872 protein-coding genes, 7 tRNA genes, 1 other RNA gene and 3 pseudogenes (2 of these 883 cut by a window edge) are annotated in these 922,746 nt (G+C 38.0%); 452 read left to right on the top strand and 431 right to left on the bottom strand.

Translation table 11 applies throughout. The features are described from left to right. The 5 genes in view from CLV96_RS11085 to CLV96_RS11065 are tightly spaced (at most 42 nt apart) and all read right to left on the bottom strand, a layout consistent with a single transcriptional unit that may run on beyond the window. On the bottom strand, positions 1-1,211 hold the 5' portion of the coding sequence (locus CLV96_RS11085; RefSeq protein WP_134151964.1) for a hypothetical protein. The gene continues 340 nt to the left of window position 1, outside the view; the window shows 1,211 of its 1,551 coding nt (coding positions 1-1,211); its start codon is at positions 1,209-1,211; the stop codon falls past the left edge of the window. Between the two features lie 6 nt (positions 1,212-1,217). Beyond that, on the bottom strand, positions 1,218-2,075 hold the full coding sequence (locus tag CLV96_RS11080) for a substrate-binding periplasmic protein (RefSeq protein ID WP_134151962.1): 858 nt from the start codon (positions 2,073-2,075) through the stop codon (positions 1,218-1,220). Positions 2,076-2,117: 42 nt separating this feature from the next. Beyond that, complete coding sequence (locus CLV96_RS11075) at positions 2,118-3,698, bottom strand: OmpA family protein (RefSeq protein ID WP_004786482.1); 1,581 nt, start codon at positions 3,696-3,698, stop codon at positions 2,118-2,120. Positions 3,699-3,727: 29 nt separating this feature from the next. Then, positions 3,728-4,984: a serine--tRNA ligase gene (serS, locus tag CLV96_RS11070; protein ID WP_004784916.1), complete on the bottom strand. Its 1,257-nt coding sequence runs from the start codon at positions 4,982-4,984 to the stop codon at positions 3,728-3,730. Next, positions 4,977-5,786 (bottom strand): TatD family hydrolase, encoded by an 810-nt coding sequence (locus tag CLV96_RS11065; RefSeq protein ID WP_040917207.1) that lies wholly within the window; start codon positions 5,784-5,786, stop codon positions 4,977-4,979. The genes serS and CLV96_RS11065 overlap by 8 nt, the downstream gene beginning before the upstream one ends. A 105-nt stretch (positions 5,787-5,891) precedes the next feature. Here CLV96_RS11065 and CLV96_RS11060 point away from each other — a divergent pair, with 105 nt between their 5' ends. The 4 genes from CLV96_RS11060 to CLV96_RS11045 are packed head-to-tail and all read left to right on the top strand — an operon-like array spanning position 5,892 to position 9,541. Further along, the gene (locus CLV96_RS11060; protein ID WP_035983074.1) at positions 5,892-6,881 is read left to right on the top strand and encodes a M23 family metallopeptidase; all 990 of its coding nucleotides are present in this window, start codon (positions 5,892-5,894) and stop codon (positions 6,879-6,881) included. Further along, positions 6,881-7,234, top strand: a complete 354-nt coding sequence (locus tag CLV96_RS11055; protein ID WP_004786672.1) for a bactofilin family protein — start codon at positions 6,881-6,883, stop codon at positions 7,232-7,234. Before CLV96_RS11060 ends, CLV96_RS11055 begins: the two co-directional genes overlap by 1 nt. A gap of 8 nt (positions 7,235-7,242) precedes the next feature. Beyond that, positions 7,243-7,713 carry a YaaR family protein gene (locus CLV96_RS11050; protein ID WP_004787222.1) on the top strand — a complete coding sequence of 157 codons (471 nt, stop codon included), beginning with the start codon at positions 7,243-7,245 and terminating at the stop codon, positions 7,711-7,713. A gap of 4 nt (positions 7,714-7,717) precedes the next feature. Then, positions 7,718-9,541: an ABC transporter transmembrane domain-containing protein gene (locus tag CLV96_RS11045; protein ID WP_004784467.1), complete on the top strand. Its 1,824-nt coding sequence runs from the start codon at positions 7,718-7,720 to the stop codon at positions 9,539-9,541. Here the strand turns inward: CLV96_RS11045 and CLV96_RS11040 are convergent. From CLV96_RS11040 to CLV96_RS11030, 3 genes are read right to left on the bottom strand one after another with little or no spacing between them, the layout of a single operon-like run. Then, on the bottom strand, positions 9,515-10,411 hold the full coding sequence (locus CLV96_RS11040; RefSeq protein ID WP_004784141.1) for a ParB/RepB/Spo0J family partition protein: 897 nt from the start codon (positions 10,409-10,411) through the stop codon (positions 9,515-9,517). The genes CLV96_RS11045 and CLV96_RS11040 overlap by 27 nt on opposite strands. 4 nt (positions 10,412-10,415) lie before the next feature. Beyond that, positions 10,416-11,177, bottom strand: coding sequence for a ParA family protein (locus tag CLV96_RS11035; protein ID WP_004786472.1), 762 nt, complete (start codon positions 11,175-11,177; stop codon positions 10,416-10,418). Further along, on the bottom strand, positions 11,170-11,913 hold the full coding sequence (locus tag CLV96_RS11030; protein ID WP_004785843.1) for an RsmG family class I SAM-dependent methyltransferase: 744 nt from the start codon (positions 11,911-11,913) through the stop codon (positions 11,170-11,172). Before CLV96_RS11030 ends, CLV96_RS11035 begins: the two co-directional genes overlap by 8 nt. Before the next feature lie 58 nt (positions 11,914-11,971). Here CLV96_RS11030 and CLV96_RS11025 point away from each other — a divergent pair, with 58 nt between their 5' ends. Further along, on the top strand, positions 11,972-12,697 hold the full coding sequence (locus tag CLV96_RS11025) for a hypothetical protein (protein WP_004784759.1): 726 nt from the start codon (positions 11,972-11,974) through the stop codon (positions 12,695-12,697). A gap of 410 nt (positions 12,698-13,107) precedes the next feature. Here CLV96_RS11025 and mnmG read toward each other — a convergent pair whose 3' ends face one another. Further along, complete coding sequence (gene mnmG, locus CLV96_RS11020) at positions 13,108-14,982, bottom strand: tRNA uridine-5-carboxymethylaminomethyl(34) synthesis enzyme MnmG (RefSeq protein WP_004787364.1); 1,875 nt, start codon at positions 14,980-14,982, stop codon at positions 13,108-13,110. A 170-nt stretch (positions 14,983-15,152) separates the two neighbouring features. Here mnmG and CLV96_RS11015 point away from each other — a divergent pair, with 170 nt between their 5' ends. The 10 genes from CLV96_RS11015 to CLV96_RS10970 all read left to right on the top strand — a co-directional run bounded on the left by CLV96_RS11015 (position 15,153) and on the right by CLV96_RS10970 (position 27,308). After that, positions 15,153-16,076, top strand: coding sequence for a branched-chain amino acid transaminase (locus CLV96_RS11015; protein WP_004786088.1), 924 nt, complete (start codon positions 15,153-15,155; stop codon positions 16,074-16,076). Between the two features lie 6 nt (positions 16,077-16,082). Next, on the top strand, positions 16,083-17,015 hold the full coding sequence (locus CLV96_RS11010; RefSeq protein WP_004785273.1) for a hypothetical protein: 933 nt from the start codon (positions 16,083-16,085) through the stop codon (positions 17,013-17,015). A 218-nt stretch (positions 17,016-17,233) separates the two neighbouring features. Further along, positions 17,234-18,559 carry a chromosomal replication initiator protein DnaA gene (dnaA, locus tag CLV96_RS11005; protein WP_004784585.1) on the top strand — a complete coding sequence of 442 codons (1,326 nt, stop codon included), beginning with the start codon at positions 17,234-17,236 and terminating at the stop codon, positions 18,557-18,559. A 246-nt stretch (positions 18,560-18,805) separates the two neighbouring features. Further along, on the top strand, positions 18,806-19,924 hold the full coding sequence (gene dnaN / locus CLV96_RS11000; RefSeq protein WP_004786738.1) for a DNA polymerase III subunit beta: 1,119 nt from the start codon (positions 18,806-18,808) through the stop codon (positions 19,922-19,924). Further along, positions 19,924-21,027: a DNA replication/repair protein RecF gene (gene recF, locus CLV96_RS10995; protein WP_004786485.1), complete on the top strand. Its 1,104-nt coding sequence runs from the start codon at positions 19,924-19,926 to the stop codon at positions 21,025-21,027. The genes dnaN and recF overlap by 1 nt, the downstream gene beginning before the upstream one ends. Continuing rightward, positions 21,024-21,347, top strand: coding sequence for a DciA family protein (locus CLV96_RS10990; RefSeq protein WP_004786487.1), 324 nt, complete (start codon positions 21,024-21,026; stop codon positions 21,345-21,347). Before recF ends, CLV96_RS10990 begins: the two co-directional genes overlap by 4 nt. Before the next feature lie 78 nt (positions 21,348-21,425). After that, positions 21,426-23,345 carry a DNA topoisomerase (ATP-hydrolyzing) subunit B gene (gene gyrB / locus CLV96_RS10985; RefSeq protein ID WP_040917209.1) on the top strand — a complete coding sequence of 640 codons (1,920 nt, stop codon included), beginning with the start codon at positions 21,426-21,428 and terminating at the stop codon, positions 23,343-23,345. Positions 23,346-23,364: 19 nt separating this feature from the next. Continuing rightward, on the top strand, positions 23,365-25,890 hold the full coding sequence (gene gyrA, locus CLV96_RS10980) for a DNA gyrase subunit A (RefSeq protein WP_004786982.1): 2,526 nt from the start codon (positions 23,365-23,367) through the stop codon (positions 25,888-25,890). A gap of 9 nt (positions 25,891-25,899) precedes the next feature. Then, a complete protein-coding gene (locus CLV96_RS10975; RefSeq protein WP_004784648.1) occupies positions 25,900-26,913 on the top strand; it encodes a tRNA dihydrouridine synthase in 1,014 nt (337 codons plus the stop codon). Between the two features lie 11 nt (positions 26,914-26,924). Continuing rightward, a complete protein-coding gene (locus tag CLV96_RS10970; RefSeq protein WP_004785463.1) occupies positions 26,925-27,308 on the top strand; it encodes a PilZ domain-containing protein in 384 nt (127 codons plus the stop codon). 70 nt (positions 27,309-27,378) lie between these two features. Here the strand turns inward: CLV96_RS10970 and CLV96_RS10965 are convergent, their stop codons facing one another. Next, positions 27,379-27,960 (bottom strand): lipoprotein LipL21, encoded by a 582-nt coding sequence (locus CLV96_RS10965; protein WP_004787429.1) that lies wholly within the window; start codon positions 27,958-27,960, stop codon positions 27,379-27,381. A 129-nt stretch (positions 27,961-28,089) separates the two neighbouring features. Here CLV96_RS10965 and CLV96_RS10960 point away from each other — a divergent pair, with 129 nt between their 5' ends. Beyond that, positions 28,090-29,667, top strand: coding sequence for an LIC10012 family protein (locus CLV96_RS10960; RefSeq protein ID WP_004784711.1), 1,578 nt, complete (start codon positions 28,090-28,092; stop codon positions 29,665-29,667). Then, positions 29,648-30,535 carry a helix-turn-helix domain-containing protein gene (locus CLV96_RS10955; protein WP_004786794.1) on the top strand — a complete coding sequence of 296 codons (888 nt, stop codon included), beginning with the start codon at positions 29,648-29,650 and terminating at the stop codon, positions 30,533-30,535. The genes CLV96_RS10960 and CLV96_RS10955 overlap by 20 nt, the downstream gene beginning before the upstream one ends. Here CLV96_RS10955 and holA read toward each other — a convergent pair. Next, positions 30,514-31,623, bottom strand: a complete 1,110-nt coding sequence (gene holA, locus CLV96_RS10950) for a DNA polymerase III subunit delta (protein WP_004785908.1) — start codon at positions 31,621-31,623, stop codon at positions 30,514-30,516. The genes CLV96_RS10955 and holA overlap by 22 nt on opposite strands. 51 nt (positions 31,624-31,674) lie before the next feature. On the opposite strand from holA, the gene CLV96_RS10945 reads away from it, so the two are divergent. Beyond that, positions 31,675-31,905 (top strand): hypothetical protein, encoded by a 231-nt coding sequence (locus CLV96_RS10945; protein WP_004787600.1) that lies wholly within the window; start codon positions 31,675-31,677, stop codon positions 31,903-31,905. On the opposite strand, the gene CLV96_RS10940 is transcribed toward CLV96_RS10945, so the two are convergent. Then, positions 31,889-32,464 (bottom strand): Maf family protein, encoded by a 576-nt coding sequence (locus CLV96_RS10940; RefSeq protein ID WP_004786649.1) that lies wholly within the window; start codon positions 32,462-32,464, stop codon positions 31,889-31,891. The genes CLV96_RS10945 and CLV96_RS10940 overlap by 17 nt on opposite strands. 39 nt (positions 32,465-32,503) lie before the next feature. On the opposite strand from CLV96_RS10940, the gene CLV96_RS10935 reads away from it, so the two are divergent. From CLV96_RS10935 to CLV96_RS10925, 3 genes are read left to right on the top strand one after another with little or no spacing between them, the layout of a single operon-like run. Further along, positions 32,504-32,746: a hypothetical protein gene (locus tag CLV96_RS10935; protein ID WP_004784730.1), complete on the top strand. Its 243-nt coding sequence runs from the start codon at positions 32,504-32,506 to the stop codon at positions 32,744-32,746. Then, a complete protein-coding gene (locus tag CLV96_RS10930; protein WP_004785575.1) occupies positions 32,743-33,480 on the top strand; it encodes an SDR family NAD(P)-dependent oxidoreductase in 738 nt (245 codons plus the stop codon). Before CLV96_RS10935 ends, CLV96_RS10930 begins: the two co-directional genes overlap by 4 nt. An 18-nt stretch (positions 33,481-33,498) precedes the next feature. Continuing rightward, entirely contained in the window at positions 33,499-34,125 is a 627-nt protein-coding gene (locus CLV96_RS10925) for an L-threonylcarbamoyladenylate synthase (RefSeq protein ID WP_004786502.1), read from the top strand. A gap of 116 nt (positions 34,126-34,241) precedes the next feature. Here CLV96_RS10925 and CLV96_RS10920 read toward each other — a convergent pair whose 3' ends face one another. Next, positions 34,242-35,330: a CapA family protein gene (locus CLV96_RS10920; RefSeq protein WP_243836465.1), complete on the bottom strand. Its 1,089-nt coding sequence runs from the start codon at positions 35,328-35,330 to the stop codon at positions 34,242-34,244. A gap of 7 nt (positions 35,331-35,337) precedes the next feature. Between CLV96_RS10920 and CLV96_RS10915 the strand changes: the two genes are divergently transcribed. After that, complete coding sequence (locus CLV96_RS10915) at positions 35,338-36,996, top strand: alkaline phosphatase family protein (protein ID WP_051012798.1); 1,659 nt, start codon at positions 35,338-35,340, stop codon at positions 36,994-36,996. A gap of 20 nt (positions 36,997-37,016) precedes the next feature. Here the strand turns inward: CLV96_RS10915 and CLV96_RS10910 are convergent, their stop codons facing one another. The 4 genes from CLV96_RS10910 to hslO are packed head-to-tail and all read right to left on the bottom strand — an operon-like array spanning position 37,017 to position 41,191. Continuing rightward, a complete protein-coding gene (locus CLV96_RS10910; protein WP_004786813.1) occupies positions 37,017-39,209 on the bottom strand; it encodes a ribonuclease R family protein in 2,193 nt (730 codons plus the stop codon). 4 nt (positions 39,210-39,213) lie between these two features. Continuing rightward, positions 39,214-39,885 carry a tRNA (adenosine(37)-N6)-threonylcarbamoyltransferase complex dimerization subunit type 1 TsaB gene (gene tsaB / locus CLV96_RS10905; RefSeq protein ID WP_004785093.1) on the bottom strand — a complete coding sequence of 224 codons (672 nt, stop codon included), beginning with the start codon at positions 39,883-39,885 and terminating at the stop codon, positions 39,214-39,216. Beyond that, the gene (gene tsaE, locus CLV96_RS10900; RefSeq protein WP_004787501.1) at positions 39,882-40,340 is read right to left on the bottom strand and encodes a tRNA (adenosine(37)-N6)-threonylcarbamoyltransferase complex ATPase subunit type 1 TsaE; all 459 of its coding nucleotides are present in this window, start codon (positions 40,338-40,340) and stop codon (positions 39,882-39,884) included. The genes tsaB and tsaE overlap by 4 nt, the downstream gene beginning before the upstream one ends. After that, a complete protein-coding gene (gene hslO, locus CLV96_RS10895) occupies positions 40,337-41,191 on the bottom strand; it encodes an Hsp33 family molecular chaperone HslO (protein ID WP_004786660.1) in 855 nt (284 codons plus the stop codon). The genes tsaE and hslO overlap by 4 nt, the downstream gene beginning before the upstream one ends. 75 nt (positions 41,192-41,266) lie before the next feature. Here hslO and CLV96_RS10890 point away from each other — a divergent pair, with 75 nt between their 5' ends. The 6 genes from CLV96_RS10890 to CLV96_RS10865 all read left to right on the top strand — a co-directional run bounded on the left by CLV96_RS10890 (position 41,267) and on the right by CLV96_RS10865 (position 47,867). After that, positions 41,267-43,249 (top strand): beta-galactosidase, encoded by a 1,983-nt coding sequence (locus tag CLV96_RS10890; RefSeq protein WP_004784873.1) that lies wholly within the window; start codon positions 41,267-41,269, stop codon positions 43,247-43,249. A gap of 24 nt (positions 43,250-43,273) precedes the next feature. Continuing rightward, complete coding sequence (locus CLV96_RS10885; protein WP_004785653.1) at positions 43,274-44,164, top strand: LIC_10030 family protein; 891 nt, start codon at positions 43,274-43,276, stop codon at positions 44,162-44,164. A gap of 12 nt (positions 44,165-44,176) precedes the next feature. Next, the gene (locus tag CLV96_RS10880; RefSeq protein ID WP_134151960.1) at positions 44,177-45,019 is read left to right on the top strand and encodes an inositol monophosphatase family protein; all 843 of its coding nucleotides are present in this window, start codon (positions 44,177-44,179) and stop codon (positions 45,017-45,019) included. Between the two features lie 108 nt (positions 45,020-45,127). Beyond that, positions 45,128-45,703 carry a superoxide dismutase gene (locus CLV96_RS10875; protein WP_004787680.1) on the top strand — a complete coding sequence of 192 codons (576 nt, stop codon included), beginning with the start codon at positions 45,128-45,130 and terminating at the stop codon, positions 45,701-45,703. A 111-nt stretch (positions 45,704-45,814) separates the two neighbouring features. Then, complete coding sequence (locus tag CLV96_RS10870) at positions 45,815-47,197, top strand: anthranilate synthase component I family protein (RefSeq protein WP_004786906.1); 1,383 nt, start codon at positions 45,815-45,817, stop codon at positions 47,195-47,197. 64 nt (positions 47,198-47,261) lie between these two features. Next, the gene (locus tag CLV96_RS10865) at positions 47,262-47,867 is read left to right on the top strand and encodes an anthranilate synthase component II (protein WP_004785290.1); all 606 of its coding nucleotides are present in this window, start codon (positions 47,262-47,264) and stop codon (positions 47,865-47,867) included. 62 nt (positions 47,868-47,929) lie between these two features. Here the strand turns inward: CLV96_RS10865 and CLV96_RS10860 are convergent, their stop codons facing one another. Both CLV96_RS10860 and CLV96_RS10855 read right to left on the bottom strand, forming a co-directional pair. Then, positions 47,930-49,153: an LIC10025 family lipoprotein gene (locus CLV96_RS10860; protein WP_004784294.1), complete on the bottom strand. Its 1,224-nt coding sequence runs from the start codon at positions 49,151-49,153 to the stop codon at positions 47,930-47,932. Continuing rightward, on the bottom strand, positions 49,128-49,643 hold the full coding sequence (locus tag CLV96_RS10855) for a hypothetical protein (RefSeq protein ID WP_243836464.1): 516 nt from the start codon (positions 49,641-49,643) through the stop codon (positions 49,128-49,130). The genes CLV96_RS10860 and CLV96_RS10855 overlap by 26 nt, the downstream gene beginning before the upstream one ends. On the opposite strand from CLV96_RS10855, the gene CLV96_RS10850 reads away from it, so the two are divergent. Next, complete coding sequence (locus tag CLV96_RS10850; RefSeq protein WP_004785111.1) at positions 49,642-50,469, top strand: LA_1326/LA_4305 family lipoprotein; 828 nt, start codon at positions 49,642-49,644, stop codon at positions 50,467-50,469. The genes CLV96_RS10855 and CLV96_RS10850 overlap by 2 nt on opposite strands. Here CLV96_RS10850 and cysE read toward each other — a convergent pair. Beyond that, a complete protein-coding gene (cysE, locus tag CLV96_RS10845) occupies positions 50,466-51,182 on the bottom strand; it encodes a serine O-acetyltransferase (RefSeq protein ID WP_004786575.1) in 717 nt (238 codons plus the stop codon). The genes CLV96_RS10850 and cysE overlap by 4 nt on opposite strands. Before the next feature lie 358 nt (positions 51,183-51,540). On the opposite strand from cysE, the gene CLV96_RS10840 reads away from it, so the two are divergent. From CLV96_RS10840 to CLV96_RS10830, 3 genes are read left to right on the top strand one after another with little or no spacing between them, the layout of a single operon-like run. Further along, a complete protein-coding gene (locus CLV96_RS10840) occupies positions 51,541-52,470 on the top strand; it encodes a site-2 protease family protein (protein ID WP_208325391.1) in 930 nt (309 codons plus the stop codon). After that, positions 52,467-53,864: an NHL repeat-containing protein gene (locus CLV96_RS10835; protein WP_004784087.1), complete on the top strand. Its 1,398-nt coding sequence runs from the start codon at positions 52,467-52,469 to the stop codon at positions 53,862-53,864. Before CLV96_RS10840 ends, CLV96_RS10835 begins: the two co-directional genes overlap by 4 nt. A gap of 55 nt (positions 53,865-53,919) precedes the next feature. Beyond that, positions 53,920-54,639: a hypothetical protein gene (locus CLV96_RS10830; RefSeq protein ID WP_004784632.1), complete on the top strand. Its 720-nt coding sequence runs from the start codon at positions 53,920-53,922 to the stop codon at positions 54,637-54,639. A gap of 6 nt (positions 54,640-54,645) precedes the next feature. On the opposite strand, the gene CLV96_RS10825 is transcribed toward CLV96_RS10830, so the two are convergent. After that, a complete protein-coding gene (locus CLV96_RS10825; RefSeq protein WP_004785484.1) occupies positions 54,646-55,839 on the bottom strand; it encodes a DegT/DnrJ/EryC1/StrS family aminotransferase in 1,194 nt (397 codons plus the stop codon). Positions 55,840-55,995: 156 nt separating this feature from the next. Between CLV96_RS10825 and add the strand changes: the two genes are divergently transcribed. After that, positions 55,996-57,348 carry an adenosine deaminase gene (add, locus tag CLV96_RS10820; protein WP_004786665.1) on the top strand — a complete coding sequence of 451 codons (1,353 nt, stop codon included), beginning with the start codon at positions 55,996-55,998 and terminating at the stop codon, positions 57,346-57,348. A 28-nt stretch (positions 57,349-57,376) separates the two neighbouring features. Further along, positions 57,377-58,426 (top strand): hypothetical protein, encoded by a 1,050-nt coding sequence (locus CLV96_RS10815; protein WP_004787469.1) that lies wholly within the window; start codon positions 57,377-57,379, stop codon positions 58,424-58,426. A 36-nt stretch (positions 58,427-58,462) separates the two neighbouring features. Here the strand turns inward: CLV96_RS10815 and CLV96_RS10810 are convergent, their stop codons facing one another. The 4 genes from CLV96_RS10810 to CLV96_RS10795 all read right to left on the bottom strand — a co-directional run bounded on the left by CLV96_RS10810 (position 58,463) and on the right by CLV96_RS10795 (position 60,635). Beyond that, positions 58,463-58,978 (bottom strand): VOC family protein, encoded by a 516-nt coding sequence (locus tag CLV96_RS10810; protein WP_004786388.1) that lies wholly within the window; start codon positions 58,976-58,978, stop codon positions 58,463-58,465. A 199-nt stretch (positions 58,979-59,177) separates the two neighbouring features. After that, positions 59,178-59,537, bottom strand: a complete 360-nt coding sequence (locus CLV96_RS10805; protein WP_004787447.1) for a nuclear transport factor 2 family protein — start codon at positions 59,535-59,537, stop codon at positions 59,178-59,180. Between the two features lie 61 nt (positions 59,538-59,598). Then, positions 59,599-60,195, bottom strand: a complete 597-nt coding sequence (locus CLV96_RS10800) for a YdcF family protein (protein WP_004784082.1) — start codon at positions 60,193-60,195, stop codon at positions 59,599-59,601. 29 nt (positions 60,196-60,224) lie between these two features. Next, entirely contained in the window at positions 60,225-60,635 is a 411-nt protein-coding gene (locus tag CLV96_RS10795) for a hypothetical protein (protein WP_004785851.1), read from the bottom strand. A gap of 162 nt (positions 60,636-60,797) precedes the next feature. On the opposite strand from CLV96_RS10795, the gene ygiD reads away from it, so the two are divergent. Next, a complete protein-coding gene (ygiD, locus tag CLV96_RS10790) occupies positions 60,798-61,631 on the top strand; it encodes a 4,5-DOPA-extradiol-dioxygenase (RefSeq protein WP_004785468.1) in 834 nt (277 codons plus the stop codon). Between the two features lie 13 nt (positions 61,632-61,644). Continuing rightward, a complete protein-coding gene (locus CLV96_RS10785; RefSeq protein ID WP_004787478.1) occupies positions 61,645-62,304 on the top strand; it encodes an alpha/beta hydrolase in 660 nt (219 codons plus the stop codon). A 458-nt stretch (positions 62,305-62,762) separates the two neighbouring features. On the opposite strand, the gene purB is transcribed toward CLV96_RS10785, so the two are convergent. Beyond that, the gene (gene purB / locus CLV96_RS10780; RefSeq protein WP_004787068.1) at positions 62,763-64,067 is read right to left on the bottom strand and encodes an adenylosuccinate lyase; all 1,305 of its coding nucleotides are present in this window, start codon (positions 64,065-64,067) and stop codon (positions 62,763-62,765) included. Positions 64,068-64,175: 108 nt separating this feature from the next. On the opposite strand from purB, the gene CLV96_RS10775 reads away from it, so the two are divergent. After that, the gene (locus CLV96_RS10775) at positions 64,176-64,943 is read left to right on the top strand and encodes a glucose 1-dehydrogenase (RefSeq protein WP_004786786.1); all 768 of its coding nucleotides are present in this window, start codon (positions 64,176-64,178) and stop codon (positions 64,941-64,943) included. On the opposite strand, the gene CLV96_RS10770 is transcribed toward CLV96_RS10775, so the two are convergent. The 4 genes from CLV96_RS10770 to CLV96_RS10755 all read right to left on the bottom strand — a co-directional run bounded on the left by CLV96_RS10770 (position 64,930) and on the right by CLV96_RS10755 (position 70,087). Next, on the bottom strand, positions 64,930-66,894 hold the full coding sequence (locus tag CLV96_RS10770; RefSeq protein ID WP_004784325.1) for a M23 family metallopeptidase: 1,965 nt from the start codon (positions 66,892-66,894) through the stop codon (positions 64,930-64,932). The genes CLV96_RS10775 and CLV96_RS10770 overlap by 14 nt on opposite strands. A gap of 89 nt (positions 66,895-66,983) precedes the next feature. Further along, the gene (locus CLV96_RS10765; protein ID WP_004787725.1) at positions 66,984-67,766 is read right to left on the bottom strand and encodes an enoyl-CoA hydratase/isomerase family protein; all 783 of its coding nucleotides are present in this window, start codon (positions 67,764-67,766) and stop codon (positions 66,984-66,986) included. 32 nt (positions 67,767-67,798) lie between these two features. After that, positions 67,799-68,767, bottom strand: coding sequence for a response regulator (locus tag CLV96_RS10760; protein ID WP_243836463.1), 969 nt, complete (start codon positions 68,765-68,767; stop codon positions 67,799-67,801). Positions 68,768-68,776: 9 nt separating this feature from the next. Beyond that, complete coding sequence (locus tag CLV96_RS10755) at positions 68,777-70,087, bottom strand: EAL domain-containing protein (RefSeq protein ID WP_196795739.1); 1,311 nt, start codon at positions 70,085-70,087, stop codon at positions 68,777-68,779. Between the two features lie 127 nt (positions 70,088-70,214). On the opposite strand from CLV96_RS10755, the gene CLV96_RS10750 reads away from it, so the two are divergent. Further along, positions 70,215-70,460 (top strand): GlsB/YeaQ/YmgE family stress response membrane protein, encoded by a 246-nt coding sequence (locus tag CLV96_RS10750; protein ID WP_004785413.1) that lies wholly within the window; start codon positions 70,215-70,217, stop codon positions 70,458-70,460. 126 nt (positions 70,461-70,586) lie between these two features. Here CLV96_RS10750 and CLV96_RS10745 read toward each other — a convergent pair whose 3' ends face one another. Continuing rightward, on the bottom strand, positions 70,587-71,330 hold the full coding sequence (locus CLV96_RS10745) for a YebC/PmpR family DNA-binding transcriptional regulator (protein WP_004785378.1): 744 nt from the start codon (positions 71,328-71,330) through the stop codon (positions 70,587-70,589). A 123-nt stretch (positions 71,331-71,453) separates the two neighbouring features. On the opposite strand from CLV96_RS10745, the gene CLV96_RS10740 reads away from it, so the two are divergent. Genes CLV96_RS10740 through CLV96_RS10725 form a run of 4 tightly spaced genes read left to right on the top strand, consistent with a single transcriptional unit; the run spans position 71,454 to position 75,536 of the window. Next, positions 71,454-72,620: an acyl-CoA dehydrogenase family protein gene (locus tag CLV96_RS10740; RefSeq protein WP_020776438.1), complete on the top strand. Its 1,167-nt coding sequence runs from the start codon at positions 71,454-71,456 to the stop codon at positions 72,618-72,620. A 56-nt stretch (positions 72,621-72,676) separates the two neighbouring features. Further along, on the top strand, positions 72,677-73,246 hold the full coding sequence (locus tag CLV96_RS10735; RefSeq protein ID WP_004785013.1) for an anthranilate synthase component II: 570 nt from the start codon (positions 72,677-72,679) through the stop codon (positions 73,244-73,246). After that, positions 73,243-75,138, top strand: coding sequence for an ABC transporter ATP-binding protein (locus CLV96_RS10730; RefSeq protein ID WP_004786686.1), 1,896 nt, complete (start codon positions 73,243-73,245; stop codon positions 75,136-75,138). The genes CLV96_RS10735 and CLV96_RS10730 overlap by 4 nt, the downstream gene beginning before the upstream one ends. After that, positions 75,135-75,536 carry a response regulator gene (locus CLV96_RS10725; RefSeq protein ID WP_004784576.1) on the top strand — a complete coding sequence of 134 codons (402 nt, stop codon included), beginning with the start codon at positions 75,135-75,137 and terminating at the stop codon, positions 75,534-75,536. The genes CLV96_RS10730 and CLV96_RS10725 overlap by 4 nt, the downstream gene beginning before the upstream one ends. On the opposite strand, the gene CLV96_RS10720 is transcribed toward CLV96_RS10725, so the two are convergent. Then, a complete protein-coding gene (locus CLV96_RS10720) occupies positions 75,523-77,400 on the bottom strand; it encodes a HEAT repeat domain-containing protein (RefSeq protein ID WP_208325390.1) in 1,878 nt (625 codons plus the stop codon). The genes CLV96_RS10725 and CLV96_RS10720 overlap by 14 nt on opposite strands. Before the next feature lie 143 nt (positions 77,401-77,543). On the opposite strand from CLV96_RS10720, the gene hflX reads away from it, so the two are divergent. Then, positions 77,544-79,103: a GTPase HflX gene (gene hflX, locus CLV96_RS10715; protein WP_004785442.1), complete on the top strand. Its 1,560-nt coding sequence runs from the start codon at positions 77,544-77,546 to the stop codon at positions 79,101-79,103. On the opposite strand, the gene CLV96_RS10710 is transcribed toward hflX, so the two are convergent. After that, on the bottom strand, positions 79,084-79,458 hold the full coding sequence (locus CLV96_RS10710) for an STAS domain-containing protein (protein WP_004787295.1): 375 nt from the start codon (positions 79,456-79,458) through the stop codon (positions 79,084-79,086). The genes hflX and CLV96_RS10710 overlap by 20 nt on opposite strands. 6 nt (positions 79,459-79,464) lie before the next feature. Continuing rightward, positions 79,465-80,748, bottom strand: a complete 1,284-nt coding sequence (locus CLV96_RS10705; RefSeq protein ID WP_134151958.1) for a homoserine dehydrogenase — start codon at positions 80,746-80,748, stop codon at positions 79,465-79,467. A gap of 144 nt (positions 80,749-80,892) precedes the next feature. Here CLV96_RS10705 and CLV96_RS10700 point away from each other — a divergent pair, with 144 nt between their 5' ends. Further along, positions 80,893-81,540 (top strand): hypothetical protein, encoded by a 648-nt coding sequence (locus tag CLV96_RS10700; RefSeq protein ID WP_004787087.1) that lies wholly within the window; start codon positions 80,893-80,895, stop codon positions 81,538-81,540. A 3-nt stretch (positions 81,541-81,543) separates the two neighbouring features. Here the strand turns inward: CLV96_RS10700 and CLV96_RS10695 are convergent, their stop codons facing one another. Continuing rightward, positions 81,544-82,155 (bottom strand): hypothetical protein, encoded by a 612-nt coding sequence (locus CLV96_RS10695; RefSeq protein WP_004785990.1) that lies wholly within the window; start codon positions 82,153-82,155, stop codon positions 81,544-81,546. 94 nt (positions 82,156-82,249) lie between these two features. Between CLV96_RS10695 and CLV96_RS10690 the strand changes: the two genes are divergently transcribed. Further along, positions 82,250-83,518 (top strand): formylglycine-generating enzyme family protein, encoded by a 1,269-nt coding sequence (locus CLV96_RS10690; protein WP_051012779.1) that lies wholly within the window; start codon positions 82,250-82,252, stop codon positions 83,516-83,518. Position 83,519: 1 nt separating this feature from the next. On the opposite strand, the gene CLV96_RS10685 is transcribed toward CLV96_RS10690, so the two are convergent. From CLV96_RS10685 to CLV96_RS10675, 3 genes are read right to left on the bottom strand one after another with little or no spacing between them, the layout of a single operon-like run. Beyond that, positions 83,520-83,981, bottom strand: coding sequence for a MarR family winged helix-turn-helix transcriptional regulator (locus CLV96_RS10685; RefSeq protein ID WP_004785918.1), 462 nt, complete (start codon positions 83,979-83,981; stop codon positions 83,520-83,522). A 37-nt stretch (positions 83,982-84,018) separates the two neighbouring features. Next, complete coding sequence (locus CLV96_RS10680) at positions 84,019-85,605, bottom strand: phytoene desaturase family protein (protein WP_004785109.1); 1,587 nt, start codon at positions 85,603-85,605, stop codon at positions 84,019-84,021. Next, complete coding sequence (locus CLV96_RS10675) at positions 85,605-87,038, bottom strand: DUF4139 domain-containing protein (protein ID WP_004787533.1); 1,434 nt, start codon at positions 87,036-87,038, stop codon at positions 85,605-85,607. Before CLV96_RS10675 ends, CLV96_RS10680 begins: the two co-directional genes overlap by 1 nt. 92 nt (positions 87,039-87,130) lie before the next feature. On the opposite strand from CLV96_RS10675, the gene mtnP reads away from it, so the two are divergent. Next, complete coding sequence (gene mtnP / locus CLV96_RS10670; protein WP_004786461.1) at positions 87,131-87,994, top strand: S-methyl-5'-thioadenosine phosphorylase; 864 nt, start codon at positions 87,131-87,133, stop codon at positions 87,992-87,994. Here mtnP and CLV96_RS10665 read toward each other — a convergent pair. Both CLV96_RS10665 and galK read right to left on the bottom strand, forming a co-directional pair. Beyond that, complete coding sequence (locus CLV96_RS10665; RefSeq protein WP_004786670.1) at positions 87,991-88,383, bottom strand: STAS domain-containing protein; 393 nt, start codon at positions 88,381-88,383, stop codon at positions 87,991-87,993. The two genes, mtnP and CLV96_RS10665, sit on opposite strands and share 4 nt — an antisense overlap. After that, positions 88,380-89,549, bottom strand: coding sequence for a galactokinase (galK, locus tag CLV96_RS10660; protein WP_004785503.1), 1,170 nt, complete (start codon positions 89,547-89,549; stop codon positions 88,380-88,382). Before galK ends, CLV96_RS10665 begins: the two co-directional genes overlap by 4 nt. Positions 89,550-89,593: 44 nt before the next feature. On the opposite strand from galK, the gene CLV96_RS10655 reads away from it, so the two are divergent. Next, positions 89,594-90,940, top strand: coding sequence for a glucose-6-phosphate isomerase (locus CLV96_RS10655; protein WP_004787212.1), 1,347 nt, complete (start codon positions 89,594-89,596; stop codon positions 90,938-90,940). Here the strand turns inward: CLV96_RS10655 and CLV96_RS10650 are convergent. Genes CLV96_RS10650 through CLV96_RS10635 form a run of 4 tightly spaced genes read right to left on the bottom strand, consistent with a single transcriptional unit; the run spans position 90,923 to position 95,928 of the window. Continuing rightward, positions 90,923-91,645 (bottom strand): NTP transferase domain-containing protein, encoded by a 723-nt coding sequence (locus tag CLV96_RS10650; RefSeq protein WP_004784495.1) that lies wholly within the window; start codon positions 91,643-91,645, stop codon positions 90,923-90,925. The two genes, CLV96_RS10655 and CLV96_RS10650, sit on opposite strands and share 18 nt — an antisense overlap. Further along, positions 91,642-92,634 carry an aminoglycoside phosphotransferase family protein gene (locus CLV96_RS10645; protein ID WP_004786751.1) on the bottom strand — a complete coding sequence of 331 codons (993 nt, stop codon included), beginning with the start codon at positions 92,632-92,634 and terminating at the stop codon, positions 91,642-91,644. The genes CLV96_RS10650 and CLV96_RS10645 overlap by 4 nt, the downstream gene beginning before the upstream one ends. Beyond that, positions 92,634-94,145, bottom strand: a complete 1,512-nt coding sequence (locus tag CLV96_RS10640; protein WP_004786044.1) for a hybrid sensor histidine kinase/response regulator — start codon at positions 94,143-94,145, stop codon at positions 92,634-92,636. The genes CLV96_RS10645 and CLV96_RS10640 overlap by 1 nt, the downstream gene beginning before the upstream one ends. Next, positions 94,138-95,928: an ATP-binding protein gene (locus CLV96_RS10635; RefSeq protein WP_004784355.1), complete on the bottom strand. Its 1,791-nt coding sequence runs from the start codon at positions 95,926-95,928 to the stop codon at positions 94,138-94,140. Before CLV96_RS10635 ends, CLV96_RS10640 begins: the two co-directional genes overlap by 8 nt. Position 95,929: 1 nt before the next feature. On the opposite strand from CLV96_RS10635, the gene CLV96_RS10630 reads away from it, so the two are divergent. Beyond that, positions 95,930-96,799 (top strand): alpha/beta fold hydrolase, encoded by an 870-nt coding sequence (locus tag CLV96_RS10630; RefSeq protein WP_243836462.1) that lies wholly within the window; start codon positions 95,930-95,932, stop codon positions 96,797-96,799. Here CLV96_RS10630 and CLV96_RS10625 read toward each other — a convergent pair whose 3' ends face one another. Next, on the bottom strand, positions 96,800-97,033 hold the full coding sequence (locus CLV96_RS10625) for a ferredoxin (RefSeq protein ID WP_035983065.1): 234 nt from the start codon (positions 97,031-97,033) through the stop codon (positions 96,800-96,802). It lies immediately after the preceding gene. 49 nt (positions 97,034-97,082) lie between these two features. Here CLV96_RS10625 and CLV96_RS10620 point away from each other — a divergent pair, with 49 nt between their 5' ends. Further along, positions 97,083-97,448: a response regulator gene (locus CLV96_RS10620; protein WP_004784834.1), complete on the top strand. Its 366-nt coding sequence runs from the start codon at positions 97,083-97,085 to the stop codon at positions 97,446-97,448. Here the strand turns inward: CLV96_RS10620 and CLV96_RS10615 are convergent. Genes CLV96_RS10615 through CLV96_RS10590 form a run of 6 tightly spaced genes read right to left on the bottom strand, consistent with a single transcriptional unit; the run spans position 97,445 to position 103,458 of the window. Then, complete coding sequence (locus tag CLV96_RS10615; protein WP_004786443.1) at positions 97,445-98,227, bottom strand: TlyA family RNA methyltransferase; 783 nt, start codon at positions 98,225-98,227, stop codon at positions 97,445-97,447. The two genes, CLV96_RS10620 and CLV96_RS10615, sit on opposite strands and share 4 nt — an antisense overlap. After that, positions 98,208-99,131, bottom strand: coding sequence for a polyprenyl synthetase family protein (locus CLV96_RS10610; protein ID WP_004787523.1), 924 nt, complete (start codon positions 99,129-99,131; stop codon positions 98,208-98,210). The genes CLV96_RS10615 and CLV96_RS10610 overlap by 20 nt, the downstream gene beginning before the upstream one ends. Before the next feature lie 51 nt (positions 99,132-99,182). Continuing rightward, the gene (locus tag CLV96_RS10605; protein WP_012387121.1) at positions 99,183-99,596 is read right to left on the bottom strand and encodes a nucleoside-diphosphate kinase; all 414 of its coding nucleotides are present in this window, start codon (positions 99,594-99,596) and stop codon (positions 99,183-99,185) included. A gap of 42 nt (positions 99,597-99,638) precedes the next feature. Then, positions 99,639-101,747: a cation:proton antiporter domain-containing protein gene (locus CLV96_RS10600; protein WP_004784156.1), complete on the bottom strand. Its 2,109-nt coding sequence runs from the start codon at positions 101,745-101,747 to the stop codon at positions 99,639-99,641. A gap of 18 nt (positions 101,748-101,765) precedes the next feature. Then, a complete protein-coding gene (gene coaD, locus CLV96_RS10595; RefSeq protein WP_004787712.1) occupies positions 101,766-102,248 on the bottom strand; it encodes a pantetheine-phosphate adenylyltransferase in 483 nt (160 codons plus the stop codon). 1 nt (position 102,249) lies between these two features. After that, positions 102,250-103,458, bottom strand: a complete 1,209-nt coding sequence (locus CLV96_RS10590; protein WP_004786723.1) for an argininosuccinate synthase — start codon at positions 103,456-103,458, stop codon at positions 102,250-102,252. Between the two features lie 81 nt (positions 103,459-103,539). Here CLV96_RS10590 and CLV96_RS10585 point away from each other — a divergent pair, with 81 nt between their 5' ends. The 3 genes from CLV96_RS10585 to CLV96_RS10575 are packed head-to-tail and all read left to right on the top strand — an operon-like array spanning position 103,540 to position 106,754. After that, positions 103,540-104,688: a nitrilase-related carbon-nitrogen hydrolase gene (locus tag CLV96_RS10585; RefSeq protein ID WP_040917213.1), complete on the top strand. Its 1,149-nt coding sequence runs from the start codon at positions 103,540-103,542 to the stop codon at positions 104,686-104,688. Beyond that, complete coding sequence (locus CLV96_RS10580; RefSeq protein ID WP_004787706.1) at positions 104,672-105,199, top strand: hypothetical protein; 528 nt, start codon at positions 104,672-104,674, stop codon at positions 105,197-105,199. Before CLV96_RS10585 ends, CLV96_RS10580 begins: the two co-directional genes overlap by 17 nt. Before the next feature lies 1 nt (position 105,200). Then, complete coding sequence (locus CLV96_RS10575) at positions 105,201-106,754, top strand: FAD-dependent oxidoreductase (protein WP_004785336.1); 1,554 nt, start codon at positions 105,201-105,203, stop codon at positions 106,752-106,754. Here the strand turns inward: CLV96_RS10575 and rlmD are convergent. Both rlmD and CLV96_RS10565 read right to left on the bottom strand, forming a co-directional pair. Continuing rightward, a complete protein-coding gene (rlmD, locus tag CLV96_RS10570) occupies positions 106,747-107,943 on the bottom strand; it encodes a 23S rRNA (uracil(1939)-C(5))-methyltransferase RlmD (RefSeq protein ID WP_004786798.1) in 1,197 nt (398 codons plus the stop codon). The two genes, CLV96_RS10575 and rlmD, sit on opposite strands and share 8 nt — an antisense overlap. Continuing rightward, complete coding sequence (locus CLV96_RS10565; protein ID WP_004784105.1) at positions 107,943-109,013, bottom strand: quinone-dependent dihydroorotate dehydrogenase; 1,071 nt, start codon at positions 109,011-109,013, stop codon at positions 107,943-107,945. Before CLV96_RS10565 ends, rlmD begins: the two co-directional genes overlap by 1 nt. A 100-nt stretch (positions 109,014-109,113) precedes the next feature. Here CLV96_RS10565 and CLV96_RS10560 point away from each other — a divergent pair, with 100 nt between their 5' ends. Beyond that, on the top strand, positions 109,114-110,730 hold the full coding sequence (locus CLV96_RS10560; RefSeq protein WP_004787405.1) for a sensor histidine kinase: 1,617 nt from the start codon (positions 109,114-109,116) through the stop codon (positions 110,728-110,730). Beyond that, the gene (locus CLV96_RS10555) at positions 110,727-111,656 is read left to right on the top strand and encodes a response regulator (RefSeq protein WP_004786480.1); all 930 of its coding nucleotides are present in this window, start codon (positions 110,727-110,729) and stop codon (positions 111,654-111,656) included. The genes CLV96_RS10560 and CLV96_RS10555 overlap by 4 nt, the downstream gene beginning before the upstream one ends. A gap of 7 nt (positions 111,657-111,663) precedes the next feature. Here CLV96_RS10555 and CLV96_RS10550 read toward each other — a convergent pair whose 3' ends face one another. Both CLV96_RS10550 and CLV96_RS10545 read right to left on the bottom strand, forming a co-directional pair. Next, on the bottom strand, positions 111,664-112,305 hold the full coding sequence (locus tag CLV96_RS10550; protein WP_004787622.1) for an HAD family hydrolase: 642 nt from the start codon (positions 112,303-112,305) through the stop codon (positions 111,664-111,666). After that, positions 112,295-113,008: an RluA family pseudouridine synthase gene (locus CLV96_RS10545; RefSeq protein WP_004784924.1), complete on the bottom strand. Its 714-nt coding sequence runs from the start codon at positions 113,006-113,008 to the stop codon at positions 112,295-112,297. Before CLV96_RS10545 ends, CLV96_RS10550 begins: the two co-directional genes overlap by 11 nt. A 173-nt stretch (positions 113,009-113,181) precedes the next feature. On the opposite strand from CLV96_RS10545, the gene CLV96_RS10540 reads away from it, so the two are divergent. Then, a complete protein-coding gene (locus CLV96_RS10540) occupies positions 113,182-114,375 on the top strand; it encodes an EAL domain-containing protein (RefSeq protein ID WP_004785298.1) in 1,194 nt (397 codons plus the stop codon). On the opposite strand, the gene CLV96_RS10535 is transcribed toward CLV96_RS10540, so the two are convergent. Next, a complete protein-coding gene (locus CLV96_RS10535) occupies positions 114,367-114,960 on the bottom strand; it encodes a TetR/AcrR family transcriptional regulator (protein WP_004784049.1) in 594 nt (197 codons plus the stop codon). The genes CLV96_RS10540 and CLV96_RS10535 overlap by 9 nt on opposite strands. A gap of 122 nt (positions 114,961-115,082) precedes the next feature. Here CLV96_RS10535 and CLV96_RS10530 point away from each other — a divergent pair, with 122 nt between their 5' ends. From CLV96_RS10530 to CLV96_RS10485, 10 genes are read left to right on the top strand one after another with little or no spacing between them, the layout of a single operon-like run. After that, positions 115,083-115,694 (top strand): hypothetical protein, encoded by a 612-nt coding sequence (locus tag CLV96_RS10530; protein ID WP_004786587.1) that lies wholly within the window; start codon positions 115,083-115,085, stop codon positions 115,692-115,694. After that, positions 115,687-117,228 carry a GMC family oxidoreductase gene (locus tag CLV96_RS10525; RefSeq protein ID WP_004787339.1) on the top strand — a complete coding sequence of 514 codons (1,542 nt, stop codon included), beginning with the start codon at positions 115,687-115,689 and terminating at the stop codon, positions 117,226-117,228. Before CLV96_RS10530 ends, CLV96_RS10525 begins: the two co-directional genes overlap by 8 nt. A gap of 4 nt (positions 117,229-117,232) precedes the next feature. Next, complete coding sequence (locus CLV96_RS10520) at positions 117,233-118,111, top strand: bile acid:sodium symporter (RefSeq protein ID WP_004784805.1); 879 nt, start codon at positions 117,233-117,235, stop codon at positions 118,109-118,111. Next, positions 118,111-119,238 carry an acyl-CoA dehydrogenase family protein gene (locus CLV96_RS10515; protein ID WP_004785670.1) on the top strand — a complete coding sequence of 376 codons (1,128 nt, stop codon included), beginning with the start codon at positions 118,111-118,113 and terminating at the stop codon, positions 119,236-119,238. The genes CLV96_RS10520 and CLV96_RS10515 overlap by 1 nt, the downstream gene beginning before the upstream one ends. 1 nt (position 119,239) lies before the next feature. Continuing rightward, complete coding sequence (locus CLV96_RS10510; protein WP_004785041.1) at positions 119,240-120,211, top strand: NAD-dependent epimerase/dehydratase family protein; 972 nt, start codon at positions 119,240-119,242, stop codon at positions 120,209-120,211. 14 nt (positions 120,212-120,225) lie between these two features. After that, positions 120,226-121,056, top strand: a complete 831-nt coding sequence (locus tag CLV96_RS10505) for an SDR family NAD(P)-dependent oxidoreductase (RefSeq protein ID WP_004785648.1) — start codon at positions 120,226-120,228, stop codon at positions 121,054-121,056. An 8-nt stretch (positions 121,057-121,064) separates the two neighbouring features. Then, positions 121,065-122,990: an AMP-dependent synthetase/ligase gene (locus CLV96_RS10500; RefSeq protein ID WP_004787291.1), complete on the top strand. Its 1,926-nt coding sequence runs from the start codon at positions 121,065-121,067 to the stop codon at positions 122,988-122,990. 9 nt (positions 122,991-122,999) lie between these two features. Next, on the top strand, positions 123,000-123,779 hold the full coding sequence (locus tag CLV96_RS10495; RefSeq protein ID WP_004786318.1) for an enoyl-CoA hydratase/isomerase family protein: 780 nt from the start codon (positions 123,000-123,002) through the stop codon (positions 123,777-123,779). Then, a complete protein-coding gene (locus CLV96_RS10490; protein ID WP_040917215.1) occupies positions 123,779-125,344 on the top strand; it encodes a methyl-accepting chemotaxis protein in 1,566 nt (521 codons plus the stop codon). The genes CLV96_RS10495 and CLV96_RS10490 overlap by 1 nt, the downstream gene beginning before the upstream one ends. 29 nt (positions 125,345-125,373) lie before the next feature. Continuing rightward, positions 125,374-126,603, top strand: a complete 1,230-nt coding sequence (locus CLV96_RS10485; protein ID WP_004787402.1) for a DUF2804 domain-containing protein — start codon at positions 125,374-125,376, stop codon at positions 126,601-126,603. Between the two features lies 1 nt (position 126,604). Here the strand turns inward: CLV96_RS10485 and CLV96_RS10480 are convergent, their stop codons facing one another. The 8 genes from CLV96_RS10480 to CLV96_RS10445 form a co-directional block, all read right to left on the bottom strand. Next, positions 126,605-127,804, bottom strand: a complete 1,200-nt coding sequence (locus CLV96_RS10480) for an MFS transporter (RefSeq protein WP_004786753.1) — start codon at positions 127,802-127,804, stop codon at positions 126,605-126,607. Next, positions 127,801-129,582, bottom strand: a complete 1,782-nt coding sequence (locus CLV96_RS10475) for a Vgb family protein (RefSeq protein WP_004785340.1) — start codon at positions 129,580-129,582, stop codon at positions 127,801-127,803. The genes CLV96_RS10480 and CLV96_RS10475 overlap by 4 nt, the downstream gene beginning before the upstream one ends. Further along, entirely contained in the window at positions 129,572-130,537 is a 966-nt protein-coding gene (locus CLV96_RS10470; RefSeq protein WP_004786178.1) for an SDR family oxidoreductase, read from the bottom strand. The genes CLV96_RS10475 and CLV96_RS10470 overlap by 11 nt, the downstream gene beginning before the upstream one ends. A gap of 2 nt (positions 130,538-130,539) precedes the next feature. Continuing rightward, the gene (locus CLV96_RS10465) at positions 130,540-131,433 is read right to left on the bottom strand and encodes a bile acid:sodium symporter family protein (protein ID WP_004784972.1); all 894 of its coding nucleotides are present in this window, start codon (positions 131,431-131,433) and stop codon (positions 130,540-130,542) included. A 274-nt stretch (positions 131,434-131,707) separates the two neighbouring features. Next, positions 131,708-132,187: an LA_3150 family lipoprotein gene (locus tag CLV96_RS10460; RefSeq protein ID WP_004787559.1), complete on the bottom strand. Its 480-nt coding sequence runs from the start codon at positions 132,185-132,187 to the stop codon at positions 131,708-131,710. An 11-nt stretch (positions 132,188-132,198) separates the two neighbouring features. After that, complete coding sequence (locus CLV96_RS10455; protein WP_004786593.1) at positions 132,199-133,902, bottom strand: porin; 1,704 nt, start codon at positions 133,900-133,902, stop codon at positions 132,199-132,201. Positions 133,903-134,252: 350 nt separating this feature from the next. Continuing rightward, positions 134,253-136,244, bottom strand: coding sequence for a methyl-accepting chemotaxis protein (locus CLV96_RS10450; RefSeq protein WP_004787094.1), 1,992 nt, complete (start codon positions 136,242-136,244; stop codon positions 134,253-134,255). 245 nt (positions 136,245-136,489) lie between these two features. Further along, a complete protein-coding gene (locus CLV96_RS10445) occupies positions 136,490-136,900 on the bottom strand; it encodes a DUF3052 family protein (protein WP_004785322.1) in 411 nt (136 codons plus the stop codon). 274 nt (positions 136,901-137,174) lie between these two features. Between CLV96_RS10445 and CLV96_RS10440 the strand changes: the two genes are divergently transcribed. Continuing rightward, entirely contained in the window at positions 137,175-138,740 is a 1,566-nt protein-coding gene (locus CLV96_RS10440) for a methyl-accepting chemotaxis protein (protein WP_004786588.1), read from the top strand. Positions 138,741-138,854: 114 nt separating this feature from the next. Here the strand turns inward: CLV96_RS10440 and CLV96_RS10435 are convergent, their stop codons facing one another. Continuing rightward, the gene (locus CLV96_RS10435) at positions 138,855-139,715 is read right to left on the bottom strand and encodes an alpha/beta hydrolase (RefSeq protein ID WP_004784748.1); all 861 of its coding nucleotides are present in this window, start codon (positions 139,713-139,715) and stop codon (positions 138,855-138,857) included. Between the two features lie 42 nt (positions 139,716-139,757). After that, on the bottom strand, positions 139,758-140,354 hold the full coding sequence (locus tag CLV96_RS10430) for a TetR/AcrR family transcriptional regulator (protein WP_020776978.1): 597 nt from the start codon (positions 140,352-140,354) through the stop codon (positions 139,758-139,760). A gap of 125 nt (positions 140,355-140,479) precedes the next feature. Here CLV96_RS10430 and CLV96_RS10425 point away from each other — a divergent pair, with 125 nt between their 5' ends. Beyond that, positions 140,480-141,058, top strand: coding sequence for an LURP-one-related family protein (locus CLV96_RS10425; RefSeq protein ID WP_004786834.1), 579 nt, complete (start codon positions 140,480-140,482; stop codon positions 141,056-141,058). Positions 141,059-141,181: 123 nt separating this feature from the next. On the opposite strand, the gene CLV96_RS10420 is transcribed toward CLV96_RS10425, so the two are convergent. Beyond that, positions 141,182-141,682 (bottom strand): DUF1579 domain-containing protein, encoded by a 501-nt coding sequence (locus CLV96_RS10420; protein WP_004787638.1) that lies wholly within the window; start codon positions 141,680-141,682, stop codon positions 141,182-141,184. 34 nt (positions 141,683-141,716) lie between these two features. Next, the gene (gene yiaA / locus CLV96_RS10415) at positions 141,717-142,154 is read right to left on the bottom strand and encodes an inner membrane protein YiaA (protein WP_051012799.1); all 438 of its coding nucleotides are present in this window, start codon (positions 142,152-142,154) and stop codon (positions 141,717-141,719) included. Positions 142,155-142,312: 158 nt separating this feature from the next. Here yiaA and CLV96_RS10410 point away from each other — a divergent pair, with 158 nt between their 5' ends. Both CLV96_RS10410 and CLV96_RS10405 read left to right on the top strand, forming a co-directional pair. After that, positions 142,313-142,792, top strand: coding sequence for a GyrI-like domain-containing protein (locus CLV96_RS10410; RefSeq protein WP_004785861.1), 480 nt, complete (start codon positions 142,313-142,315; stop codon positions 142,790-142,792). A 380-nt stretch (positions 142,793-143,172) separates the two neighbouring features. Next, a complete protein-coding gene (locus CLV96_RS10405; protein WP_243836461.1) occupies positions 143,173-143,868 on the top strand; it encodes a DUF1554 domain-containing protein in 696 nt (231 codons plus the stop codon). Positions 143,869-144,002: 134 nt separating this feature from the next. Here CLV96_RS10405 and CLV96_RS10400 read toward each other — a convergent pair whose 3' ends face one another. Beyond that, on the bottom strand, positions 144,003-144,758 hold the full coding sequence (locus tag CLV96_RS10400) for an SDR family NAD(P)-dependent oxidoreductase (protein ID WP_004786174.1): 756 nt from the start codon (positions 144,756-144,758) through the stop codon (positions 144,003-144,005). A gap of 269 nt (positions 144,759-145,027) precedes the next feature. Here CLV96_RS10400 and CLV96_RS10395 point away from each other — a divergent pair, with 269 nt between their 5' ends. Further along, positions 145,028-145,912, top strand: coding sequence for an AraC family transcriptional regulator (locus CLV96_RS10395; protein ID WP_004787145.1), 885 nt, complete (start codon positions 145,028-145,030; stop codon positions 145,910-145,912). 67 nt (positions 145,913-145,979) lie between these two features. Here the strand turns inward: CLV96_RS10395 and CLV96_RS10390 are convergent, their stop codons facing one another. Beyond that, on the bottom strand, positions 145,980-147,137 hold the full coding sequence (locus tag CLV96_RS10390; protein ID WP_243836460.1) for a hypothetical protein: 1,158 nt from the start codon (positions 147,135-147,137) through the stop codon (positions 145,980-145,982). A gap of 200 nt (positions 147,138-147,337) precedes the next feature. Here CLV96_RS10390 and CLV96_RS10385 point away from each other — a divergent pair, with 200 nt between their 5' ends. Then, positions 147,338-147,727, top strand: coding sequence for a hypothetical protein (locus CLV96_RS10385; RefSeq protein ID WP_004785416.1), 390 nt, complete (start codon positions 147,338-147,340; stop codon positions 147,725-147,727). 90 nt (positions 147,728-147,817) lie between these two features. Here CLV96_RS10385 and CLV96_RS10380 read toward each other — a convergent pair whose 3' ends face one another. From CLV96_RS10380 to bufA2, 3 genes are read right to left on the bottom strand one after another with little or no spacing between them, the layout of a single operon-like run. Beyond that, positions 147,818-148,603 (bottom strand): HvfC/BufC family peptide modification chaperone, encoded by a 786-nt coding sequence (locus tag CLV96_RS10380; RefSeq protein ID WP_004785774.1) that lies wholly within the window; start codon positions 148,601-148,603, stop codon positions 147,818-147,820. Beyond that, positions 148,566-149,429, bottom strand: a complete 864-nt coding sequence (gene bufB, locus CLV96_RS10375; RefSeq protein WP_243836459.1) for an MNIO family bufferin maturase — start codon at positions 149,427-149,429, stop codon at positions 148,566-148,568. The genes CLV96_RS10380 and bufB overlap by 38 nt, the downstream gene beginning before the upstream one ends. Positions 149,430-149,434: 5 nt before the next feature. After that, positions 149,435-149,689 carry a BufA2 family periplasmic bufferin-type metallophore gene (gene bufA2 / locus CLV96_RS10370; protein ID WP_004785540.1) on the bottom strand — a complete coding sequence of 85 codons (255 nt, stop codon included), beginning with the start codon at positions 149,687-149,689 and terminating at the stop codon, positions 149,435-149,437. Between the two features lie 126 nt (positions 149,690-149,815). Here bufA2 and CLV96_RS10365 point away from each other — a divergent pair, with 126 nt between their 5' ends. Genes CLV96_RS10365 through CLV96_RS10355 form a run of 3 tightly spaced genes read left to right on the top strand, consistent with a single transcriptional unit; the run spans position 149,816 to position 151,892 of the window. Further along, a complete protein-coding gene (locus CLV96_RS10365; RefSeq protein ID WP_243836458.1) occupies positions 149,816-150,373 on the top strand; it encodes a sigma-70 family RNA polymerase sigma factor in 558 nt (185 codons plus the stop codon). Beyond that, on the top strand, positions 150,370-151,014 hold the full coding sequence (locus tag CLV96_RS10360; protein WP_004786428.1) for an NrsF family protein: 645 nt from the start codon (positions 150,370-150,372) through the stop codon (positions 151,012-151,014). The genes CLV96_RS10365 and CLV96_RS10360 overlap by 4 nt, the downstream gene beginning before the upstream one ends. Positions 151,015-151,052: 38 nt before the next feature. Beyond that, positions 151,053-151,892 (top strand): SH3 domain-containing protein, encoded by an 840-nt coding sequence (locus CLV96_RS10355; protein ID WP_040917218.1) that lies wholly within the window; start codon positions 151,053-151,055, stop codon positions 151,890-151,892. Positions 151,893-152,193: 301 nt separating this feature from the next. Here the strand turns inward: CLV96_RS10355 and ssrA are convergent. Continuing rightward, positions 152,194-152,543: a transfer-messenger RNA gene (ssrA, locus tag CLV96_RS10350) on the bottom strand. Between the two features lie 97 nt (positions 152,544-152,640). Between ssrA and CLV96_RS10345 the strand changes: the two genes are divergently transcribed. Genes CLV96_RS10345 through CLV96_RS10330 form a run of 4 tightly spaced genes read left to right on the top strand, consistent with a single transcriptional unit; the run spans position 152,641 to position 155,898 of the window. Further along, the gene (locus tag CLV96_RS10345) at positions 152,641-153,783 is read left to right on the top strand and encodes an LIC13341 family surface-exposed protein (RefSeq protein WP_004785067.1); all 1,143 of its coding nucleotides are present in this window, start codon (positions 152,641-152,643) and stop codon (positions 153,781-153,783) included. A gap of 6 nt (positions 153,784-153,789) precedes the next feature. Then, positions 153,790-154,443: an FFLEELY motif protein gene (locus CLV96_RS10340; protein WP_004787602.1), complete on the top strand. Its 654-nt coding sequence runs from the start codon at positions 153,790-153,792 to the stop codon at positions 154,441-154,443. Further along, complete coding sequence (locus tag CLV96_RS10335; RefSeq protein WP_004786689.1) at positions 154,440-155,177, top strand: flagellar motor protein MotB; 738 nt, start codon at positions 154,440-154,442, stop codon at positions 155,175-155,177. Before CLV96_RS10340 ends, CLV96_RS10335 begins: the two co-directional genes overlap by 4 nt. A 22-nt stretch (positions 155,178-155,199) precedes the next feature. Beyond that, complete coding sequence (locus CLV96_RS10330; RefSeq protein ID WP_004786151.1) at positions 155,200-155,898, top strand: LA_2478/LA_2722/LA_4182 family protein; 699 nt, start codon at positions 155,200-155,202, stop codon at positions 155,896-155,898. Between the two features lie 41 nt (positions 155,899-155,939). Here CLV96_RS10330 and CLV96_RS10325 read toward each other — a convergent pair whose 3' ends face one another. The 6 genes from CLV96_RS10325 to CLV96_RS10300 form a co-directional block, all read right to left on the bottom strand. Further along, positions 155,940-157,223: an SH3 domain-containing protein gene (locus CLV96_RS10325; protein WP_004785034.1), complete on the bottom strand. Its 1,284-nt coding sequence runs from the start codon at positions 157,221-157,223 to the stop codon at positions 155,940-155,942. Positions 157,224-157,363: 140 nt separating this feature from the next. Next, positions 157,364-157,867, bottom strand: coding sequence for a DJ-1/PfpI family protein (locus CLV96_RS10320; RefSeq protein WP_004787476.1), 504 nt, complete (start codon positions 157,865-157,867; stop codon positions 157,364-157,366). A 26-nt stretch (positions 157,868-157,893) separates the two neighbouring features. After that, the gene (locus tag CLV96_RS10315) at positions 157,894-158,367 is read right to left on the bottom strand and encodes a hypothetical protein (RefSeq protein ID WP_004787407.1); all 474 of its coding nucleotides are present in this window, start codon (positions 158,365-158,367) and stop codon (positions 157,894-157,896) included. A 20-nt stretch (positions 158,368-158,387) separates the two neighbouring features. After that, the gene (locus tag CLV96_RS10310; protein WP_004786083.1) at positions 158,388-158,858 is read right to left on the bottom strand and encodes a hypothetical protein; all 471 of its coding nucleotides are present in this window, start codon (positions 158,856-158,858) and stop codon (positions 158,388-158,390) included. A gap of 29 nt (positions 158,859-158,887) precedes the next feature. Then, positions 158,888-159,475 (bottom strand): hypothetical protein, encoded by a 588-nt coding sequence (locus CLV96_RS10305; protein WP_040917220.1) that lies wholly within the window; start codon positions 159,473-159,475, stop codon positions 158,888-158,890. 675 nt (positions 159,476-160,150) lie between these two features. Then, positions 160,151-160,864, bottom strand: a complete 714-nt coding sequence (locus tag CLV96_RS10300) for an MIP/aquaporin family protein (RefSeq protein ID WP_004785171.1) — start codon at positions 160,862-160,864, stop codon at positions 160,151-160,153. 134 nt (positions 160,865-160,998) lie between these two features. On the opposite strand from CLV96_RS10300, the gene CLV96_RS10295 reads away from it, so the two are divergent. Continuing rightward, the gene (locus tag CLV96_RS10295) at positions 160,999-162,300 is read left to right on the top strand and encodes a malic enzyme-like NAD(P)-binding protein (protein ID WP_004785487.1); all 1,302 of its coding nucleotides are present in this window, start codon (positions 160,999-161,001) and stop codon (positions 162,298-162,300) included. A 143-nt stretch (positions 162,301-162,443) separates the two neighbouring features. Here the strand turns inward: CLV96_RS10295 and CLV96_RS10290 are convergent, their stop codons facing one another. Continuing rightward, positions 162,444-162,893, bottom strand: a complete 450-nt coding sequence (locus CLV96_RS10290) for a DoxX family protein (protein ID WP_004786447.1) — start codon at positions 162,891-162,893, stop codon at positions 162,444-162,446. A 75-nt stretch (positions 162,894-162,968) separates the two neighbouring features. Continuing rightward, entirely contained in the window at positions 162,969-163,847 is an 879-nt protein-coding gene (locus CLV96_RS10285) for an AraC family transcriptional regulator (RefSeq protein ID WP_040917332.1), read from the bottom strand. Positions 163,848-164,117: 270 nt separating this feature from the next. On the opposite strand from CLV96_RS10285, the gene CLV96_RS10280 reads away from it, so the two are divergent. Both CLV96_RS10280 and CLV96_RS10275 read left to right on the top strand, forming a co-directional pair. Continuing rightward, positions 164,118-164,489 (top strand): phasin-related domain-containing protein, encoded by a 372-nt coding sequence (locus CLV96_RS10280; protein ID WP_004785689.1) that lies wholly within the window; start codon positions 164,118-164,120, stop codon positions 164,487-164,489. A 200-nt stretch (positions 164,490-164,689) separates the two neighbouring features. Beyond that, a complete protein-coding gene (locus tag CLV96_RS10275) occupies positions 164,690-165,526 on the top strand; it encodes an LBF_0142 family lipoprotein (protein ID WP_004784215.1) in 837 nt (278 codons plus the stop codon). A gap of 95 nt (positions 165,527-165,621) precedes the next feature. On the opposite strand, the gene CLV96_RS10270 is transcribed toward CLV96_RS10275, so the two are convergent. From CLV96_RS10270 to CLV96_RS10230, 9 genes are all read right to left on the bottom strand, one after another. Continuing rightward, a complete protein-coding gene (locus CLV96_RS10270) occupies positions 165,622-166,218 on the bottom strand; it encodes an energy transducer TonB (protein WP_004785370.1) in 597 nt (198 codons plus the stop codon). Between the two features lies 1 nt (position 166,219). After that, positions 166,220-166,642, bottom strand: coding sequence for an ExbD/TolR family protein (locus tag CLV96_RS10265; RefSeq protein ID WP_015677138.1), 423 nt, complete (start codon positions 166,640-166,642; stop codon positions 166,220-166,222). Position 166,643: 1 nt separating this feature from the next. Beyond that, positions 166,644-167,063, bottom strand: a complete 420-nt coding sequence (locus tag CLV96_RS10260; protein WP_004787714.1) for an ExbD/TolR family protein — start codon at positions 167,061-167,063, stop codon at positions 166,644-166,646. Positions 167,064-167,083: 20 nt separating this feature from the next. Then, entirely contained in the window at positions 167,084-167,923 is an 840-nt protein-coding gene (locus tag CLV96_RS10255) for a MotA/TolQ/ExbB proton channel family protein (protein WP_004787462.1), read from the bottom strand. Positions 167,924-168,008: 85 nt separating this feature from the next. After that, the gene (locus tag CLV96_RS10250) at positions 168,009-168,785 is read right to left on the bottom strand and encodes a cobalamin-binding protein (protein WP_004785796.1); all 777 of its coding nucleotides are present in this window, start codon (positions 168,783-168,785) and stop codon (positions 168,009-168,011) included. Positions 168,786-168,787: 2 nt separating this feature from the next. Then, entirely contained in the window at positions 168,788-169,483 is a 696-nt protein-coding gene (locus CLV96_RS10245) for a potassium channel family protein (protein ID WP_004785383.1), read from the bottom strand. 7 nt (positions 169,484-169,490) lie between these two features. After that, on the bottom strand, positions 169,491-171,308 hold the full coding sequence (locus tag CLV96_RS10240) for a TrkH family potassium uptake protein (RefSeq protein WP_004786526.1): 1,818 nt from the start codon (positions 171,306-171,308) through the stop codon (positions 169,491-169,493). Then, entirely contained in the window at positions 171,305-171,997 is a 693-nt protein-coding gene (locus CLV96_RS10235; protein ID WP_004787007.1) for a hypothetical protein, read from the bottom strand. Before CLV96_RS10235 ends, CLV96_RS10240 begins: the two co-directional genes overlap by 4 nt. A gap of 30 nt (positions 171,998-172,027) precedes the next feature. Then, the gene (locus CLV96_RS10230) at positions 172,028-173,338 is read right to left on the bottom strand and encodes an amidohydrolase family protein (RefSeq protein WP_004785166.1); all 1,311 of its coding nucleotides are present in this window, start codon (positions 173,336-173,338) and stop codon (positions 172,028-172,030) included. A gap of 41 nt (positions 173,339-173,379) precedes the next feature. Here CLV96_RS10230 and CLV96_RS10225 point away from each other — a divergent pair, with 41 nt between their 5' ends. Further along, positions 173,380-174,711: an MATE family efflux transporter gene (locus CLV96_RS10225; protein ID WP_243836456.1), complete on the top strand. Its 1,332-nt coding sequence runs from the start codon at positions 173,380-173,382 to the stop codon at positions 174,709-174,711. Positions 174,712-174,726: 15 nt separating this feature from the next. Beyond that, entirely contained in the window at positions 174,727-176,478 is a 1,752-nt protein-coding gene (locus CLV96_RS10220; RefSeq protein ID WP_004785586.1) for a patatin-like phospholipase family protein, read from the top strand. A 17-nt stretch (positions 176,479-176,495) separates the two neighbouring features. Here the strand turns inward: CLV96_RS10220 and CLV96_RS10215 are convergent, their stop codons facing one another. From CLV96_RS10215 to CLV96_RS10195, 5 genes are all read right to left on the bottom strand, one after another. Continuing rightward, positions 176,496-176,951 (bottom strand): PIN domain-containing protein, encoded by a 456-nt coding sequence (locus tag CLV96_RS10215; protein ID WP_004784845.1) that lies wholly within the window; start codon positions 176,949-176,951, stop codon positions 176,496-176,498. Continuing rightward, positions 176,941-177,159 carry a hypothetical protein gene (locus CLV96_RS10210; protein WP_004787168.1) on the bottom strand — a complete coding sequence of 73 codons (219 nt, stop codon included), beginning with the start codon at positions 177,157-177,159 and terminating at the stop codon, positions 176,941-176,943. The genes CLV96_RS10215 and CLV96_RS10210 overlap by 11 nt, the downstream gene beginning before the upstream one ends. Positions 177,160-177,349: 190 nt before the next feature. Then, complete coding sequence (locus CLV96_RS10205) at positions 177,350-178,345, bottom strand: SPFH domain-containing protein (RefSeq protein WP_004785476.1); 996 nt, start codon at positions 178,343-178,345, stop codon at positions 177,350-177,352. A gap of 19 nt (positions 178,346-178,364) precedes the next feature. Further along, complete coding sequence (locus tag CLV96_RS10200) at positions 178,365-178,892, bottom strand: LIMLP_15305 family protein (RefSeq protein ID WP_004784578.1); 528 nt, start codon at positions 178,890-178,892, stop codon at positions 178,365-178,367. Position 178,893: 1 nt separating this feature from the next. Then, a complete protein-coding gene (locus tag CLV96_RS10195; RefSeq protein ID WP_004786988.1) occupies positions 178,894-179,964 on the bottom strand; it encodes a zinc ribbon domain-containing protein in 1,071 nt (356 codons plus the stop codon). A 76-nt stretch (positions 179,965-180,040) separates the two neighbouring features. On the opposite strand from CLV96_RS10195, the gene CLV96_RS10190 reads away from it, so the two are divergent. From CLV96_RS10190 to gmd, 3 genes are all read left to right on the top strand, one after another. Further along, complete coding sequence (locus CLV96_RS10190; protein WP_004786389.1) at positions 180,041-181,888, top strand: DUF1553 domain-containing protein; 1,848 nt, start codon at positions 180,041-180,043, stop codon at positions 181,886-181,888. A 9-nt stretch (positions 181,889-181,897) separates the two neighbouring features. Next, positions 181,898-183,187, top strand: a complete 1,290-nt coding sequence (locus CLV96_RS10185) for a DUF1501 domain-containing protein (RefSeq protein ID WP_004786763.1) — start codon at positions 181,898-181,900, stop codon at positions 183,185-183,187. Positions 183,188-183,335: 148 nt separating this feature from the next. Continuing rightward, positions 183,336-184,352 (top strand): GDP-mannose 4,6-dehydratase, encoded by a 1,017-nt coding sequence (gene gmd, locus CLV96_RS10180; protein ID WP_004787140.1) that lies wholly within the window; start codon positions 183,336-183,338, stop codon positions 184,350-184,352. 19 nt (positions 184,353-184,371) lie between these two features. Here gmd and CLV96_RS10175 read toward each other — a convergent pair whose 3' ends face one another. From CLV96_RS10175 to CLV96_RS10145, 7 genes are all read right to left on the bottom strand, one after another. Continuing rightward, a complete protein-coding gene (locus CLV96_RS10175; protein ID WP_004785932.1) occupies positions 184,372-185,712 on the bottom strand; it encodes an adenylate/guanylate cyclase domain-containing protein in 1,341 nt (446 codons plus the stop codon). Positions 185,713-185,864: 152 nt separating this feature from the next. Beyond that, the gene (locus CLV96_RS10170; RefSeq protein WP_004785107.1) at positions 185,865-186,170 is read right to left on the bottom strand and encodes an STAS domain-containing protein; all 306 of its coding nucleotides are present in this window, start codon (positions 186,168-186,170) and stop codon (positions 185,865-185,867) included. A 48-nt stretch (positions 186,171-186,218) separates the two neighbouring features. Next, positions 186,219-187,430, bottom strand: coding sequence for a Crp/Fnr family transcriptional regulator (locus CLV96_RS10165; RefSeq protein ID WP_020776694.1), 1,212 nt, complete (start codon positions 187,428-187,430; stop codon positions 186,219-186,221). A 78-nt stretch (positions 187,431-187,508) separates the two neighbouring features. Then, positions 187,509-188,039: a tetratricopeptide repeat protein gene (locus CLV96_RS10160; protein WP_040917225.1), complete on the bottom strand. Its 531-nt coding sequence runs from the start codon at positions 188,037-188,039 to the stop codon at positions 187,509-187,511. A gap of 5 nt (positions 188,040-188,044) precedes the next feature. Continuing rightward, the gene (locus CLV96_RS10155) at positions 188,045-189,103 is read right to left on the bottom strand and encodes a vWA domain-containing protein (protein ID WP_420813679.1); all 1,059 of its coding nucleotides are present in this window, start codon (positions 189,101-189,103) and stop codon (positions 188,045-188,047) included. A 65-nt stretch (positions 189,104-189,168) separates the two neighbouring features. Further along, positions 189,169-189,792 (bottom strand): NUDIX hydrolase, encoded by a 624-nt coding sequence (locus CLV96_RS10150; protein ID WP_409037395.1) that lies wholly within the window; start codon positions 189,790-189,792, stop codon positions 189,169-189,171. Next, positions 189,789-191,009: a ribonuclease D gene (locus tag CLV96_RS10145; protein ID WP_004785343.1), complete on the bottom strand. Its 1,221-nt coding sequence runs from the start codon at positions 191,007-191,009 to the stop codon at positions 189,789-189,791. The genes CLV96_RS10150 and CLV96_RS10145 overlap by 4 nt, the downstream gene beginning before the upstream one ends. A 41-nt stretch (positions 191,010-191,050) precedes the next feature. Here CLV96_RS10145 and purF point away from each other — a divergent pair, with 41 nt between their 5' ends. From purF to CLV96_RS10105, 8 genes are all read left to right on the top strand, one after another. After that, positions 191,051-192,478 carry an amidophosphoribosyltransferase gene (gene purF / locus CLV96_RS10140; RefSeq protein ID WP_040917231.1) on the top strand — a complete coding sequence of 476 codons (1,428 nt, stop codon included), beginning with the start codon at positions 191,051-191,053 and terminating at the stop codon, positions 192,476-192,478. Beyond that, the gene (gene queD / locus CLV96_RS10135; RefSeq protein ID WP_004785800.1) at positions 192,478-192,852 is read left to right on the top strand and encodes a 6-carboxytetrahydropterin synthase QueD; all 375 of its coding nucleotides are present in this window, start codon (positions 192,478-192,480) and stop codon (positions 192,850-192,852) included. The genes purF and queD overlap by 1 nt, the downstream gene beginning before the upstream one ends. Further along, entirely contained in the window at positions 192,853-193,608 is a 756-nt protein-coding gene (queC, locus tag CLV96_RS10130) for a 7-cyano-7-deazaguanine synthase QueC (protein ID WP_004786631.1), read from the top strand. Positions 193,609-193,624: 16 nt separating this feature from the next. Next, positions 193,625-195,046 carry an SBBP repeat-containing protein gene (locus tag CLV96_RS10125; RefSeq protein WP_243836454.1) on the top strand — a complete coding sequence of 474 codons (1,422 nt, stop codon included), beginning with the start codon at positions 193,625-193,627 and terminating at the stop codon, positions 195,044-195,046. Positions 195,047-195,361: 315 nt separating this feature from the next. Then, positions 195,362-196,660: an SBBP repeat-containing protein gene (locus tag CLV96_RS10120; RefSeq protein WP_243836453.1), complete on the top strand. Its 1,299-nt coding sequence runs from the start codon at positions 195,362-195,364 to the stop codon at positions 196,658-196,660. A 4-nt stretch (positions 196,661-196,664) separates the two neighbouring features. Then, positions 196,665-197,297: a hypothetical protein gene (locus CLV96_RS10115; RefSeq protein ID WP_004786493.1), complete on the top strand. Its 633-nt coding sequence runs from the start codon at positions 196,665-196,667 to the stop codon at positions 197,295-197,297. Between the two features lie 62 nt (positions 197,298-197,359). After that, on the top strand, positions 197,360-198,742 hold the full coding sequence (locus CLV96_RS10110) for an MBOAT family O-acyltransferase (RefSeq protein WP_004787031.1): 1,383 nt from the start codon (positions 197,360-197,362) through the stop codon (positions 198,740-198,742). A 10-nt stretch (positions 198,743-198,752) separates the two neighbouring features. Beyond that, positions 198,753-199,880 (top strand): DUF1574 family protein, encoded by a 1,128-nt coding sequence (locus tag CLV96_RS10105; RefSeq protein ID WP_004784228.1) that lies wholly within the window; start codon positions 198,753-198,755, stop codon positions 199,878-199,880. Between the two features lie 20 nt (positions 199,881-199,900). Here the strand turns inward: CLV96_RS10105 and CLV96_RS10100 are convergent, their stop codons facing one another. The 3 genes from CLV96_RS10100 to CLV96_RS10090 form a co-directional block, all read right to left on the bottom strand. Beyond that, positions 199,901-201,628, bottom strand: coding sequence for a hypothetical protein (locus CLV96_RS10100; RefSeq protein ID WP_040917333.1), 1,728 nt, complete (start codon positions 201,626-201,628; stop codon positions 199,901-199,903). A gap of 151 nt (positions 201,629-201,779) precedes the next feature. Continuing rightward, positions 201,780-202,229, bottom strand: a complete 450-nt coding sequence (locus CLV96_RS10095; protein ID WP_004786076.1) for a DUF1554 domain-containing protein — start codon at positions 202,227-202,229, stop codon at positions 201,780-201,782. A 208-nt stretch (positions 202,230-202,437) separates the two neighbouring features. Then, positions 202,438-203,139, bottom strand: a complete 702-nt coding sequence (locus CLV96_RS10090) for a DUF1554 domain-containing protein (RefSeq protein ID WP_081581546.1) — start codon at positions 203,137-203,139, stop codon at positions 202,438-202,440. A gap of 615 nt (positions 203,140-203,754) precedes the next feature. On the opposite strand from CLV96_RS10090, the gene CLV96_RS10085 reads away from it, so the two are divergent. Genes CLV96_RS10085 through CLV96_RS10075 form a run of 3 tightly spaced genes read left to right on the top strand, consistent with a single transcriptional unit; the run spans position 203,755 to position 206,125 of the window. Beyond that, on the top strand, positions 203,755-204,045 hold the full coding sequence (locus CLV96_RS10085) for an NAD(P) transhydrogenase subunit alpha part 2 (RefSeq protein WP_035983036.1): 291 nt from the start codon (positions 203,755-203,757) through the stop codon (positions 204,043-204,045). Continuing rightward, a complete protein-coding gene (locus tag CLV96_RS10080) occupies positions 204,045-205,442 on the top strand; it encodes an NAD(P)(+) transhydrogenase (Re/Si-specific) subunit beta (protein ID WP_004786029.1) in 1,398 nt (465 codons plus the stop codon). The genes CLV96_RS10085 and CLV96_RS10080 overlap by 1 nt, the downstream gene beginning before the upstream one ends. 11 nt (positions 205,443-205,453) lie before the next feature. Next, on the top strand, positions 205,454-206,125 hold the full coding sequence (locus CLV96_RS10075) for a response regulator transcription factor (protein WP_002977218.1): 672 nt from the start codon (positions 205,454-205,456) through the stop codon (positions 206,123-206,125). Between the two features lie 70 nt (positions 206,126-206,195). On the opposite strand, the gene CLV96_RS10070 is transcribed toward CLV96_RS10075, so the two are convergent. From CLV96_RS10070 to CLV96_RS10050, 5 genes are read right to left on the bottom strand one after another with little or no spacing between them, the layout of a single operon-like run. After that, positions 206,196-207,209, bottom strand: a complete 1,014-nt coding sequence (locus tag CLV96_RS10070) for a tetratricopeptide repeat protein (RefSeq protein ID WP_004787538.1) — start codon at positions 207,207-207,209, stop codon at positions 206,196-206,198. Beyond that, the gene (locus tag CLV96_RS10065; RefSeq protein WP_004784604.1) at positions 207,199-208,809 is read right to left on the bottom strand and encodes a cytidylyltransferase domain-containing protein; all 1,611 of its coding nucleotides are present in this window, start codon (positions 208,807-208,809) and stop codon (positions 207,199-207,201) included. Before CLV96_RS10065 ends, CLV96_RS10070 begins: the two co-directional genes overlap by 11 nt. Continuing rightward, positions 208,784-210,334 carry a spiro-SPASM protein gene (locus CLV96_RS10060; protein ID WP_040917234.1) on the bottom strand — a complete coding sequence of 517 codons (1,551 nt, stop codon included), beginning with the start codon at positions 210,332-210,334 and terminating at the stop codon, positions 208,784-208,786. Before CLV96_RS10060 ends, CLV96_RS10065 begins: the two co-directional genes overlap by 26 nt. Then, positions 210,334-211,386, bottom strand: a complete 1,053-nt coding sequence (locus CLV96_RS10055) for a putative peptidyl-prolyl cis-trans isomerase (protein WP_004786385.1) — start codon at positions 211,384-211,386, stop codon at positions 210,334-210,336. Before CLV96_RS10055 ends, CLV96_RS10060 begins: the two co-directional genes overlap by 1 nt. A 12-nt stretch (positions 211,387-211,398) precedes the next feature. Next, positions 211,399-212,613: an aspartate kinase gene (locus CLV96_RS10050; protein WP_004786328.1), complete on the bottom strand. Its 1,215-nt coding sequence runs from the start codon at positions 212,611-212,613 to the stop codon at positions 211,399-211,401. 104 nt (positions 212,614-212,717) lie between these two features. Here CLV96_RS10050 and CLV96_RS10045 point away from each other — a divergent pair, with 104 nt between their 5' ends. Then, on the top strand, positions 212,718-213,650 hold the full coding sequence (locus tag CLV96_RS10045) for an acyl-CoA desaturase (RefSeq protein WP_004787269.1): 933 nt from the start codon (positions 212,718-212,720) through the stop codon (positions 213,648-213,650). Positions 213,651-213,660: 10 nt separating this feature from the next. Here the strand turns inward: CLV96_RS10045 and CLV96_RS10040 are convergent, their stop codons facing one another. Genes CLV96_RS10040 through CLV96_RS10025 form a run of 4 tightly spaced genes read right to left on the bottom strand, consistent with a single transcriptional unit; the run spans position 213,661 to position 215,978 of the window. Beyond that, positions 213,661-214,170: a hypothetical protein gene (locus CLV96_RS10040; protein WP_004784840.1), complete on the bottom strand. Its 510-nt coding sequence runs from the start codon at positions 214,168-214,170 to the stop codon at positions 213,661-213,663. Between the two features lie 2 nt (positions 214,171-214,172). Continuing rightward, positions 214,173-214,481 (bottom strand): LIC13255 family lipoprotein, encoded by a 309-nt coding sequence (locus CLV96_RS10035; RefSeq protein ID WP_004785692.1) that lies wholly within the window; start codon positions 214,479-214,481, stop codon positions 214,173-214,175. Next, the gene (locus tag CLV96_RS10030) at positions 214,478-215,008 is read right to left on the bottom strand and encodes a hypothetical protein (RefSeq protein ID WP_004784728.1); all 531 of its coding nucleotides are present in this window, start codon (positions 215,006-215,008) and stop codon (positions 214,478-214,480) included. Before CLV96_RS10030 ends, CLV96_RS10035 begins: the two co-directional genes overlap by 4 nt. After that, positions 214,998-215,978, bottom strand: coding sequence for a zinc-binding dehydrogenase (locus tag CLV96_RS10025; protein ID WP_243836452.1), 981 nt, complete (start codon positions 215,976-215,978; stop codon positions 214,998-215,000). Before CLV96_RS10025 ends, CLV96_RS10030 begins: the two co-directional genes overlap by 11 nt. 70 nt (positions 215,979-216,048) lie before the next feature. Between CLV96_RS10025 and CLV96_RS10020 the strand changes: the two genes are divergently transcribed. The 7 genes from CLV96_RS10020 to kdsB are packed head-to-tail and all read left to right on the top strand — an operon-like array spanning position 216,049 to position 221,066. Beyond that, positions 216,049-216,843: an MlaD family protein gene (locus CLV96_RS10020; RefSeq protein WP_004785301.1), complete on the top strand. Its 795-nt coding sequence runs from the start codon at positions 216,049-216,051 to the stop codon at positions 216,841-216,843. Continuing rightward, positions 216,843-217,922 (top strand): glycosyltransferase, encoded by a 1,080-nt coding sequence (locus CLV96_RS10015; protein ID WP_020776274.1) that lies wholly within the window; start codon positions 216,843-216,845, stop codon positions 217,920-217,922. The genes CLV96_RS10020 and CLV96_RS10015 overlap by 1 nt, the downstream gene beginning before the upstream one ends. 21 nt (positions 217,923-217,943) lie before the next feature. After that, positions 217,944-218,162, top strand: coding sequence for a flagellar FlbD family protein (locus CLV96_RS10010; RefSeq protein ID WP_004787348.1), 219 nt, complete (start codon positions 217,944-217,946; stop codon positions 218,160-218,162). Positions 218,163-218,165: 3 nt separating this feature from the next. Beyond that, entirely contained in the window at positions 218,166-218,948 is a 783-nt protein-coding gene (locus CLV96_RS10005; protein WP_004784282.1) for a motility protein A, read from the top strand. A gap of 10 nt (positions 218,949-218,958) precedes the next feature. Next, positions 218,959-219,792: a flagellar motor protein MotB gene (motB, locus tag CLV96_RS10000; protein ID WP_040917235.1), complete on the top strand. Its 834-nt coding sequence runs from the start codon at positions 218,959-218,961 to the stop codon at positions 219,790-219,792. 1 nt (position 219,793) lies between these two features. Continuing rightward, positions 219,794-220,321, top strand: a complete 528-nt coding sequence (locus tag CLV96_RS09995; protein ID WP_004786009.1) for a flagellar basal body-associated FliL family protein — start codon at positions 219,794-219,796, stop codon at positions 220,319-220,321. Positions 220,322-220,325: 4 nt separating this feature from the next. Continuing rightward, complete coding sequence (kdsB, locus tag CLV96_RS09990) at positions 220,326-221,066, top strand: 3-deoxy-manno-octulosonate cytidylyltransferase (RefSeq protein WP_004786441.1); 741 nt, start codon at positions 220,326-220,328, stop codon at positions 221,064-221,066. A gap of 133 nt (positions 221,067-221,199) precedes the next feature. Here the strand turns inward: kdsB and CLV96_RS09985 are convergent, their stop codons facing one another. The 4 genes from CLV96_RS09985 to CLV96_RS09970 all read right to left on the bottom strand — a co-directional run bounded on the left by CLV96_RS09985 (position 221,200) and on the right by CLV96_RS09970 (position 228,070). Next, positions 221,200-222,912, bottom strand: a complete 1,713-nt coding sequence (locus tag CLV96_RS09985) for a cation:proton antiporter (protein WP_004787427.1) — start codon at positions 222,910-222,912, stop codon at positions 221,200-221,202. 77 nt (positions 222,913-222,989) lie between these two features. After that, positions 222,990-224,486 (bottom strand): TolC family protein, encoded by a 1,497-nt coding sequence (locus CLV96_RS09980; RefSeq protein ID WP_004786556.1) that lies wholly within the window; start codon positions 224,484-224,486, stop codon positions 222,990-222,992. Then, on the bottom strand, positions 224,483-225,820 hold the full coding sequence (locus CLV96_RS09975) for an HlyD family secretion protein (protein WP_207763503.1): 1,338 nt from the start codon (positions 225,818-225,820) through the stop codon (positions 224,483-224,485). The genes CLV96_RS09980 and CLV96_RS09975 overlap by 4 nt, the downstream gene beginning before the upstream one ends. 21 nt (positions 225,821-225,841) lie before the next feature. Next, the gene (locus CLV96_RS09970; RefSeq protein ID WP_004784395.1) at positions 225,842-228,070 is read right to left on the bottom strand and encodes an ABC transporter transmembrane domain-containing protein; all 2,229 of its coding nucleotides are present in this window, start codon (positions 228,068-228,070) and stop codon (positions 225,842-225,844) included. 77 nt (positions 228,071-228,147) lie between these two features. Between CLV96_RS09970 and CLV96_RS09965 the strand changes: the two genes are divergently transcribed. From CLV96_RS09965 to CLV96_RS09955, 3 genes are all read left to right on the top strand, one after another. Next, the gene (locus CLV96_RS09965; RefSeq protein ID WP_040917236.1) at positions 228,148-228,753 is read left to right on the top strand and encodes a YceI family protein; all 606 of its coding nucleotides are present in this window, start codon (positions 228,148-228,150) and stop codon (positions 228,751-228,753) included. Positions 228,754-228,947: 194 nt separating this feature from the next. Further along, on the top strand, positions 228,948-229,337 hold the full coding sequence (locus CLV96_RS09960; protein ID WP_004785373.1) for a DUF1801 domain-containing protein: 390 nt from the start codon (positions 228,948-228,950) through the stop codon (positions 229,335-229,337). A 239-nt stretch (positions 229,338-229,576) separates the two neighbouring features. Beyond that, entirely contained in the window at positions 229,577-230,026 is a 450-nt protein-coding gene (locus CLV96_RS09955) for a GNAT family N-acetyltransferase (protein ID WP_004786475.1), read from the top strand. Positions 230,027-230,112: 86 nt separating this feature from the next. Here the strand turns inward: CLV96_RS09955 and CLV96_RS09950 are convergent, their stop codons facing one another. The 4 genes from CLV96_RS09950 to CLV96_RS09935 form a co-directional block, all read right to left on the bottom strand. Further along, the gene (locus tag CLV96_RS09950) at positions 230,113-230,784 is read right to left on the bottom strand and encodes a hypothetical protein (RefSeq protein ID WP_004785032.1); all 672 of its coding nucleotides are present in this window, start codon (positions 230,782-230,784) and stop codon (positions 230,113-230,115) included. Between the two features lie 526 nt (positions 230,785-231,310). After that, positions 231,311-231,727: a GFA family protein gene (locus CLV96_RS09945; protein ID WP_040917335.1), complete on the bottom strand. Its 417-nt coding sequence runs from the start codon at positions 231,725-231,727 to the stop codon at positions 231,311-231,313. A 52-nt stretch (positions 231,728-231,779) separates the two neighbouring features. Further along, a complete protein-coding gene (locus CLV96_RS09940) occupies positions 231,780-232,256 on the bottom strand; it encodes an SRPBCC family protein (protein WP_040917237.1) in 477 nt (158 codons plus the stop codon). Continuing rightward, complete coding sequence (locus CLV96_RS09935) at positions 232,243-232,587, bottom strand: ArsR/SmtB family transcription factor (RefSeq protein ID WP_004785949.1); 345 nt, start codon at positions 232,585-232,587, stop codon at positions 232,243-232,245. Before CLV96_RS09935 ends, CLV96_RS09940 begins: the two co-directional genes overlap by 14 nt. A 218-nt stretch (positions 232,588-232,805) precedes the next feature. Between CLV96_RS09935 and CLV96_RS09930 the strand changes: the two genes are divergently transcribed. Both CLV96_RS09930 and CLV96_RS09925 read left to right on the top strand, forming a co-directional pair. Then, on the top strand, positions 232,806-233,432 hold the full coding sequence (locus tag CLV96_RS09930; RefSeq protein ID WP_004787297.1) for an SH3 domain-containing protein: 627 nt from the start codon (positions 232,806-232,808) through the stop codon (positions 233,430-233,432). A 219-nt stretch (positions 233,433-233,651) separates the two neighbouring features. Beyond that, positions 233,652-234,482, top strand: a complete 831-nt coding sequence (locus CLV96_RS09925) for an arylamine N-acetyltransferase family protein (protein WP_004785283.1) — start codon at positions 233,652-233,654, stop codon at positions 234,480-234,482. A 357-nt stretch (positions 234,483-234,839) separates the two neighbouring features. Here the strand turns inward: CLV96_RS09925 and ligA are convergent, their stop codons facing one another. Next, the gene (ligA, locus tag CLV96_RS09920; protein ID WP_004784097.1) at positions 234,840-236,843 is read right to left on the bottom strand and encodes an NAD-dependent DNA ligase LigA; all 2,004 of its coding nucleotides are present in this window, start codon (positions 236,841-236,843) and stop codon (positions 234,840-234,842) included. Continuing rightward, entirely contained in the window at positions 236,844-237,857 is a 1,014-nt protein-coding gene (locus CLV96_RS09915) for a M23 family metallopeptidase (RefSeq protein WP_004784076.1), read from the bottom strand. Positions 237,858-237,933: 76 nt separating this feature from the next. Between CLV96_RS09915 and CLV96_RS09910 the strand changes: the two genes are divergently transcribed. Genes CLV96_RS09910 through CLV96_RS09895 form a run of 4 tightly spaced genes read left to right on the top strand, consistent with a single transcriptional unit; the run spans position 237,934 to position 240,958 of the window. Beyond that, positions 237,934-238,593 (top strand): SanA/YdcF family protein, encoded by a 660-nt coding sequence (locus CLV96_RS09910; RefSeq protein WP_004786922.1) that lies wholly within the window; start codon positions 237,934-237,936, stop codon positions 238,591-238,593. Continuing rightward, positions 238,590-239,636, top strand: coding sequence for a hypothetical protein (locus tag CLV96_RS09905; RefSeq protein WP_004786792.1), 1,047 nt, complete (start codon positions 238,590-238,592; stop codon positions 239,634-239,636). The genes CLV96_RS09910 and CLV96_RS09905 overlap by 4 nt, the downstream gene beginning before the upstream one ends. Positions 239,637-239,661: 25 nt before the next feature. Further along, positions 239,662-240,390: a hypothetical protein gene (locus CLV96_RS09900; protein WP_040917239.1), complete on the top strand. Its 729-nt coding sequence runs from the start codon at positions 239,662-239,664 to the stop codon at positions 240,388-240,390. A 22-nt stretch (positions 240,391-240,412) separates the two neighbouring features. After that, positions 240,413-240,958, top strand: a complete 546-nt coding sequence (locus tag CLV96_RS09895; RefSeq protein WP_004787049.1) for a YceI family protein — start codon at positions 240,413-240,415, stop codon at positions 240,956-240,958. A gap of 41 nt (positions 240,959-240,999) precedes the next feature. Here CLV96_RS09895 and CLV96_RS09890 read toward each other — a convergent pair whose 3' ends face one another. Further along, entirely contained in the window at positions 241,000-241,872 is an 873-nt protein-coding gene (locus tag CLV96_RS09890; RefSeq protein ID WP_004786435.1) for a J domain-containing protein, read from the bottom strand. 81 nt (positions 241,873-241,953) lie between these two features. Here CLV96_RS09890 and CLV96_RS09885 point away from each other — a divergent pair, with 81 nt between their 5' ends. Genes CLV96_RS09885 through CLV96_RS09870 form a run of 4 tightly spaced genes read left to right on the top strand, consistent with a single transcriptional unit; the run spans position 241,954 to position 245,952 of the window. Further along, positions 241,954-243,669: an acyl-CoA dehydrogenase family protein gene (locus tag CLV96_RS09885; RefSeq protein WP_004786399.1), complete on the top strand. Its 1,716-nt coding sequence runs from the start codon at positions 241,954-241,956 to the stop codon at positions 243,667-243,669. Between the two features lie 5 nt (positions 243,670-243,674). After that, positions 243,675-244,583 carry an AEC family transporter gene (locus tag CLV96_RS09880; protein WP_004785424.1) on the top strand — a complete coding sequence of 303 codons (909 nt, stop codon included), beginning with the start codon at positions 243,675-243,677 and terminating at the stop codon, positions 244,581-244,583. Continuing rightward, a complete protein-coding gene (locus CLV96_RS09875; RefSeq protein ID WP_004784544.1) occupies positions 244,580-245,473 on the top strand; it encodes a DMT family transporter in 894 nt (297 codons plus the stop codon). Before CLV96_RS09880 ends, CLV96_RS09875 begins: the two co-directional genes overlap by 4 nt. Next, the gene (locus tag CLV96_RS09870; protein ID WP_004787528.1) at positions 245,470-245,952 is read left to right on the top strand and encodes a DUF4442 domain-containing protein; all 483 of its coding nucleotides are present in this window, start codon (positions 245,470-245,472) and stop codon (positions 245,950-245,952) included. The genes CLV96_RS09875 and CLV96_RS09870 overlap by 4 nt, the downstream gene beginning before the upstream one ends. 43 nt (positions 245,953-245,995) lie before the next feature. Here CLV96_RS09870 and CLV96_RS09865 read toward each other — a convergent pair whose 3' ends face one another. Continuing rightward, the gene (locus tag CLV96_RS09865) at positions 245,996-248,416 is read right to left on the bottom strand and encodes a 1-acyl-sn-glycerol-3-phosphate acyltransferase (RefSeq protein WP_040917240.1); all 2,421 of its coding nucleotides are present in this window, start codon (positions 248,414-248,416) and stop codon (positions 245,996-245,998) included. Between the two features lie 107 nt (positions 248,417-248,523). Between CLV96_RS09865 and CLV96_RS09860 the strand changes: the two genes are divergently transcribed. The 5 genes from CLV96_RS09860 (at position 248,524) to CLV96_RS09840 (ending at position 253,919) form a co-directional block, all read left to right on the top strand. Beyond that, positions 248,524-249,909 (top strand): SLC13 family permease, encoded by a 1,386-nt coding sequence (locus tag CLV96_RS09860; protein WP_004785518.1) that lies wholly within the window; start codon positions 248,524-248,526, stop codon positions 249,907-249,909. A 48-nt stretch (positions 249,910-249,957) separates the two neighbouring features. Then, positions 249,958-250,530, top strand: coding sequence for a hypothetical protein (locus CLV96_RS09855; protein ID WP_196795718.1), 573 nt, complete (start codon positions 249,958-249,960; stop codon positions 250,528-250,530). A gap of 8 nt (positions 250,531-250,538) precedes the next feature. Next, complete coding sequence (locus tag CLV96_RS09850) at positions 250,539-251,381, top strand: CAP domain-containing protein (RefSeq protein ID WP_004785802.1); 843 nt, start codon at positions 250,539-250,541, stop codon at positions 251,379-251,381. Positions 251,382-251,494: 113 nt separating this feature from the next. Further along, positions 251,495-253,531, top strand: a complete 2,037-nt coding sequence (locus tag CLV96_RS09845) for a PAS domain-containing sensor histidine kinase (RefSeq protein WP_004786977.1) — start codon at positions 251,495-251,497, stop codon at positions 253,529-253,531. After that, positions 253,524-253,919, top strand: a complete 396-nt coding sequence (locus CLV96_RS09840; protein ID WP_004786371.1) for a response regulator — start codon at positions 253,524-253,526, stop codon at positions 253,917-253,919. Before CLV96_RS09845 ends, CLV96_RS09840 begins: the two co-directional genes overlap by 8 nt. Positions 253,920-254,002: 83 nt before the next feature. Here CLV96_RS09840 and CLV96_RS09835 read toward each other — a convergent pair whose 3' ends face one another. The 11 genes from CLV96_RS09835 to CLV96_RS09785 all read right to left on the bottom strand — a co-directional run bounded on the left by CLV96_RS09835 (position 254,003) and on the right by CLV96_RS09785 (position 263,176). Beyond that, a complete protein-coding gene (locus tag CLV96_RS09835; protein ID WP_004784897.1) occupies positions 254,003-254,461 on the bottom strand; it encodes an EVE domain-containing protein in 459 nt (152 codons plus the stop codon). Between the two features lie 8 nt (positions 254,462-254,469). Next, on the bottom strand, positions 254,470-256,422 hold the full coding sequence (gene ftsH, locus CLV96_RS09830; RefSeq protein WP_004787365.1) for an ATP-dependent zinc metalloprotease FtsH: 1,953 nt from the start codon (positions 256,420-256,422) through the stop codon (positions 254,470-254,472). 29 nt (positions 256,423-256,451) lie between these two features. Next, the gene (pth, locus tag CLV96_RS09825; protein ID WP_004786830.1) at positions 256,452-257,015 is read right to left on the bottom strand and encodes an aminoacyl-tRNA hydrolase; all 564 of its coding nucleotides are present in this window, start codon (positions 257,013-257,015) and stop codon (positions 256,452-256,454) included. A 19-nt stretch (positions 257,016-257,034) separates the two neighbouring features. Beyond that, complete coding sequence (locus CLV96_RS09820; RefSeq protein WP_004785697.1) at positions 257,035-257,667, bottom strand: 50S ribosomal protein L25/general stress protein Ctc; 633 nt, start codon at positions 257,665-257,667, stop codon at positions 257,035-257,037. 17 nt (positions 257,668-257,684) lie between these two features. Continuing rightward, positions 257,685-258,626, bottom strand: coding sequence for a ribose-phosphate pyrophosphokinase (locus tag CLV96_RS09815; protein WP_004784340.1), 942 nt, complete (start codon positions 258,624-258,626; stop codon positions 257,685-257,687). Next, a complete protein-coding gene (locus tag CLV96_RS09810) occupies positions 258,623-259,384 on the bottom strand; it encodes a sugar phosphate nucleotidyltransferase (RefSeq protein WP_081581548.1) in 762 nt (253 codons plus the stop codon). Before CLV96_RS09810 ends, CLV96_RS09815 begins: the two co-directional genes overlap by 4 nt. A 27-nt stretch (positions 259,385-259,411) precedes the next feature. After that, a tRNA-Gln gene (locus CLV96_RS09805) sits at positions 259,412-259,487 on the bottom strand. A 4-nt stretch (positions 259,488-259,491) separates the two neighbouring features. Beyond that, positions 259,492-260,403, bottom strand: coding sequence for a 4-(cytidine 5'-diphospho)-2-C-methyl-D-erythritol kinase (locus CLV96_RS09800; RefSeq protein WP_004787498.1), 912 nt, complete (start codon positions 260,401-260,403; stop codon positions 259,492-259,494). Positions 260,404-260,413: 10 nt separating this feature from the next. After that, on the bottom strand, positions 260,414-261,370 hold the full coding sequence (locus CLV96_RS09795; RefSeq protein ID WP_004787439.1) for a WYL domain-containing protein: 957 nt from the start codon (positions 261,368-261,370) through the stop codon (positions 260,414-260,416). Beyond that, entirely contained in the window at positions 261,370-262,542 is a 1,173-nt protein-coding gene (locus CLV96_RS09790; RefSeq protein WP_004786536.1) for an ACP S-malonyltransferase, read from the bottom strand. The genes CLV96_RS09795 and CLV96_RS09790 overlap by 1 nt, the downstream gene beginning before the upstream one ends. 361 nt (positions 262,543-262,903) lie before the next feature. Continuing rightward, positions 262,904-263,176 (bottom strand): hypothetical protein, encoded by a 273-nt coding sequence (locus CLV96_RS09785; RefSeq protein ID WP_004787136.1) that lies wholly within the window; start codon positions 263,174-263,176, stop codon positions 262,904-262,906. Between the two features lie 49 nt (positions 263,177-263,225). Between CLV96_RS09785 and CLV96_RS09780 the strand changes: the two genes are divergently transcribed. Next, complete coding sequence (locus CLV96_RS09780; RefSeq protein ID WP_004785966.1) at positions 263,226-264,818, top strand: sodium:solute symporter family protein; 1,593 nt, start codon at positions 263,226-263,228, stop codon at positions 264,816-264,818. Between the two features lie 80 nt (positions 264,819-264,898). After that, positions 264,899-265,210, top strand: a complete 312-nt coding sequence (locus CLV96_RS09775; protein WP_020776078.1) for a hypothetical protein — start codon at positions 264,899-264,901, stop codon at positions 265,208-265,210. Between the two features lie 22 nt (positions 265,211-265,232). Here CLV96_RS09775 and CLV96_RS09770 read toward each other — a convergent pair whose 3' ends face one another. The 5 genes from CLV96_RS09770 to CLV96_RS19815 all read right to left on the bottom strand — a co-directional run bounded on the left by CLV96_RS09770 (position 265,233) and on the right by CLV96_RS19815 (position 268,741). Then, positions 265,233-266,012 carry a M23 family metallopeptidase gene (locus tag CLV96_RS09770; RefSeq protein ID WP_040917242.1) on the bottom strand — a complete coding sequence of 260 codons (780 nt, stop codon included), beginning with the start codon at positions 266,010-266,012 and terminating at the stop codon, positions 265,233-265,235. Then, positions 265,957-267,387 carry a flavin-containing monooxygenase gene (locus CLV96_RS09765; RefSeq protein ID WP_004787580.1) on the bottom strand — a complete coding sequence of 477 codons (1,431 nt, stop codon included), beginning with the start codon at positions 267,385-267,387 and terminating at the stop codon, positions 265,957-265,959. The genes CLV96_RS09770 and CLV96_RS09765 overlap by 56 nt, the downstream gene beginning before the upstream one ends. A 121-nt stretch (positions 267,388-267,508) precedes the next feature. Continuing rightward, the gene (locus CLV96_RS09760) at positions 267,509-268,081 is read right to left on the bottom strand and encodes a hypothetical protein (protein WP_004786496.1); all 573 of its coding nucleotides are present in this window, start codon (positions 268,079-268,081) and stop codon (positions 267,509-267,511) included. A 33-nt stretch (positions 268,082-268,114) separates the two neighbouring features. Further along, positions 268,115-268,588 carry a thioredoxin family protein gene (locus CLV96_RS09755; RefSeq protein WP_004787089.1) on the bottom strand — a complete coding sequence of 158 codons (474 nt, stop codon included), beginning with the start codon at positions 268,586-268,588 and terminating at the stop codon, positions 268,115-268,117. A gap of 3 nt (positions 268,589-268,591) precedes the next feature. Beyond that, complete coding sequence (locus CLV96_RS19815) at positions 268,592-268,741, bottom strand: hypothetical protein (RefSeq protein WP_002972862.1); 150 nt, start codon at positions 268,739-268,741, stop codon at positions 268,592-268,594. A 116-nt stretch (positions 268,742-268,857) separates the two neighbouring features. On the opposite strand from CLV96_RS19815, the gene CLV96_RS09750 reads away from it, so the two are divergent. The 6 genes from CLV96_RS09750 (at position 268,858) to CLV96_RS09725 (ending at position 277,414) form a co-directional block, all read left to right on the top strand. Beyond that, entirely contained in the window at positions 268,858-271,542 is a 2,685-nt protein-coding gene (locus tag CLV96_RS09750) for a valine--tRNA ligase (protein ID WP_004784315.1), read from the top strand. Then, complete coding sequence (purD, locus tag CLV96_RS09745; protein ID WP_004787331.1) at positions 271,532-272,809, top strand: phosphoribosylamine--glycine ligase; 1,278 nt, start codon at positions 271,532-271,534, stop codon at positions 272,807-272,809. The genes CLV96_RS09750 and purD overlap by 11 nt, the downstream gene beginning before the upstream one ends. Further along, positions 272,809-273,648 (top strand): hypothetical protein, encoded by an 840-nt coding sequence (locus tag CLV96_RS09740; RefSeq protein ID WP_004786548.1) that lies wholly within the window; start codon positions 272,809-272,811, stop codon positions 273,646-273,648. The genes purD and CLV96_RS09740 overlap by 1 nt, the downstream gene beginning before the upstream one ends. A 25-nt stretch (positions 273,649-273,673) precedes the next feature. Next, complete coding sequence (prfB, locus tag CLV96_RS09735; RefSeq protein WP_004786669.1) at positions 273,674-274,801, top strand: peptide chain release factor 2; 1,128 nt, start codon at positions 273,674-273,676, stop codon at positions 274,799-274,801. Between the two features lie 4 nt (positions 274,802-274,805). After that, positions 274,806-276,302, top strand: a complete 1,497-nt coding sequence (locus CLV96_RS09730; protein ID WP_004787237.1) for a sigma 54-interacting transcriptional regulator — start codon at positions 274,806-274,808, stop codon at positions 276,300-276,302. A gap of 62 nt (positions 276,303-276,364) precedes the next feature. Further along, positions 276,365-277,414 (top strand): OmpA family protein, encoded by a 1,050-nt coding sequence (locus tag CLV96_RS09725; protein ID WP_004784526.1) that lies wholly within the window; start codon positions 276,365-276,367, stop codon positions 277,412-277,414. A gap of 9 nt (positions 277,415-277,423) precedes the next feature. On the opposite strand, the gene CLV96_RS09720 is transcribed toward CLV96_RS09725, so the two are convergent. Genes CLV96_RS09720 through lepB (CLV96_RS09710) form a run of 3 tightly spaced genes read right to left on the bottom strand, consistent with a single transcriptional unit; the run spans position 277,424 to position 281,742 of the window. Beyond that, positions 277,424-279,328 (bottom strand): motility associated factor glycosyltransferase family protein, encoded by a 1,905-nt coding sequence (locus CLV96_RS09720; protein WP_004785267.1) that lies wholly within the window; start codon positions 279,326-279,328, stop codon positions 277,424-277,426. Next, positions 279,329-281,140: a penicillin-binding protein gene (locus CLV96_RS09715; RefSeq protein WP_004785376.1), complete on the bottom strand. Its 1,812-nt coding sequence runs from the start codon at positions 281,138-281,140 to the stop codon at positions 279,329-279,331. It lies immediately after the preceding gene. 2 nt (positions 281,141-281,142) lie between these two features. Then, positions 281,143-281,742 (bottom strand): signal peptidase I, encoded by a 600-nt coding sequence (gene lepB / locus CLV96_RS09710; protein WP_231292478.1) that lies wholly within the window; start codon positions 281,740-281,742, stop codon positions 281,143-281,145. A 95-nt stretch (positions 281,743-281,837) separates the two neighbouring features. On the opposite strand from lepB (CLV96_RS09710), the gene thrC reads away from it, so the two are divergent. From thrC to CLV96_RS09690, 4 genes are all read left to right on the top strand, one after another. Next, on the top strand, positions 281,838-283,184 hold the full coding sequence (gene thrC, locus CLV96_RS09705) for a threonine synthase (protein ID WP_004785792.1): 1,347 nt from the start codon (positions 281,838-281,840) through the stop codon (positions 283,182-283,184). Between the two features lie 53 nt (positions 283,185-283,237). Further along, on the top strand, positions 283,238-283,948 hold the full coding sequence (locus tag CLV96_RS09700; protein ID WP_004784857.1) for a hypothetical protein: 711 nt from the start codon (positions 283,238-283,240) through the stop codon (positions 283,946-283,948). Beyond that, the gene (locus CLV96_RS09695; RefSeq protein WP_004786527.1) at positions 283,948-285,108 is read left to right on the top strand and encodes an LIC10486 family protein; all 1,161 of its coding nucleotides are present in this window, start codon (positions 283,948-283,950) and stop codon (positions 285,106-285,108) included. The genes CLV96_RS09700 and CLV96_RS09695 overlap by 1 nt, the downstream gene beginning before the upstream one ends. A 217-nt stretch (positions 285,109-285,325) precedes the next feature. Further along, positions 285,326-285,685 (top strand): hypothetical protein, encoded by a 360-nt coding sequence (locus CLV96_RS09690; RefSeq protein ID WP_208325389.1) that lies wholly within the window; start codon positions 285,326-285,328, stop codon positions 285,683-285,685. 71 nt (positions 285,686-285,756) lie between these two features. On the opposite strand, the gene CLV96_RS09685 is transcribed toward CLV96_RS09690, so the two are convergent. Next, positions 285,757-286,791 carry a DUF6242 domain-containing protein gene (locus tag CLV96_RS09685; protein ID WP_004785325.1) on the bottom strand — a complete coding sequence of 345 codons (1,035 nt, stop codon included), beginning with the start codon at positions 286,789-286,791 and terminating at the stop codon, positions 285,757-285,759. Between the two features lie 227 nt (positions 286,792-287,018). After that, the gene (gene leuS, locus CLV96_RS09680; protein ID WP_004784385.1) at positions 287,019-289,622 is read right to left on the bottom strand and encodes a leucine--tRNA ligase; all 2,604 of its coding nucleotides are present in this window, start codon (positions 289,620-289,622) and stop codon (positions 287,019-287,021) included. 419 nt (positions 289,623-290,041) lie between these two features. On the opposite strand from leuS, the gene CLV96_RS20095 reads away from it, so the two are divergent. From CLV96_RS20095 to CLV96_RS09665, 3 genes are read left to right on the top strand one after another with little or no spacing between them, the layout of a single operon-like run. Further along, the gene (locus CLV96_RS20095) at positions 290,042-290,176 is read left to right on the top strand and encodes a hypothetical protein (protein ID WP_004787687.1); all 135 of its coding nucleotides are present in this window, start codon (positions 290,042-290,044) and stop codon (positions 290,174-290,176) included. After that, positions 290,176-290,952 carry an ABC transporter ATP-binding protein gene (locus tag CLV96_RS09670; RefSeq protein ID WP_004786219.1) on the top strand — a complete coding sequence of 259 codons (777 nt, stop codon included), beginning with the start codon at positions 290,176-290,178 and terminating at the stop codon, positions 290,950-290,952. The genes CLV96_RS20095 and CLV96_RS09670 overlap by 1 nt, the downstream gene beginning before the upstream one ends. After that, a complete protein-coding gene (locus CLV96_RS09665) occupies positions 290,949-293,492 on the top strand; it encodes an ABC transporter permease (protein ID WP_004786739.1) in 2,544 nt (847 codons plus the stop codon). Before CLV96_RS09670 ends, CLV96_RS09665 begins: the two co-directional genes overlap by 4 nt. 167 nt (positions 293,493-293,659) lie before the next feature. Here CLV96_RS09665 and fcpA read toward each other — a convergent pair whose 3' ends face one another. Then, complete coding sequence (gene fcpA, locus CLV96_RS09660; protein WP_035983010.1) at positions 293,660-294,562, bottom strand: flagellar coiling protein FcpA; 903 nt, start codon at positions 294,560-294,562, stop codon at positions 293,660-293,662. A 233-nt stretch (positions 294,563-294,795) separates the two neighbouring features. Here fcpA and CLV96_RS09655 point away from each other — a divergent pair, with 233 nt between their 5' ends. From CLV96_RS09655 to panB, 3 genes are read left to right on the top strand one after another with little or no spacing between them, the layout of a single operon-like run. Further along, positions 294,796-295,659, top strand: coding sequence for an ATP-binding protein (locus CLV96_RS09655; protein ID WP_035983009.1), 864 nt, complete (start codon positions 294,796-294,798; stop codon positions 295,657-295,659). 4 nt (positions 295,660-295,663) lie between these two features. Then, positions 295,664-296,137, top strand: a complete 474-nt coding sequence (gene folK / locus CLV96_RS09650) for a 2-amino-4-hydroxy-6-hydroxymethyldihydropteridine diphosphokinase (RefSeq protein ID WP_004786064.1) — start codon at positions 295,664-295,666, stop codon at positions 296,135-296,137. Continuing rightward, complete coding sequence (gene panB / locus CLV96_RS09645; RefSeq protein ID WP_004785436.1) at positions 296,112-296,918, top strand: 3-methyl-2-oxobutanoate hydroxymethyltransferase; 807 nt, start codon at positions 296,112-296,114, stop codon at positions 296,916-296,918. The genes folK and panB overlap by 26 nt, the downstream gene beginning before the upstream one ends. A 69-nt stretch (positions 296,919-296,987) precedes the next feature. Here the strand turns inward: panB and CLV96_RS09640 are convergent, their stop codons facing one another. The 4 genes from CLV96_RS09640 to CLV96_RS19810 are packed head-to-tail and all read right to left on the bottom strand — an operon-like array spanning position 296,988 to position 300,531. Beyond that, positions 296,988-298,037, bottom strand: a complete 1,050-nt coding sequence (locus tag CLV96_RS09640; RefSeq protein WP_004784581.1) for a 3-deoxy-7-phosphoheptulonate synthase — start codon at positions 298,035-298,037, stop codon at positions 296,988-296,990. A gap of 2 nt (positions 298,038-298,039) precedes the next feature. Further along, positions 298,040-298,381, bottom strand: coding sequence for a rhodanese-like domain-containing protein (locus CLV96_RS09635; RefSeq protein ID WP_004787544.1), 342 nt, complete (start codon positions 298,379-298,381; stop codon positions 298,040-298,042). Beyond that, positions 298,381-300,321: an ABC-F family ATP-binding cassette domain-containing protein gene (locus tag CLV96_RS09630; protein WP_004786734.1), complete on the bottom strand. Its 1,941-nt coding sequence runs from the start codon at positions 300,319-300,321 to the stop codon at positions 298,381-298,383. Before CLV96_RS09630 ends, CLV96_RS09635 begins: the two co-directional genes overlap by 1 nt. A gap of 48 nt (positions 300,322-300,369) precedes the next feature. After that, positions 300,370-300,531 carry a hypothetical protein gene (locus CLV96_RS19810; protein WP_004786402.1) on the bottom strand — a complete coding sequence of 54 codons (162 nt, stop codon included), beginning with the start codon at positions 300,529-300,531 and terminating at the stop codon, positions 300,370-300,372. A 110-nt stretch (positions 300,532-300,641) separates the two neighbouring features. Between CLV96_RS19810 and CLV96_RS09625 the strand changes: the two genes are divergently transcribed. Next, a complete protein-coding gene (locus tag CLV96_RS09625) occupies positions 300,642-301,478 on the top strand; it encodes a YihY/virulence factor BrkB family protein (protein ID WP_004784625.1) in 837 nt (278 codons plus the stop codon). On the opposite strand, the gene CLV96_RS09620 is transcribed toward CLV96_RS09625, so the two are convergent. Next, the gene (locus CLV96_RS09620; RefSeq protein WP_004784965.1) at positions 301,463-301,876 is read right to left on the bottom strand and encodes a hypothetical protein; all 414 of its coding nucleotides are present in this window, start codon (positions 301,874-301,876) and stop codon (positions 301,463-301,465) included. The genes CLV96_RS09625 and CLV96_RS09620 overlap by 16 nt on opposite strands. Positions 301,877-302,026: 150 nt before the next feature. Between CLV96_RS09620 and CLV96_RS09615 the strand changes: the two genes are divergently transcribed. From CLV96_RS09615 to CLV96_RS09600, 4 genes are read left to right on the top strand one after another with little or no spacing between them, the layout of a single operon-like run. Further along, a complete protein-coding gene (locus CLV96_RS09615; protein WP_004784197.1) occupies positions 302,027-302,467 on the top strand; it encodes a hypothetical protein in 441 nt (146 codons plus the stop codon). Continuing rightward, positions 302,448-303,020, top strand: coding sequence for an LIC12231 family lipoprotein (locus tag CLV96_RS09610; RefSeq protein WP_004787199.1), 573 nt, complete (start codon positions 302,448-302,450; stop codon positions 303,018-303,020). The genes CLV96_RS09615 and CLV96_RS09610 overlap by 20 nt, the downstream gene beginning before the upstream one ends. A gap of 5 nt (positions 303,021-303,025) precedes the next feature. After that, positions 303,026-304,012 (top strand): sulfite exporter TauE/SafE family protein, encoded by a 987-nt coding sequence (locus CLV96_RS09605; RefSeq protein ID WP_004786796.1) that lies wholly within the window; start codon positions 303,026-303,028, stop codon positions 304,010-304,012. Positions 304,013-304,064: 52 nt separating this feature from the next. Continuing rightward, positions 304,065-304,865, top strand: coding sequence for an EAL domain-containing protein (locus tag CLV96_RS09600; RefSeq protein WP_208325388.1), 801 nt, complete (start codon positions 304,065-304,067; stop codon positions 304,863-304,865). Here the strand turns inward: CLV96_RS09600 and CLV96_RS09595 are convergent. Beyond that, the gene (locus CLV96_RS09595) at positions 304,862-306,046 is read right to left on the bottom strand and encodes an Acg family FMN-binding oxidoreductase (RefSeq protein ID WP_004786205.1); all 1,185 of its coding nucleotides are present in this window, start codon (positions 306,044-306,046) and stop codon (positions 304,862-304,864) included. The two genes, CLV96_RS09600 and CLV96_RS09595, sit on opposite strands and share 4 nt — an antisense overlap. Positions 306,047-306,098: 52 nt before the next feature. Between CLV96_RS09595 and CLV96_RS09590 the strand changes: the two genes are divergently transcribed. Continuing rightward, the gene (locus CLV96_RS09590; protein WP_004786431.1) at positions 306,099-306,773 is read left to right on the top strand and encodes a DsbA family oxidoreductase; all 675 of its coding nucleotides are present in this window, start codon (positions 306,099-306,101) and stop codon (positions 306,771-306,773) included. Positions 306,774-306,835: 62 nt separating this feature from the next. Beyond that, on the top strand, positions 306,836-309,922 hold the full coding sequence (locus tag CLV96_RS09585) for an efflux RND transporter permease subunit (protein ID WP_004785063.1): 3,087 nt from the start codon (positions 306,836-306,838) through the stop codon (positions 309,920-309,922). A 9-nt stretch (positions 309,923-309,931) separates the two neighbouring features. Here the strand turns inward: CLV96_RS09585 and CLV96_RS09580 are convergent, their stop codons facing one another. Next, positions 309,932-310,963 (bottom strand): DUF2804 domain-containing protein, encoded by a 1,032-nt coding sequence (locus tag CLV96_RS09580; RefSeq protein ID WP_004784073.1) that lies wholly within the window; start codon positions 310,961-310,963, stop codon positions 309,932-309,934. Positions 310,964-311,095: 132 nt separating this feature from the next. Between CLV96_RS09580 and CLV96_RS09575 the strand changes: the two genes are divergently transcribed. Together CLV96_RS09575 and CLV96_RS09570 are read left to right on the top strand one after the other, a co-directional pair. Continuing rightward, complete coding sequence (locus CLV96_RS09575) at positions 311,096-312,844, top strand: GMC oxidoreductase (protein WP_004787092.1); 1,749 nt, start codon at positions 311,096-311,098, stop codon at positions 312,842-312,844. Between the two features lie 5 nt (positions 312,845-312,849). Continuing rightward, the gene (locus tag CLV96_RS09570) at positions 312,850-313,761 is read left to right on the top strand and encodes an ankyrin repeat domain-containing protein (RefSeq protein ID WP_004786703.1); all 912 of its coding nucleotides are present in this window, start codon (positions 312,850-312,852) and stop codon (positions 313,759-313,761) included. A gap of 40 nt (positions 313,762-313,801) precedes the next feature. On the opposite strand, the gene CLV96_RS09565 is transcribed toward CLV96_RS09570, so the two are convergent. From CLV96_RS09565 to rpmH, 8 genes and pseudogenes are all read right to left on the bottom strand, one after another. Beyond that, positions 313,802-315,436: a hypothetical protein gene (locus CLV96_RS09565; protein WP_004785385.1), complete on the bottom strand. Its 1,635-nt coding sequence runs from the start codon at positions 315,434-315,436 to the stop codon at positions 313,802-313,804. Between the two features lie 63 nt (positions 315,437-315,499). Next, positions 315,500-315,751, bottom strand: coding sequence for a hypothetical protein (locus tag CLV96_RS09560; RefSeq protein ID WP_004786845.1), 252 nt, complete (start codon positions 315,749-315,751; stop codon positions 315,500-315,502). An 80-nt stretch (positions 315,752-315,831) separates the two neighbouring features. Continuing rightward, complete coding sequence (gene mnmE, locus CLV96_RS09555; protein ID WP_004787656.1) at positions 315,832-317,217, bottom strand: tRNA uridine-5-carboxymethylaminomethyl(34) synthesis GTPase MnmE; 1,386 nt, start codon at positions 317,215-317,217, stop codon at positions 315,832-315,834. Beyond that, positions 317,210-317,941: an RNA-binding cell elongation regulator Jag/EloR gene (gene jag, locus CLV96_RS09550; protein ID WP_004784914.1), complete on the bottom strand. Its 732-nt coding sequence runs from the start codon at positions 317,939-317,941 to the stop codon at positions 317,210-317,212. Before jag ends, mnmE begins: the two co-directional genes overlap by 8 nt. A gap of 28 nt (positions 317,942-317,969) precedes the next feature. Then, positions 317,970-319,925 carry a membrane protein insertase YidC gene (yidC, locus tag CLV96_RS09545; protein ID WP_040917243.1) on the bottom strand — a complete coding sequence of 652 codons (1,956 nt, stop codon included), beginning with the start codon at positions 319,923-319,925 and terminating at the stop codon, positions 317,970-317,972. A gap of 3 nt (positions 319,926-319,928) precedes the next feature. Continuing rightward, complete coding sequence (gene yidD / locus CLV96_RS09540) at positions 319,929-320,156, bottom strand: membrane protein insertion efficiency factor YidD (protein WP_020776531.1); 228 nt, start codon at positions 320,154-320,156, stop codon at positions 319,929-319,931. Next, a pseudogene (rnpA, locus tag CLV96_RS09535) lies at positions 320,153-320,458 on the bottom strand (ribonuclease P protein component); the annotation flags it as partial. The pseudogene rnpA and the gene yidD, both read right to left, overlap by 4 nt. 26 nt (positions 320,459-320,484) lie before the next feature. Beyond that, positions 320,485-320,646, bottom strand: coding sequence for a 50S ribosomal protein L34 (rpmH, locus tag CLV96_RS09530; RefSeq protein ID WP_004785725.1), 162 nt, complete (start codon positions 320,644-320,646; stop codon positions 320,485-320,487). A gap of 429 nt (positions 320,647-321,075) precedes the next feature. On the opposite strand from rpmH, the gene CLV96_RS09525 reads away from it, so the two are divergent. Then, on the top strand, positions 321,076-322,227 hold the full coding sequence (locus CLV96_RS09525) for an MltA domain-containing protein (protein WP_243836451.1): 1,152 nt from the start codon (positions 321,076-321,078) through the stop codon (positions 322,225-322,227). Positions 322,228-322,286: 59 nt separating this feature from the next. Here the strand turns inward: CLV96_RS09525 and CLV96_RS09520 are convergent, their stop codons facing one another. Next, positions 322,287-322,943 (bottom strand): TetR/AcrR family transcriptional regulator, encoded by a 657-nt coding sequence (locus tag CLV96_RS09520; protein WP_004785160.1) that lies wholly within the window; start codon positions 322,941-322,943, stop codon positions 322,287-322,289. A gap of 128 nt (positions 322,944-323,071) precedes the next feature. On the opposite strand from CLV96_RS09520, the gene CLV96_RS09515 reads away from it, so the two are divergent. From CLV96_RS09515 to CLV96_RS20005, 3 genes are read left to right on the top strand one after another with little or no spacing between them, the layout of a single operon-like run. Further along, entirely contained in the window at positions 323,072-323,728 is a 657-nt protein-coding gene (locus tag CLV96_RS09515) for a DAPG hydrolase family protein (RefSeq protein ID WP_004785315.1), read from the top strand. Further along, the gene (locus CLV96_RS09510) at positions 323,712-324,140 is read left to right on the top strand and encodes a glutathione S-transferase family protein (protein WP_004786425.1); all 429 of its coding nucleotides are present in this window, start codon (positions 323,712-323,714) and stop codon (positions 324,138-324,140) included. The genes CLV96_RS09515 and CLV96_RS09510 overlap by 17 nt, the downstream gene beginning before the upstream one ends. Further along, positions 324,038-324,313, top strand: a complete 276-nt coding sequence (locus tag CLV96_RS20005; RefSeq protein WP_243836503.1) for a glutathione binding-like protein — start codon at positions 324,038-324,040, stop codon at positions 324,311-324,313. Before CLV96_RS09510 ends, CLV96_RS20005 begins: the two co-directional genes overlap by 103 nt. Here CLV96_RS20005 and CLV96_RS09505 read toward each other — a convergent pair. Next, positions 324,305-325,231, bottom strand: coding sequence for a cation diffusion facilitator family transporter (locus CLV96_RS09505; protein ID WP_004786807.1), 927 nt, complete (start codon positions 325,229-325,231; stop codon positions 324,305-324,307). The two genes, CLV96_RS20005 and CLV96_RS09505, sit on opposite strands and share 9 nt — an antisense overlap. A gap of 85 nt (positions 325,232-325,316) precedes the next feature. Then, positions 325,317-327,209, bottom strand: a complete 1,893-nt coding sequence (locus tag CLV96_RS09500) for a putative bifunctional diguanylate cyclase/phosphodiesterase (protein ID WP_004787134.1) — start codon at positions 327,207-327,209, stop codon at positions 325,317-325,319. A gap of 89 nt (positions 327,210-327,298) precedes the next feature. On the opposite strand from CLV96_RS09500, the gene CLV96_RS09495 reads away from it, so the two are divergent. Continuing rightward, on the top strand, positions 327,299-327,808 hold the full coding sequence (locus CLV96_RS09495; RefSeq protein ID WP_004785839.1) for an acyl-CoA thioesterase: 510 nt from the start codon (positions 327,299-327,301) through the stop codon (positions 327,806-327,808). A gap of 20 nt (positions 327,809-327,828) precedes the next feature. Here the strand turns inward: CLV96_RS09495 and CLV96_RS09490 are convergent, their stop codons facing one another. From CLV96_RS09490 to CLV96_RS09450, 9 genes are all read right to left on the bottom strand, one after another. Next, positions 327,829-328,212, bottom strand: a complete 384-nt coding sequence (locus CLV96_RS09490; protein WP_243836449.1) for a hypothetical protein — start codon at positions 328,210-328,212, stop codon at positions 327,829-327,831. Positions 328,213-328,256: 44 nt separating this feature from the next. Further along, complete coding sequence (locus CLV96_RS09485) at positions 328,257-328,580, bottom strand: DUF1330 domain-containing protein (protein WP_004784879.1); 324 nt, start codon at positions 328,578-328,580, stop codon at positions 328,257-328,259. A 4-nt stretch (positions 328,581-328,584) separates the two neighbouring features. After that, the gene (locus CLV96_RS09480; RefSeq protein ID WP_004785706.1) at positions 328,585-329,796 is read right to left on the bottom strand and encodes an MFS transporter; all 1,212 of its coding nucleotides are present in this window, start codon (positions 329,794-329,796) and stop codon (positions 328,585-328,587) included. Between the two features lie 44 nt (positions 329,797-329,840). Next, the gene (locus CLV96_RS09475) at positions 329,841-330,398 is read right to left on the bottom strand and encodes a gamma carbonic anhydrase family protein (protein WP_409037419.1); all 558 of its coding nucleotides are present in this window, start codon (positions 330,396-330,398) and stop codon (positions 329,841-329,843) included. Between the two features lie 26 nt (positions 330,399-330,424). After that, a complete protein-coding gene (locus CLV96_RS09470) occupies positions 330,425-332,386 on the bottom strand; it encodes a 7TM diverse intracellular signaling domain-containing protein (RefSeq protein ID WP_040917244.1) in 1,962 nt (653 codons plus the stop codon). 47 nt (positions 332,387-332,433) lie between these two features. Next, positions 332,434-334,833, bottom strand: coding sequence for a phenylalanine--tRNA ligase subunit beta (gene pheT, locus CLV96_RS09465; protein ID WP_004784168.1), 2,400 nt, complete (start codon positions 334,831-334,833; stop codon positions 332,434-332,436). 42 nt (positions 334,834-334,875) lie between these two features. Then, positions 334,876-336,960, bottom strand: coding sequence for a sensor domain-containing protein (locus CLV96_RS09460; protein ID WP_134151953.1), 2,085 nt, complete (start codon positions 336,958-336,960; stop codon positions 334,876-334,878). Further along, positions 336,950-338,194 (bottom strand): amidohydrolase family protein, encoded by a 1,245-nt coding sequence (locus CLV96_RS09455; protein ID WP_004786049.1) that lies wholly within the window; start codon positions 338,192-338,194, stop codon positions 336,950-336,952. The genes CLV96_RS09460 and CLV96_RS09455 overlap by 11 nt, the downstream gene beginning before the upstream one ends. Positions 338,195-338,325: 131 nt before the next feature. Beyond that, positions 338,326-340,233, bottom strand: coding sequence for a RecQ family ATP-dependent DNA helicase (locus CLV96_RS09450; RefSeq protein ID WP_004786477.1), 1,908 nt, complete (start codon positions 340,231-340,233; stop codon positions 338,326-338,328). 60 nt (positions 340,234-340,293) lie between these two features. On the opposite strand from CLV96_RS09450, the gene CLV96_RS09445 reads away from it, so the two are divergent. The 7 genes from CLV96_RS09445 to ftsZ all read left to right on the top strand — a co-directional run bounded on the left by CLV96_RS09445 (position 340,294) and on the right by ftsZ (position 348,837). Then, positions 340,294-341,850 carry an MBOAT family O-acyltransferase gene (locus tag CLV96_RS09445; RefSeq protein ID WP_004787514.1) on the top strand — a complete coding sequence of 519 codons (1,557 nt, stop codon included), beginning with the start codon at positions 340,294-340,296 and terminating at the stop codon, positions 341,848-341,850. Next, positions 341,840-343,117, top strand: coding sequence for a DUF1574 family protein (locus CLV96_RS09440; protein ID WP_004786465.1), 1,278 nt, complete (start codon positions 341,840-341,842; stop codon positions 343,115-343,117). The genes CLV96_RS09445 and CLV96_RS09440 overlap by 11 nt, the downstream gene beginning before the upstream one ends. Positions 343,118-343,176: 59 nt before the next feature. Continuing rightward, entirely contained in the window at positions 343,177-344,889 is a 1,713-nt protein-coding gene (locus tag CLV96_RS09435) for a caspase family protein (RefSeq protein WP_004787400.1), read from the top strand. A 296-nt stretch (positions 344,890-345,185) separates the two neighbouring features. Further along, positions 345,186-345,551, top strand: coding sequence for an LIC_10421 family protein (locus tag CLV96_RS09430; protein ID WP_004785321.1), 366 nt, complete (start codon positions 345,186-345,188; stop codon positions 345,549-345,551). Positions 345,552-345,664: 113 nt separating this feature from the next. Continuing rightward, the gene (locus tag CLV96_RS09425) at positions 345,665-346,396 is read left to right on the top strand and encodes a cell division protein FtsQ/DivIB (protein ID WP_004785777.1); all 732 of its coding nucleotides are present in this window, start codon (positions 345,665-345,667) and stop codon (positions 346,394-346,396) included. 1 nt (position 346,397) lies between these two features. Next, positions 346,398-347,636, top strand: a complete 1,239-nt coding sequence (ftsA, locus tag CLV96_RS09420) for a cell division protein FtsA (RefSeq protein ID WP_004787547.1) — start codon at positions 346,398-346,400, stop codon at positions 347,634-347,636. A 10-nt stretch (positions 347,637-347,646) separates the two neighbouring features. After that, complete coding sequence (gene ftsZ / locus CLV96_RS09415) at positions 347,647-348,837, top strand: cell division protein FtsZ (RefSeq protein ID WP_004784160.1); 1,191 nt, start codon at positions 347,647-347,649, stop codon at positions 348,835-348,837. A gap of 14 nt (positions 348,838-348,851) precedes the next feature. On the opposite strand, the gene CLV96_RS09410 is transcribed toward ftsZ, so the two are convergent. Genes CLV96_RS09410 through CLV96_RS09400 form a run of 3 tightly spaced genes read right to left on the bottom strand, consistent with a single transcriptional unit; the run spans position 348,852 to position 351,647 of the window. Next, on the bottom strand, positions 348,852-350,258 hold the full coding sequence (locus tag CLV96_RS09410) for a COG3014 family protein (RefSeq protein WP_004784942.1): 1,407 nt from the start codon (positions 350,256-350,258) through the stop codon (positions 348,852-348,854). A 17-nt stretch (positions 350,259-350,275) separates the two neighbouring features. Continuing rightward, on the bottom strand, positions 350,276-350,854 hold the full coding sequence (locus tag CLV96_RS09405) for a penicillin-binding protein activator LpoB (protein ID WP_004786495.1): 579 nt from the start codon (positions 350,852-350,854) through the stop codon (positions 350,276-350,278). A gap of 34 nt (positions 350,855-350,888) precedes the next feature. Beyond that, positions 350,889-351,647: a hypothetical protein gene (locus CLV96_RS09400; RefSeq protein WP_004787456.1), complete on the bottom strand. Its 759-nt coding sequence runs from the start codon at positions 351,645-351,647 to the stop codon at positions 350,889-350,891. Between CLV96_RS09400 and CLV96_RS09395 the strand changes: the two genes are divergently transcribed. From CLV96_RS09395 to ispF, 3 genes are read left to right on the top strand one after another with little or no spacing between them, the layout of a single operon-like run. Next, positions 351,607-352,119, top strand: coding sequence for a hypothetical protein (locus CLV96_RS09395; RefSeq protein WP_004785285.1), 513 nt, complete (start codon positions 351,607-351,609; stop codon positions 352,117-352,119). The genes CLV96_RS09400 and CLV96_RS09395 overlap by 41 nt on opposite strands. Before the next feature lie 21 nt (positions 352,120-352,140). Beyond that, positions 352,141-353,127, top strand: coding sequence for a quinolinate synthase NadA (gene nadA, locus CLV96_RS09390; RefSeq protein WP_004786572.1), 987 nt, complete (start codon positions 352,141-352,143; stop codon positions 353,125-353,127). 5 nt (positions 353,128-353,132) lie between these two features. Further along, positions 353,133-353,627 (top strand): 2-C-methyl-D-erythritol 2,4-cyclodiphosphate synthase, encoded by a 495-nt coding sequence (gene ispF, locus CLV96_RS09385; protein ID WP_004784293.1) that lies wholly within the window; start codon positions 353,133-353,135, stop codon positions 353,625-353,627. Here ispF and CLV96_RS09380 read toward each other — a convergent pair. Next, on the bottom strand, positions 353,624-354,079 hold the full coding sequence (locus tag CLV96_RS09380) for a hypothetical protein (protein WP_004787644.1): 456 nt from the start codon (positions 354,077-354,079) through the stop codon (positions 353,624-353,626). The two genes, ispF and CLV96_RS09380, sit on opposite strands and share 4 nt — an antisense overlap. A gap of 138 nt (positions 354,080-354,217) precedes the next feature. On the opposite strand from CLV96_RS09380, the gene CLV96_RS09375 reads away from it, so the two are divergent. The 7 genes from CLV96_RS09375 to CLV96_RS09345 are packed head-to-tail and all read left to right on the top strand — an operon-like array spanning position 354,218 to position 363,322. Beyond that, positions 354,218-356,197, top strand: coding sequence for a SpoIIE family protein phosphatase (locus tag CLV96_RS09375; protein ID WP_004785214.1), 1,980 nt, complete (start codon positions 354,218-354,220; stop codon positions 356,195-356,197). After that, positions 356,190-357,236: a carotenoid 1,2-hydratase gene (locus CLV96_RS09370; protein WP_004787614.1), complete on the top strand. Its 1,047-nt coding sequence runs from the start codon at positions 356,190-356,192 to the stop codon at positions 357,234-357,236. Before CLV96_RS09375 ends, CLV96_RS09370 begins: the two co-directional genes overlap by 8 nt. Positions 357,237-357,239: 3 nt before the next feature. Continuing rightward, a complete protein-coding gene (locus CLV96_RS09365; RefSeq protein WP_004787645.1) occupies positions 357,240-358,250 on the top strand; it encodes an ABC transporter permease subunit in 1,011 nt (336 codons plus the stop codon). After that, positions 358,247-359,296, top strand: coding sequence for an ABC transporter permease subunit (locus CLV96_RS09360; protein ID WP_004785678.1), 1,050 nt, complete (start codon positions 358,247-358,249; stop codon positions 359,294-359,296). Before CLV96_RS09365 ends, CLV96_RS09360 begins: the two co-directional genes overlap by 4 nt. Further along, positions 359,293-360,282: an ABC transporter ATP-binding protein gene (locus CLV96_RS09355; RefSeq protein WP_004784562.1), complete on the top strand. Its 990-nt coding sequence runs from the start codon at positions 359,293-359,295 to the stop codon at positions 360,280-360,282. The genes CLV96_RS09360 and CLV96_RS09355 overlap by 4 nt, the downstream gene beginning before the upstream one ends. Continuing rightward, a complete protein-coding gene (locus CLV96_RS09350) occupies positions 360,275-361,231 on the top strand; it encodes an ABC transporter ATP-binding protein (protein ID WP_004787254.1) in 957 nt (318 codons plus the stop codon). Before CLV96_RS09355 ends, CLV96_RS09350 begins: the two co-directional genes overlap by 8 nt. Before the next feature lie 6 nt (positions 361,232-361,237). Then, the gene (locus CLV96_RS09345) at positions 361,238-363,322 is read left to right on the top strand and encodes an AsmA family protein (RefSeq protein ID WP_004787595.1); all 2,085 of its coding nucleotides are present in this window, start codon (positions 361,238-361,240) and stop codon (positions 363,320-363,322) included. 2 nt (positions 363,323-363,324) lie between these two features. On the opposite strand, the gene CLV96_RS09340 is transcribed toward CLV96_RS09345, so the two are convergent. Beyond that, positions 363,325-364,848, bottom strand: coding sequence for a MutS-related protein (locus tag CLV96_RS09340; protein ID WP_004784427.1), 1,524 nt, complete (start codon positions 364,846-364,848; stop codon positions 363,325-363,327). Positions 364,849-365,077: 229 nt separating this feature from the next. Further along, positions 365,078-365,308 carry a hypothetical protein gene (locus CLV96_RS09335; RefSeq protein ID WP_004785568.1) on the bottom strand — a complete coding sequence of 77 codons (231 nt, stop codon included), beginning with the start codon at positions 365,306-365,308 and terminating at the stop codon, positions 365,078-365,080. A gap of 165 nt (positions 365,309-365,473) precedes the next feature. Between CLV96_RS09335 and CLV96_RS09330 the strand changes: the two genes are divergently transcribed. The 8 genes from CLV96_RS09330 to CLV96_RS09295 all read left to right on the top strand — a co-directional run bounded on the left by CLV96_RS09330 (position 365,474) and on the right by CLV96_RS09295 (position 372,147). Further along, positions 365,474-365,686 (top strand): hypothetical protein, encoded by a 213-nt coding sequence (locus CLV96_RS09330; RefSeq protein ID WP_231292475.1) that lies wholly within the window; start codon positions 365,474-365,476, stop codon positions 365,684-365,686. Positions 365,687-365,753: 67 nt separating this feature from the next. Next, entirely contained in the window at positions 365,754-367,802 is a 2,049-nt protein-coding gene (locus CLV96_RS09325) for an AMP-dependent synthetase/ligase (protein WP_004786238.1), read from the top strand. Position 367,803: 1 nt separating this feature from the next. Then, complete coding sequence (locus CLV96_RS09320; RefSeq protein WP_040917245.1) at positions 367,804-368,580, top strand: enoyl-CoA hydratase/isomerase family protein; 777 nt, start codon at positions 367,804-367,806, stop codon at positions 368,578-368,580. 126 nt (positions 368,581-368,706) lie between these two features. Next, complete coding sequence (locus CLV96_RS09315) at positions 368,707-369,045, top strand: arsenosugar biosynthesis-associated peroxidase-like protein (protein ID WP_004786634.1); 339 nt, start codon at positions 368,707-368,709, stop codon at positions 369,043-369,045. 3 nt (positions 369,046-369,048) lie between these two features. Then, a complete protein-coding gene (gene arsS, locus CLV96_RS09310; RefSeq protein WP_004786108.1) occupies positions 369,049-370,023 on the top strand; it encodes an arsenosugar biosynthesis radical SAM (seleno)protein ArsS in 975 nt (324 codons plus the stop codon). Further along, positions 370,024-370,779 (top strand): type I methionyl aminopeptidase, encoded by a 756-nt coding sequence (map, locus tag CLV96_RS09305; protein ID WP_004784765.1) that lies wholly within the window; start codon positions 370,024-370,026, stop codon positions 370,777-370,779. It abuts the gene before it with no gap. An 8-nt stretch (positions 370,780-370,787) separates the two neighbouring features. Further along, positions 370,788-371,573, top strand: a complete 786-nt coding sequence (locus CLV96_RS09300; RefSeq protein ID WP_004787235.1) for an alpha/beta fold hydrolase — start codon at positions 370,788-370,790, stop codon at positions 371,571-371,573. A 169-nt stretch (positions 371,574-371,742) separates the two neighbouring features. Beyond that, positions 371,743-372,147 (top strand): MAPEG family protein, encoded by a 405-nt coding sequence (locus CLV96_RS09295; protein WP_004784846.1) that lies wholly within the window; start codon positions 371,743-371,745, stop codon positions 372,145-372,147. On the opposite strand, the gene CLV96_RS09290 is transcribed toward CLV96_RS09295, so the two are convergent. Then, the gene (locus CLV96_RS09290; RefSeq protein ID WP_004784393.1) at positions 372,144-373,145 is read right to left on the bottom strand and encodes an NAD(P)H-dependent glycerol-3-phosphate dehydrogenase; all 1,002 of its coding nucleotides are present in this window, start codon (positions 373,143-373,145) and stop codon (positions 372,144-372,146) included. The two genes, CLV96_RS09295 and CLV96_RS09290, sit on opposite strands and share 4 nt — an antisense overlap. A gap of 57 nt (positions 373,146-373,202) precedes the next feature. Between CLV96_RS09290 and CLV96_RS09285 the strand changes: the two genes are divergently transcribed. The 5 genes from CLV96_RS09285 to CLV96_RS09265 are packed head-to-tail and all read left to right on the top strand — an operon-like array spanning position 373,203 to position 378,171. Continuing rightward, on the top strand, positions 373,203-373,883 hold the full coding sequence (locus CLV96_RS09285; protein ID WP_004787506.1) for a hypothetical protein: 681 nt from the start codon (positions 373,203-373,205) through the stop codon (positions 373,881-373,883). Further along, positions 373,884-374,888: a metallophosphoesterase family protein gene (locus CLV96_RS09280; protein ID WP_004786931.1), complete on the top strand. Its 1,005-nt coding sequence runs from the start codon at positions 373,884-373,886 to the stop codon at positions 374,886-374,888. Continuing rightward, the gene (locus tag CLV96_RS09275; protein WP_004786023.1) at positions 374,889-375,290 is read left to right on the top strand and encodes a hypothetical protein; all 402 of its coding nucleotides are present in this window, start codon (positions 374,889-374,891) and stop codon (positions 375,288-375,290) included. It abuts the gene before it with no gap. Next, positions 375,287-377,356, top strand: a complete 2,070-nt coding sequence (gene recG, locus CLV96_RS09270; protein WP_004787060.1) for an ATP-dependent DNA helicase RecG — start codon at positions 375,287-375,289, stop codon at positions 377,354-377,356. The genes CLV96_RS09275 and recG overlap by 4 nt, the downstream gene beginning before the upstream one ends. 26 nt (positions 377,357-377,382) lie before the next feature. Next, positions 377,383-378,171 (top strand): M15 family metallopeptidase, encoded by a 789-nt coding sequence (locus tag CLV96_RS09265; protein ID WP_081581550.1) that lies wholly within the window; start codon positions 377,383-377,385, stop codon positions 378,169-378,171. Here the strand turns inward: CLV96_RS09265 and galE are convergent. Together galE and lpxA are read right to left on the bottom strand one after the other, a co-directional pair. Next, on the bottom strand, positions 378,166-379,134 hold the full coding sequence (galE, locus tag CLV96_RS09260; RefSeq protein WP_020776625.1) for a UDP-glucose 4-epimerase GalE: 969 nt from the start codon (positions 379,132-379,134) through the stop codon (positions 378,166-378,168). The two genes, CLV96_RS09265 and galE, sit on opposite strands and share 6 nt — an antisense overlap. Continuing rightward, positions 379,131-379,937: an acyl-ACP--UDP-N-acetylglucosamine O-acyltransferase gene (gene lpxA / locus CLV96_RS09255; RefSeq protein WP_004784607.1), complete on the bottom strand. Its 807-nt coding sequence runs from the start codon at positions 379,935-379,937 to the stop codon at positions 379,131-379,133. Before lpxA ends, galE begins: the two co-directional genes overlap by 4 nt. 143 nt (positions 379,938-380,080) lie before the next feature. Here lpxA and CLV96_RS09250 point away from each other — a divergent pair, with 143 nt between their 5' ends. Further along, positions 380,081-380,389, top strand: coding sequence for an Hpt domain-containing protein (locus tag CLV96_RS09250; protein WP_020776123.1), 309 nt, complete (start codon positions 380,081-380,083; stop codon positions 380,387-380,389). Between the two features lie 6 nt (positions 380,390-380,395). Here CLV96_RS09250 and CLV96_RS09245 read toward each other — a convergent pair whose 3' ends face one another. Next, positions 380,396-381,811, bottom strand: coding sequence for a DUF6938 domain-containing protein (locus CLV96_RS09245; RefSeq protein ID WP_004786718.1), 1,416 nt, complete (start codon positions 381,809-381,811; stop codon positions 380,396-380,398). Positions 381,812-381,883: 72 nt separating this feature from the next. Between CLV96_RS09245 and CLV96_RS09240 the strand changes: the two genes are divergently transcribed. The 5 genes from CLV96_RS09240 (at position 381,884) to CLV96_RS09220 (ending at position 391,877) form a co-directional block, all read left to right on the top strand. Beyond that, a complete protein-coding gene (locus CLV96_RS09240) occupies positions 381,884-383,065 on the top strand; it encodes an acetyl-CoA C-acetyltransferase (RefSeq protein WP_004787551.1) in 1,182 nt (393 codons plus the stop codon). A 215-nt stretch (positions 383,066-383,280) separates the two neighbouring features. Next, positions 383,281-386,346 (top strand): peptidase domain-containing ABC transporter, encoded by a 3,066-nt coding sequence (locus CLV96_RS09235; protein ID WP_004785196.1) that lies wholly within the window; start codon positions 383,281-383,283, stop codon positions 386,344-386,346. Between the two features lie 178 nt (positions 386,347-386,524). Continuing rightward, entirely contained in the window at positions 386,525-387,442 is a 918-nt protein-coding gene (locus CLV96_RS09230; RefSeq protein ID WP_231292474.1) for a beta-barrel domain-containing protein, read from the top strand. Positions 387,443-387,444: 2 nt separating this feature from the next. Beyond that, complete coding sequence (locus CLV96_RS09225) at positions 387,445-390,510, top strand: ATP-binding cassette domain-containing protein (RefSeq protein WP_004786972.1); 3,066 nt, start codon at positions 387,445-387,447, stop codon at positions 390,508-390,510. 8 nt (positions 390,511-390,518) lie between these two features. Continuing rightward, on the top strand, positions 390,519-391,877 hold the full coding sequence (locus CLV96_RS09220) for a TolC family protein (RefSeq protein ID WP_020776588.1): 1,359 nt from the start codon (positions 390,519-390,521) through the stop codon (positions 391,875-391,877). On the opposite strand, the gene CLV96_RS09215 is transcribed toward CLV96_RS09220, so the two are convergent. The 23 genes from CLV96_RS09215 to CLV96_RS09105 all read right to left on the bottom strand — a co-directional run bounded on the left by CLV96_RS09215 (position 391,874) and on the right by CLV96_RS09105 (position 411,120). Then, on the bottom strand, positions 391,874-392,236 hold the full coding sequence (locus tag CLV96_RS09215) for a hypothetical protein (RefSeq protein ID WP_134151951.1): 363 nt from the start codon (positions 392,234-392,236) through the stop codon (positions 391,874-391,876). The two genes, CLV96_RS09220 and CLV96_RS09215, sit on opposite strands and share 4 nt — an antisense overlap. Further along, a complete protein-coding gene (locus tag CLV96_RS09210) occupies positions 392,206-392,781 on the bottom strand; it encodes an LBF_2127 family putative lipoprotein (RefSeq protein WP_134151949.1) in 576 nt (191 codons plus the stop codon). The genes CLV96_RS09215 and CLV96_RS09210 overlap by 31 nt, the downstream gene beginning before the upstream one ends. Positions 392,782-392,822: 41 nt before the next feature. Then, on the bottom strand, positions 392,823-394,121 hold the full coding sequence (locus tag CLV96_RS09205; protein WP_134151947.1) for a DUF2079 domain-containing protein: 1,299 nt from the start codon (positions 394,119-394,121) through the stop codon (positions 392,823-392,825). 1 nt (position 394,122) lies between these two features. Next, positions 394,123-395,685, bottom strand: a complete 1,563-nt coding sequence (locus CLV96_RS09200) for an NAD(P)/FAD-dependent oxidoreductase (protein ID WP_134151945.1) — start codon at positions 395,683-395,685, stop codon at positions 394,123-394,125. Between the two features lie 81 nt (positions 395,686-395,766). Next, on the bottom strand, positions 395,767-396,372 hold the full coding sequence (locus CLV96_RS09195) for an FMN-binding negative transcriptional regulator (RefSeq protein ID WP_134151943.1): 606 nt from the start codon (positions 396,370-396,372) through the stop codon (positions 395,767-395,769). Positions 396,373-396,393: 21 nt separating this feature from the next. Beyond that, positions 396,394-396,843, bottom strand: a complete 450-nt coding sequence (locus CLV96_RS09190) for a GNAT family N-acetyltransferase (protein ID WP_134151941.1) — start codon at positions 396,841-396,843, stop codon at positions 396,394-396,396. Then, positions 396,818-397,240, bottom strand: a complete 423-nt coding sequence (locus CLV96_RS09185; protein ID WP_134151938.1) for a hypothetical protein — start codon at positions 397,238-397,240, stop codon at positions 396,818-396,820. Before CLV96_RS09185 ends, CLV96_RS09190 begins: the two co-directional genes overlap by 26 nt. A 1-nt stretch (position 397,241) precedes the next feature. After that, positions 397,242-397,739 carry a DinB family protein gene (locus CLV96_RS09180; RefSeq protein ID WP_134151936.1) on the bottom strand — a complete coding sequence of 166 codons (498 nt, stop codon included), beginning with the start codon at positions 397,737-397,739 and terminating at the stop codon, positions 397,242-397,244. A gap of 82 nt (positions 397,740-397,821) precedes the next feature. Then, entirely contained in the window at positions 397,822-398,994 is a 1,173-nt protein-coding gene (gene chrA, locus CLV96_RS09175; RefSeq protein ID WP_134151934.1) for a chromate efflux transporter, read from the bottom strand. Between the two features lie 45 nt (positions 398,995-399,039). Continuing rightward, complete coding sequence (locus CLV96_RS09170) at positions 399,040-399,342, bottom strand: PadR family transcriptional regulator (RefSeq protein ID WP_020776649.1); 303 nt, start codon at positions 399,340-399,342, stop codon at positions 399,040-399,042. Between the two features lie 317 nt (positions 399,343-399,659). Further along, entirely contained in the window at positions 399,660-400,418 is a 759-nt protein-coding gene (locus CLV96_RS09165; RefSeq protein ID WP_134151932.1) for a phytanoyl-CoA dioxygenase family protein, read from the bottom strand. A 12-nt stretch (positions 400,419-400,430) separates the two neighbouring features. Further along, complete coding sequence (locus CLV96_RS09160) at positions 400,431-401,042, bottom strand: GNAT family N-acetyltransferase (RefSeq protein ID WP_134151930.1); 612 nt, start codon at positions 401,040-401,042, stop codon at positions 400,431-400,433. A gap of 186 nt (positions 401,043-401,228) precedes the next feature. Continuing rightward, complete coding sequence (locus tag CLV96_RS09155; RefSeq protein WP_134151928.1) at positions 401,229-402,839, bottom strand: copper chaperone PCu(A)C domain-containing protein; 1,611 nt, start codon at positions 402,837-402,839, stop codon at positions 401,229-401,231. 77 nt (positions 402,840-402,916) lie between these two features. Next, the gene (locus CLV96_RS09150; protein ID WP_134151926.1) at positions 402,917-403,702 is read right to left on the bottom strand and encodes a hypothetical protein; all 786 of its coding nucleotides are present in this window, start codon (positions 403,700-403,702) and stop codon (positions 402,917-402,919) included. Between the two features lie 104 nt (positions 403,703-403,806). Then, entirely contained in the window at positions 403,807-404,220 is a 414-nt protein-coding gene (locus tag CLV96_RS09145; protein ID WP_134151924.1) for an LIC_11090 family protein, read from the bottom strand. Between the two features lie 92 nt (positions 404,221-404,312). After that, positions 404,313-405,098: an ABC transporter permease subunit gene (locus tag CLV96_RS09140; RefSeq protein WP_134151922.1), complete on the bottom strand. Its 786-nt coding sequence runs from the start codon at positions 405,096-405,098 to the stop codon at positions 404,313-404,315. After that, positions 405,095-405,802, bottom strand: a complete 708-nt coding sequence (locus CLV96_RS09135; protein ID WP_134151920.1) for an ABC transporter ATP-binding protein — start codon at positions 405,800-405,802, stop codon at positions 405,095-405,097. Before CLV96_RS09135 ends, CLV96_RS09140 begins: the two co-directional genes overlap by 4 nt. Then, entirely contained in the window at positions 405,799-407,139 is a 1,341-nt protein-coding gene (locus CLV96_RS09130; protein ID WP_420813669.1) for a nitrous oxide reductase family maturation protein NosD, read from the bottom strand. Before CLV96_RS09130 ends, CLV96_RS09135 begins: the two co-directional genes overlap by 4 nt. Continuing rightward, entirely contained in the window at positions 407,111-407,497 is a 387-nt protein-coding gene (locus tag CLV96_RS09125) for a nitrous oxide reductase accessory protein NosL (protein ID WP_134151916.1), read from the bottom strand. The genes CLV96_RS09130 and CLV96_RS09125 overlap by 29 nt, the downstream gene beginning before the upstream one ends. Beyond that, a complete protein-coding gene (locus CLV96_RS09120; protein WP_020776609.1) occupies positions 407,487-408,098 on the bottom strand; it encodes a hypothetical protein in 612 nt (203 codons plus the stop codon). Before CLV96_RS09120 ends, CLV96_RS09125 begins: the two co-directional genes overlap by 11 nt. A gap of 5 nt (positions 408,099-408,103) precedes the next feature. Next, on the bottom strand, positions 408,104-410,023 hold the full coding sequence (gene nosZ, locus CLV96_RS09115; RefSeq protein WP_134151914.1) for a Sec-dependent nitrous-oxide reductase: 1,920 nt from the start codon (positions 410,021-410,023) through the stop codon (positions 408,104-408,106). A gap of 8 nt (positions 410,024-410,031) precedes the next feature. Next, positions 410,032-410,493, bottom strand: coding sequence for a c-type cytochrome (locus CLV96_RS09110; protein ID WP_134151912.1), 462 nt, complete (start codon positions 410,491-410,493; stop codon positions 410,032-410,034). Between the two features lie 30 nt (positions 410,494-410,523). Further along, complete coding sequence (locus CLV96_RS09105; protein ID WP_134151910.1) at positions 410,524-411,120, bottom strand: fasciclin domain-containing protein; 597 nt, start codon at positions 411,118-411,120, stop codon at positions 410,524-410,526. A 289-nt stretch (positions 411,121-411,409) separates the two neighbouring features. On the opposite strand from CLV96_RS09105, the gene CLV96_RS09100 reads away from it, so the two are divergent. After that, positions 411,410-411,847, top strand: a complete 438-nt coding sequence (locus CLV96_RS09100) for a bacteriohemerythrin (protein ID WP_134151908.1) — start codon at positions 411,410-411,412, stop codon at positions 411,845-411,847. Positions 411,848-411,867: 20 nt separating this feature from the next. Here CLV96_RS09100 and CLV96_RS09095 read toward each other — a convergent pair whose 3' ends face one another. The 6 genes from CLV96_RS09095 to CLV96_RS09070 form a co-directional block, all read right to left on the bottom strand. Further along, complete coding sequence (locus CLV96_RS09095) at positions 411,868-412,281, bottom strand: hypothetical protein (protein ID WP_134151906.1); 414 nt, start codon at positions 412,279-412,281, stop codon at positions 411,868-411,870. A gap of 86 nt (positions 412,282-412,367) precedes the next feature. Continuing rightward, positions 412,368-412,778: a heme-copper oxidase family protein gene (locus tag CLV96_RS09090; protein ID WP_020776796.1), complete on the bottom strand. Its 411-nt coding sequence runs from the start codon at positions 412,776-412,778 to the stop codon at positions 412,368-412,370. A gap of 3 nt (positions 412,779-412,781) precedes the next feature. Then, positions 412,782-413,195, bottom strand: a complete 414-nt coding sequence (locus tag CLV96_RS09085; RefSeq protein WP_134151903.1) for an NnrS family protein — start codon at positions 413,193-413,195, stop codon at positions 412,782-412,784. A gap of 20 nt (positions 413,196-413,215) precedes the next feature. Next, entirely contained in the window at positions 413,216-413,698 is a 483-nt protein-coding gene (locus CLV96_RS09080; protein ID WP_020776048.1) for a hypothetical protein, read from the bottom strand. A gap of 11 nt (positions 413,699-413,709) precedes the next feature. Continuing rightward, a complete protein-coding gene (locus CLV96_RS09075; RefSeq protein WP_134151901.1) occupies positions 413,710-415,107 on the bottom strand; it encodes an OmpP1/FadL family transporter in 1,398 nt (465 codons plus the stop codon). A gap of 48 nt (positions 415,108-415,155) precedes the next feature. Then, positions 415,156-415,656, bottom strand: coding sequence for a hypothetical protein (locus CLV96_RS09070; RefSeq protein WP_134151899.1), 501 nt, complete (start codon positions 415,654-415,656; stop codon positions 415,156-415,158). Between the two features lie 136 nt (positions 415,657-415,792). Between CLV96_RS09070 and CLV96_RS09065 the strand changes: the two genes are divergently transcribed. Both CLV96_RS09065 and CLV96_RS09060 read left to right on the top strand, forming a co-directional pair. Continuing rightward, a complete protein-coding gene (locus CLV96_RS09065; protein ID WP_134151897.1) occupies positions 415,793-417,037 on the top strand; it encodes a U32 family peptidase C-terminal domain-containing protein in 1,245 nt (414 codons plus the stop codon). A gap of 109 nt (positions 417,038-417,146) precedes the next feature. Further along, positions 417,147-417,989, top strand: coding sequence for a DUF4349 domain-containing protein (locus tag CLV96_RS09060; protein WP_134152007.1), 843 nt, complete (start codon positions 417,147-417,149; stop codon positions 417,987-417,989). Positions 417,990-418,033: 44 nt separating this feature from the next. On the opposite strand, the gene CLV96_RS09055 is transcribed toward CLV96_RS09060, so the two are convergent. Then, positions 418,034-418,462 carry a hypothetical protein gene (locus tag CLV96_RS09055; protein ID WP_134151895.1) on the bottom strand — a complete coding sequence of 143 codons (429 nt, stop codon included), beginning with the start codon at positions 418,460-418,462 and terminating at the stop codon, positions 418,034-418,036. Between the two features lie 136 nt (positions 418,463-418,598). Further along, positions 418,599-419,057, bottom strand: a complete 459-nt coding sequence (locus CLV96_RS09050) for a hypothetical protein (protein ID WP_020776254.1) — start codon at positions 419,055-419,057, stop codon at positions 418,599-418,601. 181 nt (positions 419,058-419,238) lie between these two features. On the opposite strand from CLV96_RS09050, the gene CLV96_RS09045 reads away from it, so the two are divergent. The 5 genes from CLV96_RS09045 (at position 419,239) to creD (ending at position 426,692) form a co-directional block, all read left to right on the top strand. Further along, positions 419,239-421,233: a methyl-accepting chemotaxis protein gene (locus tag CLV96_RS09045; protein WP_020776614.1), complete on the top strand. Its 1,995-nt coding sequence runs from the start codon at positions 419,239-419,241 to the stop codon at positions 421,231-421,233. Positions 421,234-421,297: 64 nt separating this feature from the next. Then, a complete protein-coding gene (locus CLV96_RS09040; protein WP_020777056.1) occupies positions 421,298-423,160 on the top strand; it encodes a gamma-glutamyltransferase family protein in 1,863 nt (620 codons plus the stop codon). Between the two features lie 10 nt (positions 423,161-423,170). Then, a complete protein-coding gene (locus tag CLV96_RS09035; RefSeq protein WP_134151893.1) occupies positions 423,171-423,845 on the top strand; it encodes a response regulator in 675 nt (224 codons plus the stop codon). 34 nt (positions 423,846-423,879) lie between these two features. Beyond that, positions 423,880-425,289 (top strand): two-component system sensor histidine kinase CreC, encoded by a 1,410-nt coding sequence (gene creC, locus CLV96_RS09030; protein ID WP_338092317.1) that lies wholly within the window; start codon positions 423,880-423,882, stop codon positions 425,287-425,289. A 74-nt stretch (positions 425,290-425,363) separates the two neighbouring features. Then, a complete protein-coding gene (gene creD / locus CLV96_RS09025) occupies positions 425,364-426,692 on the top strand; it encodes a cell envelope integrity protein CreD (RefSeq protein ID WP_134151890.1) in 1,329 nt (442 codons plus the stop codon). A 110-nt stretch (positions 426,693-426,802) separates the two neighbouring features. Here creD and CLV96_RS09020 read toward each other — a convergent pair whose 3' ends face one another. Genes CLV96_RS09020 through lsa14 form a run of 4 tightly spaced genes read right to left on the bottom strand, consistent with a single transcriptional unit; the run spans position 426,803 to position 428,848 of the window. After that, positions 426,803-427,789 carry a hypothetical protein gene (locus CLV96_RS09020; protein WP_020776137.1) on the bottom strand — a complete coding sequence of 329 codons (987 nt, stop codon included), beginning with the start codon at positions 427,787-427,789 and terminating at the stop codon, positions 426,803-426,805. Between the two features lie 3 nt (positions 427,790-427,792). Next, positions 427,793-428,128 carry a TRL domain-containing protein gene (locus CLV96_RS09015; RefSeq protein WP_020776333.1) on the bottom strand — a complete coding sequence of 112 codons (336 nt, stop codon included), beginning with the start codon at positions 428,126-428,128 and terminating at the stop codon, positions 427,793-427,795. A 2-nt stretch (positions 428,129-428,130) separates the two neighbouring features. Next, on the bottom strand, positions 428,131-428,448 hold the full coding sequence (locus CLV96_RS09010) for a TRL-like family protein (RefSeq protein ID WP_020776014.1): 318 nt from the start codon (positions 428,446-428,448) through the stop codon (positions 428,131-428,133). Between the two features lie 13 nt (positions 428,449-428,461). Next, positions 428,462-428,848 carry an adhesin Lsa14 gene (gene lsa14, locus CLV96_RS09005; RefSeq protein ID WP_020776779.1) on the bottom strand — a complete coding sequence of 129 codons (387 nt, stop codon included), beginning with the start codon at positions 428,846-428,848 and terminating at the stop codon, positions 428,462-428,464. Between the two features lie 625 nt (positions 428,849-429,473). Between lsa14 and CLV96_RS09000 the strand changes: the two genes are divergently transcribed. After that, on the top strand, positions 429,474-431,027 hold the full coding sequence (locus CLV96_RS09000; protein WP_134151888.1) for a methyl-accepting chemotaxis protein: 1,554 nt from the start codon (positions 429,474-429,476) through the stop codon (positions 431,025-431,027). Between the two features lie 145 nt (positions 431,028-431,172). Next, positions 431,173-432,696, top strand: a complete 1,524-nt coding sequence (omp85, locus tag CLV96_RS08995) for an Omp85 family outer membrane protein (protein WP_100735140.1) — start codon at positions 431,173-431,175, stop codon at positions 432,694-432,696. Positions 432,697-432,821: 125 nt separating this feature from the next. On the opposite strand, the gene CLV96_RS08990 is transcribed toward omp85 (CLV96_RS08995), so the two are convergent. Beyond that, complete coding sequence (locus tag CLV96_RS08990) at positions 432,822-433,637, bottom strand: HEAT repeat domain-containing protein (RefSeq protein ID WP_166669660.1); 816 nt, start codon at positions 433,635-433,637, stop codon at positions 432,822-432,824. Positions 433,638-433,747: 110 nt separating this feature from the next. Beyond that, positions 433,748-434,551, bottom strand: coding sequence for a helix-turn-helix domain-containing protein (locus tag CLV96_RS08985; RefSeq protein WP_134151884.1), 804 nt, complete (start codon positions 434,549-434,551; stop codon positions 433,748-433,750). A 78-nt stretch (positions 434,552-434,629) separates the two neighbouring features. Here CLV96_RS08985 and CLV96_RS08980 point away from each other — a divergent pair, with 78 nt between their 5' ends. The 6 genes from CLV96_RS08980 to CLV96_RS08950 all read left to right on the top strand — a co-directional run bounded on the left by CLV96_RS08980 (position 434,630) and on the right by CLV96_RS08950 (position 442,903). Beyond that, complete coding sequence (locus tag CLV96_RS08980) at positions 434,630-435,079, top strand: SRPBCC family protein (RefSeq protein WP_134151882.1); 450 nt, start codon at positions 434,630-434,632, stop codon at positions 435,077-435,079. 45 nt (positions 435,080-435,124) lie between these two features. After that, entirely contained in the window at positions 435,125-435,541 is a 417-nt protein-coding gene (locus tag CLV96_RS08975; RefSeq protein WP_134151880.1) for an SRPBCC family protein, read from the top strand. Between the two features lie 118 nt (positions 435,542-435,659). Then, positions 435,660-436,259 carry a hypothetical protein gene (locus CLV96_RS20000; protein ID WP_243836447.1) on the top strand — a complete coding sequence of 200 codons (600 nt, stop codon included), beginning with the start codon at positions 435,660-435,662 and terminating at the stop codon, positions 436,257-436,259. Between the two features lie 95 nt (positions 436,260-436,354). Next, complete coding sequence (locus tag CLV96_RS08960) at positions 436,355-439,093, top strand: ATP-binding protein (protein WP_134151878.1); 2,739 nt, start codon at positions 436,355-436,357, stop codon at positions 439,091-439,093. Positions 439,094-439,528: 435 nt separating this feature from the next. After that, on the top strand, positions 439,529-440,500 hold the full coding sequence (locus tag CLV96_RS08955) for a ribonucleotide-diphosphate reductase subunit beta (RefSeq protein WP_134151876.1): 972 nt from the start codon (positions 439,529-439,531) through the stop codon (positions 440,498-440,500). A 21-nt stretch (positions 440,501-440,521) separates the two neighbouring features. Continuing rightward, positions 440,522-442,903: a ribonucleoside-diphosphate reductase subunit alpha gene (locus CLV96_RS08950; RefSeq protein WP_134151874.1), complete on the top strand. Its 2,382-nt coding sequence runs from the start codon at positions 440,522-440,524 to the stop codon at positions 442,901-442,903. 11 nt (positions 442,904-442,914) lie between these two features. Here CLV96_RS08950 and CLV96_RS08945 read toward each other — a convergent pair whose 3' ends face one another. Beyond that, the gene (locus CLV96_RS08945) at positions 442,915-444,003 is read right to left on the bottom strand and encodes a calcium:cation antiporter (protein ID WP_004784447.1); all 1,089 of its coding nucleotides are present in this window, start codon (positions 444,001-444,003) and stop codon (positions 442,915-442,917) included. Between the two features lie 300 nt (positions 444,004-444,303). On the opposite strand from CLV96_RS08945, the gene CLV96_RS08940 reads away from it, so the two are divergent. Next, positions 444,304-445,716: a beta-propeller fold lactonase family protein gene (locus CLV96_RS08940; RefSeq protein WP_004786705.1), complete on the top strand. Its 1,413-nt coding sequence runs from the start codon at positions 444,304-444,306 to the stop codon at positions 445,714-445,716. Between the two features lie 49 nt (positions 445,717-445,765). Here the strand turns inward: CLV96_RS08940 and CLV96_RS08935 are convergent, their stop codons facing one another. Next, the gene (locus CLV96_RS08935; protein WP_004786315.1) at positions 445,766-446,521 is read right to left on the bottom strand and encodes an oxygen-binding di-iron domain-containing protein; all 756 of its coding nucleotides are present in this window, start codon (positions 446,519-446,521) and stop codon (positions 445,766-445,768) included. A 3-nt stretch (positions 446,522-446,524) separates the two neighbouring features. Further along, positions 446,525-447,130: a hypothetical protein gene (locus CLV96_RS08930; RefSeq protein WP_004785627.1), complete on the bottom strand. Its 606-nt coding sequence runs from the start codon at positions 447,128-447,130 to the stop codon at positions 446,525-446,527. Between the two features lie 363 nt (positions 447,131-447,493). Between CLV96_RS08930 and CLV96_RS08925 the strand changes: the two genes are divergently transcribed. Beyond that, the gene (locus tag CLV96_RS08925) at positions 447,494-448,540 is read left to right on the top strand and encodes an alpha/beta hydrolase family protein (protein ID WP_004786354.1); all 1,047 of its coding nucleotides are present in this window, start codon (positions 447,494-447,496) and stop codon (positions 448,538-448,540) included. A 10-nt stretch (positions 448,541-448,550) separates the two neighbouring features. Here the strand turns inward: CLV96_RS08925 and rocD are convergent, their stop codons facing one another. Further along, positions 448,551-449,792 (bottom strand): ornithine--oxo-acid transaminase, encoded by a 1,242-nt coding sequence (rocD, locus tag CLV96_RS08920; RefSeq protein ID WP_004786101.1) that lies wholly within the window; start codon positions 449,790-449,792, stop codon positions 448,551-448,553. A 106-nt stretch (positions 449,793-449,898) separates the two neighbouring features. Between rocD and CLV96_RS08915 the strand changes: the two genes are divergently transcribed. Together CLV96_RS08915 and CLV96_RS08910 are read left to right on the top strand one after the other, a co-directional pair. Then, positions 449,899-451,218, top strand: a complete 1,320-nt coding sequence (locus CLV96_RS08915) for a proline dehydrogenase family protein (protein WP_004785069.1) — start codon at positions 449,899-449,901, stop codon at positions 451,216-451,218. Then, a complete protein-coding gene (locus CLV96_RS08910) occupies positions 451,208-452,770 on the top strand; it encodes an aldehyde dehydrogenase family protein (RefSeq protein ID WP_004787308.1) in 1,563 nt (520 codons plus the stop codon). The genes CLV96_RS08915 and CLV96_RS08910 overlap by 11 nt, the downstream gene beginning before the upstream one ends. Before the next feature lie 167 nt (positions 452,771-452,937). On the opposite strand, the gene CLV96_RS08905 is transcribed toward CLV96_RS08910, so the two are convergent. The 4 genes from CLV96_RS08905 to CLV96_RS08890 form a co-directional block, all read right to left on the bottom strand. Beyond that, complete coding sequence (locus CLV96_RS08905; protein WP_004786525.1) at positions 452,938-453,153, bottom strand: hypothetical protein; 216 nt, start codon at positions 453,151-453,153, stop codon at positions 452,938-452,940. A 154-nt stretch (positions 453,154-453,307) separates the two neighbouring features. Further along, complete coding sequence (locus CLV96_RS08900) at positions 453,308-453,673, bottom strand: DUF2200 domain-containing protein (RefSeq protein ID WP_004787243.1); 366 nt, start codon at positions 453,671-453,673, stop codon at positions 453,308-453,310. 5 nt (positions 453,674-453,678) lie between these two features. Continuing rightward, on the bottom strand, positions 453,679-454,236 hold the full coding sequence (locus CLV96_RS08895; RefSeq protein ID WP_004786507.1) for a dihydrofolate reductase family protein: 558 nt from the start codon (positions 454,234-454,236) through the stop codon (positions 453,679-453,681). A gap of 163 nt (positions 454,237-454,399) precedes the next feature. Continuing rightward, on the bottom strand, positions 454,400-454,825 hold the full coding sequence (locus tag CLV96_RS08890; RefSeq protein ID WP_004785250.1) for a DUF3995 domain-containing protein: 426 nt from the start codon (positions 454,823-454,825) through the stop codon (positions 454,400-454,402). An 88-nt stretch (positions 454,826-454,913) separates the two neighbouring features. Between CLV96_RS08890 and CLV96_RS08885 the strand changes: the two genes are divergently transcribed. After that, the gene (locus tag CLV96_RS08885; protein ID WP_004784267.1) at positions 454,914-455,795 is read left to right on the top strand and encodes an LEPBI_I2678 family protein; all 882 of its coding nucleotides are present in this window, start codon (positions 454,914-454,916) and stop codon (positions 455,793-455,795) included. A gap of 5 nt (positions 455,796-455,800) precedes the next feature. On the opposite strand, the gene CLV96_RS08880 is transcribed toward CLV96_RS08885, so the two are convergent. The 5 genes from CLV96_RS08880 to CLV96_RS08860 all read right to left on the bottom strand — a co-directional run bounded on the left by CLV96_RS08880 (position 455,801) and on the right by CLV96_RS08860 (position 459,091). Continuing rightward, complete coding sequence (locus CLV96_RS08880) at positions 455,801-456,322, bottom strand: hypothetical protein (RefSeq protein ID WP_004787681.1); 522 nt, start codon at positions 456,320-456,322, stop codon at positions 455,801-455,803. Between the two features lie 471 nt (positions 456,323-456,793). Continuing rightward, positions 456,794-457,585: a helix-turn-helix domain-containing protein gene (locus CLV96_RS08875; RefSeq protein ID WP_231292472.1), complete on the bottom strand. Its 792-nt coding sequence runs from the start codon at positions 457,583-457,585 to the stop codon at positions 456,794-456,796. Between the two features lie 73 nt (positions 457,586-457,658). Continuing rightward, complete coding sequence (locus CLV96_RS08870; RefSeq protein ID WP_243836446.1) at positions 457,659-458,144, bottom strand: PaaI family thioesterase; 486 nt, start codon at positions 458,142-458,144, stop codon at positions 457,659-457,661. A 243-nt stretch (positions 458,145-458,387) separates the two neighbouring features. Then, complete coding sequence (locus CLV96_RS08865; protein ID WP_134152003.1) at positions 458,388-458,696, bottom strand: DUF4215 domain-containing protein; 309 nt, start codon at positions 458,694-458,696, stop codon at positions 458,388-458,390. 86 nt (positions 458,697-458,782) lie between these two features. Beyond that, entirely contained in the window at positions 458,783-459,091 is a 309-nt protein-coding gene (locus CLV96_RS08860; RefSeq protein ID WP_040917247.1) for a hypothetical protein, read from the bottom strand. A gap of 280 nt (positions 459,092-459,371) precedes the next feature. Here CLV96_RS08860 and CLV96_RS08855 point away from each other — a divergent pair, with 280 nt between their 5' ends. From CLV96_RS08855 to CLV96_RS08845, 3 genes are all read left to right on the top strand, one after another. Continuing rightward, positions 459,372-460,079, top strand: a complete 708-nt coding sequence (locus CLV96_RS08855; protein ID WP_004785388.1) for a hypothetical protein — start codon at positions 459,372-459,374, stop codon at positions 460,077-460,079. Positions 460,080-460,164: 85 nt separating this feature from the next. After that, a complete protein-coding gene (locus CLV96_RS08850; RefSeq protein WP_004784053.1) occupies positions 460,165-460,416 on the top strand; it encodes a hypothetical protein in 252 nt (83 codons plus the stop codon). A gap of 30 nt (positions 460,417-460,446) precedes the next feature. After that, a complete protein-coding gene (locus CLV96_RS08845) occupies positions 460,447-461,487 on the top strand; it encodes a hypothetical protein (protein WP_004787431.1) in 1,041 nt (346 codons plus the stop codon). 61 nt (positions 461,488-461,548) lie between these two features. On the opposite strand, the gene CLV96_RS08840 is transcribed toward CLV96_RS08845, so the two are convergent. Next, on the bottom strand, positions 461,549-462,115 hold the full coding sequence (locus CLV96_RS08840; RefSeq protein WP_004786511.1) for a group II truncated hemoglobin: 567 nt from the start codon (positions 462,113-462,115) through the stop codon (positions 461,549-461,551). Positions 462,116-462,547: 432 nt separating this feature from the next. On the opposite strand from CLV96_RS08840, the gene CLV96_RS08835 reads away from it, so the two are divergent. Continuing rightward, the gene (locus CLV96_RS08835; protein WP_004784798.1) at positions 462,548-464,113 is read left to right on the top strand and encodes a methyl-accepting chemotaxis protein; all 1,566 of its coding nucleotides are present in this window, start codon (positions 462,548-462,550) and stop codon (positions 464,111-464,113) included. A gap of 55 nt (positions 464,114-464,168) precedes the next feature. On the opposite strand, the gene CLV96_RS08830 is transcribed toward CLV96_RS08835, so the two are convergent. Continuing rightward, a complete protein-coding gene (locus tag CLV96_RS08830) occupies positions 464,169-464,822 on the bottom strand; it encodes a lysoplasmalogenase (RefSeq protein ID WP_004787617.1) in 654 nt (217 codons plus the stop codon). A gap of 212 nt (positions 464,823-465,034) precedes the next feature. Next, positions 465,035-465,373, bottom strand: a complete 339-nt coding sequence (locus tag CLV96_RS19995) for a hypothetical protein (protein WP_243836445.1) — start codon at positions 465,371-465,373, stop codon at positions 465,035-465,037. 287 nt (positions 465,374-465,660) lie between these two features. Between CLV96_RS19995 and CLV96_RS08820 the strand changes: the two genes are divergently transcribed. After that, positions 465,661-466,071 (top strand): hypothetical protein, encoded by a 411-nt coding sequence (locus CLV96_RS08820; protein ID WP_040917248.1) that lies wholly within the window; start codon positions 465,661-465,663, stop codon positions 466,069-466,071. A gap of 288 nt (positions 466,072-466,359) precedes the next feature. On the opposite strand, the gene CLV96_RS08815 is transcribed toward CLV96_RS08820, so the two are convergent. Both CLV96_RS08815 and CLV96_RS08810 read right to left on the bottom strand, forming a co-directional pair. Then, positions 466,360-466,782, bottom strand: coding sequence for an LIC_13387 family protein (locus CLV96_RS08815; RefSeq protein ID WP_040917249.1), 423 nt, complete (start codon positions 466,780-466,782; stop codon positions 466,360-466,362). 177 nt (positions 466,783-466,959) lie between these two features. Further along, positions 466,960-467,181 (bottom strand): annotated as a pseudogene (locus CLV96_RS08810) (rod shape-determining protein); the annotation flags it as partial. A gap of 480 nt (positions 467,182-467,661) precedes the next feature. Between CLV96_RS08810 and CLV96_RS08805 the strand changes: the two are divergent. Further along, complete coding sequence (locus CLV96_RS08805; protein ID WP_243836444.1) at positions 467,662-468,168, top strand: hypothetical protein; 507 nt, start codon at positions 467,662-467,664, stop codon at positions 468,166-468,168. Positions 468,169-468,178: 10 nt separating this feature from the next. Then, positions 468,179-468,718 (top strand): hypothetical protein, encoded by a 540-nt coding sequence (locus CLV96_RS08800; RefSeq protein WP_243836443.1) that lies wholly within the window; start codon positions 468,179-468,181, stop codon positions 468,716-468,718. 470 nt (positions 468,719-469,188) lie between these two features. On the opposite strand, the gene CLV96_RS08795 is transcribed toward CLV96_RS08800, so the two are convergent. Continuing rightward, positions 469,189-470,211 (bottom strand): rod shape-determining protein, encoded by a 1,023-nt coding sequence (locus CLV96_RS08795; protein WP_002972591.1) that lies wholly within the window; start codon positions 470,209-470,211, stop codon positions 469,189-469,191. A 144-nt stretch (positions 470,212-470,355) separates the two neighbouring features. On the opposite strand from CLV96_RS08795, the gene CLV96_RS08790 reads away from it, so the two are divergent. From CLV96_RS08790 to CLV96_RS08780, 3 genes are all read left to right on the top strand, one after another. Next, complete coding sequence (locus CLV96_RS08790; protein WP_004786614.1) at positions 470,356-471,957, top strand: Ppx/GppA phosphatase family protein; 1,602 nt, start codon at positions 470,356-470,358, stop codon at positions 471,955-471,957. Next, positions 471,954-474,515, top strand: coding sequence for a SpoIIE family protein phosphatase (locus CLV96_RS08785; protein ID WP_004784536.1), 2,562 nt, complete (start codon positions 471,954-471,956; stop codon positions 474,513-474,515). Before CLV96_RS08790 ends, CLV96_RS08785 begins: the two co-directional genes overlap by 4 nt. A gap of 130 nt (positions 474,516-474,645) precedes the next feature. Continuing rightward, positions 474,646-475,863 (top strand): MFS transporter, encoded by a 1,218-nt coding sequence (locus CLV96_RS08780; RefSeq protein WP_004785451.1) that lies wholly within the window; start codon positions 474,646-474,648, stop codon positions 475,861-475,863. Between the two features lie 96 nt (positions 475,864-475,959). Here the strand turns inward: CLV96_RS08780 and CLV96_RS08775 are convergent, their stop codons facing one another. Next, the gene (locus tag CLV96_RS08775; RefSeq protein ID WP_004786422.1) at positions 475,960-477,438 is read right to left on the bottom strand and encodes a leucyl aminopeptidase; all 1,479 of its coding nucleotides are present in this window, start codon (positions 477,436-477,438) and stop codon (positions 475,960-475,962) included. Further along, the gene (gene bcp, locus CLV96_RS08770; protein ID WP_004784981.1) at positions 477,435-477,908 is read right to left on the bottom strand and encodes a thioredoxin-dependent thiol peroxidase; all 474 of its coding nucleotides are present in this window, start codon (positions 477,906-477,908) and stop codon (positions 477,435-477,437) included. The genes CLV96_RS08775 and bcp overlap by 4 nt, the downstream gene beginning before the upstream one ends. A gap of 78 nt (positions 477,909-477,986) precedes the next feature. On the opposite strand from bcp, the gene CLV96_RS08765 reads away from it, so the two are divergent. Continuing rightward, positions 477,987-478,382, top strand: a complete 396-nt coding sequence (locus CLV96_RS08765) for a hypothetical protein (protein WP_004787183.1) — start codon at positions 477,987-477,989, stop codon at positions 478,380-478,382. 27 nt (positions 478,383-478,409) lie between these two features. Continuing rightward, positions 478,410-479,882, top strand: coding sequence for a potassium/proton antiporter (locus tag CLV96_RS08760; RefSeq protein WP_004785365.1), 1,473 nt, complete (start codon positions 478,410-478,412; stop codon positions 479,880-479,882). Positions 479,883-479,898: 16 nt separating this feature from the next. Here the strand turns inward: CLV96_RS08760 and CLV96_RS08755 are convergent, their stop codons facing one another. Both CLV96_RS08755 and CLV96_RS08750 read right to left on the bottom strand, forming a co-directional pair. Then, positions 479,899-481,269 carry an APC family permease gene (locus CLV96_RS08755; protein ID WP_004784143.1) on the bottom strand — a complete coding sequence of 457 codons (1,371 nt, stop codon included), beginning with the start codon at positions 481,267-481,269 and terminating at the stop codon, positions 479,899-479,901. Then, positions 481,270-481,785 carry an LIC10415 family protein gene (locus tag CLV96_RS08750; protein ID WP_004787281.1) on the bottom strand — a complete coding sequence of 172 codons (516 nt, stop codon included), beginning with the start codon at positions 481,783-481,785 and terminating at the stop codon, positions 481,270-481,272. 222 nt (positions 481,786-482,007) lie between these two features. Here CLV96_RS08750 and sppA point away from each other — a divergent pair. The 9 genes and pseudogenes from sppA to CLV96_RS08705 form a co-directional block, all read left to right on the top strand. Next, positions 482,008-482,806: pseudogene (gene sppA / locus CLV96_RS08745) on the top strand (signal peptide peptidase SppA); the annotation flags it as partial. A 115-nt stretch (positions 482,807-482,921) separates the two neighbouring features. Then, on the top strand, positions 482,922-483,530 hold the full coding sequence (locus tag CLV96_RS08740) for a hypothetical protein (protein ID WP_004785808.1): 609 nt from the start codon (positions 482,922-482,924) through the stop codon (positions 483,528-483,530). 1 nt (position 483,531) lies between these two features. Further along, positions 483,532-484,272: a 5'/3'-nucleotidase SurE gene (gene surE, locus CLV96_RS08735; RefSeq protein WP_004784709.1), complete on the top strand. Its 741-nt coding sequence runs from the start codon at positions 483,532-483,534 to the stop codon at positions 484,270-484,272. A gap of 5 nt (positions 484,273-484,277) precedes the next feature. Then, positions 484,278-484,949 carry a tetratricopeptide repeat protein gene (locus CLV96_RS08730; RefSeq protein ID WP_004787437.1) on the top strand — a complete coding sequence of 224 codons (672 nt, stop codon included), beginning with the start codon at positions 484,278-484,280 and terminating at the stop codon, positions 484,947-484,949. 59 nt (positions 484,950-485,008) lie between these two features. Beyond that, positions 485,009-485,080: transfer RNA gene (locus CLV96_RS08725), tRNA-Pro, on the top strand. 17 nt (positions 485,081-485,097) lie between these two features. Next, positions 485,098-485,171: transfer RNA gene (locus tag CLV96_RS08720), tRNA-Arg, on the top strand. Positions 485,172-485,189: 18 nt separating this feature from the next. Beyond that, a tRNA-His gene (locus CLV96_RS08715) sits at positions 485,190-485,261 on the top strand. A gap of 523 nt (positions 485,262-485,784) precedes the next feature. Next, positions 485,785-486,372, top strand: coding sequence for a transposase (locus tag CLV96_RS08710; RefSeq protein ID WP_231292468.1), 588 nt, complete (start codon positions 485,785-485,787; stop codon positions 486,370-486,372). Next, the gene (locus tag CLV96_RS08705; protein WP_004784099.1) at positions 486,372-486,950 is read left to right on the top strand and encodes a hypothetical protein; all 579 of its coding nucleotides are present in this window, start codon (positions 486,372-486,374) and stop codon (positions 486,948-486,950) included. The genes CLV96_RS08710 and CLV96_RS08705 overlap by 1 nt, the downstream gene beginning before the upstream one ends. A gap of 117 nt (positions 486,951-487,067) precedes the next feature. Here CLV96_RS08705 and CLV96_RS08700 read toward each other — a convergent pair whose 3' ends face one another. After that, positions 487,068-488,252 (bottom strand): acyltransferase family protein, encoded by a 1,185-nt coding sequence (locus CLV96_RS08700; protein WP_081581551.1) that lies wholly within the window; start codon positions 488,250-488,252, stop codon positions 487,068-487,070. 242 nt (positions 488,253-488,494) lie between these two features. On the opposite strand from CLV96_RS08700, the gene CLV96_RS08695 reads away from it, so the two are divergent. Continuing rightward, positions 488,495-488,794, top strand: coding sequence for a DUF805 domain-containing protein (locus CLV96_RS08695; protein WP_004785899.1), 300 nt, complete (start codon positions 488,495-488,497; stop codon positions 488,792-488,794). Positions 488,795-488,950: 156 nt separating this feature from the next. Here the strand turns inward: CLV96_RS08695 and CLV96_RS08690 are convergent, their stop codons facing one another. Together CLV96_RS08690 and CLV96_RS08685 are read right to left on the bottom strand one after the other, a co-directional pair. Then, entirely contained in the window at positions 488,951-489,331 is a 381-nt protein-coding gene (locus CLV96_RS08690; protein WP_004785354.1) for a DUF1801 domain-containing protein, read from the bottom strand. Positions 489,332-489,483: 152 nt separating this feature from the next. Continuing rightward, positions 489,484-490,620 (bottom strand): tyrosine-type recombinase/integrase, encoded by a 1,137-nt coding sequence (locus CLV96_RS08685; RefSeq protein WP_004786484.1) that lies wholly within the window; start codon positions 490,618-490,620, stop codon positions 489,484-489,486. 284 nt (positions 490,621-490,904) lie between these two features. On the opposite strand from CLV96_RS08685, the gene CLV96_RS08680 reads away from it, so the two are divergent. Continuing rightward, positions 490,905-491,120 carry a hypothetical protein gene (locus tag CLV96_RS08680; protein ID WP_004785324.1) on the top strand — a complete coding sequence of 72 codons (216 nt, stop codon included), beginning with the start codon at positions 490,905-490,907 and terminating at the stop codon, positions 491,118-491,120. A gap of 185 nt (positions 491,121-491,305) precedes the next feature. On the opposite strand, the gene nadB is transcribed toward CLV96_RS08680, so the two are convergent. Together nadB and CLV96_RS08670 are read right to left on the bottom strand one after the other, a co-directional pair. Beyond that, positions 491,306-492,907: an L-aspartate oxidase gene (gene nadB / locus CLV96_RS08675; protein WP_040917251.1), complete on the bottom strand. Its 1,602-nt coding sequence runs from the start codon at positions 492,905-492,907 to the stop codon at positions 491,306-491,308. A 51-nt stretch (positions 492,908-492,958) separates the two neighbouring features. Continuing rightward, entirely contained in the window at positions 492,959-494,800 is a 1,842-nt protein-coding gene (locus CLV96_RS08670) for a S41 family peptidase (RefSeq protein ID WP_004787718.1), read from the bottom strand. A gap of 112 nt (positions 494,801-494,912) precedes the next feature. Here CLV96_RS08670 and CLV96_RS08665 point away from each other — a divergent pair, with 112 nt between their 5' ends. Beyond that, positions 494,913-495,920 (top strand): tetratricopeptide repeat protein, encoded by a 1,008-nt coding sequence (locus CLV96_RS08665; protein ID WP_004787728.1) that lies wholly within the window; start codon positions 494,913-494,915, stop codon positions 495,918-495,920. Here CLV96_RS08665 and CLV96_RS08660 read toward each other — a convergent pair. Continuing rightward, positions 495,889-496,668, bottom strand: a complete 780-nt coding sequence (locus tag CLV96_RS08660) for a pyridoxine 5'-phosphate synthase (RefSeq protein WP_040917339.1) — start codon at positions 496,666-496,668, stop codon at positions 495,889-495,891. The genes CLV96_RS08665 and CLV96_RS08660 overlap by 32 nt on opposite strands. A 104-nt stretch (positions 496,669-496,772) precedes the next feature. Here CLV96_RS08660 and CLV96_RS08655 point away from each other — a divergent pair, with 104 nt between their 5' ends. From CLV96_RS08655 to CLV96_RS08615, 9 genes are all read left to right on the top strand, one after another. Continuing rightward, entirely contained in the window at positions 496,773-497,276 is a 504-nt protein-coding gene (locus CLV96_RS08655) for an FYDLN acid domain-containing protein (RefSeq protein WP_004785352.1), read from the top strand. Continuing rightward, complete coding sequence (gene miaA / locus CLV96_RS08650; RefSeq protein ID WP_004785893.1) at positions 497,273-498,163, top strand: tRNA (adenosine(37)-N6)-dimethylallyltransferase MiaA; 891 nt, start codon at positions 497,273-497,275, stop codon at positions 498,161-498,163. Before CLV96_RS08655 ends, miaA begins: the two co-directional genes overlap by 4 nt. Before the next feature lie 21 nt (positions 498,164-498,184). Further along, positions 498,185-498,436, top strand: coding sequence for an RNA chaperone Hfq (gene hfq / locus CLV96_RS08645; protein ID WP_004784721.1), 252 nt, complete (start codon positions 498,185-498,187; stop codon positions 498,434-498,436). Positions 498,437-498,488: 52 nt separating this feature from the next. Continuing rightward, a complete protein-coding gene (locus CLV96_RS08640) occupies positions 498,489-499,559 on the top strand; it encodes a mannose-1-phosphate guanylyltransferase (protein ID WP_004786448.1) in 1,071 nt (356 codons plus the stop codon). Between the two features lie 171 nt (positions 499,560-499,730). Continuing rightward, on the top strand, positions 499,731-500,468 hold the full coding sequence (locus CLV96_RS08635) for a hypothetical protein (protein WP_004785794.1): 738 nt from the start codon (positions 499,731-499,733) through the stop codon (positions 500,466-500,468). A gap of 29 nt (positions 500,469-500,497) precedes the next feature. Next, the gene (locus tag CLV96_RS08630) at positions 500,498-500,977 is read left to right on the top strand and encodes a chemotaxis protein CheW (RefSeq protein ID WP_004784189.1); all 480 of its coding nucleotides are present in this window, start codon (positions 500,498-500,500) and stop codon (positions 500,975-500,977) included. Between the two features lie 53 nt (positions 500,978-501,030). Next, positions 501,031-501,747 (top strand): phosphate signaling complex PhoU family protein, encoded by a 717-nt coding sequence (locus CLV96_RS08625; RefSeq protein WP_040917252.1) that lies wholly within the window; start codon positions 501,031-501,033, stop codon positions 501,745-501,747. Between the two features lie 44 nt (positions 501,748-501,791). After that, positions 501,792-503,567 carry a methyl-accepting chemotaxis protein gene (locus CLV96_RS08620; protein ID WP_004787470.1) on the top strand — a complete coding sequence of 592 codons (1,776 nt, stop codon included), beginning with the start codon at positions 501,792-501,794 and terminating at the stop codon, positions 503,565-503,567. Between the two features lie 2 nt (positions 503,568-503,569). Continuing rightward, positions 503,570-503,890 (top strand): hypothetical protein, encoded by a 321-nt coding sequence (locus CLV96_RS08615; protein WP_004786808.1) that lies wholly within the window; start codon positions 503,570-503,572, stop codon positions 503,888-503,890. A gap of 274 nt (positions 503,891-504,164) precedes the next feature. On the opposite strand, the gene CLV96_RS08610 is transcribed toward CLV96_RS08615, so the two are convergent. Then, positions 504,165-504,833, bottom strand: a complete 669-nt coding sequence (locus CLV96_RS08610) for a hypothetical protein (protein WP_004785030.1) — start codon at positions 504,831-504,833, stop codon at positions 504,165-504,167. A gap of 125 nt (positions 504,834-504,958) precedes the next feature. On the opposite strand from CLV96_RS08610, the gene CLV96_RS08605 reads away from it, so the two are divergent. Further along, complete coding sequence (locus CLV96_RS08605) at positions 504,959-507,109, top strand: tetratricopeptide repeat protein (protein WP_004787149.1); 2,151 nt, start codon at positions 504,959-504,961, stop codon at positions 507,107-507,109. Here the strand turns inward: CLV96_RS08605 and CLV96_RS08600 are convergent. From CLV96_RS08600 to pgsB, 5 genes are read right to left on the bottom strand one after another with little or no spacing between them, the layout of a single operon-like run. Further along, positions 507,093-507,635, bottom strand: coding sequence for an LIC_12238 family plasminogen-binding lipoprotein (locus CLV96_RS08600; protein ID WP_243836440.1), 543 nt, complete (start codon positions 507,633-507,635; stop codon positions 507,093-507,095). The genes CLV96_RS08605 and CLV96_RS08600 overlap by 17 nt on opposite strands. A 52-nt stretch (positions 507,636-507,687) precedes the next feature. Beyond that, positions 507,688-507,876, bottom strand: coding sequence for a hypothetical protein (locus tag CLV96_RS08595; protein ID WP_004786240.1), 189 nt, complete (start codon positions 507,874-507,876; stop codon positions 507,688-507,690). A gap of 7 nt (positions 507,877-507,883) precedes the next feature. Beyond that, positions 507,884-509,014 carry a poly-gamma-glutamate system protein gene (gene pgsW, locus CLV96_RS08590; protein ID WP_004784042.1) on the bottom strand — a complete coding sequence of 377 codons (1,131 nt, stop codon included), beginning with the start codon at positions 509,012-509,014 and terminating at the stop codon, positions 507,884-507,886. After that, positions 509,014-509,478, bottom strand: coding sequence for a poly-gamma-glutamate biosynthesis protein PgsC (gene pgsC, locus CLV96_RS08585; protein ID WP_004787416.1), 465 nt, complete (start codon positions 509,476-509,478; stop codon positions 509,014-509,016). Before pgsC ends, pgsW begins: the two co-directional genes overlap by 1 nt. After that, a complete protein-coding gene (pgsB, locus tag CLV96_RS08580; protein WP_004786464.1) occupies positions 509,471-510,667 on the bottom strand; it encodes a poly-gamma-glutamate synthase PgsB in 1,197 nt (398 codons plus the stop codon). Before pgsB ends, pgsC begins: the two co-directional genes overlap by 8 nt. 84 nt (positions 510,668-510,751) lie before the next feature. On the opposite strand from pgsB, the gene CLV96_RS08575 reads away from it, so the two are divergent. Beyond that, the gene (locus CLV96_RS08575; RefSeq protein ID WP_004785874.1) at positions 510,752-513,148 is read left to right on the top strand and encodes a SpoIIE family protein phosphatase; all 2,397 of its coding nucleotides are present in this window, start codon (positions 510,752-510,754) and stop codon (positions 513,146-513,148) included. Between the two features lies 1 nt (position 513,149). Here CLV96_RS08575 and CLV96_RS08570 read toward each other — a convergent pair whose 3' ends face one another. The 5 genes from CLV96_RS08570 to CLV96_RS08550 form a co-directional block, all read right to left on the bottom strand. Continuing rightward, positions 513,150-513,485: an STAS domain-containing protein gene (locus tag CLV96_RS08570; RefSeq protein WP_004786533.1), complete on the bottom strand. Its 336-nt coding sequence runs from the start codon at positions 513,483-513,485 to the stop codon at positions 513,150-513,152. Positions 513,486-513,529: 44 nt separating this feature from the next. Then, positions 513,530-515,578 (bottom strand): serine hydrolase domain-containing protein, encoded by a 2,049-nt coding sequence (locus tag CLV96_RS08565; RefSeq protein WP_004787248.1) that lies wholly within the window; start codon positions 515,576-515,578, stop codon positions 513,530-513,532. Positions 515,579-515,594: 16 nt separating this feature from the next. Further along, positions 515,595-517,247: a 2,3-bisphosphoglycerate-independent phosphoglycerate mutase gene (gpmI, locus tag CLV96_RS08560; protein WP_004784862.1), complete on the bottom strand. Its 1,653-nt coding sequence runs from the start codon at positions 517,245-517,247 to the stop codon at positions 515,595-515,597. A 35-nt stretch (positions 517,248-517,282) separates the two neighbouring features. Further along, on the bottom strand, positions 517,283-518,443 hold the full coding sequence (locus CLV96_RS08555) for a hypothetical protein (protein ID WP_004785681.1): 1,161 nt from the start codon (positions 518,441-518,443) through the stop codon (positions 517,283-517,285). 134 nt (positions 518,444-518,577) lie between these two features. Then, the gene (locus CLV96_RS08550) at positions 518,578-520,647 is read right to left on the bottom strand and encodes a TonB-dependent receptor plug domain-containing protein (protein WP_004786521.1); all 2,070 of its coding nucleotides are present in this window, start codon (positions 520,645-520,647) and stop codon (positions 518,578-518,580) included. 82 nt (positions 520,648-520,729) lie between these two features. Between CLV96_RS08550 and CLV96_RS08545 the strand changes: the two genes are divergently transcribed. After that, positions 520,730-521,731, top strand: coding sequence for an adenosine kinase (locus CLV96_RS08545; RefSeq protein WP_035982988.1), 1,002 nt, complete (start codon positions 520,730-520,732; stop codon positions 521,729-521,731). A gap of 2 nt (positions 521,732-521,733) precedes the next feature. On the opposite strand, the gene CLV96_RS08540 is transcribed toward CLV96_RS08545, so the two are convergent. Further along, complete coding sequence (locus tag CLV96_RS08540) at positions 521,734-522,132, bottom strand: response regulator (protein ID WP_004784763.1); 399 nt, start codon at positions 522,130-522,132, stop codon at positions 521,734-521,736. Beyond that, a complete protein-coding gene (locus CLV96_RS08535) occupies positions 522,129-523,640 on the bottom strand; it encodes a PAS domain-containing sensor histidine kinase (RefSeq protein WP_004786145.1) in 1,512 nt (503 codons plus the stop codon). The genes CLV96_RS08540 and CLV96_RS08535 overlap by 4 nt, the downstream gene beginning before the upstream one ends. Positions 523,641-523,672: 32 nt before the next feature. Between CLV96_RS08535 and CLV96_RS08530 the strand changes: the two genes are divergently transcribed. From CLV96_RS08530 to CLV96_RS08500, 7 genes are read left to right on the top strand one after another with little or no spacing between them, the layout of a single operon-like run. After that, positions 523,673-524,602 (top strand): ABC transporter ATP-binding protein, encoded by a 930-nt coding sequence (locus CLV96_RS08530; RefSeq protein ID WP_004786760.1) that lies wholly within the window; start codon positions 523,673-523,675, stop codon positions 524,600-524,602. After that, positions 524,599-525,330 carry an ABC transporter permease gene (locus tag CLV96_RS08525; RefSeq protein WP_004786382.1) on the top strand — a complete coding sequence of 244 codons (732 nt, stop codon included), beginning with the start codon at positions 524,599-524,601 and terminating at the stop codon, positions 525,328-525,330. Before CLV96_RS08530 ends, CLV96_RS08525 begins: the two co-directional genes overlap by 4 nt. A gap of 3 nt (positions 525,331-525,333) precedes the next feature. Beyond that, complete coding sequence (locus CLV96_RS08520; RefSeq protein ID WP_004785074.1) at positions 525,334-527,205, top strand: motility-associated ABC transporter substrate-binding family protein; 1,872 nt, start codon at positions 525,334-525,336, stop codon at positions 527,203-527,205. Continuing rightward, positions 527,202-528,275: a hypothetical protein gene (locus CLV96_RS08515; RefSeq protein WP_004784401.1), complete on the top strand. Its 1,074-nt coding sequence runs from the start codon at positions 527,202-527,204 to the stop codon at positions 528,273-528,275. Before CLV96_RS08520 ends, CLV96_RS08515 begins: the two co-directional genes overlap by 4 nt. Position 528,276: 1 nt before the next feature. Continuing rightward, complete coding sequence (locus tag CLV96_RS08510; RefSeq protein WP_004785547.1) at positions 528,277-528,891, top strand: hypothetical protein; 615 nt, start codon at positions 528,277-528,279, stop codon at positions 528,889-528,891. Continuing rightward, on the top strand, positions 528,888-530,282 hold the full coding sequence (locus tag CLV96_RS08505) for a UDP-N-acetylmuramate--L-alanine ligase (RefSeq protein WP_004786841.1): 1,395 nt from the start codon (positions 528,888-528,890) through the stop codon (positions 530,280-530,282). Before CLV96_RS08510 ends, CLV96_RS08505 begins: the two co-directional genes overlap by 4 nt. Then, entirely contained in the window at positions 530,279-531,304 is a 1,026-nt protein-coding gene (locus CLV96_RS08500) for a phenylalanine--tRNA ligase subunit alpha (protein WP_004787549.1), read from the top strand. The genes CLV96_RS08505 and CLV96_RS08500 overlap by 4 nt, the downstream gene beginning before the upstream one ends. A 63-nt stretch (positions 531,305-531,367) precedes the next feature. Here the strand turns inward: CLV96_RS08500 and CLV96_RS08495 are convergent, their stop codons facing one another. Genes CLV96_RS08495 through CLV96_RS08480 form a run of 4 tightly spaced genes read right to left on the bottom strand, consistent with a single transcriptional unit; the run spans position 531,368 to position 535,109 of the window. Continuing rightward, positions 531,368-532,894, bottom strand: a complete 1,527-nt coding sequence (locus CLV96_RS08495) for a thiolase C-terminal domain-containing protein (protein WP_004784970.1) — start codon at positions 532,892-532,894, stop codon at positions 531,368-531,370. 15 nt (positions 532,895-532,909) lie between these two features. Next, the gene (locus CLV96_RS08490) at positions 532,910-533,704 is read right to left on the bottom strand and encodes a hypothetical protein (RefSeq protein WP_004786019.1); all 795 of its coding nucleotides are present in this window, start codon (positions 533,702-533,704) and stop codon (positions 532,910-532,912) included. After that, positions 533,701-534,828 (bottom strand): LIC_10450 family protein, encoded by a 1,128-nt coding sequence (locus tag CLV96_RS08485; RefSeq protein ID WP_004786290.1) that lies wholly within the window; start codon positions 534,826-534,828, stop codon positions 533,701-533,703. Before CLV96_RS08485 ends, CLV96_RS08490 begins: the two co-directional genes overlap by 4 nt. Continuing rightward, on the bottom strand, positions 534,825-535,109 hold the full coding sequence (locus CLV96_RS08480) for a hypothetical protein (protein ID WP_004787190.1): 285 nt from the start codon (positions 535,107-535,109) through the stop codon (positions 534,825-534,827). The genes CLV96_RS08485 and CLV96_RS08480 overlap by 4 nt, the downstream gene beginning before the upstream one ends. 120 nt (positions 535,110-535,229) lie before the next feature. Between CLV96_RS08480 and rpsT the strand changes: the two genes are divergently transcribed. The 8 genes from rpsT (at position 535,230) to CLV96_RS08440 (ending at position 542,885) form a co-directional block, all read left to right on the top strand. Beyond that, positions 535,230-535,505, top strand: coding sequence for a 30S ribosomal protein S20 (gene rpsT / locus CLV96_RS08475; protein WP_004785420.1), 276 nt, complete (start codon positions 535,230-535,232; stop codon positions 535,503-535,505). A gap of 103 nt (positions 535,506-535,608) precedes the next feature. Continuing rightward, positions 535,609-535,681, top strand: a tRNA-Val gene (locus tag CLV96_RS08470). Positions 535,682-535,742: 61 nt separating this feature from the next. After that, positions 535,743-537,119: a phosphoglucosamine mutase gene (gene glmM / locus CLV96_RS08465; RefSeq protein WP_004786420.1), complete on the top strand. Its 1,377-nt coding sequence runs from the start codon at positions 535,743-535,745 to the stop codon at positions 537,117-537,119. Beyond that, a complete protein-coding gene (gene glmS, locus CLV96_RS08460; protein ID WP_134151872.1) occupies positions 537,104-538,939 on the top strand; it encodes a glutamine--fructose-6-phosphate transaminase (isomerizing) in 1,836 nt (611 codons plus the stop codon). The genes glmM and glmS overlap by 16 nt, the downstream gene beginning before the upstream one ends. Positions 538,940-538,942: 3 nt before the next feature. Then, positions 538,943-539,974, top strand: a complete 1,032-nt coding sequence (locus tag CLV96_RS08455) for a GlmU family protein (protein ID WP_004786797.1) — start codon at positions 538,943-538,945, stop codon at positions 539,972-539,974. A gap of 2 nt (positions 539,975-539,976) precedes the next feature. After that, positions 539,977-540,882, top strand: a complete 906-nt coding sequence (locus CLV96_RS08450; RefSeq protein ID WP_004787727.1) for an alpha/beta fold hydrolase — start codon at positions 539,977-539,979, stop codon at positions 540,880-540,882. A 1-nt stretch (position 540,883) separates the two neighbouring features. Next, positions 540,884-542,485 carry a carboxyl transferase domain-containing protein gene (locus tag CLV96_RS08445; RefSeq protein ID WP_004784344.1) on the top strand — a complete coding sequence of 534 codons (1,602 nt, stop codon included), beginning with the start codon at positions 540,884-540,886 and terminating at the stop codon, positions 542,483-542,485. Between the two features lie 43 nt (positions 542,486-542,528). Next, a complete protein-coding gene (locus tag CLV96_RS08440) occupies positions 542,529-542,885 on the top strand; it encodes an STAS domain-containing protein (protein ID WP_004785286.1) in 357 nt (118 codons plus the stop codon). A gap of 13 nt (positions 542,886-542,898) precedes the next feature. On the opposite strand, the gene CLV96_RS08435 is transcribed toward CLV96_RS08440, so the two are convergent. Continuing rightward, positions 542,899-543,456 carry a DJ-1 family glyoxalase III gene (locus CLV96_RS08435; protein ID WP_004786584.1) on the bottom strand — a complete coding sequence of 186 codons (558 nt, stop codon included), beginning with the start codon at positions 543,454-543,456 and terminating at the stop codon, positions 542,899-542,901. Positions 543,457-543,579: 123 nt separating this feature from the next. Here CLV96_RS08435 and CLV96_RS08430 point away from each other — a divergent pair, with 123 nt between their 5' ends. Genes CLV96_RS08430 through CLV96_RS08420 form a run of 3 tightly spaced genes read left to right on the top strand, consistent with a single transcriptional unit; the run spans position 543,580 to position 546,668 of the window. Further along, positions 543,580-544,743 (top strand): trypsin-like peptidase domain-containing protein, encoded by a 1,164-nt coding sequence (locus tag CLV96_RS08430; RefSeq protein ID WP_040917253.1) that lies wholly within the window; start codon positions 543,580-543,582, stop codon positions 544,741-544,743. A 1-nt stretch (position 544,744) separates the two neighbouring features. Next, on the top strand, positions 544,745-545,770 hold the full coding sequence (gene ruvB, locus CLV96_RS08425) for a Holliday junction branch migration DNA helicase RuvB (protein WP_004785931.1): 1,026 nt from the start codon (positions 544,745-544,747) through the stop codon (positions 545,768-545,770). Further along, positions 545,751-546,668, top strand: a complete 918-nt coding sequence (locus CLV96_RS08420; RefSeq protein WP_004785812.1) for an energy transducer TonB — start codon at positions 545,751-545,753, stop codon at positions 546,666-546,668. The genes ruvB and CLV96_RS08420 overlap by 20 nt, the downstream gene beginning before the upstream one ends. Before the next feature lie 8 nt (positions 546,669-546,676). Here CLV96_RS08420 and CLV96_RS08415 read toward each other — a convergent pair whose 3' ends face one another. The 5 genes from CLV96_RS08415 to CLV96_RS08395 all read right to left on the bottom strand — a co-directional run bounded on the left by CLV96_RS08415 (position 546,677) and on the right by CLV96_RS08395 (position 549,997). Then, a complete protein-coding gene (locus CLV96_RS08415) occupies positions 546,677-546,988 on the bottom strand; it encodes a hypothetical protein (protein WP_004786598.1) in 312 nt (103 codons plus the stop codon). 4 nt (positions 546,989-546,992) lie between these two features. After that, on the bottom strand, positions 546,993-548,174 hold the full coding sequence (locus CLV96_RS08410; protein WP_004787652.1) for a serine hydrolase domain-containing protein: 1,182 nt from the start codon (positions 548,172-548,174) through the stop codon (positions 546,993-546,995). A gap of 74 nt (positions 548,175-548,248) precedes the next feature. Then, positions 548,249-548,662: a SufE family protein gene (locus CLV96_RS08405; RefSeq protein ID WP_004786959.1), complete on the bottom strand. Its 414-nt coding sequence runs from the start codon at positions 548,660-548,662 to the stop codon at positions 548,249-548,251. Further along, positions 548,655-549,071: a hypothetical protein gene (locus CLV96_RS08400; protein WP_004787620.1), complete on the bottom strand. Its 417-nt coding sequence runs from the start codon at positions 549,069-549,071 to the stop codon at positions 548,655-548,657. The genes CLV96_RS08405 and CLV96_RS08400 overlap by 8 nt, the downstream gene beginning before the upstream one ends. After that, on the bottom strand, positions 549,068-549,997 hold the full coding sequence (locus CLV96_RS08395) for a hypothetical protein (protein WP_004784358.1): 930 nt from the start codon (positions 549,995-549,997) through the stop codon (positions 549,068-549,070). Before CLV96_RS08395 ends, CLV96_RS08400 begins: the two co-directional genes overlap by 4 nt. A gap of 157 nt (positions 549,998-550,154) precedes the next feature. Here CLV96_RS08395 and CLV96_RS08390 point away from each other — a divergent pair, with 157 nt between their 5' ends. Genes CLV96_RS08390 through CLV96_RS08360 form a run of 7 tightly spaced genes read left to right on the top strand, consistent with a single transcriptional unit; the run spans position 550,155 to position 556,442 of the window. Next, positions 550,155-550,334 carry a hypothetical protein gene (locus CLV96_RS08390; protein WP_004787310.1) on the top strand — a complete coding sequence of 60 codons (180 nt, stop codon included), beginning with the start codon at positions 550,155-550,157 and terminating at the stop codon, positions 550,332-550,334. Position 550,335: 1 nt separating this feature from the next. Further along, positions 550,336-550,863, top strand: a complete 528-nt coding sequence (locus tag CLV96_RS08385; RefSeq protein WP_004784590.1) for a hypothetical protein — start codon at positions 550,336-550,338, stop codon at positions 550,861-550,863. Next, entirely contained in the window at positions 550,864-551,478 is a 615-nt protein-coding gene (locus tag CLV96_RS08380) for an RsmD family RNA methyltransferase (RefSeq protein ID WP_004785368.1), read from the top strand. Next, the gene (gene pbpC / locus CLV96_RS08375) at positions 551,456-553,597 is read left to right on the top strand and encodes a penicillin-binding protein 1C (protein WP_004786094.1); all 2,142 of its coding nucleotides are present in this window, start codon (positions 551,456-551,458) and stop codon (positions 553,595-553,597) included. The genes CLV96_RS08380 and pbpC overlap by 23 nt, the downstream gene beginning before the upstream one ends. Positions 553,598-553,603: 6 nt before the next feature. Then, entirely contained in the window at positions 553,604-554,029 is a 426-nt protein-coding gene (locus CLV96_RS08370; protein WP_004787258.1) for an acyl-CoA thioesterase, read from the top strand. Next, on the top strand, positions 554,026-555,309 hold the full coding sequence (locus CLV96_RS08365; protein ID WP_004787548.1) for a PP2C family protein-serine/threonine phosphatase: 1,284 nt from the start codon (positions 554,026-554,028) through the stop codon (positions 555,307-555,309). Before CLV96_RS08370 ends, CLV96_RS08365 begins: the two co-directional genes overlap by 4 nt. Next, the gene (locus CLV96_RS08360; protein WP_004786442.1) at positions 555,306-556,442 is read left to right on the top strand and encodes an LptF/LptG family permease; all 1,137 of its coding nucleotides are present in this window, start codon (positions 555,306-555,308) and stop codon (positions 556,440-556,442) included. Before CLV96_RS08365 ends, CLV96_RS08360 begins: the two co-directional genes overlap by 4 nt. On the opposite strand, the gene CLV96_RS08355 is transcribed toward CLV96_RS08360, so the two are convergent. Beyond that, a complete protein-coding gene (locus tag CLV96_RS08355; RefSeq protein ID WP_004787408.1) occupies positions 556,439-557,884 on the bottom strand; it encodes an FAD-binding oxidoreductase in 1,446 nt (481 codons plus the stop codon). The two genes, CLV96_RS08360 and CLV96_RS08355, sit on opposite strands and share 4 nt — an antisense overlap. A 2-nt stretch (positions 557,885-557,886) precedes the next feature. Then, the gene (locus CLV96_RS08350; RefSeq protein WP_004785382.1) at positions 557,887-558,639 is read right to left on the bottom strand and encodes an SDR family NAD(P)-dependent oxidoreductase; all 753 of its coding nucleotides are present in this window, start codon (positions 558,637-558,639) and stop codon (positions 557,887-557,889) included. A 51-nt stretch (positions 558,640-558,690) separates the two neighbouring features. Between CLV96_RS08350 and CLV96_RS08345 the strand changes: the two genes are divergently transcribed. Genes CLV96_RS08345 through CLV96_RS08335 form a run of 3 tightly spaced genes read left to right on the top strand, consistent with a single transcriptional unit; the run spans position 558,691 to position 561,777 of the window. Further along, complete coding sequence (locus CLV96_RS08345; RefSeq protein ID WP_265369609.1) at positions 558,691-559,191, top strand: NYN domain-containing protein; 501 nt, start codon at positions 558,691-558,693, stop codon at positions 559,189-559,191. Between the two features lies 1 nt (position 559,192). After that, entirely contained in the window at positions 559,193-560,671 is a 1,479-nt protein-coding gene (locus tag CLV96_RS08340) for an MBOAT family O-acyltransferase (protein ID WP_004787743.1), read from the top strand. Positions 560,672-560,679: 8 nt separating this feature from the next. Beyond that, positions 560,680-561,777: a DUF1574 domain-containing protein gene (locus CLV96_RS08335; protein ID WP_004785913.1), complete on the top strand. Its 1,098-nt coding sequence runs from the start codon at positions 560,680-560,682 to the stop codon at positions 561,775-561,777. Here the strand turns inward: CLV96_RS08335 and CLV96_RS08330 are convergent. The 8 genes from CLV96_RS08330 to CLV96_RS08295 all read right to left on the bottom strand — a co-directional run bounded on the left by CLV96_RS08330 (position 561,750) and on the right by CLV96_RS08295 (position 570,875). Further along, positions 561,750-562,346, bottom strand: a complete 597-nt coding sequence (locus CLV96_RS08330) for a hypothetical protein (RefSeq protein ID WP_239671248.1) — start codon at positions 562,344-562,346, stop codon at positions 561,750-561,752. The two genes, CLV96_RS08335 and CLV96_RS08330, sit on opposite strands and share 28 nt — an antisense overlap. A gap of 52 nt (positions 562,347-562,398) precedes the next feature. After that, on the bottom strand, positions 562,399-563,463 hold the full coding sequence (locus tag CLV96_RS08325; RefSeq protein WP_004786501.1) for a hypothetical protein: 1,065 nt from the start codon (positions 563,461-563,463) through the stop codon (positions 562,399-562,401). Beyond that, positions 563,460-565,364: a FecR domain-containing protein gene (locus CLV96_RS08320; RefSeq protein ID WP_004785916.1), complete on the bottom strand. Its 1,905-nt coding sequence runs from the start codon at positions 565,362-565,364 to the stop codon at positions 563,460-563,462. The genes CLV96_RS08325 and CLV96_RS08320 overlap by 4 nt, the downstream gene beginning before the upstream one ends. Beyond that, the gene (locus CLV96_RS08315; RefSeq protein WP_004784274.1) at positions 565,361-567,211 is read right to left on the bottom strand and encodes an adenylate/guanylate cyclase domain-containing protein; all 1,851 of its coding nucleotides are present in this window, start codon (positions 567,209-567,211) and stop codon (positions 565,361-565,363) included. The genes CLV96_RS08320 and CLV96_RS08315 overlap by 4 nt, the downstream gene beginning before the upstream one ends. A 78-nt stretch (positions 567,212-567,289) precedes the next feature. After that, positions 567,290-568,588, bottom strand: a complete 1,299-nt coding sequence (locus CLV96_RS08310) for an LIC11270 family surface protein (RefSeq protein WP_004784789.1) — start codon at positions 568,586-568,588, stop codon at positions 567,290-567,292. Continuing rightward, positions 568,588-569,226 carry a hypothetical protein gene (locus CLV96_RS08305; protein WP_004787518.1) on the bottom strand — a complete coding sequence of 213 codons (639 nt, stop codon included), beginning with the start codon at positions 569,224-569,226 and terminating at the stop codon, positions 568,588-568,590. The genes CLV96_RS08310 and CLV96_RS08305 overlap by 1 nt, the downstream gene beginning before the upstream one ends. Continuing rightward, positions 569,198-569,992 (bottom strand): tRNA pseudouridine(38-40) synthase TruA, encoded by a 795-nt coding sequence (gene truA, locus CLV96_RS08300; RefSeq protein WP_004787454.1) that lies wholly within the window; start codon positions 569,990-569,992, stop codon positions 569,198-569,200. The genes CLV96_RS08305 and truA overlap by 29 nt, the downstream gene beginning before the upstream one ends. A 4-nt stretch (positions 569,993-569,996) precedes the next feature. Next, a complete protein-coding gene (locus CLV96_RS08295; RefSeq protein WP_004786454.1) occupies positions 569,997-570,875 on the bottom strand; it encodes a DUF2225 domain-containing protein in 879 nt (292 codons plus the stop codon). 136 nt (positions 570,876-571,011) lie between these two features. On the opposite strand from CLV96_RS08295, the gene CLV96_RS08290 reads away from it, so the two are divergent. The 3 genes from CLV96_RS08290 (at position 571,012) to CLV96_RS08280 (ending at position 573,454) form a co-directional block, all read left to right on the top strand. After that, positions 571,012-572,130 carry an LIC11274 family protein gene (locus CLV96_RS08290; RefSeq protein ID WP_081581553.1) on the top strand — a complete coding sequence of 373 codons (1,119 nt, stop codon included), beginning with the start codon at positions 571,012-571,014 and terminating at the stop codon, positions 572,128-572,130. 175 nt (positions 572,131-572,305) lie between these two features. Next, positions 572,306-573,025 (top strand): lysophospholipid acyltransferase family protein, encoded by a 720-nt coding sequence (locus CLV96_RS08285; protein WP_231292544.1) that lies wholly within the window; start codon positions 572,306-572,308, stop codon positions 573,023-573,025. Positions 573,026-573,139: 114 nt separating this feature from the next. Beyond that, positions 573,140-573,454 (top strand): 7(1) septoil knot domain-containing protein, encoded by a 315-nt coding sequence (locus CLV96_RS08280; protein ID WP_004787098.1) that lies wholly within the window; start codon positions 573,140-573,142, stop codon positions 573,452-573,454. Here the strand turns inward: CLV96_RS08280 and CLV96_RS08275 are convergent. After that, entirely contained in the window at positions 573,434-575,329 is a 1,896-nt protein-coding gene (locus CLV96_RS08275) for an LTA synthase family protein (RefSeq protein WP_004786568.1), read from the bottom strand. The two genes, CLV96_RS08280 and CLV96_RS08275, sit on opposite strands and share 21 nt — an antisense overlap. 199 nt (positions 575,330-575,528) lie before the next feature. On the opposite strand from CLV96_RS08275, the gene CLV96_RS08270 reads away from it, so the two are divergent. The 5 genes from CLV96_RS08270 to CLV96_RS08250 all read left to right on the top strand — a co-directional run bounded on the left by CLV96_RS08270 (position 575,529) and on the right by CLV96_RS08250 (position 580,585). Then, a complete protein-coding gene (locus CLV96_RS08270; protein ID WP_004785369.1) occupies positions 575,529-576,974 on the top strand; it encodes an acetyl-CoA carboxylase biotin carboxylase subunit in 1,446 nt (481 codons plus the stop codon). 1 nt (position 576,975) lies between these two features. After that, on the top strand, positions 576,976-577,491 hold the full coding sequence (locus CLV96_RS08265) for an acyl-CoA carboxylase biotin carboxyl carrier protein subunit (protein ID WP_004785431.1): 516 nt from the start codon (positions 576,976-576,978) through the stop codon (positions 577,489-577,491). 72 nt (positions 577,492-577,563) lie between these two features. Then, the gene (omp85, locus tag CLV96_RS08260) at positions 577,564-579,051 is read left to right on the top strand and encodes an Omp85 family outer membrane protein (RefSeq protein WP_004784136.1); all 1,488 of its coding nucleotides are present in this window, start codon (positions 577,564-577,566) and stop codon (positions 579,049-579,051) included. A gap of 13 nt (positions 579,052-579,064) precedes the next feature. Beyond that, on the top strand, positions 579,065-579,748 hold the full coding sequence (lsa25, locus tag CLV96_RS08255; RefSeq protein ID WP_004787428.1) for a surface adhesin Lsa25: 684 nt from the start codon (positions 579,065-579,067) through the stop codon (positions 579,746-579,748). A gap of 126 nt (positions 579,749-579,874) precedes the next feature. Continuing rightward, positions 579,875-580,585 (top strand): hypothetical protein, encoded by a 711-nt coding sequence (locus CLV96_RS08250; RefSeq protein ID WP_004785770.1) that lies wholly within the window; start codon positions 579,875-579,877, stop codon positions 580,583-580,585. On the opposite strand, the gene yihA is transcribed toward CLV96_RS08250, so the two are convergent. From yihA to CLV96_RS08230, 4 genes are read right to left on the bottom strand one after another with little or no spacing between them, the layout of a single operon-like run. Then, positions 580,564-581,196, bottom strand: a complete 633-nt coding sequence (gene yihA, locus CLV96_RS08245; protein ID WP_004786466.1) for a ribosome biogenesis GTP-binding protein YihA/YsxC — start codon at positions 581,194-581,196, stop codon at positions 580,564-580,566. The two genes, CLV96_RS08250 and yihA, sit on opposite strands and share 22 nt — an antisense overlap. Before the next feature lie 5 nt (positions 581,197-581,201). Next, complete coding sequence (locus CLV96_RS08240; protein WP_004784713.1) at positions 581,202-582,152, bottom strand: tRNA lysidine(34) synthetase; 951 nt, start codon at positions 582,150-582,152, stop codon at positions 581,202-581,204. Positions 582,153-582,178: 26 nt separating this feature from the next. Then, complete coding sequence (locus CLV96_RS20090; protein WP_004786993.1) at positions 582,179-582,502, bottom strand: tRNA lysidine(34) synthetase; 324 nt, start codon at positions 582,500-582,502, stop codon at positions 582,179-582,181. Next, positions 582,499-584,427 carry a GAF domain-containing SpoIIE family protein phosphatase gene (locus tag CLV96_RS08230; RefSeq protein WP_004784421.1) on the bottom strand — a complete coding sequence of 643 codons (1,929 nt, stop codon included), beginning with the start codon at positions 584,425-584,427 and terminating at the stop codon, positions 582,499-582,501. The genes CLV96_RS20090 and CLV96_RS08230 overlap by 4 nt, the downstream gene beginning before the upstream one ends. A gap of 247 nt (positions 584,428-584,674) precedes the next feature. Here CLV96_RS08230 and CLV96_RS08225 point away from each other — a divergent pair, with 247 nt between their 5' ends. Further along, on the top strand, positions 584,675-586,792 hold the full coding sequence (locus CLV96_RS08225) for a sigma-54-dependent Fis family transcriptional regulator (protein ID WP_414534279.1): 2,118 nt from the start codon (positions 584,675-584,677) through the stop codon (positions 586,790-586,792). Between the two features lie 6 nt (positions 586,793-586,798). On the opposite strand, the gene thiD is transcribed toward CLV96_RS08225, so the two are convergent. Both thiD and CLV96_RS08215 read right to left on the bottom strand, forming a co-directional pair. Then, complete coding sequence (gene thiD, locus CLV96_RS08220; RefSeq protein ID WP_004786919.1) at positions 586,799-587,599, bottom strand: bifunctional hydroxymethylpyrimidine kinase/phosphomethylpyrimidine kinase; 801 nt, start codon at positions 587,597-587,599, stop codon at positions 586,799-586,801. Position 587,600: 1 nt separating this feature from the next. After that, positions 587,601-587,939 carry an MGMT family protein gene (locus CLV96_RS08215; protein ID WP_004787661.1) on the bottom strand — a complete coding sequence of 113 codons (339 nt, stop codon included), beginning with the start codon at positions 587,937-587,939 and terminating at the stop codon, positions 587,601-587,603. Positions 587,940-588,015: 76 nt separating this feature from the next. Between CLV96_RS08215 and CLV96_RS08210 the strand changes: the two genes are divergently transcribed. The 3 genes from CLV96_RS08210 to CLV96_RS08200 are packed head-to-tail and all read left to right on the top strand — an operon-like array spanning position 588,016 to position 590,565. Then, on the top strand, positions 588,016-588,894 hold the full coding sequence (locus CLV96_RS08210; protein WP_004787032.1) for a DUF455 family protein: 879 nt from the start codon (positions 588,016-588,018) through the stop codon (positions 588,892-588,894). Positions 588,895-588,915: 21 nt separating this feature from the next. Then, complete coding sequence (locus CLV96_RS08205; RefSeq protein WP_004786424.1) at positions 588,916-589,317, top strand: hypothetical protein; 402 nt, start codon at positions 588,916-588,918, stop codon at positions 589,315-589,317. A gap of 36 nt (positions 589,318-589,353) precedes the next feature. Then, positions 589,354-590,565 carry a porin gene (locus tag CLV96_RS08200; RefSeq protein WP_004785361.1) on the top strand — a complete coding sequence of 404 codons (1,212 nt, stop codon included), beginning with the start codon at positions 589,354-589,356 and terminating at the stop codon, positions 590,563-590,565. An 84-nt stretch (positions 590,566-590,649) separates the two neighbouring features. Here CLV96_RS08200 and CLV96_RS08195 read toward each other — a convergent pair whose 3' ends face one another. The 8 genes from CLV96_RS08195 to ppk1 form a co-directional block, all read right to left on the bottom strand. Next, complete coding sequence (locus CLV96_RS08195) at positions 590,650-593,958, bottom strand: efflux RND transporter permease subunit (protein WP_004787283.1); 3,309 nt, start codon at positions 593,956-593,958, stop codon at positions 590,650-590,652. Then, on the bottom strand, positions 593,951-594,703 hold the full coding sequence (locus tag CLV96_RS08190; RefSeq protein WP_004786516.1) for a hypothetical protein: 753 nt from the start codon (positions 594,701-594,703) through the stop codon (positions 593,951-593,953). The genes CLV96_RS08195 and CLV96_RS08190 overlap by 8 nt, the downstream gene beginning before the upstream one ends. 1 nt (position 594,704) lies before the next feature. Next, the gene (locus CLV96_RS08185) at positions 594,705-595,712 is read right to left on the bottom strand and encodes an efflux RND transporter periplasmic adaptor subunit (RefSeq protein ID WP_004785634.1); all 1,008 of its coding nucleotides are present in this window, start codon (positions 595,710-595,712) and stop codon (positions 594,705-594,707) included. 1 nt (position 595,713) lies between these two features. Then, positions 595,714-597,132, bottom strand: coding sequence for a TolC family protein (locus CLV96_RS08180; RefSeq protein WP_004785778.1), 1,419 nt, complete (start codon positions 597,130-597,132; stop codon positions 595,714-595,716). 105 nt (positions 597,133-597,237) lie between these two features. After that, the gene (locus tag CLV96_RS08175; protein ID WP_004787232.1) at positions 597,238-597,609 is read right to left on the bottom strand and encodes a hypothetical protein; all 372 of its coding nucleotides are present in this window, start codon (positions 597,607-597,609) and stop codon (positions 597,238-597,240) included. 263 nt (positions 597,610-597,872) lie between these two features. Continuing rightward, the gene (locus CLV96_RS08170; protein ID WP_004784065.1) at positions 597,873-598,202 is read right to left on the bottom strand and encodes a hypothetical protein; all 330 of its coding nucleotides are present in this window, start codon (positions 598,200-598,202) and stop codon (positions 597,873-597,875) included. A gap of 120 nt (positions 598,203-598,322) precedes the next feature. Beyond that, positions 598,323-599,735, bottom strand: coding sequence for an FAD-binding oxidoreductase (locus CLV96_RS08165; RefSeq protein ID WP_004785360.1), 1,413 nt, complete (start codon positions 599,733-599,735; stop codon positions 598,323-598,325). Positions 599,736-599,745: 10 nt separating this feature from the next. Beyond that, complete coding sequence (ppk1, locus tag CLV96_RS08160) at positions 599,746-601,890, bottom strand: polyphosphate kinase 1 (protein ID WP_040917255.1); 2,145 nt, start codon at positions 601,888-601,890, stop codon at positions 599,746-599,748. Positions 601,891-601,915: 25 nt separating this feature from the next. Between ppk1 and fliD the strand changes: the two genes are divergently transcribed. Together fliD and CLV96_RS08150 are read left to right on the top strand one after the other, a co-directional pair. Then, a complete protein-coding gene (gene fliD / locus CLV96_RS08155) occupies positions 601,916-603,838 on the top strand; it encodes a flagellar filament capping protein FliD (RefSeq protein ID WP_004787346.1) in 1,923 nt (640 codons plus the stop codon). Then, positions 603,835-604,797, top strand: coding sequence for a hypothetical protein (locus CLV96_RS08150; RefSeq protein ID WP_004785890.1), 963 nt, complete (start codon positions 603,835-603,837; stop codon positions 604,795-604,797). The genes fliD and CLV96_RS08150 overlap by 4 nt, the downstream gene beginning before the upstream one ends. Here CLV96_RS08150 and CLV96_RS08145 read toward each other — a convergent pair. Then, positions 604,794-605,009 carry a hypothetical protein gene (locus CLV96_RS08145; RefSeq protein ID WP_004785445.1) on the bottom strand — a complete coding sequence of 72 codons (216 nt, stop codon included), beginning with the start codon at positions 605,007-605,009 and terminating at the stop codon, positions 604,794-604,796. The genes CLV96_RS08150 and CLV96_RS08145 overlap by 4 nt on opposite strands. 75 nt (positions 605,010-605,084) lie before the next feature. On the opposite strand from CLV96_RS08145, the gene CLV96_RS08140 reads away from it, so the two are divergent. Continuing rightward, positions 605,085-605,906: an HAD family hydrolase gene (locus tag CLV96_RS08140; protein ID WP_134151870.1), complete on the top strand. Its 822-nt coding sequence runs from the start codon at positions 605,085-605,087 to the stop codon at positions 605,904-605,906. On the opposite strand, the gene CLV96_RS08135 is transcribed toward CLV96_RS08140, so the two are convergent. Further along, positions 605,880-606,731, bottom strand: coding sequence for a class I SAM-dependent methyltransferase (locus tag CLV96_RS08135; RefSeq protein ID WP_004786607.1), 852 nt, complete (start codon positions 606,729-606,731; stop codon positions 605,880-605,882). The two genes, CLV96_RS08140 and CLV96_RS08135, sit on opposite strands and share 27 nt — an antisense overlap. A 112-nt stretch (positions 606,732-606,843) precedes the next feature. Between CLV96_RS08135 and dapF the strand changes: the two genes are divergently transcribed. Next, positions 606,844-607,686 (top strand): diaminopimelate epimerase, encoded by an 843-nt coding sequence (gene dapF, locus CLV96_RS08130; RefSeq protein ID WP_004786685.1) that lies wholly within the window; start codon positions 606,844-606,846, stop codon positions 607,684-607,686. Between the two features lie 116 nt (positions 607,687-607,802). On the opposite strand, the gene CLV96_RS08125 is transcribed toward dapF, so the two are convergent. The 3 genes from CLV96_RS08125 to CLV96_RS20085 all read right to left on the bottom strand — a co-directional run bounded on the left by CLV96_RS08125 (position 607,803) and on the right by CLV96_RS20085 (position 609,074). Then, entirely contained in the window at positions 607,803-608,525 is a 723-nt protein-coding gene (locus tag CLV96_RS08125) for a lysophospholipid acyltransferase family protein (protein WP_004787641.1), read from the bottom strand. A gap of 1 nt (position 608,526) precedes the next feature. Continuing rightward, on the bottom strand, positions 608,527-608,817 hold the full coding sequence (locus CLV96_RS08120) for a hypothetical protein (protein ID WP_004784480.1): 291 nt from the start codon (positions 608,815-608,817) through the stop codon (positions 608,527-608,529). A 125-nt stretch (positions 608,818-608,942) separates the two neighbouring features. Then, positions 608,943-609,074 carry a hypothetical protein gene (locus CLV96_RS20085; protein WP_004785646.1) on the bottom strand — a complete coding sequence of 44 codons (132 nt, stop codon included), beginning with the start codon at positions 609,072-609,074 and terminating at the stop codon, positions 608,943-608,945. A 4-nt stretch (positions 609,075-609,078) separates the two neighbouring features. Between CLV96_RS20085 and CLV96_RS08115 the strand changes: the two genes are divergently transcribed. Next, the gene (locus CLV96_RS08115) at positions 609,079-609,564 is read left to right on the top strand and encodes a DUF4468 domain-containing protein (protein WP_004786529.1); all 486 of its coding nucleotides are present in this window, start codon (positions 609,079-609,081) and stop codon (positions 609,562-609,564) included. Positions 609,565-609,573: 9 nt separating this feature from the next. On the opposite strand, the gene CLV96_RS08110 is transcribed toward CLV96_RS08115, so the two are convergent. The 4 genes from CLV96_RS08110 to CLV96_RS08095 all read right to left on the bottom strand — a co-directional run bounded on the left by CLV96_RS08110 (position 609,574) and on the right by CLV96_RS08095 (position 614,743). Further along, positions 609,574-609,849 carry a hypothetical protein gene (locus CLV96_RS08110; protein ID WP_231292460.1) on the bottom strand — a complete coding sequence of 92 codons (276 nt, stop codon included), beginning with the start codon at positions 609,847-609,849 and terminating at the stop codon, positions 609,574-609,576. 43 nt (positions 609,850-609,892) lie between these two features. Further along, positions 609,893-611,461 (bottom strand): adenylate/guanylate cyclase domain-containing protein, encoded by a 1,569-nt coding sequence (locus CLV96_RS08105; protein WP_196795734.1) that lies wholly within the window; start codon positions 611,459-611,461, stop codon positions 609,893-609,895. Further along, positions 611,461-612,861, bottom strand: coding sequence for an MFS transporter (locus tag CLV96_RS08100; RefSeq protein ID WP_004785439.1), 1,401 nt, complete (start codon positions 612,859-612,861; stop codon positions 611,461-611,463). The genes CLV96_RS08105 and CLV96_RS08100 overlap by 1 nt, the downstream gene beginning before the upstream one ends. Before the next feature lie 79 nt (positions 612,862-612,940). Then, positions 612,941-614,743, bottom strand: coding sequence for a SpoIIE family protein phosphatase (locus CLV96_RS08095; RefSeq protein ID WP_004787740.1), 1,803 nt, complete (start codon positions 614,741-614,743; stop codon positions 612,941-612,943). 324 nt (positions 614,744-615,067) lie between these two features. Between CLV96_RS08095 and CLV96_RS08090 the strand changes: the two genes are divergently transcribed. Next, positions 615,068-616,759 (top strand): methyl-accepting chemotaxis protein, encoded by a 1,692-nt coding sequence (locus CLV96_RS08090; protein WP_004786300.1) that lies wholly within the window; start codon positions 615,068-615,070, stop codon positions 616,757-616,759. Between the two features lie 9 nt (positions 616,760-616,768). After that, positions 616,769-617,200 (top strand): OsmC family protein, encoded by a 432-nt coding sequence (locus CLV96_RS08085; protein WP_004785528.1) that lies wholly within the window; start codon positions 616,769-616,771, stop codon positions 617,198-617,200. 493 nt (positions 617,201-617,693) lie between these two features. Here CLV96_RS08085 and CLV96_RS08080 read toward each other — a convergent pair whose 3' ends face one another. Continuing rightward, positions 617,694-618,959 (bottom strand): acetyl-CoA acetyltransferase, encoded by a 1,266-nt coding sequence (locus tag CLV96_RS08080; RefSeq protein WP_004784552.1) that lies wholly within the window; start codon positions 618,957-618,959, stop codon positions 617,694-617,696. 13 nt (positions 618,960-618,972) lie between these two features. Continuing rightward, positions 618,973-620,283 (bottom strand): 3-hydroxyacyl-CoA dehydrogenase NAD-binding domain-containing protein, encoded by a 1,311-nt coding sequence (locus CLV96_RS08075; protein ID WP_004786042.1) that lies wholly within the window; start codon positions 620,281-620,283, stop codon positions 618,973-618,975. Positions 620,284-620,764: 481 nt separating this feature from the next. On the opposite strand from CLV96_RS08075, the gene CLV96_RS08070 reads away from it, so the two are divergent. After that, a complete protein-coding gene (locus CLV96_RS08070; protein ID WP_243836438.1) occupies positions 620,765-621,493 on the top strand; it encodes a DUF1554 domain-containing protein in 729 nt (242 codons plus the stop codon). A gap of 515 nt (positions 621,494-622,008) precedes the next feature. On the opposite strand, the gene CLV96_RS08065 is transcribed toward CLV96_RS08070, so the two are convergent. The 4 genes from CLV96_RS08065 to CLV96_RS08050 form a co-directional block, all read right to left on the bottom strand. Continuing rightward, positions 622,009-622,497: a DUF2721 domain-containing protein gene (locus CLV96_RS08065; RefSeq protein ID WP_004786228.1), complete on the bottom strand. Its 489-nt coding sequence runs from the start codon at positions 622,495-622,497 to the stop codon at positions 622,009-622,011. A gap of 98 nt (positions 622,498-622,595) precedes the next feature. Beyond that, on the bottom strand, positions 622,596-623,537 hold the full coding sequence (locus CLV96_RS08060; RefSeq protein WP_040917257.1) for a tRNA dihydrouridine synthase: 942 nt from the start codon (positions 623,535-623,537) through the stop codon (positions 622,596-622,598). Positions 623,538-623,549: 12 nt separating this feature from the next. Beyond that, entirely contained in the window at positions 623,550-625,313 is a 1,764-nt protein-coding gene (locus CLV96_RS08055; RefSeq protein WP_004785456.1) for a thiamine pyrophosphate-binding protein, read from the bottom strand. Further along, a complete protein-coding gene (locus CLV96_RS08050; protein WP_004785164.1) occupies positions 625,310-626,959 on the bottom strand; it encodes an FAD-binding dehydrogenase in 1,650 nt (549 codons plus the stop codon). Before CLV96_RS08050 ends, CLV96_RS08055 begins: the two co-directional genes overlap by 4 nt. A gap of 702 nt (positions 626,960-627,661) precedes the next feature. On the opposite strand from CLV96_RS08050, the gene CLV96_RS08045 reads away from it, so the two are divergent. From CLV96_RS08045 to CLV96_RS07980, 14 genes are all read left to right on the top strand, one after another. Continuing rightward, a complete protein-coding gene (locus CLV96_RS08045) occupies positions 627,662-630,166 on the top strand; it encodes a methyl-accepting chemotaxis protein (RefSeq protein ID WP_004786118.1) in 2,505 nt (834 codons plus the stop codon). Positions 630,167-630,225: 59 nt separating this feature from the next. Further along, positions 630,226-631,104 carry a hypothetical protein gene (locus CLV96_RS08040; RefSeq protein WP_004785282.1) on the top strand — a complete coding sequence of 293 codons (879 nt, stop codon included), beginning with the start codon at positions 630,226-630,228 and terminating at the stop codon, positions 631,102-631,104. Positions 631,105-631,165: 61 nt separating this feature from the next. Then, entirely contained in the window at positions 631,166-633,586 is a 2,421-nt protein-coding gene (locus CLV96_RS08035; RefSeq protein WP_040917342.1) for an LA_1737 family protein, read from the top strand. A gap of 6 nt (positions 633,587-633,592) precedes the next feature. After that, complete coding sequence (locus CLV96_RS08030) at positions 633,593-634,132, top strand: NADPH-dependent FMN reductase (protein WP_004787288.1); 540 nt, start codon at positions 633,593-633,595, stop codon at positions 634,130-634,132. Positions 634,133-634,274: 142 nt separating this feature from the next. Beyond that, positions 634,275-635,273: a DUF1554 domain-containing protein gene (locus tag CLV96_RS08025; RefSeq protein ID WP_004786537.1), complete on the top strand. Its 999-nt coding sequence runs from the start codon at positions 634,275-634,277 to the stop codon at positions 635,271-635,273. 81 nt (positions 635,274-635,354) lie between these two features. Beyond that, on the top strand, positions 635,355-635,951 hold the full coding sequence (locus tag CLV96_RS08020) for an NAD(P)H-dependent oxidoreductase (RefSeq protein WP_004785387.1): 597 nt from the start codon (positions 635,355-635,357) through the stop codon (positions 635,949-635,951). A 1-nt stretch (position 635,952) separates the two neighbouring features. After that, positions 635,953-636,837 carry an alpha/beta fold hydrolase gene (locus CLV96_RS08015; RefSeq protein ID WP_004786625.1) on the top strand — a complete coding sequence of 295 codons (885 nt, stop codon included), beginning with the start codon at positions 635,953-635,955 and terminating at the stop codon, positions 636,835-636,837. Further along, on the top strand, positions 636,837-637,379 hold the full coding sequence (locus CLV96_RS08010; protein ID WP_004787596.1) for a PadR family transcriptional regulator: 543 nt from the start codon (positions 636,837-636,839) through the stop codon (positions 637,377-637,379). The genes CLV96_RS08015 and CLV96_RS08010 overlap by 1 nt, the downstream gene beginning before the upstream one ends. A 48-nt stretch (positions 637,380-637,427) precedes the next feature. Then, positions 637,428-639,593 carry an ABC transporter substrate-binding protein gene (locus CLV96_RS08005; protein ID WP_208325405.1) on the top strand — a complete coding sequence of 722 codons (2,166 nt, stop codon included), beginning with the start codon at positions 637,428-637,430 and terminating at the stop codon, positions 639,591-639,593. Between the two features lie 176 nt (positions 639,594-639,769). Continuing rightward, a complete protein-coding gene (locus CLV96_RS08000; protein WP_004786740.1) occupies positions 639,770-640,876 on the top strand; it encodes a DNA alkylation repair protein in 1,107 nt (368 codons plus the stop codon). A gap of 9 nt (positions 640,877-640,885) precedes the next feature. Next, positions 640,886-641,500, top strand: coding sequence for a hypothetical protein (locus CLV96_RS07995; RefSeq protein ID WP_004787117.1), 615 nt, complete (start codon positions 640,886-640,888; stop codon positions 641,498-641,500). After that, positions 641,490-642,023 carry a hypothetical protein gene (locus CLV96_RS07990; RefSeq protein ID WP_004784047.1) on the top strand — a complete coding sequence of 178 codons (534 nt, stop codon included), beginning with the start codon at positions 641,490-641,492 and terminating at the stop codon, positions 642,021-642,023. The genes CLV96_RS07995 and CLV96_RS07990 overlap by 11 nt, the downstream gene beginning before the upstream one ends. Further along, complete coding sequence (locus CLV96_RS07985; RefSeq protein WP_004785295.1) at positions 642,020-642,937, top strand: CE1 family esterase; 918 nt, start codon at positions 642,020-642,022, stop codon at positions 642,935-642,937. Before CLV96_RS07990 ends, CLV96_RS07985 begins: the two co-directional genes overlap by 4 nt. Further along, the gene (locus CLV96_RS07980; RefSeq protein ID WP_004786418.1) at positions 642,934-643,647 is read left to right on the top strand and encodes an SDR family oxidoreductase; all 714 of its coding nucleotides are present in this window, start codon (positions 642,934-642,936) and stop codon (positions 643,645-643,647) included. The genes CLV96_RS07985 and CLV96_RS07980 overlap by 4 nt, the downstream gene beginning before the upstream one ends. On the opposite strand, the gene CLV96_RS07975 is transcribed toward CLV96_RS07980, so the two are convergent. The 9 genes from CLV96_RS07975 to CLV96_RS07930 form a co-directional block, all read right to left on the bottom strand. Then, entirely contained in the window at positions 643,648-644,160 is a 513-nt protein-coding gene (locus CLV96_RS07975) for a Crp/Fnr family transcriptional regulator (protein WP_004787359.1), read from the bottom strand. Beyond that, positions 644,150-644,584, bottom strand: coding sequence for a Crp/Fnr family transcriptional regulator (locus CLV96_RS07970; protein ID WP_004787483.1), 435 nt, complete (start codon positions 644,582-644,584; stop codon positions 644,150-644,152). Before CLV96_RS07970 ends, CLV96_RS07975 begins: the two co-directional genes overlap by 11 nt. Further along, entirely contained in the window at positions 644,584-646,521 is a 1,938-nt protein-coding gene (locus CLV96_RS07965; RefSeq protein ID WP_004786600.1) for an ankyrin repeat domain-containing protein, read from the bottom strand. Before CLV96_RS07965 ends, CLV96_RS07970 begins: the two co-directional genes overlap by 1 nt. Then, the gene (locus CLV96_RS07960; RefSeq protein ID WP_040917343.1) at positions 646,518-648,080 is read right to left on the bottom strand and encodes a peptidoglycan DD-metalloendopeptidase family protein; all 1,563 of its coding nucleotides are present in this window, start codon (positions 648,078-648,080) and stop codon (positions 646,518-646,520) included. Before CLV96_RS07960 ends, CLV96_RS07965 begins: the two co-directional genes overlap by 4 nt. 51 nt (positions 648,081-648,131) lie before the next feature. Then, positions 648,132-648,650 carry a helix-turn-helix transcriptional regulator gene (locus CLV96_RS07955; RefSeq protein ID WP_004785499.1) on the bottom strand — a complete coding sequence of 173 codons (519 nt, stop codon included), beginning with the start codon at positions 648,648-648,650 and terminating at the stop codon, positions 648,132-648,134. Positions 648,651-649,142: 492 nt separating this feature from the next. Further along, on the bottom strand, positions 649,143-651,230 hold the full coding sequence (locus CLV96_RS07945) for an adenylate/guanylate cyclase domain-containing protein (RefSeq protein ID WP_004786221.1): 2,088 nt from the start codon (positions 651,228-651,230) through the stop codon (positions 649,143-649,145). Beyond that, positions 651,227-654,964 carry an adenylate/guanylate cyclase domain-containing protein gene (locus CLV96_RS07940; RefSeq protein ID WP_040917259.1) on the bottom strand — a complete coding sequence of 1,246 codons (3,738 nt, stop codon included), beginning with the start codon at positions 654,962-654,964 and terminating at the stop codon, positions 651,227-651,229. Before CLV96_RS07940 ends, CLV96_RS07945 begins: the two co-directional genes overlap by 4 nt. A gap of 49 nt (positions 654,965-655,013) precedes the next feature. Continuing rightward, complete coding sequence (locus CLV96_RS07935; protein WP_004787340.1) at positions 655,014-656,012, bottom strand: SPL family radical SAM protein; 999 nt, start codon at positions 656,010-656,012, stop codon at positions 655,014-655,016. After that, entirely contained in the window at positions 656,005-656,871 is an 867-nt protein-coding gene (locus CLV96_RS07930; RefSeq protein WP_004785868.1) for a hypothetical protein, read from the bottom strand. Before CLV96_RS07930 ends, CLV96_RS07935 begins: the two co-directional genes overlap by 8 nt. Positions 656,872-656,880: 9 nt before the next feature. Here CLV96_RS07930 and CLV96_RS07925 point away from each other — a divergent pair, with 9 nt between their 5' ends. From CLV96_RS07925 to rsgA, 6 genes are all read left to right on the top strand, one after another. Beyond that, positions 656,881-657,441 (top strand): glutathione peroxidase, encoded by a 561-nt coding sequence (locus tag CLV96_RS07925; RefSeq protein WP_004786960.1) that lies wholly within the window; start codon positions 656,881-656,883, stop codon positions 657,439-657,441. After that, the gene (locus CLV96_RS07920; protein ID WP_004787648.1) at positions 657,425-658,297 is read left to right on the top strand and encodes a ChaN family lipoprotein; all 873 of its coding nucleotides are present in this window, start codon (positions 657,425-657,427) and stop codon (positions 658,295-658,297) included. The genes CLV96_RS07925 and CLV96_RS07920 overlap by 17 nt, the downstream gene beginning before the upstream one ends. A 15-nt stretch (positions 658,298-658,312) precedes the next feature. Continuing rightward, the gene (locus tag CLV96_RS07915; RefSeq protein ID WP_004786187.1) at positions 658,313-660,901 is read left to right on the top strand and encodes a transglycosylase domain-containing protein; all 2,589 of its coding nucleotides are present in this window, start codon (positions 658,313-658,315) and stop codon (positions 660,899-660,901) included. Then, a complete protein-coding gene (locus CLV96_RS07910; RefSeq protein ID WP_004785284.1) occupies positions 660,902-661,870 on the top strand; it encodes a hypothetical protein in 969 nt (322 codons plus the stop codon). After that, the gene (locus CLV96_RS07905; RefSeq protein ID WP_004787499.1) at positions 661,870-662,343 is read left to right on the top strand and encodes a hypothetical protein; all 474 of its coding nucleotides are present in this window, start codon (positions 661,870-661,872) and stop codon (positions 662,341-662,343) included. The genes CLV96_RS07910 and CLV96_RS07905 overlap by 1 nt, the downstream gene beginning before the upstream one ends. An 83-nt stretch (positions 662,344-662,426) precedes the next feature. Continuing rightward, entirely contained in the window at positions 662,427-663,560 is a 1,134-nt protein-coding gene (rsgA, locus tag CLV96_RS07900) for a ribosome small subunit-dependent GTPase A (protein WP_243836437.1), read from the top strand. Positions 663,561-663,785: 225 nt separating this feature from the next. Here the strand turns inward: rsgA and CLV96_RS07895 are convergent. After that, positions 663,786-663,867 (bottom strand) — tRNA-Tyr (locus CLV96_RS07895). A gap of 12 nt (positions 663,868-663,879) precedes the next feature. Beyond that, positions 663,880-663,954: transfer RNA gene (locus tag CLV96_RS07890), tRNA-Thr, on the bottom strand. 84 nt (positions 663,955-664,038) lie between these two features. Between CLV96_RS07890 and CLV96_RS07885 the strand changes: the two genes are divergently transcribed. The 4 genes from CLV96_RS07885 to CLV96_RS07870 are packed head-to-tail and all read left to right on the top strand — an operon-like array spanning position 664,039 to position 667,149. Then, entirely contained in the window at positions 664,039-664,428 is a 390-nt protein-coding gene (locus CLV96_RS07885) for a hypothetical protein (protein WP_004786914.1), read from the top strand. Between the two features lie 9 nt (positions 664,429-664,437). After that, on the top strand, positions 664,438-665,250 hold the full coding sequence (locus CLV96_RS07880; protein WP_004785686.1) for a transketolase: 813 nt from the start codon (positions 664,438-664,440) through the stop codon (positions 665,248-665,250). A gap of 48 nt (positions 665,251-665,298) precedes the next feature. Continuing rightward, positions 665,299-666,192: a transglutaminase-like domain-containing protein gene (locus CLV96_RS07875; protein WP_004784236.1), complete on the top strand. Its 894-nt coding sequence runs from the start codon at positions 665,299-665,301 to the stop codon at positions 666,190-666,192. 3 nt (positions 666,193-666,195) lie between these two features. Continuing rightward, positions 666,196-667,149 carry a polyprenyl synthetase family protein gene (locus CLV96_RS07870; RefSeq protein ID WP_004785116.1) on the top strand — a complete coding sequence of 318 codons (954 nt, stop codon included), beginning with the start codon at positions 666,196-666,198 and terminating at the stop codon, positions 667,147-667,149. Here the strand turns inward: CLV96_RS07870 and CLV96_RS07865 are convergent. Further along, positions 667,146-669,350: an ATP-binding protein gene (locus CLV96_RS07865; RefSeq protein WP_004787660.1), complete on the bottom strand. Its 2,205-nt coding sequence runs from the start codon at positions 669,348-669,350 to the stop codon at positions 667,146-667,148. The two genes, CLV96_RS07870 and CLV96_RS07865, sit on opposite strands and share 4 nt — an antisense overlap. Positions 669,351-669,375: 25 nt before the next feature. After that, complete coding sequence (locus CLV96_RS07860) at positions 669,376-670,083, bottom strand: LIC10920 family plasminogen-binding lipoprotein (protein ID WP_004787746.1); 708 nt, start codon at positions 670,081-670,083, stop codon at positions 669,376-669,378. 88 nt (positions 670,084-670,171) lie between these two features. Between CLV96_RS07860 and CLV96_RS07855 the strand changes: the two genes are divergently transcribed. The 4 genes from CLV96_RS07855 to CLV96_RS07840 are packed head-to-tail and all read left to right on the top strand — an operon-like array spanning position 670,172 to position 675,102. Next, positions 670,172-671,980 carry a chloride channel protein gene (locus CLV96_RS07855; protein ID WP_035982933.1) on the top strand — a complete coding sequence of 603 codons (1,809 nt, stop codon included), beginning with the start codon at positions 670,172-670,174 and terminating at the stop codon, positions 671,978-671,980. Next, entirely contained in the window at positions 671,977-672,567 is a 591-nt protein-coding gene (locus CLV96_RS07850) for an ATP-dependent zinc protease family protein (RefSeq protein ID WP_004785363.1), read from the top strand. The genes CLV96_RS07855 and CLV96_RS07850 overlap by 4 nt, the downstream gene beginning before the upstream one ends. Position 672,568: 1 nt before the next feature. Further along, positions 672,569-674,155, top strand: coding sequence for a 7TM domain-containing protein (locus CLV96_RS07845; RefSeq protein ID WP_004787231.1), 1,587 nt, complete (start codon positions 672,569-672,571; stop codon positions 674,153-674,155). Then, positions 674,152-675,102 carry an alpha-L-glutamate ligase-like protein gene (locus tag CLV96_RS07840; RefSeq protein WP_004785997.1) on the top strand — a complete coding sequence of 317 codons (951 nt, stop codon included), beginning with the start codon at positions 674,152-674,154 and terminating at the stop codon, positions 675,100-675,102. Before CLV96_RS07845 ends, CLV96_RS07840 begins: the two co-directional genes overlap by 4 nt. Before the next feature lie 16 nt (positions 675,103-675,118). Here CLV96_RS07840 and CLV96_RS07835 read toward each other — a convergent pair whose 3' ends face one another. Then, entirely contained in the window at positions 675,119-675,631 is a 513-nt protein-coding gene (locus CLV96_RS07835; RefSeq protein WP_004785591.1) for a DUF6580 family putative transport protein, read from the bottom strand. A gap of 83 nt (positions 675,632-675,714) precedes the next feature. Between CLV96_RS07835 and mazG the strand changes: the two genes are divergently transcribed. The 3 genes from mazG to CLV96_RS07820 are packed head-to-tail and all read left to right on the top strand — an operon-like array spanning position 675,715 to position 677,562. Further along, positions 675,715-676,620 carry a nucleoside triphosphate pyrophosphohydrolase gene (gene mazG, locus CLV96_RS07830; RefSeq protein ID WP_004784122.1) on the top strand — a complete coding sequence of 302 codons (906 nt, stop codon included), beginning with the start codon at positions 675,715-675,717 and terminating at the stop codon, positions 676,618-676,620. Positions 676,621-676,630: 10 nt separating this feature from the next. Continuing rightward, entirely contained in the window at positions 676,631-677,086 is a 456-nt protein-coding gene (locus CLV96_RS07825; RefSeq protein ID WP_004787529.1) for an LIC_13241 domain-containing protein, read from the top strand. A gap of 14 nt (positions 677,087-677,100) precedes the next feature. After that, entirely contained in the window at positions 677,101-677,562 is a 462-nt protein-coding gene (locus tag CLV96_RS07820) for a hypothetical protein (protein WP_243836436.1), read from the top strand. A 125-nt stretch (positions 677,563-677,687) separates the two neighbouring features. Here the strand turns inward: CLV96_RS07820 and lpxD are convergent, their stop codons facing one another. The 4 genes from lpxD to CLV96_RS07800 form a co-directional block, all read right to left on the bottom strand. Continuing rightward, on the bottom strand, positions 677,688-678,746 hold the full coding sequence (gene lpxD, locus CLV96_RS07815; protein ID WP_004786031.1) for a UDP-3-O-(3-hydroxymyristoyl)glucosamine N-acyltransferase: 1,059 nt from the start codon (positions 678,744-678,746) through the stop codon (positions 677,688-677,690). 91 nt (positions 678,747-678,837) lie between these two features. Further along, positions 678,838-679,272: a DoxX family protein gene (locus CLV96_RS07810; protein WP_004785233.1), complete on the bottom strand. Its 435-nt coding sequence runs from the start codon at positions 679,270-679,272 to the stop codon at positions 678,838-678,840. Between the two features lie 81 nt (positions 679,273-679,353). Then, entirely contained in the window at positions 679,354-679,995 is a 642-nt protein-coding gene (locus CLV96_RS07805) for a RibD family protein (protein WP_004786406.1), read from the bottom strand. Then, entirely contained in the window at positions 679,992-680,189 is a 198-nt protein-coding gene (locus CLV96_RS07800) for a (2Fe-2S)-binding protein (protein WP_265370187.1), read from the bottom strand. The genes CLV96_RS07805 and CLV96_RS07800 overlap by 4 nt, the downstream gene beginning before the upstream one ends. 108 nt (positions 680,190-680,297) lie before the next feature. Here CLV96_RS07800 and CLV96_RS07795 point away from each other — a divergent pair, with 108 nt between their 5' ends. Together CLV96_RS07795 and CLV96_RS07790 are read left to right on the top strand one after the other, a co-directional pair. Further along, positions 680,298-681,653: an MFS transporter gene (locus CLV96_RS07795; RefSeq protein ID WP_208325387.1), complete on the top strand. Its 1,356-nt coding sequence runs from the start codon at positions 680,298-680,300 to the stop codon at positions 681,651-681,653. Beyond that, positions 681,650-681,877, top strand: a complete 228-nt coding sequence (locus CLV96_RS07790) for a hypothetical protein (RefSeq protein ID WP_004787397.1) — start codon at positions 681,650-681,652, stop codon at positions 681,875-681,877. Before CLV96_RS07795 ends, CLV96_RS07790 begins: the two co-directional genes overlap by 4 nt. A 26-nt stretch (positions 681,878-681,903) precedes the next feature. On the opposite strand, the gene CLV96_RS07785 is transcribed toward CLV96_RS07790, so the two are convergent. The 4 genes from CLV96_RS07785 to CLV96_RS07770 all read right to left on the bottom strand — a co-directional run bounded on the left by CLV96_RS07785 (position 681,904) and on the right by CLV96_RS07770 (position 686,319). Beyond that, positions 681,904-682,713 (bottom strand): LIC13212 family protein, encoded by an 810-nt coding sequence (locus CLV96_RS07785; protein WP_004784382.1) that lies wholly within the window; start codon positions 682,711-682,713, stop codon positions 681,904-681,906. 69 nt (positions 682,714-682,782) lie between these two features. Next, a complete protein-coding gene (locus CLV96_RS07780; protein WP_004785341.1) occupies positions 682,783-683,829 on the bottom strand; it encodes an alpha/beta hydrolase in 1,047 nt (348 codons plus the stop codon). Beyond that, complete coding sequence (locus CLV96_RS07775) at positions 683,829-685,334, bottom strand: DUF2779 domain-containing protein (protein WP_004786285.1); 1,506 nt, start codon at positions 685,332-685,334, stop codon at positions 683,829-683,831. Before CLV96_RS07775 ends, CLV96_RS07780 begins: the two co-directional genes overlap by 1 nt. Continuing rightward, the gene (locus CLV96_RS07770; RefSeq protein WP_004787682.1) at positions 685,327-686,319 is read right to left on the bottom strand and encodes a helix-turn-helix transcriptional regulator; all 993 of its coding nucleotides are present in this window, start codon (positions 686,317-686,319) and stop codon (positions 685,327-685,329) included. The genes CLV96_RS07775 and CLV96_RS07770 overlap by 8 nt, the downstream gene beginning before the upstream one ends. Positions 686,320-686,382: 63 nt before the next feature. Between CLV96_RS07770 and CLV96_RS07765 the strand changes: the two genes are divergently transcribed. Beyond that, complete coding sequence (locus CLV96_RS07765; protein WP_004786865.1) at positions 686,383-687,147, top strand: LIC13411 family adhesin; 765 nt, start codon at positions 686,383-686,385, stop codon at positions 687,145-687,147. Positions 687,148-687,149: 2 nt separating this feature from the next. On the opposite strand, the gene CLV96_RS07760 is transcribed toward CLV96_RS07765, so the two are convergent. The 14 genes from CLV96_RS07760 to CLV96_RS07695 all read right to left on the bottom strand — a co-directional run bounded on the left by CLV96_RS07760 (position 687,150) and on the right by CLV96_RS07695 (position 701,866). Continuing rightward, complete coding sequence (locus tag CLV96_RS07760) at positions 687,150-687,512, bottom strand: LIC13410 family lipoprotein (protein ID WP_004787631.1); 363 nt, start codon at positions 687,510-687,512, stop codon at positions 687,150-687,152. Between the two features lie 34 nt (positions 687,513-687,546). Beyond that, a complete protein-coding gene (locus CLV96_RS07755; RefSeq protein WP_004784871.1) occupies positions 687,547-688,800 on the bottom strand; it encodes an MFS transporter in 1,254 nt (417 codons plus the stop codon). A 3-nt stretch (positions 688,801-688,803) separates the two neighbouring features. Continuing rightward, positions 688,804-689,484: a biliverdin-producing heme oxygenase gene (locus tag CLV96_RS07750; protein ID WP_004787460.1), complete on the bottom strand. Its 681-nt coding sequence runs from the start codon at positions 689,482-689,484 to the stop codon at positions 688,804-688,806. Positions 689,485-689,563: 79 nt separating this feature from the next. Further along, positions 689,564-690,694, bottom strand: a complete 1,131-nt coding sequence (locus CLV96_RS07745) for a hypothetical protein (protein ID WP_004784550.1) — start codon at positions 690,692-690,694, stop codon at positions 689,564-689,566. Next, the gene (locus CLV96_RS07740; protein WP_004786974.1) at positions 690,691-691,467 is read right to left on the bottom strand and encodes a GNAT family N-acetyltransferase; all 777 of its coding nucleotides are present in this window, start codon (positions 691,465-691,467) and stop codon (positions 690,691-690,693) included. Before CLV96_RS07740 ends, CLV96_RS07745 begins: the two co-directional genes overlap by 4 nt. A gap of 162 nt (positions 691,468-691,629) precedes the next feature. Beyond that, positions 691,630-692,277 carry an SOS response-associated peptidase family protein gene (locus tag CLV96_RS07735; protein ID WP_004787618.1) on the bottom strand — a complete coding sequence of 216 codons (648 nt, stop codon included), beginning with the start codon at positions 692,275-692,277 and terminating at the stop codon, positions 691,630-691,632. 220 nt (positions 692,278-692,497) lie between these two features. Continuing rightward, positions 692,498-692,902, bottom strand: coding sequence for a DUF4143 domain-containing protein (locus CLV96_RS07730; protein WP_040917260.1), 405 nt, complete (start codon positions 692,900-692,902; stop codon positions 692,498-692,500). 69 nt (positions 692,903-692,971) lie between these two features. Beyond that, positions 692,972-693,202 carry an AAA family ATPase gene (locus CLV96_RS07725; RefSeq protein WP_004787332.1) on the bottom strand — a complete coding sequence of 77 codons (231 nt, stop codon included), beginning with the start codon at positions 693,200-693,202 and terminating at the stop codon, positions 692,972-692,974. 91 nt (positions 693,203-693,293) lie between these two features. Then, on the bottom strand, positions 693,294-694,994 hold the full coding sequence (locus CLV96_RS07720) for a hypothetical protein (RefSeq protein ID WP_004786553.1): 1,701 nt from the start codon (positions 694,992-694,994) through the stop codon (positions 693,294-693,296). Beyond that, the gene (gene polA / locus CLV96_RS07715) at positions 694,981-697,800 is read right to left on the bottom strand and encodes a DNA polymerase I (protein ID WP_004787265.1); all 2,820 of its coding nucleotides are present in this window, start codon (positions 697,798-697,800) and stop codon (positions 694,981-694,983) included. The genes CLV96_RS07720 and polA overlap by 14 nt, the downstream gene beginning before the upstream one ends. Next, positions 697,797-698,903 carry a glycosyltransferase gene (locus CLV96_RS07710; RefSeq protein ID WP_004786856.1) on the bottom strand — a complete coding sequence of 369 codons (1,107 nt, stop codon included), beginning with the start codon at positions 698,901-698,903 and terminating at the stop codon, positions 697,797-697,799. The genes polA and CLV96_RS07710 overlap by 4 nt, the downstream gene beginning before the upstream one ends. Before the next feature lies 1 nt (position 698,904). Further along, positions 698,905-699,447, bottom strand: a complete 543-nt coding sequence (locus tag CLV96_RS07705; protein WP_004786490.1) for an ATP-binding protein — start codon at positions 699,445-699,447, stop codon at positions 698,905-698,907. 158 nt (positions 699,448-699,605) lie between these two features. Further along, the gene (gltX, locus tag CLV96_RS07700; protein WP_004786785.1) at positions 699,606-701,156 is read right to left on the bottom strand and encodes a glutamate--tRNA ligase; all 1,551 of its coding nucleotides are present in this window, start codon (positions 701,154-701,156) and stop codon (positions 699,606-699,608) included. Further along, positions 701,153-701,866, bottom strand: a complete 714-nt coding sequence (locus CLV96_RS07695) for a hypothetical protein (RefSeq protein ID WP_004785520.1) — start codon at positions 701,864-701,866, stop codon at positions 701,153-701,155. The genes gltX and CLV96_RS07695 overlap by 4 nt, the downstream gene beginning before the upstream one ends. Before the next feature lie 239 nt (positions 701,867-702,105). On the opposite strand from CLV96_RS07695, the gene CLV96_RS07690 reads away from it, so the two are divergent. The 7 genes from CLV96_RS07690 to CLV96_RS07660 all read left to right on the top strand — a co-directional run bounded on the left by CLV96_RS07690 (position 702,106) and on the right by CLV96_RS07660 (position 711,739). Then, on the top strand, positions 702,106-703,476 hold the full coding sequence (locus CLV96_RS07690; RefSeq protein ID WP_004786991.1) for a DNA gyrase subunit A: 1,371 nt from the start codon (positions 702,106-702,108) through the stop codon (positions 703,474-703,476). A gap of 6 nt (positions 703,477-703,482) precedes the next feature. After that, the gene (locus tag CLV96_RS07685; protein WP_004786401.1) at positions 703,483-705,609 is read left to right on the top strand and encodes a toprim domain-containing protein; all 2,127 of its coding nucleotides are present in this window, start codon (positions 703,483-703,485) and stop codon (positions 705,607-705,609) included. Positions 705,610-705,776: 167 nt separating this feature from the next. Beyond that, complete coding sequence (locus CLV96_RS07680; protein WP_004785269.1) at positions 705,777-707,678, top strand: serine hydrolase; 1,902 nt, start codon at positions 705,777-705,779, stop codon at positions 707,676-707,678. 222 nt (positions 707,679-707,900) lie between these two features. After that, positions 707,901-708,404: a DUF3015 domain-containing protein gene (locus tag CLV96_RS07675; protein WP_004787300.1), complete on the top strand. Its 504-nt coding sequence runs from the start codon at positions 707,901-707,903 to the stop codon at positions 708,402-708,404. Positions 708,405-708,420: 16 nt separating this feature from the next. Beyond that, entirely contained in the window at positions 708,421-708,906 is a 486-nt protein-coding gene (locus tag CLV96_RS07670; RefSeq protein ID WP_004786909.1) for a DUF3015 family protein, read from the top strand. Positions 708,907-708,948: 42 nt separating this feature from the next. Then, positions 708,949-710,934, top strand: a complete 1,986-nt coding sequence (locus CLV96_RS07665; protein WP_004787153.1) for an Lnb N-terminal periplasmic domain-containing protein — start codon at positions 708,949-708,951, stop codon at positions 710,932-710,934. Continuing rightward, positions 710,897-711,739, top strand: coding sequence for an alpha/beta hydrolase (locus CLV96_RS07660; RefSeq protein WP_243836435.1), 843 nt, complete (start codon positions 710,897-710,899; stop codon positions 711,737-711,739). Before CLV96_RS07665 ends, CLV96_RS07660 begins: the two co-directional genes overlap by 38 nt. Here the strand turns inward: CLV96_RS07660 and CLV96_RS07655 are convergent. Genes CLV96_RS07655 through CLV96_RS07640 form a run of 4 tightly spaced genes read right to left on the bottom strand, consistent with a single transcriptional unit; the run spans position 711,716 to position 714,780 of the window. Next, entirely contained in the window at positions 711,716-712,240 is a 525-nt protein-coding gene (locus CLV96_RS07655) for a hypothetical protein (protein ID WP_004784045.1), read from the bottom strand. The genes CLV96_RS07660 and CLV96_RS07655 overlap by 24 nt on opposite strands. Beyond that, entirely contained in the window at positions 712,237-713,580 is a 1,344-nt protein-coding gene (locus tag CLV96_RS07650; protein WP_004786340.1) for a DUF445 family protein, read from the bottom strand. The genes CLV96_RS07655 and CLV96_RS07650 overlap by 4 nt, the downstream gene beginning before the upstream one ends. A 1-nt stretch (position 713,581) precedes the next feature. Next, complete coding sequence (locus CLV96_RS07645) at positions 713,582-714,355, bottom strand: SDR family NAD(P)-dependent oxidoreductase (protein ID WP_004786728.1); 774 nt, start codon at positions 714,353-714,355, stop codon at positions 713,582-713,584. After that, complete coding sequence (locus CLV96_RS07640) at positions 714,352-714,780, bottom strand: GNAT family N-acetyltransferase (protein WP_004784470.1); 429 nt, start codon at positions 714,778-714,780, stop codon at positions 714,352-714,354. Before CLV96_RS07640 ends, CLV96_RS07645 begins: the two co-directional genes overlap by 4 nt. Positions 714,781-714,830: 50 nt before the next feature. Here CLV96_RS07640 and CLV96_RS07635 point away from each other — a divergent pair, with 50 nt between their 5' ends. After that, complete coding sequence (locus tag CLV96_RS07635) at positions 714,831-715,748, top strand: tetratricopeptide repeat protein (RefSeq protein WP_004785002.1); 918 nt, start codon at positions 714,831-714,833, stop codon at positions 715,746-715,748. Between the two features lie 11 nt (positions 715,749-715,759). Beyond that, on the top strand, positions 715,760-716,686 hold the full coding sequence (gene dprA, locus CLV96_RS07630) for a DNA-processing protein DprA (protein WP_004786332.1): 927 nt from the start codon (positions 715,760-715,762) through the stop codon (positions 716,684-716,686). Here the strand turns inward: dprA and CLV96_RS07625 are convergent. Then, positions 716,676-717,710: a calcium/sodium antiporter gene (locus CLV96_RS07625; protein WP_004786121.1), complete on the bottom strand. Its 1,035-nt coding sequence runs from the start codon at positions 717,708-717,710 to the stop codon at positions 716,676-716,678. The genes dprA and CLV96_RS07625 overlap by 11 nt on opposite strands. Between CLV96_RS07625 and CLV96_RS07620 the strand changes: the two genes are divergently transcribed. Then, a complete protein-coding gene (locus tag CLV96_RS07620; RefSeq protein WP_004785132.1) occupies positions 717,709-718,350 on the top strand; it encodes a hypothetical protein in 642 nt (213 codons plus the stop codon). The two genes, CLV96_RS07625 and CLV96_RS07620, sit on opposite strands and share 2 nt — an antisense overlap. Positions 718,351-718,413: 63 nt before the next feature. On the opposite strand, the gene CLV96_RS07615 is transcribed toward CLV96_RS07620, so the two are convergent. From CLV96_RS07615 to CLV96_RS07605, 3 genes are read right to left on the bottom strand one after another with little or no spacing between them, the layout of a single operon-like run. Continuing rightward, a complete protein-coding gene (locus tag CLV96_RS07615; protein ID WP_004787557.1) occupies positions 718,414-720,678 on the bottom strand; it encodes an arginine/lysine/ornithine decarboxylase in 2,265 nt (754 codons plus the stop codon). A 48-nt stretch (positions 720,679-720,726) separates the two neighbouring features. Further along, positions 720,727-723,045 carry a hypothetical protein gene (locus CLV96_RS07610; RefSeq protein ID WP_020775900.1) on the bottom strand — a complete coding sequence of 773 codons (2,319 nt, stop codon included), beginning with the start codon at positions 723,043-723,045 and terminating at the stop codon, positions 720,727-720,729. After that, on the bottom strand, positions 723,042-724,316 hold the full coding sequence (locus CLV96_RS07605; protein WP_040917345.1) for a valine--pyruvate transaminase: 1,275 nt from the start codon (positions 724,314-724,316) through the stop codon (positions 723,042-723,044). The genes CLV96_RS07610 and CLV96_RS07605 overlap by 4 nt, the downstream gene beginning before the upstream one ends. Before the next feature lie 133 nt (positions 724,317-724,449). Here CLV96_RS07605 and CLV96_RS07600 point away from each other — a divergent pair, with 133 nt between their 5' ends. Next, positions 724,450-725,544, top strand: a complete 1,095-nt coding sequence (locus CLV96_RS07600; protein ID WP_004784449.1) for a DegT/DnrJ/EryC1/StrS family aminotransferase — start codon at positions 724,450-724,452, stop codon at positions 725,542-725,544. Between the two features lie 108 nt (positions 725,545-725,652). Then, on the top strand, positions 725,653-726,696 hold the full coding sequence (locus tag CLV96_RS07595) for a hypothetical protein (protein WP_040917262.1): 1,044 nt from the start codon (positions 725,653-725,655) through the stop codon (positions 726,694-726,696). A 21-nt stretch (positions 726,697-726,717) separates the two neighbouring features. On the opposite strand, the gene CLV96_RS07590 is transcribed toward CLV96_RS07595, so the two are convergent. After that, complete coding sequence (locus CLV96_RS07590) at positions 726,718-727,506, bottom strand: NADase-type glycan-binding domain-containing protein (RefSeq protein WP_004786364.1); 789 nt, start codon at positions 727,504-727,506, stop codon at positions 726,718-726,720. 50 nt (positions 727,507-727,556) lie between these two features. Between CLV96_RS07590 and cutA the strand changes: the two genes are divergently transcribed. Continuing rightward, entirely contained in the window at positions 727,557-727,880 is a 324-nt protein-coding gene (gene cutA, locus CLV96_RS07585; RefSeq protein ID WP_004785372.1) for a divalent-cation tolerance protein CutA, read from the top strand. On the opposite strand, the gene CLV96_RS07580 is transcribed toward cutA, so the two are convergent. Beyond that, a complete protein-coding gene (locus tag CLV96_RS07580; RefSeq protein ID WP_004786782.1) occupies positions 727,850-728,587 on the bottom strand; it encodes a glutathione S-transferase N-terminal domain-containing protein in 738 nt (245 codons plus the stop codon). The two genes, cutA and CLV96_RS07580, sit on opposite strands and share 31 nt — an antisense overlap. A gap of 101 nt (positions 728,588-728,688) precedes the next feature. Between CLV96_RS07580 and CLV96_RS20080 the strand changes: the two genes are divergently transcribed. From CLV96_RS20080 to CLV96_RS07565, 3 genes are all read left to right on the top strand, one after another. Further along, positions 728,689-729,894, top strand: a complete 1,206-nt coding sequence (locus tag CLV96_RS20080) for a M23 family metallopeptidase (protein ID WP_040917263.1) — start codon at positions 728,689-728,691, stop codon at positions 729,892-729,894. Then, entirely contained in the window at positions 729,891-731,099 is a 1,209-nt protein-coding gene (locus CLV96_RS07570) for a M23 family metallopeptidase (RefSeq protein ID WP_004787732.1), read from the top strand. Before CLV96_RS20080 ends, CLV96_RS07570 begins: the two co-directional genes overlap by 4 nt. Before the next feature lie 155 nt (positions 731,100-731,254). After that, on the top strand, positions 731,255-731,635 hold the full coding sequence (locus CLV96_RS07565; RefSeq protein ID WP_004785841.1) for a DUF2237 family protein: 381 nt from the start codon (positions 731,255-731,257) through the stop codon (positions 731,633-731,635). Here CLV96_RS07565 and CLV96_RS07560 read toward each other — a convergent pair. Further along, positions 731,632-732,885 carry a phospholipase C/P1 nuclease family protein gene (locus tag CLV96_RS07560; protein WP_004785052.1) on the bottom strand — a complete coding sequence of 418 codons (1,254 nt, stop codon included), beginning with the start codon at positions 732,883-732,885 and terminating at the stop codon, positions 731,632-731,634. The two genes, CLV96_RS07565 and CLV96_RS07560, sit on opposite strands and share 4 nt — an antisense overlap. After that, the gene (locus tag CLV96_RS07555) at positions 732,882-733,724 is read right to left on the bottom strand and encodes an SH3 domain-containing protein (RefSeq protein ID WP_004786694.1); all 843 of its coding nucleotides are present in this window, start codon (positions 733,722-733,724) and stop codon (positions 732,882-732,884) included. The genes CLV96_RS07560 and CLV96_RS07555 overlap by 4 nt, the downstream gene beginning before the upstream one ends. 120 nt (positions 733,725-733,844) lie before the next feature. Between CLV96_RS07555 and CLV96_RS07550 the strand changes: the two genes are divergently transcribed. Beyond that, entirely contained in the window at positions 733,845-734,714 is an 870-nt protein-coding gene (locus CLV96_RS07550; RefSeq protein WP_004787471.1) for a hypothetical protein, read from the top strand. A gap of 255 nt (positions 734,715-734,969) precedes the next feature. Here the strand turns inward: CLV96_RS07550 and CLV96_RS07545 are convergent, their stop codons facing one another. After that, positions 734,970-736,289 (bottom strand): thiolase family protein, encoded by a 1,320-nt coding sequence (locus CLV96_RS07545; protein ID WP_004785515.1) that lies wholly within the window; start codon positions 736,287-736,289, stop codon positions 734,970-734,972. Between the two features lie 51 nt (positions 736,290-736,340). Further along, a complete protein-coding gene (gene ilvC / locus CLV96_RS07540; protein ID WP_004786436.1) occupies positions 736,341-737,342 on the bottom strand; it encodes a ketol-acid reductoisomerase in 1,002 nt (333 codons plus the stop codon). 240 nt (positions 737,343-737,582) lie between these two features. Between ilvC and CLV96_RS07535 the strand changes: the two genes are divergently transcribed. From CLV96_RS07535 to CLV96_RS07525, 3 genes are all read left to right on the top strand, one after another. Further along, complete coding sequence (locus tag CLV96_RS07535) at positions 737,583-737,990, top strand: hypothetical protein (RefSeq protein ID WP_004785402.1); 408 nt, start codon at positions 737,583-737,585, stop codon at positions 737,988-737,990. 177 nt (positions 737,991-738,167) lie between these two features. Further along, positions 738,168-738,533: a hypothetical protein gene (locus tag CLV96_RS07530; RefSeq protein ID WP_231292448.1), complete on the top strand. Its 366-nt coding sequence runs from the start codon at positions 738,168-738,170 to the stop codon at positions 738,531-738,533. Between the two features lie 7 nt (positions 738,534-738,540). Beyond that, positions 738,541-739,233 (top strand): hypothetical protein, encoded by a 693-nt coding sequence (locus CLV96_RS07525; protein WP_004787420.1) that lies wholly within the window; start codon positions 738,541-738,543, stop codon positions 739,231-739,233. A 77-nt stretch (positions 739,234-739,310) separates the two neighbouring features. On the opposite strand, the gene CLV96_RS07520 is transcribed toward CLV96_RS07525, so the two are convergent. Together CLV96_RS07520 and CLV96_RS07515 are read right to left on the bottom strand one after the other, a co-directional pair. Beyond that, positions 739,311-741,065 carry a PP2C family protein-serine/threonine phosphatase gene (locus CLV96_RS07520; protein ID WP_004786820.1) on the bottom strand — a complete coding sequence of 585 codons (1,755 nt, stop codon included), beginning with the start codon at positions 741,063-741,065 and terminating at the stop codon, positions 739,311-739,313. Continuing rightward, the gene (locus tag CLV96_RS07515) at positions 741,062-742,939 is read right to left on the bottom strand and encodes an ABC-F family ATP-binding cassette domain-containing protein (RefSeq protein WP_040917266.1); all 1,878 of its coding nucleotides are present in this window, start codon (positions 742,937-742,939) and stop codon (positions 741,062-741,064) included. Before CLV96_RS07515 ends, CLV96_RS07520 begins: the two co-directional genes overlap by 4 nt. A 143-nt stretch (positions 742,940-743,082) precedes the next feature. On the opposite strand from CLV96_RS07515, the gene epsC reads away from it, so the two are divergent. Further along, positions 743,083-743,949: a serine O-acetyltransferase EpsC gene (gene epsC, locus CLV96_RS07510; protein WP_004786013.1), complete on the top strand. Its 867-nt coding sequence runs from the start codon at positions 743,083-743,085 to the stop codon at positions 743,947-743,949. A 1-nt stretch (position 743,950) separates the two neighbouring features. On the opposite strand, the gene CLV96_RS07505 is transcribed toward epsC, so the two are convergent. The 3 genes from CLV96_RS07505 to CLV96_RS07495 form a co-directional block, all read right to left on the bottom strand. Continuing rightward, a complete protein-coding gene (locus CLV96_RS07505) occupies positions 743,951-745,474 on the bottom strand; it encodes a family 2A encapsulin nanocompartment cargo protein cysteine desulfurase (protein WP_004785594.1) in 1,524 nt (507 codons plus the stop codon). Then, a complete protein-coding gene (locus CLV96_RS07500) occupies positions 745,461-746,396 on the bottom strand; it encodes a family 2A encapsulin nanocompartment shell protein (RefSeq protein WP_004784103.1) in 936 nt (311 codons plus the stop codon). The genes CLV96_RS07505 and CLV96_RS07500 overlap by 14 nt, the downstream gene beginning before the upstream one ends. A gap of 138 nt (positions 746,397-746,534) precedes the next feature. Beyond that, the gene (locus CLV96_RS07495) at positions 746,535-750,029 is read right to left on the bottom strand and encodes a PAS domain-containing protein (RefSeq protein ID WP_004787525.1); all 3,495 of its coding nucleotides are present in this window, start codon (positions 750,027-750,029) and stop codon (positions 746,535-746,537) included. Between the two features lie 56 nt (positions 750,030-750,085). Between CLV96_RS07495 and CLV96_RS07490 the strand changes: the two genes are divergently transcribed. From CLV96_RS07490 to CLV96_RS07475, 4 genes are all read left to right on the top strand, one after another. After that, complete coding sequence (locus tag CLV96_RS07490) at positions 750,086-752,695, top strand: hypothetical protein (protein ID WP_004786451.1); 2,610 nt, start codon at positions 750,086-750,088, stop codon at positions 752,693-752,695. A gap of 171 nt (positions 752,696-752,866) precedes the next feature. Then, the gene (locus CLV96_RS07485; protein ID WP_004786037.1) at positions 752,867-754,237 is read left to right on the top strand and encodes a hemolysin family protein; all 1,371 of its coding nucleotides are present in this window, start codon (positions 752,867-752,869) and stop codon (positions 754,235-754,237) included. After that, the gene (locus CLV96_RS07480) at positions 754,238-754,768 is read left to right on the top strand and encodes a phosphopantothenoylcysteine decarboxylase (RefSeq protein ID WP_004786346.1); all 531 of its coding nucleotides are present in this window, start codon (positions 754,238-754,240) and stop codon (positions 754,766-754,768) included. After that, on the top strand, positions 754,765-755,442 hold the full coding sequence (locus tag CLV96_RS07475) for a phosphopantothenoylcysteine decarboxylase domain-containing protein (RefSeq protein ID WP_040917267.1): 678 nt from the start codon (positions 754,765-754,767) through the stop codon (positions 755,440-755,442). The genes CLV96_RS07480 and CLV96_RS07475 overlap by 4 nt, the downstream gene beginning before the upstream one ends. On the opposite strand, the gene CLV96_RS07470 is transcribed toward CLV96_RS07475, so the two are convergent. Then, the gene (locus tag CLV96_RS07470) at positions 755,428-755,784 is read right to left on the bottom strand and encodes a DMT family protein (RefSeq protein ID WP_004787508.1); all 357 of its coding nucleotides are present in this window, start codon (positions 755,782-755,784) and stop codon (positions 755,428-755,430) included. The genes CLV96_RS07475 and CLV96_RS07470 overlap by 15 nt on opposite strands. An 84-nt stretch (positions 755,785-755,868) precedes the next feature. Then, on the bottom strand, positions 755,869-756,624 hold the full coding sequence (locus CLV96_RS07465) for an SIR2 family NAD-dependent protein deacylase (RefSeq protein ID WP_004787741.1): 756 nt from the start codon (positions 756,622-756,624) through the stop codon (positions 755,869-755,871). A gap of 74 nt (positions 756,625-756,698) precedes the next feature. Between CLV96_RS07465 and CLV96_RS07460 the strand changes: the two genes are divergently transcribed. After that, complete coding sequence (locus CLV96_RS07460; RefSeq protein ID WP_004784192.1) at positions 756,699-757,856, top strand: aminotransferase class I/II-fold pyridoxal phosphate-dependent enzyme; 1,158 nt, start codon at positions 756,699-756,701, stop codon at positions 757,854-757,856. A gap of 33 nt (positions 757,857-757,889) precedes the next feature. Here CLV96_RS07460 and CLV96_RS07455 read toward each other — a convergent pair whose 3' ends face one another. From CLV96_RS07455 to CLV96_RS07435, 5 genes are all read right to left on the bottom strand, one after another. Next, positions 757,890-758,543, bottom strand: coding sequence for a cytochrome c-type biogenesis protein CcmH (locus tag CLV96_RS07455; protein WP_004785878.1), 654 nt, complete (start codon positions 758,541-758,543; stop codon positions 757,890-757,892). Between the two features lies 1 nt (position 758,544). Continuing rightward, on the bottom strand, positions 758,545-760,743 hold the full coding sequence (locus CLV96_RS07450; RefSeq protein ID WP_004786741.1) for a heme lyase CcmF/NrfE family subunit: 2,199 nt from the start codon (positions 760,741-760,743) through the stop codon (positions 758,545-758,547). Then, the gene (locus CLV96_RS07445; RefSeq protein WP_004786637.1) at positions 760,740-761,132 is read right to left on the bottom strand and encodes a cytochrome c maturation protein CcmE domain-containing protein; all 393 of its coding nucleotides are present in this window, start codon (positions 761,130-761,132) and stop codon (positions 760,740-760,742) included. The genes CLV96_RS07450 and CLV96_RS07445 overlap by 4 nt, the downstream gene beginning before the upstream one ends. Before the next feature lie 100 nt (positions 761,133-761,232). Then, positions 761,233-762,009: a YdcF family protein gene (locus CLV96_RS07440; RefSeq protein WP_004787582.1), complete on the bottom strand. Its 777-nt coding sequence runs from the start codon at positions 762,007-762,009 to the stop codon at positions 761,233-761,235. A gap of 30 nt (positions 762,010-762,039) precedes the next feature. Then, entirely contained in the window at positions 762,040-762,441 is a 402-nt protein-coding gene (locus CLV96_RS07435) for a hypothetical protein (RefSeq protein WP_035982951.1), read from the bottom strand. 82 nt (positions 762,442-762,523) lie between these two features. Between CLV96_RS07435 and CLV96_RS07430 the strand changes: the two genes are divergently transcribed. From CLV96_RS07430 to CLV96_RS07420, 3 genes are read left to right on the top strand one after another with little or no spacing between them, the layout of a single operon-like run. Continuing rightward, on the top strand, positions 762,524-763,555 hold the full coding sequence (locus CLV96_RS07430) for an MBL fold metallo-hydrolase (RefSeq protein WP_004786682.1): 1,032 nt from the start codon (positions 762,524-762,526) through the stop codon (positions 763,553-763,555). 54 nt (positions 763,556-763,609) lie between these two features. Further along, positions 763,610-765,079 carry a sodium:proton antiporter gene (locus CLV96_RS07425; RefSeq protein WP_020775822.1) on the top strand — a complete coding sequence of 490 codons (1,470 nt, stop codon included), beginning with the start codon at positions 763,610-763,612 and terminating at the stop codon, positions 765,077-765,079. Positions 765,080-765,121: 42 nt separating this feature from the next. Further along, positions 765,122-766,630 (top strand): aromatic amino acid ammonia-lyase, encoded by a 1,509-nt coding sequence (locus CLV96_RS07420; RefSeq protein WP_004785120.1) that lies wholly within the window; start codon positions 765,122-765,124, stop codon positions 766,628-766,630. Here the strand turns inward: CLV96_RS07420 and CLV96_RS07415 are convergent. After that, positions 766,596-767,579 (bottom strand): DUF368 domain-containing protein, encoded by a 984-nt coding sequence (locus CLV96_RS07415; RefSeq protein WP_004785114.1) that lies wholly within the window; start codon positions 767,577-767,579, stop codon positions 766,596-766,598. The genes CLV96_RS07420 and CLV96_RS07415 overlap by 35 nt on opposite strands. Before the next feature lie 27 nt (positions 767,580-767,606). Further along, the gene (locus CLV96_RS07410; protein ID WP_040917268.1) at positions 767,607-768,674 is read right to left on the bottom strand and encodes an MraY family glycosyltransferase; all 1,068 of its coding nucleotides are present in this window, start codon (positions 768,672-768,674) and stop codon (positions 767,607-767,609) included. 77 nt (positions 768,675-768,751) lie between these two features. On the opposite strand from CLV96_RS07410, the gene dapA reads away from it, so the two are divergent. Genes dapA through CLV96_RS07390 form a run of 4 tightly spaced genes read left to right on the top strand, consistent with a single transcriptional unit; the run spans position 768,752 to position 772,310 of the window. Further along, positions 768,752-769,636 (top strand): 4-hydroxy-tetrahydrodipicolinate synthase, encoded by an 885-nt coding sequence (gene dapA, locus CLV96_RS07405; protein WP_020775756.1) that lies wholly within the window; start codon positions 768,752-768,754, stop codon positions 769,634-769,636. Continuing rightward, entirely contained in the window at positions 769,629-770,432 is an 804-nt protein-coding gene (gene dapB / locus CLV96_RS07400) for a 4-hydroxy-tetrahydrodipicolinate reductase (RefSeq protein ID WP_020775902.1), read from the top strand. Before dapA ends, dapB begins: the two co-directional genes overlap by 8 nt. Position 770,433: 1 nt before the next feature. Continuing rightward, a complete protein-coding gene (cdaA, locus tag CLV96_RS07395; protein ID WP_004786247.1) occupies positions 770,434-771,264 on the top strand; it encodes a diadenylate cyclase CdaA in 831 nt (276 codons plus the stop codon). Next, positions 771,261-772,310 (top strand): CdaR family protein, encoded by a 1,050-nt coding sequence (locus CLV96_RS07390; protein ID WP_004785400.1) that lies wholly within the window; start codon positions 771,261-771,263, stop codon positions 772,308-772,310. Before cdaA ends, CLV96_RS07390 begins: the two co-directional genes overlap by 4 nt. Before the next feature lie 102 nt (positions 772,311-772,412). On the opposite strand, the gene CLV96_RS07385 is transcribed toward CLV96_RS07390, so the two are convergent. Continuing rightward, positions 772,413-773,300: an alpha/beta fold hydrolase gene (locus CLV96_RS07385; protein ID WP_231292446.1), complete on the bottom strand. Its 888-nt coding sequence runs from the start codon at positions 773,298-773,300 to the stop codon at positions 772,413-772,415. Between the two features lie 86 nt (positions 773,301-773,386). On the opposite strand from CLV96_RS07385, the gene CLV96_RS07380 reads away from it, so the two are divergent. Next, entirely contained in the window at positions 773,387-775,948 is a 2,562-nt protein-coding gene (locus tag CLV96_RS07380; RefSeq protein WP_004784445.1) for an adenylate/guanylate cyclase domain-containing protein, read from the top strand. On the opposite strand, the gene fliF is transcribed toward CLV96_RS07380, so the two are convergent. Beyond that, positions 775,945-777,645 carry a flagellar basal-body MS-ring/collar protein FliF gene (fliF, locus tag CLV96_RS07375; RefSeq protein WP_004785622.1) on the bottom strand — a complete coding sequence of 567 codons (1,701 nt, stop codon included), beginning with the start codon at positions 777,643-777,645 and terminating at the stop codon, positions 775,945-775,947. The genes CLV96_RS07380 and fliF overlap by 4 nt on opposite strands. Before the next feature lie 145 nt (positions 777,646-777,790). Between fliF and CLV96_RS07370 the strand changes: the two genes are divergently transcribed. Together CLV96_RS07370 and CLV96_RS07365 are read left to right on the top strand one after the other, a co-directional pair. Beyond that, positions 777,791-778,039 (top strand): AbrB/MazE/SpoVT family DNA-binding domain-containing protein, encoded by a 249-nt coding sequence (locus CLV96_RS07370; protein ID WP_004787195.1) that lies wholly within the window; start codon positions 777,791-777,793, stop codon positions 778,037-778,039. Continuing rightward, positions 778,033-778,356 (top strand): type II toxin-antitoxin system PemK/MazF family toxin, encoded by a 324-nt coding sequence (locus tag CLV96_RS07365; protein WP_004785308.1) that lies wholly within the window; start codon positions 778,033-778,035, stop codon positions 778,354-778,356. Before CLV96_RS07370 ends, CLV96_RS07365 begins: the two co-directional genes overlap by 7 nt. Positions 778,357-778,413: 57 nt before the next feature. Here CLV96_RS07365 and CLV96_RS07360 read toward each other — a convergent pair whose 3' ends face one another. Next, positions 778,414-779,883, bottom strand: a complete 1,470-nt coding sequence (locus CLV96_RS07360) for an aspartate aminotransferase family protein (protein ID WP_004785188.1) — start codon at positions 779,881-779,883, stop codon at positions 778,414-778,416. Positions 779,884-780,046: 163 nt separating this feature from the next. On the opposite strand from CLV96_RS07360, the gene CLV96_RS07355 reads away from it, so the two are divergent. The 3 genes from CLV96_RS07355 to CLV96_RS07345 all read left to right on the top strand — a co-directional run bounded on the left by CLV96_RS07355 (position 780,047) and on the right by CLV96_RS07345 (position 781,983). Continuing rightward, on the top strand, positions 780,047-780,697 hold the full coding sequence (locus CLV96_RS07355) for a TetR/AcrR family transcriptional regulator (RefSeq protein WP_004787672.1): 651 nt from the start codon (positions 780,047-780,049) through the stop codon (positions 780,695-780,697). 60 nt (positions 780,698-780,757) lie between these two features. Beyond that, positions 780,758-781,414 (top strand): HAD-IA family hydrolase, encoded by a 657-nt coding sequence (locus CLV96_RS07350; protein ID WP_004786729.1) that lies wholly within the window; start codon positions 780,758-780,760, stop codon positions 781,412-781,414. A gap of 71 nt (positions 781,415-781,485) precedes the next feature. Next, positions 781,486-781,983 (top strand): DUF7000 family protein, encoded by a 498-nt coding sequence (locus tag CLV96_RS07345; protein ID WP_004787053.1) that lies wholly within the window; start codon positions 781,486-781,488, stop codon positions 781,981-781,983. Between the two features lie 92 nt (positions 781,984-782,075). On the opposite strand, the gene CLV96_RS07340 is transcribed toward CLV96_RS07345, so the two are convergent. Then, positions 782,076-783,281, bottom strand: a complete 1,206-nt coding sequence (locus CLV96_RS07340) for an MFS transporter (RefSeq protein ID WP_004786581.1) — start codon at positions 783,279-783,281, stop codon at positions 782,076-782,078. Between the two features lie 237 nt (positions 783,282-783,518). On the opposite strand from CLV96_RS07340, the gene CLV96_RS07330 reads away from it, so the two are divergent. From CLV96_RS07330 to CLV96_RS07310, 5 genes are read left to right on the top strand one after another with little or no spacing between them, the layout of a single operon-like run. Beyond that, positions 783,519-785,117 (top strand): xylulokinase, encoded by a 1,599-nt coding sequence (locus tag CLV96_RS07330; RefSeq protein ID WP_004787241.1) that lies wholly within the window; start codon positions 783,519-783,521, stop codon positions 785,115-785,117. A gap of 15 nt (positions 785,118-785,132) precedes the next feature. Beyond that, the gene (locus tag CLV96_RS07325) at positions 785,133-785,984 is read left to right on the top strand and encodes an aminoglycoside phosphotransferase family protein (protein ID WP_004784257.1); all 852 of its coding nucleotides are present in this window, start codon (positions 785,133-785,135) and stop codon (positions 785,982-785,984) included. Then, entirely contained in the window at positions 785,981-787,585 is a 1,605-nt protein-coding gene (locus tag CLV96_RS07320; RefSeq protein ID WP_004785394.1) for a glycerol-3-phosphate dehydrogenase/oxidase, read from the top strand. Before CLV96_RS07325 ends, CLV96_RS07320 begins: the two co-directional genes overlap by 4 nt. Before the next feature lie 60 nt (positions 787,586-787,645). Then, on the top strand, positions 787,646-788,578 hold the full coding sequence (locus tag CLV96_RS07315; RefSeq protein ID WP_004786573.1) for an MBL fold metallo-hydrolase: 933 nt from the start codon (positions 787,646-787,648) through the stop codon (positions 788,576-788,578). Positions 788,579-788,591: 13 nt separating this feature from the next. Next, positions 788,592-789,029, top strand: coding sequence for a hypothetical protein (locus tag CLV96_RS07310; RefSeq protein WP_004787249.1), 438 nt, complete (start codon positions 788,592-788,594; stop codon positions 789,027-789,029). A 70-nt stretch (positions 789,030-789,099) separates the two neighbouring features. On the opposite strand, the gene fliE is transcribed toward CLV96_RS07310, so the two are convergent. The 8 genes from fliE to CLV96_RS07270 form a co-directional block, all read right to left on the bottom strand. Continuing rightward, a complete protein-coding gene (fliE, locus tag CLV96_RS07305; protein WP_004784281.1) occupies positions 789,100-789,465 on the bottom strand; it encodes a flagellar hook-basal body complex protein FliE in 366 nt (121 codons plus the stop codon). A gap of 99 nt (positions 789,466-789,564) precedes the next feature. After that, on the bottom strand, positions 789,565-790,026 hold the full coding sequence (gene flgC, locus CLV96_RS07300) for a flagellar basal body rod protein FlgC (protein WP_004785607.1): 462 nt from the start codon (positions 790,024-790,026) through the stop codon (positions 789,565-789,567). Between the two features lie 10 nt (positions 790,027-790,036). Next, entirely contained in the window at positions 790,037-790,468 is a 432-nt protein-coding gene (gene flgB / locus CLV96_RS07295) for a flagellar basal body rod protein FlgB (protein WP_002975016.1), read from the bottom strand. Between the two features lie 613 nt (positions 790,469-791,081). Further along, positions 791,082-791,933 carry an SDR family NAD(P)-dependent oxidoreductase gene (locus CLV96_RS07290; RefSeq protein WP_004784685.1) on the bottom strand — a complete coding sequence of 284 codons (852 nt, stop codon included), beginning with the start codon at positions 791,931-791,933 and terminating at the stop codon, positions 791,082-791,084. An 86-nt stretch (positions 791,934-792,019) separates the two neighbouring features. Then, positions 792,020-793,267: an RNA polymerase sigma factor gene (locus tag CLV96_RS07285; RefSeq protein ID WP_004786530.1), complete on the bottom strand. Its 1,248-nt coding sequence runs from the start codon at positions 793,265-793,267 to the stop codon at positions 792,020-792,022. Then, positions 793,254-793,610 (bottom strand): YciI family protein, encoded by a 357-nt coding sequence (locus CLV96_RS07280; protein ID WP_004786709.1) that lies wholly within the window; start codon positions 793,608-793,610, stop codon positions 793,254-793,256. Before CLV96_RS07280 ends, CLV96_RS07285 begins: the two co-directional genes overlap by 14 nt. A gap of 160 nt (positions 793,611-793,770) precedes the next feature. Next, positions 793,771-794,634, bottom strand: a complete 864-nt coding sequence (locus CLV96_RS07275; protein WP_004784308.1) for a sterol desaturase family protein — start codon at positions 794,632-794,634, stop codon at positions 793,771-793,773. 116 nt (positions 794,635-794,750) lie between these two features. Then, positions 794,751-795,839 (bottom strand): AraC family transcriptional regulator, encoded by a 1,089-nt coding sequence (locus CLV96_RS07270; protein ID WP_004785294.1) that lies wholly within the window; start codon positions 795,837-795,839, stop codon positions 794,751-794,753. An 87-nt stretch (positions 795,840-795,926) separates the two neighbouring features. Here CLV96_RS07270 and CLV96_RS07265 point away from each other — a divergent pair, with 87 nt between their 5' ends. The 7 genes from CLV96_RS07265 (at position 795,927) to CLV96_RS07235 (ending at position 802,386) form a co-directional block, all read left to right on the top strand. After that, a complete protein-coding gene (locus tag CLV96_RS07265) occupies positions 795,927-797,051 on the top strand; it encodes an MlaE family ABC transporter permease (RefSeq protein ID WP_004785727.1) in 1,125 nt (374 codons plus the stop codon). Beyond that, positions 797,048-797,815 (top strand): ABC transporter ATP-binding protein, encoded by a 768-nt coding sequence (locus CLV96_RS07260; protein WP_004786946.1) that lies wholly within the window; start codon positions 797,048-797,050, stop codon positions 797,813-797,815. Before CLV96_RS07265 ends, CLV96_RS07260 begins: the two co-directional genes overlap by 4 nt. Continuing rightward, a complete protein-coding gene (locus tag CLV96_RS07255) occupies positions 797,812-798,759 on the top strand; it encodes an MlaD family protein (RefSeq protein ID WP_004787290.1) in 948 nt (315 codons plus the stop codon). Before CLV96_RS07260 ends, CLV96_RS07255 begins: the two co-directional genes overlap by 4 nt. 4 nt (positions 798,760-798,763) lie before the next feature. Further along, complete coding sequence (locus CLV96_RS07250) at positions 798,764-799,375, top strand: ABC-type transport auxiliary lipoprotein, LBF_0736 family (RefSeq protein WP_004784795.1); 612 nt, start codon at positions 798,764-798,766, stop codon at positions 799,373-799,375. A gap of 141 nt (positions 799,376-799,516) precedes the next feature. Continuing rightward, a complete protein-coding gene (locus CLV96_RS07245; RefSeq protein ID WP_004785272.1) occupies positions 799,517-800,701 on the top strand; it encodes a sterol desaturase family protein in 1,185 nt (394 codons plus the stop codon). 9 nt (positions 800,702-800,710) lie between these two features. Beyond that, entirely contained in the window at positions 800,711-801,133 is a 423-nt protein-coding gene (locus tag CLV96_RS07240) for a VOC family protein (protein WP_004787079.1), read from the top strand. Between the two features lie 2 nt (positions 801,134-801,135). Then, on the top strand, positions 801,136-802,386 hold the full coding sequence (locus CLV96_RS07235) for a BaiN/RdsA family NAD(P)/FAD-dependent oxidoreductase (RefSeq protein ID WP_004785426.1): 1,251 nt from the start codon (positions 801,136-801,138) through the stop codon (positions 802,384-802,386). On the opposite strand, the gene pyk is transcribed toward CLV96_RS07235, so the two are convergent. After that, entirely contained in the window at positions 802,379-803,815 is a 1,437-nt protein-coding gene (gene pyk / locus CLV96_RS07230; RefSeq protein WP_004784302.1) for a pyruvate kinase, read from the bottom strand. The genes CLV96_RS07235 and pyk overlap by 8 nt on opposite strands. 91 nt (positions 803,816-803,906) lie before the next feature. Here pyk and CLV96_RS07225 point away from each other — a divergent pair, with 91 nt between their 5' ends. Genes CLV96_RS07225 through CLV96_RS07215 form a run of 3 tightly spaced genes read left to right on the top strand, consistent with a single transcriptional unit; the run spans position 803,907 to position 806,762 of the window. Next, positions 803,907-804,806 (top strand): histone deacetylase family protein, encoded by a 900-nt coding sequence (locus CLV96_RS07225; protein ID WP_035982948.1) that lies wholly within the window; start codon positions 803,907-803,909, stop codon positions 804,804-804,806. Beyond that, positions 804,806-805,621, top strand: a complete 816-nt coding sequence (locus CLV96_RS07220; protein WP_004787566.1) for a hypothetical protein — start codon at positions 804,806-804,808, stop codon at positions 805,619-805,621. Before CLV96_RS07225 ends, CLV96_RS07220 begins: the two co-directional genes overlap by 1 nt. Before the next feature lie 28 nt (positions 805,622-805,649). After that, positions 805,650-806,762 carry a SpoIIE family protein phosphatase gene (locus CLV96_RS07215; RefSeq protein WP_004785951.1) on the top strand — a complete coding sequence of 371 codons (1,113 nt, stop codon included), beginning with the start codon at positions 805,650-805,652 and terminating at the stop codon, positions 806,760-806,762. Here CLV96_RS07215 and CLV96_RS07210 read toward each other — a convergent pair. The 4 genes from CLV96_RS07210 to CLV96_RS07195 form a co-directional block, all read right to left on the bottom strand. Beyond that, the gene (locus tag CLV96_RS07210) at positions 806,719-808,341 is read right to left on the bottom strand and encodes a hypothetical protein (protein ID WP_004785047.1); all 1,623 of its coding nucleotides are present in this window, start codon (positions 808,339-808,341) and stop codon (positions 806,719-806,721) included. The two genes, CLV96_RS07215 and CLV96_RS07210, sit on opposite strands and share 44 nt — an antisense overlap. Next, positions 808,338-810,068 carry a hypothetical protein gene (locus CLV96_RS07205; protein WP_004786778.1) on the bottom strand — a complete coding sequence of 577 codons (1,731 nt, stop codon included), beginning with the start codon at positions 810,066-810,068 and terminating at the stop codon, positions 808,338-808,340. Before CLV96_RS07205 ends, CLV96_RS07210 begins: the two co-directional genes overlap by 4 nt. 113 nt (positions 810,069-810,181) lie before the next feature. Continuing rightward, complete coding sequence (locus CLV96_RS07200) at positions 810,182-810,640, bottom strand: putative lipoprotein (RefSeq protein ID WP_004787474.1); 459 nt, start codon at positions 810,638-810,640, stop codon at positions 810,182-810,184. Positions 810,641-810,715: 75 nt separating this feature from the next. Continuing rightward, positions 810,716-812,602: a glycoside hydrolase family 36 protein gene (locus tag CLV96_RS07195; protein ID WP_004787051.1), complete on the bottom strand. Its 1,887-nt coding sequence runs from the start codon at positions 812,600-812,602 to the stop codon at positions 810,716-810,718. A 54-nt stretch (positions 812,603-812,656) separates the two neighbouring features. On the opposite strand from CLV96_RS07195, the gene CLV96_RS07190 reads away from it, so the two are divergent. Together CLV96_RS07190 and radA are read left to right on the top strand one after the other, a co-directional pair. Then, complete coding sequence (locus tag CLV96_RS07190) at positions 812,657-813,295, top strand: ribonuclease D (protein ID WP_004786512.1); 639 nt, start codon at positions 812,657-812,659, stop codon at positions 813,293-813,295. Then, positions 813,295-814,662, top strand: a complete 1,368-nt coding sequence (gene radA, locus CLV96_RS07185) for a DNA repair protein RadA (protein ID WP_004786615.1) — start codon at positions 813,295-813,297, stop codon at positions 814,660-814,662. The genes CLV96_RS07190 and radA overlap by 1 nt, the downstream gene beginning before the upstream one ends. Before the next feature lie 22 nt (positions 814,663-814,684). Here the strand turns inward: radA and CLV96_RS07180 are convergent, their stop codons facing one another. Further along, positions 814,685-815,554, bottom strand: a complete 870-nt coding sequence (locus CLV96_RS07180; protein ID WP_004787570.1) for a heparin lyase I family protein — start codon at positions 815,552-815,554, stop codon at positions 814,685-814,687. Between the two features lie 219 nt (positions 815,555-815,773). Between CLV96_RS07180 and CLV96_RS07175 the strand changes: the two genes are divergently transcribed. From CLV96_RS07175 to CLV96_RS07160, 4 genes are all read left to right on the top strand, one after another. Further along, positions 815,774-816,886, top strand: a complete 1,113-nt coding sequence (locus tag CLV96_RS07175) for a lipase family alpha/beta hydrolase (RefSeq protein WP_004787597.1) — start codon at positions 815,774-815,776, stop codon at positions 816,884-816,886. Positions 816,887-816,961: 75 nt separating this feature from the next. Further along, a complete protein-coding gene (locus tag CLV96_RS07170; RefSeq protein ID WP_004784717.1) occupies positions 816,962-817,999 on the top strand; it encodes a hypothetical protein in 1,038 nt (345 codons plus the stop codon). Between the two features lie 103 nt (positions 818,000-818,102). Beyond that, positions 818,103-819,014 carry an esterase/lipase family protein gene (locus tag CLV96_RS07165; RefSeq protein ID WP_004786540.1) on the top strand — a complete coding sequence of 304 codons (912 nt, stop codon included), beginning with the start codon at positions 818,103-818,105 and terminating at the stop codon, positions 819,012-819,014. 95 nt (positions 819,015-819,109) lie between these two features. Further along, complete coding sequence (locus CLV96_RS07160) at positions 819,110-820,132, top strand: lipase secretion chaperone (protein WP_004787259.1); 1,023 nt, start codon at positions 819,110-819,112, stop codon at positions 820,130-820,132. Positions 820,133-820,169: 37 nt separating this feature from the next. Here CLV96_RS07160 and CLV96_RS07155 read toward each other — a convergent pair whose 3' ends face one another. Continuing rightward, complete coding sequence (locus CLV96_RS07155) at positions 820,170-821,132, bottom strand: putative glycoside hydrolase (protein ID WP_004785411.1); 963 nt, start codon at positions 821,130-821,132, stop codon at positions 820,170-820,172. 86 nt (positions 821,133-821,218) lie between these two features. On the opposite strand from CLV96_RS07155, the gene CLV96_RS07150 reads away from it, so the two are divergent. Beyond that, the gene (locus CLV96_RS07150) at positions 821,219-821,782 is read left to right on the top strand and encodes a hypothetical protein (protein WP_004784574.1); all 564 of its coding nucleotides are present in this window, start codon (positions 821,219-821,221) and stop codon (positions 821,780-821,782) included. An 18-nt stretch (positions 821,783-821,800) separates the two neighbouring features. Then, positions 821,801-822,742: a histone deacetylase family protein gene (locus CLV96_RS07145; protein WP_004784707.1), complete on the top strand. Its 942-nt coding sequence runs from the start codon at positions 821,801-821,803 to the stop codon at positions 822,740-822,742. Between the two features lie 10 nt (positions 822,743-822,752). Here the strand turns inward: CLV96_RS07145 and CLV96_RS07140 are convergent, their stop codons facing one another. The 3 genes from CLV96_RS07140 to CLV96_RS07130 all read right to left on the bottom strand — a co-directional run bounded on the left by CLV96_RS07140 (position 822,753) and on the right by CLV96_RS07130 (position 827,330). Continuing rightward, positions 822,753-824,030 carry an esterase/lipase family protein gene (locus CLV96_RS07140; protein WP_004784372.1) on the bottom strand — a complete coding sequence of 426 codons (1,278 nt, stop codon included), beginning with the start codon at positions 824,028-824,030 and terminating at the stop codon, positions 822,753-822,755. A gap of 309 nt (positions 824,031-824,339) precedes the next feature. Further along, entirely contained in the window at positions 824,340-825,650 is a 1,311-nt protein-coding gene (locus CLV96_RS07135; protein WP_004786788.1) for a DUF1554 domain-containing protein, read from the bottom strand. A gap of 75 nt (positions 825,651-825,725) precedes the next feature. Further along, positions 825,726-827,330: an NADP-dependent glyceraldehyde-3-phosphate dehydrogenase gene (locus tag CLV96_RS07130; RefSeq protein ID WP_004786316.1), complete on the bottom strand. Its 1,605-nt coding sequence runs from the start codon at positions 827,328-827,330 to the stop codon at positions 825,726-825,728. A gap of 84 nt (positions 827,331-827,414) precedes the next feature. Between CLV96_RS07130 and CLV96_RS07125 the strand changes: the two genes are divergently transcribed. From CLV96_RS07125 to CLV96_RS07115, 3 genes are all read left to right on the top strand, one after another. Beyond that, on the top strand, positions 827,415-827,597 hold the full coding sequence (locus CLV96_RS07125) for a hypothetical protein (protein WP_040917347.1): 183 nt from the start codon (positions 827,415-827,417) through the stop codon (positions 827,595-827,597). A gap of 71 nt (positions 827,598-827,668) precedes the next feature. After that, the gene (locus tag CLV96_RS07120; protein WP_004784602.1) at positions 827,669-828,847 is read left to right on the top strand and encodes a MaoC family dehydratase; all 1,179 of its coding nucleotides are present in this window, start codon (positions 827,669-827,671) and stop codon (positions 828,845-828,847) included. Between the two features lie 9 nt (positions 828,848-828,856). Continuing rightward, the gene (locus CLV96_RS07115) at positions 828,857-829,879 is read left to right on the top strand and encodes an MBL fold metallo-hydrolase (RefSeq protein WP_004787361.1); all 1,023 of its coding nucleotides are present in this window, start codon (positions 828,857-828,859) and stop codon (positions 829,877-829,879) included. A gap of 163 nt (positions 829,880-830,042) precedes the next feature. On the opposite strand, the gene CLV96_RS07110 is transcribed toward CLV96_RS07115, so the two are convergent. Both CLV96_RS07110 and CLV96_RS07105 read right to left on the bottom strand, forming a co-directional pair. Then, a complete protein-coding gene (locus tag CLV96_RS07110) occupies positions 830,043-831,896 on the bottom strand; it encodes a DUF2079 domain-containing protein (protein ID WP_004786224.1) in 1,854 nt (617 codons plus the stop codon). Further along, positions 831,897-832,688, bottom strand: coding sequence for a hypothetical protein (locus CLV96_RS07105; protein ID WP_004786259.1), 792 nt, complete (start codon positions 832,686-832,688; stop codon positions 831,897-831,899). 112 nt (positions 832,689-832,800) lie between these two features. On the opposite strand from CLV96_RS07105, the gene lepB (CLV96_RS07100) reads away from it, so the two are divergent. The 3 genes from lepB (CLV96_RS07100) to CLV96_RS07090 all read left to right on the top strand — a co-directional run bounded on the left by lepB (CLV96_RS07100) (position 832,801) and on the right by CLV96_RS07090 (position 836,095). Continuing rightward, positions 832,801-833,838, top strand: a complete 1,038-nt coding sequence (gene lepB, locus CLV96_RS07100; RefSeq protein WP_004787669.1) for a signal peptidase I — start codon at positions 832,801-832,803, stop codon at positions 833,836-833,838. Next, positions 833,835-834,062, top strand: a complete 228-nt coding sequence (locus tag CLV96_RS07095) for an AtpZ/AtpI family protein (protein WP_040917269.1) — start codon at positions 833,835-833,837, stop codon at positions 834,060-834,062. Before lepB (CLV96_RS07100) ends, CLV96_RS07095 begins: the two co-directional genes overlap by 4 nt. 338 nt (positions 834,063-834,400) lie before the next feature. Then, positions 834,401-836,095: a thiamine pyrophosphate-dependent enzyme gene (locus CLV96_RS07090; RefSeq protein ID WP_004786372.1), complete on the top strand. Its 1,695-nt coding sequence runs from the start codon at positions 834,401-834,403 to the stop codon at positions 836,093-836,095. Positions 836,096-836,138: 43 nt separating this feature from the next. On the opposite strand, the gene CLV96_RS07085 is transcribed toward CLV96_RS07090, so the two are convergent. Together CLV96_RS07085 and CLV96_RS07080 are read right to left on the bottom strand one after the other, a co-directional pair. Beyond that, entirely contained in the window at positions 836,139-836,486 is a 348-nt protein-coding gene (locus CLV96_RS07085; protein WP_002975072.1) for a P-II family nitrogen regulator, read from the bottom strand. Between the two features lie 5 nt (positions 836,487-836,491). Continuing rightward, positions 836,492-837,781: an ammonium transporter gene (locus CLV96_RS07080; protein WP_040917270.1), complete on the bottom strand. Its 1,290-nt coding sequence runs from the start codon at positions 837,779-837,781 to the stop codon at positions 836,492-836,494. A 335-nt stretch (positions 837,782-838,116) separates the two neighbouring features. Here CLV96_RS07080 and CLV96_RS07070 point away from each other — a divergent pair, with 335 nt between their 5' ends. From CLV96_RS07070 to CLV96_RS06990, 16 genes are all read left to right on the top strand, one after another. Continuing rightward, complete coding sequence (locus CLV96_RS07070; protein ID WP_004786784.1) at positions 838,117-838,602, top strand: glutathione peroxidase; 486 nt, start codon at positions 838,117-838,119, stop codon at positions 838,600-838,602. Continuing rightward, entirely contained in the window at positions 838,589-839,029 is a 441-nt protein-coding gene (locus tag CLV96_RS07065; protein ID WP_004787739.1) for a MarR family winged helix-turn-helix transcriptional regulator, read from the top strand. The genes CLV96_RS07070 and CLV96_RS07065 overlap by 14 nt, the downstream gene beginning before the upstream one ends. A 239-nt stretch (positions 839,030-839,268) precedes the next feature. Continuing rightward, positions 839,269-840,279 (top strand): DUF5018 domain-containing protein, encoded by a 1,011-nt coding sequence (locus tag CLV96_RS07060; RefSeq protein WP_040917273.1) that lies wholly within the window; start codon positions 839,269-839,271, stop codon positions 840,277-840,279. Positions 840,280-840,298: 19 nt separating this feature from the next. Beyond that, entirely contained in the window at positions 840,299-840,895 is a 597-nt protein-coding gene (locus CLV96_RS19985) for a hypothetical protein (protein ID WP_004785356.1), read from the top strand. Further along, a complete protein-coding gene (gene atpB, locus CLV96_RS07050) occupies positions 840,864-841,943 on the top strand; it encodes a F0F1 ATP synthase subunit A (RefSeq protein ID WP_414534277.1) in 1,080 nt (359 codons plus the stop codon). The genes CLV96_RS19985 and atpB overlap by 32 nt, the downstream gene beginning before the upstream one ends. A 48-nt stretch (positions 841,944-841,991) precedes the next feature. Continuing rightward, entirely contained in the window at positions 841,992-842,276 is a 285-nt protein-coding gene (atpE, locus tag CLV96_RS07045; protein ID WP_002975055.1) for an ATP synthase F0 subunit C, read from the top strand. Positions 842,277-842,278: 2 nt separating this feature from the next. Continuing rightward, positions 842,279-842,803, top strand: coding sequence for a F0F1 ATP synthase subunit B (locus CLV96_RS07040; protein WP_004787159.1), 525 nt, complete (start codon positions 842,279-842,281; stop codon positions 842,801-842,803). Next, the gene (gene atpH / locus CLV96_RS07035) at positions 842,800-843,363 is read left to right on the top strand and encodes an ATP synthase F1 subunit delta (protein ID WP_004786370.1); all 564 of its coding nucleotides are present in this window, start codon (positions 842,800-842,802) and stop codon (positions 843,361-843,363) included. Before CLV96_RS07040 ends, atpH begins: the two co-directional genes overlap by 4 nt. Then, positions 843,360-844,874 carry a F0F1 ATP synthase subunit alpha gene (gene atpA, locus CLV96_RS07030; protein ID WP_004784521.1) on the top strand — a complete coding sequence of 505 codons (1,515 nt, stop codon included), beginning with the start codon at positions 843,360-843,362 and terminating at the stop codon, positions 844,872-844,874. The genes atpH and atpA overlap by 4 nt, the downstream gene beginning before the upstream one ends. Positions 844,875-844,885: 11 nt before the next feature. Further along, on the top strand, positions 844,886-845,755 hold the full coding sequence (gene atpG, locus CLV96_RS07025; protein ID WP_040917274.1) for an ATP synthase F1 subunit gamma: 870 nt from the start codon (positions 844,886-844,888) through the stop codon (positions 845,753-845,755). 21 nt (positions 845,756-845,776) lie between these two features. Further along, positions 845,777-847,183, top strand: coding sequence for a F0F1 ATP synthase subunit beta (gene atpD / locus CLV96_RS07020; protein WP_004785876.1), 1,407 nt, complete (start codon positions 845,777-845,779; stop codon positions 847,181-847,183). A gap of 5 nt (positions 847,184-847,188) precedes the next feature. Next, positions 847,189-847,569 carry an ATP synthase F1 subunit epsilon gene (gene atpC, locus CLV96_RS07015; protein ID WP_004784107.1) on the top strand — a complete coding sequence of 127 codons (381 nt, stop codon included), beginning with the start codon at positions 847,189-847,191 and terminating at the stop codon, positions 847,567-847,569. Positions 847,570-847,922: 353 nt separating this feature from the next. Then, a complete protein-coding gene (locus CLV96_RS07005) occupies positions 847,923-850,142 on the top strand; it encodes a hypothetical protein (RefSeq protein ID WP_004787591.1) in 2,220 nt (739 codons plus the stop codon). 2 nt (positions 850,143-850,144) lie between these two features. Then, positions 850,145-852,367 (top strand): GAF domain-containing protein, encoded by a 2,223-nt coding sequence (locus tag CLV96_RS07000; RefSeq protein WP_004785045.1) that lies wholly within the window; start codon positions 850,145-850,147, stop codon positions 852,365-852,367. A gap of 231 nt (positions 852,368-852,598) precedes the next feature. After that, on the top strand, positions 852,599-853,774 hold the full coding sequence (locus CLV96_RS06995; RefSeq protein ID WP_004786621.1) for an MBOAT family O-acyltransferase: 1,176 nt from the start codon (positions 852,599-852,601) through the stop codon (positions 853,772-853,774). A gap of 8 nt (positions 853,775-853,782) precedes the next feature. Then, complete coding sequence (locus tag CLV96_RS06990; protein WP_004787575.1) at positions 853,783-854,826, top strand: hypothetical protein; 1,044 nt, start codon at positions 853,783-853,785, stop codon at positions 854,824-854,826. Here the strand turns inward: CLV96_RS06990 and CLV96_RS06985 are convergent. From CLV96_RS06985 to CLV96_RS06975, 3 genes are read right to left on the bottom strand one after another with little or no spacing between them, the layout of a single operon-like run. Next, positions 854,788-854,973, bottom strand: coding sequence for a DUF5808 domain-containing protein (locus tag CLV96_RS06985; protein WP_004787592.1), 186 nt, complete (start codon positions 854,971-854,973; stop codon positions 854,788-854,790). The two genes, CLV96_RS06990 and CLV96_RS06985, sit on opposite strands and share 39 nt — an antisense overlap. A gap of 26 nt (positions 854,974-854,999) precedes the next feature. Next, entirely contained in the window at positions 855,000-856,085 is a 1,086-nt protein-coding gene (carA, locus tag CLV96_RS06980) for a glutamine-hydrolyzing carbamoyl-phosphate synthase small subunit (protein WP_004786618.1), read from the bottom strand. Positions 856,086-856,131: 46 nt separating this feature from the next. Next, a complete protein-coding gene (locus CLV96_RS06975) occupies positions 856,132-856,692 on the bottom strand; it encodes a hypothetical protein (RefSeq protein ID WP_243836429.1) in 561 nt (186 codons plus the stop codon). Between the two features lie 184 nt (positions 856,693-856,876). On the opposite strand from CLV96_RS06975, the gene CLV96_RS06970 reads away from it, so the two are divergent. Further along, a complete protein-coding gene (locus CLV96_RS06970; protein ID WP_004784366.1) occupies positions 856,877-857,779 on the top strand; it encodes a porin OmpL1 in 903 nt (300 codons plus the stop codon). A gap of 87 nt (positions 857,780-857,866) precedes the next feature. Here CLV96_RS06970 and CLV96_RS06965 read toward each other — a convergent pair whose 3' ends face one another. From CLV96_RS06965 to CLV96_RS06950, 4 genes are read right to left on the bottom strand one after another with little or no spacing between them, the layout of a single operon-like run. Further along, complete coding sequence (locus CLV96_RS06965) at positions 857,867-858,163, bottom strand: 4a-hydroxytetrahydrobiopterin dehydratase (protein WP_004784980.1); 297 nt, start codon at positions 858,161-858,163, stop codon at positions 857,867-857,869. After that, complete coding sequence (locus tag CLV96_RS06960) at positions 858,160-859,047, bottom strand: DMT family transporter (RefSeq protein WP_004786079.1); 888 nt, start codon at positions 859,045-859,047, stop codon at positions 858,160-858,162. Before CLV96_RS06960 ends, CLV96_RS06965 begins: the two co-directional genes overlap by 4 nt. Then, complete coding sequence (ung, locus tag CLV96_RS06955; RefSeq protein ID WP_004784120.1) at positions 859,037-859,702, bottom strand: uracil-DNA glycosylase; 666 nt, start codon at positions 859,700-859,702, stop codon at positions 859,037-859,039. The genes CLV96_RS06960 and ung overlap by 11 nt, the downstream gene beginning before the upstream one ends. Beyond that, on the bottom strand, positions 859,683-860,897 hold the full coding sequence (locus CLV96_RS06950) for a hypothetical protein (RefSeq protein WP_004785362.1): 1,215 nt from the start codon (positions 860,895-860,897) through the stop codon (positions 859,683-859,685). The genes ung and CLV96_RS06950 overlap by 20 nt, the downstream gene beginning before the upstream one ends. Positions 860,898-860,941: 44 nt before the next feature. On the opposite strand from CLV96_RS06950, the gene CLV96_RS06945 reads away from it, so the two are divergent. After that, positions 860,942-861,856 carry a DMT family transporter gene (locus CLV96_RS06945; RefSeq protein ID WP_004786645.1) on the top strand — a complete coding sequence of 305 codons (915 nt, stop codon included), beginning with the start codon at positions 860,942-860,944 and terminating at the stop codon, positions 861,854-861,856. Positions 861,857-861,896: 40 nt separating this feature from the next. On the opposite strand, the gene CLV96_RS06940 is transcribed toward CLV96_RS06945, so the two are convergent. Both CLV96_RS06940 and CLV96_RS06935 read right to left on the bottom strand, forming a co-directional pair. Then, positions 861,897-862,955, bottom strand: coding sequence for an AI-2E family transporter (locus CLV96_RS06940; RefSeq protein ID WP_004787604.1), 1,059 nt, complete (start codon positions 862,953-862,955; stop codon positions 861,897-861,899). Further along, positions 862,952-863,473 carry a cyclic nucleotide-binding domain-containing protein gene (locus tag CLV96_RS06935; protein WP_002975024.1) on the bottom strand — a complete coding sequence of 174 codons (522 nt, stop codon included), beginning with the start codon at positions 863,471-863,473 and terminating at the stop codon, positions 862,952-862,954. Before CLV96_RS06935 ends, CLV96_RS06940 begins: the two co-directional genes overlap by 4 nt. Before the next feature lie 59 nt (positions 863,474-863,532). Here CLV96_RS06935 and bioD point away from each other — a divergent pair, with 59 nt between their 5' ends. The 7 genes from bioD to serB all read left to right on the top strand — a co-directional run bounded on the left by bioD (position 863,533) and on the right by serB (position 870,108). Continuing rightward, positions 863,533-864,225, top strand: coding sequence for a dethiobiotin synthase (gene bioD, locus CLV96_RS06930; protein WP_020775920.1), 693 nt, complete (start codon positions 863,533-863,535; stop codon positions 864,223-864,225). Beyond that, positions 864,215-865,537 (top strand): adenosylmethionine--8-amino-7-oxononanoate transaminase, encoded by a 1,323-nt coding sequence (gene bioA, locus CLV96_RS06925; RefSeq protein ID WP_004787205.1) that lies wholly within the window; start codon positions 864,215-864,217, stop codon positions 865,535-865,537. Before bioD ends, bioA begins: the two co-directional genes overlap by 11 nt. A 63-nt stretch (positions 865,538-865,600) precedes the next feature. Further along, on the top strand, positions 865,601-866,656 hold the full coding sequence (gene bioB / locus CLV96_RS06920) for a biotin synthase BioB (RefSeq protein ID WP_004784351.1): 1,056 nt from the start codon (positions 865,601-865,603) through the stop codon (positions 866,654-866,656). Between the two features lie 92 nt (positions 866,657-866,748). After that, the gene (locus CLV96_RS06915; protein WP_004785473.1) at positions 866,749-868,263 is read left to right on the top strand and encodes an MFS transporter; all 1,515 of its coding nucleotides are present in this window, start codon (positions 866,749-866,751) and stop codon (positions 868,261-868,263) included. Between the two features lie 24 nt (positions 868,264-868,287). After that, complete coding sequence (locus tag CLV96_RS06910; RefSeq protein WP_002975048.1) at positions 868,288-868,467, top strand: hypothetical protein; 180 nt, start codon at positions 868,288-868,290, stop codon at positions 868,465-868,467. Positions 868,468-868,486: 19 nt separating this feature from the next. Next, positions 868,487-869,212: a GDSL-type esterase/lipase family protein gene (locus CLV96_RS06905; protein WP_004786881.1), complete on the top strand. Its 726-nt coding sequence runs from the start codon at positions 868,487-868,489 to the stop codon at positions 869,210-869,212. 2 nt (positions 869,213-869,214) lie between these two features. Then, a complete protein-coding gene (serB, locus tag CLV96_RS06900) occupies positions 869,215-870,108 on the top strand; it encodes a phosphoserine phosphatase SerB (RefSeq protein WP_004785441.1) in 894 nt (297 codons plus the stop codon). Here the strand turns inward: serB and mutS are convergent. The 5 genes from mutS to CLV96_RS06875 form a co-directional block, all read right to left on the bottom strand. Next, a complete protein-coding gene (gene mutS, locus CLV96_RS06895; protein WP_004787629.1) occupies positions 870,079-872,601 on the bottom strand; it encodes a DNA mismatch repair protein MutS in 2,523 nt (840 codons plus the stop codon). The genes serB and mutS overlap by 30 nt on opposite strands. Continuing rightward, on the bottom strand, positions 872,585-873,217 hold the full coding sequence (locus CLV96_RS06890) for a phosphoribosylanthranilate isomerase (RefSeq protein WP_004784703.1): 633 nt from the start codon (positions 873,215-873,217) through the stop codon (positions 872,585-872,587). Before CLV96_RS06890 ends, mutS begins: the two co-directional genes overlap by 17 nt. 17 nt (positions 873,218-873,234) lie before the next feature. Next, positions 873,235-873,855 carry a TetR/AcrR family transcriptional regulator gene (locus tag CLV96_RS06885; protein WP_004787555.1) on the bottom strand — a complete coding sequence of 207 codons (621 nt, stop codon included), beginning with the start codon at positions 873,853-873,855 and terminating at the stop codon, positions 873,235-873,237. 62 nt (positions 873,856-873,917) lie between these two features. Further along, complete coding sequence (locus CLV96_RS06880; RefSeq protein ID WP_004786748.1) at positions 873,918-875,117, bottom strand: Mur ligase family protein; 1,200 nt, start codon at positions 875,115-875,117, stop codon at positions 873,918-873,920. A gap of 49 nt (positions 875,118-875,166) precedes the next feature. Beyond that, positions 875,167-876,057, bottom strand: a complete 891-nt coding sequence (locus CLV96_RS06875; RefSeq protein ID WP_004786034.1) for a shikimate dehydrogenase family protein — start codon at positions 876,055-876,057, stop codon at positions 875,167-875,169. A 74-nt stretch (positions 876,058-876,131) separates the two neighbouring features. Between CLV96_RS06875 and CLV96_RS06870 the strand changes: the two genes are divergently transcribed. Further along, the gene (locus tag CLV96_RS06870; RefSeq protein ID WP_040917277.1) at positions 876,132-876,476 is read left to right on the top strand and encodes a hypothetical protein; all 345 of its coding nucleotides are present in this window, start codon (positions 876,132-876,134) and stop codon (positions 876,474-876,476) included. On the opposite strand, the gene CLV96_RS06865 is transcribed toward CLV96_RS06870, so the two are convergent. Together CLV96_RS06865 and CLV96_RS06860 are read right to left on the bottom strand one after the other, a co-directional pair. Further along, positions 876,381-877,223, bottom strand: coding sequence for a glycosyltransferase family 2 protein (locus tag CLV96_RS06865; RefSeq protein ID WP_004786342.1), 843 nt, complete (start codon positions 877,221-877,223; stop codon positions 876,381-876,383). The genes CLV96_RS06870 and CLV96_RS06865 overlap by 96 nt on opposite strands. A 3-nt stretch (positions 877,224-877,226) precedes the next feature. Next, positions 877,227-877,931 carry a hypothetical protein gene (locus CLV96_RS06860; RefSeq protein WP_004785405.1) on the bottom strand — a complete coding sequence of 235 codons (705 nt, stop codon included), beginning with the start codon at positions 877,929-877,931 and terminating at the stop codon, positions 877,227-877,229. Positions 877,932-877,968: 37 nt separating this feature from the next. Here CLV96_RS06860 and CLV96_RS06855 point away from each other — a divergent pair, with 37 nt between their 5' ends. The 7 genes from CLV96_RS06855 to CLV96_RS06825 all read left to right on the top strand — a co-directional run bounded on the left by CLV96_RS06855 (position 877,969) and on the right by CLV96_RS06825 (position 888,562). Beyond that, complete coding sequence (locus CLV96_RS06855) at positions 877,969-879,348, top strand: hypothetical protein (protein ID WP_004785306.1); 1,380 nt, start codon at positions 877,969-877,971, stop codon at positions 879,346-879,348. Further along, positions 879,345-880,499 (top strand): S1 RNA-binding domain-containing protein, encoded by a 1,155-nt coding sequence (locus CLV96_RS06850; protein ID WP_004784347.1) that lies wholly within the window; start codon positions 879,345-879,347, stop codon positions 880,497-880,499. Before CLV96_RS06855 ends, CLV96_RS06850 begins: the two co-directional genes overlap by 4 nt. An 8-nt stretch (positions 880,500-880,507) precedes the next feature. After that, positions 880,508-880,975, top strand: a complete 468-nt coding sequence (locus CLV96_RS06845) for a tRNA (cytidine(34)-2'-O)-methyltransferase (RefSeq protein ID WP_035982892.1) — start codon at positions 880,508-880,510, stop codon at positions 880,973-880,975. A 48-nt stretch (positions 880,976-881,023) separates the two neighbouring features. Beyond that, on the top strand, positions 881,024-881,557 hold the full coding sequence (locus CLV96_RS06840) for an ATP-binding protein (RefSeq protein ID WP_243836426.1): 534 nt from the start codon (positions 881,024-881,026) through the stop codon (positions 881,555-881,557). A 141-nt stretch (positions 881,558-881,698) separates the two neighbouring features. Further along, on the top strand, positions 881,699-883,693 hold the full coding sequence (uvrB, locus tag CLV96_RS06835) for an excinuclease ABC subunit UvrB (protein ID WP_004785856.1): 1,995 nt from the start codon (positions 881,699-881,701) through the stop codon (positions 883,691-883,693). 58 nt (positions 883,694-883,751) lie between these two features. Beyond that, a complete protein-coding gene (lon, locus tag CLV96_RS06830) occupies positions 883,752-886,079 on the top strand; it encodes an endopeptidase La (protein ID WP_243836500.1) in 2,328 nt (775 codons plus the stop codon). Further along, positions 886,076-888,562 carry a transglycosylase domain-containing protein gene (locus tag CLV96_RS06825; protein WP_004784564.1) on the top strand — a complete coding sequence of 829 codons (2,487 nt, stop codon included), beginning with the start codon at positions 886,076-886,078 and terminating at the stop codon, positions 888,560-888,562. The genes lon and CLV96_RS06825 overlap by 4 nt, the downstream gene beginning before the upstream one ends. Here CLV96_RS06825 and CLV96_RS06820 read toward each other — a convergent pair. Further along, positions 888,519-889,943 (bottom strand): ABC transporter substrate-binding protein, encoded by a 1,425-nt coding sequence (locus CLV96_RS06820; RefSeq protein ID WP_004787503.1) that lies wholly within the window; start codon positions 889,941-889,943, stop codon positions 888,519-888,521. The genes CLV96_RS06825 and CLV96_RS06820 overlap by 44 nt on opposite strands. Before the next feature lie 2 nt (positions 889,944-889,945). Here CLV96_RS06820 and CLV96_RS06815 point away from each other — a divergent pair, with 2 nt between their 5' ends. Beyond that, entirely contained in the window at positions 889,946-891,829 is a 1,884-nt protein-coding gene (locus CLV96_RS06815) for an ABC transporter ATP-binding protein (protein WP_040917278.1), read from the top strand. 18 nt (positions 891,830-891,847) lie between these two features. Here the strand turns inward: CLV96_RS06815 and CLV96_RS06810 are convergent, their stop codons facing one another. Further along, complete coding sequence (locus tag CLV96_RS06810) at positions 891,848-892,258, bottom strand: zinc ribbon domain-containing protein (protein ID WP_040917279.1); 411 nt, start codon at positions 892,256-892,258, stop codon at positions 891,848-891,850. 71 nt (positions 892,259-892,329) lie between these two features. On the opposite strand from CLV96_RS06810, the gene CLV96_RS06805 reads away from it, so the two are divergent. Both CLV96_RS06805 and CLV96_RS06800 read left to right on the top strand, forming a co-directional pair. Then, on the top strand, positions 892,330-893,832 hold the full coding sequence (locus CLV96_RS06805; protein WP_004785617.1) for a succinate CoA transferase: 1,503 nt from the start codon (positions 892,330-892,332) through the stop codon (positions 893,830-893,832). Further along, positions 893,829-895,082, top strand: coding sequence for an NAD(P)-binding protein (locus tag CLV96_RS06800; protein WP_004787534.1), 1,254 nt, complete (start codon positions 893,829-893,831; stop codon positions 895,080-895,082). Before CLV96_RS06805 ends, CLV96_RS06800 begins: the two co-directional genes overlap by 4 nt. Before the next feature lie 10 nt (positions 895,083-895,092). On the opposite strand, the gene CLV96_RS06795 is transcribed toward CLV96_RS06800, so the two are convergent. Next, entirely contained in the window at positions 895,093-895,848 is a 756-nt protein-coding gene (locus CLV96_RS06795) for an SAM-dependent methyltransferase (RefSeq protein WP_004784829.1), read from the bottom strand. Between the two features lie 41 nt (positions 895,849-895,889). Here CLV96_RS06795 and CLV96_RS06790 point away from each other — a divergent pair, with 41 nt between their 5' ends. The 4 genes from CLV96_RS06790 (at position 895,890) to CLV96_RS06775 (ending at position 901,053) form a co-directional block, all read left to right on the top strand. Further along, positions 895,890-896,156 (top strand): metal-sensitive transcriptional regulator, encoded by a 267-nt coding sequence (locus CLV96_RS06790; protein WP_004786149.1) that lies wholly within the window; start codon positions 895,890-895,892, stop codon positions 896,154-896,156. Positions 896,157-896,255: 99 nt separating this feature from the next. Next, positions 896,256-896,480, top strand: a complete 225-nt coding sequence (locus CLV96_RS06785; protein WP_040917280.1) for a YgaP-like transmembrane domain — start codon at positions 896,256-896,258, stop codon at positions 896,478-896,480. Between the two features lie 3 nt (positions 896,481-896,483). Beyond that, on the top strand, positions 896,484-897,896 hold the full coding sequence (locus CLV96_RS06780; protein WP_004786373.1) for a TolC family protein: 1,413 nt from the start codon (positions 896,484-896,486) through the stop codon (positions 897,894-897,896). Next, positions 897,874-901,053 carry an efflux RND transporter permease subunit gene (locus CLV96_RS06775; protein WP_134151863.1) on the top strand — a complete coding sequence of 1,060 codons (3,180 nt, stop codon included), beginning with the start codon at positions 897,874-897,876 and terminating at the stop codon, positions 901,051-901,053. Before CLV96_RS06780 ends, CLV96_RS06775 begins: the two co-directional genes overlap by 23 nt. A 122-nt stretch (positions 901,054-901,175) precedes the next feature. On the opposite strand, the gene CLV96_RS06770 is transcribed toward CLV96_RS06775, so the two are convergent. From CLV96_RS06770 to CLV96_RS06755, 4 genes are all read right to left on the bottom strand, one after another. Continuing rightward, positions 901,176-901,958, bottom strand: a complete 783-nt coding sequence (locus CLV96_RS06770) for a hypothetical protein (RefSeq protein ID WP_004784647.1) — start codon at positions 901,956-901,958, stop codon at positions 901,176-901,178. Positions 901,959-902,111: 153 nt separating this feature from the next. Then, positions 902,112-902,918, bottom strand: a complete 807-nt coding sequence (locus CLV96_RS06765) for a hypothetical protein (protein ID WP_004785480.1) — start codon at positions 902,916-902,918, stop codon at positions 902,112-902,114. 42 nt (positions 902,919-902,960) lie between these two features. Beyond that, complete coding sequence (locus tag CLV96_RS06760) at positions 902,961-903,767, bottom strand: hypothetical protein (RefSeq protein WP_004787627.1); 807 nt, start codon at positions 903,765-903,767, stop codon at positions 902,961-902,963. Between the two features lie 146 nt (positions 903,768-903,913). After that, complete coding sequence (locus tag CLV96_RS06755) at positions 903,914-906,295, bottom strand: HAMP domain-containing sensor histidine kinase (RefSeq protein WP_004785247.1); 2,382 nt, start codon at positions 906,293-906,295, stop codon at positions 903,914-903,916. A 163-nt stretch (positions 906,296-906,458) separates the two neighbouring features. On the opposite strand from CLV96_RS06755, the gene CLV96_RS06750 reads away from it, so the two are divergent. From CLV96_RS06750 to CLV96_RS06735, 4 genes are all read left to right on the top strand, one after another. Beyond that, the gene (locus tag CLV96_RS06750) at positions 906,459-907,115 is read left to right on the top strand and encodes a lytic transglycosylase domain-containing protein (protein WP_004784248.1); all 657 of its coding nucleotides are present in this window, start codon (positions 906,459-906,461) and stop codon (positions 907,113-907,115) included. 70 nt (positions 907,116-907,185) lie between these two features. Continuing rightward, entirely contained in the window at positions 907,186-908,388 is a 1,203-nt protein-coding gene (locus CLV96_RS06745) for a hypothetical protein (protein WP_004786726.1), read from the top strand. A gap of 3 nt (positions 908,389-908,391) precedes the next feature. Then, positions 908,392-910,944 (top strand): penicillin acylase family protein, encoded by a 2,553-nt coding sequence (locus tag CLV96_RS06740; protein WP_004787511.1) that lies wholly within the window; start codon positions 908,392-908,394, stop codon positions 910,942-910,944. Between the two features lie 84 nt (positions 910,945-911,028). Further along, positions 911,029-912,192, top strand: a complete 1,164-nt coding sequence (locus CLV96_RS06735; RefSeq protein ID WP_004785992.1) for a tetratricopeptide repeat protein — start codon at positions 911,029-911,031, stop codon at positions 912,190-912,192. Here the strand turns inward: CLV96_RS06735 and CLV96_RS06730 are convergent. Further along, the gene (locus CLV96_RS06730; RefSeq protein ID WP_004785185.1) at positions 912,184-913,473 is read right to left on the bottom strand and encodes a PilZ domain-containing protein; all 1,290 of its coding nucleotides are present in this window, start codon (positions 913,471-913,473) and stop codon (positions 912,184-912,186) included. The two genes, CLV96_RS06735 and CLV96_RS06730, sit on opposite strands and share 9 nt — an antisense overlap. A 92-nt stretch (positions 913,474-913,565) precedes the next feature. Here CLV96_RS06730 and CLV96_RS06725 point away from each other — a divergent pair, with 92 nt between their 5' ends. The 10 genes from CLV96_RS06725 to CLV96_RS06685 all read left to right on the top strand — a co-directional run bounded on the left by CLV96_RS06725 (position 913,566) and on the right by CLV96_RS06685 (position 920,747). Then, positions 913,566-914,093 carry a hypothetical protein gene (locus tag CLV96_RS06725; RefSeq protein WP_004786380.1) on the top strand — a complete coding sequence of 176 codons (528 nt, stop codon included), beginning with the start codon at positions 913,566-913,568 and terminating at the stop codon, positions 914,091-914,093. Next, complete coding sequence (locus CLV96_RS06720; protein ID WP_004787080.1) at positions 914,077-914,895, top strand: enoyl-CoA hydratase/isomerase family protein; 819 nt, start codon at positions 914,077-914,079, stop codon at positions 914,893-914,895. Before CLV96_RS06725 ends, CLV96_RS06720 begins: the two co-directional genes overlap by 17 nt. Positions 914,896-914,960: 65 nt before the next feature. Next, positions 914,961-915,659, top strand: coding sequence for a Crp/Fnr family transcriptional regulator (locus CLV96_RS06715; RefSeq protein ID WP_004784539.1), 699 nt, complete (start codon positions 914,961-914,963; stop codon positions 915,657-915,659). A 180-nt stretch (positions 915,660-915,839) separates the two neighbouring features. Further along, positions 915,840-916,787, top strand: coding sequence for a rhomboid family intramembrane serine protease (locus CLV96_RS06710; protein WP_004785482.1), 948 nt, complete (start codon positions 915,840-915,842; stop codon positions 916,785-916,787). A 49-nt stretch (positions 916,788-916,836) separates the two neighbouring features. Continuing rightward, complete coding sequence (locus CLV96_RS06705; RefSeq protein WP_004787193.1) at positions 916,837-917,304, top strand: LIC11177 family protein; 468 nt, start codon at positions 916,837-916,839, stop codon at positions 917,302-917,304. A 45-nt stretch (positions 917,305-917,349) separates the two neighbouring features. After that, complete coding sequence (locus CLV96_RS19800) at positions 917,350-917,508, top strand: hypothetical protein (RefSeq protein WP_004784112.1); 159 nt, start codon at positions 917,350-917,352, stop codon at positions 917,506-917,508. A gap of 54 nt (positions 917,509-917,562) precedes the next feature. Continuing rightward, a complete protein-coding gene (gene hisB, locus CLV96_RS06700) occupies positions 917,563-918,144 on the top strand; it encodes an imidazoleglycerol-phosphate dehydratase HisB (RefSeq protein ID WP_035982884.1) in 582 nt (193 codons plus the stop codon). Beyond that, on the top strand, positions 918,141-918,767 hold the full coding sequence (gene hisH / locus CLV96_RS06695; protein ID WP_004784418.1) for an imidazole glycerol phosphate synthase subunit HisH: 627 nt from the start codon (positions 918,141-918,143) through the stop codon (positions 918,765-918,767). Before hisB ends, hisH begins: the two co-directional genes overlap by 4 nt. Position 918,768: 1 nt before the next feature. Continuing rightward, on the top strand, positions 918,769-919,515 hold the full coding sequence (hisA, locus tag CLV96_RS06690) for a 1-(5-phosphoribosyl)-5-[(5-phosphoribosylamino)methylideneamino]imidazole-4-carboxamide isomerase (RefSeq protein ID WP_004786696.1): 747 nt from the start codon (positions 918,769-918,771) through the stop codon (positions 919,513-919,515). Then, positions 919,515-920,747, top strand: a complete 1,233-nt coding sequence (locus CLV96_RS06685; protein WP_004787468.1) for a vitamin K epoxide reductase/DsbA family protein — start codon at positions 919,515-919,517, stop codon at positions 920,745-920,747. The genes hisA and CLV96_RS06685 overlap by 1 nt, the downstream gene beginning before the upstream one ends. Before the next feature lie 13 nt (positions 920,748-920,760). Here the strand turns inward: CLV96_RS06685 and CLV96_RS06680 are convergent, their stop codons facing one another. Together CLV96_RS06680 and feoB are read right to left on the bottom strand one after the other, a co-directional pair. Next, positions 920,761-921,753, bottom strand: coding sequence for an N-acetylneuraminate synthase family protein (locus CLV96_RS06680; RefSeq protein ID WP_004785119.1), 993 nt, complete (start codon positions 921,751-921,753; stop codon positions 920,761-920,763). A 30-nt stretch (positions 921,754-921,783) separates the two neighbouring features. After that, positions 921,784-922,746 carry the 3' portion of a ferrous iron transport protein B gene (gene feoB / locus CLV96_RS06675; protein ID WP_134151861.1) on the bottom strand. The gene runs 1,107 nt beyond the window's last position, so the window shows 963 of its 2,070 coding nt (coding positions 1,108-2,070); its start codon lies beyond the right edge, outside the window — the gene reads right to left on this strand; its stop codon occupies positions 921,784-921,786.

Below are 922,746 nucleotides of genomic sequence, written 5' to 3'. Positions count from 1 at the left end.
AATAATGCATAACCACCAGTAAAGTCAGTTGCAATATTTGAAATTGAAAAACCTGGAGCTAAAGTACGGTATCCATTTCCTTTTAAATTTGCCTCATGTCCTTTCTCATCATAACCAGGTCTTCCGGTAGTACCGAGAGCAATTAAATTAAAGTTAAGCGATTCACTCCAGCGATAAGTAAATTGAAAATCATACATACCACCTTTAATAAAATATCTTTGGGTTGTGTTATAAATTGTAACATCATTTGAATCTGTAATAGCTCGTAATTTTTTTACAGTTCCTGTATTTAAAATTCCGTGTACGATAAATGAAAATTTTTGAAAATTGAATTCATTGTGAAGTCCATACCAGGCAAGTCTAGCTGTTTCATTATCAGACTTATCATTATCATCTAAGAAGTAAGCATAGACTTCGTTACGAATATTGCGAAAATATTCAAACTTCAATCGATTGTAATAGATATTAGAACTTTGATAATTTTTGTCTGCGAATCCATTTTTATCAACGTCCATAAAACTTTGATCGCGGGCTCGTAAAATCCCCCCTTCCAAAGACAGACGTAAAAATTGAAAATTCTTAAGAATACTCACACCTGTTCCGGTAGAAAACAAAACCCTTCCTTGAGCAGAACTAAAAAGTTGTTGTCCGACTTTGATAAAAAGTCCCGATTCAGGGATACGAAAGTTTAAGTATAAAAAGTTAGTTTGGACATTGACGGCGGCGGTCCGACCTCGTTCTCCACCAGACCCTGGTCCGACCAGACCTGGGTCAAAACCATCTGGACCTGTTGCGCGCAAGCCTTTTCCTCCAAATGGAATATCACCAACTTGCATCCCCCAAACTCCCTCCACATATTTATTAGCAGAGAAACTCATATTATATAAAAAACGAGAATCGTAATAACTTACGTCTTCTTTTCTTGGAGTGATTTGACTTGGTAATCCTTGTTGTCTCCTTTCTAAATCTGATTGAATGGTTTGTTGTTCTGTTTGAAGTCGTTCTGTATTTTCCTTTTCTAAATTCGTAATTGGAGTTACTGGTGTTTTTCTTTCTAATAAAACATCACGTCCAACATTTGTTGCACGAACCCGAAAGGACACATTAAAATTCATAAAAGTTCTTTGTGATTCTTCCTCTTGTGCGACCAAAACACTGCAGGGTATCAAAAGAAAAATTAAATAATTTAAAAGTAAATTTTGTAATGACATTAGTGATTATTCTTTTTTAACCCATTGATTGGATTTAAAATATTTGTTTATCAATCCTTGAATTTTGCCAGTCCGCTTCAGTTCCTTGATAAAAAAATTTAAGTTATAAAGAAATTCTACATCTCGTTTGGCCGTAGCCATACTTATATGATCTTCCTGTACAACTCCGAGGATAGGTAAATAGTTTTCGCGAAGTGAAGAATCTTTTTGTAAGAGTGCTTGAATGTAAAATGAATCTGCTACGAAGGCATTCACGTTATTTTTTTTTAATTCATTTAGCGCTGCTTCATTTGTGAAATATGAAAAGATTTGCGCTTTAGGAAAAGCATCTCGTAAAAATTGATGATTGGAACTATTTGCCAGTACGGAATAGGATATACCTGTAATATTTGTTAGGTCATTTAAATTACGAAACAGTTGGACAGTAACAATCTGGCCTTCTGGTTCTGGCGGAAGTGCTGTTCGATTCACCAAAGCAGCAGGTGTCGAAATCAAATAAGGATCAGTAAAATATACATCTCTAAAACGATTGATAGAAGATGAAATCCCTGCCATTGCAATTTGTGTATCACCTTTCTCTAACATTCTTGCATGTTGATCAAAAGTCCGAAGAGGGATAATTTTTAAATCCACATCTAAAAATTTTGCATATTCTTGGGCAAGTTCCACATCTAGTCCCGGAAAGTTCGGGTTAGGATTTTCAATATAAAATGGATCATAAAATTCATTTACTGAAACAGTCAGAGTTTTGGTTTTTTTAATTTTTTCCAAAACCTGGCTTGGTTCAGCAGAAATTGAAGCGGAAGAAAAAAATGCCCATAGGGAAACTAACCCGATAAATTGAATCCTTAGAAGAGGTGACATCCCCATTACCTTTTCTTCGGAAATGGAAACGGCAAGGAAAAATTAAGGATCAATTAGGACAAATTCAGTTCGACGATTTTTTTTAGAGGAGACCTCATCCGTACCTTGGACCATAGGTTGTGTTGGTCCTTTTCCATCTGTCAAAAGTCGTTTTGGATCGACACCTTTAGAGACTAAATACTGTTTAACGGAGTCCGCTCGTTCCTTTGAGAGAACCATGTTGTCTTCAAAGTTTCCCGTTAAATCTGTATGACCTATGATTTTCATCCTTTTGTCAGAATTTTCATGTAGATAATCAACGATAGCATCCAAAGAAACTGACGATTCTGGTTTCAACACCGAGGAGGCTCTTTCAAAATATACCGAATCCAAGGAGATTTTTTTTGTTTCTTCCAATTTCTTTTGCACGATATTCTCTTGTTTTGGTACGGACGCAGTAAAAAGATCAAACGACCTTCCTTCCACTTTTCTACAAAACAAAAATGTTTTTTTCACCTGCTGGAAGACAATATAAGCTTCGTCATCACTTGAGTTGATGGGAGCACCTAAATTCTCAATATCCTTAAACGAATCCCCATCTATTTTTGCCATATATAAATCAAACCCGCCGTAACCACCAGGCCGATTCGATGAAAAAAACAAAATACTACCATCATCATTAAAGGCTGCAGCAATAGTCGCATAATTATCATTAATTGGTGATGCTAACCGTTTTGGCGTAGACCACTTTTCATCTTTGAATTGGCTAAAATACACTTTTGCAAGATTTGGTTTACCAAAAGGATACCTTGTAAAAAGTAAAGTATCTCCCAAAAGATGCGGATTTTCTTCTATTTCCTCAGTGTTGATCGGAGCAGGCAACGCCACTGGTTGGTTCCATTCTTTTCCATTCCAATTGGAAACATATAAGTCTCTAGAAATTCCTACTTTCCCATCAGGTAACATTACTTCTACGGATCCATCTCGATTTGAGGATAACAAAAGAGTTTTTCCATCGCGAGAGATAAAAGGACTTTGGTCATCAAAAGGAGAATTTAAAACATCTACTTCTTCTGGAAAATCCCAAGTCCCATCTTTTTTCCTTTCTGATTTGAAAATTTCCGTATAACCCTTACTGGAACGTTTCGAATAAAAATATAAAGTTTTAGCATCGGGAGTCATCGTCGGACCAAATTCTTGGAATTCTGTATTGATGGGGCCTTGGATCGGAGCCACAATCAAAGTCGGTTCGCCGTCTTGTGTTTGGCTATAAACAGAATTGGAAAACAAAACGAAAATGAATGCGAATCGATAAAATGGAACAAAGGAAAAATTCAAATTCAGTAAATATTGAATGATTGTTTTTTTCGATCGGATGATAATCTCGGAAATATCTGCACTACGCATATTTCCCCAAACTAGGTCATCCATATTAAGCAAACGGAACTGGGAATATTCGAGATTCGCATAACCGCCATTTATTGCCCTGTTTTTGCTGAACGCATTTTCCAGCGGACGGGTGGGATATCCGTATTGCGTATAAATCCCTCCTTCAGTGAGTGATGTCCTAAAATTAAGTCCATCAGAGGATAGAAGGTTTGATTTAAGATTTGAATTGTATTTTGAGAAAAAGGAATAGGGCATTTGACACCTCGGTCATCTGCCCTAAATTACTAACGAACGTAAGGTTTTAATACATCCGGAATTTGGAAGGTTCCATCTGCAGATTGGTAATTTTCGATCACTGCTGCGAGTGTTCGACCGATCGCAAGACCGGAACCATTCAGAGTATGGACGAGCAGGTTTTTTCCTTCCTTTGATTTGTATCGAATTTTTCCGCGTCTTGCTTGATAGTCTTTGAAGTTAGAAACTGAGGAAATTTCCATAAAACGACCAAGTCCCGGCATCCAAACTTCAATATCGTAGGTTTTGGAAGAGGCACTGGACATATCCTTACTACAAAGTAACATTACGCGGTAGGGAAGTTTTAACTTCTGCAAAATAGATTCAGCATCTTTTAACATCTTTTCGTGTTCGTTTTGCGAAGTTTCAGGATCGACAAACTTCACAAGTTCCACTTTTTGAAATTGATGTACTCGCACAAGACCACGAGTATCACGACCGTAAGATCCAGCTTCTCTACGAAAGCAAGAAGTATGCGCACAAACCGAAATGGGTAACTCTTTTTCAGAAATGATTTCATCACGGTAATAGTTGGTGAGAGGAACTTCCGCGGTTGGGATTAAATTGAGTCCGTCTTTTTCCAATCTGTAAAAATCTTCTGCAAATTTAGGGAGTTGTCCCGTGGCTGTCATGGATTCATCATTCACAAGAACGGGAACCCACATCTCTTCATATCCATTTTCCGAAGTATGTGTATCGAGCATCAGATTCATAAGTGCTCTTTCCAGTTTGGCACCAAGTCCGCGGTATGTATAAAACCTAGCACCAGAAAGTTTCACTCCGCGTTCGAAGTCGAAGATACCCAAAGCCTCCCCGATATCAAAATGTGTTTTTGCTTCAAAGGAAAATTTAGAAACTTCTCCCCACTGGCGTACAAGGACATTATCCGCTTCTGATTTTCCTTCAGGAACAGATGGATCGAGTAAATTCGGAAGGCCCAAATTAAGTTCATGTAAAGATTCTTCCTCTTTAGTGAGTTCTTCTTCAATGGCTTTAATCTGATCACCAACACCTTTCATCGAAGCTGAAATTTCAGTGATGTCTTTTCCTTGTGATTTCTGAATTCCAATTTCTTTAGAAACTCGATTCCTTTCAGCGCGAAGGTCTTCCACTTCCAATTTTAACTTTCGTTGTTTTTCAGAGATTGATTTAATTTTAGCTTCAATGTCAGTCGAGACAACACCTCGTTTTTGTAAGGTGGAAAGTAACTCTTCAGGGTTTTGAACAATACGGTTGATATCAAGCATGGTGATAAGCCTTTCTTTGTGTGAATTTTAATGAATTTTGATAAATGCGATCTGCGACTTCTGCATTGGTTTCTGTTCGTAAAGAAAACATTTTTTCGAGGACAAAAGGTAAATGTGAAGAATCATTTCGTTTTCCTCTATGAGGCATTGGTGATAGAAAGGGAGCATCTGTTTCAATTAGAATCGTTTCCAGTGGAATCTTTCGTGCTGCTTCTTGGATATCTGTTGCTGACTTAAAAGTTACAATCCCTGAAAAAGAAACATAATACCCTAAATCCACAAACTGTTTGGCTGCTTCATAATCATAAGTAAAACAATGAATCACACCAAAGGCTTTTGATTTATATTCCTTTAATGCTACATATGTATCTTCGAAAGCGTCACGAGAATGGATCACTACAGGTAATTTATTTTCAGAAGAAAATTCTAGAAATTTACGTAACACTTCATTCTGCGCCAAACGTGTGCTCGCATCATGATAGAGATCGACACCAATCTCACCAATCGCAGAAAATTTTGAATCATCCATTCGGGATTTTGCTAAATCTAAAATTTGATCCGCATTAGGAAATTCATGAGTTTCAGTAGGATGACAACCTATCGAATAGAAAATTTCTAAATCATCTTTCGAATGTGTTTCTGAAATACGAACGGCTTCTATCGAACTGGGTAAATCGATCCCGATTTGAACCATGCGGTCTACACCAGCAATTCGGGATTTCGCCAGAGTTTCTTCAATCTCCTGGCCTTGTTCCCGAATTATGTCTAAGTGGCAATGAGTGTCAATGGTTGAATATCCCATAAATAGCAAGATTTGTAATTTCCACTGGATGAAAATGAAAATTCAATCGAAAGATATAGTGGGTGCATTAACTTTTGTTTAAATAGTCGAAGGCTAATAAAGAACGTGGAAGCAAAACAAAGACTACATCTAATTTTTTACCGGTTAAGGTATAAAGTCCAGGAATGGAAGCTTAAGTTATCCCAACGTTACGAGGATCTTGACAAAAAAGGTCGTGAACGTCTGACAATTATGGTCATTCCTCACACCGATCGAAAAACGATTAACTTTGTCATCTCCTACAAAGCCATTTCCATCTTTATTGGAATTATGGTGGTACTTCTTGTGATCAGTGCTGTGAACGTTCTTTCTCATAGCGGATCCATTCACCAACTCACAGAACTCAATTTAACAAACAAAGACTTTATCAGACAATCTTCAAAGATGAAAGAAGAGGTTAACTCTCTTCACGAAACCATCCAATACTATTACGAAAGAATTTCTAACCTCTATATCAAACTCGGTGGGGATCCTTCTCGCGTTTCCAAAGGGATGGGTGGACAAGCGGGACAATTCCTCGCATTACAAGGAACACCTCAGTCTGACATCACGGATGAATCTTTCCGAATCAAAGAAGACATTCACAATTTAAAATTATCCTCAGAACTTTCTGAAGAAATCATCAAACTCATCAAAAAAAGAAAGAGTATCATTCGAAATACTCCATCCATTTGGCCAACAAAAGGTTATGTATTATTTCCTTTTGGAAAATACATTTCTCCAGTCACTGGAAAAGAAGAATTCAATAGAGGACTCGACATCGGATCTTTTCCTGGTGCTGAAGTCATCGCAACTGCTCCTGGAATTGTTTTTGATACTGGATATTCACCAGCCACTGGTTACTACGTAAAATTATCACACAGGTTCGGATGGAAAACAATCTACTCCAACCTCGATAGAATTCGTGTTAAGAAAAATGAAAAACTCTCCAAGGGTGACATCTTAGGTTATGTTGGAAAATCACCAGAAAATCCGATTTACCATCTTCATTATGAAGTACATGTTGGTACCCAAGCGTTGAATCCGTTTTCGTTTCTCAACCAAATTCAAGAATAATGTCCAATCCATCTATAGAAGAAGAATTTTTAGTTAATAGCATCATTGGGGAAGGAGCCGAGTTCGTCGGTGAATTTAAGTTCCCTGGCCTCATTCGTATCGATGGAAAATTTCGAGGAGTTCTCGAAACTACCGGAAAGGTACTTATAGGAAAATCTGGAATCGTCGATACAGATATCAAAGCACGAGTGGTTGTTGCCGGTGGAGAAATTCGCGGTAATATCTATGCAACAGAACGAGTTACATTACTTTCTAGCTGTCGATTGGAAGGAGACATTGTCACTCCTCGCCTCATCGTAGAAGAAGGTGTAGTGTTTCACGGAAAATGCACAATTAATCCCACTCGTCACTAGGTGGGTTTATGATCATCCAAAACAACAACCCTAAGTCGGTATCCACTCAAACGAAAAAAGGATCCAAAGAAAAACTAAACGGTTCTCTTGGGTCAGTTGATGAATCCAAACAAAGTTTTTTAGAAATTTTAGAATCCATTGTTCCCGCAGGAAAAGAAGAAACCAGGGAACTAAACGAACTTTGGAAAGATTTACCCGATTTGGAAAAAGATCTTATCAAAGATCCAAATCACAAAAATCTCGAATCTTACAAAAAACATATAAAACAAATCGCAGAACTAATTTTGAAAAAAAACTACAAGGTCATGCAAGCTCCGCAACGGGGACGAAATGACCAAAAAGACGTACGTTATGTAAAGGTCATGGATGAAAAATTGGATTTACTCGCCAAAACAATGTTTTCTCCCAACAACAGCGCGTTTGTGATTTTGAAACAATTAGATGAAATCAGAGGTCTACTTATTGATCTAAAAGGATAAATCTTTGCAAACTCCCGACCGACCTAAGTCAAAAAATCTTCGTGTCCTCTCTAAAACATTTTCATATTTAAAACCATACAGACTCCAAATGGCTCTTTCCTCCTTTGCCTTACTTTTTACGGCAGGGGTGACTCTAGGCCTCGGCCAGGGTTTACGTCATTTGATCGATGCTGGATTTACTGCTAGATCCAAACAAGAATTAGGTTACTCACTTGCCTTTATTATTTTAGTGGGAATCTTTCTTGCGATCGGAACATACATTCGTCATTATGCAGTGTCTTGGATTGGAGAAAGGGTTGCCTCTGATATCCGAAAGGACGTGTTCAAACATATCATCTTTATCCATCCAAGTTTTTTTGAAACCAATTCACCTGGTGAAATCCAATCACGAATCACAACCGATACTACACTCATCCAAACGGTAATTGGATCATCCGCATCCATTGCCCTTCGGAATATTTTGATGTTTGTAGGGGGAATTATTTTTCTTTTTATTACAAATGCAAAACTCACAATGATTGTTCTCCTAAGTGTTCCCTTCATTGTGTTTCCCATTTTGTTCTATGGAAAAAAAGTTAGAAATTTATCTCGCACCACTCAGGACAAAATTGCAGGAATTGGAACTTATGTCAGTGAATCCCTTCTCAATATAAAAATCCTCCAGTCTTTCCACCACCAAGAGGAAGACATTGAAAAATTTTCACACACAGTAGAAGCGGCATTTGATGTAGCAGTGGCTCGTATCAAACAAAGATCGCTCCTTATCGGTGCTGTCATTTTATTCATCCTAACAGGAATCAGTGTGATGCTTTGGATCGGTGGAACAGATGTACTGGAAGGAAAAATTACTGGCGGGGAACTCATAGCATTTTCCTTTTATGCGATCATGGTTGCCAATAGTGTCGGTGCAGTTTCCGAAGTTCTCGGAGATTTGCAAAGAGCCGCTGGTGCCACAGAACGGTTGATGGAACTTCTTTTATCGGAATCAGAAATTAAAGATTCACAATTTCCAAAATCAATCTTCGAGGTTTTACATCCAAACGAAGGAAATGGAAACTTGAATGTAGCTACTTCTCAACAAAAAGGATTAAAAATCAATTTAGAAGATTTAGAGTTTTCTTATCCATCAAGACCAGAACAGAAAGCCATCAGAGGGATTCACTTAGAAATTCCTGCAAACAAAACCACAGCTCTTGTTGGTCCATCCGGTGGTGGAAAAAGTACACTCTTTGAACTCATCCTCAGGTTCTATGATCCCACTGCAGGCAGGATTCTCATCGAAGGTGTAGACCTGAAAGATTTAACATTAAAAGATTTACGTTCCCTCATCGGATTTGTTCCGCAACAGCCCATTCTCTTTAGTGGAACATTACGAGAGAACATTGCCTATGGAAAACCGAACGCAAGTTTTGAAGAAATAGAGAATGCCGCAACCAGTGCCTATGTCACAGAATTTTTGAGCCAACTTCCTGATGGATACGAAACCAATTTAGGATATTTAGGAACAAGACTCTCCGGGGGACAAAAACAAAGGATTGCCATAGCAAGGGCCATACTTCGTAACCCAAGAATTCTTTTGTTGGACGAAGCAACATCCGCTCTTGATTCCGAATCGGAACAAATGATCAAACAAGCTTTAGATTTTTTAGTGAAAGAAAGAACGACCATTATGATTGCTCATCGACTTTCTACAGTTGTGAAATCAGATCAGATTGTTGTGATTAAGGAAGGGGAGATTGAGTCCGTCGGAACCCATGACGAACTCATTCGAAAAAGTGAATTGTATGAACGATTGGCGAAATTACAATTTCACACCGAGTTGCTCTAAAATTCTTTCCATGTCATTTAAGTTGGCGTAAGAAAAAACGATCTTACCTTTTCCATTCGTTTCATTGTGAGCCACTTCCACTTTAGAACTGTATTTGTTTCTGAGTTTGGATTCTAGCTTTACAATACTTGCATCTCGTTTATCAGCAGCAAAAGAAGAGGGCTTTGATTTTTTATCCGGATGTAAAAGGTTAGAAACAAAGTTCTCTACCTCTCTGACATTCCATCCTTCTGCGATCACTTTCTGTCCCACTTCCAATTGTTTTTTTGGATCAGGGATAGAGAGAAGAGGGCGAGCCTGTCCTTCCGAAAGTTTTCCTTCCTTCACTAAGTCTTGTAATAATTTAGGAAGAGAAAGTAGACGAATCAAGTTAGAAATGGTAGCTCGGTTTTTTCCCACTCGGGTCGCAAGGTCAGTTACCTTTAACCCTCGTTTGTCGATAATTGCCTGATAAGCCAAAGCCTCATCCATTGGATTTAGATTTTCTCTTTGGATATTTTCGATGAGGGCAAGTTCCATCATATCTGCTTCGGAAAGATCGCGAACAATTGCAGGAATTTTTGCAAAGCCAGCAAGTTTACATGCACGTAATCTTCTTTCTCCCGCTACCAAAAGAAATCCAGATCCCGAAGGATTTTTTTGTACAACGATAGGTTGGATCACTCCATGTTCTACAATGGTATTGGATAACTCTTGGATCGATGCATCCGAAAATTGTTTTCTAGGTTGGTGTGGGTTTGGTAAAATTTCTGTGACTTTAATTTCTCGAAGACCGGTTTGTTCGTCTTTAGAAATCTCTACGTTGTTTTCATTTACGGGAATTAAATTCCCAAGACCTCTTCCTAAAACTTTACCTTTGCCGAGTGCCATAACTTTATGCCTTCCCTACAATTTCTTCCGCTAAACTTTTATAACTTTTTGCACCCACACCATCTGGATCATAGTAGTTGATCGGTTTTCCAAAAGAAGGTGCTTCTGATAATTTTACATTTCGTGGAATGACAGTTTCATAAACTTTCTCTTTGAAATAGTTACGAACATCTTCTGCTACTTGGTTTGCTAAATTGGTTCGTTTGTCATACATAGTAAGGAGTACACCTTCGAGGGTAAGTGATGGATTCCATTGAGACTGTACAAGAGAAATGATTCGCATTAATTGCGAAAGTCCCTCGAGAGCAAAGTATTCCGTTTGCAAAGTGATCATCACAGACTGAGAAGCACAAAGTGCATTGATAGTAAGTACACCGAGAGATGGAGGACAATCGATTAGAATATAATCATAGGATTCCTTTACAGATGCCAAAGCATCTTTCAATTTGAATTCCTTTCTTTCCATCCCAAGAAAATCTACTTCCAATCCCGAGAGGTTGATGTTGGAAGGAATAATATCCAAATTGTTTACGAAGGTTTTTTGAACAGCTTCTCTCGCAGAAAGTTCACCAATCAAAACTTCATAAGTAGTTTTATTTAAAGACTGCACTTCCAAACCAAGACCAGAGCCGGAGTTTCCTTGCGGATCGATATCAAGGAGCAAAACTTTTTTTCCCAAATCAACAAGATTGGATGCCAAATTGATCGCTGTTGTCGTTTTACCGACTCCACCTTTTTGATTACTGATCGAAACGATTTTACCCATTCTTGCTCTTAGTCTCCTTTACGATTTCTTTCCAGTCGCGGGGGAATCCCTTTTTAGGAAGGGAATTCTTTTGTAGTATTTTTATATGTCTCTTTCCCACAAACTCTAATTCGGGAATGGGAATTTCTTTTTTCATAAAGAAACCATTGTTGCTTAAGACCTCGGTTTCTTTTTCTAAATCTTGGTAGGGTTGTGCAAGAAAGGGACATAAGATTCCTTTCTGTTTCACCATTCTCGTCGTTACTTCTGCGATGTATGGATAAGGAACCATTGCTCTCGAAGTCACGACATCAAAATTTGAATTAATTTCTTCCGTTCGAGCATAGATAAACTCCACTCGTTTTTTGACTTTGGAAAGAGTTCCCGTTTCGATTTCTGTTTCGAGAAGTGCAAGTTTTCGTTTTTGAGAATCGACGAGAAAAACATGCGGCGCTTTTTTTAAGAGGGCAAAGAGAAAACCAGGAAGCCCGGGCCCAGTTCCTACATCCGCTACATTTGTTTCACGTGAAACATATCCGGTTGCTTTCAGTTTCCAAACAAAGATAAGCGATTCAATAATATGTCTCTCCAGAATCTTTTCCGAATCATTTCGAGAAAAGAATCCTCCTTTCTCGTTGTCTCGTTTCAGAAACTCATAAAAGTTTTTCACTAATTCCCAATCAAACTCTGGCTCCAACTTGGGAAACAAATCTGGGATGATGGTTTGGATTTCTTCTTGGATCGTTTTTTCTGACATAATCTCGTTATCGTTTTAAATGAATTCGCCGATGTCTCCTGTAGGAGAACTCTTTTCCATGATTCGAATCATTAGTTTTTTAATCATCCTTTCCTTTCCTATTTTAGGTTATACACCCGGCAAGTGGTCCCACAAAGACGCTTACTTGTTTAAAAAAGTTAAAAAAGTTCCGAACAAAGAGATCGTTCGTAACGGAGAGGGTCAGGTTATTTATGTCGCAGAATATGAATACAACAGTGATGGAAAATTGATCAGTGAAACTTATTCCGATAAAGAAGGAAAGAGTGATGGCAAAACAATCTTTCGATATACAGAAGGATTACTTTCTAGCGAAGAAGTCTATGACAATGGTGGACACTTAGTCGAAAGAAAGGATTTCCAATTCAAAGGTCGTGCTTTGAAAAAGATGAACGTAAAAGATGGCGAAGGCCGATTGCTAATTGTCTATTCTATCGAGAGTGATGGTGAAGGGAACATTTTTGCTGCTGAAGGAAAAAACTTAGAAACCAAAGACAACGAATCCTTCCGATTTCAAATCGATCCTAAACGACCCAATGTTCAAATTCAATATCTGACTGATGATAAAAAGAAGGGTCTTGGAGAAATTCATTTTAAGTTTGATGGAAAAGGAAACCTAGTGGAAAGAGAATTCTTCCAAGGTGAGAATCGACGTGTCCACAAACTCAAATACAAAGCAGATGGAAGTTTGGAGTCACATTCGTTTCACGTGAAACAAGGTGACAACTGGATCCTTGAAAAGACCCACGTGCTTGTCTACGAATAGAAAAAATGAACTCCGTTTCAGAAGATCATTTTGGCAATCGATAGCAGTAATTTTCAAATTGGAATTTCGGAAACTTGGAACCAACAAAAGTTGAAGGTTGCCAATTATGAAATGATAAGTGGTGGTCGCTTAATACGGAAGAATACCTGAAAACGATAAGCGGAATGTTTTAGCTGAATTCAATATTTGATTTTAAAAAGATAAAAACTTTATTTTGCGAAGGCTAAAACTTCAAATAGCCGGTGATTCAAAAACAAACATTTTCGATTCAGTGATTGCACTTTAAGATTTCTAATTTAAAAAACAGATTCATAGATGAGAAACAAAAACCAAGAAGGAATCCCCTCTTGGTTTTTGTTTGAAGCGGATTATTAATCGATAGTCCATTGGTTCTTTTCACGAACCAATTTCTATCGTTTGTCCACCAGATGATAGAGTAGAAGATCCACATCGGAAGGATCCACGCCCGAAATATGCAAAGCATTTTCTAAATTCATAGGGCGGTGTTTTTCTAACTTCACAACCGCTTCTGTTTTCAATCCTTTCACGCTGGCGTAATCAAAATCATTTGGGATTTGAAAGTTCAAAAATTTCTTACGGTATTCAATCGTTTCCAATTCTCGTTTGAGATAACCTTCGTATTTGACTTCCATTTCCAAAACAGCTTTCTCATCTTCGTTTAGGTTTTGAAGTTCGGGAACAAAAGTTTCGATGTCTTCGATTTTGATATCAGATCTTTTTAAAAACGAAGCCACTGTATGACCGAATTTATAATTCTCAATTTTCTTTTCTTTCAATACTTTTGTGAGTTCTTCGGTCGGCTTCATGGAAGTCACAAACATATGGGTTTTGATTTTATCAATTCGAGCATAACGATCACGCATTTCGTGGTAGAGATTCTCTTCTACAAGACCCATTTCATATCCATATTGCATGAGTCTTTGGTCGGCGTTGTCTTGGCGTAAAAGCAATCGATACTCAGCCCGACTTGTGAACATCCGGTAAGGATCTTCTACGCCTTTGTAAACCAAATCATCCACAAGAACTCCAATGTAAGACTCACTGCGTTTGAAAAGAATTGGTTCTTCTTTTCTCACAGAACGAATCACATTGTAAGCAGCAACAAGACCTTGTGCTGCGGCTTCTTCATAACCAGTAGTTCCGTTGATTTGACCGGCGTGATAGAGACCTTTTACTTTTTTGGTTTCGAGAGTTGGGTTTAGTTCTGTTGGATCTACAAAATCATATTCGATTGCGTAACCCGGGCGCATGAGTTCCACTTCTTCTAAACCTTTGATGCTTCGAAGAAACTTCCATTGCACTTCTTCCGGCAAACTTGTGGAGACACCATTGAGATACATCTCGCTTGTTTCATAACCTTCCGGTTCGATAAAGATTTGATGACGATCTCTCTCTGCAAAACGAACCACCTTATCTTCAATCGAAGGACAATACCTTGGGCCAATACTTTTGATCTGACCCGAATACATCGGTGAGTATTCTAAGTTTTGTTTGATCAGTTCATGTGTTGTATCGTTGGTGTAAGTGATGTAACAAGGAATTTGTTTGCGATCGATCTTCTTAGTTGAAAAAGAAAAGGGGCGAGGGTTCTCATCTCCATCCTGAATATCAAGTCCATCAAAGTTGATCGAGTTCTTATGAACACGAGCAGGGGTTCCTGTTTTTAATCTTCCGAGTCGCAATTCAAAACGAGAGAGTGTGTGGGAAAGACCTTTGGTTGTAGGTTCCCCAATTCGACCGGATTCTTTTTGGTAAGTTCCAATATGAATCACACTGGATAAAAAAGTTCCTGTGGTTAAGATCACATGATTCGTATAAAAAGTAAAACCTCGACCAGTGATGACACCTGCGACTTGGTTTCCTTCGACGATCAAATCTTCAACAGTGTCTTGTCGGATCGAAAGAGTTTTTAATTTTTCCAACTGGTGTTTGATCATCAGTTGGTATTGTTTTTTCTCTGCTTGTGCACGCGGAGCCCAAACCGAAGGACCCTTCGATGTGTTTAACATCTTAAATTGAATTCCCGTTTGATCGATCACTCGACCCATAAGTCCACCAAGTGCATCCACTTCACGAACCATATGTCCTTTTGCAATTCCACCGATGGCAGGATTACAACTCATCTGTCCGATAGTATCAAGGTTCATTGTGATGAGTAAAGTTTTGAGTCCCGCTTTGGCAGAAATATAAGCAGCTTCTGTTCCGGCGTGACCTGCACCGACAACGATACAATCAAATTGGTTAGGATAAAAGGATGGATTCATATTATGTCTTCTTAAGTATTCAGTTCTTATCGAAAGTGAGAGGGAGTGGGATTTGCGAATCTACTCCTTAGAACGATATCAAAATCATCGGCCTAAGCTTCGAGAGAAAAAAAGATAAAATTCATTTTCTAATTTTGAAACTTCAGAAGATTGGAGTGATAGGAATCTCAATGGCTCAGAATTCATTCCCTTATACATACTTTGAAGGAAAGATCGTTCCTTCCGAGGACGCGAAAGTTAGTGTCCAAACTCACGCCTTACAATATGGGACAGGCGTCTTCGGTGGAATCCGTGGTTACTACAGCGAAGCGAAAAAAAATCTCTATGTCTTTCGATTACCGGAACACTGCAAACGACTTGTGAACTCCACAAAGATCATGCAGCTCCAAATCCAAATCACACCGGAAGAAATCCAATCCATCATTCTGGATCTCCTTCGTAAAAATGAAGCAAAACAAAATGTATATTTAAGACCTTTCATCTACACTTCTGCCTTACAACTTTCGCCGCGTTTCCATGACGTAAAAGCAGACATCACCGTGTATGCGTTGAAGCTTGATGACTACCTCGACACACAAAATGGACTGACAACAATTGTTTCCTCTTGGCAAAGATTTTCTGATAACCAAATTCCCACCCTTTCCAAAGTGAGTGGCGGGTATGTGAACTCGGCTCTTGCCAAATCAGAAGCCGTTCAAAATGGAATGGACGAAGCCATCTTTTTAGATGCGAGAGGATTTGTATCAGAAGGTTCTGCCGAAAATCTTTTTATCGTTCGTGATGGAGTGATCCATACACCAACCATTCCATCTTCAATTTTAGAAGGGATCACAAGAAGAAGTATCATTCAAATTGCAAAAGACTTAGGGATCCAAGTTGTAGAAAGAGACATTGCTCGTTCCGAACTTTATATCGCTGATGAATTATTTTTTTCAGGAACAGGTGTGCAAGTAGCTTGGGTGAAAGAAGTGGATCGTCGTTTGATTGGAAATGGAAACATAGGTCCCATCACCAAAAAAATCCAATCTATCTTTTTTGAAGCGGTTCGTGGTGAACAACCAAGTTATATGAATTGGCTGACTCCGGTATACTAAAGACCAATGGCTGATGCTCTGTTTTCATTCGACCAAGTCTCAGGCCAAGATGTTGCACTGACTTACTTAAAATCTTTTTTAAATGATAGGTCACGAATTCCCGGTTCCATTATTTTTTATGGACCCGATGGAGTGGGGAAGTGGACAGCCGCTGAAAGATTCTCGAGACAACTTCTTTGTTTAGAAGGAACCTCTTGTGGAGTTTGTGATTCCTGTCGCCAATTTATGAAAGGAGTCCATCCCGACTTCATTCAATTTCCCAGAAGAAAAAACATTGCGATTGGAAAAGAAAAAGATCCAGAAGACTTCACCATCCGTTGGTTGTTATCAGCAAGGATTCCTTTTAAACCACATACATCAGATTACCGTGTAGTTTTATTTCCCGAAGCAAATCGTATTAACAATGAAGCGGAAACCACTCTCTTAAAAACTTTAGAAGAACCTCCGCCACATACAAAGTTCATTCTTATTGTTAACGATTTAAAAAACTTAAAACCTACCATCGTCTCTCGATCGGTATGTGTTCCCTTCAACTATCTCCCTCAAGACGAAATCAAAAAGATTCGTAGAAATGAAATGACCGAATCCAAACTTTATTACGGCGGATCACTCAATCCCTTTGAAATCTCCGATGAATTTTTAGAAGAGTGGCATGAGAATGTAAGGGAACATTGTCACGATTCCATTTTACTTTTTAAATTAGAAAACTGGGTGAGAGACCAACTAGGAGAATTTCGATCGAACAAAGAGGGCTTAACTGGAATTGATTTTTTAGAAATGATTTGTTTGTTACTTCTTTATGAATACAGACAAAAAAACTTTGAAGCCAATGTAGGGAGGATTGAAGCCATCCTTGACTTCAAAATGAAACTGCATTATGAAATTCCTGCGCTTGAGTATGTTCTTTTATCACAGTTGTTTTTAAGACTGGCTACCTAATTTGGAATATAAAAACCAAATTCTTTTAGAATGTTTGATTCATTAAGTATCACCTAACGTCCGCTACTAAGCTAAACAATGTCAAACCAATAAGGTGACATAATTTTTTTATTCGGTTCGACTATTTTTTGTAGTTTGGAGCGTTTTCGGATTTTTCATTTGAATTCTACCTACTTGCTAAAAGTATAGTACCCGATTTCACATTTAGGGCGGGAAACTTGGAAAGACGTTGGGAAGAAATTTTAGAAGAAATATCGAAACAGATACCTCCCAAGTACTTTTCTAATTTCATCGCACCACTCAAATTCGATAAATCTGAGAACCAGGTGGTCCACTTAACGGCTCCTTCCACCGGAATCAAACGCCATGTGGAAACCAAATACACGAGTTTCATTGAAGATGCCGTTTATCAAGTTATAGGTGATCGTTTTCGTGTGTCGATTCTAGCTGAATCAGAAACATCCACACAGATTTTTAAGGAAGTCATCCAATCCAAATTTGATGAATCCGACTCGGACCTAAATCCAGAATTTATTTTTAGTAATTATATCACTTCCGATTCCAATAAGATCGCTTATACAGCTGCAAAAAGTGTGGCGGAACAGCCAGGGAAATACAATCCACTTTATATTTTTGGACCAGTAGGTGTGGGGAAAACTCATCTCTTACATGCAATCGGAAACGAGATCAAAAAAAAGGATCCATGGAAAACGGTTCGGTATGTAAACAGTACCTCGTTTTTAAATGAATTTATTTTTACCGTTCGTCAGAATAACCGCGAATCTCTCGAATCTTTTAAAATTCGATACCAGTCTTATAATGTTCTCCTCTTTGATGACATTCAATTTTTGAATGGCGGGGCTGAAAAAACCCAAGAGGAATTTTTTGCACTCTTCAATTTTCTTTATGATAGAAAACGCCAAATCGTCATTGCATCCGATAGACCCAGTTACGAACTACCGTTACACGAAAGGCTAAAATCTCGATTTGTACACGGACTCCAAGCCGATATCAAGTCGCACGATTTGGCACTGCGGATCGAACTTTTGCGAGCCAATTTTTCTGAATTCAATATTCCTGCAAGTGACAAACTTCTACAGTGGCTTGCTGAACGATTGGAAGGGGATTCCCGCGCTCTGATTGGAATCGTAAACGATTTGGTCTTATACAAAAAGGCCTATGAATACTTTTTACTCACAGAAGAGAAAATTCAGGAAATTGCCGAAGCACGTTTTCTTACGAATAAAAAACGAATTGGATTCAGTCCTGATATGGTCATTGATCTTGTCTGCGAACGTACCAACATCGCTCGGAAAGATTTACTCGGAAAGAGTCGGAAAGCCGATTTCATCCCACCGAGACATCTCTGTATGCTTCTCCTTCATGACGTCCTTCATATTCCGAAAGCACAAATCGGCAGAATTTTTTCGACTACACATTCGACCGTCATCCACGGAATCGATAAATTCAGAGAACGTATGAAAACAGACCCACAATGGGAAGACCTGTTTCATACCATCAAACACAAGATAAGTTTCCAATAACCTGTAATTAATCCGACCATTACCTGTCGATAAACTGTCGATAGGACATAGTCAGTCCTTATTGTCCCTTAAGTTTTCCGTAACCTGTTCAAAGTGACATAAATATTGACAGTTGCAAAAAGGAAAAAACCTGACATAATTCAATAAAAATTGATGTTTCCAGGCTTTATCGACATACTGACAGAACCAACGGAAACGACATAATATATATAAAGATATATAATATAAATAAGAAGAAGAGGAAAAATGAAATTCACTGTCAATACTACAGAATTCCTAAAAGCAATCAACTCAGTGGATGGAGTCATCTCAGTTCGAGAGATTAAATCGGCTCTCTCCAATCTCAAAATCCAAACAGGTGAGAATGAAGTTTATCTTTCTGCTACCGATTTAGAGATCGCAATCAAAACTTCTGTTCCATCCACCATTGGAGAAAAGGGAACAGCATCTTTACCTGCGAAACAACTATCGAGTATTTTTAAAAACTTAAACTTTGATACAAGTTTACTCACAACGACAGACCAATCAGAAAACTCAGAGACAACCATCACTGATGCCAGTGGCAAGATGGACACTAAGTTTAAAGTCAATGGAATTGATTCAGAAGATATCAAAACAATTCCAAAAGTGGATGAGACAAGTGTAGTCGAATTTCCTTGCCAAACCATTCGTGAGATGTTTCGTAAAACTTCTTATGCGATGGCAATTGAAGAAACTAGGTTTGTATTCAATGGTTTATTTTTAAAACCGGACAATACAGACCTAATTGTTGTCGGAACGGATGGACGTCGTCTTTCTAAGATTGTTCGTAAGTTTCCAAAACAATTCCCATTCAAAAATGGTGTGATCATTCCTCACAAAGCTGTTCGCGAGATGCTTAAGATGATGGAAGGAAAAGAAACAGCTAAAATTGGATTTGTAGAAGAACAAATTTATGTTTCTTCTGGAAACGTAGAACTTCTTTTCAAACTGATTGATGGAAACTTTCCTGATTATGAACAAGTCATTCCAAAACAAACTTCAGAATCGGTTCGAGTTGTAAAAGCTGACTTTTTAACTTTTTTAAAACAAGCTCTCATTTCTGCAGAAGAACCTTCAAAACAAATTCGTTTGGCTTTTACTAAAGGAAATGTCAATATTAGCTCTTCCAATCCTGGTACGATGATGTTTGATCATAATATGCCAATTGAATACAATGGAGAAGCAATCACAATTGCCTTTAAAGGTGATTATTTGAGTGATGTGGTGAAAGCTGTGGATGATCCTGAGGTCATTTTAGAATTCACAACTTCAAGTGCCCCGGTTCTTTTTAAAGATCCTTCAGATAGCGACTTTGTTTCTGTCATTATGCCAATGAAACTTTAATGTTTCTAAAGAAAATTTACATAAAAAATTTTCGGAATCACGAAGAGACTCAGTTAACATTCAAATCACGTCTTATCTTTTTTATTGGAAACAATGGAGAAGGTAAGACAAACCTTCTCGAATCCATTTCTCTGTTATCCTATTTAAAAAGTTTTCGCGAATCGGATCAAAACCAACTCCTTCGGTGGGATACAAAAGATACCTTCATACGTGCTGAATTTGAATCTGAAGAGAATGATTATTTATTTGAATATGGAATTGAACATTCTTATTCCAAAAGAAAAAAACTAAAAGTTAACGGGGAAGAGTTTAAAAAAATCTCTGACTATGTAGGATACTTTCGTTCGATTGTGATGAGCCCTCCGGACATTCTCATTATTGAAGATGGCAATGTGGAAAGAAGAAGATTTTTAGATGCCTTTATTTCTTCCACCAATCGTTATTATTTAAAACAACTTATTGAATATGATCGTCTCTTAAAACAACGAAATGCTACTTTGAAAAAAGAAAATTCTACAGATCGGGAAATTGGAATCTGGGATGAACCGATCATTGAACATGATGCGGAAATTCGTGAAATCAGAACCAAAACCATTGAAAGTTTGGCCGGATATTTTCATAAAAATTTACAACAGTTAAGTTCAGGAAAAGATCCTTTTTTTTTAACTTACAAACCAAATATCTCTTCGAAAGAAGAACATAGACAAAAACTCATCGTTAATCTTCGAAAAGACAGAGCGATTGGTTATACCAGTTGTGGAAACCATAGAGATACGTTGCCAATTGGATTTGATGATAAAGATTTAAGTGGGTTTGGATCCCAAGGACAAAAACGAAGTGCGGTCATTGCACTTAAAACTGCTTGTTTCCAAATGATCCGCGATACCACGGGAGAAGCTCCGGTTTTGCTTATTGATGATATCATCAGGGAACTGGACGTCAAACGAAGAGAATATTTTGTAAATCTTATTTCTGAATGTGGGCAGGCATTTTTTACTACTACAGACTTGGAAGGAATACATGAGTATGTTGGAAACCTAACAGTTGATAAAGAAATCTACCAAGTGGAAGGTGGAAAAGTGAAGGTGTTTTTAGAAAAATGAAAAAAGTCGAACTCCACGAACTCTTCCAAAGTTTGGAAAAAATGGGTATGGACAGGGAAGCTGTCTTTCGGGATCAGATTCTAAAAACCCTACGCCTTCGTTGGAATGAAATTGTTGGTGATTATTTTGGAAAACAGAGTTTCCCGAAATCTATTGAAGGTAAAAAACTCACAGTTGTTTGTCGTCACTCCATGGTTTCCCAGGAATTGGAGTTTCAAAAGGCAGAACTTTTGGTGAAAGTGAACTCAATTACGAACCCAGTTTTATTGGAAAAAATTCACTTTAAAACGGGAAACGAATTCCAAAATCCTAGGTCTTAAGTCACTTAAATCTCCCCGTTTTCACTTGCCCTTCGAGGGTCTTTCTAGGATACTTCCTATAGGGTATCTTATAAATTTATGTCCAACGAAACCGATCAAAACGCCTATTCAGCCTCGAAAATCAAGATCCTAGAGGGTCTAGAAGCGGTCCGGAAACGCCCCGGAATGTATATCGGAACCCAGGATGAGTCCGGCCTACATAAGATGGTTTATGAGGTTGTAGATAACTCTGTGGATGAGGCAATGGCTGGCCATTGTACTGAAATTGATGTCCGCATTTTACCAGACCATATCATAGAAGTTCGTGATAATGGTCGCGGGATTCCTACAGGAATTCATCCGGACAAGGGTAAGTCTACCATTGAAGTAGTATTAACGATCTTACATGCCGGTGGTAAGTTTGAAAACGATGCTTATAAAGTTTCTGGTGGATTGCACGGGGTAGGGGTATCCGTTGTAAACGCTCTTTCTACTTATTTAGAAGTGGAAGTCCACCAAGATGGAAAACTTCATTATCAAAAATACCAAGCCGGTGTACCTGTTGAAGATGTAAAAATTATAGGAGACACATCTCACCGTGGAACAGTGGTTCGCTTTAAAGCAGATGATACCATTTTTACCACTGTAGATTTTTCTTTTGATACTCTTTCTGCAAGATTTAGAGAAATTGCTTTTTTAAACAAAGGACTTCTCATCCGTATTGAAGACCAAAGAAAAGACGAAGTTGCTAAACATGAATTTAAGTTTGATGGTGGAATTGTTTCATTCGTGGAATATATTACCGAATCAAAACACCCTCTTCATAAAGTTTTACACTTTGTTGGTGAGAAAGAAAATGTTTGGGCAGAGATTGCTCTTCAATATTGTGATACCTATAGCGAAAATATTTTTTGTTTTACCAATGCCATCAATAACAACTTAGGTGGAACTCACTTAGAAGGGTTTAGAACCGCTCTTACAAGAACTCTAAACGACCACTTAAAGAAAGACCAAATCCTTTTCAAAAAACAACCCAATGGTTTACAAGGGGATGATATCAAAGAAGGCCTTTGTGCTGTGATATCGATCAAAATCCCACAACCACAGTTTAACTCACAAACAAAAGAAAAATTAGTTAACGCAGAAGTAAAAGGTCTTATGCAAACCATCACAGGAGAAGGACTCAATCGATTTTTCGAAGAAAATCCTGCTGTGATCAAAAAGATTTTAGAGAAATGTATTTTAGCATCCAAAGCTAGAGAAGCAGCAAGACGTGCACGAGATTTAACAAGAAGGAAAACTGTTTTAGAAGGTGGTGGTCTTCCTGGTAAACTCGCAGACTGTTCTGAAAAAGATCCTGAACATTGTGAATTGTATCTTGTCGAGGGAGATTCGGCAGGTGGTTCCGCGAAACAAGGTCGGGACAGAAATACCCAAGCCATCCTTCCTTTAAAAGGTAAAATTCTAAACGTAGAAAAAGCACGTTTGGATAAAATTCTTTCAAATGAAGAAATTCGAACACTAATCACTGTTATGGGAACAGGAATTGGTGATGATGAATTCAATGTTGAAAAACTTCGTTATAAAAAAATCATCATTATGACAGATGCAGATGTGGATGGATCACATATCCGAACACTCCTATTAACTTTTTTCTTCCGGTATATGAAACCAATCATTGAACAAGGATCTTTGTTTGTGGCGCAACCTCCATTGTATCTTTTGAAATTTGGAAGAGAAGCTGTCTATGTTTACTCTGATAGGGAAAAAGAAGAAATTCTTAAAGCAAGGCCCAATGACAAAGTTGTGATCCAACGATACAAAGGTCTTGGAGAGATGAATCCAGAACAACTTTGGGATACGACTATGGATCCAAAAGAACGAGTTATGTTACAAGTGAAATTACAAGATTTTGTGGAAGCAGAAGATACATTCAACATCCTTATGGGTGATGAAGTATCTCCACGTCGTCGTTTCATTGAAGCGAATTCTTACAAAGTTGCAAATTTAGATCTTTAATTGGAATTAGGATAAAAAAATGACCGAACAAAACGGCCAAGAGAACGAATCAAATAAAACCTTAGCACTGAATCTTTCCGGTAGACCAGACGTAGCCGGTGCACTCAAAGCCGGTGTGCGGGTCATTCCGGTTGAAATTGAAGACCAAATGAAGGAAGCTTACCTTGATTATGCGATGAGTGTCATTGTGGGTCGAGCCCTTCCCGATGTTAGAGATGGATTAAAACCAGTTCATAGAAGAATTCTTCATGCGATGAATGAAAGAGCCTGGAGATCAGATCGTCCTTATGTAAAATCAGCAAAAATAGTTGGGGAAGTGATTGGTAACTATCACCCTCATGGTGACTCGGCAGTTTACGAAACTATGGTTCGAATGGCCCAAACTTTCTCAATGCGAGAGACTTTGATTGATGGGCAAGGAAACTTTGGATCTGTCGACGGTGATAATGCGGCGGCCTATCGTTATACGGAAGCAAAACTTACGAAACTTGCGGAAGAACTACTCAAAGACATCGAAAAAAATACTGTTAGCTTTTCGCCAAACTTTGATGATACGAGACAACAGCCGGATGTATTACCAGCAAATTTTCCAAATATTCTGGTAAACGGTTCCACAGGAATCGCAGTGGGTATGGCTACCAATATTCCACCGCATAACCTAAAAGAATCGGTAAATGCAGTAATTGCTCTCATTCAAAATCCAGACATAACACTTCCGGAACTCATGAAAATTCTTCCGGGACCTGATTTTCCAACTGGTGGAACAATCATTGGTGGCGAAGGTCTTTACCAAGCCTACGCAACAGGAAAGGGTTCCATTCGCATTCGATCTAAAGTTGATATCGTCGAAAACAACAAAGGTCGTGAGATCATTGTCATCAATGAAATTCCTTACCAAGTAAATAAGAAGAACTTACTCGAAAAAATCGGGGAGCTTGTGAATGAGAAAATCATTGAAGGGATTTCTGAAATTTTGGATCTTTCGGATAGAAAGGGAATTCGCGTTGAAATCCATGTTAAAAAAGATGCAAATGCGCAAGTCATCCTAAATCAACTTTTCAAACTCACACAACTGCAAGTGAGTTACGGAATTACAATGCTTGCGATTTTAAATAACCGCCCAAAGATCTTCTCATTAAAAGAAATCCTAAAATCATATGCAGATCATCGAAATGAAGTCGTTGTCAAACGTACTGAATTTGATTTAGACAAAGCACAGAAACGAGCACATATCTTAGAAGGACTTCGCATTGCGCTTGATAATATCGATGAAGTGATTCGTATCATTCGTGCATCCAAAGATGTAAAAGAAGCACAAAGTTCTCTCATGGCAACGTTCTCACTTTCTGAAATCCAAGCAGATGCGATTTTAGAAATGCGTTTGCAACGCCTCACTTCCTTAGAAGTTCAAAAGATTATCGAAGAATTAGAACAAGTGCGACTTCTTATAGCTGACCTAGAAGACATTCTTGCCAAACCAGAACGAGTCAAATCCATCATTTGTGAGGAACTTGGAAAAGTTTCCCAGTCTTTTGGAAACAATCGTACAACTGAGATTAGTTTAGAATCTTTAGAATCCTCAACATTCAATGCAGAAGATTTGATTGCAGATGAAGAAGTTGTAGTTCAACTTTCTGAAGATATGTTTATCAAACGTCTTCCTATGGATACCTTCCGTCGCCAAAAACGAGGGGGAAAGGGAGTCCAAGGAATCTCCACAAAGAGAGAAGACTTTGTTAAAAAACTCAGTAGTGCCATGACTCATGATAACTTAATGCTCTTTTCCAATAAAGGTAGAGCATTCCTCATGAGAGTTTATGAGTTACCGATTGCTACAAAAGAAGCACGCGGAAAATCACTCAAAGCAGTGATCAACCTAAATGATGATGAAATCATTACTTCCTTATTCACGTTTAGAAATTTTGACGAATCGTATTTGCTTATGGTTACAAGAGATGGATTTGTGAAAAAAATTCAATTGGATGAATTTACAAATACTAAAAAATCCGGAATCATTGCGATCGGACTACGGGATGGTGATGAACTAATCGATGTGATTGCTAACCCAAATAACTTTGATGTGTTTATTGGAAGTAAAAATGGTCTCGCTATCCGTATGAATTTGAATGAACTTCGTTCGCAAGGTAGAACAGCTTCTGGTGTGACTGCAATGAAGTTGGAAGACGATGATGCCATAGCAGGAATTACAAAAGTAGAACCGGGAACCAATTTATTCTGCGTATCCGAAAACGGGTTTGGAAAACGAACTGATTTTGAAGAGTTCTCTACCAAAGGTCGTGGTGGTAAAGGGATGACCTATTTGAAGATTGGTGAAAAAAATGGACGGGCTGTAGGTATTGCTTCTGTAAAAGAAGAAGATGAACTACTTGTCATCACTCAATCCGGAATGGCCATTCGTGTAGAAGTCAAAACAATATCGATGTTGGGACGTTCTGCTATGGGTGTCAAAGTGGTGAATACCAAAGATGATGACTTTGTAAAAGACTTTGCAGTCGTTAGAGATTCAGAATCCGATTCAGAATAAAGAGGGATTATGGTTACCATCGGGGGAGTGACAATCAAAGGTGATGTTGTTCTTTCTCCGATGGCTGGTATTTCTGATAGTCCGTATCGACAAATCACAAGGCGGTTTGGTTCCTCTTTTGCTTATACGGAATTTGTTTCCACAGAACAATTGCTAATGGGCAATACAAAGTCATTGGATATGTTTCGTTATTTAGAAACAGAACGACCCATTTTTTTTCAAATTTTCGGATCGGATTTAGAAACGGTAGTCAATGCTTCAGAAATTGCGGCTTCCAAAAAACCAGATGTGATCGATTTGAATATGGGCTGTTCGGTGGCAAAAGTTTCCCACCACGGATCAGGGGCAGGTCTTTTACGAAATGTTCGTTTGGCTGGTGCTATGATTGAAGGGATTCGAAAAAAAACCGGTCTACCAGTGACTGCAAAGATTCGTCTTGGTTGGGATTCCAATTCCTTAAACTATTTAGAAACAGTCAAAGTATTAGAAGGATCTGGTGTATCAGCCATTTCCGTTCATGGTAGAACTAAGGCAATGGCGTATACTGGCTTTGCTGATTGGAATGCAATTGGTGAAATTAAATCAAAAGCGAAAGTTCCTATTTTTGGAAACGGGGATGTGGCCAGTTTTTCTGAAGCGATGTTTAAGAAAAAAAAATACGGTGTCGATCTTGTATTAATTGGTCGTAGAGCCATTGGAAATCCTTGGATTTTTTCTGAAACTCCCAAGGAAAAAATCGATTGGGTTCAAATAAAGGGAGTCATCTTAGAACACTTAAATCTGATGTTAAATTTTTATCCTTCAGATGATGATTATGCTTTGGTACTTTTTCGAAAGCACTTTATACGATATATAGAAAATACTGGATTCCCAGATGGCATCAAAAGAGAACTTTTAACAATCACAAATGTGAATCAATTTATAGATAAATTGGAATCCGTAAAAATAGATTCTAAGTTTTTGGAAACAAGCGAAATAGAAAACGAGAGTATAAACTGTGAAACGTTTGTTAGTCTCGCGTAAAGGAAGTTAAAATGGCAGATTCAAAACAGTCAATATTCTCGGATAGTTATAGTAAATATGGTGGCGTGAAACAGAAACGTAAAGATGCACGTGTGAAGTTAGATGTTCCTTGCACAGTGGAACTAGTGAAATCAAAAAACACACCCGTGACTGGACATCTCTCCGATTTAGGAACAGGTGGTCTTGCATTCCAAACAACTGCAATTTTTTATGAAGGGGACCAAGTGAAGGTTCAATTTTCGCTCCACCAAAATCCGTTAGAAATTATTGGAACAGTACACCGAACCGCTGGTAAAACTACTTCAGTCATTTTCCAACCTTTGGCTGCTGCAGAACACAAAGTAGTTCAGGAGTTTATCCATAAACACTACTTTGATCCAAAACTTAAAAAATAAGTTTCTATTTAAGTAAAAAAAAAGCCCCCTGAATAGGAGGCTTCTTTCGCTGAAGTGCAAAAAAGTCAGATTACTGAGCTGCAGTTGCCTTTGCTTCAAGAGCTTTTTGTCCACCTGCATATCTGAGGTATCCAACGCACTGACATTCTTCCCAAGTCTCAGGCTCGCCAACGTTTGCGCAAATTCCTGTTTCGTTGTTAAGAGAGCAGCAGTCGTAAACTCCAACTCCTTTGATGATACCTTTTGATTCAGAAACAATTACGGAACCTGTAGATTGACCATCAGATACGCCAGAAGCTTGTTCTAAATATTCACCTAATATTTTTTTCAAACCATCACCAGCAACTTGAAGACGAGCTGCTTCACGGCAAGTGGATTGTTTCATAGCAACTGAGTTAGCTTTGATTGCTTTGTCAGAAGCACGTGCAGAAAATTTCATGTAAAGATAATCGAATTCTTTCTCTTTCCCTTTGCAATATTCAGCAGGGCTCTCGCCACGTTTTGCAGCAGCGGCATCAGGTGCACAAGCCCAACCTTCAAAAATCCAACCATTTTTACCTACGGTCGTAGCGTCTCTTCTGCCTCCATCATTGGATCCGCAAGATACAACAAATGCGATTAGAGAGGCACATACGATAAGCGATTTCTTCATAAAGAATCTACTCCTTTTCCGAAGAATTTGATCCTATAAAAAACCCTTGTCAATCTTTTCTCAAAGAAAACGAAAGATGCCTGCAGGATAAAGATTTACATTTTCCGTGAATGGACCGATTCTAATTTTATGTCTCGCCGCCCCCTCCGAATTCCCTCTGCATTGATTTTGATTTTTATTGCGTTCTTTCCCGAATTTATTATCGGGAAAGAAATTTCTATCCTTCCAGCGTACATTTCAGGAGAAGTTCCACCAGTACTAGGATCAAGACGAGAAGCGGGGTTCGAATTGTCCCGTCTTTCACGACACTATATCAAACGAAATTTTTTTACTGAAGTTACCGATCCGAAACTTGTTGAAAATTATTTAAATGAATCAGAATGGAACGAAGAAAGCGAACTAAAAGACCAGGATCTATTTTCTTACTGTACGGAGTGGGATTCTCATTTTGTAGTCCAAGATCAAATTGATTTCGGAAATCCGATCCTTGTAAAAACGGTTATTTTTAACTGCAAAAATCAAACAAGGCAAACCATTCAATCCAAACTCATATCAAATTTTGTTTTGGCATACGAAAAACATAATGAAAAAAGTTTTCGATTTTTGCCACCTAGGTTTTATGAAAAGAAGAATAAGATTGCTCCTAATTATGAAATTAATCTTTTTGTAGACATTCATTCTTCGTATGCTTATTACAAAAAAGATATTCTAAAGAGTTTGGCCTCTTTGTATGATCAGGACGGACTGTTCTTAGGTGTGACACTTGTAAAGAAAGATAAAATTGTCACCATCCCGCCAACAAAAGAACATAATGAAATCAAAAAATTAATGGAAGAGACAGGTTGGCAAGGAAACAACCAATCCGAATCGATTGTATCCGCATTACAAGGATTAAAGTCTAAAATTTCCTCTGGGAAAAAAGAATCAAGAAAACTTTTTTTGCTTCTATCTTCCGCCGTGAAGGAAAAATCCGGATCGATTATCATGGCATTGAACGATTTACGACATATGGAAATTGAACCAGTTTTATTGGTTCCCAATCACTCTGAACTAAGCACAATCAGAGAATTACAAAGGATAGGTAAAGCCAGTAATAGTAGAGTTGTAGGAATTACAGAATACCAAAAAATCGGTACATCAGAAGGATATGAATACCTTTATTTAAACCAATTCAATGTATATTCCTCTATAGAAGAGTTACAAATGCCTTTCAATTGGAACCAGAACCAGGTTAAAAAGTTTGATGCTTCTTTGGTTCGTGCTGCAGTCGATGTGATCACTCCGTACAACTTGTATCTTGCTTATGAAAAAATATCTGATAAACGTGTCTTGGAAAAGGAAGAAATCAAAACAGATTTAGAATTTATACTTCGAACAGAATCCAATACAGACCAAACGGAAAAAGATAGATTCCAAACAGTTCTTGTAGAATCAAAAGGAGAAGCTATTTGGATCCAGTTGCCTTATGATGTGGTTGTGACAAAAGGAAAAGAGTATTTGATCCAAACAACATTTGTTCTTGATCCTCTCTCTACATGGGGGGTGAAAAATGCTCCTGCTGAAACAAATTTATTAAAGATCAATACAACGTATCCAAAGACTCTTATGGTAAAACCTTCCCAGGCAAAAAAGTTTTTAGATACAAATAAAATTAGAGAATTCAATGGTTATTTACAAGGGACAGTGAGTGTCATCAAAAAAAAGTAAAGAAACTTCAAAATGGATTTCTGGTGGATCCGATATACAAAAGATTCGCAATCAATGGATCGAAACTTCTAATTCCAAATTACCAATGTTAGTCATTGGAGATAGAGGTGTTGGGAAAAGTTTTTGGATTCAAAAGAGTTTAGAACAAAAAAATATATCTCCAAACACAATCATAAGTTTGGATTTTTCCTATCCATTTCCATTTACGGATTCCTTGGAAAAAATCAAATCTTGCAAACAGATTGTTACCATTTTGATTGATCGTATGACAAAGGCCAAACCAGAAGAAGTTTTGTTATTACAACAATGGTGGAAGTCTGAAAAATACGAAGAAAAATCTAAAGTAAACTTGTATTGGGAAATTCATTCTGAGGAACTAGAAATTCTAAATCAAAAGAATGTGTATGCAGATTTTTATGATCAGTTGAAGTCATTTCGGTTTGAACTACCCAATCTGAAAAAAAGAATTTCTGAATTACCGTTATTTGTTTCTCAGTTTTTAGAAGAGGCAAACGGTGATCTTGGTAAAAAGATTACAGGTATGGAAGAAGAGTTTTTTGTTTTTTTTAAAAACAAAACATTTGCCTCAAATCTTTCTGAACTACGAGATATGATCTTTGCGCTTGTTGGATTTTCTTCTGGTAAACAACTACATTGGAAACAGATTCCTTCTCATTTTTTTGAAAACAACTTAAGTGAATTAGAAGTTAAACCTGGAATCAGTTTGGAAAATTATGAAAAAGAAATCATAAAAGCGAATTTAATTTATACAAAAGGAAACAGAGAAAAGGCGGCCAAACTTTTAGGAATCTCTGAAAGGAATTTGTACCGCAAATTACATGAATATCATTTGGAAGATCTTTCTTGAAGTAAAGAGAAGAGGTGCATAATTTTCTGTAAAAAATAATTCCTTCCTTCTTCGTCGCGAAGACCTGATTTGAATTTGATATTCATCTCAATTACTTGGTCATAAAACAAATCTAAAATTTTATCTGTAAATAAAGCCGAATCAGAAACCAATTGCCTTCTTACGAAATTTTTTCTCGCATCAGAATAACTTCCAGTTTTTAATAGTTCATCCATAATGGGAATGGGTACTTCGCCATTGTGCCTTGCTCGAATGACTTTGATTTTACGAATTTCATCCAGTTTGTAACTGAGTCTGGTTAGGAAACTGAGGATTTCAGAGTTCTGGTCACTAAACTTTGTGAACTCTTTAAAAAAATCAACCTTTCGTTTTTGAATCAAAGTTTCTACAAGTACATTGGTATTCAGTTCATTTTGACTAAAGAGAACTGAATTAACATCTTCGATTGTAAATTTGGAACGATGTAAGTATTGTTTGAGTTTTTTTACGCTTTTAAGATAAGCTCCGACATTTGCAGGAATTCGATGAATGAATTCATCGGCTGCATTTGGTTCAAAGTGCACTTGTTCTTGGTCACAAACTTCTTTGAATACTTTAGGATAATCACTTGGATATAAAAACTTGGTTTTGTAATAGTTTAAGGTACCTTGAAAGAGTTGGATTAAACTTTGAGGAATGTCTTTTCCATCGTAATGGACAATGAGAAAAATTTCATCAGAAACAGAGGTTATGTTTTTTCGAAAACCTGAAGCAAAGTCTTTCCATTCTTGTGTCGCCTTTGTATCGAGTATGGGTTTAAAAAGAGCAGCAGCTTGTTTGACAATGATAAGTTTTCTTGGATAAAACATATCAGGAGTGAAAAGTTCAGCAAAAAGTTTTGCCTGCTCTCCTGATTCAGATACGATCAGAATGATTTCGTATTCCCCTGCAGATTTAGAAAGCGCTTCTTTGTAATGATCGATGATGAGTTCAAATTCATAGGAATCCTCTCCCGTATAGGCAAAAAATTGTGGGGGGTTACTTGTCTGAGTTTTGAATAGTTGGAAAAGAGAGCTAAATTCTCTCGCTTGCGATTTTTTTGTTTCCATTTTCTTGAATCTGGTCTAATCTTTCGAAAGGAAAGAGGCGATATTCATAGTATGGAAATCTCAAGTAATGTGGCAAGAGTTTCAGGACTGGGCGAACCGTATATGTATGTGTCTCCCACATACAATACACAAGCGGTAGAGCAAGTAGAAGCGATCCAATCGCGTTCCTACCAGCCAAAATATGTTTCCGGAGAAACGGAAAAAAAAGCGGCTGAGGTGCAAACCAGTCCAGATGCAAAAGCGGCTTACAAACCTGGAAATTTAGTCAACCTCTACGCATAAAAGAGCCTTCCCAATAAGGCAACCACGTCGAAGAACGAGCTAAAAAACTTCGGAGGGGAAATCCCATCACATTTGTATACGATCCAAGTTTTGTCGCAACCGGCCCGTTTGTATCCTGAATTCCATAAGAACCTGCTTTATCAAAAGGTTGGCATCTCAAAATATAATCTCGAATTTCTACCTCATTCCAATCTTTAAATTCGATTACAGTTTCCTCGTAGAAAAAATCAACCTTCGATCCAATTTGCAAACCGGCCCCAGAAAATACGGAATGTTTTTTCCCTGAGAGTGTTTTGAGGATACGAACGGAATCTTCCAGGTCGACTGGTTTGTGTAAAATTTCATTTTCAAATACGACTATGGTATCAGCGGCCAAGTAGAGGTTGTTAGGGTCTCCATTGATTCCTAATTTTGAGTGAACCATTCGTTCTAAATACTGAAGCGCCGGTTCGTCCTTCTTTTGAGACTCGTCAATGTTTGCTGGTGCTACTTGGAATAAAAAACCAAGGTCGGTGAGTATTTGGATCCGTCTTGGTGATGTCGATCTGAGTATAAACAAATTCTTGCTATTCCTTACGGGATATTGTTTCATTTCATAATGATGAGTCCTCGACTTTTGGCTATTTTTTTATGGGCGATCGTTTTTGTTTTTGGATGCAAACGTGGTTTTTCCGAAGACATCCAAGATTGTAATCCAGTTGCGGATTACTATGAAAAAGGAACACACTACATAAGAAGAGATTTGGTTCGGGATGATAATACTTTGGATTATAAAAAACTTTTGGAAGACACAAAACCTCAAGCTAGCGATTGTTATCCTTCCAATCACGAGGTAAAATGAGTTTATTTGATGTAAAAGGAAAATCAATTTTGATCACCGGAGCCAGTCGAGGTATCGGCAAAACATTAGCTCTCGGGTTTAGAGACGCAGGTGCCATTGTTTATGGGGCAGGTTCCCGACCAGAATCCATCGAATGGATGGCCAAAGAAGGTATTAATGGCGTTGTATTGGATGTTCGTAATGAAGGTGCCGCATTTGATATCATTGGCCAAATCAAAGCAAAACATGGAAGGCTCGATACACTCATCAACAATGCTGGAATTGCAACGAATACTCCTGCTTCTGGATTCAAAGAAGAGGAATTACAAAATATAGTTCAGACAAACTATGTGGGTGTTTTTCGCAATTGCCAAGCGTATTACAAACACCATAAAAAAGAAGGTGGAAACATCATCAATGTGGCTTCAGTTCTAGGAATGGTGGGAAGTAAACTTGCTTCTGTGTATTCCGGGACCAAGGGAGCTGTCATTACTTTATCGAAAGCCCTTGCTATTGAGTGGTGCAATAACGGTTACCGAGTGAATGTGATTTGTCCTGGTCTTATCGATACCGAAATGACCGATATGATCAAAGACAAAGAATTCATCATGAAACAAGTGCTTGCTGGAATTCCTATGGGTCGACTTGGAAAACCAGAAGAATTACTAGGTGCGGCGATATATTTAGCTTCTGATTCTTCTTCTTATATGACGGGTCAGTGTCTTGTTCTCGATGGGGGACTTACAGCACAATAATCTCTGCTGTGAAACAGAATGATTCTATACCTCCATCCAGAAAATCCTGAAGTCAGAAAACTCAAACAAATTTCAGAAAGGTTGAAGGATGGAGCAGTATTTATTTTTCCCACTGATACTGTTTATGCGATCATTGCAGATGCACACTCCAAACTAGGTGTTGAGAAAATATACGCAATTCGTAAACTTCCCAAAGACAAACCACTTTCTTTGATGTGCAAAGACATTTCTATGGCATCGAATTTCATTGAGTATTTACCAAATTCAGCCTACCGTCTGATGAAACGAGTGACACCTGGTCCTTTTACCTTTGTTTTAAAGGCCAATAAAAATCTGCCAAAACCTTCTGTGGCGCATCATAAAGACAAACAAATTGGAATTCGGATTCCTGATCATATTTACCTTAGTGAACTTTTAAAAATCCATGATTCTCCTCTTACATCCACCTCTGCTTTTTGTGATGATGAGTTCATCATCGATATTGATGATTTAGAATCCATTTATGGTAACCAAGTGGACGGGATTGTAGATGGTGGGATTGTAAAAATGGAACTATCAACCATCTTACAAATCAATGACGACTCAATCGATTTGATTCGGGAAGGTAAAGGTTATGATCTTATTTCTGAAGAAATTTCTAGTTAGAATGAAAAATTTAAATTAAGATCTAATTCCAAAACAATCAACTTGCTATTGAAAATCCATTCAAATTTATAATCATTTCACATAGAAGGTTTAAGAACTGAATTATTTATAATAAATTAAAAAGTAAGACCGGGAATTTTTTTAAGATGAGCTTCATAACTAAACATTCTTTTTTCTAAATGTTTCGGGAGTTTGATTGGAATTTGTTTTTGCGTATATTTGGCAATGGGTATGATTTTATATCCGTGAGGGTAGATCCAAACGGAATCTGTGCTTACATTTTTAATACGTTTTTGATTTTGTGAATTTATCTCTAATGAAAAAGATAAAATGATCCCACCATCGGTGTTTTCTCTATTTTGTGCGGACAAAAAATTTCCAAGGGAATAGGCAACGAGTCGATCCTCTCCATTTTTATCTTCCTGAAATTGATCGATTCTTTGTACTACGTGAGGATGCCCCCCCAGGATGATATCAGCACCAGCGTCGAATCCAATCTGAACCCATTTTGTTTGCCACTTGTCCGGTTTTTCTTCATACTCAGTTCCATAATGATACCAAAGGATGACAAATTGAATTCCATTTTCTTTGGCAAAACTCACATCGTCCTGAATTTGTTTTTCATTCAAAAGCCGAACGATTCGATCATTTTTGACGGGAATTCCATTTGTGGAATATGTATAATTATAAATCGCAATTTTGATTCCGTTCACTTCAATAAAAAAATCTTTTCGTTCTAGATAATCCGAATGCGATTTGAAAGTTCCAATGGGAACCATTCCCATTTGATTTACGGAGTCAATGGTATAATCAATTCCGAAGGCTCCTTTATCCGCAGAATGATTGTTCGCTGTCGACAAAATATCAAATCCTGATTTTCTGATTCCTGTTAAATAACCGATCGGCGATCCAAATCTAGGATATCCGGTAAATTCATTAGGATCATTTGTTATAGTTGTTTCTAAATTCCCTAATGTTAAATCAGCATCTTGTAATGAATTTGAAACGAATTCGAAACTACTGCTCGAGTCATACTCTTTTGTCTTTGAAAAATAATAAGAGGAGATTTGCGAGTTATGGCACATGAGATCTCCAACAACTTTAATTCTCACTTGCCTAGTAAAGTAAACATCGGGAAGAGTGTAACAAGATAGGAAGGGAATAGTGATAAATCCAAAAAACATAAAGCGAAATATTTTAGTCATAGTTGGTATGTTTTTAGTTTTATCCAATTGTGGTTGGGAAAAGGATTATAAACGAGCTGCCTATTTATCGATGCAGCCCGATACAGATTTAATCTTAGCACCATTTCCATTCAATATTTTTGATAGAGAGGCGAGGGACGCAATCACTCTTTCGCATTATTCAAAAGAAGAAATTAAAAATATCTTAGAAGATCATGATTTATCCTGGGACGAGTTAAAGAACCAATGGCAACTGGATGCAGAAGATGAACATTTTTCGAAAGAAGTTAACTACACTTCGCATTACACTCAGTATTTTTATGATACTGAAATTCCGATTTGGATTTACGGACCGAAATGGATCAGAAATGGGCAATACTCAGACGAAATCAACCAACAACACATTCCATCCATTTATGGAAAAATTTTAGATTTTCAATTTAAGAATACAATCGATGTTTCCTATTTGGAAAAAATATTCCAAAATCAAAATGTTAAACCGGAAATCATCGTTACCATTGTTGTGGACCAAGGGGGTAGACAACTATACAAAGCACATAAAGGGGCTTATCCCTTCCTTGAAGATTTAAAAAACAACTCTGCATACTTTAAAAAGGCAAAGGTAGCTCACTTAGAATCGCATACAGCCGTGGGTCATATGGCGATTGGAACCGGAGCCTTTCCTAGAGACTCAAAAATCTTCTCAAATGAAATTTACACATATGCAGATGGAAAAGTTCTCCACAGGCCCGTCTTCCAAGGAAAAAATAAAGATTGGGATTTGAGCGAGATGCAAGTTCCCAGTTTTGCTGATGAATGGGATATATCAAAGAATAATGAACCTGTAATCGTAAGCCAGTGTTATGCGGCTAGGGCAGCAGTGGGTATGGCAGGACATGGAAAACTTTTTTCCCAAGTTTCAAAAAAATCTACAACAAACCCTCCTGATAATGATTTTGTTTATTGGCAAGACGTGAAAAATTTATCATGGTCAACCTATAACGATGCTTTCCTTGTTCCTAAATCAGTGCAAAAGTATAACTTGTACCAATTCTATTTGAATCATAAAAAAGACATCTCCACACATTTTGAAGCCAAAGATCCGATCGATTTAATCGCAAAAATCCACCACTTCCAAGGATCAGAATTTCAGGCAAAAATGGATGGTGCCCTCTTTCGAGACACCATTACAGAAACTATCATCAACACGAAAAAAGATAATGATGGAATTACCGATCTTGCGTATGTAACCTTGAAGGCTACGGATGCTGTAGGGCATTTATATGGATGGGAATCAAAAGAAGCAGAGCAAGTTTTAAAGGCTACGGATCAAGAAATTCAAACTATATTTGAATTTCTTAAATCTAATTTTGGTGATCGCTTCATTATGGTAGTAACAGCTGACCATGGAGCTGCACCTATGCCTGAAATTTCCAATGGCCTTTTCTTAAGTCATGAACAATTTTTTTCTAACGTGAATGAACTGCTACCAGAGTCTGAAAGAACAAAACGTTCTCTTGTAAAATGGGTGGCTCATTCTCAACTATCTTTGGACAAAGATCTGATGCAAACGTATCAGATTAGTGAAGAAGCCATCATTCAAAAGATCATGTCCATCCAGATAAATGATCGAAAGTTTTTTAGAAAGGTTTGGAAACGGGAAGAAATCCCGAATCTATCTTTATAAAATAGATTCAGGGATTTTGGTTATTTCTTTTTCACTGGGACTTCGTCTTTTTTAAAGTCTTTTAGTTTAAGAAAAACTTTGATCTCCTCAAAATCAATGCGATCAAGGCTTACTGTGACAGGATCACCTATAAAAAATATTTTGGAATATTTTTTAGAATAAAAAGAGAAATCATTTTTGATGACTATTTCAAATTCATCGGTAAATTCAGATTTATCCAAAACACCTTCTAAATTAGAGATATCCAATTCTACAAAAATTTGGGAAGGTCTGATCCCAACGATAAAACCTTTAAACTCTTTAATTCCTGTTGATTCTAAATAACGAAAGGATTTGATTTTTACAATGTCTCGTTCGGCATCAGCAGCCCTTCTTTCTTCTTCAGAACAATGAAGTCCCATAACCGCTATTTCATTTTCAGAATAAGTTCTTTCTGTTTCTAGAAGCGTAGCTTGTAAAACTCTGTGCACAATTAAATCGGGATATCGTCTTATGGGTGATGTGAAATGACAATAGTCTTTAAATCCAAGCCCCCAGTGACCCAAAGGATCTGAACCGTAATAGGCCTGCATAAAACTTCTCAAAAGTAGATAATTGAAAATTTTTCCAACAGAATTGTCTTCAATTTCTTTCACGGCTTTCATAATCTCAGCATAGCTTGTATCTTTGATTTGGATATTGTATCCATTCAATTGGAGAAAATGATTAAGAGTCTCTAATTTTTCTTCATCCATTGCTTCGTGGATACGATGCAGGGAAGGTGCTTTTCTTTTTCGTAAAAATTCATCTACCTTTAGGTTGGCAGACAACATCAACTCTTCAATGAGCATATGACTTGTTAGTCGTTCGCGATTTTCTATCCCAATGGGTTCTTTTCTTTCATTCCAAGTGATGGTGGTTTCTCGTAAATTTAAATCAATTCTACCCGCTTCCATTCTGCGTTTGCGAAGGGCTTCTGTGAATTGTGAAACTTGATACATCCAATTTTTTGGATCTTTGGCTTTAATTTCTTCTTCGGCCATCTCATAAGTGTATCTTGTATTCACTTTGATCACAGATTTATAAAACTTAGCATTGTAAATTTCACCTGTTTTACTTGCTTCCATCTCGACGGTAAAGGCAAGACGATTGGTATTGGCTACCAAACTGCAAAGGTCTTCTGATAAAATGGGTGGTAACATGGGAACCACACGGTTTGCTAAATAAACAGAAGTAGCTCTTTCGTATGCTTCCTTATCAAGAGGAGAATCTTTTTCTACATAGTACGAAACATCTGCAATGTGAATCCAAACGCGAAGTCTGTTCCCTTCATCGACAAAGCTGATGGCATCATCGAAATCTTTTGCAGTTATTCCATCAATTGTTACGGCATATAAATCTCGTAAATCGGTTCTGCTATTCCAATCAGAAACTGTTTTTTCTGAAACTTCTTCAGGAAAGTCCAAAGGTATGAAGTCTGGATGCACCGGATCATAATTGTATTTCATTAAAATCCTTTGTAAGTCACCGTCTTCTTTTGTGTCCGATTCGAATCGGATAAAACTCACATCGTAAAGATTATCTTGCGGAATCGCACCTTCTTTGAACTTTACGATTAAAATATCGTTCACATTGATCGAATCAAATGTATCCTTAAGAATAGATTTAACATGAAGGACACCTTCTTTTCCTTCCCCGAGCATATCTAGAAAATTTCCAAAAACAAATTTGTTTGTTTTTTCTCTGACTCGCATTCGGTAAAGAACTCGGCCTCGTTTTAGGATGTTCGTGACTTCAGCTTCTAACCTGTCTTTTTTACCAACTCCCAATGGAATGACTTCAACCTTGTCACCGGTAATGGCTGAATTGGTCATTGGTCCTGGAATGAAAATTTCGTTTTTAGAAGGAAGGGAAATAAATCCATCTCCTCTTCTCGAAATTGAAATTCTTCCTGTTAGGCGAAAGGGACTTGCAACGGTTAAGTATTTTTTATTAGGAATAAGCAATCCTTCTGCTTCTAACAAGTTGAGAAGTTGATCGATTAAAAATTCGATTTCTTTTCTAGGAACTTTTTCTTTTCGTTTGAAGGATTTTACTTTCTTCGTTTTCGGATCGGGTCTTTTGAATTCACTTGATTCGGTAAATTTTTTTTTGATCTCTTGTCTTGTGATGTCCTTTCCAGACTTTTGGTCCAGAAATTCTATGATTTTTCTTTGTATTTTATAGGTATCCATAAATTCATTTGTGATCTACGTAGGTCCCGCGAATGTAATTTGGCAGGAGAGATAAATAGTCGTTTTGATTCGATTCTGTTTTGAAATACTGTTTCAAACTATACTGTAGTATAGACGATAGATTTAAGTTTGTCGCTTCAATTTTTGTTGCCGTTGGTGGATAAAACTTTGGCAAATTTCCAGTATAATACCAATTGTTAGGTGTCCATTCATTGGTTTTGATTTTGGCTTCGATGATTTCGGGAGTCAGATCCAAAGAATCAGAAAAACTTCTTTCGGATTTAAACTTTGTGTAGTATTTTCCTTGTTTCCCATCCAGACAAAGTAGGGAAGATTCTTCAGTCTTTACCTCTCCTTCCATCCCAATTAAATAAGCTTCTAAACTATCGACACCGAAAACTGGAATTTTCCATAATTGGGATAGGTCTCTCGCAGTAGTGACTGTTATGCGAATGCCAGTAAAAGATCCTGGTCCACTTGCCACAATAATAAGATCTGGTTTATTTATTTTGGCTTTCTCTAGACCAGAGCGGATGTATTCTACTAACTTATAAGAAGATTCTTTTGGAGTTGTTTCCGTTTGTTCGGAAAGGATTTGTAATGAAGATCCAGCCAAATGGGTTGCGATGAAGACCTGAATCCAGTCTTGGGTAGTGTCGAAGTAGAGGACGTTCATTGGAGTTCCTTTTCCGACCATTCCAAAGTATAGGAACGAACTTCAATGGAATCTGCTTCAATCGACAAATGGATGCGATTGGACTTTGGAAGATAAGGTTCAGCAATTTGCCACCATTCGATGGCAGAAATTCCTTCTTTACCCCAGATTTCTTCAAATCCTAAATCTTCTAGTTCTTCTAAAACTTTAATTCGGTATAAATCAAAATGATACAAGCGAAAGTTAGGTGAATCATATATATTGTATAAGGAGAAAGTAGGTGAATTGATAGAACTTTCTGTTCCAAATCGACTAAACCAATCTCTGATAAAAGTGGTTTTGCCAGCGCCCATTTCTCCTGAAATCAATATGACAGGGAATTTGTTTATCTTTAAAAATTGATCTACCAATTGGTCCAAACTATGAAATACAGGGTTTAGTTCCGATTCTCTAAGAGCTAGAAAATTGGCCTTCATTGGTTAAAGAATTTCTCCACATCAAAAGAATCAAATTGGTATGCAGTCCTACAAAATTCGCAAGTAATTTCAATTTTTCCAAATTCATCGATGATAGAATCAGCTTCTTGTTTCCCTAGGGATGCAATGATATCTGCCACTTTATGTCTGGAACAATCACATAAAAATTCTGGAGATTCTTTGCTTAAAACTTCCAACTCCGAACCGATTTCTGTTTGGAGTGAGGCTAACATTTCATCGATACTGAGTGTCCAAAAGGCTTCTTTTTTGACAAGAGGTTGGATTTTGGAAATCAGATACCGAAAACTTTCTTCAGGTGCATCAGGAAGCGCTTCAAAAAACAAACCTTTTGCGGAAAAATCATTTCCTGGAAAATCAAAGGGATACACTTCCATTCCTACAATGGCTTTGATTTGTTCTGATTCGGTTAAGTATTTGATAAAATTTACTTCGAATGTGTCTTCTACTAGGTTTGTATAAGATTGGTATGTGTCCGAATCAAAATCCCAACGGATTACTTTCATAATCCCTTGGCCTAAAATAAATTCGTTTCGGATATCTCCTTCTTCATGGCTAGCAGAATAAGCAACAGATTTCATTTTACCGTAGCGATCACTGTAGGCTAAGGCTTGTTTGTTGGAATCATCTTTCCATTGGATGCTTACTTTTTGTTGGTTTTTCGTCATCTCTGCGAGAAACAACGCACCCATCATGGTTTTGGAAAGGAATACGGACATTTCTTTGTTCAGAGAATGAAGAAACATAGGCTCTTTGGCAGTTTCTGTCAAATCGACTAAAGTAAATCGATAGTGGTGGGTGTTGGATATACCTAAAATAACTTGGTCAGACATTATTTGATTGAAAGAGGTGTTTTCTGATTCAGTCTGTGTCACAAGATAGATTCTGCAATCGCAAAAAGGAAAAATATGATCTTTGGCGCCTGTTATTACCCCGAACAATGGAACCCTAAGGATTGGGATGAAGACCTAAAAAATATGAAAGAGATGGGTCTTTCTTCAGTAAGACTCGCAGAATTTGCTTGGGGACTAATGGAACCTAAGGAAGGAAAATTCGACTTTTCTTTGTTCGATGCAGTTTTGAAGAAACTCCAAGAACACGGAATGACAGCCATCCTTGGAACTCCTACAGCTACCTTTCCACCGTGGTTGTACAAAAAATTTCCGGAAATTGTTCAGGTATCCAAAGAAGGGATCGTTAGAGGGATTGGGACTAGGCGCCAGGCTTGTTTCTCTTCCCCAGCTTATAAAAAAGCGACAGAGCGAATTGTGACAGCCATGGCAAAACATTTTGGTAATCATCCAGCAGTAGTAGGATGGCAAATTGATAATGAACCAGGCCATGAAGGTTCTGACGTTGATTATTCACCTTTAGCACTAAAAAATTTTCGCACCTGGCTAAAGAATAAATACAAAACAATGGATTCGCTTAACAAACGTTGGGGGAACGTATTCTGGGGAGTGATCTACACGGATTGGAATGAAATTCCATTACCAGCAGCTCACGTAGCAAGTAACTTCAATCCGGCAATGATCCAAGATTATTACAGATTTCAATCAGATGAGCTGGTTTCTTACATTCATTTCCAGGCAGAGATTTTAAAAAAATATAGTAAAGGGAAACCACTCACGACTAATCTTTATCCTTCTCCTTTTTTGCCAATCACGGATATGACTAAATTGTTTTCCAAATTGGACTATGTGTCTTGGGACAACTATCCTGTTTGGGGGAACCAACAGGAACCATATCCACATCCGTTGGTTACAGCCACACAGCAATATTCGAGAGGTTTGAAGAATAAACCATACACTGTGATGGAACAATTCTCAGGTGTACAAGGTCATGATACTTTGGGTTACCTTCCACCGCCTGGACAAATCGGACTTTGGCTGACACAAGCGATTGTAAATGGTGCCAACCAAATCTATTTCTTTCGTTACAGAACGGCTCGTTTTGGTCAGGAACAACTTTGTTACGGAATATTGGATCACGGAAAAAGAAAAACATCTAAATATTTTGAGTTAAAAAAGACCATTGAAGATATCAGTGAATTTGCAAACGATATTGCTGATTCGCCTTACAAGGCAGATGTGGCAATTTTACATGATATAGAAAACTCACGTAATTACAAACACCAACCATTGAGTGACGGTTTAAAGTTTTCGCCAGTTTCATTTGCCCAAGTTGGTTACGATATTGAACTTGCCACTTGGTTTGCAGGAACCAATGTTTTAAATGTAAATTCTCACTCTCTTCCAATCAGCGCAGACGACGATTGGTCAAAGTACAAAGTTCTAACATTACCTCTATATACAATGTTCGATCCATCGATTGTTGAAAAATTAAAAACCTATGTAGCAGGTGGCGGAACTTTGGTTCTCGGGTTTAGGGCAGGAATCAAAGACAAAGACCATTGGATGGTTGAAGAGCCAGTTCCTGGAGTGTTTGGAGAAATGGCTGGAGTGGAAGTGTTTCAATTTGAAGCACCGGCAACAGACAAAGTGGGAATTCGGATGGGAATTTTACCGCTCAAAGGATCAAAGTTTTGTGAAATTTTGGAGCCTACAACGGCCAAAGTCATAGCGAGATACAACGATTCGAAAAAATTTTACTCAGGTAAACCAGCAATCACTCTAAATTCTTTTGGAAAAGGAAAGGTTTATTATGTGGGAACCTCTTTAACACCAGAAAGTTTTATCTTATTGTATAGAAAGATATTAAAGGGAGCAGGGGTATCTTTTGGTTTTCTTGGTGCGACAATTGAACGTCATCACCGCGAAGGAAAACAATACAATTATGAAATCACAATGAACCACTCTAACCGATATAAGTTGGCGGGACTTTCGATTTTAAAGCCATTTGGTTACAAAATCAAAAGAATTCCCAAATAAAGCTTTGGTATTTTAAAATATAAGATGAGAATACACGATTTTAAATCAATCAATCGGATTTTAAACGAAACATCCGCAAAAAATAAACCAGGTGAAATCTATGTTGATAATTTACACACACCTTACATTCAATTTCCTGATCGATTTGTTATCCCAGGTACTTCTGTCACACAACCAGAGTTTGGAGATATAAAAGATTTTGTTCAAACTGTTTTAAAGTATATTCCTGAAGCAATTGAAGGAACTTGTTTGTTGCCAGAACCTAGACCTAAAAGAGAAACTGGAAAGTTGTTTTTTGTTCGGCCTATGTTATTTGGGTCTTCCCGTTTTTTATATGTTTTTTCCGTGGATATGTTGTATTTGGGTGGAGCTAAGTCAGAAGAAATCAAAAAACCTGGATCACAAAATATGACTCCATCGATTATCACAGATCGATTGTACTTTCAGACCAAAATCATTCATCTTCACTCCACAAAAGAAGACGGAGAAGACATTATCGACTTTGAAGCAAAACGATTTCAAGGTGGGGTATTTCGAGTAGAATCAGAAAAAGATGATAACAAACCGATCCGTAGGTTTTCTGAAATTTTTGATGAAATTGATTTTTCGGAAACAGAATCGAAAATTCGTGAGGAATTAGGAATTAGTTCTGATGTTTGGAAATTAGGCAGAATTTATACTCCGATCGGAATTGATTATTTGTCATTATCGCTACGGTTTTTAGTCCCCAGTTTGCCAAAAACCATCCAACAGTTTAGAAGTTTTTATCCAATTCTCACCGATACAGAAGATGGAATTCCTGAAGAAACATTAAAAAAATATCATGAATATCTCTCTTCTTTTGAAGTGGAAAGGACACAATCGAAGTCCGGTAATATTTTATGGAAAGTCATTCAAAAATCATCCGATAAATAAAAAGCAGGTAGTATGGGAATCTCTTCACCAACCATTAATTTCCCCGTAGATGAAACCATCAAACGGATCGAATATGTAAAAGCAAATGCGATGGGTATCATCCATGAAGCTAAAAAAATCCAACGAGAAGTATCCTCAATTCGTTCGGAAACAGATGCCGATAAAAAAGAACGTATCGATGCCGCCGATGGAAAATTAGGTGATATTTTGATTCGTTTTTTACAGAAGTCCTTTCCGAAAGATGGAATCATTTGTGAAGACAAACCAACCATTGACGGTGGTGATTTTAAATGGGTTTTGGATCCGGTGGATGGTTCTATGAATTTTGTTCGAGGACTTCCTTTGTATGCAATTTCTTTTGGTTTAGAACATAGAGAAACGCCTGTTGGAGGTGTGGTCATTGTCCCTCCACAAGAAGCCGTATATTCCGCTGTTTTGGGAGAGGGTGCTTATAAGAATGGAGAACCTATTGTCACATCTAGAATTTCCGAACTAAACCGTGCCATTTTTTCTCCCAATCTTCCGACAAAAAGAGCTCACATGATCCAAGAGATTATGGCTGATCTATCTGGTTTTTTAACATACGCAAGGTCCTTTCGTAGAACGGGTTCTTTTGTTTTGGATGCCTGTTTCATTGCCGAAGGTGTGATGGATGCCATTTGGGAAAAAACTGTCAAACATTGGGATGTTTCTGCAATTTCTGTGATCTTAACGGAAGCAGGCGGGAAATTGACTGACTTAAATGGAGTTCATTACTATACCGGGCTTCCTGAGTTAGTAGCTTCTAACGGAGTTTTGCACTCAGAAATTTTAAATTTATTAAAGACAGTTCGTTCTACAGTCAGTCGAAATTAATAGAGGGAAACGATTAGAATCGTTCTACTTTTTTAGTTTACGATTTGCTTTTGCGATCCATACTAGATACAAAATACAATTACACTTGAATCCATCAGGAGACCGATCATGGAACATAAACTCCCAGAACTTCCTTATGCAAAGGATGCCCTTCTTCCGCACATTTCACCTGAAACTTTAGAGTTTCACTATGGAAAACACCACCAAACTTACGTTACAAACCTCAACAACCTAATCAAAGGGACTGAGTTTGAAAATGCAACTCTTGAAGAAATTGTAAAAAAATCTTCTGGCGGAATTTTTAATAACGCTGCGCAAATTTGGAACCACACCTTCTATTGGCATTCTCTTTCCCCTAAAGGTGGCGGAGCTCCCACTGGTGCCGTTGCTGATTTAATCACAAAATCATTCGGATCTTTTGATGCGTTTAAAGAAAAGTTTTCTCAATCGGCAATCACCAATTTTGGATCAGGTTGGACCTGGCTTGTGAAAAAAGGCGACGGTTTAGAAATCGTGAATACAAGCAATGCTGGTAGTCCTTTGAAAGATGGACTCCAATCTTTGTTAACGATCGATGTTTGGGAACATGCTTACTATATTGATTTCCGCAATGCCCGTCCAAAATACGTAGAAGCATTCTGGAATTTAGTGAACTGGGACTTTGCAAATCAAAACTTAAAATAAGAACGGATTTAAGAATCGCACTTAGAAAGGCAGGTTCCGGAATTCGGACCTGCCTTTTTTATTTCATTTAAAGATTCAAAATGAATCTTGGTACCTAATACAGAGTTTTTTATGAGCCAAACACTTCCGAAAATCAAAATCCCCAAAAAACCCAATTACAATTCTTTAGCTTTGCCGGAAGGAATCGAATTTTGGGAACTCTTTCGGGTCATTGAGGCGAAATACGAAAATTGTTTTTTGTTAGAATCAGCAGGAGACAATCAATACGATTCTCGTTACTCTGTGATTGGATTCCAACCATCTCATCTCATTCTCGGAGAACCTGGTATTTTGGAAATTGATGGGAAAAAATACCCTGTTGAAAATCCTTATTTTGCTTTAAGAGAACTTACTGATTATAATTCGCTTAGTATTAGTTATGCGGGTGGTTTTGTTGGTTATCTTGGTTATCAAAGTATGCAATTCTTTGAGCCAAAACTCCAACTAAAACCACATCCTGATTTTCCAGCGATGATTTTCGGATTGTATTTGGATGGACTTATTTATGATAAATTTACTGGGGAACTCATTTATTTTGATAATGGAACTAATCGTATCCATGAAGTGAACCAAATCTTAGAACAGCTAAAAAAAGAAAATTCACAAAAACCAAAAGCAACGGTCTCCTTAGTAAAGGCTGGATTATCTAAGGAAGTTCATAAACAAATGGTGGAAGAAGCTTTAGAAGAAGTAAAAGCAGGAAACACCTTTCAATGCCAAATTGGATTTGAAGAAATTTACCAAGTGGATGGAAATCCATTGGCTATTTATGAAACATTACGAGAAATCAATCCATCTCCTCATATGTATTACGTAAAATTTGGAACTCGTACCATTTTAGGTGCAAGTCCCGAGTTGTTGTTTAGGTTGCGACAAGGGGAAATGGAATCGTTTCCTTTAGCTGGAACCACCAAACGAGGAGTTGATGCAAAAGAAGACACTCTCCTTGCTCGTAAACTATTAACGGATCCTAAAGAAATCGCAGAGCATAATATGTTAATTGATCTTCACCGAAATGATGTAGGGCGAGTGGCAAAGTTTGGTACAGTAAAAGTGCGTAGGCGTTTTGATGTAAAAAGATTTTCCCATGTACAACATATTTCTAGTGAAGTGGTCGGGATTCTTTCTTCAAAAGAAGATATGTTTTCTGGGCTTGCTTCTTCGTTTCCAGCAGGAACCTTATCAGGTGCTCCCAAAATTGAATCGATGAAAATCATAGAGCGAATTGAAAAATCGCCAAGAGGTCCCTATGGGGGAGCTGTTGGAAGTTTTGGTTTAAATGGAGATTGTACTTTTGCCATTCCAATTCGTAGTTTTTTTGTGAATGGAAAGAAAGGATTTGTACGCGCTTCGGGTGGGATTGTTTTTGATTCTAAACCAGAGGATGAATACCAAGAAATTATCAATAAAATGGCCTCCGTTCGAAAAGCCTTAGATTTGCATAAAGGTCCTTAGTCGGATAGCGGACAGCTATGTCAAAACGAATCGAACGATAAAATAAGGAGAAAGTGAAACAATAATGAAAGTACTCATCTTAGACAATTATGATTCTTTTACATTCAATCTTTACCAAATCGTAGGAGAAATCCTCGAGGAAAGAGAGAAGCCCTTTCAATTGGATGTCATCCGAAATGACGAAAAGCCCTTTGAATGGATTAAGTCAGCTAACTATGATAAAATTATTATTTCGCCAGGCCCTGGTCATCCTGCAGACCCTGCTTATTTTGGTGTGAGTGCGGATATATTGAAGGAACTTGGAAAAACAACGCCGGTGCTTGGAATTTGTCTTGGAATGCAAGGAATGGCGACAGTATTTGGTGGTGAAGTTGTACGAGCTAATATAGCTATGCACGGAAAACTTTCACCCATTGAACACGATGGAAAAGGAGTTTTTTCTGGCCTTACACAAGGAATAGAGATTATGCGTTATCATTCATTAGTTGCAAAAGAAATTTCACTTCCCAATGATTTGGAAATTACGGCTCGGGTTTCTGCAGGAGAAGGGAAGGGTGAAATCATGGGTCTTCGCCACAAATCCTTAAAAATAGAAGGAGTTCAGTTCCATCCAGAATCCTTTGGTTCGGAAGAAGGTAAAGACCTACTAAGAAATTTTATTAATTCCTAATTAAACCATCTAATAAAAATTAGCTGAAACTAAATTTAAAATTGAACCGATTTTCTATTGTTCTATTTTAAATCCTTTAACATAGCATCTTCCCATGAAGCAAAAAAATCAAAATCGTTACTTGCTTTTTGGGAATCGTCTCCACCAAACAATGAAAATCGTTTTCGTTTGGTTTCATTATAAGTAGTGATTGTATTGATTTGACCCTTTTCTGTTTTTTTAAACGTAGCATGAATTTGTGATCCGCCGCGTCCTTGAGTTCCTTGGATGAGTAAGGTAAAAAAATCATTAAAGTATTCATCCATATTTCCTGGGATGAAAAAGTTTACAAAACCTTGCGGAATGACATAGAAAAAGTTTCCACTAATCTCTTTTTTTCCAATTCGTAAAAAATGTCCGTCTAGTGTATCCGTTTGTTTATCAAAAGTTGTTTTTAGTTTGTATTCTAAATTCTGAATTTTGGCGGTGATTCCAAATGATCTGATTTCAATATCAGCCAAAAAATGAATCTCTTTGGGAGATAAAAAATATTCTTTAGGTGGTTTAATAGGAAAATGAAATTGGATAGTTTTTCCCTGGTTTGTAATTTTTAATTTATGGGTGGGATTAAATTTGTCCCAGATTTCAAGGTTTAATTTGGTTTTTTCTAACCGAGATCCAGTACGTTTATAGAAACCAGGGAACTGCGCTTTTGTTTCTTCGTTGATAGTAAATTCCAAAGTGTGCCATTCTGCATTTTCTGTGACATGGCACTGCATCACATCACAAAGAAATTGTAGGTTTTGTGAAGTTGACTTTAATGATTGATAGGCATTATGATCATCAATTGCTAAAGCAAAATCATGAACCCAAGTAAAAAAATCTCTAGGCTGGTATCCTTTTAGCTTATGGATGATTTTTCTTTCCACAGCATAAATTTCCTTCTCTTCCCAAAGTTTTGGAATGTATGTTACTTTGGCCAGGTAATCATATTTAGGTGGTTCTGGTTCATTCCAATGAAGATTCCAGTTTTGTTGCTGATCCAATGATCCATGGAGAGATAGGAAGGGAAATCCTTCCGTTGTTTTTTGGAGCTGAGATTCGTTTTCTTCACTTAAACTACCTGCAAGCGCAGCAAAATAAATTTCGTTTTTGGAAGTCGACTTAATGGAACGTTGTAAATGGTCATAACCTTTCCAAAATTGATAATGACTTTCGTTTTTTTGAAAACAATTAGTGACAGTGATAAAAACAAAAGTCCAGATTAGATATTTTTTTATGTTATAATTCTTTTTTGAGAATACCATATATTTCTTCGATGAGATCATTCTCCATATGTTCCTGATAAGAGGATGAAATCATTTTGCCTGATTTGTTGTAGATTCGCAAATACGTTTCGCCTTTTCTTAGACCATCTGTTAGATGTCCTTTCCGATCTAAAAGAATGTTTTCGTATTGTTTTGTTTTTGATTCTTCTAAATAATCTTCTACAAGTTTGTTTGTTTCACGAAAATCTAAATAGAGAAGGAACTGGACTTTTGAACTGTCCTTCCAAAGCAAATTTTGCATTTTCCAATATAGTTTTCTGCCAAGTTTCCTGCAAAGTTCGAGGTCACGAAGGAAACAGCCCATTAGAACCACTGGTTTTCCTTTCACTGAGGTTTCAGAATACGATTGCCCATATTGGTCCTTCATATGAAATTGTGGCATGTGCTGCGCACTCCATTCTTCATTTGATGCAAACAATAATGCCAATACAAAAAGAACCAAATGCTTCACGGTTTTTAATGTATTCATGAATTCATTAACGGCAAGTGCAAAAATTTCCTGTGTATTGATTCCGATTTTTTTTATCTTGGGATGTTCTAGTTTCACAAGTAAAATCAAATTGATTGATTCTTCAGAATCTTTGGCTTTTTTTGAAGTGGAAGAAGAGGAATGGAGGAATATTTTTCCCGAAGATATATCCAAACTAAAAATAAATACCAAGAATTTTGGGGAATTACCAACAGTTCTAAAGTCTATTCAGTACAAACGTGGAGTTCTTGCTTATGAAGATTGGGAAGTTCTGATTCCAGAATCCTTTCTTCCTGAGATTCAAAAATTTACAGAGAGGATTGTAACAAATTCCGAACCCAAGGTATATTTGTGTATTTTTAAACTCGATGATATTCTTTCTCCTAATGTAAAAATTTTAAAGACAAGTTTTTATATTTTAGGGACAGAAGAGGGACTGGTTTTGTTATTTCACGAGATTAATACGAACATCAGTTTTCAAACACAATATTCATTTGAAGACTGGGTTATATTTCATCCTACGAAAATCAAACCTATCTATAGACCAGAACTTTGGTTAAAAGACAAACAACACACTAGCATTTATAAAAGTAGTAACTTATCAAAAAATGCCATCTACGGAAACATAGTTGTGTTTAATTTGCCGGACTTGATGCCTAATCCTCCTCTTTTTCGATATCCAAAAGAAGAGGAGAATCCTCCTCCCACAGATCAGTGGAAATCAGTCCCTGAAAAACTAAAAACCTTAGAGGAAATGAGAAAGAATCGGCTCATCACAGATGACGAGTATGAAAAGAAAAAAACAGAACTCTTAAAAGAATTTTAGATTCCGTCTCCATGAATGAACTCTTGAATGAAACGGTCATCTTCCGGTGCATCAGTAGAAGATTTTTCTAGTAATTGTTGTTTTTCATAAAGTTTATTAATCAGCTGTTGCTGTGTTTCGACTTTTTCCAGCAGAACAGAAAAAACTTTTGCGATAGGATCGGGCATTTGATTATGCTCTAACATTTGCTCTACACTATCAGATGCAATGTCACCAGCTTTGACAACTTTTCCTGGAATACCGACTACAGTACAACCGGCTGGAACATTTCGCATAACAACTGATCCAGCACCAACGCGAACATGGTCTTCGACTGTAATATTTCCAAGGACCTTCGCACCCGCTCCGATGACGACATTTTTTCCGATGGTAGGGTGTCGTTTGCCAGATTCTTTTCCAGTTCCACCTAGAGTCACTCCCTGGAAAATTAAAGATCCACTTCCCACAATTGCAGTTTCTCCGATGACGACTCCAGAGCCGTGGTCGATAAAAACTCCTGGTGCGATTTTTGCGCCGGGATGGATATCAATCCCAGTTAAAAACCTGCTAATGTAATTTACAAGTCTTGGAATGATGGGCAATCGAAGTAAATAAAGCAAATGGGCAAATTTATGAAGCCAAAGGGCATGTAGACCTGGGTAACAAAGAACAATTTCCAAATAGGATTTTGCCGCCGGGTCAAATTTTTTGATGATTCTTATATTTTCGAACATTGATTAGTTGGTTTTAAAATTACTGATTAGACGAGTCAACTTTTCCGAAGGTTGGGAAAGATTTAATGCAGATTGGGATTGTGGATGGGAACAGAAAATTCACTTGTTCAATGGATTCCTGTGACCTGAATTACGGAAGAAATTTTTCTTTTTGTAAATTCTGAAAATCCCAAACAACTTTGCCAATTTGAATGGAAATGACACAGTTTTTCCAAATGCATAGAAGGCTGTTCCCTCTGAATGAAGTTCAGATCGATCGGTTATTCCAAATTTCTGTGGTCAGCTCTGTTTCTAATTGATTCTATAATTAGGTTATATAATCTTTCAAGTAGAAATAAATTTCTAGGTTGTTCCTACTTTGGAATCAAAAAAAACAATACACATTCTTCTATTTATCTTAACTTTTTTTACGTTAACATTCTCAGATATATTTCTTAATCCCCAGGTACCACAAACATTAGAGAATTATAAATTAATGTTTTTAAGTAACTGGCCTTATTCAGCATCGCTCTTGTTGATTTTATTTGCTCATGAAATGGGGCATTATCTTCCAGCAAGATTTTATGGAGTGAAAGCTACTTGGCCTTTTTTTATACCGTTGCCAATTGGACCAATTGGTACCATGGGTGCCGTTATCCAAATCAAACAACAGATTCCTGACAAAAAAGTTTTATTTGATATCGGAATCGGAGGGCCAACTGCGAGTTTGGTTCTTTCGATGGTTGCTTGGTTAGTTGGTATCAGTCTTTCAAATGTAATCGAAATTCCCCCTGATTTCGATCGTTCCGGGTTCTTATTTTTTGGAGATAGTTTGTTCACTTATTTTACAACACAATGGATTCTTGGCCCAATTGATCTTTCGAGTATGGATATCCAAGCACACCCTCTCGCAAAAGCGGGCTGGGTAGGACTTTTGATCACCGCTGTAAATCTTTTGCCTTTTGGCCAATTAGATGGAGGACACGTCATATACTCTATGTTTGGTGAAGGATATCGAAAATGGATTCATCGTTTATTTGTACTTTTTCTTATTTTTTCCTTAATCCATTTTACTTGGTTACTTTGGGGTTTTATTATTTATTTTGTTGTTAAGGTGGAACACCCTTTCATCCGGGATTCTGTTTCAGGGATTGGAAAAATTCGATTCTATTTTGGAGTTACAATGTTAGTAACATTCCTAATTATTTTTGTTCCAAAACCAATTATATTAGGATCGGAGTTTAACGATTCTTCATTACTCAACGATATTTTTCGTCTGATGACTCATTACATTGGATTGGAATTATGATTCGTATCTTATTTTTATTTTTAGCATTATCACTGAGTATATCTGCGCAAGAGAGCAAAGAATACAAACTAACAGACAAAGCATACGGTCTTGCTTGGGACGGTGTTAATTTTTGGTATATTGATACCAATCGCCGAGCCATTATCAAAATCAATGAAATCGGCGAACAAGAAATTTTTAACTTAGGTTTGGCGAATTTACGTGGAATTAGTTTTGATTCTCGAGAGGGAAAACTCCTTGTCGTAGCACCTAAACAAATTTTGAAATTGGATCCCAATTCTGGTGGTATCACCGACAAAATTCAAATTCCACTTTCAAACATTGCCGGTATTGCAAGCGTAGGAAATTATTATTATATTCTTGATTTGGATTCTGGCAAGGTTCAAATTTATGACCAATCTTCTTCACTTTTGATAGGTGGTTTTTTTACTGATCGAACAAGACCACGCGATATTTGTTATGGGAGAGAATCTTTATGGATTTCGGATTCTGCTGACAATAGTATTTATCGATACGACACCAAATCCGGTAAAATCACTGGTTCAATTAAAACTAACCTTCGCTCTGTGCGTGGGGTTTTACTCAGTGGATCCAAACTTTGGGTAGTCGATCGTGAAAATAAGGAAATTAAAAACATTCCCTTCATTGAAACAGAAAGATTTATTGCTTCTGGTGAAGAAGAGTACAACTTAGAAGTATCATTAAAATTCAAATTGGATTCTGTTTCTTTATCTAAGGCGCAGATTGCTATTCTCCATCCGCCTTCGAACGAACAACAAAGAATTCGTGGTGTAAAATTCTCGGATGCTGCTTACCAGCCATCTTTCATCCAACGAAATCGAGTTCATTTGAAAAAACTCTCTATTGAAGATTTACCGGGAGAACAGATTGTTAAATATAAGTTTTCTTCAAAGAATCAATTTATCAAATACTACGTTACCGATGAATATTTAGACAAAGAAGCTGAATATCCAGGGGATGTAACTGCTTTTTATGAAAAAACAAAAGAAGAGTTAAAACTTTTACCCCGGGACTATTTGGATGCAATTTATCAAGCACGACAAACAAGCATTAGTATTAATGATTTTAAAGATAAAATGAAAGAATTGGGAGTCCCTGTCCAACCTTTTCGAATGATTCGCTTTGAAAAAGGAAAAGCAAAATCAATTCAAGATTCTCTTTCCATTTTTCTCTTGAGTTATGGTTGGATACCAATTGGTGACTTGGGACTTGGAAGTAATACGGACAAACGGTACTTTGAAAAAAAAGAAACTGATTTAATTTTATTTCAAAGTTTGAATTCCAAATCATCCATTTCTCCTGTATACTTTCGAAAGGATGCCAATTCTGAATGGGAAAATTTACCTGCAGAAATTACTTATAAAATTAAGTAATTTTTCAGTATTCTTTTTATTCTTTTGTTCTCCTCTGAGTCAAAAAGTTGATTCATTGTTTGTTGACAAAAAAGTAGAAAAAGAAATAAAATTTCGAGATTTAGTTGAGTCTACTTGGATTCAATTTCCTAAATTAGGATTGTATTGTGAAATGGAAATTTCCTATCACAAAATCTTTTGTAAGATCCAAACAGTTTTAAGTTTTCGAAAACTTTCAGAGTATTTGGAAATTCCGATTTTCGAATCTGGTCCCCATACAAAATACTATTTAGAATTAAACTCGACCAATGCCTTTGGACATTATCATCCGGAATTTCCGGTAAAACTAAGAGAATTTCTCCTTCCGGCAAAAACGAACAAAACTTTATATACATTCACTTTGCCCATTTATGAAAGTTCGATTCGAAGTACGGCCCGTGAGTTTTTTATTGTTTATCAGAAATTGGATTCTAATCCTAAGTTTTTTAGAAAAGAAGCCGATCGATATTTGATGTTAGTGGAAGAGGATAGATTGGATCCATATTATCTGGATCGGTTTATTTTATTTTTGTATCCTGCCTTTACAGATAATGAAGATCCGGAAGAGTCATCTAGATTTGTTTATAGAAAGGGTGATGAATCAATTGATGCCCAAATAGTGAAAGAATTGGTGGGATTTTGGCTCCGTAGAAAAGCTGATGGAACAGATACAGATTTTATTTTAGGTTTAGTTGAATTACTTAAATTGTACGATCCGGAATTTTATTTGAACCGAACCGTTCCAACTTCCAATTAATTTTGATTATCCTAAAATATCTTTTACTGCATCAATCACATCTTTTTCATCGGATTTTGTCATTCCGGCAAATAGTGGCAGTGAAACCGATTTATCATACATCTGACAAGCATTTGGATATTCTTTACGATTGTATTGAAAAGTTTTTTTATAATAAGGATGTTCAAAGATGGGAATGAAGTGAAGGCTTGTCCCAATATTTCTTTCCTTTAACTCTTCAACTAATGTATCACGACCTACTTTTGCAATTTTTGGATCTATTTCAATACGGTAGAGATGCCAACTATGAATTCCGTTTGAATCTTCTTTAGGAAGTTTGATTCCTTTTAAGAAACTAAATTCTTCATTATAATGTTTTGCAATTTCGGTTCGACGTTCCCAAAATCCATGTGATTCTTTTAATTGCACCACACCGAGAGCGGCAGCGATATCAGTCATATTGTATTTATAACCAGCATCAACCACTTCATAATACCAACCTGGTCTGTTAAACGCATCACGGTTAATTCCATGAAGTCGCATCTTTCGAATTCGTTCTGCTGCTTCTTTATGAGAAGTAGTGACCATTCCCCCTTCTCCTGTTGTGATTCCTTTGGTGGCATAAAAACTAAAGACAGTAAAATCTCCCCAAGTTCCAATCATCTTCTCCTTGTGAACTGCTGGGAAGGCATGAGCTGCATCTTCAATTACGTATAAATTGTATTCTTTTGCAATGGAGAGGAGTCCTTCCATATCACAGGTATATCCGGCTAAGTGAACAGGCATGATCGCCTTGATGCGTTTTCCTGTTTTTTTACTTTTAAGTTCTTTTCCGTTCCATTTGCATTTGGATTCTATTGTTTCTCGTAAACTATTTGGAGTCATTAGATTGTTGATGGGATCAACATCAGTTAGGATGGGTTCTGCTCCGAAATAACAAATAACTTCTGCAGTAGCCGTGAAGGTGATAGAACTTGTAATTGCGGCGTCTTCTGAAGTAAGACCGATTGCTTCTAATGCTAAATGTAAGCCAGCAGTGGCTGAATTGACGGCGATGGTTTCTTTACTGCCGACAAAGTCACCAAATTCCATCTCGAATTGTTTGACTTTCGGCCCAGAGGTAACCCAACCCGATCGTAACACCTGGGCGACTTCTTCAATGGCGTCCTCGGAAATCGAAGGCAGAGCAAACGGTAGGAAGGTTTTGCGAGAAGTGAGCATATTCATTTATACGACATAATTCAGAAAAAATTTCCAGTCTTTTCCGCCCCCAAAATTCCTATCGACGGGAATTTTGAAACCTAAATAGGGATTTTCACCAAAGGCTTAAAAATCTACTTGTAGACACCTAGGAAACTTTGCATTCTTTCCTGGAACATGGAAGTTCCCTTTTCAGAGATTTTAAATCGTATTGCTGTCATTGACCGTGACATTGCAGAACTCAATCGTTTGAAGAGTCGCCTGCCAGCTGACAGACCGTACTCGCCCACTATCCAGCTTACATTCGATAAACAAATCAATACTTTGTTAAACGAGCGAGTTTCTTTAATGGAACTCCCAATCCTCCATCCTCCCCTTTGGTTGCTTTCCAAAGAGGGATTGGAACCTGCTGATGAATCATCTATTTTAAAAGAGCGAAAGTCTTTACTTGCAGGAGATTTGTCGGTTGCTCATCCGAATGAACAAGATGTCATCAACTTCATTCGAGAAATTCCGAAAACAGAAGTTCATTTACATTTAGAAGCTTGTGTGAATAAGGAAACTTTAAAGTTTCTTTATAAGAAAAATGGAATAGAAGTTACAGACCAAGAATTCGAAGATAAATATAATTTCAAAGATTTGAATGGTTTTATTCAGGTATTCTTCTTTGTACAGGGATCGGTAAAAGAAGCATCCGATCTTGGTTATTTTATCGATAGTTTAGCAGATTACTTACGTTCTAATCATATCGTTTATTGTGAGGCGTTCTTTGCTCCTTCTAAGTTCATTCAAAACGGGTTAGATTTTGATGAAATGGTCGAAGTGATGGTAAGTCGCATTCGTCAAATCGAAGTCAAAGATGGAATCACCATCCGATTGTTAGTTGATGTATCTCGATCCTTTGGTCCAGAAAATGCTATGAACAATCTCAAACGAGTATTGGGATTAAAACATAAAGAAGTCATTGGAATTGGACTTGGTGGTGCGGAACTTATGGGTCCTGCTAAGGACTATTCTGAGGTATTCAAAGTAGCTCGCGAATCAGGTTTGCGATGTGTGGCTCACTCCGGCGAAGATGATGGGCCTTGGGCTATCTGGGATGCAGTCAATCTTTGTAAGGCGGAAAGGATTGGACACGGAACTTCTGCGATCCAAGATCCAGAACTTGTTCGTTATATGAAAGAAAACAAAATTCCAATTGAGATTTGTGTGACTTCAAACGTCTTTACTGGAAAATACGTTCGCAAAGAACAAAACCATCCGGTTCGTTATTATTACGACCAAGGTTTGATGTTGTGTATCAATACAGATGATCCTGATATCTTTAATGTAAACCTTACGTATGAATTTTTCAAACTCTATCGTTTCTTAGATTTTTCTATCGATGAAATCATTGATTTGGTGAGACAAGGTGTACTTTGTACTTTCCATCCAGAAAAAGAAACACTTTGGAAGTCAATGGAAGAGAAAATAGAACAGATTAAATTGAAATACAATTTAGTTTCAGATAAACAAATTGCTGCAGTTTGAAAAAACAGTCATATAAGCCTACATATTTTTGAAAATTTTCCTTTCTTATATAACTTTATTTTTGTTCTTCTTTCCTCTGTATTCGCAAACAGAGCAAGGAGAATCAGTTATTGTATCTGAAAAAGAAACTTCTTTAAAACCAGAACAAAATAAAAGAAAAATATTCAGTTGGTATAATGATCCAACAGGTCCAAGGTATTTTTCGATCAATCCTGGAGTTCAATTTCTAAGTTCTTCTTTAACTATCACAAGTCCATATGGTAAAGCATCAATGGCTGAAGAAAGAAATTCAGTCGATGAAAATACTAGTTTTTTGTATGATCTGAAGTCAAAAGAATGGCAGTTAGGTGAATATTGGGGTTTATTCATTCTGAATAGAAATGCTAAATTTAGAAATAGTCGACAAGTAATCCAACTAACTCCTGCAACAGACTCAAATAGTGGAAGAGAAAATGTAGATCTAAAAACCCAAACTTTTGGAACATATTCAATGGTACTTCCAGTATTGTATCTTGGAAAAGCAGGAAATGAAAGTTTTAGAATTGGCCTAGGTATGGGGGTTGGAAAAGTAAATGTTCAGGGAACAGCTGATTTTAATGATGGATTAGGATTATTTGCAAATGCTGTCGCATTCAATAGTGGAAGAACATTAGATGATAAAATTGAAAACTTAGGTAGGTTTTCTCTTTTGACGTCAGGGAATATTGATGGTGATCCATATCGCGCTTATCTTTTATCTAATCTTTCGACAGGTAATAATTTAGAATTATTAGGAGTTTACTCGCTGTTAAAAGGTGATCTTTCTACTGGATCTATCGAACCTCTTAGTTATTTGATATATGCTGGTGCAGCAAATGGGCAATTGAGCGCACTTGAAATATATGCATTATCAAGTTTGGGTAAAGGAAGAATTAATTCAAAAACAAATCTTGCAAAGAGTTTCTATTTCTTTTGGGAAATTCCGCTTGGCCCAGTCACTTGGAGATTAGGTTTTGGTGGTCCATTTTATACTCAAAACAATTTTACTGTTGAAATTCGCGGTTTTGAAATGTCACTTTATACACCGATTGAATTTTGATTTAGAATCAAAAAAATAGATCAGAATATAGATTATTCAACTAACCGCTTCTTTTAATGTCGCAATGTCGATTTTTCTCATCTTTAACATAGCCTGTGTTGCTCGTTCTGCTTTGATCGGATCTTTGTGAGATATTAGTTGTAAAAGTATTTTGGGGGTTACTTGCCAATACATGCCAAATTGATCTTGGAGCCAACCACACATACTTTCTTTTCCGCCATTCGCCAAAAGAGCGTTCCAATAATAATCAACTTCTCTCTGAGTTTCGACACTGATCATAAAAGAAACGCCCCAAGTGAATTTAAATTCAGGCCCACCATTATAAGCTGTAAATTTTTGTCCGTTTAAAATGAACTCCCCTTGCATTGGATTGGCAGTGATGATTTTGGATTTTTTAAATACCGATGCATAGAACTTTGCCACCTCTTCAATGTTTGCATTAAACATAAGAAAGGGTGTAATGCTATGCGTTGGATTGGCGTGATAATCTAACTTTTTCGAATTGGATTTTGTTTTGGTTCCACTTGTTTTCTTCTTCTTTGGTGCGGCCATGTTATTTCCCTCTTATCATTTGATCTGCTTCTGTTAGTTTTTAATTTTTGAATGGGATATTTTAAAAACAGAGTTATCAGATTGGATATTAACAATCTTTCAACTATTAATTATAGGACTCAGAAGAAAAAAGAGATTCTTTTTTTTAAGTAAGCCAACACAAAGACAAAATTTGGTCCTGTGCTAAAAAAGGACTATTTTAGAACTTTGGTTCTCCCATCAAAAACCAGGCATTGAGTATTTTCTCATTTTTAATTTCATAAATTGCCAATACATCTATGCTTCCTTTTCCTTCTGGAAAATTTCGAGTAACCAATTCTTGATCTACAATTTTATCGGAAAAATAATTTCTAGAAATTAATTTTGCAAAAAGATCTGGTTCTTGAAAGCGAATTAAATGCCTTTCTTTGATTTGTTCGATTCCCTCGGCTAACAAAGTATTCGGATGAAGATAGATTCTTGCGTCTTTATCCCAACATTCTAGAAATAAATCAATTTTTTTGTTATTGTAAGCTTTTAATTGTTTATCAATTATTTTTAAATTTGTTTCTTCATTCATAAGTGATTTTTATAACAAATAATATTTGAAAACTAGGGATAGTATTTTATGTAAAATTATATTAATGCTTAAAAAAGGCGTTAACAATCATTACATAAGGAAAAGCTATTGTTTCTCTGAAAATAGAATATAGGTCACGTATTTCTATGTATCTAGCATATGATGTTTTGGTATTATCGAATCCTGCACTTTTTACAAGATAATTTGATCTAGGAAGATGATAATACTGCGAAATGATAAGAATCGTTTCCGATGTATTAGATTTCAAGATTTCTTTTAAATTTTCCGCTGATCTTTCCGTAGTGTATCCAAAATTATCTTCAATGATAAGATTTGCATCTAAGCCTTGAGAGATTAAATATTTTTTCATTACTTTTGCTTCATCAAACCCTTCTTTTCCAATCCCTCCAGAGACTATTATTTTTTGAATTAAATTTTCTTTATAAAGAGTAATGGCCCGATCTAATCTGGCTTGCAAGCGATCCGAGGGCATTCCATTTAGTTCTACTTTATTACCAAGTACAAGAGCAAAAGTTGATTTTAAGTCTTTTTCTTCTGTTAGCCCATTATAAAGGATATAACCAACAGAAATTAATAAATAGAAAGAGAATATCTCCGTTAATAGGATAAGTTTGACTTTGAATTGTTTTATCGACATGAATTTGTTAATGTTTTTAAATTTAAGCTTTAATTTGGTTTGGAAATCAGTGCTCCCAGAAATTCGGAATTATTCCATTCTTCAGTGATAAAACCATTTTTAAATTTTGAAACAATCATTTCATCCCACTGAATTGATTTGTCTATTTTTAAGTTTTTGTTCTTTGAAGGTTTAATTTTTCCTCGTAAAGTTCTTTTCCATACGATAAATTCTTCTGTCTGAACTAGGAATTGAATTTTTACTATTTTCAAATTATCCAAAAAATTATGTAAATCCTTAGCCCACTTGATGATGATCTTGTAACCTTTATAATCCTTTTTTGAAGTATGGACAATGTATTCATTTGAAAAAACATCTTTGATTGATATTGTATTGTGGTTTGTGATTAGTTCGTTCAAGATGAACAAAATTTTTTCCTGATTTTCTATATTTGCTTTCACACTTCAATTTCTCCTTATTATATCCTGGGTAATTTAGTGATGAAGTCCAAAGCAGGAAAAGAAGAATTTTCGGTTTCTACCTAGAGAATAGATTGACAATAAATGATTTAATATTAAACTATCTAAATAAAGGAGTCGGAATGTCAAAATTCCGGAAACCAAATGAACTCAGCAGAAACTAAAGAGAATTCGACCTTTTTAGAAAACTCCCCAACTTTGCCTTCCTTGTTTTTGGGGCATGGCAGTCCTATGAATGCGATCGAGGAAAATGAATTCGTGGAAGGAATGCGTGCTCTTGGTAAAACCATCCCAAAACCAAAAGCAATTCTTTGTATTTCCGCACATTGGGTGACGGACGGAACTTTTGTAACGGCTATGGAAATTCCTCCCACCATACATGACTTTGGTGGATTCCCAAAAACATTATTTGATGTCCAATACCCTGCTCCCGGCAGTCCTGAACTTGCAAAACTAATTCAGTCTACTGTTAAATCTCAAAATGTTCAATTGGATTATGAATGGGGATTGGATCACGGAGCTTGGAGTGTCATCAAACATATTTACCCAAAAGCTGACGTTCCCGTTGTGCAATTAAGTATGGATTATAAAATTTCGCCGGAAGCCCATTTCCAATTGGCTAAAGAATTATCTTCCCTTCGAAACCAAGGTGTACTCATTCTTGCCAGTGGTAATATAGTACATAACTTGCGTATGGTGGCCTGGGAAAGATTGAACGAAGTATATGGATTTGATTGGGCCCTTGATGTGAATGAAAAGGTCAAACATTGGATTTTGGCTGGAGACAACGATTCATTAATTCAAATTCGAAATCATGGAAAAGAATTCGAATGGGCCATTCCGACTGCAGAACATTATTTACCTCTACTTTATACTTTAGGGACAAAATTGGATTCAGATTCTATTTCCTTTTTTAACGATAAACCAGTGGCAGGTGCTTTAACAATGACTTCTGTAAAATTGGAATCAAAACAATAGAGATAAATTTAAAATGGAAAAGCCATTAGAGTATTTAGTCCGCAAACCAAAAGTTTCTATAGAAAACCCACCACTTTTACTTTTATTACATGGGGTGGGTAGTAACGAAGAAGATTTGTTTTCGTTATCCAATTACCTTCCTGAATCCTTACTTGTTGTTTCTGTAAGAGGTCCTTTGATTTTAGGAACAGGGAGTTACGGATGGTATGAAGTATTATTTACGACAGGCCAACCTAAGATTAATTTAGAACAAGAAGCCGAAAGTAGAAAACTCTTACTTCAGTTTTTGGAATATCTAAAAACAAATTATCAATTTGATGAATCCAATGTTTGGATTGGTGGCTTTAGTCAAGGTGCTATCATGTCTTATTCGATTGGTTTATTACATCCAGAGAAAGTAAAAGGGATCATTGCACTGAGCGGAAGACTCTTAGAAGAAAACAAAATACAAGTGAAAGTCTCCGAAAAAGTTCTGGGTAAAAAAATATTTATATCTCACGGCACAAATGACCGAGTCTTGTCTGTTGAGTATGCTAGATCTGTGAAAGGATATTTAGAGTCTATCGGACTTCATCCTCGTTACCAGGAATATGAAGAAGGCCATAGCATCAATCGTGAGATGTTAAAAGATCTAATTCAATGGTTGGAAGTGGAATTGGGAAATCATAACTAAAGATTCAAAGATTTCATTTTGAAATTTTCCCTGTAAGTAGAGCTCCACTTTTAAACTTGTTAAGTCTATCTTTACAGTGTTTGTTTAGATGGGTTTGAACGCTATATGCGCATCTCGTTTAACCAACACCTATGAGGCGATACCAGCGAACTTTAGCGTATATTCGTAAAGACTGCGCGGTTGATTGCATTACGTTTATTGCCCACCAGGAGACCAATAAACGACCCGTTTAACATTTATACATACAATAGTAACGACTATATGTAATGCGTTTATTACTCAGCTACCAACTTACTCTCCTTTGAAATCATAAAATCCAAAATCTAAATTATAGATGAGTTTAAAAAAAACCTATAGATCAAAGTAAATTGAACTATAGGTTTTCATGTAAATGGGTTGATAGTTCGTTACTAGTTCTTTGTGAACAAAAGTATTAGCGAACTCAAAAATTTAGAACTCTAATCAATAATCCCCAATCGTTTGAAGATCAGTGGGATTCGTTCCAAATAAGGTTTGATTTGGAAAATTTCATCCAGGTCACTTTCTTTGAGGATGGCCGAACATCTTGGATCTTGTTTCAAAAGGTCACGAAGATTTTTAGATTGGTCCGCCCATACCGCCATTGCATTTTCCTGAACGATTAGGTAGGCATCTTCACGAGTGATTCCACCTTTTTCAATTAACCATAACAAAACTTTTTGCGAAAAGATTAGTCCACGCGTTACATTTAATGTACGTTCGGTGGCATCTGGGTATACATGAAGTCCCTTTAACACAAAGTTCATTTTTTCTAAAATATAATCGAGTGCGATTGTGGAATCTGGAAGGACAATTCGTTCGGCAGATGAATGAGATATGTCTCTCTCATGCCAGAGTCCGACGTTTTGTAATCCAACGTTTACATTAGAACGAATCACTCGTGAAATCCCAGAAATTCGTTCGCATACGACAGGATTTCTTTTGTGAGGCATTGCCGAGGATCCTTTTTGGCCTTTGGCAAATGGTTCTTCTACTTCACGGCCTTCGGTTTTTTGTAAGAGACGGATCTCAGTTGCCATTCGATCCAAACTGGCTGCAACCACACCGAGTACTGACATATAGAAAGCGTGACGATCGCGAGAAATCACTTGTGTCGCAATCGGATCCACAGTTAATCCAAGTTTGGTTAAAACATATTCTTCAATTTTTAAATCAATATTGGAATAAGTTCCGACGGCTCCCGACAGTTTGCCTACAGCAACTTGTGAGCGGGCGTCTTTCATTCGCTCTAAGTTTCGAGTCATCTCTGCATAGAAAAGTGCAAACTTAAGACCAAGTGTCATTGGTTCTGCATGGATACCGTGAGATCTCCCGATACAAGGAAGGTCTTTGTACTCTTTTGCTTTTTGTTTAGTCGTTTCTAAAAGGGTTTCGGTTCTTTGGATGAGAAGGTCCATCGCTTGGACCATTTGTACACAAAGTGCTGTATCACCAACGTCACTAGAAGTTAATCCAAAGTGAACATGTCGGCCTGCTGGTCCTATATAAGAGTTTAGGTTTGTCAAATAGGCGATGACGTCATGGTGTACCTTCGATTCTATTTCTAGAATTTCATCTACATTGAACTTTGCCTTTTGTTTGATGGTTTCTAGGTCTTCTTTGGGAACCTCACCTCGGTTGGCACGGGCTTCGCAGGCATAAATTTCAATATCTGTCCAAATTTTAAATTTGTTCTCTAATTCCCAGATGGCAGAAATCTCTGGATGGCTGTAACGATCGATCATAAGGGCAGTCTTTCATTAGAAACTTCTCTTTCAACTGGGAATTTTACGATTGCCGAACGATGTTCGAAATTCAAGTTTAGAATCTAGTAATAAATCCTAGGGGGGCATATGTCCAAAGAATTCGAAGGAAAAGTAGCACTGGTAACGGGAGCTGCCTCTCCCATTGGTTTGGGAAGAGCAATCGCAAATCGAATCGCATCGCATGGTGCAAGTTTGGTGCTTGTTGATTTGAATCAGGAAAAAATTGAAGAAGCTGCAAGAGAAGTAGAAGCTAAATTTGGTGTGAAAGCAATTGGAGTTGCTTGTAACGTAACAAAACCAGAAGATTGTGATGCCGCCATCAGCAAAACAAAAGAAGCTTTTGGAAAATTAGATTTTCTTGTAAACAACGCTGGAGTTTTAAAAGACAATCTGCTAATTCGTATGTCTGAACAAGAATATGACTTTGTAATGGATGTTAACTGTAAGGGTGTTTTTCTGATGACTAAGTCAGCTAGTAAACTCATCCTCAAGTCTGATTCTGGAAGAATTGTCAATATTTCTTCTGTTTCTGGATTAACTGGCCAACCTGGCCAAGCAAACTACTCCACTTCAAAAGCGGGTGTGATTGCACTTACAAAAGTATCTGCACGTGAATTCTCTGGAAGGAACGTACTTGTAAATGCTGTATGCCCAGGTTATGTGCAAACTGAAATGACTGGAACTCTTTCCAAAGAAGTTCAAGAAAAGTTAACAGATCCAGCTGTGATCCCTCTTAAACGTCCTGGAAAACAGGAAGAGATCGCATCTGCTGTGAAGTTTTTCTTAAGTAATGATGCATCTTACATCACTGGAACATACCTCCGAGTTGACGGTGGTGCTGCTATCGGGATGTAGACTTTTTATCCTTTGCCTTAGGTGCGACCGTGATTGGTTTTGCCACCTTTTGCACCTTAGGCGAAGATTGTTTTGGTTTTGACTCTTTTGTAGATTTTTTCTCTTTTGAAGTTTCAATCAAAAGTGGATCTGTGGTTGGTTTTTTCTTTTCTTCTGGAACTGGTGGCGTTTGAATCTCATAATCATACCGCACTGTAGAACTCCAGTTCCCAGCAAAGTCTCTAACACTTGCAAGCACCGTATGTTTTCCTGGTTCGTATAAAATCTCTGGTTCAAAGATTTCCAATCGGCCGTCTTTCGGAAAAAACTCAGCTTTGCCGGGAATTCCATCCACTGTGATGTCAAATCCATCTGGCATAATTCCCGATCCAACATCCACAGCTTTTAGATACAAAGCAAAATCTTCCCTTGGGTAAACAGTTTTATTCATCAACTCATGCAAATAAATATTTGGTGGAGTTTGGTCTGAAAGAACAACGAACATTCCTGTTTTGCGTAATCTTACTTTAAAAAACTGACCCCAAGAACTAAAAGAAGAACCGTTAATTTTTTTTACATTTCCATCAGCCAATACTTCATATAAGTCTGCTGAGTTGATGTCTTTTGTTTTAGGAACCTTTACGTAAAGATCATAACCTAAATTAAAATCTTTAAAATCAGGACCAATTTTATATACACTCGATAGTTGATTCAGACCTTTTGTGTTGATTTGAATTTGTTCCTGCGCTTCAATTTCGAAAAATGCTTTTGAGTATACTGCATTCACGGGAAAAAACAATTCTACTTTTGTATCTTTTGATTTGAAAGTTGTATAACGATCGTAGTATACATTGTATTTCCATTCTTTAGTGACAATATGACTATAATCACCCTGGTCTTTTAGAATATAAAAAGAAGCAAAAGACATCTGGCCTCCCATGCCAGTTGCCCGAATTGTAATCTCCTTTGGTTCTCCCATTCGCATTTGTTCGCTATCAAGGAGACCCTGTTCTCTTCCATTGCTTCGCATTCCAAGCAGGTCGTTTCCGTCTCTTGTATGTAAATAATATGAAAATGGATTTCCATTAGGTTTACTTACTGAGCTATCATATAACAATACATTCTTTCTTGTATGTTCTTTTAATATTTTTGATAATTGAAATCCCTGTAAAACGTTTTCACCAATTAACATATCTAAGGTAAAAATTCCAAGACGATTGCTATTTGATTTTTGATGGATTGCTATTTGAATCCCAACTTTCCCTTGGATGAAAAGTGTAGGTGACTCTGATAATTCGAATCTATTGCCACTGGCCTCATAAAAAGGAATTTCTACAGTTTCATTTCGGCCATTGATGAAAGTTCGAGGAGTTTGTGGTGTAATCCGTAGAGCATTGAAGACGATTGGTTCCGCCACATTATATCCCAGACCATAGTGCACAGGATTATAATAGACATTGTCTTTAAAAAGTTCAAAGTGAAGGTGTGGTGGACCAACTCCCGTATCACCAGAAAATGCAATGGTTTCTCCTGCTTCAACTTCCACTGCTTCTGGAAGGGCAATATCAAAATCAGTTCTGTCTTTATAGCGTTTTGCTTGTTTTGATTTTAAAATCTGTTTTATAATCTTCTGAGAAAATTTGTGTAAATGCCCGTAACGAGAAGTCATTCCATCGTCATGTTGTAAAAATAGAGCATAACCAATGCTAGTCCATCGCCTTTGGACCCGAGTGACTTTACCTTTTGCCACAGCTAAGATAGGAACTCCAATTTTTCCGCCTGTAGAAAAGTCTTGCCCCATATGAAAATGGCCCGTTCTAAATTCGCCAAAGGTGCCGGTTATGGAATCATATCCTTTGACTGGCCAGAGATAAGGATTTTTTAATGTAAACCCAGGTGGGAAATCAGAGATAGATATTGCAGAGAGAGGGAAAAAACAAGCTATGAGTACTAATACGAAAGAACGCAACATCAGATTTCACTATAATTTTCGGCTCTTATGGTGAAAAGACTTATAAGAATCGAGGGGTGTTTCTGAATTTCCCCTCGTTCTCAGAAATTTTATTTAAAAACGGGTCTCCGTTTTTCTTTAAGAGCTGTCATTGCTTCAAGTAAATTATCAACAACACCAGGTTGTTCAAAGGATTTGATTGTGTCCTTTTTATATTGCTCTAAGTGTGTTATCAGTGCTCCATTCAAAGTATTCTTAGTCGCCCGGTAAGCTGCTTGCGGAACTTTTGAAAGCGTTTCAAGTTTCTTTAAAGCAATTTTACGAATCTCTTCTGGGGTCGGTGCAATTTCATCAATGAGTCCAATTTTTTTTGCCTCTGCACCTTTGTAAGTAGTTCCTTCCAAACATACTTCCGCCCAATATTTAGGATCTACACACATTTTAATACGATCAATAAAACTTCCGGGTAGTGGAAGTCCAACGTTTACTTCTGTAAAACCAATCCTTCCTTTTCCATCCAACATATATTTGAAATCAGAAGCAACAGTGATGACGGCACCACCACCCATCGCATGGCCGGTGACTTCGGTAATGAGTGGTTTATCAAATTTAACTAACTCACCGAATAAGATAACAATGCCACCGACTTCATCAATTAGTTTGTCTCTACTGGTAGAAAGTAGATTTTCTGCATCGAGTCCATTACAAAAAAACTTAGGGTTGTCAGTGGTTAAAATCACTCCTCGTTTGGAATTATCGGCTTTGATTTCATTTAAAATTTCACCGAGATCTCTCATGTTTTGACCAGTAAGTGAATTTTGGTCGTTCATTTGAAAGCGAATGATTTCGCCTTTGCCATTGGGAATATCGATGACTTCTCGTTTGTAGTTCATTGGTTACTTCTTTTATTTGTTGATTTTAAAATTTATAACTGTGTAGGTTTTTCAGGCAAATCAGAATTAGGTGGAGTTTCCGTTAGTGATTCTGAACTGCTTGGTTCTTCAGAGTCAACAGGGATTGTTGCTCCACCTATTGGTATTTCGATTTTTACATCACCTAAAGAGGTTGGAGGTGGTGGTGGATTTTCTTTACCACTCTCTTTGGTAAATTTATCCTTTTTCTCTTTTTTTCTTTGTTCCTCTTTTTTCTGTTCTTCCATCTTAACGTATTCATCGAATTCGTTTGGAGCCATAAAAACTAACATTTTTTCATCATCTGACGCATGTTCAATGAAAGCTCCCATGTGACGACCGGCAATAAAAACAACTTTTTCGTGATTTGAAAAAAGTTTCATCACACGTTCAAAAACATCTACTTCCTCTTTACCTAGTTCAGGAACCACGCGAACATCGAAACAAATACGTTCTGCATGAATCGATTTCAAAAAATTTGGTGTAAAAATCTTTTTAAATTCTGGGAATACGTAACGTTTGAGATTAGCACGACATTGAAACAAAACTCTTCCATGTCCCCGATCCACAACAACAAATGACATATTGTCTCTTGTTTTGGAAGATTCGCTGAATTTATATTCTTCAACATGCGAATGAATACGATCTAGAAGAGGTTGTTTGATTAATGGTTTTACCATATAATCTGTAAAACCAAGAGCTTTATGATTTGTAATAAAGTTGGTATCTTCTTTAGGAATCATCGCCAAAATTGGAATGTTATGTGTGATTACATCTCGACGAAGTTCTAAAACAAATTCTAATTCTTTTTTGTCCTTAAAAGACAAACCCATTAATATAATATCAGGGTTAGAGGATTTCACATATTCTTGGACTGTTTGCGAAAATTTTGTTATGACAACTCGTTGGCGTAAACCAAGGAAGATGTTTTCCAAATCCTGAGCTGAATTTGGATCGTTTTCAATGGCCATAATGAAATGCATAAATAATTTTTAAATTAAACCTTCTTCTGATGCAACTCGAAACAAATTCCCGACTTTCTTTTGTTTTTCTGACAAAATTTTATCTGTCAATACTTCTTTCACAACATCTTCGTGAATCGAGTGCAGAATTTCAAAATCTCTTTTATAATCAGAGACAGTCATTTTTCCAAACAAAATATTTGCTTGAAACTGATAGATTTGGTGTTCCATAAGAAATCGCAAAGTATCATAATCCTCCACGGCCTCTGCAGTAATCACGGCTTCCCTGTTATCCGCAAGTCGTTTGCAATAATCGATAAATGCCAAGTTGTCCAAAAACTTAATTTGGTCTTCTTCCATTTTAAATTTAAAACTAATGGGATCTAATTTGAATTCTTTGATCATAATTCCAAGATCTAAAACAATTTGATGGGACTGACTTTTTACCCCAAAATCGTCCGCAGCAAAGCTCATTCCATGAGAATAAAAAGCATGGCATACATCTTTTAGTGGAAAGTGGGAATCATCATATGGTTTTTCTACAAGTTCAAATCGGATATTTTCAGGAAGTAAGTCTTTGTTTTGAATGAGTCGTTTGAGTCGATTCACTCGATCCATGTTGGAAAAAGTATCGATTAAAGATTGTGGAGAAATATTGAATTTTAATAAACCCGGAGCTCCCTCGCAAGCGATGATCAACTTTTCTAAAATCAAAAGCTCAATACGATTTAAATCTTGGTCGGAAGGAATGTCATTGATCAGATCTTTGTAACCAATATAGGCCCCACCACCAAGAAAAACTTCGCCTCCTTTCACTGCATAAGTTTTATCTTTTGGATTAAAAATGACTGTGGGTTGGATCATGGCTTCATGAACTGATCCAGAAATATAAGTATTGGCTTTGTTGTAATAAGTCCAACTCCAACGAACTAAGTTATCGTTTAGATTTTTTTCCGAGGATTTATAAAGTTCATTATAAATTTCATCACTATCAGAGATAAAGTTAGATTGGGTCCTTGAGACTCCAAAATGAAATGATAGAATTTTGTTTTGTAAACATTGTTGTTGGAATTTTCCGACAGAATTTTCGATATTAGGAAATCGTTCAATATCCCATTCGAAAAGTGGAGAAATTCCCATAATTAATATATTTTGTTTTTCTATGTAATGAAATCCAAAACTAATGTCTTCTAAATCCAAACAGGAATAAAAATCGGTTCGAAGTAGATCCAAAAAATCAGTGAGTTCAATGCCTGTGATGTTTTCAAAGCGAATGAGGAAAAGAGGTTTCCCTTGGTTCTCTTGGATGAAATGTTTTTTGAACACATCCAAGTCCTTCATACCAAAATAATAGGGACCTGTTAAAAGTTGATTTTTCAAATGTAGCCTGCGTATATGATTTGATTCTCAAACGACTTCTTGTAATTTTATGAGAATTCAAAAGAAAAGGCAACAAGGATAGTAACTTATGTTTAGTTTTATTTGGTTTTTACTGATTGGTCTTGTAGCAGGTTGGCTTGCTGGTCGTATTTTGCGTGGGAAAGGGTTTGGACTCATTGCCAATTTGGTAATCGGAGTTGTGGGTTCCTTTTTAGGCGGGATCGTATTTCGGTTTTTTGGTTTTAGTACAAATAACCTGATTGCAGAACTAATCGTGGCAGTGGTGGGAGCAATTTTACTCATCTTCATTGCAGGGATGATCAAAAAAAGATAAACCAAACGGAGAGATTCCATTGCAAGATGGATCCCTTCAAAATTCAGAAATGACAGGGCGACATAAATCGTCCTATCATTTTGCTTTCACTGCATCATGTCAGAATCAACTCAAATCACCGGTTGTTTAATCGAGTTCTACACCATCACCTAACTCAAAGTTAGAACTCACAACTTGGACGTCGTCATTGGCTTCTAAGTTATCAATTAACTTCATCACCTTTTCTGCTGTTTCTTTGTCGTTCACTTCTACAGTGGTCATGGGAATGTATTTAATTTCGGACTCTTCCATATTCAGACCTTTGGTGGAGAGTGCTGATTGGACCGCTTCGTATTCAGCAGGAGCCGTGATTACCGTATACATTCCATCATTGACTTGGATGTCTTCGGCACCGGCACCAAGCGCTAAATCAAAGAGAGCTTCTTCAGAAATTTGATCCGCCTTAAGTGTAATTTGTCCTTTGCGTTCAAATAGGCGAGATACCGCACCTGCGTTGGCAAGGGAACCGCCAAGTTTGGTTAGAATGCTTTTAATTTCGGGAGTCGTACGGGATTTTTTATCAGTGAGGACATCCACCATAATGGCTACCCCGCCAAGTGCGTAACATTCGTACAGACACTCTTCATACACCATACCTTCTAAACCGCCCGTTCCCTTTTTAATGGCCCGTTCAATATTGTCTTTTGGCATGTTGGCAGCTTTCGCTTTTGTAACCGCTAGGCGAAGTCTTGGATTCCCTTCTTGGTCTCCGCCACCTTCTTTGGCGGCTACGGAAATTTCTTTGGCAATCCTTGTAAAGATGGCCCCTCTTTTCGCGTCAATGGCCCCTTTTTTTCTTCGAATCGTCGCCCATTTCGAGTGTCCTGACATTGTTTTCTCCCATGGCTAGGATTTTGGATTCAAAAGATTTTTCAACAGATTTAAGTCGCCCTAGTTTCTTGACTCAGAGAGAAAATTCCAAAGTACTGTAAAAAAACATCTATAAGGCACACCATGATTGATTTTTCCATCACCGATGAACAAAAAGCCCTCCGCGATTTAGCAAGAGATTTCGCCAAAAATGAAATGATTCCCAAAGCGGAACACCATGACCATACCGGTGAATATCCGAAAGAAATTTTAAAGAAAGCTTTTGACGTAGGCCTTATGAACATGCACATCCCTGCGGAATACGGTGGGGCTGGTCTTGGTGTTTTAGACGAACTCATCGCCTCAGAAGAGTTATTTTACGGATGTTCGGGAATGGCGACTGCCATCCTAGCAAACAATCTCGCATTAGCACCTGTTTTACTTGGTGCTGATGACTATGTCATGAAAAAATTCATCCAACCAATGTCTGAGACATTTACTCTCGCAGCGTATGCAGTAACCGAGCCTGGTGCCGGATCGGACGTAGCTGGGATTCGAACCACAGCAAAAAGAGTGGGTGATGAATACATAATCAATGGATCTAAAATGTGGATCACTAACGCAGGTCATGCAGACTGGTTTTTTGTATTAGCAAAAACAGATCCAAATGCAGGTCATAAAGGGATGACTGGATTCATCGTAGATGCAAAAACTCCAGGAATCATCGTTGGTAAAAAAGAAAAAAATATGGGGCAACGTTGTTCTGACACTCGTGGAGTCACTTTTGAAGACGTAAAAGTTCCAAAAGAAAACATGATTGGAAAAGAGGGTGAAGGATTCAAAATTGCGATGGGTGCTTTTGATAAGACCCGCCCTGCAGTGGCAATTGGAGCTGTGGGTGTGGCTCGCGCAGCACTTGATCATTCCATTCGATATGCAAACACACGTAATGCGTTCGGAAAACCAATTTCTGTCAACCAAGGTGTGAGTTTTATGATTGCTGAGATGGCTCGTGACATTGAAGCAGGAAGACTTCTTTGTTGGCAATCGGCTTGGCTTATTGATAACGGATTTAGAAATACATACCAAGCTTCTATTGCAAAAGTATTTTGTGCTGATATGGCAATGCGTGTCACAACAGATGCAGTGCAAATCTTTGGTGGTTATGGATTCAACGAAGAATACCCAGTGGAAAAATTAATGCGTGATGCGAAGATTTTCCAAATCTACGAAGGAACTTCACAGATCCAACGTGTGATCATTTCTAAATTTCTTAATGACGGAGTTGGGATCGAAACTCCTAACGCATAAAAAATTGGATTTAGAACGAGTGGGTTGGTTTCCAATTCCACTTGTTCTCTCCTAGTATGTTTCTTCTCATCGACAACTACGACTCATTCACTTATATTCTGTACCAATACCTGAATCAAATCACACCGACAACTGTAATGCGCCATGATGAAGATTTGCCGGCAGATTTGTATGAAAAATACAAGGCAGTCGTTTTATCGCCTGGCCCCGGGCTTCCCAAAACTTCTGGAAAACTTCTTCTCCATTTACAATCCATCTATAAATCCTTACCTGTTCTTGGTATTTGTTTAGGACACCAAGCATTGGCAGAAGTAAGCGGTGCCAAACTAGAGCAAACGAGAGACATATTCCATGGACGCCCTTCAGAGATTATTCACAATGGCCAGGGTGTATTTAAGAACATTCCTAATGGATTTTGGGCCAACCGGTACCACTCATGGGCTGTTTCGAAAGTTTCATTGCCAAGTGAATTGGAAGTGACAGCCGAAACAAAGGATGGAGTCATAATGGGAATTCGTCACAGAAAATGGAATAAGGTCTTTGGGGTTCAGTTTCATCCGGAATCCATCCTCACCGAACATGGGGAAACCTTGCTTCGTAACTTCTATGAGGAAGCCATCACATGAAATATTTTTTTAGACTTTTGTCCTATTCTGTGCATTACCGAGAACGATTTGTATTGGGTTTGGTATTTGCCCTTTTGACAGCTGTTTTAAATGGTATTTCTTTAACTGCACTCATACCTTTATTTGATTCGTTAGGTGGAGACAAAAACAATAGGTTTCACTTAGATTTAACTCTACCTGAAAAAACAATTTTAGTCCAAGAGGTTCTTTTGGGGACTGATAGTTTGGATGGATTGGAGCGGATCAAACGTCTGATCATCTCCGCGAAACTTCAAATCAACCAATTCACAGAAGATATGGAGCCGAAGGAAGTAGTCTGGGCAGTCTGTATCGCAGTTTTCCCACTTTATCTTTTAAAACTTGGTACATATCTCCTATCTGTTTTTTGTATCGCAACTGCTGGGTATAAGGCTGTTCGAGATATCCGACAGGAACTATTTCAAAAAGTCCAAAGGTTACCTCTGACTTATTTTTATAAGGAAAAAACTGGACTCATCATGAGTCGGGTCATCAACGATGCTGAAATTGTGGCCGCAGTCATTTCGAGTAACTTACGTGATGCGGTCATTAATTTCTTTTACGTTGTGACTCATTTAATGATTCTGATTTATTTAAATTCAGAATTATTACTCCTTGCTTGTCTCACAATCCCCGTTGTGATTCTGCCCGTAACATTATTTACACGAAAAATTTCTTCATCTACAGCAAGGTTCCAAGAAAAACTAGCAGATCTCAATAGTCATATCCAAGAATTTATTTCAGGGATCAAGGTCATTCGTACCTTTCGCCAAGAGAAACAAGATCTTAAAAAATTTGATAACATCAACTACAAGGTTTACCGTAGGACTTTCAAGGGGCAGTTTTACTTACAAATGGCACCAAGTCTTGTGGAGTTAACATCTTCCATTGTTGTGCTTGGTTATTTCGCTATGGGTGCAAAATTCATTTATTCAGGTAAGTTTACGCAAGGTGAGTTTATGGCCTTCCTCCTTACCTTGTTATTTTTACTTCGGCCTCTCACCCAACTATCTCAAATGGTGGGAAAAATCACCCAAGCCAATTCTGCCGGGAAACGAATTTTTGAAATCATCGATCGTGATCCAGAAGTTGTTGAACATGGGGATGAGACTGTACTCGAAAAAATAGAGAAGGGAATACAGTTTGATGACATTCATTTTTCGTATCCAGGAACAAACCAAGAAGTATTAAAAGGTATCAACTTGGATATCAAATTGGGTGAAACCTATGCATTTGTTGGAACCAGCGGATCTGGTAAATCCACACTTATGGATTTAATTCCACGGTTCTTTGATCCTACTGCAGGAAAAATCCGCATTGATGGAACTGACATTCGTAATTTTTCCCTCAACTCTCTACGTAGAAAAATTGGAATTGTCACTCAGGAAATTTTTCTCTTTCACGGAACGATTGCAGATAACATTGCTTATGGGACGGGGGCGGCAACACGTAAAGAAGTGGTTCGTGCGGCTCGTCTTGCCAATGCTCACGACTTCATCACAAATATGGAAAATGGTTATGATACCGTCATTGGAGTTCGTGGGCTTGACTTAAGTGGGGGACAAAGGCAACGTTTGGTGATTGCTCGTGCTTTGTTACGGAATGCAGAAATTATGATTTTAGACGAAGCAACAAGTGCTTTGGATGCGGAATCCGAAAGACTCGTCAGTCGTGCTTTGGAACGACTCTTTAAAAATAGAACCACCTTCATCATTGCCCACCGCCTTTCTACAGTGCGCCGTGTGAAAAATATTGTCGTGATTGAAGAAGGCGAAATCAAGGAACAAGGGGATCATGATTCCTTACTTTCTCAAAACGGAATTTATAAAAAATTATATGATAGTCAATTTGCGGAAGCGGAGATCCAAATATGAAAAAAGTTTTAATCGTTGATGATAATGATCGTTATGCGAATAATCTAAAATCGTATTTTGACTCAAAAAACATTCCGTCTGATCGTGCAATAGATGCAAAGGAAGGATTCGCACTTTTTTCCAAAAATCCAAATTACGATATGATTGTTTCTGACGTGACTATGGAAACGCAAACATCTGGACTCTGGATGATGCGACAAATTTACAAATCCGGTTATAAGGGAATACTTGTGATTGCTTCTACTGGTTTTGATGTTTTTGGTGTGATGTCGTTTTCTTCTTTGTTTTTACCCTGGTTTTGTGGGCTTCATTGGATGATCCCCAAAGTCCCACTCAAAAAAGGAACGGTGGAATGGGTTCCCACCGTTCTTTCCAAAGGAAAATCTAATCCTTTCTAGGAACTTTAATCTCTTCAATCGGATTAAATAGGTTATTATGTTTTCCTTTTTTCAAGTTGGAATATTTCCCGGAGTTTCCATCGCTTCCTAACTGTTTCACCTCTATGATATCTAGTTTCGGATAAAAAACCCAACCATTAACAAATGCTCCCCGAGCTCCCGGAAGAGTGGATTCCATCTTCACTTGGATGTATTTATCAGTTAGAATATCTTCTCCAATTCGAACTGCAAATTCCTTTTTTGTTTCAGACAGAATCAGACCAATCTCTTTATTTTTAATGTAAGACACTGGTCTTGATCGTTCGTTTGGTTCTGCTCTTAGATAATCATCTTGGACTAAGATGATAGCATATTTACCAAAAGCTTTGCGGCGAAGTAATGATTCCCCAATTCGTTTGTTTAATTTTTCATCGGTTTGGGATTCATTCAACCGAATGAGAGCAAAAGTGGCGGAGAGGGATGGATTTTTGCTAATTTCGTCTACAGCCATCAGTGCAAGACTTGGCTCTTCTACTACAACTCGTTCCAAAATCCTTAAGCTTTCTCGGCTACCGTGAATTGCAAGTGCTTCCAATGCAGCCTCTTTGATTTCTTGGTCATTTGACTTAAGAAATTTATCGAACACTTCTACATCAGCATCTAATTTATGATAGGCGAGTCCTCGGAGAGCACCCGAAACAATCACAACAAATTCGGATGCAAGGCCAGTCGTGAGAATCATTTCCCTTCCAGCAGGGTCTTTTGTTTTTCCGAGACCCTCATAACTCACAGCAATCACTTCCGGATCTTCTGCTTTGGTTCCTGCGATAAAATAGGATAGGGACCTTTTGTCTCCAAGGTCAGACAGTGCTTTGTAGGCAGCAGGTCTTACTTGGTATCCGTCTTTATCAATAGCATTTTGTAAACTAATCCGGCCTGCTTTCAAACGACCAAGAGCAAGAGCGGCGGCAGAACGAACTCGTGGGATAGGATGTGAAGATAAGATCATTTCTAGTTTCTGTGGTTTGCGGTAATATTCCCATTGAAATACTTGGACAAGTCCATTCCGAATTTGTTCAGTGTATTCCCTGTCTTTTTTTTCTTCATCAGAAAGAACTTCTTCCTCTTCTTTTTTAACAAGTTCATTAATTTGTTCGTTCGCTTTAGCTTTTCCAGTAACTTTCGTTTTGCGATTGAGTCTTTTAATTGAAATTTTTGAACCAGTATCTTCTTTTTTGAGAATGATTTTTTCCGGTTTTTTCTTCGGTTCCTCTACTGGTGCAATCAAAGGATCTGTCACAACTGGTTTTGTTTCTGCTTCAGTTATTTCTTTTCCTTGGTTGTAGTTTCCTGAGTCAGATCTTAAATGCCGAATTGCATTTTGAATTCCAATCGCTTTGGAATTAAATTCCTTTAGGGAATCTAAAATATTACCTAATTCATAACTGACTCGGCCAATGGCTGGTCCATCAAAATCATTTGGAGTGCTATCAATTAAATTTTGGTTGGTTTGCAAAAGTTCAGGAAGTTTGGATACTATTTGCGGAAGGTCCTCTTCCAAATATGCAGCAGCTTGCATTTCTTTGGTAACAGGTTCCCCCACCGTTTTTTTGCTATCAGCACGAAGGGCAACATTTTCTCCAAATTCTAATAGAGCAATGGTCTTATGTGCTTCTTGAATAAAATCATCGTATTTACGATTATTCGTGACGGGGATGATAACATTCTTTGTTTTATGAGGATCTAAATCACTTCCCTGGTATTCTTTATACTTTGGTGAAACATCTGTTAATTGGTATGGTTTTGAACTGGAACAACCTATCAACAGAACAAGGACCACCCATAAACTGCTCTTCCAAATTATGTCTTGACCCTTTTGAAACATCTGATAGCCTACTTCCATACTTTGAATATCGGATACTTACTATAAGTAAAATTAGCGGCAACCTAGCTGGTCTTAAGCCAAACCAGTTAAAAAAGTTAAAATCTCTCTCGGAAAGGCGTCTTCGGGAGGATTCTATCATCTCCATGGACCTCGCAAGGCTCGTGGGCGAGATTTCAGTGGAAATTGGTAGGCAGGTAGGACTCCTCATCGAACGAACAGGTTATGTCACCCATTTAATCGTTGGGAATGATCACTCCATCGAAATTCCCCATTTGGACCGTTACCGTGTCGCTCATTCGAGGCTTCGTGGGCTTAGACTCTTTCACACACACCTCAAAGAACACCCGTTAAACCAAGAAGATTTGATGGACCTTGTCCTCAACCGATTTGATTCCATTACAGCAGCTTGCGTTGGTTCTGATGGAATTCCCAAATTCTTTTTTTCTGCCTTTATCAATCCAGATCTAGATGCAAAAGAACCTTGGATCCTTTCTCCCAAACAATACCCAGGCCAGTTGAAGTATGGTTACTCGGAACAAGTGGAAGCACTCGAATCCGAATTCACAAAAAAAACATCTAACCTCAAGGAATCACAAAAAGAAAACCGAGCTTTTCTTGTGGGTGTGTATGATGTGCGGAAAATGAAACGTTCCCCTGAACATTCGATGGCGGAACTCAAAGAACTTTGTCGCACGGCAGGAATTCATGTTGTTGATACCTACGTCCAAAAAAGAGACCCCGATCCCAGAACTGTTGTTGGAAAAGGCAAACTACAAGAGATCATTCTTACGTCCGTTCATAAAGATATAGAACATTTGATTTTTGATTTAGAATTAACACCTTCTCAGGCCAAAAAGATCTCGGATGCCACCGATTTAAAAATCATCGATCGCACCCAACTCATTTTGGATATCTTTTCGAAAAATGCAAAATCAAGAGATGGGAAATTGCAAGTAGAGCTTGCCCAACTCAAGTATTTAAAAAATCGACTTTCTGAACTGGATGACAATATGAGTCGCCTAACAGGTGGTATTGGTGGAAGAGGACCTGGGGAAACAAAATTAGAAATTGGAAACAGACGTGTGGAAGAAAAAATCACTCGTTTGGAAAATGAATTAAAAGACCTCAAACGTCGTAGAGAACTCAACCGAAAGGCTCGTTCCAGAAATGAAATTCCCATTGTGGGTATTGTTGGTTATACCAATGCCGGAAAGTCAACACTCCTCAATGCCCTCACCAATTCGACTGTCATTGCCGAAGACAAATTATTTGCAACTTTGGATCCTACGACCCGCAGGATTCGATTCCCAGAAGAAAGAGAAATCATTATTTCTGATACCGTGGGATTCATTCACGATCTTCCACCGGATCTTTCCCAAGCATTTAAGGCCACCCTTGAGGAACTAGGGGATGCTGATCTATTACTGCATGTGGTTGATTCTACAAACTCTAATTATACGGAACAAATGGAAGCTGTGGATACAATTCTTAATTCATTACAATTGAATGAAATTCCTAGAATGGTTGTTTTTAACAAAGCAGACGGTTTGGATGAGGAAACACGAGCTTCCTTCGAAAAAAACGAAGCACTTCTAGTTTCTGCTGTTACCCGCGAGGGACTTTCTCATCTTTTGGATTTGATTGAAGAAGAACTTTGGAAAAAAAAGGAACTGAGTCCGCCGGTTACGGTTCCCAGTTTGTAATGGCTTCTTGTTTGGTATTAAAAATTTGCACCTTACGGGGCAAATCCATTAACCGAATCACGTTTTCTAGAAAATGATTGAGTCCCCCAATCAGAATTTTTCCGTGATGACTCTCTACTGTTTTGATGATTCCAATGAGTGTTGCCACTCCAATGCTATTGATATAATCTAACTTGGTTAGATCTAAAATTATATTGTAAACAGAGTCTCGAAAGATCACCGAAATGTTTCGATTGATCTCATATGCATTCGTGTTGGTGATCTGGCCCACAAAAGAAACTACCAGAACTTGTTCCCCTTTGATTTCGATGAATTCTGTTTTGAGATCCAGGGATGGAAACTGTAAATCCGCCATAGCGAGTTACAATTTTTCCAAAAGCCGGATGGCTACAGTTTTCTGTTTGATGATGGTCGACATAGTATCAATTTCCTGCAGAGATTTTTGAAATTCCCCTTCCGTCGCAGAGTGTGTGACAACAATCACAGACACAGGTTCCGAAGGAGACTCCTTCTGTTGGACGGATGCAATTGAAATATTATGACGGCCGAGGATCTTAGAAATTTCAGCAAGAACTCCAGGTTTGTCCACCGTGGAAAAACGTAGGTAATAACGAACCAAATTGTCCGGCTCTGGAAAAGCTTTGGCTTCGGGGAAAAGGTTTTTTTCCGTAGCGATGTCTTTACTGCCCAGTCGTGTTGCATAATAAATGATGTCAGATAAAACGGCACTTGCTGTCGGCAACCCACCTGCACCCTTTCCCGTAATCATTCCTGAATCGGCTTCTTTGGTTTTATAAAAAATTGCATTGGATTCGTTCATCACATTTGCCAAAGGATGGTCGAGGGGGACAAGAGTTGGGTGAACTTTGGTGAGAACTCCCGCAGAACTTCGTTTAGAGATTCCTAAAAGTTTGATTCTGTAACCAAGAGAAAGAGCTGATTGGATGTCCAAAGATTGTAGGTCAGAAATTCCTTTTACGGAAAGGGATGCGAACGAAACGTACTCACGGAAGGCAAGACTTGCAAGCAAACTGATTTTATGACCAGCATCAATTCCTTCTACATCAAAAGTAGGGTCTGCTTCTGCAAAGCCTAGGTCTTGTGCTTTTTTTAAAGCTGTGGAATAATCCCAACCCTCTTGTTCCATTTTGGTTAGGATAAAATTTGTGGTTCCATTTAGGATGCCGCAAATGACTTCAAATTCGCAAGAAGAGAGTCCATCTCGTAATGTACGAATGATGGGGATGGAACCGGCTACTGCTGCCTCATAACCAAGCTCAGCACCCGTTTTTGTGGAGATTGGATACAATTCCCGACCTTTTTCGGATAACAATGCCTTGTTGGCTGTGATGACGGTTTTTCCATTTTCTAAGGCGGAACGAACCGCTTTGTATGCGATATCAGTTCCGCCTATCAATTCAACAATCATATCGATATCCGAACGATTTGTTACAGATAATACATCGTCTGTTACTGGAACGTTCGTTTTACCTTGGAGTTTTCCCGGGCTTCGAGTGGCAATGGTCGTTAGTTGTAAGTTGATTCCATAATTAAGTTGGATTTTTTCTCGGTTTTTATCCAAGAGTTGGAGTAAGCTAGTGCCGACAACTCCGGCACCCAATAGACCAATACGAACTTCTTTCATCTAGGATCACGATTTCGTAGGAGAAAGGGAAACACACTTAAAAAAAATTTAAAAAAAAACAAATTTGAGAAGAAGTTCTTCAGCTTTTTTTGTTTTTATGTGATAACTATAATTAGAATTGTCTCGGCAATAAGGATTATCATTATGGCAACGAAAAAATCATCATCTGCCGCTAAGAAGAAGGCTGTTAAAAAAGCGGCTAAGAAAACAAATACGGTTAAGAAACAATCTACAAGAAACGAAAGTGCATCACTTTTCAGAAACGATGAGTCCGCACAAGTTTCCCTTCAATCCCCGGTATCTCACTCCGAAGGATCATCCCAAACTAAAGAATCAGGAAATGGAGTGTATCTGTTTTTGGTTCTCGCCGGAGTACTTGCGATCGGGTACTTAGGATATGTGAAATATTTCAAAACAAAGGCACAAACTCCAGTAGCTACTGCTTCAGTTCCAGCGGATGCACAAACAAAACCAGTTGCTGCAGAACCTGAGAAAAAAGTCGAAGAAGCTCCTGCAGAAGAATCTACCGCCGGGTTCCTTGTAGACAAAGTGGCTTCTAAAAAATGGTCAGAAGCAGCTGCGTATTGTAAATCAGTAGGTGGAGTGGTTCCTTCTAAAGAGGATCTTGTAAAATTTGCTGCCACAGCTCCAAAAGAGATCAAATCTAGCGAAGAGAAATATTGGACAAAAACAGAAGTGGACAAAAAGTCTGGTTTGGCTTACCGTTTTTCTAACGGAAAAGCACCTAAAGTTGATAAAGCTACTTCTCTTAAGGTTCTTTGTAAAAACTAATCTCTAACGAGAGTTCGATTGGATCGGGGCGAGAATTTCTCTTCTGATTTTGACCGCAAGATCAGAAGAAGCAAACATCTTCCCCGATGCGTCCGTTAAATAAAAACTATCTTTGGCTCGGCCTGTTTCAAAGTCCGTTTCAATAGTGGCACTACGAATGTTGATTTGGTTTTGCATTAAAATGCGAGATACATAATACAACAAACCTCGCCCAGCACTACTTTCCAAATACAAACAAGTTTCATTTCGTTCGGGCAAATCGCTAAAAATAAATTCTGGTGTTTCACGAAAGAAGGTGGCTACAGCGGGTTCTTGGATTTGTAATTTCTCCAAAATTTCTTCAAACTTGGTATTCTTCGAGAATACGGAATCCATCATCATTCCAAGTTTAAATGCTGCCTGGGTGGTATCCCCGCCATCTGCTTGTAAAATGAACGAATCGATTGTAAATTCCCTGCCTTTCTCAATTACTGTACTGAGTTCGCCGGAAAGAATGTCCATTTTAAGAGCATAAATGATCGTCGCGATTCGGTGGAAGGTACCAATTTGGGTAGAATCCGTTTTGAGGGAAATGAGGATATTTTCCTTCTCTCGTTTGTACTGAAACTCGATCAATTTCGCATTTTCCTTTCCCACAGATTGTATACATGCACAGGAAATTTCAATCAAAAGGTTTCGGCAAAATAGGCCGATGATGATAAAAGACAGTATGAAAAACTTGTTAATGATTCTATTTGTTTTGGGTATTGTGATCTCACCCGTGGTTTCACAAGAGGAAACTTCGGAAGAATCACCTTTTGCATCGACTAAAAGAAAAGTTCAACTTTGGAAAGGAGAAGTTGTCGGTGTTTATAAAAACAGACTTTGGATCAAAGTTCGCATTTATCGCAACCAACGGATTTCTAAACTTTCTCTCGGCGAGATTAAATCTTTATTTGCTGATACAAAGGAATTTCCTGTGTATCAGAAACTTACCAATATCAAACAAGGGTCTCTTGTAGTCCGAGATACCGTTTGGGAAGAAAAACACATTAATAAAAAAAACCAATTCATTGAAGTTGTGTTAGTAGGTGATTACAAACCTGATCTAGATTCAAAAATGAAAGAGATCACAACTGACGCATATATTTCTAGTTATATCGAAGAAGATTTTTTTACGGAACCAGATGCATTTTTTAAAGGAAGATTTACTCCACCTAGAAAAACAGTCTTTCATCCTAAGGATAGAAAAGAGATGGTCCTTGTTACCCGAGGTCTTTTTTTATACGGCCAAGGAACGGATCCTTCTAGTGATAGTTTTAATCCTTATTTTTTAGAACCAAAGCCTTCCAATTTAAAAGAGATCCCTTCCTTTTATATTGATAAATATGAAGTCACAAATGCAGAATATGCATATTTTCTAAAACAAACCAATACCCCAGGCCCTCCTCATTGGATTGGGGGAAAATATCCCGAAGGGGAAGGGGACTTCCCAGTGGTTCATTTGACTTATAGGGAAGTAGAACGGTATGCAAGTTGGGTGGGAAAACGCATTCCTACGGAATGGGAATGGGAAAAGGCAGCACGCGGTCCTGGAGTCATCGAATTTACCAACAGGGATGAAACCGTAGGTTACCAAATCATTGCGACCAAGTATCCTTTTGGGGATGAATACGATTCTTTGTATTGCAATACAAGAGAATCGAAACTTGGAAAAGCTCAGTCTGTACTAGAGTTGTCAACGGAAGGAGCAAGTCCTTATGGTGCGATCGGCATGTGTGGCAATGCACCGGAATGGACATCCAGTGATTATCAATTGTATCCGGGACACCATATCAAAAATTTTTCTTTTGGAAAGATTTACAAAGTGGTTCGCGGAGGTTCTTATTCGGATTCAGCGAAAAACTCGACGGCAACCGCTAGATCTTACGGCGGGATTCCAAACCTATCCGAAGATAGGCGAGCCGGATTTCGATTGGTAATGGATTACCGAGATTAATTTACTTACAGATGGCTTCTGTTTTTTTTCCAAGTTTTTTGCAGATCTTTCCTAGAACTTCTTGTTCGTCAGGTGATAAAATTGCAAACTCAGAAGTGATCCGTTTTACATGATCAGGGAAAATTTGTTCAATGAGTTTTTTCCCATCGTTTGTTAGGTGGACAGAAATAAACCTTCTGTCTTCCACTCCTCGGACACGTTCCACTAGATTTCTTTTTTCCAGGTTATCGATCACCAGAGTGATGTTTCCCGTACTCTTTAAAATTTTGTCCCCGAGTTCTTTTTGGCAAAGGGGTCCCAAATGGTACAAGGTCTCTAAAACTCCAAACTGACTTTCTGAAATATTCCATTTGGTAAATTCAGAAATGAGTCGAGAAGATAGAGATTCGGCAGCTCGTTTCAATTTAATGAACGCATCTAGCGCCTGTACTTCTTTTTTAGATCCTTTGAATTTTGTTCCCATTAATTTAATATCAAACTATCAAATCTTAAACCAATTGTCAACTGCTTTCTTGGCTCTTTTGGAAAAGTTCTTTCATGAGTCGAAGTGTTCCAGTAAGCCCTAAAACCACAGAAGAAGCTGCAATTCCGCCCATGAGTGCTCCTGCCACTCCGGGAGAACAGGCATCGGCTCCCGTTAGGTAAAGATTTTTGATTGTTGTCCTCACACCTAACCATTCTTGTTTGAAGCGTTCCGGTGTACAGGAAAGTCCGTAAATGGAACCTTCTTTATGACCGGTAAAAAATTCCGTAGTGATGGGTGTGGAGAGTTCCGTGAATTCGATGAGATCCCGAAATCCGGGAAATCGTTTCTCTAAAAATTCTAACATCCCTTCGGTGATCGTTTCTTTGAGTTTTGTGTAGTCTTCCCCTCGTTTTTTCCAGGGTTCATCTTTCCATTTGGCAAAAAGAGTATAATCAGCAAAACTGATGGCTTCGGCAGTGTGGCCTTCTGCATCAGGATTTTTTAAGGAAGGGAATGACAAATACATCATGGGAGGTTTTCCTTCTGCTAAATCATTCCTTTTCGCATAACAGGCATCATGGTTTAGATCAGGAAAGATCCAGTGGTTTTCGCCGTGGAATCCCAGTTTTGTCGGAGATTCTTTAAACCCAATATACAATGTAATGGAAGTCGTTCCTTGGGTACTAAGAGTTTCCAAAGATTTTTGGAAAGAAGAGGAATATTCTTTTGGTAATAATTTGTTGTAGGTGGTATAAGCACCTGCATCGGAAACAATCACATCGGCAAAAAATTCTTGTTCGGAAAAAGTTTTTCCTTTTTGAACTTCTACTTTCACACCGACTGCTTTGTCTCCTTCCAAAAGGATTTCCTTCACCGTATGGAGGATTTTTAAACTCCCACCGTTTTCTTCTATAATGGGTTCAATTGAATCTACGATTTTGGAAGAACCGCCAATTGGAAAATAACCACCATTAAAGTAATGGGTGACGATCATTGAATGGATGGCAAAGGAAGACATAGAAGGTGGGAGTCCGTAGTCACCCCACTGCGAACAAAGAAGAGCTCTTAAATTCTCATCCCGAATATGAGTCTCCATATATTCTTTGGTGGTGATGTATGGAGTGGGGATGTGGTTCAAGTTTAAAAACTTGGCTGCCTTTTCGAATACTGATGGCAAAGCTTTTAAAGTAAAATGCCTTCCAAACCATTGGGTAAAGGTTTCGACATCTCGAAAGTATCTATCAATGGCTTCGGATTCTAGAGGAAACTTGAGTTTTAAGTCTGAAACAAATTTTTCTTTTTCGCCATAAACAGGAAAACTGAAACCAGGGTAATCGAAGACTTCGAACGGCTCTTGCATTTTGTTCCACTTCACACCTTTTCTTGTGATGGAATCAAAAAGTGTTCGTAACATGGAACCTTCACCTAAGTCCCCGATATAATGGATCCCCACATCCCATTCAAATTTTCCAAGTCGTTTGAAGGTATGTGTGAAACCACCTAACTTAAAATGACGTTCTAAAACGAGTACTTTCTTTTTAGCAACTTGAGAAAGGATAGAGGCGGCTGTGAGGCCACCAATACCAGAACCGATTATGATTACGTCATATTTATTTTCCATTAGTGGTATTTAGTCTCTACAGTGTATTCTACGGTGACTGTTTCATTGGGTTTTAAAGGAACATCTGCATAAGCTCTCGTAGCGGATTCTTTTGTAAATTTATGAGAGGATTTTGTGATCGTCCAATCACCCCATAGGCTTGCATAGAACCGAACTTCGATTTCTTCTTTTTTTCTATTTCGGATCTCTGCTGAGTAAGTTGATTTATCTCCTCGTGAAAGTTTGAACACTTCACTTGAAAGTCGTTTGCCATTAGCTACTACATCAAAGGCTTGTCCTGTTCGAATTTTTACTTCTTCATTTTCAGGAGTGTGGTCAATCGTATCTTCACCTAGAAGTTGTTGTCTTCCTTTGGAATCTGCTTTGAAAACACGTATGGTTCCTTGTGGTAGGGGGCGACCTAAATTGTTTTTCTTAGCATTTTTGAAGATGTACTTGATAGTTGCGTTATTGAAGTTTTTTTCGTTCCCTTCATACATAGGAAGGTTTTCAAAAACAAAATACTTTTTGATTTCAATTCCTTCCGATTGAAACAATTGAACTTGTTTGGTTTGATTATAACCAATATTGGTTGGTTGGTCCAAAGTGTATAAATAATACTCAGACAAATTCTCTTGGTTAAATTCTGGTGCAGCATCGGATTCAGAATACTCTTTCATCATTGTCTTTTTTACAGCACGAGGTTGCATTGCATAGGTGTTGGATTGGTTGGAGATTAAATTTACTTTTCCTGCCACGAGTTGTAACGTTGCGTTCTTAAACTCAGCACCTGAGTTGTTGTTTAAAGTCACCCAAGAGTTAAGACCACAAAGATTTTCCTCTTTATCCAAAACAAGGATATAATCAGCCGACCAACCAAGTCCATTGGTTTGATAAGAAACTTCTAAAGTTTGTTCCTTTTCTACATCGTTCTTCAGTTTCCAGACGAGTGTGGGTTTCGCAAAAAGATTTTCGGGAATGGTGGGAACGGTCACACGTCCATTATATCCAAGCGAAATTTCATCCCCAATTTTATACACAGGGTTTCCGTTATTAGAGATTAACGTCGCTTTGACGGATGTGGTTTTTTCTTTGGACTCATTGTAAAGGGTGACTTCCTTTCCAATGTATTTGTCCATCAAACGTTCTGGGGAAATTAAATCGTATTCATAATTTTGTTCAAACACTGTGAGTTTTTTAGGATCTTCTCCTTTTACTCTTACTGTTTGTGGGATAATTTGAGAAGGAACATCTTCAAAACGTAAGGTTCTAATTCCTTTGGATAAATTCAATTGACGAGTTTCCCGAACAAGACCAATGCCCCCATTGTAAATGGTAACACTGACAGATTTGCGGTCGGACTGGGTGGACATATCAAATGCGGAATCAGAGGTAATGCCTGCTGTAAAAATCAGGAGTGTTAGAGTGGTGAAAGGTAATATTTTGGATTTCATGTATTCTCCCATGAGCATTCTACAGTCTTCGAATGTAAAAAACGAATGCAACCAAAATCGTTATAGGGAAACTGCACTTTAAGAGGATTCATATGGCAAATGTAGTGAAAATCGGGGTCATTGGTGGAACTGGCCTATATTCAATTGATGGAATGGAAATTATCAAAGAAATCCATCCTGAAACTCCTTGGGGCAAACCATCGGACACGATCACTATTGGTCGATTTAAAGGGAAAGAAATTGCGTTTTTGCCAAGACACGGAAAAGGACATTTTTTAAATCCAAGCGAAGTTCCGGCCAGAGCCAATATTGCCGCATTAAAACAGTTAGGTGTAGAAGAAATCATTGCATTTAGTTCTGTGGGAAGTTTACGCCAAGAAATAGCTCCTAGAGATTTTGTAATCCCTTCGCAAATCATTGACCGTACCAAGGCTCGACCATCCACATTTTTCGAAAACGGAATGGTGGCACATGCACCATTTGCGGATCCTTTTTCACCAGGACTTGGTAAAAAAGTAGAAGAGGCTGCAAAACAAATTGGTCTTCCCATTCATTCCAACAAAACACTGATTTGTATGGAAGGGCCATTGTTTTCTACAAGAGCTGAATCTCATATGTACAGATCGTGGGGAGCCGACATCATCAACATGACTGTCCTTCCTGAAGCAAAACTAGCAAGAGAAGCAGAGATTCTTTACCAAATGGTTTGTATGTCAACCGACTATGATTGTTGGAAAGAAGATGAAGCCCATGTCACTTTGGAAATGGTGTTGGGCAACTTAAGCAAAAATGCGGAGACAGCGAAGTTGTTACTTTCGGCGCTCATTGATTTCTTAGGAAAGTCAGATGATACTAGTCTTGTGGGAAGCACAAAGTTTTCTTTGGTGACTGCTCCTGAAAAAAGAAACCAAGAGCAAATAAACAAATTAAAATTTCTTTTTCCAACTTACTTTTAGTCGGATTTTACAGCTTGTTCCAAAGTCGGAAAAATTTGGAGCAGGCTTCTTAGTTTGGTTAATTCCAAAACATATCGTACTTTTTCTGAAGGGGATATGATTCGAATGAATCCTTTTTGTTTCATCAGTCTAGAATGAATTCCCAAACAAACTCCAAGTCCAGAACTATCAATATAACTAACTTGTTCAAAGTTTAAGAAGACGTGATTGATCCCTTTGGAAATAAGAATTTCCAAGTTTTCTTTCATGACCTGTGAATTGTAGAGATTGATTTCTCCGGACAATTCGAAGTAAACAGCAGTTTCTGGGAGAGGGACAAATCTCTGTTGGAGGACTTCCATTTTGAAATCTCCACTCTCAACTGTGTAATCACTCCAGTTTTCGATCATATCAAAACTTCCTTAACCCCGTCCGAAATTTGAAACTTATAAAAGTCTATCGCAACGTTAAACTTTTGTTGATAACTTTTTTTCAAAACTTCTTCAATTTTAGAAAAATGGTTTTTGGTATCTAGTACGAGTACGCATCCACCGAAACCACCACCAATCATTCTTGCACCAGTGACGCCTAGGCTCTGCAAAGAATCAACAATGAAATCAATTTCGGGACAAGAGACCTCAAATTCTTTAGATAAAGACCAATGAGTTTGAAATAGTGCGGAACCAACATCTCTGAAATTACCTGATTCCAAACTTTCAATCACAACTTTGGTTCGTTCTCGTTCAGAAGTTACATGTTTAGTTCTTTTTATTTCTTCTTTTGTTAGGTGACATTGATCAATTTCGGAGTCTGAAAGCTTTACATCGTACAATTGCGTAAAATTTGGATACTTTGCTTTAATTTTTACCAATGCCGATTCGCATTCCGACCTGCGTTTGTTATAGGCACTATCTTTCAAACTATGCTTAACATTTGAATTGATTAGATAAAATTCGTAGTTTCCTAAGTCGAAGTGGTGATATGAATACTTTAGAGTTTCAGTATTTAAGGAAATACAATCATCTTTTTTGCCTACAGCAATGATGAATTGATCCATGATTCCACATTTTGTTCCGACAAAATTATTTTCAGCTTTCTGTCCAATTAGAGCAATTTCTTCTCGTGTTATTGGAAACTCAAAAGTTTCTTTAATCGCATAACCAGTTGCCACTTCAAAAGCTGCTGAGGAAGAAAGTCCAGAACCTTGGGGAATATTTCCATCAACTAATAAGTCGAATCCCGGAACAATATGGCCTTTTTTTTCAATTTCAAAAATAACACCTGCAATGTAGTCAACCCACGGAGATTTTGAATTTGGTGAAAATGGTTTTTTGAGTTCTACAGTTTCTTGATAGGAAACCGAATGCAAACGATAGTTTTGAGAATCATTGGGACGCAATAATACTTGGACAAAAAAATCAATCGCTGCTGGTAGCACAGTTCCACCCAAATAATCAACATGTTCTCCAATTATATTGATTCTAGCAGGTGCCTGAAATAAACGAGGCAGTTGATTTGTTTTTCCAAATATTGATTCAAATTGATTCAAATTTTCTTTACTTCTTAAAGAATCCACTTCATCTTCCTTTCGATGCTATACTTTATTCAAGGACTGGTGCCATGTCGAACTTAAAAATTTCGGATAGATTTGCGAAATCTTTTCTTACTGAAACTCTGATCCAAAATGAATTGGAAAAGGCGGAAAAAGCGCGCCAAACTTTACTCCAAAAAACAGGTCCCGGAAATGAATTTTTAGGTTGGGTCGATCTACCTGGTAAAATTAGCGGAGATGATCTCCAAAAGTTAAGAGTGGCCGCAGAAACCATTCAGTCTCATTCACAGTTTTTGGTAGTAGTTGGGATTGGTGGCAGTTATCTAGGAGCGCGAGCTGTGATTGAAGCATTAACTCCAGAATTTAGTGCTCCCGAGACACAAAAAAAATCGGTAAAGATTATTTATGCAGGACATCATTTGGATGCAGATTATCATTCTCGACTTTTAGCATTCCTTGAAAATAAAGAATTTTCAGTAAATGTAATTTCTAAATCAGGAACAACAACAGAGCCAGCGATCGCCTTTCGTTTGTTACTTTCTCTTTTAGAACGTAAGTATGGAAGAGAAAATGTAAAAAAAAGGGTTTTTGCAACAACCGATAGAGAAAAAGGAGCCTTAAAACAATTAGCCGATGAATATGGATTTCCAACATTTGTGATTCCTGATGATGTAGGTGGTCGGTATTCCGTTTTTACGCCTGTGGGATTGTTGCCAATTGCAGCAGCAGGTTTTAGCATCAACAAACTCATAGATGGTGCAAAACAAATGGAAACCGAATTAAAATCCAAATCGGCATCGGATGGAAATATAGCTACTATCTATGCTGCGATTCGAAATGCTCTTTATACAAAAGGAAAAAAAACAGAAATATTAGTAAGTTATACTCCTGCTTTGAGTTTTTTATCTGAATGGTGGAAACAGTTGTTTGGCGAAAGTGAAGGAAAAACAGGAAAAGGAATTTTTCCCGCATCTGTTCAATTCACAACGGATCTACACTCTATGGGTCAATACATTCAGGATGGAGAACGACTTTTGATGGAAACAGTCATCAAAGTGGAAGCTCCTAAACAGGATGTTTATTTAACGGAAAAACCAGACGATCGCGACGGCTTGAATTATTTAGCTGGCAAAAAACTTTCTGAGGTGAACCAAAGTGCTATGTTAGGAACATTGATTGCTCATAGAGACGGTGGAGTCCCTTGTTTGGAAATCACATTGCCTACTTTGAATGAAGAGATGGTTGGGGAATTGTTGTATTTCTTTGAATTTGCCTGTGGGGTCTCTGGTTATATGTTAGGTGTAAATCCCTTTGATCAACCAGGTGTTGAAGACTATAAAAACAATATGTTTGCTTTGTTGGGCAAAAAAGGATTCGAAAAAAGAAAAGAAGAAATCTTAAGTCATATAAGATGAGTTTACAAAAGCTTGAATTTTGGAGAGTTCCGTTCCAAATATATCTTTTGTAACATAAGAATCCCAAAGTTTTTTTGTTCCTAAATCAAGAACCGTGCCGGGGAAAATTTCTCCGGTAATCTCTCCCTTGAGTGAAGATTCCTTAAAAATATCAGATAGATCATAATATTTGTTTTTTTCTAAATGGATGAGACATTTTGGATTTAATAATGCAAGCCCAATATAATAATTCGGTCCTTTTCCAAAGGTTAAATTTCCGTTTTCATTAATATCAATTTTCGTGTAATTTTGATTTGGTGGTATTGGAAGTAAATATAAATGAATATTTACTGTTTGAGGTAAACTGGACTTTGGTAAAAAATTTTGGTCTGGAAAAAACAATGTATCAGGATTGATTAACAAAATTGGTTTTTCATAATAATTTTCAGGTAAACCAGTTCGAATTCCTCCAGCTGTACCGAGAATTTCTTTTTTCTCTTCTAAAACTTCAATTGGGATTTGAGAAAAGTTCTGAACATGAGATTTGATTTGGTTACTTAAATAATGTGTATTTATCCAAATCTTTGAAGTATTCCATTTTTTCAAAAGATACAAACTATAATCAAGAAGAGAAATACCTTGAATTTTTAATAGAGGTTTCGGACAACTTTCTGTGAGAAATCCCATCCGTTTTCCAAATCCTGCTGCTAAAACAAATGCATTCATAAATTCTTGAAGTCCTTGTGGTGACTCAGTTCTTCACGTAAACTTCGAACAAAAATATAAAGTGAATCGGCAAACATACCTAATTGAATGATTTCTTCTAATTGGTTCAAACAAGAGATGATTGAAGGTTTAAATTTGTTTTTTCCATGATCTGTCACCATTCGGAAATATGTTCCTAAAGCCTTAAAAGACCTCTGTAATGCTTGAAGATAAAAAGTATCATTAAATTTTTTGGATTGGTCAATATTTCGTTTTTGAAACGATTTTAACATTAAAGAACGAAAATCTCTGGGTAGTGGATAGTAAGCATCATATAGGATAGAAGCTAAGTCATATTGAGGGACTCCCATTCTTGCATCCTGAAAATCAATCAGAGCATATTCAGATTTTGTAGAAATTAAAACATTTCTACAGTGAAAATCTCTGTGAGTGAAAACGTTAATTGGGTATTTGTTTAAATAACCGATTGTTTCTTCAATAAAGGCTTTACCTTCATTGGAAATTTCTGTTTTGATTTGAAATAACTTTCTAAAGCCTTCAAACTTTTCCAAAGTTAAATTAGTTTCAAAACTGAGTTTCTCTGTATCAAATTTTCGATTTTTTACTAGAGAAGGTGGATCAAGTGACTGGAGTTTTAAAATTAAGTTTATTAGTATCGGAAACTTATTTTTATAATCATTTAGAGCGTATGAACTAAAATCTTTTAATCCTTCAAAACTCATAAATGTAAGTCCTTGATCTCTGTTTATTTCTAAAACTCTTGGAACATGAACTTCATTTGCATTAAGAAACTCAGAAATAAGGATAAAATCTTCATTTACTGTTTCATCGGCACAAACTACTTCTTCATTTCCTTGAGAAGTTGTAATTCGAAAGTACCTGCGAGTGGATGCTTCTTCTTGTAATGGTTCTATTTTTGGATTTTTACCGTAACGGGAAAGAACCAATTCTAATTGTGAGTCATTTAAACCTGAATACACTGAAGTCACTATGTTTCTAAAAGCTTAGGAAAAATAAAATGAAATTTAGAACCTTTGCCTGGAGAAGATTCAATTTCTAGTTGAATATCGAAATTATCAACGATTTGTCTGACAACAAACATTCCAAGTCCAGTACCTTTCCCTAACTCTTTTGTTGTAAAGTATGGTTCATAGATTTTGTCCAAAATTTCGGGAGACATACCTTCGCCATCATCGGTAACGATTAGGTGTGAGTATCTTTTATCTTGGTAAGTTGAGATTTCTATTGTGCCTATGTTATTGGTAGCATCAGCAGCATTTAGAAGAATGTTGGAAAGTAATAATGCAAATTGATCGGAATTCATTTGTATAGGAATTTCTTCCGAAGTTTCTTCTCTTTTGATGTGGCAGTATTTTAATTTAGCTGTTTCTTTGAACACCTGAAGGACGGAAGAAACTTCCTTGTTCAAATTTAACGTTTTGGATTGTTCATTGTTTGATTTTAATGATTTCCCAAGTTGTAATAGGTTTGAAGTTAGTGCTCTTAATTTTTCTGTTTGGTTCAAAGTTACTTTTAATGCACGGTCTTTTAACATTGTGTCCGCATTTTCTCGAGAAGCCATCTCAACAAAACCTTGAATTGCAGTGAGAGAGTTGTTAATTTCATGTCCGATGCTTGCGGCCACAACAGATAAAAATGCTCTTCGTTCGGAGTGGATGAGTTGCTCTACCATCGCTTTTTTTTGTGTTACGTCTCGAATGACACCTGTATAATAAATATCTCCATCTAAACTGTACGAACAAATTGCAATATCCGCTAAAAAAGTGGTAAGATCAGAACGAAGTAATGTTACATCGGATAATTGGAGAGTGGATTTGTTTTCCTCTTCATTCAAAACTTTTGAAACTTGAGCCATATACTTTTGCATTTTATTTTCGGTAAACAAAAGATTAACAGACTGCCCAATGAGATCCAATGGTGTATGAAAACGAAACATTTCAAAACTAGCTTTATTCGCAGAAACAATCGTTAATTTTGAATCGATGGTGATCACTGCATCAGAAGTTGCATTTAATATAGCCGCATTTTGTCGGTTTAAATCTAAATTTTGAGTCCGAAGAGCTTTTTCTAATTTTTCCGATAACATTAGTTTTTCTAAATCGGAATCTTTTTGGTTTTTAACTTCTAATGCTCGTTTTACGACAGATAGGATTTGAGTTCTATCAACAGGCTTTGATATATACTCAAAAGCATGGTAACGAATAGCTGATTCTGCCGAGGAAAGATTTGGATTTCCAGTAATAAGAATGACCGGCAAGTTGATTTGTTTTTCGGCAATAAACTTTGTGAAATCAATCCCGGACATCCCCGACATTAGAATATCAGAAATTACTACAGAAAAAGGTTCACCAGAAGAAATCCTTTGGATAGCTTCAGAAGCAGACTCGGCGAGTTCAATTTGGTAGCCTTCTCGAGATAAAACTCTCTTTAGGGCGACTCGAATATCTTCTTCATCATCGACGATTAAAATTTTATCCATTTTCATCTGTGTGAGCAGGAAGGTAGATTTCTACCTTTGTCCCTGTTCCTTCCTTTGTCTTAATATAGATCTCACCACCATGGTCAGTGATGATCTTTTTAGAAATAGAAAGCCCCAAACCAGTTCCTTGTTTATTCCTTCTCGTTGTGAATAGTGGCAAAAATACTTTTTCCAAAGTATCGTCATCAATTCCAGGTCCATTGTCTTCTATTGAAAATACAACCCACTCTTTTTTTTGATTTTTGACTAAATCGATACCCAATTCGATTTTTGGAAACTGTCTTGTTTTTTCCATTTCAGAGAGAGCATTGATGGAGTTTACCACACAATTAATTAATACTTGTTCAATTTCCTGCCAACGAACAAAAATTCCGGGTAAATTTGGGCCAGCATGGCGAGTAAAACTGATATTTTTCTTTCGGCAACTCACCTCTACTAGTTCACTTGTTCTCACCAAAATATAATATGGAGATACAAAATCGCGGTTGGGACTTTCCATCCTACCCAAATCAAGTAACGCCTTAACCAAATCTCGAATGCGTAAATTTGCAGATTCAATCTTTTTGAGAATGTTTCGCCGTTCGCTCGGATCGGTTTCATCGACAGTAATCAAATCATCTAAATATAAAAGAGCACTTTGAAGTGGGTTGTTGATTTCATGAGCAAGCCCAGCGGCAATTTCACCAATACTTGCAAATTTCATAGATTCAATGAGTTGTCGATCTTTTCGTTTAGCTTCCGTGATATCAGAAAACACCAACATAATTTTTTTATCATTTAGGTCATATCGCCTTACAGGAATAAAGCGAATTTCAAAAGTTCGTTCCTCACCTAAAAGAACATAATCAAATTCAGTAGTTTGGACATTTTGATTTTCAATAACAGCGTGTAAAACATTCATTAGTTTTGATTTCATGTTTTCATCAAAGAAATGAAAGATATCTTCGCCAACTTCAAAGGCAAAAACTTGAAACAGTAAAAACTTAAAAATCGGAGCAATTTCAATTATTTTTGCATCTTGATTTACAATGACAAATCCATTGTTCATAGTTGCAAAAAATGTTCTTAGTTTATCCTCACCATATTTTATAATTCGCTCGGCATTTTGTAATTCAGAGAGATCAAGTAAGAGAACAGAAATACCATTTGGTTTTCCCTGTTCTGTTGTGATAAAGCTTTGTAATTGAAGGGTAATCAAATCGCCATTGTACAATTTGAATTCAAAAATTTTTTTTATATTTTGAATTAGTAGTTCTTTGGTAAACTCTTCTGATAACGGAAGAATATCTGAAACATGATAAGATTGAATTTGATTTGCTGATAAACGAAAAAAATCTATTAATTTTGGATTTGCATATTTTAAGTTTCCATTTAAGTCAGTTTGGAAAAATGGAATTTCTAGATGGTCGATGACTTCAGACTGTTCCTTTGTGAACTCATGGGTCCAATTGATTGATATGGCGTAAATTTCTGTATCAGAATCAAAAAATTCAGTTAAGGACGAAAAATGAACAGTGGTAACGATACTTTCTGAATTTTGTTTTTTTAGAAGCCATTTGTATTCACTTTTCGATTGCGGGTGGGTATGAATTTCCGAAATTAACAGCTCATGGTCACAAAAGAGGTTTTGTATTTTCAAAGAATTTGGATTTTGAATGTCCAAACGTTCCTTCGTGATTTCATCTAGATAAAGAATTTGATTCGATTTAAGATCGACGAAAACCAAACCATTCTGGGAATGGGAAAGTAGCTGCGATAATCTTTCAATTTTTGAATTCAACATTATGATTAAATATTTTTACCGAAGCCTTTTTAGAAACTATCAGTCCCAGAGACGTAAATCAATGAAAAATATGGGTGGGATACCCTGTTTCGTTGCGATGGGAGGACATAAAATTTTTTATTGGAAATTTGGAAAGGGCAACCAAAAACCAATTGTTTTTTTACATGGATTACTCGATGAAAGTTTCGGGTTTCGCCGAGTCGTCAAAGAATTGTTAAGTGATGGTTATCCACTATATGTTTTCGATTTACCTGGATATGGAAAAAGTAAACTACCATTAATAAAATATCTCTATCAAATCGATGTTTGGGCTGATCTGTTACTCGAATGTTTTCAGAAATTGGAGCTAAAAGATATTTGTCTTGTGGGTCATTCGATGGGTGGCCTCACATCACAACATTTAGTTTTGTTGGATAATCACCACCGAGTGCAAAAACTAATCCTTTTGGCTCCAGGTGGAATCCCACATCCTGAACGCGAGAGGATGCGAAAAATCCTTTTCCCAAAGACGGAAAAGCAGGTTATTTTATTGTTAAGGTATTTATATGGAGAAGAATTTCCAGAACCAGGATATTTATTTCGCCATACGCTTGTTACAATTTGGAATGAAAAACCAAATGAATATTTACAAGAAAATACATTACGTAGGGAAGATGAGATTTTTTTTGACTCAAAAATGAAAGGAATCAAAATTCCAACTTTGATTTTAGCAGGTGCTGAAGACGAAATTACTCCACCGTTTATGATGAAAAAAATAAATTCCTATATTAAAAAAAGTAAATTGGTATGGATTCCAAAAGTTAGACATGCAATTCATTTGGAAAAACCAGATGTTGTAGCAAAGAATATTAGGATATTCTATAATACTTAATTATTCTCCATCGTCACCAATCGCATCGACGGGGCACATCGCCATTGCCGCTTTTGCCTGTTTTTCTTCAGCGGGTGTAGTCGGCTGTTTTTTGAAGAAAATATGGCTTTCGTCAGCATTGTACTGCATCAAACTAGGGGCTTCCTTAATGCAGTCGTTACAGGGAACGCAAGTCTGGTCGACATAGTATTTTCCTGGGACATTTTCGGGTTGTTTGCTACTTTTATCTGCCATAGAGTATTTTTACTTTTTAACAGACCCCCCCCTATAAAATAAAGCATATATGACGAAAAAGAACATCCTCATCGTCGAGGATGAACCCTTCCTCGGACTCAATATCAAACAGAAAATCGAATCTTTCGGTTTTCATGTGATAGCTGTTGTACCATCCGGGGATGAGGCATTTCAAATTGTTTCCGAAAAAGTTCCGGATTTGATTTTGATGGATATCAATTTAGAAGGTTCTTTAGACGGAATCGAAACGGCAGAATCTTTGCGAGAGCAGTTTTCTGTACCTGTGTTATTTTTAACGGGTTTTTTAGATGATACCGCCAGACATAGAATCAACCAAAACTCGTCCTATGCTTATTTAATGAAACCTTTCACCTCCGAACAATTGAAAGAAGCTGTTTCCGGCTTTACTGCTTAAGATTTCTCTATCGATTCTCTCCATTCCCATCGAATCAAAAATTCCCGATTTCCATCTGCACCTTGGATCGGGGATTCTGCCAGACCTAAAAATTTTAATTTAGGATCTAAGTTTTTGATCTTTCTCCAAATAGATCTAATCGTATAACCAATATGATGCGAATCCTTTAGAACCCCTTTTTCTAATTTGGACGGATGGACTTCAAATTGAGGTTTGAATAAGGAAATTCCTTGCCAGACAATATTGGGTTTTGATTGAAAAAGGGATATTAAGGAAACAAAGACGGGAACAAGAGAAATAAAACTTAAATCCATAGTAATCCATGTTTCAGGTGTTAATGGTTCTAGTTTGGGAATGCTCAAGTCTTTTAAATGTGTGCGATCAAATATTGTGATCTTAGGATCGTTGGCAATTTTTTGGGCCAACTGACCATACCCCACATCGACTGCAATCACTCGTGAGGCACCTTTCTCCAAAAGAACCTGGCAGAAACCACCTGTGGAAGAACCCAAATCAATACAGGTTTTGTTTTGGACATTGGCACTCGGAAAAGATTCGAATGCACCTAGAAGTTTATATGCTCCTCTGGAAACATAGGTTTTGATTTTTTCTTTAGTACGAACAATGTCTTTTAAAGTGATTTTTGTTCCTACTTTTGAGATGACTACATCATTGACGAGTACAGACCCAGAAAGGATTAACGATTGTGCTAGCTTTAAATCGATCGCATGACCTTCGCGAACGAGGTACTCATCCAGTCTAATTTTTTCTTTCGGCAATGTAATTCGGTAATCCTAAAAAGAATTCATTGTTTAAGGAAGGTAAATTAGAAACAAGGGAAATTGCTTTGGATACGGATTCGTCTCGTAACCTTTTTGTTGTTTCCATTCCATAAAGACTCGGGTAAGTCAATTTCCCGGCTTTGGCATCTTTACCAGGCGTTTTTCCAAGATCCGCCAGGTTTCCTTCCACATCCAAAATATCATCGGTGATTTGGAATAAAAGTCCAATTTCTTTCGCATAACCGGAGATCACTGATTGTCTCTCTAACCAATCAGGTCTTAAACGATTGCCTAAGAGGAAGGATGCTTCGATGAGAGCTCCCGTTTTCTTTTCATGGATGGATGTGAGTTTGGATTCTTTACCCTTGGCACTCGGACTTTTTTCTTCTACTATGTCTTCCATTTGTCCCAGGATCATTCCATTCATTCCCGCACCTTTGTGTAGGATTTGTATGGAGTCGCGGATGGCAGTTGAGTCCGTGTTTTCGTACAAGGACAATAGATAAAAACTTAAGGAATTGAGTGTGTCACCTGCAAGGATCGCAGTGGCCTCATCAAATTGGATATGACAAGTAGGCATTCCCCGGCGTGTGTCATCATCATCCATTGCTGGTAAATCGTCATGGATGAGAGAATATGTATGAATGCATTCGACAGCCAGTGCCGCTAAGTAAACGGAGAGATGTTCTTTGGAATTGAGTTTTTTTGGTAAATGGTTTGGATGAAAAAATGAATTCAGGACAAAAATAGGACGGATTCGTTTTCCACCAGCTTTGAGACTATACAAACAAGCATCCGTTATGCGAGTAAGTGGTTGGAATAATTCCTTCGTGTAGGATTCAAAAAAAGTATCAAAGAGTTGTTTTGAGTTGGTTAAGATATCGGAAAGTTGAATAGACACGGGAAAAAAGAACCGGTTCCCTAAAGAACCGGTCGTTTGTTTGGTTCGAACTTAGTTAAGTTCATACCCTTTGAAGAAAAACGCAATTTCTTGAAGTGCGTTTGCTACAGAGTCAGAACCGTGAACCGCATTTGCTTCTTTGCTTTCTGCAAAGAGGGCACGGATGGTTCCTGCTTTAGCTTCTTTAGGGTCAGTTGCACCGATCACGTCTCTCCAATGTGCCACTGCGTTGTCTCTCTCAAGAGCGCAAGCAACGATTGGGCCAGAAGCCATGTAAGTGCAAAGGTCATTATAAAATGGGCGAGCTGCGTGAACTGCGTAAAATTGTTTTGCGTCTTCAAGGCTAAGTTTTAGGAATTTCATTCCTAGGATTTTAAATCCTTCTTTTTCAATTCTTTGAAGGATGTCACCGATGTGTTTGTTTTTCACTGCATCGGGTTTAAGCATGATAAAAGTTCTTTCCATATCTCCAAAAGCATGGAGAAACCGAAAAAAGCAATCGAATCTTTATGTGCCTAAAAAACGAACCAAAAGAAAAGAAGTTGGGAGAAGATCCATTTTTTCAAATCCCATCTCTTCCCAAACATTCAGGTCGATGAGAATCAATGAATAACCAGTGATTTTATTTAAGGAAATGGGATAGGGATTTAGATCTGTTTCGGGTTGTACTAGGTCTTCCACCTTGATTTTGTTCGACTTCATCCCTTTGAGGGAAGTTAGTTTTTGTGCAAATCCAAGGATGGGATCCTTTTCCCCTTTGTAAAGGATGGCCACTTTTTCAACAGATTCCAAACCGTTGTCAATGAGGACACCCACAGTGGCAGGGCAGTAATTTAAAATTCCTTTTATTTTTCCTCCCGTATAACTGCGAGAAAATAGAGGTTTGGCAGCACCAATGAGTAAAATGTCAGTATGTTTGATTTTGGCAAAATTGACAATTTCATAAGTGACATTGTCAGTGATGCGGTACTCTGTTTGGACTTGGACACCCATACTAGAGCCTGTTTGGCGAATGGCTTCAAAACTCGCATCACGGTAACGGCGAATTTCTTCATTCGACAAGGAGTCGTTTGGTGAAATGTGTAATGCAGTGATTTCCAAATTTTTCTTTTGGTTGCCGGAAAGGGAATAAGCAAACCGAACTAAACTTTTTCCCATTTTTTCTTGGGCAAATGCTACTAACACACGTAACTTGCGATCGACAGGTTTTTCGGTAGGAATTCGTTTTTCCGATTTAGAGAAAAACTTTTGAATTCCATCTAAGAGTGGACCTGTGGAGAGGGTTGTGACAAGAGCCATTAACACAAAAACTGCAAAAATTTCCGGACTTAAAATTCCAAGATCATATCCGATATTGAGAACCACAAGTTCCATGAGTCCTCTTGTGTTCATAAGAGCACCGATGGAAAGTGCATCTTCCCAGTTGGATCCTGAAACTTTTGCCGCAAAAGCGCTTCCCACGAATTTTCCAACAACGGCTACAAGGATGACGAGACCAAACACCATCCAAAGGTGAGAACCGTTCAGTAGACCAATTTCTGTTCGGAGTCCTGTGATCACAAAGAAAATCGGTAGAAACAAAATGACTGCAATGTCTTCGATTTTTTCTGCGATCAGTTTTTTGAGATTTCCTTCTGCTGGCATAATCACACCAGCAAGGAAGGCACCAAAAAGTGCATGAATTCCTATCACTTCTGTTGCCAGAGAAGATAAGAATAAAATCATCAGGATGAGGGCCACTGCGGTTCTTGTTAAGTTTTCACGTGATATATAAATAGAACCCAATCGTTTCAAGAAAGGAGCTACTAGATAAATCATTGTTAGGATATAAGCAAAAGACAACCCTACAGTGAAAAGTGCCGTGTTGAGATTTCCTGCTTTAGAAATGGTAACAATGATCGCAAGTAGGATCCAAGCCGTGATATCATCTGCCGCAGCACAGGTGAGGACCATGGCGCCGAGTGGTGTCCTTGTGAGATTTCGTTCTTGGAGGATCCTAGCAAGGACAGGAAAGGCAGTGATACTCATTGCAATTCCCATAAAAAGCGAAAAGGACAAAAAACCTACATTCGCAGGAGCGTAATCTGTATAAAAATAATAAGCTAAAATCATCCCCAAAAAGAAAGGGAAGATGATACTGGCATGGCTAATCACAACAGCAGAGTGGGCTTTGTTTTTAAGAACCGAGATATCGAGTTCCATCCCAATGATGAACATAAAAAGAACTAAACCAATTTGGCTAAGGGTTCCTAGCGTGGGAAGACTTGCTGGTGGAAATAAAAATCCCATGGTCTCTGGGAAGTAGAAACCGAGCAGTGATGGTCCGAGCAAAATTCCAGCCACAATCTCTCCCATAACGGAAGGTTGTTTGAGTTTTCTGGAAAATATATATCCAACAAATCTAGCAGCTCCACAAACAATGATGATTTGGAGGAAAAGAAGAGCTAAAGGGTGGTGAAATCGATTGAAAAAATTTTCGGTATCCAAGTGTTCATTGGTAACAGTGACAATATTTTTGGCTGCTTCGAGGAGAGTTCCTGCTTGTAGAAGAAAATACCCAAGGGAACCAAACAGTAGTATGGTGAATCCATAAAAAAAAGAAGAACGTGTTTTCATAGAATCCTCATTTCCAAATTAAATAGAGAATTTTTTGGTAAGGGCTTCGCCCACAATGTCCGGAACTTGATTGGATACGGCTCTACCATGTCTTGCTACTTCTTTGACGATTGTGGAAGACACAAAAGAGTATTCATTGTCTGCCATCAAAAAATAAGTTTCGATTTCTGGTGCTAATTTTTTGTTCATAAGAGAAATGGCATATTCGTAGTCAAAATCTGTGACAGCACGAAGCCCACGTAAAATCACACGTGAGTTTTTTTCCTTACAATAATCAACAGTCAGACCTTCGAAGGAATCAATTTTGATTTTGTCCCATCCTTTAAAAACCTTTCCGATCATTTCCACTCGTTCTTCAGGGGAAAACAGGGATGTTTTTTTGGAGTTTATGGCAACGGCAATGATGATCTCTTCGAATAACGGATGAGCTCGCCGTATAATGTCGAGATGACCGTTGGTGAACGGATCAAAAGAACCTGGATATACGGCGATATTTTTCATCTTATTTGTTTACCCTTGCCCATTCTTTCATAGGCAGTCCGTAAAGGTTGATAAAACCTTCTGCATCGTATTGGTTGTACAATTCTTCTTTTTCAAATGTAGAAAGTCCTGCATTGTAAAGAGACTTGTTAGATTTTCGTCCTACAACTGTGCAACTTCCCTTGTACAATTTGATTCTCACAGTTCCGTTTACATACTTTTGCGTATAATCCATATAAGCACGTAGAGCATTCATCTGGTTGGAATACCATTGGCCATTGTAGATATAACGAGCGAACTCTTGCGAGAGTTCATCTTTTTTGTGTTGGGTGTCACGATCGAGAGTGATGGATTCTAAATCGCGGTGTGCAATATGCAAAATAGTTCCACCTGGAGTTTCATACACTCCACGAGATTTGATTCCTACAAGTCGGTTCTCTACGATGTCAACTCGTCCCACTCCGTTTTTTCCACCTAAGTCATTCAAGGTTTCCATGACTTCGAGCGGATTCATTTTTTTTCCGTCGATGGCAACACAGTCCCCATTTTCAAAATCCAATTCTAAATAGGTTGGTTTGTCTGGTGCTTTTTCTGGAGATACGGTTAGGATAAACATATCTTCTTTTGGTTCGTTGTATGGATCTTCTAAAATTCCACCTTCAAAAGAAAGGTGCATTAAATTTCTGTCCATACTATATGGTTTAGCGGCTGTTACTGGAACCGGAATTCCTTTTTTCTTTGCGTATTCAATCAGATCCGCTCGACCACCAAAGTCCCAAGTTCTCCAAGGAGCAATGATTTGTAAGTTAGGCGAAAGTGCTTTGAAAGTGAGTTCGAAACGTACTTGGTCGTTTCCTTTTCCTGTCGCTCCATGAGAAAAAGCATCAGCACCTTCTTTGGTTGCCACTTCTGCCATAGCTTTGGCAATGAGGGGTCTTGCGAGAGATGTCCCGAGTAAATAACGCATTTCATAAATTGCATTTCCCCGAATCGCTGGGAAAATAAAGTCTCGTGCAAATTCCAAACGTAAATCTTGGATATACACTTTGGAGGCTCCGGTATTTTTTCCTTTTTCTTCTAGGCCTGTGAGTTCTTCTTTTTGACCAACATCGGCACAAAAAGCAATGACTTCACAACCGTAGGTATCTTTCAACCAAGCCAGGATGACGGAAGTATCGAGTCCTCCGGAGTAAGCGAGAACGATTTTTTTGGGAGCAGATTTCTCTTTCATAGAATAAGGTCAAAATAAAAGAAAAAACTAAGAACACAATTAAATATTGTCTGAAACGAAATTGTGTAGTAGATTTGGTGGATGCGTTTTCCCGTTTCTTTTTCTGTTTTTGTAACCATTACAGTTTTTACAATCCATTGCCAAAAGCAAATGGTTCCGCAAGAGGATATCTCCCGATCTGTACCTAATCCAAAGATATACATCCAAAAAGAGGGAATGGGAAAACGGGGAAGTTTTGTGGGGATAGAACCCTATCTTAACAAGTATAGTTATGCAACGGAAGATAGTTTTTATTTGGCTTTGAACGATTACTTTCGGATGGCAAAGGACAATGAACTTCTCTTTGTTGATCGTAGCATAGTTGTTTTACCAGAATACATTGGAACTTGGCTTGTGGTCACTGCCGAGGACAAATCTATTTTTGCTACAAATACAATCCAAGAAGGCATGGAAGTTTTGGTAAAAAAAAACTTGGGCTCTTTTCTTTGGCACTATTTTTTCAGCAGTTCTTACTCGAGTGACACTTTGAAAGAAACACTTTTTCGGATGAAGGCTTGGCAAATGTCTGACAGGTACCAATCTGTCTTTGCAAGACTTGCCAGAGAATATCGAGTATCGATTGTTGCAGGTTCGATTGTCTTACCTCATCCGAAAGTGATAGAAGGAAAAATTACCCCCACTGACGGTCCTTTGGAGAATGTAAGTTTTTATTTTCACTCAGATGGCAGAGTAGACGACAAAATCGTAAGAAAACTGTTTCCCATTACCGACGAAAAAGAATTTCTAAAAGAAGGTAAGTTGGATGAAAATCCAACTTACCAAACTCCGCTAGGTAAGTTATATACAATGGTTTGTGCCGATTCTTGGTTTCCTGAAGTATACCAAGAATTTAAAAAAACAGAATCGGAGCTATTGGCAGTTCCTTCTTTTGTGTCACCTGCTGATGCCTGGACAACCAAATGGCAAGGTTACAATGGTTATGCGAATCCAAACGATGTGGATCCCAAAGATATCGGTACTATTTCGGAACGGTCGGCCTGGAAAAAATATGCGATGAATGGTCGCCTTAAAGATCCAAAGGTCAAAGCGGGAATCAATGTGTTTTTTCGAGGGGAAATTTGGGATCTTGCCGCCAGTGGAGATGCCTTTCTGTCATTATCTGGAAAATCCGTATTCAATCTTGTGAAAGAAGAAAAAAACCAAGGAAGAATCTATGCTCTCAATCTCTAGAAAATCCTTTTTGGCCTTGTTACTTTTTTGTGCGGGCATTAAATCTAAAATTCGTTATTTTTATTTTAGTGATTCAGAAACTAAAACTGTGGCTGCCTTTTCAGAGGTAGTCCTTCCTATCACCGAACCTGGAATGCCAAATTTAGAAGAAGCAAATGTTATGCGAAGATTGGATGAGGAACTGTATTTTGTATCAGAAGAGATCCAAGAAGATTTTCATTCGGCGGTAATGGTGTTAGAATACCTACCTATTTTTTATGGACATTTTAGTTTTTTTTCGAATCTTTCACGGGAAAAACGGGAAGAGCTTTTATCCCTTTGGTCAGAGACAGATTCTGATATCGTCCGTGCTGTAGTGGGAAATTTAAAACTATTGGTCTGTTTAGTTTACTATGGCCACAAATCTACTTGGGAACAGATTTCTTATCCAGGCCCCTTTGGCAATCCTCCTGAGAAATGGAGCGAAGCAAGAATCCACTATCAAAATTTGGTGAATGGGAAGGAAATCTAAAATGAAACCAGGAATGTATCGTGATTACAAAAGTTATGCGAATAAAGAAACTATCGTTGTTGATGTAGTGGTGATTGGTTCTGGTTGTGGTGGTTCTACGATGGCCTATGAACTTTCCAAAAAAGGAATCAAAGTAGCACTCCTCGAACAGGGAGGAAACTACCACACAGGAACCTTTGACAATCATGAGCTAAATATGGGAGGAAAAGTTTCAGCAGAGAGAAATTTTCATACCACAGCAGATGGTGGGATCAACCTCGTTTATGGAAACAATTTGGGTGGGGCCTCAGTTCATTACTGGGCAGACAGTTATCGCACTCCCGATGACAGATTGTTGTTATGGAATCGTAAATACGGAATCGAAAACCACCTTCCAGAAGACTTACATTCATATTGGGCGGAATTGGAATCTGACCTTCATGTAACTCCTGCGGGAGAAGAATCCTTTAACCCAATGAACCGACTTTTCCGAAGCGCCTCACAAAGATTAGGCTGGGAAGGACATTCTGTCCCACAAGCGCGGAAAAACTGTCAGAAGTCTGGTCATTGTATGCAAGGATGTATGTTTGGAGCCAAACAATCCCAACTTGTGACTCATATTCCAAGAGCCGTGCAATTAGGAACAGATGTGTATACCGACCTTCGCGCTGAAAAGTTAAACTATATTGGTCAGAAAGTATCCGGCCTCGACGCTGTGGTGATTGACCGTAGGACACTCCGGCCAACGGCTACAAAAATCACTTTTTTATCCAAAGCCGTTTGTATTTCCGCTGGTGGATTCGGCAGCTCTACTTTTTTACTTCGAAATGGCCTAAAAAAAAGATTACCGGCTCTTGGTGAGTTTCTAGCAATCAATCCTTCTCCCATGGTACATGCGTTATATGAAGAATCCATCGTTCAGTGGCGAAACATTCCTGCCGCTTATGGAGTAGAGGATTTTCGATTAGCCCGATACCAAAATGGAAAGTACAAAGAAGGCGGGTATATGCTAATGCCAAATCAATTGCAACCAGCCACTCTTGCTGCCCTCATTCCTAGTTTTGGAAAGGACCATTTTTCTTATATGAAACAAATGGAACATTTGGGTGGAACCATTGGTTGGATTGATGATGTAGACGGGGAACTTGGTTCTATCGAAGTGGATATATTTGGGAAAAGAAAAATCAACTATCCATTTGGAAAAGTCACCAAACAAATCTTTAGCGATCTTACTTACAAACAAATGAAGTTAAACTTCGAAGCTGGTGCTAAAGAAGTTTTCCTTGCAGGTATGAAACTTCGTAAATATTCCAAACTTCCTAAAAAAGAAGAAATTGATGCCCTTGCTTGGAAACCTGCGGAATTTCCGATGGCAGCTCCCCATCCTGCGGGAGGATGCCGGATGGGAAAATCGAGTGAAAACTCGGTGGTGAATTCTCGCCACCAAGTGCATGGATTTCAAAACTTATTTGTGGCAGATTCTTCCGTATTTCCTACGGGAGTCAGCGTGGATCCAAGTTTTACCATTATGGCTTTTAGTAAAAAAGCCTCTGGATTTGTAATGGATGTTATGTGAGACTTTTGTTTCTAAAAACCGCTACGGTTTCTACGTGGTCGGTTCTTGGAAACATATCCACTGGTTGCACCGAATTTAAGAAGTATTGCCTTGCGAGTAGATTTGTATCTTCTCGGAGACTTACAGGATCACAAGATACATAGACAATTTTTTTGAAACCCATTCCCAAAATTGTTTCTGCCACTTCGACCCCAAGCCCAGTGCGTGGAGGATCGAGCACCAAGGTATCAAAGTTTTTTCCAAAAAGGGTAGGTAATACTTCGGCCACCCTTCCTTTGCGAAATCGTACATTATGTACTTTATTGTATTTTACTGATTCTAGTGCGGTTTTGTGTGAGTTGGGATTTTCTTCAATTCCTATCACTTCTTTGCAGTTTCCGGCAATCCAAAACGAAATGGTACCAATTCCAGAATAAGCGTCTATGACTCGGGAATTTGGTTCGATTTCGTCGAGAACCAAATTATACAAACTGGGAGTTTGGATAGGGTTTACTTGTAAAAAAGTAGAAAGACCTACGCGAAACTTATGTTTTCCAAAATGTTCGTGGATGTATGGCCTACCCCATAACAGGTGTTCTTCACGACCAAGAGCCATAGTTGTATGTTTTGTATTGATGTTTTGGATGATTCCTACAATTTTTCCAAACTTTCCTGTTTTCCCAATTCGGTTTTGGATGGCGGTGTGGAGTCTTTTGGATGCATCTTTGGCATGAGGAAGATCTTCTTTAGCAGTGACAATCCCCAGAATGATTTCTCCTGTGGAAAAAGATTTTCTAGCCACAAGGTATTTCATCATTCCTCGTTTAGATTTTTCGTTATAAGGCAGAAGTCCCTCTCTTCTCGCCCATTGTTTGACGGCCAGTGCAATTTCGGTAAGCCCTGGATCTTGGATTTGGCATTCGGTTTGGTCGAGGACAAATGTAGATTCTTTATTAAATAAACCTAATGTGAGTAAGGTTTTATTGGCAATGTTTCTACGTCCAAAAGGGAGTTGGATTTTATGACGGTAGTATTCCGGTGAGGGACTAGGAACAATAGTGCGAAATTCTAAATGGCGATAGGTTTTAAAAAGTTCTTTGATGTTTTGTTCTTTTTTTCGAAGTTCTTTGGTGTAATCGATGTCTAGATAATTACAACCTCCACAGGTTCCGAAATGAGTGCAGATTTTTGTTCCAGGACTTGTTGTCATTATTTGTTTCCTGATCCTACAAGTTCAGAGATACTATTGAGTTTTTTTTCTTTTACCACTTTGTCGAGATAAGAACAAATTTGGTAAGGAAGAAACGGTCCTTCATAAATGTAACCAGTGTAAATTTGAATCAGGTTGGCACCTGCCTCCATCATCCTTTGTGCTTTTTCTCCTGAGTCAATTCCTCCTACACCAATGATGGGAATTTTACCTTGGAGAGTTTTGTAAGCAAGGGATACAAAATGAAGGGATCTATCGAAAAGTGGTCCTCCAGAGAGTCCTCCTTCTTCTGGATTTTTTTCACCGAGTACGTCTTTATTGAGTGTCGTGTTGGTCAGAATGACTCCGTTAATTTTATAATCCAAACATACTTTTAGATTTTCGATTAATTCCTCTTCCGAGAGATCGGGAGCAAATTTTAGATACAAAGGAATGGGAAACTTGTTATTGAATGCAGATTGGATTCCTTCGATGAGATCGATAAGAGTTTTTTTCGATTGGAGGGAACGCAAACCCGGAGTATTGGGAGAGCTGATATTGATCACAGCATAATCCCCATAGGGAACTAATTTCTGAAGCGTATATACATAGTCACCGACTGCATTTTCTAATTCTGTGATTTTTGATTTTCCCGCATTGATTCCCCGTACACCGGACTTTTGTTGTTTTTTGATATTGGATTCGGCAATGTCGGCCCCAGGATTATTGAATCCCATTCGGTTGATCAGGGCTTTGTGTTTGGGATAACGGAAGAGCCTTGGTTTATCGTTGCCTGGTTGTCCTTTTGCAGTGATCGTTCCTACTTCAATAAATCCAAATCCCATATGAATCATTGTGGGAAAAAGTTCTGCTGTTTTGTCGAATCCTGCGGCAAGTCCTAATGGATTGGGGAAATGGATTCCTTGGATGGTTTGTTCCAGCCGTTCCGATTTGTATGCAAATATTGAAGAAAGTGTCTTATGGAAAAAAGGGATCTTTTGCGAAAGTGAAAGGAACGTTGCTGCCAAATGGTGTGCGGATTCTGGATCCAAGTGGAATAGAATTGGTTTGATCAGGTGATTGTAAAACAAGAGAGAACCTTAACGTTGATTCTTTTTTCGCACTCTTTTCTTACAATTTCTTTCCGAAAATAGCGTCCTTCTAGAGACTCATTATCAGGACCTTACGAAAATGGCACCAAATTCTTCATTTGCCCGTATTTGGCAGAATCCTTCCGACTTTCCGCCGGAAGCTGTACTTCGGGAATTGGAAAACCTACTTAGGTCCAATCCAGATTTCTGGCTCAAAATCAATCGAGACGGATTTATCGTTGATTATAAAACATCAAGGTTTGTGAACATTGGGGACAAACCAGAAACGCTACTTGGCAAACACATCGATGTGGGTCTTCCTCCTTATTTACGTGAAATCACTGCCGAAGCTTTGGCATATTTATCTGAGAAAAAAAGCCAAGTTTTTTGGAAAGAATACTCTTATGGTATAGAACCAAACATTCGATATGTGGAAGTTCGATTTGTAGTTCTCTATGAAGGTTATATCATGTCCAACCATAGGGATATCACAGAAAGGAAACGATTGGAGAATGCGTTTTTAGAAAGTGAATCGAGATTCCTTTCCATGGCACAAAATGCCGCCGATTCCATTATCATCATTAATGATGAAGGTATTATCCAGTTTTTTAACAAAACAGCAGAAAATACCTTTGGATATACACATGATGAAGTCATTGGAAAAAATGTTACGATGATCATTCCTGGTGAATATAAAGAAAAACATGATGAGTACTTAAGAAGATATAAAGCAACAGGGACTCAACATATCATCGGAGTGGGAAGAGAACTTGTTGCACTAAGAAAATCAGGTGAAATTTTTCCTTGTGAATTGTCCGTAGGTGAATTTAAAACGAAATCAGGGAAAATGTTTACAGGTATTTTACGAGACATTAGTCAAAGGAAAATCCAAGAACAAGAGTTATACCAATATAGAAACCATTTGGAAGAGTTGGTAGAAAGCCAAACGATGGACTTAAAAATGTCCAAAAACATTGCGGAAGAAGCTTCCTATATGAAATCTCTTTTTTTAGCAAATATTTCGCATGAACTAAAAACACCAATCCATGCCATTTTAAGTTATGCTGAACTAGGAGAAGAAAAATCTGCCACAGTAACTCCAGAAAAGATTAAAGAGTATTTTCAGATTATTGATTCTTCCGGTAAACGATTGTTAGGTTTGTTGGAAAATTTATTAGATATTGCCAAATTAGAATCTGGCAAAATGCGTTATTTATTTGAGAAAAATTGTCTGAAAGAAACGGCAAAGTTTGTGATCAATGAAATGCGAGTGATTTTGGAAAAAAGAGGGATTACAGTTGTCTTACTAGATAAGGAAGAACGATGGGAAGCCGAGTTTGACTACGAAAGAATCCAACAAGTGATACGAAATATCCTCTCAAATGCATTAAAATTCATCCCAAATGACACTAATATTGAAATTAGTATGGTTAGAAGAGAATTTATTCCGAGAAAAACTCAGTCATATGTCAACGGTATCGGAATACAGATTCGCGACTTCGGACCGGGGATTCCTCCGGAAGATTTGGATAAAATTTTTGAAAAATTCATCCAATCCAAACAAGTGAAAGCGGGGACAAAAGGCACGGGGCTTGGTTTGTCTATCTCCAGAGAAATTGTGAATGACCACCACGGGTTGTTGTATGCCGAGAACCATGAAACAAAGGGAGCAGTTTTTACTATGTTAATTCCTTGTTCTCGTGAGGAACTCCGATGATTAATTTACTAGCCGTTGACGATGAAATGATCAATTTGATGATCATCGATGAATCACTTTCTGATAAAGGATTTACCGTCGTAAAAGCAAAGGATGGTGAAGAGGCATTTCAAATCCTTAGTTCTGGTTCTACACTTTTTCATGCAATCATTTTGGATCGACTTATGCCAAAGATGGATGGAATCGAACTGCTAAAAAAAATCAAACGATCTGAAAAGTACAAAGACATTCCAGTTATTTTCCAAACAGCGATGAGTTCAATCACGGATATGACAGAAGGTTTGGATGCTGGTGCTTTTTATTATTTAACCAAACCATATTCGAGAACATTATTAATTCGTATTGTCCAAACGGCGGTTGAACATTTTATCAAACTCCAAAGAGCCAAAGAAGATCTCCATAAAGGAATGGGTGCTCTTCGTCATATGGTCACCGGTGAATTTCGTATTCGGTCCATTCGCGAGTCGCATGAGTTAGCACCGCTTCTTGCCAATGCTTGTCCTGATCCCGAACGTGTGTTAACTGGTATAATGGAAATTTTAAACAATGCCATTGAACATGGAAATTTGGGAATTTCTTATCAAGAAAAATCAGAACTCCACGACAATGATAAACTTATGGAAGAAATTTTCAGAAGGCTGGATACACCGGAGTTTAAAGATAAATTTGTAAAAGTTACCTTTGAAAAAAATGACGAACGTATTGAAATTCGAGTGAGTGACCAAGGGAAAGGTTTTGATTGGCAAAGATATTTGTCAGTGGAAGCAATGACAAAGAATGCTTTCAAAACCCATGGTCGTGGGATTTTTATGGCTCGAAAGTTATCTTTTGACGACCTTTCTTATACAGACGAAGGTAGAACAGCTGTCATTCGAATTGACCTGTCTAATAAACAAGGGAATTTACTTACTGACTTTCAAGAATAACAAAAGTTTATAAAAGAAACACTTTTGGACTAGTGAAGTTTGGGATGATTTGGTTTACATGGTTTTTTAGTTCTGCTTCAGTATGAGAAGTAGCTACACCAATGATGGAACATCCTGCTGACTTTCCTGATTGTAGGCCAGCTAACGAATCTTCAAATACCACACATTCTTTTGGTTCGAGTCCTAATTCTTTTGCACACAGTTGGTAAACTTGGGGGTGTGGTTTGCCTTGGTCAACTCTCGTTCCGTCCACGATCACATCAAAAAAATGTCGTAGTGAAAGATTATCTAAAGTAAAATCTACGTTCATAGGAGGAGCAGAAGTTCCCAAAGCAATTTTTACTTTTTTGTCTTTTAAAAAATACAAATACTCAATTAACCCTGTATGTGGTTTCATTTCTTTTTTGTATAAAGTTTGGTACCAACTTTCTTTTTCATCACCATACTGTTTACATTCTTTGTCAGAGATATCTCCAAAAATCATTCTAAAAAGATCGGCATTGGTTTTACCATTGAATGTATCTCGATAGATTTCAGAGTTTAACGGAAAATTATATTTTTTAGAAAATTCCATCCATGCTTTGAAATGAAAAGAATGATTGTCTACAACCACACCATCCATATCAAAAATAAATCCTTTATGATTCATTTATTTTCCTTTCATATCCACCGACAAGACCCGAAATATAAGCCGGAATTTTGGTTTCAAATGTAAGTACTTCTTTATTGAAGGGATGAGTCAATTGAATTGAAAAAGAATGTAATGCCATTCTTGGATAAGTTCTTGTGTCATTCCCGTATTTTGTATCTCCAACAATTGGATGTTTTTTGTCTGATAAGTGAACGCGAATTTGATTTTTGCGACCCGTTAATAATTCGATTTCTAAAAGTGAATATAAATTTGTTTCTTTGAGGATTTTGAATTTTGTTTTAGAAAGTTTTCCTAATTCCGGATCGTCAGTGGAATACACTCGATGGGCTTTGGATTCGACCAGATAAGATTGAATCATTCCAGATTTCTCTTTCCAAACACCATGGCTGACAGCTAGATATATTTTTTTTGTTTTCTCCCATGATTCTTGCAGAGTTTGTTTTGCAGTTTCTGTTTTTGCAAAAACCAAAATTCCTGAAGTTTCTCTGTCTAACCGGTGAACAATGTAGATTCTATTTTTGGATCGTTCACTCCCTTTTTTCACATAATCCATAAGGGCAGCATAGGCGGTTTTTGATTTTTCGGATTCTGTTGCAATGGTCAGAAGGCCATGAGGTTTATCTACGACAAGGATGTCTCTGTCTTCATGAAGGATGGTTAAGCCTTTTGGCAAAAATCTGGTATTTGTCTTTTGTTTCATTCTTTCTAGAGATGGTGATCTTTGGCTCTCCTATGAGTCTAAGAAGGGCGCAGATGGGGTCAAGACTTGTCCTGTTCCTAATCGAGAAACCCAGAACTAAGTTCAGGGAAGAAGATAGTTTAATTTATTGAATTTTATTCCGTTAAAACGGATATTGGTTCCCAAGGAAACTCATGCAGACTTTAGAATCTATGCAAGTGAATCATTATGTCCCTTTATTCCAACCGATCTTTTCCGTAGAGGAACAGACAGTGGTCGCATACGAATCCCTGGGTCGGAGAAGAGACGAAACTGGGAATTTGGTTTCAATTCCAGAATTCAGCGATCCGCATGTTTCGGCCCTTCGGATGAGTTTGATCGATCAGCAGTTGCTTGGACTCGCCCTGATAAAAATTCAAACAACGAATGATTTACTTTTTGTTAACATGTCTCCTGACCAAGTGATTTTGGAATATGAAGAAAGCCGTTCGAATACATTGCCCATTTCAGATTTGGTCAACAGTTTTGGAATTCCATTAAATCGAATCGTCATCGAGATCACCGAAAAATCAGGAAGTTATGGAACTGATGTATTGGCAGCGGGAGTTGAACTTTTACGCGAACAAGGTTTTGGAATTGCTTTGGATGATGTTGGTTCTGAATCTTCCAACTTAGAACGATTAGGTGCTATTAAACCTGATATCATAAAAATCGATTTGAATTTATTAAAAAAATCAATCGAAAAAAGAGAATACCAATCCATTTTAGAATATTTAAAACAAATTTCTTTAAGCATTGGTTCCCAATTGCTTTTTGAAGGAATTGAAACTGAAGAGGAGTTGTACCGGGCAATTAGTTCCGGAGCAAGTCTTTTGCAGGGATATTTTTTAGGAAGACCTTCTGATTTAGATCATGATAAAAAAGCAATTTGTGATACTGTAGTACCTCATTTACAATTGTATCATGAACAGAAACGAAAAGAAGTCGCTACTGAGATTGAATTTGAAAAACAAATCAAATCGAAGTTAAATACAATTAATTTAAAAACAATAAAACTAGATAATCGAGTCATCATCGACCCAAATTCATTTTTTAAAATAGATTCACATGTAAAAAGAGTTTATGTGACAGACTGGTTGGGCACTCAAGTATCACCGTATTATGAACGGACAAGTGAAATGGGTTTTAACGAAAACCTTTTGTTAATTCAGAAAAACTGGTCTTATATGCCTTTTTTTTATAAACACGTGAAACAAGTATTTCGCGATTCAGAGAATTGGCAAGTGAGTGATCCTTATTGGGATAAGGAACTAAAAAAGAATGTAATTGTCTTCTCACGAGTGAATGAAATGGGTTATTCTTTTTTTGTGGACTTGGCATTAGATTAATGTTGTTTCGTTTGGTAATCGAATCGCATTCCACATAAGTTCTTCAGATTCCTTTAAAAAACTAGGATCCAATTTAATTTTTCCACTTCTGGAACCTTTGACCAATCCAACAAAGGCTCCCCAAACAATGGCAATTAATGCATCAGGTGGCAATTTTCTGAAAATAGAACGATTGTTATGTGCAAAACGAGTTAGGAATTTTAACAAAGTTGCTCGTTTTTCTATACTCTTTTTATCTAAATAAGGAAGATTGTACTGCATTTCCAAAAAATCAAATGCCAGTGGATTTTCTTTTTGGAATTCGGCCATTGATTGCCAAATGAAATGAAACTGTTCCCTGGGACTATTATCGATAGGAAAATTCGTTTTGATTTTATCATATAGATTTTCTTGCCAACGTTGGAAGAGGCTATTGACTAGTTCTTCCTTGCTAGCAAAATATCGATAAATGGTTCCGGCAGCCACATTGGCTCGTTCAGCAATGAGTGGCACTGCAGTTCCATCAAATCCTTTCGCTGTGAATAATTCCAGGGCAGCAGTAAGGATCTCTTCACTTTTATTTAGCTTTAACGACTTTTCTACCAATGGTGCTCGCTACCATCCAAACAGATTGGATGTATTGTTCCTTTTTCAATGGAGATCATTCAATCTCTAAATCTCATGTTTCATTCTTTTTTTAAAAAAGTACTTGTAAAGTAAAAAAAGGAATGAATATTCATTCATTATTTTACGAGGATGAATACGGATCGGTAATGGCAATTTCGAGAAAAAATCTGATTTCTAGACGAACTGTTGTCAAAACTTCAGCTTTTGGGGCGGTTCTTTTATTCCTATCCACTTGGAATTGTAAACCATCACCAGGATCTGTGATCACTGGGAGAGGGATTTCCTGTCGATTTTTAGATCCAGAAGCACAGGAAGTTTTTTTTCATTTGGGTGATGCTTTGTTGTTTTCGTTTCTTCCCAAGGATGTTTTGGAAAAAGAAAAGGTGATCAATGAAGTAGTTCTTGGAATTGATTCCTATTTAGATTCCTTACCAATCCATACACAAGATGAAATCTTAGAAGCGGTTCAATTTCTAAAATTAAGAGTTGTTAGATGGTATTTGTTTGGGTCTGGAAGTGATTGGGCACTGAGTGACCGCACAGTTGTCATTAGAACCTTAAATCAATGGAAAATGTCTTATATCACTTTGTTTCGTTCTTTATTCTTTTTATTACAATCAATGATCACAATAGGTTTTTTTGAAACATCTTACTCGTGGAAACATGTTGGTTATCCCGGTCCAGAACACGCTTTAGGATTACGCCATGGATAAATTAATCAATGTTTCTTATTTGCAAAAAGATTTAGATTTAGAAGCAGATTTTGTCGTTGTTGGATCTGGTGCCGGTGGTGGAACCAGTGCGGAGATATTAGCAAAAGCTGGGTTTAAAGTTATCATCGTTGAAGAGGGAAATTATGAGACGAGTAAAGACTTTAATCTGAAAGAACTTTCTACTTTTAATCGATTGTACTTTGAGGGTGCAACTCGACCAACAAAAGATAGAGCATTTACGGTTGTTCAAGGCAGAACTGTGGGTGGGTCAACAGTGGTCAATTGGACTACGTGTATCAAAACACCAAAGGAAACTTTAGAATATTGGGAAAATGATTTAGGGATACAAGGTTATAGTTCAAAAGAGTTGGAACCTTGGTTTGAGGTTGCATCCAAAAGACTTTCCATTCAAACATGGGAAGCTCATAACCAAAACAATAATTTACTTAGTCTTGGTGCTAAAAAGTTGGGATGGCGTTATAGTTCGATTCGGCGCAATGTTAAAAATTGTCATATGTTAGGTTATTGTGGATTAGGTTGTCCAGTTGATGCCAAACAAAGCCAACTAGTCACTACAATTCCGTCTGCATTAAAAGAAAAAACAACCTTACTCTATAATACGAAAGCCATTCGTTATGAGTGGAAAGATAATCGAATCGATCATTTATATTGTATACCGGCCAATGTTCATGGAATAAAAACACCGACGATTCGTTTGTTTGCAAAACATTTTATTACCAGTGCAGGAGCGATCAATTCTCCTGCTCTATTGTTACGATCAAAACTTCCTGATCCATACCAATTGATTGGGAAAAGAACTTTTGTACAATTACACAATTACTCTGTGGCAGAAATGCCTTCATCAGTTTTTGGATTTTTTGGAGCTCCACAATCAGTCGCATCTGATGAATTTCTATGGAAGGACGGAGTTACAGGGAGAGCTGGCTACAATATAGAAGCAGTTGGAGCACAACCGATTGTTCTGATGAACTTGCGTAAGTTGGTTGGAGATGAGTTTGAAGCCTATGTAAAAAGTTATCCAAACTTGCATGTATTAGTATCACAAATTCGAGATGGGTTTAATGAAGAAAGTCAAGGTGGAACAGTAAGTTTAAATGATGCTGGTTATCCAATTCTTGATTATCCATTGAATGATTATATAATTGATGGAATTAGAAGGTCTTACCTCTCGATGGCGGAATGTCAGTTTGGAGCAGGAGCCAAGACAGTTGTACCAGCTAATAATGCAGTTTCACCATATTCCTCTTGGATAGATGCCAAAAAAGGAATTGAGTCAATGATCATTCAATCGCCTAATACAGTTGTAAACTCAACACATCCGTTAGGTGGAAATCCAATGGGTAAAGATCCAAAAACTTCTGTAGTTGATACATCAGGAAAGTTTCATCATTTAAAAAATTTATCAGTGATTGATGGATCAATTTTTCCAACAAGTCTTGGTGTGAACCCAAGTTTTACGATTTATTCCATAGCATCGAAATTAGCCAATCAACTGGCAAGGAAAATAATCTAATACTATGTTAACGCGAGTAGAAGAAATTTTATTTGCTTCAATGATTTTTTTCCTAATGGTTGCAATGGGAACAACCCTCACGTTAGAAAATTTTAAAAAAGCAATTCAAAGTAAAAGACCACTATTAATCGGAATGTTATCTCAATTTGGATTCATGCCGCTCATTGCTTTTGGATTATCAAACATCTTTGGATTATCACCTTTATTTTCAGTCGGACTGATTTTGGTTGGATGTACACCAGGTGGGACTACTTCAAATTTATTAACTTATTACGCAAAAGGCGATGTTGCCTTAAGTATAAGTATGACGATTACTTCAACTGTTCTCGCAGCAGTTATGATGCCATTTTTGTTTTGGCTGTATTGTTCAGGCTTCAATGCAGAACAAATTCAGATTCCTTTTAAAAGTATTATTGGTTCTATAATTATATTAATCATTCCAGTTTTGGTTGGAATTAAAATAAGATCATCTAATCAAAGATTGGCGTTAAAAATTGAAAAGATCGGAAGTATTTTAGGAATACTAATGATCTTATTTTTATTAATTGTTATGATTCCAAAAAACATTGAATTACTGAATAAGACAACTTGGGAGATGTACATTTCAGCAATTCTAATTACAGTTTTAGGGTATTTCTTTGGTTATGCATTTAGTAAATTTCTAAATTTAACAGAACGCCAAAGTACAACGGTATCGCTTGAAACTGGAATTCAAAATGGGCCACTTACAATTGCTGTCATTTTACTAAGTTTTTCAAAAAGCCAGATAAATGAAATTCTTTGGATGCCGCTTTTGTATGCTCTGTTTGTTCCCGTGACTTCATCATTTGCTACATATTATTTTTATTTAAAATCAAAAAAGAATCAGAAGGAATTAGTTTAATGAATTTTTATTTTTCGGAAGAACAAAATCGATTGCGAGAAGCAGTGGCAACTTATGCAAAAATTGCGGGAGCAGATCCACAAAGAGACATCGAGGAAAGAGACAGTGAATTTTCTTGGGATGTATTAAGTGCGTTAGGTGAGAAAGGATGGACCGGAGTAATTGTTCCAGAGGAGTACGGCGGTTTGGGTAAAGGTGCTGTCGAATACACAATCATTATGGAAGAAACAGCAAAAGAGCTTATTTACGGTCCTCAAAATTTAATCCAAGCACAACAAGGATTGTTAGCCGTGGGAACGGAAGAACAAAAACAGAAATGGTTACCTGAGTTAGCGAAAGGAAAAATAATGGCAGCGCAAGCAATTTCCGAACCAGATGCAGGCTCTTCCTTTCAAAATATTCAAACTACAGCAGTCAGAGATGGTAACGAATGGGTATTAAATGGTCTGAAAGTTCATATCAATTTGGGAAAGGAAGCTCAATTGATGATGGTTTTGGCAAAAACTGACAAGGGTTTAACGGAATTCTTAGTCGATAAAGATACGAAAGGTATTCGTTATGAGAAACAAGATCCTATTGGTTTACGTTCAGCTCCTATGTATGATGTATACTTCGAAGATTGTCGTATTCCTGCTGATACAGTTTTGGGAAGAGAAGGAAGAGGAATTGAAACCTTTATGGCCATCTTCAAACTAAGCCGTTTGGGTGTAGCGTCACAGTTGATTGGAATTGCTCGTGGCTGTTTAGAACATGCAGTATCATTTACAAAATCTAGAAAGGTAGGTGAGAATAGAGTTTCAGATTTTCAAGGAATCCAATGGATCATTGCTAAATTGACTGCAGAATTGGAAGCAGCCAAACTTGCAAGAAACCAAGCTGCTTGGTTACATGATCAAAAAGTTAATCATAATTTGGAAACTTCAATTGCTAAGTATTTAGCAGGAGTAATAGCCGATGAAACGGTGAATAAAGCATTTACATTAACAGGTTCTCATGCTTGTTATCGCAATCGTCCTTACGATCGTTATGTGAGAGAAGTAAAATCACTTTTGGCTGGCGGTGGGAGTTCCGAAGTAATGTTAAACAATGTCGCAAGAGAAATTTTAAGACCATCCTACCACTATTAAAATGAAATTTTCAGGAATAACATTAATCACCGGTGCAAATGGCTTTATTGGCTTTGCACTTTTAAATGAACTCGCAAAAAATCCATCTTTAAAAATTCGTGTTACGGATCTTAAGAATGATCGGATCAATTTGCTAAATAACAAAAATATAGAATACATTCGATCTGATATTCGTAATGAAGTAGACCTAAAAAAACTATTTTCAGGAGTGGATCGTGTATTTCATGTGGCGGGAATTTGTAATCTTAGTACTCCGTATGAAACTTTAAAACCTATCAATGTCAATGCAGTTGAAAAAATCACTGACTTTGTTTTGGAAAATAAAGTAAAATCTTACGTTCACTTTAGTTCCTCTAGTGTGTATGGAATCTATCGTGGAACTCCTTTTAAAGAAACCGATTTCTGTAATCCTATGGATGCTTATGCAAAGAGTAAATATGATGGGGAACAAATTGTATTAACAAAAATTTCAAAAGGATTGAAGGCTGTCATTCTAAGACCGTGCACTGTTTACGGTCCTGGCTGTAATGATGGTGCGGGAAAGGTGTTTTCTCGACCAGGAAAAATTGTAGGGATTCCAGGACGTGGAGACAAAAAACTAGCAAACGTTAGAGTTGAAGATGTTTCCTCAGCTGCCATCTTTTTATCGGAAAAGGATAACGTATTTGGTGAAATTTTCAATATTGCTGACGATAGCCATCCAAGTTTAGGGGAAGCATTGGATCTTGCTTCAATTGCCTTTGGCTCGAAGATTAATAAAATACATATTCCATTAGGTATTCTAAAGGTGTTGGCTAAACTTGAGGCTCCAATAGCAAAGTTAAGGGGAAAGATACCCGACTTAGAATTTGAAGCAATTAAATACTTATATAAAGATTATTGTATGGATAATCAAAAATTAAAATTAGTTGGTTATACCATTAAATACCCTGATTTCAAAAATTCTATTTTAAAAATGCAATTTGTTTCTTAAGGAGATTCAACAAAATGAGCAAAGTAATTGTTATTAGTGGAATTGCGCAAGGGATGGGTAGAGAAGTTTCTCTCATGTTGGCTGCAAAAGGATATACTATTTGTGGTTTTGATATTGAAAAAAAACACTTGGATAGTTTGTCATCTGAATTAACAAAGTTAAACGCAAGTTTTCATCTAGAAACACTCAGTATTACTGAATCTGAAAAAATCTTGAAGTTTAAAGACAATGTAATAAAAAAATTTGGAACAGTCGATACCGTTGTTTCAAATGTAGGAATTGGTTTTTTTGGTCCTTTTGAAGAGGTAGATTTAAACAAGGCTTTACAATGTTTTGATATCAATGTCATTGGTTGTGCGAGATTACTCCAAGCCTTTATTCCTTCAATGAGAAAGTCGAATAAAGGAAAACTAGTTGTTATGTCTTCGCTAGTAGGACAAGTCCCATTTCCGTTTGAGTCGATTTACTCAGCTACTAAGTTTGCGATTGAAGGGATGGTATCTTCATTGCGTTATGAAGTAAGTCCTTTTGGAATCCAAGTAGCGATGATACAACCTGCGCAAGTGTCTACGAATTTTGCTGCCAAGGCACAAAAGTTACCAGAAAAAGATTCCCCTTATTTTGAGCGATGCGTGCGGTTTATTGATAGAGATAATGATTTAATTCGTTCGGCCACAAATCCACAACAAGCAGCCGAAAGGATTGTAAGAGTTATTATTTCGAACCGACCGAAACTGTTCAACCAAGTTGATTTTATGAGTACTTTCTTTTTGGGACTCAATCGCTTTTTGCCTCAAAAGCTAAAAGATAGAATCTTATTAGATCATATGAACATAAACGTTTAGAGATAATTATGAAAGTTCCTAAACTAGAAAAAAGAACTTTGTATTACTTGTTACAGGAAGGGAAACGCCTTTATGGTTCTCTACCAGCACAAAGTTTTAAAGATCATAAAAAAGAATATCAAGATATTAGTTATAACGTATTTGTTTCAAATGTTGAAAATATTTCAAAGGGTTTGTTATATCTAAATGCTAAAGCGGGGGACCGCATAGGAATTATTGCCGATGTGGGTCATCAATGGCTACAAGTGAGCATGGCGATTACAAATATTGGTTGTGTTGATGTACCTCGCGGGACGGATGCGACACTTGATGATATCGGTTATATTTTAAATCATGCTGAATGTAAAATCGTTTTTATTGAAACAGAAAAAGCTCTGCAAAAGTTTCTTCCAGAATTAAAAAAATTAAAAATAGAAACAATCATTCTATTTGGAGAAACAAAAAGTGAAAAAACTGATTTAGCAATTCCAATCTTAAATTTTTCTGATTTAAAAAAATATGGAGTCACAATAGACGATGAAAATTTCCATAAGAGAGGAAAACAAATTCAGGAAGAAGATATAGCGACTATCATTTATACATCAGGGACAACAGGAAAACCTAAAGGTGTTATGTTGACTCATGGAAGTATTCTTTTTGAAATTAACTCTTTAGTGGCGGAGTTTCGCAATACTGGAGTACAAGTTGGTGAAGGTGATGTTACTTTAGGATTTTTACCACCTTGGCATAGTGGAGAACGAATCTTTGAGACTATTTGTTTTTATTCAGGTATAAAAATTGCATTTACTAGTGTTCCTGAACTTGGAAAAGATTTAGCTAAAACAAAGCCAACTATTTTGTTTACTGTACCTCGTGTTTGGGAAAGTTTTTACGATAAAATCAAAGATACGATTCACAAAAGTGGTTTATTCAAAAAATATTTTCTGAAGATACTCGTTTGGAATTCAATGAATTTTTCTCTTTGTTATGACAAGGCTTTCGATCGAATTCCTCGCCTTAATGAATCCAAAACTTTCCTTCAAGTTTTATCTCAAATTTTCCATTTGATTAAACTTATAATTTATCTTCCGTTACTTCCTATTTCAAAATTAGTGCTTTCTAAAATATTATCCGTATTAGGTGGAAGGTTGCGCTATGCATTTGCCGGTGCAGGAGCCTTGCAAGCGGAAGTGGATCGTTTTATGTATGCGATTGGGATGCCTATATTAGAAGTTTACGGTATGACTGAGAATTCTGGTGTTTCAACTATAAGGCACTATAACGATTTTTCCGTTGGGAATGTAGGAAAACCGATTCATGGAGTGACTATCAAATTAATTAATGAATTTGGAAAAGAAATTACGAAACCAGGAATCAAAGGTGTGGCCCACCATCATGGATTTCATAATATGAAGGGTTATTACCTGGAAGAAGAAAAAACCAAGGCAGTGTTAACAGCTGATCGTTGGTTAAATTCTGGTGATCTACTTGTTTATACTGCACAAGGAAATTTAAAATTTGCTGGTAGAGCAAAGGATACAATTGTTCTTTCTGGTGGAGAGAATGTAGAGCCGGAGCCAATTGAAATTTGTTTGAAACAAAGTGAATTTATAGATCAAGCAGTCGTTGTAGGTCAAGATAAAAAATCATTATCAGCTCTTATCTTATTAAATTTAGATAAAGTGCAATCTTACCTTAACTTACAGTCAATATCTTTGGATTTGAACAATTGTATTTTTAATGAAGAAGAGACTATATTAAAGTTAATAAAAGAGGAAGTAAAACGATTTGTGTCCGATAAAAATGGTTTCAAATCTTTTGAACGAATTACCAATATTTTTATCTTACAAAATCCATTCGTAATCCACGACGAGTTAACTCAAACGCAAAAAGTGAAACGGAATCGAGTACAAGAAAAGTATCATAACGAAATTGAATCGATGTATCGCAAGTAGGTGGGGAATATGTATAAATCTTGGAATGTAGAAATTGAGGATAGAATTGCGACAGTCAGATTACAAACCAATGATTTGAATGTGATGGATATGGATTCTCTTTTTGAACTAAAAAGTTTGAGTAAAGAATTAGAGAACAACAATAAAGTTTGGGCCATCATTTTAGAAGGTGCAGGCAAACACTTTTCATCTGGAGTGAATATTGAGCTTTTAAACAAAGCAGCTGAAATCAAAGCAGAAGAATTTAAAACGCATATGCGCGAGATGCAAAGTTGTTTTACAACATTTGAAAATATTTCTAAACCTACAATTGCAAAAATACAAGGATTTTGTATGGGTGGTGGTTTTATGTTGGCTCAATGTTGCGACTTTCGAATTGCCAGCGAAAAATCTGTATTCTCAGTTCCCCTTGTAAAATTAGGATTAACCGTTCTTATGGGAACGAATCGGATCACTCGAAATGCAGGAATTGCAGCCACAAATGAAATTGTAATGTTAGGTGATAAATTCAATTCGGAAAAAGCTCTACAATACAATTTAGTTACCAAAGTAGTTCCTCCTGAGAGTTTGGATGATACAGTATCTCAGTTTGTAAATAAATTCAAATCATTGCCTCCACAAACCATTTCTATTACCAAACAGATTATCAAACAAGGAGACAAAATCCCTTTGGATCAAAGTTTAGAACTAGAGATTGACTTACAATCAAAGTTGTTAGGATCATCAGACTTAAAAGAAGCTTTGGAAAGTTTCGCTAATCATCGTAAACCAGTTTTTACCGGAAATTAATGATGAGCATTGAAGTTCTTTGGCAGAATGGAAAAGAAACAGTCAATCGAATTCGTATTGTTTTGTTTTTTATCTTTTTTACCGCATTGTTAGGAACAAAAGATAGTATGCCTCCCGCTATGTTTTTGATCCATTTGTCTGGAACAATCATTATGGGAGTTTATGCTTCAGTTTGTTTTTTATGGCTTCGATATGGTAATCCTCCAGAGTGGTTCCATAAGTTGTTAATTATTTTAGATATAGGCATTCATTTAATTAATACATCAATTGATTGCAGCATGGGACCCATTGAAGCAAAGTCTGCATTGAACAATACAGCAGTTTTACTCGTTGTTTATTTTTATTTAATTTATTCCGGATTTCTAGGAAATCCATGGTTTGTTTTATTGAATGGATTTTTTGCTGGATTGGGTGTGTTCCTTTCTTATTATGTTTCCGTAACATATGGTGGATTGATTCCAACAGAAGATCCTATATTATATATTCAAACTGGATATGTAGGTACTTCTGCAGAAATTGTTAAAGGAATTTTTATTATCGTGAGTGGAGTTTTACTTTCAAGACTCATTGCTCTTTTGATTCGTATCAGCGACAAAGGAATTGAAAAAGCAAAAGAATCCGAAGAATTATTACAAAAGTCTATCCAACAAAAAAAACTTTTACAAAATGCGGCAAAAAATTTAGAATCTTCTATTCATCATTGTGGAGATTATATTTCACAAACTGCTGAAAGATTAGAATCGCAAGCAGCCTCTTTAGAACAAGTGACTGCTATCAACACGGAACTCTTTTCTTCATTTGAGTCCAATGCAAAGATCATCAATAACCAAAACATTAAAATTACTGATTTATTTTCAGGTTCGAATGATTTAAATCAACTTGTTGTTACCATCAGTGATATTAATCAGGAATTGATTTTGTTAGCGACTGAAAACAAAAAAGAAACAACCGAAATTGCAAGTGTTTCAAAACGGACCAGTGAATACCTAACTTCAATAAAATCTTCTTTTGATAAAGTAGATGAAATCAATCAGATCGTAGCAGAGATAGGTGAAAAAACAAACTTACTTGCACTTAATGCTTCGATAGAAGCTGCGCGGGCTGGAGATGTAGGAAGAGGATTCGCAGTAGTCGCAAGCGAAGTAAGCAAACTTGCGTACTTCACTGCCACAAATGCAAAAATCATTTCTGAGGTAGTAGAAAATTCCAGAAAGTTTATTCTTTATGGGTCTGAAGTTTCTATGCAAACTGGGAATTTAACTACAAATCAAATTCAAAAATTAGAAAAAACAATGGAACGTGTAAGTTATATGCACGAACTTTTTGAAAAACAAAAAACAATTATTTTTGATACCCTAGGTCGTCTGAATGAAATCAATGATTTGTCCTCTCAAATTTTATTTAGCACAAAAGAACAAATTTCAGGACAAACTGAAGTCAATCGAGGGATTCTTGCCTTAGAAGATGAGGTGAATCAAATTTCGAATGCTTCCAGAAATTTGGAGCAATACGTAGAACAAATTAGGTTTCAATCGCAAGAGTTATTGACTTTGAGTGAATCTTAAGATAAGATATATATCTTTGGAGAACATACATGTTTCAATTGAAACCACAACTGGTAAGTATCTTAGGAATAATATTCCTTAGTTTCTGTATATTCAATTGTTCTAATGCAAAGTTAGAACCTGGTCAAATTGTAGACCAACACGGGAAAACAATCATTCTGATTCCTGAACCCGGACCAGAACCCACCATTCAGAAAGAAATTAAAAGTCCAATTTCTCTTTTGTTAGCTGATGGAAAACTAAATATATCTGGTTGGTCGAGATATCCATATTTTCAAATTGAAGAATCTCATATTAAAGTGGATCCAAAACGCTACAAACGATGGGAACATTATACGTTCTATAATGAAAAATTTGGTGGAGCTGTTACAGTAACCGACATTGGTAATTTGGCCATGGGAAGTATTGAACTTTTAGATTTTTCAACAGGAAAAATTATTTTTTCCAAAACAGAATTAGTGAGACCAGGTGAGATTTTTTTCCCAACTAATACGATCGATCCAATTGAATTCAAAAAAGGAGATCAGTTCATTCGGATTACAAAATTAAAAGGAAAAAGACTTATTGAATACTCTATCATCGGTGATTCAAAATCAGAGGTTATTTTAGGTAGTTTGGAATTAGAAGAAAAAGCTTCAGAGGCACTAGCTGTCATTACTCCTTTTTCGGAATCTACATTTTTTTATGAATATAAAATGCCTAGTTTGCTTTGCAAAGGTTCCATTCAATACAACAATACAACCTATGAATTTGATAATAAAAGTTATGCTGTCTTGGATTGGGGAAGAGGAACTTGGCCTGAAAAAAACAAATGGTTATGGGCCGCAGGTGCTGGCCTTGTCCAAGGGGAATTACTCAGTTTGAATTTGGGTTATGGATTTGGAACTCCAACAGAAGCCACAGAGAATGGAATTGTATACAAAGGAAAGGTTCATAAATTAGATAAAGTCACTTGGAAATACGATGTAACCGATTATAAAAAACCTTGGAAATTTATTAGTAATGAAGGACGACTTGAATTAGAATTTACACCGGTGTATCTCCTACATTCGGACATTGATTTAATGGGAATGATTGGATTCTTGAAACAATTGTACCAAAATTTTACTTTCTCCGAAATTCTAGAGTTATTGAAAACGGAAGCATATTTGAATAAAGCATTTGGGCATTATAACGGTTATGTGGTTCTTGACAACGGTACAAAATTAGAAGTGAAAGACATTGCTGGTTTTGCTGAACAAATGTACCAACAATGGTGATTTAAACTTTATAATTTCTGAGTGTGTTTAATCGGATAAAGCTTAAAACTACAACGAAAGTGATTATGGCTCCTGCAGAAATGACAGCAGCCGTAATCGAAACTTTTACAAGTAATAGTCCCGACAATAATCCGGATACCGCAGGAACTACTTGGCTTGTAATTGTATATAGGCTAACAAGCCTACCTCTATACTCAGTGGTAACTTCTGATTGAAGAATGGCAACGATAAGGCTAATGCTTGCACCAGCACCGAATCCGCTTATGAACAAAAACAAAACAGAAACCCATACGATCGTGCTAAATCCTATTCCTAAAAAACCCAATCCACAAAAAAGTCCTGCAAGGAAAATCATCTTCCCATAACCAACTTTTTTAGCTAGTTTCAAAGAAACTCCCCCGCCAAGTAATAGAGCAAGAGCAAGTCCTCCTAAAAAGAAACCACGCTCTAATTCCCCAAGTTCCAAAACTCCTTTGGCAAACCGGGGCATCATCACTTGTACAGGCCCCATCGAACAATAGATAACAATAGAAAAGAGTAAGGTTTGTTTGAGAAGAGGGTGATTTTTAGCGTAAGATACTCCTCTTAAAATTCGATCCCATGCAGAAGATGACTTTCCGAGGCCATCTGTTTTAATTCCCAAAAGAAGAACCATTGCAATTAAAAATAAAGTAATTCCAGTTAGGTGAACCATTTCCCAGGAATGGATTTTTCGACAAAAGGCTAAGATAGGGGGCGCTGCTCCAAATCCAAGCATTACTAAAATATTAAAAACGACTGCCAAATTTACCTGGCGGTTACCGGCAAGCCTTCCCAAAAGCGACATCCGAGCAGGAGCAAGCACTGACCAACCCATACCAACAAATGCAGCACCAAACAAGTATAAAGCGATTGAAATTTGGCCTTCCAATTGCGATGAGAAATGTAACAATCCCAAAGCAATTAAAAAGGAAAGATGGGCAGCCTGCGCTAATTTCTGTGGAGAATAGGAGTCACACCAGGCGCCTGCAAACCAACCAAGGACAAGGGGAACGCCAAAACATAATCCAAATCCAATTCCAGCTAGCGCATCAGCATTCCAAACATCTTGCGCATATAAAATAACACTGTAGTTTGTTAGATGTCCGGCTAAAAATCCCAAAAATGAAGCCATCAAAAATCGAACAATTTGTCCTTGGTTGTATTCTTGTTTTGTATTCATTTTGATTGTTTTATTTCCATTAGAGTTGGTTGGCCATCTTCAATCTGCCAACTTGGAAAGGCACCATTACAAGTGTAAGCTTTGCCGTCAGGTCCAAATTCAACATCTCTTGTAAAGGTTACCTTTCGACTCATTGGATATACTTTCCATTCTTCTGTTTTGATATCCATAGCCATGAGGTTGTCTGACGAAGTACCATTCACCCAAACGATATTTCTTGGTCTGTCAACGTTTAGAGAATAAGGAGTTTCTACGCCGTCAATGGCAGTTGGCAAAGGATACAGTTTAAATTTTCCATCTTCGGGCGTATACTTTGCAATCGAACCTTCTGGAAATGCTGAGATCCAAATGTGGTTGTCTTTATCGATTCTTAATCGCCTTGGCCCTTGGAATGGAGTTTCAATCAATTGGAAACTATCATCTTTCGGATTGATCACTCCAATAGTATCAGCATGCAAACGAGTGAACCAAACATTTCCATTCGGCGCAATGTCAATTCCATAAGGTAGTGGCATTCCACTCACTCGTTCATCCACAGGCAATAGATGCATAGGGAATCCCCAATTCATAAGTTTCACAATGAATCCACTAATCCATAAACTAAAACTTTCTTTTTTCGTTCTAGCTGGTAAGGTATAATTTTTGAATTTGTTTGATCTACGATCAAACATTCCGATTTGGTTTGAAAGTGCTAAAGTAAACCAAACACGATCTTCGTCATCAATACGAACAGTGTGCGGATACAATCCATCCTCAAACATATGGTCAGTAAACTTTTTTGTGATTGGATCAAATTCCGTGATTCGTTTTTGAAGAGAAGGTGTAATGAATATATGCCCATCAACAGGTGATTCTGCAAGTGAATGTAATCCAACATAGGTTTCGTGTTTCTGAAACGAACGTAACCTTCCTGGTAGGAGCCCACCCAATTCGTCGTCCGGTTGTTTGGGTACTTTATAAACAACCGTTTTACCAGTGTTAGGATTAATTTCCCAAAGTCTGTCTTGGATGTTATCACCGACATATACTAGTCCTGTTTTTTTATGGTAGAGTAGATCGTGCATTTGGGAAAAACTATCTCCCATTGGCCATTCTCTGATGACAGCACCGTGAAGTTCTTTTCCCCAGGCCCGGCCAGGTTGTACCCTTTCTGGGTGTTTTAGTAAATCGATATAAGCATTGGATAAAAGAGTTGGGAGCTTTTTTTTGGCTTTGCCATGGGGCCTTGCTCCATAACCCATCATTCGATTGATGATTTCTTCCCAGTCACCAGCGGTAAAGGCACGTCGCATAAAAAAACTGCCTTGTTGGTGGCAAAAACCACATTGTTCTAAATAGGTTTTCCTTAAGTCTTTATCTTCTCCGAAATTGAGAGCGGCCACCCAACTATTAGAAGGATATTGGCTTACAAGAAGATTGATGTCCACAACCTTCTCCATTCGAAAGGATTGGTACGAGCTTGATGGAAAGGTTCTTAGGTTTTGGTCTTTATATCCAATTTTTCGCAATCGAACAATCACAGACGGTGCATAAGGAAAAGGTAGATTGATTCGTCCATTGGGATTTGTAAACATAGTCACTTCTGGAGTGATTGTAAATTCCAAACCTTCCGGTGGATAACCATGGTCATCCCGCGGTGGCACTTGTGGTTTTTCGGCTTTCACTGTTACCATTACAAGGTCTAAAGGTTTTCCAGAAGAATCTTTTACTTCTATTTCAATGGCAAATAACGGAACATAGGCGAACAAAACAAAGAATAAAATATGTTTAAGTTTCATAGTAAGGGACTCCTTTGGCTTTTAAATATAAAATGAAAGTTTCTTTCGATGTGAATTTTGGTGTATATCCAAAGACAGTTTTTAGCTGTTTGTTAGATAAAACGGGCCGGTAACGCAAAAAATCAATTTGATCCGGGCCATATTGTGTGAGATGTAATAACCTTAATATAAACAGAGCAGATTGTAATAAAAAGGCAGGAATGGCAATGTATCTTTTCCCGATCATAGAACTAATTTCTTTGAGAGTCATTGCCCCATCACCTGCAAGATTAAATGCACCTTCTTTTTTTTCAAGAATCCCTTTGGTGATGATTTGGATGACGTCTTCGTCCCAAATGAAGACAAACGGACTTAAATATCCAAAAATACCCATAACAAATGGTTTTCGGAACATATCAGTGATTAGGTTATTCACTGTGGTTCCTAAAATGGTCCCTGGTCTTAATATTAGTTGTTTCAGTTCAGGGTGCTTAGTACGGTATTGGGAAAGTATTTCTTCAATTTCTCTTTTGTGTCTGGAATAAGCAAAAGAGGAATGTCCGCGAATAGGATCTGTTTCTTCAATCCATTCTTTGTTTTCTTTATGATATCCATAAGCCGCTCCAGAACTTGTGATCACCACTTGTTTGGTATTAGATGAAATAGCACCATCTAACACATTCTTTGTGCCTTCGACATCAATTTTATGTTGGATGGCTTCACTCATTCCTGGAGGTGGATTAAGAATAGATGCAAGATGAACAATGGAATCTGGTTTCCATGTTTGGATTAATTTAAGAACCTCCTCTCTTTGGCTAATGTCTAAAGTTTGAAATTCCAAATTTGTAATTGGATCCAAACCTTGGAGTGGCCTGATATCTGTAGTAAGAATTTTCCAGTCGGGAAATTGTTTTGAAATATGTTTGATGAGCGTAGTGCCGATATAACCGGCACCCCCAGTGATTAAAACCCTCAATCTTAAGGTCCTTCAATTGGAGAAAATTTTCGCCAAAACAAAACTAACAAAAGCCCAGAAACAATATGCCAAATTCCCCAAAAAGCAGCCACCAAAGCCATGTTTGGTTCCGCTTGAAATTGTGTTAAAATAAGTCCAAGGGCGAGACCAGAATTTTGCATTCCCACTTCAATGGTAATTGCTCGTCGATTTGATACGTCTTGTTGGAAGGCACGGGCAATCAAATTACCAATGATGAGAGCAACTAAATTATGAAAGATAACAATTAGAAAAACAAATCCAATGTTGTCTAAAAAAACTTTCCAGTTGCCACCGACAGCCACTACTAAAAATACCAAAAAAATAACCGAAGAAATCCGTTTGAAAAATGGAGTAATTTTATGAGCCAATCCTGTTGCAAAATTGCCTATCGACATTCCTAGTGCCAAAGGAAGTAAGAGTAAAATAATTAAACCTTTGACAATCATCAGACTATCAATATGTAATTCTCCAGTTCCCGAAATCATAGCTTTTGTAACTGGATTACTATGTGCCGTTAATGTAAAGTTAAGTGGTAAAGTAATGATTGCAAAGGCACTCGAAACAGCCGTCATACTAACGGAAAGTGCTGTGTTCCCACGTGCTAAGTGTGTAATGATATTCGACAGGTTCCCACCAGGGCTTGCTGCGACGAGTAACATCCCCAACTCAATTCCTGCAGGTAAATCAAGTAATAAAGTGATCAGGAGCGTGATCCATGGTAAAAACAAGGTTTGACCAATGAGTCCGGCGAAAACCGATACAGGTCGTTGTAATACCGCTCGAAACGCTATGAACCTAAGTTCTAATGCAACACCGAAGATCATCAGTGCTAAGATAAGACCTAAAACGATTTGGTAGTCGTTATTATAATTCATCCTCATCGATTCCTATAAAAAAATCTAATTCCAATAACGAACGCATTTTTGATTTCTATACGTTCGCCGGACGATATCTTCTTCTATAGAAGTTTCAATTCTATCTTTTTTTGAGTGAGAACAAAGCCGAACCTAAGTTATTTCTGAACAGTAACTTCTTTTCCAATGAAATCACTTGTTTTAACTAGGTTGAGATCGTTACAAAATTCACAAAAGGATAGTGATTTTATCCTTTTGTGATGAGAACCTTATTTGGTTTATGTTTTCTTTAAATTCAAAATCCTGATGCAGTAATTGCTGCTTTCGTACAAGGATTGTTATTTGGATCACAAGTGAACATTTTGAAAGTAAACAAATCATTCGGATTGGGCCTTTGTGAAGTAGATCCAAAATTTGTTCCACTTGCAAATCCTAAATCGGAACAAGAGGAAGTAGAGACTGCATACTTTTTAATATTCGTATTTAGAAGTCCACCTGCACCTCCTTGAGGAGTATTGAAGTAAGCCGTTGGCCCAATATTTCCTCCGTTCAACTGAAATGTATCAAAACAGGTTCCAGTAAACGATCCTCCAAGATCTGCAACTTCCATCACCACCAGTGATTTATTTCGATCCGCGACACCATTGAGTAAATTATTAATCACTAGTGAAGAGATATCTTCTCTGTTTTGTTCTTTCGACTGGCAATTCCAAACAAAGTGAGAAACCACTAAGATGATCAATAATCGTATCATTAAATTTGATTTTATATGCATTTGAGTTCCTCTTAGTTTGGTCTATAACTGTAAGCTTCAGGAGAAACAACTCCGGTCCAAAAGTTCGCCTGGAATTGCAGGTAAACTCTTCTGTCATCAATCGGCATTGCATTTCCTGTGCTCGGATTTACATCAAATTGGTTGCCAAGGACTTGGTAATAAAGTTGAGCTTTAAAATGGTGTTTGTCACCGAACAAGTTCAAACCTGCCCAATACACACGTAATGAATCGGTAGGATCCACTTTTCCATTTCGATTGAAGTCTCCTTGGATATATTCATACTTAAATACTGGCATAATGTAGTAGCGATCCAAAAATGGAATGTTGTAACCAATCGTTCCGTGGTATCCAAATAAATCATTGGAAGCGGCTCCACCGAACTTTGTATAGGCGCCAGATAAATAGAAACCTTTGTAAGTAAAGGTACTATCATATGTATGACCTACAAGGCCCATTTTTGGCCGAGCCAAAGTTGGCACAGAGTTTTGGACCAAAAAATTAGGATTTCCGTTCGCATCCAAACTTCCTCGATCTGGATTGGAACCTTGCGCTGTTAACAATTGAATTCCACTAGTAGTCCCTGGAGTGTATTCCGGAACATAAAGTGCAGGTGTAATTAAATTCTGTGTTTGGACGTAACCAGCACCCACAGACCATTTTAATTCACGTTGGAAAATTTCCTCTCCTTCTTGCCAGTTGACTGTTTTTCCATCTGACTCTCGTTTGAGTCCACCAAACACGTTTACTTGGGCTCTAGCGTAGTAAATAGGCGAAGTGTTTACTGCTCCATATCGGTTAGCAGTAGTTAAATCCTGTCTTCTTCCTGTTCCGTAGTCACCACCACCCCCTTTTCCATTACTCACCATCAATGAAAGTTGTAAGTATCTTTCCCATTTATGATCAATTTCTTTAAGTGGAGTTGCTTGGATCATCACACCATTATCAAATTGTGGGATGGCATTCACGATCATACTTCGTTCTAGAGTGACAAAGTTAGCAGAAGATTGTAAATACTCTCTGCTGAATTGAGTTGGCAATTGACCAAATACAAATCGTAAACCACCATAAGGAATTTTTGCATAAGCAAAAGCCTCGTGAATATAACCACGATTGTCTTTTAATCTAGTATTTGTCACATAACTGGTAGTCGCTGGCCTACCATTGGCATCTAAATAATTTAAAGTACTGGTTGTTTGGACCACGTCAGGTCGGTTGAGCATATTTTCCAAACGGAGTTGGATGTTTGTTCCCCACCAATCGTTTTCATATTGGGCTCCTAACCGTAACCTTCTGAAGTTCCAATCCACGGTATTAAAATCACGATGTCCGTTATTGAAAAGAGAGTCCTGGGATCCAGAAACACCACGAAATTGGATCCGACCATAAATCGTGAGTTTTTCCTTGGCTGTATCATCGGGCCTATGAGCAAAGGCGTCCGGAAGGGTCGTGATGTCCCCGTTTTTCAAGGGACGGTTGTATTCTACCTTCACTCGGTTGGGGCCGGGTTTGGTAAATATTTGGCCAGATTCTGTGTCTTCGTAGAGTTCTTGGTAAACTTTCGCTTGTGGTTCTTTAGTTTCTTTTTTATGTTCTTTGGCTTCCGTCGTTGTGGTTCCTGCAGGACCCATTTCTTTTGTTTGGGGAGCTTCTGGTTCCGCAGAAACCGTCCCTACAAAGATGAGGATGGCCAAAATGGCTTTTGAGATGGTCTTCATTCGATTCTAGTCATGACTGATTTGGATTTATGACAGTGGAGGTTCTCTTCCATTGCAATGTTTCAGTCTGGTTACAAACGTATTGAAGTACTGTTGGGATTGGATGACAGGAATGTTACAATTTGATTACAGGCCCCGTGATAGGGTCAAATTTGTTCGTTTTTTTAGCAAAAACTCGGTTTGTCATAATTCATTAGGAAATTTATTACAAAAAGATCACGATTTTGTTTTGGCAAGAATTGAAATTTTAATCTGGTTGTTAGGCGGCTCCGCTTGGCGCGGACCGGGCTCTCCGCTCCAATCTTTCCTGCGGAAAGGATTTCCGCTACGATCCCTTCCGCTTTTGTTTCCTACAATTGAAACTGGTCGCAAATCCCTTTCAATTTGTCCGCCGTGTTAGAAAGATTTCTCGCAGAAGAAGACATTTCTTCCGCCCCAGCAGCCGTGTTGATGGTATGTTCGTTGATTTGGGTGATGACATCGGTAATTTCTCTGACGGCTCCTCTTTGTTCATCTGCAGCCACTTTGATTTGGTCCGATTCCCCTTTCACAACAATTGAGTTTTCTAAAACTGATTGGTTGATTTCTGCTTGAGAGCCCATAACTGAATAGAGGGAATCCATTGCTGCGGAAACTCCATTGATGTTTCGGATGATTTCTTGGATGAGAGATGTGGAAGACTGGATGCTTTTGGCCCCACCATCCAACTCCTTCGAGTTTTTGCCGATCATTTCTGAAATCGATTTGATAGAAGATGCAGTTCGAATGGAAAGTTTGGAAATCTCTTCCGCTACTACAGCAAATCCTCTACCGGCATCTCCTGCCCGAGCCGCTTCAATGGCTGCATTGAGTGCCAATAGTTGTGTTTGGTCTGAAATTTCGTTGATAATGGCAATGATAGCCTTCATCTCGTCCGATGATTTTAAAATATTGCTGATCATATCATTCATACCAGTTAGCGACTGTTCGCCTTCTTTTGCTTGGTTGGATATGGATTTCATTCGACCTAAAGTCAAATTGATTTCGTCAGCCACTCGTTTGACACTATCCGCAAGTTCTTGGATTTTAATTTGAAATTGAGAAATGTTATGATGTTGGATATCAATTGAACCAGTAATGTTTTCCATACTCGCTGACATTTCTTCTACAGTCGCTGACATTTGTTCGGTGGAAGCTGCCGTTGCTTGTGCACCTCCAGAAAAACTATCAGAACTAGAAGAAAGTTGTCCTGCGCTGGAAGCAAGCTCCTGAGAAATAAATTGAATCTCTGATACACTCTTGCGAAGACTCTGTAAAAAGAGATTGGTATCGCCACTTAGTTCTCCAATTTCATCATCATGAATGATTGCTAGCGATTGGCTTAAATCACCAGAAGACATTTTTTTGAAAAGGTCTCTAAGTCCTGCAATGGGTTTGAGTCTTTGGGTGATCAATCTATACAATGCAAAAACAGAAAGAGCCAAAATGAAAAAGGCAAAGATACCTATCTTCAATAACATATCATGAACAACGGTAAGAATTTCACCTTTGGAAGCAATGGTAGCCAATCTTATATTGTATTGGCCGACATCTATCACAGTAGCAATTTTATCTTTGCCAAAGAAATATTCCATATGTTCATCTGATTTTAGAGCGAGTAACTTTTTTCCCCAATCTAACTTTTGAAGATCCAACTTTAAGATTAAAGATTTATCGGGATGCCCAATGACTTGGCCTTGTTTATCTGTGATCGCAATAAAACCTTCTTTCCCAATTTTCACATCCTTTACGACTTCATCGGTGAGATGGTTGAGAGAAATTGCAAAAGCAAAGATTGCCACCACTTGTTTGCCTTGGAACACAGGCATGGTCAATACGGCAACCGGCTCCTGGGTCACAGGGGAACGATTCACTTTACTCAAAAGAGGTTTTCCTTCTAGAACGGCTTTGATATTTGCATCGAAACCAGTGTTGCCCCATCGAAATCCAATGGCCTTGCCCGTGGCATCAGAAAAAACCATTGGGTTCTCTTCGGCAGTAGACAAAAATACATTCTCGTAAAACCCAAATTTTTGACTGATATTGGCTAGGAGAAGGTCTAGGTACTTGCGATCCTTTTTAATGCAACGTTCTGCAAATTCAGGATTAGAGGCAGTCATTTCAGCTAAAAGAAATTGTTCGTCAAAAAAATTCTGAATGTGTTTGCCGGAGAGCCTTGCAACGTTTTTCATCTCACCTATGTAAGCATCGACAATGTATTCTTTGCCGATAAAGTACGCAAACGACGATATCCCTAAGGTTAAAACCATTATGACGGAAACACTCAGGGTGATGATAACGATCTTTAGGCTATTGAATTTCATTTTGTCCTATCCTAACAAAAACAAATAGAATCATATGTCATGATCCTTCGAACTAATTTGTCAAACCACATATAAGGACGATTTGTACTAATTTTTTCTATCCCAAATCTTTTTCGTTTTTTTTTGGGATTCGATTTTGTGAACTATCTCTATTTTCGGAATCGTTGGAACCGATTTTGAAGCCTTAAAACGAATATAATTCGTTTTTAAGTTTTTTCATCTTAGGATGGATTGGTTTTCTTTTGTTATCTATTTTCTTTTCGGATGACCAATTTTAATCCCGACCACACCTCATCTACGGCACAAACTTTGACGTCGACAAGTCCCAACTCCAAGGCAAAATCGCGAATTAGATTTTCATTCATATCAGAAGGAATTTTCGAAGTTTTTTTAGGCCAAGAAATCCAAATCATCCCATTTGGTTTTAGGAATTTGATTAGTTTTGGTAACTTTTCGTTGTACTCTTTTGATGCAGTTGTGAAAAAGTGAATCATATCCATTCCCGATTTTGGTTTCTCTAGGATCTGGATTGGTTTGGGAAAATTGCCCCAGGTTTTGGTAAAATCTTTGGAGGGAAGATTGATGAAATGCAGGACCATATTTTCTTTGATCCCTAACTTTTCAACGAGTGGTTTTCCGGAATAACCTGCCGTCATAAATTTCCCCCACCATCCTTTTCGTTTTGGCTGAGTCAATCACCTCGTATTTTTGCGAAAAGAGAAAAATAAGGTTTTAGATTCTATCTAATGGCCTATGCGCGGGAGGAGGTTTGTAGGCCCGTACTGTTTGTTCTCGTTTAAAAAATGTAAATTTCTTATAAAAATAGTAAAATACAGATCATTTCAAGGTATTTTGATCCGTAGATGAATATTAGCAATAAAATATTGCGCCTAATCACCATTCTGGTGATGTAATGAATCGAGGTATTTAGTGTTAACGATCGCAGATCTTTGGAAACAAGGGAAAATCATCATCAACAGAATCAGATTTGGTTTGGTTCTTTTATTCTTTCTTGCAATGATCGGAGCCAAGGACGAATTCCAACCAAAGATGTTTATGATCCATATGATCGGAACATGTACCATGGCATTCTATTGTGCCGTTGCATATTTTTTAGAAAGAAAATCAAACCCTCCCACTTGGTTTCATAAATCATTGATATTACTAGATACAATAGTCCTTGGTGGAACCATCATTATGGATTGTACTCTCAGTTTAAAAGAAGCACAAGCAGCACTTGCCAATGCAGCAGTTTATTTTATTTACTTTTTCAATGCCATCTATTCTGGATTTTTAGGTGATCGTAAATTTGTTTTATTAAACTCATTTATCGGTGCTACGACTTCGGCCATTGCTTTGTACTGTGCTGTAACCATTGGGGGAATTAAACTTTCCGTTGACCCAGAACTCTCACGTCAAATGGGTTATGTCGGTATGGCTGGCGAAGTTCTCAAACCCGTTTTTATAATGATTGCCGGTTATATCGTTAGTTTGTTAGTTCAACTCCTAACAAAAATTAGTTCCCTTGCTGAAATCAAAGCGGATGAGGCAGAACTTCTCTTAAACCAAACCAAAGATAGAAATAAAATTTCAGCAAATGCAGCAGTAAAACTCGAAAGTTCTATCACTAACTTCAGTAATTTTGTGTCCCAAACTTCCGTTAAACTAGAATCGCAAGCTGCTTCCTTAGAAGAAATCACTGCAGTCATTTCTGAACTCTCCAGTTCTTTTGAATCGAATGGATCTTCGATTGAAGAACAAAACAGTAAAGTTCAGGGAATGGTATCGGATACGGAAATCCTAAAAGAAACCGTGGACCAAATTCTTGTTCAAAGTGAACGACTTGTAGAAATTGCAGAGATCAACAAAAAAGAAAGTATGTCTGTAACAGAAGTTGCTGACCAAACGGCAACTCATTTGGAATCTATCCAATCTTCCTTTGACCAGGTAAACGAAATCAACAACATCGTTGCCGAAATTGGGGAAAAAACAAACTTACTGGCGTTAAATGCTTCTATTGAAGCGGCAAGGGCTGGAGATGTTGGAAAAGGTTTTGCCGTTGTGGCAAATGAAGTTAGTAAACTAGCCGAGTTTACAAAAAACAACGTAAAACGAATTTCTGTCGTTGTTAAAAGTTCAAAAGAAATCATTGCCAATGCTAGAAATGCATCCAAAGAAACAGGGGAGTTGGCAAAATCCCAAATTGACCGTTTGAACCAAACTTTGGTCGAAATACAAGACATGAACCGATTGTATATTGAACAAAGAAATACTCTCTCGGCGATTCTAACGGAACTGGGACAAATTCGAGAACTATCCAAACAAATTTCCGAATCCACCAAAGAACAGCTGCTTGGTCAGAAAGAAGCATCAAAAGGGATTGTCCAACTAGAAATGGAGGTCAACGAAATCAGCCGTGCCTCCAAAGACCTAGAAGAACATATCGAAATGATCAAAGATGAAGCGAACAAATTGGCATCTATGAGCCAAAGTTAGTTCTAAATTTACAAACTTCCATCCTGACAAATAACGACTAACTTAGACTCTTTTCTAATTAGTTTTTCGTTTTTCGTTATTTGTTTTTGGTTTGGTATATGTAAGAATCTACCACTAAATCCCCTTTAAAAATCCAATGATTTCATCTTTTACACTCTCGGTTCTCAAAATCATTTTGTGGCCGAGGCCTTTTGTTGGCACTAACTTGGAATTTTTCCATGCTTTTGAAACCGCAAGTCCCATAGCAAATGGAATTTCCAAATCATCTTCATCATGAATTACAAGTAGGGAGTTATCAAATTTTGGACCTGCTTTTCCTAAATCCAAGCTACTGAGAGGTTGTTTGACCTTTCGTTCTAAAACGAGTCGCATGGATTCACTTTCTTCTTCTGTCAACTGGTAGTATGAACTAAAACTTTTTCTAAGAATTTCCAACCGTAAAGGTGGAGCAATGTAAACTAACTTCTTTGCATTAACACCTAATTCTTGTGCTACGGTAGCAACAGCTCCACCGAATGAATGTGTAATGATATAGTCGGGATTTCCTATTTGTTCTACGAGTCTACGTACCATCTTCGCAGATAAAACAATATTTGAATATCGACCAGAAGAAAATCCGTGCCCAGGTAAATCAATTCCAATGACGTTATAACCTTCTTCTACAAGAGCAGGAACAATTCGTGAAAAATTTCCCGTATGCCCATTCCAACCATGGACCAGAAGAACAGTTTCTTTTTCTCCTTTCCAATGAAAGTATTGGATGCGGTGTTCCTTCTCTTGAAACTCTTTTTGTTCTGCCAGTGTTAACACATCCATTTCCTTTCTGGAAGGTTTTTGTTTTTGTGTAGATAAAAAATAACCAGCGGCCACATAACCAAAGAACATCGGTTTTCTTTTGGCGAAGGCCCATTTTTCTTCCATGGTGAATGGATAGGTTCTGTTTAAAGTACGAACGATCGTGCTATTTGTTTCCATAACTTAAATCCTCTTTTAATAAAATTCTGACTTTATTCCTTTTCAAATATTATATTGGTGTCGTTTGATTAATTCGTTAAAACTTTGTTTGGTTCTTTTTTCTGAGTTTTTGTCTTCCAAAAGCCGGTTATAAAAATGAAAACCTAAGATTAGTCCCCAAATTTCTTGTACCATTTTGTCTACATTTGTATTTGCATCTAACTCTAACGTGTCTTTCGCATCTTGTACAAATTGTTTTAGTGTTTTCTGCCAACTGAGTTGTGTTTTCTTCAAATGATCTCTCACAACGCCGGGCCTATCGTCAAATTCCGAACTAGATGACAAAAACAAACATCCTCCGGGTAGGCTATCCGTATTCGCCCAAGACAGCCACATCTGAAAGGCTGTTTTTAATCTCGTTAATCCCGGTTTTGTTTTAAGTGCAGGGTACACTACATTCCTTCGAAAGAGTTCACTTCCAACTCGTAGCACCTCGATTTGGAGGTTTTCTTTGGACGAAAATTTTCCAAAGAGCCCACTTTTGGACATTCCCAATTCATCAGCTAGAGATCCTATGGTGAGTCCTTCCAAACCTTGGATGCTTGCCATCTGGACTGCTTTGTCCAAAATCATTGATTTTGTGTCCTCACCCTTACCCATAATTAAAAGTACGATCGTTCGTTTAATTTTGTAAAGTAATTTTTTGGGGTTTTTGGTAATTCGATAGGCAGTTTTAAATATTTTTTTGACTTGAGTTTGTCTGAGATTCGATACAATCGTGGCCTATGCAACAGTACACATTTAACAAATATTTTGCTAAAAAAAGTTTTTTGAAAATTTTTGGTGGTGAAATTCGCATCTTTGATGAAAACAAAAACAATCTTCTCTTTTTCGTAAAACAGAAAGCCTTTAAATTAAAAGAAGACATTACAGTTTATGCCGATGAAACAAAATCAAAAGAACTCTTAAAAATAAAAGCACGCAGTGTGATTGATTTTTCTGCGACTTACGATGTGGTAGATCTTACTTCGAATGAAGCAATTGGATCACTTCGTAGAAAAGGATTTAAATCTATCCTAAAAGATTCTTGGGAAATTTTAGATATAAAGGATCAAGTAGTTGGTTCGATTGATGAGGATAGTATGTTAAAAGCGATTCTTCGTCGGTTTTTAACGAATTTAATTCCCCAATCGTTTTTCATTACAATCAACAAGAATCAGGTAGGAATTTTAAAACAAACTTTTAATCCTTTTGTTCCACAATTCAATATCGATTTTTCTTCTGATGTTGCCAGTGCACTGGATCGAAGAATGGGGATTGCGATTGTCATATTGTTACAAATCATTGAGGGTAGACAACAGTAGAATTTGGATTTGTGATACAACTTACAATTCTGTGCTAGCTGATACACAGGGTTTTTTCCCCTGCCATCATTAGATGGCGGGGGACGGAAATAATTAGTTCACTCCGTTGGAATTTGGAACAAATCATCCCACTCTTTTATAAAATGTTTCCGTCGCTTTTGCTTCTTCGCCTTCGGGTGAGATATTAAAGGCCGTTAGAGAAAATTCCTTATCACTGAGGAACTGAATTTCAGTTCTCCAACCCCAAAGGGCTTCCCCATATTCTGGGTTACCATAAGAACCAAGAACGGAAAATCCATTTCCTATTGATTCTCCACTAGATAACATAATTTGAGTTCCCATATGAAAACTATCGATCCAGGAGCTTGTGAATCTCTTGTAGGGGATATCGAATCCGATGACCATTTTACCTTCAAAGGGTTTGCCTTCCAAACTACTGTGGTAATCCAGAGAAATGAAACGACCACCAAACAAACTAGTGATGGTGACTTCAGCAGCCGATTCATCTGCTAAAACATCTTTTTCAAACCAGGTCTTAGTGTTCCCTTTCCAGTGGCCAAGGAGTTGTTGTAATAGTTTATGAGGGCCGTTCTCTAGCGATTGTTCGAATTTGTTTGATGTCATTTGCTTACCTTATGGATTGATTTCGTTCAATCAATTATGCTTTGTCTTTTGGTGAAAGTTCTGGTTTGATATTTCCTTCGGCCATTCGTAAGTCACGGACGTTTTTTTGAACAGCAACGGCAGCAAATAAACTGAGAACAAAAGAAATTCCAAAAAAACCTTTTTCACTCAAGGCGAGAGTTGCGTTCCAAAGTCCGATGAAAAGTAGCGAGAGAGTCAAAGCGACGGAAAACCAACACAATCCAATATAGATACCGGTAACAAATAAACCTTCCAATTGGTCTCTTACAGTTTTTTGTAAAGAAACGGCAGAAAACAATCCATACATTAAAATCGTAATATAAAAACCTTTTTCGTTTAACATCATGTCGGCGTTCCAAATTCCTACGATGAATGTAAACATACCAATAACGAGAGAAAGCCAGGAAGCGCCAATAAAGGCAGCAGAGGGTTTTTGAGGTTGAGTGATCATTTCGGAAGTTGTATTGCCCTTTTCTGATTTGGTCAAGAATTTTGTTAATATCATCGAGACTTTCAGGGAAGTGTCAATTCTTGGATTTTTTATATTGTGGTTGAGATCGTATAATGAATCCTGATTGAAATATTGAGTCATAAAAAAATTGATTGGTTATGGATTCGAAAATTACCTCGATAGAGAAAAAATACTTAGTTGGTAAAAAAATAGAAATGTCTTTGGCTGCAAGTGTAACGCCAGTTTTATGGAAATCTTTTGTTCCTTCTATTGGTTCCATTCAAAACCGAGTTTCAAAGGAAATGATTTCTTTGTCAGTTTATCCTATTGATTATTTTCAAAATTTTAATCCAAATCGTATTTTTACCAAATGGGCAGGAGTTGAAGTTATTTCCTTTACCGATTTGCCGGAGGGAATGGAAGTTTTGGAAATTCCAGCGGGTCTTTATAGTGTATTTCTTTACAAAGGCCTAGCAAGTGAAGCAGGCCCGTTTTTCCAATGGATTTTTAGAGAATGGTTTCCTAATTCAGGATATGATTTGGACAATCGACCACATTTTGAAATTCTCGGTGAAAAATACAAAAATGAAGATCCTAGTTCAGAAGAATTGGTTTATATACCCATAAAACCGCGTTAAGGATACGGAGGGCTAGGTCACCTGCCATCGTTAGATGGCGGGGGACGGGAGCGTAAGCGGACCCCGAAGGAGCCTGACCCATTTTAAATGAAAGTGGATGCTCTAAAAGATTGGGAACGCCCCAAAAGATAAACCATTAATTGCCGAACACTGCTTTTTTCTGTTTCCTTTGATATGAATACAATCCAAAGATTCAAATTCAAACTTTTGTTTGTTTTTTTATTTTCTATTACGCATAATTAATATTTGGTTATGAACATTGATCTTGGATTGAATGAATGAAACTTCAAGTGATTCTATTGATCAATTGTTTTCGTATATATAATCTTACCAAACACAAGTTGAGAAATTCTATAGGAATGAATGGAATTCTTAGTTGATTGGAAATTCAGTCAGGATACAATGTATGGATGCGTTTCGGACTTCTCATCGTACTTGTCGCTTTCATCCATTGTACTGAACCAGAACTCAATAATCCAAAAGATTTTGAATCCGATTCTTTCCGAGCAAACGAAGTACTCCTTTGTCTCACGGGGCAAAGTTCTGATTGCCAAACAGCGATTCCCGTTTGTACCGAATGTCGGTTTTATTCGACAGGCAACACCTATGATGGAAATAGATCTGGGATCGCTGGAGCGGATGCGATTTGTATGAGTGATCCTAAAAAACCACCATTTCCAAGAAGAGCAGTCTACAAAGCATTCCTTGTGGATGATGTGAATCGAGTTGCCTGTACGACGTCAAATTGTAGCGGTGGAATTTCCGAACATGTGGATTGGATTTTAAAGCCAAATACATCCTATTTTAGAGCCGCAGATTCAACAAAGTTTACGGTTACCGATAGTGTCGGAATTTTCAGTTCACAGTTGGCACATGTGGATGTAAACGTGCTCACAAATACATTAACGGGTCTTGCAACAGGTGGTTGGACAACTCGGACAAATAACCATTGCAATCGTTGGACGGATGGCACAGGAACTGGCAATGCTGGTGTTGCCGCAAATAGCGTTTCCGTCTTTACTTCAACATTAGGAAGTTGTAATGCTCCATCCGTTATCTTATGTGTGGAGCAGTAAAATCAACTTTGAAATCATACAAAAAGAAACCAAAGTTTTTCCTGAGTTCAATCTGGAATTTGGTATGTTACCTTTGAGCATTTAACAATTGCAAAATGCCCTCTTATTCAAAGAGGGCTATTTCTTTTTAAATTTTATAACAAATGTCCTCCCGAAACTTCAATGTCTTGGGCAGTGACCCATCCAAAATCATCGGATAAAAAATTGACAATGACTTTCCCTATGTCTTCTGGCAATCCAATACGACCAAAGGCAGTTTGATCGGCCAAAGGTTTGATGTATTCTGGGTATTTATCAAAAACTCCATCTCCGAAGTTACTATGTGTTGGGCCAGGTGATACGGCGTTCACACGAATTTTACGAGGTGCCAATTCATTTGCTAAGTAACGAGTCCAAGTAGTCAAAGCAGCCTTTAAAGATCCGTAAATGGAATAACCTACAAAAGCTTTTGTGCTAGAGGAACTGGATGTATTGACAATGGCACCACCATCTTCCATAAGACCAATTAACTTTTGTGTTAAAAAGATAGGGCCTTTGTAGTTGGTATTTAGAATTTGCTCAAAGTATTCTTCGGTTAAATCTTGAAATACCATTGGCCCACCAATCCCACCGTTGTTTACTAGATAATCAAAACTAGTTCGGTTCCAAATGTGTGAAAGTTTGTTTTTAACCTCATCAACAAACATTGGAAAGGTTTCTTTTTTCGTTAGATCCAACTTTAAAGCAACAGCTTTTACCCCGCTTTGTTTTTCGATTTCTTTGACTACTTCTTCTGCACGGTCCCTATAAGAATTGTAAGTGAGGATCACACTGATTCCTCGTTTGCCAAGTTCAAGAGCTGTTGCTTTTCCAATACCATTGCTACCACCGGTGATGATTGCTATTTTCATAAATATCTCCTATGATCAACTTGTGCAACTGATGAGTTTTCGTCAGAGAAAGGAAGACATTGTGTCATTGTCTTTTTCAAACGGATTCATTGTTTGCAAGTTTTGTTAACAGAAATATAACCGAAGGGAAGTTTTGTAACAAGATCCGATGATACCAAATAATTGCCTAAAACTACCGATCGATACTTTTTTCGATAAAAAAATCGTTAAAAAATAGGCTTTTTTTGTTAATGTAGTGCCTAAAAACATCTTTTGTGTTAAGATAGGTTGTGCAGAAAATACTGAATGAAATTGTGGAACTTTGTCATCGTGCCACTACGGAACCTACAAAAACTGGGCTTCCGCGAGTGCTGATGATCCAAGGGGAAGTTCCAACGCACCAACTCGCGGCCGTCTATGAACCATTAGTTGGTCTTGTTGTCCAAGGTGGCAAAACCATATCGATTGGAACACAGGTGGTTCACTTGGAAGGACCATCCTATTTTGTCATTCCGACAGAAATGCCAGCAACGGGTTATGTAAGACAGGCAGCCAATGGTCGTCCCTATTTGTCAGTTGCCATTCAGTTAGATCAAAAAGTGTTACTGGATTTATTAAAAGACACTCCCCAAAACTTCGAAGGTAACAAAAGTAATTTCGAATTTTCTGCCTGTCCAGCTACTGTTCCTTTTTTAGAAGCTTGGTTACGAATGTTACGGTTAATGAAGACACCGGAACATATCCCTGCATTAGCACCAGTCTACGAAAGAGAAATTTTATATCATGTGTTGATTGGCCCAGAGGGATGGAGGCTTCGGCAATTGTTCCAGTCCCATCAAAAAGGATCGAGCATTCACCAAGCGATCCAATGGGTCAGACAAAATTATACAAATAGTTTTGAAATCGATCAATTGGCGAATAGAGCTTGTATGGGAATTACAACCTTTCATAGACAATTCAAGTCCATCACGGGCTTAAGCCCGATTCAATTTCAAAAACAGTTACGACTTCTGGAAGCAAGGAAACTTTTAACCTATAGCGGTTATTCGGTGACTGATGCCGCTTTAGATGTAGGTTACGAAAGTACATCGCAATTCAATCGGGAATACTCTCGTTTTTTTGGAACCTCTCCTGCTCGTGATGCGAAACAATTAAAAGAGATGGAAATGGTTTAGCATTGGATTTTTTATTCATCGGGAACGAACATAGAAAAATATAACAAATGTCATAGCTTTTATGTGTTTAAAATTCGATCGGCATATAAAAAGACATTTCAACTGTAGTGAAAGAAATTTTGTATCCGTTTTGTGCATAAAAAGGTCCACCTAATCCCAAACGCCAATTGATTGCACCAATAGGAATCTCCCAAAAAAAATAAAAACTTTTTGCATAGTTTGTCGAGGAATTGACTCTACCGATTCCTAAGGTTAACAAAGCGTAAAGTTCAAGTGGACTTAAATTATTTCCTGTGGCTTGTGCGTAGTATAAAGCTAACAATGGATTGATTGTTTTTGGATTTACATCTCCTTTGATTAATGTATAAGCTCCAAGTGCTTCTAAGTTATTTCCATATGATAAATTTGACAATAAGTAGGCACGGTATGGATCTCCATCAATATTTCCATTGTTCAATAAGGAATATCGACCCATGTTATCAATTTTTTCGTCGAGGTTTCTTCCTCCACTAAATATCATTATGTTATTAAAATAACCATTCCCATCATTAAAATCGGCAGTGCCTTGTATGTTGACTTTTGAATATCCTAACCCTAATCCAATTCTAAATTTATCGTTACCTTTTTGACCGTAATAAATTGCAGGAAGTATCATATGATAACTACCAAAAGTTTCCGTTCCTAAGTCTTGATTTTTATATTGTTTAATTGGAGAAGACCGATTAGAGGAACCTGATTCTCCTTCACTCGCCATATTTGTTTCAGTAATATCTGTTATTTTTTGTTTGGATTGGCGAAAATTAACATTTCGATTTAGAATGAATAAACCCCAATTTTCTCCTACTTGCCATTCATGTGATTTTAAATCATAAAGGAAGGAAAGATTTTGATCCATTCGTTGGTCATCCATCATAACGGCTCTTCCACCTGTAGAAGATACGATCTTTAAATCACTTAAGTTGGCTTGGACACCAGGATAGAAAGTGAAATATTTTGCACCTTCTTCCTTTTTGAGAGAAAAATCTTTTGAAGGGATTGGCGGGGCTGGTTTTGGAGGTGGTTCTACAATTAAGTCGTTTTGAATCTGAAATTTTCGATCTCTGATTTCTTGGCCGGCTGGTTTGGTTTTACGACCTTCTTTGTCATTGCTAGGTTCTTCGGCAAAGAGGGAAAAAGAAATACAAAGGAAATAAATCAGACAAGTTTTACGAATCAAAAACTGCATTACCGGCAAAATATGATATTCAATATTTATAAATCTAGAACATTTCAGATGTTAGGTTAGATATTGTTACAAAAACTTCCGGTTTGATAATTTGATTCTAAGTCAGACTTAGATCGGCAAACCTACAATTTCTAGGTTTTGATACATATTTTCGAAAAATCATACTTGCAAACTCGGTTTGAATTCTTAAATTTTATTCCATGTCCTCTTCATCGAAACCAAGTCTTTTCCATCGTTTTTTAGGTTTTTATTTTCGCTTAATTTGTATACTTTCTGTGGATTTGATTGTAACAATCATCAACGGACGTGTATTGGGTCTTACGAGCATATATGAAAAACCCGTTGTGACTTTAATCGGTATGGGTGTGATTCTATTACTTTTTTTCTTTTTGTTTTCCATCATTGATAGACTGACAAAAATCGTTTTGAAAATGACCGTGGAAATGGGAAATCTTTTGGTCTTCCGCAAAACAGCCGTTTTTCTTATCTTATGCGGTATATCATTTGGAATTTATATTTTTTATTATCATGCGTGGTTCGGAGAATGGCCAAAGATTCAATTTGGTTCTTTTCTAATAAAGAATCATTAATAAAAATACTTTTAAACGAAGATTATTTTCCTATGAATGATCGTACAGTTTGAATTCAGCTCGTCATTGTAGATTGCATAAAGTAATAAATCAAAAATTCAAAGTTGCATAATCATTTTTAATAATAATATTTTTTACGATTCCTGAACTGGAGATTTTTCCAAAAAGGTCTGAAACGATCTCGGGACTCAATTCGAAACGTGAACTGATTTTTTCTAATGCAGCTACAATAGATTTGCCTTTTTGTAGTAAGTCGATGAAGAAAAATTCAACAGGTTCAAGTGATAGAACATAAAGATTAGAATTTCGTTTATATAAAAGAAGTTGTTCAGAATGATTCAGATTGGAAAGGTCTGGCGGAGAACTTGATTTTCTATTTTTCCAAATTGAGTAAACTGCGAATTGATTTTGTATTAGTTTTGTCGAATCGCTAAATTCAAAAACAGAATTTTCTAACTCCTCTTGGTTTCTTATTATAGAAAATTCAAAAATTTGATTTTCTTTTTTGTGAAAACATTCAGAGAAATGTATTTCAAATTCAGCTAAATTTGTTAAAAAAGGTAATTCTGGAAATGATTTTGTTAAGAAGTCGGGGAAATTTTTGCCGTAGTTTGACAAATCATAAGATAAATGGTGATTCTGTTTGATATAATTTTCAATTATTAAGTCGAAAGATTGTTCACCTAATACGTACAATACAGATTCGAAATTATCATACATTACTTCTTTTAATCTGTAAATATACGCCTGTTTATATACCGATGTAACTTCTTCTAGTGACAAATTTCCGCAAGCCATGATTTGGTTTTGGAACGGTGAATCTATGTTTGATAAGATACTATTCAAGTATAAATTCTGAAGTTCTGATAGCTTCATTTTTGCCTCTCCTTTGAGTGATCATTCTTACTTTGTTCAGTTCTTCCTCTAATCTTTGGAACTCTGGAACATTCTCATCCCATTCAATCATCATTGGGATATTTTTTGGAAGGAAGTCTAAAGATTTTTCAAATAGATTCCAAACTTCTGGATGCACCGGCTCTGCATGAGTATCAAATAGAAAATTTCCCATATCTGTAAACCCTGCTAAATGAATTTGAGCTATGCTGTTTTTAGGGATTGTTTTGATGAAATCTAATGGGTCGAATTGAAAGTTTTTTGCATTTACATAAATATTATTTATGTCCAAAAGAATTAAGCACCCTGTCTTTTCAGTTAGTGATTTTAAGAATTCCGCTTCGTTCATTGTGGAGGATGTATAACTGAAGTATGCTGAGATATTTTCGATTGCAATTTTCCTTTGCAGTTCATTTTGAACATAATCAATATTATTTGCGATGATTTCTAAGGATTCTTCATGGAAAGGAATTGGAATTAAATCATGTAATCTGGTTCCGTTCCAATTATTCCATGCTAAATGATCCGATACGAGAAATGGATTCAATCTTTCAATCAATCGTTTTAATTTTTTAAGGTAATTCGGATCAATTTGATTTGTACTTCCCAACGACATACCAACACCGTGGCATGTGATGGGATAATCCATACGAATGGATTCCAATACAGACATAGGTCGTCCTTCAGTGTTCATATAATTTTCACTGATTACTTCAAACCAATCTATGTCTGTATTTGGTTTTTCCGTAAGATAAGGATAATGCTCTCGTCTGAGACCAACACCAAATATGGAAGTTTGATTTTCCAATAGTCTTACGTTTTAACGAATTTACCGCCTTTTTCGGCACACTCTTTTTCAGACGTTCCTTTCCAACCTTGTCCTTTGCATGAATTTTTCCCAGCACAAGTATGTCCCTTTCCTCCGCAATCTCCCTGACCTTTGCAAGCATTGATACCGTGACATTCACCCTCTGCTTTTTCCGCCATTTGGGTTTTTGCGCTCATACAAGATGTGAAAGTAAGTCCAGCGATTGCGGCACCTAAAAGTATCCCAGATTTGTAATTCATAATAAACTCCTCGTTTGATTTGTATTTTCTTTCGTTTGAAAGTTGAAAAAGTTACATCTGCGAAAAAAAAATTGTTATTTATAATTAAATTGATTTATGAAGAGAACATTCGAAAGTTGAAGAGTGTTGAAACAATCCAAGAATAGGATCTCATCGGATGAATTATCCGGTTTGATGCGTTCTGCCCAAGAGGGAGATTCATTATCTTATAAGAAATTGTTGGAAGAAATTTGTGTGATTCTTAGGGCACTATTAGCAGTAAAAGTATTTGATTCAGATGACAGAGAAGATGTTCTTCAGGAAATCCTAATAGCAGTCCATCTTTCTAAACATACTTTCCTACCTGAAAAATCTTTTTTACCTTGGTTGTCTACAATTGCAAATTATAAGATCATTGATTATATTCGAAAAAAGGAACGTAAGAAAAAGAAAGAATTCATCTTGTCTAATGAATATTTACCAGAGAATCAAAATATACATTTAGAAGATGATTCGAAAGAACGTATTGACGAAATTTTGACTAAACTTTCAGAAAAACAGCGATTGATATTTCGGTTGCTTAAATTGGAGAAAATGTCTGTTGCAGAAACTGCAAAAATTTTGTCCATGTCCCAGTCAGCAGTCAAAACGGCAGCACATAGAATCTATAAAGTCATTCGACTTCGTCCGGGAGGAAAATTATGAAAACTGAAGAATTAATTAAAATTCTTACGCAAGACAACAAAAAAGTATCTCCACTAAAAAGTCCCGAGCATCGGTTTCTGGTTTGGACTTTAATTTCTTTACTAAGTATGTTTGTGATTTTGTTTTTTTCGATTATCATTCGAGGACAGTATAATATTCCACAATTTTGGGGATCCAATCTTGCTTTAATGGCAATTTTTATTTTTTGTGGGCTTGTTTTATTTAAAAGAAATATTCCGGGACAACAATCAAGATATGACTATCTGTATTATAATTTAGTACTTGTTATTTGGTTCTGTTATTTGGTTTTTTCCGTTTCATTTTTAGATAGGGGTTTATTTTTATCTCTTTCGGAAGAGTTTAAAAACCACGGTTCGAGTTGCGTCGAATTGGTTCTTTTGATCACAATGATTCCGGTGATCCTATTAAATTTTTATTTAAAAAAGGGATTTATTGAGCCTTCCATTTTATACCAATTTTCCATTTATGTTTTGCCTTTTGCATTTGCCCAAATTAGCATTTCATTTTTTTGTCCTAATGAAACGTCCACTCATATACTTGCTTGGCATAATTTAGCTCTAATTCCATTTTATAGTCTCATTTCATTTTTGGGCTTTAAACTAATTCAAATTAAAGATTAGAATTTTTAAAATAATATGTTGCTCATTTTTGAAAGTAAATGATCCAAAGAATTTATAAACTTATCATATTCTTTAGCCTCACAATGTGTAGTTCTGGAAAGGACGTTTATATTTCTGGGAACAAGGTGATGTTGCGCGAAAAGCCAAGTGAAAAATCAAAGGTCATTCTACAATTAGATAGAAATACAAAGGTCACAGTTCTGGAAGAAATTTCGAATGACAACTCTGATTACAGGCATTGGTCTAAAGTTCGTTCGTTGAACCATTCCGATGGATATGTTTATTCAGATTATATTTTTTTAAATCCAGAAAGTTTTCCTCCCGGCAAGAATACAATTCCGCAACTGGGATATGATCTGAACGATGGAAACTTAAGGATTTTCGATAAAAAAACTTCAAATTTGATAGACACAATACCAGTTGCTAGTCACTTTCAGAAAGTTTTTAAAACAGAACAAAAAGGACATTTTCTTTTAATTATCTTAGAAAATAACGAGGATGTATACGAAGGAATTGTATACGATTTGAATCTTCGCCGAGTGCTTTTGAAGAATCTCAGTAAACAAATTCACATGCATATGTGTTATTTTGAATCCGTCTCACCACAAAATTTATTTCTAGTGTTCGATGCTGGTACGGGATTTGTTCGCACAAAATATGTATTTGATTTATCAAAATCCGAATTTCATGTTTTTGATGATATGAGAATGGCTTTCCAGTGGATAGCTCCAAAAACATTTATCTTTTATGCCACACCAAAAGAGGGAGAAACAAACTTACCAATTTTGAAAGGTGATACCATCTTAGAAGAAAAAAGAATTTGGAGAAATGGTAATATCTATAGAACCAATACCACAAGGTACACTTACCAAGATTAAATTGAAAGTAGATCGGAAGTTTGATTCTCGGCAAATATCGAACTAGGGGAGACGACGTTCCTCGTAGCTGAGCCTTCGGAGAAGGCGTTAGCGGTCGTAGACCAAGCTAGGCAGGCAGTGCCGAAGCGCAACGTTTCCCTCGAATTAAACGAATATCACTTTCAAAACCAACTAAACATTTATATACTTTAGCTAATAACCAAGTGGAAGTGTTTGCTTCGAAAAGCACTTAAGGGATGGCTGCGGGCGGGAGCTCTGGCTACGGAGGACCCGGCGAATGAGAGAAGCGAATGCCGAAACTTTGGAGACGCCGGGAGTCGAACCCGGGTCCTATCATCCTCAAATGCAGCTTCTACACGTTTAGTTTGCAAATAAATTTCGGAAAGACTTACCCTACAAACGGGGGACTAATTCCTATCCTACTTAAAGTTCAATCCGGTTCGAAGCGGGCGACAAATCCGAAAGGTCCTTAGAGAGGTGTCGGTTTCTTGGCCACCTAAGGAAACAGCCAATGAAACCGTAGAGCTTAAAATTAAGCTGCTAGAGCAAATTCGTTATTTGCAGTTATTGTTTTGAAGGTTTTTAAGAGGTCCCTCACCCCTACGTGCCACTGAATCCAAGCCAACAACAGTCGAAACCAATGTCGTCCCCAATTCTTAATACTTAGACGAGTAAAACACAGGACTGAGAAAGGAAAAGCAAAAAAGGTTGAATTGGAGTTTTGCTGTGCTGAAATGAAAGAATTCCTATGAATTTATCCATTTTGTTTCGAATTACAGTCACTTTACTTTTTGCATCCGTTTCTTTCGTATCCTGTTCACAAAAGGAAGTTCCTTCCGATTCCGAAATTCGACAAGCCGTCTATGGCAGCGATACTGGCCAAGTTGTTCGTGTTTTGGGCCAAAAACAGATCAATTTGGATGAAACTCCCGAAATGGAAACATTGGTGTTGTTTCAGTCAGGGACAAGCGAGGTTCTAGCAGCTTTTCGAAAGGATGGATCGAGTTGGATCTTTCAATGGAAGTTAGAATTCTTTTTGCAGAATTTAGGTGCGATGTTTTACGATGCGAAACTCAAAACTTGGGTTCCTGGATCAGCACCTGGAAAAGAGAGAGTTTCCTTTGCTGGTGATTGTCTACGCCGGATTGTACTATCTGAACTCCCGGGAGACAATTTTAATTCCGTCTTTATTGAAGTATTGGCCGAAGAACCACCGTTAGGTTTATTCTCCGTTCCTATGGGATACCGAAAAGGCAAAAAAATATGGGACGGGTTTCAACTCAAAGAACACGAAGAATTAAAAAGAAGTAAACGAGTAGACTTTGAGTACAATAATAAAGATAAATCCTTTCGAATCTTTCCAACTAATCCAAATTACTCTCAAGAATTCGTTTTTAACGGTTGGGAGATGATTCCAAACCTTCCCATGCAACCGGTTCCATCTTTTGTATCTTTAGAAGTATCTCCAAAATTTGAGACTGGGCACGAATCACTTGTAACTTTACAACTAAAGAATCGTGGAAACTATGTTAGTTTGACCTACCTTTCCCTATCATTTCCAGAAGCTGGTACTGTTCGTTTGGCGGGAGAAACTCAAGGAGTTCGACTGTATAAAAAAGGTGATATTGTTTTTAATGTTGTCCAAAACAAAAAAATTCCAGCTGATTATCCATTGTTAGAAGTTACAAAAGAAGGATGGGCAAATAACTTTCGTTATGGAGTAAAATTTTATTATACACCAAAAGAATCTGCGACGCCAAAAATTTTATTTCGTTCCACATACAAGTTCTATCATGAAATTGTTTCCATACCCAATCAGTTTTCAATTGCACCATTTGAACGTGACCAACAAGGATTCCCTTCTTATCTTTTGGGATTAACTGCAAACTAAGCGGAAATGAAACACCAATTGACGGAAGAAGTCGCACTGGCTAGAAGGGAAATCGTTCGCATTCAAGTGGATCGATTTCATCTTTACTATTATGATTTTTTTCACCGAAACGAAACAATCGGGATGGCAAAATTCTTTTTTGAAACTGTGTATAATTTGGATGGAAAGGAAGAATGGGAAACGTTAGCTTTTACTACGTATGATAAAGTTAAGAACATGATGAAGGAAGGGACAAGAGAGAACGTCGAACGTCTCATGGAACTTAACAAAATAACAGATGAATTGGATATCCAAATGGCAGAACTTCTTCTCACTAAAGGTTGGGAATCGGGAAAGGAAATCAGCCAAGAAGAGTATTTTTCGTTATTTTGCGAGTTAGACCAACGTGATACACGGAGAAAACAATTAGAGGTTGTACTTTTTAACCTTAAAAAATTTTATGAATTAGCACATAAACCAGTAAGTGCATATATCATAAAACCTGCTGCCATGATGTCAAGATTGCTTGGAGTTTATCCCTTGTTCAAAAAAGTAGAGCAAGGTTACTATGCCACTTTACCTGTAAACCAAGAACTGTTTAACGAGTTTTACGCGATAGTCCAAGAAAAGGAATGGGAGTTTTTACATAAAGCATTTCCCACCCTGAAAGAGGAAACATGAGAAGACGTTCCAGGTTTTTGTCAAAAGAAGAAGAACATATAGAAGCCCATGATCGTTGGTTGTTGACCTACGCCGACATGATCACTTTATTATTGGGACTATTTATTATATTGTATGCAATTAGTAAAGTCGATGCCAACCGCCTAACGGAAGTAGCAAAAGATATTAAACGTGGGTTTGGATTAAATGTAAGTTCTGTTGGTGCTCTTTTAGACGGCGGATCGGGAATTTTGGAAGATGATACAGTGGAGCCTAAGTCACAAGTATTTAGGCTATGGGAACGAATTGGATTTGCTTTAAAAACACTTAGAGAAAAAGCAAAATTAAAATTGGGACTTGCAGAAACGGAAGAACTCAAATTAATTTTTGCAGGTTCTGATTTGGCATCTGATGATATATTAAAATCAGATCCTGATCTTAAGTTTGCTTTTGAACAATTGGCAATCTTATCAAAAGGAATGGATATTGATATAGTCGTTCGTGTTCAAATCCCTTATGAATCACAAATAGATAAATCTAAATTTCAAAATTCATGGGACTATCATTCACACCGAGCTTCTTTACTTGCAGAGAAAATGGTGAACGAATATGGAATTCCTAAAGAACAAGTATCTGTTCAAGGTTACGCTATGTTCCAAAAAGCAAAAGACTCAGATACGCCAGAAAAAAAAGCCAAAGAAGAGCGAATTGAAATTCTGATTCGCAAAAAAGAAACAACTGAGAATTCAAAATAACAAAGGAAAATCAAAAAGCTTTATGAAGTTACTAAACATACTTTTTCCAAAATTGGGTGAGGGAACTAAACGCAATGTTTATAACATGCGTAATTGGGGAAATAAACGTTATACGGTTAGCACAAATAATTATTGGAGAAATATACGTAATGCGTATATAACCATCCAAGTTTTTATAGAGGATATGGAAAATACAATTAAATCTTTTATGAATGCTGCGGCAAATATACGCACTACGCATAAATCCCGAGTAACAACAAATGATATGCGAACTACGAATAACGGCAAAACTTATCTTTCTCTTCTTAAATTGAATAAAAAAAATAGAATTCTTAGCTTCTTTTCTATCTTAGTTGTAGTAACAACTGTATCCTGTAAAAAAGATAAAGGGATCGTAAACTTAGAATGGCAGAATGAATCTTTAAGTTTAACATCTGAAATTTGTGCAAAGTATAGAGAGTGTGCTGACAAGGAATGGAAATCCATTCCTGAAAATCTAAAAAAATTTACCGAAGGCAGACTGGATGAAGCGCAATGCCAAAAGCGATTTCGCGAAAGTAATGCATATAAACTGATCGGTGCAGATCCGTTTGCGATACAAACCGCATATAAGGAATGCCATAAACAAATTTTGTTGTTTAGCTGTAAGGACTTACAAGAAGGAAAGATTGAAACTGTCCCTACTTGTGTGGCTTTTCAAAAGATCCAGAACGGAAATTAAATGAAATAAAGAATATATCGACTATCGATTGAGTAGAATCGTTAATTTTTTTCCTCAGATTCTAAATCGAAATTTGTTCCATTGAATTTATATTTGCTGGATTTGATGGTACTAGGAGACTCATCTCCTTCGGGGAGAGGGCTAGTTGCGATCGTAATATAGAAATTTTTATTTGTTTCCCCAAAACTTGCGCTTCGAGATCCACCAGAAGAGAATATTTTTTTGAACTGATTATCTTTTTCATGAAAAACAAAAACTAAATTATAATCATCACCATAAAAACAATCACGACAATCCTCAAATTCACTTTTAGTTGAAGTGATAATAACATGATATTTTTCTTTTTTTGAAATAAATGTATAGAAGTCAGACTTTGCAGGATCTATTTCCTCTCCGCTTTGTTGATCTAAAAATTCAATTAGTTTACGTTTCTTTTTATCTGATTCTTTGAATTGAGAATATAATACAGCGTATCGATCAGAAACCTTTACATGGTTTGAAGAAATGTAACAATCTGTAGAGTATTCAACTTCAATTTCAGAATACCAATCTGCTTTTCTTCCAGTTTGTTTGTAAATATGAAAGAATACCTTACCATCTTTTGTGATATATCTTGAATCAAGTAAATAGAATTCATTTTCAGAAACTTGGTCATTTTCTACAGGATATAACTTTCCGTGTTTTTTTATATAAACAGTATTGGGAAAAGTTGTAGTATAAGCCCAACCTTTTTCTTTTGATTCAATATCTTCGCCAATTACGAAATTGTCTGGTGATTTGCTAAGCATCAAATATGGAGTGAATACAAAACCTACATTATTATTTTTTGTTTTTACTTTGGCCCAGCTTCCCGTTTTTCCATTTACAATAACTGAGTTTTTTCCTTCTTCTATGACACTAACGATCTCTTTTGTAGCAAGTTTTTCAATGGCAGCACTAGTAGTATTCGGCTGGCTTCGCAACACTAAGGAAGAGGCAACAACGAATCCATAGATAGGTTCGTTTGTTGTAAGAAATAATTGTGTTGGTGAATTAGAGTTGTCTCCAACATTTTCTTCAATATAGCCTACAACGTTTTCCTGTTTTATTTTATGCCATAACTTTCCTTTTTGATTACTTTTAAAATAATTATATGTAATGATGTTAAAGTGAGAGTCTTTTTTTAATTCAGAAACAATTGTACTTTTGTCGTCTGGTTTTGAATAAACTATTGTATTTGGTTTAGAAGTATAACCAGAACCTATCGGAAAACTGGAACAAGAAATCAGAGCTAAAACTACAGCTGAAAGGATAATGTTTCTTTTTAATCTTATTGGAACTAACATCAAATATGATCTCCGATTTCCGTTGTTATGCTGATTTAAAGTTCTATTTCTAAACAATCAATTCTAAAATCCCATTATTTCTTTGATATAATTCGCATTTTCTTCTGAAGTTAACAATTTCAAAAGAAGTAAAGCAACACCTATTGCTGTCGCTGGACTCCAACTTGTAATGATGTTTTATCTATGACTATCGGAGAATTTTGTACAATGGCTCCAAGTTTTGCAAGTTGGTTTTGCCTGATACTTTCTTTATGATTGTATGTTGTTGCCATTCTTTGATTTAAGACACCTGACTTGGCGATGGGCAATTCCCCGACACAAATAGAAGCAATGATTTTATCTTGTTTGTCAAAATGTCGAATCAACTCTAGAAATTCTGGATGATAAGCCTCTTCATAGAAACCGTATTCTTCAAATCCTCCAGGAATTGCTAAAGCGTCGAATTCATTTATGTTCACTTCGCAAATTTGGTAATCCGCATTGAGTTTAACACCAAACGAGCCTTCGACTTCCTTTTTGAAAGCGCAGGTATAAAGTTTTGTTGAATTGTCTCCATCAACAAGATTCCAACCAATGACATCGATGAAAACACTAGCTTCAAATGATTCGAAACCTTTTGCAAGTAGGAGTAATACTTTTTTCATCGTTAAACAGTAACGGAAGAAATATCTTATTTGATAATTAATTTACTCGCAAAAACTGCTTTAGTAAAGTCTGCAATTTCAAAGTCTTCTAAATTTGGAAAAATTTGTTTAACGTTTTGAAAAAAAGAAACTTCATCCACTCTCATGTAATCCAAAAGAATTCGTAAACCGTATAGACTTTCCAAAAGTTCTTTCCTTTGAATCCAAATTGAGTAAGATTTCACAAAAGTAAGAAATGACAATATGAATACTAGTAGTTTAACGTTTTCTTGATTTAAACCCATTTTATTAAATAGATCAAATTTCAAGAAATCTTGGTAAAATGTAAAATATTTAGGAAATAGAAAAATGCTGGTGATCGAAACAAACAAAAAGACCCAACCAGCAAAATAGATGTGAGAAGTTTTTGCATTAAAAAATATTAGCTCATCATCGGTACCAAGTTTTATATGTTTTAGAAACTTGAAAATGAACTCCTGTTTATCTGCTTTTTCGTGCATATATTTTTCCTTTTGCAGTCTCACTCATCTACTTTGATTTTACCTGAGGATATATTTAAAGATTCAAACGATACAATTTGAAATGGTGTTTGTCCATCAATTGTACCGTCTACTTCAGCAATAAGAACAGGACGTTTTGCAACCCGTAGGTCGATCATCAAAATTCCTTCCACTTGGTAATCGTTCCCCGAGGCTCCATCATCGACAATAAAAGCAAAAGGAATAACTCCTTCGCGTAGTTCTGGTGCAAATATTTCATCGTCACCATTATCGATAATGTATTTACCTAGAACATTCTCTTCTTCAATGTCACCGAATCGATCATAGAAATCGATTCTTTTGTTTTTACTCATATGAAACCAATCGAAAAGACGAATGTTCTTTTGAGTTTTTTTCTGGCCTTCAAACGGTATGGTTACATTTGCCGATTTGCCAAAAAGATATTTATGTTTCCCGATGACTTGATTGAGTATAACTTCGTATTGATTCATAGATAACTTTTTCCAATAGGACTGTTTGTTCACTTTGTTTTTGATTCAATGTTAATACTGTTTAAGATGAGAAACGAATGCATCAGAATGTCCTGCCATTCTTCCTCTGGAAATTTAGGATGATAGATTAGGTTCATTGAAACTCTGTAAGTTTCGTTGCTATCTTTCATATAATAAAAAGCGTTTATCTTTATTCCCAGTAATTCACCAGGCCCCATTAGAATCTTTGTTTTGTCTGTTTTAAATGTAAGGAGTTCGACCCATTTGTTTACTTCGTATGGTGGATTGCCAAAATCAGTAGCCCTTGATTCTTCTACCAATGTATCAAAGGATTTGATTGATTCAGGTATGACTGATACAGCAATGAGTAAGGAAAAACATTCCTTTTCTTGGATACAGTCTGCTTTAAAGAAAGTGATTGGAAACTTGTCCTTCATGTGTATGGAGTCGGATCGTTTTGCCGCTTGGGGAACGAAGATGGACATGGCTTTTATTTTTTGTGCTTCAGTAGTAGAGAAGTTGATTCCACGAAAGGTATCTAATGTTTCTGATTCTGTAGCGAAAATCGTGATAATGGGAAAGGCGAAGATACAGAGAAGGATTAATTTATGCTTCATTTTTATAGAATTTTCCTTTGATTCCATTTAATTTTACACTTAATGAATTGGTATGGCTTAATAATTGAATTTTGCATTATACGAATGTTATACGTGGAAATAAATATTTGATGTATGAAAACTACAACTTATTTATTTTCTTAATTAAATTTTAATTGTTAATTTTTAATATAGCTATGTTTGAAGGAAGCGGAAGAACAAATGTAGCGAAATTCAAGTTAAATGTGTGTTTAGAATCAAAGACACCATGTTTCATTTCCAGATGCAATAGCTTTACACTGTTTGCTATCACACCAAGATGGATCCTTGCTCGCTACACCTTTGCAGTCGTTGTCATTGCACCAAGTCCGATCGCGTGAAGCCCATGCTTTGCATAGATTGGAAGAACACCAAGATCTATTTCTACTAGCAACACCCTTACAGTCATCGCTGTCACACCAGGTTCGATCACTTGATGCAATACCTTTACAATCATTCGTATCACACCAAGTTTTATTTTTCTTAACAATCCCTCTGCAATCCCCGGAAGACAAGTTCGATAAAAAGTTTTGATCCCATGGATTTGCCGAGAGAGAAAAAAAGGAAATAAAGAGAAATATATAAAATAGATTTAACTTTAGTTTGTGTTTGTTCATAGGTTTTCTCCTCTAAGAGGTGTTTCGATTTAAACTTTTCTTAGATCCCCCACCTGATCACAACTGCCGCAAGCCCACCACCCACTAACGGAATCACCACGGGAAGCCATGCATATTTCCAATTGGAATTTCCTTTGTTGGGAATTGGCAATAACCAATGGGCAATCCTTGGTCCTAAGTCGCGTGCAGGGTTAATCGCATAGCCAGTAGTGCCGCCCATAGATAGTCCAATGGCCCAGACAAGAAGAGCGACAAATCCGGTTCCCACAACACCTGTGGCTCCACCGTTAAACGGAGAGAAGATGGCATGGATTCCAAGGATGAGAAGAAAGGTCCCAAGTCCTTCGCTAATGACATTGGAGGTTGTGTGTTTGATGGCCGGTGATGTGGAGAAAACGGCTAGAATGGTTCCAGAATCTTTGGTTTCTTTCCAATGAGGAAGGTAGTGTAAATATACGAGGGTGGCTCCTAGCGCAGCACCTGCGACCTGGGCAAGGCTATAGGGGAGAAAGATGGAAAAATCACCCGACTGGATACAAACAGAAAGTGTGACAGCGGGATTTAAATGGGCACCAGGGCTTCCCAAGGCCTTTGCCACCAAAACACCGAAACAGACCGCCAGTGCCCAAGCTGTGGTGATGGTGATCCATCCCCCGTCTTTTGCTTTTGATTTTTCTAATAAAACACCAGCAACTACACCGTCACCAAGTAGAATGAGAACAGCAGTTCCAAAAAATTCACCAACTAGTTCCAAATTTGCCCCCTCTGGCTTTTCGTAAGGTCTTTATCTAAAGGGACATAGAACTTCCATCAACCTTTTTTGAAAGGCTATCCCTCCAATTTATTCTAGGATTTTCCATTGAATCATAAATCGTGGGAAAATAGACCATGAAAAATAGCGCACTTGAGTATCACTCTAGGTTTCCGAAAGGAAAAACCAAAGTAGTTCCGACAAAACCAACGGAGAACAGTTACGACCTGTCCTTGGCCTACTCACCGGGAGTCGCTTACCCTTGCCTCGAAATCGAAAAACAACCTGATCTCGTTTATGAATACACTAACCGAGGAAACTTAGTCGGAATCATCACCAATGGAACTGCCATTTTAGGTCTTGGAAATATTGGAGCTTCCGCTGGAAAACCAGTGATGGAAGGAAAGGCAGTTTTATTCAAAAAATTTGCCGGTATTGATGTCTTTGATATTGAAATTAATGAAACAGATCCTGAAAAATTCATCACAATTGTAAAGGCCCTCGAACCAACGTTTGGTGGAATCAATTTAGAGGACATCCGTGCGCCGGAATGTTTTCATATAGAAAAAACATTAGATGAAAGTATGAAGATTCCTGTTTTTCATGATGACCAACATGGAACTGCGATCATTTCAACTGCTGCACTACTCAATTCATTAGAGATCACCGGTAAAAAAGCTGGTGATCTAAAGGTTGTGATCAATGGAGCAGGGGCTGCTGCCATTTCGATCGCGGAGATGTTAACACATATCGGGGTTAAACATGAATCCATTTTTATGTTGGATTCTCGTGGTGTCATCAACCACAAACGAACTAACTTACATGAAACGAAGTTACCTTTTGTTCGCAAAACTGATGCAGATACGTTAGAAGATATTTTTCCTGGAACGGATTTATTTATTGGAGTGTCCGTTGCCAATGTTGTAACAGAAGCAATGGTCAAAACGATGGCTGAGAAACCCATTATGTTTGCTCTTGCCAATCCCGATCCAGAAATTCCTTATCCAGATGCAAAACGTGCAAGGCCAGACCTCATTATGGCAACGGGTCGCAGTGATTATCATAACCAAGTCAACAACGTACTTGGATTTCCATTTATCTTTCGTGGGGCTTTAGATGTTCGTGCAAAAGTAGTCAATATGGAAATGAAGTTGGCTGCGGCGTATGCATTAAGTGAACTCACTAAACTTCCGGTTCCAATCGAAGTTTCTGAAGCTTATAACGAAAAAGAAATTCGATTTGGCGCTGACTATATCATTCCAAAACCTTTGGACTCAAGAGTTCTTTACCATGTGGCACCTGCGGTGGCAGAAGCTGCTGTCAAAACAGGTGTGAACCAGGTTCAGTACCCAGGACGAGAAGCTTATGTAAAGTTTTTGGAATCGATCATGGCCCAACAACATGAGCCAATCAGCGCGTTAGAAATCCTTACCGACTAATTCCAACAAAATACAACTATCCATTCTTGCGAGGGGACGGTTGTATTTTGATTTTGTATTCAAGCCAGTTTTAATTCTGTTTTAACTCAGTTAATACTCATGGTAATATCTAAATCTGACTGACACACAGGTACCTAGTGAATTTAGTTGGAATGAACTTTGTTCGCAATCCAACTATCAAGTGCTAGTTGGCCTCCGCCGGCGACCATCAAAATCAAAGCAATTCCAATGGCTAAGATATGGTATTCAAATCCCTCACCGGCTTGTTGGTTGAACCAGTTCATAAAAAAACCATTTTTTCTCACATAAACCGCAGCTCCCAACATGGTAAGGGCAATTCCAAATGAAGAAAGTCTTGTGAAGAGTCCAAAAATGAGTCCAAGTGCCCCAAAGGATTCTGCTACAATGACTAAAAATCCAATGGCATAGGGGATTCCTTCCGATTTAAAAAAATCCAAAGTGGCAGCAAATCCATACCCTCCAAACCATCCGCATAACTTTTGCAATCCGTGTGGCAAAATCACAAAACCTAAAACCAGTCTGAGTAAGGTAAAAAACCAACTTGTTTCTGTGTAGAATAATTTTTCTAACATTTATATGTCCTTTTCTAAGTGTTGGTTCTATCTTATGGAAAAAGAGAAAGTTGGTAAATGGAGAGAATCTGATTTTTATGGTAGTTTTCGTTTCAAACGTCTAAAATTTTCCGGTGAGTTGTCGGTATGATTTTTAAAAAATTTACTAAAATAGGAATTATCTTCGAAACCTAAAGTCAAAGCAATTTGGTTGATATTCAAATCAGAATGTAGTAACAGCCGTTTAATTTCCAAAACCAACCTTTCTTGGATGATTGATTTTGCTGATTTTCCATATTTTTTTTGGCAGAGTTGGTTTAAATTTCCAGAAGAAGTCCCAATTTGTTTTGCATAATATGAAGTTGTTTTTTGGTCTTTGAAATGATTTTCTAATAAACGAAAAAAATCCGATAACTTGGAATCGACGGTTACTTTGTCCGTAAAAGATGTATTAAATTCTTTCAGTGATTGTTGCAAAACCAACTGAATCAAAAGATAGATCATGGAAGAATTGGGAATTGATTTTGAATTTTTTTCGGCGAGTAATCTTTCAAAATCATTTTTGAATTGGTCTCCATCTTGGATGGTGAGTTTAGAAATTTCATTTCCCAATTGGAAAAAAGGATAGTTTTGAAAGCTGGTAACTTGCCCGCCATGTTCGGAGAGGAAATCAGGATAAATCTTTAAGGCAAAACCTTTCACTGGTTTGGAAAAAGTCCAGGAATGCACTTGGCCCGGCCTTAAGAAAAAAAGACTATTGTTTGTAATCGAATGGGTATGGAAATCGATGGAGTGGGTTCCTTCTCCTTCCGTAAAAAAGAATAACGCAAAATAAGAATGTCTATGGGAACTATCAAAGTCCTGGAATTCATTTGGCAATTCTTCCAAACGACCAACGTAGAAATAAGGATTTTTGTCATCCTCATGAACATCTGTTAAATGGATCATGGGAATGTTTTTGATTTCAGTCTGCATTTTCTTTGGTAAATTTAGAGTTTTCATTTCTGAAGTTGAATTCAAGTAACCACCGACCGACGTAAATCCACAGAATTCGAACCGAAAGAGATGCGGATAGCGGCATTTTCCCTCTTTGGGAGAATTTTCTAGAATTGAATCGCAAAAGAGACTACGAAAAAAATCTAAAAAAAATCGATTTTCCCCTAGAAAAAGTACTTGTCTAAATTTGTGCAACGCACATAACTGTGTTGTGCATTGCACAAATAGGTGAAAACCAGGAGCTAAATTATGGAAAAACAAATCATGGACATTCTTAACGCAGGAATCGGACTTTTCCAATCGGGAAAAGAAGGTCTTGAAAAAGCAAAAACTCAGTTGGAAACAACTTACAATGAATTAGTATCCAAAGGTGCTTTGGACAATACGGAAGATTCTGTAAAGATTCGCCAATCCGTTGACAAAATCCTAACAGACATTAAAGAATTCTCTAGTGTTGCTGGAAAAAACTACGACGAAACTCGTTCTAAAATCGTAGAAAACTACAACAAAATCGCTGAAGAAATCAAAGCAAAAATGCCTGAAGGAAAAATTGAATCCGTAAAAGCAAAAATCAATGAAGTTGCGGAATCTATCAAAAAAACAGGTGCTGCAAAAGCATAAGTATCATTTAAAAAGAGAGGGTCGGGTTTCCGACCTTTCCTCTCTGTTTCTCCATTGTTTTAAGTCTTCATTCTATATTTATCTAATTTCTCATTCGCTTCTTTTAAAATTCGATAACCTATCAATCTCTGCCTAAGTTCAGGTGGACTGGTTTACTTTCCCTATTGACAGAGGATCGTTTTTGCTTCATTTTGGAATCAATGTTTCGTTACCATGTTTTACTCATTTCTATTTCTTTATTTTTTATTTCTTGTTCTTTGGCCGACCTACGCCCTCCCACCTTACAAAAAGAAGGTTTCAATCCTGACTTAAGAAAGAAGGGATTGTCGATCATTACGAGTCCACCAGTGAAAGAACTCACGCCGGGAGATTGGAAAGGATACAAACAAATTCAATTTGTTTTGAAGGATGTTTGGCATTCTAAGTTTGTTCGATTTTTTACACCGATCAAAGAATCGGAACAAAGGCTTCGTGTGTATTTGGATTTTGAAAAAGATGCAATGGAAGTGGAATTCCTCGGCGGTGAAAAAAAAGGTCTTATCCTTGGCCTTGTTAAAAAAGATACTTATCAAATTGCCGCTGATACAGGAAAAGTTTTTACTGGTGACGATGAAGTTCGAGTTTACTTAGAATCCCTTCGTTTGTATCTAACACTACCTTGGCGACTGACAGAATACCCCATCATTCAATATGCAGGTCCAACTCAAAAATTAGGTCAAGACTATGAAGTGGTATATTTTACATCTGTTCAGGTGAATGCCACTCCCGATACAGACCAATACGTTGGTTACTTTGAAAAAACAAGTGGTGCCTTAGAATGGATGGAGTTTACCTATCGCGAACTTTTTAGTTTTTATAAAGGTGTGATCAAATACGGATACTATGAAGTTTGGAACGACAAACAATACCCCAGACGAATCAGTATTTTAGACAAGTTTGAAGATTCTGATTTTGTTCATGAAATCCGAATCGAAAAAATCGAAATTCCAAAACAACCAATGGAAGAAGAAGACAAGGTATTGGAATTACCGGAATAGCGAAAGGGATCGTAGCGTAAATCCTGCATAACATGCAGATTGCAGCGGAGAGCCCGGTCCACCACCGGAGGTGGTGGATTCGCCCCAATGGTATTTTAATTTAAAGTAAATCGAATGGGAACAAGCACCTTTACGGTGATGGCTTTTCCTTCTAAGATGGAAGGAGAAAATCTTTTTCTTCGGTAAACTTTGATGGCTTCTTCTTCAAGACCACCACCTAACTGTTTTCCTACGGATCGGACTCGTAACACTTCACCTGTATTTCCAATGATCACTTCTAAGGTCATCGTTCCTGTGACACCAAGAGCCTTTGCATCAGAAGTATATTCTGGGCGAACGTTAGGTGATAGATCCACAGGAGAGGTAGCTCCAGAAACAATAGGATCGGAAGCACCAGCTATGCGTGGGTCTTCTTTTTTTTCTTCTTTTTCTTTGTCAGTAAGATCAAAATCACCATCGGTTGGTTTGGAATCGGTAGATGGTTCCTGGATTTGGACATTGTCGATGAATGCGACTTCTTCTACAAGGTCATCCAAACTATCGGTTTCCAAATGAGGAGTGAACCAAAAGAGAATGATGATGGCTTGGACAAAGGCAGAAATGGCGAGGCCAGTTTCGATTCTATATCGATCAATGAATCGATGGATTCTCTCGCGTTTGGATCTTTTCTGTGTAACAACTGTTCCGTTCACGTTACTTTCCTTTTAACCCGCCACCTTGAGTGGTCTTGGTAACGAGAGAAACCTTTAAGGCTCCAATCTCTCGGAGAGTTTCGAATACATTGTCCAACTCTTCATACGTTAAATCTTGATCTGCGTGGATCAAAACTTTTAAGTCAGGTGTAGTGGAAATTTTAGCTCTGATTTCACTCATTGCTTCGTTAAGTTCCATTTTGACTGAGTTGAAATAGACAGTTCTCTTTTCATCAGCAGTTAAGTAAAGATTGGCTATCTTTTTGTTTAACTGTTCTCCACCAGGAACATCTGGTAGATTGATGGGAAGGTCTGGATCCGAATCTAATACGGAGGTTACCATAAAGAACACGAGGAGTAAGAAGGCAATGTCTGCCATCGAACTTACGGGAACTGAAGGTGCGACTCTCTTTCTTCGTAACATATTATTTCTTCTTTCTCACTGAGATTTTTTCAAATCCGCGAAGTTGAACTGCGGATAAGGCATCCAACATCTTTGCATATTTGGTATCACCGGTTGTAACAATGAGTGCTAGTTTGTTTTTAAGATCCGGGATTTCCATTTGGTTTAGGTCATCACGAAATTCTTTTAAACTAGAATATTCTTTGGTTCCGAAAGCCGGGTTACGCATTTTGTATCGATCTTGGGTGACCAAAATTTCATATACATTTTTACGTAAAAAAGGCTGCGGTTCGGATTGTTTGCGTGGAAGGGAAATATTCAATCCTTCCTTTACAAAGAATACAGCAGTTACCATAAAAAATACCAAGAGTAGAAAGGCAATATCCGACATAGATGCTGCCGATATCTCCTCTAGTTCTTGTTTTTTCTTTAACTTAATCATGGTTAGTTACTTTCCGTTACTTACGCTTTTTTTCCAGCTTTAAGTTTTAAGTATTCTTTGTAGATTTTGTTCGCTGCTTCTTCTACTTCAGAAGTAAAGAAAGCGACTCGGCCTTGTAAGTATTGGTAGAATGTCATTGCAGGGATCGCCACGATAAGACCAGCAGCAGTTGTGATGAGCGCTTCTTTGATACCACCAGCAACCACTTTTGCGTTCACTTGGTCAGCATTTGCAATCGCATCAAAAGCATTGATCATACCAGATACGGTTCCAAGGAATCCAACTAGTGGTGCAATCGTTGAGACTGCAGAAAGAACAGTAAGGCCTTTTTCGAGAAGTGTCATCACTTCACCAGCTTCTCTTTCGATACCAGCTGCAAAAATCTCTGGATCGTTTTGAGAAACTTCCATACCATTTTTTAATACGTCAGTGATTTTTTGTCCTTCGTTAGCTTTTAAAAATTCTTCAATCCCATTCATTCCAGAAGCATCAATGGCATCTTGTAAGTCTTGGTTGTATCCTTTTCTGATTAGTTTTGCTGTGAAGAAAAAATACATCCTTTCTAGGATCACACCAAATCCAACGATAGAAGAAAGCAGTAGTGGCCACATAGACCATCCACCTGTCACAAACAATTTTACGAGTCCGATTTCGGATTCTTGTTGTGGCGCTTCCGCAGGAGCTTCTGCTACGGGAGCTGGAGTTTCCGCTGGTGCTTCCGTTGTTTGTGTGGATTCAGTTGTTGGTGCCGCAGGTGTTGCCTGTGCTTCGATTTTTCCTGCAAGAGTAAAGATTGTGATGAGTAGGGTCACAAAAGACAAAGCGATTTTCTTCTTTGTCAGGTTACATGAAAAGTTCATGAATGTCTCCATATCTAATTGATATGTTTCAAATCTAGAATATCTCTGTTACATTTAGATGACAGTGGAATGACAAAGTAGGGAATTAGAGGGAGGAGAAGATCTCTTTTAGTTTGGGAATCCCTTCTAAAAACAAAGCTGGCCCTGGTTGTAATATTATGCTTGGGTCTAACTCAAAGATTCTATTGGATTTTAAGAAGTTTGTCGATTGCCATTCGGGTTTGTTACGCACCCAGTCCCAATCCATCGCTTTCCCACACCAAGAACCAACATAGACATCTGGATTGGCAGTTGCTACATCTTCGGCCGTGATGATTCTGTCTTTTGCGAGTTTTTTCTCTTTTAAGTGGGAAAAACAGTCTATTCCACCGGCCAGTTCGATTGCTTCGCTCACCCATTGGATGCCAGTGATCATGGGTTCATCCCATTCCTGAAAAAAAACTTTGGGTTTGTAGGATTTGGAAGTATTCACCTGTTTCCAAAGGTTGATCTGACTTGTCCATTCTTCGATAAGAGAGTTTGTTTTTTCTACTTGGCCCACAAGGTTTCCGAGCATTTGCATATTGGATAAAATTTCTCTGATCGATCTTTGGTTAAAGATCAGAACATTTAACCCTCGTTCAATGAGGTCTTTTGCCAATTGGGATTGGATATCAGAAAAACCAATGACGAGGTCTGGTTCGAGAGCTGTAATTTTTTTTAAGTTCCCACTGATAAAGGCAGAAACTTTGGTTTTTTCTTCCTTTGCCTTTGGTGGCCGTTCTGTATAAACCGAGATTCCTACAATACGTTTTTCTTCGCCCAAAAGATAAAACATCTCTGTTGGTTCTTCGGTGAGACAAATGATTCGTTCTGGACCCATACTTATGTTTCCAGAAAACGAGCCAGATCTGTTTGAGATCCAAAAAGAACAATGATATCATCTTCTTTGAGAATTGTATTCCCGTGTGGAATTCCTAAGATCTTTTCTGATTTGGAATCAGAAGCACGTTTGGTATCTTTGTTTATGGTAGGACGTTTGATGGTGATGACATTGATATTGTATTTATGACGTAAGTCAGCATCAGCAATGGTTTGGTTGATATAACGTTTCGGAACCGTGACTTCTACCACACTGTATTCATCCGAGATTAAAAAACTGGAACGCATTCCAGAAAAGGATAAGGTTTCGGCCATACTTCTTGCTGCTTTTTCTTCTGGGTTAAACAAATCTTTGATTCCAAGAAGTGCCAAAACCTTCATTTGCAATTCTGTTTGGTAACGGGCATAAATATTTTTAACACCACATTTTTTTAAACTTTCAGCACAAATGATAGAGGTTTCAAAATCATCGGCAAGAGCTATGACAGCATAATCCACATCGGCAATTCCTTGGGATCGTAATGCATGTTCGTCAGTGGCATCTAATGTAACAGCAATGGTAACAAAATCTTTTATCGAATCGATGATCATTGGGTCCTTATCAATGGCAATGACTTCATGTCCATCATCAAATAGATAACGTACAAATAACTTTCCAAAACTTCCAATTCCAATGACTGCTATTTTTTTTCTTTGCATACGAAGTTCAACCTACAACCACATATTCTTTCGGATATTCATACGAGATACGATCTACTTTTTTGGAGAGCGCGACAAGTAAGGTCAAAATTCCGACCCTACCCACAAACATTACCGTACAAATGATAATTTTACCAGAACCACTCAGATGAGGAGTGAGACCACGAGTGAGTCCCACTGTACCAAAAGCAGAAACCACTTCATAACATAAATCAATGAAATTTACATTCTCAGTAATCAATAAACCAAAGATGGCAACAAAAATTACGAATAAAGATAACACAATAGTGGCGCTGGCTCTCGCAATAGATGAATTAGCAATTGTTCGGTGATCTATTTCCATCCTTTCTTTTCCACGAATTTCGTTGGTTATGTTTATAAGAGAGATGGCAAATGTTGTGGTTTTGATCCCTCCTCCTGTAGAAACAGGAGAAGCTCCCACCCACATTAAAAAGAAAGAAATGAAGGTGATGGGAAATCCCATTTGGCTTAAGTCCAAAGTATTAAACCCAGCGGTTCTTGTGGTGACCGAATAAAACAAGGAATGAAAGATCTGTTCCGAGGCGGTAAGACCTTTTAAACTGGAATTCTGTTCTAAAAAATAATATGAAATCCAACCGAATAACAAAAGACAGCCGGTCGTCCAAAATACCAACTTGGAGGTAACAGACCACCGAAACTTAAAGTCAAAAGGATTGGATAGTCTTGTTCGAATTTGAAATAATACGGGAAACCCAAGCCCACCGAGTACTATCAGAAGCATAATCACCGATAAAAAACCTTCTGATCTTTGAAAGGCTTCGGTTGCCAGTCCATTCGGTAACAAACTAAAACCAGCATTACAAAATGCAGAAATAGAATGAAAGATAGAATAATAAATTTTTTCAGAAAGGACAATCGGGAAGTTTTCTGGGAAACTATAAAATAATAATATAGCACCGATGGATTCAATCACAAGAGTTTGGATCGTTATTTGTTTTAAAATTTCTTTTGCACGACCCATGGTTTCTTCGGAGAGAAGGTCTTTGATCATCATCGTATCACTTACGGAAACTTTTCCAGCAAGGAAGATTGAAAAAAAACTGGTTAGGGTCATAAGCCCTAGTCCCCCCACTTGGATGAGAAGTAAAACAATCAATTGTCCAGTCAAAGTGAAACTCGAACTTAAATCGACTGTCGAAAGGCCTGTCACACAAGTTGCACTGATGGTTGTGAATACAATATCAATAGAAGGAACACTTCCGTTGGTGGATTTCGGAAAATGTAAAAAACAAACTCCGAGTAAAATGATAAAAGCAAAAGAAGAAACAAATACGATGGAGGGATTTAATTTTTTGGAATCATGGTTTCTGGAAAGTCGATAAAAATGGGCTAAGTTAGAAAATAAAAATAAAACTTGGTTTGCCGATAAAAAGATCAGCGTGGTATCATCTCCCGAAATATGGTATGACTTTAGTATAGAGACTATATTTTTTTCATAAATAAACTCTAGGCCTAACATCAGCAAGATGATAAGTTCTATTTTGTGAATGGATACGTATTCTTTCCATCGTTTGTTCGTAAAAATTAAATGGATGGATTCATATAAAATAAAAAACGAAACAAGAGTTCGAATCGAAAGTGTTACGTATTCTTTCCAACTTTCTGGATAATAGAATCCAAAATCTAAAATTAGAATCGTAACGGACAAAAAACCAAAGAATATATAAAACATTCTTCCCATCCAACGGAAGTGCTCTATGTAAAGTTTTCGGATTTCGAATCTTTGGACTTGTAAATAAAGAAAAAAACGTGATAGGAAAACGAAGAATCGTTTGAACTTCAAGGGTAAACTTCAGCCAATTGTTTTTTCTTTTCTCGGTGTTCTTCTATTCTTTGTCTATCTAGATAAACATTGGTTCCAGAAAGACCTGTGGTTCCCGTAATGAGAATCCCACTTGCTAAGGCAGATTTTTGCAGAGCAGGTGCAAGCAGGGCCACTCCTCCTGCTGAAACAATGAGAGCAAATGGTAAGGTTAAAAAGAAAATGATATATGCCCTTCGGAATTTTGTTTCTTCGTAGACTGCATCTTCATCAAACTCTTCTTTTTGTTTTTTCTTTAACTCTTGTTTGATTCTACTTTTTTGCAATTGGTTTTGTAGAGCTTGTTCGTTGATTTCCCCAGTGAGTGGGTTGATCGGTAAATTTTGTGAACCTGTTAGATTGTAGGGATTGGCCGCTGATTGGCTCGAGTTGGAAGTGGTTCTGGAATTCATTAAGGCGCCAGCACCGGGAATTGACTCAATCCCACTGTATTGGGTTTTCACATTTTTGGGAGTGGCGAGAACAGGAGTTTCAAATTTGGGTGGAATGGTTACATCCTGCAGTACATTGGATTCTGGATCGGATTTCGGAAGATTTCTAAGATCGTAGTTATTTGTGTCGTAAAAACCTTCTTTGGTTTGTCCCAAAACTGGTCCCATTGCCAAAGAAAAGACAATCATGGGCACAAAAACTTGGGAAAAAATCCGCATACTTTCCAGTTTACCTAATCTCTGTCAGGGTCAATCCAATTCACGCCCTGAAAGTTTGGTCGATCTATAGGAAAAAGACCTTTCCCGGATGGTTTCCAAATCTTTTTCAGACACACCAGCGGTATGGGCGTGGTGATACTCCTCGGGCATTGTGGTTCCAAATAATCCTGGGTCATCGGATCCTATGGTAAGTTTGATATCGTTTTGCAAAAATCTTGTGATGGGGTGATCGATGTGCGACTCCAACATTCCAATGTATAAATTGGAAGAGGGACAGCATTCAATCACAGCTTCGGTTTGTGCTATCTTAGACATAACAAAGTTTTGGAAGGTATGGAGGTACTGGGACTGTTTTGCATCGAACTGGATTTTTAAGAGTTCAGAATCTGGTTTGGTTTTTAGTTCCTTTCGTTTCAGTTCGAGTTCTTCTTTGGGATAAAAACTGCCAAAGGAGGAAATTTCATCATAAGATTCCAATTCGCATTCAATTTGGTCTTTGGCTTCTGATACAAGCTCTGTCCTTTCATCTCCCAAAAAATAATCAGAATCGATTCCGAGGGCCAAGGCATGTCCAAGCCGATGCACACCATTCAATGCGGATTCCAAAACCCACCGGACTGCAGAGAAAGGAGTTTTGTCTCGGAAACTTTCTCCTACATGATAGAGAATCGACAAGGCAGTGTTAGGTTCTGCTTGGTTGTCTTTAATTACGGATTGGAAAAAAGATTTTTTATCTTTTGGCGGATGGCCTTCTTCGATATGACAGAAATCGATTCCCACAAGTCCTTCTCGGATGACAGATTCTTTTTCCATCCAATTTTTCATCCAGTCATAGTGCCTTTCAAAATTGATATCTCTATGTAGAGACATCACTAGTTTTGATTGGATGGTTTTGCCTTCTTTTTTTGCTGAATTTTCTCCTTTGGTGAGGCCTTCCAAACAGGCCATTAGTTTACTATAAAAACTTTCTTTTGGTTCTTCTTTCCCAAACATCAAACGATATTCAGCGTAACTGATATCTTCCAAACTATTAGATAACACAACATCATGTGTCACTTCTGTTATTTCTCTTTCATCAAACTTAACGAGTGCGATGATGAGGTTGAACTTTGCTTGGAAATGTAAAAAAGGAGCCTTTTCTCGAAAGTGATAGAGTTTGGAAAATTCTTTTATGTCAGCATAATCTTCAAAAAAAGTGGAAGGCCGAATTTTTATCCCATAAGCTTTTTCATAAGAATCTAAATAGAGATGCCATCTAGGTTCTGGGTTATTTTTTCCAATTCGATACAAAGTTTCAGGGGGTAAACATCCATAAAGGTGGTTGTGTAGATCGCAATACATATAAGAATGACAAAACTATGCTTCACAAAATTAGACGCATCTTGAAGCCAACTCGATTGAATCAGAAAATTCTTGGATTAGCAATCCCTGTTTTTTTTGGAATGATCAGTTATACAGCCATTATGGTAGCAGATACTGCTATGGTAGGGAAACTCGGTGAGGTTCCTCTTGCCGCAGTTGGATTTGGTGGGATGGTTTATTTTTCCATCTTCGCCTTTCTTATGGGCGGATCAATGGCCGTACAAATCATCGTAGCACGCCGATTTGGCGAAAAAAATGACAAAGGGGTCGGAATCACTCTAGTTAACTCCGTATATTTGTCCTTAGTTTTAGGATCTCTTTTGTCCTATTTCGGATTCCTTTATGCTCCAGAGTTTATGGGTTGGATCGGAGATGATCCGCAAGTGATCGAAGTGGCTGGCGTTTATCTTTCCTATCGATTCTTAGGAACAGTTCTCTTTTTTGTTGGGTTCGCCTTACGTGGATTTTTTGACGGGATTGGAATTGTGCAGGTGGGGATGATATCTTCCATTTTAGCCGCAGTCACCAATATCTTTTTTAACTGGTTACTCATCTTTGGAAACTGGGGTTTCCCAGCTTGGGGAGTGAAAGGTGCGGCCATTGCCTCTAGTTTGTCTTCAATTCCTGCTCTTCTCATTGTGGTGTTTTATTTTTTCCGAAAAGATGTCATCAAGTACTTTCAGTATCAAATTTTTACTCCAAGTTTTGAAATCATCAAAGAACTTTGTATGGTTGGATTCGCTCCTGCTGTGGAAGGAACACTCGTAAACTTTGCCTTTTCTGGATTTTATAAAATTGCTGGAATGATTAGCACAACCACTCTTGCTTCTGCTAGTGTTGTATTAACATGTCTTAGTTTGTCTTTTATGCCTGGATTTTCTTTTGGGATTGCGGCCACTACCATTCTTGGTCAATCAATGGGACAGGGAAAACTTCGATTGGCTTATGAAGGTACAATGCGCTCTGCCACTTTTTCAGCCATCGTCATGGGAAGTATGGGACTCTTTTTTATCATCGCAGGTCCTTGGCTCATTGGACTTTTTACAGATGTTCCCGCCGTTGCAAAGGTAGCATATCCTGCACTTTGTATTGTGGCCCTCATCCAAGTGGGAGATGCGTATCATATGGTGATTGGTTCTGCGCTTCGTAGTGCAGGGATGATGTATTATGTAATGTTTGTTTATCTCATTGTATCATTCATCATCATGTTGCCGTTGGCCTATTTATTCGGGATTGTCCTAGCGTGGGGTAATTTTGGAATATGGTCTGCGTTTTTTATTTGGATTTTACTCATGGCAGTGATTTTTGTCAGAAAATTTCGTAAGAAGGAGTGGGTGAACATACGAATTTAATAGAACGAGGGGAAAATGAAACGAACAGAATTAGAACGACAGGCCATACAAAACTTTTTAAAGTCTGTGGATTTGTTCAAAAAACTTCCCCCTGCTGTTCTGTTAAGACTGGCAAACAATGTCCAAGAAAAATTAATTCGAAGCCACGAAGCTCTCTATTATAAAGGAGAGTCTTCGGAATCGATTTATATTGTTCGGTATGGCGAAATCCTTCTTGAGAATGTGGCCGGGCAAGGTCATGTATATGTGGGTTCGGGTCAGGTTTTGGCCGAGAACTCACTCATCTCCAGTTCTAACCATTCTACTTCCGCCATCGCTGTCATTGATTCCCTCGTTTATGTTTTGAATGGAAAACTGTTTTTGCAATTGGCATCCCAAGAAAAGGTTTTTGCGCAAAACATCATCCAGATGATGGGCTCTCGAATGCGAGAGAACTTAGATCGACCTAGCCATAAAGATACTTTTTCCGGATTACGAAGGTTATGTGTTCATGTTCCCTTAGAACCCGAATACCATTTTGGTGAAAAAGTAAAAACCTTTTTAGATGAGTATGGTGAGGTCACCAAAAAATTATCATCAGCCATTCCCATTTCCACTTTCAAAGGAATGGACCCAACAAAAATTTCAGAATACTTAACTAATCTTAGAAGTAAAACCCCTTTACTTCATATTTATTTTGATGAATCCACTTCCAGGATGGATTTACATTATCTTGTAGTACAATCTGACTTTATTGTATTTTGGGAAGATGAACCGGAAAAGTTTTACAAAGAAAAAGAAGAAATCATCAATTTTTGGAAAACTCGAATCCGAAACTTTGAAGGCCGTGCCATTCGTATGATGGAAAGTGGTGTTCGTAAAAGTTACCTTCCCCAAGACCAATCACTCAAAACATTTTATCAAAAAGATACGTTAGCCAGATACCTTGTGGCAAAAACGAGAGGTTTGGCGTTAGGTGGCGGTGGAGCCAGAGCCTTGGCGCATGTTGGTTTGTTAAAAGTTTTACATAGAGAAGGAATTCATTTTGATTTTGTTTCTGGCGCATCGATGGGAGCTGTGATTGCGGCTTTGTATGCGAGAAAAAATTCACCGGTAGAAATCGAAGAGATGATTAAAAATTTCTTCGGTGGATTGGAAAGTGCCTTCGATCCAACGATTCCGGTTGTTGCCTTTTTTAAAGGTGCCAGAATGAAACGAATGTTAAAGAAAGGGTTTGGTGACCAAAGAATTGAAGAATTGCCTCTCCCTTTTGCCACTTCCGCAGTAGATTTACAAACAGGAAAAGAACATATCTTTGACCAAGGACCTATTACAGAAGCACTCACCAGTGCGATGAGTTTGCCTGGTGCCTTTCCTCCTTACAGACTTGGAGAAAAATTACTCGTGGATGGAGGGATGATCAATAACGTTCCGGAAAACCTCATTCGCTCTAAAGGTGCAGATGTTGTGATGGGAATCAATGTTTCTCCTTTGCAAGAAATTGTCCCGGTCAAACTCTTTGAAGATCGTAACACAACAGAAAAAGGATTCTTTCGTTATATTTGGGATACTTTAAAATATCCTCCTATCTTACAGATTATGACAAGAACCATCACCTTGGAAGGAAGAGAGATCACTCGCCTCAAACGACCTAAAATGGATCTTTTTGTACATTTTCATTTGGAAGAATTTCAGTTATTTGATTTTGCTCGTTACCAAGAAATCATCGATAAAGGGGAACAGGAAGCAGAAGCGAACCTGGCTGAGATCAAACAATTGTTTTCTTAAACATCGAAATTTGGGAATTATAGAATAGATTTTAGTAATTTTGCATTCATCTTATGAAATGGATTGATAATTTTTAATCTGTTAATTTTTGCTCCATCATTAAAGTCTTCAGACAATAAATAATCGCAATCGAGTTCTAAAGCCGCCAAAACAATCAAAGAATCATAATAAGATAATTGATTCTTCTCTCTTAATTTCAGAGCATTTTTGTAAAATTCAGTTGTTGGGAAAAAAGAACAAATTGGATCTAAGATTTTTTCTATGAAACTTGAAATATCCTGACCTTTCATTGGTGTTTGTCCTTTTGTAAGCATTACATTGCTAAATTCTTGGATGACTTGGTAACTTATAGAAAATCTATCAGATTTAAAAGAAGCTTTTATGATATTTGAAGAGATTTCCTTTTTTTCAAAATCCTTAGGTGAAAAGAAGTAAATAAATACATTCGTATCGATGAAGATTTTACCTTTCATTGGCTTCTTCACGAGTTATTTTTCGGTTTATCTTCACATATTCAAATTTTTTCAAATACGCATCTAAATCAAAATCTTTTGGCTCAGATTCAGAATAAGCGCGGAGCCATTCATTAAAAATGTCATTTAGTGACCTTTTTTGTTTACTTGCTTTTAAACGAGCTTTTTCAATCGCCCTTTCGTCAGCTCTAAAAGTAATACTTTTCATATTTACTATTTTACACGATTTTCGTGCAATTTGTCAAATTGAAAATTGGTTATTTTTTACAGTTACCAATTTCAGATTAATTCTCTATTTCTCTCTTTATTTTCTTCCAATCTCCACCTAAAGAAAGTTAGATCCTTTCTCGAGATGGAGTATTTTTCGGTTTGCGAAAGTTTGCTATTGAACCTTCGCATTACAATGAAGAAAGGATTTCCTTTTTTTTGGCTTCAAACTCTTCTGCGTTGATTAGTCCCTGGTCGAGTAGCCCTTTTAGTTTAGCAATTCGTGCGGCCGGATCATTTGCTGCCGGTGCTGTTCCCCCTTGGCCCCCACCTTGGTTCATCATATTACCCATCATCTGGCCCATATTCATCCCCATTCCCATGCCCATCCCGGCACCCATCGCTCCGCCACCTTGGCCTTCGTTTTCAGCAGCAGCTTGTCCAATATCGAACATTTTCTTTTGTTGGTATTTATCGCCTAGCATATCGATTTCGAATTTATCGGTGATGATTTTTTGGATTCGTTGGTAGTTCGGATCGTTCTGGTCAAAGTTCACCGAAGATACGTTAAATTCGGTTAAATCGATTCCATATTTTTCAAATTCAGGAGCCAGTTTGACCCTTCCTGCCGTAGAACTTTCATCTCTGAATTTATTGATCTCTACCACGGATGTGTTGTTGTTTAAAATAACTTCTGAAATAAAATCACCGATCCCACGTACAATATTTGGTTTTAAAAATTCATCAATGGATCCGTTCGTAGTTCGATTCCCACCTTTCACTACATTGAGTAAAAAGGATCTTGAATCTTTGATTCGAAATTTATAATCACCAAAAGCACGAATGTTTAATACAATTTTGTATTTGGGATCTTCCAAGGGAATGGGAGTGTTTGTTCCCCATTTCATCGCAAAAATGGCTTTGTTCACATAATAAACTTCCGCTGTGAAGGGAGTTTTTCCACCAAACGGAAGGTTGACGAGAGCTTCTAAAATAGGAATATTTCCTGTTTTTAAAGTATGGGTTCCAGGCCCAAAGGTATCCAAAGCCTTTCCTTCTTTAAAAAAGATGGCTTCTTGGTTTTCATCCACTATCAGTTGTCCTGCGGTACTGATTTCATCGGATGGATATTTCCAAACGATTTCATTGGGACTTCCTTCAAATTTTATTCTATCGATTAGTGCCATGGTTTATTTCCTTATTTTATTATTTTAAAAAGATAGAGTTTCTTGATTCAAATTGTGTTTCGAAATCTAACAGTAATTTGTTGATAGATTCAATTGCCGCTTCTGGGTTTGTTGCAAAAGAACTAGGTAGGATATCCAAAATTTCTTTTTGTATGTTCCCCACTTTTTCCAACATCGAAAAGTCATGGTTTAGTAATTTTTCCATTTCTTCTGCAGTGGCTTTGACCCCAGTGCCAAGTCCATTGAGCCCATACCCAGCAGAACTCACCTTCATAATGATTCGGTCTAGAAGTGTTGTCGCCGGATTTGTTTTTCCGATGTTTTGGATTTGGGCCTTAGCCACAAAACCTTCTTCCAATTTACGAAAACTTTCCTTAAAAGAGTTTAGAATTCCTCCCAGTTCTTTTCGGATGAGAAGATCGGTTTTTTCATACTCTTGGTTGGCAAGAGCTTCTTCAAATAGTTTAGTTTCTTTTAAAAACTTTCGAATGGGATCTTGTTCGTTCTTAAAACGTTCTAATGTTGTTTTTAACCAAGTTTGGTCCATTTTATTCCTCTGTTATAGAATCTTCTAACGTTTGTATGGTGTCACAAGTGATGTAGTTAAAGATGACACTTTTTTCTGTTTGGTAAAGTCCTTTGGTTGGGAGAGATTTCCATTTTGCATAATCAAAATCGCAATCATGTTTTTCTCCTTTGGTTTCTCCGCTGGACTCTGTGAAATGAACTATATATTTTTCTTCCTTGGGTCCTAATCGTTCACAACCAATGTTTGTGGTAGCACATTCTCGAATTTGGGGAGTGGGCCAATAGGGTTCTTGTGTGGTTCCAAATCCTTTGGCAATTGCGTTGCGATCAAAGGCCCATTTATCGATGCGGTAACTGCAGTGGTCATCATAAACGGGCTCTTGTCTATATTTGGTGGTACAACTTTCACTTTCTGAAAAGGTTCCGTCTCCACGATCTGAACGAACTGTATGACAATCTTCTCCATCAGGAATGCTGTTATAATTTCTGATTTGGCGACTTCTGGACACACTGTACGCACCCATAGGCATTGAGTCACACCATTCGGATTCGGAAACTGGTTTGAATTGGTCGATGGCAATGGTGCGAGACCATTCATGATGAGTGATTTGTAGTTCTACTTTTTCAGTCCATAAAACGCCAAGGCAAACAAATCCAATCCCACCGAAAACAATGGTTCCAAGTAACCACAAAACCCATTTCGGAGTTTTGGGATGAGGTTTGACAAAGTCAGAATTCGGAAAAGCTAAATCTTCTTTTGCTTTCTGAACAGAGTCTTCCGTGAGACCGTCTTGGTTAGAACGAAGTTTTACATTTTGTGCACCATCTAAGGAACCCCCACAGTTTCCGCAGAACGTGGCTTTGGCTCCATTGGGGGTTTGGCAAAAAGGACAAACCTTATCAACTCCATAATAGATATGGTCTTGGACAGCAACTTTGTCTGCATCGTTTGGAAAGTATCGACGACTTGGATCCTGTGTGGCACCACAATTGGGACAATGCCTATGTGTTTTACCGAGTAATTTTTTGGACCCGCAAAATTCGCAGTCCCAAAGCATTTCATAGATTCTTTCTTCTGCCATCGCAACCAAGGTTTATCTGCAAAAAATTGACTTTTGCAAGAAAAATATTTTCAATTCGTAAAATCCCACATAGAATCTTTCCAACATGAGATTGGTACTAAATCTAGTTCTTAAGTTTCGCTATTTCCTTGTTTCTTTTGTCATTCTGATTCTCTCTCTCGGATATGTTCAGTCTCGATCAAAACAGAATACAGTTCATCCACTTGATAGTTTGTATTTGAAATTATCACCTAATATAGTTAAGGCGGAAAGGAAAATCACCTTTCGAAGACTCTCCCTTCATTTGCGAGGTGTGATTCCCAGTGTCACCGAATGGAAAGAGTTGGACTCACTTCCCTCCGATTCCAAAGACCAAAATTTAGAATCCTTTGCGGTTCGTTTTTTAAAACAACCCGAGTTTGCCGAATACTGGGGAACTAAGTTTACTTCCATGTTACGAGACAAATCCAAAGGACGTAAAATCCCTACAGGTACTTTTTTTGAATACATTGCAGGATCCATTCACAAAAACAAACCCTATGACCAATTGATACAAGAAATGTTAACATCTACAGGCAATGTAAAAGAATCACCGGCTACTATGTTTTATATTCGTGATGGAGCAGATCCATTACAAACGGCAGAGTATGTGGGAAGGTTGTTTTATGCAAAACGGGTGGCTTGTGCTAGATGTCATGACCATCCATACATCTCAGATTTTACTAGAAGGGATTATTATGCTCTTGCGGCTTTTTTTAGCCAACAGTTCTATCGCGATGGATCTTGGGAAGTGGATCGATATGGAAAAACATTAAGTTATGTTCCCAGAGAATTAGAAGTGCATCTTCCAATGGAAGACCAAAAAAATCTCCAAGATAAAAACAATGAATGGAACAGAGACAATTGGAACAAATGGACCGACGAACAACGAAAAGACTACCAAAAGAAACATGAAGTAGAGTATGCCACACTTTTCTACCAACCAAAACTAGGTCTTCGTTTTCCGCACACAGATGATGCCCCCGGTGGTGATTTGGTAAGGCCAAAGTTTTTAGATGGAAAAGAGGCCAAATTAAAACCCGGTGAGGATCGTAGGAAAGTTTTTGCTGATTGGTTAACAAATAAATCCAATGATCGGTTTCGAAAAGTAATCATCAACCGAGTGTGGACGGAACTTATGGGTTGGAGTTTTTTCACTCCCCTCGATGATTGGAATGAAGATACTGTGGTGACTGGAGAAGAGATCTTAAACCATTTGGATTCTTACTTTTTGGCGAACCACTTAAAACTGAAAGAACTCATTTTATACATTGTCACTTCCAATGCTTACAATCGTTCCCTGACAAAAAGTCCAAACGAACAAGACCCCATTCGGTATTTTTCGCCGAAACGATTGGACAGTGACCAACTCCTGAACTCTCTCATACGAGTCTCTGATTCCCAAAAGATCAGTAACATTCGGGAAAGGAATTTATCTTGGCTCTCGGGTCTTATGGATCAAAAACCCTATGATTTGACTGGTACAGGTTCGGTTCGTATCCCTCAGGACAACTTAAAAGAATTCTCGAATGCTTCCGAGGTGGAAAGACCTGCTCCTTACCATACCATTTTATCAGTTTTTGGATCTGGTCCACGGGTGGATATTTCGGATGATATCTCGGAACTTACCATTGAACAAATGTTAACTTTAATGAATGGTCGTGTGGTTGGAAAACTAATTTGGGATTTTGGGAATAAAGAGTCTTTGGTGAAACAAGAGTTTGATCAAATAAAATCAATGAATTTGGTTATCTCCAATCTTTATTTTCGACTTTTAGGTCGAGAGCCAAGTGTTGGAGAAAAGGAAAAGATAAAATCACTCATGTCAAAACCGGATAGTGTTTTTGACAAAGACCTGCTCCAAGACATTCTCTGGGCTCTTATCAATAGCCAAGAGTTCCAACATATCAATTAAGGAATCAAAATGGATCGCAAAGAATTTCTAAAAAAATCAATTCTCAGTTTAGGACTCAGTCCTTTTTTATTTTCTACAGGTCCGTTTGGTAGTTTAGGTGCGGAAGAAGAAGAGGAGGAGTCCATTGCCCTTCCTTCCAAAGTAAAGTCAGTTATCTTTATTGAAATGATGGGAGGGATGAGCCATGTAGATACATTAGATCCAAAACCGAATAGTGCGTTTGGAAAAGTAAGTTCTAGTATTTCAGGATTATCTGTCTTAGAACCGTTTTCTCTTACCGCCAAACAACTGCATTCGATTGGCATCATTCGCTCTACATGGAGTGAAGAAGGAGATCATGGGTTTGCACAAATGTTACTGGGTACAGGGTATCGAATGACAGAAGCTATGGGCTTTCCCGACATCCCTCATTTCGGTGCAGTGATTGCTTATGCAAAAAAATCAAAAGTTAAATCTTCCTACTTTCCAAGTTATGTTACGATTGGTGGCCGTGGTGGGAAAAATGGAAATTCAGGATTTTTAGGAATCGATTATTCTGGTTATCATGTTGGGAATGTGGATGAACCCATCCAACATTTGAATCCCTCCTATGGAAAATTTGCAGAAGATCGAATTCTTCGAAGAAAAGATTTGGTTTCTTTTATGAATGAGGAATTTTCTAAAACCTATCCCACAAAGGAATCCAAACATTGGAAAAATATGCTCGTGGCAGCAGAAGAGTTTCGAAATTCCAAAAACATCGATAGTTTTCGCATTAGTTTGGAAGATGAAAAAACAAGAGCAAGATACGGAACCACATGGCAAGGGAAGGCTATGTTACTGGCGAAACGACTCGCGGTACAGGAAGTTCCTTTCATTCATATCTCTATTGGAGGTTGGGACACACATACAGGCAACAAAGCACAAGTGACAAAAATTATGAAAGAAACAGATATGGGAATTGCTTCTTTATTAGAAGACTTAAACAATACCGGTCTCATTAAACAAACGTTATTTGTTCTTACCAGCGAATTTGGCAGAACCCCTGATGTCGGATCGAGGGATGGTCGTGATCACCACCCTAAAGTTTGGTCGACTTTACTCGGAGGGGGTCCCTTTACCAAAGGTTTTGTATTAGGAGAAACAGATGAAACAGGATCCAAACCAGTAAATCCCAAAGAAGCTCTACATGTGAGAGATCTTATCGCCACCATTTACCAAGCTACGGGAGTCAATCCCGATGGTTCACTCACCAATTCTTTTGGCCGTCCGTTTCTTTTGACCACGAAGAAGGCCAAAGTTTTTGAAGGTTTGTTTTAGAGCCGGGCTTGGGAGGTGATAATTCTTGGAATTGATGTGAGAAGGGGAACTGGGGAGGAAATTGGTGTTACTTTTTGAGAATATTTACCTTTCTAGGTTCATTTTTCCTTTTCTTACGAAAGAAATTTAAAATACTGATCCCTGATCTATGAAAAAAGCACTTATTACCGGAATCACAGGCCAAGACGGTTCCTACCTGGCAGAACTCCTCCTCCAAAAAGGATACGAAGTCCACGGGATCGTTCGTAGAACGAGCCTTTTCAATCGCAATCGCATTGAACATCTGCACGGAAACCCAAACCTCCACCTCCACTACGGAGATATGACGGATTCCTCCAACCTAAACCGTATTTTAGAAAAAATCCAACCATCGGAAATCTATAACTTGGCGGCACAGTCCCATGTTCAGGTTTCCTTCGAAGTACCAGAATACACTGCGGAAGTGGATGCCGTTGGAACCTTACGGATTTTAGATGCGATTAAACAAACAGGAATTAATACTCGTTTTTACCAAGCATCAACTTCAGAACTTTACGGACTTGTCCAAGAAGTTCCACAAACGGAAAAAACTCCATTTTATCCTCGTTCTCCGTATGCTGTGGCTAAACTTTATGCGTATTGGGCAGTTGTTAACTATCGTGAAGCGTACAATTTGCACGCATCTAATGGAATTTTATTCAATCATGAATCTCCCCGTCGCGGTGAGGCTTTTGTGACCAGAAAAGTGACCATCGGAGTCTCCGAAGTAAAAGCAGGAAAACTCCCACACATCACTATGGGCAATATTGATTCCAAACGTGACTGGGGATATGCTCCTGACTACGTAGAAATGATGTGGATGATGTTACAAAAAGACACTCCTGATGACTACGTTGTTGCCACAAATGAAACACATACAGTTCGTGAGTTTATCGAAGAGGCTTATAAAATTGCGGGATTCGAAGTAGTTTGGGAAGGCAAAGCTGAGAAAGAAGTTGGTAAAGACAAAAAAACCGGACAAATTCTTGTTAAAATCGATCCAAAATACTACAGACCAACTGAAGTAGAACTTCTCATTGGAAATCCTGAAAAAGCAAAACGTCAGTTAGGTTGGGAACCAAAAGTAAAATTCAAAGAATTGGTTCAAATCATGATGGAAGCAGACTTAAAAAACCAAGGTTTTTAAATCTGCAATAAGGTTTTCGTTATGAAATTGCACTAAGTGCAGAATAACGTTTCGTAAACTCTTGGTTAGGAATTTTAGGATGTCCTTCCCTTTGTAATTCGGGAAGGAGTCCTTCCACAAAATACATTTTAATATTTCCTTTGTGTTTTGCGGGGACTTCTCCCCTATATTCGCATTGGAAAAAATCCTTTATGAGTTCGTAAGTAGATGAGGAAATATTGATTTTTCCCGTCATTCCCGAAGATTCACACCGGCTGGCTGTATTCACTGTATCGCTCCAAACATCATAGGCAAATTTTTTATCTCCGATCACACCCGCGATCAGTTCCCCAGAATGAATTCCGAGTCGAAGTTCCCAATATGGTAATCCTTGAACGGCTTTGATTTCTTTCATTTGGTTCATAAAAGCTTGGATTTCGAGTGCTGCCAAAACACTGTCAATTGCATGAGTGGCATTGGATTTTGGAATTCCACCAACAAACATATAACTATCTCCAATGGTTTTGAGTTTTTCTAGTTTGTGGCGTTCCATCAAACTATCAAAATAAGAAAAACAACGATCTAGTTCTTCTACTAGTTCGGAAGGTGAAAGGGTCTCTGCAATTTTTGTAAATCCTTCAAAGTCGGTAAAACAAACCGTTGCTGATGAATAATGTCTCGGCTTACTGACTCCATTTTGTTTTAATTCTCTTGCAACTTCTAGTGGTAATACATTTAATAAAAGGCTTTCTGACTTTTGGTGTTCCGCTATGAGTTTGTCTTCGGCTTTATTTACTGCTTTTACAAACTGATTGATAAGTAGGATGAAAAAGAAAACAAGTAATACCAGTGGGGGCATTAGATAATCTGCTGGTACAACCCATTTTGGCGGACCAAATAGACCTTCCTTACCCATAACTCTATAGTAATATTGTGAACCCAAAAACAAAAATCCAGATAAACTCACAAAGAACCATCTTAGTTGGATATTTTTTCTAGGGATCATCAAAAAAGGGATAACTGCAAAAAGCAAAAATCCGAGGGGAGCTGGATCGTCAGCTTGTAAAATGGAAAGTGAAGTTATATGGAAATTACTTGCGGAAAGTGCAAACACTGCACTCATCGCATAACTTCCTTTATATAAAAGATAACGTGAATATCCAAGAGGCAAAACAAAAATCAGATAAGAAATAAAAGAAGCTAAATGAGTTTCGGGAGGTTCAGTAAAATAAATTACTGGTAACAACAAGGTGGGGATCAAAAACATAATCGCCTGGAAAGTGGCATTCACTCGCAAAGCACGAGCATTTTCATCACTTAATCCTTTTGTAAGATGAACTAGTTGTAACCGATTCAGTATCTTTTCAATGCGTTTTGGCATAACGGGATATAGGAATTAGATTCATTCAAAAATCAATTCAAATTGTTATGATTTGGATTTAGTGAAAACGAATTGGTAAACAGTACAACCGCACCTCCAGAGACTAGAGGTGGATTTTTAGATTGGGATTCTGAAACCAAAACTAAAATTGGTTACAGGCCAAAAAACTGATCTAACATCAATTTCTTCAAAGTTTCTTTTAGTTTTTCTTGGATATTGACAATTTTTACTGTCATTTTCTTTTCATCGGCTTTGTTTTTGAAGGAAAGTAAACGAGAGATCCCAAGAGAACTCACAATCACCACTTTTTCTAAATCCAAAAAGATTTCCTGAACGTTCTTTTCCAGAATCTCTGCTAAAATTTCTCTTAACTCTGGTGCGTTTCCATCGAGAATCTGATCCATAAAACGAACGCGGATCGTGTTTCCCTTTTCTTCAACTAGTATCTTATCACTCATATTTTGCTGGCCTCTAACGTAAGTCAGGAGAGGAAAGTTGGCAAGAAGTTATTTCAGCTTCTTGAGCTTATTCTCCATGTTAGCCTTTTTATGATAGAATTGGACGAGTTTTTCCAGTTCTGCCATGTCCGTACAAACAATTTTTCCCATGTCCATACGAATAAATTTATTATTCTTCATGATGTCGGAGATCAGGAGTTCATCTTTTGGATCCGTTAAACCCACCATTTTGAGCAGGTCTTTGGTCCCAATTTCAAAATTATAGGCTTGTTTGGGAGCCACTTTGATTCGATTTTTTTCGGCCAAAGTCATAAGAGTATCCACAATTCGACCTTGTGGGTCTTTTAGAAGTAGGTTCGCAAGTTGTTTATAAGCGATCCAAATTCGTTCAGATAAAAGAGTGATAAGCCTTGTCGCCAATTGTGGTTGGGCTTTTACCATCCCTTCAAAGTTGGCTTTGTTGATAGCAAGTAGTTCCACATCCCCCGCAGCCACAGCAGAGGCTGAACGAGGTTTGTTGTCGAGGATGGCCATCTCCCCAAAAATATCTCCCGCTTGGAGAACCGCGAGCATCACCTCGTTTTGGTTTACAATTTTGGAAATTTTAACCTTTCCACTTTGTAGAATGAATAATTCCTTACCTGGTTCGTGTTCACAAAAGATCATCTCACTATCTTTATAGTTTCGATTGAATTTATTGTAATCGATGGGAGGAGCTTGGAATGGTTGGTTGCTGGTTTGCAAACGTAGTTTTGCCTGTGGCACAAACTGACCATTCGGAAGGTGTTTTAAATAACTTTGGTAAGCAAATGTCGCATGGGATGTATTTTGCTGTTGGAAGTAATATTCACCGATTTTAAAAAGTTCGTTTGGATCTTCTTCGACGGCATTTCGAAAGGATAACCTTGTGATGGTGGTATCAAATTGTCGTAACTTCATGGAGAAGAAACGAATGATATTCATCGCAACGGCAGTGGACTTTTGGATTAAGGTTCCAAATTGGTCATAACTAACAGAGATTAAAGATACGTTGGTAAGTGAAGTGGCAGATTCAATTTGAGGGTGTTGGCTCATGGCAGCAACCACACCGAAGAAGTCACCAGGCCCTAAAACTTGGTTTGGATCTTCTCCCACAACAGCAGTCTCACGAGTGACACGTACCTTCCCCTCACGGATGATATAGAAATTGTTCGCATCCTTTTTCCCCTCTACAATGATGTAGGAGTTCGCTGGGAAAGTAACCATTTGAAAAAACGACATTCTTAAATCTCTGAACCCTTTTTGCTCAACGTGCCTAGTTTATTATCGGAGATCCCTAGGGCAATATTTTCGTAAAAATTACTTATTTTTACTCTCTCCCAAAATTTCCATCTGAGTCAGTTCTAATTCGGCTTCTTGTGCAATTTTGCTAGAATACGTATTTTTGATAATGTCCTGAAAAATCTGATACGCCTTGTCTTCCCGACCCATACGGACATAGGCTTTGCCTGAAATTAAGTAGGATTCGAGTCCTTCTTCTGTATTGGGAAATTCTTTGTAAATTTTTAGTTCGTTTTCTGCGAGAGCTAATACATCGCCTGTCATTCGGTAGTTGGAACTCAAAGTTTTTCGCACTTCACGTGTTTTGGAATGCCCTGGATAGAGTAATAAAAAGCTTTTGCAGGTTTCCACTGATTGGTAGTGATTCCGATCTTCTAAAAATTCTTTGGCTTTTTTATAGAGCAGTTCCCCTTGTTTGTTTCGTTCGTCCGCAAAAATTTGGCTCACGGAACGGTCTGCGAAGAGAGGAAAAACCCCCATAGAAATTAAGATTCCTAAGGTAAAAATCACATGTAGGCAACTCGTCCAAACTGTCGAATTCTGTCTCATTACTTTCAGTTTCGGCTAGAACTTGGATTCTCGTGAATGGGTTTTTCTTCCGAGAGAGCAAGAATTTTTGGAACTCCTGTTAAATCCCAAAGTTCTGCTGAGGCTTTCATTCGTTTTCCTTTGGGGAGTGGGAAAACAAATCGGCCTTTTCCTTCTGGACCCGACTTCAATTCGATTTGGAGTTTTGTCAGGTCGCCCATCCTTCGCTCACGGAGTGGGGGAATGGGGAAACTTCTTTGTTTTTCTTCTACTGGATAAAGATACAACTGAACCATATAGGAAGTGTTGGCTTTTGCTGTGTATTCGTAATTGAGAATATAACCGGATTCGGAGCCATCTTCGTAAGGAAGGATGTTCAGGATTTTGATTTGGTCTTGGTAGGAAGTGAGTTGGTTTTTGTTGGTTGTTTCTGAAACAAGGTTTGGTTCCAGTTCCGGATTAAAAAAGATTCGTTTGAAAGAAGAATCATAATCCTCCGGCCCCTTCAATGAATAATAATTTCCGTCTCCCAAGATCGAAAGTCGTTTGAGGTCTTCTTCCCCTTTGGGATCAATATCAATTCCTAGAATTTGCATTCGAAATTTTTTTCCCGATTGTTTCCATTGGTACAAAACGGATTTAGGATCTCCATCGCAACTTTCGACTCCATCGGAGATAAAAATAATTTCTGTTTCTTGTACATCATTCAAAAGGAACTCACCAACCAAGTTTAAGGTTTGTGCAATCGGTGTTGATCCAGCTGGAACGATAGAGGATATTTTTTGGCTTACAATGGAGGCTGCCCCGCGCTGGATGGGATGATACAACCTGGCAGAAGAACAACCAGCGATCCGGTTCCCGTATGCGACAAGGCCTACACTCACATCCTTTGGCAATCCTCCAAGAACCTGTAATAATTTTTCTTTGGCAACTGCCATCCTTGTTTTCCCGTCCCATTTTTCTGACATGGAACCGCTAGCATCGAGAATAAACACATATCGTTTGTTAGGTTGTATTTGTGTGGACAGGGGAAGATTGGAAAGAAAAAATAAAATACAACTGACGAAGACAGAGTATCTGGTCAATGGTTGAACTTGATTTTTATTTTTTTTCCGCACCTGTACACCATCGGCGAAAAACCAAAGAGACCTTAGAGGGATTTGGGATCTAAATAAGGAGGTTTGACTAGATTTGGCTTCACGAGAAGGGGAGTTCGATTGAAAGAAGAATACTCTCTTAGGAATCGCAAAATCATTTCGCAAGTGGCACCCCAAAGAAGGCCATCCCCTAAATCAAAATAATAAGCAAAATGATCTCTGCCAGGAATTTGAATCGCATAAAATGGTTTGGTCCAAAGGTCAGAAAAAGGAAGTAGGATGATCCGATCCACCTCGTCTTTGTTATGTTGAAAAGAAAAATCACCCTCATAAGTTGCCAAAAATGGGGTGATGTGAAAACCAGTCTTTGTATGGAGGCCTTCTAGTTTTCCTAGAACATTCAAACTAGAACGATGCACACCCATTTCTTCTTCCCATTCTCTGAGGGCAGTGATCAGAAGATTAGGATCTTCTTTTTCTTTGACCCCGCCAGGAAAGGAAATTTGGCCAGGATGAGACTTTAGATTTTTGGAACGTTCCGTAAGGATCATTCCTTCTGCAATTTCTTTGGATCCAAATAATGGAAAGATTACTCCTGACTTGACTTCCGTTGTGTCAGGAATTTCGTCGAAGTCCCTTGAAAGTTTTTCTACAAAGGACTGGTAGGGTAACATCAACCCTCGTCTTTCGAGTTTTGGTTTTGTTTTTTCCTACGTTTGGCAACAAATGCTTCTTTGGAACGAATGGCCACCAAACGGTTGATCATTGAATCAAAAGGAAGTCCTTGGATGGCAGCAAGTAAACTTGGTCCATAGTTCTGCACTTTCCAATCAGAAAATACATGTAGGGCTTTTAGTTCCTCTAAGGTTTTTGGTGCTGCACGTAAAATAACAATGAGTTGTTTGTTAGAAGGAAGAAGGGAATGTTCCATCCGTCTAGCGCGCATAATACGGAGCCGCCATTTTTTTGCGTTTTGAAATTTGTGATTTTCGTCTTCGTTTAAGTCTTCGCCATGTCGTTTTGAGAGTTCCGATGTGTCGATAGGATCATTGTATTCCGCAATGAGTAGTTTGTAGATTTCAGTTCCGTCTTTTTTTCCAAACCACTCAACACATTTTTCTTCGTTAGGTTGTTCTTTGACGGCTTGTGACAATCTGTCGTTATTAAAAACTCGAAAACTTGCTTTGTTGATTCGTTTTGCTTTTTCGTCACGATAACGAAGCAGTTCTAAAATTTTTCTTCTTTCGAGTGGAGTAAAATTGAGGATGTCAGGAAATTTTCCAAGAGAAAATCCTTCTCCTTCTTTTGCTACGTATTCTTCTGAAGCTATGAATTCAAATTCTGATTTAGCTTCTTCATAGAGACCTCTACGTTTGAGTTCTTCTTCCATTTTCAACCAAATGGATTCTAAATAAGCAGTGTCAAGGGCTGCATACTTTAGCTGTTGTTTTTGAAGAGGACGAATTTCCCAGTTGGACTTTTGTTCCACTTTGGAAAGTGTTACTTTATGGTAATGTTCTACTACATGTGATAAAGAACTTTGTTCTAAAGACAACAATCGAGAACTGATCATTGTATCTGCCGTGTTCACAAATTCAAACCCAAAGTCTCGTTTTAAGGCTTTGATATCGTCTTGTGCTGAGTGGAAGATTTTGAGAATGTTCTCATCCTTGAATAAAGGACCCAAAGCTGACAAATTTGTGATTTTTAGAGGGTCAATCAGGTAATTTTTGCCATTAGAATTGATCTGGATGAGACAAACCTTGGGGTAGTACGTGTAATAACCGGAGGACTCGGTGTCGATCGACATGATTTTGGACTGTCTGAGATTGATCAGAGCTAAATCCAAAGCTTTTGCTGTATCAACGAGAATATAGTTGGAATTGATTTGCATCTAATTGGGATTTTGGAAATACTGCAATTGTCATTCTAACAATGATTCTCCAATCTGACAAACCAAAAGAAGAATGTGCCATTTTCGGCATCTACAATAGCAAGGAAGCTGCTAATTTTACCTACCTAGGTTTGTACTCGATGCAACACCGAGGCCAGGAGTCCAGTGGGATCGTCACAACCGATGGTTCCCATTTATACCGGTATGCCAACATGGGCCTTGTGGCAAATATCTTCACCCAACCGAAGATCAAAGAGCTCATTGGGGATGCGGCCATTGGCCACAACCGGTATTCCACAACGGGAGCAAGTTTTCTCCGAAATGCTCAGCCCATCCGCGTGGAATCCCACTTAGGTCCTGTGGCCCTCGCCCACAATGGAAACCTAGTCAACTCGTGGGACATTCGCAATCGATTGGAAAGGGATGGATCGATCTTCCAAACCACCATCGATTCCGAAGTCATTGTCCATCTTATGGCAAAAAGCCATAAAACAGATCTTCTCGAAGCACTCTGTGAGTCTCTCGCCCAAGTTCGGGGTGCCTACTCTCTGTTAGTTTTAACTCCTAGATATCTTATTGCCGTTCGGGATCCCAATGGTTTCCGGCCGCTTGTGATGGGGAAACGTTCGGATGGGGCCATTGTGTTTGCTTCCGAAACTTGTGCTTTTGACATCACAGAAACGGAATACGTAAGAGATGTGGAACCAGGAGAGATGGTTGTCATTGACCATACCGGAATGCGCTCTCTTTATCCGTTCCCAAAAGCAAAACCAAGCCTTTGTATTTTTGAATACATCTACTTTGCAAGACCTGATTCTTATATTTTTGAAGAATCAGTTTATAAAGTAAGAAAATCTCTCGGTCGCCAACTGGCACGTGTTATGCCAGTAGAAGCCGATGTGATCATTCCCGTTCCTGATTCTGCAAACATTGCTGCCTTGGGTTATAGTGAAGAGTCAGGGATTCCTTACCAAAGTGGTCTTGTTCGTTCTCATTATATTGGTCGAACCTTCATTGAGCCGGATCAAAAGATTCGGGATTTTGGAGCCAAAATCAAATACAATGTGGTGAAAGATGTAGTGAACGGGAAACGGGTGGTCATCATTGACGACTCGGTCATGCGAGGGACTACAAGTCGAAAAATCATCAAAATGATTCGCAATGCTGGTGCCAAAGAAATTCATTTCCGAGTTTCTGCACCTCCAACGGTTTCTCCATGTTATTATGGAATCGATATTCCTACCCATAAAGAACTCATTGCATCCACACATAGTATTGATGAAATTCAAAAGTATCTTCGTGTTGATTCATTAGCTTATTTAACATTGGATACAATGCACAAAGCAGTGGAAGGCCATAAGGGTGGTGGGTTCTGTGATGCTTGTTTTACATCCAATTACCCAGTGGAATTCCAAGACCATGCAGGAAACCAAAAGTCCTTATTTACGGAATATGCGACGGAAGAGTAATGGAAGAGCTTGAACTTTCCAAAACCTTTGGTTTTGAAGCCGCACATTTTTTACCAAATGTTCCAGAAGGCCATAAATGCAAAAGAATGCATGGACACAGTTTTCGTTTTGCAGTATATCTCAAAGGGGAAATTGATCCACATACTGGTTGGATCATGGACTTCGGTGAACTAAAGTCTATCGTAAAACCAATATTAGACGAACATTTGGATCATTATGTTTTGAATGATGTTCCGGGATTAGAAAATCCTACGAGCGAAAACATTGCCGTTTGGCTCTGGAACCAACTCAAACCAAAATTACCTCTACTCGATAAAATCACTTTGTACGAAACTTGCACTAGCTCATGTGTGTACAGAGGGCCAAAAAATTAAATGGTTTCCGTTAAGGATTCCTCCCCTAAATCAAAATCTGAAAAAAAAGGAGCCGTTGTACTTCTGTCAGGTGGTCTTGATTCGACTACCTGTCTTTATGTTGCTGCTAAAGAATTTGGATACCCAAAAAACAAAAAACTGCCACTTCTGGCTCTTTCGTTTGATTATTCTCAAAAACATAAAATAGAACTCATCAAAAGCAAAAAAATCGCAAAGACCCTCGGAATCAAACATGTGATCCAAAAATTGGATCCTGGATTTTTTTTGGGAAGTTCCCTCACTGAAAAAAAAATCAAAGTGAGAAAAAACGCAAAATCCTTGTTTAGTGGGGATGAAACAGAAATTCCAAATACTTATGTTCCAGGACGGAATATCTTGTTTTTATCCTTTGCTTTGTCTCTCGCAGAAGGCCATGGGTATGATTCCATTTACATTGGAGTGAATGCTCTCGACTATTCTGGGTATCCAGATTGTCGGCCAGAGTTTATCGAAGCTTTCCAAAAGATGGCAAATCTTGGAACTAAAAAAGGTGTGAGTGGAGATGGTGATTCCATTCAAATCAAAACTCCTCTTTTACATCTAGGTAAAAAAGAAATTATTGAATTAGGAATTCAAGTAAACGCACCACTCCACCTAACGCATTCTTGTTATGATCCTATCAAAGGTAAACCTTGCGGAAAATGCGATTCTTGTATTTTAAGAGCCAAAGGATTTTTAGAAGCTGGAATTTTAGATCCAACTATCTCTCTTCGATAAACTTTGAAAGGGTTCTATGAAAATGCGATTCGTTTTGTCTATTTTTATTCTGACAATCTTCTTTCAGTGCAGACAAAGCCAACTAAACAATTCTTCAGACTCCCATTCGAAAGCATACTTTGAAACAGCAATATGGAACTGTGTCATCACAACAGTACCTTGTTATGACATTAAACAACAAAATAGCGGAAACAAACAATGGACGCGGTTGTTAGGTGGGACGACCGCAGTCACGACTACCTCTTTAGCATCTGCAACTGATTTCGATGGGAATACTTATATCGCAGGGAAGGTGGATGGAGCCTTGCCAGGGCAAACAAAAGTATCTTCAGGAACTAATACGGATCTTTTCCTCGCAAAGTATAACTCGAAAGGCGTTCTGCAATGGATTCGACAAATGGGATCATCCAGTAACTATCATTCTGATATTCAGTCGATTCATGTAGATGTTTTTGGGGATGTCATTGCAACTGGGTTTACTCAAGGCTCTTTCGAGGATTATACATCAACTGAATATGGTTTAGTGCTATTTAAGTATTCTCAGTCAGGGGAAAGGCTTTGGACTAGAATATTTTATGCAAATAGTAGTTCAGACATTGCCGGAGTGGGAATCACTTCTGATCTACAAGGAAATATTTATATTGCCGGGCATACTGAGTTAACAAACATAAATGGGGAAGTAGCCGCAGGACTTTATAATCTTTGTATTTTTAAATACGATCGAACGGGGACTTTATTATGGAGTCGGTTGTTAGCAGAAACTCCAGGTAGTCTCATTTACGGATATAAAATTACGTACGATAGTTATTCCAATCAAGTTTATGTCATTGGACATTCAATAGGACCAGGGACCTTTTTAGGCCAATCCATTGGTAGTACACAAGGAAGTTTTATTGCTGCATTCAGTGTTGATGGTGTAAATACTTGGGCAAAAACTCTGGGCCAAGCAGGTACAAGCATTTTTGCACGAGGTATTGCTTCCGATAAAAGAGGATCAATTTACTTCACTGGTGAATTGAGTGGAACACCTATAGACGGTCAAACTTTTTCAGGTGCAACCGCAGAGGTACTCATAAAATTCCAAGTGAATGGCTTTCGAGAATGGACAATCCTTCGTGGAGCTGGTGCGAGTACATCAACGAATGCTCGTGGAGTTTATGCAGACAATTCAGGTAATGTCTATACCGTCGGATGGACAACGGGGAATCTTTCTGGAGTTAGTTTGAATGGAACTCAAGATGTTTATTTGTCTAAATATCATTTTAACGGAAACTTAGAATGGACAAGGTTATCTGGTAGCACCTTGGTAACATTAGATGGTATGGCGTTGTCTTCAGATCGATTGGGAACCATTCACCTTACTGGCGGAACCACAGGAAATTTGGATGCACAAACGAAAACAGGGACAAAAGATGCATTTGTCATTCAGTATAAGTAATATTGGGTAAAAAATATTTATAAATAAATAGATCCCTTTAATAGTTTTATTCCATCGCAAATATAAATTTCCAAAAAGGAAAAACTACCTACAATAAGGACAAAGATCGATTGAATTAAGAATGACAAATCAATATCAAAGGTCAATTAATGTGATTATTATTTGTATAATATTAAGTTGATAGGATATCGTGAACGAATGCGATCTTTTGGGTTTTTATTAATTATATTTTTTTTTCAATGTAAGGCCCTGTCGTTTAATAACCCTTCCGATTTAAATACAAACGCTTTTTTAGAGACTCAATTGCTTCGCTGTATGATAGAAGATCGTGATTGTTGGGAAATTCCCCAAGATAACCAAGGAGTCAAACAATGGACGCGATTATTAGGGCAAGCTGGTGGATATGAAACTTGGTCACAATCTAATATTGCAGAGCGAAATGGATTTGTATATTCTTACGGCACTACGACAGGATCATTACTGAACCAACCGAGAGTATCACCAACAACAGATTATAACGATGTATTTGTAGCAAAATATGATCGTGATGGAAATATAAACTTTATAAAACAAATGGGTAGCACTGCTATTTCTAATACTTATGTTGAAGTAATTCATATTGATGTCTTTGGTGATCTGTATGCTGTCGGAAGTTCAAATAGTCCATTTAATGAATTACCGGCAGTTGGTGCTGGTAGTTTACTCATCAAACTTAACTCTTCGGGAAATGTTATATGGACAAGAATTTTCCCCACAGGGAGTGAAACTTTAGGATCAGGAGTCACGACGGATCCAGAAGGAAATGCCTATATTACCGGAAACACGGAAGAATCAACTATCAATGGTGAAACTTCTGGTGGAGGTCGGAAAATTTTTGTATTTAAATACGGTAGAAATGGAGAATTTATTTGGTCTAGGTTAATTGGTGAAACTAATTTTGAGGCCTATGGCCAACAAATTCAGTATGATCCATATTCAAAAAATATTCTAGTTACTGGAACTGTCGCTGGTGTCGGTTTATTTTTAGGAAAGGCGTTGCCAGGTGGATTGACGGATTCCTTTATTTTATCTCTAAATACAAACAATGGTGCCGTCAGATGGGTCAGTTATCTTGGAGTTTCTGGGGGAACTGTGGTAACCACCTTGCGTGCATTATCTGTAGATAAAAAGGGATCTGTCTATCTAGTTGGAGATGTGAATGGTAATATAGATAACCAGGCCAAAGATGGAGCTACTGTGCAAATTCTTGTAAAATATAGTGTAGAAGGTGAAAAAATCTGGACTCGTCTTTTGGGAGGAGGAGGCACATCACTCACTAATGGAAGTCAAGTATTTGCTGATAATGCATTCCATATATATGCTACTGGGTATACAACCGGTAATGTCGGTGGCCTTACTCGCATTGGAGTGCAAGATGCTTACCTGAGTAAATACGATCACATGGGTAGCTTAATTTGGATCCGAACTTCGGGAAGTAGCGGTTCAACATTGTATGGAAGGGGAATCTCTTCAGATAGGTATGGTACTTTGTATTTTTCAGGTGCAACTAGTGGAAGTTTCGACGATCAAACCAAACAAGGAACACACGACTCATTTCTAATCCAATATAAATAGAATTATGTATTTTAATAAGATACAAAAAGGACTCATTTGCCTTATCTTCCTCATTTTTTTTGTTCATTGTGATCACAAACAAAAACAAAATAATGAACTCCTATTCACTTTATTAAAACCATCTTTAGGAATGTTTGGTGATAGTATCATGGCTTTTTGGCCGGCAGAGGAGCAATTAAAGCCCTTTGTGATTGTCAAAAATGCATTTCCAGTACGTCCATCATCAGAGATTTTAGAAGTCGCAAAAAATGATCAGTTACATTATACGGCCTGTTTGTATAATGCAGGAATAAATGATTTTTTAGGAAATTTTACACCGCTAGACTCTCAAATTCAAAATACAATTAACAATCAGTTACAAACAATTGTGATTCTACAAAATCGATGTGAGCACCTGTTAGTTTTGAACGTTTGGTACTTAGAATTTCCTTGGCCTTCAGAAGCTGCAGTGCGGCTAAACAAGGCAATGAAAGAAAATATATTTTCTGTTCCACGCTTAGATCCTGAAAGTTATATTAAAAAATCAGATCTTTTGGATGGAGGTCATCTAACAGATATTGGATACAATAAATTGGCCAAATTAACGTTGGAGCATTTTCGGACTAAAATTCCTTGGATTGATCTCTTGCCTAAGTGATAAAATGTATTTACACTAACCTAAGGTATGGAAACAATTAACCAATAATTAGGATATTCGAAGTGTTATTTAATTCATTAGTATTTGTTCTCTTTTTTGTTGTTTTATACACTGTTTATTGGCAGCTAAATTCCAGATTTCAGAAGCTAACAATTCTACTGGGTTCTTTGATATTTTATGGATATTGGGATGTATTTTTTTTAGTTCACTTCCTCCTTATCGTATTCATTAACTTTATATTTTATCATTTCTCTAACTACCAATTCAATAAAACAAAAATTACACTCGTAGTCATTTTAAACATGTTGAATTTGGTGTTTTTTAAATACTTCTATTTCCTCATTAACATAGTAACCGACATTTTTGGATTTCAACAAATTATAGAAGTAACAACAAAACTCCCCAACATCATCCTTCCACTTGCCATTAGTTTTTACACATTCCAAATTTTGGCATTTCAAATCGATGTGTATAGAGGAAAAATTAAATCCAAAGTTTCCTTAGAAGATTTTACAATCTTTATCATGTTTTTTCCGCAGTTGATTGCTGGACCAATCATGAGACATACAGATTTTTTTAAACAGTTACATAGTAAAAAAAGATTCCTCGAACTACCTTATAATGCAGGTGGATATTTGATTCTACTTGGCGTTTTAAAAAAAGTGATCATTGCAGATAATATTTCTCCCATCATTGAACCTTTCTTTAGTCATCCAGAAAATTTCGATACGTTCAGTGCATTGGTATCTGTTTATGGTTTTGCCATTCAAATTTATTGCGACTTTTCTGGTTATTGCGATATTGCCAGAGGATTGGCTTTGTTGTTAGGGTATGATATTCCCGTAAACTTTAATGCACCATATTTCTCAACATCCCTAAAAGAGTTTTGGCAAAGATGGCATATCACACTTTCGCAGTGGTTACGAGACTATTTATATATTGCGTTAGGTGGAAATCGATTCGGAAATTTTAGAACATATTTTAATTTACTCATTACGATGATTCTTGGCGGTTTATGGCATGGTGCAAACTATACTTTCCTAGTTTGGGGGGCCTTACATGGACTTTATCTTATCATCGAAAGGGTGATTACGAATAATAAACCGAATGCTCAGAATGTTTTCATTCAAATTTTCAAAGGTTTAGTTGTATTCCATCTTGTTTGTTTAGCATGGATCTTTTTTAGAATCGAACACATCCGGGACATTCAATCCATCGTTCAGAATTTGGTTTCTCAGAGTGGAGCCAGAATGCCTGAAACTCCAAAGTTATTTAGATTAATTGCCGTTGGATTTTTATTACATACCTATGAATACTTCCAATCTCGATTGAGTTTAAAATTTGAATACAGAAAGTTATTGTTACCTGGACTAGCACTATTGTGTGGTGTGTTAGTTTTAACATTAGCTTCAAATTCAGCACAGTTCATTTACTTTCAGTTTTAGGAATACTTTTATGATACTTAAAAAATTTAGGATACTGTTATTATTTCTCTTTTTTTTCGGATTAGATAAAATCATTTTAATCCCTTCCGTTAGAAATTTCTTAACAGAAGAAAATATTGGAAATCCTTACGTAGAATCTTTTAAGAATATTTCTGCTTCTTACCTTGAAGATCCCAAGTATCAGGATAAAAAAAAGATTTGGGCCTTTGGAACTTCTCGTTCTTTTATATTTTATCAATTTGCAACTTCTGATTATAACCACCATTCAGATTTCATTAGTGAAAATCAGAAAAAGAGTTTGGATGAGTATAAGTTTTTTGGATATGCTGCCCCTGGTTCCAATCCATTAATTTATTATACACGCTTCAATCAATTGATGGACAAACAATATAAACCAGATGTTGTTTTTCTGGAAGTATCCGCTTTTTCTTTTAACAAAAAGAACCGCTTTTATAATATAACTTTATTAGAAGGAATGCCTCTTGAATTTGCCATTCAATATTTTAATGAATTGCCATCTGATTTTGCAAAAGAATATTTCTTTTCTCGATTATTTTCATTAAGTCGATATAAAATTTCAACAAAAGCAATTTCTACAAATCTTTTCGGAACCAAAGATAAAAATGCAGAATTACTTAAGAATTTTATGCCTACGAACCAGATGTCTGTGGATCCATTCGCTAATGCCTTTGATACAAAAACTAATAGAGAAGAATTACCATACTCACCTGATAGTTTTAATGACTTTTACTTAAAGCCGGCAAATGATACAGATACTTATTTAAAAACTGTGATGTTAGTTGATGTTCTTAAAAATGAATTTTATGGAAACTATTCATTGAATGAGGACAATTTATTCTTTTTAGAAAAAATAATCGAGAGATGTAAAAAAAATCAAATCCCTGTTGTTTTATGGATTCCTAAAGTTCATAAAAATTTAACAAACTTTTATGTTGCATCTACATTTTATTCATCCTGGAAATCAAAGATACAATCACTCGCAAATAAAACTTCTACGAGATTTGTTGATTTAAACGAAGAAGGAAAAATTCGTTGCGATTATTTTCAAGATGCAGCTCATCTATCGGGACGTTGTATGCCTGAGATAAATTCTGTTCTTCTGAATCTTCCTAAGTAAGTCTGAATGGACGTTTCTTTTTAACGTCGCCATTTTGCCGGTCGGGAAAAGTTTTTGGTACGTCCCGGTTTGACATGAAACCTTGATCCTGTATTAAATTTTGGTGCATTAAACCGGGCGTTATTGAACTTAAAGCGGCCAGGTTTGATATCCATTTTTCCTTTTGGTATGTAAGTCCTTTCTTTTAAGAGAGATAGTAGTCCGCTGAGGTCCATTTCTGCACTGGCTCCTCCCCCGCCACCACCTCCTGCAAGTTCTTCATCCTCTTCTTCTTCCTCATCATCCTCATCATCCTCATCATCCTCATCGTTGTCATCATCATATTCGTTCGTGTTTCTTTTCTTTTCACCATTCACGGCGACATCTAATTCAAGTGGTTTGGGTTCTATATATTTGGATTGGAATGTAATGTTAGGATAAAAATCTAAAATACTTGTTTCTGCTAACTTTGGTAAAACTTCTAAGTTTGTTTCATTTGGCAAACTTCTCGATAGAATATAAATTTGACTTTGGGATTTAAAACAAGAAAATACATAATATTCTTTTTTAAACTGATCTTTCTCTACATCCGGTTTCGCAATTTCTAAAGTAAAAGTATATGTTCCATCCCGATATTCAGACAAATAGGATTCGTGAATGATTCCAGATTTTGGATAGTTCTTCTTAATTTTATCAATGAGGTTAGTCGTTATAAATGTTTTTAGTGTTTTTTCAATTCCGTCGGTGATGATATCGGAATGAATTTTTTGATTCACATTGATGGCTTGGATTTTAAAAAGTCCGTGAATTGGATCAAAAAAACTAACATTTCTTTTGCCGTCGCGAATGACAGCAAATCTTGTATCCACAGGGATTTGCGTTGTAAAAAGATTAGAATCAGAAATATAAGTTCCACCTAGGACATCGCCATACACAGGATTTAATCGTTTGATGGGCAAAGGTTGGCTATTTTTGTTTTCTAAGGCAGCTAAGAATTGATCTTTTGTATGATCCACAAAACGATAATCTTTGTTATAGTTTTCTACTTCATTAAAAAAATTAAATGTTGGCAAAAGAAGCCAAGTAAGAACTCTTCTATAGCCAAACTTATATGTCGTTAGAGTCGGTGCGGTTTCGAAAGATCTTCTTTTGAATACGGTAAAATAATGATTTTCATAGTTTACTGTTGGAATGATTCCGAGAGAAATTAAAAATAAAATAAGGTTATAGTTATCCTTTTCCCTTCTAACATAATACAAATTATAGTAAGTGTCACAGTTTTCTACCTCACGAAAGAGATTCGAAAGATCGTCTGCATAGAGGAAAGTATCTGCATCGATGATTTCAGCATATTTGAGTAGTGTTTTTTTATCTTGGGGATCTGCCGTCATATTTTGAATTGTTTTGAATCTTTCGAAGGACTTATCTGTACGAAACGATTCTAATTCTTTGGTGTAAGGCCAAGACTTAGGAATTCCATGAATTTGTTTGATATGTCTTGTATTTGAATTTTTAAGTTTTAAATTGGTTCGAATATTTTCTATGAACTGTGTGTCAATGAGTGGAAGGTTTGTTTGTGTGAATTCATTGGAAGAATCAGATTCTTGGAATTTTAAATTTGAGAAAAAACAGGATGTTCCTGTTTCTCCGAAGAGGTTTCCCCCTTGCGCAATTGGGATTTCTCTCGATTGGTTTGGTGATACACGAGTGTGATACCAACTGACCTGGCAATTGAGAAGGAAGATGGGGAAAAACAAAAAGGATTTCATATTGGGAACCACCAAAGAGGGTACTGGTTCCCATAATTCTGTCAAAACAATTTAGGAATGTGTTTTTCTATCGAATCTTTGGTTTTAACATCATTGTTCTACGCAGATGAGTTTTCCTGAGAGAGTTGTCATGGTGGCAGCATTGGCCCAACTATCTACAAAAACTAGAATTTAACTCTGAATAGTCGCCATACCAACCATTCCCAGTTCCAGACCAATCTGTAAAGGCATGCCCACTCGTCCAGTCTGTACTAAGTCCAGTGACCACTGTGTAACTTCCATAAAGTTGATTTTGTTCAATCGTATTCGTTTTTAAAACCCAATTGATCTGTTCTGAGGTACCACTGGAACAATTCGCAGTTGAACATGCTCTTCTCGTGGTACCATCGGAAGCCATAGCTTTGTACGACGCACTTGTACAATGTGAAGCAAAACCAGTAATACCTGCGTTGTAGGGAATGATACTGTTGGTAACAAAGATTTTACAAAATACACTGCTTGTGTAGGTCACTGTGGAATTAGAGTTAGAGTTGTTATTTGTAACAAGAGCAAGTGCACTGGTTGTTATCGTATTGTCTGAGTTTTTTGCCTCACAAGACATGAGTGTCAAACACTCTAGGGTAATTAGGATTCATGTAACATTTAGTAAGGAATTTGAGAAATTTCTAAAATATTTCAAACTAGTACTCCATACTTTGGGTAATACCCAAAGTGGTTCTGCCAAGATTAGTGTTCTTGGCAATTGCATTCATTAGTCTGATAGAATAGTTTATGTTTATCATTTACTAAAAAACTATTTTATCTGATTTTTATTGTTCCACACAGATTGCTTTCCCTTTATAGACATTTCCAACCATAGTATTACAATTTCTTGAATTTTCTGCAAAAGTTCGGAAATCAGCATAAAGATATGCTCCTGTCATCGCATTTCCAATTCCTGTCCAATCAGAACAATCATCACCAGGAGTCCAGTCTGCATTTACACCCGTGAAAACATGATCACTAGCTCCATCAAACATATCTGGATCAATTACATTGGTCAGTGAAGAAACAAAAATACCATTGGCATTTGTAGTTGCGATGATTGTGGTTCCATCTTTTCGTTTGTATTGTTGGTTCGGTTTGAGAACCCAATCAATGTTTTCAGACGTTCCACCTGAGCAATTTGCTGTAGAACAGGCCCTTCTTTTTACTCCATCTGAAATCAATGCTTTGTAGGTATGACTACCTGATGGTTTATTTGCCGAATTGTTACAGTGATTATCAAAGCCAGAAATACCTGCATTCATAGGAGCAGTTGGATTTGAGATGAATATTTTACAAGTCCCCGTGGTTGCACAGGAAGATGTTGCTGAACTACTAGAAGAAGAACTGTTATTAGTAACGAGTGCAAGTGCACTGGCTACGGCCGTATTGTCTGAGTTATTTGGTTCACAAGAGACAAAAGTGAAGCAGATAAAACTAACAATGATAAGTTTAATATCCGATCGGAAATTTGATAAGTCTTTCATTTTTAGCAAAAAAATTCTCCAATAAAAGGGTAATCCCCAGAGTTGCTCGGCAAGAGTCGACTATTTGGGAGAACAAGTCAATTTATTTTAGGGAAATCCTTAGTTATTTTTCCTCCCTACAATCGAATTATAAAAATACGAATGGTGTTTCTTGTTCTTGAATGATTTTGTATCTTAGCGAAGTCCCTACAGATTGATGAAAAATTCGTCAAATTAATGTTATAAGAGAGAAAATTGTGTTTAAATGTCCTTCAACTGGACAATCTAACTTCAATTTTTTGATAAACTAAATGTGATATATTTCGTATAATATTTGTTTGGTTTTATTTCTCGGGTGTTATATTCTTTTTTTGAAATCTTTTACATAAGTTCCAACCTAACTTTAAGATTCAAAACGATTGTATTCGGAAAATATCCTTTTTTGCATCTGTGGGGAGTGGAAATCTTAGCTTTGCAACAGCTGATCCTGCGGTTTTGATTCTACTTTCGATTTAAGAATCGCAATCATTTCCCTGGAAATCAGGTTTGAAAGCTAGGATCAGGCCCCAGTTTGGGTAAAATTCCTGAAAATTTTGTTTCCAAAATGGCCATTTTTTCCATAACTACTACTAGTTTATGGAAATATTTGTTACAGCCGTCACGATTTTCGTCCTAGCGATCTTCGTGGGATTTGAAATCATCACAAAAATCCCTCCCATCCTCCACACCCCTCTTATGTCGGGTTCCAACGCCATTTCCGGCATTACCTTGATTGGTGCGCTTTATGCTGCCGGGATCCAAGAGAGCAATATCACCAAAATTTTGGGACTCCTCTCTGTTATTTTTGCTACGATCAACGTAGTGGGTGGGTTTCTAGTAACTCATAGAATGCTCGGAATGTTTAAGAAGAAGGACGCACCTAAATAATGGAACTAGTCAGTATTCTTAATCTTTCTTACCTTGTTGCTTCCATCCTTTTTATTGTTGGAATCAAACAGTTGGCTCATCCTAAAACAGCAACCAGAGGAAATTTACTCGGTGCTTTGGGTATGCTCATTGCAGTTGTTGCCACTCTCTTTGACCAAGCCATCTTAACGTATGATTGGATTCTTGTTGGGGTTCTGATCGGATCACTCATCGGAATCATTTTGGCCATCAAAATCCAAATGACTGCTATGCCACAACTTGTGGCCGTCCTCAACGGATTTGGTGGGATTGCATCTGTTTTTGTAGCTGGTGCTGCCTTACAACTTTCCATTCCCAAATATGCATTTGCAGTCAACTACCAAGAGATTGTTTCCATTGTATTCTCTGCCATTGTTGGTGGGATTACCTTCTCTGGAAGTTTTATCGCCTTCGGTAAGTTACAAGGTTTTATTACAGAAAAAGCGGTTCGTTATCCTGGCGACCAACTTGTTAAAATCTTAGTTGGTCTTACTGCTGTTGGACTTGGTGTTTATGGATGTTTGGTTCCAACCGATGAATCCATTTATTGGATTCTCAGTGGTGTGAGTTTACTTCTTGGTATCTTCCTTGTGATTCCAATTGGTGGAGCCGACATGCCAGTCGTGATCTCTCTTCTTAACTCTTATTCAGGGATTGCCGCATCTGCAACAGGATTTGTTCTTAATAATAATGTTCTTATTATTTCGGGTTCCCTTGTAGGTGCCTCTGGAATTATTCTAACACAAATCATGTGTAAAGCGATGAATCGTAGTTTGACGAATGTACTCTTCGGAGGATTCGGGGCTGTCGCTACAGAAATGAAAGATGATGGCGATTTTTACTCTGGTAAAGTCAAATCGACAAGTGCTGAAGAAGTGGCAATGTTGTTAGATGTCGCACGAAGTGTAGTGATTGTCCCTGGTTATGGTATGGCTGTAGCGCAAGCACAACACACAGTACGTGACTTATACCAACTTTTAACCGCACGTGGTATTGATGTTACATTTGCAATCCATCCAGTGGCAGGTCGTATGCCTGGTCACATGAACGTTTTACTTGCAGAAGCAGATATTCCTTATGATCGATTGAAAGAGATGGACGAGATCAATAGTACTTTCGAAAATGTTGATGTTGTGATAGTCAATGGGGCGAATGACGTAACAAACCCTCTTGCAAAAACAGATCCAAAGTCACCAATTGCTGGTATGCCTATTTTGGATGTTGGAAATGCTAAGACAGTTGTTGTGATCAAACGATCCCTTAGTCCAGGATTTGCAGGAGTGCCCAACCCACTCTTCATTGCTGACAACTGTTTGATGTTGTTTGGCGATGGTAAAAAAGCAACACAAGAGATGATCACAGCTTTAAAAGAATCTTAGAGCCGGAAAATATGAAGAAACAAGTCTATATCGTTGATGACCACCCTCTTGTAGTAGATGCACTACAAAACCTAATTGCTAAATCGGAAGATTTAGAGTGCATCGGGAGTGCGGATAACATTGAAAAATCATTTAATGATATAGAAAAACTGCAACCAAGTTTGGTGTTAATCGATATCCAACTCAAACAAAACCAAAATGGTTTGCAGTTACTCAAACGTCTTAGAACAACTTTTCCAAATATTGCCGTCATCATCATCAGTATGTTGACGGACGATACCTTTGTGGATCGTGCTTTTAAATTGGGTGCGATGGGTTATGTTTTTAAAGAAGATACAACCACACAAATTGTAGAAGCCATCCACACTGTGCTTAAGGGAGATTATTTTGTTAGTTCGTCCCAGGCAACTCGACTGCTCGGACATTTATACAGAGCTTCCCAAAAAGACGAAAAAGATCCCATCGACAGATTGTCTAATCGTGAATTGGAAGTGTTTCTCATGATTGGGGAAGGGATGCCGGTCAAAGAAATTGCTGCCAATATGGGTCTTGCTCCTTCCACCATTGAAACTTTGCGTTCCCGTATTAAATCCAAACTCAGCATCACTGAGAACGAAAAACTAATTCGTGTGGCTGTGGAATGGAAATACACCCAAGCCAAAACGGATATCGTCGTTTCGTAATTTTTGAACTCAGTATCTTAAAAATTAGAATTTACTCTTTAAGTTTCAGATTCTAATTCTTAGAAACAAATTAATAACGAAGTTTGAAATAGTGATAGAGTAAATCTTTTCCCTCTCGGGAAGAGAGTAACATTCTATACGCTTCCGCAATTTTTGATTCGTTTTGAGATTGTTTTTGGATGAAATGAAAGAAGTCGTTGGCTCTTTCATCATAACCTAAATTTAAAAGTAAGTTTAAATAAAAACTTTGGTCATATTCGTCAGCAAACGGTGAATAGGCGATTGGACGAAGTAGATTTTCTGCATCTCTCCACTTACGAATTTCAAAGTAACATCGTGCATATATTTTTTTTTCTCGCCATCCGAGGACTCTTTGGTTTTTTAAATAGGTGAGAGATTTTTTTGGATCTTTTTCGGTTAAATATACTACGCGGCCCATTAAATGGGATGCTTGGATGTGTCTTGGATCTTGTTCCAAAATGGTGGCGAGTTCAACTTTGGCTTTTTCCGTTTCATTTAGTTCTAAATAAGTTTTTGCCAAAATGAGTTTTGCTTCATTGTAGTTTGCTTTGTATTCTAAAGATTTGTTCAAAGATACAATGGCATTGTTGTAATCTTTTAGTATATAGTAAGCAAGACCTAAGTTATAATGATAAAAAGGGTTGTATGGGGAAATTTGATTGGTTTCCATCCAAGTATCTTTTGCTTCGGACCAACTATCTTCCTGGGCATAAATCATACCGAGTAAAAAACTTGCAGCTTCATGGTTTGGTTCTTTTTTGAGAGCTTTGTTTAAACTTTCTTTTGCTTCTTGCCATTCCATTCTAGAATACAATAAACTTCCGTTTAAATAGTCATATTCAGAATAGGATTTATAAACTTCTGATTGGATTTTTTTCCATTCTGTGTCAGCTAAAAGAAATTTTCCATAACGAAGTGCATTGATGATATTGCGACTGACTTTTTCCAATTCAATCTTTGCATTGATTTCGATGGTTTCTTTATCTTCTGTTTGAGTCAATATAGGATTTGTGAAGAGTAAAAGTAAAAAAGCGAAGAATAAAATTTGTATTTTAGCTTTCATAAATTGATTCTAACCATTTCAAAATTTTTAAGTGAGCATCGCGAACTAATTTTATTTTTATATTAGGAAAAACATCTGGAAATTGATTGTTTCCCTCTAATTCAGATAAAGATCCTAAATAGGAAATTCCTAATTCTTTTTCGGCAAATTTACCCAAAGATTCGTGTATAGCTGTGATTCCAAACAAACAAACTTTTTTACCATTGGATAGAGATTCCATCATCGTTTGGCCAAAGTATGTAAGAATAACGTCAGAAATTTGAATTTGCTTTAAAAATTCAATATAAGAAACTCGAGGGATGTACTGGACTATTTTTTCTATTGGCGGGGTTCCTCCAATTCGAACCAATGAACTTATGTTAGTTTTTTTAGTAGAAACATTGGAATTCAGAAATTGCAATAGATAACGATCGATTAATTCTGATTCTTCTTTTCCTAAACTACCAGCATATACAAGAACTTGTCCAGGAATGGTTATTTGGTTCCAATCCAATTCAGAAAGTGGAGAACTAAAATACGAAACAGGATCTCCTGGTGTAAGAGGTGACACTGGATTTGGTAGAAAAAAACTAGAATTGGATTTGTTTGGTAAATGGTGGAGATTATCGATATAAAACAAATTATTTAAGGGAAATTCATTTTCTCTAATATCTAGAACCTGCGGTAAATCTTTGGATTGGAGGTCTGGTTTGTCAGATAGTAATATATCAAATCCATTCATCTCCAAAAATAGAGACAAAGATTTGCATCGTTCATAGTGTCCACTTCCAAAGAGGGAAGGTTCGCCATAGACAATGCGTACCGGTTTGGATTTTCGATCTGCTTTAGGTAAGGGAAAGGTCACTTGTTCCACAGAGGCATTGACTAAAAAAAATTCTGGTTGGTCTTTTGCCAACTGAATCACTTCTTTGGCCCCAAACAATGGATCTTTGGTTCCTAATTTTTCCCACAACAAACAAACGAGTTCGTAATCTTTGGATTCATCGACTGTGATTCGAAGGGTACTTGGATTTAAATCAGTGAAATGATTGAGATGTGGCGCCGACAATCGGAATTGTTTATGGATTTCTGGATGTTCTTTGATATGAAGAGAGACATGTTCTGTATGTCGTTCGGGTAATGGACCTTCTACATCAAACAAAAGAGAATCTGCTGAAAAACATTCTACCCCCATTCCCAAAGGCAATCCAACCATAGATAAACTATAATATGGATCCGAAATATAAGTGATTGCTTCATACAAATATCGGATGGATTCTAAATCAATAAATGGATTATCTCCCGTTAGGCGAAAAATATGTTTCGCTTTGAAATGATGGCAAGCCTTTCGAAATCTATCTCGAACGTCAGATTCCGATCCAACAAAATATTGGTAGTTTTTGTTTTGCAAAAATTCAATTAGTTCTCTGTCTCCTTCAGGAACTAAAAAAACAATCTGTTCTCTAGGAAAGATAGTGGTAAGGCGATTGTGGATATGATCAAGAACAGATGTGTTTGTATCTTCCGGAATGGACTTTAAAATTTTTTTAGGAAATCTGGTGGAGCCTAGTCTTGCCTGAATGAAGGCAAAACAATCACGCGTTGAAAGTATACCACTCATCACAATTCAAACAAGGCGCAGGAATTTTATCGTGCTCACCAAGAAAGCTATTTTTAAAAAAATCTAATCCTTTTTGCCAAATAGCACCGAGAGATTCTTTATATAAATTTCCTATGATTTCTGTTTGGTTTTGTTTGCAAATGGAAACAGAACCATCAACAAAAACGGACAAATCACGAACCAAATGCCAACAAAAATCTCTGTGAATCGGTGTGAGGTCACTCACTCGACGTTCAGGGAGTTTATTCGCAAAAGTATTGTATTTTTGTAAGATGATATTAATTCCTTTTTTTTCAAAAAAAGTAAAATAAGGATCAATCTCTTCTTCCACTTCCTTCATTTTGATCATCTGAACGTGCAATGATTTGTTTGAAAGTATTAACGAGAGTTTATCGATTGTGACGAGGACATTTTCCAGTTCAGATTTTCCGTATAAAGATTTGTAAACATCTGGTTTTAACGTCGTTACATTTACGATGACACAAATTTTCTCTTTTTCCGATGGATTTAAACTTTCTATCAGGGACAACAACGATTCTGTGTTTTTGTAGAGAGCTGTTTCGATGATCAGTTCGGAAAGCGTTTCTAATTTTAAAATTTCTAAAACAACGTTTTTAAAATCGGGGTGGAGGAGAGGTTCCCCATTTCCTGTAAGACTAATGGTGATGGGTGAAGTCAGTTCTTCATTGAGTTTGGAAATGGTTGATTTTACTTCCGTCAAAGAAACAAAACTTCCATCATTTGTTAAATCGGAGAACTCGCGCGGACAAAATGTACACTTAAGCTCACAACCTTTATAAATTTCCCATTCTAAATAAGAAGGGGCACTACGAAACAGTTGTGGATTTTCTTTTAATTTGGAAAGAAGATTTTCATAAGTTAAATCTTCTCCCAAAGGCAATAGTCCTTGGATGAGAGTTAAGGAACGAAAAGAGGAGAGTCGAAAGTCCAAACGAAGTTGGCGAAGATCAGGTGCTTTGTAAAAAATATCCACATCATATTGGTTAATATTTTTCAGGAAATACGAATGTATATCGGTTGCCAAAGTATCGGGTAAAGAAGTTAAAAATTCACGAGTGATGATCGTGGGTGTAAGTCCAGGTGGTAAGTTTTCTGAATAAGAATACTGGCTAAAAAAGTTCCGATGTCGATCCCATGCTGTCTCTGTTAGTCTGGAATCTAAAAGTGGAGAGATCCCAGTAAAATACAGAAAACAAACTTCATCCCAATCTGGGTCTTTATACTTTGATTCTGGTAAAAGTTTGCCTAATTTAAGGAGAAATTCATACTCTTTGGAAACATCTTCGTGGACTATAAATTGGTTTTTTACCGTAGTCGAATTTATTTTTTCAGAAAGTAAATTGTTTGTATTGATATGAATTTGAATTTTGGGAAATATTTTAGAAAGGCGATGTACAAATTCTTCTAACAACTCTGGTTTAAAATTTTGATTTAGAAATTGAATGGATTGGTTATCCAAATAGACAACCGCAAAACTTGGATTATAGTCCTTACGGTTCATCATTAGTCTATATTGTATTTTTCTTCCGGATTGCTAATGTTATATTCTTTCATATAAATAGGATCAAAGATGGAGATAGATGAATTTTTTCGTGTGTTGGAAACCCATTCTTCAAAAGAAGTTTGTTCTTTCTCTCGAAATAAAAAACCTTGGATTCCTTTTCTAACAGCATCTAAAGGAGTGGGTCGCATTCCTTCAATGAAAACTAAACAATAACGTTTGCGATCATCTCGAAACACTTCAGAAATTTTTCCAGCTCCGCCTACTTGAGTCAATACAGAAGCTGTAGTGGGTTGAGATTTGTAAAGTTCAAAGGTTGGAACCCAGTTGACGAGTCCTCCGTTCAAACGATACCGAGATTCATTTCTTGGACCTGAAGCAACAAGTTTAAAGAAAGAAGGATCTTTTAAAGATTTGTTTCGAATTTCAGTGAGTTCGTTAAACACTCTTGTTTCTTCATCAATGGATGAATTTGACGGTGAAAAAACAATTTCCCTAAATTTAAACTCAGATCCTACTTTCGCCTTATTCTTGTTATACCATGATTGTACTTCTTGTTCAGAAGGTAAGGGAGGGCTTACTTTAATTTGTAGAAGTTGGCCTTTTTTAATTTGGTATGGTAGATCTTCCAACCAAACATCATAAGGTAAATTAAACTGAGTTTGGACGGACTTTTTGAATTGTTCGAGGTCGCTAATTCCTTGTGCTTCCATCCTTTTTTGGATTTCCGCTTCGATTCGTTTTTCATTTACTTGGATGGATTCTTCATCTGCTGCATTGTCCACCACAGCTCGATCGATTAGAAAATCGACTACTTGGGAATGGAGAGATCCTTTTTTGCGATAATTGGGAAAAAAACGAGATAAGTTTTTGTAACGTTCTACACCTTCCTCATAATCCAAACTAGAAATAGATTTGGGTCCAACGATGACTAGAACGGAATTTAAAGATTCGTAAGAACTTAAACTGATGATCGGAGCAAAAAAGAGGCTAAAAACGAAAACCGATGCAAAAAATAAAATCAAAAGTCGAGGCATTCGAAGTCTTTTTTGCATACGGTCGTAAATTTACCCGATGAACGTGGTATGTAAAGCCTTTACTGCATCTTCCGCTTGGTTTTGTTTGATGACGCAGGAAATTTTAATCTCCGATGTGGAGATCATTTCAATATTGATGTTTTTTTCAGCAAGTGATTGGAACATCTTAGCTGCCACCCCTACATGGGATTTCATGCCTACACCAACAGCGGAAACAATAGATATGTTTTCATCAATCTCAGCTTTACCATTTCCATGGTCTTTCGCATAGGCATCAATGATTGGTTTTGCGGCGGAAATGTCTTTTTTGGCAATGGTGAAGGAAATGGTATTGATTCCGTCTCTTGGAGATGATTGAACAATCACATCCACAATCACATCTTTGTTTGCTAATTGAGTGAATAACTCTGCAGCAATTCCTGGTTTGTCTTTTACATCGGCAATGGTAACTCGAGCTTGGTCACCTTTTGCAGTGACTCCACTCACTTTCATTTTTTCCATAATTTTGTCCTCACTCATCACTAAAGTTCCCGGTTTGTCGTGGAAACTGGATCGTACGTGGATGACCACGTTATAGTTCATACCTAATTCAACACTTCGAGAATGAAGGACTCCAGCCCCAAGGCTTGCGAGTTCTAACATTTCTTCATAAGTGATTTGTTTGTGCATCTTTGCTGTTGGAATTTTTCTTGGGTCAGCAGTGTAAACACCATCAACGTCTGTATAAATTTCACATTCATCGGCTCCAAGGGCAGCAGCAAGAGCAACAGCAGAAGTATCACTTCCCCCGCGGCCAAGGGTAACAATGTTTTCGTCTTTATCGATTCCTTGGAAACCAGCAACAATTACCACCTTTCCTTTGTTAAATGCCTCATCAATTCGAGAACGATCGATCATTTCGATCTTTCCATTGGAGAAGTTTCCATCGGTTAGGATTTTTAATTGAGAGCCAGTAAAAGATTGTGCTGGTACTCCGATTTCATTCAGAGCAATGGCAAGAAGAGCAATCGAGACTTGTTCACCTGTCGAGAGCAACATATCCATTTCTCGTTTGGGAGGATTTTTAGAAATTTGGTCAGCAAGGTCGACAAGTTCGTCGGTAGTATGTCCCATTGCAGAAACTACAACGGCAACTTTTTGGCCTTCATCGTGGTAACGTTTGATACGTTTGGCCACATTTTGGATTTTAGTGGTGTCACCAACGGAGGTTCCACCGTATTTTTGGACAACGATTTTCGATGACATGGGTATATGGACAGGGTGCTACAGGCAAATCGGGAATCAAGTAGAATGAATTTTTTTGCAACCAAACGCCATTAGGAGACTCCAATAGGTATAGGTTTATTTGCATGAATTCTTCGTCTACCGTTGAGCCAGTTGTCAAAGAACAGGCTCCTTTGCTTTTTCTAATTTTGTTCTTTTTGGTCCAGGCTACGGTTCTTACCGTTTTCACTGTTCCCTTTTCTTGGTCTCTGGTGGGGGTTGCCCTTGGATCCTATTTCCTTCGAATGTTTGGAATCACTGCCGCTTACCATCGTTATTTTTCTCATGCTTCCTTTAAAACATCCCGAGTGTTTCAATTTGTTTTGGCTTGGATTGGGGCTATGTCCATGCAAAAAGGTCCCCTCTGGTGGGCGGCTCACCATAGAAACCACCATAAGTATTCGGATACGGAAAAAGACATCCATTCTCCCAGCCGAAAGGGATTTTGGTATTCGCACATGTTTTGGTTTTTGCGGAACGATTACAACGATTATGAAGCCAAACTCATTCCTGATTTTTATAAATATCCTGAGTTACGTTTTATAGATCGTCACCATTGGATAGCGCCATTGTCTTATGCCGTCTTACTCTATTTAGTGGGTGGATGGGCTTGGCTCGTTTATGGATATGCAGTTTCTACTTTCTTTTTAGGCCATGCTACTTGGACGATCAATTCTCTTTCCCATGTGTATGGTTCGGTGCGGTATGACTCACGCGACACTAGTAAAAATAATTTTTGGTTAGCTCTTATCACGATGGGAGAAGGTTGGCATAACAACCACCACTATTACTGTTCATCGGTAAACCAAGGTTTCTACTGGTATGAAGTGGATGTCTCTTATTATATTTTAAAAATACTCAGTTGGTTTGGAGTTGTTTGGGATTTAAAAAAACCACCAAAAAAAGTTTTGGATGAGGGTATCATCCGTGATCGCGAACAAAAAGCAACAAAACAACTATTAAAAGAATCGAAACAATCTTCTAAGATCAAAAATAAAGCAGAAGTATTGTCTATTTAAAGTATAGTTGTTATACCCCTAATCGTTTTCTTATATCTGCCGGGATACTTTGGATGGAATCGTATTTTTTTTTCTTTCCACCCGGCAGAGAAACATAATAGAACCCATTGATCATTTCTAGAAAATAGTCCTCTCCTTTTTCTCCGAGGGAACGATTATCTAGTTCCTTTACCATTTTTTGGTATTTAGTAGGTAGGAGATTCCAATTCATATAATTGGTAACTACACCTTGGTCATTTACTGTATATGCACCATCTTGGTGGAGGATTTTTGTTCCATTGTAATCGAAAACTTCCATCACTTTTAAATTGGTATCTTTGGATTGTTTGGAATCTTTTTTTGATTTGTTTGAAGTTTGGCTGGAAGGATCCTCCAAGCCATTGTTTTGTTTTGTTTTTGAACTTGTGGAAGTTTCTTTTTTTCTCAGTTTTCCGAATACAAGTAAGAAAATGCCAGCTAACGCTAGTGATGCGAATAAAAAAACTTCCGCAGTTGATAAATCAAATAAATACCGCCACATAACTATCGAAAACTCGTACTAATTGCTTTGCAGGAGTCAGGAAGATAACCTTCCGTATTCCATGTGTTACAGTCTGTCAGTTCGATTGCCTTAAAACAAAGTTTTAATTCGTCAATTTTAACTCTGCCAAGCACCAATGCACCAGGAAGTTTGTTTGCCCCGCAGGATGAATTTTTTAAAGCATAGGATTCAAAAATCTTTTGGTTTCCTTCTTGTGGGGAATAAAACAAATCATCTCGATTTTGAATGCATTGAAAGTTGGTTCCAATGCTAAATAGAAGGGCAAAAATCCCAAGGTCGAAAAATTTCATTTTTTAAGTTTGATCCGAGAAACTTCTCTCACGGGAATAGGAAGTTTCCCAAAAGCACTATCTACTTGTACGGTTCCATAAATTTCAAACTCTGCATCTTCCCCGCGCCTTGCTGCATCTGACAGTTGTTTTGCTAATGAAAGAAGTTTTGGAAGAATGGAGCCTTTTTGTTCGGGGACAAGTTTCAAAACAACCAAGGCTTCAGAGTTTGGTTCTACTTCGAGTGATGTTTCATTTTGGAGTTTTCCAATGTATTCTTTTCCTTTCGGAGTCACAAGTTCAATTTCCAAATCAAATTGGTAGATAGAAACTTTGGTGTTGTTAGGATTGACTACAGAAATTTGCGGATACAAATCCACCAAAGGAATTAATGGAAAACTAGGATTTGGTTTGAGGTCAACACGAACATCCACCAAATCAAACTGACATGCCTTTAAGCTTTCTAAGTTCTTTTTTGTATCACTTAGACAATAGACAAAAGTGAATGAAAAAAGAACTAAAGATAAAAATAAATATCTACGGACCAAATACTACCTTCCCTTCGGTCATATGTTGTTTGTAAAATTCCAAACCTTCTTTATATTCTTCAAACTTGAAGCGTTTGTTGATTTTAGTTTGGAAAACGGTTTTTAAAAATTTTTGGGCTTCTTTGGCTTGTTTCTGAAATTCTTCTAAACCAATTTCATAAATCCAGGAAGACAACCAAAACCCTTCGATCTTTTTGTTTTGGAAAAGTATGATCCCAGAATTCACTGCAAATGGTTTTTCGGATAAGGCTCCATAACAAACTACCTTAGATCCATAAGGCATACATTCCACAAGTGACTGTGCTGTTTCCCCTGCCACTGCATCGATGGCGTAAGTGGCATTTAGTTTTTTTGAGATTTTGAATAAATCTTTTTGGTAGTTAGGAGAGGTGGAGTTTAGAATGTTTTCTGCACCAATTTCTAAAAGGTTATCTTCTTGTTCTTTTTTTCGCACAATATTAATGAGTGGGATTCCACGTTCTTTACAAAGTCGGACTACCATTTTACCCAAAGCACTGGCAGCAGCCGTTTGGATCATGGCGGGATGACCTTCTTTCGAACATTTGGAAACCATGGCCCAAGCAGTCATTGGATTTACAAAAAAGCTAGATCCTTCATCGAGGCTCACTCCATCAACTAACGGCAAACAGTTGTCTTCCGTAGTGATCATGTACTCGGCCCAAGATCCGTCATTTTGCGGTGCCACGCAAGATACGTTCATTCCTACTGTTAAAGTTTTGATGGCACTTCCCACAGCATCAACAATTCCGCTGGCTTCAAATCCTGCAGAGACTGGTGCTTTTTTTTTGAATCCATACAGTCCACGGATGAACATCAGATCAGAAGGATTGATCGGCGAAAGGTGGATTTTGATCCTGACTTCGTTCTCTTTCGGTGTGGGAACTTCTTTTTCACGGAGTTCCAATTGAGGTTCGGATTCGTCGTATTTGAGGATGGTGACTGCTTTCATCTTCTCCCATTCAGTCATTTAAAATCTGCTTGCCAACTCTTTCTTTGAAAGGAAGAATTTTAAGTCTGCCGTGAAATCAAAAAAGTTATCAAAGGAATCCCTCACTGGGATCGTTTTTTTTTCTATTTTGGTCTTTGCTTTTTTCACTACAGTCATTGAGCCAGATCGACCCGCAAAAAAATACCCTTATCGGTTATCTTTATTTTATTCTCGCATTGATGGAATCAAAGAAGGAACCGAGGTTCGAATTTTAGGAATCCAAAAAGGTTATGTTGCACATATCGATTCTAGGCCACTGATGGATGTTCCCGATCGTCGGTTCCTCGACCATAACATAGATCATGCGATAGAACTTCACATTGCTTTAGAAGACCCGTTAACCCTTTGGGATAACTATGAAGTGGATTTTCAAACCATTACTTTGTTTTCAGGAAGGATCATTAATATCAACCCTGGTAGTTCAGATGGGAAACGTCCATTTTTTAAACCTACGTTCCGTGAAGGAGAAAAATCACCCGACTATTTGCCTTCTGCTCGCTATTTTGATGATTTTTTCAAAGCCACTTCCGCCACGATGGAAGAAAATCGGACAGACCTCAGACAAATCACATTGGATTTTCGTTCCATCTCCGATAAATTAAATCATACAGAAGGAACAATTCCCAAATTAATTGGGAGTACAGAAATGTATGATGAACTTCTTGCGACTGTGAAAGACGCAGAAACCATTGGAAAAGAAGGAAGACGTTATATGGAAAGTTCACGGAATTTAGAGAACACCATGCCGATTCCATTTTTAATCACAGCATCGTATTACGGACGTACAACGCCAATTACGGGAAGAAGGATTGGACCACAAGAATAATGAAAGTTGCAATTATACATGATTGGCTCACCGGTATGCGCGGTGGTGAAATCGTACTCGATAGTTTATTAAAAGCATTTCCAGAAGCGGATTTATTTACTCTTTTTTATTCCAAAGGGAAACTAAACGAAAGGATTGAAAATCGAAAGATCACAACAGCTTTTACAAACAATCTTCCTTTCAAAGAAAAGTATTATCGTTATTATTTACCAGTTTTCCCCACTGCGATTGAATCATTGGATTTAAAAGGGTATGATGTGGTGATTAGCTCTTCCCACTGTGTGGCCAAAGGAGTCATCCCTCATCCCGATACCTTCCATTTAAGTTATATCCATAGCCCTATGCGGTATGTTTGGGATATGTATTATGATTATTTTCCCGGCAGAAAGGGATTTAAGTTTTTTCTTTTACAATCCATTGCCAACTATCTTCGTACTTGGGATGCGGCTTCTTCCAACCGCGTGGATTATTTTACATGTAACTCGCATTTTGTGGGAAGGCGTATCCAAAAGTATTACCGTCGTGATTATAAAATTGTGTATCCGCCCTGTTTACCCCAAGACTTCCGAGTTCACGATGTTTCCAAAGATGATTATTATCTGATGGTTTCCGCCTTTGCTCCTTATAAAAAAATTGATCTTGCTATTGAAGCCTTCCGAGAAAATGGAAAACCTCTGATCCTTGTAGGTGGGGGCCAAGAAGAGGGGAAACTCGTCAAAAACCTTCCCAAAAATATCCTTTGGAAAAAGGGACTCCCTCGAACGGAAGTGATCGAACTTTACAAAAAAGCTCGTGGGTTTATCTTTCCGGGGATGGAAGACTTTGGGATCACTCCTGTCGAATCGCAGGCCTATGCCACTCCCGTCATTGCCTACGGGAAGGGAGGTGCTTTGGAGTCAGTCAAGGAAGACAGAACTGGGGTATTTTTCAAAGAACAGACGGTAAAATCCTTAAACGAGGCCATCCAAAGGGCCGAAAAGATCCATTTCAAACGTGGGGATTTCCAAAATTCCATCAATCGATTTACGGAAGAAAAATTCGTAAGCGAAATTCGAAAGGTAGTCGATAGACATAAATAGAAATCTCTGAAGGGGGATCTCTTGGTCATTTTACATCGACTCAAAGGTGCGGAATTTGTTCTCAATGCAGATTTGATTGAGACCATCGAAGCAAATCCGGATACGATCATCACTCTTGTGAATGAGAAAAAATTCATTGTACAAGAGCCTGTTGCGGAAGTTGTGGAAAAGGTAATCGCTTACCAAACAAGAATCCATAATCTCCCTCGAGTGAGTGAAAGAAGGCCTGAGGAAACATAAGAAATGGATATAGCTACAGTCATTGGTTTGGCCCTAGGTGCGGCCTTGATGTTACTAGGGGTTGTCTCGGGGGGTCTTGCGCTCACCGACCTTATCGACATTCCCTCGGTGATGATTACATTTGGTGGGGCAGCTGCCGCCACGATCATTTCCTTTCCTTGGACATCTACCATTGGAGTGGGAGCTGTTACCAAAAAAGCCTTCCAAAACCCTCCCTCAGATTTACCTGGACTCATCACGACACTAGTTAGTTTTTCTGAAAAAGCTCGTCGTGAAGGTTTACTTGCCTTAGAAGATGATATCAACGAACTACCAGAAGAATTTTTAAAGAAGGGAATCCAACTCGTAGTGGATGGAACTGACCCTGAACTGGTTCGAAATATTATGGAAACCGAAATTGGGAACACAGCCACAAGACATGCTTATGGACGTTCTTGGTGGGATGCTTACGCTGGTTTTGCGCCAGGGTTCGGAATGCTTGGGACCCTTGTGGGTCTTGTGGGGATGTTAAAGAACTTAGGTGGTGGTGATGCGAGTGCCATCGGACAAGGTATGGCGACAGCCCTTATTACGACATTATACGGATCACTTGCACAGAACTTATTTGCTGCACCGATTGTGAGAAAACTCACCAGACGATCTGAAGATGAACTTGTGATCAAACAAGTGATGGTGGAAGGAACTTTATCGATTCAATCTGGGGACAACCCAAGGATTGTAAAAGAAAAATTGGCGAGTTTCTTAACTCCTGCAGAACGAACTGCACTGAAAGACGACGGAGATTAATATTTAAATCATGGCGTCTAAAAAAGAAAAATGTCCTGAGTGCATCCAGAAAGTTCCCGAGTTCATGGCGACTTACGGGGACATGGTGACACTTCTCCTTTGTTTCTTTATCCTTTTGTATACAACAGGGAAAACAGATGCAAAGGAAATGCAGATCATTTTATCTGCGTTCAAATCCACTACAGGATTTTTCACTGGGGGACAAACACTATCCAAAGGATCTTTGGAAGAGATGGGAATGCAAATTGAGTCCCTTCCTTCCCAAGTGGTAGGACGTAACCTTTCCAAATCAAAAAAAGATGCTCAAGAAGTGTTTAAACCAGAAGTAGAAGCAGGAAAAGTTCGAATTTCGGAAAACGAAAGAGGGCTTGTGATTTCTCTTGTGGGTGCTGATTATTTTTATCCAGGATCTGCCATCCTTACACCTGCCATTCGAGAGACTTTGCGAAAAGCAGCAGGCCTTATCAAAGGACTCGAACGATTTGTCCGAGTGGAAGGACATAGTGATGATGATGCTGTCAATCCTGTAAACCGTCCTGGTCGTGAAGAACGTGAATATATTAATAACTGGGATTTGGCGGGAGCAAGGGCAGTGAATGCTACCGTCTTTATGATCAATTCAGAAGAAATTGAACCTAGTTGGTTCCAGGCAGTAAGTTTTGGATCCTACAGACCTCTTGTATTGGAAAATGAAGGTACTCCGGAAGCTAAAGCTTTCAACCGAAGAGTGGATATCATCATCCTAACCGAGAAGTCTACCAAACGAGCACCAGGGGAAAGTAAATACGGACTCCCTGACACTCGTTTACCGAACACTGAAACAAATGTAGAAGGAGAATTTTAACATGGGTGACCGTGAAGTAGATGAAGAAGAAGGTGGGTTAGCCGAAGGTAGTACCGCCTCCACAGGGATGTCCCCCATTGTAAAATGGTTATTGTACATTGCTGCTGCCATTTTCGGGATTATCATTGTAACCGTTATATCAATGTTTGTTGCGCAAAAAACGGCAACAAGTGTGTTCAAACAACAAAAGAATATTTCTCTTGTGAAAGCTCCCCCTCCTTTGGAAGTTTACACATTTCAGGAAGAATTTAGAGTGAATACTTCTGACGTTGGTGAATCACACTTTGTTAAGTTAAAGATGTCTCTTGGGTTTGAATCGGGACAACCTGCTCTTTCTGCGGAACTAGCAGCACGTGTGGCTCAAATGCAAAACATCATTAACCTTGTCATTGCACGTAAAACAAAAGACGATTTAAAATCCATTACTAACCAATTGGATTTACGTGAGGAAATCAAAGCCCACTTAAATCATATTTTGACCAATGGAAAAATCAAAGAAGTTTACTTTACCGAGTTCTTGGTAAACTAGGACTATGTCCGACCAAATCCTCGGTGTGATCCCTGCGAGGTTCGCGAGCACAAGATTCCCTGGAAAACCACTGGCCCTCATTGGCACAAAACCAATGATCCAGTGGACTTACCACCACGCTTCCCTTTCTAAATCAATCCACCGTTTGGTGGTCGCCACAGATGACAGAAGAATTCATGATACAGTGATATCTTTTGGTGGTGAATCTGTATTCACAAGTCCCGACCATCCAACCGGCACGGATCGAATCATTGAAGTTGCCGAAAAATTTCCCAACTACGGAATTATTGTGAATATCCAAGGGGATGAACCTGGAATGGAACCAAACCTCATTGAAGGTGTATTGGCTTTAAAAACCAAACATAGAAATTGGGAAATGACTACGGCCGCTGTTCCCTTTACCGCCTCTGAAGATCCAAAAGACCCTAACAAAGTAAAGGTGGTCTTTGACAGAAACGCACGTGCCAATTACTTTTCTCGTTCTCCGATTCCCGCTTCCTTTAAAGGAGAAGCAACATACCACAGGCATTTAGGTATTTATGCTTACGAAAGAGAATTTTTAATGAAGTACAACCATTTACCTGCTTCCGATTGGGAAACGGTTGAATCGTTAGAACAACTTCGCGCTCTGCAGAATGGATCGACAATTGGAGTTTATCTTTCTGATAAAGCAAACTTGGGAGTGGATTCACCAGCTGATTTAGAAGTGGTGATTCGAGATTTTAAAGAGAAGGGTTTGATTTAGAGATTCATTTGTTTCATTGCCGGTAATTTGTTACCGGCTTTTAGAATTTAGGTTCTTTTTCGTATCAATCAGGATTACGAAATCACTTAAGCCAGTTTGATTCTATCCAAGTCTCTTTTGAAGTTATTTGTATTTATGAAACTTCTCTTTCATTATTTCTCATCCCTCGAGAAATATAGTCATACAAAAATTCTCCGGTAATGACACCTGGGATGATGACTTTTTGAGCTCCATCAGCAACTAACTTTTTAGCTTCCCCAGGTTCGTCACTCGTGAGAATGATTTTTGCGTTCGGTGCGAGTTTGCTAAGAGTAGAAAGCAAACGGTTGTTATTGGTTCCTTTTAAAAAAGAATCAGAAATGGTACAAATGACCATGGAAGCATCGTGAAGGCCAATATGGGATAAAGAATCGGGATGGGCAAGGTCGGCATAAGCCCACTGGAATCCTTTGTTTGTGAGTTCATCTTTAAAAGCAGGATTGTAATCAGCAATGATGATTCGTTTGATAAGAGAAGGAGAAAGGTCTTCTAAGTATTCCACAAAGGCACGAGCGATTCGAAAATATCCAAGGACGATGATGTCTCGCACCATCCCGTCGCCGTGTCCTCCATGCCCCCCATGACTTGCTTTATCTTCTTTTCCGGATTCTTCTGCTTGGTCAGAGATACCAACACGAGCGAGTAATCTTTCGAAGGTCGCCGCTATGTTATGGTTGAACATAATGATATATGTGGAGAGAACTGATGCAATGATGGTTGAAGTTAAAATCACAGCTTGCAGTTTCGGAGTGATGTGTTCGAATCCAGCACCTAATGCTAAAATTACGAGTGAGAATTCTGAAATTTGAGCGAGGTTGAGTGCAGTTAGAAATCCGTTTCGAACTCCTTTGTTGAGTTTGATAATGACAGGGGCGATGGTTATCATCCTCACAAATAACATAAGAGCAATGATAGCCGCAGATAATCCGATAACTTCTAAACTTGGAAGCGGAACTTTAAGACCAAGAGCCACAAAGAAGAGGGTAACAAAGAAGTCGCGAATTCCAATCAGTTTGGAAATGACATCTGCACCATAAGGGAAAGCGGCGATACTCATGCCGGCAACGAGAGCACCCATTTCTTTGGAAAGTCCAGCTTCTCCTGCGATCCCACAAACGAGAAAACACCACATAATTGATGTTAGAAGGATTAGTTCTGGGCTACTCGCACAAGCTTTGTATAACTTGGCTAATACATATCGGCTGACACTAAAACTAAAAGCAATGAGTAAAACGATGATTCCAACAGAAGATAGAATTTTTAATATTTCGGGATTGTTTAAGTTGGGTTGGACCCCCATAAACAAAATGGCCCAAATGTCTTGGAAAACCAAAACCCCTACGGTCAATTTTCCTGAGAGAGTATTGATCTCTACCTTATCTTGTAATAACTTAACTACGATCAACGTAGAACTAAGTGAGAGTGCGACGGCAATATAAAGAAGGTCAAACTTTTCTGAACCAATGGGAAGACCAAAAAAAGGAAACACAGAATACACAAAAGCGACGGAAAGAGTGAATTGAAGGATTCCCAAGGTGAACATGGCCTTACCCATTTTTGCGAGTTCAGCCAAATTGATTTCTAATCCGATGATAAAAAGTAATAAGATGAGTCCGATTTCTGATATGAGTTCGATACTAGCTTCGTTCGTGACAAGTTCAAACCCCATCTCTTTACCGAGCATGGCCCCACCGATAATATAACCTAAAATTAACGGTTGTTTGAGTACTCTTGCGATGTGACTTAAGACTGTTGCGAAAATAATACTGAGACCAATGTCTTGTAATAGTGACTCTTCCCCGTGCATAGATACCTTCTTTAGGGAAAAGTTTAGAGATTCACAGAGTAGTGAAAGTCGTTTTTTTTTCTGAACAATAAAACAAACTATGGAAAAGGAGAAATTTGCAAAATGGAAGCTGTAGATGCTTGGAAATGGGCAATGGCTACATGATGATCGTACAATGCCTTAATTTCTCGGACGGCTGCTTCGGCACTTGTCTGTTCTCTAATATTCACGAATAGAAGAGTAGAGTCACCGAGGGCAAACCGTTCACGTTCCATCTCTTCTAACTTTCTTGCTAATTCCACTTCATTTTGAGTAACGATTACACGTTTTGCCGAGGCAATCACCTCTGAAATTGAGTCTTGTACTTCGGTTTTGATTTTATCTTTTGAGAACTGTAGTTCTTGGTCAAGTTGGGCAATCTTTGCTTCGGCGGCTCCAATCATTCCTCTTGGTCTTTTGGTTTGGATGGGAAGGTTGAGGATGAGAGAGGCTTCAAGCTCTGGTTTGGCTCTTGTTACAGAACCTGGTCCAAAGTCTTGTGATCCAGCAACCACCAAATCCACTTGTGGTTTTAACGAGTTATAACCCATATCTTGGTCTACGCGGACTTTGTCTCGTTTGAATTCAAAGTCTTGTAATTCAGGTCGATACTTCCAAGCTAGTTTGATACTTTTTTCTAATTCAACTTTTTTATAATCGATGGGTTTGGGAAATCCGATAGGCAATCTGTTTGTTGTCGGAAGGATTAAATTTCCATCAGGTGCACGCAGGAATAAAGACAAATCGATGGCCGCTTTTTGCATCTCTCGTTCTGCAGAAACAAATTGTGATTCTCTTTGTAAAATGGCGCGATCGTTTTCGGTTCCTTCCATTTTTGGAATGTCACCTAACTTGATTCTTTCGGTAATTTGATTTTGTCTGTTTTTTGCTAATGCTAATAAGTCTTTGTTGACTAAATATTCTTGGCCACTGGCGACCCATTTCCAATACCGTTTCGTGGCTTCTTTGATAACTTCGATTTTTAATTTTTGAATGGAGAGTTCTGAAAGTCTGCGGTCGAGGTCTGCTTTTTTGATATCGGCTCTGTTTTTATCAATCTCACGATTGCGCATCAGGGGAAAGATGGCACCTGCCCGAATCTCTCCATGGTCATTGGTTTCTCTTTTTCCATCGTAAACGGGAAAGGTTCCTCGACCAATCCGGTAACCAGCAAAAAAAGACGTTCCACCAAGTGGTGTTGGTTTTTCAAACATTGCGTCGGCTGCATTGTTTGTATAATATCCCATTGGTTTTGTGGTTCCCATAGATTTAAACTGTAAGTCAAATGCACCTTCTGCTGCGAGGTAATTGTATTCGGCCTCTGATAAAAGTTTTTCTGCAGCAAGAACTAGTGGATAAGATTTTTCGACAGATTTTAAAAGTTCCTCTAAGGTAAGAACACCGGGTTGTTGGTTGATATAATCCTGAGAATAAATGTTGGGACCATGTAAAGATTCAAAGGGATCTCGCGTTGGATCAGCTTCTAACACAAAGGAAAAAAACATTCCAAAGGGACAAAGTAGTGCAAGTAAAGATTGTTTGAATTTAGATTTCATTTGACCTTATCCCCACTTCCAGTTTCATCTAACAATGATTTCATATCTGGATCATCCATCGGTAAATTTGGTGGGAAGTCGTTAAACCTTCTCCAAAGTTCATAACCAACGCTTACACGGTTAAGAAAAATCCAACCCTTGGCCCTCACACCTTGTCTGAGATAACGACTAGATGGCCACTTTCTATCATCTCTATCCGGAATGACGAGGACTCGGAAATTTCCAGAACCATTGTCCGTGATATCAACAAGTTTTACCGTTCCTCCAAAAGTTCCTACGGCAGTTTCTGGCCAACCACTGATTTGTAAAACAGGATATCCTTGGAATTGTAAACGAACCTTTCTTCCCTCACCAACTAACGGAATATCGTTGCCTGAGATAAAAAGTTCCACAGCTTTGTCTTCTGCATCGGGAACAAGGATAGCAACACCATCCCCTTCTTTGACTTGTTGTGTGTCAGGATTTACCAAAATTCTCATAATGGTGCCATCTCTTGGCGCAAATATTTCTTGGTTTTCTTGTCTCGATAACCGAGCTTCTAACTTCGGTAAGTCTTCCAAAACACGAGCCACTTCAGATTGTGCAGATGCTAAGGATGCTTTGGCATCATTGATCGATGCTTCTGCATCTTGAGCTACTTTTCCTGTATCGCTGTATAATGCTCTTTCTTCCTTAATGGCTGCATCATAAGTAGCTTTGGCTCGATCAAGACCTGTCTCTGCATTGGTATGTTCGAGTTCTGCCAGTTCCAAGGTTCGTTTGGAGGTAAGGCCTTTTTCCCATAGCTGTTTTTGACGATCTAAGTTTAGGTTTGCTGTTTTTAAAGCAGCTTTTGCTGCATCTACTGCTTGTTCGCTGGCCCGAACTCGATCTTTTGCCATCATTCTTCTCGAATCTGCGGCATCAACAGCACTTCCACGAGAAGAACGTAAACTAATGATACGAGAACGAATGTTATCTTCCCTGGATCTTGCTGCTTCTAGTCGTTGTAAAAGTGCGTTTCTTTCTTCGCGAATTCGATTGATAAAGTTGGGGTCGTTATCTGAAATATCAATGATGGGATCACCTTTTCGCACACGAGTTCCTTCATGTACATGCCATTTCACGACACGGCCGCTAATAGGTGATTCAATGACTTGTTGCCGATCTAGCGGTGCATAGGCAACAACCCTGCCAAATCCCATCGTTGTTTGTTGCCACGGTACGTATAATAAGATGAGAAGACTTAAAAAGAAAATGATGGTGAGGAGATAAGCCAGACTTTGTGCAGGTAAAGCTGTTTGCACCAATCGATACGAAGGTAGATTTTTATGAAGTTTCCATTTTTGTGACATATCAGTATTCATAAACCAACTTTAAGAATTTACCTTTATGGAATGGGAGTCGTTTTCTAAGCGTAATATTTGATCCATCTGAGAAAGAACAGTAGGTGATTTCGAAACAATGAATAAGGTCCATGCATGATTCTTTTGCAAAAGAACTTTTAGTGCAGAATTGAGGAGAGATGGTGGTAAAAGATCTAAGTTTCCATCGATTAACAATAGTTTTGGTTTTCCGATGATGGCTCTTGCTAAGGAAATGATAGTTGTTTGTATTGTATCAAAAGGATGACCGAAAGTTAAAAGGGGAGTGTGGATTCCATTTGGGAGGGTTTGAATTGTTTCCCAAATTCCTAATCCTTCTAGCAGTTCCCTGATTTCGATTAATGATATTTCTTCTCTACCCACTCGAATGTTTTCCAAAATGCTTCCTTCAAAAATTTCATTTCCACGAATCAGAAATGTGAAAGAATGAATTTGTTCTTTGGACACTTCATGGATATTTTGGTGATTGTACTCTACGATTCCAGATGTTGGTGTTCTCACCCCACATATCAAATCTAATAGAATGTGTGCATCATAAGGAGTGTTAGATGATATTCCAATAGATTTTCCGGCAGCAGCTTTTAAATTAAATTGATTAAAAATCTTGTGACCATTAGTGAGAGAATAATGAACACCTGAGAGTTGAACTTGGATTGGCCCTTCAGGGATTTCAAATTCGACAGTTTTCAGTGGGATTGTGGGTAGATGAAACACTGAATTGATTTTATCAACGGCAGCAATCAAACTATAGAAACTATCCAATTGTTTTCCAAATTTGGAAATATCGCTGAGTACTTTTGCAATGACAAGCTCGGCCGCTACTAGTTGTCCGATGGTGAGTTGTCTATGGATGACTAAATATCCACCTAAACCAAGTACAATGGCACTGGCTAAAGCTTGGATACCAACAAGGCCAATAATTTGACGGATATAGTTAAAAAAGTATTTTTTCCTAGCATACAAATAATCACGGATAAACGAATCGGCTCTATCTAATGCAAAATTCGAACCAAAGGTAGAATGGAAAAGTGCAGAATGTCTCGAAATTTCTTCCAACCAAGCTGCTACCTTATATTTTTCTTTCGAAATTTTAATATAGTTTTCTGCCGCAGGTTTACCTAATCGATAAGTAACCCAATACCCACCAATAAACAAAATAAGAAAAGAAAATACAATAAAAATAGGATGATAAAATGAAATCAAAATAAACCCAATGACGGTCGTTAAAATAACCGATAAACCATCAACTAACAAGGAATGTATGGATTTTTGAATTGTCATTGTATCAAAAAAACGATTCACGAGTTCTGGACTATGATGTTTATCTAAGGAATCTTGGCGGATTTTTGGAAATTTGACAGCAAACTCTGTAGCAATCCTTACAAACACACGTCTTTGTAAAATTTCTACCACATAGATTTGAATCGTTTGCATTGCACCCGCAAATCCAAGAAAAAAAACCACTAACAATGTTAATATAATGACAGGTTGGAGCAGAACTCCAAAGGCAACAATATTAACAAGTGAAGAAGTAGCAACCGGTACAACTAAGGATAGAATTCCGATTCCAATGCCATAAATGAAAACAATCCAAACATCTTTGGACTCCATTCGAATCAAATGTGCAATTTGTTTAAGAGCATTTTTGACTGGAGAATCATCTTTCGACATATCTTTGTTTGTTGAAAATGGAAATGTTGGTTCAGCAATGACCCAATCTACATATTCTTTGTTTGATTTGATTTCTATGAGTTTTAGTAGTTCCTTTTCTGAGTACCATTCTTCTTCAGAATCAATTTGGTTAAGGGCTTTGATTCGATAGGAAGAAGTGTTATAACCTAAGATTGCAAAAAATTCGGGTATATAGTTTGTTTTGTTTGTTACTTGGAACACAAAAGGTGAACCATCAGTAATATAAGGTTTTATGTCTTGTAAAGTTTTTTGAACAATGTTTAGCCGCACCTTATATTGGTGCGAAGCAGCGAATAAGAAATCATAAAAATTTTGATTTGTTACTTGTCTGTATTTGCTTCGGAGAGACCTGAAACCCTCAATGATTTGGCTTGGAAATGATTGAATATTTAGTGATTCCGAGAAAAAGTCCAAGACAGATTTAGCCAAATCTTCCATGGAAGTGAGCCTAAGTGATAGGCTTTCTTCTTTTTTTTTGAAGAGTTGGTTCTTGAAGTGAAATACCAACGTGTGTAGAAATTTTAACATGCGAATTGTGATTCGAGTCTTAGACTCCACTTGACAAAACGTTGTTCTACATTTTCTATTTTCTAGTAGAGGTTTCCATGAAAATTTTTAATTCGATTTTGGTACTAATCGCACTCAGCGTCATTTCTCAGTTGGTTGCACAAGAGAATTGTATGTATGAATATGACCCATCCCAAACCTCCTTAGAGTGGACAGCGTTCAAGTTTACCGAGAAAACAGGTGTTAAAGGAAAATTTGATTCTATTAAAGTGGTTGGGAAACAAAAAGATAAATCGAAGTTTGGTGCTGTAAAAGCAGTGCAGTTTCAGATAGATTCTTCTTCAGTTAATTCAGGTGTCCCAGACCGTGATGGAAAAATCAAAAAATTCTTTTTTGGTTCTGTGAAAGGAAATCAAAAAATTTCTGGTTCGTTCTCTGATATCGCAGAAGGCGAAACTGGTTCTGCAACACTGAATTTGAGATTCGGAAATGCTAAAACAAAAGTCCCTGTTTCTTTTGTATGGAAAGGGGAAGTAGTTGAAGTAACGGGCACAGTGGATGTCGTCGGTCTTGGTCTTCTATCCGGGCTCAGTAAATTAAATACCGAATGTAATGACTTACATAAAGGCTCTGATGGTTTGAGTAAACTTTGGCCTACTGTTGATGTAAAGGTTGTATCGACCGTAAAGAAAGTTTGTAAATAAAAGTTTTATCCAAATCGTTTTTGGAAACTGACATAACGATTTGGATACCACAATTTTGTTTCGACTATCCTGGTTGGTTTATCATCCACTTGTGAGAAATGATTTACCAATCGTTTGTAAATTTTTTTTATCAGTATTTTGACATTTCTTATGCGTTTGTATTCTAGATCGCTGGAAAAGGTGAGATTATCTAAATGAGTAAAGAGATCGAAACATATAATAAATCCCAATCGCCTATTGATAGAGAAATCTGTGATCTTTTGTATCAGGAAATCAATGTAAACTTACCCAAAGCAGAAAAGAAAATTTGGCATGCACATCCAGTTTGGTTTTTAGATGAGAATCCTATCGTTGGTTATAGTAAATTAAAAACTTGTGTTCGTCTTCTGTTTTGGAGTGGTCAAAGTTTTGAAGAGGATGGACTAGAACCGGAAGGAAGTTTTAAGGCAGCAGAAATTCGTTATACGGATGTGAACCAAATCAAAAAAAAAGATCTAAAACGTTGGCTTAGTCAGGCTAAAAAAATCCAATGGGACTATAAAAATATTGTGAAACGAAAAGGCGTTTTGGAACGATTAAAGTGAACCTCTGACTTTAAAGCGGTTATACGAAAATCGTTGATAAGAAACCAAATTATATTTTGACCAGCTGGATATACGCAATTCATATATAAGGACTTGAATGAAAGATCCGCTATCAAATTTAAATCTCAATTGCGACTATATGTTATTCGTGAATAAGCAATTAATTGAAAAATATAAATCTATATATAGTCGGCAGATATTTGCAATTCGTATATAAACTTTAAAATTAAAGAGTGATCGTGGAAAATATAAAAATCAGAAAATTAACCTCTAATGATTTAAAGCAATTTATCGAACTCATTCGAGTTTTTGAAGATGTTTTTGAGATGAAAAATTTTCAAATGCCAAGTTTACATTATTTACAATCCTTACTTGATCGGGATGACTTTTATGTTTTTGTTTCTCTCCATGAAAGTCAAGTGGTTGGCGGCCTAACCACTTATACACTTCGTCAATATTATTCTGAAAAACCTTTAGTTTATATTTTTGATTTAGCTGTCCTTACCAAATATCATAGACAAGGAATCGGAAGGTCACTCATTCAGGGAATAAATGAGTATTGTAAAAAAATGGGAGCGGAAGAAGTCTTTGTCCAAGCGGATATGGTGGATGACTATGCATTGGAATTTTATAGATCAACAGGAGGATCACCAGAGGACGTGGTTCATTTTACATATCCGTTGAATTAAAAAATGCGTATAGGCTAAATTCTTGAGTTAAGGTTTTAAAAAAATAGGGTAACTTAGATTGTTAAATTACCAGTAACCAATATTTATTATTTAACTTCGCTATGGTTTATTTCAAGAATTGATTCAAATATTTCTGGAATGACTACTGCATGAAGAGGTAATCCATCAATTACAGAGAAATTTACCTTTAGTATTTTTGTTTCTCCTGGTGCCATCCAACCTGTCGAATTGTCGGAATCCTGGACGGGTCCAGATCCTGGGGCCCCATAATCTCCTGCAATAAGAGCTGCAGAAACAACATTTTCGTTTTTAAACTTCCCAGTAGGAAAAATTGGTTTTCCTCCGTAAGTATCATTTGGAATCTCTACGCTCTTCAAAATTCTAAGTTTCAAGCTAATCATGTTTTTTTGGTTAAAGAACTCATTTAGATCGAATGATTCGGGGTTTTTAGAATAGGCTGCAAATATTTCCGGGTTTCTTTTCATGATATAATCAAAGTTAAACTTTGTTAATTTGTAATTATCCAAATTTAAGAAGCGATATTTATCGGAATTGTTTTTAACAGTGATAACAATTTGATAATATTTATCTCCCCACCAATGGTTTTCCACTTCTTTTGTAAAACCAGCATTTACTATTTTGACTGTCCAATTTCCATTATAATTAACTTCGGATATTGGTTTGTATATTGGCGGTTTAATTGTGAGAGAGCCACAGTTCCATAATAGGAATGTTAGCAATAAAAATTTCTTTTTCATAGTTTATCCTTGAGACTCATTTGTTGCCATAATACTAAAGCTTAACAGGATTATTAGCTAGCATATTTTTGTTTTTTAATGTAATAATAGAAAAATTATATCAAACAAGTGTTAATCATAATTTGGTATCAAAGATAAAGAGAAACAAAAAGATTTTCTTGGCTCGTTTTTCCATTAATCAATTTAGTTTTCAGTGACGAAAATATAATTCATTAAATAGGAAAGACATTCTGAAGCACAAAGGATATATCTCATCTAGCAGAATATATTTTATTTGGAAATCAAAGCCAAATAAGAAATCTAGGTAGACGATTGATAAACGCAATGAACATAACTGATACTTTCTCTGCCTAACCAATTCCTCGCGCCAGCGATAGAAGCGGAAATCCTTTCCGGGAATCGGTATATTTTGAATAAGGAACAGATTTTGGAAAGATTGGAGCGGATAGCGCGGTCGTTATCGGATGAAATATCGCTCAGGTAACGGATTCGAGGCGCTAAAACAACTGAACGATATTTGAATTTTTTACATCGGTGGCATTGTTTCAAATTTTGATAATTTTGGATCCAGATAGTCCCAAGAATATCCACGTTTTGTGTATGTGACGGCTTGCGGTTTATAGAGATTTGGATCATCAAGGCTTGTTGCATGGATTGTAAAAAGCTCGGGCATAGCAGCAAAGGTCATATATACCGGTGAACCGCAGTTAGGGCAAAAGCTACTGGTTTTGATATTTCCGCTATCACCAACCAAATCAAAATTAGTTGTTTTTCCAACTACTGTGACTGCGCTGGGTGATTGAAAAGTTAAATAAGATCCATGTCCTGTTCCACTTATTCTTTGGCAGTCGCGGCATTGGCATTCGTTCATAAAAATAGGTTCTACTGTGATTTTGTAGCGAATTTTTCCGCAAGCGCATCCACCGTTATAAATCTGACTCATATCTTTCTCCATAGTTTAATTCGAATTTGCACATATTTATTGTTATATTAATTTATTGAGAAATTGAAATATGTCCTGCTAACGGTCGACCTGATTCCAAAAATGTTTTAAGGTTGGAAAGAACACTTGGCCAGCCCGTAGAAATCCCTTTTAACATTTGTGGATCTAGATCTTTGTGTGTGACTACCAAACGAACAAGTCCTTCGGCATAAGTTTCTATATCGAATGTAACCTGAGAATGTTTTGATTCATCATTGAATTCTGTTGGCCTTGACCAAGATAAAGCTAATTTAAGTGGAGGATCGATTTCTAAAACCTTTCCAATGATATCGATTGTTTTTTCGTCATCCATTCTTATATGTTTCCATACGGAACCGACTTTCCATTCTGAGACATTGATATGAGCTGGATTTTTCGCTAATGGATCTAGCCAATACTTTGATGTTACCTCAGGGTCAATAAGTGCATTCCATACCTTCTCGGGTGTGCTGAGTATAAAGGTAACATAAACGAAGTTATGTGGTTCCATGATCTTCTCCTTCAAGTTGTGTTTTTAAGTCGTGCAAAAAACCTAAACGATTCTCTTCAAATTTTCGAACCCAACGTGCATAAACTTCGTAAATTGGAACAGGGTTGATGAAGTGCAGTTTCTCTCGCCCTTTCCAAACAACGGTTACCAGGTTGGCTTTGATGAGGATTTCTATGTGTTGTGTTGCTGATTGCCTTTGCATGTCTAGTTGTTCACAGAGTGAGGAAAGTGTTTGGCCATTGTTAGCATAAAGTAGATCCAGAACCTTTCTCCGATTCGGATCAGCCATTGCTTTGAATACCTGATCGACACCCTCCACTTCCTTCGGCATAAAAGAAATTATGCAGGTATTTACCTGCATGTCAAGAATAAAATAGTCAAAAAGGGCTAGAATTGTGGTTTTGGGAAATGTCTAGGGGAAACTGAGTTTTTGGAATTTTCAAGAGAGTTGGGGGTGGTGGGATTTGGATGTGAAGAAGGCGATTAAACGAATTGCGGATATATGTGTCGGTTAAGCGCCATTTCAGAAAATTAGAGATTAAAACAATTATGAAAATCCTTTTAATTTTACTTACTCTGATAACGATTCAATCACTCGAAGCTATAGAAAAATATACACCTATTGCAGGTGAAAACGTTAATGTGAGAAAGGATCCAAATCTAAATTCTCAAGTAATAATTCAATTACCAATAAGTCACTTAGTGAAAGTAATTCCAAATCGGAAAGTTAAAGCTACAGTTAATAATACTAATGGTTATTGGATTTATGTCGAAACTGGATATTCATCTAAAAATAAGATCAATGATGGCTGGATATTTGATACTTATCTAGGGACTACCGAAAAATTTACCAGACCTACACAATGGCACTTTAAAGAATTTCATGGAAATTCTGGCGATTATTCTTTATCTTTAAAAATGAATAAAAATGCAACATATAACTTCAGTTATGAACTATGCGCAGGTGCTAATTGTAACCAGAATTCGTTTTGTTCAAATAAATTAGATAAAAAAATAGTGAAAAATGGATATATTTTGTGCGAAGGAACAGGAATAATAAAAGTATATAAAGATTTAGTTTGGCTTAAACATTATGGTCTGGAAACAAATGAATTTCTTTTTATCAAGAATGATAGATTGTGCATGTCCGGTATGTTAGAGGATGGTTGTGAGTAATAAACATTCGGAACAGCGCATAATACAAATTTAACGCTCCGTATACCTGCCGGCGCAATGCAAAGGCTTCTTGTACTCCCTTGCCTGCGCAAGTGTTGTGGCCAGTCTCTAGAGCTCCCGTTCGGGACTGAGGCCCAGCCTAATGTGCAAAGCCGAGAAAAGTAATTTACTTTTGAAAGTAATCCATAAACATAATGAAAAAATTTTAGGAATCTACTTTTGAATGATAAAAAATTTCTGGATGCGTATTTCGATCGCATTGGATATAAGGGCTCGCGTCTTCCCTCTTTAGATTTGCTTAACAATATCAGTTTGGCACATGTTCGTTGTATTCCATTCGAAAACTTGGATATTTTGTTAGGAAAAGATATTGATATTAGTTTAGATGCAGTTTTTGAGAAATTAATCATTCAAAGACGTGGAGGATATTGTTTTGAACAAAATGGACTTCTTTTGAGTGTTCTAAATAAATTGGGATTTGAAGTAACTCCTATTAGTGCTAGAGTTCGTTTAGATAAACCTAGAGATTTTACCCCCCCTCGAACTCATGTTTTTCTACGAGTAGAACTTTCGGGAAATTCATGGTTAACTGATGTTGGAGTTGGTGGAGCATCACTAACATCAGCAATACAATTAAGCAAGAATATTGAGCAGAAAACAAATCATGAAACAAGAAGAATTGTATATGAAAGTAATAAATATTTCCATCAAATTCTATTTCCTAATGGCTGGATCGATGTATGTGAATTTACGTTAGAAGAAATGCCTGAAATTGATCGTATACTAGCAAATTGGTACACTAGTAATCACCCAAATTCACATTTTAAAGATCGGTTAATTGTGGCACGTGCAGGAGATGACGGAAAAAGGTATACACTGGTAAATAGGGAAATTTCTGAAAGGGATAAATATGGCGTGGCCAACAAATCGGTTATCAACTCACCTAAAGAATTAATAAAAATTCTTAAAGAAAAATTTAATCTTACATTTCCTTTAGATACAGAATTTCAGACTCCTGGTTTACTGTGGGAAAATAATTTTAAAGATTAAATTTGATATGTGAGAAACTGCAGAATTGTTTCTAACTCGCAAAGATAATTGTTGTTTTTGGAATTTGCGTAAGATGGATCAAATTTTTTAGAAACTTTGATCAACGGAAAAACTGAAATTCCAAGTGAATTGGTTATTTCAATTTTAAACGAATCACCAAACCCTCGCGCCAGCGATAGAAGCGGAAATCCTTTCCGGGAATCGGTATGTTTTGAATAAGGAACAGATTTCGGAAAGATTGGAGCGGATAGCGCGGTCGTTATTGGATGAAATACCAAGCAGCTAACGGATTCGAGGCGCCCAAACAAACATCGATCAATTCTTTTCCTAAGCAAGGGAATGAAGCTGTGCTGCTTATTACAGCTCTATTCCCTCTTTCTTCAATAGTTCCAAAAACTCTGATTCAGAAACAAGTTTCACACCAAGTTCTGTTGCTTTTTCTAATTTGGAACCGGCACCGGGACCATACAGTAAGTGAGTGGTTTTGGAAGAAACACCGGAGACTTTTTTACCACCATGTTTGGTGATGAGGTCCATAGCAATATCTCGAGGTTGGAAGTTTTCGAAACTTCCTGTCACACACCAACTTTGACCAACAAACGGTTGTATATCGCTTTTTTCGGTTTCGTCTGCTTGGAATTTAAGTCCAAGTCCGATCAAGGTTTTGACGAGTTTTAATGTTTCTTTGTCTTTCAGATGAGCGAGTAAGGCATCAACGGTTCTTGGTCCTATGCCGTGGATGGAGGTTAATTCTTCTTCGGCATTTTTGGATTTAGAAAGTGTAACAAGCTTTTCCCAGGAGTCGAATCCGTGTTCAATGAGTATTTCTGTGACTTTGGGTCCAACTTCGTTCAGTCCGATAGATGGTAGAGTGAATCGAAAATCTTTTTCCTTTGATTTTTCAATCGCATCAAAAATAATTTTTACTGACTTTTCACCGAATCCATCTAACTCAAGTATGGTGTCTTTATATTTATTTAAAGTGTATAAATCAGGAATGTCTTTGACCCAACCTTTTTCGAAAAAGATTTGAATTTGTCTTTCGCCTAGTCCTTCGATGTTCATTTGTTTTTTGGAACAAAAGAATATGAGTTGGTTTAGTTTGCGTTCGGGACAGTTGCGATTAGTACAGAAAAAATCTACAGAGTCGTCAACTTTTGTTAGTTTGGTTTTGCAGGCAGGGCATTCTTTTGGTAATACAAAAACTGACTTTGGGGGAACTGTGACTTTTTCGACAGCAGGAATGATTTCGCCTCGTTTAGAGATTAATACTTTTGCACCAATTCCGGCACCAAGTTGGTCGATATAGTCTTGGTTGTGTAAAGTGGCGTAAGTGACTGTAGTTCCTGCAAGCGAGATTGGTGTAACTTTTGCCCTCGGTGTAATTTTACCTGTTCGTCCTATAGCAAAGTCAATTTCTTCAATAGTGGTTTCTTTGAGTAAGGCATCAAACTTAAAGGCACGAGCCCAACGAGGTGACTGGCTTGTTTCTCCTAAACTTTCTCGAAGGTTAAGGTCATCCAATTTGATCACGAGTCCATCCACAGGAAATGGCATTTTATCTTTTTTATTGCGGAAGGATTCAATCTCTTTGAGAAGTGTTTTTCCTTGGATGATGGTAGAATCTGGGGCGAGGGGAAACTTTTCTTTTTTTAATAACGCAACAATATCTTTATGTTTGTTCGTTCCTTTTCTTGAAGAAGAAAAATATACATCGTATACATAGATTCGTAATGGTCGTTTGGCGACATCAAGTGGATCTTTTTGTTTGATGGAACCTGCAGCTAAATTCCTTGGATTGGCAAATTTTCCGCCATACTCTTCATTGAATTCTTCGAAGTCAGCGAAGGTCATAAAAATTTCTCCCCGAACTGATAGGTTCAAGGGTTCAGAAAGTGTTTGTGGAATGGATTCAATCGTTTTGACATTTTCCGTGACAATGTCTCCGATGCCACCAGATCCCCTTGTCACACAATGAGCGAGTTTTCCGTTTTCATAGTATAATAGGATAGAGGCGCCATCAATTTTCCATTCTAAAGAATAAAACTCATCGATTCCAGTTTTGGTTAACCATTCAGAAAGTTCGGTTTCATTGTATGTATTTTCCAATGATAAAACTGGAACTTTGTGTTTGAATTTGCTAAACTGGGGAGAAAGGTCAGATCCGACTTGTAAAGTGGGAGAAGATTCGACCACCAAATCCGGATTAGCTTTTTCTAAAGATTGTAATTCTTTGACTAAAAGATCAAACTCTTTGTCTGAAATTTTAGGAGTATTTTTTTTATAGTAGAGATCGTTATGTTTTTGGATCTCTTTGCGAAGTTCTGCAATTCGTTTGGCAGGATTTTCTTTCTTAGGCAATCAGTAAACTCCGGCTTGCATGTATTGCTCTGGGTCTGTTTTTCCTTCTTCGGAAATAAATATTTCGTAATGTAAGTGAGGACCTGTTACGTTCCCAGTTGCACCCACTTCAGCGATTTGTTCCCCAGCTTTGACTTCTTGTCCCGTTCTGACATAGATTCTTGAGCAGTGACCATATAAGGTACTAAAGCCGAAGTCATGTTGGATGATGACATGGTGTCCATATCCCACGTTGGAATATGTAACCCGAACAACTCTTCCCGGTGCAGAGGCATAAATCGGAGTGCCGGTTGCATTTGCCATATCCAAACCATCATGATATTCCCAATAACCAGTAGTAGGTGACTTTCTCATTCCAAATGGAGATGTTAAGTTATAAGAATACATGGGATTAAAAAGAGGAGACCTAGACAAAATGTCTGAACGTTGGTATAAAAATTGATAGTTCGCTTCCACCAAACGTTGGTAATTGTCCATTCGGTGTTTTAATTGGCGGAGTTCATAAATTTCGCTTAAGTACTTACGTCCCACATCAAGTTGTTTGTCTTCTTTTTCTTCTTTTTGAAGTGATTCGACTGCAGCTGTTTCAATCAAGTCTTCCGCAGGAATTTTCAAAAGTTCGTCATCTTGTCCATCTATGAGAGTAAAGAGTTCTAACATACTTTCATTTAGTTTCGAATACTCTTCTTTCATTTCTTCCAATTGATTGGCATGAGTGATGTAAGTATCAAAATAAGTTCCGTAAATTTTGGAGAGTTGATTGATTTGGCTTTGTGTTGTACTCGAACCAACAATCCCAAAAATAGCAAGACTGAGTAGACCGACCGTTAAGGCCAAAAAAAATAGAATCGTAAAATGTGAAATTTGGAAGTGGAAAGAACTGTCATATCCGTGAGGAATGACAAGAATGGTCATCCGTTGGTGACCTTTTTCTTTCACCTTATCAATCTGTTTCTTGATTTTCGGATTGTCTTGTGAAAAAACAGACGTAATCTCTTTAATTTTTTTCTTCATGACGAACCGTTTGGCCTACATAAATAAGACACTCCGATTCCTCTCAAGGGTCAAGTGGAAATCCCTATTTCTTGGAATGATTCTCGTTTTTGGATTCTTGAGTTTTGTCGCATTGGCAACGAATCTCAGGTTTTGGTACGTATACCAAACTTCGGTTCATTCTGACTTGCCAATGGAAATCCCTGAAGCAGAAGTCGCAATTGTTCCCGGTGCAGCTGTTTATGGAAAAACGCCCTCACCGATTCTTATGGATCGTTTGGCTTGCGGTTTGGATTTATATGCCACTGGACGCGTGAAAAAAATCTTACTTTCTGGAGACAATGGTAAGTCGGATTACAACGAACTTCGACCTATGTTAGAATTTATGCTGAACCACAAAGTAAAACCAGAAGACATTTTTGTGGATCATGCTGGATTTCGAACACTTGATACACTCATTCGTGCAAAAGAAGTTTTTCTTGTGAAAAAAGCTATCTTCGTAAGCCAGTCTTTCTTTTTACCAAGAGCCATTTATTTAGGAAAAGAGTTAGAACTTGAGTTATACGGTTTTGAATGTAATTTAAGAACTTATAAAAAAGAAACGTATTATTCTTTTAGAGAGTTTTCAGCAAGGGTTCTTGCTTGGTGGGATATCCAGTGGGATACTCCGCCAAAATATTTAGGGAAACCTTATCCCATTGAAGGAAGTGGCGTTTCCACTTGGAAAGGTTCTATTCCTATTTCTTCACATAAATGAAGTTAACTGCAAAAAAAAATAAATCGAAAGTTTATGCTTTTATTACGGTTCTGCTTTCGGTTTTTATTTTTAAGTCGTTACCAGGTAAATTGTTTTTTTCTTCATTTGAAGCTAAGGTTTTTAATTCAGGATTTTATCCATTGAGTTTAAATCCAATCAGTTCTGCCACTCCCTGGGATCAATTTTTGACTCCTTGGTTTCTTTGGGCTACTGGCCTAGTTGTAAGACCAGAGGATATCGTTTCCATTTTGGATTTTATTAACATTCTTTCTGGTATCTCCATTGTTGGTTTTGTTTCTTTTCGATATCATTGGACCTTTGGATTTGGTTTAGCTTTAGTCGTTGCCTCAAGTCCATTATATTTAATCTTTAAAACTTGGATTGGATTTTCAGATCCCATTACTTTTTTACTGATTTGTTTTTATATGATTACGCTCATAAGTGAAATTTCTTCCAAATGGAAATCGGTTCTTTTGACTCTCATTTTATTTTTAGGATTTTCAAATCATTGTTTTCAATTTATCGTTTTGACTTTTTTCGTTAACTTTGTTTTGTTTTTGGAAGATCGTTCCAGATGGAAAATAACTTCCATCACCTTTGCTTTGTCTGGGATTTTATATGTTTGTTTATTGGTGTATCTTTTTTCAAATACAGATATGACTTGGAACCAAACACGGGTTTCTGTTTTTTCCAATATGATTGGCAAAGAATTCATTCGTATGAATGTTTCAGAGCCAATTTTGGGAACACTTGGACTTTTTCATGGATTGTGGCCACTTCTTTTGTATTTAATGTACAAAAGACCATTTTCCATTTTAGTATTTATTTTTTGTTATCTTGTATCTATGTTAACATATGATACGAATCGAGTGTTTGCCATTCTTTCGACTCCTGTTTTGATTTTGTATTCGATTGAATTTTGGAAAGTTTCTAAGTTTTGGGAACGGTATTTTTGGATTAGTTTAGCGATACTTTCTCCAGTAGTCGTAACTTTGTATCCACTGTATTATAAATGGGACGGTCGGATTATTTATTTACATTAGAATATCTTGTGTTATTCTCTAGTGCATGAGAATAAGTGTTATTTTGTTTATAGGTATTTTTTCCTTTTCAACAACATTTGCACAATCGATTCCCTTACTCCAAAATAACGATAAACCGCGAGCCACCAAAGAATCCCTCAAAAAAAGAAGAAACCTATTGGAATGGCATCAAATTGCAGGTTTAACAACTTTAGCACTTTGGTTGGCTACCAACTTAGAAGGTGACAAAGCATCTGAAACTTTGTATAGAAAATCAGACCAGTATGCACAGAGTTTATTACTCGCAAATCCACAGTATGCAACAAATGATCCAATGTATTTGATTGCAATGAGTCCTTTAAATCGGCATAGTATTGCCGCCGATTATTTTTTGCTAAAAGATCCGACAAGTAACGCAGGATTGTATTTGGCATTAAAAGCAAATGAAGAATGGGAAACAAGGCACTCTGCTGCCATGCATAAAAATTTAGCCATGGCGACGTTTAGTATGTATGTGATTACCGCGAGTCTTGCCTTTTTTTCTCCATCTAAAATTGAATCGGAATCAGAGAATGAAGAAGATGGACCAAGAATATATAGTCCTATTTTGGCCCACAAGGTAATGATTCCCATTCATTTAGCATCAATGCTTTTATTACCTGGTTTAGGTGCCCGAATTGAAAGAGAGGGTCCTCGGGCAGCTCATCAAATGGAACAAGTAGGTTGGACAGGATTTGGTGCTATGTCGATAGCTTTACTCGTCATTACATTTTAAATTTAAGGAAAGGTTCGATTTGATGAGAAAGATAATTGTTTCGTTGTTGGTTTTGTTTTTTGGGGCAAATGTTTATGCAGTGGAAGTCACTAAAAAGAATATCGAGTTCTTTGTGGAACATACTACAAAAAATGTAACAGGTGTTTGTAACGAAATTCAAATGGACACTCCCAATGTCCAAGTTTCGGGAAATAATTATATTTTAAAATCTCCTTTTGAAATTAAAATTCCGCTTTTAAAAATTGTTTCTGGGGATACAAATCGTGATTCCCATATTCAGGAAATCCTGGGATATCCAGATACACCAAACATTCTTGTCAAAATTGAATCGGTACAACCCGGAAAAGATCAAATCCATATAATTAAAGGCAAATTAACCATTCACGGAAATACAAAAGATTTTTCTACTGATGCATTGGTAAAACAGGAGAATTCCAATTCCATTCAAGTCGATGGATCTCTTGTCGTTAAGTTTTCTGAATATGAATTAGAAAATCCCTCTCTACTTTTTATGAAAGCAAAAGATGAGATTCGGGTGAAGTATCATTTTCAAATTCAGTTGAAGTAAAGGCGGAGCAAATCAGCTAAAGAAGAAAAAAAATTGAATTGTTAGGTTCCTAACAGTTCGACCAAACGATTGTATTTTAAGATGATTCGTTTGGTCATCTCTTCCCCTTTTTTATTGATATCGGGATGGTATTTTTTTAAGAGTTCTTTGAATTTCCTTTTTACATCAGTCATGCCGGCACCCGGTTCTAAGTCAAAAAAAGCAAGTAAGTCTTTGACTTCATCAGAAACTGTTTTTACAATCTTCTTCTTTTTCTTTTTGGTTTCTCGAAATCTACCGTATAACTCGTAATAGGTTCTGTCTCTGAATTCGCGAGTGATATCTCGGAAATTAAGAATTTTTGTGGGAATCAGACTTTTTAAATATTCATATAAAAACTCTTCCGCCCCAAACTCTGGATGGATTTCGAATTTTTCTAAAAATTGATGGATGGAACGTCTCACAAAAAAATCAATTTCGAATTTATCCATCAGATAGGAATCAACTGCATCATCATAATCCACAGTGGCAGCTGTCAGAAGTAACAAAAGTTCCCTATCTAATTTATGGTTGGCGATTGTTTTTTGGATCAGAGATTTATAAGATTCGCGAAGTTCATATAACGGACGTTCACTAAAAAAAATTCCACCTTTTAGGAACTCTTCTGCGACTTCATCTAATTCCAAACTCCAGGCGAGAAAATCAATCAGTAGATCACCATCTACTTCATGGAATCCACCGGAAAGTGTCATTTGTGGTTTTGCAGCTTTGAATTGATAAACCTTGCGAAGGCAATCTTCTTTTCTGATTTCTAAAAGTTCAGAAAGTCGGTCGTAGGACAAAAACCACAACATGGACTCAGAAACGTTCTGGAGTTCGAATATCACATCGTGCAGAATTTGTTTGGATTTCTTCGCTTCTACTCTTTGGACCATACAGAATCGACTCTAGAACCAATTTCAAACCGGGGCGACTTTTTTGCTAGTGAATCCTATTCCTTTTTTTGAACTGGAAGAATGAGCCACCATATTTCAGAACATCCTTCCTTACAACCATTCGATATTTCCGAATACAAGGGAGTTCGAGGAAAAAACTTTTACGAAATAGACCCCGCCTTACAAAGAGTGGTCCATCGGTATTCTGAATCTTTTGCACCGGATCATAAAAAAGCAATGGAAGAACATATCCGAAAGTATGGGGAACTCGTAGGTGGGATTTTGGATGAACTCACAGAAGAGTGCCATAAAGAAGGAAAGTATGGTGAAGTTGTTAAGTTTGACAGGACCGGAAAACGAATCGATTTTATCAAATATTCTGAAGAACAAAAATTAGCACGAAAAATTTCTTATGATCACGGTGTTGTCAATTTAGACTTTCATCCTGAATGGAAATATGATTTTACACATATTCATCGTTATGCGCTTGCCTATTTGATGAATATGAATGGAGAAGGTGGTGTTGCTTGTCCTTTGGCAATGACAGATGGAATCATCTTAGCACTCAAAAAAATTGGAACAGACGAACAAAAGAAAAAATACCTACCACTTGTTGCAGGGAAGGGAAGTTCTTCTCATTTTATGGCTGGGCAATATGTAACCGAAAGGGTAGGTGGAAGTAATGTTTCTGCCAATCGTACCATTGCAAAAAAGCTTCCAAACGGCAAATGGGAGTTAACCGGTGAAAAATGGTTTTGTTCCAACCCTGGTGATCTTTGGGTCACAACGGCAAAGATGGAAGGAACGAATACCGTCGGTATGTTTCTTGTTCCGAGGATCAAAGAAAATGGGGACCTCAATGGACATCATATCCTGCGTAAAAAAGATATCATTGGTTCTCGCGGAAAACTCACTGTAGAAATTATTTATGACAAAGTAGAAGCAGAAGAGTTTGGTCGTCCCGGTCATGGACTTGTCAACCTTATTCGTTACATCATCAAAACCTCTCGTTTGCATGTGGGACTTGGTTCTAGTGGGAACGCGCGAAGATCTGTGATGGAAGCTTCTGAATATGCAAAATTTAGAACGGCTTACGGGAAAAAGATTTTAGAATTTCCTTCTTTTACAAAGACCTTAGCGGAAATGCAAATTTTACAAACAGGAAATTGTTTTGTGAACTTTCGCTCAGCAAATTTATCAGAAAAAGACCATGATGCCGCAGAGATCACAGTTCCACTTTTGAAATATAAATCTTCATCCCAAGCAAGTTTTATCACACAAAAAGCGATCCTAACTCTGGGTGGAAATGGAATTATTGGAGATTTTTCTCCACTCCCACGTTTACATAATGATTCGATCATCAATGAAACTTGGGAAGGGACACATCTCATCATTGCAGATCATTGTTTGCATGCCTTACAAAAACCAAAAGTATATACAGCTTTCCAGTCTTTGTTAGATGAACTAACGAAGTCTGCTGATAACCATCGCGAATTAAAAAATGCATTCAGTATATTCCAAACCAAACGAAAAGAATTGGAACACTGCATTAAAAACGAATCTAAGGATTGGAAAGATATGAATCGGGTTTATATCGCCGATGTAACATATCAAGTTTTCCTACTTGCTGAGTTTTTAGAACAGGCGGCTTATGATATCGCAAAAAAATTACCGACAAAATATTTATATTTTGCAAATGGTTATGCAGAGATGGTGCGAGATGGGTTGGAAGCACCTAGACAAAAAGATGGAGTTTTCTTTGATCCTAAAGCCATGGAGACTTTTCTTTCCTTCTAAGTAGTATGGAAAATTTTTTACTACTAGGAATTTGTTTTGGATTGGGGTTGTTTTTTCGAAGGCTTCCTCAGTTTCCAGAATCCACTCCGAAGGTGTTAAATGGCTTTATTCTTTTTGTTTCTTTGCCATCTCTTGTGCTCTATCATCTCCATGAGTTAAAAGTAGATGCAACTTCTCTTTTGCCTTCGTCTATGCCTTGGGTAATCTTTGGGATCGCTATTGTATTTTTTCTTGGATTGTACAAACTAAAGTTTTTAAAATTTCATACAGCCGTCTGTTTGGTGTTAACGGCTGGGCTTGGGAATACATCATTTGTTGGATTTCCGTTACTCGAAACTTATTTAGGTAAAAGTTCACTTGGGTATGGAATTTTGGCAGACCAACTAGGAACCTTTATGGTTTTAAGTTTTCCGGGAATCATTTTGGCCTCGATTGCCATGGATGGGAAATGGGACTTTACCACTCTTGTGAAACGTGTTTTAGGATTTGCACCCATCTATGCATTGTTTGTTGCTCTTCTCTCAAGGCAATTTGTATACCCTGATGCTCTCAAACTCGTTTTAATTCGTTTGGGCGATACTCTTACTCCACTTGCCTTGGTTTCTGTCGGCTATATGTTGGACATGCGAACCATTGCAGGGCATGGAAAGGTTTTGGCACTGGGTCTTGGATTTAAACTCATCCTTGCACCAATCTTTGTGTATTGGATTTATTCCCCGCTAAAAGAGGACTCTTTGCTTTTCCAAACTATTGTTTTGGAATCTGCAATGGCGCCAATGGTCACCTCCACAGTCATCACAATTGAAAAAAATATTTCTCCCCATTTAGCAAGCCTTATGTTGGGAATTGGAATTCCTATTTCCTTTGGCACCACATACGTTCTCAACTTTTTGTTGAAAGGAAACTATATTTGAACCTAAAATTTTTGCTCTTACTTGTTCTCGCAATGGTCTCTTGGGGGATTTCTTGGCCCATTGGTAAAATGATCGCAGGCACGGTTCCCATTTCCGTTTTAGTGTTTTGGAGATTTTTTGCTACCTTCCTTTCTGTGATTCCTCTTCTTCTTGTGATGAAAATTCCTTTTTTACTCAAAACAGGAAAGGACTATTGGAATGTTCTCATTGGTGGAATCATTTATACCTTTTATAATCAGTTCTTTTTTATGGGATTAAAAAACGGACTTCCTGGAGCTGGTGGAGTTCTTGTTACTACTCTCAACCCCATCGTTACTTTTTTTATTGTTGTACTTGTGCAGAAAAAAAGAATTTCCAAACGCCAAGTGATTGGTTTGTTTTTTGGATTTATTGGTGGACTTGTGATTTTACAAGTTTGGAAAATCAGTATCGATTATTTATTGTTATCTGGTAACCTATTCTTTTTGTTATGTTCTTTTGTTTGGGCAATTCTTTCTCTCAATAGCCAAAAGACAGGAAAATCGATGTCTCCGGTGACTTATAGCCTTTATGTCTATGCAGTAGGTTCTGTCATTGAACTTCTATTTTGTTTTAATGATCCTAGCTTTTGGAAAGTTTGGGAAGAAGGGTTTTCTTTCTGGGCCTCCATTTTTTACTTAACAGTAATCTCAACTACTTTTGATACTACAGTTTATTTTTATGCAGCAACCCGACTTGGATCTGAGATTGCGAGTAGTTTTATCTTTATTGTCCCTCTTTCTGCCTATTTGAGTAGTTATTTGATTTTAGATGAAGTGGTACAAATTCCAGTAATCATTGGAGGAGCTTTGGCAATCCTTGCGGTGTATTTAATTAATTCGAAACAAAAGAGGAAGGAACCAAATCTTTGAAAAACATTACATCTTGGAAAAAAAGATTCAAAATTTGGTTATATAACTTTTATCCACCGTATGTTGGGGCTGGGATTCGCATCAAAGAAATTGCACCTGATTTTTCTTATTTTCGTTCTGAAATGAATTTAAGATTCTATAATAAGAATTATGTGGGAGTTCATTTTGGTGGTTCTTTATACTCTATGTGTGATCCATTTTTTATGTTAATCCTTTTGGAAAGGTTGGGTTCCGATTATATTGTTTGGGACAAAGCTGGAAATATGACGTTTGTCAAACCAGGAATGGGGAAGGTCATTGCCGAATTTCGAATCACCGATTCCGAAATCCAAAAGATCAAAGAGGAAATCGAAGTGAAGAAAAAAGGTGATTATCTTTTTACAACAGATGTCAAAAACGAAGCGGGTGAAGTGATCGCAAAATTGGAAAAAACAGTTTATATTCGCAAACGGGGAAGGCTCCCCGTTCAGAATGGATAAAGATAAAAATAAAAATCTCTGATTCTTTTTTTATCCTACTGTATTAGTATTTTTTATCTTCGTCTTCTGGAATCATATTCGCATAATACAAAATTAATGCATCATTTTTGGAATGAACCACTCGATTGGATTCTTCAATCATCTTTCTTTTTTCCAAAATCCTTTTTCCTTTTTCCCAAACTTCCTCGGGATCTTTGATGAGATAGTTTCCATCATGGCGGGAAATAAAATCTTCAACTAACATTGTACTCTGTGAAACTTCAATGGAGAAATCATTCTCTGCTAAAATTTTAGCAACAATTTGATTTGGCAAAATTTTATGATATTGTTTCCAACCTTTGGTGATGCGGTAACTGAGCTCCAAAGTCGGATCTTCTGTATGTGCATATTCTGAGATAGGGATTGGATCACAAAATTCTACATAAACATTGGAACGTTTTGCAAGAAATCCTGCCATTCCCAATTCTTCTGGCATATTGCAGAATTGATTATCTTCTGGAACGGTCTCGTAAGATACAGAGATAGGAACAATGACTATCTCTGTTCCTGAACTACGGAATGCATTCACTGCTGTTGTGAGTAATCCCGTTTTGACTGGAACAATTCCACCAGTTCTTGAACGAGTACCTTCTGGATAAACAAGGGATGGAATTCCTTGTTCTAACATGACTTGTGAATAGAGAGTGAGGCATTCCAGATACAAACTGTTTCTCGTTCTTTCACGATCCACTGCATAGGCACCAAGTGACTTTAACATCCATTCCCAAAAAGGATTCGACATTAAGTTGATACCTGCCGCATAACGAGGAACAGGTAGTCCTAAGTGAAATAAGGAATAAGCAACTTCTACTGAATCTAAGTGAGATCTATGAGTGGGGGCATACAATAAATTGTATTTAGAAGATAATGCCTTCACCACTTCTGTTTTCCCACCAACATGAGGGATCATCGATCCTTTTAAAAAACCGCCAGAGAAAAGTCGAATGGGAGCTACAAACCTGAGGACAGATTCTCGAACCGTAGGACTATAGTTGTCTGCAATTTCCGTTACATAAAATCGAACGAGTTCTTTAACAAGTGTGTTCTCTTCGTCTTTTTGACAATTTTGGAACCGTTGCCAAATTTCAAGTTCTGATTCAAACTTAACCTCATCCAGTTTTTGTTTTTTACGAGTGGCTTTGGTGAGTCTTTTTTGAGTAGATTCAATGACTGCAGAAGATTGTTTTTTAACACGAGCAACAGTTCCAGGAACATTGCTGATATGTTTGATGATCCGATCCACAAGCAAATTCTGGAAATCAATTCCTGATGTTAAGTTGAGTCCGACTTTCTTTTGAACTACTAGTGGGATGTTTTTTGATTCTGTTTTTTTACCACAAATCAAATCAATCAAGGAGTCAGGAGGTTGTTTCCTAGTCAGAACATCAAATAAAGTTCTGTGTAGAGTAAATGGGAGACGAATCTCATTGGCAAGTTCAATGAGTATGCTGAGAGCATAAGTTCCTTCTACGTTATCATGCCACTTGGTTGATTCTCGTTCTATAAATGATCTTGGTGCGAAAAAAATCTCAATTCGATCTTTGATGCTTAGCTTCTCTCCACCTGACAATAGTTCTCCGACAATTTTCTGTCCAAATCCTCTGTTTCTACTTTTGTTACTAGTTGCAGTTGTGATAAAGTCGGCAAGACCTGATCTTCCCATTACCGTATCGGGTCTTGCACCATAACGCATCGCAAGGTCTCTCACTTCTTGAAAACCTACAGATAAAATTTCACCAAGTAAGTTTGCTCCATAACGGGGAAGAAGAGAAACAATCCCACTGGCAATGGCCATTGGGTTTTTGGCCACTCCCACAATTTCCATTCCCACAACATCATCGGTAACAGAAGTATTGATAAAATTAGAAGAAAGAACCTCAGCAAGAAACGCAGAGGTTTCTTTTTCATAAGATCCAATGTTAAAAAAGCTAAATTTCTCATCTAAAATTTCCCCGAGTAGGGAAGGACCGTTGACTACAGCTACCGATGAGTTAGAAAAATTTCTTTCTTTTAAATAATTTTGTAAATACTGCGAATAAGTGATGAATCCTGTTTTTTTTCTGTTTTTAGAATCCAAAATTCCTTTTGTTAAAAAAGAAAAAACATAACTATTGGTGGGTTCCAAAACTTCCAAAAGAGCATGGACACTGTCCAAAAAGGAGCGGGAAGGTACAGCCACATGAAAAATCCAATCATCTCGTCCAAAAGAGTCCAAACTGGATACAATGTCGATATGATCTGGGAGATCTATTGTTTTTCCCATAATTTCTGTTTGGCGACGTTTTTTGAGAACCTCTACCAATTCTTTGTCAGGAATCCAGAGAGTGATGGGATCGAACTTCTGTGCTAGTACGGAAGCGATGATAATACCCATTGGGCCGCTTCCCAGAACTGCTTGTTTTAAGTCGTTATAGGCTATTTGCATAAAAAATTAACAATACGAATCGTGGGGAAATCTCACTTTATTTGTTTGCTTGAAACGATTCGAGTCTATCGAAAAAGTATCAGGAGAGTGTAAATCGTCAAGTCACAATGATTCGAGCTGGTATTGTATTTTCAAGTCTTGCCGTCATCCCGGCCCTATTTGGATGGTATCAAATTTGGCTCGGTCTGACTGGCCCTCAAGAGATCAATTTGGCAATTGCTCTGGTTGTTTCCTTTCTTTGGGTGACAGAACTTTTTCCACTCTATGTTACGGGTTTTTTAGTTTTATTTTTAGAATTAGTTTGGTTGCTTCCCACTTGGGGTCCTGGTGCTCCAAAAACGATTACTTTTCTATCTTGTTATTTTTCAGAGACCATTTTACTCTTCTTAGGCGGATTTGTAATTTCTTCTGCCATCACATCTTACGGATTGGATTCCGCCATTGCTAGATTTGTGATCCAAAAAACAAAAGGGTCAGCATTTTTTCTCGTTCTCTCCTTAGGTTTTGCTACTGCTTCTTTATCATGCTTTATGAACAATACCGCGACAGCGGCCATGATGCTTGGACTCGTATCTTCAATGATGAAATCTCTAGAGGAAAACAATCCTTTGCGAAAATCTCTCCTTTTTATTGTCCCTTTTTCAGCAAACTTAGGAGGGATTGGAACACCTGTGGGAACACTTCCCAATGTGATTGGAATTGGGTATTTACAGGAACGTGGATTAGAGATTGGATTTTTGAACTGGATGGGATTTGCTTTTCCTGTATTCATCCTTTCTGTTTTAGCGTTAACAATTCTACTGTACATTGTGTACTTAAAAAAAGACAAATTGGGTAATGCTATTTTTTCCATTCAAGTTTCCGATCCAGATTATTCTCTTTCAAAACGAGATCGTTCAATCGCTTTGGGAATCATTTCCATTACGATTTTAGGTTGGATTTCTTCTGACTGGCACGGAATTTCCAACGGGACCGTTGCCTTATTTCCTGTGATTGTTTTTTTTGGATTTCGACTTTTAGATTTAAAAGAATTCCGAAACCTTTCTTGGGAAGTTTTGATTTTGATGGGAGGTGGAATTGCTCTTGGGAAGGCATTCGAAGAAACAGGCCTCGCAAAACATTTTGTCGAATTGTTTATGTTAGGTGATTCTGGCCAATTGTCGTTATTTTTATTTTTTTCTCTGCTTTCCCTCGGACTTTCTTGTTTTTTGAGTAACACCAGTGTAGCCAATCTCATCTTACCCATCACGATGGGCTTGCCCACAGATCTCATTTTGCCTGCAGCCATCGGTGCTACCATTGGAGCTTCCCTTGCCATGCCTCTTCCAGTTTCGACTCCTCCAAATGCATTGGCTTTCAGTTATGGTGGAATCAGAAGTTTAGAGATGTTGAAGGTAGGTGGAATCATATCCATCATTGCTTGGACCTTATTTGTAACAGTTGGTGGCTTTATTTTACATACACTGGGGATTGTCGATTTTTCTAAGTTTTAAAAAAAAGACTTTTCCTCTCCTCATCGTCCATTACTCTACTTTCGAATTATGCGAAAGTTTAGGTCTCAGATACTATTTTCTCTTTTTGTCACATTATTTCTTACTTCTTGTTACAATTACATGAGCGAAGACGTTCCGATCATTGCAAGGCCAGATTTCAAACAACAAATTGCAATCCTTACCATCAAAGTTTCCACTCCCGAAAACGATAAAACCAAACGAGAAATTACGTCTATATATACTAAGTATTTGATGGAAACTGGATATTTCGGTCGCGTTTTATCTGACGGTGTTCGGGCAAACCATCATATTGATTTGTATACTAGTGAAGTGAATGAATATGAACATTTTTGGGTTTCTTCTATCTCCACCTTGTTTATGTTAGGTACTGCTGGACTTTTACCTTCTATTTATTCAAAGGAAAGGGTTTTACATGCAGATTTTTACCTGAATGAAAAACTCATTGGTCGTGAAAAATACCGACAAAAACATTCTACACTGTTTGGAATTCCTTTTATGTTTATTTGGGAAACTGGAATCAAAGAAGCGAAAACAATTCATTTCAGCAAAGAAAAGAATCTGATCCACAATGTGGTGCAAGATTATAATCGTTACCTATAGGAGATTTTATGAACTTTTTTACAAACTCAATCCTTCCAACAACTCGTGTTAAAACTTTAACCATTTTGGTTATATTAAGTACGTTTGCCTTTGTTTGCAAAACTCCGGAAGTCAAAAAGGCTCCAGTTGTTGAAGTGAAAAAGCCAGAACCAGTAGAAAAAGTAGTCGAAGCCCAAGATCCCAATTTAGCTTTCTTAGAGAGTATCGAAGATGGTAGAGAATTACCAGATTCGGACAAATGGAAAGTTGAACAGTATGATGTTTTCACTGAAGAAACTTTTCCTTCCTACGCTCCTGCAAATGCTAATATAGATTTTACGAAAGTTGATTATCCTTTGTTAAATGCTGCTATTTTTTATGTTACTTCCAAAGAAAGAAAATCACTTGGTCTCCGTCCTTTTAAATATTCGGAAAAATGCGAACAAGCTGCTTTTGGACATGCCCAAGATATGGTCACATATGATTTTTATTCTCATACAAGTACGGTAAACGGAAAAGAAACTCTTCGTGATCGTTTGGATTTAGTAGGAATTTCTGATACGTATTCTGCTGAAAACATTATCAACGCTTTTGGAATCCAATACCAAGGTGGACGAGCTGTATTTACTCCAACTCAAAATGGTGGTCCATTTTTTAGTTATACGAAAGCAGGAACACCAATTCCCAATCATACTTATTTGAGTTTGGCAAAAGCAGTAGTTGAAATTTGGTTTAACTCACCAGGACATAGAAAAAACATCCTTAATCCAGAATTTACTTATATGGGTGCGGGAACATCCTTTTACAAAGATAAAAAGTTCTATGATATAGATAAGGTAAAGGCTGTTCAAGTATTCACGGCCAAACCTTAGAATACACTTTCCTCAATCGTATTAAAAAACTTAAGATACAAAAAAAAGACATCCAATAGAGTAAAGAAAATGGACCTACAGTTCCGTGGGTCCAAAATAAGGAAGAAGTCTTTTTGGATCTAAGCGAATTTAATTTTTTGGCCAAACTCCTGGCCCAACAATTTGAATCTAAAATTTCGCTGATTGTCTCTTTTGACAAAGAAGAAATTCGTTTCAACGTTAGTTATGGAATTTCCTCGAACCAATCGTACGACTTAGCTGTTTTTTCCTCCGAAATTTTGAAATCTTCAAAAGACATCCTTGTAATAGAAGATTACCTTCAAAAACAAAATGTAGGACAACTTCCGTATCCCAAATTAGAGTTCAACTTAACTTTTTTTGTTGGAATTCCATTCTTTCAAGAAGATGGATCTCTATTGGGTTTTATTTCTCTTTTAGATGATAAAGTAAAACAAATCAATGCAAAACAAATAGAGTTTCTTCGAGAAGTAACCAAAAGAGTGATAAAGTTACTCACAGAAAAGAGTGATTCAGAATCGTTACAATCAAATGAATTAATTCTTTTGGGGCATACTTCAAATGAAAGTCCTATATCATTGTTTGGATCAGAACAGGCAATTAATGAAATCAAAAGGATAGAAAAGGCCCTTCGCGTGAGTGAGGATGCGTTTCGAGAAAATTTTGACAACGCTGCCATTGGAATGGCGTTACTCGACGAAACGGGAAGATGGCTGAAGGTAAATAAGAGGGTTTGTGATATCTTGGGATATTCTGAGTCAGAATTTATGAACCTTACGTTTCAAGATATAACTCATCCCGAAGATTTAAACGCAGATTTAACATATCTTGAAGAACTTGTCTCTGAAAAAAGAAAGTTTTATCAAATGGAGAAACGCTACTTTCAGAAAAGTGGGAACATCGTTTACGCTATTTTGGCAGTTTCCATGGTGAAAAATGAAGATGGAAAAGTTCTTTATTTTATTTCTCAAATAATAGATATCACTGAGCAAAAGTTAGTCGAAAAAGAGCTTAAATTAGCATTAGCAAAAAATCAAGCAATTCTAGATTCAAGTACATTGGTTTCCATTATTAGCACTGATACGGAAGGTATTATCACTGAGTTTAATCACGGTGCTGAAAAAATGTTGGGTTATACCTCGGAAGAATTAATTGGAAAGTTTACTCCAAAAATTTTTCATATTGAAAGCGAAATAGAAGAAAGGGCCAAACAACTATCTAAGGAATATAATCGAACCTTTGAAGGATTCGAAATACTTACGTATAATGCAAAAATTGGAAAACCAAATACATTGGAATGGACGCATAAAAGAAAAGATGGGTCCACTTTTACTGTACTTTTATCAATTACTGCTGTAAAACAGAATGAAAGAATATCAGGTTATCTTGGAGTCGCTGTTGATATTTCAGAACTCAAAAAAGCTGAAGCTGAAATTCAATCATTACTCGATATCACTAATGAACAGAACCATCGATTGAAAAACTTTACGAGTATCGTTTCTCATAATTTACGATCTCATAGTTTTGGAATTAGTGGAATGATGGAGATTCTACAAAATTCCTTTCCTGATTACTTTCAAAACGAAATGATGCAGCTATTATTTGGAGCTACCGAAAATTTAAAACGTACAATAGAAGATCTTACGGCCGTGATAAAGGTAAACTTAGCCCAAGAAAATTATGAATTTGTTGATATCGGTGTAATGGTTCAAAAAAATATTGAAAGTTTGGCTTTACAAATTTTAGAATCGAAGTTAAAAATTGAAGTCAATTTTACGGATCAATTATTGGTTCGGGGAATTCCTGCTTATTTAGATAGCATTGTGCTAAATTTGATTACCAATGCAATCAAGTACAAATCGAACGATCGCAATAGTTATTTGAAAATATCGAGTTTCTTAAAAGAAAAAATGATAGCGATTCAGTTTGAAGATAATGGCCAAGGAATTGATCTAAAGAGACACGGTGATAAATTATTTGGAATGTACAAAACATTTCATGAAAACAAAGAAGCCAGGGGAGTTGGATTATTTATTTCAAAAAACCAAATAGAAACCATGGGAGGAAAAATAGAGGTTGAAAGTACAGTAGGAGTTGGTACAAAATTCACTGTATTTTTACCCTATGAATGAAATCAATTTAGCCTGTGTTGTGGAAGATGATCCTGTTCATCTTTTTTTGACAAAACAAGTCATAACCCTTTCCGGTATGGTAAAACATACAGTAGTTTGTCCAAATGGGAAAGATGCATATGACATGCTTGTCTCTCGAATTTCTAGTTCAGAAACTTTGCCTGATTTGATTTTATTAGATTTGAATATGCCGGTTTGGGATGGCTGGCAGTTTTTAGATGAAATCTCTGCTCTTTCGTTGGATCAAAAAATAACCATTTATATTGTCACAAGTTCTTCTGATGAGGATGATTTAAGAAGAGCAGAAAAATACAATCTCAGCAATAATTACATCATAAAACCTATTACTTTAGAGAAACTAAAAGAAATCATCTACGCAATGAACTAAAGTTCGCAAGATATAAGTTGAGAGTGAGTTGAATTAAGGCCATTCAAGGAATAGTTTTTATTTGAAACGTAGAAACGTGATACTTACTTCGAAGACATTTTGATAACAATATCAAATTCTTTCTTTGTCACCGGTTGGATGGACAACCGAGATCCTTTTTGTGTCACCACCATTTTCTCTAGTCCCTTCATGTTACGAAGTGTATCCAAAGGAATTAACTCTTTAAATTTGGTATGAGGTTTTAAGTGCACGCCGTACCATCTTGGTTCTGTTCCTTTTAGTTTTGGATCAAAGTATTTATGGTTCGGGTCAAATTGATAAGGATCAGGTGTTGCTTCTTTTGCTACTTCTGCAATTCCTACAATCCCTGGTGGATCAAGTCTGCTATGATAGAATAAAACTAAGTCACCTAACTTGACTTCGTCTCGAAGGTAATTACGAGCTTGGTAGTTTCTGACACCTTCCCAATACGAGAGTTTTTCTCGTATTAGGTCGTCGATAGAAAATACATCTGGTTCTGTTTTAAAGAGCCAATATTTCATTGAGTTTTCTATGCAGAATAAGCTGGTTTAGTTGCCGAAGTTCCTTTTCCTTTTTTAGATCCGATTCCCGATTTGGAATCAGAGAATTTATCAAAGGAAGGTTGGACAATGTTTGTCAGTTCTTCAGCATCAATGGTTTCTTTCGCAAGAAGTGCTTTGGCAATCGCATCCAATTTCTTTTGGTTTTTTTTCACCAAATCACGACCTTTATCGAGACAAGTTTGGATGATGCGTTTGACTTCTTGGTCGATCATTGCTGCAAATTCTTCCGAGTAAGGTTTACTAGTATGTCCATAATCTCTTCCCATAAATGGAGAAGTTTCCCCAGATCCGTAATGGATAGTTCCGAGTTTTTCAGACATTCCCCATTCACAAACCATACGACGAGCAATGTTGGTTGCTTGTTGGATGTCATTAGAAGATCCATTCGAAGGATCACCAAAGATAAGTTCCTCGGCAATGTATCCACCCATAGACATTACAATCCGATCCAAACAATAGTTTTTACGATAAGAATGTCTGTCTTCCACAGGAAGGGATTGAGTGAGCCCTAGGGCTCTACCACGCGGAATGATGGTTACTTTATGAACTGGTTCCGTATACGGCAGTAAGGTGCCAAGCAGTGCATGTCCTGCTTCATGGTAAGCTGTCATTTCTTTCTCTTTGTCAGAGATGAACATGGATTTACGTTCTGGACCCATCATGACCTTATCACGTGCTTCTTCCAATTCTTCTTGGGTCACACGTTTTTTGTTACGACGTGCTGCAAGAAGGGCTGCTTCGTTGATGAGGTTGGCGAGATCAGCCCCCGTAAATCCAGGAGTACCACGTGCAATGGAGTTCAAAGAAATATCAGATACGAGTGGAACTTTTTTAGCATGGACTGCTAAAATCTCTTCACGACCTTTAAGGTCAGGAAGGTCCACAATCACTTGTCTGTCAAAACGACCTGGACGAAGGAGGGCTGGGTCAAGGACATCAGCACGGTTTGTTGCCGCCATCACAATGACACCTTCGTTCATTTCAAATCCGTCCATCTCGACTAACATCTGATTGAGGGTCTGTTCTCTTTCGTCATGTCCACCACCGAGTCCCGCACCGCGGAGGCGACCGACAGCATCAATCTCATCAATAAAGATGATACAAGGAGCGTTCTTCTTTCCTTGGTCAAATAGATCACGTACTCGTGATGCTCCCACACCCACAAACATCTCTACGAAGTCTGAACCAGAGATGGAGAAAAATGGAACTCCCGCTTCACCAGCAACTGCTTTTGCAAGTAGGGTTTTACCGGTTCCTGGAGGACCCACAAGAAGAACTCCTTTCGGAATTCTTGCACCAATGGCTTGGAATTTTTTTGGATCTTTTAAGAATTCAATGATTTCGAGTAATTCAACTTTTGCTTCTTCACATCCAGCAACATCGTTAAATGTTACCTTAACTTTTGGATCCACATTCATCTTGGCACGAGACTTTCCAAAGGTAAATGCTTTGTTACCAGATGCTTGGAGTTGGCGCATCATAATGAACCAAATGATACCAAGAGCGAATAACCAAGGAATGATGCCAGAAACAACACTCCAGAACTTATTTTCTTCTGTAGATTTAGCAGTAAAACTGAGGCGTGATTTACGAAGTTTTGTCACCAAATCATCGTTCACTTGTGCTACATTGGTTTTGAAGAGTTTTGGTTTGTTGTCCTTACTATTTTCAGGAATGTACCAACCTTCAATGAGCTCACGATCAATGATGATTTGTTGTTTTGCGGATGTTTCCTTTCCGTCTTTGGAGGTAATTTTCCCAATTGGCTTTTTGCCTTCAATGGGTTCTACCATATTTAAAAAATCGGAATAACTGATTTCGTCGGGTTTACCGGCGAAGTCCTGACCTTTATAAACCGTTGCCAAAATGACAAGGAATACGAGTAAAAATAGAAATACGGTTTTGATGTTTTTATTCATGTAAAGACTTCTCGATGATTAGACTGAAATCAAAGGTGATATTTCTGAATCACTTCGTCAATATCCCCCATGGATATGGAACGAATCGCCGCTTCGGCGTCATTGATGATCTGTATCAAACTCAAGTTCTCTAATGGCTCAAAATCTTCACGTAAAAATTCTTCTCTTTTTTTGGGATTGAAGCTCGAATTAAGAACGCCGATCCGAATTCGTATAAAATTCGGGGACCGTAATGAGACAGAAACCGAGTTGACCCCAGGGTTGACGTCGTTTTCCCCACCTTTGGTGACCACGATTTGGCCTAGCTCAAGGCCTACATCCTCGTGGATGACAACGATATCTTTTACCTGGATTTTTAAAAAGGAGGCAATGTAAAGAACCGACTCACCAGAGAGGTCGCTGAAGGTTTGTGGTTTGAGCAAAACCACTTCGTCCCCTTCAAAGTCACCACGACCGATGAGAGATTTCTTTTTCTTTGTTTTGATTTCGATGCCAATGTTGTTCGCAATGACATCTAGAATCTTGAAACCAATGTTAGATCGATTGTTATTATATTTATCGCCAGGATTTCCCAGCCCCACAATTAACTTCATTGGTTCCTAAAAGTAGATCTTATTTTTTACCAGCTTTTTTAGCTGCTGGTTTCCCTTTGTTGTCTGCTTCTGCTTTTTCAGCACGTTCTGCAGCTAGGATCGCTTTAGTTTTGCTACAAGAAGCAACAATCGGATCACCATTCACAAGGATTTCCCAGGACGCTGGGTGAGGAATTTCGGAAACTTTGATCATCATTCCAATATCCAAACCTGCTACATCTAAAGTGATTACGTCAGTTAAGTCTTCAGGAGTAGATTTAACTTTGATTTCATGAACTAGATGTTCGAACTGTCCACCTGCTTTTGATCCTTTCGCAACACCAGTAGTTTTGATTGCAACTGTTGTGAGGATTTTTTTACCAGGAGTCACTTTAAAGAAGTCGATGTGACGGATTTGACCTGTGTGTGGAAATCTTTGGATTTCTTTTACGAAAACTCTTTCTGTTTTACCATCAAGTTCTAGGTCGATGAGAGTTGCCTTACGGATTCCGGAGTCGATGAGTCTTTGGATTTCTTTTTCGACAACACTTGCCGATCTTGCTTCACCGTTTCCGATGATGTTTGCCGGTACTAAACCTTCCACACGCATTCTTCTTGCAGGACCTTTTCCTTTAGAAGTTCTTGTTTGTGCTTTGATACTGATTTTTTCCATGATTATGTTCCTTAAAGTTATGAAAACAGACTAGAGATTGATTCTTCGTTATGAATCCGCTCGATGGCTTTAGCAAAGAGTGGGGCGATGGAGAGCGTTTTCAAGTGATTTATTTTTTTGGTCTCCGGAATGGCGATAGAATTTGAGAGCACAATTTGTTTGAAGTTTCCTTCATTCAATTTGATCGGCGCTTCTCCGGAAAGAACTCCGTGTGATGCACAACATAATACCGATTTTGCTCCATTTTGGTACAGGGCAGTGGCTGCTTTCGCAATGGTTCCCCCCGTATCAATCATATCATCAAGTAATAAACAGTTTTTATCTTTAATTTCACCAATGACATGCATCACCACAGACTCGTTAGCTTTTGGTCTACGTTTGTCAATGATTGCAAGAGAACCGTTTACTTTTTTACCAAAGTTACGTGCTCTTTCTGCTCCACCAGAGTCTGGCGAAACAATGACTAAATCTTCCATACCAAGTGAGTTGATGTACTCAGCAAGGACTGGTGAGAAATACAAATGATCAACAGGAATACGAAAGAATCCTTGGATTTGGTCTGCGTGTAAGTCCATCGTGAGTACACGATCTGGACCAACAGTTTCGATCAAATCGGCCACCATACGAGCAGAAATCGGAACCCGTGGTTCTACCTTTCTATCTTGGCGTCCATATCCATAATAAGGAATAACGGCGGTAATGCGACGAGCAGAGGCTCTTCTTGCAGCATCAATGATAAGCAAAAGCTCCATCAAGCTGTCGTTAGCGGGATAGCTTATGGATTGAACCACAAACACATCACGGCCACGAACGTTTTCTTCGATTTTTACAGAACTTTCTCCATCGGAGAATCTCTTTACAGAGATTTGGCCGTTCGGAATGCCCAGGTGTTTACAGATTTCCTCGGCAAGAGGTCTATTTGCATTTCCAGAAAATACAACTACTTCGCTGGGATTCATACTCCAACCAACCCTTTATCTATATATTGTTTTGCGAGAGCTAAATCATCAGGAGAATTGATACCGTGGCTTTCTAACGCATTTGCCAAAGTTTTTGCTCCGACTTTTTTTCCCAAAGTTCTAAAAATTTTGATCACGTCTGTGAGGTAATATTCTTTTTGAGCATTGTTATTGCCAATTTGTTTTAAGGCACCGAACAAATCTTCAGTGTTAAAACAATAGGTTCCAGTGTTCACTTCATTTACAACTTTCTCTTCAGGACTTGCATCTTTTTCTTCTACAATGCGTAAAAGGCTACCGTCATCAGCAGAACGAATGATACGACCGTAACCTGTTGGGTTTTCCATTTTAGCGGAAAGAACAGTCGCAGAATATCCATTGGTTTTATGAAGTTCTATGAGTTCAGAAAAAGATTTTGCGGAAATGAGTGGAGCATCTCCGCAGGCAACAATCGTGTAACCAGTGTAAGGTGTTAATTGAGTTTCTGCCGAAAGGACAGCGTGACCTGTTCCTAGTTGTTCAGTTTGTTCGGCAAATTCTACACCGGAGAATGATTTTGCGATATCGGTAACGATATCTTTGCGGTAACCAACAACGACGACTTTTCGTTCGATGCCGGCGGATTCGATATTACGAAGAACGTGAATTAAAAGTGGAGATTCGTTCAGTACAACCGCAACCTTGGGAAGTTCACTCTTCATTCGAGTTCCTTTCCCCGCCGCCAAAATAACAGCAGTTACAGTATTATGTAGGTTCATCGTTCGTTCTATCGGATCTTTTAAAACTGGCTGGCCTGCTAGGATTCGAACCTAGGGAATGGCGATACCAAAAACCGCTGCCTTACCGCTTGGCTACAGGCCAGTTTCTAAAAAGAGAACGTTCGAAATTCCATATCGGGAAATCGATTGGAGACAATGCGAAGGGCTTCGTCTCTTTCTCTATCTGAAGGATAAATGCCGTAAAAGCAAGAACCCGAACCCGATAAAGAAGCATAGACTGCTCCCGACTCAAAAAACCCTAATCTCAATTCCTTTAGTAAGGGTTGGGTCTGAAAAGCGATTTTTTCAAACTCGTTCTCAAGCCTGTTTTGCAGGTATGCCCAATCCCCGACCTGAAGACTTCGAATTAAATCCTCTGCCAGAGATTTCCATACTTGGGAACCATAGGGTTTTTGTAAACTTTTTTGAAGGCCTGCGTACATAGAAGCTGTAGAAAGTCCGAAGGGAGGGATGGCCAAAATTCCTTTTCCTTTGGCAACAGAGATGGGTTCGAGCACTTCACCAATCCCACTCACAAAACAAGCGGAAGTTTGCAGGAAAAAAGGGACATCGGCCCCAATGGACTTCGCCAGGGAAATCTGCTCTTCTGTGGAAAGTTTTGTCAAAGGGAATAGTTCTTTTAAAAAAGACCCTGCATTGCTACTCCCTCCACCAATTCCCCCCTCGGGAGGGAGGTACTTTTGTAAGTGAATGGATATGGAAACAGGGTGGGAAAGGTAAGTGACTAACTTTTGAAAGGCCTTGTAGAGGATGTTTCTCGTAAAATCTCCCCTTTCTGAAACTTCTTCAAACTTTGAATATCGGTAACCCTGAAGGTGGTTTTCGGATATGAGGTGGATCTCTGAGTTTGTTCCGCCGGATAAGGTTTTGATTTCAATTTCCATCGGATCTCCCAAACTAATGGGAACAAAAACACTTCGGATTTCATGAAGTCCATCTTCTCTTTTGTATGGAACGAGCAAACCAATGTTAATCTTTCCTGGTGAAATAAATTTCAAGGAAATTTACCTATGGATGTGGATGGAGATTTTGTCTTGATGGAGCTAACGACTGCAAGTGCAGTAAAATGGAGGTTTTGATTTCATCTGGTTCCGAGACAAGAATAGAATTACCGTAACCAAGAATTGTTTGGATGAACCAGTTTTGATCTCGGATCGGTGATTGGAATTCTCTATAAACTGATTCACCAATTTGTTTTTGGTTTCCCGTTGGTGTCAGGTTTAGTTTCATTCCTAAATGATAAGAGGCTCCATCCGTGATCCAAAGTTTTGCATTCTCTTTGTTTTCGGAATCTGCACCAAACAATTGTTTGAATCCTTCTAGAAATTCTCCGGCCGTATCAGGTAGGGTTGGATATTTTGTATCAGTAATACTAATGTCTAAAATATAATCCAATCGGAAGGACCTGAATCCTTCTTTTGCCAAATCATAAGCCAATAGATAAGAATCATTTTCTTCCCATAACAACCAAGGAGCCAAAGTTCTTGTTTCTTTTTCTTGGGTATCTCTTTTCCAATAAACAATAGTTAGTGTTTTTTTGGCACCAATGGCTTCGATAATGGTTTCTTTTGTTTTTTGGTAGGGAGACCAATCTCCTGAAGGAATGACCGAATCAATTTTGTCTAAAATGGATTTTTTAACTTTAGAATCTTCGGTGTTTTTATCAGTGATTAGAAGAGAACGAAGGAGTGACCATTCTTTTGGTGAAAGTGGTAAGGCAGAATCAACAGCAATGGGGAGTCTGATTTTTACTTTCTCCCCATCAAAATCTAAATCTACTGCATCAGTGGGCGAATAAGGATACATCTCAATCATATACAACTCACCCAAATCTTTTTTGAGGGATGCGATTGATTTATGGCCAGTTACGCTTTGAATTTCTTCTAATCCAAGCCCTTCTGGATGTGAAGCCAGAAGGCGGATTAAATTTAATTTGGAAGCGGCCCGAGCAGTAGATGGATTCATTATGCTTCTAGAATTACTTTTAATTCCTTTGCATTAGATGCACATAATGATTGTTTTTCGATGTTTTTTGCTTTGAGGTGTCCACCAGTAAGTCTTTGGCTCACAACACTAGGTCCAAAGTCAATGATTGTGTTGATGGCACTGTCATTGAAAATAGGAGCAATCGCCAAATCCCAGTAAAGTGGCTCAATGAGAACCATTTTAAAAAGAATGTCACGAAGGTTTCCATCTTTTTGTAAGTTGTGACCATCATAGATGCTATATACAGGAACTTTTAGATCAGCGCCAGTATAAGGGAATGGAACCACAGATGCATCTTCCGCATTGAATTTATCAAGTGAAGTTTCCATAAATGGGCAATGGAAAGGTGCAGTTGTTTTCAAATACACAAACTTAAATTTCTTTTCGTCCATTTCTGCTTTCCATTGTTTACGGAATGCAAGAAGAGAAGAAGGAAGTGCAGAAAGAATCATGGAATCAGGAGTGTTGTATAAAGAAATGAAAACTGTGTCTTGGCCTTTGAGTCCTAGAGAATCATTTGTTTTTTTCACTCTTTCTTCTAATTCATCTTTTGAATAACCGATCACAGCAACCATTGGTGCTGGATTTTTATCGCCATTGGCTTCGTTTTCTTTCACAACTTCTTCTGGCACAACAAAGTTAGGATAAACTTTTTGACCATTGAATCCTAGATAAAAAACAAATTTTAAGAAATCAGAGTAAGCAGTTAGAAAATCGGCTCCATCTTTTCCAAGACCAACGAGAGCAGATGCAATGACCCCTTGGCTATGTCCGCTTAAAGCACCCGTTGCTTTGATGAGTTCTGCAGTTGGGTAACCACGTTTTGAAACCAGAACGTAATTTGCAATTTGTGTCATAAAGATGCCCGGTACAGAAATCGGTGCCCGAGCTAAATAATCTTCTGATGGAGCGGCATCTGGATTCTCAATCCAAGCTTTGAAATCAAATCCTTCATTAAGGAGAGGACTTTTGCCATCACGGTCAGCTATTTCAGCAATGGTTTTGAAACTTGTTTCGAAAAATTCTTTGAGTTCTGGTTCTGCGTATAATTTTACGAGTTCTTTTAGATAAGGTGAACCCTGTCCTCCAAATTGAAGGAAAAATTTTTGTGAATTTTGGAGGGTACCAGTAAGGAGTTTGGCCGATGTCATTTTATCTTCCTGAGATATGATTTTTCTGTTACCGTACAGATCGGACTTCCTAGAACAAGGAGAAAATTCGAATGAGGAACTTAAGAAAGGGGGTGGATATTGGCATTTAATGTCTTTGGAGAGTGAATTTAGATGGAAAGTCATTGGAATTCGAAGGTCAGGTTCGATGGAAACTGGGTTACTTTGGATCTCTAGTTAAGAAAGAAAGGGGGTGAAAAAGGTAAGTGAGTTACTTTTTTGCGTGCTTTCAGTTGGGAACTGACTGAAAAACGAAAGCCAGTTACCATTTTCAGTGACTTTCAAAGGAAACTCGGTGAAAAAAGTAAGCTAGTTTACTTTTCCTATTTCACCAGTTTCCAATTTATGCGGCTTTACTGTGCTCGAGATTGGATTTGATGCGGTCGTGGTCCAAAGCGAGAAGAACAATATTTTCAAAATAGGTAGAAAAGTCGATCCTTCCAGATGAATAGTCTTCATGGAGAAGGGCTAGAAGAAGATAGAACATAGATCCTCCTGGTGGTTCCGAATCTATCAATGTGACATAATTCGAAAAGTCTTTTTCGATCAAAGAGTTACCTAGAGTGTCGACCAGTTCGGAAATTTTTGTAGGAAAATAATCTCTTCGTTGTCTCATTCGGGATTTCCTCTTTACAAAGATTGATTTTCACATCACTTACGAGCGTATGTTTGTATCGCTCGTCCCCATTGACTATCTAATCCTTTTGGTTTTTGTTGGGTTCATGATTGTGATTGGGGTTCTTCTTAAGAAATCCATGAACCAATCAAGTGATTTTCTTCTGGCGGGTCGGCGGATTCCTAGCTGGATCACTGGAATTGCCTTTATTTCCGCCAATATCTCTGCGCTTGAATTACTCGGGATGAGTGCGAGTGGCGCTGAATATGGATTTTTGACCTTCCATTTCTACTATTTAGGTGCCATCCCGGGAATGATTTTCCTTGGGATCTTTATGATGCCTTTTTACTATTCTTCAAAAATCAGAAGTGTACCTGAATACTTGCGTTTTAGATTTAATCGACCTGCTCACCTGCTGAACGCCTCCATCACATTATTATCGTTAGCACTCGGATCAGGTATTTATCTTTATTCTTTGTCCTTGGTCTTTGAAACAATGTTTGGTTGGAACCCTCATCTATCCATTTTATTTAGTGCCTTTATTGTTTTAGTTTATACATACTTTGGTGGGCTTAGTTCCTCGATTTATACGGAGGTGATGCAATTTTTTTTAACGGTTCTCGGTTTGTTCCCGCTTGTGATTATCGGATTAATCAAGTTAGGCGGTTGGGAAGGGCTTATGCAAAAAATTCCTAATTCGCATAAACATATGTGGTTGGGTCTAACCAATGGACAAAATGAACTAGGTTGGGATTTGTTAAGTGTAACAGTTGGACTTGGTTTTGTATTATCTTTTTCATATTGGACTTGTGGGTTTACTGAAGTGCAAAGAGCAATGGCTGCAAAAGATTATAGAGCCGCAAGAAGAACCCCACTCATCGGTGCTGTGTTTAAATTGTTTTTACCATTTTTAACAGTCATCCCTGGGTTAATTGCTTTAACTGAATTTTCAAAAGAAATGAATGGAGAATACAATAAAAGTTTTTTAATATTACTAAAAAACTTTTATCCTGCAGGAATGTTAGGCCTTGGAACCACAGCCCTACTCGCAGCGTTTATGGCAGGTATGTCTAGCTCCATCACTGCAATGAATACTATTTTTACTTATGATATTTACCAAACGTATATCAATCAAAACAGAGAGGATAAGGATTATTTAAAAATTGGAAAACTCTGCACTATGTTTGCCGTGATATTTGCCATCTTTGCATCTTATATAGCGATGCAGTTTGAGAATATTATGAACTACATACAGCTGTTATTCTCTTTTTTTAATGCGCCACTCATTTCTATATTTTTGTTAGGAATGTTTTGGAAACGTGCGTCTGGATGGAGCGCCTTTTATGGAATGTTATTCGGAACAGGAAGTGGATTGGTTCATTTTATACTATATGCACTAGGGATTATAAATTACAAATCGGATATGGTTTCTAATTTTTATGGAGCTATTTATTCAGGTTTGGTTTGTTTTTTAACAATGGTCATCGTAAGTTTTATTGAAAAGGAAGATCCAGGAAAGGATCTTCATGGTTTAATTTATTCGGATAGGGACAAAACAAATCCATTTTGGGATCCAAGAATTTTAGCCTGGGGTATTGGACTGATTGTCCTTCTCGCAGGATTTAATATCATTTTTGCATAAAGATTTATACGTACGTAATAAAATAGTAATTGAATGAGAGTATCAATCATTCTATGTTTGTTGCAGTATATACCAAGACCATGAAACCAAATCATTATACAGAAATTCCAGCCACATTCGAAGTTCAATTGGAGCAGCTAAAGGATTATGATTCTAAAAAACACATTAGTGCTAGAGGAATCATGTTTCTTCATCCTTATGACATAGAAGTACCATCTATATTAAAAGTGTCTTTAAAAATGATTTCTATGACAGGTTCTGTTGACTTTCTTGTAAAAACTTTGAAATGCGAAAAATTGGGAAACGAACCTTTGTATGAAATCCATTGTAATTTTTATGACACAAATGCTGAAAAAGAAGACGAAGTGTTGGGTTTTATCAGTAGTTACTGATTTCGTATATTAAAAAATTGCATTAAAGGGTCCCACCCTTTTCGATCAAATACTGAAAGCTTTCTTCAGAAAAAGATTTTTCTTTTGGTCCATATTGCATGAGCCACCTAGTTGGTGGCAAAAAACCTTCCGTTTTTAGTGCATAACCCCCACCTAACGGTCCACCGATTATTGATCGAAGTTCGAAGTGCAGATGTGCTGGGTAATTTCCACCGGCATCTCCAATGGTCCCAATCCATTCTGTTTTTTTTACTAATTGTCCAGGCTCTACATCAATGGTATGAAGGTGGGCATAAACAGTTTCTAAAAACCAAAAATCACCATTCCCCACATTATGATAATGGACAATCCGAACCACTTTTCCCCAACCACCGCCGTAATCGGCAATTTCAGAGACCACTCCATTTCCGAAAGCATAGGCTGGAGCTGCGTAATCACTATCACCACCAGTGATTGCATTCCAATCTTCGCCTAAATGTTTTCTCCCGCCAAACTTACCATTTTCGGCCCCAAACTTTTGAGCTAGATAGTAACCTTCTGCATACTTTCCACCTACGGGGAATTCGAAGTCGGTAGCTTGGAAAGAGGGGTATCGTTTGAGAATGGGAAAAGGGTCGGTGGTGCGAACTTCACCGGATGATTCCATCCATCCGAAGAGAGGATTTCCTTGGTAAGAATAACCTTTGGATACACAACCTGTCCCGAGGAGCGCAAGACAGATTGCGAGAATAAAAGGAAAAAATTGATTATTTGCTGCGAACCAATTTCTTTTTAGAAGATCTCGAAGATTTTGAAGTATCATGACGCCCTTCCGAAAGGAATTCCGCTCGTGCTTCGATTGGCAAATGGTTTCCGAGTTTTGCGGATCTTTTTTTACCGGTTGCCATCTCTTCTTTCATCTCATATAGGAAAGAATCGTAATCCACTTGGATGGTGTGGCGCGTGCTACTCACATACCTTTTGTTCATTTTTTTTTGGTCACGTTCGATGAATTTTTCCATATCCTCTTTGGAAGGTAATACATAATTTCCTGTCAGATATTGTGCGATCCATTTTCCTTGGCATTCTGCGAGTGGCATAATGGCACCTAACGGTTGCATAAGTCCCACAAAAAACAAGTTATTCATTCCTGGTTTGATCATTTTGTAGAAAAGGGGAATGTAATTATTGGGTGCTGATAAAAAATCTTCATCAAAGAAAGGAAACTTGATATTATAACCTGTACAATAAATAAGAACATCCGCATCTTCTTCTGTTCCATCAGCAAAGGCTATTTTTTTTCCTTTGAGCTCTGTGATCACTGGTTTTGGTTTGATATCACCTCGACCCAATCGAACCAGTAAATCTTGAGAGATGGTCGGGTGGGCAGAACCAAATTTATGATCTGGTTTTGGCAAACCAAAGTCTTCCATCTTCCCTACACCAAAACGAATGAGAAGGTGAGCCAGTGTTTGTTGGATAAAAAACGGAACCCAGTGAGGTGTGTATTCAGTTAGTTTATCTAAGGGTTTTCCAAATAGATAGTTGGGAATGACATAAGCACCACGTCTTGCCGATAAAAAAACTTTTTTTGCAACCCCTGGTCTCGAAAGTTCAACAGAGATGTCCATGGCACTGTTACCCATACCTAGAACCACGACATTTTTACCTTCACAGTTAACGGGTGTTTTTGGGTCCACATAAGAGTGTGAATGAATGATTTGACCTGAAAACTTTCCAGGGAAGGCGGGATTCGGCCATCGTTCACTCCAGTGATGGCCATTGGCTACAACTAACGCATCATAGTATTTAACAGGGCCTCTTTCGGGAGTAATTTTCCAAATTCCATCTTCGGTTCGTTCCGCTTTTTTCACTCCATTCTTGAATTGAATGTGTTTGCGAAGTCCGAAATGATCTACGTAAGATAAAAAATAATTTTGAATGGGTTCATGATTTGGGTAGTCCGCATAATTTGTAGGCATCGGAAAATCACGGTATTCCATACGATCTCTGTGGGTATTGATATGAAGGGACTTATAAATATTACTGAGGCCGTTGTCGTTTTTGTAACGCCAGTTACCGCCAACATCACTTCCTTTTTCGTAACAATCAAAAGGAATTCCATTTTCCTTTAATGATTTAATGACTGTGATTCCGGAGGAACCGGCCCCGATCACACAAACTTTAGGAAGTGCCATAGTATTTCTCTCGCAACTAAAGATAGACTTAGGGAGAGATTTTCAGAATACAGAATGACGTTATCAAGAATATTTTACGTTTCTAAGTAAAAAAAGAGATATTTTGACATATATTCAATGTTTAACGATCAGATTTTGAAGGTTTTTCTTGGGTCTCCAAAAAAGAACGAATCTCTGCTTCTCCATTGGAGATTTGGATCTTTGTTATCTTTCCTGCTTTCAATTGAATCAGGGTTAAAGATCCTTTGATTCTTGGAAAAGGGTCCGCAACTTTTTCTTCTCTCACCAAACGAAGAGTATATGGATAAGATTTCATTTTTGGCAAGGCCACAAATTTTGAAATGAGAGATGGCATTCTGTGGATATCAGAAACTAACACAGCTTGTTTGGATTCCAAATATCCTTTTCCTTCTTTTTCCAAAATGGGATGGATAATTTTACTCGCATCCATATCAGCAATAAAAATTACCTTTGTGGTTTCCATTGGAATGGGACTTGGCTCTTCCCATTGGTTGGTATAATTGATTTCTGGAAGTACATTCCCAAGAACAAGAGTCGGAACGGCCTGTTCTTCTGCTGAGAGAGTAAGGGTCAAAAAAAGAATGGGATATAATAAAAGGTACCGAAGGGATTTTAAGAAGATTGTTTTGGAATTCAACGTAATGTTGACTCTTGGAAATTGGGCTTGGTTCATAATATCGAATTGTCTGTTAAAAACAAACTTCTCCTAAAGGCGATATAAATATTCTAAAACTTGTTCTTTTGTCATCTTACTTGCGTTAGAGAATTCTCCACCCTTTGTGGAAGTGAGAATTTTTCCTGTAGGTTCAATGACAACCAAAGCGGGAATTCCGTTTTGAATGGGATCTCCAAGTTTTTCATTTAGACTTAAGTTTTTGTCGAAGCGGCCTACATCTACTTTGAAGAGGATAAAATTTTCTTTGAGGAGGGCTTTGGTCTCTGGTTCCCCAAAAATCCCATCTAATGCTCTACAGTCGGGACACCAATCGGCACCAAAAACTACGATAAGTTTTCGGTTTGAGTCTTTGGCAATGCCCAAACTTTCCTCGTATTGAGAAAATATTATGTCACTTTGTTTGGAGCAGTAGGAGAATGTGGTAAGTGTGAATCCCAAAAATAGGAGAGAGAAAAGAATTCGGAATCTGTGTTCCATATAAAAAGCGGAAGAAACCTTCCGCATGCCTTATTTCTTTGCGATTTCTTTTAGGATTTCTTGTCTTTTTTTATCTTTATCGATATGGGAAAGAGACAACCAATCGCGTTTCAATTGTTTTTCTGAAACACCTTTGAAGGTTGCATATTTACCGAGAATTTTTGCTGTTTTTGCGTTCATGCCAACCAGATTCTTTTGCCTCTCCTTTCTGTCAATGCGAACCTTGGTTGCTGTTTCATCCTTGACCCCTAAACTCTTTACGAAACATAGTAAAGTGCAAGAAATCCAAAGACCCTATGAAATCACAGCTACCTGACCGTTACGATCCCGAATCTGTAGAGCCCAAATGGATAAAAACTTGGGAAGAGAAACAAACCTTCGCACCTGACTCTTCTCGCAAAGAAACATTTTCGATCGTCATCCCTCCACCAAACGTAACAGGGAATTTACATATTGGACATGCGCTCAATCATACCATCCAAGACATTATCATTCGTATCGAACGTAAAAAAGGTAAAAATGTAGTTTGGGTTCCAGGGATGGATCACGCAGGAATCGCAACACAAGTGGTTGTCGAACGTGAGTTAGGAAAAGAAGGGAAGTCTAGAACTGATTTTACTCGCGAAGAATTTATAAAAAAAGTTTGGGAATGGAAAGCTCATTCCGGTGGAATGATTGCCAAGCAACAACGGTTACTTGGTGAATCGGTAGATTGGTCTCGAGAACGTTTCACTTTTGATGAAGGACTTTCCAAAGCGGTAATCAAAGTATTCCGTAGTTTATATGATGAAGGTTTGATTTATCGTGGTGAAAGAATCATCAACTGGTGTCCTGTTACCAAAACTGCAATCTCTGACATTGAAGTAGAGTATAAAGAAAAACAAGGAAAACTCTATCATATCAAATATCCGAAAGCAGAATTCAAATCGAAGGATCCAAAATCTCTGTCCAAAGGAGAATACATCGTTGTGGCAACCACAAGACCCGAAACGATGTTTGGTGACGTGGCAGTTTGTGCTCATCCAGATGACGCACGTTACACAGATTTAAAAGATAAATTTGTATTTTTACCGATCGCTGGAAAAGAAATTCCAGTTTTGTTTGATTCCTTTGTAGATAAAGAATTTGGTTCCGGCCTTGTGAAAATCACTCCTGCACATGATATCAATGACTATGAAGCAGGACTTCGTCTAAAACTCACTCCCGTCAATATTATGAACTTGGATGGAACTTTAAATGAACAAACCGGTAAATACAATGGACTCGACCGATTTGAAGCTCGCAAACGAGTTGTGGAAGAACTCGAAACAAATGGTTATATTGAAAAAATAGAAACTCATATCCATAGTGTGGGACACAACCAAAGGGGTGGAGCGGTAATTGAACCGTTGTTATCGACTCAGTGGTTTGTGAAAATTGAATCCCTCGCTAAACCTGCCATTGAAGTTGTGAAATCAGGTAAGGTTCAATTCCAACCCAAGATGTGGGAAAAAACATACTTTGAATGGATGGAAAATATTCGCGATTGGTGTATTTCTCGCCAACTTTGGTGGGGTCATCGAATTCCAGCTTATTATGCACCAAACGGAGAGATGGTGGTTGCTGAATCCGTCGAGGAAGCAGTGTCTTTGTTTTCTGATAAAGGTGTGAGTGTAACAAAAGAGAACATTAAACAAGATGAAGACGTATTGGATACTTGGTTCTCTTCAGGACTTTGGCCATTTACTGTTTTCGGTTGGCCAGAAAATTCGGAAGAACTCGAACAATACTATCCTACCTCAGTGTTAGTTACCGGGTTTGATATCATTTTCTTCTGGGTTGCTCGGATGATTATGAACGGCCTTAAATTTATGGGTGACGTTCCTTTCCAAAAGGTTCTCATCCATGGACTCGTTCGTGATAAAGACGGTAAAAAGTTTAGTAAGTCATTGGGGAATGTCGTAGATCCTTTGGATATGATGAATAAATACGGAACGGACTCGTTTCGATTTTTCCTCGCTGCAGTGTTACCCGAAGGAAAAGATATTCTTTTCGATGAATCAAGGTTAGACGGCTATCGATCTTTCTGTAATAAAATTTGGAATTCGAGTCGGTTTATTTTTATGAACCTACCGGAAGAGTTCACAGCCAAAGAACCAGAAATCAATTCTTTAGAAGATACTGACCTTTGGATTTTGAATGAGTTTGACCGGATGCTTAGCAAGTATGAGAAAGCCTATTCTGGTTATCTATTTTTCGAAATGGCAAATGCTGTTTATGATTTTGTTTGGGGATCTTTTTGTGATTGGTATTTGGAATTAACCAAAGCACGTGTATATGGCAATGTAACACCGGAATCACAAGAGAAAGCTCGCCTTGTGCTTGTGAGTGTTTTGAAAAAATCACTTGGACTTCTTCATCCGTTTATGCCATTCATCACGGAAGAAATTCATTCTTTACTAGAACCTACGGAACTTGCGAAAACAGAATTTCCAAAACCTTATGGAGTTTCTGATTCGGCACCGGCTGTGGTTAGAATGGAACTTGTGCGAGAAATCATCACAAAGATTCGAAATATGAGAGCAGAACTCGGAGTCAAACCTGAGAAAAAATGTAAGGTCATCATCAAGTGCAATCATAAAGAATTAAAAGAGATGATGGAAAGAGAAATCAAATCCATCCTTCAACTTTCCAAAGCTGAAAGTTTGGAATTTCTAGATTCTTATGAAGCCAAAAATACGGATTCAGTGGGTGCATTTTCTATTGGAGAAATTTTTCTTCCTTTGGAAGGTATTTTTGATTTTGAAAAAGAAAAACAACGATTGGAAAAAGAGAAAAAACAAATCCAATTGGAAATGGAAAAGTTGGAAAATAAAATCAACAATCCATCTTTCTTAGAAAAAGCAAAACCAGATGTCGTAGAAAAAGAAAGAGAAAAGTATAATACTTGGAAAGAGAAACTAGATAGTACGGTAAGGGCTTTAGAAAAAATTGGAACATAAGTTTAAAGTTTTACTCATTGGAAGTGGCGGAAGAGAGCATGCGTTAGCGGATGCTATCTCTAAATCGAAATCATTGGAATCACTTCGGGTATTTCCAGGTAACGGTGGTTTTTCGAAAGATATATTACTAGATTCAAAAGAGATATCCATCACTGATAAATCTAAGTTTTTTGATTATTTAAAATCTTCGGGAACAAACCTCGTTGTAGTTGGCCCAGAAGATCCACTTGTGAATGGACTTTCGGATTGGTGTGCAGAGATTGGGATCCCTTGTTTTGGACCTTCTGCTTATTGTGCGCAAGTAGAAGGAAGCAAACATTTTGCAAAAGAAATGATGAAACGAGCCAAAGTTCCAACGGCTTCCTTTGCTGTGTTTACAGACCATGAGTCTGCCTGGAGTTATGCACAAAAAGAAATTTTACCTTTAGTGGTCAAAGCTGATGGCCTTGCTGCGGGAAAAGGTGTCACGGTTGCCTTTGAAATGAAAGAAGTTAAACAGGCATTAGATGAAATCTTCTTAGAATCAAAGTTTGGTGAAAGTGGAAATAAAGTAGTTTTGGAATCCTTTTTAGAGGGGGAAGAAGCGTCCCTTTTTGTGATTACAGATGGAGAAAGGTATATGTGCCTTCCTGCGGCTCAGGACCACAAACGTGCCTATGATGGAGATATTGGCCCAAATACCGGTGGAATGGGAGCTTATGCGCCGGCTCCGATTGTAACAGACTCGGTTCTTTCCAAGGTAAAGGAACTCGTCATTGAACCAATGTTACATGAATTTAAAGCTGCGGGCCATCCTTACAAAGGGCTTCTTTATGTTGGGCTGATGATTACCAAAGAAGGGAATCCGAATGTGGTGGAATTTAACTGTCGATTTGGAGATCCAGAGACGCAGTGTGTATTGCGTTTGTTAGATGAGGATATTTTGCCGATTTTTTATGCATCTGCTGTGGGAAATCTTCCGGAAAGAAATCTAAAACTAAAAGAGGGTTTTTCTGCAATTGTGGTACTTGCGGCCAAAGGGTATCCCGACTCACCACAAAAAGGAATGCCATTGGAGATTCCATCAAACGAAGGGAATGTGGTCGTTTACCATGCTGGAACTAAAAACCAAGACGGCGAAATTTTAGCAAACGGCGGGAGAATTCTCGGAATTACTTCTTGTGGAAGTTCCTTAAAATATGCAATTAATGATTGTTATGCGTTCATCGGAAAAATCAAAGCTCCGGATACTTTTTATAGAAAAGATATAGGAAGGCGTGCTCTCTAATGCCATTTAGTATCTCTGGAAATTTTAAAAATTGTGAACGTGCCAATCTTCGCAATTTTGAAAAACATCTGGGGATCATTTTGTCTGAAAACCAAACCCAACTCCAACAACATTTGATGATTCGTCGTGCTCTTCAAAACTTAAGTGGGTCTGTGAGTGTTCTTTCGGGGCTTAGTCGTCAGGAGTTGTTATCTTTTATTTTTATCCTCACTCAATTTGGCGATATCATTCGTTCGGAAACACCACCGGAATACCTTCAATTGGAATCCATTCCTTATGTGATTGAATGGGCAAAAGGCCATTATATGATCCCGATGGAAATTTTAGAACATTTGGCTCATGAACGAATCTTTAAAGACCAAGGGTATTTGTTTGCACTCATTCCTTCTTTATCGATTAAAGAAAAAAAATCTTGGATCCGTTGGATCGGTGTGGATTTTGAAAAGGGTGGAGATCGGGATTTAAATTTTGAAATTTATTCCCAGTGCCGTGTTTTACAAAAACCATTTCTTGGTAAGTCGCTTGTCCAAGAATCAGAAATTCGTTTGGAACAAATTTGGCCTAGAGGTAAAAACGAATACATCGATTGGTTTTATAAAGGTCTTTCTACTTTTTATTATTCTATGGAAGAGATGAGCAGAAAAGAAAAAGATCCTTTTTTACTTCATGTCATTGAACTCATTAAATCAGGTAAATTCATTCTCAAACGTTTGCCTGATACATACGGAAAAGAATCAAGTTATTCTCTAGTCGGAACTGTAGAAGGTAACACTCCACAACTGAGGGAAACGACCTTCCAGTGGGAAGTGGAACGACTTCGCAAAGATTCTTTGTTTTAAAACTTCCACTTCGGATTTACGCATTATGGATAGATCACTAAAAGACTTAAAAAAACAAACATCAGAAATGATTGAAACCTTTCAATCCTATTGGACGGCTCAAAATTTCCAGGAAGACTACGACCGTTTATCCTCACTCATTGAAAAAGCAAACGATCCCAAATTATGGGACTCACCTGACCAAGCAAAAACAGTCACTCAAAAAAGAAATGAGTTACAGCTAAAGTTAGATCCTTGGTTGGATTTAAAAAAGGAACTGATTGATTTTCCTGATTTGATTGAACTCACTTCGGAAGAAATGGGTGAGTCTGGTTTAAAATCTTTAAACGATGATTTTGATCGTATGTTTGAGACATTTGAAAACTTGCAAATGTTAGATGCCCTTGCTGGTAAAGATGATGGTAAGGCTGCCTTTATCAATATCCATCCAGGTGCTGGTGGAACAGAATCTCAAGACTGGGCTGATATGTTACTGCGAATGTACACAAGGTTTTGTGAACAAAAAGGATACCGAGCAGAACTTGTCGATTACCAACCGGGTGAAACTGCTGGAATCAAAAACGCCACACTTTACATCCAAGGGGATCATCCATTTGGATATTTAAAATGTGAATCGGGAGTACATCGATTGGTTCGGATCTCACCTTTTGATTCCAACAAAAGAAGACATACTTCTTTTGCCTCTGTGTATGTAACACCGGAAGTAGATGATGACATCCAAGTGAACATCGAAGAAAAGGACCTTCGTGTGGATGTTTATCGTTCCTCTGGTGCTGGGGGACAGCACGTCAACACAACAGACTCTGCCGTGCGAATCACACACATTCCTACAGGTGTTGTTGTTTCTTGTCAGATGGAAAGATCCCAAATCAAAAACCGTGACACCGCAATGAAAATGTTACGTGCTCGTTTGTATGAAATGGAAAAACAAAAAGCCGAAGAAGAAAACGCAAAAAAAGCGGGTGAAAAACGTGATATCTCTTGGGGATCACAAATTCGAAGTTATGTGTTTCATCCTTATAATTTGGTAAAAGACCATAGAACCGATTTTGAAACAGGAAACGTTCATGCGGTGATGGATGGTGACTTGGAAGATTTTATTATTGCTTACTTAAAATACCTGACAAACCAAAAGGCAAACGCAAAAGTATAACCAAATGTCTGTAAAACAGGATATTTCCGGTACATTAAGGAAAATCCAAAAAGAAATTCAACAACTTCCGAATATTACGGATCGTTTGAATTTCATTTTGGACATGACTCTAACTTTGTTTGGAGCCTCTACCGGTAGTATTTCTATTATGGACCAAGAAGAAAAAGTCCTCACCATTGTTGCGGCAAAAGGAATGGATTGGGAGAAAAAAATTGCTGCCAAACTTCCTTTCAATTTGGGAGTCACCGGTCGTGCTGCATCCACTAGAGAAATCATCTATGTCCCTGATGTGACTTTAGATAAAGATTATGTAAAACTCATTGAAACCGTTCGTTCGGAACTTGCCATCCCTCTGTTGACTAGAGATTCAACAGTTGGGGTTTTAAACTTAGAATCCGATAAGGTAAATTTTTTCTCACCAGATATCATCAACCAAGCCACGTTATTTGCATCTCAGTTAACAATTGTGATTCTTGAAGAACGAATTGCGAAAGAAGCCTTTGAAAAATCCAAAAGAGAAGAAGATCCTGTTGAAGAAATTTTAGGGTATGATCCGAGTATTTTGTTTTTAAAACATAGGATTCGTCAGGTGGGTCCCTCCGATACTTCGGTGATGATCATTGGAGAAGAAGGTGCCGGTAAAAAACTAGTCGCTAAGGCTTTGCATTATATTTCTCAAAGAAAAAATGGTCCATTTCTCACTGTAGATTGTTCAGGTTTAAGTTATGAATTATTAGAAGCAGAGTTATTTGGTTCTCAAAGTGGAAAAATTTTCAATCCGGGAAAATTAGAACAGGCTAACGGTGGTTCACTTTACATTGAATCCATTGGGGATTTGCCAACCAATCTGCAAACAAAACTCTTTCATACCTTAAGGGATAAAACGATCTCAAATCCTTCGACAAAAAAAAAGGACGAAGTTTTAAATATCAGAATTTTTACAGGTAGCAAAAGAGATTTGTTGGAAGATATCCAGAAAGAAACTTTTTCTATGGATTTGTATTACCGCCTAGCGGAAGTTCCTTTACGAATGCCTCCATTACGAGAAAGAAGAGGGGATGTCCCACTTCTGGCTCACCATTTTTTATACCAATACAACAAACAATATGGAAGAAATAAAACTTTCTCCACTGAAGCGTTAAAGTCACTCACAGGAATGCCTTGGAGTGGGAATGTAAGGCAATTACAAAGTGTGATTCAATATGCGGTTCTTGTCCCACCGGAATCGGTTTTGGAACCTCACTCATTTATGCAGGATGGGAAACGAGAAACAGAGGTTCCGGCGAAGGTTCAGAGTTTTGCTTTGGGAACAGAAATTTTATCTCCTTCGGAAAATTTATCTTTGAACATTGCCATCGAAAGATTGGAGGCAATTTGGATCAAAGAAGCCTTCCAACGTGTCTCCACTCAGGAAGAGGCAGCCAAACTTTTGGGAATTAGTCGTGGTTCTTTGCAATATAAGATCAAAAATAACCAATTTCTCGACGGATTCAACACCTAAACTCCAGAAAAGAATGGATAGATTGGCCAACCCTGTCGATATGATTACTAAGGAGCTTTCACGTGGCAGATAGTTATTACCGTACCATCAGTGGTAAACATTATGATAATGAATTGTTAGAAATCGTTGAGAAAGCCACCAAACGTAGCAAAGCTCCTATTGGTAAAAACATTGCGAAAACTTTATTTGATGCCATCAAAGATGGTGGCGATTATACAGATGTTGAAAAACGAACTGTAAAATACATACGAGATAATTTTAAATTTAATCCTGAAGCAGATGAATACCTTCGTTCCGAAATTCGTAAATGGGCTGCTAAAATCTCGGTTCCTGCAGCAAAGAAAAAATCATCGGCTAAATCATCTGCAAAAAAAGAATCTGCAACAAAACGAAGTTCAGTTCGTTCGGCTAAGTCATCCGATGAAGGATTCACTCCTTATGTAGAAAGTTATGAATTTGGTGAATCATCTCGAGAGGAAATAGCGCCAACACCAGAATACAATGAGTTAGTTGCGCTGAATAAATTTCAAATCACACCAAGACAAAATCGTATCGGAAGACTCGTTTTACTTGGACTGGTTATCGTATTTTTAATTGTTTTGGTTATCTTTGGAATCCGTAGTTGCAATCGAGGTACAAAACCTTCACAAACGACGGGTCAAAATTTGAATGGTTCTTCTGATGTGGGAACTCGCTCTTTAGAGCGAGTGGAGTTATCCCAAGGAAAGGTGTCTAGCAGATTTGAATCCAGGGCCTCTGCCATTCGTTATATCAATGATTTACAAATTCGTTTCATCAAACAAAGTATGCAAACAGAAGATGGTGCCAGTGATAAAATCGCAACCTTAGCGGAAGCATTAAAGGCATACCCTGGGATCCGTGTCCGAGTAAAAGGACATACTTGTTTTATTGGTGAGATGGATGAAAACAAAATTCTATCAGACGAACGAGCAAAATTTATTTTTGATGAACTAGTGAAAAATGGCGTCAGTTCAACGCAGCTCGACTATCGTGGATTTGGTGAAACAGCTGAAATTGAATCTAATTCTACAGAAGCTGGTCGAATCAAAAATAGAAGAGTTGATTTTACTGTTTTATCGGTCACAGAATAACCGAATTAATTACAACATTCGATAGAGTGATTTTGTGAGCATCCGTTTGGTAGACTGAACGGATGAATATAATCCTTCATACAACAATAAGGACTTTTTTGCCACGGCAAGCCTGGGATTTTCTTTTTCTTCTAAAGTTAGGTTGTCATCATAACCTTCTGTAATGGTTAAAATAACTCTTTGGATTCCCAAACTTAAAATTTCATTCAAACCTTTTTTTCCAGAAACCTGTTCATCAATTAAATCCATTTGTTTGATGTCTTCTGAAAAAGTTTTAGGATTGATTTGATTTAGTTTGATTTGGTTGTAAATTCTTTGTGAAACCGTAAGTCCTTTTTTAACAATCGTGACAAATTCCGACAATGCCTCTGTTGTGGACTTAATTTCTGAAACTAACTGTTTTGGATCAAAAAAAGGGATTTCTATTTTTAGCTGAGAGTTAATTCGATTTCGTACAGATTGTACTAAATTGGTTTGGGATTTTACTTCGTTTTCATCACTCTTAAACTCTTTGGAAAATTCAGAATGGGGAATTCCTTCTAGTTTGGCACCAAACTTAGTGAGATTGGTCCAAGGATTGTCCTTGGCATGGTCTTCGAACCATTTTTTAAAGATTAACATCTTTTCATTGGTGATATAGGTTTCTTCCAAATTCCCTGTGACTTTTTTTTGAGGTAAGGCAAACAGTTGTTTGTAGTTATGTTTTTCCCGGCGAAACTTTCTTGATTCTAAATAGTTCAATCGTTCTTCGAGGACTGCCCCTTTGGAGTGGGCGAGTCCCTTAGTAAAACTCAAATCTTGGCCTACTAAGAAAACAGAACCTGCACCCATAAGAGTCGCAAGGCTTGCTGCGTTGGTGGAAACGGAACCACCAAAAGGGACAGATCCAATTTCGCCGGAGCCAGTTCTTTCCAGTAATCCGATCAAAGGAAAAGGGGAAGATGTCACATAACCTTTGTTTGGTCCATTGTCTAATCGTAAACTTAAATAAGTGGATGTGGGATCAAAAATGAGAATTCCGTTTCCAGAATAATCTTCAAGGTATTGGCTATTTAAGGCCTGCGGGTCGACAGAAAAAATCAAATCGGGTTCTACCCCAAAAGACGTGAGGATGGGTAAGGCCGTATCTACTGCGAGGAGAAGAAATTGGTTTCTATACTTTGTTAAATCGGGTATGGATTCGGAAAGACTTGGTCCGGCCCCGCATACAACAATAGAAATTCCTTCGGCAATGCCAAATAGATCTGAGATCGGACGGAACTTAGACAATTCAGGTAAATTATAACAAATATTTTTGGCCCAAATTTTTTCAAACCTGGTGAGAGTCGCAAGGTTCACATCTTTTTTGTGAAACATTTGTTCGGCTGTATGACGAAGTTTTAAATAATCCGATTCTCTCCATTGCCAAGATCCCCTGTGAGGAACAAAACTAATGGGATGGGTTCCTTTGCCTTTAACTGCATCTGAGAGTTGGTCTTCCAATCCTTCGCCTGTGATAAGGATCAACTTACCTTCTAACAATGATTTTGAAAAATCAAATATTTGAAATGCTTCCTTAATGAAAAATACATGTGGTTCCATCCAAATGATGTTTACTTTTTCTCTTTCTAAGAGATAAGGAAGGATATAACCAAGGCCTGCACCAAACAAAAGATAAATACGTTCACTTCCATCATGAGGAAGTTCGGTGGCAAATCGTTCGGCTTCTTTTTTGGGATCAAACCTACTATGGATCCAAACTCCCTCTAATTCTAACGTAAGATCTCCCGTTTTAGACTTTGTTAGTTGGTAAGAGAAATTCGTTTCGGAATTTGAAGAATTCCTCACCTCAGAAATTTGATCTGAATTTTGAATTTTTTCCGCTAACCAGGACGGTAGGGCGGCAAGATTTTTCTCCAGATAAGTTTCGTTCACTTAAGGTTCCAAAACTATTTTGATAGAAGAACTAGTTGGAAGAGAAGATCCCGCTTTTGGTTCTTGGGATTTCACAAATCCAGAACCTTCAATTTTATATTCTTGTTGTAGTTGTTTTAAAATTTGAATAGTTTCGGAAGCTGTAAATCCGGTAAGATCAGGCATTACTTTGGTATCGAGTTTGAAGATTTTATTTTTTTCTCCTTTTAATCGATACACAAGTGCTTTCTCACTTTTTTCAACAATGGGAATGATACTTTCTACCACCTCACGAAAGACAGGTGCTGCGATTCCACCACCTGTATGGGTTTCTCCACCAGGTTCATCAAAAACAATGAGACCTACATACTTAGGTTTCTCTGCAGGAAAAAAACCTAAGAAACTTGCAGTAAAGAGACCAGCTTGGTAACCGGCACCTGCTTTTGCTTTTTGTGAGGTCCCTGTTTTTCCTGCGATAAAGTAGTTTTCCAAATATGCTTTTTTCCCTGTTCCTTGTGAAACGGCTTTCCCCATTGCATTTAAAGTTTTTTTAGCAGCCCCTTCTTTGATTCCAAGTAATTCATTTTTAATCGAAAATTCATGTACAAGTTCTCCATAAGAATTGGTGATTTGAGACACAACAGATGGTTCATATAAAATCCCCCCATTCACAACAGCTGCTGCGGCAGTGATGAGTTGGATGGGTGTGACGGAAAGTCCCTGACCTATAGATAAAAAGTAGGGTGTACTTTTGTTCCATTTATTCAAAGGAGGTAAATATCCTTTTGCTTCATGAATAGAAAAATTAGTTCGTTTTCCAAACTTAAATTTTTCCATATAACTATAATAAGTTGCTTCATCAATTTTTTGGGCAGCTTTGATGATTCCTACGTTACAAGAGTATTGTAAAATTTCATCTAAATTGACATGACCATGATTGTCAGTACAACGAATGGTGGTTTTTCCAATTTCAATATAACCTGGACAATGAAACCTTTCTCCTGGCAGGATTTTTCCTTCATTGAGTAACATAAGAGCTATGAAAATTTTCATTGTTGATCCCGGTTCATAAACATGACGGATGGACCAATTGGTGTGAGATTCCAAAGGAAAATCCTGAAAATGGTTGGGATCAAAGTTAGGATAGGAAGCCATTGCTAAAATTTTTCCCGTTTCCGTATCCATAATCATACCAATTCCCCGTTTGGATGCTGTTTGGATAAATGCCTTTTGTAATGATTTTTCCAATCGGTATTGAATGATACTATCAATTGTTAGATGGACATTATTTCCTTTACTCGATTCTGCATCGGGGGTAGATAATAATTCCAAATTGAATAACATCTCAAGACCTGACAGTGCTTTGTCGTCATCATAACCTGTAAATCCAAGTAAACTAGCTGCCAAACTTCCCTGTGGATAAATTCGTTTGTATTCTTTTTCGACTCGAACACCGGGAAGCGACAGAGCTTTGATTTTTTCAGCTTTAGTAAGTTCAATTTCTCTTTTTAATAAAAAATAATTTTGTTTTTCCCTGATAGTTTCTATGAGTTTGTTCGGAGTGATTCCTAGAATAGGGCCTAACTCTTGTGCAGTGAGCTCGGGATCATAAATGTTAGTTGGATCAATTCCAACTGTAGCCGATTCACGTGAAATTGCTAACTCAATCCCTCGTCTGTCGTAGATCGTTCCCCGTTGGACATACTTACTAGACTTTAAATTGATGATATTGTCGTTAAAATAAGAAAGATAAATTACTCGGAAAAGTAAAATTACAAAAAGGGAGAGGATAAAAAGAAAAATATACTTAAAACGTTGTTTGTATTCTGTCATCGTTAGAAATAAAAAATTACTTTGCCTTTGATTTTTTCAACAGGGACAAGTCCAAACGAACGGGAGTCTGTTGAATATTGTCTGTTGTCGCCTAGAAGAAGATAATAACCAGGAGGAATTCTTCCTTGTTTTTCCATAGCAAGAAAAGGTGAGTTGTGGCGATTGAGAAATATGGATGTACTTGGCTCGCTTGTGTAGGTTCCTTGGGGAAGGTAATTTTCCAATAACTCTGTTGAGTCGATCAGCACCCGTCCGGCTTCTATAGAATAAAATTCTCCAGGTAAACCTATCACTCGTTTGACGACTAGTTCATCTTCTTGGCTCACAAATAAAACCAAATCCAACTTATCAATTTTTGGATCTGTATAAAGGAGTGGTGTTCCAAAAAATTTGGCAGAGATGGCAAATCCACCTTTCCAAACAAAAACCACCGACCCATGTTCTAAGGTTGGATACATGGAATTTCCTTGGATGGAATAAATTTGGAATAAAAAGATGCGCACAAATAAGAGGAAACAGAGAAAGAAAAAGAGGAAAATGCTACGACGGGCGTAACGTTTGAATTTGACCCACCAGCGAGGAGAATGTGTTTCTGTTTCCATATCCATCAAAAAACGATAAAAATCATTCGTGCATTTTTCCCCTTTCTCCAGAATGGAAAAGGAACTTTCCGTAAATCTGAAGCCTAGAGAAGTCTATGTCACTTACAAAATATCAATTCCGAGCACAGTTTCGATGTACCAACGAATCTTGTCGCAAAACCTATCCTCTCCACCAAGTGATTTATTCCTGCGAAGCTTGCGGGGAACTTTTAAATGTCGAACACGATATAGACAGTCTCAAACAAGTTTCCGCACAAGAATGGAAATCGGAATTTGAATCGCGGTTCCGTTCAAGCCAATTCCCGAATGCCTCCGGGGTTTGGGGGAAAAAGGAATGGGTTCTCCCTGGAATTCAGGATGAAAATATCATCACATCGGGGGAAGGAACCACCCATTTGTACGACGCTTCTCGATTTGCCAAAGATTTGGGGCTTTCAAGCCTCCATGTCAAACAATGCGGAGTTTCGCATACAGGCTCTTTTAAAGATTTAGGAATGACGGTTCTTGTGAGCCAGGTCAATCAAATGATTGCGGACGGAGTGCCCATCCAAGCCGTTGCCTGTGCTTCGACTGGTGATACCTCTGCAGCTCTTGCTTCTTATGCGGCCAAAGCAGGAATACCATCTATTATTCTACTACCAGCTAACAAAGTATCAACGGCCCAACTGATTCAGCCCGTATCCAATGGGGCTCTTGTGTTGGCACTGGAAACGGACTTTGATGGTTGTATGGCGGTGGTGAAAGAACTCACCAAAGAAAAATCGATTTATCTTGCAAACTCAATGAATTCATTGCGAATCGAAGGTCAAAAAACCATTTCGATTGAGATTACCCAACAGTTAGGTTGGAAAGTTCCGGATTGGATTGTGATTCCTGGTGGGAATTTAGGAAATGTTTCTGCTCTTGGAATGGGATTTGAGATGATGTTGGAACTTGGACTCATCAATAAATTACCGAGAATTATTTTGGCCCAGGCAAAAAATGCGAGTCCGCTTTATGAATCGTTTAAGAAAGGTTTTGCGGACTTCTCTCCTGTGACGGCAGAAAAAACATTAGCCTCTGCTATCCAAATCGGAGACCCAGTTTCTGTAAAAAAGGCCATTCGTGTTTTAAAAAAATTCAATGGAGTTGTGGAAGTTGCCACGGAAGAAGAGTTGGCAAATGCAGCTGCGCGCGGTGATCTATATGGATTATACAATGATCCACATACAGGTGTGGCACTGGCGGCACTTTTGAAATCCGTTGAATCAGGTGTTGTTGGGAAAGGTGAGTCAGTGGTCGTGATCTCCACAGCGAATGGACTCAAGTTCACTGAATTCAAACTTGCTTTTCATGAAGGGAAAATCCCTAATATTGATGAAAGACTAAAAAATAGAATCCAACCTTGTCAACCGAACCTGAATGGAGTGATGGAAATCCTAGCTAAACAACTGAAGAAATGATAATTCGCTAGACAAATCCCCTACATGTTGGCAAATTTTTTCAGTTTACCGGTATGTCCCAAGAGATCCAACTAACTTCCCAGTTTTGCACCTCTGTGGATCGTGCAGTGGAGCTTGGAAAAAAAATCTCCATGATTACTTATGTGATGGGGGATATCGGTGAGACCAAACTGAAGTACATTTTGTTTCGTATTTTGGGTTCTCTAGGTCGTGAAGACTTGATGGAACTCTTTTACACTGCTGCGAAGGAACTCATTGTCAATTCAACCAAAGCAGCAATTAAAAGAATCATATTTGAAGAACTCAAACTCAACATTCAGAACTTACAAGATTATGAAGAAGGAATGAAACTTTTTAAATCTAGTCTGAATGAAAGAAAGTTCCCCACTTATAAAAAGAAAATGAGGGAATCCGGACTCTTTGTAAAAATCACTTGTATCTACAGAAAGGATAAAATCGATCTCGAAATTAGAAATAATTTCCCATTATTGCCCATTGAGGCTGAACGCGTAAAAGAAAAGTTTATTAATGCGAAAAAGTATGATAATCTATTCGAGTTCTTTATGGAACACGGTGATAGTACGGAAGGAGCGGGAATGGGAATCACGATGGTAGAAATACTTTTGTCTCAATCAGGCTTTGATCGTCGATTGCTCTCTATATATTCATCAGAAAGGAAAAAGGAAACAGTAGCTCGTGTGGAAGTACATTTAAGTGGATTGCCAAAATCTACCGATACACATGAACAATTGTTTGTAGAATAATGTCCGAATTAAACTCAAAAGCAGACCAACTCAAACGACAAGCAGACCTAATGGGCCTGACTAGAGAAGCCGTGTTTACGGATGAACAAGCCAAAGAAGTTTTACAAGGTAAAATTACAGATGGTTATCTCGTAAAAGTAAAAATCGACCTGGACAGTTTAAACGGAATGGTTCTCATTCTAGTATCATCCATTCGAAAACACATCATGGAACTGTATGCGGTTGTGGGAACTTCTCCAACTTTTCGAAGAATTCGAACATTTGCTGACCATGTACAAATATCGACTGATTTAGGTGACATTGGAAAATCTGGTGGGTATGATCCTGCGATTTCCGAAAATATTGGTCGTGCAGTACACAGGGCCTTCACCAAAGAGAAGTTAGAAGAACTTCTTCCGCTTTGGCAAAAAAAAGATCCTTCTCATATTACGGAACTTTTGGAAAATCCAATTCTCATGGCAACCAAAGGTAGAAATATAAAACTCCAAGCGGAAGTGGACAAACTATCTACCGCAAAGTTTCGATATGAAAACCCAATGAAAGGCGTAATTTTACCTATTCCAAAACCTGATGATGAAGCTGCAGCTGCTAAAGATGCTTCCATTCCTGGTATCTCCACCGAACCAGCGAAAGGTGAACTATCTTCCCTCGAACGTCAAATTGCTCAATTCCGAACATCTTTTCCAAAAGAATTGAATATGAAAACGGTGATATCTCCTATCAACGGTGTGGAGTTTGATAATTTAGTTGAAGGTATGGAAATTTTATTCCGTGTTCCGACTGAAACTCCAGAAGGCCTAACGAATGCCCAAATCCTTGGTTTAATTGATGAAGAAGGAAAAATTTCAAAAGATCCAGTTGTTGGAAAATTTTTAGGAATTGCAGGAAGCAAAACAGAATATCATATTTTTGCGGAAGGACCGAACCAATATTTGCTTCATTCTGTGGAAGAACATCCTGTAAAAGTTGCCATTCCAAAGCCGGCAGGGATGACAGGCGGTACAAACAAAGGTTCTTCGGCACAAGGCGTTAAGAAAAAAACAGGAAATGCCCCGGCCCAAGAATCCAAGGGTTCAGGTGCCAACTTATTTATGTTAATGGGTGCTTTTGTGACGATTGTCCTTTTTGGAGTGTTGATTTTTGTGATGGTGATCTTGTAGGGGTTGTTAGGTTATATGTTTTGTAATCGTGATCTTGTGAAAGTTAATTGATTTTGACAAGGATGGAGAGAGAAGATTAGTTTCACTCTGAATTGGAATTGAAATCGGAATGCTTTTTTTTAGACCTATTGCAAAAGCTATATTAGTTCATAATCTATCGCAGTCAATCTTGATAGTCATTTCATTCTTTTTGGGAATTGTCCTATCTGGTTTAGGAATGAATCCATTTGCCTATTATGGACTGGTAGCATTCCTTCCCAATATGATTGGTCTCATTATCCTTTATTTGTTATCAACCATCTCCTTTCGATTTTGGTTTGCTGCAATTGATTCATCGTATGTATGTTCAATTGCACTCATGTTATATTGGTTAGGAAATGCTTTCTTTTCAAATTCTTTATTCCCAATTCATTTACAATGGACTTGTGGAATTTTCATGGTGTCTGCAATTGTGATCCGTTTAAAAAAATCAGATACAAACAAGACAATGCCAAACCAAAAACGCAGATGGATACCAACTGCAATTCTTGGTCTCGTAATATTATTATTTTCTTTTTTGCCGCAAATAAGATGGTAAAGGTTTGCTAAGTAAAAGTTTAACAAGTAACTTCGATTTTTACAAGTTTCCCTTTAGCATAGTTTTAGAAATTAATTCTTTCTCCAGGTAGCATATTGTACACGGTTTGTTCCCGTTCCATTAATCGAAACGACTACCCAAGTATCCTTTCCAAAAGAAACTCCATACCATTGGTTGGAATCTGCTGCTGTAGATTTTGCAGTCCATGTAATCCCATCAGTGGATGTCATGATACGATTGGTTCCAGAAAACGATGCAGCCATAAACAAACCATTGGCATAATGAACATTATACCATTCGTTTTGTTCGGAAGCCGAACGAGCTGTCCAATTGATTCCATCTGTGGAAGTCATCACACGGTTGGTTCCTGTCCTTGCAACAGCAACAAATTTTCCTTTCCCGTAAGTGACAGAGCGCCAATCGTTTGTTTCAGCTTGAGTTTGTAATGTCCAATTGATACCGTCAGGTGAAGTCGCGACGCTAGTAGTTCCACCCGATGCAACTGCGACAAATAGATTGTTTCCAAAAGTCACGCTTCGCCATGGCCGAAGAGCAGGTTGTGTTCTTGAAGTCCAGTTAATTCCATCGGGTGAGGTTGCCCAGTCGCCTGTTCCTGAGTTTTCAATCGCTACAAAGAGACCATTGCCGTACGTAACGCTAGCAAATGAACTCGTCGGAAAAGTGCGGGAAGTCCAATTGATTCCATCAGAAGAACTCATGATCCGATTTGCACTACCACCACTGGAAACCGCAACGTATGTATTGTTTCCGTAAGCAACACTTAACCATTGGCTTGCTTCAGATGCAGATCTGCCAGTCCAAGAGAGTCCATCTGAAGATGTCATAACGCGATTGGTGCCATCTTGTGATACTGCGACAAACTGATTGGAGGCAAACAATATTCCTGCCCATGCATTTGCCTCAGTTGCTTGTGCCAAAGTAAAATCACTAAGGGTGCATAATTCAGGGTTTGTTTCACATGTTTTTGCTGCGTCTAATAAAAGTAAGGCTCCCAAAAGGGTGCTGGAATTATTTTTGGAGTTAGGATTACATGAGTAAAACTGAAAAAGGATCATGATAGTGATACAAGTGAAACGAAAAAACATGAATGGCTCCCAATAAATAATTGATTAAGTGTTCTTTTATAAATGGTCATTATGTGAATGCAAGTATAAAATTTTTAGAAGTTAGGTGTTACATAAGTTTAACTTATCTAGTTAGAGTAGAGGACGAATCAAAAATGCGCATCCATATGACATGATTTCTAAAGGCAAATGAAATTTATTTGTAAAATGGAATGGTCTAATGATTTAAATCCAACGGAATCAAAAATTTAACCCGCCACAACAATATTTACTAGTTTGCCCTTCACATAAATTTCTTTTTTGATTTCTTTCCCTTCCCAAAATGGTTTAGCTTTTTCAACTTCCTTGGCAAGAGCCAAAACTTCTTTTTCTTCGATGTCTCTTGGAGCCAGAAATTCCCCACGCATTTTACCATTCACTTGGATCACAATTGTGATATTGGCATCCACCAAATACTTATCATCCCATTTTGGATATGGATGGTAAGCAAGAGATTCTTTATATCCAAGTTTTTCCCAAAGTTCTTCTGCTAAATGAGGGGCAAAGGGAGAAAGAGCCAGAACAAATGTCTCTAAAACTTTTTTAGGTTTTCTTGGATTACTAGTGAACTCATTGATGAAAATCATCATTTGAGAAACAGCTGTATTGAATGAGAAGTGATCAATATCGTCTTTTACTTTTTTAACCGTTCTGTGAAGAGTTTTGAGTTCTTGTTCGTTTGGTTCAATATCTTCAACAAAGAAAGATTCGTTTTCGCCAGAATGGAAAAGTCTCCAAACACGATTTAAAAATCGAAACACTCCATCTACACCGTTTTTACTCCAAGGTTTGGACATCTCAAACGGGCCCATAAACATTTCAAAGAGACGAAGTGTGTCTGCACCGTATTCTAAAACTACATCATCAGGATTGACAACATTGCCTCTCGATTTAGACATTTTTCCTTTATCTTCTCCGAGAATAAGACCTTGGTGGACTAATTTTTTAAATGGTTCCGGGGAAGAAACATGGCCTAAATCAAAAAGAATTTTATGCCAAAATCTGGAGTATAACAAGTGTAATACTGCATGTTCCGCCCCACCTACATACACTTCCACAGGCATCCATGCTTTTTCCAATTCTGGATCGATCAGTTTTTCATTGTTTCTTGGGTCGATATAACGTAAGTAATAATAACAAGATCCAGCCCACTGCGGCATGGTATTGGTTTCTCTTTTTCCCACTTCACCCGTTACAGGATCAGTATACACAAGCCAATCTTTTGCTAGGGCAAGGGGAGATTCACCTGTTCCAGAAGGTTTGAATTCTTCCAGATCTGGTAAAACTAAAGGTAGTTCTGCATCGGAAAGTGCTTTTGGTGTTCCATCAGCAAAATGAACCAGAGGGATGGGTTCTCCCCAATAACGTTGTCTTGCAAAAAGCCAATCTCTTAGTTTAAATTGGACTTTTTTACGGCCGATACCTTTCCCTTCAGCCCAAGTGGACATCGTTTGGAAGGCATCTTTATAAGATTTACCATCTAACTTTACTTCAGCGGAAGATGAATTGATACAAACAGAGTCTTTCGAATCAAAAGCTAGGTTTGGTTCCATCTTTCCATCGATGACTTGTTTGATCGGAAGTTGGAACTTTACAGCAAAATCATAGTCTCTTTGGTCATGGGCAGGAACGGCCATAATGGCACCGGTTCCATAAGAAATTAAAACATAATCGGATATATAAATGGGAATCTTGATGGAAGCATTTGTAGGCAGACTTGCATACGATCCTGTAAACACACCGGTTTTATCTTTATTTAATTCGGTTCTTTCCAAATCACTTTTTAATGAACAATCTTTTTGGTATTTTTCGACTGCAGATTTTTGTTCTACAGTGGTGAGCTCTGCCACAAGTGGATGTTCAGGAGCAAGGACAAGGTAAGTGGCGCCAAAAATGGTGTCGGGTCTTGTTGTATAAACTGTAATGTCCTTTGATAAATAAGGAACGTGGAAACTGAGTTCCAATCCTTCTGATTTTCCAATCCAGTTTCTTTGCATTTCTAAAGTGGAAGTGGGCCATTCACAAAGAGAAAGATCGTTTAGCAAACGTTCGGCGTATGACGTGATGCGCATCATATATTGGCGCATCGGTTTTCTCTCTACAGAATACCCTTTCGAGGTCCATTCTTCTACTTCTTCGTTGGCAAGAACGGTGCCGAGAGCTTCACACCAGTTGACTGGGATATTCGCTTCATAAACCAATCGGAAATGGGATAAAATATCTTCTTTTTCTTTGCGGGATTTGGATTTCCAATCGGCAGCAGAGAACTGAATTCCTTTAGGAAGTTCTTTTCCTTCAAAAAATACGGAACCTTCGGATTCCAATGTTTTGATGAGCTCTGCAATAGGAATCGCTTTGTTTAACTTCCTGTCAAAGTAGGAATTGTAAATTTGAAGGAAAATCCACTGAGTCCAACGATAATAGTCGGGATGTGTGGTAGAAATTTCCCTTTCCCAGTCATAAGAAAGCCCAAGGCTTTTGATTTGGCGGCGAAAGGTATCAATATTGTTCTTTGTTGTCGTGCGAGGGTGGATCCCGGTGGTCATTGCATATCGTTCTGCCGGAAGACCAAAGGCGTCCCAACCCATAGGATGGAGGACTTCAAATCCTTCCATTCGTTTGAGTCTGGAAATGATGTCGGTGGCTGTGTATCCCTCAGGGTGGCCTACGTGAAGGCCGGCGCCACTTGGGTAGGGAAACATGTCTAAACAATAGTATTTAGGTTTGGTTGAGTGTGCGTTTGTGCGAAAGGTCTGGTGGTCGTCCCAGTGTTTTTGCCATTTTTGTTCAATATCTTGGAATGGATAATTCATCGACTAACGTAGAGAAAGTGTAGTAATTCTACTTTCTCACGGAGTCGATGATTTTTACAAGCTTTTTGAAACTCTTGGACAGACAAACTTTACAGAGATTGTATTGATAGAGGTTCGTGACGGATCCGCATTCCGCACAAGGTTTAAGATTGTTGATTTTCACATTCATAAAGTCTGCAGTATTTATCTTTGTATTGCATTCGAGCATTCTATATTTACCTGTATGAGTCCGCTTATCGACAGTGCTGTTCATAACTTCCCAAAATTCCTAAAAATAGGGATCGGGGAAACACTACGATGAAGTTACTTTATATGAAACCCACCCTTTGGGGTCAAAAAAAATTAGGATGTACGCTCAAAAAGATAAGTAAAAATTTGTCAGAATTTTTTCGAATCGGTGCAATATAGTTGGAACGGAAATGAAAATTAAAAAAAATATAACTGTTACGGAAAAAATTGAAAAATCGTTGTTAGGTGATATTTTTTCTGATAAATGCCCGTTATTAGTCATGTCTCTTTTGTTAGGTGATAAAATCTTTGGGGGAAAAACCTAGTGTTGGAATTTAAAAATGTGTTCAAATCATTTCACAATGAATCGGAAACGATTGATGTGTTGAAAAATATTTCATTTCGCATTGAAACAGGTGAATTTGTAGCGATTATAGGCCCATCAGGTTCTGGCAAATCAACACTTCTTGGTGTAGCAGCCGGTCTAGATAAACCAGATACAGGGGTTGTGGCACTGAATGGAATTGATCTTACGAAGGAAAATGAATCTAATTTAGCTGATTTACGTGCAGACAAAATTGGTTTTATCTTTCAAAACTTCCAATTACTCCCTGGTCTAAATGCCATTGAGAATGTAGGGATTCCATTGTACTTAAAATCTTCACTGACAGAGGCGGAGATTTTAAAAAAATCAGAAAAAATATTGGAATCTGTGTCTATGTCTCACAGAGGAACTCACTTCCCAAAACAGTTGTCAGGTGGTGAAGAACAAAGAATTGCCATCGCAAGAAGTTTTGTGAACGATCCAAAGATTATTTTTGCCGATGAACCGACTGCCAATTTGGATTTTAAAAATAGTAAAACTGTTTTAGATCTTTTGTTATATAGAAACAAAGAACAAGGTACCACTTTAGTGGTCGTAACTCATGATCCCGATGTGGCAAAATTGGCAGATCGTGTTTTAGAAATGAAAGATGGGGAAATTATTTCGGATTCTCGCAAAAAAAACAACACAAACAAAAGTTCTTCTAAAAAATCGGTTACAAAAAATACCACCAAACAAAAAAAAACGAACGTTACTTCTAAGCAGGTGCGTCGATGAAAGTTTCTTTGTTTCGATTTTACCTGAAACGTGAGCTCTTTTCAAGGTTTCGGTATTCTTTACTCATTGTAGTTTCCATTACTCTTGGCGTGGGTTCCGTGATTGGAATCCATTCTTACAAAGACAATACGGCAAATGCCATCAAAAGAGAGGCAAAATCGATTATGGGGGCCGATATTGCCCTCCAATCCCCCCAAGAAATTACCAAAACAGCCGAAAAATTGGTCGAAACTAGCCTCCCAAAGGGCTCGGAAACCAGTGCCTCTATCCAATTTTTATCGATGATTTCGAATGAATCGGGTGAAGAGAATTCCTTAAGTTTTATCAAAGCGGTGGAGACCAATTATCCTTTTTACGGGGAAATGAAAACCGAACCGGAAGCTGCTTATCGCAATTTAAAACCAAACCAAGTTTTACTCGATAAGACTCTTGTGGAAAATCTCAAACTAAAAATTGGCGATCGAGTACGGTTGGGTGATAGTTTGCTAGTGTTAGCTGGTGTTGTGGTAAAAGAACCAGGCGCTGTGGGGTCTTTTGTTGGTTCTGCTCCAGGTTCCATCATTCGGAGAGATACCGCCAACCAAACGGGACTTGTGCAAAGAGGAAGTCGGATTCGTTATACCATTTATGCGAAGTTTCCAGAAACGGTAGACAGTTTGGATTGGAAGGACAAAGAGTTTGAAGCACTCATCAAAGAAGATTTAACCATCTATCACAATACAGAAGTCAATTCCGGCTCCCAACAGTTTATCAAAAACACTTTTGATTATATGGCCCTCCTTGCCCTCGCTGGATTTTTTTTAGGAGCCATTTCTGTTTATACAGCAGTCAGGACTCGGTTACTCGAAAAACGAAATGAAATTGCGATCCTTATGTGTCTTGGTGCCAAACCCAATGTGATTTTACTTTTGGTTTTTGCTGAAATTTTAATTTTATCCATCTTTGGTACCACTCTTGGACTAACTCTTGGATACGGAATCCAATCTGTTTTACCTGATATCAGTGGACTTATTTCAGTGGATACTGGTCTTGTCTTTGGACTTTCTTTTTCATCTTTGTTATGGAGTGTTGTGCTGGGAGTGGTGCTTCCTTTGCTCATCTCCATTCCTCTTGTTTTAGAAACAAGATCGGTAAAACCTTTAGCTGCTTTAAAAGAAGTGGAATCACAAACCAGTGGCAAATTATCCACATCCAAATGGCAATTTGGATCCTTTCTTTTGATTTATCTTTTGTTTACAAGTCTTGCAGTTCTCGAAACAGAAAGTTTTTTTAAAGGAATTCTCTTTACATTCGTTTTGTTAACTTTGCCAGTGCTTGTATACGGATTGTACATATTGTTTGGAGTCATTATCACAAAAATATCCAAACTGGGATGGTTATCGAAAGAATGGAGTCTCGTAACTAAAAAAGTAACCCGTAAATCAGGAGCCCTCAGGCTTTCTATTATCGGACTTGGATCGGCTCTCTTTATCCTCACCTTATCGCTCATCTTACAAGAGAGTTTACTTGAATTGAGTGGTGCTCGTGAGATTGAACGTAGACCCAATCTATTTCTTTTGGACATTCGAGAGAATCAAAAAAATGACCTGCTAACGACCATTAAGTCCTTTCCTGTGGAAAAACAATATTTAGCTCCTGTGATTGGGGCTCGTCTTTCCAAAGTCAATGGAGAACCCATCAAAAAAGAAGATACCATCAAAAATGCAATGGACCGCAATTGGCGAGCCACCGCAAGAACCCGGGAATACTTTTTATCCTACCGAGATGATTTGTATGATACAGAAGAGGTAACCAAAGGGTCTTGGTGGGGTGAATCAGGGCGAAATGAAATCTCTGTCGAACGGGATTTTGCGGGTTATTTACAAGCGGGCGTGGGTGACGAGTTGACTTTTAATGTCCAGGGCCGTGAAGTTTCTGGAAAAATATCAAACTTACGTTCGGTGAACTGGGCGGATATGAAACCAAACTTTGTGGTCCTCTTTTCTAAGGGAATTTTGGAGAAAGCTCCTAGGTTTTATATTGTTTCTTTACTCATTGATTCTAGTGAGAACAGATACCAATTACAAAAGGCCATCGTGAACCGTTTTCCCAATATCACAGTAATTGATACTGAAAAAACCATCCAAGCCTTTATGGGAATTTTGGAAAAGGTCACGCAGATGATGGCGCTTATGACTGCTTTTATTTTGGCCGCTTCCTTTGTTCTCGTATTTACAACCTTATATGCCAGCCAATCGGAACGGAAACGAGAATTTGCTTTGTTACGAGTGATTGGAGCAAACAGTCGTTTTATGGTAAAACATTTCCTTCGTGAAGCCTTACTTGTTTCAGTGATTTCATTTTTACTCGGACTTGTTTATGCTGTTGTATCCAACGAGGTTCTCAACCGGTCGGTTTTAGAACTAAGAAGTGTGTATCCTTACGGACAACTTTGTTTAGTATTCTTAGGAATTTGTTTGGTAACAGTGAGTTTATACGCACTCGGACTATTTAGTTTCTTTCGAATGCCAACAAAGACAGTGTTAAAAGAAATCAAATGATTCGAAGAATTAGTTTCGTTGAGTTAGTATAGTTCCATACTTTTTTAGTTCGATTGAAATGGATTCATGAGAACTTAAAAGTTAAGGGGTTTCATTTCTTTTGAAGTAGAGACAAAAAAGCCCGGGGTTAAAGCCGGGCTTTCTCATTGAAAGAGATGTTTTCGGGATTATTGTGCTACCGAAATAACCTCATCTCGGTTGATTACGTTAACGATATGTTTGTATTCAGGAGAATCCTTTCCATATTTTAACTCAGTGGCACGTAATAAGTGAACGTTCTTTTTGTAACGATACTTGAAGAGCATATCATCTGGACCTTTTGTCTTTTTGATCATGTTTTCTTCGAAGCTATAGGCACTTGCAAGATACTTGTGAGCAGGGTATTCTTTCTCGTTATCATCGATTTCGATGTAAAGTTCAAGAATTGGGATGGTTTGAGGAAGATTTTGTAAGTCATACTCAGCCATAATCCAAGAACGATAAACATCAGAAAGAAGTCTTTTGAACTCAGGTCTTTCTCTTAAGTCAGGGTTTTTAATTTCATCAAGGTGATTGATCGCTTTAGAGAAGTAATTGAGAGCGTCTTGTTTCGCTTTCATTTTTTCACGGTAAACAACGCGTTCTTCTCTTGCTTTACGATCTACTTTTTGCCAGTACCATTTTTCATCTAAGCGTTTTTTCTCAGCTTCTTCTTTGCGGTACTGTTCCACCCAATCTCTATTTTTCATAATGGTGTTTACACCGGATTGGTAATTGGAAAGAGCCAATCGAAATTGGTTGTTTGCGAAAGTTTTAGAAAGTTGGTGTAACTCTTGGAAAGTTTTGTTATACCCTTTAAAATCAGGATTCTTCCAAAGAGATTCCTGTTCCATAATTTCTTTCTTTCTCTTTTTTTGGTCTTCGGTAAGTTCCGCATCGTCATTCTCAGGAACGAGTTCGCCTTTGAGAAGTTCGTCGACTTGGTCTTTAGCCGCTTGGCTATCTTGAGCGTTCGCAGGCTGAGTTTGTGCAAAAAGCACGCTGAAGCCGGACACCAGTTGGAGAATAAGGAGATACTTAATAATCTTCATAGTCGTGTGACCCTTTTGTCTCTTTCAATATTTTGAACAAATAGGTTTATCTATTTCTTCAATGAAAGTATCGGAATGGCAAGAGTCAATAATAACGAATTAATGAGGAAAAAAACCTAATCTTGAACTTTTTCTTCTGATTCTTTTCCCATTAAAGGGACATAAGTCTTGAATCGCCTAAAAAATCTCATTCCTTGACAGCTTAGAGAATTCGAGAAGATTGCTCCTTGGAGATGAATTTATCCGAAATTACTGCCATCCGGGACGGAAATCCACAGTGCAAAACCTGTGGTGGGGTCGGAATTACCTTAGCCGAACATGTTCGTGGCTCTCGTTCGGGGGCCCTTGTCCTTTGCCATTGTATTGGGAGCGACTGTAACACTTGTGAGTCGAAGGGGCAGGCCCCTTTTATGACTTTTGATAGGAAGTTGGACAAAATGCTTCCTTGTGTTTGTCATAATGCCCGGTTTTCCCTTCGCAATTGGGAGAATTTGGTCGAAAAAGCTAACATTCCTGCGAGGTATCGTTTCCAATTTTTGTCCAATATCGACATTGGAGACACAGCCAACGATCCCGATATGTCCTTTATCATTGCTCACGACTGGGCAAACGAACTGGTTCATAAATTTAAAAATGCAGATTTTTCCCCACAAGGATTTTACCTTTGGGGTGGGACCGGATCTGGAAAAACCTTACTTGCTTGCGTCATATTAAATGAACTCATCTTTCGTTATGGAATTACTTGTAAGTATGCAAAAGTGAACAAAGACTTTTTGTCTGCCATTCGCGATACGTACCAGTCAGATAGTGAAACCCATGGACAAGAACGATCCATTGAAAGAGAATTTGCAAACGTTGATGTACTCGTGATTGATGACTTTGGGGTCCAAAAAGAATCCGAATTCAACAATCGAAAGTTATATGATCTCATCGATAGTCGTTATGAACAAGAAAAACTAACCCTTCTTACTTCGAACCACTCTCTCATTGAATGGAGAGACCGAGGCCAAGGTCGCATTTATTCCCGTCTGATGGAAATGACAAAGGAAATTGAACTTAAGTGTCCGGATTACCGCACTAAGTTTGTTAAGAGGTAAGGCCATGAAGTATTCCAATATTGCCTTTTTGTCTCTGGGTTCGAACATCGGTGACAGGCACCATTTTATGGACCAGGCAATTTGGGAAATTTCTACCTTACCAGAAGTGCAAATTTTGAAACAATCGGAAAGATTGGAAACTGCCCCACTCGAGAATACCAACCAACCGTATTTTCTAAATCAAATTTTAAAGGTGATGGTTTCTTCTGCCTTTACACTTCCTTGTTTATTGGATTCTCTCCAAGCAATCGAAGACAAATTGGGTCGTAAACGTAGGTCTTGGAAAGGCCCAAGAGAAATCGACATCGATATTCTTACCTACGAAGCGGTTGTGATGAAAACAGATTTTTTACACCTACCTCACCATTCGCTTTATTCAAGACCATTCATTAAACAACTATTAACTGATATGGGAGAAATTGGAGTGTATGCACTCTTTTTGGAACTAAACCATGAAAAACATTATTCTGCAGTATAAAAAAAAGTACGATGCCGGAGAACCCATCTCTGTCATCACCTGTTACGATTATACCTTTGCGACTCTTTTTAACCGAACAGAAATCGATTGTATCCTTGTAGGTGATTCGCTTGGAATGGTGATCCAAGGAAATCATTCGACACTTCCCGTAACTCTGGATGAAATCATCTACCATACAAAAGCAGTTTGTAAAGGGGCTCCTGACAAAACCATCGTTGCCGATTTACCATTTTTATCTTACCAAACATCGATTGAAGAAGGGATTCGTTCTGCTGGCCGTGTTTTAAAAGAAACCAATGCTTCTTGTGTGAAACTAGAAGGTGATTCTGAATTTATCATCGAACTCACCCGCCGAATGACAGAATCGGGGATTCCGGTTTTTGCTCATTTGGGCCTCACTCCGCAGTCAGTCCACACTCTCGGCGGACATCGTGTCCAAGGAAAAACGGAAGCGGCTCGTTCCAAAATGGTTCGCAAAGCCAGGGAACTTGCGGAAGCAGGCGCCTTTGCTTTGTTACTCGAAATGGTTCCTGAATCTTTAGGAAAAGAAATCACCGAATCCATTCGGATTCCAACGATTGGCATTGGTGCCGGAAAGTATACTTCGGGCCAGGTTCTTGTGATGCAAGACCTACTGGGCCTGAATGAAGACTTTCATCCTAAGTTTTTAAAGAAGTTTGGGAATTTGAGTGGGCCAGTGAAGGATGCGGTGAATGTTTACCACCGCGAAGTTACGAAACGCGAGTATCCATCGGAAGCCCACGCCTTTTCTGATACTTAGAATTCTGAAGTTAAATTCGTTTGAAAAGAAATTGAATGATCCCTTTCTCTCAAACGAATAACAAAAGTTTTATTTTCGTTTCTTAGCCGCTTCTGCCAATCTTTCGAGCATAGGAACCGTAGTTTCCCAAGAAACACAAGCATCTGTGATGGACTGGCCATAAGTCAGAGGTTTGGCATCGATGGACTGATTCCCTTCTTTGAGATGACTTTCTATCATCACACCTAAGATATGTTTACTGCCTTTCGCAAATTGTTCAGCCACTGCATCAATCACAGCAGGCTGTTTACGAAAGTCCTTTTGGCTATTGCCATGGGAACAATCGATCATGACTTTAGGAGGAAGGCCTGCTTTTTCGATTTGAGCACCAACTTCATTGACTGACGCCTCATCAAAGTTAGGTCCTTTGTTCCCCCCACGGAGGATGACATGAGTGTCATTATTCCCTGCTGTGCGAAAGATGGCACTACTACCTTGGTTGGTAACTGACAGAAAATGATGGCTAGAACTTGCCGAACGAATGGCATCCACTGCAATTTGAACATTGCCATCAGTTCCATTTTTAAATCCAATGGGTGCAGAAAGTCCCGATGCCAATTCACGGTGAACTTGGCTTTCTGTGGTTCTTGCCCCAATGGCACCCCAAGCCACTAAATCAGCAATGTATTGGGGAGAAATCACATCTAAAAATTCCGTTCCGCAAGGGATTCCCATGTTGTTTAAATCTAACAATAGTTTGCGGGCAAGTTGGAGACCTTTGTTGATATGAAAAGATCCGTCTAAATCGGGATCATTGATAAGGCCTTTCCAACCCACTGTGGTTCTTGGTTTTTCAAAATAAACTCGCATCACGATGAGAAGTTCGTTTTTGAACTCTTCAATTTTTGGTTTGAGTTTCGATGCATATTCCATCACAGCACCAATGTCATGGACAGAACATGGACCAACGACAACTAACATACGTTTGTTGTCTTTCCCGTGAATGATATCGGAAATTTCACTTCTGGTGCGGACAACGACATCTGATGCTGCATCGGTTAATGGAAGTTCTTCCATGATGACCGAAGGTGGGATGAGACTATGTTGTTCTAAAATTCTTAAATTGGCTGTTGGTTTCATAATTAATACTTTTGCATGGTTGGATCGACTAAATCAGAATAGGCTAGGGTCCCTCCGGCCACGTTTTTGTAGGATTTAAATCCTGCTTGGGCCAAAATTCCACAGGCCATTCCTGACCTTCCGCCCGAACGGCAATACACTAAAATTTCTTTATCGATTTGGTTTTTGATTTCCTCGATCCGTGCCGCAAGTTCGCTCACGGGAATGAGTTTGTCTGTACCAGGAACAAGGGCAATTTGTTGTTCATTGGGATTTCTTACATCCAATACAAAAAAATCATCCTTTCCTTCTGCACGTGCATCTAGACGTTTTTTAAAACTGACTACATCGATTTCCGGTACCATTATGTGACTCCGCCCATTTCCTCTAGTTCTATCGTTACATCCTCCCAACGTTTCGTGAGGAGGGCAATCTCTCTTTTAATATCGTTATAAGTGTCCATTTCCAACTGAAAACTTCTGTTTTTAAAGAACTCTGGATCTTGTAAAAGTTCCTCTTTGTCCTTTTTATTTTTTTCCAGTCTCTCTATTTGGACTTCCAAATCTGAAATTTCTTTCTCTAATTTTTTTCGTTTGTTTTTGCTGGCTTGCGGATTGGCTTTTTTTTCTTCAATTTTAGATTTGCCGGCGGTATTCTGAATAGGAGATTCTATTGCGTCTTCTTTGTGGAACTTGAGGTAGTCGTCAAAACTACAATTTAGGTTTTGTAACACTCCACCAGAGAGTTGGAAGGTGCGATTGCAAAGTCCCTTCATAAAATCGGGATCGTGACTGATGATGAGGAGGCTCCCTGGAAAATCAATCAGGGCCCGTTTGACCGCTTCCCGAATCACAATGTCCAAATGGTTTGTGGGCTCATCTAAAAATAGGCAATTAGTCGGATGGTTCACAAGAAGAGCCAAACGAAGACGACTCTGCTCTCCACCTGATAGATGTTTTACGGATTTAAAAACTCCATCTCCAGGAAAAGCAAAATGTCCGAGGAGAGTTCTTGCCCTTTCTTCACTTAGTTCCGGGTATTTTTTGATTACGGTTTCGACTAGGTTCAGAGTTTCGTCCAGGTCTTCCCCATGTGTTTGGGAAAAGTAACCTAATTTGGTTTTCGGTCCATAATAGAGAGAACCAGAATCCAACTTGTGCCTCTCCAAAAGACAACGCATAAGTGTAGATTTTCCGGCTCCATTCGGGCCAACTAACGCCACTTTGTCGCCTGCAGAAATTTCGATTTCTGCATTTTCAAAGATGGTTTTTTTCTCACCTGTATTTTTATCAGGATAAGAAAAAGAAGCATTTTCTAAACGGAGGATGATATTACTAGAAGGAACAAATTGGAATTGGTAATCAGGTTTTTGGTTCCAGAACGATTCTTCTGGATTTTCTAACTTGTCTCTTTTTTCCAACCGTTTGATGACCGATTGGACTTGTCTTGCTTTTGTCGCTTGGGCACGAAATCGTTCCACCCATTCCATTCTGCTTTTTAGATAGGTTTCTTCTTTTTGAAATTGGGCTTTTAGTTGTTCTTGGATTTCATTTTTAGCTTCAAAAAATTCTTCCAAACTTCCTTGGAATTCAAAAGTACCATGAGGATTGATTTCAATGATGGTATCAACCGTTTGGTTTAAAAATTCTGGATCGTGAGTCACAAGAACAAAGGCTTGGTTTTGGGATACTAAAAAGTCAGCTAACCAAGATTTGGTTTTATCATCCAAATGGTTTGTGGGTTCATCTAGAAGTAATAAATTATGTGGATTGAGGAGGGCAATGGCTAGACCAATGCGGTGGTGGTAACCGGGAGAAAATTCTTTGGTTTTCCGAATGAAGTCAGCCGTAGAAAATCCAAGTCCAGAAAGAATTTTTTTTGCACGGGCTTCTAGACCGTGTAAGTCGTGTAAGTGGGCAAATTCTTCTAAATCACTTTGTTCGTGGAGTAAATCTTCAAAAGCAGGATCTTCGTGATCGATCGTTTCAAATTTGGATTCGATTAGTTTTCGTTTTCCATCATATTCGGCATAGAGATTGTTTTCATCGAGGACCGTATCAATCACCGAAGTTTCGGGACTGAATTCTGGGATCTGTTGGAAAAGAGAAAGGACCGTATTTTTGGAGCGAATGACTTCCCCGGATTCGGGTTTCATCTTTCCTGCTGCCATTTGGAAAAGGGTGGTTTTTCCGGAGCCATTGGGTCCGACAATCGCTACGCGACAACCGGGTTTGATATGCCAGCTAAAACCCTCAAAAAGGACTTTGGGGCCGAAGTGTTGGTGGATTTGGATGAATTGGATCAAGGCATGTGAAAACCCGCCGATAGGCGGGGGATTTAGGAGGGACTAACCTTATTTCTTGGCTAGAAGTTCCTCTTTTCTTTCGCGAAGGTGTTTCACATAAAGGCTGGATTCGCCGTTCATGGTTTCGACAGACTTTTTGATGGCCGCATCAATTTCGGCTACAGTCATTTTCGCGATTTTTTTGTTCTTCTTTTCTTTTTCTTCTGACATGGAAGTTTTCCCCTTTTAGGTACGTCACTGAGATTCTTCCAGGGTTTCCGCACGAAAGGAGACTGCAAGAAAAATAAGACAAAAATATAGACAAGTTGCAAACTGACCGGATGAAACGACTCCGACGATTTTTCAGTGAAGTGTACTTGTACGATGTCCATGGCCTTGCTTCGGAACTTTCGTTTACTTTTCTTCTGACTCTTTTTCCCCTTCTGGTTGTTTTTGTGACTCTCCTAGGACTTTTGCAAGATCCAAGAACTATCAATTTGATGACAGACCAAATGGGGAAATTTTTACCAGCTCCTATCTTCCAACCAATTGACAAAAGTGTCGAAAACTTAACGAGGGTTAAAAGTTATAATGTAATCGCACTAAGCATTGCGATTTCTTTTTTTTCGAGTTTAACCATTTTTGGAACTATATCCAAAGCCCTTCGTTTTATCTCGAGAGATGAAACAAAGGTTGGTTTTATTGCTTCTCAGTGGATTAACTTTCGACTGCTTGTAATCTCTCTTATTTTGCTCGTTTTGTATTTTTATTTAACCTATGGAATGGTTCACGCTGAACGATATTTGTTTCAAAAGTTTCGATTTGGATTTTTTCGTAATAGTCCTTATCTTTCTGTCTCCCTGATTATTTTACCCTATAGCATTGGGTTATTTACATTTTATTATGCTTATATTACCAAAGCAAAAACCACTTTAAAAGAAAATTTACCGGGTGCCATTTTTGCATCACTACTCGTTCTAACAATGAGTTTTGGATTTCAGTTCTATTTAAAAATGAAAAACGTAGGTGTAAATTATTCCTTAGCTTATGATTTGATTTCTAAAATGGTAGTTTTGATGTTGTACACTTATATCAATTCAACGTTTTTTATTTGGGGATTTTTATGGAACCAAGTCCTGGCGGACGACCGCAACAAGAAGTCTCAATCCAAAAGATAATCTGGTTCTAAAATCCTCGGACAAAACGAGATAATGATTCCAAAGTAGTGGCGTGCTAACGAAAAAAAGAGCCACTCACCACCTGAAGAAAGGATATCATCGGCATCAAGATCGGTGTATCCTTTTTTATGAAACAATTGGTCTAAACTCCAGTTTTCTTCTCCAGGAATGACTTGGACTTTGAGATGTGCATAAAATTTATTTTCTAAAAGATGGTAGCGGAATACCAAGGCTCTTCCACCTAACGGATTCCTAATGGTAAAGGTGAGCCATGTGGGAAAATCATTGTCTGGTTCCGAACTCAAGTGGTAGAGTTCCCAACCTACATCTTTCGCATTCCCAAAAAATTCCTGAAAACTAGATGTAAAAGCAGATTGGTATTCGGTTGTGATCCCCATTTCATTTTTGATAGAAATAGAACCCTGGTTTTAAAGCAAATTTTATCTCATTTTTTCTAAGAAAGATTTAAAATGTTTTTTACAAAGAAAATCAAATTCCGGTTTCCCTAAGAAGGAGTTCCATTAGGATGGGGAGCTGAGGTTTGCAATATGATCGAAACCATCAATATCAATTGGCCAAGTGGTGCCATCGATCCCGTCATCCACTGCCCTGCTTGCGGAAGTCTGGTCTTAAGTCCATTAGAAGAAGAAGGGCCTGGTTGCCACCACGTTCAGTTTATCATTGATAGCGAATCTGGCGAATTCAACTACATCACAGAACCTTTTGATGAAATTTTAAAAGAATTTCGTAAACCCGATGTACAAGAATTTGATGAGTGGGACGCCACAGAATTGTTTTTAGAAGAAGCAGAATCCAATACATTTTATGTAATGAATTTAATTTTACCGAGTAATGTTTCAATAGAAGATGATCCTGTTTGTTTGCGAATTGGGTTTGAATTATTTTTTAGTGAAGACCAAGAAGAATTGTACGAAGAATTAGAAAGAAGACACGATGAGGAAGGTTTACATGACCACAGCCAGAACTAAAGTTTTTAAATTTGGATTCATTATCTCAATATTTTTTATGTTTAATAATTGTTTGATCAGCTATAAAGATCATCCAAAGATTCTACCTTTACCTGCTGAAGAAAAATCAAACGATGCAAACTTTGTTTATGCACTGCCAACCTTTCCTCAAATGAATTTAGGAGGAAGAGAAGCTCTAAAGAACTATTTTCAAAACAAAACTCGTTTTAAAAACACGGTAGAAGGAGTGGATGTACCAAAAGTTGGTTATTTGGTGAATGTAAAGGTTAACTACCGTTCACCGTCTCCTGAAGCCACTGTATTTCTTGGAATTTCCACTTTGACTGCCACCTTACTTCCTGCTTGGTCCACACAAGATGGTTATGATGTACAATATCTTCTTTATAAAGATGGGAAAAAAGTCGGAACTTATGAGTATCATATCTTTAGAAATTATGCGCAGTGGCTTCTCTTCATCCCGATTTCATGGTATAATTTTGAAACGGCGACAGAAAGAGAAGTGTTTGAAAGAATGACCCTCAGATTTTTTGAGGATGCCAAGGAACATTTTTAATATCATTGGACTTCAACTTTCAAATTTATAATGATTTTGTTTGGGGTTTTTGGCCCGGAATCATTGTCGTTTTTGGGGTTGGGTTCTTTGTTGGATACTTAGCTTCCTTTTTGGGACTTGGCGGTGGATTTATTTACACTCCCTTCTTTCATAGTTTTTTCCACCTAACTGCTGTCCAAGCCGTTGCCGTTTCTCTGGCACAGATGCCGGTATCATCTCTGTCTGGACTATTTGTATATTATAAAAATAATAAAATTCGTTGGAAACAAGGTTTTCTTTTGCTTTGTACTTCAATTCCTTCTGCGCAGTACACTGCTTATAAATTTGGAAGGTTTGAAGATACGGAAATCGGTAAACAGTTGTATTATGGAATTCCATTATCGGAGTTTATTTATCTAATTGTATTTACTGTTTTTCTAGGAATTTTAGCTGTTTATAATTTGATTACTGCTCTTAAGAGGAGAAAAAAATATTATCAGTCTTTAGAGGTCCAGTCACAAACTTTTAATCCAACACCATCTTCTAGTCCTTTCTCCTCTGGTATAAAATCAAATGTAGATATAGATGTTAGTAAAGATACTTTAGCTAACAAAAGTAATGAGGATTTCTTTCTCTATTCGCCAAAATCAGTTTTGATCGTTCTGCTTACCGGAATTTTTTTTGGTTTGTTTTCTTCTTTATTTGGGATTGGAGGTGGATTTCTCGCCGTTCCTTTGTTTGTGTATTACTTTCGTATGAGTCCTGTGGAAGCCGTAGCCACTTCTTTTTTAGGAATTTTTCTTACATCCTTTGGTACGAGTGTTATGTTCTTTTTTCAAGGAAAATTGCATTTGGAACTTGCTCTGATTGGAAGTTTCGGTGGGATTTTTGGTGCAAGGATTGGTTCTTTAAAAGCTGTGAATGCAAAGCCATATAGCATTCTTCTGGTTACCGCTATCTTTCAATTTTTGGTAGTGGTATGGTATGTGCTTGGAAAACTTCCTAAATTCTAAATGCCATTTTTTGTTTCTAATTAAAGAATTCGTCTAAGTCATATAGCAAAATATGAAGCCAAAATTTCCTGAAGACCAATTACTAACGACTCCCTCAGGCAAAATACCAAAGTTGTATAGTTGTGCGGAATGCCGGAACGGAGCCGGATTAGACTTTTCGTTTACTATGGCTTTCCAACCCATCATTGATTGGAACCAAAAAACGATTTATTCTCATGAAGCACTTGTCCGTGGCATAAATGGTGAGTCTGCCTATTCCATTTTATCCAAGGTAAACTCCACTAACAGATACCAGTTTGACCAAGCTTGCCGCATCAAAGCTATCCAACTTGCAAGTCAGATTGGTATTCCATCGTATTTGAATATTAACTTTTTGCCAAATGCTGTTTACCAACCGGAAACTTGTATTCGAACCACTTTAGAAGCAAGTCAAGAATACAAGTTCCCATTGAATCGACTGGTTTTTGAGTTAACGGAAGGGGAAGAAGTGCAAGACCATGATCATATTATCAATATTTTTAAAACTTACCAACAATATGGATTTTTGACTGCGATTGATGATTTTGGGTCTGGTTATTCCGGGCTCAATTTGCTCGCAAAATTCCAACCTGACCTAATTAAGTTAGATATGGAACTAATCCGTAATATTCATACCAATTCGGTTGCACAAAAATTAACAAAGGCTATTGCCAATGTTTGTCATGAAATTGGCATAGCCGTCATTGCAGAAGGTATTGAGACAACTGAAGAATTAAAAGTTTTGGTAGATATGGGAATTTATCTCTACCAAGGGTATTTGTTTTCCAAACCAGCATATGAATCTGCTGGTGAAGTGGTTTATCCTACTCTTTAAATCAGGAAACTATTCAAGTCTCTTCTTGGAGAATCGAATTCATAAGTACTCCTTCCCATCCTTGCAATCAGTTGGATTTGTTCTTTTGACTTTAAACCGAGGATCGTTTTTAGTTGTTTGGTGAACTCCCGACTCTCTGGATAATCTTCCACAGATTGGTTCATGGTATGAAAGGCAATTTCTCTTACAGCACATGCCAAGGTGAGGCGCATAAAATCCCGACCTGTTTCCAACCAACTTCGTTCATCATCAGAACCTTCTGTGACAAAAAAAACAAGGGCTTTAGAGGAATACACTTGGCTTTGAAACATTTGGATTCCAGCTTCTTTGGAAGATGCGGAATGCCAAGTTTCTTCGGATAAATCCACAAAGAATGTTTTGGCAAACCAGAGTTTCATTCCTGAGAGTCCATTCCCTTCCAATGTGAGTCCATCTCGTTTTGTATAAATATCTTCTTTCGAAATGCGAAACCATTTCCGATTCAGTTCGTTAGATTCCGTACGATTGGTTTCCATAGAAAAGGCGGCATCTAAAACAGGTAGAATCGATTCTAGTTGTTTGGGATCATTTACAAAAAGTAGTTTATGTTTAGTTGGACCAATTAACATTCGTAAGTCATCTATCTCTTCCTTTGTAATGATATCTCCGGAATAAACAGAACGGTTCATTCTACGATTGGGCACACCGGCAAATAAAAAATCATGAACACATTTAGTTTTTGGGAAAATTTCAAATTTTGCCACAGGCAAACTAGATAAGGTTTTTGGTCCTGGTTTTCCTTTGGGGAAGTATGAGATTTTTGTATCAAACATTAGTTTATCGGCCGTTAAATGAGCAAGTTCTAAAAAACAACCATGTGTATGGAAAAATTGCCGATTGAGGGGATCAATTTCTGGCAGTTGTTTTTCTTTGTCACCAAAAAGTAAAAATTCGGTATCGGAAACCCTTCTAATTTTCCAAGGTTGGGAATTATGGGAGTTGGGGGCAAGGAGAGCTGTCACAAGGATTTGGTCCAGAGGTTTGGTAAACCCTAAAGATTCTGCAAAACCTAAGGGATCCTTTCGATGAAAATTCGAATCGTTTCCACTGTAAGCATATAAGTTTTTTTGCAGTGTAGAGAGCGACACCAAGGCACCAGTGGCAAAACTATTCATTAGAAAACTTTTTCTTGTGAGCTTCATTATTTTTCCATTTATGGTTCTAGACCTTAATTGGATAGGAGTCTAACATAAAATGTCAACCAACTCTGACCCTTTTTCTATTGATATCGTGTCCGATGTAGCCTGTCCCTGGTGTTATGTAGGAAAAAAGAAACTGGAGTTGGCCCTCCAAACTGTCGGTGATCAAATTCTCCCCCAAGTCCGATGGAGACCATTCCAACTTTCTCCAGAAATTCCTGAAGAAGGAATCGATTACAAACAGCACCTAACACAAAAATTTGGTAGTTTGGATCGTTTGGACGGGGCATGGCAACGACTGGCAGAAATCGGAAAATCAGTTGGAATTCCTTTTCGATTTGAAGCCATTCCAAAAGCTACGAACACATTGGTTTTACATGCTCTTGTAGCTGGACTTTCTACTTTAGAAGAACAAGCTAAACTCGTGGATTTATTTTTTTCTGCTAACTTCAGTGAAGGAAAAGATCTCACTGACAAAGAAACCATTTGGAAAGTGGCAGAACCTTTGTATAAGGACCGCACGAAGTTTGATGAAATTTTTTCAGATCCAGAACTCAAAGAAAACATACGACAAGAAATTTTATATTACCACCAAAATGGAATTAGTGGTGTCCCTTATTTTATTATTGGTGGAAAGTATGCTGTGAGTGGGGCACAAGACCCTGCTGTATTTGTGGAAGTCATTGAGACTGTTTTAAAAGAACGCGAATCAGAAAAACAAAGTCAATAAATTTCGTTTCATCTTGACCCAACATTCAATATTTTTAGATTGATTCTAACCGAACTATATTTATGAAAAAAATCATTCATTTCTTCGTCTATAAACCATTAGTTGCCAATTTGGTTTTTATCTTCTTGTTCCTTGCGGGAATGATCTCTGTTCTTTCAATGAAACGAGAAGCATTCCCTAGGGTTAACTTTCGCCAAGTGCGAATTCTTACTGTGTATCCTGGTGCAAGTCCAGTTGATGTGGAAAAAAAAGTAACCATTCCCATTGAAGAAAAGTTACGTGAAGTAGAAGGATTGGATTCTGTTCGTTCTATTTCTCGTAACTCCGAATCAGATATCAGCATCAAAATCGATTTAGAACATGCGAATCCTGATGGCGTTGTGAATGATATCAGGCGTGCAGTAGATCGAGTGACCAATTTACCAACACAGGTCAAAGATCGTCCCATCGTCACAGAACAGAAAAGTTCCAACTTTCCTGTGTTAGAGTTAGCCATTCACGGTGCTATGGATGAAATGGAACTTCAGGAAATGGGTCGATTCATAGAAGACGAGATGCGCAAAGTTTCTGGTGTTTCTCGTGTGGATGCATTTGGAAAACGAAAAGAAGAGTGGCGCATTCGTGTTGATCCCGAATTAAAGAAAAGGTATACCCTTGGTTTTTCAGATATCATCAATGCGATTTCTAAACGTAATATCAGTGTTCCAGCTGGCTCATTCTTACGACCCATCACTCAAGACATACGCGTGACCGGTGAAATTAACGAAATCAACGATATAAAAAATATTCCCGTTCGTTCCAATGAAACAGGAAACACAATTCTTTTATCACAAGTTGCGAATGTAAAAGATACTTACGAAAGACCACGTGTCGTTGCAGTTGTCAATGGAGAACCAGCTTACGTTCTACAGATCATTAAAAAAGACAGTGCGGATATCATTCGCACTGTGCAAGCTGTTCAGGAACGAATTGATGAATTAAAAAAACAACTTCCCGCTAACATTAAGTTTACGGAATTAAACAATGAAGGGGCACGTGCCATCAAACGTTTGGATGTGGTGATCACCAATTCATTGCAAGGTTTATTTTTAGTTGTGGTGGTCCTCATTCTCTTTTTTAGTTTTAAAGATTCACTTCTCACAAGTCTTTCGTTACCACTAACCTTATTTGCAACAACCATTGCATTTCCTATCTTTGATGTGTCCTTCAATTTAGTATCCATGCTTGGGATTATCATTTCTTTGGGGATGCTTGTAGACAATAGTATCATCATCTCTGAAAATATTTACAAACATAGATCTAGAAAAATTGATTCGAGAGAAGCAGCGGTTCTCGGTGCGAGCGAGTTATTTGTTCCCATCATTGGTTCTTATCTTACCACTGTTGCTGCCTTTTTACCAATGGCCTTTATGTCTGGAATTATGGGTAAATTCATATGGCAGATTCCATTTATGGTGATTGTTGCTTTGACTTTATCCTTGTTTGAATCCTTTTTGTTACTTCCCGTTCGTTATGCTCAGTTTACATCTCATGAAGTGAAAAAACGTTCGAAACATAGAGAGAAATTTCGATCTGCTCTCGAAAACGGTTTTGAGTCCTTAAAATCAGGATTTACAAATTTTATCACAAGAGTAGTGAATCGTCCTTTCCTGGCACTTGGATCCATTCTCATTGTCTTTTTATCTTCGTGCGGGCTCGTCGGACTAATGAATTTCAATTTATTTCCTAAGGAAGGGATTGATTATGTGATGGTTCGTGCGGAATTCCCACCTGATTTTTCTGCTCAAGAAACCACCAAACAATTGCAATACTTCCAACCAATTTTGGATAAAATTCCAAAAGAAGAAGTACAAAGTATCATTTTAAAAATTGGAATCCAACAAACTGATCCAACTGATCCACTCACTCGGATTGGTGAACAACTAGGAATGGCACAAATCATTCTTGTTCCAGAAACAGAACGAAAACGAACAGCACAAGAAATCTTTGGCGAACTAGAACCTGACTTAAAAAAACTTCCAGGTGCAGTTTCGGTAATGGTGGACTTAGTAGTCAATGGACCTCCCATCGGTGCTGCGGTTACGGTTGCGATTGAAGGACGCGACTACAAAACTTTAAAACAAATTTCCAATGAAATGCAAAGTTTTTTAAAGAAACAAGAAGGTGTGATCAATATCAATGATGATTACAAACCTGGTAGAGAAGAAATTCAAATTCGAATGAAAGATACAGCGTCTGCCATAACGGGGATTGATACGGAAATTACAGCTTATTATGTTCGAACAGCGATGGAAGGATTAGAAGCATCTAACTTGCGTAAGGGAAAAGACGAAGTAAAAATTGTCATTCAAAATGACGATAGATTTCGAGATGGAATGGAAGATTTGGATTCCATTCAAATTTCGAATAAGTTTGGTCTGCTAACACCCATTACTGCAGTAACGACAAAAACTACCGTCCAAGGGATCGAAGCTTTGTATCATAATGATTATGAAAAAGCTATTACCGTTCTTGCTGATGTAGATGAAACCAAAACTAGTTCAAACATTGTGAATGGTAAAATCGTGGATGAGTTTGGGAATATTGGTAAAAAATATCCTGGTTATAAAATTAAATTTAGAGGAGAACAAGAAGAAACTGCCAAGTCGATGGTTTCTCTTCTCACTGCGGGTGTTCTTGCATTCTTTGGAATTTTTGCTATCCTTGCGATCATTTTCAATAGCATTAAAAAACCAATTCTCATCTTACTCTCAATTCCATTAGGTTTTGTGGGGGTGGTGTTTGGATTTTTAATTTCAGGCAAGGCTTTAAGTTTTCTTGCAATGATTGGTATCATTGGTCTTGCGGGAGTGATTGTGAACGCATCTATCGTACTTGTGGATACCATCCAAGAATTCCAAGCCAAGGGACAGGGGTTGTATGAATCTCTCATCACTGCCTCTTCTGAAAGATTCCGTCCGATTTTGGTGACAACACTTACCACTATGGCTGGAATGATTCCCACAGCTTATGCCATCGGTGGATCGGATCCTCTTCTCATTCCAATGACTTTATCTTTGGCTTGGGGACTTGGATTTGGAACCTTTGGGTCCCTTATCTTTATCCCCGCAAGTTTTTCTGCTTATTACAAAGTAAAAAAACGAAAATAAAAAATCGTTTTAGTAATGATTCAGAACGTCTTCGGCGAAACCGAGGATGTTCTGAAGTTTTAGTTTTTTTCCATCATCCAAAACAACCGTTCCATTAAACAAACCAAACACTTGGTGTTGTATTGTTTTGATAACTAAAAAATTCATATAGGAATTCCTATCCACAATAGGTGTAAAGTCCAAATCTAAACGATTGTTATTCGAAGTGAATTTCCAAGGAGCCAAATAGTTTTTAGTGTCGATGATAAACTTTACTTCATCAAGTTTGTGAATTTTTCCATCATAAAAAATAACATTTTCAGAAGCTGGGGTTCTATCTGTAAATCCATACCCTAAATTGAGGCCAAATGGTTTTCCATCGATCCATGATGAGACCGAACTCCAATACCATCTATTTTTATAAGTCCATACACCACGTCCCCAATCTAAGGCACCAAAGTCTTTTTTGGAATCGTAATGATAGATTGTATTTCCCACCTGAACCTGACCTGCGGCTGGCATACAATTGATTTTTGTATTATAATAGAATGCTTTTCTGTTTTCTTTCCAAGAGGTTGCGATATTCATTGAATCCATTTTTGGCTCAGTAAGTTCGATTTTTCCTTGGATCCCTTTGCCTCCATCGGGGGCTTCAAATGATTTTGATTCAAATTCTAAAATTCGTTTTCCGTTTATGACTTCAAATCGGATTTTTAGTTTTTTATCTTCAAACTGAACGACACCACTGCCATTCACTCTTGGGAATCCTGTTTTTCCTAAAGGCAAAACGGAAAGTGTATCAATTTGTTTGAAAGTTCCTCGTTTGAAATCCAAAAAACAAATGGCAAATAATCCCGCATAACCTAAATCAGATGCCGTGATAGTGATTCCAAAATCTTTTGTAGGGGAAAGGATGGAATAATAATCCCATTCTTTAATTTTGAATGCAGATGCAGCGATATTTTCTCTGTTGTAAGTCCAAAAAGGTGACCTGGCCCAACCTTCTTCAGTTAGGGTTCCGTCGTTTTTAAGTAGAGGAATTTGTTTTTTAATCTCGGGCATGAACCGATTTAAAAGGATTTATAACTTTAGGCGAGAAGTTTTTGTTAGATTCGATAAGAGCGAATTGACAGGAATCGAATTCCATTGCAGACTCGGTTTCGCTCACGCACCACAAACAAGGAAAAACGAACCATGAGTCAATCCATTCCAAAAGAACAAAATTATGATTATGACTTTATTATTGTAGGGTCTGGTTTTGGAGGATCTGTTTCTGCTTACCGGTTATCTCAAAAAGGTTATAAAGTTTTAGTGATTGAATCAGGAAAAAGATGGAAATCAACGGACTTTCCAAAAACCAATTGGAGTGTTCGTAAGTATTTATGGATGCCAAAGTTAGGTTTTTATGGAATCCAACGGATCAATTTGCTAAATGATTTTTTACTCGTGAGTGGGGCCGGTGTTGGTGGCGGATCTTTGGTTTATGCTTGTACATTATATGTTCCTTCTTCTAAAGTATTAAATTCTCCTTTGTATTCCAAAATGGGAGGAGAAAAAAGTTTATTACCATATTATGATGTTGCTAAACATATGCTTGGTGTTACAGAGAATCCACAACTCTGGGAGCCTGATCAAATTTTATTAGAAACTGCCAAAAGCTTTGGTAAAGAGGAGACATTCAGAAGAACCCCTGTTGGAATTTATTTTGGAAATAAAAAAGATCCGAAGGATCCTTTTTTTGGGGGAGATGGTCCGGATCGAGACCCTTGTAATTTTTGCGGTGGCTGTATGGTGGGTTGTCGTCATAACGCAAAAAACACTCTCGATAAAAATTATTTGTATTTAGCAGAAAAGTTGGGAGCTGTTATCCTTCCAGAAACCAAAGTCACTTCTCTTGTTCCTCTCAATGAAAAAGGAATTCCTGATCCAGAAGCTAGTGGTGAGTTTGGGTATGAATTAGAATCCAATAGCACAACAAGTTGGTTTGGTTATCCCAAAAGAAAATTTCGTTCGAAACAAGTAGTTCTTTCAGCTGGAGTGATGGGCACTGTAGGCCTTCTACTCAAAATGCAATTTGAAAACAAAATGATTCGTTTATCAGAAAAGTTAGGTGATACGGTTCGTACGAATAGTGAAACAGTATTACCTGTGACAGTTCCTGCGAGTAAAGGTGTTGATTATTCTCGTGGGATTGCAATTACCTCCTCTGTCCACCCAGATGAAAATACTCATATTGAACCGGTTCGCTATTCTAAAGGATCTGATGTTTTTGGAGTCCTTGCGAGTGTGATGATAGATGGAGGGGGGATTTTCCCAAGACCTCTCAAATTTTTTTGGACGATGCTTCGTCATCCCCTCTATTTTTTGAAATCTCATAATCCCATTGGATTTGCAAAAAACTCTATCATCTTACTTGTCATGCAAACGGTGGATAATAGCGTACGACTTGTACGAAAAAGACGATTCATTTGGCCTTTCCAAAGGACTATCACTTCGGCTCTTTCCACAGGGGAACCAACACCCACTTACATTCCAATTGCCAATGCATTTGCTCGGAAACTAGCTGAAATTGTTGGTGGGATTCCGCGCAGTTCTTTTAATGATACTCTCCTCAATGCACCTGTAACTGGTCATATTATGGGTGGTTGTATTGTTGCTGATTCACCTGAACGTGGTGTGATCGATATGGAAAACAAAGTATTTGGGTATGAGAACCTTCGTGTTTGTGATGCTTCCATGCTTACTGTAAACTTAGGTGTGAATCCCAGTTTGACGATCACAGCTCTCTCGGAACGAGCCATGAGTTTTGTTCCTCCCAAGGATAAAACAGCGATCCAATTTTTATCTTTTGAAATCAAAAAGGGATTTGATAAAATCCTTGGTTCTAATCCTAAAAAATCTCCGGTTAAAAAATCGACTTCTGTGAGGACACGTGTATCATAACCTAAATGAGTTTGATAGACGTAGCCAAATCAGGCAGTATCGAAGAGTGGGATGCAGAGATCAATGCCGGAGCTGATCCAAATGAATTAGATTCTTATGGAACCAATGCCCTCTCCTGGATGGTAAAGATGGAGAGTGCAGAGCTCTTTCGCCATGCCATCCAAAGAGGGGCCGATCCTTCCTCCCCTTATCGCATTCCAGGCAATGTTATCTTTGATGTGATGAGCCAAAATAAAGAATCCTTTCTACAAATCTTGGTAGAGACAGTCTCCGTTTGGAAAAATTCTAACCGCCTTCTCACAAGGGATAAAAATGGAAATACCATCTTTCATTTAGCAATTCTTGAATCAGCAGAACCTCTTTGGGAAGTTATAGTTGGTTTGTTAACAGAAGATATCGTTTCATTACGAAATGAAGAAGGGCGTTCTGTTTTTTTAGAAGCAACCATCGAAGACCGAATGGAGATCGTCACCAAACTTCTGTCAATGTTTCCTGATGTGATCCATCACAAAGACCGAGAAGGAAAAACTGCACTACATTTAGCTTCTGAGCGGAATTTACATGAGATATGTTCTTATCTGTTAGAAGAAGGAATTATTTCCTTAGAAATTAGAGACGAATTGGGGAACACTCCATTATTTTTATCCGCTTCCGCTGATGCGGTAGAATGTTTAGCCGATCTTCTACATGTTGGTGCTAATCCGTTTGTTTGGGGGGAAAATGAGGAATCGATCACGAGGTTACTTGACCGTGAAAAGTTTGGTCATTCATTCAAAACCTGGAAAGATTTTGTGATTCAAAAAGCAATCCTCGGTACCGGGTATGTACGCCAGGAGGAAATGATCGATTACATTCGAAAAGAAAAACCATTTAAACCAGAAGAGTTGACCAAAGCAAAGTTAGTTGACCTGATCTGAAGTCGAACTGATTTTATATTTTTGATAAGATCAAATTTTGTTATTTTTGTGGAGTGGAATCATCCCCTAAAAATTTAGGACCATAGTTTCCTTCCCTGTCAGTATATGATCTCTCTGATTTGGGACTTTCAAAGGTATAGTGTTGTTCTATATTAGTTTTGAAAGGAGCGTTCTCGGGAGATTCGCCGTATTGGTGTAACTCTCTAATCCTTAAATCGGATCTGGGATGTTTTCCAAGCCTTCCTTGGAATTTGAAGAAAGAAATTAATTTAGGGTCTACTTGATGGTGGCCGTCAGGATCTTTGTCTGCTTTTTGGCCCGCCCAACCAGGTTCTTCCCATGCGACTAATCTTTCGATTTTTTGTTTAACCATCTTACTGGCATCGACGTAACGAGTTGGCTCGGATAGGTTGGATTCGGAATCATCACTTTTTGGGATTGGTTTATCCTTGATCCCTGAACCAATTTTGACATTCGTTAAGTCTTTTTCAGACAAATCTTTGGGTATGATGAGAATGGAGTTTTCTGGATCAAAACTTGGAAACACATCCCAAGGATCAGAAATATAATTAAAGAGTGCATTTCCCGCATGAAGTTTAACCGTATAACCACCATAAGCTGATGTTGGGTTTCCTCCATCTGATCCCATATTGCCCTTTGCTACATAAAGAATGGGGTGGTTTTTTAATGAATTGATATTTCGAAAATCGGTATCGAGAAGGATATGGTCATGACCAGTGAGTAAGATTCGTTTTGGTTTTCCTTCTTTTGTAACAAGGAGTGCATAAGATTCTAAATCCCCTTGGTGAATATTCCCGAACTTGGTTGGTCCTTCATTCCAATCATACCAAATCCAATAAGAGACAACCATATCTCCTTTCCCTACTTCATACCAATAGTTTCCATTGTCTCTAAATCCAGGGAGAGCTTCTTTTTGTGTACCCGAGACAGTTGCATTGGCATACCGGACATGATAATACAGATGTGTTTGTTTTTCTGTTTCCCTTAGATCAGGAAATTCCACATAGTTCCATGTGGTTTGGCCTAGAGACTTGCGACGAATGTCTTTATTCGGAAGATTATATTCTTTGGACTGAAAAAAGTTTGCATACTTTTCGATATTGGTTGGAAGGTATTTTTTATCCTTGTGAAAGACTAGGATAGGTGCAAATTTATGTGCCAACTCTTCTTGTTTACGATTGGGAATTAAGTTCTCTTGGCTTACAAAAGTAAACTCATGAGTTACGTTGGGGTTTTTAGAAAACGAATCTGTATTTTGAATCCAAAATGGATTATGACCTGGTGAATATTTTCCATGAACTTTTTCGATTCCGTCAAGGTAAATCGAAAGATGTGTCCACTGGTTTGGAACCACTTCTAAAAAAGTCATTTGGTCTGTGGATGATTGAAGTGGTTTTCCACCTTTGTGTGTTTTTATAGATATTGGTATATAACACTCTTTAGCTTTAATATCGGGGCATAGATAGAATTTGAGAGTGTAAGAAATCCTTTCTTCTTTTAGTTCTTTGGGAATTGATTTGAGTTTAAATTGGAAACGTTTGGGAACTGGATTTGAACTTTCAGGAACTTTTTCACTGGAATTAGTGCAGAAACTAACAAGGATAAGTATTAAGATTAACGAAATATAGGTGAAGATTTGTTTAATAGGTTTCATTTGGGTTTTTAGATATAAAAAAACCCCTGTCTCCAGGGGTTTTTTGCATTGAGAAAGATTAGATTACTCAGCGTCTTTCTTAGCTTTTTTCTCTTTTTTGGCTTTCTTTGCTTTTTTAGCCTTTTTCTCGCCATTTTTATTGTTCTTTTTCTCTTTTTTCTCACCGTCTTTGTTATTCATTTTTTCTTTTTTAGGTTTAACGGTTTCGGAAGCTTCGTCAGCTTGCATGGTAGGCTCTTCGTCTGCTTCTGTTTGAGCAAAAACACCGAAAGTGCTGAAAGAGAAAATAGAGAGAATCACAAGAATTTTTTTCATTTTTTACCTCGTATGGAATGTGGACTTATTAGATACTATTTGGAAGATTAGACAATCGCAAATTTTGAGTTTTTTGTGAATTATTTACCCACACAAAATTTACTAAATATTCTACCAAGAATTTCTTCATTTTCCACATGTCCGTTGACTTCACCAATTTCTTTGAGCGAGGAATTGATTTCCTGGATATAAATTTCAGCTGGTGCGTTATCTTCCATCAAACGAATCGCTTCCGATAAATTAGATTCAATTTTCTGAATATGAAATCTTTGTCTGTCTTCTAGTAAAACCACATCTTCTGAATTGTCGTTAGAGGTGAGTTTTGTTTTTAAAAGTTCCAATAACTGAGAAATTCCAATTTTTGTTTTACAAGAGATTTCTGTAATGTCCAACTCGAATTCATTTCGCAATTCTTCTAATTGGTCTCGGTTCCAATCTTTATGTTTTTCGTCGATTTTATTGGCAACAAGAATGGAACCATGAAGTCTTTCTTTATGTTTTGTTAAAAATGAACTTTTGTCGAATGGCAAAGAAGCATCTATCAAAAGAAGTTTTACGTTAGCACTATCAGCTTCTCGTTTGCTTCTCTCAATCCCCATTTGTTCTATGTTATCGGATGTTTCTCGAATTCCGGCAGTATCCACCAACCGAATCGGAATTCCATCCAAACTCAATTCTTCAGCTATATAATCTCTGGTTGTACCTGGAATGTCAGAAATAATTGAACGGTCTTTTCCAATTAGTAAGTTCATTAGGCTCGACTTACCTGTGTTTGGCTCTCCAAATAAAACAACAGTGGATTGTAAAATCAATGTTTCTGCACGTTCAGAATCTTTAATTAATTTAGAACAAAGGTTTTTTAGAGAAATCATTCGATTTTTTCTTTCTTCCAAACTCTCAAAGGTAAGGTCTTCAGTAGAAAAATCAATCTCAGCTTCGCATTCTGCTTTTAATGAAATAAGATCGCTTCTAATTTTCGAACTTAATTTTGTAATTTCGCCAAATACGTTTTTTTGAGCTAATTCTAATTCATACCGAGAGCGTGCTTCAATCAGTCGCCCGATGGCCTCGGCACCGGATAAATTAATTTTTCCGTTTAAGTAAGCTCTTTTGGTAAACTCACCTTTCTGTGCAGGTCTGGCTCCCTTCTCAAATAGAATTTGTAACCCACGTTTGAGGAGGATCGGGTTTCCATGTAAGTGGAATTCTGCTAAGTCTTCACCTGTGTATGAGTTAGGTGATGGAAAATAAAAGAATACAATTTGGTCTAACGGGTGATTTGCATCTACGAAGTCACAAAAAACAGCAGTCCGTTTTTGGTTGATAATGTATTCTTCTGTAAGAGGAGATCCGTTTTTTTCTAGAACGGAGAGGGCAATGGGCAATACGGCAGAGCCCGATACCCGAAGGATGCCAATCGCTCCGGGTCCAGAGGCTGTGGACAATGCCGCAATGGTATCAATCAAGATCTTCTTGGTCTACTCCGTCTGCAAAGTCTTCTACGGGAAGGCCTTTTTTAGAAGGATCTTCCAAATCTTTGTATTTATGTTTTTCTTTTGCAGAGATGACACGAACCCTTTTGAAAGTTCCATTTCCTTCTGATCTTGTGAATACTCTTTCGTCTTCTTGGATTGCCATGTGAACAATTCTTCGTTCAAACGGATTCATTGGATCAAGTAGTTTAGACCTTCCTGATTTGATCACAGAGGCTGCTACTGATTTTGCCAAACGAATGAGAGATAACTCGCGTTTGTCGCGATACGATTCAATATCCAAAACTATTTTTCGGTTATGACGAATTTTTGGATCTACCATTAAGTTGAGAAGGAATTGAAGTGAATCTAAAGTGCCTCCTCTTTTCCCAATAATGAGTCCAGATTCTTTACTTGTTAGTTCGACATAGATTTTTCCATCTACATCACCCATTCCTACTACTTCAGCAGGAATTCCCATTTTTTTCAAAATGGTTATGATCACTCCATGAATGATTTTTTCGGATGGGATGTCGTTGTTTGCAACAAATGCACGTACAACGGCTGGTTTTTTTTGTGTGATTCCTAAAAATCCGGATTTTCCGGAATCAACTACTTCGAATCGTAAATCGCCTGGTTGGAGGCGAAGTGTTTCGAGCGAATATTCTTCTGCCTCACTTTTCGTTTTTCCTTCGGCTTCGAAAATGTAATTATTCATCTGTGATCTTCCTTGTTAAACAATGATTTCATTTTTTCTTTTTGTTTTGGTTTCTAAATCCAGGTCTTGCAACCGCAGAAGCTTTGTTTGCTGGTTCTGGCCCATTATTTGTTGGTTTTTTATCTTCTGATTTACCAAATTTGTTTGTATATACTTGTTGAGCGATGGACAGAATGTTTTGCATGGTCCAATACATTGTTACACCAGCAGGCATTGACCAAAAGAAATATAACATGATCACAGGCATCATGTACATCATCATCTTTTGGTTAGGATCTGAGGAAACCGTTGTCATTCGAGACTGAACCACTTGCGTTGCAACCATGATGAGTGGAAGGATATTGATCGCAAGTGCACCAATGAATGCTAACTTTGGAGTTGTGTAAACAGTATCAGGTTCACTTAAATCTTTGATCCATAAAAATGGGGAATTCCAAAGATCCACAGTATCGGAAAAAGCAGTATACAACGCAATAAAGATAGGAATTTGGATGAGCATGGGAAGGCAACCCGCCATTGGGTTGGTTCCATTCTTTTTGTATAACTCTACCGTTTTTTCTTGTTTGAGTTTTGGATCATCGGCATACTTTTCATTGATGAGTTTGATTTGTGGAGATAACTCCTGCATCTTCTTCATCGATTCCGCTTGTTTTTTGTTGAGTGGATAGAATGCTAATTTAAAGAGGATAGCAAAAATGACAATTGCCCAACCATAGTTTGGAATGACCAAATAAATCTTTTTTAGGATCCAAACAATTCCATTGCGAAGAGGGGTTGTAATCCCTTGGTTAAAGGATTTGTCAAGGGAATCACTAAGCCCTGCAAACACGGAGTCTTTGTTGATTTTTGGATCAAGTTTGCTGTCACGGAAAGCGGTTCCATCAAGTTCTCTTACGCCAACATAAGCCGCATAATCCAAGTTTACTTCTTCACCAGGCCCGAGTTTCCAATTATCATAAACTAAGAGAACTCCAGTTTCGTTTCCTTTACGGTTATCAAGAAGGACACCTGCTGGTTTGTCATCCAATGGATCGATAACTCCAATGAAGTAACGGCTTCCAGTTCCTACAAAGTCTACCTTTTCGTTAGAACCTTTTTTGATTTCGTAACGAGTATCTTTTCCATCATTTGAACCAAATAGGTTATCAAAAAATCCTTGTGTGCTGGTTCCATCTACGTGGTCTTTAAAACTTCCATCTAAGTAGTAATAACGGAAATAGTGAGCATTGTCGCGGTCATTAAAATCTTCTTTTTTCTTAAGTACTGGTCCAAGAGAACTAAAGGATCTAAAGTAAATATCAGATTTTGAAGGGGAAATGTTGATGGTTTCGGTGGATCTGTTTTTGAGTGTTAAATGAAACTTAAAATAATTTTCAGAAGGGAAAAATTGAAATCTCTTTTGGATGGTAAATTTCCCATCTAACGAAGGTGCTTCGAAGATCACGGTTTTTGTTTCGGCGTTATAGCTGGAGCTAAAGTTTACTAAGTTGTAAGCTGAAAAAGGAATGGTATCTTTGTCTTCAATGATATTGAAGTCAAAACCTTGTCCTCTCGTGAGTTCTACAGCTTTTTCTTTTTTTCCATCAAATTCAATTTCAAATTTAGGATCTTTTGCAATCGCAAATTCAGAACCATCTGGTTCTTTATGGTCTTTTATGTAATATTCTGTGATTCTTCCGCCTAAGCTAGAAAAATGAACTAAGAAAGAATCTGTCTTCAACGAAAAAGTTTTTACATCTTCTGGTTTTACTGGATTTAACTTAGTTGTTTCTGTTGTTGGTTTTTTTAGTTCTGATTTTGAATCCGTTGCATTTCCGCTAGGTTTCTCTTTTTCTGAGCCTTCTTTGTTGGAAACTTCATCAGTGGTTTTAGGTTTCGGTGGTTGTGGTGGAAAGAAGAAATAGTTAATCCCCATCCATACTGCTAAACTGAGGAATAGCGCGAGGAATAAACGACCTTGTCTGTTGGTGGAATCATTTTGCATAAGTTAACTCTTGTTAAAGGATTTCGGTAAAGGGTCATGCCCACCCTCGTGATAAGGATGGCATTTGGAAATTCGAACAACACTTAAAACAAGTGCTTTATACCATGGATAGGTTTCAAACGCTTGTTTGGCGTATTCAGAACAACTGGGGGTAAACCGGCAAGCCGGAGGCAATAGAGGGGACAGCAGTTTTTTGTAGAGGTAAATAAGAACCAAAAACAGCCGATTCATGGGAATTGTTTTAGAACCGAAAGGAACAAAACCTCTCGGTCTTCCTTGGATAACTTCGCAAAATCTTTCTGAACGAGTAGGGCACAATCGTATCCAACAGGTAACAAAGAAATATATTTCCTAACCAGTTCTCGGAGAATTCGTTTAGAACGGTTGCGTTCAACGGCTGTTTTGTGAGTTTTATCGGGGCAAAATAAAAAACTGGCAAACGGAAGGCCGTTTTTTCGGACAAGCCATCGCATTGGTGGCCTGCCCATTTTTCGATTCTGACGAAAGAGTTCCTGGATCCTGGTTTGGTCGTGAAGGGTCTCCGAAGGAAGCTCCTAAATTAGAACTTTCTCCCGATTTTTTCGTCGGAAACAGTCAATTTATAGCGCCCTTTTCTTCTTCTGGAGGCTATCACATTTCTTCCGCCTGGGGTAGCCATTCTGGCTCGGAATCCGTGAGTTCTCACGCGTTTAATCTTACTCGGTTGGAATGTACGTTTCATGAAACACCTAATTAATCTATATATGATCGCAAAAATATGAGGTCTTTTGAAAGGTTTTTGGTACCCTCATGGAAGTCAAGGGGAATTGGGAAAAATGATTGGACAGCGTCTTTCTTATGAGACATAAGGCAAAAACATTCGGTTTCAGGTGAGGGACTTACTTTTTTGCATGGTTTTCTTTTGAAAGTGGGTCACTACGTTGCGTTGCTTTCTAAATAACTTAAGTATCCTTGCCTCGTGCCTTTCTTTCGAAACCGAGTAACCTTTTCGCATCACTACCCAAGGAAAATCGCAAACTCTCTTTCATGAATTCCTCGGTCTTTGTTCCCATTCATTTAAAAGTATTCAAAATCTTGTCCCCAAACGAAACAATACCCTATGTGCATTGGTAACCAACTGAAAAAAGAAAGTGACTTTCCTTTTCGCCTAATGAACAAAATTACCTCGGTTTCCCTTTTGATCGGTTCACTTTCGACTGTAACTTTATTTGCCGAGCCAAACCAGAATCGGAATTACCCCAAGAGTCAGAAACGAACAGATCTATCCTTAGTTTCTCATAATTCTCAAACTTCTAGTTCCTTCAAAAATTTGGACCACAGAAAAGATCCAAATCTAGAGTTTGCTTTCAAGGAATCCATCCAATATTTTGAGAGGAAACCTAAAGATAACAAAGTTCGTTTTGGGGAAGAAGAATTCACAAATGGAGAAATCCTTCAATTGTTTGCAAATCTTCAGTCGATCATCCACAATACCCCTGTTGATCAGATAAAAAGTGAAATCGAAAAACAATTTCGAATGATTGAGCTAAGACCGTCCGCCGATTCTCCAATGATTACCGGATATTATGAAGTACGAATTCGTGGAAAAAACAAACAAGAAGGAGATTTCCAATATCCTGCATTAACTCCTCCAATCTCAAATCCAAGGTTTCTTGAAAATCCCAAACTCTTTCATCGAGAAAAATGGAATCAAAAATCCAATTGGGAAAAATATTCTAAACCAATTGTTTTTTTACGATTAACAGACTTACATTTAGCGCAGTTGGAAGGTTCGGCAATTGTTGAAATGGAAAACGGAGAGAGATTTCGGATTAATTATGCTGAAGACAATGGACAAAATTATATTAGTCCTTCTGTTCATTTGTATGGAATTTGTCCAAGCCTTAAACCGTTTCACTTATCAAATTGTATTCAATCCAATCCTAAGGAAGTTACAGAAGCAATTTTAAAAAATCCAAGATATATATTCTTTCATAAAGAACCAATCTTAGGTGCAGAAATGAATGAACATCAATTAGGGCCGAAGGGAAGTGGAGGTATTCGATTGATTGCTAACCGATCGGTAGCGATGGATATACGAATTCCATTGGGACTTCCTGTCCTTCTTTCATTTCAAACAAATAAAGAAACGGTGAATAACCGTTTGGTGTTTGTACATGATAGAGGAAATGCCATTACCGGTGTTGGTAGGTTGGATTATTTCTTAGGGAGTGGTGACGGAGTGGAAGAGGAAGCAAACAATTTATTAACAAAAGGAAAAGTCGTTTTATTGCTTCCAAGGAAAGAAAAAACAATTAGATAAATAAATTTAAACCAATTCGAAATTTGAAATTTATATGACCGACGAAAGTTTCGCCACCTTTACGTTTCGCTTTTGATTCCTTGATAGAAAATAAAAAAAAGGGCCTCCATTTCTTGATTTGGGTCTATTGGATACTTTGGTGCTAATACAAATTTCGTGATTAAAAAACTAGCAGCCAAACTAAAAGATGCCCTTACAATTTGATTGGGATCCAAATCCTTTCTGATTTCACCCATTCCTTGAAAATACCGGATGGCTTCTACAGAAGTATCATACAAATTTATTTTCCAAAGATTTCCAAAAATTTCAGAGAATTCTTTTGAGAAGAGGAGGGCACCTAGAAGAAGTTTCAATTTTTTTGGTTCTTTTGCTACGGCGGTGTATCTTGCCTTTAAAATGGAGATATACCATTCTCTGAAATTCGGTTTCAAAGTTTGTAGTCTTTCTTTGAGGTCAGACATATGACCGGGCACAATTGTCGAGAGAAGTAAACCTGAAAGAACTCGTCTGTATAAATCAATCTTCGAGGGAAAATATTTAAAGAGCGTACGTTCTGTTACACCTGCCCTTTTTGCAAGTTCTGCAGTTGTAGCACCGGCAAATCCTAACTCAGCAAAAACATCTTCAGCTGCTTCAACGATGTCCTTTTCCTTTTCCGATTCCGGATTTTGATAAGCACTAAATTCGTTTTGTAGTAACTTGAGGGTCAGTTTCATACGTTTGTTAATCTCCGTTTGGTAACATTTTTCCAAGAGAGCAAAATTTTTCGATTGATTTTTTGTATAGTATTTACTTTACAATGAAATTACAAAGGTATAGCGTTTACTATACCATGGAGGCTGGAATGAAAAAGGTTCAATTGGGGTTACTGCCAAAATTAGAAATTCAGTGGAACAGGAAGTTAGTGGAATCCGCAAAATCAGGAAGAGAGGTGCTTACAGACGGAAGGGTCAAATATTGGATTCGGCATGATACGATCAAGGGTGTGCACCCAAAAATGTTGGCTTGGTGGTTCCAACATTTGGAAGGTGAAATTGAATATGAAGGAAAGATTTACAATAGGTATCATGTATGGCATCCAGAAGATCATGTCCATGTTAGTTATGAAAAAAGAAAACCAGATGGTAGTGTAGGACCCGGAGCAGTTTTAAGAATTGTAGAATATTTAGGAAGAAAAAAGGACTATTTAGTGAATGTGGTTAGTCCCATCGAAAAATTAGATGAGGAAGGATTCATTCATAATCCAAAGTTGTATGGTTTTTTACCGATTGCAAGAATGGAATATAGTTTCAAGGAAGGTGCAGAGGGAACTCTTTATGAAAATTGTTTGATTGTTGGATGGAAGGGACTTAGTTTTAAGTTGTTAAGACCAATCTTTGAGTTTTTGTTTTTTGATAAACAACATGGTTTCTTTTGGATAAAACATAACATTGAAGAGGTGGGTCAGTTCGAAAGTTTTTTACCAGATCTTTACAGGAAGGAAAATGAAAATTTACGGTGATAGACAATCAGGAAATAGTTATAAACTTTTACTCGTAACTTCCTTTCTAGAGATTCCATATGAATGGCAAGATATCGATATAAAAAAAGGAGAAACCAAAACAGATTCATTTCTGAAAATGAATCCTAATGGGAAAATTCCCATTCTAATTTTGGATGATGGAAGGATTCTATCGGAGTCCAATGCCATTTTGAATTTTTTAGCGGAAGGAAGTCATCTGCTTCCCAAAGATAACTTTGAAAGAGCTAAGGTCTTACAATGGCAGTTTTTTGAACAATATAGTCATGAACCTTACATTGCAGTCGCGAGATATATCAGCCATTATTTGGGGTTCCTGACGAGAGACGTGCTGAATACGAATCCAAACAAGAAGGTGGTCATAAAGCTTTACGAGTTATGGAAACCCAACTAACAAACAAAAAATTTTTGGTTGGCGATTCTATTACGACCGCAGACATATCATTATTTGCTTATACACATGTAGCCCATGAAGGTGGATTTAATTTATCGGTGTATCCAAAAATCTTAGATTGGATCAAACGAATCCAAACTTTAGATAAATTCAAACCAATGAACTCAGTCTGAATGAAGTTTGCATTGTTCGGCGTCAGTTTCTAATTCGATGGTAGTATGAATGATTTCGAATTCCAATGCAACTTGTCTAATTTTTTCTTTAATCGTTTGAAATTCATTCAGTTTAACTGTTTTCTCTATCAGTACATGTAAGGAAGCAACATGGTGGTTCCCGTCTAAACTCCAAATTTTGATATCATGGACTGACTGAATTCCCTTTATTTTTTCCCAATGTTCAACTAGCTCATGCCGATCAACCGATTCAGGAACTGCCTGTAACATCACGATCATCACTTGTTTGATATTCCCATAAGCGTTCCATAAAATCCATAATGCAATCGCAAGTGAAAGTAATGGATCAAACCAAGGAACCTCGAAGTACATCATGACGACGCTACCGATAAGGACCGCAATCCATCCGAGTATATCTTCTAAAAAATGAAGAAAAACTGCCTTTTCAGTTAATGATTTGCCATGGTTGAGTCGTACCATCGCTGCCCCGTTGACAATGACTCCAATGATCGCGAGTGCAAACATAACATTAGCTTTGGTTTCTTCTGGAGTTATGAATCTTTTGATAGATTCAATGATCATAAAGATGGAACCAACTGATAAAATGAATGAAATGATCAGTGCTCCAAGTATAGAAAATCGCTTATAACCGTAGTCAAAATAATTGTCTTTCGGTTTTGTTGAGATTTTTTGTAAATACCAGACAAGGGCGAGAGATAAGGCATCACCAAAGTCATGAAAAGCGTCCGAAATAATGGCAATGCTATTGGAAAATATACCACCGATTAACTCTAACAGTGAAAAACTTAAGTTAAGTAAAAACGCCCATGCCAAATTTTTTGTCGAAGATGAGGTATGGTGGTGGCTATGATTGTGTGAGTGGTGGTCTTGTTTAGAATGATTATGACCTTGTCCCATAGAGGATAGAGTTTCAGATTCGTTTTTTCTCTGCAACTAAAGAAAGAAGGGAAAATATTAAGAGATTCCTTATGTTTGTTGTCACCTAATCAAAGAGTATCTGAGGTCTTGAATAAAGGTAACCTTGGACTACATGGCAAGAAGTTTGTTTTAATCGCTGAAGTTGTTCTTCGTTTTCGATACCTTCGGCAATGGTTTTAAGCCCTAAAGAATCGGCTAAATGACAAATTGATTCCAAAAGTAAAAAGTTTCGATCGGAGTTTGCAATATCATCTAAAAATGATTTATCAATTTTTAATTCATCAAACTGAATTTTTTGCATATAATGAAGAGATGAATATCCTTTTCCAAAATCATCCAATGAAACAGAAATGCCATTGGATCTAAGTTCTGAAACGATCCTTTGGATGGTTTCAATTTCATCTAAGAAAACATCTTCTGTAATTTCGAATATGATATTTTTTGGATTAATTCTATGGTTTGATAAATACCGGATAATGTAATCGTTAAAATTCGGATATAAAAAGAAAATGGGAGAAATATTGATAGAAATTTGTATCTTTTTTCCATACAGGTCTAGTAGTTTGGGGATATGAGATATAGTTTTTTCAAAAATACATTTTCCAAACGGAACAATTAACTCTGATTTGGTGATGATTGGAATGAACTCTTCAGGCGAAATATTTCCGAATTCTGGTAAACTCCAACGAGCTAGTGCTTCCAGTCCAACAGTTTGTTTAGAACTAATATCTACTTTTTCCTGGTATGCTATTTTAAAATTTTTGTGATTGATTGCTTTCTCTAAATAGTTTTTAAGTTTTTGTTCTCTTTCTATTTTTGATTCCATACCAGTTTGGAACCATACTAACTTTGTCAGAACATCTTCTCTGGCTACATTCATCGCAATGGAAAGTTTCCGAATTGCTTCATCCAAATGATTTGTATCCTGGGGAAACTGAACGCCAGATACTCTGTATTGGAGCCTATGTCCTAATTGATCTGGGGTGAGTAACTCATTATTGTTGAGGTCAAATTTTACAATGGCTTTTTCAATTTTAGATTTTGTAGAATTTTCAATCCAGAGTATAAATTCATCGCCACCTAAACTAGCTACAAGTATATCCGGTCTTTCGTCTGTATATAATTTTAACACACATCCCGTTAAGGTTAAAATTTGGTCTCCAAATCCAATACCGTGTAGTGCGTTAATTACTTTTAATCCTTTTAGATTGATTAAAAGTAGAAAAGATTCTGATACACCCGAACTGATTCTATTTTGGATTAATTTTTCAAACAAATATCGATTGGGAAGATGTGTTAGTGAATCATAAAATGCTAGTTTGTCGATGTGTTTCTGAGATTTTAGTATTTTGCTTCTTGATTCTTTAAGATAAACAATATTTTTTATAAGTTTCCCTCTAAGTCTTTGGATTAAAAATCCAGTTAAAACTGAAAATAAAATTAAACTTACAGAATTAAAAAACCATTCTCTTGGATTATTATTTCTGATACCTAATGATTCAGGAAACCGAAGCCAAGAAAAATAAATTAATCCACCAAATAACGATGGTAACAAAGAAATAATGAGTGAGAAAATCAAACTTAAGATTGGCGGAAGAAAGACATAAAAAGAAACAATCATAAACGATAACGAAATTTCTGCGCTACCCAAAAGACCACTACGAGCATACGATAAGACCGAGATAAAGATGGTTGTGCAGATTAAACTAAAAACGCGAATTATTAGAGGTACTTTGTTCTTTAATAAAAATTCTAAAAATAGAATCACCGCAAAACAGAAATCTACCGTAAAAAATAAATAATCTACTTCACCTTGATGAGTGAAAAACGGAAGAATATGTAAGCCAGCAGCAATGAGAAATAAACCGGATGCTGCCAAAAGGAAACGACGAAGCAGGGGACTTGTATCCTTTTGAAATTTGATCCAATAGACGTATTTATTTTTATCTTTTAGCATATGATCTACATTGGACGAATTAAACTGGTTCGATGAATTCTTAAAAAAGCCTTTCCTTGGTGGTTGGTCAAGAGGAAGATATCCTCATTGTGACGAATCCTAACGATTTACCCGCCAAGTCACCCCAAGAATCTGCAGTAGAAACTAGACATATCGTTCTACCCAATGATGCAAATCATTATGGAACTGCATTTGGTGGTGCCATAATGAGTTGGATCGACTTGATTGCTGCCATGTCCGCCCAAAGACACTCCGGTCGTGAGGCAGTAACTGTTAGTATCGATCGAATTAATTTTATTACTCCAATTCAAATTGGTGATCATGTGAATTTAAAGGCTATGGTGAATTATGTTGGAACTACTTCGATGGAAGTGGGAGTTCAGGTAAACCGTGAGAATCCCTATACAGGAGAAATGGTTAGAGCCACCACCGCCTATTTATCGTTTGTTGCTTTGGATGAGAATAAAAAGCCCTGTGCTGTTCCTCCTTTACGTTTAGAAACTGATCTGGAGAAACGTCGTTTTGCTGAAGGAAAACTTCGGATTGAAATGGCAAAAGAGTTTTCAGCCAAAATTAAAGCCGGAAGAAAAACCATTTAACAAATAGGGTTTACTGGTTTTTATTTTAATTTATACACGATCCAGGTAGCTAAAAAAGTTTCTAAGATACTAAGTGGGACTGCATATAGAAGAATTTCAACGGGTAGAACTGATAAGTTCCAAATTACGATCCACATCAATAGAAAACCGATGAACCAACTAAATAGAAAGGTTTGTTTGAATTTTAAATGGTTGGATAAATAGAAAATTGCAAACGCCAATCCAAGTGACCATATTCCCCACACCGCTCCGTTGATTGGGTCAGAAGGAAATTTAATTCCTAATTGGTTATAATGATTTAACCAAATTGATTTAAAAAGTATTTCGTTTCTAAGGAATTCCGACAAACTAATCACAATTGTAGCGGAAAATACGGGAAGAATTTTGTTTTTAAACATACTCATAATTATTTATAGTTAGGTGATAGTTTGACAATAATTATTTATAATTACGATTCAAAAAATCTTTCGTACTCTGCGATTTGGGTTGTACTTTCGACGGAAGGGATAAAATATTTTTCTCTAACTTTTTTGTAATCTGGGTCTGCGAAAAAACTGTGTTTTCTTTCTTTGTTTTTAAAATAGATTAAAAATACACGATTGATTGGATTTTCTGTTTCCGATTTTAAAGTTTTTTCAATTTTGAAATCATACCGAAATCCCCCTTCGTATTTTTCTAATAGTTCTTTCATTTCTTTTCTATACTCTGTGTACAGTTCATCATCGTTTACCTGGAGACCAACGATTGTTTCCCAATGAGATTGATTTTCCATTTGACTATACCGTCCTTCGTTGTGAATGAATAAAATACATAGTGAAGATGCTAACAAATAACAAACACGGAATACTGACTAAATTAAGGTTAAGCCAACCAATTTTATTCTCCAGATAACCGGCGCTATATGTAGATACGATTGCAAAAGAATAAACAATTGTATCATTTGTTGCCTGGATTTTATTTTTTTCCGAAGGATGGTATTGTTCGACAAGTAAGTTTGTGCCACCCACATACATAAAATTCCAGCCAATGCCAAGAAGTATGAGTGCCACTGCAAATGGTAAAAATTCTGTACCTTGTAGAGCAGCAAAACTTTCGAGCCCCATCACAAAAATTCCTAAAAGTATTAGATAAGGTGCTGTCATTTTTCGCACTAATTGTCCTGAGAAAAAAGAAGGAATATACATTCCTAATACATGCCATTGTAATACTAAAGTGGAAGCATGCATTTCGTGACCATGGGATTTCATTGCCACTGGTACAGCAGACATAAGCATTGCCATCAGTCCAAAACTAAAAGCAGTTGCCAAAATCGATACCCATAACCCTAAATTTTTTATATGATACGAAAGTGGACGAATAACTTCTCTTGGAGAAACATCATTGGATTGTGAATGTATGCTTGATATTTTTTTGTTAGGTGTTGGCAAAAATAAAATAAAGAAAAATTGTAAAAACAAAGCAGAAATTAAAATTAAATAACATCCTAAATACAATGAGTTTGGGAAAAGTTCTTTCCCTTGGAGCCCAGCAAGTGGCCCAAGAAATGCTGCCGGAATTCCTGCGATTAAAATCCAAGAAAGGGCACTGGATCTATCATGAATTGGAACTGATTCCATCGCTACAAATCGTAAATATTGGACAAAGGATTGATGAAATCCAAATAACAAGTGTGATATGGAAAACAAAATAAAATTCTTCTCATACATGGAATAGGATGCAAGGATAGCACCAATGATTCCTATGACTGTTCCTGTGAGCAAACCGACTTTGCTACCTTTCCAGTTCATAAATCTTGATGCTGGAACCAAACCAAGCAGGGTTCCTAAAATCACAAACGAAATTGGAAGTGAAGCCGATTCAGGAGAGGGAGCGATGCTTTGTCCGGCAAGTGCGGAAACAGCCATAATCATGACGGTTCCAATTTGAAAGACAGTTTGTGTGATAGAAAAAATTCCCAGGATTTTTAATTTATCTATAATTTTTTTCATATAAGAGTTCGGGTTTAGGTTGGATAGGTTCCAAGTTAATTGGATTAGATACCTAACTTTCCAATGATTTCTTTCGCTTGGCTTACAAAATGAACTTCTTCTTCTTTTTGAAAGGGAACAAAAATGTTTTTTTGAAAACGAACAGAAAGATGGGCGTATTCGATACAACCTGCGACTGTTAATTCCGGCTTTGCTTTTCCAGGAAATATTTTAATATCAGATCCATCAGGAACTACAAGAGATCTTGGTGGGATTTTTTTTCCACCGCGGATCATACAACCGGCAGCAATTTGAGAACCATCACCAATTTCTGCATTATCCAAAACGATAGAGCCAATACCAACAAGAACTCCTTTCCCGATTTTACAGCCATGGATCATGACATTGTGACCAACTAATGTCCATTCGCCGATGCTGATAGGGCTTGTGCTATCAGTATGCAAAGTGGAGTTATCCTGGATGTTGACATAATCTCCTAATTTGATGGAGTTCATATCAGCACGCACCACGGCACCAGGCCATAAAGAAACGGAAGTTCCATATTCAATCATGCCAAATGCCGTTGCGGCAGGGTGGATGAATGGGTTTGTATAAACTGGAATTTCAGAATAGGACATGAATATCAAAATCAACCTAGACTTTGAATTTCGCAACCGATAAATGTAATATCATCTTGTTTTACATCACCTTCTGTGAAAGAAGATAGTTCACTGAGTACTTTCGCCATCGTATGATCCAAACTCATCTTCAGGTTCTCTTTTAAAATATCATACAAACGGTCTTCTCCAAAGAGTTCTTTCTCTTCGTTAAACTGCTCAAAAATTCCGTCGGTAAAGAGAAAAATACGATCACCTTCTTCGATTTGGTGTTCGATGATCCTGTACTGGGTATGGTCCATAAGTCCTATTATTTTTCCAGTCCTTGGTAAAAGTTTTATGTCATCGATTCTTTGATGGATTTGGTCAGGGTGACCTGCTGAAGAATAAAATAGTAATTTGTTTTTTAGGTCAATATCACAAACAGAACATGTAAATATTGTCTGAATATTGCTATATTTGTTGATAAAGATTTGGTTCATATGAAATACCAAATCATCGGGATGGTCATAAATCATTTTGAGTGATTCATATTCAGCTTTGATTGCCATGGTAATGAGAGCAGCTTGGATTCCGTGACCTGTGGCATCGGCTACAAAAATTCGATAGTAGTCAGGTTTTACTTGTGTTAGGTCATAAAAATCACCACCCACTTCCGACATCGACTGGTAGTAGGAATGAAAGTGGATTCTTGGATCACTTGTTTTAATTTCAGAGAACAAAGTTTTTTGAATTTTTTTAGCGACATTCAGATCTTTTTTGATTAAGTTTAAAGACTCATCCAAAGTTTTTGTCCGTTCTCTTACTTTTTCTTCAAGAGTGACAAGTGCTAAGGCCTGAGTATTTGCCTTTTCTTCTTTTAGTTCGTTAATTTTATTAGCGAGGGCCAGTGATAAAATTCCGGCTTCCAAAGTGGATCCAATTTGGTTGCCATAAATTGTTAATAGATTTACAGGCAAAACTCCGTTTTGCATCAATGTGTACATCAAAATCCCAAAAAGTAAGGTAATCCATCCAAAAAGAAACAACCTCGCTTGTTTATTCCCGGTGCTATAGTTAACCAAAGCAACGAGGAGAACTGAGACCACAAAAACTTGTGCAATCAGATTTCCTAATCGAACTGCAATAGTAATTGGTAAGTAAGCATACGGAATCAAAATATAAAATAAAACAATGAACTTCAATGATTGGATGAGTCTGTTTGACCAAGGGTTTAGTTCTCGCAGATTCAAAGTTTGTTGGGCAAATGTCCAACCGGAAACTGCGGAACAGGTGACAATGATACTTCCGATTCGGTTATGAATTTCTGGATGATCCAGTGTGATTACTTGGTTTAATATTCCATTCAAATACATTTGCAGAGCTAAGTTAAAAAAAATGGCTATGGAATACGTAATATATGCTTTTTCTTTTAAGATAAAATATATAAATAAATTGTAAATCACCATGATCAAAATGGTTCCATAAAAAAAACCGAGAATGGTATTCTCTAAATTTTCTTTTAAATAAAATGTGTCTTTAGAGTAAAATCGAATCAGATAACTAATGTTTGATGAAGATTTGGTTTCTAAAATTAAAGTTTTGGCTTCATTTTCAGGCCAATCCAATTCAAAAGCGATTGATTTTGAAAAGGCATCCCAATGTGAATGCGCAATAAAGTCTCCACCTTCTTTGATTGGTTCCGGGTTTCCTTCTTCGTAGACTCGGACAAAATCTAAATGAGGATTTCCTAAATCTAAAATTAGTTTGTTTGCAGAAGTTTGATTGATTGCTTTTAATCTAAGGAAAACATGATCCGATTGGAAACCCAAACTTAAATTGTTTTTAAAGATAGGTGTCCATCGAAGTTTTTGAAAATTGGTATCGGAACCAGAAAAGATCGCATAATCGATTTTTTGCGGAACAAAACTATCATCCGTGATGGATTTTTGGATTTCCAATCGGGAACATGAGAATGCTAAACCCGACAAAATGACTGTTAGGAGTGTCCTCATAAACTCGGATGATTTCCCGATAAAAATCGGGATTTGTCAAAACAAATTTACCGTAAGCTGTATCCGTTCTTCTTTGCGATATCTATAAGAGAATCAGAAAGTTCTTTGAATCGATCTTGCGTAAATGTTTTGTCATAGGACATAAGTCTAAATCGATACGTGACAGATTTTTTCCCTTCACCAACTGTCTCCCCTTGGAAGATGGTTTGAACAAACACAGATTCTAGTTCAGGAATTTTCATACCTTGCACTAAACTAACAAAAGATTCTGTTGTATCTTTTTCGTTCATTAGCAAAGAAAGATCTAATTGGCCTTGAGGGAAATTGGATGGCGGAACAAAATGTGAGTTCCTTCCTTGTTTCTCCCAAACATCCACTAACTTTTCCATATTGATTTTAGAGAGAATGGCTCTACGTTTTAAGTCATAATCATCCGCAAAACGTGTGTGTAGGATCCCCAATTCGGCAATCTCAATTCCATCATAAGAAAGAACAAGTCCTGCATTGGGATGGAAGTAGTTGCGATTTGTTTTTTCCCATTTGTAATTTGGTAAATTTAAATATCGGAAAAGACCGGAGATTGTTTCTCTAACTTGTAAGAATTCTAATTCAACAGCTGTTAGGTCATTTGGTTTGTTTTTCGAAAGAGAAAGAATACCCATCCAACGTCTTTCTTCTGCAAGATCAGTTCCTTTACCTTCTTTATGATAGGTTCTGCCTAATTCGAATAAATTAACTGATTCGAAACGGTCTTGGTTGAGTTTGGCCTGTTTGATGATACCAGGAAATAGACTATTTCGTAGTAATGAATGTTCCTCTGGCATTTCATTTGCAATTTTTAAAGAAGAATGTTCTTCTTTTGCTTCTAGTTTGGAATCTGCTGGTGAAGCAAAGGAATAATTATAAACTTCATTAAATCCAACTTCTAAAGCCAGAAAGTTTTTGACTCTTCTTTCCAATTCACGTAATGGGTTTCGAATTGGAGTTTCCACTGCCATTGAGAGTGCTTCTGTTTTGATGGAGGCATAACCGATGGTTCTTCCAATTTCTTCTACAAGGTCTTCAGGAATGGTAACATCGTAGTTTTGTCTGAATTTAGGAACCAGAACGGATAATTCTTCCCCTTGGTTTGTAACTTTGAAACCAAGTCTGTTTAAGATTTCGGTGACTTCAGTTTGCGAAATATTTTTACCTAACTTGTGGCGAAGGAAAGAAAGGTTTGTACTGATGGTCACAGATTTTGATTCTGTATGATTGAAACCTTGTGGTTCATAAACCTTGATGTTTGGATTTCCATTTTCCTTCAATAGTTGCACGGCACGTTTCATCACTGGCAAACAAGTATAACTATCTAAACCTTTTTCGTAACGAACCGCCGACTCGGTACGGATATTAGTTTTGCGAATTGTATAACGAACATCTTCTCTTTTGAAAACTGCTGATTCCATTACAATGTTTTTGGTAGAATCAATGACTGCAGAATCTTTTCCTCCCATCACACCTGCGAGGGCAACAGGATCTTTTCCATTTTGAATGAGAAGTAGATCTTTTTGAAGTTTAGGGGTTGTATCATCTAACAAAGGGAAGGAGTCACCTTCTTTTGATTTTACAACAGAAAAGGATGTAGACTTTAATCTTTCGCGGTCAAAAAAATGTGTGGGTTGTCCAAGCTCTAACAGAAGATAGTTGGAAACATCCACAACATTGTTGATGGAGCGAATTCCACATTTTTCAAGTCTGGATTTGATTTTAAGATTTGATTGGGTTATGTTTACATTTTGGATGGAACAAACATAATATGCGTGAGCATTATCTGTTTTTTCCACTGTTAACCCTTCATTTCCTGATTCCCATTTTGTCTCTGCTTGGAAAGGGAATTCATTCAATGGCAACTGGAGTTGGCTTGCAAGTTCGCGCGCAAACCCAAAATGATTCCAAAGGTCTGGCCTATGTGTGATGGACTTATTATCAATCGTGAGAATGGTGTCTTCCCATAGATAAAGTTTGCGAACAGAAATTCCAAGTGGTGTATCGTCAGGAAAAACTAAAACACCAGAAGATTCTAAAGCTAGCCCCAACTCTTTTTCAGAACAGTACATTCCTTGGGAACGAACACCTCGAAGTTCTGAATCTAAAATTTCTTTTCCATCCAGTTTTGTTCCAGGAAGGGCCAATGGAACAATGTCCCCTACCTTTACATTGGTAGCGGCAGTAACAATTTGGTAATCTTTGGAACCATCTGTGGCGATGGTAGTGGATAGTTTTTCTGCATTAGGATGTTTTTCAAGTGATTTGATTTTGACAGTGATAACCGATGATAGGTGAACTTTAAATTCTTCGACGTCATCAATTTCGCAAATGGATGTATTAATTTTTTCCAAAACCTTTTCAAAAGGGATTTGGGAGAGGGGGGTAAATTCGTTTAACCAATCAACTGAAAGTTTCAAGTGAAATCCTTAATTGATAAAAACGGCGGGAAAGCGACTGGGTCAATCCGAAATTCCAAGTTCTGTCTTCAGAAAATGAAGGCATTCCTCAGAACTCAGCGGTTTGGCGAAATAAAAACCTTGGATGAGATCAACGCCACTTTCTGCAAGTAACCTGACTTGTTCTTCTGTTTCCGCACCTTCCGCAACTACACTCAAACCAAGGTTATGTGCTAGGTTGGAAACTGCATGGATGATGGTTTTGGAATCTTTGTCGGATGTGATTTCGGAAACAAAGGAACGATCAATTTTTAAAGAGGAAATCGGAAGTTTTTTTAAATACCCCAAACTACTATATCCAGTTCCAAAATCATCAATGGCAATTTTTGCACCCAGTTTCCGAATCTCTTGCATGGTACGAACCGCAGCATCGGCATTTTCCATGACTGAACTTTCCGTGAGTTCCACTTCCAAATCATGCGGATCCACTTTGAATAGTTTTAGGTTTTCAGCAATAGTAGAAATTAATCTTTCATGTTTGAACTGTTTGGTGGAGATATTGACCGCCATCGAAACATCATTAATCCCTTCGTCTTTCCAATGCCTCATGGTTTGGATTGCTGATTTAATCACCCATTCTCCGATTGCTAGAATCATTCCTGTTTCTTCAGAGATGGGAATGAATACATTGGGAGAGATCAGTCCGCGTTCAGGATGACGCCAACGGATGAGGGCTTCGACACCTACTGGTTTTTTCGTATAAAGATCAATTTTGGGTTGGTACATCAAAGTGAATTGATTTTCGATGATGGCAATCCGCATTCGGTTTTCGATTTCCAATCTTTCTGCCACAACGGTTTGTAGTTCTTCTGTAAAAAACACATAACAGTTTTTCCCTTGGGATTTTGCCAAGTTGAGAGCACTGTCTGCATTTTTTAGAAGTGTGTTGGAATCTTTTCCATCTGTTGGGTAGAGCGCAATCCCAATCGATATATTTACAAAAATTCTTTCCCCATCAATGACAAATGGATGAGTCATGGCATCCAAAATGGATTCAGAAATAACAGCCGCATCTCTTTCATTAGATAAATCGGGCAATACAACTGTGAATTCATCTCCCCCTTGTCTACTAATCAAATCATACACTCTGATACTTTCTCGGATCCGATATGCAACGAGTTTGATAATTTTATCACCGAATTCATGTCCACGAGAATCATTGATGATTTTAAAATTATCTAAATCAATGGCAAGGATACCTACGAGGTTTCCATGCCTTCTTGCTTCTTCAAAAATAGGAAAAAGTTTATCAATCAAAGAGTTTCTGTTGGGAAGATTGGTGAGTTGATCGAAAAAAGCTAAGTATGCGATTTTTTCTTCGGCATGCCTTCTCTGAGTGATGTCAAGAAAAGCAACCGCAAGGCCAAAGTTTTCAAGAGGAATCGGTGTTGCTAAAATATCAAACCACGTAATTTTTTCCTCTTTGATTAGACCAATCTCTAAATTACGAATCACTTCTTTGTGCCGTAACGCACGCATAAGACTGGAATTTCTCGGGTATATTTTATTGCCATTCGGTTGAATGAGAGTGTATTTACGAATGTTTAAAGTTCGATTTAAAAGTTCCCCATCCTGAATATTGAAATAGGTTCTTGCTGTTTTATTTGTCTCAACAATTTTCCCTTTTTCGTCAGTGATGGCAATGCCCATAGGAAGGTTGTCAAAAATAGATTTATACTTCTGTTGTTGGAGCAGGAATTCGAACGAAATGTCTTTTTGAATGGTAACATCCCTATCAAATCCAAGAATAATTTTTGATTCCCGTAAAGGGATGAGCAACCAAATGATCCATACTTCTTCTTTTGAGTTGGTGACTAAACGGTTTTCGAAATTTACAATATTCGGATTTTCACCCAAACTATCAAAAGTATACTTTGTATTTTCTTTATCGTCATCGTGAGCAAAATCGACTATGGATTTACCAACAATTTCCTTCGGTTGAAACTCTAAAAACCGAGCAAATCGTTCGGTAACGGAAATAAAATTTCCTTCCCAATCTAAAACTTGAAAACTATTCGGATATTCCGCAAGGAGCGACTTAACGGTGAGACCAGAGAGAATTTTACTGCCTAATGGCTCATTTTGCATGTATTTCTTTGCCTAAAAAATAGACGGCTTCAATGGATCCAGGAAATTGGAATCCCTCAAAGGGTGACCATCCGGACTTACTTTTAACCATTGATTTTTGAAATTCAACTGGTTTTTTTAAATTTAGAATAGAAAAATTTGCCGCATAACCTTGGTTAATAATACCTACTCCTTTTCCAAATGTTTCGGGTAAATATGGTGCCACAAATTCTCCTGGATTTTTGGAACAGATTTTTGCAATGGTAGTCATCGGAATGTTTAGTTTTAGTATCATATAAGTGACAAATAACCCATAAGTATCCAATTGTGAGATCCCACTTGTCCCTTTTTGTTTTTCTTCTATGGAGTGGGGTGCATGATCTGTAGCTAGATAATCGATGTGTCCATCCAAAATCCCTTTTACCATAGCTTCGCGGTCTTCTTTGCCACGAAGTGGTGGGTTCATTTGAAACCATTTGTGATTGGTTTCTGTTAGCATATCCGTATCAAACATCAAATGCGTAGGAGTGACTTCACACGTTACATTCACTCCTCGTTTTTTAGCCGCGATGATTTTAGAAAGACCATCTTTTGTGGAATAGTGACAAAGTTTGCCTTTGAGATTGTATTTTTCGATCAAATACAAAGCAAAATCAGTAGCTACGGTTTCTGCCTCTTTGGGACGTCTTTCTTCGTGAGTGGGCCTGGATTGGTTGGCAACAAGAATCTCTGGATCTTCACAGTGAAAACTAATGTCTTGCCCAGCGTAATGTTTGATGACTTCTTCTAATGAAGCATTGTCATGAAAAAATAATTCTCCTATGGAAGGGCCCATAAAGACTTTATAAGGAACTTTTTTTTCCAATGGTTTTGTATGTGGGCCGATCCCTGCATACAAAGTGATATGAATGGGTGCTTTTTTGGTGAGCGCTTGTTTTGCGGCGTAGGATTCATCATCAATGGGAGGCACAGGATTGTTTGGCATATCTGCCACATGGATCACTCCACCATTGATGGCTGCATTCCCAGCGGAGGTAAAATCTTCTTTGTATGTATGTTTTCCACTCACATCCTCTCTTGCGTGGATGTGGATATCTCCAAAACCAGGAAAAATCACTGTACCTTCGGGAAATTGACGAGCATCTGGATCAATTTCATCTTTCACTTTTGTGATGAGTCCGGTATTTGAATCGAATTCGATTGTACCTTCCCATTCCCTTTCGTGAGTTACGATCTTCCCTGCAATTTTTTCCATTTTGCCCCTATGAATCTGCAGATTCTAAGAGACATGGAAAGTTTCAAGGGAATTTACTTTGGATCGGAGAGTCGAGAACCCTGTTCCCCACTACAAAACGGTTCCCAAAATGACGGAAACTAAAATCACTCTTAGTCCCATTTGGAAAGGATTTCGATGATATCATTTCCAAATCGTTCCACCTTGGCTGGGCCCACACCTTTTGTGGCTTCCAGTTCAGAAAGGTTTTTCGGTTTTCTTTCCGCAATTCGTTTGAGAACGGGATTTTGAAATACCATAAACTTTTTCCATTTGAGTTGTCTTGCCTTCCGATCTCGGTAGTTGATGAGTTCTTTTAAAATTTGTGAATTGAGAGTAGGTGGTTTTTTTAGTTTTATTTTTAAACTATTCGTTTCATCAGAGTTAAATGGCGAGGTTCTTGGTTTTGTTTTAACAAAATTGGGTAAATAGAGTTTGGGGTATTTGGCACCTGCCACCAAAACTTTTTTTTCTTCCACCCAGGTTTCGAGTTTTGCGACCACAGCTTCTTCCGGAATTCCATCCAATTTTCCATGAAAGGGATTTCGTTCCATTCGGTATCTGAGCACATCTTTTGTACGTTTGCCCACAAGAGTTTTGGCGATGATGGTTTTTCCAAATACAGCCGGATGCTCTTTTAAAAAATTTTGGATGGTTTCTTCTTCCCATTCGGATAGAGGATACTCTCTTTTTTCATTTTTCTTCTGAACTTTCGCAGCTTCTGTTTTTAAAAAATGGGATCGATGGAGATTGGAGCCAACTTCAGTACAAATATCACAATTCCCACAAGGAGAAATGGTTTCACCAAAATAAGCACAAAGTTGGACTTGCCTACATTCTTCTTTGCCTGCATACTCCTTAATGTATTTGAGAAGAGTGTCACCACCTTTGAAGTTGGTTTCCTTAGATAACATAAAGGCTTGTGTGGCAACATCACCTGCTTTAAAAAACAAAACACATTCCGACCCAAGTCCATCCCTTCCGGCTCGACCTGCTTCTTGGTAATAAGCCTCAAGAGAGGCTGGAACTTGGTAATGCACCACCAAACGAACATCAGGTTGATCCATACCCATTCCAAAAGCATTGGTAGCAACAAGGATTGGCACTTTTCCAGAAGAGTAAGCATTTTGAGTTCTTTCGCGGATTCCATCAGTGCGACCCGCATGGTACTTTCCCACAGAAAATCCAAAATCTTTTAAAAGATCATACACTTCGTCGGTTTTCTTTCTTGTGGCGCAGTAAATAATGGCACGACCAGGAAATTTCCTTCCATCTTTCCACGGTTCCAAAAGTTCAATGAGCCTGTCGGCTTTGTCTCGTTCGGCGGCAGGATATTCCACGCTGAATTTTAAATTGGGTCTATAAAAAGTAGAAAGAACTACTTTGGGTGATTTCATTCCAAGGGCAGCTTGGACATCGGTTTGGACTTTTGACGTAGCAGTCGCAGTTAGGGCAAGGATTGGGAAGTTGGGACGAGGGTGGCGTTCCCGTAAAATATGAATTTGGCGGTATTCGGGACGAAAGTCATGCCCCCATTGCGAAACACAATGGGCTTCATCCACAACAAGGGCAAATAAATCCAGTTCTCGAAAGATACGTAAGAATCCATTTGATAGTGCTCGTTCCGGTGAAACCAAAAGAACCCGAATTTCTCCTTTCACAGATTTCGCAAGAATGGTCATTTGTTCGACTTCATCTTGGGTGGAATTACAAAAAGCAGCAGGAATTCCTTTCGCAAGCAAACTCTCGGTTTGGTCTTTCATTAAGGCAATGAGAGGAGAAATAACAAGGGTTAGTTTGTTTTTTTGAATGGCCGCAGGGAGTTGGTAAATCAGAGACTTTCCCGCACCAGTTGGTAAAATGGCCAAAGTATCTTGCCCATCCAGCACAGAACGAATGGCCCCTTCTTGGCCCGGGCGAAATTCCGAAAAACCGAATTTGGTTTTGAGTTCCGAACGTAGATCCAAGGTAACTCTCAAGATTTCTGCAAATCCGAAAGGGTCAACGATAAGATTCCCCATTTTGTCCTCATTTTTTCAATTTTACAGAATCGAGTGACCCGGAAATTGTAACGAAGACCGATGCTTTTCAATACCTTTGTCTTTTTGTTATTCTTTCTTCTCGTGTATGCGGTCTTTTTGGGATTCGGATGGTTTGCCGGAAAACAGAAATGGGCCTACCGTGCGCAAAACCTTTGGTTACTCTTTGCATCTTACTTTTTTTACGGGTGGTGGGAGTGGTTTTTTCTCACTCTCATACTTGTCAGTACCATCATCGATTATTGTGCCGCTATTTTGATTGAAGGTACGGAAAACCAAATCCGCCGTCGCCTTTACCTATCAGTTTCCATTTTTGCCAACTTGGGCCTTCTTTTTACAATGAAGTACTATGATTTTTTTGCAGTGAATCTGATTGATTCGTGGAACCAATTGGCATTGTGGATGGGTTCGGCAGCGGTAGAGGATTCCCATACTTATTTGTTAAGAAATATCATCCTACCGGTGGGGATTAGTTTTTATACCTTCCAAACCATGTCTTATACGATCGATGTGTTCCGAAAACAAATCAAAGCGGAACGCGATTTTTTTGATTTTGCTCTGTTTGTGAATTATTTCCCACAACTTGTGGCAGGCCCTATCGAACGCGCCCAAGACCTTCTTCCTCAATTGAAAAAACCAAAATTCCCAACTTGGGATGGAGTTCAGAAAGGATTGTATGATATCCTTCTTGGTTACTTTATGAAGGTCTACGTGGCCGATAACTTAGCCACATATGTGGACCAAGTTTTCCTGGCAGGAAAATCTCTTTATACTCAAAATCCAGATATCATCCAAGCAATGGATGGATCCCAAGTGTTTGCCGGTGGTTTTTTATTTTTAACACAAATTTATTGTGACTTTGCTGGTTATTCTTTTATTGCTCTCGGTGTTTCAAGGCTTCTTGGAGTTACGCTTACTGTCAATTTTGAAACTCCAGAATTTTCCAAAACACCAACAGAATTTTGGAATCGATGGCATGTAACGCTGAACAGGTGGTTTCGAGATTATATTTATATTTCTTTGGGAGGAAGTAAATACGGGAAGTTTGCTCAATACAGAAACTTGTTTATTATTTTTTTCTTATCAGGGCTTTGGCATGGGGCCAATTGGACTTTTATCACTTGGGGTTGTTTGCAAGGTGTATACACCATCATTTACCTTGTGGCTTTTGCTAAAAAGAAAGACGATCAAATTGATGTTGTCGAAACTACAAAATCGTCCTTAGTCGAAAAAATCAAAAGTATCCTTTCTGGAACCTTTGCAAGAGTATTGGTTTATACACTTGTAGTTTTTAGTGCAGTAGGGTTTCGTTCTTACGATGCCAACATGATGTTTCTTTATATGAAAAAATTCCTAATGGTCTGGGATTGGGACTTAAATCCAAACAATAACATCAAAGATATGATTGGTCTTTTTGGAGAATATTTTAAAATCTTTTTGCCACTTCTCATCATCGATGGAATCTCTTACTTTAAAAAGGAAAGATACTGGGTGTTTTTGACTCATCCCATTGTGCAGGCATTTGTTTTATCCTTTATGGGATTTCTCATCCTCACTCGGGGAGTTTTTGGAAAGGAGGTAATTTACTTTGCGTTCTAAATTTTTAGGAATTGGGATTACCCTCTTATTTTTTTTGGTATTGGAAATTGTGGTTCGATTTACTGGAATCCACTATTTGGAACAACCAGAAATCTTTTTTGTTAATTTAAAGAAAAACTTTGTAGAATCAGGCAAAGGTGATGCCGATATAATTGTGTTAGGTGATTCCAGGTCGATGGCTTTGGCTGGATATCCAAAACAACAGGATATCGAATTTTCTGTTTATAATCATAGTTTGCCAGCAATGGGACCCAAATACTATCGTTTCTTTTTGGATAAGTATTTAAAAAAGGGAAATGCCAAACCAAAAATGATTTTGTTTGCTGCATCACCTAAACTATATTCTACGGGATATGGCCCACCACTTTACGATCCGGATGCGAAGTCAGTCAAGGAAAATGAATCTATTCCTGAATACCTCAACCGAAGGTGGACTGAAGGCATTCAGAAGAACTTTTTCCGAACTGCCACTCCTACAAATATCATCAGTTACAGCGGAAAACAAGAAGATGCAAATCAAATTCTTTGGGAGTTCTTTGGGCATCGTTATCTCCACCAATTTACATTTTCCGAATTATCCAATCAGTATTCTGGTGTAGAACGTTTGTATATTCTTTCCAAAGCAATGCCGCTTTTATATGAATCCTATCGTTTCCATGGTGCCATTCGCAATGCACTTAGTGGAACCAATTGGAAAGTAGACAAAAATTACAAAGAACGATCTCTCTTTTGTGAAGCTTGTGAAAATGTAGAAGTTGGACTTTGTAAACCAGCTTCTTCTCAACTAGAAGACAATCGCACCATAGAAGACCAAATCACCCGCCATTTCGGAAAGTATAATATTTCCAATCGATTGAAACCAGAACTTGTTTTGTTTTCTAAAGAATTGATTCGCAAGGAATTGGATGAGGAATTAAAAAATCCAGTTCCTTATGTATACCACCAACCTGATTTTATTGTTTTAAAAGACCTGATCGAATACACTCGTTCCCAAGGAATCCAATTTGGAATGATCTATATGCCGTGGATCCAGGAAAAACAAGAATCAAGGGAGTCCAAAGACCTTCTCGCCGATCTAAAAGTTTTTTTTAGAGAGAATCCAGATGTCGGGCTCTTTTTCTTTCCCGATTCCTCTTACCCAGCCGAGAGATTTGTGGATAATATCCATTACGACTGCCGAGGAGAAAAACGGGTAAACGAAGAATTCCGTAATTTTGTTCTTCCTCAAGTGTTTCGTTTTTTAAATTCCAAACAAAAATCCAATTGATTTCCGATTTCCGGTGTTGGAGAATGAAGCACTCCATCCGGATAAGAGGAAACCCAATCATGTTTTCGTTTCGAAACATATTTGTTTGCATTCTATCGGCCTATCTCATCGGATTACCGGTGTTTGGGCAGAACCGTTATGCGCTGTTCATTGGAACTAACTACAAAGGGAACACAGCAAAAATCCCCGAGTTGAATCTCTGTGAAGCAGACGCAAACTTTCTAAAAGAAAAAATCCAAAAGAAAGGAAACTTCAAGGATATCAAAGTCCTGTTAGGTTCCATGGTCACTCGAGACAATGTCAAAAATGCTATCACCCAATTGGGCAAAGTAGTCGGCAAAGATGATTCTGTTTTTTTGTACTTCTCCGGCCATGGAATGTATATGAAAGATGCGAAAGCAAAAAATGGAATGCGTAACTACCTAATTTGTTATGACCGACCTCATATTTCTGATGAAGAACTAAATGAATTTTTAACGGAAATCAAATCCCAAAAAACGGTTCTTGTAATGGACTGTTGTTATTCAGGAGGGATTGCCAAAAAAGGGAAAAATACCCGCGGTGCGGCTGAGATCCCGATTGCCCAAGGGAATGATGGGGTAGTCCGCCAAAATGCAGAAGATTATTTTTTCCAAAACAAAGCTGTTATTTCTTCTTCGGATGATGACCAAACCTCTATTGAAGTGGGCGGAACCATCAACCATGGAATCTTTACTTACAACTTTGGGAATGCTTTGGAGAAAGGGGATTTAAACAAAGACAGTGTGGTAACAGCCCTTGAAGCCTTCTTTGTCGCCAAAGAAGAAACGGTAAAAATGGCTCGCCAGTTCAACCATGAACAGACCCCACAAGTGTCTGGGAATGCCGCCGGAATCTTTTTATCTGGTTCCCCAAAACCACAAACCCCTCCACCAAAACCACCAAACGTGGTCATCAACGTGCCGATCACGCCAGTAGAAACCACAACGCCACCAAATAACAATACCACGACTCCTCCCGTTGTAGCACCCGAGCCAGAACCAACTCCTGCCAACGATACCACTGTGGTCATCCCACCGATTGTGGAAGTGGAACCACCAGCACCACCATCTATCACCACAGGAAGTATCCTCATTCGCACTTCCATCATCAAAGACAAATCCTATGGGGGAGCGGCCACAAAATCGCCTTATGACCTACTCAACAAACAAGGAAAACTAAAATCTTCCCCTGCCGAAGACAAGGTACGGGCGATCAAAGTTCTTGTGGATGACCAGGAATATACTTCCCAAATCACGACAGAGAAATCCAAAATTTGGGGATCGGTAACAAAAAATGGAACACTCATCCAGGGAGAAATCTACAACGTAAAAATCGATAACCTTCCCGCAGGAGTACACCAGATCGAAATCCGTGCGGACAAATATCCGATTTACAAAACGGCAACGGCAGTCCTTCCGAAACAAACGGTGACTGTAGATGCGATTAATTCCATGGATGGATTTGGTGCGATTCGAGGCCGAGTGTTTTATAAAACCTTGGACAACCCGATCGAAAAACACCCGATTTATATGCCAACAGTGGTTTCTACAAACCAGATCTTCAAGGTCACCACTGACAAAGATGGCTACTTTTGGTTCACCAACCTGAAACCAGGAAAATATGAAATTCGTGCTAGTTTCATGGAAGAGATGAAACTGGAAAACTCTGAGATTCATGTACAACCAGGGGAAGTGACCAATGTGGACATCATCCTCAATAAAAAATTGAGTTATACAAAGACAAAATACTGATCAGACCTCAGATAAAACTGACGAGGTTTTGATGGGAGCCCTCTTCGGAGGGCTTTTTGATTTTGTTAGAGTTTGCCATACCCAGAGTTTGGGGCCAATGATGGCCCGATATGATTAAAATTAATCTGATTTTGATTAATTTTAATCTAGAATTTTCTTTTTTTCCAGTTTTTGGCTTCCGGTGGGGAAATTCTTCGTAATTTCCGATTGAATTTAATCCTTATGAGAGGATTCTTAGAGTCATAGAATACAAATAGGGAATCGGAAAAAGAGGTTCCCACTCTAGAGAGGATCACATGAAAACAACAAAGATTATCGCAACAGGGATCTTGGCTATGGGACTTGCAACAGCAAATCTCCAAGCTTTAGATACAAACGAAAGATTGGAGCTTTTGGAGTCTGCTATGATTGAACAAGCAACCACTCCGGCGCAAAAATCTGCCGTTTCTGAGTATCTTGCGAATGTTGCAAAAGAAAAAGTAGAAATGGCTCAAGCACTTCGTGACAGAGCAGGATCTACTCGCGGTGGTAAGGCTCTTAGCCAAATGAACGAGAAGAAAGAACTTCTTCGTCGTGCAGAGGCTCTTGAAAAAGAAGCTAAAAAATACCAAACTGTCTCTATGGACCTTCACGCAAGTGCCATGCAGGTAGCACAAAACTAAGCACTTCAAACCTAGTTTGAAAATTGCGAGAAAGGTCAGGTTCGCCTGGCCTTTTTTTGTACCCTCTTGATAAATGCTTTCCAAACAGCCTAACTATGTGACATAATCAATATATGGTTGACACTCCCCAAGAAATCAAAGAAAAACGATTTGGGCGCGTGGTTCCCATCCTGTTGGTTGCTTTAGGTCTCTTGGCCTTAGGGCTTGTCTTCCGTTGGGGTAGACCCGTGAAGCCGGTGGTTCGTGTGGAATGGGAAGGCCTCGTGGCTCTCAGTCCTCCCGAGGTTTTTCGCTATTTGGGGGTGGATCCGGAAAACCCAATGATCGGGGATTGGAAGGATTGGGAGAAATTACTTTCTAGCCATCCAAGGATTCGAAAGGTCCGGATCACGAGAGACCCGGATGGATTTTTGAAGATCAATGTACAGGAGAAAGTCGCCGAATTTGTCATACATGTAGGAAGTTCCTTGTATGAGGTGGATGAAAATCTGGAGATACTTTCCAGAGATCGGGTTTTGGCTAATCACCTAATCGTGATTAGTGGACCATTCACTGTTGGGGAAAAAAAGCTAGAAGGCAGACAAATTTTTGATATTACAAAAGAAATGCGACATGCTCTTTCCTCTTACCCTGCATTAAAATCAAGAATCTCTGAACTTGTCGCAGAACGCGACGGTAATTATACTATGTATTTAAAGTCACCAAATTCAATGAAAGTATATTTAGGTGATAAATTAGAACTCAATGTTTTTCGTAAATTATATGCATCTTTGGCTTATATGGAAGCCGAATCTGTCAAAGCTGTTTCTATCGATTTAAGGGGAGAAGACGCCGTTTATCACTGATATGACTTATGATGATGCACCTATCATAACGGCCTTGGATTTGGGATCCTCTCTAGTTAAAGTTGTTATTGGACGACTTCTAGGGGAACATGAAATCGAAATTATTGGAACGGGAGTTTATCCTTCTGCCGGTATCAAAAATGGTTCCATTGTCAATATAGAAACAACAACCAAGTCCATCATAGAAGCGTTTGGTGATGCAGAATTGATGGCTGGGCAGGAAGTGAATACTGTGGTGGTCAATGTATCTGGAAAGTCCGTACACGGGTTTAACGAAAAAGGTATCATTGCTGTGACAAACAGAGAACGAATTGTATCAGAAACAGATATTATGCGAGTTGTGGAAGCTGCACAAGCTGTACATGTTCCAGGTGACCAACAAGTCATCCATGTTCTCACAAAAGAATTCAAAGTAGATGACCAAGTCAATATCAAAGATCCCATCGGGATGACAGGGGTTCGTTTAGAAGCAGAAGTACATATTGTATCTTGTGGAAATACGGCTCTCAATAACATTGATCGTTGTGTGGAGCAAGCTGGTCTTTTACAAATGGATAGAGTTTTATCAAGCCTTGCTTCTTCGGAGGCCATCCTTACTTCTGGCGAAAAAGATTTGGGAACTGCTGTCATTGACATTGGTGCCGGAATCTGTGATATCATTATCTATGTGGATGGGGGAATTGCTTTTTCTTCAGTAGTTCCCTTTGGTGGATTTCATATCACAAGCGATATTTCCATCGGTTTAAAAACTACAGTCGAAACAGCGGAAGTTATCAAAAAAAGATATGGCCATACAAGAATTGATATGGTGGACCCCACAGAAAAATTTGAAATTCCATCTATTTCGGGAAGGCCAGCTCGTTCCGTTTTTCGCCAAGAACTCGTTGAAATTCTAGAACCAAGGGTTCGTGAAATTTTAGAAATGATTGATCATGAATTGGTTCGTTCAGGATTTAAGTCAAGTTTGGCGGGAGGTGTGATCCTTACTGGCGGAACTTCTTTGTTACAGGGCATTGAAGCCACTGCCGAGGAAGTTTTACGCCTGTCAGTGGGTCGTGCAAAACCAGCAGGACTCAGTGGTCTTGTGGATAAAATTTCTAGCCCCGAATATGCCACTGCCGTGGGCCTGATTAAATACAGTTCCAAAATACAAAATTTAGAACAGAGAAATATGCATTCCGGATCTGATTCCGATGGATGGATGAAGAAGGTTCGTCGTTGGATGGAGAATAATCTCTAAGGATAAGTGAATGTTGTACCTAGAAGAAGAAAAAACAAGCCCAGCAATTATTAAGGTCATTGGAGTTGGTGGAGGCGGAATGAATGCCGTCACAAGAATGGTTCACTCTAAAATGACAGGTGTCGACTTCATTGTAATGAACACCGACGAACAAGTATTATTAAAATCTCCTGTAGAAGTTAAAATCCAGTTAGGTAACAAAGTCACTCGTGGGATGGGTGCTGGTGGTGACCCAGAGCTCGGTGAAAAGGCAGCCCTTGAAGACAAAGAACGCATTGTGTCGGCCCTCAAAGGAGCAGATATGGTTTTTGTGACAGCGGGGATGGGTGGAGGAACAGGAACTGGGGCGGCACCTATTATTGCTGCAATTGCCAAAGAATTAAAATGTTTGGTAGTGGGAGTTGTGACGGTTCCTTTTTCTTTTGAAGGAAAACGCAGAGCAGAACTTGCAAAACAAGGAATCGATCAACTTCGTGCCAACGTAGACACACTCATCACCATTCGTAATGATTCTATCTTCCAAGTTGTGGACAAAAACACACCTGTGGATATGGCATTTCGAGTGATCGATGATATTTTGTTAAATGGTGTGCGAGGGATTAGTGATATCATCAACCATCCGGGAATCATCAACGTAGACTTTGCTGATGTAAAAACCATCATGAAAGATACTGGGGATGCCATTTTAGGTGTTGGGGAAGGTCGAGGAGAAACACGTGTGAGTGAAGCTGTAGAACAAGCAATCAACAACACATTGTTAGAAGACTCGAGCATACAAGGTGCAAAGTCTCTCCTCATCAATGTGACTGGTGGAAATGATTTGACCATCCATGAATGGAATGAAGTTTCACAAATCATCACAGCACAAGCGGACCCCGATGCTAATATCATCATTGGACTCAATGAAGATTCTTCACTTTCCGATCAGATTCGAGTTACTGTGATTGCAACTGGATTTGCTAAACGGGGAAAACAATACCAAAGAGAACAAAAGGTTGTGGGTTCCGAAGAATCTGTTTCTCCTATGGTTTATGTTAGGAAGTCGGAAGAAAAAGATATTGGTTTTGGAAAGGAACAAGATTCTGTTCGAAGTATTCGCCAATCCAATCGGGGATTTTCTTCTCAGAAACAATCCTCCCCGTTTCAAAATTACGGAGAGGATTACGACATTCCTGCTTTTTTAAGAAGAAAGAGCGATTAAAATAATCGATTAGGTTAGTTCGAATAAGAACGTACGGAAACAAACAAAGGTTTGTCGGCTTCTACTAGAAGTTTTTTCGGTGCGGCCGTCACAACCGATCCTGGAGATTCTACTTTAAAGTCGTATTCTCCGGGTGCAAGAAGGATCCGTTTGACTTGGAAGTTGGCAGGAATGGTCCTCCAACATCTCAGATCAGGGGCAATGGTTTGTGAAACAGCAAGCCCTGCCGCAGCACCAGCGGCTACCCGAATCAAACTAGATACCAAATCATTGTTTTTATTTTTCCCACCAGATTCAATGGCACGCGCCATGGCTTCCGATGCAATCACTGCAGCCACAACTTTCAACGACAAAGATGTTAGGTTTTTAGTAATCATCGTTTTGTAATTTTCATTGAAGTTGTTCATTGCTGTTTCGGAGTAATTGTTCATGATATCGGAATATCCAACATCCACTCCATTGATGTAATACTTTTTGGGAAGGGAACCTTTTGGATCTCTTTCTTTGTAAATGGGGATTGGATTTTCGGCTACTGATAGTGCGGCAACGGCACCTGCAAGAGAAGCACCGGCCCCTTTGGCACGTAATCCAATTTCAACAGCGCCTCGAAGTGCCACTGCAAAATACTCATCGTCCATGAGTTTTCCTCGAGACATCTTGATCGCCGACTTTCCTGCTTCATGAATGATGATGACCTCAGAAAGTTTTTCATTTTCAGGAGAGGTTCTTTGCATTGAACGATTGTAAGCTTGCAAACTGGAACGCCCTGCCGCATATTTTGCCTGGTCACCGGAATCCCCTTCTCTAACAGCTAACAGATATCTGTCGGCGACTAGGTTTTGGCTTTTTCCGATGAGTTGTTCCATGTTTTTGTATTGAACCCTTGCATCATTGTACCGACCTAATTTTTCGGATACATAGGCATCAATGAGGCGAGCGGCATTGTTTTGTCGGTAATCGGGTGCTAAAAAACGCATTTCCTTTAATTCGAAGTCGAGTCTTCGAAAATAAATTTTTGCATTATTGGTATCACCTTGGAGTAGGTAATTGTTCGCAATGTAGAACTTAATCATTACCCTTTCAAAATCTTCTCCGGTATAGTTGGATTCGTTGTCGGAAAGAACAAACGAAAGTCCCGACCTTGTCATACTGACTTTGATATTGTCTGCTAAGTCTTCTGCTTCTTTAAAAACTTTATTAGAGGTAACGTAATCCCCTTTAGTATGAAAAATCATACCAGCTTCCATTAAAAACAAAAGTTTATCTTTGTTAGAGGAACCTTCGTAAAGTTCTCTAATTTTTGGAATGGCAGAGTCATAGTTCTGACCGTAGTACGCCGATTCAGTTGCTTGGATGATTTTGTTATAATCACTTGCGCAACCGAGTATGAAAAGAGAAAGAAAGAGAATTGTTTTTTTCATGGATTGATGGGTAGAGATTACCAGCTAACCCCTTTATTTCCTCGAACTGCTAATTTTCGATAGGAAACTTTTTCAGACCAAACAGCGATTGTAGTTTCTACTTCTACAAGTTCAATGTTGATGGACTGCTCTACAATTTTTTCACCGTTAGATGTGAACATATTTTCATTGATATCACAACGAACAAAGAAATTCGGAGATTTTAATTTTCCAATGGAAAGGCGATTGGAAGTAAGACCGGACAAACTGAACTGAATTTCATTGAGTGATTGTTCTCTCGTTTTTGTACGAACCGTATAAATTTTGCTTTTGATGAGTTTAGAAACAAAAGCGTTGTCAAAAAGTTCTGTTTGGATTTGTTCCGAGGTATCGTTACGGGTAGGGAAATGCGCAACAAAAACACCTTCTTCGTGCGGGTTTTCTTTAAAGTATTCCCCAATTTGACCTGCGAGTTTATCGGCAGCTTTCACCAATTCCTGGCTGGTAAGCCCACCTGAGTCGGAGATATAATCATCAGCGTTGTCGAGTCGTTTGGGACTGCTACTGCATTGGAATAAGAATCCTACTAAGAGAAGGTAGAAAAGAATTTGTTTCATAACCCCATTTATATGGGGGTGATCAAGGCAGTTGTCAATTCCAAAAATCGACTTTCAGTTCTTCTTGTTTTGCACTGCGGTAAGAAGTTCTTTCCTCTTCGGACATTTCTAATAATTCTCTTGCGTAGATTAGGTCGACTACCTTCTGGAAAAACATAGGACTTTCCCAGGATTGGATTTCCCATTTTTCTGTTTTGTAGAGTTCCTGCTTTTTTTTAAGGAAGATACGTTTGCGTTCTCTGGCATAACTGTAGGGATTTTTCTGAACATAATCTTCCAGATAGGAGAGAAGCCAAACCGGAGGAGTCGTGGGGTGTTTAGGAAAAATGAGATTGCGAATCATAAGAGGAAAAATTTCTTCTGATAAACGATTCACGGCTGTTAGTTTTTCATAAGAAGAAATTCCTTCGTTTTCTTCGACTTCCATTACTTTTTCCTTCCAATTCATAAAGGCAACGTACACGGCATAAAGAACATGGCCTCTTTCGTCTGGAAAAGTCTCCAATAAATAAGCATAAGTTTTATCCCGATCTCCTTTCCAGAGATAGGATTCTTTTCCTCGTAGCGTTTCTAAAAAATCGCGTAAATCGGAAGGATATCCAGGTCCTTGTAGAACCTCTGGTCGATTTTGTAACCTCTGCCAATAGACCTCAGAACGAGAATCGAATGAGGATTGTTGGGGATCAGACTTCGTTTTTTTCAGAAAAAGGAAATAGACAAGACCACCCAAAAGGAGGGAAAGTAGAATCAGTATGAAAAGGAAGATGATCGTTTTCTTTTTGTTAACAGGCATTGTCTTTTTGGCAAATGGTTGTAAAAACCAATCGGACGAAGAGTCTGATACGGAGCTTCTAAGTTCGATCCTTTCGCAGGGGAACGCCATTAATTCTGCTTGTCAAAGATTTATTTTATCAGAAGCAAATTGTGTGGCTGCCGCAGATTCTAGTTTGTCAGTTTGTTCCAATCTTTCCTCGCGATTAAAAGGAGAAATTCTCCCACAAGAACTAAGTACGGATGCTGTTGCTATTTTGTATTTCGATTGTTTTACGAGAGTCAATTTAGCGTATAATCTATCCAAAGCATGCAATCAAAATTCTTTTAATTCCAATTCCGATTATCGACGAGTCCAAAGAACAGGGACTTCTCAAGCGGAACTATCCTTCCGAGAGGCTTTTAACCAATGTGCCTCATTAGAGAACGCAGTTCCTCCTGCAGACTCAGGACTTCGAGAAACCGACACGGTTCTCCGTTCCGATCCGTTTTGATATCCACATAAGGAGTGTTATATGTCACTTGTCACTAAAGACCAACTGATCCAAAAACTAAATCCGATTTATCTTCCGCATGAAATAGAAGAAAGAATTCTTCCCTTAGCAGAAGAAATCAATCGTATCAAAAAAGAAAAAAATGCAGTCATCCTTGGTCATAATTATATGACTCCAGATGTTTTTTGGGGAGTGTCCGATATCATTGGAGATTCTTTGTATCTTTCTAAAATGGCAAAGGAAACCACCGCCTCTATGATTCTTTTTAATGGGGTTCATTTTATGGCAGAAACTGCCAAAATTTTATCTCCAGAAAAAAAAGTTCTGATCGCCGACATGAAAGCTGGTTGTTCACTAGCGGAAGCCATTACAAGAGATGATGTCAAAGCACTGAAAGCAAAATACCCCGGTGTTCCTGTTGTTACGTATGTCAACTGTTCGGCGGAGGTAAAAGCAGAAACGGATGTTTGTTGTACTTCAGCCAATGCTTTACAAATTGTAAATGCGGTCGAAGGGGACACAGTTATTTTTCTTCCTGATGAATATTTGGCAGGAAACGTAAGAAACCAAACTTCCAAAACAATTATTTCTCATCCAGGTCGTTGTATGGTGCACGAAATGTACACCCCGGAAGATATACGTTCCGCAAAACGATTGTTTTCTGGTAATTTGACTGTCATCACCCACCCGGAGTGTCATGAAGATGTTGTGAAAGAGGCAGATTTTTCTGGATCTACTTCACAGATGGTTGATTTCATTCGCCAAAGCAAAACAAATAAAATTATGCTAGTGACAGAATGTTCTATGGGTGATAATCTACGTGCCGAATTCCCTGAAAAAGAATTTGTTTCCACTTGCCAGACTTGTCCCCATATGAAAAAAATTACTTTGGAAAAAGTAAGAGATGCACTTCTCAAAGAACAGTATGAAATTTTTTTAGATGAAGAAGTGATTCGTCTCGCACAAAAGTCTGTGAACCGAATGTTAGAATTGAGTTATAAAAAGTAGGATCTATGTTTAGAGTTGGAAACGGAATCGATTTTCATAAATTAATTCAGGAACCCTTTCGCCCACTGGTACTTGCCGGTGTTGAGGTAAAATCAGAATTTGCATTTCTTGGTCATAGTGATGCGGATGTGATTTTACATGCAGTGGCAGATGCCATTTTGGGAGCATTGGCTTTAGGAGATATTGGAGTTCATTTTCCTGATACAGACCCTCAGTATAAAAATATGAAATCTTCTAGGATCATCGAAAAGTGTTTAGAACTGATGACTGAGAAAAAGTTTAAACTAGTGAATATCGATTGTACGTACGTTGGTGACCATCCGAAGATCAATCCGATTCGTGCAGAACTCAATGCTTCTTTGGCTAATATCACCAAATTGCCATTAGATTGTGTTTCGATTAAAGCCACCACATCCGAAGGAATGGGATCACTGGGACGAAGTGAAGGTGTGATGGTGATGGCTACCGTTTTGCTTGAAAGTACAAAGTCAAAATCTTAGAATAATTTTTGTTTTCCTTCTGCGAGATAGTTTAGGTCCGCATCGCTAAAAAATAAAAAAAGAAGTTTGGAAATTGTGTTTGGTTTGGTTTCCAAATCCCAAGTTCCATGAATGCGAACACCGTTCTGGATGGGTTCCAGGCTATAGGTTTCTTTTAGGACTTGGTAATGTTTGAAACCTTCGGTTGTGATTTGGAATTCGAAATTGCCCTGTGAATTTACGAGCGTAGTTGTAGATTTGACAACCTCTCCCATGACCTTAGTTTCCCAGGTTTCTCCGACCACAGGTGTACGAAAAGATTTGGGTTGAAACGAATCATAAAGTACCTTTTGCACTTGTTCTGGTTTGTTTGTGACATCCCATGTTCTTTCCAGTTTTGTTGCACTTTGTCGAAATACAGCTACCGTAAAAACCAAAACAAAAACGCCAAAGACACGAAGATACCAAATCATATCTCCATTGAAAAATCTATTGCCTAGGGATCGATTGAAATTTATTTTTCTCCTACCGAAGGGAAACCATCGGTGAGGGTTTTACCACTGCACGCTGGAAGAGAAATATCATCAAAACGTGTCTCGGGACTGGTGCAGGTGTACCAACGTGAGAATCACCTATCCCGCCATACCAATCCTTTTCCTGAAATTTTAGATGATATTGTCTATAATCGAATTTTAAAAGATCCTAATTATTGGATTTCACAAGAACTGGAAGATAAAATCATCAATATTGTTTCTCAATCTCTAGATATCTCTGGAATTTTATACCATCTAGGAACTGAAAGTCTCATTACAAATGCATACGATTTATTACCTCTAGACGATTCTCGGATTGATTTAGAAGAGATGATTTGTCGACTCCCGATTTTGATTGGTCGACTAACACGAGTAGTATATTTGAATGTAAAAACACTTTCCGATCATAAGGTTTTATTTGTATTCAAATATTTGCCTGAATACCAAGAGAAGTGGTACGATGCCGTCTTTTTTCAAGGAATGCTCAATGGCCTTGCCGTACTTTTTGAACTAAAAACCTTTGCGATTCGAATGACAAAAACCAAACTTTTCGGAATTCACGTCTCACATAAGGAGTTGGGTGAGGACATTCAGTTTGGCGCAGATTCCAATGAATACGAATTGGAGTGGTCGGAAGATAATTTATTTTTGTCGCGATCTCGTTTAACAAAGGATGATGTCAGCAACAGGCATCGGGTGATGGTCACTTCTCGAATTGATTCACAATTAGAAGAAATTTCAATTGTAGATGTTAAAGATGTGGTTCGAAGGTCAAGAGAACTCGCCATTGAAAACAGAGATCTGGAAGCTGCTGTTGAAGTATTAAAATCTTTCAAACAAGAGTTGGAAAAAAAACAACTCTCCATGGCAAAAGACTTACGACTTGCAAAAAATATTCAGAAAGGTCTAATTCCAGAAATCATCCCCGATTGGAACGGTATCCAATTTTGGACAGGGTTTACTCCAATGCAGGAGGTGAGCGGGGATTATTACGATTATTTTCCATATCATACGAATAAGTTAGGAGTGGCTGTTTGTGATGTATCTGGCCATGGTGTTCCGGCAGCTTTTATTACCGCCTTATCTAAGTTATTGTTTTCTAATTTTAAAAAAACAAAACCATCTGAAACTTTTAAACTGATCAACAGAGAATTTTTGGATTTAGTGAAACAACAAGGATATACAACCTGTGTTTATGTTTTGATCCATGATGATTATAAAGTCATTTATTCTGTTGCCGGACATCCGAGACCTATACTCTATCGTGCCAAAACCAAACAGGCAGAAATTTGTGAAGGGGACGGAACTTTCCTTGGAATGTTTCCTGATGCCGGTGATACTTTCCAAGACTTTCAAATTCAATTGGAGCCGGGTGATAAATTGTTTTTATACACCGATGGACTCACGGAAGCAGAAAATGACAAAGGGATTCAGTATGGAGAAACTAAATTAATTCAAATCATAGAATCTTGTGCTGAAAAATCGATTCAGGAAACAGTCGAATTTATTTTATCGAATCATAAAGAATTTACGATGGGAACAGATCCAATGGATGATATCACTCTTTTGGGTCTACAGTTATCTCCGAGACTTGCAGAGTTCAATGTCATTAAGGCCAAAGGAGATGAAGTTTATCGAAATAAAAATTATAAAGATGCTTTGTTTTTTTATGAACAAGCCCATCAAATTTTGCCGCGTGAACTAGACACACAACTTTTTTATGGGAAGGCACTTGCTTATAATGGAAATTATGAAAAAGCAATTTCTTTATTAGAGTCCTATAACAAATTTAAAACCAATCATTACAAATCCCATTCGGTTTTGGGTTATTGTTATTATCAAATAGAAATGTTTGATAAAGCGGAGATTGAATGGAAAAAAGCTCATTCCATCAACGATTCGAATCTATCTAACTTATATAACTTGGCACAATTATATCGAAAACTAAACCAAAAGAAAAAAATGAAAGATGTGATAGAAAAGATGAAACGAATTGAAGAATCCTACCTTCATATCCTTCCACTTGAAAGAAAGTGGGAGTCTTTGCCTGATGAATAAAATAAAAATCTTAATTCTATCAGTTTGTTTTTTTCATTTTAGTTTTCCAAAGGATCATTCTTTTCATTCTGATTTTGGTTTGGAATGGTGTTATTTTGTTGGGCATTTGGAATCCACTTCTGGGAATCGATATGGGTATGAATTGTCTTTTTTTCGTTTAAAAATTTCAAACGATCCTGATTGGAATCCAGAAGTATTTCCTGTTCATTTTGCGATTTCCAATTTTACGACCCAAAAACACAAAACATCTCAAACCATAAAACGAACGATAGGTGATCTTTCCGGATATACTGATAAAACTATTTATAGCGGAGATTATCATTTGGAAATTCTTTCCAAAGATAAATTTCATATCAAAGCTAGCTCAAAAACCAAAAAATTGAGTTTAGATTTGGATTTAGAAGGAAATGGAAAGATATTGATACATGGAAAAGATGGTCTGTCGATTAAATCCAATCGAAACCCCAATATATTTTCATATTACTATAGTTATCCGAGACTTTACACAAAGGGAACTCTGACATTCGATGGAAAACAAGAAACCATTGTTTCTGGAGATTCTTGGATGGATCATGAATGGAGTGAACAGAACGCAAAATCTATTCCAAGTTTAGCAACGGGAGAAACTGGTTGGGATTGGATTTGTTTGTCAGATGTATCCGGTGGAGATTATGTGTTTTTTCGGTTTCGTGAATCTTCTGCATTGTCTCCAGAAATTTTTGGGACTTATCGTGATCCAAAAGGAAAAGTGACCTCTTGGACGAAACCAGGCCAAATCCAAATGGAGTCCGCAGGGCACATTTGGAAAAGTCCGAATACAAAAATCGAATACCCTCTCCAATGGAAAATCAAATACCCAGAAGGTGAATGGTTGGTTTCTCCCATTTTCAATGAACAAGAGTTTGATGGAACAAAGACAACGGCAACAATTTATTGGGAAGGTGGCGTAGTAGCCAAAGATCCAATTCAAAAAAAGTCTGCTAAAGGATATTTAGAATTGAAAGGTTATAAAAAACCGAAAGAGTGGTGGGAGTTCTAGGATATGTGGAAATATTTTTTAAAACGTTTTTTACTCATTTTTCCAACCTTACTTGGAATCACTTTTTTAGTTTTTTTGATTTCTCATTTTGCTCCCGGTGGACCACTCAATAGCGAGATTGCAAAATTGAAGGGTGCAGGTAATCTAGCAGGTGCCTCCACCAAACAAATTTCTCAGGAAGAAATTGAACTGATCAAAAAAAGACTCCACTTGGATAAACCGGCGCCAGTTGCTTATTTACTGTGGTTGAAACAAATTATACAGTTTGATTTGGGGGAGTCTCGATTGCATTCCAGAAAAGTTTCAGATCTCATCGTTGAAAAACTTCCTGTTTCACTTTTTTTTGGACTCTCTGGTTTTTTCTTAACCTATTTGATCTGTATACCTTTGGGAATCCAGAAAGCATTAAAAGAAGGAAGCAGATTTGATTTTATTTCTAGTTTCATTATCTTTTTTACATATTCGCTTCCAGTTTTCGCCTTTGCAATGTTACTTTTGTATTTGTTTGCTTCTGGCGAGGTATTTTCCTTTTTTCCTTTAGGACACGAAGTCTCTGATTTTTATGAAGATCTGAGTTTTTGGGGAAAGGTGAACGATCGCCTTGCTCATATGTTCTTACCTGTCATTTGTTATGTGGTAGGTAGTTTTGCCGTTCTTACTTTGCTAATGAAAAATAGTCTTCTCGATCAAATCGCAAAGGAATATGTTCGAACCGCTGTTTCCAAAGGTCTTAGTTTTTCTGATTCGATTTTTCGCCACGCTTTTCGAAATTCACTCATTCCCATTGCGACTGGTTTTGGTAGCAATCTAACTTTGATTTTCTCAGGATCATTGTTTATTGAACTAGTATTTAATATTGATGGAATGGGACTTCTAAGTTTTGAAGCGGTAAGAGAAAGGGATACAGATTTAATGATGGGTTTACTCCTTGCGCAGAGTTTTTTGGGGCTCATTGGAAAAATTGTCTCTGATTTTTGTTATATACTCATTGACCCGAGGATTGATTTCGAATGAATTTTATTTCAAACCCGGCAAACATACGTAAGTGGGAAAAGTTTAAAAAGAATAAACGAGCTTATTACTCTTTGTTGATTTTGTTGTATACTTATATATTGTCTTTGTTTTCTCCTCTTTTGATTAATAACAAACCTCTGATAGTTTTTTATGAAGGAAGTGTTTCTTTTCCTATTTTTAGTTTTTATCCAGAAACAAAATTTGGGGGAAATAATTTAACAGAACCTAATTATAAAAAGCTGAGTAGAGAAGATAGATTCATCAACTCTTCAAATTATATGATGTTTCCTCCAATTCCTTTTGGAGTCAACGAAGACAACTTAGACAGTTTAGAAGAGGGGACCAATCCTCCTTCTAAACCAAACGTTCGTCACTGGATGGGAACTGATGACAGAGGACGTGATGTTTTTACTCGTATTATTTATGGTTATCGTTTAGCAATGACCTTCAGTTTAATTCTGATCATTGTTGAGATTTTTTTGGCCTCTTTTATTGGAGGAATACAAGGTTATTTTGTAGGTCGACTCGATTTGATTTTGCAACGAATCATAGAAATTCTTTCTGCCATTCCATTTTTATATTTAATTCTGATTATGGGTTCTTTTTTTGGAAGGGGATTTTTTGTATTGATTGTTACTTATGGTTCGCTTAGTTGGATTGGCTTAAGTTATTATATGCGTGGGGAATTTTTGAAACTCCGCAAACAACAATTTGTTGATGCTGCAAAAACTTTGGGTGCCTCTTCTTTTTCCATTATCATGCGCCATTTGTTGCCAAACTCAATAACTCCGCTGGTTACTTTTTTGCCCTTTATTCTAATCTCTGCAATTTCCGTGTTATCTGCTCTTGACTTCTTAGGTTATGGAATTCCTGCTCCTAATCCATCTTGGGGAGAACTGATTGGGCAAGGCAGGGAAAGGCTTACTGCTTGGTGGCTCATTACCTTTCCATCAGTAGCTCTGTTTCTTACCATTTTGTTTTCCGCTTTTGTGGGTGAAGGATTACGCGATGCATTTGATCCGAAAGACAAGGTGGTTTACGAATGACAAATATCACAAAAGCCATTCAAGTTAAAGATCTATCCATTCAAATCAAAACTGACGATGGAATATTGTCCATTGTGGACAATGTTAATTTTGAATTGGCAAAGGGAGAAACTTTGGCTCTTGTCGGAGAGTCGGGTTGTGGAAAGTCAATTACAAGTTTGGCATTAACTAAACTTCTTCCATCCAACACAACAGTCTATCCTACTGGATCAATTTTATTTGAAGAAAATGATTTGCTAAATGCTGAGGAAAATCACCTAAGATCGGTTCGTGGGAGGGAAATTTCTTATGTATTCCAAGAGCCTTTCTCTGCCTTGAACCCACTTCATAAAATTGGAAATCAATTGACTGAAGGATTTTTGTTACATGGTCTCGGTTCCAAAGAAGAAGCAGAGCAGAAGGCTATTTACTTACTGGAGCGTGTTGGGATAACAGACGCCAAACTAAGATTAAATCAATATCCAAATCAGTTTTCAGGTGGTATGTTACAAAGAGTATGTATTGCTATGGCTTTGATGTGCGATCCAAAAATTTTAATTGCAGATGAGCCAACCAGTGCCATTGACGTTACGATTCAATTGCAATTGATTGAACTTTTAAAAGAACTTCGGAATGAAAATGGGATGTCAGTTTTGTTCATTTCGCACGATATCGGTCTTGTCAGTCATATTGCCGATCGAATTGCAGTCATGTATGCTGGCAAGATCATTGAACAAGGAACAGTTGGTGAGATCATTGATACACCTAAACATCCTTACACTCAAGCTTTAATCTCCGCATATCCGACTCATGAAAACATTGGTAAAAAATTGGTGACAATCGAAGGAATTGTACCTTCACCAAAATCCTATCCAAAAGGATGTCGGTTTCATACACGTTGTAGCGAAAAACTTAATCTTTGTGACAGGTCCGTTCCTAAATTGATTCCGATAACTGAATTCCAATCTGTCGAATGTTTTTTATACGGGGGAAAAGAAAGTGCTTAATGTAAAAGATTTAGTTGTTTCTTATAAACAATCACATACACTTTCTTTTTCTTCCAAACGACTTGTGGCCGTTGAAGGAGTTAGTTTTTCTATTCCTCAAGGAAAAATTTTAGGTCTTGTTGGTGAGTCTGGTTGTGGTAAGTCAACTATTGGTCGAGCCATATTATCTTTATTACCGTTTGATTCTGGCTCAATTCAATTTGAAAATAAAGAAATTAAAAACATTCCCAAAGAAGAACAAAAAGCCCTTCGTCGCAAAATCCAAGTTGTATTTCAAGATCCATATTCTTCATTGAATCCACGTTTTACGATCGAGGAAATTATTACCGAGGGACTACAAATTCATTTTCCAAATTTAACTTCCTCCGAAAAAAAAGAAAAAGCGATTTTGGCACTTGCGGAAGTAAATTTACCTTCAGATATATTGCATCGGTATCCACATGAATTTAGTGGGGGGCAAAGACAAAGGATTGCAATAGCCAGAGCACTAATTTTAGAACCAAACCTTGTTGTTTGTGATGAAGCAGTCTCTGCATTGGATATTTCCACACAAGCACAAGTAATTAATAATATTTTGTTATTACGTGAGAAATATAGCTTATCTTATTTGTTTATATCTCATGACTTGAACATTGTAAAACACGTATCCGATCGAATTGCTGTCATGTATTTAGGGCAAATTGTAGAAGAGGGGAGTCGGGACGAGATAAGTAACTCTCCATTCCATCCTTACACGAAAGCATTATTTTCTGCGAGTTTCGATTTAAAGGATCGTACTAAGGTATCACAACCATTAACAGGGGAAATCCCCAGCTTGATGAACAAACCGCAAGGATGCCGATTTCATACGAGATGCCCTATTGCAAAAGAAATCTGTAAAACGGAAGAACCCATCGAAAGTTTTCCTTCTGCGACGCACCGAGTGAAGTGCCATTTTCCTTTAAAGTAAAAATGTATGAAATTGAGTATCCGAGATAAAATCAAAGGGGTTGTCGGTAAAATTCTGCTCACTGGTATTTTTGTCGTTTCCATGACGATGTTTTTTATTCTGTATCCCCTTCTTGCAGATCCCGACTATTATAAAAAACTAATCCTTGATACTACATATCAGCTAACGGGACTACAGGTGAACTACCAAGTTTCGGAGCCAGTGTTTTTTCCCTTTCCTGGAATTGAGTTAGGAGAGGTATCAGTATCGAAAAATGATGATGAATTGATTCAACTACATAAACTAAGGATTGAAGTTTATTATGGAGTTTTTGTTGGGCAGCCATTAGAAATTAGAAAAATATATCTTAATACGGGAACGGTGGAGATCACTCGAGAAAAAAACGAATCCTTCCCCTTGTTTGAAAGAATCCTATCAAAATCGGAATCTAATACAAATGAATTAACAAAAGAAATTGAAACTACAGTATCACCTGAAAAAAAATATTACTTTTCAAAAGTTTTTGCGAACTTTGTAAACCAAATCGAAATTAAAAACATCACAATTCTCTTTGAAGATAAATTATATTCGCGAAATATAAAGTTATACCTTTGGGAAACCACTTTCCAATTAGATCGTGATCTGCGAAACTTAGATGTTTATATATACGGTAAGTTAAATGATGAACCAATTTCATTTAGTTCGAATTTTGTTTTTGTTAAAGATGAAATGAATTACGAATCTGCAAGATTCGAAGGTGATTTTTCTTTTCAAAATCTAAAAGGCATCGATCTTCATGACATTCTAATCATTTTTACTTATGGAGATTTGAGATTTGTAAAAACAACGGGGAACATTCCATTTTATAAACGAGACGAAACTAAAATTTATGCAATCGTTGATCGTTTACATGTTCGTGATTTGGCACTAAGAGATGGTAAAACATTTGCTGATGGACATGTCTCAACCATCATGAATTATGATATCAAGGAAGACAAAATTTCTTTTGCAAACATTCTCGTTGATTGGAAAGGTAAATCCAAGTTAAATGGGTCAGGTTATGTAAACTTTTTAAAGCCACCCCTATCGCCAACTATCTCGTTTGAGGGTACATCGGATTATTTGGATGTACCAAGCATCATCAAAGTAATTAAGATCTGGATAGATCCAGATTTTGAAAAATCGATTTTAACAAGGGGGATTCCTAGTACAGGTTATGTAAATAGGATGAACGTATATTTAAATTTTAATTTAAGAAATCTCAATGCAGGCGATTTTCATGCTGATTACTTAAAATTAAATCTAAATTATGCAAAACGCAAATTGAATATTACTAAATATCAAATGAGAGCCTACGAGGGAACTGTTGATGGCACTGGTCATTATGTTTGGGGAAACAACCCTGGACTTGTGATCAAAGGAAATATCAAAAATTTAAGTGTGGCACCAATCCTCTCTGATCTTTTTAAAATTTCGCCAATTACCGGAAAATTAGATTCTGAATTTGTTTTAGGTTCTCCATCTGATACAGAAGAAGGTCTACTTTCTAATTTACAGATCATTGGAAATATCAGTGCAAATAATGGTGAGTTGTTAAGTTATACGAATATCTTAAAACCGATTAGTTCGATTGGTAGCGTTATCAATTTGAGGAAGGTGGACTTTAGTAGAGCAACCCCCTATCGCGAGTTAAAATTTGATTTTCATTATGCAAAAGAATCCATTGAAGTGAGAAACTTTGCTTTAAAAGCGGATGGAATTGTCGGTTCCGGCGGTGGCAAAATTGGTTTTAATAAAAATATAGATATGCGATTTACGATCGCTTTTCCTGGTGTTGCTGGGAGGGCATTAAAACTTCCTATTATCTACCGCGGTACCTATGGAATCTCCGCCCCGTTCATAGATCCTATTTGGCTTGGTTCTGTTTATGCGGGATCTATTTTTTTAGCAAGTCCAGCCGGTGCTGCCGTTGGTGGGATTGCGGGATCAGCCATGTCTGAATATGTAAACAAAGCTGTGGATAATGTAACTGGTGGAGTTCAAAAAGGTTGGAGAGGTTTTAAATCATTGTTTGGTGGAAAGGAAGAAGACGAACAAAAAACCAACGAATAAAGTTATTCCTTTTCGTTTCGAATTGGAATCCCTTCTTTTTTTAAAATTTTGAGAGCATTGGTAGAACCAGAAACCCCGTCTCGGATTTGGTAATCAAAGTCCATTTGTCCTTCTTTTTCTAGTTCAGTGAAATGGAATCGTTTGGCCCAAGGAATTTCTGCTAATTTTAAATCGTGAGTTGTAAGAAATACGATTGTCCGTTTTTCTTTAAGGACAGAAAGAATCTCTCGTGTGGCAATAAAACGTTCTTTCGAATTGGTTCCTTTTAGAATTTCATCCAAAAACAATATTGGAATTTTTTTAGAACTATCAGCATTTTGTATGATAGAAGAGAGCCGTCTCACTTCACTATAAAAAAAGGAAACTCCATCTTCCATTGAATCTTGAGACCGAATAAGTGTATGAATTTGAAATTCAGGAAATTCAAAGCCCGAGCCAAGTACGGGAGCTCCAGATCCAGCAAGTAACAAAGACATGGCGATAGATCTAAGATAAGTCGTTTTCCCGCTCATATTGGATCCCGTCACAATCATCAAATCTCCTGGTTTCATTTCAGTAAGCGGATTGAACACTCGACTGGACTTGGGGAGAAGCGGATGCACCAAATTTTGGGCACTTAAATTTCCAACGGATGATTGGTTTGCAAAACTAGCTTCGGGAAACAAAAATCCAAAATTCGCAAAAGGTAACAAGGAATCCGTTTTTATGATTTCTATTTGTAGATCATTCCAAAAAGTTCCAAATTTTTTTTTCCAATTTTCTAGGGATTTGATTTTCCAAAGATCCCATAAACAAATTAAATTCAAAATCAAATGTGGTAAAGGGGAAATAAGTAACTCAGCAGAATCACCAAGAGAAGAAATTTGATCTATCATCTGTTTGGTGGTTTTTCTTTCCTTTGTTAAATAAACAAAAATTTTTCGGAACCTCGATGCCCCAGAAGAAAGCGCCTTAATTTCTTTCCATTGTTTTAAAGAATCATTTCGGTAAGTAACAAACAGAATTCCATTGATCAGGAGAAGGAGGGGAATCAGTGGTAAGTCAAATAACAATCCCAAAACTATATACAGAGGTGAGATAACACCCCAAATTGGGAAAAAACCCTTTAAAAACCTTCTTTTTTTCCAAAAAGAATCCTCTGAATTGATGCGAGACAAGGGAAACTTTTCATTGGTTTCTGCCTCAGGTACTAAATACTTACGAAGGAGATGATATGTATGATAAGTGTTTTTTTTCAGAATGTTTCGTATTTCATTTGGATGGAAATTTAGTTTTGCATCTTCGATGGGTTCTTGTAGAAAACGATTGAGATAATTCCGAAATCCAACCTCCGTGATCGTAGTATCATAAATACCCAAAAATCCTTGTTTGGTGCAAAGATCTAAATCAATGGAAAGAGGATGGTTTCGTACACTCTCCGGATACTCCCAAACTTCCCTAGTTTTGATTTTTTTAAATTCACCTTGGAGCCTATAAATTTCTTCCTGAAGGAAATTGTTTGTTTTTTTGGCATACAGGATTTGCACCTTCCGCTTGGAATACAGCCGTACCAAATACACGAAAGGAAATAGAATAAGAAGAGAATATAAATATTCTTTCCAAGATGTTTTGTTTAGATAAGAAAAAAGTAGGGCAAAGAAAAAAAAGGAAAAAGTTATAAACCGAAGTAAAGAAACCCTTTTTAATTTTTGTGAAAGGAATTGGATTTTGTTTTGGTAACGTTTGTTCCTTTTCGTTAGGAACAGATAAGTTGGATTAGTGGAAAAGAGGTCGTTCGTAATTTTCTTCTTCCCTACGAGAAATCTCTGTGTCGAGCACACGAATGAGACTTCCTAAATCATTTAATCTCCATTTGTCGATGAGACGACCTTTTTCTCGACCAGAAAATTTATTTAAATACAGGGTACCAAATAAGTCTTCCCCATACTCATAAGCAACGAAACGCCCGTTCCGTCTGCCAGTAGAATTTTCCAATCGAATTGTCATGAACGAATACCAGAAATCAGATAAAAAAAAATAGTACAAGCAAAATTTTTTGCTTCAGGATATTCATTTTCCGGCGATACATATATCGGGGGGAGGCTACCTACCACGGATGGTGGGAATCTCCAAAAACAAATACCCCGGAAACCGGAAAGCACGGAGGCTTGTATGGATTTCTATCCCGATATGAATTTGGAGTTTAAAAGCTCCTTTGTGAAGACCAACCAGTTTTTAGCCAACACACAAGATGAAACCCTTCTCCCTCAAATGGGACTTGCGGCACGTAACCTACTCAATCTCGAACAAATGACCAAACTCCGCGAAATTCGCAAACGCCATTTGAAAAAAGGACACCAACGCGAAGGGTTCCACTGGGATTAATGCCTAAATTTCTCTTGACCATCTGAAAGTAGGGCCTATCATAAAGACCGCTTTTAGATGGAGAGATATGGCAAATAACCTAGCAGAAGTTTATAAGGAATCCGCAGAAAAATTCGGTCCAAGACCCGCATTCTGGTATAAGAATGCCCAAAAGGATTACCAAGCCCTCACTTACAAGGAACTTTACGAGGATGGGCTCGCACTTGCAGAAGCCCTCATTGAATTAGGGGTTAAGGCGAGAGAACACGTCGGAGTTCTTGCTGATAACCGTATGGAATGGATCATCGCCGATTGTGCGGTGTTAACTGCTGGTGCTGCCAACGTTCCACGGGGTTCTGATATTACTGATTCTGAAATCGTTTATATTTTGAATCATTCTGAAGCGAAAGTTGTTTTCGTGGAAAATGATAAAGTCTACGAAAAATATAAAAACAACAAATCCCAAGTAAAGTCGGTCAAAACCGTTATCATAATGGACAAAGACACCAAACTAAAGTCAGGTGCTGGAATCCTTCATTTTTATGATCTCCTAGAACAAGGGAGAGATATGCGGGCAAAAGGGAAACGGGAAGCCGAAAAACGAATGGCCGGAATCAAACCGGACGATTTGTACACTCTCATATATACATCTGGAACTACCGGAATGCCAAAAGGGGTTATGCTCATGCATTCTAATATGATCCATCAAATGCATTATGTGGTTCCTCGAGTTGCAAAGGTTTCGCCTGACGATCGTATGTTGTCTATTCTTCCTGTTTGGCATATCTTTGAACGAGTTGTGGAATACTTTGCCATCATCAACGGTGGTTCTACTTATTATACAAAAGTTACAGAACTTCGTAACGATATTCAAAAAGCTAGGCCAACCTTTATGGCTTCTGCCCCACGTGTTTGGGAAAGTATTTATAACGGGATTTATACTCGTATCAATGATCCTAAACAAACTCCTCCTGTGAGAAGATTTTTGTTTAAGGTCGCCTACTTTTTTTCAAAACATTACCATGCGGCAGTCCGTTTTCTAAAAGGTTGGGAAGTGGATTATGAAGGAAGAAATATCATTCAATCCTTAGGGTTGTCTCTCTTTTCTATCATTAAGCTTTTGTTAACTGGTCCATTCACAGTTTCTATCCTCTCAATCCTTGCGGTACAGTTTGTTTTACCCGAGGAAAGTTCCTTTAAAACTCCTTTGTATGTTGTTGCTGGGTTAGGGGTTTTGTTTAATTCCTTTACGTTAGATCGCATTGTACTCGCAAAAATTCGTCAAGCGACTGGTGGACATTTACGTGCCACTCTTTCCGGTGGTGGGGCACTCCAAAAACATGTGGATGCTTTCTTTATGGATATTGGAATTACAGTTCTTGAAGGATACGGTATGACCGAAACAGGACCCGTTATTTCTGCGCGAACTTTTGATCGTCCCATTATGGGGTCTGTGGGTGATATTGTTCCCCTTAGCCAAGTTCAAATTCGAGATGATGCTGGAAATGTCCTTTGCCATATTGATGATAAAAAAAATATCATCTTTGGTAAGTTAGGTGTGAAAGGTGTAGTTCATATCAAGGGACCTCAGGTAATGAAGGGGTATTACAAAAATCCAGAAACTACCAAAAAGACCATCGTAGACAATTGGATGAATACCGGTGATATCGGTATGATCAATTTCAAAAAGACACTGACACTGACTGGACGAGCTAAAGACACCATTGTTCTACTTGGTGGTGAAAACGTAGAGCCGGTTCCGATCGAAAATAAAATTGATGAGTCAACTTATATCAAACAGTCGATGATCGTGGGCCAAGACCAAAAGGTTTTAGGTGCCATTATTGTTCCTGATTTTGATGCACTGATTCCTTGGGCGGAAGAAAATGGAATTTCAGAAAAAAATCCTGAAAAACTGATCACCAATCCAAAGGTTGTAGATTTCTACAAAAAAGAAGTTCGTAATTTTAACAGTGTTAAAACAGGATTCAAAAACTTTGAACAAGTACAGTATGTAACACTCATTACAAAACCATTTGAAGTGGGTGATGAACTTACTAACTTAATGAAGATGAAACGACACGTGATTACAGAAAAATACAAAGACAGAATTTTGGAACTCTACAAAAACAGTTAATATGACTCCTTTTGCAGAGATCTTTCATGGAGAGCGCATCTTGGAAATCAAGATGCAATCCAATGAAAAGAACACTTTCGATTTCGAAGCTTTTGTATTATTCGAACAAATCTTAAACAAACACGCAAACAATCCAAATTTGCGTGTTTTGCTTTTTACATCCGCACAAACACAGTTTTTCTCCAATGGCATTGAACCCACACTTATGTATGGAAAAACAGAGTCCGATGTTCGTAAATCCGTTGAACAACTGTTACGAACAGCACAAACCTATTTCCAATTTCCAGTTCCTACAATTGCAGTAGTGAATGGTCATTGTATGGCTGCGGGAGCAGTGTTTGCATTGTTTTCTGATTACCGGTACATGGTGGACAAAGGAGCAAGGATTGGGTTTTCAGAAGCCATAGTTGGTCTTAACTTTCCATCCATTCCAACCATTGTGTTGCAAGACTTGGTAGGTGTAAAAGTCACGCGCGACCTTTTATTCACCGGTAAACAAATCAAAGGTCCTGAAGCCAAAGAAATCGGACTTGTGGATGAATTGTTTAGTGCCGAATCATTGTTTGGTGAGTCATTAAAATTTGCTGAATCTCTTTCCAAACTCACAAACAATTCCAGCCGTGGGATGAAAACTGCCTTACGTGAACCGTATAGAAAAAAGATGGAATCCTTATTTCAAATTGATGCAGACCTTTTCACCAAAGTCATTTTGTCTTCTGATGGACAGGAAGGATTTTTGTCATTAATTGAGAAACGTAGGCCTAAGTTCATTACTTAAATTTTGGCTTTGCTCTGTTCGGTTTTTTAGCATTTTGAGCAAAATTCTGTGTTTGTCAGTAGCTTTCTAAAACTACCCCATTGACTCCAACGTCACTTTAAAAAGTCTAACGCTAAGGAGTCATTTATGGCAGAAAATCATTATTATAATGCAAAAGATTTGGGAAAATTTGGAGAAATTGGAAGGACCAATCCTGCACTTGCAGATAAATTTTTTGGATACTACAATGCAGTGATGGCAGAAGGTGCTCTATCCGAAAGAGAAAAAGCTCTCATTGCACTTGCTGTGGCTCATGCGCTAAAATGTCCTTATTGTATTGATGCTTATACTTCGACTTCTTTGCAAAAAGGTGCAGATGAAGCACAAATGAATGAAGCGGTTCACGTGGCAGCAGCGATGGCGGCTGGAATCAATTTGGTTCATAGTGTCCAAATGCAAAACAAAATTGATGAACTTTCTTTTTAGTTTATGGATGTAACTGAACAACATACCACCTTACGTTCGTACAGTGGGAAACCGTTCTATGAAACTGTAGGGAAATCCATCCCTGCAAGATCACTAAAAGTTTTCCAAATCAATGTAGGACGTTGGTGTAACCAGGCTTGTCGCCATTGCCACGTGGATGCTTCTCCTATACGGACTGAAGTGATGGATAAAGCCACTGTGGATCTATGTTTGGACTTAATATCCAAAATTCCTGAAATTGAGACAGTCGACATCACAGGTGGAGCTCCCGAAGGAAATCCAAATTTTAAATACCTTGTAGAAGAAGTCACTAAGCTTGGCAAACGGGTTATGGATCGTTGTAATTTAACGATATTAGAAGAACCAGGTTACGAATGGTTGTATGATTTTTTAGCAAACCATAAGGTAGAAATTGTATCTTCACTTCCTTCCGTTTTGGAAAATACCACAGACAATCAAAGAGGAAAAGGTGTATTTCAAAAATCAATCACCGCCTTAAAGAAGTTAAATGCTCTTGGTTATGGAACAAAACTTCCTATCAACTTAGTTTACAACCCAAATGGACTTTTTTTAAGTTCAGGACAGGTGCAGTTGGAAAAAGAATATAAGGAAACCCTTTCCAAAAAATATGGAATTATTTTTAACCAACTTTTTTGTATCAACAATCTTCCGATCAATCGATTTCTTGGATCTTTAGTTAGAGCTGGTAAATTCGAAATGTATATGGAAACTTTGGTCAATGCCTATAATCCAGCGACTGTTAAAGGTCTCATGTGTTTGGATCAAATTTCGGTAGGTTATGACGGTTCCGTGTATGATTGTGACTTCAATCAAATGTTAGATTTGAAATCACAAAACATAAAACATATAAAGGATTTCGATTTGCAATCTTTCCTCAACCGAGAGATTGTAGTAGCAAATCATTGTTACGGGTGTACTGCCGGTGCGGGATCCAGTTGTGGTGGGGAGATAGTTTAGATGTCGATTCAAAATGAAAAAGACCTTCAGGGGATTTTAAAAGCAGGGAAGTTTGTCGCAAAGGTTCGTGAACTTTTGAAACTTCTTGCAAAACCCGGAGTTTCTACTTTGGAATTGGATCATGTTGCCAAACAAGAATTTGAAAAAGCAGGGGCATTTTCGGCACCCAAATTTGATTACAAATTCCCTGGGTATACTTGTATCAGTACCAATTTTGAAATTGCACATGGGATTCCTAAAAAAGAAACCATCTTGAAAGATGGAGACTTGGTCAATATTGATGTTTCTGCAAAACTAGATGGTTATTATGCAGATACAGGAATTTCCTTTGTGGTTGGTCGCTCCAACGAAACACTCCAAAAACTTTGTGCAACGGCAATTGAAGGAACGATGCGTGCCACAGAACAAGCGTTCACTGGCAATTATTTACGTCATATTGGAAGAGAAATTCATTCTGCTGCTGTGGAAAATGGTTTTACTGTGATCAAAAATTTAGCAGGCCATGGAACGGGAAAAAAACTTCATGAAGAACCCCAAGTTTTGGTTTATGAAGAAAAACGTGACCAAAGGAAATTGGGGAGTGGCCTTGTTCTTGCGATTGAATCTTTTATTTCTACTGGAAGTCAAACTGCATACGAAGAAGAAGATGGTTGGACCCTTGTGGCCAGTAACCGTCGTGGCGAACTCAGTTATGTGGCACAGTGCGAACATACTGTCATCGTCCAAAACGGAAAACCCATTATCGCCACATTATAAGATTCATAATGGAAATTATAGAATCAGGTGCCTCTCCGTCTGAGATGCGAAGGGTTTTGGTGTTATGGCCAAGCACTGGTGGGAATGCGAGATCGTTTCGGATCCGTGATTCCGAACTGGAAACATTGGGCCTTCGGCTGATCAGGTTCAATCCTCCTTCCCATGGAAATTCAAAAGGAATCTATGATCCTAAATCAGCCATACAATTGTTAGATGCCTATTTAAGAAAATACGGATACAAAAACAAAGATTTATATGGGATTGGGCATAGTGGGGGAGGTGCGGCCCTTATGATGTATGCCAAAGAAGTTCCTTTTCGAAAATTGTTTTTACTTTCTCCTATTTTAGATAGTGTTCTTAGCCTTCGGTATTTATATAAATCTCACTCGATTGAAGAGTTCAGTCGGCTCCTTCTTTTACCAGGCATTTCTGATGATGAGGTTCCCAACAAACAAATCTTAGAGACTCTTTCGAATCCTCAGTGGTTAGAAACTGGAAAGGTTGGTCACCTAAATGTTCCCATTCAAAACTCAAGAATCCGGTTAGAGGATCTATCTCAATTTCTAAAGAAACTTTTTTTACCCGGATTTGTGGTGGATGGATCAGTCATACAAAAAAGAACCAATTACACGATCTTTCTTCCGAAAGAGGATAAGTGGTTTCCAAAAGAAAACACCATCAGTTTTGCAAAAGAGAACGGACTGAACTGTATTGAAATTCCAGAAGCTCCAGATCATTTTTTTTCTACTTCCTGGCTTATGGTTTGGAAACAAATTAAAGAGATTGATTTCTAATAATATAACCCCATAGGAAAAGATTCTAGATTCTTTGCTAACATTGTTAATGACTGATAAATAGAGCCAAACACATTAAATTCGTTTACAAATGAACTAGAGTCATTTAAAATTTCCACCTGTATCTTTTAAACCAAGAGAATTTGGTTTAAGTACAAAAGGAGGATTTGTGGAAACCATTTATCTTACACTCATCGGATTTGCGTTATGGACTCTGGGACTCGGTGTATTTTTGACTACGTATCGAAGTATCTTAGTGTTAATTGGCAAAAAGAAATCGAATGAATTCCCTGCGGGGATCCAACATGGAACAGACTTTAATTGGAGATTGAACCGTGCCCATCTCAACAGTTTGGAAAACCTTCCACTTTTTCTGACGGTTGTGTTTTTAACTGCAAGTTTTGGAAAAATTGATAACTTTGTCAACCAAGCAGGTCTTGTGATTTTAGGAGCAAGGGTTTTACAGTCCCTCACTCATCTAACATCTACTAGTGTATGGGCGGTGAACATTCGGTTTACATTTTATATGATTCAAATTGTAACTTATATTGTTCTATTGGTCCGCCTTGTTTAGACACCTTCTCGTTTTAGATCACGGCTCATCAGAGCTTTGACTACTTCTTTCGGATCTTTGTCTTCGTATAACATTCGATAGACTTCCTGGGTGATGGCCATTTCCACACCCAGTTTGTCCGAAAGATTTTTAGCAGAGAGAGTGGTTTTGACACCTTCTGCCACCTCATTCATAGAAGCTAAAATATCTTTTAGTTTTTCGCCTTGACCCAAACGAAAACCTACGGTTCGATTTCTTGATCCTTCCCCACAACAGGTAAGTACCAAATCTCCCATACCGGAAGGTCCAAGGAAGGTCATGGGATCGGCACCCATTTTGATTCCCATCCTTGTGATTTCGTTTAACCCGCGTGTGATGAGGGCGGCCCTTGTATTTTGGCCAAAGCCTAGTCCATCGGCAACTCCAGCGGCAATGGCGATTACGTTTTTTAAAGCACCTCCCACTTCGACACCCACAACATCGGGAGTCCAATAAGTCCGGAAGTAAGTAAAACTAAAGATTTCTTGCACTCGTTTGGCGGTGGCCTCGTTTTTGGAAGCGATGGATACAATGGTCGGAACACGCCTTACCATTTCTTTCGCAAAACTAGGTCCTGAGAGATAGGAAAGTTGGGAATGGAATTGTCCAGGAAGTTCAGATTCAAAAATCTCTGAAACAAGTCTTAGGCTTTCATTTTCGATCCCTTTGGAAGCAGAAACAATCGGCACTTTGGGTGGAATATGGTCTTTTATTTCTTTTAGAATCCCAGAAAGAGCGTGGCTTGGGGGAGCCGAAACAATCATCTCCTTATCTTTGACAACATGGACGAGATTGGTATCTGCTTTTAATTTCTCTGGGAGCACCAAATCAGGCATATGTTTAGTATTCATATGGTTTTCGTTGATGGACCTAGCCTGATCCTCACTTCGTGTCCAAAGGGTCACGTTGTAGCCCTTGTCCGCTAAAATACTACCTAGTGCAGTGCCAAAACTTCCGGCACCAATGATACCAATCTTCATGAGTTCTGTATTCTAAATCTGCTTTCCAAAAAGGCAATAGAAAATAAAAATTAAAATATGCTTTTAACGGATCTTCTCCGTTTCAATCCTCTGAATCTCTTTTTACCACCCAAAGTGGTCCCAAAGAGTAATTACAAAGTTACCTTGCTATTAGGTAGCTTACGGAAGGTCATAGCAACTGAAATCATTGCCGAAGATCCCGATTTAGAGAGTTTGGATGTCTCTTCCACCAAGGGCGAAGTTATATTGACCGGAGTTTACCGAATGGGATGGCTTTGGATTGCCCGTTTTTTAAACGTGGAATCCATTCACTATCGAGTTCGATTAAAACCAGTATCGGTCAAAGACAACAAAGCTCGATTGAAAATCGTTGGTTACCGAGTTTGGGATACAAAACCGAGACGTTTTGACTTTGTTAGGTGGTTTGGTAAAGTAGATCCTTTTCACAAAAAAAAGGTTTTTGACTCCATTTTGAATGCTGCCCCTCATATTTTATCAATCACAGGACTTCAATGGGAAATTCTCTTTGATCTAAATTATTTTTTAAATTTGGTTCCTTCCATCGCGGGTAAAATTGATATCCAATACATTATTGGTGACAACAACGAATTGTATATATTTGTGAGATCTTCCACCATTCTAAAACCTCTCGTTGATTTTTTTGGGCCTGAGTATTTAAAAATCGATTATATTGAAGAGGACAGAGATATTCAAATGTTACTTTGGGAAAATGAATAAATGAAGATCATTTATCTAACGGATATCCATGATGGACTTCATGGTTTAAAACGAATTCTGCAATCCACTGAGGCAGATTTGTATTTGTTTTCCGGAGATATTATTTACAAAGCTTTTTTTTCCTTTGATCGTATCATCGATTTTTGTGGAGTCCAAGAAGAATTATATTATTTGTTAACGGAAAGAAAGGACGATTCCACTCCTTTTGATTTCACAACTCATGCCATTCGTTTTCCAGAAAAGTATTCTACTGCTATCGTAGAAAAATCACAAAAGTATCGAGATTTGTATAAACTCGCTGCCAAAACGATGAAAGAAAAATATGAGATCATCGAAAAACTAATCATTAAATATGCAAAGTCGCCTGTTTACTGTTTGCCTGGAAATTATGATTTAGATTTACAATACACCGAATTATATCAACGTGAAGTTCATCGAAAAAGTTTTGAATTTGAGAATTTAAAAGTTTCTGGTTACGGTGGGGCTCCCATTTGGACCTCTGGGATTCCTGAGAAACTAACTGTTGTTTTTCATGAGTACACCAAAAACGGGAAAAATTACAGCGAACCGGAAGATTTTTTTCGAGAAGAACTCCCAGACATTTGTTGGATTCATAACCCAGCCTATGGATATTTCGATAATATCCCTGGAGTTGGAAAATGCGGAAGCCAAGGGATTCGTCGTTATTTAGATGATGAATCTCCTTCTCTTGTTGTGTCCGGGCATGTGCATGAAGACCAGGGGATCAAAAAAACTAGAAATACCGTTTTCATCAACCCATCTAACTTTGGTGCTGTGGACTCTTTACATGGATTTCAGGAAGGTGGATATTATGCCGAAATCATTATGGAAGGGAAAAAAGTAGTCCAATCCAATCTTTGTCAATTGCGAGGAGAGGATTGGCATACTCTCATTGAAGTGGATTGTTCAGAAAAAGAATTAAAGTTGATTTCACAAAATCCTATTTCCACAGTGAGTTCAGAAGATTACATTCGAGGTAATTAAATGGTTACCTTCCTTACGATTTGTGGTGTTCTATTTACAGTAGCCTTCTTTTTGTATGCTCTCTCTGCCGTTGACAACCAAAGTTTAGACAAAAAAGAAAAGGAACGTCTGGCAAAGGAAGGTAACTTACGAGTCGGGGATCCAAGAAAGGTGTATGGAAAAGAAAAAGATCCCAATCTCCCTAGGCTTCGTCTATGCCCTGTTTGTGGGACTGTCTTAAACAAAAACGAATTTTTATATGCTGCCATTTCTGCCTATACAAACAGTGAAGGGAAAAAGCAGGCTCAAATTTATGGATGTAAATACTGTTATTTGATTTTGGATTCAGAGAAAAATACAACGGATTCTTCTGAAACAAGTGACAATGGATTTGGACCTCCAAAACCAACGGATGAACTATGAAACAAGGACTTGATTTATCTCAAAGTTTGTCTTCGCTGAAAGGGATTGGACCAAAAAGAAAATCAGTCCTTTTAGACCATGGAATCTCAACCTTTTTTGAATTACTGACTTATTTTCCTCGTCGGTATTTGGATCGAAATTTTACAAAAGATATTATTTTGAAACAAGGGGATGTGGTCACTCTCCTAGGAACCATCGCTGATAGTTATATTGTTCACGGAAAAAAAAGTAGATTACTTGTTGGATTCAGGACTCTAAATAATGAACGCATTAATTTGGTATTCTTTCGTGGTGTGAATTTTTTTCATAAAATCTTCACCGCGGACAGGAAGGTTGTGGTTTCTGGAAAACTAGAATACTTCAAAGGTTACCAAATTGTTCATCCTGAATATGAATTTTTGTCGGATCAGGATGATCCAGAAGATTCGATCCATGCAGGCCGTATCATTCCCCTTTATCCATCCACGGAGGCATTAAAAGAGGAAGGCCTTGATTCTAAAGGACTGCGAAAATTAATGTTTCAAGTTTTGGAAGGTGGAAATATTGCTGAAAATCTTCCTCTGAAACTAATCAAAAAACGAGAGTTACTTGGTCGCGATAAAGCCTTCCATGAGATCCATTTTCCGGAAACGATGGAAGCCGTACAAATTGCACGAAAGCGGTTTGCTTATGAAGAGTTCTTTTATTTTCAAAGACTCCTTCTTTACAAACAAAGAGAAAGGCAAAAAGTAAAACGGATGCTTTGGCCACTTCCCAAATCGCCTTCTAGGGAAAATTTAGAAAAAAATCTTCCCTTCGAGTTGACGGAAGACCAAAAAATAGCCGTAACTACTATTTTATCACAAACGAATTCGGATTCTCCCGCAGCATTTTTGCTCCAAGGGGATGTGGGTTCTGGAAAAACAATTACCGCTTTACTCATTGGTTTACATTATATTGATAACCACATCCAAGTGGTTTTTTTAGCACCTACGGAAATTTTGGCGCGCCAACATTACCAAACCATTTATAAATTTATGGGAAATATGCCCTTTCTTGGCATAGAACTACTGCTTGGTGGAGAAAACAAAAAAACTCGTTCGGAAAAACTGGTGAGGATCAAAACAGGAGAATCCAATATCATCATTGGAACACATTCCTTACTACAAGAGGATGTCATTTTTTCTGATCTTGGCCTTGTTGTGATTGATGAACAACATAAGTTTGGTGTGGACCAAAGAGAAACCATTCGTTCCAAAGGAAAAAATCCTGATATTTTGGCAATGACGGCCACGCCGATCCCTCGAACCCTTTGTCTGACCTTATACGGTGATTTAACTTTAGTAAATATCAAAACAAAACCCAAAGGCCGTAAACCCATTGACACTCGTTGGTACAAAGAAGACCGAAGGAACGGAGTTTATAATTCGATTCGTAAGTATGTGAGTTCAGGAAGACAATGTTATATTGTATATCCATTAGTGGAAGAATCAGAAAAGGTAGATTTAGAATCCTGTACAGTTGCTTATGAGAACTTACGCACCAATATTTTTCCTGATTTAAAAATTGGATTGCTACATGGGAAAATGAAAAGTGCAGAAAAAGAATTGGTGATGGAAAAATTCAAATCAGGAGAAATCCAAATCCTTGTCACCACCACTGTGGTGGAAGTGGGCGTCGATGTTCCCAATGCCACCATTTTAGTAGTGGAACATGCGGACCGATTTGGAATTTCGCAATTACACCAGTTACGTGGTCGTGTAGGAAGAAGTGATATCGAAAGTTTTTGTATTTTAATGACAGGTGATTTTATCAGTGAGGAAGGAAGAGATCGTTTAGAAGCACTTGTCACTTCCAATGACGGATACTTTTTGGCTGAAAAGGATTTGGCGATCCGTGGCCCGGGAGAACTCCTCGGGGTCAAACAAAGCGGACTGCCTGAATTTAAAATTGCCGATTTGGTAACGGATCGGAGTTTACTTGATGAAGCCAAAGAAGATGCATCTTCTTTTCCATTGGATGATCCTTCTGAACTTACTGAATTGAGTACAAGATTCAATGAAGGCAAATTTTTATTTGCGAATTAATCCTAAAATTTTTAATGAACTTAACTATGTTTCGAACTAAGTATATTTCCCTTTTGTTGGTTTCTTTCTTTCTGGTCTGCGGAGAAAAACCTGTCAAACCTTCTAAAACAGATTTGTATTTAGGAATCGAAAAAACTGCATATCTGACTGGAAAATTTAATTCACCTGGCCCGCTAGCGCCGGTTATCTTGGAAGAAAATGAAAAAGAACATTTTCTTCGTCCCGATGTAAAAAAAGCCCTGCATCAAATGATCAATGATTTCGAAGATTCTAAACCAGTTTCTTACAAACAACATATCCTTTTGGTTTCTTCGTTTCGCAATTTTAGCCACCAAAAAGGAATTTGGGAATCAAAGTTCACTGGAAAAAAAGCAATGCGTCTTCCGATCACTGGAAAATCGCAAGAAGAGATCATTGGTTTGATTTTAGAATTTTCTAGCGCTCCAGGTACTTCACGTCATCACTGGGGAACGGATTTTGATATTAATGCATTAGATAATGCTTATTTTGAAGAAAAGGGAAAAGGAAAAATCCTTTACGATTGGTTAAAACAAAATGCATCAAAATATGGATTTTGTCAACCTTACAGTAGTTTGTTGACAAGAAACAATAAAGGATACCAAGAAGAAAAATGGCATTGGTCCTATGCTCCTATTTCCAATCAATTAACAAAAGAATGGATCAAAGGATATTCTTTGGGAGAGATTCAATTGACTGGAAGTTTTTTAGGGGCGGAAGTTCTTGGAGACCGGGCTTTGGATTATGTTCGTTCCATAAACCCGGATTGTGAAAAAATTCAGAGCCCTTCTTTATAAGTTTTTATACAAATTCCACATACTAGAAAGCAGCGTTTCCGCATCGCTGTGCTCTGGTTTCCAATTGAGAAGTTCTCTTGCTTTTGCAGAAGATGCTAAAAGTTTTGCAGGATCTCCTGCACGTCTAGGGCCTGTTTTGTGAGAAATTGTTTTCCCAACTACCTTTTCAGAAAGGTCAGCCATTTCTTTAACTGAATAGCCGGCTTCCGAACCTAAATTTACCGTTAAACTTTCATTTTTCGACATGATATAGTTTAGTGCCAAAACATGGGCTTTGGCTAAATCGGAAACGTGGATGTAGTCACGAACACAAGTTCCATCGTCAGTTTCGTAATCGGTTCCAAAAATTTCGTAACCGTTTCGAATTCCAGAAGCTGCTTCCATGATGATGGGTAACAAATTAGCAGGAGTTTTTTCAATTCCTTTGATTCTACCTTTTGGATCGTAACCAGCTGCATTGAAATATCGTAGTCTAGCTGATTTTAAACCTTTTAGTTTATCAAACCACTCTAAGTTCTCTTCGATACATAACTTTGTATATCCATAGTAGTTTTCTGGATTCAGCGGATGTTTTTCATCGATAGGAAGGTATTTTGGTGCACCATAAACTGCTGCCGAAGAGGAAAAAACAAAATACTGGCATCCATATTTTACCATTGCATCTAACAAGGTGAAAGTTCCATTTAAGTTGTTCATTGTGTACTTAAGCGGATCTGTCATGGATTCACCGGCAGCTTTCCAAGCTGCAAAGTGAAACACTGCATCTATTTTTTTCGCAAATGCCTGTTTTAAAATTTCGGGGTTTTGAATTTCCCCTTTGATGAACTCATTTCCAGGAAACAAATTAGCCTCGTTTCCTTTTTCCATATCGTCCACCACAAGGATCTCATGGCCAAGTTCCATTAGCTCTAAAACAATATGGCTACCAATGTAACCGGCTCCCCCGGTAACGAGCACTCTCATTCTTCGTCAGATCCACCAGAAACGAAACGGTGATCGACTACTCCACGTTTGCTGGACTCAAAGAATTCGATGATTTTTTGAACTTCAGGTGCTGGGTTTGTATCTTTTTTGAGTTCAGTAAGAGCTTGTTTGGTATTAAGGCCACTGTGATAAATTACTTTGTAAACACGTTTGATTGCCAAACGAACATCTGCAGAAATTCCGGCCCGTTTCATACCTACAACATTTAAACTTACTACGGCACCAGGGTGTCCGTCTACTGTTGCATATGGAGGGACATCTTTCACTACCTTTGTAAGACCAGCTAACATCGCATAATCAGATACGCGGACAAATTGGTGTACTCCAACAGAACCGGAGATAAAAACTTTATGACCAATGACAACATGGCCTGCAAGCATAGTGTTTTGAACCATAATGTTATGGTCCCCAACGATCACATCATGCGCAAGGTGGACATTTCCCATCAGATAGTTATGATTTCCAATGGTCGTAGCTTTTCCTTCTACAGTTCCTCGGTGCAAAATGACATTTTCACGGAAATGGTTGTGGTCTCCAATTTCCAAATAGGTCTTTGTTTCTGGTTTGAAGGCTAAATCTTGAGGCAATCCGCCGTAACTTCCCCCCGAAGATAGTTTATTGAACTTACCAATCCTTGTTCCTGACAGGATTTTGACATGGGATTCAATGACGGTTCCTTCTCCGATTTTGACATCTTTCTCAATGATACAAAACGGTCCTACTTCTACGGACTCATGGAGCTCCGCCTTCGGATCGATGATGGCAGTGGGGTGAATTTTCATAGTGTTTTACAAAAAAAACCGATTCGGAAGGCATGCAAATGATTTTTTAAAATGTAATTTACACGCTTTTGTGCGTCTGTTTTCTTTTGGTAGGGTGGTGTAACTTGCTGATCGATTGGTTGCGTATAGAATCTTTAGTGGATATGAATGATCCTGAGGACCGGGCCTGGTTAAAAGAGATGATCACCTCTCTTTTGGAAAACATGGCAACTCGGATAGAAAATCTAAGCCGTCTTTTGGTCTCCAAAGAACCTAAGGACCTTCAGGCAGAGTTACACCAAATCAAAGGTGTTGCTGCTAATTTTGGTTTGGCAGCACTTTCTGAGGTTGTGGTCAAAGCAGAAGCTTTTGCAAAAACCGGTGAAATTGACGCCTCAGTAGAAGAGGGAAAAAAAATTGCTGCGATTTGGGAATCAACCAGACAAGAACTAGAAAAAAAGTTTTCAACCTAAACTAACTTAACTTGCGGTTGCCATTTCAACAGCCGCCTTGCCTCCGTTATAGATTCCTTCCAAAGTATTTCTAATCACAGACTCGTTCATTCGGAGTAACAAATCATCAGATTCGGTAAATATATGAATGAGTTCTTTTGCGTGACTGGCTTCTCTACACTCCACAGTTCCTTCCCCAAGTTCTAAGGAGCGAACCACTGAGGCCGCTTCATGATCTCCCACTCTGCGAATGAAAAGTTTAGGAACTGGATAAAAGGCAAGTTCTGATGGTTTTGTGACAAGGACATCTGAAACACGAATGAGTCTGTCGGTTGCAGAAAAAGCTTCTGTATGAGATGGAAAATGAAATAGTACAACTGGTGGATTGTTTTCCTGATCCTCGGAACGTAATGGATGACGTCCGATAAACTGAATCAAATCCTCCCACGAATTGATCGATAGATAAGAAATTTTTTGAACAATTAGAAATTCTTCAAACGCTTTTAAAACTTTTGTATGATCTCCTGTATTGATCCAAAATACTGCTTTTTTGTTCTGTAGGTGTTTTTTAGAGAGTCGTATTAAATCTAATACATATCCTTTTTGGGCACCAGCTCCACCAATGGGGATGAGAAACCTTCGGCATTTTTTTGCATCAATCCTACGAACTCGATTTTCGCTATCAGTCACGGCATTTGTTACAATATCTTCAGATACCCAATGTCCGGCTACAGCTATGTTCTCTTTCGGAACACCCATCTGGATAAACTTAGAATAGGCAGATGGAGATTGGACTAGGTTGAGTGCTCTCGGCACCAATAAATAGTATTGTGGGAAGTTATCACAAACGAGATGGATCGTTTTTTGAAATCCAGATGCAGCTGCAATTTGACCATTTAACGGGTATGTGGTGATAATGGGAGATTCTGTTGAAATTCCGTTCATGAGTCCCTTATAGAGTTCTGCTAGTTGGCAAGAAAGTTCTAGGGAAGTAAGATTTCCTTGGGACATAAGCCCACCCCAAAGCCATTCTACTGGTCCACCAATCTCAGCGCTTAGCCTTGAAAAATAACTATAACCGGAATCAATGTCGGCGATCGCCGTGGCTTCTGGGGATTGGATGGCTAGAAGGTCATGTAAGTATGTGGGAATTTGTTTTTTTAAAGAATGGGAATAAACAGCAAGAGCCATCCGATGGTGGCCATATCCCATACGAATGCTTCCCACAACCAATCGTTTTTGGAGAGGTTGGTTTCCTTTGTCTGAGATAAGGTCTAAACCGGGATAAAGTTGTGAAGGGGAAGAGAACAACGGAACGGTCGAGTTGCCGATTGAATAACGTTTTTGGAGGATTCCTCGAATCAGACCTGCGGTTTGTTTGGATAAAAAGCCGGTTTCCAGGCCGAACATGGGTTCTCGATTCATTCCAGGAAGTTTACCCATCTCCGGTTCCCTTTCAAGTGAAATTTCAATTCTTAGCTGACAGGTGACTAAATTTGACCATTCCTGGTATCTATGGAACAAGTTTATATTTTGGGCGGACTCAGATCCGCATTCGGTAGTTTTGGCGGAACTCTCAAAGATATGAGTGCTGTAGACCTTGGAGTGGAAGTCTCCAAAGCTGCACTACAAAAAACCGGTGTCGATCCTTCTCTCATTGAAGAAAGTATTTTTGGGAATGTTATTCCCACAGGAAAAGACGGAATCTATTTAGCGCGACACATTGGTTTGAAATCAGGTGTACCGATTGCGAGCCCAGCTCTCACGCTCAATAGACTTTGTGGTTCTGGAATGGAAGCAGTCATCCAAGCGGCCAAAAAAATTATGTTAGGTGAGGCGCATACAGTTTTAGCTGGCGGTGTTGAGTCTATGAGTAACGCACCTTATGTGGTTCGTAATGCAAGATTTGGTGTTCGTTATGGAAATTCTGAATTTGAAGATTCATTGGCAACGGGTTTAACCGATATTTATGTTGAACTTCCGATGGGTATGACAGCAGAAAATTTATCTGACCAATATAAAATCTCCAGAGAAGAACAAGATGTTTGGGCTGCGACTTCACAAGAACGAGCAGAAGAAGCAACAAACAAAGGTATCTTAAAAGAGGAAATTCATCCAATCACTATCAATGGAAAAAATCCAATTGTGTTTGATAAAGATGAATTCATTAAAGGAAAAGCCGGTGCTACAAAATTAGCAACATTGAAACCAGCTTTCAAAAAAGATGGAACAGTCACTGCTGGAAACGCATCCGGTATCAATGATGGAGCATCAGCACTGATTGTGGCTTCTGCTTCCCAAGCAAAAAAATTGGGGAAAGAACCACTGGCCATTGTGAAGTCTTGGGGACATGCTGGTTGTGATCCTGCTAAGATGGGAATTGGTCCAGCTGTTGCCATCCCTGCTGCTTTACAAAAAGCAGGAATTAGTTTGAAGGATGTTGGTCTTGTCGAAGTAAACGAAGCGTTTGCTGCTCAGTACTTGGCAGTCCAAAAAGAACTTGGACTTGATCCAAAAATTACCAATGTGAATGGTGGTGCCGTTGCGATTGGACATCCACTCGGAGCTTCCGGGAACCGTGTCACATTGACATTGGCATTAGAGATGCAAAGACGAGGAGTAAAATACGGAGTTGCCTCACTTTGTATTGGTGGTGGCCAAGGGATTGCAATCGTATTAGAAAATCCGAAAGCATAACCTTATAATTTAGAAAACTTCCGAGTTGTCCGCCTGGCCTTTCCCCTGTTGTGCCTTTCCGTTGGATGGTTCGAAGACTTCTCGGAAGTAAAAAACCATTATCTGCTTAGGACTAAGTCGATTTTCGTCGATGTTAGTAGTAATGCATGGATTTGAACATCTCTTTGAAATGGTAATTCATAAAGTCTCAAATCCTCATTGTAGCGGATCATTAAATGCAATCGGAAGTTAGGCGAAATCTTGAAAAAATCCGCACTGTGTTTCGCAGTAATTACTTACTTGCGGAGCTGGACGAGGTAGAACGGGAAAATCTACTCCCTTTTATCGAAGTACGTTTTGTTCGATTAGGGCAAAACTTAATCAAAGCCAACCAAATGCCTGATTACATCCATTTTGTCTTAACTGGCAGATTTGGAATGAAACAAAACAAAGAAGATCTAAGTTTAGGAAGATATGCTTTTGTTGAAGTTGGAGAATCGATAGGAGAAAGAATCACACTCACGAAGACTCCATCAAAACATGATTATTATGCTTTAGAACCTTCGATTGTTCTACTCCTACCCACATCTCGTTTTTTAAAGTTAGTTGAGTCACATCCTGAAATTGCTGAGAAAGCAAAACACAGGGAAGAAGAACAAGAAAAATTTCATTACGTACGTAAACTTAGTTTTTTTGAGGAATTATCACCCGAAGAGATCAAACTCATTCTTAAGTCCATCCAGTTAGTTAAAGTCCAACAAGGGGATTTTATTTTCGCAGAAGGCGAAGAAGGGGATGCGGCATACATTGTTCGATCAGGAAAAATTCAGATCAGGACAGAAAATCCCACGAAAATTATCTCGATTATGCGTTCAGGAGATATCTTAGGTGAAATTGCTATTTTCAAACAACAGAAACGATTAGCGAGTGCTGTTGCTTCCGAAGATTCTGATTTATATAAAATTCCTGGATCTGTTTTTCGTAAAGTCATTGGAGTTGAAAAAGGAAACAAGTTAGAAGAAATTGTTCAATCGCGTTTATTACGTTATTCGACATACAAAGCAAAAGAAAGAGAAGAAAATACAATACGGCCGTTTGTTTCTAAACGTTTTGAAATTAGAAAAGCTACTAAAAAAATTTACATAGAACAGGTTACAACGGATCAATTGACTTTAGCTGGTTTGGTTTGTTCTGAGTTGGCATTAAGAACTTTTGATAAACCTCTGCCGGCCAATTGGAAAATCAGAATTAAAAACGAATTAAGCAGAAATATTGTGCCCGGTATTTTTGAATTAGCAATCGAATTAGAAAAACTAGGGTTCTTAACAAAACAGCAACACTTATTCACTGAACAACTTTCTGAATTAGAAAATCCTGTTTTTATTACTGATGATGAAAGTGTTCCTTGTCTTTTGTATTTATATGATAAAGTTTTAGATGCAGTTCTTATCTCTCATCCAATCAAAGGAGTGTATGAACTTTCTATTTCTCAATTTTTAAATATGTGGGATGGGGTGGTTCTTCAGTTTTCGCCTGCACCTGCAACTATGTCAGCCGATGTGAGTTTGATTAGTTTTTTCAAAGAACTTCGATTGTTGTTTAGTCCTCAAAAAAGCGAAATTCGTTGGATCTTGGTAGCGACTGTTTTTTCAGCTTTATTGACCTTATCATTACCATATTTGATCCGTCAGGTAGTGGATCAGGTATTGGTTTTTTCAGACAGGAACTTTTTGTTTACCATTGTAATTGGTGTTGCACTTGCAATTTTTTTCCAAACATTATTTTCTCTGTTTCGCAATTTGATAGCGATTGGCCTGATGCAAAGTTTGGAATATAATTATTTTGTTAGATTTTTTCAACATATATTGAATCTAACCTTGCCGGAATTTAGAAAATTTGAAACTGGAGACTTTACACAAAGGCTAAAAGAAAATCAAAGAATACTCGAGATTACCCAAAGATCAGGATTATTTCTTATATTGGATTTGGTAACATTACCAATTTATCTTTTTATTTTATTTCGTTTGGATATTAGTCTTACTTTGGTTGGTCTTTTCTTTTTAATTATTTATTCCTTATTTGTAGTTCGTTCGAGTGCAAAAATTAAAAAATTACAACAACATAGTTTCGAATCCAAAAAGAAAACAACTTCCTTTTTTCTTTCCTTATTTTCTGGGATGCCATTGATTAAGGCAGCTGCTATGGAAAGTCGTTATCTTTCTAAGGGGCTCAATGAAATTGCAAGGACCATTTTAACAAATTTACGAGTTGGTAAACGAGTCCATATTTTAGAATTGATGAGTAAGTTCTTTGAACAAATCGGTTTAATTTCCGTGATTGCCTTTGGTGTGAGTGATGTGTTAGATGAAACACTTTCTCTGGGAAGTTTTTTAGCTTTTTTAGTTTTGTATTCTCTTCTTATGGAGCCTATTGTTCGGCTTTGTCATGTGTATGAGGATTTAAGCGAACTTAGAGAGTCAAGAATGCGCCTTACAGAAATTTATTCGTTACCTGGAGAAATCATCAGTCAACGTCCGTTTGGTGAACTGCCAAGATTGACAGGAAAAATTACTTTAGATCATATTAGTTTTCGTTATTCGGAAACAAGTCCAAATATACTTTCTGATATTAATTTGGAAATTGAAGCGGGCGAAAAAGTTGCAATCGTAGGAAGGAGCGGTTGTGGGAAATCAACATTAATGCGAATTATGATGGGCACACTTTCTCCCACGAAAGGAAAGGTTTTTGTTGATTCTTTTGATCTCTCTACCCTAGATCCAGAAGAAGTAAGAATTCAATTTGGTGCAGTCGAACAAAATCCAATATTATTCTCTGGTACGATTGCAGAAAATTTATCCAAGAAGAACCCATCTTTAAATAAAGAATCATTACTCGCTGGTGCAAAGTTAGCTTCCGTAGATCAATTTGTAGATAGATTTCCAATGTTATACGAAACAAAAATTGGAGAATCTGGAATTGGACTTTCCGGTGGGCAAAGGCAGCGATTGGCAATTGCAAGGGCACTTGTAACAAATCCAAGTATTTTATTTTTGGATGAACCTACTTCTGCTTTAGATTCTGAAACAGAATCACATATCCAATCACAATGGGAAACCGTATTCCAGGATAGAACAGTCATTCAAATCTCACATAGACTCCATAGTACCGTAAGTGCTGATAAAATTATAGTGTTAGATGAAGGTCATATTGTTGAGATGGGAACTCATGCAGAGTTGATTACTACAAAAGGATATTATTATCATTTATTCCCAACATTAAGCGAAGGGGAGAATGATGTTTAAAAAATTCAAAAACATAAAAGAAACAGATTCCAATTGGGAATCAAGACATTCTGCATCCTATTATGATGAGTTATTAAAACACCCTGCACCAAATTGGGAACGCAAAGGAATTTACCTTATCACCATTTTTTTTATATGTTTCGTTCTTTTTTTAGTTTTTGGAAAAGTCGATGTTGTTGTGCAAGCAACTGGGTCGATTCGACCAAAGGGAAACTACCATGTAGTTGAGGCATTAGAAACGGGAACGCTTACAAATCTATACGTAAAATCAGGGGATTTTCTTAAAAAAGGAGATCCCATTATGGAGTTAGAATTCTCTGAACAACAAATTGAATTATCGAAAGATGCCAATAACTTAGATTATGAGGAGAAGAAGTTACAAAGGTTGGTGCGTAATAAACGCGAAGCCGAGAAAATTTTAAAAAACTTGGCCTATAATTTGGAAAACAACTCTGGATCTGCCTTATCAGGTGGAGTATTAAATAAATTTGTCAGCTTAAAAAAAGCTCACATGGATTTTCAAAATGGTGTTGGAGCTAAATTTATTTATGATCAAAGTTTATTGGAGTTTAATGAAGAATTCGGAAATTTAAAAGATGAAATCCAAAGAGAAGAAAATATCATTTCCAGTCTTAGAGGGGATACAAAGTTAAAAAGAGAAAGAGTAGCTAACGCAATCATTCGGATGCCTTTTTCTGGAATCATTGGCGAACTCTCAGTAAATAACGTCGGACAGAATATAATAAGAGGACAAACTGTAGCTTCTTTGATGGAAGAAGGTCAGCCATTAGAAGCAATTGTTGAAGTTAGTAGTAAAGATATTGGAGCAGTTCGTATTGGGTTATCATCAATTATTAAAGTTAAAGCATTTCATCAAAATGATTTTGGTGTAGTGGAAGGTACTGTTTCTCAAATTATTCCTAATACAAAAGAAAAGGATTCATTTTCTGTAGTGTTAATTCTTGGAACGCAAGACTTGAATCAAGATGGTAAAGAATTTCAATTATTCCCTGGATTGAAAGTAGTGGCAGACATTGTCATTGATAGGAAAAGTATTTATCAAATTTTATTTCGTTATGCGGATCCTAGGAATTAATTTTGAAGAAAAATATAAAAGAAATTTCTACGTTAGTTGCTGAGGATGAGTTTTTATCCAAACTACCGACGGAAGATTTTAAAAAGTTTCTTGGATTATTTGAATTTAGGTCACTTGTTGCAAATGATCGAGTAGGAGGAAGTGAATATGAACCAACTCCTCTGATCATTGTTGAAACAGGAAGGATTCAGGTTAAATTAAAAATTAATGAAAAGGAACTTTTGATAAAAACCTTAACGGAAGGTTCCTTTTATGGCGTTGCAGAATTCTCTTCTGATTCACTGAAAAAACAACTTTTTCAAACCGAAGAAAATTCAAAGGTAAGAGCATTATCCCCAGGTCAGTTTTTAAGATTTATTGATTCCGATAAAAAAAGAAAACTATTATGGAACGAGTATAAAGAAAATATTCAACTTCGAGATGAACTAAGAATTCATCCATATTTTAGAAAATTGTCTAATCTTGAGATTCAAGATTTGGCCAAAGTACTTATTAAACGAAAAGTTAGTTCTGGACAAATTTTAATCAAAGAGGGAAGTAAAAGTTCTTCCTTGTTTTTCATTCGATCTGGTCGATTCAAAGTCACAAAATCCACTTGGCAGAAAGATTATTTTTCATTTGTCGAAGCAGGTTCTGTTTTAGGCGAAATGGGGGTTTTAGAAAAAAAAGCGCGAAATGCAACCGTTACTGCTGTAGAAGATAGTTTTGTTTATGAACTTTCTTCAAAGGATGCGAACCAATTTTTCAAAAAATCGGAAAGTTTATTAATTACAATTCGCTCCATTATGAGCGAAAGAAAACTGAATTTAGGTGATGGTTCGGAAGAGGATATTTTCGAAACTTCAAACATTTATGAAGAAGATAAATTTCATTTTTTGCCAAAGTTAAAATTTTCTCCACCACTCAGAAACCAAATCAGTTTTCCTTTTATATTACAAGATGGAAAGTCACAATCAGGAGATGCATGTCGAAAAATGATTTTCCGGTATTGGGGTTTTTCATTTGCAGATTACGATGCGGATCCGACATTTCCTGACTTTGACCCTGATATCAGACCGAACCATTGGAAAAGTAGTTTTGGGGAAGAGAAGGGTGATTGTTATTTTGTAAATTGGAAAGAACATGAATTAGAATTAACGAATATTCCTACGATTGGATTTATAGAAAATTCTAGATATGTTATCGTAAAGTCGATTGAGAAAAAAAGAGTTCAAATTCTAGACCCTGAGTTTGGAGAAGTAAATCTTTCAAGGGAAGAATGGGAACAGAAGTCTTCAAATGTAGTTATCTATTTTAATCCTAAACAAAAACCAGAGCAAAAGTGGGAATGGAAGAATAAATTTTTTTCTGGCTTAGTAGAATATTTTTTGCCAGCAATAAAATATTTAAAAGCAGGAATTGTTGCTAGTTTTGTAATTAAGGGTTTAGAAGTTTTTATCCCCCTAGTCAACTTGTATTTGATAGATGCAGTTTTGTTACAAGAAAATAAAGAGTTTTTTTTTCCTGTAATTATCGCTGTTGTTGTACTAAGTTTTTCTCAGTCGTTTCTTGCGTATTTTAGATCAAACGTCATTTTTTTTACTAGTAATCGTGTTAACCAAACAATTGCAATACGATTTTTGGTTAAGTTAATTTCGTTACCCATATCTTTTTTTGAAAGAAATCGAAAAGGAGAAATTTTAAATCGTTGGGAAGAAATTGAATCGGTAATTTTATTTTTTTCAGACCAAGGAGCGATGAAATTTTTTGATTTGGTTTTTAGCTCACTTGTGTTTATTATATTTCTTTTTCTTTCTCCGGTGTTACTGATCATCATTGGATTTTTGATTTTACCCGAGATGTTAATTCTTCGTACGTTGACTCCGAAAGTCATTGAAGAAACTAAAAAAGAATCATTAAAAAAATCTGAAACTTTAAGTTACTTTATAGAGACAATCAATGGCTTTGAGACAATTAAAAATTTGGGCGCAACCTATTCGCATCGCTGGGACTTTGAAAAGAGACTTACAACTCAATTAAATTCAGAGGGTAAAAAATTGTTTTACTCTAACTTACTTTTTACAAATACCGAATTTTTTAAACAAATAACCATAGTCATTGTAATGTTAGTTGGCAGTATTCTAATACTGAATGATCAAATGACATTGGGTACTCTTTATGCCATCATTGGACTTGTTACCTACATTCGAAATCCTCTTGTCTCCTTATACAGTGATTTTTTGAAATTTCAGAAAGCAAACGTATCATGGAATAGGCTGCGAAGTTTTGAATCATTAGATAGTGAAATTACAGATCGCGATAATCTGTTCAAAGTTGATTTACCAGAAGTGAAAGGTAATATCGAGTTCAATAATTTGAGTTTTTCATACGATACTCTAAAACCCGAATCTGGAATTCGAAATTTAAAAATCAAAATTCAGTCTGGTAAAAAAATAGCCTTTGTCGGAAGGAGTGGTAGTGGCAAATCTACTATTTTAAAATTGATTCTTGGATTATACAAACCTCAGGAAGGTGAGATTATCATTGATGATGTTTCTTTGGATGAAATTTGGTTACCTAGTTTACGTACAAAAATTGGTGTTTTATTTCAAGAAAATCCTATGATTGCAGGTACTGTCCGGGAAAATATTTCAATTACTAAACCAGAGGCAACTCTCAGTGAAGTCGTGGAAGCAGCGAAACTTGCTTGCATTCATGATGATATCGTGAAACTACCGCTTGGTTATGATACAGAAATCTCGGAACGTGGTTTTATCTTTTCCGGCGGTCAAAAACAAAGAGTTTCGCTTGCTCGATTGTTTTTACAAAAACCAAGTTTATTATTATTGGATGAACCAACCGCTTCTTTGGATAAAGAAACGGAAGGTAGAATTCTGTCTCATATTAATTCCGTGTTCACCGATTCTACCATCATTACCGTCGCCCATCGACTGGATACAATCCGTAATTATGACCAAATTTTTGTCTTAGAACGTGGAAAATTAGAAGGAAAAGGAACACACAAAGAGTTACTTTCTAAGAGTGGAATTTATCAATTACTTCATTCCAAACAGGAAGCTATCCGATAATTCAAATAGTGTTTCTTTTTAATCGACATATCTTTTTATTTTTTCTTTTCATTACTCCTGGGATTTGTGTATGGTCCGAGGCGGTAGACTTTTATGACTTACCAAAGTTAGTGGGCGAAAAGTCTTATGAATTGAAATTAAAGGAAATGGAAATTGAACGTAAAAAAGTAGATATAGATTCAAAAAATTTACGTTATTTACCTTCTGTTAATCTGGAGCATTCTCCTTTTTATGAAGCTTTAAGAGGGGATGGATACAATCGAAAAGGTTGGAGCACTTCGCTAAATCTAAATTGGAATTTTCAGGACCAAGGAAATACGGTTTTAACCAACATGATCTTGGAATTAGAATATGAACGTCTCTTACTGGAATATCGTGCCTTATACCAAAAAGAACTATTCGATCAGGCTTTCCAATATGCTGAGACCTTAAAGCTATTAGCTTTTTATAATTATGATTTTTCCAATGAATCGGATGCGGACAAACAATTTCAAACGGTTCAAAAACTCTACAAACAAGGTATAGAATCTTATTTGGTAACCCAAAATTCTAAGGTTGATTATTTCTTTTACAAATACAATGCCATTAAATCTAGATTAGACCAACAAAAAAGTCAGTCCATATTTAGAAGGAAATTTTTATTAAAAGACGTTGCTCTAAAACAAATCCCTGAACGTGAATATAAAATTCTACCCTTGGAAGCAACTCTTTCTGAATACGAGAAGAATCTTTCTGAATTGAACTTTGATATTATTCTAACGATTAACCAGGTAAAAATTTTAGAGATACAAAAATTGGTTAGGTTCAATGAACTGTGGATCCCTGATTTTTTTGTAAACGTTTACAATCAATCCAGTCGTGAATCCTTTTCAGGTTTGAGTGGAACATGGGCCAACTCCATGGAAGTTTACGATTATAGCCGCAATGACTTTAGTCGCTATGCAAGATCTTCGGATGCGGATTTTAATGTTGGAGGAAATTTTGGTTTTAGATTTCCTTTATTCAATCGCTGGTTATCAAAAAATGAATTTGATAAATCCAAAGTTGAAATCAAGTTAGCAAAATCTCAGTCGCAATTTTTAAAAGAAAATACTGGTCTATATCTCTTTGAGTTAATACAACAACATAACAATCTAGTTGAGTTATATGATATTTCCCGTGAAAGTAAACGGATTGCGGAAGAAAATTATCAGATTATGGAAAAGGCATACAAAACTGGATCAGCTTCTATCATCGAATTACAAACGGTCGATAGACGTTTAAGAGATGTTATGCGTAATGAAATCCAAAATCGTTATGATTTAATCCAACTTAGATTACAAATTGGTCTTCTTCTGGGTGACACTATGAAATTTTTAAATTTTTAGAGATCCGTTGGGCGAGGTTTATAATTTTCTAAGTTCATTGTTCTAATTCCGCACCTTTCTGTTTTCCACTGAGTAAGTATTTCATCGGATTTTACTTTGTTTTTATAATGAATATAAGGTGTACTCAATATTGGTAGAAGGAAAATAGGAGAAAATGCTGAGCTGAGTAGGGATAAGGTGACAACCAAACCGAGAGTCAAAGTATTTTCATCGAATACTTCTGTGACTTGTCGTTTGGTTTGATAATAATAAGCTAAACAATCTTCAGTATGATTTGCAGGATTGAATGGAATACTAACGCATCCTACAAAGCTGATAAGATTTAAAACTATAATGATTCGGATAAATTTTGGATACATGTTCTAACAGCTTCTAAGTTTGTTTCTTCAATCATACGATGAAAGTTTCTTACTTTATAGAGTCCATATAAGAATTGAGAAGTATTCCCATTTTTGGTAATAGTTTCTTCTTTGATTATAGATTTGTTTTTATATAATTTGTATTTGAATTCTACAGTATATTCACCTTCTCGATATTGGATGGGCCATATTCCTGTAAGAGGCCACAAAACAGGCCAACTATATAACCAATGGTATTTGTCTTGGAAGTTGGATTTCATTTCCACATCGATCGTATAAAATTCGGACATGGTTTTAGAATCTAAGTCAGTAACTACATTTTGAAAAATTCCAGACGAGGATAAGTGGCCTTTAAATGCCATTCTCCAAGCATCAGTATACACTCCTCGATCAGCTGAAAGGATTTCAAACTTTCCAATTACCAAAGGTAGGTTAGTTTGTGGTCGATTTGTGTTTCCATTTGGTGATGGGGGTGGGACCTGCCGTAAGTCAACGGAACAATGAATGAATAAAAAGAATATGATAAAGTAAACGATGGATTTCATTTTTCAGGTATTCAGATTAATTGTTTTGTCAGATGAATCAATCAATTTTCCTTACGTTTAAAGATTTGTATGCTGTCCTCAATGGATTCTTTCCATTCGTATCCAGAAGGGGTTTGGAAGATTTGAGGATCGGCAGGGAAACGATACAATACAAAATATTCTGCTGAAGGTTTTTGGTTTGGCAAAAATAATGTAACGATCGTTCGGTTTGAAAGGTAATGTGGTACGTTGGAAACAACTGTCTTGTCTATTAATAAACCACGTAGAGTTTTGTAAGATTTTCCTGAATTTTCTTGGTTCATATATTCCTTTCTATATGAATAGGACTTCGTCAATGGTCCGAAGAAAAGAAATAGGAAAATCGAAACAATTAAAGATGTGTAAACAAATAATCGTTTGTTTATCGTATGAATGGTCTCTACACTTTCCATAAAGCTAATGAAAATAATGGGAATCGCAATAAAACTATGATGGGTGAATGGAGTTTTGTTTACTTCATATGATGAGGTGAGAGAATACAATAGGTAAGGTAACAAACAAAGGATGAGTTTGTTTTTGAATTGTAAAAATAAAAACGGTATGTTTAAGAATAAAAATAGATACGGAAACAAATGTAAATTTTGTATCGCTAAAATTGGATTTTGGTAACGTTCCCAATGAGCAGGCATTGGATTGTATGTTGCAGAATTCTGTATTCCACTTAGTAGAATGATAGAAATAACAAAATAGGAAAAGGCGATAATCCCAATTCCTATACTTTGTTTTTGATTCGAGTGCCATTCAGTTAATGCAAATACAATCCAAACCAATGCGCATTCTTCTTTTGCGAGCAGACTCAATACAAAAAAAAGAACCCAATATTTTGATTTTTGTTTCCAGAAATAGTAAAATAGAAAGAAGAGAGGTATCCATATCACTTCGGGATGGAAGTCAAAAATTTGAATCCAATAAATCGGAAGGAATAAGGCATATAACAAAGGAAAAGACCACCCATATGAAGTTTCTCTCTTAAAAAAGGGAAAGATTAAAATCGGAATACTCAAAACAAAGGCTTGGAATATAAGTAAACTTTCAATAAATGGAAAATAATAGTATAACAGAGATAAGGGGTAAATGTACCAATTAATATGGTCGGCAAAATAATGGTGGATTTTACCATCAATACCTAGAGAGGTAATGGCCTTAGAGTGATGAACTATATTATAGAATAAATTTTCAAAAAGCCCGATATCCACACCCGCACCCATATGTTGGTAGCGAAAGATGGATCTTTCTGATAAAAAATAGAATACTAGCGACCATACAACCAACGAAGGCAGGTGATGTCGTAAAAAATTCATTTTATTTTGTAAAACTACCGGTAATTGCAGCTTCCGCACATTTCATCCCATCAATGGCAGCTGAGACAATTCCGCCCGCATATCCTGCACCTTCACCACAAGGAAACAATCCTTTGATTTGAATGTGTTCTAATGTTTCTTGATTTCTTGGAACCTGAATGGGAGATGATGTACGTGTTTCTGGCGCATGGATAATTGCTTCATTTGTGAAGTATCCTTTCATTGATGATTCAAATTCTTGAAATCCTTTTTTTAAGGAATCGGCAATGAGTGGAGGAAGTAATTCTGACAATGATACAGAAACAAGTCCCGGTGTATAAGAAGTTTTGGGAAGATCGTTTGAAATTTTGTTTTTGGTAAAATCAACCATTCTTTGGGCAGGTGCTTTTTGCGTTCCTCCATTCATAACAAAGGCTTTTTGTTCGATTGAAGCTTGGTACTGCAGTGCTGAAAAAACTCCATAGGATTCAAATGGTTTGAAATCATCAAATCGAAGTTCTACGACGATTCCAGAATTTGCAGTAGGACGAGAACGTTCGGCACTTGACCAACCATTGGTGACTACTTCCCCCGGTTTTGTGGCGCAAGGGGCAATCACACCACCGGGACACATACAAAAACTGTAAACACCTCTTCCATTGATTTGTTTGACAAGAGAATACTCGGACGCAGGGAGAAGAGGATTTTTGATATCACAATGGTATTGGATGGAATCAATTAAACTTTGCGGATGTTCTACCCTTACTCCAATCGCTAGAGGTTTTGTTTGGATTTGTATTCCTTTTTCATAAAGAAGTTGGAACATCTCTCTACCAGAATGGCCAGTGGCAATGATGACGTTTTTTGCCATCCACTTTTCTCCAGAGTTAGACTTTACTCCGGTAATAGAATTTCCTGAGAGAATTAAATCTGTAATCCTTGTTTTAAAATGAATTTCTCCACCAGCTGCAAGAATGCACTCTCTGATGTTTTGAATAATACGTGGGAGTTTGTTAGTCCCGATATGAGGATGAGCATCAACTAATATTTGTTTTGTTGCACCAAAAGTTACAAGATATTCTAGAACTTTTCGAATGTTTCCACGTTTTTTGGATCTAGTATAGAGTTTTCCATCGGAATAGGTTCCGGCCCCACCTTCCCCAAAACAATAATTGGAATCTTCGTTGACAATGTGGTGAACATTGATTCCTCGCAGATCTTCCACTCGTTCTTTGACATTTTTCCCACGTTCTAAGATGATTGGTTTTTTTCCTAACTCTAATACACGTAAGGCGGCAAAGAGTCCAGCCGGTCCTGCACCAATGATAATAACTGGTTCTGCTAAACTTACATTGCGAAAATGCGGAACTGGATATTCGAGCGGAATGAAATTTTCATTGATATAAACTTCCAATCGTAATTGGAAAACTACATTTTTTTGTCTGGCATCAATTGAACGAGAAGTACATTCAATATGTTTGATATCGGACTTTGGAATTTTGTTTTGTTTGGATACAAACTGCAACAAATGGTCTGGATTTGATGCAATTTCCGGTGTGACTCTTACATTTAGTTCTAGTTTCAAGGTTAAATTCGTAATCTAAATTTCTAAATTAAAACAACAATAGAAAATGACGAGATAAATTACAATGTTTGGACTGTAAGATTATTGAATTAGGTTTTTTCTCATTAAAGATGCAATCGCTTTTTCATTTTCTCCGGACTTCGAATCTAAATTTGATATCACCAAATTCCGACGTTCCACCGAATGATTTTGGCTGAGTTTTTGTTTGCCTTCAATGTGAGTAATTTGAATTTCAAAAGGAATAATTCCTTTTTTTAATCCTTCGATGTAATTGATATCTACAGATTCAATTCGGTATTTAGAATCTTTTGATTCGAAACGTTTGACAAGAGTAACCAAACCTTCATGGATTTTTTTTGAATCTTCTACAATTTTTAGAATTCCTTTAACATGGACAGCCGTGAAATTCCATGTTGGAACTGCCCTTTCGGTTTCATACCAAGAAGGCGATATATAACAATGTGGACCAGAAAAAATACAAAGGACTTCTTTTCCTACACTCTCCTTTTGTGGATTCGGTTTTGCAAAATGTCCAACTAATGTTTGTTTGTCCTTAGAAAGAAGCAGAGGCAAATGTGTCGCCACCATCCCATTTTCTGATTCAGATACTAATACCGAAAAAGGGTTTTCTTCGATAGATTGATAAATGAATTCGGTTTCCATTTGAAAATGTTCGGGAATGTACATGGTGGCGAGCTCCTAATAAATTTAAACAGACTTCCAGAAATAAGTTAAAAATTCTGTTTCTTGTTCAAAACCTTCCTTTGCATACAAAGCACGAGCTTCTTTGTTATGGGTAGAAGTGGAAAGTTCTAATCCTTTACCAGAATTTGATTTGGTAAAGGATTTGGCTTCCGCAATCAATTGTTTGGCGATTCCTTGTTTACGAAATTTATTTTTTACAAAAAGGTCATTTAAGATATAGGATCTTTGCATAGAAATGGAAGAGAATACTGGATATAGTTGTGTAAATCCAGCGATTTCGCCACTGTTTGGATCTTCTGCTAGAAATATAATGGATTGTGCATGTTCCATTCTATCTTGCAAAAATCGATTTGCGCCTATTATGTTAGTTGGTTGTCCATAGAATTGTCTGTATTCGTCGAATACAGGGGTAATTTTAGAAATGTCTTTATAGTTCGCTTGTCTTATTTTCATATTTTGGTACCAATGAGAAACATATTACCGATAAAATTGCTGTGACCGGTGTTGCCAGTAAAGTTTCTAAATCGGTGACGGCAACTAGATTCCCTATTGTGTTAAGTAAAAAAATAGTTCCAATGAATCCAAAAACAATTCTGATCCAAATAGGCACCAAACCTTGGTTTAAGTAACGTGTATACTGAAAACTTGACCATAAAAAGAAGGCGTTTACTAGAAGAGAAACCGATTCCATCACATACATCTCCTCTACACTGCTGAGTCTGCCTCCCCAAAGGTATTGGAATGGAATCACTTGTAAAAGAGCCAAGATATGAAAGATCATTGTCATTGAAAATAAACCGATTAAGATTCTGCTTGTTAAGGTTCTTGTTTTTTGGGAAGGATTCCACATACTATTTTCCTTTGGTTTGTAAGTAATAAACATAATCAATTTCTGGAGATTTACCACCTAGCTGGGTGATAGCGGCAGTGATTTGTCCCCGGTGATGGGTTCTGTGGTTAAAATTGTGTTGTACCACATCACAAAAAATAAGCTCGGTTTCAAACCCTCTCATTGTCTTATAACGAAAAATAGTTTCCCAAATTGAATTGTCAAGGTCTGCGAGGAAAGAATCCCATCGTTCTAAACTTTGAATCATTCGGCTTTTTAATGTTTGACGGTCGGGTTCAAGTTCTTCAGCTAAAGACGAAGGGACGTAGACTTCTCTGATGAGTCGTGAATACCATACCTTTTCCACAAGTAACAAGTGATTGAGTGTTCCATGTATGGAGTTAAAAAATAAACCAATATCTTTTTTGTAATCTTCTTCCGATAAAGTATCGATCGAATCGTACAAAAGATTTGTGGCCCAAATATGATAAGCATTGTTTCTCAAGAAAAAATCTTTCATAGAGAAAGATATTTTTGATTGATCCGAGAAATCAATGACTAATTTAAATCAATTTTTTATACTTCATGTTCTATTTCTTTTTCTAATAAATAAAAAAACTAATTAGGACTGTAGCAATTACTACGACCCAAGAAGGAGTTTTCCAATATTCCAAAAACAAAAAACCGGAGATGGCAAGAGCAAAATCTTTTGGGGAGAGAATGGCACTTGTCCAGACAGGCTGATAAAGGGCGGCGAGTAGTATCCCAACAACGGACGCATTGATTCCTAACATGGATTTACGAATGTTTGGGTTGTTTCGGAGTTTTTCCCAGAATGGCAAAATCCCAACTACCAAAAGAAAAGACGGTAGGAAAGCTGCCACCAAACAAATGATCGCTCCTTCCCATGCGTTTGGTTCTAGATTGGACACAGCTCCCAAATAACCACTAAAAGCAAACAGTGGACCGGGAATTGCGTTGGAAATACCATAACCTGCAAGGAACAAATCATTACTTACCCAACCAGAAGGAACAACTTCTGATTGCAAAAGTGGTAGTACAACATGGCCGCCTCCAAACACGAGTGCACCGGCTCGATAAAAACTATCAAATAGTTTGATTGTTTGGTTTGAATATATTTCTCTTAATAAAGGTAGAATGAGTAGTAATACAAAAAATAGGATTAAAAATAAATATCCTAAGTTTTTATTTCCTTTATGTAAAGGTTCATGTGGAAGGTCAGAAGAAGATTTAAGAAAAAAAATCCCAATAATTCCAAAAAAAATTAGAATCAATATTTGCAAAAAAGCAAAACTAAAAAAAAGAAGGATAACGCTTGTTATGAGAGCGATAGTGATTCGTTCTTTATCGGGACAAAGTTTTTTTCCCATGCCAAGGATTGCTTGTGCGACCACAGCTACAGCAACCACTTTTAATCCATGAAGCCAGTGGTTGTGATTTGTGACTTCCAATGTTGATACACCGAGTCCAAAGAGAATCAGAATGATGGCTGATGGTAAAGTAAAACCAATCCAGGAAAGGATTGCACCGAAAATCCCAGCTCGGGAAAGTCCAATGGCCATGCCCACTTGGCTACTGGCAGGACCAGGTAAAAACTGGCAAAGGGCAACCAAGTCTGCATACGCAAGTGCGCTCATCCATTTTTTTTTAGTTACATACTCATCATGAAAATAACTTAAGTGCGCGATTGGACCACCAAACGAAGTACAGCCGAGTTTGAGTGCAGTAAAAAAAACTTCAAAATATTTTTTCAATGTTGGTTCCTCTTTTTAAAACTTCTTTTTGTTCATTGAAATGTATTATTTACTCAGTATTTCACCAATTAATTCCTTTAATTTTGCTTTTGCGGCGAACAGTTCTTTTTTTCCTTTTGATGTGATGCGATAAAATTTACGTTTTACTTTTCCAATTTGTTCAACTCGAGAACGGATAAGCCCTTTTTCTTCTAAATTTTTTAGCATCGGATACAGAGAACCTGGACTGATTTTATATCCATGTTCTTTTAGTTCTTCCATCATCCAAACACCATAAATTTCTTCTTTTTCACAATGATGCAAAATATGAATTTTAATAAAACTGGAGAAAAATTCATTAATTCGCATTCAAAATCATATTACGATATCGAAAATAGATAGTCAAATAGATAAATTCAAAATCTTAACTTTTAAAAAATTTTGATTTAAGAAAAGAAGAACATTGTGTTTCTTTTACTTTACTTTACTTTACTTTACTTTACTTTACTTTGGTTTGGGCTGGGGCGCCTCGAATATATTTCGTGTTAGAATCTCATTCTGAAACCGACCGCGCTTTTCGCTCCAATCTTTCCCAATTTGTTTTTGCAAATGAAAATGGATTTCATTGGGAAAGGATTTCCGCTACAATCGCTGGCGCAGGGAAAAGTTTATGATCGAAAAAAAGTCTAAATCAACTGAAAGATGGATTCTGTCTGTTGGTTCTGGAATTCATCATTGTTTGGGAAATGGTTCCAGTGGTCGGCTGTTTCTTTTCTTTCAGGAAAATTTGTGTATATGATATCAAATGAAAATCGGTTTGAATTGTAATTTCCTTTGTGGATTAGATGAGCAGAAAACACCAATAAATCTCCTGGATTGTGAGGGATTAGAAATTGATTGCTAATATCTTCGTGATTCTTTTTTCCATCTAATTCCAAACGAATCTTTCTTTCTTCTTCAGTGTCCCAACGTTTGTGAGATCCCGGAACCAACCAAATGCCAGGATCTTTTTCTAAGGGAATTCGAAAGTGCCAAACAAAATCTTTTTGAATTCTTTCGAATTGTTTTTCTTCGGGAATGCCCATGTATTGGATGTCCCTATGCCAATAGGGAAGTTTGTTCGTATCTTCCGGATTAAAAAAGATCTGAGTATTAAGAAAATACATTGGGCCATCGAAAACAATCTTACCAATTTCTAGTAAAGCATCCGATCCAATAAATTGAAAAAGGGTTTTTCGATCCTTTTTTTCTTTTGTGAATTTTGTGGAAGTAAGATAAGCACTATTTACATTTTTCGAATGATTCAGTTCCTTGGACCATTCGGCATTGGAACGGAAGAGGATCTCTTTTAATATTCCAATCTGATCTATCGGAATATAATTGGGAAACAAATGGTAACCAAGAGATTCCAATTGGCTTTTAGCCTTTGAATCAATCTTATTCATGTGAAAAATAAATTAAATTTGTTTTTCCATATAGTGATGAGAGGGAATGATGCCTTCCCAACCCAATGGATGTCTTGTTTCTTTGATTTCAAAACCTAAGTTTTGATAAAGGGAAATAGCAGGTTTGTTTTCTGCGGAAACGTCCAAAGAAATGGTTTTATATTTTTTATTCTTCGTGGTCATGTACTCGATTAGTTTTTTTGCAATTCCTTTGTTTCTTTCTGTTTCTGAAACAGCAATATGACCCAAGTACAAACATCCAGATTTTGGTGGTTGGATGATGGTTTCTGTTTTGAGTCCCTTTGCCATTACTTTTAGTGCATTCCATTTGTATACGGAAAGGATCCGAATGGCTGTCACCGCTGTCAGTGCCAGAAAACTAGGTTGAGTATAAGATAAAATAGAACCAACTACTTTGCCATTCAGTTCAGCCACATAATGATTGGTATACGATACGGTGTTTCCTCTTTTTACATAAGATGAGTTTAAAAAATCAAAAGGAGTTTTTTTCCCTTCCCCAAAAACATAAGTCCATGCTTTGGGTCCTGAAGAATAAATGAGAGGAACAATGGTTTCTACATCTGTTGGTTTTGCAGTACGAATGATTAGGTTTGGATTTTCCATATGATAAAAAAGTGCGTCCTTAGATTAAAATAGAAATCTATCTAATTTTTTTAAAGATATACTTGATTCGTCAATAGAGAATTTTTTGTAACCTTGCGCCCCGGATCAAAGCGGAAATCCTTTCCTGAAAGGAAAGATTGTAGCGACGAGCCGGAGATGTGCGCCCAAAAAGAACAGAAACAATTTCTAAAATGTAAAGGAAACAAATACATTGATGAGTTCTTTTGTTGCCAGTTGGGGACCGTTTAAATTTTGATGGAAGGGTTTTCCATATTCAAAACCAAATCGGGCACCTTGAAAAACTCCACTTGTGATAAGAAAGTTAACACCAATGAAAAGGTCACTTCGCATTCCACCTTGACGATAAGGATCATTTTGTGGGTCCATCTTTGGGTCAAGAGTTGCGTCCATTCCTTGGAGATTCAACCACCTTTGCTTTGCTACACGAAAGGAGATCGATGTACTTTCATGAACAAGAAAGGATAACCATCCAGAAATTTCGTATCGATTTCCGAATCTGTAGTTATTATCATTTTTTCCGATCCGTAAGTTTGCTTGTGATTGTGCTCCCCAAGATATTCTCTTATAATTTCCGTTATACGAAAGTTGGGGTAATAAACTATAAGTTCCAACTCCAGGTTGCATATTGTAAGGTACTTTTTGTTTTCCCATCATAGGCATATTGTCTCTTTCATCAATGGAACCCGTGGGAAGAGAAATTCCCATTCCTGTAAAAAAATTCTGATGTTCTGTTTTGATCAATCGATAGGCAGTACTAAAACTAACATCGCCAATTCCGGCAGAACTCATAGGTGCTCTGTCAAAGTTACTGGATAACATCGTCATTTTGTTTTTTACTGCAGGAACCATAAACATAATCATCCATTTATCAGAAATAGAAGTCATGGCACTCACCATATTCATTTCCATAACCATATCTGTTGGTACAGACATGTAATTATATTTGTTAGATGATAATGTGGGTATAGTGGTTCCAATTGGCGAACCTGTTATCAAGCTTCCTGTTGGCATAGCGACAGTAGGATCTGTAAAAGGAAAATACAAAGTTCCAAGGTCACTGAGTCCGGTACTTCCAGATTGTAAACCCCACATTTTCATTCCCATATAACGATAATCTATCATCCACTTTCCTTTTTCGTGGATATGTGGATTCATAATTCCTGCTGGTGCCAACATGTCGGCACGGTTGTGGTGCTCATGTCCCTCATGGTTAGAATGATCATGTTCCGAATGGTCTTCGTTAGTTTGTCCTTTGGGATCGAAGTTGGACATATCGACTTCATCTGAATTTTGTGAAACATTGTTGGTATTTCCTGTTTCTACTTTTTTGAATGAATTTGATTTATTGTTTGAATCTTTGTTTGGTGAAAAAGTTTCAATCGAGATATTGGTTTGTAGTTCGGATCCATCAGAAAAAACAAAACGAAACGGAATGGACTCTTTTAGTTTTAAAGGAGATTTGATTCCAAAGAGCATGATATGAAATCCTCTTGGAGTGAGATGTGTCATAGCATTTTTGGGAATTGGAATTTCGGAAACAGGAATCATTTTCAATCCCGTATCAGAAGGTAACATCGTATATAACTCGACTCGGTCAGCTATGTTTGATTTGGCTTGGACTAGTTTTTTTTCTATGTTTGTTTCGTTATTTAAGGTGAGATAAACAACAGAAGTTGATGAGGATGTATATTTGATATAAGCATTCTCAATTTTGACCTCTTTGGAAATCAGAGGAGTGGTGATTAGAAATAAAATGAGTATGTGTTTAAGTTTCATTTGTTTGGGTTATCCTTTTCCAAAAAATCATACTGGCTACTTAATTCACCAGTATGACAAGTGTTTGGAGAGAGAAATTACATTTCTGTATTTGATACTATAGAACCAACTGTGAAAGAAGTAATGGTAACTCCATTCAATACAAATCCCAATCGATTCCCGCCTGTATACATAGGAACGTTCATCATTTGCATGATCGGATAATAAGACATAGATCCTCTTTCTGTATCCGTGAGTTCCGAACAAGGTTTGTTAAAACCATTTAAGAATCGTGAACCTCCCATTGTGTATTGAAAGTCCAAACAATAAGTTTGAGTTGTTCCTGTTGTTGGAATTGGTGCAGAAACGGAACCACCTTTTCCTGTGTTGCCAAACACACCGGATGCATTTTTATACTGAGTTTGAGCTCCAGCAATTAAACGATAAGTTGGACCACTTAAAGGACTCCCTGTTCCATAGGCAGTGACATCAAGTGAGCTTGATGCAGAGTTCATTATAAAAGAAACTTCGATACTGGTTCCGCCTTTGTTTGTGGCAAGCATCACATCATTAGTTGTAAACAAAACAGATGTACTGCTGGTTCCTGTGGCACCTTTTGTTACTTCACTTTGACTTAAACCTAAATTGGCAAATCCGGCTTCGTCACAAGCAGAGATTGTATATTTGCTTCTTGGTTTACTTTCCACTTGAGTGAGATTACTGGGAATCGCTGCTGTAGTAGAAATAGAACAACCAGGGTTGCTATTAGCTGCTACAAGAAGCGAAAGTAAATTGGAAGTGTTGTTTGCTTCTGTATTTTTTGCTAAACTACATTGTGATAGAACCAAACATACGAGAGAGATGGATAATAAATTTTTAAACATAAAATTACCTTTTTATAGATTCCAAGGACTAAACTTTTCAGATTCGTTAGCCTAATTGATTTTCAAATTTTCCCTTTAAAAGGAACTGATTCATTCTCTAAATTTTAGGAATGGAGTTGTTTTGGCGGTTTGTAAGGTAAGTGTGCGAATCCGTTCTGTAGGTGGGCACCTGCTTGGAATGCAATGATGACAACATCATAAGTGATGTGTGGATTAAATTTTGTATCTGTTGCGAAACTTGGGTTCATGGATTGTGATTGGAGAACTTTCGTTGCTGATTTTTTTTTCGCACAGGAACATACATGAGAACCAGAGTCTTTTGTTAGATGGCAAACGATTCGTTTGGAATTAGGTGAATCCTCTTCTTTATGGATTTCATTTTTGGAGCCATGGTTGCAATGACAAACCATTGAAAGTCGGTACATAGACTGGGCAAGTAATCCAGTTTCCAAAAATAGGATTTTGCCTATAAATGGAAGTAGGATCAAAACCGAGGCTATTTGTAACCAACGTTTCATGGTGATTGAATATCATTCTACAAGGCTCCTCTTTGTTTTTCAATGATCTAAATCAAGAGCATACAAATAACTCAATTGATATAAATCAAATTTCAAAAATTTCTTTTTTGGAATCGTTTAAAAGAAATGAGAAGTGGAATAGTAATCCATAAAGATAAAAACAAAATCGTAATTCCTAAAACTCCATACAAACCGAGTTGTTTTAATAATAACGCTCCCGAAAAACCGAGAAGAGCAGAGGAGCTAGTTTGTAGAATTAGAAGAATTCTGATTAAGTCGATGGGATTGAGTAAGATCACAATGAGAGAAGGAATTTCTATTGGATAATCACCTAAGTATAAACTGAAGATGAATACCAAAGCATCAAAGAAAATAAAAAAGTACAACCAAACTAAAAGTGAAACCGTTAGTACAATTTCTCCTCTTCTAATAAAAGAAGAAATTAAAAATGCAATGGCAACGAATATACAGGTTAAGAAGATTCCAAAAAAAATTAATTCAAAAAATAAAAATAGAAATTTTGGGTCATTAGAAAAAAGAAACAAACCTGGAATTCCAAGTCCGAATAACAGACCTAAGGAGAGAGATATTGTGATTCCTAAATACTTTCCCAAAAAAAGGGAACTTCTGCTAACCGATTTTGATAGTAAAACTTCGGAAAATGGCATCGATTCTAAAAAAGACATTCCTGAGAATGTAATGGAAAATAGTGGGATCACAATGAGAGTTAAGTTCATTGTGCTTACGAGCAAACGAATTCCATTTTGATCCCCAAAAAAACTTAAAATCATCATCACAAGGACAAGTAAGCCGGAGTAGATAAATACCCAACGACTACGTATATTTTCTTTAATTTCGAAAAATAATATCTCTTTCATAGTTTTGTTTTGTATTCCTCATTCCAGAAATTCATCAATGCCTGATCTAAATCAGTTTTGTTGTTTTTGCTAAGGAAATTTATGGGAGAATCATCAATCAAAATGGAACCTTCTGATAAAAGAAGAAATCGATCAGCTAATTCTTGTAATTCTTTTAATATATGGGTTGAAAATATGACAAGAGAACCTTCTTTTTTCTTTTCGACCAAAAGTGATTTTAGTAAATGCGAGATATATGGATCTAAACTTGCAGTGGGTTCATCAATCACATAGAGATCTTTTTTGGAAGAAAAACACTGGAGGATGCTGATTTTTTGTTTGGTTCCCCCAGATAGAGATCCAATTTTTTTATCCATGTGGTTATTTATCTCTAAAATTGATAAAAGGTTTTGAAATCGTTCTTCTTCTACTGGTTCTAGTTTTTTAAAAAAAGAAATTAGTTCTCTCACTTTGATATTTGTTGGGAAACGAGGTGTTTGTGGCATATAACCGATGGTATGTGGTTTTCCATTTTTACTTTGAAATAAAATTTCTCCTGCGATTGGTTGGACCAACCCAAGAATTCCTTTGATAAGGGAACTTTTACCAGAGCCATTGGGGCCAATGATGGAAAGAATATTCCCTGAATCTGTTTGGAAATTTACATCTTTAACTGCAACAGAATTTCTCCCATAACTGATCGTAAGATTTTTTACTTCTATCATATTCTTTCCTTCATCCTTGGATGTTGGTCTTCAAATTCAATTGGTGTTACTATGGGGAATGCTTTTTCGATTCCTTGTAAAAAAAGAACCACTGGAGATTCATAAAGTACCATAAGAAATGGATACACTGCAATCCAGTATCCGAAAAAATGAATGGTTTTATGTGGAATATCTCCAATTTGATCTTTATCTAAATCATATCCCTCATAGTGATCCCAATAATTTTTAGAAAAAACATTGGTGGTTGATTTTGTATTGGTGCTGATATCAAAAACATTATTTATAAAATTGTTATCTATGATTTTATTATAATCTGTATTCCCAAGAATTTTGATCCCCCATCCATTGTTAATAAAATCATTGTTTTGAAAATTGATATTGGTAATTCCATCGGCAAAAACAGCAATTGTATTCCCTTCAAATCGATTTTTGGAAAGATAACTGTCTGCAATATCTTTGAGTAAAATTCCATTGGAACTTTCTCCCCAATTATCCAAAAATTCATTTTCTTCCATAGTGATGTCTTTGCTATACATGACTGCGACACCAGCCGAATTATTTTTGAAAATGTTTTTGTTAAATTGGTTATGACTAGAAAACATAAAATGCATTCCGTAACGAATGTTTTCTTCGGATTCGTTCCCTTCGATTTGTAATTGTTCAGAAAATTCTAAATAAATTCCATCACGATGTTTTTTTAATTTGTTCCCAATAATTTTGTTCTGACTTGCAGACCAAAGGTGAATCCCGTTTCCACCAAGAACTTCGTTTTCTGCATTTCCAATGGAGGTATTGTTTTTCAGTGTGCAATTTGTGGTTTCGGCTAAATAAAATCCATAAACGTTATCTTCTAATCTTAAATTTTCAAAATAACAATCTTTTACTTTTTCAGCATGAACCCCGGCAAATTCACTTAAATCGGAGATTCCACTTCCAATCACTTTTAAATTTTGAATGCGGACTCCATTGGCATATACTCCTAATACATGTTTTTCTTTCAGCCCATCAATCACCACACCATTCTCACCAATGATGGAAATTGATTTGGTGATGGGTAAAAAACCCTCTTTATAGATACCTGATTGGATTTTGATTGTATCTCCATTTTGAGAAAAGGTTATGGCATCCTTTACTTTTTTTATCGTACAATTTGTACATACAGTAATGGTTTTAGAGAATGCAGGATTAATCGAAAAAACGAAAATGAGTATAAAGGAATGGAAAAATAAAGAGTTTTTCCGACCAAGAGGATTCAGATGAATCGTTTGGTTTTGTTTAAGATGTAAATCGGTTTTTTGGCAAACCCATTTAGTTTTGAAATTGAGAAGAATCTTCATGAGTTTTAAAAGCGGCAAGTCCCGCTCCCATTGGTGAACGAATTTTATCGGAATGGATGATGATGGCTTCTTCTTTAGAAATCATTTCTTTTGTATTTAAATAATTGGTAACCCAAATTTTTTCTATTTTTAGATCTTTTTGTTTTTGAAATTGTTCCATACATTCAATGGCATCAAAATGATATCTTTTTCCTTTGTATGTAATGAGTTGGGTGTGGAATCGCATATCCACTATCGACATAGAGCAGTGGCTACATTTTACTTCGCCCACAGTCAATGGTTCTGGACGAACATCCCCACAGCCCATGAGAGCGGCTGCGAGGAAAATGCAAATTAGTTTGAAACTCTTAAGCTGCATTTGTTTTTTTCCTTCGATTTTCATCCCAGAGAATATATACCAATACGACGAGACTTAATCCAAGAATCATACCACCATAAGAAGGATAACTACAAGCAGTAATATTCAACATTACCTTGCAGCCAAGAAGTGGCGGTTGGTAAGCCATTCCTTCTACTATGATTGGTGCTTCCGGATTTAAGTTGTGTCCATAGTTGTATTCCCATCTCCAAAAATCAGAAAGGCCTACAAGACCTACAATGATCAAATTAATAATCCCAAGAATTGCCATCCCCACTTTGGGATAGAGTTCTGTGATAAATGCGCCAAAGATCAGATAACCAAGAACATACGGCATAAAAAGAAGTTCCGGAATGGATTCCGAAACAATTTCCTGCATACCAATGTAGTGGTTCAGAAGATTGATGTTTTTGAGATCATAAGGTGTAGCACCAGTGATTTTGTTAATCCAAATCTGCATTCCAAGCCCTTCAGGATACTGAGGAGCAGCAATCGAAATGGACCAAATAGGAATTAAATAGACTAAAATGAGAACCAAACCGACTCCTAAGATTAGGAGTCGGTTTCTTTTACTTAACGTTTGGAAAAGTAAAGTTTTCATATAGGTTATGGATTCACTCGGATGTACTGTTGCATCTCTTGGTGAAGAGCAGAACAGAAATCTGTGCAATAGAAAGGATACACACCTGGTTTTGGAGCGACCCATTTGAAGGTTCTAGTTTCACCTGGCATGATGAGAAGGTTAGTCATGTTAGGTGCTCCTCCGATGGCAAATCCGTGAGGGATGTCATAATCTTGTTCCAAGTTGGTTACGTGGAAGTATAAAGTTTCCCCAGTTCTTGCTTCAATGATATCCGGTTTGAAATGGGAGCGAATTGCAGTCATGTAGATATGGATTGTACTTCCAAGTCTAACGATTTTTGCATCGTTTTCATTTTTAGTCGCATATGGATGTTTGTTTTCTTCGAGAGGGAAGAGTTTTGCAGTTTTATCCATAATTAACTTTGCTGGAATCATCTGTGAGTAGTGTGGTTCCCCTACAGTTGGGAAGTCTGATAACAACTCAGCTTTACCAGAAGAGATATCATAGAGCTGCGCACTTTGAGGTAACTCCATACCAACAGGTAGATATCGATCTTTTGTAATTTTGTTCATGGCAATGAGATACTTACCATAAGGTTCAGTCGAACTACCACCAACGATCGATAAGTGACCTACACTGTAATAAGCAGGTAAATGTTGTACCACTTCCCAAGTTCCTAGTTTCCATTTTACTACTTCTGAACTTACGAAACAAGAAGTATAAGCATATCCTTGACCGTCGAACTCAGTGTGTAATGGACCAAGGCATGGTTTTTGTACTTCACCAGCAAGTGTGGATTCATACTTAAGAACTGGGATTCCTTCGATTTCAGTCGAGTGATGTTCCTTTTTGTCTTTTACTTCCATCATTTTGCTAAATGAGTGAACTGGAATGACTGATGCTAACTTTCCACCACCAACAATGTATTCTCCAGTAGAGTCAACGTCAGTTCCGTGTGGACTTTTAGGTGTTGGCATGTAATACATCATACCCGGACAATCTTTCGGATTTAACATCTTCACACCGCTTAACTTTGTTGAAACGGCAGGTTTGTTTTCGTCTTTGAAATTGTTTAGGTATTCACCACCAAAATTGTAAGCCTTTCCTTGGTCTTTACATTCTTTAGCACGAACCCAGTTGAATGCTAAGATAAAGTCTTTATCTTTTTTAGAAGCACCGACTTCCAACATTTTGTGAGCTTGTTCAGAGTTGTAACTACTGAAGAAACACCAGTCATGGGATTTCTTTTTACCACAATGTGATAGGTCATAGTTGAATCCTGGAACAAGAACTTGTAATTCGATCGAAAGTCTTCCTGTGTTTTTATCAACTTTTACCATAGTGACAGTTCCTTTGAACCCACCTTTGGAAAAACTGTCGATCGCCACACTTGCTTGTGGAACAGGAACCGAGAATCGAGTAGCAGCCATCAAATACTCTGTGTTTTCAGTAGCAAATGGGGAAGCATGGTTACCGGCAGTGTTTGGTATTTCTAAAATCTCTTTTGTTTCAAAAGATTTTAGGTCAATCCTTGCGAGCCTTGGTGTGTTGTTTGCGTTAAGGAACATCCAACGACCATCTTGTTTACCATCTGTCATAGACGCTTCAACGTGATGGCTATCATCCCATGGCACATAACCATGAGTTGTTTTTAACATGTCTTTGGTTTCTTCGTCAAATCCGTATCCGTTTTCAGGAAAAACGGAGAATACTGGAATGATTTTGAATAGTCGCGCAGATGGAATTCCGTAAACGGACATCTGACCACTAAATCCACCAGATAAAAAGGCGTACACTTCGTCCTTTTCCCCTGGAGCCACATACACTCTAGAAGCAGCATCGGAAGCAAGTGTTGCCGTTGCTGCACCCTTTTTGCAATTCGGAACAAATGCAAAAAGGACAATTCCAAGTGTAACTAGTATTAAATTTGATTTTTTTAACATATCGTTACCTATTTTAAATCCATCTTACGGAAGTATTCGAGGATCTCTCTCGCTTCTTCTTCCTTTATGTTTTGAAAAGTCATTTGAGTTAAGTGTTCACCGAGTAACTCTTGTCCAATGGGATCTTTTTGTGTCATCTCAATTGGGTTTAGAATCATATTCATAATCCACTCTGGAGTTCTGCGGAGTGTTACATCTTGAAGTGCAGGTCCTACAACCTTTTCTTCAAATTTGTGACAAGCGGAACACTTGGCTTCAAATTGTTTTTTACCACGGTCTGCCATAACCTGGTCTAATGCACCGATGGTAACTGATTTTACTGGCCCAATTCCCTTTGAACCAGAGTTAGATGCTGGTGTTTCCTCAGTTTTTTCTCCTCCACAGGATATGATTGTCATTGTTACGAAGAGTCCGAGTAAAACTCCGAACTTCATTCGGAAAGACACTCCGTTTATTTTTGAAAGGTTCATTTTAAATACTCCTTGGTATTTGATTACTTATCATTTCTTTGCAGGAGGTAGTAAAACCGAGTCTACCACATGAATGATTCCGTTTGCTGCTGGAATAGAAGCAACAATGGTTGCGCCATTGATCATTACCTTTCCATTTTTTACGGAAACCTTTGTGTGACTTCCATTGGCCATACCGAGTTCATCATCTTTGCCGGTGAACTCAGACTTCAAAATGGATTCAGTTAAGTTACCCACTACCACATGGTACTCTAATATGTTCTTCAATGCGTCTTTTTGGCTAGGTTTTAGAAGATCATCCACAGTTCCCGCTGGTAACTTTGCAAATGCATCGTTTGTTGGTGCGAACACAGTGAACGGTCCTTGGTTGGCAAGGGAATCAACGAGACCCGCAGCTTGAACAGCCGCGACAAGGGTTGTATGGTCTTTGGAACCTACAGCAATTTTTAGAACATCCTGTTGTGATTTGTCATCTGCTACGGCAGAAATCCCTTTGCCCGCATCGGAAGAATCTGATTTTCCGCAAGAGGCACCGACTAGCGAGAGACAGGTGACAATCGTGATCATTGTGAATTGAAGAATTTTTTTGTTCATTGGATACCGCCCACTTATTGGTTCACCTTCCATTGAATGTCAGAAAGAAAGATTCTGAATTGATCTAAATCAATTCAGTCCGAATCATTTGTGTTGATAATTGTCAATTAGGGGAATGAGAAAGAGAAATACAGTTCGTATATAAATGCGATATAGCAGCTCTTTAGCCTGTTCTCTGGCAGTTTAACGATTCTCTAAAAATAATTTAGAATAATTCTTATTCTAATCTCTGGCTTAGCGAAATCTATAGTCTCGTTGTGGTTTGGATTATTCACTTGTCCTCTTGGGGTGCTGAAAAAACCTGAAAGAACGAGGTTTTCTCATGGTAACACAGTGGGATTCGAAATACGAAACGAATATTTCCGAGATTGATTCTCAACATAAAAAACTCTTTCGTTTGATCAACAATATCGAGACAGTTTACGATGAAAACAAAGAACATCTTTCTACAAAATCTAAGATCCTTGTGGATGCTGTTTCTGAACTAGAGGACTATACACTCAGTCATTTTTTAATTGAAGAACGAGTGATGGAGTTAAACCAATATCCAGAACTAGAAGCACATAAAAAACAACACGACCGTTTCACAGACAAAATTTTAGAATTAAAAAATCGACTGACTACAGGAAACCTTCTTTCCAATGATGAGGAACTCAATCAGTTCTTTGGAGACCTTCTTAAGTTTTTACGTGCATGGTTAACAAATCATATTCTGAAAGAGGATATGGATTATAAACCATATATAAAATTTAATATTTAGAGCTTTCCGTTATACTTTGTTCATTCAAAGTATAACGGGTATTTAGATATTTTTTCAATAAGGTTAGATTTTGCTTTTTTGGCTAAATTGATATCATTACCTTTCATTGTATGCACTTCTTCTAACAATAAATTAATATATTTATGTAATTCTTCGTGTCCCTGTCCTGTCATTGTACATGAAGATAAAATATCATTGATAATGGATGTGATTTGATCTGCTTGTTTATGGTAGTCTTCGATAGACTCATCAGAATTTGCATGGTGAAATATTTCGTTCATCTTCTGAAACCCCATCCTTGTCGATTCATCGGCTGCCCAAGGTTTACCATTGTTTAATTCGGGAAGTTTTGAACCCGTATGTTCATGACATGAGTAAGTCATGCTGAATAAGAATAAAATAAAACCATAACGAATTGATTGGGAAAACTTCATGATACAAACTACCATTCTTATTTCAGGAAAAAATTGATCTAAATCAATGTTGCTATTTTTTTTTATAAAAATAGGGAAGGGAATTTCTATTTGTTGTAGGAAATCACTCGTGCCCAGGCTAACTTCACAAAAGTGATCAAACCTAAAAAAATTAGAAATTTTCCGAGTAGCGCAAAGGATTCAAATGGTAAGATAAATTTTGTTAATAAAAATAAAATTAATCCCAAGTTGTAACTATAGAATAGAAACCAAACTTGCCAGATGGCCCCTCTCGGGTTTTCGGAAAGAAACTTGGGAAACATCCAATAAGCGGTTCCCATAATCAACTGCAGGAAAAAACCCCAAATTAAAATCGAATAATGTAATGGCAAAAGCCGCCAAATCTCCGAAGAAAAAGCGAAGGCTTTGTTAAACATCAAAACGACACCTAAGGAAGTTCCGAGTAAAAGATAAATTAGCGATATACGAATGAACCAAACGGATTGAATCGGAAACATATTTTATTTTTGTCTTTGTGGTTCCAGGCGTGGCCAAATTTCCAAAACGTAACAAAGGATTCCCGTAAATTGTAAAACAATTGAAATTATAAAAGGGAAAATAAAATACTCTTTCTGTTGGTAAATCCAAGGTTCAGAAACGATCCGAAGGATTAAACCCAAGTTCAAAGAAAAATACGCGGTCCAAACAAGGTTACTTCCGTTTTTGGGACTTTGCTTTTTTCCTTTTGGATACATCCAAAGAGATACACCTATAATGATTTGAGTGACCCATCCAAGAGTTATCATATGCCAATAAACAGGCGTTAAATGAATCTCCCAATTGTATTTTGGAAATTCGGAAAGAGCATAAACCAGAACTCCAAACAATAAATACAATAATCCTGATTTGATAAAATATCTTGAAATTTTTGGCATTGGAATTTCTAATTAACCAATTATTTTTCGTTAGAATCAACTTCTATTTTGTAACTAGCATGGCAAGCGACACAATTACGAGTGAGTTCATCCATCTCTTTCAATAGGGTATGAATCTCTTGTTTGTTTCTGATTTTGATAGCGATGGCATCAAATTTTTCGTGAGTTCCAAATCCTAGTTTTTTAAATTCAACGGGGAGTTTTAATAGGATAGTTTTTTCTTGGTGTTCTAAACTCGCAACAAGCCCCATACCGACTGCATCAGCCGCTTTAGCCGCCGTTTCGTAATCTTTGTCTGCCAGTCCACTTAACATACCATTAACAGCCGTAAGTAAGGCTCTCATTTCTGTTAATACCAATTGGCGTTCTGCTGGGGTCAAATGGATTGCCGTTCGATTGTCAAGAGAACGACTTGTACTTCCGAAATAGAAAAAATATCCTAAGGTAATGACAGTAACAATCCAAAGTCCTATTGCAAATTTTCCAATTAATTTTGAATTCATGGTTTCCCCTTTTATATGTTTTGTTCCATTCCGATATAAATGCTAAAAATACTCATTTGTTTATTATAAGAAAATTGGAATGGATGAATTTCTTTATTAGAAAAAACGGCATGTGATAAAGTCCAGTCGGAAGTTTTTCCACCATAAGTTTTTTTAGGAAATCCATACTCACAAGCAATATGAAACGAAGTATCATTCCAAGAAATACTTCCTCCCATTGCAAGATGGTGTTCGATACTTGCCCCCAACATCGGACTCACCCCACTTGCCGGAATGATATTATTACCATAACTATATCCCATTCGGCTCATAAATCGTTCGTTCCATTTGTATTCAAATCCAACTGCCAATATGGTTTGGTTTTTCCAATTCAAGTTGAATTGGAATGTATTGGTTTCAACTCCAATTGGTGTTCTCATCCAAACATCTTCCAATCGAAACTTACTTGTGTTAAAACTCTCTGACCAAGGGATATATTTGATATCAAAATCGATGATAAACTTATCGGTGCGGTAGGAGATCCCCGCTACATGTTTGTCAGGCCAAATCATATAACGAGATACTCTGGTTCCAAAGGATCGTTCTGGCGCATAACCATCAACTTTCATGGTTCCATCCATTGGTAAAAAATTTCTGGTTGTATAGGAATAAGCCACTCGTATGTTTTCTGTTAATTCATAGGAGACGCCAATTTTTCCTCCCATTGTATATGCAGAATCACTTTGGTAACGAATTCCACCAGGAATGGTAAGGCTTCTGGTTTCATCTTGGTAGGTTCTTTTTAATTCCATAAACCCATAAACAAGATCAATTCCTGCTCCTATCGCAAAGTTTCCTTTTTTGTAACCGGCACCAAACGTAGATTTCATGGTCATAAATCTAAAATTTAAATCTTCAACTGCTTTTGTGCTTTCTCCGATGAAGGGAATATTGATTCCAAAGGTTTCATTTAGTGTTCGTCCATCAGGTGTCTGCCGTTTTATATTTTTGAATTGTCCACCACCACCTCCTTGTGCGTAGAGAGCAAATCCAATACTGATATTTTCTGTTACCGGTTTGATAATGCCAATGTATGGTAGAATGGCCCTTGGATGTTCTCTGGTAGAATTTTGGTATGAACGGTTGGGATTTGGATCGATGTATTCATCATTGTATTCGATGGTTGGGAGATGAATGGCAGAACCTAACTCCCATTTGGTCTTTTTAACCCTTGCTAGGTGAGAAGGGTTGGATTCCAAATCCAAAACCGATCCCCCGACTGCTTGGAAGGCTCCCCCCATCCCTGCTTGTCTTGCTCCAAAGGCTGGCTGCATGATCCCGTGGAAGGCTTGGAGTTCTGTTTCCCGAAAGCCTGGCTCCAGGATTAGAATTAGAACGAAAATAGATATGAAAATGCGACTCGAAATCATTTATTTCAAGAAAAAGAGGGAGTCGCAAGTGTCAAGGGGAATTAACGACTAGAAAATGGAGAACCCACGGGAAACAAAAATACCAAAAATGGCAATGGTTACAGAAACAAGTAGGTTAAACCTTCCAAAAAAAGAAGAAGTTTTTCTATACCGTTCAAAACGTACGGGATCGGATGTGAGATAAGTAAAAGTTTTAGGTCCGGTGACAAAATCGTGATACAAAGAAGATAAAAATAAAACTGTGAACAAACCAATTTTAGTCATAAACATAAATCCAATGTTAGATGTCCATAGTTCCCAATTCAGTCCATTTTGAAAAAAACCTTTTAAATATAAAATTCCTATTCCTGAAATAATAAATATAGAAAATAAATAATAAGAAATATTTCGAAATTGAATCGCTGTGAGTTGTAGTAATCTAAGTTTTTGTTCTTTTAGTTCTGGGTTCCGAATGACAGGAATAAAAACGATCACATAAAAAATCATTCCTCCTACCCAAATCATTGCTGAGAGAACATGAAAGATTAAAAAGAAAAAGTAAAGGAACATGATAACTTAAAATTAAAAATATGGATCTATTTGTCGTTTCCTTTTTTGATTTTAGAAACAATCTAAAATTCTTTCTATATATTTTTCCTTTTGAGAAATGAGGATTCTTTTGGGATGGATTTAGAGTGAGTCCCAGATGAGAAAAATTCCAGAATTATTACTACCTGCAGGAAATTTAGAAAAATTAGAAATTGCTTATCTTTATGGTGCGGATGCCGCTTATTGCGGAGTGCCTCGGTTTTCGCTGCGAGCCAGAGAAAATGATTTTACGATGGAAAATTTGGAAAAGGGAGTCGCACTCGCAAGGCAACTTGGTAAAAAAATTTATTTTACAGTCAATAACATTCCAAGGAATTCAAAACTGCCTTCTTATCCTAAGTATTTAGATCAAATGGCAGTTTTAAAACCAGATGCTTTGATCATGGCAGATCCAGGACTAATTCTCATCACAAAAGAATCTCATCCCGAAATTGACATTCATATATCGGTTCAAACTAACACGATGAATTATGCGGCTGTTAAATTTTGGAAAAAGTTTGGCGCCACTCGTGTGATACTTTCACGTGAAGTTTCTATTTCTGAAATTGCTGAAATTAAAAACCAAGTTCCTGATATGGAAATCGAAGTTTTTGTTCATGGGTCGATTTGTATTGCTCATAGTGGTCGTTGTTTTATGAGTAATTATTTTAAAAAACGAGATGCCAATCAAGGTTCTTGTAACAATGCATGTCGTGATTTGTATAAAGTGTTTGTCACAAATCCCAAACAGAACGATGAACCTATGGAACTCATTACTGATGAAGAAGGAACTTTTTTAATGAATTCGAAAGACTTACGTGCGATTGAATTTTTACAAGAGTTATGTGATGCTGGTGTTGATTCTTTGAAAGTAGAAGGTCGGACAAAAAATGATTATTATGTAGGAATGGTGGCTCGTAGTTACAGGAATACATTAGATAACATTGCACGAGGAGAAGGTTTTGATCGAAAGTGGTTAGAAGAATTGGATAAAGTTTCTTCTCGGAAATATTTTTCTGGTTTTTTAAGTCGTGGGATGGAAGACAAAATTCCTGAAGAGGAAAGGGACTTTCAAAACAATGAATTTGGTACTAGTTTGCAAATGAGCCAAAAGTATGCAGGTTTAGTAAAAGAATATAAACCGGATACAAAACGCATAGTGATTGAAGTTAAAAATAAAATCCAAAAAGGCGATTTGATGGAAGTCATCACTGCCATTGATTCTAACCCTACAACCTTCACAGTAGACCAAATTTTTTATAAACAAAATCCAGTAGAAGTGATTAGCGGTGGGATGGGAACAGTGGAGTTGGAAGTTCCTTTTGCCATTCCTTCGAAGTCGTTTTTAAGCAAAAAAATATAAGGATTTTTTGGTGTTGGACTGGCCCTAAAACTTGAGAAACTTTTCGGTGAGAACTGTTAAGTGTAAATAGAAACAAGTAGGGTCTTTCGTGAAAAAATTGATTAAATTGATGATCTTCATTTCTTTTGCCTTTCTTTTACAGTGTGGCAAGGAATCTAACGGGGAAACTTCTGCACCAGCGGAAGAAATGCGTTCTATTGACATGCCGATGGAGAAAAAAATGGCTCCTGGTTCTTCAGGTTCGCAAGAAGCCGTAGAACCACCGTCAGTTGAAAACCAACTCGGACAGGTATTTGTTCCCATCCAAAACACCTCAGAGCGATTACTCGAATACCAAGTTCAATTAAGTTACCAAACTCATGATTTGATTAAAACTAGGAAAGATATTCTTGGTTTCATTACAAAGTACGGTTATATTGAAAGTAGTTCCGCTGTCAATACGGACGCACCTTATATGAGTTTACGAATTCATATAAGGTCTGAAAAATTATATGAGGCTTTGATTGAATTAGATACGTATGGAGTGTTACTCAGTGAAGATATAGCAACTGTGGACCATACAGAAGGAATGGTTTGGCAAAAAGTAAAATCAAACCGTGAAAAAATTCGTTTAACACGACGAACGAGTGCAAACAATCAAACTTCAGCTAATTCAAAAAATTGGCAGGCGATTGAGGAAGCTCTAACGGATAGTGAAAACAATTTGGATCATGCAGAACACGAAATTTGGAAAATAAAGGACAAAGTTAAATGGGCCACGTTGAGCATCAATTTTTCGAGTCCGATTCCTCCAGATAAAATTCAAGTTCCTACATATAGAAATGCTTTTGTTGGGATTTTGAACGTATTTTTAGAATTAACCTACTATTTGATTTGGATGATTCCCTTTCTTTTGGTGGCAGTGGTTATCTATTTTCCCATAAAAAAAATTTACAAAAAGTTCCAGAAGTAAAAATGGCTTTGTAAATCATTTAATTTATTAATAGTTACTTTAGATTATTTATCACAACTTCCGGAAGAGAGATTAAATTCTTTTTTCTCTTCTGGATCTATAATTGATTTTCCATAATCACTTTGGAGTTTGAAGCAACTCATCCTGTTTTGTTTTCCTTCTTTTTGAAAACAATCACAAACAGCCGATACTTTTTCTTTTGTTGTAAGATTTGTATTAATTTCTTTTGATCCAGCTAATTCTTGTTCGCACTTCTGTATGTAAGATAGATACAAGTCATAAGATTTGGATCCTTTTTTTAGGGTTGAAACATGCGTTTCTCTAAGGGTCAAACATTCCTTTTTATTTGATTCGTTTTGTGATGTTTTTCCATTTTTTAGACAATCGCAAAGTGCTTTCGCCTTGGATTCTGGATTTGCAATCAAAGAAGTTACGATTAAGAATAATAAAAAAATGATAATTTGTTTTTTCATTCCAGTGATTGTAATTTATTAAATGAAATGTCAATTAGGATTGTAGTTTTCCATTTAGAGAACAAGATTCTTTTCTAAATACAAAGATCCATTTCACAATGGAATAGGATGGATCTTTGTATTACCTTTTTATAAGTTAAAGTGTAGACACCGGATAACTACGGATCCATTTTTCCGATTTTTCTGGATCATCATAAAAATGTTCTGATGTCCTTCCGAATCTGCGTTCATATTCATTGATTTTATAACTATCATGATGGCAATGAACAGCGGCTAGGCACTCCATTCCGTTTTCAGATGTTAGTTTTAAATCTTTTGCTTCTTCGAATAAATCTAAATATCCAATCCGCCAATTGTATTTGCTTAAGAGAAGTGGGATGATGTCCCGGTAGGCTTTGTGCGCAGAGACTGAAGAAGGATTGAGTCCATGAAGGTTGACAAAGATTTTAAATTTTGTACCTGCTGGAATTGTAGAGAAGGTTTTCTCTAAACTTTGTTTCCATTGGGAAACTTCGTCTTCAGTGATTGCTCCTGTGATTCTTGTAGTCACAAGTGCTGAATCCTGTTCCCAATTTGTATAAATTTCATTTTCCATATTCTTTGGACTTTGAGGAGTAATCCCTAGATCTTAAAAAAAGGTTTTTTCGTTAGAATCGTTCTAGGTAGATTGCCAAAAATCAACGATTTCAAACTCTGTACCAAAAGCCTGGGATTGAGTTCATTCAGAATAATTTGATATTCTTAACCATGTTCAATACAAATATCGAGGAATTTTTATGCAACGCAATTCTATTAAATTCATTTTACTCTTAAGTGGTGCTTCCATACTTTTCATCATCAGTTGTCTGGTTGGAACTGTTGCCTATTACTTCGGGCAGAAAAAAATTCAAGAGGCTTATATCGGACAAATGCAAGGGACTGTTGCCATTGTTGGCCAATCCATCAATGATTTTTTTCAAAGTCACGTCAATGTGATTAAGACTGTTGCGAATGACCAAAGAACGATAGCGTCTATCAAAACGGGAAAACCTCTTGCACAATCATATTACAAAGAGCTTACCGACCTCTACAAAGTTTACGAAAATATTTATACTCACACTTATGATAATGATCCTCGTGTCGTAACTGATGCTACTGGCCAAGCAATCGGATGGAAAATGAAACCTGAGGATATGGATCCTGACGAACTCAAAGCTGGTAAAGAAAAAAGATATTTCATTGGGAAACCGCTTTTAAATCCCCTAACAAACAATCCAGTCTCAACAATTACGTACCCGGTGTATGATAATGGAAAGTTAATTGGAAATTCAGGAATTGCACTTTCATTAACCGATCTAACGGATTTAGTAATTAATAAAATTAAAATTGGTCGTGATGGTTATGTGGTAGTTTCCACAACGGGAGGGCTCTTAATTGCTTTGAAGGATAAATCTCAGATATTAAAGTATGATTTGTCAAAAGATGAATCAGGCGCACGTATGTTAGCTTTGAAAACGGGTGAAGTACTTGAATTTGATTATTTAGAAAAAGCACATATTGCTGTCAGTTATCCATTAAAAGAGTGGGGAGTGACTATACTTGCCATCCAACCAAAAGAAGAAATCAAAGAAGCTCTATTTGATTTAATGATCACCATAGTGATTTCTTCTATTTTCATTGCTTTGGTGTCTATTTGGCTTTTGTATGTATTGCTTAGCAAACGTTTGAACCCACTGGAAGATGTAAGTCATATATTCAAATCCATGTCGGAGGGAGATTTAACTTCTTCCATTAAAGTTGTATATGATGATGAAATTGGGCGGATGGGCCAAGGGCTTAATACTTTCATTGCAAGTTTAAGAAAATCATTTGAAGAAATCCAAAGGATAACGATGGAATTGGCTTCCGCATCAGAACAACTTACTTCTTCTTCAAATAATTTTGCAACAGGAGCGCAGTCAACAGCCGCATCTTCAGAAGAAATGTCTGCAACGATTGAAGAGATGTCTGCTGGTATGGATTATATCGCTGCCTCTACCGAAAGACAGTTTGGAAATTTTGCAAACTTCCATTCTAAAATTCGCGAATTGTCGGAAAGTATCCGTAAAATTGGTTCTGAAATTGAAAGCACTTTAAAACTAGCTGAATCGATTTCTGATCAGGCCAAAAAAGGAGAAGAGTCCATCCAAGGGATGAGCCAAATGATTGAAAACATCCTCCATTCTTCTGGAGAGATGACGGCCATCATTCAGATCATTAATGAGATTTCAGACCAAACACAACTCTTAGCATTGAATGCTGCCATTGAAGCAGCAAGAGCAGGTGAGGCCGGAAGGGGATTTGCTGTCGTTGCCGATGAAATTTCAAAACTTTCCGAAAAAACAGCTTCATCCATTAAATCCATTGGAAACATGATTACAAAAAACAATCGGGAATTGGACTCGGGTGCTAATGCCATTCGTTCTTCGGCAGCCATGTTACATAATATCATTCAAAATGTGGAAACAGTGAGTGAAGCAATGAACAAACTGTATTCAGTCACATCCGCACAAGAATCCATCAAACGAGAAGTAGATGAAGGTGCTGAACAAATGGGGCAAGATGCGGAGACAATCAAACTCTCCACGAACGAACAGAAAAGAGCAGTGAGAGAAATCTCTGAAGTGATCATCCAGATCAACGAACACACGTTAAGTACAGCTTCTGGATCAGAGGAAATGTCTTCCTCTGCACAAAATTTAGCATCCACTGCAGAGATTTTAAAAGGGATTACCGATCGGTTTAAGTTATAAAAATGGTTCGACAGAGAATAAAAATTTGTAATTGTTTTTTACAAATTGGTTTGTTGAGGGTTTCATGTTCCGGTTCATTAAAATATTTTTGTATCTATTTTGTTTTCTTTTTTTCTTTCAATGTTTAGGAAGTCGCCGACCCATTGTTCCGTCCTATGTTGATCCACAAGGAAGTTTGCGAGATGCAGTAGTTGGTAAAAAATATATGGTTTCGACTGGAAACCCATTGGCAACCAAAGCCGCCATCAAAGTTTTGGAGGATGGTGGGAATGCCGTTGATGCGGCAGTAGCCGCATTGCTTGTGTTAAATGTAACAAATGGTGAAGCGGCCAGTTTTCCATCCGTTGCTCCTACCTTGGTGTATGATCAAAAATTTGGACAAGTCAAAAGTTATATTGGAGCTGGTACGGCTCCCCAAAAGGCCAACATCAAATGGTTTAAAGAAAATGGTTATGACGTGATGCCAAAAAATTCTATCTTGGCTCAGTTGTTGCCAGCCTCTCCAGATGTCATCGTAAGACTGTTACAAGATCATGGATCAAAATCTTTTTCTGAGTTAGTAAAACCGGCAATTGTCGTTGCGGAAGAAGGATTCCCTGCCAACCGAATTCTCGTTAAAAACTTAGATTTACCATTATACAAAAGATTGGGTTTTACAATCCTTATGCCTTATAATTCCGAAGTGTATCTTGAAAAAAAATGGTGGTATGGAATTCGAGAAGGAGAGTTAACTAAACGATTGGACCTTGCAAAAACTTGGAAGTCCATGGCAGATGAAGAAAAAAAATCTCTCAAAAAAGGAAACACCAGAAAACAAGCGTTAGAATCTGTAAGGGATTATTTCTATAAAGGGCCAATTGCTGACGCTATTGTCAATTTACATACCGACAAAGGTGGACTTTTTACAAAAGAAGATTTGGCAAATTATTCAGGTGGTTGGGAAAAACCAATTTTGGGAGAGTATGGAGAATATCAAATTTTATCTAACCAAACCTGGACCCAAGGACCTGTTGTTCCGATGGTTTTGCAACTGTTAGATGGTGTGAACTTAAAATCGATGGGCCATAATTCTCCTGAATACATTCATACAGTATCACAAGCAATCGAACTTGTAGTTGCAGATAGAGAAAGATATTTTGGAGATCCAAAATTTGTGGATGTTCCAATCGACGGGTTACTTTCAAAAAAATATGCAACGATGAGACGAAAATTGTTACAGAAGGAGGCTTTTGGTGCCACTCCTCCAAGTGGAAACCCTTGGTTGTTTTCCTCTAAAAAACCTGTTTCTTTGCCAATGTCACCTAACGAAGTAAAAGATGTTTCTCTGGGAGAAATTAAGTATGGAAAAGACACAACTTATTTGAGTATCATCGATGCTTCTGGCAATGCTGTTTCTCTCACCCCAAGTGATTTTCCTCAATCTCCGATGGTACCTGGAACGGGACTAACACTGGGTATACGGATGACTCAATTTCGTTTAGATCCCAATCATCCTTCTGCCTTAGCCCCTGGCAAACGACCAAGGATCACTCCCAACCCAGGAATGGTTTTGAAAAATGGAAAGTTGTGGATGAGTTTTGGGACTCCAGGGGGAGATGTACAAAGCCAAGCTATGATCCAATTCTTTTTGAATGTAATTGTTTTTGGGATGGATCCACAAAAGGCGGTGGAAGCACCTAGATTTCGTTCGGTGAATTGGCCAGATAGTTTTTCTCCTCACGTTTACCGTCCAGGTGGAATTGAGTTAGAAGAAACTTTGTATGAAAGAGTTTCTGATTCGCTGAAAGAAAAAGGATATAAGGTTTACAAAAAAGGTCATTTGGATAATGACTTAGGATCCGTATGTGCTGTGTTAAATGATAGTAAAAACAAAAAACTCATTGGGGTGGCCGACCCAAGAGAAGAGTCCTGGGCAGAAGGTAAATAGTTTAGTTTCGATGACCAAGATACTTTTAATTGAAGATGAACCAGGAATTCAAGAAACCATTCAAATTTCATTAGAGTCAGAAGGATTCAATGTTTTTTTAGCCTCTACCGGAAAACAAGGAATTGAAAAAATTTCAAATGATATATCTTTAATCATCCTTGATATCGGACTTCCTGATCAAAATGGATTTGAAGTATTGAAAGAAATTCGAAAAGAATATTTAACGCCCGTTATTTTTTTGACAGCTAGGAACACCGAGATTGATAAAGTTTTGGGGCTTGAAATTGGCGCAGATGACTACATTGTAAAACCATTTAGTCCTAGAGAACTTTTGGCAAGGATACGTGCAATTTTAAGACGATCCACTCCCACTCAAACAAAAAATTTAGAAGATCAAAAACTGAGAATTTCGTTGGATAAAAAGTTAGTTTATTTCAATGGTTATAACTTAAATTTATCTCCTTATGAATACAAAACCATGGAACTGTTTTTTAAATGGCCAGGAAGAATTTTCACAAGAGAAGAAATTATGGACAGTGTTTGGACGGAACCAGAAGATAGTTTCGACCGCGCTGTCGATACTGTGATTAAAAACATCCGTGCTAGGTTCAAAGAAATAGAACCAGACTTTGACCCTATTGAAACAAGGCGTGGACAAGGGTATGGATTGAAGGAAAAAATATGAACCTTTGGATTCGCATCATCATTAGTTTTTTTTTATCCTAAGTATCGGTTTTTATTATTTAATCGATAAAACAGAAGAATCCATTCGGCCTCGTTACATGGAGACGGTTGAGGAATCTTTGAATGACACAGCTCATATTTTGTCTGCTATTGTCGAAGAGCGATTAGAACAAAATCCAAAAGACATTAATCATTTTAAGTTATCCCTTCATACCTTGTTTTCTCCCGTGTTTGAGAATACAAACAAACGTTCATTTGAAGCAAAAATTTATTCGTTATTAAAAACTAATACAGACATCCAGCTATATATTACGGATAAAAATGGCATTGTGGTCTATGACTCTGAATCTTATCGAGAAGGTCTCGACTATTCAAGGTTTAATGATGTTTACTTGACTCTTCAAGGTAAGTATGGAGCAAGGTCTAGTAAATTACTTGATACGGAAGGCGAAGGTGCTTTGTTTGTGGCTTCTCCTATACGATTCAAAAATCAAATGATCGGGGTCCTTACTGTCATCAAACCAAAAACAGGTGTGATTCCATTCATTGATGAAGCTAAAAGAAAGTTTTGGCGTATTTCTTTACTTGTGGCTTCTGCCATTGCCATCCTTTTTAGTTTGCTTGCTTATTTGAGTTTCCGTCCTATTTTGCGTTTGTCACAGTATGTGAGTTCTTTACGAAAAAAGGAAAAGGTTGTATTTCCAAAGATAGGAATTCGTGAATTGAATGAGTTAGGGAAAGAAGTCGATTTGTTAGTCGAAGAGATTGAAGGTAAAAAATATATAGAATCTTATATACAAACCCTTACTCATGAGATCAAAAGTCCTCTATCCTCCATCTTAGCATCTGTTGAGCTTTTACAATCTCATCCGAATGAATCAGACCGTTTGACAAAAAATATTCACGAAGAGGCAAAACGAATTCAAAATCTCATTGAGCAAATGTTAGAGCTTTCTTCCTTAGAAGGAAAAAAAACAATCATCTTGGAAGACAGGGTATTTTTATATGATCTCGTACAGGAGGTAATTGCCAATTTCAAATCCGAACTAGAGTGGAAGTCCATTCAGATTTTTACCGAATGCAAAAATAAACTTTTGGAAATGAAAGGAAATCGCAACTATTTGTATTTAACCGTCGAAAACTTACTCAGAAACTCGATCGACTTTGCAAAAAAAAACGATACCATTTGCATTCGAATTGAGGAAAAACCAGACCATTCGATCGATTTTTCTGTAATGGATGAAGGGCATTCGATTCCTGATTTTGCATTGGATCGAATCACAGAAAAGTTTTATTCCCTGCCCCGTCCTACTAACAATCGAAAGAGTTCTGGTTTAGGACTTAGCATTGTTAGTCAAATTGTAGATTTACATAGTGGGAAATTGAAAGTCCAGAATCGAAGTCCTCGCGGCGTTGAAGTTTTGATTCAGTTTCCAAAAATATAGATCCTCACAGAATCCTCACATTTCGATCATAAAAGACTCACGAAAGTAACTTATCTTAAAGATAGGAGTTTTTTATGAGTAAACTACAAACATCTGTTAACCTTCGTTTGGCCATCCTGGGTGGGATGGTTTTATTATTTATCATCCCACTGGTGATGATTGGTTCTTTGATAGAAGAAAGAAGTGCATCGAGAGACCAAGCTGTAGTTGAGGTTGGGGAAAAATGGGGATCCAATCAAACCATTGTTGGTCCTATTTTGATGGTCCCTTATAACGTAAGAATCCCAAAGTCAGGTTCCACAAAGGAAAAAGACAAGTGGGATTACATTACCGATTATGCATATTTTTTACCGGATGAATTGGATTCAGTCGTTGAGATGAAAACAGAACTACGTAAAAGAAGTATCTATGAAATTCCGCTATACACAAGTAAGATGAGGCTTTTTGGTAAATTTTCGCCGATGTATTCATCTGACTTTCCTTTAGATACAACATACATTTATTGGGATGATGCTCGAATCATTCTTTCTGTGTCTGATATGAAGGGGCTTGGAGGTGAAATGAAATTGTTGTGGTCAGGAAAAGAGAAAAAGTTTTTACCTGGAACCAAGTCTTCTTATCTACCTTCAGGACTGAATGCTTCCGCAAACATTACCGAAGCGGGAAATTTTATTCCCTTTGAAATTCAATTAGAAGTCAAAGGTTCGGAAGCTTTTTCAGTTGTTCCGATTGGAAAAAAATCTAAATTAGTGATGAGTTCTGATTGGAGAGATCCTTCTTTTAATGGAAACTTTTTACCAAAAGATCGTTCGATCCAAGATGATGGATTTTCGGCTGTATGGGAGTCATCATACTTTGCAAGATCTTATCCACAAGTGATCCACTCTATGGATGAATCCATTCTGAATTCGATAATAAATTCTGCTTATGGAGTGAACTTAGTCATTCCTGTCGACCATTATTTAAAAATGGAGAGATCAGTTAAGTATGGTTTACTCTTTATTGTCACAAGTTTTGCCTTATTTTTCCTAATGGAAGTGTTTGGTGGAGTTCTGTTACATCCTATCCAATACATTCTGATTGGATCTGCTATGGTTTTGTTTTATATTTTAAACTTATCGTTTTCTGAACATTTTGGGTTTTTAGCCGCTTATATTTTGTCAAGTTTCGCCGTAACTGGTCTCATTGGCTACTATGCCATCAGTGTTTTAAAAAATAAAAAGAAAGGTCTGATCACCGCTTCCTATTATTTGGTTTTATATTCGTTTTTGTATGTAATCCTTGCTTCTGAAGACCAAGCCTTGCTTCTAGGATCGTTGGCTTTGTTTTTGGTTCTTGCTGCAGTGATGCATTTCACTCGCAAAGTGGATTGGTATCAGTTCGGGAATAAGAAGGAAGTTTAATTTAGAAACAAAATTATGTAAGTGAATGCAATCGAAACTTTCGTAACATTCGATAGTTGAACTAAGATACCTAACAGGAGAAAAAATCCCTGTTAGGTTTTTTTGAAAGGTTATTCTCCAAAACTTTTGGAAAATTCAAGTGTGAAGTTGAGTGAGGTGAAATCAAATTTTGTAGTTTGAGATCCGTCCCAAGCAGAATACAGTAGGGTTGCTGTCGGTGAGTTTCCTAAAGTCAGGTAATTTTGGTATTTTACCTTCATACTTTCTTTGGAGTATCCCCATTTCGCAGCAAACCAGGAAGAAAATCGAAAGACAAAGTCAATTGATTGTTTTGTTCCTGTGTATGATGCATCTCCACCTGAATAACCAAGTGCGGCCGTACCAAGAGTTGAAACAGATGTTGTGATTCTGGAATCGTTTCCACTTAAAGAATAGAACTGTTGTCCCAAATGGATTTCAAACCATCGCAATGGCTTAATCTCTAAGTGGATACCAGGAACAATTCCTTTTACTTTTAAATTTGTATCTCTAGGTTGGAATACATAGAAAGTATTAGTGAAAAATCCTGATTGGTAAAAACCATAGGACAGCAACATACTGTTTGTGGATTGATCAACTGTTACTTGTCTTAAGCTTGCACCAATGTTAAAGTATGGGCTCAGCGGATGGTAATAAGCTACACCTAAACTCTTTTTGTTCTCAGTGAACTGAGCTTGATAAGGGTCTGATTCGTTCGATTTTTTTTGATTCATTAATACTCGTGATTCGTAAAAAATTCGAAACTTATCTTGATACCGATATTCTAATTCCCTGGTATTAGCACTTCCATCAAACTTAGGCATTTGTTGAGAATAGTTGAGTAATCCATTCAAAGTGGCGCCGTTAAACAACATAAATGAAAGGTCTTCATTCCTTACATAATCTTTCTCTGGAATGAGTAGACCACCCGCACTCCCCATGGATCGGAAGTACACACGGTGTTTGTCAGGTTGTCTTACTTCTGGCAATTCGTGGGTAGAGTCAAAGTCTTTTGCTAAAAGATTGCCAAAAGACAAAAACACTACCCCCAATATTAGAATGATTTTGTTATGGGACACGGTCTATTCCCCCCAAACAATCACACATTCGCGATAAAAAAGTCCGAATGGCAAAATCGTTAAAGATTCTCTATCAACGACAGCAATCTTTTTGATACCTGCATGTTGTGCAGCTTCTTCAATGGAGTTACCCGCACCATAAAAGAAAATATTCACGCCGATGCCTGATAAACTGCAAGACTTCCCTGATTTTTCTACTTTAGCAGAGGTTACCATATTTCCAACGGCATCCCCATTTAGATGTTGGGTGGTGTTGGAAAATAGATACGCTGGAAGTGGAGTGGTCACACAGTTTGTAAAAAGTGCCAAACTAAAAATTGAAAGTAAAAGGTATTTCATGATTATTCTCCAGATACAATGGTACAGTAGTTACGGAATAAACCGGTAAAGACGGATAAAGAAGAGTGGTCAATGGTTGCAATTTTGCTGATTCCGTTTTTGTTTGCGACAGATCCTGCACCTGCATCACCAACGCTAAAAAGATAAAGGACAGTAAATTGGCATCCTTTTCCTTCTTTTGAAGACTTTACATTGTTTTCTGGGTTAAACGTACCCGCAAATTTGGTAGAGTTAAAAAGAAGTCCATGAGTAGGACCAATCGCACAATTTGCGAATAAAAACACACTTAATAGAGAGATAAATACTAATTTCATTTTCATTGGTGAACTCCGTTTATGATCCTTTCACAATTACACAAACTCTATGGTAAACATAACCTAAGATTCCGAGTTGTTCATAATCCAAATAGGCTACTTTTGTGATGTTCGCACTTTTCTTTGCTGTTTCGATGGAAGAATCTCCGAACGAAACCAAATAAAGAATGGAGTGACTGCAGCCTTTTCCTTCCGAAGTTCCTTCTGCGTTAAGTCCAAGTGGCCCCGGAACATATGTTTTGTGGAAGAAAAGCCCACCTTTGGAAAGAGTGGATGCTGTTGCGTATTCCCTTGTTGGGTTTGTGTTAGCACTTGGCACATAACTAGCGTGGTATGAAGTACCAGAACAGTTTTGTGTTAGTAATATGAATGTGAGTGAGATGCCAAAGAAAATGCTCTTTTTCACATGATTCTCCTGATCATTTTTTTGACAGTTATCGTTTGACTTATGTTTTGTGTCAATCTTGTTGGAGAATTAAAAAGAAATACTAACAGACGATCTGTGGTTTTGTAGTAAAAAACCAGTATGCTATAATGATCTGTTATTCTAATGTGGTTGCTCAACCTAATAGATGTCTTGTGGAGAAAGAATTATTGCACACTGATGTTTTTTTTCTAAAAAAACTTCATAAACACACAAAATCTGAAATCTGAATTGAAATGGGAAAGGTCGAGATCGCTAACTCATAGAGGAAGAATTTCGGATTCAGACAAGGTTCAGCATTTTTTAGAAAAAAAACTAGGGGAAATTTTCCTAGCTCTTTTGAAGCGTTCTAAATGATTCCTTCGTCACTTACGGAAAAAAAATGTAATTCTCTCAGATTCACTTCGTCTCATTCCATTGAGGTGAACTAGGTTCAGGTATTTCACGCAATGGAATGAGCGGCGGATTGGTTCACACTTGGGCACCGGCTTTATGTGGCCAAACCTTTGGTTTCCGGACGTCTGTTGGGTTTTAGGACGTTTCTTGCCAATAGATTCCATTTCTAAACTATGACCTAAATCTATTTCCTTTCTAAAGAAGGTACAGTTTGTTTTCTAAATTTTTTGCCCCAAAGAAAGCCATGACGATTTCCGATGACCTTTTCACGGAAGTGATGTTACGAAACAACAAACGGATGTTTCTATCGTTTCTATCAATCCTTGCCCTCGCCAACATAGCAACACTATCCATTAAGTTTGCTGGGAAAGGTTCGGATTATCTTACATACCAGAGTATACTCATTGAGTTTGTTCTCGCCACTTCCATATTAATTTTTGGTTTTTTACTCTCTTCAAAATTAAAAACACACTGGTCTTCTAGTTACATATCCATCACAGGGGTTACACTTTGTTTGTTGGTTTTTCAATATGAAATTTATGGAGCAACTGAACTTGCTGCTACGTTTTATATTTCTTTTGTTTTAAGTGTGTTGTACTTCAATCGCAATGCTTCAATATATAACTTTATTTTGATCATTATTTCTGAAATTGTTTTGTTTGCTTTGCGGCCTGAATTAATTCCTGGTGGGCCAAAGAGTAATATCATTGTAAGATTTTTAATTTTTGTTTGGGTTGGAATTGGAGCAACTGTCGGGGCAACGGCAACAAGAACCCTCCTTAATTTAGCTGTTGAGAAACAAAAAGAAGCAAAGAAAGCTTTAGACAATTTGTTGCATATGGCAAAAACCATTTTGAACACAATTGATATGATGAAACAACAAATTAAAAACCAGGATACAATTTCAGAAGAACTAAAACTAATTTCGGAACACCAGGCCACTTCGCTTTCTGAAATTTCGACTTCTTTAGAAGAATTATCTTCAAAAGCAGATTCAAATAATAAAATCGCAAAATCATTGTATCATGAATCTGAAACGTCGATTCAATCAGTGAACGATTTAAAAGCCATCAACGAAACAGTTCAAACTGGCACTGGCAGGATTTATAAAAACCTGGATGTTGTATTAGGTTATTCGACTGATACTTCTGAACACATTCATCTTTCGATCAATAAGTTCAATATCCTCCAGGAAAAAAGTACGGAAATTTCTGATTTTGTCTCTGTGATCAATGACATCGCTGACAAAGTAAACTTATTATCGTTAAATGCTGCCATTGAAGCTGCAAGAGCAGGCGAACATGGGCGAGGTTTTGCCGTTGTTGCGGAAGAAATATCAAAGTTAGCTGATGCTACGACGAGAAACTCCAAAGAAATTTCTAAGATCATTCAAGAGAACCTCTCATTGATTGGTGAAAGTAGTGAACTGATCAACAGGTCATCTGAAATGATGGGGAAACTCGATACCGCCATTGGTATTATTAAAAATGAAATCACGGGAGTTGGTACAAAGATTGTAGAGATCGACAAAGCGATTGAGACCATCGACAATCTCAATACCAGGATTTACGAAACTAGCAAAACCATCGAAAATTCAACGAACTTTCAAAAGATTGCGACTGAGGAATCTACAAAAATCACTGCCAACATTTCAGAATATGCGACCAACATAGTCGAAATTTCCAAACAAATATCAGAAAGTAGTAAATCGACCGGTGGGATCATTGTTCAGCTGGATGCGATGGCAAAAGAAATGACCAATTAGCGATCATTTTGTCCGAAAGAACTCGTTTCCCTTGGTAAAAAGAGCCAGAACCTGCCCACTACCAAAAAGTGAGTGGGAATTCATTTTTTGTTGACTGATTCTTTTGCGCAGATATTGTCCATGGTTTGTGTACAAACACAGAACTATGAACCGATCCATTAGCCTTGTTCTTTTTTCCTTTTTTGTTTTGGCGTCCTTTGTCATTCCAAGTGTTCTTTCGGCGCAGGAATATATGCCAAGTGCCGGCTGTGAGAAAGATCCTCCACCGAAAAACCTTCCCTTTCCTATGGATCCTACAAAACAACTTTGTAAGAAGGATATAGAGGACAAACGAGAAGGTTGGTATCCGACAGGCCTTCCTCTTGTGAACTCTGATCCAAACGAAGGGATCGGATATGGTGTTCGTGCTTATCTCTACGATAATGGAAAAAAAGCAGATCCACTTTTTTATTATACTCCATATCGGATGCGTGTCTTTGGGCAATACTTTAACACAAATAAAAATGCTCAATACCACCAAGTTAGTTTGGACATGCCTTTCATTGCAGACACACAATGGCGGTTACGTGCTGATTTGTTTTTAACCATTACTCCCACCACACTCTATTTTGGAATTGGTGAAGAAAGTATGAAACCTCTATCCTATTTGGATCGAAACCAACAAGATGGACGACATATCATAAACGCAAGTTATATGGACCAAGAAAATAACTTGGCTTATTACCGCCCTGGGACTAGTTCCGACCCAGTAAGTCTTGGAGGGAAAACTTATTCTGGATTTCCGCAAGCACCTGGATTTGTTGTAACAGATAAAATGTACAACCGTTATACGATTGAAACACCCATGGCAACTACAAGTACAGAACGATCTTTCGTAGGGGGAACGGTGCGTCTTGTTGCAGGTCTAAAATTTTCTAATAACATAGTAAGAACTTACGATGGAAGATTGGCCCGTGGTGTGGATCCACTTCTTGGAGGTGAGCATACTGCTGATGTTCCCAATGGAAAAACGCGTCTTACGGAAGATTATGAAGGTAAAAAGATAATTGGATATAATGGCGGTTATGTGAATGCTCTTCGTGTTGGTCTTGTTTATGACACACGAGATTTTGAACCCGATCCCAATTCAGGTATTTTTGCCGAAGCAACGTATGAAAAACATACCAAGTCCATTGGATCTGATTACGATTACCAAAAATACTTTGCACAAACAAAATTGTTTTGGAGTCCTTTTCCTAAAGTGTTTGATAAGTTAGTCATTGCCAACCGATTTGGTTTGGGTGTGACAGATGGGGAAGCTCCTTTTTATGAATACAGAAATATGTGGGGAACGGAAGGGCTTGTGGGAGGTCTTGGAGGGCTCAGGACCATTCGGGGTTTCAAACAAGATCGATTTGTTGGAAGGGCTATGGGTTGGGGAAACACGGAAGTTCGTTGGAAATTTGCGGAGGCTAAATTTGGAGATGAATTTTTTGCCTTTAATTTAGTTCCTTTTTTTGATTATGGCCGCGTTTGGGACGACGAACATAAGTTAGGTTGGAAAGGATATGCTTATTCTCGAGGGATAGGATTACGGATTGCTTGGAACCAGGCAACCATCATTATGATCGATTATGCAAAATCGAGAGAAGATGAGCAGTTATTTGTTAATTTTAGTCATGTTTTTTAATTTAACTTAATATAGTGGTGATGCGCCTCAATGGCATTTGGTTACAGATGATATAGAAAAATGACCGGGCTACTCCAGGGTGCGCGTTCCGCTCCCTTTTTCATCAAAGATGATGTAATGGCCGATTATTTTGGATTTCTTGTTTTAACATCTAATCCTTTTCTGTAATATTCATTTGCTTCTGTTAAATTTCCTCTAGTTGTTTCCAAATCACCCAATTTTTTGTAAACACCTGCTTTATCAGGAAATTTTGATTCTAACAATGTTGTATAAATTTTTTCAGAATCATAGAAATTTTTTATATATACAAGTGCATTGGCTTTAAGGTAGAGATTATTTAGATTTTCAGGTTCCAGCTCTAGTGCCCTATTAATATAATGCAATGTGCTACCATAGTGTCCGGCTTTAAACTCGTTGTTTGCTTTTGTTTTTAATTTTTTTAAGTCTTTTTCTTCTGAGACATCTTCCAGTAATAAACTAGTATAATCATTTCCCGAAAGCGTTTCTAAAATAGCAATGATAGAAGTTCTTTCACTTCGTTCTAAATTATGAATATATTTTTCTAAAACTGGAATGGCTCTTTTGTCTGGTATAGATGAGAATGAAAGCGCAGCACAATACCTAGCATGATAATAGTTATCCTCTTGGATTGTGTATAATAAATAATCAGTTACTTCTTCTGTTTCCATCCAACTCAATGCTCGAATGACGGTAAAACGAACATGATCACTGTTGTCTTTTTTTAATAAAGAACCTAATATTGGTATGTACTTGGGGTTTTTAGATAATCCTAAACAGGTAATTCCCTCAATACTGCTTGGTTCTCTAAAACTATATTCGCTTCCTTGAGTTGCTAACTCTAGACATCTCTCTAAGTGTTCGGTTGCGTCATCAAGGGCATGGATGTTTGTAGAAATTAAGAAAAATGTGATAAGAGCCAAAAAGTAACATCTATTCATATCTAAAAACTAAACATATAGAGAGGGGTACAAACAAATACAATTTAAAAGTAGATACGAATTTTATTAAAAAAATCGGAACTAGTTTCAACTTAGAAAAGCGTTTTCAAATATTCTTCAGGACTAAATCCTATGGTTTTCTTAAAATCTCTTATAAAATGTGCCTGGTCGTAATAACCTAGATCCAAAGCCATTTCCGCATAATGGATTGTTTTTTCTTTTTCAATTCGTTCTGCTACTTCTTGGATACGAAATCTTTGAATCACCCATTTTGGACTAACTCCCACGTACTCGCGAAATAGTCTTTGTAAACTTCGAAGGTTCACAGAAGTTATTTTTACAATTTGGTCCACCGATTGTATCCCTCGGTCTTCTTTGATTCTATCAATGATTCCATTGATGAAAGGGATTTTTGGATCTGGTGCAGGAAGAATTTTTTCTAACCAAGTTTCAACCAATACGACTCGACTCCTTTCATCTTCTAAGTTAAAAATTTTGTTTTCTAGGTTTAAGATTTCTTGATTTGAGAGAGTGGACAGAGGCAACTTTTTGTCAGTGAGAATAGAAACCGATTTTTTAAAAAAAGGATAAAATCCGCCTGGACGAAATTTTATTCCAAAAACAGAACCTTTTCCTTGCAATAAAGTAGAAAATCTACCCTTCGTGACTCCAAAAATTTTTGAATTTTCTTTTTCAAAGACGATGTGTACGCTTGGGTAAGGTAGTGTTTCCGCAAGGTACGGTTTTTGGTTGGTTAATTCCCAACTAACAGTCCAATAGTGCTCAATAAAAAAATCTAGTTTTTCATTGGCAAAAAACCGATTGTGTTTTGCAGCCAGATCGGCTTTGGTTTGGCGCAATACTCCTCGTGCCGGTTTTCCTTTTTCTTTGACCATACCACTTATTTAGCGTTTTGTCGTGTTTTTACAATCCAAATCTTTTTCTTTTTGGTATGGTAATTCTCGAGGGAAACAATGAATATAACGAATCAACTAAATCACAATTTACATTTGTATCTGACAAAAACCATTCATTCCAGTTTGGAAAAAGTTTGGGAGATACTCACTTCTCCTAAATACATCAAAGAATATTTATATGGAACTGAAGCAATTTCAGAATGGAAAGAAGGAAGTTCCCTTGTATTCAAGGGAGTGTGGGAAGGAACACCTTATGAAGAAAAAGGAACCATACTTAAATTTCAATCTCCTTATACATTCAAATATTCTTATTTTACAGCTTTTTTTGGGTTACCGGATCAACCTGAAAACTATTCAATTATTGAAAATCAATTGGAAGAGAAAAACGGAATTGTGACAATTCGTTTGATGCAAACTGGATTCACAACAGAGGACAAATTGAAACATTCGGAAGAAAGTTGGAACCAATGTTTGGAGATCATAAAAGAAATAGCTGAGAAAGGATAAGAAAATGCTTTTCAAGAAAAATCCATACATATAGAATTTCCCGTTATGAACTTCGAACAAATTACCATTCAATCGACAATCCATGCAGATTCCAAAAAAGTTTGGGACAATTACACGAAACCGGAACATATCGTTCATTGGAACTTTGCTTCCGACGATTGGCAATGCCCTTGGGCAAAAAATGATTTGCGAGTTGGTGGTAAATATAGTGCAAGAATGGAAGCAAAAGACGGAAGTTTTGGCTTCGAGTTCGAAGCCACGTATGACAAAGTGATCGATCAGAAGTTAATTAGTTATACAATGGAAGATGGTAGAAGAGCCAGTGTTGCATTTGAAACTTTAGAAAATAAAACACAGGTAACCATAATATTTGATGCGGAAGACCAAAATCCAATTGAAATGCAAAAGGGCGGATGGCAAGCCATACTAGATAACTTCAAAAAATATGTAGAATCCATATAAACAACAAATTGAGCTTAACGGATTTTATTGTATGAAGTGTTTCCAATTTAGGTTTCTACTATTTCTAGTAAACCTTGCCTTAAATAATTGTATTTTTACGAAGCAAAATATAATCACATTGAATGACATTCAAATCCAAGCCAATTGGTATGATGCAGATGATTTTTGTCGAAAACAAGGCATGCGGTTACCAGATTACAAGGAAATGCGGGAGGCAAAGCAGTTAGGAAAGATTGTTTTATGGGATAGAAAAAAAGATATAAAGCAATATAAATATAATCCTCAAGAATATTGGTTATCGCAAAACAACAATTTAGATGCCAGGTTTTTTCCTATGCAATTGGAATACGATGATATACAAGTATTTTCCGATAAAGTATCAAAGAAATTTGTTAGTTGCGTAAAAGATTTTGATATGGAGAAAAGAATCAAGCTGTCAAAAGCTTTTGCAGATTGGAGTTCTTATCAAGGTTATATGACCAATCATATGGCAGAAAATGAGTGCAGCAAATTGGGAATGCAATTGCCAACAGGAAAAGATTTTCGGAATGCATATTTTGATCGAATCACGAACGAGTGGATTGAAGAGTATAAATCAAAGGGTCTTTCCTACGGTGGAGTCGATACAAATGGATTTAATCTGTTTACACCAGATGTAGGTATTTATTCATTTTCTAAGTGGACAGGTAACGCCCACGTCCGCTGCATTCGCAAATAAATTCTGATTTCCGACCAGACGAAAAAATTGTTCATTTCCTTTAAGGTAATTTAATTTTTACTGTTTCTTCCATTTTTTCTCGTCTTTTACATTATATGCCTCTCTTGAATGCATTCACCAGAAATTTCATTCGGGATATCAGCATACAAATTCTGGTATTTGGATTCTATTTATTTGCCGGAAAATTAAGCCTCAACCTTTCTTCCATTGACGGATACAGCACACCAGTTTGGCCACCGGCCGGTTTGGCTCTTGGGTTTGTGTTGTTATTTGGGAAAAAAGTCTGGTTCGCTTTATTTTTGGGGGCTTATTTTACCAACACCAACTACCTGCCTACAACGGAGACCTGGATTCAGTTTTTAATTTCGAATCCACAAAACATAACGATTTCATTTGGAAATTCTTCGGCTGCACTTATGGGTGCTCACTTTTTAAAAAAGTATTCCAACCCAAATCTAAATATCTTCCAAGCTCATGAGATTTTAATCTTTTTTATCTTCGCTGGACCAGTCAATGCTCTCATTTCTTCTATCATTGGAAGTTTGTCTTTATTTTATTTTAAAATCATATACTTCGAGTTTTTGTTTCAAACTTGGCTTACTTGGTGGATGGGTGACTCGATCGGAATTATCATTTTTACTCCATTAATGATATTGATTTGGAAATGGTATCGAGGAGAAGAAAAATTATTAAGACTAGTTATTTTTGCATCCGCAACGATGAGTACATTTGTTTTTACTCTATCTATTTTTTTTGTTACAAAAAATTGGGAAAAAGAATTTATTAAATATAGAATCAAATCTGACGGACAAATCATTTCAACAGGAATTGAAAATCAATTTTTAGAAACATTACGAGTTGTAAAAGCATTGGGTGCTTTTTTATCACTCAAAGAACATTTAAATCGTGAAAATTTTGATCAGTTCTCGAAAGAGATAATGGAAGATACAAATGGCGTAGCTGCAATGTCTTGGGATCCTCTAATCAATCATTCTTTACGTTCGATTAGCGAAACAAAAATGAAAAAAGATTATCCGGCATCTAAGGGAATCTATGAAAAAAAAGAGGAACGAATCATTCCAGCCATGGATAAACCCGATTATGTTTTCATTCGATATATTTATCCATTCTCAGAAAACAAACAAGCCATAGGGTTTAATTTATTATCTGATCCAACGAGAGAAAAGGCATTGTTTAGCGCAAAGGAAAGACAGGGGATCGAAATTACAGGAAAAATCAACCTTGTTCAGAACATAGAAGACAATTTAGGTTTTTTGGTTTTTAACCCTGTGACTAGATTGAATGGGGAATATGGATTTGCAGTGGCCGCAGTTCGTATTGCAACGATAATTAATAATGCCGCCATTGGAAATGACCAAAACCATTTATGTATTAGAATCGAAGATGTAACGGAACCAAATCATATTCAAATATTTTCAAGAGACTGTTCCAATACGGATGAAAAAATTTTTTCAGAGTTTTCGTATGAACATCCCATTACAATCGGTTCACATGTTTTGAACATTAAAACCAGTGCCACTAAAAAATACTTTCAGATGAATTTAACCAATGCTTCTCGATTCCTTTTGATCGTATCCTCTTTGTTAACAGGTCTTCTGGGGATTTTAATTCTTATCATCATGGGAAAAGAGAAAAGTATTCAGGATATCGTAGAAAAAAGAACTTTTGAATTAGAAAAAGCAAATCGTGTAAAATCTGAATTTTTAGCTAATATGAGCCATGAAATCCGTACTCCTATGAACGGAGTTTTAGGAATGTTGACATTGCTTGAACAAACTAAAATTGATTTTGAGCAACGAGATTATTTGGATAACGCAAAAAAATCAGTTTTATCTCTTTTGACAATCATTAATGATATTTTAGATGTTTCTAAGTTGGAAAACAAAAAATTAGAGATTGTTCCTAAACCAACGGATATAAATAAATTATGTAAAGATGTGGTTCAGTTGTTTTTAGCCGATGCAATCAAAAAGAATTTAGAATTTCATATTAATTTATCCGAATTGGATTCTGATTTGCATATATTGATTGATGAAAATAGACTTCGCCAAATATTGATTAACTTAATTGCAAATGCAGTAAAGTTTACTTCGGTAGGTTCGGTTAGTTTAAATGTATCAATAAGTAGTGATCGGAAGTTTCTAGTATTTGTAGTGAGAGACACTGGCATAGGAATTTCCGATGAGAACATTCATAAGTTGTTTAATCGTTTTGTTCAATTAGAAGATTCACGCACTAAAAAATTTGAAGGTTCTGGGCTTGGATTGTATATTTCAAAACAACTTGTAAATTTGATGGGCGGAGAAATCGAAGTTCTTAGTCATTTGAATGAAGGCTCCAGTTTCCAATTTACAATTCCATTCGAAAAAACAGACCAAAGAGAAACTACGGTTGAAGATACTAATGCCAAGGTAATTGACTCTGATAAAAAATATCATATTTTGGTAGCAGAAGATAACTTGTTAAATCAAAAGTTTATTTTGAAAATATTTCAAAAGGAAAATATAAAGGTCTCCCTTGCATCAAACGGTGAAGAAGTAATACAAATGTTAGATGCCTCTCTTAGTCACTTAGAAAATCGCTATGATATTATCCTCATGGACATACAGATGCCCGTATTGGATGGAATGGAGGCTACTAAAATCATTCGCAAACGAGATGATTCTTATCGCAACATTCCTATCATTGCGATTACTGCGAATAGTATGGATTCCCAATTGAATGAATATCTAGAAAACGGAATGAATGGTTATGTAAAGAAACCAATCATTCTCTCTGAACTTTTGACAACGATATATAAAAATTTGAAGTAAATGTGTTTGGTTCAGTAGCAAAACTTACTGGATCTTTTTTTGAAAATTCTTTCGTTTTATTCCATTGACAAAATATGTCTCATTCAGTTTATTTAGATTCTATTCCGGGAGGAATGAGGTGAAACTCCTCAACTGACGGCGCAACCGTAAATCCTTATCCACTAAAGATCAGGAAAGTCGGATCTTCCCACATATGAATCGCCCGTAAACGATCATCTGTACCGAAAATTTTTTCAGGGCCCCGGACTATTGCTACCGGGATACCCACACCTTCTTCCAAACAAGTTGTTGTGTTCCGGGTCGACGAGATTTGGCCATGGAAAAGCCATTCCATACCAATTTCAACCAATTAACCTATGTTTGTTGGTATTCTGTGTTTTTCTTCTGGCAAAAGGGACACAGAAAATAAAGAAATTTCGAACCTGGAGTTGTTGAATGGATTACCAATCAGAAGTTTTATTAAAAGAAAATAAGGATCGATTTGTGATCCTTCCTATCAAGTTTCCAAAAATTTGGGAGATGTATAAAAAACAACAAGCATCCTTTTGGACGGCAGAAGAAATCGATTTGAGTGGAGATTTGGATGATTGGAATTCCTTATCAAACAACGAACGGTTTTTTTTAAGTAACGTTTTGGCATTTTTTGCAGCAAGTGATGGAATCGTAAATGAAAACTTAGCAGTTAACTTTATGCGAGAAGTTCAACTGCCAGAGGTTAGGTGTTTTTACGGTTTTCAAATTATGATGGAAAATATCCATTCTGAAACATATTCACTTCTTATTGATACTTATATCAAAGATCCAAAAGAAAAAAATAGACTTTTCCACTCCATAGAAACCATTCCTGCTGTACAAAAAAAATCAGAATGGGCCTTACGTTGGATTGGTGAAGGAAATTTTGCTGAACGACTTCTTGCCTTTGCAGCTGTCGAAGGAATCTTTTTTAGTGGGAGTTTCTGTGCTATCTTTTGGATGAAAAAAAGAGGTCTGCTTCCTGGCCTAAGTTTTTCCAATGAACTCATCAGTCGAGATGAAGCCTTACATTGTGAGTTTGCTTGTATCCTATTTAAAATGATAAATGAAAAACCAAGCGCTGAACGTGTGTATGAAATTTTTACTGATGCAGTCAATATAGAAAAAGAATTCATCACCGAATCTTTGTCAGTTGATTTGATTGGGATGAATGCTAAACTGATGCAACAGTACATTGAATTTGTTGCCGACCGTTGGCTCATTGAACTTGGATTTGAAAAACTATATTATTCCTCCAATCCTTTCGATTTTATGGAAATGATCTCCTTAGAAGGCAAAACAAATTTTTTTGAAAAAAGAGTGGGTGAATACCAGAAGGCTGGAGTTCTCAATTCGGAACAGGGATTTACATTCTCTTTGAATGAAGATTTTTAAAAATTTTAGATAGGTGTTATTATGTTTGTAATTAAAAGAAATGGAAAAAGAGAATCGGTAAAGTTTGATAAAGTAACTGCTCGGATAGATAAGTTATCCTATGGTCTCAGTCGTTTAGTAAGTCCCATTGATGTTGCTAAAAAAGTTATCGAAGGAATCTACGATGGTGTTAGCACTTCGGAATTAGATAATTTAGCTGCGGAAATTGCTGCTTCTCTTACCACCAAACATCCAGATTATGCCCTTCTTGCGAGTCGTATTGCCGTTAGTAACCTACACAAAAATACAACCAAATCCTTTTCGGAAACCATGGAGCGATTGTATTCCTATATTGATCCAAAAACCAAAAAACAGATGCCTCTTATCGCAGATGATATATGGGAGATTGTAAAAAAACATTCTGAACTTTTGGATAGCTCCATTATTTACGATAGAGATTTTGGGTTCGATTATTTTGGATTCCGCACATTAGAAAAATCCTATTTGTTAAAACTTGACGGAAAAATTGTAGAAAGTCCGCAACATATGTACATGAGAGTGGCTCTAGGAATCCACAAACATCGTATTGACGACGCAATCAAAACCTATCATTTTATGAGCGAACGTTGGTTCACTCATGCGACTCCTACACTTTTTAATGCAGGAACTCCGAAACCACAAATGAGTAGCTGTTTTCTTTTAACGATGAAAGACGATAGTATCGATGGAATTTATGATACTCTCAAACAAACTGCAAAAATTTCGCAGAGTGCTGGTGGTATTGGATTATCCATTCATAATATCAGAGCCACTGGTTCGTATATTGGAGGCACCAATGGAACTAGCAATGGGATCATCCCCATGTTACGTGTGTTTAACGATACGGCAAGGTATGTGGACCAAGGTGGTGGAAAGCGAAAAGGTGCCTTTGCTATTTATTTGGAACCATGGCATGCTGATATTTTTCCGTTTTTAGAATTAAAAAAGAACCATGGCAAGGAAGAGATGCGGGCCCGTGATTTATTTTTTGCACTTTGGATTTCTGATCTATTTATGAAACGAGTGGAAGAGGGTGGCGACTGGAGTTTGTTTTGTCCAAATGAGGCTCCAGGTTTATCGGAAGTTTATGGGGAAGAATTTGTTTCTTTATATGAACAGTACGAAAGAGAAGGGAGAGCCAGAACCAAAGTCAAAGCACAAGATCTTTGGTTTGCGATCGTTGAATCTCAAATCGAAACAGGAACACCTTATTTATTGTACAAAGATGCGGCTAATGCCAAAAGTAATCAGAAAAATTTGGGAACCATTAAAAGCAGTAATCTTTGTACAGAAATTTTAGAATTCACTAGCCCAGATGAAGTTGCTGTTTGTAATTTGGCTTCTGTCGCCTTGCCAAAGTTTGTTTTTGATGGAAAATTTTTATTCGATAAGTTATACGAAATCGTTTATCAGATGACGGTGAACTTAAATCGTATCATTGATGAAAATTATTATCCAGTCCCTGAAGCAAAAAATTCTAATTTGAAACATCGTCCCATTGGGATTGGTGTTCAAGGTCTTGCTGATGTTTTTATCTTACTTCGTATGGCTTACGAAAGTGAAGCAGCAAAAAAACTCAATATTCAAATCTTTGAAACCATCTACTTTGCAGCCATGACTGCAAGTAAAGACATTGCCAAAGAAGAAGGAGCTTATCCAAGTTTTCCAGGTTCTCCACTTTCCCAGGGAATTTTCCAATTTGATTTATGGAATGTTAAACCAACAGGGCGATGGGATTTTGAATCTTTAAGAAAAGAAGTGGTTCAGTATGGAACAAGGAATTCTCTACTTGTTGCTCCGATGCCCACAGCCTCCACTTCGCAAATTTTAGGTAACAATGAGTGTTTTGAACCTTATACTTCCAATATCTATTCAAGAAGAGTCCTCAGTGGAGAATTTATTATTGTAAACAAACATTTGTTACATGATTTGATTGAACTTGGATTATGGAATTCAGAAATGAAAAACCAAATCATTGCCGCCGGTGGTAGCATCCAATCAATTCCATCCATTCCAGATTCAATCAAAGAAATTTACAAAACAGTTTGGGAAATGAAACAAAGGTCTCTCATTGATATGGCAAGAGACCGTGGAGCTTTTATTTGCCAGTCACAGTCCTTAAATTTATTTGTGGAAAATCCTACAATTTCCAAACTCACTTCCATGCATTTTTACGCTTGGAAACAAGGTTTAAAGACAGGGATGTATTATTTACGAACCAAAGCAGCTTCGCAAGCCATCCAATTCACTATAGAAAAAGAACAAATCCAAAAAACAAAAGAAATCATTTCTAATCCTGCTCCAACTAACAAAAAAGATGCGGACTCTGAATTTGTTGGAGAATCCTGTTCTATGGAAGAAGGTTGCCTTGTTTGCGGAAGTTGATGAACCTGATTTTATGGCATCAGCGAAATTGCCAAAAAGGAAGCCATAATCACTAAATGGATGAGTCCATGCAGGGATGTGGTCCTTCCCGAGCCAAAGGTAAAACTTCCTGCAAGAAATGTTACCATTAGAAACACAATGCCTTTGGAATCTAATCCAAGGGTCAATGGTTTATCAAATAACAATGAATATAGGCTAACTGCTGGTATGGTTAGTGCAATACTTGCAGCTCCCGATCCTAAAGCTAAGTTCAAACTGGTTTGTAGTTCATTGGTTTTTGCGGCATTCATGGCAGCTAATGTTTCTGGAGCAAGAACGAGAATCGCAATCACAATCCCCACAACTGCTTTTGGAGCACCTAATGCAGAAATGGTGCTTTCGATCGTAGGGCTGAGAATTTTTGATAAACCAACAACTGCAAAAAGAGAAAATAAAAGAGAGATAAAACTTGTGATGGCTCTTTTTTGACTCGGCCTTGAATGAATGGTCTCTAAAGGAGTCACTTCTCCTTCAGTTGCAGAAAAAAAGTTTTTATGTGATTTTGTTTGTGACCAAACAAGGGACCCATACAAAACCAGAGAGGCCAGCGAAACAAAGATGAGTTGCCCCGCACTGTAGGTTCCTTTATTTGTAGAGGTAGTGAACAATGGCAAAATCAATGTAAGTGTTGAAAGCACTGCCAAAACTCCAAGTAATGCAGTTGTGCCTACTGATTGGAATCCAAGTTCTTTATGTTTTAATCCACCTAACAAAATACAGATGCCTATAATTCCATTGGTGACAATCATCAACGCAGCGAAAACGGTATCTCTTGCAATTTGTGGTGAGTCGGCTGTGTCATTACTCATTAGGCTGACAATGAGTGCCACTTCGATCACTGTCACAGAAATTGCCAAAATCAAAGTTCCAATCGAAGGTCCCACTCGTTCTGCAATGACTTCAGCACTATGCACAGCACTCGAAATCCCGACTGCTAAAAATACAACTGCAAATGCGATGAGAAGCCCTTCGCCAATGGGTGCAACCATAGCAAAGACTAATACCAAAAAGGAAGTATAAGAGAGCCAGTCATTGGATGTGATCGTTTTTGAATTTGCCATAAAAGTTCGGATGTATTATTTTAATTTCGTTATTTCTCAGACTCCCATTGAGCTTATAAAGTTCAGTCAAATCCACAAATTTGCCATCTTTGTTAAAACTTTGGGCGCCTCGTATTTCTTCTAAAATTTTCATTGGATAGAATAAACGACCGGGCTTTCCGTTTCAATCTCCGCTTCGCTCCGATTTCCACTGCAATCCCTGGCGCAAACTTTGTTCGAAATCTTTTCAGTTTGCCAGCACTTTTAAATTTTAGGAATGACAGAATCCCGTATCCGCTTTACTTATGTTTGTTGATTTATATGAAAACAAATCGTTCTCATCGATTGTATCTGCCGACAATCAAAAAATTTCAGAAATTTATTTACTTACTTATTTGTCTTTTTTCCTTCAACGCTTGTCTTCTCAATCCCATCGTCCATCATCTTCTTTTTCCAGAAAAAGACCCTTCTTCCAAATCCTGGTTTGGTCTTTTGGCCTTACTCGCAAGTGCCAACCAGGTCGTCGAACTGAACCATAGTTGGGCTGGGATTCGCAAAGGGGATAGTTTGCAACTCGAAGCACAGTACTATTCGTACGGGTCAAGAACCGATTCTACTTTTCAGTGGTCCAGTAGCGACAACTCTGTGGCCACAGTCGATGCAAATGGACTCGTCCAAAGCATTGGCAATGGAAAGGTTTGGATCACTGCCACAGCAGCCGACGGAAGGACCAGTGCTAGTTCCGATATCACTGTTTATTCCGGTTATGTATATACCTCTATGGATTTGAATTTTGAAGTTGGCTTTCTGACGATGAACCAGTCAACGGGTCTCCTAACTTCGGTCGGAACATATCCAACAGGCAATGCTCCCACAGGGATCGGAGTCGATCCAAAGGGAAAGTTTTTATTTACTGCTAACTTATACGGTGCCACTTTCTCCCAATTTTTAATCAACCAGAGTACGGGTGTTCTCACTGCAAATTCTATTCCCACATCTCCTGCGGGTGCAGCACCGCGAAATCTTGTCATCACCCCTGATGGAAGGTTCTTATATGTCGCATCCGAGGGAAATCTAGAGATTCGGACTTATGCGATCAATTCCGATGGTACTCTTACTTTTCTTTCAGCTTATCCAACGGTTGTTCCCCATAACGTGATTCAAATTTCACGCAATGGGAATTTTATCTTTTATATCAGTCCTAACTTAACGGAAATTGTTTCTTATCGAATCAACTATAATGATGGAAGTTTAACACAAGTAGGAATGAGCCCAAGTTTTCCCAGTAGCGGCTCGGGTTTTGTTTCGACCCATCCCAATGGTAGATATTTATACGTTGCTACTAGTCCTACGGTAACGGTCCTAAGTTTAGATAGCAATACGGGGCAAATGGGTTTTGTGGATTCAGTTTTTCATGGATTGAGTATCAATGGTACAGCAATCCATCCCAGTGGAAATTTTTTCTATTTAGTCCATATCAATGAAGGAGAGATTTCTTGTTATACGGTGGAACCAAATTCTGGTAAAATTTCATTTTCCTCTAAACTGTCTGGCCTACTTACAAACTTGCGTTATATGATCATTGATCCAAGTGGACGGTTCGCTTATGTGGCAAATAATGATAATGTAGCTAAAAGTATATTCCAGTTTAGTATTAACCAAACCACTGGTGAACTTACTTTACTGGGCACAGTGAATCCTGGAAGTGCGCAATGGAATTTAACGTTTTTATAAATTTCAAAATTCAAGGGAAGGTCATAGATTTAATTTCTTAATCACTGCTTTATGTTTTTGGTAGTTCCAATGCATCCATTCCAATTTTTAATTCTGAAAACCAATTAATAAAACGTTCCACATCGGGACCTTGAAACACAGAGCCATGTTGTGGGCAAAGCATATCTGGTTTGAGATTGGAAATTCGTTCACACCAGGCTACTTTGGCTTGTTCAGAAGCCATCCAACGTTTATGGAATTTTTCCATAAACCGAATGTGTTTATCAAAATCTTTTACAATCAAATCAGTTTCGTCTATAGGAAGTAAGGCGGCACCAACATCACCGCTGAAAAGTATTTTTGCTTCAGGATCCCAAAGATTTAAATTTCCGGCACTATGCAAAAAATGAGCAGGAATGGATCTGAGTTTGATGTTCTGGTGAATAATTTCCATTCCTTCGTCGGGCATCGGAATAAAAGTATCAGCATTTCCACCAAAGTGCGGTAAAAAACCTGTCCACAACCAGCTCACATAGCAACGAATAGATGGATTGACTTCAAGCCAAAGGGAAATAGAGGAAACAATATCAGGGTCTTGGTGAGAAGCAAAAATATTTTTAATTTGGGATGCAGGAAACACATCAACCAATGCAGAAAATACTTCGGGAAAAATTTCACTACCACCTGGATCGGTGAGTAGACCCATTCCATCTGATTCAATTAAATATTCATTGGTGTCAATCAGCCAGTTTGGTTTGGAAGGATCTCTTGCAATTACAGACCATTTGTGATCGTTATCAGAATATATAGTTTGGATTTTTTTCATTGTTTACCAGAGTTTTGCAAGATATCGATAAGATGATTCTATGATATTTAAAGCTCCATCAAAACTTTCTGCAACTGCTAAAAATAATTTTTGATTTTCAACGATGGTAGCAGATTCGATTCGAGTTTGTAAAGATACAGTGCGACCTTCTAAACAAAGTTTAGTGGAACTTCGAACAATGTGACGGATGTCATCAAATTCTTTTCTCAGTTGTAAATCTAACATATCTTTTTCCATATCACGATTGTTTAAACTGAATTGAATATTTTTATAATGTTCGTGATTGACTCCCCTTGTTTTGCAAGTTTCAACAGAAACCTGTAAAAGACGATTTACCTTTGAAATCTTTTGCATTTCGCTCGCCATTCGAATCACAACGGTGATTGCCTTTGTTAACTTTTCATTTACTTCTTGAATTTTGTTATTAAAATGAATGATCTCTGCAGCCACAACTCCATAACTCGCTGCAAATGCTCCGGAGTTTGCCGAAAGAATTTGTGCATTGAGTGCCCGAATTTTTAAACCATATAATAAAATCCGCAGCTTTAAAATTTCTTCATTGGTAAAAATAATTTTCTGGAAAAACTCTTTTGTTTCGTCATCAGCCATCAGGAGAACCTAACACGAATTCCAATTACGGAAAACAGACTTAGGAGATCACATTTTTATTTAGTTGTCAAGAAGAGATATCCTGAGTGGGGCGCCTCGCATTGGATTCAATTTCTAAATTGAAGAGTGGCCGCGACCAGGCTTTCCGTGTCAATCTACGCTTTCGCTCCGATTTCCACTGCAATCCTTGGCGCAAAGAAGGTCGGATCGTATTGAAAGATCAACCATTCACTTATATTTTTGGTTAGACAATTAAATGAATGAATTAGATATGAAAGATCATCACATCAATCGGAAACTATAAAAAGTTTTCATTATCATGATACGAGTCAAAATTAAAAAAGTATTTGGTAGTTCTTCTCAATGAATCGATTCAAAGCTTGGTTTCAATCCATCAACTTTCTCCTTGGATTACAAAGTGATGACGAAACTCTTCCTTATGTTACGGAAATTCAAATTCCTATTCGCAAAAGAGTTTTAAAAGCCGATTGTTATGCACCCAAATCCAAATCACTTGGAACCATAGTGACCATCAACGGACTTGCTCCTCTTGGAAACAGAGACCCAAGGTTCATTATAGTCAATAAAAGCCTAAGTAAAATTGGATACACAGTGGTCAGTCCATTCTATGACGAAATTTGCGATTATAAAATCTCTCTTCGCAATATAGAAGATATTAAAGATTCAATTTTATTTATCTCAAACCAAAAGGAGATTTGTCCCACTGGCAAAGTTTCTATCTTTGCTCCTTCTTTTTCTGGTTCTCTCAGTCTTGTTGCAGCGAGTGACAAAAAGATTGCCGAAAAAATCAATTGTATCTGTGCCATTGGAGCTTTTGCGAAAGTAGATGATGTTATAGAAAACTTATTTGCAAATCAGAGTTTAGATGAATATGGTCGAATGATCCTTCTCCTCAATTTTCTTCCAATCTCTATTGGAGAAAATGAAAGTTTATTCAAAGCACTCAAACTTGCAATTTTGGATAACTATTACAAAACAAAAGACTTAAGATTGGAACCTCATTATCAAAAAATGAAAAAAGCTGATCGTAATATTTTTGATCAATTGAAAAACGATACGGAATTTAGAATCAAACACTGGAAAAACGTTGTTAAAAACGGAGGCAAAAGCCGCGATCTAATCACTGCTTTGTCTGTGACCAACCATATTCATTCCCTCAATTTACCAATTTTATTAATTCATGGTTTAAAAGATGATGTTGTGCCAGCGTATGAGTCTTCGATGTTATATGAGAAATTAATTCAAATAGGTGTTGAAAGTAAACTTTGTATTACAACATTGATTTCTCATGGAGATACAGGTTTTGGGTTCAATACTTTGTTGGAATTACCAAAACTGATTTCATCATTTTCTTTCTTTTTTTTAAAAGCAGCAGACCAAAGACAATAAATCCTATCTATTATTTTTTATTTTGAATTGGTTCACCTGAAAATGGGATTGTATCAATTGCCTTTTTGATTGTTCCCAAAGCCTCTTTCATCTCCTCTTTTTGGATCACGAGAGGTGGTGCGAAGCGAACTGTATTTTTATGTGTTTCCTTCGCTAAAATTCCAAGTTTCAATAACTCCAAACAAAGTTCTTTGGCATCTACATGGCTTTGGAATTGAACTGCATTTAAAAGTCCCTTTCCTCTTACTGATTTGATGGATGGATGTTTCCATGATGTGATGGTTTCGCGAAAAAAATTTCCCATTATTTTAGCATTCTCTGGCATTTTCTCTTCTATGATTGTTCTTACAGAAGCCATTGCCACTTCGCAAGCCAGAGGATTTCCACCAAATGTCGAACCATGTTCTCCGGGTTTTAAAAGTAATAAAATTTCGTTAGAACCTAACACGCAGGAAATGGGCATCATTCCTCCTGACAGTGCCTTTCCTAAAAGCAGTAAGTCCGGTTTTATATTGGAGTAGTCTGAACAAACAAGTTCTCCTGTCCTACCCAAACCAGTTTGGATTTCATCAACAATTAACAATACATTATGAAGTTTGCATATTTTACTTGCCTCACTTAAATATTGTTCGTCGGGAACAATTACTCCTGCTTCCCCTTGGATGGCTTCCACCATAAATGCAGAAACATTTTGATCAGAGGCGGCTTTTTTTAGTGCTTCTAAGTCATTATAGGGAATGATTTCATATCCAGGCAAAAAAGGACCAAATTCATTTTTACTTTTTGGATCAGTGGATGAAGAGATTGCGGCAATGGTTCTCCCCCAAAAGTTTCCTTCACAAAAAATGATTTTGGCTTTGTCTTGAGGAATTTTTTTCTTTTGGTATCCCCATTTTCTGGCAAGTTTGATTGCTGTTTCTCCGGCTTCGACCCCGGTATTCATTGGCAATACTCGATCGTATCCAAAGGTTGAAGTCATAAACTCAGTAAAGAGCGGAAGTTTGTCGTTATGAAAAGCACGAGAAGTAAGTGTAAGAATTGCAGATTGTTTCTGAAAAACTTCCACAATCTTTGGATGGCAATGTCCTTGGTTCACGGCACTATAGGCAGAGAGGAAATCAAAATATTTTTTTCCTTCAATATCCCAAAGATAAATTCCTTCACCTTTAGTTAGGACAACTGGCAAAGGAGAATAGTTGAAAGCTCCAAACTTAGATTCTTTTTCGATAAATAAATCTGTTAATTTACCCATTTGGAAATAAAAGCATCTAAGATATTGTTTACAACTCCTTTCATATTTAGTAATCTAATTTCTTGAAAGAAATTAGAGTTTTAGTTCAAAGATTAGTTGTTACATTATGTTTACAAAACAATTGCAAGACGAAGATGAAGAAATTCTAAAAATTGCAAAAAAATTAAATTCAACTTCTGGATCTATCCTCCGACAATTTTTATTTTTTATCACGTCTACTATCATTCACTTTGGATTTCGTTATCCAAAATTAAAACTACAGACTTTTAAATTCATTGATGTTCTCCCTTCACTCGAAACAAAAAATGTTTATCCCTATTTCAAAATTTATATTTTCGATGAAGATACAGAATTACCTACTTTTCTAAAAAATTCGATTCACTTTTTAATCCATTTGTTTCATCTTAATTCAATTGTTTCCTATGTTTTGCTGAACGTTGTAAAATTTTTTGCAAAATTATTTATTCTCTGTGAATCGTCCAAAAAATTAAATATAAAATCTAACCAATTTAGACCACGTACTTATGATATTCTGGGAGAAATTGCTTTGTCTCCCGCTGAGGCAAAAGAAATCCAAAAACAATATTTGGAACTCATTGAAACATTGCCCGAAGAAATTCATAATATTGATCCAAAACTAAGAACCAATATTTCTATTAAATGTTCTGGAATTGAAACTAAGTTATATCCAGAATCCGAAGAGAGCAGTGTCCAATATCTAAAGGAAGCACTTCGGCCTATCCTCCGTTCGGCTATGGGCAAAAAAATAGGAATCAATTTGGATATGGAACAATATGATTTAAAATCAATTATTTCAAGAACTGCTAAGGAATTGTTCCTAGAGGAAGAATTTAAAGGATACCCACATTTTGGGATTGTTGTTCAATCTTATTTGAAGTCTTCAAAGGAAGAATTATTTAGCTGGAAAGAGTATGCGATGACAAGAGGAGTTCCTATCACCATTCGACTTGTTAAGGGAGCTTATTTAGAATATGAAAGAATCAAATCAGAAGAACGTGGGTGGGATCCACCTGTGTTTAATTCAAAGCATGAAACAGATGTAAAGTTTGAAGAAAATGTTTTGTTCCTTCTAGAATCATTTCCGTATTTAAGATCAGCTTTTGGAACACATAATCTTCGTTCGCTTTCATTTGTTCTATATCATACTAATAAAAAAACCATTACTGATTTTGAAATCCAAATGTTATTTGGAATGGCTGGTAAATACAAATTAAGATTAGAGTCTCTTGGTTATACTGTAAGAGAATATTCTCCAATAGGATCTTTGTTGCCAGGTATGGCATATCTAATTCGAAGACTTTTAGAAAATACTTCAAACCAGGGGTTTTTGTATCAGTTAAGTCAGGGAAAAAAAATAGATTCTTTAGTAAAAAATCCAAACAAGGAAACTCAATATGGAATTTAAAAATGAATCCATCCGAGACTATTCTTTAGAAAAGGAAAGATCAGCCATTCGGTCAGCATTAGATTCCATACCTAAATCACTTCCATTTCAAATCCCAATTTCGATTGGAAGAAAAGAAAAGTTTTCAGAAAACCGTATCTCTCATAAAAATCCTTGGGCCCCTGAACTGAATGTTACGGATGTATCATTGTCCAATGGCAATGATTTAGAAGAAGCGATCCAAATTTCAAAAAAAAATTGGTATCAATGGAAAGAACGTCCACAAGAAGATCGTTCTCGTTTGTTCTTGCAAGCGGCAGAAAAATTAATCAATAAAAAAGATTTTATTATAGCCGTTTGTATTTGGGAGACAGGAAAACATATCACAGAAGCTGAAATTGAATTTGCAGAAGCAGTCGATTTTTGTCGTTACTATGCGATGATCGCTACTGAGAAATTGTCTCCGCAAAAAACAATTTTGTTAGGTGAAGACAACCTGTATTATTATCAACCAAAAGGTATCGTTGGTTGTATTTCTCCTTGGAATTTTCCAATGGCAATTTTCACCGGAATGTGTGTTGGTCCTTTGGTTGTTGGTAATATCGTCATTGCAAAACCAGCAGAAGAAACCTCTGCAACGGCATACGAAATTGCAAAGTGTTTTTGGGAGGTTGGTATTCCTAAAGAGGTGTTTCATTTTTTGCCAGGACTAGGTTCTGAAATCGGCGAGGCAATTGTCACTCATCCAGAAGTTTCAATCATTAATTTCACTGGTTCCAGGGATGTTGGTCTTTCCATTCTTCGTTCCGCTTCTGTTGTTTCTCCAAAACAATCGATCATAAAAAAAGTGATTTGTGAGTTAGGTGGGAAGAACGCAATGATTGTGGATGCAGATGCTGATTTAGATGTAGCCATTCAATCTATTTTACCTTCTGCTTTTGGGTTCCAAGGACAAAAATGTAGTGCCTTATCCAGATTGTATGTTCACAAAGATTGTTATCAGAAACTAAAGGACCGATTGATTGATGCGATGGATGGTTTGCTTGTAGGTTCTCCTTTGGATTTCGAGAATCGAGTTGGGCCTGTGATCCATAAAGAAAGTTTTTTGAGACTTACCAAGATCCAAAAAGAAAATGAAACTTTTATCATTGGAAAAACATCAGCCATCCCGACGAAAGGATACTATATTTCTCCAAGTCTTTATGAACCTCCAATGGGATCCAATATGTGGAAGGCAGAAATATTCGGTCCTTTGTTATCGATGCAGAAGATTTCTAGTTTCTCTGAAGGAATTCACTTGGTCAACGATTCGGAATATGCCCTCACTTGTGGAGTCATCTCTCGAAATCCAAATCATGTGATGGAAGCAAAATTGAAAATTGATGTTGGAAATTTATATATTAATCGCGGAATCACTGGAGCTATTGTCAACAGACAACCATTTGGTGGTGGAAAGTTATCGGGTACCGGTGCGAAAGCTGGTGGCCCTGATTATTTAAACCTTTTTGTCGAAGGACGAACATTTACAGAAAACACAATGCGCCAAGGATTTTCAAGAGATACGATTCAGTGACAATTCCTTCGTAATCTCGTTCTCTCTTTTATACGCATCTAATATAGATCTTAGATCTCTACTCGGATCCGAGCATTTTCTTTGATGATATACTCCTTAAACTCTGGTTCATACATTTTTATCTTTTCAGAAATTGACTGTTTTGTTTGAAAAAGTTTTTTAAATTTTTACAAGGAAAACTTTTCCGTATCTAGAATGGTATTTGATTCTTTTTGTTCGACTAAATCGTTTTTTTGAGGAGAGGATTTGAATACAATTTCGAAATTACTAACGGCACTTCTGAGAATTAACTCATATTGTTTTTGTGGTTTTTGAGTGTTGTTTTGATGGGAAACACAAAACTGAAAAGCAAATAAAAAAAGAAGGATTGTGAGGCGTTTCATAAAGTATACCATTTCTATAAAATTGGCAGGATTTTTGTTGAACAGAAATTTAATGGTCAATTGTCAGATGACAAGAATTAAATTATTAATCTTTGGTTACTATTGTGTTTTCTTATCTTGAAATAAAAAAATCTCTTTAATTTTAGTCCCTGTATTAAGGGTTTCTTAAAATTTTTTCCATTGATTTACCTTTCGCTAACTCATCGACCAGTTTGTCCAAATATCTTACTTTTTGAGTTAAGGGGTTTTGGATTTCTTCCACACGGTAACCACAAATCATCCCCTTGATTAGGTGAGCATTTTTGTTTAAATTTGCTTTTTCAAAGAAGGTTTGGAAGGTTACTTTCTCATCGGCTAGTTCTTTTATCTTCTTTGTATCAAAAGAAGTTAACCATTCAATTACCTGATCTAATTCTTTTTTCGTTCTTCCTTTTTTTTCTACCTTTGTTAGATACATTGGATAAACAGATGCGAAGGTCATTTGTGCCATTTTTTCATTATGTTTGTCTGATGGTTCCATTTTATTTACCTTTGTTTTTGATAGTGAAGTGCGGTGGCTCCAGAGGGGAACGTTTGTGAACCTAAAAAATCCAATTGAATCCCTTTGTTTAAACTGAGCGTTTCGAATAAACGTGGTCCTTTACCAACGATCACAGGATGTATCACAAATCGATATTCATCAATGAGTTTTGCTTCTGAAAGTTGGGAGGCAAGGCTCAGACTACCAATACAGATATCCTTGCCTGGCTTCTCCTTTAATACAATGATTTCATCCACTAACGGTCCTTTTGCGATTCTAGTCTTGGAGTCCTCTACTTGTTTTAAAGTTTTTGTGAATAGAATTTTTTCGAGTGAAGTGAAAGTGTGTGCAAATTCATTACTGGTTTGTGACATGGACTTATTTTTTGCAACTTCCGGCCAAAAAGGAACCATAAGTTGGTAAGTGGTTCTTCCATACAGAATTTGATCTGCATCTTTTAGTATATTGGTGAAGTATTGGTGTAAATCATTATCGGCCACCATATCCTTATGGCCATAGAATCCATCTGCAGAGGCATTGATTGCAAATACAACTTTTCTCATTTGCCTTTTTATAAAGAGATTGGTTAGATGTGAAAGAATATTTTGATCAATTATTCTGTCACTTTGACAAATTTTAAGTTTCACCTTTGATTTTGAACCAACATGGTCCACAGAAAGATTGAAAGAACACTGTTTTTGTTTTTTAGATCGATTTGGTGAAAATTTATAAGATCTGAATTAGAAAAACCAATCCAATGATAAAACAAAGTGGGTTGTAGATCCGTTTTGTATAATACACAAATATTGGTTTCCAATGTTTCGTGATGAATGGGAAATAACCTAAAGCACTTCTTAAGAAAAATATCGCTGAGACTGTAGCCATGAGAAGTTTTAATCCATTTATCACTTCACTGTTTAATGCAAGGTCAATTCTCAATATCCATACAATTGGTAACATTCCAAACAAAGCTAAAAAAAATGCGACAATCAAACACATGAAACGAGATGGGAACTGGTCCCCTTTTCCAAAAACTAAATCAATTAATTCTTGTTTGGTTTTTCCCGGCCAAAGCCCTCCGAAACCCCAATAAATATGAATGGTCGAGATGGATAAGAGGAGTAGGGCTGAGGTGGCGGTGATGAAGATCATTGTAGAAAGTTATTTTAATTGTTTTTTATTTGTTATATGCTAATTTTTGCATATTATGAATAAAAGTATATTCCTTGTATTCCTGATAATGAATTGTGCTACACTCGTAAAGGGTTACACACCTAAAAACTATTATTTTTCTTCCAATGAAATTGATACAAGCTTTTATGTTGATGGTGAAAAAGTAAGTGAGACAATTTTAGAAGTCCCAATTCCGGAAGTTCCTAATAAAACGATAAAAATTCGTGCGGTGAAAACAGGATTTAAACCGGAGGAAGTGGAATTACGATATCAGTTTAATTCAGCTGTTCATTTAAACTGGATCTTCTTAATATTTTATCCTGTTGGACTTCTTGTTGATTATTATAATGATGCACTTTATCATTACGGAGCGGAAAAAAATTATTTTATTCTGCAAAAAAACTCCAATTTTACTGAAAATGAAATGAGTAAATCGTATATTTCTTATGAAGAAAAGCGAGGAAATTTGAAGCATGCGAATGGGTACTTGGTGACAAATCAGTATACAAAAATTTTCTCAATCGCACGGTACGATAAAGATGAATATATTGAATTAGATAATCGAATCGATTCATCAGCAAATCAGTTTAATGGAATTTTGTCTGTTTCCCAATCTGAAAAAAATAGATATTCTGAATTAGATAAACGAATCGGTTTTTTGACACCTGGAAAATATAGAGTAAAAGCATTCTTCAGATATACAGAGAATGTTGGTAGCCGTAGCACAACTTTTGAAGGAAAGGTTAACGAAACGATTGATTTCGAAATTGTTCCTAATGCATTAACCGTTCTTTGTACAGATTTTGACCAAATCAAAGGTAAAACAGTTTTGCAATTATTTCAATCGAAAGTAAATCCAGATTTACACAAGTTTTCTCCTACGAACTTGGAGAATTCTGGAAATCAAATCTGTCCAGCCCTTAATAGGACCAAATTTCAAATGAATTAGTTTTTTCAATTTTCAATCATCACTGGAATTTCTTCGAAATTTGGATCACCGTCTTTTCGGACTCGGAAAATAAGTTGGTTTGGAAGTTTACCTTTTGGATAAATGAAAGAAAAAACTCTAAACATGGTATAGCCTTGGTCTAAAGTTTCATTTTTGACATATGCTGCTTCAATGTCATATCTACTATCTGTTGTGTGTGCCAATGTTTCAAAGAAATTCCCTCCCCAATAAACACGAACGATTCTATGTACTTCCTGCCCTTGTATTGGGATTACTGGTTGTAAAGAGATTTCTAATGGAGATGTGGATATATTTTTTATTTCAAGTTCAACGTTTACGACATCAATAGAATTATCTTTTGGATAATAACCTCGGCCCGAAATTGCGTACCCGGCAGTTCGCTCAATCTCTAATGTTTTAAATGAAACGAATTCATTTTTGCCGGAAACTTTCGCTTTTGCAGCCCTTTCTTCTAACGTTGAGCAACCAACTAACAAGCAGAAAAAAATAAACGTAAGTTTTTTCATAATTAAGTTATACAATTGATTTATTATATTTTAAAATACAAGTAAATTTGATTATTTTTTAGATAAATATCATAACAAATGTTTTATGAAAAAAGATGTTTCAATCCCTTGTTTGCCGGATCGAATACCCTTCGCTTAGTAAGAACCGAATATTTGCGGTCAATAACTTTCGTTATATACGCTATGCGCTAACCAATCCGACTATTTCCAAATCACATTGTCGATTACCCGTATTACGTATAACTTCAATCCAAAATATTTCTGAGGATTATTGCATTGCAATTAAAACCCGAAAATCAGTTGATATTTGTATTTCGTTTAGCTCGCATAATCAAGCGGCTATTGGCTTTTCGTATAGCTCCCTCCCATCTTCCTTCCCTTCTTCCTCTCAATCGAAATGGCTATTTGCATTGCATATATCAACCAGGATCATTTGGATCGTAGGAATCACTGATATGGCATCTCTAAATTTTAAGGAACTCTTAGTATCTTTTCGATCTCTTCGTTTTGAATGTACCAACGAATGGATTTTCCTTTTTGAAAAACTGCGGAAGGGGAAATTCCAAAAATTTCCCGAAATGCATTCGTGAAGTGAGCTTGGTCGTAAAAGCCTGCACTAAGGGCTGCATCCGCAAAGGTGGCTCCATCTCTGATTGCGATCACAGCAGTTTTGATTCGAAACCACTTACGGAAAGCTCGAATGGGAAGACCAACCACATTTTTGAATTCGTGTTGTAACCATGACTCAGACATTCCGATTTCGCTAGCAAATCCTTCAACATTGATAGTTTCTTCTGGATTTTCTATCAGTTTACGTAAAACATTTATTAAACGGTCATCATCTTGTATTTTTTTTGCAGGTGCCAGTCGGTTAAAAGGAAAGGAACGGTTCAGAATTTCAGGATATAAATCTGGGTTTGCTGTCTGAATTTCAAAACAAGTTGCAATCAATTCTGGAGCCCAAGTAGGATTTGCAGAAAGTCTTTGAGGGCCTGCCTCTTTTGTGAGGATATCTCCAATTTCACTTCCAGGATCTGCAAACAAAATTCCTACCGATCCATTGAGAATTGTCTCGTGACTCAATGTTCCATCAAAAACAAAACATCGGGAACTCATCCACTGTTTGTTCCCTTTGACACGTTTTTTGATTTCCGTATCTAGCCCAACAACCGTTGCAGAGGTAATGGTAGAATGAAACGCAAGATAAGGCAATCTTCCGACGAACAAGACAGCACCTCGGAGCGCACAGATTACATTCTGCATCTGCTCATGTTAAACGAAAGATTCCCAAAGACAATCGAAAACTTCAGTTCATTCTGTCAATCGGGAGAAAAAATCAACGGGGTTCTGCGATTGCATATTTGTATTTTGCTTGTGCTGTTCTTTTATTTTCTTCGTTAAAAAAGTCGCAGACGTATTCCAGAAGTTTTCCGTTCTTTTGAACGAGTCTTGCTTTAGCGCGAATAGTTTCAGTTCGTACGGGGCGTAAGTATCGTATCGAAGCATCCATCGTAAAGGTTCTTTCTCTTTCGTTTTCCACATGAAAGAAAGCCATGATCGAGGTAAGCGTATCGCCGACGCTAAAGAAACAACCTCCATGCATAAATCCATGAAGGGCCCTGTTACTTTGAGAGTAAGGAATATTAGCTTCTGAAATTTCCGATGTGAGATTTATAACTTTCATATTCGTCGCACCTGGATGGCATTGGTCGATCAAATTCTGGGCTTGTTCAACGAGAGAACAGTTTTCCTTTAATGTAAAAAGATCCATTGGTACATTATGATATAATAATTCTAACACATTCATCTTTCGCTCTTTCATTTTTAATAAATGAAGAGTAACATTTTCCTAAGTTGGGGTCTTGGAAAAACCTGCAAAAGTTTTGGGATTGATTCCAAAAATTCTAACCTTATTGTGGATCTCTGGTTAGAATTCGGAATCCAATGTATTTGTTAGGAACTGATATATTTCCGAATCCTTTGCAGTTCCGCTTTTTTCATAGTACCTGAGTTTTTTGCATTGTATTTGAATTTCTGTCACCCATGTAACCACCTGATTAAAAGTTCAGGGTCCAGAACAAGTGCTGTTGCAGCCATCACCGTTAGCCACGTTTCCGTCGTCGCAAACTTCGCCATTGGGAGCGTTGCGAATTCCGTCACCACAGACTGGTGCAGTACAGTCTGAATCGCACGCAGGTGAATTGACACCGCCCACGTCACATGCTTCAAAAAGGTTCTGCCTGATACTGTCCCCACAAAAGCCGACTCGTTTGCATGTAGTTGAACATCCGTTATTATCGTCGGTTGTGTTTCCGTCATCACAAGCTTCCCCTGCATATGTTTGAATGTCTCCGTTACCGCACTGGCCCGCCATGGCTGTCTGAACGTTTGAGGCCGGTCCTTCCTGTCCGCCACGGACTGCTGTGAGGATATAGGAACGTGAGACTGCGTTTGCCTGGCCTAAGGTGAGGTCACGTTGGCAATTTTCGTTCCGGACTGAATTGTGACGCCTGTTGCTGTCGAATGATAGAGATTATACGATTCTGCACCAGCGTTTGTATCCCAGGAAAGTGTAATCTGGAAATTGCCACCTTCCGCCTTCAAAGTCGGTGTAATGGGCCCTATTGTCGACGTTGCTGCGGCAAGGAATGCAAGAATCCCTACGTTTCCATTTTCATCTTTTTTGGCCATTGTACAGGCCGTGACGATTCCTGAAATGAGGAGCCCCCCGATCCCTAGTTTAAAAAGTAAGCTTCTTCGCTTGTTCATTGTGTTCCCCTTGATAAAGTTTCAAATCTATGGATTCTTAAGCACGTAACGTAAAGTTAGGTGTTTTTTGTGGCTTCACTTTTGTCAATCAAATCTTTGTAATGCGGTGCATAATGACAATTTCTTTGGAAACCTGCCACAAAGTCCCCAAAATAATTTTTTGCTAAGAAAATGTCATTGATTTACTCCGAAATCCGGTCCCAGGACGACGATTTGGAAGATTCATTATAATATAATAATCTGTTTTAACTGAAAACAAATCAAAGGTAACTTAAGACATATGAACCAAAAAGTATTTCGGTATACTAGAATTTTTTTAATTCTTTCGAGTTTGTTTCAATGTAATCCGGAACATTCAAACAATGCAAAAATTTTTGAATCCTTGCTTACAAGTATTAGTTTGATCCAATCACAAAATACTCTCAATCGTACAGGATTGGTTTCAGCAAGAGAAATCAACATAGGGCTATCTCCTATCAATCTCTCCAATGATACGATAACATCTGACGGTCACAATTCCATTCGTCTGATTGGAGATGGGTTCATAGAAGGAGGCGGATTGCTGGTCTTAGTGAGAGAAAAAATGATTGAAGAGGAGATTGATTTGGCAGTTGGCCAGCCTCAAATCCCCAAGGCACCTGTTTCTATAGAAAACGGTATCCCTAAATTTCATACGATTCCGGGCAAGAAATACGAAGCCATTCTAGACTTCTACATAGATGGAGCTAATAACACCGAAATCGATGGTCAATTCATATATTTTCCTTTTACAGCCACTGGATACGATCAAATCGAATTTTTCGTTTCAGGAACCGGAGGTGTCGGATTGTTTGTCAACGAAAGATCTCTTATTACAAACGTTTATTTCACACCTGTCGGGAATAATCTTGGTTGGAACAATCCACAAGAAAGAGAGTTCGCAAGAAAATCGAATTATGCAAGATATGGTGCTAATGATTATGTAGTCGAATATTTATACAATCCATGAAGGTTTTCTGTTTCAATGTAAATCATATTGCTAATTTTACATAAAAGTAAAAAACAGTTATAACTTTAAATTTGGAGAGCAGGTGATGAAAAAAATATTTTTGATTTTAATTTTGACAACTACTTTAGCGCTAGTTACATGTAATGTATATACGGCTGTACCGGCAGATATGGCAAAAGAGGCTCATTGGCCTTTTGATCCTAAGAAAAAGAAAGTAGGCGAAGAGTGTAAAACTTCGGATGAATGCCAGAAACACCATTCCTGCGCCAGTGACGGTGAGAAAAATGTCTGCACGGAACCTCCAAAACAAAAACTTCCTCCTGGTGCTGTGACTTAGTTCATCTGAGAGATGAAAAAAAATTGATATATGGATTTTGATAGGCTGAAGGTTTCCTACTTTGATTTATTCTTCATTGTAGGAGTTGCACTGCTTGCAAGTCTAATGGCGAGTGTAACAGTCATTTGGCCCTTGCTCTTTTTACCAATCCTAACGGTTCATAGTTGGCTTTTTGGATACGAACATCTTTGGGCGACATATACCAAACTTCTGGTTCATCCTGATGATCGCAAACGGTATCGGCCATTGATTTATTTTGTACCCCTTTTGGTCTTATTAGGTCTTTTTTCTTTGGGACAAACCTTTGGTCTCAAAGGAATCTATGTTATTTATTTTTTTGGTCAATTTTTCCACACAGTTCGGCAGAGTTGGGGATTAGCTCAAGCTTACCGTCGTCAGGCGGGTGGACTTGTTTGGGATCCACCTTTCTTATCCGAAGTTACTTTGTGGTCGGTGCCAATCTGGGGCTTACTTCATAGATGTGCACAAAGTCCTGATGAATTTCTTTTCCAAGAATTCTGGTTACCGCCAATTTCACAGATGATCGTAATCGTTGCCTGTTTCATAAGTTGTTCCCTTTGGTTGTATTGGTTTTATGCACGTTTTGCCGCTTACTTCAGAGGAGAATTAGCGGTTGGTCATAGTTTATTTATGATTTCACATCTACTGGTATTTCTTGGCGGATATATTTTGATTGAGGAAATATGCTCTGGTTGGTTACTCGTTAACGTCTGGCATAATGTTCAATACATTGCCTTTGTATGGATCTACAATCGAAATCGTTTTGCATCTGGACTTGATTCGAAGTCGCGAGTGATGTCCTGGATTTCACAAAGGGGCGCAAAAAATACAATTTCGTATTTTTTGGTAACCCTGACCTTTGCTTTACCGGTGTATTACCTTCTCCCTGAGTTAGGATTTACACTTGATTCCTTTCTGAAAAGCACAGCAGTACCAATGGGGGTCATACTTGCTATGACATTGACATTTCATCATTATATTGCCGACGGAATCATTTGGAAACTTAAATACAATGAAGAAATTAAGGATGAAGTTTTTTTGAAATATTAATTATAAAGATACTTTCACCTCATGATCGTTAGTTGTCTTGTCTTGTTTTCTTTTCAATCTATCATTTGTTGAGATCGTTTTCATTTGGGATATATGGTCCTCCTGTTTCTCCCCAACCCCATTTAGGCATTGGTTCATGAGTATCCATTGGATTTTCGGTAAGTTGAGAATTAATCACCGCTAGGCGCGTTCCCCATTCAATATAACCTACAAAGGCAGAGCGAAATTCTGGATCGTTTTTTAAACCTACTTCATCAGCTGTATGTAATAATAGTTGGACCCATCGTTGTCTTTTCTCTTCTGAAAGCATTTTTCCAATGTGGTGTCCAATCATTTGGGAATGGCTACCCTTGTCCAGGTTAGTATACAATTTGTCTCCACCGAATACTTCCGCAACAAAATGTGCTACATGTTGGACATGGTCTGGCGACATATTTTTAAACACATCACCTAATAAATCGTCTTGGAGAACTTTTCCATAAAATTTTCCAAATAACCTTTCAAAGGTTTCCATATCTCCTGCCCATTCGAAAAGGGTTGGGATGTTTTTCTTTTGAAAATTGTTTTCGCTCATAGTTGGCTCCGATTGGTCATTTGCAATTTCAAAAGTTGAGTCTTTTGGTGTCAATGAGTTGAATTTCTGAAGTTAGATAACAGAGTTTTCAATTGACTACTGTCTGTCATAACATATGGTTTTGTAAGGAAAAAATCGTCGGAAATTTGTAATGAAAAGAACCTAAAGCTTATCAGTTTAGTTCGTTGGTGTCGATAGAATAATTTAAAAAATCCAAACATGGCTTTCGATGTATTGGTTCTCTTTTTTTCATAAAATGCTATGGAAGTCTTTGCTCCAACTATCAGTGAATTTAACAGGCAAAAAGCATATTTATTTCATACTTTGTAGTTAACTCTGTATGTTTTATTATTCTTAGTTGTATAGAATCAAAACAAATATGGCGAAATCATTTTGACGATCCGCGACCATTCTTTAAAATAAAACCTAAATCATGGCGAAATTCTTTAAAAAAAAATCGTCTGGTTATACTGGAGATTTTACGCAATGTCATCTGTTACTGGAAACTACTTAGAAAAAGGAAGTATGATAGCGAACACTATTCGCATTTCTTTTGCGATCGTGATGTTATCCATCAATATTTTCTTTATGGTAGCGATACCTACTACCGAACGAACCATGAGCCTCACACTTTCATTTCTAGAATTTGTGGTTTTATCTTATGGTGTTTATACTTTTTTCCTCTATAAAAAACAAAAATTCTATTTAAAATTTGCATACGTCTCCATTTTACTCGATATCATCATTTACTCGAGTATTTTTGCCATTGTGGTCATAATGTCCAAAACACCAGAAGAAAAGGTTTCGATTGCAACATTGCCATTCGTAATGTTGGTGCTTCTATTCGTAGTTATTTACTCTGGTTTTCTTCTGTCATATCGCCTAACTATGACAGTTGGATACATTGCAATCTTCAGTTTACTTTTATACGTTTTTTTAGGGGTAAAAGGTGGTGCTGAAATTAAATTTATTGCTACTGCTGCCAATCAATTTGGCATTCCATTTATTGGAATTAATACTATTGCTTTGATTTGTGGTGTGCATATGATGAGTGCCGTCGTAAAATTTATGTCGAATTCTAGTAGTGAAGCAACAAAGTCTGCCGAAGAAGCAAAGCTACAATCAGAATCTGCAACACAAACAAAACAAAATATCCAACAAGAAGCAGAAACATTGAATCAAAGTGTCCGGGAAATGTTGAAATTTATGGATTCTTTGAATTCTGAAATCCAAACGCAAGTTTCAAGTGTTGAAGAGATCAGTGCATCTATGGAAGAACTTGCTGCTTCAATGGATAGCGCAAGCGATTTCGTAAAATCTCAATTTACAAGAATTGATGACCTAAACCAAGAAAGTTCGGTGATGGATAAAATTTTGTCTGAAGTTTACACATCAACCATCAATTTGGCACAAACCACAGATGAATCCAAACAATATAGTGTTCAAGTAACCACTGCTATGGATTCGGTAAGTTCCAATTTTGAAGAAATCAAAGAAAGTTTTCAGAAAGTAGAAGAAGTTAATCAAATTTTAAGTGATATCGCCGATCGAACCAACTTGCTTGCTTTAAATGCTTCAATCGAAGCTGCGCGCGCTGGTGAACATGGAAGAGGATTTGCAGTTGTAGCTCAAGAAGTAGCTAAACTTGCCGATAGTGCACAAGAAAATGCTTCTTTAATTTCAAAAATCATTACACAAGCAGCCAAACAGATTGTAAGTGGAAATAGTGCGGCGACTGAAACAAAAGAAAAAATGGGAATCCAGGACAAAAGTTTTGGTATTCTTGTATCAAACCTTTCTGATTTAAAGATAAAAGTTGAAAGACAAACGTCGATACATAAATCTTTTTTGAATTCATTCCAGGAATTGTTTTCACTTTCTAAACAATTGGAAGTTTTGGCATCAGAACAAAAAATGGGTACACAGGAAATGTCTAGAGCCCTTGTATCGATTGAACAATCTGCTTCGTCACTTGCATCCAATACTTCCCACTTGCGTGAAAATGTGGATGGACTCGCAAAACAATCAGAGCGATTGGCTAAACACATATAGGATCGATGGTAAAATCTCCGGATAGTTTCTTTCAGTAGTGGGATTTACGCAGATATCAAAGATATCCAGGTGAAAATGCGATCATAAATTGTGCAGTATAATACATGGGAAGGCCCATCGCCCGATTCAGAAATTCTTTGTGAACGAACCTGTGGCGTGCCACAAAAATATCAGAAATGTAGAAAAATATTGCACCACCTAACACTAGTGTCCGTCCAGTGATATTTAGTCTTGTCTGTTCCCAGAAGGAACTAGCACCCAAAACCATTGCTGTGATAATCACAATATAGCCCATTACTGGCACTTTCATGTTGCCAAGACTTGACTTTAAATGTATAAAAATAGTGATACTGATAAGAATACAAATAGATTCTATTACGGCCATAATCCATCCTATCTCCCCCAATTGGGAAAAGGCAATGGTATACATGACATGACCTGTGAGAAACGCACCAAGCCCTGCTGTAAAAACTTTTTTATGGAAGAAAAAAATCAGACAGATGTCTCCGATTAGGCTTAAAATCAAACCAGATAGGATGAGAGAATGATAAATGGAATATTCTTGAATTTGTAGAAATGCAGTCACAACAAAAAGTGCTGATAAAACTGGTTTAACACTTAATAGTCCTTTAATAGATTCTTTTTTTTCAAAGTAGAGAAGGCCCGCAAGCAGTGGGAGTGCTGCTAATAGAATGAGATTTTGTTCCATTTAGATAATCCTTTGCCATCCTTTAGAAGAACTTTAATATTCATCTGTAGCAAGCAAAAAAACTGGTTCTGTTAGTCTGATTCAGAAGGATCAATTCAAATCTTACGTAACAGATCGTTATATTTTTGAAAATCTGATTGAGAACATTCAGAATACAAAATCAATTTCGAATTCGATAATCAATTCATTAACATTAGTAATATGACTAGAATTTATTCCCATTTAACTATGTTTCCATTTTCAGTTACATTTCCTGAATGAACTATGTTTGTAATAATGAAAACGTCTGATACTCCTAACTTTAAATGTTTTTTCAATAACTTGTCTAAGCTAAGTTGTATTCTTTCAATATTTGGTTTATCCCAAAGAGAAGGTAGAAATAGGATTACCATTACTTTGTAGTTTTGACCTGCCTGTTGAGAAACATCTATAATGGAAAGGCAGATGTCTTTCAAATCAACTTCAATTGTTTCGGCCCACTCTTTTGTAAGCGTCTCAAGTTGATTGTTTGTAATTGTTATATCATTAATGTAACAGTTGGCTATCGGCATATGATTATAATTGACTATGAAGATGTTTAACTCTTTCTTTTAAATGTCAACTCTTGTTATCTTTAAAAGTTCCCCGTGGGTATGTAAAATCATAAACCACTTGGGGAAGTCCCTTTTGATTTTCATGAATTGTCCTTGAGATGATCGAATGTTAGGAATTCAATCAGCACGAATAACGACTGAATTGATTTAAAATATGATTCCTTTGTAAAATCATATTGATTTTCAAGGTTCCGATAGATTCTAATAGAGACTATCAATATAGAGTTTCGAATCAGAAGGTTACAATGGAAGAACCTAAATTTTGGATATCACGCCTCTTTGTTACGCTGGCCGCTTTATTGTTACTACTAACAATGAACACAGTCCGAAAATGGTTTCGGTTTCGAATTTTTGGCATTCCTCTTACAGGCAGAGTTGTATCATTTGTTTCACGGGGGAAAGATCGTTACCAAGTGCCTTTGCTTTCTTTAGAAATATTGGTTGAGGTCGAAGGCAAAGAACATCGATTTCCCACAATTTTACATTGGAACATGCCTCCTTATCGCTTAGGAGATTCCGTTCCCGTACGTATGGTTCGGGTCTCACAAAAAGAGCCAGAATTGATGTGGGATAACATAGAAGAATATGTTACCGATGGGTTCTTTGCACTCGTGATTGGTCTTGTACTTTTAGTGATGGGAATTGGTTTTTGGTAGTTGAATGGTTTTGGAATTTGATGAAAACAATAAGAGGTAGCTTCCTTTTTACCACTGAGAAGAGTACTTTACATTTAACTAAAACAAAACCTCAAAATCCAGAGGTGAAGTCCAATCTTCGATACAGATCCCCGATTACTTGTGGTAGCTTAACCGAACCATTGGATTCCCTTCGGCTGAAAGGCGAATCTATTCACAAGTCTCTTGGATTGAAAAGTTCAGCTGGATCCAAATCATTGGACCCGAGTTGAATGGGTTTAACTATCAATATAGGAATCTTATACTATCTTATTTTTCAGTTAAAAATGCGGATGCAAACCCAAATACCGCGGCAAGTCCTGTGCAAATAGCAGGCAATGGAAAGAAATACAATATGCTGATCACAGAAAGCATTGCCATTCCAAAACTATTAATCAATAGCAGTTTTTTTACAATCGGATCAAATTGTTTTACTCCAGATATAACCAGAAAAATGATTCCAGTAATGAACAAATACACACTAACACTGATATTATTTCCCAAAAATATATCTGCAAAAGATTTGTGAACTCCCATTGGCAGGGGAACCATAGTATTTTCCAAAACCATTTGTGCATTTGCCACTGCAACTTGCTCTGGAGGAATCTTCATAAAAGTTCCAATCGTATGTCCTAAACAAGTAAACAAAACCAATGCAAATGCAATTTTTAAAAATATTGATTTTTGATTCATTCCCACAAGTTAACTTCCTTGCCTTAACAGTCAAATAATTTCGAAATCCTCCGCGCCCGGGATCGAAGCGAAAATCCTTTGCGTAAGCAAAGATTGGAGCGGAGAGCCGGAAATGTGCGCCTAAAAAAAAGAGGGAACCAAAGTTCCCTCTTTCTCACCTAACCATGTAATCGATGTTTACCGAATCCCTGGTTTGATGTATTTCAACTCATACAAATACCTTCCTGTTCCAAGAACCACACAAGTCAGTGGGTTTTCAGCACGGAAGACAGGAACTCCTGTTTCTTTCGTGAGGTAGTGTTCCAGACCACGAAGAAGACAACCACCACCTGTGAGGACGATCCCACGTTCAACGATGTCGGCAGCAAGTTCCGGAGAAGTGCGTTCGAGAACAGATTTGGGAAGATATTTTTGATTCTGGGCACCTCGCAATCGTTAGGTTAATTTCGATTGGATTACGTATGCGACCGGGCTTTCCGTTCCAATCTTTTCACTACGTGAAAAGGATTTCCACTGCAATCCCTGGTGCGGGAGAGTTAAATTGATGGATAGCGAATCTTCCAAAACAATGAATTGAAATCAACCGCTGCGGAAATATTCAATGGCTTCTCATATGACAAGTGAAAGTTTTTACTAAAAATTTAACATCCTATTAGGTTTAAAATGAATTTAATTTTATACCTTTCTGATTTTTACGTGACAGTTTGGGGATTCAATCTAGAAATACACAAGAAACCAAACTGATGTTATTTTATTCATTTCGTTAAAGGCAAAATTAAATAAATGCATTACAGAAATCCAATGAAACAGGTAAAAGTAAAGATTCGAAAATTGGAATATAGATATATATTTTGGCAATTTTTCATTATTTGTTTTAATTTGAAATCTAAAATCCTGTTGTTTACTTTGACTATTTCCTTGTTTTTTGTCTCTGCCTGTAACTACCAAAAAGAAGTTCCGACTGACCCACTTGTACAATTATTTGTAATTAACTTTACTAATGAATATTATTCCAATTCCTGTAAATTTCCGAAATTGACATTACGGAAAGATGCAGACCAAATCCTAGCATTAAAACCGAATGAGAAACAATGGTTTCGCTTTTCTTTTGAAGATTTCAAATCCCTCGGCTCAAATCCTCCAAATTTATATTTAAAAATTTCCAAACAAGCGGGTACTGAGGTTCGGTTTTATACCAATAATAATTGTGGGCAGTATTCTGATTCTTCCTACCAACGTTTGCCCACTTCAACAACAAGTACAGAAGACATATACCGATTGTACAAATCAGATTTTGAATCTTATGCAACGATAAAAGCATCGGAAAATGGGTACTATATAGATTACATTTCAGGGAATCCATCAATTACGATTAGGCAATATTAAATTTATGAAAATGTTCAGTCATCAAACAAATTTAAAGCGTATCATCTTATTATTTTCTTTTTTAGTTTTGTTGAATTGTTACTTACCAATTCTAACTCGTTCTGACAAGGACTCAGGCGGAAGTAATACATCGAGTAATTTTATTTTTACGTATTCATTATTACTTGTGAATCAGTCCAGTGCAAATTATTGTCCAAAACCCTCGCAAATCCTAAGAAAAAATACAGACTATCCCATAACTTTGGCAATTGGAGAACCTTATTATTTTCATTACACCTATTTAGATAATGCGAAGCCACAAGAAGAAGTGAGGAATTATTTGTTTAGAATTACGAAACAAAATGGAACTAGTGTTACTTATAAGGAAAACACATATTGTAATTCTGCCTCGTCTGGATTTTCGACCGTGACCCCAACGAATGTAACCACAACAGAACAGTCATATGATTTATATTATTCAAACACATTCAGACAATCATGGCAAATTCCAAATATTTATTCTGTAGAAGTAACTTCTGGTAATCCTACCATTACTCTGCGACAAGAATAAATTGGTAAACCTACTTGCATTCCATGGAGTTTTCTCCGCGCCCCAGATAAATCCGCAGCGACCATCGGAGCGAGGATACAAGCAAACAGAATGTTTGACTTGGTGGGTGAGCACAGCGAATCCAACATAAGCTGGACGTGGAATATTGAAGATTGTAATCTCCGAGTTTTACGTGATGTAAAAACAAGCTGCGTGCGGAAATCCTTTGCGTATGCAAAGATTGGAGCGAATAGCCGGAAATGTGCGCCCAAAAGCAGATAAGCAATATTCGTTTATCCGCATTCTTGATGCGGCTTATTGCATTGCGTATAACACGCCGCATAAAACTTTTACACGCATTTCGTATAGCCACCCGTCGCCGGGTTCCACTTCCTCAATATCCTATCCAGGCCACAGATCAGAAACGCATTCAAGGCATAAAAAAAGGGAACCAAAGTTCCCTTTTTCTCACCTTACCATGTAATCGATGTTTATCGAATCCCCGGCTTAATGTATTTCAATTCATCCAAGTAACGTCCAGTTCCGAGTACCACACAAGTCAGTGGGTTTTCGGCACGGAAGACAGGAACTCCTGTTTCTTTCGTGAGGTAGTGTTCGAGACCACGAAGAAGGCAACCACCACCTGTGAGGACGATTCCGCGTTCTACGATGTCGGCTGCAAGTTCCGGAGGAGTTCTTTCCAATACGGATTTGATTCCGTCTAGGATTTCGTCAGTAGGTTCTTTGAGGGCTTTGCGAATTTCGTTAGAATCCAGTTCAAGGGTACGTGGGAGACCAGAGATCGCGTCACGACCTTTGACTTCCATCGTGTCGACACGTTTGTCTGCGAAGGCATTACCGATGGTGAGTTTGATGTCCTCGGCAGTTCTTTCTCCGACAACTAGGTTGTATTGGTTACGGAGGTATTTGACAATGGCTTCATCAAATTCGTCACCACCAGTGCGGATGGATTCAGCGATTACCATACCACCGAGAGAGATCACAGCGATTTCGGTAGTTCCCCCACCGATATCGACGATCATGTTTCCTGCTGGTTCGTGGATCGGGATGTTGGCACCAATGGCTGCGGCAAGAGCTTCTTCGATCAGGAAGATTTCACGAGCCCCTGCTTGTTCGGCAGACTCACGAACGGCACGTCTTTCTACTTCGGTGATTCCTGAAGGAACTCCGATGACAATGCGCGGTTTTACAAATGTAGTGCGGTTGTGAACTTTAGCGATGAAGTAACGAATCATCTTTTCTACAGTTTCGAAGTCGGCGATGACCCCGTCTTTCATGGGGCGGATGGCAACGATATCACCAGGAGTTCTTCCCAGCATTCGTTTTGCTTCTTGTCCCACTGCGAGGACTCGGCCAGTAGAGGCCTGGACTGCCACGACCGACGGTTCTGATAGGACGATCCCTTGTCCTTTCACATGCACGAGGGTGTTCGCGGTTCCCAAATCGATTCCCATATCGTTCGAGAAAAGTCCATAGAGGTTATCAAATATCATATCAGATCCTGGTGAAAGAAGTACGAAAGGGGGAATTTACGGTGGGTTCACACCAAAACAATAGAATTCTACCCGTTCCCCATAATTTTCGGCTGGTTTTTGCTTTCAACCGTAAAAATTTTCGATAGGCTAGTTAGATACAAAATGCTTCCTTTCTCACAAATTTTAAGAAAACCCAATTCCGCATTTCGCACGGAAAAGATACTCGCTGCCATTGATTTGGGCACAAATTCTTTCCACATCGTTGTCGTAAAACTAAGACCGGATGGTACACTCGAATATCTGACTAAAGAGAAAGAATCAGTAAGACTCGGGAGCGGTAGCAGTGATTATGCGGTTATTAAGGACGATGCCATGGAGAGGGGACTTGCTTGTCTCAAACGATTTCGCACCCTTGCGGATTCGTATCAGGCGGAAATTCGAGCCGTTGCCACAAGTGCCCTTCGGGAAGCAGAGAACCGCCAAGTATTTCTAGACCGAGCTGAGAAGGAAACGGGAATCCAAATCCAAGTGGTTTCAGGAAACGAGGAAGCTAGGCTCATTTACCTCGGCATTTTGCAAGGTCTACCGGTCTTTGACAAACGAATCTTACTCATTGATATTGGAGGAGGGAGTACAGAACTCCTTGTGGGTGAAAGAGGAGAGATTCTATTTTCTACTAGTTTGAAACTTGGCGCCATTCGGTTGACGGAAAAGTATCTTAAGAAAGATCCCATCAGTGCTACGGACATCCAAAAATGCCGGATTCATATTGAGTCGGTTTTATCTGCCTTTTTACCGCAAATTGAAACTTGGAAACCCTTTATGGTTGTGGGAAGTTCTGGAACGATTACCTCTGTGACCTCCATTGTTTTGGAAAAAAAGATGGAAAAAAGGGACAGATTGAACGGAACAGAAGTTACACTTGACCAGTTTAAAGAAGCACGTAAACAGGTGTTAGACGCTGATAGTGTGAAAAAAAGACTAAAAATTCCAGGACTTGATGCCAAAAGAGGGGATATCATCGTCGGTGGGGTATTGGTTTTGGATGAAGTTTTACAAAGGATCAAGGCCCCTTCTTTTACTGTGAGCGAGTTTGCCCTTCGGGAAGGGATTGTGTATGATACAATTGAATCATGGTTTCGTCATAAAGATTCTTCTCTTCCTCCTTTGGATAATATTCGCGAAAAGGCAATCAAAACTGTTGCTAATCTTTATCCGGCTGGAAAAAAACATGCAGCGGCCGTTGTAAAAATCACCTTGCAGATGTTTGATGATCTGAAGGAGATACATGGACTTGGAAATTTGGAACGAGATTATCTGGAGACAGCTTGTTATTTGCACCAAGTCGGACTTTGTATTTCTCATCACAACTACCACAAACATAGTTATTATATCATTCGAAACTCAGAATCTATGGTGGGTTTTTCCAATTCAGAAATTGAAATCATTGCTCTGATTGCCCGTTATCATCGAAAGGGAGGGCCCAAAGGGAAACATGAAGAGTTTAAGGCACTTAGACCCGAAGACCAACTCCTCGTCAAAAAATTAGCTGCCTTCCTTCGCATTGGCGACGGCCTCGACCGGTCTGAAAAATCCATCATTGAAAGGTTAGATGCTGTGTCAGAACGTGGAAAAGTTCTTTGCCGATTGTACCACCAAAAGGGAACAGATCCTAATTTAGAAATTTGGTCCGTAACGGAAAAAAAAGATCTTTTTGAAGAAACATATGGTGTATCTTTAGAGTTCCAGACCTTTACTTTATGAAATTTTATTTACGATTATATCTTTTTCTTTTTCTCCTAGTTCCTTATTCCCTCTTTTCTTTGCCCATAGATCTAACAAAAAATTGGAATGTCAAAAAAGGTTGGTGGGAGTCTGAAATTCCGATTGGGAATTCATGGATTCCATTGGAAACCTTACCACTCGTTTCGATCAAATCCCAATTGGATTTTCCAGAGGGACAATTACAACAAATCACAATGGTAAAACCATTTTTGTTATCCGAAATCGATTTTAAAGAAACGGAGGCGGATCTTTTTGCCTTACACATTCCTTATCTTTCCAATGTGTACAAAGTGTACATAAATGGGCAGATTGTAGACGAGAGTGGGATTTTAGAAAACGGACATATCATACGAAGTGGATACAAACGAAACATTCTCATCAAACTCTCTCGAAATTTGTTAAAAGTTGGGAAAAATGAAATCAGAATCCTTCTTGCTTCCGAACCAGGCGAAGAACTAAATTTTTACAAAGTATTTAATGACTATATTTCATCTATTGATCGTTATACGGTCCTTCAAAAAGTGGAAGATGAATATATAACATTTATGCTTTTGTTTTTATATTTTTTTGTGGGGATTTATCATGCTTTGTTTTATTGGAAACGAAGGAATGAAGAATATAATCTTTACTTCGCTTTATTTGCGGTATTTTTATCGGTTTATATGTATTTCAGATCCCAGGCCATCTATGTCTGGGATGCAGATCCATTTACGGTCACCAAACTAGAATACTTTGTGGTATTTCTCACTCCACCTTGGCTTTTGTTATTCGTTGATACTTTTTTTCGCAAACGAATAAGTCCCATCACAAAAGGATATTTTGTTTTTAGCATTGCACTTGCTATCGTTCAATTTTTTGTCAATAGGGCCATTTCCGTTACGCTGTTACGAGTTTGGCAAGTTTCAGTTTTAGCGTTTAGTGTCGTTTTGTTTTACATCACCATTAGAGCCGTATTAAAAAATAATAAGGACGCCAAAAGGTTACTCGTTGGAATTTTCTTTTTGATGTTTACTGCCATTTGGGATATTTTAGGTGCTTCGGGAATGATCCCTATTCAAAACTTAAACCTATCTAGGTTTGGATTTTTGTTTTTTGTGTTAGGGATTGCCGTTGTTTTGGCCAACCGGTTTTTGCGAGTCCACAAACAAGTAGAAGAACTAAATGCTAACTTAGAAAGAAAGGTTGTCGAAAGGACAAACGAGCTACAAGAAACTCTCACTCGTGTTCAGGAATTAAAAGTTCAACAAGATGGAGATTATTTTTTAACCTCGCTCCTTCTTGATCCACTAAACGATTCCAAAAAATCCCATTCAGCAAAAATTGGAATCCAATCTTACACCAAACAAAAAAAGGAATTTGAGTTCAAAGGGAAAACTAAAGAGATCGGTGGAGACCTCATCATTTGTGATGATATAGTTCTTAACGGTAAAAAATACTTCGTTTTTATTAACGGAGATGCGATGGGCAAATCCATCCAAGGTGCCGGCGGTGCTCTTGTGTTAGGTGTTGTGTTTTTATCGTTTATTAAACGAACACAAGTGGTTTTGGAAAGTCAGTCCAAATCCCCCGAAAGATGGATCAAAGAATGTTTTTTCGAACTCCAAACTATTTTTGAATCCTTTGATGGATCTATGCTTGTTTCCGTAGTCCTTGGACTCGTGGAAGAGGAAACAGGAGTACTTTATTATCTCAACGCAGAACATCCTTGGACTGTTTTGTATCGGGACGGGGTTGCCTCTTTTATCGAAGATGAGTTAGAACTTCGCAAAATTGGAACCAAAGGAATGGCGGGAGAGGTTCGTGTTCGGGTTTTTGTTTTGGAACAAGGGGATGTCATTTTTATTGGTTCGGATGGCCGAGATGATTTGATTTTAGAAAGTGGAGCGGATGGGACTCGCGTGATGAACGAGGACGAAACCAAATTTTTACAAGTGGTGGGCGAATCCCAAGGTGAGTTAGAACAAATCGTACAAAATCTCCAAACCATTGGTAGTTTTTCTGATGACTTGACACTATTACGACTCGAGTGGAGAGGTTCTGCCAAAAGAGTAGGTGCTTCTTCACTTTCCGCCATTAGTCCTGACCATTTTTTATATTCTGAACTTCAATCGGTATTAGAATCTGGAAATGCAGAAGAAACATACCATACCATAGAGCGAATGTTAGTAAATGAGAGTCTAGAAGATGACGTGCGCATCAATTTGTTAAGGGAAAAATCCAGAATCTCTTTATTGTTAAAACGGTTTGATTCTGCTGTTGAATCATTGGAGTCCATTTTTCCTTATTTTGTTACGGACAATGAAATTTTATTACAATTGAGTTATGCATATCGTAAGTCAAAAAATATCCGCAAGGCAATCGAAATTGGAGAAAGACTTCGTGCAAGAGATCCAAAACATATCCGAAATCTTATTAATTTAATCGATTGTTATAGGCTTCAGAAAAATGAAGATCGGGCAAAAAAGATTCTTTCAAAACTTGGAACCATTGCGCCAGAGAATCCCCAATATTTGAAACTAAAGGAAACTTTCGGCTAAAGAAAGTTTGATGATAGTCTTCTTAACTTTTTTTGATAAATGATAATTTTCCTCCTTGGCGGCCTTAAATTGTCCCCATTGAGTAGTAGAATCATTCGTATATTTAGAAATGACAGAAAAGGGAAATAGAATGGATTTTAAATTCAGTGGGTATCATGTCTTTGTCGTTGGTTTACTTGCTTTTTTGCAATTTACTGTGGTTCTTGATTTTATGATTCTATCTCCTCTGGGAGTTCTGGTCATGGAAAAATTACAAATTTCAACCCAACAGTTTGGATTTGTAGTATCGGCTTATGCATTTAGTGCAGGGATTTCTGGTATTTTTGCTGCAGGTTTTGCAGACCGATTTGATCGCAAAAAATTGTTGTTATTCTTTTATGTTGGATTTGTACTCGCAACCTTTCTCTGTGGAATCGCAACAAATTATTTCTTTTTATTTGGTGCTCGCATTTTGACCGGAATTTTTGCAGGTGTTCTTTCCTCTATATCATTTGCCATTGTTGCTGACCTATTTCCACTCCAAGTGAGAGGGCGAGTCATGGGATTCATTATGACAGCATTTGCTGCTAGCCAAGTGTTTGGACTTCCCATCGGAATTTATATTTCCAATTTGTGGGGATGGCAATCTCCATTTTTAATGATCGCAGGAATTAGTGGAATGGTTGGGTTTGTTATTTTTATCTTTTTGAAGCCACTCACTACCCATCTTGATCACAAAACGGATACTCATGCATTCCATCACTTAGTGAAAACATTAACTCAGGCAAAATATTTGCCAGCATTTCTTGCCACAACCTTACTTGCAACAGGTGGATTTATGTTGATGCCTTTTGGATCTGCATTTTCTGTCCACAATCTTGGAGTAAAATTAGAAGATTTACCTTTGGTTTATATGATAACAGGGGTTGTGTCTATGTTAGGTGGTCCGTTGATGGGAAGACTAAGTGATGCAATTGGAAAATACAATATGTTTGTAATTGCATCAATCCTTGCCGCATTTATCATAATCTATTACACAAAAATGGAAATCACTCCATTGCCGATTGTGATTTTCGTGAATTCCATTCTTTTTGTTTTTGTTGCGGCACGAATGATTTCTGCCAATGCATTGACATCGGCCGTTCCCGACCTACATGACCGTGGCGCCTTTATGGCAATCAGTTCTTCCATTCAACAGATTTCTGGTGGAATCGCAGCTTCTGTTGCGGGCCTCATTGTGATCCAAACATCTAGCGGTTATATGGAAAGATATGATATTTTAGGGTATGTGGTTGCCTCAGCAATTGTGCTTACAGTAATTCTCATGTACAATGTGAATCAAATTGTATTGAAAAAACACACAAAATAACAATGCAGAAGGATTCGATAAAAAGTGAATAGATCGGTTTTTACAGCTAGGCGGGAAAGATTCTCCCGCCTTTTTTATGGAATCGATTTGGAAGTTTTATTTCTTGGATAGTTCTTTTGCCAAATCCACTAACAAACGTACGCCGTAACCAGTTGGTCCGTGAAATTGGGTTCCTGATTTTTTCTTTCTCCAAGCGGCACCGGCAATGTCGATGTGAGCCCAGTTTATCGATTCATCCACAAACTTAGAAAGAAAAATTCCAGCTGAAATGGTACCTGCGCCTTTCCCTCCACCAGTGATGTTTTTTAAATCAGCAATGTCCGATTTAAGATCTTCTCCATACTCTTCCCAAAGTGGAAGTTCCCAAACTCGGTCATCAGAAGCCTCTGATGCAGCGAATAGGGCTTCGCGGAGTGGATCTGAATTGGTCAGGATGGCAGCCGCTTCATGACCTAAGGCAATGATCACAGCTCCCGTAAGCGTGGCTAAATCCACCATATAGTCTGGTTTGTAATTCTTGGAAATGTAGGATAAAACATCACCGAGAACAAGCCTTCCTTCGGCATCCGTGTTTTGTACTTCCACAGTGGTTCCATTGTAAGCGGTATAAACATCTCCTGGTTTGATGGCTTTTCCATCTGGCATATTTTCTGCCACACCGATCGCAGCTACAATATGAATCGGAAGTTCGAGAGCAGCAATGGCACCAATTGCGTGTATGGTGGCTGCTGCCCCACACATATCATATTTCATTTCATGCATTTCGCCGGGAGGTTTTAAAGAAATTCCACCGGTGTCAAAGGTTAATCCCTTTCCTACGATTGCAAATTTCTTTTTGGCTTTGGCAGGTTTGTACTCCAAAATGACCATCTTTCCTTGAAGTTCTGATCCACGAGCCACTGCTAAGATCCCACCGAGACCTTCTTTTTTCAATTGAGGTTCGTCCCAAACCTTGATGGAAAGTTTGTATTCCTTGGCAATTTCTTTGGAACGAGAAACAAAATCATCAGGAGTAAAATAGTTTGCAGGAAGATGGGCGATATGACGAGCACCATTGACGTGTTTGGCGACAATTTTACTTTTGGAAAGTCCAGACTCTGCAAGAGTTGTTGCAGTTTTGTCTTCGAACTTTAAGTAAACGGCACCTACTTTCTTTTTTTCTTTTTTCTTGGTTTGTAAAACAGAAACAGGATAACTTCCAATAAAAAGAGTGTTGGCAATTTGGTAAGCGATTCGGTCTGCAGAAAACTTTTTGGAAAGGGATTTAGAGATAAAAATTTCAAGACCCATTCCATCATAATTTAGAATTTTTTCCCCATACTTAAAAAAATGAGAAATAAACTTTCTAAAGTTGAGTTTTTCTTTCTCACCTAATCCAAGATAGATGGTCTGCTCTGATTCATCTCGAAATTCTTTTCCGAGTTCACCAGAAAAAACTTTGGTTTCGATTTGAACCGGAAATTTTTTCCCAAGTTCTTCTTTGACATCCTCTTGGAAGATGGGGATGAGTTTGTAAAAAGTTCCAGATTTTGGGGAACCGATTTGGATTTGGAGTGGAGAAGTTTCTATTTTCATTTCCCTTGGATTTCCTGAATGTCTTTGATGATTTCTTCAACGTGTCCTTTTACCTTCACGCTGTCATAGATTTTTTTGATTTTAAGAGAACTATCGAGTATGAAGCTGGATCTTACGATTCCCATTCCTTTTCTTCCCATAAAAACTTTTTCTCTCCAAACTCCATAGGCCTCACAAATTTCTCCCGATTCGTCAGAGATCAGATCAAAATTGAGTTCTTGTTTTTCGATGAATTTGGTATGGGATTTAGGATTGTCTTTAGAGATTCCCACGACATTGAATCCGAATTTTTTTAGTCGGGCAAAATTATCTCGGAAGTCACAAGCTTCTGTTGTACATCCTGGCGTCATATCTCTGGGATAAAAATAAACAACGATTCCATTTTTCCCTGTTAGGTCTGCGAGTTTTACTTTTTCGCCATTTTGGTTGATACTAGTAAAATTGGGGGCTTTTTTCCCTACTTCCAACATAAATTTCTCTCCTGGTAAATGCATTCTTTTAGACAATTTTCAGTTGTCAATTTCGGAATTTGGTTCGATACTCTTTGTATGGACTCCAAGGAAAGAGCAGCTCTGATTCGAGAAGCCAATACCGCTTTCAATGCCGGTGATATCCGTAAAGCGCGTGAACTCTTTCTGAAAACCGATTACAAAGATGGCCTTATCCGTTTGGGTGATCATTTTATGTACGATCGGAAACTTCCTATGTTGGCTTTTGGATACTATAAAAAAGCTGGCAGACAGGACAAAGTGGACGAAATTTTCCAACGTATGATCTATGGCCTTTCCGTTTGGCTCGGTCGTGATAAATGGAAACTCCCGGCACCTGCAAATCAGGTGGAATCCACTGAAACTAAATCCTCTATGCCACTAAATCCTGATGATTTTGTAGTGCATCCCATTCTAAAAGCAAAGGCTTTAGAAATACTTTCTTCGAATCGATAGTCTTTTCCAATCGTCTAAGGAATAAACATGATAGACAGTTTTACCTTACAAGCTCTTGTTATCTCAACTCTTATTTTATTCTCTATTTTATCGAGCAAACTATTCTTTCGTTTTGGATTTCCGATTTTACTTATTTTTTTAACCTTTGGTATGTTAGCTGGTGCTGACGGTCCCGGTAGAATCGATTTTAGTGATTATGGTTTAGCCCAATCCATTGGGATTTTTGCTCTTATTTATATTTTGTTTTTGGGTGGTCTAGAAAGTGAGTGGGATAGTTTAAAAAACTTCTTATCTGTTGGAATTCGGTTGTCGATTGTGGGAACCATTCTGACTGCACTGATTTTAGGTGTTCTCATCCACTTTTTATTTCCTGTCCTTGGATTTATGGAATCGTTTTTACTTGGTTCCATCGTGAGCGCAACTGATGCGGCCTCGGTATTTAATATCTTTAAAACAGGTTCGTCTGATTTACCTGTTCATTTAAAAAAAATCATAGAATTTGAATCTGGTTCTAATGATGCGGTAGGTGTACTTTTAACAACCATCTTTATGAACCTCATCACAGCGGATGCTAGTTTTAGTGGTTTCCAATTCTTCCGTTTTTTTGTAATGCAGGTCCTTGTAGGGACAATGATGGGATACAGTTTGGGGATCCTCATTCTTTATTTAATGAACTCCGTCAAACTGGGATACGATGGTCTTTATTTGGTTTTTATCACTGCCTCAGTTCCTTTTATTTATGCAGTCACAACGGTGTTCCAAGGGAATGGATTTTTAGCTGTATACATTGCAGGTATCATTGTTGGCCGAAACAAATTCATTCATAAAAAATCCATCTTTAGATTCTTAAATGGTTATGTTTGGATCTTACAAATTGGTATGTTCCTTTGTTTTGGACTTCTTGTGTATCCTTCACGGATGGTCAATATTTGGGTTCCGGGACTTCTCATTGGGATACTTCTCATTCTTTTTGCAAGGCCAGTGGCTGTGTTTATTTCGCTTCTACGAGTCAAGTTACCTGTCAAAGAAAAGTTATTTATTTCCTGGGTTGGGTTACGCGGTGCCTCTCCTATCATCCTTGCTACTTTTCCAATTGCCCAGGGTCTAGTATGGGGAGATTTACTTTTCCACATTGTATTCTTCGTAGTTCTTGTTTCCCTTCTGATCCAAGGATCGCTTATCCCCCGCGTAGCACAGTGGTTAGGTATCTTAAAAAAGGATCCTGATCGTAAAATTTATCATCCAACCGACTTTGATAACATTGAGTTCCCAGGTATGACTTTACAAGAATTGATTGTACCTTATAACTCAAGTGTAGTGGACAAGGCTTTGTTTGAAATCAAACTTCCAGAACAATCTCACATTCTACTGATTGCCCGGGGGGAACAATTTTTGATACCATCCGGTAATACACAAGTGAGAGGCGGAGATGTGATTTGGGTATTGGCAAAAGACGAAGTAATGCCTATTATTGGTAAAACGTTTATGGCAATTGCTTAGATACTTTGGTTTGTTGTCACTTCTTAACTTTTATCAGTTTTTTATCTAACCGAAATCCATAATATACAGGAAGGGCTATCAGAGTGATCATTAGCCCCCATCCCGCAGTCACAGGTTTTTCGATAAAGAGAACCATCATCACAGCAATATTGGCCAAAATGTAAAGGAAAATGGGCAAAGGATAAAAAGGAATTTTATAATCCGATTTTAATCCCATCTTTTCGAATCGAAATGGCGTGGCTGCCGTAAGACATGACAAAATTAAAATCGAACAAGTGATCATATAAAGCAAAGCTTCGATTTCTTTCACAAACAAAAAGAGAATAGCAACAAAGGCCTGAAAAAAAATCGAAACATAAGGGCTATGCCATTTCGGATGTATCTTGGAAAAAGAAGGAAGGAAAACTCCATCTCTTGCCATCGCAAAGTAAACTCGACTTCCTCCAATAAGAATTGCCGACATGGAACCCAAAATCACCCATGCAATAAAACTTGTCGTTAAAATAGAATAGTTTACACCGAATAACTTCTGAAAGGCGATGGCACCAATCCCATCTTGGCCACTTAATTCTTCAATGGGAGCAGAAATCACAAAAATCAAATTGATCGCAAAATACAATCCCGCGACAAGAAAACAAGCAGTGATCGCGGAACGAACAATCGTTTTTTCTGGATTTTTTACCTCTTCCGCAATGTAGGTAATCATATTCCATCCCAAATAAGAGAAGGATACAGGTACAATCCCAATCAAAACTTTCGAATAAAAAGAAAGTTCCATTAAGTTTGGAAATGGGGAATGGATTAAATAAGACCAATTGGTGTTCCCAATCGAAAACCCAAGTACTAAAAATAGAAGCAGGCCTGTGATTTTTAAGACAGCAAAAACATTTTGTACACGCACTGCCGATTTAATTCCAAAGTAGTTGAGCGTACTAAAAAATAAAATTGGTAAAACACCAATGAAGGTAATGGAACTAACTTGTAAATCCAAACCTAACAAAGTATAAGTGGGAGACTCCCAAATAGGAATTTCTGGAAATAAAATTTGAACATACTTACCGAAGGCCAGAGCGAGTACCGATACACAAGCAGAGAAATTAGTGAGTAAGGATGACCAGCCACTCATAAAGGCAATGGCTGGAGAGTAAGCAACTTTTAGATAAACATAATCTCCGCCAGCGAAAGGGAGGAGGCGAGCTGCATAAGCATAAGTGATGGAACCTGAGAGAGCTAAAACCCCGCCGACAATCCAACAGAATAGGACAATCCAAAGATTTCCGGTTTCTTTGATCAAATACCCTGAGGTGAAAAATATTCCCGACCCCACCATAGAGGAGAAGAGAACAGAAATGGAATCAAAAGTATTGAGGGAACGTTTTAATTCCAATTAATTGCCGAGAAGTCGTTTCACCATTGTTTCAGAAATTGGTTTCATAGAAGAAGCAGACAAAGTTCCAATTTTACCTTTGAACTCTTCTGGGTTTAACATCATTCCAAGAGAAAAGATATTTTCGCTCTCTACCTCTTTTTTCTTTAGTTCTGCAAGCAGGCTGGAAATATTCCCTTTGCTCGTTTCTAAAATTTCTGGTTTGGATACTTTCCCTTCACCTAACTCTGGGAACAGTGGTTCTCCTTCAAAAAGAAGTTCTTTGAGTTTGTCTTCTTCTTGGGAGTTATCTTCCAAAAGGCCAATCCGAGATTGTTCCTTGGAAAGCTGTTTTTGCAATTCCGTGAGTCGCGATTGGATATTGTGGTACTGAACAGGAAGGCTGACAATAAAGTCGGATTTTTCATCTGACTTTTGTACAGGAGTTCCTGATTTTCCAGAGACATCTTTTGTGTCCTTTTTGTCCTGGATTAGTTTTTCAGCTGAGTTGAGGAGACGATTGAGACGAACATCCATGTCCTACCTTCCTTGGTAAAGGCCTTATGTCTCGGCGGTGCTTGGACATAAATCCTATGACTACCTGTCTAATTTTCGGTTAGCCCGTACAAGGAAAATAAACTTTTTCTAAAAAAAAGTAAAGAATTATTAAAGTTGACTCGGGTTTTTGCAAGGTTTTGCTTGTGGGAGTTTATGGAAAGAAACCAATTTCTTCTCTTTCTCTCCTTTTTGTTCTCCACCATTGCCACAATTCTCGGAATTGCCATCTTGGTATCTGGATCAAGCCTTGCCCGTTTCTCTAGTGGGACTGGTGGCGGTCTTTTTCAAACCAGTGAAATTGGAGCTGTCGTCATACCGATCGTAGGTGAGATCCACTCTGGGGAATCCACTTTTGATTCCACCGGTGCTGATACCGTTTTACGCCAATTACGCGAATTGGAAGAAGACGGAAATATCAAAGGAATCCTTGTTGAAATCAATTCTCCAGGAGGAACGGTTGCTGCTTCCCAAGAAATTTTCAACGAACTCCTTCATCTGCGGAAAACCAAAAAGATTGTTGTGAGCATGAAGGATGTGGCCGCCTCCGGTGGGTATTATATCGCCGCAGCTTCCGATTATATTTTTGCACAAAATGGAACCATTACGGGTTCCATTGGGGTTATTTCCTTTGCACCTAACGTAAAGGGTCTTCTCGACCGTTATGGAGTGGGCGTTCGCACTTATAAAGCAGGGAAATACAAAGATATGTATTCACCATTTCGCGATTCCACAAACGAAGAAGATGATATGATCGGCAAACAATTACAGGACACCTATCGCAAGTTTGTGGAAGATGTTGCTAAAGGCCGAAACAAAACGGTTAAGTCCATTGAAGAATTAGCTGAAGGTAAAATTTATTCCGGCGAAGATGCCTTCCGTAACAAACTTGTGGATGACATTGGTGGCAGAAGAGAAGCTCATAAAAAACTTTCTGAACTTTGCCAATACGATGGCCTCATTCCACTTTTTGAGCAAGAGATCTCTCCTTTTGATCGATTTTTACAATCAATTGGTGTTAGCTTTTTGGGAGACAATTCTCATGTATCCAAAATCAGGTCTCTCATCCAATCTCAAGTTTTGGTCATCTTACCAACAGCACTTGGAAAATTAATGTTATGAGAGATTTTTTCTTCGATTTAGTTGATGTATTAGAATTGGTATTTTTGGATCCTCTTCGGTATTCGGAGGAAGTACAGGAAATCCCGTTCGCGGCAAGTCCCGTATCCAGTTGGTTATTTTCCATTCTTTCCGCCTTGTCTTTGTCAGTTGGAATGAGTATCCTTTCTGCGCCATACACCATTTCTACTTTGTCATTTTTGTTTTTTGGTTTTATCGCCAATTTGTTTTTGTTTCGATTTTTCCCTTTTTTTTATTCACTAGTTGCTGATTATTATGTGCAAAAAAGGGGAAGGACTCCGAAACTTTTGTTTTTGATCCTATTTGCAAGACATTCAGTCGTATTGTTTTTGTTATTTGCTCCAGTTTGCATTGTATTTCATGCATTGGGGCTTTCAGGACTTGGATCAGGACTCTTTTTACTTCTCAGTTTTATTTTGTTATATAGTCTGGTGGTTTCTCGCGGTTTAAAGTCTATCTATGAACTAAGGAATCGAGATTCACTTCGGTTTTCGTTTTATGCACTTGGACTCACCATCATCTTCCCTTTTCTTATGAATTTGTATACAGCAACCAGTATACTCCAATCGATTTCGGGCGGTTTTTAGTTTGAATTTACTCATTACAAATGACGACGGAATTTCTTCCGCCGGAATTAAAGCTTTGGAACGTGTCCTTGGCAAATCTTATCAAACCTATCTCATTGCTCCTTTGAAAGAACGTTCTGTCACATCCATGGCACTAACTGTGTTCCAGGGGATGCGTGTGGAACGAATCAATGACAACCATTATATAGCCGACGGCTTTCCTGCGGATTGTGTGAACATTGGATTGTATGCAGAGATCTTTCCGAAAATCGACTTTGTGATCTCAGGGATCAACCGTGGTGTGAATATGGGTTACGATGTACATTATTCCGGAACTGTTGGTGCGGCGAAACATGGAGCCCTTCATGGAATTCCTTCTCTTGCTGTGAGTTCTGGTCGCATTGACCCAGAGGATGGTTACGAAAAAGAAGCAGAACTTGTTTTGTCGTTTCTCTCTAAATACAAATCACAGATTAAGTCTGGTGAAGTTTGGAATTTAAACTTTCCTCCTGAAATTTCTGGATCTGGTACATTAGACGAAATTGTATTCACTCGTTTGGGTCGACGTCGTTATTCTGAAAAGTATGAAAAAAAACAAATCATTGAAGGTGTCAGCGAATTTCAATTAAATGGAAGTTTGCTTGGGCATGATGAAGAAACAGGAACTGATTTTGAAGCCTATTACCAAGGAAAACTTCCTGTCACACCCATCCAATTGGATCTCACTGAAAAAAAACGATTAGCGGAATTACAATCTAAATAAAACTCATGGCAGAAGAAACAGATTACCTCGGTTATATGAACAAAGGCAATTATGCAATGGCACTGAATCTTTTGGACCAGGCCTTACTCCAAAATCCAGAAGACCCCATCCTTCTTTATAATTTTGCTTTGTGTTGTTTTCAGACAAAAAACTTTAAAAAATCGATTCAGGTTTTGGACCGAATCCTAAGCGAGTATCCTGGTTTTATCGAACTTGATAATGTGTACCGCTTAAAAGTATTTGCCCTTGTGGAATTAAAGGATTGGGAAACAGCCGAGTCCATTATCAAAGAAAGATTGCAAGTTGCAGTGGATGACCCAAAACTTTTGTCTTTTTTGGCCCATGTTTATGAATACACACATCGTTTGGAAGAGGCCATAGAAATTCACAGACGGATCCTAAAGCATACTCCCGATTATAAAAACAGTCTGAACTCACTTGGATACCTGCTTGCTTTGAAAAAAAAGCTAAATGCGGAAGAGCGTTCGGAAGCCATCCAGTCTTTAAAAAAAGCATTGGAATTAGATCCAAACAATCCGGCCTATTTGGATTCCTTTGGTTATTTCCTGCAAACCATCGGAAAACCAGAGGAAGCTTGGAAAGCCTATCGCAAAGCCCTACAAAAGAACCCAAACCATCCCATTCTGCTCGAAAGACTCAAGAACCTGAAGAAATAAATCTCCCTTTTGTTGACACAGTCCTTAAGCCAAAAACACTGGTGTTTCAAGGACTTTCTCGGGATGTAGCGCAGTGGTAGCGCATCTGTTTTGGGTACAGAGGGTCGCAGGTTCAAATCCTGTCATCCCGAATCAGTTGGTTCTATCTGACCCGGTAGCTCAGCTGGATAGAGCAACTGCCTTCTAAGCAGTTGGTCGGGGGTTCGAATCCCTCTCGGGTCGATGATTGTTCTAGAAACGGTGGATGTAGTTCAGCGGTAGAGCCCCGGTTTGTGGTACCGGTCGTCGCGGGTTCGAATCCCGTCATCCACCCACTAAAAAATTTCCCCTACAACGAATATAATTTTTGAAAATTGGTTCGGGCGCCTTGCGTTCGCTTGGCCCTCCCTGGCCAAAGCTCCCGCACGCACCCATCCGTGGGTGCTATGCGGCACCCGAACCAATTTTCAAAAAGAACTCGAATTCATAGGGAAATTTGGTACGAATAAAGAGTTTAATAAGATACTAAAGATTGGGATTCGAACGATTTTGCGATAGAGTTCGAGTAGGACAAAAATGCAAGACACCTTGCATTTTTTCCGTTAAGCGAGAACGACCGAGCGCAAGGAGGCGTGAGGGCTCGCAAAAGACGGCCTGATGGGGAGCCGGGTTTTAGGAAAAAAATCTCAGTGTTGATAGACTGAAATCATTACAAAAACATTGTGTTGGTGGTAGTCAAAACCTAGTAAGGTTTTTATAACTTGATTTTCGATTCTGATAAAAAAACAATTGTTAAATTATTTTTGACAAACAACCGTTATACTTGGTAAATGTGGTCATTTGGTTTGGACTTCTTTTGAAAAATTTAATCATTTTAATACTATTTCTTCTCACCTTTCAATGTATGACCTTGCCCCCTTCGGTTTCCTTAGGAGAACCAATCATTCAGAAAAAAGAATTAGGTATTGCTGTTTTGGATAAAGTCAAGGTATTGAATGTTGTCGAGGATTATCGAAAAGATACAGAGGATGGTTTAACAATCAATCTACGCTCACATCTAAAACAAGGTAAATACTTTGAAAATGTATATCTTTTTAATGAGGAAATTCCAAAAAATACTGAGTTTGAAAGGCTACAATTTGAATTTACTTCTTACTCCCATAAAAGAAGAATTTACGAGGGATATTTCCCTTTTGCATTCCTAACACTAACACTTTATATCTGGTTTGGTGGAACTATCGGTATTGACTCTATGGAATATGATTGTAGGTTAATTGTGAAGGATATGAAAGATCAGGTTGTCTATGAAGTTCAAAAAAAAGAAACATCTGAAAAAAGTGTTAATTTCTATTCCTCTGAATACATGCTCCCCAAAAGCGAAGAACTCAGAACAAAACTAATATCTGATATAATGGAACATTATAAAAAAAGAAGAGTAAAGTAATGAAAATAGTAACCGTCTGTTTTTTGTTGTTATTTATTGGTTGTGCTACGTTTACAGATTATAATCCGGAATATAAAGAAGTTTTCTTTGAAGAAAAACAAAATAGAAACTCCTCGGTTGTTTTGAATTTAAGATACCAAATGTCTTTAAATGAAACTCCTGCTGATGCTAATGTGCGAGTCGAAAAGGATTTGCGTAATGAAATCGAAGTAATATTGAAAGAGTCTTCAATGTTTAAAGAAGTTAAAAGTGGTTTGGATATAGCAGATATAAAATTGGATGTAGATATCGTAAATCGTGGTGAAGCAAATTTATTTTTGTCTTTTATGACTGGATTTACTTTTTTCCTACTCCCATCTCATGCCGTTGATAATTTGACCCTTAAATATAAATTTACCACAAACAAAGGAAAAATTGTAAAAGAATACCAAAGGCAAGTAACTTATGATACTTGGGTTCATATAACATTGATTCCTTTCACTCCATTTATGTTTCCTTTTACTACTTTTTATTCAGGAATACGGAATGTGACAAGATCTGTTTTAGTTGAAGCCAAAACAGATGGGATCATCAACTAACCTAGGTCTTTAAGTTCATCCTCTCGGTAGTTCTGGGGGTAAATCCATTCTACCAAAATGAAAGTATACGTGTAGAAATTCTTTTGTTACATTTATTTCTTTTTTCTGGGCTCTGGTTCATTTATTAGTGGCTTCCAGTTTTGATTTCCATCTTAAAAAAGGATATTCGATCAAAACATAAAGAATCATACTAAAAATAAATGTATAAACAAAAAATTGGAGCGTTGCCATTCCAAATTGAATCGGAGTGACAAAACCATTTTGTTTTAGCGGTTTTGCTAAGGATTGGAAGGCAAATGGTGCCAAAAGTAAATTCCATAAATACATTGTGTAACTTAGTCTGGCAATGGGTCGAAAAAAAGCCAAACTGAGTAAACGTTGGAATTCATTTTTACCTAAGATGGCGACTAACAAAAAAGACGCAAAGGATAGGTTGTAAAAATTATAAGAAAAAACAGTTTTATAAAATGAATTTTCTGAGACTATAAAAGTGAAGTTAATCGCATAGATGAGTAAGGCAAAACCCAAAAGATAGTATTTAAATTCTTCCAGTATATTGCGAATTTTTTCGTTGTTGGTTAATTCCATCACAAGGATGCCCGCAATGAGATCATCAATTCTTAAGTGAAATTGATGGAAAGCCTCCGCATTCGGTCCATACAAAATATAAGAAAAAACACGAAAGATCAAAGGTAATAAATAAAGAAAAAGTAGGGTGATGAGTCTATTTTTAGTTTTTAATGAAAATAAAAATAAACCTGCGATAAAAGGAAAAAATAAATAAAACTTTTCTTCAATCGAAAGCGACCATGTGTGAATATTGTAACTTGCAAAATAGTCGGATAGATACATTAAATCAAATTTGAAGTTTTGGTAAGATGCCAATAAAGAAAAGTTTGATCCTGATTGGTTGGCATTCAGGGAAAAATTCCCCCCACCTTTTTGGATGATTGCGGTGACTATCAGATAGGTGATGATGAGATAAAAATAATATGCTGGAAAAATTCTTAAACTTCTTTTTATGAAAAACTTTTGATAACTAATTTTTTGATTTCGATTCCACTCTTTTTTTAAACCATCGGAAATTAGGTAACCGCTTAATACAAAAAATAAGGCAACTCCGGAGTCTAGGGTATGTAAGAATTTTATAAAATATGAATTTTCCCAACCAATCATCCCTATGCTCGGGACAGTATGGAAAAAAAGTACACTTAAAATTGCAAGGGCTCGCAAACCGTTGAGAGATTCATTTTCTCCATCTTTACGTCTCCATGTTGATTGTAATCCTTTCCATAAAAACATATTTCTTTTAATCCTTTTGCTTATTTGAAAATAAAGGACCTCTTCGTCGAGTGGATTTTTTTAGCATTGTATAACGGCTGGTAGCTGTTTCGATTCTGTTCATTCTTGGAATCGCTGAAACAATCAAGGATTCAAAATGAAAAATATTTCTCTTTTTTTACTTTACATTATAAATAATTAATTTCTAATATGCGTCGTTTGTAACGAAACAAAATAAGTGATTCACTGGAAGGTAAAACGATATGTCATTCCAAGATGCGATTAAGGTATGTTTTCAAAAATATGCTGATTTTAGTGGCAATGCAAAAAGACCAGAATTTTGGTGGTGGGTTGTTTTCTGTATCATTATTAGTGCAGTACTCAACATGATTCTTCCCATCATTGGTGGAATTTTTTCTTTAGCTGTCTTGTTGCCAAGTTTGAGTGTAGGTTCACGCCGTCTTCATGATGTGGGGATGAGCGGTTGGTGGCAATTGATTGGTCTGACAGGAATTGGAGTTCTTGTGCTGATTTACTTTTGGGCCCAAAAAGGAAAAAATTAGTGGGTTTGTTTGGTCTTGTTATTTCTCCGCGTTAGGGAGACGCAGGGCTTGGTCACCTGCCATTGTTAAATGGTGGGTGACGGGAGCGTCAGCGAACCCCGGAGTGGCCCGACCCTTTTCATTAAAATCTAAAATTTAAATTGAATTGGGAACGCACTATTTTTTCTTTTTAAAAATCCTCTCATCCACTTCTAACGCATTTTTTATAAAATTACTTAACTCAAGTTCGTTGATTTCATCCTTTGAGCGGTAGGTGATACAAAAAACTTGTTTTCGGTTTTCTCTTTCTAGTTTTTGATCGGGGTCGTTTAACAGATAACCATTACAAAATCCAAATTGTACTCCAGATTTTGGTCCTGGCTTAATGGAAGCCGGCCAAATAAAACAAACGCGACTTTTTTGAAAGTAGTAGAGGACGGAATAGGAGATCCTTTCATCGAGACTCACAAATGGTTTTAAAATTTCTTTTAATCGCATCACTATAGAAATTTCATTTTCTGTTAAAGAAGAATAGAATTGTTCGAATTTGTCTTTCATTGGTTTGTAAAAGTAAACATTGCGCGGATTGGTTTTGGTGTCTAGGGACGAACGAATGGAAGGGTAAGTGGGATATTGTTTTCGTCAACCAATTGTCTAAATAACAGGGACCTTTTCTCATATGAAATGCATTTGATAACCGATCAAAAAAGTTATGATTGGTTTTGGTCTTTATTTTCTGGCAAATGGATTGTTTTTTCTTTTGTGTTTGGAATCCGGTCCAAAGGACTAGCGATATTTTCTAACCGGCTTCTCGCTACTTTGGTGTAAATTTGTGTGGTTCGGACACTTGTGTGTCCGAGTAATGTTTGAATCATTCGTAAATCGGTTCCCAATTCTAATAGATGAGTCGCAAAAGCATGCCGCAAACTATGGAAACTGACTTTCTTTTTGATTTTTGCCTTTTGGGCCGCATTTGCGAAAATACTTTCCGCAGTACGAATGTTAAGAGGTCTGTTTTTCATACCGGGAAATAACCAGGGATTCGCTTTGACTTCGTTATAACTTTGTTTTAGGAGTAAGTTGTATTCTCTTATTTTTAGATATTCTTTTAATTCTTCAATGAGTGTGGTTGCAAGAACAGTATATCTATCTTTTTTACCTTTGCCTTGGTTTACGCGGACCATATTTCTTTTTAGATCTATATCAGTTATTTTCAAATGAATCACTTCGCTAACTCGTAATCCAGAGGAATAACTAATGAGTAATAACATTTTATGTTTTACGTTGGGAAGTGCATCGAAGATGGCCCTTGTTTCTTCTGCCGATAAAACTTCAGGTAGTTTGCTTTCCACTTTCATTCGCGGAAATTTTAAATGAGTAAATTGTTTTCTTACTTCTCTAAAATAGAAGATAAAGGCTTGTCTGGATGATCGAATACTTGCCGCCTTGGTTTTGCGTTCTGTTACGAGATAATCCAAATAGTTTTCCAAGTCTAAAATTCTTATATTAGAGGGAAGTTTTTCGGTAAAAACCAATAATCGAAATAAGTGAGAGTAATACGTTTTGGTTGTGCAGAAGGTGAAATTTCTATCTCTGGTTGCTTTGAAATAGTCTTCTAAAATTCCGCATTGTTTTGGAATTTCTTTTGGCGAAATTCGGATGTCATGTTGTTCGAAGGCATTTAATAGTTGTTTTATGATGATTGGGTCATTGGGATAAGACCAAGTTCTACCATCTGGATGGTAACAACCTTTTGGAATCGATTTTGCAATCGAAACAAAAATTTCTGAAAATCGAAATCGCAAATGAAAACGATTGTCTTGGGATGAGTAACGGAGTTTGATCATATGGCACCTAACCTTGTATTGGTAAGTTGATTAGGTGGATTCTTTTCTTTTTGGTTCTTTAAATTTGTATTTTGAGGAAGTTTTTATTGGAGTTGCGTATATTTTTTTCAGGGGGGATGGGAATCTAGTATCCCCGCCCTGATTAGGGTGGGGAACTGAACCCGCCACCCAATACGTTCCCTCTATCACAATCAGTGCTAATCGGATATCCAAAACCACTTCCGATGTTTTTTTTTCTTGGAAAGTTCACATTCTCACATAAGTTGAGATTATCAAGGAGACTTATGAACCTTATCACAGTAGGACTCGGCATATTTTTTATCCTATACGGAACCACCACCTATATCTTGCGCATTTACAAACCAGGATTTTTTTGGAAGTTGGAGCCAATGAAACAAAAATGGGGCGAAAAACGAGGATATTTTATCCATGTGTTTAGTTATTCAATCCTACCCATCATTTTAGGAATTGTTTATACCATACTTGGTTTTAGAGGTTAATTTTTGTTTGGTGAAATTTATGAATTAAAGAATTTTTAATACTAATAATTTTAAGTTAGGTGGGCGCCTCCGATTTTTTAGTTAAACTTAAAACCTAATAGAAAAAGGACCGGGCCCTCCGCTCCAATCTTTCTCTGACGAGAAAGGATTTCCGCTAGGGTCCCTGGCGCATTGTTTTTTGCTGTTTAAAGTTTGTGTGAAAGAATGGTATCTTTTCTTGAAGGAGTTCTGTCTTCTGGATAGTCCGTACTATAATGAAGTCCACGACTTTCTTTTCTTAAGAGTGCAGACCGTACAATGAGTTCTGCTACTTTCACTAGGTTTCTTAGTTCAAGTAATCCAAGAGAGACAGTGGTTCTGTTGTAATAGTCTTTCACTTCTTCGGAAATTAGTTTCAAACGACGGAGAGCTCTTTCGAGTCTCATATCCGAACGCACAATCCCCACATAATTACTCATAATGGTTTTGATTTCGATCAAATCATGTGAGATGAGTACCCATTCTTCTGTATTGGTTGTTCCTTCTTTGTTCCAATCAGGGATCAGATCTGTTTCTTGCGAATAACTTAACTTTCCTTGCGATTGAATATCTCCTGCAATTCTATGCGAAAAAACAAGACATTCCAATAAACTATTTGATGCCAATCGGTTTCCCCCGTGGACTCCCGTGCAAGTTGTTTCTCCACAAGCATATAAGTCTGCAATATTGGTTCGTCCGAGAAGATCGGTCGCCACACCACCACACATATAATGAGCCGCAGGCACCACAGGGATGGGGTCTGTTGTGATATCAATACCTAGTTTTTTGCAACGTTCATAAATTGATGGAAAATGATTGATGATATCATTTGCAGGTCTATGAGTGATATCGAGAAGGACATGGGGTTCACCTCTTTTTTTCATCGTATCATCAATGGCACGAGCTACGATATCTCTCGGTGCTAGTTCGCCCAATGTATGGTAGTCTTTCATAAAAGGTCTACCACCTATCTCTCGTAAGATGCCACCATGGCCACGCACAGCTTCTGAAATTAAAAAACTATTTCCTTGTTCATGGAAAAGAGAAGTTGGATGGAACTGATAAAACTCCATATTTTTAACAATGGCACCTGCTCGGTAAGCACTCGCTACTCCATCGCCAGTTGCGATGTTGGGATTGGTTGTGTGTAAATATACCTGACCGGCACCACCTGTTGCCAATATGGTTTTTTTGGCTAAAACAGGAAATACCTCTCCTGTTTCTGTATCTACGATATAGGCACCATAACACCTTAGAGGAAGATTGTCTTTATCTTTTAAATGGTGTTTGGTGATTAGATCCACACAGGCATGGTTTTCTAAAATTTGGATATTTTTATTGGCATGAACATGATCTAGTAGCGACTGTTCTACGGCGCTACCAGTTCGGTCGAGCGAGTGAATGATTCTGTTTTTACTATGACCACCTTCGCGAGCAAGATCCAATTCACCCGTTTGGTTTCTAGTGAAAGGAACTCCTAGGTCAAGAAGTTCCCGGACTCGTGTGGGGCCTTCTTCGACAAGAACTCGCACCGCCTCTAAATCACAGAGACCGGCACCCGACTCTAAGGTATCTTGGATATGTTCCTCAAACTTATCCTTGTCATCAAAAACAGAGGCAATTCCCCCTTGCGCATAATTGGTGTTAGATTCGTAGTCTGCTTTTTTTGTAACAACCACTACAGATCCAAGCGGAGCTAATTTGAGGGCGGTAAATAAGCCACTCACTCCGCTTCCAATGATCAAAAAATCCGATTTAATTCGAGTCACTTGGTTCCCAATTGTATTGCAAATTCATATCCTTATCTTTTGGGATTCGGATTATTTTGTATTTAACATTCCTTCAATGTAATCCAAACTTCTGATTAACATATAATCTGGTTTGATGGCATCTATTGCATGTTCTTTTAAATACGTATCAGCTTTTCCATTTTTTTTCACATAATCTTTGATCCCGTTTAAATTGAATCTCGATTTAACGACACCTTCGTGTGGGATCAATGGTAAGTGGTTCCACATATCTTCTTCTCTGTATCGGAATGGAAATGTTCCATCCTGTTCTTCTGACACCTCTATATCAGGAGATACACCGACCACTTGGATCGTTTTACCAGAAGGAGAATAGTATCTGGCATTGGTGATTTTAAGTAAATATGCTGGGTTGCTATCAAGGTGTTCAAGTGTTTGAACAGTGGCTTTACCAAATGTTCTTTCGCCAAGTAAAATTCCTCTCCCATGATGTTGGATTGCACTAGCCACAATTTCGGAAGCAGAAGCCGACTTTGAATTGATAAGGATTGCTAACGGAAGTTTTGTGATGTCCTTATTCCTCGCCATTTCTTCTTTATCTCTTCCTGAAGGAGTTCTTGTCGAAACGATCAAACCTTTTTCAATGAACATATCAGCGATATCAATTGCCAAATTCAAAAATCCGCCAGAGTTCCCTCTTAGATCCAAAATCAAAGCTTTTAGAGGTTTTCCATTTTCTTTTGCAGTTTTTTCCATTTCTGCCAAAGCTTCGGCAATTTGTGTATCAACTGGTGCTTCGCCTGGACCTGGTTTTACAAATCCCGTGAGTTTGATATATGCTATTTGCGGATTTTCTTTTACTAGATGGTAAGTTACGTTTTTAATCGTAATTTTATCTCGAACCACTTCTATATCAATTTTTCCTGTATTTCCTTTTCTGGAAATGGTAAGGACAACTTTTGTTGCTTTTGGTCCTTTGATTTTTTTGACCACTTTATCAAGAGATAAATTTTTGATTAGTTTACCATCAACAGCAACAATGCTATCTCCACTTCGAATCCCAGCTTTTAAAGCAGGGCTTCCTTCCAATGGGTTTTCCACGATTACTTCCCTGCTTCCTCCGCCAGAAAGAATGGCTCCAATACCTTCAAAAGAACCATCGCTGATTTTTTTCATGGATTCTTCCCAAACTTCTTCCAAAAAAACATTGGAATGTGGATCAAGAGAATTTAAATATCCATTGGCAGCGGCAACAAACACTTGTTCCATGCTGAACTCTTTTTTGTCTTCTTCCTCTTCTTCTGGAAGTTCACCGTCTAATTCCACTAATCCTTTTAATACAGGAGTTTTATATTTTTCTAGGTTATCTTGAATGTAGGAGATCACTCGATCAAAATCTTTCTTAGAGAAATTAACCTCTTCCCAACTTGCAGAAATAACAGATTTTTTTAGTTTTTCTTTTTCTATGAGTTTTTTCAATTCCGCATCAGAAAGTTTTCTGTTTTCGTTTTTTTTCCGTTTTTCTTTTTGGATTTTTTCAACTTGATCATAATCAGGATCAAAAATGACAAATGCATCAGAAGGAGACAGTTTGAACGTTGTTCCTGGCCAAAGATCTTCTTTATCATCATATTTTTCACGTTCTTTAAAATAACTTTCTGGATAAATGTAAAGTGGATGTGGCAAACTCAGAGCAGAAAAACTGGCAGCATCCGTAAAGGCTCGGTTGACATTGATATGTTTATCAATATACAGTTTGTCCACTGAACGAATTACAGTTTCAAAGTCTCCGTAAGTAAAATCGGTCTTTCGATTCGGAGCTTTTTTGGCTTCTGGTTCGCAGGAAATGAATCCTACCGGGAGGGCAAAACTAAGTAGGGCGAAAAAGGAAAGTAGGTAAACAATTCGTTTCAAGGGATCTCTCGTAAAGTGGATAGATTATCCTAAGAATTTCCGATTTTCCAGTCCATGCAACTCAAAAAAAATCGGGACAAATCTAGGACACACCTATAACATAGACGGTGCCATGCGTGCTTTCGTTGTCCTGATTTTTACTCTTTCCCTTGGGTTTTGTACAACAGATCCTCAGAAGAACCCAACCCGAGATCCGTACAGTTTGGAAACTCTAATCTTCTTGGAAGAGGTACTTCTTGATGTATGGGATACCTCCGAATCGAAAGAAGACGCTATGTCTCGACTAAGATACGTTTGCCGGACCCGTGATACCGATGACGGATATCTGTGTTATACTTGGGGATTACTTGAATACCACCGAGGCAATTATGCAGAGAGTTACACTGCTTTTAGAAAGGCTCTAGAAAAAAATCCAAACGACAGCCTTTATAAAAATATGTTACGAATTTCTGCCGAAAAATCAGGGAATTTATCAGATTTAAAGGCCCATTCTTATGATGGAGAAGTTTTTGCGGTATTTACAGAAACCCAAAAACTTTGTCAGGAAAACAAACTGCCAAAACCGGAATCTTTCCTTTTTTTGGCCGAACGAGGTGTTCTCACAAAGGACAGTCTCCGTCGGGGAGTCCTCGCCGATTGTTTCCAAAGCCTAAGTGCAAGTGACAAATCACTTGTCCAAAAGGAAATCCTCCAATCCTCTTCTTCTTATAAAGAACGTCTTTACGCTGATCAGATGAAGTCTGATCCATTTTCTCGCATTTGGGACACGGCCAGTTACCATCGAGGAGAATCAGCTAAAGAGGCCGTCGGTGCAAGTGCTGGAGTCGTGTCCGTTAGTTCTTCTCTCGGAACCGAGGCAGGAGCTCCTCAAATTGGAACCACATTAAGGCCTGGTGCTCCGATCACGGAGGCATGGAAAAAAGTTAAACTTGCTTCTTTATCTGGAAACGAATTGCAAGGAAGAGAAGGCCTTCGTAGTTTTTTATCTGAAATCCAGTCGGCAAAACGAAAAGGAAAACTGGAAGGGCAATTGGCCCTCGCTTTGGAAAGGGCAGCAAAATTACTTTTGGAGCAAGACCCTCAGTATTCTAAACTTCGTTTCCTTGCGAAAGAGCTCTAAGATAGTCTTTGATGGTTTTTTCCATTCCATCCACAAGACTTTGGCTGACAAGCCTGTGTCCAATGGACACTTCTGCTAAGTAGGGAAGTTTGGAAAACAGTTGTAAATTATTAGTATCCAGGTCGTGGCCTGCATTTACACCTAATCCCAGTTTGTTTGCCTCGATGGCTGCCTTTTCATAAATTGGGAAACTTTTGGCACCTTCTTCCGGAGATTTGTCATAAGCATAGGCAAATGGCCCAGTGTAGAGTTCAATTCGTTCGGCTCCGAGTTCTTTGACAAGCGGATATCCAACAAATTCTGCTTCCATAAACAAAGAAACCCTGATCCCTTCGTCATTGAATCGTTTTACCATTGGTTTTAAAGTTTGGAACACTGTTTTGTTTTTTAGATCAAACCCGTGGTCTGAGGTAATTTCCCCCGGTTTGACCGGCACTAGGGTCACTTGGTCGGGCTTTGCTTTTAGAACTAGATTCAGAAAACGTTCACTTGGTTCGCCTTCAATATTGAATTCTTTTTTTGGAAATCCATTTTTGGCTATTTTGGCATTGTAAGAATTTAGAAAATTCTGAATTTCGAATACATCTTGTTTGGTGATATGCCTTTCGTCCTCTCTCGGGTGGATGGTGATGCCGTGAGCACCTGCATCCAAGATAATCTCTGAAATTTGAATGACACTTGGAATGGATCCACCACGGGAATTGCGGAGAGTGGCGATCTTGTTGACATTGACACTTAATTGGGTCATAGGAAAAAAAAAACTTTTCATTAATTTTCATCCAGGAGAAAACCGTCCAATTTCAAAAAGGTTGTCCCCGAGAGGGGATTTCCAAAACTGTCAAAAGTACGTTTATGGTCGCAAAAAAAGCAGTCAAGAAGCAGGCCCCGCCCAAGAAAAAAGCGGTGGCCAAAGAAAAAACCAAGGACGCTAAGTCCGCTTCCCCGAAGGAAGACAAAAAAAAGGCAGTCGTTGGAGCAAAAACTCCGGCAACTAAGGCGAAAGCCGTACCTGCCCCCAAAACAACTGCAGCCGTGGTAAAGGAAAAACCGGCACCTGTGGCCAAGGCCCCAGCTGTCAAAATTGATCCTAACAACCCTCTCGGCAAAAAATTCAGTTGTTATTCATGTGGAACGAAGTTTTACGATTTGTACAAACCGGAAAAAAAATGCCCTAAATGTGGTGCAGACCAATTGGCAAAACCAGCCATCAAATCACGAATGGCGGCCATCCGCAGTTCGGAATACGAAGTGGATGAAGAGGAAGAGCCAGTTCTAGAAGATGATGAACTCATGGAAGAAACAGAAGAATTGGAAGAGACCGAAGAAGAGGAGGTCGTAGCCGAGGAAGAGGAGTGATCCTCCCCGTCCTTGGTGGCCCCACCGGTTCTGGAAAGACAGCCCTCACTCAGGTCCTAGACCCCAAACGTTTCGAAATTGTTTCTTTTGACTCACGCCAAGTCTACCGGGATCTACCGGTAGGCACAACGGCCCCCAGTTCCCAAGAATCTTCTTACATTCGCCATTGGCTTATCGGTTTTTTAAACGCAGACGAATCCCTCAATGCGAGTCAGTTCTCAATTTGGGCCCGCAACGCCATAAATGACATCAGATCCAGAGGGAAAATTCCTTTTCTCGTTGGAGGAACTGGATTTTACCTTCGTGCCTTTCTTTTGGGAATGTATCCCGTACCAAATGTACCCAAAGAAACCAAAGATTATGTTTTCGAGCTTACACTTGAAGAAGCAAGGCAAGAACTATTTTCCAAAGATCCAGAAGCCCTTACCTCCTTGTCTCCCCAAGATGGCTATAGAATCAAAAGAGCATTGGAAGTCGTACTCACTGGTGTTTTGTGGTCCGAAGTTTCCAAAGAAACAGTAGGGGGGTATTTAAGTGAATGCCCAGATGTCCAATTGATTGGGCATTGGTTGGACTGGCCCCGTGACATTCTCTATGATAGGATCAATCGGCGAGTTACAGAGATCACCACGGGTATGTTAGCGGAGACTAAAGAAGTAGTTTCTAGATATGGACCTGACTGTCCAGGCCTACGAACCTTAGGTTACAATTTTGCGCTTGCTTTCTTAAATGGAACCATCGACAGTAATACATTCATTGAGCAGTTGGCCCAAAGCCATAGAAATTATGCGAAACGACAGATCACTTGGTTCAAAAAAGATCCATTACTTTCGCCCATTTCCTTCGAAGCCGCTGTCCAACTGTATACAAATATAGATAAAATATAGAGAAATCACTCGGGATGTCCAATGTCGGCAAAAAATAATATCCAAGACCAACTTCTAAATACAGCAAGAAAGGAGAAAATCGATCTCACCATTTACTTGTTAAACGGAGTTCCGCTGAAAGGAAAGGTTGTCAGCTTTGACAACTTCACAATCATCTTAGAAAACGATAACAAACAGAATTTGGTGTACAAACACGCCATTTCTACCATCATCCCGGCAAAACCAATCAAACTCCACAGCGATGATGCACCGAAGGAAGCGGGAGGGGTCTAAGACTTTTCTGGTTTTCCTCTGTTTCGCTTGCTAAATTCTGGTTCCAAACCCTATGGCAAAATTACCTAAAGAATCCCCGGTTGTCCTCATCATGGCTGGTGGAAAGGGAGAGCGGTTTTGGCCTCGCTCCCGAACCAATTCCCCAAAACAACTTCAGAAAGTTTATTCCAATAAAACCCTCTTACGTGAGACCATTGACCGCGCACTCACCATCACTTCTCTTGATCGAATTTATATTGGAACAAATGCCAACTTAAAAGCGGAGATCCTCAAAAAAGATCCTAAGTTTCCTTCTACAAATTTCATCTTAGAACCAGAGGGAAAAAACACAGCTCCCATCATTGCTCTTTCGGCCCTTTACTTCCAGAAAAAATTCGGAAATCCAAACTTAATCGTATTATCTGCAGATGCTTTTATAGATCCTATCAAGGAATTTACCAAAACCATTGAACAGGCCTTATACGAAACTGAAAATGGCATGGTTCTTTTGGGTGTCAAACCAAACCGTCCGGAAGTAGGTTACGGTTATATTAGTACTGGTAAGCCGACTGATGTTGGTTATACGGTAAAGGCCTTTTTTGAAAAACCAGATTTTAAAACTGCTCTAAAATATATTAAAAAGAAGAATTTTTATTGGAACCCAGGTATTTTCCTTTTTCGCATAGAAACAATTCTTTCTGAATTGGAACGCCACGCGCCTCATATTTTAGGACCACTTAAAAATGGATTTCCATTTAAGAGTTTTGGGGATTTAAAAACCGCATTCCAAATGCTTCCCTCTGAGGCGATTGATACTGCCATTATGGAAAAATCCAATCGGATCCGAATGGTGGAAGCAACCTTCAATTGGGATGATGTAGGGTCTTGGATGTCGCTCGAGAGAATTTTACCAGGTGATAAAGAAAAGAACCACCACCAAGGAAAAGAAGTGCTCTACCATAAGGCTTCAGGAAATATTTCTTCGGTCCAGAAGGAGCTAATAGCCTTTCTTGGAGTGAAAGATCTCATAGTTGTGGAAGAACCAGATGTCCTTCTTGTCACTTCTCGTGATGGAGTGGGTGATATCAAAGCCATGTTATCCACAATGAGGAAAAATAAAGTTTTACAAAAGTACCTCGACTAGAAATTTGACAGAACAGGCTTGATATAAGGAGGAAGGAATGCCTTCCGGAAAAAAGAGAAAGCGTAGAAAAATCGCAACCCACAAACGTAAGAAAAAACGCAGAGCCAACAGACACAAAAAGAAGAAATAATCTTTCTTCAGTGACTTAATGTTTCCTCCGATAGATTTGTTATGAAACAAGTCTGGAGGAAACAGAAACCCCGCACACCCGGTTTCATCCGAGCATTTACCATGGAAACTCCTCTCGGGGATGTCCTGGAGGCAGAGTTCAACTTTCACGAACGACTCGTTCGGTTAGCTGTAGAAATCAAAGAAGAAAAGGGACGTATGTATGGTGCTACCGTCAAAAACGGCACTGTACAAGGTGAGAAGGATATCACTTCTGGCCGAGCTTATCCCGTCTTTCGAAAGATTTGGCCTTTTCGCGAATACTTTAGTACCCTTCCTGATAAAGACATGCTTGCGTGTATTGGAGGGGCGTACGAAATTTTTCCCCCTTTTACCCACGATGCCCAAGAGAAAGGTCGATCATCAAAACTTCCTTTCGAATCTGCACTTTTTCCTTCTACCCGTTATGATTCTATTTTTGGGATAGTTCGCGAAACTCGGTTCCAACGTTGGAGAAGACGAAGACGTGAGGCAAGAGAGGCCCGAGGATCGCTCTGGTTGCGTTTTAAGCGACGGGTCTGGGGAGATTTACAAGATGTCTGTATGGGCGTCGGATTTGGATGTTTAGTCTATTATTTGTATTATGATTATGTCGTATTAGGGCTGACCCTTGGGGTCCTTGGTATGACTGCTGGGCTACTGGATTTTCTTGTCAGAAAACGTTCTGTCTTAATGACAAAAGTGTTGTCATTTCTTAGTTTCGGTTCATATTTTTTCTATAACGGCTGCGTCTACTTCTAGACGTAGTTCAAAAATTGTAGAAAAGTGATATGGCAAAAGAAACATCATCGGCAAACCAATTCATTCATGAGCAGTACATTATATTCAATTTGGGCGATGAAGAATATGCAATTCCCATCACCATTGTCGAAGAAATTGTCAAAATCACCAACCTAATCCGTGTTCCACAGTCTAAAAGTTTCTTCGCAGGAATTATGGACATTCGTGGCAAAGTGGTTCGGATGATTGATCTAGCAAAACGCCTCAATATAAAAAATACCACGGATAGTGCAGCCGACCGAGCCATTGTCATCAATGTTTCTGGAAAGTCCATTGGTGTGATTGTAGACAAGGTTTCTCATGTGGTTCATTTTCCAGCAAACCAAGTGGACCCACCTCCACCTTCGGTCAAAGGAATTTCTTCAAGATACATCACAGGGGTGGGCAAAAAAGACAATCGGTTCATCATCCTCATTGATATCGAAAAAATCTTAACCGTGGAAGAGATAACTGAGCTTGCAACTGTTTGATCGGAAATAACAGTGATAAAATTTTCTTATACTGAAGACTCAATAAAACAAACATGATAATCTCGAAGTTTTACTATTTAAGAAAGAATTTGTATTCCATGGCAGAGCTTGTTTTGGAACAGGTGATTCTCTTAAGTGAAGCTTTGGAAGCAGATGATTATGCACAAGCGGAACGGATTGTGGAACGTGACGATCTCATTGATGATTTAGAAAAGGAAAATGACAACCTTTCCCAAAATGCCATTTTGGAAGCGGTGAGTAACCGTAACATCCTCGGAATGGGTGATGTAGACAATGATATTGTTTTGAAAAAAGATCCCCTTCGGTTTGCACTTTCCGCCATTCGGATCACAAGGAATATGGAACGGATGGGGGACCAGGTGGTCAACTGTGCGGATGTATTTCGACATAAAACCATTCGCAAAGGTTTATTCAAAAATGAAGAACCTATGACATTGATTTTATCCCGCGTGACCACTCTTGCTGGTATGGCCATTGAATCTCTCGTGGAAGAAAAAGAAAGATTTATGGGTAGTGTCAATTCCTTAGAAGACGAGCTAAATGCACTTTGTGACCAAGCCTTCCAAAAGTATCGATCTGTTCCTGATATGGAAAAACAAGAATTTGCTGATGTATATCGTATTATTCTCGCCTTAGAAAGGTTAGGTGATTATGCGGTAAACGTGGCTGAAGAACTTGTACGTCTCAATACCGGAAAAGATATCCGCCATTTAGAAAACGTAAAAACAAAAGCCTCTCAATTTCCTTAAAATAAATTGACAAACGAAATAGAAGGGAATTAATTTCCATCTCTATGACGCCATCAGGACATTCACCCAATCAGAAAAGATCTGGATTTATGGTTTCCTATCTTCTCTTCACAAACCTTGATCCATTCATTTTTTTTACCGGAATGTTTCTATTATTTGGGTTGGAAAATTTTGAATCGATTCTAAAAATTCTCATCTATTTGGCACCACCAATCATTGGGCTTCATGCCTTATTCTTTTTTTTCAAAAATTTGGAATTTCGAAAACAAATGCGAAGACCCGAAGGGATCATTTATACAGAAAAAGAATTAAAGTTTATTCGTGGATTTTCCAAATCAGGAGCAATGAACATATTATCAACCAACGTTGGTGGACCTATTTTGACGATGTTTCTTGCTTACCATTATGGTTTAGTTAAGTCTTACGGGGAGGTTGGTTTTTTTATCCTTCTTGGAATCATTCTTGCGATGGCAATTTCATCTTTATTTTTTGTTTTGGTTGAGAAGGAATTGTATGACGTGTACAACCAATTGTCATTACCTCCTTTGAGTTTATTTGCAAATTTATTATTCCCTATTTTTTCAACTTTTGTCATTGGTTACTTTCTATTCGCATTTTATGTTTATTCGCAGTTTCGTTCGCAGGTTGATCAAACTCATTTAGAAACAATTTGTATTGGGTTAAGTTTTTTTATTTTATGTATGATCGTAATATTGTTTGTTGTTCTTTGGAATTTGACAGGGAATACTTCTGCAACCATTCGAGATGTATCTTCTATGTTAAAAGATTTTGCCGATGGAGATTTACGATCTACAATTAAGGCGAATCGCACAAGAAATGAAATTGGACAGATTTCTGTATATTTGGAGGAAGCAAAAACAAAGTTAAACCGACTCATTACTTCAATTACAAATCATTCTGTAAAAATAGAGGAAGAAGCTAAAAATTTGGAAGTTTTGTCTGGTGATTCGGCGGAACATTCACAAATCCAAGCGGCATCTTTGGAAGAGGTGGCTGCGGCTTTAGAAGAAAATGGATCCTCTATTAATGGAATTTATTCCGATGCGTTAGAACAGAAAAAATTAACAGCTTCAACAAATGAATCAATCATCCATTTATTTACTTTATCTTCAAGTTTGAAACAGGTTTCTTTGTATGCAAAAGAAAAGGCCGATTCTGTTGAAAATGAAGTAACAAAAAGTGCAAAATCTATCATTACCACAATTGAGTCAATTGAAGAGGTCGATAAAAATGCAATTGAAATTGGTAAAATTTTAGCCATCATAAAAGAAATTTCTGAACAGGTCAATTTACTTGCGTTAAATGCCTCTATTGAGGCAGCAAGGGCCGGTGATATGGGTAGGGGATTTGCTGTTGTTGCTTCTGAAGTTGGAAAACTAGCGGAAAGAACAGCATTTTCCACAAAAACTATATCTGATTTAATCAAACGAGTGTCTGTCTCTACAAGTTTGTCAGTGGAATCCGTTAAATCTGCCAATGAAACATTCAAATATTTATCTGAAAGCGTAAATGACATTATCAGTAGTATTGATAAGGTCAATGAAGCAAATTTAGAACAAATTGCGGAAGTAGAAGAAATTCGTAAACAATCAGAAAATATTGTGAACAGATCTAGTTCAGTTTCATTTGCAACAGAAGAACAAAAAAAAGTAAATGAAGAAATGAGTTCATCGGTTCATCATTTGGCAAATGATACGGCAAAGTTGTCTATGATGTCCGAAAAAACAGCAAAATCTTCTGCTGAATTAAATTCCTTGATTTTAGAATTAAATCGAGAATTATCATTGTTTAAGTTATAAATATGATCAGTGCTACTTTTATTTTTAAGCAAAAAAAATCAGATTTGGAATTTGAAACTTTAGACCGTTCGATTGAATCTTATGTAGAAAACCATCCAGAGTATCTTGGAAAAGATAGTTGGGTGAATTTGGAAAAAGGGACTACGGCTGTTGTGTACTATTTTAAGACCAATCTTGGTTTGTCTTCTCTAAAAACTTTTTCAGATCATCAATTGGCGAAGTCTCAGTATTCTAAATGGTATGAAGGATACCAGGTAATCATCGCAGAAGTGACAAAAACTTATGGTGACGGCAGCATTTTTCATTTAACCAATAACAGGTGAAAATGTTTTTGAGGTTTTGTCGCTTTGTTAAAGGGTTAAGAATATCCATATTCTTCTTGTCCTGGGCAATCTCCTTTATGTTTATCCAAAATCATCTGTAAATATTTTTTATGCTTTATATCTATATGAATAACAAACAACCGAACTAAATTTGTGAGTTGGTATGAGGATTGTTGAAGTTCATTGACAATCCGTAAAGATATAGAAAGATTTAGTAAGAATGATAAAGAGTCATATTGGAAAGGAACTTAAGTATGGAGATATGGATACAAAATTAGGTTTTTCCTTCCATATAAGCTTGTAGTTCTTGTTGTAATCCTTCTGGTAGGCTAAGACCACGAGCTCTAATCCTTTCATTGTATTTGTTAAAAGACATCCTATGTTGGTTGGTATTTAGGTAACCTTCTAAGGCAACGGCCGCCCAGGGCATAATTTCTTTCACAAAATCATGGTTTTCTTCTAACTGATCACAAAATGGAATAAACAATGGTCGATTGACAGGCCTACCAATGTTTCGATAGAACAACAAACAATATAAAGTTTCATCACCAAGAACAGATTCTGTTCGAATTTTTTCTTCTACATATTTGAGATTGATAGTATCCAGATAATCAATGTTAAATGTTTCTGGAGCCAACCTTTTTAAGACGAATTTAGAAATTTCTGTTTTAACAAAAGACAAATTGGTGCAATGATTTGGACAACAACTTTGATCTTTGTGTAAGTCGCACTCCAAAAGCAAAATACAATCTACGTCGGAAGTTGGATCGACTATTCCAAAGTTGATCGATCCCAAAAGTTCCAATCCGACCTCATAACCTTTTCGTGACAATTCCTGGGTGGCAAGTCGAAAGGCCTGCATACGTTTTAGGGCATATTTTGTATCATAATTTCGGTATTTGTTTTTTAAGACGAGATACCTTTCGACAATGTTTTTTGACATAGGAAATCCAGTTCTGCTGGTAGATTGCCTACAGTGAACGCCAGTCATTCCAATTATACAACACCTTTTGGTTGTTAAAATTTGATTTTTCGCCGATAGTAAGACCAGGGAAATTTAGGCGATTGATGCAACAGGACAGGGCCCCAGGTGATCTGGGTAGGAACAAAAACAAAACGACGGAAACTGGATTTCTTTGGAAACTTGGAGGACTTTTTCACTCGGTGAAAAAGGTAAGTCAGTTACTTTTTTCAGTCAGTTGCTTTTTCCCATCTTTCTCCTTCGTGATAGGATTTCTCTTTCTAATTCTTTTGGTTCTTTTTGCGCCAAGGAATATTTCTGCGGGGGAAGAAGATCGGAGAAATCCCTTATCTGGACTTTATCTTTCCCCGTTGCAAGTCATCTCTGCAGAGGAAATCCAAAGTTTAGATTCGGAAAAGCGGATCCCAATTGATGAGGATTCGGGGATTGCCCTCCGGGAAGAGCCGAAAGCCTTAGACCCAAATGCGCAGGATGTTCCTGTCGTTCCGGGAGCCGATACTCCCGTAGATGTTGGTGTTGAATCTGGACCGAAGAATTTAGAAACTAAGATCCGTGAGGCGGAAGGTTTATTAAAACGATATTATAGTCAGTTTATTGAAGAAAAAAGGATTTGGGAAGATCGAGAAAAAGGTAATGTTTATAATTCGCGAACAGAGATGAATGACATTCGCCTTTTGTTATGGCAAAGTACGCATAAAAATTCTGAATCCTATATAGTTCGTGACTCACCTGTATTATACAATCTACATATAAGACTTGCTAGGTTATATGTAGAGTCTGAAAAATTTGCTCCTGCTTTACGTCATTATCTCGCAGCTTTTAGATATCACCCTTTAGAAATGACAGAAGAGGGATTTCGAAATGGGGAATGGCAAAAAGAAGATATACTTGGTTATGATGCTTCTTCTGCAAAGGAACATGATCGTTTATTTAACGAATGGAAACAGGCAGAACAAAAATTAAAAAAAACAAAAGATGAGATTCATATTAAAGAAAGTAACTGGATACGAGATGGAAAAAATTTATCTGATTTAATGCCTCAGTCAAAGGTCTGGAAAGAAGATGTCCGAATAGCAGAAGAAAATAAAAAATCAGCTAAACAAAAATATGATGAATCAGTGAACCTTCGTTATTTGACGTATCTGAATCAACGAAAACAAGTTGAATCCAGCGATTTGTATGCATTTGCAAATGTCGTAAAAAAATTAGAAGATGATAACAAGGAAAGACTTAAAATTGTAAATAAGCTTGGAACCGCAGGGAAAGGAATATATGTTTTGTTCGATTATAAGAGAAACACTGATTTTTTTGCATATGAATTAATTTTAGAAAGAGCTTACCGATTATGGAATGAAAATCCTTTAGTCTTAACTGATATTGCGGAACAATACCGACAAGACGGTAAAAAGGATAGGGCCGCAGATTTTTATGAAAAGGGTTTGACTGAACTTTTAAAAAAACAAAATCCATCTGAGGATGAAAAAGAAAAAATTATCAAATCAAATCTTCGTTTGGCTACGATTAATGCTGACTTAAAGCGAAATATCATTGCTGGTCTGTATTATGATAAATATTTTAATTTATCCCCGGATTCTCCTGAGAAAACCAGAGTTTCCTATGAAATTGGAGTTTTTTTTAACTCTCAAATTGGAGATCCGGATCGTGCGGCATCTTTTTTAGAGTATTGGTTAGAACGAAATAGTAAAGATTGGAACCCTGCATTGGATGTAGATACAGGCCTTACCGAATTAGAATCAATCGCTTATTATTATCTTAGCAAAAAAGATAAAAAGCATAAACGGAATGAACAGGAACGTAACAAACTTAATATTTCATTTGCTCAATGGAAAAAGTTAGATCAAAAATTGATTTTAGCTGAAAGTGAACTAAAAGACTTAGTCGAGAAAAAACAAAATCTTAAAAAAGATTTGATGGTGACTACTTTGGATGATATCCTCTCGCAATATCGTTTAATGGATTTAAAAATTGAAGACCAAGAAGCCGTCATTCGCGTATTAGAAACAAAAAGAAAAAAGATCCCTTTGATTAAAATATTGTTTCGTTTAGGTGTTTTGGCTGAAGAGTCAAGAGACTTCGCGAAAGCAAAGGAGCACTATGAATTCATTATCAAAGAGGGAGGGGAAACCGACATTCGAGTGGCTCTAAAAGAATTGGAACGTGTTAAACGTATTTTAGAAACAGGAAATATTCAGCCACCTATCAGCGAGAGTATTTAATAATTTCATCTGTTTGATCTCCGGCTAACTCTTGTTCTAGATTTTCTTGTGTGTAACCTTCATCTGGCAATATGCGAAATTTTACTTCGTCAACAGTATCACCTTCACAAACAATTTTAATTAAATAATCACCCGTTCGTAAAAGAGAAAATTCATCTCTTATCGCCAAGGAATCAGGTTCTACCCTTTTCTTTTTGATATCAATTTCTACGTAATCTAGTTCATAGCGATTGAGTGAGATGTAAAAATCTGTTTCTAAACCTGGATTTCTTGAGAATTGGTAAACAAAATGAATTGTATCGGTCGGAGAGAATATTAGATCATCTCTCATCATTTTATAATCGGTAATGGTTTGGATGTGTTTTTCCAAAATATCCATTTCTTCCATTTTCGTTGTTGTCCATCCGAATTCACCTTTGGGAACACCGCATTGGATGAGGGTGATTGTAAAGAGGATAGGTAGGAAGGCAAAAATGCGTTTGGAAAAAATCCGAATGATGGCATTGGGGACCGAATTCTGTCTCATCTTAGTTTCATTTTCGACAAAATTTCGAAATCGCATGGTAGGAATTCGAAACTCAGTCTACAATTTTTCCACGATCCGAAATGTCCTTTTCCTTAGATTGGATCCAAGGGGACTGATAAGACTTCTCCTCCCTCTGTTTGTTTCCAAATTCTTCGGCAATTTTTGCCGGCAAAATGAGAAGCCGACTGATCCAACGTAGAACCAAAAAAAGTAGAATCGAAAGGACAATGATTTTCGCCATAAAAACCTCAGCGGGCACGTAGGGATTTGGGAAGGTGCCGATCTTCTTCATTTTCACCCCAGCCGAGCCTCGTTACACCATACAATCCTACTAGGAGAAAAAGGAAAACGGAAACATAAAGTAAGGGACTATATTCTTCTGAATAAAAAACCCTACCTTCTCCAGGTTTTGGGATTTTTTTGGGGGTTTGGGGAAGACCAAATTTCCGCGCGAGCGATTCAATTTGAATGAAATTGATTACTGGAATTTCCCTTTCTAAAAAGGACTTGATTACGGAGTTCGGGATGTGGATTTCTTCCGGTAAATTTGTAATCAAACCATTTTTGAAAACTTGTTTTCCAAGACTTGTTCCGAGTATGGTTGTACCCCCACCAACATTAATGAATAGTTTGATTGGTTTATTTTGAGATAACTCATCATACAATTTCATTCTTTTCTCAATAGAATCATCAAAATGAATAGGATCTAATAATTTTACTTGGTTTCTTTGCAACGCACGGTGTAAATACTCTTTTCCTTCTTTTGATATTCCCATGGCTTTGTCTTGGATACCGCCTAGCGATGAATAACTGGAACGAAAGGAAAAAATTCCTGATGTAACAAGTTCTTTTTCCATATCTAACCAAAGCATTTGCGGGTGGTTTGCACCGAATTGAGATGCAGAAGCACTCGATATAATAATTGGTCTTAGTTTTAATGTATCAAGTGCTGCAAACAAACAGATGTTCAGTGCTGGAAAAGATCCTGAAACCGCAACCGCGACAGTATCACCTTCTTCTAATTTTGCTTTTTTTAGAAATTGAACCATTACTGCTGCAAAGTTTGGATTGATCGACGTTTGTTTTGCAGATAATGATCCACTGTTACTTGTAACTGGTGTAAGAAATTCCCCAATCAATCCCGAATTGGTTGGATCTAATTCTTTGTAATCAGGTTTTTTATGTTTAAGAAGTTCTGGTTTTAAAATTTGAAATCCACGTTCTGCAAGTTTTGCCGCATGGAGTTTCTTTTTGAAATAAGATTGTTCTTTTTTTACTTTGCAAGTTTCGATTAAAAGAAGTCCCAAAATTCCAAGTATTGCCAGTAGAAAAAGAGCAATGCGGGAATGTTTCCATGGAGACCAATAAATTTTAGTCATCATAATGTTTCTAACTCTGTGCCTAAAAGAAAAATAAGGAGGATTTTTACAAATATGGAAGCAAGTATTAGAACGGAAGTTGTTTCTAAAACACCTTGTCTTTCATACCAGACTGCAATTAATCCAGGAATGATAAATCCAATTCCCCTTACTTCGGAGAGATATCCAATATCAATATCAGGTAAGATTTGATAATTCAAAAGGTAACCGAAAAAATAACCAAATAACAGTATAAAAACGATCTTTCTTTTGCCAAAAATTAATAAAAAGTTAGATAGTATTTCAACACATATATATGATAGAAGCGCTATCAAAAACGTAAGAACAATATTTTTTGGATGATTTAGCGAAATTGCTAAATAACCGGGAACAACAAGACCCGTTCCAAGAATCCCAAACAATTCGGAAAATATTAAACTAACAACAAGACTGAGTCCGATGGAAAGAGGAAGAATTTCATTCATTCGTATGTTCCGACCTGTTTTTTAAATATAATGATAAGTCCATTCCTAGACCAACGATATTTCCGATTCCAAAAACCAATGATTGTTTTGGTAGAATAGAAAGTAAAGATTCAAAAATTCCATCTAAACTTAAATGTTCCCAAACAAAAATCGGAATATCTTTTTTGGAATATGTTTTTAAATATTTAAATGCTAGGGAAGTGGATGTTCCGATTAATATGACTGCATCATATCCTTCCCAATGAGAAAATTCTTTTGCGAGTTGGCGACTTCTTTCCGGTCTATCCTCTCTTGTGTGGAATAAAATGTAGCGTTTGTTATATTGTGGAAATCGTTCAATTACAGATGACCAAATTAGTTTTGTGCTATCGGGGTCATTGGCTGCCATTGCATTCGCATAGATAAATTCTTTTCCAAAAAAGTGAATTGGGGAGACAGAGAATGCGCCAGGGTCTGGATTGACTTTCCACATTGCTTCCAAAGCATTTTGTCGGCTAACACCTAATAACTCACAGACCTTTAGGGCGACAGAAACATTTTCTTTGTGTTCCCAGTAGGAAAATTTTGCCATCTCTTCGTCGGTAATTGATTGAATATTTTGATCTTTTAATAAAATTGCTTTTGATTTTCGATCTTCACATACTTCAAGAATAAATGATTCAAAATCTGTTGGGCCAGTAATGAGTGTGCCGTTGATGGGGCAGGCAGATAGCAATGATTTGGCGACATCAGATAATTCGGGACCCATCACTTCTAAATGGTCTTCTCTGATATTGGTAATCACTCCAATGTCAGATTTTAATATCTGACCTTCACTTGCCCATTGATAACGAGGTTCTAAAGCCATACATTCTAAAACGACTATTTCAGCTTCTCTTCGCTCTGCCTTTTTTAGAATTTTAATTTGTTCTAAAATGGAAGGTTTTCCAAATCGAGATATAGATTCTTCTGTTCCGTCTGGAAAAATCATACGAGCCATTGTTCCCGTTGTTTTTGCAAAAACAGACATTCCTGTTGCACTAAGACCTGCTCGTATGAGTCTTGTTACACTTGACTTTCCTCTAGTTCCGTTTACATGGATGCGGTGTTTGAATTTTTTTATGGTTCTATTATGTAGGATGTATTCAAAAGTATAATATACAATTAAAACAAGGATAATCAGAAAAAATAAAAAAGCGTTTGGTTTCATCTGAATTTTTCCGGATGATACATTTCCTTCAAGGGAATGTCATTTGATTGTAACTCAAAACTGAGAAGATTCACGTAGTTTTCTATGAGCATCCGTTACAAATTCTTATTAATATTGAGTGTGAGTCAAATTCTTCTTGTAATTGCTCTCACTACCAGTTTTGCCTACCTATTGCAATCGGTAAAAAATATACCGCAAACTCAGCGAGCGGAGGATCTATCTCGCAATTTTCAAAGGGAACTGGAATTCAAAGAAGAAAAACTGCGTTTGTTATTGGAAGAAATTACATTTAACTCTCAAACAAGGGGAATTTTGGAAAGAGGGATTGCTGATCGAAACGTCCTTTCTAGAGAACTTCCTTATCTGCAACAAATTTTAAAAAGATATGGCCTTTCGATTTTCGAAATTGGCGACAACCAGGGAAAGGTATTGTTTCGTGTTCATCGTCCAAAAGATTTTGGAGATGATAAAAAAAACCAACCTATCATTCGTAATGCTCTCAACGGACAATCAACTGCGGCATTAGAAGATGGACATAGTGGTCTAGGATTTCGATTGGCTGCACCTTTGTTTGGGCGTGGAACCATTCTTATTGGACAAGTTGTCGATGATAATTTTACGAAAACCATTTCGAAAGACAATCGCATTCACTTGGCAATTTTTCAAGAAGGGAAGGTTAAAACCATCGGATCAGATATGATTCGTATGGTGATGAATGAAAAACCAAATTTGTTATTGGAAGAACAAAGATTTCATTTTCAGAGTAAACCTTATTATTTAGTTAAAATTCCATATGTAGGAAATTCAGAATCTGTTAAACAATTGGTCTTTCATGTGATGATTGATGAAAATGAAGTTGAATCGAAAACATGGAAAATTTGGTCTTTTTTTGTTGTCGCCTCACTTATATTATGTGGTGTCATATTTCTAATTTCCTTTTTGTTTTCTCGGGATATGGTTGAGGCAATAAAATTACTTACAACTGCCATGGTTGATTTAGACCAGTGGAAACCGGAAACTCTGCCAACTCATCGAAGTGATGAAATTGGACAAATGGGAAGAGTTTTTGTTGAAATGAAAGAAGAATTATCGGAACACCAAAACCATTTAGAAGAAATGGTAAACCAAAGAACCCGAGAATTAAATGAAACTTTGTCCGAAATGCAAAAACTCCAAGACAAACAAGATGGTGATTATTTTTTAACTTCTTTATTGATTAAACCCCTGCGTGGTACTTTCTCTAAATCTGAAACTGTTTCCATCAAAATTTTTGAAAGACAAATGAAACAGTTCAAATTCAGAAATAAACAATCTGAAATTGGAGGAGATCTTTCTGTTTCTGACTCCATTTTCTTAATGGGTAAAAAATATACAGTCTTTTTAAACGCAGATGCAATGGGTAAGTCGATCCAAGGTGCAGGTGGTGCTCTTGTGATGGGAACAGTTTTCAAATCTATCATCACCCGAACACAGAAACTAAGGTATATGCAGGATCGACATCCTGAGCGATGGCTAAAAGAGTGTTTTCAGGAAGTACATAACGTTTTCATTAGTTTTGATGGCCATATGTTACTTTCCGCAATCTTAGGGTTAGTTGATGAGGAAACAGGTACGTTATACTACATTAATGCTGAACATCCTTGGATTGTTTTGTATAGAGATGGAAATGCAAGTTTCCTTGAAAATGAACATTCTCTGAGAAAGATTGGTTTTACGGAAATGAGTGGTGATGAGGTTGTCATTCAAATTTATCCTTTGCGGCCTGGTGACGTTTTGATATTGGGATCGGATGGGCGGGATGATTTATTTGTTGGACAATCGGGAGGAAATCGGCTTATCAATGACGACGAAACTGTATTTTTACGGCACGTTACTGAAGGTGGTGGAGATTTAAATCTGATTTGCAAAGCAATGTTACAATTTGGAGATCTCACGGATGACTTGAGTTTGATGAGAATTGCCTTTTTGGAAGAAGTCGCATACGCTGCTAAAGAATCAACAAAGCCAAATGTGTATTATCGAATGTTAGGTGAAGGAATTCAGTCGTATCGAGATGGTGAATGGAATAATGCAATCTTTGCCTTAGAATTGGCATTGGATTCGGAGCCAGATGATCTTTATTGTTTAAGAGAACTTTCTAAGTTGTACATGAAGTCTAAGGATTATGAAAAAGCCATTGAGTTAGCGAATCGATATCTGCAATTAAATCCAGGAGATACCGACTTTTTGTTTTACATTGCCTATGCACATAAACAAAGAAGAGATTTTATTTTAGCGACAGACTTTGCGGAAAGACTTCGATTCAGAGATCCGAAAAATTTTAATAACCTTTTGTTGCTTGCAGAGATACTTATGCATCGCAGGGACATTGAACGATCCAAAGAAGTGTTGTTGGCTTTGCAAGAAATGGCTCCCGAAAATCCAAAATTGCTGAAATTAAAAAACTTTTGGAAGAAAATGGTGGCGACTTCAGTCAGTTAGCTTATCTGAAAGAATTGATTGCATCTTCCGTGCTTTCAAAAATTTGAATGACGGAAGAGATTTTTGAAATTCGAAAGATTTGTCGAATGGTCTTTGAAACGTTAACAATTCTTAGTCCACCACCTAACTCGGTCAATTTATCATTTAGCGACATGATCAGGCCAAATCCAGAAGAATCAATAAAGCTAACGCCTTCCAAATCGAAGATAAATCGGTGTTCCTCTTGTGAAGCAGATTCTTTGATCCGTTCTTTCAGTATGCCGGCATTTAACATATCTAAGTTGCCGAATAATTTCAGAACAACAATACCGTCGAATTTTGATTCTGTATATTCCATTGAACCGCTCTGAGAATAGCCAATTTTAGAAATTGGTCAATAGATTAATTAACGAACTTGTCCCATTTTTCTTCGACCGAGATGGACCGAAGAATCCGCCAAATGAGTTTGGATCCATTTTCTGAGTTGGTCATAATGACCACTCCATATCCCTTTTCTGTATTAAAAAGAGCAAGCGACTTATGTCCCTTTGTATGACCGCCATGGAAGAAATATTCAGTTCTACCAGTTCGGTTTAAAAAAAATCCGTGGGCGACCAGTGCATGAACGGTTAGGTTTGCGGCACTCATTTTGGGTGAAAGGAGGTATTCTGCAGATTCCTTTGTGAGAAAATTTGATTTTCCTTGTTTTGCTTTTGCAATTTCTGAAAACAAAATTCCTACTTCTTCTGGAGTTGTCCAGAGACCACCTGATGATAATTCAGGTGTTACAAAAGATTTTTGTGGAAGTATGATACCCTGTTCATCATATCCATCACATCGATCATCTTGTATGTTTAGATTTTGGCGGAATGTACTGCGAGTCATATGTAAGGGTTGGAAAACTATTTCGGACATAAGGTTTTGAAATGACTTTCCTGTTCGTTCAGTGAGTATTTCTTGCACAATGCTATATCCACCTCCGGAATATCTAGACTTGGTTCCTGGTTTGTAATATAGTTTTAAACCATTTCCCTTTGTTGTATATGTATCCTTTAACTCACGTAAGTGCCTTTTTCCGGAGTTGATCGGGTCATCCCAATTTCCTTTTTCAGTAAGTCCACTTGTATGCGAAAGTAATAAATCTAGATTTACTAAAGATCGTCTTTTTCCCTTTGGTACTGAGACTTTGTATTGCTTTAATTTCCCAATCCAATTTGAATATAAGTCTAGATGTCCAGCTTCAACTAATCGAAGTGTTGCGGTAGCGGTCATTGTTTTGGAAAGAGATCCTGCGCGAAAAAGTGTGTGTTGAGTTTTTGTGCCATACATTTTTTTCCAACTTAATGTGTAGTTTCTAAACACAGCAATTCCGAGCGATGGGACTTTTTCATCTTTCATTAAATCTTCAATGTAAACTTCCTTTTGAAGGTTTGTTCTTTTTTTAAGATTTAATTTTTTTGCATCAAAGATAATTTCTGTTAGTGCTGATTTAACTGAAGATAAATCACCTTTACTGCTTCCATAAGGACTTACGATGGTAATGAAAATTCTACTTTTTAAATCATGATATACAAAGTTTGAAATTCCTTTTTCTTTTCCATAAGTCCAATAAAAGTAATCTCCTACAAAGACTCCTTCGCCGAATGCAATTGGATCTTCCGAGATGGAGTCAGAAAGAATCGTTTTTTTGATGATCGTATCTCGAGAAATCTTAGAAATTAGTTTTGGTTTTTTTAATTCTTCGCTGAAATGTACAAGGTCTTCCGGTGTGGAATATATTCCGCTATTTCCAATTAATACTTCATTGTGGTCTACATTGGTATTTTCCATTTTTAACGGAACAAAGATTGTTTCCTTTAAAAAATTCCCATAAGTCACTCCTGAAACTTTTTCAATAATATAAGATAGAAAAAGATAATCAAGACGACTATACTTCCAATATTCTCCCGGAGCAAAGGCTGGTTTTAGTTTTGATTCTAAAAAAAAACGTTTGATATCATCGCGTTTTAAATGATTTTTTTCCGTATCAAAATTTGGTAGAAATTCAATGATTTTTGGTAGTCCAGACGTATGGCGCAACAAATGTCCAATGGTAACTTTGGAATATGGAAACCAATTGAGGTGTTTGGAAACCGGATCGGATAAAGAGATTTTCTTTTCTTCTTCGAGTTTGTGTATTGCAAAGGAAGTAAATGTTTTTGTAGATTCACCTAACGGGAAATTGTGTTTTTTATAAAGTTGTATCCTTTTTCTTTTTTTACCTGCATAGATTGATTCTCGAAAAAGGATATTCTCGTCCTGTGCAATTAGGACGACTCCTTGAAAACCTTCTTGTTTAATTATATTTCGAATTTTTTCTTTTGTTTCCTCCGAAAAAGAGCCAATTCCAGGTTCTGAACAGTTAAAAATAACAAAACTGAAAAGTAACCCGATGATGATCCGAAACCGCATAATAATAAATGGGGACTCAGTCCCTAATGATTAGACTTGGATGGTATCCTTCTGGAGCTTCAAATCCTAATAGATCCATCATTGTTGCCGCGACATTTGCGAGCCCTTTTTCCTTTAGGTTTTGATTGAGTTGAATTTTTCCCTTTGGATCATAAAGAACGAATTGGACCGGGTTGAGAGTATGGCTTGTTTTGGGTACCGGTTTTCCATCCTTTGTCGTTTCTGCTGTTCCTTTTTTATTAAGTTGGTACATTTCGTCCGCATTTCCATGGTCAGCCGTTATACATAACACAGTATTTGTTTCATCACAGATTTTTTTGACTCTATCTAAACATACATCAAGATATTCCAATCCTCGAACAGTAGCATCCATATTTCCAGTATGTCCCACCATATCGCCGTTAGCATAATTGACTCTCAAAAACGGAAATTTGTGTGATGTCAATGCAAGCACTAAATTATCAGTGATTTCTTTTGCTTTCATTTCCGGCTTTTGATCAAAGGGGATGATATCAGATTTTACTTCTTCGTATGTTTCTAAGGTTTGATTAAAATACCCAGACCTATTTCCATTCCAAAAAAAAGTTACATGTCCATATTTTTGTGTTTCAGACAGAGCATATTGTGCGATTCCTTCGTTGGCAAAATATTCACCCATGGTGCGATCAATTGCAGGAGGAGCAACTAAGTATTGTTTGGGGATAAACAAATCTCCATCATATTGCATCATACCGGCAAATTCAATTTTGGGAAACCGTTTTCGATTAAAATTTGTTAAATTCTCTTCTGTGAAAGCTCTCGAAATCTCGATAGCACGGTCACCACGGAAATTAAAGAATATTACCGAATCATTGTCTTCCACCTTACCAAGCGGTTTCCCATTAGTATCTGCTACCACGAACCCAGGCAGGTATTGATCAATTACGGAAGGGTTTTCTGTACGGAATGTATCAATGGCTTCCTTTGCAGATTGAAATTGACGACCCTCTCCTTCCACATGATGGTTCCAACCTCTTTCGACCATCGACCAATCAGCGTCGTAACGATCCATTGTGAGTTCCATCCTTCCCCCACCGGAAGCAATTTGAATATCGATCCCATTTTTCCGATGGGTATCTAGGTATTCTTCAAATGGAATTAGATAGTCTAACGCAGATTTTTCGGGAACATCTCTTCCGTCTAATAGTATGTGAAGTCTTATTTTTGTTATGTTTTCTTTTATCGCATGATTTATAAGAGCGCGTAGGTGGTCAATATGGCTATGGACATTACCATCTGAAAATAAACCAAGAAAATGAAGTGTAGATTGATTGGACTTACAGTTGGATATGCACTTTTTCCATATAGGACCAACAAATAAACTTCCGTTTTCGATTGACTGAGAGACCAATTTTGCGCCTTGATCAAAAATTCTTCCTGATCCTAAAACATTATGACCAACTTCTGAATTGCCCATGTCTTCATCACTAGGCATTCCGACAGCGGTTCCATGCGCTTTTAATAAAACTGTTGGGTGCGTTTTCCAAAGACCTTTTAATATAGGCATATTTGCTTTGGCTACTGCATTGCCGTTTTCGTATCCTTTCTCTGTAAAGCCAACTCCATCTAAGATGATTAATAAAACTTGTTTGGTCAATGGACCATTTTTTTGTTTTTTTAGAGTTAACATAAATTAGATTCCCCTGTCTTTTTCCATATTGAGATTTATTGAAGATTTTGCAACTGGAAGATATCAAAAGGTGTTAGTTCCACCGAACTCGGTATCGGATTTAATAATACATTTCCAAGATTCGTATCGTAAACATAGATTCCTGGCCGATTGAAATCAGTAGATCCAACCAACAATTTTCCTTCATTCGTTAGCAAAAGACCTGAAAGACTAATTCCTATATTGCCAGGAATTTGCAGTAGGGTTCCAATCCGTTCTCCAGTTCTTGGGCGGAATGCTTGGATTGTTTTCGTAAATCCCGCGTCAAGGACAGCGGCAAATCCTAATTCCTCATTTTTAATTTGAAAGACCAAAATATCTCCACCCGCTATCTCTTCTGCAAAAAGACGGTTAGGAAGGAATTGGCGAGTACTCAAACGAAAGGCAATGATTCCTGCATCAATTTGAGAAATAAACCCAACGCGACCAACGCAAGATAAAACTAAGTGTGGTTCACCGAATAGATTTACTTTTTGAATTTTAGAACTTGGATTTCTGTAAGGAAGAGTATATACAGCTCTTATCTGATTCAAATTCATATCAATTTCAACCATATAGGAATCAGAGTTAGGTGGCAAATAACCTGATACGTCATTTCTATCCAAACGTTGTAACAATACAAACAAACTTGTTCCGTCTTGAACCATATAAGAAGATTCAACCGAATTATCAGGAATTCCAGAAGTGGAATAGGTTTCTTTGAGTGAAGCAAAAGAAACAGACCCAATTTTTGTCCCATTATATCGCGAATAGATGACTAATTCATCAGAATTATAAAGGCTAATAAAATATTTATCATTCCAAACGGAGATGTCTTGTGGATTTTTACCTTGTCCAACACTAAACTCTTGTTCGGTTAAAAATCCAAGTTGAGGATTTAATACTTGGATGCTGTCTCGATTCAATCGGTTGACAATAAAAACTCTATCATTAGTAAATCTTCCAACTGCATCAGAGTGAATAGGGATTGAAGTGGGAAAGGCAGTCAGTGAGTTTGGTTCAAAAGTTTTAAATCTTCCGCCGCTTGCAAAATCAGAGGTCACGACTCCAACGGAAGTGGGGGAAGCAGATAAAAATACAAATTGGAAAAGGTTTGGCTTTTCTATTTCCAGTTGAGAACAATAAAACTGAAGAAATAAAAATGGAAATATCCGCAATGCATATACCAGCTGCGATGGTTTGTATTTGTATTTCAGATATCGTGCAGAGGGAAATATCCGCAATGCGTATACCAGCTGCGATGGGTTGTAATTAAGATTTAAATTCAGAAAGCGATTGATTGTATTTAACATTAGAATCGATAACTCCCTGTAAAATAATAACTACGACCAGGTAATGGGTATCCAACTAAATCCTCTACCCGTTTGTCAGATAGATTCCGAACTTCCAATCCCAAAATCAATTCGTTTCCCGTTTCTAAATTTTTATAGGGTATGTATTGGATATAGAGATTCCAAAATTGCCGTGCCGGAAGGTATCCTAAATATTCATTGGTTCTGTCTCGAAAATTGGCACCGATGTATTGGTATTCCAATCCAATTTCTCCAAAATCTTTAAAAAACGCAAGTAAAGCACTACCTTGACTTTTGGAGCGTAATGGAAGGTATTTCCCGTTTAACGAAGGTGATTCGGAATAGTTTTTTGCATCTTGGTATGTATAATTAAAATTGAATTTGATTCCTTTGTTCCAAATCATATTGTGGCTAGTTTCTAGGCCTCGAATGAAGGCTTGGTCAACATTCTCAGGTCTAAGAGTAAACTGTGAATTTGGTAAAAACAAAATCATATCATAAATTCGTTTTTGAAAGATGGATATGTCAGATTGGAATTTCCAGTTTGTAAATGGTTTTGTGTTAAGATAAAATCCAAAGTCTCCATTTCTACTTTGTTCAGGTCTTAATTTGGTATTACCTACAATGCTTCCTCGTTCTCCAAATAACTCTAAGAAGGTGGGAATTCTAAAATCTTTGCTAATGTTTCCCAATGTTCCAAATTCTAAACTATCTTTTTTAATCCAAATAATTTTAATGCCAAAACTTGGATTGGTAAATGCTTGTTTGACGTAAAAAACATCTGTTAGCGGATCGAGAAGTTGGTTTCGAACGCTAGTTTCATCTTTTCCAAATCTGTCCGTAAAACGCTCGAACCGAACTTGCGGAACCAAAAAAAGACGGTTGGAAAAAAATCTGATTTCATCCTGAAAAGTAGCACTTAAAGTATCTCTTCGTTTTTTCGGCTCTTTTCTTTCTGTTTCATGATTGTATCTTTTTTCGTATCTTGTAAAAAATTCTTGTTCTGTTTGGAAAGAAGTTCGAATGACTTGATTGTATTCTAGTAAATATAACGTGGGGGAGAGTTGAAAGCCGTAATGGTTTGTTTTTGTAAATGCATTTGGTGTTCCATAACTAAACTCTGATTTGGGATCAAAAAAATCATCTTTTGAAAAGTTCCCGTAAGTTTTTGTTTCCAATGTTAAATTTTGAAAAAGAAATTCATTTGTTTCTGTTGTGATCGCAGACGAAAGTTTACTAAAAACTCTTTCTACGGAAACGGTCTGCCTGTTTCCTGGACCGGGTAATCCTTGTTTTCTGTGAATATAGTCATTCAATATGTTTATTTTTGTTTTTCCAAATTCAAGAGAGAGGTTTCCAGTAAATCCAGTTTTGCGAAATTGTGCATTTCTACGTGTGTCTATCGTATCATCATAAGTATTAAATAAAACAGTACCTTTGTTATTTAAATAACTAAAGTTCTGGTCAGATGTTTCTTGGAGAGCCTGTACAAAATAAGAACCATGAGCAAATTGATCCATATGAGTGACAGTTGCTTTTGCCGTTTTAAAACTTCCCCCCATCAAGTTGATTCGTGTGATCGGTTTGTCTATTTTTGATTTAGAGATTAGGTTAATTGATCCTCCAATGGCTGATCCTGAAAATCCAGCGGGTGTTCCTGATTTATAGATCTCAATTTTTTCTAAATTATCAAAGGGTAGGTCTGCTAAGTTAATTTCACCGCCCATTGAGTTATTAATTGGCACCCCATTCCAATAAATTTTTGATTGGTTGGGATTTGTCCCTCGTAAGGATAACGTTGAGTAAGATCCGAGTCCTCCGTATTGTCTGATTCGAACTCCCGCTTCGCGATTGAGAACATCCGGAAGGCTCATATAACGAGTGTTTGTTTGACTTAAATCGATTTCTTTTTGAAACCCGGTTGGGTTTTTTGCAAAGTTCGAGTTTTTTGACTGAGAGTCAACACCCGCACGGATCTCCACTTCTTTCGTATCTTTGTTTTGAGCTAAAAGGGTAAATGGAGCCAAACTGAAACAAAGCAGAATTGATAATCTGAAATTGGAAACCATTGAAGAGTATTTTCTCGGTACTTGCCAAACTGAAACATGAAAATTGAGTGTCAATTCCCTAAAGGAAAAAAGCATTGTCCACATGAAGCATTACGACGTATTCGGCGTAGGGAACGCCTTGGTAGATATCATTGCCTTTATTACTCCCAATTTTTTACAAAAACAGAATATCACTAAGGGTGTAATGACTCTTGTAGATGAAGCCAGACAAGGTCAAATTCTTGCTGATCTTCATGATGAAAAGAAGGAACTTCGTTCCGGTGGAAGTGCTGCCAATACAATGATTGCCATTGCAAATTCAGGTGGAACATGTTGTTACACGGGAAAAGTGACTCACGATACATATGGCGAGTTTTATAAAAAAGATATGGAAGATGCTGGCGTTTTATTCGAAACAACACCTGATTCCCAAAGCCATACCGGCACTTGTGTTGTATTAACAACACCTGATGCAGAACGAACTATGTTGACAAATCTTGCAATTTCAACATCACTTGGACCTAATGATATCGATGTAGATAACCTAAAAAAAAGTAAATTTGTTTATGTGGAAGGTTATTTGTGGGATGGTGATTCTACAAAAAAAGCAAGTGAACTCACGATGAAAGTCGCTAAAGAAAACAATGTAAAGGTTTCTTTTACTTATAGTGATCCTTTTTGTGTAAATCGTTCTAAGGATGAATTTATTCACCTAACAAAAGAATATGTCGATGTGGTTTTTTGTAATACTGAAGAAGGTTTAGCGTTGAGTGGAGCAAAAACGGCAGAAGAAGCAGTGACCTTCATTTCCAAACTTTGCCCTTTGGTTTTTATGACTGCTGGTAAAGATGGAGCCTATGTAGCTGAAAATGGAAAAATCACTCTCGTTCCAGGTTTTCCCGTAAAACCAATTGATACAACAGGAGCAGGGGATGCATTTGCCGCTGGTGTGTTGTATGGATTAACACAAGGGTATTCGGCACAGAAATCAGCTCGTTGGGGAAATTATGTTGCATCTCGTATTGTCTGCGAAGTTGGTCCTCGTTTGTCAGTTCGTTTGATGGGAAGACAAGACGAAATTTTGGATGGGTTCAAAGACAAATAAGATTAGTGACTTCTTTTTGAATCTTCCCAAAGGGTTTGAATTTTATCAGCGATTTCCAGAGGGGCAAAGGGTTTTTCAATGACACCGATGCCACCTCTTCTCTGGTATTCCAAAATTTCATTTTTTAACACACGCGAAGTAATGAATGCAACAGGAATCCCTTTTGTTTCTGGAAAGATTTTCAATTCTTCAATTAACTCCATTCCATTCATCCCGGGCATTAAAACATCTAACAAGATTAAGTCTGGTTGTAAGATGATTGCTTTTTGTAATCCCTCCGGACCAGTTTTTGCGAAACTGACCTGATAACTCGAGTTAAACTCTAATGCGATCCGAAGAATTTCTACAATATCTTCTTCGTCTTCCACAATTAGTACATGATTTAGAGTTGCATCAGTCATTGGTTGTATCCAGTTGGAATAGATCCTGGTTTGATAATAGGAAATTCAATTGTAAAGACGGTTCCATTGTCATCAGACGTAAAAAATATTTTTCCTTTCATTGCCTCTACAAATCCCTTCGTGATGGATAAACCAAGGCCAGAACCTCCCACTAATTTATCCTTGGGTGGTGCTCCTTGTGCAAATCTGTGAAATAGTCTGGGTGCAAAATTGGGATCAATACCTGGCCCGTTGTCTTTGATTAAAATTTGCGCTTTTGTATCAGTGGGAACAACTGTGATATAAACTTCAGAAAATTTTGGAGTATATTTTACTGCATTTGAAATTAGATTGGTGATACAATGATTCAATCTGTCTTCATCCACATAGACAGTCGTAGACGGAAAGTTTTGATCATAATTTAGTAAAACATGGTATTGTTCTGCAAAGGTCCTCATTCCATCGACGGAACTTTGGAGGATTTCTTCTAAACGATAAGTTCTAAACTTAAAATTAATATTTCCTGAATCCAATGCTTCAATATCGAGTAGGTCAGTAACAAAACGAACTAACCTTTGTGTGTTTTTTCTGCAAATATTTAAGAGTGATTTCGTTTGATTGGAGAGATCCCCTGCCACACCTGCGAGTAACAAATCGATAGAACCTTTAATTGATGTTAAAGGAGTTCTTAGCTCGTGACTCACTAAACTGATGAATTCATTTTTTAAAGCTTCGGCTTTTTTTCTTTCTGTAATATTCCGAACGATTGCGAGAACATCATCTTCGCCAGTTTTAGTGAAACGTGCTTCAAAGTATTTTTCTCCATCGTAATCTTCGATCGAATATTCATAAGTTTTGGTTCCACCAATTTCTAAAACCTGTTCTATGATGGACTCAATATCGTTTAGTTTTCTTGTTGGAAATAGGTTTTCGATTCGAGTGAATCTGACTCTACCTTCATAAAAAGAATCCCAACCTTTAAAATCGGGAAATTCTTTGTGGTCAATGACGGTTCCGTCTTTTCTGATTCCATACAATTTGTCAGGTAGGGCACTAAGGATTGCTTTGTTCTTATTTAGAACTTGGCTATAATTATCTTTGGCGTTTTTTTCTGATGTGATTTCTGTTGCGATGAGGATGGTAAAATTTTCCTGAGGAAAAACTTGTGTTGCAAACCATCCTTTTGATTCCAAAAAAAACTCATCAGAGCGGAAAGTTTCCTTATTCTTGATGGCTTCTATTAATTTTTTACCAAAATCTGTTTCATCCAGGTTCGGAAACAAATGCCAAATGTTTTGCCCTAACATCTGACTGGCGGTTTTTTCCACCATACTTTCTGCCGAAGAGTTCACATAGGTATAATTTAGGTCCTGGTCCAAAACAAAAACGGCATTCGCACGTGTTTCCAGGATTTTGTCGAAGTATTGGGGGACAAATTTGTGCCAATTCTGTTGCAGAAGTTGCTTTGCATCAAAAAAGCTGTCTTCATCCTTGAAAAAGCTTTTGATTTTTTCCAGAAATTCATTCATAGGTGCAGGTATACGAAAACTAAACCAGAGTTATGATTCAAGTCAGCAATTTATCAAAATTTTACGGCGAAAAACGAGCCATCTCAGGGCTTAATTTCAAATTAGAAAAAGGCGAAATCGTTGGTCTTTTGGGACTCAACGGCGCAGGGAAAACCACCACAATTCGAATTTTGACCGGGTATTTGATACCTAGTGCAGGAGATGCTTCGATTGATGGTAAGTCCATCTTTGATTTTCCTTTAGAGGCAAAACAGAAAATAGGTTATCTGCCTGAAACTCCTCCTCTCTACGAAGACATGACAATTTTGGAATATCTTCAATTTGTGGGTCGGATCAAGAAGATCGAAGAATCCAAACTCGCTTCAGAAGTAGAAAAGGTACTTTTAAAAACTAATATTACGGCTGTTAAAGATAAATTAATTGGTACTTTATCTTTGGGATACAGGAAACGAGTGGGAATTGCACAAGCAATCCTTGGAGATCCTGAAATTGTGATTATGGACGAACCGATTTCAGGACTTGATCCAAAACAAATTGTAGAGATCCGAAATTTAATTCGAAGTTTGGCGGGTGACCATACCGTTTTGATTTCAAGTCATATCTTAACTGAGATATACAAAACTTGTGATAAGTTTTTATTTTTACACAAAGGAAGTTTGAAACAGGAACTTTCTTTATCAAGGTTAGAGGAAGAAATGAATCGTCTAGCTGGGTGGGAAGTTGGCCTTTCTGGAAAAGAGTCTAGCGAACTTCATACATTCGTGAAATCAGTGATTGGTGGAACCGATAGTGTGACTGAACTTGGAACCAACAAAGAAGAGATTCAATTTTTGGTTCGAACCACTAATCCAAAACAATTTAAAGAATCTTTGTTTTCCAAGGCACTCACTAGTGGAATTCAAATTGAGTCTTTAAAAAAACAAGAAGTGTCTTTAGAACAGATTTTTATGGAGAAGATATGAACTGGCAAACGGCTGTTTGGATCTATAAAAAAGAATTACGATTATTTTTTGGAACATATATGGGACCATTGGTTCTCGGAGGAACTGCATTTCTCAATGCACTCTTTGTGATGATTCTAAATTTTAATGGAACTGCAAATTATGAAATTGCAACCTATATCACTTTCATTTCCTTTATGACAACAATTCTTATCGCAATGGTCATCATATCGATGGGTTCTATTGTTGAAGAAAGAAATAAGGGAACTTTGGAATTACTTTTTACGTCTCCAGTCACAGACTTGGAAATTGTTTTTGGTAAATTCCTTTTTGGTGTTACTGTTTGTGGGATTATAACTATCTTTATCAACGGACTCTTTCCTTTATTGTTATACTCTTTTTGGAAAGCTCCTTTTTACATGGTAGCTTCTGGTAGTGTCGGTGTGTTTTTGTTAGGTGTCTTTACCTTCACGATTGGAATGTTTGGATCAAGTCTTGGCAAAAACCAAATGATTTCTTTACTGATTTCCGTCTTAATCATTTTGACGCTTTGGGTTGTGGGATATTTTTCACACCTCTTCCAAGCAACTACGAGAAAGGTTCTCTTCCATTTACATATTTTTTCGCACTTTGCCGCTTTTGCCAAAGGTGTTGTCCCTTTGACTGGAATTGTTTTTTTCTTAAGTGGAACATTTTTGTTCTTATACCTTACCGTAAAGGTCTTGGAATCCAGGAGATGGAGGGGATAGACCATGTTTTTGACCGCAGATAGAATTTTACCATTTGTAAGTTTACTTTCTCTTTTCGCCTATTTCTTGTTTGATGGGATGGTTGTAGATCCCAAAAGAAGAATCATATTTTTTGGAGTGATTTTTTTGTTTTTAGCTTCTGATACCATTGTCAGAGCTTTTTCAAAAGGACTACGGAAAGAAGACCAGAATCGTTATATTGCTGCCGGATTTGGAATCGGTGCTTTTTTATTATCTGTTTTACGTGATTTTTTGGATTTAAAACCAGTCGCTGGATTGAATGAAGAAGTCAGTGCCATTCCAAAAGTAAGAGAATTTCTTTTGCTTTGTGTTGTTTTATTATCAATTGTATTTCTTCTTCAAATCATACTCCTTGAGATTGGGAAGTCATCCTTAGAGGCACAAAGTAATTTAGCAAAATCCAAGAGCTCCCTTTTGCAAAATGCTGTATTAGGATTTTTATTTGTTCTTCCCATTGTGGTTGCAGTTAATTATTTTGCGATCAAACGAAACTATAACTTTGATTTGAGTAGCCAGGGGAAATTTTCCCTTTCTCAAATCTCTAGAAATCTAATCAAACCAATCGCAAAAGATGTTACCATCACTGCATTTTACCCGCGTCCTCTGGAAGCGGATGGACCGGCAAATGGAGATAAGTTGGCAGCCTTCGCACTGACTCGAGTCCGCCCTGATATTGAAATTCTTTTGGACCAAATCAAAGCAGAAAACTCACATATCACCGTCCAATTTATCAATGCAGATGTGGAAGTGGATTTACTAAAAGAGTTTGGCCAGGTTTCGAATGGGACCATCTTTGTTCGTTCGAAGAAACAATCTTTACTTACGTCCGGAACTCCATTTGCAGAAGAAAGGGTGATCGCTAAAGAAACAAAAGATTTAGAAGATCTGGAACGCAAGTTAGTTGGTGCACTACTCAATGTTACTACCGAACAGAAAAAAGTTTATTTTACTGTTTCCAATGGGGAAAGATACGGTATGTCTTTTAAAGCCCTTCCAAATGAACAAGTAAACCGATTTGTCTCTTCTTTACAGTTTTTAAACTTTAAGGTGGCAGAGTGGGGATTTGCGCAAGGTTGGCCTTCCAAATTACCAGAAGATGCCGAAATGTTGGTGATTCTTGGACCAACGGTTCCTTTTTCCAAAGAAGCTAAGGAAGAATTGACTAAGTTTGTTTTGGAAAAAAATGGAAAACTTCTCATCACCATGGAACCGAAAGGGAACGAAGACTTTAGTTGGTTACTATCAAGTGCTGGTCTTAAATATAAATCTTCAGAGTTAATAGAAAGAGAAGAAAAACCTGGATTTGTTGTAGCAAAACGGTTTCCGGATAACAGGCTCACCGATTTACTCCAGAAAAAAGACATGGGAATTTTATTCCCTTACAGTGGTTATTTGGAAACGGATGCGACCATTCCATCTCCTTATTCGTTAAAGTCGGAAACTTTATTAGAGTCAGGTTTTGAAGCTTTTTCTGATGAAAATAAAAATGGAAAATTAGATCCAAACGAAAAAAAAGAGAGTAAAATTCTCTCCATCGTATTGACACCCATGTCATTAACCAATGACAAAGCAGGCAAAATCATTTTGCACACAGGTACTTCTTGGATTACCGATCAGTTCATTCCATATGCGATGAACTCTCAGTTTTCTACTGTGTCCATCACGGGTTTGTTCCAGGACACGGCTGTTGCAGAAATTCCTCTTAAAAAAGAGGAATTAGATACTATTTCCCTTTCCGACAATCAAAAGTTAGTTGCTTGGGTAATCGGAGTGTTTTTGTTTCCAGGATTCATTTTGGCAGTGGGATCTTACTTTGTATATTCAAGAAGAAAAAGTTCTATGATTGAAGTATGAAACAGAAAATTAGTTTAGTAGTAGTTGCTTTTGTTGGTTTGTTTTTACTCTTCTACTGGATGGAAGACCATCCAGAAAATATTTCCGAAACAAATTTTTGGAAAGAAGATTGGAAATCTATTCGTTATACCCCACCCAAAGAAGATTGGTGTGGTGTCTTAGAACCAAAGTTTGCAGAGGAAGACATGGTGTTTCGTAAAATCCCTCGCGGATGGAACCTAACACCTCTTTACACAGTCAGTTTGACAAAAGATGGCAAGGAATTTTCTTACGAAGCCAACTATAATGTAAAAAATAGTTTTTCGGAGCTAAGTGTCCTTAAAACAAAATTGATTGAAAAGGCCACACCTGAAATCCAAAAGTCCTATTGTTTAGGGATGAGTTCTCCATCTTTAACTTTATCCGAAGAAAACGGTTCCGAAATTGATTTCCAAAAAGACAAACAGTTGTTTTTCGGTAAAAAAATCGGAGCAGACGAAGGTCGTGTTTCTGTTTTGGTGAATGAAGAAGTCATAGCTCCATATAACTATTTAATTGAAAAGTTTCGTGCACCTTCCACCAGTTTTCGTGAAAAAATGTATATCACGTTTAACGAAGGTTACTTGAGAGAACTTTCTTTTTCTGGTCAGGTTGTGAATGTTAAAGCTGAGAACCGTGCCAAAAAAAACCAGTACAATGTGTATGTTAATGATTGGAGTCGTACCACAGGGGAACGAATTGTTCTACCACCTGATGTGGGAAACCAATGGGAATCGGTGGTCAAAGGCCTGAAAGTAGAATTTTATAATGACGAGACGGGAGCTCCGCAGTTTCCAGAACTTACCTCTGCTCAAGTGGCGGAAGCGATATTGGATGTAACCCAATCAGAAGGAATCAAGTATCGACTTTCCTTTTACCCTTTATGGGAGTCGGATTCAGGAAAATGGAGGCCGGTTCGTCGGGAGCTTGTTCCTTATTTTTCGGAATCAATCACTTGGATGAAAGAAGAATCCTTCCAAAATTTGGTGAATGCCGTCATGAAAGTGAAAAGTGCTTCCCGGTACGAGCGTCCCAACCAGAAAATCCAATAAGGTGCAAAAAGTTTCTACAATCGCATCTCGGATGGAAATGATCCGAGATTTATTCTATTCCCCAATGTCTGCCTTCGAATCCTATTATCATAAAACGGATTTGGGTGGGCGTGATTTGTGGTTGGCCCATCTCCAACTCATCCTGCTCGCACCAATCGCAAAGTTTTTTGGGAATGTAATCCAAATCCTTTTGTTCAAAGTATCCACGGTAGACGAAGAAACAAAATTAACCTACACACAGGGGATGTTGACCTTATTCTTTTTTTATCTGGGATTTTATCTTGTGATTCGGTTGGTTGATAGTTTTCGAATGTACCACCAAATGCGAGATCGAACCAAAGATTGGGAAGGTCCAGAACCGCATGTGTTTATGATTTCCTATCTTCCTTTTAGTGCCACGACAATTTTTTGGATTTTTCCTGCGCCAATCCCCTTACTCGCATTAGGTGTTGGTTTTTTCTATTCCTTACATTTAGCGTATTATTATCTTTCGCACCGAAGAGAATGGACTTCTTTAGATTTTCTATTTTTTCTTATGAAAGTAGTTTTGTTTTTTTTGGTTCTTGTTTCAGTTCCTCTATTTATTTACAACCTGGTTAGGACGGTACTCTTTTGAAAATCTTTATGGTAGGCATTGGTGGAATTGCTATGGGTAATTTGGCCTATATGCTAAAAAATCAAGGTCATGATGTATCTGGTTCCGATCAAAATCTTTACCCACCTATGTCAGATAAGTTGGTAGAATGGGGTTTATCACCTAAAGCTGGTTATCATAAAGAAAATGTAAAGGGCGCTGATTTAGTGATCATCGGAAATGCTATCTCACGTGGGAATCCAGAAGTTGAAGAAGTATTAAATACGGGAATGGAATACATGAGTATGGCGCAGGCCATTGGGACTTTTTTTCTCAAAGGGAAAAAACCCATTGTGATTTCGGGAACTCACGGAAAAACTACGACTACATTTTTAACCCATTGGATTTTAGAATCTATTGGTCTGAAACCCGGTCTTTTTGTCGGTGGGATTCGTAAAGATGGGTTCCCTGGATTTGCTCTTGGAGAAGGTGATTATTTTGTAATCGAAGGGGATGAATATGATTCTGCTTTCTTTGACAAAAGTTCTAAATTTTTACATTACAGACCGTATTATTTGGCGATGAATGCTCTCGATTTTGATCATGCAGATATTTTTGCCGATCTGGGTGCCATTAAAACCATGTTCAAACGTCTGTTAAATTTAGTTCCTGGACGCGGTAAAGTATTCTATTGGAAAGGTTCTCGGAATCTAGTGGAGATCACTAAAGATTACAAACATGCACCTGTGGAATCTTTTGAATTAGGGGACAAAAATTCCATTTTTAAATATGAAAAAGGCATTTTGTCTGAGATAAGGACCAAAACCAAATTAAAACCATCATTAATTGGATCGCATAACTATCGCAATGTGGAAGTAGCAACTCGTATTTGTCTAGAAATCGCTCCACAAAAAAGAAAAGAAATTTTAGAAGCAGTGGAATCATTCCCTGGTGTCAAACGAAGACAAGAAAATCTATTTGTTTCCGATGTAAGCCTTCTTGTCGAAGACTTTGCTCATCATCCTGTTGCGATCCAAGAAACCATAAAGGCTCACAAAGAAGCTTACCCTGGATACAAAATCATTTCCCTTTTTGAACCACGAAGTGCTACTTCGCATAGAAATGTATTTCAAGACGATTTTGCCAAATGTTTTAAAGGTAGTGACGTGAGCATTGTTACTGAAGTGTACCAAGTAGACAAGGTAAACAAATCCCTACGTTTGAATGTAAAAAAATTGGTGAAAGACATAACAAAGAATACAAAGAAAGAAGCTTTGTATGCTAAAGACCCAAAAGAAATTCCTTCCCTTTTAAAAAAGATTCTGCCAAAATTCCAAAAGGAAAAAGTAATCATCCTTGCGATGTCGAATGGTGCTTTTGGTGGAATTTATCCTGAATTAAAATCATTAATCGAATTACGAGAATCTATATGAGCCTATCCCAAGAAATCGAAGCCTTAGTCAAAGAAGCAGAATCTGTTTTATCTTCTGCCACATCCGAACAAGATTTGGATTCTCTTAAAAACCAATTCATTGGTAAAAAAGGAAAACTCACTTCTGTTTTAAAAGGCCTTGCTTCTTTATCTGTAGAAGAGAAAAAAACAGTGGGGAAACAAGCCAACGAAGCGCAAAGCCGACTCGAAAGTTTTGTGGAAACCAAAAGAACTTCTTTAAAAGAAAGTTTTTATGAAAACCAACTCAGCCAGGAATTCTTTGATAGTTTGCGTCCGCTTGATTCGAAAGAAAGAGGAAGCCTACACCCTATTTCTCAAATCCAATATGAAATCGAAGATATTTTTACCTCTATGGGTTTTTCTGTGATGGATGGACCCGAAGTAGAAACCGATGAAAACAATTTTGGTGCTCTGAATTTTACCGAAGACCATCCTGCCCGTGATATGCAAGATACGTTTTATACGGTCGATGGAAACTTACTCAGAACCCATACTTCCGCCATTCAGGTGCGTGCCCTTCGCAAACTAAAACCTCCTTTTCGGATCATTGCCCCTGGCCGTGTGTTTCGATATGAAGAAGTAGATGCATCTCACGAAAATACTTTTTACCAAGTGGAAGGTATGGTAGTTGGGGAAAATATTTCTGTCGCTCATTTGATTTATACTATGGAAACACTTCTTTCTCGTGTGTTCCGAAAGGAAATCAAAACAAGACTTCGCCCTGGATACTTTCCGTTTGTGGAACCAGGTTTTGAACTTGATATCAACTGTTTGGTTTGTGGTGGCGATGGTTGCAGTGTGTGCAAACATTCTGGTTGGTTGGAATTACTTCCTTGTGGTCTAGTACATCCCAATGTTTTGGAAGCGGCAGGACTCGATTCGAAAAAATGGACTGGGTTCGCCTTCGGTCTTGGCCTTGATCGTCTTGTGATGATGCGATACGGAATTCACGACATCCGATATTTCCAATCTGGGAATTTAAGATTCTTAAAACAGTTTTAGGTAAGTTAGGTGCCTCCGGAACGAACTGCCAAAGACTTTTATCCTTGGCAGTTCGTTTGAGTATTAATCCAAAAGAACAGCTTGGATTTTTCCTTCAATCTCCTGGAATTCTACTTTAGATTTTCCAAGTTCCAATCCATCTTTGGATAAAATTTCCGCTCCATTTTTTCCATATAGATTGGTAAGAACCATCTCTCCATTCTCTTTAGTGGAACAGACAATGAGATAGGGTGGTTTTTTCTCCCCTCCTGGATTAAAAAAAATCGTGCTAACGGTGAGGATTGTGGCCTTTTCCCCCACTTTGGGGTTTGGAACATTGACCTCCAATGGTTTTAAAGTCAAAGGTTCTCTTTGTGGTTTTGGTTTTTCTTTGGAAAATAAAATGACTGAATTGATGCTATCAATCCCTCCATTTCCTCCCAGTAAACTTACGTTAGGTTGTGTTTCCAGCTTTTTTGGAATAGGATCAACGGCAAGACCATATTGGCTCGCAATATCAATAAGTCCAGTGGCTCCAGAGATAGCCATCGCCGCTTGGTAGTTCAAAATTCCTCCACCCAGGTTGATTGGTATCTCTCTTACTCCATTGGAAATTTTTCCTTTGCGAAGTGCCGTTGTTGTTTCTTTTGGTGAAACTCCAAAATACAAACCTGCTTCATGGATGATCATTCCTGTAAAACAATCATAAATCCAAGCGTATTCAATATCAGATCTTTGGAATCCAGAAGAGGCCACGGCTTTTTCACATGCAAGTGCAGCCGGACTTTTTAGATCCTTTTTTTGAATGAAATACTCTGCGTGAGCACTGTGACCAGAACCCGCTAAATAGATATGTTTGGAATCTTTGTTGATGATTTTATTTTCAATTAACTTCTGTTTCATGATTTCAGAAGTGATAAGAGTGGCAAATCCATGATCGGTGACGATAGCGATCATCGGTGTACTATAAACTCCGGAAAGAGGTTTCTTTAATTGTTTTTCAGTGAGCGGTTTTTGGAATTGAAAAGCACGAGGATTGGTTTCTGCCAGAGTTCTGAAGTGTTTTGTGATTTCTTCCAAATCTTCGCTGGTTACACCAGTATCAAACATCATTCTTTCACATAACAAAGAGTAAAGACCAATGAGTGTTGCTCCATAAGGCATTTCCCATTCTTTATGACAGACTGTTGCAGTGAGTCGTTTTAAATCCGATACTTGTTTGAATACCGATTTAGGAACATCGGCGGCCGCCACAAGTACAACCGCATAAGGATTGGCTTTCACAATTGCGTGTGCCTCAGCAATGGCCCCACCAACACTGGCCCCACCTAAATCCACTGTATGGCAAGCAAGCCCACCAAACCCCATATCATTGGAATCTTTTACCGTGAATCCATACCCTTCACGGCCCAGAGATTGGGCTTCAATGGAAACAAAATCAGTTAAATAAGGGGCAATTTTAGAACGGTCTGTCCCTAAAAAACCAAAAAGTTTATCAACAGAACGAAACAGTAAGGAGTGGTATTTTTCTAATGGGGAGAGAGTTTTATAAACTTCCGAATCAAATTCAGATTCGATGGTGTCTGCGACACCGAGTAGAATTGGGTCCATGATGGCACATTAGAATTATCCTTCCATATTCATCAACGCATTCATTCGAAAATCTTGTATGATTTGTTTGCAGCGTTCAGTAATTCGAGTGAGACTTTCTCCGAATTTTTTACCGCCAAAAGAACTATGGGCATTTGGAAAATCTTTTTCATTTACTAACACAATCATATCAGGATTGATTCGGTTTTTGCTGACCAAGTCTTGCACTGCCACAATGATATTTTTAAGAGCAATACATCCGTCTTTCAAAAGATTTTGGGAAGCTTTTTCAATGACGATATTGTTTCCATTGGCATCGAGTAAGGTTTTGATGAACTCTTGCATTTTCATGGAAGGAAGACCACGTCTTGTCATTCCAATTCGTTCTACTTGCAAAACAGCATCTTGTAAAAAAGAATATTCCGGAGTACCTTTGAAGATATAAATAAGAACAGGAAGTTCAGTTTCTGTAAAATCTAACATCGCTCCATAAAAGTAACGGGTTTCCACTTTGGCGAGAGGATGGAAATCTACCTTCTTATAGTTGGCTAACTTCTCGATGGATTCATCCATGATTCGATTTAAGGTTTGTGCTTTGGCTGCTTCTTTTTTCGCAGCTAGTTCTTGGAACTTTGATTTTAATTGTTCGAGAAAAGTAACTTCTTCGGTTAAAAATTTCGTGATGTTACCACGGAGTTTGAGTATTTGTAAATATCTTTGTTCAAACCCTGATTGGTCGAATGCTTTGGGATTTAGTTTCCCGTGTTCTTTATATTCTGATCTGATTTTTTCTAATATTGCTTTTGTTTCTGCTTCCGACAGTTCTTTCATTTCGATTGTTTCCAGTTCTCAATATCAAGTATGGTTTTATCCAAATCTTGCGCAAAATAGAGTGATGCGTTTTTGGCATCAACATACATTAACTGGTTTGCATATTGTAATTGTTTGACCTGAATGTCATTTTTCAGGTTTAAAATATTCAATAATTGCAAACTCAGTTTTTTGAAATCTTTAACTATAGTATCGGAATGTCTTTGCATTTCAAACAGGTGGAGTCTGTTTAATTTTTCTTTATCCGATTCAATAAATTTCATTTCTTCTCTTTTTTCTGCGGGTGCTTTTGAGATATAATACGTAATAGGACGAGGATATGATGTCATTTCTTTGTGAAGATCGACCATTTTATCTATGGCTTCAAAAACCTGTGATTCCATTTCACGAGCAAAGTTTCCGACAATATTTTTATTTTCTGAAGGGTCTCCCGTTAGTTCAAAGATCCTTGAAGATTGTAAATTACGAATGATCGCAGTGACTCTTTCTCGGTACGTAGATAATAATTTGATAAAGTCTTCAATACTTTGAAAGGCAGTTTTTTCATCGGAATCTGCTCCAACTTGTAAGTTCGGTTCTGCATTTTCTGTGGTTTCCGGTTCCTTCGGACTCGGTGGTTCCGGTGTATTGAGAAGTCCTTCATGGGTGAGTGGTTCTTTGATGAGAGGAGGGGGTTCTTCTCCTTCAAAAATGTCCAAATCCACGTCCTCACTCATGAGGTTTTCTTCCCCGCTCGGACTCAATTTTTCTTTTGGGATTTCCGCAGGTCTATCCGTGGGTTTTTGTCCGAGAGCGCCAACTAACTTACCTAATATGGGATTGGATTTTAAATCCTCTGAGATCTGAGTTGTCTGTTGGGAATTTGGTGGAGGTGTGAGAGTTTGTGTTGTCTTAGGTTCTTCCATTGTGGAATGGATCTGAGACTTGGGCACTACCTCAAAATGATTTCCGATAAGTTTTAAAATTTCAATTCTACGTGTTTCTTTATTGAAACGAAGGGCATAACGGTTGTTATCTTTGTCGATATATCTTTGTTGGATTTGGGAAATGGATAATTTAATAGGATCAATTTCTGAAATGGAATCAATTTTTATATAATGGTATTTTGATTTTTCAGGAGTCACAGTCGTAAAATTTCCAACAAAGCTTCTGTGAAAGCATATGAGAGTAATACGTTCGGGTCAACTTCCTTCTCCCGAGAAATTAAACTTAATGTAAAAAAATCGTATCTGCTGAGTTCCATTCGTTCGTAGTGGCCCGTTTCTCGTTTTTCAAAAATTCCCGGTTCCATTCCCTCTACTTTTAGCGATAAAATAGCCATTTTTATGACAAGGGCAAGGTCCAAATGCCTCTGTTTTAAAATCTCATAGAGTTCGGAATCGATCCAAATTAGAATAGGGAACATGGTTTTCTCCTACGAGAAGAGGTCGAAACTCCTTCCTGCGGTTCCATTTTTTTCTCTTTCGCCTTGACCGGCAGGGTGGTACTCAAAAGATAAGTAAAAATTCCTCGTAGGGGACATTCCTTGGCTAATTTAAAATCATCTAAAAAAGACATTCGTAGAACTGCTCGTAGAAAAGAGCGAAATGGTGAAGATCGCACTGAATTGCGTACTTACGCTCGCCTTCTTCTCAAAGCAATCAAATCCGGAAACAAAACGGAAGCTCTCACTGTATTCTCTAAACTTTCTTCTAAGTTGGATAGAGCTGCAAAAACAAAACTCATTCATAAGAAAAATGCGGATCGTAAAAAATCTCGTATGGCTCTTCGTATTAACTCCATCGAAACAAAAGCCGCCTAACATTTGCTTTTAGCTAGAAGGAATGAGGCCACCAATGGTGGCCTTTTTTATTTCTAAATCTTATTTACAAATATCTCCATTCCGGTTCACTGGTCATAACAACGGGCGATTAGCTCAGCTGGGAGAGCAGCTGCCTTACAAGCAGCGGGTCGGCAGTTCAATCCTGTCATCGCCCAAACCGTTTTTCTTCTTAAAGATAGACTTGCAGTGGGAATCCCCCAGCTTTGATAGTATTGTATGCGATTTACGAAAGAGTATGATCTGTCCTCCCTAATGATTTCTATCTCCGGTGTCCGGGGAAAAATTGGACAAGGGTTTGGTTTAGAGGAAGCGTTGGCATTCTCCAAATCCTTTGCTTCTCTTATGAATGGTGGGACGGCAGTCATTGGTCGTGACTCAAGACCAAGCGGTCCCTATTTAGAATCACTTCTCACCTCTGCATTGTTAGCTTCCGGAAATTCTGTTTTAACATTGGGACTTGTTCCTACACCAACCACAAAAGCAGTTGTGAATCTTTCGAAAGCTAGTGGTGGGATTATGATCTCTGCCTCGCACAACCCTATGGATTGGAATGCATTTAAATTCATTTCTAAAAAGGGTTTTTTCTTTTCAGCAGAGGAAAACAAAAAACTTTTGTCCATCATTCAAGATGGATCTTATGCAAAAGAACAAATTTCGCCCAAGGGTTATATTGACTCTGGAGAAGATTATATCGATCTTCATTTGTCTTCTGTTCTGAAACGAGTGAATGTCGCCAAAATTAAAAAGAAAAAATTTACAGTTTTTGTGGATGCAGTTGGTGGTGCAGGTTCTTTTGTAGTTCCAAAATTTTTACAAATGTTAGGTTGTAAAGTTGTTGCTCATAATTGTAATCCAAATGGAACGTTTCCAAGGCCTCCGGAACCTACGGCTGCTGCTTTAAAATCAGTAGAACCTTACTTTAAAAAATCAAAAGCAGACATTGGTTTTGCTTTGGACCCTGATGCAGATAGACTTGTTTTGTTTTCTCCCAAACGAGGAGCTGTTTCCGAAGAATATACTTTGCCTTTGGCATTAATGAATGTTTTATCCACTGCAAAGAAAAAAGCAAAGGTTGTCGTAAACTTATCAACTTCTTTTTTGAATGAAGAAGTTGGATCAAGATTTGGTGCAGAAGTCATTCGTAGCAAAGTTGGTGAAGCAAACGTTGTAGAAGAAATGACTAAAACCAAGGCAGTGTTTGGCGGAGAAGGAAATGGCGGAGTCATCGATCCAAACATTCCCTCTTTTGGTCGGGACACTTTGTCCGGTATTGCACATATTCTAAATTTGATGGCAGAAACGGGAAAATCAGTCGATGTTCTTTTGGATGAACTTCCATCACTCTATATGGACAAACAATCCTTTCCTTTGGCATCGGGAATGTCTTTAGAAATTCTTTATCAAAAATTTCAGTCAGAGTTTTCTCCGAAAGTCATTTCAGAGAAAGACGGACTTTGGATGTATGTATCGGATTCTTGGATCCACATTCGTCCTTCCAATACCGAACCAATCTTTCGTGTCATTACAGAAACTAAATCCAAATCCGATTTGGAAGCTACCTTAAAGAGGGTAAAACAATGTGTGGAATCGTAGGTTATTTAGGAAAAAGAGAGGCACTTCCTCTCATCATCAAAGGTCTTAAGCGTTTAGAATATCGTGGATATGATAGCGCTGGTGTTGCTTTGTTAAATGGCGGACTTGAAATTTTTAAAAAGAAAGGGAAAGTTCTCGATTTAGAAAATGAAATCGGCAATCGCAAGTTAGTCGCAACTCTCGGGATTGGGCACACTCGTTGGGCCACTCATGGAGAACCCAATGATCGAAATGCTCACCCGCATACAAGTTCTGATGGAAAATTGGCAATCATTCACAATGGAATCATTGAAAACTATGCATCCATCAAAAAAGAATTAGAAGGGAATGGACATATTTTTAATTCAGACACTGATTCAGAAGTCCTTATCCATTTAATTGAAGAGATAAAAAAACAGAATAATTGTTCTATTGAAGAAGCAGTTCGTTTGGCTCTGAATGAAGTCGTTGGAGCTTATGCCATTGTCATTTTGTCAAAAGAAAATGAACGAATGATGATTGCAGCAAGAAAAGGTTCCCCCCTTGTGATTGGAATCGGTGAAGATGAATACTTTGTTGCTTCTGATGCAACACCTATCATTGAATATACGAACAATGTAACCTATCTCAATGACCAGGAAATGGCTATCATCAAAGACGGAAGTCTTGTAGTTAAAAACTTAGAAAATGTAACCAAAACCCCATTCATTCAAAAATTAGAATTGGATTTGGAAGACATAGAGAAGGGTGGATACCCACACTTCATGTTGAAAGAAATCTTTGAACAACCTAAGTCTGTTCGTGATGCCATGCGAGGACGTCTTGTTTCAAGAGAACATCATTTGTTCTTAAGTGGGATTGACCAGTATTTAAATCGTTTTCTAAATGCGGATCGTTTGATCCTTGTTGGTTGTGGTACTTCTTGGCATGCGGGCCTCATTGGTGAGTATTTATTCGAAGACCTTGCGAGAATTCCAACAGAAGTAGAATATGCATCAGAATTTCGTTACCGCAATCCGATTGTTACAGAAAGAGATGTGGTCATTGCTGTTTCTCAATCAGGAGAAACTGCCGATACACTTGCCGCCATCGAACTTGCTAAGTCCAAAGGAGCACTTATTTTTGGAGTTTGTAATGTGGTTGGTTCTTCCATCGCACGAGCTTCTCATGCTGGAGCTTACTTACATGCAGGCCCTGAGATTGGTGTGGCTTCGACCAAGGCCTTCACATCCCAAGTCAGTATCCTTACAATGATGGCTTTGTATTTAGGGTTAAAAAAAGGTTCTATCTCCTTATCTGATTACCAAACTCTTCTCCTCGAATTGGATTCAATTCCAGATAAGGTAGCAAAAATTCTAACTAAAGATGAAGAGATCTTAAAAATTGCTGAAAACTTTTACCGAGCGTCTAACTTCCTTTATTTGGGACGAGGTTTTAATTTTCCTGTGGCTCTTGAAGGTGCTTTGAAATTAAAAGAAATTTCTTATATCCATGCAGAAGGATACCCTGCAGCAGAAATGAAACATGGGCCAATTGCTCTTATTGATGAAGACATGCCTGTTGTGTTTATCGCAACAAAAGATGGATCATACGAAAAGGTAATTTCCAATATCCAAGAAGTTAAGGCAAGAAAAGGAAGAGTTATCGCCATTGTAACAGAAGGGGATACTGATATAAAATCCATGGCAGACTATATCTTTGAAATTCCAAAAACTGCTGATGCACTAGTTCCTCTGCTTGCAGTCATTCCGTTACAATTGTTATCTTACCACATAGCAATTCTTAGGGGATGTAATGTGGACCAACCAAGAAACTTAGCAAAATCTGTAACTGTGGAGTAAACAGTGAACCTTCTACTTGACGATTCCAAAAGAAATCCGTCTCTTGATCCCTTATCCAGGTTTCATTCTTTTTTTGAATGGAATCTCGGCGGTATCACTTTACTTGAAAAATTAGAACGCAAATACCCTGGTGCCAAGATTTATTATAAGGGCCCCAATCCTGAATTTGAAAAACTAATCTTCAATCGGTATCCGCATGTTTTGCCTGCAAACTTGGAATCTTTTGATTCAATATATAGTTCCGATTCCTATTTGCCTTGGGAACTTTTAGGTACTGTCACTTCTATTATTGAAGATACGCTTACTTTGGAAAAAGATTGGAAGAGGTTTCGTCAGAAGTACAAAGCAAAACAATCTGGTTTTCATATTGTTGGAAAAGACAAACACCTCTACATTCATCCGCAGGCGACAATTTATCCTGGTGTTGTTTTTGATACAACTCATGGCCCAATACTAATTGAAGATGGAGTCAAAATTTCTTCTTTTAGTTTTTTGGAAGGTCCTCTCTTTGTTGGAAAAAATACGCAAATCGATAATGCTCGAATCACCGGGGGATGTCTTATTGGAAACCAATGTCGGATTGGTGGGGAAGTAGAGAACTCTATCATTTTAGATTATACCAACAAACACCATGAAGGTTTCCTCGGTCATAGTTTTGTTTCGACTTGGGTGAATTTAGGTGCTTTATCCACAACTAGTGATTTAAAAAACAATTATGGAATTGTGAAGTTAAAGATTGGCGATTCGGTAATCAACACTGGAACCATAAAGTTTGGATCTCTTATTGGTCCTTTTACAAAACTTGCCATTGGTGTGATGTCCAATACAGGAACGGTTTTTGATATTGCGAGTAATATCGTTGAATCCAGAGTCCAAGGGTATGTGCCAGCCTTCACTTGGATAAAACCTGGCGGTCGTTACCGTCTGGAAGAATATCTTTTTGATACCAAAAAAATCATGGCACGACGTGGGATGAATCTTTTTGAATTTGAAGAAGAGTATTTGAGAAAATTATACGGAAGTCTTACGGAGTGAACATGACACCCAGTTTGTTAGAACATATCAATTCTGGAAAAACAGTAGAAATTGATGACTTACGTTTTTTTTATTTAGATGAAGGGAAGGGAGAGGAAATCATTCTCCTACTCCCTGGTTTTTTGACTACATCATATAATTATCGTAAGCTGGTAAATCTTTTATCCAATCATTATAGGGTAATCGCACTTGATTTTTTAGGAACAGGATTTAGTACAAGACCAGATGGGCCACTTTCCCATAGGCTCCAAGCGCATTATTTGGCTCCTTTCCTTGAGAAAGTCGTTGGTGACAAAAAGGTTCATGTTGTTGCTTTCGATTATGCACTTCCAATTCTTTGTTTTACATTTAAGGAACATGCAAACCAATATAAATCCTTATCTATTTTAGGTGGGTTTATGAACTTGCCGAAGTTTCGTTTTTATTTTCCTCTTCATTTTCTCCGTTTGCCCTTATTTGGTGAAGTTTTTTCTTTTTTATTTCGTCCGCCCCTTCTTCGTTTGTTCTATAAACTATTCCTCGTGAAAAAAACGCACCAGCTTACATTCGAATGGGAAAAGACAATGTATCATTTGTTATTCGAAGGAAAGGCTAGAAAAAACACTTTGGAGTTTGTTCGTAATGTGGATCGATCTACTCATGCCTTACGTGAGATAGAAGAAGGAGCCAAAAATTTTGTGGGCCTTCGCCAAATTTATTTAGGAGAAGAAGACTTTCGTATTTCTCCAAATCAAACCGAATACATGAAAGAAACACTTAGGACAAGCAGCCTTGTTTTTTTACCAGCCAAACACCTCCCTATGGAAGAATGTCCAGAAGTTGTTTTTGAAAAACTTCACTACTTTGTAGATTCCTTCTCGCATAAAAAAACTAAAACCTTCCATTTCAACAAACAAAACAAGGATTAATATGGAAAGAATCATCTCCAAGACGAACCCGAATACATCTGAATTTGTGGCCAATCGAACGGCATACTTAGAAACCTTGGTCCCCATTCGAAAAGTAATCGATAATGTGAAGTTAGGTGGTGGTAAAAAAGCCCTTGAAAAACACAAATCTAGGGGCAAACTAACTGCGAGAGAACGAATTGCCGAACTAATTGATGTTGGGACCGAATTTATGGAAGTTTGTGGTCTTGCGGGAGAAGATGTGTATCCAGACCCTGTTCCTTCCGCAGGGATCATCACAGGGATTGGCAAAGTGGAAGGTGTTGACTGTATGATTGTTGCCAATGATGCCACAGTCAAAGGGGGAACCTATTATCCACTTACAGTCAAAAAACATGTTCGTGCTCAAGAGATAGCCGAAAACAATTCCCTTCCTTGTATTTACTTAGTGGATTCCGGTGGGGCTTTTTTACCCATGCAAGATGAAGTGTTCCCGGATAAAGACCATTTTGGTCGTATTTTTTTCAACCAAGCGCGAATGAGTGCCAAAGGAATTTCTCAGATAGCTGTTGTTATGGGTTCTTGTACAGCAGGAGGAGCTTATATTCCTGCGATGTCCGATGAATCTGTGATTGTAAAAGGGAATGGAACCATCTTTCTTGGGGGTCCACCTCTTGTCAAAGCAGCCACTGGAGAAGTAGTCACCGGTGAAGAGTTAGGTGGTGCAGACGTACATTGTCGTGTATCGGGAGTCACAGACCATTATGCAGAAGATGATTTTCATGCTCTAGAAATTACTCGTTCTATCGTTAAAAACCTAAATTTAAAATCAGAAACTCTTCCTAAAGAAACAGAAGAACCTTTGTATCCTTCTGAAGAAATTTATGGAATCATCGAAAGGGATTCTCGAAAATCATATGATCCAAGAGAAATCATCGCAAGGATTATAGATGGTTCTAGATTCCATGAATTCAAAAAACTATATGCTACAACCATCGTCACAGGATTTGCAGAAGTATATGGATACCCAGTAGGCATCATTGCCAACCATGGAGTTTTGTTTTCTGAATCTGCCCTCAAAGCATCCCATTTTATTGAACTTTGTGATCAAAGAAGAATCCCACTTTTGTTCCTCCAAAATATCACAGGATTTATGGTGGGTAAAAAATATGAAAACAACGGTATTGCACGTGATGGTGCCAAAATGGTAAATGCAGTATCTACAACTACTGTCCCTAAGCTAACGATTGTTACTGGTGGATCTTATGGTGCTGGAAACTACGGAATGTGTGGCCGTGCCTTTGCTCCTGAATTTTTATGGATGTGGCCGAATGCACGGATTTCTGTAATGGGAGGAGAACAAGCAGCCAATGTTCTTTGGACGGTCAAAAAAGACCAAAAAGAAGCAGCAGGGGAATCCATCCTACCAGAGGAAGAATCCATTTTTAAAAAACCAATTTTGGAAGATTATGAAAAAAAATCTTCTGCGGTTTATAGCTCAGCTCGGCTTTGGGATGATGGGATCATTGATCCTGCTGAGACTCGTAAAGTTTTGGGAAGGGCATTGTCTATTCTCAGCAGAAGGAAAGAAGAAAGAAAACCTTTTGGTGTCTTTCGAATGTAATTTTTGACTTTTCATTCTCATTCGGAATGGAAACTAATTACAAATGGTCATCCACGAAAAGTCATCCAAACAAGTCGTTATCATTACCATTGAGGGTGAGGTTGATTTGTACAATGCAAAAGAATTGAAAGATATTCTGGATGATAAGATGCGCAAACACCAGTATGAAATTGTGGTGAACTTGGAAAAGGTTCCCTTTATGGATAGTTCGGGAATTGGAACTCTGGTCACTGCCATGTACAAACTCAAAAAATACCATGGAAATCTGAAGGTTTGTAGCGTACACGGTTCGGTGGCAAAAGTTTTTAAACTCACGGGGATGGAGAGCCATTTGGAAGTATTTGATTCGGAGGAAAAAGCGGTTCTTTCCTTGGTAGAGGAAAGGGAATCCACCGACTAACCAAGGTTTTATTTTAAGGGAGATACAAACCCGCTTTCACTTTTTCCATCACCTCCTTCCCTTCTAATCTTTCTAAAATATATAAAGCAAATTCAAAAGCAGAACCAGGTCCAATGCTCGTGTGAACATTGTTATATGACACAATTCTTTCACCCGTATACTTTCCTCCTTTTCCTTTTGCCAAATCTTCTGGAGAAGGAAATGCTGTATAGGGATCCTCTCCCGAGATGATGTCTAAGTTTCTGAGGACATTCGGAGCCGCACAAATGGCACCGATCATTTTTGATTCCGTTTGGAATGATTTTAGAATTTTACTAATTTCTGGGTCTTTCATCAGTTCCTTCGTCCCTCCCAGACCGCCAGGAAGAAGGATAACATCAAATTCGCTGGGAATGATTTCTGAAAAAGTTTTATCAGCAAGATGGAGAGTTTTTCTAGAAGCAAGGATGGGATCTTTTGATTTTCCGAGAGAGACAACTTCTACATTACCTCTCCTCAAAACATCAATGAGAATAATGGCTTCCATTTCTTCAAAACCGGGACAGAGGGGAATTAAAACTCGTTTTGCCATACTAAGACTAGTTTGTCTCAGAACAAAATGTTCAAGTTTTTTTGTAAAAAAACGATCCCAAGAAATGAGAACTTTCCTGAAACTTTTGGGGTCTTATATACTAGGAGAGAGTGTTGATTGTCTATGACTTTTAAAAAATCGAATCCATTACGTTACGTTGCCATTGCTTTTAGTTTTTTACTATTGGGAACATTTTTGTCCCCTATCCTTACTTGTGGAAATTCTTCCGAGAACCCATTACAGCTCAAAGCAGACGGTGGTGAAAAATTATCACCCGCACAAACCCAAGCAGTTGCTTTAGAAGATGCCTTCCAGGAAGTTTTTGACCGTGTTTCACCAAGTGTCGTTTCCATTGCAACAGAGAGGACAGTGAATGTAAGGATTCATCCTTTTTCAGATCCATATTTTGATCAATTTTTTGGACGTTCAGGCGGATCGGGCCAAGTGATGAAACAAAAACAATATGGTCTTGGTTCAGGAATTGTTTTGAACGAAGACGGTTATATTATGACCAACCACCATGTGATTCAAAACATGGATAAGTTTACGGTTAAACTTAAAAATAAAAAAGAATTCGAAGCGAAACTCATTGGGGCAGATGAAACAGCTGATATAGCTTTATTAAAAATCGATGCGCCGAAAGGAACACTGACGCCCAGTTTGATTGGTGATTCGCATAAAGTGCGAGTGGGGAACTGGGCAATTGCCATTGGGGCTCCTCTTGGATTCGAACAATCGTTTACGGTCGGAGTGGTTTCAGCAATCCAACGAGGGGGAATCGATGCTTCTGGTTTATCCTATATCCAAACCGATGCAGCCATCAACCAAGGAAATAGTGGTGGTCCTCTCCTCAATATCCGAGGAGAAGTGATTGGAATCAACCGTTTGATTGTGAGCCAATCCGGTGGATCAGAAGGAATTGGGTTTGCCATCCCTATCAATGAAGCAAGACGGGTTGCTGAAGAAATCAAAACCAATGGGAAAGTCACTCGTCCTTGGATTGGTGTCGGCCTTGATCCGGTCAATGAAAAGTACATCGAACAACTGAAACTGAAAGATAACAAAGGTGCCGTTGTCCGCCAAATTATGAAAGGATCTCCTGCCGACAAAGCGGGGTTAAAATTATTTGATGTGATTGTGGAAATCGGCGGAAAACAAATCCAATCACCGGAAGAACTCGTTAGTTTTGTGAGATCTTCCAAAACGGGAAAACCAATCGAGATAAAAATCATTCGAAATAAAAATGAAATCTTGACTTCCATCACTCCAGAGCAGAAACCCAATTGAGGTGAGTTTAAGAGAAGATTGGATCCAACCGGGCGAAGATGAACCTAGCCTTCGCCCTACCAAATTGTCCGAATTTATCGGCCAGAAGGAGGTGCTGGCCAATCTCTCGGTTTATGTGGAGGCGGCTCGGAAACGAAAGAGCCCTCTCGACCATGTGTTGATTTCTGGCCCTCCTGGCCTTGGGAAAACCACACTTGCCAATATCATCGCCAATGAACTTGCCGTGGCCTTCACACCCACTTCCGCTCCTGCCATCTCCAAGGGTGCGGATCTGGTTCGGTTTCTCACTTTACTCAAAACCAACGAAGTTCTTTTTATCGATGAAATCCATGGCTTTATTAAAAAACAGGAGGAGTTACTCTATCCTGCGATGGAGAACTTCTTTGTGGACCTTGTTGTCGGGGAAGGTGTCACTGCCAACGCCCTCCAGATCCAACTCCAGCCCTTTACACTTGTCGGTGCTACGACTCGCTCTGGTCTTGTCAGCGAACCTTTGAAAACAAGGTTTGGAATCCATCTGAAACTTGATTTTTATACGGATGGGGAAATGCAAATCATCGTGGATCGTTCGGCAAAACTTCTTGGAGTTTCGCTGGGGGAAGGGGTTGCTTTGGAAATCGGAAAACGAAGCCGCAAAACTCCGAGGATTGCAAATCATCTTTTAAAACGAGTGCGGGACTTTGCAGAAGTTCGTAACGAAAACTCTGTGAGTTTGGATACATGCCGGTTTGCTTTTGAAAGAATGGGAGTGGATCATTTGGGCCTGGATGTCGTGGACCGCCAAATTTTGGATATCCTTATCAACCGTTATGGTGGAGGGCCTGTAGGCATCAAACCCATTGCTGTGGTGCTCGGAGAAGAAGAGCGCACTTTAGAAGATACTTACGAACCATTTCTTGTCCGAGTGGGTCTCATTGACCGCACACCCCAAGGAAGAGTGGCTACGAAAAAAGCTTACGAACATTTGGGAATTGTGTATACTGGAAATATCGGGGAAAATCGCGAAAATGGCCCAACTCTCTTTTGATTTCCGGTTACCTGAAAAGGAAGAAGGGGAACGTAGACTTTTCTTTGCCTTCACCTTTGTCATCCTCATTGTTTCCTTCGTACTCGCACACCTCATCACCAGGAATATGCTTTGGAAGATGTTGGCAGAAGAACAAGCTGCGGAGATGTTAGGGCCGAAGGAACAAGAAAAAATTTACGAAGTCCTCGTAGAACAACAGTTCATCAACCCGGACAAAAAAGATGAGTATAAAGCTCTCTCTAACAAAGATTCGTCTGGTGGCGGTGGCCTCACGGAAAAACAAGGATTTCATACTCTCACACAATTTCGTGAATTCATTATGGGAAGTTCTGCTTCCACTCCAAGCAAAGCCCAACCCAAATCAGAACAATCCAAGGAAGAAGAACTTTTTGAAGTAGGAATTTTTAAAGCCGATCCAAAAACCAATTCTAACGCAGAAGAAAGTCCGAACCAAGCCGCAAGTTCCGGACAAATGACAAAAATTCCTTTTAACTATAGGTTCCAACAAGACTTTTTGTTTCGATGGGACGGAGCCAAAGCCCTTACAATCCCCACCAAACAATTAGCAGGTTATTATTACTTCAAAAACATGTTGAAACGAATTGAAGAATCTTTTGCCCCACCGGGTGGAGGGAATTATGCCTACCGAGATATGGCCGGCGTTGTGGCAAGAGAAGGTATCAAAGAAGGGGAAACTAAAGTTTTATTTATGTTAAGCGAACAAGGCCAAGTGCTGGACGTCCGTTTGGTAACATCACAAGGTCAGGTCGTAGTCGACCAAGCTTGTATGGATTCCATTCGAGGTCAAAATTTTGGCCCTGTTCCAGAAGAAGTCAAATCCAAAGGGCTAATCTTTGGAATTAACTTCATCTTTCCGGGAATTCGTTATTACCGTTAGTATTGAGTTTAATCCGTCACTAGAGTACAACCATACTCTTTCGAGAGATACTTTGCCGTATTGGTTCGTCCAAGTCCCTTGACAGTTACTGACATATTGTCTTTGTCGAGTTTGAATTCGCTAACGGGAACCCACTGACGAGCAAAGTTATGGCACTGCTCTTCGGAAAGTTGCATCACAAAGTAACAACTACAATATTCTTTTGAATAAAAACTAGAGATGATGGATGGAAAACTGGATAGATGTTTCCAATTCCATTGCGCCCAAAACAAAATAAACAAAAATAACAAAGAGAGGATCACAGAAATTTTTCTTTTCATAAGGTTACCGAATTACAGACTCTTTCACTAATTTTAAAAAATCATTTTTGATGAATGCTTTTTCACGATCATCTCCAAATCGAACAATGATTAAATCAAGACTGGGAATTACATACAACATTTGCCCCCAGTGACCAAGGCCGGCAAAGGTATCTTTGGGGGCGTCAGGCCAAGGTTCGTGGATTCCTCTTTCGGGAACGCCAGTGTTAGCGTACCAGTGAGCTGTATAATTGTCTTCTGCTAAGTCTTCTGAATAAGGAGTGGTTTTGTATCCAGGGGCAGGAGTTCTTGTGAACTGAACCCATCCTTCAGGTAACAAACGTTCTCCGTTCCAAATTCCATCATTCAAATACAAGTATCCAATTTTTGCTAAGTCTTTGGCAGTCATATAAAGATAAGAAGAACCAACGTAAGTTCCAGAACCATCTCTTTCGAAGGTTACATTTGTGATCCCAAGAGGTTTAAAGATTTTTTCAAAAGGAAGTTTGTCGTATTCTTCTGCTCCGTAAACTTTTTTCAAAATGGCAGAAAGGATATTGGTATCACAACTGGAGTAATAAACTTGGGTTCCTGGTTCTGCACGAAGTGGAAGGGCACTACAAAATGTGCCCATGTCTTTGCGACCTCTGGTATACAACATTGCAATCACAGAAGATTTTAGGGGTCCGCTTTCGTATCCTTCTTCAGCGGCAAGTCCTGAGGACATATTGAGAAGGTGTCGAATGGTAATTTTTTTATGAGCTTCATCACGGCTAAGAGGTTCATAATGGTAATAACCAGGATCGTCTAACTTAACAAGACCTTGTTTGACAGCAATTCCATACATGGTTTGTAGAATACTTTTAGAGACTGACCAGGTTAAATGTACTTTGTCTTCGGAAAAGTTCCTCGCATATTTTTCATAAATGAGTTTTCCATTTCTTAGAATCACGAGAGCATCAGTTCTTCTACCTTTTCTATCAGTTTCATCACCAGTTCTTGTAAAAGCATATTCTTCTACTAATCCTAGTTTGCTGGAAGAAACTCCAACGGATTCAGGAGAGACAACTTTCCAGTTGGGATTTGGCCATTCCGGTTTTAATCGGGATTTGAGAGCAGTTACTTCTGGTTCACCACCAAAAGGAGAAAGGTCTTTGCCACAATGTACAAAGGTTAATAAAAGGAGAAAGATAAGGCTTCGTTTCATAGAATTCCTAGTTCAGATTCGTTTCAGAATTCTATGCGAGGTTGAAATAGATTGCAAAGGAAAAAAGAAAGGGATTAAACTTTTTCTGCGTATCCCTTTAGTTTTTGTACCATAGAGAAAAGTCCGTTCCTTCGCGAAATAGAAAGAAACTTAGCAAGACCTACTTCTTCAATAAAACCCAGTGAGGCATCCGCTATATCTTTTGGAGATTGTCCTGAAAATACCCGTATCAAAATTGCGATAAGACCTTTTGTCAATGCAGTATCACTATCCGCATCAAATTCTAATTTTCCTGATTCTAATTTTGGTGCGACCCAAACTCGAGATTGGCAACCAGGGACTATATATTCTTCTGTTCGTTTTTCATCTGGATAGGGAGGGAGTTCTTCACCTAACTCAATGAGATATTGGAATTTTTCTTCCCAATCAGTTAGATCAGCAAACTCTGCGATAATTTCTTTTTGAATTTCCTTGATCGTCTTACTCATGCTTGGTGCTCGGTGTTGGAATTTCTACAAACTTATCTTTTTTTCTCATATAGAATTTGTTAAAGTTTGCTGTAGTTAGATTTTTTAATTCCACTCGATTGACAGTGGAGACGGTGAGTTCATACAGCTCTCCATTGGATTTAAAAAAATAATCCATGCGGAGTTTTTCTTCCAGATTATATTCTGCATCATTCCAAATGAGCTTTTTGGATTCGAAGTCGACGTACAAACATTCAGGAGGTTTGGCGAGTACATAACAGAATTCTCCTGCTTGGGGTACTCCTTTATAGAACAAACCACAATGAGGAAATAAAACGGAAAAGGCAAGTGTAGGTAAAATTATTACCGTTAGGTTCTTTGCCAAGGTTTTAGAAAAAAAATTAGTAAATGAAAAGCAGAGAACTTTCATTCTTTTTTTTCCGATGTTAAATCCAATTTTGTTTTGGTTCCTGGTTTTTCAGAAACCATTTTTGCTACAAGGAGTGGAATCTCTGGATTTTTTTTGCCCGATGAAATATAAAATTCTTCTAAGAGATCAATCCCTTTTTGCGAAAGATTTTGTAAGTGAAAGATTGTAGCTTCCGTAATGATAGAAGTTTCTGTAATTCGGTCTGGATTATTTGACTTGGCTTGCCTGAGTAGAGACAATGCACCAACATAGTCTTTTTTATAAAATTTACCAAGACCTCTTAAAAAATTCTCTTCTCTAGGAGTGAATTGGATACCGGCTTTGTATGTTGGATCTTTAGTTATGGTGATGAGTTTATCAAGACCTATTGCATCACCAGCTAACATCGTGTTGAAGGTGAGTAACCAAATATAAACAGTTTGGAATTCGGGAGAAAGTTTAGAACGATCCAAATTTCCATATTCGTTAATCAATACTTGTGGTCGTTTGACTTGGCGGTGAGTTTCCCCTAAGAACAACAATACTTTATTATTTTCCCAATCAGAAAATGGAGAAGAAGAAAAAGATTCTGCAGTCCTAGCATTCCAAAAGATCGAATCCAAAGTGGAATCCGCCAAAACAGAGCTCCCAATGAAGTTTTGGAATTCCGATCCTAAATGTAAGATCAAACTATCATGGTCAAAATAAATTCCAATTCGATATAAATTCCAAAACAAACTCCGTGCAATCAAATGGAAGGCAACTGGATCTGTCGGATCTTTTTCTGAATAGGTGGTCGCAATGGATTGGAAATCTTCAATATCTTTTTCTTTCAGATTTCCTGATTTCCAGAGTTCGATTGTTTTTTCTTTGGTTTTTTCAGCTCTGACACTTTGGTCTTTTGCAAAAAGAAAATAAATTTCTTTTCTATAGGTAAACCCTAACACGGATAGCCCAAGCGCTAAAACCAATAGAAATAGCGGTGCCTTTGATTTCTTCTTTCTGTGCGGTTCGTACCGGGAGTAAATCGCCATCGTTTGTTCCCATTTTTTTTTGCCCTCCCCACTTGACACGGCTTTTTCTTTGTGATTTAGTGAGAAGGGTATGGAAGATGACTTTTTAGATGATGACGAATTCGATGCAGATAGCCTCAACGAAGACGTCGTAACGTATGCTTGTGAGGATTGTGACCACCGTTGGGAAGCCGAGGGGGAGGACGAATACCTCGATTCTTGGGAATTGATCTGCCCTATGTGCGGATCTTCGAATATCACCGAACTGTAATTTGTCTTATTTTCAGTATATTTTTGGTTTTTTGATTCTACCTTCGCTCCTTTGGGGCGAAGCCTCTGGTTTTTCAACCCTCTATACAGAATTTAAAAAAGGAAATTACGCGACTGTCTCCAAACAGTCCTTGCAGTATTTAAATGGAACGGAGGGAGAGAAAGATCCCCGGATTTTTTTCCTCTACGTTTCCACAGAAGAAAATTGGGCACAATTGAAAACTAAGGTGGTTAAAGATGCTCCACCTAACTTTAGATCGTCGACACATTATTGGAATGCTATCTATTTGTTTATGGAGAGGGCACTTGTTTTTGGTGAATCAGATTTGCTCATTGAATGGGGAAAAGATTTCCAAAAATCGGGGAAACACAGTCCTAAATACAATGATGCCCTTCTATTGTACGGACTTGGTCTTATGGATCTAAAAAATGAATCAGAAGCCAAAAAGGTTTTTTCTGAAATTGAATCGAATTCTCCCTCCAAACATGTGTTATCGCAACTTGAGGAAATCAAATCTTCTGGTAAATGAATGAAAGGACTACGTGTTTCACAAGGGAAATGGAAAGGAAAAGAAATTCCCGCACCATCCGATGTATCGGGGCATTTGAATTTTACCAATAGCCTTATCAAAAAAGCAATTTTTTCTCTTATGGATTCACGCCTGCTTTCCTGGGGTCTGGGTTTTGATTCTGTTTTGTTTTGTGATTACTTTGCCGGCAGTGGACAAATTTCTGCGGAAGCCTATAGCCTTTCTGTTCATCGGCTTCTGACTTATGAATTAGACCAAGCTCGGTTTAGACAGCTTCATTCTCTTTTTCGTGGACTTCCCAATGTTCAATTGTTTCGAAAAGATGCAACCAAACATACATTAAAGTGGGAATTAGGCGAAGAGTCGGCTTATATCTTTTATTTGGATCCACCATACACTTACTGGTCCGAAACACCCACGAGAATGAAAGAGATGTTAGAGGGCCTATATAGCTTTTGTCTCACTTTAAAAAAACCTTTTCTAATTTTATGCCAGATACCGGAACACCAACCCACTACAAAAATTTGGGCGGATCTCCCACATAAAGTGAGAGAGTATGGAAGTCACTTTATCATTGAAACAGGTTATGAAAATGCCGAGAACTCAGATCGGTAAAACAAAATCTTCCTTTTTTGGATTCATTCGAAATAAACTCTTTTCTTTTTTTTTGATCATAGGATTTCTTTTTTGTACTTCCACTCTTTGGTCTTTGCCAACCTACAAGGAAGTTAAGTCAGAGTATCTTCCTTCCGACATTCAGGTGTTTGATCGAAGCGGGGAACTCATCCAAAGATATCGAACCCGAAAAGATTTCCGATCTGAAGAATGGATAGAATACGAGATGTTTCCCAAGTTTTTAATTGATTCTGTGGTTCATGCGGAAGACAAACGTTTCTTTGAACATAAGGGGATTGATTCCAATGCGCTCATTTCTTCTTTTTGGGGAAACCTTACGGGATCATCATTACGCGGTGGATCAACGATCACCATGCAGCTGGTTTCAATTTTAGATCCAGAATTAAAATCCTCTGGATCAAAACGAAAGACTATCTTTCAAAAATTAAAACAAATCCAAAGAGCAGTAGAATTAGAGGAAACATGGTCAAAAGAAGAAATTTTTACTGCTTATATCAATTTGATTTATTTTAGAGGGGAATTAAAAGGAATCAGTTCTGCAAGTAAAGGTTTATTTCGGAAATCTCCTGAGTCTTTAACACCTAATGAAACTTATGTTCTTTCTGCTCTCATTCGTTCTCCCCAAAGTCCAATTGAAAAAGTAATCAAACGAGTTTGTTTGTTAAAAAAAGAAAGAGATGGCATCGATGATTGTGAATCCATTTCTCGGCTTGTTAGGGAAAGTTTGTTTCGAAATTTAGATTATCCCCAATATCCATCCTTTGTTCCTCTTTATACAAAAACAATTTTAGATTTTTCTATTGAGAAAAAAAACAAAAATGAAGAAAAAAATAATTCGCAACTGACTTCTTCATTATCCTTAAATTTCCAAAGAAAAGTAGAAGAGATTCTAAAACGCAATGTAAAAACCCTAGCGAATAAAAATGTAAAAGACGGGGCAGTGATTGTAATAGAGAATCGCACTGGCCAAGTTTTGGTTTATGTACCTAATATTGGTGACGAAAGTTCAGTATCAAAATTGGACCTCATTCGAAGCAAAAGACAAGTGGGATCTACCTTAAAACCTTTTGTATATGCAGAGAACTTTGAAGAAAATAAACTGACACCCGATTCCATTCTTTCCGATTCTCCCGTGGGCATTCCTGTTTACCAAGGAATTTATCGGCCGTTAAACTATGATAAGTCTTATAAGGGAAATGTAACTGTCCGAGAAAGTCTAGGTTCTTCATTAAATATTCCTGCCATTCGTGCGTTGTCCTTTCTTGACATCAATGAGTTCATTCTGGTATTAGAACGACTTGGAATTTCGGGCCTTCGGTATCCTGAGTTTTATGGACCCTCTTTGGCTCTTGGGACAGCTGATATTACACTTTTGGAATTGACCAACGCATATCGAACATTAGCCAATGATGGGATGTACTCTGAACTAAAATTTGATCTTTCAGATGTTTCATCACAATCTAGGCGAGTATTTTCACCTAAAACAAGTTATATGGTTTCGGAAATCCTCGCAGATAGGGAAGCAAGGTCACTCGGATTCGGTTGGGATAATTTTTTATCTACTGCTTATTACACTTCTGTAAAAACCGGCACTAGTCAAGATATGAGGGACAATTGGTGTATTGGTTATTCGGAAGTTTTTACCGTAGGAGTATGGGTAGGAAATCCAACGGGGAGCCCCATGTTAGATGTTTCGGGGATCACTGGCGCTGCTCCCGTGTGGCGAGAGACAATGGATTTATTCCATGAGTCAATTGGTTCCAAATTAAAAAAACCAGAAGAGGGAATTTCATTAGATTCAATTCCCAATTCGTCCTTGACTAAAGAAAGTAGGATTGAGAGGACTAAGGTGACAAGAATCCTCACTCCTGTGAATGGAAGTATCTTTGCTTTAGATCCAGACATTCCATTGGGGCGCCAAAAAATCCTCTTTACTTTCAGTTCTTACGATGTTTCGTATTCTTATTATTTAAACGATGAAAAGATTGGGTCTGTCGGAGGTCCTTACCTCTGGGAACCAAAGAAGGGAGAATATCGTTTGCAAGTAAAAGATAGAGATGGTAAAGTTTTATCTCTTTCTTTATTTGAAGTTCGATAACAACACATGCCAAAACCAATCAAATATAAACACAAATTCACCCAACAAGTTGTTTGGGGAGAAATGGATGCCTTCGGCCACGTAAATAATGTAACTTATGTTAGATACTTTGAATCTGCTAGGGCTGATTATTTCACAAAAGAAGGATTGTGGGACTCTCCATTAAAACCAGTGAAAGCCGGTCCTGTATTAACACATCTTGACATGGACTATCGCAAACAAGTTGTTTTTCCTGCTACTTTAGAAATCACGTTAGAAGTGGATTCTATTTCTTCCAGAGCTTTTACTGTGATTTGTTCTATGTGGAATGAAAATGAAGAATGTGTATTAACGGGAAATGCTGCCTTTGTTTGGTTTGATTTTGAATTACAAAAACCTTCTGCCCTTCCCGAACATTTTAAAACAAAATTTGGATCTAATCATTTGGTATGATAAAATCTTCCTTCCAAGATCGATTTAAACTTGATGATGAGGTGATGAAAATTTCACGAATTTGTCTCATTGTCTTTTTTAGTTTTATCGGTTTTGGAATTTTTGCACCCACGGATGATTTAGGATTGTATGATCCTAAATGGATTCGTATTTTACATGCTTCGGTTACATTAATTTTTTTCATCGCAACTTACTTTTCTGATTGGGTTCGGAATCAAATCCAATCCATCATGTTGTTTTTCTTTTACACGATGAGTACACATTCCCTAATTCTTTTGTATTGGAATTCACTTTACATTGGTTATTTGGTTGGGATGATTTTGGTTTTATCTTGTATTGGAGTTAGTTTTGTTGATCGTCGCTCTCTTGTTTCTTATTTAGGGACAGTCACTTCTGCAGGGATTATCATTGGAATTTATACGAAAGAACCACAAGTTGATTTACCTCTTTATCTTTCTTCCATCATCACACCAGCTCTTGTATCATATCTCACGCTGAACATTCGCCTTAGTTCTGTAGAAAAACTTCGTGTATCAGAATCCCAACTCAAAGGGTTTCAGGATCGTATGTTGAACGAACTTGAATTGGCAAATGAAACTCAGTCCAATTTAGTAACTACGGAATGGCCTAAAACAAAAGGCATTCGCCTCCATTCTTTTTTTAGGTCATTTGACCAAGTGGGTGGGGATGCCATTAGTTATTTGCAAAGAGAAGACGGAAAGTTAGCACTTTTTTTTGCTGATGTGTCTGGGCATGGAATTGCTTCTGCTATGGTTTCTGCCATGGCTGTGCTTGCTTTCAAAATTCATGGAAATCAAAATGAACCATCTGTTTGTTTGAAGTCAATTCATAGCGACTTACAAGAGTTAGTTCCTAATAATCATATTAGTGCTTGTGTGTTATTTGTTGATACAAATACAAAAGAAATTCAGTATTCCATTGCTGGTCATCCGCCTCTCATCCGAATTGAAAAAGACTCTGATCCAAAATTTATGGAAGGGATGGGGACTTTGATTGTTTCCTATTTAAAGCCCAATTTAAAAGATTTTACGATCACACCTAATTCAGGAGACCGCATTTTACTCTATTCCGACGGGATTTTAGAAGTTTTTGACGAGGCCGGAGAGATTTATGGAGACGAACATTTGTTTACATCCATAAAAAATCATTCTGACAAAAAAGGTGAAGAATTTTTGAATGCTCTATATGAGGACTCCATGTCATTTTCGGCAAAACGAATTTCCGACGATATGAGTATGTTATTACTGGAAATTTTATGAATTTGTTGTTAACACCATTTTTCTGGTTCAAAAGAGAGTTCATCCCTTTTCGAACATTAGATCGTTATTTATTTTTAGATTTTTTCAAAACCTTTATTGGAACACTCATCATGTTAACGTCTATGATTGTGATTTATAAATTCACAGATGTGATGAAGTATTTGGTTTCTTCCAAGGTGAACCAAGTGCATGTATATTTACATGTTTTGTATTCCTTACCTTCGATGGTGGATCAAGTTGTGGCACCAGCTTTGATGTTTTCTGTTTGTTTTGTGATCGGACAATTTAGTGTAAACAAAGAGTTAGTTGCCATGATGGTGGCAGGCGTTTCTTTCATACGTATCATCACCCCCATTTTGTTTTTTGGAATTTCCATGTGGCTCATTATGACTTTGTTTGGGCAAATCGTTGTGATTCCTGCCAACAAAAGAGCACAAATTGAATATAGCATTATGGCAAAGGGATCCAATCGTTTGATTGATTTTGTCTACCAATTGCATATCAAAGGTAAAAAAGGATTCTATTACGTCTATTGGATCGATGAAAAAGATAATACTGTCAAAGGTGGGTTCAATTATATCGAAATCACTCCAGATGGGCATCCAACTTACACTGTATCTTCTCAAAAAGCAAAATTCATTCCATCCCCGCATAGTTGGGTATTGTATGATGCCGAAGAAGTTCGCTTTAATGAAAACTTAGAACTTGTTTCTCGAACAAAATACGCTGAAAAAACTTATGACTTCCCAGAGGATTTAGCTTATTTTTCCAAACCAATTCGAAATCCAGAAGAGATGAACTTTTTTGAACTTGCGGATGAAATTGAGTCAAGGATTACCAAAGGGATTCCTTTTCGAAATGTGATCATCCAACAACATATGGCATTTGCGATGCCATTGATGTCATTTGTGGTTGTCACTCTCGGAGCTCTTGCTGGTGCTATCACAAAACGATCTGCAGGTGTTGCAAGTCTTGGTCTAACCATTGCAGTTGTTTTGTTGTATTATATTTTGAATTCGACTGCAAAAACTTTGGCTGAGAATGGTGCCTTACCCATTTGGATTGGAATGTGGATGACACCAGTGATTTTTACTTCTGCAGCCTATTACTTGTATAGAAGAATGAATATTTAATTTTCTGTTAAGAACACTCGTTTGTAAAGATCCGTTTGTAAAATTCCCTTTGGATCATATTTTTTCTTTAGGGAATAGAAACGTTTTAGATTGTCTTTAGGAAAATAGGACTCCATCACACGTTTGCGAAGGGTAGAGTCTTTTGCAAAATAAAATCTTCCTTTGTGTTTTAACACAATCTCATCCATCTCTTTACAAAGTGCCCAAAGTTTTTCTTTATTTCCTTTGGTTACAGGAAAGTCCATCGCCATAGAAAATCCATCCACAGCATGGGTGAGTAAAAAAGGATCTGGTTTGTGTTTTTTGAAAACAGATAGATAGTTTACTATTCCACGTTCCTGGCAAATGGTAAAAATCTCACGGAATGCTTGTTTGGCGTTTTCTTTTGGGATGAACACTTGGTATTGGATCATCGCACCCGGTTTGTAAACAAATTTCCAATTGGGAACATAGTCCAAAAGGAATGCATATTCCGCATGACCTTGGTAATAGGCTTTATTGTTTACGAGAATGCTTGCAATGCATTTTGCCAAATTGATCAGTCTCATCCCAAAATTAAAACTAAAAGGACGCATAAGGATCCACATCCACTTTTTAGGAATTACATAGAACAGGCGAGAAGGGAGGTGTTGTCTTTCTAATAAACAATTACCAGGAAAGTCAGGATCTTCTCCTTCTTTTAGATTGGTAGCTTTATGAATTTGCCCTCTACCCATAGATTTTCCCGAGGCAAAAGCATCAATCCAGCCAACTAAATAATCAGAAGTTTTATAATGTTCTTCGAAATAAGCAAATAACTCATCGAAGTTCCTTACATAAACTGGATCAATTTTCATTTTTCCAGCGTAGATTGGTTTCATTTTAATTTGGACTGTCAAAAAACAACCTAACATTCCGAAGCCGGAAATCGCAGAATAAAATAAATCTGTATTTTTTTTAGGAGAACAAACTAGAATATCTCCCTTGGCCGTAAGAAAGGTAAACTCTTTGATATGTTCACCAATGGTTCCTACCTTGAAGTTGTTTTTTCCATGTATGTTCATGGAAAGTGCTCCCCCAAGTGTTGGCATCATCGTTCCCGAAACTACTGGTGGCCAAAAACCATTTTCGATTCCAGTTTCCCAAAGATCCTTGATTCTTGCACCTGACTGCACTGTCATCACACCAGTTTTTAGGTTAAAATCTAAAACTTTATTAAAATGAGTTAGATCTAAAACAACTCCATCTGTATTAGTAGAAGCATCTCCATAACTACATCCACCGCCGCGTAACGCAACTTTGGTGCCTGTTTGATTGGCCCAAATAAAGAGTTCTTTGATTTCTTCTTCCGTTTCTGGACGAAATACGGGAGATTGAGAAAAAGAACTCATCCCCCATGCTTCCACTTTTTCCTTTTTAGGAACTTTAATTTCAGGAATGGATTTTGTTTTTTTTGCGACCATAATTATATACTCAGTTTTTTAAAAATAAAATTGGGAATGTTGCGAATGATAAGACCAACCAGAGCCCAGATGCCTGGAACAAATGCTTCATCTTTACCACTAGCAACGATTTTGCGAATCCTTTCTGCGGCTTCTTCTGCAGTGATCGCCTTTAGTAATCCTTTTTCTGGGAGTTTGAGTCCCTTTGTCATTTCAGTAAAAACAAAGCCTGGTTTAATGGTTGTTACTTGGACATTGAATTCAGACAAACGATTGCGAAGTGCTTCCAAATATGTGTTAAGTGCAGCTTTGGATGTATTGTAAACGGGATTTCCCTTTCGGCCACGTTCCCCTGCGATAGAAGAGATTCCGACAATTTTCCCTGACTTTTGTTTGGTAAAATAAGTTGCAGCCGGATTTAGAAAAGCAATCGCACCTAAGGTGTTTACATTTAGCATTTCTAAGTCCTTGGTCGTATTGTATTCATTAGGAGAAATTTCGGGCATCACTCCAGAAGCAAAATACACTTCGTCCAACCCCCCAAGGAGAGAGACAGCTTTCCCAAATGTTTTTTCTGCTGTGGAAAATTTTGTCACATCAAAGGGCAAAGGAAAGGCCCTTTTTTCTTTGGATGAATTTGCTTTTTTAGCAATGGACTCTAATGGTTTTTCCCTTCTTGCCAAAAGGACCACGGAATTTCCTGCGTTCAATTCTGCTTCTGCAATGGCTTTTCCGATCCCACTCGAGGCACCGACGATGATTATTTTTTTCCCCATGTTTACGTTTTTTTGGTTTAATCGAATCTGGCAAGTGGTTTCAATAGGGTTGTGCCCGTAAATGAGAGAATCCTGATCGACGGGATGAATCTAATGTATAAATTTCCTGATTTGGCTTTTTGTTTGGGGGAATACCGCTTACAAGATGCCCGGGATGGGTTACTTACCCATTTAAAACGATTCTATTCAGAAAAGAAACAAACGAAAGTTCTCGTCTTTTTTGATGGAAAGAAGGATTTTACATCCGATTGTTATTCAGAAGAAATAGGTGATTTTTCCCTTCATTACAGTCATGAAAAAAAAGCTGATGAACTCATCATTGGATACCTAAACTTATGTCCAGTACCTTCGCAATGTTTGGTGGTATCTTCCGATAAAGAGATCATTAGTTTTGCAAGAAGGATTCGAGCCAAACGAATGAGTTCGGAAGAATTTTATGCAGAGTGGCTGAAAAGGGAAACAGAAGAGGACGAAACGGAATTTAACCACCTGAAAGAAGGATTGACACCAAGTTCAGAAACCGATTACTGGGAGAGACAATTCCTTCCTTGATATGTTGTTCAATTCAATCCCATTTTTAATCTTTTTTTCCGTTGTTTATTTGCTCTATTGGGTCATCCCAAAAGAGGTTAGAAAGTTTTTCCTGTTACTTGCAGGAATCTGTTTTTATGCTTATTTTTCATTAGCACTAACAGTTCATTTTCTTATTGTCATTGGTATCAATTATCTTCTGTATCGTAAAATCAAGGAAAGTCCTACAAAGTTTTGGATTGGTTTTACAGTCGCAATCAATCTCATCAACTTAGGCTTTTTTAAATATATTTATTTTTTCAGTAAGGTTCTTGCTGATCTAACTAACTATCCGTTCTTTAAACAAGTACCTGATCTCATCCACATTGCTTTACCACTGGCAATCAGTTTTTATACATTTCAAGTGATTGCAGCTGCTGTAGACACTTACCGCGATTCATCGAAACCATTGGTTCGGGTAGAAGATTATTTCCTATTTGTGGCATTTTTTCCTGTTTTGATTGCAGGGCCTATTATGCGGATGTCTGATTTTTTTCCAAATCTGGACAAACTGACTCCTAATAAAGAAAAGATGTATCGTGCTTCTTATTTACTAATGTCTGGCCTTGTAAAAAAAGTTCTAGTGGCTGATCCTATGTCACTCACCATCTCGCCTGTGTTTGGTTCTCCTGCCGAGTATGATTCTTTTTCCTTGTTCATCGCCGGGATCTGTTATGCGATCCAAGTATACAGTGACTTTTCTGGACTCACCGACATGGCAAGATCTGTGGCTTTGTATTTGGGATTTGAAACACCAGAAAACTTTAAAGCACCTTTTTTCTCCACATCAGGAAGAGAACTTTGGAAACGTTGGCACATTACTCTTTCTTTTTGGTTAAGAGATTATATTTATTTCCCATTGGGTGGTTCACGTAAAGGGGAGCTTCGCACTTATTTAAACTTAATCATCATTATGACTCTCGGTGGTTTTTGGCATGGGGCCGATTATACTTTTATTTGTTGGGGATTTTATTGGGGTGTGATTCTTGCTGGAGAACGATATTTAGAAGATAATCTTGGTTGGAAATTGACTCCCCAAAAAAACAAATTTCTCATGGTAATCAAAGCATTGATTGTTTTTGTTTTGTTTTCTATTTCGGGACTAATGTTTCGTTCGAACAATGCAACTAATATGGTGGAACACTTCCACGGAATTTTTACTCACTTTTCCCATAGTTTAGAAGTTATGTTTGTTGGTGATTCGAATGAGTGGTTAGTTTCTGCAACTTCACTTTTAGGAAGTGGTTCTTCATTTCGATTCCAACATATTGAAAACCTAGAACGAATTTTTTATACTTCCATTGCTTTATTATTTTTTCATCACATCCAATATGTTCCAGAGTATTGGGATCGTATCCGCAAACATGATGTATGGCTTGTTCCCGTGCTTGGCATTGTCACTATCTTTCTCCTCGCTACTCTCTCTCAAGATGGCGGAGAATTTATTTATTATCGTTTTTAGGAGACATTGTGGATTTAATTCGTAACAGATATTTGTTTGTCCCTTTTTTAGTTGTATTTCTTACTTTTTGTTTAGATAAATTATTACTTCTCGAAAACGTACATACTTATTTTTCAAAGTCACTTTCCGATATAAATTACATACAAAAACATCAGTTGTATGAGGATTTAAAAGTTTATTTAGCAAACAAAGATCGAGATAAAGTTTTGGTTTACTTTGGTAATTCCCGCGCCTTGTTGTTTGATAACGAATACATTCATAAAAAATATCCAGGTTGGGTAATGTTTAATTTTTCTGTCCCAGGTGGAAAACCTGATTATGTATTGCAATGGATGGAAGAGTTTCATAAAGACAATGTAAAACCTGATTTCTTTTTGTTCGATCATTCCGTCGAAATGTATAATTCTTCTGCTACATTAAAAGTAGATGAAACTTTGACAAATGGATTAAATGTATCTTTTGTATTGAAACACTTTTCATTATTTTCGACAGATGATATTTCAACTCTTATCGCCAAGAGAATGTTCCGTGCGTATCAATACCGACCTAAATTGGAAGTCATTCTGGTGCGTGCAAAAAACAAAGAAGCCTTTTTGTATCCTTACCGTGAATTACGTAATAGTTTGATGGCAAATTTGAATAAAGGAAAAGGGTCTGCGATGACTCCGGGAACTCACCAGTCAGTGCTTCCTCCCGAGTTATTAAAAAAATCTGCTATTGGGGATTTTCATTCCTATTTAGTACCATTTCATTTTTCAGATCAGGTTTTAAATTTTACAAACCAATCATTGCAGTTAGCAAAAGAACTTGGAGTTCCTTCGGCAGTCATTTGGGTTCGCTTGTCTTTGCCTTACATGGATCACATTCGCAATCTAAAAGTATCTGTAGGTAATGGAAAAGAGGACACTGTGTATCATGATTGGTATCCAAGAATGATCGAATACCATAAACAAAATGGAGTTCCGTTTTGGAATATGAATGATGATGCAAATTATACCTGCAACAATTTTAGTGATGCAGGCCATATGTCACCGACGTGCTATGATGAGTATACGGATTTTATTTTTAAGAATTTAATTCAATCCTTTGTAAAAGGAGCTCGATAGAATTCAGTTCGATTCTGAATATCATTGGGTGAAAGTTTTTCTGGGTCGGTCGGATTTGGTTTGGTAGGATTTTGTGGTTGAGGTTTGTTGTTGTTTTCCTTATCCACTGAGTATCCATAATAATAACCATGAACTATTTCTACTACGGAGACATGGGTATCGGAATTTAGATTTTGGATTTCCACTGTAATTTCTTCTGGTGGTGCCAATAATTCAAAAACCCATTGCGTTTCTCCCTCGATCTTTTCTTTCCTTAGGATAGTTGGATTTTCGTTTTGTCCATTGCCTGAATATACTGTGAGAACCCATTCTTTTAATTTTCCATCAGTGGCCACGCCAATGCCAATGGATTGAGGAGATGATTCTCCAGCCTTTAGATCAAATCGAATGGCACCGCCTTTGGCAACAGCACCATATAGTCTTTTTTTAGAAAGAGTAGGATAAAGGGCCAAATCTTGAATTCTTGTTGTGACTTCTTTCACATTTTGGCTCAGAACGGATGGTTCGGAATGTAGGGCCTGCATTGTGACCAAAGTGATTCCAACCGATGCAATCAAAGAATATCTCATTCTCCTAATAGGACTAAAAAAAGCGATTCCTTACAAGCAAAAGAATAGGAATTTACCTAGAACAACTTCGAAATTTAGTCAATTCTTGGAGTAATGATTGGCGTTCATCCGGGTCTAGATTGATTCGATTTTTCCATTGCAGTTCCATCCGTTCGAAGGCGGGTCGGAATTTGGGAGAACAGTTTTTGCTAAAGTACAAATACGCACTGGTTCGATCCGATTCATTTTCGCTGATCAATTTATAAAATTCAAATACAGAAAGATTGTCATCGCTCGAAAAGTTTAATATAACATAAGTTTTGTGGCATTCACTTAATGTCAATGCTGGGACTTTTGTATTTTTACAATTGATTGCAACATCAGATTCTAAAAATGCGAGCATCTCTTCATATGTAAAATCGCGGAACGGTTTACCTTTCGGAATTGATACTTTCGTTTTTTTAATTCCAGAACTGTCTTTGGTATTCAAAGAAAGAGATGATGGGGATTCATCTTTAGCATCAGTTCCTGAATTATGTTTTGGTTCTTCTACTTTTACAAAATTAGAAACTACTTTTGGTTTTTGGTAAGGGTTGGTTACTGTCAAATCATATGGCCCAGACTTTGCATCAGTAGTATCAACTTTCAGATCAATTCTTTCTGGTGATTTTACTTCTTTACTAAGGATAGGAAGAGACTCTTCTTTTTTTGTCAGATCCACTTTCGTTGCATCTAAAAAATGTTCCCCTTCGATCGTTATGTTTGAAATGGTTTTTTCATCTTTAGATTCTGATTTTGGAAGGATGATAGGTTTTTCGTCTTCAATGACAACTTTGGGTGGTTCAGAGATAATGACTTCTAAATCTTTCCAAACAGACCAAACCGCTGGTTTTTTGAAGAGGTTTAAGGGTGCAGTTCGGACAAGATAAACACCAGATGGGAGTTCTTCAATAGAGTGGAATGGTGTTTCGATTTTTTTATCAATCACAACTTTCCCAGTTTTTTCTTTGATTTGGATTTGGTAACCATTTGCATCGGGTATTGGTTTCCATGCGATGAGTTTAGTTCCGTCTTGTGCTCCAACGGAAAAAGAAACAAACCAAAAGATAATGATAAAATGTTTTGTATTTAGTTTCATCTTTTTTCTTTATACAAGCGTTTTGGAGAAATGAATTCAATATCAGAAGGTTTCAAAGACTTAAATTGATCTAAAGCTAAGATAAAACTTCCTTTTTTAGAAAATAACAAAGTTGTATCTTTATAAACACTTAAATCCCAGGAAAAAGATCCTTCATCAAGGATACTTAAATCTTTTAAACTATGTTTGGAATCTTTGGTTGTAATTTTGTAGATGGCTGTTTTTTTGTCTCCACTATGTTGATACAATACCAAATCATATCGTTCTCCCGTAACACCTGTTACTTTCCATTGGAAATCCAAACTGGATTTTCCTTTCATCTGAACAATTGTTCCATTCGGAGACATCATTTCCAGTTTAGGATCTAATTTTTGATCTGGCTTATTAGATGTAATTTCTTCGACAGGATCTAGTTTTTTCTTCTGGTCCACCACGGTAAAACTGAGAGGGGCAGAAGTTTCTGTCTCTTTTCCTTCTTTTGATTTTCCTGTGACTGTTGCAAAGAAAGTTCCTTTTCCTAAACTGTTCCAGTTGGGTACAAGAAAATTGGAAGCTGTTTCTTCTGTAAAAACAATTGATGTCATTTTGGAATCTTTTGCAATTTTCAACTGATAAGATTTTAATTCTGCATTTCCATCCCAAATCAAAATAGCCTGGTTTTGTTTGATCTCATCCAATGAAATTTCCGATCCGTTAGCAGGTCTCATCCATTTCGGTGTTGGAACCGTATTTTGTTTTTTGATAATAAAAGATTGGACTTGGCTACTTCTATCTTTTGTATCCGAAAAGGAAGACTTGGCAATTACCTTCCAATAATAGGTTCCCTCTTTTAAATCATCATAAGAAATTTGATTGGCAGTGGTTTCCAATTGTTTGATTGGATTTGTGAGTTTAGGCGAGTTGGATACAATCAGCTGGTAAGAGTTGGCAGTTGTGAGTTTTGTCCAACTAAGAGTTACGAGTGGAAAGGTTTGAACAAAAGGAATGATAGATCCCGACTCAGGCGATTCTCCTTGGAAGGACTCCAGTTTTGTAACAAAGAACTTACCTGTTTCGCTAAATTCTATTCCTGAATCGACTTTGTTTTTAACTTTTAATCTCCAATAAAAAGTTCCTTCTTTTAGTCGAAATGAACTTTGGTTACCTTCTACTTTTTCATTGATTAACGTCATTTGAAAGTTAGGTGACCTGGAAATTTCCAAAACAGGGTCTCCGTACCCGGATTCAGTTTTCCATTGGAAAAGAACAGATACTTCGTCTGGCTCAGCATAAAATAACTTTTGAGAAGTTGGAGAAATCAAAACGACAGGAATTTTTTTAATTTCGATTCCTGTTTTTTTGAATTCCGCTTTTTTGCCCTCTTCTACAGAAACAGACTTTCCGTCTTGGTGTTTGACTGTAGTTTTCCCTTTTTCAACAAATAAACTAAGTTCTCGTTCTTTTGTTTTTTCTATTTTTACATTCCCTGAATCCACATTAATTTCACTACCTGAGCTTGTGATCTTAATTTGATTTGGTTTGGAATCATTTTTTTTAACTTCTAATGAACCTTCACTAAACTCAAGGTTTGGTTCTTCTCCAGTCAAATCTAAGTTAAACATTGAGTTTTCATCAATATTGATTTCTGTTCCATCTTTCAGGCGGATGAGTGCATCAGAAAATGCTTCCGAACGGATTGTGTCTTTGTTTGTGAGTGGGCTATTGTTTTCTAATTTTTCCCAAATTACTTCATCTTCAAATTTTCTTTGAACAATATTGTTTTTGAAAAATATGGTTCCTACTACTTCGCGATCTCCAATTCCAATTTTTCGATTCAAATCTAAATAAAACAAAATAGAAAAAAGGATAGCAACACCTAAAAGGGTGAATAAGACGAGTCGGTCTCGTTTGTCTAAATTCATTTTTTCCCCTTCTTCACAACTGTAATTCCAACTAACTTTTGCAGTTCGCTTAAGTTTTTTGGGTAATTGGGATCAGATTTTCTTCCAAGCACGGCATATACTTTTTGAGCTTTGGATTTACCTTTTAACTCAATTTCTCCCATACTAATGACATGATAGTCAGATTTTATTTCTTGGTATGTTGTTTCTGTGATGAGAATATCCGTATGGGTTTCTTTATTGAGAGATTCAACTCGAGAAGCAAGGTTAACCGAATCTCCAATGACAGTGTATTCCATTTTATCGGCGCTTCCGATTTGTCCTGCGATCACATAACCAGTATTAATTCCGCAGCCAATTTGGATGATGGGTTTTTTGACAGTTCCCCTACCTTTATTGAACTCGATGAGTTTATCCCGCATTCTTAAAGCTGCTTCAATGGAGGACTTTGCATGTTGTTTATGATCGCGAAGGGCTCCCCAAGTTGCCATGATGGCATCTCCGATAAACTTATCTACCGTCCCTCCTGTTTCTTGTACACATTTCACCATCTCTGTCATGTACTGATTCAAAAATTCCACAACTTCTTCCGGCTGTAGTTTCTCTGAAATCGCAGTAAAACTTCGAATGTCTGAGAAAAAAATTGTACAATATTTTCTTTGACCCCCAATGGAGAGTCGCCCTTTGGCTGCTAATTCAGCAATGTCTTGGTTCACAAATCGACCAAAGGAATCTTTTAGTTTTTCCCGTTCTTCTAATCCTCGTCCCATACTCACAAACGATTTGGTCAACGTTCCAATTTCGTCATGTGTGGTAGCATGAAGTTCAATATGGTAATTTCCCCTTCTGATTTCTTCCGAAGCGTCCACCAATTTTAAAATGGGTGTTGATAAAGATTTTGCAAAAACATAAACTACAATAAAAGATAGAGCAAGTGAAACAATTAATATGTAAACATTTCGTTTTTGGATATTGTTGACTTCTTCAAATATTTTTGCTTCGCGAACTTGTGATATGACTCCAACACCACCTAATCCAAGTTTTTTGAAAGATCCAAGATAAGAAACTCCGTCTTTGGCTTCATATCGAAATTGTCCATTGTCCACTGTCGATTTTTTCATCCTTTCTACAATGGGAAGGTCATTAAGGTTAATGCCAGATAAAACAACTTTGGCATCTGGATGGGCGAGTACACTTCCATCTTCGCTGACTAAAAAAGTTTCTACGGGACCTGAGGTTTGGAAGGCATCAAGTAGGCTATCAAGTTTGACTAAGGTTACAAGTATTGTGTGCGTGTCTTTGGATTCCGATAGAGGGAAACTCAAACAAAGGATGGGGTGGCGAAAATGTGGACTTGCATTCCAGATCACTGTAGTTCCACCAAAAGATTTTTTTAACTTGGGTTGGATATTTTTTAGTAATCCTTTCACTTCTGATTTTTGGTAATCATACTTTTGTAAAAAAGCATCGTTGAGTGCCTCAAATTTTGGATTTAAACTTGCATCATAAGCACCGATCAATAGAAAATTTTGGTCTTCCTCAAACAATTCTTTGGCGATCGCATTGGCAGAGCCAGGGTTTCTAAGAATGGCAGATGCTGTGATATGAACGTCTTGTTTCATCGAATGTAAATCCGACTTCACTTTTAGAGATAGGATTTCATTGATTTTGATATTGTTTTCTTTTACCCGAACCTCACTGTCCTTTCTAAAAAAATAAGATGCCAAAAAGATGATCCCAGACATGGAGATCAGCAAAACAACCGAGGTAATGAGAAGGAGTTTGTATCGAATTGGAAACTGCAATTCCCCATGGAGGTGGGAATCCTTGGAAAAGAGGGTGCGTAGTTTGAGCAGAATCGTTTTCATATCATTGGTACTTTTACCAACTTCATCGAAAACGGTTTTAGAGAAAAAGTAAAATTGAAAAGAGAAACTATTTTTTTACTAGGGGCATGTCAAATCAATGTTATATGTTTGTCTGAACGGATACTCGGGAATGTTAAATGTAGTCTCTCGTACTACAGTGTCCGGGTAACCGTCCTGTTTAGATAAATCTCCTAAACAGACAGCTTTGTAAGTACCTGGATTAAGATATTTTATTTTTGCACCTTGTTTGGCAGGGGTTGCTGCTAAAGGTAAAACATTAATAAATTCGGTTTCTTGCGAGCGAAAGATCCCATAATAATGTAACAAAGAGTTCCCGCCTCCAGAAATAGTTAGGCTTGATGCCGTCTCTGGATAAATGACTCGGGCCCTTGTCAATATATTTCCACCTGCGTCACCTTCCCCTTTATGGTCAAAGAAGATGTCACTCACACCCACATAAGTGACAACTGTTGATCGGCTGGTGAGATAAGAGTGTAACATCAAATTTTCTTTTAGATTGATTCTTACTTCTAAGATGTAAGGATCAAATCCATCCCGAATTTGCATATCTGCTTGGGTCGGGAGTTGGGTATACAAAGCAGGAAACATTTTAGGAACAATGCTGCTTTTGGCAGCTGATGTGGTTCCCGCCACATAGTTGTTTCGCGGGACAATGTTCAGGCCATTGACAATGGGTCTGTTATCAAAACGACCTGTCACTGGGATTCCTGCATCAAGGGCATAACCAGTCACAAGAGACCGAAAATAAATGGCAGCATAATAATACTGACGTCCAAGCCATGGTTGACCAGTTAACAATGCCGATTCCCAACTTTCTGTTTGTGAGGATGGATCGTTGGAAGGAAACTGCGCACCAATCCCATTAAAAAAATCAGACGCTTTTAGAATTCCGTTACTTTCCGTGCATGTATTGTTATCAAAAGAATAGGTAACAGTACAAAATACTTGTCTGTTAGGCGCAATATAGTCCCAGAATTTATTTGAATCAACAGTATCCCGAATCTGTGTGAGTTCGTTCAGACCTTTCAGATACTTACTTGAAATTCTTACTTCTCCAATATCCAAAAAGATGGGAACATTTCCTGCTTTGGGTTGGTTAACCAAAGTCATGACGGGATCAAGTCCATCCCCCTGCGAGTCTACATACAAATCGCCAGTTCCATTATTGAGTTCAGCCCAATCGAGTGGATTGTCAGTGGCATATGTTCCTTTAAGGAGCAATAACATTCTGTTATTGAATAGAGTAGAGATTACCGGAAGTTTTGATTCCTCACCTAAATCTAGTTTGGTTTTACAATGAATAAAAATAAGAACATTTAGGATTAGGATAAAAAGTTTTAGAGATGACGACTTCACTAAAATAACACTCCTACCGTTAGACCGAAATAGAAAAAGTCCACGTTCTGCAAGGTGTAGTTTGCAGGATTCTGTAAACGCGGGTCGTCGTAAGGACTAGAAAGAGGATATCGGTATTGGTTTGGCACATCTAGTTGTGTTTCGAAAATCTTGTGATAATCCAATCGAACCCCAATTCGGATCCTACGACCAGCAATAAAACTGGCTTCTAACCCAGCGAAGGCGGAAGGATTCCAACGGGCCGTATCAGACGGCCTTGCTACTACATAAGATGACCCACCACCACCTTTGATAAAAAATTGAATGGGCAATTCAATTGGAATTTTATAGGCCAAAGCTGCATAAAGAGGCATGGCAGTAAGAGCTCTTTCTGATCTAGAGAGGAAAACAGCGTAGGATCCACCCACTTCTGTATAAAAAATCCAAGGCCATGGCATCCGGGCATAAAAACCCCCACCAAGAGTTGTCTCTAACACACGAACTGTGGGAGTTCCTGGCATAGGATTGGCTGCACCCACCCAACCACCGATTTCATACCGGCGTTTATTGTATTCTTCTAGGGTTTGTGCAGAAAGAAAACCGGAAAAAAGAGTGAGAGCAAGAAATAGGCTAAGGAAGAGCGATTTGATACAATTCATGAATTTCCGGATAATCTTCGTAATATGCACGGACGAAATAGAGTCCATCCGGCGGGAGTGTCATTCCTGCCGTCGAACGGTTCTTCTCTTCCAAAATAGAGCCGATGGATCTAGATTTCCAACGTCCCTTCCCGATGTCTAGTAAAGTTCCTACTGTAATACGAACCATATTGTGCATAAATCCATTTGCCCGGATTCGGATTTGGATCCAATCTGGTGTCAATCGTTCCAAACGAATGTCAAAGATTTCTCTGACTGCCCGTTTACCCGCCATCGACTTTGCTTTGGTGAGGGACCGAAAGTCTTTTTCTCCCACAAGGTTTGTGAGTTGGTTTTCTACCAAATCCCAATCGACATGGTGTTTGACCCAGAAGGCCCTACCTTCTATAAAACTACTTTCATATTTACTGTAATAAATTTTGTAGATGTATTCTCTTCCAGTACAACTGAACCTAGAATGAAATTCTGCTGGAACCTCAATTACATTTTTGACAGAAACCGCTTTGGGAGTGAGGGCATTGATGGATACGAGCAGTTTATGAAAGTTGGGAATGGGAAATTCTGTTTTAAAATTACATACCATGCCAAGCCCGTGAACCCCAGTATCTGTTCTTCCAGCAACTGACAATCGTGAGGCGGGGTTTTTATTTAAGATAATGGAAAGTGCAGATTCAATGGCAGCCTGGACTGTTGGTAAATTTTTTTGTTTCTGCCAACCATAGAAATGTGTTCCGTCGAATTCGACGAGAAGAGCGTAGTTGGGCAAACCCTTACTTCTCGCCTCCCATTGCTTCTAAAATGGTATTGTACTCATCATACAATTCGCGAGTCATTTCTACGATAGGGCCAGGTTTTCCTTTGGAAGCCTTTCCCGAACCATACAATCTTGCGAGTGTTCGTTTGGCCCGAGACAATAACAAAACTTGGTCTTCTGGTTTTGGTGCCATTTGGTCTTTGAATTTTTTTGTTAAGAATGCATTGAGATAAATGACTCCATCAAATCCCCAGTTGTTATCTGTATCAGGACCTAACATCCCCGCAGCTTGGTCTACAGGTTCGTTTCCGTTTTGCATCAGCTCCAGTGTATAACCGTAGATTACCGCTGCTTTTTGGTAGAGTAAGTCTCTGATTTTATCATATCCAATGTGAGGAAACTCATCGTGAAGGTCTGAGAAAAACCAGGCAGCACGAATGGCACAGACGGCCTTTTTGGGAGTAGGGGCAACGCTTGCACCGCGAAGTTGGTAACAGTCCATCCCAAGTAAATAGGAGGCAGCACCTAACACAATTTGGCGATCCTGAGTAAAATCTAGAGGTCCAAGGATTTTTTCAATATAACTTCTGCGAGCATCTGTAGCCATTCGAATGGCTTCGTTGTCAGCGGGGTTCAAAGAATTCCAATCCTTGGGGAAGGAAGAATACAAACAACGAGGACAGACTGTCATGACATAATCCAGAGGACTCACACGACCAAATTTTTTGTTTTTTTCGTATAAACGACGTAAATCCTGAGCCAACTTCCCGGCGATGAGTCGGCCACCACCCTGAAACATTTGTTCCTTTTGGTGATTTTCATCACAAATCGGGCAGACTGTGGACTCTTTGGCGCGAAAAGATACTTTTTTGGACTGGGCAGCGGCTAGGGACATAGGAAAAATCTAGGAAAAGGCTCAATTTTAAAATACAATCTGTCAATCCAATATCAGAAATCTCCGATAATACTCACAGGGGCCACCCCGAAATTACTTGTAAGATTCTTTCAAGGAAGGAAAGTACGGAAACGGAATGAACGGCAGCGCAATGAAACAATCCCTTCTTATTCTCATGACGAGTCTTTTGATGCAGGCACCTGTGTTTGCAGAATCAGTCTCTAGTAAATCATATCACAAACGCATTGAACTTCTAACTTATCTACGTGAGTTAGAGCCAATTGTAAAAAATTTCCGTGGAGAAGATCCAGAAGGAAAACCGACGGAACTCAATGCTCCGGAAGGGAAAGAAGGTTTCCGTATGAAAAAATACAACGAAGCCAAACGGATTTACCAAGAAGGTTTACAGTACCACTTCGAAGGTAACTTTCCTTCTGCTTACCAACGTTTTCTGGAATGCCAATTGGGTATCGAAAAAATGACGGAAGAACTTTCACAACTCTACATTTTACGTGCAGAAGAAATGATGAAAACGGCCATGGAAAGAAAAAATCCAAACAATCCTATGGATAAGGCCCTTCTTGATATTTCCATTGAATATGGAAAAGGATCTTACTTTCGTCAAGACGTGATGGACATTCCAAGAGAAGCTCCGTATTCACGCCGTATGTATGATCCAAAAGAAGCTCACTACAGTTATAATAAATATGACATTGAGAAAAACTTGGAATTAGGTTACAAACACTTAGGTCTTGCTAAAGAAGCAAGAGCGAATGCCTTGAAAGTGGAAAAGAATCTAGAAAAACACCAAAAACTTCAACCATCTCACAGAAAGTATCGGATTGATTTATATTTTGGTGCGATCAACCTTGCTCGCGATTCCAAAGCAAATGCAATTAACATCTATAAGTTGAAATACCCATATGACAACTATTACCTGAACAATGCCCAAGCAAAATCAGAATCATCCAAAGATGAAAACGGTGCCACTGTGGAAGGCCAACCAGTTAAGGTTGATGGCGTTACATATGATTTTTCAAAAAACCCATATGTCAAATTTGATCATAGAATCCAAGCAATGTTTGACGTTCGTGTTCCAGAAGAATACCGTGTGGACCATGCTGACGTAAGAGGTCGCGTATACGATTTGGACTCAAACAATATGGTGTTCATGAAGTATGACCAAGAACGCAAAAAAGCATTAAATGTCCCAACAAAACCTGCCGCTGGAGCTACTTCCACTCCGCAACAATAAGAAACGTTATCTAACACCGTTTCCAGATACTGACGCCCAAGAATTTTCTTGGGCTTTTTTATTTCCACAGAATGACCTCTTTTGTCTAATTGTTGCTATGGCGAAAATTCCGGTCGTTGACGATCTCATTAAGAAAAATTTACATGGACTGAGTGTCCACTACGGGCGTTTGGTGATGAAGGTTTACTTAAGAATCACCCTTCTTGTTTTTGGTAAAGCAAGTCCCTATTTGATCAGAGGGATCTATCGTTCAGTCACAGGGAATAAAGAAGCACGTATCAAAGAGTTTTTGGAAGGGACCAAAATTTGGGCTGAGGATGTTCTAAAGATTACAAAAACGAAACTCATCGTATTTAACGAAATCGATGTTCCACAAAAAGGACATATGATTTTTTTAAACCATGTTAACGAGATGGATTTTCCTTATGATTGTTATGTGATCCGTAAACCATTTTTGGCAAATCAGGTCATTAAAAAAGCATGGTTTGCTTATTGGTGGATGGTGGCTATGGGTTCCCAAGTTTTTGATAACTCAAAGGCCATGTCTGTTGCCATTTCCGTAAAAAACCTAATTGAAGGTTTAAAAACAACTTCGTACATTGTATACCCGGAAGGGAAAAATACGTATTCGGAAGAAATCCTTCCCCTAAAAAAAGGAATGGTGAAGATTGCCTTTGATCAAAAAATCCCTGTGTTTGTGGCTCTAAAATCTGGAGTTACCACTTACCAAAACTACCAAAAGGGAAATGTGGTAGGTTATTTGGGTTTGGGTTCCCACGATCCTACAGATTTTACTTCTTGGGAAGAATTTCAAACGTATTTATATAATTTGATGCATACCAAGAAACTAGAGTTAGATGCCATGACAGAGGCAGAAAGGACAAAACTTAGTTAGGTATCTCTTTATATTTAGATTTCTCCCTAATATTTGAATCCAAATATTAATACAAATGGATTGACAACCCAATTTTTAAGTCGAAAATTTATTTCTAAAAAATTGGGAGAGCATATGAATAAAATTGTTGGTTCGGTGATTGTTGTTTTGTTTTCCACGGGTCTTTGGGCGGGGGAAGTTGGTTCCGATTGCACTTTTAAAGGAAAAAAATTGGCAGGAAAGGTTCAGTTTGTGACCAGTTTCCCAGACTTTAAAGTGCAAATCGTTGATAGTTTTCCTGATTTAAAGGTGCAAAGGGTGAGTAGTTTTCCTTCTGACTGCGGTAAGTGGCAAGAGGTTACTTCTTTCCCTGATTTTAAAGTGCAGATTGTCACTAGTTTTCCCGATTTCAAAGTGAAGTATGTGGATTCATTTCCTGGTGTACCTTAGAGACCCCTCTAAAGGGTAAACTGAGTTACGGTTCATGAGCTCTAAAGATAAATTAAAGAAAGCCCGTGCCTTAATCGTTTGGCGAAAGCAGTTTTTACGATTAGGGTTACAGGCCGGATCTTCCCCATACGGTGGAATCATTTGAAAAATAAACTGAGTGTCTCCATCCACACTTTGGTATAAAATTTTTTCTTCATCAATCCAGCCGCAAGCACTACCATAGGCAAAATACGTACTACCGGATTTTACGTTTGCGGCACGCATATCTTTTCCAAAACCAGCAAAGTATGTTTCTTTTCCGACCACTCCCAAAATCGTAGGAAGGACATCCAATTGAGAAGCGATTCTTTCATCTAACTTTGGTTTTATGTATTTGGGGGAAAATAATAAAAAAGGAACCATTCTGTCTTCATAATAAGATAAATACCTATGGTGAGTGTGATCTCCTACAAATACAAAAACTGTGTCTTCATAGTATTTTCGTTTTTGTACTTCTTTCATAAATGTTTCCAAGGCAGAATCAGAATAATGATACGTATTCAGATAATCAAAATCTGTTACTGAAGAATTATAAATTTCATATTTTGAGTCTGGCACCTTATATGGATAATGTGTAGTCATTGTAAGAATGGTCATTAAAAAGGGTTTGTTTTCTTTTTGATAAAGATCCATTTCTTCTAGTGCTTTTGAGTAAAGATGTTCATCGTCATAACCCCATGCACCAATTTTATACTTTCCTGATTTTCGAAAGTCTTCTTTTCCAATTAGAGTCTGGAATCCAAAGTGCGGTAAGATGGTAGCTAAACTATCGAATTTTAAATCATCACCGGTAATGAAACTGGTTTGGTATCCAAACCCTGCGAATAAATTTCCAATGGCAGAGAAATGACTGAGAATTTGTGGAGTGCGGATGGCCGTAAGACCAGGTCTGTCGGGAACACTGGTAAGGATGGAAAGTAAAGCATTGCTTGTCCTTCCCCCGTTTGCATAAAATTTTCGGAAACTATGCCCTTTTTTCGCCAAACTATTGTAAAACGGTGTAACTTCTTTTCCTAGCCAAATTCCATCCGAGATTGGCCAAACATATTTTCCTGTCCAAGATTCTTGGATGACTAACACAACATTGATCGGTTTTTTTCCCGGAATACCTTGGATCTTTCGAACCAGTGGAAACTCTGGATCATTCATAAATGCAGAACCTTCATAAGAAATTTCTTCCTTAACCACTGCCAACATATCTTCATCAGACATTTTAAGATGTTTGGGGATGGATTGGCTTTTGAAATCGTTGATGGTTGTATAAATTCCATTTAACGCAAGTTGATTGATGAAAGAATCGTCAGAGATAATGGCTTCACTCGCACGTAACGGAGATTCTTGAGGACCTCCTCGAAGCCCAATAAAGAAAAAAAGAATCCAGAGAATGGCCTTGAGTGATTTGGATCGAAACGATTCTTTTTCGTTTCGTTTTTCTGAGATTTTGAGTTTGGAAAACCAATATCGAATTCCAAAAATATACAGCCCAATACAAATTAAAAACAAAAAGATTTTGAAAGGTGCCTCTTCAATGGCAGAAGAGATCAAAACATCCAAATCACCTAAAAATACAATAGCTTCATATCCAATGTGTTTGTTTGCATTTTCAAAATACAATAAATCTGCAAATAAATGAATCAAACAAAATGGATATAGCACAAGAGGAGTAATGATCCAAAACTGCCGATAAGGTTTGAATCTAGAGGCATTGTCCCAAAGAGATAGAAGGTAAAATCCAACTAACAAAATCGAAATGGTAACCCAATCAAATCGAAAGCCAATCAAAAAAGCTTTGAATAAAACTAAAAATGGAAACTCCTCTAATCGATATGAATACACTACGAAAAATAGAACGCGATGTAGAAAAAGAGTTAAAAATGCAAAAGAAAGATATGTTAGGAAAATTCGATCCGAAAATCTGAGAGAAGGGAAGAGTTTCACAATAAAAAAAGAATATGCCGACGAAGGAGATGGTCAATCGACTTCCTATCTTTCTGTTGATTTATTTTCACGGCACATTAATTTTGATCCTACTCACATGAAGCCAATCCAAAAAATACTCATCGCCAACCGTGGTGAAATTGCGGTTCGGGTTATTCGCACTGCAAAAAAAATGGGGATAAGGACGGTTGCTGTTTTTTCCGATCCAGATGCACAAAGTCTATTTGTTCAGTCTGCGGACGAAGCGTTCTCTTTAGGGGGAACAGATGCACGTTCATCCTATTTAGATGTTGAAAAAGTCGTGAAGGCTTGTCTAGCGACAGGTGCGGATGCAGTCCATCCAGGTTATGGATTTTTGTCAGAAAATACTGACTTTGCTTCTCAATTAGAAAAACATGGAATTCGATTCATCGGACCAAAACCCCACTCCATTGAGGCGATGGGAGATAAAATCGGCTCACGTTTGTTAGTTGCAAAAAGTGGAGTTCCTGTGGTTCCAGGATACGAAGGCGCTTCTCAAGAAATTTCTGTATTCAAAAAAGAAGCAGAAAAAATTGGATACCCCATTATGGCAAAGGCAAGTGCTGGTGGTGGCGGAAAAGGAATGCGTAGGATCAACTCCCCTGAGGAATTGGAAGCGGGCATCTTATCCGCGAAACGGGAAGCTCTTTCTGCTTTTGGTGATGATCGCATTTTATTAGAGAAATACATTACAAATCCAAGACACGTAGAATTTCAAATTTTTGGGGATACAAAAGGAAACATCATCCACTTACACGAAAGGGATTGTTCCTTACAAAGACGACATCAAAAAGTTGTAGAAGAAACTCCTGCTCCAAGATACCCATCAGATTTAAAAATTAAAATGTCTGAAGCAGCGGTAATGGCCGCAAAATCAGTGCAATACGAAGGGGCAGGAACCGTAGAATTTATATTAGGTGAATCAGGAGAGTTTTATTTTCTTGAGATGAACACTCGGTTACAAGTGGAACATCCAGTCACAGAAATGACAACGGGTCTTGATTTAGTGGAATGGCAAATTCGAGTTTGTCAGGGAGAGGCATTGCCACAATTACAAACTCCATCTCAAAAAGGACACGCGATGGAAGTCCGAATTTATGCCGAAGATCCGAAAGAAGGTTTTTTACCTTCAATTGGTCGTATCCATCATTTATCTTTTCCGACAAGAGACTACCTACGAATTGATTCTGGTGTGGTTTCCGGATCAGAGATCACAATGTTTTATGACCCAATGATTGCAAAAATGATTGTTTGGGGAGAAGATCGAATCACTGCCATTCAACGATTGATTGAATGTTTGTCGGAGACAATAGTTTTTGGACCAAAGACAAATCTTCAATTTTTGCAAAAATTGGTATCAGCCAAAGAATTTGCAGAAGGAAAGGTTTCAACTCACTTCATTGCTGACAATGAAGTTGAACTTTTATCTGATAATACCAAAGAAGAATTAAAATTAGCTTTGAGTGGAACCTTTTTTACTTCTAAGGAACCAGCCAACCCTTGGTCTAAGGAAACCATCTAACATGGATTATTTATTTGAAACAAAGTCGGGCCCTGCTTCTGTTTTTGTCAGTGGTGGCTCTGTTCGAGTACGGTTTGGAACAAAATCCTTTTTGTTCAAACTAGAAAATTTAATCAAAGAAGAAATTTCATCCACTAATACAAATTCATTACAATCTGTAACCATGTTAGATGGATCTATATTAAATTACCTGAAAGTACGAAATGAAATTTTCCTCCATTGGAAAGGAGAAACATGGAGTGGAAAACTCACCGAACGTTTGTATGAAGGTGGAGGACAAACATCCCCTGAAATCAAAAGTCCGATGCCGGGAAAAGTAGTGCAAATCTCTACTAGTGTGGGACAGGAACACAAACCTGGGGAGACTCTTCTCATTTTGGAAGCAATGAAAATGGAGAACGCTGTTAAGGCACCGTACGCTTGCCGAGTGGAAGAAATTCGAAAAGCACAAGGTGAACTTGTCCAACAAGACGAGGTGCTCATCATATTACACAGAATCGAACCGGAAAAAACATAAATTTTCGAATCTATTTGACATATTTTTCAAACTTCCCACCATAAGGCAGTTTCTTTGGCTAACAGGTTGAGAATGTACAATTATATAGTTAGAAGTTTTACACTTCTTTTGTTTTTTTCCTTTTTTCACGGGGTTCTCGCTCAGGAACGGGCACCTCGTACGGACCTTCCGTTTGAAATCTCTGAAAAGAAGAGGTTGAGTGAGCGGGACTTTAAGATTAAAAAAGAGGGAGGGTATTTCACCGGCCTTCCTCTCATCAACTCCGATCCGAACGTGGGGATTGGATACGGAGCACGGGTGCTCTATTTTTACAACGGGACGAAGTCGTCTCCTTTGTTTGAATACACTCCGTATCGTTTCCGAATATTTGCTCAATATTTTAATACAACCAAACAAGCTCCTTACCACATGCTCAGTTTGGATGCACCATTTATCTTTGATACAAAATGGAGACTTCGTGCCGACTTAATCTATGATAGAAATCCGAATTCCCTTTATTTTGGAATTGGAGAAAATACCCTTCAACCTCTTTCTTACTTAGAGAGAAATGACCCAAGTGGTCAAATCAGAAGGAACGCACTATTTTCAGATTACGAAAACAATCTGAACTATCGTCGACCTGGAGATGCCGGCGTTGGTGAAGCTCCTGTTGTCAGTGATCACAGATACAATCGTTATGATATTGAAAATCCCAACTTTAGTACTTCCGGTGAATATTCCTTCTTTGGTGGAACACTTCGTACGGTAACAGGGGTTCGTCTTTCCAAACAAATCATTCGAACTTATGATGGGAAATATAACGATGCTCAATTAGGCCCTGCTGATGGAATTTTAGGACTTCTTGATATCGATCGTACTGTTGGAACTCCGCAAGGAGAAACCAAAGTTACTCGGGATGACAAGGATGGAAAGATTCGAGGTATGAATGGAGGTTATACGAATACCATCCGTGCAGGTATTGTGTATGACACTCGTGACTTTGAACCAGATCCAAACCGTGGATTGTTTTTAGAATACACTCATGAACGCTCCACAAAAGCGATTGGTTCTACTTCAGAATTTAACAAAAACTTAGTTTCGGGCCGTGTTTTTATCAGTCCTGTGCAATGGTTTACAAACAAACCTCCTGAGATTTTGGAAAAGTTTGTGATCGCTGCTCGTGGAACCATGATCCAAACCAATGGGGATGCACCATTTTATGAATACCGCAATATGTGGGGTACAGAAACCAATCAGTCTGGGTTAGGTGGTAGGACAACCATTCGCGGTTACAAACAAGATCGATTTGTTGGCCAAACAATGGCATTTGCTAACTTTGAAATTCGTTGGAAGTTTGCTGAGGCCGAATTTGGAGGACAACACTTTGACTTCCAATTGGTTCCGTTCTACGATGTGGGACGAGTATGGGATCGTACGGAAGATGCGAACCTAAAAAACTACAAACACTCAAGAGGTATTGGTCTAAGAATTCCTTGGAACCAAGCAACTGTTATCTACGTTGATTATGCAATTTCCAATGAAGATAGACAAGCTTTCATTAACTTTAACCATATATTTTAGGAGGGCATAGATTATGAAAAAAATTCAATATTGTTTCGCTCTTTTGGTCTTATCTTTTTTCATGAACTGTGAAATGAAGCCAGTAGAAGATGTCTACGGTTTAAGCCCGGAAGAAACCAACCAACTTTTCGCAGGTCTCATCGCAAACCAAAGTCTTCGTGACAATGGAAACGGAACCATCACTGATACAGTTGCCAATTTGGTTTGGCAAAAATGTACGCACGGCCAAGTATATCGTGCAGGATTTAATGATTGTTTGGGGGCACCACAAGGTTCTATTTTCAATCCATACGATACTGCCAGAGCTGGTGCCGCACCTGTTGCATTTTGTGACTCCAAAACTCATGCTTGTAACTCAGTGGCATTCCCGCAAGTGGTCCAAGGATTTTCTTCCATCGGGATTGCTGGAACAAGTGAGTTGTATGCAGCTTGCCAAAACAGCAATTATTTAGGTGCTACTTGGCGTGTTCCTACCGCCATTGAATACCAACGATTGGTGATTCCTGGTCGGGCCGCAACGCTCCAATTCTTTCCTTCCACTCAAGAAGAAGACTATTGGACTGCTTGGTCCAATCATGAGGACCTTCCTGGGGAAACTGCCTATGCCATTTCCTTCGACAGACAGTCGTACGGAGTCCAAAGGAATGTCGTCAAAACGCAAAGAAATTATGTCCGTTGCATTCGCACCGGTCCTTAAGACCTAATTTCTGCATTTTACCACTCTCCTGTTCCCATCAGGAGAGTTTTCGCTTTCCAAAAATCTAATTTCTTACTAATATTTTCTTAAGACAAACCGAAGTACCCATTAGGTGGTTAGGTTTCCATGAGAATAGATGAGTCCCCATTCAGTCGTATGAATGTCGATCTTCTGAAAGATCGTAGGGTGAACTATGTCGGACATGGACAACTAGAAAGTGCTCCTGAATCTCTCTCCGCTTTGCATGTTATTTCTCATGAATTAGGTCATGCGGCTGAATTCAAAAATCAAGCCTTTCGAGAAGGACGTGAGGTTCAATCTGTCCAAGTAAAAATTAATTATGAACTAAGAGATGGCCGAATGGTGGCCGTGAGTGGTGAAACTCATGCCGTGACACGTCCGCATTCACAATCGGAAGAAGACCCAGCTCTTGTTCCCTATTCTGATGGGAAGTCTATCAAAGATCTTTTTCAATTAAAAGAAGATGAAGATAAAAAATCCAAATCGATGGAAAAAACCAAACCTGACCCAAAAGAGCTGGTACGGAAGTCTCATGAAAAAGATTTAGAATCTAAAATCAAAGAATTAGAGACGAGGCTTGAAACGGAAAAAACGAAAAAATCTACAGATGTTCATTCAGAAGAACGTTTAAAAGAAATTGAATCTGAAAAAAAACGATTAGAAGAAGAGATAAGGCTAATTCGCGTGAAAGAACAATTAAAGGAAACCTTTGCTCTGTTAACCGACTTCCGTAAAATGATGACATCCAATTTATTCGGAATGATGAACCTTCAAACAGAATCAAATGTTGGAAATTATTTAGATACCTTTGTCTGATCTATCATATTCTCTAAAATAAATTCTCGTAGTTCTCCAATTCCCCTTCCTGTAGTTGCTGATAAATAAAAAACTCGAAACGGAATTCCTATTTCATTCATAGCAGATTCCATTTCCGTTCTGACACGGTGTTGTTCACTTTGGTTTAGTTTGTCTATTTTAGTGCGGATCACCACTGGTTTGATTTTTTTCTCCATGGCAACTTCGATGGTTGATAATTCTTCTTCTGGGAATTCTCTTTGTGAATCACAAAGGATAAATAAGAATTTTAGATGTTTCCAAGAATTTAAAAATCCTTCCAAGAGTTTCATCATTTCTTTATGTTCTTTATGTGATGCTTTTGAGTAACCAAAGCCGGGTAAGTCGATAAGATTAAAACCCTCTTTTGTTTTAAAAATATTGATTAGCTTAGTTTTTCCTGGAGTTCTTGAAACTTTGGCAAGTCCTCTATGATTGGAAAGTGCGTTTAGTAAACTTGATTTCCCCGAATTGGACCTTCCCATAAAGGCTATGGATGGTACGGAGTCCAATTCCTCTTTTTCATTAATATTGGCGATTGAAGTGAAAAATTTAGTTTCGGGAAAGGGAATTTCTTTAGAATACTTATGCATCTAGTTCACCTTTCTAGATAGATTCGTTTGGGATAATTCTTTTCGCTTTTGGAAAACAGAGAAAATAAAATTTGGATAGGTTCTCCGTCAAAATAGAGAATGGGAATGTAAGTTCTTAAAAAGAAGGGAATTCCGTTTTCTCGCATACATTCTGAAATTTCCTTATTTCCTGAACGAATTTGGATTTTTTGGCCATGATGCCAAGACCCTAGACTGTATTTTTCTTGAGGGTCAGATAGTTTAAACCTATTTTGATTCCATTCGATATATAAATTTTCACCTTCTCGAAATGAGACAGCTTTTTTGAAGGCGGGGGACTTTTTATCGATAAGAAATAAATCACCAAACTTTGATTTGTATAAAAAACAATTTTTGTTCTCTAAAAATGCCCTTTCTCCTTCTGATTGGAGATGAAAATTTTCAAATCCTGACTTGTATAGGGGATAGTGACCTAGTAGTTTTAAATGAAAATCAATAAGATCTTTTTTTGCGGTTACTCCAAGACTAACCCAAGTTTCATGAGGGATTCGAAAAATATGAGGGGATGGCTTTGAAACGGATTCCTGTTTTAAATCAAAATTTAGATCTAACTGGGACCTGTCATGAAAATTCCAATAAGTTTTATGAAAGTTCCAATTTTCTTTTTCTAAAATGGGAAGTAAGTCCATACGAATGCGATTTCGTTTATAAACTGGATTTAGATTTGATTCATCTTCAAAAATTCGCATATGTTTAGAAACAAATTGATAGAGTTGTTCTAGTTCTTTATCTTCAAAGAAAACCAAAGGTAAAAAACGTTCCCCGTCAAACGGAGGGAGAGTGTAAAAAGCTTTTTTTCCACCTCCTCTCGTTAGGTGTAAAAAAATAGATTCTGTGTAATCTTTACAATGGTGTCCAGTGAGAATGATGGATGGATTTTTATCGGTAATTTTTTTTAGTTCGTGATAACGAACCAATCTACCTGTTTCCTCTAATCCTTTTTTTAGCTTAAGAGAAAGATTTGGGATTTTTTTTTTACAAAAAAATAAGGAAAATTTGTTTTTTCTAAAAAATGAAATAACTCTTTTTCTTCTGATTCAATGGAACGGATGCCGTGAGACAAATAAAACAATATTGGAGACGGGATTTGGTATTTCTCTTTGAGATACTGACAAAAGAGAACCAAAATGGAAGAGTCCTTCCCTCCGGAATAAGAAACGAGAAATTGAGTTTTGTTTTTTGCCCATAGAATTTGGAGTCGGTTCCCCATTCTGCCTAGGGCTAACTCAAAAAGATTTGAAATCGAAGTGGAAATTTCCGGGATCATATCTTCCTTACAGCCACCATAGTGATATCATCGTGTTGTTCCTGTTCCTTGACAAATTCTTTTAGTTCCGCATAGATCCGCTCTAGGATGTTTTTTGGCTCCAATTGGATACAAGAGAGAAAACTCGACTTGAGTTGTTGTTCCCCAAACTGGACTTCGTTTGCATTCAGCGCTTCCGTGACTCCATCGGTATATAATAAAATAGTGTCTCCAGATTCAAATTTTAGTTTGGATTCATTGCGAAATTCGGAAATATCCGGTTTGATTCCCAATATGACACCTTCTGTTTCAATCACAGAAAGGGAGTTTAACCCCGCATGGTAGTGATAGAAGTTTCCATGCCCGGCACCGGAAAAAAGGACTTCTCCAGTAATGAGATTCCAACGAAGCAAAATCAGGCTCATAAAACGTGGGGTGATTGCTTCTTTATAATTGGAATAAAGATAGTTATTGATATCGTTTAAAATTTCCCAGGGAGAATCTTTTACACGAACCAGAGAATGAAGAATTGTTCTAACGGTTGCCATAACAAGACCGGCAGCCACACCTTTCCCACTCACATCTCCAATACAAATAAACAATTCATTTCTGTTAGGTGATAGAATGAAGTCATAATAATCCCCACCGATTCCACGGGCAGGAACCATAAAACCACCAAAGGAAAACCCTTCCGCTTCGGGGGCTTTTCTTGGTAAAAGAGTGCTTTGAATTTCCTTGGCGATTTCAATTTCTTTTTCCAGTCTTTCTTTGTTAGAAAGGTTTTGGTATAGGTTGGAGTTTTCCATAGTGATTCTTGCTAATGAGATAAAAGCATTTAAAGCCTCTATTTCATCGTGTGGGAATCGACTATCTTGTTTTGTGAGAACAAATACACAGCGAGTACCATTTTCCAATACGATTGGAAATATCATGGATTCTTTACCTTTTATTCCTATGGTTTGAAAAATAGGTTGTTCTGTTGGATTCATGACGATTGTCTCTTTCATTTGTAAGATAGATTCGATGGAATCCGTTTCTATCATTTGTGTTTCTGTATGGATTTGGTAATTTTCTAAATCTCGGTAGAGTTTGAATATTTTTGTTTTGGAAGCTCCTTTCTGACTTTCCATTAAATAAGTAAATGATGACTCCACTATTCCCGATAAAGTGAGAAGAATCATTCGAATCATTTCATCATGATTGTTTAAATACAGTTGGCTTAACGTGAGTGCCGCTGTGTGCAGACTTTGAAAGTTCTTGGATTGATTTTCTGATTTAGAAAATAACAGAGAATTCCTGAGGGATACCGCAAATTGACCAACTACTAGTTGTAATATTTCTTGGTCTTCTAAAAAATCTGAGTAATCTTCTTCTTCGTAATCAATAGTCAATAATCCCACTGCTGTATTCGCATAAAGAATAGGAATCACCAACTGTGATTTGGTTCCGGTGAGTTTTGAATAAAATTCGTAAAACGGATGTTTTTGGTCTGTAAATTTATAAAAACACGGCTCGCCTTTTGCCATGGATTCAATTAAAACTCCATAACTTAAATCATAATCAAGGGCGATTCTGTTGATGGCTCTTTGTAAGGTTCGTTTCTGGCTAGAGTAATAAACTAATCTTATTTCACCTAACTCAAGATTGGTGATGAAAACTGCTACTTTGTCACGTTTTAGCCGGACCGAGATAAGTTCGGTAAACCTTTGCATTAAGTCTTCTAAACCCATGGAGGAGTTGAATAAAGAAAGGTTGTCCAGGAGGAATTCTGTTTTCTCCTGAGAAGAGAGGATGTTTTTCCCAATCCTTGGGATTTTTCGTTTTTCTAAAATCCATTCTCGATCACAAGTTTGGCAAAAAAAGCGCCCATTCTTTGTGATCCCATTGGGAACTTGGGATTCAGCACAGAGCAAACAAATCCGGTCGTCAGTGGGCTCACGGTTCATCCTAAACCAAGTTACTCGATTTCTTTTTTCATAAGCTACAAGAATTTCCTCAAGATCGAAGAAACCTGGTACGATTCATGCTTAATCTATAAGCAAATGTTGTTTTTTCTGCAGAAATCGGAAGGATGTCGGTAGATATGATTAAAAAATGGTTTATTTGTTTAATAAATAAGCATACTGTATTGGTCACCAACAATGTTTTTCTGTATTCTTTCGAGGCAGAGCGTAATACTAAAGAGCAAGAACTATGAGCGTGAAAAAATTCAATCCCATCCAATCCATCCATGAAGTTGCGACTGCAATGAATTCCACCCAAGACCCGGATGGACTTCTCGAATTGATTTTGGACCGATGCATTCAAATTTGCGGTGTGGAATCTGGGTCTCTCATGCTCATCGACGAAAAACACGGGGTTTTGGACGCCGTAACATCTCGTGGAATGAACCAGCAGTTGTTAAGGGAAACTAAACTCAAAATTGGACAAGGGATCACGGGAGTGGCTGCCTCCACAGGAAAAGCAAAACTCGTAAATGATGTTTCCAAAGACCCTGATTACATTCAAGTCAAAGAAGAAATCAAGTCTGAGTTAGTTGCTCCCATGATTGTGGAAGACGATATCATTGGAGTCATTTCGCTCGACTCAAATCGATTGAATGCATTTACCGCAGAGATGTTGGAAATTGTAAGTGTTCTTGCTCATCAAGCTGGCCAGATTTTTAAAAACCTGCAAACCATTCGTAGCTTAGAACAGAGAACAAAAATCCAGGCAACGCTCATCGAAATTTCTAAAGTGGTTAGCTCCACCTTAGATCAAAATGAAGTATTTGATTCCATTATGGTGACGATGGAAAAATCTCTTCGATTGGAAAAAGGAAGTATTGTTTTATTTAATAAGGAAGAGGGGCTTCTACGGATTGTTGCGGCTTCAGGATTATCTCCTGAAGAAATCGATAAAGGGACATACCAACCAGGGGAAGGTATCACAGGTAAAGTCTACGAATCGGGAGAGCCAATCATCATTGAATCGGTTGCAAGCCATCCTGATTTTTTAAATCGAGTAGGGTATTTGTCCCATTTTAAACATGACCCACATAACGTGAGTTTATTGTGCGCACCTATTTTAAGTGAACAAACTATGTTGGGTGTCGTAAATGCGTTTATAGTTCAAAATAAACATACAGATTTAAAATCCTTTTTGGATTTTCTTCAAGTGGTTGCTTCCATTATCTCTCAGTCCATTAAAATTCAAAATTTGGTGGAAGAGGCTAAAAAAGAAATTTCTCGCGAGAATATCCAACTCAAACGTGAATTAAAGAATAAATATAAATTTGGATCACTTATTGGTAAAGCTGCCAGTATGGAAAAGATGTTTGAGAAAATCCAACTGGTTGCTGACTCGAGAGCTTCCGTCTTAATTACGGGAGAATCGGGAACAGGAAAGGAGATGATTGCAAATGCAATACATTATAATAGTTCCCGGTCAGAGAATCCTTTTATCAAAATCAACTGTGCCGCCATTCCAGAAAATTTATTAGAGAGCGAACTTTTTGGACATAAAAAGGGTTCCTTTACGGGTGCAGTCACAGATAAAAAAGGAAAATTTGAATTAGCAGATACCGGAACCATTTTTCTGGATGAAATTGGTGAAATGGATTTAAACTTACAATCAAAGTTACTTCGAGTTTTGCAAGAAAGGGAAATCGAAGCAATTGGATCTACGAAAGCAAAAAAAGTTGATGTCCGAATTATTGCAGCAACCAATGCGGAATTGGAACAACTGGTTGCAGAAAAAAAGTTTAGAGCTGATCTTTTTTATCGATTGAATGTAGTAAAGATCAACACTCCTCCTTTACGTGATCGTGTCGAAGACATTCCACTTCTTATGAATCACTTTTTGGAAAAATACACAAAAGACAATAATAAAGTGGTGAAAGGGATTTCTCGAGAAGCTTCAAAACTTTTATTAAAATACCGGTGGCCAGGTAACGTTCGTGAGTTGGAGAACGTAATCGAGAGGGCTGTGGTTCTTGCTCAAGATGAAATTTTAAGCGAGGACGATTTCTCTGATATTTTATCTAGTATAGATGATTTACCAGAGAATCCAACGGAAGTGACCCAACTAAATCATGTGGAATCAGTCTCTGGAGCTGAACCATTGGATTTAGGATCGGGCAGGTTGACACCAGGACAATTGGATGGTCTTGATGGTCGAGCAATGGAAATTGTTGTGAGTGAAGTAGAATCAAGACTCATTCAATATGCAATGAAGAAGTTTCGTTATACAAAAACCCGTGTTGCCAAATTTTTGGGTATCAATCGAAATACCTTAGATAAAAAAATCAAAGAACTGAATATCGAATACTAATTGGCTTTAGTTTGTTGGTTCAGGGAAATGATTTAAGTGGTAAATGGGACCAGTTTTGATCTCATCTTCTAGTGTTAGGTGAAGATATTCTTTAGCTGAACCGACAGCTTCTGGAAGATTTTTTCCATGGGAAAGGAAGGATGTGATGGCTGCGGAATAGGTACATCCAGTTCCGTGTGTATTTTTTCCTTTTAAAAAAGGTTTTGAGAATAAATAAGAAGATTTGCCGTCAAATAAAACGTCGGTTGCTTCAGTTGCATTTGGAAGATGGCCACCTTTTAGAAGAACGGGAACCTGATATTTTTCAAATAATTTTTCAGCCATAGGTATCAATTGATCGTATTGGTTGATTTTTTCGCCTAGCAAAAGTGATGCCTCATCCAAGTTAGGTGTCATTAGTTTTGCAAGAGGTAAGAGATCTTTGGTCAAAGATAGAATTGCATCATCTTTTAATAGTTTGGCACCACTGGTTGCAACCATTACTGGATCTACTACCAATTGGATGTCGGGGTTTTCATAAAAAAATTCGGCAACTGATTCAATGATATTTGCAGAATACAACATTCCTGTTTTTGCCGCTTTGATGGGAAAATATTCAGAAACAGCTTTTAATTGAGCTGAAACAAAGTCTGGTGAAATTTCGGATATTCCGCTGACTCCATCGGGATTTTGCGCAGTTAAACAAGTGAAGACTGTGGTTCCAAAGGTAGCGAGAGAAGAAAAAGTTTTGAGGTCTGCTTGGACTCCAGCACCACCACCGGAATCGGAGCCCGCAATTGTTAAGGTAATGGGAAATTCTTTCTTCATATTATGGAAACCATCCGTACTTGTCAAAATTTATGCTATCACCGTTTAAATCAAAGACAACACCTTCCGATTCTAAGATTTTTTTCTGCAAGGAAGATCGAAAAGTATCACCACGAAAAGATATTTTTCCTTGTGCATTGATGACCCGTTGCCAAGGGATTTTTTGTTCCATATCTTTTTTTAGAGCGTTTAAAGCATAACCCACTGCTCTTGCGGCCCTAGGACTTCCCAGAAGTAAGGCGATATGTCCATAAGTGGTGACTTTTCCATTCGGAATTTTTTTGACCACTGCATAAACGGAATCGTAAAAATTCTTACTTTTAGTTTTAGGAGTACTCATTGAATTTGGATTTATATCCTAATGATTTAATTCTTTTGTAAATTCCTTTTTAAAGGTTCTAATAGTCATTATTGAAATGAAGGTCTCTGAATACGCAAAACATTTGTTACTCGCTCCAAATTTGGAAGATAAACTTTTACCTCCCATTCGTCACTGGGAGGAAGAAGCTGAATTTCCTCCCATACGGATTGAATCGCCTGGTCGTTCGTCGAAATTTCAATTTTCCGACAAAAAAGTAAAAATCCCTCGTTTGGAACATCTCAACGTAGAATCCAATCGAGGACTCAGCCTTCACCATTTTGCAAACCACGAACTTATGGCCATTGAGTTATTTGCTTGGGCTTTACTCGCCTTTCCGGATGCACCTAGATCGGTTCGAAATGGATTTTTAAAAACCATTGAGGAAGAACAAATTCACTTGAAATTGTATTTGAATCGCATGCGCGATTTTGGCGTTGATTTTGGTGATATCCCTCTGAATTACATTTTTTGGAAACAACAAGGTCAATTTAAAAGTTTAGAATCTTTCGCTGCAGTTATGTCTATTTCCTTTGAAGGAGCAAATTTAGATTATGCGCAGGTTTATGCACAAGTTTTTTCGTTTTTTGGAGACCAGCTAACATCTGATATAATGCTTACAATTTTTGAAGATGAAGTGAAACATGTGAAAAGAGGTCTTCGTGCTTTCGAACATTCTATTCCAGAAAATGTGAGCCATTGGGATCATTATTTATCTTTGATTCAATTTCCGTTTACACCCCGCAGAGCAAAAGGTTATTTATATCTACCGGATACACGAGTTCTTGCCGGAATGGATGGGGACTTCATTGAATCTTTGGGGGCCTACGAAGATGAATACACTGGTCGTGTCAATTTGGAATCAGTTAAAAAATTCGGACTTGGAGAGACAATCCTTCGTAAAAACAGACTTGATTCTCATTTCAAGAATCCTTAAGATTCCTTTTGGAAGGTAATTATGAAATTGAAAATGATGTTGAGTGTGTTATTGTTTTTGTCAGCACTCGGAATTGTACTGAATGCAGAAAAAAAAGCCAAAGCAACTACGGAAATGAACCTTCATGATTTTATGGAGGATTTTACTAAGCCTGCAACAAAGTTGTATGATAAAAAAGAGAATGCAGATTACCTCAATAAGATATTAGAAAAGGTTCCAGAAATGGCACCGGAAGACCAAAAAGCAGAATGGAAAGAAATTATCGATGCTAAGTTGACTCTTGGAAAACCAGATGAAACTTGTAAATCTTGTCATACAAAATTCAAAAAAGAATACAAAGCCAAATACAGGAAAAAATTAATCCCAATTCCAGAAGAACTTCTTGGATTTCCAAAAGAAATTAAAGAGTTATTAAAAAAGTAATCTGACTTTTTCGCCCTTCTTTTAGGGCGGAACACTATGAAACAACTCAGTTGTTCAAATATCCTACTTCTAATTTCTTTGTTTTTCTTTTGTTTTCCCTTGCTACAAGCAGAGGAAATAAAGGAACAGGCAATCCAAACTCCAACGACAATTCAGAATCCCCTGCCAGCTAGTTTAAAGTTTGGTGCTTTTGTTGATACATATTATTCGCATAATACCAATCATCCTTTATCCAAAGAAAGATTGTATGCAACCCAAGCAGTTCGGAATGATGAGTTTAACATTAACCTTGGATTTGTTGATGCCAAATGGCAGGAGGAAAAAGTAAGGGGTCGTTTGGCTTTTCAGTTTGGAACATCGGTAAACACGAATTATGCGTCAGAGGCAAATCGGGATATTAGTTCGAATCAAAATTCTGTGAAACATATCCAGGAGGCTTATGTCGGTTTTAAGCTAGCAAAGGATACCTGGGTGGATGCAGGTATTTATTTTGGACATATTGGACATGAATCTTGGATATCTTCGGATAACTGGAATTATACGAGAGCATTGGCCCTGGATTACGTTCCTTATTATTCTTCTGGAGTTCGACTTACAACTAAGTTTTCCGATAAGTTTCAATTTCAGTTTCATGTAATGAACGGCTGGCAGAACATCACCGACCAAAACAAAGATAAATCTCTTGGAACCCAATTTAAGTTTTTTGTAACACCGAGTTTTACTGTTACAGCAAATCAATTTGTTGGAAATGAAGCACCTGATTTCGAGAGAAAACAAACACGATTATACAATAATACTATTTTGGAATGGAAAGCATTAGATTGGTTATCATTTGCTGTATCTGGTGATATCGGAGCACAAAAGGCAAAAGAATCATTTCAGTATGAACCATGGTGGAAAGAAATCAATCCAACACTTGGAACTTATACGAATAGGGAATCAAACGCTTATAATCAATGGTACCATGGAACTTTTTGGACCAGTTTTCGATATGATGATCTTTACCGTTTGAGTTTTCGGATTGAAAGATATTATGATCCGAAACAAGTGATGGCAACTACATACACACGAAATGGTTTTATGACAAATGGCTACACTGCTACTTTTGATTTATTACATTGGAATCCAGGTCTTATTCGTTTTGAAGTGACTCAAAAAGAATCAATGGATCCTGTATTTGAGACTGATAAAAATAAACACAGCCGTATCGAACGATTGTTTATTGTAGCAGCATCGGTTCGGTATTAGTTTAATGAAAAACATTCCAAACCAATACACTGGTTTGGAATGCTAAATAGGAGAATTGGGTATAAGATATATATATGAAAAGAATTAGGTCCTTTTCTTTTTCTTAACCGGTTTTTTCTTTTTCTTTGGAGTTTCTTCGTCTTCCTCACCCTCTTCCAGTGGCTCTTCATTCAGTTCACTAACGAAGTCGAGAAAAGGGATGTGTTTTTTGTGACTCATCTCTTCGAGTTCTTTTGCATTTGGTTTCCTTTCTCCAACTACAACTAGATAAAGGGAAGGAAGAATTGTCAGCACTAGGCACATGGCTGAGAACAAGCCACCAACAATTACCGTTGCAAGAGGTCTTTGAACATCGGATCCAACCCCTGTTCCGAGAGTTGCTGGGATCAAACCAAGTAACGCAAGCAACATGGTCATAAGCATTGGTCTCAGCTGGATCACTGCAGCTTTTTTTACAGCTGCTTTCGTTGTAATATCTGGCTCTTCGATTAACAAGTGGTTGGTTCTGGAAACAAACAATACGCCGGCCATTGTCGCAATTCCAAAGAGTGAAATAAATCCGACACCACCGGAAACATTGAAATAGTATCCTCTGAATAAAAGTGCATAAATTCCTCCAAGGAGCGAGAGAGGAATACAAGCTAATGCAACGTATACATATTTAAGGTTTCGATATAGCATATAGAGAACCCCAAAAATGATGAGAATTGTAATCGGGATTACAATTGCTAATTTTTTACCTACACGAGCTAAGTTTTCGTATTGTCCTCCAAATCGAATTTCATAACCATCAGGAAGTTTGATTTTTTTCTTCACACGTTTTTGCAGTTCAGAAACAAATCCTCCTTGGTCACGACCACGGATATTGGTTCTAACAGTTACAACCCGACGACCTTCTTGTCGGAAAATCATAGTTGGGCCATCAATCACTTCAATTTCAGCCAATTGTGATAATGGAATCCTTTCTCCCTTTGGTGAGATAATCGGCATATTTTCAATGGCTTGTTTGGAGGCACGATAGTCTTTAGAAAATCGAACAACAATTCCAAATCTTGCAGGTGTTTTAGGAGGAATGTCGGAAGGACCTTCGTATAAGGTACTCACTCTTTGCATCCCGATGGCTGCTTCAATCATTTGTTGGATATCAATGACATTGATTCCAAATCGTGCAGCAGCTTCCCTGTTGATATTGATAGTGAGCTGAGGACTCTCTGCTTCTTGTTCAATACCAAATTCACTGGCACCTTTCATTTCTTTGATCTCTTCCAGAACCTCATTTCCTATTCCCCGCATGATTTTTAAATCGTTACCGGAAACAAAGACGGCAAGATCGGCGATGGTACCCATAATGGCTTCGGACAGGTTATCCATAATTGGTTGAGAAAAACTTACCCTTGCACCAGGAAGAGTTGCTTCCAAATCATTTCTCATTCGAAAGAGTAGCTCTTGTTTGGTGATCTTTTCTTTCCATTGGTTATAATCTTTCAGACCAATTAAAACCTCTAACCTGTTTGGCGGAAGTGGATCTGTTCCATCATCGTTTCTTCCCAACTGGGAAATTACAACGCTAACCTGTTCATTTTTGTAAATAGTCTGCCGAATCTTTGGCATAAACTTTCTTGCTTCCGGTAAGGAAATACCAACTGGAAAGAAGATCCGAATATTGAACCCACCTTCATCCATTTCCGGAAGGAATTCAGTTCCTAAAGAAAACATACCGATTGCAAGGAAAACAGTAACGACACTAAAAGTATACTTAACTGCTTTGCGTGATCTATTTACGATGAACTCGATGATTCGTTTATAGCGAACTTCTATCCAATCATAAACCGGGTTATGCCATTCAATAGGACCTGGATTTTTCGATTCAAAATAAGTTTTGTAAATGATGGACATGAGTACGGGAATCACTGCCATCGCAAAAATCAAAGCACCAAGAATTGCAAAGGAAATTGTAAAAGCCATAGGTTTGAACAAACGTCCTTCAATCCTTTCAAAAGAGAAAATCGGAAGATAAGCTAAGATAATGATTAGAATCGAAAAGAGGATCTCTGTTCCCACTTCCGATGCAGAATCTCTTGTGAATGCTAATATTCCATGAGATTTTTCTTCTGGAGTTGCATCTCTATATCGCCTCATGATGTTTTCTACCATGATAACTGCGCCATCCACAATAATTCCAAAGTCAATGGCACCTAATGAAAGTAAACTGGCAGGAATTCCGGTCATATTCATCAAAAGGAACGCAAATAACATTGCGAACGGTATAGTTGCAACAACGACGAGAGAGGCTCTTACGCTTCCTATGAAGAATATTAAAACTAAACTGACAACAACAACACCTTCTACTAAAGTTTTACCAATTGTACGGAGAGTGTAATTTACTAAGTCTGTCCTATCATACGTATTGCGGAGTTGTACACCTTTTGGGAGATAGTTTTCGTTGATTTCTTGTACCTTGGCTCGAATTCTTTCTCCCATTTCATTGGGATCGCCCCAACGACGCATCGCCACCAAACCTTGAACAGACGAATCTACGTCAATTAGCCCTTCGTCGTCGTTTTGGATGGTGTAACCAAGAACCCCACTTGGAATAGGATGTGAAATTTCAACCGAACCTAAGTCTCGAATAAAAACGGGTACTCCGTTTACGGTTTTGACTACAATGTTTTCAATGTGTTTTGGATCTCTGATGGCACCAAGAGACCGAATGGGGAATCCTTGTTCTCCTTGGAGGAGTAAATTTCCTCCGGTGTTCAAGTTGTTTTCTTGAATTGCTTTGATAACATCACCAATGGTTAATTTATATCGAATCAACTTATCGGGTGATGTGACCACATGGTATTGTTTTGGTAGTCCACCAAAAGTAACAACGTCAGCGATTCCGGGTATTTGTAACATCTTCGGCATCACGATCCAATCTTGGATAGTCCGAAGTTCCATCGGAGTATGGTTTTCAGAAGATTCTACAACATATCGATAGATTTCGCCGACAGGAGAACTCATTGGCCCAAGTGCTGGATGAACATCTTCTGGGATGTCTGCATCGGCAACTCTTTCCATAAGTCGCATACGAGCAAAATAGTCATCTGTTCCATCTTCAAATACAAATTGAAATACAACTAAACCGTTGATGGTTCTTGATCGTCTTACGGCAACCTTAGGAATTGCATTTAATACCCGTTCAATGGGAAGGGTAACACGTTCTTCTACCTCAACCGCAGCTTTTCCAGGAAATTTAGCGATGAGTCGTACTTGAGTGTCAGCAATATCAGAATAGGCTTCTTTTCGAATGTCAATCCATGCCCAAGTTCCGAAGAGAACGGCCACTGCCGCTGCAATCAGTGTAGTAATACGATTTTTAAGTGCTTGTTCTATAAAGTCTTTAATCATGATATTCCCTCGTATTGAAGAGGTAACCCATTTGGAGTAATAATTGTGGGTTTTTGTAGTCGCCTTGTCCAACTCCGCCACCTACTTGTAAAAAGAAATTTCCAAGTAGGAAGTCATAAGTTAGTCCGATGTATCTCTGTGAAAGATGGACTCTTTGTCTTTCTCGACTTTCATATTCTAAATAAGCTCCGACATTGCTATCAATTGAGTTTACATAGGATCTGATGAGTAAGTCTTCTTGTGAAGGGTCTCTTCGATTGTATCCAGGAATGTTGAGGCCTGTAGGATAAGAAGATTGACCACCCCGACCAACTTCTGGTGCAAAGGGATTTACTTCAAAGTAACCACCGACTATTGATATACTATGAGCAATCACGGGAGTTTTCCAGAAGGTATATCCTAAATCCACTTGTCCGCCATACCAATGAGGTCCCCATGCACCACCTGATCCTCGTAAAACGACATCCTTAAAATAATACCCTAAATTAAAGTTAATACTGCCGGGAGAACCGATGGATGCACCATATACCCAAAAATTGGTAGATTTTGGAAGTCTTTTGGCATCTAAACTATCAGCTTTCAATTTTTCATCTTCACCAAATGCCGACTGATCTGATTTAGTTGGAGTCCATTCTGGTTTGATTTCATTTCCTTCCTTATCCTTTGGATACGGAGAGGAAGGTTCTGCAAATAATGTAGAACCTAATAATGATATTGTGATAAGTAAAAGACTGAGTTTTTTCATATTAAAAACCAAAACTCAAACCTTTTAAAAGAATGGAACCTTGGATGGCAACTTTCTCGCCAGGAGTCAGACCTTCAATGATATTGACTCTTTCTTTTGTAGAGATACCTAAGACAACCTCTCTTCTTTTAAAAGTTAATGGCTTCTCTTCTACAAAAACATAGTTTTTCCCTTCCACAGTGACAATTGCTGTATAAGGTAAAACCACACTATCACCACCTGTTTGTTCTGGGAATTTAACAACCCCAAACATACCTGGTTTCAATCTATACTTTTCGTTTACAACGATGATTCTCATCTTTGCTGTTCTTGTGAGAGGATCTACGTTATCACCGATTGCTTCTGCTGTTCCTACAAACTCTTCATCTGGAAAAGAGGCAAATACTACTTTTACTTTTTTACCTTTGCGTAGGGTAGAGATTTGGGATTCGGGAACATCGGTAATGATCCAAGCCTTTAAGCTTCCTGCAGTGCTAAGTTCACTTGGATTTAGACCTTGTGCTCTAAGTTTTCCTTCAAACTCAGCAAGTTCTGCTGCATCATTTCCGGAATCTGTTTCTGATTCTACTAAATCTTTTTCAGTTGCCACTCGGTGTACAAACATATCTTTGATTCGGCTTAAGTTCTTATTCGATCTATGAAGTTTGTTTTTAGCATGAACATATCCAACATAAAGATCGTTTAACTCTGCTGATTCGAAAAGGATGATCCTTGCTCCATTACTAACTGAAGGTGAGGTCGAAGCAATGAGTCTTGCAGGTGCTTCCAAACTTACGAATTCTCCACCGCCACCTATTGTAGTGGATTTGACAATTTCAAGTCCAGGGCTATTCGGTTTGAATTCAATTCGCAAACCTCCGTCAAAAACTTCAGCTTTTTCTGGATGTTTGTGAACAGGTTTTGCCGGTTTTGAAAAAATCATAAATAGAACAGCGATGACTACTAGAGCCACTCCTGAAATTAGGAGGATTTTTGCCTTTTGGTTTAAAGATTTTAAGGTAATTAACATTTTATTCCTCAGTTTTAGGATTGGTTTGGTTTTCAGATTTGGGGATAAAGACACCTTTACCCACAGCATAGTTTACATTTTCGATGGCTTCCATTCGATCAGTTTGTAGTTTTAACATTTCGACAATACTGGAACGATAAGTTTCAAAGAAGTCAGCGAACTCTAAGATGGTTATGTATTTTTTTTCATAACTCATAATCATATCCAAAGATAAACTTCCGTAATCTTTGATATAAGCGTTGCTAAATCGTTTATAAAGAGCGTCTTTAATCCGAGCTGATTGGTAAGCAACGGCTACTTCATTTTCTACTTCTAGGATATTGTTCTTTAATTCTTGTTTGCGAACTAAAATGGCTTTTTCTGCTGCTTGTATATTTCCTTGGTTTCTGTCGAAGAGGGGAACACTTAACTGTGCTGTGACTCCCCAATAGTTTTGGAACGCAGTACCACCACGGTTATAAACGGGACCAAAAGACAAATCAGGGATGGCATTTGCATATTGGAGTTCTAAGTTTGCTTCTTCAAAACGTAACGTTTGTAATGCTTTTTTAAGGTCAGGTCGGTTTTCACGAGCGATTTCAACTAAATCTTCCAGACGTGCCTGGTTAGGAACAATTGCATCTAAATTCGATTCATTGACAGTAGGAATAAATTCAACTCTTGCATCACGATACAAATCATCATTCAAAAGAATTTTAAGATCTGCTTCTTTTTCGTAGACTTTGATTGCTAAATCTTCTCTTTCTTTTTTTAGAAAGAACAAAAGAGCCTTTAATCGTAAATGTTCTGCTTGAAGGAGTGCCCGTCTTTTGTAAGCAAGTTCCGAAGAATCTACTGTTTTTTCAATGGAAGCAATACTTTGGTCATAAAACACAACTGCCTTTTTATAAAAGTAAATTGTATAAAACGTTCTTCTTAGTTTCGTAATGACTGCGCGAGCCAAATCATAAAACTCTTGTTCGGAGATCTTTGCATTCAATTCTGCAACTTTCACACGTTTATCAATTTTTCCTCCAAGTAAAAATACCTGTTGGATTTGAATTACCGATTGTCCTGATCTTGTTGTATCAAAATACCTTTGTGTCGGTTCTGCAAAAATACTTTGGTCTATGGCAATGTTAGGATTTGCATAAAGACCTGCTTGTAAGATACCTGCTTTTTTTACATCGATTTGGAAACGGGATGCAATGAGTAGAAGGTTATTCTTCCATAGAAGTGTCTCTGCAGACTCTAAATCAATTTCACGATTCAATCTTTGGTCATCAGGATACAAACTAGATCCTAAAGATGATCTTGGATTTTCATCTGAAAGTTGTCTTTTCAGGGCTTCACTTGCTTGTGCAATTCTAGTTTCTCCCCATAGGTAGGAGGTAGAAAACACAAGAAAGAGGTAGATACCGATTCTTTTGTAAAAACTCATAAGTTACCAAACATAAAAAAATTGAGAAAAAAAACATAGTTACACCTGGATCCTCGCGAACGTAGGTATACTTCTGGATTCAGCGAAAGCCGAAGTTGATGAAATCTAGGAAATAGGAGGAGGAATATTTAAGAGAAGTGAGGAAAGTAAACTGGGAACATAGGTTCCTTCTGAAATCAAATCAACAAAGGTAATTAAAAGAGATTCCGATAAAAGATCAGATCGACTTTCATTAAAAAAATCTAAAAAGTCCGCTCTGGAACGACTTAAGGTAGCAGAATCATCAATGGCAGAAATTCTAGGATCATCGATGGCTGTGTCTTCAGGAGTTTCTAAAGAGGATGAATAAGATTTTTTAATCTGGTGAAGATTTGCTTCCAGATATTGGGAAACTGTATCTGACGTACCATCCCATGGGAAACCAATGGTTACCGTTAAGAGGAATGCGATCAGCTTGGCAGACCAGTTTGCCTTCATATTGTCCACTCATTCATTTTGACGCATGCATTCAATTCTAAAATACTTCTAATGCTTACACCAATCACTAATCATTGTTCAGATTGATGAATATATAGGATATGGACGAGGGATTTTTCAAAAAAAAGACTGCCCAGAGTCAGGAATTCCCTGGAACAGTCGCAATAGTCTTTGGCAAATGAGAAACAAATCATAGGATAAGTTGAATATATAAAAACATCCTGTGTCCCTCACGGGACACAGGTTTAAGCGGTAGAGAGGAGTTAAACGGGTGGAGGTAAACTTAGGTAACGAGATGCAAGAAGCCCAGAGATAAAAGACGCATGCAGATTGTTGTTATGTGACAACAAAAGGGTTGTGATGGAAGTCTGGCCTTTGCCACTTCCAGTAAGAACGTCTTCTAAATCTTTTGTACCTGAAGTTTCTTCAGAAGAGGATTTTTGAATTGCAACAGAAATGGAGCCTGAAAGTTGGCTCTTTCCAGTGACTCGATTGGATTTTGCCCCCCGAGTGCGAACAAGAACATTCTCTTCCGATAAAAAAGCACTGCCCAGGGAAAGTGTGAGTAGGGAAATCCCAAATATTTTTATCACGTTCCTGAACATAGTTACAGTATAGACTGGATCTGATTAAAATCTAGCATTTTTTTGGAATTTGCCTACAAAACAGGCAGAACGACCCGAATTTTCTGTTCCGCCTGGATTTGCCTTGATTTAGAGCACTTTGCCGGGGTTTAGAATTCCTTTCGGGTCAAAAGCCAATTTGATCGCTCTCATAGTGCTGATTTCTGATTCGGACCGGGAAAAGTTTAGGTAATCTTTTTTCAAAAGTCCAATTCCATGTTCGGCGGAAATGGAGCCTTTGAATTTTTGAATGAGGGTAAACATTTCTGGGTCCACTTGTTTGCACTGGGCAAAGAATTCCGCATCCGATAGTTCCTTTGGTTTCACAATGTTGAGGTGAAGGTTTCCGTCCCCGATATGTCCAAAAAGAGCAATGTGAAATCCTTGGTACTTCTTCGTCAAAAGTGCGGTCATCTCATCTAAGAAGGCTTCCATATTGCGAAGCGGAAGAGAAATATCATTTTTGTGAACGGTATAAGCAAGGGATAGCGATTCAGAAATGCCTTCTCGGTATTTCCAGAAGGTTTCGTTTTGGCGAGAGTTTTGCGCAATGGAACCATCAGTGATAAGTTCTTTTTCTGTGATGGATTCTAAAATGGAATAGAGTTTTTCTTCATCCCCTTCACCATCCACTTCGAATTCCATAAGAACATAATATTTGCTAGGTGCTTGGAATGGATCGGGAACACCTAAATGTTCTTTGACTTTATCCAAACAATAATCAGTTAAAAACTCAAAGGCAAGGAGAGGTAAATCGAAGTTATGTGTTTCGCGAAAAATTTCTAAAATATTCTTATACTCTGGAACAGCAAGGAAAATGACACGGATGTCTTTCGGTGGTTTTGTGAGTTTGACTACAGCCTCAGTAATGACTCCAAGGGTTCCTTCAGAACCAATAAACAAATGTTTGAGATCGTAACCAGTATTGTTCTTTAGGATTTCGCCATTGAACCTGTAGGTTTCCCCTTTCCCATTTACAACCGTTAGTCCAAGAATCCAATCCCGAATCAGTCCATAATGAACAACACGTACCCCTCCTGCATTGGTGGCAATATTTCCTCCAATATGGCTGGATCCTGTGGCTGCAAAATCTACTGGAAAATAAAATCCGCGTTCCTCGGCTTCTTTGTGGAGATTTTTTGTAATCATTCCAGCTTGCACGTGTAAGGTGCCAAGGAATGGGTCGAAGTCAACCACTTGGTTCATTTTTGCTAAAGAGATAACGATTTCACCATTTTTGGCAACAGCGCCACCTGCGTATCCGGTTCGTCCCCCAGAAGGAACCACTGCAATTTCATTTTTATAAGCGTAGGACACAACAGCAGCTACATCTTCTGTACTTTCTGGAAAAACAAGAACCTGGTAATTTGGTGGATACACTTTCGTTCTGTCGGTTCCATAGGAATTGAACAAGGCTTCGTCCATTGTTCCGTCATCTTTTTGAATGACCTTCTTCTCTCCGATGAGTTGGCTTAAATCATTTTTTGTTTTTGTAAAATCCATTCTTTATCCTTTAGATATCAACCATGTCGATTTGAGAATTAACAGCGGGATCATCATCTCCTGGTGTTAATCTTGTATAAGTGCCATCCGATTCTAGGACCCTGGCCTGTGTGTTATCCCGAAGTAATAATTCGAGAATTTTTGCGATTCTTTTTTTGTGTTTATCTTGAAGGATTGGAAACATAACTTCGATTCGGCGAAGAAAATTTCTTGGCATACAATCTGCAGAAGCTAGATAAACATCTGGTTTCCCACCGTTTTCAAAACTATAAATCCGCGAGTGTTCTAAGTACCTTCCCACTATGGAGCGAACATTGATTCGATCCGAAACCCCTGGAATTCCGGGCCGGAGACAGCAGATCCCACGAATGATTAAGTCAATTTTGACACCAGCTTGTGAGGCTTCATAAAGCTTTAAAATGATATCAGGATCAACAAGTGAATTCATTTTAAAAATAACACGTGCCTGTTTCCCGTTTTTTGCATTGTCAGTTTCTCTTTGGATGAGATGGAGGAACTCTTCCTTTAGGAAGGTAGGGGCTGCATAAATTTTAGAAAGCCTTGGCATTTTTCCCGAGCTTGTGATGGTATTAAAAAGAATCGCCACATCTTCTGTAATTTCAGGATTTGCAGTGAATAAACTTAAGTCTGTGTAGAATCTAGCTGTTGTGGAATTATAGTTTCCTGTTCCAAGATGAACATAACGATTGAGTTTATCGTCTTCTCTGCGTACGATGAGTAACATTTTACAATGGATTTTGAGTCCCACCACTCCGTAAACAACGTGGACACCACTATCTTCTAATTTTTTGGCCCAACGAATGTTTCTTTCTTCATCAAACCTTGCTTTGAGTTCCACTAGAACAGTAACTTGTTTTCCATTTTCTGCTGCTTCTCCCAAATACTGGATGATGGGGGAATCGCCGGAAGTTCGATACAAAGTCATTTTGATCGCAAGGACCTTAGGGTCTTGGCTTGCAATCTTTAACATGTCTTCGATGGATTTAAAACTTTCGTAAGGATGATGGAGAAGGTGATCGTTTTTGCGAATTTCAGAAAAGATAGATTCACTTTTTTTAGCTGCAAATCCAGATTTTGGGACAGGATATGAATATTTCAAGTGACTTGTTTTTTCTAAACTTTGAAAAAACATAAGGTCATTTAAACTAAGTAAGGTGGGGATTTCCATAACTTGATATTCTTCCAATTCCAAAAGACCACGTAACAATTCTTTGATATGTCCAGCACCAGAATGAACATCCAAACGAACTGCATCTCCCCACATTCGGTTCTTTAATTCGTTTTTCATTGTGGCGAGAAGGTCACCGATATTTTGTTCTTCATTGATGGAGATATCAGCATCACGAACAATTTTGAATGTATGAATTTGTTTTACGTTCATTCCGAAGAAAAGATCACCTAAATGAAGTTTAATGATTTCTTCTAGTGGAAAGTATCGTCTCACATCAGTTTCTTTGTTTTGTGGTAATTGCAAAAACCGTGGTAATACGCTTGGCACCTGAACGATGGCGAAGAGCTCTTTTGCTTTGTTTTTATCATCATCAGAATACAAAGTAATCCCTAAGTTTAATGTTCTATTGAGAATATGAGGGAAGGGATGCGAAGGATCGATGGCAAGTGGAGTGAGAATAGAGGACACTTCTCGTTTGTAATAATTTTTAACAAATTGGATGTCATCACCAGCAAGTTCGCTAGGATCTTGGACCACAACAATTTTGTTGGTTTTGAGTTCGACAAGGATTTCATCTAAGGCTTCATACTGTCTTTTGACAAATTGTCCTACTTTGGAATAAAGTTCGGCCAAGGTTTCGGAAGTTCGTTTGCCATTTAGGCTACGTTCTTCGATTCCTGCATTTTTTAAGTTGAGAAGGCCCGCAACTCGGACCATAAAAAACTCATCCAAATTGGATTCTGTGATACAAAGAAATTTAAGGCGTTCGAGAAGGGGGTTCTCCTGATCAAAGGATTCTTCCAAAACGCGGTGGTTGAAGTCGACCCAGGAAAGTTCGCGGTCGAAGAAGATATTTTGGTTCCCCAGTTCTATTTTTTCTGTAGGGCTAGCAGTCATAATTCTAGGATTTGGGAAGGAAAAAATTCTGTAAATTCCTAATCCTTTTGTAGAAATCGACGACACTAGATTCAGAGGGATTTGGGACGATATGCCAGCATACACCATGCCGGGTCTAATGACTGGGCAAAATACAAACGATATCGTTAAAAAATTGGTCGAACTCGAAAGACGACCCATCAAACGATGGGAAACGGAAAACGAATACGCCAAAGCGCAGATACAAATCTGGGGAGAAGTGAAAAATCTTTCCGCGAACCTCCAAACAAAAACCCGTGCCCTCGTTTCCTTTACTGCTCCCTTTGCAACCAAATCGGTTTCTTCATCAGAAGAAGGTGTGATCACAGGCGAGGCTTCTCGTGCTGCTAAATCTGGAAACCGTGCTTTAGAAATCACAGAAATGGCAAGCAAACACCAGTTATCTGGTGTTGCTATTGATACAGACATCCGATTGCCAGAGGGCAGTTTTACGATCTACTCTGGGAAATCTAAAGAGGTGGTGACCTTTCCTGGTGGGTCCTTAAGTGAACTCACAAATTCCATCAAAAATATGGCGGGGGGACTTGCTGACACTTCCATCATAAAAATTGATAAAGACTCATCGATCTTGACTGTCACTTCCGTAAAAACCGGTAAAAAAAATGAACTCCAATTTTCTGACCCGAATGGAATTTTGAAACTAGCAGGTCTTGTTGGTGAAAACAAAGCCAGTGCAGAAGACACAAAGCAACTATTATCATTAGATGTAATCAAATCCAAAGTTTGGGACCAAACCAAATTTAAAAAATCGGAAGTCGAAACAGAGAAACTTGTCCAATCGGAGGAAGGAATCAGCATCAAACCTGACACTGCCTTTTCCATCCCTGTGGCTGTGACCGAAATCAAAGAAAGGGCTTTCATTGAAGTAGAAATCGTTGGTGAAGCTCCTGCGGTAATGGAGATGGGGATTGGATTTGAAAAGGAAGGAAGTGTTCGCAATAAATTCCTACCCATCAGCAAAACAGAATCTAAGTATATTTTTTTAGCTGGTGATTATGCGAGTGATAAAAATCTAACTGCCATTATTCTTTCAAATGCGGCAACCACTCCGGTTCTTATTAAATCAGTCACTCTTGTGACACCACCTGCTCCGGGAACAGCGGAACCATTAAAAGTTTTGCAAGAAGGAAAAGATCTTAAAATTAAAATTGACGGTGTGGAAATCACCCGTGAATCCAATGAAGGAATTGCGGATGTATTGGAAGGGATTTCATTTAATGTTCATAAGGTGACAGAAGAACCAGTTACCTTAAAAATTCATGTGGACCATGCCAAAGGTTCCGCCCTTATCAAAGAATGGGTGGATGCTTATAATGAACTTATGAAGTTTTCCAAAGAAGTCACTTCTGTTGAAAAAAATGGAAAAATTTCTGATAAAAAAGAAAGTGATGATTCCAAATCAGCAGACATCTCACGTGATTTTTGGGATAACAAATCCAAATCGGGAATCCTTGCCGGTGAAAATGCTATCTTAAGACTCATTGCTTCTTTAAAAACTACTGCAAACTCGTATTATCCGGCAACAAAAGAAAATGGATTTCGAGTTTTGACAGACATTGGAATCTCCACTGGAGCCGTGGGCTCTAACTGGGAAAAAATTCAAGACGGACTTTTGCAAATTGACCAAGAACGTTTGATTTCGGTTCTTTCTGAAAATCCGGATGGGGTAAGGGACTTATTTGCCTCTGATCCAAATAACGATGCAAAGATGGAAGAAGGGGTTGGGATTCGCCTGCTTGAAATTCTTAAACCCTATAACCAATACGCATCTGGAATTGTCACAAGCAAAGTGAAACTTCTGGAAGAAAGTGTATCAGGAAATAATAAAAAAATCAAAGAACATGAGTCACATCTCATTAGTTTTGAAGCCAAACTGAAACAAAGATTTCTCTACATGGAACAAGGTGTGGGAAAAAACAAATCGGTTGGGAACTATTTACAGAATAATATGTTTAGAGGGAACGGTGGGGAATGATGAATATTTATATCAACGAACAACAATTAGATACTAAACTAGATGGCGAAACAAACCTCGGCCAAGTGTTAGATGAAATTCAAAAGTGGATTGAATCCAATGGAAAGTATCTGCGTCATTTCACTGTTAATGGGAAAGAACTAAATCGTTCCGATCTAAATGCAGTGGGTGTAGATGAAACCGAACGCCTGGATTTATTTGTGGGTGAAGAACTGGATGTGATTGAAGACAGTCTTTGGGAAGTTGATAACTACGTTGATAAGGTTGGTAGCACCCTTGTGGGTCGTGATTCTCTGACGGAAAAAGAAACAGAGGATTTAAAAGAAGGAATTCCTTGGATCATTTCCATGATCCGCACCACTACAAAACTTTTGAATTTAAACTTAAACCTCATCCAACCAATGGGGAAAGGTAAAAACGTAGAAGAAATTTTGGAATCTTTGCAAAATGGATCCGAGGTTTTAGATTCCACAAAAGCCATTGAAACTTTTTTGGAAGACCTTCGAGATGTAAAACTTTTCCTTATGGATCTAAGTACTCGCCTTGCTGTGATGCGTATGGATGAAAGTGAACTGATTGAAATCATTTCTAGATTTGTGGATGATAAAGAAAAAGTCATCAAAGACTTTATGTTGGTAAATGAAAACTTCCAATCAGGAAAAGACCATTTGGCATCTGAGATTTTGAATGATGCGGTTGGTCGTTTAACGGGTCTTATGTCAGCTCTTGTATCAGTACAAACTCGTCATGCGGAGTTAGATTGGCAAGCCCTTGCCATTGAGGATAAAAAACTTTCTGACGTGATTACAAGTTTGAATGAAACACTTTCTAACATTGCCTCGGCAATGGAAAAAAATGATATTGTCTATGCTGGAGATATTTTGGAATACGAACTTCCTGAATTACTCAGTGATTTCATTCCTTTCCTTTCTCTTGTTTTAGAAAGAGTCAAAGTTTAAGGATTTGGTTCTTTGGGGAATCGGGTGGAAATCCGGTTCCCAACTCCAAACAATACTCCCACTGAGAACACCACTCCTCCCCAAATCAAATTTAAATTCCAACCCAGGGATTTTTCATACATAGAATCAGACCAAGTCCAAACTCCATAGAGAGATAAGATAAGTCCAAGAATTAAGAATAGCACTGCCAAAATGGAGGAGAGGGAAATCATGACGAAACTCTAACCGAAGATTGTGTGGGATACAAGTAAATATTAAAAACCAAACCGTTGACAGAATGTTTGTCTATGGTTTTCTTTTCTGATATGGCTTTGTTTTTGGACTTAGACAATACCCTTTTACCTTCGAAACCGGCATATGAATTTGCAATCGGTGAATGTGCCAAAGATTGGAAAGAGCGAGGGTTAGGTGGCGATTTTGTTTCTTTATACGAATCTGCTAGAAAAAAAGTAAAAAACCAACTGGAAGGCCATAGTTCCAATCGTTTACGGCTACTATGTTTTAAGTTGATGTTGGATGTTGTGAAAGATCAATTTACCATAAATCAAGAACCAACTGATACAAATCCAACGACGCTAAGCGGATTCCAAACAAAAGACATCTTTGACGTTTTGTGGATGGAAGAAAGATATCATTTTCATTTTTTATCTTATTTACAGACGGAAGCAAAAAAGGAAATCTACCAAACCAAACTATTTCCCAAACTAGTGGCTTTATCGGAAAGGTTCCCAATTTTTCTAACCACCAACGAAACTTTGAGAACTCAATTACTAAAAGTATCTTCTTTTTTACCGGAACCTTTTCGTTTTACACTGATTACTTCAGAAGAAGTTGGATTTGAAAAACCATCCACAAAATTTTTCTCTTACGTATTAGAAGCAGCCAAAGAAAATCCAGGGGATTGTATTTTACTGGGAGATAATTGGGAAGATGATGTTCTGGGAGCCAACCGCCACGGAATCGCAAGCATTCACATTCCTACAATGTGGGGGGAGGGAGCAGGTGTGGTGGAGTATCCTTTTGAATCTTCGGCACCGATTTGGACAGCACCGAATATAGTTTTTGCTTTAGATTTCGCAGAATTATGGCTTCTTAAGCGTCAAAAATAAAGTATTGTTCCAGTTGATGGTTCTAAAACTCAGAGCAAAGATGAGTTTGGTAAAATAATAGTAACCTAACTTTAAATAAACGGCCAGTTTACTTTTGCTACCCGATACAGAAAGTATGGGCATAAGTACTTTGTACTTCGGTTCAATGAATCCGCATTGTTTTCCTAGTTCCGCTAAAGTGTGCATCTTGTAATTGTTTACATGGTCTTTGGCTTCTAGGTAATGAACACCTTCCTTCATCCCTTTTAGTTTTACCTTTAGGTTGGCTTTGGCAAGTTGGATCGGAAAGTTTGGAGTTTGTAAAAAAAGAATCCCACCAGGTTTCAGTAGACCATGTAAGTAGGTGAGCAGGGAATGTGGTTTTGGAATGTGTTCGATCACATCCCACAAAGTGATGATATCAAAACTTTCTTTGGGAAGTTTGGAATCCTGAACAAGACCTGCATAAACCGTTTTCATTCCATTTTGTTCGTTGGCAAATTTTACCGCTTGTTTGGAAATCTCATAACCAACGGCGGACCAACCTGGTTTTTTGGTAAGCACTGCCTTCACAAAAAATCCAAGACCACAACCCACATCGAGAAGGTTTCCTTTATCCGATTTTAAGTATGTGGAAATAAAATCAGAATATACAGCTCGGTGTGCATCATCCCACCATTTTAAATCATAGGTTTGTTCTGCCCCGTCCCAATAACCTTCGTAATGTTCTTCTTGTTCATAAGAGGAATAAACATGACCGCAGTTTTTACATTCTAAAATGGGGGTTCCATTTTCATTGAAAACGGTTTTGGACTCGGAGGATTGGCAAAGGATACAAGATTTCATGCTCTATTGAGTCAGTCTAACTACTGAGAACAAGGGTCAAACTAAAAAACCTTGATCTGGCTTGCCAACATTCATTGTGAAAAAAACATGGGGTGAGATAAGAGAGGAACCGATGAAAATTAACTTCACCAAAATGGAAGGAATTGGAAATGACTACGTGTATATCGATGCCACGAAAAATGATATCCGTCTGAGTCCAGAACAAATCCAAAAACTATCCGATCGCAATTTTGGAATTGGTGGAGATGGGGTGATTTTTATCCGTAATTCAAAAACTGGTGAGTTCCAAATGGACATGTACAACTCTGATGGAAGTTCCTCCGAGATGTGTGGGAATGGAGTTCGTTGTGTGGGAAAATTTGTTTTTGACCACGGCCTTACTAAAAACCAAAAGCCAACCATTGAAACAGGAAAGGGAGTACTCACCCTCGACCTCAAAACAGGTAACAATGGCAAAGTAGAAATGGTGACTGTGGATATGGGTGAACCTATCCTCAAACCAACACTAGTTCCTATTGTATGGACAGGCGACGAACCAGTCATCAACCAAGTATTAGAAGTCCAAGGAAAGAAGTATCATTTTACGGCTGTTAGTATGGGAAATCCACATTGTGTGATTTATGTGGATGATGCGGATGCCTTCCCAGTTCGGGAAATTGGCCCTCTCATTGAAAACCATCCATTATTTCCAAGAAGGGTGAATGTGGAATTTGTTTCTGTTCGAGGAAAAGATCATCTTTACCAAAGAACTTGGGAAAGAGGAGCTGGGGAAACCTTAGCTTGTGGGACTGGAGCTTGTGCTGTGACAGTTGCTTCCATCTTAAATGGAAAAACGGGACGGTCTGTGCAGATTGATCTTAGAGGGGGAACTCTCCATGTCGAATGGAAAGAAAACGGATCAGTGTTGATGACGGGACCAGCCAAGGAAGTGTTTTCTGGAGAAGTAGAAGTTTAGATTCAACATTGCTTAAAGTAAATCGGTCAATAGTGCCGATTTTACTGTTGACCATCAATTAACAAAGATTTTGTGACCATGGAGTCAATGTTTGGTCAATTTGAATTGGCAGTAGATTATTTTTTTAAATAATCTACTTTCTGCAATTCGCCCATTCTACGTTTGGTCTCGTTCGAAACCTCCACCATACCCTTGTCAAGTGGTAGGTGAGCGTAAGTGTCGTATTTGATCACTTCCCCAAATACAACATTGATCTTTTTGTAAACCACTCGACGTTTGATATCGCAAACTTCTTTGGGCATACCCATAAAGGCACGGACAAGTGGCGGAATGGGATAATCTGTAACTGTTTCTTCATCTGGAATGATGACGGTGGGGAGGATATCCACTTTGTTCCGAAGGCTAAAGGCAGCAAATCCAGAATGAAAGTTAGCAAGTGGGGCAGAAAAATCGTTTTGCACCATATAGTCATGGCCTTCAGGAAAGATTCCTAATACATCCCCATTTTTAAAGACTTGTTGTACCTTTTTGATACTGGCCATTGAGATATTGCCATCGATGGCCATAGGAATGGTTCCTGTTTTTTCTACCAGATCCTTAAAGAGAGGAATGCGAGTGGTATACTCTGCCGCAATCCAAGAAATAAATCTTGGAAACACAGAACCGATTACGAAAGGATCCATATCGCTTCTATGATTGCAGGTGAGAATGAGTTTGCCATTCGGCACAATGTTATGGTAACCGTAGACTGTTGTGTTTACCGCCAAATTGAAGAACGGAGTTACAAACTTTTTGATGTTCTCAACATTCTTTTTGACTTGGTCTACGGTGTTTTCCATTTCATTCTCCTAAGATTTTTTGCCACCAAGATTTGGCAGAAGAGTCTCCGGTGGGAGTCCTGACTTCTTGGTTCATTCCGCTACTCGCACTAGACTCTCTCGGATCAGTGGCGAGAGGCTCTCTACGTTTTTTTCCTACATGGGGGCTCGGAACTGTTCTTTTAATCTCTTCTAGCTCTTTTTGAGCAGATACATTCGTTTTTAAAAATGCACGGATCTCATCCCATTGGGGATCAAAATCATTTCCGTACATGGCATAATTCATAAGATCAATACGATCAAAATCGGGCATGTTCAAGATTGAAAGTGATGCCCTGACAAATTCAATCCAATTTTTATTTGGGCACTGTAGAATGGGGGAGGGCAGTTCCGAAAATAATAAGGTGAGAGATAGAATCGAGTCCAAGAGACATAAGATCAAAAAAACAAACCAGAACACATCCCTATTGCCACCGAATGTAGTGCCCTTCCCTCTGCTTCCGAATAAAGAGAAAATTTTCCATCTTTGTGAAGATTTGTTTTGCGAGCCGGGTGACGAAAGGGAAGCATAGAAATGATGGCAAAACGACTCATCCTTTTATCTGTATTTTTCCTGTTCTTTCAGAACTCAATGTGCTTGAAACTTTGGATTGTTTCTTCCAAATATCGAACCACAGAAGACGCAAGAGACCACAAAACCTACCAAAAAACTCGCAGTTTTCTAAAAGCAAAACAATGGTTGGAATACAAATTGGATCCCGAACTTTCCAAAATCGAATTGGAAAACCAGGACACAGGCGAACTAAAAGGAATTGGTCTGATTAAATGTTACGTTCCTTATGGAATTGGTGAGGTGGACGCCAATGAACATGAATTTGAATACGTAGTTAAAATTCGAGATGGGCATGCGGAAATGCAGATCAACAAAATCTTTTCCTTCATTCGTGATCCGAATGATATCGTTTTAAATTATGGACCCAAAAATGAGAAGGTTGCTAAGATTACAATCAGGTCTTGCTTCAAACCATTAATGGATGATTTTTTTGAATTTATTAAATAACGGAAATGTTTAATATCCGAGCGGGTTTCCCACTGTGGTGCCCGTAGATCCGTAAGTATTGGTTCCCGTCGCAGAATCAGTCAGTCCATAGTGGTTTAGATTGTTCGAATTTCTATTGTTAGTGGATGAATTAGACGAAGAACCAGAAGAATCCGATGAGGAATACCCACCTTGTGTTCCATCCCCCTCTAAAAGGTCTAAAATGTCTTTGGTATTTACCAACTTGATTTCGTTACAGGAAACCAAAGAAAGGCAAAACAAAAATATTCCAAATGTGAACTTCATTCCAACCCCAGTTTGTATAGTTTTCGAATTTGGTTCAATCATTTTATTCGGCGTTTGAATAAGAATAAATACTTTCTTTGGTCTCTCTACCTTTCAATTCATATTCACCTTCAGGCTTTAGTTTTGACCGAATGTTTTCCGGTAGAAGGATCGATGTATTTTCAGTGAGAAGAAGATTTTTCTTTAAACCTTTGCAAAGTCCTTCCACTCGAGAGGCAGTATTCACGGTATCTCCAATCACTGTAAATTCCATCCGATTGGCAGAACCGATATTTCCCACAAGAAGGCTCCCCGTGTGGATCCCAATTCCCATCTTTAGCTCGGTAAGTCCTTCTCTTAAAAATTGGGCATTGAGTGAATCTAAATTCTTCTGCATTTGGAGGGCAGTTGCAAACGCACGTTCGGCGTGGTCAGCCATTGGCATCGGAGTCCCAAAAACTGCAAGGATGGCATCCCCAATGAATTTATTAATAAAACCACCGTGGATTTCAATGGCATTGCTCATTTCCTGGAAATAACGATTGAGGATATACAATACTTCTTCCGGCTTTCGTTTTTCGGAAAGTGTTGTAAAATCCCTCAGGTCTGAAAATAAAATAGAGGCTTCTACCACTTTTCCACCTAAACTATGTTCATTGGAAAGTAAATAATCTCTGACTCTTGGATCTACAATTCGACCGAACGTGTCTTTGATTCTTTCTCTTTCCGCAAGACCTTCCGCCATTTCGTTTACAGCATCACCCAGTAGACCTAGTTCATCGGAACTAAAAATTTTTACCCTGGTATCAAACTTTTGTTCTTTGATGAGTGCTGTTGCTTTTTCGATTTGGTTGAGTGGGTGTTGTAAACTGGAAGCAAAAGACATTGCAAATGCAAACGAAAAGACGAGCATAATGGCGATGACTTCAAATAGGACATCATTATGAACTAGTTCATGTAAATTAAAAATGTTTTGGTTTGTTCTGAGCAAAATTCCAAAGATGAGAAGAACGATCGGGAAAAGGGTAGATGCGGCCCAAAAGATAAATTGTTTTGTGACAATAGAAAATTGTTTTCCATGGGCATATTTCCCAAGTCCACCTTCTGGAAATACACAAGGGATGATAAGGAGTTTATTTAAGTAAGTGGTAGTGGCGTATGAGAATGCAAAGGCAAATAATCCCCAGAAACCGAATAAAATAGAAACAGTAACGATACTTTGGTGGGGTGCTTCTGGGAAGAGTCTATCAATTCGACATACGCTTAAAAAATTTGAAAGTTCCCAACCAATAAATCCTAATATACTTATCGTCAGTGGTGAGTGAACAATTCGATGACGAGCTCTCTCTTCTGAGATAAAGTTACAACCTTTAGTAGAAAAAAGAAATTTTGCAATTGGTAAACTATAAAAGAATAAAATGAGAGTAATGATGGGAAAGGGTGCCCAAGTAAATATAGCGAGTGTTAAATCGTTTTTGATTTGAGTGGCTTCGAATAATGCTAGGAACTGGTCTGGCAAAAAAGCAGACGCGGTATAGTTAGCAAATAACAACGTAAACAAACAGGCACAAAAAGGAACAATAAAATAGATTAGTAAAAAGGCAATGAATTGTAGAGTGCGACCTGGTTTCATCATGATAATTCTTCCTTAAGGAGAGGGCCTTTTTGTTTTCGTTTCAATAAGATTCTTTGGACTTGGATATGTTTTTTGTCAGTGAGGGGAAAAAACAAAAAGAGAATGGATCCAAAAATAAAAAAGAATCCAACACCAGGTCCAAAAATCATAGCAAGGCGAAATCCTACTTCTTGTGATTGTGTCGGAGCTCCATTTTGAAATCCAATCAAGTCGAGTAAAAAACCGGTGATGGCAATTCCAAAGGCTTGCGAAAATTTAACACCCATCTTCCAAATTCCAAAATACAATCCCTCTCGTTTTTCTCCTGTTTTGAATTCATCATAATCCACAACATCAGTTAAGATGGAGTCCATAATGAGGATGGAACCGGCACAGATTCCTCCGATAAATGCAACAATGAGTGGTGGTCTTAACTCTCCATAAGGAAACAGAGGATAGGCGATGACGGTTAGAATTCCCAGGCAAAAAACGCCGAGAAAAGCAGGGATTTTTTTCCCAATTTTTTTAGCGATCCAAACCCAAAATCCAATCGAAAGGAGCAGGACTAAAAAAAATGGGAGGAGGATATTGATGACAACCAAAGACTCCTTGAGCCCCAAACGAAATTCGTAATAGTAAAGTGCAATAGCGGAATTAAAGGTTCTACCAATGGTTGCGATGATAAAGGCAAAAAGCAAAATGAGAAACATTTTGTTTTTTAAAACGGATATAAACGCTTTAAAAAATGGGATTTTTTGTTCTAACTTTTTTACTGTTCTGTCTTTTCCTTTTGTCACAAAAAATGTAATGATGGAAGAAACCAAAATGACTAAAGACACAATTTCTCCTGCAGTTGTGCGCGATAGGATTATGTTTTCTTTGGAAGATTCGTCACCTAAAGATTGTAAAATGGCAGCAGGAACAATCATACCAATCAGCATTCCAATGTTACTAAAGAACAGTCTCCAACCAAAAACAGAAGTCCTTTCGTTCCTTTCGAAACTCAGTTCTCCCCCTAAGGCGATATGAGGAACAGAGATAATCGTCATGGCAGTGTTTACAAAAAGATAAACTGATAAAAGGTAAGTAAATTTCCCTATTTGCGTTGTTAGATGAGGAGGGGAAAAGAGAAGAAGAACTGCAAGTGAAAGTAAAACTCCACCCAAAAGGATATAAGGTCTTCTTCGTCCCCATTTGGAATGAGTATGATCAGAAATTCTGCCCATCAGAGGGTCACTGACGGCATCCCAGACGACCGAAATAGAAAGAGCAATCCCGGCCAAACTTGAGTTTAAGCCCACGATTTCTGTGTAAAATTTGAGCAAGTAAATTTGTGTGAATAGTTGAACGGCTGTTATGCCAGTTTCTGCCAATCCATATCCCATTTTTATGGGGAGTTTTAGTTTTGTTTGGTTCATTCCTGGACTCAAGTATTGGACGGTAGGAGTTGTATATCTGGGAAGAAAATTCTAATCTTTGGATGAAATCAGTTTTTACCTAAGAAATTTTTTTGGGTAAATAACAAATTTTTATTAGAGAAATATCATCGATGACTTGGCCTAAGGACTCGATTTGTTTTGTGATGGCAAGTAAGTTGGCTTCTGTTGATTCAACAAGTTTTAAAAAAGTCTGTTCGTCTGAATTCACTTCCCATTTTCCTTCTTCATCTAAACGCAAAAGATCATCTTTTCCATCGGATCCAATGATCAGAATATCTTCTGCTTGGAGTTGGAATTCTTTGATATGTTGGATGGGCATTGCACCTAAGGTCCCTAATTTTCTATACGACACGTCTGCGGAAATATACTCTGCTTTTCCTTTTCGATATAAAACAAGGGAAGGATGTTCCGCATTTAAAAAAAATAATCTTCCTGTGTCTTCTTCTAGAAGCCCCATGGTGAGGGATACGAGCATGGTTCCATCAAATGCTTCAAAGATCATATGCATTTCTTGGAGATTGTATTTCAACCAATCCTCTGGACCAAAGGCTTGGTATCCTGGATCTGTTTTTGTCCTTTGGACAATGGACTGAAAAACAGCTCCAAATACAAGAGCACCCCCCGCACCTTGCATAGATTTTCCCATGGCATCCGCATTGGCAAATAATAAGAACCTTCTGTTTTGTAATACGATGGAATGGGAAATGTTGATATCACCACCAATGTCATATCTTTGGTTTTTGTATTCGAAGACTTTTTTTTGTCGGACAAGATGATCCACTTCTAGTTGTGTACTAACTACGTCTTTAATAGCCAGAGGGTTTAGTAGTTGATAGGTAAGAAAATAATCGCCATCTTGTTGGATTTTTAAATTGCTAATATCTTTTAGAGATTGATTGAGTTCGTTGGTTCTTTGTGTGACCTTTTCTTCCAATCCTTCATTTAAGTTTCTAATTTCTTCATACATACCTTTTAACTTGGTAATCACTGAGTTTAAATAGAATGCTTGTTTGGCAAAATCATCACTGGATTTTGGAGTAACAACAACATCAAAATTTCCTTTAGAAAGTTCTCCTAAAGATCTGCTGGTTTCATTTAGTCCTTCATTCACAGATTTAGCAACTACATAAGAACAAACGATAAGAGGGATGATAAAAATAAAGGAAACAGTAACAATCGGAATCAGTGGATCCTGAACAGCGATTTCTCCCATTGTAAGTGAATACAGAATATAGGAAAAGATAACAAAAGGGAGAGCTGCCAAACTAAAAAAAGCAACAAGGATCCTTGCGAAATAATTAAATTTGGGAATATCCTTTTCTTGTAGTTCTATGTTTTTGATCTGAGGAAGGTCGAAAAGTGGGCGAATACAACTTTCGGATATGAAATAATATGTAACAAATGAAATAGGTGCAATCATGACAAAAGTAAAAATGGCAGAACGAAGAACAGATGGCATATATGCCACCAAATAAAAAAATAAAAAACTAATTGGGATTACACCAGATAACCAACGTATTACGATAATAATGGCTTCTAACAAAGGGTAACGGAATAAAAGTATTTTTACTGATCTAGCATATTCCATTTCTTCTTTTGAAAGAGATGAAAGTCCGGTTGCTGGAATAGAAACCCTTTCAATTTTTGCATATACATATTTGAGAAGAAGGTGGCGAATAAAAGTACCAAGTAGGCCAATCCCGGTCGCAAAAACCACACAAAGTGCAATGAAAATTTTCCAATGTTCTGGTTCCATTTTTTGTGTGATGATTGCATAGTATACAGCAAAGGGAACAGGGACGGTGTGTGTGAATGCTTCTAGTTTTAGAGTAAGATCCCAGAAAAGAGTTTCTCGTTTCACTTTGTCACCTGATCTTACCTTTTTGTTCCTGCATATATTGAAGGATCAATTAACAAAAGTCAAGCCGAAGGGTTGGATTTCCTGAGAAACTTTACGATAGTTTTATGAGTAGAAGTGGTTCTCTTTTTGAATTATCACCTATCGATAATTAGGTTATTAAAAATAAACATCTAACTCTGAAGATCGATTACGGGTTTTAAAAAAGAACAACGTTCCGATTCTGTTTCTTTGTAAGGTAATCGAAAAATCGGAAGATGTGATTTCAGTTTTGTATCCATGGAAAATGTACTTGGACGGTAAGACCTTTCAAAATACAAAGAATACATGCGTCAGAATTTTCCCATCACAAACAAGGAAGTAGAGTTCCAAGAAGGAACCAAGATCACTTCCAAAACAGATCTAAAAGGAATCATCACTTATGTGAATGAGGATTTTTTACGCATTAGTGGATACACAGAAAAAGAACTCATTGGACAACCACACAACCTAATCCGTCATCCCGAGATGCCAAAAGGTGCATTTCAAGATCTGTGGGAAACAATTAAGGCACAACATTCTTGGGTGGGTATTGTGAAGAACCGCTGTAAAAACGGGGATTTTTACTGGGTGGATGCAAACGTCTCACCAATTTACGAAGATGGAAAACATGTCGGTTACATGTCAGTTCGCACCAAGGCAACCACAGAACAAATTCGTAATGCAGAAATCTTATATGCGAAAATGAATTCTGGACGAGGCAAACTTGAGACAACAGCACCATCGATTTTTGGGTTCTCATGTCCTTCTGTTTTTTTAATACAAACGATTGTTAGTGGATTTTTGTTGGTATTGTTTTATCTTAAAGCAGACTTTGATTTAGTTTTTCTCTCGAGCCCACTCATATCAATTTTGGGTTTTGTTTTATTTATGATTACGGCAACGTTTGGGTTTCTAACGATTCGCAAAAATAAAAATTCCTTTCTAAAGGTGAAGGAATATCTTGAGAATTTATACAGTGGGAAATTGAAATTCGATGTGATTTTTGAGACTAGAGGTGATTATTCCGAAATTTTCCCATTGATTAAAAAAACACAATTTGAATTTCGAGGAATGATTTCTCAATTGATCGGGAACGCCGAAATTGTAAAAACTCAAATTGGTGCTCTCACTTACGCTGTCGAACATATTCATATCGCCTTTCAGGAATTATCTAAGGCTATGTATTCCTTGGCAGATTCTAGTATTGTGACTCGTGAAAGTTCTGATAGTATTTTCCAAGAAATGGATATACTGAATCATCTAATAAGTAATATACGAACAGAGTCGAATGTTGTCCAGTTGGAATCCACGGAGTCATATCACTTTTCCTTAGTTGGAAAAAATTGTTCTGATAAGGCAATGGCCCAATTTCAGAAAGCCAGAAAACAAATTTTCAAAACTTCTGAGGTCATTAAAGAACTTGGTGAAAAAACCAAGGCGATTCGAAAAATTACAGAGACTATTACTTCTATTTCTGAAAAGACAAACTTACTCTCATTAAATGCTTCCATAGAATCGGCAAGGGCAGGGGAGGCTGGAAAAGGTTTTGCAGTGGTTGCAGGGGAAGTCGGCAAACTTGCAGAACAATCTAATCAATCGGCCAAAGAAATATCTGCTTTCATCTCTGAATTAACATCAAAAATTTTACAAACGGTCACTGATATCAAAGAAGGACTTACTGAAGTTGAGATCGGATCATTGGAGTTTGAATCCGTTCAAATGGAGATGGACAAAATTTTAAAGAATGCAGAAGAAACAAAGACCAGTGCAGAAAAGATCAATGGTTCTACGGAAGGAACTGAATCGATGTCGGGAAATGTTTTAGGAAATATGGAAAAGATTCAAACGCAACTTATCAATACATCTGCGATTGTAGAAGAGTTATCAGCTGCAGCAAACGAACAAAAACAAACCATTGGGGCGATTGAAGAGTCTATCACTAACTTAGGGTTCGTTGCAGACAGATTGGACTCAGTTGCTTTTCGTTTTCAGTTTTAAGGATACGTTATGACAAACCCGGACTCAAATGCAAAACCAAAAATGAAATTCCAAGTGGAAACTTTGAGAGTTGATTCCCATTCGAGTCTTTCTCGATGTAAATCAGCAGAAATAACATTAGATACGGATATGGCTGGAAATTCAAATGCATTTAATCCGGCGGAGTTGTTACTGTCAGCTCTTTCGGCTTGCATCATTAAGGGAGTGGAAAGGGTGGCTCCCATCCTTCATTTCCAATTCAATGGGATTCAAGTCATTGTCGATGGAATTCGTCAGGATGTACCACCAAAAATGGAATCGATTCGCTACGAAGTCATTGTGGATACAGACGAATCAGATGACCGTCTGCATTTGTTACATGAAAATATAAAAAAATATGGAACTGTGTTTAACACCATTGCCCCAGGTACTGATTTGGCAGGAGAAATCCGAAGAAAGTAAAAACCTGAAGTTTCCTTAGGGTTCATGAGTTTAGGTAGAGAATTATGCAAACTTTTATTCTATCTTGGACAATTGCTTAGAAATTTTAAAACCACTAGTACCGTATGTGAAAAAAAGTAAAGGGATCCAAAAAGGGGGATAATAATAAACATAGTATCAATAGAATAAAGTGATTCTGATGGGGTGAATTTTTTTCTTAGTGCTATCGGAATAATTTTGCACTCTTCAAGATTTGGAAACTCAGCTAATATAAGCTGTACCATGCTTTTTGCATGAGATAGATAATCTTTCTTCCAGCCTCTAAACGAATAGTTGATGTAAGTTGCCAATAAACCAATTACAATCAAAAAAATATTTAAGTTTTTTTGAGAAAACAAAAGAGAACCATTACTTCATAAAACAAAAATTTTTTTTCGGAAGAAAGAAAAGAGGAAATTTGTGGGATATTGAAGAGGAATCGGAAAATATCCGACTCCTCTACTTAATTGTTTTTTTACTTTCCTAAGATGAACACGAAGTTCGTCGTTGCAGATCCACCAATGTTGAGCATCAGACCGTTCTTTGCTCCTTTCACTTGGTAGTCTCCTGCTGTTCCAGTTACTTGTTTGTAAAGGTCAAGCATCATACGAACCCCAGAAGCACCTACTGGGTGACCCACACCAATGAGTCCACCGGATGGATTGATTGGTTTTTTACCACCAAAGTCAATGGTTCCTTCTTCGATTGCGATGTGTTCTTTTCCTGGTTCTGAGATTCCAAATGCAGAAATCGCAGCATATTCAGAAGAAGTAAAACAGTCATGTGTTTCAAACACATCGATGTTTTTTACATCTAAGTCAGCACGTTTGTAAGCATCTTTTACTGTTTGGCGAGTCCATGGAAGGATGTATTTGTCCCCAACGGATTCCAGTTTTTTTGCTTCAAACGTAATTGGTGCCACTCTGTGACCCCAACCTTTGATGCGAGGGATATCATCGAATTTGCGGCCAGTTTTTTTAGCGTATTCTTTTGCATAACCTTTGGAAGCAAGTAAAGTCACCGCAGCACCGTCTGTTACTTGAGAACAGTCAGTGATACAAAGTCTTCCACCCACTGCCATATTGTTATCTCCACCACGTGCCATCGCATGTTCTTTGTTCATGAACCATGTACGAGTTTGTGCTTTAGGGTTACGTTTTGCGTTTGCATAGTTGATACGTGAAATTTCAGCAAGTGCATCCATAAAACGTTCTTCTTTTAGTTCGTATCTTTCTAAGATCACGTCTGCAAGTTTTCCGAAAAGTTTAGGGAAAGGAAATTGAACTCCCTTCGCTTCTTTTTCATAATATGCAGCAGTTCCAAGGAAGTCACCACCCACTGAAGAAGAAACTGTTTTCATCACTTCCACACCAAGAACAATTGCTAGATCGTAATCTTCAGCACGGATATGTGTGATGGCAGCATCAAGGGCAACCGATCCAGAAGCACAAGCGGCTTCGTAACGAGCACCAGGAACACCAAAAAGGGCAGGGTTTACTTCTGTAAGGAAAGCACCTAAGTGGCCTTGGTTGGCATACTGTTCCGCATCAAAGTTACCAACAAAAACAGCCACTTTGTTTTCTTTGTTCAATCGTTTGATTTCATCATAACTAATGCCAACTTTTTCAAGAGCATCATCTAATACTTCGCGCATCATGGACATGAAGGTTTTTCCTTCTTTGGTCCAGTTTCTTTGGAAGTCGGTTTGTTCTCCGCCTAATACGAATACTTTTTCACTCATATGATACTCCTAATTAACCTTTGAAGAGAGACCTTGCATCAAGTTTGTCGCCAAGTTCGTAGAACTTTTTGCCTTCTTTTGCATCTTTTAAAAGTTTTGGAACTGGAATCTTAGACGCTTCCATTAACTTAATTGTTTCTTTTGGTCCACCAAGGAAATCAACAAACGCAGACGCAGGAACCCAGTTAAATCCAAAACCCATGGCGCCGTCAGTATTTTCTTTTGTATCCACTACTTCTCCAACGAGAGAGAGCGAATAACTGATGTAACGTGAAATGAAATAACGAGCAATGTCTGCTTCGAAACCGGATGCTTTTTTAACTACATCCATCGCACCTTTGTAATCAGAATCTTTAATTTTTTGGCGAGCTTCTTTGATAAAAGGAATATCAAATTTTGGGTACGGATCGTACTCACCCGTTTTGATATTGTAAACAAACTTCTCACGTTTTCCGTCAGGATGTTTCACAACCTTAGTGAGACCACCACCAGATTTCATTCCGAGTTTACCGGCATCGATTAATTTTTGGAAGTAACCAGGAAGTTTGAATGTTTCGTGAGCTTCGTCTTTTGTATTGTCATAGATATTGTCTACGATCGCTTTATGGACATCTAGTCCCACGAAGTCAGCAGTAGCGAGTGGTCCCATCGCACGGCCAGTATAACCTGACATGATTTCGTCCATAAGGGCGATTCCACCTTTGTCAGCATACTTTTCTGCAAAGTGAGCCACTTCATTCATCAACTGAAATCCAATACGGTTTCCAGCAAAAGCAGGAGTGTCGTTTGTATACACAACAGCACGGCCGAGTACTTTTTCTAAGTATTCACCTAACGCTTGTGTAACTTTTTTATCATTCCCTGAGTGAGTGACGAGTTCACAAAGGATCATTTTATAAGGAGGGTTAAAAAAATGGGTTCCGTAGTAGTGTTTTTGACCATCTTCATCGTAAGCTTTTGCCAATCGACCAATGGAAAGTCCAGAGGATACAGTGGATACGATGGTTCCGGGACGGCGAGCCTTTGCAATGCGAGTATTGATCGGTTCTTTGACTTCGTAACTTTCCGCCACGAGTTCGAATACCCAATCTGACTCTGCGACAGCTTTTTCCAGATCCGCATCGTAGGAACCAGGGATCATTCTTGCGCGAATGGTATCCGTTTTTACGGATGCGACAGCGGCTTCGATACCCTGTTTTGCTTTTTCAACATCTCTAGCGAGCATATGGACTTTAGCACCACCGAAGGCAGCAATGACGCCCGCACTTCCAGAACCCATGGCTCCGTTGGCACCTAAAATCGTGACAGTTTTGATTTCTCTCATGAAGGAATTTCCGAATCTAATTTTTACTTACCGTTCTAGAAAGCCGAGGTGACAGGAAAATCGTTTTTTTTTGTCAGATTTGTTACAAAAGAGGGTCGGAGGGGAGCTGGAGCAGGGGTACACTTTCCCCGCCCGATTTGAGGGTGGGGAACTAGACCCGCCACCCAATGCGTTCCCTTTACCACGACCAGCTCCTTTTCGCACGCCCTTTCTGAAAATCCCCCATTTTAATTCGATTAAGTTCGCAGTTTCGACTCTGGGCGCCCGGGCGGGCCTCCTCCGGGGTGCGCGTTCGCTCCCGTCCTCGGTAGGAGTTCCTCCTCCTCGGACCAAGCCCTTCTGGTCCCTGGCGCTAGTACTAAGTTTTTAAATCCTCTCAGTATCAAAAAGGAGAAGCTTTATATACCAAACAGTAGATATAAATTGTTGACTAGGCATTTGCCTAAGTTAGGTTGTTGCATTCAAGGTGGTCACATTTTTAATGTTCAATGGAAAATCCTTAATTTTTGGAAAATTTACTCGTATTTTTATACTCATCGCTTCCGTTACAATGACACTCGCATTGTCTTTTTCTTGTGCGGAAAAATCAGAAAACAGCGACCTTAGTAGTGCAGCCGTGGCACTAGTGACACAAAACCAGTCTTCGTCAAGTGCCACCACAGCTAATACTTCTACCGGGACTTGTGCCACAAATGGATTTTGTAAAATGTTCGCAACAGCCGGAGCTGCCACTAAAAATGCAGGGATTGCTGGACTTGATAACAACTGCCAAACGGATACAAATAAACCATCAGGGGGCGGAACCTACAAAGCACTTGTAACTGATGGTGTGAACCGAAAGGCCTGCACCACAGCAAATTGCAGTGGTGGGACTTCCGAACACATAGGTTGGGTATTAAAACCGAATAAAGAATATCGTCGTAAAGACGGAACCACAGTGATTGGAACGACGACAGCCAATGGAGTGTTTAGCTTCCCATTGACAAACTCCGTTGAAATATTAGCGAATTTAGTCATTACCAATGGAATTGTTACAGGAATGAATGCCGATTGGACAAGTAATGCAAGTGATTGTTTGGATTGGACAACCAATGCAGGTGGCAATAGTACGACATTCGGCACTTGGGATTCTACAGGATCAGGACTCATTGGAGGGGTAGGAACCAGTGGTTGTTCCAATGTACACATGTTAGTTTGTGTAGAACAATAAGTTTTACTTTTGTATTTCGCCGCAAGTTGTGTTTGAGTGAATCTAATCTCCCCGCCCTGAATTGGGTGGGGAACTTGACCCGCCGCCCAATGCGTTCCCTTTACCACGACCAGCTCCTTTTCGCACGCCCTTTCTGAAAATCTCAGATTTTAATTTCGATAAGTTCATAGTTTACGCTCTGGGCACCCGGGCGGGCTCTCTCCGGGGTGCGCTCACGCTCCCGTCTTCAGCGGCTTACGCCTCTTCAGACCAAGCCCTACGGATCCCTGGTGCGGAACCAAGAGTTCACAAAAAATCAGGAATGAACTTTAATTGTGAATATTTGCGGATGAATCAAAATAATATCCCAGCGCCAGCGGTAGTAGCGGAAATCCTTTCGCGATGCGAAAGATTGGAGCGGATAACGCGGTCGTTATTGAATCAAATCACATTCAACTAACGGATTCGAGGCGCCCAAAAGGAAAATCAAAAATCCTTTTGGTGCATTGTTTCTTTAGAAATGATTTTTTAAATTTCTATTTCTTATCCACTTCCCTTTCTAGAAATTCCGTAAATTCAATTTGCCGGTTAATGAATGTTAGATTGTATCTGCTTTCGTAAAATAAAAGGGCACTAGCCAAAAACAAACAAATTCCACCGGTGATTGCCACCACAGTGGGTATCCAAGAATATTCTTTGGCAAAGGCAAGGGTGATGGCAAGTGTCAGACTCGAAATCACAAACAGGGAAGTTGCCAAATACAAAAAGGCCATGGAACGTTGGATGAGGACGGCACGTTTTTTTTGAACAGAGAGTTGGTGGCGCATATAAACCATCCGTTCCTTTTGAAAACCTCGTTTGCCTTCGAGTAGTAATTCCACTTCCGATTTCAAAAGATTCACGCGATCAAAAATTCGTCCTAGTCTGTTGGCTGTGGAAAATATCAAACTAGCACATGCGGAAACAAGAACGGCTGGGGTGATCATACCGGAAAGGATTTCAGAATTGGAAAACGATTCGAACATAAGGATTAAAGTAGTGAGTAATGTTCCTTTTGAAACTATTTTTTCGATTTGTACCTGAAAGGGTTAAATAAAACAAAGAAAGGGGATGAAGATTTGTTTTATACAATTACGAGGCAATTCCAGTAATGATCAAAATCTTCCAGGTTTGTGAATCGTTTTACGATTTCAAAATCTCTTTCGGCTTCAGGGTATTGGCGGGCTAAATAGTGTAACCATTGTTTGATCCTTCCAGCTCGACTTTTTGCTTCCATATCGGATTCTAAACTCAACCAATACTGAAATAAAATTTCTTTCATTTCTTCCCAAGAGAGACTTTCGTTTCTTTCTTTCCGAATCATTAAAGCAAGAGCAGGGTTTGCAACGACACCTCGTCCAATCATGATGTCTTTACAACCAGAAACTTCAAGGCATCTTTTGGCATCATCCACAGTCCAAATTTCTCCATTGGCAACTAAGGGAACTTTTACAGTAGAACGAATTTTTGAGATCCAATCCCAATAGGCAGGAGGTTTGTATCCATCTGTTTTCGTTCTGGCATGAACCACAATTTCTTCGGCCCCTCCGTCTTCCAATGCTTTTGCGCAAACTAGCGCTAGTTCGGTGGAATCAAAACCAAGGCGCATCTTTGCTGTCACAGGGATTTCTTTGGGAACGGCACTACGAATTGCTTTTACAATCGCAAACATCTGGTCCGGTTCTTTGAGAAGAGCCGCCCCACCACGGTTACGGTTCACAGTGGGAGCAGGGCATCCAAAATTAATATCAATTCCATAGGCACCAAGGGATGCCACCTTACTTGCATTCTCCGCCATACAGTTGATATCAGAACCTAACAATTGTACTTTGACAGGAACTCCCGCTTTGGTGCGGCAACCTTCATACAACTCGGGGACATATCGGTAGTATCTATGCGAAGGGAGGAGAGTATCATTCACACGAATGAATTCACTGACACATTCATCAAAACCACCTACGCGTGTGAGTGTATCACGCAATCGGTAATCGAGAAGTCCTTCCATGGGTGCCAGTAAGATTCGCAAAACAAAATAGTCCTATCCAGTCACTTTTCGCACAAGGGCCCGGCCAATCATTCGAATTTTTGCAGCGAATGGCAAACGTTTCAAATTGGTGCCAACGATCCCTTGGGTGAAACGAGTTTTTTTACTGTAATCGATATGGACATCCAAAATGACCGGACGGCCTTCTTTTGTGAGATTCCAAGCTTCATCTAACTTTTGTTTAATTTCATCGTTAGTTTGAATGTTGATATATTCTGCTCCAGTGGCTAAAGCAATCCCTTCAAACCTTGTGGTTCCAAGTACAGTACAGGTTTTCCGATTGTAAGGAACTTGTTGGGCTTGGGAAATTTGGGATAACTCACCATCATTAAAAACAGCAAATACGGCTCCAATTTTGTTTCTACTGGCAGTGATTAATTCCATACAAGTCATTAGAAAGGCCCCGTCACCAATGATCCCAACTACTGCTTTGTCAGGATTGGCAAGTTTAGTGGCAATGGTTGCTGGAACTGCATAACCCATACAATTAAAATCTGTCGGAGAGATCATATGTCTTGGTTTGTGGATCGGCATTAGTTCCGCAGTGAGGAATGTATGGTTCCCGTCATCCACTACAACAAAACCATCATCGGGTAAAGAGGTACGTAAAGCACTAAAGAATTTTACCGGATTCACTTTATCCTTACTATCATGTTGGAACCATTCCTCCATATAGTTTTGTTTGTTTTTTTTGATCTCTGCTGTGAGCACTTGGATTCGATCTTTCCGACTTTCTTTTGTTAGCTGTAACTTGTTTTGTAGTTTTTTTACCAGTTCAGGCAAAACGTTTTTGGCGTCGCCTTGAATGTTTACTTTCGCGGGGTAATTTTTATGAAAGACATTCTCGTTGATGTCGATATGAATTAGGTTTTTGGGAACGGTCACTCCAAAACTACCTGTGGCAATTTCGGCAAAACGGGTGCCAACAGCGAGTAAACAATCACAATCTGCAAAAGCTTTGGTTGCCGCTGGAACCGCTGCCGGACCAAAACTCATTCCACAATGCAAGGGATGATTCCCTGGAAAAGCACTTAGCCCTTGTAAGGTTGTTGCTACAGGTGCTCCAAGTAATTCTGCAATGGCAACACTTGATTCTGTTGCATCTACTGCCCCCCATCCTAAAAATAAACCAGGTGACTTTGCTTGAGAAAGTAATTCAACTGCTTCTTCCAGTTTGGATTCTGATACTGCCAAACTAGTAATTGTTTTCGTTTGGCAGTATTCTTGGTAACTAGGTAGATTTTCCACAGGACCAGTATACAGTTGAATGTTTACAGGAATTTCTATAAACACGGGACCTGGCTCTCCAGTCACGGCAATTTGGTATGCTTGGTAAATCGTTTCTACCACTTCCTCTTGCGAATTTACCTTAAAAGTTTTTTTAGTGATAGGTTTCACCAGCGTATGTTGGTCCATATCGTGCAATTGGTATTTATATTTTGAATCGCTACGTACTCCACCTGCAATCACTAACATGGGAATCCCATCTAAAAACGCTTCCCCAATTCCACTCGCAGCATGAGTCACTCCCGCAGCCGGTACGATCACAACTGTTCCAATCGAATCACTGGTACGACTGATGGCATCAGCCATAAACGCACCACAACCTTCATGAGTAACGAGCATTGGATGAATCAATTCAGAATTATTTAATTCATCATAAATTTCTGTATTATGAACTCCAGGAATTCCGAAGGTAAAACGAACTCCTATTTGTTCTAATGCATATCTGACTAACCAAGCGCCTGTTTTTTTCATGTGACTAAACTCCTTTGTTTTCCATGTTCTCTAAGTGAAACACCATTGTTCACTGACTTTGCCGCTGCTCTTGCGGTCAAAATACAACCAGATAAAAACGTCCCTTCTAAAGATTTGAATCCACTTGCACCACCACCTCCAAATCCTGCCGCTTCACCAATAGCATACAAACCAGGGATAGGCGAACCTAATGGATCTAATACGCGGCTTTCCAAATCAGTTTGGATTCCTCCTAAACTTTTTCGGGTAATTAACCTTAGTTTGATTGCTATGAGAGGTCCTGCACTGGGATGAAGAATAGGTTTTGGAGCACAAGTTCTGACTCGATCAGAACGCCATGACCTGGCGTGTTGGATCCTCCTTAATTGGTCATCGTTCCAAAGACCCTTTCCTCTCCTAATTACATCATCATATTGGGTGATTTCTTTTTTTAATACTTCGTATTCGATGGTTTGATCACCATTCAAACGATTCATTTTATCAACTAATTCTTGTAAGTTGTTTGCAACGATGAAATGATCACTTTCTTTTTGCAACTGTCGCACGAGACGATGGTTTCCTAGTAACACTTCTCTTAGGAAAGAAACTAATTTCCGATCACGGATCATCGGATTGTGTTCAGAACCAGAAACGGCGAGTTCTTTTGCCGCAATGCGCCAATTCAAGAGTTGCCAAGTGTATGGTTTTTCTAGTCCCGAGATCCTATGACAAAGTTCGTTAGTATCAAAACCTGTCATCATCGGTTCTGGCCCAATCCGACGCCCCGAATGGTCAAGCCATAACGCCGACTTACAAGGAATCAAACTAAGTCCATGACCTTCAAATTCTGGTTTTGGATTGGGAATCCCAGCAGCATAATTCCACATTTTATCTAAATGGGTGAGATTTCCGCCATGTTTCTGCACGGCATCATGTACCAATCCATCAGCAAAGGGATGGGAACCATTCAACATTTCCTTTGGGGGCTCACCCCAAGGTTTGTACCAATGTTCTCGAACCTTATCCAAACATCCGGTGATGCCACCTGTTGCTACCATCACGTGGTCCGCATAAAATGTTAAATCTTTCTTCCCCATTTTTTCTTGTTCTGCGATGCAACCTACAATCCTACCGTTTTCTTTGATTAAATCAGTAACCTTGTGTTCAAATAGATAACTCAATTTTGCATTGTTTCGATGTTTTTTTAATAGTTCCACGAAACGTTCCACCAAACGGTAACCAGTTCCCCAAAGAACATGATAACGTGGAACAGAATTTCCCCTCTTGTATAATCCTCTTTCTACCCAATTGACCACTGGAAAAAAATGTAAGTCCAGACTGCTAAGCCAATGATATACCTGCCCAAGACTTTCATTTACATATTGTTCTGCCCATTGTTTGGGAAAAATATCATTGGGACCAAAATTAGCAAATGAATGCCAATCATCCAAAGCAATCTCAGGAGTATCTTTGATTCCTAAACGTTTTTGTAATGGAGTGCCAACAAGGGCCATCCCACCAAATGATAGTTTAGCGAGACCACCTAAATGCTCTTCTGTGTTTCTATCTAAAATTAAAACAGATTTTCCTTGGTTTAAACACTCAAATGCAGCCACCAAACCTGCGATTCCTGCTCCGATGACGATGACATCGTTTTTTGCGACCACTAACAACTCTCCTTCTTTTTGTTTTGAATCACTAAAAGATTTTATTTGTTACCAAAAAGTTGAAAGGGTTTCGGCCTTGGTGACACATTGATAACATAATGTACATAGTATTATTTTAAAATAAACAAATGCGACTCAAATTTTTTGAAAGGAATCAAATTCAAATATTAGAATGAATTTAACAGCTAACAAGGAGTAGTAAAATTTATAATTATTACTAGAATAGTTCTAGAATTCTGGGCTGTTTTTTAAAAAAAATATATAACGAATGTTAGTGTTAATAAAACAGAATAAAGTTTAGATTCATTTAATTTCCAAAATTTGGACTTGATGGTAGAAAAAACAAAAAGGATTTATTATGCGTTAGGTTATATCGGGTTTGCTGTAATCAATTGGATTCAATTCCGATCAAAAATAAAGAACAGGATTCGCTTTCGTCGGTAAAAATACAATCGGTCCGTTCTAATTTTATTGCATTTCGGGGGTAAAAAATTGCGTAAAACAGAAAAAAGTAAGAATAGTATCCTTTGTTAGCTGGATAAAAATTGAATTAAAATAGTTCTTTTTTCCATTGTCCGCAAAAAAAGGATTCCCAACTTCTTACTAAAAAGAGTAACTATTTGATTGCTTTAACATATTTTCATATTCGCAAGTTCTCTTTTCCTTTCTTTCTAGATTCTATATTTGGTTCGGAGCAACGGTATGAGTTTTCAGGTGACAATCCCACAAAATACAACTTTATCAATGAAAACGGACCTTGCGGGTGCGATTGTTTTTGTTAACGATGACTTGGTTAAACTAAGCGGATTTGAACGGAAGGAGTTATTGGGCCAGTCGTTCAAAAAAATCCAAAACCCAGATACTCCTGAGTTGGTTTATGAAAATATACAAAGAACCTTGAGTGAAAACGAACCATGGAATGGACTTCTAAAAAACAAAACGAGCCAAGGACAATATTTTTGGGCCAACACAACGATTACACCGTATTATGATAAGGACGGAAAAACCGTTGGGCATATGTTTGTTGGGCGTACCGCATCGGAAAAACAAATCATAAGCGGAGATGACTTTTTCCAAAATCCCAAAAAAAACCAATCCGGTTTTAGTTTAAATCCAAAAAAGATTTTAAATAGATTTAAAATAAAAACCAAACTTTTATTTGTATTTGGTTTGATGGCTATACTTATGTTAGTTTTGGGTATCAATTTAATTTTGATTAAAAAAAAAGAGTATGAATCTGCAGTCAATCGACTCAAAGGAGCAGAATATAATTTAAGTCTTGCGAAACTAATGCGACTCACAGCGAAACACCGAGGGTTTATGGCCCGTATTTTAAATGGAGACCATAGTGCCAAAGAGGAAGCAAATTCAATTGAGAAAGAGCTAGTTGCGGCATATCAAATCTTTTTAATATTAAATGAAAAGGAAGGTTCCCATTTTCAAGTTTATGAAGAATCTAAAGACATTCATAAAAAATGGAACCTACTAAAAGACATAAACTCAACCTTAACAGCTAAGGAAAGTTATATTGAGCATGTAAATCTTATCAAAAAAATGTTAAATGTAAATAATGAAGTTGGTGAGTCGTCTGGTTTGTTTTTGGACCCAGATAAGGACACTTACTTTATGATCGAAGTTTCATTGACTAAGTTACCATACTTGGCAGAAAAACTTGGACAACTTCGAGGGACAGGTTTGGCCCATTTAGTCAAAGGGGTAAAAGCAGATCCATTCGAAAAAAATTTGCTTCAAGAGATTTTAGGTTCTGTTGCGGGACACTTTGATTCCATTAATGTTAGTATGAACTCCATTCGTAAATTCAATCCTGAGGGTAAGTTGATTGTCGAAGCATACCAAAAGGCAGAAGCGGATTTTCCTTCTTTACGAGAGCAGGTTCAAAATAAAGTAATTATTGAAAAAATACCAACACTTAAACCAAAAGAATATTACAATCTTACGACGAATTTAATTGATCAAGTTTTCAATGTGAATGAGTTCATTTCAAAACAGCTTTCAGAGAAATTTACAGAGAGGGCGAGAATTGCAAAAAACTATGCAATTTTGGTTCTTGTTTTGACTACCTTAGCTCTTGTTTTTTTTATTCTCCTCCAATATTTAATCATCCAAAGTATCATGTCCGTAATCCGAAACAGCACAAATATCATTTCTCAAATTGTTCGTGGATCAGGAGAACTCCAAGAAAACTTGGATTATGGGATCAATGATGAAATCGGCGGGCTCTTAAAATGGATGGGTGTATTTATTTTGAATATCACAGAAATAGTTTTTATATTGAGGCAAGTTTCAACTGAGTTATCAGATAAATCAAAAGAAGCAGCAAGTTTAGTTCGAAATTATTCAGCCACCGCTCAAGAACAAGCTACTTCTACTGAAGAAACTTCAGCTGCAACGGAACAACTAGCCGCTTCAGTAGAAAACGTTTTTGTAAGTATCTCTACACAAACCGACCATTTGAAAGAAATCGAAAAAGTGACATCTGATTTCAAATCTGCAATGGCAGACGTTGCAAACGCAATGTTTCAGATGACAAATTTAACTGAAGAATTTTATAAACAAGCAAATGATGGAATGTTGACTACAAAAAATACTGCAGATTCCATCCATATCGTAAATCAAAAAGCCGAATTAATCGATGAAGTTTTGAATATCATTAACGAAATTTCAGATAAAACTAATTTACTTGCGCTTAACGCTGCAATTGAAGCTGCACGTGCGGGTGAACTTGGACGTGGATTTGCCGTAGTTGCGCAAGAAATAGGGAAACTCGCTGAACAAACTGCGCATAATACTCGTAACATTCAATTATTAACCACAGATACAAAGGACGCAATTAAAACTAGTGTTGGACTTATGATGAATATAGAAGCGAGTTTTCAGGGATTACTGCGCAATATTTCACAAATTCAAGAAACTGCAAGGTTAGTAAGATTTGCTCAAGAAAAACAATCTGCTGACACCGATCGAATTGTGGAGTCAGTACATAGAATTAATGAAAATTCGCTCCAAATATTAAGTGTGGCAACGCAAGAAAAAGTAGCTGTAGGTGAAATTTCTAAATCAATCGAAACAATTGCTTCAGGTACGCAGGTAATTGCTGATAATTCATTGGTTCTCCTGGAAACAGCAAAAGATATAGAAGTGACCGGAGAACATTTGCAAACGGTGGTTGAGGCCTACAAATATTAAAGTAAAAAATTGATTGTTATAGATTGTAGAATTATATTTTCTATTCTTTGAATCTAAACATGAAATCAATCATATTAAATAGTTTTACATTTGTTTTGCTTTTGTCGTATTTTTCTTGTTCTACGCAGACAGTTTATATTCCAAAAGAAAATCTAAATGTTAGTCTGAAACCCGCAGAGTTTGTAGAAAAATTAGAATTTTCTAAATCTCTTTTGCCAATTGTCTCCGAATCGATTGAAAGACCAAACACTCATTGCAAAATTTATTACGGAATACTTCGTGATAAAGAAAACAATCGTATCGTAAGGAGTATTGCTATTCTTGTGGATTCAAAAGATATGAATTTGCAACCCGAAGAATATTTATACTATCCAGTATACTATGCGATCAATGTTTCGAAACATCTTTCAATTAGGCAGACTTTGAGAAGTGAGTATGATATTCGAAGAGCTAATGAAAATTCTCCGGTTTATATGCCCGTTTACGCTACATCAAGTGTAGTAGCTTTAGCTGCCTTTGGTATTGTTTTCGTAGCTTTTACGGGAACTGCTTTTATCTTAGGAATGGGAAAAGGAACCTATGAATTTACTGAAGATGTGATGGAAGGTATCATTGTATCAAAGGAAGAAATAGTATTAGGTTTTAATGATTATCAATATGATCAAGAGGGACGTTTAGTTAACGTTTCTACTTATCTTCCTTATCGTTCCATTTCTAAGTCAGTGATTCCTTTGTATGACCGCGAAGGTAAAAAACAAATTGGTCAAATGTATCCTTCTTCTAAACCCATTTTGTTATCAGAAATAAATTATAAATACTCCCAAATGAAACCATCTTCTAGAATACCGAAAGCTGCGGAGATCATCGAACATATTCCCAAGAAAACAAAAAAGTTGATTGATTTGCCGATCAAAGATCCATCTAAAGTAACAAAGTAATTTCTTGCCTAAAAGCAAGATGAATTACAATGATCCAATTGTGAAAGGTGCTCTTGCCACAATGGTTATCAATTTCTATCGTTATATTCTAGTTTTTCTTTTTATTGCCTTCCCACTTGGAATTTTCCCTAAAACTTGGCCTGACCTAGAATCAGAAAAGGAAATAAAAGTTTATGGGAGCGAAAGAAGTGCAAAGTTTACTGCGAGTAACATTTTCTATGACGTAGAAAATTGGACAAACCACTACTCCGTGCGAGCTTTGGGATTCTATCGGTATTATGATTATCCAAAAGCAAAAACAAAATCTATTTTTCCTTTTTATTATCATATTCAAAGTAAATCTGATAATCGTGAATACAAACGAATTTTAAATGTAAACGTAACTAAAGAAAAAGAAGCGGTTGATCAATCCTTTTATCCATTTATTTTTTGGGGTAAAGACGCAAAGGAATCTTATTTAACAATAATTCCTTTTTTCTTTTCTAGTTCTAATGAAACAAACAGTAAATTGGGATTTCCCGTTATTCCTTTGTTATACTATCATAATCGAGGTATTTCTGGAGAAAATAAAAACTATTATTCCCGTTTTTTGACTGTTTTACATTTTGAAATCAATGAGAATCAAGGATTTCATGAGTTTTCTCTTTTTCCTTTAGTTTATTACTCCAAAAACAATTATTTGTTTTTGCCAATCTTTCTTTATTATCAAAATCAAAGGTCAAATGAAAATGAATATTGGATGGGTCCAGTCTACTATTCAAATAATAAGGCTAAGGAAGAAAGTTTATTTGTAACCTTCCCTTTTTTTGGAAGATATAGGAAACCAGGAAAGGAGTTTGATTTTATTTTTCCTGTTTATCTTAATTATGCCGACGAGGAGGAAGATTATCACATCAATTTGTTATGGTATACGAAAACAAATTCAGCTAATGTAAATGTTGCAGCTAACGATGGTAATTTGTTTATCGATTTTGATTTTGGAATTTTGTATAATTTAGTTGGGTATTCTCAGAGAACCAAAGTCATAAATGGAAGTAACCAGACTAAACAAACAATTCCTTTTGAATCGAACGAGCCGAAAGTCATAAAAAAAAGAGAATTCAATCGTGATAATAGTGAAAGCTTTTTTGGATACCAGTTGCTTTTCGGAATTTTTTCTTTTGAAAAGGCCGATACAAAAAAGCATATTCGTTTGTTGCCACTTGCTTGGTTTACTTGGGATGAGAACTCTAAAGATAATGTTGTGTTATTGCCACCTTTTTTTCCCATTTGGTTTAGTTACCAATCGGATGATCTAGAATACAAGATACTCTTTCCATTTTATGGGAAACAAAAAGACAAGGATTCTGAATTTCGCGCTTACCTTTTGAATGTTTATTTAACGGAAGAAATAAAAGAAAATAATCGTAAAGAGAGTTCTTATTTTTGGCCTTTCGTGAATATTTATGAATCAGATATTGATTCCGGGCATAGGTTTTTGCCGTTTTATGTTCATCGAAACTATGGTATTCAAAAAAACCAACATAGTGATACGTTTACATTGTTATCATCCTATCGGAAAACAAAAAATTCTGCTTATTCCGATATTCAATTTTTGTTTTGGCCCTTCTGGATTTCGTATGAAGAAAAAAATTATCCTAATTATGAAAAAGAGAAAACCGTTTGGATTACTCCATTTTTTTATAGAAATATAAGAGATGGCGGAAGTAGAACCAATTTGTTTTGGTTTATAGATTGGGAATTGTATAAAGAACGTGACTATGCCTCAAATTCAAAAAGCAAACCGTTTGTTCCTTTGGAGCAGGATGAAAAACTTTCTCACCTCTTGATTTTTCCGTTTTATAAAACGAACTCTAGTTTTTCAGTAATTCCTTTATCTTTTAATGACTGGAACGATGACGGATTTACGACTTTTACTTTTTTGAACTATTTGAAATGGAATCGAAAAGGCCATTATTATAATTTTTTATATTTAATTGAATCGGAAAATTCAGAAACAAGTTATCGATTCAGAAGTGTCGGCGGTTTGTTGTGGGGTTTTCATAAAGGGAAATCGGAAATTAATAGAATTACTTTTTTATGGTTAGGTTATGATGATAGATCACATCGAACTACCTATAATTTTTTCCCGATCGTTAGAACGGCAAATGCAGATAAAGAAAAATCCCGATTGTATGGACCATTTCTTTATTACCTTTTTGATTCAGAAGAAGAAAAAACGGAATTGTTGCTTGCGGGTCTTGGTTACTATCATAATAAAACTAAATCAGACAATCAATACTCCACCTATGTTTTGCTTGGTGCTTTGTATCAGGAAAAAACAGAGATAGAGCGAGGTTATATAAAAAGAGGAAGTCTTTGGGGTTGGCTTTGGGAATACCAAACGGAAGACAACGGTTATGAAAAGTTTTCCATCTTAAAATTATTTTCTTATACCAAAGAAATGGATGGAACCAAAAAAATTATGGGGATTTCAATTTAATCAGTTATGCCAAAATCAAAACCGAAAGTTCTTGCAATTTCAGGAGGAATTAGTTCCTCTTCTTATAATAAAAAAATCCTAAATACTATCAAATACAATTACACAAATGATTGCGAAATGTTGATGTATGATCAGATCGCCAATTTTCCGTTTTTTATGTCTGGAATCTCTGATGCAGAAACGCCAGAAATAGTGAAAACTTTTTTAAAGGAAGTGGAAAAGGCAGATGGGATTTTAATATGTTCTCCCGAGTATGTATTTAGTATTCCTGGTGTTTTGAAAAATGCACTTGAATGGGCAGTTTCTTCTGTTGTATTTACGGATAAACCAGTTGCTCTCATCACGGCAGCCTCTGTTGGTGAAAAGGCACATGAATCTTTGCTTTTAGTTTTGAAAACAATCGGCGCTAAGTTATCTGAAAATACCAATTTGTTGATTTCTGGAGTAAAAGGAAAGGTATCTGTTGATGGTGAAATTACTGATCCACAATCAAAGCAATCAGTTCAAAATTTAATGTCAAATTTTTTATCCTTATTAAGAAATTAGTAAAATTTTTTGATTCGTAATGGAATTTTTACAGAATAATTTCGGTTTCAGATAACGTTCATTAGGCTTTTATATTGGTCTTTATTTTCATTGCTTGAAATTATCGATTTCAAGATCTAGTAGAATTAAGAGATGATATTCCATGTTTTTTAGAACTCTTTTAATCGGTGTTCTTTTTCTATCTTGTAGCAAAAATCTTTATAATAATCCTTGTGATCCAGAATCGAAATCCTTTGTTGAGACTTTTTTGGTTTTGGCAGTTTCTGGTGAACAAAAAAACGCCTGTTTCCCCGGTATCACGATCAAAGATAATTTCGGCCTTTTGCTCAGTTCGACGACAGGTCTTATTTCCGAACATGGTGGGAATGCAGCTTTTGGTTCTTCACTAACTTATAAATTAAATCTTGGGTCCGAGCCAAAAGAAAATGTAAATGTAAACATTGTAGTTTCAAATCCTTCTTATGCAACTGTCAGTCCAACTTCGATAATTTGGACACCAAATGATTGGCAATTGGAACGCATGATTACGGTAACAGCAGTAAATGATACCTTATTAAATGGAACTAGAGATTTTCTAATTCGTTTTGTGCCGACTTCAGCGGATAGTAATTTGCGACTCCAAGAAAGATTGATTTTGATGCAGATTCAAGATAATGATAAAAGGTTATTTGTAAATTCAACGCTCACCAAAGGAAATTTAGGTGGGATTGTTGGAGCAGATGCCATGTGTTCAATGGATCCAAAGTGTCCAGTGGGATCCCAATGTAAGGCGATGCTTGTCACTGATACGGGAGTTCGAATCGCAAGTGTAACGGCAAATGCTGGCGATGGTCAAGTAGATTGGGTTTTAAAACCTTATGCTTCGTATTATCAAAGTAACAATATTACTCTCATTGGCACTACAAATGGAGTTTCTTTACTAACGTTCCCCGTTCTAGCAGGAATTGATCCAGGCTCGGTAACAACTTGGACAGGAATGGGTACCTCCTGGGATGCGCAACCGGACCATTGTTCCAATTGGGGAAATTCAGTTTCTGGAAATGGAGTTGTAGGCAGTTCTAGTAGTACTTCGGGAGCACTCCTTAATAATTTGAACGTAGCATGTACTAGTGATTTAAAGTTTTACTGCGCAGAACAATAAGGAAAAATTTCTAATTTTCGTATTGACAATTTATATCTTCCAGATATAGCTTAAAAATATATCTAATAGATATGGGGTCAAATGAAACCAAACCAACAGAATATTCTTGTAATCTTAGGTCATCCCAACCCGGGTTCTCTTTGTGGTCATTTGGCAGAGACATATGTAAATTCAGCGAAACAATCAGGTCATATTGTCAATTTTATCAAACTCTCTGAACTAAAATTCGATTATAACTTATATTCGGGTCATAAAAAAGATTCTACTCAAATCCTTGAACCAGATTTGATTCAAAGCCAAAAATTGATATTGGCTGCAGACCATTTAGTGTTTGTATTTCCCAGTTGGTGGGCAAGTATGCCAGCGATTTTAAAGGCATGGATTGACCGGGTGTTTTTACCGGGCTTTTCTTTTAAGTATCGAAAAAACTCACCGCTTCCCGAAAAACTTTTGTTAAATAAAACAGCTCGTATCTTTGTAACGATGGACGCTCCTAGTTGGTATTACAAATGGTTTAATAAGTCTCCCGGTGTTCATTTGCTAAAGTTTGGCACCTTAGAATTTTGTGGAGTGTCTCCTGTTAAAGTAACCATTTTTGGTCAAGTAAGGACACGTAAACAACCCGACTTTTTGAAATGGACAAAACTTGTTGAATCTCTTGCCAAACAAGGTAAATAATATGAAATTTTCTAATAACGAACTAAATGAATTTGAATCCAATGGACAATACTTGGATTTTAAGGGCCATTCTATATACTATCGAACAATTGGAGAAGGGAGAAATTTATTTCTTTTGCATGGTTATCCGTTTAATAGTTATGATTGGAGTTTGGTGATTCCTAAAATATCCAAAAATAGGAAGGTCATTCTTCTTGATTTTTTAGGTATGGGTTTTTCTGATAAACCACAAAATCACCGTTATTCGTTTGAAGAATACGTAGAAATTGTAAATGAAGTAGCAAATAGTTTGGGAGTCATTGAAACAGATATTTTGGCTCATGATTTAGCTGTTAGTGTCGTGCAAGAAATGTTGTCTTCACCAGAAAAAAATAAATTTAAAATTGGTTCTATTGCTTTTATGAATGGTGGTTTGTTTGCTGATGCTTACAATCCAAGACTCATCCAAAGAATATTATCTCAAACTCCGAACGTCATCGGAAAATTGATAAGTAAGGTAATGAGTCGTAAATCTGTAGAGGCATCAATTTTGCGTGTTTTTGGACCAGATACCCAACCAAACAAAAATTGGCTAAATATCTTTTGGGAAATATTAAACTATAAAGAAGGAAAATCGATAGCTTATCTGATTGGCCGACTGGTGTTTGAAAAAGTTTATTATCAAAAACGATGGATAAACGCTATGTTGAATACAGAGATCCCATTTTGTTATATTTGTGGACCAGCGGATCCAAACTCAGGTATAAATATGGCAGAACGTTTTTCTAAAGTTTTTCCTTCGAGACCAATTTATTTTTTATCTGAAAAGATTGGACATTGGCCACAGATTGAGTCGCCTGAAGAAGTTGTTTCAACATATAATCAATTTATCAACGATCTAATCTAATGAAAAGAGAAAGCAAAACACAATATGCATTGTTAGGAATCCTTTCCCAATGTGAAATGAACGGTTACGAAATTCGCAAATACATTGAGTCCACCATTAGTTTTTTCTGGAGTGAAAGTTTCGGACAAATCTATCCTACTTTGGCAAAATTAGAAGAAGAAGGTTTGATTCGAGAATGGGAAAAAACTGATAACAACGGAAAAAAGAAAAAAGTTTATAAAATCACGCGTCCTGGACTTGAAACGTTTCGACGTTGGATGGACGAATCTCCGATCCAATCAAACAAAAGAAACGAATTGTTATTTAAAGTATTTTTTGGAAGGCATATGAATCCAAAATTACTAACTCAACAGTTAGAAGAGGAAGTCCGTAAACAAAAGGAAGATTTAAAGCTACTAAAGAACTTTCAAAAGGAACTTGATGAAGATTGGGAAAAACATCCTGACTTGGAATATTGGTCTTTAACTCTTGAATATGCAGAAAAACAAACAAAACTAAACTTAGATTGGATTGACAAAGTTAAAAGTAAAATTAAAAGCTGATTTTTTTATTATTGATTTGATAGAAATAATCTATAAAAAAAACAGATGATGGGCTGGGGCACTGTCTCTAAAAGATGTTACGATGTGTTCTTGGTTTGTGTCATATTTATATTTTGTTCTCCAATTTTTGGAAATGAGAAAGTAACCCTTCATCTAAAATGGTTTCACCAATTTCAGTTTGCAGGATACTATGCCGCACTTGAAAAAGGTTATTACAAAGATCTTGGACTTGATGTAGAGATTTTTGAAAGTACAATTGGAATCAAAGGAATTCATGAAAAAGTAATCCAATCACCCGGCCATTATGGTGTAGGAAGTAATGAACTTATCCAAGAAAGATACGCTGGGAAACCAGTGGTTGTCCTCGCTGTAATTTTTCAACATTCACCTTCCGTTCTGTTTTTTAAAAAAAGTTCCAATATACAAAGTATTCATGACTTAGCTGGTAAACGAGTGATGTTAACTCCTCGGATGGATGAAATTGTAGCTTATCTCAAAAAAGAAGGCATAGAACTAAAAGATTTAAAACTCATAGAACATAAATTTAATCCGAATGATTTGATTACGGGTAAGGTGGATGCATATTCGGGATATGCCACAACACAAGCCTATGATTTCAAAAAAGCAGGATTCCCTTTTGTGGAATATTCTCCTCGTGTGGCCGGAATTGATTTTTACGGAGATAATTTTTTTACAAGTGAAGTCGAGGTTCAAAAACATCCCGATAGAGTAAAGGCGTTTAGGGAAGCAAGTCTTCGTGGTTGGCAATATGCAATGAGCCATCAAGAAGAAATTGTAGATTTGATTTATGAAAAATATTCTAAAAGAAATTCGAAGGAAAGACTATTATTTGAAGCAAAACAAATGATTCCATTAATCCAACCTGTACTTGTGGAGATGGGTTATATGAATCCAGGTCGTTGGAAACACATCAATGATGTATATGCTGATTTGGGAATGCTTCCAAAAAATATGAATCTACGAGATTTTATTTATGATCCCAATCCACCAACAAGTTATGATTGGATTTATTATTCTTTTGGCGCAGTTGTTACTATTTTTGTAATTGTTTGGTTGGTCCAGTGGCGTCGTTTGGACAAACAATATTCTGAGAATTTAAAAAAACAAGTCGAACTTCGAACCGAAGAATTAAAGAATTCTAATGAATATTTACAAGTATTAAATCAAAGTTTGTTGAATACTTTAAAAGAACTCACAGAAGCTCAAGATCGACTACTAGCGTCTGAAAAGTTGGCAGTGCTCGGACAACTGGCCGCTGGTATGGCCCATGAATTGAATACTCCATTGGGAGCCATTGTTTCTTCCAACCAATCTCTTGCAGATTTTCTTAATAATAAAATTAATAAAATCGTCGAAACTATTCTTGGATTTAGCAAAGAAGATTCTTTTCGATTTAACAAAGTATTAGAAGAAAGTATCAAAAACCAAACCTTCCTTGAGGGAAAGATGGAGAGATTGATAAAGAAAGACCTTGCTTCGAAATATAAATCCATATTAAAGATGGATTTATATGGAAAACATATGCAATTAGTCGTTGAAACGGGTGCTTATCGATTAGGAGATGAACTCACACAGATTTTAGAAAGTGAAAATTCTCTTACCATTCTAGAAACTGTTGCAACGATATCAGCGGCCTATCGTTCTAATCAGATTATCTCAGTAGCTTCTGAAAAAGCGACACATGTGATTCGGGCTTTAAAAAGTTATCTGGTTACCGATAAAGAAATTTTGAGTGGAAATACTGTAGTCGATATTATTTTTGAAATAGAAACTATTCTTTCTCTTTATCATTACAATCTAAGTAAAGTTGATATAGTTAAGTCTTATTTAACTAACAAAAAGTGCAAAGGAAATAGAGACAAACTCAATCAAGTTTGGATCAACCTCCTGAACAATGCCCTGCAAGCCATGGGTTATGCCGGTAGATTAGAAATCAAAGTTCAATCAATTGAACCGTGGATCAAAGTTTCTATCATTGATTCTGGTACGGGGATTCCTGACACTATCAAAGATAAGATTTTTAATCCATTTTTTACTACAAAACCTGATGGGGAAGGAATGGGTTTAGGTCTTGATATTTGTAAGAAGATTGTTTTACAAACGGGAGGAAAAATTGAATTGGAAGATGTACCAAAGGGAGCTTGTTTTTCCATTTGGTTGCCAATTGCAGAAGAAGAGATGAGTTCTATTTAATAATTCCTGATTACGATTCTTATATACGCTCATCGTATATTCACCGAAAGGCAATTGATCAGGTTTCAACTCAAAATAAGAAGGATTTTAACAGTTATTTGCATTTCGTAAATTAGTACAAGTTTGCTTTTTCGATTTCAATTAGGATAGGCAAATCTAGACTCGTTCTAGTTTGTATGGATCCATTAAAAGAAATGTACTCCCGTGAATGGGTATTGAATTTGGGAAATCACCTGAATGTTGTTGATCCCAAAATTAAACCCTTGGAATTTCAGAAACAGGTTTTTTCCTCTCCTTGGAAGGAGATGGAGTTAAAAGAAAGAATCAACAGACTTGCCGAAGTTGTGGTTCAAAATTGGCAGGGTCCGATCGCAGAAATTTATCAAAATATTCTTACATTAATTGATTCACTCCGTAACCAAGGGGTATCTGATTTTAATTTTCCATATATTTTTTTGAACGATATTGTCACCAAATCCGGGTTAAGTGATTTTCAGACATCAATGAAGGCCTTTGAAAAAATCACAGTCTTTTCCAGCTCTGAATTTGCGATTCGTTTTTTTTATAAACAACATTTTGACAAAACTTTAAAACAAATGTTCCTGTGGTCTAAACACAAAGATCCTATGGTTCGAAGGTTGGCCAGTGAAGGGAGTCGTCCAATGTTGCCATGGGGAATTGGAATTCCAGAAATCAAAAAAAATCCAGAAATTCATTTGTCGATACTCGAATCTCTTTGGGATGATCGGAACGAAATTGTCCGCAGGAGTGTTGCAAACCACTTAAATGATATATCGAAGTTAAATCCAGAACTAGTATTAAAATTCTGTAATCATAAGTTTGGCAAAACACCTGAGTTAGACAAAACCTTAAAACATTCTCTCCGTACACTTCTTAAAAAAGGAAATACCCAAGCTTTAGGTTTCTTTTCATATAACACAAAATGGAAACCGCAAAAATTTAAATTTTCTTTGTCAAAGAAGGAAGTTAAGGTTGGAAATGCACTTGAATTTAAAATCGCTTTGAGTCAAAATTCAAAAGATAAAACGAAATTGAGATTAGAATATAAAATTGGATTCCGGTTATCAAATGGAAATCATGGTTTTAAAGTGTTTCAGTTAGGCGAACGAATGTTATTACCATCTGAGACAATAGAGATTACCAAAAAACATTCATTTGCACCCATTACCACTCGAGTATATTATCCTGGAACCCATACGGTTTCTATTTTGCTAAACGGAAATGAATATGATATGCGAAAATTCGAATTGAAAAGAGGATAGGGACCAAGTTTGAGAAAAAAACTATTTATTCTGATTGTATTTTTTTTTCCTTTTGTCTTTGAGTTTTGTTCTGTTTTTTATTCTTCAGAAAGACCTAAATTGGATTTTTCAAAACATATCAAAGATAAATCTTTAAGTTATGAATTAATTGGTTGGGATGATGAAGCTGATCGTCGTAGAATTTCTTATATTCTTTCCGCCTTACAATCATCTGGAAAATTTACATCTGTTCGATACCAAAACCAAACAAACGCAGATGCACATCTGCAAATCATTCTGGAATCAAGTCCCAGATTTAAATTTTTTCTAGGGGAATCAACGGAGCCTGTTTCTTATTTACCGGAGAGAGATCCAATAAGGTTCGGTGCTTATTTGCTCAATCGGTTCCTCGCAATTAGTACTGTTTTTATTATCCCAGATATAGATAGAGATGACGATTATTTGGTTTTTCGCCTAAGTAGGAAAGGAAAATTAGAAAAGGAGTTCCGATATCCGATGGAGTCTTATCGAGTGTTTGGTTGGGTTTCTCTTCTACTAATGTGGGGTGATGATCGGAATGAATGGAAGACTATCCTTACAGAGAAGGTATCCAAATTTTTAGGAGATGCTCAGGATGAACTGTAAATCTCAATTTCTAATGTTTCTTTCGTTCTTTTGTTTTCTTTTGTTTTTTAATTGTGCTGCATTTCCTGATTTAGTTACTTCTAAAGAACGCAAACTTTATTCTATTCCCAAAGAAAAAGTTAGAATTGTTTTTACTGGATTTTATCGATATGAACAGGAACAAAAACAGATTCAAGAAACGCTGCTCAATTCAGGTTTTGTACAAGACCCAAACTCAAATTTAGAGTTAGAAGTCATTTTACAAAAAAAAGATCCAGTATATAGATATTTATTCATCCATCGACTGAATTTCGTTTTAACTTTTTTATCGGGGGGGCTTGTACCTTCACATATTAGAACCGAATATACACTTATGTTCCGTTATAGGAATCTTGGAGTTTTTGTAAACGAGTCAATATATGATATCGGTATGGATCAATGGAGAGGGATCCCTGTTGTTTTGCTTATGATCACTCATTGGCCAAATCGAATTTATAAAGAACAATTGATTGAGGCAACAAAGCAGGAGATAAAAGAAATATGAAAGGTTTTTATTTGGTTATAATTTCTGGCTTTTTATTTGTTTCTTGTTTTGGATTGGTTCGAAGATTATCACCCAATGAAAAAATAGATTCTTTCGATATCCAAGATAAAAAAAGAACCTATATTGTTCACTATCCTAAAAACTGGAATGGATCACAAATACCATTGTTAGTTGCTTTACATGGAAGATTTGGATCGGGATCTTCAATGATCAGGCAAACTAAGTTAGATATCCTTTCCGATTCCAAAGGGTTTGTTGTAGTATTCCCTGACGGTTACAAAAGAAGTTGGGCTGACGGAAGAGGAAATACCCCGGCAGACGAAGATCAGATTAACGATATAGTTTTTATCGAATCAATAGTAAAACGTATGATTGCTGAAGGTTCTGTTGACCCGAAACAAATATTTTTAGTGGGACACTCCAATGGTGGTTTTATGGCCCAAAGACTTGCTGTTGAAAGGCCGAACTTATGGAAAGGCGTTGTGAGTGTGGCTGCACAAATGTCAGTTTTTACACTCAAACAAAAAATAACACTAAAAACAAATCCCGTATCGGTAGGGATTATTGCCGGGACAGACGATCCTCTTGTTCCATATAGCGGTGGTTACGTGAGAGACGGCGGAGAAATTTTATCTGTTGATGATTCTTTTTTGCGTTGGAAAGAGTGGAATCAATGTTCAGATTCAGTTAACAAAAAATCAGAAGCATTTAAAGAGGATTTTAGCGAAATAAAAATTGATTTTCTTCGATATGAAAGTTGTGCCGAAGGTAAAAAAGTTGGATTGATTCAGCTAAATGGTCTTGGGCATAGTTGGCCAGGTGAAACTCCAATGATTCCTTTTATCAATCAGGGAAAAACCACGAAAGTTATTGATGGTTCCAAACTTGTTTGGGATTTTATGGAGAGTTTGTGACAGTTTCCAAAATAGCTTTGGTCACCGGGGCTTCTCGGGGTATAGGGCTTGCCATTTCTCAGATGTTAGTTGGTATGGGATATTTTGTTTATGGCGTTTGTCGAAACCCAGAACACTGCCAATTCAAAAACGAATCATTTCATCTGTTTTCTTGCGATCTTTCTAATGCGAAAGATCTTGATCAACTTTTGGTTCGTATTCCCAAAAAAAATGAAATTACTTTATTGGTTCACTCAGCGGGTCTTGCTTATTTTGCCCCTGTTGAAGAATTGTCTTCCGAAAGAATTCGTGAGATGATTAACGTTCATATAACAGCTCCAATGTTGCTTACGAGTCAACTAACACGATTTTTGAAACAAAACCATGGACGAATTATTTTTATAGGTTCTGTGGCAGGAAAAGAAATTTCACCTTGGGGCAACGTATATGCTTCTCTCAAAGCAGGGATTCATCATTATTCAAGGGAGTTGTTTGCTGAGTTACGTAAGTTTGGTGTAAAAGTTCATCTGGTCATACCTGACATCACAAAAACCGATTTTTATAATCACTTAAATTTTGAACCGGATGAAGATCCAAATTCCTATTTATTACCCAGTCAAATCGCAGAAGTAATTAAAGAATTGGTTGTGGAAGATCGGCATTGGGTAGTTCCGGAGATTCAAATTTCTCCAGAACTATTTAAAATTAAACGTAAAAAACAGAATCAATAATCATTCCCCAATAGGAGCGATATCATCTGAGAATGGTTCCGGTTGGTTTGTTGAATCACTTCCGCTACTATCTGTGTTTGTGCCAGATGCAGGGATTACTTTAGCAATCATCGAATCTTCATCTTGTTTCCGTTTGATGGCTCTGATTTTTCCATCGGTTTCATACAATCGTTCGATTACTTTTTTGAGTAATAAAAATAAAAATTCAGGACTCTCTTGGCTCATCTGAACAAAGGTTGTTCGGTTAATAATACCAAGTTTAGCCATTTCTGAAACAACAACTATCGAAGCGGCTCTTGGGCTATTATTGATAATAGCCATTTCTCCAAAGAACTCACCAGGCAGGATACTTCTTAGTTTTATATGTTTGCCTTCGATTTGTTTATAAATGTCCAACTGTCCTTCGAACAAAAAGAACATGGCTCCGTTCGAAGGAACTCCTTCTTTAAAGAGCACCTCTCCACGTTTGATATTGATCATACTTAGTTTTGCGAGAGATTCTTTAAGTCCCATCACTTGACTCCGTAAGATCTTTTAATCTTTGTTCTGCTTCAATTAAACGTTCAACGTAAGTTTGTAGCAATGCATATACAAACATTGGGTTTGAATTTGCAATGCGAGTTAAGTTTTGTTTATCAAGGATCCCGAGTTGTGCTCTGTCTGAATCAATAAAAACCGTCATCGCTCTAGGATGGCTGGAGATAAGTGCAATTTCGCCGAAAAATTCGCCAGTAGAAAGTTTTCTTACTTCATGAAAATTTCCTTGGTCAGGTGCACCCATTCCAACAGAAAGGGAACCACTTAAGATGAAATACATCTTTTCGTTAGACGGTTCACCTTCTCTTACAATGATTTCTCCTCGTTTGAATGTCTTTGTAGGGACAGTATTCACGAAGTCAAAGATGTTGATTCGATTGTCTTTTTTAGGAATGGACATTAAAGGCCGCGGTAAATCTCAATCAGTTCAGGTATTTTTTTATCCTCCGCATATTCCAGAGGAGACTTTCCCAATTTATCTTCTAGTTTAGAATCTCCGCCATTTAAAACGAAGACCCTCGCCAATTCCAAAATGGAATCACTTTTACCAGGATCAAACTGGATTGCTAGTTCGGAAAGTATAGTTTTCCCTAATTTATCTTGTTGGTTTAAGTTCGCTCTTCTTTCTACTAGGAATAGTACTAGTTTCTTATAGTTTTCTGTTTGGTTGTTATCTTTGGAAGATAAGAATTTTTGAATGGCCTTATGTAATACGGTCAGTCCGTTATTATCTGTTAGGTTAGGATCAGCACCTAATGTAATGAGTTGGGACATTGTTTCTGTGCGATTTCGGTTGAGCGCAATGTGAAGAGCACTTAACCCTCGTTTGTTTTTTGTGTTAGGGTTTACACCTTTGCTAATCAATAATTTGATAGTTTCGTCAGAAAATTTTTGATCCTTTTTTTCGATGTCTAACTTACAAACTGTTGTAATTAAATTTTCCCCTTCTTCATTGAGTGTTTGTAGGTTGGCACCAGCGGAAACCAAAAGTTTGAAACCTTCCGCATCTTTTCTTTCAAGGGCTGAAAAAACAAGACTTGATCCATCTTTTTGTTTATGATTGGGGTCGGCCTTTTTTGATAGAAGAAATTTAGTGATTGTTAGTTGTTTGTTTTCTAGAGCCAACGAAAGTGCAGTTTCTCCAGTTCTCTGGTTTTGAACATCAACGGGAACGTTTTTTTTAATTAATTCTTCTACAATTTTTAATCCAGATTTTCTAGAGGCCAAATGAATGGGTAAATATCCAGATGAGTTTGGTGTTAAAACATCGGCATTTTTTTGTATTAATATTTCTGCGATAATCCATTTGGATGTTTCAATAGATTCTTCGAGCGGGATTTTATTAGAGGAAAGAATCTGATTTGGATTCGCGCCTGCATCTAAAACAAGTTTCAAAAGATTGGTGTCGTTTTTTTGTAATGCGATTTCAAATAGAGTTTTCCCAGTTAAGTTTTTGGAATCTACATCCAAACCTTTTTTGAGAAGCAAATTTGTCACTGTCAGGTTTTTCTTTTCTACAGAATAAAAAAGCAGAGATTCACCTTCGGGTGTTTTTGTATTGATATTCGCACCGCGGTTCAAAAGAACTTCCACACCCTGTGTGAATCCTTTTTCAATGGCAAAAACAATGGGGCTGATGGACTTTGTATCTTCTGTGTTTGGGTTCCCATTGGAATCCAAACTTAGATTTAATAATTTTATATTTTTTTGGTCAATGGAAACAAATACAGGAGTTCTTCCTGTTAAGTCTGGGAGATTGATATCCGCACCATTTTGTAGGAGGTAAGTAATAGAATCTAATTTTGATTTTTCAAAAGCTAAATAAAGAGGGGACTTCCTTGGATTGTTTCTTAAATTTACATCAGCTTTACTTTCTACTAGTAACTTTTGTACGGCGAGATTTGATTTAAGTATCGCAACATGTAGGGCAGTATTTCCGTCTGCATCATAGGCGTTTAGATCGGCACCTTTTTCTACAATGGTTTTGATTTGGTTTGTGAAACGAGATGTGACAACGTAGTGTAACAATGTTTTGCCGGAAAAATCTCTTCTGTTTAAATCAGCTCCGTGATTCAAAAGGATTTCAAATTGTTTCGGTTTGTTTTTTTCAACGGCTAGAACTAACAGAGTTTTTCCTGATTCGTCACTGGCATTGATGTCGCCACCATTTGTGATAGCAGTTTCAAAATCTTTTGGATTTCCCTTTAATAAAATCTGCACCATGTCAGGCGCCACTGAGGTGATCGTGTTTGTTTCGGTTAGATTGTCTTGTGCAAAACTAAATCCGAAAGAAACGAATAGAAGGGCTATGCTGAAAGTAAAAAAATTATGTTTCATTTGGGTAAATAAGCATCTGGATCCAAAGCTTGTTGGTCAGGTCCTTTCCTAACTTCAAAATGTAAATGTGGGCCGGTTGATTTACCAGTGTTTCCTACCTGACCAATGATATCCCCAGATCGGACACTGTCACCTTCTTTTACTTGCCGTTCATTTTGGTGGGCATAGTAGGTGAAAATATTGTTTTTATGACTAAGGATAGTCAGCATCCCATAACCACCGCTAGTTGTAATCGTTCTCCAAACTTTGCCATCGCTGACTGCTTTTATCGGCGTACCAATGGAGGCAGGTAAATCAATCCCTGAATGGAAAGCACCAACCTTTCCGGTTACAGGATCAACTCTGGTTCCAAAATTGGAAGACACATAGCGATCATTGTCCACAGGAATTTGAAAGTATTTAGATATATCATCGCTGTCGACAAGAGGTCCACGTTCCTTAGAAACAAATCCTCCAAATACCCAACCTTCCCATTCATCATTCCAAGATATATAAATCCATCTGGATCTAACTCCACCAATGGTTTCTATTTCTTTTTTTGTATCGATGATTTTAATTTTTTCATCCCCAGGGATTGATGTGACAACCGAACCGTAATCATTTGGTTCATCTCGCATTCTTAGACTAGTGGAACGAACAAATCGTTTTTCACCATTTTTTAATTCATCTGGATTTTCTTGTGGGTAAGAGATTTCGCCCGGTTGTACATCGTAAGAGACAACTTCAGATGCACTTAAATACCCACCAAACACCCAACCTGTGCCATAAGCGGAAGATACCTGGTGCCACTGCGAAGTAATGCCATCAATCGTTTCTTCGGAACTACTGGAAGTTTCAATTTTGACTTTTTGACCTTTAGGTAATCGTGCGACAACGTAAGCATTTACATCTGGTTCTCCCCTCATATTAAGGGAACTTGCTTCCACCCACATATCTTTTCCTTTTTTTGAATTCGAATAGTTTGTGTTAGGTGTTTCTGCAACTCTTCCGGAAAGAGAAGATAAATCTAAAGACAATCCATCTGTATTTCTTGATTTAACCGCTGGTTTGGTTGGAGAAAGTAAGTCTTGTGTAATATAACCTTCTTGTTTTGATTTTGTTCTTACAAGTACCCAGTGTGGTTTTTCTGTTTTGGCAGTTACATCTTGTTTTAAGACCATTACCACTTCGACAGATTCTCCTTTTTTCACCTTTGTGGTCGATCGTGTGGATGGACTATTGGAAGGTTCTAGTTGTAAAAAAAAGTTATCACCAGCAATAGCAGAAAGTGATTTTGATTTTTTTTCTTTAGCACCTGGTGCTGCATTGTGTTCAGAAATTCCTTCTGCTTGTTTTAAGTCGACGGGAGAATTTGCGATTTTGAGTCCGGGAAATTTGTTCTGAACACGGCTAACGAAGTCATTGTATTTTTGCAAAATCTCCTCTTGTTTCTTTTGGTTTGCAGAAACAAGACCTGATTGCCTTTGTTTGTCCCTCTCCTCAAGTGAGGTTTGAGACAAAATAGGTAAGGAAGAAAACAAAAGAAAAATAGAGATGATAAGGATTTTCTGATTTTTCATAAAACAAACCATAAAAAACCAAAGAAATGGGGAATGGTCAAGGTTTTTTGTTTATTCTTCCTCCGGCAACAGGGGAGTCAGAAAATAAGAAATAAATTCCAATTTACCCCGCATTGAAGATTTTTCATAGATGGATGCTGTCTGGTTTTCGATAGTGCGAAGGCTTTTTTTTCGAACAGCGGCAATTTGTTTTTGAGAAAATCCACGAAGTAGAAGGATTGCGATTTCAGTTTCCGCATCTGACAATTTCCATTCTACCATCTGGGCTTTGGCCTCTGCCCAAAAACCCATCTCTGGATTTTTGAGGATGCGATTGGTACGTTTGAGGTCATTGATTTGAGACTTGGCGTGTATGTTTTCATCCGCTTCTGCTTTTAATTCTTTGTAAAGAATAAAGACTACAAGGAAGGATGAAATTGCAATAAAGGATTCCACTGTTGCAATGACGATCCGAAAACGATCAAAGTATTCCGGTGGGTTTGTTAAGGTGAAAATTTCTTCAGCAATCCAAACGATCAACGATAGAACATAAAAAGCTAAAAAAAGAATTCTTACCTTACGAGTGTCCATAATTCTATCTTAATTTTGTAATTGGTCCTTAGATGTGCAAGCGAGTTTCTTAGGTAGTATCCACATTTGCGGATATCCTCCATTGGAGGACAAAGGAAGTCATGCGATGCTTTCGGTATGAACCGTCACATGTCAAAAGTTTGGTTTTTGGGTTTTGCACTTGTATTGGGATTTTACGGATGCTCTAATTCAAAAAATTTTGAGACAAGGTCTGAGTGTCTGGACCGATGTGTACGCGAACAATATGTCTGTGCGTTGGCTGTTGCACCACAGCTGGACAATGCTACCGCAACTACCATCGCTTGTGTAGCGATGTATAAAATTTGTTACGATAAATGTCCCGTCCCTTCCACTAGCAGCTCTTCGACGACGAGATATAGAAGTTTTTCCAGTAGCGGTTCAGGAAACAAAGGTGGTGGAAACTCTAGTTCTGGATCTGGTTCCGGAAGCGGTAGCAGTGGAGGATCTGTTCTTCGGGAGGAGGAAGTTAAATTAGGAGCCAGTCTGTCTGTAGATGATTTTGGCACCGATTTGCAAATTTTTATATAAATCCAAAAAGATTTGGTTCGGGACCATCCCTTCCAGATCTCTCGAAAATTCTGGACGAAGTCGTTTTAAAAAATACATTCCGAGTTCACCTTTGTTTTTGGCTTTTACCTTTCCTCTATATTCGCATTCAAAGAAACGTTTCACTTTATCGTATGTGGTTTCTGAAAGGTTAATTTCACCTGCATCACCAGAGCTTTCCATACGACTTGCAATGTTCACTGTATCCCCCCAAACATCGTAAGCAAATTTGGTTTTTCCCACAACACCAGCTACCACAGGACCAGTATGGATTCCAATTCTAATTTCCCAAAAGTCCTGACCTAACATCTGTTTGAATGATTTGATTTGTGTCATAAAGGATTTGATTTCCATTGCAAAAAGGCAAGCATCCACGGGATGAGTGAAATTACCCTGTGGGATTCCACCGGCAGCCATATAAGAGTCACCAATGGTTTTTAGTTTTTCAAAATTATGACGGACCGCAATATCATCAAACTGAGAAAAACAGCCATCCAATTGTTCAATTAGATCTTCCGGAGAAAGTGATTCAGCAGCTAATGTAAAATTTTTAAAATCCGTAAAAAGAATACTTACCGATTCATATTCCATCGGAACCACTTCGCCCCGTTCAATCAATTCATCCGCTAAATCTCCCGGCAAAATATTTCGAATGAAATGAAGTGTTTTTTCACGTTCTTTTTCTAAATCGCGCCTAAGATTTGCATTGTGAATTGCTCCAGCAACCTGTTCACAGAAAGAAATAATTTCTGCAAATTCATCTTTGGTCCAGTCTTGTTCTCTTGTGAGACGAGTGACACAAATGATCCCAATAGTTTGACCTTGGACTACTAGTGGGATCTGCCCAAACAGTTCCAGTTTAAAACTATCCACAATGGATGTGTCTATGTTTGTAAGTTGTTTCCACTTTATGGATTTTTTTAAGTAAACGGGTTTTTGTTTTTGATAAGTTCTAAAAAGAGAACCTATGTTTGGTGAAAGAGTTGGTCGAAATGTTCTAAGAAAATTGGTAACAAGAAGTCCTTTGTTAAAAACTTCCGCACCTTCCATAAGGGGAACAAGTGAATTTGTTTTTGGATCAACGAGTAAAATAAAACCTAACTCTACTCGATGGTTGATTTTAAGATACGAAAAAACTTCTCTAACAATGTCTTCAATTTGTGAAAACGAATTGATCCTTCGGTTGAATCGATGTAAGTTTTCTAATTTTAGTCGGTTGGATTCAATGTTTTCCTTTTCTCTTTGAATGGTGATGTTACCTTCTTTGAGTTCATTGAGTAGATAACCCGTTTCAATTGTACCTGCAATGTAATCAGCGATGATTTTGATTTGGTTTAGTTGTTGATCGGTTAGTCCAAAATTCCCTGAATAATCTAATAAATCAAGTGTTCCGATGAATTTGTTTCGTAAATATAGTGGTACGATGAGAAGTGATTTGAGGTTTGCGGACTGTTTATTTGCAAGTTCGACTCCTTCTGTTTTGTAAGATTCAAAATCTTGAATATAGAAACTTCGTTTGCGTTTTCGAACGTAAGCATGTGCGTACATAGTAACATATGAGTCAGAAACTGGAATTTTTCTTTCCATAATTTCTTCTTTTACTTTGTCAGTGAGTTCTTCTGGAAAATTGCTATGGAAAAACTCGAGGGTTTCTAATTCTTCTTTGTATACATATAATAAATAGTGAGGGACTTTGAATTTTTCTCGAATGTAACGACCTAAAATTTTGAGAATATCTTTTAGATCCGAGGCAGAATTGATTTCTCTTAAGAGTCCATCTAAGTCAGATAACTGAGTGTATGAGTCAACGAGTTTGTCTGAGAATTCTTCTGAGATTGATTTTGTGTTGATGAGTTCTTTTTCTTTTTTTTCTAAATCTTCTTTTAGTAATTTAACCTCAGCTTGGTAGAGGATGATTGTATTTTCTTTGTCTTCTTTTTGTTTGTATAATGAAAACATTCCGTAAAGAATACCTACAAAAAGAATTGCGATGGCAACAAGGGCATAGATCATTTGATTAGAATCTTTGCTCCCCGTTTTTGTTGCGTATATAATCTTCCAAATTTTTCATTTGGCGTTGATCCCGCATCATCAGATAAATCAGGTTTTAAAGATAACAATTCATAAATGGGAACTTGATCACCTTCATATGTATTGATTTGTCTTTGGTTCCCAATATGGAAGAGTCGTTTTACTTTATCCATAGTTTCTTGAGAGATATTGATTGGAACCCCAACACCTCCTCTTCGAATTGCCTGGGTTTGTGTCACCGTTTTTCCCCAAACATCATAATTGAACTTTGATTTTCCGATGACTCCCGCAACTACGGGACCTGAATGGATTGCAATGGTAATTCCATTCGGACGAAATGGAATGTCTTTAAAATCCTCGATCATTCGCATCACTTCATCTTTGATTTGTAAGGCGGCAAGACAAGCATCTACAGCATGAGTGAAGTTTCCAACGGGAAGACCTCCTGCTGCCAAATACATATCTCCAGTCATCCTCAGTTTTTCCATCCCTTGTGCTTTGATGATTTCATCAAAACGAGAAAAATATAAATCCAATCCTTCGATGAGTTCTTCTGGAGTGAGTTGCCCTGTGATTTGCGAAAATCCGGGAAAACTAGTCAAAAGTAAGGTTACGTTTTCAAATTCAACAGGGTTGACCCTGCCTTTTTTTTGTAATTCCTCTGCTACGTTTTTAGGAAGGATGTTTAATAAAAGAGAATCAGATCTTTGTTTTTCTTCTTCAATTTTTTTCAATAAAAAGTGATTGTTGATGGCACTGGCAATGTGTTCCGAAACACCTACAATGGAATTTACTTCATCTTTATTCAACTGAATATTTTCATCGCTAATTCCATAAACAGCCATCGCAACTACTTCATCATTGTTAACAAGAGGAGAGATTAAAAACCCATTCATTCCCGATCTTTCTGTAATTTGTTTGTCAATGGCAAACGGAAGCGACTTGGGGACATGTTTCATATAAAAATGGCGTTTGCGTTTATAACATTTGTAAATGAATCCGCTTTCTTCTCGGAGAGGGAACCGAAGAGATTTGAAATAGTTTATATTTTCATCCACTAATAGATCAAATCCCGAGTGATTTAAATAACGAAATTCGTTGTATTCTTTGTCTAAAAAATAAAGAACACAGTGCTCGATCTTATAATTTTTTCGAATGAATCCAAAAATTTCTGCGAGGATGTTTTCTAAATTGTTTTGTGAGTTTACGTTTTTTGCAAACTCATTCATTTTTTGAATTTCGGCCTTAGCTTGTTCTGATTTTTTGCGTTCTTCTTCTGTAATTTGTAACAATAAAGAGTTTTGAATGGCACCCGCAATTTGATCACAAAATCCTGAAATTCGACGAAGGACTTCTCTTGTAACTTCCAACGGTTTTTGGAAAGAGGTGAAATAAGCCATACCGATTACTTCGTTTTGAACCACAAGTGGAACTGCTACGAAAGAAGTAAGACTTAGTTGTGAAAAAATCTGTTCATCCAATTCGGATTCGTATCGTTTCGGGGGTTTGGGAACAAATAAAGCTTTTTTTCTAAGATAAGTTTTATAAATGATCCCACCTTTTTCGTTTAATGGAACCCTAATTGATTTTGCAAATAACAACTGCTCTTTGGTTGCATAAGTAGGAATTGTTGTGTTATAAGTATAAAGTTCATTTTTTTTAGAATCAATGAGTTGGAGGAGTGTTGCTTCAATTTCAAAAGTTTTTAGAATGTAGTTAAACATCTCTTCTATAATTTGTGAAAGACTGGATTCGGAGTTGATCTTTTTAGTAAATTCGTTTAACTTAACTACCTCATTTTTTGCATTTTCCATTTGCATTCGTGAGTTTTCGGCAATGAATTTTTCTCGATTCATTTCTTCAACGAGGATGGAATTGGTAACGGCAGTAGCAATATTTTCTGCCGTGTTTTCGACTAACTGGAGTTGAGATCTAGAAAAATTTCTGCCTTTTTGTTCACTAAAGAGGGCCAACATGGCGATGACTTTTCCTTGTGAACTGAGTGGGATGATCATTCCTGGGTGTTTTCCCACCATTTGGAGGAATTGCTGATTGGATTCAGTAAGACGTGATTCCCAGACTTTTGCAAATCTGAACGGACGATTTCTTTTGTAAACGTGATAAAAAATTCCTGCGCTAGGATCCAAGGCAAAACTCATTCCGTTTAACTTTGATTCAAGCAGTCGACCGGAGTTAGAGGAAAAAACAGATTTATGATAAGTGAGTTTTGAGTTTTCTGCATCCACAAGTAGTAAAATCATGGAATCACAAAATACTTCTTCATTTAAATAATCGAAAGCTTTTGTAAGAATACTATCTAGTTCAAGAGAGGTGTTTAAGGTTTTTGCAAATTCGTTTAGCCTTTCAATATTTGCCTTCGAATTTTCTAATTCATGTGTTCTTTCTACAACAATATCTTCTAGTCCTTCTTTTAAGATATTGAGCTCTTTGTTGGATACCTCTAATTTTTCTTTTAGTTTTTCGATAGAAAGATATGCCCTCGTAAATCCATAAGAAAGAATATACCCTTGGAATAAAATAAATCCTAAAAACCCAAAAGGTGTTATATTCATTGTATTGATGACATTGTTTTGGTAAAGAATGTCATGGACCACAGTTCCAAATACAAAACTAAAACCGATTAGAGAAAGGCCGGCACCTACAGTGTCCGATCGGTACGCCATGATGATGGCAATGGTAATTCGAACGCAGACTAAAATCAAAAAAATTTGGAAATAATGGATTTGGGCACTGAAGGTTGCCACCGGTAAAAATAAGGATACAAGAAATGGTGTGATGAGAACATTCAAAACCCACATAGTTTTTTTTCCCACAGTATTGGGAAATACCAAACGGTAAAAATAAGCAAAAACAATGGTCGCAATGTAAATGGTTGCAAACTCCAATCGGATAAGAAAATCCATTGGCATGTTTGGGAAAATATTTAATATATTTCTTTCGCCAATTGTTAATAGTCGCATAACAATGAGCAAACTGAATAACGAAATGAATAGGCTTGCTTTGTCTTGTCTACGCATGACAAAAAGTCCCAAGTGGTACAAAGCCCAAAGGAAAATACTACCAGCAAGAAAGGAGGTAATCTGGTAACTTTTGTTGACTTTGTCATATAACATCCGTCTTTCGCCAATTTCCATACTTTCCCAAAATCCACCTTTAGAATAATGGAAATTGGAAATTTCATATACGATTTCAGTTTCGCCTGACAAGGGTTCTAAATCCAAAAGAACCGATTTATAGGAAGGTTCAAAGTAGTTGGGGTTGATGCCAAAACTTCCTTGTTCGACCACCAGTTTGCCGTTAATGTACAATCGATAAGCAGAGGAGAGATCTAAGTTGTGAAAGGCTAGGGTGGGTGTGTTTTCTGGGAAAAAAACTTTTAATTTATATGTCGCATAACCAAAACCACCAAGAGTTTCACCAAACCAATCTACACCTTTCCAATTGGAAGGCACTGTTTGGTATATGTACTTAGGTTCTCTTCCCAATTCAGCATCAAACTGAATGCCTTGGTTCGTTTGTTTCCAATAAAATTCCCATTCTCCATCGAGAGTTATGTTTCCATCTTTCGAAAAGTCCCATGAGGACAAATCCATCTTTCCTTCCTTTGCAATTGGTTTGTTGCGATTGACTTCCGCACAGGTGGAGAATCCAAAGAACATACAAAAGAGGAATATTAAAATGAATCTTTTCTTCATAGGTAGGCACTAAGGTTAAGAAGTAGTGACAGAAAAGAAAAGGAAAAATTCAGGTATAACTTACTTTTATTTCTGAAGGAGAAACATATTGGCGAAGTGCTGCTGACATAAATTCTAAAATTTCTTCCGTTTCTGAATTTGAATAGGAAACAATTTTATCTTTTTTTTCAAAAGCATGAAATAAAATGGAAGAGTCCTTTCTTACATCCATCATTCGCTTTAGAAAATCAATATTCATTCTAAATCCACCAATACTAATGTCAACAAGGCCATCTATCTTTAGTTCTTTCCCTAATGTATCGGCTAACGATTGGTAATGGGTTTGCCAATTTGGAACCCTTAGGATCGGATCGATACAAATTCGAACTTTCCAACCGTCTTGGATTGCTTGGTTGATCACCTTGATTCTTGCAGGGAGTGGTGGAGTACCATGTTCTATCGTTTCAATGACCGCTTGCGGACTGATGGTCCAAGCTAGAATCACATTTGGATTGGGAGTGAATTTGGCAATTTGAGTGTAGTTGGTTGACTTTGTGCGAATTTCTAAACTTAATCTTGGTTCGGTCGCAGCAAATTCTAACCAGGCTTTGGTGGCTGGGAAAAATGACTCCAAGGCCAACAGATCAGTATCGTAAGACAAAGCCAAATAGAGAGATTGGTTTTTTTCTATAAATTCTTTTGTAGCATCAAAAAAATCTTCCCAATTGACAAATAACACGAGATTGGCGGAAGGAAACATCCCCTGTAGGTAACAATATTCGCAGTCGTAAATACAGTTGAGAGCAATCGTATTATAATAAAAATGCGGATGAGAGAAGTTAGGTGAAAAATCACTTCCTGGATAAAGAAAATGTTCTTTTTTTTCAGCTAAAATCAACTTAGGTGTTTCTTTTTGAATCCGAAAGTTTTGGGAATTTCGATTAAAACTATCTTTGTAATGTCTGATGGAAATGGGGATAGCACTTGGAAAACGTTTTAATATTTCTTTGGTTCTCCAATGTTCTCGAATCCCATCTTCAATATATATATGAGAGAATGCCTTAAACATGAAGCGACTTTCTCCATTGTTCAAAATATTCTTTTAGATCAGATTTGGATTTTAAAAGGATTTTAAGAGATTCATCTGGAAAAGGAAGATTTATTTTTGGATTTCGTAATCGGAAAAAACGAATCGATTTTTTTAAATCATGTTTCATGGTTTCTGTTAAGCGAAGGTTTTGGATGAATGATTCAACCAATGGCCAATCGAAAGTATCAATAGAATCAATTCCGATCCAAGGAAGTGGGGAAATCCATTCATTGAATAGTACTTCTATCGTCTCTGCCATCATGGATTCTACAGTTTCTGCCTTACAAAAATTTCCTTCCAGATGATCTGATACCAATTTTCCAAGAGAAATATTCTCCAATGGAAAGTATAAAGAGGCCGCTTCAAAAAAACCGGACCCTTCCATATCAATCAGTTGGGTATTTTCTAACTCTTCTTGGGAGAGAGATAAAAACTGATCAGAAGCCTTGTTTTTGGTTATAGGCCTGTCATATGTAGTTAGAGTTGTCTCTTTTGTGAATACCGATTTTTCAACTCGATCAGGATAAAAATCTCTTTTTGTTGCTGCGTCGGTGATTTTATGTATCCAAAAAAAATCACCTAACGAGAATTCGCTTTTGGCTGAACCTGCAATTCCTAAATTCCAAATTTTCATTTGGTTTCGATCTGGTTTAGGAATGATATGGGCAAATTCGGAAACTGCCAAAGCCATCGAAAGTTTGCCTGTTCCAGAAATAATGATATAATGATTTTCTTTTTGAAAAATTCGAAATTTACCCGAATGTGACATGGGTTTCGCTTGTAGTTTAGTGATCCAAGGTTTGGCCTCGGAAAGAACAGCGAAAAACAATGCAGACATAGTCTAAACATGAAACAGGGGGGTTCCATGCAAAGAAAAGTTTTGTTTGCCATTTTTCTCTTTATCGGTTTCCATATCTATGCTGGAGGAAAAAAGATGTCATTCCACGATTTAAAATCTGTATCCATCCAAGGAAAGGATGTTTCCCTTTCTGACTACAAAGGACATCCTGTCTTAGTAGTCAACGTTGCGTCTAAATGTGGTTATACGCCACAATATGAAGGTCTTGAAAAAATTCACCAATCTTATAAAGACAAAGGGTTAAAAGTCATAGGGTTTCCTTCGAATGATTTTGGTGGCCAAGAACCTGGAACCGAATCCCAAATTGCCGAGTTTTGTAAGTTAAACTTTGGGGTTAGTTTTGATCTGATGAAAAAAACAAAAGTGTTGGGAAATGATAAAGATCCCATTTATCAATTTTTAACAGAGAATGCAAAAGAAAAAGGGGATGTGAAGTGGAACTTCGAAAAATTCCTTATCGATAAAAATGGGAATGTTGCTGGGCGATTTCCATCGGGAACCAAACCGGATTCTGCGGAGTTAAAACAAGCCATTGAAAACCTTCTTTAATCCATTTCTTTTTTCTTTTTACCTTTTTTTCGTTGGCTTTGAAATTTCTGCTGAGGGTGTAACTTCATCCGTACAAATTATACGAACATCCACGGCAGAAACGGTATCCATTTCCGATATTCTGAAAGAATCTCCCAAATACAATGTCATTGTTTTTGGGGAAGAACATGACAACCAAGATCTCCATCGTTTTTATGAGACTTTGTTTAAGGAAATCTCTGACCTAGAGCCAACTTCTCTATCCTTGGAAATGTTAGAGCAAGACGGGCAAAATATTGTCAATGAGTTCTTGAAAGGAACTATTACCGAATCCCATTTTCTTTCTTCTATTTCTCATTGGAAATCGTTTAAAACCGACTACTTGCCGTTAGTTTTGATTGCGAAAGAAAAAAAATGCAATGTGGTTGCGGCCAATCCTCCTCGTCGCTATGTGAATCTAATTTCAAGAAAAGGTTTGGCTGCTTACCGCGAGTTTTCTGATTCGGCAATTCCATATTTACCCCCTGCCTATAGTTTGGAGAAGTATCTAACGGAAGATTACAAACAACGGTTAACTGCTTTGTTTGTTGGCGGACACGGAGTAAATCACGGACCTACAAGTCAATATTTAGTTTTAGGTCAAGCCACTTGGGACCAAGGGATGGCTGAATCGATTTCTCGGGAATTCTACAAATCAGGAAAGAAGGTGGTTCATTTGAATGGTCGGTTTCACTCCGATCGGAACGGTGGTGTCGTCCACAGACTACGAGAAATGGGACTTTCTGTTCTTGTTGTCTCCGGGTTTGCTAAGGATCGAGAAGAAAGCCAGGATTTTGTGAAAATCGCTGATTTTGTAATTTTAACAAACGTCCGATAAGAATAGGGAGAACCTATGTCGGCACCTTCTCCCAAATACCTTTGTCCACATTGCCAAAAGGCATCTCGATTGCCAGAACCAATCCCAAAAGAAGGTAAGTTTCAGCTAACATGCGCTCACTGTAGCGAAAAAGTAATTCTTAATTTTACGGATTATCGATTCGAAATTTTGCAAGTGGTTCCAAAGGAACCTTCGGTTTCTGATACGGCTCAATCCTATCAACCCTTTAAAATTCCTACTCCAACCATCTCCAAATCAAAGTCTTTAAAAGAAAAATTAGAACCAAAATCAAAACCTTTTTGGGAACGAAAGGTAATCTTTGAAAGAGAGCCGGAAGAACGTAAGTTCAAACCAAAACCACTGAAACAAAGGATCGCATCTGGAAGAGGAAAACGATCAACTCCTTCTTTTTGGAAAATCATATTTGCATTCACTTCGATTTTTCTTTTTTTATTCATTCTTGGTTTTTCCTACTTTGTGGCAGGAGTGCTAACCACCAAAAAAGAAGTTCCTTTGTATTTGGAATCATTATCCAAAAACATTCCTACAAAAATTTTGGATCGTAATGGACAAATGGTGAGTGAAATTTTTCAAAAAAGAACCTCCACCTTACGTTTGCAAGACTATCCAGAGGATATGATCTCCATACTTTTGAATATTGAAGATCAAAAGTTTTTCTTTCATGGTGGGATTGATTATTCAGCAATTTTAAGGGCATTTTTTAAAAATATCATAAATTTAAGTTATAAACAAGGTGCTTCTACCATTACACAACAGTTAGCAAGAATTATCCTTGACGATCGTCGCAAAAGTTTGAATCGAAAGTGGCGAGAAGCCCAACTTGCATTTGCTTTAGAGTCTGTACTTACCAAAGAACAAATTTTAGAAATGTATATGAACCATGTTTATTTAGGTCATGGGGCATTTGGATTTGGCGAGGGAATTAAATTCTATTTTCAAAAAAATCCGATGGAGCTAAGTAAAGAAGAAATGGTGCTTCTCGCTTCACTTCCTTCCGCACCAAATAAATATTCGCCGTTAAAGAACCCAGAGGATTCGTACACTCGTGTCCGTGCCATTTTACAGATGTTTCGGAACCGAGGCATTTATCCTAATTTGGATCGTGAGAAGTTTGTTAGTTTTTATCATAATCTTTCCACTCGTTCTCCGAATGAGACTGTGTTTGGTTCGAGGCAGGACATTGCACCTTATGTGACCGAACATGTTCGCGGGATTCTTTCTTCTTTAGAAGGCGATAAAAATATTTATGAAAGTGGCGGGTATACGGTAGAGACAACTTTAGACCGAGGTGCTCAAGAACTCATTGGTCCAATCGTTCGTGAATATCTAACGAAGTCACGAAAGTCTGGAAAAATCCAAAAAAAAAGAGTTCGAGTCAAGCCGGAATCATCATTAGATTTAGCATTTCGACAAAAACTGGAAGAAGTTTCTATTTTGAACGAACTCGTTTGGAATACTGATAGTTTGGAATCTGAAAAAGATACCAGTGCAGTGCAGGCCGCCATTGTCGGAATTCAACCGAACACGGGTCAGGTGTTGTTTTTGCATGGTGGAGAAGAGTTTAACTCACAAAACCAATTCAATCGTGCCACTCAAATGCGGAGACAAACCGGAAGTTCCATCAAAGCTGTGTTATACGCCTCTGCCATTGATGCTGGTGTGATCCAAGCTGGAACAAGGATTCTCGATGCTCCTCTATATTACCGTGGTGGTGGGGGGAAGGAATGGGCTCCTGAAAACTTGGGCGGGAGTTTTGATGGAGAAATTTCTTTACGCACTGCTCTTGTGAAATCCAAAAACACCGCAGCCGTTCAAGTTGCAGAACGATTGGGTAGTGCAGGCATTGAACGTTATTTTACAAAATACTTTTTTCCAAATGACGCTGAAAAGAAAAATCGATATAGGGGTGATTTGTCTCTGGCCCTTGGTACTTTAGAGATTTCTCCCTTAGAGATGGCATCTGCTTTTACTGGTTTTGTCAACCAAGGAACAGTCAAACGTCCTTACCTCATCCAAAGGATTAAAAATGCAAAAGGTGTGGTTCTGTATGAAGTTGGAGGAACCGATGAGTTTAAATTAAAACTTCCACCAGAACGCCAAGTGATTCGTCCCGACACAGCAGAAGTAATGGTATCCTTGTTACGTGATAGTGGTCGTGCCAGTGGAGTTAGAAACGGTGGTTATGTGGGAGATTTAATCGGCAAAACAGGAACTACAAATGATTATAAAGACGCTTGGTTCGTGGGAGCAAGGCCCGATTTATCTTTGGCTGTTTGGGTTGGTTATGATAATCCAAAATTTGGAATGGGTGGCAGTGGACTAGGTGGTGCAGTGGCGGCACCACTTTGGGGAGAAATAGTATCTTCTATTGATAAAAAAAATATAATTCCGAAAATCCAATTCAGCCAACCAGTCTACGCAAAACCATATAAGATCTGTTCGTTGACTGGGAAACAAGCCGGTGCCAATTGTCCAGTGGCAACCGAGTTGTATCTTTCTGATTATCCCCCTGAAGGAATTTGTACGGAAGATCATAAGGCAACACACTCAGAAAACAAAGATTTGATGAAAGGATTGTATTAGATGAAAAGTATTCATATAAGAATTATCCATTTTATTTTTGTTTTCTCTATACTTGGATTTTCTCCATCGATATTTGCAAATTCATATTATGAAGCAGGGTATGAGATGGAACAATTGAATACTCTTTTTGCCATCCCATTGTATGAAAAAGCATTAACACAAAAACCATCTGGAAAATTACAAAAGGCGGTGGTATCTAGGCTTTTCTTTTTGTATAAAAAACATGGAAAGTTACTTGATGCATTATTTTTAGGAAGTAAGTTTCCATCTCTCATCCCTTCTAAGGAGAGGGGATGGATTTGGACTCATTTGTCAGAAATCTACAAACCAATCGGTGTTTCCGAACTTTCTGCAACTTACGTAAATGCAGCCAAAGCCACTTTTGATAAATATTCTGAATTATCGGAACATTTGAAGGTTACTAACTCACAAAAGTTATATGAATTTGCATCCATTATTCTTTTGAAACGTAAACAATACAAAGTGATTTTATCAATTTATGCAGAAAATCCGTCTATGGCAAAAACTCCCTTGTTTATTGGAATTTCTGAGTTTAAAATAGGAGCCGATGCCGGTAAGGAATTTTTAAAAACAATACTCGGAGAATCTGAATCAGAAAGATCTGACCAGGAAAAATCGGATGTATTGTATTTGATGGGAGTATACTACCGACAAACAACAGAATACGAATTGTCTGCAAGATACTTTCGTATGAGTGGAAGTTATGGATCTAAACCAAGAGCGGATTTAGAAACGACAAAATCCCTTGTTTTAAGAGGAAATGCTAAAGAGATGTGTTCTACTTTTAAATTTAATCAATCTTCCACAGATGAAATCGAAACTCTTTTGCATTTTTATTGTTCCCCCAATACAAACAATTCTTGGAAACATTATGAACCAAGCATTCGGATTTTAGCCGAAAGAGAAGGGAATGAATTTTTAACAATACTCTTTCCGGGGACAAACTAGTGAAATTTTTATCATATCTTTCACTTTGTTTTGTAAGATTTCCGGTAATCGTTTTTTTATTTTTCATATACCCTTTGTTCTCTAATTTTTTAGTCACACCGGAACAGAATCTACGATTGGAACTTGTCGGATCTTCTAGGGATCAAATTCGTTTTTGCAAACAGAAACCAATACAGGTATTTGGTCGTAATCCAATAACTCCTTCTGGCACATGTCAGTTTTTACCGGAAGCAGAAGTGAGTTTAGATCATTTTTTTACTGAAGAACTCGCAGACACGGAAGAAACACAATGGGCTTTCTATGATGGATCGGGCAAACAATTGTTTCCGACAGTCACTTGGGAAGGGCAAGAGACATTGAATTTCATATCTGTGGTGCGATCAAAACGCGGACAATTTGGTATGCAATTGCAAAGAAAAAGAGACGGGGCGTATTTTTTCTATCGAACGAAGATTCAAAACTGGGTGATATAGACGGTTACCCCTTTGTCTTATGTTTCATGGCTGGGATATACAGAGTAACTAAGAAGTTAGCTGAAATTGTATCACCAGGCTAAATGGGAAGACTAACCCTTGCTGCTTTGAGAATCTATATAAAAACCAATTGGTGGAGTATGTTCGTGCAATTGTATGATTTAGGATGGAATTCATTTTTTGAACTGAATTTTGAGAAATATAAAAACCAAGGTCTGTTGGCGATGCGTATCATCCGAGAGAACAGAGAAAAATATATAGCTTTATGTGAACTTGGAGAATACAGCTGTGAGATTTCTGGAAAATTTCGGTTTAATACCGACACTAAAAGTAAATATCCAGCAGTAGGTGATTGGGTAGTTACTTCCGTGATTGCAAATGATATGAAGGCAATCATACAATCAGTTTTACCGAGAAAGAGTGTCTTTAGTCGAAAAGTTGCTGGCCTGATTACGGAGGAACAAGTAATTGCAGCTAACATTGACATAGTATTTATTATTACCGGCTTAGATTTAAATTATAATTTACGACGTATCGAACGTTTTTTAACAATCGCCTGGGAAAGCAAAGCTCTACCAGTTGTTTTGTTGAATAAAGCCGACCTTTGTCCTGAGGCTGAATTACGTAAAATTGAAGTCGAATCAGTTGCCATCGGAGTTGATGTGTATACGCTCAGTGCAACTCAAAATGTTGGAATAGATATTTTGAAAAAATATATTCAAAGAGGAAAAACCATTGCTTTTCTCGGTTCATCAGGAGTTGGAAAATCTACTATCATTAATGCTCTCCTTGGGACGGAACATCTTGAAGTGAATGAAGTAAGTGAATTAGGAAGTCGTGGCCGACATACGACAACTTATCGTGAATTATTCATACTTCCCAATGGCGGTATGATCATTGATACACCGGGAATGCGCGAATTACAAGTTTGGGGTGATGTAGAAGGATTAAAGTATGTTTTTGATGATATTGAGAAATTGAGTTTAAACTGTCGCTACCGCAATTGCAGTCATCAAAACGAACCGGGTTGTGCAGTTAAAGAAGCTATAAGTGCTGGCTCTCTTGATCCAAAACGTTTAGAAAGTTTTTTAAAAATGAAAAGAGAGTTTGAATATTTAGAAGACAGACAAACCATGAAAGCAAGCGCAATTGAAAAAGCAAATTGGAAAAAAATTAGTAAACTTACCAAGAACATAAAAAAGAACAAATTGCAATAGTATTGATTCTTTGAATCGCCATCCTGGCTACGCTCGCGCGGGCCCGTCGTCGCTCTTTTTGACATCCTGTCAAAACTGCTCCATCCCCCCTTGCATGCCTTTGGCGATCAACATCGCCTCAGCATTTTACGAAAGCTTCGCGGAGTCGCAGTCGTTCGGGTTCTATTCGAATCCTTCAATCAGTTGTTAGTTGGGAGTTTTGTTCCGTTGAATCGAAACTTAGTTTGGGCAGGGAAGGATTCGAACCTTCGAAGGTAAAACCAGCAGATTTACAGTCTGCCCTCGTTGGCCACTTGAGTACCTACCCGAAGAAGTTGCATGGAGCCGCCTGAGGGATTTGAACCTCCGACCGGCTGTTTACAAAACAGCTGCTCTACCACTGAGCTAAGGCGGCATGCATATCCAATTTTTGTGAAAAGCTGTTAAGGTCAAATAAAAATTCTTTGAGTGGAGAAGGATTCTTTCAGAATGACAGGAGATGGCACTGTTTTTGGTCAATTCTCTCATGACGATTTCCGTAATTGGATTTTATTTGGGTTATTTTTTTCGAAAGAGAGACCAAAAACGACATAGGTTCTTCAATTCACTCGGGATTTTGGCAAATCTCTTCGCAGCTGTTTATCTTTTGAGCATAAAATATTTGTTAGGTGGGGTTGCCCTTCACCAAATTTATCCTACCGCACCGGAATTCGTCATCCATACCCACCGTTTTTTTGCAGCCATCGCCCTTGTTCTTATGTTGTGTATGGGTTATTTGGGATGGAAAAGAAAACGTAACCTACATGTAAAATTGCATTACATCTTTTTGCCATTGTACACGATTGTTTATATCTCCGGTCTGTTTTTATTTCAATCAAAACCGCTTTAAGGAATGTTCATGGAAAAAATTGAAGTCGCTAAGAAATTTGCAAAAGATATCCGAATCCAAGTCATCAAAATGGTTACGGCTGCCAACTCTGGTCACCCAGGTGGTCCACTTGGTCTTGCTGATATCTATGCGGCACTCTATACTTCTATTTTAAATCATGATCCAAAAAATCCTGAATGGGCAGAAAGGGACCGCCTCATTCTTTCTAATGGTCACGTTTGTGCCGTTCGTTATGCATCTATGGGACTTTCTGGCTATTTTCCTGTAGAAGATTTACTTACATTTCGTAATATCAATTCTTATCTTCAAGGTCACCCTTCCACTCGTTATATGAAAGGAATCGAATCTAGTTCGGGTTCACTCGGACAAGGTCTTTCTGTTTCTGTAGGTTTAGCTCTTGGTGCAAAATTAAAAAAAGAGACATATAAAATTTATACATGCATCTCTGATGGTGAATGTGGTGAAGGAATGACTTGGGAAGCAGCTCAATCTGCTGTTCATTTCAAAACAGACAACCTCATTGCTTTTATGGATCGTAACTACATTCAAATTGATGGTAATACAGAAGAAGTAATGAAGTTAGAGCCATTAGATAAGAAGTTCGAGATGTTCGGTTGGAATGTAATCAATGCAGACGGACATAATATGGAAGAAATTTTTGCTGCATTTGCAAAAGCAAAACAATATACTGGTGGACCAACCCTCATCGTCTTTAGAACAATTTTAGGAAAAGGTGTTTCTTATATGGAAAACAATCCTAAATGGCATGGAACTCCTCCAAACAAAGAACAAGAAGCGCAAGCTCTTGCAGAATTAGTATAATCTTTCAGATTCGATTGACATTTTTGTTTTTATATAGATAGTTTTTCTATGGGACAAATTTCTTTTCCTGATTTTTATCCAGACGATATTACTCGTTTATTATATGATTGGGAAATTGCTCCTCCTGAAAAAAAACGTTTTCTATTAAAACTCATCGCTTCTCGTGTCCCTTGGCAGATTCAAATAGAATCTGCTTTAGAAGAAGTAAAAGATCCTTATCTTCGAGTACAAGCTCGTAGTTTAAAATCTGAAATCACTCGCCATAGACTTCGCCATTCTTTCTTTAAACTCACGTTACGTGGGAATACAAATCATTACAAAGATTTAGAAGAGATGTGTGTCCAACTTTCTAGTATTGGTTTTCCTGACCAAAATTATGCAGAGATCAAACAAGAATTGGATCGTATTGCACTTCGAGTGTCTGAGTTATATGATGATCATTCGGGATATTTGACGGATGAGTTAAAAGTACAAATTCTTTGCCAAGTTTTATTCCAAGAAGAAGGATTTGTTGGAAATATACAAAATTACAATGATCCTGGAAATTCTTATTTATTTCAAGTGATCAAAAGTAGGTTGGGAATCCCAATTTCTCTTTCCGTAGTATATTTGTTAGTTGGTCAAAGATTGGGGCTTCCTCTTTACGGAACCAATTTGCCACTCCATTTTCTTTTACAATATGAATCGGAAGGGTATTTTACTTACATTGATCCATTTCATGGCGGAGTTTTGTTGGATAAATTCACTTGTGAAAAGTTTTTAGAGGCAAATGGGTATTCCAATTCGCCTAAATACTTCACAAAAGCATCCACCCTTTCTATGATCAAACGTATGTGCAGAAATTTAATCCATATCTATCGGGACAACCAAACCAAAGAAATGGAAAATACCATCAAAGATCATCTTCAGATTTTAGAAAGTCGATCCACACATGTGGAATAATAAATGAAGTCAAATCTTAGTATCCAATCTGTTTTAGCTAAGTTTGATAAAAATTTAGATGGAATCATCAAAGAAGATATTCCAGTTCTTAAAAAAATCAAAAAACATGTTATTTCGTCTGGTGGAAAACGAATTCGACCTTTTTCGCATTATCTTTTCTGCCAATTTCTAAATGTTAAAGATACAAGTTGGCTTGATGTTGGTAGTGTGGCCGAACTCATTCACGCAGCTAGTTTACTTCATGATGATGTTGTAGACAATGCCCCTATCCGGCGTGGGAAACCAACCATAGGCACCTTGTTTGGAAATAAAACCGCAATTCTTGCCGGTGACTATCTGTTAGCTTGTGGAATTAGCCGACTGAATTCGCTCGGGAATCCTGAACTAATGGAAATTTTTTCGCAAGTTTTGAAAGATCTTTCTGTAAGTGAACTTTTGCAAATGGAATGGGAAAAAAATCCCAAAATAAATCTGAAAGTTTATGATTCCATTATATATGGAAAAACTGCTTCGCTTTTTGGCGTATGCACTGAATCCGCAGCCATCCTTGCAAATAAATCCAAAAAGGAAAGGGCACTTATTCGTGATTTCGGTGTTAGGTTAGGAAAACTTTTCCAAAAGAAAGATGATTGTTTGGATTATTTTGTTGAATCTAGTGCGAGTGGTAAGGAATTTTTAAAAGATTTTAAAAATGGACTATATACTTATCCGGTTCTTGTTCTGAGAGAAAATTTAAGTTTTTTAGAAAAGAAAAAGTTGGAATCTGTATTTAAAAAAGAAGAAAGATCTGTTACTGATGAAACCTATATTCTTGATCTCATGGAATCAAAAAAGGTTTCCGAAAAACTTCATAAAGAATTGGGTGCAGAAAAAAAATACCTACTTGGTTTTTTAAACCAATTTCCTGCTAGTGCTGAACGTCAGTTATTTGTAGAGCAGTTGGATCGACTTACTTAAGTTTCCTCTACAAATGGTTCGTTAGGATCAATGAATTCAATGACTGGCAATAAAACTGAAAAACAAGTTCTTCCTGGTTCTGATTCAATATAAATATTTCCTTTATGTTTCTCAACAATTGACTTTGTGATTCCAAGTCCCATTCCCGTTCCTTCACCATGATTTTTCGTAGTAAAGAATGGATCAAAAATTTTGTTTTGAATCTCCAGTGGAATCCCCGGGCCATTATCAATTACCTTTACTTCCACCTTGTTTCCCTTTTGTTCGGTAGTGATCATTAGGTTTCCTTTTTGATCCATGGCTTCTAATCCATTTAAAATTAAATTAGTCCATACTCGAATTAAATCTTCTGGCCAACCAAGAATGGTTGCATCAGTGATAAAAGTTTTTTTTAGAGAAACCTTGCCACGCATTCTGTATTGGTAAATTGTAATCACTGTTTCTATGTTATCTAATAAGGTAAAGATCCTTCTTTCCTCGGTTTTTGTGACTCGAGAAAAGTTTTTGAGCGCTAAAATGATTTTGGAAGATCGATCAACTGCAATTTGAATAATTGATAAATGGAGTTTAAAGTTTTTTTCTTCCAAAAGAAGATTGGAGAGTTTTTCTTCTCCAGTTTTTAGTAAATTTATTTCTTCATCGTATAACTTTGTTATGCCTACATCTAAAAATCTTTCTAGTGTTGCATCTTCAAATTCCAAACCATTGTCTTTGAATGTTTGTTTAAGGTTTGCTTTTTTGTCTTTTCTTTCCGTATAACTTGCAACTAGTCCAAAATCGGATTGGAAACTCAACAGTTGTTTCATTGTTTTAATTTCTTCTGGTGTGAGCGATGAATAGATATTTTCTTTTGTACCTAAATTTTTAATTTCATTGTTTTTTGATTCTATCAAAGTTTCGATGGATGCCTTGATTGCACTTAAAGGGTTGTTGATTTCATGAGCAACCCCGGCGACAAGTTTTCCCAATTCAGACATTTTCTCAGAAAAGACAAGTTTACTCTCTGCATGGCTGATTTGTAGTAAGGCCTTCTCGAGTTCTTCTTTTTGTTTTTGAATTTCTTTGGTGCGTTCCCATACGATTGTTTCAAGTTCTGCATTTTCTTTGGTTACGGTTTCTTCTTTTTTTATGCGAGTTTGAATTTGGAACTTTGAAATTGCGATGGTAAAGATCGTCATTTGGAGTGCTGCTCCAATTTCATTGGCAGAACTTAAAAAGGGATAAGAAGGTAGTAGACCTAAGTTTGTAAAAATAAGGAGACTTGTGCTTACTTGTCTAACAAAAAATGCGTAAAACAATACATTTGCGTTTTCTTTCTTTTTGATTAAACTATAGATTGCATAGCCAAAGGTTAAGGAGGTTAACATTAGGCTATTTGAATAAATGAATCGGAAATAATATTGTAAGTCTATAAAAACAATCAACATTGAAGCCAACATAAAGATGGCATAGGACACAAAATATTTATCCGCATTTGGATATTTTTCTTTAGTTTGCAAAAACTCTCTTAAAAAAATGACGAGCCCAAATGGCGTAAGTGAAATGAGGCCTGGTATGTAGCGATAAAACCATTCATAGTTGCTGACACCATATTCATATAAAAGTCCGGATCTTAATGTGTTGGTAAAAAGAATAGAAAGTGTAGCAAACGTAAGTAACAAATATACTTTTTCTCTTAACAACACAAATTGTGTCGCAGATAAAAGACAAACTAAAATACAAAGCCCTAAATGAAAGCCCTGCCATAAGGAAATTGATTTGGTATATTGTAATAAGTTGGAATCACTTCGAATTCGAAAATTGATTCGATGGGGATCGTCAGAATGGACTCGAAACAGATAAGTTCCTTTTTCTTTTGCCGGTAATACAAATCCGCCAGTAAATAGGACATCTGGATTTTTTTTTCGTAGCAACCCCGTTTGTAATTCTGAAACCAACTGACCTTCTCGAGAGAACCAGACATCTAGTTCGGAGATCATTCCATTTTCAAAATGAAAATACTGCGGAGTATTCTCTTCAATTTGGATTTGGTAATAGTGATCTTCTTTCGTAAAACCGAAATAAAAGTGATGGTGATAGTCTTCGGGAGAAAGTTCGGATTGTTTTGTCTGTGGGTTGGTTCCTAAATGCCAAAGCCCTGGATTTCCCTCCGCCCAAACTGTGAGTGGAAGGAAACAAAGGCAAAAAAGAAATCGATACAATCGTTAAAGTCTGTTTATTTTTGAATTATTGCGGAACTATATTTGGTGCATTACATTTGATGGTACCGCGAATGATCACGGCCTTTGCATCTGTACTTGTGTTTTGCACTAAACAAGTTTTGTTATCTGAAGTAAAACATTGTGTTGTGGATGTTCCTGAAGTACAATTCACGCTATCCAACGTATTACAAGAAAGAAGGACATTCGAAGATGTAGCAGTGCTGCTATAAGTTCCATTGAGTGTGAGTTCTAAGTTAAAGAAAGAAATCTGTTGGGCACTTTGCAAAGCGGTGTCAATGTTGATCCCTTGGTTGAACCATTCCACTGTCCCTTGTGTTCCTTGGACCGTTTTTCCAAAGGCTCCACCGGCAAGAACAAAACCTTGTTGCGGGTCGATCTTACCTTGGATCTGAGTGCTATCGTAAGTAAAACGTAAGTTAAGTGTTTCTTTTGTTTTGAAAATCAACTGAGAAATTACCGTAAAGCGGGTGTTATTTGTTGTTGATGTAGACCCGGTGGAACCTGTCGTAGTTCCCGTTCCTGTTGTCGTAGTAGTAGTAGCTGGAGTGGCTTGTCCACAACTGGTAGTGATATCACTATCCACTTCCCCCAAAAAGTAGAGGCCAGGTTCTCCATCGGCGAGCATTGACAATTCCGCTTTGTTTTCGTTTTTAAGACCACAAGCCGCAAAAACGGAGGAAAGAACCAAAAGGGTAACAATCGATCGAAACATACCATCCAATCGTCACAGGAATTCATTCCCTGGTCAAGAGGATTCAGAATTTCCTTGGGAAATTTAGGCGAATTTGCAATCTTGCCCTATGGGGTCAAATTTCGGTCTAAAGGGCGTGTTTTCTATCCAGGGACCGCGATCGATTTATGTCTATTCGCTTCTCATCGGACTGCTTTCTGGATTTGGTGCTTATGGATTCAACTGGGCACTGACTTGGACGGAGTCATTTACTTTCGGCAATTTGATGGGTTATGATCCAGGGATTCCAGCCGGCGATTTACATTTCCATTCCATCGGAGACGTGGGTCCAATTTCTCCTCTTTGGGTTGTTTTTTTACCTGCCATTGGTGGCCTTCTTGTTGGCATCATCACAAGCTTTTTTTGTTCAGAAGCCCAAGGTGGGGGGACTGATTCTCTTATTTATGCATTTCATTTTAATGAAGGAAAAATCCAAACCAAAGTTCCATTTTATAAAGCGATAGCCACTATACTTACGTTAGGTTCTGGTGGGTCGGGAGGAAAGGAAGGGCCAACAGCACAAATTGGGGCAGGGTTTGGTTCTAGTTTGGCGGGGTTCTTAGGGGCCGGAGCCAGAGCCCGAAGGACTTTGATGTTAGCGGGAACGGCGGGTGGACTTGGAGCCATTTTTCGCGCACCACTTGGAGGAGCCATCACTGCTGTAGAGATGGTTTACCAAGAAGATATCGAAAGTGATTCTCTTGTTCCTTGTATTTTATCTTCTGTAACCGCTTATTTAACGTATACAAGCATCGCAGGGAGCGGTTCAATATTTTCTGTACAAGAGTATAGTCTCAACGATTACAGACACATTCCGCTGTATGTTTTACTTGGGCTTCTATGTTATGTGGTTGGGTATTTTTTTGTCAAAGTATATCATTTTGTTCAGGATATCTTTTCCAAACTTCCACTACCCAACTTCTTGAAACCAGCGTTTGGTGGTCTGATTGTTGGTTGTATTGCTTTATTGTTTCCAGAAGTTTTGGGTTCTGGGTTTGGACTCATCCAAAGAATGATCAATGGAGAAGTGCTAGAATCTACGAGTTTTGCTTTTTCTGGTCCTTTTTTCCTTTTGGCAGTAGCTTTATTTAAAGTGTTTTCTACATCACTGACTGTTGGTTCTGGAAGTTCAGGTGGGTTACTCGGTCCTTCTTTCGCCATCGGTGGTATGTTAGGTGCTTTTGTTGGTTCCATGGCTCAAGTTGTATTTCCAGAATTAGGTATTGTTATTTTTCCTTTTCTTTTAGTGGGTATGGGATCTTTTTTTGCCGGAGTGGCAAGGGCTCCCATTGCAGGAATGGTAATGGTTTGTGATATGATCGGAAGTTATGAACTTTTACCACCACTCATGATTGTTTCTGTCATTGCGGTTGTACTCTCTCATAAATTTTCTATTTATAGAAACCAAATCAAAAATAGATTTTTGTCTCCTTCACATCATTGGGATATGAATCAGGACATTATGGATCGGATTCGTATCACGGATCATTTTTCTGAATTTAGAAAATATGCTATGGTTTCAGAACATCTTTCTTTGACTGAATTACAGTCCAATGCGCCAGGAATCCAGGCAAGTGATTTCATTCTAATTGGGGCCGGGGAAGAATACAAAGGGATCGTGTCCCTTCGGAAAAATAGAATCCTTCCAGAATTTGAAGCCGATTTAAAAAACTTGATTACTTGCGGAGAAATTGTGCAAGATGTCCCTTCTGTTTGCACAAACGATACTTTAGGAAAAGCATTACGTATTCTCTTAGAATATGATGTCGACAAACTTGCAATTGTTGAAGATGGTAAATGTTTGGGTTATTTGCGTTATATTGATTTATTTAATGCGTACCAAAATGAAGTGAAAAATAAGCAGCGTAAGTCAGTATGAGTTTTTCCAGTCATTTTATGAAATTTCAATTCAGTTTTATTGATTCAATGCATTCTCGCTTTTTATTTATCCTTTTACTTGGATCAATCTCACTTTTCTTTAATTGTTTTGGATCTAAACAAATCATTGAGAAAAAACCAGATTCTCATATCAAACCAATTGTCATCCCACCTCAATATTTAAAACCCATCATTGGTCGGGTGGAATGGGTTGAATTCCCCAATTGGAAACTTAAACTTCGGGCAAGAATTGATACAGGTGCTAAATCCTGTTCCATCCATGCTGTCAATATTGAAAGGCTCACTGAGAATGGTGAAGAGTTTGTTGTTTTTGAAACATTTGTGGATGAAAAACCAGTTAAGTTAAAAAGTCGATTTGTAAAAGAAGCAAAAGTTTCCAGTACTTCCGGAGTTTCTGAAAAACGGATTATGATTCGTGAAGTTATGAAGATGGGAAAAATTAAAGAAGAAGTCATCATCAATTTGAACGATAGAACTAATTTGAATTATCCCATTCTCATAGGTCGAAATTATTTAATGGGTAAGTTTTTAGTTGATGTATCTTTGTCTCACGCATTAGGAGATTAATTTGGATCGCAAAACTTTAATTACTGTATCGATACTGATCATTTTACCCATTGTATCGATTCTTTATAAACTAAAGGTTGCCGATCTTTCGCTTTTACCAATGGAAGTTGATGACACAGTCAATTTGCAAGTAGTAATTCTTCCAAAAGAAAATGTTGCCGTTTCTGAAGTGAACTTTCCTGTCCCAAAACAATTCATTCAATCTAAAGTCTTAAAATCCAATATGAAAATAGAGGATTTAGATTTTAGAATGCAAAAAAGACAGTATGGTCATTTGGGCATTTGGGAAGGAGAAGATTGGAATTCGCCGATTGGTTATTATGCAAAAATAAAAATTTTACCTTACACACATTCTCATCCTGAACCAGAAATTCCTCAGCCAACAGGAAAACAAAGTGCAAAGGAACCATATTACCTTTCTCTCAAAAATTTTTCCCCAGAAGAGATGCAGTTAGCAAAAAAACTCTTTGAACAGATTCATCCTTACGACAAAGACAACGTTGCTGCTGCTAAACAGATTTTTTATTTTATTTCAGAAGAAGTTTTGAATACAACCAAAGATATTTCTCTTTCGGATACAATTCGTTTGCACAATGGAAGTGCTTATACTCAGGCGATTCTATTTTCCCTACTTTGTAGAATACGTGGTATCCAAGCAAGGACAGTAGCTGGTTTTGATTTGTCCAAACAGAACACAAAGGATAACAAAACAAAACTTAGTTTTTGGAACGAAATTCGAATTCATGGAAAGTGGTATTTTGTATCAACCTACAAAAATATTTTTGCCAGCACTGTCAATGGGTATCTACCACTCTGGAAATCTGTTGAAGAAAGAAGGTCTCTTGGTGAAGATCCAGCTACCTTTCGTTATACGGCTTATATCACAAAATCAAATGTTAATCGATATAATTTTAAAGAATATAGTGATGAAATTGCTTCGAGTAATCGTTTTTTACGTTATTATTCATTGTATAGTTTGCCTACACCATTGCAGAACTTGTTCAGGCTTGTGATTTTGATTCCCATTGGAGCTTTGGTTTTGTCAGTGGCAAGAAATATGATTGGAATTCCCACTTTTGGAATTTTTACTCCGATCTTACTTGCGATGTTTTTTTATGAAACAAATCTCCTCTTTGGGATTTGTTTTTTTCTTTTGATCATTGGGCTTGGGTTTTTTGAAAGGTATGCTTTGGATAAATACTATTTACTGGCTGTCCCAAGACTTTCGATTCTACTCACAATCACCGTCATTACCTTAATTTTGTTTTCGGTTCTTAATGAAGAGATTTCTTTTTTTAACCAAATGAGTGTCACTTTGTTTCCGATTGTCATTACCACAATATTTGTGGAACGATTTTCTATTATGATCATTGAAGAAGGGGTTTTGCATACCTTTGTGACTTTAGCGGGAACTTTACTCATCGCACTCATCAGTTATATGATTTTCTTTTTTGGTTCTTTACAAATTCTCTTTTTTACACATCCCGAATTGTTGTTTATTGTCATTGCGATTCAAATCCTTTTGGGTCAATACAAAGGTTATCGAGTTTCAGAGCTTTTTCGATTTAAGGAAATATTTAAATCGTGATCTCTATTTTCAAAAAATTTGAAGAAGAGGGAATCCTTGGAATTAATCGCAGGATTGGCGAATACATTTTACCCTACAATCCAAGAGAATATTATCCTTTAGTGGATGATAAATGGAAAACGGCGGAACTGGCAAGACAGTTCCATGTTCCTATGCCTCATCATTATGGATTGGTGGATGCTTTTGGTGGGATTCGAGGCATTCAGGAACTCATTCAGGGAAGGCCTGGATTTGTCGTTAAACCAGCTAACGGTGGTATGGGGAACGGAATCCTCGTGATTACTGGTGAATCAGAAACTCCCAATGGTTCTAGTCTTTATCACAAAGTAGATGGGAAAAAAATCTCAGAAAAAGAACTTCACCATCATATATCAGGAATTTTGTCCGGACTTTATTCTTTGGATGGAAATTCAGATTCTTGCGTGTTACAAGAGAGGTTGGAATGCCATTCGTTCTTTCGTGAGATTTCCTTTCGCGGAATACCAGACATTCGTGTGATTGTATTTTTAGGTTACCCTGTGATGGCGATGTTGCGTTTGCCAACGAAAGAGTCAGGTGGAAGGGCTAATCTCCACCAAGGGGCTTTGGGTGTAGGTGTAAACCTAAAAACAGGAACACTCACGCATTCGGTATGTAATGATAAAATCATTCATTTACATCCAGACACAAAACAAACATTAACTGGAAGGGTGATCCCTCATTGGGAAACTATTTTAGAAATGGCCTCACGTTGTTACGATATGTCCGGTTTAGGATATTTGGGTGTGGATATTGTGCTCGATGAATTACGTGGCCCACTCCTCTTGGAAATGAACGCAAGACCAGGTCTTGGAATTCAGATAGCGAACCGGATGGGACTGCGAGATCGATTGAGTTTGGTGGAGAAGGTTCGGAATTCGGCGGATGGCCCTAAGACTCGAGTCCACCGAATGCTGCAAGAATTGTAAAAAGAAAAACGTTGATCTAAGCGTTTTGTTTTGCTGCAACAAATACAGTGCGATTGAGAAAAGCCATCGATCCAAATAGGATTCCAGAATACACTAAATCACCAGCCATTGAGTTTTGGAAAAAAGGGATAGCCAGTGTAAAACAAGTCGCAAGTCCAGAAGCATCTAAAGTATACATGCCACTCGTTGCCCAAACTGCCAAGTTGGTAAGAACAAAGAAAACAACCGATCCAACCACAGTGAACCCGAAGGATTTTGTAAGAGAAGAACCAATTTGTTTTCCAAAGAGGACCGCAAGGATCATAAATCCGTAAACCACAGGCATTAGGTCATGAAACCCGATGAAATAATCGGAAACGAACATCGCTAAGATAGGAACAAAAAGAGCAAGTCGTCTGTCTGTCAAATAAGCACCCGAAAACAAAGAAACGGCCAAAATGGGCGTAAAATTCGGTGGGTGAGGTAGGATACGGCTGATGACAGTAGCGATCACCATAAGGATGGCAACGGAGACACGAGATTGGAACATAGGGATAGACTCGTAAAGGGGGGGGGCTTTCGCAAGATAAAATTTCCGTTTGCTTCCCGTGAGGTTTCGGAAAAATACAATCAGTGAACCCTCCTAATTTCGATTCACCCTTTGAAAATCTACTGGCTCTTACAGCAGATTTACGCAGTCCCGAAGGTTGTCCCTGGGACAAAGAACAGACGCATCTTTCCGTCATTCCCCATTTACTTGAAGAAACCTACGAAGTGGTGGATACGATTGAAAGAGGTGACGATAGCCACTTAAAAGAAGAGTTGGGAGACCTCCTTTTTCAGATTACCTTTCATAGCCAATTAGCCAAGGAAAGGGGAGCCTTCGGATTCCAAGACGTTGCCAATGACGTATTTCAAAAATTAGTATTTCGTCATCCTCATGTGTATGGGAATACGGAAGGAATCCATTCAGGAGATCAAGTTCTCGCACAATGGGACAAACTCAAACAAAAAGAAAAAGAGAAAAAGGGAAATATTGATTCCGATAAAAGTATCCTTGCGGGGATTCCAAAGGCTCTCCCTGCCATCCAGCGTTCTGAAAAAATCCAAAGCAAAGTCACCAAACAAGGATTTGATTGGCCTACAGTTTCAGGGGTGTTTGAAAAGTTCCAAGAAGAAATAAAAGAACTGGATGTGGAACTCCAAACCAAAGGGTCTCTTAGTTCTAAAAAATTACCTTATGATGAACGTGTCGAAGATGAGTTAGGTGACCTTTTCTTTTTATTAGTGAACTTATCTCGTAAACTATCCATTGACCCAGAAACCTGCCTTCGTCGGGCCAATGAAAAATTCGAAACCAGGTTTCGTATCGTAGAAGATTTGGTATCACAAACGGGAAAAACTTTGAAAGATCATTCCCTCGAGGAACTTGATTTGTTTTGGAACCAATCAAAGTTGCAACTGAAAGATAAAGTTTCAAATCATAAAAAATCTGACGGTGATGTCACAAATCTATCTGACCAAAATCAGAATCGGTAAATAAAAAAATATGAACCCTCTTGATTTAAATGACTTACCTTTTTTAAAAGAAGAGTCCCTTCGTGTGTATCGTTGGTTACTTGTAGAATATCCAGAAATAGAAAAACAAGAGAACCTAAACCAAGGTGTGATAAACTCTGAGTCCTCAAAAAAGAAAAATTCTAAAGACATAAACCAGTTGGAAATAGGTGAAACCATCGAATTTCCCATCCGTTGGATTATGGAACAAAAAGGGCAAAGGTTTGAGTGGGTGGTTTCGGACATGGGTTCCGTAACACTTAGGTTAGGTGATGAGGAAGGGAAACGAAGAAACCCTGCACCTATTTTTTATTTGAGTTTACGAAAATTAGAGGGAAATGTATGCCATTGGACTGATCCAGAAGGAAATCCGGTTCCTTTTCCCGATCCATCCATTTTGATGGAAATCCAAAATCGGATTCAATTGTATGTGGATTCGATTTCTTGAATGAGATAGGAAGTATGTATAGACAAATCAATAGTTTGAACAAGTTAAATTTCAATAAAGTAATTTTGTTTATCACTTTCATAGTTATCTTAAATCCTAAGGCCACATATTCATCAAATGCTAAAAGCGATTGTGAAAAATTTCACCTAGGTAAATTTGTATATACTAGTAGCTTTGGTGAAGTGATTATTGAAAGGAATGGATCATACGAAATTATTTACAGAGTGTATCCTCATTCATATATAAAATCATCTATTATATGGGTTTCTCCTTGCATCGCCCAGGGAATCGCAGTTGAAATCACTAGTGACATATTTTCAGATGAATACAGAGAAAAACGCATAAATAAACGGAGCAAATTATTCATAACCGAAACTTTTTCTGATGGTTATTCATACAAATTAATAGAGGAGAATAGTTCTAAAACAGTTTACGGTAAAGTGAAATTTTACAAAGGATCTTTGCCAACCAATTGACGGTACTGACTTAGTTGAATTTAAATTGATTGGTTTTGTTTGCGGTGTTGGTAGAAATATTGGCAGCGTTTTTTTATTCAATCACAGCCTACTTTCGTAAGATGTGATTGAAATCAGGATTCGATTTAAGATTCTTTAGTTTCAATTCCTACTTTTTTTTCGATGTTTTCTATGCGTTTGAGCCATTTGTTCAAGTTCACAATGTTTTTGATATTCACACGATACTTTTGAAATTCAGGGAAGGTGAGTCCTAAGTCCCAACCCACATACACATCTTTTGTTTTTGGCGATGTACGTAGACTGGATCCACCAGCAATGATGGTTCCATCTACAAGTGTTAAATGGTCGCTAATCGCGCAAGCCCCGCCAATGATCACATGGTTTCCAAGTGTCACACTCCCTGCAAGACCAGACTGTCCAGCAATGATGACATGATCTCCCACTTTACAGTTATGGGCAATGTGAACCATATTATCAAATTTACATCCATTCCCAATGGTTGTATCTGTAAGAGCCCCTCGGTCGATGGTGCAGTTACTTCCTACTTCCACATCGTCACCAATGACAACACGGCCCACTTGTGGGATTTTGTTGTGTTTGCCATCAGCAAAAACAAATCCAAATCCATCACCACCAAAACTGGAATTTCCAAATACAATAAAACGTTTTCCGATGATGGTATCATCAAAGAACACGCAGTTTTTTCCAATTCTTGCTCCATCACCAATATGGACGTTGTCTCCAATTTTGACTCCATCTTCAATAATACAGTCGTTTCCAATGATCGAGTTTTTGCCAATGGTTACAAAATGTCCGATATCGGTATTGGATCCAATTTTTGCAGTCGGGTCGATGGCAACTTGTTTGCTGTGTTTTCCTGAAGGTTGTTTTTCTGGAAAGAAGTGCCGAATGATTTTTGCAGTTGCGAGTTCCACTTTAGGAACTATGATCAACGCTTTATCTGAAAGGGAATCAACGATATCAGAAGATACAATGAGTACGGGAGCTTTGGAAGTTTTGGCATCATTGACAAATGTTTTGGAAGCTACAAATGAAATATCGTTTGTAGTGGCTAATGAAAGAGAAGTAAGTCCTGTAAAAGAAAGTGAAAGAATACTTTCTGTATTTTGAAACTTTGCTTCTGGAAGTAATGACTGGAGAGCAGATAGAGTGAGTTGGTTCATCTCCGATTCCTTATCGATGGTTTAAGACAAGGAATCAGAGAGGTCAAAGTTTGGCTAACACTATTAGATAGTCTTAGTCACGATTTTTCTATTATCCTTCGATTTTATGAGCGATGATATCATCCAATGAAAACGAACCAGCACCTTTAATGATCAGAGGAATTGCCAAACCAAAAGTTAAAAGTTGGTATTCGTATCCACCTTTATCAGCAAAGAATCCGTTTGGTAAATGAACAAGCACTGCCGCTACAAGCATAGTTGCAAAAATTCCAAAAGCTGCCACTCTTGTGAAAAGCCCTACGATAAGACCAATCGCACCAAAAAATTCAGCGATGATGGCAAGAAGAGCAAAGAAGTAAGGAATGCCCAGTGTTCCTGTAAAGAAACCCATTGTTCCTTCGAATCCGTATCCACCGAATGCCCCTAGAACTTTTTGAGCTCCGTGGGGAAGGATCACCAGACCGAGTGTGACGCGGAGGATAGTGAGTGTAATGTCTTTGTTTGTTGCGAGTAGTTTATAAAACATAGAGAACCTCTTATTGCTAAATAGTTTAATATCAAACTATTTGATGCTGATGGAACCCGTCAATCCTATTTTTAAAAAATTTTACGGTTTTTCATATACGAGAAAGATTTCGTTTCCTTTGGCAAAATGGTCTTTTAGGGTCCAACGGTTCTGGTCAAATCCGGGGAGTTCGGAGTTGCGGTCTGCGATTCCGGGAAGTCCTGTTTTTCCAATCACAAATGGCACAATGGTCAGATAAATCCGATCCACAAGGTCAGCTTCCAAAAAGGAAAAATTGAGTTTGGGCCCACCTTCCAAGAGGACGTTTTTATACCCTTTGCGTTTGAGGATTCCTGTGACTTTTTTGGGTTCAATGTCATCAGAATCTAGGGCGAAGATTTCGGCTTTGTTCTCAAGGCTTGTTTTGATTTCTTTTAGGTTGGATTTGGTACAAATGATTAAAGGGATATGATCTGATTCTTCAAAGACATGTTTGTCTGGAGGGAGTGTCCCTTTGCGGACCAAAATGACTGGTCTTGGGTTCAAAGCATTGGGAATCGCACGGATTTTCACGATGGGATTGTCGTTCAGGATCGAGTTTTTTCCTACAAGGATAGCATCGGACTGGGAACGATAGACATCCATTTGCGTTTTGTCTTCACTGGATGTGAGGCCATACCAACGGCCATCTGGTCGAACGACCTTTCCGTCCAAGGTCATGGCCATATTGATCGATAATTTCATGAAATTTTCCTCCGTGAGAGATTCTGCAATTCGCGCTGGAGGATGTGGTACACCTGCATGGAGCAGGTTCCGCAGCCGGTAGAGGCCCTTGTGGTTTCTCTGATTTGTTCCATGGTCACGGCACCCGCATGGATGGCACGGACTAATTCATCTTCTGTCACCATCCGGCATAAGCAGACCCGTTTGGGCCTCATAAGGGAATTTAAATCGAACGGATCCATTGAACTATTCATTTGACAGATTTAGGAAAGGGAGGGAAACTCTTTAATTACTTTCAACCAAGGAAAATTCTAACACCCTCTATGTCCCAAGACAAAAACCCGGAAGCCAAAAAGAAAAAAAACCGCGAAATTTTTGGATGGTGTATGTTCGATTTTGCGAACTCCTCCTACACCACAGTCATCATCAGTGTTGTATACTGTGAGATTTTCACAAGACTCGTCGTCCCCGCCGACATGGGATCGGACAATCCGTACCGAATGGGAAATTCCCTTTGGGCTTGGGCACTTGCTGCCTCGTATTTATTTGTGGTAGCTACAGGACCCATCTTCGGTGCCATCACGGACTACAGTTCTAAGAAAAAATTATTTCTTTTCCTTAGTTACCTAGGTTGTGTGGGAGCTACTTTTTTACTCTATTATGTGGAACCGGGGATGGTATGGCTCGGAATGGTGCTTGTTGCCTTTTCTAACTTTTTCTTTGCCTCTGGAGAAAACTTTGCCTCTAGCTTTTTACCCTTCCTTGGATCAAAGGAAGACTTAGGTAAAATCTCAGGTTATGCTTGGGGAATTGGTTATTTCGGTGGAATTGGATCAGTTGCTCTTGCCACAACACTTGGAGACTACACCTTAGACAATTTCCAAAACTTGAAGTTAGTTGGTCCGTATACTGCAATTTTCTTTTTGATTGCAGCGATTCCCACTTTCCTTTTCTTAAAAGAACCACATTTACCTTTGGGTGTTTCTCATCATGTAAATTATTTTAAGATTGGGAAGGATCGTGTGGTCCAAACCTTAAAAGACGCAAGCCACTTCAAAGATTTAATGGTATATTTGGTTTCCTTATTCTTTACGATGGCGGCTCTTGCGATTGTCATTTCTTTTGCTTTTATTTATGGATCACAAGAAATCCATATCGAAGCAGAACACAAACAGGCTATGTTTATTTTTATCCAAATCTTTGCGGCAGTGGGTGCACTCGCTTTTGGCGTCATCCAAGATAGTATTGGTGCTAAAAAAACTTTTAATCTAACGCTTGTTCTCTGGCTTGTGACTTGTGGTTTAATCTATTTTGTACATGATCTTACAAATTTTGCGAATGTTAGTCTTGGCAAAACTTGGACTGTCCAGTGGGTTTTTGTTTTTATTTCTTCCTTGGCTGGAATGGGGCTTGGTTCCACCCAATCGGCTTCAAGAGCCCTCGTTGGTATCTTTAGTCCTGAATCCAAATCAGGGGAATTTTTTGGAATGTGGGGACTTTCTGGAAAAATTGCTGCAGCAGCGGGACTTTTTCTTTTTGGATATATCCAAACACTCGTAACCCTTCGCAATGCTTTCCTTGTGGTAGCTTTCTTTTATTTTCTATCACTACTCATTAACTTATTTGTGAATGAAGAAAGAGGAGTGGAAGCGGCAAATCGTTTCCAAGAAAAAACATGATTATAGAAGACGAGGACGATTTCGAATTACACCAGAGTCAAAGAAATTTGGCTTTGGCAACCATCGACGAACTAATGCTAACTAAGATGGATCTTTTGGATGCAGAAAAGAAGGTGCCTCGTTTTATTAACAATGCCCTGTCGTATTTAAAGAGGAAGTATGTGACAGAGGAGCAAACCATTTCTCAGCTCCTCATCAGTCGAAGAGAAAAACAACAAACCTGAAATTTAGGTTTGTTGTTTTAAATTTTTTAATTCGTATTGTAATCCAAAATTTTAGTAATCATTTGTTTTTGATCCAACTCAATGTTTCTGAGTTTGAATGCCGTTTGTTTGGAAATTTTTCGTAACATCTTTTTATAAGATCTCATGATATGTTTTTGTTTGTCATAAGGAAGTGGATCTTTTTCATCATTTAAAACCATAGCAATGTCCGGTTCAGCAGGTTGTACCGGATCATTTGGCCAAATGGTATCGGATGTAAGAGATCTGTAGTATTCCAAACGAATGTCTGAGTTTGTATCTAACTTTGCCTCTCCCTTTTCATCTTTCTCTGGACTTTCTGATCTTGGGGATGGATTTACGAGGCGTCGCATTTCTTTTACATGGATGGTTCCATCTGCATTCACACGGCGAAATGTTAAAATAATTTTGTCCAAATCGCTGAAATCTTCTTTAGGGTAGATGTAAGCAATCCCATCATATAAAAAAACTGTCGGATAATCAATGTAAGACTGCCCTTGCGGAAGTTTGATTTCCAGATATGGTTTTCCATCTTTGTCTTTTTTATAAAGTTCTTTGTGTTCTTCGGGTGTTTGCGCCAAATACTGGGCTGCTGTTTTATCCACACCTAACTCTTGGAGTTTTTTCATCTTTTTTAAGTTCCCGATGATACTTGCATGGAGAGTATCAATTTCGTTATCCCCAAACCCGTTTTTTCTTTGGAGATCAATTTGTTTTTGGGTCTCACGTTCCTTTAAGGTAGCAGAAGCTGGTTTTTCAGCAGAAAGGGCCGAAATCCCAAGTAAGAAAGCGAGAGCAATGGAGAATCGTAGAATCATGACGTACCTCAGGATATTCTGTCTTTTATAGTATCGAATCCTACCTTGTCGATTCTTGAATGAACCGGATCAGATTTTTCTTGCAGAAAAAAATCGCACTAAGGACTGGAAAAGGTCCTGTTCCGCTTCCTTGGCTTTGGGAATGAGCCCTGTCAATTGGATGTATCCGTGGACAAGGGAAGGAAAAAGCCTTTCTTCCACCTTCACTCCTGCCATTTGGAGGTGTTTGGCGTAAGTTTCCCCTTCCTCCCGGAGAGGGTCGTAACCCGCAACTCCAATGTAAGTAGGTGGAAGGCCTTTTAATTCTTTTGGGTCGGCCAAAACTGGGGAATTATTGTGCAAAAGTCGATCTTTAGGATTCGGAAGGTAGTTCTGGATGAACCATCTCATCAGAGACCTTGTGAGGACATACCCTTCACCGAAGAGCTCATAGGTTTCGGATTCTTTTGTTGTATCAAGCATTGGGTACAAGAGTGCTTGGAAAACAGGAACAGGGATTTTGTCTTTTTTGGCACGAAGGCAAAGAGAAGTGGCAAGAAGTGCTCCCGCACTATCTCCACAAACGGCAATTGCGTTTGGTGATCCTCCAAACAGATAAACAGTATTGCGAACATATTGATAGGCAAGCCATACGTCATCATGAGCAGCAGGGTATGGGTGTTCTGGTGCTAAACGATAATCAACGGCAATCACAATACTTTTTGTATAATGAGACATTCTTCGGCAAAAATTATCATGTGTTTCTAAATTTCCGATGGTGAGTCCGCCACCATGAAAGAAGAGTATGGTGGGAAGATTCCTTTTTTGTGGGTTTGCGTTGTAGACTCGGATGGGAATGAAAGAGGCACTAGGAGTAGGAATGAGTTTGTCTTCGATATGAGCGATGGGAAATTCTGGCTCATCAAAGATCCGCATTTGATCGCGGTAGTGTCTACGTGCTTTTTCTGGACTCATTTGTTCCATTTTGGGTAGGAACTTCGCAATGTTACATGCTAAAGCACAATGTGGATCCAATTGGTTGGTTTCTGGTTGGCCTGTCTTTCGAACCAAAGTGGAAATCCAATGTTCTGGTAACGAAAAGACAAGTTGTGCGACTGATTTTTTGATACCTAACATTAAATAACCGATAATCTTTCTTGTAACATTCTATAGATTAAAAACAAACCATAACTATCAAGTTTGCAATAAGCTATCAAATCCTCCAGAACACGTTTTTTTTCTTCGGCTGTCACCTGCTTTTTTATCAATCTCAAATATTGGTAATTCGCATCTTGCCCCTCTCGTATGGAAAGGCCTCCGTGACTTTCCATACTAAAACAAGGCAGTATTTCCTTTAGAGATGCTTTTCCATTTTGGCCTGGATGGTAGATCCAGAGTTTTTTGAAGGGCATTGCAAGGTCGATAAACATCGATTTGACTCTTTCCCAGAATTCTAAAAACTCTGGAAAGGCTTCTGCGGACTCCTGAATGATGAGTTTTTCAAAGAAATCGTTAAACGAGAAGATGGTGATCCCGGGAGGTAAGTCTTTTTGTAATTGGGTCATCACAGGAACGCGGGGATCTGATTCTAAATCTTCGTGTAAATAGGTTTTATGGATTAATGTATCGTTTTCTCTATCCCAAATATGTAAGGAATATAGATAGGGCACATGTTGGAAGGGTCTAGTATGTGGATACAGTGGGATATAAGGGTTGATTGATTCAAAATCTAAAAAAGCAACAGATTTTGTCACATTAGATAAGTATGTTTCGAACGAATTTCGATCAAAATATGTATTTCCCGTGATATGAGCTTGTTTTTGTATTTTTTGGATGGGAGAAAGTTCAGAATCAGGAACAGATTCGTACGAATTGTACCCTAAAGCAAACCATTGTTTTGCTAATTCGGAGCTGTCGCGAAAATCAAAGATTTCTTTTGCATTTTCTTTTCCTTTTGCACAATGGGCTGGAGACAAACATGTTTTGAGTGATCGGCAACTGGGTTTGGAATCTAAAAACGAATACCGAATGGTTTGTTCGTTTGTTCGTTCCAGTTCTTCCTGAAACTGCTTCCATTCTTCTGCTCTCGTTCCCAACTCTGATTCCATCCGCGGAGTTATGTCTTCTATGAGTAAATAGTCTTCTGGTTGGATGGGACCACCTGGGTAAATATATTTGGTTTGGATACGAATGAGTTTGTATCCCAAAATGTTTAAAGACATTCCCTCGGCCACTTGTTTGTGGAAATACAAAGACCGCATAATGTCTTGTTTGATCGAACCAATGGGGCGGAAATCCCAAAGAATCCATCCATCTCGTTCATTGTCGTATTCTAAATATTCAACTGTGGATACAAATTCCTTAAATCGAAGGTGAGCATGGAAAATAGATTTTTTTTCCAGAATCAGTTGTTCGGTTTTTTGGAAACTTTCTTCTTTCTCTAGTGTTTTATCGATAATGGTTGAATTGCCAAACTGGTCTCTACAAAGTTTAAGAAAGTCGCCCCATTCCAAATAACCGCCGTAAGATGCCGTGGAAGGTTTCGGAACAATTCCATCCTTTACAAGATGGAAAGCATTGTTGCATCTTAAGTATTGTAAATACTGAGATTTAGTGATGGGAGTCAGCTTTTGATCAAACAAACTGATACAAATCTTCCCAATGTTTAGTATAAGATTGGAAGTTTTTTTTCCAATTTTCTGAAGTAGCAACAAGAGCTTCAGGAGAAAGGATAAAAAATTGGAACAAAGCGTTTTGGTTTGTGGTCTTAACCCGGTATTCGTTCTCTATTTTCTCAAAATTTGCCCCTTCTAAAAATAACTTCCAACGATCATCATACTCGGGATGGACTTGAATGGAAATTTCTATTTCTGGGTGTTTTGAAAGTAATAAAGGATGAAAGTTTAAATCTTCCTTTGTAATTTTAAGATTGGATTGGAATTCTTCTTTAGATTCCTTTTTGACTGTAATTTTGGGAAGAATGAATCTTCGTAAGGACTTTTTTCCACGATCATAAGCAAGTAAGTAGAAGTCGGTTGTATTTTTTCGAACGAGTCGATAAGGTTCGATAGTTCTTTCTTTTTCCTCATAACCGTATTGGATAGTGAGTGCTCTTTTGTCTTTGATTGCTTGTAGGATTTTTTCTGTATGAGATGAGTCAGGAATATCATTCGTTTCTAAATTTTCTTTTGGTTGTTTTGCAAATTTAGGAATGAGATCCAGATGGTGGGAGAATAACTTTTGAGAAAGGCTGATTCCTTCTGGGCTAGGATCTGTTGCAAACAAAACCCTAGAAAGAGACTCTAACTCTTCTTTGGTGAACTTTAGTGTGCGATCAATGGATTCTTTTTCTAAATAATAAGGAAAATAGTCTTCAGATTGGTAACCAAATTGAGCAACTTTGATATTGAACCCAAGAGTTTTTAGTTGGTTTAAGTCTCTGTAAAGTTTTTTACGATCTGATTCGATATCCTCGTTTTTGTAGAACCGAGGCATGATGTTACGAAATTTTTGGAAACTGATTCCTTTGGGTTCGCGGAGTAGATTGAAGAGCAAAGCGAAGAGACGAACTTCAGTCTCATTCATTTTTTTCACTTCGATCATTGGAAAGTCTTCAAAAGAAGCCATATCTTTCCAAATTGTTTGTTTTTTTGATTCCGAAAAGTAGAAAATGAAAAAAACTGGAAAAGAATGCGAATCATCGGACTCCTCATTAGCCTCTCTTTTTTTCTACAATGTGCCACATATTGGAAAAATCGTAAAAATGATTTCCAGGACATTGTAACCGTTGGTGCTGAAACACCAATGTATGGAGCTGCAGTGAAAGTAGGACCTTTGCCCATTGGATTTGTTTTCCAAGGTGGAGAATCTGAAATGGGAAAAAAAGATTTGGGTCGTGGTCTGGGGCTTCGGGGCGGGCAATTTGGCACTTACCATTCGCAACAGCTCGTCTTTGGTATATTAGGTGGTGAAAGTTTTCATTCTGGATTGCCTCTTTTGGATGCCAAAGGGAATTGGCTTGTGGATAAAAAAGGAATCCCCTTGACGAGTGACGAACGTGCCAACTTAAAAAGTTATAAAATGCGATATTACTCTTATATTTATGACCCTGTTAAAGATCGAAAAAAAAGAAAAAAGGAACACTTCCGTCGAGAGTTAACAAAGGACATTGTTGCTGCTACTGGCCAAAAGGAATTTTTAGTGTATCTTCCGGAAGAAGATTTAAAACCGTTTGGTTACCCTCCCGGATATTCTTGGAATGTCGAGGTCACAGCTGGTGTTTATGGTGGGGCTAGGTTAGGTTTTAATGTTGCGGAAGCTTTTGATTTTTTATTAGGATTTACTACCATTGATTTGTTAGATGACGATGTGGAAGGAAAAGTCAAACCAAGTTTCCCTGGTTTTCCTTTCCCGGCTCCAACCGAAGCAGAAACAGATTCTCCATCGGAGGAATGATTCTATAGTTTAAAATCTTTTGCAGTAATTTTGTTTTTAGCATCAAATGTGAGCTTTAAAAACTTTTCTACTGTATCTGGTTTTTCTTTTAAAGTGTAGTATTGTTCTGGAACATCACGGTCTTCTGCAAAGTACCATACCATGACTGTTCCATTAGGATCGATTGATTTTTCGGTCGATTTGCCAAGAACAGCTTCTGTTTTTACCAAACCATCCCCCACTTTGATCATATCGATTTCTAATTTGCGAAGTGCTGTGTGTGGATGAACTTTACTACTTCCCGCCTGGACTTTGTTTCCCGATGTACAAGAAACCAAAAACAAAACTGAAGCGAGTGTGCTGAGTATCAAAAGTTTTTTGATCATAAACCCTTACCTTAAGATGGACTAAGGAAAGATTCTACAGGATAGGATCTGGGTTGGCAAGTGATATCTTTTCTCTTTCTTCATCGATTCGGTTCATTTTTCCCAAAATCTTTTTGAAAAATGGAATGGTTAAAAACACAAGTCCAATCTCCAAAAATCCAAAAAAGAAAGAAAGAGCAGAAAAACTATAGGCAGGAGGTAAAATTGATTCAAAGACCAATTGCATTTGTACAGAAACAATAGGTCCTAACATAAATCCAAGAGATCCCACTCCAGTAAAGGCAGACATGGTAGTGGCAGTAAGTCCTGGTTTTGACATTTTGCTTGCAAGCATCATGGAAGGTACAAACATCACGCCAGCTCCAATCCCGCAGATCAGTAAAAAGGTAAAAAGATACCAATATTCATTGGTGGTTCCTGAAAGTCCTAGAAAAATTCCATAAATCGTCGATCCGACAAGTACAAGTGGCAAAACGCCTGTTTTGCGAGAAAGTAGGGCAGATGGATAGGAAAGTAAACTCATTGGAAAAAGAACGAGTCCTAAAAATACACCGAGCATTCCGGGATGGAAGGCAAGCGTTTCCCGTAGGTGGATATTGAAGGAAGAAATAATAAAACCAACAGTAAAACGATCAATGAAGTTGAATAAAAACGGAACAAACAAAAATGGATTTTCGAAAATGGCAACTTTTAAGTCACTGAGTTTGAAATCTTTTGCTTTATGAATCCCTCTGTCCTTTAACATGAGTAGACTCATTAATCCCACAAAAATTAGGATTCCCGAACCGACGTAAAATGGCAAAAGGGGATTTTTTCTGCCGAGAATTCCAAGAGGCATTCCAAACGCACCACCAAGGGATAAAAACATTCCCGTGATGCCCATAAGAATTCCTTTGCCGTAGTAACGTTTGTTCTCTGGGTCATTCTCACGATCTGCAGCAGAACTAAGAAGAAGCCCAATGATAAAAATATGAGCGGCACCCTCAAGAAATCTTAAAAACAGAAAGAGTCCCATGTCTGTGACGATGGTGAGTAAATAAAAAAGTCCAGCGTCTAAAAAACAGAAAAAACTAATGAAATACTTTCTGTTTTTGAAACGATCTGAAATGATTCCCGCAACCGGTGCAAAAAGAAAGGAACCAAGCATGGGAATACTTGTAAAATACGCAACTTCCCAATTGGATCCGAGCAACCGATCCTTTACAACATCCTTTACTACCGGCACAATCATTGTGACCGGTAACATAGACAAAAAAACTAAAGTTACGAGTGTATACGGGAATCCCAAAAATTAACCTGCTGGTAGAAGAGTTTGGTAACGATCCATTCCGATATTTTCTTTTAGATCGGAGTCGAGTTCAATAAACAAAAACTTATTCAAATCAAAAGTGGCATTTGCTTCTGCTAATAGTTCGGCTTTTTGTGTATCGTTCAATGGGAGAGTATCCAAATTTTGACGATAGATTCCTTTGAATGCCATGAGGTCTTCGATTTCAGGAAATTCATAAAAAGCAGTTCCTTCATTTCCTTCTAGTTCAAACGTTTTTGCCACTACTTTTTTAATGGACTGGCCTCCTGAAAGATCTCCCAAGTAACGGACGTAAGCCTGTGCGACAAGAAGTTCTGGTTTGGTTTTTGCCGTATTTTTGATGTGATCAATGTAGTTTTGTGTGGCTTTGGAGATGGAACCTCGAAGTTTGGTCCCGAACTTTTTTTGGAAACTAACGATATCTTCTTTCAAAGATTTCTCCCGAAAGAGAGCAGGGAAGTAAAGTTTTGCTAAGATAGGGTTATCTTTGTTTTGACGGTAGAGGTCTTCCATCACTGCATAAACAGCGTGGAGGCTTTCCAGTTGGTAGGTATAAGTTTGGGCGTCGAGTCCGCCTCTAAAAATGGCCCGAATGTAAGGAACCTTTTCGGTTTCTTGGTGTTTATCGGCAGTACCTTCTCGTAACATCATTGCTATGGACATAATGGCTCCTAGTTGTCTATGTGAGAATGAATCTCATATATGACACTACCCTGACAATTGCGAGTACTGTCAAAGAAAATTATAGGGAATCTTCCTGGACGGGTGTTTTCCAAAATTCCAGAGGGGTATTGGCCCTTTGTTCGGGATAAAGGAAGTAGGAGAGAAAGAAGACCAAAATAGAGACAAAGATTCCAATGGAGGCGAGAACCACATCCTTTCCCACTTTTCGGAATGTGTCTAGGTAAGGAAGGTCCTTATAGGTAATGACATTCAGGATGATTTCTCTACCGGCAAGAAGGCCGAGGAAAGCCCAAGTGGTGGACATGGGGATATTGCTGATGTATTGGAAAAAGAAGAGTAAACTTCCATATACCAAATCCACTATGGTCGCTGCTTTTGCCCATTGGATGTCTGATTTTTCAGAAACCACTCGTTGGATGGTCCCTCCATTGGTGCGAATGATGATGAGTAAGGCCACAATGAGGATGAATGCTGCTGTCAAAAATTCGATGATTCCTAGTTGGCGAGGCAAAAAAACAGCAATGTTGGCTGTGTCTTGTAATAACCATGCCACCCAAAGGTACATGGTAGAAAGCCATTGTAATCTCGACCACCTACGTTCGGAAACTGGATCTGGTGTGTGGACTTCATGGTATTCGTGAGGATCTACTTTGACAAGGATCGCCCAAACCACGATGGCCACAAGAAAAGCGAGTCCATAACCAAAAAAGGATTTGGTTAACATTTGGTCTATGCTTTTACCACCAAACAAACCTAAGACGAGAAATGTTGTAGATACAGGGGCCCGGAGTCTTGTGATGACAACGAGTAATACAGGTGCTAAAAGCTGGAGGAGATTGAAGTCTTTGGTTTCGGGAATAGAATCCAATCTATGGAAATGGATTTCGCCACCGTGTAAAAACCAAGCGATCAAATGAACGAAAAATAAAAGACCACCAAAAACGAGAATCTTTTGGAGCCAGTGGACCGATTTTTTACTCTCGATAAAGGTTCCGATGGTTTGGACTGCATCGTTTCCGGCCACAGAGAACGATGCAATCGCAAAGGAAAACCATCCTAGATAATACCGAGGAAACCCCAGGAAATAACCGGCACAGATCGTAAGAACTAAAAAAAGAGTAAAAACGAAAAATCGAATTTGATCCTGTTTTGTTGGGTGCTGGTAATCTATTTCCTGGTTAAGGCTCATGCATTCATATAGTGTTTCGCATATCTCTCCGTAATTTCCTTGCGGTCGAAAAGAATAAACACATCTGTAGTACCAAAAACAGAATCCAGTGCAGGAATTCCACAGATTTTAGCACCCACCCGGAGGTATCCTTTCAAAAGTGGAGGGATATTTTTGGAGATCGATTTTGGATCTTCAACGTGAAAATTGGCATCAAACCCTGGAAGGACAAAGTCAGGGTTTGGATACACCCGAAATTCTTCCGGTGCGATGGCGTCTTTTGCTTTCAAAAATCCATAAGATTGAGAAGCAACTCCTGCATCAGTGGAATGAATGGATCCACAACCCATCAAATAACGAACGTTATGTTTGTTCATGAACTCAGCAAGACCTTGCCAAAGTAAAGAAATCACCGAACCATCACGGTAGTCAGGGTGAACACAAGAACGTCCTACTTCCGCAATTTCGTCTGGAAGGTTATAAATAGAAGTAATATCAAATTCATTTTCGCTGTAAAAACCAATTCCGTTTTTTGCATTTTGGCGTGTTAAAATCCGGTAGGTACCAACAATTTTTTTGTCGTCTGTAGACTTATCGATTACGATTAAGTGGTGGCAGTACAAATCGTACTCATCACGATCTTTTCTTGTAGCAGAAGATTGTGGCAGACCTTCTCCCATTTCTAAATTGAACACTTCATAACGGAGTGCCAGTGCTCTTTCTATTTCTAGTTGGTTTTCTGCTAAACGAACTTCTAAGATTCGTTCTGTTTTGTTAATTGTATTTGGTTTCATCGGAATGTATCCTCTTGTTTATCTAAAGGATAAGGTAAAATGTATCCGTTACGACAATGTGACAATAAGGTGAAAATCAGTTGATAGAAGTGTTTGTTCTTTTGTTACAAATTGGTGACAGTGAATTTGTTTTAAAAGTCTTTAAATATGTAACATTTATATCTAGTCGAATAAAGTTTGCTCCTGATTCAAATCCACTTCTGTTGTTTCTTCTGAAGTGAATTTGTAAAATAAGTCTGTAATGTCTTTTGGGTTCGTTACAAATGGATCAAGCCAGGGGTATTGGAATTTCGTTGGCATAACAAGAGGTTGGCGGTGTTTGTTTTCGCCATTATTATGAATTGTTTTCATTTTTTCATTTGCCATACCTGTGAGAATGGTTATCCAGCGAATCCCATTTTCTTCCCCCCATAATCCAGCAAAATAAGTATAAGGGTTTTTGAATGTAATTTCATACTTATGTTTTTTCCCAGTCCTTTGGGTTTGCCATTCAAAAAAGGAATGAACCGGAACTAAGATACGATTGTTGATAAATTGACTCCAATAGGGAGAGGATATTAATTTTTCTGATTTTGTATTGGTCAGAAAGTCTGGACACCAAGATGGTTTTACCCCCCAAGTATTAGTTGAGGAGATGATTTTGTTGTCTGAAATTTGAAAGGACTGTAATAAACTTTTGGGATGTTTGATTTCATAAAGTGGAGAAGATGTTTTTATAAATTCATTAATTGATTCTACGGATAACTTTAGATACCAATCAGTTTTTTTCTCTTCTTCTAAAATCAATCTCCAGGAAAGTAGGTTACACATAGTAAAGGAAAATCTTAATCCTAAATTGACTAATGTCAATTAGATTCATGTATAATAGAAATCAAAAAATCTGAAAGAAATTTTATCGGAATGTTCCTATCAAGAATTTGTTTGCCTTCTTGGTGGCAGATAAAATATTTTGGCAGTTGATTTTTAAAAACTTTTTTCACTTCAGAATATTTTACAATTTCATTCGAGTGTGAAGGGCTCACTTTACATTCTAAAAAAATAAATTGTTTTGGTGAGAACTGTATAAAAAGTCTATTTCTTCTCCATCTTTTGATCGCCAATGGAAAATCTGAAAACTAAATCCAAAGTTTTGGTTTAATTTATGTAATTCGGCATAAACTAAATTCTCAAACAAATGACCTTGTTGTGGAGATGTGACAATAGGTAATGGATCTGACCATCCTTGTAATCGACAAACAAACCCCGTATCTAAAAAATAAATCTTTGGAGACTTGATGAGTCGAGAAGATAAATATGAAGAAAACGGCATAACTAAAGCGATGATTCCCATTCTTTCAAGTATGGATATCCATTCCTTACTTGTTTTTGCATCGACTCCCACTTCTTTTCCAAAATTAGAGTAATCGATTAATTCTCCTACTCTTCCAGCAAGCAATTTAAGAAAAGATTAGAACTCTCGGCTTTTATGTATTCCTGCAGAGAGGACATATCTTTCTCTACATAACTACCAATGTAGTCGTTTAAATATTTTTTCTGTGTTGAATTGACTTAAAAATAGTTCCGGGTCACGATTTGCAAGTTCTCGAAATGTATGATCATCCAATGAAATTTCCTTAAAACTTGGATCAATATGAAGTAGTAAGCTAGTTTTACCACATTGCCTTGGGCCACGGATAATCTGAATGATATCCTGATTGTCTGTAATTTGTTTTGCAATATCTCCCGCAATCCACATTTGTCCAAAATGGAGTTAAATTCCGTTTTGGACATGAATTTTGCCTGAATTGATTGATGTAATTCGGATCATGGAGGTTCCTTTTAGCGGGTCAGAATATTTTACAATTTGGCCAAGTCTGTTTGAAATCCAAAATACTATGTAAATAAGAATAATGGATTTTAACATTTTTAATATCTTTTATTGGGTTTATCGCAAGGTATCCGTGATACGAACAAACTTTCGCATCCGGATCAGAGCTAATAAATCCTGGATGATACTTTTGATTGAAAACTAAAGTATCCCCTTTTTTTAAGAAACCAAACTCATAACGATCAGGACTCCAAAATTTGGGAACATTCTCTTGTCCGGTAGAAAGTAGATAAAATTCCCCTTTATAGTTTTTGTCGCCTATGGTTTTGTTTGTGAAATAGAAGGTTAAGTTTTCATAGATATCATTGGTTGATAGGTTTGCCTGAATGGCAGGCAACATCCGTGAATCGGAGCCATAATCGGAAACTGTTGGCACGGTAATTGGATAGTTATTTTTGTTTTTGATAACTACCTTTGGTAAAGGTAGAATAAAAATCTCAGATAAGTATTTTGTATTCATTTGTTTTGTGTCTTGGGTATGGAAGAGAAAACAAAGGACCGTTAGAACTCCCAATGTTTTATGGAAACGTGAGGGAACAAAGTTCCATAGGTTATGAAACCCCACCGCCAAACACCAAGTATATAGAAAAACGACACTGAGACTCCACCTAGGATAAACTCGTTCCCAAGAATAAATGGGAAAGTGTTCCAAGAGACTTGCTGGTGAATACGGTGAAAGATTTCCCATCATCATCCATAATGTGAGTCCAAGAAGAAATAGAACAGATATCATTCTTTTCTTTGTGAAGAATAGAAGAGGGAAAAGATAAAGAGGAACTTGTCCCAGATAGTTTCCGTATTCCCAGTATCTATATTGCATTTGGGAAATTGAGTTTGCAAACAATGGATGTTGGGAAGATCCAAAAAAAATAAAATATAAATCCTTCACAACCAAAGGATACTTGTCAGCCACAAAATGCCTTCCTGCTGAATGGATGAATTGGTACATGGGGAACCATTTGAAGGCGAGGAGAACCAAAACAAAAACAGATAGTTTGATGGAACGAAGGAAACTTTCTTTTGGTGATTTCGAAATGTAAACTTCTCTAACTATTAAAAAGAAAAGAAGGAATAAACCTTGTGTGAGTGGATAAATACTACCTTCGGATAACAATATGTAGGTGATTATGGCAATTAAAACACCGATCCCCCAGTTTTGTTTTTGAACGAAGTATAAAATATAAAAAACCAAGGCTGGTAAAAATAGGCCAGGGATTTGGTTTAAATGGCCCGCATAAAATTTTTGAAATACAAATCCCGAAAATTGGAATAGGAATACAAATAGTAATGATGGTAAGTTGGAAGATTTTGTATAGAGTCGAAAGGAGTGAAAGTTGAATAACCCTGAAAGGATAAAATAAAAGAGAAAACTAATCTTAAATGCAACGAGTGTGGGAAATAAGATCGCAAGTAGATGGGTGATACTTCCTACTTTACTTGTTGGATTTTCCCAAACTGGAAACCCGGCTCCGTAGTATGGATTCCATAAAGGAAGAGTTCCAAATTCTAAAAAAGTTTTTCTTAAAAACTCAACATGGAAACTATACAGATCCCAGTCGAATCGTCCATAGAGGTTGTCGGTTTCGAATAAGACTTTTGTGTTCCAAAGATAGTATATAAAAAAAAGGAATATTAAGGCAAACGGCCTAATGCGCTTCATCCCAGTTACCGCCAAATTTTCCTTGGGCGACAATGGGAACTTTTAGTTTCATTGCAGATTCCATCTCGTCTTTTGCCATTTGGTAGAATTCTTTTTTTTCTTTTGGATCCACTTCAAACACAAGTTCATCATGAACTTGTAAAAGGAGTTTGGAGCGATAACCATTCTTTTTAATTTTGTTATGGATCTGGATCATCGCTAACTTAATCATATCGGCAGATGTACCTTGGATAGGGGAGTTGATAGCTACACGTTTTGCTGCTTCACTTGCCATTTTGTGTTTAGAGTGAATATCCGGAAGATAACGTCTACGACCAAGCAGTGTTTCCACATACCCATGTTCTTTGCAAAACTCTACAATCTCTTCCATATAAGTTTGTACGCCTTTATAGGTAGCAAAGTATTTTTCTATAAATTCTTTTGCTTCTTTGCGACTAATCCTTAGGTTATTGGAAAGACCAAAAGAAGTGACTCCGTAAATGACAGAGAAGTTAACAACTTTTGCTTTGTTTCGCATATCGGGCGTTACTTTGTCTTCTGGAACTCCAAAGATCCCTGCAGCGGTTCGTTTATGGATATCGACTCCTGATTTATAGGCATCCATCATTTGTGGATCGTTGGCAAAGTGAGCCATAATTCGAAGTTCGATTTGGCTATAGTCTAGAGATAGAATTTCAAAACCTTTTTTTGCTATAAACCCTTTTCTGAGTAACCTTCCTTCTTCATCTTTGATGGGAATGTTTTGTAAGTTCGGATTTGTAGAAGATAACCTTCCAGTGGCAGCAATGGTTTGGTTATAACTTGTATGAATACGCCCTGTTTTGGGATTGATAAGTGTTGGCAGAGTATCCGTATAAGTGGATTTCAGCTTTGAAAATTTTCGGATTTCTAATAAATCATCAATGATGGGATGGGTTCCTTGGAGAGATTCCAAAACGGAATGATCTGTAGAATATCCCGTTTGTGTTTTTTTCTCAGCAGGAAGTCGTAAATCCTCGAATAAAACAGTTTGTAATTCTTTCGTTGAATTGATGTTAAACTGCCTTCCAGCATAGAAGTGAATGTTTTTCTCATGTTCTTTGATTTTGGCTTCAAAGGTTTTGGAAAGAGATTCAAAATATCCCTTTTCCACACTGATTCCCTCAAATTCCATATCTGCCAAAGTAAGAAGCACTGGCATCTCAATTTCATAAAAAAGTTTTTTGTGAATTCCTTCCTCCATTTTAGGAGAAAGAACATTATGGAGTTGAAAAGTGATATCGGCATCCTCACAAGCATACTCTGAAACTCTTTCGGGATCAATATCATATAAGTTTTGTTTTTTCTTTCCCGTGCCAACTAACTCATCGTAAGTGATGGTTTTGTAATTTAAATAGTCGACGGCCATATCATCCATATTATGGCGTCGTTCCCCTGGATTTAAAAGGTAAGAGGCAAGCATGGTATCAAAATGAATTCCGGCAAGCTCCACACCGTAATTGCGAAGTACTAATAAATCATATTTGATGTTCTGCCCCACTTTTTTCCATTTGGAATCAGAGAGCATTGGTTTTAAAACACCAAGTCCTTCTTCAGGAGAAGGGAGTAGGTGACTATAAATGGATTCAGGATGTGAGAAAGCAATATAATAACCAACACCAGGTTCCTGGGAAAAGGACAGACCGAGTAATTCAGCAAGCATTGGATCTTGGGAAGTAGTTTCTGTATCTACCGAGATCGGTTTTTTTGGATCGAGTTTTGCTACAATTTTTTTTAATTCATCCAAGGTTTGGATTCGTTTGTAGTTCTTTTTTGTTACCGCAGAACCTTTGTTCGGTTTATTTTCTGTCTCTGCATCTACTACGTCTTTTGTTGATTTTTTACCTTTTTTGGTTGGTTCTTTTTCGGCACTTTTATCTTTGGAATCTCCGTCACTTGCGATTGGAATCCCTGCTTGTTTAGCAAGATCACGGTGAAGGACATTGTATCCTTCATCCTTAAAATATTGAACCTTTGCAGGTTCATGATAGTTCGGAAGTTTGAGATCATTCTTTTTGATATCAAGTTTGAGGTTAGTAACAATGGTAGCGAGTTTTCTCGATAAAAAAGCATTTTCTTTGTCAGCTGCTAACTTATCAATAAGTGATTTGTTTTTTACCTGGTCTAATTTTTTATAAATAGTTTCTAAGTTTCCAAATTCTTGGATGAGCTTAGCTGCACCTTTTTCTCCAACACCTTTGACACCTGGAATATTATCAGACGCATCTCCGAGTAGTCCCATATAGTCGGGCACTTGTTCTTTGGTGATTCCGATATTGGTTTCCACCCATTTTGGATCTATCTTTTCAAATTCGGAAACTCCTCTTTTCCCACGTAACATGTGTATGTTTTTGTCGAGGACTTGGTATAAATCTTTATCACTTGAAAGAATTACGATTTCTTCAAAATCTTTACCAAATTTTTTGCATAAGGATCCAATGATATCGTCAGCTTCGATTCCATCCATTTTGTACATTGGAAATTCCAAAGCTTTTAACATCTCATAGATTGTATGGATCTGGGGTTTTAGATCCTCTGGCATTGGTTTCCTATGGGCTTTATAATCCTCGTATAAATCGTTTCTTTCGAGTCTTGTGCCGGGATCAAATGTAAAGGCAATATGGGTTACTTTTTCATCTTGAAGGAGTTTGAATAACATCCTCCAAAAACCAAAAACAGCGCCGCTAGGAAGTCCTGTTTTTGAATTGGTGAGGTTAGAAGCTGCAAAAGCAAAATATGCTCGGAAAGCCAAAGCATGGCCATCAATGATAAGAAGTCTTCCGCTCATGTTCCTTCTCCGTACAAAGTATCTCCTAAAAAGGAATAATAGATGAGTTTGGTTTTTTCAACTGTTTTGGTAACGGAAAATCGTTTTACTGAAGTTTTGTTAAAAGCACCGAACTTGGTTCGCAAGTCTTCGGATCCAACAAGTTTGTCCAAACCCTGGGCAATACTTTCTGAATCTCCCACCGAACAAACGTAAGCACCTTCACTATGATCCAACATTTCACCAATCCCGCCACCATTCGTAGCAACAATGGGAAGAGCCGAAGCCATTGCATCCAAAACAGAAGTTCCAAGACCTTCTTCTTTAGAAGTGAGTGTAAAAATATCAAATAAAGAAAGGAGAGCTGGGATATCTTTTCTATATCCAGTAAAAATGACTTTATCGTTAATTTTCAATTGTTCTGCTTGCGTTTTTAATTTATTCTCAAGTTTTCCATCACCAACAATCATTACTCGAAAATCTAAATTTGTTCTCATTTTTGAAACCGCATTGAGTAAAGTTTCTTGGTCTTTGTGATCGACGAGGGCTGCTACATTTCCGATCACAATGCATTTTTTTGGGATATGAAATTCTTCTCTTAAATATTCGTGTGGAGCTGACTTTGAAAAACGTTTTAAATCAATCCCTGAGTATACCGTAATGATCCTTTCTGGAGCGATTTTGCTTGAAATCATTACTTCCTTGATTTTTTGAGAAACTGGTAAGTAATAGTCGTTAGCTGGGTGTTGGTATTTCCATCTGGAAAAAAAACTGGATTTTGGTTTAAAATCAACTCTTCTAGAAACAATCAAAGGAATGTTTAAGTGGTTTCGTTTAGCAAGTAATCCAAGTGTATGGGCGTGGGCTGTATGAGTATGAATGAGTTTGATGTTTTTAGAAATACAAAGAGATCGAATATTCTTATATGCTTTTCTATCCCATTCCCCACGCATTTCAATCGGGATAAATTCAAATCCACTTTCTTTACATTTTGTTTCTAAAGGAGAACCTGGTTGGCCGACAATCATCTGTGGGATTTTGAAATTCGTCAGACCTTGGACTAAATAAAAAAGCTGCTGTTCTCCTCCGCGCCATTCGCGGGAAGTATTGATATGAAGGATCAAATTATAAGTGTTTGGAACGGTCGTATTCGAGAGCGATGATGGAACCCATAACTTTGAATCCCGCCGGTGCTTCGTCTACCATTCCTTCTCCGTGAAACATTACTTTAACGGAGTCCATCATGGCATTGATAATTTTCAATCCTTTTCCCATGTTCTTATGTTTTTGGCCGAAACCATTATAAGGAAGTGTATCCGGTTTTTTACTTTGGTGATTTTTGATATGGTCAAGGAAGGTGCTAAAACATTGTGATTGGTTGGATCTAAGAAGTTCTTTGTCGGTATCAGGGAGGGAACCTTCCTCTGATAGTCCTGATCCATAATCTAAAATATAAAGTGTAAATTTGGAAGAATCAATCCTCCAACGGCAGATGATGGTTTCGTCACAGTGACAAGAAACATTGGCAGAGACTGCATTTGTTAGCGCCTCATCGGCGGCCAGTTCAATGTTCATGATATGGTCTGCACTAAACCCATTGTCTTCTAGGGTTCGTCTGAGATCTTTTCTGAAATGTTTGACGGAAGACATATCAGGAGGTAAAAACATCGCATAGGACCCTGGAGAGGGACATAACAAATACGGTATAACTTCGGATGGTACAGTCAACTGCCGCTTTTTCCCCCTCTCTTACTCATATTACACGAACAAGAGGGAGAAAAAAAGTCAAAAATCCTTTAAAAGCAAGCAGTAGAGGAAAAAATTTCCTAAATTGAGAGGCCTAATGTTTGGGCGAGCTGTTCCATCCGTTTGACAAGTTTCTCCTGGCCGAGAAGGCTAAAGAGGATAGGAAGTTCCAATCCATGGGATTTTCCCGTAGTGATGGCCCGAATGGGCATAAAGAGAGTCCTTCCTTTTTCACCGGTGGATTCTCCAGCCTTTGTCATGGCTTCTTTGTATTCATCTGGAGTGGAGAGTGGCTTGGCTTTTACCGCTTGGTAAAAAGCAGAAACCACGGCTTTTCCGTTCCCTTCCAAAATCAGTTGTTTTGCTTCGTCGTTTTCAAACTGGATATTTTCCAAAAAGAATTCTTCGATGTACGGTGGGGCTTGGATGAGCCGATCTAAATACACTCGCACAGAATCTAAAATCGAAAGGAGTTGTGGGTTTGTGCCTTTTTTGTATTCTTCTGGAATTTGGCAATCTTTGAGGAATGGTTCGAGTTCCTTTCCCAAGGTTTCAATTTTTACATCACGAATGTATTTATTCGACATCCAATTGAGTTTTGATTTAGGATTTAAATACTCCGCAAGTCCAAGAAGAGATAACTTATTAAAATCAACAGTTTCCTTTTCTTCTTCTTTTAGTTTTTTGAATACATCAAAGGTAGCAGGAGATTTAGAGCAGCGTTCTACATCAAAGACAGAACAAAGTTCTTCATCGCTCATATATTCTTTTCCATCAGGAGAAGTCCATCCAAGCAGTGCCATATAGTTTCTCATGGTATCACTCGAATAACCTAAGTCACGGAAAGCAAGAACGGAAGTCGCACCGGCTCGTTTGGAAAGTTTTTTCCCATCGGTTCCTACAATTTCACTTGCATGAGCAAATCTTGGAAGAGGAAATCCAAAGGCTTCAAAAATCAAAATTTGACGAGGAGTATTGGAAAGATGTCCCACTCCACGAATTACATGTGTGATTTTCATGAGTGCGTCATCAATCACCACAGCATAGTTATACGAAGGGAAACCGTCAGATTTAACAATGATAAAGTCACCAATTAGTTTGGATTCAAACTTTACCTTTCCTTGGATCATATCATCTACGATCACAATTTTATGTGGAGTTTTGAATCTTACAGTAAAGGGGATTTTTTTCTCAATTTGGGATTGGATTTCTGTTTCCGTGAGGTCAGAACATTTTCCATCATAGATGTATGGAATTCCCATAGCATCTGCTTGTTTTTTTTTGCCTTCAAGTTCTTCTGCTGAACAAAAACAACGATAGGCTTTTTTTTCAGAGATCAGTTTGTCTGTATATTCTTTATAAATATGAATTCTTTCGGACTGAGTGTACGGACCGTTTGGACCTCCCACTCCCGGACCTTCGTCCCATTCCATTCCTAACCATTTCAAAGATTCTAAAATGATTTTGAAAGAGGCTTCTGTCGACCGGTCTTGGTCCGTGTCTTCGATGCGAAGTAAAAACTTTCCTTTTTTTGCTTTTGCATACAAATAATTGAATAAAGCAGTTCTTGCTCCCCCTACATGGAGAAATCCAGATGGGGATGGGGCAAAACGAGTGCGAACTTCTGTCATTTCATTTCCTCTTTGATTAAAAAATCTCCGATCCGTTTGTAACCAAATGATTCTTTTGTTTTCGGAGTAAGTCCATTGGTGTATGGCGGAACAAAGAAAATTTGTGTATTATTTTCTTTATAAATAAGTTTAAAGAATAGTTTATCTGTTTCTGTTTGATTCCATTCATACCGAAGTTGTAAATAATCATAATGATGGGAAACATATTCCGATTTGATCATACCAGTTTCTTGTTTGGTAAACACAGTGGAGTTAGGGAAAAATTCCATACTTCCTAAACTATGTGACCAACGACTATCGCCACCTACTTCGGAACGTATTCCTTCTTCAATAAGTTGGCCCGATTCTCCACCTAATTCGAATATATCGAACTCCTCGATGGAAGTTTTTGTCTCAATGGAATTTGATTTATTTTCCAAAAGAGAAGTGAGTGTTGCACCCTTCGTTTCTGAGAAGTAAGAGTTGGTATAGGAAAAGAAAATTCGATTTTCTGATTCTTCTTTTCTAAATTTTCCTACCTTCCTATTCCAAACAATTTTATAAGCTTCAAATGGTACATTACCAAATTCAGATTTAATTTTTGATAAAAAATTGCTGTCATAAGCAAGGAAACTGAACTCAATTTTCTCCGCATATCCTGTTGTTTTTCCTGGTTCCCATTCAATGAATCGGAAGTGAGAAGAACCTTCTCGAAAGAAAGATTGGTTCATTTTTCTGGGTGATTTGGTATATAAAACGGAAGCGGGAATTTCTGAAATTGGCTCTCTCGTGAAGAGTGATTTCAGGTTCTGGCAGTTCGATCCAGAAAAAAATATCAAGGTACATAAAAGCCAATAGAATCGGGAGTATACTTGAGTTTCTGGGGACATAGACCGGTGCGTATCGCCAGTCTAAAAAGGGAAAACCGCTTGACAAGTCAATTCACCCCATCCCTGTGTCATTTGGAACCATGAAGAACGAAGAACAGTATCCAAAACGCCCCTTTGAAGACCAAGTGAATGATGACCAAAGGAAATACTCTCGCTATGTATGCGATTCGAGAGCCATTCCGCAAGAAATTGATGGTCTAAAGCCTGTTCAACGAAGGATTTTATGGGCGATGTGGAACTCCGATGCGAGAAACCGCCATACCAAAACGGTAAAGGTGGCAGGTCTTGCAATGGGATACCATCCGCATGGAGATCGTTCCATACAAGATGCCCTTTCGCAAATGGCTCAAGACTTTGCTTTTGCGAATAACTATCCATTAGTGCATGGTGAAGGAACCTTTGGTGATGTTTTAGATCCCAATGCAATTGCTTCTCCTCGTTATACGGAAGTCAAACTATCTGACTTTGCCAAAGATTTAGGATTCTTTGAAAGTTTACCGGACATTGATTATGTCAAAAATTATGATGAAACAGAAGATGAGCCCATTCATTTTGTAGGAAAGGTTCCCGTTGTCCTCTTAAATAACATCCAAGGAATTGCAACGGGGTTTCGTTGTTTTATTCCTGCGCACAAACTGAGCGATGTCATCGAATCTCAAGTCACATACTTAAAAACTGGAAAACCAAAAAAAATCACACCATGGTACAAAGGGTACGGTGGCGAAGTGAAGTTGTCCAAAAATGACAACGGTAGTACGGTGATGTCCACTACCTTCGGGTTTAAAAAAGAAGATGGGAAGTTGTTTCTCGTTGATGCTCCCATGAACTGGAACCGCGAAAAGGTAGTAAACTATTTAGATGATTTGATTGAGAAAAAAGACAATTGGTTGAAAGACTACGTGGATCATTCCAGTCAAACCTTTAAGATTGAACTTGTTGCTAAAAAAGGCGAAGAACCTTCTGAAAAAGAATTGAAGGAACTTTTTTCCAAAGAGAACAACGAAGTTTTAACCATCAACGTCATCACACACGAAGGGAAACTTCGTAACTTTAATCCAGAAGAAATCATCAAACGGTTCTGTGATTTTAGAAAAACCCATCTCATCCGTCGTTTCAAACGACTCGCTGGTTTGGAAAAAGAAAAGATTGATCGCAACTCAGAACTCATTCGCTTCATTAAGGAAAAATGGAACGAAAAAGTAACAGGGATTAAATCCAAAAAAGAATTCGAAGACAAATTGAAAGCAGCTAAGTTCGTTTATTTCGAATGGTTGAGTTCCATTCCTGTGTATCGAATGACTTTGGAAGAAGTTCGAAAATGCGAAGATGCCATAGTAGAAGCTAAAACAAAATACACTGAGTATACGGCATTACAAAAAGACGATAAAAAACTCACCGGTTTTATGACCGATGAACTTGATGAACTAAAGAAAAAATGGGATCCGAAATAATTTAATATGGCTCAAAAAACTGAAAAAACCTCAGGAAATTCGCGAAATTTTAAGAAATTATCGAATGTAGAACACGTTCGAATGCGGACGGGAATGTGGCTTGGACAAAACTCCCTTTCCACTTTTGAACAACATTTTTTTACCAAAGATAACGCTGGTAAATATGATATCGTTCATGAAGAACTTTCGGATATTCCGGCCAAACTCAAATGTTTGGACGAAGCCTGTATGAACTGCGTGGATGAGTATAGAAAGAACTTAAACGACAAGTCCATCCCTGAAAAAGACAAGATGAACAAACTCATCATCCAATTGTCTACCGATCGCAAACGTGTGACCATCCAAGACAACGGTCGTGGAATTCCCGCAGATAATGCAGAAGGGGTTTACCTCCATTTGATGTATGGAGAAAACTTTGATGATAAAGTCAAAGAAGACCATGTTGCAGGACAGAACGGTGTGGGGATTTCACTTGTGCGTATGGTTTCTTCTTTCTTTAGAGTGAAGACCATCAATGGTGGAAAAGCTTACAAAAAAATGTTTAGCATCCATGATGATGTTAAAAAAACCATTCGTAGTTTTAAACTTTCCAAAGAAGATACAGAACGGGTTCATTTATACTATGATGAACATGGAACCTTTGTCGACTGTCCGTTATTATCTGCTGACCAAATCAAACAACTAAAAGCGCCTTGTGATAAAACAGGAATGACTGCTGTTGTAGAAACAGCTAAAAAAGAAGATCATGGGACAACAGTTGAGTTTGAACTTAACCCTGCATATTTTAACAACTTAGATACTTCTTTTAACATCAATTTGGTGAAACAATACCTCCAGGACATTGCAATGTCGAATCCTGGCCTTGAGGTAGTGTTTATCCACAAAACAGGGAAAGAAAAGTATAAATTCAAAAAAGGTTTTGATGAGATTTTTAGTAATTCCGAGATGGTGTACTACAAATTGGATTACTCTGATAAGGCTTCCGCTTCCCAAATCCATATGGATACTTATGTGGTGGTGGGACAAAACAAAACTCTTACTTGGGTAAACTCGATTTTTTGTCCTCAAGGTGGATCTGCGATTGAGTATTTAGAAAACAGACTTTGTGATGAAGTACGTAAAAAATCTCAAATTGTCAGTTTGGAAAAAAAACTAAACACCCAATGTACAAGAAACGATGTCAGAAGTTGTTTTCATATGTATGTGAACCTTCGCATCCTCAATCCACGTTTTAAATCCCAAGATAAATCCTATCTCATCAATGATTTGAATGAAGACATTCGAAAGTCTGTGGACAAACACCTCGACAAACTTTTGAAAAAAACGGGCCTCATCGAAGAAATAAAGATGGTGATGGAACGTAGAACCCAGATGAAACAGCTCGAGGATGCGCAGAAAGGCCTCCGTAAGGCGTCACGGAACAATATCCCTAAGCTTATGCCTCCTACGGGCAAACCAAACGATCCAGGCCGAATTCTATTTGTGGCGGAAGGGGACTCGGCGATTGCGGGATTACGCCCGGCAAGAAATCCAAAGTTGCATGGACTTTTCCCTCTTCGGGGAAAACCACTTAACTGCAAAGGAATGTCACTTGCTAAGGCCATGCAAAACGAAGAGATGAAAAACATTGTGGCCATTGTAGGCCTTCCTCTCGACCAAAAAGTAAAGTCCATTGATGAACTTCATTACGATCGTATCAGCATCATCACCGATGCGGATTTTGATGGGTATGCCATCAGATCTCTCATGTTGTCTTTTTTCTATGAGTATTGGCCGGAGCTTTTTGATTTAGGTTTTATCAATATTTCTGCAGCACCACTTTACGAGGTGGATGTGAAGTGGAAAGATGCAAAAAAAGAAACCGTATTTTGTATTGATGATGCCGAGTACGACAAGTTAGTTGCTAAAGTTAACAAACAAGGTGCTGAAATCACTCGTAAAAAACGAAACAAGGGACTTGGAGAAACGGGAAAAGAGGCAATGAAATACGCTGTAGATCATTGTATGACCACTATCACTGTGGGAAACAAAAAGACAGCAAAGAATACGCAAGACCTTTGGTTTCACAAAGACTATGCAGAAAAACGCCGGGAAGCGATTTCTGAATACTCAATGAGTGTGATCGAAGACTAACCTTTTCGATCGGATCACCCAAACTTTTCCCAACAAACAAAACCCAAACGAGAGAACTTTTGTAGTTCTTTCCGTTTGGCATAGCGATCACTCCTGAATCCATAGGTCTTAAGAGTTCTCTGTTTTATGGACTTGCAGTAAGTTGGTGGTTTTCGATTTTTAGGGGAATGAAACCTAGTCCTCCAAAAAACACTAAGTCTTCGCTTAAGCCCTCCGCTAAGAACAAAAACAAGGAAAAAGAAGAATCTCTTCTTCCGTTTCATCCCCTGCCATTATTTTATCCTCTTCCATCTTCCTTAAATCGCAAATCAAAATCCTTTTTTTTGATTTTAAACATTTTCATTTTCCTACAATGTTCCTCCCTACAAGAGAAACCAATAGAGGTTTATCATAATGACAAGAACACTACGGAAAAAGTGGTTTTGTCTAAAATAGAGGATGTAAAAAACTCTGGGATCAAATCACTTTCGTATATGTATCTGTTAGGTGATGGAGTTGTGCATTCTGGTTCTCTTGGTGTAGACAAAAAAGGCCTGGTGCAAAGATTCAAAATCGGGAGTATCACCAAACTTTTTACCGGCATAGCTCTTTTACAATTACAAGAGAGTGGCAAATTAAAGTTAGATGATCCTGTTTCCATTTACCTTCCAGAAGTGGTGGGGATGCCTTCTCGTGGACAAAACTATCGTGAAATTACCATTCGAGATATTTTAACCCACCAATCGGGATTGCCTTCTGATCGTGCGTACGGTTTTTTTCTTTCGCCCGAAGCCAAAGAATCTGAGATTTTGACGGCATTTCGTTCTCTTCCTCAAACACTTTCACAAATGGAAAGAAATGAACCAGGCAAAGCCCATTCGTACTCAAATTATGGATTTGGCCTTCTTGGGATTGTCATTGAAAGAGCCTCAGGTATTGGGATTGAAGAGTATTTCCAAAAGAATCTATTTTCCAAAGCCGGAATGAAACATTCCACCTTGTTAGAGTTAAATGATGATTCAGAGTTAGTATCTGGATATTCTGGTTTGTTTTGGAAAACAGAAACCCATAGACCAGTAATCCGTGATTTGACCGCAGGTTCTCTTTCGACTACCGGTGAAGACATGGGTCTTTTTATGAAGGCATTCTTCCAAAGTAAAAGAGGAGCTGGCCTTCTGTCTCCATCCAGTTTTTCCGAATTCCACCGCATCCAAAAAGGACCCAGTTCGAATTTTCAAATGAAACTAGGCCTTCCCGTTTTGATTGAAGAAATGAAGAGCGGTAACAATAGTGTTTGGATCACAGGGCATTCAGGATCACTACCTCCCTTTTTTGCCGATTTGATTTATGATATAGAATCAGAAACCGCTAGTTTTCTTGTGGGAAACACTCTTAGTTTTGCTACTGCTTCGATTCGACCAGCTAACAAAGATATTTTGGATATTGCATATGAATATAAAACCGGATTGAAACTGGAAGTTACACCCTTGCCAGAACGAAAAAAACAAAACCAGTTAGATGGTTTTTATGGCCTTTATGTTTCTCCTTTGGGAATTCATGAAGTAAAACCGGGAAATCCACCAAAAATAGAAATGATGGGTTTTGACTTTGATTTAGTAGAAAAGGACAATCGTTTTGGAGCCAACTTACGTCTGTTTTTCGGCTTGATCCCAGTAAAAGAAAAAACATTAGAATCCATGAGGATTGAATTTGAACCTTGGGAGGGACATCCAATTTTTACCATGTATTCTCTGAATGCAGCCAAAGGAAGTTGGGGTTTTGGAGTTTTGATTCATCCTATCTATAGGTTGCCTGAAAAATCATTTCTGACAACCTATCATACGAAAGACCCATATTCACTCATCTCTCGAGTGGAACTAACGGAAGACAAACGTGGATTTCTGAACGCAACCGTTTATTATTCATTAGGTGGAATGGAAAATTCTAACCGTTTTCCTTGCCAATGGGAATCTGAGTCCACCCTTCGTGTTTTGGGATTCGGTCGCAATTTAGGGGAAAGGTTGGACCTAAAAAAAGTGGATGGAAAACCGGTTCTTATATATTCGGGGATCCAGTTTTTGGGAGAATAGACTCCAATCCTGAATCAAATTCAGCGGGCCTTTTCTCCTTTGAATGACGAAATTCGCGTTATACGCTCCTTTTTTGCAACTTAATTTGATTCTAAATTATTGTTTTATCGAAGACCCTAGGAAAGAAATTATCGATCCTTTTGAAAAAGTTTTTGACGAATCCAAAAGATCGAGTAGATTTCGTCGGAATTTGATTCGAAAGTTTCAAAAGGAGAATTCGAAATGGGAAAAAGAATTACCTCAATCCTATTTTTGTCTGCTGCTGTTGTAGCTGTTGCAATGACATCTACTGCTGTAGAAGCAAAAAAATATGGTATGGCTGGTTGTGGACTTGGATCACAGGTGATCCAAACCAATGACAAAATGCAGATCTTTGCTACGACAACAAATGGTACTGCATACAACCAAACATTGGGTATTACAACGGGAACATCCAATTGTACTGCTGACGGTGTTGTAAAACAAGATAAAGTACAAGAGTTGTTTGTCACAATGAACTACGATTCTCTCGGCCAAGAAATGGCTTCAGGGAAAGGTGAAAAATTAGAGTCTCTTGGAAGCCTTCTCGGTTGTTCGAATGATTCTATTTCCCGATTTGGCCAAGTGACGAAAGAAAACTATGCTAAACTCATTACTGAAGATTCAACACCTGCAAGTTTACTTTCAGCAGTTAAATCAGAAGTTAAAAGCGATAAAATCCTCGCTAAGTCTTGTTCACAAATCTAAGGAGATATGAAATAAAATGAAAAAGTTAACACTCATCTCCACAATCGGAATCTCTATGGTTCTCCTTGCGTCTCAAATGTCTGCTGCACCTAAGTACGGTATGGCGGGATGCGGACTAGGAACTCTTGTAATGCCTGGTGGTAACCAAATTTTTGTTGCTACAACAAACGCCACTGGGGGAAGCCAAACTTTTGGAATCACATCTGGAACATCTAACTGTACTGCAGATGGCGTTGCTCAAAAAGAACATGCACGTGAAATTTATGTGCATATGAACTTTGATAGTTTGGAACAAGAAATGGCAGCTGGTAAAGGGGAAAAACTTTCTAACCTTGCCACTCTTTTTGAATGTAAATCTGGTGCTCGATTCAGCGAAGTAGTCAAAGAAAACTATTCTAGAATCTTCACTGAAGAATCAAAAGCAAACCCTAGTTTGATGTTGTCGAACCTTCATGAAACTTTGGAAAAAGACCAAACAGTAAAAAATTACTGCAAAATCTAAACCATTGTAAAAAATCAGAGTATCCAACAATTGGATGCTCTGGTGTTTCCTCTGTACCGATTTACTTTTCTTCTGATCCTCTTTACTGCTTCGCTTGGGGCCATTGAACCCACTGGCGAACAAAACATTCTTGAATTAGATTTTTTAACGGCAAGAAAACAAGGGAAAGAAATCCCCAAATCACCTAAAAGCCGACAATACCTTGAAGAACTGATCAACGAAGCGAAAGAAAGACACCTAGCCGAAGAAACCCATTGGTATCGTTTGCTTAGATTTAAAAAGACTAGATGGGGATTTTGGGAAAGTGAAGTTGATAACAAACGTTATTTCCTTTCTGAAGATGGAAAATACAATCCAGAAAAAGAATTAATTGCAACCTTACATAGCTTTTTTACAGAAGAACCGATTCCGGAAGGATTACAACATCCTCAATGTGCGTATCCCGAAAGGTTCCATTGGCTGAAAGGAAAACTTAAATTTGATTTAAATCGAATCAATGAGATCCAATGTCCACGTTTTGAAGTTTGGAGAGAATCCCTTACTCCCGAATCGATATCCGTTGTGTTTTCATCTTATTATATGCAAGCACCGGCATCCATGTTTGGACATACTCTTATCAAACTAAATAACAAGGTAAACGAAAACTCTGAGTTATTGGATTATGGAGTGAACTATGCAGCCAATCCGGGAGAAATGAATGGATTTGCATATGCAGTGAAAGGATTGACCGGTGGATATCCAGGCACTTTTGCCATTTTTCCCTATTATCTAAAAGTAAATGAATACAATGATATGGAAAGTCGGGATCTTTGGGAATACAAACTAAAGTTAAAACCAGAAGAAAGAGACAGATTGATTCGCCATCTTTGGGAAATGGGAAGAGCAGACTTTGATTATTTTTTTATCAACGAAAATTGTTCTTATCATTTAATGGAATTTTTAGAAGTATCCATTCCTGAATTAGATATCAGTAAAAAAACTGGTTGGATTGTGGCACCTAGCGATACCATAAAACTTTACTTAGCTGAAGATGGATTTGTAATCTCAAAAAAATATCGCCCTTCTTTATATTCCAAAATTAAATACAAACTTTATGATATGACTGAAGATGAGAAAACCACCTACTTTGATATGGTTCGTTTCGAAAATGCCTTTCTTCCGGAGCCAAAAGAAGGTTTTCGAATGTCTTTGGTTACTGATGCTGTCCTTGACACATATCGTTATCGATATTCAAGTAAATCGGAAATCCCAAAACAACACAAAGAATACTATGATAAGTTACTTGTTTTTCGAAGTAAACAAAATGATGAATATACTCCTAAGGAACAAGGATCTTTGTCCACACCACCGGAAGTCTCTCATCCATTGAGTCGAATTGCCACTTCTTTTGGTGTGTCTTCTTTAGGAAATTTTGCTGAGTTTAAATATAGAATAGCATACCACGACCTTTTGAATGTGAGTAAGGGCCATGCTCCTAATTCGGAATTGGCATTTTTAGATACAACAATCAGGGCATATGAGAATCAAAAACCGGAACTAACTTCTGTAAGTGCTATCAAGGTATCATCTTTAAATCCATATAATGCAATTTCAAAAGATTTTTCTTATTTTTTAGATACAGGTATTCAAACAGCAGTTTATCAAAATAACAACGATACTCTTCGGAAACAAGTTGGTAACATCGATTTTCGTATGGGGTATTCTTTTTCCAATGAATTTGGAAAAACGCCGATGAGCTTGGGAGTATTGAGTATTCTTGCCGGATTGAAAGCTCAAAATGGAAGAATGTTTGAAAATGGAATTCGTTATGGTGGAAATATAAGCTTACTTTACCAAAATGAATGGGGCGCTTGGAAAATTTATACGGGAGCAACTGCCCAAAACTACCAACTAAGCCACAATTTGAATTCTTATTACGTTACCTTTAAGGTTCGATATGCATTTTCAAATATACATGAAATACGATTAGAAGTGAATGGAGAAAGATTTTATGAAGAAGCACTTGTATCTTATCATTATTTGTTTTAATTTTCTTTTTTCAAATTGTTCGTCTTTGTATTATCATCCGACAAAAGAAACTTATTTTACACCAAAACAAATGGGTTTTTCATATACCCCCACTTTTATAACAACAAAAGATGGAGTGAAGCTAAATGTTTGGCGGATTTATTCGAAACAACAAGAGACACCAAAAGCGGTTATTTTACAATTTCATGGGAATGGGCAAAATATGAGTGCTCATTTTTTGTCTCTTGTTTGGCTTGTGAATCATGGTTATGAACTCATTGTATTTGATTATAGAGGTTATGGAGAATCGGAAGGAGATCCCGATCCTGAAGATATAGTCGATGATAGCAAACTTGTTTTAGATTATGCCTTGCAGGAAACTAAGGAGAGAAGTTCCAAGTTAATTGTCTATGGCCAAAGTTTGGGTGGTGCTATTGCGATGCGTTCTGTTGCCGATTGGAAAGATAAAAACGAAATTGTTTTACTTTGTATTGATGGATCCTTTCCTTCCTATCGGGAAGTTGCTAAACAAACTATGAATCATGTGATTTTTCCTCCGATGGGAAATTTATTTTCTTGGGTATTTCATGATCATACAAGTCCACGAGATTCTATTCCAAATCTTTCTCCTATTCCGCTATTAATCATTCATGGAACCGAGGATACAGTTATTTTTTTTGAAAATGGAAAACAAATTTTTGGTTTAGCAAAAGAACCTAAAGTATTTTGGGAAATACGTGGCGGTGGACATGTAGATTGGATGAATCTCGGTCGATCGAAGTTTGCGAAAGATTTTTTGGTTCTACTCAATCGTCATTTGTACTGATTCAAAAGAGGATTCGGTAAAGGTTGGTGTCGAAAGTATTTCTGTTAGCGCCGATTCTTTATTAAATTCTTTGAAAGTGAGTTCGCTCCTACTCAATTTTGTTTCACTGAATATTTTTAGTTCAAAATATTTTTCTTCCCCCTTTTTAATTTGGAAAACTTTTGTTGTATCTTCTTTTCCGATAACATCCAATCGATAGGTTCCTTCTGGTAATCGAATATAACCTAACGAGGCATTTTCAAGTTCAATTTTAAAAATAGGGGTGGGTTTGATAGAAGAAGAAAATTTATCTGGATAACGTGAGACCAAACATTCGTAGTTCCAAATGGAAAGTGACGTGTGATCTGGACGCACTAAATACAAAAGTCCTGTATCGTTTTCTTTTGTTACCAACTTAACAAAACTTTGTTTCGAACTGCACTGCATAGTAAAGCCTATGATGAGTGTTAAAAACAATAGAATTATAAAAGAGAAGAGAGGTTTTTGTTCTTTTTTGTTCATATTGTCCTTTCTGATTCCGCAAAAATCCTTTTTTGGTTTCTGTAATGGGCAATGTATGTGATAAGAACAAGTGTTCCCACAGGAACAGCAAAATAGATATGCACTTGGATGAGTCCTGCGATCATTCCTAAAATCCCACCTAAGAATTGTATGACGACAAGATTTCCTCCTGTATTATCCAAAATCATTTTTTCCAAATCATCCGTGTCAAGTGCCATCACACGTTCTTCGACAAGGGCAGTCACATTGATGTTGTGGACAAATTTTTCTATATTGGTTTTGAGATAAATTTTTCCTTCTTCGCTATTCATAAATTCAAGAAGGCGTTTTTTGACCCAATCCACAGCACGGAAAAAATTCTTTTCTATTTCTTCCCAGTTGTTCGGATCATCTAAATAGGACTGTAATCTTTCTATTCCCGATGGCAAAAGATTTTGTCTGGCATAGTCGCCACTTGCTTCCAACCAATTGGAAATTTTTCCAGTAATGAATTCTTGTGTTTCTTTGGAGTTTAACCTTTCTTGGAGACCTGCCATCATCTCGTCCATCATCTTCATAAACTGATCAGAAGTTTCAGGGTCTTTAACGAAACGTTCTAAGAGTTCACGAATGGCATCTTCATTAAAAGAAAAAATCTTTTTCACTCCGATTCCAATTTTACCAAGCGTACTTCTTGTTTTTAAATACTCTTCCAAACCTTCATTGAGTAAATTTGCTAATTTCGGCATTTCTTCTAATAGAATCACTCGAAGTTGTTTACCAAGTTCTTCACGATTGGTTTCTTCTGTAAGGTAGTATGTTAGGCGATTCTTTGTGTAGTCCCAAAGTTTTTGGACTTCTTCTGGCCGTTCTGCCATCTTTTTCATTGTTTCTTCTGAAAAATCAAAGATAACTTCTAAAATTTCAGGCCCTCTCTCCTTTAACATAGAAATGATTTTGGTCACTAACATGGTTCGAATTTCTTCGTTATGAATGGCCTCATCAATTTCTTTGACTATTTTTTGGATACCAGTTTCGACCAAGTTACGTTCGTAGATATAGGTTAAAATAATATCGGGATGGAGGAGGTTACTTTGGATACTTTCTCCTAGCGATTTTGCAATTTTGGATTTGTTTTTGGGAACAAGGCCCGACCAACCAAGCACCTTACCATGTTTAGGTTGAAATAACATTTTAATGGCTAGGAAATTTGTAAAATATCCTACCATCCCTGCCATCAGAACTACAAAGACAGCATTGACCCAAATGTTTCCTTCATAGTAAAGTTGGAATCCTCCACCGATGATGGAGAAAATAACAAGTAACCTACGATACCAGGCGTCTAATTTTGCAACATCCATCCTATTCCTCTTCTAGTTTTAGGTATTTTCCGCTTAACCTACGCAGGAAACCTCGTGGGATTAGCTCGGAAACAGTGATTGCTCCTTGATTGAAGGAACCTGTGATACATACGGCTTGGTTATAACGAAGGGCATTTAACGATTCTTCTACGACAACATCGGCATTTTGCCACATGAAGGATGGGTATTTGGATTTGTTAATCCCTGCTCTTTGGTGAAAGTCAGAATGTGTGAGTCCAGGACAAAGTGCTTGGACATGAATTCCGTGAAGTTTTGCTTCTTCGTGGATGGATTCTGTAAAGGATTTTACAAATGCTTTGGTGGCGGCATAGATAGCACTTCCCGGCGCTGGCAAATAACCAGCGATAGATGCCACATTGATCAAATAACCTTTTTTATTTTTTTTGAATCTGTTTAGAGCAACGTGACTTAGGTGCACTAAAGTTTTTACATTCAGATTAACTTCATCTAATTCTTTATCTAGTGGAAGAGCCGCAAACTCACCCACAGTTCCAAAACCTGCATTGTTCACTAGAAGTTCGGCTTCTTTGTCTTTTGTTATGATATCAGCGAGTTCTTCCACATCTTTTTTTTTGGTAAGATCTAAAGCATAATATTTTAAAATACCTCTGGATTTAGGTTCCAGTTCTAAAATAACTTTTTTTAAATCAGATTCCGTACGGGAAATTAAAAAGACATTATAGTCTTTCGCAAGGGCTCGAACAAATTCTTTTCCAATTCCTTGGGATGCGCCAGTGACATATGCATTTTTCATTCTGATGGATTCCTTTTCATTAGGACAGCTGTGGATCCGTCCGGATAATATTTTTTGCGTCTCTCTAATTCAAGAAAACCAACTGATTGGTAAAGTGTTATGGCCGCAAGGTTTGATTCCTTTACTTCCAAAAAGAATTCTTTTTTCGGAAATTCTTGGAATAGCGCCACCAAAAGTTCTTTAGCCAAACCTAACTTTCGATAGTTGGGAAGTGTTGCGATCCGAAAAATTTCGATCTCCCAAGGAGTTTCACAAACAAGCGCATAACACTTTGTTTCTGGACCTCCTAAACCAAAAGCCACATGGAATTCTAAATGGGTTTGGATCATTTTTTCCGTCCATTCCTCTCCTGGAAAACAAAGGGATTCCCAATGGAGGAGGGAGGATAGATCGGATTCACCCAGCCTTCGAAAACTATGAGACATAATCACATTTTTTTCTTTTCATCCAAAAGAAAGAAACTAAAATCGAACTGATGGGCACAAAAAACAGCAGGTTTTCTTTGGTTTCCTTCTCTTTGGCGATTCTTCTTTCCCTGCTTGGCTTTAGTTTGATAGGGTGTGACTATCTCAAGTCACTTACCGAATCCAAATACCGAAAACGGATTGGAGGAGAACTGCCTTCCGAAAAAGACATCGTGAACTGGAAAGAGAAGTTGGCTCTGGAAGAGGCAGAAATTGAAGAGATGGACAAACGGATTCGGAAAATGGTCCAAAAGTCTAACCAATCATCCGCCCTTTCATGGAAAATTGCTCGGGCTTATATGCGGGCCGGCTCCGCTGATTTAGGAGCCAAATATTATGAAGAAGCCATGGGAGAAACCTTACCTAACTCAAAACAGGGTGGATTTGAAATCCATTCTTATGAGTCTGCGTTACCTTTTTTTGAAAAAGCCATTCAAACGGGAAAGTTAGACAAGCAGTTGTTATATGAAATGGCAGTTGCTTATGCCAATGCTTCCAAAGATATGGGTTGGGAGCCGGTCAGACGAAATCGTGCGATTGGATTATTCAAACAACTTTCAAAATTAGATAAAGAAGATTCTCGGTTCCCTTTTCAATTGGCACTTGTGTATTTTGATTCTTCATTGAAGGATGAAGCCTGGAATGGAAAACTTTCGAATGGATACGATGAAGTAGAAACTGCTTTTTCATTATTGGACCAAATCCTACGCAAAGAGCCATACAATGTTCCAACAAGGTTTGCAAAGGCTAATTTTTTATACCAAGTGGGAAAATCAAATTTAGCTTATGATGAATACATTCGAATTAAGTCTATATTGGAAGAGATGAAAGAAAAAGGAAACATCCGGGAACCGTTAGAAGAAAATTCATCTTATCGCAATGTCATTAAAAACTTAAACCAATTAGGGGCCCAAAACAAATCTAACTGACCACTTTTATTGTGGTAGTTTCGATTTTAGGTCATCCGCGAATTTCTACTTTTCTTCGCAGAACAAAACTTTGGCGTAAGTTCAACAGATTTTCAGATTTATATTTGGCTCTTCCTTCTTATTTTGAACAAGAGTTCTGGAGCCAATGTTTGACAGAATGTATCCAATGGGAAAAATCGAAAGATCCAAATTGGAAACTAGTAAGTTTTTATGACCCAGAATATCCTAAAAATTTGAAGGAAATTTATGATCCTCCTTTTGTTTTTGCTTGTTTGGGAAATCTTCAGTTATTTCAGTCTCCTATCGTGGCCATCGTTGGAACAAGGAAGTCTTCTCCTGTTTCCCTATCTGCCACGAGGGAACTTGTAAAAATACTATCATCAAACAAAGATTTGGTTATCGTATCCGGTATGGCACTAGGGATTGATCGTGAAGCTTTCCTTTCTTCTTTGGAATTTGGGGTTCCTGTGATTGGTGTACTCGGAACTACTTTAGGAATCGAATATCCACCTGGGAACCGGGATCTTTACAAACGAATCAAAGAAGACCCAAAACAACTTCTCATCACAGAATTTTTGCTCAAAACAGAGCCTGCCAAATGGACTTTTCCTAAACGAAATCGTGTTATATCGGGCCTTGCGGACAAAGTGTATATAATGGAATCTGGGCGAAAATCTGGAACCATTTCCACAGCTTATAGTGCAATGGAACAAAACAGAGAGATCTTTGTTTTTGACCACCCCAAACAATTTGATAACGAAGGTGGTCGGTTACTCATTAGGCAAGGGGCACAAAAGTTATTTGGTCAAATGAAAATCCCAAAAGAAGAAATGGTGTTCGAAAGTAAGGAGATCAGTTATGAAGAATGGAGAAATAAACGAACCATCCCTTCTGGAATGCGAAGAGATGGTGGATGGGATTTAGATTTTATCCTTTAAATACGAATCCTGCAAGTGTTGCCAGGACATAGATAAAAAGTAAAAATACACCAAACGGTCGTTTGATTTTGTCTTTTGAAAAAACAATTCCTAAACGAAAGAGGACAAGAACAATGAGCATTGATGGAAAGTAGAATGTAAAAAAACTTACCGGGGCTTCGAGTCCGTTTTTGGTTACAGCAGCCGCTGCACCGGAAACAAAAAGAACATTCAAAATATCCGCACCAATGATGTTTCCAACAGCAAGTTCTGAGTGCCCACGTCTGGAAGCTTGGATGGCTGTGACAAGTTCCGGAAGTGACGTTCCAAAGGCAACGAGTGTGGCTCCAATGATGGAATCAGGGATGGACAAACGAACTGCTGTTTCTTGGACGGAAGGGATGAGAACTTTAGAAGATAAAATTACAAGCGTAATGGCTACTACGAGTTTTAAAAAGATTATCCAAAATGGGGATTCATCATACTCGGTTGTGTCATCAATACCTGCCTCTACTTCCCCCGGTTTGGAACGGGACCAACGAATGCTAAAATAAATATAAACAGCAAGAAGGATTAAAAATACAAAACCAGTTCCTTGGTCGATCCGGCCGCCAGTGGAAAAAACAGATGATAAGTTGGCCCAAGGTAGGGCTGCAAACACTAGTAAAAATCCAGAAAGAACTTGGATCCAACCTTGACGATTGACAAGTCGTTTGTCTATGTCAGGTGGGGAAATGAGAATCGCAATTCCTAAAATTAATCCCGTATCGCAGATGATAGAACCTACCGCATTCCCGAGTGCGATTCCAGGATTTCCCTCCAGTGCAGAAAGGACCGAAACAGAAACTTCGGGAAGGGTTGTGCCCAAACTCACGATGGTGGCCCCAATGATCATTTTGGGAACTCCCCATCTAGTCGAAAGGGAAACTGCCTCATCGACAAGTACGTCAGCAGCTTTGCCTAAAACAAGGATGGAGCCGATGATGACGAGTAAAAGAACTGGCAAGGGAAGGGTTTGAAAAGTTGCAGTAAGAAATGCATCCATGGATAAAGGTCAGAATATGGAAAACTTCATCCGACTGCGACTCTTTCTTTGGGTAGGGACCCTCGGATTTTTTTCTCCGGTACTCGGAGAACCTCGATTGCCCAAGGAACCAAACCTTCCCTCGCTCCCTCAGGAACAATCGAAAGAACCACGAAATGCTCGTGGAGACAAAGATTCATCTGAACCCAAGGTTTTAAACCTTACCCTTTGCGACGGGAGAACCGTTCGTGGTGAATCATCTAGCGGCAGTCAGTCGATGTCCTTTGAGCATTCTAAAGATGGAATCCTTTACAAAAAAAAGCTGAACGTAAACGAACTGGATTCTGTGCGGATTGACTCTTGGGAATTAAAACAAAAACGAGAAGAAAAAAAGGGAATTACTTATGAAGTGGTTCCCAAAAAAATTCGAATCCGCACTCGGAATGGGGAAGTGTTTTATAAAGAAACAGGTGTTTCTGATTTAAAACTGCTCAATATTGAAATTAAAAATAATAACGGAGAAACCACTCTCTTTTCCTTCTGGGTGGATTTGAAATATCCCGATGGAAAATGGTATTCTGGATTGCCAACTTTGAAACAAGACCAAGGAACAAGAGAAGATTGTTTGAAAGATGTGGTGAAAATGATTGAGTGGGAATGATTTTTCATTCACCAATACCAGGTGGTATTTTTACCTGATATTGGTTTTTGCAAATTTTGTGTTTTATTCAGATACACAATCCACGTAGTAAGTTACATGGCCTGATTCTGATTTTTCTTCCACAAGGCCGTGGATATCAGTTTCAAAACCTGGAAACTTCGAGTTAAACTCACGTGCGAATTGTAAGTAACGAATGATGGTCATGTTGAACTTTTCTCCTGGGATGAGTAGTGGAATTCCAGGAGGATAGGGTGTAAGCAACACCGAAGTAATTCTTCCTTCTAATTCATCAATCGGAACCCTTTCAATGTCACGATGTGCCATTTTAGAAAATGCTTCTGAAGGTTTCATTGCAGGAATCATTGGGCTCAAATACATCTCTGTTGTTAGGTGAGAGATATTGTTGGCTCGGTAGACTTCATGCATGGATTGGCAAAGATCACGAAGTCCAATCCTATCATACTTTGGATAAGCAGTGGTAAACTTCGGCATCACTCGCCAAAGAGGTTGGTTCGAATCATAATCATCTTTGAACTGTTGTAATTCGGTAACCATAGTGTTCCAACGACCTTTGGTGATACCGATGGTAAACATAATAAAGAAACTATAAAGTCCTGTTTTTTCAACGATGATTCCGTGTTCTGCTAAGTACTTGGTGAGAATGAGAGCAGGGATTCCCCAATCAGCAAATTCACCTTCCACACTCATCCCGGGAGTGATAACAGTAGCTTTGATTGGATCCAACATATTGAATCCTTCCGCAATATCACCAAACCCATGCCAACGGTCATTTGCTTTTAGGATCCATTCGTCCCGTTCTCCGGCTCCTTCTTCCACAAGAGCCTCTGGACCCCAAACACTAAACCACCAGTCTTCTTCAAGTTCCAAGTCCACTTTTCGCATGGCACGTCGGAAATCGAGAGCCTCTTCAATGGATTCTTCTACAAGTGCATTCCCGCCAGGAGATTCCATCATGGCTGCGGCCACATCACAAGAAGCAATGATGGCATACTGCGGACTCGTGCTTGTATGCATTAAAAAAGCTTCATTGAATAGGTTTCTGTCCAAAGATTCTTTTTCACTATTTTGCACAAGGATCTGACTTGCTTGTGAAAGACCAGCTAGAAGTTTATGTGTGGACTGGGTGGCAAAGATCATACTTTCTTTCGGTCTTGGCCTGTCCGATCCAATGGCATGCATCCCAGTGTAGAATCTATGAAAGGAGGCATGTGGGAGCCATGCTTCATCAAAGTGAAGTGTTGATATCTTACCATCTAACTCTGATTTTATGTCTTCCACATTATATAAAATTCCATCATACGTACTTTGGGTGATGGTGAGAATTCTTGGATTTCCTTTTACATCTTTGGCAAAAGGATGCTCCGCAATTTTTTTCTGAATGTTTTCCCATTTGAATTCAGATTTGGGAATGGGACCAATGATTCCGAAATGGTTTCTTGTTGGCATTAAAAAAACAGGTATGGCACCCGTCATCGTAATGGCATGAAGGATACTTTTATGACAGTTACGATCAACGATCACTACGTCACCTGGTGCTACTGTACTATGCCAAACAATTTTATTGGAAGTAGATGTTCCATTGGTTACAAAATATAAACTATCACATTGAAAAATACGTGCTGCGTTTCGTTCACTGGCAGAGATGGGTCCTGTGTGATCCAAAAGTTGTCCTAGTTCATCTACCGCATTACAAACGTCAGCTCGAAGCATGTTCTCACCAAAAAATTGGTGAAACATTTGACCCACAGGACTTTTTAAAAAGGCAACTCCACCGGAGTGGCCCGGACAATGCCAACTATAACTTCCATCATGTGCGTATTGAGTTAAGGCACGAAAAAAAGGAGGAGGTAAACTATCTAAGTATGATTTTACTTCCCTGTGAATGGCTCTTGCCATAAACTCTGGAGTGTCTTCAAACATATGAATGAAGCCATGTAATTCTTTTAAAATGCTATTGGGGATATGACGACTGGTTCTTGTTTCCCCATAAAGAAACAGCGGTATGTCGGCGTTCCTATGACGCACTTGCGTCACAAAATCTTTGAGTTGGCGTAGGGCATCGGGAACTTCGCCTTCAGTTTCTGGAGTGAACTCTTCATCATCAATGGAGAGGATGAATCCACAAGCCCGGCTCTGTTGTTGCACAAAACTAGTTAAATCTCCGTAACTGGTAACACCCAGAACTTCAATCCCTTCGCCTTCAAGGGCCTTTGCAATAGCTCGAATGCCAAGACCACTGGCATTTTCGGAACGAAAATCTTCATCAATGATGATGATAGGAAATTGTACGATACCGTTTTGATACATCAACTCCATAGGAGGAGTGACCCGTAGGGAATCAAATGATTTTAGTTTTTAAACTCGTTTTTTCGGAAGGTATTTATAATACTCCATCTCAACCGTGTTGATGAGGTAGGTGTAGTACTTAACTAGTTTTTTATCGAATTTCTTTTTGTTCATTTCTTCTCTATAGTAGTCCGCAAGTTGGCCACGAAAGAGTGCTGATTTCATATCGTTACGATTGATGAGAATGGTGCTCGGAAGATCCCGGATGGCAACATCATCTGGAATCAGAATGGTGGAAACCGACTGCAAAACCGCATATTCCACAGTGGAAGCCACTTTGTCGTCATCCTTTTCTTTGCCGAGAGTCATGTTGTTGCGTTTGATATTGTCTAAATTTTCGTAAATCCGAGACCGTAAGGATTTCGGATCTAAAACTTTGTCGGTGATTTTATTGAATCGTTTGGGAAATACGAAGTTATCTGCGGCTTTGTAAATATGAGAAAGTTTTTCTTCTTTTTTGGATGTCTCTGCTTCGTCTTCATAAGAAGAAGATGAACTGGAACTATAAGTTGGTTTTCCCCAATCACCCACTCCAGAAAACTTTCCTGAATTTTTGATATCTTCTCGAATTTCTTCTGTGGACTTTTCTCGGAAGTAAATCGCTGCCATAAATCCGAGCACAACGGAGAAAGGTACACCAAAAAATATTGGCATCGCCGAACGAAGATAATATGCTCCGGTGATAAAAATAAGAGTGCTGACCACAAATGTCAAAATTCCTGGAACAGCATTGAATCTAGAACGAATTTCATTGGAACGTTCCCGTTCCAATTCTTCCACTTCCATGTTTTTTACATCAGCATTGAGTTTAGCAATTAACTCAGGTTTTAGTTTGTTATTGAGTTCTGGATGTTTGGGGTTAGAGAGTTTATGGTTGATGATTTTTGCATAACCCAATTGTTTTTTATATTCTGGATTGGTCCTGCCTTCAAACGCAAGTTTGTGAATGACTGCAGCCATGTAACCATGATCGACTACGTAATAAACTGATCTTCCGTCAGGAAGTTTTTCTTCATAATAAGAATGATCAGAAAATACGTCGTCTTTCAAACGTTTGATATATTCGTTTGCTTTTTCTTCTGAAGTGATTCCTGCTTTTGCAACTTCATCTTCAAAATCAATCCTAAGCAGGGTATTGTGATTTTTTGTATGTTCTGGAATTTTTGCAATGACTGCATTTTTGACGGTTCCGTAAATGCTATCATCTTTACGAGTGAGAACAGATCCTTTTTCTTCCGATAGTCTTTTTAAAATTTTTACACTGAGATCAATGGTTTCTTTGATGGAAAGGGATTTGTTTCCTTTTTCTGTTGAATAGGGAAAGTTTTCAATGATTGATAAGAATTTTTTCACTTCTTCTTCTGGATTCATTTTGGATTCTAAAGAAGAAAATTTTGGTTTGGAGATATAGTCACTAAAAGTTGCAAGAAAGGACTCATACTTTGCATCTTTCGCAAGTTTAGTGAGTTGGTCTTTTGTGAAATGTTCCAATCCATTCATATGAGCAAGGATTTGGTTCACTACTTCGGGCAATCTTTTGAAACTCCCGTCAGGTAAAATATTTAGTTCATCAATGACAATATGGTAATCGGCAAGAATGGGAAGTGCAAGATTTTGTTCTCTCGCAAAAACAGTGAAGTCTTGTAGAAAGTCTGGCATGGGGATATAAGGTAAATTTCCAAATCCCTTTCGAACTAAAGAGGATACTTCTGCTTCGAGAGATCCCAGTTTTGGATAGAGCCAGGTGTTTCCTTCTTTGTTCTTTTGTAAGAGGAGGGTTCCCGGATTTTCTTCATCCCAGTTCCTTCCTTTTTTAGCACGGTTTTCGAGTAATACTTTGATGAGTTCTTGCGAAAAACGAAAACATGCCTGTCGATAAGGTTGGGTATCCGTTTTATTTTCGTTTTGCGGGGCAACGAGAGCAATTTTTGAAGAGATTTTACTCCCCGTACGAATGAGATAAGGATAAGCATATGCGGCACGGTTTTGGCCACGATGGTCGATGTCTAAAATTTGTCGAAGAGCATGGTAGATCGAATTTTCGGAACGGCCTTGTGCACCGAGGTTGGTATACTTTCCTAAGGCTTCGGGGAGTTTATCCACCGTCATTAAGTAAGATGCGTGTTTTTCTTTTGAGCCATGTTTTTCTACACGTTTGTGCCAATCTTTTAGCTCATCTAAGATACAACGTGCTGTGGGTGTAAGACTTCCCACTGAGTCAGACAAAAAAATGTAAGACTGCGCAGAAGGTCTATCATTAGAACTTTCGTCTTTTGACGAAGGATTCTCTAAGACTGTGTCTGATAGATCAATGCTGTCTTCACTCATTCGGATTTTGTCTGGTGGGAGGCAATAATTTCCGCAAGGATATGGGCTCCCCTGGCTAATTCTTCTTCTGGACGACAATATGTCAAACGTATGCAATCTTGAGTATGCGAAAAATCTGAGTTTAAACCAGGAAAGAAATAATGTCCTGAAACAATGAAGAGCCGTTTATCTTTACAAAGGTGGTAAAGTTTATGGTTGGTGACTGATAGGTTGGGGAATCGAATCCAAAGAAAAAATCCACCCATAGGATCATGGATTTCATATTCGATTCCATGTTTTTGGAATTCTGATTCAAAAATGGCAATTGCGAGTTCTCTTTTTTTGTCATAAAACGGACGTAAGATGTTTTTTGCAAGGTTGGTGAGGATTTCTTTACGAAAGAGAATCTCCATCAGATAAACACCTAAATTTCCTACGGCAAGATTCCCTACAGCAGCATAGGCAGAGAGGGTTTCTATGGTATCGGGATCGGAAACAACAATCCCCAAACGAACCCCTGGGAGTCCAATTTTTGAGAAACTAAGGGATAGAGTTCTCCCTTCCCGGTAATGAATCGGTTCTTCTTGCCCAATTAAATTTGGGAAAGGATTCCCATAGGCTAAATCAATCAGGAGAGGAAGTTTTTGTTTTTGAGTTCTTTCTTCCACCCATTCAATGTCCTTGTTTGATAAAATATTTCCCGTAGGATTTGTTGGCCGAGATAAGGCCACACAACCAACAATGGAAAGATCAAACTCCGTTTTGTTTAAACCGTATCGAAATCTACGATTTCCTGTTCGAATCACTTCTGGTTTTGTAGCCAAAAATGCATCTGCTTCGATGGACTGGTCCGCATAACCGATGTAATCTGGAACAATCGGTAGGAGAATTTTTTTAAAACTCCCGTCCATCATCTTTCCAGAATGAATGTTGAGTAAATACGAATAGGCGTTTTGGCTGCCGTTAAAAAAAGCAATATTGTCCTTTCTAAGATCTGCACCTAAATGAGGGGAAAGAAACTCTGCCGCAAGGGAACGAAAACGATCGTTTCCAATCGGAGCTTGGTAGTCTCCGAGTAAGGCTCCAAGTTTTGGATCTTTCGCAAGACTCTGAAAGGCTTCGGCAAAGATTGCTTCCGCTTCCGGGATATGAGCCGGATTTCCCCCTCCCAGAAGAATTTCGTCGGGATGGCCCGTCACCTGGCCCAAATCTTCCATCAGGGAACGGATTCCTTGGTTTTGGCGGAGGCGGTTCGCCCAAAGGGAAGAGGGAGGATTCTGCATGGGGGTCATAATTCTGAGGCATTCTTCTTCCTGAACCATTTTTCCAATGAATTTCTAAAATTATGTTCTCATTTCGAAAAATGAAGTGACATAATTCAGAAATCGGGTATTTAAGTGACATAATATAGAGGAGTGCTGTTGGATGAGCACCGAAACAATACAAAGACCCCTTCGAAAAGAAAAAGATATCGAATTTTTTAAACCGACCCTTTCACGGGAAGACCTAAAAGGTGTTTTAGAATGTCTCGTGGACGAACACCTTTCTACCGGTGAAATTGTAGAAAGATTTGAAAAAACATTCTGCCATACTTTCAAAATCAAATATGCCATTTCTTCTAATTCTCTTACTTCGGCATATCACTTAGCCTTACTTGCGCTAGGTGTAAAGGCAGGCGATTCCGTTTTACTTTCTAGTTATGCACCAATCTCTGCTTTAGATGCGATTTTTCTCTTACAAGCAAAACCAGTGCTTGTGGATTTAAAAAGAAATTCCTTCCATCCTTGCACAGAAGAATTTCTTCGCAAAAAAAATGAATCGGGCGCAAGGTTTGCTCTTTTTGATCATAGCTTTGGATCGCTCATTCGCCTCTCTGATTATTCCATTGAAGGTTTAGAAGTTGTAGAGGACTTCACCGAAGCCATTGGTGCCACTTCAGAAACCATTACTGTTGGGAAACAATCGAAAATTGCAATTTGTGGACTGAGTGCTGAAAATATCATTACAACTGGAAACGGTGCGATGATCATCACTTCTGAAGTTTCTCTTTCGAATGCAGTAAAATCATATAAGTCTGGATCATCCGCCAAACGTAACTTTGGTGAACCAAAATATGATTACAATTTGGTAGATTACCAAGCCGCTCTTGGAATTGAGCAACTTTCTAAACTTGGTGTCATTTTAGAACGTAAAAAAAAGATTGCTTCTGCATATTTACAGGCCGTTCAAAATTCTAGATTAGAAACCTATTTTCAAAATCCAACAGAAGATACATTCCAAAGATTTCCTATTATTGTTTCCGGACAAAACTACGAAGAGATCCAAAGGTATTTTAAATCCATTCATATCGGAACACAAAGAACAGTTGATGAACCTCTTCATCGGGTATTGGAAGAAAATCCTATAGAATTTCCAAATGCAGAGCGTCTTTTCCAACGCGGACATTGTATTCCTATTTATCCTAACCTAACAAAAGATAACGTACAACGGATCGCCACAGCCATCCGACGCATCTATTGATTGGTGCCGGTAATTTATTCTCTAGACTCATTATTTGAGTATAGATTGTATCCAACTCCTCCTTCCTTAGATTCCTCCCTGAAACGGAGGAATCGATGTTTGGAGAAGATGTTTTTTCCCATAACAAGGCCTGAAGACTATGTTCTTGTCGAGGAATTACCTAGCGAAGAACTTTATCGACATTGGAAGGATGCAGGGTTAACTCCCGGTACGCCGATCCAAGAAGGGGAGTTACTTGGTGAAGTCTCTCTTGTGGAATGGGGATGTCGAAACGAATGGTATGAAGGCAGACTTCTAGAAGATCCAATTCGAATCGAAACGTCTCGGTATCTCAATTCGAAGATCACACAACTTGATTTTAGAAAACATCACTCACCATTAGCGGCCAAAATAATTACATCCGAAGAACACTTGTTTGCAGAACTGGAAGAGGCAAAACTCCCGTTAGTTCTTAAAAGCGAGTTTGGACTTGCTGGCAGAAATCATATCATCTTTAAATCCAGATCTGATTCCTGGAAAATGTCTCAAGTGAACAAAAAACTTTTTGGATTTCCCATCCTTGCTGAGTCTTGGGTAGGTGAAGAAAGGTTTTTTGACTTTTCTACACTTTGGGATGTCCGTGATGGAGAATTCGTTTATCTCACTTCTACAGCCATGCTCATTGATAAAGAAGGAGTATTTCGTGGGATTCGAATTGGCGGATCGGAACTTCCTTATGCTACTTCTTTTTTGCCACCTGTGATGGATCTTGTTCGGGATACTAAAGGTCTGGTCCCTAGAGAATATTCGGGTCCTTGTGCCATCGATGGATTTTTGTATCGTGAAGAAGGGCGGAACCAAATTCAACCCGTATCTGAATTTAACTTTCGTTATTCGATCGGGCGGATTCTTTGGGAAGTGAGAAAAAAAAGAAATCCAAAAAGGGAAGTAGTGACAGGGATTTTAATTTTGCCTTATCCCAAACATGGCTCGCTTGATGAATGGAAAACGATAGAACGTTTGGAAAAAGAACTAGGTATTGAATTAATTCTATTAACGCCCGTTAGAGATATATCCGGCAAACCTTACCAAAATACAGTTTTGTATTTTGAAACCACGGAAGAAAAGGAACCTTCCGTGGTGGAATCCATTTGGCAATCCTGGATGGATTGATTTGAATTATAAATTCATTTTTTATACTCCATCTTTATTAGAAATAAATTCATGTTTTCCATTGATCTCAAGAGTTGGATCAGAAGGATTTCCCCTGCGTTTTATTTCCAGAATATCTGTATTGGTAAGAGGGAGGGTTGCCTCTAGACTCACGATGACTTTATCCCCTTTTTCTGTCCAAGTACATAACATCTTTGCGGTTTCGTAACCCATTTCACAAGTTCCATCGTTGTGAAGTTGGATCCTTGCAATATTCGATTTTGTTTTCCATTTTCCAATGGCCCAAGTATTTTTGGGAGGGACGAGGGCTGATCCCGCTTGTTCTGAGTTGAAGGTGAGTTCCGCAATGGCTGTGTTTTCCGTATTGGTGCCTTTATAAACTTCTTGGATGGTGAGAGAAATTTCTTTGGCCCGAAGTTCGGATTTGAATTCAATCATTTGAAGAGACAAACTATCCTTCAAAGTAACAATTTCTTCGTTCCCATCCTCTGTGGAAATTTTTAGTTTTTTGATTCGATTGTTGGCAGCCCAAAGTTTAGGATCACCAAACCCATTGTAGATGGAGAGCGAACGAAAATTGATCGGTGATTTGTATTTGATTTGTAAGGTTTCCCCAATCCCTTCGCCATCTGCTCCTTCGACCCAACTCGTTTTGAGTTTTCCATCCATGGCAAAGATTGGTGTGTATTTTTTTGATTTCGGTAACAGTTGACTCGAAGAGGAGAGGCTTGGAGGATTGAGAGGTTCTGCAAAAATGGGCAGACAGATGGCGATTATTATTAGAAAAGTTTTTGGACTTGGATAACGCATACACAAGATCATAAGTATCTAAAATGAAGGGCAAGTAGGAAAAAAAATAAATGGAAGATTCGTTGGAATACTACACTGTCTATGTTACATTTGCTTCAGAAGATGAAGCTAAACAAATTGCAAAAGTAGTTGTTACTGATCGATTGGCTGCTTGCGTCAATATCATCAAAGGGATGCATTCAGTTTACATTTGGAATTCTGTTTTAGAAGAATCAGAGGAAACAGTTGGATTATTCAAAACAACAAAGGATAAGTCAGAACAATTGGTGCAGAGAGTCAAAGAATTACATTCTTATGATACTCCCTGCATTGTCATTTGGCCAATTGTTTCTGGAAATCTAGACTATTTGGACTGGATTCGAAACTCTTTATAGAATTCTCTGATTTTATCGAATAACAACTCATACCCTAATTCTTTTCTCCAGGTGAGAAAAGATTCTGGCATTTGCACAGAAGCAAACCACGGATACGCAGGAGATTCCTTTGGTTCTGCAAGCATTCCCATAAGACTTGCCAAGGTTAAGTCTACTCTTCCAAAGGAAGTTCCATTAAAGAATTTTCGAGTTTTGTAAATTTCGATTAAATCTTTAGAGCATTCTTCTAGCAATTGTTTGACGATATCTAGGTTTTTAGGTGTGATTTTGTATCTCCGTTTTAGAGAAAGAGCGATCAAATCAAAATGTTCAGGTGGTCCGACCGTATCACTCGCTTTGCTTGGATTTAATAAAAATAATTTCCCTACAATTTCTGGGTAATCCAGTATAAAGTGGTATAACAGAGTTTGTAGGCTTTTCCCGATATGAGAGTCTATCTTTTCTTCCATTAGTTTTTCTTCCGAAGAAGCTTTGTGACCGAATGCTTTTTCTTCTACTAAATCAATAATATTGCCAGAACCTTGGATGACCCCATTGTCGGTCTCTAAAACAGGGACATACAAATCGCTTACAAGTGGTTTTAACGTTTGGATATGTTGTCCGGGGATTAGAGGTTTTAGTTCATAGGGATAGTGGGCAATGTCTAATCCCCATCTAGCTTTTTCAGAAAAATGTGAGATTGGAAAAGTGTATAAGGTTGAACTCATGTGTCGAGGTTTACTGAAAAGAAATCATAAGGCAATCAAGTTTTTATAACTGAAAATAGATTGTCGTGTGCCGTTCCTCACATTAATATGATCCCTGTTTTATGAGATTTGGCATATTCGTTCTATTTTTGATTTCCCCTTTTGGATTTTTGATTGCCAAAGATCATTCTGAATATTGTTCCATGGACAGACTTTGTGTTATCTATGTTCAGGATAAAACAGGGGTAGATATTTATTTTCAGAATAAAATTGCAATCAAAGAAACTGCTACAACATTATCAGTGAATGCAATTTCTAAAAATATGAGGAGTAGTGTCAAACTTCCTCTTGTGACAGTCATTCAGGGTTCCAAAAGGAAAAAACTCTTCCGGCTGACAGTAAACAAACCAAACAAACGTTGGGTCTATCAAATCAAATTCAAATGGATTCTCGGAAATTTTTCAGTCCACCATAATCCAAAAGTTGTTTATGATTTACCTTTTGAAAAAGGTATGAAGGTTAGAGTTTACCAAGGTTATAAGGGTACGAAAAGTCATCAGGGAGATAACCGTTATTCGATTGATTTTGGATTGAAGGAAGGGGACTTGATCACAGCTGCGAGAGATGGAGTTGTAATCGATACTGAACAAAAAAATAACGAAGGTGGATTTGAAATCAAATACATTCATTCGGCAAATTATGTGAAAATTCTTCATGACGATGGAACGATAGGGCAATATGCACATCTACGTTATATGGGAGTTCTTGTCAAACGAGGCCAGAGAGTTAGCTCTGGTTCTCCGCTTGGATATGCTGGTAGTACAGGATTTAGTGATGGGCCTCACCTTCATTTTGAAGTTTATAAACCAACTCCCCACTTACGAAAAAAGACGATCCCAACAAAATTTCGTACAGAATCTTCCGACTCAGAAATCCTTACGGAAGGACAACTCAATTGGAAGAGGGATCCGAACGAACCGATGGTCAAAACAGTCTCCGACATTGAGGAAATCCAAATTTGCGAATCGGTTCAGAGTTTAGAAAAATTAGGCTGTCATTCCACAACATTTTCCAAAAGTTCCCCACTTTACTTTTATATTCCTCTTTTAAAGCCATCTCGTTATAAGATACAAATTTCCGTTCGTAAAAATGGCACGACTATTTCTAAATTGTATAATTGGGAGACAAACCCTGAATGGTGGGATACCTTTTTAGATGTCCAACGGGAAGATCCTTCCGAATCTTTAGAAGGTGATTGGACAGCGGTGATCTCAATTGACGGTGTTATACAAAAAGAAATACAGTTCCAGGTAACGGGTGTAATGTGAAAAGGTGTTTTTTTGTTCTTATTCTAATTGTTTTATTTTTCAGGTTTGATTTATTTGCTGAACCAACAAAAACAGAAAATTGTATTTCGGAATATGTCTGTTTTGTAGTGAATGATATTGACAATGGTTTTGACTTATACATAAAAAATCGAAATCCAACAATTTATCCAACTAATTCTGTGATGATCAATGTCACTGTTAAAAATTTTAAATCTGCACATCCTTTCCCCCAGTTCGTAGTCTTAAAAGGAGACGAATCAGTGTATGTATCTAGTTTTGTTTTAGAAGATATAACTAAACCTACATTCACATCTTTTGCAGTTCACGTGATGTTTGGAGATAGAGAAAGTATACATGATGATTCTGTGACTTATTTATTGCCATTCCCAGCAGGAATACGATCTCGTGTGGCCCAAGCATATAACGGGAAATTTTCTCATATTGGAAATCTAAAATACTCTGTTGATTTTATATTACCTGTTGGCACTCCCATTCTTGCCGCCAGGAAAGGACAAGTGGTTGCAGTGGTTTCTAATTTTAGTGAGGGTGGAATTCGTAAAGATTTACTAAGTAAAGCCAATTACATTATAATTTTACACAACGATGGTACTTTGGGAAATTATGCACATTTAATGAAGGATGGTGTTTTAGTAAAGGTTGGTGATTTTGTAGAGGCAGGACAGATGATCGGATATTCGGGTAACACTGGTTTTACGCAAGGACCACATTTACATTTTGAAGTACACAAACCCACCCGTCAATTAGAAGTTATGACTATCCCCACTGTTTTTAAAACTCAAAATGCAGAAAGAGAAACCTTATCTCAGTATTATTTGTATTGGCATCCTAAAGACGGTGATTTGCCTCTCCGAACCGACATTTTGGATGAAGACATTCGATTGTGTAAATACAATGAACGAGGCGAAAAAATTCGATGTGGAGATACTTCATTTCGGTTGGGCGAAAACTATGCGATCGAATTTGAATTTGCAAAACCTAAAAACCAGGAAATAGAAATTCATATCACAAAGGATGGAAATTCAGTAAAACCTTTTTATTACAAATGGAAAACCCAAAACTATTTGGATTCCGACAGCCGTTACTTTTTAATACCGAAAAATGAAGAATTCATTGGTCAGTGGAAGATGAGGGTGCGGATTAACGGAGAAGAAAAAAAGACTCTTTTTTTTGAAGTCAATGAGTAATCGCTTGACAAGTAAATATATGTATAGTAGATTGGCGTTAGGCTTTCCAAGACCATTTGGTCGATCTACTGGGGGTGCAAACCCCCATCTTTTTTCCATCTTCCTTTCGGAAACATCTTCCCAGATTTGAATATTTTTCCTAGTTTGAGATTCTCATGGAAATGGATGAATCGATCAATGTGCTGGGCAGACCTCTCGCTCCTTGTTCCACAAAGCCACTCACTGGTTTTTTTCGGGATGGGTGTTGTAATACTTCCGATGATGACATCGGTTCTCATACAGTTTGTGTTCTCGCTACAGAAGAATTTTTAGAGTCACAAAAACAAAGTGGGAATGATCTCATCACTCCGTGGCCACAATATGCTTTCCCAGGTGTGAAACCTGGGGAACGTTGGTGTCTTTGCGCTTCCAGGTGGTTGGAAGCTTATCGCAATGGCGTAGCTCCCCGTGTATTCCTTGAATCTACCCACAAACGTGCGTTAGAGATCATCCCTTTGGAGCTTCTGGAAAGGTTTGCGGCAGATGATTTTGACTAGTTCGTTTTCAACGCATCTAAGTAAGCTCTAGTGTGCTTGGATGTGTTATGGAGTAGAGATCCAAGAATTTTATGAATCGGGTGGTTTGGTTCATACAATGTTTCGTATTTTGGAATTTCTAAGTTTTCCAATTGTTCATCTGTCGGTTCTCCGGCGAGGTATGCTTCGCGACAAACATTTTCTCTTATCGAATCCATTCCCGACCATGGCACCAGACTATCTTTAGAAAATTCCGTGATGGAAGTGGCAACAGGATGGTTCCAAGCCTTTGTTTCAATTAGGTTTTTGATTAAATAGTATTGGTATTCTTCGATGAGTGTATGTCTTCCAGAAACAAAACTAATCATGTTATCTTTTGGTGTTTGGTATCCTACAATAGATACGAGTTGTACGCCAATTTGTTTTGCTGCACTTACTCTGGGTAATACCGAAGAATGATAAGGTTGAGTAAGATCTTGTATATAATGCAAAGCCCAACCAGCAAATCGATATCCCCAATAAGGATGCCCTGTTCGAAATGCTAAATTTGATAGTTCGGTGAATTGGTGAATTCTGTATTCAGGGTAAGTTCGTTTTAAGAAACCAGCAAGAGCAAAAATGATTCCCGGTTCATAAAAAAATCCCATATGAAATGGTGCCTGTGAAGAATACTCAACGGCTGGATTTCCAAAAGGTTGAATCCCGAAACCATAGATTTTTCCCACCTCACGTTCGTTATCTTCAAATAAATGTAAATCTAAATCATAATCAGGTTCATCTGTTGCCGATACCAAAACCTCATCTGCACCGATCGTTTGTCCTTCCTGTAACGATAAAAAGGTTTCATTCACCAATTTCCCTTTTTCGTTTAAAGTTGTTAGTTGGTCAAGGGGTAATTTTGAACCACCTCTTTTAGGGACAGTTTGTATGTATAAGGCTGCTTTATGCTTTGGATTTACACGTAGAGCTCTATAAAAACTAACAACAAGATCTGCATCTTTCGTAGTTTTGGAAAACTTCAAACTTTCATCTGTTTTTGTTAGGTGTGGAAGTCGTTTTAAGGCCCATTCCTCAGAGTTGTCTAAAGACTCTTGAATTTTGGATTTTTCTTTTGATAAAAAGGATTTTAAAGATTCTACTTTTACTTTGGGAGTTTGCTTTGTTTTCCAATGGTCTTTTAAAATTAAATATGTGATACCTGCGTGATTGTTCCAAGCAAAGGCAGGAATAGTGAAAACAAAAATTGTTACTAAAGTAATGATTCGGTTCATTGGTTTTCCTTTTTTTGGAAAGTGGTTCCTTTCCAAATATATTCAGATTGGTAATATTCATGGGAACTTTCATCATCAATATCGAAACTATGAGTTAGTTCGATGATTGTGTTTGGTTTTCCTTTTGTGGCTTTACGGTTTATTTTTTTATCTGCAGACAAATTTTCAGTTGGAAGTATGAGCCATGATTCTGCACAAGAAGGAGGGTCGCAGGCACCAGGATTCCAAGAAAACTGTGGTACAAATTTTAAGTCTTTATCTAATGTATATATTTGTTCGTTCGTATACCCGTATTCTATTTCAGAAAACAGAAGATACTTTATTCCAAAAATTGCAACAGGAGCTGGTGAAAAAGAAGACGGTTGGTAGATTGTGTGATTCCAACCTTCGTTGCTCATTGGTCCAACATCCCAAGTGCCATGCGCTAATAAATGATTGTTTTGGATTAGTTTTAATTCCAGTTTTCCTAACTGAATGCCTAAGTTGCGTGCTAAAATTGTTTTGTCACTCCACTCAAAAGAATAATCAGCAAGTAATCCTCCCCAAACATAACCTATCACTTTTTCTGATTCAACTTGATACCAATATTCTTTTACTGAATTCTGTTCTAGGATTTGGTTCGTTTTTGTGAGAATTTTGACTGTATCACCAATAGAAAGTTTCTTTAAAACTTTCGCATTTACATTGTTTGATTCTCTCAAGTTAATATTGTCACCAAATGTTAGATAGGTGGAGCCAACAGTTTTTTCGTGAATGTAGTGGTCCCAATGGTTTTCGGGATAAATGGGAGAAACAAAAATTACAATGAGAGTGTAGAGTAAGTATTTGTAACCCGACATAGTGCAAAAAATAAGGAACAGACTCTTGTGAGTCGACCTCTTTTCCAAAGGAATGGTATTTTTCTGAAGAAGATAGGTCGATAATGATAGTATAGGCTTTTTCCTCTCAAAGGATTGTGAATGATACTCGCACAAGTGTTAAAACCATATTCGATAGAGCAAATTCGATCGATAGAAGAGAAGATGAATACTTACGAAACATGGGTATTTGTTTTGGTTTTGTTTGTTGCCGTACTTGTCCTAATCACTGTCATGCAAAGACTGACGATTGCGAAGTTAAAATCTTTGGAAGGATTCAAATCAAAATCATCTTTTAAAGATATTGCAGCTTTATCCTATCAAAACTTATCTGATTCTGATGAACAACTTAACATAGCAGACATTCATACCATTACACAAACCCCGATCCAGACGGCAATGACTGTATTTGGTAAAGATTTACCGAACCCAGGATTAATATTTAAGTATGCGGTTCCATTAAATGTAAGTAAAATCATTACCATTGGGCAAAGGGAAGGAAGTGTGATCACTAGATCCACTGAGGTATTAGATCACCACCTAACAATTGATATAAATTCTATTGATGTCTCTAATTTAGAAATTTTATCTTATAGTTTAGAATTTAGGAGAGAAGGAAAGGTTTTGTTTCAACTCCCAGGTGCTCGAGATTTTCAAGAAATGGGAATTCGCGAAAGGATTTATTTATCAAAAAAACTTTCTTTTGAGAATGAGAAATGTTATGAATCCTTGGATCTCAGAAATCCTATACGATTCAGGATTGGAAGTCGCATTGCTGGTGACGGTAAGTTTCAGGCAGGTTATTTTGAGTTTCATTTGTATACTAAGGATGTTTTTGAAAAAACGACAAACGGGAACAAACGAATTGAAAAGCACTTTTATTTGAAATTGGTTAAGATTTTTCCTGGATACGATACTGCGGGTCAAACAAAAGAAGGGCTTGTTCCGATGCTTGCGCTGTTTGGTGGGTAGGGTTGTGAATCTTGTATCCCCGCCCTGATTAGGGTGGGGAACTAGACCCGCCACCCAATACGTCGTCTCTACCACATCCTCCTACTTCCCACAAATCCTTTTGTCAATTTTGCCATTTCTTTTCAAAAGAGTTCATCTTTAGGTGAAGTTTGTATATAAAACGAGTTTATCTTTCCCCATAAAAAAAAGCCAAGGGAAACCTTGGCTTTTCATCGATCTTTCGAGCGAAACTTATTCGACTTTTAAATTCGATCTTTAAGCTCTTTCAACGATCATTGATCCTGCGATCCCACCGTGTGCACATGCAGTCACAAGTACCTTTTTCACGTCTTTGTTTTCATCAAAGTCCATGATGGCGTTGTGAAGGAGTCTCACACCAGTTGCACCAAACGGGTGTCCAATGGAGATCGATCCACCGTTAGGATTGATTTTTTTCTCATCAAATTTCTTTTCCCAATCAAGGCCAGTTCTAGTTTTGATTTCTTCCAGAGCCGCTACTGCAGTTGCAGCAAATGCTTCGTGGATTTCGATGATGTCGATGTTTTCGATTTTATCACCAGTTTCTCCAAGAAGAGCTACCGTTGCTTCTGCTTGGCCAAGACCCATAAGGTTTGGATCAACACCACGCATGTTAAAACCGTTGATGTAAGCTTTTGCAGTAAGACCTAATTTTTTCGCCGCATCTTCAGAAGCTACAATGATACCAGCCGCTCCATCGGAACGTGGACTTGCATTGAAGATCGAAAGAGTAGGTCCATGAGATTTCTTTAAGTATTTGCTATATTTTTCTTTGAACTGGTCAAATTTCATTTGAGGGTTGTCAAAGAGTAACATCGCACGACCCATACGAGTTGGGTTTTTCACAAGACCTTCACGAAGAAGAACTGCCTCATCTGCTTGAAGAGGGTTACCTTCATCGTCTTTTACTTCCATAATATATGGTTTGTAACGACCTTCTTGAGTTGCATCAAATGCACGTTTGAAAGACTCGTAAGCTACTTTGTCTTGTGTTTCACGAGATAGTGTGTAGTTCTGTGCGAGAATTTCTGCCGTTACTTGCATACCGAAAGAAGTTTCACCATCACCAAGTCCGTCTTCTAGTGTATCACGAAGTTCCACACCTTCTGGAAGGTCATTTGGGAGAAGTTTTACAAGAGAATCTAAACTGTTTGTTTTTTTGTTAAGACGTGCATTTTTAACAACAAATGGCATAGATGTTTGTGACTCTTCACCGATGACTAGGAAAACTTTTCCTTCACCAAGTGAAATACGGCGAGTTGCTTCAGCCACTGCTTCCAAACCAGATACACAGTTGTTTGCAACAGTAAGGCATGGAATTTCCATAGGAAGCCCAAGTAAGTTTGCAATCACACGTGCAGAGTTAGGTGCATTAGAGAAACCTTCTCCAACGATCACACCGTCAATATCAGTAGGTTTCAAACCACTGCGTTTCATTACTTCTTCACCTACGATTTTTCCGAGGTGGTGGCCTGAGTACTGCGAGAGTGCCTTTCCAATTTGAGCAAAAGGAGTTCGTGCAGGTGCTGCGAGTACTATCTTTTGTGTTACTTTCATATAAAATCCCTTCTTCCTTTCTTTAGACTAAAACTTTAGTTACCTTAAAAATTACTTCGCAAGCCACTTCATCATCGAACGTAGTTTTGCTCCTACTGCTTCGATAGGGTGAGCCGCATTTTTTTCTTTGAGTTTTTTATACTCAGGGTATCCCGCTTTTGTATCCGCCATCCAACGTTTAGCGAACGCTGCACCTTTATCTTTTTGGATATCAGTGAGAACGTCTTTCATACGAGCTTTCACACCAGCATCAATGATGCGAGGTCCGCTGATATAATCTCCATACTCTGCAGTATCAGAGATGGAATAACGCATACGAGCAAGTCCACCTTCGTAAATTAAATCAGTGATGAGTTTGACTTCATGTAAACATTCGAAGTAAGCGATTTCTGGATCATAACCAGCTTCAGTAAGTGTTTCAAATCCACTCATGATGAGGTTTGCCACACCACCACAAAGAACCGCTTGTTCTCCGAATAGGTCAGTTTCTGTTTCTTCACGGAAAGATGTTTCTAAAATTCCTGCTCTTCCTCCGCCTACTCCACTTGCGTGAGCAAGGGCACGAGCTTTTGCTTGGCCTGTTGCATCTTGGTAGATTGCGATGAGGCATGGAACTCCACCACCTTCAGTATAAACGCGGCGAACCAAATGTCCTGGTCCTTTCGGTGCTACCATATACACGTCTACGTTTTTAGGAGGAGTGATGAGATCGTAATGGATGTTAAACCCATGAGAAAAAACAAGAGCTTTTCCTTCGCTAAGGTTTGGTTCAATATCCGCCTTATACATGTCAGCTTGGATGGTGTCTGGAGCAAGGATTTGGATGATGTCTGCTTTTTTAGCAGCTTCCGCAACACTGAACACTTCAAAGCCAGCTTCTTTGGCTTCTTTTACTGATTTAGATCCATCGCGAAGTCCAATAATGACTTTCAAACCAGAATCTTTCATGTTTTGAGCTTGTGCGTGACCTTGGCTTCCGTAGCCAATCACTGCAATGGTTTTACCTTTAAGGAGATTTAGATCGCAACTGTCGTCGTAATAGATATTTGCCATGGATGGGCACACTTCCTGCGGAAAATTTAACTTATTTCTCCATCATTTTTAACTATAAGGAGGGAAACAAGAACGAATTAGGGCGCCTTTCCTTGCTCGCTCCGGACTTTCGCATTCGCTTCGGTCCTTCGGACGGCTTACGCCTCCTCCGCATCAAGGGCGCATCGTGACATAATATTTTTTCCCTTGGCCAGAGATGTTCTTACCAGTCCCAAGGATCAAGATAGGTGATCACCGCAAATGCGGAAACCCTCCATTGGAAAAAAGGTTCTTCCCTCCTATACTGAATTCATGATGAACCGAATCAATTTTGAATCCATAAAGAAGTTGCACCGCAAACGTTTTGTTAGATGCATACTTTCCTTTTTTTTCGTGGGTAGTATGGCACTGTTGGGAGGAGGTTGTATCACTCCTGACCTTGTCCATGATTCTTACTATACGAGACACCCAAGTCAAAATGGTCACAACTACCGAGAGTATCCCTATCCCTACCAAGGGTCAAGAGGAGGTTCTGGTGTTCCGTATCCTTATTATGGAGGAGGAAACCAGTTCCAAATCCCAAGGTCTCACGGTGGTGGTCACAATCCCTTTCATGTTCCCGCTGGAAGATACCATAATGTTGGCAGTCCCGGGAAATGGAGGTTATAGATCTTGGGAAATGTAAACTTTGATACACTCTCTTCGGATCGAAATGGCAGAGGTCGCATCATCTGTTCGAGGAGGGCAGAAACCCAATTTCGAGTTTTTCGTTTACTGGGTTTTTTCTTTTTTATCTTCGCACCTTTTCTGATCAGTTGCGCCAGTCTCTTACCTGAAGAAAAAAGGGTGTATCAGAATAACCCAGTCAAATTACCGGATGGAATGAACATCCACCAATGGATGGAGACAAAAAAGAATCAATTTCCAAATCGATTTTGGTCCAGAGAAATTGGTGAGGATGAATATAAATTAACCTTCTACCGTAAAGAACTTACTCCGCTTGGATCTTATATATCCTGTACCGCTATGGTTCGAAACAAAACAACTAAGTTTGTGGAACTATACAATCTTGTATCGATAGTCAATTATGCGGACTATACAAAGGTTATGCGAAAAGGTGGAGACTTAGGTCCCATGAATGAAAAAGAGCGAACAGAAATCCTCCTTCCTTGTATCGAGGAATTTTTGGAACCGACTCTAATAAAGGAATGATTGATTGGTGAAATATATTTATTTAATTTTTTTCTGCTGTTGTTTCGCTTGTTCCTTTGCTGAATTAGATAGAAACATCAAACCATTTCCTGAAGAATCAACAAAAACAAAAATCTCTGATTCCATTACTATTTTAAACCAAAATCGAATGTACTATAGTAAAGAGCATACAGGTTGGGTAGAAACAAATCCTTTGTTTGGCGAACCTACCAACCAGTATTTTTCCAAAAAACAAAAAGAAATTGGCCACTCACGTTATCATTGGAAGGATATTCATGTTTATAACATTGATGATAAAAACTTTCAACTAACAGATGTAAAAACAGATTATGTTTTTTTTGTAACTGTCAATCGTCCTCGCAGTGATTGGGAAGAAGGACGGTTAGGCCAAGTTTTTCAATTAGTCACTTTATGCATTTTTCCTTGTCACCAGAAAGTTAAATTGGAAGTCACTGTAAAGTTATTCTATAAGAATAGTTTATTGGCAGAAAAAGTAAGCACCCATTCCGGGACTCGGTATTTCAGTCCATGGTATATTCCACTTCCGTTTCTTTTTCAAATGCGGGATTATGGAAATTTGGTAAATGAACCAAATGCTTTCTCTACAATGTATTTACAAGGTTTCCAAGAAGCCATTGATGAGATTTATTTAACTCTACCGAAGGAGTTGGCAAAAGATACGGAGGGATCCCATGAATGAAAAAGAGCGAACAGAAGTTTTCCTTCCTTGTGCGGAAGAAGTTTTAGAGCTGTCAAAGGTTTAAGAATACTAAAGAATTAAACCTTTGTCATTTCTTCTGTAATACCGGAATAACGAATGAGTCCAAGGGTCAAATCATCTTGGATGGCAGTGATTCCTCCCGAAAGTTGGATGACCGATTGGAAAACTTGGTCTTGGATTTCAAAGAGAGGAAGGCTTCGTATATCGCGAATTAAATGGAGGAGTCTTTCTTCTCCAAACATTTGTAATGAATTGGGTTCTCTAGCCTCGGTGAGTCCATCGGTGAGCATTACAATCAAATCACCCGTTTCCAATTGGAATCTTTCTTCTTCTGCAAGGATATCAAAAATGGGAGTGATGATCCTTCCCATTGGTTTCAAACTCACGAGAGCTCCCGATTTACGAATGATAAATAGAGGAAAATGGCCCGCCCTAGCAAACGTAAGAGAACCCGTATCTGTATGAAGGTGGAGAAGACTTGCCGTTACAAAATGTTCCCGCAGGTTGGGGATGATTTGGTGGCGAATGGATTCTAAATTATCTTTTAGACCAACAGGGTCTTGTTTCCATTTTTCTAGTGATGTTTTTACAAGTGCACTGAGTAGTGCCGCAGGAATTCCATGTCCTGAAATATCACAAATAAAAACACCTAACTCTTGTTTTTCTGGTTTCCAAACAATATCATACAAATCCCCTCCCACTTTCATCATAGGAATATTTTTAAAAAGGATATCAACACCTTGTGGTAAGACTACTTTTTGAGGAAAAAGGGATTCTTGAATCCGTTTTGCCATATCCAATTGTTTTTCAATTTCTGTTCTTTGTTCTTCAATCACGGCTGTTCTTTCTAGAACTTTTTGTTCTAATTCTTCATTGGCTTTTTCTTTCAGTTCATTTAATACCTGTAATGATTTTAAAGATGCAAGTTGTGCTCTTTCCCTTTCTCTTGTGGCAGTGACAAGGAAGTAGGCGATCCCACTGATACAAAACAAAAACGCATCCAAAAAGATAAGTGAGTCATTGATCGAGAGGCCACTTGCATCTCTTCGTGCAAAAACACCTTTCCCGTCGATTGTTAGTGTAACGGCTGTAAATGCGAGGACTACTGTGGAGAGTGTGGCTCCAAATTGACGAAACCGTATGCTTGTGACAATCACGAAAGGAATTGGCAAAAAGAGTAGGGGCCATTCATCGCTAAAGGCAATTGACCCAGAAATATAAACTAAAATGATCCAAAGTAGAAGCTCAATTTGTTTGCGAAGTTCTAACCTTAATTTTGCTTTGGGATGAAACCAAACATATAACAAGGGCGCAACAATGAGAAAACCGAGCATCTCTCCCGAAAACCAAGTGAAGAATACGTTGAAATACAATTCACTCGATAAAAAATCCCAATACCATAAACTAGTAACACCCATAATGGTGCTCACAAAAGATCCAGGAAAGGTTCCGATGCTTAGGAAATAAATTAAGTCCTTTGTGGAGTAGATGGGATCACTTTTTTCTGTGACTCGTTTGATGATTCGATAGTTAATCAAACTACTAAGTGTATTTCCAATCCCTATAATAAAGGCAGTCTGCAGGTGTGGATTGTTGAAAAAATTGGCAAGGGTTGCCCCTAAATAAATTCCTGGCAGGGCAACAGGCCCAAGTAAGAGAAGAGAAGCAAGGCCCACTCCTTCCGGGGGCCAAACAGGAGAAACTTGGCTATTTAAGAAGGCAATTTTAAATCCAATTTGTGCTGAGATGAAGTACCCAATAAAGATGATGGGTGTCCAAATAAAAATTCTTGTATATAGGACAGTCTTCATTCGGATTGAAGCATTTCCCATTCCTCCATTTTGTAAAGAATTTCCGTTTCTATCTTTTGGATTTCTTCAGATATTTTCTGAAGTTCTGTATGATCATTTGCGAATGTACTCAATTTCTTTTCTAATTCTTGTTTTGATGATTCTAGTTTGGCAATTTCTGATTCTAATTTAGAAAGTTTTTTTTGGTCTTGTTTGGATTTTTGTGGTTTGTCCGATACTACTGTCACTTGCGGAGTTTCTTTTGGTTTTGGGGAACTTTGTTCGTTTTCTAATTCTAAAGAATCAGTTTCTAAAAATGAAGAAAAAGTTCCAATGTAATGATCTAGTTTTCCTTCTTTTCTAAAAATGAGAAGGCTCTCCGCTGTCCGGTCGAGGAAATATCGGTCATGAGATACAATCACAACGGTTCCCGGAAATTCATCTAAAAATGATTCTAATACAGAAAGAGTTTGGATGTCCAAATCATTGGTTGGTTCATCTAAGATGAGAAAGTTTGGTCCTGTCATTAAGATCTGAACAAGAAAAAGACGGCGTCTTTCACCTCCAGATAGTTTGGCGATGGGTGTGTATTGTAATTTTCCATCAAAGAGAAATCGTTCCAACATTTTTGAGGCAGAAATTTTCTCACCTGATTCGGTTTCTATCATTTCTCCGGCAACATCTTTGATATAATCGAGTACATTTCTTTCTAGCGGAAGTTCGGAACTGGTTTGGTCGAAATATCCAACTTTTGTATTCATTCCTGGTTTGATAAATCCGCTATCAGGTGTAATGCGACCAGCCATTAAATTTAATAGTGTGGACTTGCCAATTCCGTTTGGTCCAATGATCCCAAGTCTTTCTTTGGCTTTGAAAGTATATGTGAAATCATTAATGAGCAGTCGGTCGGCGATTCCTTTTTTCAGATTATGAATTTCTAAAATGGTTTTCCCTTGGCGTTTGGCAGCAACACTCAGTTCTAAATCTTTTTGTAATTCTCGTTTTTCTCTATTTTGGAGATCACTGGCGCGATCAATCCTGGCTTTTTGTTTTGTGGATCGTGCTTTCGGTTGGCGTTTTAACCATTTCACTTCTTGTTTGAGGAATTGTTTTATTTTATCTTCTTGTTTTTGAAGGGTTTCTTCTCTTTCCACTTTTCGTTCTAAATAAACGGAATAGTTCCCCTCATAAACAAAGTGACTACCACGGTCGAGTTCTAAAATTTTGGTTACAATTCGATCTAAAAAATAACGATCGTGAGTGATGAGTAAGATGGCTTTGTCAAGTCCTGCCAAATAATCTTCTAACCATAAAATGGATTTTACGTCCAAATGGTTTGTTGGTTCATCTAAGATCAGTAAATTACTTTCATCAATGAGGGATTTAGCAAGTTCTACTTTTTTAAGCATCCCACCAGACAATTCAGACATTTTTCTTTCTAACTTTTCAACACCTAATTCTCGTAAAATGGACTTGATTTGTTGTTCGTAATCCCAAGCAGAAAGTCTATCCATCTCTTGTGAGGCGTTCGTGAACTCATCATCTAAACCTTCTACACCTTCACTCATTTGTTCACAAATGTCTTCATAACGACGGATGGTTTTGACTAGTTTGTTATCTCCTTTATAAATATGATCGAGGATGGTTTCTTTGGGATCAAAGACGGGATTTTGATCGAGGATCGAAATTTTTAGATTATTGTTTTTTATAATTTGTCCGGAATCTGTTTCTTCTTTTCCAAGAAGAGCACGAAGGAGAGTGGACTTCCCCGATCCATTGATTCCTACAATGGCGAGTTTTTCTCCTTCGCTGATAGAAAAATCAAGATTCGAAAAAAGTTTTTTTTCGCCGATGGTTTTGGAAAGTTTGGATACAGAGACTAGCACAATGTCCATGAGATGGAAATGGGGTCATTCGGACAATCTCATTCAATATTTTGTCATGAATGTACATCTGATTTATCGACTTTGTCTTGGATTTTAAGACCTTCTGTTTTTTCGCATTCTCCCTATTTCCAATTGAGAACTTATTGGGTAATATGTTATCGAATGGACAAGATGAATTTTATAATTCGATTCTCAGTCGGCAATCCATCCCAGAAACAGTGGTTGGTGGCAAACAAGTGGCCAGTCGTTTTTTGGAAGAATTGTTTTCTATTTTATTTTCTGGATACCATTCAGAACGTAACTTTATTTCTAAAGACCAAATCATTGACCAGTTGGAACTCTTTCGCATTCGTTGGAAAAATTTACTAGAACCTTACTCTGCGTATGCGGAGAGGGAGTTCGGAAGGATAGTTCCTTTGGATGATATTTTGCATAACTTCATCGCCAAACTTCCTGGCCTCTACCAATGGATGTGGGAAGACGCTGAAGCTGCTTTTTTGGGAGATCCTGCTGCAGAAAGTATTCATGAGGTGATCCTCGCCTATTCAGGGTTTTACGCTGGTGCTGTTCACCGAGTTGCTAATTATTTTTTTAAGTCATCTTTGCCTATCTTCCCAAAATTGTTATCCCGTGTGGCACATGAAGCGACAGGAATTGACATCCATCCCGGTGCGGAAATTGGAAGAGCTTTTTTTATGGATCATGGAACAGGAATTGTGATCGGAGAAACCACGCATATTGCCGACAATGTAAAAATTTACCAAGGTGTCACACTGGGTGCATTATCAGTGAACAAGTCTTTGGCGAAACAAAAACGTCATCCTACGATTGAAGAGGGTGTTGTGATTTATGCAGGTGCCACCATCCTCGGTGGGGAAACGGTGATTGGGAAACAATCCATCATCGGAGGGAATGCTTGGATTACCCAAAGCATTCCTCCTTATTCCGTTGTGTATCAGAAATCAGAAGTGCGAGTCCGAAGTGCAAATGAAATCCAAGGTTTGGATTTCACCATTTGAACTAAAGACCGAAACGATTGCGACTTCCTAACCCGTACAACACCCGGATGAGTGCATCAATGTCTTCACAAGAATTGTAAAAAGCAAGAGAAGGTCTCACTGTTGATTCCAATCCAAATCTTCTTAAGATTGGTTGGGCACAGTGGTGGCCGGCACGCACAGCAATTCCTTCTTCGGCTAATTTTTTTCCAATCTCTTCTGTTTTGAATCCATCAATGACAAAGGACAACACACCAGCTTTATCTTTCGCTGTTCCAATCAAATGGAGTCCTGGAACCTTTAACAATTCTTTGGTGCCATATTCCAATAAATCATGTTCGAAGGTTGCAATTTGATTCATTCCAAACTTGTTCAGATATTCGATGGCAGCTCCGAGTCCTACCGCATCAGCAATGTTACCGGTTCCTGCTTCAAAACGAAACGGTGCTTTTTGGAAGGTAGTGTGATCAAAGTTGACATCTTTGATCATATTCCCTCCACCTTGCCAAGGAGGCAAACTGTCGAGAATGGATTTTTTTCCGTAAACCACACCAATGCCCGTCGGAGCAAAAAGTTTGTGGCCACTAAACACAAAGAAGTCGCAATCTATCTCCTGAACATTCAGAGGCATATGGGACACAGACTGAGCTCCATCCACAATCACAAGGGCTCCTACTTTATGCGCAGACTTTGTCATCTCCTCTACGGGAACCACTGTTCCTAAAGCATTCGAAACGTGTGTGATGGACACAATCTTTGTTTTGGAATTTAACAAACGTTCGTATTCGCCTAGAATGATTTGTCCTGAATCATCGACAGGAGCGACTCGTAACTTTGCGCCTTTTTTGGCACAAACCATTTGCCAAGGAACAATGTTTGCGTGGTGTTCCAAATGTGTGATGAGAATTTCATCACCCGATTGGATGTGTTTGTCAGATAAAATATTTGAAAGGAGATTGATTCCTTCTGTGGTCCCTCTGACAAAAACAATTTCTTCTACGCTCCCAGCTCCAATAAACCCTTGGACAAGTGACCTAGCTTTTTCATAAGCATCGGTGGACCTTGCCGCAAGAGTATGGGCTGCACGATGGATATTGGAATTCTCATGTAAATAAAAATGAGATAATCTTTCGATCACCGAAGTTGGTTTTTGTGTGGTAGCCGCATTGTCGAGCCAAACCAAGGGTTTCCCATTGACTGTTTCCGTTAGGATCGGAAAATCTCTCCTTGCCGATGCGAGGTTCCCACCACCTGACTGAGATAAGCCGATACTTGGGAAAGACTGAAAATCAGAATAGGAAAAACCTGTATCTGTTAATTTTAAGTCTTCTAAGTAAGGTAAGGACTCTTTTGGTAAATTTTGCGAAGTTAAGTCATTGGATGGAAAACCCACTGTGGGAACGTTAATTCCACCAAACGATTGCAAAACTCCAAACATTTCCTTCGCCATTTTTTCTAATGTTTTTTCATCAGGAAACAACGACGGGGAACCATTGATGAACGAGTCCGGTTTTAGTTTTAAAAAACTCGGATCATTTGTATTCATAATAATTTCCTACATCTACATTGTCGAGTGCAGCAATCGCATCGTCAGTGAGTATGGCTGCTGAGCAGTAGAGAGAAATCAAATAGGATCCAATTGCTGATCGGTTAATTCCCATAAAACGAACAGACAGTCCCGGAGTTTGTTCCCCTGGTAGGTTGGATTGATATAAACCCACAACCCCTTGTTTTTTTTCACCAACTCTTAAGAGTAAAATACTAGAAGTTCCTACAGCTGACTTTGGATTTGTTTCACCATTCACAAGAAGTTTGTCGGTAGGAATGAGTGGTAGTCCTCTCCAAGTTAGAAATTGTGCACCAAACAGAGTCACTGTGGCCGGTGGAACACCTCTTCTTGTACATTCACGACCGAAAGCAGCAATTGCAAGTGGGTGTGCTAAAAAGAATGACGGTTCTTTCCAAACTTTTGTGATTAAATCATCCAAATCATCAGGGGTAGGAGGTCCTTTGCGAGTGCTAATTCTTTGGTGAGGTGGAACATTTTTTAACAATCCATAATCCTCATTATTGATGAGTTCCAATTCTTGTTTTTCTTTTACACTTTCAATGGCTAGTCTTAGTTGTTCATTGATTTGTTCATGTGGGGAACTGTATAAATCAGAAACTCTGGTTTGTACATCAAGGATTGTGGAAATTAAACTAAGAGTGTATTCACGAGGTTTTTCTTCGTAGTTAACAAAAGTTTCTGGAAGTTCTTGTTCTCCTTTTTGTCCGCAAAGTACATCCACTTGCGTATTGGATTTAACGCGGTTGACTCGGAGAACCCCTGCTTCTAAAGGTTTCCAATCAAGTAACCTAACTAAAAAACGTGGAGTGATTGCACCGTATTGTGCATTTGTTTTGACCGTATTTGCCAGTTGGCGTGCGGCTAAATCTCCCAAAGCGTGTTGGGTTTGTTCTGCCATAAATGACCTCTTTTTCGGAAATGGATCTTTAATGGTTGAATCATCGCTACAGTCCGAATACGAGAATCAGTGGCGTGTATGAAAATAGGATTAAGTTTTGTGTGATATATTGTACAAATCGTCCATCTCGCTAGCGGATTATCCGATTTGAAGCCAATGTTTCATCTTTTCAGCGATGGTTTTTAATACAACGGGTTTGGAAATATAATCGTTCATTCCACACTCTAGGCAACGTTCTTCTTCACCTGACAGAGTACCGGCGGTGAGAGCAATGATGGGAACAGACTTCCCATTTTCCAATTTACGAATGGCTTTTGTGGCATCGTATCCATTCATCTCTGGCATTTGTACATCCATAAAAATGAGTTGTGGTTCAGTTTGTATAAAATTCTCCACGGCAAGTGCTCCGTTTTCTGCTTCGATGATGATGGTACCTGGCAATGATTTTTGGACAATCGCCTTGGTTAACATCATATTCACAGGATTGTCTTCCACAATCATAACCTTCATCTTTTCGTTTGTATGGATGGGATGGACCGGCTCATAATTAGGTGTGACTACTTCTGGGTTTTTTCCAGAAACCAATTTTTCTAAACTTTCATATAAAATATTTGTTTGGATGGGTTTTAATAGAATTGATTGTACTCCAAGATCTTTACATCTTTTGTAAATATTTTCATCATTGGAAGATGTGTGAAGAGACAAATAAGGTTTTTTTAGCTTATTTGATTCGATGGTTTTTAAAAGATTCTCAATAAAATCTAAACCATTCATTTCTGGCATATTAAAATCGGAAATGATGACATCATAAAAAGTGCCGGAACGAATGACTTCCAGTGCTTCCTTTGGTGACCGAAATCCATCTACACGAATCCCTTTGTAATTTAACATTTCATGAATTACATACAAATTCGTTTCATTATCATCTAAGACCATAACGGATTTGATTTGCCCTAATTCTGGTTCTGTATTTCTTTCATTATCAGCAAGAGTTGTAAGTTTAAAATAAAAACGAGATCCTTTGTCTCTTTCTGATTCTAATTGCATCTTAGAGTCGAAGAGATTTAATAATTTACTGGAGATAGAAAGCCCAAGGCCTGTTCCACCGAATTGTCTTGTTGTGGATGTATCTGCTTGAGAAAACACTTCAAAGATTTTATCTTGGTTTTCGGGACTAATTCCAATTCCAGTATCAATCACTTCAAAGAGAAATTCATATTCATTGTTGTCTTTGGGTTCTGCAGAAATTTTGATTTGGATTTCGCCTTTTAAAGTAAACTTAAGTGCGTTTCCAATTAAGTTCAAAAGGATTTGTCTGAGTCTGAGAGAATCGACAAAGATATTCCTTGGAACTTTCGGCGATATGTTTAGGATTAGTTCTAATCCTTTTTCGTATGCTTTGTGTTTGACGATCTCCGCAATCTGGTGGAGTAATTCATAAATATTGATTCTCTCCTTATATAGTTCCATTTTTCCCGATTCAATTTTAGAAAAATCTAAAATATCGTTGATGAGATCGAGCAATGAATTTGCAGAAAGATATACTGTTTCCATATATTTTTTCTGTACTTGATTGAGTTCTGTCCGCATGAGTAAGTCTGAGAAACCAATCACTCCATTGAGAGGAGTTCGGATTTCATGACTCATATTGGCAAGAAAGTCTGATTTTGCTTGAGATGCTTTTTCTGCATTTTCTCTTGCGACAATAAGTGCATTTTCGAGTAACTTACGTTCGGTGATATCGGTATGGGTTCCAATCATTCGGAGTGGTTTCCCATCTTCCGTCCATTCAATTACTTTCCCACGATCTAAAATCCATTTGTAGGATCCATTTTTGCACAACATCCGATGTTCGTTGACGTAAACAGCAGTTTTCCCTTCAAAATGTTTGTCTAGGTCGGAAAAATAATTGGGTTTATCTTCCGGATGGACTCTTGATTCCCACTCCGAAATATCAGTTCCAATTTCATCTTCCGAATACCCCAACATATTTTTCCACTGGTTGGAGAAGAATACTTTGTTCGTTTGAGAATTCCAATCCCAAATTCCATCTCCTGAACCTTCAAGGGCAAATTGCCAACGACTTTCGCTGGCACGTAAGGCTTCTTCGGTGGCCTTGTGTGCGGAAATATCAATTCCTATGCCGAGATATCCTGTGATTTCACCTTTTTTGTTTTTTGTAGCAGTAACTACGAGCTGTACGGGAAATTCTGTTTTGTCTTTGCGAACATAAGTCCACTCATGGGAATCATACTCACCTAACTTTGCCTTGTGGATAAAGGTATCAAATCCAACAATGGGAATTCCGAATTCACTTGATAAAATGGCTGAGCGTGCTTCTATTTCTTCCTGTCTATGAAAAATAGCTGGTGAAGTTTTGCCAACTACCTCTTCTGCATCGTATTGCAAATGGTATTCAGCACCTTTGTTGAAGTGAGTAATGATACCTGTAGTATCTGCACCGATGATAGTCACATGAGTGGTTGCATCTAAAATGGTTTCTAATTTAGAAAGAGCATCTTCTTTTTGTTTGTCTAAATTTACACTTCTTGTAATGTCCTGAAAACTACCGAAAACTCGAATACATTTCCCATCTTTAAATACGGAATGTCCAATGGCCCTGGCCCATTTGAGTTTTCCTGATTTGGTTTTGATTTGTAAAACCAAATCATATGATGTCCCTTTAGTCACTGCTTTGTCAAAAGCATCTCGTAACATTTGTTTTTGGGATTCTAGTGGGTAAAATTCAAAAGCGGTTTTTAATTGAGGAATATAGTCATCAGGAACTTCATGGATTCGTTTTGTTTCTTTTGCCCAAAAAAGTGTATTAGTTGTTAAATCAACGTCCCAGGATCCTACATTTGCAGCAGCATTGGTTTCTTCAAACAAAAGTTTGATCCGTGCCAGTTCATCTCGTTGTTTGAGAATTTCTAGTTCTTTGTCTTTTCTTTCTGTGATGTCTATGAGATAAGAAATTTTTTCAGTAGGTATGGAATTAAAATAACTAACAACGCTATAAACTGAAACGTAAATGTATGTACCGTCTTGTTTTTGGAATCGAAACTCTCTTTGATACGTCCGCGATTTGTTTTTTATGGAGTCTTTTTCTTCCTGAATTGCTTTGTCTCGATCTTCGGGATGGATGAGGTCGTCAGGTTTTAACATCCCTTTTTTAAAGTCACCGGTCTGATAACCAAGGTTCAGCGAGACATTCGGTGACACATAGGTTGTTAAAAATTCTGTATCAAATTTAAACCGAAAAATGACATAGGGACCACTATCTAAAATCACATTTTCAATGCTGAAATTTGGTTCTCCACGTAAAATCACCCCAGGTATATTTTTGGATTCCAAATATCGTCCTGAGATACGAAAAGGATTTCCTAGAAGTGTTGTTGTGAATTGGAAAGGAGTTCGTCTTGCTAAGGTTTCTTGGCAAAGGTTGGCAAGGATCAGTGCATCTCTTGGAGTGATATGAAGGTCATTGATATGTTTCCCTGCGGAAATGGAATCTGGTGGCAGATAGAGATTAGGAGAGGTGCGTGAAAATTGAATTTCTAAAAAGGGATCTAGGTAGATTAGGAATTCGTCAAAACTCTCCACAATGGATTGGTAGTTGAAACTTTCTGCCATGAATTGTTATGTCACTTGACCAAAACGATTGGTCCTAAAGAATAATGGATACGATGATGAATCGCCTGTCACTTTCTATTTTCCTCTACGGTATTTCCTTCTTTTTTTCTGGAAATTTGATGAGCCAATCCCTAAGAAATCATGGTTGGGTTGTAGCGGGAACAACTGCAAAACTTTTCATCCAGGGAAAAGAAATATTAAATGGTCGCGATGAATTTCGATTCAAAACTCCAGAAGGGATGTCCCAGATCCAGGAGATCGATTACTATCTAATGTTAGGGGAGTACTACCTTCGCAAAAAAGATAAAGTGGGGATCGCAAACATTCTTTATGATTTAAGAACCAAAAAAGGGGAATATTCTTTTGCCGATTTTTTACTAACATCTCTCTGGAAACAATCGCAAGGTGAGGAAGTTCAGGCGATCAAAATCCTAGATACTTACATTCAAAAAGAACCCAATCTTTACTTTCGTAACCTAGCCAAAAATATGCGAACCAATCTTTTTCAAACAGGGGAAGATGAAAAAAAATCCATGATCCGAATGGATTGCCAAAAGAACAAACCGTATTATTCTTTATGCCGCGTTTTCCGTTTGCAGTATTACATTGACCTTCCTTCCGGGAAAGAGAAGGACATGCATAAACATTTTGTGAACATCATGCGAGTTAGTTCTCCTTTTTTTGAAGATCCCAATTTGGAATGGATTCCTTTATTGGATCGAGTGGACGAAGATCTTCCTGCCAAACTTTCCTTTCTTGGTTTTGTTAGAGAAGGAATTCATTTTCAAAAAATGATGATGGATTTAGAAAAAATCACAGATGGATCTATTGGTGAAAATTCAAACGAAAGAATGGCATTTTTTCAAATCCTTTTGGGCGACTATCCCGCAGCAGAAGAATCCCTATTAAACTTTCTGAGATCAGCCAAAGGAAAAAAAACATCCATTTTAAATCGTGTGTATGTTAAGTTAGGTGCTCTTGCATATTTTCAAAAAGATTATAAAAAATCTTTAGATTATTATTTAAAACTCGATTTGAATAATTGGTCGACTGACATTCACCATCCTTTTCTGAATGAACCTATGTCCATCACTGGAGTGAAAGATTTAATATCTGTATCTTTATACAAGGTGAATGGATCAGAAGCGGCACTGAAAGCACTTCAAAAAATCAAAGATCCAGAAAAATTAAGCGAAGCAGATATTTGGCCTAAACTAAGAATTTCTCAAATGTTAATGGACCAAAATCCTGAGTTATCCTCTCGAATGACAGATGAAATCATCTATATGGCTCAGGAAAAAAAATGGAGGAGGTTGGAATATGCCGCCACCATTTTACAAGGTTATAACCAAATTTATCGAAAGGAATTTCGTAAATCTACTATTGAACTAACAAAGAGTAGGGGGATTTTGGATGAAGAAAATGCTTTTTATGCAGCAGAGTTTCTTCGTAATTTTGGTTTTGTTTTTGCACATACGGCTTCTGGAAAAAAAGGCCCAGTGAATGGAAACATTCGTGATGGGGTTTCGGATTATCTACAAAACAATCTTTATGAAGATTTGTATTATATTCGCAACTATAGACCACTTGCTTTTTCAACGGATTTATTTTTTGAATATGCTCTCAGCCATTTGCGAGATGATGGGGACGTATGGGGGCTTTTGGATTCTCTCTACAAATACAATTCCGTCAAGTGGACGCGGAGTTTAAAAGGTAGTCCTCATTCTTTGTTCCAAATTCAGTTTGTTGACAAACAATTCCAATACCTCTCTGGATTTTCGACAGCCAGGGAATCTAAATTTTTTGATTCCACTTATGCAGATAGCAGAGAAACCGAAAGCCAATTCCAAAGAAAAAACGAAGAAGAATCTGTTCGGAACTTAGAATCTGCCAAATTACCATCGGTTCTTTTATTACCATACAAAGAAGAGATTTATCTTTTTACTTTCAATCCCAAGGAATCCAAAAGAAACCAACTGAGTTGGAAGGTCATTCATTCCCAAAGGCCAGACAATTCAGAAATCATTGAATCCGTGAGAGATCTTGTGAATGCAAACAAAGATAACGATTCATTACAAATTTATTTAAATGAATCAGGCGCAAGTTTAATGCGATCTCTCAAAAAAGAAATACGTGAAACTCAAATTGTATTTTTCTTTTCGCTCCTACCAAGTTCTGACCCTCACAAACCACTTGGTGTATTTTCGTGGAAATGTCCACAAAACATGCGTTCTCTGGAAGGAAAAGGGATGAATCTTGTGGATACAGCCTATTTCGAAGGTTCTAGGATTTTAAAAGAAAAAGAAAGACTACACCTTTGGGATTTCCCAGCAAACGCTAGTTCTATGAATCAAGTCACAAACCTTTCTTGGTCTTGTAAATTGGACTCAGGGAATCTAGAAGAGATTCCTTTTTTAAAACTATTCCGCAGAATCGACTATCGTACGGTTCCTCGGATGGTTGTATATACAGATCGTGTCATCGGGAAGTCTTGGTCGGATTACTCTTGGCACTACCAATGGTTGCATTTTTGGTTTCGTTCGGGGACAAAAAAAATTGGATATCTGCCAACCCTTCCTGTTATGGATTCTGGTTCGGTCTTTGGCCTTGCAGATCCTTCTAAATACCGAGACGAGGGAGTTTGGATCCAGGCTACGGTCCAATAAGAGCGACATAATGACTGTAAAATCTTTTGGACGAAATCCCTAGATCCTGTTCATTTCCGGCCAAAATGAGCCAAATTGTAGGCGACACTGGGAGATCGGTCCAAAATACTTAATTCTATTCCTCATACCAATGGACCCTGATCATAATACTTTAGTGGTGTTCGAGTTTCTATGGAAATAATCGGCATCTTTCTCATCTTCCTCCTCGTCTTTGTCAATGGTTTCTTCGTCGCAGCCGAATTTGCCATGGTTTCCATCCGGCCTTCTCGTCTTGAGGAGCTTGTCAAAGAAAACAGAGCTATGGCTCATATCACCAAAAAAGCTGTCTCAAAAATTGATGATATGTTGTCGGTCTGCCAAGTGGGAATTACTGTCGCAAGCCTACTTCTTGGATGGATTGGCGAAGCTTTGTTTGCAAGTGTTGTTTCTGGATTCCTCCATATGTTCCAAATTGAATTGGATCTTGTGACCATCCACAGCATTTCGATTGGAGTTTCATTTACTCTCATTACACTTTTGCATGTGATTTTAGGAGAGCTTGTTCCTAAAACATTGGCCATCCAAAACACAGAGTCCATTGCGCTTGGTGTTTCTGGGCCTATGTGGCTGTTCTACTATTTGTTTTTCCCTGTCACTTTCATTATGAACCGTTTGGCAGGAGGGATTCTCACACTTTTCCGTTTGCAACGGACTGGCGATAAGTATGTTCATTCAGCTGAAGAACTAATGATCATCATTGAGGAACAACGGAAACAAGGTCGGATTGACAATGCAGAGATGCAACTCATCCAAAAGACTTTTGATTTTTCAGAACACACTGCCAAAGATGTAATGACACATAGGCTTTCGATCATCGGAATTCCACAAGAATCTACGATCGATAAAATGCTCCCACTCATCGCCGAACATAGTTTTTCAAGATATCCTGTTTATGACCAAACCTTAGATCGAATCGTTGGGATTGTTCACGTACAAAAGTATTTAAAATGGCAAGCGGCCCACCTTTCTGCCAAAGGCAAAAAAGAAAAAATCACAGTCATTATGGAAAAGGATTTTGTAAAAGTTCCAGAATCTATGTCCATCGAACGAGTGATGACAAAACTCCGTGAGAAAAAACAACACATGGCAATCGTGATTGATGAATACGGTGGAGTGTCCGGCTTACTAACGTTAGAAGATATTATCGAAGAATTTTTTGGTGAAATTCGAGATGAAACAGATACGGATGAAGTAGATGTAACTTCGAAGAACAAAAAAACAAAAGCAATCACCCTTGATGGAGAGACGGAACTTTCTAGTTTATCCGGTATCTTAGAAGGGGAAGAACCATCTGATATGGAAGAGGTTCGAACGATTGCAGGTTACTTTATGGAAAAGAACGAAGATATGCCCAAAGAAGGTAGCATTGTTCAAATCAAAAAAGGAAGCCTTAAAGTAAAAAAAATGGAAGGAAATAAGATTATCTCCATTTTGTTTACTCCTAAATTGGAAGAAGATAATGATTCCGAATTGGAACGAGAACTTTCTTATGAGGACAGGTAAATGAAAGAAATTGTGATTGCTGTTTCTGGATCCATTGCTTCCTACAAAGCTTGTGATTTGGTAAGAGGACTTACCAAACAAGGATATCCAGTTCGTGTGATCATGACTTCTAATGCCACCAAATTTGTTGGAAAAATTACATTCGAAGCTCTAACGGGAAAACCGGTGAGAGTGGATGAGTTTGATACGGGAATGGCTCATATCGAAATCAAAAACATTGCTTCCGTATTGGCAGTGGTTCCAGCCTCGGCAAATATCATTGGAAAAATGGCCAACGGCATTGCGGACGATTTAGTAACCTCCACCTATCTTGCATGCACCTCTCCCGTGTTAGTGGCTCCTTCTATGAACCCAGGAATGTATTTACACCCGGCTGTACAAAGAAATTTAAAAACCCTAGAATCGGATGGAGTTACCATTGTTTCTCCCGATAAAGGGATTGTGGTTTGTGGGGATGAGGGATACGGTAAACTAGCTACGGTTGAATCCATCATGGAACAAATCATTAAACTCCATACAACCAATTCATGAATCTAAAATTTAAACGAGTCATCGTTACCTCCGGACCTACTAGGGAATGGATTGATCCTGTGCGTTATATTTCCAATGCTTCTTCTGGAAAAATGGGTTTTGAAATAGCCACTTCATTTTTAAAATACCCTGTGGAAGTAGTTTATATTCATGGCAATACCTTGGAACGATATTCCCATGTTACGGGAGCCATTCGGAACATCGAAGTAGAAACAACAATCCAATTAAGAGATGCCGTTTTATCCGAAATTTCTAACGATAGTTTACTTGTGATGGCGGCTGCACCTGCAGATTTCCGCCCGATCATGACCGCAGAACATAAGATTAAAAAGGAAAAAACCTCGGAAGGTACTAAGGGGCTTCTTCTAGAGTTAGAAGAAAATCCTGATGTGTTACAACAAGTGACCGAGTATGTTGCGGAACATAAAATTTTAAATTCCCTTCGAGTCGGTTTTGCTGCTGAAACAAGAGAATTAGAGCGACATGCTAAAGACAAACTGATTCGAAAAGGCCTTACGTTTATTGTTGGAAACTATGTTGGCTCAGGAAAAGGTTTTGGTGAAGTGGATTCTACAATTCGTATATTTGGTGTTAGTGGTCTAGAAAAAGAAATTGGCCCGCTTCCCAAAGAGAAAATTGCAGAAGAGTTAGTTTCTTTTTTAGTGTCCGTTTGATTTAGGTCCAAATCCAAAAGCAAAATATCCAGCAAGAAGGATCAATCCAAAACTAACGATATAGTTCCATTTGATTTTTTCTCCGAGGAAAATGGTCGCAAAAAGAATGAAAACAAAAATGGTCACCACTTCTTGGATGATCTTGAGTTGAAACCCTTCAAATTTATAAACTGTATATCCAATGCGGTTTGCAGGGACCATCAGTACATATTCGAAAAATGCAATACCCCAGGAAAACAAAATAATATAAAACATATTGTTTGACTTTGCAAATTTTAAATGTCCATACCAAGCAAAGGTCATAAAGATATTGGAAAGTACGAGTAGAAAGATGGTTAACATAATAATCTCTTTTTTATTGAATTTTGATATGACTGATGAAAAAATTTGATCTTCGAATTTGATGCGTCTCGGCTAATCCAAATTTTACTTTTGACTAACATCCGGAAATACTTCCTTAAATATTTCAGGAAGAGTCTCTCCTGATTTACCTCCAAAATGAACTTGCATCGAAGGAGTGAGGGTTGTGGATTCTGGATTGATTTCGATCCCAAGGGCACCATTGCGGATGGCGGTAAGGGCTAAATTAGCAGGGACAGAAACATTGGCACTTGTTCCGATCACAAACACAACTTGAGTTTGTTTGCTTTGTTCCCAAGCCTTTGTCAGTAAGCGGTTATCATAACTTTCTCCAAACCAAACGATGTCTGGTCGTAAAAGAGATTCACAATTCGGACAATACTTTATGCCTTTTTGTTTGATCCCATCTTCCCCTAAGGCAAATTTGTCGCCACATCCCGTACACCTTGCACGAAAAATATTACCATGAATTTCAAGGAGATTTCGACTTCCTGCCCTAGGGTGGAGCCCATCGACATTTTGAGTGATGAGGTTTACAGTTTTTGAATACGATTGCCATCTTGCAATAGTTAGGTGTCCTTCGTTTGGTTTGGCTTCAAAACAAACATTTCTCCGATAATCGTACCAATCCCAAACCACCTCGGGATGGGCGGCAAAGGCTTCCGGGGTGGCAAGTTCTTCTGCTTTGAATTTTTTCCAATACCCCCCATCCCCTCGAAAGGTCGGAATCCCACTTTCGCTGGAGATACCTGCACCCGTCAGAAACAGAACATTCGTTGCAGAACGAATTCTATGGATGAGGTCGGGAGGAAGAAGGCTCATTTATGGGATCATTCTAACAAATTGGGTTAAAAATTAAATCGGAAAAAAATCTAGAAAAAGAAAACTGGCAGTCAATGGCCACTCACTGGGAAGAAGTCCAAAAAAAGCTAGATTCCATTCACGAAAAACAATTGTTTCGGGAAACCAAGGTTTACCAAGGAATTGATTTTTGTTCCAACGATTATATGGGGCTTGCAACTAATCCTCGTATGTTGGAGTTTTTCCAAACGAAGAAAGAGGTTTATCCATTTGGATCCACTGCCTCACGTTTGGTCCGAGGCAACAGAATGTCGATGGACAAGTTTGAATCGGAGTTTGCTCATTTTGTGGAAGGAGAGGCGGCTCTATTGGTATCCACGGGATTCACTGCGAATTTCGGACTCATTGATTCCATTGCTGCTCCCGACTGTTTTGTGTTTAGCGATAGACTCAACCACGCTTCAATTTTAGATGGAATCCGAATTTCTGGTGCCCAAAAAAAATACTACAATCATTTAGATTTAAACCACCTGCGCACTTTATTAGAAAAGGCAAACATCGATGATCCAGGGTATAAGAAAAAACGAATCGTTGTGACCGAAACTTTGTTTAGTATGGATGGTGATTCTCCCGATTTAAAAACCTTGCTTGAGTTAAAAAGAGAATTCGGATTTGTTTTGGTTTTAGATGAGGCCCATGCCTTTGGGATTTATGGTTCTAGTGGGAAAGGGCTTGTGTTCCGTGATTTAACTTTATCAGAAATTAAATCTATCGATTACAGGGTTTATACTTTGGGAAAATCTTTGGGGCTTGAAGGTGGGATCATTGTCACAAAAAAAATCGGCCGTGACCATTTGGTGAATGTAATGCGGTCTTTTATTTTTTCAACAGCACCCCTCCCAATGATTTCGGAACTTGCCTCGTTTGCTTTATCTTTTCTTGGTACTATGGACAAAGAAAGAGCCGATTTACTTTCATTAGCAAATGGTCTAAAAAATTCTCTTAAACAAAATGGATTTTCTATTACAGAGACTACTTCGCATATTGTCCCTCTTCTTCTCGAAACAGAGAAAGAGGCTTTGTTTTACGCAAACGGATTACAAGAAAAAGGTTTGGATGTTCGAGCCATACGTCCCCCAACAGTTCCGACACCACGGTTACGAATCAGTTTGAATGCCAAGTTAAAGTTAAATGATATCCAGACTTTGGTAGAGGAACTCGTCCGAGTTAGAGAGAAATGGAACTCTCGCTAACCGGCTTAACTTAGTTTTGTTTTTAAATTTGTTTTAGGTTTCGTCTTCGAATTTACGAATTTTGTTTTTGATTTGTTCTGTGGTGGTTTTTAAGTCACCTGATGTTGGTCTTACGTTTGGTTCTTTTGGGTCTTTTTTCTTTCTCGTTCCATATTGATAGATACTAAAAAGTCCAAGAATTCCAATAGCAAACAAAGTAAAGTTGATCCAGGTTCCGTCAGGTTGTGCTAAAATTTTTGGTCCAAATCCATATACGATGGAATCTACCATCCCTTGGTTTCCATTTTCTTGAAACATCACAACAATCGGGTCTTTTAAAACAGAATTTCCAAATCCATTTTCCATTTTAGAAATGATTTCTTTTTCTTTCATCCCATCTTTGATTCGGTTTTCAATAAATGTTTTAAGATAACTTGACGCCGCACACATGTTAAACGAACAAGATTGAATGGGAAGACTTGGCAAACAAATACAACGAATTTGTTCCGTAACTTTTAAAAAAGTTTGGATCTGTGCCTCGTCTTTGAGGTTGGTGGTTGTTTTTTGTGCCAACAGTATGTTAGGAACTAATAAACATAATCCAACAACCAGAATGTAAAATTTGTTTATGGATTGATTCCAAATATTTGTGTGAGACAAAGCGGATTCATTCATCAATTGATTTTTTCTTTGAGTGCAAAACTTCATCCTAACTTACCGTCTTCTTTTTGTTTTCGCCTGCAGGTAATAATAAGAAGATTCCCGATAGAAAATAGAGAAGAGATCCTATCCAAATTAGTTTGACCAGCGGGTTTACCCAAACTTCCAGGTTTGCCACAATTTGTCTTGGGAAGTTGAGGAAAAACTTTAGTTTATCCATCTCTGAACCAGGAGTGAAATAATATTGCATAAACATCAATGGTAGATCTGGGTTTTCTGATTTTAAATCCGAGGTTTCAATTGCCCCAAGTTGGATATAAAAATCTTCTTTGGTCATGGAAAGGATCGCAGGTTCACTAGTAGGAATATGGGTTTCGAAATCCCCTGTTAGGTGGGAAATTTGAGGATAAAACCTACGTTCTGTTGTTAGGTCACCTAGTTTATTTGTACCTCGAAAGATTCCATAAGTTCCTTCTTGAGAGACAATCACGTTTTGGATGTTTGGTTCCCCGCCGAGTCCAGAAATTAACACAGGTTTCAATTTAAGTGTGGAGGCTTCGATTTGGTATCCACCTATCATTGCTTTGTCAATGGATTGGTAAATAATTTCTTCCGATGTCGGTGGTTGCAGTTCATAAAAGAAACGAACTGAAGTATTAATTTTAAAAGCATTACCTGCGTATCCAATAAAAATTAAAACGAGCGCAAAGTGTACTAAGTATCCACCATACCGACGTTTGTTTTTGAGTAACATTCGGTATCCAGCGACAAAAAAGTTTTCGTTTTGAAATTCTTCTCTACGTGCTCGAATTCCTCTGTAATATTCTTGGATGATTCCTGAAATAGTAAATACGCCGATTGCCACTGTCAGCACAGAATATACTTCTGCCAAAACATCGCCATACTTACTATCTGGTTTGGTAAAGTTTTGAGAATAAAAAAGAATGTAAAGTCCCCCACCGACAAGTCCAGCAATTAAGGGTTTGAGAAGAGTGGAAAAGAATACAGCTCCTGCTCCTTTTCTCCATGCGAGAAGTGGGGCAGCCCCCATCAAAAGCAAAAGAAAAATCCCAGCGGGAACTCCCCAAGAATTAAACCAAGGAGCTTTAAATTCTTTTCCATACAAAAGAGGCGAAAAAACACCTAACAAAATAGCTGCGGTAGAAAGGACGAGCAAAAAGTTATTTAAAAGAAAACTTCCTTCCTTGGAAGTAATGGCCTCTAAGTTTCTTTCAGGAGTGAGTTGTTTTCTTCGATACACAACAAAACCTGTAAAAAATAAAAAACTACCTATGATATAAATGATAAAAGGAGTTCCAATGGTTGACTTGGAAAAACTATGAGGGCCTTCGAGTACTCCCGAACGAGTGATCCAAGTTCCAAGCAAACTAAAATGAAAGGCAAGGATCACAAGTAACATATTCCAGAACTTTAACATTCCCCTTCTTTCTTGGATCACAACGGAATGGACAAACGCACTTGTGAGTAACCAAGGCATAAGAGATGCATTTTCGACTGGATCCCAAGCCCAATACCCACCCCAACCTAACTCTTCATAGGCCCACTTGGATCCAAGTAAGATTCCCGTTCCAAGAAAAAACCAGGAGAACAAAGTCCATTTACGAATGAACTTCATCCAATCTTCCGAAAGTTGTCCCGACACAAGAGCAGACATCGCAATGGCAAAAGGAATGGAAATACTCACATAACCAATATATAGAATCGGCGGATGGATGATCATCGCCCAATGTTGTAGGAGGGGATTGAGTCCGCGGCCCGCAGCTGCTTCTGGAACAAATTCACGGAATGGTTGCGCATCTCCATAAAAAACAGCGAGGAAAGAAAAAAATCCAGAAAGAACCGCAAGGATGAGATTCATCATCGGTATTCTATCTTCAATGGACTTACGTGTTTGCCATAAAACAATGAAAGTAAAAACGTTTAGAATTAAATTCCAAAATAACAAACTTCCAGAAGATCCAGACCAAATGGATGTCATTTTATAAAACAACGGTAAGTGCTCGCTTGAGTGCATGACCACATAATAGTTGCTATAGTCTGATCTTACGAGTTGTGTGAGTAAAACCGTAAAGGTTAAGATGATGACAAAGGGATTTGTCATCAGAGCTAGGCGGCCTAGTTCGATGGCCTTTCGTTCTTGTTTATAAATTCCGTAGATGGTTTGTAGGGCGGAAAAAACTAATATGGCAAGAGAGGCAGAGAGAAGGATGGTTCCTAAATTGTTCATTGTTCCTCGGCGTATCCCGCTTCATATTTGGAAGCACATTTGGCTTCTACATGAGTGGCAACAAGAACTCCGTGGTCTAACTTTCCGTCCACGCGAGCTCTAGCACCTTCTTTGAAGGCATCAGGTAAAAGTGTAGCTCCTGTAAATAATACAGGGATAATTTGATCATTTAGTTCCAAATCAAATTTGGCTTTTTTCCCCTCGCGGACAAGACTCCCCACCCGCACAAATCCTCTGACTCGTAGGTTTTGGTCTGAGTATTTGGTTTGGTTGGCTGCTAGTTCCGAAGCATCCAAAAGGAGATAGGATGTTTCCTGAGAGGAAAAATATGCAATCCCGCCAAGAGAAAGCCCGATGAGAAACAAAAGAGTTAAAAACTTACGATTCATAATCCATTCTTTAGACGAATTCCCGTCTTTCCTCTAGCCTCTCTGATTGCAAGTTTCGGTCAAACAAAAAGGTCTTTAAAAAACAAGGGAAATGCATATGTTATAAAAAGGATTTGTAGCGATAAACGAAATATCCCACCCACTCCTTGACCGCTAGAGAGGTTTGGTCTAAAAAACTTGCCGACGGAACGTAAAGTTCAAAGGCACCCGCATTTAGATTGGTGGAACGATAGTCTGTCGGATAGGGAACAAAAGGAATCTTTTGTTTTTCAAAACAACCTGCCGCACGTTTCATATGGAAGGCAGAGGTGATGAGGATTGTTTTTTCTAATTTTTTTTCCTGGAGTAACTTCTTTGTTTCCACAGCATTCTCGTATGTGTTCCGAGACTGGTTTTCCCAAATTAAATCTTTTTCAGGAACCCCTAAATCAATGAATATTTCTTTGGCAAGATCTGCTTCACGATAGGTATCGGCAAAAAGAAGTCCAGATCCACCGGTAAACAAAATCTTTTTTACCTTCCCGGCTTTGTAGATTCGCACAGCATCTGTTAGTCTGTCTGCTGAGTCAGTGAGTTCTGGTCTACCAGGATGAGCTGAGATTGTTTGGATCATTCCACCTAACACGATTGCAACGTCCGATTTGGGAAGGTCGGAAATTTTTACGGGAGGGTAGTCTTTTTCCAAAGTTTGGAGAAGGAAGTTGGAAACATAAACATTGGATGTTAAGTATAAAAATAAAATAATTTGGAAGAGTCGAAACTTCCGGTGGCCTGACTTGGTTTTTAGGAGGACTACCAGAGCCAATAGGAAAAAAAATGGGAGTGGGTAGAGTAGAACTGTCGCAAGTTTGGAAAGAGTAAAAAAGATAGAATCCATTGGTAATAGGATTCGGAAACCTTCAGAATCTTACCAGTCGAATTCCGGACCTAAAAAACCAATCCCACTCCCCCAATACTGTGAAGGGTGTGGATAACGAACAGAAATTCCCAGTGGAGAACGGGAATACTTCCAATCTCGTGCTATCTGTTTTCTCTTTTGGATTTGTTCTTCCGGAATGGACGATTCAACTTTGTGTAGATATTGTTTGGTGACTTCCACCCATTCTTTGATAGCAGCAGGATTTTGTTTTTTTAAATCTTGGATTAAAATTCTTAGTTCGAATTCTGCATCTTCTCTCAGATCTCTCGCAATTTCCGAAACTTCAGCATTGGCACCAAACACGGTTTCGCTTCCCTCCGTGCGGTCCACTGTATCTCGCCATTTCGCATAGGCTATCATCAGATCCTTCGTCTCATCATACCTAAACATAGTAAAAAGAATGATCGTTCTTCTGTAAAAAAACGCAATCGAAAATTCCAAACATACGAAGTTTGTTTTTCGTCTAATCCACGTGAAGTTCCTATCCTTACCTTTCCTCCTTGTTCTTTTAGTTTTATCCTGTTTTGCAGACGCTAACGTTCGCAAATCCCACCACACAAAAAATGGATTCCAAAATCCAAATCCCAACATTCAACCAAAAGGCCTCTCTGATCTTTTTGTTTGGCAATTCCAAAGGTTCCAGTTACCGATTAGTTTGGATCCTGCCGACTACCCACCCTTTCCTGTGGTTGGAAATGATGGAAAGGAGCTAAATGCAAATTTTTCAAAACTTTCGGTGACTTGGATAGGACATGCTACAACTCTTATCCAAATTGACGGAGTGAATATTCTTACAGATCCCATTTGGAGTGAAAGATGTTCTCCCGTTGGTTTTATTGGTCCAAAACGTTATACACCTCCAGGGCTTAAAATCGAAGAATTACCACCCATTGACGTAGTGGTTTTATCGCATAACCACTACGATCATACAGATTTACCTACACTCAAACAATTAGAGGAAAAATTCCATCCTCTCATACTTACCGGTCTTGGTAACAAAAAATTATTGTTAGGTGAAGGAATGAAAAATGTTAGGGAGATGGATTGGTGGGAGGATACAAAATGGAAGGATATTGAAATTACTTTTACACCCACTCAACACTTCAGTGGAAGAGGGCTTTTCGATCGAAACGAATCTCTCTGGGGGAGTTTTCTCATTTCTGGCAAAAAGGAAAAAGTTTACTTTGGAGGAGATACCGGTTATTATACCCATTTCCGAGAAGTGGCGGAACGATTGGGAGAAATTGATGTCGCGATTTTGCCAATCGGTGCCACTGAACCTCGTTGGATGATGGAGGCGGTTCATGTGGATCCAAAAGAAGCGGTCCAAGCTTTTGCGGATCTGAAAGCAAAGTATATGGTCCCAATGCACTACATGACCTTCGTCCTTTCCGATGAAAAACTAGATTCTCCTGTGCCCCGCACCAAAGAAGAGCTCAAACGGTCGGGAATCTCCGAAGAACGATTGGTCCCTTTAAAAATTGGAGAATCTCGGTTTTTTTAGTTCCACGAGGTTTCGATTTCAGGTAAGCTGTCCTAAAAAAATAGGATGGTGAGCATGTTGAAGAAGCTTCTCACAATGATAGTATTCCTAGTTTGTTTGTCTGTGACAACAGCAGGTTTATTTGCTGAGGACCCAACTCCGGTTCAGGCGCAGACAACCACTCAGGAAGAAACAGGACATTCGTCACACGGCGAATCAGTGCATCAGGAACTACCGTATTGGTCGGTATTGCCTTTTGTTGCCATATTACTTTCCATTGCAATCTTACCGGTTGCCTCTCACAAAACTTCTCATTGGTGGGAAGACAATAATAACAAATTGATCCTTGCCGTCGGACTGGGAGCCATTTCTTTTGTGGTTCTTCTCATTTATGGTTACAGCCATAATATTGTGCACACGGTTTTCTTTGATTATATTCCTTTCATCATTTTACTAGGATCTTTGTTTTATATTTCCGGTGGAATTGTGATCAAGGGAGACATTCACGCTACACCACTAAACAACACATTGTATTTGTTAATTGGTGCTGGTCTTGCTTCCTTTATTGGAACTACTGGGGCATCTATGTTACTCATTCGTCCTTTGTTAAAAACAAATAGCGAAAGAAAACATGTGGTTCATACAGTTGTATTTTTTATCTTCCTGGTTTCCAACATTGGTGGATCTTTAACACCACTCGGTGATCCTCCACTATTTCTTGGTTATTTGAAAGGAGTTCCTTTCACTTGGACATTCAAACTTTTACCTGAAATGTTACTCGCAGTAGGTATCTTACTAGTTGTGTATTTTATTTGGGATACCCTTGCTTATAAAAAAGAAACCAAAAAAGATCTTAAAAAAGACGATAAACTCGCCACTCCATTTTCCATTGGCGGTCAAGTGAACTTCATTTGGTTGTTTGGTGTGATTTTGGCAGTTGCTTTTTTAAACAGTAACTACATCCCAGAAATCAACAACACGCCAACTTTAGGATTCGTCCGTGAAGCAGTATTACTTGTACTCATTGGACTTTCTAAGTTTACTTCTAAAGAAGCTGATCGTAAGTTTAACAACTTTACACTTCATCCAATCCAAGAAGTGGCATATCTTTTCATTGGTATTTTTATTACCATGATTCCTGCATTAGTACTTCTCGAAGCACATGGTAAGGAACTGGGAATTACAGAAAACTGGCAATTTTTCTGGGCAACAGGGGCTTTCTCTTCCGTATTAGACAATGCTCCAACTTACCTCACCTTTGGTTCGTTAGCTTCTGGTCTTCTCACTCCAGCAGGTGCTGCGGCTCCTCTCACACTCGGTCAGTTTATTGGAAATGTCCAAGCGGAAGAAATTCTAAAAGCCATTTCCGTGGGTGCTGTCTTTATGGGTGCCAATACCTATATCGGTAATGCTCCTAACTTTATGGTAAAATCTGTTGCAGAAGAAAACAAAGTGAAGATGCCATCTTTCGGTGGATACTTAGCATACTCTATGGGAATTTTAGTTCCTGTATTTATCCTAATTACCTTCGTATTCTTCGTCTAAACTTTTGGACAAACCGGGGAATTTCCCCGGTTTTAAATTATTTTGAATTTATCTTTACTCGAATCTTTATCCCATTCTGGGTCGTTTCCCCATTTATCGAATGTTCGTCTTTTGTTAGCAGAGGAAAGAAAACAATTAGAATCAATTCTTAAGTCATCAGAATATAAATTGATTTATGGAATCCATACAGGATTTGGTCCTCACGCCTTCCGATCCAACGAAGATATGGAAAAAATCCAAAAGTCTTTGATTTATCATTTAACAGTTGAACCTGTTTTTTCTCTAGAAGGAATTCCATTCTCAAATTTAACTCATAAAGAAGCAAGAGCTGTCCTTGCGGCAAGGATTCATTGTTTATCACTTGGTGGATCAGGGATTCGTTTTGAAACATTAGAACTATTGAATACACTGTTGGAAATGGATTGTATTCCTGTTTTACCGGAAAGGGGTTCTCTTTCAGCCTCTGGAGATTTGATCCCTTTAAGTTATATTCCATTGGCTTTACTTGGTGAGTCTGGGTTTACTGGCAGAGGTAAAGACTTAGGGCCAAGTCGTTGGAATGGTGGGGTTACTCAAATTCCTGGTTTCCCTTGGACACCCCAGGCAAAAGAAGCAATCTCTCTTACTAACGGAACTAGTTTTACAACTGCTCTCCTTGGGCTACAAGTCCTTGAATTTCGAAACATTCTGTCTTTTTCCTTAGAACTTTTGCAGTATCTTTTTAGTTTTCATTCTGTATTCTCTGACGCCTTCCATCCGGCCTATCATAACCACAAACAATTTGATGGACCAAAAGAAATTGTTCGTATTCTTTATCCGATTGTTTCCAAGAACTCCAAAGAGAAACAAGAGGGAAATAGAATCCAAGATATATATTCCATTCGATGTATCCCGCAAATTCTAGGTTCTCTTCTAGATGAAGTCATTTCTGTTGCAAAAATCGTAGAACAAGAGTTAAATTCTCTTTCGGATAATCCAGTTTTGATTAAATCAGAGAATTCTGAAGTTCGCTTTGCAGAAGGCGGAGGGTTTTATGCAGCCCAAGTCAGTTTTGCTGCAGATCGATTGCAGAATGTGATGGCAGTTTGGTTTACTTGGGTGGATCGTTTTTTGAATTATCTATATGAACCAAAAGAAAATGGTGAATTCCCTTTGATGTTATCTGAAAAACCGGGGACATTTGCAGGTCTTTCTGGATTAGGTCTTATGTCGACTCATCTTACAGCTGAAGTGAGGAGAGATAGTATGCCTGGGTCAGTACAATCTCTTTCTACTAATGGTAATAACCAAGACATTGTTCCGATGGGCGCTATATCAGTTTTAAGGAATCGCAGAACAGTTGCTAGCGGTTATAGGTTGTTGTCCATTTTAGCATTTTCCGTTTACCAGTCTTCCAGGTTTGCCAAAAAAAAGGATTTGGTTCCAAGAAAAGATTTGTTTATCGGCATTGAAACAATGGCAGAAGATAGAAGTCTGGATTTTGATATCCAGACTCTAGAGGAGAGATTCAGAAATTCTATTTCTTCTCTTGTAAAGATTCCAATCGGTTGAGACCAAACCCAAGCACAAGTCCAAGAACAAGGGCTGCGAGTGGAATCTGAGTTTCAGCAAAGTCTTTTGGCAAAACATTCTTTGCTGTTGCAATTTGAATGTCTCGTTTTACTTCGCCCGATCTACCTACAATAGTCTGACCATTTGCATAATCTTTGAAAGGCCAAAGGATAAAGAAAGATCCAAGGATCAGACCAAGTAGGAAAGTCATTGTGTGTGACTTATATTTTACAAATAACCATTTTACAAAGTGAGTAAAAATTAGAAGACCCAGTAAACATCCAATTGCAAAAGCTCCGAGGAAAACAATAGAACTTGGTTCGAGGATTGTAGAAAGTTTCCCAATTACAATTTGGTATTCACCGAGTACGAGCATGATGTAAGAACCGGAGATACCTGGTAAAATCATCGCAGAAATGGCAATCGCTCCAGTCAGAAAAGCAATCAGCGGATTTTCAGAACCAGTCGTATCGCCCATAAAAAAACTTGGGACGATGGTGAGAAGGATTCCGGGGATGAGGAATAACCAAACAAAGAAACTATGTTTTTCAATCAGTTTGTATGGAACTGCAAGTGAGGGGATGATGAGTCCAATGAAAAGTGCAAGTGTAGCTTGGGGGTGGTTTTGAAGTAAAAACTGGATGAGTTTTGCTCCAGAGATAACTGATAACAATAAACCAATTCCCAAAAACACGAGGAACCAAAAATCAATCCGTTTCATTTCTTCGGCGAAACGTTTTCGTACATCTTCTTTCCAAAACCCAAATACCAAAGCTAACGATGTTTTGATGGTATCTAAGTTTAGAGATGTGATGGCTGTGATCAACCTATCATAAAGCCCAAGGATGAGTGCAAAAGTCCCTCCTGAAACACCGGGAATTAGGTTGGCAATCCCGATGAGAAAGCCATTGAGAAGGCAGAATAAAATTTCTTTTTTCGATAGAGGCATAAAGGAGAGGATGGGAGTCCAAAGACTTTATGCAAGGTTTTTTCTAGGTACAAAAAACCAAAGGATTCCATAACTTGCTACAGAATATAGAAAAACGACCAGGAGGATCATGATGTTTGGAACCAGATAGGTTTTTAAGACAAAATGGATACAAACAACGGTGAAATTTAAAATGGAAAAAATGCAGAGAGATCCAATTTTTCCTAACTTAGTTTCTGTGATTCTTTGATAAAGATGTTCTCTATGAGCAGAAAATAAATGTTTCTTTTGGAAAAATCGTTTGGTTAGAATAAAAACTCCATCCAACCAAAAGTATGGAAAAAGATAAAAATAATGAGAGGCATCCCATACTGATGAATTTGAATTCCCCCATTTCCCAACAAACAAAGGTAAGGTCATCACAAAAAAGCCTAAGGCTAATGACCCACTATCTCCCATAAATAGTTTGGCTCTTGGAAAATTATAAAAGATAAATCCAAACATAGAAACAAACAAAATTGTATAAAAATGATAACCAGAATTCCCGATTCCAAAAAACTGAGGAGCTATTGTCACCAAAGAGAAGAAGGACAAGGAGAGAGTCGTGACTAAATACCAGTCCATTCCATCCATAAAGTTTACAAGGTTTACTGCAAACACAAGGAAGATGGTAAGAATGATTACTTGCACTGGTTTGGGAATCGTAATCATTCCAAAATAAGTGACCTCTGGGTTTGTCCAAATTAAAAACACGGCCACCACGCTTAGTTCCAGGAACAAACGAAGTTTGGGACTGAGATGATACAAATCATCAACAAATCCTAAAATACAAAATATGAATACTCCAGCTAACAAAAGGTAGATGTCAAATGTTTGCGAGAAGTTCTCTTTGGGAGAAAGTAAAAACCCATCTTCGGGGTAAAAAACGAGAAACAGGGATGTGAGAAGGAAAAGTGGGATGAAAAACATCCCTCCCGATTTTTTTGTGACCACGTCGTGGAGGCTACGTTCGTTTGGCACATCTTTGACTCCAAAGCGGGAATAAACATAGAATGTATGCAAAATCAGGCTAATAATCGCAAGAATGGCAATCGTAAGCGGTAAAAAAGTGACCATTTTCGCAAAGTTTATCGCTACCGGGTCTTTTGGCAGTTTTTTATTGCAAAATTCCGTCCCTCTTCGATGTTTAATTTATGTTTCAGGGCGTTTATACAGCGGTCATCACCCCCTTCCGCCAGGGGAAAATCGATTATGATAGTTATTTTAAAATCCTAGAAAACCAGATTCGGTCAGGCGTGGCTGGTGTGGTTCCTTGTGGGACAACGGGGGAATCTCCCACACTTTCTTATGAAGAACATAAGGAACTCATTCAAAAGACAGTCAAAGTTGTGGCTGGGAAAATCCAAGTCATCGCAGGGACGGGTTCCAATTCTACTAAAGAAGCGATTGAGCTTACGGAGTCTGCCTGCGCAGACGGAGTGGACGGAATCCTTACGGTAAACCCATACTACAATAAACCCACACAAGAGGGAATGTTTCGTCATTTTACAGAAATTGCCAATGTATCCTCCAAACCAGTGATGTTGTACAATATCCCTGGACGAACGAATGTAAATTTACTACCCGAAACGGTAGCAAGACTTTCAACCCATCCAAAAATTGCAGCCATCAAAGAAGCAACTGGCGATTTAGGACAGATGGCCAAGGTCATTGCTGCAACACCACCTGACTTTGATTTGTTGTCTGGTGATGACAACCTAACGCTTCCCGTTTTATCCATCGGAGGGAAGGGGGTTGTTTCCGTAGTCTCTAATCTTTTTCCACGCGCCTGCGTGGATATGGTGTCTCTCTACTTACGAGGAGACTTAGAAGCATCCAAAAAGATTTATTACAAACTTCTTCCTGTGTTCATTAATGCCTTTATTGAAACCAATCCTATCCCCATCAAAGCAGCAATGAGTTGGTTTGGATATTGCGAAAATGAACTTCGTCTTCCGATGACTTCTTTATCTGAAGGATCAGCAGCCGATGCGTTTAAAAAAACTGTATTCCAATTAAAAGAGGAAGGCATTGTCTAAAATCAAAGTTGGTGTCATCGGTGCCGGTGGGAGGATGGGAAAGGCCATCATCCAAGTCCTTTCTCTTTCCAAAAAATCAGAGTTAAGCGCTGCGGTTGTGAGAGAAGGGGCCGTGTATGCAGGATTTGATTCTGGAAACCATGCCGGTATCAAAGAAACGGGAATTTTACTTTCCACCGATTTACAAAAAGCATGTGAGTCGTCGGATGTCCTCATTGATTTTAGTACGCACACCGGGTTTGAAACCATTTTAAATGCTGTATTAGCCAATAAAAAACCTTTGGTGATCGGAACTACTGGACTTACTGATTCCGATAAAGCTCTCATTCAATCGGCTGCAACCTCGATTCCCATTGTGTTTTCACCAAATATGTCAGTGGGTGTGAATCTTTTATTTAAACTCACTGAGATCGCTGCGAAAGTGTTAGATGAAGATTTTGATGTAGAAGTTTTGGATATCCATCACCGTCATAAAAAAGATGCTCCCTCTGGAACGGCCATGTATCTGAAAGAAGTGCTATTGAATGCTACAAAACGTTCGGAAGAAAATGTAATTTATGGTCGTCATGGAATGTACTCAGAGAGAGACCAAAAAGAAATCGCCATGCATACAATGCGTGCCGGTGAAGTGGTAGGCGAACACACCGTATATTTTTTGAGTTCAGAAGAGCGAATTGAAATCACCCATAAGGCACAAGACCGTAAAACATTTGCTACTGGTGCGGTAAAAGCTGCGGAATTTTTACACGGAAAATCAAAAGGCCTTTATAATATGTTTGATGTTTTAGGAATATAAATTGGATTTTTTTCGAGGATTATACATCATTCCATGGAGTAAAAATTATATCTCCATATCTTTAGATGTTCTAATCGTCGCATTTTTAATTTATAAAACATATACAACCTTACGCAGAACTCGTGGGATCCAGTTGTTACTTGGTGTGGGAATCATTTGGATTTCAGGAAGTCTTGCCGAATACTTAGGGTTTGAACTTTTGGAATGGATTCTCACGAACATTCGTCCTGCCTTAGTATTTGCGATCATAGTCCTGTTACAGCCGGAACTTCGTCGTTTGACCGGCGATTTAGCGAGGATCCGACTTCTCCGCTTGTTTTTTCTCAAACCAACCTTTGATTTAGATCCGATTGTGGAAGCAGTTCGGGTCATGTCTCAAGAGAAAACCGGATCCATCATTGTACTTGTGAAAGACATTAGTTTAAAAGATATTTCTGAAAATGCGGTGGCCATGGATGCACAAGTCACGTCGGAAATATTACAAACTATTTTCTTTAAGAATTCTCCCCTACATGATGGTGCTGTCATTATCGAACAAAATCGTATTGTTTGCGCCGCTTCTTATTTGCCAATGAGTAGTTCAGTAGAAATCGCCACACTGGGAGCAAGGCATCGTTCCGCTTTAGGACTTTCAGAGGAAACAGATGCCATCATTATCGTTACGTCAGAGGAAACAGGAGACATTACCATTTGTTTTGAAGGGGAAATGTTGCACCCAGTTAAACCTCTAGAACTCAAAGCACTGGTGAGTGGGCTTATGAGTGGAACTCGAAGATCGAAAGACGATTCTCTTCGAAAACCGAAAGAGAAAGATAGCGGTGTGAGTATATGATCGTAAAACTTCTTGGAAAAATAGTTCGAAATTGGAAGGCAAAACTTGTTTCGCTGATCATCGCCAGTATCTTTTATGTGAATCTTCAAAACTCTAAAGTATTAATTAAAACAATTAATGTTCCTGTCGACTATCCAAAGTTATCTGGTAATTTAAACTATTCTAAAAATCCTGAAAAAACGATTCCTATTCGAGTGGAAGGTTTGAAGGATGTAGTCAATTATTATTCCCAATTTATGAAAGCTGTGATTGATCCAGAAGATGTTCAATTGGGTGTAACAGAAGTGCCAATTAAAAAAATTGTGGGTGTCCCAAGTGGCGTAAAAGTCACCAAACTAAAAAAAACAGTCCCAGTTGAAATTGAATCCCGAGGATTAAAAATCGTTCCTCTGGAAGTAGTGTTTGAAGGTGCACCACCAGCTAACTTTGAAAAGCTAACTCAGATTGTAAGTCCTCAAAAAATTACACTCAGCGGGAAACCGCAAGATTTGGAAAAAATCACAAAGGTGCTGTTACCTGAAATTTCACTTATAGATAAAAAAGAACCATTTGCAAAAACGGTAAGGATTCCAGATCTCCCAAAGGGTGTGAATGTCCTTGGATCAAGGGACGTCACTGTAAATGTCAATATTATTCCTTTGTCGTATAAAACAGGGGAACAAACGGCCGCAGGAATTCCTATCGTTTGCTCTGGGCAAGATATTCGATTGGATGCAGAACTTTCAGAAGAACAAGTTGCGATTCGGTATTTTTCTTTAAAACCAATTCGATCTGCCCAAATTCTTACAGGGATTACAGCTCAAGTTCCTTGTAATTATATCTTTGATCCTATTAAAAATAAAATCATCCCCGAATTACAGCCGCAAGTTGCTAAAGTTAGGATCATCAAAAACAAAGATTTAAAAGGGATTGAGATTTTACAAATTAGTCCTGAAAAAATCGAAATTCGTTATAAGGTGAAAGAACAACAAAATCCAGATTCCGATCCTACTGATGACGGTACTGGAATGGAAGGCCCCGGTTCTGTTCCTTCAGATAGATCTTAGGCTTTCAAACAACCTAATGAACAAATCGATTTTTTCACATTCAAAACTAAAATTCGAATTTTGTATTGGTTTGGCTTTTTGTAAAACCAAACCAATACAGGCCTATTTTAAAAATTCATAAATTTCTTTAAAACTTTCTTCTGGGTTTTCCCATTGTGGGTAATGGCCAATGGTTTCCCAACGAATGAGTTTTTTGTTTTTGATCGGAAGTTTTTCAATTTCGTCAGCTAGGTGACGGCCACTCACCGGGTCTTCTCCTCCATTGATAAAAAGGAGTGGAACTTCTGTTTGGAGGAGGGCATTTTTCCATCTTTCGCCGTGGATCCTTCTTTCTTTGATGTATTTCAGAAGTTTATGTGGGATCAAAACTTTATTAGGGTAAGTAATGAGTTTCCAAAGAACAGAGATTTCTTTTTCGCTAGGCTTTGTATTTTTTCCAAATACTTGTGCAAATGCTATTCCAAATTTTTTTTCATCATAAAACCTTGATAAAATAGCACCTAAGATTGGTGTGGCGAGAAGTTTTTGTTTGAATGTGGGTCTGTGGAGGTGAGGAAAAAGTCCTCCATTCATAAAAACGGCTCCATCGATTTCATACTTACGATCACTTCTTTCTAAATGTCTGGCTAAAATTTCTTGCCCCACACTTACCGCATAATCATGAAAAACAAATTTCACTCTTTTTAAAGCATTCTTTTCAATAAAGTTTTCGATGATATCTGTTTGTTCGATGAGTGTGTATGTATGTTTTTTTGGTTTGGATGAATATCCAAAGCCTAAAAAATCAATTGCGATTGTATTGAAGTAACGTGAAAGTCCATTAAAAATTTTGGAATAGTCCCATGAAGAAGTAGGGAATCCATGAAGTAAAATTAAGTTTTGTCCTCTTCCTTCTTGGATAAAAAAGATTTGAAACTTCTTATATTCGAAAAATTTACCAGCAGCTAACCATTCAGTAGCGTTCTTTTTTGGAAAGTTTAGATCAACCATATCCGACATAGAACAACAAAAGAGGAAGTGAGTCAAATAGAAGAATTTGCTACTTTCTGATTTCCCGAAAGCCGATCTTTAAAGGGATGGAATCATACCCTCTCATCTATTTTGTAAAACCGGAAGGGACTCTCTCAGATTGGGAATATTTTTGGCATCAGATTCCTTACGGAGCACCTGGGATCCTTACATTTTTTGTAGGAGTATTCTTAAGTTATTTTGCCTTTCAAAAATTTCGTAAATCAGACGTTGATAATAAGATTTTCCATCTGAACCTTACGATTTCATTTATTAGTTTTGGATCGGTGGGATTAGTTCTTACAACGAGGGCCTGGATTCAGGATGTAAATACATTAGTATTTTGGAATGACCTACTTTACTTTTTGGTCGCACCATTAGCTCCAACTGCTTTTTATTTGGCCTACCATATGACAGGTAAACAAAGTAAACTGTTGTTATATTATTCTTATCTTTGTTGGTTCGCTAGTTTTGTATTGTACTTTGGAGTTTTGATTGGGAAAGGGTTTGAAACCACAGTATTCGAATTTACTTTTGGTAAGTATCCGAGAGGAAGTTCTTTTGTTCGACCTTGGGGAATTTTGGCTCCACTCGGATATTTCTTTTTAATTTTACCTTCCTTTATCAAACATTATCAATACATTCGCAAACATTACCATCTAACACTATTCCATGGAGTAAATTTACTTTTTTTACTCACAACAATGAATGCACCCAGTATCCTTGGGTTCAAAGTATATCCAGGTGGTTTCTTTTTATTCATTCCTATGTTGCTTGTAGCCTATGGAGTGTTTCGTTCTGATTTTTTTGATGTGAACGAATTGCTTTTCCAAAAGAACGGTATGTTCTACTTTTTATTTGCGCTTTTATCTTTTGTTTTGATTTTTATTTCTTTTGGTGTTTCGTTTGGACTTTCTCCTGATGCTTACGAATCAGCAAAATGGTACCCTTGGGGGATCCCTCCCGTAGTATCCGTATTTGGTGCTGTTTTTCTTTCGATTATAGTTGCGGGAGCCAATCCATCAGCGAGGATCAATCAACTCTGTGCCTTTGCCCTTATCCTCACAGGATTTTATGTCATCCAATCTGTCCCGCTAAAATTAAACATATCCTATGTTGTACAACTACGGATTTCGCAAATGACCTTTGTGGCCTTTGCATTTGCACCAAGCATTATGGTACGTTTGGTATTTGAAGCCATTGGCCAAAAATCTCCAAAATGGGTGCAAGGAATTGATTTACTCTGTGTAAGCGCAGCCATCCTTGCTCCTTCGCCTTATTTATTCGTAGGATATTTTGATTACCCTTGGTCAAGAGTTCACCATGGCGGACCAGCGGAACTCCTTGTTGGAATAAACGGTGCCATTGCACTAGTTTTAGTTTTAATTACTTTTTTTAGAAACAAAGGTTATATTAACTTTGCATCCAAATGGATCATTGGATCTTTTTTATTATCCGCTGTTTTATTGTTAGCTGCTCTTTTGCCAAGTCATGGGTTCCCAATTTATCCATTAGCGGATTTCCAATTTATTCCTGCATTTTTACTAGGTTATGCGGTCTTAAGGCATGGTGCCTTGTCTTTAGAAGGAAGGACAATCCAACTGAGCCAAAGGCTCGCCAACTTAGGCCTCATTACAATGGCCATTGCAGCGATTTTATATTTTCCGATGATCCGTGAACAATACGGAGTGGGGGAATCGGCATTTCATTTAACTATGATTGTGATTCCTCTGGTTTTGTTTAATTACTTGGTTGTATACATCATGTCTCGCCCTTTGGCAGAAGAGTTAGATATCAGCTATTTTTTGTTGGATTTGGAAAAACAAAAAGCAGATGAAGAAAGGGAAAAAGCTCTGATTGCCCAGGACAAAGCGGAAGAGGCGAGGGAAGAATCAGAAAAGTTATTACTTAATATTTTGCCATATAAAGTCGCTCAAGAGTTGAAACAAAAGGGAAGTGTCACTCCTTCTCGGTTTGAAAACGTTACTGTTCTGTTCACAGACTTCAAAGGTTTTACTAAAGTTGCCGAAGGGATGGATGAACAAAGTTTGATTGAAGAACTTGATGCATGTTTCACTCAGTTCGATGAAATCATTCTCAGAAATAATTTGGAAAAATTAAAAACCATCGGTGATAGTTATATGTGTGCTGGTGGACTTCCTGTGGAAACTCGAACCAGTGCCATTGACGCTTGTTTGGCGGCATTAGAAATTCAGAGTTTTATGAACCAATTAAAAGAAATCAAATCCACCCTAGGATTACCTTTTTGGGAATTAAGATTGGGAATTCATACAGGTCCTGTGGTGGCGGGAGTTGTCGGACGATTTAAGTTTGCTTATGACATTTGGGGCGATACAGTCAATACTGCTTCAAGAATGGAGTCTGGTGGCGAAACCGGAAAAATCAATGTTTCCCAAGAAACCTATGAACTTGTGAAGTATTTTTTTGTTACTGAATACCGAGGAAAAATTCACGGGAAAAATAAAGGGGATTTGGATATGTATTTTGTCCATCGACTAAGACCTCGTTATTCGCAAGATCCGGACGGGAAGGCACCAAACCAATATTTCCGGGAAGTTTATTCCCGGATCACGCATGGTGCCAACATTCGTTGGAAAAAAGAATCTTAAGTTTGTTCTTCCTCGGCAAGCCAAGTACGTAACAACTGAGCCACATCCTCAGGCTTTTCTTTTGCCAAGTTGATTGCGTTTTCGAGTAACTCTCGTCTGAGTTTTTCGTCGAGGGAGAGTTCCACTTCGGCCCCCCCTTCGTCCATCACGCGTAGTGCAGCTTCCCGCATCATTTGTTGTTGAGCCGCAAGTTCTTCTTCTCTGAGTCTTCTTCTTCTTGCGATTTCTTTTTTGATCGCACGGTAGACTAAGATGGCAAGGATGAGTAAAATCAAAATGACAAGAGAAGCAATCACCATATTACGGATGGCTCTTTGTTTTTGAAACTCTTCATCTTCTAAACGAAATTGTTCGGTTCTATCTTTCGGAATGGTGATGACACTGATTTGGTCTCCACGCGATCTTGTGTATCCAATGGCTGCTTCTAAGTTTTTACGAACTAGTTTTAAATCATTTTCGGCAACAGGTATGTATTTTCTGTCATATCCCATTCCATCTTCTCTTTCTTTTCGTTCCCAAACACCATCCACTACAACAGAGAGTCCGATCTTTTCTATTTTCCAAGGTTGGCGTTTGATATCTTTCACACGTTTGTTGAATTCGTGGTTATTGATATTTTCATCTTTTGAATATTCTGCTTTTTGGTAATCCGTGTCTTTATAACCTGGAGGTAAGTTCGGTTCAGTACCAGCAGGGCCATCGGGTGTGAATCCACGGCCTTTGAATGATTCTTTTGTTTCTTTGGAAGATACTTTTAAAGAATATCCATCCACTAATTTTCTTTCATTATATGGTGTATCTGGATTATCTTCTTCAGCAACAACTGGTAATACTTCGTTTTCTGTTAAGGACTCTTGGTCCCAATTGAAAGAATACTCAAAACGAGTGATATCAACACGATCTTCTCCACCCAAATACCAACGAAGGGTATTGCGAATGTCGATGAGTCTTTTCATTCGTTCCTCTTCTTCGATTCGGAGTTTTTCTTGGACGATACGAAGTTCTAATCTTTCTTTTTCTAAATCTTCTTCAAAGTCGGAGATGATTTTGCCATCAGGATCAGCAACACTTACGTTTTCTGGTTTGAGTTTCGGAACCGCACGTGCGACTAAGTTGACTATCCCTTTGATTTCTTTTTTACTCATTCCTTCTACACCAGGTTTGAAGTGAAGGATGACACTTGCCTTTACTGGATAGGAATTGGACTCAAAAAGATCACCTTCAGGGATGGCAATGTTGACATCAGATCTTTCGATGGGTCTTAATGTATTGAGTGATTTTTCAATCGCTCCTTTGAGGGCTCTATACTTTTTAATGTCTTTGTCGAATTGGGTCTCTGTGAATTTTTCAATATCAAAAAGTTCCCAACCGGTGACACCTGCAGGAATCAAATTCTCTTGCGCGAGTTTGGTAACGATCTCTTGTCTTTGTTCGGGATCAACGGTAATAAGACTTGTATCGCTTGAACCATAAGAATAACCGAGAGCATCTAGTTTTTTTGTAACTTCAGAAAAGTCTTTGGAATCCAAATCCTTAAACAGAACCACTCGGTTTCGTTGTGACGAGACATTGGATAGGATGATGACTGCCACCACCACAACGGCGAGCACACCACCCAAAATCATTTTTTTGGTTTTATCGAGTTTGTTGAATAACTCTTTGAGATTATCAATGATCTTTTGCAGTGGTTCAGGCATAGTACGGGCCTCGTCGAGATTTGAGACATAATGTCATGGCAATTCAGAAATGTACAAGTACTTTTCGGGGAGGGAGGGGAATTTAGGAGGTTTTCACTTAGAATTGGCGTTGACTTAGTTTTTATGTGATTACATTGTAATTACAATGAAGGCCGTTGTTATACAAATTGGAAATTCAAAAGGAATCCGAATTCCTAAAACTGTTTTGGCAGAATGTCAGATTGAAGATGAAGTCGATCTACTCGTAGAGGGTAATAAAATCATCATCACTCCATTTAAAAACAAACCGCGAATGGGTTGGGAAGACCAATTCAAAGCGATGGCGGAAAGAAAAGAGGATCAGTTGCTCATTCCGGATTCCATTGATTTGGAAACAAAGGATTGGGAATGGTAATCAAACAATACGAAATCTATTTGATTAATTTAGATCCAACGGTTGGGGTTGAGATTAAAAAATCCAGGCCATGCATTGTGATTTCACCAGATGAAATGAACAAGTGTATTGGCACAGTGATGATTGCACCACTGACCACTGCATCAAAAACATATCCCACAAGAGTGGAGTTAGCGTTTCAGGGAAAAAAAGGAGCCATTGTTTTGGATCAAATTCGAACTGTCGATAAGTCCCGGTTGGTGAAAAAACTTGGGGCCTGTGATCACAAAACAATTCATAAAATCAAAAAAGTCATAAAAGAAATGTTAGTTGATTGAACATAAATTTCTTTTATGACTTCTGATTCAATTTCCTTGGATCGGCTTAGTCTTTCATTAGGCCACACCTTCTACTTTTTGGAACACTCGATCAAATCGTTTGAGGGCGTCATCAATTACGCCATCTGTATCTGATGCGCTTGTATAAAGTCTACTTCCTGCGAGTGTCACTAGTCCTTCTGACATATACGCCGCTCCCATCTCTTCCATCGCATGTTTACGTTTATGGGCTTCTGCGATAGTTTTTTTGATCGTCCAGAACTTCTTAATATTGATATCGAGTAACATTGTACCAACGGTTTCCAAATGGCAGATGGATCCTTGGTTGAAAGCAACAAAGGGAAGATCATACTTTTGGATTAGTTTTTGTAATCCTTTGGTTAGGCGGTCACCCGCTCTTCCTGATTTTTCAAGGGCTCCTGTTTTTTCCATCTCACAAAGAGTAAAGTAACCAGCGGCAGAACTAAGTGGGTTTGCCGCCATCGTTCCACCAATTAACGCCTTTTTGGTGCCTGTTTGAAGTCCTGCAGATACATACTTCATGTATTCTTTTTTACCACCAAGTCCGCCAGCAGATGGATATCCACCAGCCACTACCTTACCAAAAATCGTAAGGTCAGGACTCACACCAAAATACCCTTGGGCTCCACTGAGTCCAATCCGGAATGCGGTCACTACTTCATCAAAAATCAGAAGGGCACCATACTGATCACAAAGTTCCCTCACTCCTTTGTTAAAGTTCAAATCAAGAGGTCTTGTTCCACTTTCCGGTCCTACTGGTTCAATGAGAACCGCCGCTGTGCCACCGCGAAATCGATTTCGTTTGAGTACGGACTCTAATGCGTTCAAATCGTTCGGATAAAATTCTTGAGTGTATTTGAAAATGGATTTAGGAACTCCATTGGCTTCGAAATGTCTTGTGCCTGGGATCCGAAGTCCATAAGCCAATTGGTCACTCCAACCGTGATACGCTCCACCCATCTTCACTATGTTTTTTTTCTTCGTCGCAAGCCTTGCGACACGAATTGATGCCATACAGGCTTCTGTCCCAGAACCGAGCATTCGAAACATTTCAACAGAAGGAACTAACTCTACAATTTTTTCGGCTAACTTATATTCGTATTCATGAAAAAGACCAGTGACAGGACCCGTTGTATCGAGAAGTTCGATCACTTTTTTGCGCACATTGGTTGGATTGCTACCAAGAACCGTCGGCCCACCTGCTTGTAAAAAATCGATGTATTTGTTTCCATCTAAATCATAAAGATAAGCTCCCGATGCTTTGGTAAACACAAGAGGGAAGGGATGGTTGAAAGATAGGTTGTGTTGGACACCGCCAGGAATGTATTCCGAAGCCTTTGTGATCATGGCTTTGGACTTACTGCATTTTTTATCAAAGTAATTGTGGATAATGTCCTCCATAGCGTCTTTACGGATGGAGCGGATGGGAAGGGAAATGAGTTTCCTTAGGTCTTTGTAAACTTGGTCTACGTTTGGGTATTCGTTCATGGAAAAGCCTTGGGCCATATTATCTTTCCTCTTCCGGGTCTTTTTTCTTGACAATGAGTGAGTCATCACTCATTGTCAAGAAGGAATTCATAAAATTGATCGAGAATAACGGATTCTTTGGAAAATTGCATTAATTTCCTGGAGAAATCCAGCCTTTTTCGTTTATTGGACGGGGACAGATATGGTAACGAAGCATTTTAATGATAGTTTTGAGCGGATTTCCGAAGAAAAGAGAAACCGAATTTTATCTACAGCCATCGCTGAATTTGCCAACCGGGGATTTACCAGTGCCAATACCAATACCATTGCCCAAAAAGCAGGAATCAGTGTCGGCTCTCTCTATAAATACTTTGAAACCAAAGAAGATTTTTTCCTTACCGTCGTGGACCATGGGATCACCCAGTTAGAAAAAACCTTAGAGTCCGTTCTCTCTATGGATTTGGATTTGTTTGGCAAAATTGAAAAGATCATTCGCATCATCCAAACTCACTCGCGGATCAACCAAGACATCATTCGCCTCTACAATGAAATGACAACAGAAAGTAATTATGAGCTCATCACTCGTTTGTCAGGTGAACTCGAATCTTTGTCTGCCAAATGTTATATTGAAATGATAAACCTTGCCAAAAAAGAAGGAACCATCAGTTCGGAAGTGGATAGTAATCTTTCTGCATTTTTATTAGATAATATCTTTATGACACTCCAGTTTTCTTATTCCACAGTATATTATAAAGAACGTATGAAAATATATTTGGGAGAAGATGTGTTTGATAAAGATGAAGAGGTTGTGGCAGGGGTCATGAAGGTAATTCGTAGGGCTTTAGGTGGGTAGGATTCAACTTTTGGATATGGCGATTGTTTAGATTTTTATTAAAACAAACATTTGAATTATATGATAAAAGCGATTCTTTTTGATTACGATGACACCTTAGTCCAGACAAGAAAAACTCGTTACCAAACAATTTATAAATTATCTGACGAACTCTTTAAAACGAAAATCACTGAAAAAGAAATCGATGAAGCTTGGGGACTTCCCGCTGAAAAATTTTTATTAAAACTATTCGGACGATTTTCTTCGGACATCCATTATCTTTGGTCTGTTTATTTAGAATTTTCAAAGAAAGATTTAAACATCCCTCATATTCATGCTTTTGATTTTATCAACAAATACCAAAACTCCTTCAAATTTGGAATCGTCACTTCCTCTAGTGAAAAAGTAGTTTTTCGTGAATTGAATGAACTTCAAATCGATACAAATTTATTTTTACAGATTCAAACATCTGATCATACATCTGTTCACAAACCAAATCCAAAAGTTTTTGAACCAATTTTTGGATTATTAAAAAATAAAAAAATCAATAAGGACGAAGTGATTTATATAGGTGATTCCCCTGCTGATTACGAGTCTGCGAGCAAGTTTGGATTTCAGTTTCTTGGGATAGCACATGACAATCGACATGTCGATTATTTTCAAAGAGGAAAGATCCCATTCGTAAAGAGTTTTTTCGAATTAGAAAATGATTTGATGAACAAAGAAAGATTTGCATAACGTGTGATGATTCGCTTGGTCTGATTTATTGTTATAATCAAAATAGGAATTACAGGAAAAAAGAAATTCAAATGAAGAAAGACTTTAATGATTATGTAAATTCATACAAGGAACAACTCCAAATAGGGGATATCCAAGAGGCTTATGCAGGTATTGTGAAATACGTAACAAAACTTGGCACAAATTTATCCAAAAATCTTTCTAAAAGTTATTCCTTCGGAAGCCTTTTTCAAGGTTATATGGACTATACATATTTCTATTACTCTAACAAGTTCCTGAAAGATAGAAAATTAAAAATGGGATTTGTTTTAAACCATCCAAAAATGCAATTTGAAGTTTGGCTTTTGGGTCAAACTATTCCCATCCAAGAAAGATATTGGGAGTATTTTAAAAATACAAAGTGGAACAAAAATAGAACGACCAAACCACAGTATTCTATACTTGAGACTGTTCTCATTGAAAAACCCAATTTTAATGATTTGGATAAACTTTCCGCTCAAATTGAAAAGAGTATAGTTCAGGTGACAGCGGAAATTATCCAAGACATTAAAGCTAGTAAGCTGAAATGAAAAGATTTAAACGAGTAAATGTATCATTGCTTTTAGTGATACAGTTTGCAAATCTTACTAAGAACATTGGTAAGATTTGTTTGGATTACTAGTTAACTCTCCATAAACGGTGATTCTTTTAACCAAAATACCGTCACAAAATTGATAACGGATAAGATGAGAAGGATATAAAGAAACGATATCATTCCAAAGAAATTTAATCCTAAGATAAATAAAATTCCCGATACTTGTCCTACGAGAAGTAACAATCCTTGGGAAGTGGATTCTGGTGCAGGAGAAGTGATCTCTGCACAATATTGAAATCCAATCGGTGCTCCAATTCCTAGGAGAAAAAAACCAATGACCACAGAACCGATGAGTAAAAAAATAAAACCTTGGAATAAGGTAAATAAACTAAGCCCCACTAAAAATCCAGCCATAGCAATGATGAGAAAAAGTTTTCTCTTTTGTAGTTTATCAGATAACGGAGGAATGACGATCCCACCAATGATTCCCGAAATGAGCATCACTCCACCAACTAGCCCCGATTCGTCGATATTGAGTCCCTTGATTTCACAAATTTGATCAATACATGTGCTAACTGCATTGAAGACTCCAAGTCCAATGAGAAACAAAAACAGAATTTTTCTCATATCCTTCTGTTTCCATAAAAAACGAAGTCCTTCCAAGAAGGGAAGTTCGTGGTCTTCTCCGTGAGTACTCGGAGAAGTTGGCGGTTTTTCTTTGATTAGCAAAAGGAAAAGAATAGCCGAACCTAGAGAAACAAAACCGTAAATCATCATCACACCTGGGATAGAATTTCCTGATTGGAGTAAGATGGGAGTTAGGATCATCACAAGTATGATTCCTAAAAATTGAGCCAGGGTTCCGAGTGCTACGGCGGTGGCCCTTTCTTGGATGGGAAACCACAAAACACTAATCTTCGTGACTGCGTTTAACAAAAACGGTTGGGCAATGGCCAAACCAATTTGGCAAACGAGGACAATTGTATAGTCTGCGGCATAAACCCCTTTGAGTAACCCGCAAACGCCCGTTAGTATGGCGCCAAAACCCACTCCTTTTTTGATCCCATAGGTATCTATCACGTAGGATGCAGGAATTGCAATGAAGACAAAAACTCCGAGGAATACAAGAGAAAGTAAATCTATCTGCAAAGGGCTTACGTGGTAAAATTCTTTGGCGTCCCGGGCAATGGGTGCAAAAGTCAGCCATTGCAGGCAGATGGTAGCAGTGATGACGATGTAGGCGAAAAGGACAACCCAGCGGTATGGGTATAATTTCGGAAGGTTTTGGCTCATTTTAACTCCCTTTTTGCAATGGATGGAACTTGCTTTCAAACATTTGTTCGGAATAAATTCTCTTTGGGAGAAATGCCGAAGGAAAATGATTTGCCATCCGAGCCGATGATTCTCATTCTTTGTGAGTCATCACTCACTTTTTTCCGCATCCAGGAAAAAATGAGAAAATCGTCTGTCTGACTTGCTCGTATGGGGGAATCGACAGAGGGTATGAAGAGCAGAACCGATGGAGTTTACATGGAATCTGGATATATACTGACTTATGATATTGGCACAACCGGAGTCAAAACCTGTCTCTTTCGGATGTCTGAAGCTCTGGAACTCGTTCAATCAGCTACAAAGGAATATTCAATCCATCTTCTAGACAATGGGGGAGCGGAACAAAATGCAGAGGATTGGTGGTCCTCGATGAAGGATACCACAACAGAGATTTTATCCCTATCCAAAATCCAGCCAGATTCCATCCAAGGAATTTCTTTTTGTTCCCAAATGCAAGGTTTAGTTCTTGTGGATTCAAAGTTTCAAGTGGTCCGACCAGCGATGAGTTATATGGACCAACGAGCGTCCAATGAAATGAAAAAGGGGATCGTACACGGATTTAAAATTGAAGGTATCAATGCCATTAAACTCATGTTATCTCTTTGGTTCACTGGAGCGGTTGCTGCCAGTGTGAAAGATCCTATTTGGAAATACAAATGGGTCGAAAAAAATGAACCAGAAATTTTTTCGAAAGTAAAGTGGTGGTTTGATGTAAAAGAATATCTAATTGCGCGCTCTACAAACGAAGCCGTGATGACTAGAGATTCAGCCTTCGCTACTTTTTTATATAACTCAAGGGAAGGGAAAGGAAACTGGAGTCCTCTTTTATGTAAGTTATTCGGTGTTCGTTTAGATCATTTACCAAAGATTGTGAATTCTTCTGATCGTGTGGGAGGGTTGACAAAAGAAGCCGCAGATTTTTTGGGACTAAAGGAAAACATATCAGTGTTTGGTGGTGGTGGTGATGCTTCTCTCATTGGAGTCGGAGCCGGTGCTGTCAGCGAAGGAGACACTCATATCTATGCGGGGACTTCTGGCTGGATTTCAACAGTGACTAAAAAGAGAACGGTTGATATCGGAGCAAGGATTGCTTCCATCGTTGGCGCCAGAGAAGGATATTATAATTATTTTGGAGAACAAGAAACATCTGGTAAATGTTTGCAATGGGTGAGAGACCATTTGGCCTTAGATGAAATTGATTTATATTTAGAAAAAAAGAAAATTACTGATGGTCCTGATGCCGTGTATGAAAGTTTATTCGAATTTATGTTTGATTCAATCAAAGATACCGAACCTGGATCTCATGGAGTGATTTTTACACCCTGGCTTCATGGGAACCGCTGTCCTTTTGAAGATCCAAAAGCAAGAGGGATATTCTTTAACATCAGTTTGCACACAGGAAAAAGAACTCTTATCCGTGCTGTTGTGGAAGGAATCCTTTTCCATAAACGTTGGATTTTGGAATTATCTCATCGTAAGATTCCCACTTCCAATACAATTCGTTTTGTGGGTGGTGTGGCAAGGTCTGCTTTTATCTGTCAGTTGTTAGCTGATATCACGGGAAAAACCATTGAAAGGGTGGTTCATCCGGAAAACGTTGGTGCGATGGGAGCTGCTGCCATTGTTGCTTTTGGAATTGGAAAAATTCAAAAATTTGAAGAGATCAAGTCAATGATTCCCATCCAAGACAGATGGACTCCCAATCAAAACCATAAAGCGATTTACGATAAAAACTTTAAGGTGTTTCAAAACCTATACAAAGTGAACCAAAACAATTTTGCAATTTTAAATACATAAGTTCGGGAATAGGAAATGGATAAACAAAACAAAGATTACAGTATGAAAAGTTTGGGGAAACCTATTGCAATTGGAAGATCGGCAGATCTATTTGCCTTGCCTGAGAATAAAATCCTAAAACTTTTTTTTCCAGAGGCAAAAGAATCGGAAATTGATTTAGAAGTAGAAAATACCATTGAGGCTAACAGAAAAGGCGCATCTAAGATGCGGTGTTACGGGAAAGCCAAAGTAGAGAATCGATTTGGAATCATTTTCGACAGGTTGAATGGAATTTCACTCACTAAACTTCCTGATAAAAACCCATTGGAACTTTTTCGAATCGCGGGGAAATTAGCTCGTTTGCATTTCGGCATCCATCAAATTAAATCGGAACATTTTAAAGATGTTAAGGAAATTCTGAAACATTGTTTGGACTCAAAACCACTTTCTTTTTTAAGCGTTGGTGAAAAAGAAAATGCTAAATCCTATATTGCTGGATTACCCAATGGAAATTCTATCCTTCATTTGGATTTTCATCCAGAAAACGTGATCGTAGAAGGAAATGATGAGATCATCATCGATTGGATGACTGCAGCAAAGGGAAATCCTGCTTGTGATGTTGCTTTCACCTTCCTTCTGTTTACTGATGGGGAACTTTGGCCAGGAACACCAAAATTAAAAATCATCTTTTATACAATCATCCGAAAGTTTATTCTGAGTGGGTATTTAAAGGTATATAAGAATTTAAGTGGGATGACTGATGCCCAGATTGCTGCTTGGAGACTGCCTGCGCTCATCCTTCGATTGGGTCTATGGAATATTGAAAGTGAAAGAGAAAGTTTAAAAACACAAATCACTCGTTTGGTGGCAAATGGCGGTAAGGTATGAATTTAAAGTTAGATCGTTTTATCGATTCATATAACGGTGAAGAATTTGATGTCACAATCATCGGAGGAGGAATCACCGGCGCCACCTTGGCATACGAAGCAGCAAGCCGTGGTTATACGGTTGCTCTTATTGAAAAAAAAGATTTTGGTGGAGCCACCTCTGCTGCCACGGGAAAATTAATTCATGGCGGGCTTCGTTATCTAAAACAATTTGAAATCGGCCTTGTCAGAGAAGCATTAAAAGAAAGAAGGATACTTTCTAATATTGCACCTAATTTAGTATATCCCTACCCAATGGTACTCCCAAAACCCGGACTCATAGCAAGGATTGGACTTTTTGTTTATGATCTTCTTTCTTTTGATAGTAAGTGGACTTGGGATGAGTCCAAACAAATTCCCAATCATAAATACTTGAAACGAAAAGAACTCTTGGAACAGAATTTAGGTGATTTTGAAGATGCTGCTTTCTTTTATGATGCCATTTGTTTGAGTCCAGAAAGATTAACTCTTAGTTTTTTGAAATCTGCTGTTTCGTATGGTGCCAAAATTGCGAACTACACGGTTGTTGATGATTTGATTTGGCATGAGAATGCGGTTGTAGGGATTCAAGTCCACGATGCTTTGTCGCAAAAAAAATACCAAATTCGTTCTAAGGTAACGATCAATGCTTCAGGTCCTTGGACTCATAATATACTTTCTAAATCTCCGAAAACAGAGCAGCCCATGCCGAAAAAAAGGTCGGAAGGAATTTATATCATCACAAAAAAGTTAACAAACTTGATGACACTTTATGTGGGAGAGAAAGGTCATTTTAGTTTTGCCCCTTGGCGAGGACATTCGATGATTGGGCCAACTGAAAAATCTTATTTTGGGAATGTGGAAGATTGGAAACTGACCAAAGAAAGTATCCTCGAGTTTATCGATTATATCAATGAAACATCTCATATTAAGGAGAAGTTGTCGATAGATGATGTGGTATTTGCATATGGCGGTCTTCGTCCACTCATCGAAAGTTCGGATGATACCTATTCTGCATCCAGAAGGTCAGAACTTTATGATCATTCGCGGGATGGAATCCAAGGCCTCATCACCGCAGCAGGCGGAAAATACACCACAAGCAGACATTTTGCTGAATCAATTTTTAAAAGGATCAAAAAGAAACTTAAGAAAAAATCCACAGAGAACATTTCCGCAAAACAATACTTATATGCTTCACAAATCCCCAATATTGAAATTTTCATCCAAGGGGCTCAGAAACAGAACACAGAATTCTCTGAAAAGACAATCGATTATTTGGTTCGTCATTATGGATTGCAATATGAAATCATTTTGGAATTGGCAAGAAAGACAAAAAACTTAGCAGCTGTTTTGAATGCAGATGGAGAAATATTGGCAGAAGTTGTCTATGTAATTCGTTACGAAATGGCAAAATCCCTTTCAGACATTTTCTTAAGAAGAACAGGTCTTGGCACTCTCGGAATTCTCTCCGATGAAATCATGAAAGCGATTATTGATACGGCTGCTGCAGAATGGAACTGGTCAGAAGAAACAAAAAAGAAAGAAACCGAATCAATTTACAAAATTTTAAAATTACCTGTTTGATTCTGCCCGTTTGTTAATTTTCGGCTGACAAAGATCACTTTTCCCATTTACTATTTTGGTATGGGTAAAGTGATCACAATTGATACAGAGTATGCAAACTACACGGAGGTGGCTTCGGCCTATCTTTTAGAGGAGGAAGGTCATGGGGTGGTTGTGGAAACCAACACGACCCATGCCATTCCAAAAATTCTTAAAGTCATGGAGGCTGAAGGAATCAATCGGAACAACCTCGACTTTGTCATTGTGACCCATGTGCATTTAGACCATGCCGGTGGAGCTTGGGCACTTCTCGAATCCTGTCCCAATGCAACTCTTCTTGCTCATCCCAAAACCGCCAAACACTTGATCGATCCTAGTTTGTTAATCAAAAGTGCAACTTCCGTTTATGGAAAAGAAAACTTTGATTCTTTATATGGTGAAATCAAACCAATCCCTAAGGATAGAGTTCGTGTAATGGAAGATGGAGAATGGTTCACTTGGAGAGATCATTCACTTCAGTTTATTTACACGAAAGGACATGCGAACCATCACTTCTGTATTTATGACAAAAAAACAAATGGGATTTATACTGGTGATTCTTTTGGTATTTCTTACCCTCATTTAGAAAACAGAAAAAGATTTATTTTTCCCACAACAACACCAACTGACTTTGATGCAGAGGAAGCGGTTCATTCACTTGATCGGATTTTGGATACTGGAGCAGCGATCGCTTATCTCACTCACTATGGTCCGATTGGCGATTTAAAAAAGAATGCAGAGGATTTGAAGTTAGGACTCACTTTATGCAGGGAAGCCATTCAAATTTTAGAGACGATCCCCAAAGAAGAACGTCTCCCATTTATGGAATCTAAAGTGAAAGAGATGATCCAAACTCTAGCAAACAAAAATTCCATTGTTCTGACAGAATCTGATTGGAAGTTATTGCATCTGGATGTAAATTTAAATGCGCAAGGTTTAGTATTTGCTTTTGAAAAGAAACAGCCAAAAGGATGACTAGATTCGGACTATGTTCTCATTTAGACCGCATTTATTTTTTTTAAGCATCATTCCCATTTTGGTTTTGTTGGCATTACAATGTTCATTACGAACCAAATCGAAACCATCCAAGGATCCTCAAATCCAGATTCGATTTATATCAGATGAGTATGAAGAAACAAAATTCATTCCTTCTTCGTTGTTTGAATCGAAGGATTTGCTTTTGATTCTCGCTGAGTTGTCCAAAAAAGAAGATCCAGCAATGCGTTTTATTTCTACCAATAGGACTGAAGAAATTATGGAAGTGAATGGAAAATCAAATTCTTGGTCAGAAGGTTGGGTGGTATATGTGAATGAGGAAAAAATTGATGGGGTTCAAATGAAACGTGGAATACGTGTTAGCCCCAATGATAAAATTGAAATTCGGTATGAGGCAGTCGAACGCGTGTTTGGTCGTCCTACCCCATAGTCCATTGTTTGGATCGAAACAATTTTGAAAAAAACTTCGAGTCATCCCGATCGGTTTAGAGGTTTAAATTTTATCTGAGAGTGGTGAGTTCTCGGTAAGCTCTTACAAATCCATCTGACATTGTTTTTGCAAATGTCAAAGAGATTCTTGCTTTTTCTGCCGCGATCATCACGTCATGAAGTTCCACGGAGTTTGGATCAAAAACTATTTTTTGCGTGAGTTCATCCGCTTCCACTTGTTGGTCATTCACTTGTTCAAAGGCCTTTTTCAATGCATCTCCAAAAGTTCCGGCGACTTCATCGGGAGACTTGGCTTCATTCGTTTTACCGTAATGGCGTTCATTGGAGCGAAAGATTCCTACCTGATCACCTTGCGGGAGTAGGGAATGTGGTTTATACGTTTGGGAACTGATGTTTGAAATGCGATCAATGGACATGGTCTTTCCTCATTCTATTTTTCGGCGAAATCGAGAAAACCTAAAGGAAAAAATTATGTCACATTAAAAAAAGTGAGAATCGTGAGTTTGGCCGGGTCTTTACGCCCGACCGATCTCCATCGCCTTGTTCATCATAGCTTTCGATCCATTGATGAGTTGGACATTGGCCTCATAAGACCGGGAAGCGGAAATCATATCTGTCATCTCTGTTACGATATTGATATTCGGAAGTTCTACATATCCTTTTTTTGGGCCAGTTTGGATGGCATCCGGGTGAGTTGGATCATAAGTCAAACGAAGTGGGCTCATGTCCTTTTCGATTTTCATCACCTTTACCCCTTTGCCTTCACCAGGAGCCACACCAAAAGGATACACCGGACTTTTCCAATTGGTCCTTAAGTTAATTGGTGTTAGGATAATACGGTCCCGTCTAAAAGGGCCGTCACCATTGGTGTTTCTCGTTGTTGTCGAGTTAGCGATGTTATTTGAAATAACATCCATTCTGAGTCTTTGTGCGGAAAGTCCAGTAGCAGATATATTAATCGAATCAAACATTCCCATAATTTACTCCTTAGTTGGTTCTCATCACAATGTTGAGAAGGCGGTTGTTTTGGTTGAGTCTATCAATCATCAGGCTGTAACTCATTTGGTTTTGGTTTGCTTCTACCACTTCTTTTTCAATGTCTACGTTGTTTCCATCAGGTCTCATCGTAGTCAGATAGTCCAAATTGGTTTTTGGTTTGGCATCCCGGTAATCTAAAGGTTTAAAAAATTCAATATGGCGGTCGTTTGTGATTTTTGTTGGAACTGCTTTGTCCTTTTCGATTTTCTCTGATTCAATGGCCCGTTTGAGCATTGATTCAAACACCACTTCCGAACGTTTGAAGTTGGGTACATCTGCATTGGCAATATTATCTGTAATGACTTTTCGCCTCTGGGTCGCCGCACCGAGGCCACGTTCCAAAAGGTCCTGAGTTTTCATGAAATGTGTTGCTTCAAACATATTTCTCTTCCTCTCTACTTTCCCCTTCGACCGGTTTTTCTTCCCCCTAAAGCATTTTATGTCCCTTCTCTATGATTTTTTTTTGGCGGCCCCAATTGGATTCTAAAACCAAAATGATATGCTGCCCGGGTCGGGCTCTCCCTCCAATCCTCCCCAATGCTTTCTACTGAATGGACGAACGTAAAACCATTCGGGGAGGGATTTCCGCTCGATCCCTGCCGCGCGGGTTATGGAACTAGAATCCGAGTTCGGTAAGAGAGGTCTTTGGATATCAATTTGAGCCGATCTGGTTGGAAGTTGATCGATGGAAGAGAAGAGAACCTGATAGAGACGGTAGATTCGGTTACTATGGAAACTTGCTGGGAAAGGAAACGGGCTTATTTTTCACATCGGCTAGATAGTGAGAGTCGGTGGAAAAGGTGAGTCGGTTACTTTGGAAAGCGCGTGAAAAAAGAAAGTGACTGAATTTAGAAAGTCGCTGTCAATCGTAAGTCAGTTTCTTTGACAAGGGGGCATCGAAGGAAAGCCACTGAAAAAGGTAAGTCACTTACCTTTTCAACCGGATGAAAAAGATACGCACTCATCCTCGAAATTCACTTCCCTGATTCCATTCTTATCTCTTAGTCCTACACTCCAATTCCAGAAGTAGAGACTGGATGCGAGAGTTGTTGGCCAAAAATGAGTCAGAAAAAATTCCTACAATTCCCCGGAAGAGTTGGATGGGAACCCAACGCGCCGGTACGATGATTCTTGGTTTCCGGTGTTTCAAACCTTTTGCCAATGCCTTAGCTACTCTTTCGGGTGGGATGGCTTTTCTTAAAATAGGAGGAAATCCAATTTCTCGCATATTTGTTGTTAAACGGTCTCCTCCAAAAACATCCGTTGTCAGAGGTGTAGTAATCCAACCAGGATACAATACACTGGCACTTGCAGACTTTCCAGCAAGCTCTGCCCGAAGAGAACGTGCTAACATTTCAATCCCTGCTTTGGAAGTGGCATACGGTGCATTACACATTCCATTTGTGAAGGCGTAGATAGATGAAGTCACAACCACTTGGCCTTTGTTTTTTACAATTTCCGGTAAGGCTGATTTAATTGTGCGCCAAACACCAAACAAATCTACGTCCAAAATCTTTTCAAATTCAGATTCATCACAATTAAGAACAGTATAAGCAGATTCTTTCCATGAAATTCCAGCATTGGCAAATACAATATCAATTTTCCCAAAAGTGGAAACGGCGATGTTCGTTACTTTTTTTATGGATTTCCAATCAGTTACATTCATTGCCATTGCTAAAACTCTTTCTTTTGCAAACTCAGCTGCCAATGTATCAACTGATTTTTGAGATATATCCGTTAATACAAGTTTGGCGCCTTCTGCATATAATTCTCTTGCACAAGCCGCACCAATCCCACCAGCTGCTCCAGTAATCAGGATTACCTTGTCTTGGATTTGATAAACCATAACATTCCTCTTATCTCTGTTAAGGAATCATCTATACAAATGGTCAACATGTTATTCAAAAAGAATCAAATTCTGAATTTGTTTCTTTATTGGGTTTCTTCTAAGGTAAGTTCATTGATTTTTTGTTCCAAAAGTGCGATTTCTTTTTTGGATTTTGTCATTTGAATCGCCTTCTGATAATGTAATGAGGCCAATTCAATATTGGAATTAGAATATAAGTATCCAAGTAACGAATGATAATCACGATTTTTATAATCATTATAAACTCTTATCTCTTCCAATGCTTTTTGTTTCCCATAAACTTTTGAGTAGGCAAAAACTCTGTTTAAAAAAACAGATGGAGAGTTGTAAATTTCCGAAAAATTATCATATATATTTAAAATGTATTTCCATTTTTCTAATGATTCTTCTTGAGTATGCCAATAGGCAATGGCTGCTTCATAATGGTATCTCGAGCGTGAAGTTGTGCTAAATGCCTCTAAAAAATATTCATTTCCCTTTTGAATCAGGTCTTGGTCCCATTTGGATTTATCTTGGTCTGTAAAAATAACAACTGACCCCTGACTGTTTGTGCGAGAGTCGAGACGAGATGCCTGAAAACAAAAAAGTGACATTAGGGCTAACAATTCAGGTGTTTTAGTAGATTTTGAAAGGGTAAGGGAGAGTCCCAGATTCATAGCTTGTTTAATTAAATCAATTCGAATTACGGAGTCGTTTGTTTTTGATGAGTAACCTTCATTAAATAAAAGGTAAATTGTTAAAAGAACAGAGTCCATTCTCAATTTAATTTCATCAATGTTAAGATCTTTAATTTTAAACTTTGATTCTCGTAATTGTTCGCGTGCTCGGAATAGAATTTTTTTTACCGCTTCTTTGTTTGAATGAAGAGCAAATCCTATTTCTTCAACGCTAAAGCCACATAAAATTTGTAAACTTAAACAGACTCTACTTTTTGGAGAAATCGAATTTTCACAAACAGCAAAGATCATTGCGAGCTGGCTATCGGTAATCAAACTTTCTTCAAAACTAATGTCTTGTTGTTCCTCGAAATTTGAGTTTAGAATATTATTTATTTTTTTTGTTTCGGATGTTTTTTTTCTAAAACCATCTTTTGCTATATTTTTGGCAACAGTGTAAAGCCAAGCAGAAGGATTTTCTGGGATTCCATTTTGTGGCCAAACTTCGATGGCTCGTAAAAAAGTTTCAGCAATAATGTCCTCAACGAGATCAAGATCTTTTAAACTAAAATGACGGCACAAAACGGCCGTCATTTTCACTTGTTCTCTACGAAACAAATCCGAGAGGATTTGGGTTTCTTGATTAACTATGGTCATCAGGAGTTACGACTTTTCGAACTTCGACATTTCCTCCGATTTTTAAAATAGGACAACCCTTGGCAATTTCAACTGCTCCAGAAAGTGATTCTGATCTAACAATGATATAACCATTGATGAATTCTTTGATCTCAGTGTAAGGCCCATCCGTGACCAAATTACCCGGATGAACCGTTTTTGAATCTGTAATCGCCAAACGGTTTCCTTTGTCAGCCAATTGGTCTTTCGCCGATAAATTGGCCATCCAACCCATCCATTCCTGTAACACTTTTTGCATTTGGTCAGGGGAAGGCCTCTCGCCCTCTTGGTTGCTATTTCGAAAAATTAATGTGAACTCTTTCATTTTTTACCTCAAATGAATAACGTTTCCATTTTGGAAATGGGGACATGGATGAGAAAAAAAATCCCATCCATACCAGTTTCCTTTGTGGTAATTGTAAAAAAAAGTTCAAAATCGATCGTCTGGACTCATCTCTTGGCCTTTGTAGATCACCTAAACCTTTTTAAGAAGCTAACACTTCAGCTCCCACTTTTTTCTTTGGTTTTTGTTCTCTTCGTTTTCTGTCTCTTTCTTCTGTGACTTGCTCATAGTAAGATTCATAATATGGAAAGTTTGTTCCCATCAAACGGTCCCATACATTGAAATAAAGGGAATAGTTGCCCTGGAATTTTTGGTGATGGAGGTTATGGTGAGTGGATGTATTGATCCATTTGGTAATTGGGTGAGAAGCCCAACCTTTTGGGAAAAACTCATATCCTAAATGCCACCAAATATTCAGAATCATCGCATAAAAGGTATGGAATAAGACCACATAAAAATGTACAGGAACAAACATAACAAAAGGAACAATGTAGATGGCTTCTAAAAAAGCTTCTGTTGCTTGAAACCGGTAAGCAGCAAGTGGAGAAGGGTTGACTGATTGGTGGTGTTCCGAATGGACATGTGGGTAAACTTTTTTTATATGAGCGAATCTATGCATCCAATAGAACCAAGTTTCATGCCAAATTGTGAAAAGTAGGAAACTAAGGATAATATATCCGATTCCTGACCATCCTGTAACCGGTCCGAAATACACAGCACTTGGGACAATTTTTGCTTTCATCAAAGTGATATTCGTGACTGCAACTAAAGTGAAAACAATTAGTGTAATCGCAGATTGGCGAAACTCTTTCCAAACTTTTTCAGCTTTAGGATAAACTTTTTGGATGCGATAGGTTTCAAAAAAACCCTTTCGCCAAACATAGAATAAGAGAAATGCAAATCCTGCAATTGGGTAATAACGCAGAAAATTTAAAACACCTTGTGTGAAACCAATTTTGGTTACACAATCTAAAACTAAATCACACTCAACAGGTCCACCAAACATAAAACTCTCCTACCCCTTTGTCTCGAGAATGAAATCATTTTAACAAAAAACAAAATTCAAATCGACCGGATCGGTAAAGCCGGAATAAAAAAAGATTCCGATCGGGTCCATCCGGATCATTTCCCAAGTGACTTTCTAAATTCACTAGGACTTGTACCTACCTCCCGTTTGAAGGCGTCATAGAAAGTGGATTTAGAAGGGAAACCAACATCATAAGCGATGGTAAGGATATTTCGTTCCGGGTGCGAAGCAAAAAGTTCCTTTGCTTCGCGGATTCGGTAGTGGTTGACTAGATGAAAAAAACTCTTTTTTTGGTGGAGGTTCAAATATTCTGAAAGTTGGTGTTCGGAAAGATCCATTTGGTTGGCTAACTTTTCTAAATTGATACTTTCATCACGATAGATTCTTTCATCTTCCATCAAATGGATCAGTTGGTTTTGGAGTGTTTCCAAATTGAATCCACCCAATTGGGATGTTTGGTATTTTTTTTCTTCAATCACAATCCTTTGTACCTCACCCCATAGTTCTGGACTTTTTTGTCTGAGTAAGTAAATGCCAATCAAAAGTAACGCAATAAAGGTGGATACCAATTCGAGTCCATGTCTTTGGTGGAAAAATAAAGTGTAAACTCCTATCAAACTTGAAAAAGCGCCAATCCCTACAACAATTCCCACCAAACGAAGATGAGCTGAACTTTTGAAACGTTCCAAACGAATGTATTTTACCATTTGTCCGAAGACGTAAAAAGCAGCATAAAATATGGGAAAAACTGCTATGAGAATTGTGATTTGAAATTTAAGCGGAACTCCTTCTAACAAATATTTTGTGTGGAGCGCAATTTTTTCGGAAGCCGAAGAAAGGTAAAAAGGAGTCAGAAGGATGGTAACAATGGCTGCGGGAACCAGTTCCCAAAATGAAAATTGATTTCTATTGGGACTTTCATCCCAAAGTTCTGAAAAATATCGTTTGAGGAGGGCACCAATACATGCCGTGAAAGGCAAATGGATCAAATAAAAATGCGGAAAAAGTTGGTAAAGTCCACTGGTCGTAAAAAAGGTATGCGCTTGGAACATTGCTGCAAAGAGAAATAATAAACCCTGCACTTTGGTTTGCCCACTCGAGTTTTTTCTCAGGAATTCTCCCCAGGCAAAGAGTAGAGAAAGTCCTGCAGAAAAAGCAATCAAATGACTTGTGAGATTCCACATTGTGGTTCATATTTGAATCAATCGATTGGATTGTAAAATAAAATCACTTGCCTCGGGTTCGTTCCGAATTAGAATTACGTTTGAAACGTGGATACCATTCATCGACAATCCTCCTTTCTTTGGGAAGGAAGCAACTTAGAAATCCATCTCCCGGCGGTCTTTACTGCCTCGGAAACCGGAAAAGATTGGACAACCTTTTTCGATATCATAAAAAAAAATCCCCCTCGCTCTGTCGTCGTACATGCAGGTAATTTGACAGAAGCAGATTCTTCCGGGGTTTCATTTTTAAAACTAATTCGATTGGAATGTGAACAAAGAAAAATTCAATTCACCTTATATGGATTAGGTGAACAATTTAGATACCGCCTAAGTGTTTCCGAAGACGATAGCAAAAAAAATAAAGAAACACATTCTTACTCTTTGAGAAGATCAGAAAAAATCGGAAAACTTACCATTGATTCTTTGTTAGAGTTCAAATACTTAATCACTTTTACAGGTGAACTTACGGTTTCTTTTTGGCGATCTTTTTTGCATCCTTCTAAAATCCGATGGAAAGATACCTTTCGCGTAGCTGAATCTATGGGGGTTAATGCATTCCCAATCATTGCAATGATTGGATTTTTGCTTGGCCTTATCATGTCCTTCCAATCAGCAATTCCTATGAGAAGGTTTGGAGCAGAAATTTTTGTCGCAAATCTTGTGGGTCTTTCTTTGTTTCGGGAGCTTGGTCCACTGATGACAGCTTTCATTCTTTCTGGAAGGTCTGGTTCTGCATTTGCTGCGGAGCTGGGAACTATGAAAGTTTCTGAAGAAATTGATGCATTGACTACGATGGGTCTTCCTCCGGTTCAATTTCTCATTATCCCTCGTTTGGTGGCGTCTTTACTCATGACTCCTCTCCTCACCATTGTCTTTAATCTATTTGGACTTATCGGTGGAGCAGTGGTGTTGATTAGTTTTGGTTTCCCACTCATTACTTTCATCAACCAAGTGAATTTGGCAGTGGGTTTGTCCGATATTTTAGGTGGACTCTTAAAATCTTATTTTTTTGGGATGATCATTGCATCCATTGGTTGTTATCGAGGTCTAAAAACTGCATCGGGAGCAGGAGCTGTTGGAGAATCTACCACCTCAGCCGTTGTTGGTTCTATCATACTTGTTTCCATCCTAGATGGAATTTTTTCCGTCTTATACTTTTATTTACGAATATGAAAGAAAAACCAATCATTCGAGTGGAACATTTGACAACGGGATATGGCCATACTGTCATTATGGAAGATATCTCATTTGAAGTGAACCGAGGAGAAATATTTGGAATTCTCGGCGGTTCAGGCTGTGGTAAATCTACGGTTTTAAAAAATATGATTGGTTTAACATCACCATTTAGTGGTCGTATATGGATTGATGAAGATGACATCGTTTTGGCAGAAGGAAAGAAAAAAATAGAAATCTGGAACCGAATTGGAGTGATGTACCAACAAAGTGCTTTGTTTGGGTCCATGTCCTTATTAGAGAATATTCGATTACCTTTAGAAGAATTTACAAAACTCCCTTTGCCAATCATGAATGAAATTGCCATGACCAAATTAAAAATGGTTGGGCTTTTCCCCTTTGCTCATCTGTATCCTGCTGAACTTTCGGGCGGTATGAAAAAACGTGCGGCCATTGCTCGTGCTATGGCAATGGATCCAGAGATTCTATTTTTAGATGAACCTAGTGCAGGATTAGATCCGATCACAAGCGTGGAATTAGACCACCTAATCATTCGTTTGTCGAGAACACTAGGAGTTACTTTTGTAATCGTAACACATGAACTTCCTTCCGTGTTTACTATGGCGGATAGAGTGATTGTTTTAGACAAAGGTAAAAAAGGAATCATTGCAGAAGGCAAACCGAAAGACTTAAAAGAAAAATCAAAAGACCCTTTTGTAAAACAATTCTTCAACCGTATCCCTCAGGAGAGTTCTCAATTATGAACCAATCGAATAAAATTTATTTCAAAGTTGGGATTTTTGTCCTAGTTAGTTTTTTTACACTGATTTTGTTTTTGATTGTATTCACTGCCGGAAACATCTTTCAAAGATCGGTCAGCCTTGAGACTTATTTCGATGAATCGGTCCAAGGTCTCGATATCGGTTCTCCAGTGAAACACCGTGGTGTAAAAGTCGGAACAGTCCAAGAGATCACTTTTGTACAAAATGAATATTCGGACAAACTCACAGAAGATACAGAACTTCGGTATGGAAGATATGTTTTAATTAAAATGTCCGTTCCTGATTTTGTGAAAGGTGTTTATGGAAATGATTTAAAGAAAACTGTGCAGAGAATGATCCAGAGCGGGCTTCGTGTGCGTCTCGCATCGCAAGGGTTAACTGGAACTGCCTACCTCGAAGTTGACTATTTAAATCCAGAAAAAAATCCTCCTTTGTCTATTGAATGGGAACCAAAAACAATTTACATTCCTTCTGCACCAAGTACAATCTCTCGTTTCACTGCTTCCGTAGATAAATTTTTTGACAAAGTTGAAAAAGCAGATGTTGATAAAATTCTATTGGGTGTGGGTGAACTCATTCGAAATTTGAACCAAACCATCCAAGAAGCAAAGTTGGGAGATTTGGCACGTGAATCTACAGGGCTTCTTGTAGACCTTCGTAAAACAAACGCAGAGGTCAAAGCACTCATTGCGAGTCCTGAAACGCAAGGATTGCCAAAAAAATTAGATGCATCTGTTACACAATTACAAACTACTTTAAAACGTTTGGATACACTCCTTGTAGCGAATCAGGGCGATATATCTACATCAATTGAAAATTTACGCATTGCATCAGAGGACTTAAAAGAAGTGACATCGAATGCTAAAAAATACCCATCTCAGTTTCTTTTCGGAGAAGCACCAAACAAGTCTAAACTTTGGAAATAAAAGTATGAAAGCTTTGACCCGTTTTTTTATTTTAATTGGATTCACATTTATTTTAACCCAGTGTTTTGGCGTTAGTAAAACTTTTCCTGAAAAAAGATTTTTTTTAATCGAGGTTGGTGAAATCAAACAATTGTTTGCTGTTCCGAAGCCAAGGACTTTTATTGTTCGAAAGGTTTTTATATCCCAAAGATTCGAAGGAAAAGAATTTGTGTATCGCAAAGAAAATGCTGTATACGAATCCGATTTTTATAATAGTTTTTTTATTCCGCCGGCCCATAACTTTAAGGAAGAGTTTGTCCGTTCTCTTTTGAAGTCAGGTAACTTTGAATGGGATGCGAGTATGAACACCAGAATCAATGTTACGCATTTTATTGAATTAAACCTTTCCCAAATGTATGGTGACTTTCGTACGAAAGAACCAAAAGCGGTTCTAGAATTTGAGATTGTGGTATATGAAGATAAGGATTCTATTTCCACTCCTGTATTCCGAAAAACTTATAAACAAATCCAACCCATTGAAAAAAAAGATTCCGAGGCTTTGGTTCTTGGGTGGAATCTTGGTCTCACCAATACGTTCAATGAGTTAAATGTCGATCTAAGCACGAGGTTAAAATGAGTTTGGGATTCAAAAAAACTCATAAAGTAACAGTTCCGGTTTAATGTGTTTTTTTCTTTAAAAGATACACGGAGCTTATCAGAAAGGAGGTTGCTTTTCTATAAAAACTAGTGTCAATAGTAAGATCTTAAAGGACGTACTATGCGACTCATTGAATCCATTGCACCATTTTACATTCTACTTTTACTACTCGAGGTAATTTACACTCGTTTAAGAAAACAAGATTATTATTTTTATGAAGATTCTTTGGCTGATTTGAGTTTGGGAGTGCTCAGCCGAATTTTTGACGGTATGATCCTTCTCGGTTTGGTTTTTGTATACAATGAATTATACAAAATTTCTTGGGGGATTACCTTTCTTTCAAAAATCTTTTTATCAACATCTTCTCCTTTTCATTGGATTCTCCTTTTTATACTCCTCGATTTTTTGTTTTATTGGGCTCATCGTTATAGCCATGAAATCAAAGTTTTGTGGGCTTCTCATGTAGTACATCATTCAAGTGAAGAATTTAATTTGTCTGTTGCTCTTCGGCAGTCTTTTGTTCGTAATATAGGAATCGGACTATTTTATTTGCCTCTTTCTCTTCTTGGATTCCCAGTGGAATCTTATTTGATCATTGATGCATTAAATCGTACATATCAATTCTGGGTTCATACTCGCACTATTAAAAAACTCAACAAGTGGTTCGAATTTATATTTGTAACACCATCTCATCATAGGGTCCACCATGCTATGAATCCAGAATATATTGATAGAAACTATGGAGGAGTGTTTATCATTTGGGATCGTATTTTTGGAACTTTTTGTGAAGAAAAACAAGAACCTAGATATGGACTTGTTTCTCAACTGAATACTTATGATCCAGTGAAGGCGGAACTTCATGTGTTCCGTGATTTGTTTGGCGATTTGTGGAAAACAAAATATAAGTGGCAAGGGATTCGTTCTTTTTTTTCTTACCCTTCTGTTCGGCCTGATGACCTCCAATCGATTCTTGACCGCGGTGTCAGAGACCCAAAAATATGGTTGAATCATAACAAGTGGGATATTGATAGAAAATCTAGATTACCACAATACAGACGTAAAGTGGGAACATCAATTGATCGAGTTTATCTTTTGATTTCTTTTTTGATCCCTACTGCATTTACTCTATACTTTTTAAAAAGAATGCATCTTTATTCTTTGGGAGAAACAATCTCTGTATTTTTTCTTTTGGTTTTTTCTTTTGTTTCCTTGGGAAGGCTTTTGGAAGGCGAAAGAAATTGGTTCCGATTTGAGATTCCAAAATATATTTCTTGGCTTGTGCTTCTCGGCTATTTTTTCTTATAGTAGGAAAATATGAAATATTTACATACAATGATTCGTGTATTGGATTTGGACCGTGCTTTAAATTTTTTTGTGGATATCCTTGGTTTAAAAGTCACCCGAAGGAATGAACACCCGGAAGGCAAATTCACTCTTGTGTTTTTGTCTACAGGTGATGCAGAAGCCCCAGAGATCGAACTCACATACAATTGGGGCCAAACGGATCCATATACGGTGGGTAGAAATTTTGGTCATTTGGCATATGAGGTAGATGATATTTATCTTACTTGTGAACGAATTCAGAAAATGGGAGTTCAAATCAATCGTCCCCCGCGCGATGGTCGTATGGCGTTTGTTAGGTCACCTGATCTCATTTCAATTGAGCTTTTACAAAAAGGGAATCCGTTACCTCCTAAGGAACCTTGGGTATCTATGCCAAATACTGGTGAGTGGTAAGATTGAAAAAAAAACCAAGAGTTGCCATTATCGGTGCGGGTGCTTCAGGATGTTTTGCAGCACTACAGATCGAAGCTGAGTTACAAGGTTTATGTGAAATTCAAATTTTTGAAAAATCGAAAGAACCTCTTTCTAAACTTCGAATATCCGGTGGTGGGAGATGCAATGTAACCCATAACCTTTTTGATCCAGAACTTCTTTCTGATCGTTACCCAAGAGGAAACAAGGAACTACGATGGGCTTTTGAAAGTTTTGGACCCAAAAATACGATCGATTGGTTTGAGAAAAGGGGAGTTTCTCTGAAAGCAGAAGCAGATGGAAGGATGTTTCCAACGACAGATTCTTCTGAAACGATCATCCAATGTTTCCTAAACGAATTAAAATCTAAAAAGATCCCAATTCACTTTGAACAAGGGTTAGTTGGTATATATACAAACGCCAAATCGGATCTTTCTTATGAATTCCGTGTTCTTTGGGAAGGTGGTATGGAAGATACTTTTGATTTTGTTGTCATCGCAACCGGTTCCAACAGAAAGGTTTGGAGTATTCTGAAAAAATTAGGACATAAAATCATTCCTCCAGTCCCTTCTCTTTTCACTTTGACTTTGGAAAATACTGATCTTATGGAATTAACTGGCCTCGTGGTTCCTTTTTCTGAAATCAAAGTTTTACCCAAAGGCAAACCACAAAAAGGTCCGATTCTGATTACACATTGGGGTTTGAGCGGTCCTGCCGCTTTACGATTGTCAGCTTGGGAAGCTCGGAATTTATTTGAAGAAAGTTATAAAGTAGATCTGTCCATCAATTGGATTGGAGGGGGGAAGGCTCAAAACATTGAGGAAATTTACCTTTCAAAAAAAGAAAAATCTCCTGCAGAAAAATTGACACCAGATCCGGATTGGAAACTTCCCAGTCGATTTTGGGAGTGGTTATTAAAAGAAACAAAGATTCAACCAAATAAACGTTATTCAGATATTTCCAAATCGGAAATTCGAAATTTGAGTCTTACTCTAACACAGACTAAATTAAGAATGGTTGCGAAAGGAGTATTCAAAGAAGAGTTTGTGACGGCAGGCGGAGTTTCTAGAAAAGATATACAATTCCAAACCATGGAAAGTAAAAAAACGCCTGGGCTTTTTTTTACTGGCGAAGTTATCGATGTGGATGGAATTACCGGTGGGTTTAATTTTCAGAATGCTTGGACTACGGCTACCATCGCAGCCCGAGGCATTCGTAAAGTCGTTGTTATTTGATTCTGTGTATTTGAATAAAATCAACAGTTTGTGCTACCGATCCTGGCGCACCTGATAGTATTACAACAGTATCTCCGGATTTTAACTTACCTTCTGATTTTAGAGTTTTACTCATAAAAGCAATCATATCAGGGAATTTATCCATCATCGGCATCACATAAGCTTCCACACCCCAATACAACTGCATCTTTCTTGCTGTACCCAAAAATGGTGTGAATGAATAAATTGGTTTCGAAGGACGAAATTCGGATGATAGTAGTGATGAATATCCAGATCTTGTGAAATTGATAATCGCCTTTGCATTGATCAATCGAGAAATTGATTCTGCAGCACTTCCAAGGGCGGTTCGTTCAACTTCAAATTCCGTTCGATCCATATTTCTCAAATGAGATAAGTATATTTCTGATTCTTCTGCAGCTTGGATGATACTTGTCATTGTTTTGACAGTTTCTATTGGATATTTCCCCGAGGCAGTTTCACCTGACAACATTACCGCATCTGTTCCATCCATAACAGCATTGGCAACGTCACTTGCTTCAGCACGAGTGGGACGTGGATTATCAATCATAGTTTCTAACATTTGTGTTGCGGTGATCACTGGTTTCCCTTGCTGGTTAAGTTTTGTGATCATCTCTTTTTGAATGATGGGAACATATTGTGTGTCTAACTCCACACCTAAGTCTCCTCGTGCGATCATGATACCATCACAGTTTTCGATGATTTCTTCAATATTTTGAATGGCTTCAGGCCGTTCAATTTTTGCGATGAGTCCTGCATAACTATCTTTCATAAATTGTCTTGCCATCTCTAAATCACTGGCTCGTCGAACAAACGATAAAGCAATGTAGTCAACTCCGAGGGATAATGCGAATTGTAAATCTTCGATGTCTTTTTCTGAAAGAGCAGGGGCGGAAATTGGAGTTCCAGGAAGATTGATTCCTTTATTATCTTTTAAGGTTCCTCCAATGACGGTTTCTAAAATTGCTTTTTCTTTTGTTTTGGATTTTACAACGAACGAAAGTTTGCCATCATCAATCAAAAGTTTATGCCCAACATCAATGTCATTTAAGATGTATTGGTAAGTGCATCCAATTTCTTCCCTTGTTCCAAGAAAATCCGACTTGTTATTGATAGCAATTTGATCACCCGATTTGAGCTCCAAAGGCCCAGTCCCTAATTTTCCGGTTCTGATTTTGGGACCTTGTAAATCTGCAAGGATGCCGATGGACTTACCTGATTCTTGCTCACATTCACGCAATAATTCGAAGATATCTTTGTGGTAATCATGAGTGGAATGGGAAAAATTCATCCGTGCCAAATCCATTCCTGAATAAATAAGATTTAGTATGGTTTCGCGATTTGCTGAGGCAGGGCCAATGGTGCAGATGATTTTCGTGCGTTTGTTAGGGATTTTGCTGTCTTCCGGCATAGACCCTATTCTTAGCTTTTTTGATTTTTCCTGCAAGTAAATTGTACGGTTTGAATTGACTTGTGTCATTTTTAACAAAAATATCATTTTAATGGCATCTAATGCACTCGCTCTCATCTACCATTCTTCGTACAATCTCGAATTACCGGGTCATGTGTTCCCGGCTCATAAGTATTCTCATCTTTATAATCGTGTCAAAAGAGATCCTGTATATGCATCTTGGGACATTTTGCTACCTAAAAAAGCAGAAGAGGCTGACTTAGAACTCGTTCATACAAAAGAATACTTGGACGATTTGTTTAGTTATGAACATACTTCGCGTACGATGTATTCAGAACTTCCGCTTAATCGAAGTATTGTGGAAAGCTTTATGTATGGCGTGGGTGGAACGATAATGGCATCAGAACTTTCAAAAACTTCGCAATTTGCTTTTAATATGGGCGGAGGTTATCACCATAGTTTCCCAGACAAGGCAGAAGGGTTTTGTTATTTGAATGATGTAGCTATAGCTATACGAAAACAAAAAGAAACAAATCCAGAATTAAACGCACTTATCATTGACTTAGATTTGCACCAAGGCAATGGGAATTCTTATATTTTTCAATATGATGACAAAGTTTTCACATTTTCGATGCACCAAGGTAATCTTTATCCAAAAAAAGAAGTATCTAACTTAGATGTGAACTTAGAACCGAATACAAAGGATGATGAGTATTTGACTACGTTAGAAACATCCTTAAATCAAATCCGAAAAGAATTTGATTCCAATATAATTTATTATGTTGCAGGAGCGGATCCTTATGAAGATGATTCTCTTGGAGAATTAAAAGTTTCGATGAAAGGATTGAAAGAAAGGGATTTGATGGTTCGCAAATTTGCAGAGTCGTTAAATGTTCCATGTGTTGTGACACTTGCTGGTGGTTACGCTCGTGACTTTCGTGATACCGTTGAAATTCATTTTAATACGATCACGGCATTCGGTGAAAAATAATGGGAGTATTCTCTTCTACAGACAAAAAGAAAAACGAATCTGATTGGCTGAATTTAGATGATTTGTCTTTAGTTGATGTCTCCAAAGAACTAAACACTTCGCTCAACATGGAGCCGCGGTTGTTTAATCGGTTCACACATTATGAAGTGGAACAATTGTTAGTAAGTGCTGGATTAATCTCAGCCGTTGAAAAACGAGGATTCCCAAACCCAATCATCGAATTAGAAATTCTTAACAATTTTGATAATCGTATTTATATTAAAACTGAAACTAAAAAGATATTGGTTCATACTCGCTTGAAAGTATCACAATTTCAAATGAAAGGTGATGATGAACAATTCCCAATGATTTATATCGACTGGCTTCTCACACAAAATATAAATTTTGAGCCTGGAGACATCAAAAAGGAATTATACTTTGGACAAGAGTATCCTGGACTCAATGTTTTAAATGAATTCACAGAATTCATTCGAGTCCTTTCAAAAAGATTGGGAACATCAGGAGCTTTTAATGTACCTGAATACTTTCACGATGCAGTCTTATTTTCACGAAAGTTTCGTTTTATCGATCCAGAAAAAGAAGGAACATTCCGTGCCCTTGTGAAAAATTTTCGTGGTACCAATCTACGAAGTTTATCTTCTCAAATTCATCAGAACAGAGTTCGTTATGAAAATGGGGAACCGTATGAGTGGAAGTATGGAGAGATGATTTCCTGCACCGACCCCTATTTAGAAAAAAAAGTCTTCCATGAGGCTTATTTTAAAAAAGTAGAGGAAGTCAAAGAAAAACTAAAATTCACATTGGTCTCAAAATAAGACCAAGTTTTGCCGATACATCTAGTAGATGTCCGAGTATTCTTTTAAACCTGAGATCCTAATCATTGACGATGACACAGAAATCTGTGAAACTTTAGAGCTCATTATCAATGGACTGGGTTACTTCGTTCGGTATTTTACCAATCCATTACAAGGTTTGGAATACTTTGAGGCCGAAAGAAATCCAATCGTCTTTTTGGATGTCAATATGCCACATACCTCTGGGTTGGATCTATTACCAAAAATCAAAACTTATGATTCTAAAACCCAAGTTCTAATGATGACTGGGGAACATGACATTCAAACTGTTGTTTCTTCGCTTTATCATAGGGCATCAGATTTTATTTTAAAACCTTTTCATACAAAATCAATTGAAGCGGCAATTTCAAGGGCATTTGAATATTATAATTTCTTAAAAGATAAGGAATCGATGGATGAGTCGATCAAAAGGGATCTTCGGTTGGCTGCAAAAATCCAGTCAAAAACTATGAACTTGCCCCAGATCAGACACAAGATATTTGCAGATATCAAACCAGTGAGTTTTGTTTCAGGAGATTTTTTTCAAGTTTTGCCTCTGGATGAGGATCGTACTTTGATTTTGATGGGCGATATAGAAGGACATGGTGTAACTTCTGGTCTCATTGCTATTCTGATGACAACGATACATAAAGAGTTGGCTAGAACAACAACGGTTGCTCCTTCTGAATTGCTTGTTCGGTTGAACGGAGAACTTTGTAATGCCATCGGAACTCATAGTATGACAGCGATTAGCATCGTTGTAGACCATCTAAAGAAAAAAATCACCTATGCGAGGGGTGGTCATCCGTTTCCAATTGTATTTCAAAAAGAAAGTCGGGCACCATTGATTTTACAAGACCAATCGGGGCAAATTTTAGGGATATTGAAAGAAATGGAATTTGCTGAAAATGAAATCCAGGTGGAAACAGGAGATGTTCTTTTTTTATATTCGGATGGTCTTCTTGCTTCTAGCACACATCCACTGGTTCAAACTTTGATCCAATTGCCTGGTGGGGCCAATCGGATTGAGGGTATGAAAACAGAGATCACAAACTACATTCAATATTTAGAAACTTCTTCTAAAGCTGCGGATGACATATCTTATTTGCTTCTAGAGATTTAATATATTTTATATTTGTTTTGGTGGCTTCTGTTAAAAATTGACCTAGTATAGCTTTGGATCGGAACTTTTCATCTTCGAATCCTTTTTTCCAATTGGCTCTATGTGCCTTCATTTCGCGAATGATATCTAATTTTTCCGGAAAATCACAAAGTTGGTTTGTGATTGTTTGTCCTTTGTAAAATAAAAAATCACCTTTTGCAAAAAACTTTTTATCATCTTTAGACAGAGTATTGATATATGTTCTATTTTCTGCCACATAACTATGAATTGTTGTTTTTGTTACTTCCCATAGAAGTTCTTTTTCTGAATTTGTTCTGTTTAAATTCGTTGCTGAAATAAGAACAACTACTGTCCCAAATAAAAAAACAGGAATCCATTCGAGGTGGATTGTTTTTGATTGGATCCAAAATTGATGTGCAAGAAAGGTAATTGGTAACCAATAAAACCCCATTAAGTCCCAATCCGCTGGAAAACCTAACTGAGGGTTATGAAAAAATCCATGAAGAAAAAAAGCAAGGATAGCAACTATAATGACTTTTGACTCAGGTCTTTTGAGAAAATTTTTCCACTCAGTTCGGGAAAAGAAAAATTGATACAGTAAAAATAAAGACGGAATGGATACATTCCAGTACAAAACGGATAGTATTTCCTTGATGTGGTTCAAGGAAATGAGTCGGTTTTTTGGATAAAACGGAGGATGAATTAAGTGTGTACTATTTCTATCAATGGACGGGTCATGAAAAAATAAAAAATACAGAAACCATGGAAGAAGGATAGTAAATCCGATTAGACTACAGATAACTAAATGTTTGATCTTCTTTTCTTTTGGGGAATGAAAATACCATAAGTAAACCAAAAGAAAAACCAAATATCCTGAAACCAAATGAAACAACATTGATACTGCAACAAGAATAGTTGCTCCATATAACAATAGATCATTATTTTGGGGAGTTTTTACATACTTGGATACAAAAATATACAGAAGTAAATGATTTGCTGTCACAAGAGTATAGTTTTCTGCGTAACCAAAGTTTAGTAGAATGCCACCTGACGAAAGTAAGATGAGTATAGATAGTGAATTTGATTTTAAATTTTCCTTAGCTGTCCATAAAAAGCCAAAAATCACAGCGATCCCTGCCAGTTGGGATAAAAAAGTATAAGAAATTCTTGGGTCATCGGAAAAACCTAAATATGATAAAAAGTTGGAAACTAGGCTATGAAGGACGGTCTCAAGAATTTCATCCAGGGTGAATTGAAATCCAAATAGTTTGGTTTCCAAAAGATTGGTTTCTAGAAGGAGGAGTCCATCCCCCCAATCCATATTGCGAATTGGAAACAATACCAAACAGATAAAGAAAATAAATGCAATGATCCAATCCGGATATTTATATTGTTCCAAATTTTTGAAAAAAACAAAACCCTTTGTTTTTCCATAAAGAACTAGCGATTGGAGAAAAATAAAAAAAAGGGCAACAATACAATAAACAAATGAGTCTGCTGGAAAAAACCAAGGTGGATTGGGTAGAAATTGGCAAACCAAAAGGAATAGATAAGGGAAAAATAAAAATGCTGTTTTCATAAAGATTCTTTTTCGTAGTACTCTTCTGGGATTTCTTTTGCAGTTATGAAAGGGAAATGACCCTTACGGATATTAAAAAAGATAAGTTCTGGAAGGCTATAAAATACAGTCTCAGTTCCTTTTGAAAACCTATTTCCTTTATCAAATGGAGCGGTGATCACTCCCACTGCCGTATAACCAATCCCCCAAACTGCATTAAACAAACCAAAGATTGGACGATCCCAAATCGTTTCTTCCGTAAAAAATAAAAATGAATGATCGATGGGGTTTGTTTTATAAATTTTTGAAGTGAGGACAAATCGATCTTGAAAATACTTTTCTGAAAACTGGCTAAGTTGTTTTCGTTTGAGATTTCTGTAGGATGGGTAAACTTTGATTTGTTTTGTATACTCACTGGATTCCAGTTTCAAAGCAGCCACTGATGGAACAAAATTAAAACTAATCACTTTTTCCGAGAGAGGTTTCCAAAAAACTTCATTTCCGATTTTTCCTTCTGGAAACATTTCGTTCATATAACGAATGAGTTCTGTTGTACAATTTTGATCCACCAAATGATAGGAATATAGATTTTGAATTCCTTTTGTGTAAATTTCTAGATTTTCTTTTTTTGAGATATTTTTATTTGAATCATTTAGCTCTATTTTTTGATTCAATTTGTTTTGATATGGATTGTAACCTTTCCAATTGAATTCGATTCCTTCTGTGAAACTTTTTGAATCTAAAAAAGCTTGGTATCTTGTCAAAAAAGATTCCCAATTAAAAAAAAGAATGGGATCATAACCCGAAGAAAAGTTTTTTTTATTGGAATCAAATAAAATAGCATATTCCTCTTCTTTAGCAATTTTTATGGATTCAGGTATTTCTATTTCAGGGAGATAAGTAAAACCTTCTAGATTTTTTTTAGGAAAGACAATCTCTCCTTCTTTAATCGACCTTTGTACATAAAGAATTCGAATGAGTAAGGTCATTTCTTCCCAGTCATTACATTCTATTTCAAAAAGACAGGAACGTAGATCCTTTGCTAAACGACTGAGATGACTTCCCCAAATTTTTTTTTCCGTTTCATCCAGTTGGAAGTTAGGTCCTTTTAATTGCAGAAATGCTTGTTCGTAAATTAAAACTGGATCTAAGAGAAACTTACGAACAAAAATTCTTTTTTGTATGATTTTATATTGTTCTGTTTTCGTTTGGAGGGAAGAAACCAGAGGATAGGGTGAATCGGTTTTGGGTAGTAATCGTATGTCTTCTGTTAAGTGTAGATTTTTTTCAGTTTTCTCCCATTTCAATATGTTTGTTCCCAACTCTTTTTTTTCATCTTCTGAAAGAGAAAATAAATCCACAAATGAAGAATTTTGATCAGGGATATTTGTAAAATAACCAAAACCTGAAATGGGTAAGGAAAATTGGTATTCGGTATTCTTTGTTTTTAAATTTTCCCATTCGTCCTCCAGTTTTTTTTGGTTTTGGATATGTGTTTCTTGGACCAAATAAAGTTCATTCCATTTTTGGCGCAAAAGACGTTTGGATTGTTCGGATAAATTCCATTCGTAGAATTCTATATTACGATTTTGTACAACTCCATATTGGAATCGAAATTGATCCCATGGTTCTCTGACTATGTGAAAGATTTTGTCTTCGAAGGAATACTGCAAATGGTAGACTCTGTCTCCCAAACGCAGAGCTGAATGCCCACCACTGGACTGCCCGGAATTTGAATCTATATACAAAAAACCAAAAGGATTTGGGTTCGGGTTCGATTCTATGGTAGTAAAAAATAAAAAATAGATGAATAAAAAAAAGAAGGAATGGGCGGTATTTCCCCGCCCAAAATGGATCTGAATTATAGATTGTACCCGTTTAAGATTAGTTTTGCGACAGTGACGTTTTGTTTTGCTACATCTTCTGCTACGATTTTCATTTCAGATGGAAAAAGATTTGCTTGTTTTAATCCTTGTCCAATCGCAATGTATGTAGCGCTGTTTGATCTCCAAGCAACTACGCCGTGAGATTTTGCAATCAAAGAGAGTTGGTTTTCTAATTCTTGTTTTTGGTTTTCGTAACGAATTTGTAAAGCAACGCTTGCAATGATATCTTCTTTGTACTCGTTCATTGCTTTTTCTTTTCCGCTGTCAGAAATAGAAGAAATACTATTAGAAACTGATTTAACTAGTGCAGAAGCGGAATCAGAAACGGACACTCCCAATCGGCTAATGCTACCAGAAGCAGAATCCAAAATGGAGCAATTGTTAAATGAAATTAGTACCGCAATTACGGAAACTATACTCAAATGTTTGATCATACGCATAAAAAACCTCTTACGACGAATTGCAGAAATTTTAAGTCCAAATTAGAAACCGTCAATTAATTTTCTAAATCAAACAGAGACAACTACAGACCCAAAAGCTGGTAGTGTGATTTCAAAGTGGCCACCAATCATTCGAAGGTTTACCATGGTTCCTGTCCAGAAGTCCAAAAATGGTTCCTTTGTTTTGAGCCCTTGTGGGATTGCCACCTGGATGGTCCGTTCTTCTTCTGTTGGATTCCAAATTCCAAGATAACCTGCGGGATTGTACATTGCCGTAGGGAATTCTTCTTCAAAAATCCCAATTGGTATCGGTGTATAAGCCTGACATTCCCTGTTGAGTTGGAATGCCTTTTTTAAAAGATCCAAACGGTCTGTCTCTAATTTTGTCAAATCATCAGAGACAAGTAACATCCCACCTGACACTGCCATGACGGAGGCCATAAGTTTAGTTTGTGCCTCGTTCATTTTGTTTCTTTTTTTACGAACGAGTAAACAATCAGGATCATTTAACCATAGATGCCTGTGCATTGAAGAACGAGTGATGTCGTTGATGAGGGCAGTTCTTGTGCAAAGTGCATCTCTATCTTTTAAGAATACACGAAGTTTTTCAGGATACCAAAAAGGAGCAACATCACAAGAGATACGCATCCCATCAAAAATTCCCACTGAAGGTAACATTGGTGCTCCACATCCAAGTAAAAATGTGTTTTTTCCAACAACCTTACGAATTAGCTCTAATACATTTCTATAGCGAGCTTGTGGCGACAAACTTTTGTTATATACATCACCAGGGAGTAAACCAGCATAAAGAAAATCCAATTTTAAATAAGGATAGCCCCATTCTTTGACAAGGGTAGAAAAAACTTTTTCTATATAAGCTAGAGCCGTTGGGTGTGTAATATCAAGTGCATAAGTATAACCTCTTCCCCAGAGCGGTTGGTAAATGGCAGGAACTGGTTTTCCGTTTTGGTCTTTAAGGATGGCTTCTGGATACTTACGAAAGAATTCTGATTTTTTTCGAACAAGGAAAGGAGCCAGCCAAATTCCTGGTTTTAGTCCTACTCGTTTGATTTCATCAGCAAGGATTCGCATCCCTCCAGGAAACTTATCGTTTGGAACTAACCAATCTCCAATTTCTTTTTGGTACCCATCATCAATTTGAAAAAACTCAAATGGTAAGTTTAATTCTCTAACTTTTGTTAAATTGTCTAAGATGGTTTTTTGGTCAATTTTTGTGTAATAATAGTACCAAGAACACCAACCAGTAGGAACTTTTTTCGGTAAGTTACCTGGGCCTTCTTTTTTTCCTAATTCTTCAAAGTATTTAGCTAGTTTTCCTTCTGGATTCCCTTTAAAAGATAGAACTTTTATTTTTGCGATGCTGAATTTTGTATTTGGACGAAGGTCGGGCAAACAATGAATATCGTATATTACTTTAACGGAAGTTATATTTCCTGGTTCTCCAAAGACAATTTCAAATTTAGTTCCGAATTCTCCCTGTTCGATGGGAGCATACAAAACACCATTTCCCGAATCTCTATTAAAAACAAGGGCTAGGTATTCAGAAATAAACTTACCTACCTTTGATTCATGTTTTGAATAAATATTTTCCTGGGAGTATTGTAAAAAAGATAAAAAAGGCGGTTTGTCTACGGATGTATTTTCGACTTTTCTTGAGATGGACCAAGATTGGTATCCATGTTGGAAAAGAGAATATCCATTTCCTTCTGGAAGAAGGGACAATTCTAGTTCCAAATGGTCTACCGAAAATCCAACTTCAGGTCTTGTTGGTTCTCGCCAAATGAGTTTGGGACTAAGGACGGTTCCTGATTTTTGATCCGTAGTGGAAGGTAATAGAAGTTCGAATTTTTTACATTCGGATTGGTAAACCCCTGCCTTTACAGGAAGAAAGTTGGAAATGGTGACGGAATTATGAACTCTGTATTGAATTTTCATCTTGGAAAAATCTATTTGATGATTTTGTTAGGGTGGTTTCCATAGTAAGCCATTATGACCCAAAAACGTTCAACTATAAAACCAGTCGTTCTTCAGGGTGACCTGAACGAAGATTTCTTTGAAGCCTTCAAAAAAGATGACCGGTTGGCCGTGGACTGTGAAATGATGGGACTCAATCCTAGAAGGGATAGACTCTGCGTCGTACAAATTTCCGATTCTAAAAATAAAGTCGCTCTCGTTCAAATTCTTCCTGGCCAAAAAGAAGCCCCACACATCCAAAAATTATTTGAATCCAAAGAGATCACGAAGATCTTTCATTTTGCACGAATGGACATGACGTTTTTACGTGCAAGGCTCGGGATCAAAGTTCAAAATGTATTCTGTACTAAAATTGGAAGTAAACTTGCGCGAACCTACACCGACAAACATGGGTTAAAAGAACTGATTCGTGAATTTTTTGAAGAAAACATCGATAAAAAAAATCAAAGTTCGGATTGGGGAAAGAAGATCCTCACCAAAGACCAGGTAGACTATGCATCGACGGATGTTCGGTTTTTGATTGCACTAGAATCCATCCTTACTGAGATGATGATCCGCGAAAATCGGTTTGCATTAGCAGAGCGTTGTTTTGGATTTTTAGAAACCCAAGTAGAACTGGATCTTTTGGAAGTACCAAATCTTTTCGAACACTAATGGCAAAAAAACAACTCCCCCAATACCAATGTAAATCCTGCGGGGATAGTTTCAGCCGATGGGCTGGGAAATGTCCATCTTGTGGGGAGTGGAATCAAATTGAAGAAGTAGAAAATACTTCTGCAGGTAGGTTTGATTCTCCAATTTCACTGAAACCGAAAGATAGAAAATACACAGATCCTAAATCGATTGGTTCTGTGGTGAGTGATGCCCACACTCGCACCTCAACTGGTTTTAGCGAATTGGATTTGGTGTTTGGTGGTGGGATAGTTCCCGGCAGTTTGGTGTTAGTTGGTGGCGAGCCGGGAGTTGGAAAGTCCACTTTGGTTTTAGAGATTGCCAAAAACATTGCGAACGAAGGTTCCGTTTTGTACATTTCAGGAGAAGAGTCTGCCTCCCAAATTGGACTTCGAGCCAAACGCATGGGTGTCACCTCCAAAAACATATTATTATCATCCGAGGTGTATGCCGAAAATATTTCACAAATGATTTCGGATTTAAAACCCAAAGTGGTTTTTATCGATTCCATCCAAACCATTTTGAAAGAAAGTTTAGTCAACCAAGCCGGAACCATCACGCAACTCAGAGAGTCTTCTCAAGTATTTTTGGAGACTGCCAAAAGAACATCGGTTCCTATTTTTCTCATAGGCCATATCACCAAAGAAGGTCAGATCGCCGGTCCAAAGGTCTTGGAACATTTGGTGGATACGGTTCTGTATTTTGAAGGGGATCGGTTTAATTATTATCGCATCCTCCGCGCCGTTAAAAACAGGTTTGGTGCAGTAGGTGACACAGCAATTTTTGAAATGGTCTCTGGAGGGTTAAAACAAGTACTAGATCGCCACCGATTGTTTATCTCTCCTGAATCAGAAGAAAGATCAGGTAGTGTTTTATCGTCAGTGATGGAAGGATCTCGTGCCATTGGTGTGGAAGTTCAGGCCCTTGTTACCAAGTCCTCTTACGGGCAGGCCCGTCGTATGGCAGAAGGTTTGGACAATCGACGTGTGATTCTACTTTCAGCTGTTCTTGAAAAATATTTGGGATTCCCATTGTCCGAATCAGATATATTTAGTAACCTTGCTGGTGGGCTTAGCATAGATGAACCAAGCCTTGATTTAGCCATTGTCGCATCTATTGCCTCTTCGTTTAAAGACAAACCAGTTTCCAGAGAGATTGGATTTCTTGGTGAAGTGGGGCTTTCTGGAGAAGTGAGGAGTGTGGGCCAAATCAGTTTGCGACTGAAAGAACTGGCTGGGATCGGAATATCCAAAGTTTATATTCCCCAAGGGAATTTTAAAGAAGTGGACGGACTTTTTTCTTCTTTAGAACTCATTCCTGTCAAACACTTACAAGAGTTAGGTTTTTGAGTTTAGAAACTAACGTCCTTTTTTAAGGACATACAGACACTTCTTCGATTCGTAAATCATCATTATATATTGTTCCAGAACCAACTGTTGGTGAAGCATAGAGTCCAAAGTGAGCCTGTTCTAATACTCCACATCCTCCAGAAACACTAGCCGTTGAAATTAATGTTCCATCCATCCACACTTTCGCCATTCCCCCCGAAGGAGAAAAGTCAAGACAGGTTGTGAGTTTTGTCCACTGCCTTTGTGGAAAACTTGTATTTGTATTTTGGAATGTATGTTGGCTTTGGTTGTGATTGGGAACATGCATTAAATAAGCATAATTTTTGGAATCGATATTCACCAGAACCACTCGTCTCCATTGGTCACTGGGATCTGCTGAAAAAGTAGCAAAACTAAACCAGTCAACACTATTCGGTAGATTCATATCCAAGTAGGCATAAAACTCAACTAACACAGGTGTTTTGAATCCACCTGATGGAAGTTTGTTGAGCTGTATGGTGGGATATCCTCTATGATTACAATTTTGTGGATAAAAACAAGTGGGACCTACGGACAAGATAGATGCTTTATGGGAATATGTGCCCGTGCGTTTTTGTTCTGTACTTTGTCCATGAGTGGCTACCGATTGGTAAGGCGAGGGAACAATATAGAAAGAAGAAAATTCCGAGGCCGATTCAAAGCTAGTCTGGAAGATCCTTCCATTTTGAGTTTTTGTCAATTGTTCGCTCGTGCAAGTGATGGTGGTTGCTGCTTGGTAAGCGAGTAGAGTCCCCGCTAAAATTTCTGTTGTTTGGTCTTCTTCATTTTTTTGGCACTGGACTTGAAAAGTGGCAAGTCCCAAACATATTCCCAAAAGGAAGATGCGGTGCCATTGGTTTCTGTTCGTTCCCATCAAAACCTATAGACGAACTAAGTTCGTAAAAACAATCGCCAATTTAGTTTGGACGATCCCGTTGAGGTAAATCCCCGAATTTGTGTCCAAACTTCCTCTCTCGGTTGCGAATATGTACCAAGTGTTTCACTATGACACAACTTGTCTCAAAATTAACACAATTAGCTTGACAAAATCCGTACATTTTGTACTGGTTTGTAGATTGTTCAGAGGTGATTTATGAACTCTAAAAAAAGAAACCTTGTTTGCCTCCTCGTTCTTCTTGTCTTTGCGACGGGAATACAGGCAGGAGCAAGGAAAACAGTGTATCCGGTTGTGTTTGCACATGGACTTTCCGGATTCGACAATTTACTTGGATATTACTACTTCGGTAACGATTACGGTACCTTTGTGGGAGATCCTTGTGATGAGTTTTTGGAAACAGCGTGCAATGGTAGTATCAACTCCGGTCAAAAGGCATTAGCCGCCAGTGTCACTCCCTTCCAATCTTCGGAAGTAAGAGGAACACAATTGGCTGACCGAATTCAGAACTACATGACATCCACTGGTGCCACGAAAGTAAATATCATTGGTCACTCCCAAGGTGGAATCGATGCCAGAAAAGCAGCAGCTGTACTTCGTGCACGGTATGGAAGACAGGTTGTTCATGTAATGATTTCCGTTTCCAGTCCACACCGAGGATCTCCAACTGCGAAATACATTTTAGATTTAGGACCAGGTGTTACCTCTGTAATCGATGCGCTTGCAAAATTATTTGGAAACACAATCTACGGATCAGGAAACGATGGTGTTGCTGCAGCAAAACAATTAGTATATAATGATTATTCTTCCACTGATGGGATCACTACAGGGATGAAAGCATTTAACACCAACTATAATGTAAATACAAATGATGCAAACTATTGGGGATCGATTATCACTGCGCAAGACAGTATCAATACAAACCCTGCATTGTTTTTATTAAAAGAAGGATTCTACAATATTGACGGTGATGGATATTGTGTAGATGACTGCGACAATGATGGGGCAGCCGGGAAAGGTGACGGTACTCGTGGTAACAATGATGATGACGGACTTGTGGGAATCAATTCGCAACAAATGGGATATCGTTTACAATACAACGAATGTGCTCTTTGTTTTGATACTATCACAGTCAACTCAACCTTAGGTTATGTGAGTAACTTAAATGCTCCTACTTCCGCACAGATGACATCTAAAACTTCTGTTGTGAGCCAAGACCATTTGGATGTGGTTGGGGTTCCTCCCGATACTTTTGATGAAGAAGAATTCTACGCTTCTATTTTAGAGTTTATCGTAACCAAAGGCGGTTAACGATTCCTCACTGGCGGTAAGTTTTATCGCCAGTGGATTCCGATTATCACTACTATTCATCCTTTCGTTTTTACTATGATCAAAAACAAAAAAATCTTATACATTGTCCTTATTTCTGCTTCCGTTCTTTTTCTTAGTCTCCTTTTGCTCCGTCCAAGTAAGGATAAAAATCAAAAAGACTTTGAATCTATTTTAAAAGAAGGGAAAAATTTTTCCACTCGTGAACTCCCTCAGCTGCCTGAAGACTATGCCGACCACAAATTGATGGAATACTCTGTAGAAGAAATCGCAAGGATTCTACAGGAGAAGTATGGCAAAAACATTGATCATCCTGGGGCACAGATCGCTATGATTGAGGAGCTTATGAAAGACCTTCCGAAACTCTATCCGAATGATTGGGTTCGGATATTAAACCAGATTCTTGGATTTGCCTTCCCCGATAAAGTGTTGGAACTGATGCGAATGTCAGAAAATCTTTATAACTATAATAAGTTTAGAGAGGCAAACATGAGTAAGGTGGGTCTTATGTCGGACGAGGCTCGCAAACAAATGATGTGGAAAGAAAGGTATCGTTTGTTTGGAGAAAAGGCAGACCAGATTTGGGCCATGGAAAAGAAAATGACAACGATTGGGGATACCTTAAAACGCATCACGGAAAGTCCCGCTGGGAATTTGGATGCCAAACTCAGCCAATATTCGCAAACCTTAAAAGACCAATTCGGCAAAGAATACCCACGTGTTATGGAGAACAAACGACAACAACTGACAGAAGGATTTATGGTGGCTGTGCAAAAGGATTTGAAAGTCCTTTCTTTTGGAGAAAGAAAATCGGCTCTTCGTGAAATTCGATCTGCTATGGGCATGGACAGCGCAGCCCTTAGCCGTTGGGATGCTTTGGAAGAAGAGAGAGAAAAAGCCTGGCAAAACCAGCAGAAATATGCTGAAAAACGCACCCAACTTTCTTCCAAAAAAGGGGGAATGACCCCAGAGGACGAGAAACAGTTGGACGCTCTGCGCAAACAATACTTTGGGGAAGAGGCGGAAATCATTAAAAATGAAGAAGCGAGCGGCTACTACCGTGCCAAGGAAGAGAGAACATACGGTGTTAACTAAGAACATCGTTCCGAAACATTTGACCTAAATTTGCCATAAGTTATTGACTGATGTCATTCTTGTGAATTTATATTGTAAAAAACATAGAAAGTTCAGGTGAAATATGAAAAAGAAAATCTTGATTGGGTTTTTAGCGACCCTTCTCTCCGTTCCCACCTCCGGTCTGTTTGCCGGTCCTCTGGATGGCCAGTGCATCGCACTTGTCCATGGAATCCTTGGTTTTGATGATACCCAAGGGCTTGCAGGTGGTCTTGTAAAGTATTGGGGAGGCCTTGACGGTTATCTTCGTAGCCAAGGGGCAAAAGTCACCACTCCTGGAAGTTCAGCAACTAACTCAATTCCTACTCGTGCGAGCCAAATTCAATCTTCAGTATCTACATGGATGACAGCAAACGGTTGTTCTAAGGTGCATTTGATGGGTCATAGCCAAGGTGGACTTGTCATTCGTTATATGGTATCAAACTTAGGTTTTGCTGGAAAAACACAAACTGTCACTACCATCAACTCCCTTCATCAAGGGGCACCAATGGCTGACATCGTTTTAGCTGCGATTCCTGGTTGGTTACAACCATTCGCAAATTCCGCACTCAGTTTACTCGCAAAACTAGTGTATCGTGATGGTCGTCCTCAAGACGTAATTGCAATGGGAAAATCACTTACTGTAAGTTATGTGAAGACATTTAATACAAACTCGCCGAATGCATCCGGAATCAAATACTACTCTTATGGAAGTGAAATGGCTTGGGCAGATCTTATCCAACACCCAATCATGGCACTCACTCACCCAATCACTTGGGCAGGTGGTTTGTATTATGGTTTAGGTGGTGGCAACGATGGTGTGGTTCCATTGAACTCTCAAAAATGGGGAGCTTGGAAAGGAACACCTTCTTCTTATTGGTTTGCAACTGGTATTGACCACTTACAAGCAACCAACTTGGCTTGGAGCGGACAAAACTATTATGATGTGCAAGGTTGGTACTTAAACATCGCAAAAAACGCAAAAGCTGGTTTATAAAAACCCACTTTAAAAAAGCCGGATATTCGTCCGGCTTTTTTATTTCTAAACAATTTCAAAACGCAAACTCCACATTAGGTTTCAATACATTCAGAATGGATTTTAAAAAAATAATTATTATCGCTATCGTATTTCTTTTTTTCTTCTTAGGTTTACTTTATTTTTTAAAACAAAACTCAACTACAGATCAGTCGAAACAAACACTGAGTCCAGAAGAACAAATGGCAATGGATCGAATTTCACCCCTTGGAACGGGGGAGGGTTTTTGGGATGAAGCCGTTTCTCCTTTTAGAGAGGACAGAACCAAACCCTATCTAGAGTTACTGGAAGATTTGAAAACCGGTAAGGTTAATTTTGTTTGGGAAGTTTGGGCATTACGACGTAAATGTAAGGCCGAATACACTCCTGATCAGTGTAATGCAACCATCCTCGCTTATCTTGATTCTGAATATGAATCCCCTGATAAAGAAAAAATAAAAGATTTGTTCCTATCATACTTTCGCTATGAAGAAGAATACAGAAAGTGGGAACAGCCAACGGATTTGTCCTTTGTGGAATTATATGAAAAAATCAAATCCAAAAGAAGGGATGTACTTGGTGAGAAGGCCGATTTGATTTTTGGAATGGAAGAATCCCAGGTTTCTTTTTTAGAAGGTACACAAAATTTTATCAAACAATCTGTTAATTTACCAGCTGAACAACGAGTGAAACAGTTTGAAGACTTAAAGAAAAAAACATACGGGCCTTATTATGATGCTTTAGTTTCTAGAGAAGATAAATATGATCATTATCAAGTGGAAATGAGCCTTCGTGATAAAGAGTTCAATGCAATCACCGACCCAAAAGAAAAAGAAAAATACCTAAATAAAATTGAAACCAAATATTTTGGAAAAGAAAGAGCTGCTAGTTTGTCTGAAGAAAGGGCAAAAGAGGCAAAATTTTACGAATCCATCTCCAAGTATGAATCCAAAGAAAAAGAATTTTTGAAAGAGAATGTTGGTCTTTCTTCACAAGAAAAAGAAAAGAAACTGAAAGAATTGCGAATTCAGGTTTTGGGTTCGGAAGAAGAAGCGGATGCTTATGTGAGGCGAAAAAATATAGAAGAAGCGGGAAAATAAATCCCCGCTTTGGGTTCTCACTTACAGAAGCCTACAATTAGTTTTCGTTTTTTGTGAGCTTCTGGTTATTTGGGCTTGGTTCAGATTTATACTTTTCGTATGCATTCATAGTGTCTATGTATTCGTTCCCGGCATTCCAAACAATAAATCCATGACCTAATGAATCTTTTGCCCCTTGCATTTGCACCTTGATATAGTCTGAGTAAGTTAGTTTGCTCGGGCCTACCATCATATTAAAGCCTTGGACCCAGGCAATGGCTTTGGTTCCTTGTTTGGCACGTTTGACAGTTAGGTCAAGTCCGTCCTTGATGGTCCCGTAAGGATCTGCCACTCGTTTGGTTAATCCGTAAAAATGAGATGGATATAACATGGGATAAAGGCCATTAAGTTCTTCACTAAACGGTTCTACTTTTTGGCCAATTACATCGTTTTCAATAAAAGGTACTCTGCCAAATATATCAGCGGTCCAACGAGTGTCTTTGGAACAACTGTCTTTGGTTTTTTCTTTATGATCTTTGATGATTCCGAGAATGGATTCATAACGTTTTTCATAACTCATACTAAAGTTAGTGCCACCATCTGCATATCGTATATAATCCAATTGAATTTCAGGAAATCCTAGTTCACAAGCTTTGCGAATTGATTTTTGAATTGATGCCATCAAATTTGTATTAGGTGTTTTTTCTATGAGTCCACCTTCAAAGTTAACTACCCTTGCTACCATGTAGAAACCTAATGCTTTGGCCTCTGCAACTTGTTCGGGAGTAGGTGGATAAGGTTGCATGTCGACAACTGCGGTGTTCATTCCTGCGTCTTTCATTACTTGGAATAACAGACTCCACCTTTTTTTATCACGAATGGTTTTGGTATTGATATAGAGACCTTCAATAAAATCAGGAGTGATTCCTGAGGAATCTGCGTTTTGCCGTCTTTCTGTTTTGGATGCTGACTGGCAGGATAGGAAGAAAAAAAGTAGAAGGAAAAAAGTTGCCTGTTTCATAGTAGTAATGACAAGAATTTGGGTTGGTTCTGAAAATTCAAATCGAATCGATTGACGAAAATGACCGGTTCTAAGAAAATTTGGGCATGTTAGAAATTTCCAACGACTTCAATTTGAAATCTTACGGAAGGTTCCCAGAAGCATTATCGGATCCGAAAAGTTTTAAAGACCGAATGGTGGAAGTTTCCCGTCTTTTCCAAGGTATGGGAGAATCGTATTTACAACATCTTGGTGATGATTCTAAAATCAGTGGATCAGAAAAGAAGAACCTCATTGAATATTTAGAAAGTATTTTACTTGTACTTGTTATGTTGCGTAAGATCGATTTTTCGCCTGTCGATGAAGAAACCTACATTCGAAAGGACAGAGGTTTATTTGAAATTAGGTTGCGGTTCACGGAAGGATCTGTATGGGAACTTACTGGATCCATCAAACCAGAATACAAAATGAAACAAAGGACATTCAAAGAATGGTTTAATTCATCTTTTTCGACAGATATCAAAACCTTCTATGCGATTTATGGGAATGCCGGACTAGATCAATTGATTACACCTGAAGAAAAGGTTCAAATTACAAAACAAATCGACCGTATCATTCTAGAGATTGTGGAGATGGTTGTGTTTATCGAACGGTTTATGATGTTTCAGTAAAATGTAAACGGAGAGCAAATGGAATCTTTGAAAACTGGAATTGTTTTCCATGAAGAATTTCTAAAACACAATACAGGACCAGGGCATCCAGAAACTCACGGAAGATTGGTATCCATTTTGGACCATCTGTCTGATTTACCTTCCAAAAATTTTTTATGGAAAAAGGATTTTTTGGAAGCACCTTTATTGGTTATTTCTTCTATTCACGATCCAACTTATGTTCGTTTGGTTGGTCGAGTTTGCGAAGAGAAAGGCACTGGGTATTTGGATGGTGATACCGTATTTTCTTCACATTCTTATTTGGCCGCAAGTCTCGCCGTTGGTGCTGGTCTTTATCTTGCGGATGAAGTATTACTTGGAAATTTGAAAAATGGAATGGCACTCGTTCGTCCACCCGGACATCATGCGGAAGCTGACCATGCAATGGGATTTTGTATTTTTAATAATATTGCCATCACTGCGAAATACCTTCAGTCCAAAGGAATCAAAAGGATTTTGATTTTAGATTGGGATGTCCATCATGGAAATGGCACCCAACACCAGTTCTACGAAGATGATTCTGTTTATTTTATTTCTCTCCATCAGTTTCCATTTTATCCAGGCACAGGTTCTTTGTCAGAACGCGGAAAAGGGAAGGGAATTGGCACCACATTGAATATTCCCTTGGCAAGAGGTGCAGGTGAATTCGAATATTTATCCAGTTTTCCTTCTATCCAAAGAGAAATGGAAAAATTCCAACCAGAATTTGTTTTGGTATCAGCGGGCTTTGATGCCCATAAAAAAGATCCACTTGGTGGAATGAATTTGTCTACTTCTTCATTTGGAATTTTTACTCAGGAAATACAGAAAATTGCAAATACTTATGCTAGTGGCAGAATGATCTCATTTTTAGAAGGAGGATACGATTTGAATGCTCTTGCCGAATCGGTCAAATTGCATTTGGAAACCTTAGCATCGTAACATCGTAAACTCAAATCTTCGGTGTCACACCAAAAACTTCTTTCACCCAATGGATGAGTGGTCTTGCACTAATGATAGAAAAATGATTTTGTTTATTTAGCTCTAATGTTCGTAACGCGGGGTTTGATTTTTTGGTAAATACCTTATCTGTTAGATAGGTAAGACTTTTTTTCTCGACGATCCCATCCCCAAGAAAGTTTTGTAATGGATTTTCTACTCCTTCCATTAATGCATAGGCTTGGTAAACGTCCATCTCGTCCAATTCACCGAAATAAGTTTCACCAAAATAACCAGAAATGGTTTCTATCCATCCTTTTTCCTCTTTGCGAATGAGTCCGAAGGATAAGTCTTTGATAGCATCACTACGAAGGTTGCCTATCATCCCAATAATTTTGAGTGCTACATTGGGGCTTTTTTCAAATAGGAATCCGAGCCAAAATCCTATTTTTTCTAAATACGAACCTTTGTTTGGCGCAGCGATCAGGACTACTTTTCCAAATCGATTGAGCCATTCTTTATTCTCTAACTTTGCATGATACAAACAAGAGCGAAAAATTAAACATCCTAAACTATAACAAATGATATCTGGCTTTATATTTGGGTCTTCGTTAAAAAAAACATCTAAAAGATGCATCAGTTTTTTCCCGTTTTCGTGGATGGGAAGACCGTGGTTGTATCTAAGATAAAATGGATAGTAACCTACTTCTTGTAAATCGGTAGCAAGACCTGGTGAAGTAATTTTCCTATCCTTATATTCTACAGTTTGTTCCTGCCAAACGGTTTCATCTGTAAATAATCCGGGAAGGAAGAGAACGGATTTTGTTTTTTTTGAATCTTTATATTCCTCGATCGTTTCCTTTGCTGTAATATCTTTTCCAATAGTTCTAAAACTCATATCGATCTTTGTGAGTTTGAATTTTTGATTATGAGAGCTTCCCAGAATGCTTGATACCATTCGATTATCAAATACCATATCATCACTGTGTTTTGCGGTCAGTTCTACTTTGAAGAGTGCTTTTTCAAAAGCCTGGTTCGTTTGTTCTATCGTCTTTTGTAAGTTTTCATTTGATTTGTGACCAGTTTCTTTTACTTGGACGCCGGCTTTCTGTAATGCCTCTCTCCATTCTGGTTTATAAAAAAATGCGTTGGAGAGTAGATCCAAACCTCCACCTGCACTCGTTAGGCTTCCTTTGACTAGGAATTGTACCCCTTTCAGCAGGGAATCGGTTGTTTTTTGGGTAAGCGATACTGTTTTTCCAGCTAGGGAGTTGATGAGGATTTGGATCACGGAGGAAGATTGTAACTCAGTTTCTTTGGAAAGCGAGTGAAAAAAGTAAGTGAGTTACCTTTTCCGGTCGGTTTCGAAGTCGCTTGCGGGCCAAAGGAAACTCATTTTCAATTGAATGTCGATTGAATTAAAACTAGGCTGAATTTTGAAACTGAATGGATTATAAACACAATTGCAAGCAAAGCGAAAATCAATCGAACAGCAATGTAAGTGAAATGGTAGAAAATGAATAGGATTGGTAGGCTTGCGACCCAGGCAATGTCAGATCGAATTTGAAATTTCGCACTTTGATTTATTTGTCTTTGAATATTATTGCTCGACACAGACTAAACGGTTGAGAGTGGAGCATGATACACCCGATCCATTTCGAAAAGCAGTATAGTCCGTAGCATTAGAGATTCCAATTCGTCCTCCTTCAGATGTGGGGGAAGTCGCAGATCCACTCGTCCAATTCGAACAAGTATTTGTAACTTGTGCGGATGCGACCTGCCAATAAAAATTAGGTGCAGCGACTCCTGTCCAATAAGTTTGTACCCCGGAGTCAAAAGATTCGCTCATCGTGTAAGGTGGTGTTGAAAAAATACTCGAAGATGCCGGTAAGATTCCTGCTGAGTTAGGTGTGAATAAAAATGCGGAGTCATTGGCACGGACATAGTATTTATTAAACTGAAAGACCCAATCATTATTTTCGCCAGAATTGGTACAATTTGCCGTACCATCACAAGCCCGTCTTGCTCCGCCATCGGTCGTAATCATTGCTTTATAAGTTCCAGTCGACGGTTTGTTTGCATCCGCATTACATTTTAGATCGGCACCGGCTGGACCATCCGCAGCAGCTCCTCTTAAGTCTCCATTGAAAGTAGCTGCCGTGACAAATACTTTAAATACTGCTGTTTCAACTTGGATACTAATGTTATGGGTATCTGAGTCGGTTCCGTTTGTCGCTGTCACTGCGTAAGTAGTTGCCGGTTGTGTACCGCCTGTTGGCGTTCCAGAAATCACACAGTTACTTGCATTCAAACTTAATCCAGTGGGAAGAGCTGGAGTCACCGTACAATTGGTGATAACAAACGTGATAGTAGGAGTGAGTGATGGTATAGCTACATTCTCTTTAAAGATAAATGAATTTCCTGTATATGCCAGATAGATACGTTGATGGCTGATGGAGACAGAACCACTTGTATTGTAAAAAGGGTCGGCACTTGTTACGGTGATCGTGAGAGAAGAGGAATCTAAAACTTGGGTGGTTGAATTTAAACTGATTGTTTGAACCACATTATAATTGGCGGGAGTGAAGATAAGTACAGTTGGGCTTGGTGACGTTGCCGAACCATTAACGGTTAGTTTTGTATTGGAAAAAGTAAAGGAAGCACTGACATTTGCTGTTGGTTGTTTAACAAGTGAAATTCCAAAGTTTTGTGGCGTTCCATATTTCAATAGAACACTTGTGCTTGATACATTGATTTTAGCCGATGAGGAAACTGAAACGGAAGTGGAGGTCGAAGTGACAGGATTCAGTCCGCTTATGAGTGTGAAGAGCAACTCATCTCGTGGATTCACTTGATTACAGGAGAGAAACCAACCTAAAGAAAGGAAGGAAACGAAAAAATTCCAACGCATGTTTCCAACTCCCTCCCATTTTACTAAAACAAGTAAGTGACTTACCTTTCTCAAATATCGGAGAAAGAAAGGGAGTTACAAGTGAAATTCTTGGCTTAAGTAATTCGAAGTTCTTTCTTTCAGTACTTCCCCTAGAAGATTACGTCCCATCTCGTTGTCTTTGAAACTCACAACAGTACGAATCGAAAATACGCGAAGGGCATCGGAAACGGAAAGTGTTCCGTCAGCAGAATCTTTACGTCCGGAAAATGGAAAGGAATCTGGCCCCCTTTGGCATTGCGCATTCCAATTGACCCTAGCCACTTGGTTCACAAGGATGTCGATGAGTTTGCCGATAGTTTTTGGATCTTTTCCGAAGATACTGGCCTGTTGGCCCAAATTGGATGCATAGATATAGTTTAACGGTTCTTCTACGGAAGAAAAAGGAACTATCGGTACGAGTGGTCCAAATTGTTCTTCCTGATACAAACGTGCGTTTGGTGGAACAGGGGAAAGGACTGCTGGAAACATAAAGGACTCATTGATTTCTCCACCACCAGGATTCAAAATTTTTGCACCTTTTGACAAAGCATCATCTAAGAGTTCTTTTAACCATTTGGTTTTTCCTTCTTCAGGGAGTGGAGTAAAATTGACTTCCGTTTCCCAAGGCATCCCGGCTTTCCACTTTGTTAGTTCTTCTAAATAAAGTTTTGTAAATTCATCTAAAATATCTTTGTGAACAAATAGAATTTTAAGAGCTGTACATCTCTGTCCATTGTAAGAAAGAGATCCCGATAGAATTTCAGGAACCATGGTTTTTAAATCTGTATCAGGTAAAACAATCGCTGGATTTTTTGCGTTAAGTCCCAGAACAGATCTTAGGCGATTGAGTTTGGGATGTTTTTTTGTGATGAGGTTGGCAGTAGAACTCGAACCAATAAATGCAAAAACATCGATTTTACCAGACTCCATGATGGGAGAAATGACTTTGGCACCATCACCATAGACTGTGTTGATGACTCCAGGTGGGAAAGCTTCCTTAAAACACTCTAAAAGAGGTTGTAATAACAGCACACCATACTTTGCCGGTTTGAAAACCACGGTGTTTCCCATAAGGATAGCTGGGATGAGAGTGCAAAAAGTTTCATTCAAAGGATAATTGAACGGGCCCATACAAAGAACCACTCCATAAGGAGATCGTTTGATTTGTGCAATGAGTCCGCCTTCTTTGATATAATTGCTGGAAGTTGTTTCAAGCTCTTGTAATGATTCGATAGTGTCTTCTAGATATTCGATGGTTCTTTCGAATTCTTTTGTAGCATCCTTTTCTGTTTTACCTATTTCCCACATAAGGAGTAGGATGATTTGGTCTCTTTTGCCTTTCATTAGGGTAATGAATTTTCGAACCGCATCAATTCTTTCTTTAGATGTAGCAATGGGCCAAACACCAGTTCCGTGGTTGTATGCTTTGACTGCTGCCTCTAGCGCCAACAAACTTTGTTTTTCATCAAAATTAGGATAGGATCCTAAAATCACTGGTTCTGATTTTCCATTTTGGTTCAGAAAAATGGGAGATTTGACAATTTGTGATTCCCCTTCCCAAATTCGAATTTCTCCGTCTAGGAGGTATTCTTTTTGGTGGACCGGTTGGATCCTGTATTTTTCTGGAACGGAATCTTCGGAAGGAAAAACAAAGCTCATGATCCATGAATCGAATGGGGAGGTGACTAAAAAAGCAACATTTTACGGAAAAGAACGGCCGATATAAAATTTATGGAACCAAGGATGGACCAAAACAAAGAAGATTGGGAGGCTTTGACCTTGCGACTTCTCCGCCGTGTGGAAGAATTAGAATCACTTATGTTAGAAGTTCGTAGTGATTTGGTTCGTTACCGTGCTGTGCGTGAAGAATGGTACCATTGGCATAGTGCCTGGAAGGAGGAATACGCCAAACGAGCGACCGGATGAGTCTGAAAAATCGTTTTCGGTAGGACCTCTATTGGAAAATTAGTCCTATCCCATTCGAAAAAGGAATTCCCATGGCCGAAAAACCTATGTCCCCCTTTGGTGAGTTAGCTCCCAACACACCTGCTTCTCTCTCTGATGTCAAAAAGAACATTTATGGACGATACCTCGAAGAATTCAATGTAGGTGATATTTATGTTCACCCTCGCCAATTCACTGTGGACAGAAGTTTTGCCCAAGAATTTGCTACCGTGTTTATGGATGCAAACCCACTTTACCTTTCTGCTGAATACGCAAAAGCCCACGGATTTGCTGATTTACTCGTTCATCCACTGATGGTGTTTAACTTAGCACTTTCCATCGGTGTTCAGAATAACAGTGAGAAAGCGCTTGCAAACCTTGGTTATTACAACGCGCAATTTTTATTACCTGTTTATCCAGGAGATACTCTTTCTTCTCGAACTAAAATTTTAGCAGTGGATGATAAAGGTCCGGACAAACCGGGAATCGTTCATGTAAGAACACTTTGTCTCAACCAAAAAAACGAAGTGGTTTTGCAATACGAACGTAAAATCATGATCTACCAGTCCAATGGAAAACCAAAAGGCAATCCAAAACCAGGTGATGCATCGGCTTACTTTCCAGAATCAAAAACTCCAGCACTCAAACTTCCGAATCTCAAATTCCCAACAGAGATGAAGGATGTGACTTGGGGACATACTTATTTTGAAAACTTCAAACCAGGCCAAATTTATGTGCACCAAAATGGAAGAACCATCACTGACGAACATTACCAATGGACATTTCGCGTAGGGAATACTCACCCACTTCATTATGATAAATTGTATTCTGCAGGAATCTCTGGCCCTATGGGTGGAGAACCAGTGGTTTACGGTGGACTCGTATTTGGTTGGTTAGCTGGTATGGCATCACGTGATATTTCTGAAAACGCAATTTGGGAACTTGGATTCACAGAAGGATACCACACGCAACCTGCTTTTTCTGGTGATACAGTGACTTGTATTTCTAGAATTCTAACGACTGAAGACAAAGGAACTGAATACGGAATCCCTGCAGGTGAAGTACAAATTCAGTTCATTGGTTTAAAAAATATCAAAGCAAATGATGCATTGGATAAATTCGGCGCTGATCTTTTCCTTAAAGAAAATGATAAAAAGAAACTAGGAAAAGAAAAAATCCCAGAGAAAATCTTCGAAATCGAAAGAAGATTGATCATCAAAAAACAACCATAAGGTGAAACAATGAAAATTACCATCCCCAAAAGAATTCCGGACATGGAAGACATCGGGGATGGTGTCTTTAAAATTGTTCTACCGCAACCTTTTTACGCTCCTAACAATATCTATCTCTATCACGGAAATGATGGTTTAACCTTAATCGACTCTGGTTATATTGAATCCATTCCGATGTTACAGGCTTCTTTAAAAACAAAGGGATTCTCATTTAAAGACATTCGCCATATCATATATACGCATAATCATCTTGATCATATATCTTCCTCATTGGTGCTTAAGTCGTATGCAAAAAATGTAACCTACTATGGGTATCGCGCTATGGCTGATGGCGTTGGAAATTATTTAGAATCGATGGTACTTTTTGAAGAAGCAACAGAAGACTTATTTCATAAAGCATTCGGTGATAAAGAAGAACTGGATCGGATTTTGGAAGAATCACGTAGAGGCTGGCGACAGTTTTACAGCAAATTTAGCGAAACTAAAAAAGGGGATCCTGTCTTAAGAATTGATGTAAAAATTGATCACAACGACAGTTTGGAGTTAGGTGGTAAGTTGTTTCGTTTTTTGCACACACCTGGTCATAATTTATATCATATCACACCCGTGGATCCTTCAACAGGGATTTATTTTTCAGGGGATCTCATCATTGCCAATCTCACTGCCATTTATTCTGAAATGGACGGAAATTTAAGTGATTATTATTTTACACTTTCTAAACTTTTGGAAGAACCCATCAAACGTATGTTACCTGCTCATGGTAGCGAAATTGAAGATCCAAAAAAAACCATTACTCTTGTCAAAAAGACTTTGAGTATTTTGGAAAAAGGAGTTCTTCGACGCCTCAGAGAAGGGGAGTCTGATCTGAAAGTCCTTATGGAAGCGGCCATTGGAAAAAAAGTTCATAATGGTGGTCATTTACCGACAGCGCTTGGACTTGTATACAGTATCATTCAGAAATTGGTTTTAGAAGGGCAGATTCGTATCGAAAGACGAGAGAATGGATATGAAATTTTTCATATCGTAAACTAAACAATAGAATGTGACAAATTAATAGATAAAATTTATAATCTATTAGATGTTTTATAATTTACTTTACCTGAATGAATTCAGAAAATTCACCTCCCAAAATTTTGTCAGGATTTTATAGGCGAACTATTTACTTAGATTCAAATTTAGATTTTTATCAAATGAATCAATTTTGATGGATTGAATTTTCTTTTGTTGTTGGTATTTGCCAAACTTCAATTTGTTTCCCTTTCCAAACCAAACTTCCTTTTTGTTCTTCTAGTTCTTTTTTGTAGCTCAATATTCTTGTTTGGGGCCACAAAATTTCATCTGTAAATTCAAGAGCCATCACCGCATAACAAATATCTGCATTTTTGCATATGGATGGTGCATTTCTAATTTGTTCAAGCGGATACGTTTTCGTTTTGTCTGAAATTAGGAAGGAAAGGTTGTATTGCGAAAATACAAAAATATCCTTTTTTGTTTTTAGGTTTTGATCATTTCCTGATTCTAAATTAGAATATGAATTCGGATCCAAATTTGTATTTGTGTTCTGCGAGATAATTTTTAATGGATTCGAAAGAATCAGAAGATTCGCTTTTTTTAGATCTTCACGAACTTCTTCTACATTTGATTGTTTCCATGGACTTTTGATAATTGGATCCAATGGAAAATTTTGGTCGAGTGAGTTTTTCCAAAAGAGACAAGTAAGAATCAAAAAGGCAAATGATAAAGATATTTTTTTCTCCGATTGAATCCAAAGAATTCCGGTATAAAGGATAAAAGGAACTAGGGAATAACTGTAATACGTATAAACTTCATGGTGCCAAGGTCTGGAAGAAAATATATGCGTTGCGTATACCAGGCCGATTCCTATCACTTCTGGTAACATTTGAAAGATTCCGAGTCCCCCGCTCGTGATTAACTCTAGAAAAATTTGGAATGATTTTTGGAAACCAGTTACTTGTTTGAAGGCGGAATGGTATTCTTGGGTGAGAACATTCGTCCAGGTGATGGATTCTTTCGAGTCACCAAACATAGGATATATACAAAAAACAAAGCCCATCCATAATAATAGGATGCTTATGATTAGTATTAACGAACGGAGCAGGATCTTATCTTTGCGGTTTGCGGAAAACCATCCTTTCTCCACTGCCTCATTCCGATTCTTTTGGTTATGTTTGTATAAAAATCTTAAAACTATCGGTAGAAAAAAAAGAAGAAGGTAAATGACAATATCTTCTTTGAGTGAAATATAGAGAATGGTGGCAAAAGATAAGATACCATAATAAAACCAGGAGAAATGAGATCGAACATTTTGTATCTTCTTCTGTTGTTCCCAAATATAAAAAAAGAAAAGAGCAAATAATAAAACCAAAACCTCAAAGTGAAAACTGGATCCAATCCGGTAGAGATATAACTGGTTTGTGACAAGAACCCAAAAAACTAAGAATTTATTCACCCGATTTTTTAAATTGTTTTTGGAAATTTGATACGCCCAGAATAGCCAAAGGACCGTTGCCAATTGGTAAACAAAAAAGACACCCACGGCCAGACCCCATCTTTCGGGAACCAGGCTCACAAACGGAATCAGAACAAACATTCCTGGTGCGAAGTGGTGGTGGAGGTAACTTCCGATTCCTGATTCTGAATAGTAACCACTGGTAAATCCGTCTCCACGAGAAATAGAGAGAAGAATATCCGAAATACCAATATAATCCGCATCTTGGAATAAGAAAGCATCTGCGAGAGATTTTGAGAGTTGGATTGCATGGTTTGTATTTGTAATGATAAATAGAATGCAACTGATACTGAGTAGGTAGGGGAGAATCCTAATCTGTTTGTCAGATAACAAATCATAGTTAGTTAGAGAGTGATTTGGCTTTGACTGAGGTTTTGATTTTTTTTCTTTCCAAAAGTTATAGATAGTAAGGAAAAGTAGAAAAAGAAATACCCCCTTTTGAAAGGGGGCATGAAAGTTTTTAGGAGAAATAAAGAGAAAAGGAGAAACTAAACTGAATAAAAAAAATAAATAAACCACTTAACGAATAAAGTATAATACCTTTCTTTCGCCGATTCGTTCCCGATTGATTTCCACTCGGTTTCGGTAGTAATATCCTTTTTCAGGAAATGTTTTGGAGAAAAATTCAAATAAATCCATTTCGAATAACAACATACATTCGGCAACATCCGTTGCTCCAATCGACATTGCTTTTTTTGTATCCACCATTACATGGCGTGAATTGATAAAGTCAGGTTCGATTTCATTGGCAATCAGGTCAAAATTTGTTTTGGTGATGGTTCCCCCAACAGAAGTTTTTTTCCCTCTGCTTTTTGCTTCCGAGATGATTTTTTTAGCAACCCTTGTGACCTCTTTGTCATCAGGTTTTTTATCCATAGAAGCACTTAAGTCTGATCTAGCGGCTGTTACTTGCTCTAAACTTTGAAATGGAACGGAATCAAATATATCCATCAAGTTTCTATATCCAGTGATGGTTTCCATATTAATGGATTTGTTATAGGATTCGTATTCAGAAGGCGTCAGGAGATTCTTCATGGTTTGGATGAAGTTTTTTAATGCGTATTCTGACTCCACCATGGGGGCTGAAATTCCTGAAACTCCGATCCTTTGGCAGATTCGGATATCGTTTCTGGCTTCCGGGCCACCAATTTTGACATAGAGTGGCAAAATTCCGGCAGTGATCGTTTTAAGAAGGGAAATTTCTTCTTCTCCCATGTCCTCGGTTTCCGTACCTGTTTTGATGCAGACAAAGGAGTAGTTTTCCTTCATCTCCAGTAAGGTTTTGCGTAAAACGTGGATTGATGTTTCCATAAGCAGAAGATCTCCATGTATGGTATCGTCGATTCCCGAAAATAGTACAAGTCTTTTGCGCTTTTTTTCCCCCTTTCTTGACAGAAAATTCCAATTCCTTAGCTTCGAACCTATGGGAATATTCTCCACTATCTTCCAATCTAAACCAAAACAAGATTCTAAAGAACCGCCAAAAGAGGGAGCTGCTGCTTCGGGAATTTCTTTCGGAATCATTGTGGTCCTTGTATTTGCTTTCAAATCATCAATATTAGATGCTAATAATATTCCTTCCGGATCCATGATCCCCACACTCAAGATCGGCGACTTTTTATTTGTTAATAAAATGCGTTATTCCTTTCGAATGCCTTTCACAGAAAAGGAACTCTTTCGTATCGATGATCCGAAACGTGGAGATATCGTTACATTTATTCCGCCAGCAACGGCACTTGCCCAAGAAGAATCCAGGACAGGAATTTTTGCGAAACGATTTGTCAAACGTGTTGTTGGTCTTCCTGGAGATACAATCCGAATCACTCGTAAATACATCGATACCAAAGATAGGGGTAGAGTACACTTTGCACTCGTCGAATACAAGGAGAAAGGGTCTGAAGAGTTTCGATCTTATGAGCCAAAGGAAGTTCCGATAGGTAAAGAACTTTCTGATTTGGATAATTTAGAAGCCACACAAAGAGCACTCTTTAAAGAAGTTAAACCAGGGTTTGAACATTTTATTTTAGAAGGATTTGAGGACGATCGCCGTGCGCATATTTTTGAATATTGCGATTTTTTACATGGATGTCAAATTCCTGAAGGCCAGTATATGGTGATGGGGGACAACCGGGATGACTCTCATGATTCACGGGCCTGGGGATTTGTAAAACGAGAAGATATTTTAGGTAAGGCCCTCATTATTTATTTTTCCATTGATTGGAAAGACTCTACATGTGAATACAAAGATGGTCAGGAACTTGCGGAAAAAGGGCCTGAAATTGCAGAAAGGTATGAAGGGGAAAAATTAGAAAAGCGGTGTCATTATACTGAGATTTTTTCTTCGCATAATACTCGTTATAGGGATGACGAGTCAAGATTTGGATGGGTAGAAAGAACAATTCGTTATCGTTTGTGGAGGCTCAGTGTTAGGTGGGATCGAATTGGTCGTATCCTCCAATGAAAGGAGAATCGAAAGAGCCTTCAAATAAAAAACCGGAGAAGTCGCCAATGGCGATGGCCGGTGTTGGTTTTGAATTTGTATCTACCATCGCACTTTTTGTGGTGGGAGGATACTACCTCGACGAATATATGAAAACGGAGCCACTATGGCTTCTCGTAGGTTTTTTCTTAGGTTTTATCGCCGCATTTTATTTTCTAATTAAAAAAGCAAAAGAAAACGAATAAAAATCGTCTCAGTTCAGCCATATTACACTTTTAGATTCGCATCCGAAACTGACTGATTCAAAGAACAAAAAGTAAACAATTGGCTCCAAATAAATTCTTGACGGCTCCCTCCTTTACAAAAATCTTTTTACTGTAATGGCTTCAGAGACAACCACAAACAACGAATTCATGGATTCCATGCCCGTTCTTGGATTGTCTAGCTATGTCCTCTCTACTCTCGTCCTAGTTGTCGTCGTAGTCTCCTCATACATACGTAGCTTTCTGTCATAATCTCCCATCGTTTCCTCGGTCGACAGAAAGCAAGGTCGACGGGGAAACCAACCAAGGAGAGGATCTGTATGCGGGAACAAATCACCGTAAGTCAATACATCATACGTTTTTTAGAATCAAAAGGAATTACATGGATTCCAGGTGTTCCTGGTGGAACCATATTGCCATTATACGAAAGTTTGGCGGGGTCAAAGATAGAACATGTGTTAGCAAGGCATGAACAAGGTGCCGGATTCATTGCTCAAGGTAGGGCAAGGAGCACGGGTGAGGTGAGTGCCGTGTTCGTTTCCTCAGGTCCTGGTGTTGCCAATCTCATCACAGCCGTTGCTGATGCTCAAAGAGATTCGGTTCCCCTACTTGTTTTTTCTGGACAAGTTCCACTTGCTCTTATGGGAACAGATGCATTTCAGGAATTACCAACAGCGACGATTGTATCATCCCTTGTTAAAAAAGTTTATTTGATCGAAGAGCCTAACCAAATCATAGAAACTTTAGAGGAAGCATACGGGTTATGTGGCCAAGGAAAAATGGGTCCAGTATGGATTGATTTACCTAAAGATATCCAAACACAATTCATTCCTTTATCTAACGAAAACATAAAATTGGGTTCATCCGCTAAGTCAAATGCAAATATTGAACTTTTACCAAAGGAAGATGGATTGACCTTTGAAAGTATGGATTTGTTTTTACAAGAATTCAAATCCTTATTGGAGGAATCTCTTTTCCCCTTACTTTATGTTGGTGGCGGTGCTAAAAAAGAATATGTACGTTTAAGAGAGTTTGTTTCGCGTTTTCAAATCCCTGCAGTAACAACCCTTATGGGGCTTGGGATTTTTGAAAAAGATGAACCTATGAACTTAGGAATGATGGGAATGCATGGAACGGTAGCTGCAAATGAAGCACTTGGTGTTTGTGATCTTTTGATAGCTATTGGAGTTCGTTTTGATGATCGTGCGACTGGCAATATTCAAAAGTTTTGTAACCAGGCAAAGATCATTCATATTGACATTGACGCAAAGGAAATTGGTAAAAATAAACCAGTAACTTTAAGTTTACAGAGAGATCTTTCTGAGATTCTTCCTTTTTTATTAGATGAAGATTTTTCGATTCAAAACAATGAATCATTGTTACAGATTCAGAATTGGAAACAAATCCCGGAAGAACATCCAATGAAATCAATTCTTTTAGATTTTGTTTCTGTGTTACCAAGTGGTGAACATTTTGTCCTTACTGATGTGGGACAACACCAAATGTGGGTAGCACAGTATTTTCCATTTTTAAATCCTAGGTCCTGGATCACTTCCGGTGGACAAGGAACAATGGGATTTGGTCTTCCTACAGCAATTGGTGTGGCTTTAAGTCATAAAGATGCTCATGTGTTTTGTTTTTCTGGTGATGGTTCCATTATGATGAACTTACAGGAGTTATCTACTTTAAAGGAACAAAACCTAAATGTAAAGATGATCCTAATCAATAATGAACATTTGGGACTCGTCAAACAGCAACAAGACTTATTTTATGGAAATTTGTATTCCGGTTCGAAGTTCCATTTTCATCCAAACTTTTCGATGTTATGTGAGTCATTCGAAATTGGATACTTGGATTGGGATTGGAAATTAGGAGTTGCTGACTTAGAAATGATCTTGGAAAAGAAAGGACCTGCAATCATTGAGGTGAAGATCCCGTCTAGCTGGGGGGTGTATCCGTTTGTTCCTGGTGGGAAATCGAACCAGGAGTATATCCTCGAAAAGATTGTAACATAAGGATACATCCGAGGGAAAAACTCCCTCGGATCGCCAAAAATTGTTAGATGGCTTTGTTCCCTCGTTCTCCGCTACGAATGCGAATTACTTCTTCGAGTGGCATCACGAAAATTTTTCCATCTCCGATTTTACCTTCAGGCCCTGTTTTTGCGGCCTTTAAAATGGCATCCACTGTTGGTTTGACAAACTCATCATTCACAGCGATTTCTAATCTTACCTTCCGAAGTAGGTTCACTTGGTATTCATGTCCACGGAATACTTCTGTTTTTCCTTTTTGTTGGCCATAACCTTGTACATCACTGACTGTCAGACGATAGATTTCGTTTTTAGTAAGTTCGTTTTTTACTTCTTCTAACTTATGCGGCTGGATGATTGCAATTACTAATTTCATATTGATTACCTTATATCATATCCTTTTTCACCGTGGATCTCTTGGTCGAGTCCGGTGATTTCTTTATCTTCCTCGATTCTAAAACCGATTGTTTTTTCAATAACAAGTGCAAGTAAATAAGAAACAACAAAAGAATAAAGTCCTGTGACAACCACGCTGATTACCTGCGCAGTCAATTGATTCCCTAAAGTCATCCCTTCTGCGAGTTCTAATGCAAAAAATCCAGTAAGAATCGCACCAAAAGCACCACCTGCACCATGAATTCCAAATGCGTCGAGAGTGTCGTCATACCCCAGTTTTCCTTTGAGTAAAATAGCCATATAACATAAAGGAGATACTAGGGCTCCCATGATTAACGCCCCTTGGACACCCACATAACCAGAAGCAGGTGTGATGACCACAAGACCTGCAACAATTCCTGAAGCCGCACCAAGTGCAGTTGCTTTTTTTGTATGCAACCATTCAATAAGTAACCAACTCGCTCCTGCGGCTGCGGGTGCAATTAGAGTTACTAAGAATGCTCTTGCGGCAAGTCCATTGACAGCAAGTCCAGAACCGGCGTTAAAACCAAACCATCCAAACCACAATAACCCTGATCCAAGTAGCGTATAAGTCATGTTATTTGGATGAGTTAATAAGCCGGCATCACCTTTCCGTTTCCCGATCACAATTGCTGCTGCAAGCCCGGCAATCCCTGAAATCAAATGAACGACAGTACCTCCTGCAAAATCGAGAGCATTCATTTTTAACAACCAACCCGAATCTGCCCAAACCCAATGGGCTACTGGATCGTAAACTAATGTTGACCATACGAGAATAAAAACGATATAAGCTGATAGTTTGATTCTTTCTGCAATGGCCCCAGAGATCAAGGCGGGAGTAATGATGGCAAACATTCCTTGAAACAAGAAGTGTACATAAGTTGGAATCGTACCCTTTACAGAATCGAGATCTATCCCATTCAAAAATACTAAATCAAAATTTCCAATATACGGGCTCTCCCCTGAAAAAGCAAAACTATATCCAAAGATAGTCCACTGTAGTGTCATCACGATGATCGCAACAAAGCTATGCATCATTGTAGAGAGAACATTTTTGGAACGGACAATACCACCGTAGAACAAGGCAAGTCCAGGGATCATAAAGAACACAAATGCAGAAGAAACTAACAACCAAGCGGTATCAGATTTATCGATGGTAGGGGGGGATGGTAGTTCTCCTTCAGCCGCCAGGAAACCAGGCAAAAGGAAAAGGGCACATACCAACAAAGGCCGTAAGACCAATTGTATATTCATTGTTTGCTCCAAATATCTTTTTCGAGATGCGAAATAAAATTCGTATCATTACGATTGTTTTCTCTTTTGAAAGCGAGTCAATTCTGCAAAACTAGGAACTTTTTTGTAAAAAATATTTGGGAATCTGGAAGTTGGTGGCCTGCTTTCTGAGGTTGTGGTAAGGCGATTGCATTGGGAGGCGGGTCTAGTTCCCCACCCGAGTCAGGGCGGGGATAGATAAATTCCGGCCGGAGAACTCCTGAAAATGCGAAATAATTCGGGAAAATTTTACAAAAAAGATTGAACAAAATTAAATTGTGCACAATCTAAATTTCAAAGACTTACGGAGAAAATACATGTCAGAAGAATTTTACAAAATTAAAGTGAAACGCGGATCCGAGGAAGTTCCTTTGGAGCAATTCAAAGACAAAGTGCTTTTGATAGTGAATACTGCAAGTGAGTGTGGATTTACGCCTCAATACAAAGGTCTTCAAGAAACATATGATCGTTATAAAGCAAAAGGTTTAGAAGTTTTGGCATTCCCGTGCAACCAGTTCGGTCAACAAGAGCCGGGAACAGACGCAGAAATTAAGTTGTTTTGTGAAAGAACATTCTCAACTACTTTTCCAATCTTTTCTAAATTAGAAGTGAACGGACCAAATACTGATCCACTCTATCAACACCTTAAAAAACAAGCTCCTGGGATTTTTGGTTCCGTTGACATAAAATGGAATTTTACAAAGTTCCTTATCGACAAACAAGGAAATGTGGTGAAAAGATACGCACCAATTACAAAACCTGAAGATATCGAAAAGGATATCGAAAAACTTGTCAAAGCTTAAGAATCCCTCAGATGAGGTTCTTCTTTTGAAGAACCAAATTTGTTTTTCTTTATATTCTTCAATGCATCGTTTGATGAAGATCTACCGCCCACTTCTTGCGGCGGTGGGGCTTACTTATCCCCAATATCTTGTTATGTTGGTACTTTGGGAAGAAGAAAGAATTACTGTGAGTGGACTAGGGGAACGTCTGCAGTTGGACTCTGGAACGTTAACTCCTTTATTAAAGAGATTAGAGCAAAGTGGATTTGTAGAACGTAAAAGAAGTTCTGAAGATGAACGAGTTGTGTTTGTGTCACTAACGAAAGGTGGAAAACATTTACGTGAAAAAGCAAAGGCCATACCGGAACAGATTTTTTGTTTATCAGGAATTGAAGAAAACCAAGCAATCCAGTTAAAAAGAATTTTAGATGAACTTGGACAAACCTAAAAGAAAACTAATTTTCTGAAAATAATTTTTTCTTTTTTCTTGACGTTTGACGGATTCAAAAAAAGGATCTAACATCGTTTAGGTTCATTTTCATTCTTACCTGAGAAAGTGAAGGTTCATTACATATGCCGAGACTAATTTTGTCACTTTGCTTTTTCTTCTTTATCTTTATAATTTCCTGTAAAAGTTCATTTTCAGAAAATCCATGCGATCCCAATGGTCAAAAGTTTATAGACACGTTGTTATTAAAATGGGCCATCTCAGATTCGAGCGCTACATGCAATAAAGTATACCTCCCGGCAATCCCCAAAGAAATCTTAGAATATTCAATTCCTAGTTTGGGAGTAACGGGGATCATCAAAGGAAATCAGATTGTCATTACTTCTGAAACCATTGTTACAATCTCTTCCTATGTAGCAAGTTTTAAGACAAATGGTGTTTCTGTTTCTATCAATGGTGTTCCGCAAACGAGTGGTGTGACTTCAAATTCATTTCTTTCTCCTTTGACGTATGTTGTGACCGGAGCAGACGGAAGTAACAATGAATACACGGTCCAAATGGTAGCACCTCGCGTTTTAGGGTCGGGTTCCCTTCGCCTTTGGTTTAAAGCAGACCAACTAACATTGAATGATGGAGATTCGATTGCGACTTGGTCCGATGTCAGCGGGTATGGGAATCATATTGCTCAAGGAACTCCGACTCAAAGGCCAGTGTTTCGAGTGAACCAAGCCAATCGTTATCCCATTGCAGAGTTCAGGAGTTCAACAGTATCGCGAATGGATTTATCTGGGGGAGTAGGCTTGTATGTTACTAATAGCGGAAGCGTTTTTTTTGTCCTGAGATTGGTAGATACAATTCCAGGTGGAATTACTTTGTTAAATCTAGATGGTAGCCAAGGAAGAGAGATATCCATAGATCATCCAATTTCTACATATCTTGTATGTCGAAATGGCGCAAGTTGCTCCAACATATCAGCTTTACCAATTCAAAAAAATGAATTTCTTGCGATAGGTTCAGTGCAAGTTTTAGTGACTTCCGCTCGCGAATATTGGAATGGAAGTTTAAAAAACCAAGTATCTATCTCGTATGATTATTCTGGCGGTGCCAGTCCTAATACTCTTTATTTAGGCAATGGAAATCTTGATGCAGATATTGCAGAAGTTCTTTATTTCAACACGGATCTTACAGAAGCAGATGTTCAGAAATTGTTTTTTTATCTGAATACGAAGTATGGGCTTTCGCCAATGTAAAAATCGAATTTGACATTCCTTGGTTTATAAACCAAAACATGAACTTTCTATCACAAAAAAACGGGAAGTGGCGAATTCTGCAATACAAACCAACAAACATGTGATATATGGTAGCCATTGGGTGGCGGGTGGATTACCCCACCCAGTTCGATTAGGGCGGGGATCTCTACCATCTTATTCCCCCACACCTCCAATCCTACTTGCCCACAAATCCCTAACATCCAATCTTGAACCAATGGATCTAAATACCATCAATCTGAAACGATTCCATTTACATTATTTCAGCTATCTATTTCTTATATTCATTCTAAGTCTTCCGTTAACTGCTGGTTTGGTGGAGGATGGATATCGTCTGATTTTCTATTTCGGTGGGGCTATGTCCTTTGCCATCCAAATGGCCATTTTGCAACTCCGGTTCCTTCCTAGAAAAATCCCCGCTTTGGCAGAGTCAGGCTTTCCCTTTTTTACCGTGTTTCTCTCCTTTTTTCTAAATCTAGGCATTTTGACTGCCTTGCAGGTCTTAAAGTACCCTTTTGAGGCAACTTCTGGATTTTTAATTGCCTATTTCGTCCACCTTCTTTTCCTTGTATTTGCGAGCTATTTCAGTGGAAAATAAGTCTAAATATCGGTTTTTTTTATCATTTTTATTAGTTTTTTCCCTTAGTTTTACGAATGTTTTTGCAAACGATTCGGAAGGGCACGGCTCTGATGAGGGCTTCGATTTCAGCGAAGTCATGGCGCACCACTTAGGTGATGCTCCTATTTTTCCTCTCAACTTTGGTGGTACAATTGTTACTGAAGGACAACCTGAGTTTGACGCAGAAAACCATGATGTCTTTGTAAACCATGACGGAGTGAAGTATCATTACGTAGGCGGGCTCGATCTTCACATTACCAAACGGGTGACCATGATGTGGATCGCATGTTTCTTTATGTTCCTTGTTTTTATCCCGGCTGCAAATCTGATCGCAAAGAATCCTAAAAAAGTTCATAACAAATTTACTTCTGGTGTAGAGGCTTTCGTAAGTTATCTAAAAGAAAATGTTGTGGATTCCTCTCTTGACCACCACGGACATTCTTATTACCATTACATCTTCTCTTTGTTTTTCTTTATTCTTTTCTGTAACTTGTTTGGCCTCATTCCTTCTGTCGGGGAACTGACTGTTGCTGCTTCTGATGCACTTGTTGCGGTTGGATTGTATGAACACACCCCACACTCTCTTCACACGTTTGGAGAAGTTTGGTCAGGGATCACACCCACTGGTGACATCAGTGTCACCCTTTCTCTCGCATCCATTACATTACTTACCATTTATGGAACAGCATTTTCTTACCAAGGAATTTCCTTCGTAGCACATGCAGTTCCAAAGGGAGTTCCGCTCCTTCTCTGGCCACTCATGTGGGCCTTAGAGTTCATTGTAACTCACATTGCTCGCTCTTTTGCGTTAACAATGAGGTTACTTGCCAACATGACAGCAGGACACGTTATGATCCTTGCGTTACTTGGTTTTATCTTTATGAGCGAAAGTTGGCTCATTGCACCTGTATCTGTACTCAGTTCAGTGCTTATTTACTTTTTAGAACTACTTGTAGCCTTTTTACAAGCGTTCATTTTCTCACTGCTCACAACCGTGTTCATCGGAACTGTGATGCATAGACATTAACATTGGTTTTATTTATATTATAAAACACACAGGAGTGAAACGAAAACAATGGAATTCGGTTTAGGATACATCGCAGTAGGACTCGCAGCAGGACTTGCATTACTTGGTGCAGGAATCGGTATTGGTAGAATTGGTGGATCAGTGGCAGAAAGCATTAGCCGCCAACCAGAAGCAGCGGGAAAGATCCAACTCGTTCTTTACGTAGCAGCAGGTATGATTGAAGGAGCAGCACTTTTCGCAGTGGTAATCGCTCTTCTTATCGCGCTCAAACTCAATGGCTCAATTGACAAAACAATTGGTGCTGGTGCCACTAAAGTAGAACAAGGACAATAGTCTTGGTTATCCTCGCGGCTTCCGGCTTCAATTTGCTGAAAGTCAATCCGGGTCTGGTCATCTGGACCCTGGTCACTTTCTCAGTTGTTGTCTTCGTTCTTAAAAAATTTGCATGGGACAAGATCCTTCATGCTCTCGAAGAACGTGCTTCCGGCATCCAAGGCGATATCAACAAAGCAGAAACCCTTCGTGTAGAAGCAGAAAAGTCTTTAAAAGAATACAAAGACCAACTCTTCAAAGCGACGGAAGAAGCTCATAAAATTGTAGATGAAGCTAAAAAAGATGCAGTTGCTCTCCGCACAAGATTGACGGAAGAAGCACACAATGAAGTGAAAAGCATTAAAGATACCGCAATTCGCGAAATTGATTTAGCGAAAAGCAGAGCTTTGTCTGAAATGCAAAACCAAATTGTGGAAATGTCCGTTCTCATCGCGAGTGAGATCTTGGAGAAACAATTGAAGAAGGAAGACTATGCTTCCTTTGTCGAAAAAGAGATCGCAAAACTCGATAAACTTAAAATAAAATGAGTCTGAACCAAATTTCAAAGGTTTACGCAACGGCACTTTTAGAGTTAGCTCAAGAAACTAACTCGCTTGAGTCAACAGAAGAGGAACTTTCAACACTCGTTGATATTTTCTTTTCTGATGAGTCAATCCGCCATTATTTCCTTTCTCCATTAGTTGATCCTTCTGAGAAAGAACGAACTGCAGAAAAGTCAGTTCAGGGGAAGGCATCGGATATCGTAGCCAACTTCATTACACTTGTGGTTCGTAAGAATCGATTTCTATTCCTCAAGGATATTTTGGAAGATTTTAGAACAGGAGTGGACCGACTTAAAAATCGTAGTTCTCTTCGCATTGTTTCCAAAGATTCTCTTGGCAAAGAAGCCGTAGATCGAATCACCAAGTCTATCTCTTCCAAGTTCGGACGCGAAGTTCGTGTCACAGAACAAACGGATCCAACCCTAATTGGTGGATTCAAAATCTTTATAGACGACTTTTTAATCGATGCCTCGATCCGTGCAAAACTTGCCGGAATTGAAGAGGCTCTCCTCCAAAAGAAAATCCCAGTCGGAGCATTTGAATGAAAATTAAAACAGACGAAGTAACGTCGGTACTAAAACAAGAAATTAAAAACTTCAAAAAAGACCTTCAAGTTGAAGAAGTTGGAACGGTTCTCGAAGTAGGGGACGGGATTGCGAGAGTTTACGGACTCACAAACGTAATGTCAGGAGAGCTTGTTGAATTCCAAAACGGAGTTCGAGGACAAGCATTCAACTTAGAGGAAAACTCCGTTGGGGTTGTGATCTTCGGTGATTATATTAAAATTGAAGAAGGTTTTTCCGTTAAACGTGTGGGAAAAATCTTCGAAGTTCCAGTAGGACCTGAACTTCTCGGTCGAGTGCTAAACCCACTTGGGGAAGTAATCGACGGAAAAGGGCCTCTGAACGCTAAAAAATCAAGACCAGTTGAGTCACCAGCTCCTGGAATTGCGATGAGAAAATCAGTTCATGAACCAATGCAAACAGGAATCAAAGCGATCGATGCGATGATCCCAATTGGACGTGGACAAAGAGAGCTCATCATTGGTGACCGAGGAACTGGAAAAACTTCCATCGCAATCGACACCATCATCAACCAAAAAGGTAAAGGTGTTATCTGCGTTTATGTAGCAATCGGCCAAAAAGCATCTACTGTTGCTTCCACCATCGAAATGTTACGCGAAAAAGGTGCCCTTGAGTATACGATCATCGTATCGGCAAACGCTTCTGAACCTGCTCCTATGTTATACATTGCACCTTACTCTGGTGCGACTATGGCTGAATACTTTATGTATGAAGAAGGAAAGGCAACACTAGTTGTTTACGATGACCTTTCCAAACAAGCCGTAGCATATCGTCAAATGTCACTCCTCCTTCGCCGCCCACCAGGTCGTGAAGCTTACCCTGGAGACGTATTCTACCTTCACTCTCGACTCCTTGAAAGAGCGGCGAAACTCGATGATAAATTCGGTGGTGGGTCTATGACGGCACTTCCTATCATTGAAACACAAGAAGGGGAAGTATCTGCTTACATTCCGACTAACGTAATCTCGATCACTGATGGTCAGATTTACCTTCAGTCCAACTTATTTGCATCGGGCCTTCGCCCTGCGGTGGACGTGGGGATTTCTGTATCACGGGTAGGATCTGCAGCGCAAATCAAAGCGATGAAAAAAGTAGCGGGAACGTTGAAGTCCGATTTGGCTCAGTTCCGTGACTTAGAAGCGTTTGCACAGTTGGGAACAGAACTAGATCCAGTGACACAAGCACAGCTTGATCGTGGATACAGAGTTCTTGAAATTCTGAAACAACCAAACAACTCTCCATCTCCAGTAGAAGAACAAGTGATTTCCATTTTTGCTGTGACCAAAGGATTTATGGATACAATTCCAACTGCAAAAGTTAGAGAATTTGAATCTTTCCTTCTTCGAACGATGAGAGAACAACACTCTGAAATTTTGGAAGAAATCAGAACTGCTAAAGAAGTAAAACAAGAAGCAGCACTACAAAAAACAATCAAATCGATTGTTGAACATTTTTTAGCAAAGAATAACTAAGGGGAAAGATCTTGGCGACACCGCGTGAGATAAAAAAGAGGATTAACTCGGTTAAAAACACGAGAAAAATCACTCGAACCATGGAGATGGTCTCCACGGCAAAGGCAAAAAAAGCCACTAACAAAGTGAATGCGGCGAAACCATACGCTGATTTAACTCGTGAGTTGGTTTCTTCTTTGTCTAGCCTTGCTGGGATCATCCACAGCCCTTACTTAAGGAAGCCGGATAAAATCCGAAAAGTTGCTATCCTTGCAATCGCCGCAAACCGTGGGTTATGTGGTGGTTTTAACTCCAATCTTCTTCGGATGGTCAAAAACCGAATCGAAGAGTTGAAGTCAAAAGGTGTGGAAGTAGAAGTCCATGCCGCAGGGAAAAAAGCCATTGCTTTCTTTAAATTTGCAAAGGTTGAGTTGGTGACAACACATACCAATATTGATGACAAAGCGGGAAGTAAAGAAGCGAACGAACTTGCAACTTACTTTATGGAACGTTTTGCAAATGAATCAGTGGATTCTGTTGAAATTATTTCCACTCACTACTATTCAGCAGCAACTCAGAAACCAGAGATCACAACGGTTCTTCCGTTATCAATGGAAGATACAAGTTCCAAAGGTTCTTCTGGCCCGGAAGTGTTGTATGAACCGGATCCAAAAACAATTTTGGAAAACCTTCTTCCGATGGTGATCAAAACAACTTTTGTTAAGATCATTTTGGAGTCGGTAGCTTCCGAACATATTGCACGTAGAGTAGCGATGAAAGCGGCGACAGATGCGGCTGGTGAGATGATCAAACTTCTGACTCGCGGATACAACCGAGTTCGTCAGGCAAAAATTACACAGGAAATTTCAGAAATCGTAGGGGGAGCGGAAGCCATCTCCTAACAAAGGTCTTTCGGAGTATATATGAATAAAGGTAAAATTAAACAAATCATCGGTTCGGTAATGGACATCAGTTTTGATTCCGGGAATATGCCTGAGATCTACAATGCCGTAGAGATTCAATCTAAAGTAAACGGCAAAGACGTAACAATTACTGCAGAAGTGCAACAGCACATTGGAGACAACACGGTTCGTGCGATCTCCCTTCAATCCACAGACGGATTAAAAAGAGGATTAGAAGTGATTGATACAGGAGTTCCGATTTCTGTTCCAGTAGGAACAAAAACTCTTGGCCGTATCTTTAACGTGCTTGGTGAAGCAATCGACGAACTCGGTGACCTTCCGAAAGACGTAAAAAAGATGCCAATCCACAGAAATGCTCCGTCTTACGATGAAATTAAACCAAAAACTGAAATCTTTGAAACAGGGATCAAGGTTATCGACCTTCTTGCTCCTTACATCAAAGGGGGAAAAACAGGACTATTCGGTGGTGCTGGGGTAGGTAAAACCGTTCTCATCCAAGAGCTAATCAACAACATCGCAAAACAACACGGAGGATATTCTGTGTTTGCGGGTGTGGGTGAAAGAACTCGTGAAGGAAACGACCTTTGGAATGAGATGAAAGAATCTGGAGTGATCGACAAAACAGTTCTTTGTTTTGGTCAAATGAACGAACCACCAGGTGCTCGTCTTCGTATTGCACTTTCTGCTTTGACTATGGCGGAAAACTTCCGTGACGAATCTGGATCTGATATCCTTCTCTTCGTAGACAATATCTTCCGTTTCTCCCAAGCAGGTTCTGAAGTTTCGGCTCTTCTTGGTCGTATGCCATCTGCGGTAGGTTACCAACCAACTCTTTCCACTGAGATGGGTGGATTACAAGAACGAATCACTTCCACAACCAGGGGCTCCATTACTTCGGTGCAAGCGATCTACGTTCCTGCCGACGACTTAACTGATCCGGCTCCTGCGACTGCGTTTGCTCACTTAGATGCAACAACGACTTTATCTCGTGCGATTTCTGAAAAAGGGATTTACCCTGCGGTGGATCCACTCGATTCCACATCGCGCATCATGAACCCACAAATCGTTGGTGAAGAACACTACAACACAGCTCGTGAAGTACAAAGAATTCTTCAAAGATACAAAGACCTACAAGATATCATCGCGATCCTTGGTATGGACGAACTTTCTGAGGATGACAAAATTCTTGTTTCTCGTGCTCGTCGTTTGGAGAAATTCCTCTCGCAACCGTTCCACGTAGCTGAACAGTTTACTGGTCGACCTGGAAAGTATGTAAAATTGGAAGATACCATCCGTTCCTTCAAAGGAATCATTGAAGGTAAGTATGACACACTTCCAGAACAAGCATTCTATATGGTCGGATCGATTGACGAAGCGATCGAAGCGGCGAAACAACTCAAAGGTTAATCAGGATGAGTAAAGAACTGACTTTAACAGTCATCTCTCCTGACAAAATCCTTTACCAGGGCAAGGCAGAATCAGTGATTTTGCCTGGTTCTGTCGGTTATTTTGGAATTTTACCAGGCCATGCAACCCTTGTCTCCCAACTCGATTTTGGGCTGATCAAATTGCATACGGCTGGAAAAGAATTCCGCATCGCCATCGACGGAGGATTCTGTGAAGTGAGAAACGACCAAATCAGAGTTCTTACCGAAGGTGGGGATTCTGAAGACGATTTGTCACACGACCACGCGGTAGAACTCCTCGAGGAAGCGGAAGCCCTTCCCATTTCCAAAGACAAAGAAATTCTACTAAAGAAAGCAAAAGTTCGCATTTTACTGCACGAACGTTAATTTTTTTCCCCCCTTCTTGCCGAAAATAAACCAGAGGGGGATTTCCTTTGGCTATAGATTGGATTCGACGTTCTGTATTGGTAACGGTACTATTAGGCGGATTCTATTACTTAAAGGAAAACCCTGATTTGCGAAAAAGAATCTATTCTGAAGAGCCGATTCGTGTTAGAATTGAGGGACCCGTATTGAATCCCGGATTTTATTCATTGGAAGCGGGTTCAAATGGAAAGGATTTGATTGAAATGGCGGGTGGATACGTACCCGGAACGCAGATCAAAATGGAGGACAGTATCTTGGAGCAGCCGTTAGAGGATGGCCAGGTACTAAATTTGGGAAAACGGTAATCGAGGCGAATGGCGGATCAAGAACAGAATAAAAACGAAGATCTAGAAAACATCGAACCTATACTCGATGAAGACTCGTTTTCTTTGGATTTGGATGATTTTGATATGGGTGACGATGACTTGGATGTATCACCTGGAATCGAGGCCCCAAACCTAGAAGATATCTCTGCTTTTGATGATGAAGATGATTCCATTTCAGATATGGTTGCTTCCTCCGATTCCTATGATGATTTATTAGATATAGATTTAGATTCTGACTTAAATTTACTTGGGGAAGAAGACCCCATTTTGCATGATGAAGACATTCATGCTGATTTTTCCGACTACGAAGAGGAGTCAGAAAATGAAAAGCCTAATACTTCCGCCAAACAAACGTATAACGAAATTGATGATGAAGACCTTGAATTAGAATTTGATGATGATTTAATCGATCTTGATAAAGAAATTGAATCGATTCTTAATGGTGAAGATGGAATTCTAACTTCTAAAAAATCCAAACAGGATTTAGAAGAGGAAGAGGATGGCCCCATTTCACTTTCTCTAGAAGAATTAGAAAACATCACAGGGAATTTGGAAGAGGAAGATCACTTAGGGGAAACGGAACGTCCTCAATTTGGCGATGAAGATCATAGAAATGATTTAATCGATGAACATTCCGATCTAGATTTAGACTTAGACGATTCGGAAATTGATACAAATCTAACCTTCGATGAAGAAGGTAAACCACAATTTGATTTAACCGACCATGACGAAGATTCATTTATACCTAAAGATGATTTAGGACCTGGAAATGAAGAAGAGGAAAGCGAATTCAAACCTCTAGTGGACCCAGAAGAAGAGGAACTATTCGGAAAAAACAAAGAAGATGAAAATCTTACTCTATCTGATGAAGAACTTGGAAGTATCCTAGGAGCAGGTGGAGAAGCTAGTTTAGAAGAAACATTAGGTTCTGAAGAAGAATTTTTAACATCCGATGAAGAATCAGACTTACCAAGTTTCTCTGATGACGAAAGCGGATTTGATTTGTTAGGTGGTGAATTTGAAACACCAGAAGAAGAACCATCGTTGCAAGAAGAAGAGGACGAAGGCCCGCTCACATTATCCTTAGAAGAGTTAGAAAATATTTCTGGCGAAGCCATTGAAGAGGATTTTGAAGAACCGACTTCTGACATCTTAAACGAAGAAATAGAAGATGAATCTATTACCTTAAGCCCAGATGAACTTGGAAATATCATTGCTAGTGATCCAGTTGAAGAGTCAGATGATTCCGTAAGTTTTGATATTGAAGAAACCGACGAATTAGAAACTGATCTTGGTGATGACTTCGGTTTTGATTTAGGAGAAACCGAATCTGAAGCGGAACAAGAAGAAGCAGAAAGTTCAGCCGAAGGTCTGGAAGGTCAGATGGAAGGATTTGAATCTTCTGAGGAAGAAGATGAAGGTCCGATTGCTCTTTCTATGGAAGAATTGGAATCCATTGCTTCTGCTTCTGATACGGAAGAAAGTTCAGAAGAAGAACTTGTTGATAGTTTTGATCGAGCACCACTCCCATACGAAGAGGAGTTAACTCCAAAATCCGATTTGATGGCAGAGGACGAAGAAGACGAGTCCATTGCCTTATCGATGGAGGAATTAGAAAACATCACTGCATCAGGAGAAGAGGAAGCTGAACAAGAAGATATCACTCTTTCGGCAGAAAGTTTGGATGAAATTCTTGGTGAAGAACTTCCGGGTGAAGGATTGGAAGATATTGCAGATCTTCCAATTGAAGAAGATTTTTCTTTATCAGAACAGATCGGTGATGAAGATAATCTAGTGGAACACGAAGCCGATATGGATTTCGGTGATTTTACTACTGACTCTGCTGTTGATGATAGTTTTGATTTATCAGTTCCTGACTTATCAAAAGAAACAAGAACTCCCACACTTGCAAGTGATGATTCAGAGGAATTTGAAGTTGATTTAGATGAATATGCAATGGAAGGAAAACTCTCTCCATTGGAAGAACTCCGTAAATCAGATGTATCTGCACCGGAAGAAAAACGGTCTTCCTCAGAAGACGCATTTGCTGATGCGGGTGGCGAAAATCTATCTGTTGGTGATCGTAAAAAGGTCCTAGGATATTTAGACAACCTACTCGGTAATCTTCCTGATGAGGTCATCAGAGAGTTCTCGAAATCACAATACTTCGAGTTATACAAAAAAATGATGAAAGAATTGGAGTTATAAAAGTGGGACTTCTCGATAGAGCCGAAGAAATTAAAAAGACTTCGGGTTCCCAGGCTCCAAAATCTCCAACTAATCCTCAAGACAAGCCGTCTTTATTGAAAAAAGCAGAACACTTTCGTGAAGAAATTGAATCTCCTATTGTAGATTCCGTTTCAATTAAAGATTCCGACTCAGAATGGTTAGACGATAGTTTCCCGGATACACTCGCTACAGAAATTGGTGATCTTCCGAATCCAGATGGAGAAGAGGAGTTTGACCTCAGTGATATACCTGAGTTGACGGATGCCGATTTTGGTGACTTGGCGGATGAGGAATGGGATGAAAACCCACTTCCACAGTTAGAAAATGATTTAGAGAATGGTTCGAATGATTACCAACCTATCTCCGATGAAGATTCAGAATCTGAGCCATTAGTGGAGCCTGATTTAGATTTTGATTTGCCTTCGGATGAAGAATCTTCTCCTGAAGTAGAAGCAGAACTACCAGAAACTCCGGAACCTAACCCGATACCAGAACCACCAAAGGCAAACGAACCAGAGTTTGGTGATGATTTGATTGATCGTGACTTTCATGATGATATCTCTGAGCCCGATGCCCCACTTCCAGAAGTCAATATTTTTGATGAATGGGAAAATGATGCAAAGAGGGAAGCAGCCAAGCAGCCGTTAAGGCAGGCAAAGGATGATCCAGCTCCTATTGGCGAAGATGTACTGTTTGATGACGAATCTGACTTTGGAACGGCACCAATGTCTTATCATCTTGCTTCTAAAAAACGAATCGAAAATTACCAAGCCATATTTGAAATCACCAAGGAAATTGCATCCTCTAAAGAATTTTCTGATTACTTTGACAACTTAGTTTATAGTTTGATTGGGCAAGTAGGTTGCAATTCAGTTGTTGTCTTAACTTCCACAAACCCAAAAAATCCGAAATGGGAAGCTGTTGCGGCACAAGGAATTCAATCGAAGGATTCTTGGTATCTCTCTCCAAACGATGAAATTTATTCTCGTATTTCTGATTCGGAAACTGTTATTTATGCAGGTGAGTTTAAATCATCACGTTTGCCCAACCGGGAATTGAATTTATTAAATGAAATGGGTTCCGAAATCCTCGTTCCCATTCGGCACGGGCAAAAGTGCTTTGGAGTATTGTCTCTTGGTAAACTGATCAACGGAGAAGAATACATTACAGATGATTTAGAGTTTGCAAAAATTGTTGGTGATATCGCAGGTTCGGTCTTTGAAAGAGTATCGGAATTTGAATTGATGAATGACAATTTAATACAGGCAAAAGAGGTCATCGGTATCAATGAATCTGTATTACAATCTGCTAGAGAATTTGCCCGTGTAAGAAAAATGGACGAAGCCTATGATCTTCTCATTGATAATATTAAAAACAAATTGGGCGTAAAACAGTTTTCCTTTTTGGTGTTGGATTCCGAAACTAGATCCGACTATATTGTGTTTGGTTCTAATTTTATTTTACCGGAACGGATCAAAGATTTTAAACTTAGCAAAGACTCAGATATAGTCGGAATGGTATCAAACGTTCCAGGTGTTTATAAGTTAGAGAATTTTAGAGAAGACTCGGAACTTAAATCAATTTTTACAAATGATGAGTTAGGGATCATGAATGAGTTTACCATTCTTCCTATTATCAATTTGAATTGGCTTGTGGGAATGGTAATTGTCCATTCGACTGGGTCTGCTTGGACAGACACAACAAGAGATGTGGCAGTAACTCTTTTAGAGACTTCGGCCCCTGTATTTGCAAATCTTTTGATTTTACAAGAAAAAGAAGCGTTATTTAGGAATCCATTCAATCCTTTAGAATCTCGAATTTTGAGCGAAATCGAAAAATCGTCTCAGATGAATTTGAATTTTACCGTTTCTTTATTCAAAATTCAAAATGTATCCAGAATGATTCATTTGGTAGGTGCTGGAACATTCGCTCGTTATGCGGACGTTCTTCGTAAAACTATGATGGATCATATTGGGGAATTGGACTTTTTTACTAGAGTAGGCCAAGGAAAATTTGCAATGGTACTTCACGGAAAAGACAAAGAAGAAACTGAAGTAGTCATCAAAAAAATCAAATCCTCTTTTGCAAAAAAAGAAGAAGCTATCATTGGTTCATTTCGTGCCACTTACCGCGTTTTAAATTTATCTTATCCGGATGACACCAAGGACAAAAATCAATTTTTGGAAATGGTTGAAGAAGCCTAAGTAACGTTTGTGTTATTTAACTCGATTTCCTTTCTTTTTCATTTTCTTTTCTTTTATTTAATTTACTATTTCGTTTCCAGCCGTGTTCGCAAATACCTACTTCTTTTCTTTGGGATATATTTCTATTCTCAGTGGGGAGTTAACCCCACCATTTTACTACTAACTTCCGTAATTTTTAATTACTCTTTGGCAAGATATCTTTCGAATCAATTGGGTCAAAAGCGGAAGATTATGTTTATATTTGGGGTAAGTTCAAATTTAATTTATCTAGCAGCTTTTAAATATTTTATGTTTGTTTGGCAGTTGTTTTCTGATTTAAAAATCAGTTTTGGTTTTCCTGGACTTGTTTGGAAACCCGAAATTATTTTACCTATTGGTATTTCATTTTATACATTCCATAACATTAGTTACTTAATTGAAGTTTATGATAAACGAATCAATCCTACAAAAAACTTTTTAACTTTTGCAATTTATGATTTGTTTTTCCCGTTGTTACTTCTTGGACCGATTGAAAGACCGGGAAATTTAATTCCACAAATAGAATCTGAACAAATCATCACTAAAGAAAAGATATGGAATGGCATTTCGTTATTTTTCTGGGGGGTTTTCATTAAATCCACAATCGCTGATCCATTTTCTAGATATGTAGAAATTCATGCTTTCTCTTTTGAATCTTTAGAACCTGGGATACTATGGATTGTGGCCCCAGTCATTGCTTTCCAAGTGTATGCAGATTTTTTTGGTTATTCCCTTTGTGCTATGGGCCTTGCGGAGATGATGGGCTTCCAGCTTATGAACAATTTCAAAAGACCATTTTTTTCTTCGAATCCATCAGAGTTTTGGTCAAAATGGCATATTTCCCTTTCAACATGGCTACGAGATTATGTTTATATTAAGTTAGGTGGCAATCGTCATGGTTTCCTTCGTGAAAATTTAAATTTAATGGTAGTTTGGTTTCTTGCAGGGATTTGGCACGGTGCCGGATATGGATTTGTTATTTGGGGAATTTATTTGGGCTTATGTTTGGTTCTCTACCGTTGCCTTAAACATTACGGTTTGGTAAAGGAGAAAATAAGGTTTGTCTCTCTTGTTGGCACCTTTTTTACTTTTTATAGTTTTTCATTGGGATTGTTATTATTTCGTATCCAATCTCCTTCTGAAACAAAGTTAATATTACAAAATTTATCTTCCTTACCAAGTTTGTCCTCAATTCCATTGATGATTCTTTGGACAGCATTACCATTGGTCGTTTTTGATTTTTGGCAAGAAACCAAAGATACAGAACGTCCGAACTTTTTTATATCCGCAAAGCCATATAAATTTCTTTTTATGTTTTTTATTTTATTTCTTTGGTTTTCGTTATTTTCTCCGTTTGGGAAAGAGGATTTTTTCTATTTTCAGTTTTAAAGATCATTATGAAGTTACGTTATTTTTTTATTACATTTCTAGCCATTTCTCTTTGGATGCATATAACAGAAGGATGGATGATTCAGTTTTGTGAAACCACTTCTGCTTATTGGTATTTAGCGAATCAACGTATGGTCTATAAGGAAGCAAAGATTCTGGTTTTGGGAGACAGTCAGATTGTTAGTGGGATTTCACCTGACACATTCGCGGAAATAGAAGGGCTATCGAAAGAAGAAGTTTTATACCTTCCGAAACCGAGCCAACAACCGGAAGGAATTCTTTCCGATTCTTTGGATGTTATCCACCAATTACCTAAACTAAAGAAAGTATATGTAAACTTATCTCCATTAAATACAAGTAAAAACTCAGTCACCGATGCAAACCGACAATTGTTTTATTCCTTTGGCAATTTGTCCAAATATACAATCACAGATCCGTTATTAAGGAAGGCTTACTTTTCTAACCTAACAGATTTGAGTTGGAAATTGCTTGTTAAGGTATTTCCTTATTTCGGTCTCAGTTCCAATATAAATCGTTTGGTATATGATCCGGCTGCTCAAAATGATATTCCGCGAAGAAAACAAGAGTATTTGTACATTAAAGATAGTATGGAAAATCAACAAGGTGCTTGGGTTTGGAAATCGATAGGTAATGATCCTACATTATTAGAATCAGAAATTTTTCCAAATTTAAATACACAGGTCTTGGCGGGAAGGCGGGATTTATCCATTCAATTGTGGTTAGAATGTGTTCGAGTTTGGGAAAAACAAAATTTAGAGATCATATTCCTTCGAATTCCTTTTTCACCAAAAATGGAGAGGGATATACTCAAAACAGAAGCAAACTTAGTAGCTGATGGTTTTTTTAAAACGATCACGGAAGATCCTAATCGAAAGAAAGTAAAAGTTTTGGATTTTAAGTCTGAGTTTTTAGAGGAGTATCAGTATTTTGCTGACTTAACGCATCTCAACCAAAAAGGAAAAGATGCGTTTTCTTTGTTATTGAAAAGAGTGTTATTTGATCACGCCCACTCGTCGACCAAGGGCATGTAGGTTGACTCCCCAACCAAGTCCAAAAAATTGTTTTGGCGTTAGTATTTCATCTGTACTTGGATCCCAAATATCTTTTACAAATGCTTCTGCTGAAATTTCTGTTCCGTATGGGATTCCCCAAAAATTTTTATCTTCACCGTATGACATGAATCACCTCACTATTTAGCCAAATCTTACGATTTAGAGGATTCTACCATAGTATAAAATTCTTGAAAATGATAAGCTGAGTCGTGTGGACCTGGGCAAGCTTCTGGATGGTATTGGACTGCCATTACCGGAAGACCTTTGGTTTTTAGTCCAGCAACCGTATTGTCGAACAAATTGATCCTTGTAATTGGCATCTCACTTGTTGACTCTCCCAGAACATGGAACCCATGGTTTTGAGATGTGATTTCAATTTTCCCTGTTTCTTCGTTTCGAACAGGGTGGTTTCCGCCTCGGTGACCGAACTTAAGTTTGGCTGTCTTTTTTCCAAGAGCCAACCCAATGATCTGGTGTCCTAAACAAATTCCAAACAATGGCTTTTTTGCATCCATAATGGCTTTTGCAGAAGAGATGGCATAATCCAAAGGAGCAGGATCCCCTGGCCCATTGGATAAGAAAAAAGCATCAAATCCATCTTTTAGTAAGTCTTCTGCTTTGGTTTTGGCAGGGAATACGTGTACGTTGAATCCTGCTGCATCGAGAAGTTTGAGAATATTTCTTTTGATTCCAAAGTCATAGACAGCAAGTTTAAATTTGCTTGGAGAATGCGCTCCAAATACATACGGTTTTTCACAAGTGACTACTTGTGCAAGGTCTTGCCCTTCCATGGAAGGTGCATTTTTCACTGTCTCTAAAAAAGAATCTTCATAGGTTTCGCTGATAAAAATTCCGCAAGACATCGCACCTGAGTTTCGAATAATACGTGTTAGTTTACGAGTATCGATCCCTTCGATGGCGGGAACTCCAAACCGAATGAGAAACTCACTCAGAGTTTCTTTGGACTGGAAGTTGGAAGGTCGTTTGACATATTCTTTGACAATGAGTCCAGAAGCTTGGATCTTATCAGATTCCATATCGTCTGGATTGATACCGTAGTTCCCAATCATCGGGTAAGTGAGGGTCACGAGTTGGCCTTTGTAGGAAGGATCAGTGATGATTTCCTGATATCCCGCCATAGAGGTGTTAAAGACTACCTCACCAATCGAATTTTTATTTGCACCGAAGGATCGGCCCTTCATGACCGTTCCGTTTGCTAAAACCAAAAAAGCCTGCATCCAGTCCATTCCAAAGAAATGGGTCCTAATGACGAACAAAAATTCATCACTCTTTGATGTAATATCGTTTTATCCGATCGTAATGGTAGTCCCCATTGATTTCCACTGTTTCCAATTTGGAAAGTGCTTCTGCCATCTCTTTGGCGAGTTCAGGATCAATGGTTAAATAGGAACGTTTCCCCCGGACCAAATAGACAATTTGCCCTGTTTCCCCATCTGCTTCAATGACCTGGCCTTGGATTCTTTTGGATAGAGGAGAAGGGGAGCTGACAGACACTTGGTATTTCTGGAAAATATGAAGCCGTCCTACACATAACCAGACATCGGAGGTTGGAGTAAGTTGTGTTGCCTTTCCTTCAATATGGCGTTTTTCAAATGATTGGTTCCCCAGAGCAAGGCCCATGGTTTCGGCATCACAGTGGATGGTTTTTTCTCGGAGGTTGGTTTGGTCGAGGAATCGGAACTGTGGATCTTCTCCAGATGCTTCCCAATGAACCAATTCGCCTGAAAAACGAATCACCTTTCGTTCCAATCCAAACCGATCGGTCGAAAACAGAACAAAAAGCAAGAACAATCTGCAAATAAGGAAAACTTGTTTAGACGGCATTAGACTCATTCGATTTACCACATTTAACACAATTTTCGTTTAAATTTAAAAATTTTATTTGACAAATCCTAGAAGAACGACTAGTTTCATTGCAATTGTCGGTATGAACGACTGCTCACTTGCATTCGTTTGTCGACAGGTACGAAAAAAATTCAGGAAACAACTCACTAAGGAGTAATCATCAATGCTGAAATCTCTACGTTTTGGAATGATGGGGTTCTTACTTTTGTGCTTAGCTGGTAGCTTAAGCGCACAATCTGGTCCTCGTTCTTATTTTATGATCGGTCTTGGAGCTCAATTTGACCTAGCTCAACTCGGTGGAACCATCACAAAAGATGGTCTAGACTCTGGTCAGCCAAGACTTCGTCCAGATGGATCTGCTTACGGAACGCCACAAAAAGCTATCTACGCTGAAAACACTTTGATCAGTTTGAAAAGAACAACTGGTGGTGCAATCGGTGCAAAAACAAACGGAGCTATGGTAGGTGGAAACGTTAACGTAGGTTACGAAAAAGAGGGGGTTTTTGGAATCAATAGCCTTTTTTGGAGAATCAACGTAAACTATACAACCAAAATCGCTGGTGGTGATACATCTTCAACTGTAATGGGTTACAAATGGTTAGACCAAGAGTGGCATTACACTGCTTGGACTGTTCCTACATACCTTGGTATCAAACTTTACAACGCAGCTAACGACACTGCTGTTTACGTTGGTGCTGGTGTGAACTACTTCCAAGGATGGTGGGGAGTTTCTGGAACCATCAATAACCCTGGACTTCAAACTTTTGCTCCTGGAGTTCTTGGACCTGGTGGTGCTTTACTTGGTGATGCTCCTGCTTCTGGAATTCATAAAGAAAACGTACGATTTGGCGCAAGTGGAATCGGTTTGAACTGGTTAGTTGGTGCACAAACAAAAATCACTGACAAAGGTCACCTTTTCTTCGAACTAGAAACTATCCTTTCCGCAGGAATGGGAGTTGGTGGGGTTTCTTCACTTGGTGGTGCTTCTGCTCTTGCTCCTTGGGTTGCATACCCAGTGGTAATCGGTGGACAAACTTACCGCGTAGGTTACAAAATCGAAATCTAATCAGTATTTTACTGATTCCATCAAAAGCCGGTGTTGGATTCCAACCCCGGCTTTTTTTATACCTTCATGGATCTAGAGGATTTTTGTTTAGTCCATTAGCCTTGTAATGAAATCTTTATCTCTAGTTGTCACAGAATTTGTTTCGTGAGTGAACAATTGTAATCGAAGTTTGTTGTAGACATTCCAAATCTCTGCATGGTGATCGATTGATTCAGAGACCAGGGCTACTTTTGTGATAAATGAAAATGCTTCCGTGAAATTACGAAATTCTTTTTCCATTTTAAAAAAGGGAACCCCATCTTTTGTATCCAATTCCCATTCTTTGTAGGTATTTAAGAGGTTTTTTATTTCCAAATCAGAAAGATTAGTTGGCTTTTTTCTCATGGTGTCCCTTTCCGTTTATGAAAAACAATTAAATAAAGTCCTAGAAGGATGATTCCTCCTCCAGCTAACTTTTGTAAGTCTATTGGTTCGTTCATAAAGATGATTCCGACAAACATCAAAAATATTGGTTCAATGAGCAATGTTGCATTGAGTTTGCTGATCGGTAGATAATTATGCGCCTCAAAATAAAAAGCTCTACCTAAAAAATAACCCATTAACGAAAAAAATCCAAGTATAACAATGATTGGCAACTTGGGGATTAAAAAAGAACCAATCAATAGAGAATATAAAAAGAAAAATACACATAACAAAAATAATCGTAAATAAGCATACTCGAGTCCCAAAATTTCAGGGATGTATTTTTTGATCATATAACTTTGAATCGCAAATAAAAAAGCGCTGATTAAAATACAAAACGCAGATATTAGATTGATCTGACCTTCCAAAGTTGAAATCAAATAGATCCCGACCATTGCCAATAAAATTCCAAATATTTCGCGATCTTTAAAACGTTCACCAAGAAACATTACTCCCAAAATCACATTATACAAAACAGTTGTTTTGATTAGGATTGCCGCAGGACCAAGATCGGTTTGTTTGAGTGCATAATAATACAGTACAATCCCCATCGCATTGGAAAAGGTACCGAGGAGTAAAACCAAGCCGTCTCTTTGGATTGTGAGGATTACTTTTTTTCTTCGTTTAGAGGAACTCAGAAAAAAAGGTGTGACCAATAAGAAAGCAAATCCCACTCCAAATAATGCAGCCATTTCGGGAGTAAGATTAAACTTGCGAAAAACTTCCTTAAAACCTATGACTTCGAAAGCAAAGAATACTCCCGTTAAGAAGACAAAAAAATAACCTTTTTTTTCGTTACCAGTCAATGGGTTCTTTCCCTTGTGAATGTAAATATTCGTTCGTTTTGGAAAAATGTTTGTTTCCTAAAAATCCTCTGTATGCAGAGAGAGGGGAAGGATGTGCCGATTTTAAAATTAAATGTTTGTTTGGTGGTATAAGTGATTCTTTTTTCTGCGCAAATGATCCCCATAACAAAAACACAATATTTGATTTTTTCTCCGCAAGGATTTTGATTGCGGCATCCGTGAATTCTTCCCAACCTTTATTTTGGTGGGAACCTGCTTTGTCTTTTTGCACAGTCAGAGTGGCATTCAGTAGAAGAACACCTTGGTTAGCCCAATGAGTTAAATTTCCTGATTTTGGAATGGGTTTTTGTAAATCATCGGCAATTTCTTTAAAGATGTTCTGTAGGGACGGGGGAAAAGGCACTCCTTCATTTACGGAAAAACAAAGGCCATGTGCTTGCCCAGGTCCATGGTAGGGATCTTGGCCGAGAATCACCACTTTGACTTTGTCGAAAGGACAAGAATCAAAAGCATTGAAGATTAATTTTGCTGGAGGATAAACGATAGAAGTTTTGTATTGATCCCTAATCCATTCGCGTAAGTTAGAAAAATAAGGTTTTTCAAATTCATCCTTAAGGGCTTCTTTCCAGCCGGACTCAATTTGTACGTCTTTCAATTTTACCCTCCGAATGAAAGTATAATACTCGTAAGTCGATCCCTCCATGTGTGACATGGACGGTTTTTTTGGAAAAACTCCGAAGTTCTCTCATACAATCACTCCATTTTTCTTCCGTCGGACAAAGCACAAAACCAATGAGTTTAGGATGATTCTTTGTAAGTTTTAAAAGTTCTTCTAATCGTTTCCCAATTTTGGAATAAAGTTTTTCTTCTGGTCCAGTTCGTTCGTGTTTGCGGAGTCCGTAAGGTGGATTCAAGGGTAAAAAATAGTGGGTTAATTCGGAATTTCCTTCCGGTAAAACAGGAAAGGTTCTTAAAAAATCAGAAATACTATGATCCCAATGTGATATTTGAATTATCTTTCTCCAACGTTTGAACTCTTCGGACCAATAACTCGCTAAAGCTGGGTCCGTATCTTGGATGACAATGGGAGTGAATTCGGTAGAATTTGTAGATAATTGTTCTTTTTGTTTCTTTTTAAAATGTTCGAATGATTTTTCGGGAAACAGATTGAGTTTAAAAAATAAAAAGTCTCTTGGTAAAGAGAGAAGGCATACGTTTTCTTCCTGTAACGCCCATTCGGTGGCGAAAGTCAATGTACCTGCAAACGGAATGTACAGAGCAGAAATTTCTTTTTTAGAAACCAAAAAGATATCAAAACACTGTTGGATTAGAATCTGGCTTAAGTCTTCAGGTATTGGGGCACTTGTTGGAAAATTGGCTTTTACCCCTCTTTTGTATCCTGGTTCTCCCAATACGGAAAGAGATACAGTAATTTCGTCTTCAAAATAGCTGATATATAAGTTTTCTTTAATTTCGTAAAACTTTATATTTGAATCAGAGAACAATGGTTTTGCGATTTGTACGGCTTCCGTTAGAATTCTATCCCATTCTTCTTCTCTAACATCAGAAGATTTGTCCCAGTCTTTAGTGCGCCCAATTACAAGGCGAACATCTCTTAAAAAAAGACCATGAAACAAAAGATAGGCGATTTGATGTGAGTTTGTGTTTTCTAGTTTGATTTTTTCCGAAAAAATACGTATATTTGGTTCTGGTTGGTTAGGTAAGGGAACTGAATTTAAGATTTCCTTTATTTTTTCACCAACCCAAGAAGCAGTTCCGGGAGAAAAATACACCTCCCAACTTAAGGTTGTTCCTGTTTGTGGTTTGCGGATTCTAAATTTCCAATTCATCTTTTCCTTGCTCTGAACCTTTCTTTCGAAAAATTGTCTTCTATATGTCCAGGATCTTCACTCCAGAACTCTTTTTGGTGATTGCCGCCATTCTTTGGGGTGGAACCTTTGTGGTCATCAAACTTGCACTAGATTCGGTGCCTCCCTTCTTATTTTTAGCAGTTCGATTTTGGCTTGCTGGAATCATCACATTGTTCCTGTACCGAAAGACTTTGTTCTCCAAAGAGAACCGTCGGTGGGATTACATTCTACCAGCATTTTTTGTGGCCTGTTCTGCTCTTTTGGGTTACGCCTTCCAAACGATAGGACTTGTTTATACCACTGCCACACAGTCTGGATTTATGACAGGTGCCTATGTCGTATTTGTTCCTTTGCTTCAAATAGCGATTGAACGTCGTCTTCCATCAGTACGAACATGGGTTGCGGTTTTAATTGTAGTCATTGGGCTTTTTATGATTTCACAAAATGGGAAATCGTATGAGGAAATTCTTGGGTCGATGGAATTTGGGTTTGGTGATGGGCTCACTCTCATTGGAGCATTTTTCTTTGCGATTTATATCATACTCATTGATATTTTTAGCAAAAAAATTCCAACGCAAATCCTTGTGTCTTTTGAGATCCTTTTGATTGCGATTGTATCCACTACTTTGTTTCCTGTAGAGTCTATTTTTCTTAACCAAAAAATCTCGGTTCAGTTTGATTTGAAATTTTGGATTGGGATATTTTATACCTCCGTTTTTGCTACAATTTTTACGACACAGATTCAGGCGAGATACCAAAAAGCTGTTCCGCCCGCAAGGGCAGGATTGTTATATAGTTTGGAGCCAGTATTTTCTTTCTTCCTTGCCTACTTGGTGTTAGGTGAAAGATTGGGAACAATCGGTGCGATTGGTTCGGGCCTAACTCTTTTTGGAATTGTATTTTCTGAATTAGGTAAGTGGAATCAAAGAAAAGAATAACGAACCGTAAAGTTTTACCTTTAGGGTTCGTTATGTTTGTTCAAATGATTTGGTGTTCTTTGAGAGCGTGATAAAGAATTCCAATTGTTACTTTGAGAATGGATAAAACTGGTATTGCGAGTAACATTCCAAAGATCCCGAAAAAATTTCCCCCGACAGCAATTCCAATTAGTATAGCAAGAGGATGGAGAGAAACCGCATTGGCAATGACTACTGGTTGTACGATTGCATTGTCTACTAGTTGTGCTACGACCACAACAGAAGCAATGGATCCAATTGATGGCGACATTTCAGGAAAAAGAATAGAAAACAAAATGGGTGGAACTGCCCCCACAAGTGGTCCTAGGTAAGGGATTGAATTCGCAACACCTAAAAATACCCCAAAGAGAATGAAAAATTTAACTCCAACAAGATAAAAACCAATGGAAGCTACGATTGCCATAATTCCGCACTGGATGACTAAACTTTTTAAGTAACTAGTAATCTGTTGGTTCATTCGATAAAAAACCATAAGGAACATTTCGAAAAAACGATTAGGAATAAAACTAATAACAGTTTTATAGATTAGGTTTGCATCTAACAATAAAAAGAAACTAATGATGGGAATGATGATCATCCAGCTAATAAATGTGGGGATCATCACAACCAGACTTCTTAAAAATTCTTCTAAGTTGGATGTTGCCATTTTAGCAACTTCTTCAGGATGAATGATTTTTTTCCATAATTCAGGGTTTTGCGAGACTACAGGGAGTTTATTAAAATCTAATAATTGAAAATTCGGATCATCCATTTTGACCGACCATTCTGAAACAATGGGTTGTGCTTTTTCAAAAAGATTTGGTAGATAAAATGCCAAAAACCAGTAAGCAGCTGCGATCAAAAAGGTGAAGATTACAATGATTGTAATCGCTCTATGAACTCCCCTTGATTCAAAATAGTCAACAATTCCATGAAAGATGTAAAAATGGATTCCTGAAATTAAAAGTGGAATCGCTAAGAATTTTACACCAACAACTCCAATTAATACGGTAAGTGCGATAAGGCCGAAAAAAGCACTACGTAATATAAAAGAGGATATATTAAATTCTTTTAGATTCATTTTGTTTTATTTTTTTTGCTTTTGAAGTAAGCAGCTTCTAGTGTATCGTTTGTTTTACGGAGTCTGTCTGCAATGATTGATGCAAAACTAAGGAGTAAATCATTTCCCACTCTTGGTTTTGTTTCTAATAACGTTTTTAATTCTGGTTGAAAAAAACCGAGTAAAATAGAATCAACCAATGCTACCGCTGTGGCTGACCTTGGAAAATCTTGAAATAGTGCCAGTTCTCCAAAAAAAGCACCTTTCTCCAGTTCGGCGAGTTTTAAAGTCACTCCTTCCCTTTCAGAGAAGATTTCCACCTTTCCTTGTAAGATGAGATACACTCCCGTTCCGGCTTGGCCTTGATAAAAAATAGTTTCACCTGCATAATACTTACGTTTGTGAATGAGCCTTGCAACTTCTCGTAATGTCCGACGAGACATTCCTTCAAAGATAGCTGTTTCACGTAAAAAATGTGAAATCTCCGTAATCGGGTTTTCATCGCGTTTGAGAATGGATTTCCAAAGGGGAAGTTGCATAGGGCCTCTTCTATATAAATCGGATAGACGGGGTCAAGAATTGATAAAACTTGATCCGTATGGGCCAAGCTTTTTACGTTGCGGGAACAGGGACAGACGTCGGAAAAACTTTTTTCTCCTGCCTCTTTATGGCCAAATACGCAGAAACTTATGGTTTTCGTTATTGGAAACCCATCCAAACTGGGGCAACTAGTGCCGGTGATACGGAACTGGTGCAGAAAACGACGAATCTACCGGATCCCTACTTTCTAAAACCTGTTTATGAATTCCAGACACCGGCAAGTCCACATTATGCCTCCAAACAAGACGGGAAAACTTTAGACCCAAAATTCCTTCTAACGGCACTTGCGAAAGAAAGAAAAACCAATACCCTTATCGAAGGGGCAGGTGGAGTTTTTGTGCCTTGGACAGATGACTACTTGACCATCAAAGGAATTGGGGAAAGTAATCTTCCTGTTGTAGTGATTGGATCCACTGAACTCGGAACCATTAATCATACCTTGCTGACTTTGGATGCGCTTACAAGTCGGTTTGTTGCTGTCCTTGGTTTTTATTTAGTGGGTCCAGAAAATTCCTTACAAACCGATAATGCGGAAACGATACAGAGGTTAGGTGGGGCACCTTGTTTAGGTGTTACTAATTTCCCGAAACAAAAATTATCACCGATAGAATTTATTTCTTTTGCAAACCATCAGTTTGATCCCAATCGAAATGTCATTGATACTTTACTCAATCCAGATGATGAAATATAATCCGCTCCAAACTTTTACATGGGTTCCTTTGACAATCCAAGAAGAAGGGGAATCCTTAATTGACATCGTCAAAGCCGAAGATGAGTTCGTGATAGATTCCGAAGGAAACCGGTGGATTGATGCCATTGCTAGTTGGTGGACAATTATATTTGGTCATCGCCATCCTAAGTTAGTGTCCGCACTCAAAACACAAATCGATGAATTAGATCATGTCATGCTTGCGGGCCACATCCATCCTGCCGCAGAAGCATTATCTAAATCTTTGTTAGAACTTACTCATTTTGACTTTCAAAAGGTATTTTATTCGGATAACGGATCCAATGCGATAGAAATTGCTTTGAAATTATCAATCCAATACTATAGAAACCATCCTGATTTGAAACCAAGATCGGAGTTTCTAGTGTTTTCCAATTCTTACCATGGTGATAGCATTGGAGCCATGAATGTTTCAGGCAAAAATTATTTTAATCGAATTTTTTCTGATCTTAGATTCCCCACAAAAGAATTTCCTGCTCCCAATTGTATGAATTGTCCTTGGGGAAAAAATGTGAGCAGTTGTTCTACTGAATGTTTAAACGATTTAGAGCTTAGCATCAAACAAAATGAATATGCGGGCATTGTCATTGAACCCTTGGTTTTTGGTGCCAATGGAATGTTGTTTTATGATAAAAAGGTGTTAGTTAAACTAAGGCAACTGGCAACGCAAACCAATACGCTTCTTATTTTTGATGAAGTATTTACGGGAATGGGTCGGCTTGGAGAGTTTTTTGCATACCAAGTAGCAGGGGTGAAACCAGATCTTTTGGTGATGGCAAAAGGACTAACAGGCGGAATGTTACCTCTAGGCGCCACCTTGGTTTCTGAATTCATTTACCAACAATTTTTATCAAAAGATCCTTACCATGCTTTTTTTCATGCTCATACTATGACTGGAAATCCAATGGCATGTAGCGTTGGTTATGCGTCTGTAAAACTTTTACAAGAAGATGGAAAAACTCTTGTTAAAAAACTCGAAAGTTCTTTACAAAAACGAATAGAACCTTTCCAAAAAAAATTAGGAAAACGAATCCAAAATGTTCGAGTGTTTGGCGGAATCTTTGCTTTTGAATACAAAGAAACCATTGCAGAAGATGAATACCTAAATCCTATAGGGAAACAGATTCGCGAAAAAATGAGAGAATTTCATGTTCTTTTGCGCCCACTCGGTCGAACCATCTATATCACTCCACCCTATACCATTTCAGAGAAATCCCTGGATCATATTTTTTTGGCGTTGGAAGAAACCCTTCTTAGTTTTGCCCATTCAGATTGAGACTAAATATACGAAGAGATTTTCTTCGTTTACACAGGTTGGCGTCACAAAGAATCTGTTCTCATGATTGCAGAAGTCCAAGAAAAAACAGTTTCCTCCTCACCTTCCTTAATTACGGAAGTGGAAGCCCTTGAAATCCTAGAAGGAAAAGTCCCTTTGCTTTCGGTTGTTGCTCGTGCCTCGGAAGAAAGAAATCGTTACTATACCAATCGTGTTCGCATTCATATATTAGATAATATCAAAAATGGCTACTGCCCTGAAGACTGTGGTTACTGTGCACAAAGAAAGGGTGGAGATTCAGGAATTCAAGAGTATTCATTAAAGTCTCCGGAAGAAATTTGGGAAGATGCAAAACGAGCCAAAGATAATGGTGCTTACCGTTTTTGTATGGTGACTTCTGGACGTGGTCCTACTGACAATGCAGTTGATCGATTGGCTGAGACCATCTCTAAAATCAACGGCGAACTTGGGATGAAGGTTTGTTTGTCTGCGGGAATTTTGGATGCAAAAAAAGCTAGGACTTTAAAAGACGCTGGCCTTGACCGCTACAATCATAACCTCAATACATCTGAATCTAAATACAACGAAATTTGTTCCACCCATACTTTTAAAGACCGGCTAACAACGCTAGAAGCGGCAAAAGAAGCTGATATCGGCCTTTGCTCTGGGATTATTGTTGGGATGGGAGAAGAACTAAAGGATCTGGTTCAAGTTGCTTTTGAACTCAAACGGTTGGGAGTGATATCGATCCCTGTTAACTTTTTTATTCCTATCAAAGGACATGCCATCCAGAAGTCCTCACTCACTCCTGAATTTTGTATTCGGGTGTTATCTATGTTTCGATTGGTCAATCCTGATTCAGAAATTCGTATTGGCGCCGGAAGAGAAGGACATTTGGGTTCTTTACAATCTATGGCACTTTTTGTAGCCAATTCATTGTTTGCTGAAGGATACTTAAATGTAAAAGGCAGTGAGATGGCCCAAACGATGAACTTGATTCGTGATTGTTCTATGGTTCCTGAATTTACAGAAGGGATACCAGAAGGATGGGATGAGTACGAGTCACAGTTCCTTTACGACGAGAAAAATTTTCCAGAACTCTATAAACATAAAAAGTAGTTTGCCTTTTTTACTTTTGGCGGTAGTATGCTCCTACTTTACCGCCTCTAGTGAGAAACATGCGAAAACCTTCTTTACCATTTCGAAAACAGATGAGTTATGCGATCGGCCAATTGGGTTGGTCCACTCTTATCAATATCATTGGCCTCCACCAAGTTTATTTTTATCTTCCTCCCGCACCCAAACCAGGACAGGAATGTTTCCCTGATCTAATTGAAAAGATGGCCTTTTGGGGACTGTCCACCATTGGTGTTGTGGCTGCTCTTGGTCGTTTGTGGGATGCTTTTACTGACCCTATCATTGCCAATTCCTCGGATCGGATTACTTCAAGGTTTGGACGTCGGATTCCCTTTCTTTTTCTTGGAGGAGTGCCTGCAGCCGTTTTCTGTTGGTTGATTTTTGTTCCCCCACACAACTATATATCTTCCACCAACTTGGTTTGGATGACCGGTTGTATGCTCTTATTTTATTTATTTTTAACAGTGTATGTCACACCATTCTTTGCTCTTATCCCGGAACTGGGGCATACTCCAGAAGAGAGGTTGAATCTTTCTACCTATATTTCCGTGACATATGCTTTGGGGATCATTGTCGCTTCGACAGAACCAATGATTGCCAATGTTTTAAAATCCTCTTTTGTTTTTGATGGGGACAGTGCCCTTCAAACTTTGGTGTCCCGTCAGTATGCTCTGGGAATCCTTTGTACGTTTGCGGCTCTCTGTATGTACTTTCCCGTATTTTCCATTCACGAAAAAACATATTGTGAATCGGAAGCATCCAGTGTTCCTTTCAAAGAGGCCATCCTTCTTACATTCAAAAATAAGAATTTTCTATACTTCGCTTTGTCGGATCTCTGTTATTTTTTAGCATTGACCATACTCACCACAGGGATTTCTTATTATGTAACAGTCCTTCTAGAGCTGGAACGTGAATTTGTCACACAACTCCTCACTGTGATGTTACTGGTTTCGTTTGCTTTTTATCCTGTGGTCAACTGGATCGCAAGAAGGATCGGAAAGAAAAAAACCGTCTTATTTGGATTCTATATCTTTCTTCTACTATTTCTTTCTATTTATTTTGTCGGAAAAGATTCTTTGCCTTTATCACCGCATATTCAAGGTTATTTGATCGTTGCCATCGCTGCAGTTCCCATAGCAATTCTTGGGATCTTACCGAATGCGATTCTTGCTGATATCGCTGAACTTGATTCATTAAAAACAGGTTCTAAGCGAGAGGGACTCTTTTATGCGGGAAGAACCTTTATGCAAAAGTTAGGTCAAACTTTGGCGGTTCTTATTTTTAGCACAGTAATTCTTTTGGGGCTCGATCGAGAAACAAAGAAAAATGCATCACCACATGTCACAGGGATCATTGCTCCTTCTGTCGCAGAACCTAAGTCAGAATTGAAAAAAAATCCAGGAGTCGAGGCAAAAATAAGTATGGAATCTACCGTTTGTAAAGTCGAAGAAGTAGAAGCGGGAGGGGAGCTTGGTGTTCGTTTGACAGGTCCTCTTGCTTCAGCATTCTGTCTACTCGCCATCTTTCTCTTTGGAAAATACAAGGAAGATGAAACTTTAGAAGAGATTGCAAAGATACGTGGTAATTAAATCCTGGTTTTTGGAGCTATTCAGATGAGATATCGCATTGAGACAACCAAGTTAAAGAACGGGTATATCGAAGCCAAACTCATCGAGACAACCACAAATAACCCGATTGAATTTCGGATTTGTGATACGGAAGAATATGCGCAGGCCCAAATCAAAGATTGGCAAAAGCGCTTCCGAATGAATGAACCGCAAGAACAGGACTAAATTCTTCCTCCGATGGGGCATGGCTTTTGCCCTTGTTTTGAGTGTTACTGACTGTAAATCTTCCTCAAAACGTGATTATTTCGATACCAGTTTCCAATGTTTTGCTGAGCCTGGGTGGCGAGACGATTCCAACTTTAAAAAGTATTTAGAGATCGCATGGTTTCCCATGCGTGTGTTATACGCACAAGAAAATTTTAAAGTCAAAAAAACGGATATTGTTTTTGCCGGTGATAGTTTGGTGCATTTGTTTTTGCCAGACTTGATGGCCAAAGAATTTCCTGGTCAGTCGGTCACCAATCGCGGGATTGGTGGTGATATGACAGAGACACTTCTTTCTCGCATCGATGAAGATGTTCTTGTCCTACATCCAGATACCATTGTAATCGAAATTGGTGGAAATGATTTTCGGGAAGGGAAGTGCCTGAGTTTGGTGCAAAACAATCTGATCTCCATCATTCAAAAAATTCATGCACAAAACAAAAATACGAAGATTATTCTCATCGCTGTTCCTCCAACAAGAGTGAAAGAACTCAACCAAATTGTCCCAGTATTTAATTTGTTTTTAAATCAAGTGGCTCGTACAACTAAAAATGTCGAATATGTAGAAGTTTGGGATATTATGAGAAATTCAGATCTTCCAACATTGAGAGAAGAGTTTTTCCGTCCGAATGGAGACATTCTTCATTTTAATGAAAAAGGATATGAACTCTGGGGTAAAAAACTAAGACCTTATTTAAAAAAGTAAAAATGAATTCACTACTTCTTATTTCTTGTTCTCCCATCTCCCCTTCTATTCTTTCTGAAACTCTTACCGATGTAATGTTAAGTGATTCCTATTCGCCTGCAAGTGATTCGAATGTTTACCACGCAGAACGTTTTGGATTACATTGTATGCGTATTTTACATAATCAATCATTCAATCGAGACAAAATTGTAACAGTTCGCAAGAAATTAGCCGAGCATCAGATTGATTTTTTATCTCTTGGTGCTTTGTTACCGAAACAGAAAGAGTCTCTTTTTGTTTTTGATATGGATTCTACTGTGATCAAAGAAGAGGTCATTGATGAGTTGGCAAGAAAACACGGAGTCTATGATGCCGTTGCCACTGTCACCAAACAAGCAATGGAAGGTGGGATGGGATTTGACGAAGCCTTACGGTTGCGCGTAAAACACCTTGCCGGACTTTCAAAAGAAAGTTTTAAAGAAGTATATGATCTTTTGACACTTAACGATGGAATGGAAAAAGTTTTTCAATTTGTTCCAGCCAATGGATCGAAACTCGGAATCCTAAGTGGCGGTTTTACTCCCGTATTAAAACTATTTTCTGAAAAATATCCCGTGAATTTTTATAGAGCCAATGGATTGGAAGAAGTAGGTGGCACCTTTACTGGTGAAATTTTTGGTGAGATCATCAATAGGGAAAAAAAAGAAATCTATCTAAAACAGTATGCAAAAGACCTTTCGATTCCTTTAGCACAAGTCGTTGCCGTAGGAGATGGAGCAAATGATGCACTCATGCTTGGAGCCGCAGGAATTGGGATCGGAATTCACGCAAAATCTGGATTAAAAGAAAAAATCACAAACTGGATTGAGTTTACTGATCTATCTGCCTTAGTCTTTCTCTTTGAGAATTCTTTTTAATTCATCCAAAATTGATAACGCTTCCATCGGTGGGATTTGATTTGGATCAATTTGTTTTAATCTTTTTAGAACCTTTTCTTCGTTTGGTGAAAGATTAGTTGTTTGGTTGTCCATTAAACTGGCAAACAAACTTGGTTCTTCGTTTTTGATTTTTATTTCTCTTTTTTTTGATTCGAGTCCCGAAAGAATTTCTTTCGCACGATCAGAAACGGTTTCGGGAATCCCTGCCAGTTTTGCTACATAAATTCCAAAGGATTGTTTTGATTTCCCCCGTTTGACTTTTTTAAGAAAAAGGATCTCTCCTTCTTTTTCAAACGTATCTAAATACAAATTAAAGATCCCATTTCCTTTTTCTAGTTCTGTCAGTTCATGGTAGTGGGTTGCAAAAATGGTTTTTGGTTTGGGAAACTTGGCGGATAAAAATTCTAAAATGGCCCAAGCAATAGACAATCCATCATAGGTGGAAGTCCCTCTACCTACTTCATCAAATAGAATGAGGCTGTTCTCTGAAAATTGGTTTAAGATGGTGGCTGTCTCTTTCATCTCTACAAAAAAAGTAGATTCCCCTTTTGTAAGGTTATCGCCAGAACCAATCCGAGTGAAAATTCGATCCACGACCGCAAGCGATGCTTTTTTTGCCGGAACATAAGAACCCATTTGGAATAGTATTTGGTTGATTGCAATTTGGCGCATAAACGTAGATTTACCGGCCATATTTGGACCGGTTAACACAGCAATAGCGTTATCTTTAGGGTTTAGTTCTAGGCTATTGGGTACAAAACGTTCGCCAATCGGTAAAAAAGTTTCTACAACAGGATGGCGGGATTCGGAATAGTTTAATATTCCATCGTTACGAATTTCGGGCCTTGTCCATTGGTATTCTTCTTTGGTTTCTGTGAGGGAAAGATGATAATCTAAAGAGGCAATTTCATTGGATAAAGTTAAAAACTCCTCATAAAGAGAGATACAATGTGCAACTAATTCTTCAAATTTTTCTTTTTCAATCCTTTCGATGATTTCATCTGCTTGTAGGATGGCCCGTTCTAACTCTTCTAATTCGGGAGAAGTGAACCTTTCTCCTGTAACAAGTGTTTGTTTTTTCAAAAAATGTTTGGGAACATCTTTCGCTTGGGCTTTAGAGATTTCAATAAAGTAACCAAGGATTTTGTTGTAACGAATTTTTAGAGAAGAAATGTTTGATGCTTTTTTTTCCTTCTCTTCCAATTCCAAAATCCAATCTTTTCCTTTTTCGCGTGCAAGGATAGCATCATCATATTCTTTATTGAATCCAGATTTAAGAAAAGGGGAGTTACCCAAAAAAACAGGAAGTTCTCCATCGTAAAGGGTATCGAAAAATAGTTTTGATAATGCATTCAGCTCTTTGGGTAATTTGGAAAAGTCATAACCAATTCCATCCAAAATGGATTTGATACTTGCTGTGGATTCTAAACTTTTTTCAATCCCGCGAAAGTCGCGAGGCAAAGCTTTCCCAACTCGAAACCTTGTAAGAACACGCTCTAAGTCGATCAGATCACCTAACAAATCTTTTATTTTTTGCCTTTCTTTTTTATTGGCAGAAAGAATGTCAATTTTATCCCAATGTGCTTTGATTTTGTTTTCATCTCGTGTTGGAAATAGTATCCTTTGTTTGAGATACCTTTTACCGGTAGCTGTGATACATCGATTGAGAACCCCAAACAACGTATGGTTTTTATCGTTGGGATTTTCAACGAGTTCTAAATGAGAAACGGTTTGTTCATCCAAAACCAAATATTCGTTTTCATCAATTCGTCTAGGCGATTTAAAAACAAAGTTTTGTTTGCGATAGTTATACTGAAGATAAGCATCGAGTACATGGACAACCGTGTCAATTCCTGCTCCTTTTTTTTTCGGAAGATAATCGGGAGGGATTTTGGAAAGGATGATTTTAGATTCTTTGGCTAAAGGAGGTATTTCCTCTGTATAAATGATTTCTTTTGGGGAAAATCGTTTGATGGTGTCGTTTATTCTTTCCGTTTCATTTTCTGAAAAAAAGAAATACAATAATTCGGAAGTGGAAACGTCAGCAAACGCTAAGTAGACGGAACTTTTTTCTCGGTAATACAAAGATAAATAATTGTTTTGGTATCCACCAAGAAGGTTATCTTCTACCACAGTTCCCGGTGTGATGATGCGAACCACTTCTCTCGACATAATTTTGGCTTTGGGATCATCGGGTTTTGTTTGTTCACAAACAACGACTTTTTTACCAGCTGCAATGAGTCTTGAAATATAACTTTCGGTTGCATGATATGGAATCCCCGCCATCGGAATTTGGTTTTGGCGTTTGGTGAGGGTGATGTCTAAAATTTGAGCCGCTATTTTAGCATCTTCTAAAAACATTTCATAAAAATCGCCCATACGAAAGAATACTATTCCATCAGGATGTTGTTCTTTCACCTCCATATACTGGCGCATAACAGGAGTATTCAATGCTTCATAGTGTTCGGACATTTTGTACCAAGGTTTTTATTTTATTTGGATCTTTGATTCCGTCGGTTTCTACTCCGCTGGCCACATCAATCCCATAAGGGTGAACTGTTTCCAAGGCAGATTTAACATTATCAGGAGTGATACCACCAGCGAGTAAAAAAGGTCGTTTTACGGATGTTACATATTCCCAAGGGAAAGTATGTCCTGTCCCACCACCCAAATTTTTCTGAAAACTATCTAAAATCACTAAATTTGATTTAGGTTCCAGGTCTTCTTCATTTGTGACCTTCGTTTGGATGCGAATGGCAGGTAATAACTTTTTGGTTTCTGTAAATTCATTCCAAATTTGAGAAGTTACATACGCATCACCCCGGATGAGTTGGATGAGGTCCGGTTGGAAACGATTTGTTAACGTTTCGATTTCCGTAAGTTTGTTTTCAAAAAACAAAAATACAAGTTTGGGAAATCCTGATTTTTTTCTTAACTTGAGAAGGTATTCCGCCGTATCGGCATTGATGGCACGGGGGGAACGCGGAGAAAAGTTGAGTCCAACAAAATCGACCTGCAGGTCCACACAAAGTTCCAATGTGGTCAGGTCTTTGATTCCGCAGATTTTAATTTTGTATCTGGTTCCCATATGGGAACCAGATTGAATCAACTCAGATCAGAGGCAATCGATCCTTTGTACCCAAAGTGTAAAAATTTAAGGAAACTATCCTGATAGACCAACATATCCTGTTTGGAAATTCCTTGGCGGACCATCTGCACAAAGATATTGAGAAAAAAGGAAAGGATGTTGCGGACAACAAACTCACTCACTTCCCCTTTGTAACTTGGATTTTTTTCTTTAAAATTGCTATACTGGTCAAAGTTGATTTTGGTAAGACGAGTGAGAACCGTATCTGGAAATTCTTCTAAATGAGAACCTTGTGATTTTGTTAAGAGAAGAATAAAATCATCTCGATTTGCATCAACATAATCAAGGGCAATATGAAATCTCTCTTGCCATGCCTCATAACTGTCGTTAAATCTTTTTTCGAAATAATCTGGATGAGATACATAAGCAAAGGCTTTTTCCATTCCCGAAAGGACAGGCTGTAGTATCTCTGTTAGAAGGTGTTCTTTGTTTTCAAAGTAATTGTAGATATTACTCGTGGATACCTTTGCTTTTTTCGCAATGGTTCGCATACTAGCCTTCTCAAAACCGAGTTGGATGAATTCCTCTCGAGCCGCTTGTAAGATTTCTTTTCGTGTGTGTTCTTTTGGAGTTTGCATGGTCCTGAACGATGTTTCCTAAAAGAACAATGTCGTTCAGGATTCATTTGTAAAGTTTAATTTTACATGTTTGTTGTATTTTGTATTAATTTTGCCACAATTCCATAAATGCGAAAACTTCCTAACACCAATACCGGAAATCTGCCTTGGAATAGGGGCCGAAGCTCTTCATCCGTCCGCACTTTGGTGGTGATTGGTTTTAGCACTTGTGGAAGTTCCGGGAAGGCCCCAAAACCATTTCCTTCCCAAAGAATCAGGGATTGGAGGGGAAGGCCTATCAGTTGGGACAGAATCCCTTCGCGGTCCTTGTCGGGAAGGCTACCGAGAAGAAGGGAAAAGGATGGGTGGGTTTTGGCAAACTCTTGGGTGGTGGTGGCTATGGCATCTGGGTTGTGGGCCGGATCAAAAACAACTTCGGGAAAGGTTTGTAAAACTTCCATTCGACCGCGAGGTTTTTCGACTGACCCAAAGGAAATGGATTTGAGTTTTGTTGTCAGGTTGGGAACCAAATGGATTAGGGCCGCTTGGGAAAAAAGAAAGTTCGTTTCTAGATAGGTGAGTTTTTTTTCGAGAGGGAGGAAGTGAGTCTCTGTTTTTCCTTTTGAAAAATTTTGAATGAGAGTTTGTAAGGAATCATCTTCGGGATCCATCACCACTAGGTTTCGACAAACCTCTGTTATGATACCTAATTTCTCCAAACAGATTTTTTCTTTGGTATCTCCTAAAATTTCGGAATGGTCCAATCCAATTTTTGTTAAAATGACAAAATCAGCATACACTAGTTTTGTGGAATCAAGCCTTCCTCCAAGACCTGCTTCCCAAATTTCGAAATCTGTGTTTTCTTTTGCAAAATAGAGATAAGCAAAAACTGTTAGAAATTCAAAATACGAAAGTGACTGGTACCTTTCTAAGTCGGGAAGGATGGTATGTTGAAAAAACGAGTCCACATCCTCTTCTCTGGGAGCTTCTGGTTTTCCCTCTAAGAAAATTTGAAAACGTTCTAGTGGTGTTAATAAGTGAGGGGAGGTATAAAGTCCCGTTTTGTATCCAAGAAGGGACAAAAGAGAAGCAAGGTAGTGAGAAGTTGATCCCTTCCCGTTGGTGCCGACAACACTGATCCGAACCGGTTTGTGTATTTTATGTTTTGATTTTAAAAATAAAAAAAGTTCGGAAAGTTCATTTAAAGAATAATCTTTGAAAACATTGAAGTTCCTTGTTTTTTCAACGTTCTGCAAACTATGTAAAAAATCAAAAAACAACATATTGAATTCTTTTCTAATCCTTAGGTCTTAGGTGGATGCAGTAATCGATTTAACTGCGATTTTTTAATTGTTTGAAAAGGATTGATTCCACCTTCCTGATCCATTTCTGTTTTGTTTGGATATTTGTAAATAGTTCAAATTGTCTAATTCCTTGGTAGAGTAACATATGGTATCCAGGAATGATCTTTGCTTTTTTTTTCTTAGCTTGTTTTACTAATTCCGTTTCTAAAGGATTGTAAACGATATCGAATAACGTATGTTTTTTGGTGAAAAAGTCAGAGTTTAGGAGAGGTTCCCCAGAAAATCCTTTCATACCAACTGGGGTTGTATGGATGATGAGGTCATAGTTTTCAGCTTCTTCCATAGATGTTTCTTTGGTGGTGACCCCAAGCCATTCTGGATTTCCTAAAGAAAACAAGATTTCTTTGGTTGCCGCTTCATTTCTTGCAAGGATATTTACCTTTCTTTGTATCTTTCCCTTCTTTGCATTTTTTTGGAGAGACTCTGCAATCGCAAATAAGATTCCCTTTGCACTTCCTCCACTTCCTAAAACTAAAATTTGTTTTTCCTGATGTGGATCTAAAAGATTGGGATTGGCTTGGAGAATGGATCTAACGGCACCAGTTCCATCTGTATTCACAGCTTCAATTCCATCACGGAAGAGAAGGGTATTGGAAGAACCCATTGTTTTGGATGCTTCACAAACAATGTTCGCTTGTGAATAGGCCCATTCTTTGTAAGGAATGGTAACAGAAACCCCCCGTACTCCCAATTCCATCAAGGGACGAAGTCCAATCTCCTTCCAATGTTGGTTTTCAAAAACCAAATACACTCCATCATATCCAGAGAGTTGGAACAGAGTGTTATGAATCCAAGGCGAAAGGGTATGGCCTAAGGGATATCCCAAGATCCCAAATATTTCAGTGTGTTTTGAATACAAGGAAAACCTCTTTTTTTATCTTATGGACTAAACTATGGCTTACCGAAAATAGGTAATAGACAGGTACAAGATCAATGATTTCATTACCGCTTGCCGCACCATCAGAACCATGGACCATTCTCGTAGATATTTTATTCTTTTTTCTCGCATCCGCAGCCTGTGCCTATTATTTTTATTATTATAAACGAAAAGACTTACTCGGAAAATTTTGGGGATCTACATTTGTAGCAGGGATTGGAGCACTCATCGTTTTTGCAACCTTCCAAACCTACATCCGCGATATCATCATGTGGCTCATGTCACCAAAAATTGGATCTACTCAATTATCCAACGTGAACTTGGTTGCCATCTTTCTTGGTGGATTTACTGCTCTTTACATCATGAACCGAATCAACCATAACAAAGAAAGAAGAGATTGAATTCGATTTTTCATATAACTTTAAATACTTAAGAAAATTATAATAAAATCCTAGTAGAGCGAGAACAAATCCTTGTTTCCCATCTAGGATTCCCAACCGGATCCAATACATATAAAAACCTTTAAAACATGCTTTTAAAAAAGCCCAAAGTACAGAACTCGATTTTCCTTTTCTAAATTCTTCTTCCGCAAACAAACTAGAATAACGATCAATGAACTGTAAATGGTCGGATATATTTTTATAAGAATAATGATACAATGGATTCTTTAGTTTGATTGGTTTTCCGGAAAGTTTAACCCTTTCATGCACCAAACCACCGCTAAATTCTCCTGCAGTTTTTTTAAACAGACGAATTTGGTAATTAGGATAATATCCTCCAAACCGTATCCACTTTCCTAAGTAATAAGTCAAACGAGGGATGAGATAACCAACGGATTCTAATTTGTTTTCCTTAAATAATTCTATGATTTCTAGTTTTAATCCATCCGACACCACTTCATCGGCATCAATGGCAAACACCCAATCAAACTTAGTTTTTTCAATGGCAAAGTTTTTTTGGTCTGCATAGTTATCAAACTTGCGAAAGAAAACTCGAGCCCCATGAGATTTAGCAAGTTCTACTGTTTGGTCAGTAGAACCGGAATCAATGACTACGATATCTTCAATAAAGGAAAGAGCTTCGAGAGTGCGAGAGATGTTATCCTCTTCGTTGAGGGTAATGATGGCACAGGATAAAGGCAGAGGCATAAATTAAATTTGGTTGGGGTCGCGGACAGAAATGAATTTATCAGAGAGGGGAATTTCCAAACGAGCAATGGTGGAATCTTCCCCGATGATGATACGAAAGAAATTGGGGTCGATGCCTTCCCCTTTTAACATAATGAGAATGAGGGCAAGTCCAAGGCCGGCACCTTCTGTGGTATCTGCATTATCCATATAAAACTGAGCAATGTCATCATAAACCATTCCTTTTTCCAATCGTTCGCGGATTGCTTTTTCTTCTTCTTTCGCAATGGGTGTGTTGTTGATGACCTCGATGGTAATTCCATCGTCGTTGAATTTAAAATTAATTAAACAGTAGTATCCTTTTTTTTTGGCCTTCATTCCAAATTCATTGGACATCTCTTCCGAAAACATTTCCCGGTATTCTCTGACCCCTCTTGCATACTCAGAAGGGTTTAGCATACTATACCCACGTTCCTCGAAGAAGACACGTTTTTGGTTAGCTTTGCAGGCATTGATTGCCAATTCTTTGATGATAGTGTAAAGAGTTGGGACAAGAGTTGGGTAGGTGAGGCGATCCAGAATCAGACCTACGGCCTCCTTAATGTGTTCCTCAACGGATTTGGAAACCCGGTGGGTCTTTAGCGAGAGAATTTTCCCATTTTCGATGTGTAATTTGATGTGATCAGAAATCTCGCTTGTTTCCTTTCCCATACCCGAAATCTTTTCCATTCAAGTCCTTACTGTCAAGGTAACTACGACCGCTAGTATGAAAAACCGCAGGCTCCTATCCCTCACCTTATTTCTATCGGCTTTTGCCCCTACCATTCTTTTGTCCCAAAATTTGAAAATGAAATCTGTCCGGATCTGGGACAGTGAAAAATCCAATTTTAGCGGTTTTCTCGACCTAGAAGTTGTCCAAGGCAAAATTATCTCGATCAAAGAAGGAACCTCAGTTCCACATCCCAAATACTTATTACCAGGATTTTGTGATGCTTCCGTCACAATTGGTTCCAATGGGCGAGGGGGGAAGACAAGTCGCGATGAACTTTCCACCTATCTTTTGGGATATTTGGCAGCTGGGTTCAGCCATATTGAATCTGTCGCAGACCCAACACTCACACCCTTACAAAACGAAATCACTAAATCTAAATGGCTTTCTCCCATTCTCTCACAATCACAAAAGCCAGCTCTCTTTGAAGAATTATCTACAGGCGAAGGTGGCCTCTATACATCGGGACTTGTTCTTTCTTTTGATTCCAAACGCAATCGTCACCTCCCGATCTTTCTTAAAGAGGCAGAAAACCGGGGATTTTCTCAAACGGAACTTTTTGCGAAACGGAGGGAAGGAGAAGAAAAAGGGTATCTACCTATTGCTTATACTTTCGCTGATAAAACCAGTTGGGAAGATGCATTGGACACAGGTTATGCAGTCATTTTTCATCCCATGCCCGAAGGCACAAATTTATATCGAGCCCAAAAACGGGATTTCCTTTGGGCCCCTATGTTATCTGTTTTGTATCTCCAAAGTCTGAGGGCAAACCCAGAACAATGGAAGGCTGAGGTATCTCTTTGGTCCGAACTCCATTCTGTTTTTGGCTCTAGGTGGAAGGATTCTCTTTCTGTGAATGCGGATGAAGGAGAGGGGACTCTTTTTCGTGCCGATTCCTTTTCCGAATACCAGGCGACGTTCCAAGCGGAAGCAGAGATCAAACGAAACCTTCTTTTTGCAAGTGGCGCAGGCCATTGGGGGCTTTTCCCTGGTCAGGCGGCCATTGTGGAAATCCGTCTTTGGGAGTTGCTTCTGACCAAACCAAAAGAAAGAAAGTTGGATCCCGTGGCAAATCGGCCAGGGTTTTGGACCTCGGTATTTGGTTCTTTTTCGCAAAACCTCCTTCCCACAAATGCTGACCCAGAATCCTTACCGCAGATCCGCCGCGAGATCATCCAAACCTTGACTTTAAAAACCTGCTCCTATCTCGGAGCTGACCATGGCGGGAAGATCCGTACAGGTGGCCCCGCCCATTTCTCTGTTCATAACGAAAATCCTTTGAAACGTGCTTCCGGAATATTTCCAATTGAATCCATGGTATTAGGAGGAAAACTGGTTTATACCCCAAAACCCACCAAGGAAGGAACCGCAAAATGAAAGGCCCATCCTCAGAATTTGAACGTTTATTAGAAGAAAGTTTTAAAAAAAGACAATCCATCGAACCTGGCTCTCGCCATGAAGCTAAGGTAACGGCCGTTAAGAATGATTATGTGTTCATTCGAACATTAGAAAATAAAATCTTAGGAAACATCTCTACAGAAGAATGGAGAGATGAAGTTTTGCCTAAGGTTGGTGATTCACTCGTAGTTTATTTTTTGAAAGAAAACTCGGGAGATTTTTATTTTACTACCTGTTTATCTGGAGACAACCTAACAGAAGAACATATGGAGATGGCAGCTCAGTATGAAATTCCTGTTCTTGGTCAAATGTTCGTGGAAGCAAATGGAGGATGGGAAGTCAAACTCGGTAGCCATTCAGCCTTTGTTCCCTTTAGCCAATTGGATGTTTCTGTAAAAGGAAAAAATATCGCAGGCAAACGAATCAAATTTGTGATCTCAGAAATTGGGAAAAAACAAAACAAAATTGTTTTGTCTCAGAAAAAAATTGCTGATAAAGAAAGAGAAACCAAAAAACAATTGTTACGTGATGAGCTGAAAGCAGGGATGTTTGTTTCCTGTACAGTTAAAAGTATCCATAAATTCGGACTAATCGTAGATATGGATGGTTTCGATGCTTTGGTTCCTCAATCGGAAGCAACATACAAAAAAAATGCCGATCTCACCGCAGAATTTCGAGTTGGGGAAACCTTACGTGCAAAAATTCTAACTTTAGATTGGGCCACGAACAAAATTTCACTAAGCGTAAAAGATTTCCTAAGTGATCCATGGTCTGGAAAACTCCCTTTTAAAGAATCAGATATTGTGACTGGAACTTTGGAATCGATCAAACCGTTCGGTCTCTTTGTTCGGTTAGGTGATGATTTTTCTGGTCTTGTTCCGAACAAAGAAACGGGAGTTCCTTCTCGCACTCCACTCAATACCGTGTTCAATCCAGGTCAAAAATTGGAAGTTTTTGTTTTGGAGATCAATCCTGAAAAAAGGCAGATTGCATTATCAATTTCGAAGGCTGCAGAGGCAAAAGATCGGATGGAATACCAAGAATATATGTCCAAAGAGGAGAATCCGGGATCCGTTTCTAGTTTTGGATTGGCTTTGCAAAAATCATTGGAAAAAAAGAATAAAAAGTAATTCACGAATTGGAAATCGCGCTTTATCGTCCAGAAATACCCCCTAACACGGGTAATATTGCAAGACTTTGTGTCAATGTGGGGGTTCCTCTCTCTATTGTCGGGGAACCGTCTTTTGACCTATCAGAAAAAGCTGTACGGCGCGCTGGTCTTGATTATTGGAAAGATTTGGACCTCCGACGTTTTGTTGATTTTGAAGAATTTAGAAGCCAAAAAGAAGCGGAAGGGAGTCGGATTTTTCTGGTTTCTAAATTTGGATCCAAAGTGTATTGGGATGTAAACTTCCAGAAAACGGATGTTTTTTTGTTTGGGAGAGAAACCTCGGGACTTCCGGAAGAAATCCACCAGTCTTGCCCTCCAGAACATATTATTTCCTTACCTATGGCAGAGGTGAGTCGTTCGATCAATCTTTCCAACGCGGTTGCCATCGTACTTTATGAAGCACTGCGCCAAGAAAAAACACGGACTAATCCTTAAAGGATAAAACAATTTACAACTCTTCCGTTCCCGTTGAAATGGGAATATATGCCGTTCCCTCTCTCCAGAACTGAGTTAGAGAAAGAAGTGAAGACTTTGTTCTCCAATGGCCTCTCGGGGAATGTGAACGATTTTTACTCTTGGGTGTTTATGGAAACCCAGAGGAAATTTAAAGATAGCCCCAACACAACTCTGGAAAGCATCACCTCTCTTCTGGAAGAATTAATCAAAGACGGAATCATCACCACTAACCCTTTGGATCCAAGGGAATATTTTCTTGCAGAATCTTCACCTATCATTCGCAAGATGGGAACGACCGAACAGTTTGTAATTCTCGGAGCTCTTTCTTACAACCCGATGCAGTATGTTCGTGCCAGGCTTGATTATTTTCTCAAACGGAATGGGATTGCCGAAGAGTTACGAATGGATCTTTGCATTGCCACTGTGGAAGCTGTAGAAAATGCCGCAAAGTATGGTGATGGCGGCGGAGTGGAAGTGATCTTCCAGATCGATAAACACAAAACCTTTACTATAGAAATGATCAACACGGTAAAAGACTTTAATCTAGAAGATGATATTTAAAGAGGAAAGTTTTCTTCCACAGCAACTCTCATGCGTGGTATGATGGTCATGCAAAAACTTTTTGATTCAGTGGATTTAGAAATCAGCGACAATCGAAAACAAGCTATACTCAAAGCAACTCGTAAACTAACATAGGTTCCTATGGCAAATTTTAAAATGGTTTCTCCTTTTAAGGCAGCCGGAGACCAGGTCAAAGCAATCGAAGATATTGCAAAGTCCTTCGGCGAGGGTAAAAATAAAATTACACTGGTTGGTGTGACTGGTTCAGGAAAGACCTTTACTATGGCAGAGGTCATCGCTCGTGTCAAAAAACCAACTTTGATTTTGTCACATAATAAAACTCTCGCAGCTCAACTCTTTCGTGAATTCAAAGAATTTTTTCCAGAAAATGCTGTAGAGTATTTTGTCTCTTATTACGACTATTACCAACCAGAAGCTTACGTTCCTTCATCCGATACATTTATTGAAAAAGATATGTCAATGAATGAAGAGATCGACAAACTTAGGTTACGTGCCACTTCTAGTTTGCTCGAACGAGATGATGTAATCATTGTAAGTTCTGTATCTTGTATCTATGGTTTGGGTTCTCCCGAAGACTATATGAACTCTGTGGTTATGTTACGCATCGGAGACAAAATTGACAGGGACCAAATCATTCGAAAATTTCTCCATATCCAATATGCAAGAAACGATATAGACTTTAGCCGAGGTAATTTTCGTGTGCGTGGAGATACGATTGAGATTATGCCTTCATACCAAGAAGAGGGAATTCGGATTGAGTTATTCGGAGATGAAATTGACGGGCTCTCCAAAATTGATCCGCTCACTGGAAAGGTAAAAATGAAACTGGATCGAGTGGTAGTATATCCCGCAAAACACTTTATCACTTCTGGTCCTAAAATTAAAGATGCCATTGAAAAAATCAAAGAAGAGATGGCGGAACAAAAAGAAAAATTTTTAAAACAGGGTAAACATTTAGAAGCAGAACGAATTGAATCAAGAACCAATTATGATATGGAAATGTTGGTTGAACTTGGTTATTGTAGTGGAATTGAGAATTACTCTCGTCACTTAACAGGGAGAAGCGAAGGGGAAAGACCGGCTTGTTTATTAGATTATTTTCCCAACTTGGACTTTTTACTGATCATTGACGAGTCCCATGTGACGCTACCACAAATTGGAGGGATGTATGCTGGGGATAGATCCAGAAAACTAACGTTAGTTGATTTTGGGTTTCGCCTTCCGAGTGCATTGGATAACCGTCCTTTGAATTTTGAGGAATTTGAAAGACTTACTCCGATGACTTTATATGTGTCTGCTACTCCCGATCAAAATGAAATCAATAAAAGCGAAGCAGTCATAGAACAGATCATTCGTCCCACGGGCCTACTTGATCCGGTGGTGGAAGTTCGTCCGACCACAAATCAAATTGAAGATTTGCTAAACGAAATCAGACTTCGCATTGAAAAAAAAGAGCGAATTCTGATTACCACTCTGACCAAAAAAATGTCAGAAGATCTAACCGATTATTATAAAGAAGTAGGTTTAAAAATTGCATACCTACATTCGGAGATTGATACCATCGAAAGAACGGAGATCATTCGAGATTTGCGTAAAGGTGTTTATGATTGTATTGTGGGGATCAATTTACTCCGGGAGGGTTTGGATATTCCGGAAGTTTCCCTTGTCGCCATTTTAGATGCGGATAAAGAAGGTTTCCTCCGAAACTATAAATCTCTCGTCCAGACCATCGGGCGGGCTGCAAGAAATGTGAATGGTAAGGCAATTTTGTATGCTGACCGAATGACTGATTCTATGAAAAAAGCAATCAGTGAAACGGAACGTCGCCGTCTAATCCAGGAAGCACATAATAAAGCAATGGGGATTACTCCTCAAAGTATCATTAAAGAAATTCATGATATCCTTCCGCGTGAAATGGCTGAGGAGGATAGCAAAGAAGAAGCACTCAAGGAAATGGAAAAAGAGTTTACCTTGAAGAAATACAAAACCAAAGACAAGTTACGCGATGCATTAAAAAGAGAAATGTTGCGTTATGCTTCGGATTTGGATTTTGAAAAAGCGGCCATGTTTCGAGATAAGATGTTAGCACTCGGGCCCGATAAAATAGAGTCATAAGGTAGGATTTTGATTGGAAACAAATGAATTTTGGGAAAACTCAACAAAATTGGCGAGAATGGAAGACTCTCTTCCTAAACAAATTTTTCTTCTCCCCATTAAGGTAAGGCCAGTATTTCCAGGAATCATCACGCCTTTAATCGTTCCTCCCGGTCGATTCATTCAATCCATTGAAGAATCATCAAAGGGTGCTGGGTTTTTAGGCCTCATCCTTCTCAAAGAAGATGAATCTGACCTTCCCTCGGAAGATAATATTTTCCAAATTGGAGTGGTCGCTCGAATTCTAAAAAAAATTAATCTACCTGACGGTGGGATGAATATTTTAGTAAATACAATTCAAAGATTCAAAATAAATTCCATTCATACAAAAGAACCTGTGCTTCTTGCTAACGTAAGTTATCCGGAAGAGGAATTGGGTACTAGCAAAAATAATATCAAAGCCCTGATGAGAACCTTGCTTATTTTGACCAAGGAACTCGCCCAGAACAATCCTCTGTTTACGGAAGACATGAAGCTTACAATGATGAATGTGAACGAACCTGCAAAAATGGCCGATTTTGTTTGTTCGATTCTGAATTTAGAAAAAGAGGAATACCAATCTGTCATTGAAGCAATCCAAATCAATGACAGATTAGAAAAGGTTTTATTATTTCTTAAAAAAGAAATCGAGTTGGTAGTTCTTCAAAAAAAAATCCAAGAACAAATTAACGATAAAATCGATAACCAACAACGTCAATTTTTTCTCAGAGAACAACTTAAGGCCATTCAGCAAGAGTTAGGTACTGGCGAAGACAAAACAGAACTCAAATATGAAAAACTTTTAGAAAGATTAAAGTCGATACCTGTTGCAGAGGAAATCATCACTGAGGTAGATCGCGAGATTGATAAATTTAAAAACTCCGATCCTATTTCAAGCGATTACAACGTGATTCGAAATTATTTAGATTTAGTTGATTCCTTACCTTGGGAAAAACCTACCGAAAAAGATGTAAACTTAATCCACGCCAAAAAAATTCTCAATCGGGATCATCATAAACTTGAAGATGTGAAGGAAAGAATCTTAGAGTTTTTAGCCGTACACAAACTAAATCCGAAAAGTAAAGGATCGATTCTTTGTTTGGTGGGGCCGCCAGGTGTTGGTAAAACATCTATTGCTAAGTCTGTGGCAGAAGCACTAGGCAGAAAATTTTTTCGATTCTCTGTGGGTGGTGTTAGGGATGAAGCAGAAATCAAAGGGCATAGAAGAACTTATATAGGAGCCATGCCAGGGAAACTCATCAATGCATTAAAAATCACAAAAGAAAGGGACACTGTGATTCTTTTGGATGAAATTGATAAGATGTCACAAGGATACCAAGGAGATCCTCAATCAGCTTTACTAGAGGTTTTGGATCCAGAACAGAATTCGAATTTTCGTGATCATTATTTAGATTTACCTTTTGATCTTTCTGATGTATTGTTCATTGCCACTGCGAACACATTTGAACCAATTCCTCGAGTGTTATTAGATCGAATGGAAGTGATTCAGTTATCTGGTTATATCACGGAAGAAAAAGTACAGATTTTCCAAAAGTATCTTTGGAAAAAGATATTTGAAAAAAATGGATTAAATCCCGATACCTTTTCGATGAAAAAAGAAACGGTAGCACTTCTTATTAACTCCTATTCAAGGGAATCAGGTCTACGAGGACTCGAAAAAACATTTGATAAGTTAGTTAGAAAAATTGCCCTAAAACAAGTGTTAAAGGAAAAGTATTCCAAGGAAATTCGGGAAAAGGATTTGGTGGAATACCTTGGACCTCCTCCATTTGTCGATGATCGAATGACGATTCCAAAAGTTCCGGGAACGGCACTGGGTCTTGCTTGGACCAATGCAGGCGGTTCTACCTTACTAATCGAAGCAGTCCTTATCCCGGGAAAAGGTGGGATCACTCTTACAGGGCAGATGGGAAAAATGATGGAAGAGTCAGCTAACATTGCATTGTCGTTTGTTAAAAACTATGTAAACAATGATAGTTTGTTTGAAAAAAAGGCAATCCATTTACATGTTCCAGATGGCGCAACTCCCAAAGATGGTCCAAGTGCGGGGATTACAATGGCCACGGCCCTTTTGTCACTTGTAACGGATCAGGTGATTGCTCCAGGATTTGGTATGACCGGAGAACTAACATTAACTGGTGAAGTTCTTGCGATTGGTGGATTACGAGAAAAAATCGTAGCGGCCAAACGTGTGGGAGTGAAAAAAATTATTTTCCCTAAAGATAATGAAAAAGCATTTCAAGAAATTCCTGACTATGTGAAACGGGGAGTTAGTTTTTATCCTGTGACTCGTTTCGAAGAAGTTGAAAAACTAGTTTTTCCTAAATCCAAAGGTAAAAAGAAATGAACCATCAAACCAATTCTTTTCTTCTTATCCTAGAAGTATTGTATGGTCATTTAAAAGATATAATTCGTTTTTTTTGGGTTAGGCGAGTCAGATTTTTTACTTTAGGAATTGTTCTCGGGATCTTTATATCTTTTTTCTTCTTGGGTGGAGCTTACGTAGTTTGGTCTGGAGAAGAAGCACGAGTCCATAAGTCGCTAGAGAAATATAGATCAGAAGTCTCCAACTTTTATGATAGTTTCCAACCAAAGTCAGTTAAGATTTTGGACCGAAGTGGCAAAGTGATGGGAGAATTCTATAGGAGAAACTTTCGTCCGATCCGAACAGACAATTTAGGAAAACATAATGTCATCGTTTGGGCTGTTCTTTCCTCAGAGGATCGAGAGTTTTTTTCTCACTCGGGGTTGAATTATACAGCCATTGGAAGGGCTGTTGTTACTAATTTGATTCAATTTCGGTTGTCTCAAGGTGGATCTACCATCTCGCAACAGTTAGCAAAACTTACTTTAAACTTAGGAAAACGGAACTTATTCAATAAATTAACCGAACTCTATTGTACCTTCTATATCGAAAGTCAATATTCAAAAGAAGAAATTTTAGCGATGTATTTGAACCAAATATTTTTGGGAGAAGGGAATACTGGCGTAGAAGAGGCAGCAAGATATTATTTTCGAAAACCTGCATCAGAACTAAGTCCAGAAGAGGCAGCCTTACTTGTAGGAATTATTCCTGCACCAAGTGTATACAACCCTGTTAGAAATTTAGGGATAGCACTTTCGAGGCAAAAACGCGTGTTATATGATATGGCGAGGAATCCAGAACTTCATCCATCTCAAAAAGAAATACCACATAAGTTTTCCGATTCCATCGAATTGAACTTAAAGAAATTTAAAACCATCTATAAGATTAAGGAACACAAAGACGAAGAGGGAAATCCCAAGTATTCAAGTGAAATTGGAAAATATGGGGCCGATAAAGACTTCCGTGTTAATTTAGCTCCAGATTTTAATTCAGAAATTCGGCGTTTTATTTTAGAGAAGTTTTCTAACGAGGATTTGGAAGAACGTGGTCTACTTGTTTATACAACTTTGGATTTAGAAAAACAAAGGCTCGCCGAAGAAGCATTACGTGTTGGAGTGGATTCTGTCCGTGCGGATCTCACCAAACAAGAGTCAGATTATCAAACTAAAGGGAAGGTCGATTTAGCAGAAGTCACTCGTGCAATTTTACCACAGTTGAGTGGTTCCATGATCTCATTAGATCCTGAAACGGGCGATGTGGAAGCACTGGTAGGTGGTTATAAAATTTCAAACGTATTTCGATTCAATCGCGCCGAAGACGCTAGGCGACAACCAGGTTCCACCATCAAAGCACTTGTGTATGCACTAGCCTTTGAAAAACGCATTGTTAATCCGTCATCAAAAATTAAAGACGAAAAATTGGATATCTCAGGATATTCACCAAAGAATTGGTACAAAGGTTATAAGGGAGAGATCACAGTAAGGCAAGCATTGGCTCAGTCGGTGAACACAGTCTCTGTTAAGTTATTACATGAAATTGGAATTTCTTATTTTATTCAAAAATTAAGTGCGATCCTTTCTATCCCGGAGGAAGAGGCAGAAGTTCGTTTTCAAAGGAATTTATCGTTAGCACTCGGGTCTGGTGAACTCAGTCCCATGGAACTTTCTCTAGTTTATGCTACTCTTATGAATGGAGGAAGGCGAGTTACTCCAAGGAAAATTTTAAAGATCACCGATTTGGATGGGAATGAATTTTATAATACCGTTCCAAACGAGGCCGCAGAACAAATATTAGATCCAGTTGCTTGTGCAATGGCGATCAATACCTTACAATCAGTTCTAACGGAAGAAGGAACCATGACTTTGAAGAGGAAAGAAGGGGAACCTTTTTTATATGCTGGGAAAACCGGAACGGTTCAATCTCCAAAATTAACATCATCTAAATGGAAAGGTTTAAAAGGGGTTCGTGATGTCTGGTTTGCAGGCCTTACTCCAAGGAATGTGACTGTTGTTTGGGTAGGGCATGATGAAGGAGCTCCTTTCCCTGGTTCGGGATCAGGCGTTTCTGGTGGGATTTGGTATCGATTCACACAAAATGTAAAATCAAAACTTGGAATGGGGAATCAATTGATTTCAAATTTTGTTGGAGATTTTGTAAAGGTTGACGTTTGTGCTGATGACGGCACCATTATAGAATCCACTCCAGATTACATCTGTAAGGTGCCTTTGTATGCGCAGTATTACTATATTGGTGATTTACCACCCAAACGAGCAGGTTTTGTAAAACAAGAGCCATTAAACCAAAATACAAACTTAAAACCAGAACCAATGGAAGGGGACGATTCGGAAATATCTACTTATGATTCACAAGGAAGTCGTATCCAACCGACGGCTGTAGATTCAGTTGAGTTGGAACCACCTCTTATAGAAAATCGACGAGCACGTTATAACGAAGAAACTCCTTAGAAACCAAATAGTTTTCCTGGATCGACCAAAGAAATATCCAGGGTTTGTCCTTACGGATAATTTTTATAACCTGCAGTGCATCTTGGTCGCTCTTAAAAGATTTTTCTAAAATATTTCCCACGGCTTCATTTTTATAGAAGGAACGGTTCCCACCATTACCTACTTTATTAGGATGAAATAATGGGTCTAAAAAATTCCATACAGAATCGAAATCAGAATACCAAGTTAATAGCGTAAGATCTCCTTTGCCTTCTCCATTTTCTTTATACAAGGGAGCTTTTTCCATTGGCTTTAGTTTGATGGTAAGTCCAATATCTTCTAATGCTTGTTTAATGGCTCTACCTTTGGCTTGGTTTTCATCATCGCCACGCATTCGAAATTCCAATTCTGTAAATTTGATTTTTGGAAAACATTTAGATTGTTCTAGTTCTTTTTTCGCAATATCTATGTTATATGATTCGGGCGTTATAATTTTGTCTTTCGTAATTTTTTCGAAGTAGTGAATTGGAACCGGACCATAACTTATATCTGCATGATTTTCTAAAAGTTTATTGATGATAAGTTGGCGGGGAATGGAAAAATTTACGGCAGCCCGGAAGTGACTATCAAAACAAGGATTGTTTTGATTGATGGCAACATACTGAACGGATCTACCTTTTTTGGTAAGCGTAAATTCTGAATTTGCTTCAGGTAAAGAAAGAAGAAAGTCGGTGAGTTTGAATGCATCTAACTTTCCTTTGCGATATAAAAACAAAGAAGTAGAAGATTGCGGTAAGATGAGAAATCGAATTTTTTCTGGAAAGTTTTTATCATCGTCTTTTTGTCTATGGATGTCGATGTATTCATTCTTTTTCCAATCGACGAGTTTGTATTTTCCATAAGATTTGAGAGTATTCGTTTCCCATTCTTTTTTCCCAATGATAGAAGCAAAAGGTAAACTGAGTTTCTCTTTCCATTCGGTTTCCAAAGTCCCCGGTTTGAATTCTAACTCCATTTGGTTTTCAGTTAAGCGCCGGACTTTGACTAAAAACTGGTAGTCCCCTTTTCTTGGATAAGTTTCTAAAAGCAAACGAGACAAACTAAAATGAATATCATCCACAGAAGGAGCGGAGGGATCCAATTGAAGCCACCAAAGGTTCTTTGTTGGATGCGAGATTTTTTTGTAGGAATGAATCCAGGGAGAGCGGAAACCTTCTGGATTTTGTATCCAAAGACCCTGGTGGATGAATTTTGCCAATTTTTGACCCGATAAATCGGTAATATGGAGTGGATCCAAATGGGCAGGGTCTGAAGGAAGTGCCACTTTTAGATCAAATTCGGAAGTTTCCTTCCGGCAAAAAGTGAGGGACAAGAGAAAGAAAACGAGGGATAAGGTTCTCATACGTGAAGATTTACCGAAAACTCTGGCCATACTTGGCAAAATACAAATACAGACTTAGCCTCGGTGTTTTCCTGTCTATATTTGTTTCCATTTTTAATGGGGCCTCCCTCACGTCTCTCATTCCGATTTTTGACTCTTTGGGAACCGGTGAAAATTACAAGTTTCAAATCGCATTAACGAAAAAGGACCAATCCCTCCTTTCGGAATATAAAAAACCCGATCATCTGGAAGGACTCAAATATTGGGAATGGCAATTCGCAAACCTAAAGCAGAAGACAAACGAAGAACTTGCAGATAAAAAACCAGATGACTTGGTTTATCTATTTTGTCTCATCATTTTACCAATTTATTTTTTGAAATTAATTTGCCTTGCGGGAACGGTCTACTTTGTCAACTCAGCGGGACTTCTTGCGGTCAGTGACCTCAGGCAAGCATTATATAAAAAACTACAAGTATTGCCACTCAATGAGTTTTATCGTGAAAAAACCGGCGTTCTTATGAGTCGAGTGATCAACGATGTTGATATTGTTGGTAAGGTCGTTTCGAATGATTTGAAAGATGCAATCAATGATTTCTTTTATATCGTGACACATTTAATGATCTTACTTGTGTTAAGCTGGAAATTGTTTTTTTTATTGTTTATTGTAATTCCTTTAATCGTAGGTCCTGTAAGCACATTCGCTGATCGAATTAGAAGGACAACGAAGAATCAACAGGAACAATTGTCAGAATTAAACGGCGATCTTCAAGAGGTCATTTCTGGAATTCGAGTCATCCGAGCATTTTCCATGGAGGACAAAGAAGCAAATCGATTTTTAAAAGTAAATCAGAATCTATCGGACAAAACTTTTAAAACTCATTTTTATCATCAAATTGGACCCGCCTTAACTGAGTTATCTGGTTCCGTAGTGACGATGGTTTTTTTAGGAATAGGTGCATATTTATTAGAAGATTCCAGCTTTTCTAAAGGGATGTTTATCGCTTTTTTTCTAACATTGATATTCCTGATGCGTCCATTGAAACAAATGAGTATTCTTGTAAATCTAATCCAAGCTTCGGTCATTGCAAGCGATCGAGTGTTCGAAATCTTAGGAAGAAATGTTGATATTAAAGAACCAAACACACCTAACCAATTGGGTCCACTTTCAAAATCCATTGAGTATAAAAATGTTTCTTATTTGTATCCAAACACTGAAATTTATGCATTAAAGAATATCAATCTTACGCTACCACGAGGGGGAACTATTGCAATTGTTGGTTCTTCTGGAGCTGGAAAATCTACGTTAGTTGACCTTTTGCCGAGATTAATTGATCCTAGTGAAGGTGGAATATTTTGGGATGAGGTGAATGCAAAGGACCTAAGTTTAGATAATTTGCGGAAACGGATTGGAGTCGTTTCACAAAATATTTTTCTATTTAACGGTTCAGTTCGCGAAAATATTGCTTTTGGAAAACCCGATGCTTCGGAAGAAGAAATTAGACGCGCTGCTGAGGACGCATTTGCTTCAGAGTTTATTGAGGGTTTTGAAGAAGGTTATGATACCATTGTTGGAGAACGTGGTGTTATGTTGTCTGGAGGACAAAGGCAAAGGATATCCATTGCAAGAACTTTACTTGCCAATCCGGAAGTATTGATTTTGGATGAAGCTACTTCTGCCTTAGACACTGAATCGGAACGTTTGATCCAACAGGCATTCGTTCGATTGTATGAAAATAAAACTGTTATTATTATTGCACACCGTTTATCGACAGTTAAAATTGCAGATACAATCTATTATTTAGAAAATGGTGAAATAGTGGAAAGTGGTAGCCACGCAGATTTACTTAAAAACCAGAATTCTAAATACAAACGTTTGTATGATATGCAGTTTTCTGGTTCCACCTAACTAAAAGATAGGTAGTATTTAAGCCAGCTTACTTGTTCCGCAGTTAGGGCAAAACTTTGCATTTGGTACAGCAACAAACGAACCACAGTTAGAGCAAGTCCAGTTTTCATTGATCTTAGGAGAACTTAAAACAGTTACATTTGTCTTCTTGATTTTTAATTCCAATTCAACGGAATCCAAAGCTTCTATATATGGCAGTGATTGGATTTGGAACTCTTCTTCTGTTAATTTTCCTGAGTCAAAATCAGAACGAATGTCTTTGAGTGAATCGAGAAGGTTTCTTTTTTTTTCAGCAATTGGTTTGAGATGGGCATCTTCATCCTTTCCGAATGGAGATTCATCCAGTCGAAATCGGTAGTGAAATAACAAAAAGGGAGCGATCAGAATGATTCCAAAAACGAGACAATACAGATACAAGAGAAAATCCATACGTTCAGAATTTGGACTTTTTATTTTTAGGCAATCTCTTTATCTTTGGTCATAGAAGAGATTTTACACTTATGGCCGTTACAAACTCACTGATTGAAGAAAAATTAAAAACTGCAGAAGAAGTGGCAGCACTTCTACCTCAACATGTCACTTTAGGCTGTTCTGGATTTACACCAGCAGGATACCCAAAACTCATTCCGGTTGCCTTTGCTAAAAGAATCGAAGAAGAAAAACTAAAAGGAAAAGATTTTTCTATTAACTTGTATGCCGGAGCCTCCACCGGAGAAGAATTAGATGGTGCTTTGGCAAGGACGGGTGCCTTAAAATTAAGAATTCCCTATCAGTCTAATTCTCATCTTCGAAATCTCATCAACCAAGGGGAAACAGATTTCATCGATATGCACTTATCTCATGTTGTAAAATACATTGAACATGGGATTTTGCCAAAAATTGATGTTGCAATTGTCGAAGCCATTGATGTTACCGTCGATGGAAAAATTTATCTTTCTACTTCATCTGGTATGAGTGCAACATACATCCGCAATGCGGAGTCCATTTATGTTGAGTTGACTGATACACATCCCTTAGAATTAAAGGGATACCATGACATTTATCTCCCAAACCATCATGATAAGGGACTTCCAATCAATATACTGACACCAGGAGATCGAATTGGATTACCATACATCCAAGTTTCTCCCGATAAAATCAAAGGGATTGTTCGTTCCAGTAAACCTGATGCGGCAACTGTTTTTAAAACTCCAGACGAAGATTGCCAGAACATTGCGGCTCATGTATTATCTTTTATACAACATGAAATTAAAATGGGAAGAATTCCAAAAGAATATCTTCCATTCCAAAATGGAGTAGGAAATATTGCTAACGCAGTTCTTGCCAGTATGGCAAAAGATCCAAATTTTCATTCAATACAAATGTATACGGAAGTGGTTCAGGATTCTGTTTTTGATTTAATCGATGCAGGGAAATTGGAAATTGCATCTACGTCTGCATTGACTTTCTCTGAAGCTGGATTAAAAAGATTTCATGAAAATATTGTCGAATGGAAATCCAAGTTTGTCATTCGCCCGCAAGAAATATCCAACCATCCTGAAGTGATTCGACGAATGGGACTTATCGCGATGAATACTGCCATCGAAGTTGATATTTACGGAAATGTAAACTCCACTCACGTGATGGGGACATCAATGATGAACGGGATTGGTGGTTCAGGTGATTTTACGAGAAATTCTCACTTATGTATTTTTATGACGCCGTCGCTTGCTAAAGATGGAAATATTTCTGCTGTGGTTCCAATGGTTTCTCATACAGATCACAACGAACATTCGACAATGGTTTTTGTCACCGAACATGGGTTGGCTGATCTAAGAGGATGTCCTCCTAAAAAAAGAGCAGAACTGATTATCAACAATTGTGCTCATCCCATTTACCGGGATAAACTTCGCGAATATTATGAAAATGCCTTACGTGTTTCTAAAGGGAAACATACTCCGCATGATTTGGAGCGAGCTCTTTCTTGGCATGTACAATTTTTAAAAACAGGAAGTATGAAGTGATTGCAGTTGTTGGTTCTGGGATTGCAGGACTGACTGCCGCTTGGGCCATAGGTAAATTTAAAGATGTGACTTTATTTGAAAAACATCCTGAGATTGGTATGGCAGCATTTGGCGCTAAACAAGTGATTGATGGAGGAGAGGTTGAGTTTGATATCCCTTTCAGAACGATCAAACGCGACTATTACCCAACTCTATTTCAAGTTTACGAAAAAGCAGGAATAAAAACAAGACCAGTTGATTATTCCTTCCGAGTTGAATCCAATGGCGATTCTGTCTTTGGATTTCGATCCCATCAAATTTTTGGTATTCCATTTGGAATTCCGACGGTTGACTCATTTGTTTCATGGAAGGGACGCAGAATTTTTTCCGACTTATTAAAGTTTTATGCTAATGCAAAAGATGATTGGAAACGAGAAAGTAGCAATATTTCAATTTTAGATTTTCTTGTCAAATATGGTTATTCTAACGAATTTATCTATGAATTTTTACTCCCAACCTTTGCACTTGTGAATACTTGTAAAACTGAAACTGTGGGTGCTTATCCAGCAGAAACAATTATAGGATATCACTCTCGAGGATATTCTTATACACCACAAGAAACGGCAAGTTTGGGAACAAGGGATATCGTAAATCGCCTTACGAAAAATTTAGAAAACGTGACCTTGAATGCCGACATCCAAAAGATTTATAAAAAAGATGGTAAAGCAATCATACAGTTTACCGATCAAGAAAAAACATTTGATCACGTGATCCTTTCTACACAAGCAAACCAAGGAAAAGATCTACTTGGCTTTGGATTTGAGTTAGAAAAAGAGATTCTAGGTGAATTTCGTTATGAATCTAGTGATGTTGTTTTACATACTGACGAGTCGTATTTTTTAAATCCATCTGTCTCTTTGGTGTTTAAGATTAGAGATGGTTATGATAAACCAGAAGTCACTTTGGACTTAGGTAGAATTATCCCCGAGCTTAAAGGTAAAAAAATATTCCAAACATGGAATCCTCACAAACTTCCTAAGGACGGAGATATATTGAAGATTGCGAAGTTTGAAAGACCAATCATGGATGACCGAACAGCAAAGGCCATTCAAAGGATCACAGCTTTACATTCTGAACCGGACCGTAATCTTTGGTTGTGTGGGTCTTATTCTCTTTATGGAATTCCTCTTTTAGAGGCAGGTGCAAAATCTTCTTTACTCATCGCATCCCAGTTGCTCAATCAAAACATAGATGACTTGATTCAACATTGATAAAGAGTTTTTATTTTTCAAAAACGTAGTAATGGTATCTAAGACATAAATGTTTGATAAACCAATTTAAAAGGAAACCAAAAGTTTTTAGAGATGTGGGCAATTTTTCTGAATATTTAATAAACCCATATAGAACGGGTTTTGTCCAATCCTCTTCTTTTATTTTTTCGAACCCAATTGATTTTAATTCCTGAGCGGTTTCTTCTAATAACTTTAAATTCCCTTTGGGAATGAGAAAGGGAAGATACAACCACCAAAAGGGTTTCATTTTTTTTTCTGTAATTTGAAAGTGTGTGAATACAAGTCTTCCTCCTGGTTTTAAAACTCGATAACTTTCACGATAGAACTCATTTAAGTTTTTAAAATGATAGGAGGCATCTAAAGAAAAAACATAATGATAGCTGGAGGCATCCAATGTTTTTATTTCTTCCCAACTCCCTTCTAAAAAAGGAGAAATAGCTACCTTATTTTCAGTAAACAGTTGTTTTGCGAAATCGGATTGTTCTCCAGGTAAATTGATGGCAGATAATTTTTTTGGATTGTACTTTTTTGCAAAGTAAACCAAACTCCCACCAAGTCCCGAACCAACTTCTAAAATTTTCGTTTTTTCTTTTAACTGACAACGTTCGGCAAACTCAGATACAAACCGAAGTCCTGCTGTTTCATAAGAAATTTCTCCATCCCAAAACCCGAAATTGGAAAGATAAAAGGGGGACGACTGGGGAAGAACGGAGGCGGGTGATTTTGAGAAAGGGAAGGGTGTCATTTTTTGCTTGATTGAATCTTATACCCTGCCGGGTATATACTATGAGCCTTTCGGAAAACCAAACCAAACTGATCCATCGTATCAATCGAATCCAGGGACAGCTGGAAGCAATCAAGAATACCATCACGACGGAAGAAAAAGATTGCGAAAAAGCAATTTTACTTTTAAAAGCCGCCCACCAAGCCATGAAAAAATTTGGCGAGGCTTACATCCACGAATACATGGATACCTGCTTTAAAGAGAAAAAATCCGTTCAGAATATCGAAACAGATGTAAAAAAAGCCATTACAGCCGCATTCTCTCTCTAACTCCCCTCTCCCCACTTAAAAAATCATAAAAGCGCTTGCCATATATACCCCATAGGGTATATATGGCTTTAGGATCTATATACTATAGGGGGTATGGTAATGTTTCTGGCTTCAACAAAAACTTGGTATTTGGAACGAGTGGTGTATTTCATCGCTGGGTTATTCAGTTTAGTGGGAGTATCACTCGGAACCTTTGTTTCGCCTTGGTGGTATTTATTGAATCTGCTTGTGGGTGTAAACTTGGTTGTTTTTTCAACCGTTGGTTTTTGTCCAATGGCAATTCTTTTAAACAAACTTGGTTTTGAACCGAAGGTTAGGGACTAAACAATGAAATCGATCATTAGCTTTTTGCTTTTGGTAGGTCCGATGGCTCTCTCTGCAGAGGCCGTCGGGTTTAATGATTTGTGGAAGCGAATCGAAGAAAATTCTTCGGCCAGAAAATCCAAATATTTGGAATGGAAGGCAGGGGAAATTGCCAAGGATAGATCCGATAAACATTGGTTACCTCGAGTTTATACCGATTTGCGTACTTTCCAAACTAACGATCCCACTTTAAATTTTATGGGAAAACTTAGCCAACGAAGTGCGACAGATTCAGATTTTTCTACAGCCTCTACCAGATATAGACCTGGAAATTTCTTGGATTCGAATAACCAACCTTATTCGACATTAAACTCGGACACAATGAATCTTTTTGCAAAAGATACACTCAATTATCCAGGAAGTCATACTTATTCTCGTGGAACTCTCGGAATGGACTTACCTCTGTATGAAGGTGGATCAGGGAAAACTCTAGCTGCAATGAATGAAAAGCGTACTACAGGTCTTAAGTTTGAGTGGCTTGCTATCCGCGACAGAGAGTTTGCACAATCAGGGTTTTATTATAGAGCCATTCAATCTTTGAATGAATACAAACGAAGATTGGAACAAATCAAAAAAATTGAATCAAGGTTTCAATCCAACTATTCACTCGGTAACAAAGGGAATCCAGTTGGGTATGCAGGTTATCTTGCATTAAAGTCGATCAAAAATCAAATCGCAGTTTTAGAAAAACAATCTGATCTACAAATCAATGATTACAAAGAAACCTTATATGTTCTTTCTGATCTCCCTCCCTCTGAAATTGAGACCGTCGAAACTGATTTGAATGTGTTTTTAGATACATATTTCAAACGCCCTACTGGTTACGAACGATCCAACCAAATGAATGCACAAATTAAATATGCAGAGGGTGAAAGACTCAAAGCCGATATGGAAACGGCAAAGTTTTTACCTAAAGTCGGAGCCTATTCGGAAGCCTATGGATACCATGGAAGTCGAAATACTGCCAATGCCTACCAAGCAGGAGTATATCTGCAAATGAATCTATACAATCCTAAAGATATGGGTGTCGTAGAAGAATCCAAACTCAATGCAGAGGCAGCATTAAAAAAAATTGAAGAAAAAACCAAAGAAGAAGAAGCACATGTAAAATCTCTTTTTCAAAAAGAATTATCACTCAAAGAGAGTTTAGAGTTGGTAAAAGAAACTGTAAAATTCCAAGACGAACAAATTATAAATATGCAAAGACTCTTTCAAAGTGGAGCCATAAACGCCATTCAGTTTGCGGAAACATTGAATAAGTCTTTAGAATTGGCTCGTGTATTAATGGAAACCGAAATCGCAGTTTTACAAGTAAGAACAGAGACATCATTATTTTCAAATAAGGAAGGATCAAATGAATCCATTGGAAGAAATTAGAAAAGGGTTTGCAGGTCGGCTTGCTGAAACTTTTTTGCATTCACGCCTTACGCCAGTGATAGCGATTGCAAGTTTGGTTTTGGGGGTTTTCGCAGTTTACCTAACACCAAAAGAAGAAGAACCACAAATTTCGGTTCCGATGATAGATATCCAAATTCCTTCTCCAGGGTTTTCTCCAGAAGAAACAGAGCGGAAAGTTACTGAGGTTATCGAACGTGCTGTTTGGGGGTTGGAGGGTGTCGAATACGTTTATTCAACAAGTAAATGGCATGGAAGTTATATCACCGTTCGATTTAAAGTGGGAGAACCCATTGAACCTTCACTTGTGAAGATTCACCATAAGTTGATGGAATTAAAGAATTCACTTCCTAAAAATGCACTGAGCCCAATGGTCAAATCCTATTCCATTGATGACGTTCCATTTTTAGCATTGAGTTTTAGTTCAGGCACTTTGGATGATTATTCACTTCGCCAACTTGTGGCTCCTCTTGCTCGTGAACTTTCTTCTACCCCTGATTTAGCCTCTGTACAAATGTTAGGTGGATTAAAAAAAGTCGTTCGTGTGAAAATAGACCCCAGTCTTCTTAATCGTTACGGGGTCACTGCGATTGAAGTAGCAGAAAGTTTAAAACAAAATGATGCTTTGATCCCTGCTGGAAAAAATTGGTCTTCAGATTCCGTTTTTGACATGGAAGTCGGCGGAGTATTAAAGAAAATTTCAGATGTCAAAAGACTCCCTGTTGCTCAGAGGGGAGGTCGTGTGGTCCGGATCCAGGACCTAGCCAATGTAGAAGAAGGGCCTGAAGAGAGAACGAGATCTTCCGCATTGTATGATAAATCTTTGGGAGAAGGAAAACGAAATGCTGTCACGATTGTTTTTGCTAAAAGAAAAGGTACGAATGTTGTTAATTTATCAAAGGATTTGTTAGAAAGGGCAAATCTCTTTCAAAAAGATTTACCAAAAGAAATTCGTTTGAGTGTGATCCGTGATTATGGAAGTACAGCGGAAGATAAATCGCATGAACTCATTGAACACCTTTTAATCGCTACCATTTCTGTTACGATTCTCATTGCGCTCTGGATGGGATGGAGATCTGCTCTTGTCGTTGCCATAGCGATCCCAGTGACACTAGCACTCACCTTGGCCATTTATTATTTCCTCGGATACACACTCAACCGTGTGACTTTATTTGCTCTAATATTTTCCATTGGGATTCTTGTGGATGATGCCATAGTTGTTGTGGAAAATATAGAAAGGCATTTGGAAGAAAATCCAAAGTTGGGAATCATTCGAGCAACACTGGTTGCCGTCTCAGAAGTAGGGAATCCTACCATCCTTGCAACATTTACAGTGATAGCTGCCATTTTGCCTATGGCATTTGTTCGAGGGCTTATGGGTCCTTACATGAAACCAATTCCCGTGGGAGCAAGTCTTGCGATGATTTTATCTTTGATTGTTGCTTTTGTCATCACTCCTTGGGCATCTGTGAGGTTACTAAAAGAAAATCATTCTCATGTGGAAAATGGATCCAGCGAACATAAAATATCCAAACTCGACCAAATTTATATCCGTTTTATGAATTGGTTGTTAGGATTCAAAAAGAATGCAGCTGTATTTGGCGCTGTCACCATTGGATTGTTACTTCTTTCGATGGCTTTTGTTGGGTTTAAGTGGGTAAAAGTAAAGATGTTGCCCTTCGATAACAAAGAAGAGTTTCAGGTATTGTTAGATTATAAATCAGAAACAACACTTAGAGAAAGTATGAGTCATTCAGAAGAATTAACTAAAATTCTTTTGAAAAATCCCAATGTAGAAAAAATTCAAATTTTTGCAGGAGAAGCTGCTCCGTTTTCTTTTTCTGGAATGGTGAAACATTCCTTTCTTCGTAACCTCGATTCGATGAATGATTTGCAGGTGATTTTAAAGAACAAAAATGAACGTAAAGAATCAAGCCATGAGGTCATCGAAGTTTTAAGATCCGATATACAAAAGTTTGGTGAACGTTACGGTGCAGTGACTAAAGTTTTGGAAATCCCTCCAGGGCCACCGGTGATGGCAACAATGGTAGCTGAAGTCTATGGACCTACTGCTTTGGAGCGAAAACGTGTGACAGAAGAAATATACAAAGTTTTCAAAGAAGAACCAAGCGTTGTGGATTTGGATACCTCTCTTCGAAATGGTCGCCCAAAATTAGTCTATCCGATTGATTTCGAAAAGTCTGGACTATTTGGAATCAAAACCTCTGCCTTAGCTTATACTGGTTCCATTCTTTTTTCTGAATCACCTCTGGTCAGTTTGGCGACAGCGGAAGAGCCGGAAGAAGTATCAGTAAACCTCTCCGTGGTTCAGAGCGCACGCGGATCAAAAAATCCATTTCAAAACCAAAATATTATGTCTATGGAATCCGGAGTTGTTTCCTCGGAAAGAGTTTTGGGAAATGTGTATCAGGAAGAAGATAGGGCACTCTTTCGTAAGAATCTAAAGCCGGTTAACTATGTGATGAGCGAACTTTCAGGTGCAGAAGAAGCTCCCGTTTATGGGATGTTAAAACTTGCTCCTAAAATCAAATATGAAACACAAACCGCTGATGTACCTTGGAATACAACAAAACCTGTGATCAAATGGGACGGCGAATGGTTTATCACCTATGAGGTGTTCCGTGATCTTGGTGGTGCTTTTGCTGTTGTGATTTTACTCATTTACGTTTTGGTTCTTGGGTGGTTCAAAAGTTACACTGTCCCCCTTGTGATTATGGCACCGATTCCTATCTCTCTTATTGGAATTTTACCAGGTCACTGGGCAATGGGTGCTTATTTTACGGCAACGTCTATGATTGGATTTATTGCGGGAGCTGGGATCATTGTTCGAAACTCCATTATTCTCGTCGATTTTATCGAAGGTGAAATCAAAAAAGGTGTAGAACTTAAAGAAGCTGTTGTCCATGCAGGTGTAGTTCGTTTTCGACCGATGTTACTGACTGCCTCAGCTGTGGTGGTTGGATCCTTTGTCATGTTGTTTGATCCAATTTTTCAGGGTCTTGCCATCTCACTTATGTTTGGTGAAATTGCGGCCACAGTTCTCAGTCGATTTGCGGTTCCTGTCATGTATTATTGGTTGATTGGGAAATCAAGGCAAGGTGTGATCAAACACGGTTAGTTTTTGGTTTTGAATTCGAATGATACAATTTAATCTTAAAATAAAAAAGGCTGAAAATATTTTCAGCCTTTCAGTCGAACCCTTTGGCTAGAAACCAAAGGTTTTTTTGTCAGACAAACGAATTAACGAGTTCCTTCGTTTTTAATCTCACTGTGATTCTTATACAATCCAGCTGCTGTTAGAGAAGGTGCTCTCACATGTCCAGTGTATTGTGTATAAGTAGTGCTTCCACTCACGATAGAAGTTTGGCATTTATCAAGCCCACCAGCGCGGTTGTATCCACAAGAAGAGTGGTATGCCACAGCATAGTCATCTTCTCCTGGAAGGATTGCAGATGGTCCGAATGCACCTTTGTAACCAGGTACATGGTTGATCTGAATTCCACCAGTGTTGTTGTGATTGAATGCCCCACGAGCCGTGGATACGATGAGAGACTTATCCATCGCATTTCCAGCAAATCCAAACGTTACGCCATTCAGTGCAGAAGCAAGTTCCGATCCACCAGAAGCTGCAGCAAGAGCTGTTACTTTTGTAAGATTGAATCCTTTTGCAGATGCAGTCGAACCAAGGTTTGACAACCAAAATTCAATCGCATAACACCCTGCGGAGTGACAAACGATTTTGCAAGAGTTGGACCCTTTGCAATAGTTTGTAAGTCCAGTCGCAATGTTTGTTTGCGCACGGGCAGTTCCGTAAGTTCTAGGATCAGAAGTTCCATCATATCCAATGAAAATTTTAGATCCAGAAACGGTATTCGCAGAGGTTCCCCAATACGAATTTACGTCTGTTGTTCCCACGCCGTTGTGGTTTTTGTCTGATTTTCCGTGAATGAACACGGTGTATGTTTGTGCACTGAGCGATCCTGCAAACAGCATCGCAAGTACAGTGGTGATGGTTCTTCGCATTTTTTTTCCCTTTCCTGATTTTCTATATTACGACACAAATACCATAAATAAGTCAAATATGTCAAATTATATACGAAGAAGGCAAAAAAAAGGCCAACCGAAATGGCTGACCTTTTCCTTTCTCATGAAGAGAAAGAAGGAGAATTCGGCGACTTACCGATATCCCTCTGATTTGATTTCGCTGTGGTCGAGGTAAAGACCAGTCGCAGTTACAGACGGAGCACGGTAGTGTCCGCTGTATTGTGTGTAAGTAACGTTGGAATTGAAAGGCCAGATTCCTTCACTTTGTGTAAGAGAAGATTGGCATTTGTTGAGGCCTCCAGCTTTGTTGTATCCACAAGAAGAGTGGTATGCGACAGCATAATCATCTTCTCCAGGAAGGATAGCAGAAGCACCAAACATACCTTTGTAACCAGGAACGTGGTTTACGGCAACACCAGCAGTATTGTTGTGATTGAAGGCACCGCGAGCAGTGGAAACGATAAGCGATTTATCCATTGCATTTCCACCAAATCCAAAAGTGATTCCATTCAGAGCAGAAGCAAGTTCTGATCCACCGGAAGCAGCAGCAAGAGCCGTTACCTTTGTAAGATTAAATCCTTTTGACGATGCAGTAGAACCAAGGTTAGACAACCAATACTCAATCGCATAACACCCTGCGGAGTGACAAACGATTTTGCAAGAGTTCGTACCTTTGCAATAGTTTGTAAGCCCAGTCGCAATGTTTGTTTGTGCACGAGCGGTTCCGTAAGTTCTTGGGTCAGAAGTTCCATCATATCCGATGAAAATTTTAGATCCAGAAACGGAGCTAGTAGAAGATCCCCAGTATCCGTTTACGTCTGTTGTTCCCACGCCATTGTGGTTTTTGTCTGACTTACCGTGAATGAACACAGTGTAAGTTTGTGCACTGAGCGATCCTGCAAACAGCATCGCAAGTATTGTTGTGATTGAGCTACGCATCTCTTTTTTCCTTTTCCTTTCTTTAAATGATTCCTAAAAAACTTATCTCCAACCCTCGGTTTTGATTTGTCCGTGGTCGAGGTAAAGTCCTGTTGAAGAAACAGACGGAGCACGATAGTGTCCACTGTATTGGTTGTATGTTTTGTTAGATCCGAAAGGCCAGAGCCCTTCATATTGAGTGAGAGAAGATTGGCATTTGTTTAGGCCACCAGCACGGTTGTATCCACAAGAAGAGTGGTATGCGACAGCATAATCATCTTCTCCAGGAAGGATGAGTGATGCACCAATCATACCTTTGTAACCAGGAACGTGGTTTACGGCAACACCAGCAGTGTTGTTGTGATTGAAGGCTCCACGAGCGGTAGTGACAATGAGAGATTTATCCATTGCGTTCCCACCAAATCCAAAAGTGATTCCATTAAGGGCATTTGCAAGTTCTGATCCACCGGAAGCGGCTGCAAGGGCAGTGACTTTTGTTAGGTTGAAACCTTTCGCAGACGCAGTGGAACCAAGGTTCGATAACCAATATTCGATGGCATAACAACCAGCTGAGTGGCAAACAATCTTACAAGAGTTAGAACCTTTGCAATAGTTTGTGAGCCCAGTTGCAATGTTTGTTTGTGCTCTGGAAGATCCATATGATCTTGGGTCGCTTGTTCCATCATAACCAATAAAAATTCTTGTTCCACCTACAGAATTAACGGAAGAACCCCAGTAGCTGTTAACGTCAGTTGTACCAACACCATTGTGGTTTTTGTCTGATTTTCCATGGATAAAGACTGTGTATGTTTGGGCACTTAGGGATCCCACTAAGAGAAATGCTGTGATGGTTGCTAGTATGGTTCGCATTTTGTTTTCCTGTTTCTGAACGTGTGTTCCCATTGTTTTATAAGTTTGGCAAAAGATTGACAAGAAATTTTTTTACAAATTTAGACAAATTTTTAACATAAATTTGCCATTGTCAGGGTTTCTCTGACAATCTTTAGGACTGAAACCTAGGATTTTGCTAGGGGGATGCGGATTGTGAATAGGGTTTTGCCCGGTTCGCTCTCCACTTGGATGCTTCCGTTGTGGTTTTGTATGATTTTTTGGACGATGGAAAGGCCTAGTCCAGTGCCCATTCCCAATTCTTTGGTGGTAAAAAATGGCTCAAAGATGCGAGGAAGGATGTCTGAAGAGATTCCTTTTCCATTATCTTCGATTGTGATGAGGGCATTCGTTTCCTCTTCTTTCAGAAAAATTCGGATTACACCTCCTTCTTTGGGGCAAGCTTGGATGGAATTGTAGATCAGGTTGGTCCAAACTTGCACGAGTTCGTCGGCATGTCCTAAAACCACCGGATCTCCACTGGTTTTCCAATCGATCTCAATGTTTTGTTTCCAACTAGTAGAATACATAGCAAGAACTGAATCGATCCCTTCTTTCAGAGAGAGAAATTTTTGGGATTCTTTTGGGCCCGAATAAGAATGGTGTTTTAAGGCAAAAACAATTTTGGATGCACGTTCAACTGCTGTTTCAATAATCCCTAAATGAAACCCAATGACAAAATCGTTGAGTTTCGATTGGAAGGTGTTTCTTCCTTCTTCTGAATCAAATAACTTTTGGTATTCTTCCGGAATGGTTTCAATTTTAAAGTCGAAACATGTGTCTGCCAAAGAAATGGGATCGGGAACTAATTTGGATTTAAAAAATGCAATGAGTTCTTTTTTTCTTTTGAACCGGGAAGTGACTTCAGAGCGTTTTTGGGTTTTAAAATCTTCTAAAAATTGTTCTGCTAAAATTACCATTTCCGTTTTTTCAGAACTGATCACATTCATCTGCCCATCTTTAATAAATTGGATACTCCCTTTAATCGCTGCTAGTGGGTTATTGATTTCGTGAGCCACACTGGCTGCAATTTTTCCAAGAGTGGACATTCTCTCTGCTTGTAAAAGTTGTTCTTGGGTTTCTCTAAGTTCTAAGATAGTTTGGTTTAAGGATTCCGTTCTTTCTTCGATTTTTTGTTCCAATTGTAACCTTGCATCACGTACAATCGAAATCATTTCATTAAAGCTATTGGATAACTCACCGATTTCATCTCTGCTGGATACTTTGACAGTAACGAACAAATCCCCAGAATGCATTTTTCGGATCCCTGCAAGTAACCTCGTTAAAGGGTAAACAATACTTGTTTTGTGTAAAACAGGATACAACATGAAGATTGTAAATAAGGAGAATAGGAGTGTTACTATTAGCCAAACAACAGTTTGGTGGACTGAATTTCGATATTCGATGTAAGGGATGGCGACTAAAAAATGATGGTTTTTTGCATAAAAATCAGATATCCAATAAATATCCTTTGGTTCGTTAGAAAAAGACTCCAACTGAAAGGATTCAAAAGTTGCCGGTCGATTTATTTTTTGTTTAATTTTCTCTACAGTGAATTCCGTTTTGTTGATCCGGAAATTTTGGTTCTGGATATCGATTACCAGTTCGGATAGATAAACAAACGGATAATTGGAACCCAATTCCAGTTGAGTTTTAATACTATGTTTTTCGCGACTCATTTCGTTTTGAAAATCGATTCGGAATCGATTGAATAAAAAATTTGCAACAATGGAAAGGATCAAATATAAAACAGTTAAGTTGAAAGTCATGATTTTGAATCCGACAGTCGAAGGAATCGTCTCTTGATTCAGTGAAACCAAGACAAGAATGGTCATGATAATGATTGTTAGGTTAGTGAGTAAAAATAGAAATGTCGGTTTGCTGAAATAATTTAAATCGACGAGAATGTCGGTAAATGCCAAAGATAGGATTCCTAGAATGGCAAAAAGAAATCCGCCTGTGTATCGTTTTTTGGAACCTTGAAAATAGAAATATTTTGCAGAGAGTGCAGCGATTGTATTACCAAGAATCAAACACAAAACACCAGCAATGGAGACGATGGATAGTTGAACGAGAGGAGAGGAAGAATGTTGGTTAGGAACATAGAATTCCATTTTGGGATCAAAGTGGACCTCTCGGAAAAAAAAACCAATTCCGTTCGAAAGGATTGCCATCGTGGCCAAGGCAGTGTGGATGCGAAGGCTCCATGTTTTCCAGCGAGGGAAACTATTTTCTTGAAACCCAAAGGCTAGGTTCGAAGTAGCAACTCCTAAAACTAAAATGACTGGATTTTTCAAAAAAACGAAAACATAAGCGGTCCAAGGTGCGACAAAGGAATTACAAATCGACCAGGCCACAGACCAAAAAAAGAGGCAGGCCAAGGGGACAAGGAGACCACGAAATGTGGGCGTTAGGTCCTCTTTACGGGACATAAAATAGGCAAAGGCAATCCCGCTCACCAAACAGAGCCCAAAATAGAAAAAACTATAAAGATTCAGTAAGGGTGCCAAGCCAATCCAGGAATCCCCAGCAATTGACTTTCGGCAAGCATTTCGTTTCTCTCTTCGGCTTTCGTTGTGCGACGCACAAAAAGACTCTTGCCCCCAGGGGGGGCCAGGGAATCATGGGCTTATTGTGCGACGCACAAATGAAAGTCTGTAGAAAGAGGACCCGATGCGAAAAAGAAACTCACTCACTCAAATTTTAGGAACTTGCCTTTTGGTTGTCATTTTCCTAACAGAATCTTATGGAAAGATCAGCTCAGCCGGCCTTTCTTTTCGAAATGAGTCTTTCAAACGGAAATTGGAGGTATATATTGCCAAAAACCGACCAAGTCTTTCTCTTCAAGAAAGATTAGAGTTAGTTTCAGCGATGGAAAATGCAGCCCTTAACCTTCGCCTTCCGAGTGGAAATCAAAAAGAGCGATATGATAAACTAGGTTTTTTGGTAGGCCTTGTGCACACAGAATCGCAGTTCCATAGACGAGCCAAATCACATAAAGGAGCCCTTGGTCTCATGCAGGTGATGCCAACAACAGCCAGGTGGCTTGCAGAAAAAGAAGGAATCCCCTTTTCTGGAGAAAGGGATCTATATGACCCTGAAACTAATCTATACATAGGTGTTCTTTATTTGAATTACCTAATCGAACGTACTGATTCTCTAGAAGCAGCACTGTTATCTTATAATGCAGGACTTGGTGGTTATAAACGATTTGGAGGCATTCCAGAGTATTCACGATCGGTGTACCGGTACTATGAAGAATGGAAATCAATGCCCACTCCAACAGAAAGTCTGATTTCTGAAACGGTAGCCAGTCTTCTTTCTATCTAAATTTTACTTTACATAGTTTAAAAACCGACAAGGCTCTTATCCGTTTTATAAAACAAAAGGATGGGAGCGTATGGATTTAATTCGTAGATACGGTGTGTATCTAGCAGTTGTTATATTGGTCGTAATTGGCCTTATCTTCTTTTTCATTAAGGATAATGTTGGTTCTGATCAAGATGCTAGAGAGAAAGCCAGACAAGAAAGGATGGCTCGTAACTCTGATCCAACGCAAGGTGATGATAGTTCTGGAAGTGGATCTGATGGATCCGGTGGGATTCCTGACGATGGCGCCACACCTGAATATATTTTAGAAAAATATTTAGAATGGGCTGAATACCCTCCTTTCTCAAGACCGATGTCCATTCTGAATCATGATTTGGCTTTCCCTTTTATCATTGAAACTTCCCCTGACTATTCCATTGATCCAAAAACGAACGAACCAACCGGCTATGTATGTTTATTCCAACCGAAAACTTGGGCTGTGATCGGGAACAAAGACATGATGTATGTAACATTAGAATGTCGTGATAAAGCAAGAAATCGAGTCAAAGTATCTATCGATTCTCATCAAGTTTTTAAAGAATGGGAAGGACAAAGGTATGGAGTTGTCAGCGCTTCTGTGAATGACAATGGAACTGATGGAGACCAAACAAGAGGAGATAATATTTTTACATTCTCTTGGAAACCACAAAAAGCCGATTGGGGGCAAATGTCTCTTGTTGCAGAAATCACTTACGGACCAGAAAATCTTAAAACAACTCTGACTTCTAGTTTCTTTTCTAGTCCTTCCATCCCAGCCGAATTTAACGGAGTTTTTTCAGACTCTTTACAAGATGGATCACTGATTGTTCGCGCAGTGGTGAATGTTTATAAAAAAGGGAAATACCATTTAGAAGCAAATTTAAAAGACGAAAAGAATGGAGAATATATCGCCTATGCAGTGTATGATGGTGACTTGGTTTCTGGTTCTAACGAAGTTGAATTTACTTTTTTTGGAAAAATTCTTCGTGATAAAGATTTAGATGGTCCATATCTTGCGACATCCTTTCGGGGACACCGCGTGAATTTACCGATTGATCCCGAATGGTTCAACCAAGGGGCAGAAGGTCTCAGAAAAATCCAAGCGGCAAAAACAACAGAACCAGATCGTGAACTCGTTGTTCCGTACAAAGATGAGTACAAAACAAAATATTATAAAGTGGAATCCTTCTCGAATGCAGCTTGGGATTCTGCAGACAAACAAAATCGCATTCGTCAAATCAAAGCACTACAATAAGCTATGTTAGAAAAAACTAAAAAATTCATCAGAAAGAGACCTTATTTAAGTCTCTTTCTCCTTTTGATTCTTACCCTTCCCGTCACCTTACATTTTTTGTTTTGGGGACTTGTTGCCTTAAAAGCACCTCGTTACAGCGGAGAGATTGTTTCTGATAAACTGACTTCTCCTGTGACTGTGATCCGAGACGAAGCAGGAATTCCTCATATCGTGGGAGGAGATGCAAAGTCCGCCTATTTTGCATTAGGTTATACAATGGCCCAGGATCGTATTTTCCAGATGGAATTACAAAGACGAATTGGGAGAGGGGAACTCACTGAAATTTTTGGTGAAAAACTCATTCCCACAGATCAGTTTTTGAAATCTCTTCTCTTAAAAAAAACGGCGGAAGAGTATGCCAATCAAAAGGAACATATTTATCCTGAGGCATGGAAGCAACTAGACTGGTTTTTGGATGGGGTAAATCATTTCCTATCTGAAGACAATTTGCCAATTGAGTATACCATTCTTGGAATCAAACCGAAACCCTTTGATCGAGTAGATGCCATATCTTTCCTGTTTTATATGGGTTTTTCTTTTGCGGAAGGAATTAAATCGGACAGTTTGTACACCATTATGGAGTCGGAACTAAAGGGTAGGTCTGCAAGCGAACTTTTTCCGCGTTATGATTTTGAAACCAATGCTACGATTCTGGAATCACAACCGGGTGTGCAGAGGTTAGCTTACGGTCAGGATTTTGAAAAAATCAATCCACCGATGAAACAAAACTCGAAGTTTGCTCCGACTGAGAAAGGATATCTAGCTCCGAATTTATCTCAAAATCTTCTGAGCAAAAAACAATCGGGCGGCCAGGATGTTCTAAATCTAAAACAACTTGTCTCTTTTGTGAGCCAATTACAATTACCGATTGAGCCATTAGAAGGTAGTAATTCTTGGCTTGTCGCTCCCAGTCGTTCTGAAAGTGGCGGTGCCGTTCTTGCCAATGATCCACACATCGCTCTTTCCAATCCTGGGGCTTGGTATGAAGCCTATATTGAATATCCAGGGTATGAAAATTATGGATATTTCCTTTCTATCATTCCATTTCCACTCATCGCACATAACAGAGATAAGGCATGGGGACTTACCATGTTGGAACAAGATGATGTTAATTTGTATTTAGAAACCATCGAAGATGGGAAATTTAAAACAGGAAATACATGGAAAGAATTAACTTATTATCGCGATCCAATTCGTAAAAAGGATGGAACCGAAATTCCATTTGAAGTGGGGATCACGAATCACGGTCCTCTGATAACAGAACATATCAAAGGATTTAAGGGAAGGCCAGTGAGTTTGTATTGGGCTCACCATCATTTACAAAACCCACTTCTTGATGTTCTTTTTCAAATGGGAAAATCCAAATCATTTACAGAACTTGATTCTGCTTCTTCTATGATTGGGGCACCAGGCCTTAATTTTAGTTATGCGGATAAAAATGGAAACATAGCCTATTATGCAGTGGGAAGATTCCCGATTTTAAAATCGGGAAATTCTCGTAAAATTTTAGAAGGATCTACTGGCGATAATGATGTGGTTGGTTATGTTTCGGCAAAAGACAATCCAAAGATCATCAATCCAAAAAATGGAATCATCGTCACGGCAAACAACCAAGTGACAAGTAAATCTCTCCCCGGGTTAGGAAAACCAGATGGAAACTGGCAACCTCCTGATCGTTTTCAAAGGTTAGTTGGTATTTTGGAAACAAAAGAGAAGTGGAGTTTGGAAGACCTCGCGGCAATCCAGAATGATACCGTCTCTTCATTTGCACCGGAGTATTTGGAACTCATTCTGTCTACCGTTAAAGAAGCAAAAACTCCCAACGGGAAAAAGGTTCTAGGAATTTTGAAAAAATGGAATTTTGAACATTTCCCCGAGTCTCAAGGTGCTGCTGTTTACGATGTATTCTTTTACATCACTCTTCGGGAATTGTTAATTGATGAGATGGGCCCTGCCAATTTTGAGTTATATGGAGATATGGCTGAGTATTGGAATGCTTACCGCCGATTTGTAAGGAATACAAATTCTCCCTATTGGGATGACTTACGAACGGAAGGCATTATCGAAACAAGAGAGGATATTCTAAAAAGATCCATTGAGGAAACCGGTAGGTATTTAGAAGCACATCTTTCAGCATCTCCAAGCCTCTGGACATGGAAAAATTTATACAAAATCAAACACCCACATCCTCTTGGCGTATTGCCACTGATAGGTGGTATTTTTGATATTGGCCCTCTTCCTTCTGCCGGTGGTGCCGAAGTGGTAAATAATTTAAAATACAAACTGATGAAAGAGGATTGGACTGCTTTTGCAGGTCCATCCAAAAGACGAGTGATCGATTATGGCCGTTTTGAGGAGTCCGTAACCCAACTTCCGATCGGAAATAGCGGAAACCTTGCGAGTCCATTTTATGGGAACTTAGTGAATGATTATATAAGTGGGGTCCACAGGAAAATCTTGTATTCCAAGGAACAAGTTGGTGCCGGAAAATTCCGATTGGAATTCCGACCTCAGTAGTTTCTGAAAAAATCCCCACTGGGCCAGTGGGGATTTCTATTTTTCTGCGTCCGAAGATTCTATTTTAGCCGATCTTTAAACCAGATGTTTCGCTCCTTCCTCCTTTGTATTTTGTTTGTTACGGCAACTTTTGCTCAATCGTCTTCCGATCGGTTGGCCTTTGCTTTCCGTAGCCAGGCATCGCTTGACCCTCTTCGGATGATTGTTGTGGGTGAGGTTGTTGGGATTGAAAAAGCCAGTTATTATGAAGTGGATACACTTTCACAGGAACTGGAAGTGGATACAAGACCCGATACTGTGACTATTAAAGTGGGTGACCCAAAAGGAATTCGAGTTGGCCAAACATTGTATTTATTAGAAAAGAACCAAGACCACAAAACATTTCGCGATGGAAACATCGTGGGAATGATCACAGTAAAATCCGTTTACCAAACTACTTTTTTTGGATGGCAGGTTCGAGGGGAAGGGTATTTGCGTCTCATTGAAGATCGCCCTGTAACAGCCGCAAGGTTACTAGATACCACAAAATACGATGAAGCCTTTATGGCTAAAAAGAAAGGAGACCATTATTTTGCCAAAGGGCAAATGGAAGAAGCCCTCAGAATGTACAAACATTCTGTTTCTCTTGACCAAGGTTCACCTGACTCTCATTATGCGCTAGGTAAAGCTCATTGGAAAGATGGGGAAGGTTATGTATCAACCGCATTTGAATATTCGATGGCTTGGAAAAACAGAGAAAGATTTTCTAATGCACAAGAAAAGTTGTTATTCCTGGTTGATTATTTGCGATTTTTAACTTTCTATTTTAAAGTAGAAGGGAAAGAAAACAAAAAACAATTGGATTTGATGCCACAAGTGGCAAAAGAAGCACGCACTCTCTACCCAAAAAATTATGAAGTTTGGCTTTATAGTTTTGAAACTTCCTTTCTAAATCTTTTGCATTCGAATATGGCCGATACTGGGGTGGACGGTCGTAAAAAAAGAGAAGAGTGGTCGGAACGTTCCGAAGAATATTTACAAAAGGCCTATGCCCTTAGAAAATCAGATTATTATCTCCATAAACTGGCTTGTGAATTCTATAATCTAAAATGGAAAGAAACACGGGGTTCTGTCAAGGAGACGGATTATCGAAATAAACTAGTTGAACACGGAAAGTTGTTACGCCTTTATTATACAGGAGAAACTACTTTGTCTGAAGATCTTTTGAATGCCATTCGACTAGCTGAAAAACAATCAGGATCACTCTGATAAAATTTTCATACTCTTTTCAAATAAATAGGATTCCAAATACAACATATCATCAGGGGCAGAGCTGAAATAGTTTACCCCGAGATGGAAATGATCTCCCTTATCTAAAAACCGAATGATTTCACCTCGGATGATCATTGTACGTTCCTTACTTAAAGGGATAAACATTTTAATGATATTGTGACGTTTTAAATATTGAAACAATCGTTTGTCGTAAATTTCGAAGAGGAGACCATCAAGAGAAATATCCACAACCTTTGTAGTGGATTGCATGGTTTCATAACTTCCATGTTGGATAGCGATTTTTGTGAATACATAACTGATGATTTCTGCAAGTTCAAAAATATATACTGCTTGGTTATGGGAAATTGTGAATCTTTCCATCGCAGTGGAATAAACTTTAATAAAACCAACAACATCCTCATAAAGACGAATGGGTGTAATCACATAAGAAACATAAAAATTTCTCGATTCGTGTTTGCGCATGGACTCAAAGTATTCTAAAGCAAATTCATCTCCAAATTCCTTTGTCATTTCTTTATATTCATTGAAATAATTAAAGAGGACATCATCCCCAGGGTCATTGATATAGGAAGTGATTCGATTACAGTCGGGGATATAAATGGATTTCCCAGTTCTTAAAATGGTTTTTTTAACAAAGTCATCGTATTCGTTTAGTTTTTCATCCGGTTGAAAAAAATGAATTTCATAATCTTTGGAAATTCGTTCGATAGCCTCGGTTAACATCACGTTGATGAGTTTGCTATCCGGCCTGTCTTTTCGTACTTCTTTCATTAGATGAGGGAACCGACTTTCAGCGTAAAGGTTTTTCCCCACTTCTCTCGAACCACCAGTTAAACTTCTAAATAGAATGATAAAGTTCATAAACAAATCATCCACTGGAATTCGTTTGTTGGTTCTGAGTTGGTAAGATTGTAACTCAGTGGGAGTTTTGATTACCGTTTTATCTTTTTGGATATCTAGAATGACTACCTCAAACTGGTAGTTAATGTTCATTACTTCGAAACGGACACGGGCTCGCCGGGAACCTTGTTCCACCAAATCCGGAATCATTAACGTGACTGTATGAGATTCAATTTCTTCTACAGCGGCGACAAGGGTGTCCTCTTCGTAGATAAATTCGAATTCTCTGTTATCGGCTTTGAGATAATAAAAGAGATGTTTTACGATATTGACATCAGAACCGATGATAGTCTCTTCAAATAACGATTCTAGGATCGTTATGAGTTCCTGCATCGAATCGGTTCTTCCAATTGCCATACTAAAATTATCGATTTTCGAAAGGCGAAAATCGATTTTCTCACAAGGAAAATGTGCTGGGAAACGACAGAATTCGCCGAAATGGGAAGTATATGGAACTCACTCTGCCAAAACAAGTCAATCCTGAACTATTGCCAATGATCCGCCAAGGACTCCTCAGTCCGGAGAAATTAGCCATTCTTACCGAATTGTACGCCATTGTGGAAAGGTTTGCCGGTTCCTTATATACTGACGAAGATACTCAAAAGAAGATTTTGGAACTAACCGGGTCTTTGCCTGATCTCATTACTTGGAGTGATTACTTTCAAACAGAAGTAGCCTCTCGTTATTTTCTAGAATCAGAAGATTCACTTCGAAGAATCGTTGATACCATTCGTTTTGATTTAATCTCTGCGCATTTGATTTTTAGCGGAAAACCAGATCATTATAAAGATAAAATTAGAGCAGAGGTTTTGGTAAGCAAAGGAATTGATTCTCTTCTCCCCAACCAAGATCAGGAAAGCCAACATCTAGAAATTTTACTCAATTACTTTGAAAATATGGAGATCGGGAATAAACCTTTATCTTTACAAGATAAAGCCTGGTACGAATCCTTTCAGATAGATGAAATCGCGATTTGAAACCAAAGAGTATGAATTCCTAGAAATTGAATCCCGTGATACTGAAGACGGAAAGATTGTTTCCATCTTCCTAAACAATCCTACTTCCCGCAATTCTATGACCTGGAAAATGGGGGAAGAGTTTGCTGACCTGATCCATTCCATTAAAAAAGAAAAAGTCCTTCCGCGAGCAGTCATCATTTCCGGTCGAAACGATGTGTTTTGTGCGGGAGGTGATTTAAATTTATTAAGATCTTTTTCTGAAAAGTCTTTCTCGCAAAACAGGCGTGATATGAGGAAATTCTATGGTTTCTTTTTATCTGTTCGTAAACTTCCGGTTCCAGTCATTGCGGCTGTGAATGGCCATGCGATCGGCGCTGGTCTTTCCTTAACCTTTGGGTGTGATTTACGAATTTTTGCAGACGAAGGGAAGTATTCTTTCAATTTTGTAAGACTCGGAATTCATCCAGGTATGGGATCTAGTTTTCTTTCCCCTGAACTCCTCGGAAAAAGTTTAGGAGGAAGGTTATTACTCACTGGTGAAACCTTTGATGGTAAGTTTGCCAAATCTTGTGGGCTTGCACTTGACAGTGTTCCCAAAAGAGAAGTGTATGATCGTGCGATGGACCTCGCATTGTCATTGTCAAAGGCTGCACCTCTCGCCTTACAGGAATTAAAGCGAAATTTATACTCCTGGAAACAGTTGGATTCAGCCTTAAAAAAAGAAGCAGAATCCCAGGCGCGGAACTTTATTTCGGACGACTTTAAAGAGACGATCAAAAGTATCTTAGAAAAGCGGGAACCAAAATTTACCGGCAAATGAAAAATTTAGAAAGTTTCTAAATTATGGCTCGACAAGGATTTTTCAAGGGGTTATACCGAAGCTGAATGGCGGATCTTCCACTCAATCCTGATTGTTTTGCTTGTGATTATAAAAATCACAATGTCTTGCACTGTGCTGCGCATGAGACCATTGAAAGGATCAACGCAGGCAAAGACTTCACTGTCTTCCCCAGAGGAAAACATCTTGTTTCAGCTGGTGAAAAAGCTGCGGGTTTTTTCTTCATCAAATCAGGTCTTGTCAGAAGTTATGTACAACTTGCAAGTGGTAAGGAACAAACCTTACGCCTCAGTGGCCCAGGGGATTGGGTTGGATTTCGAGATTGTATCTCTGATTCGGTTTCCCATCACAATGTCGTAGCAGTTGAAGACACCCATGCTTGTTATATCACTGGAGATCTGATCGATGCTCTCGTAAAGGATGATACCAACTTCCAGAAAGAAGTTTTCAAACAGATGGCGAAGGAATGGCAAGAGATGGAAGAACATGTGGTTTCTCTTGGAACCAAACAAGTCCATGAAAAACTAGCAGAAATCCTAATTGTTTTAGACAACGCCCAAGGTCGAAAAAATCAAGTGGAACTCAAAGTCACACGTGACGTCCTCGCCACATTCATCGGAACCAAAACGGAGACTTTGGTTCGGGCACTTTCTGACCTCAAAGCCAGAGAATTCATTTCTGTCGACAAAAACCGCATTGATATTCTGAACAGAGAAGCTTTGTATTCCCTTTCAAAAATCGCCTAAATTTTTTCCTGAATCTATTAAGCCTCCACCTCGGAATTCCGATGGTAGAAATGATTGATAATCAAGGTAGGGTCTGTTGCCTGATTTTACCTTAAGTCACTCCCGGGGGGCTTCCGAAAGGATTCCCCCTTTTTTTATTTCCCTTGTTTCTTTCTAAGCCATCTAGATTTTGGAAGTTACATGTCTAGAAATCGAGGCCAGAGTCCTAGTTTATTTGGGAATCCCATCCTTCATCCCCTGAATGTAATTCTCATCATCAACTGTCTTATTTTTTTTCTCCAATACTTTGCAAACCAACAGTTAATTTATCGATTTGGTTTAACACCTGATTTTGTGTTAGGTGGTGCAGTTTGGCAAGTGTTTACATATGGTTTTTTACATGCTGTGGATCTTATCCCTTTCCACCTGCTAGTCAATATGTATGGTATGTATATGTTGGGATCCAACATCATCCCCATCATTGGCAAAACTAAATTTACCATTTTATACTTTGCCTCACAAATTGGAGCGGGAATTTTTGTTGTACTTTCTGCTTATTTAAATGAGTTGTTAGGTGGCAATCTTCCTTTTTTAGAATCAATGACCACTCAAACCATTGGTGCTTCCGGCGCTTTATTTGGGTTACTTGCACTTTTTGGAATTTTTTATCCTAACGCCGAACTCTTATTATTTATTTTTCCAGTAAAAGCAAAAAATGCCGTTTGGGTCTCCCTTGTCATTGGATATGTAATTTCACAACTGGGGAATGGTGCCATTTCTAATACTTGCCATTTGGGCGGGGCACTCACTGCTTTACTTCTCTATAAAATTTTCCAAAAACAAATCAAACCAGGGAGTTTGCCATACATCCCAGGACTGGAATGGGAAGCACCGAGAGAGTCCAAAATCAAAGAGAAAGCCAAACCGGCGGTAGTAGAGGATCTCTTTCTTGACCAAAAAAAGATCAATGAAGGTGTTTTGAAACAGATTGATTCTAAAAAAGATAAAGAATCGGTAATAAATTATTTACAAGGAATGCAAGTGACAAACGCCAATATTTGTCCTCCTTCTACGTATAACACCGAGGACCCGATCTGTTTGCGTTGTGAATGGCTGGCAAATTGTGCACTTCGTAAGGCAAAAGAATAATTTTTCGTCTAATTCCTTGACAGACTCCTGAGATGGGGATAATGAAAATATGCCTGTAGAAAAGAAATCCTCTGTGGAAGAGGTTCTCAAACGCGAAAAATTAGCCAAAGAATTTGAAAAAGAAAAACGTGTTTCCGAACAAAAAGCGATCGAACAAGCGGCCGCTAAGTTATCAGCACAAAGCCCGGAAACTACAGAACCAGCAAAAACATCCAAATTTATCACCAATATCGATATTGTTTTTTCTCAGGCAAAAACAGATTTGCGGTTTTATTTTTTAAATGATGGAACCTATGCGGAAGATTTTAAGCGGATGTTCCAAGAAAACGAATCTTTATTCAAACGTTATGGAATCACAAGCCAAAAGTATTTAGAATACATTCGCGAATCCTTTGATCGTTATAAAAAAATTCATGATATGATGCCTCTGGATCCAATGAAACCCAAACATTTTAAATATGTAGAAGATTCTATTTCGGAACTCGTACGAATGTTCAACCAACGTTTCGGAAAATAAAATTTCGAAACAATCTTTTTCTAACCCATCGGAATTCCCTAAAATATGAGAAGTTTTCTTAGGCCAATTGTTGGTTCTAATAGAGGGACTTCTTTGCCAGAACATTGGAAACGCATTCTTATTTTTTCGCTAGTCGCAACGGTTTATCTTTTTTGGGTTTTTGTCGGGTATGATTTAGCTGGGGTTCTAGGTCTCGCTTCCTAAACCTCCCCACATTCTCTCTTGACACCTGGGTTTTCTACCAAACATGCTAGGAATATGGTGGAATCAAGAAAGACATCCGAGACAGACATTCGACTGGACCTAAACGTCCGAGGTACGGGTGTTTACAAGTTTGATACAGAAATCCCGTTTTTTGAGCATATGCTCTCCCATATCTCCAAACATGGCCTTATTGATATGGATCTAAAGCTCAGAGGAGACATCGGGATTGATTGTCACCATTCTGTGGAAGACACCGCCATTCTCATGGGTCAAATGATCCATACCCAGTTAGGTGATAAAAAAGGAATCTTTCGATACGGACATTTTACCCTACCCATGGATGAAGTATTAACGACTGTCGCTGTCGATTTGGGTGGACGTTTTTATTTCAAATACACTGGTCCTCCTATGGATGGGAAATTTGGGATTTATGATGCCGAACTATCTCTCGAGTTCCTTCAGAAATTTGCCCTCAATGCTAAGATGAATTTACACGTAGTGGTTCACTATGGTGAAAACCGCCACCACATCCACGAGTCTATCTTTAAAGGACTTGGTAAGGCGTTACGGCAGGCTATAACGATCGATTCACTGGCAAAGGATCAAATTCCTTCTACAAAAGGAATGTTAGAGTGATTGCAGTTTTAGATTTTGGAATGGGGAATATCCATTCCTTATTGAAAGCCGTTTCCTTATACACAAGTGATTTTCAATTTACCAGTGATCTCGAGACAGTGAAGAAGGCGGATAAAATCATTTTGCCTGGCGATGGTCATTTTGATAAAGCCATGCAGAATTTAAATGAAGCTGGATTTTCTTCTGTTTTAAAAGACCATGTTACTGCCAAAAAACCACTGTTTGGAATTTGTATCGGCTATCAAGTGTTATTTGAAGATTCGGATGAAACTTCAAAACCAGGGGCAACCATTCCTGGTCTTGGATTCATTCGAGGAAAAATTAGGAAGTTCGAAGGCAAACCAAACTTAAAAGTCCCTCACATGGGATGGAACAAACTATTTGATATAAAAGCAAAAAATACAAAACTTCTGAAAGGAATTCCGAATCAATCATTTATGTATTTTATTCATTCCTACAGACCAGTTGGTGTGGACAGATTAGATATTACGGCTAACTGTCATTACTATGGAGAATCATTCCCAGCAGTCGTAGAAAAAGAAACTATTTTTGGTACACAATTTCACCCCGAAAAGTCAGATACAACAGGACTAGGAATCCTAAAAAACTTTATAGAACTTTAATATGTTAGTATTACCTGCGATTGATCTTTTAGATAACGAAGCTGTTCGACTACTCCAAGGAGATTACTCTAAAAAGACTGTGTATTCTTCCGAACCGGAAAAAATGATCAAAGTCTTTGAAGAACAAGGTGCCACTCTCATTCACATTGTTGATTTAAATGCAGCAAAAACAGGTAAGTCAGAAAACGGGAAAGCCATCCGTAAAATCAAAGACAACTGTTCCGTAGAACTCGAGCTTGGTGGTGGGATTCGTTCTTTAGAAAACATGAAGTTTTATGATGGGCTCGGAGTTTCCCGGTTCATTTTAGGAACTGTGGCTGTAGAAGATCCATCTGTGGTAGAACAGGGATTGAACACCTACGGCCCCAATCGGATCGTGATCGGCGTGGATGCCAAAGACGGATATGTACGCACCAAAGGTTGGGAAACCAACTCCGGTATCAAATATACAGATTTTTTAAAAACAATGTTTGGTATGGGCATTAGACATGTAATTTTTACAGATATATCCAAAGATGGGATGATGGCTGGACCAAACACGACCGTTTATTTGGAGTTGTTGGCAGAGTTCCCTGGTTTACAATTGGTGGCATCCGGTGGAGTTTCTTCCATCGAAGACTTGGTAAATTTGTATGATGCTTCGAAAGGAAAACTTTTTGGGGCCATTACGGGAAAAGCAATTTATGAAGGAAAATTAGACCTAAAAGAAAGTATCAGGATTCTAAGTAAGAAGAGGAATGAAAATTGATGAATCGTAAGAATTTAGCATTAGCAGGAGTAGTCGGTGGAGTTATAGGACTCATTGTCTCTTTCCTATTGGCAATCGAATACTTTGGCATTGGAACCGAAAATATTGCCAATACCGCATGTTCCGCGCTAGGTGGAGGTGACTCTTGTTTAAAAGTAGCAGAGAGTTCTTATTCTGCAATCCCCGGAGTTCCCTTTTTGGGGAATGTTCCCATTGCCTTACTCGGTTTTGGATTTTACGGGTTACTAACGTATTCTTTCTTTTTGGTTACAAAAGCAAAATCGAATGAAGAAGTTTCTAAGTTCATTTCTCTTTTATTCCCTGTCCTGGTTTTAGGACTGTTATTTGATTTGATCCTTTTTGGGATTTCAGTGGGAATTATCGGAACTATTTGCCAACTTTGTTTCGTGACTTACATTGTCACGATAGCTCTCCTCGGTATTTTGTATTTACTTTGGAAAACAGAAGGAAAACCAAAACTTGAGGTTCCAGTGGCCTTAAAAGAAGGAATCACCACCCTTGGGCTCGTTTATTTTTTTAGTTTTTCTTTAGGTTTTGCAACGAGCAAAATGTGGGTAAGTAAAGCAAGTTCCAATACACTTGCGACTTCAAGAGGGATGGATTCAGCTGAAATCCAAACTAAAATTGCCGCTTATTTTCAAGAACCCACTCTTGGAATCAATGTTACCGGTTCTCCTTTCATCGGTAAAAAAGATGCTCCCATCACAATTGTTAAATATGCAGATTACAACTGCGGCCATTGTCTTCATACAAGTCATATCTTACATACGGTCCTTTCTGAATATGATGGAATGGTTCGTGTTGTGTATAAAAACTTTCCATTGGATGGAACTTGTAACCGTTTGATGCAGCAACCAAGACCTGATGCATCCTCTTGCGTCGCTGCAATTGCTGCCATTTGTGCGGATAAACAAGGTAAGTTTGAGCCTATGTATCGAGGGCTTTATGATAACTTAGAAAAGGGTGTAGCTCATTCTGGATCCAGTGTAGTAAATTTAGCAAATTCTATTGGGCTCAATGTCAATTCTTTGAAAGCATGTATGGGTTCTAAAGAAGCGCAAAACCAATTGAATGCTGAGATTGATGAAGCTGAGAAGTTAAACATCCAATCCACTCCGTCTCTTTATATCAATGATAGAAGGATAGAAAGCGGAACTCCTAATCCTATTTTTCTAAAAACACTCCTCGAACAAATCATCCAAAAGATGTAATTGTAAAAGACACCTAAGTAGACTTAGGTGTCATGCGAACTGGTCCTTCTGGTAAAAGAGAAGGATCACCTATTCGATTTAACTCCCAAGAATTCAAAACATTACTTTCATTAGTGTGCAGAGCAGGTCTTAAACTAAGAATAGAATTTCCTTTTTTATATAGGGATCTTCTGCCATAGAACCAACCACCGGTTTCTTCAGGATGTGTGTTTTTACCATAGACCCCACCCATTTCAAAACTTTGTTTCAGATCATTTGCCAATTTCGAAAACGTCATTGGGTCCATTGAAATTCCGTGGTCTGGACCATCTAAATTTCGATCCAAGGTAAAGTGTTTTTCAAAAACCACGGCGCCCAAACCACAGGCCACTGAAGAAGCCAAGGTTCCGTCCGAATGATCGCTAAAGCCAACAACATAGTCTGTTGTATCCAAATAAAATGGAATTGACTGAAGATTTACTTTATTGAGCGGAGTGGGATACATCGAAACACAATGAAGTAAACAAACCTCCGCTTGGTGTTTCTGAAAAAGAGAAATAGCCCTTGTAACTTCTTCAAGTAAAGCAGCACCAGTGGACACAATCAAAGGTTTCCCCGATTGTAGGGATCGATTCAGTAAAGGTAAATTAACAATATCACCCGAAGCAATTTTTAATACGGGGACATCGAGCTCACATAACAAGTCAACAGCGGACTCGCAAAGTGGTGTGGAAAAAAAATCAAGTCCTAGGTCTAAAGCTGTTTTTTGGAATTCTTTATGTTGTGACTCGTTTAATTCGTATTGTTTAAAGATATCGAATAGAAATTTAACTTCGGGATTGGAACTGTCTATAAACTCTTCTGTTCGATAGGTTTGGAATTTGACCGCATGCGCACCTGACTCCTTCGCTTTCGCAATGGTTCGTTTGCCAATTTCAAGGTCTGCGTTATGATTGAGTCCAATTTCTGCAACCAAATACGGTGCAGATTTTCTGGTAAGAGTTTTTGTTCCTATATGAAAATCCAAGTTTTTCCTCTTTCATTGATTGTCGGCAGTTTAAACAAATCCTAGAAGTTTTCCGAACTGAAAAATTAGAAAGGAAGCAGTGAAAGCAAGGGTGGTCATATAAAAAAACTGAACCATGGGCCATAAGATTGTACCGGTTTCTTTTTTTGTGACAGCTAAGGTTGACATACATTGGCTAGCAAATGCAAAAAATACTAGGAGTGACAAACCTGAAAGTGGCGTCCATACAAGCGATCCATCAGCTCTTTTTTCTGTGCGGAGAGTAGATCGAAGAGATTCACCTTCTTCGTTTTCATCTGAACCGTATAGCACAGCCAAGGTGGAAACCATTACTTCCCTTGCTGCAAAAGAAGTTAATATAGAAATACCAATTTTCCAATCAAAACCAAGTGGTTCGATTGATGGTTCCATCACCTTGCCTATGGATCCGATATAAGAAGATTCAATGGGACTTGTGTTCCATTTTTGATCTTTGTACTCTGCTGGGAAGTGACTTAGAAACCAAAGCAAAACGGAAATGTATAATATGATTTGCCCGGCTGTGGACAAAAATGATTTTACCTTCCCGTATACAGTATGAAATAAACTTTTTATAGAAGGGACATTGTATCTCGGAAGTTCCATTACAAAATAAGAAGAATCTTCTTTGAAGACTGTTTTGCGGAAAAGGAAAGCAAACCCAAAACTTGTTATCATTCCAAGAAAAAACATCGAAAACAAAACAAATCCTTGGACATTAAAAATTCCAAATACTGGTGGGAAACTAAATACAGTTCCAACAATCAAAATGTAAACAGGATACCTTGCGGAACACATGATAAGAGGTGATACCATTATCGTTGTAAAACGATCAGATTTGTTTTCGATTGTTCTTGTGCCGAGAATTGCTGGAACAGCACAGGCAGCAGAAGAAAGCAGGGGAATAAAAGATTTTCCTGACAATCCAAACTTACCCATGACTCGATCCATTAAAAAACTAGCACGTGCTAAATA

It is taken from the genome of Leptospira meyeri (assembly GCF_004368965.1).
Classification (GTDB): domain Bacteria; phylum Spirochaetota; class Leptospiria; order Leptospirales; family Leptospiraceae; genus Leptospira_A; species Leptospira_A meyeri.
Note: the sequence above shows the minus strand (reverse complement) of the source record. Positions and strands in the feature narration are given on the sequence as shown.

Excerpts from the sequence above, each read along its gene's own strand:
- CLV96_RS11080 (WP_134151962.1), bottom strand. The coding sequence starts at position 2,075 with ATGTCACCTCTTCTAAGGATTCAATTTATCGGGTTAGTTTCCCTATGG.
- CLV96_RS11075 (WP_004786482.1), bottom strand. The coding sequence starts at position 3,698 with ATGCCCTATTCCTTTTTCTCAAAATACAATTCAAATCTTAAATCAAAC.
- serS (WP_004784916.1), bottom strand. The coding sequence starts at position 4,984 with ATGCTTGATATCAACCGTATTGTTCAAAACCCTGAAGAGTTACTTTCC.
- CLV96_RS11065 (WP_040917207.1), bottom strand. The coding sequence starts at position 5,786 with ATGGGATATTCAACCATTGACACTCATTGCCACTTAGACATAATTCGG.
- CLV96_RS11055 (WP_004786672.1), top strand. The coding sequence starts at position 6,881 with ATGTCCAATCCATCTATAGAAGAAGAATTTTTAGTTAATAGCATCATT.
- CLV96_RS11050 (WP_004787222.1), top strand. The coding sequence starts at position 7,243 with ATGATCATCCAAAACAACAACCCTAAGTCGGTATCCACTCAAACGAAA.
- CLV96_RS11040 (WP_004784141.1), bottom strand. The coding sequence starts at position 10,411 with ATGGCACTCGGCAAAGGTAAAGTTTTAGGAAGAGGTCTTGGGAATTTA.
- CLV96_RS11035 (WP_004786472.1), bottom strand. The coding sequence starts at position 11,177 with ATGGGTAAAATCGTTTCGATCAGTAATCAAAAAGGTGGAGTCGGTAAA.
- CLV96_RS11030 (WP_004785843.1), bottom strand. The coding sequence starts at position 11,913 with ATGTCAGAAAAAACGATCCAAGAAGAAATCCAAACCATCATCCCAGAT.
- CLV96_RS11025 (WP_004784759.1), top strand. The coding sequence starts at position 11,972 with ATGATTCGAATCATTAGTTTTTTAATCATCCTTTCCTTTCCTATTTTA.
- mnmG (WP_004787364.1), bottom strand. The coding sequence starts at position 14,982 with ATGAATCCATCCTTTTATCCTAACCAATTTGATTGTATCGTTGTCGGT.
- CLV96_RS11015 (WP_004786088.1), top strand. The coding sequence starts at position 15,153 with ATGGCTCAGAATTCATTCCCTTATACATACTTTGAAGGAAAGATCGTT.
- CLV96_RS11010 (WP_004785273.1), top strand. The coding sequence starts at position 16,083 with ATGGCTGATGCTCTGTTTTCATTCGACCAAGTCTCAGGCCAAGATGTT.
- dnaN (WP_004786738.1), top strand. The coding sequence starts at position 18,806 with ATGAAATTCACTGTCAATACTACAGAATTCCTAAAAGCAATCAACTCA.
- recF (WP_004786485.1), top strand. The coding sequence starts at position 19,924 with ATGTTTCTAAAGAAAATTTACATAAAAAATTTTCGGAATCACGAAGAG.
- CLV96_RS10990 (WP_004786487.1), top strand. The coding sequence starts at position 21,024 with ATGAAAAAAGTCGAACTCCACGAACTCTTCCAAAGTTTGGAAAAAATG.
- gyrB (WP_040917209.1), top strand. The coding sequence starts at position 21,426 with ATGTCCAACGAAACCGATCAAAACGCCTATTCAGCCTCGAAAATCAAG.
- gyrA (WP_004786982.1), top strand. The coding sequence starts at position 23,365 with ATGACCGAACAAAACGGCCAAGAGAACGAATCAAATAAAACCTTAGCA.
- CLV96_RS10975 (WP_004784648.1), top strand. The coding sequence starts at position 25,900 with ATGGTTACCATCGGGGGAGTGACAATCAAAGGTGATGTTGTTCTTTCT.
- CLV96_RS10970 (WP_004785463.1), top strand. The coding sequence starts at position 26,925 with ATGGCAGATTCAAAACAGTCAATATTCTCGGATAGTTATAGTAAATAT.
- CLV96_RS10965 (WP_004787429.1), bottom strand. The coding sequence starts at position 27,960 with ATGAAGAAATCGCTTATCGTATGTGCCTCTCTAATCGCATTTGTTGTA.
- CLV96_RS10960 (WP_004784711.1), top strand. The coding sequence starts at position 28,090 with ATGTCTCGCCGCCCCCTCCGAATTCCCTCTGCATTGATTTTGATTTTT.
- holA (WP_004785908.1), bottom strand. The coding sequence starts at position 31,623 with ATGGAAACAAAAAAATCGCAAGCGAGAGAATTTAGCTCTCTTTTCCAA.
- CLV96_RS10945 (WP_004787600.1), top strand. The coding sequence starts at position 31,675 with ATGGAAATCTCAAGTAATGTGGCAAGAGTTTCAGGACTGGGCGAACCG.
- CLV96_RS10935 (WP_004784730.1), top strand. The coding sequence starts at position 32,504 with ATGATGAGTCCTCGACTTTTGGCTATTTTTTTATGGGCGATCGTTTTT.
- CLV96_RS10930 (WP_004785575.1), top strand. The coding sequence starts at position 32,743 with ATGAGTTTATTTGATGTAAAAGGAAAATCAATTTTGATCACCGGAGCC.
- CLV96_RS10925 (WP_004786502.1), top strand. The coding sequence starts at position 33,499 with ATGATTCTATACCTCCATCCAGAAAATCCTGAAGTCAGAAAACTCAAA.
- CLV96_RS10920 (WP_243836465.1), bottom strand. The coding sequence starts at position 35,330 with ATGACTAAAATATTTCGCTTTATGTTTTTTGGATTTATCACTATTCCC.
- CLV96_RS10915 (WP_051012798.1), top strand. The coding sequence starts at position 35,338 with ATGTTTTTAGTTTTATCCAATTGTGGTTGGGAAAAGGATTATAAACGA.
- CLV96_RS10910 (WP_004786813.1), bottom strand. The coding sequence starts at position 39,209 with ATGGATACCTATAAAATACAAAGAAAAATCATAGAATTTCTGGACCAA.
- tsaB (WP_004785093.1), bottom strand. The coding sequence starts at position 39,885 with ATGAACGTCCTCTACTTCGACACTACCCAAGACTGGATTCAGGTCTTC.
- tsaE (WP_004787501.1), bottom strand. The coding sequence starts at position 40,340 with ATGAAGGCCAATTTTCTAGCTCTTAGAGAATCGGAACTAAACCCTGTA.
- hslO (WP_004786660.1), bottom strand. The coding sequence starts at position 41,191 with ATGTCTGACCAAGTTATTTTAGGTATATCCAACACCCACCACTATCGA.
- CLV96_RS10890 (WP_004784873.1), top strand. The coding sequence starts at position 41,267 with ATGATCTTTGGCGCCTGTTATTACCCCGAACAATGGAACCCTAAGGAT.
- CLV96_RS10885 (WP_004785653.1), top strand. The coding sequence starts at position 43,274 with ATGAGAATACACGATTTTAAATCAATCAATCGGATTTTAAACGAAACA.
- CLV96_RS10880 (WP_134151960.1), top strand. The coding sequence starts at position 44,177 with ATGGGAATCTCTTCACCAACCATTAATTTCCCCGTAGATGAAACCATC.
- CLV96_RS10875 (WP_004787680.1), top strand. The coding sequence starts at position 45,128 with ATGGAACATAAACTCCCAGAACTTCCTTATGCAAAGGATGCCCTTCTT.
- CLV96_RS10870 (WP_004786906.1), top strand. The coding sequence starts at position 45,815 with ATGAGCCAAACACTTCCGAAAATCAAAATCCCCAAAAAACCCAATTAC.
- CLV96_RS10865 (WP_004785290.1), top strand. The coding sequence starts at position 47,262 with ATGAAAGTACTCATCTTAGACAATTATGATTCTTTTACATTCAATCTT.
- CLV96_RS10860 (WP_004784294.1), bottom strand. The coding sequence starts at position 49,153 with ATGGTATTCTCAAAAAAGAATTATAACATAAAAAAATATCTAATCTGG.
- CLV96_RS10850 (WP_004785111.1), top strand. The coding sequence starts at position 49,642 with ATGAATTCATTAACGGCAAGTGCAAAAATTTCCTGTGTATTGATTCCG.
- CLV96_RS10855 (WP_243836464.1), bottom strand. The coding sequence starts at position 49,643 with ATGAATACATTAAAAACCGTGAAGCATTTGGTTCTTTTTGTATTGGCA.
- cysE (WP_004786575.1), bottom strand. The coding sequence starts at position 51,182 with ATGTTCGAAAATATAAGAATCATCAAAAAATTTGACCCGGCGGCAAAA.
- CLV96_RS10835 (WP_004784087.1), top strand. The coding sequence starts at position 52,467 with ATGATTCGTATCTTATTTTTATTTTTAGCATTATCACTGAGTATATCT.
- CLV96_RS10825 (WP_004785484.1), bottom strand. The coding sequence starts at position 55,839 with ATGCTCACTTCTCGCAAAACCTTCCTACCGTTTGCTCTGCCTTCGATT.
- add (WP_004786665.1), top strand. The coding sequence starts at position 55,996 with ATGGAAGTTCCCTTTTCAGAGATTTTAAATCGTATTGCTGTCATTGAC.
- CLV96_RS10810 (WP_004786388.1), bottom strand. The coding sequence starts at position 58,978 with ATGGCCGCACCAAAGAAGAAGAAAACAAGTGGAACCAAAACAAAATCC.
- CLV96_RS10805 (WP_004787447.1), bottom strand. The coding sequence starts at position 59,537 with ATGAATGAAGAAACAAATTTAAAAATAATTGATAAACAATTAAAAGCT.
- CLV96_RS10800 (WP_004784082.1), bottom strand. The coding sequence starts at position 60,195 with ATGTCGATAAAACAATTCAAAGTCAAACTTATCCTATTAACGGAGATA.
- ygiD (WP_004785468.1), top strand. The coding sequence starts at position 60,798 with ATGAACTCAGCAGAAACTAAAGAGAATTCGACCTTTTTAGAAAACTCC.
- CLV96_RS10785 (WP_004787478.1), top strand. The coding sequence starts at position 61,645 with ATGGAAAAGCCATTAGAGTATTTAGTCCGCAAACCAAAAGTTTCTATA.
- purB (WP_004787068.1), bottom strand. The coding sequence starts at position 64,067 with ATGATCGATCGTTACAGCCATCCAGAGATTTCTGCCATCTGGGAATTA.
- CLV96_RS10775 (WP_004786786.1), top strand. The coding sequence starts at position 64,176 with ATGTCCAAAGAATTCGAAGGAAAAGTAGCACTGGTAACGGGAGCTGCC.
- CLV96_RS10770 (WP_004784325.1), bottom strand. The coding sequence starts at position 66,894 with ATGTTGCGTTCTTTCGTATTAGTACTCATAGCTTGTTTTTTCCCTCTC.
- CLV96_RS10765 (WP_004787725.1), bottom strand. The coding sequence starts at position 67,766 with ATGAACTACAAACGAGAAGTCATCGATATTCCCAATGGCAAAGGCGAA.
- CLV96_RS10760 (WP_243836463.1), bottom strand. The coding sequence starts at position 68,767 with ATGCATTTCATTATGGCCATTGAAAACGATCCAAATTCAGCTCAGGAT.
- CLV96_RS10755 (WP_196795739.1), bottom strand. The coding sequence starts at position 70,087 with ATGAAGGACTTGGATGTGTTCAAAAAACATTTCATCCAAGAGAACCAA.
- CLV96_RS10750 (WP_004785413.1), top strand. The coding sequence starts at position 70,215 with ATGTTTAGTTTTATTTGGTTTTTACTGATTGGTCTTGTAGCAGGTTGG.
- CLV96_RS10745 (WP_004785378.1), bottom strand. The coding sequence starts at position 71,330 with ATGTCAGGACACTCGAAATGGGCGACGATTCGAAGAAAAAAAGGGGCC.
- CLV96_RS10740 (WP_020776438.1), top strand. The coding sequence starts at position 71,454 with ATGATTGATTTTTCCATCACCGATGAACAAAAAGCCCTCCGCGATTTA.
- CLV96_RS10735 (WP_004785013.1), top strand. The coding sequence starts at position 72,677 with ATGTTTCTTCTCATCGACAACTACGACTCATTCACTTATATTCTGTAC.
- CLV96_RS10730 (WP_004786686.1), top strand. The coding sequence starts at position 73,243 with ATGAAATATTTTTTTAGACTTTTGTCCTATTCTGTGCATTACCGAGAA.
- CLV96_RS10725 (WP_004784576.1), top strand. The coding sequence starts at position 75,135 with ATGAAAAAAGTTTTAATCGTTGATGATAATGATCGTTATGCGAATAAT.
- CLV96_RS10720 (WP_208325390.1), bottom strand. The coding sequence starts at position 77,400 with ATGTTTCAAAAGGGTCAAGACATAATTTGGAAGAGCAGTTTATGGGTG.
- hflX (WP_004785442.1), top strand. The coding sequence starts at position 77,544 with ATGGACCTCGCAAGGCTCGTGGGCGAGATTTCAGTGGAAATTGGTAGG.
- CLV96_RS10710 (WP_004787295.1), bottom strand. The coding sequence starts at position 79,458 with ATGGCGGATTTACAGTTTCCATCCCTGGATCTCAAAACAGAATTCATC.
- CLV96_RS10705 (WP_134151958.1), bottom strand. The coding sequence starts at position 80,748 with ATGAAAGAAGTTCGTATTGGTCTATTGGGTGCCGGAGTTGTCGGCACT.
- CLV96_RS10700 (WP_004787087.1), top strand. The coding sequence starts at position 80,893 with ATGGCAACGAAAAAATCATCATCTGCCGCTAAGAAGAAGGCTGTTAAA.
- CLV96_RS10690 (WP_051012779.1), top strand. The coding sequence starts at position 82,250 with ATGAAAAACTTGTTAATGATTCTATTTGTTTTGGGTATTGTGATCTCA.
- CLV96_RS10685 (WP_004785918.1), bottom strand. The coding sequence starts at position 83,981 with ATGGGAACAAAATTCAAAGGATCTAAAAAAGAAGTACAGGCGCTAGAT.
- CLV96_RS10680 (WP_004785109.1), bottom strand. The coding sequence starts at position 85,605 with ATGGAAAATAAATATGACGTAATCATAATCGGTTCTGGTATTGGTGGC.
- CLV96_RS10675 (WP_004787533.1), bottom strand. The coding sequence starts at position 87,038 with ATGAAATCCAAAATATTACCTTTCACCACTCTAACACTCCTGATTTTT.
- mtnP (WP_004786461.1), top strand. The coding sequence starts at position 87,131 with ATGGCAAATGTAGTGAAAATCGGGGTCATTGGTGGAACTGGCCTATAT.
- CLV96_RS10665 (WP_004786670.1), bottom strand. The coding sequence starts at position 88,383 with ATGATCGAAAACTGGAGTGATTACACAGTTGAGAGTGGAGATTTCAAA.
- CLV96_RS10655 (WP_004787212.1), top strand. The coding sequence starts at position 89,594 with ATGTCGAACTTAAAAATTTCGGATAGATTTGCGAAATCTTTTCTTACT.
- CLV96_RS10650 (WP_004784495.1), bottom strand. The coding sequence starts at position 91,645 with ATGAATGCATTTGTTTTAGCAGCAGGATTTGGAAAACGGATGGGATTT.
- CLV96_RS10640 (WP_004786044.1), bottom strand. The coding sequence starts at position 94,145 with ATGGATAAAATTTTAATCGTCGATGATGAAGAAGATATTCGAGTCGCC.
- CLV96_RS10635 (WP_004784355.1), bottom strand. The coding sequence starts at position 95,928 with ATGTTGAATTCAAAAATTGAAAGATTATCGCAGCTACTTTCCCATTCC.
- CLV96_RS10630 (WP_243836462.1), top strand. The coding sequence starts at position 95,930 with ATGATTAAATATTTTTACCGAAGCCTTTTTAGAAACTATCAGTCCCAG.
- CLV96_RS10625 (WP_035983065.1), bottom strand. The coding sequence starts at position 97,033 with ATGGCAGATAAAAGTAGCAAACAACCCGAAAATGTCCCAGGAAAATAC.
- CLV96_RS10620 (WP_004784834.1), top strand. The coding sequence starts at position 97,083 with ATGACGAAAAAGAACATCCTCATCGTCGAGGATGAACCCTTCCTCGGA.
- CLV96_RS10605 (WP_012387121.1), bottom strand. The coding sequence starts at position 99,596 with ATGGAAAGAACTTTTATCATGCTTAAACCCGATGCAGTGAAAAACAAA.
- CLV96_RS10600 (WP_004784156.1), bottom strand. The coding sequence starts at position 101,747 with ATGAAAACACGTTCTTCTTTTTTTTATGGATTCACCATACTACTGTTT.
- coaD (WP_004787712.1), bottom strand. The coding sequence starts at position 102,248 with ATGAAAAATATCGCCGTATATCCAGGTTCTTTTGATCCGTTCACCAAC.
- CLV96_RS10590 (WP_004786723.1), bottom strand. The coding sequence starts at position 103,458 with ATGAAAGAGAAATCTGCTCCCAAAAAAATCGTTCTCGCTTACTCCGGA.
- CLV96_RS10585 (WP_040917213.1), top strand. The coding sequence starts at position 103,540 with ATGCGTTTTCCCGTTTCTTTTTCTGTTTTTGTAACCATTACAGTTTTT.
- CLV96_RS10580 (WP_004787706.1), top strand. The coding sequence starts at position 104,672 with ATGCTCTCAATCTCTAGAAAATCCTTTTTGGCCTTGTTACTTTTTTGT.
- CLV96_RS10575 (WP_004785336.1), top strand. The coding sequence starts at position 105,201 with ATGAAACCAGGAATGTATCGTGATTACAAAAGTTATGCGAATAAAGAA.
- rlmD (WP_004786798.1), bottom strand. The coding sequence starts at position 107,943 with ATGACAACAAGTCCTGGAACAAAAATCTGCACTCATTTCGGAACCTGT.
- CLV96_RS10560 (WP_004787405.1), top strand. The coding sequence starts at position 109,114 with ATGGCACCAAATTCTTCATTTGCCCGTATTTGGCAGAATCCTTCCGAC.
- CLV96_RS10555 (WP_004786480.1), top strand. The coding sequence starts at position 110,727 with ATGATTAATTTACTAGCCGTTGACGATGAAATGATCAATTTGATGATC.
- CLV96_RS10550 (WP_004787622.1), bottom strand. The coding sequence starts at position 112,305 with ATGAATCATAAAGGATTTATTTTTGATATGGATGGTGTGGTTGTAGAC.
- CLV96_RS10545 (WP_004784924.1), bottom strand. The coding sequence starts at position 113,008 with ATGAAACAAAAGACAAATACCAGATTTTTGCCAAAAGGCTTAACCATC.
- CLV96_RS10540 (WP_004785298.1), top strand. The coding sequence starts at position 113,182 with ATGCAGACTTTAGAATCTATGCAAGTGAATCATTATGTCCCTTTATTC.
- CLV96_RS10530 (WP_004786587.1), top strand. The coding sequence starts at position 115,083 with ATGAATATTCATTCATTATTTTACGAGGATGAATACGGATCGGTAATG.
- CLV96_RS10525 (WP_004787339.1), top strand. The coding sequence starts at position 115,687 with ATGGATAAATTAATCAATGTTTCTTATTTGCAAAAAGATTTAGATTTA.
- CLV96_RS10520 (WP_004784805.1), top strand. The coding sequence starts at position 117,233 with ATGTTAACGCGAGTAGAAGAAATTTTATTTGCTTCAATGATTTTTTTC.
- CLV96_RS10515 (WP_004785670.1), top strand. The coding sequence starts at position 118,111 with ATGAATTTTTATTTTTCGGAAGAACAAAATCGATTGCGAGAAGCAGTG.
- CLV96_RS10510 (WP_004785041.1), top strand. The coding sequence starts at position 119,240 with ATGAAATTTTCAGGAATAACATTAATCACCGGTGCAAATGGCTTTATT.
- CLV96_RS10505 (WP_004785648.1), top strand. The coding sequence starts at position 120,226 with ATGAGCAAAGTAATTGTTATTAGTGGAATTGCGCAAGGGATGGGTAGA.
- CLV96_RS10500 (WP_004787291.1), top strand. The coding sequence starts at position 121,065 with ATGAAAGTTCCTAAACTAGAAAAAAGAACTTTGTATTACTTGTTACAG.
- CLV96_RS10495 (WP_004786318.1), top strand. The coding sequence starts at position 123,000 with ATGTATAAATCTTGGAATGTAGAAATTGAGGATAGAATTGCGACAGTC.
- CLV96_RS10490 (WP_040917215.1), top strand. The coding sequence starts at position 123,779 with ATGATGAGCATTGAAGTTCTTTGGCAGAATGGAAAAGAAACAGTCAAT.
- CLV96_RS10485 (WP_004787402.1), top strand. The coding sequence starts at position 125,374 with ATGTTTCAATTGAAACCACAACTGGTAAGTATCTTAGGAATAATATTC.
- CLV96_RS10480 (WP_004786753.1), bottom strand. The coding sequence starts at position 127,804 with ATGAATACAAAACAAGAATACAACCAAGGACAAATTGTTCGATTTTTG.
- CLV96_RS10475 (WP_004785340.1), bottom strand. The coding sequence starts at position 129,582 with ATGAAACTTAAACATATTTTATTCTTTGTTTTGTTCGCCTATGTTCCG.
- CLV96_RS10465 (WP_004784972.1), bottom strand. The coding sequence starts at position 131,433 with ATGAATTATAATAACGACTACCAAATCGTTTTAGGTCTTATCTTAGCA.
- CLV96_RS10460 (WP_004787559.1), bottom strand. The coding sequence starts at position 132,187 with ATGCATATAAAATCAAATTTAATGATACGATTATTGATCATCTTAGTG.
- CLV96_RS10455 (WP_004786593.1), bottom strand. The coding sequence starts at position 133,902 with ATGAAGACCATCTCAAAAGCCATTTTGGCCATCCTCATCTTTGTAGGG.
- CLV96_RS10450 (WP_004787094.1), bottom strand. The coding sequence starts at position 136,244 with ATGAAATTCAATAGCCTAAAGATCGTTATCATCACCCTGAGTGTTTCC.
- CLV96_RS10445 (WP_004785322.1), bottom strand. The coding sequence starts at position 136,900 with ATGACGGCAGGTTATTCCGGAAAACCACTCGTTGAAAAGTTAGGGATC.
- CLV96_RS10435 (WP_004784748.1), bottom strand. The coding sequence starts at position 139,715 with ATGGAAACAAATAGCACGATCGTTCGTACTTTAAACAGAACCTATCCA.
- CLV96_RS10430 (WP_020776978.1), bottom strand. The coding sequence starts at position 140,354 with ATGGGTAAGGGTGAGGACACAAAATCAATGATTTTGGACAAAGCAGTC.
- CLV96_RS10425 (WP_004786834.1), top strand. The coding sequence starts at position 140,480 with ATGCAACAGTACACATTTAACAAATATTTTGCTAAAAAAAGTTTTTTG.
- CLV96_RS10420 (WP_004787638.1), bottom strand. The coding sequence starts at position 141,682 with ATGACATCAAACAAATTCGAACAATCGCTAGAGAACGGCCCTCATAAA.
- yiaA (WP_051012799.1), bottom strand. The coding sequence starts at position 142,154 with ATGATCACTCAACCTCAAAAACCCTCTGCTGCCTTTATTGGCGCTTCC.
- CLV96_RS10410 (WP_004785861.1), top strand. The coding sequence starts at position 142,313 with ATGGATTCGAAAATTACCTCGATAGAGAAAAAATACTTAGTTGGTAAA.
- CLV96_RS10400 (WP_004786174.1), bottom strand. The coding sequence starts at position 144,758 with ATGAAAATAGCAATCATCACCGGTGGTAGCAATGGTATTGGAAAAGCA.
- CLV96_RS10390 (WP_243836460.1), bottom strand. The coding sequence starts at position 147,137 with ATGCAGTTTTTGATTCGTAAAACTTGTCTGATTTATTTCCTTTGTATT.
- CLV96_RS10385 (WP_004785416.1), top strand. The coding sequence starts at position 147,338 with ATGTCCTCTTCATCGAAACCAAGTCTTTTCCATCGTTTTTTAGGTTTT.
- CLV96_RS10380 (WP_004785774.1), bottom strand. The coding sequence starts at position 148,603 with ATGAAGCTATCAGAACTTCAGAATTTATACTTGAATAGTATCTTATCA.
- bufA2 (WP_004785540.1), bottom strand. The coding sequence starts at position 149,689 with ATGAATTACAAATCTGGGATACTTTTAGGTGCCGCAATCGCTGGACTT.
- CLV96_RS10360 (WP_004786428.1), top strand. The coding sequence starts at position 150,370 with ATGAAAACTGAAGAATTAATTAAAATTCTTACGCAAGACAACAAAAAA.
- CLV96_RS10355 (WP_040917218.1), top strand. The coding sequence starts at position 151,053 with ATGATCCAAAGAATTTATAAACTTATCATATTCTTTAGCCTCACAATG.
- CLV96_RS10345 (WP_004785067.1), top strand. The coding sequence starts at position 152,641 with ATGAATTTATCCATTTTGTTTCGAATTACAGTCACTTTACTTTTTGCA.
- CLV96_RS10340 (WP_004787602.1), top strand. The coding sequence starts at position 153,790 with ATGAAACACCAATTGACGGAAGAAGTCGCACTGGCTAGAAGGGAAATC.
- CLV96_RS10335 (WP_004786689.1), top strand. The coding sequence starts at position 154,440 with ATGAGAAGACGTTCCAGGTTTTTGTCAAAAGAAGAAGAACATATAGAA.
- CLV96_RS10330 (WP_004786151.1), top strand. The coding sequence starts at position 155,200 with ATGAAGTTACTAAACATACTTTTTCCAAAATTGGGTGAGGGAACTAAA.
- CLV96_RS10325 (WP_004785034.1), bottom strand. The coding sequence starts at position 157,223 with ATGTTAGTTCCAATAAGATTAAAAAGAAACATTATCCTTTCAGCTGTA.
- CLV96_RS10320 (WP_004787476.1), bottom strand. The coding sequence starts at position 157,867 with ATGAAAAAAGTATTACTCCTACTTGCAAAAGGTTTCGAATCATTTGAA.
- CLV96_RS10315 (WP_004787407.1), bottom strand. The coding sequence starts at position 158,367 with ATGCACGAAAAAGCAGATAAACAGGAGTTCATTTTCAAGTTTCTAAAA.
- CLV96_RS10310 (WP_004786083.1), bottom strand. The coding sequence starts at position 158,858 with ATGAATCAATACGAAGTTATACTCAATCAAGTCATCGGGAAACATAAA.
- CLV96_RS10305 (WP_040917220.1), bottom strand. The coding sequence starts at position 159,475 with ATGAAGCATAAATTAATCCTTCTCTGTATCTTCGCCTTTCCCATTATC.
- CLV96_RS10295 (WP_004785487.1), top strand. The coding sequence starts at position 160,999 with ATGAAAAATAGCGCACTTGAGTATCACTCTAGGTTTCCGAAAGGAAAA.
- CLV96_RS10290 (WP_004786447.1), bottom strand. The coding sequence starts at position 162,893 with ATGTTAGAAAAATTATTCTACACAGAAACAAGTTGGTTTTTTACCTTA.
- CLV96_RS10285 (WP_040917332.1), bottom strand. The coding sequence starts at position 163,847 with ATGCAGACTGAAATCAAAAACATTCCCATGATCCATTTAACAGATGTT.
- CLV96_RS10280 (WP_004785689.1), top strand. The coding sequence starts at position 164,118 with ATGGAAAAACAAATCATGGACATTCTTAACGCAGGAATCGGACTTTTC.
- CLV96_RS10275 (WP_004784215.1), top strand. The coding sequence starts at position 164,690 with ATGTTTCGTTACCATGTTTTACTCATTTCTATTTCTTTATTTTTTATT.
- CLV96_RS10265 (WP_015677138.1), bottom strand. The coding sequence starts at position 166,642 with ATGTTACGAAGAAAGAGAGTCGCACCTTCAGTTCCCGTAAGTTCGATG.
- CLV96_RS10260 (WP_004787714.1), bottom strand. The coding sequence starts at position 167,063 with ATGATTAAGTTAAAGAAAAAACAAGAACTAGAGGAGATATCGGCAGCA.
- CLV96_RS10255 (WP_004787462.1), bottom strand. The coding sequence starts at position 167,923 with ATGAACTTTTCATGTAACCTGACAAAGAAGAAAATCGCTTTGTCTTTT.
- CLV96_RS10250 (WP_004785796.1), bottom strand. The coding sequence starts at position 168,785 with ATGGGTCCAGAACGAATCATTTGTCTCACCGAAGAACCAACAGAGATG.
- CLV96_RS10245 (WP_004785383.1), bottom strand. The coding sequence starts at position 169,483 with ATGCAAAGAAAAAAAATAGCAGTCATTGGAATTGGAAGTTTTGGAAAG.
- CLV96_RS10235 (WP_004787007.1), bottom strand. The coding sequence starts at position 171,997 with ATGCGGATTTTTTCCCAAGTTTTTGTGCCCATGATTGTCTTTTCTTTG.
- CLV96_RS10230 (WP_004785166.1), bottom strand. The coding sequence starts at position 173,338 with ATGTATTGCGATCTACACAACCACCTTTATGGATGTTTACCCCCTGAA.
- CLV96_RS10220 (WP_004785586.1), top strand. The coding sequence starts at position 174,727 with ATGAAACGAACAGAATTAGAACGACAGGCCATACAAAACTTTTTAAAG.
- CLV96_RS10215 (WP_004784845.1), bottom strand. The coding sequence starts at position 176,951 with ATGAAAGGTAAAATCTTCATCGATACGAATGTATTTATTTACTTCTTT.
- CLV96_RS10210 (WP_004787168.1), bottom strand. The coding sequence starts at position 177,159 with ATGAAAAGTATTACTTTTAGAGCTGACGAAAGGGCGATTGAAAAAGCT.
- CLV96_RS10205 (WP_004785476.1), bottom strand. The coding sequence starts at position 178,345 with ATGGCACTAATCGATAGAATAAAATTTGAAGGAAGTCCCAATGAAATC.
- CLV96_RS10200 (WP_004784578.1), bottom strand. The coding sequence starts at position 178,892 with ATGGACCAAACTTGGTTAAAAACAACATTAGAACGTTTTAAGAACGAA.
- CLV96_RS10190 (WP_004786389.1), top strand. The coding sequence starts at position 180,041 with ATGAGATTGGTACTAAATCTAGTTCTTAAGTTTCGCTATTTCCTTGTT.
- CLV96_RS10185 (WP_004786763.1), top strand. The coding sequence starts at position 181,898 with ATGGATCGCAAAGAATTTCTAAAAAAATCAATTCTCAGTTTAGGACTC.
- gmd (WP_004787140.1), top strand. The coding sequence starts at position 183,336 with ATGAAAAAAGCACTTATTACCGGAATCACAGGCCAAGACGGTTCCTAC.
- CLV96_RS10175 (WP_004785932.1), bottom strand. The coding sequence starts at position 185,712 with ATGCCAAAACGCATTGAAAAGATACTGAATCGGTTACAACTAGTTCAT.
- CLV96_RS10170 (WP_004785107.1), bottom strand. The coding sequence starts at position 186,170 with ATGAGTGATAAGATACTAGTTGAAGAAAAGGGAAACACGATCCGCGTT.
- CLV96_RS10165 (WP_020776694.1), bottom strand. The coding sequence starts at position 187,430 with ATGTCGTTTTTTCAAATGGTTACTTTCCCAGCGAACTCCTACATCATT.
- CLV96_RS10160 (WP_040917225.1), bottom strand. The coding sequence starts at position 188,039 with ATGAGACAGAATTCGACAGTTTGGACGAGTTGCCTACATGTGATTTTT.
- CLV96_RS10145 (WP_004785343.1), bottom strand. The coding sequence starts at position 191,009 with ATGCAAATCAATTCCAACTATATTCTCGTTGATACAGCAAAAGCTTTG.
- purF (WP_040917231.1), top strand. The coding sequence starts at position 191,051 with ATGATTCTCCAATCTGACAAACCAAAAGAAGAATGTGCCATTTTCGGC.
- queD (WP_004785800.1), top strand. The coding sequence starts at position 192,478 with ATGGAAGAGCTTGAACTTTCCAAAACCTTTGGTTTTGAAGCCGCACAT.
- queC (WP_004786631.1), top strand. The coding sequence starts at position 192,853 with ATGGTTTCCGTTAAGGATTCCTCCCCTAAATCAAAATCTGAAAAAAAA.
- CLV96_RS10125 (WP_243836454.1), top strand. The coding sequence starts at position 193,625 with ATGAAAATGCGATTCGTTTTGTCTATTTTTATTCTGACAATCTTCTTT.
- CLV96_RS10120 (WP_243836453.1), top strand. The coding sequence starts at position 195,362 with ATGATAGAAGATCGTGATTGTTGGGAAATTCCCCAAGATAACCAAGGA.
- CLV96_RS10115 (WP_004786493.1), top strand. The coding sequence starts at position 196,665 with ATGTATTTTAATAAGATACAAAAAGGACTCATTTGCCTTATCTTCCTC.
- CLV96_RS10105 (WP_004784228.1), top strand. The coding sequence starts at position 198,753 with ATGATACTTAAAAAATTTAGGATACTGTTATTATTTCTCTTTTTTTTC.
- CLV96_RS10100 (WP_040917333.1), bottom strand. The coding sequence starts at position 201,628 with ATGAAATCCTTTTTGTTTTTCCCCATCTTCCTTCTCAATTGCCAGGTC.
- CLV96_RS10095 (WP_004786076.1), bottom strand. The coding sequence starts at position 202,229 with ATGTCTTGTGAGGCAAAAAACTCAGACAATACGATAACAACCAGTGCA.
- CLV96_RS10090 (WP_081581546.1), bottom strand. The coding sequence starts at position 203,139 with ATGAAAGACTTATCAAATTTCCGATCGGATATTAAACTTATCATTGTT.
- CLV96_RS10085 (WP_035983036.1), top strand. The coding sequence starts at position 203,755 with ATGGAAATATTTGTTACAGCCGTCACGATTTTCGTCCTAGCGATCTTC.
- CLV96_RS10080 (WP_004786029.1), top strand. The coding sequence starts at position 204,045 with ATGGAACTAGTCAGTATTCTTAATCTTTCTTACCTTGTTGCTTCCATC.
- CLV96_RS10075 (WP_002977218.1), top strand. The coding sequence starts at position 205,454 with ATGAAGAAACAAGTCTATATCGTTGATGACCACCCTCTTGTAGTAGAT.
- CLV96_RS10070 (WP_004787538.1), bottom strand. The coding sequence starts at position 207,209 with ATGAAAGCTAAAATACAAATTTTATTCTTCGCTTTTTTACTTTTACTC.
- CLV96_RS10065 (WP_004784604.1), bottom strand. The coding sequence starts at position 208,809 with ATGAGTGGTATACTTTCAACGCGTGATTGTTTTGCCTTCATTCAGGCA.
- CLV96_RS10060 (WP_040917234.1), bottom strand. The coding sequence starts at position 210,334 with ATGATGAACCGTAAGGACTATAATCCAAGTTTTGCGGTTGTCTATTTG.
- CLV96_RS10055 (WP_004786385.1), bottom strand. The coding sequence starts at position 211,386 with ATGCAAAAAAGACTTCGAATGCCTCGACTTTTGATTTTATTTTTTGCA.
- CLV96_RS10050 (WP_004786328.1), bottom strand. The coding sequence starts at position 212,613 with ATGTCATCGAAAATCGTTGTCCAAAAATACGGTGGAACCTCCGTTGGT.
- CLV96_RS10045 (WP_004787269.1), top strand. The coding sequence starts at position 212,718 with ATGAATTCTTCGTCTACCGTTGAGCCAGTTGTCAAAGAACAGGCTCCT.
- CLV96_RS10040 (WP_004784840.1), bottom strand. The coding sequence starts at position 214,170 with ATGTGGCGGTATTTATTTGATTTATCAACTGCGGAAGTTTTTTTATTC.
- CLV96_RS10035 (WP_004785692.1), bottom strand. The coding sequence starts at position 214,481 with ATGAAATTTTTCGACCTTGGGATTTTTGCCCTTCTATTTAGCATTGGA.
- CLV96_RS10025 (WP_243836452.1), bottom strand. The coding sequence starts at position 215,978 with ATGAAAGCAGTCACCATCCTCAAATACGACGAATCCGAACCTCAATTG.
- CLV96_RS10015 (WP_020776274.1), top strand. The coding sequence starts at position 216,843 with ATGAAAGTTGCAATTATACATGATTGGCTCACCGGTATGCGCGGTGGT.
- CLV96_RS10005 (WP_004784282.1), top strand. The coding sequence starts at position 218,166 with ATGGATATAGCTACAGTCATTGGTTTGGCCCTAGGTGCGGCCTTGATG.
- motB (WP_040917235.1), top strand. The coding sequence starts at position 218,959 with ATGGCGTCTAAAAAAGAAAAATGTCCTGAGTGCATCCAGAAAGTTCCC.
- CLV96_RS09995 (WP_004786009.1), top strand. The coding sequence starts at position 219,794 with ATGGGTGACCGTGAAGTAGATGAAGAAGAAGGTGGGTTAGCCGAAGGT.
- kdsB (WP_004786441.1), top strand. The coding sequence starts at position 220,326 with ATGTCCGACCAAATCCTCGGTGTGATCCCTGCGAGGTTCGCGAGCACA.
- CLV96_RS09985 (WP_004787427.1), bottom strand. The coding sequence starts at position 222,912 with ATGCACGGGGAAGAGTCACTATTACAAGACATTGGTCTCAGTATTATT.
- CLV96_RS09980 (WP_004786556.1), bottom strand. The coding sequence starts at position 224,486 with ATGAAATCTAAATTCAAACAATCTTTACTTGCACTACTTTGTCCCTTT.
- CLV96_RS09975 (WP_207763503.1), bottom strand. The coding sequence starts at position 225,820 with ATGTCACAAAAATGGAAACTTCATAAAAATCTACCTTCGTATCGATTG.
- CLV96_RS09970 (WP_004784395.1), bottom strand. The coding sequence starts at position 228,070 with ATGTTAAAATTTCTACACACGTTGGTATTTCACTTCAAGAACCAACTC.
- CLV96_RS09965 (WP_040917236.1), top strand. The coding sequence starts at position 228,148 with ATGAAAATTTTTAATTCGATTTTGGTACTAATCGCACTCAGCGTCATT.
- CLV96_RS09960 (WP_004785373.1), top strand. The coding sequence starts at position 228,948 with ATGAGTAAAGAGATCGAAACATATAATAAATCCCAATCGCCTATTGAT.
- CLV96_RS09950 (WP_004785032.1), bottom strand. The coding sequence starts at position 230,784 with ATGAAAAAGAAATTTTTATTGCTAACATTCCTATTATGGAACTGTGGC.
- CLV96_RS09945 (WP_040917335.1), bottom strand. The coding sequence starts at position 231,727 with ATGAGTCAGATTTATAACGGTGGATGCGCTTGCGGAAAAATTCGCTAC.
- CLV96_RS09940 (WP_040917237.1), bottom strand. The coding sequence starts at position 232,256 with ATGGAACCACATAACTTCGTTTATGTTACCTTTATACTCAGCACACCC.
- CLV96_RS09935 (WP_004785949.1), bottom strand. The coding sequence starts at position 232,587 with ATGCCGAAGGAAGTGGAGGGTGTCGATCAGGTATTCAAAGCAATGGCT.
- CLV96_RS09930 (WP_004787297.1), top strand. The coding sequence starts at position 232,806 with ATGAAAATCCTTTTAATTTTACTTACTCTGATAACGATTCAATCACTC.
- CLV96_RS09915 (WP_004784076.1), bottom strand. The coding sequence starts at position 237,857 with ATGAAGAAAAAAATTAAAGAGATTACGTCTGTTTTTTCACAAGACAAT.
- CLV96_RS09910 (WP_004786922.1), top strand. The coding sequence starts at position 237,934 with ATGATTCTCGTTTTTGGATTCTTGAGTTTTGTCGCATTGGCAACGAAT.
- CLV96_RS09905 (WP_004786792.1), top strand. The coding sequence starts at position 238,590 with ATGAAGTTAACTGCAAAAAAAAATAAATCGAAAGTTTATGCTTTTATT.
- CLV96_RS09900 (WP_040917239.1), top strand. The coding sequence starts at position 239,662 with ATGAGAATAAGTGTTATTTTGTTTATAGGTATTTTTTCCTTTTCAACA.
- CLV96_RS09895 (WP_004787049.1), top strand. The coding sequence starts at position 240,413 with ATGAGAAAGATAATTGTTTCGTTGTTGGTTTTGTTTTTTGGGGCAAAT.
- CLV96_RS09890 (WP_004786435.1), bottom strand. The coding sequence starts at position 241,872 with ATGGTCCAAAGAGTAGAAGCGAAGAAATCCAAACAAATTCTGCACGAT.
- CLV96_RS09885 (WP_004786399.1), top strand. The coding sequence starts at position 241,954 with ATGAGCCACCATATTTCAGAACATCCTTCCTTACAACCATTCGATATT.
- CLV96_RS09880 (WP_004785424.1), top strand. The coding sequence starts at position 243,675 with ATGGAAAATTTTTTACTACTAGGAATTTGTTTTGGATTGGGGTTGTTT.
- CLV96_RS09865 (WP_040917240.1), bottom strand. The coding sequence starts at position 248,416 with ATGCAAATAGCCTATAACGACTTAAAACAAGCAGTTCTGGGAAGCGGC.
- CLV96_RS09860 (WP_004785518.1), top strand. The coding sequence starts at position 248,524 with ATGATTCGAGCTGGTATTGTATTTTCAAGTCTTGCCGTCATCCCGGCC.
- CLV96_RS09855 (WP_196795718.1), top strand. The coding sequence starts at position 249,958 with ATGCGAAAGTTTAGGTCTCAGATACTATTTTCTCTTTTTGTCACATTA.
- CLV96_RS09850 (WP_004785802.1), top strand. The coding sequence starts at position 250,539 with ATGAACTTTTTTACAAACTCAATCCTTCCAACAACTCGTGTTAAAACT.
- CLV96_RS09840 (WP_004786371.1), top strand. The coding sequence starts at position 253,524 with ATGAATGAAATCAATTTAGCCTGTGTTGTGGAAGATGATCCTGTTCAT.
- CLV96_RS09835 (WP_004784897.1), bottom strand. The coding sequence starts at position 254,461 with ATGAAATATTGGCTCTTTAAAACAGAACCAGATGTATTTTCTATCGAC.
- ftsH (WP_004787365.1), bottom strand. The coding sequence starts at position 256,422 with ATGAATAAAAACATCAAAACCGTATTTCTATTTTTACTCGTATTCCTT.
- pth (WP_004786830.1), bottom strand. The coding sequence starts at position 257,015 with ATGAAGTTAATTGTGGGGCTGGGAAATCCTGGCGATAAATATAATAAC.
- CLV96_RS09820 (WP_004785697.1), bottom strand. The coding sequence starts at position 257,667 with ATGGAAAAAATCAGTATCAAAGCACAAACAAGAACTTCTAAAGGAAAA.
- CLV96_RS09815 (WP_004784340.1), bottom strand. The coding sequence starts at position 258,626 with ATGAATCCCAGCGAAGTAGTTGTATTTTCTGGAAATGCAAATAGACCT.
- CLV96_RS09810 (WP_081581548.1), bottom strand. The coding sequence starts at position 259,384 with ATGAACCTACATAATACTGTAACTGCTGTTATTTTGGCGGCGGGGAAA.
- CLV96_RS09795 (WP_004787439.1), bottom strand. The coding sequence starts at position 261,370 with ATGAATCCATCTACTGCTCGGGCCGCTTCCAAATTAAATTTAATCCGC.
- CLV96_RS09790 (WP_004786536.1), bottom strand. The coding sequence starts at position 262,542 with ATGACATCGGCCAAACTCCTTACTGGTACCCTCCAAAATTCACAAAAA.
- CLV96_RS09785 (WP_004787136.1), bottom strand. The coding sequence starts at position 263,176 with ATGAGACAACGAAGAGATTATTTTCCTACAAAAATTTCCGAACTGGTC.
- CLV96_RS09780 (WP_004785966.1), top strand. The coding sequence starts at position 263,226 with ATGTTTGTATCGCTCGTCCCCATTGACTATCTAATCCTTTTGGTTTTT.
- CLV96_RS09775 (WP_020776078.1), top strand. The coding sequence starts at position 264,899 with ATGAAACCAAATCATTATACAGAAATTCCAGCCACATTCGAAGTTCAA.
- CLV96_RS09770 (WP_040917242.1), bottom strand. The coding sequence starts at position 266,012 with ATGATACTTCAAAATCTTCGAGATCTTCTAAAAAGAAATTGGTTCGCA.
- CLV96_RS09765 (WP_004787580.1), bottom strand. The coding sequence starts at position 267,387 with ATGGCACTTCCTAAAGTTTGTGTGATCGGGGCCGGTTCCTCCGGAATC.
- CLV96_RS09760 (WP_004786496.1), bottom strand. The coding sequence starts at position 268,081 with ATGAACCAAGCCCAATTTCCAAGAGTCAACATTACGTTGAATTCCAAA.
- CLV96_RS09755 (WP_004787089.1), bottom strand. The coding sequence starts at position 268,588 with ATGCGGAAGGTTTCTTCCGCTTTTTATATGGAACACAGATTCCGAATT.
- CLV96_RS19815 (WP_002972862.1), bottom strand. The coding sequence starts at position 268,741 with ATGAACGCAAAAACAGCAAAAATTCTCGGTAAATATGCAACCTTCAAA.
- CLV96_RS09750 (WP_004784315.1), top strand. The coding sequence starts at position 268,858 with ATGAAATCACAGCTACCTGACCGTTACGATCCCGAATCTGTAGAGCCC.
- CLV96_RS09740 (WP_004786548.1), top strand. The coding sequence starts at position 272,809 with ATGCCATTTAGTATCTCTGGAAATTTTAAAAATTGTGAACGTGCCAAT.
- prfB (WP_004786669.1), top strand. The coding sequence starts at position 273,674 with ATGGATAGATCACTAAAAGACTTAAAAAAACAAACATCAGAAATGATT.
- CLV96_RS09730 (WP_004787237.1), top strand. The coding sequence starts at position 274,806 with ATGTCTGTAAAACAGGATATTTCCGGTACATTAAGGAAAATCCAAAAA.
- CLV96_RS09715 (WP_004785376.1), bottom strand. The coding sequence starts at position 281,140 with ATGACAGAATACAAACAACGTTTTAAGTATATTTTTCTTTTTATCCTC.
- lepB (WP_231292478.1), bottom strand. The coding sequence starts at position 281,742 with ATGGAAACAGAAACACATTCTCCTCGCTGGTGGGTCAAATTCAAACGT.
- thrC (WP_004785792.1), top strand. The coding sequence starts at position 281,838 with ATGTCACTTACAAAATATCAATTCCGAGCACAGTTTCGATGTACCAAC.
- CLV96_RS09700 (WP_004784857.1), top strand. The coding sequence starts at position 283,238 with ATGTCCCAAGAGATCCAACTAACTTCCCAGTTTTGCACCTCTGTGGAT.
- CLV96_RS09695 (WP_004786527.1), top strand. The coding sequence starts at position 283,948 with ATGTCCGAATTAAACTCAAAAGCAGACCAACTCAAACGACAAGCAGAC.
- CLV96_RS09690 (WP_208325389.1), top strand. The coding sequence starts at position 285,326 with ATGAATCCATTTGCCTATTATGGACTGGTAGCATTCCTTCCCAATATG.
- CLV96_RS09685 (WP_004785325.1), bottom strand. The coding sequence starts at position 286,791 with ATGTTTTTTCGTTTCACTTGTATCACTATCATGATCCTTTTTCAGTTT.
- leuS (WP_004784385.1), bottom strand. The coding sequence starts at position 289,622 with ATGAATTATCCATTCCAAGATATTGAACAAAAATGGCAAAAACACTGG.
- CLV96_RS20095 (WP_004787687.1), top strand. The coding sequence starts at position 290,042 with ATGAAAATTAAAAAAAATATAACTGTTACGGAAAAAATTGAAAAATCG.
- CLV96_RS09665 (WP_004786739.1), top strand. The coding sequence starts at position 290,949 with ATGAAAGTTTCTTTGTTTCGATTTTACCTGAAACGTGAGCTCTTTTCA.
- fcpA (WP_035983010.1), bottom strand. The coding sequence starts at position 294,562 with ATGAAGATTATTAAGTATCTCCTTATTCTCCAACTGGTGTCCGGCTTC.
- CLV96_RS09655 (WP_035983009.1), top strand. The coding sequence starts at position 294,796 with ATGAATTTATCCGAAATTACTGCCATCCGGGACGGAAATCCACAGTGC.
- folK (WP_004786064.1), top strand. The coding sequence starts at position 295,664 with ATGAAGTATTCCAATATTGCCTTTTTGTCTCTGGGTTCGAACATCGGT.
- panB (WP_004785436.1), top strand. The coding sequence starts at position 296,112 with ATGAAAAACATTATTCTGCAGTATAAAAAAAAGTACGATGCCGGAGAA.
- CLV96_RS09640 (WP_004784581.1), bottom strand. The coding sequence starts at position 298,037 with ATGAAACCAACAGCCAATTTAAGAATTTTAGAACAACATAGTCTCATC.
- CLV96_RS09635 (WP_004787544.1), bottom strand. The coding sequence starts at position 298,381 with ATGGTACCGGAAATCGATGTAGTCAGTTTTAAAAAACGTCTAGATGCA.
- CLV96_RS19810 (WP_004786402.1), bottom strand. The coding sequence starts at position 300,531 with ATGTCAGAAGAAAAAGAAAAGAAGAACAAAAAAATCGCGAAAATGACT.
- CLV96_RS09625 (WP_004784625.1), top strand. The coding sequence starts at position 300,642 with ATGAAACGACTCCGACGATTTTTCAGTGAAGTGTACTTGTACGATGTC.
- CLV96_RS09620 (WP_004784965.1), bottom strand. The coding sequence starts at position 301,876 with ATGGGGATCACAACCGAATACCAATCTGCTTTTACATCTAGTTTTCAG.
- CLV96_RS09615 (WP_004784197.1), top strand. The coding sequence starts at position 302,027 with ATGATCGAAACCATCAATATCAATTGGCCAAGTGGTGCCATCGATCCC.
- CLV96_RS09610 (WP_004787199.1), top strand. The coding sequence starts at position 302,448 with ATGACCACAGCCAGAACTAAAGTTTTTAAATTTGGATTCATTATCTCA.
- CLV96_RS09600 (WP_208325388.1), top strand. The coding sequence starts at position 304,065 with ATGAAGCCAAAATTTCCTGAAGACCAATTACTAACGACTCCCTCAGGC.
- CLV96_RS09595 (WP_004786205.1), bottom strand. The coding sequence starts at position 306,046 with ATGAAGCTCACAAGAAAAAGTTTTCTAATGAATAGTTTTGCCACTGGT.
- CLV96_RS09590 (WP_004786431.1), top strand. The coding sequence starts at position 306,099 with ATGTCAACCAACTCTGACCCTTTTTCTATTGATATCGTGTCCGATGTA.
- CLV96_RS09585 (WP_004785063.1), top strand. The coding sequence starts at position 306,836 with ATGAAAAAAATCATTCATTTCTTCGTCTATAAACCATTAGTTGCCAAT.
- CLV96_RS09580 (WP_004784073.1), bottom strand. The coding sequence starts at position 310,963 with ATGCCCGAGATTAAAAAACAAATTCCTCTACTTAAAAACGACGGAACC.
- CLV96_RS09575 (WP_004787092.1), top strand. The coding sequence starts at position 311,096 with ATGAGTCAATCCATTCCAAAAGAACAAAATTATGATTATGACTTTATT.
- CLV96_RS09570 (WP_004786703.1), top strand. The coding sequence starts at position 312,850 with ATGAGTTTGATAGACGTAGCCAAATCAGGCAGTATCGAAGAGTGGGAT.
- CLV96_RS09565 (WP_004785385.1), bottom strand. The coding sequence starts at position 315,436 with ATGAAACCTATTAAACAAATCTTCACCTATATTTCGTTAATCTTAATA.
- CLV96_RS09560 (WP_004786845.1), bottom strand. The coding sequence starts at position 315,751 with ATGAAAAAAATTCTTGTGATTCTCTCTATTTTCTCTTTCAGCACTTTC.
- jag (WP_004784914.1), bottom strand. The coding sequence starts at position 317,941 with ATGAATAATTACATTTTCGAAGCCGAAGGAAAAACGAAAAGTGAGGCA.
- yidC (WP_040917243.1), bottom strand. The coding sequence starts at position 319,925 with ATGCAAAATGATTCCACCAACAGACAAGGTCGTTTATTCCTCGCGCTA.
- yidD (WP_020776531.1), bottom strand. The coding sequence starts at position 320,156 with ATGAATCGGCTGTTTTTGGTTCTTATTTACCTCTACAAAAAACTGCTG.
- rpmH (WP_004785725.1), bottom strand. The coding sequence starts at position 320,646 with ATGAAACGTACATTCCAACCGAGTAAGATTAAACGCGTGAGAACTCAC.
- CLV96_RS09525 (WP_243836451.1), top strand. The coding sequence starts at position 321,076 with ATGAACAAAATTACCTCGGTTTCCCTTTTGATCGGTTCACTTTCGACT.
- CLV96_RS09520 (WP_004785160.1), bottom strand. The coding sequence starts at position 322,943 with ATGAAACTGACCCTCAAGTTACTACAAAACGAATTTAGTGCTTATCAA.
- CLV96_RS09515 (WP_004785315.1), top strand. The coding sequence starts at position 323,072 with ATGAAAAAGGTTCAATTGGGGTTACTGCCAAAATTAGAAATTCAGTGG.
- CLV96_RS09510 (WP_004786425.1), top strand. The coding sequence starts at position 323,712 with ATGAAAATTTACGGTGATAGACAATCAGGAAATAGTTATAAACTTTTA.
- CLV96_RS09505 (WP_004786807.1), bottom strand. The coding sequence starts at position 325,231 with ATGGGACAAGGTCATAATCATTCTAAACAAGACCACCACTCACACAAT.
- CLV96_RS09500 (WP_004787134.1), bottom strand. The coding sequence starts at position 327,209 with ATGCTAAAAGATAAAAATAAATACGTCTATTGGATCAAATTTCAAAAG.
- CLV96_RS09490 (WP_243836449.1), bottom strand. The coding sequence starts at position 328,212 with ATGAGTATGTTTAAAAACAAAATTCTTCCCGTATTTTCCGCTACAATT.
- CLV96_RS09485 (WP_004784879.1), bottom strand. The coding sequence starts at position 328,580 with ATGGAAAATCAATCTCATTGGGAAACAATCGTTGGTCTCCAGGTAAAC.
- CLV96_RS09480 (WP_004785706.1), bottom strand. The coding sequence starts at position 329,796 with ATGAAAAAAATTATAGATAAATTAAAAATCCTGGGAATTTTTTCTATC.
- CLV96_RS09470 (WP_040917244.1), bottom strand. The coding sequence starts at position 332,386 with ATGAGGACACTCCTAACAGTCATTTTGTCGGGTTTAGCATTCTCATGT.
- CLV96_RS09460 (WP_134151953.1), bottom strand. The coding sequence starts at position 336,960 with ATGCAAAATGAGCCATTAGGCAGTAAAATTCTCTCTGGTCTCACCGTT.
- CLV96_RS09455 (WP_004786049.1), bottom strand. The coding sequence starts at position 338,194 with ATGGAAAAAATTGCAGGGAAGATCGTAACTCACGAAAGGGAATGGGAA.
- CLV96_RS09450 (WP_004786477.1), bottom strand. The coding sequence starts at position 340,233 with ATGGGGAATCTTATCGTTGACCCTTTCGGATTTGCAGAAATCTTGAGA.
- CLV96_RS09445 (WP_004787514.1), top strand. The coding sequence starts at position 340,294 with ATGCTTTTCAATACCTTTGTCTTTTTGTTATTCTTTCTTCTCGTGTAT.
- CLV96_RS09435 (WP_004787400.1), top strand. The coding sequence starts at position 343,177 with ATGTTTTCGTTTCGAAACATATTTGTTTGCATTCTATCGGCCTATCTC.
- CLV96_RS09430 (WP_004785321.1), top strand. The coding sequence starts at position 345,186 with ATGAAAACAACAAAGATTATCGCAACAGGGATCTTGGCTATGGGACTT.
- CLV96_RS09425 (WP_004785777.1), top strand. The coding sequence starts at position 345,665 with ATGGTTGACACTCCCCAAGAAATCAAAGAAAAACGATTTGGGCGCGTG.
- ftsA (WP_004787547.1), top strand. The coding sequence starts at position 346,398 with ATGACTTATGATGATGCACCTATCATAACGGCCTTGGATTTGGGATCC.
- ftsZ (WP_004784160.1), top strand. The coding sequence starts at position 347,647 with ATGTTGTACCTAGAAGAAGAAAAAACAAGCCCAGCAATTATTAAGGTC.
- CLV96_RS09410 (WP_004784942.1), bottom strand. The coding sequence starts at position 350,258 with ATGAAAAAAACAATTCTCTTTCTTTCTCTTTTCATACTCGGTTGCGCA.
- CLV96_RS09405 (WP_004786495.1), bottom strand. The coding sequence starts at position 350,854 with ATGAAACAAATTCTTTTCTACCTTCTCTTAGTAGGATTCTTATTCCAA.
- CLV96_RS09395 (WP_004785285.1), top strand. The coding sequence starts at position 351,607 with ATGAAAAGGAAGATGATCGTTTTCTTTTTGTTAACAGGCATTGTCTTT.
- CLV96_RS09400 (WP_004787456.1), bottom strand. The coding sequence starts at position 351,647 with ATGCCTGTTAACAAAAAGAAAACGATCATCTTCCTTTTCATACTGATT.
- nadA (WP_004786572.1), top strand. The coding sequence starts at position 352,141 with ATGTCACTTGTCACTAAAGACCAACTGATCCAAAAACTAAATCCGATT.
- ispF (WP_004784293.1), top strand. The coding sequence starts at position 353,133 with ATGTTTAGAGTTGGAAACGGAATCGATTTTCATAAATTAATTCAGGAA.
- CLV96_RS09380 (WP_004787644.1), bottom strand. The coding sequence starts at position 354,079 with ATGATTTGGTATCTTCGTGTCTTTGGCGTTTTTGTTTTGGTTTTTACG.
- CLV96_RS09370 (WP_004787614.1), top strand. The coding sequence starts at position 356,190 with ATGAATAAAATAAAAATCTTAATTCTATCAGTTTGTTTTTTTCATTTT.
- CLV96_RS09365 (WP_004787645.1), top strand. The coding sequence starts at position 357,240 with ATGTGGAAATATTTTTTAAAACGTTTTTTACTCATTTTTCCAACCTTA.
- CLV96_RS09360 (WP_004785678.1), top strand. The coding sequence starts at position 358,247 with ATGAATTTTATTTCAAACCCGGCAAACATACGTAAGTGGGAAAAGTTT.
- CLV96_RS09355 (WP_004784562.1), top strand. The coding sequence starts at position 359,293 with ATGACAAATATCACAAAAGCCATTCAAGTTAAAGATCTATCCATTCAA.
- CLV96_RS09345 (WP_004787595.1), top strand. The coding sequence starts at position 361,238 with ATGAAATTGAGTATCCGAGATAAAATCAAAGGGGTTGTCGGTAAAATT.
- CLV96_RS09335 (WP_004785568.1), bottom strand. The coding sequence starts at position 365,308 with ATGACAATTCGATTGGAAAATTCTACTGGCAGACGGAACGGGCGTTTC.
- CLV96_RS09330 (WP_231292475.1), top strand. The coding sequence starts at position 365,474 with ATGGATTTCTATCCCGATATGAATTTGGAGTTTAAAAGCTCCTTTGTG.
- CLV96_RS09325 (WP_004786238.1), top strand. The coding sequence starts at position 365,754 with ATGGCAAATAACCTAGCAGAAGTTTATAAGGAATCCGCAGAAAAATTC.
- CLV96_RS09320 (WP_040917245.1), top strand. The coding sequence starts at position 367,804 with ATGACTCCTTTTGCAGAGATCTTTCATGGAGAGCGCATCTTGGAAATC.
- CLV96_RS09315 (WP_004786634.1), top strand. The coding sequence starts at position 368,707 with ATGGCAGAAAATCATTATTATAATGCAAAAGATTTGGGAAAATTTGGA.
- arsS (WP_004786108.1), top strand. The coding sequence starts at position 369,049 with ATGGATGTAACTGAACAACATACCACCTTACGTTCGTACAGTGGGAAA.
- map (WP_004784765.1), top strand. The coding sequence starts at position 370,024 with ATGTCGATTCAAAATGAAAAAGACCTTCAGGGGATTTTAAAAGCAGGG.
- CLV96_RS09300 (WP_004787235.1), top strand. The coding sequence starts at position 370,788 with ATGGAAATTATAGAATCAGGTGCCTCTCCGTCTGAGATGCGAAGGGTT.
- CLV96_RS09290 (WP_004784393.1), bottom strand. The coding sequence starts at position 373,145 with ATGAAGATTGGTATCATTGGTGCCGGAAGTTTTGGCACTGCACTAGGT.
- CLV96_RS09285 (WP_004787506.1), top strand. The coding sequence starts at position 373,203 with ATGCTTTTAACGGATCTTCTCCGTTTCAATCCTCTGAATCTCTTTTTA.
- CLV96_RS09280 (WP_004786931.1), top strand. The coding sequence starts at position 373,884 with ATGAAGATCATTTATCTAACGGATATCCATGATGGACTTCATGGTTTA.
- CLV96_RS09275 (WP_004786023.1), top strand. The coding sequence starts at position 374,889 with ATGGTTACCTTCCTTACGATTTGTGGTGTTCTATTTACAGTAGCCTTC.
- recG (WP_004787060.1), top strand. The coding sequence starts at position 375,287 with ATGAAACAAGGACTTGATTTATCTCAAAGTTTGTCTTCGCTGAAAGGG.
- CLV96_RS09265 (WP_081581550.1), top strand. The coding sequence starts at position 377,383 with ATGTTTCGAACTAAGTATATTTCCCTTTTGTTGGTTTCTTTCTTTCTG.
- galE (WP_020776625.1), bottom strand. The coding sequence starts at position 379,134 with ATGAGAGTGCTCGTTACCGGGGGAGCCGGTTACATTGGTAGCCATATT.
- lpxA (WP_004784607.1), bottom strand. The coding sequence starts at position 379,937 with ATGAAAATTCACCCCACTGCCATCATCGATCCGAAGGCGGAGCTCCAT.
- CLV96_RS09250 (WP_020776123.1), top strand. The coding sequence starts at position 380,081 with ATGAATGATCCTGAGGACCGGGCCTGGTTAAAAGAGATGATCACCTCT.
- CLV96_RS09245 (WP_004786718.1), bottom strand. The coding sequence starts at position 381,811 with ATGGGTAAACTTCCTGGAATGAATCGAGAACCCATGTTCGGCCTGGAA.
- CLV96_RS09240 (WP_004787551.1), top strand. The coding sequence starts at position 381,884 with ATGGAACAAGTTTATATTTTGGGCGGACTCAGATCCGCATTCGGTAGT.
- CLV96_RS09235 (WP_004785196.1), top strand. The coding sequence starts at position 383,281 with ATGCAATCGGAAGTTAGGCGAAATCTTGAAAAAATCCGCACTGTGTTT.
- CLV96_RS09215 (WP_134151951.1), bottom strand. The coding sequence starts at position 392,236 with ATGTATCCAAAATTTATCCGAATCATTATAGTTTTAAATCTTATCAGC.
- CLV96_RS09210 (WP_134151949.1), bottom strand. The coding sequence starts at position 392,781 with ATGAAATCCATCGTTTACTTTATCATATTCTTTTTATTCATTCATTGT.
- CLV96_RS09205 (WP_134151947.1), bottom strand. The coding sequence starts at position 394,121 with ATGAATTTTTTACGACATCACCTGCCTTCGTTGGTTGTATGGTCGCTA.
- CLV96_RS09195 (WP_134151943.1), bottom strand. The coding sequence starts at position 396,372 with ATGTACATTCCCGAACATTTTCAAATGGAAACCGAATTCATTTATCAA.
- CLV96_RS09190 (WP_134151941.1), bottom strand. The coding sequence starts at position 396,843 with ATGAAAATAAGACAAGCGAACTATAAAGACATTTCTAAAATTACCCCT.
- CLV96_RS09185 (WP_134151938.1), bottom strand. The coding sequence starts at position 397,240 with ATGTGGAATCCTTCCCAAAAAACAAGAACCTTAACAAGCAGAATCTTA.
- CLV96_RS09180 (WP_134151936.1), bottom strand. The coding sequence starts at position 397,739 with ATGAAAGATTTTTTCTTGAGAAACAATGCTTATCATATTTGGGCCACA.
- CLV96_RS09170 (WP_020776649.1), bottom strand. The coding sequence starts at position 399,342 with ATGCGAATTAATGAATTTTTCTCCAGTTTTATTAAAATTCATATTTTG.
- CLV96_RS09165 (WP_134151932.1), bottom strand. The coding sequence starts at position 400,418 with ATGAATAAGATTGATTCAAAGGCTAAAAGCCAATTGGAATCTCTTGGT.
- CLV96_RS09160 (WP_134151930.1), bottom strand. The coding sequence starts at position 401,042 with ATGGAAAATCCAAACCTAATCATTCGTACTGCAAAACCAACAGATGTA.
- CLV96_RS09155 (WP_134151928.1), bottom strand. The coding sequence starts at position 402,839 with ATGAAACTTAAACACATACTCATTTTATTTCTAATCACCACTCCTCTG.
- CLV96_RS09150 (WP_134151926.1), bottom strand. The coding sequence starts at position 403,702 with ATGTTTAAAAATTTATTATCCATCTCTCTCGTATGTTTGGTTCTATCA.
- CLV96_RS09145 (WP_134151924.1), bottom strand. The coding sequence starts at position 404,220 with ATGAAACGTTGGTTACAAATAGCCTCGGTTTTGATCCTACTTCCATTT.
- CLV96_RS09140 (WP_134151922.1), bottom strand. The coding sequence starts at position 405,098 with ATGAAAGAGATATTATTTTTCGAAATTAAAGAAAATATACGTAGTCGT.
- CLV96_RS09135 (WP_134151920.1), bottom strand. The coding sequence starts at position 405,802 with ATGATAGAAGTAAAAAATCTTACGATCAGTTATGGGAGAAATTCTGTT.
- CLV96_RS09130 (WP_420813669.1), bottom strand. The coding sequence starts at position 407,139 with ATGAAGATTCTTCTCAATTTCAAAACTAAATGGGTTTGCCAAAAAACC.
- CLV96_RS09125 (WP_134151916.1), bottom strand. The coding sequence starts at position 407,497 with ATGCAGCTTAAGAGTTTCAAACTAATTTGCATTTTCCTCGCAGCCGCT.
- CLV96_RS09120 (WP_020776609.1), bottom strand. The coding sequence starts at position 408,098 with ATGAAAACTTTACTTTTCCAAACGTTAAGTAAAAGAAACCGACTCCTA.
- nosZ (WP_134151914.1), bottom strand. The coding sequence starts at position 410,023 with ATGTTAAAAAAATCAAATTTAATACTAGTTACACTTGGAATTGTCCTT.
- CLV96_RS09110 (WP_134151912.1), bottom strand. The coding sequence starts at position 410,493 with ATGAACCTTTCAAAAATAAACGGAGTGTCTTTCCGAATGAAGTTCGGA.
- CLV96_RS09105 (WP_134151910.1), bottom strand. The coding sequence starts at position 411,120 with ATGGAAGGTGAACCAATAAGTGGGCGGTATCCAATGAACAAAAAAATT.
- CLV96_RS09100 (WP_134151908.1), top strand. The coding sequence starts at position 411,410 with ATGGTAACACAGTGGGATTCGAAATACGAAACGAATATTTCCGAGATT.
- CLV96_RS09095 (WP_134151906.1), bottom strand. The coding sequence starts at position 412,281 with ATGAAGTTTTCCCAATCAATTCGTTATGGTTTTATTTTATTCTTATTC.
- CLV96_RS09090 (WP_020776796.1), bottom strand. The coding sequence starts at position 412,778 with ATGTTTCCGATTCAATCCGTTTGGTTCATTCGTATATCGCTAATTTAT.
- CLV96_RS09085 (WP_134151903.1), bottom strand. The coding sequence starts at position 413,195 with ATGCCAAAAATTTCAAGATATTTTATCAAATCAGGATTATTGTATTTA.
- CLV96_RS09080 (WP_020776048.1), bottom strand. The coding sequence starts at position 413,698 with ATGAATTCAAAATTAATTGGAAAATTTGCAATAGGACTTTGGATTGTT.
- CLV96_RS09075 (WP_134151901.1), bottom strand. The coding sequence starts at position 415,107 with ATGATTTCGAGTCGCATTTTCATATCTATTTTCGTTCTAATTCTAATC.
- CLV96_RS09070 (WP_134151899.1), bottom strand. The coding sequence starts at position 415,656 with ATGTTCCTTTACTTTTTCTTTTTAATCTTTCATGTTCTCTCAGCAATG.
- CLV96_RS09065 (WP_134151897.1), top strand. The coding sequence starts at position 415,793 with ATGAGAAAAATTCCAGAATTATTACTACCTGCAGGAAATTTAGAAAAA.
- CLV96_RS09060 (WP_134152007.1), top strand. The coding sequence starts at position 417,147 with ATGATCTTCATTTCTTTTGCCTTTCTTTTACAGTGTGGCAAGGAATCT.
- CLV96_RS09055 (WP_134151895.1), bottom strand. The coding sequence starts at position 418,462 with ATGAAAAAACAAATTATCATTTTTTTATTATTCTTAATCGTAACTTCT.
- CLV96_RS09050 (WP_020776254.1), bottom strand. The coding sequence starts at position 419,057 with ATGGAAAATGAAATTTATACAAATTGGGAACAGGATTCAGCACTTGTG.
- CLV96_RS09045 (WP_020776614.1), top strand. The coding sequence starts at position 419,239 with ATGCAACGCAATTCTATTAAATTCATTTTACTCTTAAGTGGTGCTTCC.
- CLV96_RS09040 (WP_020777056.1), top strand. The coding sequence starts at position 421,298 with ATGTTCCGGTTCATTAAAATATTTTTGTATCTATTTTGTTTTCTTTTT.
- CLV96_RS09035 (WP_134151893.1), top strand. The coding sequence starts at position 423,171 with ATGACCAAGATACTTTTAATTGAAGATGAACCAGGAATTCAAGAAACC.
- creD (WP_134151890.1), top strand. The coding sequence starts at position 425,364 with ATGAGTAAACTACAAACATCTGTTAACCTTCGTTTGGCCATCCTGGGT.
- CLV96_RS09015 (WP_020776333.1), bottom strand. The coding sequence starts at position 428,128 with ATGAAATACCTTTTACTTTCAATTTTTAGTTTGGCACTTTTTACAAAC.
- CLV96_RS09010 (WP_020776014.1), bottom strand. The coding sequence starts at position 428,448 with ATGAAAATGAAATTAGTATTTATCTCTCTATTAAGTGTGTTTTTATTC.
- omp85 (WP_100735140.1), top strand. The coding sequence starts at position 431,173 with ATGAACCGATCCATTAGCCTTGTTCTTTTTTCCTTTTTTGTTTTGGCG.
- CLV96_RS08985 (WP_134151884.1), bottom strand. The coding sequence starts at position 434,551 with ATGGTCAAAGAAAAAGGAAAACCGGCACGAGGAGTATTGCGCCAAACC.
- CLV96_RS08980 (WP_134151882.1), top strand. The coding sequence starts at position 434,630 with ATGAATATAACGAATCAACTAAATCACAATTTACATTTGTATCTGACA.
- CLV96_RS08975 (WP_134151880.1), top strand. The coding sequence starts at position 435,125 with ATGAACTTCGAACAAATTACCATTCAATCGACAATCCATGCAGATTCC.
- CLV96_RS08960 (WP_134151878.1), top strand. The coding sequence starts at position 436,355 with ATGCCTCTCTTGAATGCATTCACCAGAAATTTCATTCGGGATATCAGC.
- CLV96_RS08955 (WP_134151876.1), top strand. The coding sequence starts at position 439,529 with ATGGATTACCAATCAGAAGTTTTATTAAAAGAAAATAAGGATCGATTT.
- CLV96_RS08950 (WP_134151874.1), top strand. The coding sequence starts at position 440,522 with ATGTTTGTAATTAAAAGAAATGGAAAAAGAGAATCGGTAAAGTTTGAT.
- CLV96_RS08945 (WP_004784447.1), bottom strand. The coding sequence starts at position 444,003 with ATGGCAAATTCAAAAACGATCACATCCAATGACTGGCTCTCTTATACT.
- CLV96_RS08940 (WP_004786705.1), top strand. The coding sequence starts at position 444,304 with ATGAAAACAAATCGTTCTCATCGATTGTATCTGCCGACAATCAAAAAA.
- CLV96_RS08935 (WP_004786315.1), bottom strand. The coding sequence starts at position 446,521 with ATGAAAAAAATCCAAACTATATATTCTGATAACGATCACAAATGGTCT.
- CLV96_RS08930 (WP_004785627.1), bottom strand. The coding sequence starts at position 447,130 with ATGGCTGATGACGAAACAAAAGAGTTTTTCCAGAAAATTATTTTTACC.
- CLV96_RS08925 (WP_004786354.1), top strand. The coding sequence starts at position 447,494 with ATGAATCGATTCAAAGCTTGGTTTCAATCCATCAACTTTCTCCTTGGA.
- rocD (WP_004786101.1), bottom strand. The coding sequence starts at position 449,792 with ATGGGTAAATTAACAGATTTATTTATCGAAAAAGAATCTAAGTTTGGA.
- CLV96_RS08915 (WP_004785069.1), top strand. The coding sequence starts at position 449,899 with ATGTTTACAAAACAATTGCAAGACGAAGATGAAGAAATTCTAAAAATT.
- CLV96_RS08910 (WP_004787308.1), top strand. The coding sequence starts at position 451,208 with ATGGAATTTAAAAATGAATCCATCCGAGACTATTCTTTAGAAAAGGAA.
- CLV96_RS08905 (WP_004786525.1), bottom strand. The coding sequence starts at position 453,153 with ATGAAACGCCTCACAATCCTTCTTTTTTTATTTGCTTTTCAGTTTTGT.
- CLV96_RS08900 (WP_004787243.1), bottom strand. The coding sequence starts at position 453,673 with ATGGAACCATCAGACAAACATAATGAAAAAATGGCACAAATGACCTTC.
- CLV96_RS08895 (WP_004786507.1), bottom strand. The coding sequence starts at position 454,236 with ATGAGAAAAGTTGTATTTGCAATCAATGCCTCTGCAGATGGATTCTAT.
- CLV96_RS08890 (WP_004785250.1), bottom strand. The coding sequence starts at position 454,825 with ATGATCTTCATCACCGCCACCTCAGCCCTACTCCTCTTATCCATCTCG.
- CLV96_RS08885 (WP_004784267.1), top strand. The coding sequence starts at position 454,914 with ATGAATTGTGCTACACTCGTAAAGGGTTACACACCTAAAAACTATTAT.
- CLV96_RS08880 (WP_004787681.1), bottom strand. The coding sequence starts at position 456,322 with ATGAAAAAACTTACGTTTATTTTTTTCTGCTTGTTAGTTGGTTGCTCA.
- CLV96_RS08875 (WP_231292472.1), bottom strand. The coding sequence starts at position 457,585 with ATGCAGAATGTAATCTGTGCGCTCCGAGGTGCTGTCTTGTTCGTCGGA.
- CLV96_RS08870 (WP_243836446.1), bottom strand. The coding sequence starts at position 458,144 with ATGAAAGAGCGAAAGATGAATGTGTTAGAATTATTATATCATAATGTA.
- CLV96_RS08865 (WP_134152003.1), bottom strand. The coding sequence starts at position 458,696 with ATGGCGGGCCAGTGCGGTAACGGAGACATTCAAACATATGCAGGGGAA.
- CLV96_RS08860 (WP_040917247.1), bottom strand. The coding sequence starts at position 459,091 with ATGAACAAGCGAAGAAGCTTACTTTTTAAACTAGGGATCGGGGGGCTC.
- CLV96_RS08855 (WP_004785388.1), top strand. The coding sequence starts at position 459,372 with ATGAACCAAAAAGTATTTCGGTATACTAGAATTTTTTTAATTCTTTCG.
- CLV96_RS08850 (WP_004784053.1), top strand. The coding sequence starts at position 460,165 with ATGAAAAAAATATTTTTGATTTTAATTTTGACAACTACTTTAGCGCTA.
- CLV96_RS08845 (WP_004787431.1), top strand. The coding sequence starts at position 460,447 with ATGGATTTTGATAGGCTGAAGGTTTCCTACTTTGATTTATTCTTCATT.
- CLV96_RS08835 (WP_004784798.1), top strand. The coding sequence starts at position 462,548 with ATGTCATCTGTTACTGGAAACTACTTAGAAAAAGGAAGTATGATAGCG.
- CLV96_RS08830 (WP_004787617.1), bottom strand. The coding sequence starts at position 464,822 with ATGGAACAAAATCTCATTCTATTAGCAGCACTCCCACTGCTTGCGGGC.
- CLV96_RS19995 (WP_243836445.1), bottom strand. The coding sequence starts at position 465,373 with ATGCCGATAGCCAACTGTTACATTAATGATATAACAATTACAAACAAT.
- CLV96_RS08820 (WP_040917248.1), top strand. The coding sequence starts at position 465,661 with ATGGAAGAACCTAAATTTTGGATATCACGCCTCTTTGTTACGCTGGCC.
- CLV96_RS08815 (WP_040917249.1), bottom strand. The coding sequence starts at position 466,782 with ATGAATCAAAAATCAATATTTTTAAAAATTGCATTTGCATTGGTTTTG.
- CLV96_RS08800 (WP_243836443.1), top strand. The coding sequence starts at position 468,179 with ATGTTCAGTCATCAAACAAATTTAAAGCGTATCATCTTATTATTTTCT.
- CLV96_RS08795 (WP_002972591.1), bottom strand. The coding sequence starts at position 470,211 with ATGATATTTGATAACCTCTATGGACTTTTCTCGAACGATATGGGAATC.
- CLV96_RS08790 (WP_004786614.1), top strand. The coding sequence starts at position 470,356 with ATGCTTCCTTTCTCACAAATTTTAAGAAAACCCAATTCCGCATTTCGC.
- CLV96_RS08785 (WP_004784536.1), top strand. The coding sequence starts at position 471,954 with ATGAAATTTTATTTACGATTATATCTTTTTCTTTTTCTCCTAGTTCCT.
- CLV96_RS08780 (WP_004785451.1), top strand. The coding sequence starts at position 474,646 with ATGGATTTTAAATTCAGTGGGTATCATGTCTTTGTCGTTGGTTTACTT.
- CLV96_RS08775 (WP_004786422.1), bottom strand. The coding sequence starts at position 477,438 with ATGAAAATAGAAACTTCTCCACTCCAAATCCAAATCGGTTCCCCAAAA.
- bcp (WP_004784981.1), bottom strand. The coding sequence starts at position 477,908 with ATGTTGGAAGTAGGGAAAAAAGCCCCCAATTTTACTAGTATCAACCAA.
- CLV96_RS08765 (WP_004787183.1), top strand. The coding sequence starts at position 477,987 with ATGGACTCCAAGGAAAGAGCAGCTCTGATTCGAGAAGCCAATACCGCT.
- CLV96_RS08760 (WP_004785365.1), top strand. The coding sequence starts at position 478,410 with ATGATAGACAGTTTTACCTTACAAGCTCTTGTTATCTCAACTCTTATT.
- CLV96_RS08750 (WP_004787281.1), bottom strand. The coding sequence starts at position 481,785 with ATGGATGTTCGTCTCAATCGTCTCCTCAACTCAGCTGAAAAACTAATC.
- CLV96_RS08740 (WP_004785808.1), top strand. The coding sequence starts at position 482,922 with ATGAGAGATTTTTTCTTCGATTTAGTTGATGTATTAGAATTGGTATTT.
- CLV96_RS08730 (WP_004787437.1), top strand. The coding sequence starts at position 484,278 with ATGGCAGAAGAAACAGATTACCTCGGTTATATGAACAAAGGCAATTAT.
- CLV96_RS08705 (WP_004784099.1), top strand. The coding sequence starts at position 486,372 with ATGAAAATAGTAACCGTCTGTTTTTTGTTGTTATTTATTGGTTGTGCT.
- CLV96_RS08700 (WP_081581551.1), bottom strand. The coding sequence starts at position 488,252 with ATGTTTTTATGGAAAGGATTACAATCAACATGGAGACGTAAAGATGGA.
- CLV96_RS08695 (WP_004785899.1), top strand. The coding sequence starts at position 488,495 with ATGTCATTCCAAGATGCGATTAAGGTATGTTTTCAAAAATATGCTGAT.
- CLV96_RS08690 (WP_004785354.1), bottom strand. The coding sequence starts at position 489,331 with ATGAAAGACAAATTCGAACAATTCTATTCTTCTTTAACAGAAAATGAA.
- CLV96_RS08685 (WP_004786484.1), bottom strand. The coding sequence starts at position 490,620 with ATGATCAAACTCCGTTACTCATCCCAAGACAATCGTTTTCATTTGCGA.
- CLV96_RS08680 (WP_004785324.1), top strand. The coding sequence starts at position 490,905 with ATGAACCTTATCACAGTAGGACTCGGCATATTTTTTATCCTATACGGA.
- CLV96_RS08665 (WP_004787728.1), top strand. The coding sequence starts at position 494,913 with ATGCGTGCTTTCGTTGTCCTGATTTTTACTCTTTCCCTTGGGTTTTGT.
- CLV96_RS08660 (WP_040917339.1), bottom strand. The coding sequence starts at position 496,668 with ATGACCCAATTAAGTGTCAATGTCAACAAGATCGCCACTCTCCGCAAT.
- CLV96_RS08655 (WP_004785352.1), top strand. The coding sequence starts at position 496,773 with ATGGTCGCAAAAAAAGCAGTCAAGAAGCAGGCCCCGCCCAAGAAAAAA.
- hfq (WP_004784721.1), top strand. The coding sequence starts at position 498,185 with ATGTCGGCAAAAAATAATATCCAAGACCAACTTCTAAATACAGCAAGA.
- CLV96_RS08640 (WP_004786448.1), top strand. The coding sequence starts at position 498,489 with ATGGCAAAATTACCTAAAGAATCCCCGGTTGTCCTCATCATGGCTGGT.
- CLV96_RS08635 (WP_004785794.1), top strand. The coding sequence starts at position 499,731 with ATGAAACAAGTCTGGAGGAAACAGAAACCCCGCACACCCGGTTTCATC.
- CLV96_RS08630 (WP_004784189.1), top strand. The coding sequence starts at position 500,498 with ATGGCAAAAGAAACATCATCGGCAAACCAATTCATTCATGAGCAGTAC.
- CLV96_RS08625 (WP_040917252.1), top strand. The coding sequence starts at position 501,031 with ATGATAATCTCGAAGTTTTACTATTTAAGAAAGAATTTGTATTCCATG.
- CLV96_RS08620 (WP_004787470.1), top strand. The coding sequence starts at position 501,792 with ATGACGCCATCAGGACATTCACCCAATCAGAAAAGATCTGGATTTATG.
- CLV96_RS08615 (WP_004786808.1), top strand. The coding sequence starts at position 503,570 with ATGATCAGTGCTACTTTTATTTTTAAGCAAAAAAAATCAGATTTGGAA.
- CLV96_RS08610 (WP_004785030.1), bottom strand. The coding sequence starts at position 504,833 with ATGTCAAAAAACATTGTCGAAAGGTATCTCGTCTTAAAAAACAAATAC.
- CLV96_RS08605 (WP_004787149.1), top strand. The coding sequence starts at position 504,959 with ATGCAACAGGACAGGGCCCCAGGTGATCTGGGTAGGAACAAAAACAAA.
- CLV96_RS08600 (WP_243836440.1), bottom strand. The coding sequence starts at position 507,635 with ATGAGACAGAATTCGGTCCCCAATGCCATCATTCGGATTTTTTCCAAA.
- CLV96_RS08595 (WP_004786240.1), bottom strand. The coding sequence starts at position 507,876 with ATGGCGAAAATCATTGTCCTTTCGATTCTACTTTTTTTGGTTCTACGT.
- pgsW (WP_004784042.1), bottom strand. The coding sequence starts at position 509,014 with ATGACTAAAATTTATTGGTCTCCATGGAAACATTCCCGCATTGCTCTT.
- pgsC (WP_004787416.1), bottom strand. The coding sequence starts at position 509,478 with ATGAATGAAATTCTTCCTCTTTCCATCGGACTCAGTCTTGTTGTTAGT.
- pgsB (WP_004786464.1), bottom strand. The coding sequence starts at position 510,667 with ATGAAACCAAACGCTTTTTTATTTTTTCTGATTATCCTTGTTTTAATT.
- CLV96_RS08575 (WP_004785874.1), top strand. The coding sequence starts at position 510,752 with ATGAGCATCCGTTACAAATTCTTATTAATATTGAGTGTGAGTCAAATT.
- CLV96_RS08570 (WP_004786533.1), bottom strand. The coding sequence starts at position 513,485 with ATGGAATATACAGAATCAAAATTCGACGGTATTGTTGTTCTGAAATTA.
- CLV96_RS08565 (WP_004787248.1), bottom strand. The coding sequence starts at position 515,578 with ATGCGGTTTCGGATCATCATCGGGTTACTTTTCAGTTTTGTTATTTTT.
- gpmI (WP_004784862.1), bottom strand. The coding sequence starts at position 517,247 with ATGTTAACTCTAAAAAAACAAAAAAATGGTCCATTGACCAAACAAGTT.
- CLV96_RS08550 (WP_004786521.1), bottom strand. The coding sequence starts at position 520,647 with ATGGTTTCCAATTTCAGATTATCAATTCTGCTTTGTTTCAGTTTGGCT.
- CLV96_RS08545 (WP_035982988.1), top strand. The coding sequence starts at position 520,730 with ATGAAGCATTACGACGTATTCGGCGTAGGGAACGCCTTGGTAGATATC.
- CLV96_RS08540 (WP_004784763.1), bottom strand. The coding sequence starts at position 522,132 with ATGACTGATGCAACTCTAAATCATGTACTAATTGTGGAAGACGAAGAA.
- CLV96_RS08535 (WP_004786145.1), bottom strand. The coding sequence starts at position 523,640 with ATGAATGAATTTCTGGAAAAAATCAAAAGCTTTTTCAAGGATGAAGAC.
- CLV96_RS08530 (WP_004786760.1), top strand. The coding sequence starts at position 523,673 with ATGATTCAAGTCAGCAATTTATCAAAATTTTACGGCGAAAAACGAGCC.
- CLV96_RS08525 (WP_004786382.1), top strand. The coding sequence starts at position 524,599 with ATGAACTGGCAAACGGCTGTTTGGATCTATAAAAAAGAATTACGATTA.
- CLV96_RS08520 (WP_004785074.1), top strand. The coding sequence starts at position 525,334 with ATGTTTTTGACCGCAGATAGAATTTTACCATTTGTAAGTTTACTTTCT.
- CLV96_RS08515 (WP_004784401.1), top strand. The coding sequence starts at position 527,202 with ATGAAACAGAAAATTAGTTTAGTAGTAGTTGCTTTTGTTGGTTTGTTT.
- CLV96_RS08500 (WP_004787549.1), top strand. The coding sequence starts at position 530,279 with ATGAGCCTATCCCAAGAAATCGAAGCCTTAGTCAAAGAAGCAGAATCT.
- CLV96_RS08495 (WP_004784970.1), bottom strand. The coding sequence starts at position 532,894 with ATGGACCCAATTCTACTCGGTGTCGCAGACACCATCGAATCTGAATTT.
- CLV96_RS08490 (WP_004786019.1), bottom strand. The coding sequence starts at position 533,704 with ATGAAAGAACTGTCGGAAGCAGAAACAAAAGCAATATTAGAAAAAATC.
- CLV96_RS08480 (WP_004787190.1), bottom strand. The coding sequence starts at position 535,109 with ATGTTCCCTATTCTAATTTGGATCGATTCCGAACTCTATGAGATTTTA.
- glmM (WP_004786420.1), top strand. The coding sequence starts at position 535,743 with ATGCGATTTACGAAAGAGTATGATCTGTCCTCCCTAATGATTTCTATC.
- glmS (WP_134151872.1), top strand. The coding sequence starts at position 537,104 with ATGTGTGGAATCGTAGGTTATTTAGGAAAAAGAGAGGCACTTCCTCTC.
- CLV96_RS08450 (WP_004787727.1), top strand. The coding sequence starts at position 539,977 with ATGACACCCAGTTTGTTAGAACATATCAATTCTGGAAAAACAGTAGAA.
- CLV96_RS08445 (WP_004784344.1), top strand. The coding sequence starts at position 540,884 with ATGGAAAGAATCATCTCCAAGACGAACCCGAATACATCTGAATTTGTG.
- CLV96_RS08440 (WP_004785286.1), top strand. The coding sequence starts at position 542,529 with ATGGTCATCCACGAAAAGTCATCCAAACAAGTCGTTATCATTACCATT.
- CLV96_RS08435 (WP_004786584.1), bottom strand. The coding sequence starts at position 543,456 with ATGGCAAAACGAGTTTTAATTCCCCTCTGTCCCGGTTTTGAAGAAATG.
- CLV96_RS08430 (WP_040917253.1), top strand. The coding sequence starts at position 543,580 with ATGACTTTTAAAAAATCGAATCCATTACGTTACGTTGCCATTGCTTTT.
- CLV96_RS08420 (WP_004785812.1), top strand. The coding sequence starts at position 545,751 with ATGGCCCAACTCTCTTTTGATTTCCGGTTACCTGAAAAGGAAGAAGGG.
- CLV96_RS08415 (WP_004786598.1), bottom strand. The coding sequence starts at position 546,988 with ATGAAAAGAAAAATTTCTGTGATCCTCTCTTTGTTATTTTTGTTTATT.
- CLV96_RS08410 (WP_004787652.1), bottom strand. The coding sequence starts at position 548,174 with ATGAAACGAAGCCTTATCTTTCTCCTTTTATTAACCTTTGTACATTGT.
- CLV96_RS08405 (WP_004786959.1), bottom strand. The coding sequence starts at position 548,662 with ATGAGTAAGACGATCAAGGAAATTCAAAAAGAAATTATCGCAGAGTTT.
- CLV96_RS08400 (WP_004787620.1), bottom strand. The coding sequence starts at position 549,071 with ATGAAAGTTCTCTGCTTTTCATTTACTAATTTTTTTTCTAAAACCTTG.
- CLV96_RS08390 (WP_004787310.1), top strand. The coding sequence starts at position 550,155 with ATGGAAGATGACTTTTTAGATGATGACGAATTCGATGCAGATAGCCTC.
- CLV96_RS08380 (WP_004785368.1), top strand. The coding sequence starts at position 550,864 with ATGAAAGGACTACGTGTTTCACAAGGGAAATGGAAAGGAAAAGAAATT.
- pbpC (WP_004786094.1), top strand. The coding sequence starts at position 551,456 with ATGCCGAGAACTCAGATCGGTAAAACAAAATCTTCCTTTTTTGGATTC.
- CLV96_RS08370 (WP_004787258.1), top strand. The coding sequence starts at position 553,604 with ATGCCAAAACCAATCAAATATAAACACAAATTCACCCAACAAGTTGTT.
- CLV96_RS08365 (WP_004787548.1), top strand. The coding sequence starts at position 554,026 with ATGATAAAATCTTCCTTCCAAGATCGATTTAAACTTGATGATGAGGTG.
- CLV96_RS08360 (WP_004786442.1), top strand. The coding sequence starts at position 555,306 with ATGAATTTGTTGTTAACACCATTTTTCTGGTTCAAAAGAGAGTTCATC.
- CLV96_RS08355 (WP_004787408.1), bottom strand. The coding sequence starts at position 557,884 with ATGGTCGCAAAAAAAACAAAATCCATTCCTGAAATTAAAGTTCCTAAA.
- CLV96_RS08350 (WP_004785382.1), bottom strand. The coding sequence starts at position 558,639 with ATGGGGAAAAAAATAATCATCGTCGGTGCCTCGAGTGGGATCGGAAAA.
- CLV96_RS08340 (WP_004787743.1), top strand. The coding sequence starts at position 559,193 with ATGTTGTTCAATTCAATCCCATTTTTAATCTTTTTTTCCGTTGTTTAT.
- CLV96_RS08330 (WP_239671248.1), bottom strand. The coding sequence starts at position 562,346 with ATGAGATATTCTTTGATTGCATCGGTTGGAATCACTTTGGTCACAATG.
- CLV96_RS08325 (WP_004786501.1), bottom strand. The coding sequence starts at position 563,463 with ATGAAACTAAATACAAAACATTTTATCATTATCTTTTGGTTTGTTTCT.
- CLV96_RS08320 (WP_004785916.1), bottom strand. The coding sequence starts at position 565,364 with ATGAATTTAGACAAACGAGACCGACTCGTCTTATTCACCCTTTTAGGT.
- CLV96_RS08315 (WP_004784274.1), bottom strand. The coding sequence starts at position 567,211 with ATGAAAACGATTCTGCTCAAACTACGCACCCTCTTTTCCAAGGATTCC.
- CLV96_RS08305 (WP_004787518.1), bottom strand. The coding sequence starts at position 569,226 with ATGAATTGTATCAAATCGCTCTTCCTTAGCCTATTTCTTGCTCTCACT.
- CLV96_RS08295 (WP_004786454.1), bottom strand. The coding sequence starts at position 570,875 with ATGTCCCTAGCCGCTGCCCAGTCCAAAAAAGTATCTTTTCGCGCCAAA.
- CLV96_RS08290 (WP_081581553.1), top strand. The coding sequence starts at position 571,012 with ATGAACGGCAGCGCAATGAAACAATCCCTTCTTATTCTCATGACGAGT.
- CLV96_RS08285 (WP_231292544.1), top strand. The coding sequence starts at position 572,306 with ATGAAGGTTTACTTAAGAATCACCCTTCTTGTTTTTGGTAAAGCAAGT.
- CLV96_RS08280 (WP_004787098.1), top strand. The coding sequence starts at position 573,140 with ATGAATAAAATTGTTGGTTCGGTGATTGTTGTTTTGTTTTCCACGGGT.
- CLV96_RS08270 (WP_004785369.1), top strand. The coding sequence starts at position 575,529 with ATGAAGCCAATCCAAAAAATACTCATCGCCAACCGTGGTGAAATTGCG.
- CLV96_RS08265 (WP_004785431.1), top strand. The coding sequence starts at position 576,976 with ATGGATTATTTATTTGAAACAAAGTCGGGCCCTGCTTCTGTTTTTGTC.
- omp85 (WP_004784136.1), top strand. The coding sequence starts at position 577,564 with ATGTACAATTATATAGTTAGAAGTTTTACACTTCTTTTGTTTTTTTCC.
- lsa25 (WP_004787428.1), top strand. The coding sequence starts at position 579,065 with ATGAAAAAAATTCAATATTGTTTCGCTCTTTTGGTCTTATCTTTTTTC.
- CLV96_RS08250 (WP_004785770.1), top strand. The coding sequence starts at position 579,875 with ATGAGAATAGATGAGTCCCCATTCAGTCGTATGAATGTCGATCTTCTG.
- yihA (WP_004786466.1), bottom strand. The coding sequence starts at position 581,196 with ATGCATAAGTATTCTAAAGAAATTCCCTTTCCCGAAACTAAATTTTTC.
- CLV96_RS20090 (WP_004786993.1), bottom strand. The coding sequence starts at position 582,502 with ATGATCCCGGAAATTTCCACTTCGATTTCAAATCTTTTTGAGTTAGCC.
- CLV96_RS08230 (WP_004784421.1), bottom strand. The coding sequence starts at position 584,427 with ATGAACCGTGAGCCCACTGACGACCGGATTTGTTTGCTCTGTGCTGAA.
- CLV96_RS08225 (WP_414534279.1), top strand. The coding sequence starts at position 584,675 with ATGAGCGTGAAAAAATTCAATCCCATCCAATCCATCCATGAAGTTGCG.
- thiD (WP_004786919.1), bottom strand. The coding sequence starts at position 587,599 with ATGAAGAAAGAATTTCCCATTACCTTAACAATTGCGGGCTCCGATTCC.
- CLV96_RS08215 (WP_004787661.1), bottom strand. The coding sequence starts at position 587,939 with ATGAGTACTCCTAAAACTAAAAGTAAGAATTTTTACGATTCCGTTTAT.
- CLV96_RS08210 (WP_004787032.1), top strand. The coding sequence starts at position 588,016 with ATGAAGGTCTCTGAATACGCAAAACATTTGTTACTCGCTCCAAATTTG.
- CLV96_RS08205 (WP_004786424.1), top strand. The coding sequence starts at position 588,916 with ATGAAATTGAAAATGATGTTGAGTGTGTTATTGTTTTTGTCAGCACTC.
- CLV96_RS08200 (WP_004785361.1), top strand. The coding sequence starts at position 589,354 with ATGAAACAACTCAGTTGTTCAAATATCCTACTTCTAATTTCTTTGTTT.
- CLV96_RS08195 (WP_004787283.1), bottom strand. The coding sequence starts at position 593,958 with ATGATTAAAGACTTTATAGAACAAGCACTTAAAAATCGTATTACTACA.
- CLV96_RS08190 (WP_004786516.1), bottom strand. The coding sequence starts at position 594,703 with ATGAAAAAACTCAGTCTTTTACTTATCACAATATCATTATTAGGTTCT.
- CLV96_RS08185 (WP_004785634.1), bottom strand. The coding sequence starts at position 595,712 with ATGTTAATTACCTTAAAATCTTTAAACCAAAAGGCAAAAATCCTCCTA.
- CLV96_RS08180 (WP_004785778.1), bottom strand. The coding sequence starts at position 597,132 with ATGAGTTTTTACAAAAGAATCGGTATCTACCTCTTTCTTGTGTTTTCT.
- CLV96_RS08175 (WP_004787232.1), bottom strand. The coding sequence starts at position 597,609 with ATGAAGGCAAACTGGTCTGCCAAGCTGATCGCATTCCTCTTAACGGTA.
- CLV96_RS08165 (WP_004785360.1), bottom strand. The coding sequence starts at position 599,735 with ATGGATTTTACAAAAACAAAAAATGATTTAAGCCAACTCATCGGAGAG.
- fliD (WP_004787346.1), top strand. The coding sequence starts at position 601,916 with ATGCCAGCATACACCATGCCGGGTCTAATGACTGGGCAAAATACAAAC.
- CLV96_RS08150 (WP_004785890.1), top strand. The coding sequence starts at position 603,835 with ATGATGAATATTTATATCAACGAACAACAATTAGATACTAAACTAGAT.
- CLV96_RS08145 (WP_004785445.1), bottom strand. The coding sequence starts at position 605,009 with ATGATTTCCCTCTCCTCCATTTTGGCAGTGCTATTCTTAATTCTTGGA.
- CLV96_RS08140 (WP_134151870.1), top strand. The coding sequence starts at position 605,085 with ATGGTTTTCTTTTCTGATATGGCTTTGTTTTTGGACTTAGACAATACC.
- CLV96_RS08135 (WP_004786607.1), bottom strand. The coding sequence starts at position 606,731 with ATGAAATCTTGTATCCTTTGCCAATCCTCCGAGTCCAAAACCGTTTTC.
- dapF (WP_004786685.1), top strand. The coding sequence starts at position 606,844 with ATGAAAATTAACTTCACCAAAATGGAAGGAATTGGAAATGACTACGTG.
- CLV96_RS08125 (WP_004787641.1), bottom strand. The coding sequence starts at position 608,525 with ATGGAAAACACCGTAGACCAAGTCAAAAAGAATGTTGAGAACATCAAA.
- CLV96_RS08120 (WP_004784480.1), bottom strand. The coding sequence starts at position 608,817 with ATGCCCGATTTTGATCGTATTGATCTTATGAATTATGCCATGTACGGA.
- CLV96_RS20085 (WP_004785646.1), bottom strand. The coding sequence starts at position 609,074 with ATGCTTCCCTTTCGTCACCCGGCTCGCAAAACAAATCTTCACAAAGAT.
- CLV96_RS08115 (WP_004786529.1), top strand. The coding sequence starts at position 609,079 with ATGATGGCAAAACGACTCATCCTTTTATCTGTATTTTTCCTGTTCTTT.
- CLV96_RS08110 (WP_231292460.1), bottom strand. The coding sequence starts at position 609,849 with ATGAAGTTCACATTTGGAATATTTTTGTTTTGCCTTTCTTTGGTTTCC.
- CLV96_RS08105 (WP_196795734.1), bottom strand. The coding sequence starts at position 611,461 with ATGAAACCAGGTCGCACTCTACAATTCATTGCCTTTTTACTAATCTAT.
- CLV96_RS08100 (WP_004785439.1), bottom strand. The coding sequence starts at position 612,861 with ATGAACCAAACAAAACTAAAACTCCCCATAAAAATGGGATATGGATTG.
- CLV96_RS08090 (WP_004786300.1), top strand. The coding sequence starts at position 615,068 with ATGCGTCAGAATTTTCCCATCACAAACAAGGAAGTAGAGTTCCAAGAA.
- CLV96_RS08085 (WP_004785528.1), top strand. The coding sequence starts at position 616,769 with ATGACAAACCCGGACTCAAATGCAAAACCAAAAATGAAATTCCAAGTG.
- CLV96_RS08080 (WP_004784552.1), bottom strand. The coding sequence starts at position 618,959 with ATGAGTGAAAAAGTATTCGTATTAGGCGGAGAACAAACCGACTTCCAA.
- CLV96_RS08075 (WP_004786042.1), bottom strand. The coding sequence starts at position 620,283 with ATGAGAGAAATCAAAACTGTCACGATTTTAGGTGCCAACGGAGCCATG.
- CLV96_RS08070 (WP_243836438.1), top strand. The coding sequence starts at position 620,765 with ATGTTCAATGGAAAATCCTTAATTTTTGGAAAATTTACTCGTATTTTT.
- CLV96_RS08065 (WP_004786228.1), bottom strand. The coding sequence starts at position 622,497 with ATGTTCGAATCGTTTTCCAATTCTGAAATCCTTTCCGGTATGATCACC.
- CLV96_RS08055 (WP_004785456.1), bottom strand. The coding sequence starts at position 625,313 with ATGAAAAAAACAGGCGCTTGGTTAGTCAGATATGCATTAGAACAAATA.
- CLV96_RS08045 (WP_004786118.1), top strand. The coding sequence starts at position 627,662 with ATGAGTTTTCAGGTGACAATCCCACAAAATACAACTTTATCAATGAAA.
- CLV96_RS08040 (WP_004785282.1), top strand. The coding sequence starts at position 630,226 with ATGAAATCAATCATATTAAATAGTTTTACATTTGTTTTGCTTTTGTCG.
- CLV96_RS08035 (WP_040917342.1), top strand. The coding sequence starts at position 631,166 with ATGGTTATCAATTTCTATCGTTATATTCTAGTTTTTCTTTTTATTGCC.
- CLV96_RS08030 (WP_004787288.1), top strand. The coding sequence starts at position 633,593 with ATGCCAAAATCAAAACCGAAAGTTCTTGCAATTTCAGGAGGAATTAGT.
- CLV96_RS08025 (WP_004786537.1), top strand. The coding sequence starts at position 634,275 with ATGTTTTTTAGAACTCTTTTAATCGGTGTTCTTTTTCTATCTTGTAGC.
- CLV96_RS08020 (WP_004785387.1), top strand. The coding sequence starts at position 635,355 with ATGAAACCAAACCAACAGAATATTCTTGTAATCTTAGGTCATCCCAAC.
- CLV96_RS08015 (WP_004786625.1), top strand. The coding sequence starts at position 635,953 with ATGAAATTTTCTAATAACGAACTAAATGAATTTGAATCCAATGGACAA.
- CLV96_RS08010 (WP_004787596.1), top strand. The coding sequence starts at position 636,837 with ATGAAAAGAGAAAGCAAAACACAATATGCATTGTTAGGAATCCTTTCC.
- CLV96_RS08005 (WP_208325405.1), top strand. The coding sequence starts at position 637,428 with ATGGGCTGGGGCACTGTCTCTAAAAGATGTTACGATGTGTTCTTGGTT.
- CLV96_RS08000 (WP_004786740.1), top strand. The coding sequence starts at position 639,770 with ATGGATCCATTAAAAGAAATGTACTCCCGTGAATGGGTATTGAATTTG.
- CLV96_RS07990 (WP_004784047.1), top strand. The coding sequence starts at position 641,490 with ATGAACTGTAAATCTCAATTTCTAATGTTTCTTTCGTTCTTTTGTTTT.
- CLV96_RS07985 (WP_004785295.1), top strand. The coding sequence starts at position 642,020 with ATGAAAGGTTTTTATTTGGTTATAATTTCTGGCTTTTTATTTGTTTCT.
- CLV96_RS07975 (WP_004787359.1), bottom strand. The coding sequence starts at position 644,160 with ATGGGACTTAAAGAATCTCTCGCAAAACTAAGTATGATCAATATCAAA.
- CLV96_RS07970 (WP_004787483.1), bottom strand. The coding sequence starts at position 644,584 with ATGTCCATTCCTAAAAAAGACAATCGAATCAACATCTTTGACTTCGTG.
- CLV96_RS07965 (WP_004786600.1), bottom strand. The coding sequence starts at position 646,521 with ATGAAACATAATTTTTTTACTTTCAGCATAGCCCTTCTATTCGTTTCT.
- CLV96_RS07960 (WP_040917343.1), bottom strand. The coding sequence starts at position 648,080 with ATGAAAAATCAGAAAATCCTTATCATCTCTATTTTTCTTTTGTTTTCT.
- CLV96_RS07955 (WP_004785499.1), bottom strand. The coding sequence starts at position 648,650 with ATGGACACTCGTAAGGTAAGAATTCTTTTTTTAGCTTTTTATGTTCTA.
- CLV96_RS07945 (WP_004786221.1), bottom strand. The coding sequence starts at position 651,230 with ATGATCTATGCCCTTGTTGCCATCGCAATTCTTTTTGTAGGTATTCTT.
- CLV96_RS07940 (WP_040917259.1), bottom strand. The coding sequence starts at position 654,964 with ATGAAGAAAAGATTCATTTTAATATTCCTCTTTTGTATGTTCTTTGGA.
- CLV96_RS07935 (WP_004787340.1), bottom strand. The coding sequence starts at position 656,012 with ATGTTTAAGGCATTCTCTCATATATATATTGAAGATGGGATTCGAGAA.
- CLV96_RS07930 (WP_004785868.1), bottom strand. The coding sequence starts at position 656,871 with ATGTCTGCATTGTTTTTCGCTGTTCTTTCCGAGGCCAAACCTTGGATC.
- CLV96_RS07925 (WP_004786960.1), top strand. The coding sequence starts at position 656,881 with ATGAAACAGGGGGGTTCCATGCAAAGAAAAGTTTTGTTTGCCATTTTT.
- CLV96_RS07915 (WP_004786187.1), top strand. The coding sequence starts at position 658,313 with ATGTCGGCACCTTCTCCCAAATACCTTTGTCCACATTGCCAAAAGGCA.
- CLV96_RS07910 (WP_004785284.1), top strand. The coding sequence starts at position 660,902 with ATGAAAAGTATTCATATAAGAATTATCCATTTTATTTTTGTTTTCTCT.
- rsgA (WP_243836437.1), top strand. The coding sequence starts at position 662,427 with ATGGGAAGACTAACCCTTGCTGCTTTGAGAATCTATATAAAAACCAAT.
- CLV96_RS07885 (WP_004786914.1), top strand. The coding sequence starts at position 664,039 with ATGGCACTGTTTTTGGTCAATTCTCTCATGACGATTTCCGTAATTGGA.
- CLV96_RS07880 (WP_004785686.1), top strand. The coding sequence starts at position 664,438 with ATGGAAAAAATTGAAGTCGCTAAGAAATTTGCAAAAGATATCCGAATC.
- CLV96_RS07875 (WP_004784236.1), top strand. The coding sequence starts at position 665,299 with ATGGGACAAATTTCTTTTCCTGATTTTTATCCAGACGATATTACTCGT.
- CLV96_RS07870 (WP_004785116.1), top strand. The coding sequence starts at position 666,196 with ATGAAGTCAAATCTTAGTATCCAATCTGTTTTAGCTAAGTTTGATAAA.
- CLV96_RS07860 (WP_004787746.1), bottom strand. The coding sequence starts at position 670,083 with ATGTTTCGATCGATTGTTACCCTTTTGGTTCTTTCCTCCGTTTTTGCG.
- CLV96_RS07855 (WP_035982933.1), top strand. The coding sequence starts at position 670,172 with ATGGGGTCAAATTTCGGTCTAAAGGGCGTGTTTTCTATCCAGGGACCG.
- CLV96_RS07850 (WP_004785363.1), top strand. The coding sequence starts at position 671,977 with ATGAGTTTTTCCAGTCATTTTATGAAATTTCAATTCAGTTTTATTGAT.
- CLV96_RS07835 (WP_004785591.1), bottom strand. The coding sequence starts at position 675,631 with ATGTTCCAATCTCGTGTCTCCGTTGCCATCCTTATGGTGATCGCTACT.
- CLV96_RS07825 (WP_004787529.1), top strand. The coding sequence starts at position 676,631 with ATGAACCCTCTTGATTTAAATGACTTACCTTTTTTAAAAGAAGAGTCC.
- CLV96_RS07820 (WP_243836436.1), top strand. The coding sequence starts at position 677,101 with ATGTATAGACAAATCAATAGTTTGAACAAGTTAAATTTCAATAAAGTA.
- lpxD (WP_004786031.1), bottom strand. The coding sequence starts at position 678,746 with ATGAACCAACTCACTCTATCTGCTCTCCAGTCATTACTTCCAGAAGCA.
- CLV96_RS07810 (WP_004785233.1), bottom strand. The coding sequence starts at position 679,272 with ATGTTTTATAAACTACTCGCAACAAACAAAGACATTACACTCACTATC.
- CLV96_RS07805 (WP_004786406.1), bottom strand. The coding sequence starts at position 679,995 with ATGAAATTATCGATCAATATGGCCATGACCTTGGACGGAAAGGTCGTT.
- CLV96_RS07800 (WP_265370187.1), bottom strand. The coding sequence starts at position 680,189 with ATGAGGCCCAAACGGGTCTGCTTATGCCGGATGGTGACAGAAGATGAA.
- CLV96_RS07795 (WP_208325387.1), top strand. The coding sequence starts at position 680,298 with ATGTCCCAAGACAAAAACCCGGAAGCCAAAAAGAAAAAAAACCGCGAA.
- CLV96_RS07790 (WP_004787397.1), top strand. The coding sequence starts at position 681,650 with ATGATTATAGAAGACGAGGACGATTTCGAATTACACCAGAGTCAAAGA.
- CLV96_RS07785 (WP_004784382.1), bottom strand. The coding sequence starts at position 682,713 with ATGATTCTACGATTCTCCATTGCTCTCGCTTTCTTACTTGGGATTTCG.
- CLV96_RS07780 (WP_004785341.1), bottom strand. The coding sequence starts at position 683,829 with ATGTTAGGTATCAAAAAATCAGTCGCACAACTTGTCTTTTCGTTACCA.
- CLV96_RS07770 (WP_004787682.1), bottom strand. The coding sequence starts at position 686,319 with ATGGCTTCTTTTGAAGACTTTCCAATGATCGAAGTGAAAAAAATGAAT.
- CLV96_RS07765 (WP_004786865.1), top strand. The coding sequence starts at position 686,383 with ATGCGAATCATCGGACTCCTCATTAGCCTCTCTTTTTTTCTACAATGT.
- CLV96_RS07760 (WP_004787631.1), bottom strand. The coding sequence starts at position 687,512 with ATGATCAAAAAACTTTTGATACTCAGCACACTCGCTTCAGTTTTGTTT.
- CLV96_RS07750 (WP_004787460.1), bottom strand. The coding sequence starts at position 689,484 with ATGTCCATAGCAATGATGTTACGAGAAGGTACTGCCGATAAACACCAA.
- CLV96_RS07745 (WP_004784550.1), bottom strand. The coding sequence starts at position 690,694 with ATGAGCCTTAACCAGGAAATAGATTACCAGCACCCAACAAAACAGGAT.
- CLV96_RS07740 (WP_004786974.1), bottom strand. The coding sequence starts at position 691,467 with ATGAAACCAAATACAATTAACAAAACAGAACGAATCTTAGAAGTTCGT.
- CLV96_RS07735 (WP_004787618.1), bottom strand. The coding sequence starts at position 692,277 with ATGTGTAACCTACTTTCCTGGAGATTGATTTTAGAAGAAGAGAAAAAA.
- CLV96_RS07725 (WP_004787332.1), bottom strand. The coding sequence starts at position 693,202 with ATGTGGATTGCGGGAGATATTGCAAAACAAATTACAGACAATCAGGAT.
- CLV96_RS07720 (WP_004786553.1), bottom strand. The coding sequence starts at position 694,994 with ATGAAGCGCATTAGGCCGTTTGCCTTAATATTCCTTTTTTTTATATAC.
- polA (WP_004787265.1), bottom strand. The coding sequence starts at position 697,800 with ATGAGCGGAAGACTTCTTATCATTGATGGCCATGCTTTGGCTTTCCGA.
- CLV96_RS07705 (WP_004786490.1), bottom strand. The coding sequence starts at position 699,447 with ATGTTTTTACCTCCTGATATGTCTTCCGTCAAACATTTCAGAAAAGAT.
- gltX (WP_004786785.1), bottom strand. The coding sequence starts at position 701,156 with ATGACAGAAGTTCGCACTCGTTTTGCCCCATCCCCATCTGGATTTCTC.
- CLV96_RS07695 (WP_004785520.1), bottom strand. The coding sequence starts at position 701,866 with ATGAACCAATCTTTCTTTCGAGAAGGTTCTTCTCACTTCCGATTCATT.
- CLV96_RS07690 (WP_004786991.1), top strand. The coding sequence starts at position 702,106 with ATGAAGAACGAAGAACAGTATCCAAAACGCCCCTTTGAAGACCAAGTG.
- CLV96_RS07685 (WP_004786401.1), top strand. The coding sequence starts at position 703,483 with ATGGCTCAAAAAACTGAAAAAACCTCAGGAAATTCGCGAAATTTTAAG.
- CLV96_RS07680 (WP_004785269.1), top strand. The coding sequence starts at position 705,777 with ATGAAACCTAGTCCTCCAAAAAACACTAAGTCTTCGCTTAAGCCCTCC.
- CLV96_RS07675 (WP_004787300.1), top strand. The coding sequence starts at position 707,901 with ATGGGAAAAAGAATTACCTCAATCCTATTTTTGTCTGCTGCTGTTGTA.
- CLV96_RS07670 (WP_004786909.1), top strand. The coding sequence starts at position 708,421 with ATGAAAAAGTTAACACTCATCTCCACAATCGGAATCTCTATGGTTCTC.
- CLV96_RS07660 (WP_243836435.1), top strand. The coding sequence starts at position 710,897 with ATGAAGAAGCACTTGTATCTTATCATTATTTGTTTTAATTTTCTTTTT.
- CLV96_RS07655 (WP_004784045.1), bottom strand. The coding sequence starts at position 712,240 with ATGAACAAAAAAGAACAAAAACCTCTCTTCTCTTTTATAATTCTATTG.
- CLV96_RS07650 (WP_004786340.1), bottom strand. The coding sequence starts at position 713,580 with ATGGATGTTGCAAAATTAGACGCCTGGTATCGTAGGTTACTTGTTATT.
- CLV96_RS07645 (WP_004786728.1), bottom strand. The coding sequence starts at position 714,355 with ATGAAAAATGCATATGTCACTGGCGCATCCCAAGGAATTGGAAAAGAA.
- CLV96_RS07640 (WP_004784470.1), bottom strand. The coding sequence starts at position 714,780 with ATGTCTCATAGTTTTCGAAGGCTGGGTGAATCCGATCTATCCTCCCTC.
- CLV96_RS07635 (WP_004785002.1), top strand. The coding sequence starts at position 714,831 with ATGGGCACAAAAAACAGCAGGTTTTCTTTGGTTTCCTTCTCTTTGGCG.
- CLV96_RS07620 (WP_004785132.1), top strand. The coding sequence starts at position 717,709 with ATGGATAAAGGTCAGAATATGGAAAACTTCATCCGACTGCGACTCTTT.
- CLV96_RS07625 (WP_004786121.1), bottom strand. The coding sequence starts at position 717,710 with ATGGATGCATTTCTTACTGCAACTTTTCAAACCCTTCCCTTGCCAGTT.
- CLV96_RS07615 (WP_004787557.1), bottom strand. The coding sequence starts at position 720,678 with ATGTATCAAAACGGTATCGTACAATTTCCTATCATCATCATTGATGAA.
- CLV96_RS07610 (WP_020775900.1), bottom strand. The coding sequence starts at position 723,045 with ATGAGTGAAGACAGCATTGATCTATCAGACACAGTCTTAGAGAATCCT.
- CLV96_RS07605 (WP_040917345.1), bottom strand. The coding sequence starts at position 724,316 with ATGACCCCCATGCAGAATCCTCCCTCTTCCCTTTGGGCGAACCGCCTC.
- CLV96_RS07600 (WP_004784449.1), top strand. The coding sequence starts at position 724,450 with ATGAGCACCGAAACAATACAAAGACCCCTTCGAAAAGAAAAAGATATC.
- CLV96_RS07595 (WP_040917262.1), top strand. The coding sequence starts at position 725,653 with ATGTTTTTTCCCATAACAAGGCCTGAAGACTATGTTCTTGTCGAGGAA.
- CLV96_RS07590 (WP_004786364.1), bottom strand. The coding sequence starts at position 727,506 with ATGCGTTATCCAAGTCCAAAAACTTTTCTAATAATAATCGCCATCTGT.
- cutA (WP_004785372.1), top strand. The coding sequence starts at position 727,557 with ATGGAAGATTCGTTGGAATACTACACTGTCTATGTTACATTTGCTTCA.
- CLV96_RS07580 (WP_004786782.1), bottom strand. The coding sequence starts at position 728,587 with ATGAGTTCAACCTTATACACTTTTCCAATCTCACATTTTTCTGAAAAA.
- CLV96_RS20080 (WP_040917263.1), top strand. The coding sequence starts at position 728,689 with ATGAGATTTGGCATATTCGTTCTATTTTTGATTTCCCCTTTTGGATTT.
- CLV96_RS07565 (WP_004785841.1), top strand. The coding sequence starts at position 731,255 with ATGGAAATGGATGAATCGATCAATGTGCTGGGCAGACCTCTCGCTCCT.
- CLV96_RS07560 (WP_004785052.1), bottom strand. The coding sequence starts at position 732,885 with ATGAACCGAATCATTACTTTAGTAACAATTTTTGTTTTCACTATTCCT.
- CLV96_RS07555 (WP_004786694.1), bottom strand. The coding sequence starts at position 733,724 with ATGTCGGGTTACAAATACTTACTCTACACTCTCATTGTAATTTTTGTT.
- CLV96_RS07550 (WP_004787471.1), top strand. The coding sequence starts at position 733,845 with ATGATACTCGCACAAGTGTTAAAACCATATTCGATAGAGCAAATTCGA.
- CLV96_RS07545 (WP_004785515.1), bottom strand. The coding sequence starts at position 736,289 with ATGAAAGTAACACAAAAGATAGTACTCGCAGCACCTGCACGAACTCCT.
- ilvC (WP_004786436.1), bottom strand. The coding sequence starts at position 737,342 with ATGGCAAATATCTATTACGACGACAGTTGCGATCTAAATCTCCTTAAA.
- CLV96_RS07535 (WP_004785402.1), top strand. The coding sequence starts at position 737,583 with ATGCGGAAACCCTCCATTGGAAAAAAGGTTCTTCCCTCCTATACTGAA.
- CLV96_RS07520 (WP_004786820.1), bottom strand. The coding sequence starts at position 741,065 with ATGAAGACTGTCCTATATACAAGAATTTTTATTTGGACACCCATCATC.
- CLV96_RS07515 (WP_040917266.1), bottom strand. The coding sequence starts at position 742,939 with ATGGACATTGTGCTAGTCTCTGTATCCAAACTTTCCAAAACCATCGGC.
- epsC (WP_004786013.1), top strand. The coding sequence starts at position 743,083 with ATGTTATCGAATGGACAAGATGAATTTTATAATTCGATTCTCAGTCGG.
- CLV96_RS07505 (WP_004785594.1), bottom strand. The coding sequence starts at position 745,474 with ATGAATACAAATGATCCGAGTTTTTTAAAACTAAAACCGGACTCGTTC.
- CLV96_RS07500 (WP_004784103.1), bottom strand. The coding sequence starts at position 746,396 with ATGGCAGAACAAACCCAACACGCTTTGGGAGATTTAGCCGCACGCCAA.
- CLV96_RS07495 (WP_004787525.1), bottom strand. The coding sequence starts at position 750,029 with ATGGCAGAAAGTTTCAACTACCAATCCATTGTGGAGAGTTTTGACGAA.
- CLV96_RS07490 (WP_004786451.1), top strand. The coding sequence starts at position 750,086 with ATGAATCGCCTGTCACTTTCTATTTTCCTCTACGGTATTTCCTTCTTT.
- CLV96_RS07485 (WP_004786037.1), top strand. The coding sequence starts at position 752,867 with ATGGAAATAATCGGCATCTTTCTCATCTTCCTCCTCGTCTTTGTCAAT.
- CLV96_RS07480 (WP_004786346.1), top strand. The coding sequence starts at position 754,238 with ATGAAAGAAATTGTGATTGCTGTTTCTGGATCCATTGCTTCCTACAAA.
- CLV96_RS07475 (WP_040917267.1), top strand. The coding sequence starts at position 754,765 with ATGAATCTAAAATTTAAACGAGTCATCGTTACCTCCGGACCTACTAGG.
- CLV96_RS07470 (WP_004787508.1), bottom strand. The coding sequence starts at position 755,784 with ATGTTAACCATCTTTCTACTCGTACTTTCCAATATCTTTATGACCTTT.
- CLV96_RS07465 (WP_004787741.1), bottom strand. The coding sequence starts at position 756,624 with ATGAGCCTTCTTCCTCCCGACCTCATCCATAGAATTCGTTCTGCAACG.
- CLV96_RS07460 (WP_004784192.1), top strand. The coding sequence starts at position 756,699 with ATGGCCACTCACTGGGAAGAAGTCCAAAAAAAGCTAGATTCCATTCAC.
- CLV96_RS07455 (WP_004785878.1), bottom strand. The coding sequence starts at position 758,543 with ATGAAGTTTTGCACTCAAAGAAAAAATCAATTGATGAATGAATCCGCT.
- CLV96_RS07450 (WP_004786741.1), bottom strand. The coding sequence starts at position 760,743 with ATGAACAATTTAGGAACCATCCTTCTCTCTGCCTCTCTTGCCATATTA.
- CLV96_RS07445 (WP_004786637.1), bottom strand. The coding sequence starts at position 761,132 with ATGAATCGTAAGTTTTTAACTCTTTTGTTTCTCATCGGGCTTTCTCTT.
- CLV96_RS07440 (WP_004787582.1), bottom strand. The coding sequence starts at position 762,009 with ATGGATTCTATCTTTTTTACTCTTTCCAAACTTGCGACAGTTCTACTC.
- CLV96_RS07435 (WP_035982951.1), bottom strand. The coding sequence starts at position 762,441 with ATGTTTAGGTATGATGAGACGAAGGATCTGATGATAGCCTATGCGAAA.
- CLV96_RS07425 (WP_020775822.1), top strand. The coding sequence starts at position 763,610 with ATGTTGAAGAAGCTTCTCACAATGATAGTATTCCTAGTTTGTTTGTCT.
- CLV96_RS07415 (WP_004785114.1), bottom strand. The coding sequence starts at position 767,579 with ATGCCTCTATCGAAAAAAGAAATTTTATTCTGCCTTCTCAATGGCTTT.
- CLV96_RS07410 (WP_040917268.1), bottom strand. The coding sequence starts at position 768,674 with ATGGTCACTTTTTTACCGCTTACGATTGCCATTCTTGCGATTATTAGC.
- dapA (WP_020775756.1), top strand. The coding sequence starts at position 768,752 with ATGTTTCAGGGCGTTTATACAGCGGTCATCACCCCCTTCCGCCAGGGG.
- CLV96_RS07390 (WP_004785400.1), top strand. The coding sequence starts at position 771,261 with ATGATCGTAAAACTTCTTGGAAAAATAGTTCGAAATTGGAAGGCAAAA.
- CLV96_RS07385 (WP_231292446.1), bottom strand. The coding sequence starts at position 773,300 with ATGGTTGATCTAAACTTTCCAAAAAAGAACGCTACTGAATGGTTAGCT.
- CLV96_RS07380 (WP_004784445.1), top strand. The coding sequence starts at position 773,387 with ATGGAATCATACCCTCTCATCTATTTTGTAAAACCGGAAGGGACTCTC.
- fliF (WP_004785622.1), bottom strand. The coding sequence starts at position 777,645 with ATGCCTGAACCACTGCAAAAGATCATTGATAATCTCAAAGAGTTATTC.
- CLV96_RS07370 (WP_004787195.1), top strand. The coding sequence starts at position 777,791 with ATGAAGGCCGTTGTTATACAAATTGGAAATTCAAAAGGAATCCGAATT.
- CLV96_RS07365 (WP_004785308.1), top strand. The coding sequence starts at position 778,033 with ATGGTAATCAAACAATACGAAATCTATTTGATTAATTTAGATCCAACG.
- CLV96_RS07360 (WP_004785188.1), bottom strand. The coding sequence starts at position 779,883 with ATGGCCCAAGGCTTTTCCATGAACGAATACCCAAACGTAGACCAAGTT.
- CLV96_RS07355 (WP_004787672.1), top strand. The coding sequence starts at position 780,047 with ATGGTAACGAAGCATTTTAATGATAGTTTTGAGCGGATTTCCGAAGAA.
- CLV96_RS07350 (WP_004786729.1), top strand. The coding sequence starts at position 780,758 with ATGATAAAAGCGATTCTTTTTGATTACGATGACACCTTAGTCCAGACA.
- CLV96_RS07345 (WP_004787053.1), top strand. The coding sequence starts at position 781,486 with ATGAAGAAAGACTTTAATGATTATGTAAATTCATACAAGGAACAACTC.
- CLV96_RS07340 (WP_004786581.1), bottom strand. The coding sequence starts at position 783,281 with ATGAGCCAAAACCTTCCGAAATTATACCCATACCGCTGGGTTGTCCTT.
- CLV96_RS07330 (WP_004787241.1), top strand. The coding sequence starts at position 783,519 with ATGGAATCTGGATATATACTGACTTATGATATTGGCACAACCGGAGTC.
- CLV96_RS07325 (WP_004784257.1), top strand. The coding sequence starts at position 785,133 with ATGGATAAACAAAACAAAGATTACAGTATGAAAAGTTTGGGGAAACCT.
- CLV96_RS07320 (WP_004785394.1), top strand. The coding sequence starts at position 785,981 with ATGAATTTAAAGTTAGATCGTTTTATCGATTCATATAACGGTGAAGAA.
- CLV96_RS07315 (WP_004786573.1), top strand. The coding sequence starts at position 787,646 with ATGGGTAAAGTGATCACAATTGATACAGAGTATGCAAACTACACGGAG.
- CLV96_RS07310 (WP_004787249.1), top strand. The coding sequence starts at position 788,592 with ATGTTCTCATTTAGACCGCATTTATTTTTTTTAAGCATCATTCCCATT.
- fliE (WP_004784281.1), bottom strand. The coding sequence starts at position 789,465 with ATGTCCATTGATCGCATTTCAAACATCAGTTCCCAAACGTATAAACCA.
- flgC (WP_004785607.1), bottom strand. The coding sequence starts at position 790,026 with ATGGGAATGTTTGATTCGATTAATATATCTGCTACTGGACTTTCCGCA.
- flgB (WP_002975016.1), bottom strand. The coding sequence starts at position 790,468 with ATGTTTGAAGCAACACATTTCATGAAAACTCAGGACCTTTTGGAACGT.
- CLV96_RS07290 (WP_004784685.1), bottom strand. The coding sequence starts at position 791,933 with ATGGTTTATCAAATCCAAGACAAGGTAATCCTGATTACTGGAGCAGCT.
- CLV96_RS07285 (WP_004786530.1), bottom strand. The coding sequence starts at position 793,267 with ATGACCATAGTTAATCAAGAAACCCAAATCCTCTCGGATTTGTTTCGT.
- CLV96_RS07280 (WP_004786709.1), bottom strand. The coding sequence starts at position 793,610 with ATGAAAGAGTTCACATTAATTTTTCGAAATAGCAACCAAGAGGGCGAG.
- CLV96_RS07275 (WP_004784308.1), bottom strand. The coding sequence starts at position 794,634 with ATGTTTGGTGGACCTGTTGAGTGTGATTTAGTTTTAGATTGTGTAACC.
- CLV96_RS07270 (WP_004785294.1), bottom strand. The coding sequence starts at position 795,839 with ATGTGGAATCTCACAAGTCATTTGATTGCTTTTTCTGCAGGACTTTCT.
- CLV96_RS07260 (WP_004786946.1), top strand. The coding sequence starts at position 797,048 with ATGAAAGAAAAACCAATCATTCGAGTGGAACATTTGACAACGGGATAT.
- CLV96_RS07255 (WP_004787290.1), top strand. The coding sequence starts at position 797,812 with ATGAACCAATCGAATAAAATTTATTTCAAAGTTGGGATTTTTGTCCTA.
- CLV96_RS07250 (WP_004784795.1), top strand. The coding sequence starts at position 798,764 with ATGAAAGCTTTGACCCGTTTTTTTATTTTAATTGGATTCACATTTATT.
- CLV96_RS07245 (WP_004785272.1), top strand. The coding sequence starts at position 799,517 with ATGCGACTCATTGAATCCATTGCACCATTTTACATTCTACTTTTACTA.
- CLV96_RS07240 (WP_004787079.1), top strand. The coding sequence starts at position 800,711 with ATGAAATATTTACATACAATGATTCGTGTATTGGATTTGGACCGTGCT.
- pyk (WP_004784302.1), bottom strand. The coding sequence starts at position 803,815 with ATGCCGGAAGACAGCAAAATCCCTAACAAACGCACGAAAATCATCTGC.
- CLV96_RS07225 (WP_035982948.1), top strand. The coding sequence starts at position 803,907 with ATGGCATCTAATGCACTCGCTCTCATCTACCATTCTTCGTACAATCTC.
- CLV96_RS07220 (WP_004787566.1), top strand. The coding sequence starts at position 804,806 with ATGGGAGTATTCTCTTCTACAGACAAAAAGAAAAACGAATCTGATTGG.
- CLV96_RS07215 (WP_004785951.1), top strand. The coding sequence starts at position 805,650 with ATGTCCGAGTATTCTTTTAAACCTGAGATCCTAATCATTGACGATGAC.
- CLV96_RS07210 (WP_004785047.1), bottom strand. The coding sequence starts at position 808,341 with ATGAAAACAGCATTTTTATTTTTCCCTTATCTATTCCTTTTGGTTTGC.
- CLV96_RS07200 (WP_004787474.1), bottom strand. The coding sequence starts at position 810,640 with ATGATCAAACATTTGAGTATAGTTTCCGTAATTGCGGTACTAATTTCA.
- CLV96_RS07195 (WP_004787051.1), bottom strand. The coding sequence starts at position 812,602 with ATGAAAATTCAATACAGAGTTCATAATTCCGTCACCATTTCCAACTTT.
- CLV96_RS07190 (WP_004786512.1), top strand. The coding sequence starts at position 812,657 with ATGACCCAAAAACGTTCAACTATAAAACCAGTCGTTCTTCAGGGTGAC.
- radA (WP_004786615.1), top strand. The coding sequence starts at position 813,295 with ATGGCAAAAAAACAACTCCCCCAATACCAATGTAAATCCTGCGGGGAT.
- CLV96_RS07180 (WP_004787570.1), bottom strand. The coding sequence starts at position 815,554 with ATGGGAACGAACAGAAACCAATGGCACCGCATCTTCCTTTTGGGAATA.
- CLV96_RS07175 (WP_004787597.1), top strand. The coding sequence starts at position 815,774 with ATGAACTCTAAAAAAAGAAACCTTGTTTGCCTCCTCGTTCTTCTTGTC.
- CLV96_RS07170 (WP_004784717.1), top strand. The coding sequence starts at position 816,962 with ATGATCAAAAACAAAAAAATCTTATACATTGTCCTTATTTCTGCTTCC.
- CLV96_RS07165 (WP_004786540.1), top strand. The coding sequence starts at position 818,103 with ATGAAAAAGAAAATCTTGATTGGGTTTTTAGCGACCCTTCTCTCCGTT.
- CLV96_RS07160 (WP_004787259.1), top strand. The coding sequence starts at position 819,110 with ATGGATTTTAAAAAAATAATTATTATCGCTATCGTATTTCTTTTTTTC.
- CLV96_RS07155 (WP_004785411.1), bottom strand. The coding sequence starts at position 821,132 with ATGAAACAGGCAACTTTTTTCCTTCTACTTTTTTTCTTCCTATCCTGC.
- CLV96_RS07150 (WP_004784574.1), top strand. The coding sequence starts at position 821,219 with ATGTTAGAAATTTCCAACGACTTCAATTTGAAATCTTACGGAAGGTTC.
- CLV96_RS07145 (WP_004784707.1), top strand. The coding sequence starts at position 821,801 with ATGGAATCTTTGAAAACTGGAATTGTTTTCCATGAAGAATTTCTAAAA.
- CLV96_RS07135 (WP_004786788.1), bottom strand. The coding sequence starts at position 825,650 with ATGCGTTGGAATTTTTTCGTTTCCTTCCTTTCTTTAGGTTGGTTTCTC.
- CLV96_RS07130 (WP_004786316.1), bottom strand. The coding sequence starts at position 827,330 with ATGAGCTTTGTTTTTCCTTCCGAAGATTCCGTTCCAGAAAAATACAGG.
- CLV96_RS07125 (WP_040917347.1), top strand. The coding sequence starts at position 827,415 with ATGGACCAAAACAAAGAAGATTGGGAGGCTTTGACCTTGCGACTTCTC.
- CLV96_RS07120 (WP_004784602.1), top strand. The coding sequence starts at position 827,669 with ATGGCCGAAAAACCTATGTCCCCCTTTGGTGAGTTAGCTCCCAACACA.
- CLV96_RS07115 (WP_004787361.1), top strand. The coding sequence starts at position 828,857 with ATGAAAATTACCATCCCCAAAAGAATTCCGGACATGGAAGACATCGGG.
- CLV96_RS07105 (WP_004786259.1), bottom strand. The coding sequence starts at position 832,688 with ATGGAAACATCAATCCACGTTTTACGCAAAACCTTACTGGAGATGAAG.
- lepB (WP_004787669.1), top strand. The coding sequence starts at position 832,801 with ATGGGAATATTCTCCACTATCTTCCAATCTAAACCAAAACAAGATTCT.
- CLV96_RS07095 (WP_040917269.1), top strand. The coding sequence starts at position 833,835 with ATGAAAGGAGAATCGAAAGAGCCTTCAAATAAAAAACCGGAGAAGTCG.
- CLV96_RS07090 (WP_004786372.1), top strand. The coding sequence starts at position 834,401 with ATGCGGGAACAAATCACCGTAAGTCAATACATCATACGTTTTTTAGAA.
- CLV96_RS07085 (WP_002975072.1), bottom strand. The coding sequence starts at position 836,486 with ATGAAATTAGTAATTGCAATCATCCAGCCGCATAAGTTAGAAGAAGTA.
- CLV96_RS07080 (WP_040917270.1), bottom strand. The coding sequence starts at position 837,781 with ATGAATATACAATTGGTCTTACGGCCTTTGTTGGTATGTGCCCTTTTC.
- CLV96_RS07070 (WP_004786784.1), top strand. The coding sequence starts at position 838,117 with ATGTCAGAAGAATTTTACAAAATTAAAGTGAAACGCGGATCCGAGGAA.
- atpE (WP_002975055.1), top strand. The coding sequence starts at position 841,992 with ATGGAATTCGGTTTAGGATACATCGCAGTAGGACTCGCAGCAGGACTT.
- atpH (WP_004786370.1), top strand. The coding sequence starts at position 842,800 with ATGAGTCTGAACCAAATTTCAAAGGTTTACGCAACGGCACTTTTAGAG.
- atpA (WP_004784521.1), top strand. The coding sequence starts at position 843,360 with ATGAAAATTAAAACAGACGAAGTAACGTCGGTACTAAAACAAGAAATT.
- atpD (WP_004785876.1), top strand. The coding sequence starts at position 845,777 with ATGAATAAAGGTAAAATTAAACAAATCATCGGTTCGGTAATGGACATC.
- atpC (WP_004784107.1), top strand. The coding sequence starts at position 847,189 with ATGAGTAAAGAACTGACTTTAACAGTCATCTCTCCTGACAAAATCCTT.
- CLV96_RS07005 (WP_004787591.1), top strand. The coding sequence starts at position 847,923 with ATGGCGGATCAAGAACAGAATAAAAACGAAGATCTAGAAAACATCGAA.
- CLV96_RS06995 (WP_004786621.1), top strand. The coding sequence starts at position 852,599 with ATGTTTATATTTGGGGTAAGTTCAAATTTAATTTATCTAGCAGCTTTT.
- CLV96_RS06990 (WP_004787575.1), top strand. The coding sequence starts at position 853,783 with ATGAAGTTACGTTATTTTTTTATTACATTTCTAGCCATTTCTCTTTGG.
- CLV96_RS06985 (WP_004787592.1), bottom strand. The coding sequence starts at position 854,973 with ATGTCATACGGTGAAGATAAAAATTTTTGGGGAATCCCATACGGAACA.
- carA (WP_004786618.1), bottom strand. The coding sequence starts at position 856,085 with ATGCAGGCTTTTTTGGTTTTAGCAAACGGAACGGTCATGAAGGGCCGA.
- CLV96_RS06975 (WP_243836429.1), bottom strand. The coding sequence starts at position 856,692 with ATGCCGTCTAAACAAGTTTTCCTTATTTGCAGATTGTTCTTGCTTTTT.
- CLV96_RS06970 (WP_004784366.1), top strand. The coding sequence starts at position 856,877 with ATGCTGAAATCTCTACGTTTTGGAATGATGGGGTTCTTACTTTTGTGC.
- CLV96_RS06965 (WP_004784980.1), bottom strand. The coding sequence starts at position 858,163 with ATGAGAAAAAAGCCAACTAATCTTTCTGATTTGGAAATAAAAAACCTC.
- CLV96_RS06950 (WP_004785362.1), bottom strand. The coding sequence starts at position 860,897 with ATGAATTGGAAATTTAGAATCCGCAAACCACAAACAGGAACAACCTTA.
- CLV96_RS06945 (WP_004786645.1), top strand. The coding sequence starts at position 860,942 with ATGTCCAGGATCTTCACTCCAGAACTCTTTTTGGTGATTGCCGCCATT.
- CLV96_RS06940 (WP_004787604.1), bottom strand. The coding sequence starts at position 862,955 with ATGAATCTAAAAGAATTTAATATATCCTCTTTTATATTACGTAGTGCT.
- CLV96_RS06935 (WP_002975024.1), bottom strand. The coding sequence starts at position 863,473 with ATGCAACTTCCCCTTTGGAAATCCATTCTCAAACGCGATGAAAACCCG.
- bioD (WP_020775920.1), top strand. The coding sequence starts at position 863,533 with ATGGGCCAAGCTTTTTACGTTGCGGGAACAGGGACAGACGTCGGAAAA.
- bioA (WP_004787205.1), top strand. The coding sequence starts at position 864,215 with ATGAAATATAATCCGCTCCAAACTTTTACATGGGTTCCTTTGACAATC.
- bioB (WP_004784351.1), top strand. The coding sequence starts at position 865,601 with ATGATTGCAGAAGTCCAAGAAAAAACAGTTTCCTCCTCACCTTCCTTA.
- CLV96_RS06915 (WP_004785473.1), top strand. The coding sequence starts at position 866,749 with ATGAGTTATGCGATCGGCCAATTGGGTTGGTCCACTCTTATCAATATC.
- CLV96_RS06910 (WP_002975048.1), top strand. The coding sequence starts at position 868,288 with ATGAGATATCGCATTGAGACAACCAAGTTAAAGAACGGGTATATCGAA.
- CLV96_RS06905 (WP_004786881.1), top strand. The coding sequence starts at position 868,487 with ATGGCTTTTGCCCTTGTTTTGAGTGTTACTGACTGTAAATCTTCCTCA.
- serB (WP_004785441.1), top strand. The coding sequence starts at position 869,215 with ATGAATTCACTACTTCTTATTTCTTGTTCTCCCATCTCCCCTTCTATT.
- mutS (WP_004787629.1), bottom strand. The coding sequence starts at position 872,601 with ATGTCCGAACACTATGAAGCATTGAATACTCCTGTTATGCGCCAGTAT.
- CLV96_RS06890 (WP_004784703.1), bottom strand. The coding sequence starts at position 873,217 with ATGGGAACCAGATACAAAATTAAAATCTGCGGAATCAAAGACCTGACC.
- CLV96_RS06885 (WP_004787555.1), bottom strand. The coding sequence starts at position 873,855 with ATGCAAACTCCAAAAGAACACACACGAAAAGAAATCTTACAAGCGGCT.
- CLV96_RS06880 (WP_004786748.1), bottom strand. The coding sequence starts at position 875,117 with ATGTTGTTTTTTGATTTTTTACATAGTTTGCAGAACGTTGAAAAAACA.
- CLV96_RS06870 (WP_040917277.1), top strand. The coding sequence starts at position 876,132 with ATGATTTCATTACCGCTTGCCGCACCATCAGAACCATGGACCATTCTC.
- CLV96_RS06865 (WP_004786342.1), bottom strand. The coding sequence starts at position 877,223 with ATGCCTCTGCCTTTATCCTGTGCCATCATTACCCTCAACGAAGAGGAT.
- CLV96_RS06860 (WP_004785405.1), bottom strand. The coding sequence starts at position 877,931 with ATGGAAAAGATTTCGGGTATGGGAAAGGAAACAAGCGAGATTTCTGAT.
- CLV96_RS06855 (WP_004785306.1), top strand. The coding sequence starts at position 877,969 with ATGAAAAACCGCAGGCTCCTATCCCTCACCTTATTTCTATCGGCTTTT.
- CLV96_RS06850 (WP_004784347.1), top strand. The coding sequence starts at position 879,345 with ATGAAAGGCCCATCCTCAGAATTTGAACGTTTATTAGAAGAAAGTTTT.
- CLV96_RS06840 (WP_243836426.1), top strand. The coding sequence starts at position 881,024 with ATGCCGTTCCCTCTCTCCAGAACTGAGTTAGAGAAAGAAGTGAAGACT.
- uvrB (WP_004785856.1), top strand. The coding sequence starts at position 881,699 with ATGGCAAATTTTAAAATGGTTTCTCCTTTTAAGGCAGCCGGAGACCAG.
- lon (WP_243836500.1), top strand. The coding sequence starts at position 883,752 with ATGGAAGACTCTCTTCCTAAACAAATTTTTCTTCTCCCCATTAAGGTA.
- CLV96_RS06825 (WP_004784564.1), top strand. The coding sequence starts at position 886,076 with ATGAACCATCAAACCAATTCTTTTCTTCTTATCCTAGAAGTATTGTAT.
- CLV96_RS06820 (WP_004787503.1), bottom strand. The coding sequence starts at position 889,943 with ATGAGAACCTTATCCCTCGTTTTCTTTCTCTTGTCCCTCACTTTTTGC.
- CLV96_RS06810 (WP_040917279.1), bottom strand. The coding sequence starts at position 892,258 with ATGGATTTTCTCTTGTATCTGTATTGTCTCGTTTTTGGAATCATTCTG.
- CLV96_RS06805 (WP_004785617.1), top strand. The coding sequence starts at position 892,330 with ATGGCCGTTACAAACTCACTGATTGAAGAAAAATTAAAAACTGCAGAA.
- CLV96_RS06795 (WP_004784829.1), bottom strand. The coding sequence starts at position 895,848 with ATGACACCCTTCCCTTTCTCAAAATCACCCGCCTCCGTTCTTCCCCAG.
- CLV96_RS06790 (WP_004786149.1), top strand. The coding sequence starts at position 895,890 with ATGAGCCTTTCGGAAAACCAAACCAAACTGATCCATCGTATCAATCGA.
- CLV96_RS06785 (WP_040917280.1), top strand. The coding sequence starts at position 896,256 with ATGTTTCTGGCTTCAACAAAAACTTGGTATTTGGAACGAGTGGTGTAT.
- CLV96_RS06780 (WP_004786373.1), top strand. The coding sequence starts at position 896,484 with ATGAAATCGATCATTAGCTTTTTGCTTTTGGTAGGTCCGATGGCTCTC.
- CLV96_RS06775 (WP_134151863.1), top strand. The coding sequence starts at position 897,874 with ATGAATCCATTGGAAGAAATTAGAAAAGGGTTTGCAGGTCGGCTTGCT.
- CLV96_RS06770 (WP_004784647.1), bottom strand. The coding sequence starts at position 901,958 with ATGCGAAGAACCATCACCACTGTACTTGCGATGCTGTTTGCAGGATCG.
- CLV96_RS06765 (WP_004785480.1), bottom strand. The coding sequence starts at position 902,918 with ATGCGTAGCTCAATCACAACAATACTTGCGATGCTGTTTGCAGGATCG.
- CLV96_RS06760 (WP_004787627.1), bottom strand. The coding sequence starts at position 903,767 with ATGCGAACCATACTAGCAACCATCACAGCATTTCTCTTAGTGGGATCC.
- CLV96_RS06750 (WP_004784248.1), top strand. The coding sequence starts at position 906,459 with ATGCGAAAAAGAAACTCACTCACTCAAATTTTAGGAACTTGCCTTTTG.
- CLV96_RS06745 (WP_004786726.1), top strand. The coding sequence starts at position 907,186 with ATGGATTTAATTCGTAGATACGGTGTGTATCTAGCAGTTGTTATATTG.
- CLV96_RS06740 (WP_004787511.1), top strand. The coding sequence starts at position 908,392 with ATGTTAGAAAAAACTAAAAAATTCATCAGAAAGAGACCTTATTTAAGT.
- CLV96_RS06735 (WP_004785992.1), top strand. The coding sequence starts at position 911,029 with ATGTTTCGCTCCTTCCTCCTTTGTATTTTGTTTGTTACGGCAACTTTT.
- CLV96_RS06730 (WP_004785185.1), bottom strand. The coding sequence starts at position 913,473 with ATGGCAATTGGAAGAACCGATTCGATGCAGGAACTCATAACGATCCTA.
- CLV96_RS06725 (WP_004786380.1), top strand. The coding sequence starts at position 913,566 with ATGGAACTCACTCTGCCAAAACAAGTCAATCCTGAACTATTGCCAATG.
- CLV96_RS06720 (WP_004787080.1), top strand. The coding sequence starts at position 914,077 with ATGAAATCGCGATTTGAAACCAAAGAGTATGAATTCCTAGAAATTGAA.
- CLV96_RS06715 (WP_004784539.1), top strand. The coding sequence starts at position 914,961 with ATGGCGGATCTTCCACTCAATCCTGATTGTTTTGCTTGTGATTATAAA.
- CLV96_RS06710 (WP_004785482.1), top strand. The coding sequence starts at position 915,840 with ATGTCTAGAAATCGAGGCCAGAGTCCTAGTTTATTTGGGAATCCCATC.
- CLV96_RS06705 (WP_004787193.1), top strand. The coding sequence starts at position 916,837 with ATGCCTGTAGAAAAGAAATCCTCTGTGGAAGAGGTTCTCAAACGCGAA.
- CLV96_RS19800 (WP_004784112.1), top strand. The coding sequence starts at position 917,350 with ATGAGAAGTTTTCTTAGGCCAATTGTTGGTTCTAATAGAGGGACTTCT.
- hisB (WP_035982884.1), top strand. The coding sequence starts at position 917,563 with ATGGTGGAATCAAGAAAGACATCCGAGACAGACATTCGACTGGACCTA.
- hisA (WP_004786696.1), top strand. The coding sequence starts at position 918,769 with ATGTTAGTATTACCTGCGATTGATCTTTTAGATAACGAAGCTGTTCGA.
- CLV96_RS06685 (WP_004787468.1), top strand. The coding sequence starts at position 919,515 with ATGAATCGTAAGAATTTAGCATTAGCAGGAGTAGTCGGTGGAGTTATA.